Below are 922,746 nucleotides of genomic sequence, written 5' to 3' on the forward strand. Positions count from 1 at the left end.
ATGAAATCCATCCAGACTATTGGAGAAAAGGGTATACTTCGGAAGCACTATCAAAAGTTCTTTCCTATGGTTTTGATGTATTGGGTTTAAAGCGAATAGGGGCAGTTGTATTTATTGAAAATGAGGCGTCTAATAAGTTACTAACGAAGATAGGTTTTAAAAAAGAAGGAGTATTACGAGATTATATCGTTCAAAATGGAAGTTCTTATGATACATATGTTTACTCATTACTAAAGAATAAAAATTAAGGTTTCTAGAAAATTTTAGGAGTGTGACACTGTGACATTGGTTTTAAATAATGAGCTCGCCAATATGCTGGAGCAGTCAGAAATAGATGCTTTACGTTCTAGGTTAATAGCCATTCAACAAATTGAAGGGAATCCGATGGGTGTGGAGATTCAAAATTTTGGGCATGCAACTGCATTTTCGGTTCAGAATATACCAGGACCAGCCTTCAATATAGTAAAGGGGTTAAAAGCAGGTGATGAACCTTGCGTTGAACAGATCGTATCCTTTTACAAACAAAAGGAGATTCCGGCTCGATTTGAACTCACACCAGCAGCTGCATCATCAGAATTACTCGCTTGTCTTAGTAAAGCTGGTTTTTATCATCATGATTTTCATACAACATTGTATACACATGTCTTGAAGGTGAATGAGATTGAAACTAGTCATTCAATCAATATTCGCAAGCTGGAGAGAAACGAATTTGATATATTTGCTGATATTTATGTAAAAGGTTTCGGGATGCCGGACTTTCTTAAAAGTGGAGTAGCTCAAAATAATGAAGTCCTTTATGAAGATGAGCATTGGACATTTTACCTTGCTACCTATAATAACGAACCTGCCGGGATAGGCGTACTATTTACGAAGGATTCTATAGCTACACTGGCGGCTGCAGCAACCCTACCCAATTTAAGAAATGAAGGAATCCAAAGTGCGTTAATCAAACATCGTATCCGTGAAGCAATTGAAAAGGACTGCAACTTAATCTTTGGACAAGCAAAATTTGGTTCTGTCAGTCAAAATAATATGGAAAGAGCCGGATTACAAGTAGCTTATACTAAAGCGATTTGGATTGGAAAATAATTGAAGAGGCGTTGATCCAAGGATTAACGCCATAAATTCAAGATAGCACTATAACTTCTCTATAACCTCATCAATGTTATCCCACACATAAATGAGTTCGTCTAGAATTTTTCCGCCTATTTTAATTTGAGTCGTTGTATAGAGCTTTGCCCCATAATATTCATAAAAATAGCGAGTTTTATTATCTGCCAAAACATCGACGAATATCTTGTGTTGCCCCAAGCTTTTAAAGTGTATCAAAATATGTTTTAGTAGTTTTTTGCCGATTCCTTTTCCTTGATAAGCCTCGAGTAAGTAGATTGAGGTTAAGTCACTTGAATTCGGGAATGTATTGGTTTCTCTTTTAAAGCCATCTGCGAAGCCGATAATCTCCCTTTTCGAATTTTCGGCTACTACTACATAATTATCCTCTTGTGCAATATTTCGTCTCCACAATTCTGTTCTTTGTTCGTAAGATAACTTACTTAAGAAGTCATCCGGCATTATCCCTGTATAGGTTGTCCTCCAACTGTCTACATGGACTTTTGCAATACCAGAAGCATCAGCCATAGTAGCTCTTCTTATTTGCATACTTAACACCTCCATAAAAAAGATTTCCATAAATATTTAGAAATTCCTTTATAGAAGAGGGGAAGTTTATTTTTACTGAAAAACCTCCATGGAATCAAAATCAAATTAATTTCCATAGAGGTATTGGATTTTATTTTTTTAAGTCAATCACTATTGGTTCCAGTTCGATTTCAATATGTCCTTGGCCAGATAATTGACTCGCGATTTCAACGGGTTGAATGATGAGTTGACTGGCACCTTCTTGCATCGGTCCAAATGTAGTTGTTCCTTCGAAGGTTTTTCCATTATCCCGTGAGACCCCACCTCCACTTGTTTCATCTACATATACATTCCCTAAGTTATCTTTAATGCGGAAGACAGGTGTTACACTTGGCCATTTGGCGACTAACTTATCCGTCACTCCTTGCTCATAGGAGATAACTGTTGAGACATCCGTAAATTCTATAGATTGAAGGGTAAAGTTTACGTCCTCTTGTTGTATGGTTCTATTTACCAGCTGTAAATCTCCTTCCAATTGGTCTAAAGAAAAGGTAAAGGACCATTCACCCTCAATTTCCTGATTATTGGACATACTAGTAAATGCTTTAGGGGCCCAAGTTACTTCCACTGTTTCTGGATATACATTATCTTTGAAGTGCGGGGTAAATGAAGCTAAGCCAACATAGCGTGTATCACTAATTTTTGTAATTTGGTCTCCGCCACCACTTCCGGTTGCACCAACAACATCGAACCAATAGGGTGCTTTCACCTTCATTGCTTCCCCAAAATCATGTTCGGTTTCAATTGCATATGAAACTGTAATATTCGTACCGTCATACACTGCATTATCAATCATAACCGTAATGCCATTACTTGTTTGCGATAGGTTGAGATCAGTGGAAAAGTCTTCAAATGCTTCATAGCGATGTTCATCGTCATTAAAAAATTGAATGACATTATCCATAAAAGGAAGCTGGGATGCAAGAGATGGGAAAGCAAAACCTGAGACAGTAGTAGCACTGATAATGATGACAGAAGCTACAGCGAAATTGCGCCAAAGTGTAGTCTTTTTACTTTTTTTAGGGTTTTTTAGTACGTGCTGTTTAACACGGGCTTTCTCAATCTCTGTTACGTCAAGTGTCTCAAGGTGATCGATATCTAAATCAAACCATTCTTTCTTCGTCATACAAATCGCTCCTTTAGCTTTGCGTTTGTGGCTAGAATTTTCTTTCCCCGATATAGGCGATTATCAACGGCGGCTTTGGATAATCCAAGATGATTGGCAATTTCCAGATTTGTAAGCTCCAAATAATATTTCATCATAAAAATATCACGGTCAATTGCGTCTAATTGGCTAATTGCAAATAATAATTCATTTTTTTCTTCCCGTTGTATAACAGATAGGTCTGTTTGCAAGGCACTTGCTTTTTCTTCAAGTGGTGCATCAAATTGTTCATTCGTCATCTGCCTTTCTATCTGGCGATACCGGTCAATGGCTTTGTATTTTGTAATCATGCCAATCCATTTTTTAAAATCCGCTGCATCGCCATTAAATTGTCGGGCGTTTTGCCAAACGGTAAGAAAGACATCATTAACACATTCATCAATATCAGGGCGTTTCATATTGTGTAAAATTTTTGTTGCAATCGTTTTTACAAGTGGCAAATAAGCCTCGATGATATAGTCAAGTGCATCTTCTTTTTGTTTCTTTAATCGGGTAATAAAGTTTGTCGATGAACATTTCATTAACTTCGCTCCTTATATAATTAAAAAAGCTTTTTCATAAAGTACAACGAACGGTAAGTTTATTTATTCTCAAAATAAATCTAAATGTAAAAAAGTTTGTAATTTGTAAAAGCTATAATAGTGTAGTTAAAAGCAAATACAAATTTATAAATATTGAAATTATTGTACTTTATAAAGTAGGGGCCATGCGATAGTGAAAGGGCATATTTAAATTTGGAATAAAATCTGGAGCTGCGTAATACAATCCATTTGGTGACAAAAATAAAAAGGGATGCCTATGGGTTTGAAACTAAATTAAAAGACTTTACGTATATGTAAAATAATGGAGGGGATGTTAGAATGAATCGATATTCGATTGAAGAATTTATTAAAAGTACAGAGCAAGTTGATAAGGGAGAAGGGTTTTTTGAATTAGAAACGCCCCGTATTTTAGAGGTAAACCTTGATGGCCTTGTATGGGCGAAATCTGGGGCAATGATCTCCTATAACGGCAAGATTAAGTTTGAACGCGAAGGGATTCTGGAAAATGGGATTGGCCACATGTTCAAAAAGGCATTTACTGGTGAAGGTGCAAGTCTTATGAAGGCAAATGGAAAAGGGAAATTGTATTTAGCTGATAGCGGAAAGAAAATCATCATATTGAATTTGCAGAATGAAGCCATTCATGTAAATGGAAATGACCTATTAGCATTCGAGCCATCCATTAAACACAATATCAAGCTGATGAAAAAAGTGGCAGGGATGATGGCTGGTGGATTATTTAATGTGCGTTGTGAAGGTACAGGGATGATTGCAATTACATCTCATTATGAACCACTGACATTACGTGTCACCCCAGGAAATCCCGTTATTACAGATCCAAACGCAACGGTAGCATGGTCAGGAAATCTCCAGCCAGAGTTCCAAACAGACATTTCACTAAAAACCTTTGTAGGAAGAGGCAGTGGGGAATCGATTCAGATGCGATTTGAAGGAAATGGCTTTGTCATTGTTCAGCCTTATGAAGAGGTGAATATGCAGGCAGGCAGTAATTAAATTTCGATATAGAATTTTTATAGTGTAGACAAAGGGAACTAGTGACTTTGTCTACGTTTTTTTTATGAATACTTTTAAAAGGATTAACCAGACTGTCTTGATAACGCTTGTCAGAAAAGGCAGGAAGTCGAGTATCTTGTTACCAGCTTTTTTCTTAAACTCTTTATTTCTTTATGTATGGAGGTTTAACTTCGGGAAAATCTATACCATAAGAAATCAAGAAAGGAGGAAATACTCTTGCAGTATACTAAAGCGTTTTTCATCAAACTTGCCATGACAATCATTGTCTTGTGGATTATATTAGGATTATTTTATAGAGTATCATTTGGAAACATCCTTCTTATTGGTACGCTGTTATCAATTGTTTCTTTTGTTGGCGACGTATTCATTTTACCTAAAATCGGAAATTTTATAGCATCAGTTAGCGACTTATTCCTCGCCTTTTTTGTCATTTGGGGATTAGGAACATGGGTATACGGCGAAAATACATCTATGTTTGCTGCAGCCTTTGTATCAGCTCTTTTTATAGGATTAGGAGAGATGTTTTACCACCGATATTTTAAAGAACATGTCATCGAAACGATCCAGGAGCCAGAAAAGAATCAGGGATATACCTATACTCCTAGAATAGCGCAAACTGAGTTTTCACAGGACTTTGATGAGGGCTTGGAGAAGAAAGAGAACAATGATATTACGAAAAGTGAAACCGAAGGACCAATCAAATAAAAGAGGAGCTGCCCCAATCGTTTAGGGCAGTCCTTTTTATATACCTTATTTTTTGTTAAACATATCCGAACTATGCGGGACATGGCCTCGTGCAGTTGGGTCGATATAATGTTTAGCGGCATTGATGGCAATGGTTGCTTCACCAAAGCCTGTTGCGATCAATTTCACTTTTCCTTCATAGTCACAAACATCACCAACAGCGTAAATGCCTTCAAGATTTGTTTCCATTTTCGAGTTTACATTAATAGAAATTTTACTCATATCTAATCCCCAATTATTTAAAGCGCCTAGAGAGGAAGTAAACCCATAGTTTACAAACAGTTCATCTGCCTCTAACTTTTCAGATCCTCCAGATTCCCCATTTTTAAAGGTGATTTTTTGTAGTTTGCCATCGTCGCCCTCCAGTTCGGTAGGAACAAAGGGAGTTTTTATTTCCACGGATGATTTTTTCAATTGCTCTACACTATGTTCATGAGCAGTAAATTTATCACGTCGGTGGACAATAGTTACACTTTCGGCAATCGGCTCTAACATTAAAGTCCAATCGACCGCTGAATCACCTCCACCTAAGACAATGACTTTCTTTCCCTTGAACAGACTCATATCATTGATAAAATAATGAAGCGTTTTTCCTTCGTAGCTTACCGCATTTTCAATGGCTAGTTTTCTTGGCTGGAACGCACCCAAACCAGCCGCAATGATAATGGTTTTTGTCATATGAATTTCTTTATCAGTCATAACTTTCATAACGCCGCTATCAACTCTTTCGTAGCTTTGAATCGTTTGTTCCATTACGAATGTTTGCTCAAACAATCCTAACTGTTCGATTAAATTGTCGATTAATTCTTTGGCACGCACTTTTGGAAAACCTGCTACATCATAGATGAATTTTTCTGGGTAAATTACTGAGAGGCGTCCACCAAGCTGGGGTAGACTTTCTATAATTTTAACTGATAAATTACGCATACCAGCATAAAACGCGGTAAAAAGCCCTACTGGACCACCACCAATAATCGTCACATCATAAACTTTTTCATCGGTTTTCATTAGATCCACTCATTTTCTTTTAATGTTTTGTTGCTCTTACTTATTTATGTGGAGTATTACCTTAAAAGTAGTGATTTATTTATCTTTTGAAATGGTCAATTTTCATTCTGACAATGGGGGTGTACTTGAGGGGATAAATTCATAGCGAGTCTATTGAATATGTCTTGAATTTTTTGCCAATGAATGTGTGAATCCATTAAAATAGACATATGCAGCAAAAGAAACGAGGGAATCCTTATGATGAAATATATTATTTTTGACTTTGATGGAACTTTAGCAGATTCGCATGCTGTTTTTATGAAAGCATGGAATAACTATGCAGATACATTTAAGTATGACCGCGTTAAGAGTGAAGATATAATTGCGACAAGAAATTTAAATTTACATCAAAGAGCCAAACTATTCCATTTCCCGATGCACAAACTACCGATTATTTTGCCAAAGATATATGGATATTTTAAAGCTCATATACAGGAAGTGAAGGTATTTGATGGTATTAAAGAAATGCTTGATATACTTTCGCAGCATGGTTTTAAAATTATCATACTCTCATCGAATGCAAAGGAAAATATCGAATTGCTATTAGCGCAGGAGAAGATTGACGCTGTATCTCAGGTACTTACATCCAGCAAACTATTTGGAAAAGATGCAGTCTTAAAGAAGTTTCTAAAGAAACAGCAGCTAACACCTGAAGAAGTGCTCTATGTCGGAGATGAAATTCGAGATATTATCGCCTGCAATGTGGTAGGGATACCATTTATGTGGGTAAGTTGGGGACTAGATGGTTTTGAACTCATAGAAAAAGAAAAACCAAAATATGTTGTCCATACTCCTCAAGACATCATTAATACTTTAGCTTCAACAATCAGCCTCGACTTAATTCGTTAAGTTTTTAAGCGAACGCTTAACATTCAGATGCTAGTGCTCCATGAACATGAACACCTTTCTATAAAAAAATCCCAATCATAAATGACTGGGATAAAAAATCTCATATTGATCACCTGAAAGTAGGTGAAAAGGCTAAGTTAATAACCGTTCAAAGTATTAACTTACGTTTATCATATAGAATCTAGTGTTTTTGCTCAATGCAATATTATTGGCAGTAAGTGATATAAGTGTTGGAATTGGCGTTATTTAGTCATTGATTTTATATTGAATAACATTAAGCAAATCTAAACTATTAATACAATTGGATGAATCGAGTATGGTCATATTAAATTTCGCTTGTTATAGCATAAATCAAATATGAGGGGATATAGGGGGAGAAATAATGAAAAGTTTGCAAGAGAAGCTAGAGACATTGCAGGAGGAAATACAGTTTTCAGGAACAGTTTTAGTTACACAAGGAGGCGATGAAATTTTTAATGCCAGCTACGGATATGCAAATCGTAATGACAAGATTGAAAATCTCCGTAATACAAAGTTTGGTATTGCCTCAGGGTGCAAAATTTTCACATCAGTAGCAATTTGTCAGCTCGTAGAACAAGGAAAAGTAGAATTTCAAACAAAATTAAAGGATATTTTATCAATAGATTTCCCTCACTTTGATTCCAATATTACTGTACATCACTTATTAACACACACTTCTGGTGTACCGGATTATTTTGATGAAGAAGTCATAAAGGATTTCGAAGAGCTATGGATGAGGGTACCAATGTATCAAATTCGTAGTTTAAAAGACTTCCTTCCATTATTTCAGAATCATAAAATGAAGTACCCGGCAGGCGAGAGGTTCTCTTACAATAACTCAGGGTATATTTTGTTGGGGTTAATAGTTGAAGAACTGAGTGGACGAAGCTTTGATGAATATGTGTTGGAGCATATTTTTAAACCAGCAGGTATGAAGGATTCGGGTTATTTTGAATTGGATCGACTTCCAGCTCGGTCGGCTATAGGATATATCGATTTTGAAGATGGTAGATGGAAGTCAAATATCTATTCGATTCCAGTTAAAGGTGGATCGGATGGTGGAGCTTTTGTAACAGCACCGGATATGCTGAAATTTTGGAGGGCTTTAACTAGCTATTCATTATTGAATAAAGAGAATACTGATTGGTTATTATCAATCCATGAAACCGTAGAAGACAGTATTTCATACGGCTACGGTATCTGGATAGAGGATGATGGTCAAACCCGTCAATATATCTTAATGGGATATGATCCAGGTGTAAATTTTCGCGCTTCTTTTTATCCTAAACAAGACTTGCAAATCGTAGTTTGTTCAAATGGATCAAGTGGTGCTTATAAGGTTATTTCCTTAATTCAGGATGAGCTATTGCATCAGAATAAATAAGTGTCGGAGTATAGAACAAAAGGGTACAGATAGATTTAGTAGATAATGAAGAAAACATTATGAAGGAGTCATCATGCATGAATGTCGAAAATAGAAAAATTGTAGAGGTCGATCAATTTCTTGAAACCTTACCAGAAGAGATTCAAGAAATCACGGTAGCGTTACGGAACATTATTCTAGATGCTTCACAGGAAATCGTGGAAGAATATAAGTGGTCCATGCCGAATTATTCATATAACGGTTTGGTTTGTTACCTGCAAACGGCAAAAAAACATGTGAAACTTGGCTTTCATAAAGGCAATCAGCTTCAAGAGGGAGCAGGAAAGGAACTATTGGAGGGCGCTGGCAAAACAATGAGATATATTACGCTGAAAAAGTTGGAAGATCTCCAACCGGCTGTTTTTACGTCGCTTATTCTTGCGGCGATGGAGTTGAATGTGTAAGAAAATTATTGAGCAATTACTTTGTTGCTGGTAATTGCTCTTATTACAAATTTCTCATCAGGTAATCATCTAACATTACATTTATAAATATTATTCTCAATCTTGTATGCGCCTAGTTTGCTAATTGTTTCTATATTTCAAGAAGGATTGGCTCTAGTTTTGTTGAATTCAATTGATTACCAAGTACAAATAGCAAGGAGAGACCAAGATGAATGAAATATAAATCAAAGGTCATTAACTACCTTACTACTATTGTAGTTTATATGTTGTTGTGGCTTTTGTATTTTATGGATATCATTAATGCTTTTGTTTATATAGGTACATTATTATCAGGGCTAATAATATTATTGGTGTTGGGAATTTTTTTCGAAATAACAAATCTAAAGCGGCAGGAGTAAGTTGGTTATTTCTTTTAGTTGCCATTTTCATCTTTTATGAAATTCGTCTATTATGGTATGAATCCTATACATATACTGCTAGTTTTTATGAAGAACCAATTGAAGTAGTTGAGAAATCGGGTATTTACTTAATGGTTGTAAGAACAAGGGAAATAGAGTACTTGGATGATGAGTCTCTTATTAGGAATAGTCTTAAACAAGGTGAAAGGGATTTTATTGATTTATACAAATTAAATAATAAAATTCGTTATGAAAGCAAAAATACTGAGATTCTTCAGTGGTTAAGAATTCAAAAGGATGAATTTTCAGTGATGAAGGAAAATGTAAAGTTATATCTTGGAAATATAGGGAATATAGCAGGATTTCTAAAAAGAGAGGATCTTACAGGTGATAGTGCAGGCTTGGGTTTAGTTTTGACGGAACTTATAGCACAAGGGAAATTAGAAAATCATATAACCTTTGGAGTCACTGGTGCCATAAACTCGACTGGAGATGTACGAGAAATAGGGATGGTAAAAGAAAAAATATTGATAGCGGAGAAAATGGGTTTCCCATATATAATCATTCCAACGGACAATCTAGAAGATGCAAATGAAATAAAGAAAAAAGAAAAGCTTACTATAGAAATCATTGACGTAAAGAATGTTGATGAAGCTATTCGTTTAGTGGGGAAATTAAACAATTAAAATTACATTATCAAGAGGGTTAATCGATTAGATTAACCCCTCTTGATAAGTTATTATTGTGGAATACTCAACGTGTTTCCAGCATAGATAATATCTGGATTTTCGATATTGTTTTCAGAGGCAAGTGCTTCTACAGTGGTTCCGAATTTTTTAGAAATTGACCAAAGTGTATCTCCCCAATTTATCAAATATGAAGATGTAGTCGAGATAGTTAGCTCATCACCAGGGTGAATTAGATTTGGATTTGCTATATCATTATTTGCAAGAATAGAGGGTACCGTTGTTTTATGCATAGTTGCAATACTATTTAGGGTATCGCCAGCCTTTACAACATAGTTAGTTGAAGTGTCTCCTGATTCTGGTGTAGCAGGGTCTTCAGCTTGTTGTTCAGGTTCCTCGGGCTCTTCAGCTGGTTCTTCCTCCGTTGATGTGCTTTCTATAAATATCCCGTCATTGAAAATATTTAAATCCACATCTCCGTTGATGCCTTCAACTGATCCTGTGTCCGTGTATTGCCAGCCTGCCCAAGTATCCCAGATGACCTCATCAGAAGGTTCGTTCCCGTCATATTGTGCTAGCCACAAGGAGTAATTTGTTAGTGATTCTCCGAAAACATTCGTAGCATTATCGGCATTACTATAAACCATGACCGGATAACCTGTTAGACTTTCAATCTCTTCTGCAAAGGCTAAAGCGATTGCATTGATCTCTTTAACAGATAAGCCATCCAGTTCCTCAAAATCCATTACTGGCTTAATGTCTATTTCTTTGCCGCTAATTATGGATGCGAAAAAGTTTGCCTCTTCTCGAGCCTGTTCAACAGTTGTAGCAGTTAAAAAGTGGTAAAAACCAACCTTTAAACCAGCCGCCTTTGCGCCTTCATAATTGACTTCAAAGTTAGGATCCGTATAGTCGACACCTTCACTGGATTTAATAATCACAATTTCCATTCCAGCATTGGCCACTGCCTCATAATCGATGTCCTCTTGATATCTACTTACATCGATTCCTTCAAATTCTGACGAGCTTTCCGGTTCGATTGCATAGGCACTATTCGCAAATGCAAGAGTAACGACAAAAAGAAGTGCTATAAATAATTGTCCTAATTTCTTCACTATATCACCTCCAATCTAGTAACTCTCTTCAAGATATGCAAGTTTAAAAGAGTTACTTGAGCGGATGTAATGATTTTGGAACGATGGTATAAACGAAGAGTGTTTAAATAAAGGGAGCGAATATGGTTTTTTGTGTTTGTGTTTGAAGGTAAAAATTTTCATATAAAATAGTACACTTGAACAATCGAGTAGGAAATATAAATAGAGTAACAGGAAGAATCCCACGGAGTATTGAACTAAAGAAGAGGGAGAGGAATGCCAAAAAGAGTTGATCCAAAAAGATGGACCAACTCCAATGAGTTTATAAGTAATTATTTCTATTATTTTTCTTGTGCTGCTTTTACTTTAGATAAGTTCGCTACTGTTCCGCCGTCTACACGTAAGTCAATACCTGTAATATAGGAAGCCGCATCACTTAGTAAGAATTCAACCGCTGTTGCAATTTCAGCTGCTTCTCCTTCACGACGTAGCGGCGTGATATCAAGCATCATTTTCATCTCTTTTTGTTGAGCTGCTTCTTGACGGCCCATCGGTGTATTGATTGTACCCGGAGAAAGAGAATTGATACGTGCGCCTTTTTCTCCCCATGTGAAAGCTTGGTCTTCTACGATTAATTGTACACCTAGCTTTGAGAGGCTGTATGCTGCACCCGAGTTCCCTTGTGCAAATTCCTCCATCGTTTCGATTACGTTTTCAGCTAAAGGTTGTTTTAATACTTCCGTATAAGGACCTTGGCGAGGAGCCATATAACCACTCATTGAGGAGATACATACAACAGCCGTTCCATTTGTAGCAAGTGGAAGGAAAGCTTCAAGTACGATGCCAGTTCCTACTAAGTTTACTTCTGTAATGCGTCTTGAGTCCGCCATTGTTGGTGATAGGCCCGCTGTATGAACTAGTCCTTTTAAAGTACCTAGTTCAGAAGCCTTTTTTGCTAAAGCAGCAACATTTTCTATAGAAGTAATATCAACAGTTTGATAGTGAACATCTGTAATACCTTTACTAGCTAATTCTTCTTTCGTTTGAACGAGGCGTTCCTCAGAAACGTCTGCTAATAAGATAATACCCTTATTACCAACTAATTCAGCAGTTGCTTTACCCATACCACCAGAACCACCTGTAATTACATAAACCTGTTTTGTCATTTTCATTCCTCCAAACCTTTCGATAACTAAAGTGTAAACGTATACAAAATAAATTTAAAAGACATTTTCAGACTAAATGTCTAGAGGAGTGTCACAATTGAAAATAGCAAATGAAATCATATTTGAAGTCTTTTTAGAGTTGTTGCATGAGAAAAGTTTCAAGGACCTATCTGTAAAGGAAATAGTTCACAAGGCAGGGGTTTCTCGTTCAACGTTTTATTTACATTTTGCAGATAAATATGTGCTCATGGAAGAGGTAAGAAGGACGCTAAACGACCGTCTTTTGTCTTTTTATCAGGAAGAGTCATCCCAAAGAGAAAAACCAATTACGTTTTACTTATGTGAACATATCTTTAAATATCGCTCGTTTTACAAAGTAGAATTTGCTGATGCTATTGCGATTCAAAAACTCTCGGACAAACTAGCAGGGCATTTGCTACAAGCATTTGGAGACCAGGATTACTCTATTTTTGCAAGTTATGGAACCATTGGCTATTTAAGTTTTTGGGTAAAGAATGAATTTGTCATGAGCCCGGCTGAGGCCGCTGAGATACTTTTAAAAATTGGTTTTACAAATTGGTCTAAAGGATTAGATCCCAAATTACTATTTCTCTTTAGTGCAAATAGAGAATAGAGTTACATTATTTTTAATAGCTGTTTCTATGAGTTATTATAGAATTTGAGATTGGAAATCAATTAGGAGCTATTAGATTTAGAAGGATTTACTTACTTTTTGTGGAAGTGTTAAATTGGGAGAAGTTTAAGTTCAAAAAAGAGGGAGTTTTATTTATGCAAACGTTTGATGCTTTGATTGTAAATAAAAAAGAAGAACAATTTTCTGTTGCTCTTCAACAGTTAACATTCGAGGATTTACCAGAGGGAGACGTACTGATTCGTGTCCAATATTCTGGAGTGAATTATAAGGATAGTCTAGCAACAATTCCAAATGGCAATATTGTGAAAAATTATCCTTTTGTACCTGGAATTGACTTAGCTGGAGTGGTTGTTTCGTCGGAAGACCCACGCTTCAAAGAAGGTGACGAGGTAATTGCAACGAGCTATGAAATTGGGGTTAGCCATTTTGGAGGATATAGTGAATATGCTCGAATCCCTGCTGAGTGGATTGTTCCGTTACCTAAAGGACTTTCGCTAAAAGAAGCAATGACAATTGGAACTGCTGGATTCACAGCTGCACTGTCTGTTTTACGACTTGAGGATAATGGTGTAAAACCTGAAAAGGGAAAAGTGGTAGTGGCAGGAGCGACTGGTGGGGTAGGTAGCTTTGCAGTCTCGATTCTTTCAAAATTAGGCTTTGAAGTGGAAGCAAGTACAGGGAAAGAGTCAGAAAAAGAATATTTATTAAATCTAGGAGCTACATCCATTGTTTCACGAGAAGAAGTTTATGATGGTAAAATTCGCGCTTTAGGAAAACAAAAGTGGGCTGCGGCAGTCGATCCGGTTGGAGGAGAGCCGCTTGCATCATTACTAAGCCAAATCCAATATGGCGGTTCAGTAGCAGTAAGTGGTTTAACGGCTGGAACGAATTTACCAACAACTGTGTTCCCATTTATTCTGCGAGGCGTGAATTTACTTGGAATTGATTCAGTATACTGTGATATGGAAACGCGTTTAAAGGTATGGAATCGTTTAGCAACAGACTTTAAACCAGAGAATTTAGATGACGTTATCCAACAAGAAGTTTCGTTAAATGAGCTTCCGGAAGTCCTGCCTACATTATTGAAAGGACAGGCCAGAGGAAGAATACTAGTCAAATTATAAGGGGTGTATGAAAATGGTCGTTTCACAAGAATTGTTGGAATTATATGGTGCAAAGGATGAAACAGCTTTTATTGAACAAATGCATTCAAAAACTGTCAACACACTTATTGAAGCCTTGGAGATTAAGTACGTCGAATTATCCTTGGACCGTGTTGTAATGACAATGCCTGTTGGACCGAAAACAAGGCAACCTGCTGGTATTCTGCATGGGGGTGCATCTGTTGCTTTAGCAGAAACGGCAGCAAGTGTCGCAACAGCTTTAAACGTAGACTTAACAAAATACAATCCAGTTGGACTGGAGATCAACGCAAACCATATCCGAAGTAAACAAGAAGGAACCGTTACCGCAATCGCAACGCCCTTACATAAAGGGCGTACAACCATGATTTGGGAGATTAAAATAGTTGACGAAGATGAAAAGTTAATTTGTGTCTCTCGCTGTACGATGGCGGTTATTGCTAAAAAATAATAAAGAAGTAGCTGACTGTTTTAAAATTCATTTTTAAAACAGTCTTTTTTATTGCAAATTTATTTAAAATTATATTGAATTTCTGTAAAAAAACATGGTACTCAATTATTTGTATATAAAATGAGAATAAGTTGATCTGAATCTAAATGGAAGGTGAGTTGTCATACACTCCATTCTCTAGTAGGATAAGACTGCTACTAGATTGATATTAGAAAGAAGGAAACAACATGGAGTTTTATTATGTGGTACTCCTTTTCATGCTTGGTTTTATTGGTTCATTTTTATCTGGAATGCTAGGTATCGGCGGTGCGATTGTTAAGTATCCTATGCTGCTGATGATCCCACCATTGTTTGGTTTTCAAGCTTTTACTGCCCATGAAGTATCAGGTATTAGTGCATTAGATGTATTATTTGTTTCCCTTGCAGGTGTACTCGGATATCGCGGTGGAAGCTATTTAAATAAATCTCTAATTATCGTGATGGGGAGCTCAGTATTAGTAGGATCCTTAATAGGCAGCTTTGATTCAGAGCTACTAACGGAAATTCAAGTGAATATAGTTTATGGTATTTTAGCTTTACTTGCTGCCATTATGATGTTCATTCCCAAAAAGCAAAACGATGAGTCTCATATAGAGCAAGTAAAATTTAATAAACCTCTTGCAGCAATTCTTGCGTTTTTTGTAGGAATCGGATCAGGAGTGGTTGGAGCTGGTGGGGGATTCTTGCTGATTCCCATCATGCTATTAATTCTTCGGATTCCAACAAGAATGGCCATCGCCTCAAGCTTAGCTATTACATTCATTTCTGCCGTTGCAGGGACAATAGGGAAAATATCAACCGGACAAGTGGAGTATTTGCCTACAATCATTATTATTAGCGCAGGTTTAATCGCAGCGCCGATTGGGGCAAAAATAAGCACAAAGCTCAACACCAAAGTATTAGAAAACATCCTAGCCATCCTTATACTAGGTACAGCAGTAAAAATCTGGATTGATATATTTTAGTAATGAATTTATGTGCTATATAAAATTAATAAGTCTGATAATCTTGCTAGAAAGTTTTGTGAATTTTTTACCAATTAATTATATATTCTATCTTCGCAGGATTTTTTGATATTCAATAGGGGTCATATTGGTAAACTTTTTAAAGGTTTTATAAAAATGAGAGGAATCATAATATAGGTTTTCGTTCAGGTGATTTTCGATATGGAAATCACCTTTTACAATGTCATTTACAATGTATTGGAAATTTACTAGCTGGAGAAATATCTTAGGTGCAATGCCAAGATCGTTTTGAAAAAGCATACGCAAATACCGTTCGGAATAACCAGAATACTGTTCTAAATCCTTCACATGTAAATTTCCGTGGTCCAATATTATTTTGTTGATACAGCTTGTAACTATTGGAGAACAATCTCCAATCTCAATGGAACTAGTTGTAAGAAAACACTCAAGCTGCTTGATATTCTCTTGTAGCGTAGAAGTTTTAAGTAATTCCTCATAGCAGGGGAGTAAGTAAGGTGCTACCTCAAACAAAGGTAATGCCTCTTCACTATTAATCTCTTTAAGAGTAGCCAGGAAGTTAAATAACTTTTGAAGAGGAAAGAGACGAATCCCAAAATAGGTAGAATCAGCGCAGAAGGATATAAATTTCCGTTTTTTTGGACTAGGAACAAGTAGGCAGTCAGAGGAATCTCCATCCAAATTAAATAACAAATCAATACATCCATCTGGTATTCCAGGGAGAACAACTCTTTTGCTCCCATTTACCACTGTTTTCAACTTATATACATAAGCAATAGAATGTTGATACCGAGGTGAAGTTTGTGAGATTTCTAATGATTGTACATTCATCTCATTCCATTCAGGTTGAAGTGGATTAAATAATTTTAATAGCTCCATATTTTCACCTCATTATTATAATTGTAATTTTTATCACACAATTCTTAATTGTTAGAAAATATAACATGTATTTCCGGTTTTTACAATGTTTAAAATTTTCTGTCATCTTATAATACAAATAGATGAAAGGAGATGTTACATATGGTGAAGATTGAGGAAAGTATTACAAAGGTAGCTCATCCATTGGCTCCACTTACGGAAGAGGAAATTCAAAGAGCTGTTGAGATTTTAAAGGCAGAAAAACAAATAAATGAACAGGTTCGTTTTCCGACAGTTACTTTAAATGAACCTAAAAAAGAAGTTGTCTTGAACTTTAAACAAGGTGATGCATTTGATCGTGAAGTGTTCTTTGTACTTCTAGATAATTCCGTTCCAACTACGTATGAAGCAGTTGTTTCTTTAACAACTTCTACTGTTGTTCGATTTGAAGAAATTCCAGATGTTCAGCCTGGCATAATGCTTGAAGAATTTTTAGAATGTGAAAATCTCGTAAAAAAACATCCTGTATTTATAGAGGCTCTTAAAAAACGTGGAATTGAAGACTCGGATCTTATCATGGTTGATCCATGGTCGGCAGGGTATTTTAATATTCCTGAAAATGAAGGGAAACGTTTGGCACGTGCCATTTGCTGGCAAAAGAAATTTGAAGATGATAATGGATATGCTTATCCTTTAACAGGGATTGTGGCATATGTGGATTTAAATAAGATGGAAGTGGATCGAATCGAAGACTTTGGCGTTCGTGAAATGCCGACACATGATGGGAACTACTATCCGGAAACAAGCGATTCAATTGAATTTCGCCAAGATTTAAAGCCATTGGAAATAATTCAGCCAGAAGGACCAAGCTTCACGGTTGAAGGAAACTTAATTAAATGGCAAAAATGGAGCTTCCGATATGGCTTTACCCCACGTGAAGGTCTTGTGCTTTATACCATAAATTATCACGATAAAGGCATAGAACGACCAATTTTATATCGTGGTGCACTATCTGAAATGGTTGTACCATATGGCGATGCATCGTTTGCTCATAATTCACAAAATGCCTTCGATGCAGGGGAATATGGAATGGGCCAATTAGCAAACTCACTGGAATTGGGCTGTGATTGTCTAGGGCATATTCATTATTTCGATGCGGTAATATCCGATAGTTCTGGTAATCCACGTACCATTAAAAATGCAATTTGCTTACATGAAGAAGATTATGGTATTGGTTGGAAGCATACAGATTGGCGCACAGATCATATGGAGGTGCGACGTTCTCGAAAACTAGTAATCTCATTCTTCTGTACAGTAGGGAACTATGATTATGGCTTCTATTGGAGCTTTTACCAAGATGGCACAATCGAGGTGGAAGTAAAGCTAACAGGGATGTTGAATACAGGTACATTTGATGAAGCAGGTAAATCAAAATACGGCACTGAAATCGCACCAGGATTAAATGCAGTTCATCATCAACATTTCTTTAACTTCCGACTTGATACGATGGTAGATGGTGTGAAAAACTCAGTAGTTGAAACCGAAACTTACGCTGAAGTAGAAGGACCGGAAAATCCTTATTCAAATGCCTTTTACCCAGTTTCAAGAACATTTAAAAGCGAGAAGGAAGCGACTCGTATTTTAGATATGCAAACACAACGTTCATGGAAAATCGTAAATAAGAATTCATTAAATTTTGTGGGTCAACCAGTGGGATACAAAATTATGCCTGGTGAAAACTGCTTACCATTTGCCCATGATAGTTCAAGTGTTATTAAACGAGCAGGCTTCATAAAAAATCATCTACATGTAACACAATTTGATGAAAATGAAATGTACGCTTCGGGTAAATATCCAAACCAGCACAAAGGTGGGGACGGTTTAACGAAATACATCCAACAAGATCGTGCGATAGATGATGAAGATATTGTTGTTTGGTATACAATGGGGCATCATCATCTTACTCGTCCAGAAGATTGGCCGGTGATGCCAACAGCTTATATTAATTTCCATCTAAAACCTGTAGGCTTCTTCGATCGAAACCCAGCATTAGATGTGCCGAGACCCACGAAGAAAAATGCTTGTAGTGTATCAAATACACAATCAACAAGTTGCCACTAAGTGAAAGTTGCAGAAACGCTGCCTCTAGCGTTTCTGCTTTTCGTTAATCCAAGAGTGGATTCGTGAACAGGAAAGAATGCCATTCAGCTTCGTTAACTGATTAAACACATTTGCTAGGAATTAAATGAAAAGGAGGAGATTAAAATGGTTGAATTGAAAAGAAAATTAGGCTTTTGGCAAGCTTATGCAACAGCTACAGGTTTAGTTGTTGCTGGTTCTACAATGGTATCTCTTGGGAATGGTTTTGGTTCAATTGGACCGGCATTTATTGTTGCGGCATTCATCGCAATGATTATTAGTATTATCATTGCATTGTCTTATGCTGAGCTGTCTTCCATCATGCCTGGTCCCGGAATGATAGGGGATTATACATTGGTTTCAATGGGAAGGTTTATGTCCATTGTTACGTTGCTTGCGGGGTATTTGGTTTTGGCTGCAACAGTTGGCCCTATGGAAACGATGACGGCTAGTATGGCCATTGAATACCTCATTCCCGGTGTTAATACGATGTTTATTGCAGTTGCCATTTTAGTCGCTTTCTTAGTAGTTAACGTTCTGGGAGTACAGATTTTCGGATCTGTTCAGCTGGGTATTGTCCTATTGTTAATGCTATCGACTGCTGTGATGGGTGTTTTAGGTTTATTTGATGTATTGACAGTGTCTACTTCAATAGTGCCCGAATTTAACCCGTTTGGCTGGTCTACGGTTATGCAAGCAATTGCATTAGGGCTGTGGTTATTTATTGGGATCGAATTCGTTATTCCTTTGGGTAATGAAGTGAAAAAACCTGAAAAAACCATTCCAAAAGCAATGATTTTTGGATTGATTACAATTTTTATTGTGGATATGTTATTTGGTTTTGCCTTAACAAGGCATCTTGATCTAGCAAGTCTAGCAGGTGCGGATACTCCTCAAATTGTGGGTGCTGCAGCGATGTTTGGAGATATAGGTGGAATTCTTATGGCCGCCATTACAGTCTTAGCAGCAACTAGTTCCATTAATGCGAATTTCGCAGCAGTCCCACGCATGTTTTATGGTCTAGCCCGTAAAGGACTATTGCCAAATGCGTTTAAGTACATCCATCCTAAATTCCGAACACCAGTATTTGGAATAGTGTTTGTCTTCTTATTATTTACACTCCCGTTATTTGTTCTAGAATCGAATATCAATGTCATTATGACACTCCTTTCTGCCGCTAGTGTAACCTGGTTTTTCTCATATATCGTAGCTCAAATTGATGTTTTAATATTACGCAAACGGTATCCAGAGATTACACGACCTTTTAAAGCACCATTTAGTCCAATTCTACAAATCATCGGAATTGCTTCTTGTGTGTATATGATGTGACGATTACACCAGATTGGTCTGCGAAGATGATGATTTATGGAATATCAGGTGGGATGATGCTCTTAATATGTCTGTATGCATTTACGTGGTTAAAATTTAAGAAGCTACCGATGTTTACACCTATTTCTCTAGAAGAGTTAAAAGTTGAAAAAGATATCGTGGATGAGGAGGAATCGCCAGAATTCACTCCAACTATGGAAGCAGTGGAAAAGTGGTGATGAAATGGGGAGAGTAGTAGGTGAGATTAAAGTAGAACGTTTTTTGGAAAATTTAATTCAACAGCTGCCTTACGAAATGAAAGGGAAGCAAGAATTTATGTATAGGTTCGAACAAAATAATTCAATGTGTTCAATTGGGTACGAAAAAAACAAAACATTCTTCTCAAAGGCCTACAATTTAACGGTGAAAATTGAGAAAGAAGTACAATCGGCGAATGCTGAGAAACAAGAAGTACGCTATTTATTTCATAGACAAAAATGGACTTCGAAAAAGGAAAGTCCGTTGCTTAAAATCGCCAATCGCCATTTTCGATGGAAGTGGAATGAAATCGATTTAGAGAAATTAACTATGGTTGAAGAGAAGCAAAAGCGTACCTTTAAAATGTCGATTCTACCAGGAAGCTATAATGTTTTGCTTTTTCCCCCACTTACACAAGGAATTGAATTGTATCCGAATGAGCTAAAATGTTTAGTGAATTGGATTGATGTCATTTCAAAGCAACTGGATGGACAATACTTGTAATTTGGAGGGATTTTTATGCTAGCGATCGTAAGCATATGCATTGTTTTAGTCTTTACAATAATAAGTGGAACACTATTTCGAAAACAATTCAAAGCCAATCATATATCAAGCTGTTTAGCCATGTTCGTCACAATGACGAAAAGCACCCTAGTAGGTATTTTAACAGCGATTTGGATTCCTGATATGGTCCTTTCAACAATTGTTTCAATCACCATAAGCTTTGGCTTAATTACTTTTATGACTTATAAACTGTCAATTAAGATTTTCGTTGAGAGCTTAAGTATGCTATTTATGGGAGCTATGATGGGCGTGATGCTGAGTTTAATGACAACGAGCTACGGTACGTTAAGTATCATGTTCTTTACTGTCATTTATATGATAAGTGTAATAGTAGCTGTTGGCTTATGGGAGATGAAAGAACATGCGACTATTTGGAATGCAATTCCCAAAAAGTTATCCCTTATAGCTACTGCAGCTGTCATTGCATTAGCAGCCTCTACTTTAGTCGGATCATTTGAAACTGAATCGAATGAAGTTGAAGTGGAGCATCATCATTAATAAATAAAACCAATTAGCGGCAATCTCTAATAAAAAAGGGATTGCTTCTTTTTTGTTGAACTATAATTTATGTAGTTTTTTTTAAAAGGATGAAAATCTTGTTAAGGTACAGCAGAGATTTACATTCGGATTATATACACACTAATTAGGGCTTTATTAAAATCAATAAAGATTAGAGGAGTTAAATAATGGTATTAGTTAGGGAGTATCCAGTACTAGAAACGGAAAGATTAATTCTAAGGGAAATTACAGAAAACGATGCAAATAGTATTTTCGAATATTTATCCGACCCAGAAGTCATGAAATACTATGGATTACAACCATTTGAGGCAGTGAAGGATGCTTTGGATGAAATCTCTTGGTACCAATCTATATTTAATGAGCAAACAGGAATCAGGTGGGGAATCACCTTAAAACATGAGGATAAAGTAATTGGCAGCTGTGGGTTTCTGAATACTGTTTCAAATCATTATCGTACCGACATTGGTTTTGAGTTAAGTAAGGAGTATTGGGGGCAAGGTATTGCAAGCGAGGCCATGAACGAAATTATTCAATATGCCTTTGAACAAACCGATATCCAGCGTATTCAAGCTTTAATTGAACCTCCTAACATCGCATCACAAAAAATGGTGGAAAGAGCAGGTTTCCTAAGAGAAGGACTGCTTAGAAAATACGAGTACACTTGTGGGAAATTTGATGACTTATATATGTACGGGTTGTTAAAAGAAGACTATGGGAAATTCCATAGGTAGAGTGACTGTCTAATTTATCTTTAACTAGAAACAGGTGGGAAAAAACAATTTGTTTTTCTCGACCTGTTTTTACTATTTATAAAACCGTCAATAGCGATTTTTCATTATGTGAGGGACCTTTCAAGCACTATTCCTATTGGACTATTTGAAAAGATAGGGCAATAGAATCGTTTCATAACAAAGGGTTTAGGGAATGTAAAAATTGGCATCTTTCATCCCTATAATTCTATGTTAAAATAATTGCTTGGAAAGGAAGTCATCATGAGAAATGCATATTTTGATAACGCAAAAGCAATATTAATTTACTTAGTGGTCTTAGGACATCTAATGTCAGGATATTTAATGGAAAACCAATATATCGATACATTATATTTAGTTATCTATCTATTTCATATGCCTGCATTTATTTTAATTTCTGGGCATTTTTCTAGAACGATTAAAAGTAAAAGCGATTTAATAAAATTAGGAAAAACCTTATTGCTGCCATATATCATATTTCAATTACTGTATACGTTATATTACAAAAATGTTTTTGGTGATAGTGTAGTATTTGAGATCTTCGAGCCTCGCTATGCTTTATGGTTTTTACTGAGTATGGCAATATGGAAGCTCCTTTTATGGGCTTTCGGTAGTCACAAGGGGATGGTGTTGCTTTCAATTGCTCTATCCTTGGTAGTCGGTTACATAAGCGAAGTGAATGAATGGCTATCTTTAGCGAGAACATTTTTCTTCTTTCCGTTCTTTTTACTTGGATATTACTTAAATCGAGAAAATTTCATGAAGCTGAAGAATACATGGAATATGGGGTTAGCAAGTATATTAGGAATTGGCCTCGTCGTATTTGTTTACGGCTTTGGCGATGTTCGATGGAAAGAATGGTTCTTCGGTAGAATTCCTTATGAGGATATTAGCTACGGAATTGTAGAAATAGGTGCGTTAAGCAGATTAGTAGTATATGCAGCTATGTTGATCGCAACCTATATTTTCTTATCGTTAGTTCCTAAAAATCAACAATGGTACACAGAGATTGGTGGCAAAACATTGGCTGTGTATCTATTACATCTATTTGTTATTAGGGCGTTTAAAGCAACTGCCATTTATGAGTGGATTGAAGAAACAGGTAACTATATGATGTTATTTGGTATCGCCTTTTTCGTTGTATATGTTTTATCGAGAAAGTGGGTTTGGAAGATTACTTCGCCATTAATTACAGGAAATATCATAAATTTACCAAAAAAATTCGTAACCAAAAATTCAGTTTAGAATTTGTTTATATGCAAAAGTGTTAGCCGACAAAGGTTAACGCTTTTTTGCTTTAAACAATCAATTTTTTATAGAAAATTGTAATAGTAAATTAGTAGGAAACATTCAAATTGAGAGGTAATTTAGGCAGTTGGCGAATATACTGGCTAATGGAGTGCTATTAGAAATAATGAAAACGAACAAAGCATTCTAGGTAGCTGTTTTGTTGATGTACTGAAGAGCACACAATAAAAAATGGTATTAACAAGGGGGAAAACAATGTTCTCAATTGGGGATAAAGTCTTTTATGGTGCACATGGCGTATGTATAATTCAAGATATACAAAAATTAACATTTTCGGGGCAACAAAAAAAATACTATATTTTGCATTCCTTCCATGATGTATCCATCAAGTTATATCATCCTGTCGAAGCGAAGGATTCAAAACTATCACCCATTACTTCAAAAGAGGCAGCTGAAGTTATCTTGGAAGCATTTAAAAATCCTCCAGATGTTTGGCATAGCCGTATGAACGAGCGGACTCAACACTACCAAAAAGTAATAGAATCAAAGGATCATATACAGATTGCCCAAATGATGAATACCATTTTAAGAAAAAAGTTTGAATTGGAAAAAGAGGATAAGACTCTGCCGAATCAGGATTTGCTAATGCTGCAGCAGATAACCTCGCTCTTTTCAGAGGAGTTGGCACTTAGTTTTAATTTAACGGCCAAACAAGTGATGGACAAGGTAGAGAAAATTATTTTAGAGAATTAGAATAAGATGAGCATTTCTTCGAGGAGAAGAAATGCTCATTTTTTAAATCGTTTTATAATGAAAGAGTCCATTTTTGTCGATTTCTAATTGAAGCTGGTTATTCACAACCAGCCTTATTCTACTAACTACAGCAACCTTTGTAGAAAAATACCAGTTTCGCCTTGCTGGACCGAGTAAGATATAAGCGTCATCCTTCGATTCTCCCATAAAATTTAAAGAAGTTTCATTTAGTTTTTCGTTATTGCGAACAGGGATTCCAAGAGTTATTAACATTTCGCCCACATGAATTAAATATTCAGTAGTTAAATTCATCTCACCAATATTTAGGATCTCATCAGCATTGAATTGATTTACATGAATTTTGGGGTTAAGAGAGTGACGAGCAATCAATTCAACAACATTTTCATCTGGATCATAAAAATACAAGGATTGTGCATTAATCCTTTCAAAATACACTTCATCCTGACCGTTATGTTTTAGCAAAGGTGTGTAAAGCTGAATCCATTCCTTGGCTTCTTTAAAAAGATTGCTTGGAATGTTGAATGCAAAATGATATTGTGTTTTTTCATCGGGGAGTGATAATTCAAATGCCAGTATGCTTTCGCCAATTTTAATCTCCAAAACTGTTGAAGATTTTTTTAACCTCTTAAATCCAAGTATCGTGCAATAAAAGTTTTCCATTCCCTCTAAGTCATGAGTATACAAAGTAACTTTGTTGATTTTCATGTGGATCACTCTCCAAAACTTATTTGGTATCACTATATCGCAACTATTAACTTTTGCACTTTGTACTAAAGTATGAAATTTGTAATATAAGACGCTTCTATAAAGAGTTGGCTATTTTTGTTAATTCAAGGGATAAAAAGTGTACAATAAAATAAAAAACTAATCATGAATAGGAGCCAAATACGATGAATCGATGTGACTGGGTATCAAAAGAGCCTTTATATATGGAATATCATGATAAAGAGTGGGGCGTACCCGTTTATGATGATAGGAAATTGTTTGAAATGCTTTGCTTGGAAGGAGCACAAGCGGGTTTAAGCTGGTGGACAATTTTACAAAAAAGAGAAAATTATCGAGTGGCATTTGATCAGTTTGATGCTGAAAAAATTGTGCAATATTCGGAAGAAAAATTACAGACACTAAAGGAAAATCCCGGAATTGTCCGCAATAAGTTAAAAATACAAAGTGTTGTAACAAATGCACAAAGCTTTTTACGCATTCAAAAGGAGTACGGATCATTCGCCAATTACATTTGGGGATTTGTAGACCATCAACCTATCATCAATGAATGGAGGTCCATCAAAGAAGTGCCTGTGACGACGGAAATCAGTGATGCAATGAGCAAAAAACTAAAAAAGGACGGCTTTAAATTTGTCGGAAGTACGATTTTGTACTCCTATATGCAAGCAGTTGGAATGGTGAATGACCACATCTTGGAATGCTTCTGTCACCCTTCTCATTCATAAACTAAAAGGGGCTCAATTATGAAAAAAGCGACTTTGGAAAACTTTGAGGAATATAATAATCCTCTTTTATATGATAAAGAAAATAATGCTTATGCCGAGGATGTAAAATTCCTATTAAAGGTTGCTTCCAATACGAAAGGTGTAATAATCGATTTAGCTTGCGGTACTGGTAGGGCTACTATTCCTTTAGCTAGGGAGGGGCACCAACTTATCGGGGTTGATTTACATAGTGGGATGCTCCTGGAAGCTAAAAAGAAAGCGTCCAATCTAAATTTGCAAATTGATTGGTATGAACAGGATTGCACTAACTTAAACTTGAATGTAAAGAGTAACTTAATCTATCTGGTTGGGAACTCATTCCAGCATTTCCTTACAAACGAAGCCCAAGATGGATTATTAACTTCGGTAAACAACCATCTAACGAGTGAGGGGATATTCGTTTTTGGCACAAGGTTTCCGACCGCTGAAGAATTGTGGCAGCCGAGTAAAGAAGAGTATTGGAGAACCTATATAGATAGCGAGACTCAACATAAAGTAGAACTCTACATAACAAGTAGCTATGACGCTGTATCCCAAGTTCAGGAGAATATTACGCTAAGAAGGTTTATAAATGCAGATGGTGAAATTGTAGATGAAAGTAGAACAAATATTAGCTTAAGATATGTATTCCCAAAAGAAATGGAACGAATTTTATCGACAAATGGCTTACAGATCGCAAATGTTTACAAGGATTGGAACGAAAATGAGTTATCCAATGAGTCCAGTGAAATGATATATGTTTGCAAGAAAATGAATAAAGCATAGTCTTCTCATATACAAAAAAAGAGTGGGATCACTGATACTTATTTTGGGAGGTTGTAAAAGAATATGCTGGGATTATTGATCGCTTTCATGCTTGCTTTTTATTTTATTGTATTATTTAAAAATGGTATCGAGCCTAGTGAAATAGTGATTGAATTTAGTATTCTATACCTCTGTTCCTGTATAATAATTATTCTCTTAATATGGATTCTCCGAAAAGGAAGCCCTAAGATACCGACCATAATTGCCCTTGCCTTGGTAGTAGTGATGATTGGGGTTAAATCTTATGTGGCGATAAAGGAAATTCCAGACTTCAAGATTAATCGGCAAATGGAGCTTGCAACGATATTAGGAAATTCGCCAGAATATAAGGAGTTAGGCATAAACAGTAATGCTGATATCGATTGGATTAAAATCCATGGTGCGCCAAAAAGAGGAAACTTTCATCAAACTTTAGATTATGTAATTGAATTAAGGATAAAAAATGATGAGCATCCCTATTATTTTATGTGTGCAGGTACAGGACCAGATTGCGAGCAATATGAACAAGTAGAAGAATCCTTGGCACTAAGATTGATAGAGCATTATCAATAAGAAAATGTGAATTATAAAACACTCAAATCTCCTAAAAAGAGAATTTGAGTGTTTTTATGTGGGTCTGTTAAAACGGAATTTTAAGATCCAGAATCATTAAGATAATTAAAATCGTACAACCAGTAGTAGCAATGGTATCACCTATGCCTCCACCTTTAAAGTTAGCAATGCGAAAACTCTTCTTAGTGAACGGATAAAGAAGGGGAATGCCTCTTTTGGTCATTAAATCCAAAATCAGATGACTCCACATTCCAGCACTTAATCCAATGACTAAGAACTTTGACATAACTTGCACCTGTCCTGTTAATTCATTAGAAAAGAAGAATAGTAATTCCGAAAAAGCAAAGATGATTAACGGAGTATGCACCACGCTTCGATGCCCAAGTGTCTTACTAATGATGAAAGAAGCAATTTTAAGTTTTCTACCAATATAGCTTTGGCGATGATCGATGTCTGGGAGAAGTGATCCTAACACAGCTCCGAAAAGCACCGCTCCAATCCCCACAATTCCATCCACAAACCCGTTATGTGAAACAGTTGGAACAATGTATTTTGCAGCAGCTATCCCAGCTGTTAAACCACCCATTACATGTGCCGGTTTATTCATGATGTTGCCTCCTATATAACTATTAAACCACCGAATTGTATCTTATTTTAGTAGAAAAACAGTTCGTTGAAACGAGTTTTAACGTATTTCCAATATTGAAAATATAAAAGAAAGGGATTTGGGGAGAACAAAATATAATTTATGGAACCTTTCTATCAATTAATAAGTCTTGTTATTCGATAATATAATATCGTTATTCAATAAATATGGTGGATGAAATCTTGATTGTTAAAACGAAATCAATGGGGGATTATTCATGAGAGCTATAGAACAGCTTGTACGATTTGGTAGGGAGCAGGCTATATCCTGTTTGTTTCCTGTCGTTATTTTTGCCTCCTTGGCGATTACACAAATTCTGCCTCTGCCATTCTTGCCACGGTATGACTGGTTACTGATTATCTGTCTGCTAATGCAGTGGTGGATGGTACGGTCAGGACTTGAAACGCGGGATGAATTAAAGGTTATTACGTTGTTTCACCTTATCGGACTTACACTGGAGCTTTTTAAGGTGCATATGGGCTCTTGGTCTTATCCAGAAGCAGGATATTTTAAAGTTTTTGGAGTTCCTTTGTATAGCGGGTTTATGTATGCAAGTGTAGCGAGTTATCTTTGCCAGGCTTGGAGGCGGCTAAGGGTTGAACTCTTGCAGTGGCCACCATTTTGGGTAGTCGTCCCATTAGCAGCAGCCATCTATTTGAATTTCTTCACACATCATTATTGGATGGATCTACGTTGGTGGCTATCTGGGCTTGTAATACTAGTGTTTTGGAAATCATGGGTACTTTACGAGGTAAACGGAACGCAATATCGTATGCCAATTGCCTTGTCCTTTGTACTAATCGGTTTTTTTATATGGATTGCAGAAAATATCGCTACCTACTTTGGGGCATGGCAATACCCAAACCAAACTGAAGCATGGAGTCTAGTTCATCTAGGAAAGGTAAGTTCGTGGCTTTTACTAGTGATCGTCAGCTTTCTTATAGTAGCGACGTTAAAGCTGGCTAAAAAGAGAATGCCATATTGATATGGGTAGGAGATAAATAATTTAAGTAGGGATGTCTTGGACAAAAAGTTTAGTTTATTGCGAAATTTGTCCATGAGCCCGGTTATCGTGGACAAAAATTTGAGATATTCACAAAATTTGTCCATGAGCCCGGTTATCGTGGACAAAAATTTGAGATATCCACAAAATTAGTCCAAGAGCTCGGTTGTCGAGTACAAATAGTTTAGTTTTCCACAAAATTTGTCCGTGATAAATGCATTACAATCGATACTGATATTTTAAAAAAGAAAGCCCCTCAATTGCTAGAGTAACTCCAACAATAAAGGGGCATATCATTATACTACGGGTCTACCTTCCTTAATATTTTCATTGAAGAATTCGATGATTTTTCCATAGACGAGGATTTCGTTTTGCTTTTTGGAGAAACCATGGCCTTCATCCTCCAACACGATGTATTCAACTTCGCGGCCCTTTTCTTTTAGTGCTGCAACAATTTGGTCGGATTCCTTTTGTACAACACGTGGGTCATTTGCTCCTTGAATGACGAGCATTGGTTTTGTCATTCCATCTAAATAAGTAATAGGGGAATCCTTTGTTAGTCTTTCCTTATCTTTTATAGGATCCCCAACCCATTGCTCCATATATGGCTTCCAAAACTCTGGCACAGACTCGATAAAGGAGAAGAGATCACTTGGGCCGAAAATATCTACTACTGCTTTGAAATAATCTGCGTGTCTACCGTGAAGTAGAAGGGCCATGTATCCACCGTAGCTGCCTCCTAAAAGTAAAATCTTTTCTCTGTCTGCATACCCATTTTCGATAAGCCATTCTAAGCCTTGGATGTTATCTAAACGTGGCCCATGACCCCAGTCACCTTCAACCAATTTAGAAAACTTTAGTCCATAGTTTGTAGAACCACGGAAGTTTGGTGCAAATATGGAATAACCACTGTAAATAAGGGATTGGAACATGGAACGGAAAGTCTTACGCTCAAGAGCTTGTGGTCCACCATGTGGCCAAAGAATGACATGGCCATTTGAGTTTTCTGCTTTTGCCTTAAAGAACAGCGCTTCAATTTCCATTCCATCAAATGAAGGGTAAGTCAAAACCTCTGGCTCCACTAAATCGTCATCATTCACTCCCGGCACACGATAATGCGTTAACTCTTCCCAAATAGTCCCATTATCCTTTGAGACGAAAAGGTTACCAGGTGTTGTAGCATTACGTCCTTGGGCATATAGATTTCCACTTTTCATAACGACTAATTTATCGATTACACTTGTTGGTGCGTTAATAGAGTTCAATTGGCCTTTTTCTATACTATATTCATATAATCGATCCTCTACACCATAGGATCCTACGAGATAGAGAGAGTTGTTCTTCTTAGAATAAGTTAAGCTTGAGAAAGCTTCTTGATCGAGCTGTAGAACAACTGAAAATTCTTTTGTCGATAAGTTGAATTTAGCAAGATAAGTTAAATCTCTATCGTAATCAGTTAGGAAATAGAGATCTGTCTCAGATGTATAAACAATTTCGCCAACCGTATGCTGTTCGGTTGTCTCGGGAGTTAACAAAAGCTTTTCCTCACCAACATGGGCATACGCTAAAGAATGAGTATTACCAAATTGTTTAATGGATACAAAAGAATCTTCATTTGGGCTAACTGCTTCGATAAATGTAGGAGCTTCTTCACCTTTTAGTAAAAGCTTTTCTTCACCAGTTTCAAGATTGTAGACGTAGTTATTGAAGTAAGTTGGATTTCCGAATGTACTAGGGTAGTATAGACGCTTTCCATCTTCACTTAGAAAGGAGAAGAAATGACGTTCACCTTCATGTGTTCGAAGGGGATAAAACTTGCCGCCTTTAGGAGATACCGCGTAAATTTGTGTATTTTCATCACCATCCTGATCGAAGCCAGCAATGATGAATTCACCTGTTTTAGCATATGAAAGAAATGCAGCATTTTGATTATTAAATGTCAGAGGATAGGGAAATTGATTTGGTAGATTCATTGCCCAAAGGTTGGAATATCCATTTAGGTTTGTGCTGAAAACTAATTGTTTTTCATCAGGACTGACAGTGAAATTAGAAACCGTTAATGTTTGAAAAAATTGTTCCACACCTTGCTTTTCGAAATTAATCATAACAACTCTCCAATTCTATTAAGATACAACGATATTACCACAATATTCTGTTTTTTGAAAATAAAGATTGGTATAAAATGTATTTTAATCGAAGGAAGTAACACTACCGAAAAGAGAGTACTTTTTGGTAATTAAAATAAAAAAAACTGAGGTTTTACACCTCAGCTTTAATCCATTCAACTGCTATACTTTTTAATTCAATCGTTTCCTCGTCATAACGGGAAAGATGTCTCTTTAAATCGATGTCACGAAGCTTTGATGCTACCGGTGCTTGTAAGTCTCGACGAAGCCCATCTTCTATAGACATTTTCATACAATCACTTGCTATTGCTAATATATCATCCTCAGTGTGTCCTGCAGATGAAGCGTACGAAAATCCTGCATCAATTAGGTCAGGTATTCTAATGTAAACGGGGTAATCACCCTCATCTGTTTCATTGTCCTCTACTGCAAAAATAACGGGGTATTTATATACTTTTATCATTTTGTTCACCTCAATAACAATAATAATATAGAAAGGACCAATAGTAGCCTGGTAATTATAGGAGAGAATACCTATTGTTTTGAAATTGAGTGAATGAAAGCAGGGACATATTTTTTCATAAAAGCAGCAATATAAATTAATTTAATGCAATTTTTAATAATAGGAATCTCGTGAATATCAAGAAAAACAAAAAAAGAGTTGCAAATAGTAATCATTACTATTTATAATGATGTGGAGTTTGCAAAACGTAATCATTACACTTGTTGTTATTACTAATCAAGCTATGGGTAAAAAATAGGTAGTGAAGTAGCCGAAATAAAAATAAGTTTGAATGCTTCTCCCAAAGTAAGAAAAGGACTCAATGTATTTAAATGTAATAAAGAAAAGTACATAGTAAAGTTTTACATCGAGAATCAATAGCCTCCTATAAACTGAATGTGAAGGGGATAGTATTGCATTTTCTAAATAGTAATCATTACACTTTGTTAACTCGGTCCAAAAATGTCCTTCCAATGTAAGTGATAAAAAGGGATGCAATATGTATCCAATATGTATAAAATTCTGGCTCAGAAAGAGAGGGGAATGTGAGTATACATTTTTATACCTCGATTGATTTAGTACTTATAAATAAAACTTAATTTATGAAGATATTTAAGAATAAAAGGAGACTTATATGATAAAAAATAACTATTCAATTTTAGTAACATTTTTCTTTTTGCTTTTATTGGCAGGATGTAGTGAAAATACGCCAGCAAATAATAGTGAAGAAAATAGTACGAGTAAAAACATATTAACAATGTCTTGGCCGTCAGATATTGGAGAGGCCAACCCTCATTTATATTCACCAAACGAAATGTTTGCACAGGCATTGTTATATGATCCATTAGTCGTTTATGAAAATGATGGGACATTATCTCCTGGATTAGCTGAAAAGTGGGATGTTTCTGAGGATGGTAAGGAATATACATTTTATTTGCGAGACGGAGTAGTGTATTCTGATGGATCCAAGTTAACAGCAGATAACGTTAAGCGTAATTTTGATACAGTTATCGGAAATAGTTTAGCACATAGCTGGTTAGAGGTTGTAACAGTTATTGATAAAGTTGAAGCGGTTGATGAGTTAGCAGTGAAGATCTCATTAAAAGAAGCATATTATCCGTTTTTGCAGGAGTTGGCTTTAATTCGACCACTACGCATGTTAGGTGATGCTGGATTCCCTGATAGTGGCAATACAGCAGATGGAATTAAGAAGCCGATTGGCACAGGGCCATGGATTCTATCTGAATCAAATGAAAACCACACGGTATTTATTAGAAATGAAAATTATTGGGGAGAAAAACCTACTATTGAAAAAGTAGAGGTGAAATATATTGCTGATTCACAGATGCGTATGATGGCTTTAGAAAATGAAGAAATCGATTTAATCTTCGGAAGTTCCCAACTTACTCCAAGTGAATTTACCACATTGCAACAAAATAATCAGTATTTAACGGAAGTTTCAGAACCATTATCAACTCGTATTTTATCGCTTAATTCTACTTATGGTGTAACTAAGTATAAGGAGGTACGACTTGCGCTTCAGCATGCACTGGATCGTCAAACAATCATTGACCATATTTTAAGCGGTTTGGAGCAAGAGGCACATTCTTTGTTTGCACCGGGCTTCCCATATAGTGATATTGAAATTGAAGAGTATGAGTATGATTTAGAAAAATCTAAACAAATTTTAGATGATGCTGGCTGGAATGTTGATGCAAAAACAGGTATTCGTTCAAAAGATGGTGAAAAGCTTGAATTATTAATGGCATACAATTCAAGCGACCAAGTGCATAAAACCATCTATGAGTTTTTACAAGGAGCTTGGAAAGAAATTGGTGTTGATGTTAAATTGATTGCCGAGGAAAACCAAGTGTATTATGCGAGAACAAAAGCAGGTGAATACAATATCGTTATGAATGATACTTGGGGTGCGCCATATGATCCTCATATGTATATTCGTACTATGATTGGAGAGCAACAAATCGGTAACTATTCCTTAATAGGAACAGATTCAAGTGACAAACTTACAGAGGATATTACACGTGTGATTCGAACAACAGATGAAACTGAACGTGCTTCACTATATAAAAATATCATTCAAACAATTCAGCAAGAGGCTATTTTAATGCCAATTTCATACAAACAAAATTATCTTGTAGCAAATGATGTATTTAAAAAACTGAATTTCTCACCTCAACAATTTGAAGTACCAATTAATCTATATGAGATGAAGTGATCATAATGGCCCAATACTTTATAAAACGCTTTTTTAGTATGACTATAGCGATGGTTGGTTTAACGCTAATAGCATTTTTTCTTATGCGTATTATGCCTGGTGATCCGATTGAGTCTTATTATCTGGCAAACAATATTCCGGTAACGGAGGAAATACTTGAGCAAGCAAGAGTGGAGCAAGGGTTGGATCAGCCCTTGCTTACACAATATGTAACCTGGTTAGGTGGAGTACTAAAATTTGATTTTGGCATTTCTTTTATGAATGGAAAGGCTGTGAGTGAGGAATTATTAACCTATTTTAGCGTTACAATTCAATTGGCGCTCGTTGCTTTTTTATTTATTTTAATGATATGCATTCCAATTGGCGTTTTAAGTGCAGTAAAACGACATTCCATTTTTGATAATTTAACAAGAATAACGATATTTTTCGTTGCCTCGATGCCCAGTTTTTGGTTAGGTTTTGTGCTGATTTATATTTTCGCTTTTAAATTTAACCTTTTCCCACTTATGGGATGGGGAACTGCGGATGCGATTATTTTACCTGCATTAACGTTAGCTTTAGCCAATGTACCCTTTTACGTTCGAATGATTCGCACAAATATGATTGAGCAAATGGACAAGCCCTTTGTGGCTTTTGCTAGAGCACGTGGTATAATCGAGTCGGTTATTATTCGAAAGCATATTTTTAAAGCTACGTTAACACCGTTTATCACCTCACTTGCAATGACATTAGGGGTACTAATTGGCGGGGCTGCAATTGTCGAAATTATTTTTTCTATTCCTGGTATGGGACGATTTATAGTTGATGCGATTACAGCACGGGATTATAACGTGATGCAAGGCTTTATTTTGATGATTGGATTTTTCTATATCATTGTGAATTTTTTAGCGGATATAATATGTGCGTTAATCGATCCTAGAATTCGACTTAAGGAGAAAGTGTCATGAAAAGAAAATGGACATTTTATATCAGTACTTTTTTTGTCTGTCTCTTATTTATCGTTGCATTATTTGGTCCTTGGCTTATGCCAAATGACCCTCATGCACCTAATTTGGCCATGAAGCTGCAAGGATTTTCAGTGCAGTATCCTCTTGGGACAGATCATTTAGGACGTTGCGTTTTATCGAGATTAATTGAAGGTGCTAGAGTGTCGTTATTTGTAGCATTCATTGTACTAGTAGTCACGCTTTTAATTAGTATGATCGTCGGTATAACTGCAGGCTATGTTGGAGGTTGGATTGATTTAGTATTAATGCGTATTTGCGACATATTGCTCGCGATTCCAAATTTTATTTTTGCTCTAGTTATTGTTGGTGCACTTGGTGCAGGGATGAAAAATTTAGTTATTGCAATTGCCGCCGTTATTTGGGTAGGTTTTGCACGTGTGATAAGAAATATGGTAGTGAGTCTAAAAGAAACCAATTATGTGGTTTATGCAAAAATTTGCGGTGTGCCAACTTGGAAAAAAATGTTGCGGCATATTGTACCGTTTGTATTTCCGCAAATGCTTCTACTGAAGCTAATCGGTTTAGGTACTACAATTTTAATGATTTCCGAGTTGTCTTTTCTGGGTCTTGGGATAACGCCGCCAACAGCTGAATGGGGCATGATGATTAGTGAAAGTAAAGCTTATTTAATGATAAAACCAGAGTTAATGATTATTCCAGGTGTAATGCTTTCAATAACTGTATTAACTTTTAATGCATTCGGTGATTCGTTACGAGATTTGCTGAATCCAAAATCAGTATGAATAGAGGTGAAATAATGTGTTAGAGATTAGAGATTTATCTGTATTTATCCATAATAAACAGGTGCTAAATCAAGTGAGCTTTTCAGTTCCGAGAGGCAAGATTGTTGGAATTATTGGCGAAAGTGGTAGCGGAAAATCGGTATTATGTTCGACGATTTTAAACCTTTATCGTAATGAGCGAATTGCGAAAGGCAATATTGAATTTGATGGAAAGAGCTTGCTTTTATTAGAGGAGAGAAAAATGCGGGAGATGCGGGGAAAGGAAATTGCGCTCATTATGCAAAATCCAATGTCTATGTTTAATCCAATTGTGTCTATAGGTGGACATTTTACTGAAACACTTCAAGCACATACAAAAATGACCAAAAAGGAAGCAATTGAGAAAGCTAAGGAGCAACTTGCCTTGTTTCAGCTAGGTGATGTGGATATATTAAACAAATATCCTAATGAGCTGAGCGGCGGAATGCTTCAAAGAATAATGATCGCCATTGCAGCAAGCCTTGAACCAAAATTATTACTCGCTGATGAACCTACAACAGCACTAGATACAATGACGCAACTTGAAATACTGAAGGAATTAAAAAAGCTTCACGATAAAACGGCAATGTCGATGTTGGTTGTATCCCACGATTTAGGTGTCATAGCGAATTTAGCAGAAGAAATAATAGTAATGAGAAGGGGGATTGTAGTTGAGCATGGTCCAACTTCACATATTTTGTTGCACCCGGTTCATCCTTATACCCAAACACTTGTTGCAGCCCGAGATGAGCATAGTAAGTTAGAAGAGCTTGCTGATAGGTATGAGCGTACAGTATCCGGAGAACTTGTTTTATATGATGAAAACCATTGGGTGAGAATGGAGGAGACGGGCAAATGATATTAATGCAGAATCTATCGAAAAGCTTCAGCCATTCCCGATTTTATAAAAAGAGCAAATCAAAGGTAAAGGCAGTAGAGAATGTATCACTTAGTATAAATGAAGGTAGTTGTTTTACATTATTAGGTCAAAGTGGCTCTGGAAAAAGTACTCTTGGTAAAATATTGCTCGGTATTGAGAAGCCAGATGCCGGTGAAGTTTTGTTTGATGGAATCGATGTACATAACACAACGACCAAGGAAAGAAAAATGCTTCAGAAATCGTTGCAAGTGGTCTTTCAAGATTGCCATAGTGCAGTAAATCCTAAGCTCAAAGTCAGGGATATTATTGCTGAACCAATTCTAGTATATGAAAAGCTAGATGGTAGTGAGATAGAGGAACGTGTAGGTGAGCTGCTTAAAATGGTTGGTTTGTCAGAGGAGGATATGATGAAATATCCTCAACAATTTAGTGGGGGACAATTACAGCGAATTACAATTGCCCGTGCGATTTCGACGAAACCTCGATTGATTGTCTTGGATGAATCAGTAAATAGCCTTGATGTCTTGGTGCAAATAAGTATTTTAAAGCTTCTGAAACGATTACAGCGCGAGTTGAAACTTACTTATTTTTTCATCACCCATGACCTACATGTAGCTCGACTTTTCGCAGATGAAATAGCGGTTATGCATAAAGGAAGGATTGTGGAGCATTTACGGGTAGATGAGTTAGAGCAGGCGAAGCATGAGGGCACTAAAGCATTATTGAATTCACAACTTAAAATTGATTGTATCCACAACAGCTTGGACCTAAAAGAGGACTTGGAATTATGAAAATAAGCCCGTTATCCTTTAGTATGTTACAAAACTACGGCTTGGCGATTTTTTATTTTACGGCAAACTCTGTATTAACTGTTATATTCCCATTGCAGGCAGCTGACCATGGAATGGAAGAAGCAGAAATTGGCCTGATGATGGGAATCTATATGTTTGTTTGTATGGTGTTACGTCCTTGGGCTGGTCAAATGGTATCCAAATACAGTGTTCATACAGTAATGAAATATTTATTATTAGGGCATGTAGCTGCACTTCTTTTTTATGTTTGGCTTGGCGTTGAAAGTCTTTACGTTGTGAGGATTTTACAAGGTATTGTCACGGCATTTTTCTCCATGGCGATGCAGATGGGGATTACGGAAACCTTACGAGATGAAGATAGAGGTCAAGGCATGGCAATGTACTCGTTATCAAGTGTGATGCCAGGCTTATATGGACCAGCATTAGCAATGTTATTGTGGGTTCAAAGAGATATATCGTGGTTGCTGATTTTTATCACATTCTTAGCTTTTGCACCTCTTTTGTTTTTTATGAAGTCACCATTACCGAAAATTAAAAAGGAAAATGCATCGTTCACCTTGAAGGATATGATAGAGGGAATGAAATTAGCTCGCGCTAATAAAGGCTTGGTCGTTTCTTCAGGTGTAATGCTTATTGGCGCGAGTATATTCGGGGCTATTTCTACTTTTTTACCACTCTATCTTCTAACAACTGATACCGGGAATGTAGGGCTGTATTTATTTTTACAGGCGCTGGTTGTTGTAGGAAGCAGATTTATTTTCAGAAAATATATTCCGTCTGATGGAAAATGGCATCCAGGTTTTATAACCCTTGTATTAGGCAGCTCCATTATAGGGACAACGTTGCTAGCGGTGCTCCCACTTATCGGCTCATTTATCTATATTAGTGCGTTATTTAATGGGATAGCAACGGCAATGCTCTATCCTACATTAACAACGTATATCTCTTTTGCAATTCCGGAATCTCATAAGCATGTATTATTGGGAATCTTTTTAGCTTCTTATGACTTAGGTTTTTCTCTAGGAGGAATGCTAATGGGTATTGTTATCCAATTTGGTTCCTATCCAATAATGTTTGCGGCATGTTCGATAATGGGAGTAGTAGCGATTATATACAACTTTATTGCAAGTTCGCCCAAAGAACGGATTATTATTGAGTAAATAACATGGAGAATTGTTATAATCCCTTTTAGTAAAATTAGAAAAAAGCATATCTGAAAATACCCAGATATGCTTGAAAATAGAATGAGATTTAAATAAGAAAATTGGTTGGTGCAAGTGAAGCTTAATCTCCTGTTACTAGCCATTTTTTTTTGAGATCAGGTGCTGCAAGGGGGCGACTGAAATAATAGCCCTGAGCGTAATCACAGCCCATCTCATTTAAGTCATGCGCTTCTTCTTGCCCCTCTACTCCTTCAGCAATTACTTTTAAATCAAGTTGTTTTGCTATCGCAATGATTGTTTTTACAATGGCTCTGTTCTCCTCGTCTTTGTTCATTCCCATAACGAAGGATTTATCGATCTTCAGAGAATCTAAGGGGTACTTATTCAAATAGCTAAGGGAGGAGTAGCCTGTCCCAAAGTCATCCATTGATAGATTAATTCCAAGATTTTTAAGTGCATTTAGCTTTTCAATCATCGAATCTGCATACATTGCAATGCTCTCAGTAATCTCTAATACAACATAGTTTGAATCGATTTCTGCGTCTTCTATTGCGTTTTTAACATCTTCAACAAACATTGGATCAAGAAGTTGTCTCACAGAAACATTTACACTAATTATTAATGGCTTGTATCCGGCTTTTTGCCATCCAGCATTTTGTCTGATGGCCATTTTCAGCACCCATTGGCCAATTGGAATGATCAATCCGGTTTCTTCTGCGACAGCAATAAATTCGTCCGGCTGAACTTGTCCTAGCGTTGGATTATTCCATCTTAAAAGAGATTCCATCGCTATAATTTCATTCGTTTGCAGGTCAATTAATGGTTGATAGTAAAGCTCGAATTCATGATTGTCTAGTGCAGTTCGTAGTTGTTTTTCAATCATCATTTTTCTATAGAAAGTTTTCTGCATTTCTGATGTGAATAATTGATGATTGTTTTTTCCTTTTTCTTTCACATAGTACATAGCCGTATCTGCGTGTTTTATCAGAGTATTTGCATCGTCCCCGTCATTAGGAAAAATACTAATTCCAATACTAGGTGTAATAAAGTACTCACTACTATCGATTTCAAACCCACTTCCAAATTGTTCTAACAATTCATTGGCAAATGCTTCACTTTCTGTCGCATTATAATATGGAAGGATAATGGTAAACTCATCACCTCCAAGACGATAAATATTGGCAGAATGGTGTTTTTTCTTTAGTAAATTTTTTATCCGTCTTGATACCTCAATTAATAAGAGATCGCCAACATCATGCCCTAGCGTGTCATTAATGTATTTAAATCGGTCCAAATCAAGGAACATAATGGCGCTCTGTCTTTTCTCAGTTTTTGCTTTTTCCAGAAGGTTTGTTAAATCCTCATTGAACATTCTTCTATTTGGTAAACCAGTTAAAGAATCGTGATTAGCCTGGAATTTGATTTCATCTTCATAGTGTTTTCTTTCTGTAATATCTGTTGATACCGCAAGCATAGCTGAATCCTGATTAGAATGAATGGGCACTTTAACTGTCTGGATCCATATTTTTTCTCCTGAAGCAGCAATAACAGATTCTTCTCTAATAAAGACTTTTTCCGTTAGCTTAAAACTCCTATTTGCTTGTTCGGTGTTTGGTGTCTCTGATAACGAATCCTTTTGTAAATCATAATCGGTTTTTCCAATCATATCTTTTATGTTCATGCCCATTAGCTTTGCATAGGATTGATTCATCAGTGTATAGCGTCCTTTTTCATCCTGAGCATAAATATAGTTTGGGTTTAAATCAATCACTTGGAAAAGAAATTTCTTTTGTTCCTTTAGCTCTTTATTCATCTTATTGACGATGTCAAGATGCATTCGACTCGAAAGTATTAATATAGAAAGTGCATAAACGAGCAAAGCAATCGAACTTGGGTACAATTTTGTAGAAGGTATCATATTTAGAAAACCGATTGCATATCCAATTGAAGAAAAGATACTAAAATAAACTAAAAAAGATCGTTCGCTTTTCTTTTTCACATCTAAACTAATTAAGAAACACGTTGTCATACTTACTAATATCAGGAGAACATTGGTATAGTACGTCCAAGAAAGCTCTCCATAAACAGGAAAGTAAAAAGTATTAGAATCTATTTGAAGTAGTTCTAATTCTTCGACTCCGTGACCACTCCATCCAACAAGATAGACTAGCGAAGCCAACCCATAGAATACTAGGACTGTAGGACGGTTCACAATATATTGCCACTTCTTTTGTAAATTATCTGGCAAAATTTCCTGTACGATTGTATAGCCTATATGAAAAATAACGGGTGTTATCATAATTGACCCGAATCTAAAGAGCTTGAAAAAAAGTGTTATGGTCTCTTCTTCAAATAAATCGTATCCATATAAAAATGCAATATCTAATTGCCAAAAAGATACCATTAGAAGTAATAGGAATAACAATTTTGATAGTCTGTATTTTTTAAATAACAGCAATAGGGTAATCCCAATACATATGGGAATGCAGGATAATAATATTAAAAATGTAAAAAACATGTTATGAGCCTCCTATGAATGTGTCAGTAATAGACAAGCATTATTTCCGCTACTTCCATGAGTAGTGATACATACGGACTCAACAGCTTGATATCTAGTTTCAAAAACAATTGGAATATCTTCAAATCCTCTACCTTTGGATTTAATGGTAGGGGGGATAAAACCATATTCCATTGATAAGAGGGAGGAGATGATTTGCATTGCTCCCATAGCTCCAAAGGAATGACCAATCATTCCTTTTATTGAGGTAATAGGTACTTTTGTTCCAAATGTTTCCTTAAGAATGAAACGTTCAATTTGATCATTTATTTCAATACCAAGAGCCTGACTGTTAACATAGCTGGGTACAGTATTTCCAAGTGTTTCTTGGAAAACCTCAAGCATATGCCTACCTGTTGTATCGGAGCTTAATAGTTTTTGTCCTTCATTTCTTGAAATCACATGTTCAATTTTTCCATATATTCGTTGATCGCGTGAATTTGCTGTTTGTCTTCGTTCTAGAACAATAACACCTGCACCCTCTGATAAAACAAAACCGCGATGCTCAGTTGAAAAAGGAATTCCGGCATTTTCGATTGTTGTTTCAGTTGAGAGTACTCTTAATTTTTTAAAACCATTAATTGTCCATTGGCCTAAAGGAGCGTCTGTTCCTCCTACGATGCAAGCATCTACAGTACCGCTCTCAAGTAAAAGCTTTCCAAATGAGACGGCATCTATACTTGCTGTACAGCCAGTTGTTATGGTGAATGCGGGGCCACATAAACCCGTTGCCTCAGCAACAGATCCTGAAAGAGTGTGTGTATCGGCAAATGATACACCTTGAAGAGGGGTTGTTTTTAATTCGAGAAATTTAAGATAATTTTGTTCAATTTCAAGAATTGCTCCAGCAGATGTTCCCATAATGACTGCAACTCGATGTGGCTTAAAATCGTTTACATGTGCCATTTCATAAGCATCCATTGCTGCCGCTATTGCCATTCTTACGGAACGGGGATGACGTTTATAATTCTTCCCGTTTATTTCTTGAAAGCTCTCCTCTATTAACCCAGCAACAAGATGAGATTGTGAGTGATTCACGTTTTTTATTATGCTCTGCGTACATAGTCCTTTTTCTAATACATTTAGAAAACTATATTTATCTAAAACACCAGGCCCAATAATTCCATAACCTGTGATTACTATATCGTCCAAACAATTCACCTACAAATTTCGACTTCGTACCATTATAAACGACAAATTTTGTCAAAGTCCATATTCGATAGGTCTTAAGTTTATTTGAATAATTGGATGGGGTGTCTAGTGCATTAGACATGTAGTGATACTAAATAACTATTTGATGTAAATTAGGTAAGATTTATATAAATAACAAAAAAATGGTAATTTGTTCTAGTTGAGCTACTAGTTTTTAATCTTGCAGTACACTTTCTAAAAAGAACCATAAATATGTTAAGAAGGAAACTGATATGGATTGTTGAAATTAGTAATGGAAAACGACTGTGATTTTTCGGGGTGACAAATATGGAAAACCATACAGATCTTAAACAATACATAAGTATTCGACATATAAAAATGGATGATTATGAAACAATCGTAAAGTGTTAATGGCCTATGCATTAAACGAATTAGGGATTGTGATTTTTAATGCTGAGACACATGAAGCGAATACTCGTTCAAGAAGAATGCTTGGCAATTTGGGATTTAAGGAAATTAGCAGGATTGGGATGGAACAATATATGGGTGAAGAGAGCCGGCTTATTCAATACAGATTTTGTGTGTCACAAAAGGTATAATTTTGTAAAAAGCGATATTAGGGAAGTGTCTATATGATTTATACAATAGCCTTATTCATATTGGCAGGGATTGCCGAGATTGGTGGGGGTTATCTAATTTGGTTATGGTTAAGAGAAGGGAAACCCTGGTACTTTGGCATAGGTGGTGGAGTCGCATTAGCTCTCTATGGAGTTATTGCGACGTTTCAAAACTTTCTATCCTTCGGGAGAGTTTATGCAGCCTATGGTGGTGTTTTTATCATCCTTTCAGTCTTATGGGGCTGGGGAATAGATAAGAAGACGCCAGATTTATATGATTGGCTAGGTGCTTGCATCTGTATTATTGGTGTTTCTGTGATGTTGTTTGCTCCACGTCATTAATTTTACTTCAATAAATAAAGCCAAATGGATTTGTTTCTCCAAGCATATCACTTAAAAAAAAGGGTGTGTATGTTTAGTATATAAATAGGGTCTATTTTAAGGTGATATGCGGATATTGCTAGTATAGCTATTTTTCTGAGTATTAATAGATTCCGTAAATATGTAGGGAGGAACAAAATATGGATGAAAATTATAAAGATTTACTAACAGCATACAAATTACCCAATGGTGTGGAATTGAAAAATCGAATTGTTATGGCTCCAATGACGCACTGGTCATCGAATGAGGATGGCACTGTGACAGATGCTGAAGTTGAATACTATTCCCGCCGTTCAAAAGGAGTGAGTATGGTTATTACTGCTTGTACTCATGTAACACCGAATGGACAAGGTTTTCATGGGCAATTTGCCTCTTATAGTGATGAATATATTCCGAGCTTAAAGCGTGTTGCAAATGCTATAAAAGAACAAGGGTCAAAGGCGGTTTTACAAATTTACCATGGTGGGAAAATGTCTCCTCCTGAATTAGTTCCAAACGGTGACATCGTAAGTGCTAGTGATATTCCGGCAGTAAATGGAGGAGTATCTGGCAAAACACCAAGACCTTTAACAGAAGATGAAATTAAGGAAATTATTAATGCTTATGGAGACGCGACTCGTCGTGCAATTGAAGCAGGTTTCGATGGGGTTGAAATTCACGGGGCAAATGGTTATTTAATCCAGCAATTTTTCTCGGGACATTCCAACAAACGTGACGACCGCTTTGGTGGGAGCTTAGAAAATCGTATGACTTTTCCATTAGCTGTAGTAGATAAGGTGAAAAGTGTTGTCGAAAAATATGGAGATTCTACATTTATCGTAGGGCATCGCTTTTCTCCAGAGGAACCGGAAGAAAACGGCATTACGATGGCAGATACATTAGCTTTAATAGATGCTTTAGCAGACAAAGGGTTAGATTATTTACATGTGTCATTAGGTGAATTTTTCTCGACTGCCAGAAGAGGCGTTGAGGATCTAACTAAAACTCGTATTGAGTATTTACTAGAGAAAATTAATGACCGTGTCCCACTTATCGGGGTAGGTTCTATTTATAGTGCTGAAGATGCACGTAGAGCCTTTGCTACAGGAGTTCCATTATTAGCTCTTGGACGAGAGTTGCTTATCGATCCAGACTGGGTTCAAAAAGTTAGGGACGGAAAAGAACGTGAAATCGTGACTCAGCTTGATAAAGAGAAACAAAAAGAATTAGTAATACCAGATCCTTTGTGGGAAAGAATTATCAATAGACCTGGTTGGTTACCTGGAGTTTAGTTAATACTAGGAATTATCGACTATTAACTATAAAGGGGTGGCTCTGGAGAAAAATGAAAGAGCGAATATTTGTTGAAGAAGGGTACTTAAATGAGAAGCAAAAGCTAACTACCAACTTGCCATGGATTATGAAGCAAACCTGGAGCGATGTTTTATTTGCTCATTATCCGGTATCACGTAAGGTATTAGAAATGCTGGTACCAACTGAATTGAAGGTGGATACCTTTTATCAAACTGGTTGGGTTACCATTGTGCCTTACTTAACAAGCTCTATGCATTTGAGAGGGTTGCCCCCAGTTCCAGGAATGGCTCCTTATCCAGGTTTTAATATAAGAACTTATGTAACGATGAATGGAAAGCCGGGTGTATACTTTTTCAGCTTAACAGCCGCAAACTTTCTCGCTGCTTATTCTGCGAAAACCTTTTTCCGGTTACCTTATTTGTATATGGACATGAAGTATAAGAGGGTGAAGGATTTAGTCGTTTTTGAAAGTGAAAAAAAGTCTGGCTTACAATTGCTATGCAATTATAAATCGATCTCTGCGCCTTCACATACAGACAACGGATCGCTAGAGGAGTGGTTGGTGGAACGATATTGCGTTTATACCATAAGTAAAAAGGGTGTACCTCTTCGGGCGGATATTTTGCACGAACCGTGGCTATTAGAGAAAGCAGAAGCTGAATTCCATCAAAATACTTTGCTATCTACCTTAAACATTAAGCAAGGGAATGAAAAACCGATTTTACATTATGCAAGAAAAGCAGTTGTAAGGTTCTGGCCAATAGCCCGAGTAGATATATAAACAACAGGAGCGATTACTTTTTATTAAAGGGTATCGCTCTTTTTTATGGAATTTACTAGTTGGGTGAACCCTTTAGGAGTGATAATCATGAAAAAAATATTGCCAATAATTTGCGTATTTTGCTTCATAACTACTTCTTTTGTACAAGCCTTAAGCTGGGCATTTCCTTTTGTTGTTTGGAAAGGGAATGTTTATGAGGTGACAGATGAAGTAGTGCATAAAGAAGAAATCGGCAAGCAAATTGGAGAGGTAAAAAGAATGCCGAATGAGATGACGGGAAATTATTTTGGTGATGCATCAAATGCTTTTTCGAAAGGAACTAAATACTTTGAAATAAAGGCCATTTCTTCTAAAGAAGCTATCGCTGTAGAAGCTGAGGAAGCTGAGTGGGTTAAGGCAGTCTTTGCTCATAAAGCCCCATTCCATTGGATGGATTTAATCACAACATTATTACCTACTATAACTTTAATAGTCATTATCATTTTTATTATTTTACGATTGAGGAAAGGGAAGCGCGTTTAATAACAATGCCTAAGATAGAACCCGGTTCAGAAGAAGGATTTCTATAGCCTATTAAAGAATAGTATAGAGATGACAATGCACTTTGGGAGGCGGAATTTTTGAATCAAGCACTTGTAATCATTGATGCACAGCAAGCATTAATCGATGGGAACGAAGTTGAAAAAGGCGTGGTTGAAAAAGAAAGATTAATAAAAAATATTAACACTGTTATTGAGAAGGCTCTAGAAAAGAAAATTACGATTGTGTTTATTAGAGACGTAGATGTTTCAAAAGGAGAAGGGCCAGGATTTCAGGTGCACGAGGACATTAATGTACCATCCCATGCGGTCACTTTTAATAAAGCAGCCACAAATTCATTTTATGGAACGCCATTAAAAGACTACTTAAAAGAACGCGACATTCAACATCTTGTGTTGATGGGCTGTAAAACGGAATATTGTATTGATACAGCTGTAAGAACAGCAACAGTTAATGGTTTTGATGTCACTTTAGTGGGAGATGCACATTCAACGTGTGATTCAGAAACATTATCCGGCCAGCAAATTATCCAGCATCACAATCGAGTATTGCATGGACATTATAATGTAGATCACTTTTCAATGGTTCGCAATTCGGATGAAGACTTGTTTGAACCAATTCATGATAATTATCGCTAAGGAAAAGGGAGGGGGTTAATTGAAACAAAATATTTACGATAATCCAATCTTTTTTGAACAGTACACAGCTTTAAGAGATAGTGGTATTACTGCTAATGATTTTGTGGAGCAGCCTGCCTTGAAATCACTCATATCATCCCTAGAAGGTAAAATGGTATTGGACTTGGGATGTGGTGCTGGTTCCTTTGCTAAATATTGTGTTGAAAATGGGGCATCAAAGGTAATAGCAGTCGATATTTCTAAAAATATGATAGAAAAGGCCAGAAAAGAGAATCAGCATGAAAGCATCAACTATCTATGTTCACCAATAGAAGAAGTAGAGCTACATAATCAAAGTTTTGATGTCATTGTAAGTTCTCTAGCCATTCATTATATTGAAGATTATCCGAAGTTAATCGATAGAGTAATAAGTCTGCTTACCGAAAATGGAGAGTTTGTCTTCTCCACTGAACATCCAATGGTGACGGCACGAAAAGAAGAAATAAGCAACTGGGTAAAAGATAGCGAAGGAAATAAATTGCATTGGGCGTTGGATCATTATCAAGAAGAAGGTAAGCGTGAGGGATATTGGTATATTGACGGAGTAGTGAAGTATCATCGAACCATCTCAACATTAGTTAATACATTGATAGAAAAGGGTCTCGTAGTAGAGAGAATAATAGAGCCTATATCGATTCCTGGGGGAGTAGAACTACGACCTAAACTAATCAATGAAGAAAGAAGACCCTCTTTTATTGTCATTAAAGCAAAGAAAAATTAAGTCAGTACTGCCTAATGGGCAGTTTTTTATTGCACTCGATGATTACATAATCGATTTGTTTATAGGGATAGGAGTGGTTAGGTTTGCGGAATGAAGAAAAGATTCTAACTATTATTCGAGAGGATTCTTGGATGATGGAAATCTTACAAACTGTGAAAATTTTGGATTTACAGGATTGGTGGATATGTGCCGGCTTTGTAAGGTCAAAAATCTGGGATACTATACATGAGTTTGACTTTAGGACACCGATTGCGGATGTGGATGTAATTTACTTCGATCCATCTAATGTTGAGGAATTAGAGGAAAAGCAGTATGAAGAAATACTCAAATCACTCTTGCCCAACATTCCTTGGTCTGTAAAAAATGAAGCGAGGATGCACCTGAGAAATAATTGTCCCCCTTATAAGTCTTCCATTGATGCCATTTCAAAATTTCCAGAAACAGCTACTGCATTAGGTGTTAAATTAGATAGCCAGGATCATCTAATTTTAACTGCACCCTGTGGAATTCAAGATGTCGTTAATATGGTGGTTAAACCGACACCGTATATATTAAAAAACAAAGAAAAAGGCATGATTTATGAAGAACGAGTTGCAAGCAAGAACTGGCAGACAGTCTGGAAAAAGTTAGAGATTCATCATATTTGCATATCAAATACATAGTCTCATTTGATGATTATTATGGATTAATGAAAAACAAACAAAAGGTGGGGGAAGGAATGAAAACATTTTTTCAGTATAATTGGATGGTTAGAGAAGAATGGTATAAGTGGTGTGAAGAGTTACCAGAGGAAGAACTTTTAAGAAAGCGAACAGGTGGAGTAGGGAGCATCTTACAAACACTTTTTCATATTGTTGATGTTGAGTGGAGCTGGATTCGTGAAATACAAGGGAAACCTGCTTTGGAAGAAGACTTTGAAAAGTATAGTAGTCTAGATCGAGTACGCTTCTTAGATGCACAATTCAAAAGTGAGGTTGAGAGCTTTGTAAATAGCTGGGATGATGGCTTGGAAAATAGACTACATACAGACACATCACAAGATGGAACAGTTACTACGGATACTTGGGGTGAGGTGGTCCGCCACATCATTGCACATGAAATACATCATATCGGCCAGTTATCTGTTTGGTCAAGGGAATTAGGGAAAAAGCCGATTTCTGCTAATCTGATTGGAAGAGGACTTGCTCATACAGTAACGGACCATTAATTAATATACAACCTTCCTAATTAGGTGAAGGTATAGATAAAGATAGAGAAACTACTATTTGTATATAATAATTCAGAGCAGGTGTTTTGAGTATAGGACAAGGTGAGCTATAATTAAATAGGAAATAAAATGTAAACATTACATATTTAATTGTAGTTCGAAGGTAGGGGAAGAGATGAACAGGGTTATAAAGCGAAAGCCTAATATAGTTAAAATCATTAGCAAAACAATAATGATCATCCTCGGTGGATTAATTGCAGCATACGGATTAGAGGCTGTTCTAATTCCAAATAACGTATCCGATGGTGGGGTAACGGGGCTAAGTATCGTTGGGTCACAAAGTTTCGGGTTACCTTTAGGGGTTTTAATCGCCATCCTTAATATCCCTTTTGTTTGGTTAGGGTATAAGCAAATCGGGAAAAGCTTTGCCATTTACTCTGTAGTAGGGATTGTATCCTTAGCAATAGGGACAGTTTGGATGCATCATATCCCGGCGATCATCGAAGGAGATACACTATTAATCACGGTTGTTGGTGGGATTATCCTTGGGTTCGGAATGGGTTTAGCATTACGTAATGGCGGTGCGCTAGATGGAATAGATATGCTAGCCGTATTGCTATCTAAAAAGTTGCCATTTGGGACAAGTGATTTAATCTTATTTTTAAACTTATTTGTATTCATAGTTGTTTCCACGGTATTTGGCTTGCAAGGAGCAATTCTTTCCGGGATTGCATACTTTATCGCCTCTAAAGTAATTCATATCGTAGAAGAAGGTTTAAGTGGATCAAAAACGTTTAAAATCATTACAGCTGAGCCTGAAGTAATGGTAGAAACGATTCGTGATAGATTAGGTCGCAGTGCAACCTATAAAGACGCTTACGGTGGTTATTCACACGAGTTATTCAAGGAAATTACGTGTGTTATCAACCGTTTGGAAGAAAGTAAAATGAAAGAGATTATCCAAGAAATTGACCCAGGTGCTTTTGTTACAGTCTATGATGTAGCAGAAGTGAAGGGCGGTAACTTTAGAAAAAGAGATATTCATTAATACGTAAGTCAAGGAAAGCGTTTTTGTTATCAGAAACGCTTTTTTCTTTTTATTAAAAGGATTTGCTGATGATATAACGAATTTTTTAAAGAAGAACGGGAAGGAATGGGGTGCAGAGTAAATGACAGTGGTAATTGAAAGAGCCAAGGATTTTCGAGAGTTAGCGCATTTTCTAACGGAATTGAATAACCAAAAAGCGTTTCATATTGGATACTGTGGACATAAAGTTGAGGAAATATATGAGACCTTAAAAGCAGATTTCGTTAGAGAAGGTCAGAGTACAGTTCTAGTTGCTAAGAATAGCAAAGAGAAAATAGAGGCTGCAATAGGTTTAGATATTGATGAGGAAAGTGCAGAAGTTTGGGGTCCTTATAATAGAAATACGTCTATTAACATACAATCTCTAGTTTGGGAATCTCTTTTACAAGAATATCCAACGATTGAAACCTTTTATTTCTTTCTAAACAAGGAAAACTTAAAGCAACAGGAATTTATGAAAACTATACATGCAACTAAAACAGGAGAGTATCTCATATTAGAAATTAAAAAGCATACCTTTCAAGTTGTTAATGAGTTAAAAAGTACACCATATATTCAAAGTGACTTTGATGCGTTTGCAATGATGCACGGGCAAGCTTTTCCGAATACATATTATAATGCCGAAACAATTGTGAGCCGATTGAATGAGGCGTGTATTTTAAAAATACTAAAATCTGAATCGAATGAAATACTTGGGTATGCTTATTATGAAGTGGATTCATTAATAGAAGAAGCTACATTACACTATTTTGCTATCTCTCCAATGACACAAAATCAAGGCTATGGGACAACTTTGTTAAAGGAGGTCATAACAGAAATTTTTTCTTTCTCTGAAATCAGCGAAGTTAAATTATGCGTAGATCATACAAATGCCCAAGCAAATCATGTCTATTTTAAAGTGGGTTTTGAAGAAAAGGACGTATTGTATAGCTATCGACTGAATCGAAATGCGACAGTAAATAAGTTTATATAGTAATGACTACTTTGCCTTGGGCGTGACCTTGCTCAAAATAATTGAAGGCTTCTTTTAGTTCCCTCAATGTGTAAGTACGATCAATGACTGGTTTTACTTTATTGGCTTCAATGAGTTCTTTTAAAAAAAGTAAGTCATTTTGATTTGCCCTCTGCAGAATATTCTTCATACTCTTGTTATTAGTTAAGGAAATTAGGGGACCTATGAACATGGCCTGGACCATTTGTGCTTGAGAACCACCAATCATTACGTAAGAACCATTAGACTTTAATAACCGATTGTATACTGAGATTGGGCTATATCCATTGACGGCAAGAATGAGATCAAAGCGATCTTCTAATTCAGAAACATCTTCTTCTGTATAGTCAATGACATAATTTGCGCCAAGTGAACATGCAGTTTCTATATTTCTTGTACTACAGACTGCTGTCACTTCAGTGTCGTATGCTTTAGCAATTTGAATGGCAAAAGTTCCTACTCCCCCTGATGCACCATTTATTAGTATTTTTTGACCGGAATTAATTTTGCCTTTTTGCAATGCTTGTAAAGCTGTAACAGCGGCCATCGGAACAGAGGCAGCTTGTTCAAAAGTAAGGTTGGTTGGTTTATGAACTATTGCTTGTTCCGGAACCGCAACATATTCGGCAAAACCACCCCAACCAAAAGCGGATAGGTCACCGAATACTTCATCACCAGGCTGAAACTGAGTTGCATTTTTACCAGTTGCTTCAACTACTCCTGCAATATCTCCGCCTGGTATTGCAAATTTAGGTTTAAATAAACCAAATGCCATTCGAGCTAAAAATGGCTTTCCTGATAATAGAACTACGTTGCCATAATTTAAAGAAGCAGCTTTGACTCTTACCAACACTTCATTATCTTTTTCCATGGGCTTATCAACTTCACCTAATTCCAAAACATCAGGTGTTCCATACTCCTTGGTCAGAATGGCTTTCATATGGACCCTCCATTGGTTTTTGATACTTCTAATAGAAGATATTCAGAGGTAAGGGGTTCAATTCTTTCAAAATAAAATTTAATAATTGGCTAAGTATTTTGAAAAATATGGTTGAAAAAGTATTGAAATAAAATTATAATAAGAACAAGTGTTCTTATTTCGAGGTGGGTTAATAAATGGAGCTTTGTTTTTATGAGGATCAATATAAAGAAACAATCGAACAATATCAAATAACGGAGGACCAGCTACGATATACTGGATCGCCCATTGAAAGTATGGCATTGGTTAATGCAGATTCAGACCGTTATGCAATATTAGCAATTGAAGGTGGAGAACTTGTTACCTATTTCAATTTACATAAAAATGAAGGTGTTAAGCCGTATTCGACTAACCCTAAGGCAATACTATTAAGAACATTTTCTACAGATTTTCGCCATTTGGGTAAAGGCTATGCAAAACAAGCGTTAAAGCTATTGCCGTCTTTTGTAAAACAGTATTTTGAAGATATAAACGAAATTGTACTGGCTGTTAACCTTCAAAATGAAGTTGCACAAAATCTCTATAACAAAACTGGTTACGTTGATGAAGGGGAACGTAGAATGGGGAATAAGGGTGAGCTAATAATTATGAGCTATTTTTTATAATGGTTTGCATAATGAAAGCAAAAGAGGAGGGATGATGCATGTTTCTAAAAAGAATTGAGCTCCAACGAGATCTTATTCCAACATATAAAGAATATCCTTTTTCAATTCCGACAATAAGGACGCTTGATCAATTGGAGCTTCATAATCAAGTAACATTTTTTGTAGGAGAAAACGGTTCTGGCAAATCAACACTTTTAGAAGCTATAGCTGAAAAATGTGGGTTTAATACTGCTGGTGGAGGAAGAAATAATTTTTACGATGTGCATCATTCTGAATCTGCTTTAGGTGAGTTCATTAGACTTTCATGGTGGCCAAAAGCAACAAATGGTTTCTTTCTTCGTGCGGAATCTTTTTATAATTTTGCATCTCATATCGACGAACTAAGAGCAGATGATATAAGAGCCTATAATGCTTATGGGGGTAGTTCTCTACACGAACAATCTCATGGGGAATCTTTTATGTCTTTATTTTCTAATCGATTTAACGGAAACGCCATTTATTTATTGGACGAACCAGAGGCAGCATTATCTCCTCAGCGGCAGCTTGCGTTTTTAAGGATTTTACATGATTTAGTTCAAGAGGGTGAGAGTCAATTTATTATAGCTACTCATTCACCAATACTTTTAGGATATCCTAATGCTACGATTTACAGTTTCGATCAAGAAACTATAAATGAAGTTAAATATGAAGAAACTAGTCATTACCAAATCACAAGATACTTTTTAGAAAATCGTGAAAGATTTTTAAGAGACATTTTAGAAGATGATTAATGCAACAAAATAAATGCACCAAAAATATCGAATAGATACCTTTAGTGCATTTACCGTCAATTAGTTATTTCTGTTCTTTTTTTGATTTTTGTTGTTGTTCTTGATTTCTTGTATATCTAACTCTTGAGCAATCTCTTGGTTGTTATTTTGGTTGTTATTTTGCTTATTCTTTTTTTGGTTATTTTGATCATTGTTATTTTTTTGTGCCTTATTTTTTTTACTCATTATTAATTCCTCCAATGTTGTTTAGATTATTTTTTTATCTCTTATTTGATTGTTGGTTTTTATCATGATTCGTTGCATTGTTCTTATTTTTAACTTTTGAGTCAAACTCTTCTGCAATTTCAGCAGTATTGTCTTCAGGGTTATCCTTGTGACTTGTGGTATTTTTATGCAAGTGCGCATAGGTTTCGAAAGGGTTGTGGGTTCTCACATTCATTGTTTCTTTGCTGTTTTTATTCCCCATGGATTCACCTCCTAGATACTAATTTGCTCCGGATAAACCGTTTTATTCTTTGTTGAAAGCTTAAACATTTACATAGAAAAACAATTAATTCCAATTCTTTTATGTATTCTCAAGGGGTTTTTCAATTTTTGTAGAAGTAATTACTGAAATCAAGTTCGAATAGGAGGTTTACGATTTGGCTAGAGTAATTGGATTTGAATTGAGTAGTCAAGATCCGGGAAAGGCTGCTTCATTTTACGGAAATGTATTTGGATGGGAAGTTAGTGAAGCTAATTGGGATTATTGGAGTGTGAAAACCGGAGCAGAAGATGAAGTCGGCATTGATGGTGGAATTAGTAAAGGGCCAAGTGATTTTCCGCATGGAACGCGAATACAAATAGAGGTCGAATCCATAGATGATGCTATCACCAAGGCACAAGAAAATGGTGCCATGGTTGTTCGTAAAAAAATGGTTTTTGATGAATTTTATTTAGCTTATTTAGTAGATCCAGTAGGAAATGGCATTGGATTATATCAACGAAAATAAAAGACTTTGGTGGAGGATGCTAATGGAAAAGATTATCCCTATAAAAAATCAAATGAATGGTGTTTTTGTGCATGTAAGTAATCTAAAGAATTCTGCGAAATGGTATTGCGATTTAATTGGATTAGAAGTGGATTTACACAAAATTGAATCACCTGTTTTTAATGTTCCGGTAGTGGGTACGACTTCACTTACATTAGATGACCATACCTTTGACCCGCACTTCAAATACCAAGCTAGCCCGAGTCCCATTTTCAACTTTTATACGCCAAATATTGATGAAGCCTATCAGTACATAAAACAAAAAGGCTTTAAAATCGTACGAGAAATTGAGTGGCATTATGAAACAGCTTGGTTTAATGTTCAAGATCCAGATGGGAATGTTGTAATGATCTGTAATTGTTGAGTTTGACATTCACTAAAATTAAGTGAGGAACATAGGGTATCCTATGTTCTCACCAATACTCTATATTAATGCTCCATTAAATTTGATAAGGGAACATCTTGTTCTCTTTGAGGATCATCGAGAGGATAGATTCTAGCGGTTCCTTTGTCTGCGTCAACATGTTGAATATATACTTTTTCTCCGTTATACATTACATTTGCAATCACAGGTGATTCTGAAATTTCTTGTGCTCTTTGTGCATTCATTCTGAAATCCTCCTAAAAATATTCGACTTTTCAATCTCATTATTTACATTCCTTAGGTAATTAAAACGATTTAAGTGGTCAAATGTTTATTTACTCTTTTGGATAAAAAAAGAAGTCAAACCAAAAGATCAAATTTCCAAAAATATGAAACATTCAACCCTTTTTATCGTATATTAGGTAATAAATTGTCATGTGCTATCTTTTATTTACATATATCATAACTGTTGGTGAATTAATAAGGAGTGTAATGAAAAGTGAGCTTTAGTTTGAAAAAACATGTAGTGATCATAATTTCTTCTCTTGCTATTATGATTGCAATTGGATTATCGATTGATATGTATCTAACACATAAAGAAATAATGGATGCGGCAAATGCATGTTATAATTTAAAAGGAAATCCTATTGTACATAAAGAAGGTCCCATTTCTAATTGGTCTTTTACTTGTGATGGATTATAGCTATAAAAAAATCACCTCTGTGATGAGGTGATTTTAGGGGAAAGTGGAAGAAGGGCTTATCACTATTTTTTTGAAGTTGATTTTTCCAACCATTCATGCTCAAGAATCCCATAGAGATGTGAGTCTCTCCAGCCATTATGAATTAAAAAATCATCCCTAATCGTTCCTTCTCTCATCATGCCAACCTTTTCCAAAACTTTCACTGATCCTAGGTTTCGAGGATCACAGGTAGCAGAGATGCGATGTAAGTTTAACTGTTTAAAACCAAATTCGATGAGTATTTTTGCAACTTCTGTAGCGTAACCTAATCCCCAATAATCGGGGTGTACTACATAGCCAATTTCACCTTTCCTATCAATAAAATCCTGTATATTAATTTCTCCTGAACCGATGAAAGTATTATTTGCGATTACTGCAAACACAAAGCGTGATCTAGGAATTTCATTGCCATCAGAAATTACCTGCTGAACAAACTCCAATGAATCTTCTTCTGAATTAGGGCCCCAAGGCTGATATTTGCTTACAGTTGGGAGAGAGGCATAGGAATGTACATCCACCCAATCTGCCTCAACCAATTCTCTTAAAGTGACTCTATTACCAATTAAACTTGCAATCATCGAAATCCCTCCCAATTAGATATTTGTAAAGATACTTGAATTCTATAAAGAAAGTAAAAGTCCTCTAAAATAAATATTTTACTATCGCTTTTTTACACGATGTTAAGCGCATGTAGCTAACTAAAAAGGATGATTCTTACTGTTTGGCGAAATGAATAGTGGGGGTGAATGTAATCTATGGAACTGAACGTATACAACATGAATGAGCAACGTGCTATTCAAATACTAAATTGGAAATATGATCCTCCTTATGATTTTTATGATAATCACTACACAGACGAAGCTCTGGAAGAATTACTTGATAGTTCATACTATGCTTTAGTTAATACTAAAAATGAATTGTTTGGATTTTTTTGTGCTGGTAAATCGGCACAAGTTCCAGTTGGACATGCTAAAGGCGCCTATGAAGAAAACTTGGTAGACATGGGACTTGGGATGAATCCTAGGATGGTAGGACAGGGAAGTGGAACTGAGTTTTGTTCTCTCATTATAAGATTGATTAGAAAGAAATATGGAAATACGCCTATTTGTTTGACTGTTGCAACATTTAAAGCAAGAGCGATACATCTGTATGAAAAACTAGGATTTGAAAAGGAAAATGAAGTTAAAAGTGAGAGAGCTCAATTTATTACAATGGTGAGAAGAGAAGTATAGCAACCTATAAAAAGTGTCCCAAAAGATATAGATATGGATGTATCTTTTGGGACGACCCTTCGGTAAGAGGATTATTTTAGTTTAAATCTACTTATAGCAGTTGCTAACTCAGTACTTAGATTATTTAATTGTTCAGAGGCTTCAGCAACGGATTGGATTGCTGTAAGTTGTTCATCACTTGATGCACTTACTTCCTCGCATGCAGCTGCAGTTGATTGCGCTGTCAGAGACATTTCTTCAATTGTTTGAACTACTTGATCTTTATAACTTACAATGCCTTCAATTTGGGCTATTACATTCTTAAATGTACCTTCCATATTCTCAATAAGAGTAGAAAGATTCGTGAAGAGGGAGCTAGTATCTTCTACTACAATACCTTGATTTAGGAATGTCTTTTGCATTTCTGTCATTTGGCTTGCCACTTGTTGTGATTCTGTTTGTAATTCTAGAATGGTTGTTTTTACTTGTTCTGTTGCTTTTGCGGATTGTTCTGCAAGTTTTCTAACTTCTTCAGCTACAATTGCAAACCCTTTTCCATGCTCACCCGCACGCGCAGCTTCGATACTTGCGTTAAGGGCAAGTAAATTTGTTTGAGATGATATTTCAGAAATCGTATTCATTACAGTACCAATAGCGCCAACCTTAGTTTCTAGGCCCTTTATTGCTTGAGCCATATTTGTTAATTCATGATTTGAATGGTCGAAGGAACCTAATAAATTATTCATCTTGTCTTGACCCATAAGGTTCAACCTATCTGCTTCAAATGTGATGTCATGTAATGAGTTGGTTTGAACCTTCATATCATTGATTTTATCGCCGAGTTGTCCCGTAGTTTCTGTTACCATATCCGCATTTTCAGATGATGTTGTGGCACCAATTGCGATGTCATTCACAGCATTTGAAACTTCTAAACTTGAAGCACTTGTTTCTTCTGCAAGCGCGCTTAAATGGTGGGAACGCTGCTCTACATTATTTGATGACTCTTGAACCACAGTAATGATATTTTTCATATTTTCAATCATGGAGTTGAAATGCTGCGTGAGTTTACCGATTTCATCTTGAGATTTAACCTCAATATTGACCGATAAATCTCCTTTAGAAACTTCCTCCATCAGTGTGCCAAGTTTATGGATTGGTTTTAAAATGTTGGTAATAAATAAGAACAAAACAATAAATGTTATTGCAATAATAGCTATCGCAATGAAAAGAATCACTTGCTGGATGCTTTTAGCTAAACCATGTAAATTATCAATATAATAGACGGCAGCTACTGTCCAATTTAAATCTGGCACTTTATTATAAATAACGACAGACTTTTCATTGTTAATAGTAGTTTCAAGATTGTTTTTGTTTTCAGTGTCAGCCTGTATGGATTGAACAAACGCTTCAGAATTAAGATCTTCACCAATTTTTGAAGGGTGAACGATGGCAACTCCTTCACTATCTAAAACAACTGGATAACCTTCATATCCTAAATCAGTTGAGGAAAGCATATTTGTAAGCTCGGCCAATAATATGTCTACTCCTAAAACACCAATAATTTTGTTGCTATCTTTAACAGCCACGGATCCTGTTATTGCATACTCGCCCGTTACGCTATCGATGTATGGAGAAGACCAAACAAATTGATCTGGATTTTGGATTGCATTGGTATACCATGGACGTGCTTTTATATCTAAATCATTTATTCCTTCGAAATGAGGTTCGATTATTGTGTAATCGCCATCCGTAAAGTAAATTCCTGATGAAGCATCATAAATAGATAAGTATTCTGCTAAATCTGAACGGTAAATTCGATCTGCAGTATCATTATATGTAGTTGAGCTTGAATGAAAATTTCGTACATCCGGTGATGCAGCTAATTTTAAAATACTCTTCTCATATGTAGATAAAAATGTTGTGATATTATCAGAAAGTCCGTTTACCACTACTTCACTTTGTTCAATTACGCTATCCTCAGTTTTTGAGCCAATCAAAATTGAGCTTACTGTGCCTAGCGTACCTAAACCTAAAACAATAATTATTAATACAATAGCTAATATTCGCCATCTAATAGATCGTTTCAAAATAGTCCCTCCCAATATAGTAAATTTGTAATGTCATTATAATATCAAAAAGATATCGAGGAGTATGATAAAAAAATGTCGAATTTAGTATTTTTCTATTAATCTAAAAATATATTTTTTTCAGAATTATATAATTTTATCTACATTTACTTTTTATTGAAAAACAATAATGCAAAAGAACTATATGTGTTGTCTGTCTAATACTGCTTAAAGTAATGAAATAGAGAATAATAGAGACTTCTGATTAATAGTAGATAATATCTATTGTCAGTAAGCATACATAACAGGAGGTAAGTAATGAAGCAAGCAATTATATTTGATATGGATGGTACTTTATTTCAAACAAATACGGTGCTGGAACAAGCATTGGATGCAACATTTGAAGTATTAAGAGAAAGTCAGTTATGGGTAGGGGAAACACCTATTGAAAAATACCGAGAAATCATGGGGGTACCCTTACCGGTTGTCTGGGAAACTCTCTGTCCGGATCTTACAAATGAAGTTAGAGAGAGAAGTAATGAGTACTTTCAGAAAAAATTAATCGAGATGATTCGCCTTCGAAAAGGGGCTCTTTATTCAAATGTAGTAGAGGTGCTTAAAGCACTCAGCTACAAATATCCGATTTTTATTGCAAGTAATGGCGAACAAGAGTATTTACAAGCAATTGTTGAAACTTATGAGTTGAATCCTTTAATTAATAAAATCTATAGCATTCAATTGATACCTACAGGAAATAAATCGGATTTGGTGAAATCGATTGTAGAAGAAAATGAACTAGAACATGCATGGGTAGTAGGGGATCGACTATCCGATATACAAGCTGCTAAAGAGAATGAATTGATATCGATTGGGGCAAATTTTGATTTTGCTCAACAGGAGGAGTTAAAGCTAGCTGAATTTGTTATTAATAATCTTGAGGAATTAATGATCATAATACCTTAAAGTGAGAGCCTGCTTAAATGAAGATTATTTTTATTCATTTGTTTGGGGATAATTACGGAGTGGTAAAATGTGAGCAAAAAGGATGGGAGGAATTACTTTGAAAGGTGCAAGTCCATATATCTTTGTAGAGAACTGTCTTGAAATCTTAGAGTATTATCGAAACATATTAAGTGGTGATATTAGAAATGTTCAACAAACTGAGGACGGTAAGTGTTTACATGCGGAACTCGTAGTAGGGGATAGCATTATCCATTTTTCAGATGATTTTGGGAAAACCAAACAAGGGGATAATGTGAGAGTAAGCCTAGAATGTGAAAGCGAGGAAGAAATCACAAGAATTTATAATGATTTAAGTGTTTCGGGAAATGTGACAGTAGAGCTTCAAGATACCTCTTGGGGAGCGTTGCACGCTAATTTAGTGGACCAATTTGGTGTTGGCTGGCTCTTGAATTACCAGAAGTAATTGAGTTATAAGTAGGTTTAATCCGGTTTCGAAAAAAGAGTAAGCATACTATGAATAGCGCTGTACATGCTGTAAGTGGTCAGAGCACAACTGAATCTTCCTTCTTCAAAAACCGATTTCTCCATTTGAAATCGTTTTTTGAAAAGGGTGCATACATATGTAAAATTGTTAAGTTAGTTGTTTTACCAAAAAAATAAACTAATCATCTTCCTCAAAACATCATAATTTATGGTAATCTATTTAGGAACACGAAATAGAAATGATAGAAATGAGGAATATCTGTTGCATCTAAAATCGATTAGTCTAGTTTTGTTAATTAGTGTTATTGGTGCATTGTTATTTGATGGGCTAAATTTGCCGGTTCCTTGGATGTTAGGCCCTCTATTTGCCGTCCTTATAAGTCAATTCTTTATTAAATATGAGCTCTTTTGGCCAATCCAATTTCGGAATATAGGATTGGTTGTCATCGGTGTTTCTATTGGTCAAACCTTTCAATTAAACGTTTTTTCAGGTATGACCTGGCTCATTTTTCTTATGTTTCTCATTAATATTATTCTAGTTATTATAAGTATAGCAATGGCGTATGGTGTTCATAAAATCAGTAAGATTTCTTTGAAAACAGCCTTAACTTGTACGGTTCCTGGTGGTTTAGGGCAAATTGTTGTATTTGCCGAAGAAGAGAAAGATATAAATTTAGCGGTAGTTACCTATTTTCATGTGGTACGCGTTGTTAGTATAGTGATTGTCATCCCATTTATTTTATCTGGTCATGTTCTTCAAACCGGAAGTTCGGAAAGTCTTCTTGATATTGAGTGGCTTCCATTGGTATTTCTATTATTAGCAGCGTGGGCAACCGTGTGGGTTGGAAAAAAGATTAAATTACCGGTCCCATATTTTTTAACACCGATTTTATTTATCATTGTATTAACCTTATTTTCAGTAGAGACACCTCATGTACAGGGAATCTTATTACATATAGCTCAAATATTTATGGGAGCATATATAGGATTGCTGTTAAAACCCAATATGCTAAAACTCGGAAAAAAAGTAATTTTATTAGGTATATGGAGTGCTTTATTATTGCTTGCCATAACGTTCTTGCAAGGACTTTTATTGGTGCATTACTTAGGTTATTCCTTATCCACAAGCTTTTTAAGTACAGCGGCAGGTGGACTTGATCAAATGAGTTTAATAGCAACAGCTATCGGTGCGGATGTTTCGGCAGTAACGGTGTTTCAGATTTTCAGAATCTTATTTGTCTTCTTATTTGTCTTACCGTTATTAAAAGTAGCTTGCACGTATATTGATAAGAAACAAGACAAGGAAATAAATCAACAGCAGAAGGTGCTCCAATAATGGAACACCTTTTTCTTTGTGCGATACTAATTAGGAAATACACCCGAGAAAAACATTGAGGAAATCCTGGATTTTAAATTTCTGTCATTGAATTTTCATATTAAAGTAAGCTATGTGATTGTTGAAAGCCATATTTCAGTGGTATGATAGAATATAGTGCTTTCAGCGAATGGTTGCCTAATAGTGAGGGGAAAAGACATACTATGCAAAACTATCTTGATCTCTGGGCTAAGGCAGTTAAGACAGGGATAATTAAATCCAATTTAATTCCCATGATTGCTGCACTTATGCTCGCTTTATATACGTACAAACTAAGTTTTATTGATCATATACCGCACATCATATTTGCCTTTGTAGGTTCAGCTTTCATTATCGGAGCTTCCGGTATTTTTAATAATTTGTATGATCGCGATATTGATGCAATTATGCAACGTACAAAATCTAGACCTACAGTAACAGGGGAACTAAGTGCTCGAACTGTACTTGTTGTCGGTATTATTCTTCTAATTGCAGGACTTGCGATTCTTTCTTTAACAACTTGGTTGGCTGCTTTTCTTGGCTTCCTGGGTGTGTTTTTCTATGTTGTTCCTTACACAATGTGGACAAAAAGAAGAACAATTTGGAACACGGAAGTGGGAAGTATTTCGGGAGCTATGCCGCCGTTAATTGGCTGGGCAACTGTAGCACCAAATATTTGGTATCCTGCAGCATGGGCTTTATTTATCATCATGGTTATCTGGCAAATGCCACATTTCTATGCGATTGCAATTCGTAAAAAAGATGACTATGCAGCGGCGAATATACCGATGCTACCAGTTAAAAAGAGCATGAGAAGAACTTATTTGCAAACAAATATTTATTTAGTGGTTATGATGCTGACAAGTTTCTTGTTTGTGCCTCTTAGTTGGGGTTTAACATTATGCTCACTTATCTTAGGTGGTATATGGCTTTGGATCAGTATTGTAGGATACCGCCAAATGGATGAGAAAAAATGGGCAAATAAAATGTTTGCTTACTCATTAATCTATATGATGGCAGTATTTGCCACGGTAATTATTTATTCAAGTGTCGGTATGATTCTTCAATAAAAATTTAGAAAGGTGTCCTTTAGGGGCACCTTTTTGCGTTTTCATTAATGTTAATGATTGTGGATAAGTGTGGTATAAAATTCGTAAAATTCTAATAATTGTGGGGATAGTGTGGACAAAACCTGCTAAAACCGTGGATAAGTGGATAGGAAAAATATAAAAGTCTTTTGAGTGGTGTTTGGTTGGGGATAAGTTATTCTGAAAGGGGAGGCCGCATAATTAATAAAAATGCTAACGGAGTTTTACTGTTACATATCAGAAAAGAATACAAATTTATCACGTTTGATGTTGTTTGAACTATAAATATTAGCTTTTTTGGCGAAGTGAATAGAGGATTATTTAAAAAAAGGATGTAATTTGATCTTTGTTATACAACAAAATATCTCGAAATTGTGAACGATAATGTGATAAAAATGTGACATATAACAATTGTGCGTATTCAATCAATACCAGTGATGTTATGATAATTACATCATAAAGAGGTCAACTTTTGACAGCCTCTTATGAGAAATCGCTCTTTTAGTAAAAGTGGTAAGTAAAGCTCATATGAACCTCATGAAAGCTTGTTCGACAAGATATATAACCTCCCCTATGTTTATATATAAAAAAATGCTTTTTAAAGGGTCAGTCCAAAAAAGCACCGTGTTTCCAGTAACACGGTGCTTTTTTCTGTATAGAAAAACTAAGGTAACGTTAAGTCAACTCCATTAAGTATAGTAGATACGAATCTTAAAAACAGATTAAAATGTCTATTTGCAATGTTTATTTGGATTTAAAATGCGGTAAATGAGTAGAAACCAAATAAAAATGAAACAGTTGCTAGAGAGTAGTAGAAAATACTATAATTCTTCTTATTTTGACTTTTCAATTCATATTGTCCCATTGCAAGAAAGAGAGGACCCATAATCATATATGCCCATGGCAGTAAGTTTGGGCTTCCTACAGCAAACGTATAGATTCCTATTAATACAAGTAAAAGTCCCACAACGGGCTGCATAAGTACTACTAGACTCCATTTATTTTCCATAACAACCACACTCCTGTTCAAAAAAGGTATCTTCCGTTAGAAATTAGTATCATAAATTGTATATATTAAAAAAATTCTACAAATATTTAGAAAATTCCTTTTTGTTACAAAAAAGAAATATTCTTAATATATATTTAAGTTGCTTCATATAAATTTTTCCAAATAAAAAACCTAAAAGCTCAAAGAAAGAGCTTTTAGGTTTGATATAAATGATTAGAATTCTAAAGTGGAAACTTCGTGTAAGTAATCGCCTAAAACACGTAAGCCTTTATCGAAGTTTTCTAGGTGGAAATGCTCATTTGGAGCATGGAAATTTTCGCTGTTTAAGCCGAACCCCATTAACACAACTGGTAACGAAAGAATTTCATCAAATGCAGCTACAATAGGAATTGAACCACCACCGCGTGTAAAGGCAGTTGGAACATTATAGATACGCTCATAAGAACGACCTGCTGCTTGAATTAATGGGTGATCAAATGGCGTTATGAAAGGAGCGCCTTTATCAAATTCAGATACAGATACTTCAATACCTTTTGGCTTATGCTTTTCGATATGTGCTTTCAGTAATTGAACGATTTCGTTTGGATCTTGGTCAGGTACTAAGCGACAAGTGATTTTTGCACCAGCTTCAGCCGGAAGTACAGTTTTGATTCCTTCGCCAGAGAACCCGCCAAAAACACCATTTATTTCCAATGTTGGTCGAGCCCATGTTTGTTCTAAATAGGAGTAGCCTTCCTCACCGAATAATTCGTTTACTCCGACTTCTTGTTTTAATGCTGTTTCATCGAATTTTAGGTCACGATAAGCTTGACGCTCTTCTTCAGATAAGGGAAGAACTTTATCATAGAAGCCTTCTACTTGAATCGTTCCGTGTTCGTCACGGAATGAAGCTAAAATGTCAGCTAATGCATGGATAGCATTTTGTACACCGCCACCATAAAGACCAGAGTGAAGATCGCCTTTTGCACCGCGCACATCAATTTGTACCCCGGTAAGTCCGCGTAAACCGTAGCATACAGCAGGTTTCCCAGGAGCATATAGTCCAGTATCAGAAATCAAGATTAAATCTGCTGCTAGCTTAGTCTTATGTTCTTCAACATAGGCAGGAAGGTTAGGACTACCGATTTCTTCTTCTCCTTCATAAATAAATTTAACGTTTACAGGAAGAGTTCCTTCTGTTGCAAATAATGCTTCAATCATTTTTAAGTGCATGAAAACCTGACCTTTGTCATCGGAAGCACCACGAGCAAATAATTTATTGTCTCGGATTACAGGGTTGAAAGGTTCAGATTCCCATAAGTGAAGAGGGTCCACAGGTTGTACATCGTAATGCCCGTAAAATAAAATAGTTGGTTTGCCTTCTGCATGCAGCCATTCACCATAAACAACTGGGTGACCAGCCGTTTGATCTACAGATACCTTTTCGATATTTAGCCCACGAAGCTTGTCCGCTAACCACTCAGCTGCTGTTTGGATGTCCTGTTTGTGTTCCGAAAGGGAGCTGATACTTGGAATACGTAGAAACTCATTAAGTTCCTCTAAGTGCTTTTCTCGGTTTTCTGTAAAATACGCATCTAAAATTTGCGATTGACTCATCATAAACCCTCATTTCAAAAATTATTTAGATAATAGAAATAGTATAGCACATGATGTACCTGGTACACACACAACTACGAAACAATTCTGACTATTGGGTGTTGTGAAGTCTCTGGGCAATTAATTTACGAAAATTACAAGGGATGAGTATTAAGCTTACAGGAATGTAATGTAATTGAAAGCAAATCCGATAGAGTGTAATACAATAATTTGGGAAAATGTAGACAGAAGGTAGTTAGATATTGGAGGAAACAAACCATGATTAGTTATTTGAATGGAATTTATGAAGAATATAATCGTTATATATATCATTTATGTTTAAAATTAACTCGCAACACAGCAGAAGCTGAGGATTTAATGCAAGAAGTATGGGTTAAAGTTGTTCGTAATGAAGAACAAGTAGAGAAGGTTGACCACGTAAAAGCATGGCTTACTACAATTACGATGAATACATTCCGCGACCGCTATCGCAAGAATGTAAGAAGAAGCAAGTATATGATGAGTCAACCTGAAACATTAGACGTGCCGATTTTAGATTTGGTTCCCAATAATGATATTTCTACAGAAGAAAAAGTAGAAAAAGAGGTTGTAACGAAGATTGTTCAAGAGAAAATGCAAGAATTAGACGGCATCTACCAAAAAACATTATGGTATTTCTATGTTGATCAATATTCATTGGCCGAGATTTCAACATTAATGAAGGTATCAATCGGAACAGTAAAATCTCGTTTATTCCGTGCAAAAGCTCGATTAAAAGAAATTTTACTTTCAGATTCATCCCTGCAGGATGTTGTGATGGCATAAGATTTAGGCTTTCCTTTACGGAGAGTCTTTTTTTTGCAATTAAAAAGCAAGATGCATTTTTATAGGCATCCTGCTTTATTTGGATAAATGAAGGGAAGTGTACCTTAAAGCTTCATTCATCTCTTAATCACTTAATTTATTAATTTCCATTCACAAGACATTTTTCAAAGATGGTATGTAATGTTTTAATTTCGTCATTTGTGAGCATGCCGAACATTGTGTTAACCATAGCTGATACTTGTGCACGTGATTCTTTTAAGATCTTTTCGCCTTCTGTTGTAATGGCGATTTGTGAAGCGCGGCGGTCAGCATTACTTTGTGTTTTTTCGATAAAGCCGCCATTAATCAGCTTTGTGGTTAAAACAGTAACACCACCCGTCGTCACTTTTAAGCGTTCAGCAATTGCAGAAGGACGTTTTGGACCTTCTTTTGCCAATAAATCTAAGAGTAATATATGAGATTTTGAAAATCCTAAAATATTTTGTTGGTTCCACTCATTAGCCCATTTACGCTCCAATGAAGATACAACTTCAAAAAGAGAGGAAAGGACTTCATGTCGTTGGTTATCCATATGCTCAGCTCCACTTACAAAATTCATTTCGCAGGTCTTGTACATTTACGAAACTTGCTTTCGCTAGCCGATTTGATTACCCTTGTGCAGCGATTTGTTGCATAGCATTTAACTCGTATGCACGAACTTTACGTGGAATAAAACGGCGAATATCCATTTCGTTGTATCCAACTTGAATACGTTTTTCATCAAGCAGTATTGGGCTACGCAACATACGTGGGTATTGCTGAATTAAGTTATATAAATCTTGTATAGATAATTGATCGATATCAATATTTAAGTTTTTAAAATCATTTGAGTTAGTTGCAATGATTTCATCTGTACCATCTTCAGTCATTCTTAAAATATTTTTAAATTCTGCTAATGTTAAAGGTTGAGATGTAATACGTTTTTCTGTGAAATTAATTTCATTTTCTTTTAACCATTTAATAGCTTTTCGTGAAGAAGAACAGCTAGATTGCGTATAAATTGTAACTGTCATAAAATCTCCCCGCTTTCGTATATTTTAAAGTTTCGAAACTTTACTGGTAAGATATTTTTGCTTATATTAATATCTTACTAGTAAGTTAATGGTAAGTCAATAGCAATTTTTGTTTTCTATAAGTGAGCTTATTACATTTAATTAATAACCGTTTTTCTATAAATATATACGTCTTAAAAGAAAAAAAGTTTCATTTATTTGCATTTATCATTTGAAAATGCTAATTTTAAATATTTATTTTGAATGCCGAAGAATCTCGAAAAGTTGAATTTGGTATTTTGATAGAATTCGAATGGAAAAGTAATATAAGAGGAAAGGAGATGGAGTGAGGTGAGGGAGTGAAAATTAGATCGGTGGAATGTAGAAGTGCAGTACTCATGTGGGAAAGACATGCGCCAGAGTCGATTCCTTTGTTGGAAGCTCTACTAAGAAGATTACCTTTAAAGGAGACGGATTTTTTTAAAGAGAAATTGCGGCGCCTCATTTCGATAATCTCGCAAACCGCATATTTTTATCAAAAAGTTCCCCCTCAAATCTTATCGACAAAAAAAAACGGATTGAGCCCCGAAAAGCTCCATCCGCGTTCATAGACAATAATCTTATAAATCTGTTTTTCCTGTTGTAAACCAGTCTTGTACGTTCCATACTTTCGTTACTAGACCATCGTAGAATTCAGGTTCGTGGGATACCAAGACGATTGTGCCTTTGAATTGCTGCATGGCACGCTTTAACTCTGCTTTTGCATCCACATCTAAGTGGTTTGTTGGCTCGTCAAAAATTAACCAGTTTGTTTCATCCATCATCAGTTTGCAAAGGCGTACTTTCGCTTGTTCGCCACCCGATAGAGAGTTTAAGGGACGTGTAATATGATCTGTTTTCAGACCGGCACGTGCTAAGGCAGCACGAACCTGTGCTTGTTCCATTGAAGGGAAGGCGTTCCATACATCATCAATCGGTGTAATTTTATCGGCCTTTACTTCTTGTTCAAAGTAAGAAGGTTCCAAATAGTCACCAAGAATTACGCTACCATCAAGTGGTCTCACTTTCCCAAGCATCGTTTTAAGAAGGGTGGATTTACCGACACCGTTCATACCGACAAGGGCAATTTTTTCACCGCGTTCAATCATAAATGAAAGAGGTGGCAGTAATGGTTTTTCCTTATCGTATCCGATTACCAGATTTTCAGCCTCCACTACATAACGGCTTGGGGTACGGGCTTCTTTAAAGCTGAACTCAGGTTTCACGGCTGTTTCAGGACGGTCAATTCGTTCTAAACGGTCAAGCTGCTTCGCACGAGACTTCGCACGGCCTGTTGTGGAATAACGTGCTTTATTTTTTGCAATGAAATCTTCTTGCTTTTTAATAAACTCTTGTTGCTTTTCGTAAGCGTCAATATGCTGACGTTTATTGATTTCGGCAAGCTCTAAAAATTTCTCGTAAGTTGCTGTGTAGCGTGTTAGCTTAGAGAATTCAAGTTGGAAGATTACATCCACTGTTTCATTCATAAACTCGGTGTCATGAGAAATTAGTAAAAAGGCATGTGGATAGTTTTTAAGATAGTTTTTCAACCAAGTAACATGCTCTTCATCTAAATAGTTTGTTGGCTCATCCAGCAACAACACTTTTGGTTTTTCCAATAATAGCTTAGCTAATAAAACCTTTGTACGCTGACCACCAGAAAGGGCGGCCACGTCTCGCTCAAGTCCGATGGCATCTAGACCAAGACCACGAGCAACCTCTTCAATTTTGATATCTAATGAATAAAAGTCTCCAGCATCTAACGCATCTTGTACTTCTGCCATTTGCTCAAGCAATTCTTCTAATTCCTCGGGTGTTGCGTCACCCATTTTATTTGCAATTTCATTTAACTCTTCTTCCTTTTTATAAAGAGGAAGGAAGGCATCACGTAATGCATCGCGCATTGTGCGGCCCGCTGTTAATACTGTATGCTGGTCCAAATAGCCATAATGTGTACCTGGAAGCCATTCTACACGGCCGGTATCATGAATTGTTTGCCCTGTAATGATGCCCATTAGCGTTGATTTTCCAACACCATTTGCACCAACTAAACCTATATGATCGCCTTCAACCAGGCGGAATGAAACATCCTTAAAAAGGGTGCGATCACCAAAGGAATGACCTAAATTTTCAACTGTTAATATTGCCATAACGATTTCCTCCGATAATTAATTTCTACCTAATGCATAAATTGTCATGTATCCCTAGAAAAACATGACTCGACTGTAGGCCATTAGTGGATTTTTTCCTATTTAACCTTTCATCTCCGCAAAAAAACTCGCGGGCTACGACAACGCCGCGAGCTGTTTGTTCAGTTGGGCAAGTTGTTTTTCCATGTTGGAAAGGCGCTCTTCTGCTTTGGCAACAGAATCAGCATGACCCGTACTTTCAAGCTTTTCGATATCACCCTGAAGATTAATATAATCCATTTTTAACTCTGCAATTTGTTGTTGAAGCTCTGATTTCGTAGCCATAGTTTGAACGCTCCTTATTCGATAAGTACAAAAACTTATGAACATTGTATCATAGGAAGCTGTACTTTTTCATTAATAATAGAAATCCAGCTTTTACTAAAATTCCATCACCTCATTTCTAAATAAGGAAAAGCACTTCAAACGATTGAATACTCGTCCAAAGTGCTTTTATCTAATCAGACTTTGATTTTCTACAATGACACCATATTATGGCGTTCATAGGCAAAGTCTAAAATAAGTGACTTAATCACATCGTTATTATCTTGGATTTCAAGTTCGAATTGCTTGCGTACAGCCCGTTCACGTCTTGCTTCATGCAAAAGCATTTCCATTACGGCATTTTGGATATTGGATTGTTTCATTTTGCGACCTAAGCCTAGGTGGATAAATCCGTTGTGCTCTCTAGGAAAAGCGTTGTTTAGTTCACGTTCATTTTGTGCAGCTGTAATGCAAGGAATACCCACAGTAGCCACTTTGTATGGAGTGTAGTTTGCATTACAAATGATGATATCGGCCTCAGGTAGAAGCTTTTCTAGGGCATGGTCATCTTTTAATATTTTCGTATTCCGGCGGCTGAGCACCATCATCTGTAAATCTTCAATTGAATGCTTGTACTCGCGATCAATAGCAACCGTCACTCGTAATGGAATTTGTAGCTGAGTTAAATGGCGTAAAGTTCGATAGGTTAAATTGTTTTCATCACCATCTTCATAGGCAACAACAATATGTGGTGGATTGGATAGTTCATTTGAAACCCGTTCATTTGCAATGGTTTTAAGAGATTCCTTCACAGCAAACGCGAAGCTCCCAGATAGGATATTTTGGGCAGTATTTTCCCTTACTTCTTCAAAGAGAGCAAGGATATTGCAATCTGCCAGAAGCGCCCCTTCACCAAAGTCATCAAAATGGATAATGGTTTTACAGAAGGGTCTTAATTGTTCAATTTGCTCAACGAGTGTGTCTTTACCATCCTGAATGATTAGATCTGGTTCAAGATTGCGAATCTGTGTTTTTAATTCAGTATAGTTATCAAATAGAATAGGAGAAAGTTGTTCGTCGGTAAAAATTTCAATAGCTTCTTGTCCATCCTGTTTTAAAAAAATATAAACACTCTCTTCATCTTTTAAAAGCTTGGCTAGTATTGCTACTCGCTCAAGTGGGTAGTATCCTTTTACAGCACTATGCTCAACAATAAAGGCAATTTTCTTTTTTAAAGAAGGTACACTTAGTTCATTCTGCATATAATCCCATCCTTTCCCAGCTACTAATTAAATTATGGTGAAAAATTTGAAAGTATGTGTGAAAATTAACAATAGAGTCATTGCAAAGAGGTTACTAGATTTTCAATTTTATGCACTAACATAGAGAAAGATGATAGGAAGTGAAAGAAAAAATGGAAATGCGTTCGGCTATTGTCGTTGGGGGAACCGGTTTAGTAGGATTGAACCTAGTAAAATTATTATGTGATAGTGAAGAATATGTATCTATCACCGTAATTGCTCGAAGTAAACTAACATTCAATCATCCAAAATTAACTGTGATAATACGTTCTTTTAATGAATTAGAAGAAAAGGATATTGGGTTTGCCCATGAAATTTTTTGCTGTTTAGGGACAACAATTAAAAAAGCGGGGTCTCGTGAAGAATTCGAAAAAGTAGATGTAGAATATCCACTGCAAGTCGCATCATTAGCTAAGAAGTGCGGCATTATGCATTTCATCATTATTTCAGCGATGGGAGCAAACGAAAAATCGAGCGTATACTACAATCGAGTGAAAGGGAAACTCGAAAAGGAATTAGTCGCATTAGAGCTTCCGCAAGTATCCATTGTAAGACCATCTTTACTAGTTGGGGAACGAAATGAGTTTCGATTTGGAGAGAAGATGGGGGAATGGGTGTTAAAGGTTTTAAATCCGTTACTTATAGGACCGATGAAAAAATACCGTTCGATTGAAGCGACACAGCTAGCATTGGCTATGAAGGTCATTGCTTTCTTCGGTAAAAAATCTCCGGTAACGATTTATAATTCAGCTCAGCTTGCAGATTTAAAAATGCCTGAGGTAAAAGAAGATGAGCCCATTTCTCGTGAAGAGCTATTTAATTGGGATAAATTCCAAAAAGAAGAGGTAACCCTAATCGATGAAGAAGTGGTGTTTAACCGTCAGAAGCTTCCGGCGGTAAAAGAAAAAAATGAAACTGAACAATAAAATAGTGAATTGGGAATGAAAGAACGTCCTCAGCAAATACTACATCTAGCGGGAGGACTTTTTTATTTTCAGGTAATCCCTCTTGCTATAAGGTTTAACGAAAGGCAAGGACTCTATTCTAAAAAGTAACGAGTTGACTGGCCGATTTTGGGACATGTTAAATACTGTTTTTGTATTTACTAAATCGTTTTAAAGGGGTAGTACGATGCTTGATTCAATACTATTTCAAATAGTTGCTATTGTAGGACTGGGAATTTTGTCACAATGGCTTGCTTGGCGGTTTAGACTTCCTGCCATTGTAGTGATGTCGCTTGTTGGATTAATTGTCGGTCCGTTCTTGGGATTATTTAATCCTAAAGAAAGTTTTGGAGAAATCTTTAATCCAATTGTTTCGCTAGCTGTAGCAATTATTTTATTTGAAGGCAGTTTAAGCTTAGATATTCGAGAAATGAAGGATTCCAGACGAGCGATTTTTAGAATATCCACAATAGGTTCTTTGATAGCTTGGATTGCTGGATCCTTTGCAGCACACTATTTAGCTGGTATCTCGTTAGATGTTGCTTTTATCATTGGTGGGATATTTATCGTCACTGGACCTACTGTGATTATGCCGTTATTGCGACAAGCAAAATTGAAAGAAAGACCTTCCACTATCTTAAAATGGGAAGGGATCGTCGTAGACCCATTTGGGGCACTGGTTGCCTTATTTGCCTTACAAGTTGTCTTATGGACAAGTGATAAAATCACAGGCAACTCCCTATTGCTGTTCTTTGGTGCCTCTATTCTTTCAGCTCTATTTGGGGCAGCAGCGGGATTTCTACTTGGAAAATTATTAGAGCATGGATATATTCCGGAGTTTTTAAAATCCCCGATAGTATTAGTTAGTGTACTTTTGGTATTTGTGCTATCTGACACGATTATGCATGAAACTGGATTACTTGCAGTTACTGCAATGGGAATCATCATGGCCAATATGCATCTAACAAGCTTGAGGGACTTATTGCATTTTAAGGAAAATATTTCGGTTCTTATGATTTCTGGCTTATTCATTATGCTGACTGCCTCTTTATCCATGGATACGTTGAAAGATATTTTGAGTTGGAATATGTTGTTATTTGTACTGGCAATGCTATTTATTGTACGCCCGGTATCAATTTGGCTTTCAACAATTGGTGTAGACTTAACTAAGCAAGAACGAATTTTAATTGGATGGATTGCGCCAAGAGGGATTGTAGCACTAACTGTTTCGGGGTTCTTTGCCGGTGTACTACGCGAGGAAGGTTTTAAAGACGCAGATATTATTACGGCTTTAACACTTGCTCTTGTTTTTGCAACGGTTTTGGCACACGGCTTTTCAATTAGCTGGCTTGCGAGGAAACTAGGGCTTCGTGCAACTGATGAAGCTGGGGTGATGATTGCCGGAGGAAGTCCATTTAGTGCAGTATTTGGTGAAGCCCTACAAAGCTTTAATAAGCCTGTTTTAATAATAGACCGCTCATGGGGATCCTTAAGCCAAGCTCGCCATATGGGTCTACGGACAGAAGTTGGGGATATTTTAAGTGAGAATACAGAATATCATGTTGATTTAACGCCTTATGAAATTTTAATTGCGACAACCGAGGACGATGCTTATAATGCTTTGATTTGCCAACATTTTGTACCACATTTAGGGCGGGAACATATCTTTCAAACACCAAGTCATTCTGGAGATCCAAGTGGCTATAGTAAGTCGATTGGTGGAAAGAGACTGTTTGACGAGGAGTATGATATTCATATGTTAAACCGTTTTATAGAGGAAGGTTACAGGATTCGAAAAACACAACTAACCGATCAATATACATTAGGAGATTTTATTAATGATAATGATCATAAAACCATTCCACTATTCGCAGTGGATAGTGAGAATAATTTAGTCTTTTTGGCAAACGCAAAAAAACGCTCCTTTGATGTTGGAACAACGATTGTTAGTCTGACTTCACCAACTCGAATGATGGAAAGAGCAATGGAGAAGGCGATGAATATCGAAAATCCGCCAAAAGGCTGAAATTTAATTAATCTTAATCGGTTCCCTATTCCACTTCAATCGCATCTGTTAAAATAACGGGTGGAAATAAAAAGGTGGAGGATATAAAAAAATGAAAATATTACTCGTTGATGGCACAGTATTTGGAAAAAAAACTGGTGCACTTTTGCGACAAATTGAGCAATATGTTAAAGAGTATAATAGCGATCTAGACCTTGAAATTTTATATTTTGCTGATCTAAAGCATCAAATATTAGATGGTAGTCCGCTGAACGAAGATATGAAGAGGATGATTCAGAAATTTGAAGAGGCGGATGGATATATTATTGCTACGCCAATTTACCAAGCATCTATACCTGGAGTACTAAAAAATGCGTTTGATATGATCGATCCTAAGGCTATGCGCTACAAACCTGTATCTATGGTGGCTAATGGTGGTACATATCAACATCATTTAGTAGTGGAAAATCAGCTGAGACCGATTTTAGATTACTTCCGCTGCCTAGTTACCCCAAATTATGTTTATACACACGCATCCCATTTTGATAAAAGCGACAAAATTATCGACGAATCGATCCATGAACGACTTCGCGAACTGGCATATGTTTTTGTACAATATTGTAAACTAAGTGATACAATACCGAACAATAAATAAAGAAAATGGATCTCGCCTTAGTAGGAGATCCATTTTTTATTTTGCTTTTAGGGAAGTGCAGGCGTTTCTTTAAGTTCAATTTCAATTTCGTCATCAGGTGAAGATGGAGAAACAAGAGCATGATGCTCCCATTTTCTACTTTTCCATCTAAATAGCACGATAATTGCTCGAGTCCATTCATCTGCTGCAATGGCAAGCCAAACTCCGACTAAGCCTAAATCGAAAACAAAAACTAATAAATAGCCTAATGGCACACTCATGCAAACCATTGATAAGAACCCGATCTTTACTGGGAATCTTGCATCCCCGGAAGCGCGTAACGAGTTAATGATTGTAATATTAATCGTACGTCCAGTTTCTAATAGTAGACTTAGTAATAGCACTGAAACACCAAATTTAATAACCTCTGGATTTTCTGTAAATAGACTCATTAAATGTACACGGAATATTGTTACAAGTGCTGCGATAACAGAGGTAAAAAGAAGTGCGGCTTTCACACTAAACCAAAGTTGTTTGTAAGCAGCATCTTTTTCTCCTGAACCGACCAAACGACCGGTAATAATTGATGTCCCCATTCCGATGGCAATAGCAAACAAATATGTAAACATGGAGATGTTATTTGCATATTGTCTTGCTGCTAATGCTTCTGCACCAAGATATGTCACATAATATAAGAAGATAATCTGACATAACTGGTACAAAATTTGTTCTAGGGCGCTAGGAATGCCGATGGATAAGATTTTTTTTACATAATCCTTTGAAAAGGTGATGTAGTACTCGAATTTTATTTTTATCTCTAAAGCTTGATAGAGCAGCCATAAGAACACGAACATGGCAAGTAAACGGCTTACCACTGAAGAAATTGCCGCACCTTGTACACCAAGCTCAGGCGCACCAAAATTACCGAAAATTAAAACATAGTTCGCAGCTACGTGGAATACGTTCATTCCTAGAGAAATATACATTGTTTGCTTCGTCCAGCCGTGCACGCGAATGATTGCTGCCAGTGAATTAATGATAGCCTGAAGGAAGATTCCTCCTCCTACAATGATTAAGTAGCTTTGTGCATGCTCAAGCACTGCACCTTGTAAATTCATCATCGTCATTAAGTGTTTTGATGACAAAATAAAAACGACCGACATGACAAGTCCGACGCATAGATTTAAAGTAACCGCTAGTGCTGAAATTTTAGCTGCTTCAAAATATCGACGTGAGCCAAGATACTGGGAGACAACAATAGCTGCACCATTTCCGACTACTTCTAATATTAGAATCGCTATGTGTATATATTGATTGGCTGTACCTACACCTGAAACCGCATCATCTGAGACGGCGCTTAACATAAAAGTATCGGCTAGCCCCATTAACATAAATAAGAAAACTTCTAAAAAAATTGGCCAAGTTAAGTGGAATAAACTGAGTTTTTCAGCAGGCTTTTTAAATGTTTTACTCATTCATTTTCCTCTTTCTTTTAGGATATCTGTATAGAAAAACTTCAGCTCGATTAACTTTGGTCGAATGTATTTTTCTAACATCGAGCAATATCTTATCACAAAAGTGATAGGAAAAATATAAAATTATTATTCTATCCATGTAACCGTTTTATATGAGGAAAATGCGTTTTTTTTAAGTAAATCGATTAAAAGAGGAATACAGTTTGGATGAAACTTCCAATGCGGGTCTGCGTTATAATTTTATTATAAGGAGGTTTTAATTTGATTATCTTCTTGCTTACAGGTGGTATGATCGGAGTATTGTTCATTTTATTTTTTAGATCAGCAATAGCTGAAAGCATTAGTGGAAATAATGTACTCGTAAAAAGACTGCAAAAGTTGCAAGGGTTTCAAAAAAGTTATTTGGCCGGATTTATGTTATTTTTAGTAAATGCAATTTTGTTTATGGGTTGCCTTTTGATTTTATATGGATTGACACTTGTCTTCATTCCATATGTTCACTTCATTGTGATGATTATAGGCATTGTCCTGAGCATATGGTTTTGGATGGAATTTAATATAGCTTGGATTGGTTCAAAAAAGGGACGAATTATACTTGCAAGTATCGGCAGCAGTTTTTATTTCGGATTAACGATACTATTTGTATATATGTATGTGGGAATTGAGCCATATTATCCAGGAGAGGATACTTTCATGAGAGCTCTTGGTTTAGCTCTTGCAAGTATTGTTACGGCTGTTGCTTGTATTACTTGCTTTGTAATAACAGGTTTTTCAAACAGGAATATAAATCAAGGTGATAAGTATAGTGCAACGACTGAGGCTAGAAATAGTCAATAAAAGAGAGAAGAGGATACTATGGGATTTGGATGGAATTTTGATAATAGTTATGCCAGGCTTTCGGACACATTCTATGCAAGTGTCGGCTTGCATCCGGTAAGCAACCCAAAAATCGTCATATTTAATGAATCGCTTGCAAAAGAGTTGGGTTTAAGTAGTGAGGAGCTGCAAAGTGAAGAAGGGGTGCAGATTTTAGCGGGTAATAAAGCGCCAGAAGGTTCATTTCCAATGGCACAAGCCTATGCAGGACATCAATTTGGTTATTTTACCATGCTTGGAGATGGACGAGCAGTACTTTATGGCGAGCAAATGACGCCGGAGAAAGAACGCTTTGACATCCAATTAAAGGGCGCAGGAAGAACGCCTTTTTCTCGTGGTGGAGATGGACGAGCGGCCCTTGGACCAATGCTTAGAGAATATATTATTAGTGAAGCCATGCATGGACTAGGAATTCCAACTACTCGAAGTCTGGCTGTTGTTTCAACTGGCGAAAAAATCATTCGAGAAACCGATCTGCCTGGTGCAATTTTAACTCGTATAGCATCGAGTCATATCCGAGTAGGCACATTCCAATTCGTTGCTAATTGGGGTAGTTATGAGGACCTTCAGTCGTTGGCAAGTTATACAATCATCCGTCACTACACAGATATTCCAAATAGTGAGAATCAATATTTATATTTACTGCAAGAAGTTATTAAAAAACAAGCCGAATTAATTGCTAAGTGGCAGCTTGTAGGCTTTATTCACGGGGTTATGAATACGGATAATATGGCTATAAGTGGGGAATCCATTGATTTCGGTCCATGTGCTTTCATGGATACCTATAATCCTGAAACAGTGTTTAGCTCTATTGATACACAAGGTCGTTATGCATATGGCAATCAACCCAAAATGGGCCTATGGAATTTAGCTCGTTTTGCCGAAACGCTTGTTCCGTTATTGGACGACGATGAGGAAAAAGCGATAGAAATAGCCCAAGGTCAAATTTCGCAATATATGGACCAATATGAAAAGAATTGGCTGGATGGTATGAGGGCGAAATTAGGTCTATATGATGAAGACGCCGAAGATAAAGAACTAGCAGATCAATTGCTCAATCTAATGCAAAAAAATCGAGCGGACTATACAAATACATTTCGAGCTTTAACAATTGGCAATCATGAAAAATCACCGCTTTATGGCAAAGACGGATTCAATGAATGGCTTCAGAAGTGGGAGCAAAGACGTGGAAGACAAAAACAGTCCATCGAAGAATCGACTGAGCTAATGAAAAATAGTAACCCTTTTGTTATTCCACGTAACCACAGAGTAGAAGAGGCATTGGATGCAGCAGTGAATGATGGGGATATGAGCGTGTTGGAACGTCTATTAGCAGCTCTTGGGGATCCATATGACTATTCAACTGAATCTGAAGAATTTTGCACATTACCGGAGAAAAGGAATCATCCATATCGTACATTTTGTGGAACTTAAAGGTATAATGGAAAAGGGAAGTTATTGAATCTACATGAATGATTCAACCCTGCATTGAAAAAAATAGATGTTCAAGCAAGAATGTAAAGGAGAGAGGCACATGGAAAAACACGAGGTTGGAGAAATCTTTACAATTACGGATGAAAATGATGAGGAATTAGAAGTAGAAGTCCTTGCTTCCATTAATCTTGAGGGAACAGAATACGTAGCAGTTGGCTTTGTAGAGGACATTCAAGAAGAAACAGAAGAAGATATCGATGTTTTCTTTTTAAAAGTAGATGAAGATGGCGAATTCAGTGCTATCGAAAGCGACGAAGAATTTGACAAAGTATCAGCTGCCTTTGATGAAATCATGGATGATGAGGAAGTCTGAAGCAATCAGTTATTATAACTTAAAAATGCTTGGGGTCTAATAATCCCCAAGCATTTTTTGTACTAAATATTCTTCTCGTTTAATAAGATAGCATTTTATCAACCCAGTGCCACATCTAAAATCATCATAATTGTGAAGCCGATCATTAAGCACATTACGGCGAGGTCTTTATTTCCTTCTTCTTGTGAGCTTGGAATAACCTCTTCAGCAACTACAAAGATCATGGCACCTGCTGCGAATGCTAAGGCAAAGGGCAACAGTGGTTCGATAAAGGCAACAGCCAGAAACCCGATGATAGCAGAAATGGGCTCTACCATTCCGGAAAATTGACCAAAGAGAAAACTTTTTTTTCTCGAAAGTCCATCCCTTAACAAAGGCATCGACACGGCAGCACCCTCGGGAATATTTTGAATACCAATTCCTATAGCTAAAGCCATGGCACCTGCAAGTGAAGCAGAGGGAGAACCGAGAGCGACGGCACCAAAAGAAACACCGATTGCTAAACCTTCCGGGATATTATGCAATGTGATCGCTAAAACAAGCAAAGTACTCCGTTTTCGTTTTTTCGCATGAAGCCCTTCAGCACTATTTAGTGGTGCGTTGGGGTGAAGGTGGGGGAGCAGCTTATCTATTGCATAAATAAATTCTCCACCTAGTAAAAAACCAATAGCAACTGGAAGCCAGGCAGGTAGACTTCCACTTTCAGCCATCTCTAGAGCAGGGGATAATAGAGACCAAAAGCTTGCGGCAATCATAACGCCACCAGCGAAGCCTAGCATGCTATCCAAAAATTTTTGATTAAATGTTTTGGTTGTAAAAACTAAAGCAGCACCTAATGCCGTCATTCCCCAAGTAAATAATGTGGCAATAGTTACTTGAAGGAGTGGATCAAGCTCTAAAATAAAGTCCATCAATGGCCCTAACCCCTTTGCATTCTTTCATACTAAATGTTTCCTTAGAGAAAATTTTAAGGGGAATATACTGGAAAATCAATGGGGTTCAACAGAATATAGACTATAAAACTAGTGAATCGTCAAATTTCATATTGTAGCTGGTTTAAATATTGTTTTGGCGTCCCATAAGAAGTTAGTTTTCTAAATTGTGGATAAGTAGATTCAAACAAGATGTATATAGGTGCATCAAGGAGTAAAGGGTAGTTTGAGAAAAATAAACGGTCCCCAAAAACAATTCCTTGTAAGGCACTAGACAGATGTTTGACAAATAGATTGTAGCGTTTCTGTGCTTCTTCTGTGGTATACTCCCCACCGTCTATATAGACCCTTCCCACTAATCGATATTGCCACTCATTCTGCCATTCTGCAATGACCTCATCACGTAATTTCATGTTAATCGCTTCATTATTATAATCAGTTCCTATATCCAAAAAAAGCTCTCCACTATCATCTGAATGGGTAAGGGTATATTTTCTTCCCTTTAAAGGTTCAGTCGGACTTGCTGGTAATATAAATCTCACTTTTAACTTCTGTGGACTAAAATCCGCCATCTATTTCGCCTCCTAAAGATACTAAAAAAATAATTAAATTTACTTGCTAATATATGGTCCAATTACATAGAAGGTTAGTCAATCTGAATGCATAACTTAAAAAGGGTAATGTTAAAAGGAAATATGCATATATTAAATGAGATGGATTATCAAACTGAAATTGACATTCTTAATCAGGTACTATTAAACCAAATTGAGAACGGAGTTGATGAAACTGGATAAAGTGAGTGAAGAATTAACGGAAATGCAAGTATGCCGAAAAAGTCACCATCCAGACCATATAAAAAAAGACTTAACCAATCGCCTTAATCGAATTGAAGGTCAAATCCGTGGTATCAAAGGAATGGTTGATCGCGATGTTTACTGTGATGATATTATTACACAGCTTTCGGCAACTCAATCAGCGTTAAACAGTGTCGCAAAGGTGCTATTGCAAGGGCATTTAAAGGGTTGCATAGTGGAGCGAATAACAGAGGGCGACGAAGAAGTTATTGATGAACTCTTGGTTACCATTCAAAAGCTAATGAGGAAATAATAGATATTTTTTTATAAGCATTATACCCCTATGTCGTATATGAAAGGAGCAATGGAAAATGAAGAATGTTACCTTAAATGTTAAAGGGATGTCTTGTGGACATTGTGTTAAAGCAGTAGAAGGGGGCGTAGGAGCACTAGAAGGTGTTGAACAAGTAAATGTTAATCTAGAAGCAGGGAAAGTAAACGTAGCATATAATGATCAAAAAGTATCCCTTACGCAAATTAAAGAGGCTATTGATGATCAAGGATACGATGTTGAATAAATATCTTTTACCATTCTATTAAATTTAAACGTTTAAGATTAAATGAAGTAAGCCCTCGGCAATTGCCAAGGATCTTTAAAAAGTTTGAAAGAACTCAATAAAATTATGGTTCAAAAACGCCAGCTGACTTTAATTAATAGAGTGCGTCATAGTTAGCGCTCTCTTTCTTGCTTAAAATTATACCCCTAATTGGTATTGGTCTAGAGGTAGGTGAAACATAGTGACGAATGAACTTAAAGAAACCAGCTTACAAATTACTGGAATGACCTGTGCAGCCTGTGCGAACCGAATTGAGAAGGGTTTGCACAAACTCGAAGGAGTAAAAGAAGCAAATGTCAATTTAGCTCTAGAAAAATCCATCATTAGATTTGACCCCAATCAAGTAAATGAACAAGATTTTGAAAAGAAAATTGAAGCATTAGGCTATGGCGTTGTGAAAGATAAAAAAGAATTTGCGATAACTGGAATGACCTGTGCGGCTTGTGCTACGAGAATTGAAAAAGGTTTAAATAAGTTGGATGGCGTAACGCTAGCAAATGTCAATTTAGCTTTAGAGAATGCCGTAGTGGAGTTTAATCCAAATCAAGTTTCGATGTCTGATATCATTAGTCGGGTTGAAAAGTTGGGTTACGGGGCCCATATTAAAGAGAAGGATGGGGTCGATTTTCGTGAAGAAGCGATTCGAAAACAACAAAGAAAATTAGTCGTTTCTGCCATTCTTTCAATACCTCTTTTATGGACGATGGTAGGACACTTTTCCTTCACTTCGTTTATTTTTGTACCGGATATATTGATGAATCCATGGGTCCAAATGGCACTGGCAACACCCGTGCAATTCTTTATTGGTTGGCAGTTTTATGTGAGTGCATTCAAAGCGTTACGCGACCAAAGTGCTAATATGGATGTCCTTGTCGTGATGGGTACATCAGCTGCGTATTTCTACAGTGTCTATCAAGCAATCCTTTCAAATGGTGAGCATCATCCCCCCGAGCTCTATTTTGAAACGAGTGCGGTATTAATCACACTTATATTATTAGGAAAACTCTTCGAAGCACAGGCAAAAGGTCGTTCATCTGAAGCTATTAAGAAATTAATGGGACTACAGGCCAAAACCGCACTAGTTGTTCGAAATGGATTGGAAAAAATGATTCCAATAGAAGAAGTGGTAGTGGGTGATACCATCTTAGTAAAGCCCGGCGAAAAAATTCCCGTAGACGGTGTGATTGCAGTGGGGAATACGGCAGTTGATGAGTCGATGCTTACAGGTGAAAGCTTGCCGATCGATAAAGAGGCTGGAGCTACAGTATTTGGAGCAACAATCAATAAAAATGGTTTCATTAAGATACAAGCGACAAAAGTAGGACGCGATACAGCTCTTTCGCAAATTATTAAAGTTGTAGAGGATGCTCAAGGTTCAAAAGCTCCGATTCAACGTTTAGCAGATAAAATTTCAGGTATTTTTGTTCCAATTGTCATTGCCATTGCCATTATTACGTATATCATTTGGTTAGTTTTTATTATGCCAGGAGAATTCGGCCCAGCTTTAGAAAGTTTAATATCTGTCCTTGTTATTGCTTGTCCTTGTGCACTTGGACTAGCAACCCCGACTTCCATTATGGCAGGCTCGGGTCGTGCCGCAGAACTAGGTATTCTATTTAAAGGTGGAGAACATCTAGAACAAACACATCATATTGATACCGTTGTGGTTGATAAAACAGGAACAGTTACAAATGGAAAACCAGTATTAACCGATGTCTTCGTGGCTGATGGGATGAATATTCGAGTGCTCCTTTCATTTATTGGTTCTGCTGAAAAACAATCTGAGCATCCGCTTGCAGAATCGATTATTGCTGGGATTGAACACGAAGGCATCAAACTTCGTGAAGTACGCGATTTTGAAGCGGTACCAGGGTATGGTGTGAAAGCGACGGTAAATCAACGAGCTATCTTAGTGGGTACTAAGAAGTTAATGGATAAATATAATATTGAAATTTCTCACGTTTTAAGAACAATGGAAGAGCTTGAAGCAGAAGGCAAAACGGCTATGATTGCAAGTATTGATGGTAAGTATGCAGGATTGGTAGCTGTGGCAGACACCATAAAAGATACATCGCAACAAGCCATTGAACGTCTTCTAGACATGGGGATTGAAGTGATTATGATGACCGGGGACAATGAGCGAACGGCCCATGCCATAGCACAACAAGTAGGAATTAAACAAGTTATTGCAGAGGTTCTGCCTGAAGGGAAGGCGGAAGAGATTAAGAAACTGCAAGCTCTAGGAAGAAAAGTAGCCATGGTTGGTGATGGAATAAATGATGCTCCCGCTTTAGCAGTGGCTGATATCGGTATGGCCATTGGAACAGGTACCGATGTGGCTATGGAGGCAGCGGATATTACCCTAATTCGGGGAGACTTAAATAGTATAGCCGACGCCATTATTATGAGTCATAAAACGATGACAAATATTAAACAAAATCTATTTTGGGCATTTGGCTATAACATATTAGGTATTCCAATAGCAGCAGCCGGTCTCCTTGCACCATGGTTAGCTGGAGCGGCCATGGCTTTCAGCTCTGTATCGGTCGTATTAAATGCATTACGATTACAAAGAGTACAAATAAAAAATAAATCTACAAAAAAGTGAGATGTTCAAATTAAATTGAGCATCTCTTTTTTATTGGGATCAACCTTCCGAAAAAATGTCTGTTGTTTAGTATATCTTTAAAGTCTTACCATTTTATGAATAGAATTCAGTTGAAAGTTCAATCCTTTAACTAGTGGAGATACTTGAGAATCTAGGAGGATTAGGAAATGGATAGTAAATTACTATTAGTCGCGATGACACTTCTTTCTGTATTGCTTTTATCAGCTTGTGGTTGGGGAGATTCTGATGGTGAAGTACCGACTGAAGCAGGAGCAGATATCACAAATAACCTTGAGGGAACAGATAAGCAAGTAAGTGAAGAGGAAACAGAGGCAACTACCGAACAGACAGCACTCTCAGTTAGTGACATAATAGAAGGCTTAAAGGAAGCTGAAAATCCAAAGTTCCCAGTTGGAAGTACAGCTGTTGTAAATGCAAGTCATACTGATGGTATGGAAGGTGCCATGGCTACTATAAAGGCTGCTTATGATACAACAGTTTATTCGGTTTCATACACACCTACAAATGGAGATCCATTTGAAGAAAATCATAAATGGTTTGTAGAGGGAGAGATTTCACCGGTTGCAGATGAATTAGTTCAAGATGCAGATGTCATTATTAATGTTAACCATATCGATGGAATGCTAGGTGCAGCAGGTGCTATTGACACGGTTGAAGAAACAACGGTTTACATTGTAGATTATACAAATTCTCTAGGCGAAAAAGTAACGGATCACTTATGGCTTAAAGAAAGTGAATTACAAACAGAAGATGAGTCCGAATATGATACAGACTCAGATGAAGGTTCAGATACCCAATAAAAACTATAAGTCCAGTTCTTAAAATGAGCTGGACTTATTTTGTTTTCTAAAGCTTACACTTTCGATGACATCTTCATGTGAACATTAATTATTCTCGAGGAAGTCAGAAATAAGCATATTTTAATCATTAAAGTGCGTAACCGTAGGAGTTCGAGCATATTTTAATATTTTTAATGATTGGATTTTCTCAATTTTTCGAAATCCGTTAAAATTTATTTTGTAATTTTTTAAATAGTCTGATAAAATCATGTAACACTGATTCATTTTAAATCTAAAACCCCATGGTGATTTGATTTAAACGGTTCAGCGACTATCGTAAAAAAGAGGGAATTATTATGAAGTACTCTGACAAAATTTTAAATACTCCATCATCATTTATTCGAAATATCCTGAAAGTGACAGATGCACCTGACGTCATTTCGTTTGCTGGAGGATTACCAAACCCAATCTCTTTTCCAATAGAAGAGATGCAAAATTCGATTAATCATGCCATTGAAGAAAATGGAGCAAAATTATTCCAATACTCAACTACAGAAGGTTATTTACCTTTAAGACAATATATAGCAGACAAATATAAAAAAGATTTCGGACTAGATTTTGAACCACAGGATATCTTAATTACAACTGGTTCTCAGCAAGCATTACAGCTTATTTCTCAAGTGCTTCTTAATAAGGGGGAAGGCATTGTAATGGAGGAGCCTGGGTATTTAGGGGCAATTCAAGCATTTTCCTTAGCTGAACCCCAATTTTACTCAGTGACATTAGAAGAAGATGGTTTAGACGCAGAACAGCTTGAACAAACACTAGCAGCGAATGACGATATTAAATTCATCTATACAGTACCAAACTTCCATAACCCTACAGGGATTACTTATTCAAGAGAAAAACGTGAAGCAATCTTTGAAGTGGTAAAGAAATACGATGTGGTGTTGATAGAAGATGATCCATACGGTGAATTACGGTGGAATGGTGAAAAATTGCCATACATTGGTGCAGGAAGACTAGATAATTCTGTACTACTTGGATCTTTCTCTAAAATTGTTACACCTGGTATGCGACTTGGGTACCTAGTAACGAAAAACAAAGAGCTAATGCATCATATTAATACAGTAAAACAAGCAACAGACTTGCATACCAATATCTTTTCCCAAATGATTATCTATGATTATTTAGTTAATAATGATTTAGAATCGCATGTAAGAAAAATTATTAACCTTTATGAAACTCAAGCTAATGCCATGCTGAATGCTATGGCAAAATACTTCCCTTCATCAGTGACGTATACGAAACCAGATGGTGGTATGTTCATTTGGGTTACGCTGGAGGAAGGGACTTCAGCACTTGATTTCTTCGAAAAAGCGATGAAGGAAAAAGTAGCCTTCGTACCAGGTGATCCATTCTATACGGATAAAACAAATGTAAATACTTTACGCTTAAACTATACAAACTCTTCACCAGAGATGATTGAAGAGGGAATCAAACGATTGGGGAAAATTTTATATTCACTAGCTGTAGAGAAGCAAATAGTGTGAAGAAGAGCAGACTAAAGTCAAATCATGACTTTGTCTGCTTTTTTTGATTATTAATAAAAGCGTTGTTGATTACAAGGAGGGAAAGCTGATATATCTTGAATCAAATCGAAATCATATTGTTTCATTGCATATTGTGTTTGATACATATATTCCATAACAAGCAACTTTCCATCTGATACACCACATAATATGCCGGATGTCCCTTGACCATTTGCTAAAGATATACCAATTGGCTGCCCCATTAAATACCTGATCTTATATTGCCATTGCATTGTCTTCACTCCCTTACAAGCTAGTTTATGAATTTGATGATTATAGGTGACTGCCTTTAAAATAATTCAAAAACACTCAAAATTAGAGATGTTATTTGTGGAAATCGAGTTGCTCCAAAAGAAATTCGATTGTTCTATTTGAAATAAAAGGGTTTTTTTATCAGCTAATTTTCGGGAGTATGATAAGCTTAGAATTGTTGCAAGATACAAAAATATCATAATTTTATAAGGGGAGCTATATGAAGAAAAAAAGGGGTTTAATTGTCGGGATCATTGTACTTTTATTGATAGCAGCGGGTTCTGTCTTTGGCTTTCAACAATGGAATGAAGCAAAAACACAAGAAAAAAAAGAGCTGGCTGCAAAAGAATGGATTACGGCCATTAAGGAGCAATCCTATGAGAAAATTCCTCAGCTTGTGACAGCAGATTCTCTAACGAAAGCAGGCTACACAGAGGAATCCATCATGGAAAAGTACAAGGCTATATTTGGTGGAATTGGTGTTTCCAATTTGAAGATTGAATATAAAATCAATGCGGAAGATATTTTAGAATATATTGCTACATTTGATACGGTTTTAGGAACAATATCGGAAATACATTATAAAACAAAACTAGTTGAAAGCGGAGAAGACTATAGAGTGGATTGGACTGCGGAATTGATATTCCCGGGCATGCTCTCTGACGATAAAATTCGCTATACAGTGGATGAAGCTGAGCGTGGGGAAATTGTAGATCGAAATGGGTCTTCTTTAGCTTTGAACACGATTACTTATCAAGCCGGTGTTGTACCCAAACAGTTGGGTACAGAGGAAGAAAGAACAGATAAAATTGCTAATATAGCAGAACAGCTTGGTATAACGGTTGAATTTATCGAAGGACAACTGGGACAAAGCTGGGTACAAGACGAACATTTTGTGCCATTAAAAACATTGCCCTATGGAGCAGATACACCCATGATTGAAGGTGTGCAGTATCAACAAGTGGGGACGCGTGCGTATCCTTTAAGAGAGGCAGCAGCCCACATAACTGGCTATGTTGGTGAAGTAAATGCGGAAGATATTGAAAAGGATCCAACCTTACAAGCTGGAGACGTGATTGGCCGTACAGGGTTGGAGCTGGCATTTGAGAAGGAATTACGCGGGCAAAATGGTGGGGAAATCTATATAGAAACAGTAAATGGCGACAAAAGAGCAACCATTCAAAAGATTGAGAAGCAGGATGGACAAACAATTGAAGTGACGATTGATTCAAATTTACAGCAGACAGCATATGATGCACTGGAGAATGCTGTGGGATCAACAGTTGTCATGGAACCGAAATCAGGGGACTTACTTGCACTCGTTAGTAAACCATCCTACAATCCAAATCAATTCGTCGTAGGAATTTCCCAAAGTCAGTATGATGAATATAATAATAATGAAAATAAGCCGTTTATCAGCCGAATTACGACTCGATATGCACCAGGATCTACCTTCAAACCAATTACCGCCTCCATTGGCCTTGAATCAGGTGAAACAACTGTAGATGAAACGCATAAAATAACGGGCTTACAATGGCAAAAGGATAATTCATGGGGGAATTACAGAATTTCACGTGTTTCAGAAACGGCTAGTGTGAATTTAAGGACTGCATTAGTGAAGTCCGATAATATTTATTTTGCCCAAGAAGCTTTAGAAATAGGGGAAGAGACTTTTCGTGAAGGTTTGAATAAGCTTACTTTTGGAGAACCCTATGAATTGCCATTAAGTATGGAACCTGCTCAAATCTCTAATGAAGAGTCATTTGGTTCTGAAATCTTGTTAGCAGATACTGCCTATGGTCAAGGACAGTTGTTAATGTCACCCATTCACATGGTGACTAATTTTACAGTTCTTGCGAATGATGGTGTACTAACGTATCCAAAACTTATTGTCGATTCAGAGACGAAAACAAAAGAAGTCTTTAAAAAAGAAACGATGGAAACAATAAAACCAATGTTAGTTGAAGTAGTCACTGCTCCTGAAGGGACTGCACATGAACTAAATGGCCATGGCAGCATTGCTGCTAAGACTGGTACGGCTGAGTTAAAGAAAGCTCAAGGAGAACGTGGTGTTGAAAACAGTTTAATAACTGTTTTTGATGCAAATGACGCGAGCTACATAGCTGTTTCCATTGTTGAAGACCATAGAAAAGTCGGGAATACGGCGACGCAATTAATTAAACCGGTTATTCAATATCTAGAAATTTTGACGCAGTAATAAGATTGGCAGTTCAAAGTCTTTTTAGTGGACTTTTGAACTGCCATTTTATTTTTTTTTTTTAAACCCTCAAACTTTTTTACCTATCTGGTGCGTCTATATGGTGGAAACGTGTTATTAGCAGAAGAATTAAGGAGAGTTGTTTGGTGTTAAAAAGGGAGCATAGGTGGGAACAAAAGATTGCCGAGTATGTGATGGAAAACAAAGAAAATTTTTATCGGCTTGCATATAGCTATGTGCAAAACCAAGAAGATGCACTTGATATCGTTCAAGATGCCATACATAAAGCAATGCTTTCAAATACCCTTAAAGATGACAAAGCCATAAAGAGTTGGTTTTACAAAATTATTGTGAACACTTCACTAGATCTTTTACGCAGGAGAAAAAAGTTAACAGTTGTAGATGATACAACCCTTCAACATCATTCGCAAGGGGTTAGCGATCATTATGAAAATACTGATCTGCACCGAGCGTTAAATGAATTATCCCCGGATTATCGTAGTGTCATCGTTCTAAGATATTTCGAGGATTTAAAAATTGAGGAAGTGGCAGAAATCCTTGACTTGAATATTAGCACCATCAAAACAAGGATATACAAAGGGTTGAAATTATTGCGTATTCAAATGGAAGACCTAAATATTTGAGGGGGCAAAGCAAAATGAATCATAACAAAATGGATAAATTAATAGAGGAATATAAGGACATACCCATTCCGGCAGAACTAAGCCAGGTAGTAGAGAGTGCTTTACAAAAACAGGGAAAACCGAGAAGAACAAAAACTAAATGGGTTGCAGGGGCAGCAGCGGCTGCAGTCATTTTCACAACAAGCGTTAACTTGAGTCCAGCGCTGGCAAAATCATTAGAGAGTGTCCCGGTAATTGGTAGTGTGGTGAATGTACTAACGGTAAAAGAATACAAAGTCGATAAAGGTAACTATCAAGCGGATATCGAAGTTCCAGTAATTGACCAACTAGATAATAAATCACTAGAACAAATGCTTAATGCTAAATATTTAGAAGAAGGCCAACAGCTTTACGATAATTTTATAAGTGAAATGGAACAACAACAGGCATTTGGTAAGGATGGTCATCTGAGCGTAACTAGTGGATATAACATAAAAATTGAAACAGAGCAATTGCTATCAGTTGGTCGTTATGTAGAGGAAACAGCGGCTTCTTCAATGACAACTATTCAATACGATACAATCGATAAACAAAATAAAATATTAGTGACTCTGCCAAGCCTATTTAACGACAGTAGCTACATAAAAGTTGTTAGCGAAAATATTAAGCAGCAAATGGAACAACAAATGAAGAACGATTCTTCAAAAATGTATTTTATTGATTCTCTAGACGCGCCTGTATCTGATGGCTTTAAAATGATTTCCGAAAACCAGAATTTCTATGTGAATGCTAATCATAAATTAGTAATCGCGTTTAATGAATATGAAGTTTCTCCAGGTTACATGGGAACAGTGGAGTTCATAATTCCAACCGAAGTTATACAAAGTATGCTTGTGAGTAATGAATATATTAAGTAGGAAGAATCGTGGCCCGAAATCCTTTGTGATTTCGGGTTTTTATAATTTGAGAGAAGGAGCCTCATTTTTATGTAATTGGTCTTCAGTTCCAAAACGCTAAATCGCCTATCATGTATACATCATTCATCCCAATAAATGATGAACCCGAAAGCTTATGATATAGTAAACAAAGGGATTTGAATGAAAGGATGTTTTAAGAAATGGCAAAAAGCTTGGTACTCGCCGAAAAACCATCAGTAGCACGTGATATTGCACGTGTATTGAAATGTGATAAAAAAGGAAATGGCTATCTAGAAGGAGCACAATATATCGTAACTTGGGCTCTAGGGCACTTGGTGACACTCGCTGACCCAGAAAGTTATGATGTTAAATATAAAAATTGGAATTTAGAAGACTTACCGATGCTGCCAGAACGGCTAAAACTGACGGTTATAAAACAATCAGGCAAGCAATTTAATGCAGTTAAATCACAGCTTAACAGAAGTGATGTCAATGAAATCATCATAGCAACAGATGCAGGTCGGGAAGGTGAATTAGTTGCACGCTGGGTTATTGATAAGGCAAAAGTAAAAAAGCCGGTCAAACGTTTATGGATTTCTTCTGTAACCGATAAAGCGATAAAAGATGGCTTCCAAAATTTAAAGCCGGGTAAGCAATATGAAAATCTCTATCATGCTGCTGTAGCTCGTTCAGAAGCAGACTGGTATATCGGTTTAAATGCTACTCGTGCTTTGACAACACGTTTTAATGCCCAGCTGAACTGCGGGCGTGTTCAAACACCTACTTTGGCTATGATTGCAGCACGCGAAGATGAAATTAAAAACTTTAAACCGCAAACTTATTACGGGATTGAAGCTCAAACAGATTCCGTTAAACTAACGTGGCAGGATGCAAATGGCAATAGCCGAAGCTTCAACAAAGAAAAGGTTGATGGCATTGTAAAATCACTTGGTCGTCAGGAGGCTAAAGTTGTTTTAATTGATCGGAAGGCAAAGAAATCTTATTCTCCTGCTCTCTATGATTTAACGGAATTACAACGTGATGCCAATAAATTCTTTGGTTATTCTGCTAAGGAAACGTTAAACCTAATGCAAAAATTATATGAACAGCATAAAGTTTTAACATATCCTCGTACGGATTCTAGGTTTTTATCTTCTGATATCGTGAACACATTGCCAGAGCGTTTAAAAGCCTGCGGAATTGGGGAATACCGTTCGTTGGCCAACAAGGTATTGAACAAACCAATTAAGCCGACAAAAGCATTTGTTGATGATAGTAAGGTAAGTGACCACCATGCGATTATTCCAACTGAAGGCTATGTAAACTATTCTGCTTTCTCCGACAAAGAACGTAAAATTTATGATCTAGTCGTTAAACGATTCCTTGCAGTTCTTTTCCCTGTACATGAATACGAGCAATTAACTGTACAAGCTGAAATCGCCGGAGAAAAGTTCATTGCAAAAGGGAAGACAGTACTTCAAGCGGGGTGGAAGGAAGTTTATGAAAATCGCTTTGATGATGATGACGCAACGGATGATGTAAAGGAGCAGCTTCTTCCACGTATTGAAAAAGGGGACGTACTAAAGACGAAGCTAATAGCTCAGACTTCTGGCCAAACTAAACCACCCGCTCGATTTACAGAGGCAACATTATTATCTGCAATGGAAAATCCAACGAAGTATTTGGAAACTGGCGATAAAAAGCTTGCCGATACATTAAAATCTACAGGTGGACTGGGAACAGTTGCAACACGTGCTGATATTATTGAGAAGTTGTTTAACACATTTTTAATTGAAAAACGTGGTGGCAAAGATATTTACATTACTTCTAAGGGGCGTCAATTACTCGATTTAGTTCCCGAAGAATTGCGCTCACCGGCTACAACTGCAGAGTGGGAACAAAAGCTTGAACTGATTGCAAAGGGTAAATTGAAAAAAGATGTGTTTATCAATGAAATGAAAGAGCATACTAAAGAAATCGTTTCAGAAATTAAAGGGAGCGATAAGAAATACAAACACGATAATATCTCAACAAAGACATGCCCGGATTGCGGAAAACCGATGCTTGAGGTAAACGGTAAAAAAGGAAAAATGCTTGTTTGCCAAGACCGTGATTGTGGTCACCGTAAAAATGTCTCTCGTGTGACGAATGCTCGTTGTCCTCAATGTAAGAAAAAACTTGAATTGCGTGGAGAAGGCGAAGGTCAAATCTTCGTTTGTAAATGTGGTTACCGTGAAAAACTATCTGCTTTCGAAGCCCGCCGCAAAAAAGAGGGTGGAGGAAAAGTAGATAAGCGAAGTGTACAAAAATATATGAAGCAACAAGAAAAAGAAGCAGAACCAATTAATAATGCCTTTGCGGATTTATTAAAAGGCTTGAAGTTTGATGATTAGCTCTCCGATCTAGCATTAATTGATTAGCATAAATAAAAACAGTATCTTGGATTTGAAAAAAATTTAAGATACTGTTTTTTTATGTAAGTAAGCGCATCTACCATTAATTTATTGAGTGAATTACTGGAGTTTGGAGATAATAGATTAGGGAAGTAAAAGGGAGAAAATGTTTAATTATAATACACCATTTTTTTGCAAGTATAAAAATTGTGAAAGTTTTGTTGACCAATTGTAAAGAGATTGTAAATTTTATATTTCAATTTTGTAATAACATTTACTTCCTGTGTTGAATTATGAATAATAGTGTCGACGACATCGAAAGGGTGAAACAAATAGATGGATTGGCAGACGATGATTTTCCAATTTCTTGGAGGTCTAGGTTTATTCTTATTTGCAATTAAGTACATGGGGGATGGTCTTCAAAGAGCAGCTGGAGACAGACTCCGCGAAATTTTAGATAGATTTACGACAAACCCGATAATGGGTGTATTAGTCGGGATTATTGTTACAATACTGATTCAATCGAGCTCGGGAACAACAGTTATTACGGTTGGTCTTGTAAGTGCTGGATTCATGACATTACGTCAGGCGATTGGTGTCATTATGGGGGCCAATATTGGTACAACTGTAACGGCATTTATTATTGGGTTTGATGTTGGAGCTTACTCTTATCCAATTATGGCTTTAGGTGCAGTACTACTATTCTTCTTTAAAAAAGATCGAATCCAAAATATTGGACAAATTCTATTTGGATTTGCAGGTCTTTTCATCGGTCTCGAAATGATGGGCGATGGAATGAAACCTTTACGTGATTGGGAAGCATTTATTGATTTAACGGTTAGCTTCAGTGATCATCCAATCTTAGGAGTAGTTGCAGGGACAGTCTTTACCTTGATTGTTCAATCTTCATCTGCAACTGTAGGGATTTTACAAGGACTTTATTCAGAAGGTTTAATTCCACTTGGTGGAGCACTACCAGTTCTATTTGGGGATAATATTGGTACAACCATTACAGCGGTATTGGCGGCATTGGCGGCTTCTGTAGCAGCTCGTCGTGCAGCGGCAGCACACGTAATTTTCAATGTTATAGGTACAATCATCTTCATGATTTTCTTGCCAGTATTTGTAAACTATGTCGAATGGATTTCTGGTGTTCTTGGACTTGAAGAGAAAATGCAAATTGCTTTTGCACACGGCACATTCAATATTATTAATACACTGATTCAATTACCGTTTGTTGGCTTATTAGCCCTTCTGGTAACGAAAATAGTTCCTGGTGAAGATGCTACAGTTGAATACGGAGCGAAATATTTAGATAAAACTTTAATTGGACAATCACCATCGATTGCACTTGGACAAGCAAAAGAAGAAGTGGTTCGAATGGGCGAGTTTTCTGTAAAAGGACTTCAAGAGTCGATGGACTATCTATTTACCGGTGATAATAAGCATGCCAATATGACGGTTCAGCTAGAGGAAGCAATTAATAATCTAGACCGAGTGACAACGGATTACTTAGTTGAATTATCGAAGGAATCCTTATCAGAAAACGATTCTAAATTACATCATTCCCTATTCCAAAATATACGTGATATTGAACGAGTAGGAGATCACTTCGAAAATCTAGTTGAGTTAATTCAAGCAAAGGATTCCAATCGAGTGAAATTTAGTGAGGAAGCAACCGCGGAACTCAAAGAAATGTATGAATTAGTTTTAGATGCGGTAAGCTTATCAGTCCTTTCATTAGATAAACAAAGCAAAGACTTTGCTAGAGAAGTGTTGAGTAAAGAAGACCGTATTGATGAATTAGAAAGAGTTTTACGTAAGCGTCATATTCTTCGTTTAAATAAAGGGGAATGTTCAGGACAAGCAGGTATCATCTATGCAGACATTATTAGTAATTTAGAGCGTGTAGGTGATCATGCAGTAAATATTGCAGAATCAATCTTAGAAGAAAATCATCCGTTGATGTAATTTGAAAATGTGCAAAGAGAAAATCTTTGCACGTTTTTTTATTTGTCGTAAAGATTTTACGGATTTTATTTTATGAAAAAGTAATCAAACTATTTGTAGAAAATTACATATTAAATTAAAATAAGTTATATAATATGATTATTTTCCTATGAATAGGGTGAGTTTTGATGAGAGTATCAGATATTCTTCTAAATAATGGTAATTTTGAGGAACGCAAACGTATATTGCAACGGAAAGAAGCAAATGACGCCTATAAAAAGAATGCGATTTATACACAAGCTAAAAAGAATCCTATGCTCAAAGTGCTTGAAGATTTATTATCAGGAAAAACAGAACAAGAACTGTTTAAAAAGGACAATGGTATATTAAGTGAAGAGAACGAGAAGAGTAACGCTAGCGCACTAAATGAAATGAATGTTGATATTAAATCTCAGGAAGAGACAGATATACTAACACAGCCCTCTGAAACAATACGGCAATCAGAAATTGAACTGGCTAGTGATGAAGAGGAACATGTGAACCGAATTTCTTCTATACAGTTTGAAGATTTCAATTCACCCGAGTGGGTAACTAAAACGGCAATGCCAACAAATTCCCTTACTAGTAGTTTTGAAAGTTTGCTCTTTGAGAAAACGTATACTAAAGCGATTTCAAGCTATACCTATCAAATGCTGATAGCAAAAAACAGTTTCCAGCTAGAGCAACCGAAATTTTCACTTATAGCTTAAGATAGAGTTGTCTCATGAATGTTTGAGGCGACTTTTTTATGTTCAAGCAAGTTGCTTAGATTTATTTTAAATGAAAAAAATCCCAAAAGTTTAGAACCTTTGGGATTTTAGGTTATTTAAGACTTGGTATCCATAAAGAAAGAGCCGGAATATAAGTTAACAGCAGCAATACAATGATGGAAACAATTAGGAATGGCCATAGTGATTTAACTAATGAACCAATCGAAACTTTTGTAATCGATGAAGCAATGAACAATCCTGAGCCTACAGGAGGAGTCAAAATCCCAATTGTTAAGTTAATACAGATAATAATCCCAAAGTGAATAGGATCTACATTGTATGCTGGCAACAAAGGCATAAAGATAGGAACCAAAATAACTAAAGCGGCAATTCCATCCATGAACATCCCGACAAATAGCAAGAAAATATTAACTAATAATAAGAATACGATTGGGCTATCAGACAAACTAACCATCCAAGCAGCAATTTGTTGAGGCACCTGTTCAAAGGATAGCATCCATCCAAAGATATTGGCCATTGCAATCAGAACTGTTATAACGGAAGTTGTGATGACCATTGAAGCAAAAATGCTAGGCAGTTCAGATAATTTTAATTCTCGATACACAAATAACCCGACAACTAGTGCAACAACACTGGCAATTGCAGCAGATTCAGTTGCAGTAAACACCCCACTTAAAATCCCGACAATAATAATTACTGGTACCAAGAGGGCAGGGATTACTTTAATAAAAGAATCTAATTTCTCTTTCATTGAAGTGCGTTCTTGCTTGGGCCATTGTTGTTTCATGCCGATAATCGCAATGATAACCATAAATGAAAAACCTAATAAAATTCCAGGAATAACTCCTGCCACAAACATTTCACCAATAGAAGCTCCAGAGCTAACTCCATAAATGATGAACATCATACTTGGCGGAATAATTGGACCTAAAAGACCCGCTGCAGCTGTGATAGCAGTACTAAATTCCTTTGAATAACCTGATTTCTCCATCTCTGGAACCATTGTACGACTCATCATCGCGATTTGTGCAGTTGCGGAACCGATAATGGCTGCTAGCATCATATTGGCGATGACGTTTACGTAAGCCAGCCCACCTAGGTAATGACCGAAAAATTGTTTCGCCACGTTTACAAGTCGTTTCGTAATCCCACCAGAATTCATTAGCTCACCTGCCAACATAAAGAGTGGAATTGCTAACAATCCGTAGTTCTCCATCCCTGAATATAATCTTTGAGGTACAGTTAATAGTAGCCCCATGTTGTCGGTTGCAAAAATATAAATAACTGTAGTCATTCCCAAAACATAGGCGATCGGAACACCTAACAATAAGAGTACAGCAAAACAAATCAACGCAATTGTCATTGTAAGGATTCCTCCTGTTCACTATCACTAAAATCTATAATTATATTTGCAAGTACGTGAAACACGGAGAAAACAAAACTAACCGGAATACTAAAATAGAAATAGATTTTAGGGATATTCATCGCTGTTGACGTTTGCACCAGTATGCTTGGCATACTAATCCAGACAATCGCGAGATATAAAATGTAGGCGACGAATACTAAAAGAATAATATGGCTTAAGGCTTGTACATATTTTTTATATTTAATAGGAACTAAGTCTGTCAAAATCGTAATAGATGGAGAAGCTTTTTCCTTAAGAGATAAACTTCCTCCAATAAAGGTGATCCAAATTAAACAGAAAATGGCTAACTCATCTGACCAAAATAGGGGAGATTTCAATACATACCGGAAAAATACTCCTGCTGCCAGTGAAACAAGTAATCCGATTGCCAATAGAATGGCTAATAATTTTTCTATACTAAAAACGATATTATTTATTTTTTTTACTATCTTCAAAAGATCACCTTCTAACTTGTAGAGTATGTAAAATTAAGTGCGTTACTAATAATAAGTAAAGGGGACTTTTCTATCTTAATAAGATAAGAGAAAGTCCCGTTTTTATTTATACTTAAGCTAAGAAAAATTTTATTTACTATCAGCAGCTTCGATAAATGATTTGATAATGTCTGATTTATTCGAAAACTCTTCGCGTACTTGATCAGTAACTTCTTGGAATTCTGCAGTGTCAATCTGTTCTAGGACTTCCACACCTGCAGTTTTTAATGTCTCTAGGTTAGAAGCTTCACGTTTGACTGCTTCTTCCACACCCCAATCAACAGCAGTTTTCATCGCTTGTTTTACAATTTCTTGATCTTCAGGTGATAATTCATCGTAAATTTTTTGACTCATGACAATTACTGTAGGGAATGTCATTTGATTTGTAAGTGTTAAATATTTTGCGTTTTCATAGTATTTTTCTGTAACTAATGCATCCAAGTCAATATCAATTCCATCGATAACACCAGTTTGTAGAGAAGTATATACTTCTGTTAAAGGCATTGCTGTAGGGCCAGCTCCAACTTTTTCCCAATAAGATTGCATTGCTGGGCTACCAATGATTCGAATTTTTTTCCCTTTTAAATCAGCAGGTGTTTCAGCAAAGCCATCCTTCATCAGAACATGGCGGTTACCTGCAAATGCAAAGTCAAGTCCAAGCAAACCTTGAGAGCTTAATGATTCCAGCATTTGTTTCGCTTCTTCCGAATCACGCATAGCAACTGCTTCTTCTAGGTTGCTGAATAGATATGGCATAAACCATCCATTTAATGAATCTTCACGTGTACTCATATAGGCATTTGTCATAAATCCAAAATCAATAGCGCCTGTTTCAATTTGCTGAACCATATCTGCTTCCGCCCCAAGTTGAGAAGCAGGGTAGATTTCAACATTTAGTCTTCCGTCTGAAAGATTCGATAATTCTTCCCCAAACTTTTTCGCTGTAGCATTCCAAACGTGAGACTCTTGTACAACGTGAGCAACTTTAAATGTACGTGTATTTCCTTCACTTGAACTATCACTTGAACTATCACTTGAACCACCAGCAGCTGTTGTTGAATCAGTACTTTCAACACATGCACTAAGCACAACGGCTAGAATTGATAGCGTTAACAATAACCAATACTTTTTAACTTTCATAGAATTTCCCCCTCAAATAATCCCTTTATATATTAAGGCTGTTCGTAGCAAGATAACTATATCTATTACAGCGTGTTATAGAATAATAGTTTAGCAAGCATACTTAGTTACCTAAATACCATGAAAAAAGTGTTAAACCCCCGAATTAACTCTTTTGAGATAGTGTTAAAATTATTGTGGAAAAAAGCGTTTTCATTTTCAGATAATCGAAATTATCGTAATAGTGAAATCTATACACTTATAATATAAAAATAGACGCAAAATTGTCAAATAGTTTTTAATAAATAGAATATTAATAATAACCAATGTATTTATGAAACGTTTTTACTCTGGTTATTTCCATATATCAGTAATGACCTTTTCAAAATAAGAAGGGTGGAATTTGGAGATGCTCCCAAATTCTACCCTAGATTTATAGAATAATAATATTGTTATTATTACCGGAACGCAGCTTTAAATTCTCCAGTAATCGTTTGGTAACCATTATTTGATTCATAAGCTTGTTCTTGTTCTAATTCAAAACGATCCATGATTGGAATATCGTTTACTGAGAATAGGTAAGAGTCCTCGGAAGCAACATGTTCATACCAAGCCCAGTTTGGCACTACGAAGTAATCGCCTTTTTTCCAATCAAAACGGACACCGTTAATTACTGAGTAACCAGATCCTTTATGAATGTGGTAAACAGTAGAGTGTGTATGGCGCAGTGCTTTTGTATGGAAATTCTTTGGTAAATGCTGCATTCTAGTACCTAAAGTAGGGTTAGCAGATTTTCCTGTAGATGGATTGATATATTCTACTGCAAATCCGTGATGTGGATCTGGATCAAACTCCATTAAGCCTTTTATTCCTTCCACTGTACGATCCCACTTATAGTTTGCAAGTGGGGCAACAATGTATTTATCATCCCCAACAGGACGGACCATACCACCGCGGTACCGTTTTTCACTGAAATTATCCGGGATATTTGGTTGTTGTAAACCGTCAGCATATGGCTCAAAGAATGTACCACCAATTGAATAGATCGTTGGAATATCTAAAGCATCCATCCAAAGCATAGGTTCTGTTCCTACATGTTCATGACCATGCCATAAGTTTTTTGGCGTGATTAAGAAATCACCTTCCTCCATGAAAATGCGTTCACCTTGAACAATTGTGTAAGCTCCTGTTCCTTCAGAAATGAAACGAAGGGCACTTTGAGAATGGCGATGGGATGGTGCTTTCTCTCCAGGCTGCAGCATTTGAACAGCTGCGTAGATTGTTTGTGTTGTAGATGCCCATCCCCAAGGCTTACGATAAGTTAAACCAGGATTTTGGAAGTAAATGGCACGTCGTTCGCCACCACGTTCAGGCGTGAAGATTTGTGCAGCTTCTCCCATTTTCTTTTTAATCAACTCATCGCTCCAAAGGTAGGCTTCTGCATGGGGTTTTGGTGTATGGTTCATAATTTCGGGAATGGCTTCCCAAAGAGGTCCTAAGTTATATTGTTGAATGTCTTTCGTGTAATCGGTTACAATTGAACTTTTCATAAATTCTTTAACTTCTTGACTTACTTCTGCCATATTGCATTCCCCTTTACAATTAATATTTTATAGTAAGAGGGGAGTAGTGAATCCACTACTCGTGCCCTCCATCCCCTAAGCTTTAAACCGTAGCTACCACTTCAGTAGCTCTTACTCTATTTTCAAGCACGCCAACTTTATCGATTTCAATCGACACAACGTCGCCATCCTTTAAGAATTGTTGGGGTTTCATTGCAAACCCAACACCACCAGGAGTACCTGTTAGTACAACATCACCTGGCTCTAAAGTCATTAGATTTGATAGGAAGGAAACTAGTTTCTTAACATCAAAAACTAGATTTGAAGTATTTGTTTTTTGACGAACTTCACCATTTACTTTCAATACAACATCTAATCCTGATGGATCCTGCAATTCATCGGAAGTCACTAAGTAAGGTCCCATCGGTGCAGTTCCATCAATTGTTTTACCTTGCAACCACTGAAGCGTGCGACGTTGAATATCACGGTATGTTACGTCGTTCGTAATCGTGTATCCTGCAACATAATCAAGTGCCTCTTCCTCAGAAACGTTGCGTGCTTGTTTTCCAATAACAAATGTAAATTCAGCTTCATAGTCTAGTTGATCTGAGATTGGATAGAATGGGATATCATCCTCTGGTCCGATAATTGTGTTCGCAAATTTTGCAAAAATGACAGGATTCGAAGGAAGTTCACGACCCATTTCTAATATGTGCTCACGGTAGTTATGACCGACACAAATAATTTTTCCCGGGTTTTGAACGGGCGCTTCAACCTTCACTTCGTCTATTGTATAAACGCTTTTTTTATCAAAGCTATCCGGATTTGCTAGAATGAAATCGATTGCATTTTGAGCTAACTGAAGAGATTCTTTTCCCCCTTGGTATAATTCGTCTGCCGTTGCAGGGACGAATGCGTGAGCAATTTCTTCATAGCGATATTTACCTTCTGTTTTTAGCTGTGCTTGGTAAGCATAATTTAAGTCGATTACTTTATCTCCAACAATTGCACCTGCTCTTGTATGTCCTGCTGATGTGAAGTTGATAAGTTTCATAATAATCCCCCTAATAATATATTCTCGGATGATGAACAAAGTTCACTATTTATAAAAAGATTAATATCTTCCCGAAAAAATGTCAATGTTATTTATTTTCAGATAACTCGAAATGTACTCAGGAACCTATCTGAAAATCTACTTTTATAGTTAATATAGCTCGTCTGTTTAGAAATCAAGATTTTTATAAGGGGTAGTTAATTTGGATAGCCATAGTACTCTGAAACTTGCCTTGAAATATCTAGTACGAGTTGACCTATTGAATGATCTGCTGTTTTTGGGACAATTTCTGTATAGCCAACAACGGTAATCGCACCTATCAGTTCTTTATTAAAATTTAAAATGGGAACACTGAAGCTCGAAACATGTTCGACTAATGGTTCGATTTTAGTGGCAAAAAATGATTTTTTAGCATTTTCTTTTTCAGTTTCATACATTTGAAGCTCATCATTATTGAGATTTGATACTTCATTTTCCACCCATTCCTTTACTTGTGAGTTTAAAAAAGCAGAATAAATAATTCCGGTTGAAGAGGAAAGGGGTAATGTTGTACCAATTTGTGCCCCTATATTGATGCCGTAATCAGCACTTGAAATATACGTAATGAGTGGTCCGTTTACAGATGGGATGGCAAGTAGGGCGGTCAATTTTGTGTTGTCATTAATTTTTTTTAAGTAAGGAATGACAAGCTCGATAATGGATGATTGACCTAGAGCGACATTTCCCAGCTGGATTAATTTTTGACCTAATGAGTAGGTATTCGTTACTGGATTCCGATGAACCACTCCGAATTCACATAGTGTTGAGAGGTATTTATATAAATTACTCTTGGTCATGGAAGTACTATTTTGAATGTCCGTAAATTTTAAAGGCTCTTTATGTTCAGCTAAAACGTCTAAAATGTTGAGTCCAACTTGTAAAGATTGAATTACAGATACCTTATTTTTTGTTGTCATGATAATCCTCCTAAAAATGCCTAATCAATTGATTCTCTTTATCTCCAATAATCAATAACCAAATAAGCTCTCATTTCAAAATCACGTTTCCTACGTTAGTTCGCTATTATAACAAAATTAAACCTTAACCGAAATTTCTAAATTTTTTAAAATTTTTGTATTGACGTAATGATGAAAAGTGTTATAAATTTCTATTAATGAGAACACGGTTCTCTATTTGTGGAATTAGAATGGAAGAGGGGGAAAAGAATATGCAAAATGTAAGCGATATCATCATTGTGGGTGGAGGAATCGGCGGTTTAGCCACTGCTTTATCAATCTATAAAAATACTGGTAAATCAATTTCTGTTTTTGAGCAAGCACCTGAATTTGGTGAAGTTGGTGCGGGGATTCAATTAGCTCCAAACGCACTAGAGGTATTAGACTATCTTGGGGTTAAAGACGAAATTTTAAAAGTTGCAGTACAACCAAAGCGTTTAGTATTGAAAGATGTCTTTACGGCAAAAGAGGTTGCAACATTAGATTTAGGGGAAGATTTTCAAAAGGAATTCGGCCAGCCTTATGTAGTTTTACATCGTTCAGATTTACATCGCGTTCTGTTTGAAGCATGCAAAAAATTAGAAAACATTCTATTCTTTAACAACCAGGTCATCCAAAGTACAGAGCAAAGCGATGGAACGGTGACAATTACCAATCAAAATGGTGAAAAGTTCACAGCTGAAGCGGTTATTGGGGCAGATGGGTTAAAATCCAAGATCCGTAGCAACTTTGCAGATGATGAGCCAATCAATTCTACATACGTAGCTTACCGTGGCACAATCCCGATTAAGGAAGTATCAGAGGATTTAGATTTAGATGATGTGATTATGTGGATTGGACCAAATCTTCACATGGTACAATATCCTGTTCGCCGTGGCGAACTATATAACCAAGTAGTTGTGTTTAAATCCTATGATGCAACAAAGGAAGATTGGGGTAATCCAGATGAAATGGCGAAACGTTTCGAAGGTGCACATCCAAAAGTCCAAAATGCACTTTCATACATTAATCGCCAATTCCGTTGGCCGATGTTCGACCGATTACCAATCAATAACTGGTCAGAGGGGAACGTTACTCTAATGGGTGATGCTGCACACCCAATGCTACAATACCTCGCACAAGGAGCTGTTCAAGCGTTAGAGGATTCTTATATTCTTGGTGAGCAATTAAAAGAAAATGAATCTTATGAAGAGGCATTCAAAAAATACCAAGAAATACGTATACCACGCTCTGCAATGGTTCAAACAAGTGCACGTAACTGGGGAGAAATCATTCATGCGGAAGATCATCTTCTAATAATGCTGCGAGATGCAATTTTTGAAAAACATCAGCCAAAAGATTTCCATCGCGTAGATTTCTTATATGGTATCTTCAACAAATACAAAGCTGAAAAATTAATTAAAGCTAAGTGACGTTTATGCGGTGATCTTGTACTTTTAGATTGTCGTCAGTAGCTGAAAAAAGCGTTAGAGCATGAAAACTCTAACGCATTTTTAATCCTATCCCTTATATCCAAAAGCACGGGACATTTCTTTATTAATCTCTATGACTTGTTGAACGATTTCCGAGGATTTGTCATTTGGAACTTGCTCTGTGAAGCCGATAATTGTACATGCAGCAACTAAGTCATTTTTATAATCTAAAATTGGCAAGCTTAAGGAAGATACATGCCTTGTCAGCGGCTCTTTTGCAAAGGCAACGTGAGTTTCGCGAATTTCCAGTAACTCTTTCTGAAATTCTTCTACTGGGAAGGCCGAATTCTTCGTTTGTTCTTGATCAATCCAGTTAAACACTTCTTCGCGTTTTGCATAAGCAGCGTGGACTTTCCCGGCAGCAGAAAGAAGAGGGAGTTTCGTACCAATTTGGGCTCCAATATTTAAGCCATAATTGGTATTCCAAATATTCGTTATAACTGGCGTATCATTCAACCAAACAGATAACGAGGATGTCATATTAGTAACATTACTAATTTCCTTAAAGTAAGACGATAGTTTACTTGTAATGTCGTTATTTTTCATCGCAGCATTTCCGTACTCAAGAAATTTGTATCCTAATGAATAGTGACCTTGTTTAGCATCTCTATAAAGAAGATCTAGTTGTGTTAATGTATTTAAATATTTATAGAGATTACTTTTTGATATTCCAGTGAGCTCTTGAATCTCGGTAAATTTTAAAGGGTTGTCATTTTGAGCAACAACATCAATAATATTGACACCGTGAACGAGGGACCCGATGGTTGAAGCTTTGTTCATTTCCATTTTCTATATCCTTTCTAGTTTCAATAATAGGAGAGATATTCTAGAGTTGTATTTTTAGAATTATTAATTATATACTAAAATATACTATTATAGATTATCGGAAAAGTGAAGCAAATTCACTATATTAAGAATTGGAGGAGGTTTTTTTATGGCAACAGCAATTTTAAACGAAAAAGTAGAAGTGTTTAAGACAAGTATTTTGGATATGATAAAGGTACTTGAGGATACCGAGGATTCCGTACTTTATAGGAAGCCTTCTAAGGAAGAATGGTCAGGTATGCAAATCGTTTCCCACGTTCTTGAGGCTGTAGACTTTTGGTTAGTAGACTTGGAAGCATTACTGATTGTTCCAGGTGCAAAGTGGGGTCGAAATCATGAACATGTTCGTCGCTTAGCTGCAGTAAATGAAACGGTTGTATCAAAGCTTAAAAAAGAGAATGCAATTAAAGAATTACAAAATCTAGTGCCAAGAGTTGAAGAAGTTTTAGGGAAAGTGCAAGAAGAGGATTTAGCAAAAACAGCACCAAGCTATAATCCTAATTTTGATGGCAAACCTTTATCCTTCTTAGTCGACCATTTAATTGTTCAGCATGTTGCCGGGCATTATGATCAGCTCGTTCGTCATCTAGAAAAAGTTCAATAAATAGTATCATACGTCTACCTAAGAGCATTTAATGCCTTGGGTGGGCGTTTTTTTTTTTAGATTTGTGTGGTATGCGCGTAAAAGTATTAGAAGCATCAAGAAACTGAACTATGCTAGTGAATTCTATTCCTGTTCTTGATTAGCAACTATTCCAATATACAGAGCTCTTTATGGTATATTGGATAAAAAATCTATCTAAGTTTAGGGGCAATGTGAATAATGGCAAAACAAAAAGGTACGAAAACAAATGCCGTTCGTTTAGTGGAACAACAAAAAATTAACTATAACTTAATAGAATATAGCATCGAAGAATCTCATGTTGACGGAGTGACGGTAGCAAATAAGGTGGGGTATCCGGTCCATCATGTATTTAAAACATTAGTAGCAACAGCTGGTACGGGTAAATTCTTTGTTTTTGTTATTCCTGTAGCGGAAGAACTAAATTTAAAAGCTTGTGCTAAGGTAGCAGGTGAAAAGAAAATCGAAATGCTGCATGTTAAAGACTTATTATCGACAACTGGTTACATTCGGGGTGGCTGTTCTCCTATTGGCATGAAAAAGCTTTTTCCAACTTTTATTGAAGAAACGGCTGCTGACTTGGATTACATTATTGTTAGTGCGGGAAAAATCGGGATGCAAATCCAACTAAATCCAAATGATTTAATTCACGTAACCTCTGGTAAATTCGCAAAGTTGACTGTATGATAGTAAAGGTTTATTCGATTAACTTTGGTAGATTTGTTTTAAGGTGAACATAAAATAAGCCAATGCAATTTTTAGAAAGAAGGCTTTAGAATTGAGAAGAGAGTTAAAATGGAAATGGTTATTCTTCTTTGGCGGATTAGCTGTGATGTCTTTAGGCGTTTCCATGATTATAAAGGGGAAGGCACTTGGGGTAGGGCCCTGGGATGTTCTTCATATTGCATTATTTAAGAATATCGGTTTAACAGTCGGTTCATGGTCTGTTATTACGGGGGTAGTTATTGTAGGATCAACATCTCTTTTATTAAAAGAATGGCCTAGGCTTGCCACTTTGTTTAATATGTTCCTGTGTGGGATGTTCATCGATTTCTACAACTGGCTATTACCGAATTCGTCAGGGGTAATTTTCGACGTCTTTTATTTTGTAATGGGCGTTATTGTCTTAGGTGTCGGTTGTGCCTTATATATTTCACCTAAGCTTGGAGCGGGTCCTCGCGATACGCTAATGATTCTTTTTGCTAAAAAGTTCGGATGTTCTATAGGCAATGCTCGTTTAGCTATGGAAGCCATGATCGCCATAATTGGTTGGTCACTTGGGGGGCCAATTGGTGTTGGAACAATTATTATTGCTCTATTCACCGGCTATATCGTGCAAATTTCATTACCATTTTTCGAAAGAATGCTTAAAGTTAAAATAGATAGTGAAGGTCGAAAAGATGTCCTTTCAGATAAAGATATAGATCATCTCGCAAAAGAAATTTAGCTTTTGCGAGATTTTTTATATTGGATCGTTTCAAAGTGATCAATCACTCTTTAAATTTCTTCATTTCAAAGAAGAAAATAAAATTTTGGATAATGATGACAATTACAATGATGAAGAAAATGCTGAATTTACTGAAGGGAAGTGGCAGCAATAACAGGGCAAGTATTATTGGTAATGCCCATGTTAAGAAGGTATACACTTTTTTTGTAGCGCTCATTGTGACATATTGATACATTTCATCGTCTTCATTATATTCTGGTGGTTTTATAGAAAAGGCATTTATTTTCTTATCCGGGTTCTTTTTATTGTGTCTTTTTACGAAGAAAACAACAGTAAATATGAATGCCACTAAAACGAACCAACTGATTATGCCTACTGGGTGGATTGTATATTCAATAAAATTTTCGGTAATTGTAGCGTTGCTGCGTGTAAAGCCCCAGCCCATGAATAATAGAATGATACAGCTCAAAATATTGAAAATGGGATAAATCATCCGAATGTTCATCTTTCATCCTCCTCAAGCCAAAATATTTGTTCAAGTGGTTCCTTTAATTCCTTTGAAAGCTTCAGTGCAAGAGTAATTGAAGGGGAGAATTCACCTTTTTCAATAAAGGCAATCGTTTGCCTTGTAACGCCTACTAGCTTTCCTAAATCACTTTGAGTGAAGTTGTTTCTTGCGCGCAGCTCCTTAACACGATTTTTTAGCAATATATAGCCTCCCTGTTAAACATACCAAACAAAAAGTTATGTTTACTTAACATATGATACTTTCAATGTAATGTTTACTTAACATTTTGTCAATGATTTCTATAAATTTTTAATCGAATAATTATCTGATAATTCTCGCATATCGAAAAATCTCATGATTATGCTAAAATTTAACTAACTATGATGCAAAGGGAGATGAATCCATGTCTAAAACTTTAGATACATTCCTAAACGAAAATTTAGAAGTCTTACGTGATCAAGGGCTATACAATGAAATTGATGCAGTTGAAGGGGCTAATGGTCCAATCATTCAAGTTAACGGGAAGCAATTAATCAATTTATCTTCAAATAACTATTTAGGCTTAGCAACTAACGAAGAACTAAAACAAATAGCAAAAGATGCAATTGATAAATATGGTGTGGGTGCTGGAGCAGTACGTACAATTAACGGAACGATGGATCTGCATGTAAAATTGGAAGAAAAGTTGGCGGAATTTAAAGGAACAGAGGCGGCGATTTCTTATCAATCCGGCTTTAACTGTAACATGGCTGCCATTTCTGCTGTAATGGATAAAAATGATGCGATTCTTTCGGATCAATTAAATCATGCATCAATTATTGATGGCTGCCGTTTATCAAAAGCGAAAATAATCGCTTATAATCACTCAGATATGGAAGACCTGCGTGCAAAAGCGAAGGAAGCTACTGAGTCTGGCTTATACAATAAAGTAATGGTCATTACAGATGGTGTTTTCTCAATGGATGGAGACATTGCGAAGTTACCTGAAATCGTGGAAATCGCAAAAGAATTTGACTTAATCACTTATGTAGACGATGCCCATGGTTCAGGTGTTACGGGCAAGGGAAAAGGAACAGTGAAGCATTTCGGGCTAGAAAAAGAAATCGACTTCCAAATCGGCACATTGTCTAAAGCGATTGGTGTAGTGGGTGGCTATGTAGCAGGGAAGAAAAATTTAATCGACTGGTTAAAGGTTCGTTCTCGTCCATTCCTATTCTCAACTGCCGTGACACCGGGAGATGTTGCTGCAATTACTCGTGCAATTCAAATGATTATCGATTCAACAGAATTACACGATCAACTATGGGAAAATGGCGATTATCTAAAAGCAGGCTTGAAAAAGCTTGGATTTAACATCGGTGCGTCAGAAACTCCGATTACTCCATGCATTATTGGAGATGAAAAGTTAACGCAAACTTTCTCAAAACGCCTTGTAGAAGAAGGAGTTTACGCAAAAGCAATCGTTTTCCCAACAGTACCAAAAGGAACAGGGCGTGTCCGCAACATGCCAACTGCAGCCCACACAAAAGAAATGCTGGATGACGCTTTGGCAATCTATGAAAAAGTAGGCCGCGAATTAGGTGTAATTCAATAAAGAACGCTCACTCCGAATGCAAATTCATTTTGCGTTCGGAGTTTTTTGTATGTGTACCAGGTACACATACAATTTAAGAACAATTCTGAATTTAATAGTGAGGCACATTTTTTAGGCTGTTGACATAAAGATATGTTAACAAAGCTATGGGAGGATGGCGTCATTTGAGTGCAACAATAACTCATTTTTTCGGGCATGCGTTAACGGGGCAAGGGATAAAGCATGTTTATAATGAAATCATGAACGAAGCGAAAAACGTGTATTTACTAAATGGAGCATATGGCTTTAAGTTGGCTGAATCTTTGAAAAATATCGGTACCTTTTATAGCAGCAAGGGTGTGGACGTCGAATATTTCCATGATCCATTCTTTGAAAATTCGATTGAAGCAATTTTTGTGAAAGAGCCGTACAATATTCTTTTCTTAGAATCAACAAACCTTTTATTTGATTCAGTTGGATCACATGTTCAAGAGATTTCCTTACATGACTGTGTAGATAAGCAGAAGATGATTGAAAGGCATCAAGATTTCTTGAATTTATTTAACAAGAAAGATGATTATTATACGAAATGTTTTCAAGCACTTTCCAACGCACTAAAAATTCATGACGATTGGGAAGTAGAAACTCGTCGATATATGGATTGGAAGGGGTTAGACACTCAAACAGAAGAGCTAATGGTGAAGGTATTTGGTGATAAGAAGCTTGAAAAAAGTGGACAAAAACAACATCGATTACTTGGTACGTTAACTCCTGAGGGTGCACGCGATACCGTTCAAAGCATCACGCAAAATCTTGATAAACGCCTATTTATCAAAGGATATCCAGGCACTGGGAAATCTTCAATGATGAAAAAGTTAGTAGATGCTGCACTAGAACGAGGGTTTGATGCTCAAATGGTATGGTGTGGGCTTGATTCAAATTCCGTAGATATGGTGATTTTACCGGAATTAAAGCTTTGTATCTTTGATAGTACCGAGCCCCATCAATATTTCCCAGAAAAATTAGGGGATGAAATTTTTGATATCGCCAGACTTTGCCATCCCACTGAAGTCGAGGAAGCTAACATAAAAGAAATTGTAACAAATTATCGCTCAACGATGAACGAGGCAATTATGTATGCGAAGAAGTATGCAGAAACAGAAAAAGTGGTACGCCAGCTATTTGACGATGCTATTCTTCTTGAGCAGCTCGAAGAAAAAATGGCTGAGCTGATTTTGGAAATATAAACCTTCCTAAATGGCAACTTATAAATAAGTAAGTTAAGTTTTTCACTAGTAGTCTGATGAGAGTAAATACAATTCAATCATACAGTGCTAAAAATGCTATTCATTCAGTCGAATGAGTAGCATTTTTATTTGAATATACTTTTAATATTGACAATTACGATTATTGTGTGTAGTCTGATTAATCATACATATTTAGTTGGAATTATCTTTTTTATTATCGATAGTTAGGAGAAGTATATGCTGGAGTTTCGAAATATTACAAAAATTTATGAATCTAAAAACAAACAAGTCGTCGGCGTGGATAATGTCTCCTTAAAAATTAATAAAGGTGACATCTTTGGAATAGTTGGCTATTCTGGCGCGGGGAAAAGTTCGTTGCTTCGCTGTGTCAATTTACTGGAAAGACCGACTAGCGGAAAAGTGCTTGTCGATGGAGTTGATTTAACCCAACTTCCGAGTGGTGCTCTACGAACTGCACGATTAAAAATTGGAATGATTTTTCAACATTTCTATTTAATTAGCCAAAAGACAGTTGGAGAAAATATCGCCTTTGCTCTACGTGCAGCAAAAACGCCCAAAAATGAAATTAATAAACGTGTCAAAGAGTTACTTGAAATGGTGGGTTTATCGGATAAGAAAGATGTGTTTCCGGCCCAACTTAGTGGGGGGCAAAAACAACGGGTCGGGATTGCACGTGCCCTTGCAAACAATCCATCAATTTTGCTATGTGACGAGGCAACCTCTGCACTGGATCCAAAGACAACGCTATCGATTTTAAAGTTATTAAAACAAATTAATGAAAAGCTTGGTATTACAATTGTTTTGATTACACATGAAATGAATGTTGTTAAAGAAATATGTAATCGAATGGCGATTATGCAAGATGGGAAAGTGATTGAAGAAGGAGCCGTATATGATATCTTCGCACAACCCATTAAGCCGTTAACCCACGAATTTATTAATAGTGTTGTATCTTTTGAGATTCCTGCTGAAATCTTAAAGGATGTAAAAGGACAAGTACTTAAACTGTTATTTAAAGGTGACGTAGCTGGAGAAGGCGTTATTTCGGATACAATCCAGCAGTTTGATGTAAAAGGTAATTTTTTGCATGGCACAATTGAATATATCCAAGAACGTCCACTTGGTATTTTCATCATGGAGTTACAAGGTGAAAAAACGGCTGTAAATGAAGCGAAAAATTATATGGAACAACGTGGGGCGCTAGTGGAGGTGGTTAAACATGTTTGATTTTCCGTATTTCATAACCATGCTGCCTGATATTTGGAAGGCGTTTAAAGAAACAGTTGTTATGATTGGAATTGCTTTATCCATCTCAATTGTTATCGGTCTACCACTAGGCGTAATGCTATTTGTAACAGATAAAGGCCTATTTTGGGAAAATCGATTTGTGAAAAATATTTTTGGATTTGCTGTGAATTTGGTTCGTTCAATCCCATTTATTATTTTACTCGTTGCATTATTCCCGTTAACTAAAATATTGGTGGGGACAACAATCGGTCCAGTTGCGGCAAGTGTCTCACTTTCAGTTGCTGCGATACCTTATTTTGCAAGATTAGTAGAGTCATCACTGAGAGATATTGATAAGGGTGTCATTGAGGCAACAATTGCCGTTGGTGCTACACCTTGGATGATTATCAAAGATGTGTTACTACCAGAGGCAAAATCAACAATTATTCGAGGGATTACTCTAACGGTTATTAGTTTGGTCGCATACTCTGCCATGGCAGGTACAATTGGCGGGGGCGGTATTGGGGATCTAGCAATTCGCTTTGGCTATTACCGTTATGATAATACAATTATGATTTCGACTGTTGTCATCTTAATTATCTTCGTACAATTGATCCAATTAATTGGCGAACAGTTTGCGAAATCACTAGACAAACGATAGGAGAGAAAAAAATGAAGAAGTATTTAGTAGCATTCCTTACACTGGCATTAGCTGTTGTTTTAGCAGCATGTTCTGGAAATGATGAAAAGGCAACAAATTCATCAAACGAAAGTGATGGCGCAACAGAAGAAAGTAAAGAAATTAAATTAGGGGCAACTGCTGGTCCATACAGCGACATGCTTAAAAAAGCAATCATTCCACAATTAGAGGAAAAAGGCTACACAGTAGAATTAGTTGAATTTAGTGATTACGTACAACCAAATAATGCATTGGATAACGGCGACATTGATGCAAACTTGTTCCAGCATACAATTTATTTAGAAACTTTTGAAGAACAAAATAACATGGATTTAGAAGCTTTAATTACGGTACCAACAGCTCCAATGGGCTTCTTCTCAGAAAAATTTGCATCTGTTGAAGAGATTGAAGACGGTGCAACAGTAGCCATTGCCAATGACCCATCAAATGCAGCACGATCGCTTTTAACTTTACAAGGACAAGGGTTAATTGAAATTGACCCTGAGGCAGATGAATTGACTGCTTCAGAAAAAGATGTCGTAACAAACAACAAAAACTTGGTTTTCCAACCAGTAGAAGCTGGCTCTTTACCACGTCAAATTGAAAACGCCGATCTTGTAGCAGTACCTGGTAACTTTGCTTTAGCTGCGGGCTTAAACTTAATGGATGCCGCTTTCCTAGAAGATATGAATGAAAATTATCGTAACGTTGTAGCGGTAAAAGCAGAAAATAAAGATAGCCAACTTGCAAAAGACCTAATTGAAATCGTTGAATCAGCTGAATATGAAGAAGTCATCGATACAGAATTCCAAGGGTTTAGTAAGCCTGAATGGATGGCAAATCGATAATAAAAAAGCTTCCACATTTGTGGAGGCTTTTTCAATTAGGGTGGAGAGGTTTTACAAAAGAGTCCTTAATGCAAGCAGTGATGCACTAAGGACCCTTTCGTCTAATTTATTTAGTTATTGAGGCAGCTTCACCTTTAAATAAGCCCAATTTTTCAATGCGATCAATAGCTTCTATTAAGCGTTCTTCACTTACTAATAAGCCCACTCGGATGTAGCCTTCGCCATACTCCCCAAAGCCGTTTCCTGCAGCAACAGCGACATTTGCTTCATCTAGCAATAAATCTGCAAATTGCTCGCTTGTATAGCCCTCAGGTACCTTTAACCAGGCAAAGAATGAGCCGCTCGGAGCTTTGACATCCCAGCCGATGCGATGAGCTTCTTCTATTAATACATTGCGTCTCTTTTCATAAATAGATCGTTGTTCCTCCACACAGTCTTGGTCGCCGTTCAAAGCCGCGACTGCTGCATGTTGAATAGCCGGAAAGACACTGCAGAAAAGATGATCCTGAATTAAATTAATGGCTTCTATAATCTCGGCATTTCCAACAGCAAATCCGATACGCCAGCCCGCCATATTATATGTTTTCGATAAAGTATAAAGCTCTACACCGACTTCTTTGGCCCCTTCAGCCTGAAGGAAGCTGACCGGTCGATTCCCGTCAAACCCCAATGCACCATATGCAAAATCATGTACCACTGCTATGTCATGTTCCTTTGCAAATTGCACTGTGTCTTCGAAAAACTCTAATGTAGCTGTGCCTCCTGTTGGATTGTTCGGATAGTTTAGATACATAAGCTTCGCGCTGCTTTTGACTTCATCCGATAATTCTTCATAATCTGGCAAAAATTTATTTTCTTCAAGTAACGGCATCACATCGAAGTGCACATCTCCAAGCACTATACCAGATAAATAATCGGGATATCCTGGGTCAGGAAGAAGCATCGTATCCCCTGGATTCAAAATCGCCATTGGCAGCTCCACCAAACCAATTTTCGATCCTCCCATAATCGCCACTTCGGTATTTGGATCAATGTCCACATTATACTCACGTTTATAGAAATCGGCAGCAGCTTCTTTTAGTTCCTGAATACCGCGAAATGGTGAGTATTTATGTGTTTGTGGATTGGTAGCAGCATCCTGCATGGCTCTTATGATATGTGGAGGTGTGGGGCGATCAGGGTTTCCCTGTCCTAGGTTAATCACATCTCGCCCATCAGCGATTGCTGCATTTACCTTTTGAACGAGAGCAGCAAAGAATTGGGTAGGAAGTTTTTGAAGTTTATTTGATAATTTCATGTTTTTACCTCTTTTTCACTAAAATTTATAGATTTACTTACCATTAGAATCGAAACAAGCTGAACGCTATACCTTGTATAGATTTCAGAATATAATTACAATTGGATATGTAGGAATAATAGTACTTTTACGAGAAAATGTCTAGGGGGTCAGTGAAATGAAAATCGGATGTATCCAGATGAATGTAGGGTTCGGTAAGGTGGACGAAAATTTCGAGCGTGCGGAACAATTAATCCGTGAAGCAGCAAGCGAAGGAGCGGAAATTGTTATCTTACCAGAAATGTGGAATACAGGGTATGCACTTGAAAAACTAGGGGAACTGGCAGACAAAAACGGGGCCCGTTCTCAAGAATTCTTTCAAGGTTTATCGAGTGAACTAGGCATACATATTGTCGGAGGGTCTGTAGCTACAGAAAAAGACGGTAAATTCTACAATACAATGTATGTATATAATAATGAAGGAAAGCTAGTTAGCGAGTATAGTAAAGTTCATTTATTCAGATTAATGAACGAAGATCAGTATTTAGAATCAGGCAACGAAATGAATCGTTTCGCTTTAGGGGAAATCGAAGCAGGAGGGGTAATTTGTTATGATATTCGTTTCCCGGAATGGCTTAGAGCACACGCATTAGCTGGGGCAAATGTGTTATTTGTTTCTGCTCAGTGGCCAACACCGCGTATTGACCACTGGAAAACATTATTACAAGCTCGTGCAATCGAAAATCAATGCTTCGTGATTGCGGTCAACCGCATTTCACGCAAAGTTGAAAACTTCAACGGCCAATCAATGATTATTGAACCTTGGGGTGAAGTACTTTGGACAGGCTCCGAAAATGAAGAACTGGCTGTCATTGATGTTGATTTCTCAAAAGTGGGAGAAATCCGAAGTCGGATTCCAGTCTATGACGATCGTCGCCCGGGTCTTTATGGTGGGGTAGTAGAAGAATAAGGTTTCCTTTTTGGCAATGAATACATTCACACTTTCAATCTCTTAGGTAATTATCGTCGGCATCAAAACTATAAACATACTAATCATTTATAAACATTCTTTGCTTTAAAGGAGTGCTTTTATATGATTAGTATGTTTTTTATTTATGCGGACCTCGATAATATCAAAGCTTCTTTGTTGTTTACTCTGCTTAAAGAAAAGGAATAGATGAGTAGCAAGCAAAAGCAACGTATATGGGTAGGGTATTTTCAAGGGACGTTAGAGTGATGTAGATACTAATAATAGATTGTTTGTTACCAGGGGGAGATACACTTGGAAATGTATGTTGGCATAGCAATTAAATTTTTAGTTGCCCTAGTATGCATAGTGATCGTCATTCGTATTATAGGTCAAAAAGAGTTATCACAAACCACACCAATTGACTTAGTCTTTATGCTAATTTTAGCGGATATTATTGGTGGAATGATTCATGGGAAAGAATTTAACTTTTCACATATTATTTTTTTCGTAATCATTTGGGGATTTTTTATGTGGGGTGCTGAAAGGCTAACGCAAAAGAAAAATTTCGAGCGCTGGATAGATGGAAAGCCCGAGATTATTATAAAAAATGGTACTGTGAATTCACAGTTAATGAAAAAAGAAAACCTAACAATGCAAGAATTAGAAACGCAGTTAAGAAAACAAGGCGTCTTTAATATTCAAGAGGTGAGATTAGGAATTCTTGAAATTGACGGAAGTATTTCAGTCGATTTGTCTAGGAAGGATTGTGAAAGAAATTAAGTTTGAATTCCGCGCGTTTATCGAAATGACTTCGTATTTAATCGAAATAAGTTTACAAATTCTTAACCATTAATCCTGCAACAAATTAAATATTTCACATACAATAATGTCGACTCTCTGGGGCTGTATTGGCTTTGGGGAGTTTTAGTTTTTAAGTTCAGGGGAGCGACTATAAAATAGTAAAATTAAAATTAAAATTAAAATTAAAATTAACATACATATGATTAAGTAAAAGAAAGTTTATAATATAAAGTAATTATTGTTTTGGGGGGATGGAGAATGCCAAATCAAGCCTTAATCATTGTCGACATGAGCAACGATTTTGTTGCAGATAATGGAAGTTTGACGGCGGGGCAACCTGCGCAAGAAGTTGTGCCGTATATTGTCGAGCAGGCGAATGAATTTTTGAAGAATGATCAAGTAGTGGTGGTGGCCATGGATGCACATGAGGAAAATGATGCCCACTTTGAGTTATGGCCTGCCCATAATGTGGCTGGAACTAAGGGACAAGAGCTTTATGGAGATTTGTTAGCTTGGTTTAAGGAACACGAGGCTCATCCGAATGTCATCTACCAACCGAAAACGAACTATAATGCTTTCTTTAATACAAATTTAGCCGAGAAGCTAAAAGATTTAGGTGTTCAAAAAGTTCATGTTGTGGGTGTTTGTACGGACATTTGTGATTTTTTAACGGTGGCAGGAGCGGATGCAGAAGGCTTTACAACAGCCATCCATAAACGCGGCGTTGCAACATTTACCGACTTGGGTGATACATTTATCAATCATATGAAGACTTGTTTCTTTACAGAAATAATTGAATAAGCAGCTTGTAAGGAGTTCTCTAGGGTGATTTCGCTTAAGAGAGCTCTTTTTTATTTATTTGACAAAATTACCTACGTCCTCACTGAAGTATCCAAATAATTCCTCTTGCGGTCTCAATGGTCTCATTTTAAAATGAATAAAAGAACAAACGTTCGCATATAATAATCGTACGAAATGGGAGGTGGAGAAGATGTGTGGGAATGCTCTAAAGATAGATGAATACCGTGGTGCCGATGCTTTTAAAATTTACGATCAAGCACCAAATCGTTCAATTATATGTATTGATATGCGCTGCTTCTTCGCAAGCTGTATGGCGATGCTGGAAAATCTGGATCCACTTAAAGTGCCGATTGCCGTTGTCGGGAATTTTCAGCAAAAGGGAAGCATTGTGCTTGCTGCGTCACCGCCGATGAAAAAACGATTTGGCATCAAAACGGGCTCACGTCTTTTTGAGATTCCTAAACACCACGATATCCGCTTGTTTGAACCAAAAATGGAATTTTTCGTACAAATGTCGATGGCAATTACAGATTTAATTAATCAATTTGTCCCCAAAGAAGCAATACATGTGTATAGCATAGATGAAAGCTTTGTCGATCTCAGTGGGACTGAAAAGCTATGGGGACCTCCTGAAGAAACGGCTAAATTTATTCAAGACAGTATTCTGCGCCAATTCCAAATTCCGAGTGCGGTCGGCATGGGCCCCAATATGCTCATGGCAAAGCTTGCACTTGATTTAGATGCAAAAAAGACTGGCTTTGCGAAATGGACCTATGAAGATGTTCCGAAAAAACTTTGGCCAATTTCGCCCCTATCGGAAATGTGGGGGATTGGCCGGAGAACAGAGCTTTCCTTAAACAATATGGGGATTTTTACAATTGGCGATTTAGCTCACGCTAACTTAAAAACATTAGAAGACCGCTTTGGTATTATGGGCAATCAGCTTTATTATCATGCATGGGGAGTCGATTTGTCGCCACTTGGGGCACCGCTTGCACAAGGACAAATTAGTTTTGGGAAAGGGCAAGTGTTGATGCGCGACTATCGCAGTCGAGAAGAAATCCTTACAGTCATTCTTGAAATGTGTGAAGACATCGGAAGGAGGGCTCGAGAGGCTGGGCAAGCAGGGAGAACCATTACACTTGGCCTTAGCTATAGTAAAGATGCCTTTGGTGGCGGTTTTAATCGAGCCCGAACAATCGATGAACCGACAAACGATACGATGAAAATTTTTAAAGTATGTAAAGAATTGTTTGATGAATATTACGCAGAGCGACCAGCAAGGCAAATTACCATTAGTATATCAAAATTAGAATCGGAACGCTCCATACAGCTTAGTTTGTTTGACAATAGGAAATGGAAAAGGCGAAAGCTTGGGGCGACTATGGACTATTTGCGAGCAAAACATGGCTCAACGGCTGTTTTACGTGCCGTCTCCTATACAGAGGCAGGAACCGCAGTAAGGCGTGCAGAGCTGCTAGGTGGTCATAAGATGTAGCGATTAAATTACGAACGTTTAGGATAAGAGGTGATGAGGATGATTCGAGATCGTGGAAATATTAAATGGAATGCAATGATGCTACCAGAGCATGTGAAGTTGCTGCGAGAGTGGCATGAAAAAGACGATTATGTTGAAAAACCTGAATTAGATGAATGGGCACTGCAGGAATTAAGTGAACAATTACAAATTGCCTTTAAGGATCATACGCAAGTGGAGCTAAAGATTTGGGAAGCTGAACATATTTTTACGGTAACAGGGATTATCTCTAAGCTTGACGATAAGAAAGGGACACTGTATTTGGAAGATGGGCGTAAATTTCCTTATCATTTTATCGTAGGTTTAACCAAATATGAATAACTCGATTTTGATATTTATATGCAACAAATTTGTAATAATTGATCAAAACCCCTGATATTAACAGGTTTTTTGCTGTAATATTAACATGAATTTGGAAGAAAAATGTCACTGGAATGTTTAAGCTTAAACCTCCTGGGAATATAACCAATAAGCTTATCCCAATAAGCAAATAAAATTTTAGGAGGAATTTAGAAATGGCTAACAAACGCAATAATAACGACGAGAATGGGAAAATGACTGTTCAAGAAGCGGGACGCTTGGGTGGAGAAGCTACCTCCAAAAATCATGATCGAGAATTCTATGAAGAGATTGGTCGCAAAGGCGGGGAAGCTACGGCAGAAAGCCACGGCAGAGAGTTCTATGAAGAAATCGGCCGAAAAGGTGGAGAAGCTACGGCAGATACTCACGGCAAAGAATTCTATCAAGAAATTGGTCGCAAGGGCGGAGAAGCTACGGCAGAAAACCACGGCGAGGATTTCTATGAAGAAATTGGCCGAAAAGGCGGAGAAGTCACTCAAAATAACAACAATACAAACAGTAACAATAATGATAACAACAACCGAAACAATGACAGCAAAATGAGCCGTGAAGAAGCAGGCAGAAAAGGCGGCGAAGCCAGTAGAAACAGTCGCAGCCGTAAAAAAAATAATAAATAAACTTTTACTAAACTAGTAATCTCACTATTACCTAAACTTTAGAAATAACCAATGACGAAAAGGGATATTTGAAAGCTAAATTGAGCTTTCGAATATCCCTTTTTACCGCATAAAATGGAAGATTCTCTTTAATATAAAAAAGCTATCACAAGAAATAATTTGAAAAATTTGCTAACTGGGTTGCTTGAAACTTCCCACACATTAAGATATATTGAATCTCGTTGGTGCTTTTGTATGGGATTATTGATTTTTGGAATCCGATAAAAAAGGGGAAATGAGAAACAATATGCAAGACTACTACAATGACGAGTATCTTTATCAATTAATTACTTCTACGATTCAGGCTGTGGGAATGGATAATGAATTGAAGCAGGATGAGTCGGGAATTAACATGACCTATAATTTTATTAGTAATTGTGTGGGCTTCGATGCAAAGCGTTTAGTGGAAGCGTGGATGGAAATAGAAGGCTTCATCCCATTTGAGCAATATGTTAGAACGTTAACAATGCACGAGCTTGGGCATTCGATAGATCGGGAGGCTTTACAGCAATCGCTTGATCGAACACTAGAGATAATGGAAATCAAAGAGAGCAATTCAGAAATAATGCTATATACGAATGAGCACCTCTTGTCCATTATACTTGAGGAGCATGAGATGAATATTACCTTTGAAGAAACTGCCTGGGGAAATGCCAAACAGTTAAATGAAAAAGCCAAATTGGTGGATGAAGTGACATTCGAAATGATTAAAAATCATAGTTTAGCTACATATAAAAATCTGTATGAAGAAGATTTATCGATTTATAGACGAGTAAAGGAAAAAAGCCTGCAATCAGTATAATGTGCGAATAACAGCAATGACTAAATAGGCTCTTTTCGATTTCTTTCCCTCTTATGGCAAGAGTGAAACAAACTAATAATTGATGCATCGCTGATTGTTATGGAATGACAATCAGAGGTGCTTTTTTTATTTGGATGTTAGGGTATATAGAGACTACATAATGAATTTTAGAAGCGAAAAGTGTATTGCAGCTTGAGTTAAATACCTAATTTTAATGACTTGCATATGATAGGAAGGGTAGTTGATAGAAAAGACTAAAAATTAGATATTGTCTTTTATAAAAGAACGAAGTATAATGAAAATCGCTACAAACGTTGATATTACAGTGTTTTTCTGTATTTTCGGAGAGTACATTTGTTTGTGTAGATAAGAGTTTGGAAAATTTTAAAAATTAAACATAAAAACTAAATAGTCAGTTTGCTTTTTTTAACATCAAAGGAGGGTGCGAACATGAAAAAAATTATTGTTACGGGTGCTTTAGGACAGATTGGTTCAGAACTAATTGTAAAATTACGTGATATATATGGTGAGGATAATGTACTTGCTACAGATATTCGTAAACCGGAGGACATTTGCGGACCGTTTGAATTGTTGGATGTAACAGACGCGAAGAAGATGTATGACCTATCCAAGAATTTTGAGGCAGATACAATGATTCATATGGCTGCGCTACTATCAGCAACAGCCGAAAAGAATCCACTATTTGCATGGAATTTAAATATGGGCGGTTTGATGAACGCTCTTGAGGTATCACGCGAGTTGGATTTACAATTCTTCACGCCAAGCTCAATCGGCGCGTTCGGTCCATCAACACCTAAGGACAACACACCTCAGGATACATTACAACGTCCCACTACGATGTATGGTGTCAACAAGGTAGCAGGAGAGCTGTTATGTGATTACTATTTCACTCGTTTTGGTGTAGATACGCGCGGCGTTCGTTTCCCAGGGTTAATCTCATATGCAACCCCTCCTGGTGGTGGCACGACGGACTATGCAGTAGATATTTATTATAAAGCAATAGAGCAGGGTCGTTACACATCGTATATTGCAGAGGGTACCTATATGGACATGATGTATATGCCAGATGCACTAGGGGCTATAGTAAATTTAATGGAGGCAGATGGTTCAAAGCTGAAGCATCGTAATGCCTTTAATATTTCAGCAATGAGCTTTGAGCCTTCGGAGATTGCAGCTGAAATTAAAAAGCATATTCCATCCTTTAAAATGGATTACAACGTAGATTCTGTCCGTCAAGCAATTGCAGACAGCTGGCCAAATTCTATTGATTCTTCAGCAGCTATGGAAGAATGGGGCTTCAAAGCAGAATATGATTTAGGAAAAATGACAGTTGATATGCTTGAGAAGTTAAAAACAAAATTAAATCAAAGAGCGATTTCATAAATCATAGAACTACAAAAAGCGCAATCACCTAGAAATAGGAGGTTGTGCTTTTAATATTGGACTAATGGGGGAGTCCAGAATTTTCCTCAAGCATTATAATGAGGTTGAAAAGGGGTATGGAGAACATGATTAAAGGAATATATGAAGCTCATTTACCGGTAAGTAATTTAGATGTTTCAATCGAGTTCTATAAAAAATTAGGGTTGGAATTGGCCTATCAACAAGAAAAATTAGCATTTTTCTGGATAGTAAAAGGAGAAAGCTGGTTAGGTCTTTGGGAAAGTGAGGAAGCACAACTACCATATCATCCATCTATTCGTCATCTAGCATTTAAGGTAGATAGTGAGGATTTACAGAATTCAAAGAAATGGTTGGAAGAATTAGATATACCGATTCGTACCTCGTTTGGATTTACGGAAGAAAAACAACCGCTTGTACTACCAAATAATCCACATGCACATGGTGCAATTTATTTTTCAGATCCAGATGGAAACTCAATTGAATTGATTTGTCCACTTCGTCTTGATGTGAATGAAGAATTTAAAATGATGACCTTGGAAGAATGGAAAGCAAGATATAAAGGAAAGGCATCACTTGGAAGTCGGTGATGCCTTACTTAATTACTTTACAGCAGCAACCTTCGAGGCGCAAACTAATGCTTCAATTGTAGCCCAATCATCATTTACTAGGCTATCGACAATTTTACTACCAACAATAACCCCGCTACAAAATGAGCCGAAGTCTTTTACATGATTCGAAGTTGAGATACCGAAACCAGCTAAGACAGGTGTGTCTGTATAAGATTGAATTTTATTGAAATGTTCTACTAATTCATTAGCAAAGCTTGAACGAGCACCTGTAATGCCATTTACAGTGACTGCATAGATGAAACCTTCACTTGACTTCGTTAACCGCGCCATTCGCTCAGGAGTACTGGTTAAGGAAACAAGTTGTACAAGCGAAATGCCAGCGTTAGAAAGGGAAGGGTGAACAATTTCGCTTTCCTCCAAAGGCATGTCAGGGATGATTAATCCGCGAATCCCTGCAAGATTTGCGTCGGCAGCAAACTTCTCCACTCCGTAAGCTAAAATTGGATTTAAATAGGTCATGGCAACAAGTGGAACTGTAATATCATCTGCAAAGCTAGTTAAAGTATCAATTACTTTTCGTAGATTCGTTCCGCTTGCTAAAGCGCGTTCACCAGCTCTTTCAATAGTTGGACCGTCTGCAACAGGATCAGTAAATGGAATCCCTACTTCAATTGCAGTAACCCCTAGCTGTTGGAGCTTTAATATTGTAGGCTTTAATTTCTCCAAACCTCCGTCACCGGCCATTATATAAGGAATAAAGGCTTTATCGCCAGAAGAGGTAACTGATAATATAGCTTCTTTTAATTGACTCATCCAAGGTCACCTCCAAGTGCTTCAGAAATAGTGTGCACGTCTTTATCTCCACGACCAGATAAACAAATAACCAAGATGTCATCTGGTGACATTGATTTTGCTAGCTGTGAAGCAAAGAATACGGCATGGGCACTCTCCAGAGCAGGAAGGATTCCTTCTGTTCTGCACAATAATTTCAAGCCTTCAAGTGCCTCCTCATCCGTAACATTGCCGTATGTTGCACGGCCAATATCGTGTAAATAACAATGTTCTGGACCTACGCCTGGATAATCAAGACCAGCTGAGATAGAATGAGCTTCTTGAACAAAGCCATTTTCGTCCTGTAAAAGATACATAAAGGCACCATGCAATACACCAGTTTGACCAACATGAATAGCTGCGGCATGCTTACCAGTCTCAATCCCTTTACCTGCAGCCTCCACCCCATACAATGCGACGTCTTTATCTTCAACAAATGGATAGAACATGCCAATCGAGTTACTGCCTCCACCAATACAGGCAACTACGGCATCTGGTAATCGATTTTCAAGTTCTAAAACCTGAGCACGTGTTTCATCACCTATAACACGTTGGAAATCACGAACGATTGTTGGGAATGGGTGAGGGCCCATTGCAGAGCCTAGAATGTAATGAGTGTCTTCAATATTTGTTACCCAGTGACGTAATGCTTCATTAACAGCATCCTTTAATGTGGCAGAACCTTTATCAACCGCCACGACTTTTGTACCAAGCAGCTCCATACGGAAAACATTTAAAGCCTGTCGCTTAACGTCCTCGGCCCCCATGTAGACGATACATTCCAGGTTCAGGAGGGCACAGGCTGTCGCAGTAGCAACACCATGTTGGCCAGCCCCGGTTTCAGCAACGATTTTTTTCTTGCCCATTCGTTTTGCTAGTAGTGCCTGACCAAGAGCGTTATTAATTTTATGGGCACCTGTATGATTAAGATCCTCACGTTTTAAGTAAATTTTTGCTCCACCGCACTCTTGTGTTAATCGTTCTGCAAAATAAAGAGGGGTTTGTCGGCCGACATAGTTTTTTAAGTAATAGCGAAGTTCTTCTTGGAAAGTTTCGTCATTTTTCACTTTGTCGTAAGCTTCATCTAGTTCTTGCAGAGCTGTCATTAATGTTTCCGGAACAAACTGTCCACCGAAACGCCCAAAACGTCCTTTTACTTCAGTTGTCATCTGATTTCGCTCCTTAACGACTACCTTTAAAAGCGGGTCGTAGTTTTATTTCATAACGCTTGCTGTTGTTGCAGCTTTTATAAATTGTCTAATTAACTCGCTATCCTTCATCCCATTTTTTTCAACGCCACTTGAAACGTCAACCCCAAAAGGCTCTACTTGGGAGATGGAACGAGTGATATTTTCACTATTCAGCCCACCAGCTAAAATCACGCGGTTCTTTGGAATGGAGAGCTGATCCAGCAATGACCAATCAAACACATGGCCACTTCCACCTGCATAGTCTGTACCAGGCGCATCAAAAAGGTAATAATCGACATTATAGAGACGCGCTTTTTCAACATCTTCAAAACTTCGAATCGAAATAGCCTTGATGGAAGGATAGCCTAAATGGGTAATAAATGTAGGGTCCTCGCTTCCATGATATTGAACGTAATCAAGGCCCACTGTTTCAACAGCATCCTGTACTTCTTGCTCGGTTGGATTCACGAAAACACCGACCTTTTTTATGTGGGAAGGAATCAGCTTAGCTAACTCACTCGCTCGTTCAATAGAAATTCGGCGTTTGCTTTTCGCGAACATAAATCCAATCCATGTAGCCCCAGCTTCAACCGCCGCCTGAACATGTTCCTCTTCCCTAAGGCCACAAATTTTTACCTTCACCATGATTACTTCACGTCCTTTACAAGGGAGGGTAAGGGTACCTGCAATGAGAATAGCGCTTGCTCTACATTTTGGCTAACCATTAAGGATTCACCAACTAAAACACCACGTGCTCCAGCTATGGCAACTCGTTCAGCGTCCCTGGCATTCCATATTCCACTTTCACTTATAAAGACGATATCTTCATGTGCATTAATTTTATTTGCTAATTTTTCAGTTTGGATCAGATCTAAATCGAAAGTTTTTAAATCTCGATTATTCACCCCAATGATTTTAGGATGAATAGCTAAAGCACGATCTAACTCTTCTTCGTTATGAACTTCAACTAAAACATCAAGTCCCAGTACACTGGCATATGTGTAAAATGCTTTTAGCAATTCATCCGATAAAGCTGCTACAATTAATAAAATTACTGAAGCACCGGCTGCTTTGGCATAATCAATTTGAACTTCATGGACGATGAAATCCTTATTCAAAATCGGAATATCTACGTTATTTGCAATTGCCACTAAATCCTGATAGGACCCCATGAAAAATTTTTCCTCCGTTAAAACGGAGATACATGCTGCACCAGCCTGCTCATAGCGTTTTGCAAGTTCTACAGGATTTGCCCCTTCGTTGATAATCCCTTTTGAAGGAGAGGCACGTTTCATTTCTGAAATAACTTGGAGCGCATCGGCTTTTCTTAAAGTTTCATATAAGGAAGGGCGGGATTTATGTTCCACCTCAAATGTTGGCTCCTTAGCTAGAAGTGAAGGGATAAGCGTTGCTTTGTGATCTAAAATCTTCTGCAAAATTGTCATTATACGACACGCTCCTTTAGTACGGTTTGACTATATTCAACGACAGCATCAAGCTTTTCTAGTGCTTTTCCAGATAAAATACTCTCTCGGGCTAATACAACACCATCTGCAACAGAAGACACCTTACCGTTAGCAAATAACGCAAGACCAGCGTTTAATAAAACAGCATCAAAATAGGCACTTTGTTTCCCATTCAATAAATCTCTTAAGATAATGGCATTCTCCGCAGGTGTACCTCCGCGTAATGCAGTGACTGGGGCAGGGGTTAAGCCGAGCGCTGCAATATCAACCTGGAAGGACTTAATTTCACCGTTTTCAAGAAGGGCCAAGGTATTATCCTGATCCAGTGAAGCCTCATCCATCCCTTGTGTACCGGAAACAACGACTGATCGTTTGCGACCTAAAATACGAAGGACTTCTGCATAATGACGAACGAATTCAGGTCGATTAATTCCGACAAGTTGAGATGTTAAATGGGCTGGATTTGTTAACGGACCAACCAAGTTAAAAATAGTTGGCTTTCCAATTGCGCGTCGAATTTCTCCAATACGTTTTAATCTTGGATGAACATTTGGTGCATAAAGGAAGGTGATGCCTGTTTGGTTTAATAAATCTACTGAATCCTGGGTCGTGAAATCAGTATGGATTCCTAAAGCTTGTAAAACATCTGAGCTCCCGGAAGCGCTGGAAATTTTACGGTTGCCATGTTTGACAACTGAAACGTCATTCGCTGCCAAAACAAAGGCGGATGTTGTGCTGATGTTGAAGCTTTGTAAACCGTCGCCGCCAGTCCCGCAATTATCAAGATAATTGCCTTCGGGAAGGTCTAATGGAAGGGCATAGGACTTCATGACCGTTGCAAGAGCTGCGATTTCATCCGTCGTTTCACCTTTTTTGCTTAAGGCAATTAATAGCTCGGCAATAGCTTCTTTTGGCGTTTCTTCATTAAATATTAATTCTGCGGCTTGAAGCATTTCTTCATAGGATAAATTTTCATTTTCCTTTACATGCCTTGTGAAAAAGTGGATTGTCATTACTTTTCATCCTCCTGAAATTAGAATTAGCAGGCTAGAATTAGACAATAAAAAAGCCCTCTACAAAAGGAAATTCCCTTTGTAGAGGACGATCGATACCGCGTTGCCACCTCTGTTGAAGCATTTACATACTTCCACCTTGATGTGTTTTCACGATAAGGGGAGTAAACTCCAAAGAACGTAAAAACACTTCCTTGTAACGTAGGAAATACGTCAACTAACGAATGCTAGCTGCTCTCATAAGGCCCATTCACGATTTTGCCCGCACTAGTTTCCACCAACCACTAGCTCTCTAAAGCGTTCAAAACCGTTACTATTCTTATTCATCAATTTGTCTCTGCTATCTCATCTAAACTCTGCTTTGCTCAAACGGTGGTCGTGCTCCCACAACCTGCTACCGTATCCGAACAATTAATTAAATAGAATTGTAGAGGGTATTTTTAATTTTGTCAATGTTTTCTGACAAATTGATGTATTACTAAATAAAAAAACGAGAGCATAAAATGGTGCCTTTATTATAGGAAAGGTTCCTTATAATAAAAAACGCATTTTGCTCTCGGCTTTATGATTAGATTAAATCTTTAAAGTTTAATCGTTTATTTAATAGATGCATAATTGGCACACCAATTGCTAACACGACGAATTCACCGATTGCACAAGTAACCCATGTCCAAAGGAAAGGTAGTTCAAGTGCCAGATTTAATTCAAACGCGATAATGAACATTGTACACGTGAAAAGAAAAGTGTTAATGATTAATCGCAGCAATGTGTTTTTTACAAACTTACAAATCAAAATAAAGATTGCAAGTGTAATAATCGAGTGGCCAACCCCGAATACTAAATCATAGACTCCTAGTGGTGAGAAGAGGTTGGAGATAAATACACCAATGACAATTCCTAACATATAGCGTGGATTAAACGCTACTAGGTGATTAAACATCTCAGATACACGGAATTGAATCTCCGTAAATCCAAACGGTGCAACTAACATGGTAACAGCAATATAAAGAGCTGCAATAATCCCTGTCGTTGCCAAAAATTTTACTTTCATATTCATTTCTCCTTAGTTTTTTTTCGTGGGATGGTCTCGAACCACGTGAAAAGCACACAGAGAAATATATTATTATAATTTCGTAGGAATGTCAAATTATTATTAAATGGTGTTAGATAAAAGAATAGTTAGTTTGAAAGGATATGAAGAATGTCGAAAAGTTGTCACAGATTTTATGTTTTATTAATATAATATTTTTCTGGTCCGAAAGTTGTACTTTAGCGGTTTAAAGTGGCGAATTACTTTGGTGGGAGAAGTATTTTGGAATTATTGATTTCAGAACATTCTAAATGTTATTGACTATTAAAATGGTTCGATGTAATATAATCGACAAACTCGAATTTTTTGAATAGTAAAATAGAATGATATATTTATTCAAAAAGAGTCAGGTAAGTTAAGAGAAGAATTAGGGGGAACCAACATGAAAAATAGTACGAAAAAAATTTCGTTCTTACTATTTGGACTGGTGCTTTTATTAGCCGCTTGTGGTGGTAGTGAAACATCTACCGAATCTACAGGAGATACTAGTACTGGAACAACTGAAGAAGGAAAAACATTCAAAGTAGGAATTACACAAATCGTAGAGCATCCATCATTAGATGCGGCAACTGAAGGTTTTAAAGCAGCATTGGAAGAGGCTGGTTTAGAAGTTGAATTTGTCGAGGAAAATGCCCAAAACGATCAAAGTATGAACACAACAATTGCCCAAAACTTAGTGAATGAAGGTGTTGATTTAATTTTTGCAAATTCAACTCCATCAGCCCAAGCAGTTAAAGGGGCAACATCAGATATTCCAATTCTTTTCACATCTGTTACAGATGCAGTAGGTGCAGAGCTAATCGACTCCATGGAAGCACCAGGTGGAAATGTTACAGGTACGGTTGACTTGCATCCAGATACAATTGCAAATACAGTCACATTTTTAAAAGACGAATTAGGTGCGAAAAAAGTCGGGACAGTATATAACACTGGTGAGCAAAACTCTGTTGCACAAATTGAACAAGTTAAAGGGTTATTGGAAGAGGCTGGTCTTGAATTAGTAGAAGCAGCTGTTTCTACATCAGCAGAGGTAAAACAAGCAACAGAATCATTACTTGGTAAAGTGGATTCGCTTTATATCATTACTGATAACACAGTTGTATCTGCGCTAGAATCAGTAATTGAAGTAGCAAGCGCTAACCAACTTCCTTTAATGGTAGGGGAGCTAGATTCAGTTGAACGTGGCGGATTAGGTGCCTACGGATTTGAATACTATGATATCGGCTATGAAGCTGGGGAAATGGCAGTGAAAATTTTAAATGGAGAAGCTACACCTTCTGAAATTCCATCTGCATATCCTGCAAACCTAAAATTACTTATTAATAAAGGTGCTGCCGATACTTTAGGTCTTGAAATCGGTGAATCCTGGAACGCGGAAGTATACGAATAAATTAGAAGTTAGTTAGGAGATGATTCAATATGTTTACAGCGATGTTCGGTTCAGTTGAGCAAGGAATCATCTATGCAATTATGGCACTCGGAGTGTATCTGACATTCCGAGTGTTGGATTTTCCGGATTTAACGGTTGATGGAAGCTTCGTTACTGGGGCAGCTACTGCAGCAATGATGATTGCACTGGGCTACCACCCGATACTAGCTACATTAATGGCAATTGTTGCTGGATTTATTGCAGGATGTATGACAGGTCTATTACACACAAAAGGAAAGATAAATCCATTACTTTCAGGGATTTTAATGATGATTGCGTTATATTCTATCAATCTTCGTATTATGGGATTATCTGCAGAAAATGCAATTGTGAAACCCAATATTCCACTGATAAATGCTGATACAATTTTTTCACAGTTTAATAGTTTTTGGAGTAATTTGGGGATTGATGCAGCTCTAACAAACTTTATAAAAAATACGTTAGGCTTTCAATCAGCTCCATCCACTTGGGGTACCATTTTAGTAGTGTTGATTATTACACTCATCATCAAGTTTATTGCAGATTGGTTCTTAAAAACGGAAGTGGGGCTTGCAATTCGTGCAACAGGCGATAATAAACGAATGATTCGTAGCTTCTCGGCGAACACGGATGGCCTAATTGTATTAGGACTGGGTCTTTCTAATGCCTTAGTTGCATTTTCTGGAGCTTTAATCGCTCAATATTCAAAATTTGCTGATGCAAATATGGGGATTGGGATGATTGTAATTGGTCTTGCATCGGTAATTATCGGGGAAGCCATCTTTGGAACAAAGACAATCTTCCGTACGACACTGGCAGTTGTTGCCGGGGCAATTATTTATCGAATCATTTATGCCGTTGCATTACGTATCGACTGGTTAGACACTTCAGATATGAAGTTAATTACCGCGATTATCGTTATATTAGCATTAGTCATCCCACAAATGGTAGATAAGCGACGCGAGAAAAAACGAAAAGAAAAAAGGCGGATTGAGCGTCTCAATCAGCAAACAGAAATGATGCAAGGAGGGAATCACCTTGCTTAAATTAGAGGGCATCAATAAGATTTTTAATGAAGGCACTCCTGATGAAAAAATCGCCTTAGATAATATTAATCTACATTTAGCACCGGGAGATTTTGTAACTATAATCGGAAGTAATGGTGCTGGAAAATCGACAATGATGAATATGATTTCCGGCGCCTTAACACCTGACTTTGGGGCTGTAACCATTGAAGGGAAAGAAGTAACGAAATTACCGGAATATAAACGTTCTCAATACATCGGTCGAGTCTTCCAAGATCCAATGGCAGGTACTGCACCGTCGATGACAATCGAGGAGAATTTGGCTATAGCGTATTCGCGTAATGCGAAACGGACTTTTAGAAAAGGGGTAAGCCGTACTCGACGCGATTTCTTTAAGTCGTCACTAGAGAAATTGGGGCTAGGGCTTGAAAACCGCTTTAATGCGAAGGTGGGCATGCTTTCAGGTGGAGAGCGCCAAGCGTTATCACTGTTGATGGCAACCTTCACAAAGCCGTCAATTTTATTATTGGATGAACATACAGCTGCCCTCGATCCATCGCGTGCGGAGTTAATCACTCGATTGACAAAGCAATTGGTAGAAGAGGGCAACTTAACAACCTTAATGGTGACGCACAATATGCAGCAAGCAATCGATCTTGGCAACCGATTGATCATGATGGATAAAGGACAAATCATTTTATCGATTGATGAAGCGAAAAAACCAACACTAACAATCCCAGACTTAATGTCGGAATTCGAAAACATCCGCGGAGAAAAAATGAACTCAGACCGGGCGTTACTGGGGAGCTAGAGGTTAGTAGGAGTAGTGAAAAATAAAATTTTCAGAGGAGATTCTTTGCGAAAAGCGAAGTTTCTTCTCTTTTTTTATGCTGAAAAAATGAATTTAAGTGAAAGAGGTTTTTAGGGGCTTTTGCAAGATCAATGGTTTGTCTCTAAAATGAATTTAAGGAGGGAAGTGAATGGAAATTCTTAAAAGACAAAAATCTAGCAAACTTATAAATCTAGAAGCTTTACTGCGGAGGTTACCTGAAAATGAACAAGCCGATTATAGTTTTTATATGGAGCAGTACATTGTGCAAAGGAAAGGATATGATGGGGAACTCTGGGTAGATCAGTTGTGGAATGAACTAACTATTCCGTGTCGCTACAATCTCTTTCATAGCTATGAAACCATTAATAGCGCAGGTTACTCCCATCAAATTGACACACTCCTTTTGACCCCACATTTCATTTGGCTAATCGAAATAAAGAACATCGGTTGACGTCTAGATATCGATGAGTCGAAACACCAACTAATTCGAACAAACCAGGAAGGATTAATAGAATCATTCAGAAACCCAGTAAACCAAATTAAACGCCACGCTGAATTTATTTCTAGGAAGTTTCGTGATATAAAAATCAATTTGCCAGTTGAAACTTCTATAATTATCGTGAGTGATTACACAATCATTGGAGCAATTCCAAAGGGTCATTCCATTTTCCACGCAAGCGGCTTACAAACCGAACTCGAGAAATTATTCAATAAACATCGAGAACCAAACATATCCCTTAACCAATTTGAAATGCTTAAAACAGATTTAATGAACCACCATCAGCGAAAAGATTGGAAAGCTAAAGTGAATCCTACAAAGCTACGTAAAGGTGTGCTCTGTAAGAAGTGTGACTATAAAAATGTAATGAGATTTGAATACGGGAGCTTTAAATGTGAGAGATGCGGTATGAAAAACAAGGATGCTCATCTTGAAGCTCTATCCGACTACCGCTATTTAATAAGTGAATGGATTACGAATCGGGAGTTAAGGGAGTTTTTGGGGATTGATTCACAATTTGCTGCACATCGAATTTTAAAGAAATTAGATTGGGAGTATATAGGGACTTATAAAAATAGAAAATATAAAATTCCTGATTTTGTAGAAGAAGTTGTTGTTAGGAGGAGAACGTAGGAAGAAGGAGCCGCAAGAACGTGGAGCGAAGTCGCAAGTAAACAGAGTGAAACCGCAAGTAAAAAAGAAACTCGCAAGTAAAAGAGCAAAAGTCGCAAGTAAGTAAAGTGAAGTCGCAGGTAAACAGAGTAAACCCGCAAGTAAAAAGAAACTCGCAAGTAAAAGAGCAAAAGTCGCAAGTAAGTGGAGCGAAGTCGCAAGTAAACAGAGTAAACTCGCAAGTAAACAGAGTAAACTCGCAAGTAAAAGAGCAAAAGTCGCAAGTAAGCTAAGAGAAGTCGCAAGTAAACAGAGTAAACCCGCAAGTAAAAAAGAAACTCGCAAGTAATGGAGCAAAAGTCGCAAGTAAGTAGAGCGAAATCGCAAGTAAAAGAGTAAAAGTCACAAGTAAAATTCATTCATCAGCACAAAACCGTCAGCGCCACCCCAAACAAAAAAACACCCGAATCATAAAAATCCGAGTGTTCTCCAATTCAATCTACTAAACCAGCAATCCAAAGAGTTGACTATCTTTATTGACTTCGGTGAATTCGAAGCCGTTGATGCGCATCCGGTTGACAAGGCCTTGGTAGTCTTCAGGGTGAGTGACTTCGATACCAACTAGGGCAGGGCCGCTTTCTTTGTTATTTTTCTTTGTATATTCGAAAGTCGTAATGTCATCGTTTGGCCCTAGCACTACTGTTAAGAATTGACGTAGGGCGCCAGCACGTTGAGGGAAGTTGACGATAAAGTAATAAAGCAGTCCCTCATACAACAAAGATTTCTCTTTGATTTCCTGCATTCGGCTGATGTCATTGTTGCCGCCAGTGATCACCACAACTACTGATTTTCCAACGATTTCTTCAGCATAGAAATCAAGTGCAGAAACGGGAAGTGCACCAGAAGGCTCAGCTACAATCGCATGCTTATTATACAAATCCAAAATTGTTGTACTTACTTTTCCTTCAGGAACAACGACAATATCGTCTAAATAATTGTTGCAAATTTCATAGGTTTTTGTACCAACGCATTGGACAGCGGTACCGTCACAGAACTTATCGATTTTCGCCAGAGTAGTGGGACCACCGTTATCAAAGGCCGCTTTCATGCTAGCCGCACCTGCTGGCTCAACCCCGATTACCTTGCTGTTTGGTGATATATTTTTTATATAAGATGAGATACCGGCCATCAAACCGCCACCTCCAATACCTCCGAAAATGTAATCAAGCGGTTCCTCGATATCGTTTAATACTTCAACTGCAACAGTGCCTTGTCCGGCGATAATGTCTAGATCGTCGAAAGGATGGATGAAAATCATATTATGCTCCGAGCTATATTCCTTTGCTGCAGTGGCAGAATCATCGAATGTATCGCCTTCTAAAATGATTTCGATATTATTGCGACCAAACATGCGGACTTGATCAATTTTTTGCTTTGGCGTCGTTAATGGCATGAAAATTCTACCTTTAATGTTTAAGTGTGCACAGGCAAATGCCACGCCTTGTGCATGGTTACCTGCACTGGCACAAACAACGCCACTTTTGCGGGCAGCTTCTTCGATTTTTTTGATTTTATAGAATGCCCCGCGTAATTTGAAGGATCGAACGTGTTGGAGATCCTCACGTTTAATGTAAATATTGGCTTTGTATTTTTCAGATAAATACTCATTCTTTTGAAGTGGGGTATGTAATACGACATCCTTTAAATGTTGATGTGCGATTAACACGTTTTCCACAGCGATACTTTTTGAATTAACAACTTCCATCGTTTTGTTACCTCCGTTTTCAATCAACCATTGACTCATTTTATCACAAAATGACACGTTTTTTATGAATTATTTTTTAATTCAAAAAATTCAGCTTTAAACAGCTTCATGGCGGTATAAAATAGAAATCAAACGAAAAAAGGACCGGCATCAGCCAGTCCTAGAGAATTAGAATATTAAGTGTGCAAGAAGTGCAATGATTGGAATCGAGATAAGTGTACGGATTAAGAAAATCAAGAACAGATCCCAAATTTTAAGTGGTAGCTTTGTTCCTAAAATTAATCCACCGACCTCAGACATGTAGATTAATTGTGTTACAGATACTGTGGCAATGAAGAAACGAGTTAACTCGGATTCAATGCCCGCACCTAAAATAGAAGGTAATAACATATCGGCGAAACCAACAATCATTGTTTGAGCTGCTTCGTCAGCAAAAGGAATTTGCAGTAAAGCTAGGATCGGCTCAAATGGCATACCTAAAATTTTAAAGAAGCTTGTGTACTCAGCAAGAACTAATGCAATTGTACCGAAAGCCATAATAACCGGTGTAATCGCGAACCACATTTCCAGAACGTTTTTAAAGCCAGAACCAATTACTCTTCCTAAATTTTTGTTGTTATCAGCCTTAGATAAAGCGCTGTTTAAACCGAATGAAAAAGAGTTAAAACCTTCTGGTACGATTTCGCTGCTTTCCAGTGGAGTGGAGCCATTGAAATTCGTATCAGGTTTGCCACGCAATGGGAAGATACGGGGCATAATGAGCGCAAGAATAATTGAAACTAAAATTACCGAACCATAAAATTGTAAGAAATAGTTGTTTAAACTTACTGTATCAAGCACTACGAAACAGAAAGTAATCGAAACAACAGAGAATGTTGTGGCAATCGTAGCAGCTTCTCGAGCAGTATAATTACCTTCCTCATATTGTCTGCTTGTTAATAGAACACCGATTGTTCCGTCTCCCACGAAAGAAGCCAAACAGTCAATTGCTGAACGTCCAGGAATTTTAAATAGTGGACGCATTATTTTAACCATCATGGATCCGAAGAATTCCAGTAAACCAAAGTCTGTTAATAAAGGTAGCAGTAACCCTGCAAACAAGAACAATGAGAACATCATTGTTACTAAACCGCCGTCAGGAGTGATTAATAATCCGGTAGTAATATCACTTGTAAAGCTTTCTGGTCCGACCTGGAATAAATACATACTCGCAAAAATCACAGCTAAAATACGCATAGTTGTCCAGAACCAATTCACACGGAATAAAGAATCCAGTAAAGTTCTTTCGTCTGTCTCTGGTACGAATTTAATAATTAATGCACCAACAGCAGCGATGATAAAGACGATATAGGCAAACCAGTGAATAAAGCCTGTAACATTAGCAGAAAGTGTATTGGCAAGTATAGCGATGGGTACTTTTAAACCGTCTTCAGTATTAATTGGAGTAATGAATAAGATAATTCCAACTAAAGAAAGAAAGATAAAAAGAAACCATGTATATGTACTAAATTTTTTTGTCATATGTTGTCCCTCTTTTATATGATGTTTTGGTATTGAATATTTATACACTATATAGTTTTTATATACACGTGTAAATAAGTTTAATAAAGTTCTATAATTCTGAAAATACTAGGCAGATTGAGACTTTGAAAAGGAAAGTGTCGACAAACTTTTCGTTAATTTCTGAATAATGACAATCTAATGAAAGTATACTATAAACTGCAAAAAAAAGGGAGTAGGATTTCAATTCCTACTCCAAAAAATTACAAAATATCCTGGTTAATTACATAAAATCGCTCGTAATGTAACCAACTATCACTCATCGGTCGGCCATCATCAGTACGCTTCGCATTTTCTTCAATCATCCATGCAGTTTGGGAAGCATGTGCCTGTAATGCTTTTACCTTTTCAAGCTTAACGCTGCTCACGTCAATTTGAAGAGTTGGTTCCCCTTTTTCGGCAATGGTGTTGTTGGCAAAGCCCACAGCATAAATTGTTGGGCGATTTTCTTTTGGCATACGACGTACCGTTTCAAATACTGCTCGCGCTGTTGCTTCATGATCTGGATGTACTGCATATCCAGGTAGGAAGGTGATGATTAATGAAGGATTGAGCTCATCGATTAACCCTTTCACTAAGCTGACCATTTTTTCATCATCTTCGAATTCCACGGTTTTATCGCGTAATCCCATCATTCTTAGATCCTCAATGCCCATAACTTCACAGGCAGCCTTTAGCTCTTCGCGGCGAATCTCCGGTAAAGATTCACGAGTTGCAAATGGAGGGTTGCCAAGATTGCGTCCCATTTCACCTAAAGTTAAGCATGCATATGTAACAGGGACACCCATATTACGGTACATTCTAATTGTTCCGGCAGATGAGAAAGCTTCATCGTCTGGATGAGGGAAGACTACTAAAATTTGACGTTGTGGTTGTAATGACATGTAAAATCCACTCCTTAATAAGAAAATGGTGTTTCACTAATTTCTAGTGCAACAGCAAGTTTCCCTGTAAAGTCTAATCCAGCCATCAATAGTCGGCCTTTTTCATCTAATTCATAATGGGTAATACCCTGTGCATAAACCCAGCCATGGTCCATTTTTAAACCTACACGGTGAGGGGTATCGTTTATTATTTTAGCAAGTTCATAACGAATTCTAGCATTTCGGATAAATGCCCCTGCATTAAATACTCTTTCATCAAAATGGGAGGCATAGGCTCCATTTGTAGTTTCTAGATGAATATAAACATCTTTATTTGCAAAAGAATTAAGCAATTCTTGGAGCTCGTCAATTTGTACTTCCTTCATCTTAATTCTCCTTTCACATCTAATAGTCTAATTATAGTCAATTTGGCAAATGAATGAAAGTACCAGGCCCTTAAACAATTTCGAATATTTCGAATCGTTTTAGGACCTGGTACATAAACAGTTTAGACTTCTTTAATTGTAACTTCTGGTGCACCTAGACGAGGTTTTGCACCGTGATAAACGGGGCCGACGAATTGGTTTAATTTCCACCCGTGTTTAATTCCTGCTGCTACAAATTCTTTTGCTTCAAAGACTGAATCTTTAACAGATAGTCCGTTTGCTAGGTTAGCAGTGACACTAGCAGCAAATGTACAACCAGCACCGTGGTTGTATGTAGTTTCTACTTTTGGTGTTTCAAGTAAATAGAATTTTTCGCCATCGTAGAATAAATCGACAGCTTTTTCAGTATCTAGTGCACGACCACCTTTAATGATTACATTCTTTGCACCTAGAGCTTTAATTTTTTCAGCGGCTGCTTTCATTTCTTCGATTGTTTTTGGAGTACCTGTTCCAGCTAATTGTCCAGCCTCGAAAAGGTTGGGTGTTGTTACAAGAGCATTTGGCAATAGATATTGAATCATAGCATCCACTGTACCTGGGTTTAAAACTTCATCTTCCCCTTTACATACCATAACCGGGTCAATAACAACATTTTTTACGCCAGATGCACTAATTGCTTCACCAGTCGTTTGAATAACTTCTTCTGTAGATAACATACCTGTTTTTAAAGCATCGATTCCAGTGGAGAATGCCGTCTTTAATTGGGCTTGCAGGACATCGATTGGTAATGTATAAACGCCGTGATTCCAGTTATTATCAGGATCCATCGTAGCGATAACAGTAACGGCCGCCATCCCGTAAGTATCATGTTCTTCAAAAGCTTTTAAATCTGCTTCTAATCCTGCACCACCTGAAGCGTCGGAACCTGCTATAGTTAAAGTTTTTTTCAATGCCATAATCGTTTACTCCTTCACCTACATAATAAAATTAATGTTCTAAAGTATAGTATAATTCTGACTATATAAAAATAGCCAGTTCATATAAAAAATATAAGGTCAGTAAAGATTTAGTATAGTATGAACTGAAATTAAATCGAAATCAACTAATTGACTTTGGAAAGCCACTAGCATGGGTTTTCACAAATTTGGTAGATTTCGAAAAGAATCTCCTATTGAAACGGGAACCTTGATAAAGTAGTTTTAAAAGGAGGTGTGTTTTATGAAGAAAATAGTTAATAACGATTGGGAAGAAATTTTGGCTCCGGAATTTGAAAAAGCCTATTATACTGAATTGAGAAAATTTATAGAAGAGCAATATAGCCTTTCAACAGTTTATCCACCTAAAGAAGAAGTCATGAGTGCATTTTACGCTGTTGCCTATAAAGATGTGAAAGTTGTGATTTTAGGACAAGATCCATATCACGGCCCTGCTCAAGCTCACGGAATGTCTTTTTCTGTGAAGAAAGGTGTCCCCAAACCACCGAGCTTACGAAATATTTTTAAAGAGCTGGAGAGCGATTTAGGATGTAGAATACCAGAGGACGGTTATTTAATGAATTGGGCACATCAGGGGGTCTTCTTATTAAATACAGTATTAACTGTTCGGCAAGGTGAGGCAAACTCACATAAAGGGCGAGGCTGGGAACAATTCACGGATTTTGTTATCGAAAATTTAGCAAGAAGAGAAGAACCTATTATATTTGTTCTCTGGGGAAAGCCGGCACAAACAAAACGAACAATTATTGAAAAGTATGGTGATCACCATTTTGTTTTACAGGCACCACATCCAAGTCCGTTAAGTGCCCATCGAGGTTTTTTTGGCAGTAAACCTTTCTCAAAAATTAATAATAAGTTAATTGAATGGGGCCAAGTACCAATTGATTGGTGTTTGGAGGATTAGAGTGGTACTGAGTAGTCGTCCAAAACAAAAGAGAAGTTGCTCATAAGTGACAAAGCCGCTCGAAAGGCAGCGAACAGCTCTTAAAGAAACGAAGGTAGCTCACTACAAAAGAAACTCAATCGTTATGAACCATAGAGCTCCGACTCACATAGCTTTTCACAGTATTTGAAATCTGTTAAATTGGAATAGAAAGTAGGGAAGTGGTTATGAAAGTAAACTGTTTTAAATGCCGGTATTTTCGTGTGACATGGGACGCCCGTAATCCTCGCTCTTGCACAGCTTATAACTTTAAAACAAAGCAGCTTCCTTCAGTAGTAGTAAAACAATCTTCTGGTCTGGACTGCATGCAGTTTTCACCTAAACAAACAGTAGGGGAGCCCTAGAGAATGATTTCATATCAAGCGTTGTTACTAGAAATTGAGCAGCTTGTAGCCGGTACTAAAAATAGTACGGACGAACAGTATATTCGTGAACAATTAAGTGCCATTCGAGCATTATGCAATGTTGGATTATCTAATGGCAATCAAAATTCAACAACAAAAGTACAAGCCTATACGTCAGCTTTGATTACGCAACCATTACAAAGCTTTCAATCAAACCCAATCTCGACGCAATCACCTAATATTGTTCAAAATTCCAATACTCTTAATGGTGGGAAGCTGAAAGAAGATGATGCGAATGGTGAATCCATTTTCGACTTTTAAATGTGGGGAAGTTCAAGGTTAAAAAATTACCCTACCAATCACCATACAGTCGGAGCCGGTTCTAAACTGCTTACTTAAAAATTATACATAAAAGAGAGGTTTATACATGAAGGGATCAATTATTTCAGGTGCAATTCACGGATTTTTAGTAGTTGCTTTAGGTGCATTTGGAGCACATGCTCTTGATAACGTTTTAGATGAGTACGGCATTGGAATTTGGGAAAAAGCTGTCCAGTATCAAATGTTCCATACGATCGCAATTGTTGCCATTGGGATATTAATGAGTCCAAAGCTATTTGGTTCAATCAAACAACTGAAAATCGCCGCAATTTGCATGAATTTAGGAATCGTATTCTTCTCAGGAAGTTTATATATATTAGCACTTTCGGGAATCGGGATCTTAGGAGCGATTACACCAATTGGTGGCGTGCTCTTCTTAGCGGGATGGATTCTTCTGCTTGTTGCAACTTTACAACAAAAAAATTAAAAGAGTTGATATTTATGAGAATTACGAGAAAACTTCTTGTAATTCTTTTTTTAATCCCTGAAATATTAGTAGTTTGTGATTAATTTTTTGAATTTACTAACAAATATCATTTTTAACCTTATGAAAACATGATAAAGTTATCCATATCAAGAGTAAATTATTGAAAGCAACATATATTGTTGAAAATACATAAATGGGAAAGGAGCGTTATTTATAATGGAACAATTGTTGACTCTATTGGAAAGCCATTATGATGAAATGGTTTCAATCAGACGCCATTTACATGAAAATCCTGAGCTATCATTTCAAGAAGTGCATACGCCTATCTATATAGCAAATTTTCACCGAAAACTTGGACTTGAAGTACGAGAAGGGGTTGGAGGACGAGGAGTTGTTGCGACATTAAGAGGGGCAAAACCCGGGAAAACAGTAGCGTTACGTGCTGACTTCGATGCACTGGCTATTCATGAGCAAAACGATATCTCCTATAAATCCAAAGTGGATGGTGTGATGCATGCATGTGGACACGATGGTCATACAGCAACCCTTTTAGTTTTGGCTAAAGCGTTAGTTGAAATAAAAGATGACCTCCAAGGGAATATTGTATTTATTCATCAATTTGCGGAAGAAATTGCACCAGGTGGAGCAAAGCCAATGATTGAAGATGGATGCTTGGACGGGGTCGATGTCATATTTGGTACACATTTATGGGCACCAACTCCTCTTGGAGATGTGCTGGTACGTAATGGTGCGATTATGGCTGCGGCTGATCGATTGGAAATTACGATTCAGGGAAAAGGGGGCCATGGTGCAGAGCCGCATCATTCGGTTGATTCGATTGTTGTAGCATCCCAATTTATCACCCAGCTTCAGACAGTTGTTTCTAGAAGAATTGATCCTTTGAAGTCAGCTGTTGTTTCAATTGGACACTTTGAAGCGATTAATCCGTTTAATGTAATTGCGGAAAAGGTTGAGTTGAAAGGAACGGTGCGTACCTTTGACGAACAGGTCCGTACGCAGATAGAACATGAAATTGAGTTATTGCTTAAATCGGTTTGTGATGGTTTCCATGCAAGCTATGAGTATGCATTTACAAGAGGATATCCACCAGTGGTGAACCATAAAAAAGAAACGCAATTTCTTGCAGACGTCGCTTGCCAAATTTCAGAAGTGAAAAATGTGAGTGAATGTGCTCCTTTAATGGTGGGAGAAGATTTTGCCTATTATTTGGAGAAGGTTCCAGGTACGTTTTTCATTACAGGGGCAAAGGATCCAGCTTGGGAAGAAGCTTATCCACATCACCATGCTCAATTTAACTTTGATGAAAGAGCCATGTTAATTGCAGCTAAAACACTTGGCTTGGCTACATTAAAATACTTAAAGCAAAGCAAAAAAATATCCACTTCAATTTAGAAGTGGATTACGAGTTGTAGGCAAGGTTGCACATCAACTTTGTCTACTCTTTTTTATGTTTTCCCATTTATTATCTTGGCGGCAATGTTGAACCAGGTAAATATGTTAATGGTTCGGTAAACTCTGCGAAATCGAAGTAAATCATAGGGAATAAGTAATAATGACCTGTATCTGCTTCAGCAATAATTGCATGATCTCGGCCTGCTTCTACTACTGCGCCACGCACTACTCTAGTTGTTCCGCCTTGATTTTCTCCTACTTCACCTGATGGAATTGTAAAATAAAATGTCCCTATTTTTCCACGGTTTAGTCTTAAAATATTTTCGATATACGATTCTTCGCGTGCTGTAGGTATAGTGCCCATTCTTACTGTACTTTGAGCTGGCGGTGTAGTCATTTGTCCAGACGGAGCTTGAACATTTCCAAACTGGCCACTTGGAAATTGCCCGCTTGGAAATTGTCCTGTTGGATACTGTTGTTGACCCATTTGACCCCAATTATAATATGTCAAAAAAAACACCCTTTCATTTTTTTATTTTTGCTTTAGGAAAGCTAGACCTTTAGAAAGTCTGGTGTTGGAGGCGAGATGAACAATGTATTTTATAGAGTCCTATTTTTAGTTGACTTAACTACCGGGTAGGACAGACTCCAGTAGAGACGGAAAACCATAATGATCTTTCTGCAAGTTGGAAGTGTTCGCCATTAATGACAAGCTCCAGCTAATTCGATGTTCTTTTAGGCCATGCATGTGGATTAGATAGTCTGGTTAAAGTACTACAAAGTCGCCTGGATTTAAGTAAACCATCAGTTTAAGCCTTTCAATTTTTTATATGCAAGCAATTGTTAAAACTGTCTGAACAAACATGCTTACCAACAACATGGCAAATTCTCCATCTCTTTAGACGAAAGCTTGAGTATCATTGTCTGCTAAATCAGCTATATGGCATACCTCCTCATAACACTTTATGCACTAGCGACCAATTCAGAATAAAAAATTATAAAAATTCGCCCATGTTTTTAATGTATGTACAATGAAGTAAATAGTTCTTAGATTTTGTATAAAAATATCGAATTATTAATAAAATAAAACTAGGGTAATGGTCGTTATCTGTTTTTTTAAGCAGTCTTATAAATGTAAAAGGGAAATCGTTATTAAGAGAAAAAAATAGGGGTTGATCCTGTGCAATTTGGTATATGGATTTCAATAGTCATCAGTGCGATACTATCATTTGTTATCGCAAGTTTTTACGGGCAGCCGTTGCATTGGTATTTGTTTGTGTTAATTGTCTTTATTGGATTCTTTATTCATACAATCATCATCATATTGAAAACAAAAGAAGAGCAAGAAAAAAACGAGGCGTAAAAATCGATTAATTCGATTTACGTCTCGTTTTAATTTCTTTCAATGTTATCGGAGCTTAGCAAGCACCTTCCGCTTTTCTTTATGTCTAGCTGTAGGTGCTAGCTCCTCTGACAATTTCAGAATCGTCTGCAAGGACTAAGGGCGTCCTTTTGTCGATTCTTCCAATTGTTGTCGGAGCTGGGCGAGCACCTTCCGCTTTTCTATTTTACAGTTAAGAATGTAGCTAATTTGTCATTGTCCAATAAGTTCCCAACTAAGAACTCACCGAATTCACCGTAGCGAGCAGATACTTCGTCAAAACGCATTTCGTAGACGATTTTTTTGAATTGAAGCATATCTTCAGAGAATAGTGTAACGCCCCATTCATGATCATCTAATCCAACTGATCCAGTAATGATTTGTTTAATTTTACCTGCATAGCTGCGACCAATTAAACCATGAGAATGCATTAACTTACGACGGTGCTCCATATCAAGCATATACCAGTTATCATTACCTTCACGACGCTTGTCCATTGGATAGAAGCAAACGTATTTTGTACGTGGCAATTCTGGGTACAGTCTTGCACGGACATGTGGATTTTGGTAAGGATCTTCATCAGAATCTTTTGCTAAATAGTTCGATAGCTCAACTACAGAAACATAAGAATAAGTTGGTACTGTGAAATCAGCGATTGCTAATTTATTTAATTCAGCTTCTAATTCTTGCAGTTCTTCAGGTGTTTCACGAAGAATCATTAACATAAAATCAGCTTTTTGGCCGATAATCGAATAAAATGCATGAGAACCAGTTTTAGCAACATGGGATTCATTTATTTTTTCTAAATATTGTACGAACTCATTCACTGCGTTAGTACGCTCTTCTTCGGAAACTAATTTCCAAGAAGTCCAGTCGATAGCTCTGAAATCATGTAAACAGTACCAGCCATCTAATGTAATTGCTGCTTCGTTCATTTTATAACACTCCTTAATTGATAATCATTCACAAGTATCTTAGCATAAAATCAAAATAATTCCTTGTAAGAAACGGCACAATCTGTCGAAATTCACTAATTTGACAAGAGTGTGTGTATTTTAAAATCCGTATAAGTATTCCAATTTTCCTTTCCTTAATTCAATTTTTTGCTCAAAGAAAAATTAAGGCTAGTTTTCTATAGCTTGACGATAACGATTTGAAAGAATAAACGCTTTTCGTGTATGCTTAACTTAACATTATTAATAGGTAGGAGTAACAACAATGCATCCTTTATTAAAACGAGATACATGGCGTTTTATCGACCAATCAATCACTATGAAATCCCGGACGCCACTTGAGTCATTCGCTATGGATGATACGCTCTGTCAATTAGTAGGGCAATTACAGTCAAGTGCAACAGTTCGAACTTGGGTTCATGACAACACGGTTGTGCTTGGAATTCAAGATCATCGACTGCCATTTGTTCAAGAGGGTATTCAATTATTAAATGAACAAGATTACCAAGCAATTGTTCGAAATTCTGGTGGGTTAGCGGTAGTTTTGGATAGTGGCGTGTTAAACATTTCAATCATCTTATCAGAACAACAAGAAGCCATTAATATAAATGAAGGCTATGATGTCATGGTAGACCTTATTAAGCTGTTATTCCCTGAAGCTTGTGACAAAATAGAAGCTTATGAAATTATCGGTTCTTATTGTCCAGGTTCCTATGATTTAAGTATTGGCGGAAAGAAATTTGCTGGGGTATCCCAGCGCCGACTAAGACAGGGGATAGCTGTTCAAATTTACTTGTGCATTGAAGGTAGCGGCAGTGAACGTGCTAAACTAGTGAAGGATTTTTATGATGTTAGCTTGAAAGAGGAAGAGACAAAATTTGCTTTTCCTAAAATTCGTCCTGAAGTCATGGCAAGTTTGAGTGAATTATTGAATATGCCACTAACAGTTCAAGATACAGTATTTAGATTACAAGCTGTTTTAAAACAATTAAGTAATCAAAATATGGTTCAATCATTAAATGAAGAAGAATTGGAACTTTATACTTTCTATTTAAAACGTGTGCTTGAACGGAATGAAAAAATGCTTGCTAAGAAATAAGTTTCATATAGAAAAGGAAAAACGTGAATGTGCTTAATGCGGCACATCCACGTTTTCTTTTTCGCTACCAGTTGAATAGTTTGCAACAAGGTTACCGTTTTTCTCCATTTTAAATACAGGAGCAACACGATTGTCATCTTCATCTAGTGTTACTAATCTACGAGCACGATTCATAATTTGCACGAATTGCTCATAATCTTCGCGAATTTCTTTATTCTCTTGTTCTAGTCGGTGTAGTTGAAGTTCTAATTCTTTTATTTTTTCTGTCGATGTATTTGCAATATGTCGCCATTTTGTAGCTTCCATATCGTTTCCACCTTGGTGTTGTAAACGAAGTAAGTAAGCAATAACGATATCTAGATTAAGAGCTGATAATGGAATCGATTTCGTTTCTTCTGTTGGTTGATTACTATTTGGCAGTAAATAAACACCTTGTGTACGGCGTCTACCGTTGATTCCTAATACTCTCATTCTTTCTTTTCTTTCTTTTTTTGCTTCAGCCAAGTCTTTTTCATATAAACGGCGCACAACAGCATTCCATCTGAAACCACATGCAGCGGCAGTTCGATTTAATGCATCACCCGCTTCCTCAAAGGCATTTAACTGTGTACTTCCTTCTTTAACATGTCTAATAACAGCTTCTGCTAATAATTCATCGTTTTCTTTTAACCAAGCATCTTGTCTTACTTTGACCATTTTTTAAACCTCCTGGAAAATTCATAGTTTTGTTTGCTCATAACCTATCATGTCCAAGAAGTTCCAATTTTATTCAAAATTTTTCAATCTCTATATGAAATTCGTCTTTTTTTATTATTCTAAGTGAAAAAAGATAAAAGGATTTTTATAGATAAATATCTGAATCAGACCGGTAAATATTGTTTTTACTTGATGAGGACAGTTTTTATAGGCTAAAATATCTGTTAGATTAAAAAAGTATATCGGTAAAATAGATTTCAAACTAATAGCTAAAAATACTATCTAAAGAAAGGGTTGTTGGCAAAATGGCAAACGAATTTAAAGTTTGCGATGAATGTCAGGCCGTAAATTTAAAAACGTTAATTCCTAAGTTAAAAGAATTAGATTCAGAAGCAACGATTGAAATTGGCTGTCATTCATATTGTGGTCCAGGACGCAAAAAAACATTTACCTTTGTAAATGGTAGACCAGTAAATGCATTAACTGAAGAAGAGTTAATGGATAAAGTAATAGCAAAATTAAAAAAATAAATATTTCCAATAAAGCTATCTTCTAGTAAAGAGAAGGTAGTTTTTTTTGAATTCGATAGATGAATATAAAACGAATCAAGATAGAATCACTTCTGGAAAGTATTTCAGTTAAAGTTTCCTAAAATTTGATTAACTTTCCTTTGTTAAGATTGGAAGATCGCAAGGCTATACTCAATTTCTAGTATTTTAGAAGGAGTTTGATGTAATTCGTTGAAAACTCCCATATAATAAGAAGTAAGTATTAGAGAGTGAGGTGCGGACTTATGGAAGATTATGCGAGTGCTAAGTTAGTTGAAGAGAAAGTGTTTAAGGATCCAGTGCATGGCTATGTTCATGTACGAGATCAAGTGATTTGGGATTTAATCGCTACGAAAGAGTTCCAAAGATTACGGAGAATTCGACAATTAGGAACTACTTTTCTAGTGTTTCATGGGGCAGAGCATAGTCGTTTTAATCATTCACTAGGTGTCTATGAAATTGTTAGACGCATTGTGGACGATATTTTCCAGGGTCGACCTGAATGGGATAATAACGAACGACTTTTAGCTTTATGTGCGGCACTATTGCATGATGTTGGACATGGTCCTTTTTCACATGCCTTTGAAAATGTCTTCGGCACAAACCATGAAGAATACACGAGAATGGTGCTATTAGGGGATACTGAAATTCATGAGGTGTTATCGCGGGTATCAAAGGACTTCCCGGAAAGAATAGCCCAAGTGATCGATAAAAACTATACCAATCAACAAGTAGTCAGTTTAATTTCCAGTCAGATCGATGCGGATCGAATGGATTATCTACAGCGGGATGCTTATTATACAGGTGTGAGCTATGGTCATTTTGATATGGAGCGAATTTTACGCGTAATGCGCCCTCGGAAGGACATCATAGTCATTAAAGCCAGTGGCATGCATGCAGTAGAGGACTATATTATGTCCCGCTATCAAATGTACTTGCAAATCTATTTTCACCCGGTATCTCGAAGTGCGGAGACAATCTTAAATAATATATTAAAACGGGCAAAACGATTAAGTGAAGAAGGGTATTCGTTTAAATTTGAGCCAGTTCATTTTAAGCCGTTTTTCGAAAATAATAATTCATTAAAGCAGTATCTGGATTTAGATGAGAGCATTATGCTTACCTACTTCCAATTTTGGATGGAAGAGAATGATGCTATTCTAAGTGATTTATGCAGACGCTTTGTGAATCGCGATCTGTTTGAGCATATCGATTTAAATCCTGAAGAGGAGCCTGAACGTTACGCATGGCTTGTGGAGCAAGTAAAATCCATAGGTTTAGACCCAGAATATTATATCAGGCCGGATTCTACGTCAGATTTACCTTATGATATGTATCGACCAGGCATCTCATCGAAAAGCCCGATTTATTTAGAGATGCCTACAGGTGAGATTCGTGAACTGTCGGATCAGTCGCATATTGTTGCAACAATTGCCACAAAGATTAAAACAGATTATAAGGTCTATTACCCGAAAGAAATCGGGGGTTAGGAAGTAAATGAATTTGAAAAAAGCAGTAAGGAAAATTAGCTTGTAAAAAAAAGAATCTCTACACAATGTCCAACGAATGGACAAAATGTAATAGATTCTAATACAGATAATTATTTATCGGAAGCGCGTACCCCGCCGTTTGCGTAATGGTTTTTAGCCATTTCTTCAATGACGATGGTTACAGCTTCTGGTTTTGCGTTAACTGTCTCTACAACAGCTGCAGTTACTTTTTCCACTAAAGCTTTTTTCTGTTCGTCATTACGACCTTCTAGTAATTTTACAGTTACGATTGGCATTTTACATCCTCCCAAGTGGATAAAATTAGTGTATATTCTTTATAATAGGCTTATATGGAGGGATTGACAATATGGCAAATGAAGAAAAACCAAAACAAAAGATGGGCTTTACCATCATTAAAAATGACCCAACAGATGGACATAAAGGCTTTGGTATCGGTTCGCTATCCTTAGAGAATGTATCGCCAGTTTTTATTGATATAGAAGAAAGAAACGCATTTATTGATATTGGTGCGATGCATGCAAAAAGTGAAGTAGAGCGTCGAGTTAAATTTACCACAAATCGTGAGGATTCTGAAGGAGGAAAACCTTACTGGCTAGTTTGGGTAACGATAGATTTTAAAGAAAGTGGGCCGTATTTTGCTGGAGTAACAGCCTGTGAAATGGTCGTAAACAAAGAAAAACGCCGTGGGTATAAGATTTTGGCAGACCATGTCAATAAAATGGACAAATCCATGAAACGTAAAATCATTGTGGATCACATGGATGATGTATCGAAGGAAGTACTGGCAGACTTTTTGAAAAGTCACAACTTAGAAATGTGGGAAAGAAGCGAGGAGCAGCTTCGAAACGATTTAACCCTAAATAAATAATGAGTAGTATCTCAAATGGAAACGTGTTTCGGAAATAATATTTAGTCAATAGTTTTTAGTGAAAAGTGGCTGCTAAATTTGAACAAAATGTGACATTTCGAAATTAGATTTAATCCGTTATTGAAACTAAGTTTGAAAAAAAGTACACTGAAACTAAGCTTAAATAGTAAGCTAGGACACTTGGCTGAACGAAATGTTTGAGACTTATGCGGCATTTGAAACATCCCAAGCCGGATGCCCCATGAATCTCATACTTTCGTTTGCCATAAAAATCGATTTACTTAGGAAATCGATATTTTTTTATATTAATATACCAATTTTTACTAATTAATAGTAAAAGCTCTTTCTTGATAGTGGGTAATATCCCAATCAAGAAAGAGCTTTTTTCTTAATATTTGTTAAAGAACCCTTTAAATGCTTCAAATGGGAATAGGTCTAGGAAGTCCTTCCACGAATCTTCATCAAAGAATTCAAACGATGAACATTTCTCTTTTGGAATGTCTTCTGATTTTACGTAAACCATTCTCTGTTTAGGACAAGCATCCGTTGCAAGTTTTCCTGTTTCAATATCGATCATTACCTTTTCTACACCTTTTGGGGCTTCAAAGCTTTCGTTAGATGTCCCCTTATTAATCGCTTCCATAAAATCAATCCAGACTTGTTTAGAAGCAGCCATATCTTGTTGTACCGAGAGGGTCTTGCCTTGATCATATCCATTCCATACACCAGCAGTAACGCTTGGTGTATAGCCCACTAACCACTGATCACTTACCGTAGTTCCAGACTTAGCAGCATACGTATGTGTCATACGAGGGCGCAAGGAAACACCGGTAGCAGGAGAATAATCACTAAACACTGGATCGAAAATACCTGTCATCATATCTGTTAGTAAAAAGGCATTTTCTTCTGAAATAACCTGTTCACTCTTAGGTTTTTTGTATTCATATACAACTTCGCCATCTGCGTTTTTGATTTCAAGTATTGTTGTAGGCTTAGTTTCTTTCCCGCCATTAGCAATTGTGTTATAAGCTTTAGTTAAATCAAATAGTGAATTCTCTGTTGTACCAAGAGCGATTGAAGGGTTATTCGCCTCGGAAAAGTTTAGGTTAAAACGCTCCAATACATCCCGGTATGAGTCGTATCCGATTTCCTCTAAAGTTTTAACAGCATAGATATTATCCGATATTGCAATCGCTTGTGCTAAAGACATTTGGCCGTCAGCGAATTGTCCATTTACATTTTGAGGCTTATACGTAGCCCGACCATTGTCATAGGTAAAAATTGTCTCGCCTACATCTAAAAAAGTAAGTGGTGAAAATCCATTTTCTAGGGCAGCTGCATATAAAAATGGCTTAATTGAAGAGCCGGGTTGACGTACGCCTTGCGTAACACGGTTAAAGGAGCTATCTTCATAATTCCGGCCACCAACTAAAGCTGTAACCTGTCCACTGTTAACATCCATACTGACAAAGCCGACCTGCAAATCGCTATCTGGCATATTTTTCTCTATAGCTTCGTCAACAGCTATTTGATGTGCTTGGTTTAAAGTCGTTTTAATGGACCAGCCGCCCTCACGAATATTAAGATTCTCTTTTTCCAAAATCTTTGAAGCTTCTTGCCATGCAACATCCAAGAAGTAAGGTGCGATGGATTTAGTCGCAGTCCATTGTTCATTTTTTAATATGATTTCTTCCGCATTTGCGCGACTCTTTTCCTCAGCTGAAATGTATTTTTGCTTGTCCATTAACCCTAAGATAACAGCTTGTCGATCCGTTGCTTTTTCAAAATTGTTAATAGGTGAGTAGATACTTGGACCTTTCGGAATCCCTGCCAATAAGGCGGATTCAGCTAAAGTTAATTCACTCGCTGATTTGCCAAAGTAATAGCGGCTTCCGGCTTCAATCCCATACATTCCATGGCCATAGTTAACAGTATTTAAGTAACCCTCCAAAATTTCTTCCTTACTATAGAACAATTCCAATCGGTATGCATATAACGCCTCCTGGATTTTCCTTGTCCATGTTTTATCAAGTGTTAAGTAAAGATTTCGAGCCAATTGCATACTGATGGTACTCGCACCTTCAGCCATGCTTTGTGTTTTCAAATCTGTTAAAAGTGCACTGGCGATACGTGAATAATCAAAGCCATTATGCTCATAGTAGTCTTTATCTTCAACAGCGATTGTTGCATCTATTAAATATGGCGAGATTTCGTCTAATTCCACCCAATAACGCCTTTCAGAAGAGAGATAATCACCTATTCTGTTTCCATTATTATCTAAAAACACGGATGCTTTAGGCACAGTTAATGGTGGAGCACCAGCAATTTGAGCATATACACGCAAAGCAATAAGCCCAACAACAACTGCAAATATCGCAGCAACTGCAGTAAAGGTCGTGTACTTCAACCATTTTTTTCGTTTTCTCTGTCGTCTATAGCTTTCACGTTTCATCCGCATTTCACCCCACTTCATTTTTATACTATCCATAGTATAGACTCGAAAAGTAACCTTTAATCGAATTTATACGTAAAAAAACTGTTGCAACTTGTCTAAAATTATCTATACTTTTTCAAGTAGCTGTAATCTGATGAAATTCCTGATTAAATTGAGAATTATGGTTAGTAAAATGGATATACGAAGATTAAACCATTCACAATATCATATACGAAATAAGTCGAAAAAAGTTTCAAAAGACCTACGAGTTGAGATTTTCATGATATAAGATGGCATTTTTAATAAAACCATGCAATTTAATTGGTAAATGAAAAGTTATGTAATGAAAAAACTGGCCAAATACCAGTTTGAGTTGAACAATTTATCGACAAAATATGATAAAGTGAAACTCAAAGATGCTCCTTTAGACATTGGAGCTTTAGGGAACTCATGCAGAATGAATTTTTTGGTTTGAAAAAAAGAATTGAAGGTGAATTAAATGAGATTTGATGAAACTTATGCAGGAAATGTATTTATTAAAAGCCATCCCAATTACGAGGAATCAAAAGCTGTTCTTTACGGAATGCCAATGGACTGGACAGTAAGCTACCGTCCTGGTTCTCGTTTCGGCCCAACACGTATTCGTGAGGTGTCGATTGGGCTAGAGGAATATAGCTTATATTTAGATCGTGAATTAGATGATGTAAAATTCTTTGATGCGGGAGATATTCCACTTCCTTTTGGGAACCCGGAAAAGTCATTGAAAGAAATCAAAGATTTTGTTAGAAAAGTAGTAGCAGAGGGCAAAGTGCCAATCGGGATGGGAGGCGAGCATTTAGTTTCTCTACCTGTTATGGAAGCGGTATATGAAAAGTATAATGACCTAGCCATTATTCATTTTGATGCACATACAGACCTGCGTACAGACTACGAAGGCGAGCCATATTCACATGCTACGCCAATTCGTAAAATTGCAGATCAAATCGGACCAAAGAATGTCTATTCATTTGGTATTCGCTCTGGTTTAAAAGAAGAATTCGAATGGGCTAAGGAAAATGGTATGCACATTTCACCATTTGAAGTATTGGAACCACTTAAACAAGTGTTGCCAACATTGGCCGGTCGTAATGTATACGTAACAATTGATATTGACGTGTTAGACCCAGCACACGCACCAGGAACTGGCACAGTAGACTGCGGTGGAATCACTTCAAAAGAATTACTGGCATCTATCCACGAAATCGCTCGCAGTGGCGTAAACGTAGTAGGTTTCGATCTTGTAGAAGTAGCACCAATTTACGACCACTCAGAAATGACGGTAAACACTGCAGCGAAGCTTTTACGTGAAATGATTCTTGGTTGGGTAAAGTAAATAACTTTTGATGGAATTTCATGAGCGTTTAATCTCTAATCAAAGGTAATCAAGTTATAGAGGTATGGACCATTATAAAATGTGTCCATGCCTTTTTAGTATTTGCAAATCATATTCTAATTTTGATGGATTATGGGAAATAAATGAAGCATACGGAGCCTATTTTGAGTGAGACTCAACTTTTTAGAAAGTGTAAATATTAGATGGAACTATTTATAGTTGTATCTTGATAAAATTCACCAATTCATCCTATAATAATAAGGTTATATATAGTAATGCTAGCCAAGGAGCGGTCCTCTTCAATGAGTATGGAAGAAACAAAAGTTAAAATAAAATTGAATTCCACAATTTTACCGATAGATGGAGAAAAAGAAAACTACGAAATGTGGTTAGACGGATCTCTTGTGAAAAAGTCAGGAAAGAGCTATCTGCGTTATGTAGAACAACTTGAGGAAAAAGAAATTCGTACAACAGTAAAGATGGGAAATGATCAGGCCCTTATATTACGCGGTGGTGGTGTGAAAATGCGTCTGCCATTTAACGTAATTCAAGATGAAATAGGGGAATACGATACACAGTATGGATCCCTGCCAATCGTAACGAAAACCCTGCATTTATCCTATGATTTTAACGAAGAGAAAAGTATGAATGGAAAATTTTATGTCCAGTATGATCTCGTTATTAGCGGTCAATCTGTAGGGAAATACACATTGGAAATACACTATTCGGAGGTACAATAATGAATGCAGTAGAACAATTGCAACAAGCAATTAAAGACGCCCTGCAAGCGGCTGTTGAGAAATCAGGTTTAGTAGAAGCAGGTACACAATTTACTATCCATCTAGAAACACCAAAGGATAAAGCAAATGGTGACTTTGCTACAAACCTTGCTATGCAACTAACAAAATTAGCTAAAAAACCACCCCGTGCCATTGCTGAAAGCATCTTAGAAAATATGGCAACAGAGGGTACTGAAATTGAAAAATTAGAAATTGCTGGACCAGGTTTTATTAACATCACGGTGCGTAAAGCATTCCTTGCTGATGTTGTAAAAGCAGTAAAAGAACAAGGTGAAAACTATGGTCGTTCGGCAGCTGGTAATGGTGAAAAAGTACAGGTCGAGTTCGTTTCAGCAAACCCAACAGGTGACCTTCACCTAGGCCACGCTCGTGGTGCTGCATTTGGTGACTCGTTATGTAACGTATTAGACTTTGCCGGTTTTGATGTATCCCGCGAATATTATATTAACGATGCGGGTAATCAAATCAATAACCTGGCACATTCATTAGAAGCTCGCTACAAGCAAGCTTTAGGAATGGATGCAGCAATGCCGGAAGACGGGTATCATGGTCAAGATATCATTAATATTGCCGGTAAATTAGCTGATGAATTTGGCGCGGCAATTCTTGAAAAGTCAGATGAAGAGCGCTTTGAATTCTTCCGCGAACATGGTTTAAAACTTGAGTTAGATAAATTAAAAAATGACCTTGCAAACTTCCGTGTAAACTTTGATGTCTGGTATTCAGAAACGTCATTATACAAAAATGGCAAAATCGATGTAGCATTAAATAAACTAAAAGAGAATGGCCACGTGTTTGAAGAAGAAGGCGCAACTTGGTTCCGTTCAACTACATTCGGTGATGATAAAGACCGTGTATTAGTTAAATCAGATGGATCGTTCACTTACCTAACGCCAGACATCGCTTACCACGAAGACAAAATTCAGCGTGGATTCGAGAAATTAATCAACATCTGGGGTGCTGACCACCACGGGTATATTCCACGTATGAAGGCTGCGATTCAAGCACTTGGATACGACCGTGAAAAATTAGAAGTTGAAGTTATCCAAATGGTACAGCTATATAAAAACGGTGAAAAATATAAAATGAGTAAACGTACAGGGAATGCTGTTACAATGCGTGATCTAGTGGAAGAAGTAGGCTTGGATGCGGTGCGCTACTACTTTGTCAAAACGGCTTGTGACTCGCATATGGACTTCGACTTAGATTTAGCCGTATCACAATCTAATGAAAACCCTGTTTACTATGCACAATATGCTCATGCCCGTATTTGTTCAATTATTCGTCAAGCAGATGAGCAAGGGTTCAAAGCGACATTAGAAAACTTAAATCTGTTAACAGCAGAAAAAGAAGAGGATGTATTGAAAAAAGTAGGTGCATTCCCTCAAGTAGTAGCAGAAGCGGCAAAACACCGCACGCCACACCGTGTTGCCAACTACATTCAAGACTTGGCAGCTGCATTCCACAGCTTCTACAACGCAGAAAAAGTACTTAACCCTGAGAACAAAGAACTAACGGAAGCACGCTTGGCATTAATCAATACAGTTCGTGTAACATTAGCGAATGCATTACGTTTAATCGGCGTTGCTGCACCTGAGAAAATGTAAAATTTAAAAGTAAGTAAAGTGACCTAATCGGGCGTTTGTATAAACGTTCGTTGGGTCATTTTTTTTGTTTGAAGGAGTGGGATGAAGGAAAGGGAAATTGAGCTCTTTATTGGAGGAGAGCTTACGGACCAACAAGGATATGTAAAAATTAAAGAAAAGCAAACGAAGATATCTTGCTTTTAATGGTAAATGCGGAATTGCGGGCAGGAGTTCTCCTGGACAAATCATGTACGGCTCCAGTAGATTTTGACCATGAGAAGCCTTATTTCTAATAGAATCTTAGAAAATGAGTCAGTTATTCAAAAGAGGCATTCTCGTTAAAATCACGACTATTCGTAATTGCGAAAACTCAAAATATTCTACAACGTAAATAAAAAAATCTACTAAATACATAAATTCTATTGAAGTTTACGTTAACGTCAATGATATAATTTGGGAAAAGAAGGGGTGAGTGGGTGAAAACGATTCAGGAGGTTGCTAAAGAGTTTGATGTCTCCACTAGAACACTTAGATACTATGAAGAGATTGGGTTGCTTCGTCCAAGTCGTTCGGTTTCGAATCAGCGAACCTTTTCTAAGAAGGAGCTAGCAAAGTTAAAACTCATCTTTCGAGGGAAGAAATATGGATTCTCGCTGGATGAAATTAAGGAGATGGTGCTGCTTTTTGATCTCGACCGGACGGGGATACAACAATTAGAACGGACTGTTGAATATGGCGAGCAAAAGATGAAAGAAATTGACTCAAAAATAGAAGAGCTTGTACAGATGAAAATGGAATTACAGGAATTGCACGCAAAGTTTTACGAAAAATTATTGAATTTAAAGGGAGAGATAGTTGATGAATAGTTCCAATTTGTTAGCGAGAAATGCCCGAAAATATTCAAACAATGAAGCGGTAATCTGTCACGGAAGAAGAGTTTCCTATAAAGAGTTGGATCATCAAGTGACTCGTCTAAGTAATGCATTGTTAGCTCATGGAATAAAACAAGAGGACAAAGTGATTCTTTTTATGCCAAATGTTTTGGAATTTGTTGTAAGCTATTTTGCTGTACAACGAATTGGGGGAATTGTTGTGCCTGTTAATGCCAAGTTTACTCTGTCAGAAGTTGAATATGTAGCCGAGCATTCAGAAGCGAAGGCCATTCTAGCACACGAAGCTATTTTCGTAGCCGTTGAAAAACTCTCAACGATCCCTTTAAAAATTAAAACAGGTGAGGCAACCAACGAATGGTTAAGCTACACACAGCTTTTAACAGAAAGCGAGAGTACCCCTATTGATTGTCAGCTAGTGGAAGATGACCTATCCACAATCCTTTATACTTCAGGAACCACTGGTAAACCAAAGGGCGTTCTATTTAGCTATCGAAATATCCTAGCCGTTTCGCAAATGATAGCAATTGAGATGGAAGTGAAACCGGAAAGTCGCATTCTATTGATGATGCCATTAACTCATTCTGCACCATTGCATTTATTTTTAATGTCAGGAGTATTAGTAGGGGCAACTCTTGTCCTAACACCTACGTTCACGCCAGATTTGTTGATTGACTCAGTTGAATATGAAAAAACAACGCATTTCTTTGGAGCACCTGTAGCTTATTTAGTAACGGCATCTCACTCAAGACTTCAAGGGGCTGATCTTTCCTCGATGAAATGGTGGATTTATGGTGGAGCACCACTTTCTGAAAAGGAAATCCACTTTATTCAACAAGCCTTTAAGACGGATAATTTAATGTGCGTTTATGGATTAACTGAAGCTGGGCCGAGTGGAGCTTTATTGTTTAATCATGAACATGAGCAAAAGGCGGGAAGCATTGGAAAGCGTGCTCCTTTTGGAACAGAGCTTCGCATTATAAATGAAGATGGTGAAGATGTGGCAGCGGGTGAAATCGGTGAAGTGATTTTATATGGTGAAGGGAATATGGTTGGTTATTATCGAGACGAAGAAGCGACAAAGGCTGCACTTCTTGATGGTTGGGTAAAAACCGGTGATTTAGCGCAATTCGATGAGGACGGGTATATTTGGATTGTTGACCGAAAGAAAGACGTCATTATTTCGGGTGGTGTTAATATTTATCCAAAAGAAATCGAGGACCGCATGCTTCAATTTGATGGCATCTTTGAAGTTGCAGTTATAGGTGTACCTCATGAAGAATGGGGAGAAACGGTAAAAGCAGTCTTTGCAGCAAAAAAGCCCATTGAAGAAGAAATGCTCAAAGACTATTTAACTGAACACCTTGCAAAATATAAAGTTCCGAGGGTTTACGAACAAGTGGATGCATTACCACGAAACGCTTCAGGAAAAATACTAAAACAAAAATTGAAGCAACAGGTGGTGAACTAAATGAAAGTTTTACAGTCTATTAGTAAGCGAGAAACAAATTTTTTTGAAAATGACGAGACACTTCATAAAATACTAGAGCAAATGCTCGAGCCGCAGCTTTTAGATTATGCCAAGCGAGAATTGCAGGATTTTGGCGAGCTGGTCGCTGGAGAAATTGATGAACGGGCAAAGCATACAGACCGGGAAGGAGAGCCTCGCCTCAAACGCTATAATCGTTATGGAGAGGAAATTTCAGAAGTATGGGTCAATGAAGGGTATAAAAAAACCATCAAGCAATCCTATAACACAGGAATCGTTGGCTATGTCCATAAAGAAATTCCGCAGTTGGGAAAAAAGGGAAACTATGTTTATAGTTTTGCACAAGGCTATTTGCTTTCTCATTCTGAACCTGGTTTTTATTGTCCTGTGACTTTAACAATGGCAACAGCCTATTTACTGGATCATTATGCAAGTGAGGAATTAAGGGCACGCTTCCTTCCGCATGTCTGTTCAACGGGAGATGTGGAATTATTTGAGGGGGCTACCTTCTTAACGGAACGTCAGGGTGGCTCTGATGTAGGTGCAAATGTGGTCGAGGCCCGTTTTGATGGCGAAAACTATCGATTATATGGAGAAAAATACTTTGCTTCAAATGCAGGGATGTGTGGGGTGGCCATGGTATTGGCCCGTATAGCAAACGCACCCTCAGGATCAAAGGGATTAACACTTTTCGCTGTACCTTGGAAAAAAGAAGATGGCTCAGTAAATGGACTTCGAATTCGACGATTAAAGGATAAATTAGGCGTTCGAGCAGTGCCATCCGGGGAAGTTGAGTTTGATGGAGCTCATGCCTATATTGTTGGGGACCCAAGTAAAGGAATTTACTATATGCTCGAAGCTTTAAATCTATCCAGAATATGTAATGCCATTGCTTCCATCGGGATTATGAGACGAGCATTTCTAGAAGCGAAGCATTATGTATCAAATCGTGAGGCTTTCGGCAAAAGCTTAACAAATTATCCAATGATTCAGGATTCCTTAGCAAAATTTGCAGCGAAACTACATGTGGAAGTGGCTACTACATTTGATTTAATTCAACAGTATGATCGTATTACTCAGGGGAGGGGGTCTTCGAAAGAAACCATTTTAAATCGTTTGTACATTGCTATCTTGAAGAAGGAAACAGCAGAACAAGCGGTGAAATTTGCAAGTGAGGCCATCGAACTTCATGGAGGGAATGGCTATATCGAGGACTTTGTCACACCAAGATTATTACGGGATGCACAAGTGTTAACGGTTTGGGAAGGAACAGCGAATATTTTAGCATTGGATGTTATTCGTTTATTTAAAAAATATGAAGCACACATTCTTTTTGTTGAAGAAATGAACAATAGATTACAGGATATCCCGGCATCAAACTTGAAACAAATCGTTGAAAATCAATTAAATGAAATTGAAAAACAATTACAGCTATTTATTACTCTAGATGATGCTGCCCAAACCTATGAAGCAAAAGGGATTGCGGAAAAAATGGCACTTATTTATGAAAGTGTCATTGCTGTTGAATGGGCAAGTCAACACGGAGGGAAATTTGAAAAACTAGCTGAGATATATCTAGAAGAAACTTGGAAGCTGCGTAAACTAGGTGATCCAATGATTACGGTCCAATACTTTCATGAAATAATCTAATATTAAAAAGAGAGCTCCATTTTGAAATGGCGCTCTTTTTCATTTTATAATTCATATTAAGTTAGTAAGAATTGACGGATGGAAGATCCAAAAAGTAAAATGGCTGTATGATGTAGTACGGATTTCGTTAAATGAGGAGATGATCATTTGAAAAGTCTATTTATTAAAACGGAGGAACAAAGGAAATGGTTAGAAAAATTGGCATCCTTAAAAGAGGAATTTAAAAACAATGCCCAACAAATTGATGAGCAATCTGTCTTTCCTCATGAACATATACAGAAGCTAAGAGAAATTGGCTATACAAAAATTACTCTACCAAAAGAATTAGGGGGAGAGGGTTTTAGTGTTTATGATGCGATTTTAATACAGGAAACACTGGCGAGCTACGACGGAAGTACTGCACTTTCCATAGGTTGGACGGTATTAACGGTAGGTGAGTTATTTGAAAATAAATACTGGGAACCTGTGAAACTAGAGAACTTTGCTAAAGCGGTAGAAAAAGGCGCAATCATCAATAGGGCGGTAAGTGAAGCAGCAACAGGTAGCCCCATTCGAGGAGGGCGTCCTGGAACTACAGCAAAACGAAATGGTGACAAGTGGGTAATTACTGGACGTAAAAGTTATACAACTGGATTACCCGAGCTAGATTACTTTTTAACCTCGGCATGGATTGAGGAAGAGGAAAAAATCGGTTTCTTCTTAATACATAAAGATACACCAGGTATTACTATTGAAGAGACGTGGGATGTTATTGCGATGCGGGGAACAGGTAGTCATGATTTTGTATTAAGTGAAGTGCAATTAGAAGAATCAGATCTAGTTGAAGTTCCTAACTATACGACTGGCTTTAAATTGAATGGGTGGCTACTGGTCATTCCTGCAACATACTTAGGAATTGCACAGGCAGCACGTGATTATGCCATACAATTTGCAAATACCCATTCACCAAATAGCATTCAAGGAACAATTGCATCATTACCGAATGTTCAAGCGTTACTTGGAGAAATTGAACTGGAGCTAGCTAAAGCACGCTTCGCTTTGTATGGTGCAGCACAAAGCTATGTGGATTTAAAAAATAGAGAACAAAATGGTAGAACGTTAACGGTAGCGGAAGGTGAAGTAATTGTCAATGCAGTAAACGTGGCTAAACATACAGTAACCAATGCTGCCATCACTGTAGTGGATAAAGCAATGCGAGTTGTAGGCGCAAAGAGTCTGCAACGCACAAATCCGCTTCAGCGTTATTACCGTGATGTACGAGCGGGTCTCCATAACCCACCAATGGATGATTTAACAATTAAGAAATTAGCTGAATTAGTTCTGAAACAAAATGACTGATACGATAGATTAGGAGGCTTTGTTTTTCATCAAGCAATGAAAGCGAAAGTTTTATACATTCTTTTCCATAATTAAAGTATAATAGAAAGAAATAATTTCATAAGTAGTAAAGGTCTTTTTGCTAGACTAGCAAAAAGAGTAAAAGGGAAGTTGGTGAAAGTCCAACGCTGTCCCGCAACTGTAAATGGGAGTGGCCCTGCAATCCACTGTTACAAGAAGTGTGTAATGGGAAGGAAGGGAGCACGATGAACATAAGCCAGGAGACCTGCCTTTATGATGATAGATTCACACCTTACGAGGATAGGGGGAGTACAAGGATTGTAATGATATCAATTACTGAACCGTCTCCCTATTTTGGCTAGGGAGGCTTTTTATTTTTGTGAAATGGCAAGAAAAACAATATGATAAAAACGATTTTAATTTCTACTAAAAAATATAATAATGTAAAGAATAGTCTTGAGGTAACATTGTGAAAAAAAGAATGATGCTTGCTTATAGTTCATCAATAGTTATTTTGTTAGTTAGCATTTGGCTTGGGGTGTCCATTGGTTCAGCAGATGTCCCCATCTCAACATTATGGGATGACGAAACAAATCCCAGTGCTTACAGTATTTTATGGGGCATTCGAATGCCTCGCGTTATATTAGCAGGTCTGATCGGCGCCTCATTAGCAATTGCAGGGGCAGCCTTTCAAGGGTTGCTAAAAAACCCTTTAGCTGATCCATATACGCTTGGAATTTCTTCAGGAGCTTCTGTTGGTGCAGTGGCAACAATTTTCTTTAGTCTTTCAATACCTGTAATAGGGACATACACCCTGCCACTTTTCGGCATGGTTGGGGCATTTTTGACGATGCTTCTCGTATTAACCTTTGCCCGTTTCATCGATCGCTCCATGAAAATGGAAACACTTATTTTAACTGGAGTAATATTCAGTTCATTTTTGGGATCGTGTATTTCGTTAATGATTGCGCTTACTGGCCAACAGCTACGTGAAATTACAAGCTGGTTACTTGGCAGTGTATCTATGCGTGGATGGCCATATGTCCAAATGATTTTGCCCTTTGTTTTGATTGGGGTCATACTTTTGTGGCTTAACCGAAGAGAATTAAATGCAATGATGTATGGTGATGAACGAGCACAGGCCTTGGGTGTAAACGTAAAGTTTAGGAAGTATGCGATTTTAACTGGAGGTTCGATGCTTACGGGAGCCGCAGTTGCAGTATCTGGTACCATTGGCTTTGTTGGGTTAGTCGTTCCTCATATGACGCGTATGCTTTGGGGAACGGATCATCGTCATTTATTGACCTTATCCTTTTTAAATGGAGCAAGTCTGTTGATTATTTGTGATCTGGTCTCTAGGACGATTATCACACCATCAGAATTGCCAATTGGTGTGATTACAGCCTTTATTGGCGCACCTGTCTTTTCATATATCTTCTTTAAACAACGAAGAAGCAGGGGGTGAAGATATGCTACAGGTTCAAAATATTTCAGGTGGTTACGGAGCAACCCCCATTCTATCAAATATTACATTTCAAGTAGAAAAAGGCAAAATGGTTGGAATTCTAGGACCAAATGGATGCGGAAAGTCAACCTTATTAAAGGTAATCAGTGGCATAATGAGTCCTACTTTTGGAACGGTCCACATAGATGGAGCAGAAATAGGTGAATACTCAACTCGTGAGTTAGCAAGAAAAATGACGATCTTACCTCAACTACATGCAACAGCCTTTTCGAGTACAGTTCGTGATACCGTGTCAATTGGCCGGTACCCACATCAATCAGGCTTCTTCTCAAGTTGGGGAGCAGAAGATGAAAGTGCAGTAAAAAAGGCAATGCAGCAGACGGATATCCAAAAATATGAAAATCACTATTTGGAATTTCTATCCGGTGGGGAGCAGCAAAGAGTTTTCATTGCACAAGCACTTGCACAGGCCTCAAGTTTACTGTTACTTGATGAGCCGACAAATCATTTAGATATTGCACATCAAAAGCAAATATTAGATATGATCCGTAAGGAAGTTACCGAAAATAATTTAACAGTTGTTTCCGTATTCCATGATATTAACCTGGCGTCACTCTACTGTGATGAAATACTTTTAATGGAAAAGGGTAAAGTCAGAGCTAATGGTGCCCCACATGAGGTATTACTTGAAGAACAAATTATGGCTGTTTATGATACAGGGATTTCTATACAAGCACATCCCGAACAACCAAAGCCGCAAATGACAATTTTACCTGAATTACGAGAACAAGCTGAAGAAAAAGTGATTACAGAAGGGCATTTAACAATAAAAGATGAATATGTTGAATTTAAATCCGATTTTCCTTTAAGGGTGCTTTCATCGGCAGTACATAATGCGGGAATGGGTTGGTATGCGAGCTTCATCAATCGGACAGTAAACCCGGATTATGATATTGAGCATGTAAAGGAAGAATATTTTCAGTATTTAATAAATGAAGGATTTTCTCCAACAAATACGGTTGGAATGATGACTGCTGTTGATACCAAAGGTGCTGTAATTAAGAAATATGGGATTTCCTCTGGTGAAGTATTCGTTGTAGTAACCGCTGGAGTTGGCAATGCCATTGACGTTTCACAAAGTTATAGACGTAACAATTCCTCTTATGTCGGAACCATTAATACGTGGGTAATTATTAATGGAAAATTATCTGATGAAGCTTTTGTGCAAGCGATGATGACAGCAACAGAAAGCAAATCGAAGGCACTTCAGCATGAAGAGGTATACGATTTAGTTTCCAATACAATTGCGACAGGGACACCAACAGATAGTTTACTGATCGCCGCAACGCAGTCAGGGGAGTTAATGCAATATGGAGGACCAATTACTGAGGTCGGTCAAGTAATTGGTAGAGGCGTATTTGAAGCGACCGTAGAAGCGATTCAATCTTATCGAAAAGGGGATAGATAGTATGAAACTTTACACAAAAACAGGGGATAAAGGCAAAACGAGTTTAATGGGAGGACGCGTTAGTAAGGATGATTTGCGTGTAGAGGCGTATGGCACAATCGACGAGCTAAATTCATTTATTGGCAAGGCTGTAACAGAATTAGACCCAGCTGTTTTCAAAGACTTACTCGAAGATCTTGAAACAATTCAGCATGAGTTGTTCGATTGTGGCGGTGATTTGGCAAATGTCATGAAAGAACGTAAATATACATTGCAGGAAGCATCTATAGAAGTGTTGGAAAAAAGAATTGATGCACTTTCAGATGAAGCTCCACCTTTGAAAAGATTTATCCTGCCAGGGGGGACACCAGCTGCCTCAACTCTCCACATTGCTCGTACAGTTACACGTAGAGCTGAACGTCGAGTTGTCACGCTGATAAACGAAGTAGAGGATGTGCATGTGATTGTACAAAAATATCTAAATCGTTTATCGGATTACTTCTTTGCTGCTGCGCGTGTGGTTAACTTCCGATCGAACGTCAAAGATATCGAATATATTCGTAGTGGAGATGTATTTAAATAAGCAATAAAAAACAATCCTTCTGAACGGGATTGTTTTTTTTTTTTTTCTATATATTCATTTCTGTTATTAAGGAAATAGCACTGCTATTATAGTGTTAACGAATTAAACTAGTAGAAAAAATAAGTATAATTAACAATATATCAATAAATTATTAGAAATATTCGAACAACGCATTGACTGAATGCTCATTCATAATTTACAATAGAGACATAAAAAAGAGGGTTTTTGAATAATATTATAGAATATTTTAAGACTGCTCAAGTAAGTTTTTTAAACAAAGGGGAAAAAGGGAAAAGGGGGAGAAAATATGAATGGATTGCTTATTGCAAACTGGGTGTTATTTGCAGCGGTTGTTTTATACGCGTTGGGACTATTCTTTTATTTACTTAAAACACGCTATGAGTTCATTCAACTTGGGAGAAAAGAAGAGTTTGAGTTAAAGCTGAAAGAACGAATTGGAGATTTGGCAGAAAAGGTTTTTGGACAATCCAAGCTTCTAAAAGATAAAAAAATGGGCTTGGTCCATGTTGCCTTTTTCTACGGATTCTTATTAGTTCAATTAGGAGCAATAGATTTAATTTGGAAGGGACTAGCACCGGATTCACATCTGCCACTTGGTGGATTATATCCTGTATTTACATTCTTCCAGGAGATTGTAGTATTAGTTATTTTAGTTGCAGTGGCTGTCGCGTTTTATCGTCGTTACATGGAAAAGCTAGTTCGACTTAAACGAGGCTTTAAAAACGGTTTAGTCTATTTGTTTTTAGGTGTGTTAATGTTCGCCACTTTAATAGGCAACGGTATGGCACTTATTTGGCATGGACATGCTTTAACATTAGCGGAACCGGTTGCATCAAGTATTGCTTGGGCTTTCCAATGGATGTCACCAACTGCAGCAGCAGTCGTATTTTTCGTTATGTGGTGGGCGCATTTAGTGGCATTACTTGCATTCCTTGTTTATATTCCACAAGGTAAGCACTTCCACTTAATAACAGGTACTTTAAATGCTGTTGCTAACCGACAAGATCGTATTGGGACACTTCGCCCTATTGACTTTGCTGCATTAGAAGAAGCTGAAGATGAAGCGGACATGCCGGCTCTAGGTGTTGGCAAAATTACTGACTTCACTCAGAAGCAAATGCTGGATTTATATGCATGTGTAGAATGTGGCCGTTGTACGAATATGTGTCCAGCAACAGGAACAGGGAAAATGCTCTCTCCTATGGACTTAATCGTCAAGCTGCGAGACCACCTAACGTTTACAGGGGCAGTGACAACAAAACAAAAACCATGGGTACCAGCTTTCGCATTTAATAATACGCAAGGAAACCAGCTTGCTATGGCAGCTGGGGCAGAGGGTGCTGTAATTGAAGACATCTATAGTCCTTCATTGATTGGGGATGTTATTACAGAAGAAGAAATTTGGGCATGTACAACTTGCCGTAACTGTGAAGACCAATGCCCGGTAATGAATGAGCATGTGGATAAAATTATTGACCTGCGTCGTTATTTAACAATGACTGAAGGTAAAGTAAACTCTGACGCACAACGCGCGATGAATAATATTGAACGTCAAGGAAATCCTTGGGGTCTTAACCGTAAAGAAAAAGAAAATTGGCGTGAAATGGATCCATCAGTTACAATTCCAACTGTGAAGGAAGCAAAAAAATCGGGTGAAGGTTTTGAGTATTTATTCTGGGTAGGTTCAATGGGATCATTTGATAGCCGTTCACAAAAAATCGCTCTATCCTTTGCTCGTTTAATGAATGAGGCTGGTGTGAAATTTGCGATTTTAGGAAATAAGGAGAAAAACTCCGGGGACACTCCTCGCCGATTAGGAAATGAGTTTTTATTCCAAGAGCTTGCTGCGGCAAACATCGAAGAATTTGTGAAAAATGATGTGACGAAAATCGTTACGATTGACCCTCACGCATACAATATCTTTAAAAACGAGTACAAGGATTTTGGATGGGAAGGGGAAGTGTATCACCATACGGAGTTATTATACGATTTAGTAAATGATGGAAAACTAACATTAAATCATCGAGTAGATGAAACAATTGTATTCCATGATTCATGCTATCTAGGACGTTACAATGATGTATATGATGCACCGCGTGAAATTCTAAAAGCAATACCAGGCGTAAATCTTGTTGAGATGGAACGTAACCGCGAAACAGCCATGTGCTGTGGTGCAGGTGGTGGTCTAATGTGGATGGAAGAACACGTAGGAAACCGTGTCAATGTCGCACGTACAGAACAAGCATTAGCAACAAATGCATCCATCATTTCTTCAGGTTGTCCATACTGTCTAACAATGCTGTCAGATGGAACAAAAGCGAAAGAGGTAGAGGAATCAGTAGGTACATTCGACATTGCAGAGCTATTAGAACGTTCTGTATTCGGCGAAAAAGTAGCTGAAGTGGTTGAAGAAGAAGTAGTAGAAGTTTAAGAAGATGCTTTAGTTGAGTAAACGAAAAAAACGTTTTTTCAAAGGTAATTAATATCTAAAGAAGCAAAAATTTAAATATCAGAAAAATTGAAATTGATTATCAGATTAATATTCTATAAAATATAGATAAATGTAAAAAGGGAGTTCTAAATGACTCCCTTTTTTATTAAACATAAATTGAGCGAGCGTTCAGTCGATTAATGATGTTCTCAATTATGTTGGGGCGTGAATTGTGTAAGGCGGAAAAGAATCCAGTGCCAATTAAATACAAAAGCACCTCATAAAGCAAGGATAAAAATACTGTATTTTTAAAAATCGAAAAACAAAGGGGATGTAGATTTGAGTAGAACAGTAATTTTAGATGGGGCAAGAACACCGTTTGGAAAGTTTGGGGGAACACTTTCGACTTTAACAGCAAGTGATTTAGGCGGCAGTGCCATTAAAACAGCTTTGGAGAGAGCTAATGTCGCTCCAGACCAAGTAGATGAAGTCATTATGGGGACTGTACTTCAAGCTGGGCAAGGGCAGATTCCTTCACGACAAGCAGCAGCAAAAGCAGGAATTCCTTACTCTGTTAAGACAGAAACGATTAATAAAGTATGTGCGTCAGGATTGCGAAGTGTTACATTAGCAGATCAGCTAATTCGTTTGGGAGACGAAGAAGTGATTGTTGCAGGTGGTATGGAGTCGATGTCAAATGCACCTTATTATTTACCAAATGGACGATGGGGCCTTCGGATGGGCGATGCGAAATTGGTAGATGGCATGGTGTACGATGGTTTATCCTGTTCGTTCCATCCAAATAATGTCCACATGGGGACTTATGGCAATGAAACGGCAAGTACATTTGAACTTGCTAGAGAAGCACAGGATGAATGGGCAGTAAGAAGTCATCATTTAGCGACTAAAGCGATAGAAGATGGTAAATTTGCTGAAGAAATTACACCTATTGAGATAAAAGGTAGAAAAGGCGACATAACAACAGTACTGGAGGATGAAGCACCTCGTAAAAACACTTCATTGGAAGCGTTATCAAAACTAAGACCTGCATTTGACAAAGACGGTTCAATAACAGCTGGAAATGCACCAGGTGTAAACGATGGAGCTTGTGCATTCGTGTTAATGAGTGAAGAGAGAGCAAACAAAGAAGGACGAAAGCCATTAGCCTATGTACTGGGGCATGCTGAAGTTGGCGTGGAGCCTAAGGATTTTCCGCAGACACCTGGACTTGTTATTAATGAGTTGTTAAAGAAAACAAACAAATCTATTGAAGAAATTGATCTTATTGAAATTAATGAAGCATTTGCTGCAGTTGCTCTAGTTAGCAACCAGATTGCTGGAATAGATTCAGAGAAAGTTAATGTCAATGGAGGAGCAGTTGCACTAGGACATCCAATTGGAGCATCAGGTGCTAGAATCATTTTAACGTTAGCTTATGAGTTGAAACGTCGTGGTGGCGGAGTTGGCATCGCAGCAATTTGTTCAGGTGGCGGTCAAGGGGATGCCATACTGATTGAAGTGCCAAAACAATAATTTTAGTCCGTTGACGAATGCTTTTTATGCACTCTCCAATAATTTAACAGACTTAAAAAGCTTACGGTTCGATTTATCAAGTTAAACACATTCAAACAATAGTCGGGGGATGAGAGAGTAATGGCAATTCAAAAGGTTATGGTTATTGGTGCCGGACAAATGGGGTCGGGGATTGCACAAGTTTGTGCACAGGCTGGCTTTGACGTAAAACTCAATGACATGAAGCAGGAATTTTTCGACCGAGGGCTAGGGGTGATTACGAAAAATTTATCTAGAGACGTAGCAAAGGGAAGAAAAACAGAAGAAGAAAAAGAAGCGGTACTTAGTCGAATTTCAATGTCCCTTGAATTGAAGGATGCCTTTGATGCGGATCTTGTGATTGAAGCAGCTACAGAAAATATGGATATTAAGCAATCTATCTTTAAAGAGCTAGATAGCATTGCACCTAAACATACAATATTGGCAACAAATACTTCGTCTTTACCAATCACAGAGATTGCTGCTGTCACACAAAGACCTGAGCAAGTGATTGGAATGCATTTTATGAATCCGGTACCAGTAATGAAGCTTGTTGAAATCATTCGAGGCCTTGCAACGAATGATGAGGTTTACCATGCAGTAGAAGAAATGACACTTAAACTATCAAAAACACCAGTAGAAGTAAATGATTTTCCTGGATTTATCTCAAACCGTATTTTGCTTCCAATGATTAATGAAGCGATTTATGCATTGTATGAAGGGGTTGCATCAAAAGAAGCAATCGATGATGTGATGAAGCTTGGAATGAATCATCCAATGGGACCGTTGACACTTGCTGATTTTATCGGTTTAGATACATGTCTATCGATTATGGAAATCCTTCATGATGGGTTAGGAGATAGCAAATATCGCCCATGTCCACTTCTTCGTAAATATGTGGCCGCTGGTTGGCTGGGAAGAAAAACTGGGCGCGGGTTCTATGTGTACGAAGATTAAGGAGGGTTTCTATGCATCTAGTATTTACAGAAGAGCAGATGATGATGCGACAAATGGTGCGTCAATTTGCAGAAAGTGAAATTACTCCATTCATCGAAAAGATGGAGCAGGGAGAATTCCCTCATGAAATTCTAAAAAAAATGGGAGAGCTTGGTCTCATGGGCATTACTGTGCCTGAAAAGTATGGTGGGGCAGGAATGGACTTTACCTCCTATATTCTAGCAATCAATGAGCTTTCAAAAGTTAGTGCAGTGGTTGGGGTTATCCTTTCAGTCCATACTTCGGTTGGAACGAATCCCATTCTGTACTTTGGAACAGAGGAACAAAAGAAAAAATATGTACCGAAATTAGCAAGCGGTGAATATTTAGGGGCGTTTTGCTTAACAGAGCCTGAAGCGGGATCAGATGCAGGGGCTTTGAAAACAAAAGCGGTTAAACAGGATGACCATTATATTCTAAATGGGTCAAAGGTGTTTATCACAAATGGAGGAGAGGCTGATGTTTATATTGTGTTTGCCTCCACAAATCCTTCTAAAGGGTCACGCGGAATTTCGGCATTTATTGTGGATAAGGATACACCAGGGTTTTTCGTCGGGAAAGACGAGAAGAAAATGGGGCTCCATGGTTCCAGAACGGTACAACTAACCTTTGAAAATATGAAAGTGCCGGCAGAGAATTTATTAGGCAATGAAAATGAAGGCTTTAAAATTGCGATGGCGAATTTAAATATCGGCCGAATCGGCATTTCCGCACAAAGCTTAGGCATTGCGGAAGCTGCATTAGAGGCTGCAACGAACTATGCCAAAGAGCGAATTCAGTTTGGAAAGCCTATTGCTGTAAACCAAGGGGTAGGGTTTAAATTAGCAGATATGGCGACAGCAGTGGAGGCAGCAAGATTATTGGTTTACAAGGCAGCAAATTATCAATCCAATGGTTTGCCATGCGGAAAAGAAGCGTCGATGGCTAAACTATTTGCTTCCAAAACCGCCGTCCAGGTAACAACGGAGGCAATCCAAGTTTTTGGCGGATACGGCTATACAGAGGACTATCCAGTAGAACGGTATTTCCGGGATGCCAAAGTAACCGAAATTTACGAGGGCACAAGCGAAATCCAAAGAATCGTGATAAGCAAGAATTGAGTGTGTACCAGGTGCAAAAACAATTCGAAGTATTCAGAATTGAATGTGTACCTGGTACATCGAAAAACGGGGGAATGGGAAAATGAATTTTCAATTGTCAGAGGAGCATCAACAATTACGTGAAATGATTCGTGAGTTTGCTTTAAATGAGGTGGCACCAACTGCAGCAGAGCGTGACGAGGAAGAACGCTTTGATCGGGAAATTTGGGAGAAGATGGCCGAATTGGGGTTAACGGGTATTCCGTGGCCAGAAGAGTATGGTGGTGCTGGATTTGATTATTTAGCCTACGCAATTGCAGTAGAGGAGCTGTCACGTGTTTGTGCCTCTACAGGGGTAACGCTATCTGCTCATACGTCATTAGCAGGCTGGCCGATTTACAAGTTTGGGAATGAAGAACAAAAACAAAAATACCTTCGACCAATGGCAGAAGGGAAAAAAATCGGTGCTTACTGTTTAACAGAAGCGGGATCTGGAAGTGATGCAGGTGGTATGAAAACGACTGCAAAGCTTGATGGCGATGAGTATGTACTAAATGGCTCGAAGATTTTCATTACAAATGGTGGCATTGCCGACACGTATGTAGTGTTTGCCGTAACAGATCCTGATTCAAAGCATAAAGGCACTAGTGCATTTATCGTAGAATCAAGCTATCCAGGATTTGGCGTCGGGAAAAAAGAAAAGAAACTGGGAATTCGTTCTTCTCCAACAACGGAAATTATCTTTGATAACTGCCGTGTCCCTAAAGAAAACCTACTAGGAAGCGAAGGAGAGGGCTTTATCATTGCCATGAAAACATTAGATGGTGGAAGAAATGGGATTGCTGCTCAAGCTGTAGGAATCGCACAAGGTGCTTTAGATGCAGCGACTGTTTATGCAAAAGAGCGTGTTCAATTCGGTAAACCAATCGTTGCAAACCAAGGTATATCCTTTAAGCTTGCAGACATGGCGACAGCTATCGAGGCTTCAAGATTACTAACATACAATGCAGCTTGGTTAGAATCCAATGACCTTCCATACGGAAAAGAATCAGCAATGGCAAAATTAATGGCAGGTGACACTGCGATGTCTGTAACGACTGAGGCAGTCCAAGTATTTGGTGGCTATGGCTATACAAAGGATTATCCTGTTGAGCGCTATATGCGTGATGCAAAAATTACCCAAATTTATGAAGGTACACAAGAGATTCAGCGACTTGTAATCTCTCGTATGCTGACAAAATAATCAATGACTGAGAGAAATGAGAAAATCTTAGTCAAATCATCTGTTAAGGATGAAGGGCTCATTGAAATCAGAAGAAGGCAAATTGTTGAGGGAGCGTTGAAACTATTTAAAGAAAAAGGCTTTCATCGGGCCACAACAAGAGAAATAGCCAAAGCTGCCGGGTTTAGCATAGGGACATTGTATGAATATATTCGTACAAAAGAAGATGTACTTTATTTAGTTTGCGACAATATTTATCATCAAGTGATTCAGCGACTATCTCATATTTCTACTAGCTCTGGAACTATTGAAGAGCTAAAAGAGGCTATAAAACAATATTTTTTGCTAATCGATAGTATGGTAGACGAATTTACTATCATGTATCAGGAAACTAAAACTTTGCCAAAAGATGCGCAAAGCTATGTTTTAAAGAAGGAATTAGAGATGGTTGCCCTTTTTGAAAAAATATTAACAGCATGTGTAAAATCAGGAAGCTTAAAGGTTTCAGACAAAGAAGTATTTTTAGCGGCAAATCATATAGTTGTTCAAGGGCAAGCTTGGGCGTTTCGTAAATGGGCGTTACATAAGCACTTTACAATTAAAGATTATACAGATGCCCAAACAAAAATGTGCTTATCTGGAATTTTACATTCTGAAGAGTAATGGAGCTTGAACACCGCCAAAAGCATACGTTTGTACGTTGCGCTAAAGCGGTGTTTTTTGTAAGCATCAAGTGTTAGCAGGCAAGATTAAACGGGGATGGGCGCTTCGTTAATCAGAAGTTTTTTTAAAGAATTCACGTTCTTGAAAGGGGTACTAGATATGGTAAATGTAAAACAAACTGACGACACAGAGAAAAAGGGAGTCTATCGTCCAAAGCATCATGTGCGTTTTGTAACGGCATCGAGTTTATTTGATGGGCATGATGTTTCGGTCAATATTATGCGTCGCATTCTACAGGCAAGTGGAGTAGAGGTGATTCATCTTGGCCATAACCGCTCTGTAGAAGAAGTGGTCAATGCAGCTATTCAAGAGGATGCACAGGCAGTAGCCATTTCTTCTTATCAAGGTGGTCATATGGAATATTTCAAATATATGTATGACCTATTTGCTGAGAAAGGTGCACCCCATATCAAAATCTATGGTGGCGGTGGAGGAGTAATTCTTCCGAGAGAAATAGAGGAGCTTCACGAATATGGTATTGCCGGCATTTTCTCTCCAGAGGATGGTATGAAGCTAGGGTTGCAAGGAATGATTAATAAACAAATAGAGGAATCAGATTTTTCTACTCTAAAAGGCAACTCTATTGAGCTGATCGAAAAGGTATCTACTGATCGACCGGAGATACTTGCGAACTTAATTACAGCTGCAGAAATCGGTGGGGACGGGCAAACAGTTCACCTAATTGAAGAAGCAAGGAAAAAATCAAAAAATACACCGGTATTAGGGATTACAGGTACAGGTGGAGCTGGTAAGTCTTCATTAACCGATGAATTAATTCGTCGTTTTTTACGTGAGTTTCCTGAGAAGAAGATTGCCATTATTTCTGTTGATCCTACAAAGCAAAAAACAGGCGGGGCCTTGTTAGGAGACAGAATTCGTATGAACGCGATTTTTGATCAGCGTGTTTACATGCGAAGCCTTGCTACCCGTGGCTCAAGAACTGAACTATCCGCATCGATTGGTGATGTGCTTGATATTGTGAAGGCAGCTGATTTTGATCTTATCATTGTAGAAACAAGCGGTATCGGGCAAGGGGACGCAGAAATTACGAAATATACGGACCTGTCGTTGTATGTGATGACGAGCGAGTTCGGTGCACCAACCCAGCTGGAAAAAATCGATATGATTGATTATGCAGATTTAATTGTCATTAATAAATTTGAACGCAAGGGCTCCGAGGATGCGCTTCGACAAGTTCAAAAGCAATATCAACGTTCCCATGAATTATGGTCTGAGGATTTAGACAAAATGCCTGTTTACGGAACAATAGCAAGTCAATTCAATGATAAAGGGACGAACTCCTTATTTGCGGCACTTGTATCGAAAATTAATGAAAAGTTTGACTTTGATTGGAAGACTTCTTACGAGCTATTTGTGAAAACTCAAAAACAAGATGTCATCATTCCAACTAATCGTCGTTATTACTTAAGAGAAATCGCTGATACAGTTCGAAATTATCATAAAAATGCTTCGCAACAGGTTGAGCTGGCTAGAAAGCTGTATCAACTCGAAGGGACAATAAATCAAATCCTTGAAAAATCACCTGAAGACGCATTAGTAAAATCGCTGGAGTCCTTAGCAGAAGGTGTAAAGGGTGAATTATCTGCTGAATCAAAACGAATTCTTCAGAACTGGGAGAAAATCAAAGAAGCTTATGCTGGTGATGAATTCGTTACAAAAATAAGAGATAAAGAAATCCGAACAATACTAAAAACGACTTCATTATCAGGGACAAAAATTCCAAAAGTCGCACTGCCAAAATATAAAGATTACGGTGAAATCTTACGTTGGGTTTATGCAGAAAATGTTCCTGGCGAGTTTCCTTATACAGCTGGCGTTTTCCCATTTAAACGAGAGGGCGAGGATCCAAAACGCCAATTTGCCGGCGAAGGAACGCCTGAACGAACAAATAAGCGATTCCATTATTTATCGAAAGATGATGATGCAAAACGTTTATCCACAGCATTCGATTCTGTAACCTTGTACGGCGAAGATCCGGATTACCGTCCAGATATATACGGGAAGGTTGGTGAATCGGGCGTAAGTGTCTGTACCTTGGATGATATGAAAAAATTATATGCGGGCTTTGATTTATGTGCACCCTCCACATCTGTATCGATGACGATCAATGGCCCTGCACCTATTATACTTGCGATGTTTATGAATACAGCTATTGATCAACAGGTTCGAAATAAAGAAGAAGAGTTAGGTCGACAGCTTACTGTAGAAGAGTTTGCGGAAGTGCGAGCAAAAACATTGCAGGTTGTGCGCGGTACTGTTCAAGCAGACATCTTAAAGGAAGATCAAGGCCAAAACACATGCATTTTTTCAACTGAATTTGCTCTTCGTATGATGGGCGACATTCAGGCATACTTCATCGACCAAAAAGTACGAAACTATTACTCTGTTTCAATTTCTGGCTATCATATCGCAGAAGCAGGGGCAAATCCAATTTCACAGCTAGCATTTACATTAGCAAATGGCTTTACCTATGTTGAATACTATTTAAGTAGAGGTATGAACATTGATGACTTTGCACCGAACCTTTCATTCTTCTTCTCTAATGGCCTAGATCCTGAGTACACAGTAATCGGCCGAGTAGCACGCAGAATTTGGGCGGTTGTAATGCGAGATAAATATAATGCAAATGATCGTTCACAAAAGTTAAAGTACCATGTGCAAACATCGGGGCGTTCGCTACACGCGCAGGAAATAGATTTCAATGATATTCGTACGACTTTACAAGCGTTAATGGCTTTGCAGGATAATTGCAATTCGCTTCATACAAATGCCTATGATGAAGCAATCACAACTCCTACAGAAGAATCGGTAAGACGTGCAATGGCAATTCAAATGATTATTACAAAAGAGCATGGCCTATCAAAAAATGAAAATCCATTACAAGGTGCATTTATAGTGGAAGAATTAACAGATTTAGTGGAAAACGCTGTACTTGAAGAGTTTGAGCGAATGAATGATCGAGGTGGAGTGCTAGGTGCAATGGAAACCCAATATCAACGAGGGAAAATCCAAGAAGAATCCATGTATTATGAGCACCTTAAACATTCAGGAGAGCTACCGATTATCGGTGTCAACACGTATTTAAATCCGAATCCACCTTCTGCTGAAAGCATTAACAGCATGGAAATAGCTCGTGCTTCAAAAGAAGAAAAAGAATTACAAATTCATAATTTACAAGCTTTCCAAACTCGTCACCAATCAAAATGTGAAGCTTCCCTAAATAAGCTAAAAGAAGTGGCGCTTTCTGGCGGTAACATATTTGAGCAGTTAATGGAAACAGTCCAAGTAGCAAGTCTTGGCCAAATTACAAAGGCCTTATATGAAGTTGGCGGGCAATACAGAAGAAATATGTAATGATGATGCGCTTGCTTTTGGTATTGTTACCAAAGGTGAGCGTGATTTTTTATGGGATGAAGTAAGAGGGTTACCTTATGTGATAGCTGGGGAGTACTGGTATATGGTCACATGAACTAGTTTAACCAACACTCAAGCATGTGTTATTTGAATGCAAGAGGTGTTATTTTGCATCCAAATACCAAAATATAAATGGTTAGTATCGAGTACCAGTGGTTTATTATTAAATAAAATTATGGGAAATAGTTACATTTAGGAGGTATCGGTCCTTTAAATATGAGATAATTTTGTTAATTAGCCAATTTATGAAAAAATAGTTCTATTTATGGGTGTGAAAAGTATTACTATTTTTATGAATTTAGCTATAATAGATGGGACAGAAGGGAAGGATTTCAATTGCTGAAACAATACTTACATTACATAATTATCTTGGCGTGTTTGATTGGCATCTTGTTTTTGTATGATAAGCAATTAGGATCTGTTCCACTATTGATATTATCTGGTTTTTTATTTTATTTAGGAATTAAAGAAATATATAAAATAAAAAAGAGTAAATGAAACTAGCATAGTGTATAGCACTTTGTATATAATGGATATTATGTTTAAGATATGTATTATCTTTGTTTACAGATAAATGGGGAAACCAACCTTATCTGAATGAGTGTAGCTAGAGCATCCTATTATACGGCTTTAGTGGAAAGCAAAGTTTTCTAATGGAGTAACTACAACAATAGAAATAGTGATAATGAAAATGTTATCACTTACTACAAATGTGTTTTGAACAAAAATAGTGCTACTTATTGTACTGATGGAAAGGACGTGCACGAGTTGGATATTCGTGAAATGACAAAAGAACAATTAGCAGAAGAATCGTTAATTGACTTAGCCTATGCAATGTTAGAAGAGAGAAAATCACCAATTGCATTCCCGGAACTTTTAAAAGAAATTCAAAATTTAAATGGTTTATCTGATGCAGAAATCCAAGATAGACTAGTACAATTTTATACAGATATGAATATCGATGGACGATTCCTGTTAAACCATGAAAATGGATGGGGACTTCGTGAATGGTATAAAGTTGAAACAATTGAAGAAGAAACAGCACCAACTGTTAAAGCGCGCAAACGTAAATCAAAAGCATCTGCTGACGATGAAGAAGATTTAATCGTTGATGAAGATGATTTAGTATTTGAAGAAGACTTCGACGAATTTGTTGATGAAGAAATTGATGAGGACGAGGACGATGACGAAGATATTGACTTCGTTGAAGAAGAAATTGACAGCATCGATGAAGTAGACGCAGACATTGACGATGACCTGATCGAAGAAGAAGACGGTTTCATCATTGATGACGACGAAGAAGCAGAAGATGAAGACGAAGAAGAATTGGATGAAGATGTAGAAAAATAATTTTATGTCTGATGACGTGTAGGTAGGGATGAGATTTGCCCTACCTACACTTTTTTTGTGGGATGTTTTGAGTGAAAGGAGGCTGGTTGAATACTGGTAGTCCTTGGTGATGGGGATGAAGCACTTTTTGCTGGAGCTTTCAGTGTGAGAAGTACTTGATGGAAGGGATAAAGCGCTTTTGGGTAGAGGTTTCAGTGTGAGAAGTACTTCATGAAGGGGATGAAACACTTTTTGCTGGAGCTTTCGGTGTGAGAAGTACTTCATGGAGGGGATAAAGCACTTTTTGCTGGAGCTTTCGGTGTGAGAAGTACTTCATGAAGGGGATGAAGCATTTTTTGCTGGAGCTTTCGGTGTGAGAAGTACTTCATGGAGGGGATGAAGCACTTTTTGCTGGAGCTTTCGGTGTGAGAAGTACTTCATGGAGGGGATGAAGGATTAAGTCCATATAATTGTGTAAAAAGAAAAAGAGTCATTTTATTCTCTCTTGGATACAATGTTTTCAGCGACGATAAACATGAAAGAGGGAATAATAATGACTCAATTACAGTTTAACTTAGATATGGACTTTTTAAAAGATTCTGTACTAAATTCTGACTTAAATACAGTGGTTAAATCTGCTTTAGTATTAGTTTTAAATGAGTTTATGGAAAAAGAAAGAGACGAATATTTAAATGCAGCGGCTTATGAGCGTTCGAATGATCGAATCGATTACCGAAATGGCTACTACGAGCGTGAAATCGTTATGAGTGTTGGAAAACTAACTTTAAAAGTTCCTAGAACTCGCAACGGTGAATTTTCTACTAGTGTGTTTGAAAAATATGCTAGACATGATCAAGCGTTGATTCTATCGATGATAGAAATGGTTGTAAATGGTGTCTCCACAAGAAAGGTAACTCAAATTGTGGAACAGCTTTGTGGTGAAACTGTATCAAAATCACTCGTGTCTTCACTGACTCAAAAACTAGATCCCATTATTAACACTTGGGCAAACAGACCTTTAAACACGACTTACTATCCTTATATTTTTCTGGACGCAATGTATATTAAAGTGCGTGAACATCACCAAGTTGTATCGAAGGCTGTCTATATTGCAACGGCTATTACAGAAGAGAATAAACGTGAAATTTTGGGTTTAAGTGTAGACCATGTGGAGAGCTATGATAGCTGGAGTCGTTTTCTTCAACACTTAAAATCCCGAGGAACTCAATCACCCAAGTTAGTTATATCTGATGCTCACCAAGGTTTACGAAAAGCCATCCAACGCGAATTCATCGGAACTACATGGCAAAGATGCAACGTACATTTTAAACGTAATATTATTGAAAAGCTGCCGAAAAAGGATTCAGGAGATTTCCGTCTCATGATTAGACGTATCTTTGATGCAGTTACCCTTGATGATATGCGCAAATTTAAAGATGAATTAATGAATCAGTATGCAGAAGATCGCAGATATGAAAAAGCACTTACAGTACTAGATGAAGGTTTCGAAGATACCATTCAATATATGAATTTTCCGAAAGGTATACGTGTCAATATTCGAAGTACGAATTCTCTGGAACGACTAAATCAAGAAGTACGTAGAAGAGAGAACGTAATCCGTATCTTCCCTAATACCCAATCTGCCTTTAGATTAGTTGGTGCTGTGTTAATGCACTATCAAGAAAACGATTATTCAAAAAGAACAGGACTTTCTAGATAGTATTTCTGATTTATCTTGTCAACCTTAACTCCCGCCCAGGGAGTATCTCACATTCCGTAAAGGCTATCAAAGTGAAAAGAGCCTTTGACAGCCTTTACGGAATATGAGTGATTAACCCATGGGAGTTAAGGGAGAAAAATGTAGTGGGTGGATAATTTATTACCCCCAATTTTTACAATTAAAATTTAGTTGAAAACATTCGTATTGAATTTTACACAATAACTTGGACTTGACTGGATGAAGCACTTTTTGCTGGAGCTTTCGGTGTGAGAAGTACTTCATGAAGGGAATGAAGCACTTTTTGCTGGAGCTTTCGGTGTGAGAAGTACTTCATGAAGGGAATGAAACGCGTTATAAGAGAGAATTTAGTTCGATATACGTTTCATAAAGGGAATGAAACGCATTCTAAGAGATATTTTAGTTCGAGATGCGTATCATAAAAAGGATGAAGCACTTTGTGGAGCAAGTTTTAAGTTGAGACGCATTTCATCCATGGAATAGATTTTCTCTCGTAAACTCGCGTCATAATTAGCGCTTTTTTTATATGTCATCACAAAGTAACTCGACCTCCATCGAAAAAAATTAATTTCGCTTATATTAGCGAAATTATGCTAATCTCTATTAAAGCACTTGACTTCTATTGACGTTCCATTTATTCTTTTACTTGGGCTCCATTCGAGATGGAGAATGACCGTGAACCAATCACGCTCCCCCTGCAAATCATGCAGGAGGAGCGTTTTTTTGTTTTTTCTAGGTCAATAGTAAATACGAAAAACTCTCCATGTTTAGTTTTGAAAACTTTAAGAAACCTATACAGAAATCACAACAATCCCATTACAAAGTTTTAAATGTTGAGACTTGAAATTTATGAATTGGGAATGAATGATAATGTACAGACTAATTTAAAGTTCTCAAGCTTTATTATTTATAAATAGCAATTGTAGGTATGAGGAGGAATTTGCAAATGACGAAGTATATTTTTGTAACAGGTGGGGTAGTTTCTTCACTTGGTAAAGGAATTGTTGCATCATCATTAGGAAGACTATTAAAAAATCGTGGGCTACAAGTAACAATTCAAAAATTTGATCCGTATTTAAATATTGATCCAGGTACAATGAGTCCGTATCAGCACGGTGAAGTGTTTGTAACAGATGATGGTGCCGAGGCTGACTTAGACTTAGGGCACTATGAACGTTTCATCGATATTAATCTGGGTAAACATTCGACTGTAACTTCTGGTCGTGTCTATCAATCGGTTTTGGCGAAAGAGCGTCGTGGTGATTACAATGGTAAAACTGTGCAAGTAATTCCTCATGTTACAAATGAAATAAAAGATCGTATTCAACGTGCTGGTCGTGAAACGAGTGCGGATATCGTTATTACTGAAGTTGGAGGAACAGTTGGGGATATCGAATCTCTTCCATTCCTAGAAGCGATTCGCCAAATGAAAACCGACCTTGGTCATCACAATGTAATGTATGTGCATTGTACGTTAATTCCTTACATTGCCGCAGCTGGTGAGTTAAAAACAAAACCAACTCAGCACTCTGTAAAAGAATTACGTTCACTAGGTATTCAACCAAATATCATTGTAGTTCGTACTGAACAGGCAGTATCTGAAGAAATGAAAGAAAAATTAGCTCTATTCTGTGATGTTAAACCACGTGACATTATTGAATCTCGTGATGCAGAAACGTTATACGATATCCCATTAAACCTGCATGCTCAGGATTTCGATGATATTGTTCTAGAACATTTTGGAATCGAAGCACCGGAAGCAGATATGGCAGACTGGAAAGAGCTTGTAACGAAAGTAAAAAATCTTTCACACAAAACGCGTATTGCATTAGTTGGTAAATATGTTGAGCTGCAAGATGCATATATTTCTGTTGTAGAAGCATTAAAACATGCTGGATATGTCTATGATTCTGATATCGAAGTGGATTGGATCAATGCAGAAAATGTAAATGCAGAAAATGTTGATGAATTATTAAAGGATGCAGATGGGATTTTAGTACCAGGTGGTTTCGGTGATCGAGGTATTGAAGGAAAGATCTCTGCTATCAAATATGCACGTGAAAACGATATTCCTTTCCTAGGAATTTGCTTAGGCATGCAATTAGCGACAATTGAATTTGCTCGTAACGTTCTTGGTTTAGAAGGAGCGCATTCTACAGAGTTAAATAAAGAAACGCCATATCCAATTATCGACTTCTTACCAGATCAAAGTGATGAAGTAGATTTGGGTGGAACATTACGTTTAGGTTTATATCCATGTAAATTAGTTGAAGGTTCCCGTGCAGCACAAGCTTATAATGACGAATTGGTTTATGAGCGTCATCGCCATCGTTATGAATTCAACAATGAATTCCGTGAAGCAATGGAAGCAGAAGGACTTGTTTTCTCAGGTACAAGCCCTGACAACAAATTAGTGGAAATTATTGAGTTACCAGAGAAAAAGTTCTTCGTGGCATGTCAATTCCATCCAGAACTAATTTCTCGTCCACAACGTCCACAATCATTATTCCGTGAATTTGTAGGGTCAGCTTTCAATAATCGTTAATTTTCCAAGACTTTTTCCTATTATTTTAATGGGAAGAAGTCTTTTTATTAGTTCAATTACAAAAAATAAAAAATTATCCATTTTTTAATCCGTGTAAATATGATAATAATTAAGATAGCAAAACCTCTTTTCGTGGGGGAAAAGAGGTTAAGAAGGAATTATAATTCGTCGTCATCAGAAATCATTTCATCATAGTTTAATTTGATTGCTTCATATATAAATAGTCCAGCCATGAGATGTGGAATTACAACACGTTCGCCTAAATTAGTCGGATGAGGCAAGATTCCACCCCGCACTTTCATGGAAACGTATGTATAGGCTAGTTCACTCAATACATTAGTGTCACTTTTCGGCTCACTTGAAACAACAGAAAAAGGAATAAAGCTATCGTATAGATTTTTTGCTAGGCTTAAAGCTTTCTGGTTATCGCTATTTGCAGTGAATAAACAAACTCGATCGGATTCAGTTAGGGGAATATCCTTTGACCAGGTTTTCAAATTGGTAAAGGGTTCTGCCCCATATAATGCATTTAGTTCGATTGCTTGTAATTCATCGAAACAAGCAAAATAGATATTTCCTTGGCCTATACTTGCTTGGGCCAATAGACGTGAAGTTTCTTCAATTGCTTCTTCTTCACTTTGTATAATTCTTTGAAATAATCCACTCATTTGAGTAGAAAGTATTTTAGACATAAATTCACCTCTTCATGTATTATAATTTTTTATAGAGAAAAAATAAAATATGAAGATTTTTGTAAACAATTTAAAGGATTTTTCGCAAAAATAATCGAAAGTATGTTTAAACTGGTTATTATAGGGAATACGTAGTCGTGGAAGAAAATTACTTTTATCATATTATCACGTTAAGGGGAAGTTGCTGTGAAAAAAATATTAATCGTAGATGATCAAAAGGGAATTCGTCTTTTATTAAATGAAGTATTCTCAAGAGAAGGATATAAGGTTTATCAAGCTTCAAACGGCGTGGAAGCGCTTAAAATAATCGAAAATGAAGAAATTAATTGTGTCATGCTAGATATGAAGATTCCTGGAATGAACGGTATTGAAATTCTAAGTAGAATACGTGAAAAAAACCTTGAAATGCCAGTGTGTATGATGACTGCTTTTGAAGGGGAAGATATACTAACGGAAGCTAACCAGTTAGGTATAACGAAGTATTTTAGAAAACCTTTTAATATATTGGATGTAAGAGATGAAGTGAATGCACTATTAAACGATTAAATCGATTAATCGTTTCCTTCTTAGCGTGATAATCTTAATGAGGTTAGAGACAAGCGTTTCTACACATAGTAAAATCCCGTCTGTAGAACCTAAAAGAATAAATGACTTACTAAATAAAAATAGATGAATAGAGTATTTTTTGCGCCTGCATCTGTGGCAAGCTTTCTATGCAGTTTAAACATCGAAATTAAATTACTGTACCTTTAAAGTGTTTCTTCTGGTATACAATTACTTGTTTACAAAAAAGTACACATGTCGCAGGCTTTCGGCGCAGAAAACAAACCCGTCTCGTGAAACTTGAGAGACGGGATTTGATTCATATACTGAACAGAAATTAGATTAATAAAGTATTTTGTGGCTGTCGCAAGCTTTCGCCACAGAAAAGCATGTCGGCTCAGACTTGAGAGCCGACATGCTTTTTGCTATGATTAATCTGGAATAATTATCTTATTAATTTACTTAGCTGTCCGAGGAGGATTTTCGTATATGCCATTAGTATCGATGAAAGAAATGTTGATTAAAGCGAAAAATGAGGGTTATGCTGTAGGGCAATTTAATATTAATAACCTTGAATTTACTCAAGCTATTTTACTTGCTGCTGAAGAAGAGAAGTCTCCAGTAATTCTGGGTGTTTCTGAAGGTGCAGGGAAATATATGGGTGGTTTTATTGCCGTTGTGCAAATGGTAAAGGGGTTAATGGAAAGCTATAAAATTACTGTACCTGTTGCGATTCATTTAGACCATGGTTCAAGCTTTGATAAATGTAAAGAAGCCGTAGACGCTGGTTTCACTTCTGTTATGATTGATGCTTCTCATCACCCATTTGAAGAAAATGTGAAAATCACAAATGAGGTTGTTGAATATGCTCATGCCAAAGGTGTTTCCGTTGAGGCAGAATTAGGAACAGTTGGTGGAGAAGAAGATGGTGTCATTGGTGGCATTATGTATGCTGATCCAGCTGAATGTAAAGCGCTTGTTGATGCTACTAATATTGATTGCCTAGCACCTGCATTAGGCTCTGTACATGGTCCTTATAAAGGTGAACCAAAATTAGGGTTCGACGAAATGAAGCAAATTGGCGAAGAAACAGGTATGCCATTGGTACTTCACGGTGGTACTGGTATTCCTGACGAGCAAATCAAGCGTGCCGTTTCTTTAGGTACTGCTAAAATTAACGTAAATACTGAAAATCAAATTGCGGCAACAAACGTGATTCGTGAAGTTTTAGAGTCAAATAAAAATGTTTACGATCCACGCAAATATTTAGCACCTGCTCGCGATGCTATTAAAGAAACGGTTATCGGAAAAATGCGCGTATTCGGTAGTTCACAAAAAGCTTAACCTGGATAATCCGAAATATGTGAGGAATTTAGATTGTATTCTGATAATCTAAAGGCATTCGTAAAACTAAACGTACTATTAAAAAAGCCTGTCTCTTTTGAGCTAGTACAATAATATAAAAGAAGCAGAATTGTTTATTTTACTTAGAAATTGTAAACTACTCATGTAAATAAAAAGATGAACTGCTTTTCTATTTTATCTTCATTTGAGAAAATGGTGAGAGGGTGGATGGATAGGAATACAGGAATTTATTCATTCCGATTTACCGTTTGCCAATTGAAGATATAGTCTTGGTGAGCATTGTGGAGGCACTAAGTGTTGCAGTCAGACTGAAACCTTATTGCCTCACTCGCGTCCAATCATTTGGAGTATCGTAATTTGATATGATTCCACATGGAAAGTAAAACTGCCAACCAAGGCAAAATGATATAATAATGATTTGCAGGAGAAGTGTTTGATTGTTTTTCAATCGGCCTTCTCTTAGTTTTTTATTGACACAATTTTAAATCATCTGGAGGAAATTATAATGAAATTTTTTATTGATACAGCGAATTTTGAGGAAATTAAAGAAGCGCACTCTTGGGGAATTTTATCGGGTGTTACAACGAACCCATCATTAGTAGCGAAAGAGGCGAACGTTTCATTTCATGATCGCTTACGTGAAATCTCAGAATTAGTAAATGGTTCTGTAAGTGGTGAAGTTATTTCACTGGAAGCAGAAGGGATGATTAAAGAAGGCCTAGAATTAGCTGCAATTGCACCAAATATTACAGTTAAGCTACCAATGACTCCTGAAGGGCTAAAAGCATGTAAATTCTTCTCTGAAAAAGGCATTAAAACGAATGTAACGCTTATTTTTAGTGCAAATCAAGCTTTAATGGCAGCTCGTGCTGGTGCCACATATGTATCACCATTTGTAGGACGTTTAGATGATATTGGACAAAGCGGAGTTGAATTAATTGCTACAATTTCTGATTTGTTTGCCATCCACGGAATTGAAACAGAAATTATCGCTGCTTCTATCCGTCATCCACAACACATTACAGATGTAGCTTTAGCAGGAGCTGATATTGCGACAACTCCATTCAAAGTATTAAAGCAACTATTCCATCACCCATTAACGGATAAAGGAATTGAAGGATTTTTAGCTGACTGGGAAAATCGCAAAAGTAAGTAATTTAAACGAGTAGCCAGGATTTTTTTGTTAAAACCCTAACTAGCCATGTCCAACCATTCAACTAAATGGGTAAAATGAAATACTATAAAGATAAGAAAAAAATTTGAATTGTTAATAAATTTAAGCTTTAAATTGTGAAAATGGTAAATAATAAACAATAATACAAAAAATTTTCCTGCTGCAAAATGGTCCATTGAGAGAAAGAAAGCAGCAATGGGCTTTTAAAAAGCCAATTGCTGCTAAGATAAATACCTTTCGCATTTAATTGATAAGAAAGGCGTATTTGATAGAAAGTGAACGATTACTAAACAAGTAAGACCATCATAAGTGAAACTTTCCAATCATAAGGGAGAACGGATATGGATGTTTATAAAATTAATGGCGGAAATCGTCTAAGAGGAACAGTAAAAGTCAGTGGAGCAAAAAACAGTGCGGTTGCATTAATCCCTGCATCTATCTTAGCAAATTCTTCAGTCACTATTGGAGGTATACCTGAAATTTCTGATGCTTGGACGCTAAAAGCATTATTGGAAGAGCTTGGTGGCGAAGTTACTTTTAAAGATGGACAGATGATTATCGACCCAACTCAAATGCAAGCTATTCCACTACCGAATGGTAATGTAAAAAAACTTCGCGCATCCTATTATTTAATGGGGGCTATGCTTGGCCGTTTCAAAAAAGCCGTTATCGGATTACCGGGTGGATGCTTCTTAGGACCACGTCCGATTGATCAGCATATAAAAGGATTTGAAGCTCTCGGTGCAAAAGTAACTAACGAACACGGTGCCATCTATCTTCGTGCTGAGGAATTAGTTGGGGCTAAAATTTATTTGGACGTAGCAAGTGTTGGTGCGACAATTAACATTATGCTAGCAGCTGTTCGTGCAAAAGGTCGTACAATTATCGAGAATGCGGCAAAAGAACCTGAAATTATTGACGTTGCGACACTGTTAACAAATATGGGAGCCAATATCAAAGGTGCAGGTACGAGTGTGATTCGTATTGATGGAGTAGAAGAACTACATGGTACTAATCATACGATTATTCCAGATCGCATTGAAGCAGCAACATTTATGATAATGGCTGCAGCGATTGGTGATGGTGTTACGGTAGATAATGTAATTCCTTTCCACCTTGAGGCAGTTACAGCCAAATTACGTGAGATGGGTGTGAAAATTGAAGAAGGTGAAGAGAGTATGTATATTCATCGCTCAGACATTCTTCAAGCAGTTGATGTGAAAACCCTCGTTTATCCAGGTTTTCCAACAGACGTACAGCAACCACTTTCCGTATTAATGACGCAGGCAATAGGAGCATCGAAGGTGACGGATACAATCTACTCAGCTCGTTTCAAACATATCGATGAACTTCGTCGAATGAATGCAAACGCGAGAGTGGAAGGTAATTCTGCTATTATTCAAGGCCCATCAAAGCTTCATGGCTCCACAGTGACAGCCACAGATTTACGCGCTGGTGCCGCGCTTGTTTTAGCAGGGTTAATTGCCGAAGGAGAAACTGAAATACAGGATATCCACCATATCGAGCGAGGATATAGTTCATTAATACAAAAACTTTGTGCAATTGGTGCTGATATTCGTCGTGAGTCCATTACAACAAGTGTTATTAAAAGAGCGAAATAATATATTGAATTCATCCGTAATGAGTTAACGAAATATGTTACAATAGATGGAGCATATAGATCGGCAAAGATAAGACCTAAGCCGACACCGGGAGGCAAATGAAGAATGGAACGTAGTTTAACGATGGAAGTTGTACGCGTAACTGAAGCAGCAGCAATCGCTTCTGCAAAATGGATGGGACGCGGTTTAAAAGAGGAAGCAGATGACGCAGCAACAACAGCAATGCGAGCATTATTTGATACAATCCCAATGTATGGTACTGTTGTAATTGGTGAAGGTGAAATGGACGAAGCACCAATGCTTTATATTGGTGAAGAACTTGGCCTTCGTAACGGCGGTCCACAAGTAGACATTGCGGTTGACCCTCTTGAAGGAACAAACATCGTTGCAAAAGGTACAAATGGCGCAATGACGGTTCTGGCAATTGCAGATCGTGGAAACTTATTAAACGCACCAGATATGTATATGGAAAAACTAGCAGTTGGTCCTGAAGCCGCTGGTAAAGTAGATATTACAGCTTCAGTAACAGAAAATCTTCACGCAGTAGCTAAAGCAAAGAACAAAGAAATATCAGATGTAGTGGCGGTATTATTAGATCGTCCTAGACATCAGCAGATTGTTGACGAAATCCGTGCAGCAGGTGCGCGTATTAAATTCATTCAAGACGGTGATGTGAGTGCAGCTATTAATACTGCATTTGACGAAACTGGTATTGACATTATGTTTGGTACCGGAGGAGCTCCAGAGGGAGTTATTTCCGCAGTTGCATTAAAGTGCTTAGGTGGAGACTTCCAAGCAAGATTAATTCCAGAAGACGAGGCACAGGTCTTACGTTGTGAAAAAATGGGAATTGATGTAAATAAGGTATTATACCTAGACGATTTGGTTAAAGGTGATGATGCGATTTTTGCAGCAACAGCCGTAACTGATAGTGAATTGATGAAGGGCGTTCAATATAAAGGTTCATACTGTTTAACAAACTCTTTGGTAATGCGTGCAAAAACAGGAACTGTCCGTTTTGTTGAAGGACGTCACAATATCGATAAAAAACCTAGATATGTAAAATAAATTACTTCAAACATAGATGCCTGATAAAAATCGGATGTTCATATGGATAACCACTTACTATCCACATTAAATCTCCACAACTAAAATCAGGCATCTTCCTACTATTCTTTCTTACTTTATAAAACCCTACGGCAATACAACTTCAAATGATAGAAAAATGCGATAGGTGGCCACATAGACACTAAATCGATGTTTTTCTTATGCAGTGATTTATCTGTTTTAGCCTTTCTATTCAGTATAAAATAGATGAAAAATTTAAATAGACTGGAGATATGCTATGTCGGCATTAACTATATCGCAATTAGAAAATATGACGTTAAAAGAGTTATATTCTCTAGCGCGTGATTACAAGATTTCTTATTATAGTAAATTAACAAAAAAAGAATTAATCTTTTCCATTTTAAAATCCCGTTCTGAACAAGAAGGCTTCTTCTTCATGGAAGGTGTACTTGAAATTGTAAACCAAGAGGGCTTTGGATTCCTGCGTCCTATCAACTATTCTCCTTCTAAAGAAGATATTTATATTTCAGCTTCACAAATTCGTCGTTTCGATCTTCGAAATGGGGACAAGGTTTCCGGTAAGGTCCGCCCACCAAAAGAAAATGAACGCTATTTTGGATTGCTTCAAGTTGACGCAGTAAATGGGGAAGACCCTGAAGTAGCAAAAGAACGTGTTCACTTCCCGGCATTAACACCTCTTTATCCGGATAGACATATTAAGTTGGAAACATCTCCAAATAAAATGTCCACTCGTATTATGGACCTAGTTGCACCTGTTGGTTTTGGTCAACGTGGATTGATTGTCGCTCCACCGAAAGCAGGGAAAACATCACTTTTAAAAGAAGTTGCAAATGCAATTACAACAAATTATCCTGAAGCCGAACTGATTGTACTTTTGATTGATGAACGTCCAGAGGAAGTAACGGATATCGAGCGTTCAGTTAAAGCGGATGTTGTAAGCTCTACATTTGATGAAGTACCAGAAAATCATGTAAAAGTAGCAGAGCTTGTATTAGAACGAGCAAGACGACTAGTAGAACATAAACGTGACGTCATTATCTTGATGGACTCAATAACACGATTAGCTCGTGCATATAACTTAGTAATTCCTCCAAGTGGACGAACACTTTCTGGTGGTATTGACCCAGCTGCGTTCCACAGACCTAAACGATTCTTTGGTTCTGCGCGAAATATCGAAGAAGGTGGCAGTTTAACGATTTTGGCAACTGCTTTAGTTGATACAGGATCGCGTATGGATGAAGTAATCTATGAAGAATTCAAAGGAACAGGAAATTTAGAGCTTCACTTAGATCGTCACCTTGCAGAACGTCGTATCTTCCCAGCACTAGATATTCGCCGTTCAGGAACACGCAAAGAGGAGCTTCTGATACCTTCTGAGCAATTAGAAAAATTATGGGCAATTCGTAAAACGTTTTCAGATGCACCTGACTTTGCAGAGCGCTTCTTAAGAAAACTACGTACATCTAAATCAAACGAGGAATTCTTTGAAAAGCTTAACAGCGATATGAAAAAGGCAACAAAAGGAAAAGGGTTAATCTAATTTCTTTGGGATAACAGACTCTATTAGATATAGACTAAACAGTTTAAAATTTTACCATTTATTTTTTAGTTGCGTTCAAATTTATTTCTTGCTATAATCTTTTAAGTATGAAACGTATGCATATGTGACTGACATATTCGGGTCATGTAAGGCATAGTTCGAATAACAACTCTGTTCCAGATGGTTCAGGGCGAGAGGAGTAACGAATATGAAACAAGGAATTCATCCAGATTACAAAACTGCAACAGTAACATGCTCTTGCGGTAACACATTCGAAACAGGTTCAGTAAAAGAAAAAATTACTGTAGAATTCTGTAACGAATGCCACCCATTCTACACTGGACGCCAAAAATTCGCTTCAGCTGACGGACGCGTGGATCGTTTCAACAAAAAATACGGAATTAAGTAAGCATGATCAGATGCCTGTCCAGTATCACACTGGCAGGCATTTTTTATTAGAAATGAATATTGCTGATGTTTTAGAGAAGTTATTCTGCATTATCAACCTGCAACCTACAAAGTAAGTAGCGCAATAACTCCAGAAATCATAGTAGTTGTAATTATTGTGACCAATCCGAAATTGTCTGACTTTCATGGAATAATTGTAGAATCAGTGTATTATGCGATATACTATGTATATAGAGGATATCGTATAATAAGTATGCCTTGAGTGCACCATCTCAAGGCACTTTTTTAAGCGGATTGGAAGTATATAAATATCGAGGTTATCCGCATAAGAAAAGACATCCAACTCGACCTAGCCTGGTCGAGTTGTGTTTTTAGGTGTGTTTTTCTAATGTGTTAACATAGTTATACTAAGTAAATAGAGATCAACTTAGAAAGAGGTTTGTTGGAATGGCGCAATTATTTTTTAAACATGGGGCAATGAATAGCGGAAAATCTATTGAAATTCTTAAAGTTGCACATAACTATGAAGAACAAGATAAGCCAGTATTAATATTTACTTCAGGAATCGATACAAGAGATGAAGTAGGTTATGTATCCAGTCGTATTGGACTTAAGCGCCAGGCGATACCAGTATTCGATGATACCGACTTATATGAGTATGTTGAAAACTTCCCTCAAAAACTATACTGTGTATTAGTTGATGAAGTGCAATTTTTATCAAAAAAACATGTACTGCAATTAGCCAAAATAGTAGATCATTTAAAAATTCCGGTGATGGGTTTTGGTTTGAAAAATGATTTCCAAAATGAACTATTTGAAGGCAGTCGCTATATGCTGACATATGCAGACAAAATTGAAGAGATGAAAACAATCTGTTGGTTCTGTCATAAAAAGGCAACAATGAATTTAAGAGTAGATGAAAACAAGAAACCTGTTTACACAGGTGAACAAATTCAAATCGGTGGAAATGATACATATTATCCTGTATGTCGCCAGTGTCATGAAAATCCACCGCTTTAAGTAGCATCTGGTAAGTAAAAACTTGGATTTTAATCATTTGACATATATAATTTATGATGGAATTATGCTCATTTAATGGGCGGCAATACAAAGGATACAAATGATTGCATATTCCCCTTATGGGAATATGCTAAAAATAAAATATGATACTAATAAATTAGAGGTGAACCCATGTTTGATCGATTACAAGCGGTTGAAGACCGTTATGAAAGATTAAATGAACTCCTTAGCGATCCAGATATCGTTAGTGATAGCAAAAAGCTTCGCGAATATTCAAAAGAGCAGTCGGATATTCAAGAAATGGTAGAAGTCTACCGAGAATATAAAGATGTAAAACAACAGCTAGTCGACACAAAGGAAATGCTGGATAACGAAAAAGATCCAGAAATGCATGAAATGGTAAAAGAAGAATTTAATGAACTAAATAGTCGCATTCCTGAACTTGAAGAGCGTTTGAGAATTCTGCTGATTCCAAAAGACCCGAACGATGATAAAAACGTAATCATGGAGATTCGTGGAGCAGCAGGTGGAGACGAGGCGAATATTTTTGCCGGGGATTTATTCCGTATGTATACGCGCTATGCTGAAACACAGGGCTGGAAAATTGATATTATGGAAGCTACACCAAATGCAATGGGTGGCTACAAAGAAGTCATTTTCATGATCAATGGCCAAGGTGCTTATTCAAAATTCAAGTACGAAAACGGCGCTCACCGAGTTCAGCGTGTCCCTGCAACAGAGTCACAAGGTCGTATCCATACTTCTACCGCAACGGTTGCATGTTTACCAGAAGTAGAAGAAGTAGATGTTGAAATTCACGAAAAAGATATTCGTGTGGATACTTTTGCATCGTCTGGTGCAGGTGGGCAATCCGTAAATACAACGATGTCAGCTGTTCGTATGACCCATCTTCCAACAGGTGTTGTTGTTTCGATGCAGGATGAGCGTTCTCAGATCAAAAACCGTGAAAAAGCAATGAAGATCTTGCGTGCTCGTGTTGCAGATATGTATATGCAAGAAGCACAAAAGGAAATTGATGCTACTCGTAAATCGGCAGTTGGAACAGGTGATCGTTCTGAACGTATTCGCACATACAACTATCCACAAAATCGTGTCACAGACCACCGCATTGGTTTAACTCTTCAAAAACTTGATATTATCATGGAAGGCAAGCTCGATGAAATCATCGATGCATTAATGCTGGAAGAGCAAGCTTCAAAACTTGCACACTTAAACGATGAAGCATAAAACAATTTTTGAGGCCCTTAATTGGGCTTCTTCTTTTTTAGTAGACAAAGGTCGTGACGAAAATGCTGCGAGATTGCTTATGCAGCACATTTATGCAATGAATTACTCGGGTTTGATGATGCGAATGCACGATGCTATAGATGAAGAAAAGTGGAATCAATTTCAAAAAGATGTTGAGGAACATGCGAAGGGTCGCCCAGTACAATATATAACAGGCGTTGAAGAGTTTTATGGCAGAACTTTTCGTGTCGATGAATCGGTGTTAATTCCTCGTCCAGAAACAGAGGAGTTAATTTTAGGAACAATCGAGCGTATGAAAAAACTTTTCGGAGATGGAACTGAGCTCAAGCTTGCAGATATTGGAACGGGCAGTGGAGCCATAGCAATTACCATGAAAAAAGAATGGCCAACTGCAGAAGTGGTTGCAACAGATATCTCTGAGGCAGCACTCGAAACTGCAAAAATGAATGCACGGCAGCTTCAGGCGAATATCGAATTCCGTTTAGGAGATTTAACTGCACCTCTTGAAGAAGAAAAATGGGACGTTATTTTATCAAATCCGCCGTATATTGCATTTGATGAGGCTAAAGAAATGTCAGAAATTGTATTGGATCATGAACCCCATTCGGCACTTTTTGCTGATGAAGATGGGTTAATCCTTTACAGAAAACTTGCTGAACAATTACCGAATCTAGTGAAAAAGCCTGCTTTAATAGGTGTTGAAATTGGTTATACACAGGGTGAAGCTGTGGCGAATTTCTTCAAATCTACTTTTCCGCAGGGGAAAATTGATATCGTAAAAGATATAAATCAAAAAAATCGAATAGTTTTTTGTGAAATCAATGTATAAAAATCTCTCTTCCAGCCAATTATGATGTCAGGGAGGGATTTAATATGTTAAACGATTACGAGATTACAAGAGTTGAGAATACAAATGCCATTCATCCAATAGTAAGTCTATTAAAACTAGTAGCTATTGCAGTAGCCATTGTTTGCTCTATTATTTTGGTACCCAATGTGATTGAACAAGTCTATGAAACTAGAAGTAATTTAGTGGATGATAGTTTGAAAATTCGAGTAGTGGCAAATAGTAATACCGATGCCGATCAACAACTAAAAACAGAAATGGTGGAAAACCTAACGCCATTTTTTACACAAATTCAAAAAAATGAACAATCGAATCTTGAAAATGATGAGGTTTATGCAGAGCTTGCAACTTACGTCGAAAAAAATTATGCGAGTGAAGATGTAAAAATCAATATTGGGGAAAACTTAATACCACCTAAATTAGAATCAAATATGTTTTATCCACAATATCACTATAACTCACTGGTGCTAACTATTGGTGAAGGACGTGGGGATAATTGGTGGTGCACGATCTTCTCAAATGTTTGCGAGCGTTCTGCTGATAAGGATAAAGAAAAAGAAGAAGCTAAAAAAACAGATGAGGAAGAAGAGGAAAAACCAAAAGTAACCTTTGTTGTTTGGGAATGGGTGAAAAAACTATTTGCGTAAAAGTTATTAACAATATTCTGAAAGTTATGCACATTTGATTGGACATATCCACATAATGGTCTTAGGCGACTGCAAAAAATATAGAAAAGGAGGAGGTATAATGGAAACAATTCGAATGCTTGTGGATAATAATTTAAATAGTGAGAAAAGTTATGCACAAGCGGTGGATTTATTAAATAATGGGGAAGTTGTAGCATTTCCAACTGAGACGGTTTATGGTCTTGGAGCTGACGCGACGAATGATGTAGCGGTAAAAAAGATATTTGAAGCAAAAGGCCGCCCTTCTGACAACCCATTAATTGTACATATTGGAACAAGAGAAGAAGTTTCGAATTATATAGAAGAAATTCCCGAAATTGCGGTGAAGCTAATGGATACTTTCTGGCCAGGACCATTAACTGTCATAATGAAAGCAAAAAAAGGCTTACTAGCCAAGAGCGTTACTGCTGGTTTAACTACAGTAGGGATGCGTATGCCAGATCATGAAGTTGCCTTAGAATTACTTAGAAAGCTGAAAAAACCTGTGGCGGCTCCTAGTGCGAATCGAAGTGGGAAACCAAGCCCTACAAAAGCTATTCATGTCGAAGAAGATCTCAAAGGGAGTATCCCATTAATCTTAGATGGTGGGGCTACTGGAATTGGAATTGAATCGACAGTGCTTGATGTGACGGTAAATCCGCCAGTAATCCTGCGACCAGGAGGAGTAACGAAGGAAATGCTGGAAGAAGTAATCGGGGATGTAATCCTTCCGACGAAATCACAGGAAAAGCTGGAGTCAACACCAAAAGCACCAGGTATGAAATACACACATTATGCACCGAACGCACCTGTCTATCTAGTCGAAAGTAATCCAGCAGTAGTAAGTGACGCCATAAAAAGACTTAAAACGGAAGGTCAAAAGATCGCTCTTCTTGCACCAATCTCCTTTGAAAAGCTGGGGGCAGACTATTTCTTCCCTTACGGAGTTGAGGGAGACAAAGAAATGATGAGCACGAAATTATATGACGACCTAAGAGCTTGCGATAAAACAGAAGCCACAATAATATTAGCCACTACAACCACTACAGAAGGTGTAGGAGCAGCCATCATGAATCGCTTAGAAAAAGCAGCAGGTGGAAAGTGGTATAACAAGTAGAATATGTAAAGCTTCACTTTTGTTTCTAACAAAAGTGAAGCTTTTTTTCGAGATGAGCTATGTCAATGTCGACAGGAAATTATCGAACTTAATTTAGTATCGAAATATAATTATTTTACTAATAGTGGACTTTTAAAACTTAATAAAAGAGCAACATGAATCCATTGATAATGGCGGAGGGCGAGGCATATGATAGTAGAAAACTTATAAAGGAAAGAGGACTATTTTGGAAGAAATACTTATGGGACTTATTGTAGCACTCGATGTAGTGGCACTTTATTTGCTGCTGCCGGATGTAAAACAGCGTTTCCTCCTTTCAATATGGACAGCCCTTCTACATATGATATTTCCAATTGTTGGTTTTACGGTAGGTAGTTGGATGGTGAGCATCCTATTACAATGGTCTAATTTAGTTTCGAGTATTTTGCTATTTTCAATTGGCTTACAGTTGATACTTTCGACAAGAAATCGACAAACAATTGCGATTCCTATCACAATTTTAGCAATAACAGCAAGTTTAGACACCTTTTCAGTAAGCATATCTTTTGGTATGCTAAATTTACAAAAGTATTTATTTATATTCAGTGCAGGACTATGGACCTTTATGCTTTCTTACATTTCCTTATATATCGCAAAAAAGCGCCTGAAATTTAAAGGAGATGGGCTAAAATGGTTGGCAGGAAGTGCACTAATTATCATCGGTATCTATTCATTTATTTATCATATCGAATAACCTAAAAGAAAGAGTGGACGCACGTGAATATTTATTTCATTTGTACTGGCAATACTTGTAGAAGTCCTATGGCAGAAGCTATTTTACGACATAAAAAACTTGATGGGGTACAGGTTAAATCAGCAGGTATATATGCAATGGAAGGAGGAGAGATTTCAGAAAATGCAAAGGCAGTACTCGCACAAGAACAAATAGACTTTAGTCATATTACGTCCCAAGTGAAGCAAGAGGATATTGAGTGGGCAGATTTAATTTTAACAATGACCTTAGCTCACAAAAATATGATTTTGCATTCATTCCCAAATACACAAGGCAAAACCTTTACATTAAAAGAATATGTGGTTCCTTTTAGCTCAAAGGATGTATCGGATCCATTTGGTGGAGATATCGCAACTTATAAACAAACTTATCTAGAATTAAATCGATTAATAGACGAATTACTTATGAAATTTTCTGGAGGTAGCACCAAATAATGAAAAATAAAACATTTAGCTTACGCAAAAAATTAGTTTTATTTGTAGGTATTTTAGCTTTCGTTACGTATTCAACAAGTTTTGTATTTATACACTATCTTCACCCAATGTTCTTCTCACAGTTTATCGAAAATCAGAGAGTCTTTGAAATTCTTACATATGTTCTAGGAATCACTTGGTCTTGTATCTTAGCTGGTATTTTCAGTGGCATTTTAGTAAAACCATTGCAACAGCTTGAAAAATCAGCAACGCTAGTAGCAGAAGGGAAAATTGGACAGGATGTCGATGTGCCAAAATCTCGTGATGAAATCGCTTCTGTTGCTGAAGCATTCCAGCTGATGGTGACAAATCTTCGACAAATGGTAGAAAGCATTGAAGGCAACTTCAATAAAACAAATGAAGTAATTATTGAACTTTCCGAGCAAACATCATCTGCTTCACGTAAAGCAGAAGGAATTGCCCAGACGGTTAGCCAAATTTCTCAGGGGGCAGAAGGTTCTGCAGTTGCAGTGCAGGATACTGTCGAAGCGATTGAAGATGTACGTCAATTAGCATCGGAAGTAAATACGCGTGCGCTTAATTCAGCAAATCAATCAAAGCAAATTATTCATAACCTACAAACAACAACGGATTCAATACAAGGGTTAGTTAATAGCATCCAACAAATTGCGCAAGGAAACGAAAAAGCTCTTGGCAATATTCATCAGCTTGAAAAAAATGCCGAACAAATCGAACGCATCATCGGATTGGTTGGGGACATTGCGGCACAAACAAACCTTTTAGCTTTAAATGCTTCTATAGAAGCGGCACGTGCTGGAGAACATGGAAAAGGCTTTGCGGTTGTTGCAGAAGAAGTACGTAGTTTAGCAGATGAAAGTGCAAAAGCTGTTCAAGGCATTACGAGCCTGATACAAACAATGCAAGAAAACGTATCGATTGTTGTTAAGCAAATGAACGAACAGGTAAGCTTTGCGGTAAATGAATCTTCAAAGGTTTCTGAAACGACCGAAACAGTAGAAGGTATGGCTTTAAGTGTACGTGAAATGGCAGATGCAGTGGTGACGATTTCGCAACTTGTTGAAAAACAAATGGTGAATATTGAAACAACAGCACGTCAATCTCAAGAAGTAGCAGCCATCGCGCAACAAACTTCTGCTGGTGCTCAGGAAGTACGGGGATCAACAGAAGAGCAAGCCTATGCAATCGAACAGGTCGAAAATCTTTCAAAAGACCTCAAGCGCCAATCTGAACAACTATATAAAATGATCCAACAATTCGATCGCACAAATTAATCTTAAAAATCCTCATGCACTGGCATGAGGATTTTTTGTTCAATGGAAATTGTGTGAAAATTGTTTGTGTACCTGGTACGTAAAATATTCAGAATTGTGTGTGTACCTGGTACACACACAAATTTCGCTCATACACGAATTATCCAGAAAAAAAAGTATAAGAATTATACTAAAATATGAACGAAATCTCGTTTGTTATATGGAATATTCGTATTTTGATCAAAAGATTATGTGAATGTTTACAAAATACATGTAAATCTTTCGCGATTAGTGGTAAACTGTACATGACAATACACACTAGGAGGGTACGTAGTGAAAATTGCAATTTCTTCAGACCACGGTGGGAATAACTTACGAAAAGAAATTATGACACTATTAGATGAACAAAACATTAGCTATCAGGATTTTGGTCCACAATCTAGTGATTCTGTCGATTATCCTGATTTTGCAAAACCAGTAGCTGATGGAGTAGCAAATGGCGAATTTGATCGTGGAATTTTAATTTGTGGAACTGGCATTGGTATGTCAATTGCTGCAAATAAGGTTAAAGGGATTCGTTGTGCACTTGTTCATGATGTATTCAGTGCTAAAGCAACTCGTTGCCACAATGATTCAAATATTTTAGCTATGGGTGAACGCGTGATCGGACCAGGGCTAGCAGTTGAAATCGTTAATGCATGGTTAGGCACTGAGTTTGAAGGTGGCCGTCATACACGCCGAATTGAAAAAATTACAGAGCTTGAAGGGTAAGTGACTAGCGATGGTTTCATTTCAACAGGTTCAATCACAATTGTCGCAGTTGCTAAATGAATTAGAACAACAGGTAAGTTTTTTGCCAAAGCAGTTATTTGTCATCGGCTGCTCGACATCTGAAATTGCAGGTTCTCGAATTGGAACTTCAGGTGCTGTTGAGATAGCAGAAGTACTATATGAAGAGTTTTCAAAATTTGCCCAAAAGCACGGTATTTATCTAGTCTTTCAAGGCTGTGAGCATATAAACCGCGCACTAACAATGGAAGCTGAAGCAGCACAATTATATTCATTGGAACCGGTAACGGTTATTCCTGTAAAACATGCAGGCGGTTCAATGTCTGCCCATGCCTATACAAAATTTAAAAATCCAGTTGTTGTGGAGCAAGTACGTGCACACAGTGGGATTGATATCGGGCAAACAATCATTGGGATGCATCTAAAAGAAGTGGTGATACCAGTTCGAACATCCATCCGCCAAATTGGGGAAGCAATTGTAACTATAGCAACAACTCGTCCGAAATTAATCGGAGGCGAAAGAGCAGTCTATATTAGAACAGTTGAATAGCTTATAGAAAAATAGAAGAATCAGAGAAGTTTGAAAAGGTAAAATGAATTTGGGAAAAAAATCCGAAAATAGGATTTTTCATTAATAAAAATGAAAGAATTTTAGGGGGATTTAGACAATGGCTTATGAAAAAGTTGCAGCACAAGATAAAGCGGTATTAGAAGGTATTTTAGCAGAGAAAAAACGTCAACAAGCAAACATCGAGTTAATCGCATCAGAAAATATCGTTACTGAAGCAGTAATGGAAGCACAAGGATCAGTATTAACAAACAAATATGCTGAAGGTTACCCAGGTAGACGCTACTATGGTGGCTGTGAGCATGTAGACGTTGTTGAAGATATTGCTCGTGACCGTGTAAAACAGATTTTTGGCGCTGAATATGCAAACGTTCAACCGCACTCTGGTGCACAAGCTAATATGGCTGTATACTTCACAGTTCTTGAACCAGGCGATACAGTCCTAGGTATGAACCTTTCACACGGCGGGCACTTAACACATGGCTCTCCTGTAAACTTCTCTGGTGTTCAATATAAATTTGTAGAGTATGGTGTAACTAAAGATACGCATGTAATCGACTATGAAGATGTCCGTGCAAAAGCTTTAGAACATAAGCCAAAGCTTATCGTTGCTGGTGCTTCTGCATACCCACGTGAAATCGACTTTAAGAAATTCCGTGAAATTGCAGATGAAGTAGGCGCATACTTCATGGTAGATATGGCTCATATCGCTGGTCTTGTAGCTACTGGTGAACATCAATCTCCAGTACCTTACGCAGATTTCGTTACCTCAACAACACATAAAACATTACGTGGTCCACGTGGAGGGTTAATTTTAACTTCTGAAGAATGGGGTAAAAAGATTGATAAATCCGTATTCCCTGGAATTCAAGGTGGCCCATTAATGCACGTAATCGCTGCAAAAGCTGTTGCATTTGGTGAAGCGTTACAACCAGAATTCAAAGAATACGCTAAACAAATAAAAGCTAACGCGAAAGCACTTGCTGAAACTTTACAAGCGGAAGGCCTAGAATTAGTATCTGGTGGAACGGATAACCATTTATTATTAGTAAACGTAAAATCAGTAGGGTTGACTGGTAAAGTCGCTGAGAAAGTACTTGATGAAGTAGGACTTACAACTAATAAAAACACAATCCCTTACGATGAAGAAAAACCATTCGTAACTTCTGGAATCCGTCTTGGTACAGCAGCTGTAACTAGCCGTGGCTTCAAAGAAGAAGATTTAAAAGAAGTTGGTTTAATCATTGCCAAACTTCTTAAAAACCCAGAAGATGAAGCAGTAAAACAAGAAGCAACAGATCGCGTAAAAGTTTTAACTGACAAATACCCAATCTACGAAGAGTTAGTAACAAATATTTAATCCCAAAAGCTGGTGAGGATCTTCCTCGCTAGCTTTTTTAACTGGAGTGAGAGAGCATCGGAGAAAGATAGATATTCACCAGAATCCACCCTGAATTTCACTTAGTTTTTAATTTTGTCAAACGTCGATTATGTAAATAAGTCGTCCCTAAATTTATAAACGACATAAAGAACCAATTAAAATTTCACAAATGGCATCGAACTTCCAAAAAGCTATTCGACATATTGTTTTATGTTATGACTTTTTTTGATATACTAGGCTAGATAAAGTGAAACTGCATTTAGCTGGGGAAGGTCTCACTAAATGCCAGGTTACAAAAGGAGCGAAACCAATTGAGCAAAGTATATGTATTTGATCACCCATTAATCCAACATAAGTTAACTTATATTCGTGATAAAAACACGGGAACAAAAGAATTTCGTGAACTTGTTGATGAAGTAGCAACGTTAATGGCATTTGAAATCACTCGTGATATGCCTCTAGAGGAAATCGAAATTGATACACCAGTAACTACAGCTAAAACTAAAGTTCTTTCTGGTAAAAAAATTGCGATCGTTCCAATCTTGCGTGCAGGAATCGGGATGGTTGACGGTGTACTAAAACTAATCCCAGCTGCAAAAGTTGGTCATATCGGGTTATACCGTGATCCAGAAACTTTAAAACCAGTTGAATACTACGCTAAACTTCCAGCTGATGTGGAAGAACGCGATTTCATCATCGTTGACCCAATGCTTGCAACAGGTGGTTCAGCAGTCGAAGCCATTAATTCACTAAAAACTCGTGGTGCTAAAAACATTAAATTCATGTGCTTAATTGCAGCTCCAGAAGGTGTACAAGCCATCCAAGAATCACATCCAGATGTGGACATTTATATCGCGGCTCTTGATGAAAAATTAAACGACCATGGATATATTGTTCCTGGACTAGGTGATGCTGGGGACCGTTTATTTGGTACTAAATAATAAGTTGGCTTACCAAAAAATCGATTAGCCAACACACAATGGCCAACCGATACATTATATAATGCGTTAACATTAAAATACGACCTCCTTTATGATAGGGAGGTCGTTCAAAACTTTTAAGGACGGTGCAATTCAATTGATTAACAAATTGAAGGTAATGACGATTTTTGGAACAAGACCCGAAGCTATTAAGATGGCGCCACTTGTTTTAGAATTACAAAAGTATCCGGAAAAAATTGAGTCGATTGTGACAGTAACTGCACAACATCGTCAAATGCTAGACCAAGTATTGGAGACATTTAATATTACGCCTGACTACGATTTAAATATTATGAAGGATCGCCAAACTTTGATAGATGTTACAACGAACGCACTCCATGGTTTAGACCGTGTCATGAAGGAAGCAAAGCCCGACATTGTTTTGGTACATGGAGATACAACAACTACCTTTGTAGGAAGTCTGGCGGCATTTTACAATCAAATCGCGATTGGACATGTGGAGGCTGGATTACGTACAGGAAACAAGTATTCCCCGTACCCAGAAGAAATGAATCGCCAGCTTACAGGTGTAATGGCGGATTTGCATTTTTCTCCAACTGAGGTCTCTAAAGAAAACTTATTAAAAGAAAATAAACAAGAGCAAGCTATTTTTGTTACAGGAAATACAGCAATTGATGCATTAAAAACAACTGTTAGTGAAAACTATAGCCATCCGGTTTTAGAAAAAATAGGAGACAATCGCGTGATTCTTCTAACTGCACATCGCAGAGAAAACTTAGGGCAACCAATGCGTAATATGTTCAAGGCGATTAAAAGACTATTAGCCGAACATGAAGATGTGCAAGTAGTATATCCTGTTCATTTAAATCCGGCGGTTCGAGAAGTTGCGGATGAAGTACTAGGCAATGATCCTCGTATTCATTTAATCGAGCCTTTAGAGGTTTTTGACTTCCATAACTTTGCAGCGCGTTCCTTTATGATCTTAACGGATTCTGGCGGTGTACAAGAAGAAGCACCTTCACTTGGTAAGCCTGTTTTAGTATTACGTGATACAACAGAACGTCCAGAAGGAATTGCAGCTGGTACATTAAAACTAGCAGGTACAGAGGAAGAAACAATTTATAAACTTGCCAAAGAATTATTAGAAGACAGTAATGCATATGAAAAAATGGCACATGCCTCGAACCCGTATGGTGATGGCCATGCTTCTAAAAGGATTGTCGAAGCATTGATTAGTTTCTTTGAAAAAAGTAAATAATAAGGTGCATTAAAGAAATGTATTAATAAAAGACTTTTTCTGGTAAATAAATGATAAAAAACCTATTTATATTAGGTGAAAGATATAGTATTCCCCATTTTAGCTATTTCTTAAACACAAATTTGTCAAGAATTTGACAATATTTCAGTAGTTGTGAAGTTTTTCACCTGAACTAATTGACATCAAATTACCCCTATTGTATGCTTACAAAGGGTAAGAATGATAAGGGTTTCAAGTCAAGATTTGACCCCGAAACACTTGTTATATCAAGTTTCTACTAGATTGACAGTTGAAACTAATCAATGTCAATTTGCAACGTTTTCAGGCGTCTGGAATTTGTGTATTTACTGTAAAGAAAGCTTAGTATGATAGAAAATTCTCATTTAAACGAGGATTTATTACTATTTTCTTATCTTTTTCGACATTTGTTGAAAAACATGTAAAGCAATGCAACGCTTGATTCCATAAGTAGAGGACGATTTGAACATTACTCGAAAAAGATTTGGGAGATAAATTGCCAATGCTAGATTTGCATCACATTTTCGCTATGCAGAAGAAAGCGTTATTTTTTTTGCTCGCTCTTTGTGCATTAGGATGGGGATTTACCTCGAACCCTACTGTTTTTGCTGGTATTGCTGTCGGTGCTTGCTTTGGTACATATAACTTTTGGATTCTTGTTCGAAGAATGGACAAGTTTGATCGTTCCATAAGTGAAGGAAAAAAAACAGTATCACTCGGTTCAGCTTTACGCTTTGGATCAGGTATTGCAGCAGTCGCAATCGCAATTACGTTGCCACAATATTTTCATTTAATTAGCACAGTGATAGGGCTAATGGTTCCATACGTTTTCCTATTTATAGGAGTAATCGTATCGTCGGTAAGAAACAAATAACGTAACAAAGAAAGTGAGGTGAATGCAAGAATGGATCATTTGGCTCCAGAACTAGAGTTGGGCTTTTTAACTTTCAACTTATCCACAGTCTTAACGCTTTTAGTTACAGCAATTATCGTATTTTTAATCGCGTTTATTGCTACACGCAATCTAAAGCTTAAACCAACTGGTATGCAAAATTTCATGGAATGGGTGATGGATTTCGTTAAAGGAATCATCAAAAACAACATGGATTGGAAAACAGGTGGTCGATTCCACGTTTTAGGTATTACCCTTATTATGTTTATCGCCGTAGCAAACTTGCTTGGTCTTCCACTTGGAGGTATTGTAATTAACGGTGAACTATGGTGGAAATCGCCAACAGCTGATCCAACAGTTACATTGACGTTAGCATCTATGGTTACGATACTAGCTACTTATTATGGTATCAAAATGCGTGGTACTAAGCATTATTTCGGGACTTTCGTCCAACCAATGTCATTTTTATTACCGTTAAAAATTATCGAGGAATTTGCTAACACATTAACGTTAGGTCTTCGTCTTTACGGTAACATCTACGCTGGTGAGATTTTACTTACTTTAATAGCAGGTATTGCCGGTACAAGCATATTAGGATTCTTCGGTGGTTTAATCCCAGGATTAGCATGGATAGGATTCTCGATCTTCATTGGCTTTATCCAAGCCTTCATCTTCACAATGTTAACAATGGTTTACTTATCTCACAAAGTGAGTGCAGACCATTAATATAAAGCTTTTAGTGTAAAACATTAGATGCTTAAAACAAAAAAATAATATACAATTCCAAGGAGGAAATATTCAATGGGTTTATTAGCAGCAGCAATCGCAATCGGTTTAGGTGCACTTGGTGCAGGTATTGGTAACGGTCTTATCGTTTCACGTACAGTAGAAGGTATCGCTCGTCAACCAGAGGCTCGTGGCGTTCTTCAAACTACAATGTTCATCGGGGTAGCATTAGTTGAGGCCCTACCGATCATCGCAGTAGTAGTAGCATTCATCGTAATGAACCGATAATTATCGGATTCAAAACACATGTGGCGAAGATGATTCCCAAGAAGAAACTTCGCCATTCCTTTTGTAAAAATGCAGGTCTTATTTAAATTGAATGTAAAGAAGTACAAAACATAGATTTTATGAAATGTTTCGAGCAGTCTTAATAGACGAACTTATTCGGAACTATATAATTTTTGATAGCTCTTGAAGGGAGTGAAACAATCGTGAATTTGGATTACCTAGTACTAGGTGCTGGTGCCCACGGCTTTAATGGTGGGGACGTTTTAGCAACACTTATTATTTTCCTAGTTTTAATGTTACTTCTAAAAAAATTCGCTTGGGGTCCTTTAATGGGCATTATGCAACAACGTGAAGAGTTAGTAGCAGGAGAAATCGAAGCAGCTGAAAACGCTCGCATCGAATCTGCAAAAGCTTTAGAAGAGCAAAAAGCTCTTTTAAAAGAAGCTCGCACGGAAGCACAAGCAATTATTGAAAGTGCTAAAAAACAAGGCGAAGTTCAACGTGATGAAATTATCACTGCGGCTCGTACTGAAGCTAATCGCTTAAAAGACTCAGCTGTTCGTGAAATCGAGACTGAGAAAGAAAAAGCAATCGCTGCGGTTCGTGATGAAGTCGTTTCATTATCAGTTCTTGCTGCATCTAAAGTTCTTGGGAAAGAAATTTCTGAAGAGGACAATAGCGCATTAATTAAAGAAACGATTGCGAAGGCAGGCGAGGCGAAATGAGTTCGACAATAGCTAATCGTTATGCTGAAGCTTTGTTTCAACTAGCATTAGAAAAACAGGTTGTTGCGGAAGTTAACGCTGATTTAGAAGAGTTAGTGAAAGGAATCGAAACAACTCCTGAGTTAGTTTCACTACTTACAACTCCTAAATTCTCAATCGATCGTAAAAAGCAAATTGTAGCTGAAGTTTTTGCTAATGCAAATCCAATCGTGGTAAATACGCTTGTACTTCTTATCGAGAAAAAGCGTTTTAATGAGATTGGAAATTTAGCGGAAAGCTTTAAACAATTAGCAGCAGAAGCACAAGGTTCTGCTGAAGCAACAGTTTTCTCTACTCGTGCACTTACTGATTCAGAAAAAGATGAAATTTCTTCTTCTTTCGGTAAATTAGTGGGCAAAGAAAAACTTACTATTACAAACGTAATCGAACCATCAATTCTTGGTGGAGTTCGTGTTCAAATCGGCAACTACATTTTCGATAACACTGTAGCTAGCAAGCTAGAGAATCTTAAACGTACGTTAGTTGGTTAATTATAAGAAATGTGAGAGGTGACATTCATGGGCATCAAGGCTGAAGAAATCAGCGTGCTGATAAAAAAGCAGATTGAAAACTATCAATCTGATCTAGAAGTAAGCGAAGTTGGTACTGTAATCACAGTTGGTGACGGTATTGCTCGTGCTCATGGCCTCGACAACTGCATGGCCGGAGAATTATTAGAGTTCTCTAATGGTGTAATGGGTATGGCTCAAAACCTTGAAGAAGGTAACGTTGGTATCGTTATCTTAGGTAACTACCTAGGCATTAAAGAAGGCGATGAAGTACGTCGAACTGGCCGTATTATGGAAGTACCAGTTGGTGAAGAACTAATTGGTCGCGTTGTTAACCCACTTGGTCAACCAGTGGATGGACAAGGCCCAATCAATACTACAAAAACTCGTCCAATCGAAAGCCCAGCTTTCGGTGTAATGGCTCGTAAATCTGTACACGAACCATTACAAACTGGTATCAAAGCGATTGACGCTCTTGTACCAATCGGTCGTGGTCAACGTGAGTTAATCATCGGTGACCGTCAAATCGGTAAAACTTCAATTGCAATTGACACAATCCTTAACCAAGCAGACCAAGATATGATCTGTATCTATGTTGCGATTGGTCAAAAAGAATCAACTGTTCGTGGTGTTGTTGAAACATTACGTAAGAATGGTGCATTAGATTACACAATCGTAGTAACTGCATCTGCTTCTCAACCAGCTCCATTATTATACCTAGCTCCTTATGCTGGTGTATCTATGGCTGAAGAGTTCATGTTACAAGGTAAACACGTATTAATCGTATATGATGATTTATCTAAACAAGCAGCAGCTTACCGTGAGCTTTCATTATTATTACGTCGTCCTCCAGGTCGTGAAGCTTACCCAGGTGACGTATTCTACTTACACAGTCGTTTATTAGAACGTGCTGCGAAATTAAACGAAACATACAAAAATGGTTCAATTACAGCACTTCCATTCGTTGAGACTCAAGCTGGGGATATCTCTGCATACATCCCAACTAACGTTATCTCAATCACTGATGGACAAATCTTCTTACAAGCAGACCTATTCCACTCAGGTGTACGTCCAGCGATCAACGCCGGTCTTTCTGTATCACGTGTAGGTGGTTCTGCTCAAATCAAAGCGATGAAAAAAGTTGCTGGTACACTACGTCTTGACTTAGCTGCTTACCGTGAGCTTGAATCATTCGCACAATTTGGTTCTGACTTAGATAAAGCAACTCTTGCTAAACTTGAGCGTGGTAAACGTACGGTTGAAGTTCTTAAACAAGACCTTAACAAACCAATCAAAGTTGAAAAGCAAGTAACAATTCTTTACGCTTTAACTCGTGGTTTCCTAGATGATATTCCTGTACAAGATATCGTTCGTTTCGAAGCTGAATTATACAGCTGGTTAGATGTAAACCACACAAACGTTTTAGATCATATTCGCACTACTAAAGAACTTGCATCTGATGCTGAAATGGCAGCTGCTCTTAACGAGTTCAAAAAGACTTTTGCTAAATCAGAATAAGTTTAAACAAGTACAATGTGTTCTGTGATTAAAAACGAAAAGGTGGTGAAATACCAGTGGCAAACTTACGTGAAATAAAAACGCGTATTACTTCAACAAAGAAAACGAGTCAAATGACGAAAGCCATGCAAATGGTTTCTGCTTCTAAAAGTAAACGTGCAGAGTCAAATGCAAAGAAATATGTTCCTTACATGGAAAAAGTACAAGACGTGGTTGCTGCAATTGCTTCAGGTGCAACTGATGCATCGCATCCAATGTTAGTATCTCGTCCAGTTAAGAAAACGGCTTATCTTGTAATTGGTTCCGACCGTGGTCTTGCAGGTGCTTATAACTCAAGCATCTTACGTCAATTAGAACGTACTTTAAAAGAACGTCATAAGTCAAAAGACGAATACGTGATTTTTGCAGTCGGTCGTGTTGCTCGTGATTATTTCGTAAAACGTGAATTCAACGTATTAGATAGTATTGTTGGTTTACCGGACCAACCTTCATTCTCTGACGTGAAACAAATCGCTCGTAAAGCTGTTGGTATGTTCGCTGAAGGTACATATGATGAACTTTATATGTACTATAACCACTTTGTCAGTGTTATTTCACAAGAAGTTACTGAGAAAAAGGTATTACCTATCACTGATTTAGCTCCAGCTTCAGAAGGCGTAACTGCTTCTTATGAATTCGAACCATCAGGTGATGCAATTCTAGAAGTATTACTTCCACAATACGCTGAAAGCCTAATTTATGGTGCTTTATTAGATGGTAAAGCTAGTGAACATGCTGCTCGTATGACAGCGATGAAAACAGCAACTGATAACGCTAACGATATTGTTAGAGAATTATCACTTGTATATAACCGTGCGCGTCAAGCGGCGATTACACAAGAAATTACAGAAATCGTTGGTGGAGCTGCAGCCCTAGAATAGGCTGCACTTTCCAACGTGCGTTTATAAAAGGAAGAAAAGCGGAGAACGAGAATTGCCTTACATAGCTAGTCAATTCAAACCGCTCGGACGCCCAACTCGATAGGAGGTACACAAGAATGAACATAGGACACGTTATTCAAGTAATGGGTCCGGTTGTTGACGTAAAATTCAGCAACGGTCAATTACCAGCAATCTATAACGCCTTAACTGTTAAGATTGATCGTCCGAATGGAGAAGTTGAAACTTTAACTCTTGAAGTTGCTCTTCACCTTGGTGACGATTCTGTTCGTACAATTGCCATGTCTTCTACTGACGGGTTACAACGTGGAGCAGAAACAACAGATTTAGGTAAAGCAATCTCTGTACCGGTTGGTGATGTAACTTTAGGACGTGTATTCAACGTACTAGGTGAAGTTATCGACTTAGGAGAAGAAATCCCAACAGAAGCTCGCCGTGATTCAATTCACCGCGAAGCGCCAAAATTTGATGAATTATCTACAGAAGTACAAATCCTTGAAACAGGGATCAAAGTAGTAGACTTATTAGCTCCTTATATCAAAGGTGGTAAAATTGGTTTATTCGGTGGTGCCGGTGTAGGTAAAACTGTATTAATTCAAGAGTTAATCAACAACATCGCTCAAGGTCACGGTGGTATCTCTGTATTCGCTGGTGTAGGTGAGCGTACTCGTGAAGGGAACGACTTATTCCACGAGATGAGCGACTCTGGCGTTATCAGCAAAACATCAATGGTATTCGGTCAAATGAATGAGCCACCTGGTGCACGTATGCGTGTTGCTTTAACTGGTCTTACAATGGCTGAATTCTTCCGTGATGAGCAAGGACAAGACGTTCTTTTATTCATCGACAACATCTTCCGTTTCACTCAAGCGGGTTCTGAGGTTTCTGCCCTATTAGGTCGTATGCCTTCTGCGGTAGGTTACCAACCAACTCTTGCTACGGAAATGGGTAACTTGCAAGAACGTATTACTTCAACAAACAAAGGTTCTGTTACATCGATCCAAGCGATTTATGTACCTGCCGATGACTATACTGACCCAGCCCCAGCTACAACTTTCGCTCACTTAGATGCAACAACTAACTTAGAGCGTAAACTATCTGAGATGGGTATCTACCCTGCGGTGGATCCATTAGCTTCAACTTCTCGTGCTTTATCACCTGAAATCGTTGGTGAAGAACACTATGCTGTTGCTCGTGGCGTTCAAATGACGTTACAACGTTATAACGAATTACAAGATATCATCGCCATCTTAGGTATGGATGAGTTATCTGACGAAGATAAGCAAACAGTTGAACGTGCTCGTCGTATTCAATTCTTCTTATCTCAAAACTTCCACGTAGCGGAGCAATTCACTGGTCAAAAAGGATCTTTTGTACACGTAAAAGATACTGTTCGTTCATTCAAGGAAATCCTTGAAGGTAAATACGACCACTTACCAGAAGATGCATTCCGTTTAGTTGGTAGCATTGAAGAGGTAGTAGAAAAAGCGAAAAGCATGGGCGTAGAGGTATAATCTGCGGACGAAAGGAGCAAAAATATGAAGACAGTTAAAGTCAATATTGTTACTCCCGACGGCCCAGTATACGATTCAGAAGTCGCAATGGTTATCGCTAAAACAGTTTCAGGTGAAATTGGGGTTCTTCCAGGACATATTCCTACAGTTGCCCCACTTGCAATTGGTGCTGTTACACTTAAAAAAGAAGACGGTTCACTTGAACGTGTAGCCGTTGGTGGTGGTTTCATTGAAATACGTCCTGAACAAATTTCAATATTGGCTCCTTCTGCAGAATTAGCAGCTAATATTGACATTAATCGTGCAAAAGAATCTCTTGCACGTGCAGAACAACGTCTTCAAAAGAAACAAGATGACATCGATTTCAAACGCGCTGAGCTAGCTTTAAACCGTGCGATTAATCGTATCAGCGTTCATGAGGGTAATATGTAATTCAACTAATAAAAGCGGACGGGCGACTGTCCGCTTTTTTAGCGAAAAAGAATATAGGTTTTCCGCATATAAGACATCAACTCGACCTAAATAGGTCGAGTTGTGTTTTTCTAACTATTTAATGATTTTAGTTTAAGGAGGTTTATTAAATGGAGGTTTACCAAACTTTAGGTTTTCAAGCGATATTAGGTTTAATTTCCCATATCATTTTTATTGGTATAACTTTTTATGCTCTACAAGCTTTCCGATTAGAACAGTTGTTTAAAAAAGGGAAGGTTTTTCAAATACAGTTAATTTACATCTTATTAAGCATTGCAGTTGGATCTGCAGTTTCCAATTTTTTACTTGATATTTCCACTTGGTCAAAACAATTACCATATATTTTCTCTTAAAGCTACTGAAATGGGTATATTACTAAAATAGGGCAAATTATATATCCTGTAAGGACAAATGACAATTCGTTTTTCGTTACATAATATATATAAGAGTTCTATTACCTGATACATACTTTGTTTTTCTAAAGGTTTGAACTAATATCAAATTACTTGCTTATTACCTATATATAAGCAATTTTGTACGAAATAATAAAACCTTGACGAAAAGCTTAGTTTTCTAATATTTCCTAGGCAATTTTGCTGAATATTGTTTTAGGACCTTTAAACTGGGTAACTAACTAATAACTATCTGTAAATTTTTTACACAGTACCGGTATGTATAAAATTCACAAATATGTTTAATCGAGCGTAATATAAAGTGTAGAAAATTATTTAGATTTCCTGTAAAATAGTGATTTGGATGCTTGTTAAACAATTTAATTAGAAGTACTATATTGATAGTTTTTGTGATTAATAACTTCATTCAATTTTACTTAAATGGCAAAGTAAGTATTTAAAAAATAATAATTAATTTTAGAAAATTTAAATTAGCTTGAATGAGGTTAATGCCTTTGGCGGATCATGAAGATTTTTATCGTAAATTATCGGAGGAACTTAAGATTGATCTGTTAAATAATACGCCAAGGCGAATTTATTTATAACCATTCATCAAGGTTCGACAGTTTTGACAATTGAATTCGGAGGGACGAATTGTGGAGAAAATTATTGTTACGGGAGGCCAAAAGTTACGAGGTATCGTAAAAGTAGAAGGAGCCAAAAATGCCGTACTACCAATCCTAGCTGCTTCATTGTTAGCTTCAAAAAGAATGAATATCATTAAAGACGTTCCAAATTTAGCGGACGTTAATACAATAAATGAAGTACTAAAAAGCTTAAATGCAGATGTAGAATACAACGTAGAAAAAAATGAAATTCACATAAATGCGGAAAAGCAATTATCGAGTGAAGCGCAGTTTGAATTTGTAAGTAAAATGCGTGCTTCTATCCTGGTAATGGGATCACTTTTAGCACGTAATGGATATGCTCGTGTTGCATTACCTGGAGGTTGTGCGATTGGATCACGTCCGATTGAATTACATTTAAAAGGCTTTGAAGCTATGGGTGCCAAAATTTCATTTGGTCATGGTTATGTAGAAGCGAAAACAGTAGATGGTTTAAAAGGTGCTGAAATTTATTTAGACTTCCCAAGCGTAGGGGCGACAGAGAATATTATGACAGCAGCTGCTTTAGCAAAAGGAACTACTATCATCGAAAACGCAGCAAAGGAACCGGAAATTGTTGATTTAGCTAACTTCATTAATGGAATGGGTGGCCGTGTAATCGGTGCAGGGACAGATACAATCCGTGTAGAAGGTGTTGCTGAATTACATGGTACAACTCATCATATCATTCCTGATCGTATTGAAGCAGGAACATTTATGGTTGCCGCAGCAATTACTCGAGGGGATGTCTTCATTGAAAATGCAGTACCTGAGCATATGTCTGCTTTAATTGCAAAATTACGTGAAATGGGCGTAGAAGTAATTGAAGAAGGTGAAGGGCTAAGAGTTCGCGCAAATCATCCATTAAAAGCAGTGGATTTGAAAACAATGCCGCATCCTGGTTTCCCAACAGATATGCAAGCACAAATGATGGCGTTACTCCTTACGGCTGATGGAACAAGTATCATTACTGAAACAGTGTTTGAAAATCGTTTCATGCATGTAGAAGAATTCCGTCGTATGAACGCTTTGGCTAAAATTGAAGGGCGTACTGTGTTCATCGAAGGACCTGTTAAACTACAAGGTGCTGAGGTTTCTGCAACAGATTTGCGTGCAGCTGCAGCTTTAATCTTAGCTGGTCTAGTATCTGAGGGGGTAACACGAATTACGAAGTTAACTCACTTAGATCGTGGATACGTTGATTTCCATAAAAAACTAGCTTCTCTAGGTGCTACCATCGAACGTGTAGATGACGACGAAATTTTAGAAGAAGAGCAAACTATGCAATCTGAAGAACAGGTTGTTGAAATTTAACTAATCTTTAATAAATGGGATACATTTTCATTTTACTCAAACATACGTAGTTAAAATGAAAAATAGAACCAAAAATTAAAAATTTACGACAAAATTCTTGAAAAAGTATTTTGTCGTTTTTTTGTCGGGGAGGAATTTCTTATATATATGTATGAAGCGATGTAATTATAGTTTTGAGATGACTTCTCGATAACTAAGAACCCTCCTTGTTATGCAGAAGAGGCACTGAAATTACTTCTCTATACCCGATATCAATACCTTTAGTCAAAATCGTACTACGAACAGTTTAGAGGACCATAGCCTTGCCTCAAAGATGGTGGTACCTTCACGTAAATTATTTTCAAAGCGAAACAAAACCACGATTCTCCAAAATTTTCTTCATTGAATAGAAATATTTTCACCCTTTCAATCATAAGTAATATGTATGAAAAAAATAAAAAATTATAAAAACCCAATAATGGTCGTATCAGTCATAGGATTTGTTACTGCACTTTTTTTCTTTCCGTTTCTGTTTATGAAGTCTGAGCAAAAATCTGAAGCTGCTCCACAGACGTCTTCTAACGTGCCACAGAATGCCTGTGGGCTGACAATTCAGGTGAGTGGGAGTGATGTTCCCCTTGATCTGGAAGAGTACGTTATAGGGGTTGTTGCTGCTGAAATGCCAGCTGGGTTTAATTCGGAGGCGTTAAAGGCCCAAGCGATTGCAGCAAGAACCTATGTGTTGAAATCCACGAATTATGGAAAAACCGCAATCGAACCTACAGTGGCAAAACAAGTTTTTTATGATGAAGATTCAAGGAAAGAGAATTGGAATGATTCATATGAAGATTATGAAGCGAAAGTTCGAGAGGCTGTTGAAAGTACCCGTGGTGAAGTAATTGAATACAATGGAGAATTAATTACGGCAATGTTCCATTCAATGAGTAATGGGATGACAGAGAGTTCAGCGAATTATAGTGGTACAGAGCTTCCGTATTTACAATCTGTGGCCAGTACTGATTTTCAATATGCCGATAATTATGAAACCACTACGACACTTTCAATAGAAGATTGGAACAGCAAATTAACTATTCAATCCACTCTAGCGGATATCAACCAAATTCGCTTACAAAAAAATAATACTGGGAGGGTAGAAAAAGTGACCATGAAAAATCACGAGTGGACAGGCCGTGATTTTAGAACTCTTTTAGACTTGCGTTCTACTGATTTCCAAATTAAAGCTCAAGATGGACAAGTAGTCATTACAACAGAAGGATACGGGCATGGTGTTGGAATGAGTCAATATGGCGCTGATGCAATGGCCGATAACGGAGCAAATGCCCATGAAATTATTGGACATTACTACAAAAATACAAGTATCGAAAAAATAAATTGTGAAAAATAAGGATTTTTTTCCAAAAAGTGATTAGAAATGTAAAATATTGTTCACACTTCCATTAGAGGTGATGAACATGAGAGAAGAAAAACAAATTAAGGCTTCTCCTAATAAAAACAGTTGGCAAAAAAAGCCATGGTTTTGGCCGTCAGTTTATGCAGCAATTGCTGTCGTATTAATCGGTCTGATTTTCAGTTATAATGCACTCATTGGTGATGAGGAAGAACAAGAAGTGGTTCAAGGTGGATCGGCTTCTGAAGATTCAAATGCAGTTATTGAGACGAATGCTCAAACAGAAACGTTGAAGTATCCTCTAAGTGAAGATATAGTAAACAATGTTGAAGTATTACAGGACTTTTATGATGTAACGGCTGATGCAGAAACTAGAGAAAAGGCACTATTAGTGTTTAATCAAACATTCTCTACTTCATCAGGTGTATCTTTGTCTGTGAATAACGAGCCATTTGAAGTAATTGCTGCAATGAGCGGTGAAGTAACTGAAGTAAAGCTTGACGAATTTACTGGAAATGAAATTGTGATTTCCCATCCGAATGGTATGGAAACACGTTACAGCTCTGTTTCTGATATCTTGGTTAAACAAGGCGATAAAGTAAATCAAGGACAAGCATTAGCAACGACAATTGAAAACGAATGGAATCCAACAGCTGGAATCCATCTCCACTTTGAAGTATTACAAGATGGAGACCATGTAAATCCACGAAATTTCTTAGCTTTCTAATGAATTACGCTTCACCATCTCTTCGATCATAGAGATGGTGGAAATGCTTATGTTGCCATTTTTCTTGTGACCGAAGATAAGATGTAAGTCAAAATTTTATCTTCAAAACTGTAAGGCTTGACTTATTGCTCAAAGGTTCAGGCGATAAGCTCTTGTATTGCAGTTATGACTCAAAAATTGTACAAGCAATGATGAACACCCAATTAATTCTTATAGACGTAAAACGTGAAACTTTTTCACATTTCTTACGTCTAAATGAGATTATTGGGTGTTTTTGTATTTCTTGCAAAAATATAGTTCTGAAATTTCAAAAAACCTCATATTGTGAATAAACGTTAAATCGCTAGTTGCAAACGTCCATGAAACACTCGCAATATAAACACGTCGAAAAAAACACCTCTCGTTAGCAAAACGGCACATTCTTATATCCGATAGAAAGGAAGAGAACGTGCACGAGCACATTAGGCATCGCTGCGTTCGGCTTGGAGAGCTGCTTATTGAAACAGGTGAAACGGTTCGTGTCCTCGCGAAAATGACGGGTTATTCAAAAAGTACTGTGCATAAAGACCTAACTGAACGATTATTCTTAGTCAATGAAAAATTAGCAAACGAAGTGAAAGAAATCTTAGCATACCACAAATCAATTCGTCATTTACGGGGAGGCGAGGCGACACGTAAGAAATGGCAGTCCCGAAATGATTGAAAAAGCATTTAGCTTGGCTTTCACAAGTCAACTAAGTGCTTTTTTACTATGTACCTGGTACACACACAATGATGAATATTCTGAATTGTTTGTGTACCAGGTACATGTAACCACTTATAACCAGTATAAATAAAGATGTAATTGCTATCTGATTATGATAAAATATTCTAGATAAAGATATGTACAAGCACGGTTTTTATGTTTGAGTGGCAGGAAGGAGAAATTATTAAATGTTTTCTAAAGATATAGGGATTGATTTAGGAACGGCAAATGTACTCATCTATGTGAAGGGAAAAGGAATCGTCTTAAATGAGCCATCAGTTGTCGCTATCGATAAGAATACGAAAAAAGTATTAGCTGTTGGTGAAGAAGCACGTCAAATGGTTGGTCGTACTCCTGGGAATATTGTAGCAATTCGTCCATTAAAAGATGGTGTAATTGCGGATTTCGATGTAACCGAAGCTATGTTAAAATATTTTATAAACAAGTTAGACGTGAAAGGATTCTTCTCGAAGCCACGTATTCTTATTTGCTGTCCAACAAACATCACAAGCGTGGAACAAAAAGCAATTAGAGAAGCTGCTGAGAAATCCGGCGGCAAAAAAGTATACTTAGAGGAAGAACCAAAAGTAGCTGCAATCGGTGCAGGTATGGATATTTTCCAACCTAGCGGCAACATGGTTGTTGATATCGGTGGTGGTACTACAGATGTAGCAGTTCTTTCAATGGGAGATATCGTAACAAGCGAGTCCATCAAAGTTGCTGGAGACGTTTTTGATAATGATATTTTGCAATACATAAAAAAACAATACAAACTATTAATCGGTGAACGCACTGCCGAAGCCATTAAAATCACGATTGGTACAGTATATCCTGGAAGCCGTGAGGAAGCAATGGAAATTCGTGGACGAGACATGGTAACCGGTTTACCAAGAACAATCGAAATTCATTCTTCAGAGATTGAAAAAGCCTTGCATGAATCGGTTTCATTAATTGTTCAATCAGCAAAAAATGTTCTTGAAAAAACGCCTCCTGAACTTTCTGCGGATATTATTGATCGTGGAGTATGCATTACTGGTGGTGGTGCACTATTACACGGAATGGACCAGCTGCTGACGCAAGAATTGAAGGTACCTGTGTTTGTAGCCGAGAACCCAATGGATTGTGTTGCTGTTGGAACAGGTTTAATGTTAGATAACATCGACCGTTCTCCAGGTTCTCGAATTTAAAGACCGAACTGCATCAAAATTTAAGTATGGAATATTAATGGGTCAAGTTGATTCAACATCTGACTTAATACAAAATAATTTTAGAGGTGAAAAAATTGTTTAAAGGATTTTATACTGTCGCAACGGGTATGGTGTCTCAACAAAGAAAAACAGAAATTATTACGAACAATATGGCTAATGCCAATACACCTGGTTTTAAGTCAGATCAATCAACGATTCGTTCATTTCCAGATATGCTTTTATCTGCGGTAGGAAGCACAAATCTACCAACTGAACATAATTTAAGCAGGGCTCAAATCCAGCAAATCGGCACAGTAAATACAGGTGTTTACTTACAAGAAACGCTAGCGAATTATACGCAAGGGTCCATTTATGAAACAAGTCAAAAAACAGACGTTGCCCTAATCAATGGTACAATGCCGACAAATGACGAATCAGGTCAAGCAGGTACGATCTTTTTCCGACTGGAACATCCAGAAGGTGGAGAAGCTTATACACGAAACGGGAATTTCACATTAGATGGAGAAGGCTACTTAGTAAATGCTCAGGGACTATATGTTCTTTCAGCAGAGGGCGAACGAATTCAGTTACCAAATGATCAGTTCAACTTAACACAAGAAGGAAACATTTTTGTAAATGACGAACTTGCAGCATCTCTAGGAGTATCCTTCTCTGCAAATCCTAACACTTTAGTGAAACAGGATAATGGTTTATTCCGTACAATCGATGGAACGGATCTACCAAGTGCATTTGGACAGGAAGGCATTTCTTTCTCTATGCAGCAAAGCTTTCTTGAAGGCTCCAATGTTGATTCAGCCCAATCGATGACAGATCTATTAACAGCTTACCGTGCCTTTGAAGCAAACCAAAAAGTACTACAAGCCTATGATAAAAGCATGGATAAAGCCGTAAACGAAATTGGAAGAGTATAGTAAGGGAGGATAAATCATGCTTCGTACAATGATTACAGCAACAAACACATTAGGACAGTTGCAAAGTCAAATTGATACAATCAGTAATAACATTGCCAACAGTAATACAGCAGGTTACAAAGCGAAGGAAGCTACTTTTTCTGAACTTCTGTACCAACAATTCAACAATGATAACTTAGATCCAACAGTTCGAAATTCACCAGTCGGTATTCGCTATGGTGTTGGTGCGTATCTTGGGCAAATTCAGACCAACTTTGCACAAGGCGGCCTACAAGCAACTGATCGAGATTTAGACTTAGCTTTCACGAAAGAAAAACAATACTTCAATATTCTTATGCCTGATGGGGAGAATGGTCAAAGAACGGTTTATTCACGTCAAGGTGATTTCTATGTAACACCGGTAGATAATGGACAGGCAATGCTTGTTAATGGGGATGGTTATGCGGTAGCTGATTCAAATGGAGATGCTATCTATTTCCCTGATAATGTTAGCAATTTTAGTTTATCAAAGGATGGTACATTAGGTGTGAACTATCCAGACGGTGATTCATTAACATTTGAATTAGGAATTACTGAAATACAAACACCTCAAGTGATGGAGCATGTTTCGGATACTTATATCGCTCTACCATCAAATTTCGACCAATTAGGATATAATCAGGCTGATATTCTTATAGATTTGCAAGGCGCAGCTCGTACTGAAGTTGGGATAACGAATGGATCATTAGAGTTATCTAATGTAAATCTATCAACTGAAATGTCAAATTTGATTAATGCACAACGAAACTATCAATTTAGTTCCCGTGCAATTTCAATTGCTGATCAGATGTTAGGTTTGATCAACGGAATTAGATAACATACGTGTGTAAATTTTTTAAGGTAAGGGTGAACGGCCATGACAAACGAATTAAAAAGTGAATCTACCCAGCCGAAAGTTCCTCAAAAAGAAAAGAAAGAAAAAAGAAGTGAGAAGAATAAAGAAAAGCCAATTCGTTGGTACAATTTCCGACTATTTCCAATTTGGTTAAGAATCATTCTTGTTCTAATCCTGCTAATTCTAGCAGGTGGCTCAGGCTTAATGATTGGTTTTGGTGTAATTGGAAGCGGCGAACCGTTTGATGTACTGAAACAGGAAACTTGGCGACACATGTTAGATATTATAAATGGGAAAGAATAGAGAATAATAACTACAATACGAATTGTGTTTAGATTGGTTTGTAGTATTTTTTCTATTCTCCTTTTTAATGTGTTTTTCTTTTAGAAAAGATATAATTTAATTTACATAAGGGAATAAGGGGGAATTTTAAATGTTAACAGCAGAACAAATTCAAGAAATTTTACCACACCGCTATCCATTTTTATTAGTGGATCGAATTTTAGAAGTGGAAGAGGGGAAACGCGCGGTAGGCATTAAAAATGTTTCCATCAATGAAGACTTTTTTAACGGGCATTTCCCAGGTTATCCTGTAATGCCGGGTGTTTTAATTGTTGAGGCATTAGCGCAAGTAGGCGGAGTAGCTTTGTTAAAATCAGAGGAATTCAAAGGACGCCTAGCCTTCTTAACTGGAATCGATAATTGCCGTTTTAAACGTCAAGTTGTACCAGGAGACCAATTAAAATTAGAGGTTGAATTTGTAAAACTTCGCGGAGCTATGGGGAAAGGCCATGCTGTAGCTACAGTAGATGGTGAACTTGTATGTGAAACAGATATCCTGTTTGCAATCGGTCCAGTTCAACCAAAATAAGTCTAAATTTAATTTATTTGTATGATTTAATGGATAATTGGGTAAAGAATACAAATAAGTTATTTATACACATGTAATTTTGCATTTCACTTTGTAAAGCATTAAAATATATAGGTAGAATGGAATGGTGGATAGAGCAACATCTTAGATTCGCTTTTGAACTGTAGGAGGTTTTAAAATAAATGTATAAACAGTTGTCTTCAGGCGTAAAGATAAGCATTACTCGGTCTATCTCAACGTCATTTGAATCATATTTAGCAAGTATCGGTTGGGATGAGGACAAATTTTCGATGGAAGAATTTGTGGCAAATTGGCAAAAATACTTTACAGAAAATGCAGCTTGGTATGACAAAGTACCTCAAGATGTGTTAGTAAGTCCTGAATTTCACCAGGAGCTTGCTCAGAAAATTGATGAAGTCATTGCCAAGATTTTAAGTGAAAAACCAACGAAAAAGCAAATTGATTCAATTGAGAAAATGCAAAAAGCACTTGGGACAAACTTTACATACGAATGTAAAGCAGAAGCTGCATATGTAGAACAACAACTAAAAGAACAGTTGAAAAAAGAAGACTAACATTGCTCAAAGTGTAACGATTTTGTAAATGAGCTAAAATGCGTTACTTCTTTTATGGGATAGTTCCTTCTTTCTCGGGTACTCTATAATTAGTCACATTTCGAATGTGATGGAGTAAAACCTTGAAAAGGAGGGAACTTTTTTTATGTGGAAAAAGCCTGTCTTTGCGGTTATGCTTGGATCAGCTTTATTGGTCGGCTGTAATAATGCAGAAGAAGATGCTGTCAATGACGTGGAAGATGTTGGAGAGGATATAGGACAGGATATCAATGAGGGTGTAAACGATGTCCAAGAAGGTGTCGATGATGTCCTTGAAAATGACGGCTCCGATAATCTAAACGACGACGTTAATAATGACACAGGCACAAATGATTTAGGGGAAGACCTTAATGGTGATACAGGTACCCTAAATAATAATGACCATACCGTTGATGAAGATGGTACTTCAAACAGTAATGGTGCCGGCCAAAATCAAAATGGTGATGTCGACAACAACGACGAACGTGTCGATAACGAAAATGAAAACCAATAGACATCCCTGATTTTTGGATGCTACCATTGATCGCCCCAATTCAAACGGGGCGATTTTTTTGCTTTTACAATCTTTTCCCATCCCTCAAGCTTACCCCAAAACAAAAAAAGATTAGGCATGCAAATCCATACCTAATCAGCTTAAGATTCTTTTAAACGTGGCCGTTCGCGCATTCCTTTTTTGAAGCGAGCCATTAATTCTTCACTAGATAAATTTTCACTCAATAATGTGTTTAACAATGCTTCTGCATACTTACTTCGTCTTGTTTTGATTGTTCCTTTTAACAAAACAGTAATTTTTTCACCAATTTCCCGGATATCACTTACCAGAACTTTAAAAGGAGCAGGTTCATTATCTGGAAAAGAAATGATGACATGTACTTCAAATACTTCAGTGGAGTTTTTGAGGTTTTCAAATGTGGATTTGTGCTCTTTGGAAAGGAATAACTCAAGAATCCATGATTTGCGGCTGTTTTCCTGATTGATGACAATTCCATCGATTATGGGAATGTTTAACCCGCCTTCTTCATTCATCAGGTCAAATGAAAGCATTTTAAACGTCTTCATAGCGTCCCCCCAGCAAATTTTTACTTAAATTTAGTATAACATATAAAAACTGCGAAACTTAATATTTGCCCCTTACAATTTTGTGACGTTAAAACTTACAGCCTCAAAGGGTTTAGTCAAAAAGGTGAAATATTGATATGTCGATATTTAGATTTTCAGGGGTGAAAAATGACGAATATTCCAATTTTCAGATTTTGCCAAATAGGATGAGTACGGTTTATGATGGACACACAAAGAAAGGAGGTGAAGGTGATGAACCAAGTCGGACTCGTCGGTCGGTTAACAAGAGACCCAGTTCTCAAAATATTTTCAGAGAATCGTGTACAAACCAATTTTGTTATAGCAATCAATCGAAACTACCGAAATAACCAGGGAAATGTAGAAGCCGATTTCGTTAACTGTATAGCATGGGGAAGGCTTGCAGAACGAGTTGTCAACTATTGTGGAAAAGGATCTTTGGTAGCAGTAAATGGTCGCTTACAAACCAGATCGTTCACAAATAAGGAAAATGTAAAAATTTATACAACAGAAGTCATTGTAGATGATGTCCGATTCTTAATTCTAAAAACGCCAGAAAACAAAAATAGTACAACCCAAAACAACCATGACGTAACGAAAGATTTTGTTCTACCTGAACAAGTGGAGAACACACCAGTTCCTTAGTATTTGGGGAAAAAGTAAGGAACGAACAAGAAAAATAGCTGTTAATGTAGCGGATTAAAATGTTGTAGAGGTATCAAAAGCTAAACACAAAATTTCGCAAAAACCATAACCCTTCATAATGAACATGTATCTCCTAGAAAAACAAAAAACATTTACTAATGCTCTCCTGACTAAACGTATTCATAAAACTCTCCTAGTTATCAAAACAATATTAACTCAGACCTAATTCTATTAACGACTTAAGTATTATTAAGAAAGCCCCTTTAAGTTTGTGTCCTTAAAAACTAATTTATAAATCAGAAAACTCCCTTCCTAAAAATTCTACGATCACTATCCATCCTCGCTTCACAAATTACTTTAAAGGAGGTGATAAAAAAATCACTACTGCTTGACCGCACAGTAGTGACCTAAATTGAATCGCTCTACATAGTAGAGAACAAACAACTTAATATGGATATAACGCAAATGAATAGTGAGAGGCTGCAAAACAGAGTCAAGTTATAAAACTCGACTCTGTTTCTTATCATTATCTCATTGCTTGGGTATCTAACATTAATAAATCCATTAACTCATCTTCTTGAAGATCTGTTAACCAATTGCTTGACTGGATCAATTCTTCTGACAGTGCTGATTTAATTTCAATCATTTTATCGATTTTCTCTTCAATTGTTCCGATAGTGATGAACTTATGAACCTGTACAAATTGCGTTTGACCAATTCTATAGGCACGGTCAGTTGCTTGATTTTCCACTGCGGGATTCCACCAACGATCTGCATGCAATACATGATTTGCAGCAGTAAGGTTTAAGCCTGTCCCTCCAGCTTTCAATGACAGAAGGAAAATAGGAAACTCCCCAGCCTGGAAGCTATCGACTAGATTGTCTCGTTGCTGCTTTGGCATGCTCCCGGTTAAGAACGGGATATCAATATTGTATAGCTCTGAAAAACAATGCTGCAATAACTGACCCATTCCAATATATTGGGTGAAGATTAGGCATTGCTCGCCGTTGTCCACAATATCAGCCGCAAGCTCAACAATTCGTTTGAGCTTAATGGAACGATTTAGCAAAGTTTTCGCATCATCTAAAGGTTCCTTTAAATATAAAGCTGGATGATTACATAACTGCTTTAGCTTACTCAACATTTGTAAAATACGACCTTTTTTCTCAAAAGCCGTCATGACTTCAAGCTGCGCAACCGTATCTTCAATATATCCTTCATAAAGAGCGGCTTGTTCACTAGTTAATGCGCAAAATTCTTTTGTCTCTTGCTTTTCCGGGAGATTCAGCATTAAATCTGGGTCATTTTTTGTACGACGCATTAAGAATGGACGTATTTTAGTACGTAAAATTTCTTTATGACGCTCTGATTCCTCACGTTCAATTGGAATGATAAATTGCTCCTGGAACTTCCCAAAGCTACCTAAATATCCCTTATGGATGAAATCAAAAATTGCCCAAAGCTCTGAAAGTCGATTCTCAATTGGTGTCCCTGTTAAAGCGATATGGTGTTTTCCATTTAATCGACGAATGGCACGAGATTGTAAGGTCTGCATATTTTTTATATTTTGTGCTTCATCTAACGCGACAGTACCCCAATCAATAATTTGCAAGAACTCAATATCTTGAGAAATTGTACCGTAAGAAGATAGTACTACATTTGGTTTTTCCCTTTGAATGATACTGTTAAAGGTGTCATCCTTTATACGGTTTGAACCGTAATGTGTCATTACTTTTAGAGAGGGGGCAAAGCGATCGAGCTCTTTTTGCCAGTTTCCTAAAACAGAAGTCGGACAAATAATCAGTGTTGGCCCAGTTTCGTTTAAATGTTCATTCGTATACAAGAGATAGCTAATTAATTGAACTGTTTTTCCAAGACCCATATCATCTGCTAGAACTGCACCAAATTTTTGTTCACGCATAAATGTTAGCCACTCAAAACCTTCCTGCTGATAAGGTCGCAATTCAGCCTGTAACCCTATTGGCTTCGGAATAGGTGGCAACCCTTTTTTGGTTGTCAATTGTTCGATATAGTCCTGTAATGAACGCTGCATCTCGAAGGCAAAGAGTGGATCATCAGATTCAGAATCCTCTTCTTCCAGTGGGGCAGCTAATTCATTTGGCAATTCACGGAATAGAAGCTCGCGAACTGTCCAGTTTTCTTCTTCTGCCTTATCCATGAGCTCACGAATTTCATTCATCCAGTTCACATCCATACGGAACCATTCATCACCGATTCGTACAAATTCTCGGTTCTCATCGACAATTTTTCGGAATTCCTCAGCATTAATTTCTTCGCCATTAACAGAAAGCTGCCATTTGAATGCCAAGATATCATCTAACCCTGCAACCGATTTTTGTGACTGATTACTTGCGCTAACCCGAACACGCATTTTGGTTTGCTTTAATTCTCGCAGCCATGCAGGTAGAACAACTTCAAATCCCAGTGCACTCAGCTTGGCAAAGTCATTTCTTAGTAATTTACGTACATCCCCGTCTTCTATAGTCGTATGTATAAACTTGTCAGGGGCAACATGATAAGCACGTAAATCCATCAGCTCAAGGATTTGTTCTTGGTGGTTAACGATTTCGTCTGCATATTCCAGCCATTTTTCAGGTAATGCCTTCTCGACAGGTAAGTGCTTTTTCCGAATCGCCGGTGTCCAAAGTTTGGTTGTTTTCGCCGAGCTAAGGACAGTTTCTAATAGCCACTCGGAAGCGCCTTCTTCAGGTTCACTTAAACGTATAGCTACTTTCAGGTTTCCAATATTGCGATCTTTATTTAATGGCCAACCTCCATTTTGAAAGAAGGGCAGTAAAGTTGGCAAATCGCTAGAATGTAAACCAGCAAAAGCTAATTTTTGATAAGCTGCCGTTTTGAGTAGGGATTCAAATTCTTCTAGAAGGATAGTGTTTTTATCACCCGTGATTCCCTTGACATACTCATCCTCTATAAAGCTCCCTGGTAGCTGAAAAGAAAAGGAGAAATCGCCATCTTCATTTTCATCTGTGATTACATAATCCCATAAAGCACTACTATTCCATAGGAGCTGAATAGCCTTCATGGCAGCAAGCAGCCTATCTGATCGGTCATCTGCCCCTGTTAATTGAATAAACGGATGTTTATATAAAGGGGACAATAGATCAACTAGCTCAGCTGTCGTTAAACGGAGATCCGTGTCACTAACATTTGCATTTAAGCCAAAGAAATTGGGTTCATAGCGGAAAAATAACTGCCTTGTCCAGAGTGTGGGGGACAACGGTGTGTTATCTTCCGAGTATGCTGTTACAGAAAAGAAAGCTGGTTGCAGTTCTTCTATCGATAGACGTATGTTTTTCGTAAACGGTGTTTGTTGGATTTCTATCATACCAGTAAGTTTCCTTTCTCTAATTCTTCTTGTAGGGCACGTAACCGTTTATATTGTTCACGTACAGTCTGGATATAATCATCCCAAAAGTTAGTTTTCCCGGATTTTTTTGCGGCAGACTTCATCATTTTCCAGATGCGAACAGCTTGTTTATAGTTCATTCTCGATTTTTGGTTCACTTCTTCAAGGGCATAGTAATGGTATAGAGGTAATGTCATTTCAGGTGCTTCATCAATCACGTCCTTCAATCCACATGTCTCTAAATAGGAAATCGAAGAGGGATAGAGTTGATGGAGGGCAACCCATTCTCCAAAACGTTTTTCCTTCAGTAAATATTGCGAATATGGTTGAACGCCGTAAGTTCCAAATGCAGAATAAAGCATCAGTTCCTCTTGCTCGGAAAGCTGAATATTATCATATAAAAGATGTATTCTTCTAACATACATTTGTCTTTGGGAAGGCTTCAGATAGCCACTAATGTACTCATTTAAAAGTGGTAGCATTGCTTTTAATATCGAATTGGTTGCCATTTCATCATTACGTGAATGGGCGAATTTCGCTAGCCCAAAGTAGACATTCATTTGATCAGGTGTGATGCTTTTTAAATTTTGTTTTAATGAATCATAATCTTTAAGCAATATATGAAAAACATTAAAGACTGTTGAAAGGGGCACATCTTCACTGATTTTTGAAGTCTGATATCCATGCAAGATTTCCAATTCCTCTTCGGCACGTCTTTTTTCGATAAAAACAGTATCCCAGAATAATAAATAGATGTTTAATCTTCTGCCGATATAGTAGTGTCTTTCCAGTAAAAATTCTCTAACCAGAATTTGAAGTGTATCAAAAAATGGATCCGTCGCAAAAAGTCGAGATTTCCCAGAGAGTTCATGTATGGTATTTTGAATGATTTCAAATCGACGATCGAAAAAGTATTCAAAGTAATCAGTGCCGAAACTCGATTCAGCACGCTTCAAATCCACTTGTTTCCATAGCCTATTTAAAATGGCGATTTCCATAAATAAATTGTAAATAGGCTGCCATTCCCGTTCGAAAGGGAGATGTTTTCTTAGTTTTGAATGTGCGGTATCGACAATGCCGGCTATAAATTGCTGCTCAACTATCCGTCCTTCTGGTACAAGGTGTGTCAGCACTTCTTCCACCATCGCAAGCCAATTTTCAGGAGTTCGATTCGATGCGAGCATATGCAAATTCAGGCTTTTTTTCGTGCGCCATTTGGCAGCCCAGTCCTGAACAGAGCCAATATATTGAAATAAAGCCAGGATGACACTAACTTTATGGCGACACCATTGCGCTTGAGGACAATCGCAGTTAATTTCATTATTTCGGAAATGAACGGTTACATGTGTTAGTCGAACATCCTGTACAGTTGCATAAAGTGTTGTCGTTGCAGGAACATAACGATCGAGGTTTACGGATTTATTACGAACGGCAAAAAGTGCGCGGCGTACAAGTTCCTCGTCTTCAGTAACAGATGGATGCAAAGATTGCTCGATATTTTCTAGTTGATTTCGAATGAATGTAGCTTGTTCCCATGCAAGTGTTGAAATCGATATCCCCATAGTATTACGCTCCTTAAAAACACATTAGATTCGTGCTTTTCTTTTGACTTAAAAGTAATTTTTGATTTCTTTCTAAAAAAAGACTGTCCTTCCATTATAACTTGAAAATGCAGGATTGATAAGCAAAACGGAAAGTAAAGGTAAATAGTCTTTCATCAATCGGTTTGAATTGAAGATTTGAGGGGTATTTAAATTTAACATAAGTTTGAATTAAAAGTAGTTGTTTAACACGTTTCCATTGATTTTACAAATATCGATAAAATTAGTAAGATTCTGCTAGTTTGAAAAGCGAAAAGTATGGAGAATATAGCATTAACGAGATACAAAATTCGTATGATGGAGTAGACGCATTGTTAAGTAATTACAGTTGTTGCGTGATATGAAATACATATGAATTTTGACTTAGGATCCACACGAGTACTGAAATCGCTTTCTTTTACTAAAAAGTGGAAATGTGTTATAATTAGAAAAATCAGAAAGCTTCCAATAAGGAGGGGATAGTATGATTCAAGTGCAGTTTATGAAGCCTTTTTATACAAAAGTAAATGGAAAGACACTACGCTTAGTTTTTGCTTATCAATATTTTTCGATTGTTAAGGATGATGAGTTGTATCATTTTGTTCCAGTTGAGGGGAAGGAAATGATTATCGACCTAGAAACAAAGCAAATTGAAAATCTTTCGGAGATTTTTGTGTTCCAACGTGGCAATCGTTTTATTCGATTACCATTATATCAACTGCTTTTAATTTCAAACGTGCATGAACATTTAACTCCTATCCTAAATAATGCAACGACAGCTGAAGAATCGGTCAATCTTGTACCAAAAGAAAAAATCGAATCCGAAATGCAAAAAATGATTCGTGAACTAGAAGAACACAACCTAGAACGCCTAATCGACCAAGCCTTAGAAAACCGCGACGAAAAACGCTTCTACGAACTAGCTTCCGAAAAATCCAAATTGCACGAAGCAAAATAATCGTGAGGGTATTCTTGAGTAAAATAGCAGGCATGCGGCACCTTGATTTAGATAATAAATCTGAGGTGCTTTTTTGTTGAGATCGAAGTGGTAAAACACTTCTAACGGAACTTTTAAACATCCAAAACGTTTTAGAACTTAGTACTGTTAAAAATATGATGAATGATAAATGAACTAAAGATTACATATTGCCCTATGTAATACAAATTTAATTTCACAAAATGGAATGGAAAGTTGTATACTATAATGCGGGATTACATAGTGTTTGCGTACTGAGTTTTGCGCAAAAACATCAAAATAGTAAAAGGATTTTCGAAACAAGCCATTTATGTAGCTTTAGAATGAGCATAAATCCAACTTTCGTGGGCATTTTAAAAGAAAGAAAATGACCGAAATAGACGAAAGTACAATATATACACTCGTTCTCGAAATTGAAAGGAAGTAACGAATCTTATGACAAAATCAATATGTGTTGTTGGGTTAGGATATATTGGTTTACCAACAGCAGTTATGTTTGCAAACCACGGCGTAAAAGTGCACGGAGTCGACGTGAATCCGGCTGCTGTGAAAAGCATTCAAGAAAAAACATTACACATTGAAGAAAACGGACTACAAGAGCGCCTAAACAAGGCTGTAGATGAAGGCTTTTTAACGGCTTCTACTACTCCACAAGAAGCGGACGTATTTATCGTAGCTGTTCCTTCGCCAATTAATGCAGATAAAACAGCAAACCTTGAATATGTTAGACAAGCAACAGCTTCGATCGTACCTTTCGTGAAAAAAGGCGACTTAGTCATTTTAGAATCAACAGTACCGCCAAAAACTGTGGAACGTATTATGATTCCTGAGTTAATTAAAACAGGTCTTGAAATTGGGACAGACATTTACGTGTCTCACTCGCCTGAACGTGTAATTCCTGGCCGTATCTTTGAAGAACTAGTAAATAACGATCGTATCGTAGGTGGAATCAACAAAAAATCTTCAGAACTAACAAAAGAGCTTTACGAAACTTTCGTTAAAGGTCAAATCCACTTAACAGATGCAACTACGGCAGAGCTTGTAAAAGTAATGGAAAACACATACCGAGACGTGAACATTGCCTTTGCCAACGAGCTTGCGAAAATGGCAGATATGTTAGACGTGAACATTTGGGAAGCCATCAAATTTGCGAACTACCACCCACGCGTGAACGTTCACTTCCCAGGCCCAGGTGTTGGGGGCCACTGTATCGCAGTAGATCCATGGTTCTTAGTGGAACTTGGTGGGGAAAGTGCACAAATCATTAATATGTCTCGTAACACAAATGACAGTATGCCAGCATTCACTGCACAAAAAACACAAGCAATTTTAAATAGAAACAAAGTAGCTGGTGGAAAAGTAGCAGTACTTGGTTTAGCTTTCAAAGGAAATGTTGATGATATGCGTGAAAGTCCATCGACTGAAGTAATAGAAGAGCTTCAGCACCTTGGATTAGAAGTCGTTTCATATGATCCACATATCAAGGAAAACAAACACGAAACACAAACGCAAAGTCTGGAAGAAGCTACAAAAGATGCAGATATCATTCTATTCTTAACAGATCATAATGAGTTCAAAGCTTATAACCCATTACAAATCTCTGCGAAGCACAAAATCGTATTCGATACGAAGAACTGCTTAAATCGTGATGCGTGGCAGGAAGCCGGCTTCCAATACCACCTATTAGGCGATGCAAAAAATAAATAAGCCAAAAGCACATGAAAAATAAATAACAACATTAAGGCAGTGTGCACTTAACAGCACGCTGCCTTTTTTAATAAGATGTTTCTAATAAAAAGGACGGATGGATATTCATGAAAGAAACAGTACTTGGAATTCAAGTAAATACTGAAAACTATGATGAACTGCTTAAGGAAATCTTTAGTCGCATTGAAAGAAAAGAAAAATCATTAATCGTAGCGATCAATCCAGAAAAAATCATGAAGGCAAAAGAAGATGCTTCCTTAAAAAAGTTATTAAACGAAGCAGAAATACAAATTCCTGATGGCGTTGGTGTCATCATAGCTTCAAAAATCCAAAAGGGGCAGATCACGGAACGTGTTACTGGTGTTGAAATGATGATGCGTCTTTGTGAAGAAGCCGCTAAGCAACAAAAGCCAATCTTTTTATATGGCGGAAAACCTGGAGTTGCAGATACAGCTGCAGCAAAGCTAAAAGAACTTTATCCAGGAATTATCGTAGCAGGTACACAGGATGGCTATGAAAAGGATAATGAAGTGGTGAAAGCGAAAATCAATGAAGCCAAACCAGATATCCTATTTGTTGCGATGGGTAGCCCTAAGCAAGAAAATTGGATTAATGCCAATCGTGATCAGCTGCACCCAACGATTTATCAAGGGGTAGGAGGTTCTTTTGACGTTTTAGCTGGAACAGTAAAACGTGCACCAGAGGCTTTTCAAAAGCTAGGGCTAGAATGGTTTTATAGATTAATGAAGGAGCCAAAACGCTTTAAGCGACAATTGGCATTGCCATTGTTCTTAGTTGAAGTTGCACGGAGCTCAAAGAAATAAATAGTAAATAATTCTAATCAAATTCCAGATTACACATAGATAATCTTAACAACAGTAGCAAAACTATCCAATAAATGAAATTTAAAAATAAATATGTAACTTTTGTAATAACTGATTGTTCTTTTCTAAATTTGGTGATACACTGTGTTTATAGTAAGATTTTCTCTATGATATAGCTTTAAATTTTCCCTGCAAGGAAAAACGGTTGGTAGCCCAAAAAAGAAAGCCTGCACACTATAAGTGTGCAGGCTTTCTTTTTTTTTTTATATTTAATGAGGAATATTGAAATGCACTTCTTAATATACTTATCGAGGGTTAAGGAAGAACTAGATGCACAATTATTTAAGCGTACTAGTCTAAAATTATTCTAATGAAAACAAGAGCATTAAAATAAAAGATAATACAAATTCTATAACTTTTAAAAAATAATAAAAAACTATTAAAAGTATCTTCATACACCCGATAATAAGATTGTTATGACAGTAGAGGAAAATGTTATCCAACCGTAACATTGGAGAAATAGCTGTATTAACAATAAAATCTAGCAATTATATATTATTACCAAATAATGATATATTTGAATATGAAAGATTTTGTTGGAATTATAGAAGTTTTATGTCATAATAAAAAAGATTTTAAGTTATCTAGACTATCAATTTTATGTGAATCTACATACCTCGACAATTTTCAAAAAGGTACCAAAAAAGGATTGACATAACATTTGTATACTACTAAACTTTTATGTGTAATAGTTTATCTGTACGTAAAGTTGAGATAACTAGAATTTTTAATTGAACTAGAGGAGGAAATCTTTCTATGGCTAACCAACCAAAGAAATACAAAAAATTCGTAGCAACAGCTGCTACAGCTACTTTAGTAGCATCTGCAATCGTACCAGTTGCGTCTGCAGCAACACCATCATTCCCTGATATCGCAGGAAACGACCACGCTTCAGCAATCGAAGCTATCGCTGCTCTTGGATACATCAGTGGTAAAGCGGACGGTACTTTTGCACCGAACGAACAAGTGACTCGTTCACAAGTTGTATACATTCTTGGAAACTGGGCTGTAGATGCAGGTCTTAAAGTACCAGCAGACTACAAAACAGTACAACGTTTCAAAGATGTACCATTAACTGCTGATGATAAATTTTTACAATTTACAGCTCTTTTAAAAGACTACGGTATTTTTAATGGTTCAAACGGAAACTTAAACGGTGGCGATAAATTCCAACGTCAACACATGGCTGTAGTATTAAACAGTGCAAATAAAGCAATCACTGGAACTTCTTTAGTAGATTTAGCTGGAGATACTTCTGATGTAACAATCGGAGATCTTGACAAAGTAGTTGCTGACTACCGTGATGATGTTTTAGCTCTTAAAAAATTAGGTATCACTTCACCTGCTAACTTCAACCCATCAGGTATTGTTACTCGTGGACAATTTGCTACATTCTTAAACGCTACAATCAATGCTGAAGCTCCAGAAGCTAAAGTTGCATCTGTAAATGCTATTAATGCAACTCAAGTAGTTGTTAAATTCACTCAGGCTGTAGATCCAGCAACATTATTTGCTAATGATGTAAATGGAGCATTTGAAGCTAACACAGTTTCATTGACTTCAATTGAAGCTACTCCAGTAGTTCCTGGAACAATCGCAGGTGAATTATCTGCAGACGGTAAAACATTAACAATTACTACTCAATACCCAGTTGAAAAGCGTTATAATGTTGTAGTTGAGAACTTATCTACAACTGCTGGAAAAGCTTTAAATAAATATGATGAAGTCGTATCATTTACTGCTGACAAAACAGCTCCATCAATCGTTTCAACTGTAAAGCCAACTGCTGGTACAGTTACTGTAAAGTTCTCTGAACCTATGAAATCATTAGGTACTGTATCATTCAAGTTAGCTGATGGTACTGTTGTTGCTGATAACAGTGGTAACGGTGTGCTATATACATTTAATGCTGGGGATCAAGAAGTAACTTTCACACTTGGTTCAGATGTTCCTGCTAATGCAACAGTGACAGCACAATTCATTGGAGCTCAAGATCAAAACGGAAACTTACTAAGTCCAAATCCAGCAACAACTTCATTATTAAAAGGTGCTGCTGATGGTGTTGCCCCAACTGTAACATCAATCGCACAAACTGGTGCTACTACATTTGCTGTTAAATTCTCTGAAGAATTAACTGGAAAACCAACGATTACAGTTGCTGGGTCTCCAGTTGCAGCTGCAAATGTAGTTCAAGATAAAAATGATAAAACGAAATACAATGTAACTGCTGGAGTATTAGATGGTGCTACTACTATTGCTGTTTCTTCATTCACTGATTTAAGTGGTGTTGCAGGAACAACTACAAGCCGTGTTGTAACTTTCGTTAAAGATGCTGCAGCTCCAAAAGTAGTTTCAAGTGCTGTAGTTGCTGATTCAACTACTAAAGTCGAATATCTTGAGTTAACTTTTGACAAAGATGTAGTAATTACTGGAACTCCAACAGTTGACGGTGTTGGTTCATTTGTTAAAGACTATGTAACTACTTCTATCGAAACTAATAACCTTTCAGCAACAGCTGTTGACTACAAAGTTTCTACTAATAAAAAAGTTATCCGTGTTCAACTGGATACTTTCTTAGGTACAACTTTTGATGTTGAAGGTGCAGCATATAACTTAACACTTTCATTTGCTGATGTTAAAAGTGCTGCTTCGGTATTAGCTGAAGATGTAGTTGTTAAATTCACTCGTGGCAAAGATGGCGTTGCTGCAAATACTGATGTTGTAACTGTTTCAAATATTGCTAAAGGTTCTGACAACAGCAAAGTTGCGGTAACATTTGATAAAGCTGTAGATGGAGCATCTGCAACAAACCCTGCAAACTATAAAATTGATGGAGCTATTGTTGAGTCTGTAACTTTACAACCTGCTGTAACTGGTGCAACAACTACTCAAGTAGCTATTGTTAACTTAAAAGCTAACTCAAACGGCTTTACAGGTACTCGTAATATCAATATTTCAGGTGTTAAAGCTTTAGGATCTTCTAAGGTTATGACTCCATTCTTTACAAATACATTGGAACTTGCTGAAAATGTATTACCAACAGTAACTTCAGCTAAATTAACTGAAACTAATAAAGTTACTTTAACTTTCTCAGAAGCTGTGGTTAATGCAGCTCAAAGCACAAATGACTTTGAATTATATATTGGTGGTGTTAAAGTAGCTACTAACGATGAAGTAACTACAGCACTTCAAGCTGCTCCAGGTTCTACAACACTTGTATTAACTCTTGAAGATGATATTACAGCTTCTGATATCTCTAAAGGATTAGTTCTTAAAGCGGTATCTACTATTGATATCCAAGATAGTGCAACTAACGTTTTATCTGTACCTACAGCAGGTATCACTGTAACTCAATAGTTAATATTTGATTTCTATCAAAGTAAAAGGATTACTGATTATCAGTAATCCTTTTTTTACGCCTTTATTTATATGAAATTTTTTCAAAATTTATGTTTTGTAGTTACTGAATATGAATATTTATAAGTCAAAACACTGGTATTCTAGAAAAATTTAAAATAATATTGTTTACTATATGATATCAAATAATTAATTTATTATACTATCTATCTAGGTAATAACATCATTTAACTGGTTTTGATTAATATATTTTTAATTTAATTGAAAATTGTGGTGGGAATTAATTTATAGTTGAATTACTTATAAAGAAAATTAAAATTAGTATTTTTGATATGATTTGAATTTAGCTTGATTTTATTTATATTTAATAATTATATTTACTTTATTATTTGTGAACTGTTATTTCTATAGTTATTTATTGATAATTTTCCATATTTTTTATCATTTATCTATCAATCTTTCTGTAATATGATTGTTTTGTAAGACACAAACATGAAACATTTCAGGGGGATTCTTAAAGAATGACAACTAATAAACCTTTCAAATATTTTAATACAGCAATTGCAGCAGCAGTCGTTACATCTGGCGTAGCAGTAGTAGCACCGCAAGCTACTGAAGCAACGGAATTAAAGTTCTTAGATGTTAAAGTGGGTGCATATTATTATGACGCTGTGATGAGTTTGGCTGAGAGAGGGATTGTAAATGGCTATCCTGACGGTACATATGGACCCGAAAAAAGCATTACACGTGGACAAGTGGCAGTCATCTTAGCAAATGCTTTAGGCTTAGACACTTACGATGTGACAGATCCAGGATTTAAAGACGTTCCGAAATCTCATGATTATTACAGTGCCATCGCGGCATTAGCGAATGCAGGATATATCAATGGATATGAGGATGACACTTACAAACCGAGTCAACCAATCAGTCGCTATCATATGGCGTTAATACTTGCGGCAGCCTATAATTTAGAAGCAACAGATGTTGATGCACTACCATTTACAGATGTGAAAAATGATTATAAAGCGCAAGTTGCTGCTCTTTATGAGAATGGTGTAACAGCTGGTAAAACGACTACTACGTTTGGGGGTAACCAAAAAGTAACGCGTGGCCAGATGGCACTATTTATCGCAGCCGCTGAAGAAGCAGCATACCCTTCGATTACAGTATCAGAAATTAAGGATTCGAAAATACTAACAACTGATGGTGAAGTGTATAAATTTTCAGAAGATCTAGCGGGGATTTTCTCAGAAGCTAACGATGCTGCATTAAAGGATGCAGAAATTGGTTTAATCATTGAAAATGGTGTAGTAGTTGATGTTTATTACCTTATCTTAAATGCTTCAGGAACTGAATCAGCACCAGTTGTATTCGATGGAGTAGATTCATTAATTCTAGGTGACCTGTTTGTTAATGCAGACTGGATGGAAGTAAAAAACCTTACAGTAATCGGTGATTTATATTTAACAGAAGAAGTTGTCAATAGCTTCTCAACTGATATGGTCGATGTACTTGGTGACGTCTATGTTCTAGAAACTGAAGAATCTGCCGTTGCTTCACTAGATCATACATTTGTAGTGAATGCATCTGCAACAGCACCAAAATTGAATCTTGTTGACTCAAGTGTAAACTCTATAGAAGCAAACCGTAACAATCTTGTCATTACTTCAAACACAGTAATACCTGAAGTAAGAGTAGCTGAAAATGTTAATTCAATTGAATTAAATGCTGAAGTAGAAGCAGTAACTGTGAACAATGCTGAGTCTGTCCAAATCTCAGGAACAGGGACTATCAACAATTTAACAGTTAAAGAAGCTGCTCAAGTAACTTTAAATGTTCCAGGTCAGGTTAAAGAGCTTGTAGTAGCAAACAAAGATGCAAAAGTATCTTTAGGCGACAATGTAACTGTCGGTAAACTTGTTGTGCCAGCAGGTTCAGATTTCTCTACTATTATTGATAACTATAACAATTTAAAAGAAAATATTACAGAAGTCGTGAATGAAGAAGGGGCAGAAATCGATACGACTGTAGTAAGTGTCTCTACAATCGAGGGCTTCCGTGTTGCATTAGCAGATACTCACATAAAAACAATTAACCTAACAGCTAATCTAGAGAACGTATCAGAAAGAATCGTTGTTGACCGTGCTGTAACAATCAACGGTGGCGAACATACAATTAGCTTCACAAACGATATTAATGAGCTTGCCTATGGTAGCCGTCAAGGAATTACGGTTGTAGCAGATGATGTACAAATTAATGATTTAGCTGTTACATTAACGGAAAAAGCGGAGTGGCAAGGTGCTTACGCAGTACAAGTTTATAATGCACAAAATGTATTACTTAATAATATCACTACTTCAGGAGCAGATGCAGGATTACTTGTAAATGCAGCAGAAGTTGAATTAACAGGAACAACAACTGTTTCAGGCAATGAATTTGGCGGTATCGAAGTATCTAAAGGTACGGAAGAAGGCCTATCAAACGCTGACCTTATCGTGAACGGTTCTATTGCGAATGAGACGGAAGCTTATGGAGAGCCAACAATTTGGCTGGTTCATAACCAAGATCCTGCAAAAACAGCGCAAGGAACAGTTGCAGGCAGTGGTTTAGACGGTACGGTCGTTAACTATCTCGACAAAGTTGATGGATACCAAACACAATACTTCATGCAAAATGCACCAGTTCAAATAGTGAGTATGGAAGGGAAAACAACTTCCCTAGATTCAATGAATCTTGCATCAATCGAAGTGATTGCTCAGTCCGAAAAAGAGCTATATGAATTAGAAGTAGATCATAATATCACAGGATTACCAGAATTCAGTGTTTATGCAAGTGAAGAAAATCCATATGGTTCAGAGGAAGCAAAAGCACAATTCGAAGCTCTAGGCGTGATGGTGACTTATAATGCAGAGGCTAAAAAATGGACGATTGAATTCGGTTCTGAAATTTCAAATCAACTAATCGCACAAGAAGATGTAACGTTCTATGTAGTAATTGCTGACCAAAATAAATATACATTTGGTTCTATGTTCAACACTACTAGTCAAAATACTTTGAAATTACAGTTCTAATATTATAATCAGGGAAGAGAATTGGTTCAGATGACTGGACTGATTCTCTTTTTTCATCTCCAATTATCTCTTAACTAGGTAGCTTATAAATTTTGCGAAAAAGATAATTCCTAAAGAAATCATAGATTAGTGGTATAATAATTTAGTTATTGCAAAGAGAAATTGGAGTTGTACATTTTGAGAATTAAAGAATGGGATTTACTGAGAGTTGTTGCCTGCTTATCAGTCTTACTTTTACATACAACAACTTTTAATAATCAGGCAAAAGGGGCAACCGGAAATTCAGATTTGGTGCATTTTTTAAGAATACTTTTATGCTATGCCACACCAACCTTTATTTTATTGTCGATTATTATATTAGCAACTATTTATAGAAATCAAGTACCAGGAAAATTTTGGTCGAAGCGAATACAATTTTTAATTCTTCCCTTTTTATTTTGGGGAATTGTTGATGCCTTTGTATCTTTTTATGTTTCTGAAAATGCAGATTTATCCAGTATAATTTATGAAAATATCTTTACTGGTAGATTTGTAGGCTGGTTTATTTTAGTGATTCTACAGTTGTATTTATTATATTGGTGTATGGTCAAATTTAAATGGAATTCAATAATTGTGTTGCCGCTTGCAGTATTGCTCTATTTCTTGCAGCAACAATTTTTTGCCTTACCCATTGAATTTAACTATGAAAATGGACGTTTTGAAAAACTGTATGGAACCATGTGGTTAATCTATTTTGTTGCCGCTTATTTGATTGGGGTTCACTACGAAAAGATACGTCCAGTTTTAAAGAAATATAGATTTGCCACAATAATTTTCACAGCCCTTGCTGCACTCTATATTTGGACCAACTTCCAACAAGGTCAAACGGATATTCACTCCAGAAGAATGGACCTAGTTCCTTTTGTAGTGGGGATGACCAGTATGATTTTGGCATATGGACAATTGCTTCCACACTTTAAAATTGTACAAATCATAAGTAAATACGCATTTATGATCTATCTGATTCACTGGAATATCTTAAATTTAACTGTAGGCTTCTATGGAGATGCTGTAACATCGAGTCCTTTACGTATTCTACTAATGTTCACCGTCACACTAATTTTATCTATACAGACAGCCAAAATATTATCCTACCTGCCATTCGGAAAATGGATTGTGGGGAAAGTCAGATAGAAACAAGCCATGTTCGCTTAGGTGAACATGGTTTTTTCAATTTAGTTGTATATGTACCATGTCCACAAACAATTCAAGAACAATTCAGAATCGATTTGGGACCAGGTCCACACATAATTCAAGAACAATTCAGGACCAACTCCACATACAATTGCCAAGTTCAAATCAGAACTTGGCTTTTTATAGTTGTAGGACATGGTCCATAGTGAATTATTGTAATTATAGGAAAATTGATAGAAAAGTGATGCTTGTTAATTAGTTAAATGTAAAGAGGCATATTTTTCATATTTTTAGAATAATAGAAATAGGTAGTAAATTATAGAGATTACTAGATTCCCGTCTTAGAGCACGATAATTATCTTAAAAGAGGTGTAGAGAAAGTATGGAGAAGCGTAATTTGAAAAAGTCTTTGAATGTCTTTTTAGCAACAACCTTAACAGCCAGTGTGGCCCTTCCAATGGTACCAGCGTCTGTATCGGCAGAAACAGTAGCAACGGATTTAATTATTTCGGAATATATTGAGGGAAGCAGCTTTAACAAGGCAATTGAGATTTACAATGGAACGGGTGCAGCAGTTGATCTAAGCCAATATAAGATAGAGGGTTATTTCAATGGCTCTTCAACACCAAGTCAAACACTAGATTTATCGGGGACTTTAGAAAACGGGGCAACCTATGTCATTTATCATGGATCGGCTTCAGAGGAAATCAAGGCAAAAGGAAACCTATTAAATTCGTCAGTCATTAACTTTAATGGTGACGACGCAATTGTGCTAAAGAAAAATGATGAAATCATTGATTCATTAGGACAAGTCGGTGTAGATCCAGGCACAAACTGGGGAACTGATGTGAAGACAGCAGACATGACCCTTGTACGAAAAAGCTCCATCATATCTGGAGATACGAATCCATACGATGACTTTGACCCTGCCAGCCAGTGGACAGGCTATCCGACAAATACATTCTCATACCTAGGTTCTCATATTCTAGGTGACGAAGAGAACGTTACGCCAGTTGAAGGAACAATCACGGAGGTGCGAACTCTTCCTAAAGGCAGTACTGTTACAACTACAGGTATCGTAACTGCTGTTATGGGAGCAACGACTTTTATTCAGGATGAAAACTCAGGGATTGTTCTGTATGGTTATGACTTGAATGTTGAGCCTGGAGACAAAGTCCGTGCAACGGGTGAATTAACAGAATATCGTTCTTTACTAGAAATCAATGTGACACCTGAAAGTATCGAAGTGTTAGAGAAAACAACTGTACCAGAACCAGAAGTCGTGACAGCTGCCCAACTCCAAGAAGAGAAAGAAGGAAAACTTGTCACGGTTCAAAATGTAAGAATTGACTCATTAACAAGTGGAAATTTCAAGGCAACGGATGGGCAAGGCAACTCTTTTGAGTTACGCCCGACTGATTCTTCTCTACTTTCTGTTGGGACAACCTATGAGGCGATTACTGGGGTACTAGGGTCTTATAATGATATATACCAACTAATCCCTCGTAGTATTGATGATATTGTTGAAGATTCTTCTATTGTGAAACCAGTTGTCGCGACGCCTGGCGAAGGTTTAATTAAAGAAGGCGCTGGAGTAACTTTAACAAGTAGAACAGAGGGAGCAACAATTCATTACACAACAGACGGCAGTGAACCAACGACTGAAAGCTCGATTTATACTGGGCCAATCACGCTTTCAGAAGATACGACAATTAAAGCCATCGCTGTGAAAGAGGGTTTAACAGCTAGTGATGTGGCGACTTTCGACTACATGATTCAGCTTGAAGATATTCGAATTCACGATATTCAAGGGGAAGGCCATTATTCAAAATATGATGGTCTGAATGTGACGGACGTTGAAGGAATCGTCACATATGTAAATGGAAATGAATTTTATTTACAGGATTTACAGCCTGATGACAACAGCAAAACGTCTGAAGGTATTTTAGTATATAAAGGATCCCATGGCGTCAAAGTGGGGGACATCATTTCAGTTGATGGGAATGTGAAAGAATACGTAATGCCTGGTTACGCTGAGCGTTTTGATACGGACTTACCTGTTACTGAAATTGCAGCAACGACAATTGATGTAATCGGCACAGGAGAACTTCCAAAAGCAATCGTTCTAGGTGAAGATGTACAGCTCCCAACAGAGGTGATTGATAACGATGAATTATCTGTATTCGATCCTGAAGAAGATGGAATCGATTTATTTGAAAGCCTGGAAGGGATGCTCGTTGAAGTAAACAATCCAAAGGTTGTAGCATTACAAAAATATGGTGAGCTGACTGTTATTCCAGGAAATATGGAAACCAATACATCGGCAGGTGGATTACGCATCAGTGAGAATGACTACAACCCTGAAAGAATTACCATTAATATTGATGATGAACACTACCTTGCAAAAATGGGTGACTATTTTGAAGGCGCTATTCAAGGAATCGTTAGCTACGGCTATAGTTACTATCAAGTTTTAAGCAATAAAGATAATCTTCCGGAGTTAATTGATGGTGGTAATGAGCGTGAAACAACAACGATTACACCAGAAGATGATAAGTTAACAGTTGCTTCCTATAATGTTGAGAATTTCTCAACAAAAACGAATAGCGAAAAAGTTACTAAATTAGCTGAAGCAGTTGTGGCCAACCTGAAAACACCAGACATTATTGGATTAACAGAAGTACAAGATAATGATGGTGAAACGGATAGCGGAACAGTGGATGCTACTCAAAGTGCACAAGTATTAATCGATAAAATTGTTGAGTTAGGAGGTCCTGAATATGTTTACACAGATGTCGCTCCAGTTGATAAACAAGATGGAGGGGCACCTGGAGGAAATATTCGAGTAGGATTCCTTTATAATCCTGAAAGAGTGACATTAGCTGAAGGAACAAAAGGTTCGGCAACGGAAGCAGTTGCGTATGAAAATGGGCAGTTAACATTAAATCCAGGACGAATTGATCCTACAAATCTAGCATTTAATAATAGTCGTAAGCCACTAGCTGCTCAATTTAAATTTAAAGGTGAAGAGGTCATCGTTGTAGCGAACCACTTTAACTCAAAGGGGGGAGACCAGCCACTATATGGTAAAAATCAGCCACCCGTATTAGGCAGCGAAGTACAACGTATGCAAATCGCAAGCATTGTTAATGGATTTGTGAAGGAAATCTTAACAGATGATCCGAAGGCAAATGTCGTATTACTCGGGGACTTTAATGATTTTGAATTCTCGAACCCGCTTAAAACATTAAAAGGAAATGAATTAACAAATATGATCGAGTCAGTTCCTGCAGAAGAACGCTACTCTTATTCATACCAAGGGAATGCTCAAGTGTTGGACCATATTTTAGTCAATAGTAAATTGGCTTCGAAGACAAAGGTAGACATTGTGCATATCAACTCTGGTTTTATGGAAGCGCAAGGTCGTGCAAGTGACCATGATCCGGTAATGGTACAAATTAAACTTAAAAAAGACAACCAAGGACCAGGCAATGGCAAACCAGAGAAGCCGGAAAAACCAGAAAAACCTGAGAAACCTGGAAAAGAAGAAATCAAAAATAAAATTGAACAATTGAAAAAAGCAATTAGAGAGAAATTAGAAAAACTCAAAAAACTATTTGGATTTTAATTGAGTATGTACCAGGTACACAAACGATTCTGATAATTGAATGGACACTATAATAGCCAAGTTCGAATGTGAACTTGGCCTTTTAATTTGACTGAGTACCAGGTACACAAACAATTCTGATAATTGGAAAGGGAAAGAGTTATTCATCCTCTTTAGTGAGAGCATATGGTAGTGCATCTTCAGGCGTTTCACAAAATTGGATATAGTCATGTTTTGATTGAAGAGTGGGGTAAAGAAGACAATTTAAAAGGGGTTCAGTGTCAATAAATGGATAGATGGGGGTCTGTCCAAATTTGTATAAGTTATAGCTACTGTATGGATAAAGTTCCATATTGCTTACCATAGGGGTTTTTGTATTGATAGGATTACGGTGGATGTATCTGCTGACTTTTAACATGGAGAAGGGTGTGGAAACTAAATCGGAAAAATAGCGATTTTCATAGAGATGTCCTGAGTAGGAATATCTTTTTTTGAAGTAGTCACTGTAACGCCAATTAATTATTCGCATGATTTTGCTCAGTGGAACTTCGGGGGACTGTATTAGGAGATGATAATGATTTGTCATAATACAATATGCAGAAAGGGTAAATGGATACTTTTCATAAGTATTATGAAGGATTCGGTAAAATTCAAAAAAGTCTCTTTCATTTTTAAAAATTGGTTGCCGATTGTTTCCTCGCATTACAACATGATTAAAAACCTCAGGATGCCAAATTCGTCTTCTTCTAGGCAATTACTATGCCTCCTTCAATTTATATTAGATTTGTTGGAGTAAAGTTAATTAAACAATAATTGATTTCTTTCAAATTGTCTATATCTGCTAGTTTCCTATTTTCATTCAAATTTAAACTTTTAAACAAAGAACCTAGCTAAAAACAGAATATCCCATATTACAAGGACAAATTTAAACTTATAAACTTAAAATGAATTGTGTGAAAATTGTGTGTGTACCTGGTCCGCTAAATATTCTGAATTTTTCCTGAGTTGTGTGAGGACCTGGTACACAAAAAAGCCACTAAAAAAACCGCAAGCAATTCAAAATTGCTTGCGGTTCTAGTTTTTAATAATTAGGCTTCGTTTGCCTTAAAGCCTGATACGTCTTCATCCAGTAGCAAGGATGTGCCGCGTTTTTTGTGTGCAGAGGCGAAGAAGATACCTACAAGCACTGCTGCTGCGACTAGTCCACCGATGAACGATGCGTTCAGTGGAATGCCAAAGCCCATTGTTGGTTCATATAAAATATAAACGATAACCATGTAGGTCATGAAACTCGCTGGTACTGTTGCAATCCAGTGATTCTTCCTTGCAAGGAATAGATACATCGCTCCAACCCAAAGAGCGATTACTGCGGTTACTTGGTTTGCCCAAGAGAAGTAGCGCCATAAAATATTAAAATCAATTTTAGTTAAAGCATAAGAAATAACGAATAACGGAATCGCAATCCATAAACGGCTCATTATTTTTGCTTGACCGAATTTGAAGTATTCGGCAATGATCATACGAGCTGCGCGGAAAGCTGTATCTCCAGATGTAATTGGTAATACGATTACACCTAAAACCGCTAAAGTACCGCCGATTGAGCCCAACATTAATAAGGATACTTCACTTACTACTGCTGCTGGACCTCCAGCTGCAATTACTTCACTTAAGCCACCATAGCCACCGAATAGACTCATAGAAGCGGCTGCCCAAATCATGGCAATAATACCTTCTGCAATCATCATACCGTAGAAAATTTTACGACCTTGGTTTTCATTTTGCGTAGTACGCGAAATAATCGGTGTTTGTGTTGCATGGAATCCTGATAATGCACCACAAGTAATCGTAAAGAAGATTAATGGGAAGATCGGTAAATTCCCTGGGTGCATATTTTGGAACGAAAGCTCTGGAATTGGTGCACCAGTCACAATCATTCCAATTCCTACACCAAGTGCAGAAACTACTAAAAGTGCTCCGAAGTACGGATACAAGCGACCGATAATTTTATCAACAGGTAATAGTGTTGCTAAAATATAGTAAAAGAAGATAACACCAACAATCAGTGCAAGTGCTACTTTGCCATCCATTAAATTACTAATCAGCATAGCTGGTGAAGATACGAATACAGTCCCTACTAATAATAAAAGTAAAAGAGCGAAAACGTTTACAACGTGCTTCATAAACTTCCCTAAAAATTTCGATACAAGCTCTGGTAAATGTGCCCCTTTGTTTCGAATAGAAATCATACCAGTCAAGTAATCATGTACAGCCCCTGCAAAAATACATCCTACAACGATCCAGATAAATGCCACTGGACCATAAAGTGCCCCGGCGATTGGACCAAATACAGGACCAGTCCCTGCAATATTCAATAATTGAATTAATGAGTTCTTTGGTGTTGACATTGGTACATAATCGACACCATCAGCATTTACATAGGCAGGTGTTGGTCGTTTTGGTTTCTCCCCAAAAACTTTCTCGACGTACTTGCCATAAGTAAAATACCCGGCGATTAAGATTACAATACATACTAAAAACGTAATCACTTAAGACTCCCCCATCCCTTTTTAAATTTTCTTAATATTCTATCTCTAGAATGATAGTAGCATAAAATGTTATATAACAACAATATTATTTTTGTAAAATTATATAACAGTTTATTAGAATAATATTCCAATTTAAATTTTGAGTAGTATAGTCTTTATGAAGAACTAAGTAAAAGTTTAAATAGGAAGAGTTCATTTTAGTGGATTAGGGAATAAATGGATGAAATAAAATTTGCAGAAAAGCTATTGAAGCGTATAGTTATGCTGATTTTGCAATCTATTGGGCACTCACAAATTTCGAATTTATCGGACACTTTTCCGAAATTACCAGTCACATATAAAAGTTTACCAGATACTTTTTTTAAAATACCGGACATTTCATTGGAACCTGAACCAAAATTGAATCTTGGTACCAATTCCCAAGCCCAACACCCACTCCGAAAACAATAAAAGCCAGAAACCCTCCACTCTAGTGGAGTTTTCCTAGCTTTCTACCATTAAATATTTACATAGCCCTCAGCAAATCAAACAACGAATGGCTTTTTCATCTTAATCAGTCCATATATATAATAGAAGATACTACATGTAAGGATGGTTAAGACAACAAAGAGAATGGCGGTGCCAGATTCTCCCGTCCAGCGGTAGAATAGACGGTACATAAAATAGACGCCAATCACAAGCATGGCAATCGAACTAAGGAATCCGATAAAGGGAATGATTGAAATAATCGTAAGCCCGATGTAGATAAGTAAAAACTTAAGGGCATCCTTTTTAATTTCCTCAAGCGAGGGTTTAGTTGATCCAAGGGCAAAAAGAGTGTACACATTTAGTAATGGAATCCAAGACCAAAAAGCGATTTCCCCTAAACCGTTTGTTTTTGTCGTATAGAAGTAAATAATGGCAGTGATAATATAACTAAGAAGTGCAAACAAAAGCATAACGATTACAAAACCAATAAAAAAACCGCCAAACAAAATATCAGCTTCTGTTGGATACGTTTCATACATAGATGATAGCAAACCTCCAAATTGATTAGTTGTGTTACCCGAGATTTATTATATGTTTAAATAATCCGTAAAATCATGTGACTATGGATGTGATTAAAATGGTATTTCTATTTATAAATTGAAAAATTGAACATTATGTAAATACATTTACATTAAACAAAGCCATTTAGTATACTGAAACAGGTGTGTTTTTTAGGGACTATTATTTAAATATTGTAATAAAGTAAAATTTAGGAGGGTACAGATGCCAGAAAATATAGGGTCTAAACTAAGGGGGAAGATCCAATATGAATGGAAATTAGCCATTATTTCAGCATTCATCATTGGATTATTAACTCATCTATATATTTTTTTACATAGGTTACCCAACCATGATGGACTGTTAAATATTTATAGCTCACAGGCAAAGGTATCGTCGGGGCGATTCTTTTTAAGTAATGCTGCGGGATTAAGCAGTTACTTTGATATGCCCTGGGTAATTGGGTTATTTTCTATTTTATTTTTATCCCTTGCTGCTGCCTGTATTGTATGTTTATTCGAAGTGAAGAAGAAAATGGCGATTGTCCTTATTTCGGGGATTGTAGTAGCATTTCCAAGCGTTTCTGCAACATTTTCTTATATGTTTACAGCAGATGGGTATATGCTAGGAACTTTTCTAGCTGTCTTAGCGGTCCTACTAACAAAAAAGTATAAATTTGGCTTCATTATAGGGGCCGTAGCATTATGCCTTGGTGTTGGAATTTATCAGGCGAATTTGTCTGTCGCAATGGCTTTTATCACACTTTGGTTAATGCATGACATCCTTTTGAAAAAAACGACGACGAAACAACTTGGACTTAATGTCTTACGTTCAGCTTTAATGCTCGGAATTGGAATGGTCTCTTATTTAGTTGTATATAAAATCTATACTAAGTTTTTAGATGTATCCATTACAAGCTACCAAGGACTAGATAAGGTCGGTTCTGTAACACTGGATGATATTCCAAAAGTTTTTGAGACAATTGATTTAAAGCTAAAAACATTCTTTTTTAATGGGTTCGTGAACCAAGCAGATGTGAATTTATTGGAATGGTTAAATGTATTTCTACTCATTACGCTAATCATTTCTACGATTACAGTTATTGTAAAGAATAAAGTTTATAACAGTATTGTGCAAATCCTCATCTTTGTGCTTTTAGTATTGAGCTTACCGATCAGTTTCTATGTTGTCTATTTCCTTTCACCTGAAGCCGAATACCATATGCTCATGATATTTAGTATTTCATCAATCTATATCTATCTTATTTTATTGTATGATGCAGTAGAGGTAAGAAAATCGTTATGGATCGAAAAAATTAATTCATGGGCAACAGTGATTTTATTAACTGTCACGATCTATAATTTTGGCTTAATTGCCAATATCGTTTATTTTAATATGGAGCTAAAATACGAGCGTTCCATACAATTAGCCAATCGTCTAATAGATCGAGTTGAACAATTGGAAGATTACGAAGACATTAAAAAGATTCATGTAATAGGGCGTTATCGAATTGAAACGCCATTACCTTCTGTTATTATTCCACAAAAAATACCACAAATGGTTGGCTCGACTGGAGAACACCTATTAGTAGAAACTGCACATATTCAGAAAATCTTTGCTAATTTCTTGGGCTATGAGCTTCTTTTCTTAATGCCTGATGAGCTGGAAGAGATGAATGCAAGGAATGAAATAAAAGAGATGGGGATTTGGCCGGTAAAAGAATCCGTGCAAGTGATTGATGATGTTCTTGTCATAAAGTTTGAAGAACAATAATGCTTTTATTCCTTAATAAAGATTCAAAACCCCAACTATGGAGGTAAACAATGCCAGAAGAAATATTAGGTAAATTACGAAGTAAAATAAAAAATGAATGGGTATTAGCTTTTAGCTCAGCCATGATTATCGGCTTACTTACTCATCTCTATGTATTCATGCACCGATATCCGAACCATGATGGACTGCACAATTTTTATAGCACACAAGCAATGGTAACTTCAGGTCGTTTCTTTTTAGGACCTGCTAGCAGCCTAAGCTCCTATTTTGATTTACCATGGGTAATAGGGTTATTTTCTCTATTTTTTTTAGCCCTGACTTCAATTTGTTTAGTGATTCTGTTTGAGGTTAGGAAGAAAATTTCAATCGTTTTAATTTCAGGATTAGTCGTTACATTCCCAAGTGTTTCCTCTACATTCGCCTATATGTTTACTGCAGATGGTTATATGCTTGGCATCTTCATGGCTACCTTAGCTGTGGTTTTAACCAAAAAATATAAATTTGGGTTTGTATTAGGTGCCATTCTTGTTAGTTTAGCAGTGGGTGTGTATCAAGCGAATTTATCGGTTGCTTTAGTTTTTGCAACATTTTGGATTATCCATGATATCTTCTTCTCGAATCATTCCATCATGCGAATCTGGGGAAATATAATCCGATCCGGGTTAATGGTTGGGATTGGGATGGTTGGTTACTTTGTTGTCTATAAGCTTTTTACAAGCTTGCTTTCGGTTCAGATTTCAAGCTATCAAGGACTGGATAAAGTAGGCAGCCTGACAATCCATGATATTCCAAAGCGTATTTCACAAATTGTATCTGAACTAAAGACCTTCTTCTTCCGAGGATTCTTTAGCAGCTATGATGTGAATCTATTAGAAATGTTAAATGTCTTCATATTTATATTGATTTTTATTGGTGCCATTACTTTAATAGTAAAGAAAAAATTGTACCTAAATATAGGGAAACTTGTCACATTAATTCTATGTGTCATTACTTTACCGTTTACTCTCTATATTGCATATTTTGCTTCACCAAATGTTTTCTATCATATGTTAATGGTATTTAGCTTAAGCAGTACTTATATCTTCCTTGTTTTAATATATGATGCAATAGATAGTAACCAGACCACTATTTTTAAAGAAGTATTCTCGTGGGGAACAACAATTTTAATTGCATTCACGATATTTAATTTCGCGCTGATTGCAAATATTGCCTACATGAATATGGAGCTGCGTTATGAGAAATCAATTAGCTTTGCGAATCGCTTAGTGGATCGAATCGAGCAGCTGGATGAGTATGAAAATATTGAGAAAATGGCTGTCTTTGGGAATGTGGAGTTACATTCAACCTTATCAAGTGTATCGATTCCAAATCGAATTCCGACGATGACTGGCACTGTCGGAGAGACTGTTTTCTATAAACCATATAGTTATAATGAGTTGATTGAAAGCTTCTTGGGCTATTCATTGGTAGCGGCAACAGATGAGGATCTTAAAGCGATTCAACAAACGAATACCTACAAAGAGATGGGTGTTTGGCCAGCACAAGACTCTGTTCAAGTAATTAATAATACAGTAATAGTTAAATTTGAAAATATAGAAACGATTGAATGAAGTAATTAATATAGGAATGATTGCTTCATTAGAAAGGGGAACACTATGTCGTTACTATCTATAGTACTCCCGGCTTATAATGAAGAAAAAATGATTGTGAAGGCAGCAGAAGTTCTAAGCGGACTTATGGAGCAAGAAAATATAAAGGCAGAGCTTATTTTTATTAATGATGGCTCCAAGGATCAGACATGGAAAGAAATTCAAAAGGCAAGCAATTTATATGAAAATGTAAATGGTATTTGTTTTTCTCGAAACTTTGGTAAAGAGGCTGCAATATTAGCTGGCCTCGAGCATGCACAGGGGGATTGCTGTGTCGTGATGGATTGTGACCTCCAGCACCCACCTGAAGCTGTGATTGAGATGTATTCCTTATGGCAAAAGGGATTTGAGATTGTTGAAGGGGTTAAGGTATCCCGTGGAAAGGAAAGTAAAGTACATGGCCTGTTTTCAAAAAGCTTTTATAGATTGATTAATCAAGCTACAGGTTTTGATATGTCAAGATCCTCTGATTTCAAGTTACTGGACCGAAAAGTGGTTGATTCATACTTGCAATTACCGGAAAGAAAGCTTTTCTTCCGCGCGCTCTCGTTTTGGTTAGGCTATAAAAGTATTGAGGTTGAGTTTGAGGTACAGGATCGAACGGAAGGGGAGACAAAATGGTCGTTCCTTTCATTGATCAAATATGCAGTTAATAACATTACTTCATTCTCCACAGCCCCTATGCAAATTATTACAGTAATCGGTTTTTTCTTCCTTATTTTTGCGATTGTTCTTGGCATACAATCTGTTTTGAATTATATTCGCGGAGAATCTCTTGAAGGATTTACGACGGTTATTCTTTTGTTATTAGGAATTGGAAGTCTGTTGATGATCAGTATGGGAATAATCGGATTCTATATTTCGAAAATCTATGAGGAAGTAAAACGGCGACCACGTTATATTGTGTCCGTTACTACGAATAAGGACGAAGAATAAAATGACCAAGCTATTTGATTTGCTTGATGCGAAGTTTTGGAAATTTATTTTGGTAGGGATGATCAATACAATTGTGGGAACAGCCATCATGTTTGGCTTTTATAATTTCCTGCACTTTTCGTATTGGACATCTTCTGCCGCTAATTATATTTTAACAAGCATATTAAGTTATTTTTTGAATAAATATTTTACATTCCAGCATAAGGGAAGCAGCTGGAAGTCAGCATTGCGCTTTACAATCAATATTGCCATTTGTTATTTATTGGCCTATGGAATTGCTAAGCCATTGACCCTTCTTGTATTAGCTGATATGAGTCAACGTGTACAGGAAAATGTAGCGATGTTTGTGGGAATGGTCTTGTTTACATTGTTAAACTATTTAGGTCAGCGATTCTTTGCTTTTAAATAAGTGAATCACTGAGGGTAAAGACAAAGTAGTAATGCTATTCAACATTAATATAGAAGTACCCCGATTCGATTTGCTTTCATAAGCAGCTGATGATCGGGGTTCATTTTATTTTATAGGAAATAATTTAGTCAAACAGCCATGTTTTAAAGGACGGTTGCTAAATATACATGTCCTAAACAGTAGAATAGCTCGCTTCTATAAGTCGATTCGCCAACGAAAATCCTAAGAACAGTAGAATAGCCCGCTTCTATAAGCCGATTCGGCAATGAACTTCCTCCGAACAGTAGAATAGCCTGCTTTTCTAAGCCGATTCACCAAAGAACTCGCCCCAAACGTCGAATAGCCTGCTTCTATAAGCCCGTTCGTCAAAGAACAGCGTTGATAAAGTCAAATAGAAGCTTTCTATATGACATAACATACGCGGCCCTTAACCCAAACAGTTCAAACTCTACAAGTTTTCATCATCTCCATTTACCCTAAACTCACCATATTACATGAAATTCCAGAAACGAAACTAAACAACAACATCAAAAAAATATTATTTTTATAATGCTTTATAAAAAATAGTCGATATAATAGAAATAGAACCTAGCTAAAGAGGTGTTAAGATTTGAGAGTGAAAGTATCATTCATGGGAGCAATTTCAGTGATTGTTTTGTTATCCATAACAATAGCTTTTATTAGTTTTGGGCCTAAGAAAGCGGAAGCTCAAACCCCGTTTAAAGATATAAAAGGGAGCAATCATTATCATGCGATAGTGGCATTATATGACGCAAAAGTTATCACTGGAAGAACCGCAACTGAATATAAACCAAATTTAACAGTAACACGTGGCGAGACTGCACAATTTATTGTAAATGCGCTAGGTATTAATAATAATACCTCAAAGAATCCTGGTTATAGTGATGTGCCCACAACAAACCCTTACTATAATGCGATTGCAATCTTAACTGAAAAGGGCGTAGTGAGTGGGTATGGCAACGGGAAGTATGGTCCAAATGATTCTTTAACTAGATCACAAGTGGCGACTATGCTTACAAAAGCATTTGAATTAAATGTGTCCACCGTTTCAAAAACCCAGTTTACAGATATAAATAATTTAAAAGATCCAATAATTTTAAGCTATGTACAAACACTAGTGGACTATGGAATAACGGTAGGAACTACGAAAACGACATTTAGTCCATCGATGAAGCTAACACGAGGACATTTGGCGACATTTTTATATCGTGCCATCGAGAACAACAGTCTAGAAGTTATAAGTGTAGAGTAATTAATATTGTGGTGTTGTGATTTTGTCCAAATTAGGACAAGTTGCAACACTTTTTTGTTTGACTTCTAAAAAATTGGGTATAGAATAAAATAGCTTCATATTGGTAATTATTTTAATAGATAATACATAAAATATTTTTACAAGAATGATATTTTAAGAACATGATTTGCTATAATGAAGAAAAATTGGATATTTATACGAATGCTCTTCTTTGTTGGGCCTTTGATAAACATCGTTGGAGGCAGTTTACTATGTTAAAAAGAACTGTTAGTATCATCCTGTGTCTTTTGATACTTCAATTTTCAGGGGTTTTGGAAGTACAAGCCGGAAATTCTCTTGTATCTCCATTTAAAGATGTGAATACGAATCATTGGGCATTTAAGGAAATTCAAAATGTAACTTCAAAGAATTTTATGGCAAAAAGTTCAAGCAATACTTTTTCGCCAAATGGAACTATAAGCCGTGCAGACGCTGTAACGACAATTGCTCGATCGTTGAATTTAGATAAAGTAACGGATTATAAACCAAAATTTGTAGACGTGGACACAAAGGCACCGTATTATAATGCACTATCACAATTGGTGGAGCGCAGTATAGTGAAGGACGGTAAAAACTTTTATCCTAATAACAAAATCACTCGTGCTGAATTTGTTGTAATGTTAGCTAATGCCTATGAAGTGGAAATTGATGATGTGAATAAAAAATCCTTCAAAGATCTTCCGAAAAATTATTGGGCTAAAAATGATATTGAAGCTCTTGCAGATTTGGGTATCATCGGCGGAGTGGATGGAGTGAATTTTGCACCTGAAAGAAAGGTTTCTCGTGCACAGCTAGCTATTTTTATCAGTAGAGCTTTAGAATTTAAAACAAAAGTAAATAACAATCAAATTATTTATGATTATCTGTCGAAGGATTATTTAGATACGAAGCAATACTCGGACAAATGGGTGAAAGAAGTGATTGGGCTAGTAAATGAGGAGCGAGCGAAGGCAAAACTTCCGGCACTTGTTGAGGACAAGCAGTTATGTCAAATTGCTGTCGTAAAAGCGCAGGATTTCATCAAACGTGATTATTTTAGTCATTCATCGGTATTTTATGGACAACCATGGGATTTAGCCGCGGTATTTGATTATCAATTTACAAGCTTGGGAGAAAATATTGCAAAAAATTTCTACACGCCGAAAAGTGTAGTGACGGCATGGATGAACTCAGACTCACATAAAGAAAACATAATGCGCTCTCAGTATACAAATATCGGGGTAGGTATAAGAAAATCTACTGATGGATCAATGTATTGGGTGCAAATGTTCGCAAGCAAGTAATTATTGATTAATATCATCATTGTATTCTCGTACTACGTAAGTTTTATATGAGAAATTTATGGTAATAATACTGTAAAGACATACCAATTTTATATCTAATGTTACAGGTTTATTACAAAGTGTGTCGATTGAAGTCAAAATCTACTAAACTTAAAAACGCTGATTATCACGGAAACGTTGATATATCAGCGTTTTTTGTGTTTTTTAGAATCGGTTGAAAACGTTACACAATTGAAAAATTACAGATTAGTAAGATGTGTTAATCTTAAATCAAGTTAAAAAACGGTACTTTTGGGAGGAGCAATTAATATGAAGAAAAAGTGGTTACTACCTATATTTGCATCTTTTATGGTGTTATCGGCGTTTCCTGCTGATAATGTCGATGCAGCGTCACCATCAGACGTGATTTCGACAGCAAAACAATATATCAACACACCTTATAGAAGTGGTGGTACTACTGCTAGTGGATTTGATTGCTCAGGCTTTACTTCCAAAGTATTTTCGGAATTAGGTATTTCGTTAAATCGTACTTCTGGTGGACAGTATAATCAAGGTACAGCAGTTTCTAAAGCTAATCTTCAAGTTGGCGATCTAGTATTCTTTAATACTAGCGGTCGCGGTGTATCACATGTTGCCATCTATATTGGAAATGGCCAAATGATCGGTGCAGAGTCTAGTGACGGTGTTACAATTTCAAGCATCAACGACCCATATTACTGGGGGAAACGTTATGTTGGTGCGAAACGAGTTGCAAACTTTGAAGAAGAGAAAGTAGTTGCTGCTGTTGAAAAAACTGCAGAAGTAAAAAAAGCTGAAATTGATTTCAATCTTTATGCGTCTCGTGCAGAAGTAGCTGTAGCCATTGCAAAAGCGTTAGGTTTAGATACTTCAAGCACTGAAACTGGATTCAGCGATGTTAAGTCAACACATCCAAATGCGGGAGCAATTGCAGCGGTTAAAAAAGCTGGAATTTTCTCTGGTGATGCAAATGGGAAATTTAATCCTTCTTCACCAATTACTCGTTCTCAAATTGCTTTAGTATTAGTAAATGCTTTTGATTTAGAAAAAGGAAATATCTCAAAGTCCTTCTCTGATGTGAAAGTTGGAACTAAAACAGGTGATTCTATCATTGTCATGGCTTCTAATGGAATTACAACTGGTAAAGCTAATGGAACATTTGGAGTAAACGACTATGTTACAAAAACTCATTTAAATGTTTTCATCAATCATGCTTCAAAATTTGTAAAATAATTAATAGCTTACTAATATTTACCCAACTTAACCAATCCAAAACCAAAATACTGTATAAATTTTATAAAGGAGAGGGCTTGCTAATTTTAGCAGCTCTCTCTTTTAGTATATGTAGAAAAATAAACCTTTATAGGGGAAGGTTGAGAAAAAAAGAAATTTGTGTCATTTGACTGGTGTATTCATAGTATAAATTTGATAGACTAGTAGTATTCAAAGGAAAGGAGGAAACAAGAAAGAAAATGTCCGCTAAAAAAATAGTATCTATATTAGTAGCCTTATGTCTTCTTGTACCGGTTGTTGGAGCTCGTAATACAAGTGCAGCTGCTATTTTCGCAGATGTCCCTTCATCCCACGCTTTATATGAAGAAATAAACTATATTAAAAGTTTAAATATAGCGGGTGGATATAATGAAGGTGGAAAATTACTTTATAAACCTGATCTTCTAACTACTAGATCTCAAGTGACAATTATGCTGGTCAATGCAAGAGGTATAGCAAAAGTCAAAAAAGCAAAATCAAGTTATTCAGATGTCCCATCAGGCTCAGGATTATCAGAATTTGTTGAAGGAGTCACTGCCAAAGGGTTATTAGTGGAAAAGTCAACAGATGGAAAATTCTATCCTAGTTTGGCTGTTACGTTTAAAGAAGCAAGTTTATTAATTGCAAAAGCATATAATTTAGAGTTTGAAAAATATAGTACATATCCTGTACCTTTCAGTGGGATTAAAGCTTCAGATCCTTATTATAAGTACATCAGTGCGTTATATTACTCTGGAATTCTAGAGGGCGATATTGGTGAAGTAAAACCAAATCAATATATTTCACGTGGATTATTTAGCTTGTTATTAGCTCGTGCCAATAGTCCAACATTCAGACTGGAATTACCTATTCAAGGTGTTGCCGGACCTGAAGATGACGATGTAATTGGTAAAGTTGAAGTAACGGTTGATAATCTAAATGTGAGAAGCACTCCAAGTACTTCATCAACTTCTAACCGTGTAGGACAAGTTGATAAAGGAACTCAGTTTAATGTTTATGAGGATAGTAATGGTTGGTTGAAAGTTGCCTATAAAGGTGTATATGCTTATATTTCAAAAGAGTATGCCAAATATATCTCTGGGGAAACAACTACACCAGAAACGCCTACACCAGAAGAGCCAACACCGCCAACTCCTGGTGAAGATGTGAAGGCTGATACAATCGGTCGTGTAACAGTAAATAATTTAAATGTACGATCTGGCCCTGGTGCATCTTATTCATCGATCGGTAAGTTAAATACAGGGGATGAAGTAGTCGTTCAAAGCATTTCGAATTACTGGGCAAAAATTAGTTATGGTAACAAGGTCGGTTATACACATAAATCCTATTTGAAGCTGATTAATCAGACAAGTGGAGCATTGAAGAACCGAATTATCGTCCTAGATCCAGGTCATGGTGGCAAGGATCCAGGTGCAATTTCTGAATCAGCTACGGAGAAAGCTATCGTATTAAAAGTAGGCACTCTAGTTAAACAAAAATTAGAGGCAGCTGGTGCGAAAGTTGTGATGACCCGTACAGGAGATACGTATCCGACATTACAGGACCGTGTTAAAATAACGAATGATAACTATGGTGAAATCTTTGTAAGTATCCATGTTAACTCAGCAGCTTCGTCTTCTGCTAAAGGTACAGAAACTTATTATAGTGTATCTTCAGGAGACATGTATAAAGAGGATATTAATCTTGCAACAAAGATTAATAACCAAATTGTTACGAATGCCAACATGCAAAACCGTGGAGTTAAGGAACAATCATACTATGTAATTCATAATATGATTATTCCTTCAGTTTTGGTAGAGCTTGGATTTATCTCAAATAGTGATGATAAATCAAAATTAGTTAATGATAAATACGTTAGTATCTTTGCAGACTCTATCTATAAAGGGATTGTACAATACTATAGTAATTAATTAAAAACCATCTAATTAGCCGTTCCTGGTTGGTTAGATGGTTTTTTTGTATTCTTGATAATGCATAAAAAAAGTGAGATTTATCTTAACGATAAACCTCACTAGGAGTACTACTTAATTGAATATTGTTTATAGTATTTGTTTTGGATGGCAAATAATCCAAGAATGATAAAGAAGAACAGTGTATAAACTTTTAATTCCCAAATATTATAATATGCTCCAGAACAGCATGTTGATAACCAAAGACCTATCATAAAGATTCCGAATTTTGTATCGCGTTTCTTCCAGAACAGGATCAGCATAGCTATTAAGAAGACTGCGAATAAAAGTACACCTATTGCGCCTGTTTCGGCAATGATTTGAATGTATTGATTATCTGAATAGATTTTGTTTTCAAAGTAAATCGATAGGTCAATTCCATACTCTTCATAGATTGGTGAGCCATAAGAAATTGTTGCCGCACCACCAAATGTACCAAACCCTGCACCTGTGACTGGGTAATCGCTAAGTATCTCAAATCCTTTTTTAATGTAGAAGATACGGCCATTTGAAGCCATTCGCTCTATATTTTTTTCATCTAAGGTTTGATTGAAGCGGTCACCAATGCCTCCAGCAATTCCATCCGGCGCTTCAACACCTAACGCTTGAACTAGGTTTACCGCACCAATTACCGGGAAATATACAAAGGCAAATGCTGCGATACCACTAATAACCAATTGCTTGATTAATCGCCAATTTTTAGATAGTACAATGTAGACAATTCCTAATGCTACTGCGGAAATCACTGTCCCGCGAGAGAAAGTTAAAATAAAGATACCCATAAATAGAACTAAGCTTACGTTTAGTAAGGTTTTATATTCGCCATTTTTGAATAAATTCTTTAGGAACAACACGGCGATAATGCTGAACATTAAGATTAAGGCTAATGAATTCGGATTACCCGGTAATCCATAAATACGGGACATATTCTCAGCGGATAGGACTGTGTGCTCCCAGTAATAAGGTAGTAGCCATCTTCGAATGGAAACCTTTTCGATAATACCATGTAAAGATAATAACCAACCTAATCCAACAGCAGTCCAAGCTAATTTGACCATCCATTTATCCGGAAGCTGTGTACGAGATAGGAAGTAGTAAATTAAGTACATGATAAGGAATGTACGAACTTGGAACAAGACTGCCCCGATACTAACTCCATTCATATAACCGATAATTGAGCCGAATATTAAAAATGCAAAGAATGCCCATTCAAATAATTTGAACTTTAATAATCCTTTAAGGTCGAATTTGCTCGAAATTAGAAGTTTAATTAGTAAGACTAATGTAATTAAATCTCCAATGTATTTTAATCCTGGATTTATTTCTACCAAGAATGGTCGAACTGATACGTAGACCACTAAATATAATAGACCTTCAAAGGGTTTCATGAAAGTAAATACGATAAATACAATACTCGTCACAATGATGGCCACTTTACTTGGAAGGGCAAGTGCGACAAAGGTGAAAAGTACAAGTAGAAATATGGATAGGAAATCCCTTGAAAGTAAAGTTTCCTTTAAACGCTGCATATAAAAATTCCTTTCGTTTGTAATTCTGCTGCAAATAATTATACCATCCTCTAGTCATTATACATAACATAATCTAAAGAAATTATTAAATCAATCCTCTCATTATATTAAAATTCAATTACAAGTCTTCTTTTCTTAATAAGTATTTGATAGAATAAAACTAGTATAATAGAAGAGGAGAAAATGTGCGTATGAAAAAGTTGATAGCTGTTATTTTTTCATTGTCATTGGTCTTTACATTCGCTCAAAATTCGAGCGCAAATGACATTGATGAACACTGGGCAGAACCATATTTAACATATTTAATCCAAAATAATGTAGTCAATGCGGAAAATGGTAACTACTATCCGGATAGACAGATTACGAGAGCAGAATTTGCTAGTTTTATAGCAAGATCTTTAAAACTAACTGAAACCTCAACAAAGAAATTTACCGATGTTCCTCCGTCTTATCAATATGCAGACGATATTTCAAAAGCAGCCCAAGCTGGAATTATTAGTGGGTATACAGATGGCACATTTAAGCCAACTGCAAAAATCTCACGTCAGCATATGGCGGTAATGTTAAATTCCGCTTTAAATCACATGGGAATGCCAAGTAAATCAGCTACATTGAAATATGCTGATACCAGCAAAATCTTAAAAAATTATGTAGATGCAGTAAATACAACAACAGCTTATGGACTATTTTCAGGTTCTCCAGCTGCCAATGGATCATACTATTTCAATCCAAGTAATAATGCGTCAAGAGCACATGCTTCAGTGGTTGTCACTCAACTTGTTACACAAATTGCAACAATTAAACCTGAATCTGGATTGCAAATACCGGAGATCAACACAGACAAGTATGAACTTAAAAAAGTAGTAAATGGACAAGCCGAGACAATTAAAACGGCAGGTACATATGAAGAGGTATTATCAAGCTTTAGTCTATCAAGTGGACATATAATTTCTCTAAATGGTAAGAACGTTAAGATTTCTTACGGTCTGGCAACTACAAATCAGTTAACAAATATTTATAGCAGTAATAAGGTGACAGCGATTACTTATGTAGAATCTGGTGCTGAACTACTCTATAAAAATGTTGATAGTAACCTACAATGGGTTGAGGTTCAAGTAGCTGGTAAAACAGGATATGTTCGATTATCCGATGTCACTTTAACACCATATGGATTGTTAGCTGGTCGTAACTCTTACAAGGTAGAGGGTGGATTACTTAAGCACAATCTCTATAATCATGTGACGAAAAGAGCTGCTTCCTATACTGCTGGAAATGCACCTAGCTTCCTAAAAGAAGGGCAAACGTATTATAGCTTTGATGGTGCTACATTCATTGACAAAAATAGTCAAACTGTTGGAACAGCGTACAACTATTATCAATACCTTCCTGTTCACGCAAAAACAAACTATACAGCTGCTGAAATTGATAGCTATATTCTAGCTAAGCTAACAGAATATGAAAATAAAGCAAATCAAAATCTTTCAGGCTACAGTATCTATAAAGATGCTACGAAAAAAAGTAAGTTAATAGGTATCGGTTCCCTCTTGAAAAAAATGGAAGAAACATATAATGTTAATGCTATGATGGTTCTTTCATTAGCTATCAATGAGAGTGCTTATGGTATGAGTGATCGTGCTCAATTAGAGAATAACCTATTTGGTTTATATGTTTACGATACGAATCCATTATTGAAGAAATTTGAGTCCGTAGAGTTGAACGTTAAAGAGTTAATCACAAAGTTCTGGAAAGCGAATTATATCCCACCAAACGCAAAATACGCGAGTGGAGCAGTACTGGGTAATAAAAACATTGGCTTTAACGTGAGATATGCTTCTGACCCATATTGGGGAGCAAAAGCAGCTGGACATTACTATCAAATGGACAAAGCAATGGGATTAAAAGATGCTAATGCGAATTATAAAATTGGTCTTACAAATACTTCTGGTTTAAATGTAAGAACTGGCGCTGGTACGTCTAATCCAAAAATATTCACATATTCGTCGGCAAACCTGCCAGTCTTGGTTGTAGGTGAACAGAGCGGTTGGTACAACATTGTCTCTGACTTAACAGGACTGCCAAATGGTTATGTCTCTGGAGAATATGTAGACATACTACCTACCTATAAGTAAACCATTTTAGCTGTTTCATAGAGGATAGAACTATTAAATAGATTGAGAGCATTATTCTAGTTCTCAAAACTTATTTAACCTCTATCTCTCTAGTGAAGCAGCTTTTTTACATAGATAATCTAGTAATAGAATAGGGGAATGAAAGATTGTTATGAAAAAAATAATGCTTACATTAGTGGCCTGTATGCTGGCACTAATGCCTTTCACGTCAGCAAGTGCAGCCGAAAAACCTTTGTCTTCTGGTGTTAAACTTACTCAATCTGTACATAAGGGAACCTATACGAATAATATCAATAACATACAAATAGACTTAACCGATTCATTTACGAAGGTGGGTATTGGTTTACCTAGCAGTTTTGCTAGTAGATCGACAACCACAAATATGGCCAACCGTGATTCTGTTGAAGGAAATCGAGTAGTAGGAGCAATCAACGGATCATTCTTTCATATGGAATCAGGACTTAATGGCTTTCCCATTTATTTAATCTCTAAAAATAATGAAATCTACTATGGGGGAATCATTTCGGAAGGCAATGATAGCTATGTGAATCAACCGATTGCCTTTGGAATAACATCTAATGGCCGTGCAGAAATTGATTCGTATAATGTAAATATCTCCTTAGCTCACAAAGGAAATACATATTCAGTTAGTGGAGTAAACCGACAACGAGAAGACAATGAATCAATTTTATTTACACCTCAAAATCATGAATCGATAACGAACTCTAATCCTTATGGAGTTCAATATGTAGTTCAAACAGATAGTCCTGTAAATTCAACGTATTTTGGGCAATCATTAGTGGGGAAAGTAGTGAGTATTCAACCATATGGCTCAACAACACCTGTTACGATTCCTAAGAACGGATTTGTCATTTCAGCAAAGGGTAGCAAAGCTGATGAATTACAAAGTGTTTTAGTCGGTGATGAGATTTCTGTTTCCATCGATATAAATGAAAAATGGAAAAATTCTCAGTTTATGTTAGCAACAGGGCCTATGTTAGTAAAAGACGGTCAACGGTATATTACGATGAGTACTTCCAGTTCAAAAGCAACTGAAAGAACTGCTCGTAGTGCTGTGGCCATCAGTGCTGATAAGTCCAAGGTAAGTTTTATAACAGTAGATAAAACGGCAAGCTCTAAAGGAATGAACCTAGTTGAATTTGCAAACTATATTGTCAGTTTGGGATATGACCGCGCCATTAATTTAGATGGTGGTGGTTCAACTACCATGGCATACCGTAATCATGGCAGCAATAATGTTATCTTGGCTAATTCACCAGTTTATGGTTCCCAACGAGCAATTTCTACAATTTTAGAGGCAATCAGTACTGCACCAACATCTGAAGCGAAAACGGCTAATATCACTCGAACAAAAGTGGGAACATTATTAGCTGGAACAGGCTCTCAGGTGACAGTTAACTATTTATTGGATGCATACTATAATCCTGTAGCAATTGATTCTAGTAAACTGGCATTAGTGTCAGAAGGTAAAACACTAAGAATCGAAGGTATGAAATTTATTTCAACTAAAGCAGCAAATGATCGAATTATTATCACATATAATGGCAAATCAGTAGGTTCATTCTCGGTGTCAGTCGTTGATGCACCAACTACAATGACGGTAAGTGGAAGTAAAGAAGTCGCAAAAGGAAAAAAGGCTGCTTATAGTGTAAACGCGAAAGATGCAAATGGTAATGGTTTAATTTATGACACTTCAATGGTGAAATGGTCAGTTGAAGGTAATATAGGGTCGATCGATAGTAATGGGGAATTTACAGCAAAAAGTGAAGGTTCGGGAAGTATTGTGGCAACACTTGGAACAAAGACGGTTTCATATCCAATCACAGTTCCAGCAGGCAGTATTTTTACAGATATAGCACCGTCTCACCCATATTACAGCCAACTGAAATATTTAGTTGAAAATGGTTATATTTCAGGCTATGAAGATGGATCATTTGGGCCGAATAATGAAATTACTCGTGCTCAAAGTGCAATTATCATTAGTAATGTTTTAAAATTAAATACAACCAACGTTGTAAATCCTAACTTTACAGATGTCCCAACTAAACATGAGTACTATAAACAAATTGCAGCTGTTGTGAATGCTGGAATCATGTCAGGCAAAGATGGTGGTAAAATTTTTGATCCCAACGGTAAGCTAACACGTGCTCAAATGGCAGTTATTATCGCCAATGCCTTTGATTTAACTGGTACTTCAACAAAGCAATTCTCAGATGTACCAAATGGACATTGGGCGTATAGCTTTGTACAAGCACTAGCAAAAAGTAATGTAACTACTGGTTACCCAGATGGAACATTTAAACCGAACACAAATATTAATCGTGCTCATTTTGGATTGTTTGTGTACAATGGCATTCACCTGAAAAAATAATAGAAAGCGCGTCTCATGAACCTGAGGCGCGTTTTTTGTGTGTAAAAATACACAATTTCATGCAGTCGGGATAGATTAAAAGGGATTAAAAAAGTATGTTCATTCAGTAGGATATTATATTAAAGTTCCATTAAGTAATGACTATCTAGACATCTTTGTATCCAGTTATATGGTATAATTACTCATTATAAAATTAAAAGGATGTAGATTCATGAAAATCGGAATCGTAGGGAACTACGGGAATGATAACAACGGTGACGAGGCGATTTTAGTAGGAATCCTTTCGCAGTTGAAAAGTACATTTTCCGTGAAGAACGAGGACATAACCGTATTTAGCAATAATACACAACAAACCTCTGAAAGATATGGGGTTAAAAGCTACCCACTCTACTATAAACAAGGGAACCTATATAAAACGTTTTATAAGACATATATGACAAATCAAAAGTATGTTTCACAATTTGATTTACTTGTTATTGGCGGCGGTGGAATCCTGATGGACTTCTATCGTCGAGAAGCCCATCTGTATGGTACGTATGCGCTTATGGCGAAAAATTCAAAGATACCATATATCGTATATGGCTGCGGGGCGGGGCCGTTGGATACAATCTCTGGACGCTTTATGATTCGCTTAATGTGCAAGCATGCCGAAAATATCTCGGTTCGTGATCCAGAATCTAAGCAGCTTCTAAAAGAAATTGGTGTCAAAAAAGATGTAAAAGTCATTGGAGATCCAGCTTTTTCATTACATAAACCAAAAGAGGTACAAGCAGCAAAACCAGTCAGTATTGGTGTTTCTGCAGTGCCTATTTATAATGCGAATTATTGGCCATCAGGTGATGTCGATAAATACGAAACGTATGTGAAAAGCATGGCCATCAATTTAGATCATACGATTGAAAACCAAAATGTAATCATTACATTTTTTGCAACGAAATATCCTCAGGATGTTTATGTAACAAAGGATATACAAAAATATATGAAGCATAAAGAAAAAGTAAAAATCATTGATGCCAATTTACATCCTGATCGTTTACTTGAAATGACAGCTTCTTTTGATATTGTCGTGGGAACTCGTTTACACTCGTTGATATTGGCAACCAATTCCCAAACGCCTATTATCGCACTTTCCTATCATCAAAAAGTAACTAATTTTATGAAACTAATTAATGCATCGGAACGTTGTATTTCATTAGAAGAAATCCAACAGAACCCAAATGTAATAGCGAAAGCAGTTGCGAATATGCAGAAAAATTGGGAAGAAGTTATGGAAGAAACAAAGGATATTTCTGAAAGACTGTATTCAGAAGCTATGAGTGGAAAACAATTGATGGTAAAGGCAGTGAAGGACAAATGAAAAAAGTTTTTGTAATTAGTAACATGTATCCTTCCAGCGAGCATCTTTCATTTGGAATTTTTGTTAAGAATCAAGTGGAAGCACTGAAAAAAGAAAAGATAGATGTCATTGTTGCCGCAAATGATAATCCGGCAACTGGGAAAAAGAATACCATTTTAAAATACGGTAAATGGGCGATGAATGTGTTTAGTAAGGCGATAAAAAATCGAAACCAGATTTCCGTTACTCATGCACATTACGTCTTTCCTTCAGGTGTATTTTCGTACATGCTAAAGAAAGTCTTTAATATTCCTTATATTGTGACAGCACATGGTGGGGATATTGAGCGAATGGCAAAGAAAAGTGCCAAGATCCGTAATTGGACACAAAAAATCCTGCAGGAAAGTAGTCACGTCATTGCTGTTGGACCGGTATTAGCAGAACAAATCGAAAATGATTTTAATGTCCCACGAGAAAAAATCCTAATATGCAGTATGGGGGTTAATTGTGAAGTTTTTCGTCCTGCCGATCAACAGGAAGTTCGGAAACAATTAGGTATTGATGAAGAAGGCTTTATCTATTTGTTTGTAGGGAATGTGATTAAGCAAAAGGGTGTAGAGGAATTATTGCACGCTTTTAAACAGGTACAAGAAAGTACTGGCCAAAAGGTGAAATTAGTAATCATTGGTTCTAGAAGAGATCAAAATTTTATTCAAAGTCTAGAGCCTTTACTGGACAGTTCTATTAAGTTAATCGATCCGCTTGAACAAACTCACCTTGTTAAGTGGTTCCAGGCAAGTGATGTTTTTGTTTTGCCATCTCATATTGAAGGCTTTGGCTTAGTTGCCCTGGAAGCGATAGCTACAGGAACTCCAGTGATTGCCTCAAGGGTAGGTGGACTTGTTTCTTTACTGGAAAATGGAGCAGGTCATTTAGTAGAACCTCACAATTCTAAAGAGTTAGCTATTGAAATGCTAAATGCCTTGAACACACCGAAAGAGCAATATTATCAAATGCAAGCAGCAGACGAAATCTTGTTTATTCATGATGCAAACGAAATAACGAAGCGTGTCATTGGGCTATACGAATCTGCTGTTAAAGGTGGGTCTGTCCAATGAATAAGTTCATAAAAGTTGTTGGTGCAGTAGCCATTATTAATATTGTGGCTAGGCTTTTCGGTTTCTTCAGGGAAATGGCCATTGGTTATCAATATGGCTTGTCTTATGTTGCCGATAGCATTTTTACAGCCTATACCTTACCGAACTTTTTATATTTAGTAATTGGCGGAGCTTTTACAACAGCGGTTATTTCACTCTATAACAAAAAGACAACCGATCAGGCGTTATTTGTTAAACAATCTTTTACAATCGTTTTAGTATCTGTGTCAATCATGACAATCATCGTCCTGTTTTTCACAACCCCAATACTCAATATAATTTACAACAAGAATTATGATATAAGTCCGGAAGAATTTGAGCTTGCGAAGCATTTATTTTATTGGATGATGCCTTCTTCGATACTTTTATGTCTAGCTTCATGGTATAGCGGACTTTTAAATATTAATGATAAATTCCATTTGTCGAGTGTATCGATCTTAATTTATAATGCTTTCTTTTTATTAATTGCGGTTGGCTTATCTTTTGTCGTTGGACCAATTGCTTACGGAATCAGTGCTTTTGCTAGTGCAGTCATCATGATTTACTTCCTTGTGGTTGGCTATCGTAAGCTTAATAGTCATCCTGTGGGATTATCATTTAAGCGTGATGCAACAACCAAGGAATTATGGTTAATGGTTTTACCCATTGCAATAGGTGGTGGAACACTGCAAATTTATGCAATGCTACAGCGTTTCTTTGTTATGTTTTTTGGTTTTGGAGAAAGTGCGATTTCCGTAGTAAACTATTCATCTCGTTTAATGCAATTTCCGCAAGCCATACTAATTACGGCTGTTACGACGGTCATTTATCCAATTTTGAGTAAAAAAGAAGCGGAGGATGATTATGCATCCATTAAGAATTTATATAGCAAAGGCCTGCATTATTTATTGCTGCTATTGATTCCAGTTTCGATTTATTCATTTTTCTATTCAAAAAATATACTGCAGGTTGTATATGAAAGAGGAAATTTTACAGCTGAAGCAACGATGATTACAACACCAGTATTACAAATCTTTGTCTTATCCATGTTTTTCTTAGCGGCAAATACGTATATTACACGTTTCTATTATGCAAAAGCAGATTCTATGGCACCCGTTGTGTTCAGTCTTATTAATGTTTTTGTGATCAATATTGCGGTAATGTATTTAATGGCAGATGCAACTGGAGTTAATGCGATTGCATGGGGTACATTGATTAGCTCGATTATTAATACAATCATGTTAATTGTCTATGCGCACTTTAAATATGATTTAAAGCTGGGTTCAGACAAAAGAAGTTCTGACATGGTCAAATCCATCGTTTCATTTATTTTAATTGCCATTGTCATGTATGTATCAAGCACTTATTTAGAGTTTGATAATAAATGGGTTACATTTGCAGTAGGTTTAATCATCTTCACAATTGTTACTTTAGGTTCATATTTACTATTCGGCATAAAAGAAGTGAAAGACTATTTACTCACTATCAAAAATAAATTATTTAAAATATCCTAAGATTAGAGCACCTTATATAAGGTGCTCTTTTTTAAAAATGATATTTAGGTTAATAGTACTATGCGAAATGTTGCTGAAGTCATTGAAAGTCACTCGAAAATTCAGAATTTTATATTTTAGTGAGTCTAAAGTCTTTTTAATATTTGTATAATGTATTATAATGTTATTAATATAGTAATAGTGAAAATTGATGTTAGTAATAATAAGGATAAGGTGGAACGGTACTATGGCACGTGGAAGGAAAGTAAACTCAAACGGTGAAAAAAGCAAACAATTACTGCGTGAAAAAGCAATTGAATTATTCTCAACTAACGGCTATTATCAGACTAAAATTAGCGATATCGTCAAAGCGGCTCAAGTAACTCAGCCTACTTTTTACTTATACTTTGAAAGTAAAGATTCGTTATTTCACGACTTGCATCAACAATTTCAACAAGATCTCTTTAATATTCTCGATGAACCATTTGACCAAAAGGATATCCAACTTCTAAAAGCCGTTGAAAAGCTACTCCAATACTTTATAACAAATCCAATGCTAACAAAGATTGGGTTATATCAGTCTGAAGAAGCATTCTTAGTAAAAGAAAAGCTAGTGGAGAAGTTTGAAGAAATTCTAGAGGGGCAAATTAATAATTATCCAAACCTGCAAAGAAATGATATACATATTATTTCACAAAGCTTTTTAGGATCCATTTTGCGTTTAACTGATGCATTTCTACTAACGAATAAAAAATCAGCAAAAGAGCTTGCCGAGGATTTATTCTCAATCTATTTTAAAACAGAAGCTGATTTAGTTACATCCTAGTAAATAGAAATCCCCACCAAGAGAGTGCGACTCTTGGTAGGGATTTTGTTATTTTTGTACAGTGACCTTTAAATAGTGGCCTTTTATCATAGGTCGACCATTTTTATCTTTAATTGTAGGCTTAATGATGACCATATATTCACGACCTTTTTGTAAGGGGGAAGAAGGCTTGATAACTAATTGTTTGCCAGATACTTCTATAGAAGCATTGATGGCAGTACCACCTAATTGTACGATTTCTACATCAGTTGACTCGATTTGAGCTGTAATTTCTTTATTGAAATGAATCGTAAAAGTTTTTGTCGTAGGGACGTTTGTTAAACTTGGTAGTTGTTTATAAGTTTCCAGATTTTCAACAATTTGATCAAAATGTGCTGAATATAATGGATTGGAAGCTGTAATGATATTTGGTTTAATGCCTATATCTTTCACGATAGTACCCTTAGGACCAAAGAATTCAGCAATTGTCAGCTTTAAAACACTGCCATCAGGGAAAGTGTAAAAGGATTGCATTGTTCCTTTGCCATAGGTTTGCTCGCCATACAAAATCGCTGATTGTTGATCTAATAACGCAGCTGCTGTCATTTCAGATGCACTGGCACTATAACGATTCACTAAAAGACGTGTTCTCGTAGGAAATACGATTCCCTGTTGCTTTGCCTTTATAAGTGAAGTTGAAGTAGAGGATTGCATCTTATAAGCATACAGTGCACCTGGGAACATTCCTATTAGCCTTTCTGCTGTTAAAACATATCCACCACCATTATTCTGTAGATCCACTATAAAAGAAGTAGCGCCTTGGTTGAGCAGTTTCGTATAAGCATTCGCTACTAATTGAGCGCCATCTTCTGAAAATGAATTTAAAGAAATATATCCAACATTGTCATATAGAAGCTTCGTATTGACATTTGGCAGGGAAGATGAACGAAGTTGAATCGACTCCGTTACGGTTGTCCCATTAGTTTTTAAAATCTTCATTTCAATCATCGTATTTTCTTCATTTAATAATAATGCTTGAACTTCTTCAACACTCATTTCCACTGTGGAAAGACCGTTTACTTCAGTTATAAGATCGCCGACTTGGAAGGTAGATTGAGAAGAACTGCTTTTATTCACTACTTCTACTATTAAAATACCTTTTTCGTGTTTTTGTATAACAATTCCGAGTCCAGCAGATGCGTTGTTGATTGTGTCCATATAAGATTCATATTCTTCTTTTGTAAAATAGTCGGAATAAGGATCGAGCATGGCGATTGCTTCTTCTATCGTTTTTGCAGAGTTAAGATTCCCATTAATCGGACCTACGTAGTCACTTCGTATAATCGTTTTAATATCATCAAGAGTAGCTGCAAATGTTTGGAATGGAAGAAGTAATAATAGGATGACACTTAAAAGCATGGATGTATATTTTTTCATAGGCAGTACTCCCTTACTTCTATTAATAATATAATTATATCTTTTTAATACAAATTTACTAGATAGTATTTAATATTAAAGAATCTACAAAAAAACTCCTCATTTACTTAAATCAAGTAAAAGAGGAGTATTATTTATTTCGTCATTAAATGAATAATCCATCCGATGACCATTCCGACAATTGCAGGCACGAGCCAACCAATACTTTGATCATAAAGTGGTAATAGATTTAGGATGTTTTCATACCAACCAATGCTGAAACCGGCTGTTTTAATTGCATCGTACAAGCTAACAAGGGCAGTTGCAATTAAAGCCAAGCTATAAACGATTGGAGCACGGTTGAATAGCTGATCGAACAATACTAAGAACATCAAAACAATTGCGATTGGGTAAATAAACATTAATACAGGTAAAGTAATTGAAATTAGTTTTGATAACCCAAAGTTTGAAATGATGAAGCTAAATAATGTAAAGACAACTGCTAATGCTTTATAGGAAAGTTTAGGGAATAGCTTATTGAAAAACGTTGCGTTCGCTGATACTAATCCAACTGCTGTTGTAATACATGCCAATATGATTACGGCAGATAAAATGATATTCCCAAAACTTCCGTATAGTACTCTGGCAGACTCCGCAATAATACTGCCGCCATCACCAATATAACCAATTGAATCAATACTTGTCGCCCCTATATATTCAAGTGAAATATAAACAAAGGCTAGTCCGATTGCAGCCACAATCCCTGCAAAAATAGTTGTTTTTACTTGTTTTGCTCGGTCCTTAATTCCTTTTGCTTGTAAGGATTGCACAACTACAATTCCAAAAACAAGAGAAGCAAGCACGTCCATAGTTAAATAACCTTGAATAAAGCTTTCAGAAAACGCGTTCGTCGCATACACACCATGAGGCTCACCGAATTCACCCATTGGCGTGATGAATGCTTTAATAGCAAGTAACGCGATGATAATTAATAAAGCAGGTGTCAAAAATTTACCGATTCGATCGACTAATTTTGATGGATTCAATGAAAGATATAGCACAATCGCAAAGAAAATGATCGTTGAAATCAGTAAACCACTTGCTTTAGCAGATTCGGATAAAAATGGTGCAATCCCAATTTCATATGTTACGGCACCAGTACGAGGAATCGCAAAAAGTGGCCCGATAGATAAATAAACAACAGCAGTAAATAGAATGCTGAATAGTGGATGTATGCGATTCGCAACAACCTGCAAATCCCCACCATTTTTAGCTACAGCAATAATCCCGATCAACGGCAAACCTACCCCAGTAATAAGGAATCCAATAATCGATGGAATAAAGGCTGTTCCGGCATTTTGTCCCAACTCCGGCGGGAAAATAATATTACCTGCTCCAAGGAATAATGCAAATAGCATAAATCCAACGGCAAGATTCTCTTTAATGAACTTCATAAAAAACAAAATCCTTTCTGATTGAAAAGCAAAAACTTTCAAAAAATTTATCGCAAAATTCGACATCACAAGGATGAATTATACCACATCCGATAGATAAATGAAATAGCATATTCATATTATTATCTTTGATTTATTTAAAAATTTATATTTTTCAAAAATATATTTGGGTTAAAAGAATTATTTTGGGAGATTTGAGCATCCAGAGAGTAAATGGTATTTGAAGAAATCTGTTTGACCAATAACAAGTAGATTTATCGTTACATTGATAAATACGGCTACAAAATGAAGTTATTTTTTTGTACATCGTTCCTAAGTATATAAATGATAGGGAAATCTAGTCAAAGAATCATAGAATTTTGGAAAACGCGATAGAAAATTGTCACATAAATAGTTATTATGGAAAGGGAGGGATAATTTACTAGAAGGGGAGCCGAGAATGTTACAGAAAAAGAAGTTACTATTACTAAGTACAGCACTAATTACGACTGCAGCAATCGCAGCACCAATGGCAGAAGCATCAAGTTACACTGTAAGTAAAGGGGATACCTTAACGAAAATCGCCAATGCCAACAAAACCACAGTTAACCAGCTGAGACAATGGAACAATTTAAAAAATGATGCTATTTATGTAGGTCAAAAACTTACTGTTAGTGCAACAAAGCCAACAACATCGACGAATAAACCACAGACTCCAACTAAAACACCCGCTGTAACAAATGCATCTACTTATAAAGTAGTTAAAGGAGATACCTTATCTAAAATTGCAGTAGCTGTGAAATCGACAGTGGCAGACATAAAAAAATGGAACGGATTAACTAGTGATTCGATTTATGTGGGTCAGCAGCTTAAAATTGGTGAAGTAAATAATGTTACTTCCAAACCACAAACGCCACCAAATAAAGACGTGCAACCAGGGCAGAATACAAATGTGCTCAATTATCAGGTGGTCAAGGGTGACTCCTTAGCGAAAATTGCCACTAAATTCAGTGTAACCGTTGCTGATTTAAAGAAAATGAATCAATTAAGCTCTGATTTAATCTATATTGGACAAGTGTTAAAATTAAACGTTTCTTCTACTGACGGAGAACCTGATACAATACTTGATCCAGAGGAAGTCATCGAATCTGATTTAATCATTGACTCAAAACTATCAAGTGAAAATGCGATTAAAAATAATGTGTCAGCTACTGGACAAGCAATTTATGCCCAAGTGCTTAAAATTGCTAAATCTCTAACTGGAACACCCTATATATTTGCAGGGAATACGCCTGCCGGTTTTGATTGCAGTGGATTTGTGAAGTATGTCTTCTCAAATGCAGGCGTAGACATTACAAGAAAAAGTAGTAATGACTATTTCATGAATGATACTACAATCGTTGAAAACCCAATTCCTGGGGACATCATTTTCTTCAAGAACACGTACATTGAAGGAATCTCGCACATGGGAATTTACATAGGAAACGGCGAATTCATTCATGCTGGAAGTAGTGGGGTTCAAGTTTCAAAACTTTCCTACGATTATTGGACTTCAAAATTTGTCGCATTTAAAAGATTTAATCAGGTCAAGTAGTAGTAAATTTTAGATTAAATAGAGTGATGCAAGAATGCGGGGTACCCCACATTCTTGCGTTTTTATTTTGGAGAAGAGGCTGATTGGCGGATATATAAGATAAAGTGGCGGATATTCGACAAAAGTTGGCGGAAATAGTAACCAAAGTGGCGGAAAAACAATCAAATTTGGCGGATATCCCCGGTTTCCCAAACATTCTCAAACAAAAAAGGTGACCCAAACTGAGTCACCTTCTTATTATTTCTGTTGATTTACTCGGGCACTCCAACGTGATAAATCAAATTCGCCTTCAGCAACTAATTCTTCAGGGAAGATGAAAGTCCAGGGCTTTGTAGAGTTAGGCTGAACCGATAAGACTGGGTCCAGTCTAAAGGAACCTTTTGCAACTTGTTTTCCATTGGCATCGACAATTTCTAATGGCAGTTGTTCGATATTGATGGCTTTGTTATTGCCGTTTCGAATAAAGATGGAAGTAACCAAGCTTTTGTCGTCTTGCATTTTCGCTTGTAAGCCTGTGAAGTTTACTTCATTTTTACCTAGCTTCGGTAAATTCTTTACGATATTTACCAATGCTTCTTGTTGGTCTTCAGGAAGCTGATTTTTCCATGTCTCATCTAAATCTAATTGATGACCTCGAAGTGAGATAAGATTGAATGCAATTTTCCAGCCATCTTCTGGAACTTCCTCCGTCGTCAATGTGCTTTGATCGAATGAAAACACCCATGGACGTGCACTTTGAGCAGGTAGGGAACCAAGATCAGCAAAATTAAAGCTTTTTGATCCAATTTGTTTGTCATTTTTATCTAATAGAAGTAATTCAATTTCTCCTAGTTGAATTGCTTGTTCTAGTGAAGAACGTACAAATGCCTTAACATTCCAGGCGTTTGTGTTCGGATCTACCTCAATATTAATAGCGGCTAAAGATAATTGATTTGGCTTTAACGGCTGCAATTCATTGGCTAAGAAATTGAAAATATATCGTTGCTCTTGTGGGACATGCCATTCTGGATGGAAAGAAAGCTTTGTTTCGATATTATTAGAATGCTCTTCCTTTTTCCCGTTTTGACCTAAATCCTTTGAATCGATGGCACTATCTGCTCCGACTTTGTCCGTCTTTTTGAAAAATGAAAATAAACCCAAGGTTATTCCTCCTCTGTATTGCTTAAAGACTTCATAAATGCGACGATTTCTTCTACGATTGAACGACGGAGCTCTTGATAGTTTTTACCGAAAAGTTCCAATCCTTCTCTTTGATAAATACGCATCGGGTCTTCTTGTTGGTACTGACGTAAACCAATTCCTTCTTTTAAATGACTCATTTGCTCTAAATGGCGAACCCACATGGAGTCAATGAAAGCAAGCATCACACGTGGAATTACTTGCATAACTTGTTCATTTTGTTCAAAGCTTTCAATTGTTTGAAGTAATTCATCCAATGAAGGTTGAACCGACTCTAACAGTCGTTTTACTTTTGTCTCTTCACGATCAATCGTTACTGGTGTTAAGAAGAGGGAATTAACTGTTGATTCCATCTTGTCGAAATTCCATTCGATTGGGTTCAGCTCTTCTGGAGCGTTATCGCGAATGGCGAAATCCACTGTTTCATTTAACATTGTTTTTAACTGGCCGATTAAGTCCTCTTGTTTTAAAACATTATCGCGTAAATTGTAGATTACTCGACGTTGGTCATTAATCACATCATCTAGTTTTAGGTTATATTCACGCATTGAGAAATGTGCACCTTCAACGATGCGTTGCGTACGGTTGACTAATTCGATTACTTCTTTATTTTGGATACGTCCCAAATCATTTGCGACTAATTTCTTTTGGAACTTTTCAACATCTTCTTTTGCAAAACGGCGGAACATATCGTCCTCCAATGAGATGATGAATTGACTCTCACCTGGATCTCCCTGGCGACCAGAGCGTCCACGTAATTGATTGTCTACACGACGACTTTCATGTTTTTCCGTACCTATTACATAAAGACCGCCTAGTTCTGCAACCCCTTCACCAAGAACGATGTCTGTTCCTCGTCCAGCCATGTTCGTTGCAACTGTAATGCGTCCCTTTTGACCGGCTTGGGAAATTAGCTCGACTTCTTGTTCCACAGTTTTTGCATTTAGTAATTGATAGTGTAATCCTAACTTATCTAAATAGGCTGCAACCTTTTCAGATTGAAGAATAGAGGTTGTCCCAATTAAGACCGGTTGTCCTTTTTCATGTCTTGCTAAAGCTTCTTCGGCAACATGTTCGTATTTCTGCTCTGTATTTTCGAAAACGATATCAGATTGGTCCATACGAATTCGAGGACGGTTTGTTGGAATCTGAATAACGCTCATTCCGTAAACCTCTTTAAATTCCTGTTCCTGCGTTTTACCAGTACCAGTCATACCGGCTAATTTTGGGTACATACGGAAGTAGTTTTGAATGGTGATTTGAGCTTGGGCTTTATTTTCTTCCGTAATTGTAACGCCTTCTTTTGCTTCAATTGCTTGGTGTAAGCCGTCTGACAGAGAACGGCCTTCCATAATACGACCTGTAAACATATCCACTAACTGGATTTTGTCATCCTTGACTATGTAATCCACATCACGCTCGAACATCACATGTGCTCTGACTGCCTGAATGACATAGTGGTAAAGCGTTTGGTGATCTAAATCATATAAATTATCCACACCAAATGCAGCTTCAACCTTTTCAATACCACGATCTGTAAGAGAAGTTGCTTTTGTTTCGTCATCGAAATCGTAATCTTCATCTTTTTTGAAGCGTTTTGCGAGTAGTGCGGCAATTCGATGTAATTCTTCATTGGCACTCATTTTTCCAGCAATGATTAACGGCGTTTTAGCTTCATCAATTAAAACAGAGTCAACTTCGTCAATAATGGCAAAATGATATGGACGTTGCACTTTGTCTGCAATTGTGTGGGCCATATTGTCTCGCAAATAGTCAAATCCGAATTCTGTTCCCACACCATATGTAATATCAGCGTTATAGGCTTCTTTCTTTTGGTTAGGTTCCATCATTGGTATATTTAAACCAACTGTCAAACCAAGGAATTGGTGAATCTGACCGATTAACTCGAAGTCACGTTTTGCTAAGTAATCATTAACTGTAATAACGTGTACACCTTTACCTTCTAATGCTCGAACATAAGAGGGAAGAGAAGCAACTAACGTTTTACCTTCACCAGTAGGCATTTCAGAAATATTTCCTTCTGTTAACACAAGCCCACCAATTAGCTGCACATCAAAGTGACGCATATTCAGTACACGCTTTGAAGCTTCTCGAACTACTGCAAATGCATCAGGGAGAATGTCAGAGATATTTTCGCCTTTTTGTAACCTTTCCTTGAATTGAAACGTCATATTTTTTAGTTCATCGTCTGTCATCGATGAGTAAGTAGATTCAAGTTCATTAATTTGATCTACAATTTTATAGTATCTTTTTAATTCTCGAGTACTTGTTTTTTCCTTGTTTCGATTAAAAATTGAGAACATTTATTTTACGCTCCTTTAAAAATCATCTACATATAGTAGACACTTAGTTATTCTATCAAACTTTACAAGGTATGACCACTTATCCCTAAGGAGAAACTAATGTAAATAGGTTGCAACTATTAACTTCTTCTTCCAAGTGTTTGCTGCTTTTATACATGTAATAACAAATTTAATGATTTTGTAGTAATTGTTCTTTTTTTGTAAACGATAATAGCTATATTTTTTAAGATCTTTCATGCTATAATGGATAAGATTTTACCCGAGTATATATTTTATTTTTGAGGAGGAGAGACATGCTTTACGTGTCTTTAATCGTGGCATTTGTAGTTGCCATTTTAATCACTCCACTTGTCAAACGATTTGCATTCCGAATAGGTGCTGTCGATGCACCAAACTATCGAAAAGTACATTCGCGTATTATGCCTCGATTGGGTGGTTTAGCTATATTTATTTCGTTTTTAGTTGGACTAGTACTTTTAAGGCCGGTTCCGACAGAGCCATTGGTTCAGGCTGGCGAAAACCCATTTATAATACCATTAGCAATGGTGTTAGCAGCGACAATAATTGTCATTACGGGTGTTTTAGATGACATGTACGAACTTTCAGCAAAAACAAAAATGTTAGGCCAATTAGTAGCAGCCTGTATTATCGTCTTTTTTGGCGGTATTCAAATTGAGTTCATTAACCTGCCATTTGGTGGAGAGTTAGAGTTTGGATTTTTAAGTATTCCTTTTACAATCTTATGGATTGTAGGAATAACGAACGCCATTAACCTAATTGATGGTCTTGATGGATTGGCTGCAGGTGTTTCAACAATCGCGTTGATTACATTAGCATGTATGGCGTTAATCATGGGCAATATGTTCGTTGTTGCCACAGCAGCTATTTTAGCCTTTAGTACGATTGGATTTTTATTTTACAATTTCCACCCAGCGAAAATTTTCATGGGTGACACTGGTGCATTATTTTTAGGATTCATGATTGCGGTACTATCCTTGCTAGGCTTTAAGGGAGTGACAATCTTTTCGTTTATTATCCCTGTTATTATGCTTGGGGTGCCAATTTCCGATACATTCTTTGCGATTGTTCGACGTATCCGAAATGGACAAAAGTGGTCAGATCCAGACAAATCCCATTTACATCACCGACTAATTGATGTGGGCTTCTCGCATCGACAAGCTGTGTTAATCATTTATGGTATTGCAGCGATGTTCGGTTTAGCGGCTATCATCTTCTCGATGGCAAAGCTATGGGGAGCAATTTTATTGATTACGGTTATCCTTGTGGCAATTGAATTGTTTGTTGAAGTAATCGGACTGGCTGGGAAGAACTATCGACCATTAATCAACTTGGCAAAAATATTTAATAAGTAAATAAATCTAAGCTGTTACTTCTGTCGTAAAACGACACGAGGTAACAGCTTTTTTGTATGAGAAGGGAGTATGCATTATAATTTTTGACTATTGTGGTTATAATTTAAAGGAGGAAAGTTGCTAAAAATAAAAAGAACCCATGAAGGAAAATTTCCTTTCATGGGTATGAATCACTATCGTGAAGAGACGTCTTGTTCAGTTGTACTTTCAGATGCGTTTTCATTGCTTTCTTCTGTACCTGAAATGTTGGATGTGTCAGGAATTAACTCTAAATGGCTTTTTAAAATGTGTTGCGTTTCGTCTAAGGATTCTTCATCAAGCTTGTAATAATAAATCCCTGTTGACATATCATCGTATCCCTCTAATGTTAAGGAATCGATCTGAGGAATACCCTGCGTGAAGTAGCTGAAGAATGATTTCATTTCATCGAAGGTCATATCCGTTTTCATGTTATCTCCAATTGCTTCAATGACTTCACCATATTTTGTAATCGATGTTACATTGGTTGCTTTTTTAGCGATTGCTTTAATGATGTCTTGTTGACGTTTACCACGCATAATATCGCTATCGACATAACGTGTACGGGCTAATGATAATGCTTCACGACCATTTAGCTCTTGTAACCCCGGCTCTAGATAAACTGTTTTTTCATCATTTTCATCTTTTTCATAAAAAGCATAAGGAAGGTCGACATCCACTTCGATACCGCCAAATGCATCGACAACTTCTATGAATGCATTGAAGTTCATTCGTACATAATAATCTACAGGAATATCAAATAATTCCTCAACTGTTTCAATTGTAGCAAGAGTACCACCAGCAGCATGTGCGTGAGTAATTTTGTCTTCTCTACCTTTATAAGGGATATACACATAGGAATCACGAGGGATACTCACCAATTTAACGGATTTATCTTTATTATTTAATGTTGCTAAGATTAGTGCGTCTGAGCGGGAGTGATCCGCACCTTGCTCCCTTTGTTCGCTGTCATCTACACCGATGAAAAGGACCGATACATTATCTTCTACAGGTTCTACCTTTGCCTCACGCTTTTCGGAAATTTCTCGATCCACTTTTTCAAAGGATTGATTTGCAGCTGTTTCTGCTTTTTTTGTTATATAAACGCCATATGCTGTTACGCATAATAAAATCGATGCCGACAATAATAAAAGTACTTTTAGTACAAGCGATAATTTCGTCTTCTTTTTTGGTGCTTTCCGCTCTGATCTTTTCATCTAAACTCTCCTCAATATGTAGGGATTCATTTCTATAGTAAATAGTTGCTGTTCGTTCGTTGTTGTTTTTTTAGTATGTCAATCCAGAAAGTTAAATATCAGTGGTAAAACTTTCGTGAGTAGATAACTGCCGACAACTAAACCAATACGATTAATTATACTATGATGTCGAATTACAGTAAATTAGATTTTATCGTTACTATTAAAAGCCTATCAGATTAATAGTAAGAATGATGTATGTATTCTACCTGCCAATCCCAGGGAGGATTGTTTTTAAGAGGAGTGGCAAAGGATTTTATCGTTTAAAAGCTTTTTCAAAAACCCTTTGCGGAGAATTCATTATGTTGGAACGATTAAATAACAAATTCGACAAATTTCTTATCAATACAAGTAGGAATTGATTGACCGTTTGTGAGCTCGGTAACCCAGTGGATGAAGTTTTCTTCATCATCCTTTAACACATCGACAAGTACTTCGACATTTTCTGCGTATACTATTTCATTTAAAGCATATTTGGAATTGCGAATTTCGTTCTCAACTTTCCCCAACCATGTATAATCAATCGAAATTTTCATTACGTGATGCAGTTTTCGCTCCACTACTTGTGCGGCATCTATACCTTCTGTTGTTGCTTTTCCATATGCGCGGATTAAACCGCCGCCACCAAGCTTAATGCCACCGAAATAACGGGTAACAACTACCACAGTATCCTTTAACCCTTGTTTTTTTAACACTTCTAGCATAGGGACGCCAGCAGTTCCACTAGGTTCCCCATCGTCATTCGCTTTTTGGATTTGGTCGTGTTCGCCAATCATATAACAGGAACAATTATGATTGGCACTTGAATGCTGTTTTTTAATACTGTCGATAAACTCAAGTGCTTCTTTTTCAGTTTCAGCTCTATTTACATAAGCAATAAATCGAGATTTCGAAATTACAATTTCTTGCTCTCCTAAGCCTTTTACAGTTTTATAGTCATTTCGCATTATTCTATCTCCTTTTTATTACAAAAAATGAAGGATTCTATAGTAAGATATTTACTTAAATTTTAATTATAAAATGTTATAATAATAATTAACAATTACAGTTACTGGTTTTTCTTATTAACTATTTTCATTATTTACTCATATTTTCTTATTTAATATAGAAAACAATAATGGGAAAGAAGTCATTCTTTTAGTACAATTTCCATTATAATAGACGAGATTAAGAAAAACAGAGTAAATTAAGTAAGTCGACTATTTGAAACAAAAGTGTAACACGTTTTTCACAGTTCTGAAATCTCATCGAAACATCGTTCCATAGTAATATTGATATAATAGGATCACCGATAAGATTGGGGTAAAGGTATGTTTTCAAACGATAAAGTTGATATTGGCTCGCTTGATGTGATTTTTAATCGAATGATTGAAACCATAACTAGTTCAAAAAATGACATATTCATAATCAGTGAACAAAGCCGTAGCAGCTTCGAGGAATTAAAGGAAGAATTAGAATACATCAAGCAAAAAATCAAGCTAATTATAGATGAAAGTGATGATTTAGAGAAGAGAACCAAACTCGCTAAATTACGTCTAGTAGAAGTGAGTAAGTATTTCAACCAATATACGGAAGAACAAGTTCGTGAAGCTTATGAATCAGCAAATGATCTTCAAATTCGTTTATCTCTTACACGTTCTGAAGAGAAAAGGCTACGCGAAAAGAGAGATGATCTAGAGCGTCGCTTAAGAACATTATACGATACAATTGAACGTGCTGAGCATATTGTAGATCAAGTAAATGTAGTATTAAATTACTTAACGACGGACCTGAAAAATGTGAGTCTTGCCTTAGAAAATGCTAAGATTAAGCAAGACTTTGGAATTAAAATAATCGCTGCTCAAGAAAAAGAAAGAAAACGACTATCCCGTGAAATCCATGATGGCCCTGCCCAAATGATGGCGAATGTCCTGATGCGTTCTGATTTAATAGAAAGAACGTATCGAGAAAAAGGCATGGAGCCTGCTATCAAGGAAATCGCTGAGTTAAAGAAGACGGTAAGGAATGCCTTGTCGGAGGTTCGTCGTATCATTTACGATTTGCGTCCTATGGCATTGGACGATTTAGGAATCGTTCCTACGTTGAAAAAATATCTCTCTACCATAATGGAATATAACCCAGGGATTCAAATTCACTTCCAAACATTTAGCGATGAAAAAAGACTGCCTTCTGATTATGAGGTTTCTATTTTCCGCTTAGTTCAAGAAAGTGTAAATAATTCCATAAAGCATGGCAAATCTCCTGATATTTGGGTTAAGATAGAGTGGCTAAGCAAACAAATCAGTATCTTAGTTAAGGATAATGGGATAGGTTTTGATAAAAAAGTTGCTAGAGAGCAATCCTTTGGTATTATTGGCATGAAAGAAAGAGTCGATTTACTAAAAGGCAAAATGGAAGTTCAGAGTAGTCCGGGTAATGGGACAAGTATACTATTTAAGGTGCCTTTACCTGAAAATATACTAACAATCTAGAGTTAAATTGACGCCACTGTAGGGGGAAAAGGATTTATGACGAAAATTATTATTATTGATGATCACCAATTATTCCGTGAAGGAGTAAAGAGAATTTTAGATTTTGAAGATACATTTGAAGTCGTTGCTGAAGGTGACGATGGTGCAGATGTAGTTAACTTATATCATAATAATTCACCAGATGTTGTTCTGATGGATATTAATATGCCTGGTAAAAATGGTGTAGAAGCAACATCGGACTTAATTTCAGAATTTCCAGAGGCGAAAGTAATTATGCTTTCAATTCATGATGACGAATCTTACGTAACACATGCACTAAGATCTGGTGCTCTAGGCTACATGTTAAAGGAAATGGATGCAGATGAGATCGTTGAAGCGATTAAAGTTGTTGCAAACGGTGGCTCTTACTTACATCCAAAAGTAACGAAAAACCTAGTTGCGGAATTCCGTCGCTTAAGTGAGCACGAAAACAAAGGCAATTTCCACCAAACAGAAATTCGCCGTCCATTCCACTTATTAACAAAACGTGAGTGCGAGGTTCTTCAATTGTTAACAGATGGACAATCTAACCGTACAATCGGTGAAACATTATTCATCTCAGAAAAAACCGTGAAAAACCACGTATCTAGCATTTTACAAAAAATGAACGTAAACGACCGTACGCAAGCAGTAGTGACTGCCATTAAAAACGGCTGGGTAGAAGTTCGATAAAGTATATAAGAAATCCCAATTGACGATTATTTGTTGATTGGGATTTTTTCTATTTTGAAGACAGTACAGTTTGCATAATTGCCATATCCGGGTAAACTGTTCACAAGACTAGTTAACACAGGTAAGTCTGTAGGAAACTTATTTTGATAGAGGAACGTCATACAATCGGTGACGTAACAAATGATAATATTGGATTACATTTTCGGGTATTTTTTACGAAATTAGCCATAGTTTGACAACCATGCTACAATATTTACGCGGGAGGTATGAAGTATATGAAAAAATGGTTAATGCTGGCATTAGCACTATTTTTGCTAACTGCTTGTAACAATACAGATGATAGTAAAGAAACAGAAGACACGATGGCAATCACGGAGGAAAGTGAAAATGCTGTTGGCTTTGAAGTTTTAGGCGATGAAATAGAAGAAGCGACAAATATCCCAGAGGAAGAACAAGCTGCAATCCTTGCTGCTTTTGATGAGTATGTTGCTTCGTTTAATGCAAAGGACATCGAGCGTTATGTCCAAACCCTTTCAAAAAATCCAAAGGGCTTTGAATATGAGGAAGACGTAAATACGGCAAAACAAGTATTTACGGAATACAATATCGAAAGAAAACCAACAGATACAACGATTGTAAAATATAGTGAAGAAGAAGCTCAAGTATATGCCAATATGGATATCGAAATGACTGAAATCGAAACAAATGCGGAATTAACAAGTAGTGGACGCCAAGTGACAGTCTTTGCAAATGAAGAAGGTACTTGGAAGGTGACAAGCGTTTATTATATTGGGAATGATTCCGTTCAACAATAGAATCTTGAAAATAGAGTTTGGAAATGTAGGATTTTGTCTTACGAAAGTTTCCGACAATAGGAAGTGTTTCGTGTACAATTATTAATAACGTATACGAAGCACTTTCTTTTTGCTTTTTAGAGAGTAGCTTGGTAAAAATTACATCAAAAGTTTTATTTCACGCTTTTGTATTGTAGAGCATTCACAGGCACCACGAAGTACGGTAAAATATGGACAATAGGAGAGTGGGATATTCATGAGTATTGCAGTCGTTACAGATAGTACAGCATATTTAAGCGTAGAGGAAAGGGAACGCTACAACATTCGAATGATTCCTCTTAGTGTGAATTTAGAAGATGGAAGCTATGAAGAGGAAGTAGAAATCACTTCTTCCGAGTTCTACGATAAAGTACGGGCGTCAAAAACATTTCCCAAAACAACACAGCCACCAGTAGGTAAATTTGTTGAGTTGTTTGAAGAGCTTGCGAAAGACTATGATGAAGTCATCACAATTCATCTATCAAGCGGAATCAGTGGTACATATCAAGGGGCCGTTCAAGCTGGCCAGATGGTGGAGGGTATTAAGGTCCATGCCTTTGACAGTGAAATTTCCTGTGCACCACAAGGCTATTTTGCTACTAAGGCTGGAGAAATGGCTGCGCAAGGTGCAAATAGTGACCAAATCCTTAGCACTTTAGAAGAAATGAGACGCTTAATGCATGCCTATTTTGTTGTGGATGATCTAGCACATTTGCAGCGAGGGGGTAGACTTTCAGCAGCTGCTGCCCTGGTAGGTGGACTGTTACAAGTAAAGCCTATCCTTTGCTTTGAAGAAAAAGTAATTGTGCCATTCGAAAAAATTCGCACAAAGAAAAAAGCATTGCGCCGCGTGGAAGATTTACTGGCCGAAGATGCCATGAAAGGCGACAAATACATTGCAACCGTCATCCATGCCAACTGTGAAGAAGACGGCCGCGAATGGATGAACCAGCTAGCTGACACGTATCCCAATGTAGAATTTAATTTAAGCTACTTTGGTCCGGTGATCGGAACGCACCTTGGAGAAGGGTCTCTAGGACTTGGCTGGGTGAAGAAGATCTAGTTTGAAAATGTAATTAGCAAGCAGGAGCAGTCTCTACGAAAGGTGTAGGGGCTGTTTTTTGTCTTTTATAAGGACTTGAGTCAGGGTTAATTGAACTGGATACTATGGGACGATTCACAGTTTCGTACCTCATAAGGTGATTTTACCGGACAATTTTTCTAGTTTATCAGACACATTTCTCGAGTTACCGGACACAATCTAAAATTTACCGGACTTTTCGATAGATGGTCCGTAAAACAATCAAATACAAGTTAATCAAGTTCAATCACAACAATCAAACTTATCAAAAGGAGCCAATAAATGATCTTTAATCTCTTAAAACTAAATAAACCGCTTTCCTATAAAGCAATCATCATCGAACCGCAAATACGTGACTTTTTCACTGGGCGGATTTGGACTCGGAACAATACCCCATTCCCACAGCCTAAAATCGATACCTACATTCTCCGAAATTACTTCACGACCAAGCCAGGCATCTCTATCGAATCGAAAAGCCACCAATTCTTCCGAAGCCAATCTTTCATCTGTAATCGATGTCGAAACGCAAATCAGCAGGAATTCATTAAATATCAATGTTCTAGATGCGAGAAAGAGTGTGTCTACTGCAGACATTGTATCAATATGGGAAGGGTGACGAGCTGTACTGATTTGATTATTTGGAATGGACCACAGCCGTTAAAACACAAAACGCACCTACTAGTTTGGGGAGGCACCTACACTGAAGCTCAAAATGATGCGGCCGTTCAGCTCACAAACAGCATAAAACTTAAACGCAATCATCTCACTGCTGCGGTTTGTGGAGCGGGAAAAACAGAAATCCTTTTTCCAGCCGTACTTTACGCATTAAACCAAGGGCTACGTGTATGTATCGCGACTCCTCGAACGGATGTGGTACTCGAACTTTTCCCTCGTTTCCAGAAGGTTTTTCCGAAAACCGATATTCATGCTCTTTATGGCAATTCCCCTAAACAATCAGGCTATCCACAATTAGTACTTGCAACAACGCACCAGCTCTTCAGATTTGAGAATGCCTTTGATGTGGTGTTTGTCGATGAAGCTGACGCATTCCCATATACCTTTGATGAGGCACTGCAAAAAGCGGTCATGAAAGTTAAAAAACAGGGTGCCCCAATCGCCTTCGTCACTGCTACGCCATCTCCTCAGATACTTGCCAAAGTGAAAAAAGAAAAATGGGGTTACTCCTTCATTCCGAGAAGATACCACGGACATCCCTTGCCAGTTCCCAAGTATCAGTCGCTTTGGTCATATGATAAAGCAATCCAAAAGGGAAAATTCCCTCGAAAACTACTTGATTGGACAAAACAGAAACTTTCCAATAACGAGCCATTTCTAATCTTCTTCCCAACTATACAGCTAATGCAACAAGCAATTCCGTTATTTCAGCAATTAAACGAAAAAATCCTAAGTGTCCATGCTGAGGATCTCGATCGAAAGGGGAAGGTGATGCAGCTTCGCAATGAACAGATACCTGGGCTGTTAACAACGACCATTCTTGAACGGGGCATCACCATTAAAAATGTTCAAGTAGCGGTGGTTGGTGCAGAGTCCAAAATATTCACTTCCAGTGCACTTATACAAATTAGTGGTCGAGTTGGACGGAATGCAGAATTTCCAATGGGCGATATTGTATTTTTCCATCATGGCATCACAGCAGAAATGGATGAAGCTCGCAATGAAATCCTTCGATACAATAAAGAAGGGTTTGGTAAAAATGAAGCGATATGAAGTAACCAAATGTCTATTATGCAATAGTCCGCTTGATGAACCGGCAACTTGGATAACGTTTTTAACGAATCAATTCCCGAGAACCATTTGCTTACTATGTGAAGAAAAATTCGAGCCGTATGAAGCAGCAGAAAGAACTGAAATCCCCTCCATTTCCCTCTATAAATATAACGATCAAATGAAAGATTACTTACATCGCTACAAATTCATGCACGATGTAATATTAGCTAAGGTTTTCAGGCTTCAGATCCAGCAGTATCTTTCTAAGAAGAAAGAAATCATCGTCCCAATCCCAATGCACCAAGAAAAGTTAAGGGAGCGCACCTTTTCACAGGTCGATGAATTACTAAAAGAAGCCAAAATTCCCTTTAAACACTTCCTTGAAAAAACTACAACCGAGTCCCAAGCAGAAAAAACACGTGAAGAAAGAATAAACGCTCCTCAAATATTTGCGCTAAAAACAAATCAAGACATTCAAAATAAGGAAATTATCTTAGTTGATGACATCTACACAACGGGGACGACCATGAAGCATGCCAAGAGAATTTTACTAGAGGCAGGGGCAGAATCAGTAACTGCATTTACATTGATTCGAGGATAATTCAAATCAATATTAATAAAAAATAAAGTGAGCCGATAATACTAGTAAGAAGATATAATTTCAAAGTGTAGCAACGGAGGGAATCAGCATGGCTGAATTACGAAATTGTCCGAGCTGTGGAGAATTTTTCAACTTTACAGGTATTAGAGACGTTTGTCATAAATGTGTGCAAGACGAAGAAGAGAAATATCAAATTGTCTATCGTTTCTTAAGAAAGCGCGAAAATCGTGCTGCAACAGTTGAACGAATTGTGGAAGTTACTGGTGTAGAACAAGAACTACTTTATAAATGGGTTCGAAAAAATAGGCTCCACCCTGCAATGTTCCCGAATTTAGGCTATCCATGTGATAACTGTGGACACATTACAAATAAAGGGAAGCTCTGTCATAACTGTCAAGAGGAACTGAAATCTGAGTTGCGTACCTTTGAAGCGGCAAAAGAATTTAGAGATACGATTGCTAACAGTGAAAAGGGTACCTATTTATCTGAAAAAAATAAGTAAATGGTTAGACTCGCATAGATGCTTATAATCACTATAAATTGTTATACTAAGATACAATTAATAGGTAAAAAGCATAATATGTGAGTTTTTTCATTTGAAAACCTTAATATTTTTGATATACAACCGAAAATAACAATATAGACAATACTGCGAGGAGGGATACCTGTGAAAATTACATCGTTTGGTGTGAATTCAATTAACCCATATAATAAACAACAAAAAAGTTTAAAAGCAGCTGAAAGCAAAAGTGCGTTATCAACTGATAAAATTGAAATCTCGTCTGCTGCCAAAGAAATGTCGGCATCTTCAACATACAATTCAGACCGAGCTCAAAAAATTCAAAAGCTTAAAGAAGAGATTCAATCAGGTACTTATCAGGTAGATGCTCAAAAAGTGGCTGAGGATATGTTGAATTACTATCGCAAATAACAATACACATTGAATACAAAGGAGTTCGTGAACATGTCGGTTCAATCAATCATTTCAATTTTAGAGAGACTTGAAAAAATGCATAAAAGTTTGCTTGAACTAAGCTTTCATAAAACAGAGCTTGTCAAAAAAGGCGACATGGAAGGACTCGATACAATTATCAAAAATGAGCAATCTCATGTAGCAGCAATCGAAGTACTTGAGAAACAGCGTCAGCAAATGGTAACGGATTACCTTCGAGCAAAAGGAATTGCTCTTGCTGACACACCCACTGTGGCTGATGTAATCGAAGCTGCTGAATCAGATAATGAGCGAAAAAGACTAGAAGACATAAGAAATGAACTAATGTCTGTGATCGCAGATTTGTCAAAACAAAATGATCTAAACCAAAAGCTTGTATTCCAATCATTACAATTTGTAAATATGTCTTTGGATATGTTGCGACCACGCCCGGAAGAAATCAACTATTCGGGTAAAACACGTAGTGAAACAGCAACACCTAAGAAATCAATGTTTGATTCACAGGCATAACGCAAATGAAAAGCAATATTCATACCATTACTAAAAGGAGGAGACAACATGCGCTCCACATTTATGGGTCTAGAAGCCAGTAAGCGCGGTCTATACACGCAGCAAAGTGCTTTATATACAACTGGACATAACATTTCAAATGCCAATACAGAAGGGTATTCCCGTCAGCGAGTAAATATGAGACCTACATTAGGCTATCCTGGGACAGGGCTAAATGCACCAATGACAGCAGGGTATATAGGTACTGGTGTAGAAGCGGAATCTGTACAACGCATTCGTGACCAATTTATTGATCGCCAGTACAGACAGGAAACAAATAAATTAGGCTACTATGAATCTCGAGCAAATGCCATTACACAAATGGAAGATATTATGTCCGAACCATCGGAATACGGCTTGAACGAAGCATTTAATTTATTTTGGAGCTCATTACAGGATGTAAGTACCAACCCGGAAGATGCTGCTTCTCGTAAAGTTGCAATTCAACGAGCAGAGCATTTGGCAGATACTTTTAACTATCTAGATACACAATTGAAACAAATTCAAGGTAATCTAGGAAATGAAATCGACGTATCTACTACACAAATCAATTCGATCTTAAAACAAATCGCAGAAATCAACAAACAAATTAAAGCTGTTGAACCAAATGGCTATATGCCGAATGATTTATATGATGCTCGCGATAATTTGCTAGATCAATTAAATGAATACATACCGGTAACTGTAACAAGTGTTAAATCGGGCGGTAATGCTTTAAGTATTGCGGAAGGCAGTTATACGATTTCTTTTAATGGTGTGGAATTAGTAAATGGCAGTGAGTATGCTGAACTCAAAGCGATTGATACAGCCGGAAACAAAGTGGATGGTAATGTTGATGATTCTTCTACAAGTGGTTTTAATGCATTTTCCAAGATTTCAGTTTCAGAACTTGGGAATCCACCAGTTAGTGGAACAGAACAAGATTCTTTTGAACAAGCTGATTTTGAAAGTTCGAAAGGTAAATTATTATCATTAATCAACTCTTATGGATACCAAAATACAGGGGGATCTGTTGAAGGCTATTATCCAGAAATGCTAGAAAACCTTAACAAATTAGCTAATGTTTTTGCGACTGCATTCAATCAGGTCCATGAAGCAGGATATACCATAGATGATGCTACTCCAACAGGCGTGACTTTCTTTGATGGTGGAACACCGATAACTGCAGGGAATATTAAGGTTACAGATGCAGTGAAAAATAATTCTTCACTGATTGCGGCTTCTAGTAAGTTAGATGAAGAAGGTAATGGGAAATGGGCAGCAGAGCTTGCTAAATTACAATCAGTTGCCCTATCAAATGGTGGATTCAGTATTACAGTCGATGGAAATACAACGAATTTCACAAATGCCCCTTCCTTAGATGGCGCGACTTATCAATCTTTCTATGAAGGGTTGGTAGGGAAGCTTGGGGTAGATGGGCAAGAAGCAGCTCGCCTACAATACAATTCGGAAACAATTCGCCTAACGGTTCAAAATAATCGTGCTTCAATAAGTTCGGTATCGTTGGATGAAGAAATGACGAATTTGATCACTTTCCAGCAAGCCTATAATGCAAATGCAAGAATGATTACGGCAATCGATGAAACATTAGATAAAATTATTAATGGCCTCGGCCGAGTAGGATTATAGGATTAATTTTCTTTAAATTAACCTATGAGGGAGGAGTATACTCATGCGTGTAACACAATCCATGTTATCGAACAATATGTTACGTAATTTAAGCTCTAGCTATTCTAAAATGGCAGACTTACAAAATCAAATCAATACCGGTAAAAAAGTTAATCGCCCTTCTGATGATCCTGTTACTGCAATCAAGGGAATGAGTTATCGGACTGATCTTAATAAGGTTGAACAATTTGATCGAAATATGACTCAGGTAAACTCTTGGCTGGATTCTTCAGATGATGCACTAGGACAGGTAGGAGAGGCATTGACACGAGTAAAAGAACTCGTGGTTCAAGCTGCCAATGATACGAACACAGCTGATGATCGTCAAAAGGCAAAACTAGAAATCGATCAAATTCGTAAACAAATTCAGGATGTTGCAAATACTAAAGTAGCAGATAAATATTTATTTAGTGGAACTAAAACCCAATCACCTCTATTTGTGGATGGAGAACTTAATAGTGAATTATATGATAGTTCAACAAATACATTTGCCCCAGGTGCATCTGGGGAAGTGAAAATGGAAATATTTGATGGTATTCAATTACAAGTGAACTCATCCAATGCTGGAGAATTATTCAAGAATGTTGATGAGCTAATGGTGAATATTTCTAACGCTCTAGATGAATCGGATGCAGAGGAAATTGGAAACTTATTAGGCGGAATAGCTGATGGTACAGATGATAGTTTATCTGAGATTCAGAATAAGGTATTGGAAGCTCGCGCAGATGTAGGGGCTCGCCAAAACCGCGTGGAAATGATGTCGAACCGTCTCTCTTTACAAGAAATCAATGTAACCAAACAAATGTCGGAAAATGAAGATGTGGATTATTCAAAAGCCATTACGGAAATGGTTACGTATGAATCGATTCACCAGGCATCACTATCTGTTGGTGCAAAAATTATTCAAAGAACTTTAGTGGATTTCCTATAATTATTAACATGGCGTTTGGACATACTTGTTCAAACGCTTTTATTAAAAGAAGGTGACCAAATTGAACTTTCCAAAGCTTCAAATAACGAAATCAGATATTAAATTGGACATGAAGATTCATGATCCGATTCAAAGAATTAGTCAACCTAGTCCGAAACAAACAATTGAACAGCCAGCTGGAAAACTCGAGATTAATACTACCAAAGGAAGTATTGACATAGATCAATCACAGGCGTGGAAAGACTTAGGTTTATTGACACCAAAAGAATCTGTCCTAAAATATGTTGCTGATGGGCGTCAAGCCGTTTTACAGGGAATCTCAAAAACAGTACGTGAAGGTCGGCAAATGATGGTTAGTAGTGGCAATGGTCAGGGTCGCTCAATAGTCGCGAATATTGCTAAACAAAATCATGGTCCCCATCGAGTGGCAATGAACATTAAATTCATCCCTTCTGCAGGTGCAGTTAAGATTGACTATACACCCTCTAAAGTTGACGTAAACTATTCACCTCAAAAACCAAACATAGACGTTCAAATAAATAACCCGACCCATGATTATCAACCGGGTAAAGTGACACATGATATAGTACAACGTCCTTCAATCGAGATAGATTTTATTGAATAAAAGGAGTTCTTTAGATATGAATATTGAAACGAAATTTTTAGGGCAAGTTGAGATAAAAGAGGAAGAAATCATTTCTTTTGAATTTGGTTTGCCAGGATTTCCTGATTTGCAAAAGTTTGTCTTATTATCTTTGGATGCGGATCTTCCGTTAGCTGTTTTACAGTCTACTGATGAAGCCCAAATTGGTTTTGTCGTAGCCTACCCATTTTTATTTAAAAAGGACTATGTCTTTGATATTAGTGATGAAGATAAGGAAGACTTACAAATAGAAAAAGAAGAAGATGTAATGGTGTATTCGATTGTGACATTGAATGAATCTTTCCCAGAATCGACATTAAACCTATTAGCACCTGTTCTGATCAATACCAATAAAAAATTAGGAAAACAAATTGTTCTTCAAGATAACGCGGCCTATCCTCTTAGATTTCCAATTGGTTCCTTGGAAGGAAGTGCGAAATAATGCTTGTCCTCTCAAGAAAAAAGAACGAATCCATTATGATCGGTGACCACATTGAAATAAAAGTTTTATCGGTCGAAGGTGATCAAGTAAAATTAGGAATTGTTGCACCGAAAAATGTAAAGGTTCACCGTTCTGAAGTCTTCCAAGCGATAAAGGAGCAGAACAAGGAAGCGTTAAATATGAATACGAATTTACTTGAACAGTTGAAGAAGAAATAGAAATTATCCACTCGGTAGTAGCTGAGTGGATTTTTAAATTACTAAACATTTTCTATAAAAAAACTTTCAAAAAACTATTAAACTAATTTTGATAGAGTCGATATTATTAGTGTAAGGCAGAGGAAATCATCCAAAGCTGAGCTTTCCCACATGGACGTGGGTTATACCATAAAAATTCAAGGAGGAATTCCAAATGAGAATTCAACACAATATTGCTGCTTTAAACACACACCGTAACTTAACAGCTAACAATGCTCAAGCTTCTAAAAACCTTGAGAAGTTATCTTCAGGTTACAAAATCAACCGTGCTGGAGATGACGCTGCTGGTTTAGCAATCTCTGAAAAAATGCGCGGACAAATCCGTGGTCTTGACATGGCTACAAAAAATGCTCAAGATTCAATTTCTTTAGTGCAAACTGCTGAGGGTGCACTAAACGAAACTCACGCTATCCTACAACGTATGCGTGAATTAGCAGTACAATCTTCAAACGATACAAACGTATCTTCTGACCGTGCTGCATTACAGTTAGAAATCAAGTCATTATCTGACGAGATTACTCGTATTTCTACTGACACAGAGTTCAACACTCAAAAATTACTAAATGGCGATTTCGGTGGAAAAGTTGCTTCAGGTACAGGTTTCAGCATTGATAATGCAACTGCTGCTGGTGGTAAAGTATTCCACATCGGAGCTAACTCTTCACAATCTATTAACTTAAGTATTGGTAATATGGGTGCATCTGCTCTTGGTGTAAACGTAAGTACTGGTGCAACACAAGCATTAGGAACTGCTGAAATTGGTACAACAGGTATTAATATTAGTACTCAATCAGGTGCTAATAATGCAATTTCTGTAATTGATGCTGCAATTAAACGCGTTTCTGAAACACGTGCTTCATTAGGGGCTGTTCAAAACCGTTTAGAGCACACTATCAATAACTTAGGTACAACTTCTGAGAACTTAACAGCTGCTGAATCTCGTATCCGTGATACAGATATGGCGAAAGAAATGATGGGCTTCACTAAGAACAACATCTTAATGCAAGCTGCTCAATCTATGTTAGCTCAAGCTAACCAACAACCACAAGGTGTTCTTCAATTATTAGGATAATTTAAGAAACGCTTAAACCTCTAGCTAATTTAGCTAGAGGTTTCAGATTGTCGACAAAAGGCCTTCAGAATGGTCACATTCTGGAAGCCTTTTGTATTTTTTGAGATTCTTTTGGGTATTTTTTAGTCCGATTTTAGTCAAAAGTACTCTTCGAGTATTATAATTTAGACCATTTCTGGAGCTTGCCATGTCCAATTGGCAAGCTTCTTTAAATTCATGGCAGCAAAAGTAAGCATCGCCTGCATGGACAATTTTTTAATCCCTCGTAGGGTTGTCCAGCGCATACCATGCTTCTCTTTCGCATCCGCAAAGACACGTTCAATCGTCTCTTTACGTCTCGCATATATTTGTTTGGTCTCGTTTTGATGACGAAGATGATCCGCTTCCTCTACATATTCTGCCCAAATATGACGCTCAATGATTTTCCGGTGATCTTTACTATTCGTACATTGAGTAAGCAAAGGACAGGTTGCACATTGAGAAGGGTTTGATTTGTACTGGCGTTTACCTTCTTTAGTGGTAGTCGAATATTTAAGAACTTGCCCTTCCGGACAAAGGTAGCAATCATAGTACTCGTCATATACATAATCGTGTTTCCGTAAAAATCCATCCTTCGTTTTTGGACGTGTATAAGGGAGTGCAGGTTGAATCTCTTGGTCAAATAAGAATTTAGTAATCGCAGGAGTTTTATAAGCAGCATCGGCAGCAACAGCAAGTGGCTTCTTCACTTTATCCATAATCTTTTCAACAAGTGGCTGAAGCATATGACTATCATGAACATTCCCAGGTGTCACAATCGATCCAAGTATAAATCCATACCGATCAGCTGCAGCATGGAATGAATAAGCAAACTGTTTGGTTCTTTCATCTTTTACATAGTATCCACTTTCAGGATCTGTCGTACTTTGCTTAATTTCCTTCACTTCTTCTTTTTCAAATTTATCAGGTGGAAATGGCTTCTTCCCGTGATCGATACGATCTTGATTCAATTCTTCTTGAAGTTTGGCTTCATATGCACGAGTCTCTTTACGGACAATCTTCTTTTCGAATTTACGTTTATTCGCACTGGCTTTTACATGAGTTGAATCGATGAAGACATGGTCAGCACTTAGTAATCCCTTATCTGCAATTTCTTTAAGAATACGATAGAAAATCTGTTCAAAGATATCAGTATCTTGGAATCGACGTTCATAATTTTTACCGAAGGTAGAAAAGTGCGGGATTTCTGAATGAAAGCCAAACCCTAAAAACCAGCGATATGCCATATTGGTTTCAATTTCTTTTATTGTCTGACGCATTGAACGAATTCCAAATACATATTGCACAAATGTCATTTTAATTAATACAACTGGATCTACACTAGGTCTACCTAGGGTAGAATACAGTGGTTCTACCAGTGGATAGATGAAAGAAAAATCAATAGCTGACTCAAGCTTTCTGACAAGATGATTCTGTGGTACAAGTTGTTCAATTGTAATCATCTCAATTTGATCCCGTTCATTTATTTGATTTTTCGACATCATATCCAATCACCTCAACCTATATTTAGAAACTAGTTGATTGTAGTGTAGGCGGTGACTCCTGCGGGACAAGCGTGACGGCCGATACCCCGCAGGAGCACAGCGACGAGGAGGATTGGGCCACGCCCGCGGAAAGCTTCCGCCGAAACGGAAATCAACTTACTCTATTTTCAAAAGCAATTATCTAATCTATATTTTATAAGAAAAAAGACTGTAGGCAAACTCGAAAATTCGAGTTTGTCTACAGTCTGAAACCTCTAGCTAATTTAGCTAGAGGTTTTTTAAATTATAAATGAATCTTTTAAAATTTTTGTCGATATATAGGAAGAGGTGACAAAATTGAAATCAGAGATTACTTTAGAATATTTACAAGCCAAAAGTGGCGAAAAAATATTGAAGATTAATGAATATTATGTGCAAAGTAAATATAATCCATTTAATGAAGCGAAGCAGATTGTTGAAAATAATTATACACCACATCATGTTCATATTATATTTGGATATGGTTGTGGATATGTCGTCGAAGAAATGTTAAAAAGAAGAGCCTTCCAAGAAAAAATTATTGTTATAGATCCATTATTTGAACATGAACAGGTGGAAATATTGCACGAGGGAGAAAATCTTTATTTGTTTGATAGTTCAGTAATATCTAATTTTCAATTATATCTTGATTCAATTGCTTTAGAAGCTAGGGTATCATATAAAACATTTTGTTTACCGAATTACGATAAAATTTTCCCTGAACTTTTCATGGAATTGTTATTGAAGATCAAAAGTGTTCAATACAAAAATCGAACAAATGACTATACAATTCTAAGATATGCTGAGGAGTGGCAACGTAATTTTATCTTAAATTTGAGAAATATTTATTCAGATAGTAATATTGAAGTTTTGCAAGAGAAATATAGCTGTCCAGTAATTGTTGCATCAGGTGGGCCCTCACTTAATAAACAAATTCCATTACTAAAAAAATTTAGAAATTCATTTATTTTAATTGCAGCAGGTTCAACTATTAACTCTTTATTAAAGAACGAGATTGAACCAGATTATGTAGTATCAATTGATGGGGGTGAACCAAACTATAAACATTTTAAGGACACTCAAATAAATAATGCTGAATTAATTTATTCTTTACAACATCATTATAAAGTTAACAATTCTTTTCATAAAAAAGGATATATTATTGGTACTCAAGGATTTGAGAAATTACGTGGATTTTTAATTGACAAGTTAAATATTGAATTCCCAATTTTAGAACTTGGAGGAAGTGTTGCCCATAGTGCTTTTAATGTTGCTCAATACATTTCTACTGGACCTGTTGCTTTGATAGGCCAAGATTTAGCCTATACCGATAATTTGACACATGCAGAGTATAATAAAAATTCACGCAAAGTTGATGAAAAGTTTATAAAGGAACATGAGGCTTTTCTTACAGCTGGCTATTATGACGATCAAGTATGGACTTCTCCAGTCTTTAATACAATGAGGTTAGATTTTGAAGCATTGATAACAGCATCTCCGCCCAAAGTACCTTTCTTTAACTGTACTGAAGGCGGCGTGAAAATTAAAGGTTTCCAGCAAATACCTTTTAAACAGTTTCTTGAAGAAAACTGTAATCTAGATAATCATATAGAGCTATACAACAATGAAATTAATTTGACTAAAAAAGATATCTATTTTGTTTATCAAGATTTAATTAAACAATTAGAATCTTTGAAGGATGTTTTAGAATTAGGGATTGAAAGCTTACAGAAGATTAAGTCTGGAAATCAATTTAATCATAAACTGATAAAAAAGTTAGATAAGATTGAGAAAGATATTAACAAGTATTTAATTGAAGTTCCACTGGATCCAATTACTTCGGCAATTTCAATTGAATTATTAAATAGTTATTTACCAAAGGAAAATGAAACAAAAGAAGAAACTTTTGAGAGGGTATCTTTGCAGACAAAGACTCTTTATAAGCGAATTTTAGATGGAGTAAATATTACAACTAATTTTGTTATGGATGCTATGAAATTTTAAAGAAATGAGGAAAAATAATGATTCAAGAAGTTCATGAAGTGGTAGAAAGCTTTAACAATTATACTAATAATATTTCTAATGGATGTTTTCAAATTGCTGATTTTTTAAGAAAAGACAATATTGCCGAAGCTATGCATTTGATTTTACAATTTTCTGAGGGTATGGGATGGATTGTTCAGGCAAGTGAATTATTAAGTAAAAATGGGGTAGAAGTGTTCTTTGAAGTAGAAAAAATTCATGAATTTCTAAATGAAATAAATAATGGTTTAGAAATACAAGATTATGTGATTGTTGCAGATATGTTTGAATATGAGATTGCACCATTTTTTGAAAAAGTCAATCGTATTGAAGGATTCGATAACTAAATGCAGTGGGATGTTATAAAAGCGAAAAATGGAGAAGAAACACTTTTATTAAATGGTAACTCCATATATAGTCGATATCGTCCAAGAGAAGATGCTTATAAGTGGATAGAAAATGAATTTGATACTACGAAAGAATGTTATTTATTAATAGGATTGGGATTAGGCTATCATCTAGAAAAACTTGCCCAATTGGCTAAGGGAAAAGTTGTGTATATTTATTATTTTGAGCAAGAAGAAAAAGTACTTTATACGAATCGAGTTCAAAAGAAATTAGCTCCTAATATATATTTAGTAAATCGTATTGCAGACATTAAATTTGATTATTCAATTCAATTACTTATTCCTAGGGTTTGGATTAAAGCACTTGGTATTGAGCATCCATTATTACCTTATTTAGAAGATATAAAAATTAATCAACTTACTTATCAAAAATCAGCTTTATTGATGGATATTAATTTTAATTCAAATATCTTACTTAGGGATTTTAATCCATATCCTAAATTTAAAAAAAAACAGGTAGCTCTTATAGCATCAGGGCCATCATTAAATGAGACTATTAATTGGTTAAAAAACAATGAGGACAAAATTGAGTTGTTTGTAGTAGGTTCGGCATTAAAAGTTTTACTAGCTAATAATATACAGCCTTCTGCTATTGTAATTTCAGACCCAAAAGAGAGTATAAGAAAACAACTTTACAATATCAAAATACAATGTCCTTTATTTTATTTAAGTACCGCAAATCATGAAACAATTAAACAACATAAGGGAAATAGACATATATTATGCCAGTATGGGTTTTCGGATGCAGAAAAATTAGCAGCTGATACTGGTTTACCATGTGTTGAAACAGGTGGATCTGTTTCAACAGTAACCTTTAGTTTATTGGAATACTTAGGTTTTGAAACTATTTATTTATTCGGATTAGATTTGGGTTTTAAAGGGAAGCAAACACATGCAGTACATTCAACTTCAGGAGGAGAAGTGCAAGGAAATTTTGATTTTGATTTGCGCAAAATAAAAAGTAACAATGGAGACACTATTGATACAATGTCTAACTTAAACACCTATTTAAGATGGTTTAAAAGTAAAATTCAGCGTTCAGATGTAAAAGTATTTAATACCGCCTACAATGGTGCGAAAATTGATAATGTTCCATACATAAATCGACAAGAGTTCCAACAATTAATTAGAAACGAAAGCCTATGATTTGTAGGTTTTTCTTTTTCTTTTTTTACATTGGGTCATACTAATTAGTAATAATACTTAATATACAAGCTCTAAAGATTGGAGAATAACTTTAAATGAATATTTTAGAAAATAAAACAATTTTGGTCACTGGCGGTACTGGATCATTCGGGAAAAAATTCATAAAAAAAGCTTTGGATTCTAATGCAAAAAAAATCATCATTTTTAGCCGTGACGAATTAAAACAATATGAAATGAAACAAGAATTTAATGATAAGCGTCTTCGTTTCTTTATTGGAGATGTTCGAGATAAGGAACGCCTGAATAGAGCATTTGATGGAGTAGATTATGTTATTCATGCTGCAGCGATGAAACATGTAGAAGCATGTGAATATAACCCATTTGAAGCAGTAAAGACAAATATCCATGGCGCACAGAATATTATCGAAGCTGCGATTGATTGTGGTGTTGAAAAAGTAATCGCTTTATCAACTGATAAGGCATGTGCTCCTGTAAATTTATATGGTGCAACTAAACTTGCATCAGATAAATTATTTGTTGCTGCTAATTCATATGTAGGGGAAAAGCCAACACGATTTGCGGTGGTTCGTTATGGAAATGTTGTCGGAAGCCGAGGAAGTGTATTACCATTTTTTAATAAGATTAAACATACTGGAGTGTTACCTGTTACAGATGAACGTATGACTCGTTTTTGGATTACCCTTGATCAAGGAGTTCAGTTTGTAATTGAGAATTTAGAAAGAATGCATGGTGGAGAAATATTCGTTCCTAAAATTCCAAGTATGAAAGTGGTCGACCTAGCCAAAGCAATTGGTCCAGACTGTAGAATCGAATTTATCGGTATTCGCCCAGGTGAAAAACTTCATGAAGCAATGATTATGGAAGACGACGCGCGCCATACAGTTGAATTTGATTCATATTATGTAATACAGCCAGAATTTCCATATTGGACGCCAAAATTTGCAGAGGGTGGAAAAACATTAGAAGAAGGTTTTGAATATACAAGTGATAAAAATAATACATGGTTAACAATGGAAGAATTAAAAAGGTATTTATGAGTTGAGTAATATAGTTAATTTAAATTAGAGGGTGGACTTATGAAGGGAATTATACTGGCTGGTGGAAGTGGAACTAGACTGTATCCTATTACAAAATCGATATCAAAACAATTATTACCTATATACGATAAACCGATGATTTATTATCCATTATCTGTATTAATGTTGTCGGGTATAAATGAAATTTTAATTATCTCTACTCCAAGGGATATAGATTCATACAAAAGTGTCCTCGGAGATGGAAGTCAATGGGGTATAAATTTATCTTATATAGTTCAAGTTGAACCCAAAGGATTAGCTGATGCATTTATAATAGGTGAAGAATTTATAGGAAACGATAATGTTTGTTTGATATTAGGGGACAACATATTTTATGGTCAAGGCTTTACTCCTGTCTTGAAAGAAGCGGTTAAGTTATCTGAAGGAGCAATTGTTTTCGGATATCAAGTAAAAGATCCTTCGAGATTTGGAGTAGTTGAATTTGATTCTAAAATGAATGTTATTTCAATAGAAGAAAAACCAACTAAACCAAAATCGAATTTTGCTGTAACTGGTTTATATTTCTATGACAATGATGTCATTTCTATTGCTAAGAATGTTAAACCTTCAGCAAGAGGTGAAATTGAAATAACAGATATAAACAAAGATTACCTTGCAAAGAAGAAATTAAAAGTGAACTTATTAGGTCGTGGTTTTGCTTGGCTAGATACAGGAACATTTGAAAGTTTACTAGAAGCAGGTCAATTTGTCGAAACAATTCAAAAACGTCAAGGATATATGATTGCTTGTTTAGAGGAAATTGCCTTAAATAACGGATGGATTGAGAAAAAGGATTTAATAATAAGTGAAGCACAGAATTCTTATAATCAGTATATTAAAGCGTTAAAAGAAAGTTAAAAGGGAAATTGAATATGGAGAATTATAATATACCATTGTTTGCTTTAAATGATAAAAGGGACTTTTTAAAGCTTTTACAAAACAAAAGGAATGAAACAAAAGCTAAGATTAATTTAATACCATTTGATTGTGTTGAGTATTGGAAGTTTGATGAAATTGAAGGAAATCTTAAGCATGAAACAAATGGTTTTTTCAAAATACAAAGTCTAATATCTCAAAATGAAGAAAATCCAATACAGTTAATTATTAACCAACCAGAACACGGGATATTAGGGTTAATTATTACAGAAGTCAATCAGGTTTTATATTGCTTAGTTCAGATGAAAATAGAACCAGGAAACAAAGATATAATTCAAATTTCACCAACTGTTCAAGCGACGGAAAGTAATTATAAAAGAGTTCATAAAGGTAAAAAGGTAAAATATATCGATTACTTTTTGAATGGTACAAGCCAAATGGTCTATAAACAACTACAGTCTGAACAAGGTGCAAAATTCTTTGAAAAAAGAAACTGGAACATTATTGTAGAAATTGATAGTGCGAATATAAAGTCGGAATCAGAAAATCATTATTGGTTATCTTTATCTTTAATAATCGATTTATTAAAGGAAGACAATATAATTAATATGGATTTAAGAAGTATCATTAGTTGTTTAAAATTACCAAAGAAATATAAACTTGAACATTCTAAAAATGAGTCTTGGAGTAAATCGTACTTTAGTAATTCTTATAATAATGAAAATTATCAAGTTATAAAAAACAATCTGAATAAGAAAAAAGCGCGCCCTAAAAAAACAGAACTATCTTCTTTAAATGTGGCACTTCAAAATAATTGGTATTATGATAACTATTCTATCTATAGTAATCATAATAAGGAATTTTGTGTGAAGTTTATTGAAGTAACTATTCAAAATAGAGAAATTTCATCTTGGTCACAACCTATTGTTGCAGACAATATTGAAAAGTTAAATTGCTTTATAATAAAAAAAATAGATGGCATATATCATTATTTAATTCAATATTGTAATGAAATTGGTATAACCAGTAGTGCTGAAATCGGACCTACATTACATAATGTTCCAGTGAAAAATCTTCCTAATTTTTTTACTGATTTAATAGCTTCTGGTAAAGAAATATTTAGTTCAAAACTATCAGAAGAAGGTGGGAGATTTTATCAAATGGAGAATAAATATGTAATTATTGAAATTCCAGAAGAGATTGAAATTGAATTGCCAGACTCACATGATTGGGCTACTTTGTATACCTTGAAAAAACTTTTGGAAGAGTCTTCTAATGTCAATATTGAAGCTAGATCTCTGTTGTCTACATTTAATTGGAGAGAAATCGGATATGAAGAAAATTAAAATTGGAATTATGGGTTATTCAAATATTGCAAAAAAATCTATCATCCCTGCAGCCATAAATCATCCAGATTTTGAATTATGCTTTATTGGTTCTAGATCTTTAGAAAAGCAGATTGAAATTCATGAGAAGTACAATATAGCTTCAGGTACATACGAGGATTTACTAAAAACGGATATAGATGCAGTTTATGTTTCGACTCCAGTTGCGCTACATTACAAATATGGATTACAAGTGATTGATGCTGGAAAACATTTATTATTGGAAAAAACATTTACTAATAATTATGAAACTACTTTAGACCTTTTGGAAAAAGGAGAATCAAAAAAAGTAGTAGTGATGGAGGCTTTGATGTATCAATACCATCCTTTATTGTCAATTATCAAGAATTTATTGAAAGAAGGTAGTATTGGTGAAATCAAACAAATTGAGGCATTTTTTGGATTTCCTCACTTAGATAATAAAGATTTCCGTTATAACAAAGTACTCGGTGGTGGGGCAATATTAGATGCATTAGTTTATCCATTAAGTTTGGTGACTAAATTATTGGGCAATGCTAATGAATTGATGGAAACTGATTTAAAAGTACATTCTTCTATCCAATTCAATAATGAATTGGATATAGATGAAAATGGCACTTTATTATTAGAGAATCAATTCACACGAGCAGTAATTAGTTATGGGTTTGGTTTAGCTTATAGAAACGAATATCGTCTTTGGGGAACAGAAGGGATATTAACAGTAAAAAGAGCATTTTCAAGACCAGAAAATTTTACTAATCAAATATTATTAGAAAAAAATACAACTCAAACATTAATTGACGTTCCAAAAGCCAATCACTTCACATTTATGTTGTATGAATTTTCCAATAAAATTCATGCTAAAACGTATAAAAAAGATAGTGAGCTTTTATTTCGTATGAAATTAATAGATAAGATTTATAAGGAAGGTTATAAACTATGATTCCTGTTACACAACCATTTTTACCACCTAAGCATGAATACGATCAGTTATTAGAAAAAGTATGGGAAACCAAATGGTTAACCCACAACGGAATAAATGTTCAATCTCTTGAGAAAAATTTGATAGAAGTTTTAGGAGTATCGAATTTGAAGTTTGTTACAAACGGGACGTTGGCATTACAATTGGCAATTAAAGCACTTGAGTTGGAAGGTGAAATAATAACAACGCCTTTTTCATTTGTAGCGACTACAACATCAATAATTTGGGAAAATTGTGTTCCTGTATTTGTAGATATTGAACCGAAAAAATTAACTATAGATGTAACCAAAATTGAAAGTGCAATCACCGAAAAAACATGTGCAATAATGGCAACTCATGTATATGGTGTACCATGTGATGTAGAGTTAATTGAAGAAATAGCAAATAAATATAATTTAAAGGTTATATATGATGGGGCACATGCTTTCGGAGTTAATTATAAGGGGAAATCAGTATTTAATTATGGTGATATTTCTACTTATAGCTTCCATGCAACAAAGGTTTTTCATACAGTTGAGGGTGGCGGCTTAACATGTAATAAAGAAGAGTTAGTAAAAAGAGTGGAGTTATTGAGGAATTATGGTTATATAGGAAATGATTTTTATTTGGCTGGAATAAACGCAAAAGGCACAGAGTTTCATGCTGCTATGGGGATATGCAATTTAAAATATATTGAAGAAAATAAATTGAAAAGAAAAATGATAAGTGAAACGTATGATAATCTACTTCCAAAAGATCTACGAGTTATTCATATAGAAGATAATGTAGAGTATAACTATGCTTATTATCCAATTTTACTTAATGATGAAACTACATTGCTAAAAATAATTGAAGTGCTATCTTCTAAGGATATACATACAAGAAGATACTTTTACCCATCTTTAAATAACCTGCCTTATATTCAAAATAAAAATAAATGCATTATTGCTGAGGATATATCTAAACGGGTACTTTGTTTACCTTTATATCCTGACTTAGAAATAGATATGGTTATATATATTTCAGATCTTGTGAATTCAGTTATAGATAGATAAGGGAGAAAAGATTATGAATTTGTTAGTTACTGGTGGGGCCGGTTTTATCGGTTCAAACTTCATTATATATATGCTAAATAAATTTCCGAAATATAAGATAGTTAATCTAGATTTACTTACTTATGCTGGGAATTTAGAAAATTTAAAGGCTGTCGAAAAACATCCTAATTATGAGTTTGTAAAAGGAAATATTTGTAATAGGGAATTAGTTGAATACTTATTTTCGAAATATGAATTCCAAGGAGTAATTCATTTTGCAGCAGAATCACATGTAGATAATTCTATTAAAAATCCCAGTGCATTTGTTGAAACCAATGTATTAGGAACATTTACCGTACTTGATGTTGCTCGAAATACTTGGTTAGATAAGCAAAATGAAGTGAAAGAAAAATACAAAAATGCTAGATTTCATCATATTTCAACCGATGAAGTATATGGGACTCTAGGTGAAGGCGGATACTTTACTGAGGATTCACCATATGCACCAAATAGTCCATATTCAGCAAGTAAAGCTGCTTCGGATATGTTAGTAAGAAGTTATTATCATACCTATGGATTAAATGTTGTTACAACTAATTGTTCCAATAATTTCGGACCAAACCAACATGATGAAAAATTGATTCCGACTATTATAAGAAAGGCATTAGCCTTTGAATCGATTCCCATTTATGGAGAAGGGTTAAATGTTAGGGATTGGTTATTTGTAGAGGACCATTGTAGAGCAATTGATTTAGTTTTTCATGATGGAAAATCAGGTGAGACCTATTTGATAGGTGCGGATAATGAGAGAACTAATTTAGATTTAGTTAATGAAATATGTGAAATATTAGATGAAAAGTTACAACTTAAATTAAAAGAAAAAGAGATGAATTCTTTCAAGCAACTAATTACTTTCGTTGACGATAGACCAGGACATGATTTTAGATATGCTATTGATTTTTCAAAAATAAATCTAGAATTAGGTTTTACTGTATCAAGTTCGAAAGAAAATTTAAGTAAATTAATTGGACAAATTATTACAAGGACATATAGCTTACGTTTAAATTAGAATGTTTTAAATGATTTTTCCTTGGGGGAATTTTTTTGACAAAAATTATTATTTTTGGTGGTAAAAATGGATATGAAATCCTAGAACAGTCAATTGATAATGAAAAATTGGAAATTATTGCATTTATTAATAATGATTCAAAATTAAATAAAACTAAAATGTATGATATTCCAGTTTATCTAGTAGAAGAAGGAATAAAATTGGAATCTGATTTTATAGTTATAGCAAGCATAACTTATCAGAATCAAATGCTAGATCAATTATTAGAGTTAGGTGTACCCTACTCTAAGATTGTACTACCCCAATTCCTTTATAGAAAAAAAGCTGGTGAAGTAATAGGTGATCAGTTTAATCAATATCAAAAAGAAATTGCAATTTTCAAGGATGAGTTTGCTACGCTTAATCAAGACTATGCAACTGTTTTTATGAATAGAAAAATAGAAAAACCAAAAATTAATTATATGGACTATCCGGATTATTTATTAAAAGGAATTGATTATGTAAGAGTTAGTACTCTGGATTTACTATCAAGAGAAATAATCAATAATAATATTGAGGGATCTATTGCAGAATTAGGAGTTTATCAAGGTGACTTTTCTAAACTTTTAGGCGACTTATTTCCAAACAGAGAGTTATTACTATTCGATACATTCGAAGGATTTTCAAAAAAAGATACAGAAATTGAAATGAAGTATGGTTATTCACCAGCGAAAGTGAATTGGCTAAATGATACAAACGAAGAAATTGTTCTAAGTAAAGTTTCCAACAAAGAACGCGTACAAATCGTTAAAGGATATTTTCCTGATTCAACTATTCAAGTTGAAGATAAAAAATATGCACTAGTAAGTATAGATGTTGATTTGTATAATCCAATTTTAAGTGGTTTAGAATATTTTTACGATAGATTATCAGTTGGTGGTTATATTATAGTACATGACTATAATTTCCCACATTATAGTGGCGTAAAAGCAGCTGTAAAAGAATTCACCGAAAAAAATGGGATATATAGTGTACCAATAGTCGATCATCATGGTAGTACAATTATTGTTAAAAATAAAAATAGGTAAGGTAAATTTATGTATCCAAAAGTTAGTGTTGCTCTTATAACTTATAACCATGAAAAATATATTAGACAGGCTATAGAAGGTGTTTTAATCCAAACTTATAGAAATATTGAAATTGTTGTCGCTGACGACTGTTCAACAGATAGAACAATGGAAATAGTTTTGGAATATAAAGAGAAATATCCTGAAATATTTAAAATACTAAAAACTGAAGCGAATTTAGGACCTGCAAAAAATTTTAGAAAATTACTCCATGCTTGTGACGGTGATTATATTGCTTTATTAGATGGAGATGATTTTTGGGTAGATCCAGAGAAACTCGAAATTCAAGTTAATTTCTTGGTGAAAAATCATGACTATGCTTTATGTTTCCACCAAGCTAGAATATTAAAGTTAAATAGAGAGGCTGCATTCGGAGAGTTTATACCTCCTAAAAGAGAAACCACCCCGTTGGAATATAATATAGAAGATGTAATGAATGATCTATTCATGCCAACAGCATCGGTCGTTTATCGAAACGGATATTATAAAGAGATACCGGAATGGTTTGAAGAACTAATAGTGTGTGATAAACCCCTACATTTAATAAATTTGATTAATGGAAAAGTTAAATATATCAATAAGTGTATGTGTGTATATAGAGTACATGATGATGGTATCTGGTCTACAAAAAGAAAGTTAAACACTATTAAATTTGATAGAAATAAGGTTAAAATGCTTCAATATTTTAATGACTATTCAAATGCAAAATTCAATGAAATGGTATATAAAGCAATAAAAAAATGTGAGTTTAGAATTTTGTTAAATAGTATTAAAACGCTAGTTGAAAAAGATGACTTTTACATAAATATCGAAGAAGTTAATATAGTAGGGAAAAAAATCCGAAATTTTTTGAAAGATAAAAAAGTCTATGTATTTGGCACTGGAACTGCAGGACTGAATGTTAAGGAATTATTAGATTATATTCAGATACCAATCGTTTCTTTTATAGATAATGACCTAAGCAAAAAGGGTAAGAAAATAGATGGTATAATACCTATAGATAGTATAGAAGAAATTGATTCGACTCAAGATATATACATCATTGTAGGAAGTATGTATTATGAGGAAATTAGCCGACAACTAGTTGATTTAGGTTTCTTAGAAAATAGACAATTTACAATGTATTTGGATTTATTGATTACAATAGATAATTAAATAAACTCACATATTATTAATTTTAAGAGGGTACTTATGAAAAAAAATATTTTAGTTTTCCCCTGTGGTTCAGAAATCGGTTTGGAAATATATAGAAGTTTAAGTTTCGAAAAGAATATTGTTTTATTTGGTGGTTCCAGTGTTAATAGTGATCCTGGAAAAATGTTTTATGAAAATTATTATGATGGTTTTCCATATGTAAATGACGACAATTTTATCAGTTATTTAAATGAATTTATCGAGAATCATAATATTGATATTCTTTACCCAGCAATGGATTCTGTTATTCTAAAAGTTTCTGAACATAAAGATTCCATAAATTGTAAAGTGATATGTTCCCCTAAGGGTACTGTAGAAATTTGTATGAGTAAACTAAAAAGCTATAAGTATTTTGAGGGAAAATTTAATACCCCTACAATTTATAATAATTCTTCAAATATGATTTTTCCACTTTTCACAAAGCCAGATATTGGTTATGGGAGTAGGAATACAGCGATAGTATCCAATCAAGAAGAATTATTTTATTATCAAACAAAGTTACCAAATAATTTGTTACTAGAATATCTTCCAGGGAAAGAATTTACAATTGATTGTTTTTCAAACTTTCATGGTGAATTAATTTTTATTGGAGCTAGAGAAAGAAAACGTATAGTAAATGGTATAAGTGCCAGTGCCGTACCCGTTGAAAGTGATAAGTTTAATGAGATTGCAAATATTATAAACGATAATTTGAAATTTAACGGTGCATGGTTCTTTCAGGTAAAGGAGGATCATACTGGTGAGTTGTGTTTACTTGAAATTGCTCCAAGAATTGCTGGAGTAAGTGGTCTTTATAGAAACTTAGGGATAAATTTGCCTTTATTAAATATTATAAATTTAGAAAATATAGAGATTGAAGTGTTAAAAAATAAATTTAATATTGAATTAGAAAAATCATTTGTATCTAATTTTAAAATTAATTATACGTATGAACATGTATACATTGATTTTGATGATACTCTAATAATTAACTCAAAAGTTAATCTCAATGCAATTAATTTTATCTATAAAAGTATCAATGATGGATGCAAAATTCATTTGATAACTAGGCATCTTGGAGATTTACATCAGGAAATAAGAAAGTATAGACTAGAAAACTTATTTGATGAAATAATTTGGCTAAAAGACGGTCAATTAAAATCAGATTATATTAAGCATAATAAAGGTATATTTATCGATGATGCTTATAGTGAACGTAAGGATGTTTTCCAAAATAGTAATATTCCTGTTTTTTCTGTAGATGCTATAGAATGTCTTTTATAGAAAATGGCTAAAGTTAATTATGGAGGATAATATGAAAAAAAATCTAGTAGTTATTCATATGGAAAGTTTATCAAATCAAATTTTGTTTCAAGAAATGAATAATCTAAAGTACTTTATGAAAATGAAGAGTGAATCAATTGACTTCCCAAATTTTATGTCCAGTGCTTCTTCTTCAATTATGGCTTTTACAGACTTCTTTTATGGAAATGATTGGGAATTAGATTTAACTACAAATTTTGAAAACGACTTTAAAATAGCAAAAAAAGATAAAAATCTCTTCACTATACTACACTCAGAAGGATACTATGCAAAAGGTATTGCCTATCCTAAACCATGGAAAGATGAGGTAAATACATACGATATTTGGGATGTTCCTAATAACATTTATGATTATTCTAGCTCAAATGAAGAAGAATTCTACCATAATATTTTTAATGCAATGGAAAATGCAAAAAAACAAGAATTACCTCTTGCATTACATGTTTGGGATATAAGAAGTCATTTATATTATACCGATGAATTGAAAGAAAAAGGAAAAAACTTTTTTGAAAGAAGAAGTTTAGGCTACCAGAGTATTGATAGAACATTTAAGAATGTAGTCAAATATTTGGATGAGTTGGACATGCTCGATAATACAATAATTGTTGCCTATGGAGATCATGGTGACGAATTTTGGTCCCATTCGCTAAATGGTGGATTTTGCCACTCAATGGAACCTTATAGTACTCTAGTTCATACACCATGTTTTGTATATGACAAAACTATAAAACCTAGTGTTAATAAAAACCTTGTTTCACTTATTGATTTGAAATGGATTATTTTAGATTTATTAAATATTAATTATAATAATAAATTTGATGATATTGGATGTAATGCCTTGCAAATAGAGCGTGAATTTGTTTTTTCAAGAAACTTACTAGCCAATCAAACATCAAAATACAACGGCGTATTAAGAAAATCATATAGTGTAACTAATAAAGATTATCATTTAATTATTAGTCCTCTTGGTTTGGAGTTCTATATGTATAAAGTGGACCCTCATAATACATTTAATCTGTTATCATTTTTTGCAATAGATAATAATGCAGAGATATTAGATTTTGATAATAGAGGAGCATGGCATACACACTTTAGAAATGTTATGAGAAATGACCAAATTGAAGATATAAAAGAGAACTTTAAAATTATGTATAAAGAACTATTGAGATATGTAAATAAGAAAAATCAATATGTTTTAGATAATAATGGTACCAATATTCTAAAGCACATTAATTTTAGAAAGATTAAAGAACAAGGGAACTACCAGTGGAATGCATAGAGTTAAAGATGATATTTGTCAAGATAGATTGTGGTATACAAAAGTTGATTCTATGATCACTAACAATATTTAAGCAAGGGAGAAATGCAACCTGATAAAGGTAATTACTTATGGGACATTTGATTTGTTACATCTGGGCCATATAAGATTGTTGGAGAGAGCAAAAGCTTTAGGTGACCATTTAACAGTAGGTTTATCTACCGATGAATTCAATGAGGTGAAAGGTAAAAAAGCTTATCATTCCTATGAGGATAGGAAATATTTATTAGAATCTATTAAATATGTTGATGAAGTGATACCAGAGAATTCCTGGGAACAAAAACAATTTGATATTGACTTAAAAAAGATTAATGTTTTTGTAATGGGGGATGATTGGGAAGGTAAATTTGATGATTTAGCTAAGTATTGCAAAATTATCTATTTGCCTAGAACAGAGGACGTATCAACAACTAAAATAAAGGAAGATTTAAAATACGGAATATACTAACAAATAAAGGGAAATAACAATGAAATGTAATATACTACTCTTTGGAGCAAGTCTAGGTGGGCAAAACTTTATCAAAAACCATATAAATGACTATAATTTCTTAGCCATAATAGATAACGATGAGCAAAAGCACGGAAAATTACTGAGCAATATAGAAATAATTAGTCCTAGATCTATTCATAATTATAATTTTGACAAAATCATTGTTACCAGCATGTATGTAGATTCGATTTCGAAGCAGTTAGCTGAATTGGGAATCCCAGAACAAAGAATAGAATTTGCTTCCAAAAATTCCATGAAGGTTGATGAATTGCCATTTGAAAACCCGGCAATCTTAGAAAAGACCAATCAGTTAATCACCGAGATATCGAAGTCGCTTAACAGAATTCCACATTTCTATACTTTTGGCACATTATTAGGAATAGCCAGAGATGGCAGACTAATTCCATGGGATGATGACATTGATATCGCTATCTTTGGTTCTGATAGACAGAAAGTACAGGAAGCATTAATAAATTCTATTAAAAATTTTGAAGCAATATTTGACCTTAAATTATATTTGAGAACTTATTCAAATGGTAAACCTGCATCAATAACGATAGATTGTATAGAAAATGGTCGAAAGGTATTTATGGTAAACTTTGATTGTATGACTCTTGATGGTGAAATGGTTAAGCAAGAGTTGAATGATACTCCAGCAAAGTTTTTTGAGGGATATGATGAGTTATCTTTTGAAGGTATTAAAATAAATGTCCCGAAAGATTATAAAGGCTATTTGGATTACACGTATGGTGATTGGCATATTGTAAAGAAAAATACAAGTTTCGCAGATAACACTATTTCATTTAGAGAACCTTTATATAGCTGTACTATAGAAACAATTTATGAAAGTAAGTGAGAACATTGAGTAATAAGTCAATTTTTATCACCGGTGCAACCCGAGGTATCGGATTTGCAACAGCTATTCAAGCAGCCAAGCAAGGATGGACAATAATCATCAATGGTCGTGAAGAAGAACGGTTAGACGAAGTGAAAAAAGAATTAGAATCTAATTATGAAGTAGATGTACATATGTTAAATTATGATGTTACTGATATTGATTCTATAAAAAAGGCATTTCTTTGGATCAAAAAAAATGTCGGGCATCTCGATGTATTGGTCAATAATGCAGGGGTTTTAGATGATGCTCTACTCGGCATGGTAAATGAAAAGCAAGTTTCGAACACGTTTGCTGTAAATATCGAAGCTGTCATTTATCATATGCAATATGCTTCCAGATTAATGATGAAGCAGAAATCTGGATCCATTATTAACGTAAGTTCCATTATTGGACGAACTGGCAATGCGGGGCAAACTGTTTATGGGGCTAGTAAGTCAGCTGTCATTGGCGCAACGTACTCGGCTGCTAAGGAACTGGCTCCTTACAATATTCGTGTAAATGCAGTGGCACCTGGATTTATTGAAACAGATATGACAAAGCAGCTCTCACAGGAAAAGTTTGAGCAACGATTATCCGAGATTAAAATGGGACGTATCGGTAAACCAGAAGAAGTAGCTAATACTGTTTTATTTTTAGCTTCTGATTTATCTTCGTATGTTACTGGGCAAGTTATAGGTGTAGATGGAGGCATGGTGATTTAACCATGCCTTTCACATTAGAGGTGAAAAAATGATAACATTTAAAAAGCTTGAAGAATCCGATTTAGAGCAAGTTCTAGAATGGCGTACAAGTGAGCATGTTACACAGTTTATGTATACAGATGTTGAAAAGAATATGGATAATCAGCGAAAGTGGTTTGAAAAAATAGCAAAAGATGATACGCAATACTATTGGATTATTCAATATAAAGGAAAAGCGATTGGGTTAATTTCTTTGAACGAAATTGACCGACTTCATCGAAAAGCTACATTTGGATATTATATTGGTGATTTGACATATTCTATCATAGCTGGTCGTATCCATCCCTATCTATATAATTTCGTGTTTAATGACCTTCAATTAAATAAGGTGTACGCAGAGGTCATGGAAGGTAATGATGGTATGATGAAAATGCATTTGCACTATGGTTTTACACATGCAGCAACGTTTAAAGAACATGTTTTTAAAAACGGAAAATTTTATAATGTAGAATATTTTGAATTGCTTTCTTCGACATGGGAAAATGAATGCAAGAAATTTCATATATTAAGGGCAGAGTTTCTTTTATAAACATTGAATAATTTTTATTTCCATCCGATAATAATAGTAACAGATTAGTTAGGTAGGGATATTTTATGAATGAACAAAAATTACGTACGATTTTTGCGGAAAGCTTAGGCATTGAAGAATCCAATGTAACAGAGGATTTAACATATAATTCGATTCCTGAATGGGATTCTATCGCACATATGGCATTGATTGCTGAAATTGATGATCAATTTGATACAATGCTTGATACTGAAGATGTTTTAGAAATGAGTACTTTTGCGAAGGCAAAAGAAATCTTAGCAAAATATGATGTTGAATTTTAAAGAAAGGGTGTGGTATTTATACCATACCTTTTTCCATTGAGAGGTGGAATTAGATGAGTTTTCAAAATATTGGAGTATCTGAAAAAATCGCAGTTATTACTGAAGACCAGCAATATACATATAAAGAGTTAAATGATATGGTACAACAATTCAATTTCTCAAGTGATGATAAAAAGTTAGTGTTATTGCTTTGTAAGAATACTATTGAAATATTAAGTGCTTATCTTTCAGCATTAAATCATCAACATGCCGTTATGTTAATGAGTGCGGACACTAACCCGGAGTTACTTAAATCAATTGTTAATGAATACAAGCCCTATTGGATTGTTGGTACATATCCATTTGATGGTTATTGTCAAAATGGTCTAATTCAAGAGAGGGTTAGTCCTTCCAATATTTTTATTCATAAAGATCTTGCAATTTTACTTAGTACTTCCGGTACGACAGGAAGCCAGAAATTTGTCCGATTGTCTTATGAAAATCTACAATCGAATGCTGAAGCAATTGTAGAATATTTAAACATTGATGAAAATGAAAGAGCCATTATGAATTTACCAATGTCTTATTCATACGGTCTTTCAATTATAAATAGTCACCTGCAGGCAAAAGCTAGTATCCTTTTAACTGAAGAAAGTGTCATGTCTAAAACGTTTTGGCAGTTTATACAGGAACAGCAGGCAACTTCATTGGCAGGGGTCCCATTTACTTATCAAATGTTGCAACGTATTGGTTTTTTGAAAATGAATTTGCCGCATTTAAAAACTTTGACACAGGCTGGTGGCCGCTTAAAGGAAAAGCTAGTAAAACTTTTTGCACAATATGCTAAAGAACAAAATAAGAGATTTTTTGTTATGTATGGCCAAACTGAAGCCTCTCCTCGAATGTCATATATTCCTTCAGAAAGAGTACTTGAAAAGGCTGGTTCTATAGGAATTGCAATTCCTGGTGGAGACTTGTCTATAGATTCACAAACCGGTGAGTTAATTTATAAAGGACCAAACGTCATGATGGGTTATGCCAAATGTTTAGAGGACCTTGAAAAAGGCGATGAAATGAACGGAATTCTTCATACTGGTGATACTGCAACATTAGATCAGGATGATTATTTTATCATTACTGGCCGAATGAAAAGATTTATAAAATTATTTGGTTTACGGATTAATTTAGATGAAGTTGAGAAAAAATTGGAGTCAGAAGTCCATACATCCATTGCCTGTACTGGTAATGATGATAAATTGATTATCGCTATAGAAAATGATGAGTATGTAACGAAAGTAAAGGCTTCTGTCGAACAATACTATAAATTGCATAAAACTGCCTATAAAGTGATAGTTCTTGAAGTGATTCCGCGTTTTGAAAGTGGAAAGGTTGATTACGTTACATTAAAGGAGCGATGCTTATGACAATTCCTTATCATTTAACAAAAGCTGAAAAAGCCCCTTTATTGCTAGAGAAATTAAATGCATTAACAGAGTTGCATTTTGAACGAAGTTCCGAATATCGTTCGATGATTGAAAAAGGTGGATATCCAACCACTGCGAATAATTTAGAGGAAGTGCCATATTTACCTGTTCAATTATTCAAATTAATGGATTTAGTCTCTGTACCAAAAGAAGAAGTTATAAAAGTCTTAACCTCAAGTGGGACAACGGGACAACAAGTTTCTAAAATTTATTTAGATAAAGAAACATCATTTGCTCAAACGAAAACACTGGTAGAGGTAATGAAGCCTCTACTAGGTGGTAAACGACTGCCGATGATTATTTTAGATACAAAATCTGTATTGAATGACAGAAAATCTTTTAGTGCTAGGGGTGCTGGAATATTAGGCTTTTCAAATTTCGGACGTAAGCATTTCTATGCACTAAATGATGATATGAGCTTAGATGTCGAAGGATTGAAAGCTTATCTAGACGAGTATAAAGGTCAACGAATTTTATTATTTGGATTCACATTTATGATTTGGCAATACGTTTATAGAGAATCATTAAAACAAGGAATTAACCTTGATTTTGGCGATAGTATTTTAATTCACGGTGGTGGTTGGAAAAAGTTAAAAGATGAAGCTGTTGATTCGACTACCTTTAATCGACTTCTTCATGATCAGCTCGGTATTCGTGAAGTGCATAACTACTATGGCATGGTGGAACAGGTTGGCTCCATTTTTGTGGAGTGTTCAAATGGTCATTTACATACACCTCAGTTTGCAGATGTAATCATTCGGGATACGTTAACATTTGAACCTCTTCCAAATGGACAGCAAGGATTAATACAGGTGCTTAGTGAACTACCAAAAAGCTACCCTGGACATTCACTTTTAACTGAAGATCTGGGGACGATTAAGGGAGAAGACGATTGTCCATGTGGCTGGAAGGGAAAATTTTTTACTGTTGCAGGACGTATCCCAAAAGCAGAATTGCGAGGTTGCAGTGATACATTTCAAGGAGGGAAAAGGGTGTGAAACTATTCTGGCCAAAAGATATTGGCTTTGACCAAGCAGTAGAACTTATGAGAAGTAAAGATACTTTTACACCTTTTGATGAGGAAGTTCTACTCTTCACGAAAGCATTATCAAAGAGTCTTGTTAGAATGCGTCAAATGCCGGAAGTGGTTGCGTTAGGCTACTGGTTGAGAAAAGCTAATATCCAGGATATGAAGAAGAAATGGGAGGAACAAAATAAAGACAGACTCATTAAACCACGTGGAATAGTTTTTCATATTGCCCCTTCCAATGTGGATACAATCTTTGTTTATTCCTGGATGTTGTCATTACTTGCTGGTAATAGAAACATTATTCGTATATCTAGCAAGGAACAAAAGAATGAACTACTAGATTTAATTTTAACGGAAATTGCAAAACCTGAATTTGAAAATATCGCAAAACAGACGATAATATGTACATATAATTATGAGGAAAATATCGGAGAGCAGATTAGTGAAATCTGTCATACTCGTGTTATTTGGGGCGGTAACGATACGGTCAAAACAATTCGCCAAATCCCACTGAATCCTATGGCAAATGAACTTGCATTTCCAGATCGCTTCTCGTTAGCGGCCTTATCGGCGGAAGCTGTGATGAATATGAATGACAATGACTTAGATGAGTTACTCGAAAAATTTTATAATGATGTATTTTGGTTTGATCAAATGGCATGTTCTTCTCCAAGACTTGTTGTATGGTGTGGAAAACAAATAGAAAAGGCAAAATCGCGTTTTTGGTCTGCTTTTGAGAACAAAATTCAAAAAAAACAATACGAATTAACGGCTGCTTCACAAGTTTTGAAATATACAACAAGTTTATGGTTGGCTACGGAATCTGAAGTGAAACACATTGAAAACAGTAAGTATTTTTCTCGGATACAAGTTACCGACTTGCCATTAGAAGCACGTGAACGTCACTGTGGCGGCGGTTTATTTTATGAATATGAAATTGAGAGTTTACCTAATCTTTCAAAGGTAATTTTAGATAAAGATCAAACCTTAGCCTATTTTGGATTTACGCATTCAGAGCTAGAGTTACTTGTGAATTCAATTTCTTCTAGAGGTCTAGATCGCATTGTCCCTATTGGTCAAGCATTGAATTTTGATGGTGTATGGGACGGTCAGAGTTTTTTAAAATCATTTACTAGAGAAGTAGTCATTCTTTAAAAAAGGAAGAGAGATATGAAAATAATTTGTATCATTCAAGCACGAATGGGGTCCTCCCGTTTACCCGGCAAAATTTTAAAAGAGCTTGGAAATGTAGATGTACTAACATATGATGTGGAGCGCTGTAAACAAATAAAAGGGGTTAGTGAAGTCATTGTTGCTACTTCTACTTTGACTCAGGATGACCCTATAGCAGAGTGGTGTGAAGCACATCGTATCAATTATTTCAGAGGTTCAGAAGATGATGTATTAGACCGCTATGTTCAGTGTGCAAAGCAGTACAATCCAGAATACGTCATGCGCGTAACATCGGATTGTCCATTTGTAGACTATGAAATGGCTAGCGAGATAGTTTCATTAATGGCAAGAGAAAGAAAAGACATTGTGTTAGTAGACGGTGAACTTCCACGAGGACTTGCAGTAGAGCTTATTTCGTATAAAGCATTACTACGTATTCATGAGGTTGGTCAGGAAGCACGGCACCGTGAACATGTAACATATTATGCTTATGAATTTTCGAATGAATTTACTACTGCTACATATACAGTGCCTGAAAATCGTCTTGCTCCGGAATTTCGTATTACATTAGATACACCTGAGGATTATGAACTTCTTAAAATAGTGGCAGAGTATTTTGATAATCCACTAGTTTCAAGTATTGATGTAATCGAATATTTAAAAGAACATCCTGAAATTGCGAAAATTAATGCACATATTGAACAAAAGCCGGTGATTTAACTGAAAAAAGTCATTATACGTACAGGTGCATCCACTACTATTGGTAGTGGTCATGTCATGCGCTGCTTAACAATTGCGAAGAACTTAAAAAAACGAAATGTTAAAGTGAAATTCTGGATGAAAGAATTACCTGGGGATTTAATCGGTTATGTTAAACAAGAAGGTTTCGAAACTATTTCTAATGCTGAAAAAGCAGATATATACTTAATCGATCATTATCAGATCGATGCAGATTGGGAGAAAGAGCATCGACAATTTACTAACAAAATTGTTGTAATTGATGACTTGGCTAACCGTCCTCATGATTGCGATTTAATTTTAGATCAAAATGTTTTACCTAACTTTGAGTCTCGTTACGATGAATTGGTCCCTAAACATTGTATCCGACTACTTGGTCCCAAATACTTAATAATGCGGGATGAGTTTATTGAAGCTCGTCTAAATTTGAATGGAAGAAATAACCAAGTGGAAAGATTACTTGTGTTTATGGGGGGAAGTGACCCGACACATGAAACCACAAAAATTTTAAAGGCTTTAACTCAGTTGAAAGGTAGTTTTGGGCATATTGATGTTGTGATAGGAAACGGAAATATCCATAAAAAAGAAATTAAACAGATTTGTTTTGAGCAAGGATATGACTTTCATTGTCAAATAAATTATATGGCTAAATTAATGCAAAGGGCTGACTTCTCAATAGGTGCAGGAGGTTCAACAACATGGGAGCGATGCTTTGTAGGTCTTCCTTCTTCAAGTACAATTGTTGCTGAAAATCAAACCCTTACTACTAAATATGCAGATGAATTAGGTGCTGTTTTAAATTTAGGATGGCATGAAAAAGTAACAGTGAAAACATATGAAGCCCTACTATTAAAGCTGAAAAAACGGGAAATTGACATGAATCAATTAAGCAGGGTAGGACTAAACTTAACTGAGAATCCTTCCCCAAACCCGTGGATAGACGAAATAATGGAGTTGTTAACATGATAAAAATAGGACATAAAGAAATTGGTCGACACACAAAACCTTTTATAATTGCTGAAATGTCAGGAAATCATAATCAGTCTCTTGAGCGTGCTTTACATTTGGTGGACCTCGCTGCAGAGGCGGGAGTAGATGCTTTAAAACTACAAACTTATACACCAGATACGATTACCCTTGACGTACATACCGGTGAATTTTTCATCTCGAATGATGAAAATCTTTGGAAGGGGCAATCCCTCTATAATTTATATAAGGAAGCTTATACACCTTGGGAATGGCATGAAGCGATTTTTAATCGAGCTAAAGAACATAGTCTACTAGCATTCAGTTCGCCGTTTGATGAAACAGCGGTGGATTTTCTAGAAACATTGGATGTCCCCGCATATAAAATTGCATCATTTGAGAATGTTTCTATTCCATTAATTCGAAAAGTAGCGAAAACTGGCAAACCAATTATTATTTCCACTGGAATGGCTACAGCCGCAGAGTTGGATGAAGCCGTTCGTGCAGCCCGTTCAGAAGGTAATGATCAAATTATTTTATTAAAATGTACAAGTACCTATCCAGCAACTCCAACCAATTCTAACATTGCTACAGTTCCACACATGAAAGAGTTATTTGGAACCGAAGTTGGTTTATCAGATCATACGATGGGTGTAGGTGTATCAGTTGCTGCTGTTACTCTTGGTGCGACAGTGATTGAAAAACACTTTACAACTTCTCGTGCTGAGGGTGGAGTTGATTCCGCATTTTCGTTGGAGCCACATGAATTAAAAATGTTAGTTGAAGAAACAGAGCGTGCATGGCAAAGTATTGGACACGTAAACTATGGACCTACTAAAGTTGAAGTTCCTTCTCTAGAACATCGCCGTTCTTTGTACATTGCTCAAGATATAAAGGTTGGGGACATTTTAACAAAAGAGAATGTGCGTGATGTTCGTCCTGGGCTTGGACTTCCAACTAAATATTATGATTTGGTATTGGGAAAAGCTATTAAGAAGGATGTAACTAAGGGGACACCGCTAAGTTGGGAGTTATTATTGTGATGAATGAGTTAAAAGCAATGGATTCACTATTTGATCGTCTCTTTCCAATAATGCGCAGCATAACTGGAGAGGGTGTTCGAGAATCAATTCGTATCTTACAAGAATATATCCCGATCGAAATGGAAGGTGTAGAAACAGGAACACAGGTGTTTGATTGGGAGATTCCTAAAGAATGGGTGATTCGTGAAGCATGGATCAAAGATGAGAATGGAAATGAAATCATCAATATTAAAGATTTAAATCTCCATGTTGTCAACTACAGTGAACCAGTGGATATGTGGCTTTCTTTAGATGAATTAAAGCCACATATCCATACAATTCCAAAACTGCCTGATGCTGTTCCGTACGTTATTTCCTATTACAAGGAACGCTGGGGCTTCTGTATGAGTCAAAATCAATTGGATACATTACAAGAGGGTAAATATCATGTATATATAGATAGCGAAAAGATTGATGGGGAACTCAACTATGCTCACGTTGTTTTACCTGGAAAGTCAAAAAAGGAAGTACTAATAAGTACATATATTTGTCATCCCTCAATGGCAAATAATGAACTAAGTGGTCCTATTGTAGCTGCTTTCCTATATAACCGTTTAAAAAAATGGGAAAACCGCGAGCTAACATATCGCTTTGTATTTGTACCTGAAACAATAGGCTCTATTACTTATCTATACAAATATGGAAGACACCTAAAAGAGCAGCTATATTCTGGTGCAGTATTAACTTGTCTGGGTGGTAAAGACCATCAGCTAAGCTATAAAATGTCAAGGAATGGAAATTCCCCACTAAATAAGTTGATTCATTTTCTAAAGGAACAAGAAAATGATAGTATGCCAGTTCGACCCTTCACTCCCTTATTTGGATCGGATGAACGTCAATATTGTTCACCTGGCTTTAATTTACCAGTAGGTCAATTTTCTAAGATGGTTTATGGAAAATATGCCGGATACCATAATTCCTTAGATACTAAAGAGGTTATGTCAATAGAGGCATTATTAGATAGTGTTATTGAAATTGAAAGGTTACTAAAATTACAAGAGTTAAATGGCTATTATATAAACCTTAAACCTTTTGGGGAACCAAAATTAGGAAAATATGATTTGTACCCTGATATTAACGCACCTTCACTTAGAGGACGTTCAACAAACCATAAATTAGACAACCGCCAACAGTTAAATCAGATTTTAACAATCTTAAATTATTCCGACGGTAAACATGATTTGGCAGAACTATCTAAAACTTTAAACTATAAAATTGAAGATTATGAAGTATCAATTGAAGCTTTGAAAGAACATCAATTACTTGATGGTCCTTTCTATGAAGAAAGGGAGTTATTTTAATGAAAGTGCTTTTGTTGACGGGTTCTCATCCCAGACATCTTTATTTAGTAAATAAACTTGCTGAATTAAATATTATCGCAGCACATGTTATTGAAAAACGGGGTGCCTTTGTTCCTCAGCCACCATCTCATTTAGAAGGAATAGATAGAGAGAACTTTATTCGCCACTTCGCTGATAGGGATAGAGCAGAACATCATCATTTTGAAGGAAATGAAAATGTACTAGAAACTATACCTACTTTAGAAGTTTCACTGCAGGGGTTAAATAGTGTGGAAACGATTGAATGGGTGAGAAAACAAAGTTTTAATCTTGCTATAAGCTATGGTGTTCATAAGTTAAGTGATGAACTCTTAGAAGTGCTCCCTAAACACTCATGGAATATCCATGGAGGACTTTCCCCATGGTATAAAGGGAATACTACATTATTTTGGCCTTTCTTCATGCTTCGACCAAACTGGGCTGGTATGACAATACATCGTCTTTCTTCACGATTAGATGCTGGTGATATTATTCATCATTCAGTTCCACAGTTAGACTACGGTGATGGGTTACATGATGTTGCTTGTAAGGCAGTAAAACAGGTTGGAGCAGATTTAGCAAAAATTCTAAATGAAATCCCGCTAAATGAAATCCAGTATACACCACAAAAAGGCAATGGGAAGCTTTGGGTAGGATCAGATTGGCTTCCACAACATTTAAGGTTTGTCTATAATATTTATAATAATGATATTGTTGATCAATTCTTAGATGGTAAATTACCTAGAGTAGATCCACCAATTATATCTGCTTTTCAAAGAGGGGAATAGTTATGGAAAAGCTAACTGAGTTTTTGTCATACGGACGACAGGTAATAGATGAAGAAGATATTCAAGCAGTGATTGATACACTACGTTCTCCATTTTTAACGCAAGGTCCGAAAGTTATGGATTTTGAGCAGGCAATCGCTGAATATGTTGGAACAAAATATGCAGTAGCTTTTAGTAATGGAACAGCAGCGCTTCATGCAGCTTGTTATGCTGCCGGTATAACTGAAGGAGACGAAGTTATAACATCTCCAATTACATTCGCTGCGAGCGCAAATTGTGTACGGTATGTTGGAGGAACAGTTATATTTGCCGATATAGATCCCAAAACATATAATATTGATCCTATAGAAATAGAAAAAAATATTACTTCAAGAACTAAGGCCATCATTCCGGTAGATTTTACAGGTCAGCCTGCTAATATGGAAGAAATAATGGATATTGCCAAAAAGCATAATCTTATTGTGATTGAAGATGGTGCCCATTCCTTAGGAGCTGAATACAAAGGGAAGAAAGTCGGAACATTAGCTGATATGACGATGTTTAGTTTTCATCCTGTTAAGCCGGTTACAACTGCAGAAGGCGGTATCATAGTCACTGATAATATGGAATTCTATCAAAAACTTCAATTATTCCGTAGCCATGGAATTGAAAAAACTTCATTTGCGAATGAACAGGGCGATTGGTACTATGAAATGACGGATTTAGGTTACAATTACCGAATGACTGATATCCAGGCTGCACTCGGATTATCCCAGTTAAAAAAAATTGATAAGTTTATAGAACGAAGACATGAGATAGCTCAAATTTATAATGAAGCTTTCAAATACATACCTGAAATTAAAATCCCTATTCAATTAGAGGAAACCTATTCAGGATGGCATTTATATATGGTCCAGTTAAATACTGAACTTTCGAGAGAATATATTTTTAACAAGATGCGTGAAATGAATATTGGGGTACATGTACATTATATTCCAGTATACTGGCATCCTTATTATCAACAGCTAGGTTATAGGAAGGGATTATGCCCGATAGCTGAAAATTACTATCATAATGCTTTAACACTACCGATTCATCCGGGAATGACAGATGAACAAATAAAGGTAATTGTTTCTAATATGATAGAAATCCTTTAAATTTATTAAAAATAGCCGAAATAAATAATAATTAAATTTTGTAGCTTGCTCCTAAAGAGCAAGCTATTTTCAGGAGTTGGATATATGTTAAAATTACAATCCCATATACACACTCAAATAAAAGATATATCTTTTCCGAATATTAGTCACTACAATCAATGTTCATTTGAAGAATTATTTGACATTGAATCGATTGCCAAAGAAATCAATCAGCGTGCTGAAGTACTCCTTGTAATCGGAGTTGGCGGGTCATTCTTAGGAGCGCGTGCCGTTATTGATGCATTAACACCTTACTTTGCGCCAGATGAATTTGGGGTTGAAGTTATTTATGCAGGTCAAAATATGAGTGGGGCCTATTTACACCAACTTCTTAAATACCTTGATAAAAAAGAAGTCTATGTCAATGTAGTTTCAAAATCAGGAACTACAATGGAGCCTGCACTAGCATTTCGTGTTGTCAAGCAATATATGGAAAAGCGTTATGGTGATGAGTCGAAACAGCGTATTATAGTTACGACAGATGCTGAAAGAGGTGTATTAAAGCAAATTGCTGATAATGAGGGATATAGACGTTTTGTAATCCCTTCTGAGGTTGGGGGACGTTATTCTGTTTTTACAGCAGCAGGTTTATTGCCTATTGCTGCAGCAGGAATTGACATTCAAGCTTTTCTCAATGGTGCAAATCATGCAGAAAAAGATTTTGAGAATGATAATATTGAACACAATGCTGCCTATCAATATGCACTTACTCGATATGAAATGTATAAGAAAGGTTACTCTGTAGAACTTTTAGCTTCATTCGAACCACGTTTAAATAAACTCCACGAATGGTGGAAGCAGTTATTTGGTGAAAGTGAAGGGAAAGAGTACAAGGGGCTGTATCCTTCAACGGTCAATTATTCAACTGACTTACATGCAATTGGGCAGTTTATACAAGAAGGTAGCCGCATTATGTTCGAAACTCTAATTCACTTTGAAGAAGTAGAAGCAGATATGGAAATACCGTTTACTTTTGATGACATGGATGGTTTAAATTATTTGGGTGGACGTTCCATGAATTCCATTAATGCTATATCAAAAGATGGGGTAGCTTTAGCCCATGAAGAAGGCGGAGTACCCGTTGTGAAAATTGTTATGCCAAAGCTTGATGCTTTTCATGTGGGATATTTAATGTTCTTCTTTATGAAAGCCTGTGTCATAAGTGCATCACTGCTCGAGGTCAATCCTTTTGACCAACCAGGTGTTGAAGCATATAAACGTAAAATGGTAGAACTACTTAAGAAAGATGCGGTACTAGTCAATGAGTAAATTTCGCTATGAGTAATGGATTCAGCCTGCGGATCAACTATATATAAATGAATTAAAAACGATTCGATATGAACCTGATATTACAGATAGATTTTACTTCTATTACCAAGTCTAACTTTTTCAAATTAATATTGGAATACGGATCTTGCGTATGCATCCTCCATTTCGGAATAGAGCAGAATTGTAAGTTTCATATAGCAACTGTTGCTGATGTTGAAATGAGCGCCGTTCTAAGGTTGAAGAGATAAATAATGAAGTAAATCCTTGTGAGGCAAATAAACTAAGTACCTTATGTGCTTAGTTTTTTTCGTGTTTTTTAAGACTTCTTATGAAAGGTGAAGAGTTTTTGCCGATATAACAAATAGAAATGGAATCTTATATACGCTCGGTCAAATTCAAGGAGGATGGGGAACATGCGTATTTCACAGCAACAAGCTGCTGATTCTTCAATGACAACAAAAACGTATAAAAGTACAACAATAGAAAAAGTAGAAGAGCAAGGAAGCTTAAATTCTACAAATATGATAAATCAACAGCTTGCGACTAATGAAAAAAATGATGTAAATGAAGAAAAGTTAAAACAAGCAGTGGAATCTTTAAATGAATTTCTCGAAATTAACCATAATTCTTCCAAATTTGTTTATCACGAAGGGTTAGATCGATATTTTGTACAAGTGGTGAATAAAGATACTGAAGAAGTGGTAAAGGAAATTCCACCAAAAAAACTTTTAGATGCATTCTATGAAATGCAAAAAATGGTAGGAATGATTGTAGACGAAAAGATTTAATTGGGAGGTTGACTAATGGTAACACGTGTAGGTGGATTAGCTTCTGGAATGGACATTGACTCAATTGTAGAAAAGTTAATGTCTGCAGAAAAGGCTCCATTAACAAAACTTTATCAACAACAAACAAAATATGAGTGGGAACGAGACGCTTATAGAGAGATTAATACGGCATTAGGCTCATTTGATGATTATTTATTCGATAATTATCGATTATCTAGTAATTTTTATAAAAAAACAGTATCTTCAACGAATAGTGATTTGGTTACAGCAACTGCAACATCTGCAGCTTCTGGCACATTAACTATTGAAGGGGTAACACAATTAGCAACTCCATGGCAAGGTGTTGGTACGACAATAAACAAGTCCTCTGATACAAAAATGAAAGAACTAGGTATAAATGGATCAACAACAATTAGTATAAATTCAATAAAGTCAGATGGTAGTTTAGCATCTAAGGCCGTTGATATCAGTATCAGTGAAACAGATTCGATTAGTGATGTAATAAAACGTATAAATGCTAGTGGAGCTGGTGTATCGGCAATTTTTGAAAAGGGAACACTTTCTATTACTGCAAATAATACGGGTGTAACAGACGACGGAAAATCTGTAGAAATTACAGATTCAAGTAATGTATTAAGAAGCTTAGGATTGGATTTAGCTGATAACACGAATATTACTCAAGCAAAGAACGCAAAATTACAAATTAATGGAATCGCAACAGAGCGTTCATCCAATTCATTTACATTAAACGGATATACAGTATCATTAAAGTCGACCTTCAATAGTAACACACCAGGTGAAACGACTGTAGCACCAGTAACACTTAGTTCATCAACTGACACTGACAACATGGTCGATAAAATCAAAAAATTCGTTGAAACCTACAACGGATTAGTAACAACCATTAACGGTAAATTAAAAGAAACATATAACCGCAATTTTCCACCATTAACTGATGAGCAAAAAGAAGATATGTCAGAAGATGAAATTGAAAAGTGGGAGAAAAAGGCGCAAACGGGTCTTTTGCGAAATGATTCCATTCTCACAAATGGTCTTTACAGTATGAGAAGAACATTTATGGATGCTGTTGGTGGATTAGGGGATGCTACGATTAATTCCCTTGCAGAAATCGGCATTACCACTTCTTCCACTACTTCGGATGGCGGTAAATTAGTTTTAGATGAAGATAAACTTCGAACAGCTATTGAAAAGAATGCCGATCAAGTGGCCTCTATTTTCACAAAAACAGGTACCGCAAAAGATGCTTCAAAAGGGATTACTGAAGATACTCGTGGTATCGCTCAGCGCTTACGTGATGAGTTGAAAAGTTTTACAGGAGAAATTGAAAAAAAAGCAGGTAAAGCTTCAGCAACAAATCAAACTTATACACTTGGTAAACGTTTGGACGAAGTAAAAACGCGAATTGATGCATGGGTAGATAAGCTTGAAGGCATCGAATCACGTTATTGGAAGCAATTCACAGCAATGGAGACTGCCATCAATAAGGCGAACAGTCAATCAAGTTTGTTCTCACAAGCATAATTAATAAAATGGGGCTGAATTATGGATAACACACAAAGACTCTTACAAATTTCAGCTAAACTCTTAAAGCATCTTACCGATATTCCTAAAGGCGAAGATCGTTCTGAATACATCGATGAAATTAATTTAATGTTAGATGAACGTGGGGCTTTAATTGACAAACTAAGTCAAGAAGGTTTTGTGATGGATGCAAATAATAAGATTCATAATACTTTAGCCCAGTTGGACAAGGGTATCCGAGAAAGATTGGACGACGTCATGAAACTTGTAAAGCAGGACATGAAAGACCTACAAAACTCAAAGAAAAATGAAAAGCAATACATGAATCCATATTCTTCTGTTCAGGTGATGGATGGTATGTATTATGATAAGAAAAAATAGTGATATACCCATAAATTACACAAAAATATCAATCGAATTTAGCTATTAAATATCTTAGAATAATAATAGAATGTATCTCTCTCTAAAGGAGTGTCTTAATATTGGCAGCACCAAATTCTGCATTAAATGCATATAAACAAAATAGTGTCACAACTGCCTCGCCAGGTGAACTTACATTAATGCTATATAATGGTTGTCTTAAGTTTTTAACAAAGGCTAAACATGCAATTGACGATAAAAATATACAAGAAAAAAATACAAATATTCAAAAATCGCAAGCAATTATTGCTGAACTGATGTCCACATTAAACATGGATATCGAGATATCAAAGCAAATGCTTCCATTATACCAATATATGAACCGTCGTCTGATCGAAGCCAACATTAAAAACGACACAGCCATCATCGACGAAGTAATCGGCCTAACTACTGAATTCCGTGATACATGGAAGCAAGTGATCAAAATTACACGTCAACAGCAATTTAGTAACGCCCAACAAGTTTAATTACTTTCAGCCTTACATCACCTATCAATTTGATAGGATGTAAGGCTTTCGTTTTTCTAGAAGAGTTAAATTCGTAATTTGGGTAAACCTATTTATATAAATCATGCTGCAAATAGTCCTGGCATACAAAGTTAAAATATGGGAAAAAGTCATATAGACAAGGAATCTGAATTTGATTACCTTGGAGTAAGTAGATTTTTTAGCGGATAGAAAAATATGTGTACTTTGGAGATCCGCATATGAAAATACATCGATTTAGCGCATAGTGGCGACAAATCGTGTTTTTCTAAGGAGGAAACACCTATGCAATTTAAGAGACAAGAAGGGTTTCGTTTTGTATTTAATGAACCCCTTGAAGCAAGTTTTAAGTTAATTGAAGATGGACAGATTGTAAATGCCGATACGAACTTTTCAAGCAAAATATTAGATATTAGTCCTCGTGGCGTGAAAATGTTTGCCGATGCCAACGTTGGGGAATACATAAATAAGGCTAACCTACAAGTGCTATTGCAATTTGTTTTAGATGTTACGACCATTCAAGCGATTGGTGAAATTGTTTGGCGTAAGCCTTTTGGACGTGGGGCTCAGTATGGGATATTGTTTCAAGCACAAGAGAATATTGATGAGCTCATTATTAGCGAGATGAAGCTTCGCCGTAAAAAGGAAGTATTACAGTCTAAACAAAGCCATTAGAAAATAATTCTTTCGACATATTATCATGCATAAATTTTGTTACCGTTAATTTCAAATTAAAGTAGCTCTTCAAACGAGTTAACATAGTGATGTAAATAAATACTAATCATCTTTCAAAAATAAGTTTGTGAATTTTATTTTTCAACTTTGTTAAAAATATGTGAATGAAATTGTCGAAAGATGAAAAAGATTCTCTTGTAGTAGTAGGATTTTTTCAACCTATGGCGAATATATATTTACATAGGTGTTAGAAAAACACAACTCGACTCAAATAGGGCGAGGTGATGTATTTTCTTTTGCGGATATCCTTGAAAACCTATTCGTTCCGATCCGCTAACAAAAGGAGGAGTTTACATGATTAACTTTAACATTCGTGGTGAAAACATTGAGGTAACTCCAGCGATACGCGAGTACGTTGAAAACAAGATTGACAAAATCGAGCGCTATTTCAGTGAAGGCGTGAATGCAAACGCAAATGTGAATTTAAAAGTGTACAACGGTAAGCAAACGAAAGTTGAAGTGACGATTCCTTTAAAAAATGTGACATTGCGTGCAGAAGAACGTCATGATGATATGTATGCAGCGATTGATTTAATCGTTGACAAACTTGAGCGTCAAATCCGAAAGCATAAAACAAAAGTAAATCGTAAATTCCGTGAAGGTACAGGCATCTACTTCGCACAAGAAGCATTTAATGGGTCTGCGGCAACGACTACTGCGGAAGACGAGGAGTTCACAGTCGTACGTACGAAGCAATTCGACCTAAAACCAATGGATCAGGAAGAAGCAATTCTTCAAATGAATCTACTAGGACATGATTTCTTCATCTACACTGATTCTGAATCAGACTTAACAAACATCGTCTATAAACGTCGTGACGGAAAGTATGGCTTAATTGAGACGAATTAAATCTTATATAAAATTAAATACCCAATCAGGCTCTTGCATAGGCAAGGGTCTTTTTTTATGTGTGCCAGGCATGGCAACTATCTAGGTGGTGAAAGTCCACTGTGGGGGTACACATCGACCATCCACTAAGGAAGCGCAAGGTACTTATCGTGAGATAAGGGCTGGAGGAAGCGTGGAATAAAATCTTGACTTGACGAACAGAAATCTGATACCAAGGCTATACAAAGGGATAAGACTCCATAACAAGTCAAAGTCCAAAAGATGTGCGTAACTTTGTAGGGTAAATCAGGCGAGTAGAAGAGGAAAGGTAGTTGTCTTACCCTGGGAGGTCTTGCGGATGTATATAGATACAGTCGAAAACGGTTAGTCGCAAGAAGTCAGCAGAAGCCATAGTAATGACATTTGGTCATGAAGGGCCGAACAATTTATAGTGTTTCAACGCCACAAATGCGTAAGTGACGGACTCCGAATGTGTTAATGGTGAAAGTATGAGCGTATCTCAAATGATAGCCAAAATGGAGATATTACTTACTACGTGAGAGGAAAGGAGAAACGAGTGTGCAACTATTAGAAAAGATACTAAGCAATCGAAATATGAATGAAGCCTACTTACGTGTCTTTAGAAATAAAGGTGCAAGTGGGGTCGATGGAATAACGGTCGATGAACTTAAACAGTATCTGAAAGAAAACAAGGATGAGCTACGTGAGCGCATCAGAACTAGAAAATACCAACCACAAGCTGCCTTACGAGTGGAGATCCCAAAAGAAAATGGTAAGATGCGCAAACTGGGAATACCAACAGTAGTGGATAGGGTCGTTCAACAGGCAATTCATCAAGTACTCAGCCCGATATTTGAAAAAGAGTTTAGTGAATACAGTTACGGTTTCAGACCAAATAGAAGTTGTGAGATGGCAATTATAAAAAGCCTCGAATTTCTGAATGATGGACACGATTGGATAGTGGACATTGACCTTGAAAGATTTTTCGATACAGTCAACCATGATAAACTAATGCGAATTATATCCAATACAATCGTTGATGGAGACGTCATTTCTTTAATAAGAAAATACTTGGTCAGTGGGGTCATGGTAAAGGGTACATATGAAGAAACACCAATTGGAACTCCGCAAGGAGGAAACCTCAGCCCACTGTTAAGTAACATAATGTTGAATGAACTGGACAAGGAACTAGAAAGTAGAGGGCTTCAATTCGTGAGATATGCGGATGACGCCCTTATCTTCGTAAAGAGCGAGAAATCTGCAAATCGAGTGATGGAATCAGTCGTGAAGTTTATAGAGAAGAAATTAGGGTTGATAGTCAATGCAGAAAAGAGTAAAATCGCTCGTCCAAAAGATTTGAAATTCTTGGGGTTTGGATATTATTACGATTCAAAATACAAGAAATATCAAGTTCGACCACATCCAATGTCAGTACAGAAATTTAAAAGGAAACTTCGGCAACTAACTAAGCGAAACTGGAGCATTCCGTTAGACTACCGAATATTGAAACTAAAACAAGTAATATTTGGTTGGGTAAATTACTTTAGAACTGCAAACATGAAAACGGCTATGCGTGAAATTGATATGAAACTACGCTCAAGAATAAGGGTAATTATTTGGAAACAATGGAAGGTACCAAGAAAACAGATTCGGTCGCTAATCCAATTAGGGATACCCGAAGAAGAAGCCAAAGGCTTAACATTCTGTAGGAAAGGTTATCGATTTATCGGATTATCGAAAGTTGTTCAAAGAGCAATGTCTAATAAAAGACTAGAACAGAGGGGAATACCCTCTGCTCTTGAACGTTACTTAGAAGTACACACTGTAATATAAATTGAAACGCCGTATACGAGACCCGTACGTACGGTGTTGTGAGAGGGGCGAAAATAAGTTAATTTATTTTCCCTCTACTCGATTTTTATCACAAAGTATTCCATATAGATGTACTTTACATGGATTGCGATTAAATGACCATACTGAATAAGCATGAACTCACTTTTAATCGATTGAACTATTTTTACTGCTAAATTTATTGAGGAATTTTGAATTTATTTGGAGTAAGTAAATTCCTTGCCATTTAAAAAGGAGGGTTGAAATGGCCATCATATTGAAGTGGATTTCTGGTGGTTTAGAAGCGTTATTAGGAATCCCTATTCTTGGTGGGACGATCATCATTGCTTTAGCTTATATTCCTTTACTTGTCATGCTCGTAATTCATATTGCCACTTTGATTGTTTGTAAGCAAGAAGACAAAAGTAAAGTGGGCAGTATTTTAGGAATTATCACGAATGTTCTAGCGTGGATTCCTTTTTTAGGGATGGCAATGCATATCATCACCGCTGTAATTTTATTGGTATCTGCTTATCAAGATGGAAAAAGAAGTCAATTAGAGAATGAAGGAGTGTAATAAATGAAGAAAATGTTGTTATTCGTATCAATCATCGGGGCTATGTTCCTTGCAGCTTGTGGAGGAGATGATGAAACAGCAATTGACTCGACCGTAGAAACAAATGAAGAGCAAACTGCAGAGGACACGGCAACAGAAACAGAAGGTACGGAAGAAGCAGCCCCAGCAGCAGAGGAAGAAGTATCGGAAGTTGTTGTAGATGATGAAAACGTAACGATTACGTATCAAGGAACTTCAACTTCTGAGGATGACATCTTTGGAAAAGAGGCAAACATTAAGTTACAAATTGTGAACAAAATGGGCCATTCCATCGAAGTTCAATCAAGAGAACTTTCGACCGATAATGTAATGGTTGATGAAACACTGATTGCTTATTCAGAAACAATCGCTGCAGGAAAAACAGCAAACACAAGCATCAGTATTACAGAATTTGAAGGATATGACTTCCCTACAATTAATGAAAACATCGAGCTTACCCTCATCGTCATGAACGGTGATACATGGGATACAGTAGCTGAATACCCAGTAAGCATTTCGGTTAAATAAAATGGCATGGCTTTCAATAAAACGCACAAATGCTAATCATCATAAGCAATTGTGCGTTTCTATTTTAAAAAAAGGTGATGAAACACTTTCTCATCAGTGATTTCACTTGGAATTTGCCACGAGGGGGATAAAGTACTTTTAGGTGAATATTTCATTGAAAAAGTACTTCATAAGAGATGAACTGCATTCTTGAGATAAGTCGATTGAATATGAACTTCTTCCTCAAGGCAAATCATATCAGAGATGTCCTTCACCAAATAGACGAACCACTTTCACCCCTCATTTCATAAAATTGCTTAATCTTATTCTCATTCACACTCCATCCCATGGGCACAACCAATGACAAAAAAATTCATCCATTATCAACCTCTCTCAACCCCAAGTATTTTGAACCTATTTATCTTCAATTCGAACTACCTGAAAAACTAAAAAAATCCGGAAAATCGTACTATTTTCATAGTGTTGTTGGTTAGAATATGTCCTCCGTCCCCAATTAACAAATAGTTCGACAAAATCCAACAAGAAACTCAGAAAAAATCAATTCTATATTCTAGAAATCAAAACTATCCGCTCATGCCTATATATCTATGAAAATTTATGTGAAATTCCACCTACCTTTGACAACTTTTGTTACTTATTTATACTAAAAACTGTAAAAAAGTGTTTTATTAACAGATTAGAAACTTACATTTCTCTAATCTCCAAAAGAACAATAAGGGCATATCCAAATGCCAAGATATCTTAAAAAATTAGTGAATTAGAAGGTAGGAGAATTTGTGTTAGAAGCAAAACGACGTGCAGCCATTTTTCTTTTACTAGCCTTTATCTTAGCGGCGGTTGCTGGCTATTTAGTTTTGGAAAAGGTCAAGCAACTGAATGCAGAGCTAGGAGGAATGGTTGAAATTTATGTTTCCAATGGCGATATCCCTGCTAGAACATTACTTCATGAGAGTCAATTAACAAAAATGGAAATTCCTCAAAAATTCCTAACAGCATCCCATATTACTGATAAAAATGACATACTCGGCCAAGTATCGGTTGTTCCGTTAAAGGAAGGTGATATCATTACGGACAATATGCTCAAGAGCTATTCCAATCTGCAAGATGAAAATAATCGTCTTGTTGCCTTGTATCGAACAGATAAAATCCAGTTTGACCAAGAAATCGCAGCATTGGATCGTGTTGATATTATCGTGTCTCTTGAAGAAGAAGGTAAAAAGAGTACTGAGCTATTCATGAAAGATGTAGCTGTTGCCTTTGCACAGGGGACTGGCGAGAATTTCGCCGGGATTGGTGTAGAAGTTTCTTCAGAGGACGCAACAAAGCTGATTCATATGGAAAATTATGCAGAATACATACGTGTGCTAAAGGCGAATGTTGGGCAGGATGTTGAAGTTTCAGAGGTGGAAGAAAAGCCGGCTTCGGTAGGCAAAGAGGAAGCACCAGCTGAATCGACTGAAACACAAACTGAAACAAAAACTGAAGATAAACCAAATACACCTACTGATCCTAAATCGCAAACGAATACTGAAGAAGCTCCAGCCTCAAATACGAACGCAAAAACTTCAGAAGGAAATTCGTAAGGGAGGGGGAGTCAAATATGGAGTCAAAGTTAAACTTATTAATCGTTAGTGACGATCAGGTACTTCGTCAGCAGCTCCAAACAATCGCTGAAAATACAGAAGAAAATGTGCTAGCTGCTACAACTGCAGATGCGATTCGAGAAATGAATCGTGAAACGAGAGATATTGTCATTATGACACAGCCTGAAACGGATATTGCCATTGACCTTGTTCAATCAATGAAGCAAATCAATCGATCGGTGTTAATCATTTTTATCGCAGAGCGAACAGACTTTGTTTTATTGCGGAACATGATGCGTGCAGGAGTGGATGAATTTTTTGTTTTCCCTGAAGAAACCTCGCTCTTTACAAGTCGTTTCCCAACAACTGTAAAGAATTACGGCATTTCCAAAAATTCCAGGGAAACAGAATCTTCCATTTCCTTTGGTCGGGGACGAGGGCAAATTTTCTCCTTCTACAGTGGAAAAGGTGGCAGTGGGAAATCAGTGATTTCGTCCGTTCTAGCGCAGACATTAAAGCTGGAGTCTACTGCTGAAGTAATACTGATTGATTTAAACGGCCAATATGGCGGCGTGGAATCCATGTTTTCGATAGAGGCAAACCGCTCCGTGGCGGATCTTTTACCTGTAATTGAGGAACTAAACGAAAGTCATATCCGAAATGTATCCAAAACCGAGCAGCATTCAAAGCTCGAAATTCTAGTTAGTCCGATTGATGCGGAAGTGGCTGAGACTCTAGGCGAAGAGTTTGTGGCAAAGCTGCTTAGGACATCTCGAAGGGCATTTGATTATGTGATTATTGATTTGCCTACTTCATTGAATGGCTCGGTGATTACGGCGATGGAGGAGTCAGATAAGATTTTTTATGTGCTCACTCCAGATACGCCGGCACTGCGCGTTTTAAAGCATTATGAAGAATTAGCGTCACGTATTGGTATGAATTTGATGGGGAAAATGGAAGTCATCCTAAACTTCATTGCCAAAGAAAATGAAGTTCAGGAAAAGGATTTAAAGAATGTGCTAAGATACCCGATTGCGGCAGCCCTCAGGAAGGATATTAAGGGGTTGCAGCCTTTTGTAAACAAGGGAGAACCGGTTCGAAAAGTGGTAAAGGAAAGAAAGCTGATTCCTTTTGCCAAGGACATACGGAAGTTTTCTCGGGAAATTTTAAAACCATAAGGGGGTATCGTAATGGCTTCTATTTTTGAAAGAAGAAAAGAATTAGCTTCACAAAAAAAGACTGTTTCCTATCAATACGATAACCATCTTGTAGATGAACTAGTTGAACACTATAAAGCTCGTCTACTTCGTGATACCAATTTAGAGGCATTAACACAGCTTTCGCAGGGTGAAATGAGACTAAAAATCGAGCAATATGTATCCCAATTTATGTCTGAGGAACGTGTGGTCATTTCCCGCCACGACAAGGAGCTTCTCGTTACAAGAATTTTGGATGAGTCGGTCGGTTTGGGGCCACTAGAACCATTGATAAATGACCCAACGATTACGGAGATCCTGATAAATGGCTATAACGAGGTGCATGTTGAACGAAAAGGGAAGCTGGAGCAAGTGAATATCACTTTTCGGGACGATGAGCATGTTCGCCATATTGTGGATCGAATCGTTGCACCACTTGGGCGGCGAATTGATGAAAGCTCCCCAATGGTAGATGCCCGCTTACCGGATGGAAGTCGTGTAAATGCGGTAATTCCACCGATTAGCTTAAATGGGACACTTGTTTCGATTCGAAAATTTCGAGCAGAGCCATTCCAAATGGATGATTTACTCGAATTTAGCTCACTGGATGAAAATATGGCTTACTTTATTGACTGTGTTGTAAAGGCGAAGATGAATATGCTGATTTCTGGTGGTACTGGTTCAGGGAAAACGACGCTATTGAATGTTGCGGCAAGCTCGATCCCATTATTTGAACGTGTCATTACTATTGAGGATTCTGCGGAGCTTCGACTAAATCGTTCGAACGTTGTCGGGATGGAGGCTCGTCCTGCAAACGTTGAGGGGAAAGGTGAAATCACTATTCGGAATCTGGTGCGAAATGCACTTCGGATGCGCCCTGATCGTATTATCGTAGGGGAGGTTCGTAGTGGAGAAGCATTCGACATGCTTCAAGCAATGAATACAGGTCATGAAGGCTCCATTACAACGGTCCATGCCAATACACCAGACGATGCATTAAGACGTGTTGAATCCATGGTTATCATGGCGGGGATGGACCTCCCATCCTCCATTATTCGTGAATTCATCGTTGGGGCATTGGACATCATTATTCAAGCAACGAGATTAACAGATGGTACACGTAAAATTGTTTCAATTTCGGAAGTGCAAAAGCATGAGGATGGTACAAACGAAATGGTTGAAATTTTCACCTTTAAACGAATCGGGATGTCACCTGATGGAGATGTCATTGGTTATTTTACTCCAACAGGAAGAAAGCCGAAATGTCTGGATCGAATTCGAATGTTTGGGATTGAAATCTCAGAATCGATGTTTAGACCCCAGCAGCAGGAGGTGATTATATGACAACCGCTGCTGTTGCTTTCGGTGCAGTCCTTTTGCTCATCTTTGGAATCTATAATCTACTAGGCTATCGAAAAGAAAAGAAGGAATGGAGAAAGAAGACTCACCAGTTTTATCGTGAAGGGGAAAAGAGAAAAAGTGTCATCGTTTTATGGGGAACAAAGTTTGACCAAACCGAAACCGCAAAGGAAATGGAAGGTAAATTACAGGATGCCAATATCCCTTTTACCCCATCGGAATTTTGCGGGGCGCTAATCGTTTCCTATATGGGAATTTTGTTTGTTCTCGTAAACTTTTTCAATGTCCCTCCTTTAATTGGATTGGTGCTGTCTCTTCTGTTACTTGAGGCAGGAAGAAGAATTCTATTCAAGCTAAGAAAAGATCGGAGAAGACAAATCCTTGTCGACCAATTGCCTGATATTTGCCGTCTTCTCGCTAATTCAACGAGGTCAGGTATGACGTTAAATCAAGGCATTCAATTAGTGGCAAAGGAAATGGCGGAACCAGCAAAAAGTGAATTTAAAAATCTAGCTCACGAATTATCTTTGGGAATTGATTTTGGGAGTGCCATCCGAGCATTGGAAAAACGAATCGACAATAAGGAATTTCATCTATTTACCGCAACCTTACTCATTCAAAAACGTGCAGGTGGGAATTTATATGCCGTATTAGATGAAATGAGTCAAACACTCGATGACCGGAAGCTTCTCAAGCAAGAGATCAAAACAATGACAGCAGAGCATAAATATATTGCTTATATTGTCCCGATCATTCCAATCTTCCTTGTCCTGATGATGAATAATGTAGTGGATGGGTTCCTGGATGCACTGTTTTCAGGGATTGGATTAATATTATTTGCGATATTTGTATTAGGAACTGTCGCTACGTTTTTCATTATCAATAAGATTACAAATATTAGGGTGTGACAAAAATGGATGGAATTATAGCTATCACCGTAATCCTTACCGTTTTCTTTTTTGGGGTATCACTTAGGGCAGTCTATGTATATCTCACAAAGCATCGCGAACTGAAAACAACTGTATCCGACACCTTATATGTATTTGATGGTTTTCAAAAGAAAGAAAGTCGGAGGGAAAAGTTTTTAGCGAAGATGCTGCATTTTGCAGATGATTTTTCAGACCTTGGTCAGCGTATTAACTTCTTTAGTGAAAATGGGGATGTGAAGAAGTGGATCATTCAAGCAGGTTATCCATATGGCATTACAGTTGAGAGATTCCAAGGTTTGAAGATTTTCCTGCTTATTATCGGTGTCATGGTTGGTGGAATCCTGCTTTTGCTGAGATTTCCGTTCTCACAGTTTTTGGTCATTCTTTTGCCCATCGCTGGATTTGCGAGTAGTATCCTTTGGATTCGTTCGAAAGCAAAAGCGCGACAGGCAGAAATTTCGTACCAGCTGCCGGATTTTCTCGACACCATGAGTGTGACATTACAAGCAGGGGTTGGGTTACCGCAAGCTTTAAGGGATATTGTCCCTTATTTTGTGGGACCCATAAAAGAAGAATTTGAACGATTTCTTCAAGAAATTAGTGTCGGTGTACCGCGTGTGGAGGCCTACAGATTATTGCTTGAACGAAATGAATCAAAAGAATTTCAGATTTTAATCAAGTCTTTAATACAGGGAGAGCGACTGGGTGTTCCAATTGCAGCCTCCTTTAAACAGCAAGCTGAGGAAATGAGAAAGCTGAAGAAAGAGATGATCAAGGAAAAAGCCGCCAAAGCATCACCGAAAGTGACGCTGGTAACGACTTTCCTTATTTTACCTTCATCCCTCATTTTAATAGGCGGGCTGATGATCATTAATATGTTTAACCAAAATAGTGGGATTTTCGATTTACTTAAATAAAAGGAGAGAAAAAAATGAGAGAGTACATGCAAATTTTATTATTAACTTTAGTATCGCCGGTGAAAAATGAAAAAGGTGCACAATCGTTAGAATGGCTAGGTTTAGCTGCATTATTGATTTTAGTTTTAGGGATTATCTCGACAGCTGTTAGTGGTCAATCTGGATCGATTACATCTCTAATCGGAAGTATTATTTCGAAAATTAGTGGAATGGTAGGATCTTGATTTATAAGATTTAGCATTTCTCGAACTGACTGAATCTGACACGAACAGTAAGGTGTCCTTATAAAGTGGGAGTTGAAAACAATGCAAAATCGATTGAGCATACTATCCATTCTATTATTACTACTTCTTTTAGCTGGTTGTAGCAACAATGAAACGGAAAAAGCAGAGGCACAAAAACAAGAAACAACTCAAACAGAAGAAAGTCCAGAGACAGAAGTTGAAGAGCAAACTGTTGAGGTGGAGGAAAACAAAGATTCAAATGAAGAGAAAGTTGTTGGTCCTTCACTTCCAACTAGCTTAGAAGAGTTAGAGCTTCTACCTTCAGGCTATACGGAATACATTAGTACGCTTGAAGAGGAAGGAAGACAACTAACGAATGAATTGACTAAAAATCTTCCAGATATTTCTGGCAATCCAACAAATGAAGAATTAGATCTTTACTATGAAGCGATTCTATCAATCTTTCAACAAGATTACGTAGGGCCGGGTGAATTGATTGAAACTATGAAATTCCAATCAATTGGTAATCCAGAGATTGAAGATTCCCGCTACCAGTTTAAGGAGAACTTAAATGTAATGGTGATTTTAGATGCCTCGGGTAGTATGGCAAATTACGAGGGGAGTGTAACTCGTATGGATGCCGCTAAAAAAGCGATCACTGAATTCGTAAAGGGTTTACCTGAGAATGCTAATGTCGGTTTGCGAATTTACGGCCATGAAGGCTCAGGGAAAAATGAGGATAAGGCATTATCGTGTAGTAGTAGTGAGTTAGTTTATCCTTTAAGCAATTATAATGCAGCAAACTTTGAACAGTCGCTGACAAAAGTACAGCCAGCTGGTTGGACTCCAATTGGTTTTGCTCTAAGTGAAGCCCAAAAGGATTTAGCTTCATTTAAAGGCGATTCAAATACAAATATTGTTTATTTAGTAAGTGACGGGATTTCGACCTGTGAAGATGATCCAGTTGGAACAGCCAAATCTCTTTATGATTCGGACATTACCCCAATCGTAAATGTGATTGGTTTTAATGTTGACCAAGAAGGACAAAAACAATTACAGGAGATTGCCAATGCAACAGAAGGTACTTATCAAAATGTAAAAGATGCACAAGGTCTTCAAGATCAACTAAATGAAGCTAGTAAAATTGCGGAAAAATGGGTGCAATGGAAAACCTCCCAAGAAGGTTGGTTGGATTTTTATAAAGTAGATAATTGGCTAGATATCTTTTCTTATCATAGTAAGGAATTTAGAAAATGGATTGATGAAGGGCAGGCAGTTGGTTTTACACTTACGTATTTATATCAACATGAAGATAAGATGTCCAAAGAGTCCCATGATTATTTAAAACAGAAGAATACCGAATATCATGATTGGATTGAAGAGCAATACGCAATCCTTCGAAAAGATCTAGAAGCCATGAATGAAATGAATTATAACGAAGCAGTAAAAGAACTTGAGAATAAATATCTAAATAACATAAGTAACACACCTTAAAAATGGAAGTGAGGTGAAAGTGTGAAAGGAAGTAACTTTCGCAGAGTATTTGCAATCTTCATGATTGCGTTTATGTTGTTCTGGTCAGCCTTGCCTTCTATTAGTATGGCGTTTTTCATTACGCCGGGTAATGCGATTACTCCGGGTGAAGCAATTACCGGAGGAAAGCCCATTACTGGTGGGCAGTTCATCATTCCAGGTCAAGTGATTACACCAGGTAATCCTTATCAAGGTGGGCCATTCCTGCAAGGTGGAGATGCTGCTGTTTCAGGTCAGCCAATCATTCCCCCTTACCAAAGCAGTAATGGTCAATGGATAATTCCGAATGTTGCTGGTTCTTTGCCAATTAATAACCCTATCGTAACTGGTGGGGCTATGACAGGAGGAGAAGGTCCTTCTGGAGGGCAAGCGGTTAATGGAGGAAATGCCACTCAAGGTGGAGAAGGCCCAACAGGCGGTAATGCTGTAAATGGTGGCGATGGTACCTCACCAGGGGATTCACTAACTGGGGGAAACCCTGCTCAGGGTGGTGACGGCCTAACTGGAGGAAATCCTGCCCAAGGTGGCGATGGCCCAACTGGTGGTGAAGGACTGACAGGAGGAGATCCAACACAAGGAGGCGAAGGACCGACTGGTGGTGAAGGACTGACAGGAGGAGATCCAACTCAAGGAGGAGAAGGTCCAACTGGTGGGAACAACCCAACAGGAGGGGATCCTGCACAGGGTGGAGAAGGGCCGAGCGGTGGGAACTCTCCTGAAGGAAATGGAACAAGTGGAAACCTATTAGATACAATGATTCCCACAGCGGATACAACTAGAGGACCCCTTGGAGTAATTGCTGGAGCTTTACAGGATGGAAATCGATTTATTACATCTTTTGGGAAAAATCTAGTTGAAGGTCTTACGGCAACCTATGCCGGATATAAATTTACTGAATTAGCTTCAGGAAATTATAGGGTAGTCAGTAATCGAACGGTTCAAAATCCTGTTTTAAATTATTTTTATGATAGCTTTAAAAAATATGACTTAGGCGGTCGACAAGCATATATGCCGGTTGGAGGAGCCAATCCACGCCCGCATAAAATTGATAGTTTCTTTACAAGCAAGAATTTAAGTAATTGGAGCACACCTTCAAGTTTTATAAAAACAACATGGAGTAGCTTGAAAACAGGTTTGAATGAAAGCTTTAATATTTTTTCAAAGAAATTTTACGCTCCATCTAATATGATGAAACTAAATGGACCTGTAAATATCATCGCTTCGGCTTTCAACAGTGTTTATGATTATGGCTGGGGTGAAAAATCGAGTCAAGGAATATTATCTTCTAATTTTGCCGCGGATTTAACTGTTGACCTTGCAGTAGGTGCTGGTACAACAGCTCTATCAAGTGTTCTTTCCAGTGCTGTAGGAGGTGCCGTAGCAGGTTCTGCATTTCCTGGTGTAGGAACAGCTGTAGGTGCGGTTGTTGGCTTAGGTGTAGGATTGGTTTCAACTTATCTCATAAATGGTACAGAACCAGGACGAAAGGCGAAACAATGGGTTAGCGATAAGTTAAGTAGAGGTTATCGCAAGGTAGCTGAAGGAGCAAAAGGATTATTTAATGGGGCTAAAAAGCTCTTTGGATTCGGATAAGTTTTTTCTAATACGGATGTGTTTATTCATTCCTAACCATGGGGATGAATGGTCAAAACTATGTTTGTTCATGATTATTTACTCTTCAATCAGAGGGGCTTCCCCCACTGATTGAAGAGTCTATGCAGCATCTGGCAAAAGCGTTAGACTTCAGCGCATATGTAAGATTGCTGACGTAAATTTAGATTAATTGCAACTACAAAGAGTGCATTGAATAAGAAATGTAGGTGTATAAAAATGTTTAATGCTATTAAGTTTTTTCAAGCGATAGGGGCTTCGTTTTTAGTGACCGTAATTGTTTCCTTTCTATTAGGTTTCTTTCAAATTGGCCATTTTGGATTTTTCCTCTTTCTTCAAACGATTATTACATATGGAAGCATGGGTTTTTTTGCCTCTAAATGGAATAGTGAAACCCCGTATACTGCTGCTTATTTAGGAGCAGTGATCATGTCATTTATTAGCATACTTCTCTCTCATTTTGTGTTTCACATTTATATTTTTACAGACCCTAATGGAATAGCAAGAAGTATGTCTATTGCAGTTTTGGTTAGCTTGCTAGTTGCCTATATATGCACGCTTATTAGAACGAAAAGAGAAGAGGTTCTCCAATGATTCGTGAAATTCTTGATATTTATAATCGTAATTGGAGTCAAATATTATTTTGGTCTATATTGATTATCTTGCCAGTAACGATGATCACATTTTTAAGTATGATTTACGTATCGGGTTCGGAAAATTCAATAGCACCTCATTACTTTTCAGGTCTTGCCATTTTCTTGAATTTTATTTTATGTATCCCACCTTTTCTGAAAATGGTCATCGTCGATCGTCAAGATGAAACCGTAAAACCTGCTGAGGGAATCGTTTTTTTCTGGAAGCAATTTGGATTGCTCCTGGCGGTATCGAGTATTTTATATTTCATCGCTTTTATAGGAATGTATTTGTTGTTTATTCCAACAATTATCGCTTTCATCTTACTAATCGTTTTCCCATTCTTCTCGGAAGGTCCTAGTATTCGGGAGATTTTCTATCAATCGGCCAAGGCCATTAAAAGAGAGAATATCGCGTTAATAGGAGACATTTTGGTTATTGTATTTGTTAATTTGGGGATATGGCTAATTGTTTTGCTGTTCTTGGAGCAGTATGATAATAACCTTCTAGCATATTTACTGATTCGGATACTAGTGAATATTCTTGTCTTCCCCATTTTCTATATCTACTTAACGCTAAGATTTCGAAAAAATGAAGCTATTTTGCTAGCTGCTGAAAGATGGTGATAAAACTATGGAGAAAGTATTACATCCACATGAGGGAGTAATGGATTTTAAGAAGTTCAATTTATTTTTAATGATTCTCTTTTCCTTTATTACGCTTGGTGCCTATATTGGAGTGTGGTTTTTACAGCATAAAGATCGTTTTGAACAATTTACAAAAAGGACAGAGCTCTATTTTGGATGGTGGAAGTTTTTCACGATCTTTTCCTTTGTCTTTTTATTTATCAAACTGTTCGGCACCTTGGTGTTAAGTGATTATGGTATAGTGAATATTCAATCTTATGAGACAATCTTTAACTTCTTTTTTATAGGGCTGCTTTACTATTCTATTTTTAGATTAAAAGATTGTATAGAAGAGGAATATGATCTGTACTTGAATAAATATCTAATCTTTATTTTCCATATTTTTTATATTCAATTTAAATTAAATCAAGTACATTCAACTTCAAAGCAATAAACCTTGACACATATTTGATAAAAGGAGGAGAGTGTGTTGAAAAAGGATGCCAATATAGTAAGGTTCGAGAATAATCGAATCATTATCACTTTTTTTGTGCATGTCATGATTGGGGGATTATGTAGTTTTGCACCGGATGGCAACATCTGGCTCTGGCTTGGAATCAATCTAGCATTAGCCCTCGTCTTTGCACTGGTTAATTATATGATATGGAATGTTCATAAAAATAATAGTAAACGTTACTTTTCGTTACATACCTTTGTTATGCTGCTTGGAATTGCTTATTATATGATGACACCTGCCTTTAGAGGGCTATATCCATCGATCTTTTTTTGGTTATTGTTGTTTATCACCATTGTTCTAATTGGGTTCTTAATTATTAAATATGATGCAGTAACCAATGCTTTTGTAAATCCAGGAGATTCATGGTTTATAAAAATAGTAGTCATCTATGGGAGTATAGTTTTTATCTCAGGTGGTCTTTTATGGGCTTACATGAATGCTACGGAGACAGGTCCATTTGCTCCTGTAGCAATCATCTTATTTTTCATTGGGATTTTTCTTGTGATGATTGCACCTATTATGCTGGCAACACCTGAGCGAGTTAAAGAATTAGAAAAGCAAAGATACTAGTCTCGAATAGTTTCTATTTCAAGTTTTCTGCTCTTGAAGTGAAATGATTGGTAAATGTACATAAGGGAGGCGATTTGATTGAAAATAAGAAAACGTCTAAAAGATGAAAGAGGATCGCTTTCCATTGAGTTTCTAGGAATTCTTCCATTATATTTCTTACTCTTTCTCCTACTTTGGCAGGTAGTAGCTTCAGGCTATGCCGTGATTAGTTTAAAAGCGGTGGCGTCTGATGCGGCTCAAGTTTATGCTGTGTCGGAGGATTACTATGAAACGAAAGAAGTGATTGATCAATCAATTGCTGGCTCTTCTCTTTTACAAAGTCATTCTTTTGTCATACAAAATGTCTCGGGAAGCGGGGATCTATTTGAAATTAAGATTACGGCTCGTCACCCATTAGTCTTTTTGCCAGATTCAATGGCGAGTCTAGCATCAATTACCATTGATTCTGAGGCAACAGGAAAGGTGCTTGTCCCATGAAGCATCTAGAGAATGAAAAGGGAAGTGCCGCAATATTTTTATTGTGGATCATGACAGTCATTATTGTATTGACACTCATCATTGTCAATGTTGCAAAGGTCTATGCCGTAAAACAACAAGCATCCACTGCTGCGCAACTTGGCGCCTTTGCTGCGACAAGTGAAATTTTGTTCGCCACAGAGGAAGCCATTAAGGACTTTGATGAAGCGATGATGGAAACTCTTGGAGAAGGCGAAGAGTATGAAGCATTATGGGATGAAATCGATGAGCGAAAAAATAGCTACATGGCAAGTGGATCTGGAGAAGAGCGAGCATATATAAAAGCATTAAATGAAATGTTGCCATCAAGACTTGGAAACCCGATATTAAAAGAGTTTTTTAACGCCAAGTTCCGCGTAGACGCTGCCCTTAGTACGAAGATTTATAATACCGTACGAACAGTCGTGAGGGAAAATGAAGGAAATGAAGAACATCTCGAAGTTTTCATTTCAAAGGAAAAGTACCGAGTTGAAGTTAAAACCGACTCCACCTACGAAACAATCGCAGTTGGCGAATATATAAATTCATTTACAAAAGATATCCCGCAAAAAGGATACGGGCCAGAATTATCCTTTTTAGAATATGTATTAAATTAAAGTCACTCCAAAGGAAATTCTTTTGGAGTGATTTTTTGTGTAGAAAAATGAATTGGCGGATATTCGACAAAAAGTGGCGGAAATAACTAATAAAGTGGCGGATATTCGACAAAAGTTGGCGGAAATAATTAATAATTTGGCGGATATCTTTAACCTATCATTCTGCTGGCAAATCCTTCTATTATTTCTATGGTATGTAGCATGTAAAGCTTCCTTGACAACGTAAGGAATGTAAAGTATCCTTTACGTAAAGGTACCTTTACATTTGAGGCGAGGTGAGAACTTGCAAAACCGCATTAAAGATTTGCGTCAAAAATATGATTTAACCCAAGATGAGCTTGCTGAAAAGCTTGAAGTCTCTAGACAGACGATTATTTCATTAGAAAAAGGGCGGTATAATCCGTCGCTTATACTTGCTTATAAAATTGCTACAATGTTCGAAATGCAAATTGAAGACGTATTTATTTTCGAGGAGGGAATGAGAAATGGATAATTTTTGGGTGGCCTTGTTATTTTGGATTGTTTTAGGATTATTTATTGTGAGTACCTTTTATCTAACAAGAAGGATGATGAAGAAGAAAAAGCAATATGATGAAAGATTCGTTTTAAATGATCATTTAGCTCGATCTTATAGCTGGATGGGTTCATTAGGTGTCATTTTTGTTGTTTGGTTTTTATCACTTTTTGTTTTCCATTCCCTAATTGCCTTTTGGCTCATAACTGTAATTTACGTAGGGCATATGGTCTCATATACAATTGGTGCTGTCATTGCAAATTCGAGAAACTAGTTGAAAATGGTATTTAGAATGGAGCATATAAATTTTCTCATTGTGTTTACTTACCTCATAATGTGATAAACAAAAAATAGGAATCCTTCCTTTCATTTTGAAAAGAGAGGATTCCTATCTATTAAACTAGAATTTAAAACTGTTCTCCACTATCTAAACTTACTTGCCATTCAATGCCAAACTTATCCTTTACTGCTCCGTAGCATTTACTCCAGAATGTTTCCTGCAGCTCCATTGTTACAGTGCCGCCTTCTTTTAATCTTTCGAAGCTTGAACGAAGGATCTCTTCATCGTCACTTATTACAGCTAGCGTGATATTGTTTCCTTCAACAAAAGGAGAACCCGGCCAAGTATCTGAGAACATTACACGACTTCCGAGAATATCCAATCTTGTGTGCATGACCAAATTCTTTGCTTCTTCAGGCATTTCATAATTGGGATCTTTTGGTGCTTCGCCAAACGTCATAATTTTAGGTTTTTCCGTTTTGAAAACTTCTGCATAAAATTCAGCTGCTTCTCTACAATTGCCATTGAAATTTAAATACACTTCGATTGCCATCATAACACCCCTAGAAAATTTGAATAATTTAACTGTGACATAGAAACCATAGATTAGTCAAAAAATACACACTATTCTAACGTTTAGTTTACAAAATTCAGAATTGTTTATAATTGTTTGTGTTCCTGGTCCACACAATATATGGCACGCACATTTGCACCTACTCTATAGGAAATGATAAAATGAGTATTGAGACTATATGGGAAGTGAAAAAATCCATGGCAAACATTTTAAATAAAATTTTTGATCCAAACAAAAGAGAAGTAAAAAAATTAACGAAAATAGCTGATCAGGTAGAAGCATATGCTTCTCAAATGGAACAACTGAATGATGAAGATCTAAAAGAAAAAACAACAGAATTCAAGGATCGCTATCAAAAAGGCGAAACATTGGAGCAACTACTTCCGGAAGCATTTGCAGTCTGTCGCGAAGCTGCACGCCGTGTGCTGGGCATGTATCCTTTCCGCGTACAAATCATGGGTGCTTCAACATTAAATGAAGGTAACATTGCAGAAATGAAAACCGGGGAAGGGAAAACATTAACTTCCACAATGTCTGTTTATTTAAATGCACTAACTGGAAAAGGCGTTCATGTGGTAACAGTCAACGAGTACCTTGCTACACGTGATGCTACGGAAATGGGAGAGCTTTATAATTTCCTTGGTTTAACTGTAGGCTTAAATTTAAATAGCCTGACGAAGGACGAAAAACGTGAGGCCTATGCTGCAGATATTACATATAGTACGAATAACGAACTTGGATTCGACTATTTACGCGATAATATGGTTGTTTACAAGGAAGAGCGCGTGCAACGACCTCTACACTATGCAGTAATTGATGAAGTTGACTCAATCTTAATTGATGAAGCCCGTACCCCATTAATTATTTCTGGACAAGCTGGAAAAACGGCGCAGCTTTATGTGCAATCCAACATGTTTGTGAGTAGGTTAAAGGCTGAAGAAGATTACACTTATGATGAGTCAACTAAAGGCGTTACTTTAACTGAAAACGGTATCGGGAAAGCAGAAAAAGCTTTTGGTATTGATAATTTATTTGATTTATCCCATGTCCGTTTATTACATGCCATTAATCAATCTTTAAAAGCACATATTTCTATGCACCGTGATGTAGATTATGTTGTTCAAGATGGCGAAATTATCATTGTTGATGGCTTTACTGGGCGTTTGATGAAAGGTCGTCGCTATTCTGATGGGCTTCACCAGGCTATCGAAGCTAAAGAAGGCGTAGATATTCAAAATGAATCCATGACAATGGCTACGATTACGTTCCAAAACTACTTCCGTATGTACGAAAAGCTATCTGGTATGACAGGTACTGCTAAAACGGAGGAAGAAGAATTCCGCAACATTTACAATATGCAGGTTGTGGTAATTCCAACAAACAAACCAATTGCTCGTGATGACAAAGCAGACTTAATCTTTGCTACAATGAACGGGAAGTTTAATGCGGTTGCGGCAGAAATTGCTGAACGCTATAAAAAGGGACAACCTGTATTAGTAGGTACAGTTGCCATTGAAACGTCAGAAATTATTTCAAATTTATTAGATAAACATAAAATTCCCCATAATGTTTTAAATGCGAAAAACCATGAACGCGAAGCCGAAATTATTGCCAATGCAGGTAATAAGGGGGCGGTAACAATTGCCACTAACATGGCTGGTCGTGGTACGGACATTAAGCTTGGAGATGGTGTTCTTGATCTTGGAGGATTAGCTGTTATCGGTACGGAGCGTCACGAATCTCGCCGTATTGATAATCAGTTGCGTGGTCGTTCTGGTCGTCAAGGGGATCCAGGGGTAACGCAATTCTATCTTTCTCTTGAAGATGATTTAATGCGACGTTTTGGTTCTGATAAAATGAAAACGATGATGACTAGACTTGGAATGGATGATAACCAGCCAATCCAATCAGGTATGGTATCCAAAGCTGTAGAATCTGCGCAAAAACGTGTGGAAGGAAATAACTTTGATGCACGTAAACGTTTATTGCAATACGATGATGTTCTACGTCAACAACGTGAGGTTATCTATAAAGAACGTCGCGATGTTTTAGAAACTGAAAACATGCGTGCTCTTGTGGAATCAATGATACAGGAATCTATCGAAAATATTGTGGCCGTTCATACCCAGGGCGAACAAGAAGAGTGGAACTTAAAATCGCTGGAAGATTATATTCAAGCGAATTTATTAGAAGAAGGTGCTATTAAAGTAAGTGATCTTGAAGGTAAATCACCGGAAGAAATCATTGCCTTTATCTTTGCAGAAGTTCAAAAACGCTATGACGAAAAAGAAGAAATGCTGACACCTGAACGTATGCGTGAATTCGAAAAGGTAATCTTACTGCGTTCTATTGATACAAAATGGATTGATCATATCGATGCAATGGATCAATTACGTCAAGGGATTCACCTACGTGCTTACGGACAAACAGATCCATTACGGGAATATGAACAAGAAGGATTTGCGATGTTTGAAGACATGGTCGCTGCCATTCGTGAGGATGTAACAAAATACGCACTGAAAGCACAAATTCGCAGCAACCTGGAACGTGAAGAGGTTGCCAAAGGACAGGCTGTGAACCCGAAAGAAGAAGCAGCCCCGAAGAAAAAGCAACCTGTTCGTAAAGCAGAAAACATAGGTCGTAATGATCCATGTCCTTGTGGCAGTGGCAAGAAATTTAAAAACTGTCATGGTGCGGAGTAAGCTCATAACTTATAAAGCAAGTCGAAGTTAATGGTGTAGAATTGTTTGTTATAAAAAAGAATTTCACCATTTACTACAAATGAATTTTAACAACAAACTTTTGAACCGTAGTCATCTTTTTCATCATTGATTAGATGGCACGGTTCTCACAGTTTTAAATAATAGTACGGGGGATTATAAATGATCGAATTATCAGAAGTGAGAAATGTATTGGAAACTACAGCCTCAAAATTGGCGGATTTCAGGGGGTCTCTTTGACTTAGAAAACAAGGAGGCACGTATTCAAGAATTAGATGAAATGATGCTAATGCCGGATTTTTGGAATGACCAAAATGGAGCACAAACGGTTATTAATGAAGCAAATGGGTTAAAAGCGATTGTGAATGAATTTAACGACCTTTTGACAACTCAAGAAAATCTGGAAATGACGTTGGAGCTCCTAAAAGAAGAGCCGGACGAAGATCTTCAAGAGGAATTAGGAAGTGAACTTGAAGATTTTCAAAGTAAAATGGATGGCTTTGAGCTGCAAATGCTATTAAGTGAGCCTTACGACAAAAATAACGCTATTTTAGAGCTACACCCTGGTGCAGGTGGTACAGAATCACAGGACTGGGGTTCGATGCTATTACGTATGTATACGCGTTGGGCTGAAAAACATGGCTTCAAGGTAGAGACAATGGATTATTTACCAGGTGACGAAGCAGGGATTAAATCTGTAACTCTGTTAATTCAAGGACATAATGCATACGGTTATTTAAAAGCAGAAAAAGGTGTCCATCGTTTAGTGAGAATTTCACCTTTTGACTCTGCTGGAAGACGCCATACATCCTTCGTTTCATGTGATATTATGCCGGAGTTCAATAATGAAATTGAAATCGATATTCGCACGGAAGACTTAAAAATTGATACGTATCGTGCAACAGGTGCGGGTGGACAGCACATTAACACAACGGATTCCGCTGTTCGTATTACCCATACTCCAACAGGTGTGGTTGTATCCTGCCAAGCTGAACGTTCACAAATCAAAAACCGTGAAAAAGCGATGAACATGCTAAAAGCCAAGTTATATCAACTTGAAATTGAAAAACAGCAAGCTGAACTTGATGCAATTCGTGGAGAGCAAAAAGAAATTGGCTGGGGTTCTCAAATTCGTTCGTATGTTTTCCATCCTTATTCGATGGTAAAAGATCACCGTACAAATTTTGAAACAGGAAATGTCCAAGGGGTAATGGATGGCGATTTAGATGCCTTCATCAATGCCTATCTTCGTTCTCGTATCGGCCAATAATGAAAAAATAAAACCTTTTTCGCAATGTAACGTACTTTGCGAAAAAGGTTTATTTAAAAATGATGGGTATTAATGTCTGTTGTTTTCCTCTTTTAGAATAAATATGTCTGCTTTAATAGAGTTGAATTCGGTAGCTAAAATGCCTATTCTTCCTTCTACCTTTTTGCTTTTATCTATAAGTTCTACATGATTATCATCCGTTTTTAGATTCAGATCATGATATTGGTGATCCAAATTTATGCGATATCTCCAAAACTGCTTGTAATACTTGATCTATTAGAGTCCTCCCATTATATTTTTGTGCTGTCATCTAATTTGCTAATAAAATCGGTTATATAGCAAAATTATATTTCAAACAAAATTTTCTTCAATATATTATTTAGTTAATCCCTGATCTAGTTGCTTTTGGATGCTTACATTAAAACCATTAATTACCTCCATATTGTAATTGCATTATTTCAAATCTGTTGTATTATAATAATAAGAACAAACGTTCTATTATTAGGAGGGTTTTTAATGGCACATATCCCCATTGAGGCTGTCCCATATCTAGAAGCGGCAATTTATTTACCAATGCTACTTATCGTATTAGAAAATGATCAAGCACAAATAGAGACTGGGCAGTTTAAATTAAAGCGTCCATATATTTATTTGATTGATGAGGCAAGAAAATACGCAGAAATTGAGTTGAGAAAAACAAAAGCGTATTTAAAAGGTCATCAATTGAGAGTTGTTCAGGGTAAGCGAGACGAAATGTTTACTGAGTATCAATTTCATTATAAGCAAGTAATGGATGTAAGAAGATATTCGAATATACGTTTAAGAAACCATGTTGAAGATTTACTCAAATCATACCTAACTAATGCTTCAAATACTAATCCAAAATTATAGGCTTGAAAGGTTTAAGAGGTTTTATTTTGAATCATCATTTTTAGTTGGGAAGAATATTTGTAAAGCATTGTTGCATATACGTACTGGGAATTTAGAGATGTAATACTAACAGGAAGTGTCTTTTCCTTTCCATCTAGCAGTGTAATTTCTGAAGGATGTTTATTAACTCCAATGTTAGCAATACCATGAAGTCCGACCCAAATATTATTTGGCGATGTAGGAGAATAGATTGGGAATAAAATATTTGGTTTTCCGTCATGAGCAATCAGAATAGGTAATTTGTGTTTATCTTTTCCAAAGAATTCCTTTGAGAATTTTATTGCACTTTTATAGTTGTACCCTAATACGTCACAGGAGCGACGAACTATGTAAAACGGCTTCCGTTCTACGATAAATTCTCCTTTTTTATCATAAACATAAGAGTAAATTTTTTCACCGCACATAATTGGTTCGATTAAATAAGTATCTAAAGTAATATGATACGATTTAAGAACCGGTACATTTTTTTTGAACATTAAAAACTCCTCCTTTAATAATTTAATAATACTGAGCAACGAATTTAATAATGCTAAATAACCGATTTGATAAAATCATAATATGAATTTTTTACCAATACAATTGAATATTTTGACAATTTTTCGAAATTATATTTATATAATAATATTACGGTATTTACAGGTAATATAGTGAAAATTAAAAAGTATTAATCAATTGGGTAGGAAATTCTTCCTTTTCGATGAAAAAATAAATCTATTTTTCAGAAAATATTGCAAATTGATACCTGATTTTTTATAATAGAAAAAAGGGAATCGGGGTGATATCGATGGATAAATATTATTCATACACAGATTTTCTTAAAGCAGTTGGGAACTATCAACATGCAAACGAATCTGAAAAGTTATTGAATGACATTTATTTGGACTTGTTTTTGAACCGGATGCAAAGATTGCAAAGAATTGAACAGCTGAAAGATCTCATCGATAGTGCATTGGATGAAAGAAACAAAGAAGCTTTTTATGAGTACACAAAAGAGTTAAGTGAATTACAAGAAACTCAAGAAATGGAAGAGACGCAAGAGTCGGTAATGTAGATGAAAATAATACTTAAGAAGTCGCCATGGCAGTAGTCCCTTTAGTGGGATGTAAAACCGAGGGCGACTTTTTTGTGTTTGAATTGAACAGAAGGATGGAAAAGAATACAAAAGAAATAGTCAATTTCAAATCCAGATGTTTTAAATATTAAAATTTAGAAAATAGTAGAAGTAGGATAAGTGATAGGAAGAAATGAATTATTTAAAAACGTACGTTCGCATATTTCTCGTAATTTTAAAAAGGATATGCTAAAATAAATATACAAGATTTGGATGGAAGGACGAACAAAAAATGGCCACTTTTGACTTACAATCCGCATACAAACCGAGTGGCGATCAGCCCAATGCGATAGAAGAGCTTGTGAAGGGCGTTCAAGAAGGTAAAACACATCAAACCTTACTCGGAGCAACAGGTACAGGGAAAACATTTACAATTTCCAATGTTATACAGGAAGTAAAAAAGCCAACGCTAGTAATTGCACATAATAAAACATTAGCAGGACAGCTATATAGTGAATTTAAGCAATTCTTCCCCAACAATGCAGTTGAATACTTTGTTAGTTACTACGATTACTTTCAGCCAGAAGCGTATGTACCACAAACAGATACATACATCGAAAAAGACTCCAGTATTAATGACGAGATTGATAAATTAAGACACTCTGCAACATCATCACTTTTTGAAAGAGATGATGTAATTATCATCGCATCTGTATCCTGTATTTATGGTTTAGGGAATCCAGAAGAATATCGGGAAATGGTTGTATCGGTTCGAACAGGAATGGAAATAGAGCGAAATCAATTGTTGCGAAAATTAGTAGATATCCAATATGAAAGAAATGATGTCAATTTTACAAGGGGTACATTCCGTGTAAGAGGAGATGTCGTCGAAATATTCCCAGCATCCCGAGATGAAAAATGTCTGCGTGTAGAATTTTTCGGAGATGAAATAGACCGGATTCGGGAAGTGGATGCCCTAACGGGGGAAATCTTAGGGGATCGTGATCATGTAGCCATTTTCCCGGCATCCCACTTCGTAACCCGCGAGGAAAAAATGGTAAAAGCCATTGAGAACATTGAAGTAGAACTAGAACAACAATTAGAAAAATTCCGTACTGAGGATAAATTGTTAGAGGCACAGCGTTTAGAACAACGTACAAACTACGATTTGGAAATGATGCGTGAAATGGGGTTCTGTTCTGGAATCGAAAACTACTCCCGTCATCTAACATTAAGAGAAGCAGGGGCAACACCATATACATTACTCGACTACTTCCCAAAGGATTTTTTATTAGTTGTTGATGAGAGTCACGTAACATTACCCCAAATTCGTGGGATGTTTAACGGTGACCAAGCACGAAAAGGTGTTTTAGTGGATCATGGATTCCGTTTGCCATCAGCATTAGATAACAGACCATTGAGATTTGAAGAATTTGAACAGCATATTAATCAGGCAATTTATGTTTCTGCTACTCCAGGTCCGTATGAAATCGAGCATACACCAGACATGGTAGAACAAATTATTCGTCCGACAGGTTTACTTGACCCAACAATTGATGTCCGACCAATAGAAGGTCAGATTGATGATTTAATCGATGAAATTAATGAACGAGTGAGAAAACAGGAACGGGTGCTTATCACAACCTTAACGAAGAAAATGTCTGAGGATTTAACAGATTATTTAAAAGAACTGGGCATTAAAGTTGAATATCTTCATTCAGAAGTAAAAACATTGGAACGAATAGAAATTTTAAGAGAGCTGCGTAGAGGAACCTATGATGTGTTAGTAGGTATTAACTTGCTGCGTGAAGGGTTAGATATCCCTGAAGTCTCACTAGTAGCAATTCTGGATGCTGATAAAGAAGGTTTTTTACGTTCCGAACGTTCACTAATTCAAACGATTGGGCGAGCTGCCCGAAATTCAAATGGACATGTCATCATGTATGCGGATAATATAACTGATTCCATGAAAAAAGCACTTGATGAAACAAAACGTCGTCGTACTATTCAAGAAACTTATAACGAAGAGCATGGTATTACACCGAAGACAATTCAGAAAAAAATTCCAGAATTGATTCGTGCAACTCAAGCGGCAGAAGAAGAAGAGACATATGTTACAAAAGTAACAAAGGGCAAGAAAATGACGAAGTCCGAAATCGAGAAACTTGTTGCATCGCTTGAACTGGAAATGAAAGAAGCAGCAAAAGCACTTGATTTTGAACGTGCAGCTGAGTTGAGAGATACAATATTTGAACTGAAGGTAGAGGGATAAAGAACCGTGAAAAATACTGAAATAGTAGTGCAAGGGGCACGTTCAAATAATTTGAAAAATATTAATGTCACGATTCCTAGAGATAAGCTGGTTGTCATCACAGGCTTATCGGGTTCAGGAAAGTCATCATTGGCATTTGATACGATTTATGCAGAAGGGCAACGCCGATATGTGGAGTCCCTTTCTGCCTATGCAAGACAATTTTTAGGTCAAATGGATAAACCGGATGTCGATTCGATTGAGGGGTTATCCCCTGCCATTTCGATTGACCAAAAAACAACGAGTAAAAATCCTCGTTCTACTGTTGGGACAGTCACGGAAATTTACGATTATTTACGTCTGTTATTTGCACGAATCGGTAAACCGATTTGTCCAAACCATGGTACAGAAATAGCGTCTCAAACCATTGAACAAATGGTAGACCGATTATTAGAATATCCAGAAAGAACAAAAATGCAATTGTTGGCACCTGTTGTATCCGGCCGTAAGGGTGCACATGTCAAACTGCTTGAAGATTTAAAAAAGCAAGGATATGTCCGTGTACGTGTGGACGGAGAAATGCAGGATTTAGACGACTCGATTGAACTGGATAAAAATAAAAAACATAATATTGAAGTGATCATCGATCGTGTTGTTCTTAAAGAAGGAATTTCTTCACGTCTATTTGAATCCCTTGAAACAGCTTGTAATTTAGCTGATGGAAAGGTACTAGTGGATGTCATGGAGCACGAGGAATTATTATTTAGTGAACACCATGCTTGTCCATTATGCGGATTTTCAATTGGTGAATTAGAACCCCGCATGTTTTCTTTCAACAGTCCTTTTGGAGCTTGTCCTTCATGTGATGGGCTTGGAACTAAGCAAGAGGTTGACTTGGATTTGTTAATTCCAGATAGGGAAAGAACATTGGAAGAACACGCGATTGCTGCATGGGAACCAACAAGTTCTCAGTATTATCCACAGCTTTTAAAAGCCGTCTGTATACATTATGGAATTCCAATGGATGTGCCTGTATCACAAATACCAAAAAGTCAGATGGATAAAATTCTCTATGGCTCTGGTGGCGAAAAAATCCATTTTTATTATGAAAATGAGTATGGAAGTGTTCATAACAAAGACATCGAATTTGAAGGAGTAGTCCGTAATATTGAACGACGTTTCCGTGATTCAACTTCAGATTATGTTCGTGAGCAAATGCAAAAATACATGACAGAACAAGCTTGCCCATCCTGTAAAGGCTATCGTTTAAAGCCCGAAACGCTAGCAGTAAAAGTAGAGGGTTTACATATTGCAGAAGCAACAAGGCATTCCGTTGGTGATATGTTCGGATTTTTCTCAAATTTAACTCTTTCAGAGAAAGAGATGCAAATTGCAAGACTCATTATTCGTGAAATTACGGAGAGACTTAGCTTTTTGATTAATGTTGGATTAGACTACCTAACTCTTTCTCGCTCTGCAGGTACACTATCAGGTGGAGAGGCACAAAGGATTCGTCTAGCTACACAAATAGGTTCTCGTTTATCGGGAGTGCTTTATATTCTCGATGAACCATCGATTGGGTTGCATCAGCGAGATAATGATCGTCTAGTAGCAACAATGCAGGATATGCGTGATTTAGGAAATACATTGATTGTCGTGGAGCATGATGAGGATACAATGATTGCTGCAGATTACTTAATTGATGTAGGCCCAGGAGCAGGCGTACATGGTGGTGAAATAGTAGCTGCAGGTACACCAGAAGAAGTTATGGAAGATTCCGCATCCATTACTGGACAGTATTTAAGTGGCAAAAAATTTATTCCACTTCCAATCGAACGTAGGAAATCAGATGGGCGCAAGATAACGATAAAAGGTGCTACCGAAAACAATTTGAAGAATGTAAAAGTAGATATTCCTTTAGGGCAATTTATTGCTGTGACAGGAGTATCAGGCTCTGGTAAATCTACATTAATCAACGAAATTTTATACAAAGCACTGGCGAATAAATTAAATCGAGCACGAACAAAACCAGGTGCGCATAAAGAAATAACAGGAATTGAACATTTGGAAAAGGTTATTGATATTGACCAATCGCCTATAGGAAGAACTCCGCGTTCAAATCCAGCAACATATACTGGTGTATTTGATGATATTCGTGATCTTTTTGCATCTACCAATGAAGCAAAAATGCGTGGCTATAAAAAAGGTCGATTCAGCTTTAATGTCAAAGGCGGTCGCTGTGAAGCCTGTAGTGGAGATGGTATTATCCGGATCGAGATGCACTTCCTGCCAGACGTCTACGTCCCATGTGAAGTATGCCATGGAAAACGATATAATCGTGAAACATTAGAAGTACGTTATAAAGAAAAAAATATAGCAGAATTATTAGATATGACCATTGAAGATGCCGTAGTATTCTTCGAAAATGTACCAAAAATCCAAAGAAAACTTCAAACCATTGTGGATGTTGGACTCGGTTATATGAAGTTAGGACAACCTGCAACAACATTATCAGGTGGGGAAGCACAGCGTGTAAAACTTGCCTCTGAATTACATCGACGTTCAACTGGGAAATCAATCTATATCTTAGATGAACCTACAACAGGACTTCATGCACATGATATTGCAAGACTTCTGAAGGTTCTACAGCGTCTAGTAGAAAATGGTGATACAGTCCTTGTAATCGAACATAATTTAGATGTTATTAAAACAGCAGATTATCTAATCGACTTAGGTCCAGAGGGTGGAGAAAAGGGCGGTACAATTTTAGCCACAGGTACACCGGAAGAAATCGCGGCCAACGAAAAATCGTATACAGGACGCTATTTAAGAACTGTTTTAGAACGCGATCGAAAAAGAATGGACTCTCTACTAGCTGAGGCTTCAAATAAATAATAATAAATTTCGAAATGAAAAGATAATAAGTGAAACTTTTTGCCCTCCCTCAGCGTATAAGTAAGTATACAAATAGAGGGAGGCTTTTTTTGATAATGGAAAACGAACGTAAACGCATTTTAAAATTAGTTGAAGACGGAACAATTTCTGCTGAAGAAGCGATTGTTTTACTTGAGGCGTTAACAAAAGGACAAAAATCCAATCAATCTCCAATCGTTCCTCTAACAAAGAACACAGAGGAAGAAGCAAAAACTACAGAAGAACAAAGTGAAGCTTCATATCAACAAACAAATTATGAAGAAAAAAAATCTAAAACAACAGGCTTTGAAGATATCTTTGGCAAAGCATTCAATAATAAAGATGCAAATAAGAAAATGGATGAATTTATGAACGATTTAAAACAAGATCTCTCTCAATTTAGTGAACGAGTAATGGGATTAATGAATTCAACCTTTTCCAAAATAAAGGATTTCGATTTAGATTTTCCATTTGGTGAAAAAGTACAATTTGATAAAACTTATGCCTTTGATGCGAATGAAGTAAAGGGTATTGAAGTGGATATCCCAAACGGAAAAGTGGACCTTGTCAAATCAGAGGGCGAACAACTTATAGTGGAAACACATGTAAAAACTTCACTAATTGATCAGGATGAAGAAAAAACAAAAAAACAATTTGAAGAAAAATTTGTAAGTTTAACAAATGATAAATTAACAATTTCTGTTTCGACGAAGCTCTCTCAAGTTACATTAAGACTAGAGGTTCCGGAAAAATTATATGATCTTGTATTAATTCGTTTATTAAATGGTGGAGTGACAGTCCAAAACCTAGATTCAAAGCTAATTAAAGTAAAAACTTATAATGGTGCAGTAAAGGTGGATCAAGCATCCTTCCAACATGCGACGATTGAAACGGGTAATGGGGCAATCGATTTACGAAATGTGAAAGGCGAAGATTTAGAAGCAGAGACTGTCAATGGACGTATCTATATCGATGGTGAATTACAGGAAGTAGAAGCCGAATCGGTAAACGGGGCGGTAGTCATTACAACCAACGCAATAGATGCAAGAAAAGTAAAAGCACAAACCGTTGCAGGTGCAGTAGAACTCTATGTTCCAAAAACTCTATCATTGGATGGACAAGTGGCAACAAACTTTGGAAAAGCAGACGTAGGATTACCTGACGTCGAAACAAGATTAGAAGAAGATCAATTCTTCCTAAAAACCTATCACTTCGATAAAATCGCTGACAATGCCAATATTCTGAAATTAAACGGTGAATCAAGAACAGGCACAATTATCGTTCGCTACATCGCAGAATAACTTTAAAAACGAATCGCAAATGTAAACTGCCCCGTAAATGTTAGACACAATCTAACATTTACGGGGTTTTTTTTTGTATTCAAAACCCCAAAATATTTTTTAAAACGCTACATGTAAATTTGAAGGGATTTATGTCTATTTATGGAATAATAGAAGGAGGGAAGAAAAAATAGTTCTTTTATCATGGAAAATGTGGAAATTTGCTTAAACCTATCCTTCGTAACTAGAAATATGAAATGAAATTGTAATAAAAACTTAGGGAATGAGTGCTATAATGGATGATGAGTGAAAAAATCTATTTTAATAGAAACTTGAAACTTAGGTGGTTTTATTAATGATTCAAATGAATAACGTTGTGAAGAAATATCCAAATGGTGTTGTCGCAGCAAATGGGATTTCTGTTGATATACAAAAAGGTGAATTTGTCTATGTAGTTGGCCCAAGTGGTGCTGGTAAATCTACTTTTATAAAATTGATGTACCGGGAAGAAAAGCCTACGTCAGGTGATGTAATAATAGCAGGAATGAATTTGTCGACACTTAAAAATCGACAAGTACCGCAATTAAGACGTCAATTAGGTGTAGTGTTCCAGGATTTTAAACTGCTTCCTAGATTAAATGTTTATGAGAATGTCGCATTTGCTCTTGAAGTAATTGAGGAAAATCCAAAAGAAATTCGTAAACGTGTGATGGATGTATTAGATTTGGTTGGCTTAAAACACAAAGTTCGTATGTTCCCAAATGAGCTATCTGGTGGGGAGCAGCAACGTGTTTCGATTGCAAGGTCAATTGTAAATATGCCAAAAGTCGTTATAGCGGACGAGCCTACAGGTAACCTGGATCCTGAGACTTCTTGGGAAATTATGAATATTTTTGAAGAAATTAATACGCGTGGGACAACGATTGTTATGGCTACTCATAACCGTGAAATTGTTAATACCATTCGAAAACGAGTGATTGCCATTGAGGGCGGCTTAATTGTACGAGATGTATACGGAGGTGACTACGGCTATGAAGGGTAGAACAATCCGACGACATTTTCGTGAAAGCATGAAGTCACTTGGCCGTAACGGCTGGATGACATTTGCATCGATAAGTGCTGTAACAGTCACGCTACTATTGGTTGGTGTCTTCACCATCATCATGATGAACTTAAATAAAGTAGCAGATGATATCGAAAAGGATGTAGAAATTAAAGTATTAATTGATATCATTGCGGATCCTACAGAAGCAAAAGCAGCTGAAGATCAACTGATGAATGACATAAAGGGTTTACCTGGTGTTAATGAGGTTGTCTATTCATCGAAAGAGCAAGAGCTAGATTTATTGATTGAAGACTATGGCGAAGACTTGAGTCTATTTGAACAAAGTAATCCATTGAACAATGTAATTTATGTAAAAGCAAAAGAACCTCAACAAACGGCAAATGTAGCGAAGGCAATTGAAAAACTTGACCATACATATGACGTCAAATACGGGGAAGGCAAAGTTGAAAAACTGTTTAGCTTCTTAAATACAAGTCGAAATGTAGGAGTAATCCTAATATTAGGATTACTATTTACAGCGATTTTCTTAATTTCCAATACAATTCGTATTACGATTATTGCACGTAAAGATGAGATTGAAATTATGAAGCTAGTGGGAGCAACAAACTCATTTGTTCGAATTCCATTTGTTTTAGAAGGTATGTGGCTTGGAATATTGGGCTCAATTATACCAATTACCGTGGTATCAATTGTTTATGTGAATATTTTCAAAATTATACAACCAAAACTGAACGGTGAACTATTACAGTTACTTGATGTAACGCCTCTACTCTATCAAGTCAATGCATTGCTCGTTTTAATGGGTGTCTTAATTGGGGTATGTGGAAGCTTTATGTCCGTTAGAAAATTCTTAAAGGTATAGCTATGTCCGCATTGCGAAAAAAGTAGAATAAAAAAGTAGAATCCTGTGTAAGAAAGTTGAAAGGGGTCTTAACCTGTGAAAATAAGTAAAAAGCCATTCCGAATTTTGATGACAACAGCTGCGCTTGTTCTTGCTATCCAAATGCCAGTTACATATGCTGCTAGTTTATCAGATTTAAAAGATGAAAAATCAGAGGTAGAAGAACAGAAAGATCAACTAAGTAATGAGATAAAAGAAAAATCAGCTGAGATTGATTCCATTAAATCCAAACAAGAGACTCTTTTAAATCAAATTACCCAAATAACAGATAAAATAACAAATACAAACAATGAAATTAATCAGGTTACACAAGAAATTGAAGTAGCTACACAAGAAATTGAAACATTAAAAGCTGATATAGTTGCACTGCAAGAAAAAATCGATCAGCGTAATGAACTACTTGCTGAACGTGCTCGAGCTCTTCAGGCAAATGGTCAAGTTAGTTTTCTGGATGTATTGTTAGGTGCAAATAGTTTTGTAGATTTCATCGATCGTTACTCAGCCGTTAATACGTTAATGGATGCCGATCGTCAAATTATGAAAGAGCAAAAACAAGACCAGGATAAGCTCGAAGAACAAAAACTAACTTTAGAAAAAACAAAACAACAATTAGAATCCAAAAAAGCAGAGCTTGATAGTTTAAAAGCATCTCTTAATTCTCAAAAACAAGAGAAAGATAGCTTAATAGTTGAACTAGAAGCTCAGCAAAAGCAGATTGCTAGTGAAAAACAAGTTCTAGAAGAACAATATGAAGAAGCAGTAGAAATAAGCGACGAGATTAATGCACAAATTGCTGCTGAACAAAAAAGACTGCTAGAAATCGCTCGCCAGCAGGAAGAAGCTAGAAAAGCAGCAAATGCAGCAAATGGTGGGAATAGTTCAAATAGCGGTGGAGGTTCAGCTCCAGCCGTTTCAGCTGGAAATTGGACAAAGCCTGCAAATGGACGTTATACAAGTCCTTATGGGGCACGTATACATCCAATCACTGGACAATATAAATTCCATTACGGAATCGATATTGCAAATAGCACAGGTACTCCTGTTGTATCGGCAGCAGATGGAGTTGTCTCTTATGCAGGACGTCTTTCTACATTTGGAAATGTCGTAATGGTTACGCATTCGATTGAAGGTCAGATATTTACATCTGTCTATGCTCACTTGAATTCCATTAATGTAGGGGTTGGAACACAAGTATCAAAAGGTCAACAAATCGCAGGAATGGGGAACACAGGAGGATCTACAGGAACTCACTTACACTTTGAAATTCATGTTGGGACGTGGGTAAAACAAAGTGTTGGAAGCGTAAACCCACTTAATTACATTTCTTTATAGAAATTTAAATGCAGGCTAAGACGAATTTGTCACAATTAGCCTGCTTTTGTTATGTCTGATAGACCATTGAAGTTTTTTTAAAATCGTTATCTATGGTATTCTATTGAAGATATGAAAAGAGGGACAAGAATATAATAAGTATTAAGGAAATGAACTCAATCTCTCTAATAATTAAGTAATTTTTCTATCTTGGAGGGTGGAAAATGAAAAAGAAAGCCATTGGTCTAGGGGTAGTAATGGTACTTGTAGTCATTATGCTAGGGACTTATATAAAAGATCAAATAGAAGCAAGTGAAGCGATTTCTGAACAGGCAGTGTCCTATGAAATGAACTTGGATCAAGTAGAAGGATTGGAAAAAGGACAAATTGCACCAGACTTTACGTTGGAAACATTATCTGGAGAGCCCTTAACTCTTTCAGAATTAAAAGGAAAGAAAGTTATTCTCAACTTTTGGGCAAGCTGGTGTCCACCGTGTAAAAAAGAGATGCCTCATCTTCAAAAGTATTATCAAGAAGAGGCAAAGGAAGAGAATGCCGTAATTGTCGCTGTAAACCTTACACATACAGAAAGATCTTTGGATGAAATCAAAACCGTGCAACAATTTGTAGATAGTTATGAATTAAGCTTTCCAATTCCATTAATGAAAGAAAAGGGAGTGGATAGGCTTTATCAGATTATGACCATTCCTTCCACGTTTATGATTGACTCAACAGGTCGCATACAGCACCATATTGTCGGACCACTAGATCAAGAAGCCATACGAGATTATGTAAAAAGTTTAGATTAACGCGCCTTGAATTTCTTTTTAATAGAAGTTTCTTCTTTAAATGTAAGCATAAATGCTTAATTCTTTGAAGAATATGTTGCAAAATATAAAAATCGGCTTTTCCATGTGTTATCCCTTTTTGTTTTTTCATAGATTGAACGAGAGGGGGTAAACAATGAGGAAAAGTCGATTTTTTGTATTACTAGCTGCGATTTGCTTAATTATAGCTGGCTTTATATTTTGGCAAAACTCGAAGCAATCTGAGATAGGAGGTACGAATGTCAGCGATGTTGCTGTAATTGACCAAGCCTATTCTCTGATCAAAGAAAATTCTGTATATGGTACAGATGAGGCAGCTCTAATTGAAGGAGCAATTAGAGGAATGGCCGGTGCCCTTCAAGATCCATATAGTACATACTATACGGAAAAGGAAGCTGCCCTGCATAAGCAATCCTTAGCTGGACAACGCGTCGGAATTGGCATTGAAATCACGGAGAAAAATGGTAAATTTATCGTTGTTTCACCAGTGAAATCTTCTCCTGCTGAAAAAGCGGGAATTCGTCCGTATGACGAAATTGTACAAGTAGATGATGAACGACTTGATGGGAAAACAATGGGTGAATTGATGCAAATGATTCAAGGGGAAGCTGGTGAAAAAATTTCCCTTGTTTTATATCGACCAAGTACAGAACGTCATATTAAACTAAGTGTTGAGCGAGCAGAAATGAACAATAAAACGGTGGCATCAAAGGTGATGAATGTGGATGAAACAGAAATTGGCTATGTATCGATTTCCATGTTCGGAGAAAAGACCGCAGAAGAATGGGTTGAAGCAACAAAAAAATTAATCAGTGAAGATGTAGAAGGAATTATTGTGGACCTACGTGATAATCCAGGCGGTTATTTACATAGCGTAGCAGCTGTTGTAAGTAGTATTGAGAAGGATAATTCTGTTTTTGCTTATATGCAAAATGGAAAAGGTGCCATGGAGCCGTTAAAAACTTCAAAACTTGAAGTGGAAGATTTTTATCTAGAGAAAATGAAGAAATTCCCTATCATTGTTCTTCAAAACGAAGGTAGTGCATCTGCAAGTGAGGTCATGGCAGGGGCAGTTCAAAGCACGGAGCGCGCATTGATTGTAGGTTCTAAAAGCTTTGGTAAAGGGACTGTTCAAGAAACATGGGGGCTTAATAATGGTGGTGAATTAAAATTATCTACCAATAAATGGCTAACACCTGAAAGACAATGGATTCACGGAAAAGGAATCGAAGCAGATGTTGAAGTGGAACAACATCCTTTATTCTCACTTGAAATCGTTCCATTAACAGGGGAATTTGGTGAAGGAGATTTCAGTGAAGAGGTAGCTTATACTCAGAAGGTATTAGATGGGCTTGGCTATAATGTTACAAGAACAGATGGCTTCTATGATGAGAAAACGGCTGAGGCTGTTGTGCTTTATCGTAAGAAAAATGAACTGAAAGCTGGACGCCATATGGATGATGACTTCTTTGCAAGTATTCGGGAGCAGGTAATTGCGTACAAACAAAATGTAGAGAACGATACACAATTAAACATGGGGCTCAGTGTGATGATGAATCGCTTGAAAGGTGATATTTAACGAAGTTTAAGATTTTAAAGGTTAATATACATCCTTTCTCTATGAAACAAAGAAAAGTCTGCAAGAAAAATACAATTTTAGTCCAAAATAGTTAGATTCTATCTACGCAACTGAGAGCTCGTTTGATACAATGACATTAGTTATTTGTAAACGGGCGGTGGAAAAATGGTTACAGAAATATTAGTAGAGGTTGCTAGAGCATTTGGACGATTATTTATAAATCCAATCTTCTATTTAGCAATTATAATGGCTATCTATTTAGGCTATCGTCGTGTGAAGAGGGAAAGAAAATACTTTCATATTCGTATTTTATGGGGATGGTCTGAAGCGATTGGATTATTGAAAGAAGGGTTACTAATTGCATTATGTATTTCGATTCTTTCAATCGGTTTTGGATTAACATTACCAGTTCAGTTTTTATATGTTGCGACAATTAGTAGTTTTCTAGCATTGATTATTTACGTTTTTCATTTTCTTTCTCCCATTATACTGTTCACAGTAAGCTTAGTGGTACTCTTCTTATTTGACTATTTTGATGTATCCTTTAATTTAATGGGACTAAAGATGAATGGTGTGAATATGGATGAAGGCATTGCTGTAAGTGCAGCCGTTTTAGCAGGATTACTATTAGTTGCAGAAGGTATGTTAATTCGTAAATATGGTGCCAAGTATGCTTCACCAATTGTAGAAAACTCAAAAAGAGGACTAAAAGCAGTAGCCTTTTTGAGCAAAAAGATTTGGGTGCTGCCGATATTCTTTGTCGTTCCAGGAAATGTGATTGATAACTATTTCCCATGGTGGCCACAAATTTCATTCGCTTCCACCCAATTTTCCCTTGTCCTATTTCCAATGATTATAGGATTCCAACAGATGACTAGACATACGTTACCAGCCAATTTATATCCGAAACTGGGGCGTACGGTCATTCTTTTAGGGGAATTCGTTATAATTGGTGGACTTGTTGCTTACTTTGTGCCATTGGTAGGATTTGCTATGTTAGTCGTAGGTTTAGTCGCGCGAGTTGCAATATCCATTCGATATGCTATTCGTGAACAAAAGGATGTTTATGCAGTATCTGCGAAATCAAATGGTGTGATGATTGCAGGGGTGTTGCCTAATTCTCCGGCAGAAAAAATGGGCTTGGATGTTGGTGAAATCATTCGAAAAGTGAATGGTATTGAGGTTCATAGTGAACGACAATTATATGAAGCATTACAAATTAATGCTGCCCATTGTCGTTTGGAAGTCCTCAATCATCAGAACGAGGTTCGATTAACCCAGCACGTAGTCTATCATGGCGATCACCATCGAATCGGATTATTGGTCGCAGAGTAGTATTGTATTTAAAGTGAAAAAGAGCGAGGACTGTAAAAAGTCTTCGCTCTTTTGGACTTTAAGTTGGAAAATTCAACCCATTAAGTTAAGTACATATCACAAATTAATAATTTAAATGAATAGTCTCAAAATCGCCATGGTAATTACCCCAACAATCACTGTTTTTGATAAGCTCTTGGTCCAGATAGCGACAGCTAATGTCGGGATGAACGCTAGTAAGTTTAGCCAATCAAAAATGACGAAGTTTCCTTCTGCCTGAAAAAGTGATTCCAACACAAGGGCACTCAAAATACAGACTGGAATGTAGGCTAACCAACGTAATACGACATCAGGTAATTGTATGTTTCGTACTAATATAAAGGGAACTACTCGTGGAACCCATGTGACAAGTGCACAACCTAGCATTAATAAAATAATTGATAAAGAAATACTCATTTTTCTGTTGCCACTCCAATCGTAGCAACAATAATCGTTGCAATTAGAACTGCTAAGTGTCCCGGTAATAAATATAATAATGCATATAACAGAATAGCCATCAATGCGATTAGCTTTAAGTAATGCATGAGCTTATCTTTCCCGACATCACTTAAGTTAAGAACAAGCAATGCCCCGAACATCGCGATTAAGGCAAAGTCTAAACCCCAATTTTCAGCATTTGGCAACCACTTTCCAATCATTCCTCCAATTGTACAAGAAGCAATCCAAGTAAGATAAGCAGTTAGATTCAAACCATCCATCCAATTGCCGCCAAGCTGTTTTTCCTTCATAACCTTTGTAACAGCCACACCGAAAGTTTCATCAGTTAATAATGTGCCAAACCCAATATTACGTAATGGCGAATAGCGTGTTAAATGAGGTGCGACCGTTAGAGACATCAGAAAATGACGTAAATTTACAATGAAAATCGTGATAATAATAACAGAAACTGGAGCACCTGCCACATATAAACCACAAAAAATAAATTGTGCAGATCCCGCATAAACAAGTACAGATAAAAGAAAAATTTCAAGAACTGATAGATTGGAAGTAATGGCAATTACACCAAAAGCAATGCCGATACTAATATAGCCTAATAGTGTAGGAACACAGTCTTTAATCCCTTGAGAGAATGAGTCGTTTGTCATTGTTGACTCATTAATATTCAAGTGTGTACTCAATTTGTATTATTCCTTTCCAGAGTTAATCAACTCAATCGTTATCTATTAAAATATTAACATTAATAGACATATTCGTGTTAAGTAAACTAGTTTTACATTAAAAAATGAAACAAATCATCATTCTTTTCGTTATTAATAAGCGGATTGGCAAATTCACTTTAAATATCCATTCAACTATATTAAAATCATATAAAAAATATAGGAAAAATCATTTTAAAAAGTATTTTTTGGGGGAATAGAAAGATTAATAGTGTTAAAATATCATCAAAATAACGGTTTAACTTTGGATAATCTTGCAAAAGATAGTAACAATAAATCTACACACTTTATGCATTATTAATAAAAGTAAAGCATTTAAAAAATCAGCAAGATATTAAGTAGTATCATTCCATAAAATCGGGGTGGAACATGTGAACGATTTTTTTACAGTTGAAAATATTGAAACTTTGGCAGCGCATTATCGGACACTTGGACCGCTAATAGGTATTTTACTTCCATTTATAGAAGCTTTTCTTCCATTCCTTCCATTAGTTGTGATTGTAGTTGCTAATGCCAGCTCCTATGGATTATGGATAGGATTTTTACTGTCATGGATAGGTACTGTACTAGGTTCGTACTTAGTTTTCTTACTTACGCGGAAATTTGGTAGACATCCAAAACTTCAAGTTTTTATAGGAAAAGAAAAGGTCCAAAAATTGATCCGATGGGTGGATATGAGAGGGTTAAGCCCATTATTCATCTTACTTTGTTTTCCTTTCACGCCATCAGTCCTTGTTAATATTGTAGCTGGTTTGTCAAATATTAAGAAGAAATATTATTTAATTGTCATTATGGCTGGTAAATTCATCATGATTGCAAGTATGAGTGTGCTAGGCTACGACTTAAAAGCACTTTTAACAGATCCAGTAAAGTTAATCTTAGCAGGTGTAGGAATCTTCCTATTATGGATTGTCGGTAAAGGAATCGAAAAGCATTTAAATAAAAAAGTTGAAAAAGACTTAAAAGCTGTAGCCAATAAAAAAAAGATGAAAATGTCTGTTAAAAAAGAGCGATTGTTATAAATCGCTCTTTTTTAAATGAGATATCAGTAATCTTAACAAAAAGTATTATAATAGAATGATATTTTAGATTTTCATTTTCCTGATCAATACTCCAATTAGAAAAAGATATTATAAAAACGAACGTACATTCTGTTATAATGGAATATAATATATGCAATAGAAAGAGGGGGGAACGTCATGTCTTTACGAGTGATCAGTGGACGAGCTGGTACTGGAAAGTCTACATTAATACACAAAGAAATCGTAAAAGAATTAAAGGAACGACCTTTAGGCTCTCAAATTTACTTAATCGTTCCTGACCAAATGTCATACCAAGCAGAGCACATGTTAACCAATCAATATGATATAAAAGGAATTATTCGAGCACAGGTTATGACGTTTAAGCGTTTAGCATGGTATATCCTGCAAGAAACAGGAGGAATTGCGAAGGAACAAATCGACAAAATTGGTTATCGAATGCTCATTCGACGTTTACTTGCCGAGAATAAGGAGCAGTTTACTTTATTCCGTCAATCTGCAGATAAACGTGGATTTACTAAAGAAATTGAACAGCTTATTAAAGAGTTTAGCCAATATAACATTGATAGCGAGACATTAAATGAGGTAATTAAACAATTAGAAGAAACGTCGGCTCCTAATACACTTATAGCAAAAACAAAGGATTTGCAGTTGATTTTGACAAAATTAGAAGAGGTCCTGGGAGATAGCTTCGTTGATAGTGAAGGTTTTTATCCAATACTCCTTGAACAGCTGCATAATTCAGAAAAAATTAGAGAGGCACACATTTATATAGATGGTTTTACAGCTTTTACTGTTCGAGAGTTTGAGATCGTCAAACAGTTAATGTCTTTAGCGAAAAGAGTGACCGTAGTATTGCCGTTTGAGGATCCTAACGATAAGTATGATGACCAAGCTGTCTTTTATCGACCTGCCGTAATGTTCGATAAATTACTTCAAGAAGCATACAAAAATCAACTTGAAGTTGAACCTCGTATTCATTTAGAAGATAAATATCGCTTTCAAAATCAGGATTTACAGCATGTTGAAGAGCAATTCCATCAAGCAGTCGCCGTTCCAATTCAATCAGAAGGATTTGTTCAAATCATTGAAGGGGCAAACAGAAGGGCGGAGATTCATGGGATTGCCCGGGAAATATGTCGAATTGTCCAAGAAGAAGGAATGCGTTATCGAGATATTGGAATTATGTATCGTCAAGCAGAGATCTATGATCCGTTAGTACAAACTATATTTGCACAATATAATATTCCTTTCTTCACAAATGAAAAAGAGACTATGCTACATCATCCATTAATCGAATTCAGTCGCTCGATTTTAGAAGTAGCTTCTTCTAATTGGCAGTACGAGCCAGTATTTAGAAGTGTTAAAACGGATTTGTTCTTTCCATTAAACAGTGACTTGAAAGTAATGCGAGAGAAGGCTGACCTTTTCGAAAACTTTGTTATTGCTCAGGGGATATATGGCTATCGATGGTTTGAGGATTCCAGATGGTTTTATAAAAAATATCGCGGCCTAGAGTTTTATTCCAAAAGACAAACGGATGAAGAAATTCAAATGCAGCAACTGATAGATGAAATGAGAGAAATCATCAAGGCTCCTTTAGAAAGACTACAGGAACAGCTAAAGAAAGCTGAAACAGGTCGGGAGATCGCGATGGCACTTTATAGCTGCATAGATGAACTGAAAGTCTATGAAAAATTGCAGGCTTTAAAAAATACTGAATTGAGTGAGCACGACCTTCATGGCGCCAGTGAACATGATCAAGCTTGGAATCGGTGGGTCAATGTATTAGAGCAATTTGCCCTTCTATTTGGGAATCAGAAGCTAACACTTGAAGAAGCAGCCCAAATATTAGACGAAGGATTTGATACGCTGCAATTTTCCAAAATCCCACCTTCAGTTGATGAAGTAACTGTCTCGACAGTAGAATTTTCTCGTTTTGACAATAAAAGGACCGTGTTTGTAATAGGTGTGAATGATGGCGTATATCCGATGCGTATGGACTATGAGGGATTGATTACGGATATTGAGCGAGGTTGGTTTGCAGAAGTAGAGACCGAGTTATCACCAACTTCAAAACATCGTCTTTTACAGGAAGCATTTTTAATATATCGTGCATTTTCTTCTCCTACCGATAGACTTTATGTCACTTATTCAAGCTCTGATGAAGAAAGTAAAGCATTACTGCCATCGTTATATATAAATCGATTGCATAAGCTGTTCGAAATAGGGGGAGTTAAAACTTTACCCCATAAGCGTGTTCTTAATGACCCGATTGAGGAATTGGAATCAAAAAATACACTTTCTTACTTACAGCATCCAAGAACATCCCTTGCCTATTTAATGATGCAATTACGTCAGGCAGAGTACTCACAACAACTAGCACCCGAATGGCTGGCATTAAAGACGTTTTATGAACAGAATGCAAACTGGAAGTATGTACTTCAAGCTGTCATGCGACCTTTGGAGAAGAAAAATGTTGCCGAAAAACTTTCGCCTGAAGTTACCGAAAGCCTTTATGGTACAGAGTTAACCTCAAGTGTGTCACGTATAGAAAAATTTTATCGCTGTCCGTTCTCCCATTTCACAACGTATGGATTGAGATTAGAAGAACGAGCAGTTTATCGACTTGAAAATTTCGCGATGGGTGATTTGTTCCATGAGGCTTTAAAATGGATAACGCTTGAAACAGAGCGTTTAAACCTCCAATGGAATCGTCTAACCAAAGTACAATGCAGCCAGCTTGCTCGTCAGGCGGTAGAGCAGATTGTACCTGTATTTTCCCATCAAATTTTACTAAGCAGTGCACGCTACCGTTATATTCAACGAAAATTAATTCGAATTGTTGAAAGAACAATGATGGCACTATCACAGCATGCTAAAACCTCTTTCTTTAAACCAGTTGCTATTGAAGCGGCATTTGGTCCTAATGAGAAGCTACCGCCTTTAGAAATTGACTTATCGGGTGGAAGAAAAATGCGAATTCAAGGCCGAATTGACCGAATAGATCGTGCCAAAATTGGCGAAAAATCCTATTTGCGTGTCATTGACTACAAATCATCCAGTCGCGATTTAGATTTGAATGAGGTCTACCATGGGATTTCACTACAGTTATTAACGTATTTAGATGTAGCTGTTGAAAATTCTGAGCTTTGGTTCGATGGCGATGTGGACCCTGCTGGAGTACTTTATGTTCATGTGCATAATCCAATTTTAAAAATGGAACAGGAAGTAGATGAAATCTCACTTGAATTAGAACGCATGAAAAAGTATCGGATGAAGGGTCTTCTTACAGAAAATGCGGAATCATTAATTGCAATGGACGAAGATTTGGAACTGGGCGGTAGCTCAAAAATAGTTCCAGTCTATTTAAAGAAAGATGGAACAGCCTCCCCTTCATTATCACGTGTTGTTCAACCAAGTGATATGGGCCAAATTAAACAATATGTAAGACACAAACATAAGGTGGCTGGCGATGGCATTTTAAGTGGCGAGACAGGAATTCAGCCTTATCGCCTAAAGGGGCGCACAGCTTGTGATTACTGTAGCTTTAAATCGGTTTGTCAATTTGATCCGACTGATCACGAGCAGCTATATCATCAACTTCCTGCAGATAAGCCGACTAATATTGTTTCGAAAATAAGAGAGGAGTTGAAAAACGATGGGACTATCAATTCCTGAAAAACAACCTGACGTAACCTGGACGGATGAACAATGGAAAGCGATTTGGGCTACTGGACAGGATACCCTTGTTTCAGCAGCTGCTGGTTCAGGTAAAACTGCAGTGCTCATTAATCGAATGATTGAAAAAGTAATTTCCAGTGATAATCCGATTGATGTGGATGAGCTGCTAGTTGTAACCTTTACAAACGCATCAGCAGCAGAAATGCGTCATCGTATGGCAGAGGCTTTAGAAAAAGAAATTGCCAAAGACCCTCGTAATCAGCATCTGCGTAGACAGCTTAGCTTAGTAAATAAAGCACAAATATCTACCTTGCACTCATTTTGTTTAGCTATAGTTCGCCAATATGCCTATCTAATCGAAATAGATCCAGGATTTCGAATTGCGAATGAAGGAGAATCAGCATTACTTCGCGATGATGTCTTAGCGCAATGTTTGGAAGAAGCCTATGATCAAGAAGATGAAGCAAAAGTAAATGCGGTTTATCGATTAGTGGATAGTTTTACATCTGACCGTGATGACCAGGCTATCGAAACATTGATCAATAAATTGTATGACACGTCACGAGTTCATCCTGAACCAACAAAATGGTTACATTCATTATCTTTGCAATATAACTTACCGGAAAATATGACGATCGATGAGCTTCCTTTTATTGAACCGTTAAAAAATTCCATTAAATTTAGTCTAGAAGAAGCACTGGCCCATATCGAAGAAATGCGTCAATATTCTTTAAAACCGGATGGACCAGCCCCTTACGGAGAAACAGCAAAGTTGGATACAGCGCTAATTGAGGAAGCAAGACGTATTATTACCCATAGAACTTGGCAGGAAGCTTATGATTTTTTCACTACGTTAAAATGGCCAGGAATTGCTAGAATTCCAAAGGATAGCTGTGATCCCGAACTGAAGGAAATGGGGCAGAAGAAAAGAGAACAAGCCAAAAAGATTGTAAATCAACTAAAAGAATCATTCTTTCAACGTAAACCACACCGGTTGTTAGAGGAAATGCGGTTGATGGCACCGATTATCGAAACTTTAGTCGAGTTAACGGAAAGCTTTAGTGAGAAATTTAAAGAAGCCAAGCTACAAAGAGGATTAGTTGATTTTTCGGATTTAGAGCATTATGCTTTAGAAATTTTAACAGTCGAGGAGGATGGGAAACTACAACCATCCCCGGTTGCATTGGATTTCAAAGAAAAATTCAAAGAAGTGTTAGTCGATGAATACCAGGATACAAACATGCTGCAGGAGACGATTTTACAGCTTGTCAAAAGTGGCAGCGAAATCGATGGAAACTTATTTATGGTGGGCGACGTTAAACAATCAATTTACCGTTTCCGTCTGGCCGAGCCAATGCTCTTTTTAAATAAGTACAATTTGTTTGAACAAGACCCAATTTCAAATGGCTTAAAAATTGACTTAAATGCAAACTTCCGTAGTCGGAAAGAGGTTTTACACGGGACAAATTATGTGTTTGAGCAAATAATGGGTGAGACAGTAGGGGAAATCCATTATGATGAAAAGGCTGGTCTTAAGCCGGGTGCTCCATATAATGAAGCGGACATGCCAATTGAATTAGCAATTATATACGAAGAAGACCCCGATGATGCTATTGAAGAATCAACGGAAGAAACGGCAGCAGATTTTCAAATGGAAGAGGAAATTCTTAAGTCTCAGGCAGAGGCACGTTTTATTATTAAACGTATCCGTGAATTAATGGATAGTGGAGCCACGGTTTATGATGCCAAACAAAAAGACCCAGCAAAACGCGTTCGTCCTATGCAATATAGTGATATTGTGATTTTAATGCGTTCCATGACTTGGTCCAATGATTTAGTGGAAGAATTTAAGTCCGCGGGAATTCCTTTATATGCAGAATCCTCAAAGGGATACTTTGAAGCACTTGAAGTCATGGTAATGTTGAATGTACTAAAGATTGTTGATAATCCATACCAGGACATTCCTTTAGCTTCAGTATTAAGAGCGCCTTTTATCGGCTGTACAGAAAACGAATTGGCTAAAATTCGTTTGGTTAATCGTAAAGCACCCTATTATGATGCTGTAAAACAATTTGTTGAAGAAGAGCAATCTGGTCTAAATACGGATACGGCTGTGAAACTTCAAAGGTTTCTAACCCAGCTTGAAACGTGGAGAAATTCAGCACGGAGAGGTTCTTTATCCGATTTAATATGGAAGATTTATCTAGACACGAACTATTATGAAATGGTTGGTGCTATGACAAATGGGAAACAGCGACAAGCGAATTTAAGGACCCTGCATGATCGAGCCTTGATGTACGAGAAAACATCTTTCCGCGGACTTTTCCGTTTTTTACGCTTTATCGATCGTATGCGTTCTCGTGGAGATGATTTAGGGGTGGCTAAGTCCATTGGAGAAAAGGATGATGTAGTGCGTCTTGTCACAATTCATTCATCGAAAGGACTTGAATATCCTGTTGTGTTTTTAGCTGGGTTAGGGCGAAGTTTCAATCAAATGGACTTTAATAATGCCTATTTGTTTGACCAACAATTTGGATTAGCAGTAAAGGCGATTGATCCAGACGATCGTATCATGTACACGTCACTGCCATTTCTTGCGATGAAAGAAAAGAAGATACTCGAGTTAAAGGCAGAAGAAATGCGTATATTGTATGTGGCAATGACAAGGGCGAAGGAGCGATTAATCCTGGTAGGTACTGTGAAGGATTGGGAGAAAGTCAGTTCAAAGTGGTGTGAGATTCAACACCTTCCAACGGATGCCATGCTGCCAGAATATCTACGTGCACGTGCAAAGAATTACTTGGATTGGGTTGGACCAGCAGTTGCCAGACATGAAAGTTTTAAAGCATTTAGTAATGAAGAGTATAAGCCGATAGACGACGCATCCAAATGGGTTATTTCACCTATTTCGAATACTTTCTTTATGAATGCATTATATTCACAGGATGAAGGTGAATTGGAAGAGCCGGGAGTACAAGAGGTTGATGAAGTATTGCTAAGTAAATTACAGAAGCAATATACTACGCCATATGCTCATTTAAGCTCTGTAACCAAAAAATCAAAAACCAGTGTTTCTGAGATTAAACGAATCGAAAGCTTACAACGTGAGGAAGAACCCGAGACACAAATAATGCAAACGAAAACTGTTTCCGCTAAGAAAAGGCCGCTGTTTTTACAGGAGAAAAAATTATCAGCAACAGAAATTGGTACTGTTGTACATACTGTGATGCAGCATGTACCAAAAGTAGGGTTTACTAAGCTTGACGAAGTTGTCGCTTACTTGAAAGTGCTGGTTGAAAGAAAACTGCTAACTGAAGAGGAGATACAAGTTGTAAATCCTGAGAAGGTTTATAAATTCTTTTTAAGTAATATTGGACAGCGTTTTACTGGTGCAAAACAATTGTATCGGGAAATTCCATTTACTTTAAGCATTGAAGATGAAGAGGGAGATTCACAAATCATTCAGGGGATATTAGACTGTTTATTCCAAGATGAAGAAGGCAAATGGGTTTTGCTCGATTATAAAACAGATAAAATTTTACCTGCTTTCACAGAAGAACCTTCTTTAACAAATGAAATGAAAAAACGCTATGGTGTTCAATTAAGAATATATACTGAGGCAATTGAAACGATCCTGCAAGTAAAAGTCGATGAGAAAGTGTTGTATTTATATAATGCAGAGAAAGAAATCAGACTAGATTAACTTCTACTTGTATTGGTTTTTTATAATATCTTCTGACACTAGGTCTGATCCGAAAGCGCTTGTCACGTAAGGCGGGCAAGCAAGAGTTCCCCCCGTTTAGAATAAATCATGAGCGGACGAGGGAGACAACCTAAGCAGTATACGAGTTTTTGTCCACAGTTTAGGCCTATTAATTTTAACAAAATTAATAGGCTTTTTTTCAACCGTACGTTGGGTAATCATGTAAAATAGCCTTAACAGGTTATTATTCTTTCTATAGAAAAGGAGAACGATTGTGAATTTTCAACCTACGACTTTAAATGAGAGGGTCGATTCTCTCGATATTTTGCGCGGATTTAGTTTATTGGGAATTCTACTGGTAAACATGTTCGCCTTTTATTTACCGATGCCCCATATTGATCTAGGTAACTGGTTTACAGAAGCGAAGGATATTATATGGCATCAAACATTGGATATTTACGTGCAGAGCAGCTTCTATCCATTATTTTCGATGCTGTTTGGCTATGGGTTAGCGATGCAATTTATGAAGGCTGAACGAACAGGTATAAGCTTTTATAAATTTGCCCCAAAACGTTTAGTAATTTTGCTAATAATTGGTTTGATGCACGCGTTTTTCATTTGGTGGGGAGATATTTTAACGATGTATGCCTTTTGTGGTTTTTTTCTAATTCTATTCCTCCGTTTCGGTAGTGGCTGGTTATTAACTTTTGGATTTGTAATCAATGGCATCATGCAGCTATTTTTCATAGGCATTTTTGCATTATCAGGAATGGCGAATATGGAGATTGAAGAGCAGGCAGTTGATATAACAATGATTAACAATGCAATTTCCGCCTATGGGATTGGTAGCTGGACAGATGCTTTTCTGCAAAGATTGGATGATTTGTCGCTGCAAATGGGAATTGCTATGTGGATTTCTTCCTTGTTGACAATTCTTCCATATATGCTGATTGGTGCAGCTTTCGCAAAATGGCGTTTAATTGAAAGAGGAAAAGAGCTAAAAGGATTTTGGATTACATTGACAGTTATTTGTTTAGCGTTAGGTCTTTTTATTAAAAGTACGCCTTTCTTATTTACTCGTACTTATTTATTAGATTATTTAAAGGTTTATGTAGGTGGGCCAATTCTTTCAATTGGATATATTGGGGTTGTTGTTTGCCTATGCATGATTCCTGTAATACCAAAGCTTCTTAAGCCTCTTGCTAAGGCTGGACGGATGTCACTTACACTTTACCTTATGCAATCTATTATTTGTACACTAATATTCTATAATTTTGGATTTGGCTTGTATGGAGAAGTGGATGTACAGATGGGAACATTGATTGCAATTGGAATTTTTGTAATCCAAGTCATCATTGCAGAGCTTTGGTTTATAAAGTTCAAACAAGGACCAATAGAGCTATTAGTTAAGAAATTAACGTATAGATGAACCATTAAGAGAGTGGATGTTAGTTTTTAGCAATCAGAATTGCTTGGTAGTGGACGTTAACCAAATGTTAAAAATTTCCTATCGGAAAAGTGAGCAATTTCAGAAAATTTGATGTATGATGATACTAATCTAGCATTCTTTTGATTAGTTTGAAAATACGAGGAATGTGAAGACTACAAAGGAAAAAAGAAGGAGCCTTTATTTATGAAGATTTTATCGTTCAAATTAAATGGAGAAGTGAAATTCGGGCCGAAAGTGAAAAAAGAGGAAGCAGTTTGGGATGTTCTAGCTATACAAGAAGAGCTTAAAATTCTCCCTTCTTTTCCAACACAGATTATTGATGGAATTGCATTAGGTTTTGACTTTGTTGAACAAATTCGTAAATTAGTTGAAGCAGCAAATAATACTGTTGAGGCTGAAAAATATAAACTTTCATTTTCAGAAATTGAGTGGCTTTCGCCTATTCCAAGAACGCCAAAGAATATTTTATGTATTGGTAAAAACTATAATGAGCATGCGAAAGAAATGGGGGCACAGGCTGCTCCGTTAGATTTGGTGGTATTTACAAAATCACCAACATCTATTGCTGCTGATGGACAACAATTACCAATTCACGAAGGGAAAACAAGTTCACTTGATTACGAAGGTGAACTTGCTATAGTAATAGGAAAGAAAGGGAAAGATATTCCAAAAAACCTTGCCTTTGACTACATTTTCGGCTATACAATTGCAAATGATATTACAGCACGCGACTTACAAGAACGCCATATCCAGTATTTCTTAGGAAAAAGCTTGGAAGGTACATGTCCGCTTGGGCCATATATCGTTTCAAAAGATGAAATTACTGATCCTCAGAATTTAACAGTTGTTACAAAAGTAAATGGGGAAGTTCGTCAGAATGGTACAACAAACGATATGGTATTCTCTTTAGAAGAGTTAGTTTCAACTCTATCTCAATATGTAACGCTGGAGCCTGGTGATGTAATTTTAACTGGTACTCCTGCTGGGGTTGGTAAAGGAATGAATCCACCAACCTTCTTAAAAGTAGGAGATGAAGTAAAAGTTTCCATCCAAGGAATTGGAACACTTTCAAATCGATTTGTATCACAACCATAAATGTCTAGTAAATAGCCCTCTAAAATCTAAAAAAATAGTAAAGATTTGTACAATAAAGTAAATAAATACTATTATATTTGAACACACAAACATCCCTATGGTAGGATAATGCTGACAAAGAAAAATAAGGTGGGAACAAAATGGACTTTCTAACAAGCTCAACACACTTACACATTACCACTTGGGTAGTTGCTTTATTACTATTTTTCGTGGCAGCATTTACTTCAAAATCTAAAGGGATTCACATGGCATTACGTTTGTTCTATATCCTAGTCATTATTACTGGTGGTGCATTATTCATTGAAGCAATGGATTATGGACAAGGGATGCTATACGGCATTAAATTCCTTCTAGGGATTTTAGTTATCGGTATGATGGAAATGGTTTTAGTCCGTCAAGCTAAAAACAAGCCAACTACAATGTTTTGGGCACTATTTGCTATTTCTCTATTTGCAGTATTATTTATGGGCTTCAAATTACAAATGGGCTTCAATTTCTTAGCTTAATAAATCGAGAATCGCAGGGTACTTTTGTACTTTGCGATTTTTTAATTGAAACAAAAAATCTTATGACCAATTCCTGAGTAGGACTAATAATTTCAAGTAGCAAGTAGACTTTGACACGTTCACGGTTTTGTCGCATTTATCAATTGTATTTCCTGTTTTCCTAGTAAATGATAGCAGAAGGTCAATTTTTTTTGGTAAAATGGCGAAGGTATGTCTTAACTTCATTCATTTTTGATGAGAGTGATGAAGTTACCGCCTGGTGCTTGGGACGTAAAATAGCGAGGGCCATTTGATAGGAGAGGGATAATTTGAAGTTAAAAAAATGGATTAGCGCCACAGTGGCGTCAGCTTTATTCGCTACAACATTTTCTTTCACGACAGTTGCGAAAGCGCAAGAAACAAAAACGATTGCAGACGAAACAATATATGATTTATTAGTAGACCGTTATTTTAACGCTACTTCAGAAAACGATTACAATGCAAACCCAAAAGATAACACTCAATTTGCAGGTGGGGACTTTAGAGGTTTAATTGATAAATTTTCCTTAATAACAGATATGGGCTATAGTATTGTCTCAATTGGCTCAGTTTTCAAAACGGAAAAATATGACGGCTCCATGGTAACCAGCTATCGTGAGATTGAACCGCATTTCGGTACAGCAGACGAACTGAAAGAAGTAATCAATACTTTTTCTAAAAGTAATGTAAAAGTTATGATTGATTTCCCTTTAACCAATGTAAGTGAAAATCATGAATGGGCACAAGATCCAGCAAAAGCCGAATGGATTGCAGGTACTTCAGAAGGCAAGGTGCAATGGGATTTGCAAAATGAGGAAGTTCAGCAAGCTTTGCTAGACGCGGTAGTAGATTTTGTCTCAACGTATGATGTTGGAGGCGTTCGACTTACAAACTTGTCTAACGCAGATACAGAATTTGTAAATGAATTGATTGCAGCTATTAAAGATGGTAATGAAGGGTTCTATGTCATTTCGAACGAGGAAAGCGATGCGAATTTTGATGCAAAGTATTTTTCGGAAACTACTGAATCTTTCCGTAATGTATATAAAAATGTAGACCAAGATTCATCTAATCTTTTAACGAATATTGAACCATATGTAAAAGGGGAACAAGCACCTGCTCAGCTAATGCTTGATAATTTATTGACAGACCGTTTCACGTTAACTGTTGAAGCTTATCCTCCAACGAGAACGCGAATGGGGATTGTCGCTACCTTACTATTACCAGGTGTTCCTGTAACGCAATATGGAACTGAACTGATTATGAATGGTAAAGCAGGAGCGGAAGCACATCAGCTTTATAATTTTAAAACGGATGAAGAGATGATTGACCTTATTGGAGATGTTCAAACATTACGTTCCCAATCTGAAACTCTAAGAAATGGTGAATTTAAGCTACTTAAAAATGAAAATGGCTACTTAGCATTCGAGCGTTACTCTGATAAGGAAAGATGGATTGTTGTCATCAATAATACTGGGAAAACAAATAGAATTGATATATCAGAAGAAGATCTAGGACCAGATAAAGAGCTTCATGCTTTGTTGGACAGTGACACGATTCGAGTGAACAAGGATGGTAATTACCCTATTATTCTAGATCGGGAAATTGTTGAGATTTTCCAGGTGAAAGAAGAACGAGGTATCAACAAAGGCTATTTAGCAGCATTAGCGATTGTCTATATTTTATTTATCGCCTTTATAGTAGCCATTATTAAACGCGGTAAAAGAAGAAGAGCAGAACAATAATAGAGAAAAAAGGTAAAATTACTTCTGTAATTTTACCTTTTTTTACTTTGTAAAATTATTATGTTGAAAAAATTTCGATTCATTTTTTGTTCAGAAATGGGCCATTACTCATGATTTAGGTTCAATTTTTAGTTATTTCTGAAAAATAAAACTAAATTTTATTGACTTCATTTGTTACAGGAATATATAATTTATTGCAAGAATACAAAAAAATTAAGAATATTAGTAGTTATTTAATAATTTGGAGATATTGCATAATTTGAAAATTTGTAAAATTCAAATTAAAACCATCACGATTACTAGAAAGGAGAGTTAATTTGAAAGGAAATGAACTTTTAAAGATTAATAACTTACATACTGGATTTCGTATTAAAGATACATTTTACGATGCAGTGGACGGCGTTTCATTAACAGTAAAGAAAAATGAAATACTTGCAATCGTAGGTGAATCAGGGTGTGGCAAGAGTACACTTGCAACATCTGTTATGGGTCTTTACGACCAGAATAAAACGCGCGTACAAGGCGAAATATTATTCGATAATAAAAACCTGGCAGCTCTTTCAGAAGAGGAAATGAACGACATTCGAGGTTTTCAAATTAGTATGATTTTCCAAGATCCTCTCTCAGCATTAAATCCGCTTATGCGTATTGGAGAGCAAATTGAAGAAGGTCTAAACTATCATACTACGCTAAATAAGACGGAGAGAGATAATAGAGTACTAGAATTATTGCAGCAAGTAGGGATTCGCAATCCAGAACGTGTAGCTCGGCAGTTCCCGCACCAATTATCAGGTGGTATGAGACAAAGGGTTATTATTGCAATAGCAATTGCTTGTAAACCTCAAATCATCATTGCGGATGAGCCAACTACAGCATTGGATGTAACGATTCAAGCTCAGATTCTAGATTTATTGATCGATTTACAGGCTGAAACAGAAGCGGGTATTATACTAATTACCCATGACCTAGGGGTAGTTGCAGAAGTTGCAGACCGTGTAGCAGTTATGTATGCAGGAGAAATTATTGAAGAAGCAACGGTAGAAGAATTGTTTGAAAATCCTAAGCATCCTTATACTCGTTCTTTGTTTAACTCAATACCTCAGATGAATTCACAATCAGAGCGATTAAATGTAATTGAAGGTATTGTTCCTTCATTAATGAACCTTCCACGGTCTGGCTGTCGCTTCTCTACTCGTATTCCATGGATACCAGCAGAAGCCCATGAGGAAAATCCAGCACTTCATGAAATTTCACCAGGACATTTTGTCCGCTGTACATGTTGGAAAGAGTTTAATTTCAAAACGGATAAAGGGGGCGGGACACATGAGCTTTATGCAAATAAATGATTTAAAAGTTCACTATCCTGTTCGCGGCGGATTCTTCAATACTGTTATAGACCAAGTACTTGCAGTTGATGGTATTACTATGGAATTTGAAAGAGGAAAGGCATATGGATTAGTTGGGGAATCTGGCTGTGGAAAATCCACAACAGGGAAAGCTCTAATTGGTCTAGAGAAGATTACGAATGGCAGTATCATTTACGAAGGTGAAGACGTAACAAACAGAAGAAGAAGTCGGAAATCTTCTTTTAATCGTGATGTTCAAATGATATTCCAAGATGCTCATTCAAGCTTGAATCCTCGTAAACGAGTAAAGGATATTATTGCAGAACCAATTCGTAATTTCCTTAGCCTTACGCCAAAAGAAGAAGAGAGAAAAATTAGTGAATTGCTTGAGATTGTTGGGATGCCTGAAGATGCGAAGTTTAAGTATCCTCATGAATTCTCTGGAGGACAAAAACAACGTCTAGGGATTGCACGTGCAATCGCAACAAATCCTAAACTAATTATTGCAGACGAACCCGTTTCGGCACTTGACTTATCTGTTCAAGCCCAAGTATTGAACTTTATGAAGGATATTCAAAATGAATTTGGACTCAGCTATTTATTTATATCCCACGATTTGGGTGTTGTTAAACATATGTGTGACCATATTTCCATAATGTATAAAGGTAGATTTGTAGAAACGGGTACAAAAGATGATATTTATACAAACCCACAGCATATCTACACAAAACGTTTACTTTCTGCAATACCAGAAGTTTCACCAGTTGGAAGAGAAAATCGAAAACGTGAACGAATCCGCGTAGAACAAAATTATCAAGCAGAACATAAGAATTATTTTGATGAAAATGAACGAGTATTTGATTTATTACAAGTCTCAAACTCTCATTATGTAGCGGCTACTTCACAAGTGAAGGGGGTCTTGTAGTATGTGGAAAACAATTGTAAGAAGAGTTCTAATCATGATTCCACAATTATTCGTATTGAGTATTATCATCTTTATCTTAGCGAAAAATATGCCTGGTGATCCATTTACTGGTTTAATTACACCTCAAACCGACCCAGCTCGTATTGCAGAATTAACTGAAAAAGCAGGATTAAATGATCCAGTACATGTTCAGTATTTGAGATGGATGGGAAATGCCTTCCAAGGTGATTTTGGTCTTAGTTATACGTTCAAAAGGGATGTTGCAGCCCTAATTGGTGAACGGGCACTGAATACGTTCTGGCTATCATTATTGAGTGTGCTTTTACTTTATTTAATCGCTATACCATTAGGCATATTAGCAGGAAGATATCAAAACTCTCGTTTAGATAAAACGATTGTACTGTATAGTTTTGTTACATATGCAATCCCTACATTTGTCTTAGGTTTGATTTTCTTATTCTTGTTTGGCTACAAATTGGAATGGTTCCCTACAAGTGGTAGTGTAGATGTTAAATACGATTCCGGAACTTTCGGTTATTTCTGGAACAAGTTCTATCATATTATTCTACCATCTATTACGTACGCTATCTTGGGAACAACAGGTATTATTCAATATCTGCGTTCTGAAATAATTGATGCCAAGGCAATGGATTATGTACGTACTGCTCGAAGTAAAGGGATTCCGATGAGAAAAGTGTATTCAAAACATATTTTCCGTAATTCTTTACTTCCGATTGCAGCGTTTTTAGGATTTACAATTACAGGATTATTAGGTGGATCCATCTTTATTGAAACAATTTTTGGTTATCCTGGGATGGGGCAATTATTCGTAAGTTCTATCTTATCCCGTGACTATTCTGTCATTACAGCATTAGTTATGTTATTTGGATTCTTAGCTCTTTTAGGAAGTCTATTATCCGACATTATTATGAGTATTGTTGACCCTCGCATAAGGATTGAATAGACAAAACTAAAAAAGTGAAGGAGGATCCAGAATGGCAAAGAAAAATCAAAAAACAATGAATACTAATTATGTAAACTCTCCTCCTACTGGAATGCAGGTAGTTTTTCGAGAGTTTATGAAAGATAGATTAGCTATGTTCTCATTAATCGCGATTGTGCTTGTGATTATAGGTATCTTTATGTGGGCATGGCTGGGTATTGATCAACAACAATTACTTCGTGTTAGCTTAAGAGATAAATTTGCAGCACCTGGCGAGAAATTTTTACTTGGAGCAGACCAAGGTGGTAAGGATATCATTGGTCAAATTATTATCGGAGCTAGAAACTCTATGACAATCGCTATTGCTATTACGCTTATCACAGGAGTATTTGGTGTAGCAGTAGGTTTAATATGCGGTTACTTTGGTGGATGGATTGATAATCTGTTTATGAGGATTATTGACTTTTTCATTACAATTCCACAATTAATGTTAATCATCGTATTTATTACAGTAGTACCAAAATATACTGTTGGAGCATTCGTTTTAATTATGAGTCTCTTCCTATGGACTGGTACGGCAAGGCTTATCCGTTCTAAGGCACTATCGGAGAGCAGACGCGATTATGTACAGGCTTCAAAAACCCTTGGTACAAGTGATTTTGTTATTATTGTCCGAGAAGTATTACCAAATTTAAGTTCAATCATAATTGTTGAAATGACATTAAACTTTGCAGGGAATGTTGGAATTGAAACAGGTTTATCTTATTTAGGGTTTGGGTTACCACTTTCAGTACCATCTCTAGGAACCCTAGTAGCTAGTGCCAATAATCCACTTGTATTGCAACAGTATTGGTGGGTTTGGTTACCTGCAGCATTATTTATTCTTTTAATGATGTTAGGAATCAACTATGTTGGTCAAGCATTAAGAAGGGCAGCAGATTCTCGTCAACGATTAGGATAAATATTGATTATATTTTTAGTTTTTGATATCTGAATATTTTATGTTTTTAAATTACTGCGATGCAACAGGGGTACCACCATATTTACAAAATTATAAGTAAATATGTTTTATTATAAATAAATCTCATAGGTACAAAAATGAAAAAAGGGAGGAAAAGCAATGAAGAAAACTAAGTGGTTATTATTTGCAGCACTTTTCTCATTATTACTAGTTTTAGCAGCTTGTAATGATAGTGAGGAAGGTGGAACAACAACAGAAGAACCAGCAGACACAACAACAGAAGAAACTGAAGGAACAGAAACTGCAACTGAAACTTCAGATAAACTATTTGAAGTTGCTGTAACAAATGATGGGGAAGCAATCGAAGGGGGAACTCTTCAAGTTGCAATGGTTAAAGATGAGCCTTTCCAAGGGATTTTCAACTGGGAACTTTATGAAGATGCTTATGATTCTGAATTAATGGCATGGGTTTCTAACTCACTTTTCGATGTTGATGGAAACTTCATGATTACTGATGAAGGGATCGCATCTTTAGAGGTTGACCAAGAAAATAACAAAGCAACTGTTAAACTACGTGAAGGTGTAAAATGGTCTGACGGTGAACCGTTAACTGTTGAAGACGTAATTTTACCTTACCATATTATTGGCCACAAAGATTATACTGGTGTTCGTTACGATTCTCAATTCCAAAATATTATTGGTGCTGAAGAGTATCATGCAGGTACTGCTGATACAATTTCAGGTCTTAAACAAATTGATGATTTAACTTTAGAAATTAGCTTTAAACAATTATCTCCATCAATTTTCTATGGTGGTGACGGTCTATGGACTTACGCAGCTCCAGCTCATCAAATTGCTGATATTCCAGTAGGTGAATTAGTTGAAGCTGATGCAGTTCGTAAAAATCCTGTAACATTAGGGCCTTTCAAAATCGATAAAATCGTACCAGGTGAATCTGTATCTTACGTGAAAAACGAAAACTACTGGGAAGGTGAACCAAAACTTGACGGAGTTGTCGTGAAAGTGGTTCCATCAAGCTCAATTTCGGTAGCAATCGGTTCAGGTGATTATGATATCGTTCAAAGCTTTAATGCAACAAAAATGGCAGAAATTAAAGACTTTGACAACATTACAGTTTTAGGTCGTCCAGAGCTTTACTACTCTTACGTTGGATTCAAAGTAGGTAAATTTGATACTGAAGCAGGAAAAGTAGTAACAGATATGGAAAATTCAAAAATGGGTAACCAACAATTACGTCAAGCTATGGGTTATGCATTAGATATCGAACAAGTATCTGAAGTATTCTACGAAAACTTACGTGAGCGTGCGAATTCTTTAATTCCACCAGTATTTGAATCATTCTATGATGGTGAATTAGAAGGATACACTTATGATCCAGAAAAAGCTATTGCTTTATTAGAAGAAGCAGGCTATAAGGATGTAGACGGAGACGGATTACGTGAAGATCCAAACGGTGAAAAATTAGAAATTAAATTAGCTGCAATGGCAAGTGATGCGACTCAAGAAGAGATTATCTCATTCTACCTACAAAACTGGGCTGATGTAGGTTTAAATGTTACATTATCGACTGGCCGTTTAATCGAATTCAACGCATTCTATGATATGGTTGAAGCTGACGACCCTGAAATCGATATCTTCATGGGTGCTTGGGGAACTGGTACTAACCCATCTCCATCAGGTTTATATGGAGAGGTAGATGCATTTAACTTCAGCCGTTATACTTCAGAAGAATTACAATCTGCTGTTACAGCGATCGATTCTCCTGAAGCATTTGACACTGAATTCCGTGCGAACCAGTTCAAAATCTTCCAACAACATATCGAGGAAGTTGCAACAACAATTCCAATGCAATTCCGTTATGAGATCTTCCCAGTTAACAAACGTGTGAAAAATTACAGTGTTGACTATGCAGAACCAACAGAATTACATGAAATTGAATTAGTTGCTGAAGAACCAGTAGCTAACTAATTACCAAAAGATGAATTCAGGAGCGTCAAAACTCCTTGGATTCATCTTTTTTAATGATTTCCTCCTTAATCTTAAATTTAACATTATAAAAAAACGAGCTGTTTCTTTAGGAAACAACTCGAAAAATCAATTAGTAGTCTTTATCTGTAAAGAAGATGGCTATCGTACCAGGGCCTGCATGAGCACCAATACTCGAGCCGATCATTGTGATTTTGAAGGATTTGGGTTGCAGCTTCTCTTCGATTAACGTTTGTACTTCTTTAGCAAACTCTAAATCATCCCCATGGCTAATTCCCACAGTTTTATTCGAGAATTCACCACCACGCTCTGCCATTAGTTCAATTATCCGATTAATCGCTTTTTTACGACCTCGAATTTTTTCGAGAGGAATAAGCTTACCATCTTCTACATGTAGAATCGGTTTAATACTTAAAAGACCACCGATAAATGCACTCGATTTTGAAAGTCTTCCCCCGGCAGCTAAGTAGTTTAAGTTCTCAACTGTAAACAGGTGAGTCATGTGTTCTGCCATGTACGTAATTTTTTGAGTAATCTCATCAAATGATAGACCTTGGTCGCGTAAACGAACAGCTTCTACCACTAGCAATCCATGGCCTAATGAAGCACACTTGGAATCAATGATTTTTAATTTTAAATTTGGGTAATTTTCGCGTACCTGAGAGGCAATCATTACCGCAGTGTTATATGTACCCGATAAATTTGAGGAGAAGGCGATATAAATCCCTTCTTCATCATTTTTTGCCAGGGTTTCAAATTGATTTAAGAAAGCCTCAGGCGACACTTGAGAAGTTTTTGGAACCGCACCTTCTCTCATTGCATCGTATACAACCTTTGGGTCAATATCCAAGATATCATTGTATTCTTGATTATTTAAATCCACTCGAAGTGTAAAGAGTTCTACATTATTTTCAGTAAAAAACTCTTTTGGTAAATCGCTGCCGCTATCTGCAAAAATTTTCATATACATACCTCCTTTGAACGTTTTTATGTGAACTGCAAGCTTGTATTGATTTTGTGAATTAAAGGAAATAGAATATTTCCAAACTTATCTATACTTACAATTTTAGTCTTTCTATTAGGAATTTGGCAATGCCATCTTCGTTATTACTTAAAGTAATTTCATTGGCAATATTTTTTAAATCATCAATTCCATTTGACATGGCAACGCCAAGACCTGCGTATTCAAGCATTTCTAAATCATTATCCTCATCACCAAATGCAATAATGCGGTCTCGTGGGATATTTAAGTCTTTCGCAATATGAGAAATTCCCACTGCTTTATTTAACCCTTTTCGTACAATTTCAATAATATGGAATGGTGCACCCCAACGGCGATGATCGATTAACTCCGCATGTACGCTTGCTAAGTGGTCACGAATAATCGGAACATTAGCTTCATCTGCATGAATGAGTAAGCTTGTAGGATCTTCGTTTAAGCTACCTCGCAAGTTACCGATTGTCACTCGAGGATCTCCCATATTAAAAATGTCCATCATGCGATTATCCTCATTATGAATAAATACATCGTCCATCACTTCTGCAATCAAATTTTCATATTGATATTTATCGACTGAGTCCACAACATCATGAACGACACTTATATCAATTGGAGAATGGAGCGTTTTCCATCCTGCATTTTTAGGGTGGTGAACAAGTGCACCATTAAAGTTTACTATTGGAGTAGTTAGCAATAGTTCATTATAATACAGCTGGCTCGCACGGAATGGGCGACCAGTGGCAATCATCACTTGATGGCCTGCTTCCTTTGCTTTGAATAAAGTTTCCTTTGTTTTGTCAGATATTTTTTTCTCATCCGTTAATAAAGTACCATCTAAATCTAACACAATTAAATGTTGTTTCATGAAGGAATTCTCCTTTCTTTCTCTTTTAAATTTTATCCTTCTGGATATATTTAGTCAAAAATTGATAATCTGCATCCTATTTTTAGCATAAATTTTCCACCAATGATATGATTATTAAGAATAGTTTTTTCTATATTGACGAAAATATTAGCTTTAGAAAAACTATTTAGTAAATAAAATAGTTTTTACAATATGGTTTAGAGGTGAAAGAAAATGTATGTTCAAGATGATATGTGGAAAGGAATCCCTTTATTACATGTTTATGATGATTCAATGAATGAACAGACGCCTGTTGTAATTTTTCTTCATGGCTTTCAAAGTGCAAAGGAGCATAACTTACACTACGCTTATCAATTAGTACAAAATGGCGTTCGTGTCATAATGCCTGATGCCTATTTACACGGTGTCCGTGATGAACAGCTTTCTGAGGTTAAAATGAATATTCACTTTTGGGAGATTGTCATGAAATCCATCCATGAAGTAAATACCATATATGAGGAACTAAAGATTCGAGGATTTGGAGATTCTAAAATCGGGATAGCTGGTTCATCCATGGGCGGGATCGTTACTGCAGGATGTTTAAATTCATATGATTGGATAAGTACTGCGGCAATATGTATGGGTGCTCCGGGGTATGTTGAGTTAGCTAATTATCAGTTGGAACAATTCGGAAAAATGGGAGTTAAATTACCGTTTGATGAAAAACAAAAAGAAGCAATTTTAAATCAATTGTCAGAATATGATATAACAAAGAATCTGAACCGCTTCAAACAAAGACCAGTGATATTTTGGCATGGACATAAAGATGTGACTGTACCATTCAAAAATACATATCATTTTTATACGCAATTACGTTCACACTATGAACAATCACCTGAGAAATTAAAATTTGTTGAATCCAAAAGCTCAGGACATAAAGTACCGCGTAGTGGTGTGCTTGCAGTCACTTCGTTTCTTTCACAACATTTGGCATAAATAATTTCATTTGCTATGATAGAGTTAACACTATAGAGAAGGGGGAAATAAAGAAATGGCAATCAGTGAAGACATGAAAGAAAGCATGTTGGGTGCTTTAGAAAACGTAATTGATCCTGAGCTTGGTATCGATATTGTCAACTTAGGTTTAGTATATGAAGTAGATTTAGATGAAGAAGGGTTAGCGACTGTCACAATGACGCTAACATCTATGGGGTGCCCACTTGGTCCAGTTATCGTTGACCAAGTAAACACTGCCTTAGGTGAGTTACCTGAAGTTAAGAAAGTTGATGTCAATATTGTTTGGCAGCCAGCATGGTCAAAAGACATGATGTCACGGTACGCAAAAATGGCATTAGGAATCAGATAAAGTGCAAATGAGCAACTCCAAATAGAGTTGCTCATTTTTTTATGCTCATTTTACAAGGAGGTTGGGCAATTAGGTAACACAGCCTACAATGCAAACGACACCTTAACATTGATTGCTAATGGAAAATTTAAATGATTATCTTGCATAAATCAGGGGAATTAAAGAAATACCAGATTTAGTTATTAAAAACTTAAAAATTAGGAGGTTTCTTTAACATGAAAGCTGTTACTTTCCAGGGTACTAAGGATATGCAGGTAAAAGAGGTAGCCGATCCAAAAATTGAAAAAAGTGACGATATTATTATTCGTGTGACGTCTACAGCCATATGTGGCTCTGATCTTCACATCTATCAAGGTGCACTTCCTGCATCAAAAGATTATGTAATTGGTCATGAACCAATGGGAATTGTTGAAGAAGTTGGCCCTACTGTAGAGAAAGTGAAAAAAGGAGATCGTGTAGTACTTCCATTTAATATTTCTTGTGGTCACTGCCATTATTGCCAACATGATATGGAAAGTCAATGTGACAACTCCAATCCAAATCCACATGTCGATACAGGTGGATATTTTGGATTTACTGAACGTTATGGAGGTTATCAAGGTGGACAAGCCGAATTACTACGTGTACCATATGGAAACTTTGTACCCTTTGTTATCCCGAAATCTGTAGAACTAGAAGATGAGTCGTTACTCTTTATGTCGGATGTTCTCCCAACAGCATACTGGAGTGTTGAAAGTGGAGGGGTAAAAAAGGGGGATACAGTGGTAGTATTAGGGTGTGGTCCAATCGGTTTAATGACCCAAAAATTTGCATGGATGAAAGGGGCAAAACGTGTCATTGCAGTTGATAATCTTCCTTATCGCTTAAATCATGCAAAAAAGATGAATAATGTTGAAATTATTAACTTCGATGATCACGAAGATACAGGTGAATATATTGCTGAAATCACAAAAGGCGGTGCAGATGTCGTAATCGATTGCGTAGGGATGGATGGGAAAAAGAATCCGCTTGAAGTAGTTGAGCAAAAATTAAAACTTTCAGGTGGTACAACTAGTGCAATTCGTATTGGCATGAAAGCAATTAAAAAGTTTGGAACTTTACAAATTACGGGTGTTTATGGCTCAATCTACAATCATTTCCCATTAGGTAATCTGTTTGAACGAAATATAACGGTTAAAATGGGGCAAGCTCCTGTAATTCACTACATGCCAATGTTATTCGAAATGATTAAAAAAGGTGAGATTGATCCAACTGAAATTATCACGCATAAACTTCCGCTTAATCGTGCTAGTGAAGCATATAAAACCTTTAATGACCACGAAGATGAGTGTATTAAAGTCATATTAAAGCCCTAAGAGTTTTAGGTTTCTTAATGGATAAAAAGGTACACAGCAGCTTTCCCTCTGTGTACCTTTTGAATTTTAGTCGCATTGTGAAAATTTTAATCGATTCGACAAATTGTTGCGGGGCAATTTTCGCAAGCAATTTCTTCCTTTAGATAATTTAAATCTAAAATTGTAATATAACCTTTTTCAAACGTAATGATGTTTAGCTTTTTCAGCTCATTTAGCATGCGATTAATCATTTCCCGACTTGTAGAGCACAGATTGGCAACTTCACTGTTTGTTAGATGAAGATTGATAAAAATATGATTGTTGTCTTCATTTATCGGCTCTCCATAAGTATTTGATAAACGAATTAAAGTAGAAAAGAGTGCTCCTCTTTTGCCATGAATAACTAGATCCCGAATTAAGCTTTGATTTTTTAAATTTTCATTCTGAATCCATTTTAAGTATTCAATCATTAGAGAAGGCTGTTCAGTTAGGATCATTTCCAAAGTATTTTTGTTAAGGATAATTATCTCTGAGTTAATAATAGCTTTTGCTGTATTTGAGTGGAATGTTGTCGGACCAAATAATGAACTTTCACCAATGATACTATTCTTTCCGCAAACTCGAAAAGTAAGTTCTTTACCGTGTTCAGTTTCCTTACTAATTTGAACGGATCCATTCTTAATTAAAAATAGATCTCCAGCACTTTCGCCCTCATGGAAAATATGATTTCCTTTTTCCACTTTCACCAGAAGACCGCCTTCCTCGAATAGTTGATAAATATCCATTGATAAGTTATCAGTTAATCCCATTCCTTCACATCCTTTATAAAGCCAATCTTTAACTTCATTTATAAAAAGTATTTTCAATATATGATATCACAAGAAACTAAAACTAAATGTAAACTTTTAGTGCCAATTTTTGCATTTCATGAGTAAACAGCTTATAATTGAATTAGTCAAAAAAGGTCAAATTAGTTTCCGGATATGCTCAAGTTTTGTTAAAATTCGAGTTTGAATCTGTAACAATAGATGTAATTGAAAAAAATTTTGAAAGGGTGTTCTAGAATGCAATTTCAACAACAAGACAATCGTAGTCCGTTAGAACAATTTGGTCGCAATTTAATTGAAGAAGTTAAGAATGGTAAGATGGATCCTGTCATTGGTCGTGATGAAGAAATTCGAAATGTCATTCGAATCCTATCAAGAAAAACAAAGAACAATCCCATTCTAATAGGCGAACCAGGTGTTGGGAAAACGGCAATCGTCGAAGGACTTGCACAACGAATTGTTCGAAAAGATGTTCCGGAAGGGTTAAAAAATTGTATTTTATATGAACTAGATATGAGTGCTCTAATAGCAGGAGCAAGCTATCGAGGGCAATTTGAAGAACGTCTTAAAGGTGTACTAAAAGAAGTAAAGGACTCGGAAGGTCAAATCATCTTATTTATCGATGAAATCCATACCATTGTTGGTGCAGGTAAAACAGATGGTGCAATGGATGCTGGAAATATGCTAAAGCCGATGCTGGCGCGTGGGGAGCTGCATTGTATCGGAGCAACTACTTTAGATGAATATCGTATGTACATTGAAAAAGATCCTGCCCTTGAACGTAGATTCCAGCAGGTAGTTGTACGCGAGCCTTCTATTGAAGACACGGTTTCAATCTTGCGTGGGTTAAAGGAGCGTTTTGAATTACACCATGGTGTCCGAATCCATGACCGCGCAATTATTGCAGCAGCAGAGCTTTCAAACCGTTATATTACGGAGCGATTCTTGCCAGATAAGGCGATCGACTTAATAGATGAGGCATGTGCGATGATTCGAACTGAAATCGACTCAATGCCGCAAGAGCTAGATATTGTAACTCGTCGTGTGATGCAGCTTGAAATTGAAGAACAAGCCTTAACAAAAGAAAAAGATGAAGCAAGCAAAAAACGCTTAGATGCTTTACGCATTGAATTAGCAACATTAAAAGAATCTACAGACAAAATACGTAAACAATGGGAAGAAGAGAAACAGGCCCTGCAAATTATTCAAAAGAAACGTGAACAATTAGATGGCTACCGTCGAGATTTAGAGGATGCAGAAAGTAAATATGATTTAAATAAAGCAGCTGAACTTCGTCATGGTAAAATTCCCGAATTAGAAAAGGAATTATCAGCTTTAGAAGAAGCGTTGAAACTGGGTTCTGACACAAGAATTCTGCGCGAAGAAGTAACTGCGGATGAAATAGCTTCAATTATTTCTAGATGGACAGGTATCCCAGTAAAGAAGCTTGTGGAGGGAGAGAGAGAAAAGCTTTTACGTCTGAAAGATACTTTACATGAACGAGTTGTTGGCCAAGATATGGCGGTAAGACTTGTAACGGAAGCGGTGTGGCGTGCACGTTCAGGCATAAAAGATCCAAATAGACCAATCGGTTCGTTTATTTTCTTGGGTCCTACTGGTGTAGGGAAGACGGAACTTGCAAAAGCATTAGCCGCACAGTTATTCGATTCAGAGGATCATTTTATCCGCATTGATATGAGTGAATATATGGAAAAGCATAGCGTATCCCGACTAGTCGGAGCTCCTCCAGGATATGTTGGATATGAAGAGGGCGGTCAATTAACAGAAGCGGTTCGACGTACTCCATATTCAGTTGTTTTGTTAGACGAAATAGAAAAAGCACATCCTGATGTTGCAAATATATTGCTTCAAATTTTAGATGACGGTCGAATTACGGACAGTCAAGGTCGTCTAGTGAATTTTACGAACACAGTTGTCATAATGACGTCCAATATAGGTTCACATTATTTGCTTGAGACTAATCCAGAACAACAACAATCATTAGAGGATTTAGTCATGTCGGAATTGCGTGCACACTTTAAACCAGAGCTGCTGAATCGTGTTGATGACATTATTACGTTCCATGCATTAAGTAACGAACATTTCCATGCTATCGCTTGGAAATATGTAGGCCAATTGAAAGAGCGTGTAGCCGAACAAGAAATCGAGTTAAAGGTTCGTGAAGAGGTAGTAGATTGGATTGTAGAATACGGTATCGATCCTCAATTTGGTGCGAGACCTTTAAAACGATTTATTCAACGGAATGTTGAAACTGCTGTAGCGAAAGAGTTATTAAAAGGAGAAGTGCTTCCAGGTGAAGCATTACAGGTTACTATAGAGGATGGTCAGTTACACGTAATAAAATATGTGTAAATAATTAAAAAATGGGTAGCTCTAAAAAAGAGTTACCCATTCTATTTTTAAAAAATAAAAGCACTTCTATTTAGAAGTGCTAACATTCAATATTAGTGATGATCTGCTTCCGGTGTTGGTTCGTTTGGAATAATTGCACTAATAATAAAGATTAAAATTGTAACAATAACGCCAAGAATTAAACTAGTTGAAACAACAAAAGGTACAGCTAAAATTGAACTTACAACATAATTTAACATTAACATTAATAGTACAGACCAAATTAAAGTCATTACATATTGCATTCATTTCACCTCTATAAAACATTTTTAAATAGTATTCCAATTCTCATCTAATTTATCATAACATATACATTCATAAAAAAGAACTACAAACTTAAGAACAAATGGTGAATAAAAGGTTGAGGTATTTTTTTTTATGAGCTATAATTATGACCAAGTACTAAATGTTAGTAGTAAAACGGGGGGATTAAAATGAACGCAGGGATCATTGGATTAGGGAAATACGTTCCAGAGAAGGTTGTAACAAACTTTGATTTAGAAAAAACTTTAGATACAAATGATGAATGGATTCGCACAAGAACTGGTATACAAGAAAGAAGAATTGCAGGAGACGAAGAGAATACTTCTGATTTGGCATTAGCTGCCGCTAAAATTGCGATTGAAAATGCGAATATTACTGCAGATCAAATCGGTTTGATATTAGTTGCAACAGTAACTCCAGACAGAGGTTTTCCAAGTGTTGCATGTCAAATACAGGAAACATTGGGTGCTGTTAATGCGGCGGCAATGGATGTTTCTGCAGCATGCTCAGGATTTATTTATGCACTTGCTACAGCAAAGCAGTTTATTGAAAGTAAAAGCTATAAATATGTCTTAGTAGTAGGTGTTGAAAAACTATCTAAAATCACTGATTGGAATGATCGTAATACAGCAGTATTGTTCGGGGATGGTGCATGTGCGGCGGTAATTAGCGAGGTAAGTGAGGGAAGAGGTATTTTATCATTTGAATTAGGTGCAGATGGAACTGGTGGTAAGCATCTATTCTTAAATGATGAAAATACAATTTCAATGAACGGAAGAGAAGTCTTCAAATTTGCTGTTAGACAAATGGGTGAATCAGCAGTTTCAGTGATTGATAAAGCTGGACTATCTAAAGAAGACGTCGATTTACTTATTCCACATCAAGCAAATATTCGTATTATGGAAGCTTCTCGTGAAAGACTAGAATTACCTGAAGAAAAACTATCAAAGCATATTCATAAATATGGCAATACATCTTCTGCTTCTATCGGTCTTGCTTTGGCAGACGAATTAGAAGATGGTAAAATTAAAGATGATGATATTATTGTGTTAGTCGGTTTTGGTGGCGGCCTAACTTGGGGTGCAGCTGTCATTAAATGGGGAAAATAATATTAGTGAACGAGTAGTTTAATACCAAAGGGGGATTTAAGAACTATGAAAAGAAGAGTAGTTATTACAGGAATAGGAGCTGTTACTCCTCTAGGAAATACAATCGAAGAAACATGGGAAAATCTAATCGCCGGAAAATCTGGTGTTGGAGCTTTAACACGATTAGATACTGAAAAGTTCCCTGTTAAAATAGCAGCAGAAGTTAAGGATTTTGATATCGAGCAGTATGTTGAGAAAAAAGAAGCAAGAAAAATGGACCGTTTCACTCATTATGCATTAGCAGCTTCCATTATGGCCATGAAAGATTCTGGGTTAACAATTACGGAAGAAATTGCTCCGCGCGTAGGTGTTTGGATTGGTTCTGGTATTGGTGGGATGGAAACTTATGAAAACCAATATATCACTTTCCAAGAACGTGGTGTACGACGAGTTAGTCCATTCTTTGTACCAATGATGATTCCTAACATGGCATCTGGTCAAGTATCAATCCATTTTGGAGCAAAAGGAATTAACTCGTGTTCGGTAACTGCTTGTGCATCAGGCACGAACTCTATTGGTGATGCATTTAAAGTCATTCAGCGTGGAGATGCGGATGCAATGATTACGGGTGGGGCAGAAGCGCCAATCGTAAATATGGCAGTAGCTGGATTCTGTTCAAGTACTGCACTTTCACTAAATCCAGATGCCGAAAATGCTTCACGTCCTTTCGATGCAAACCGAGATGGATTTGTCATCGGTGAGGGAGCTGGTATTTTGGTATTAGAAGAATACGAATTTGCTAAAGCTCGTGGTGCCAAAATCTATGCTGAAGTTGTGGGCTATGGATCAACAGGCGATGCGCATCATATTACAGCTCCTGCTCCAGAAGGTGAAGGTGCTGCAAGAGCCATTCTTCAAGCTTTAGAAGATGGTGAAGTAAATCCTTCAGAAGTCGGCTACATTAATGCACATGGTACAAGTACGCCATATAATGATTTATTTGAAACAAAAGCTGTAAAAACTGTTTTTGGCGAGCATGCATATAATTTAGCAATGAGCTCGACAAAATCAATGACTGGCCATTTGCTAGGTGCTGCTGGTGGAGTAGAAGCCATCTTTACTGCATTAGCGTTAAAAGAGGGCATTCTGCCGCCAACAATTAACCTGACAACACCAGATCCAGAATGTGATTTAGATTATGTTCCAAATACTGCACGTAATCAGTATGTCGAATATGCGATGAGTAACTCACTGGGCTTTGGTGGACATAATGCAAGTATCGTATTAAAAAAGGTTGATTAAATAGATAAAATCGGTTTTTAATGGGAATGTCGGAGCTTGGCGAGCACCTTCCGCTTTTCTAATAATGTCGATAAGTTAAATGCCTTTAGCGAAAAGCTAAAGGCATTTTTGTGTTGGTAAATGAATATTTAGTTAATATAAGGATGGTGGACATGTTTCGATTTATGCTGTTTTTATTTTGCTATGGTATTTGCGTGATGTCGGTAGGTAATTTACTTCTGTATTTAAATTATCGCACACTAGGCTATTCCTGGTCCGCAGTTTGGGCTTTTATAATGGGGACTCATGAACTTTATCTAGCGGCTGTGTCAATTATTGTTCTGTTTATCTTGATTTTCGACCTAATCCCATCGCGTTTTCCATTCTTGTAATCGTTTTGGAAGCAATGGCATTCGCTTTTTCTGCACCCTCGTTTAGAATCTTATCTAATTCATCAGAATCGATTAATTCGTTGAATCGTTGTTGGATTGGTGCTAAATGCTCGATTAAGCTTGTTGCAACACCTTCTTTAAAGGCACCATAACCTAATCCATCATATTTTTGGACTAGTGATGGAATCTCAATTCCAGTAACTGCAGATTCAATTGTTAATAGGTTAGAAACGCCTGGTTTATTTACCTCATCAAACGCTACATAACCATCTGAATCCGTAACAGCGGATTTGATTTTCTTTTCGATTTGTTTCGGTGTATCTAGGAAACGAATTGTTGCTTTTGTATTTGGATCAGACTTACTCATTTTCTTTGTAGGTTCTTGTAATGATTTAATACGTGCCCCTGCTTTTGGCAATTGAATTTCTGGAACAACAAATACATCACCAAAACGTTTATTAAAACGTTCAGCTAGGTCACGTGTTAACTCTATATGCTGTTTTTGGTCATCTCCAACCGGTACGATATTTGTATTATATAAAAGAATATCTCCAGCCATTAATGGAGGATATGTTAACAAACCAGCAGCTACCGATTCTTTACCCTCTGATTTATCCTTGTATTGTGTCATGCGCTCTAGTTCCCCAATTGTTGCTACACATTGCAGCATCCAACCTGCTTGAGCATGGGCAGGAACCTCTGATTGAATAAATAAAGTTGCTTTGTTAGGATCAATTCCTGTCGCTAAATAAGTAGCGGCTAACGTACGGATATTTGAGCGCAATTCTTTTGGATCCTGTGGAACCGTTATCGCATGCTGGTCTACGATACAATAAATAGCGTTCCCTTCCTCTTGAAGTGATGGGAATTGCATAAAAGCGCCGATATAGTTCCCTAAAGTAATAACGCCTGTTGGTTGAACACCTGAAAAAATGGTTTTCATTGTGGTAAATCCTCCTAAACTTAGTAATAAAAATAAAAAAAAACATCATATGCCCCAAATACGCTATGCGTATTGGGACGAATGATGTTGAATCCGCGGTACCACCCAGTTTGTCAAAAAAATGACCACTTAGACTTCATAACGTGAAGTTAGACGTGCTTTACTACTTAATTCATAAAGCCACTCAAAAGTCCATTCCATATGCTCCGTCTTCTGTTTACACCAACCACAGACTCTCTATGCACGGGAGGCAAATGTACTAATCTTTATCATCGTTTTTTTAATTAGTTAAAAATGATTTACGATCGTAAAGTTGTTTACATTTAATTATATAAAAAATCATATACAAAATTAGTTTCAAAAGCAAATTATATTTTCTTTTCATTTTTGGAATGAAATAGTGTAGGTTTGGGTAATAATTGTATCGGGAAAGATAATTATTTTCTTTTCGAGAAAACATTGTAAATTGAACATGCAATTAACAGAAATTTGTGATTTCTTCTCGATTAATGTCGACTAATTGAGAATTAGCTAGTTTGAAAATTAAAATGTTTACTTTAAGCAACTAAAGGGAATATTAGTCGTGTACTATAACAATGTTATGAATAATACGTTTAAACGAGAAGAAAAAGGTATAATTAATATTGCTTTAACTATCTTTTTTAGATGTATGCTATATCCAAAAAGCTAAGATTAATGTATAATTAAGACATTGATTTATTTAAACTAATTCTAAATTAATAAAAACTTGATAATAGATAACTCGATTCCATACGGAAAGGAAGTGTAATAATGATTGTAACATTATTTACATCACCAAGTTGTACATCATGCAGAAAAGCCAAAGCATGGTTAGAAGAGCATGAGATTGCTTATAGAGAGCGAAATATTTTCTCTGAACCTTTAACAATCAGTGAAATAAAAGAAATACTAAGAATGACAGAAGATGGAACCGATGAAATAATCTCAACGCGTTCTAAAATATTCCAAAAATTAAATGTCGATGTAGAAAGTTTGCCACTTCAACAATTATATGAGTTAATTCAAGAATACCCAGGCTTACTTCGCCGCCCAATAATTTTAGACGAAAAGCGCTTACAAGTTGGGTATAATGAGGATGAAATTCGACGCTTCTTACCAAGAAAGGTTCGAGCATTCCAATTACTTGAAGCACAAAAAATGGTTAATTAATCATTTCTAGGAATATTCTTGCGAGTATATCGATAAAATCCATTATCACTGGATTTTATCGTTTTTTCTTTTTAAATGTATTTTAAAAGCACACGCTTAGTTTTTTGTCAGTAAATCAAAAAGATTATCCAAGTTTTTATTCAGTGTATTCATTACATATTTTTAGTATATGAGGGAGAAATTCACGCTTTATTTTTCTAAAATCTGAATGCGTTATACTTGATTTCAAATGCTTAGTCATCTACAATTTCAATATTCAAATTATTTTATTTTGCAGTGTTTTTTTCTTTTCATTTCATATAGGTAATCATACAATAGAATTATAGAATAAAGCATAGTTATATAGAAAAATGGTTTTGTTCTGTAGTAAGTTGTTATGAATACCGTGTTTTGAATTGGTTGGTTAAACTTTAGCAATCCAAAACATACTAAGAACGCTTTCTTTGTTTTTCAACGAATGACTGTGAAGGGAGTTGAAGTCTAATGGACATCGAACGCGTAAACGAAAATACAATAAAGCTCTTTATTACTTATCGTGATATTGAGGACCGCGGATATAGTCGCGAAGAAATCTGGTATAACAGAGCAAAAGGGGAAGAACTTTTCTGGGATATGATTGGCGAAATAAATACGGAAGATTACTTTGACCTTGATGGACCAATCTGGATTCATGTAAATGCTTCAGAACATGGTCTAGAAGTAATTGTTACTAGAGCTAATATAAATTCAGACGGGGAATCCAACTCTTTGCTATCCAGTTTCGAGGAGCATCGAGATGCTGCACATAAAAACTTAGATGACTCAATTTTTGATGCCTTTGATGATGACGAAATTAATCAGCTAGGTATCAATAATATATCTATTTATAAATTCAAGGACATTGACGAAATTATTCCTGTTGCTAATCGACTAGTATCATTTGGATTACAATCTTCATTATTTAAATTTGAAAAATACTACTACTTAGCAGTTGATTTCACAAATGTTGAGGAAAATCAGGAACGTCAGAATATCCGATCAATCATTAATGAATACCTTGTTGGTTCTAAACTGACGATTTACCGTCTACAAGAATATGGTGAAACAATTATGGAACAGGATTGCTTTGAGACAGTAATCCAGTATTTCGCATAACTCAGATGTAAGCAGGCTGTAAAATGAATCCTTCAACGGACGCCTAACTCTCTTTCAAAAGTCTTGAAATGGAGTTTAGCGCCCGTTAATGAATAAATCGAGGTGTCTTAATAAAAGACATCTCTTTTTTGTTTGAAAAGTTGAAATCAATATTTTGAGTATTATTGACAGAATTTATTGAAATTTAATCCTTTCCATTTTACAATAATCAAAAGGAGGTGTGCCGTGCTTGCAGCTTATACAGAGCAGAATGAGCTCTTTATATTAAATTCAAGCATGCCTCTAGCAACATTACATCTGCTTCGAAAGTCCAAGAAGTTTTACTGCCCCCTATGTAAACAACAGCTATTATTTAAAATTGGTTCCTTAAAAATTCCCCATTTTTCCCATTTTTCAAAAAGTCATTGTGATGATTTTTTTTCAGAGAGAGAATCTGAAACCCATCTGAAAGGAAAAGAACAATTATACAATCTATTTAAAGCGTTGAATTTGGATGCAAAGTTAGAGGCCTATATAACAACTATTCAACAAAGGCCAGATATCTTACTAAAAGATGATGATAATTCCATGTTTGCCATTGAATTTCAGTGCAGTTCTATATCAAAGGAAAGCTTAATTAGACGTAATACGGGGTATAGGGAGGAGAATATCTCACCAGTCTGGATTCCTAATACGCCAACTAATATAACAAGAAGTGGGATTCAAAAAATCTCACTTAGTAAAAATGTTCAACAATTTACATTGTGCTCTAAACACCTTCCTTATATTATGACGTACAACCCAACAGTGCGACAGTTTTTTTATATTTCTAATTTGATTTTTCTTCAAGGTAATAGTTTTTTATCAAAAGTACAAACCATTTCAGTAACACATCAACAATTTCCGTTTTATATCCCAAAACCCATAACCCCAAATGAGTTCAAACAATTTTTACTCATCTATAAACAAGTGAAACATAACTACGTACAAAAAAGAGTATTATTAAGTAGGAGCGGAGTTAACGATATATTTTTAAGAAGGGCCTATGAGCTACGTTTAAATTTGCTTTCTTTACCTTATTATATAGGTATCCCTCTTATAGGAAATGAGGAATTACAAGTATTTTCTGTAGACTGGCAATTAGCTTTATTTTACTTTGTTTACACGACAAAAATAGAACTAAGGCATATGAAAGGACAAACTATTTACTATTTCCTTAGATGGGCGAAATTACCTGAAACAAGTAGAGCTAAGGATGTTGTTTCAGAATATTGCAGGTTGTTAGAAGAGTTGTCAGTACAGCATTCCTATCAATCTATTCATGAGAAAAAGTTATTCGATGTATTATATAACCATTTTCTTGCAATATAGACTAAATATTGAGAAAATAAACGTGTTATTCGAATTTCGAAATAAATGGTATCGGAGGATATATGATGGCAAAAAAAGTATTAACTCGTGATGAAGTACCTGTTGAATTAACATGGAACTTAGAAGGAATCTTTCAATCTGATGAAGCATGGGAACAAGAATTCAAGGAAATTGAAAAATTAATTCCTGAGGCTGACAAGTATAAAGGCAAAGTGGCAGAAGGGGCTAAAAATCTATTTGATACACTGCAATTTAGCGACAAACTATCAGAACGCTTTGGTAAACTTTATGTATATAGCCATCTGAAGCACGATCAAGATACAACGAATGGCAAATATCAAGCAATGGAAAGTAGAGTACGTTCTTTAGGAGCGAAATTTTCAGCTGCATGGTCATTTGTTACACCTGAAATATTATCAATTGATGAAGAAACGATTCAGAATTATATTGACGAGTACAAGCCATTAAACTTATACAATCAAATGCTAACAGAATTAAATTTGGAACGTCCGCATGTTTTAACTGCTGAGAAAGAAGAATTGCTTGCACAGTTCTCAGAAGTTACTGGAGCTTCAGGTAATACATTTAGTGCTTTAAATAACGCGGACCTAGAATTCCCAACACTTAAAAATGACAAAGGGGAAGAAGTTCAGTTAACGCATGGCAACTATGTTACTTTCTTAGAAAGTGATAATCGTGAGGTGCGTGAAAGTGCATTTAAAGCTATGTACAAAACATATGGCCAATTTAAAAATACATTTGCTACTACATTAGCAGGGAATGTTAAAGCTCATAATGTAAGTGCTAGAATTCGTAAATATGATTCAGCTCGCAACAGTGCCATGAGTAATAACCATATCCCCGAAAAGGTGTACGATCAGCTGATTTCAACAATCCATGAATTTTTACCTGTTTTACATCGTTATGTAGCATTACGTAAAAAGGTACTAGGTGTAGACGAACTACACATGTATGATTTATTTACCCCGTTAGTTAAAGAAGTGAAATTTGAAATGCCTTACGAAAAAGCAAAAGAAATCATGGTGAAAAGCTTCGAACCGCTTGGAGAAGAATATCAGGCTATCGTACAAAAAGGCTTGGACAGCCGTTGGGTAGATGTACAAGAAAACAAAGGGAAACGAAGTGGTGCTTATTCATCAGGTACGTTTGGGACTAATCCATTTATCCTAATGAATTGGCAAAATAATTTAGATAATCTGTTTACCTTAGCACATGAATTTGGACATAGTATGCATAGTTACTTTACACGTCAAAATCAGCCGTATCCGTACGGAAGATATTCTATTTTCGTAGCTGAAGTTGCCTCTACTTGTAACGAAGAATTACTTTTCGATTATCTATTAAAAACAACTGAGGATCCTCAGCAAAAAATCTATTTATTAAATCACTGGTTAGATGGATTCCGTAGTACGGTATTCCGTCAAACAATGTTCGCTGAATTTGAGCATATTATCCATGAGCTGGATAGAAACGGTGAAGCAATTACAGCAGAGCGTTTAACTGAAATCTATTATGATCTAAATAAACAATACTTCGGGGCAGAAATAACAGTTGATGAGGAAATTGGTTTAGAATGGGCAAGAATCCCGCACTTCTATTACAATTACTATGTTTACCAATATGCAACTGGTCAAAGTGCAGCTACAGCTTTAAGTAAGCAAATTCTAGAAGAAGGCCAACCTGCTGTTGAACGCTATATCAACAATTTCTTAAAAGCAGGATGCTCTGACTTCCCAATCGAAGTCCTAAAAGCGGCTGGTGTTGATATGGAATCACCTGCACCAATTCAGGAAGCATGTAAAGTGTTCGAAGAAAAATTAAACGAGCTTGAATCTTTACTAATAAAATAAGCAAAAATCAGAATGTCCTACAGTGGTTTGAGTACTGTGGGGCGTTTTTTATGTGTCTTTATGAATCATTCATACATGAAGTTGACGGAAAAAAATCATATAGGGAAAGCGAATGTTAGTAGAATTAGAGATTAGAGTGGTCTCGTGGACAATAAAAGCTAGAAGGCGTAGTTAATAGTCCACGATGAAAAGTCTCGTGGACAATAAAAGCTAGAAGGCGTAGTTAATAGTCCGCGATAAGAGGTCTCGTGGACAATAAAAGCTAGAAGGCGTAGTTAATAGTCCACGATGAGAGGTCTCGTGGACAATAAAAGCTAGAAGGCGTAGTTAATAGTCCACGATGAGAAGTCTCATGTACAATCGAACCGGAAGAGTGTAATTAATAGTCCACGATGAGAGGTCTCGTGGATGATAGAAGCTAGAAAGCGTAGTTAATAGTCCACGAGAAGAAGTCTCGTGGACAATAAAAGCTAGAAAGCGTAGTTAATAGTCCGCGAAGAGAAGTCTCATGGACAATCGAACCGGAAGAGTGTAATTAATAGTCCACGATGAGAGGTCTCGTGGACAATAGAAGCTAGAAAGCGTAGTTAATAGTCCACGAGAAGAAGTCTCGTGGACAATAAAAGCTAGAAAGCGTAGTTAATAGTCCACGAAGAGAAATCTCGTGGACAATAGAAGCTAGAAAGCGTAGTTAATAGTCCACGAGAAGAAGTCTCGTGGACAATAAAAGCTAGAAAGCGTAGTTAATAGTCCGCGAAGAGAAATCTCATGGACAATAGAAGCTAGAAAGCGTAGTTAATAGTCCGCGAAGAGAAGTCTCATGGACAATCGAACCGGAAAGTGTAGTTAATAGTCCGTGAAGAGAAGTCTCATGGACAATCGAACCGGAAGAGTGTAGTTAATAGTCCACGAGAAATGATCTCATGGACAATGAATGAATTGCGACTAGTCCATGAGAATCGCCAATCTAGTCGCAAAAACCACGTAAACAAACCTAACTACTAGCTTCGAATTGTACAGCTATTAAACCCAATCACTCTAATCAGTTGTTATAAATGGAATAGTAATTTTGTATTCAATTCAATTCTAATTGTTTCACAATTTTAACTCTTTTAATATAAATCAGTTTCTTAAGTATGATTGGAAGTGCGAGTAACTAATATAGTTGTGAAAACGTTTACTATATGACGAATTTGTGAAACTATTTTCATAGTATTGCATACATTATTATTCCATGATAAAGTAAATACGTGAAATAAATCACATAACAAACATACACCCCTTTGTTTGAACGTGAACATTTCTCCCATCCCCTTTGTAAGAGGCGTCAGTCGATGACGCCTCTTTTTTAATGCAGCAAGGAAATATGACTTGATCCCTGAACATTGCCACCTCGTTTTGTTTCAAACTTGACACTTGTCTGAAATTCTCCCGCACAACGAATAAAATAAACAAAAAAAAGACAAAGGCCAAATTTGGCTTTGTCTATTAGAGTTATAATAGAGTAATAGCTTAAATAATATAAGTGCTGGTTAATTTAGCTTGCGGCGCCATAGGGTAATTTCGTCATTGTACAGGCGTTCGATTTTTTGTTGTAGCATACGTTTTTTTAATTCGCGTTCTGCTTCTTGAGTGGAGATTGAATAAATTGCAGCAACATCACTTGTTGTTAAAGTATGGAAACGTAAGAATAATTCTTCAAAAGTTGGAAGGGGATTGCAAATGATTTGTTCATTCATCATTTCTTGAAGTATTTGGACATACACTTCATAGGCATACATTCCGCTTACTTTTAACCCCTCGTCTTCAATGCATTCATTAAAGAAAACAATACTTGGGACTTCCTCAATTTCCATCTCGCGTGTGATGTGTAAATCACATTGAAATGCACGTGCAGCTTCCTTCGATCCGAAATCTGAAATAAATTCTTCGATATCAACGTTGGATTCCTTGGCAATTTCGATAAGAGCAGAATAGGAAGTGACTTCCTTTGTTTTTAGTAAAGCATGCTCTTGTAATTTTAATAAGAAGCGAGCTGCTGCACGTTTTCCCTGTAATTCTGCTGCTTTAATCGCAATGGAAGGGAGTGCTGGGTGCGTAATATCCAATTCAGCTCCCGAAATACAGCCTTTTGTACGGCGGCCTAATGTATTAAGAGAGGCAAGCTTTGTACTTAAAATATAGCGCCAAGTAAAATAATGATCATATTCTAATTGAAGCTTGCGCAACATCGTTTGCATATTTAAAGCGTTCTTACATAGTGGATCGATAAATATATATAATTCTATTGGTTTAATAGTAGATGTAGGGGCAGGTTTTGACAATAATTGAACATTATTCACTCTAACCCCTCCTCATCTTCATTTGGAGAATTAATCATATGATTCGCTGTTAAGACAAGTCGCTGGTAATAAACTTCGCGGAATTTCCCCTCAAGTCCAACCTCGTCCATTGCCTCTTTCATACATTCTAACCAAGCTTGAGCTCGATCAGGTGTAATTTTAAATGGAATATGACGAGCTCTTAGCATGGGATGACCATGTTCTTCAGTATATATATTAGGCCCACCTAAGTACTGGGTCTGAAATTGAATTTGTTTTCTTGTTGTTTCAGTAAAATCTTCTGGGAAAATAGATTTTAACTGTGGATGTCTCCCAACACGTTCATAAAAAGCGTGAAGGAGCTCAGAAAGTTTTTCAGCACCAATTTCCTCGTAAGGAATCGTGTATTTTCGATTCATAGGTGTACTCCTTTACTTCTTTAAGTATACGTTAGAATATCCAAGTAGTGTATACCGTATAGTCTATAACCACTGTTTAAAAATTATGTGATAAATACATTCTAACAACGTATTACCTTTTTCTCAAACAAATAGCATAGCCGAGTCGTAGGATCATCATGAAAATCATGTATGAGAAGTCTTGGAAAGCCGTTCAGAAAGTTAAGCATTGTAGTAATTAAGTACTTTATTAACATAGTTTTTTGTTTCATTAAATGGAGGGATACCACCATATTTTGAAACATTTCCTGGACCTGCATTATAGGCTGCTAATGCCAATTCGATATTTTGACCAAATTTATCAAGCATTTGGCTTAAATATTTTGTGCCACCCATTATATTTTGGACTGGATCTTTTGCATCGTTTACCCCAAGATATTTAGCAGTCCCTGGCATCAGCTGCATTAAACCTGTAGCACCAGCAGAGCTTTCTGCATTTTCATTATAGTTTGATTCTTGTTTGATAACTGCAGCTATTAGCTTCTGAGGTACACCGTATTTTTGGGAGGCTTGTTCGATAATATCACTATATGCATTTGCCCCTGCTAATACATTCGTAAATCCTGCAGAATTTAAATAATCTTTGTTTATATTATTTGAGAAGATATTCTCTTCGTTTTGTAGCAATTCATTGTAGTAGGAAGTTGGTAAATAGTTTGCTTCTCCATTAAAAGCAAAAGTTGATAAATAATTATTATCTACACTATTTGGAGAAGAAGTATTATTCATATTTGCGAAATACCCAAGTAAATTTTCAGACTCTGTTAATGAGGAGCTGGATGTGTTCATCATTTCTCCTAGTAACTGAGTGAAGATTGACTGGTCATTTGATACCGATTGAACGTTGGCATCTGAATTGCCAATTGATTGAATTGCTTGGAGCTCTAACAACGTTTTCATTGAGGATATATTCAATGCAATCAACCTTTCTCCTTTTTTAATGCATTCATAAAGCGCGCTATTTTTTTATCAGCTACTTGCTTGGGAATGGCATTTTCTTTTAAAAAGTCTTCAAAAATTTCTTTTCCGAGGGATTCCTCGTCTGTTTCATATTCTACCTCATAATCATCGCAGTTTAAATAGAAAGAATGGTCAAACACAATAGTACCACCTTTGTAAGATAATTCCACTCGATCTGTAGTTAAGGTTCCAAAGACACGCAACTCAGCAATTGGAATTTCTAATTGCAATAATTTTGCTTGGACACTTTCTGCAAAGAACCCTTTTCCTGAAAGCATTAGTTCGGCTTGTTCCTTGGATAGTTCGTCTGTTGTTTCAAGATGAATGTTCGCTGAAGTCCGTTCTTTCAAAGTACAGACAATTCGTTTTTTTGTTTCCCGGATTCTAAGACCGCTAAATAGTTTTTTTAAATGGAAATCCTTTGTATCAAAATAATGATTTCTTTGACGTACAATCATTTCTTCTGTTACATGGTATTTTTTTAATAAGTTTTCATATTGTTGTTTAGTTAAGACATTTTTGAATTCAATTTCTAATTCTTGTGCCATAGTTTTTCCTTTCTTAACATGTAATTTCCACATTCTCTTTCTCGAATTGCAAGTAGCTATGTTAAAATATGAAGAGAAAAGTGTAGAAGGGGATTACATAATGCGAAATATTTATTTTATTGAGAAATATCAATTCGTACATAATGAATTACATCTTAGTTTAAACGAAAATCAAAATAGAATTCAAATACAACCTGCAGGACAAGTTCTAACGGATTCAGATCATCTATCATTTATCTATCTTGTTGAAGAAGCGGGTGAATATAGCTATCTATACTTACCAGAAGACTTATGGCCAGCATTAGTGCGAGTTTTAAAATCTGATCAAAACCCTTATCTTATTTTAAATGAGCAAAAAATAGAACTTGAAAATTTTACTGAAGAATTGACTATGCTTCTTTTCAATATCGAAGGAAACGAAAATTACGGAAATACCTTTGTTGAAGCGGTAGAAACAGCCTTTACTGAAATTTTAAAAGAAGAAGCATAGAAAACAAAAGAAGTTAATTTTTTGTTTAAAAAGCTGAAAGTCTTGCATTTGGGAGGAGTCTTCGATGGGAACGTGGGGAGATTTTTTAAGTCCTTATATTCAGGCAGTTGATGAGTTGAAAATAAAATTTAAAGGGATGCGTTCACAGTTTGGTGCTTCGGGGACAACTTCTCCAATCGAATTTGTAACAGGACGTGTAAAACCTTTAGCAAGTATATATGATAAGACCCTTGAAAAAGGGATTCCATTTGAGCCTTCCATACAATTAGCTGTTGAATTACAGGATATTGCGGGTATACGTATTATGTGTCAATTTGTAGATGACATTTCAACAGTAGTGAATTTAATACGCCAAAGAAATGATTTGAAAGTCATTGAAGAGATAGATTACATTACCCATAGTAAGAAAAGTGGTTACCGCTCATATCACATGATTGTGGCTTATCCGGTAGAAACTATTCAAGGGAAAATAGAAGTATTAGCCGAGATTCAAATAAGAACGTTGGCAATGAATTTCTGGGCTTCCATTGAACATTCAATGAACTATAAGTATAAAGGGATATTTCCTGAAGAAATTAAATATCGATTACAAAATGCAGCTGAAGCAGCGTTTAAGTTAGATGAGGAAATGTCATCTATCAGAAGTGAGATACAAGAAGCGCAAGTGTATTTTAGTGAGTTTAAGGATTCAACGAACCCAAAAATTCGAATTCAATCGACTACAGAGGAAAAGGAGCGTGAGTAAGATTTGCGATTTTCAATTCAATCACGCAGAGATTCCCAATCAAATGAATTGATGGAGCTCGCAACGACATATTTAACAGATTTTGGACTGATATTAGATGAAGAAGAACCAGATATCGTCATCTCCATTGGTGGGGATGGAACGCTTCTGCATGCCTTTCATCGTCATGCACATCGTTTGGACAAAGTGGCATTTGTGGGCATACACACTGGACATCTTGGATTCTATGCGGACTGGAAGCCATCTGAATTAGAAAAATTAGTACTTTCTATAGCAAAAAATGAGTTTAATGTAGTGGAGTACCCATTGTTAGAAGTGCAAGTGCATTGCCACAGCTCAGAAACAACTAGATACTTGGCTTTAAACGAAGCGACAATTAAATCACCTGATGTAACTCTTGTAATGGATATCGAATTAAATGGCAATCAATTTGAGCGTTTTCGTGGAGATGGATTATGTGTTTCTACTCCATCTGGATCTACAGCCTATAACAAAGCGCTTGGTGGAGCAATCATTCATCCAACATTACAAGCGTTCCAAATTACAGAGATGGCCTCAATCAATAACAGAGTGTTTCGTACTGTTGGTTCATCCCTTGTACTACCGGCCCATCATAGCTGCACATTAAAGCCGGTAAAAGATCAGCAATTCACGATGACTATTGATCATAAGCACCTGTTGCAGAGTGATTTAAAATTTATCACCTTTAATGTAGCTAATGAGAAAGTGCGTTTCGCGCGTTTTCGTCCTTTTCCATTCTGGGAAAGAGTTCATGATTCATTTGTTTCGAATGACTAGTGAGGAGCTGGCATGGATAAAAGATTTAAACTACAATTTTACGCAGCAAACGACGGTGAGCTATTAAGAGACGCCATTGGCAAATTCGGTATTTCTAAAAGAGGGCTAACATCCATTAAGTATCGTGGTGGGGCAATTTTGGTAAATGAGGAGGAAAGAACGGTTCGACATGTACTAAAGAAGGGAGATGTCATAACGATTCTTTTTCCTCCTGAAGAATTGAGTGAAGGACTCATAGTTGAACATAAGGATTTACCTATTCTTTATGAGGATGAGTCATTTCTTATCCTTGATAAACCCCCTTTTATGAATACAATTCCATCCAGAGAGAACCCAACTGGAAGTTTGGCTAATTACATTGGCGGGTACTTTGAAAAACAAGGCATACATTCGACCGTACATATTGTAACTAGATTAGACCGAGATACCTCTGGTGTTGTCTGTATTGCTAAACATAGTCATATTCATCATCTAATGGGTCTACAACAAAAGAGAGGGTTGCTTAATAAGCAATATGAAGCAATTGTTCATGGTCATGTAACAGAAGACGACCAAGCAATTATTGCTCCTATCGGACGAAAAGATACCAGTATTATCGAGAGAGAAGTTCGACCAGATGGACAGTATTCTCATACGGATGTTACGGTCCTAAAAAGAGGCCACACGAAAGATATGCAGCCTATTACGCAAGTAAGACTTAAACTTCATACTGGAAGAACGCATCAAATTCGTGTACATATGGCACATATTGGTCACCCTCTCGTAGGAGATGAGTTATATGGAGGGAGTAGGGAGCTTTTTGATAGGCAAGCGCTCCATTGTGTATTACTTGAAATCATACACCCATTGACTAGTCAAAAGTTACAGTTTACCAGTGATGTTCTGGAACCAATGCGAAATTTGATAAATAACTAAATGTAAAGATGTTCGGTATATAAGCGAACATCTTTTGTTTTTGAATAATATAAACTTTATTATTTTATATAATAAAAGGTATCAATAGAGAGCTAAAATCATGAAGTTAGGTATTCTTTATTAATTTGAATTATTAAAATTTTGTGATGTATTAAAAATGGCTTTACGGCTGTGCATTTTCCACCTATTATTACTTTGAGAGGAGGGGACAAGTATGGTAGAACAACAAAATAACAAAAATGAAGAGCTATTCAATGAAGATGAATTACGTCAGTATTTACTTGATGAAAATATTGACCAATTCCGCGAGATCTTTTTAGAGCTTCATTCCTATGATCAGGCCCAATTTTATGAGAAGGTAGGACCTGATATACGAAAAACCATTTATCAATTCTTGTCTCCTCAAGAAATGGCGACAATCTTTGAAACAATTGAATTAGAAGATGAAGAATATGAACAATTCTTAAAAGAGATGGATACGTCGTATGGGGCTGAAATGCTTTCTTACATGTATACCGATGATGCAGTAGACGTTTTAAATGAGTTGGATGATGAGCAACGGGAAAGCTATCTTGAAATGATGGATAGCGAAACAGCTGAAGAAATTAATGAACTACTGGCATATGCAGAATATACTGCTGGGGCCATTATGACAACGGAGTATGTCTCAGTACTTGAAAATTCAACGGTACGTTCAGCTATGACCGTATTACGCAATGAGGCTCCGAACGCTGAAACGATTTATTACGTATTTGTGGTTGATGATAAGCACTGTTTAAGCGGCGTTATTTCTTTAAGAGATTTAATCATTTCAGATGAAGACACATTAATTCGTGACATTATGAATGAACGTGTTGTTTATGTGAAGGTATCCGATGATCAGGAACAAGTAGCCCAAATCATGAAAGATTATAACTTTTTAGCGATTCCAGTTGTGAATGATAGCCATGAAATGCTGGGAATCATAACAGTCGATGATATTATTGACGTTATCGATGAAGAAGCTTCTGATGATTATTCTAAGCTTGCCGGGTTATCGGATGTAGATGACATCGAAGCAAGCCCGTTTAAAGCTGCTAAGAAACGCCTGCCTTGGTTAATCATGCTACTGTTTCTAGGAATGATTACAGCAACCTTAATGGGGCAATTTGAGGCGACATTAGAAAAAGTTGCTTTACTTGCGCTCTTTATCCCTTTAATATCTGGGACATCCGGTAATAGTGGAACTCAAGCCCTTGCGGTAGCAGTTCGTGGTATTGCAACAGGGGAAATCGGAGAAAAAAGTAAGATCAAAATGCTTCTTAGAGAAGTGTTAACAGGGTTAATCACGGGGATTGTTTGTGGCATTATTGTCGTAGGAATCATATTTTTCTGGAAGCATTCACTTATTATTGGACTACTGGTTGGTGCGGCTATATGTATTTCAATTCTTGTTGCTACGATAGCAGGTTCATTTATACCGCTACTGATTCATAAGCTTGGTGTTGACCCAGCCGTCGCATCCGGGCCATTCATTACAACAGTAAATGACGTAACGAGTATATTAATTTATTTAGGGTTAGCATCCATATTTTTAGGGCAGTTAGTTTAAATTTAACTGGTTCTTTGTCCAGTTTTTGGAGCTTGGTGACACGATTCACGAAAAATTTCATTTTGCATATTTATAAGTAAAAAAAGGATGTGTAAAATGGAAGAGCCAATTTTATTTATCTCAAGCCCTCCTGTTTATTTTACTGAGATTGTGGAGGTTAAGGAAACTTTCTTAGAAGAGAGTACATCAGTTTTTGTACCAAATCGGACGGATCGTATCATTGATCAAGTGATCGCAAGACAGTTAAATTATTTTTCACAGCCTGTTAATCAATTTAGAACATTAGTGTTTCATTTAAGTAATGGAGAAAAAGTTGTAGGTAAAGTGGACGAAGTGATGGGGTCTGATGTAAAAATCAAGTCAGCAAACCAATTTATCATGATTAATGGAAATGACATCAATACCATTACTATTGCCAATGGTATTTAAAATGTAGAGAGTGATTCAATTTTTTGTTGAATCGCTCTTTTTCTTTTTGGGAAAGTTAACATACTGTGAACGAACTCCTCCAAGGAGACAATCAAAAGTGCATTTCATATAGAGGATGAACTGCATTGCGGGAGCAAAATTATGGCGAAGTGCATTTTATAAAGGGAATGAAGTTCATTGTCAGAGTGAAATTCGCGCGAACATAAAGCGAATAGACAGTTCCTTGAAAACTAAGAAGGCAGGATATTTAAGGGATTTAACCATCCCTACCAAAAAGGCGTTATATAAAAGGACCCAACAGCCGTTAAAAGGCTGTTTGGGTCCATTCTCAGCTAAATCTTAGTGATGGTGGATGTTTAGGTCAACATCAGCCACACATTGAATAGCAGTGAAGTCATTTAAGTCAACAGTTACACAAGTTTCTGTTTTCTTGAATCTTGTGATATCTTCGAATGCTTCTGCTACCATTTCACTTGAACCTTCTTCAAATAGTTCTACAGCTTCGTCTTCTTCTACAGCAACAACTGCACGTAAAGTAGCACAGCAATCACCGAATACATCCTCCACTCGGAAGAATGGTGTCAGAGCGTAAGTGCAATCTTTACCTTTAGCTACAACTTTAAATGGTCTTCCTAGCTTATCTAGTAGCATGAAGACACGAGTATCAGCGTGACCATGCTTAGTTAAACCTCCGATTGGCTCTATGAAACAGCTAGTTCCACAAGTATCATCATGTCTTACTGCTTGATTTTGTAGTTTTAAAATCGTTTTAACAACTTCACAAATACAACCTGAACCGCCCATCATATCTTCTCTCGATGAACTCTCAAATTTATTTTTTCCACAACCCATTTTGTTTCACCCCTCTTAAGTTTAGTTCAATCTACAATATGTGATTTCGAAAATGAAAACCGGGCTTTTGTACTGAAGCCTTAAAATTACTTGAAAAAATTTTTCAAAAAATTACCGTTTTACCTATCTAAACGACTTGAATAGATTGAAATTTTAATGCGCATAATGAGTAAAAAAAGGGGGTTGAATCTTGAAAAAATTGGTATTGTTATGCTTTATTCCACTTTTTTTGATTGGATGCTCTAATGAACAGACAATCCAAGTTTCAGGAGTGGCTACGGATGAGGAGAAAAGAACAGAAATAGAAGACTTGATTCGTAACATGGAGGACGTTTATACAGGGACCGCCATAATGGTTGAAGATGAAGTATTAGTTGCCATACAAGTAAAACCATGGCTTGGATTCAAAGAACAAAAAGTCGAAAAAAAGTTACAAAAAGAAATAGAAGAAAAATACCCTGACCTGAATGTAGTTGTTTCATCTGACTTCAAAATGCATTGGGAAACACAGAAACTTCTTGAAGAAGAAGATGAAAAAAAGGTAACAGATGAAGTGAAGAAACTTAAAGATCTAGCAAAGGAGGAGACTTAAATGGATCCACAAGAATATCAACAAATTGAACAAAAAATCACCCCTCCTACACCGTATCTGAAAAACGCTTTAAAGGCATTCCTAGTTGGTGGAATCATTTGTGCAATTGGACAGGGTATTACTTTTTTATATATTATCTTTTTTGATTTCACGGATATAACAGCAGGAAATGCAACAGTTGCAACCATGGTATTTATCGCGATGGTATTAACAGGTTTAGGATTATACCGAAAGCTGGGTGCATTTGCAGGAGCGGGAAGTGCAGTTCCGGTTACAGGGTTCGGCAATGCAGTCGTATCTGCAGCAATAGAAGGAAAAACAGAAGGCTGGGTTTTAGGTGTAGGAGGCAATATGTTTAAATTAGCTGGATCGGTAATATTATTTGGAGTTGGATCTGCCTTTTTCATAGCACTGATTAAGCTTATTTTAGTGTCAATGGGTGTGGTCGAATGGTGATATTATTTTCATCTAAACCATCCATACTTGCCTGTGGTGCTGTAGCTGGTCCGGTTGAAAGTAAAAGTGTCTTTTATTCTTATTTTGACTCTGTATCCGAAGATGAGAGATGGGGACAAAAGACAAATGAACAAGGGCATTCAAAAATGATTCAAGAAGCCTGTGATGTTGTAATGAAGAAAGCCGATTTGAAAAATTTAGATGTTGATTTCTTTTTAAGTGGTGACCTTGTAAATCAGATGACTCCAACTAATTTTGCAGCCAGAGAGCTGGCTATTTCCTTTATTGGACTGTTTTCTGCATGTGCGACTTCTGTTTCTTCAGTTATTATTGCAAGTCTTCTGACCGAAGTAGGTGCTTCTCAATTTGCTATTGCTGGTGCTGCTAGCCAACATAATGCAATTGAAAGACAATTTCGTTATCCCATAGACTATGGTGCACAAAAGCCTGCAACTGCACAGTGGACAGTAACGGCAGCAGGATATGCATTAATAGGAAAACATGACCCAAAATACCCTTCAGTGGTTGCTGCTACAGTTGGAAAGGTGGTTGATTATGGGGAAGTAAGTCCATTTCATATGGGAGGAGCAATGGCTCCAGCAGCTTATGATACAATCACGGATCATTTAAAGAAACGTCACCAAAAAATAACAGATTATGATCTAATCATGACAGGTGACTTAGGGAAAATTGGATTAAAGATCTTAAAAGCTATGTTTGCTCAAACGAATGCAAAGCAAGAAGAATTAGATGTATTCCGAGATGCCGGTGCAGAATATTACGGAGAAGATGAAGCGTTCCAATCAGGGGCAAGTGGTGCCGGCTGTTCAGCATCTGTCTATTTCAGTTATATTGAGCAGCAAATGAAAACAGGACGCTATAAAAGGGTTTTATTAGTTGCGACAGGTGCTCTCCTTTCTCCAATGTCTTTCCAGCAAGGTGAGACGATTCCTTGTACTGCACATGCAATTGAAATAACGATGGAGTGAGGCGAAGAGTATGCTTGTTTTTTATAGTTTTTTAATTGCATTTATTGTCGGTGGCTTAATATGTGTGATAGGTCAGTTAATTATGGATGTTGGAAAGCTGACACCAGGTCATACTTTAGCCATTTTAGTAGTATCAGGTGCCATTTTAGATGGACTGGGTTTATATGAACCATTGATTGATTTTGCCGGAGCTGGTGCAACGATTCCCATTACATCCTTTGGAAATGCGTTAACTCATGGTGCCTTGGCAGAGGCTGAAAAACATGGATGGGTCGGCGTTTTAACAGGCATGTTCGAGGTAACAAGCTCTGGAATAAGCGCAGCGATAGTTTTTGGATTTATCGCCGCATTAATTTTTAAACCAAAAGGAAAAGCAAACTAGACAAATACCCCGCCTTTTCTTTGTGTGCTGACATAGTATACAAAGTGAAAGGAGGGGATTTTTAATGTGGAATAACTGCTGCGGTAGTCAAGTAAACCCTGCCTATGATTTTTGTGGACCAACTCATTGCATGCCTGCATATGATATGTGTGGAGGCGGTGGATACAAAGGATCTTACTTTGTGTTAATCGTTGTGCTATTCATTTTATTAATCATAGTAGGAAAGTTCTATATGTAAGGAGGGGAGATTAAATGCAAAACCCTTTTTTTAAACAGATAGAAAATAAAACGGGCGTAAGTATGGAGGAAATTTTTGCTCTAGCAAATGCAATTCAACATGCTGATTTTTCAAATGAAAAACAAGTACGCAAGATTGTAAAACGTGTTAGTAAAGTGGCAAACAAACCTGTTTCAAAAGAATTAGAGGATCAAATCGTTAAATCGATTATCCAGGATGGAAAATCATTGGATTTGGGGAAAATTCAAAAGATGTTAGGCTAACAGCACAAAAGCAGTCGCACGGTTTGCGACTGCTTTTGTTAGTAATAGAGCATATGATCTTGGATTATTTATATTAATTTCTCCATTGCACGATGTGGAATCCCTGCATCAAGAAATTCTGGCGAAGTAGTTGTATATTGAAGCTTTTCATAAAAAGGAATTGCATAGCTTTGTGCATTAAGTTTAAGTTTCTTTATCCCTAACTCTTTAGCATACTCTTCGATTTTTTCCATTATCAGTATACCAAGTTTCTTGCCTCTAAATGGTTCAAGAACACAAACTCGTTCAACCTTGCCGATTGTTTCGTCTAATTTCCGGAGTCTGGCTGCTCCAATTGGGTGATCTTGATCCTGGACGATAAAGTGAATCGAAGTCGAATCATGCTCATCTAGTTCAAGATGCTCTGGGACACCTTGTTCTTCAACAAAGACTTTTTTTCTAACTGAAAATGCTAAAGCTAGATCTTTTTCGTTTTTAACAATGTTAATCTGATACAATCGTTATTCAGCCCCAGTTAATCGATAAGTATCGTAAGCAGTCCAAGAGCCATCTTCAAGTTGATATACCAAATGGATTCGATCTATTACTTCTTGTTCATCAACGCCAATCATTCGTAATTGACCATAGATGTCGTCATGCTCTGTTTCAGTCAAGTCCTGTGCAATCGTAATATGAGGAATAAATACATGCTTAGGCATGCCAATATTCAATTGCTCTTGAAGATCTTGATGAAGCTTTTTTAGTTCGTTTGTTGGTTCCACTTTAAAATAAATTACATTCGTCGTCGGGAAGAAGGAACTAATTTTAGACGCGTGAATAGTTAAAGGTGCATGGTTTTCTGCAATTGAAGCTATGGCTTTAGAAATGGTGCCGATTTCATTTTCATCTGCTTCAAATGCCTCTTTAAGAGTAAGATGCGGTGTTATTTTTGAATAATGTGAATCATACCGCTTGCGATATGTGTTAGCTAAATCTTGTAATTTTTTTGATGGAAATGCTACAATACCGTATTTCATCATTTAAGCCCCCTTAAAATTCATGATACAAATAATTATAACAGAAATTAAAAAAATTCGATATTTCTCGTATGCTAATTAACTGAAAGTTTCAACTAATGCCCGTTTAAGATCAGGCTTCCAATACTTCCAAGTATGATTACCATCGAATTCCTCATAGAAAGTTTTATAACCTTTTGTAGTAAGTAAGGTGTGAAGTTGTCTGTTCGGTGTCAAAAAGTCTTTTATTTTTTTATCTGTTGTTAAAACTTGATCTTCACCTTTACCAATCACATGATAGATTGAAATCGCATTTATATTATTCGATTTTTCTACAATGTTTAAAACATGCTCATCTACAAACGGTGATTGTAAAATTGCTTTTCCAAAAATTGTCGGATATTTTAAAGCTGCTATTAGGGAAACAGTCGCCGCCATTGAATCCCCGATAATACCTCTTGTTGACCCTAGCTGAAAAGTCGAAAACTCCTCATCCAAGTATGGAACAAGCTCGTGTGCAAGGAAACGTAAATAAGCTTCGTGCAATTCACCTGTAGGTATATATTTTTTCCTGCGATCTCCTACACTCTTATAAGGAATTCCTACAATAATAATATTTTCAATTTCGTAATCATTAAGTAATTGATCTGCTAATCGTGTGATGCCACCCAATTGGAAATAATCCTTACCGTCAGAAGCGATTAGAATGTTATATTTGTTTAACGGAGTATAATTGGCAGGTACATAAATTAATAATTCCTGTTCTTCGTTTAAAGACGTACTAAAAAATGAAATTTCTTTAATGGTTCCGCGATCCAATAGGAGACCCTCCTTGTCTTCAATCTAATGTACCGAAATTGTATCATAACGAAAGTGCTGCGTGTACTATGTAGTATGGAAAAAGGTACTAATAAGAAAATTTTAAAGTCTACATCCAATAAATGAAATGGGGCTTGTTAAGATGCAGGATAAAAATAATCGTGTTCCATCTGAAGATGTTGCACAAGCAACGAAAGAAGCGCTAAAAAGACGTGGAGTAGAAATTACAGACATCGCTGAGATTGTATATCAAATGCAATTACCATATAATGCAGACTTATTAATGGAGCATTGTATTGACTCGGTTGAACGAGTTTTAAGAAAAAGAGAGGTTCAACATTCTGTACTTGTAGGTATTGAATTAGACGAATTAGCTGAAAAGAAAATGTTATCGGTGCCTCTACAGTCCATAATTGAGTCCGATGAAGGCTTATTTGGTGTTGATGAAACGCTTGCGCTAGGAGTAGTTATGACGTATGGGAGCATCGCTTTAACTACTTTTGGTTATTTAGATAAAAATAAAGTTGGAATAATTAAGAAACTAGATACAAAATTAGACCTAAGCGTTCATACCTTTTTAGATGATTTAGTTGCTAGTATCGCAGCTAGTGCCGCGTCAAGAATTGCTCATCGAATGCGTGATTTAGAAGAGGGAGTAGAAACATTTGCAGATGAACCTGCATTAGTACTTGAATCTTCATCAAATTCGAATTCTAATATCTAGTATGCTTGATTGTATTGTAAATAATAACGTAAACTTAGAAATATATTTAATAAGAGAGGCAAAACCAATGAAACCAAAAGATATAAAAACATTGATTACAAGTGGCACAGTGATTTTAGCCGTTGTTTTATATTTATTATTTAGATAGATGAAATCAGCTCCCTCAACTTAGAAAGGGAGCTGAATTTTTATTTCATCTATATAAAATTAATAGTTATTCATCACTGGGTCTAGTTACATTCTGTGTTATACAGACGTCCCAAGAAATGATGGTTGTACTATCTCGAACATGATTCTCCTTAATGGTTTGTAATAATGTCAATAACCCATCATCGATTATTGGACAATTCATAATATGATAGATATTCTGGGATGAAGAAACAGGCTCGTTAGGACATTCAATAAGTCCATCTGTCGTTAAAAATAGTCGATTTACGCTTTTTCTTAGCTCTCTAATACCACTACTATAACAGGGGATTATTTGGTCGAAAGTGTTCACCTGACCAACCCATTCATAAAATTGCCGTTGATTCAATTGAAATTGACCTAACTTGGCTAGTTCTTTATGGAAAATATAGGAACTGCAATCCCCGACTGAAAACCACCAGATGTATTTATCTTTTCTTAGAACAATTAGGCAAGCCGTTTCACCTTGAATTTTTCGACAATCCGAAATAAACTGTTCATCTTGAAATAGGTTAAGAACTGTTTTCTCTATTTCTTTAAAAGTTTGTCTAAAGGGCAAATTTAATAAAGCTTGTAATTCTTTCTTTTTAAATGTGAATTGCTGTAAAACAATTTCGGCACTTTCTGCAGAATTGTGAGCATCTAAAATGACGGCGAACTGCCAATTTTTTTCTCATCTACCCAAATCAAACAACCATCTTCGTTCTTATATTGTCCTGCCATTGAGTTCCCGCCGAATCGACCGAGGGAAATATTACTAATTTTTATAATATCGATTTCATCTACAAAATTTGCTTGGCTCCCGACCCATTTAAATTCAACAATGGAATCTTGCATATCAATTATTCTCTAAAAAGTTGGATTGGATTTTTGGTTTATGCTTATCACAAATGAAAAAGGTCTCACTCATCTTCATTCCCCCTAATTTTGATTGCAGAAAACTGTCTTCTCTTAAGGACATTTCTTACTTTCCCTAATCAAGAATTCACTATATATATTTTCTACATTCTAATTTTTACCATTTTTATTGTCAATAATATCTTAGAGAAAACAGAGAAGGGATTAAGAAATTAAGCAAATTAATAGACCCTTCTCAATTGAAAAGGGTCTCGTGTTTTATAAGGTATAAAAATGTTAACAACAAGCTTAATAATGATTAAAAATCAACTGGCTGTCCAAAGTCTTCTTGTGGCAATTCTTCTTCATCTTCTTTTAAGAATAAAAAAGATTCGTCCTTTAACTGATGTAATCTTTCTTCATTTAATCCAATAGACAAAGGTCCTGAAAAAATTTTCTCCCACCAAGTATCAGTCGAAATCATAATAAATTGCCCCCTTCATTTTGTCTCTTTCCTTCTAAATACCATTTATGAATATAAATTAAACATTTAAGAAGGATTTAGACGATAAATTGTAGTAAATTGTACATAGTTATTATGAACAAAACTATTTTAATTATGTATCGAGGGTAGGGATGTAGATGGCAAGATATTCAGCAAAAGACGTTGAAAGCATGATAGAAGAGCAAAAAAAATTTTTTTTAACAGGGCATACTAAAAATATTGAATTTCGAAAAAAACAATTGCTAAAGCTAAAAGATAAAATTAAACAATATGAAAAAGAAATTCTAAATGCTTTAAATTTAGATTTAGGAAAGAGTGAGTTTGAGGCATATTCAAATGAAATCGGGATTGTCTTTGATAGCATTAACTATTTTATAAAAAATATCGATGACTGGGCAAAACCAGTCCATGTAAAAACACCTATTCATTTTCAACCTGCAAAAAGCTTTATTGTAAGGGAGCCTTATGGTGTTGTCCTGATAATTGGTCCATTTAATTATCCATTTCAACTTGTGATGGAGCCTTTAATTGGTGCAATTATTGGTGGGAATACAGCCATTGTTAAGCCTTCTGAGTCAACTCCCCATACAACTGAAATTGTAAAAAAGATTATTGAAGAAAGCTTCGATACTTCATTTATTCGAGTAGTCGAAGGTGAAAAAGAGGAAGTAACTCACTTAATCCAAGCGCCATTTGATTATATTTTCTTTACTGGTAGTGTGGCAGTCGGTAAGGTAGTTATGCGAGCGGCAGCTGAAAACTTAACACCCATTACTTTAGAGCTTGGAGGTAAAAGTCCGGCAATTGTTGATCAGACGGCAAACCTTGAAGTTGCTGCTAAAAGAATAGTCTGGGGGAAATTTAATAATACCGGCCAAACTTGTGTGGCGCCAGATTACTTATTTGTTCATTCTTCGATTTACGATAAATTCATAAAAGAGCTGCAAAAATCAATTGTGCAATTCTATGGTGTAGATGCCAGTGAAAGTAATGACTATGGGCGAATTGTCAATAGTCGTCAGTTTAATCGCCTACAAGGTTTACTTGAAAAAGAAAAAGAAAATATTACATTCGGTGGAAAATTTGATGCCGAAAATCTTTATATGGAGCCGACTATTTTAGAAAATATAGAATGGTCCAGTCCGATTATGGAGGATGAAATATTCGGACCAATTTTACCAATCATGAAATATGACAATTTAAAATATGCCCTTCATCAAATTCAAAAGTTGCCAAAACCTTTAGCGGCCTATTTCTTCTCGGAGCATGAAAAAGCGATTGATTACTTCCTGGAGGAATTACCATTTGGAGGTGGCTGTATTAATGATACGGTTACACATGTTGCAAATCCTTATTTACCATTTGGAGGAGTTGGCCCATCTGGTGTAAATGCGTACCATGGGAAGGCAAGTTTTGAAAACTTTACACATCCAAAATCCATCATGAAGCGCTCCTCAAAATTAGCGAATAATTTGTTGTTCCCACCCTATAAGCAAAAATTAAAGCTGGTTCGAACGATGTTAAAATAAAATTCGCCCAAATAAAAACTTCGATTTTCGCATTTTCATGGCGAAAATCGAGTTTTTCAAAAATCACCCATCTTCCTTATTATTGAAATGCATTTGAAGTGCTATAATATTGTATACAAATATTATCAGTAGTGTATTGTACTAACTTATACATAAAATTTTTGGAATTACGTACCTAATGAGGGTGTCGATTTTTGGTGAATTTTGATATGATTAAATTTATTTAGAAGTTACGGAAATTGAGGGGGCGTTATAGTGAATAATGTATTTGACGAAAAACGTACAATTGACTTATTAGATCAATTAGTGAATATTCCTAGTCCATCAGGTTATACAAAACCAATTATGCAATTTATAGGTAGTTATTTACATAACCTAGGCATTGAGTATAAACAAACAAATAAAGGTGCTATTATAGCTGAAATTGAAGGAGAAGATACAACTTCACAACGTCTATTAACAGCCCATGTTGATACTTTGGGTGCAATGGTGAAAGAAGTTAAGTCGAACGGCCGATTAAAGCTAACGATGATCGGTGGATTTAAATGGAATGCAGTTGAGGGTGAATATTGTACAATCCATACTGCACAAGGGAAAAAAATTCGCGGTACCATCCTGCTCCATGAAACTACTGTGCATGTATACAATAATCCTGACACGATTAAACGCGATGACAATCATATCGAGGTTCGTATAGATGAAAAATGCTTTAATGCTGATGATGTTCGTGCTACTGGTATTGAAGTGGGGGACTTTGTTTCCTTTGATCCCCGCTTTGAAGTTACGGATTCAGGATTCATTAAGTCCAGACATTTAGACGATAAAGCAAGTACAGCTTTACTTTTACAGTTGCTGAAGACCATTAAAGAAAACAATATTAAGCTACCCTATACAACACATTTTTATATTTCTAATAACGAAGAGATTGGCTACGGAGGAAATTCGAATGTTCCTGAACAAGTCGTGGAGTATATTGCTGTAGATATGGGAGCAATCGGGGATGGTCAAAGCTCTGATGAGTATACAGTATCGATTTGTGCTAAGGATTCAAGTGGTCCATATCATTACGAGTTAACTAGACATTTAGTTGAGTTGTCAAAAAGTAATGCCATTGATTATAAGCTAGATATTTATCCGAATTATGGGTCGGATGCTTCTGCTGCAATTCGTGCAGGCTTTGATGTGAAACATGCCTTATTTGGACCTGGTATTGAGGCTTCTCATGCATATGAACGTACTCATGTTGACTCATTACGAGCGACTGCACAATTGTTATACACTTACGTAATTTCACGAATGGATTCGGAGGATTAATATGTATACAGAGGAATTATTAAGTGTCATCCCGTTAAAGAAAATTACTGGGCAGCTACCTAATACTATCAAAGATGTATCGATTGATTCTAGAAGTGTTCAACCGAAAAGTTTATTTGTATGTATTAAAGGTGAGACAGTTGATGGTCACGATTTTGCACAAAAAGCAGTCGATGCTGGAGCAACAGTAGTTGTAGCTGAACGCGAACTTTCGCTTGAAGGTGAAGTTGCACAAGTCATTGTAAAAAATTCGGATCGTGCGCTAGGGTTACTTGCAGCAAAATTTTTCGATTACCCTTCCAATGATATGATGATGATCGGCGTAACTGGTACAAATGGGAAGACTAGTGTATCAGGTATCATTCACCATATGCTGGTAGGTATGGGAGAAAGGTCGGCATTATCCGGAACGATTGGTTTTGAATTGAATGGTGTCCTTTATGAAACAGCTAATACAACGAATGACGTGCTTAGTACACAGCAAATGATATTCCGTGCCAAAATGGAAGGCTGTAGAGCGATGGTTATGGAGGTATCTTCACATGGTTTAGCCTTAGGAAGACTTGCAGGTGTAGATTATGACGTTGCTGTATTTACAAATCTTACGCATGATCATTTAGATTTCCATGGGACAATGGAAGAGTATGGAAATGCGAAAGGCTTGCTATTCTCTCAAATGGGGCAAGATTTTACAAAAAACAAGTATGTCGTATTGAATGCAGATGATCCATGGTCTGAAAAATATGAAAAAATGACTTCTTATCCGGTTTGGACCTATGGGTTGAAAAATGAGGCAATTTTCAAAGCAGAAAACTGTAATTATGAAGACGGATTAACAACATTTGATATGCTTACTCCCGAGGGGAAATTCCCAGTAACAATGCATTTACTTGGTGAATTTAATGTATATAACGTGTTGGCGGCTACTGCTGTTTTTTATGCTCGAGGATTCACAATTGAAGAAATCATTGAACAAATTGAGGATTTAGCTCCAGTGCGCGGTCGTATGGAGCGCGTTAAAACGGATTTACCATTACAAATTTTTATTGATTATGCACATACGCCAGATGCTATTGAAAAAGCAATCCATGCAGCGTTGCCATATAAAAAGCCAGAAAATAAGTTAATTTTCTTGATTGGTACGGGAGGAAATCGAGATAAATCGAAACGTCCTGCTATGGCTAAAAAAGCGTCTAACGCAGATTATGTGATTCTAACAACAGATGATCCACGTTATGAAGAATACGATAGTATTACTCGTGATTTGGAAAAAGGTATGCTGCATGAGAATTATGCTTGTATTGGCGATAGAGCTGAAGCGGTTCGTCATGCTGTTTCAATTGCTGAGCCTGGTGATATTATCATCTTTGCTGGTAAAGGTCATGAAGATTACCAAATCATCGAGAATACAAAATATCCTCATAGCGATGCAGAAATTGCAATCGAAGCGGGTCGTTTAAAATTTGTAATGTAGTTCTTAGCGTAGGATGAAACATGGTTTACTTGAGGCTGTTCGGTAAGTTAATGCTTATTGGACAGCCATTAAATTTAAGCAGTAGAATAAATTGCTGGATATATAAAAGGATTTGTTCTCAGTATAAATAGTAGATTAAAGGAAAAATGGTTGTGCTATTTAAGGATAATCTTTTATTATACTGATATGTACTTTTATGGAAATCGGTATAAGGAAAACATTTAAGCATGATTTTTTGACTAAACAAGGTTTTCCATTAGCAAGGGTATATAAAAAGGAGAAAAAGAATGACTTCAAAATTAGAACAAGATATATTATCACGCCGTACCTTTGCCATTATCTCTCACCCAGATGCTGGTAAAACGACAATAACTGAGAAATTATTATTATTCGGTGGTGCCATACGTGATGCGGGTACTGTAAAAGGGAAAAAAACAGGTAAATTTGCCACTTCTGACTGGATGGAAATTGAAAAGCAACGTGGAATTTCTGTTACATCTTCGGTAATGCAATTTGACTATCTTGGAAATCGTGTGAATATACTAGATACACCAGGTCACCAAGATTTCTCTGAGGATACTTACCGTACTTTAATGGCAGTAGACAGTGCAGTAATGGTGGTGGATGCTGCAAAGGGAATTGAGGCACAAACGTTAAAGCTATTTAAAGTTTGTCGTCTACGCGGTATTCCTATCTTTACTTTTATCAATAAACTAGACCGTCAAGGGAAAGAACCCCTTGAATTAATTGAAGAGCTAGAGGAAGTTTTAGGAATTAATGCTTACCCAATGAACTGGCCAATTGGCATGGGGAAAGAATTTTTAGGAATTTACGATCGTTATAACAAACGAATTGAACAATTCCGTACAGATGAAACCGAACGCTTTTTACCGATTGATGAAGAAGGAGAGCTTGCAGTAGAGCATCCGATGAAAGTTACGTCCTATTACACACAAGCGATGGATGATATCATGCTATTGAACGAAGCAGGAAATGATTTTTCAGAGGAAAAAATCCGTCGTGGTGAGTTAACTCCGGTATTCTTTGGTTCTGCGTTAACGAATTTCGGTGTGCAAACATTCCTTGAAACGTACTTACAATTTGCGCCTGCACCTCAACCACGTATAACAGAGGATGAGCAGTTTATTGACCCTGTAGATCATAACGAGCTTTCTGGATTCATCTTCAAAATTCAAGCAAATATGAACCCAGCTCACCGTGATAGAATTGCGTTCGTTCGAATTGTTTCAGGTAAATTTGAACGTGGAATGAACATTACACTATCCAGAACGAACAAATCATTTAAAGTAACACAATCGACTCAATTTTTAGCAGATGATCGCGAAACAGTCGATGAGGCAGTTGCTGGTGATATTATAGGTCTTTACGATACAGGAACATACCAAATTGGAGATACAATAGTTGGCGGTAAGAAGACGTTCCAATTTGAAAAACTTCCACAATTTACACCAGAACTATTTGTTCGAGTAACGGCGAAAAATGTAATGAAGTCGAAGCAATTCCATAAAGGGATTTTACAATTAGTGCAAGAAGGGGCAATCCAATATTATAAAACTCTTCATACAGAAGAAGTGATTCTTGGAGCTGTAGGACAATTACAATTTGAAGTTTTTGAGCATCGTATGAAAAACGAATATAATGTTGAAGTGCAAATGCAGCCAATCGGTTCAAAAATCGCTCGTTGGATCGAAAATGAAGAAGATGTAAAAGAATCGATGCATTCAACGCGTTCTATGCTTGTAAAAGACCGCTTTGATAATCTAGTCTTCTTATTCGAAAATGAGTTCGCAATGCGCTGGTTCTCAGAGAAAAACGAAAACATTAAACTTTATAGCTTATTATAAAAAAGCCTACTGAACGTCATTTAATATGACGTTCTTTTTTGTAGACTTTAATATTCCGAAATGTTAAATTCTTCCTAAGACATGGTAAAATGGAAATAATTGATAAATGTAATGGATAGATAGGGGATGAGTGAGAAATGGGGATTCACTTTTTTACAGGATTTCCAGGTTTTATAACTAGTCAATTAATACGAAATGTTTTCAAAAATGAAATTACAAATGATATTGCTGTATTAGTTCTCCAAAGTGAATTAAAAAAAGCACAAAAAGAAGTAACGGATATCTTAAAGGAGTATCCCGGACGAGAAATTAAGATTATTGAAGGGGATATTACTTTAGAAAATTTAGGAATAGCAAAAGAATTTCTAACAAAGTTAAAACCTGATATTGAGGTGTTTTGGCACTTGGCTGCAATTTACGATCTGGCTGTTCCAAAGGAAGTAGCATGGACAGTAAATGTTCATGGTACTTCAATGGTAAATGATTTTGTCTTAACTCTGCCTAATCTAAAACGCTATATGTATTTTAGTACTGCCTATGTGGCTGGAACCCGAGAAGGAAACCTCCTAGAAACAGAGTTAATCCGACCACTGAAATTCAAAAATTTCTATGAAGAGACGAAATTTGAAGCGGAACTATTGGTGGAAAAGTTAAAATCACAAGTTGCTATAACCATTATTCGACCTGGGATTGTTCGAGGTTCTTCAGAAACAGGAGAAACGATAAAATTCGATGGACCCTATTTTTTCTTAAATATGATCGATAAATTGAAAGCTTTGCCTTTTATTCCGTATATTGGTAAATCGAATTCCACTATCAATGTAGTACCGGTGGATTATATAATCGAGGCAAGCACATTTCTATGTACGCAACCTTCAGCTGAAGGAAAAACGCTACATTTAACTGATCCTCATCCGCATCCAGTACAAGAAGTGTATCGAACGATGGTGAAAGAGATGACAGGAAATTATCCTAAAGGAAGATTCCCATTTTCGATAGCCAGGATAGGATTGCAAATTCCAGCTATTCGAAAAATGTTAGGTGTGGAGATTGAAACCATGGATTACTTGATGTGGAATGCATCTTTTGATTGTACACAAGCGCAGGAAATCCTTAGAAAAGGGGACGTTCGATGTCCAGATTTTTTATCGACAATGCCCTCAATGATCCAGTTTTATAAGGAAAATAAAGCTAATAAAATCTTTCATATTCAAATTAAATAATTTCATTGCATTTAATATGGGCTATGATATAATTAAATTAAATAATAACTGAATAACCATTTGACTGTTGTCAAAGGGGAGTAGCTTATAAGTATTGAAAAATACTTACTTCACATTCGTCATTACATGGTTTGGAACCATCGGGTGTGAAAGCATATGATTAGTCGATTTCAAATTATTTTATTTGAAATCATTAAATTTGCTTAGCAAGACCTTTGCCTATTTATTTAGGCATGGGTCTTTTTCTTTTGTCTAAAAATGGTTGTTCGGTGATATTTATAAACTTGCAGTTATATAGCATAACTGCAGAAACTAAAATTTTACTTATCTTCAATGAAAGTAAAGGTAAGTGAAGTTTTTTAATAAAAATCCCCTCATGTGGGTAAACAAATGATAAGGAGGAAGATGTGAGTGGAAATATTTTTAGAATATGCATGGGTATTACTTGTACTTGTTGTATTAGAAGGATTATTGGCTGCCGATAATGCCGTTGTAATGGCAGTAATGGTGAAACATTTACCAAAAGAGCAACAGAAAAAGGCTTTATTTTATGGATTATTAGGTGCGTTTGTCTTCCGTTTTGCAGCGCTGTTCTTAATCACGGTTTTAGTAAACTATTGGCAAATTCAAGCAATTGGTGCCGCTTATCTTCTATTCATCTCCATTAAAAATATTTATGATCAGAAGTTTAAGAAGGAAGATGATGAAGAAGATCAAGTTGAAGAACACACTAAAAAAGGAAAAGGCTTCTGGGCAACGGTTGCTAAAGTTGAAATGGCAGACATTGCCTTCGCAGTAGACTCAATGCTTGCTGCTGTGGCGATTGCTGTAACATTACCTGAAGTAGGTAATTTCGATATCGGTGGAATTAATGCAGGCCAATTCGGCGTCATGTTCTTCGGTGGAATAATTGGTTTGATACTTATGCGATTTGCAGCACAATGGTTCGTTAAGGTTTTACATGATTACCCTGACTTAGAAAGTGCCGCGTTTTTAATTGTTGGTTGGGTAGGTGTTAAATTAGCTGTATTAACACTCTCTCATGATAAGGTTGGTATCCTACCGCATGAGTTCCCACATTCAACAACATGGAAGCTGATTTTCTGGATTGTATTACTTCTCATTGCACTTGGTGGTTGGTTCATTGGAGTTTCAAAAAAGAAAAAACAAGCAACACAAGAATAAAAATATGGAAATGGGGAACAGTGTAAACTGTTCCTCTTTCTTTAATTCCGAATTAAATATAGGTTGGGAGAGCAGACTATCTTATAAGAAACTAATATTCGAAAGAAGGATGCTAGAGTGGGTAACCGTATGAATAACTGACTATTTACAAACTCCCTGATTGAAGGTTCACTTTAGAGGAATTTTCCATTATACTTGTAGAACTAGAACAATAAGTAAAAGAGGCGAATCAAGTGGCCCAGCATCAGCATCCTAAAAAATCTAGAGTCATAACACCATTTCAACTTCTTGTTAGCTATTATTTTATTGCAATAGCTACTTCTTTTCTATTATTAAGAATCCCTGGAGTATACAAGGATGGCGTAGATATATCACTAATCGATACATTATTTACTGCAGTAAGTGCAGTAAGTGTGACAGGCTTAACCGTATTCGATTTAGCTGATGCTCTAACATCATTTGGAATGATTGTGTTACTAGTCATTTTGCAACTTGGAGCAATCGGAATCATGTCGTTAGGTACTTTTCTTTGGATCATTATGGGGAAAAGAATCGGCATGCGTGAAAGACAGTTAATAATGATAGATCATAATCAATACAATTTATCCGGTGTTGTAAATTTATTAAAGGAAATAGTAAAAATACTCTTTTTCATTGAAGCAATAGCTGCATTCATTTTATCAATACATTTCCTTCAATATTTTGATACATGGCAAGAAGCGTTTAAACATGGAGTTTTTGCCGCTATTTCGGCAACAACAAACGGAGGATTTAGTATAACAGGGGATAGCTTAATACCCTACCATAAAGATTATTTTGTTCAATTTATTACAATGATATTAATCGTGCTAGGCGCGATTGGATTCCCTGTTTTAGTTGAAATGAAAAACTTTTTGTTTAGAAAAGATCCATCCTTCCGGTTTAGTCTATTTACAAAAATTACAACGGTAACTTACGGACTCTTGTTTGCAATAGGAACTTTAGTGATTTTACTGATTGAGACCTTCCATTCCTTTCGAGGGATGCCGTGGCATGAGAAATTATTTACATCGATGTTTCATTCAATTTCGACACGTTCAGCTGGATTGGTTACATATGATGTGACACTATTTAGCGAAGCAACTGATATTTTCCTAAGCTTTTTAATGTTTATAGGTGCTTCACCAAGTTCAGTTGGGGGTGGTATCCGTACGACAACATTTGCACTTGCCATATTGTTTTTATACAATTTTGCAAATGGTCGAACAGAGATTCAATTATTCGGACGTGAAATTTATTTAATTGATATTTTTAAATCCTATGTGGTCATTATGTTAGCTTTCTTCATGGTTATGATTTCTACTATGATTTTATTGATAACAGAACCAGCTGCTTCAACAACTCAAATTATTTTTGAGATTACATCTGCTTTCGGAACAACCGGAATGTCCTTAGGAATAACTGAGCATTTGTCGACAGAAGGAAAATTCGTCATCATGATTTTGATGTTTATTGGTCGGGTCGGACTAATCTCATTTTTATATACACTTGGAGGTAGGGTCGATAAACCACCTTATCGCTACCCAAAAGAAAGAGTAATAATTGGATAATTTTTTATAAAGGTCTCATACATGAGATCTTTTTTTATTACAAATATTAAATATTTTGAATTTACAGATTTTTAACGTGCAATTTTTTATGAATTTAGTTAAATTTAATATATCTTCTAGAAAATGTAATTACTAAAAAAATAGTCGATTTACTCATATTAAAGATACTAAATTTTAAGTAAATTATGTAAAAAACAGAAAATTAGTAGGTCAAATGGAGTTATGTATAATTTTTTAAAAGAAAAAATACCCAGTCGAATGGTCTAGAACTAATTTCACATACACTTCATATAGTTATGATAATGAACAAAAAAATACTAATAAATATATTTTATCACTGTGAAAATGATGTTTTCTACCCATTTAATTACAAAAAAATCTGTGGAATAATTTGTATTGAAATGTATATTTTGAATATTTAGTATAATTTAATTTACAAAGTCATAAATAGACGAATTTATTAATAGAATAAAAGTATGAGAACTGAGTGGAAGAGAATATTTTTTCCAAACGGAAAGGATTGGTGAGAGAAAAATGGTGAAAACTGTTCGACCTATTTTTAGGATGTTGTTTCAAACCGTTAAAGATCCAGTACTAATATTAAATACTTCCTGTCAAATTGAGTCTATTAATGACTATGCAGCTCAAATGCTAAATATAGATCAATCATCCGAAAAAACATTACAAATGGACGAGTTATCAAATAATAAATGGATTAAATTTTTAAACAAAATCCAGAGTGATTTTAGTAGTTTTTGTAATCTCAATCTTAAAATTGGTGAAAATAAATTTAAAGAGTTTCGATTAATGGGATACTATCATGAAAAGAAAAATCTTATTTTTGTAAGAATTTCACCGAAGTCAGAAACAGGTGCATTACATGAGAGCAGCAATATCGATATCTATTCAATGTTTAATGATATTTCTCACGGAATCATACTGACAGATTTGAATGGGGAGATTGTCGATCTTAATGGTTCAGCATTAAAGTATCTTCAATGCGAAAAAAGTCAGATTATCAAGAAACAGCATGAAACACTCTTCGATATACTGACAGATTTCGAATTTTGTAAGCTTCAATATTTCGCGAATCTTATGAATAGTGGACGAGCTTCTATAGATGTGTCTGGTGAAAATGAAAATGGACAGCTGAATTATTATAAAGTAGATAGTAAATTTAATTATAATATGAATCTAATTGTTACAACGATTACAGATGAAACCGAGAAAACGATACTAAAACAACAAGTGGATCAACAACAAACTCTAAATTCAATGGGCCAAATGGCAGCGAGCATAGCCCATGAAATTCGAAATCCTATGACATCATTAAAGGGATTTGTTGAATTATTAAGACTAAACTCTAACGACGATCATCAAAATTATTTATCTGTCATGGATTCTGAATTACAGCGAATGGAATCAATATTAACTGAATTGTTGTATTTGTCAAAGCCAAAAGAAAGAAGCTATGATGAAACTTCCATTGTCGATGTTACGAATGAAGTCATTGAATTAATGCTTCCTCACGCTTTGAAGCAAAATATCCTATTAAAAATGGACAATTGTAATTACTATCCTATTAAAATAATGGGGAATCATAATCGTTTAAAGCAAATGCTTATTAACTTAGTAAAAAATGCCATCGAAGTAATGGCTAATGGTGGAGTTATTGTTATTAAGCTTGAGAATCATGATGGGGGAGTCAATGTATCTGTTATTGATAAAGGGACAGGACTGACTGATGCGGAAATGAATCAGTTATTTACTCCATTCTTTACAACGAAACCAACTGGTACAGGCTTAGGATTAACATTAGTCAAGAAAGTTGTTGAGGAGCATAATGGTTCAATTAGTATAGAAAGTTCTGTTGGTTTGGGGACGACCTTTAAAATTTCATTGCCAGTTTCCAAAAGGGAGTATTTAAATCGAAATGATGAGAACTTAATGAATCTGTGGGGAAGTCATGAACCGCTAAACGGATTACCGGTTGTTTAATAAAATAGAGATGAGTGTTTTGACAAAAGTTTCTTTTTATCGCTATAATTCATTTATATAAATGATAAAAAGGATGTTTTGTCATGTCTTCTATTGAAATTAAGCAATCGCTTAAATTGTTTATAGTCTTGTCGAGAGCAAATAAGGCGATTAATGAAGTGACGAATCAATTTTTTCAACAGCAAGGTTTAAATCCAACAGAATTCGCTGTTTTAGAATTACTTCATCATAAAGGACGTCAACCGCTTCAGCAAATTGGGAATAAAATCTTGCTTGCTAGTGGTTCCATTACCTATGTTATTGATAAGCTTGAAAAAAGAGGATATCTAAATCGGGTATCATGTCCATCTGACCGACGTGTTACATTTGCAGAGATTACTGCGGCAGGTACGGAGTTCATGGAGAAGTTATTTCCAGAACATGAAGAAAATCTACATGAACTTTTAAGTGTTTTAACCCCTGAGGAAAAAGATATTGCAATTGAGCTGTTAAAGAAATTAGGACTTTCTATTAAAGATTTGTCATACTAAAAGGAGTTGTCTCATGTTTGAGGCAACTCCTTTAGTTTTACTAAAAAGCTTTAAAATAGCTTATTCGATCGTTAAGCCCATCTTAATCATTGCTTCAGATAAATCTACTTCTTTATTATCGTATACAGTTAAACGAACTAATTTGTCAGCTTTAACAAACACAACTGTGATGACTTCTTCGCTATCAAAGTTAGCAATAAAAGCAGTGGATTTTGTTAAGTTTTGTTCTCCAACAAATGAAGTTATATCATATGGTTCATAGTCTTCACTTATAGCAGTCATTGTTTGTTCTGTATTTGCTACTAAATCATCGAAAGTTGTAGCACTTGTTTCCATTGCTTCAATTCGCATAGAAACTGAATCGTCCTGTTCGTAAAACAAAATGTCCTTTCCAGGCTCTTCTGGGGTTAAGCTAAAACCAGGAATTGCTTGTATTGTATATCGTTCTCCTGAAATTGCCGTCAATTCTTCAGTTGTACTTTCTCCCTTAGAGGAGAATGTAATGGAATTAGTTTCACTTGCAGATTGTTCTTCTTTTTGTTCTTCCTGCTCAACATCACCAATTGCTGTTTCTTCGCTATCTGCAGACTCATCTACTTCTGTAGACTCAGTATTTGTAGTAACTGTTTCGTTTGTAGGTTCAGTAGTTGACTCCTCAGCAGTGTTACACGCAGCTAAAACTGCCAGTGATAATAATAGAGTGATAATAAACTTATAAGTTTTTAACATTTTTTAGCCCCCTTAAATAAATATAACGTATTAGCCCATAGAAAGTTTCATATATTATTCAAGTTCCACCTATATTTTAATGAAGTGGTAAAATCATGAATAATAATAGAATAAATACTTCATGGGAGACGATAATTAGTGGTAAACTTCTTTTCCACTCATATAGGAATCCCCATACTAGTCCTGCAACAAAAGCTGCTACAACCCCTAGCCAAAAACCGCTTATGGCAACAGATAGAGCAAATAATATACTTGTCATAAAGACAGCAACTTTAGGCGAAACCCAATGTTTTAAATACTGTTGTACATATCCTCGCCAAAATAGCTCCTCGCCTAAGACGATAATGAATATCAGCAATAAAAAATGCCAAATATTATCAGGTCCGTAGGTTTCAAGAAATCTTGTTATCGTTTTTTCGGTACCACCATTAACTTTTGTAATAATAATGTAGCCTAGTCGAACAATTCCATAAAGAATTGTCCCATAGCCAATTCCATAAACTATATATTGCCAGGTGGGTACTTCATCATTAAATTTCCCGTATATGCTGGCGATCGCAATTCCTACTAAAAGTGTAAAGCTGTATAAGTACCAGAAGATATTAATTTCTTCAAATGTGATATACAACATGACATAAAAGAAGATTAAAGAGAGAAGGAGCCCGACTAATTTTTTAGTTTTTTCCATAAATAATGACCTCCTTCCTTCCATATTATCAAAAAAAAAATCTCCTATCATCTATAAGCAAATGAAAAGGAGATTTTTATTTATTTGTATTAATTTGATAAACTTCATTCTAGAAAAAGTTTTGATTTTCTATTATGGAGAAGAATTTCACCGTATCACAGTAGTTCCGCTGAGTAAGGATAACTGCAATTTGTATAGTTAAAGCCTCTAAGGCAATATTATCCTCAGGAAAGAATTGATCGAGGCGAGCTCGTGGTGAAATTTAGGTATTTTAAGGCTAGTACCTTTTTAATAGATTAATGTTCCTTTGGATGATTTAATATTTTATAGCGTTTGTGATTGACAACTGTTTTTTCTTCCATGTCTAGATCATGAAAATTATCCATAATCGTTAAGTCTACAATCACAGAGTTTTCGTTTACTTTTTCAACAATACCTTGTAAACCTTCTTTAAACTCGACAATATTTCCAACCTCTGCTATTTTCATAAGAGTCAGCTCCTTATCGACTAATATTAAGAAATTTTGCATGAAAATCTAAAAAAAGTAAAGAGATTTTTAGAATTTTTAATTAATTTATCTAAAATTTTACATTTAAAAGGTGATTAAAATGGAAAAATATCAGCAAATGATTGAACAACTAAAAAGCGGTGAAGTGGATAGTATCCACATTTCTAAAGAGGAATTTTTACAATTTCGCGAGTTTTTAGTTCGGGATGAACTGTTTAAACATTTTCGTGGTGAAGCACAACAAGGCGGAGATGTTACTTTCACATTTTTGAAGGTGCCTAGAAGTTAATACTGTGTCGAACTTTGTCTAGCGATTTTCATCCTCATTATTAAAAAAAATAATATAATAGATGCATCATATTTTTTTAGGAGGAGTTTAGTGGGAAAGGACCTTTTAAAAGAACTTGAGAAAAAAAGACAGTTAATGATACAGACTGGAATAGAGCACGGTCTTCAAAACCCCAAAACTATACGCATAAGCAAAGAATTAGATCGGTTAATGAACGAAATTGATAATGGATATGCAAAAGAAAATGAACAAATAGAAAAGAATGATGAGTACAATTACCTTTAGTAAAAAAAAATTGTATAAATTGTTTAGAAAGTAAGAAAAGGGGATATATTATTTATGAACACAGCAACATTCTCATTTCCCCCTTTAAGAGCAGAAGCTTTTGTCTTCTGCTCTCTTTTTATGTTCAAAATTCATTATTACAATAACAATGTGAGGAAGCTTCAATAGAATTTTCAAGCTTTTATTTAGATATGACAACTATTATGTAAATTTTATGTATTTATTTTCTATTTATAATCAATAATTAGAAAATATTTGGTAAACTAGTAAAAACTTATCTAATCAATAATGATTTGAAATAAGTAGTCATCGATTAATTACAGAATAATTTATCTAACAATCAAGAAAATAGGGGAGGATTAATAGGATGTTACATACAAAAAAAATTGGTTTCATTGGAACTGGGGTTATGGGATCAAGTATTGTGAAGCACTTACTAAATGCTAATTATGACGTTAGTGTGTATACTCGTACGAAATCTAAGGCACAAGAGTTAATCGAGCTTGGTGCAAAATGGGCAGAAACGCCAAATGAAGCAGCTAAAGAAAACGACATCATTTTTACAATGGTTGGTTTCCCATCAGATGTAGAAGAGGTTTATATAGGTGAAAATGGGATTCTGCAATCTGCTAAACAAGGGGCAGTAGTTGTGGATTTGACAACTTCCGAACCCACTTTGGCGATGAAAATTTTTGATCTAGCAAAACAAAAAGGAATTTCGAGCATCGATGCACCTGTTTCTGGTGGTGATGTAGGTGCTAAAAATGGGACACTTTCCATCATGGTTGGTGGAGAGAAAACTGTTTTTGATGATTTACTTCCGATTCTACAAATTTTTGGAGAGAATATAGTATATCAAGGGGAAGCTGGTTCAGGACAACATACGAAAATGTGTAACCAATTGCTTATTGCTACCAACATGATCGGTGTTTGTGAATCGATTTCCTATGCATTAAATGCAGGATTGGATATTGAAAAAGTACTTCAATCGATTTCTGCTGGAGCGGCCGGTTCATGGTCATTGAGCAATCTTGGACCACGAATGATAAAAGGGGACCTAGAGCCAGGATTTTATTTAAAGCATTTTCTTAAAGATATGAAAATTGCCATCGAGGAAGCGGAAAAAATGAACTTAAACTTGCCAGGTGTCAAACTTTCTATTGACCTTTACAACACACTCTTAGAAAAAGGATATGGCGATAAAGGAACACAAAGCTTGATTAAATATTATATAGATTGATTTATTCTTCAATCTAGTGTGCATTTAAACCTTGAAGTAGTGATTAAGCGCTGTGCTGTGTTTGTTTAAATGGCTAGATAGAGAAACTTATTTTGAGGGGCGAACACTTTGGGGAAAACAAATTCAGAAACAAGAGGTCCAATTGCATTATATCTTTCACTGCCGATACTGTCCTGGGCATTTTATGATTTTGCGAATACTATCTTTTCATCTAACATTAATACTGTTTTTTTTCCTTTTTATATGGACGAAGTATTAGGAACTGACGAAGTTCGTCAACAAGTAGCGAGTTCGTTTATTTCCTATGCCAATGCTGTAGCAAGCTTCTTTTTAGTTCTCTTTTCACCATTATTTGGTGTGTGGATTGATAATACTGGTTTCAAAAAGCGATTTATTGTCTGGTTTGCCTCTATTTCGATTCTCTTTACTTTTATGATGGGGGTCTTTTCTAGCATTGATTTTAATGTTTATTATTCAGGTGTTCCCCTGAGCTTATTTTTAGTTGTTGTGAGCTTTGTTATAGCCAAATTTTTCTTTAATTCTAGTTTAGTATTTTATGATTCTATGATGGGGGATTTTGGGACAAAAGAAGAGATGCCTTTAATATCAGGGTTTGGTGTGGCCGTTGGTTACTTGGGGACAATTTGCGGTTTACTTGTTTATTTGCTTGTTAGTGACGGTGATTTCCATCGTGCGTTTATCCCAACAGCGATTCTATATCTGATCTTTTCATTGCCCTTATTTTTCTTTATAAAGGATAAACCTATCCCCGCTGATAAAAGAAAGAAGATTAAATTTCTAGAAGGCTATCGAGAAATTATTCAAACGTTCAAGGAAATGAAAAAGTATAAATCAATTTTTACTTTTATGATTGCCTACTTTTTCTTGAACGATGCGATTGCCACAACTATTGCTATGATGGCTGTTTATGCCACAGCGATTGTAGGGTTTACTTCAGGGCAGTTTATCATTTTATACTTGGTCAGTACAGTGGCAACGATAATAGGGTCCTTGGTGTTTGGATATATTGCAAAAGCTATTGGAGCAAGGCGTTCTATCACAATTGTTGCAATAATTATGATCCTCGCACTTTTCGTTGCAGTATTTGCCACAACTCAAGGAATGTTTTGGATTGCTGGCAGTATGTTTGGTGTTTCACTGGGTTCAATGTGGGTGACATCTCGAACTTTTATCATCGAATTATCTCCTGAAGAAAAGCGCGGACAATTTTTCGGCTTATTCGCCTTTTCTGGAAAGGTATCATCAATTATTGGACCAGCCATTTATGGTACCGTCACATTAGTCATGAGAGATTATGGAACATTAGCAAGTAGATTAGCGTTAGGTTCCCTAATCATTCTTACAATAATTGGTTTAATTATTCATTTACAGGTAAAACCTGAAAAAAATAGATGATAGGAGAAAACCTTCCCCTATGTTACAATTTACTTATAATAATCTGTATCAAAAGTAGCTAAAATAATAATATTTTAGTCGGGAAAGGAAAGAGTGAGTCACTTGGAACATAAAGGTATTTTACTAGAAAGTGGTACAAATGAACTTGAAATTGTTGAATTTGAAGTCGCTAATAATAAATTCGGTATTAATGTCATAAAAGTTAAAGAAATTATTCAACCGATTCCAGTTACTTTTATCCCGCATGCACATCCACATGTTGAAGGGATTGTTCAACTGCGTGGAGAAGTATTACCTGTGGTTAATATGCTAAAAGTTTTAGGAATGGCCCATGCTACATTTAGTTCGCAGCATAAATACATTGTTGCTGAATTTAATAAGCAAAAGGTTGTTTTCCATGTGGATAATGTTACACAAATCCATCGAATTTCTTGGAATGAAATCGAAAAACCTTCAGATATGTATCAAGGTGGTTCCAGTCAAGTAATTGGTGTTATTAAACAACAAGACACAATGCTTTTATTATTAGATTTTGAAAAAATCATGGTGGATATTAACCCTGATTCCGGTATTAATGTGGAGTCTGTGAAAAAGTTAGGAAAACGGGAGCGTTCTGAAAAGAAAATTGTTATTGCAGAGGATTCGCCTTTACTTAGAAAATTATTGCATGACACAATGCATGAAGCGGGCTACGTAAACCTTGAGTTCTTTGAAAATGGTCGAGATGCTTTTGACTATCTAGAATCGCTTCTCCGTACTGGCAGCAATATTGAAGAACATGTTCAATTAGTAGTGACTGATATTGAGATGCCACAGATGGATGGTCATCATTTTACGAAGAAAATCAAATCCACTCCATCTTTATCTAAGCTTCCAGTTATTATCTTTTCTAGCTTGATTACAGATGATCTTCGTCATAAGGGTGAAGTTGTAGGTGCTGAGGAGCAAATTAGTAAACCTGAAATCGCAGAACTAATTCTAAAAGTAGACGAATTGATTCTATAAGAAGATTTTAACTTTTTAGGGTATCCCAAAGATTATACTTTCAATTAAGTAAGGCTCTACCCTTGGCGAATTGATTTACATTTAGAACACGGTCGGATACCTTTCATGGTTTACCGTCTGTGTTCTTTTTTCTTCTCGGGTTTAAAGTTAAAATATTTAAACCATTCTTTAGGGTATAGAAGAGTGTATATACCTTAAGAAATTTCAAAGAGAGAAGTGATAACAATAGAGAAAATGGAAAATTTTAAAACAGCAATCATCGATATTGGTTCAAATACAATTCGACTTGTACTTTATAAATATAACAAGCTTGAAGGCTTAAGAGAATTCGGAAATATAAAAACAGTTGCAAGATTAAGAACATATCTACAGCCTGATGGAATAATGTCTGAAGAAGGTATTGCATTGCTAGCCGAGACATTAAGTTCCTTTAAAAAAATAATAGATGATTATGAAGTTACAGAAATAAAGGCAACAGCAACTGCCGCAATTCGCCAAGCAACCAATAACCAATCTATTGTAGAGCGTATGGAGAATGAAACAGGGATTTTGATTGATTTATTAACAGAGGAAGAAGAAGCGTATTTTGGATTTGTTGCTGTTGCGCATTCAATGGATACAAAATCGGCAGTTACGATTGATATAGGTGGCGGCTCAACTGAAATCACTTTATTTGAAGATAAAAAATTACAAAAAACCATCAGTTTTCCTTTCGGCACTGTTTCTTTAAAGGAAATGTTTGTTTCTGGTGAAGTCATAAGTAAAGAAGAAAAAGAAGTTTTGCGCCAATATGTAAGAAACCAATTTGAAAAACTAAACTGGATTGGGCAACTGGGATTACCCATCATCGGCATAGGTGGAAGTGCACGTAATATTGCACAAATTCATCAACAGCTAATAGATTATCCTATTTCTGGTGTGCATCAATACGAAATAAAGCTGGAAGAATTGACGAATTTAGGCAGTTATTTAGAGAGGCTGACTTTCGAACAGTTAAGACAATTGGACGGGCTCTCATCGGACCGAGCAGACATTATTGGAATCGCTCTTGAGGTTTTTAAAGAATTGATGGCTGTTGTCGATGCAAAAGTTTTTCAAATAAGTAAAAAGGGCTTGCGCGAAGGTCTAATGTATAATCGAGTCTCACAAAGTGATGATCATGCTTTTGATAAGTACAATGTTTTTGAAGGATATGCTCGAAGAATAACCTTTGAATATGGACGTTCAGAAGAAGAGCGAACATTCTTGAGTCGTATTACAGAACAGTTTTACAAAGAGTGCTGTCGTATAGGCCTCTGTGAGTTTAATCAAGATCACCTGGTGTTGCTGAAAAGGGCTGCTCAAGTATTTGCAATTGGTGAGTATATTGAACAGGATTCTTCAAATCAGCATACCTTTTACTTACTTGCAAACCAGTCGATTGTTGGGTTGAATCATGTAGAACGTGTGAAATTAGCGCTCGTTGCATCTTATAAAAATAAGGATTATTTCAGAAGATTCTCAGCTCCTTTTATTACTTGGATCCCTCGTGATGAACTAAAAACGTTAAGAGAACTTGGAGCAATGCTTAAATTTATTTTTGCATTAAACGTATCGAAGCGTACTATTGTAGAATCTGTTGAGCTGGAAAAAGTAAGTGATGTACTTCATATTATTGTAGCGGCTCGAAATGTACCAATGGCTGAAATTTATCAATGTGAACGTCAAAAAAAACATATTGAACGGATATTTAAAAAACCTGTACAAATTCATTTTTATAAAAAGGGTGAAAAGAGATGACTACTGAAATTCAATTAGACTCTTATGGAGAAAAAAATAATGAAGAGTTGATTGACTATAAGTATATTTTAGAAGAAATCGCTAAACCACAGTATTACAATAACCGTGAGCTGAGCTGGTTAGCATTTAATGAACGAGTATTGGAAGAAGCAGAAGATGAAGCCAACCCATTATTAGAACGCTTGAAATTTTTAGCTATTTTCAGCTCGAATTTAGATGAATTTTTCATGGTTCGTGTAGCAGGTTTACAAGACCAGGTAAGAGCAGGTTTTCATAAGCCTGAAAATAAGTCTGGACTTACACCTAAGGAACAGCTTGCCAAAATTGCCCAGAAGACCCAATCGCTTGTACGTAGACAAATGGATGTGTATCGATATCTTGTGCATGAAGAATTACCGAAAGAAAGAGTATACGTACGAGGATTTAAAAATTTAAATGAGTATCAAAAACAGTTTGTTAATGAGTTGTTTGAAGAAACCATCTTCCCAGTCCTAACGCCAGTAGCGGTCGATGCATATCGTCCTTTCCCTACATTGATCGGCAAAACTCTAAACTTGCTGGTCATGCTCGAAGAAAATATGTATAGTGAACAAAATGAAAAGGTTGCAATTGTACAGGTACCTTCCGTTCTAGATCGTTTTATTGAAGTGCCAAGTGAAAAAGGTGAGAAAGTCTTTGTTCTATTAGAAGACGTTATCACTTCCCATCTTGAAAAACTTTTCTATGGATATAACGTGAAGTCTACACAAGCCTTCCGATTAACGCGTAATGCGGATTTAACTATTCATGAGGAAGGTGCACGAGATTTACTTGTTGAGATTGAAAAGGAACTGAAAAAACGTAAATGGGGAGTTGGAAGCCGATTAGAAGTTCGCGATGGCGAAATAAGCGATGATGTACTTGATTATTTGTTAGAAGAATTTGAGATTCAAGAATCGGATGTTTTTAAAATTGGTGGTCCACTTGATTTAACGTTTCTTTTTAGTTTTATGAAGAAGATTTCTGTTGGCCGTGAACATTTAGAGTATGAAAGCTTTATTCCTCTCCGACCAAAAGATTTAGCTTCTGATGAGAATATTTTCGAAAAGGCGTTATCACAAGATATCTTTTTCCATCACCCGTATGAGTCCTTTGAACCGATTGTTGATTTTGTTACAGAAGCCGCAACGGATCCTTCAGTATTAGCAATCAAACAAACCTTATATCGGGTAAGTGGTAATTCGCCTATTATCAATGCTTTAAAACAAGCTGCTGAAAATGGGAAACAAGTGACAGTTCTAGTAGAATTGAAAGCTCGATTCGATGAGGAAAATAACGTGCATTGGGCAAAAGAATTAGAACAAGCCGGATGCCTGGTCATTTACGGAATGAATAACCTGAAAACACATTCTAAAATAACCCTCGTGGTCCGCCAAAATAACGGAAAAATCGAGCGTTTTGTTCACCTTGGTACAGGAAACTATAATGATGCCACCGCTAAGTTTTATACAGATATGGGAATTATCACATCGGTTAAGGAATTTGGTATAGATGCAACAAACTTCTTTAATTACTTAAGCGGCTACACAGAAAAACCAAAATTCCATCATCTTGTTGTTGCGCCCTTTGATATTCGAGATGAGTTTATTGAATTAATAGATGAAGAAATTCGTTGCCATAAGAGATTTGGCAATGGGTTTATTCGTGCAAAAATGAACTCTTTAACAGATAAAGATCTTATCATGAAGTTTTATGAAGCCTCTATTAATGGAGTAAAAGTTGAGCTTGTGATACGTGGGATATGTTGCTTACGACCTGGAATACAGGGAATTAGTGAAAACATAACAGTTACAAGTATCGTAGGACGTTTTTTAGAGCATACACGAATTTACTGGTTCCATCACAATGGAGAAAATAAAATCTATTTATCTTCTGCGGATTTAATGACACGTAATATGGTCAAACGAGTTGAGATATTATTCCCACTATATTCTTATGATATTAAGCAAAGAGTAATGGATATTTTAAGGACGCAGCTAGCTGATACAGTAAAAGCACGTGTTCAAGATTCAACAGGAAAATATCATTTTATAGAAATAAGTAATACTGATAAAGCGATAAATTCTCAGGAGCAGTTTTTACTTGAGGCAATGAGTACTGTCGTAGTAGAAGAATAAAAGACATTTTGCAATTTAATTAACTATTTTCATAAAACATCATCTCCCATTTTTTGTCTAAGAGATGATGTATTTTTATAGGTATTTTTTCATGTTAAGTTATTAATATTCATCGAAAAGTTGATTTAGTTATACATTTGTCCTAAAATTAGATGGAAATATAAAATAATAATGGATTATAGTGTTATAATATAACTATATATATTTATGCATCACGTCATGTAGCTAATGGGGGATAATAATGATTACTTTTCCAACAATGGAGTTTGAAAATTACTTGCAAGATTTGATGAAACTAAATCCATTTGATTCTGTTGTCATACTAAAAACACAGAATGAAGGAAAATATACTGTAGAGATGATTAATTCAAATGCCTCAATTCTTTCCCCTGTTCCTTATATGAAGGGAATGGATGCAAATGGCTTTTTTCAATGGTTAGATTGGGAGAAAGTGGAGGAAATGCTCCGAAATCCAAAGGAAGAAGTCGAATTTCTTACCATACAGAATTATTCCAAGCAAGTATCTGTTTACATTCAAACAATTATGAAAAACACTGAAGAATACTTTGCATTGATTATGAAGCAAGTGAATGATGATGAAAAGAATTCTTATAGCTTGTACACTTTTCAAAATGAAAATACCGGGCTATTAAATAAAAGAGCTTTAAATATTAAATGGTCAGAGCATTACCAAAACTATAATGATCTTCGCCAGATTTCATTTTTACTTGTCGATTTGGATCGCTTTAAAAAATACAATGAATCACTTGGAAAACAAAAAGCGGATGAAATGATCAAGAAAATTAGTGAACGCTTCAATGAGGTTCGAAGTGAATCATGCGAGCTCTATCATTATAGTGGAGACGAATTTGTTTTTTTAGTTCGACATACACTTCGTGAAGAGGTGGAGCTTGTTGTCAATAAGATTTACGAACAGCTGAAGGAACCTTTTCTAATCGATGTTCATGAGTACTTTGTTACTTGTTCAATCGGTATTTCAACAATCGCAGGAAATCAGTCCCGAGATCTGGAGACATTATTGCATCAGGCTGAACAGGCATTGTTTTATGTAAAGAAACACGGTCGTGCACATTTCAGATTTTATCGTGAAGAAATGAGCCATACCTTCCAAAATGAAGTATTAATGGAAGCACATTTAAGAAGAGCCATAGAATTTAACGAACTTTCCCTACATTTGCAGCCCCAAATTGATTTTGATACATATGAAATTGATAGCTTTGAAGCATTAATTAGATGGAATAATCCAAAGTTTGGATTCGTACCACCCTCACAGTTTATTCCAATAGCTGAATCATCAGGCTTAATCATTCAAATCGGCGAGTGGGTGTTAGAGCAGGTTTGCAAGTACCAACAGGAATGGAAGGCAAAAGGGTATAGACCAGTTCGAATTGCCGTCAATATCTCACCAAAGCAATTCAAACAAGAAAAGTTTGCGGAAAAGGTAAGACGAGTAATTTTAAAATACGATGTCGAGCCACGTTATATCGAATTGGAAATTACGGAAAGCTCGATGGTGAACGTTGATGAAACCGAGAGTATCTTAAAGAATCTAAAAGCTTTAGGTGTTTTCGTCTCTGTTGATGATTTTGGGACAGGTTATTCGTCTCTTAGTTATTTAAAAAAATATCCGATTGACATTATCAAAATCGATCAATCCTTTATCGCCGATTTAAATAAAGACGATAAAAATGAAGCAATTGTCAAAGCAATCATCGCGCTATCTCAAAATCTGGAAATGGACGTAATCGCTGAGGGCGTAGAAGAAATTTCTCAAGAAAACTTCCTAAAACTGCATCAATGCAAAAAAGGTCAGGGCTACTTATACAACAAACCCCTTCCTGTAGATGAAATTGTAAAAAAATACCTGATAAACTAATTGTAAACCGACAAATTTTATGATTCATAGAATTTGTTGGTTTTTTGTTTGGGTAAAGCGAGTTAGGGGCATTTAATGCAGCTGGTGAAAAAATGGAGCAAGCTAGGTGTAATAAATCCACCGGTTGGCACCTGATTTAGTGAAGTGTTTGTTGAGGATTCTTTGTATGGTCTTTTGAGAAATTTCAAGGTCGCACCAATCACATACTTTGGGAGTTGTAATTTTTTCATCAGGGAATAGAATTTGGAATTCTTTTGCTGTGCGAATTACAGCAGATTCTAGTTTTTGTTTGCTTCTGCAATTTAAACAAAGAACTTCCATTTCTCGTCTATAGTTTGTTGTACAAAATTTAAAAGTCTCACAAGAAACACATTTTATGCCTTTCTGTAACTCATGATATGAAAAGGTAGGATATTGCTTTAGAGGATATTCTTGAATATGGAGAGTATTTAACTTTTCCGCAATATTTCTATGTCTTTCATCTAATTTTAATCGTTCTAAATTTAGAGTCTTTAAAAAACGATTAACTTGATTTGGTAGAATGAAAGTTTTTTCTGGCTGAGCTTGATAAAGCGAGAATTCGGGGTTAACAAAGAGAACTTTTGAATGAATAGGGATATTTATATTTAATTTATGAAGAAGTTGACGCATTAATGATTCAGTTCGTTGTAATTGGATTAGGGGATTGGAAATTTCGAATCCATCTTTTTGGAGGAAGCGATTAGAATCATAGTAGAAATCACCAGAATAATTCTTAATTTCGAATAGAAAAATTTGATCCTTTAAAATTAATATAGAATCAATTTGAAAAGTTTGATTATTAACGGTTAGTAATAAATCGTTTAAGACTATACAATCACAGTTTAGTGTTTGTATTAAGGAGTCAAATTTCTGCTCTCCCTCAAATCCCTTTGTTAGAGCATATAAGTTTTGCTGATCTTTCTTGGATAACTGAATTCTAGATTCTAAAGTTTTAAGAACAATTAATTCTAAAGGTTCTATTCTAGATTTATATATCAGAAGCCTCATCCTTTCGTGCGATTATAACACTAGTATAGTTTAGAATTATGTAAATTTCTATTAGATGAAAGGTTAAATTTGAATTGTGTTAGGTAATTTTGAATTTTTTGTAGCAATACTTCGTAGATTCAGGTAGAGCAATTTTACGTTGGACAATAGAAGAGGGAAAACAGGATTCAAAGTCCACGAGAAGAGCGATCGCGGACAAACTAAACCCCATTTATCCAAAAATTCTAAAAACTAAAATGACAAATTTGTGAATTTATAGTAAACTGAAAAGTGAATGGACATTCATTAAGGGGTAGGGGGAGTATGTATGTTGAAGAATGAGACGATTATTGTGACTGGCGGTTCTAGTGGGATGGGACTTGCTATGGCGAAACAGTTTGTTCAAGATGGCGCAAATGTAGTGATTACTGGTCGAGATAGAGAACGCTTACAAAATGCAAAAAATGAAATTATGGCTTTTGGTGAAAATGTTGAAATATTTCAAATGGATGTACGTGAAGTTGAGCATGTAAAGGCGATGGTTCAATTTGCTGTAGAGAAATTCGGTAAAATTGATGGATTAGTTAATAATGCTGCGGGGAACTTTATTGTTGCGGCAGAAAAGCTTTCGCCGAATGGGTGGAAAGCGGTGATTGACATCGTTTTAAATGGAACGTTCTATTGCTCTTCCGAAGTAGGGAAGTATTGGATCGACAATGGAATAAAAGGAAAAATTCTAAATATGGTAGCTACATATGCCTGGGGAGCAGGAGCTGGCGTTGTTCATTCGGCAGCTGCAAAAGCAGGTGTATTGTCATTAACTAGAACTTTAGCTGTTGAATGGGGACATCAGTATGGAATTCGGGTAAATGCAATAGCACCAGGTCCAATTGAAAGAACAGGTGGAGCAGGGAAGCTGTGGGAATCTGAGGAGCAAGCAAAACGAACATTGAACTCGGTTCCTTTAAAAAGACTTGGAACACCAGAAGAAATTGCAGATCTCGCAACTTTTATTATGTCCAATAAGGCGTCATATATGAATGGGGAATGTGTCACGCTAGATGGTGGCCAATGGTTAAATAAATTTCCGTTTTAATAACATAATTCAAAAATAGTGCACGTACAAAAGGATTTGAAGGCAACCAATAGTCTCCAATGCAAAAAATCGTGTACTGCATTACTAAATATTGGACTCAATAGTCAAGCAAATCTTGGCATTCATTTTAATGAAGAATAAACACTACGGTATAAGAAGCATACTAATTACACTTTCTTAACTGAAAAAAAGGAGGCGTAATTATGGGAATGTGGACTATACCGACAATCATTACAGGGGCACTTATTGTTCTTGTATCCTACTTACTCACTGCCGGGGTAATGAAAAAGACGAGGCACCGTGAGTCGGCAACAGATACACCGATTAGCAAGATGGTAAGAGATCATCCAGTAGCGATGAACCCAATCATAATTATGTACATTATTTTCGGGCTGTTTACTGGAATAATTATCTTTTATTATTGGTCAATTTATGGATATTAGTATGTGAAAATTTTAAGGAAATCATCCTTCTACTCTAAAATACTGTGCCATATCATGGTCAATTGTGAACAAATTGTGATATGATATAAGGAGAGTGTAGTTTTCCTGTTCCAAAGTTATTGACAGGCAAAGGAGTAGAAGGTCATGATTTCAACAAATACAAGAGCATTATTAGAGACACCAATTAGTGACTTTATTATTTCATCTGAAAAAGTTGCACATGTTCAAATTGGCAATAGTGCAGAACATGCTTTACTCGTCTTAACAAAAACAGGTTATTCTTCTGTACCTGTATTGGATATTAAGTATCGTTTACACGGTCTTTTAAGTAGTAAAATGATTACCGAATCCATATTGGGTTTAGAACGAATTGAATATGAAAAATTGGGGAATATCAAAGTTGATGATTGTATGGACCCGGATGTTACGTATTTAAAAATAACTGATACGTTCCAGAGAGCTTTAGATTTAGTCATCAACCATGCATTTTTATGTGTAGTCGATGATGAAGGAACTTTTGTTGGTATTTTAACCCGTCGTGTAATTTTAAAGCAGTTAAAAAAATATATTTATCAAGTAGAAGATTAATAGAATTGATTATTAGACTCGACAAAATCCACTTATTAGGGTTTTGTCGTTTTTTACATAGCCTATTTTAAGGGGGAGAGTTAAATGACTGCAACAGAAGCAGAAATCATTAAAATTCTTGCAGAAGAGAAGAATATGAGAAAAGCAGCGGAACGTCTTTTCCTAACACAGCCAGCCCTCTCCCAAAGATTACAATCAATCGAAAAGGATTGGGGTGCCCAGCTTTTCATTCGTTCGCAAAAGGGACTTACGCCAACGCCAGCTGGAGAATTAGTTATTCAATATGCGAATGAAACCATCTTAAGGAAAGAGCAAATCTTTGATACAATTCAAGCCTTAAATTCGAAAGTTCACGGCACATTAAAGATTGCATGTGCCTCCATTGTAGGTCAAAATTGGCTTCCAAAAGTCTTAAAGGAGTTTGTCACAATTTATCCGGATGCGAAAATATCACTTATTACTGGATGGAGCTCGGAAATTGTGAAAGCCTTATATGAGGGTGAAGCACATGTAGGAATTGTGCGGGGACAAGTAGAATGGAAAGGTAAAAAAGTTCATCTATTTAGAGATATGATGTATCTCGTGGATAAGGAAATTGAAAACATTGATGATATTTTAACGACTGATAGACCCTTTATTCAATTTAAAAGTGATTCCAATTACTATCAGGAAATTCAGCTTTGGTGGCAACGTCATTTCTCCTCAAATCCGAAAAGACAAATTATTGTAGATCAGATTGAAACATGTAAACAAATGGCCATGAATGGTATAGGTTATGCAATCTTGCCATCTATAACACTAAACGGGGAAGAAGATGTAAACAAGATTCCATTAACGCAAAATGAAAAGGATACTGGATTGACACGAGATACTTGGTTGATTGGATATGACTCTTCGTTTGAATTAAGACAAGTCGCTGCCTTTATGGATGTGGTAACTCAGCATGCAAGTTGCCTTTATGATTATACGAAATAATGAATAATTATTTGACTCATACGAGGTAATTATACGTGCTATTTATTAGAATATTTAGTACAATCAATTATGTGAATGCATTTTACATAGATAAGGAGATTTAACAATGACTAAAAAATTAAATGCACAAGAAATTATTCAATTTATCTCAGATTCTAAAAAAGTAACACCTGTAAAAGTTTATGTTAAGGGTGAAAGTGTTGCTTCTTTATCATATGGAGAAAATTCTAAGGTTTTCGGTGAAGGAAATAGCGCAGTTGTTTTCGGTGAATGGAATGAAATCGAAGCAAGCTTAAAAGAGCACGGCAATCAAATTGCGGACTATGTAATTGAAAATGACCGTCGTAACTCTGGCGTTCCTTTACTAGATTTAAAATATCAAAATGCACGTATTGAGCCAGGTGCGATTATTCGTGATCAAGTAACAATTGGTGATAATGCAGTTATCATGATGGGTGCAATCATTAATATCGGTGCTGAAATTGGTGAAAAAACAATGATCGATATGGGTGCTGTATTAGGCGGGCGTGCAACTGTAGGTAAGGGATGCCATATTGGCGCAGGTACAGTTCTAGCAGGTGTAATCGAACCACCATCAGCCACTCCAGTAATTATTGAAGATGATGTTGTAATTGGTGCAAACGCTGTTGTATTAGAAGGTGTACGAGTAGGCCAAGGTGCAGTTGTTGCAGCAGGTGCAATCGTTATTAGTGATGTTGAGCCGTATACAGTTGTAGGTGGAGTACCTGCACGCGTTTTAAAACAATTAGATGAAAAAACAAAATCTAAAACTGAAATAATTGATGCACTAAGAAATATTTAAGAAGGTGTTAGGATGGATACACTCATTCAAATTCGAAGAGAGTTACATCAAATACCCGAGTTAGGATTTCAAGAATTCAAAACTCAAGCGTATTTGCTTGATAAAATCTCTCAATTTCCACAAGAACATTTAAATGTTATAACTTGGAAAACAGGTATTGTGGTGAAAATTGACGGTAGTAATCCATCTAAGACAATTGGTTGGCGTTCAGACATTGATGGTTTACCTATTGTTGAGGAAACAGGGTTAACGTTTTCATCCACTCATGAAGGGAAGATGCATGCATGTGGCCACGATTGCCATATGACAATCGCACTTGGCTTAGTTGAAGCTTTAGCTGTATCACCCCCAACACAAAACGTTGTCGTGTACTTCCAGCCTGCTGAAGAAGGTCCTGGTGGGGCGGAGCCTATGTTAAATTGGTTAAAAGCAGAGAGACCGGATCTTTTGGCGGATGAAATCTATGCCTTACATATCGCTCCTGAATACCCCGTGGGGACAGTGGCGACTCGTCCAGGTCTTTTATTTGCCAATACTTCAGAGCTATTTATTGATCTAAAAGGTTTAGGCGGACATGCTGCATATCCTCATAAGACAAGGGATATGACAGTCGCAGCTGCGAACTTGATCGTACAATTACAGACGATTGTTAGTCGTAATGTTAATCCAATGGACAGTGCTGTGGTAACTATCGGAAAACTGACTTCAGGTACAGTCCAAAATATTATTGCCGAGAATGCAAGATTAGAAGGAACAATTCGTACGCTTAATGCAGAGGCTATGGCTGAAGTAAAAAAGCGAATTGAAGCCATTTGCGCTGGAATTGAAGCCTCTTTTGAATGTGAAATTCACATAGATTATGGATCTATGTATTATGAGGTAAATAATGATTCTGAATGTGCAAAAAAGTTACTGGATTTTGCGGAAGAATTCGAGGGTGCAACCTCATATGAATGTCCTGCCGCAATGACTGGCGAAGATTTTGGCTATTTCATAAAAGATATACCAGGCGCAATGTTTTGGTCTGGAGCTAATTGTGAATATGGCTTACACCATGCAAAAATCAACCCTGATGAGAAGTTGCTTTCATTTAATGCGAATTTCGTGGAACAATTTATCAGAAATTAATAAAACAAAAAATGGAAATGTCCTCATAGGGCATTTCCATTTTCATTTTGTGGGAATAAAAAGGCAATAACATGACCGATTTATTAAGCTGATGGTTTTAGTAAGCCAGGAGATTTTTTCAATGTCCAAACTAAAGCCAAAACAAAGCAACCTAATAAAATTACAGCCCCTAATATGAATGGAATAGACAAATGCCATTCTAATAATACTCCAGCAAGTGCAGGACCAATCATATTGCCCAAACTCATATAGGCGTTGTTCATACCAGCCGCAAATCCTTGCTCATTTCCAGCAAACTTGGAAATCAATGTATTTACTGCTGGGCGAATAAATACTGTAGCAATTTGGAATAAGGTTGCTACAGCTAAAATAATGAAGAACCCGCCAACAAAAACCATGAAGACCATTGTTATGGCAGCTGCCACTAAATTAACTAAAATAACCTTCATTTCACCAAAACGCTTGAACAATTTATCAATAATAAACATTTGAAGTATTACACCAGCGAAACCACCTACAGTGATGACAATGGCAATATCTGTTGGTGAGTAATCAAATTTATAGGTTAAGAACATTGATAGGGTTGATTGGAAATTTGAAATACCAAAACTAAAAGTAAATACAATAATTAAAATAACAAAATAAGGTGTTTTAACGGAACGAACTAATTGATTCAAAATGTTTTCTCTAGGTGCATTTTTTACCGCATCGTTTATTTGTGGCTGAACATTCGGTAGTACAATATACGAAAGTAGAGCTGCGACTAAAGCGACAACTCCAGCTAAATAGAATGGGAAATGTAAATTAACATTTGCCAGAAATCCTCCTAATGCAGGGCCAATCATAAATCCTAGAGAGATGGCTGCTCCAATTAATCCCATACCTTTCCCGCGTTCTTCAATGGTTGTGATATCAGCCACATAAGCCATAATTGTTGTCATAATGAACGCAGCACCGAAACCACTTAAGAAGCGGCCTAAGTATAAAATCCAAACATCAGTAGCTAGGCCAAAAATGATTTGTGAAATTCCGTAAATAATGAGTCCGCCTATAATAAATATTTTCCGGCCGAATCGATCCGACAAATTTCCAGCGATCGGTGAAAATAAAAATTGCGCTAATGCAAAAACTGCGATTAAAGAACCGTAGACTTCGCCACCAACACCGAAAATATCTAAATAGGAAGGTAGTACAGGAATAACAATTCCTACACCACCCATGGTAATAAACATATTAAGCATTAAAATCGATAAAGCTAATTTTTTCTTTTTCTGTGACATCCCAGTCCACCTTTCCCCTTACATGTATCCCCAAAAAGTAAATTAATTCGTGTATCTAAAAGCTTATCATATTGTATATCGATTAACTACATATAAAAAGAGGTCTTTAGGCTGATATTCGATAGAAAAGTCGATGATATTCATAGAAGAATGTCATCGACTAAAAGAATTAACGTATACTCATTTTAAACTTAAGGAAATATTCATTATATTTTCCTAACCATCGTAAACCAAGGTTTTCATAAACCTCTAATTTATCACGAAGCTCCTCATCAGGATAGAATCGTTCGTCTTCTATTACTTCTGGATCCATTAGTTCCATGGCTGCAGCGTTTGGTGTAGAGTAGCCAACATAATCATTATTTTGTGCAGAATTTTCAGCATCTAACATAAAGTTGATAAAGGCATGAGCACCCTCTAAATTCGCTGCAGTTTTAGGAATCACGAAATTATCAAACCATAAATTAGATCCTTCTTCAGGAACGGCAAAATCAAGCTCTTCATTTTCCCACATCATATCGGCCGCCTGACCAGACCAAGTAAGGGCGACAGTTGCCTCGTTGTTAATCATAAGAGGTGTTATTTCATCCCCGATAATCGCTTTAATATTAGGTGATAATGTAATTAATTTATCGGTTGCTTGACGAAGAAGGGTCTCATCTTTCGCATTAAGTGATTCGCCTAAGGAGTTAAGCCCCATTCCCATTACTTCACGAGCTCCATCTACTAAAAATACTTTTTCTTTTAAAGATGGGTCCCAAAGATCTTCCCAGGATGTAAAGTCTAAATGATCGGCAACTAGGCTTGGATTATAAACTATGCCAACCGTTCCCCAGAAATAAGGAATAGAATATTTGTTTCCTGGGTCAAATGCCAAGTCCAAAAAATAAGGGTCAATATTTTGTAAATTTGGAAGCTTAGAATGATCAATTGGTAACAATAAGTCTTTTTCCTTCATCATCTCAACCATATATTCGGATGGAACAGCCACATCATAAGCAGAACCGCCTTGTTCTACTTTAGTCATCATGGCCTCGTTTGAATCGAACGTTTCATAAATGACTTTAATGCCTGTTTCTTCAGTAAATTGATCAATTATATCAGGATCGATATACTCGCCCCAGTTATAGACGGTGATCGTATCTTTGCTTCCAGCAGAACCTGCTGATTCTAATCGATCTGCCATAAAGAATAGGAGGGCACAGACGACTATGATAGCTACAGTAGCTTGAACTAATGATTTCATCGTTGTACCTCCTCACTTACTCGTTTTCTACGATTTGTTACAGTGTAGTAGCCAATAACAACTAAAACAGTTACAAAGAAGACAAGTCCCGAAATCGCATTTACTGTTAAAGAGATTCCTGTTCTTGCCATCGAATAAATTTCAATGGATAGGGTAGAAAATCCGTTCCCTGTAACGAAAAAAGTAACAGCGAAATCATCTAATGAATAGGTTAGGGCTAAGAAGAACCCTGCAAAAATTCCCGGTTGAATATAGGGAAGAATAACTCGAGTTAATACATCCCGTTTAGATGCTCCTAAGTCACGTGCAGCATCAATAAGCGATGTATTCATTTCTAAAAGCTTTGGTAAAACCATCAAAACTACTATAGGAATACTAAAGGCCACATGGGAGACTAAAACAGATGTAAAACCTAATTTTACCCCAATCATTGTAAATAAAATTAAGAAACTTGCCCCAATGACCACATCAGGACTTACGATTAAAACGTTATTTAATGAAAGTATTGTGTTCCGCATTTTTTTATCCTTAATAGAGACAATTCCAATTGCACCTAATGTACCAATAATTGTAGCAATCAAACCTGACAATAGGGCGATGATAACTGTATTAATCAAAATAACTATAAGTCGGGAGTCTTCAAATACTGCTTGATAATGGTCTAATGTGAAGGACTCGAAGCTATTCATGGAGCCGCCACTATTAAATGAATAAAAAATTAGGTAGAAAATTGGTGCATATAAAACAATAAAAACAAGTAATAAATAGATTTTTGAGGCAGTTGATAATTTTTTCATTATGCACGGCCTCCCTTCTTCTGACCAGTCAGAAGCATAATGATAACCATAATAATAATTAAGAATACAGCGATCGTTGAGCCCATACCCCAGTTTTGTGAAACAAGGAATTGTTGCTCAATCGCAGTACCTAGAGTGATGACTTGGTTACCGGCAATTAAGCGTGTAATCATGAATAATGATAGTGCTGGTATAAAGGTTACTTGAATCCCGGATTTTACACCGTCAATTGTTAAAGGAAAAATAACACGACGGAAAGTTGTAAAACTAGAAGCACCTAAATCACGTGCTGCATACACTAGTGTCGGGTTCAATTTATCAAGTGAGTTGAAAATTGGAATAATCATAAATGGAATAAAAATATAAACTGAAACAAATATGAAACTGAAATCTGTAAACAGAATTTGCTGTGCATCCAGTCCAAATACCTCTAGAAAGGCATTTATAGGACCGTATAATCCGAAAATCCCGATAAAAGCATAAGTCTTTAATAATAAGTTAATCCAAGAGGGAATAATAATCAGCATTAACCATAGATGCTTATGCTTTGTTTTAGTTAATAGAAAAGCAGTTGGGTAAGCAATTAGTAAAGTAAATAGTGTGATTAAGAAGGCATACCAAAAGCTTGTTAGCGTCATTTTTAAATATACGGTAGAAAAGAAAGCCGAATAGTTAGCTAATGTAAAATTCCCATTTAAGTCTAACATTGAATAATATACGATTAAGACGATTGGCGCGATGACAAATAATGCTATCCATAGGTAATAGGGAAATAGCGAGCCCTTAGAAGCTTTATTGAACATTTTCATCTTCTCCGTAAGCTTCCAAACGTTTATCGAATTCTTCTTCTGTTTCGTTTAGACGCATTACATGAATACTTTCAGGATCAAAGTCTAAGCCAATTTGTTCGCCTACATCTGCCTTTTTAAGTGAATGCACAAGCCATTCATTGCCATCTTTATCGTAAGTGGATAATTCATAATGAACACCACGGAATAATTGTGTATCAACAGTAACAACAAGTTTTCCTTTATCTATAGTAGTTATTTCTAAATCCTCAGGACGAATCACGATATCAATTTTCTCATTTGGTCGCATACCTTGGTCAACACAATCGAATGTTTTGCCGGTAAATTGAACTTTGAAGTCTTCAATCATAACGCCATCCACAATATTTGACTCACCAATAAAATCGGCAACAAAACGGTTAATTGGCTCATCATATATATCTACTGGAGTCCCGGATTGTTGGATTTCACCATCGTTAATAACGAAAATTTCATCGGACATGGCTAGAGCTTCTTCTTGATCATGCGTTACAAAGACAAAGGTTTTCCCTAAACGTTGCTGTAGCTCACGAAGCTCATATTGCATTTCTGAACGAAGCTTCAAATCCAGTGCAGATAAGGGCTCGTCCAAAAGAATGACTTCCGGATCATTTACAATCGCACGGGCAATGGCCACACGTTGACGTTGGCCACCAGACATTTCCGAGATTTCGCGATTTCCATATCCGCCTAGATTAACGAATTTTAAAGCTTCCAAAACTCGTTCTTGAATTTCTTTTTCTTTCAGCTTTTTAATTCGTAGACCGAAAGCGACATTTTCAAATACGTTTAAATGCGGAAATAAGGCATAGTCTTGAAAAACGGTATTTACCTGACGTTCATTGGCGGGAATTTGATTTATTTTTTTATCATTAAAGTAAATCGAACCTTCAGTAGGATCCGTGAATCCAGCAATAATACGTAGAATGGTCGTTTTTCCGCACCCAGAAGGACCTAAAAGGGTATAGAACTTTCCTCTTTCAAGTTCAAAATTAATATTTTTTAATACAACTGTTCCATCATCATACGATTTTGAAACATTCTCAAATCGAATAATTGTATCGTTCATTCTCTTGCCTCCTAAACTATAAATAAGAATCTGTTGCAACTAGTAAAATTTGAGTTTCTGCATTGTTAGCGTTAAAAATTTGATGATTCGTGGAAGCTTCATAGTAAATAGCATTTCCTTCACAAGCGATATATTCGTTTTTGCCTAAGACCACCCGTATCCGACCCTTTAATACATAGATAAATGTCTCAGCTAAAGAAGGTTCGAATTGTTTATATTCGCCATCCTTTTGAAGTGTTATAAGGACTGGTTCCATTTCTTTTTCATTGGAAGTTGGAATCAGCCATTGAATCTTATATTTTTTATCTTCATCTGTATATGAGGTTTGGTCTTCTACGTTATAGATTACTTTTTGTTCTTGTAACGAGTCGTCAAAGAATTCTTTTGGGGTAGTGCCCAACACTTCCAAAATAGAAAATAATGTTTCAATTGATGGCGAATTTAAATCACGTTCTAGTTGAGAGAGATATCCTTTTGTTAAATCAGTTCTTTCACCTAATTCTTCCTGTGTCAGTCCTTTTTTAAGTCGTAATGCTTTAATTTTCGCACCAATTTGCACTTGAATAGCTCCTTATTTGTTTAATATACATAAACTTAAAGTATGAAAGTTTACTATTTAAAAACTTAATGTTTACTATTATGATACTATTATACAGAATCGCATAAGCAATTCAAGAGAAGTTTTTGAAAGATTTTCCTAGAAAAATGAACCTATTTACTATACTTATTTTCTTCAACTTATCAAAAAAGAATACTTCAATGTTGGTTTTTACTATGAACTTCTAAATGGGGGAAACGAAAATGATAGATTTACAGGTCGGCAAACCAGCGCCAGATTTTATAATGGATGCCGTTATGCCCGATAAGTCTTTTGGAAAAGTTTCATTAGAAGAAAACATAAAAAAAGAAAAATGGACGGTTTTATTTTTTTACCCGATGGATTTTACTTTTGTGTGTCCAACTGAAATTACGGAGATGTCCGATTATCACGATGAATTTGATGAACTTGATGCAGTGGTGTTAGGTGTTTCCACTGATACGGTTTATACACACTTAGCTTGGATCAATACAGAACGTACAAAAAATGGTCTTGGTCAACTTCAATACCCTCTAGCAGCGGACCATAATCACCAGGTGGCAAAAAAGTACGGCGTTTTAGTTGAAGAAGAGGGGATTGCGCTTAGAGGATTATTTATTATTAATCCCGAGGGTGAGCTTCAATATCAAGTAATCCATCATAATAATATTGGGCGTGATATTGAAGAGGTGTTACGTGTTCTGCAAGCGTTGCAAACAGGGGGTTTATGTCCGGCAAGCTGGCGTCCAGGTGACGATACATTATAAATTCAAAATCGGGGGCTGTACAATTCTTTTAAGGAGGAGGTTAAATGAAATTACGTTCCAAAATGCCTGACTTAATTGGTGAAGCGGACTGGTTAAATGGCAAGGTCAAGCGGGAGAATTTAATAGGAGAAAAGCCAACTATCATACATTTTTGGTCTTTGAGCTGTTACGATTGTTTAGAGAGTTTGCCTGAACTGAATAGATTTAGAGTTAAGTACCATGAACAAGTTAATTTTCTAGCAGTCCATATGCCAAGGTCAAAGGAAGATATGGACATAGGAAAAATAAAAAAAACTGCCCGTAAATATAAATTAACACAGCCTATTTTTATTGATAATCAAATGACGCTAACAGACACTTTCAATAATCAGTATGTGCCTGCTTATTACCTATTCGATCGTAATGGGATGCTTCGTCACTATCAGGTAGGAGGAAGTGGCATGAAGATGTTAGAAAAAAGAGTGGTTAAACTTTTAAATGAATGATAAGCAAAGGGAAGAAGAAAAGTTAGAAAAGTGTAGACTTTAGATTATAGTCTACACTTTTTGTTATTTATGCCTGATTAGATTGTGCAAGCTTCATTAAATAATATTGTTCTTCTCTAGCCATATGGTCCGCCATCAAAGGAGACAAAACTCCTAGGCTTTCCGCATTTATCTCCATTTCCTCAAGCTCATTTAAAAAAGTTTTGAAGAGGCTCATTTCTATTTCAACATCCTTATTAAATTTCGAGAGTGAAGGAAACCTGTGGATATTTGTTGCAAAAATCCTGTTAGTTCAACTGCTTTTAAGTAAAAATCGTCAAAATGCTTCGTAAAGGTTTGACTTTTTTCTTTCAGCCGTCTTTCAACTCCGTCCAGCCTATCATTAATAGCACCTGCATGCCCGGACGCATCTAATAGCCAAAGTAAATGATGGTGTAGCTCGTGGAAAATTGGAGGAGTTTTTCCTGCTTCAAGTAACCAATGATTCTTTGAAACTCTTCCAGTTCATTTACCATATGATTTACAAAGCTTGGAGTAAGATGAATCTTCATTTGCCCGGTAATATGACGTCTTATTATAGAGAGCTTTAAAGCCTTTAGTTCGTTTACTGCTTCTTCCACCTTATTTGTAAAAGGGAGGATTGTGGTCTCGTTTTGCTGTTTTAATTGGGCGTGAAATTGGTCAAATACCTGTATAAATTGAGAAGCTTTCGCAATATCCTCTTTCTCAGATGGATAAAGGGAGTCACGTATAAATCTAGAATGGTCTCCTAATATCCTCAACCAAAACTGATGTTCAAATATAGCACTTTCAAAAAAGAGAGCCAAGCTGTATACGCCTCCTTGGTTAGCACATAAGTATATGGTATTCATATGGTTATGGGTTTATTAAAAAAATAGTCTTATTACCTTTACTTATAAGGCTGATAATTTATAGGAAATATTCAAGGTTGAGAGTTTCGCAGTAAAATTAAGATTGGAATAGGAGGGATAGTCATGGTAAATACAGTGAACGATCAATGGAATGCCCATTTGTATGATAAAAGCCATTCTTTTGTATCACAGTATGGTATAGATTTAATTCAATTTCTAGCACCAATGGAAAATGAAAAGATTCTGGATCTCGGTTGTGGTACAGGAGATTTAGCACGGCAAATGAAGGATTTGGGTGCTAATGTAATAGGTGTGGATAAATCCGCCAATATGATTGAACAAGCGAGAAATAAATATGAAGAGATAGCATTTGAAGTGAAGGATGCTACTGAATTACTTTATAAGAACGAATTTGATGCTGTTTTTTCAAATGCAACACTACATTGGGTAAAAACACCAGAAAAAGCACTGAATTGCATTCAGAACAGCTTAAAACAAGGAGGAAGGTTTGTAGCAGAGTTTGGTGGGAAAGGGAATGTACAGACCATAACAAATGAAATAATAAGGGAAATAAAAACACTGGGAATGGATTTTAGTGAAGAACAGTTTCCATGGTTTTATCCAAGTATTGCCGAGTATACCTCTCTAATGGAGGAGGTAGGCTTTAGAGTAACATTGGCGCAGCACTATGATCGGCCAACAAAATTAGATGGTGAGCTCGGCTTGCAAAATTGGATTGAAATGTTTGGTGCTCAATTGTTTAACGGTATTGATGAAAAACAGAAGCAGAACATAATTAAGCGTGTTGAGCATAATTTAAAAAATATTCTATATAAAGAGGGCAATTGGTTTGCCGACTATAAAAGAATACGAGTTATTGGTGTGAAAAGCAGTTACTAAAACTTTTAACAAATTTTTCAAAGGATATTTGTACAAAATAATAACACTAAGTTAAAATAGTAGCATTGATGATTATGTACGGAGGTTCAAGATGAAAAAAGAATTTGTAGTAGTAGGTTTAGGCCGTTTCGGTGGGAGTATTGTAAGAGAGTTGATTCGCTTAGGGGCAGACGTATTAGCAATTGATACGGAAGCGGAACGAGTAGATGAATATGCAAAAATTGCAACTCAAGCTGTAATTGCGGATACAACAGATGAAGAAGTAATTAAGTCGCTTGGTTTGCGCAATTTTGAACATGTAATTATTGCAATTGGTGAAAATATTCAAGCTAGTATTTTAACAACGCTAATTTTAAAGGATCTTGGTGTGGAGCAAATTACTGTTAAAGCACAAAATGATTATCACGCAAGAGTTCTCCATAAAATTGGAGCAGATCATGTGGTGCATCCAGAGCGAGATATGGGGATTCGGATTGCGAACAATATGATGTCGAGCAATGTATTAGACTACTTAGAGCTCTCAGATGAACATTCAATTATGGAAATTCGAGCAAATGATCGAATTGCCGGTTCTTCACTAATTGATTTGGATATTCGAGCAAATTATGGTATTAACATTGTCGGAATCAAAAGGGGAGAATCAATTCTAATCTCTCCCGCAGCAGATGACAAAATATTGCTTGGTGATATTTTATTGGTAATAGGTGCTGATGTAGATATTAATCGATTTGTGAAAAAAATGATGAGCTAATCCAGGATTATCAGGATTTTTAAAGGATTTTCAAAAAACAAGTGTATCTTATAATGAAGCGGGTTAAACAGTATCCAAACCTTACACAAATCAAAAAAGGTTGTCCAAAATCGGACAACCTTTTATTAATGCCTAAACTTCCATTATAATAGGTAAAATCATTGGACGACGTTTTGTTTTCTCAAATAAATAAGGACCTAAAACGTCTGTAATTTCGTTCTTCATTTCAGTCCATTGAGTAGACTTTACTTGAACCATTTCGTTCAAATGATTGTTTAACATTTTTTGAGCTTCACTGATTAGTGAGCCTGATTCACGCATATAGACAAATCCACGTGAAATGATGTCAGGACCGGCTACAAGCTTTTGCTTCTTCATATCGACACTTACAACGACGATGACTAAACCTTCCTCAGAAAGGATACGTCGATCGCGTAACACGATATTACCGATGTCACCAATACCACTTCCATCAATATATACATCTCCAGAAGGGATTTTTCCTGCAACATGAGCTTCATTTGCGCTTAAAGCAAGCACTTCGCCATTTTCCATGACAAAGGTATTATCAATCAGTACATCGCAATCCTCTGCTAGTTTAGTATGCATTTTGAGCATGCGATACTCACCATGGATTGGCATAAAGAACTTTGGTTTCATAAGTCGAAGCATTAACTTTTGTTCTTCCTGTGAACCGTGTCCAGATGTATGAATATTGTTTAAAGAACCGTGGATGACTTCTGCACCAGCGCGGAATAATAGGTTAATAATCTTATTAACACTCATTTGATTTCCTGGGATTGGTGAAGAAGAGAATACTACAGTATCTCCAGGTTGAATTTGAATTTGTCTATGTGTACCATTTGCAATTCGGGATAAAGCTGCCATTGGTTCACCTTGAGAACCTGTACATAAAATGAGTACTTCATTTGCAGGTAAACGATTAATCGTTTGGGCATCAACAAATGTTTCTTTAGGTGCTGTAATATACCCTAATTCACGTCCGATAGATATGGCATTATCCATTGAACGTCCAAATACAGCAATTTTACGACCGAATTGGGCAGCAGCGTCTGTTACTTGCTGTAGTCGATGGATATTGGAAGCGAATGTCGCGAATATAATACGACCATCTACTTTACGTAAAATATCATCTATGCTTTCGCCAACCTTACGTTCAGACATTGTAAAGTTTGGTACTTCTGCATTTGTACTATCAGAAAGTAGGCAAAGAACACCATCACGGCCAATTTCGGCCATTTTAGTTAAGTTCGCTGGTTCTCCTACTGGCGTGAAGTCAAACTTAAAATCTCCTGTATGGACAATATTGCCAGGAGGTGTTTTCACAACAATTCCAAATGCATCTGGAATACTGTGAGTAGTTCGGAAGAAGCTTACAGATGTTTTTCTAAATTTGATAACATCGTCTTCCTTGATTTCAATTAGCTTTGTCGTACGTAGTAAACCGTGCTCGTCTAATTTATTTCTCAATAAACCCAGAGCAAGCTTGCCACCGTATACTGGAATATTCAATTGGCGTAAAAGGTAAGGGATACCGCCAATATGATCTTCGTGGCCGTGGGTAATAAATAACCCTTTAATTTTGTCGACATTACGTACTAAATAAGTGTAATCCGGGATAACATAGTCGATTCCTAATAAATCGTCATCCGGAAATTTAATTCCAGCATCGATTACAATAATTTCATCCTGGAATTGTACTGCATATGTGTTTTTTCCGATTTCGCCCAGTCCGCCGAGAGCGAATACCGCTGCTTGATCATTTTTTACAAATTTCATAATGATCTAAGCATTCTCCAAGTTGAAGTTTGGGCTATTTTTTTCATATTCTAAATAATTGCCCTCAAGTAATTGGATATACTCGATGTTGTAATTGCGATCTTTTAAATAGCTGCGCACTTCTCTTTCTGAAGCTGCTTCTAAATAAAGACTTTTAGTATTTTCGCGAACTGGTACCTCTTGAGCGTTTTCTTGGTAATAAACTTTGTAAATCATGATTTCTCTCCTTTAATTAACGTACATTTACGTGCATCGTATAGATTATTTAAAGTGAACTACTTGCCATAAAAAGAGTAGCGTTAGAATTGCATAATTTAAAGATAATAAAAGATGATATATCAAAAGCTACTGATTTTGCAAAAAGCTTTATCTTCTTTTCATAATTTTTCTTAACACGAAAAAACACTTGTACCTATTTTACCATCAATTGGTTAAAGAGTCTTGTTCTACTGATAAGGTAATTTAAAAATTTATCCAGAATAGGTTTAGTCAACTTGTCTAGTCGCCGTCTAATTATGGAATACATTGATTGTATAATAGGATAGTGTTTGTCCTTCCTAAAATGAAAGAAGATAAATGTCAATAATCTTTGTTAAAGATGCATTTCCTTTATATTATCATGCGTCTGTCTTAAAATAAAGAAAAGCCCTCCAATTTGAAGGGCTTAAGCGATTGATTTTTTTCCGAGGAGGCCATTTAATCGTTTCAAAATTCTCTTTTTGAGTCGTTTTAACATGGCGTATCACTCCTAACTTACAGAATACTGACTATTTTCTATATGTAAAGTATTTTCCATTTACATATAAATATGTGTTGAGAGGGTTATAAAATGACAAAGATTATATTTTTTGATGTTGATGGGACACTTTATAATAATGAAAAGAAAATTCCTGAATCCGCTAAAGAAGCCATTAAGGCTGCTCGGAACAATGGTTACGAAATTGCGATTGCAACAGGCAGAGCACCTTTTATGATTGAGAGTCTTATAGAAGAGTTAGAAATTGATACATATGTTACATTTAATGGTCAATATGTAGTGTATAAAGGAGAAGTGATTTATACAGACAGTGTGGAGAAAGGGTATTTAGCGAAAATTATCGAGTTTGGGCATGAACGAAATCATCCAGTCGTTTTTATCGATGATAAGGAAATGATCGCTTCTATTGAAGGGCACTCCTTTATTGAACAAAGTATCAATACTTTAAAATATCCATATCCAATGAGCAATCCATTATTTTATGAAGATAATGAAGTGTATCAGACACTTATTTTCATGGAAGAATCGGATGAGCAGCTATATAGAGACACGTTTTCAGAAGTCAAGTTTGTTCGATGGCATCCATATTCTTGCGACATTTTACCAAAAGATGGTTCAAAAGCTAGAGGTATTAAGACATTATTAGAAAAATTGAATATACCTATTGAAAACTCCATTGCGTTTGGTGATGGATTAAATGATCTTGAGATGCTTCAAGAAGTTGGCACATCAGTTGCAATGGGCAACGGGGTAGAGCAAGTAAAAGAAGTAGCAGATATTGTAACTGATCATGTTGATCGTGATGGTATTGCAAAAGCCATGAAAATGCTAAATATCATTTAGAATAGTTAAGATTCCGCGGCCGATTGAAAAAATACCCTTCTAACATTAGTCTATGTGCCATGTTTTGAAATGCTTAGACTATAAATAAAATAATTTGTTAATAATGAAGGAGGTGTCTCTATTTGAGAAACACCTCCTTTTTATTATTTATAGATGGTCTACTCTTCACCTAATGGGAATGAATTTGGTACTTGTTCAAACGGGCTTTCGTCATTAATGTGATCGAAAAACATAATGCCATTTAAATGGTCTAATTCGTGCTGGAAGGCGATTGCAGGTAATCCTTTTAGGCGCAGTTTCTTTTCTTCTCCATCAACTGTAAAGAATTTCACGGTAATTCTCGCATATCGAGGGACAAAACCAGGAATTGGTCGGTCAACTGATAGACATCCTTCACCAGATGGAATATAAGTTTTTTCTACTGAATGACTCACGATTTTAGGGTTTATGGCAACAAAGCTTAATTGCTCTCCGTTATCATTCTCTAGATGAAGGGCAAACATTCTTTTTAAAGAGTTTACTTGATTGGCTGCTAAACCAACTCCAGGACGAAGACCATATTTTTCAGCAAGTTCAGTATCTTGGCTATTAATGAGGTATTCCAACATGTCATGAGCAAGTTTTCGGTCATCTTCGGTTAGAGGAAACGTTACTTCCTGTGCTTTAGTTCTTAATGTTGGGTGACCATCACGGATAATATCTTCCATTAAAATCATTCTTCAAACTTCCTTTCAGTTTAATAACTATGTATTCAATGTATAGTAGCGATTTTCGCTTACGGCCAAGGACTCTTGGGATTTACGGATTAGCATAAAATCCAAAAAGTTGTATTTAACTACTTTAAAAAATATCATAAGTTGCTTTATTTTGCTTTAGAAAAGTTTAGATATAAAAGTATATGTGAATACAAATAAAAAAGCGAATCGAAGGGAAAGTTATTCGAGAAAACTATTGGGTACATGAGTTGGTAAATTCTGTTGTAATACAGTTTTGTGATTAATATATAACAGAAACGTTATATTGAATATATTTTCAGTAAGAAAAAAAGTGCAAAATAAAAGGAAATCAATGATTGACCGAATGGATTTATTTTTATATACTCAATTTAACAAGATATTGTACTAATTTTTTTAAATAATATTTTAATACAGAACTTAAGGAGAGGTGCTATATGGGAGAAAAAAATTCAAAACAATTTGATCCAACTGCTACTTTAGAGACAATTGAAAATAAATTTGAAATGTTCCAAATTCTAAATGAAGAGGGCAAAATTGTTAACGAGGAAGCAGTTCCAAATTTATCAGATGAAGAGTTAGTTGAATTAATGTCGCGTATGGTATATACACGAATTTTAGATCAACGTTCGATCTCGCTAAACCGTCAAGGAAGACTTGGTTTCTATGCTCCAACTGCTGGACAAGAGGCTTCACAATTAGCTTCACACTTTGCACTTGAGAAAAACGATTGGATTTTACCAGGTTACCGTGATGTTCCACAAATCGTTTATCATGGTCTTCCTCTTTGGAAAGCTTTCCTATTTAGTAGAGGACATTTTGTAGGAAATCAAATTCCTGAAGGCGTAAACGTATTACCTCCACAGATTATTATCGGTGCACAATATGTTCAAACGGCAGGGGTTGCACTAGGTATTAAAAAACGTGGTACAGCGGATGTTGCAATTACTTACACAGGAGATGGCGGTTCATCTCAAGGTGATTTCTATGAAGGAATCAACTTTGCAGGGGCATTCAAGGCGCCAGCAATTTTCGTTGTACAAAATAATCAATTTGCTATTTCAACTCCACGAGAAGTACAAACAGCTGCAAAAACAATTGCACAAAAAGGGATTGCTGCGGGTATTCCAAGTGTATTAGTAGATGGTATGGATCCACTTGCTGTATACGTAGCGACTAAAGATGCACGTGATCGAGCTGTTAGAGGTGAAGGTCCTTCATTAATCGAAACAATGTGTTATCGATATGGTCCACATACAATGTCTGGTGATGATCCGACGCGTTACCGTACTTCTGACATAGATAACGAATGGGCAGCAAAAGATCCAATCGTTCGCTTCCGTATTTACTTAGAAGGTAAAGGTTTATGGAATGAACAAAAAGAAACAGAAGTAATTGAAAAAGCAAAAGAAGAAATTAAAGAAGCTATTAAAAAAGCTGATGAAACACCTAAACAAAAAGTAACGGACTTAATCTCAAATATGTATGAAGAAAAGCCGTTTAATTTACAAGAACAATATGAAATCTTTGAAGCGAAGGAGTCGAAATAACCAATGGCACAAATGACAATGATTCAAGCGATTACGGATGCACTCCGTTGCGAATTAAGAGATGATGAAAATGTTTTAGTGTATGGTGAAGATGTAGGTGTAAACGGTGGGGTTTTCCGTGCAACTGAAGGTCTTCAAAAGGAATTCGGGGTAGACCGTGTATTCGATACACCACTTGCTGAATCTGGTATCGGTGGTTTAGCAGTAGGTTTGTCTTTAACTGGTTATCGTTCTGTTCCTGAAATCCAGTTCTTCGGCTTCGTGTATGAAGTAATGGACTCTATTAGTGGTCAGTTAGCTCGCTATCGCTACCGAACAGGAAATACTTTCAATATGCCTGTAACGATTCGTTCTCCATTCGGAGGCGGCGTTCATACACCTGAAATGCACTCTGATAGCCTTGAAGGTTTAATGGCGCAACAACCTGGACTAAAAGTAGTTATTCCATCAACTCCATACGATGCAAAAGGTTTACTGATTTCATCAATTCGAGATAACGATCCAGTTATTTTCTTGGAACACTTAAAACTATATCGTTCTGTAAAAGAAGAAGTACCTGAAGAATCATATACAATTCCACTTGGTAAAGCGGATGTGAAACGTGAAGGGAAAGATTTATCGATCTTTGCTTACGGATTAATGGTACATGAAAGCTTAAAAGCAGCTCAGGAACTTGAAAAAGAAGGGTACTCAGTAGAAGTGGTAGATTTGCGTACGGTTCAACCATTAGATATTGAAACGATTGTTGCTTCAGTTGAAAAAACAAACCGTGCAATTGTAGTTCAAGAAGCACAAAAACAAGCTGGTATTGCAGCAAATGTCGTTGCTGAAATTACAGAACGTGCAATCTTGAGCTTAGAAGCACCAGTATTACGTGTAGCAGCACCAGATACAATTTATCCTTTCCCACAAGCTGAAAATATTTGGTTACCAAATTATAAAGATATTTTAGAAACTGCGAAAAAGGTATTAACATTCTAATCATTTGTAAAAAGAAAGGGTGAAACATATGGCGTTTGAATTCCGCATGCCTGATATTGGAGAGGGTATCCATGAAGGGGAAATCGTAAAATGGTTCGTTAAACCGGGCGATAAAATTCAAGAAGATGATGTACTTTGTGAAATTCAAAATGATAAAGCTGTTGTAGAAATGCCTTCACCAGTAGAAGGAACAATTGAAGAAATCCTTGTAGAAGAAGGCTCTGTAGCAGTTGTAGGCGATGTCATCATTCGAATCGATGCACCTGGCTATGAAAATCTACAATTCAAGGGTGACGATCACCACAAAGAAGAAACAACTTCAACAACAAGTGCACAAGTTCAAGGTACCGCAGAAGACGGTAACTCTGTTGAAAAAGCTCCAGTTAAAGGTGATTCAAAAGAAGATCCAGCTGTAGACCTTACAGCAGATACTTCAGATAGTGAAAAACGCATTATCGCAATGCCGTCAGTTCGTAAATATGCAAGAACAAAAGATGTTAACATTCAGCTGGTAAGCGGATCGGGTAAAAATGGACGTATTCTGAAAGAAGATATCGAAAGTTACTTATCTGGCGGAAAAGCGGCGACTAAAGCTGAAGCAGTAGAAGAAACTACTGTGGTTGAAGAGAATGTAGCCGAAGAAACAGTTGCTAAATCTCAACCTGTAAGCTTTGAAGGGGAATTCCCAGAAACGCGTGAAAAAATCTCTGGAATTCGCAAAGCAATTGCTAAAGCAATGGTTCACTCGAAACAAACTGCTCCACATGTTACATTAATGGACGAAGTTGATGTAACAGAATTAGTAGCACATCGTAAGAAATTCAAGGATATAGCGTCGGAAAAGGGTATTAAGTTAACTTATTTACCTTATGTAGTAAAAGCTTTAGTTTCTACATTACGTGAGTACCCTGAGTTCAACCGTTCATTTGATGATGCAACAAATGAAATTATTCAAAAGCATTATTTCAACATCGGAATTGCTGCGGATACTGAAAAAGGATTACTTGTACCGGTAGTAAAACATGCTGACCGTAAATCAATTTTCAATATTTCTGCTGAAATTAATGAATTAGCAACAAAAGCTCGTGAAGGTCGACTTTCACCTAATGAAATGAAAGGCGGTTCATGTTCAATTACGAATATTGGGTCTGCTGGAGGTCAATGGTTTACGCCAGTAATTAACCATCCTGAGGTAGCAATTTTAGGAATCGGAAGAATTTCTGAGAAACCAGTGATAAAAAATGGTGAAATTGTAGGTGCACCTGTGTTAGCATTATCATTGAGCTTTGATCATCGTATGATCGACGGAGCCACTGCGCAAAATGCTTTAAATCATTTAAAACGTTTGTTAAGTGACCCGGAACTTTTATTAATGGAGGCGTAAAAAATGGTAGTAGGAGATTTCGCAATCGAAATTGACACTTTAGTAGTAGGTAGCGGACCTGGTGGTTATGTAGCAGCAATTCGCGCAGCTCAAACTGGTCAAAAAGTTACAATTGTAGAAAAAGGTGTAGTAGGTGGCGTATGCCTTAACGTAGGGTGTATTCCTTCAAAAGCGTTAATTTCAGTTGGGCACCGTTTCGAACAAGCACAACATTCAGAAGATATGGGTGTTTTCGCTTCTGAAGTGAAGCTTGATTTTGAAAAAGTACAAAACTTCAAAAACGGCGTAGTTAAAAAATTAACTGGCGGTGTTGAAGGTCTTTTAAAAGGCAACAAAGTAGAAATCGTTCAAGGTGAAGCATACTTCTCTGATGCAAATACAGTACGTATTATCAATGGAGATTCTGCTCAAACATATACATTCAAAAATGCAATTTTAGCAACTGGTTCTCGTCCTGTTGAAATCCCGACTTTTAAATATACAGAGCGCGTACTAAACTCTACTGGTGCTCTTAACTTAAAAGAATTACCAAAAAAATTAGTTGTTATCGGCGGTGGATACATCGGTACTGAATTAGGTTCTGCATTTGCAAACTTCGGTACTGAAGTAACAATTATCGAAGGCGGAAAAGATATCTTGGCTGGCTTCGAAAAACAAATGACTGCTATCGTTAAAAAAGGTCTTAAGAAAAAAGGCGTTACAATCGAAGTAGGCGCATCTGCTAAAGGTGTGGAAGAAAACGAAAATGGCGTAATCGTTTCTTACGAAGTTGGTGGAGAAGAGAAAAAAGTTGAGGCTGACTACGTATTAGTAACTGTAGGTCGTCGTCCAAACACAGATGAAATCGGTTTAGAGCAAATCGGTATCGAATTTGCTGAGCGCGGTTTAATCAAAGTTGACAAACAATGTCGCACAAATATTCCAAATATCTATGCAATCGGTGATATCGTTGACGGTCCACAACTTGCTCACAAAGCATCTTACGAAGGTAAAGTTGCTGCTGAAGCAATTGCTGGTGAAAAATCAGTTGTTGACTACTTGGCAATTCCAGCTGTATGCTTCACAGATCCAGAAATGGCTACTGTTGGTTACAGCGAAGAGTCTGCTAAAGCTGAAGGCTTAGAAGTGAAAGTTGCGAAATTCCCATTCGCAGCTAACGGTCGTGCATTAGCATTAAACCAAACTGAAGGTTTTGTTAAATTAGTAGCTCGTAAAGAAGATGGCTTACTAGTAGGTGCTCAAATTATCGGTGCAGGTGCATCTGACATGATTTCTGAGCTTTGCCTAGCGATCGAAGGCGGTATGACTGCTGAAGATGTGTCTCTAACAATCCACCCTCACCCAACATTAGGTGAAATCACGATGGAAACTGCCGAAGTATTACTAGGTAACCCAATCCACATCATTTCGAAATAATCCTTTTATCAAACGCATTATGCTGCAGTTTATTTGCAGCTAATGCGTTTTTTTTTTATTAATAAAATAGGATAATAAAAAATAAGTAAATAGATTTTTAAATCATTTCGAATTCAGATCTATCTTATACCCCCATCGGTTATTGCAGCTACAGAGACGTTTGTCGAATGAAAATATCTCCTTCTTAATGCGTAAATCGACACTATATGAATTACATCATTAAAAAAAAATGACAAAGCTACAAAATATTTAAACAATTCATTATAATGGAGTTATTATTGTTTACATTTCGGGGGATGAAATGAAATTAGATTCCATGCAGTCGAAAATTTTTCTATATAATATTGTGATTATTTTTTTGATTTCTGTTGCGATTGGCATATCTTTTTATTTTACTTTATCCAATGCCATTAAAGATGAAATTGGAGCAAAGGCATTGCAAATAGCAAAAACTACTGCAATACGTGAAGATGTACAAGCAGGTTTTTACTCGGATAATCCAAGTGAAATTTTACAACCAATCGCTGAAGAAATTCGTAAAGAAACAGGGGCTGAGTATGTTGTAATTGGAAATCGGGAGGGGATTCGATATTCTCATCCAGTCAAAAGTCGGATTGGTCAAAAGATGGTAGGAGATGATAATCAAGGGGTATTGGAAAAGGGGTTATCTTATATTTCTGAAGCAACTGGAACACTTGGACCAGCCGTAAGGGGAAAGACGCCTGTTTTTAACGATGAGCATCAAATTATTGGGGTAGTCTCGGTAGGCTATTTAAAGAAAGACATTAGTGATATCTTCTCTACATATATAGATAATATTGTTTGGATTATCGCGATTTTTATTATGATTGGGTTGATTTTTGCCTCGCTTCTATCTTCAAGAATAAAAAAAGATCTATTAAATTTTGAACCAATTGAGATTGCAGAACTCTTAAAACAACAAAATGCGCTCATTGAATCCGTCCGAGAAGGAATTATTATGGTCAATGAAGATGGAGTAATTACAGTACTCAATCATGCAGCCTATAAGATGTTATCGGATGGGGAAGAGACTCAACTTATTGGAAAGCATATTCGAAATGTATTGCCGAACACTCAAATGGATCAAGTTCTATCAACCGGAGAAAGACATCTTGATCGCGATATGGAAATAAATGGAAATAAAGTATTGGTTAATCGAATACCAATTTTAAAAGGGGATAAAGTTGTAGGTGTGGTATCAAGTTTTCGTCTCCAATCTGAAATCGATCGATTGGCAATGGAACTTTCACAGGTGAAAAAATATACAGAAGCTTTAAGAGCTCAAACCCATGAATACAACAATTTTTTATATACCATCTCTGGCCTTATTCATCTGCAAAATTATGAAGAAGCTCTCGAGTTGATCCATAATGAACGGGAAGCACAAGGAAATTTGATTCATTTTATTTCAGATCGATTGCAAGATCCATTTATTAGTGGAATCTTAATTGGTTTTTTCAACCGTGCCAATGAGTTAAAAGTAAAGCTTATGTTTGATGAAGATAGTAAACTTCAATCTGTGCCAAAGCATATTCAAAAGCATCTATTTGTATCAATTCTGGGGAATTTAGTAACAAATGCTTTTGAAGCTGTTGAACATCTGCCAGAAGAACAAAGACTTGTTCGAATATTAATCTTGGACAATGGGAAAGAACTATTAATAGAAGTAGAAGATAGTGGAAATGGAATTGACAACAAGGTAAAAGATATTCTCTTTGAAAAAAGAGTTTCGACAAAAGGGATTCATAATGACCGACATGGCTTTGGTCTGATGAAGGTAAAAGAGAATCTCCTTGAGTTAGCTGGAGAAATTTATACGGAAAATGGTGATCTGGGGGGAGCACTATTTATCGTTGTGATACATAAGGGGGAGAATGATCATGAGGGACAAAATAGAGGTGCTGATTGTTGAAGATGATAAAAGAATTGCAACGATTCACCAAAAGTTTATGAGTAAAATCGTAGGTTATGAATGCATAGGGGTAGCACATAATGGTGAAGAAGCTTTTGAATGGATTGATACTGTAAAACCTGATTTAGTTTTGCTGGATGTATATTTTCCTGATTTATTAGGTACGGAAGTCTTGGACTATATTAAATTGAATAGTCCTGAAACTGACATCATATTTATCACTGCCGCTTCAGAAACTGATATCTTAAAGAAGGCATTACGTGGTGGAGTTGTGGATTATTTATTAAAGCCAGTAACCTTTGAGAAATTTGAAGATTGTTTGGAAACCTATCGTGCTAAAAGAAGGCTTCTTGAGAAAAATTCTAACCTTGAAGAGAATGAGATTAAAGAATTATGGACTTCATCGAAATCTCTTCAAATTAATGAAATTACTCCAAAAGGGATCGATGTCATCACAAATGGGAAGGTATTTGATTATTTGCAAAAATACCCAGAAGGGATCACGGCAGAAAAACTGGGGAAAGATTTAGGTTTGAGTCGTTCGACGGCCCGTCGATACTTAGAATACCTAGTCTCAGAAAATAAGGTGTATACGGATTTAATTTATGGGACAGTTGGTAGACCAGAAAGACGATATATTCCAGAAAAAGAATATAGCAGATAAAAAAGGCAATTCAGAAATTCGTTTAATAGACGAGTTTTTGAGTTGCCTTTTATTTTTTACAACGATAATTTGACGGTTTTGTGAACAATATGAACAAAATCGCATTTATGGAAAAAATATCAACTTATATTCGTTATATTGTAAAAAGTATGCGCTTTCATTAAGTTATTTATATACATTTATTTCAAAAAGTGAATGTATAAAAAGGGGGAAATTTAATAATGAAGAGGATATTAATACTTTGTTTGGCAATTTTGTCATCAGTAGTTCTTGCAGCATGTAATGGGGATGCAACTGGGACTACAGATGCGGAAACTAATTCAGGATATCCAGAAAGCAATATTACAATTGTTGCGCCCTCCGGAGCTGGAGGCGGATGGGATTTAACAGCACGTGCAATTGCTAAAGTTATGTCAGAAACGGGTTTAGTTGAAAAACCTATTACAGTTGAAAATAGAGCAGGTGGTGGGGGGGCAGTCTTTATGGCTGAATATGCCACAAAAGAAGCGGAGAATGATTATATGCTAATGACCAAATCCCCGCCTATTATTATCAATAATTTAAAGGCAGAAGGAAATAGCCCATACGGTTATAAAGATACAACGCCACTTGCACAGTTAACACGTGATTATGGTGCGATTGTTGTAAAAGCGGATTCAGAGTTTAATACATTAACAGATTTATTGGATGCAATTAAAGCCGATCCAACATCTATTACTTTGGCAGGTGGTTCAGCACCTGGGTCAATGGATCATCTTGTGGGAATCTTGCCTGCATATGGATATGGAATAGATCCTAAACTTGTAAAATATGTTTCTTATGATGGCGGCGGCGAAGCAATCGCAGCATTATTAGGCGGCAATGCGGATGCCATTGCAACAGATGCATCTGCTATTGGTGAATATGTAAAATCTGGTGATGTAAAAGTTTTAGCAGTAAGTTCTACTGAAAGATTATCTGGTGAATTAGAAGACGTGCCAACATTCCAGGAATTAGGAATTGATGCAGAATTTACAATTTGGAGAGGCTTATTCGGACCAAAGAATATGTCAAAAGAAGCAGTTGAATATTGGTCTTCAAAGTTAAGTGAAATGGCAGAAAGTGAAGAATGGACTTCTGAATTAGAGAGAAATGGTTGGCAAAATGACTATAGAAATGCAGAGGACTTTACGAAATTTTTAGAAGAACAAGAGACAGTAGTTAGTGAGTTGCTAAAAGCTTTAGAGATGCATAAATAAAGAGAAAGCTGTCCAATAAGCGATGACTTGGAGGACAGCATTTTCTTTAACGGCTTAGTCCGGCAAAGGCTTACCGCTAAATGGCTTGGCAATTAGCCGCGTTTTCTATAATGATTGGAGGTGCAAGTTTTGGTAAAATCTTTTGACAAAATTAGTGGAATTGTATTTTTAGTAATTAGTCTTTTATTTATATCTGGGAGTCTACAGATTTCCGGTAGTGCATATGGCTCTGCGGTTGGACCAAAAACTTATCCATTAATCTTAGGAATTGTATTAGGTCTATTAAGCTTACGTTTGTTATATGAAAGCTTTAAAAAGAATGCCGAAACTGAACAGAAAGAAAAATCGCAGATGTATTATAAGAATTTCGGGATAATAGTAGTTTCTGCTATTTTATATGTTTTCTTATTAGAGATTATTGGATTCGTCATCTCAACATTTCTATTCTTATTAATAGCTTTCCAAGTAATGGAGAAGGGTAAAATGATCTCATCCATAATTATTGCTGCAGTTTTCTCAATGGGAGTTTACCTGATGTATGTAAATCTACTTGGAGGGACGTTACCGAAATTATCTTTATTTTAAAAGGGGGGATGTAAATGAGCACAATTCAATTCTTATTGGATGGGTTTGCTACAGCTTTACAGTGGCATAATATATTATTTGCGCTTGTTGGTGTAATTATCGGAACTGCAGTAGGAGTTCTCCCTGGAATCGGTCCAATGAGTGGGGTTGCTTTGTTAATACCCGTAACGGCAACATTGACTTCAGGTATGCCAACAGAAGCGGCTGCTGCAAGTTCGATCATTCTTCTTGCAGGGGTATATTACGGAGCGATGTATGGGGGCTCTACTACTTCGATTCTATTAAATACCCCAGGTGAATCCTCTTCTGTAGTGACAGCATTAGATGGATATCAAATGGCCCAGCAAGGTAGAGCTGGAGCAGCGTTATCGATTTCTGCAATAGGTTCGTTTGTAGCAGGAATCGTATCACTGATAGGATTAGTTCTATTAGCAAAACCATTATCAAATTTAGCTTTGGAGTTCGGGCCAGCAGAATATTTTTCATTAATGCTATTGGGCTTATGCGCAGTAAGTGGCTTAGCCGGTAAATCGGTTACAAAGGCATTAATTATGACGGTTCTTGGTTTAATGCTTGGAACGATTGGGATTGATGCGGTATCTGGTATAGCGCGCTTTACATATGACATACCAGTTTTATATGGAGGCATAGAGTTTTTAACAATTGCTGTTGGGTTATTTGCAATAGGAGAGGTATTTAAGACAATCTTGGAACGTGAAGCCGATGATGAACCGATTGCAAAGATTAATCGAATATTGCCGACGAAGCAGGACTTAAAAGATAGTGCTAAACCAATTGCACGAGGATCATTTCTCGGATTTTTCATAGGAGTACTTCCTGGAGCAGGAGCTACCCTTGCATCCTTCTTCTCTTATATAACAGAAAAGAAATCCAGCAAAAATCCAGACTCTTTTGGAAAAGGCAATATAGCTGGTGTAGCTGGTCCTGAATCGGCTAACAATGCTGCTTCAGGCGGGGCAATGATTCCACTATTAACTTTAGGTATTCCTGGCTCAGGAACAACAGCGATTTTAATGGGTGCATTAATTATGTATAATGTACAGCCAGGTCCATTATTGTTTACTGATCATCCTGATATTGCTTGGGGATTAATCGCCAGTATGTTCATTGGGAATTTAGTGTTATTAATACTAAATATGCCTTTAGTTAAAGTGTTTGCAAAAATTATTCAAACACCCAAAAAATATTTGCTGCCAATTATAATAGCTATATCCTTCTTTGGTGTGTATGCTGTTCAATATTCGACTTTTGATTTATATTTATTAATTGCCTGTGGGGTAATTGGATATCTATTTACTAAGAATGATTATCCAGTAGCACCATTAGTTTTGGCATTAGTATTAGGTCCGATGATTGAGAATAATATGCGGCGTGCGTTAACCATCTCTAATGGCGAATGGAACGTATTTGTTACAAGTCCGTTATCATTAATATTTTTAATCATTGCTGTTGCTTGGATTGTTGTACCGCTTATTTTAAAACTTTTAGGACGAAAAGTAGTAATCAATGACGAAGAATAAGAGGAGATGAGATGGAGAGGTAATTCTTTGTCTCATTTTTTCTTTTTTTGTGAATTATATTAATTTATTGGATTTTATTTCGAAGAATTATAGACATTGTTTTACTTGAAGAGTAAAATATCGTGTATTAAGGGGGGTGAATGGCAATAAAAGTGGGTGCACTTAGTTATTGCCTAATGATGAGAATCATAAGAACCATCGCTCAAATTCTAATACTCTATGTTTTTTACTATATTGGGGTTTTTATAGTCGAAATCACTGGACTGCCTTTGCCAGCTAGTATTCTGGGTTTAGTATTATTAGCTTTCTGCCTGCAAATGAAATGGGTAAAGGTAGAATACATTCGGGAAGGTGCAGGGTTTTTAATTGCTTTTATGACCTTATTTTTTATTCCGCCGATTGTAGGGATCATTGATTACCCTCAATTATTATCAGTTGAAGGTATACTCCTTTTAGGGACAGTTTTTGTGAGTACATTATTTGCCATCTTAATCTCGAGTAAATTTAGTGAAATCATCGAGAAAAAAGAATTAGAGCTAATAGAAAAGAAAGAATTTAAAATTACTTTAAGTAAGGAACAGGAAATGGTTATGCAAAATCCTTCTGAAGATGAACCCGCAGAGGTAGAAAATCACTTCGTTCCTATTTCGTTAGATCAGAACAATCAGCAACCAAACGCAATTGAAAAGGAGGGTGAAGCACTTGAAGGCAATCATCTTCATCGTTAGTACGGTGGTATTATTTATCATAATGTTTAAGCTTTATCGTAAATATCCCTATCCATTTTTATTGCCGATATTAACGACGACTATAGTAATCGTTGCAGCTTTACTAGTATTTGATATTCCATTCTCGGTTTATATGGAAGGTGGGAAATATATCCAGCATTTACTTGGACCAGCTGTTGTTGCATTAGCCTTTCCTTTATATAATCAAAGACAGTTAATCATGAAATTTAAATATACGATTCTATCAGGTATATTCATAGCTATGATTAGTGGGTTAATCAGTGTTTTTGCTATGTTAAAGTTATTTAAAATGGATACTGACTTAATCTTAACCTCACTGCCAAAATCCCTTACAACCCCGGTAGCCATGCAGGTTAGCGAAACCATTGGCGGTATTGCGCCACTAACTGCTGTATTTGTGATGATTGCTGGTTTTACAGGGGCATTATTCGGCCCAGCTGTTTATAAATATTCAAAGGTGACTTCATCGATTGGTCGAGGTATTTCCATGGGGAGCGCAAGCCATGGTGTAGGAATAACCAAATTGAAGGATTATGGAGAAGAGGATCTGTCAATTGGTTCATTGTCGATGGGATTAAGTGCAGTAATCGGTGCAGTTATTTGTCCAATCTTCGTATTTCTTTTCATTTAATGAACGATCATGCCAGTTTCTTACTGAATAAATAAAAAAACACGATTTTTCGCAAGTATTTAGCGAAGAATCGTGTTTTTTATTGTAGAATGCTGTAGTTTAAATAATCGGCATACGTTCTTTGATCACTCGAATTGTTTTAAGTGACAGATCTTCTGGCCCTTGAACAGGTAAGCCTGCTTCAATATTCATTTTAATATATTGAATATTATCTTCGGTAATTATTTCCCCAGGAATAAATATTGGAATCCCCGGTGGATATACCATAATGAATTCTGCGCAAATATACCCAACTGATTTTTCTAAAGGCATTACTTCTGTACTAGCATAAAAAGCATCTCGTGGAGTCATTGCTAAAGCAGGAATATCTGGAACATTAACAATTGTTTCTTTTTGAATCGCCTCTGATTCGAACGTTTGCGACATTCTTTGTAATGCATTGACAAGTAAATTAATTTCCTTTTTTGAATCACCTAAAGTAACAAGACAAAGGATATTGTATAGGTCAGATAATTCTACTTCGATATTGGCATTTAGACGTAGCCATTCTTCAGCTTGATGACCTGTAATACCTAAATCTTTTACACTAATAAGGATTTTTGTAGGATCCATATCAAATGTTGCGGATGAGTGAAGTTTTTCTCTTCCAGCTACTTTCAAATGAGGAATTTTATTTATGCGCTTTCTTGCATCTTTTGAAAGACGAATTGCCTCATCGATTAAGTCATACCCGTGTACAGCTAATTGGCGTCTAGCACAGTCTAACGAAGCTAAAATTGGATATGATGTTGAAGTTGTTGTTAACATCGATAATACAGATTGTACTCGATTTACGGAAACAAGACCTTCACGTACATTCAATACAGAGCTTTGTGTCATAGACCCACCAAGTTTATGAACACTTGTTGCTGCCATATCAGCACCCGCCTGCATTGCTGATAAAGGTAGCTCATCATGGAATTTGATGTGCACGCCATGAGCTTCATCCACAATAACTGGGATGTCATGTGCATGGACAATATCAACAATACGCTTTAAATCGGTTGCAAAACCAAAATAAGTAGGGTTGATTACTAACATTGCTTTTGCATCTGGATATGTTTTTAATGCTTTTTCGACAGATTCTGCAGAAATACCATGTGCAATTCCATATTCTTCATCAACTTCAGGATGGATAAAAATAGGAATGGCACCAGATAAAACAATAGCAGACATTGTTGATTTATGAACATTCCGTGGTACCAATATTTTATCACCTGGACCAACGACGGATAAAATCATCGTCATGATGGCGCCACTAGTACCTTGAACGGAAAAGAATGTATGGTCAGCACCAAAGGCTTCAGCTGCTAGGCTTTGTGCTTCTTTAATCGCGCCTTTTGGTGAATGTAAGTCATCTAGTGGAGCAATATTGATTAAATCAATTGATAAAACGTTGTCGCCGACGAACTCACGAAAAGCTGGATCCATTCCTTGACCTTTTTTATGTCCAGGAATATGGAATTGTATTGGATGTCTATTTCGGTGTTTGAGTAATACGTCGAACAATGGAGTCTCTAACTGTGACAACGCAGGTACCACCTCGCTTTATATAAATTTGAAAACAAGAAGAATTATAGCATCTATTGTACTTCATGACTACAAAAATTAAAGGATTTTTTTCTATTAAAGAGAAGTAGTAATTTATAAAGAAAGAAAAAGGGGATGAAGAATTGAATTGGGATACTAGAATTTCAAGATTACTAGGTATAAATTATCCAATTATTCAGGGAGGGTTAGCTTATTTAGCCTATTCGGATTTGGCTGCTGCTGTGTCAAATGCAGGTGGGTTGGGTCAAATAACAGCAATGAGTTTAAAGTCTCCGGAACTGTTAAGAGCGGAGATACATAAGGTTCGAGAAAAAACTGATCGCCCATTCGGCGTTAACTTTGCCATCGGGATGCATGGAAAAGGATATGAAGAAATGGTCAAGGTGGCAATAGATGAAAATGTTCCGGTTATTTCTATGACAGGTGGTAATCCGTCACCTATTTTTGACTTACTAAAAGGAACAAATATAAAAAAATTAGTTTTAGTTGCAGCAAGAAGACAAGCGCAAAAAGCTGAAGAACTTGGAGCAGATGCTGTAATGGTAGTTGGTCAAGAAGGCGGAGGCCATTTAGGACGCGATGATGTCGGGACGTTTGTGCTCGTACCACAGGTTGTAGACAGCGTCTCCATACCTGTCATTGCATCTGGAGGGATTGGGGACGGCAGAGGTTGGATGGCTGCCCATGCGTTAGGTGCTGAAGGTATAGAAATGGGAACAAGGTTTATAGCAACTAAAGAATGCGTGCACGCTTCTCCTGAATATATTAAAAGCTTAATAGATAGTACAGAGTCAGATACAACTATTATAAAACGATCCATTGGTGCACCAGCACGATGCTTAAAAAATGAATTTACGGAAAAAATAATCGAAATTGAAAAAGTTTCTCCTACTTATGAAGCTTTAAAAAATTATATTAGTGGGGAGGCGAACAAAAGATTTATTTATGATGGTGATTACGCAAATGGTTTTGGCTGGGCAGGACAGGTGGCCGGAATGATACATGATGTTCCAACCGTAGAGGAGTTAATTGGCCGAATGGTTGCACAAGCAGAAGAAATCAGAGTAAAATGGGGTCATTAAATTTAAGGAAGAAGGGTCTTTCTATGGAATATTCATATCCATTTTCACCAGATTGGTCAACAACGGAGATTATTGATGTTGTTCGATTTTTTGAAGGTGTTGAACAAGCGTATGAAAAAGGAATCAAAAGAGAGGATATGCTTTCGAGATATCGTCGATTTAAAGAAATTGTGCCTTCTCAGGCTGAGGAAAAAACTGTATTTCGTGAATTTGAAGAAGTTAGTGGTTATATAAGTTACAAGGTTGTCAAACTAACGAAAGAGCAAGAAGATGGAAAATTGATTAAAATGTAAATAGTGGGAGGGTGATTCAATTGAGCGTTAAATTAACGTTCTAAAGTGATCACCCTCCCTTATTAAATTGTTCTTAGTGAAGCTTGCATAGTTAGTTTAGGCTATCGATGAAAAGGGAAGGCCGTTAGTATCTGCGTTTCTTTTAGGAGAAACGATGTGAGAATCATTATTTTCCCTTCCTGCAATAAGGTCGCTAATTATTTTCGAACCTAGTGCACTGTAAATGGTACCATTCCCACCATATCCAAGCAGGTAATAATGATGTGGTTTTGTTGGATGTGCTCCGATAAAGGGTAATTGATCCTTTGATTCTGCAAAGGTAGCAGCGTAGCAACAATCAACCTCTAGTTCCAAATGTGGGAATAATGAGTTTGTTTGCTTTAATAGTTTTTCTGCGCAATTTTCAATAACCTTTTCATCCACTGGTGCTTCCGGTATATTTTCATCCATTCCTCCTACCATAATGGCTCCTTCAGCTGTTGTACGCAAATAGAGATAGGGTCTTTTCGTTTCCCAAATCATCGCTTTTTGATGCCAAAGTTTATCTAGATCGATAGGTTTTGTTACCATTACATAAGATCGATTAAAGATAGTATCTTCTCTCTTTGGATTCTCTTTCTTTTCATAGCCTATTGTATAGACTACATCTTTTGCTTGAAAAGAATGTGTTGTAGTTTTTAGTTGGACAAGCTGATTTTCAAATGAAGTATCAGTTACGACTGTCTCCTCAAATAAATCAACTCCTTGATTTTGTAAATAAGTCAATAAACTTGTGATAAATTTTAATGGATTTATTTCTGCATCACGAAAGGTAACGATTGCTGCAGGCTTTTTAAAAGGCATATAGAATGATAATGTAGACTCATCCCAAAACTCGCATGGAAATTTGTTCATATACAATGTTTCATATTCGGTCCGTAATTTAGCTGCATCTTTTTCATCACTAGCATAATAAATACTGGGTACACGCACGAAATCCACTTCATGAGGCAACTCATTTGCTATTTCCTCAATATCATCTAATGCTTCGAAGCATAATTGGTAAAACCGGACTGCTTCTTTTTCCCCGATTTGTTGGATAAGCTCAGAGAGCATAATATCATTTGAATATTGGAGTAAACCAGTATTTGCAGCTGTACTCCCTTGTCCAAACTTCCTTTTATCTAAAATAGCTACAGTTAATCCTTGTTTCATCAATCTGTAAGCGGTTAAGCAGCCGGACATTCCACCTCCGATGACAATGGCATCATATTGTTTCTTCGGTTGTTTTGGTGTTTCTACATTTAATTTAGTGGACAGTGTTGTTGGCCAATATAAAGTTCCATTATGTAGTTTCATCTCAGGTACACTCCTTAAATTTGTCAAATAATGTCCTATGACTTTACCCTAAATTTATTCTTTTAATCATTTTGACTTTTTTGGAATCTGTAGTATGTGATATAGATGAATTCATATCGGGGAAATAAAAGATTGGACAAACAGTAAAGAAGAACATACAGAAGGTGAAAAACCTGAAAGGATAACATTAAAAAAATAAAAAAGAATTAGTAGAAATATGTAATGTTTGTAAGTATCTTGTGCATATTAATTATACAACACACCAAAAGCAAAGCCGTTTTTCACGTTAAACTTCTTTAATTACTAAATGATTAGTTAGACGGGATGACGATAATCAAAAAAGCAAAAGTTAAGAAAATTAACTTTTGCCTTTGGAAAACAGCCTATTTTATTTCCCGATTATCGTGTTATAAATGGGCATTAATGCTTCAAATGTTTCCTCTGTTAGTTGTAAAAATTGTTCCGATGAAAGATTGATTGCTTCTTCACGAGAAATGTGAAGACCAACAAGAAACTCCCCTTTTTTTACATCTCTTAATCGAATTAATAATTCTTCAAGCTGTTCATCACGCCCTGCTTTTAAGGAAATTGAGTCTTGTGACATATGATCACCAGAAAGTATAAAGGAGTCAGGTAACTTATCAAACAGCTCCATCGCATTTAATAAGCGAGTTGCCATTTCAGATTTTTGCGGTGCTTCATAAATAATTGCCACAATGATGAATAAATGTGTATTCCAAAGACCAATTTGAAAATGAGGAAGAGATTTATATCCACGCTTATAAGGAGCAAATGCAACCCATGAATCTTTAGGCGGATTAATTGTTCTTCTAGCATGCTTCGCAACATGTGGGAAGAATTCATCACCTGTTTTAGCGCTAAAGTAACTTGAGAACATTTCACCTAATTCTTGGAACTTTGGGCGAACAATTGTAGTTAGAGCTTCCATTCGTTGTTCTAAACCATCAATTTCGAAAACATCGAAGTCTTTGTTTGTCCATTTAATTTTGTTCATTTATTTGTGCCACCTCTTTGATTTACATGTTTATTTTATCTGCTTTTTGGGAAAAATTTTGTAACAAACCATTTCATGAGACTAAAATTTTTATAAAAATGAAAGGGAAGTGATTTAATATGAAACAGATGATTAAAATTATACGTAAAGTTGATATTGAAAAGCAATATGAACAGGTTTTACGTCTAGAGCTTGATTATGAGCTTGCCTCCCTATATGCAGCAATGCAGGATAAGGATGAGAAAGAAAAGGAGAAAAGTAAAAAAAGACTGAAGGAAATACAGGATGAATTAGATGGTCTCCACGCGTATGTGTAACAATTTATTAATTTCTTAAAAATCACTTGCACTCATTTTGACTGCAAGTGATTTTTGTTATACTAGGAGATAAAGAATGAATTTTTTGAATTTAAAAGGATGCTCTTAGTTACTATGTAAGGAAGATTTTAATGTAATATTTTATAGTAGATGAAAAGGGATAGGTGGGGGTTTAATGGATTTACGTGATGTCGATCAGTTTGCCAAGGAAATAATTTTTGAAGCGGGAAAAAGAATAAGAGATGCTTTTTCTTATGATATTAAAGTAGAGACAAAAGCAGATGCGAATGATTTAGTTACTAATATTGACCGAGAGACTGAAATTTTTTTTATTGATAAAATAAAAGAATTTAACCCTAGCCATAAAATATTAGGTGAAGAAGGAATGGGGGAAGGGATTGATTCCTTTGAGGGTTCAGTTTGGGTTATTGACCCAATAGATGGGACCATGAATTTCGTAAAACAACACCGTCATTTTATGATTACAATTGGTTTTTTTGTTGACGGCGTAGGAAAACTTGGGTACATATTTGATGTGATGAGAGAGGATTTGTTTTGTGCTATAGGAGGTGAAGGGGCATGGTATAATGACTCACCCTTAAGAAAGTTAAAACCTGTCCGCTTAGAAGAAGCTGTCATTGGAATTAATGCTAGCTGGGTTGCACCGAATAGACGAGTAAATCATGAGAAAATGATTGATTTAATTCGTACAGTTCGAGGAACACGCTCCTATGGGTCGGCTGCCATGGAGATTGCCTTTGTGGTAAGTGGAAAATTAGATGCTTATATTTCGATGAGGCTATCACCATGGGATATTGGCGGCGGAACAATTATAGCTAGGGAAGTCGGTGCAATTGCAACAAATTTAAAAGGAGAACCGTGTAATTTATTCACACAGGACACTTTTATTATCGCAAACCCATCCATTCACCATGAAATCCTAACTAATTATATTGAAGAAAAATAAAAAAGCGGTAGGAAGCAAATTCTCATTTGTTTTCTGCTTTTTTTTCGGATAGGGAAGCTTTTTATTTGGAAAGAATTTAAATTGCACTCATCGACCAGTGTCAATATTCAGATAGCGTTCATGTTTTTCATATGAAAAAAACACGAATTGTCGAAAAAATCATTCAACAAATCGTGTTTTACATATGAATCAAACTAATTTCATGTGGCAGTCTATGTGTATAAGTTTATAATAGACCTTGTTCTCGGAATTTACGTTTCATCTTAAATCCGATGAACATAACAGCACATAATGCAACAAGACCTGCAATAGCTCCTAGGATTGTTTTTGCTGCAATTGCATATCCGATAGAAATCATCGATAACATAGCAGCTACCGCAAAAATAAACATGACAGCTTTCGCCTTATTCATGGAAATATGCCTCCTTAGTATGTATGTAAAATACAAATATCAATAATATTGTCGAATTGTAAAAAAACATGAAAAGACAATATGAACTTCTTGTGCTATAATAACACAGTTAATCATATGAAAAAAGAATATGGAGTGGAATAATGACAAAGTTACGCGAAGATATACGAAATATCGCAATTATCGCCCACGTTGACCATGGGAAAACAACATTAGTAGACCAATTGTTAAAGCAATCAGGTACTTTTCGTACAAATGAACATGTAGAAGAACGTGCAATGGATTCAAATGATATCGAACGTGAACGCGGGATTACGATCCTTGCTAAAAATACAGCTGTAAATTACGAGGGAACAAGAATTAATATTCTTGATACTCCTGGACATGCCGATTTCGGTGGAGAAGTAGAACGTATCTTAAAAATGGTAGACGGCGTTTTACTAGTAGTTGATGCATATGAAGGTTGTATGCCCCAAACTCGCTTTGTATTGAAAAAAGCATTAGAACAAAAATTAACACCAATCGTGGTAGTAAACAAAGTCGATAAAGATTCAGCGCGTCCTGATGAAGTAGTTGATGAAGTGGTAGACCTACTTATCGAATTAGGTGCCGACGAAGATCAATTAGAATTCCCAGTAGTATTTGCTTCAGGTGTAAATGGTACTGCTTCTCTTGACTCTGACCCAACAAAGCAAGAAGAAAACATGAAATGTTTATTTGAGTCAATTATTGAGCATATTCCTGCTCCAGTTGATACAACTGAAGAACCATTACAATTCCAAGTAGCATTACTTGACTATAATGACTTCGTTGGACGTATCGGAATTGGACGTGTATTCCGTGGGAAAATCCATGTTGGTCAACAAGTAGCCTTAATGAAACTTGATGGCACTGTGAAAAACTTCCGTGTAACAAAAATCTTTGGTTTCTTTGGTTTAAAACGTGAAGAAATTCAAGAGGCATACTCTGGTGATTTAATTGCCGTATCTGGTATGGAAGAAATCAATGTTGGTGAAACAGTTTGTCCAGTGGAACATCAAGAAGCGTTAACACCATTACGTATCGATGAGCCTACATTACAAATGACTTTCTTAGTAAACAATTCTCCATTTGCTGGTCGTGAAGGAAAATGGATTACTTCAAGAAAAATTGAAGAACGTCTTCGTTCACAATTACAAACAGACGTATCTTTACGTGTAGAAGATACTGATTCTCCTGATGCTTGGATTGTTTCAGGCCGTGGTGAGCTTCACTTATCAATTCTAATCGAAAACATGCGTCGTGAAGGCTATGAATTACAAGTGTCTAAACCACAAGTAATCATCCGTGAGATTGATGGCGTGAAATGTGAACCGATTGAACGCGTACAAATCGATGTACCAGAAGATAGTGTTGGTTCTATTATCGAATCTTTGGGTAACCGTAAAGGTGAAATGTTAGATATGATTAATGAAGGAAACGGACAAGTTCGTTTAATCTTCATGGTTCCAGCTCGTGGATTAATCGGTTATACAACAGAGTTTATGTCTCTAACTAAAGGTTTCGGTATCATTAACCATACTTTTGATTCTTATCAACCAGTTGTTGCTGGTCGTGTAGGTGGACGTCACCAAGGTGCACTTGTTTCTATGGAAACAGGTAAATCAACTACTTATGGTATGATGCAAATTGAAGACCGTGGTACACTATTTGTTGAACCAGGTACAGAAATTTATGAAGGTATGATCGTTGGTGAAAACAACCGTGATAATGATATCACAGTTAATATTACAAAAATGAAACAAAAAACAAATGTACGTTCAGCAACAAAAGACGCGACGAACGTTATTAAACGTCCTCGTATTTTAACGCTTGAAGAAGCACTAGAATTCTTAGATGAAGATGAGTACTTAGAAGTAACACCTGAGTCTATTCGTTTACGTAAACAAATTCTAGACAAAAACGAACGTGAAAAACAGGCGAAAAAGAAAAAATTCGCTGATCAATAATCGTTTTTCGATTTTGTTTGCTGGCATTGTGAAAGGTGTTGTGTAAGTTGAACTTGTTTGGGACACTAAATTATATTCAAGCATCCGCACCTGCCAATACAGGTGAAACAGCCTTTGTATTCGGACGTATGTCTGGTATCACCCGGTATCTATATGAAAATTTACCAAGCTATGCAGTTGCTGGATATATAACATTTTTTTTAATATTTATTTTATCTGCTATCGTTTATAAGCTAGGGTTTGCTAAAAATGATTTAAAATTAATTCAAAATATTATTATCTATATTTTCCTATTTATAGGATGTATCGTATTAACGTTTTTAGCACTTTTCTTACCGATGATCGAAGGTTTAATTGTGGCAGCATTAATCTTGATTCTTTACAAAACACGTTTATGGCGTGAAAAACGAGAAGAAAAAAGAGCTGCATCATAATAATATGTTTTATAAATAAGAGGATGACTCAAGTGGTTGAATGATAACTGCTGGGTTCATCCTCTTTTTATATTCGAGCAATTGCAAAACTCCTAGGTATTCACACATTTTTCCTATAAAGCATAATCTACTCTTGATAAACAAGTACCTTTTAGGGGAGGTTGGAGCATTGAAAAAATGGGTGAAGTCTAGTCTTTTGGTTGTAATAACAAGTATGATGGTTCTTCTCATTGCAGCATGTAATGATTCAGAGGAGCTTCAAACGGTTAAAGTTGGTGAAGTTACTCGCTCCATTTTCTACGCACCTCAATATGTAGCTATTACCCAGGGCTTCTTTGAAGAAGAGGGGTTAGATATAGAATTATCTACAGTCGCTGGAGGAGACAAGACGATGACTGCTTTGTTATCCGGTGGTATTGATATTGCTCTTGTCGGTTCGGAAACGTCAATTTATGTGTCTGCACAAGGTGCAAATGATCCGATTAAAAACTTTGCGCAGTTAACACAGACCGATGGCACATTTTTAGTAGCACGCGAAGAAATTGAAGATTTTTCATGGGATATGTTAAAAGGGTCCACATTCCTTGGTCAGCGTAAAGGTGGAATGCCTCAAATGGCTGGAGAGTTTGTGTTGAAGAAACACGGTATTGACCCTCAAGCGGATTTAGAGTTAATACAAAATATTGACTTTGCTAATATTTCTACGGCTTTTGCGTCTGGAACAGGCGATTTTGTTCAATTATTCGAGCCAACTGCTAGTGTTTTTGAGCAAGAGGGACTTGGACACATCGTTGCTTCATTTGGTACGGAGTCGGGACACTTACCATATACAGTATTTATGGCTAAGGAAAGTTTTATGAAAGAAGATTCGGAAACAATTGAGAAATTTACAAGAGCATTGAAGAAAGCACAGGATTTTGTTTACGAAGCATCAGCAACAGAGGTGGCAGAAGCGATCCATCCATTCTTTGAGGATACAGATGTGGAATTGATTGCAACTGTAGTTGAACGATATCGTGAACAAGAATCATTTGCAAAAGACCCAATCTTGGATGAAGATGAGTGGAATAACCTACAAGATATAATGGATGAAGCTGGCGAATTACCAAAGCGTATGGATTATAACGAATTAGTAGATACGACGTTTGCGGAGAAGGTTTTGGAGTAAATGTCCTTTCTAAGTGTCAGCAACATCCACCATACGTATTTTTCCAAAGAGGCTGCATCTGAGGCATTACATGATATCAACCTTACAATAAATAAAGGGGAGTTCGTCTCCTTTATCGGTCCTAGTGGCTGTGGAAAAACGACTCTTCTCTCGATTATTGCGGGTCTTTTTGAACCCACTTCCGGTTCTGTTAAAATTGAAAATCAAGAAGTATATGGAAATAGTAATTTGTCAATTGGCTATATGCTGCAGCAGGATTATCTTTTCCCTTGGAAAACAATTGAGGAGAATATCACTCTTGGACTGAAGCTGCTAAAAGATGAAAAACAAAAATACGGAAATGTAGCCTCCAGTCTTTTAAGAGATGTAGGGTTACCGCCTGTAGAGAAAAAGTATCCGAGGGAATTATCCGGCGGGATGCGGCAAAGAGTGGCATTAGCTAGAACTCTTGCAGTAGATCCGAAAATTCTTCTACTGGATGAACCATTTTCAGCGCTTGATTACCAATCGAAATTAAAGCTGGAAGATTTAGTTTTCAGCAAATTAAAAGAATATGAAAAAACTGCGGTACTGGTTACACATGATATTGGTGAAGCCATTGCCATGAGTGACCGGATATTCCTTTTTTCTGCACGTCCAGGTAGACTTCATCAAACCTTTGAGGTACCAGAGGAATTAAGAACTTTGATTCCTTTTGAAGCAAGAGCGCATTCAAGCTATTCCGACCTTTTCCAGACGATATGGAAGGAGCTGGAAAGTCTTGAATAATACAAAACTACATGAACAATTTCTGCTATCACTGAGAAAAGAAAAAAGATGGGTACGATTTTACCAATTATTAATTCTCATCACATTCTTTGGATTGTGGGAAATCGCTTCTCGTTTAAGATGGGTCGATCCATTAATCTTTAGTTCACCTTCCAAAGTAACGAACTTACTTATTGACAAGATTGCAGATGGTTCTATTTTGGTGCATATCAGCTATACATTATTTGAAACGGTACTTGGGTTTATCATAGGTACTTTACTAGGTACAATATTGGCAGCAATTCTATGGTGGTCACCTTTTTTATCTAAGGTGCTAGATCCATATTTAGTCATATTAAATTCTATGCCAAAAGTTGCTCTTGGACCAATTCTTATTGTGGCAATGGGACCTGGAATGAGCTCGATAATTACAATGGGGGCAATCATTTCGGTAATCATTTCTACAATAGTTATCTATACGTCCTTTCGTAATGTTGATGCCAATTATCTAAAAGTAATGCAAACCTTTAATGCGACCAGATCTCAAATGTTCAAGGAAGCCATCTTACCTTCGTCGTTCCCAACGATCATCTCCACTTTGAAAGTAAATGTTGGATTATCGTGGGTTGGGGTTATTGTCGGTGAGTTCTTAGTATCATCGAAAGGACTGGGTTACTTAATCATTTATGGCTTCCAAGTATTTAACTTTAACCTTGTTCTTATGTCTCTGCTCATCATCGCTGTATTTGCAACAATTATGTACCAGCTGGTTGAATTGCTAGAAAAAAAGCTTATAAAAAGTGAATAAAAGAAAAAAATCCTTGAACATTTTGGTTCAAGGATTTTGGGTTTTTATTAGAACTCCTCATCGACTGGGGATGAAGTACGGAAGAATCTAAAGTTTCCAGTTGCTAATCTTTTTTCGGTATTTATGGCAATTCGATCATAACATTCCGGACACGTATAAGTGTGAATCGGTCGATTACGTAATTTCTTTGCTAAAGGTACGTCATCATCAAGCTCATTGATTGAATCACAAATCACACATTTGACTCGCATTTACATTGGCCTCCCATTAGTCAACTCGAATAGCTGCAATATTTTTAATAGGGTTGTCAACGTTTGATCCATCAGCAAATAAAAGGTGTACAGGACCACCCTCTGCAATTGGTTTACCGTCCTGACTGTATTTAAAAATAATTGTATTTGCTTCTTTGATGGAAAAAGCTACTTCTTGACCATCCGCTAATTCGAATACAACTTGCTTTGCATGTTCTTCAATTTCAGCATTTTTTAAGAAATGTTTTATTTCCATTCCAAATGTACCAGTTTTCATTCCTTGACGGTCGAACTTTCTTTCTGTTTTTAATGTTGGAGGAAAAGTAGCACCTTCCATAATTTCCCGAGACCAATGTCTACCTGTATTTAGAAGATATTTTAAATCTTCATCTTCAACTTCTTGTTTTTCCAAGAAAAAAGTTTTTAAATCTATTCGACGATCATCAAAGATCCAAACAGTTGGATCTAAAGTAATTTTATATTTAACTGCACCTTTAACTGGTATAATACTTTCCATTTAAAAAGCCCCCTAAATCTATATATCCATATTAGTATAACGCTACTTATAGGAAATAATAAAGAAATATAAATCAAAATTACCTTTTCATATGTAGACACTTGCAATTTTAGCAGCTAAAAGATAAACTTTAATAAGATAGAATAGAAGAAATTCAAATGATGGGGGCGTCCTCATGGATACGAAATCACAAGCTTCCTACCAGGAACAAGCTTTGGAATTACTGCTAAATGACGCAGATAAAATTGCACGTTTAATAAAAGTTCAAATGGATCATTTAACAATGCCATCATGTCCTTTATATGAAGAAGTTCTAGATACTCAAATGTTTGGCTTATCACGGGAGATTGATTTTGCTGTAAAGCTAGGATTAATTGATCGTGAACGAGGAAAAGAAATTCTAGATACATTAGAAAAAGAACTTTCCTTGTTACATGAAGCATATACAAACAAATAATTTAAAACTCAAACGCATTTTGGCGATTTGAGTTTTTTTTACAGATAAGTTTATCTGCAAAAGGGAAACGAAGGCTTATCCGCGAATAAGGGTAATGCGTGACTTTAGGTTTCCGACAAAGATGGGGAATTGAAAATGAAAAAATATCTAAATTACTATGTGAGGAATTTTGATTATCCTTTATTCTTTACCTATTTATTTTTATGTCTATTTGGACTTGTTATGATTTATAGTTCGAGCATTATGGTCAGTATAGTCGAAGAAGATGGAACACCTACATACTACTACCGGAAGCAATTATTAAACTTGGTCATTGCTGCTTTTGCATTTATCGTAGGTGCATTTTTCCCATATAAGCACTTCAGCAGTAAAAGAATCATGCAAATATTGTTATTTATCACATTCATTTTACTATTTTGGGTTAAGATTGATGGAATAGAGGCAGGGGGGGCAAAAAGTTGGATTAGTTTATTTGGGCTCATGAACTTCCAACCTTCCGAATTTGCTAAACTATTTATAATCTTATATTTTGCTGGTGCCTTTTATAGAAAAAGTTTAAATAATCCAATGGAAAATTTAGAGCCAAACAATATTGTTTATCCAATTCTCGTTTGGCTGGCCATAATCTTGTTTGTTGGTACAGAAACAGATTTAGGTGCCGTATTAATCTTATCGGGTATTGCGGTAGCAGTAGTTGCTGCTAGCGGTATTCAATTTAAAAAGTTTATCAAGTTTTTCACAGTGTTAATAGGTTTCGGTTCTGCCCTTATAGGCCTAATAATACTAGTGAAAGGTAACGAAATCCTTACAGATAACCGAATTGGCCGTATTCAATCATTTTTAAACCCTTTTGAATATGAAAGCGGCTCCAGTTATCAGGTGATTAATGGATATATAGCAATAGGTTCCGGTGGTTTAGAGGGGGTTGGTTTAGGTCAATCCATTCAAAAACTCGGCTTTTTACCTGAGCCACAAACCGATTTCATCATGGCAATCATCGCAGAAGAGCTAGGAATATTAGGTGTAATTATTGTATTAGGTGGTTTAGGCTTTATCATCTTTAGAGCGCTAACAATTGCTCTGAAAACTAGGGATCCACTTGCTAGAATGATAGCAGCGGGGATTGGTAGTTGGATCGCTGTTCAATCTTTTGTTAACCTTGGGGGATTATCGGGACTTATCCCGTTAACCGGTGTTACGTTACCATTTATCAGTTATGGCGGAACATCTATATTATTATTATCTTTTGCAATGGGAGTATTAGTGAATGTTTCCATGTATGTCAAGTTGGAAAAGAAGTTATAAGGGGGAATCGTTGTGAAGAAAATTAACAAAATTTTAGTAGCAAACCGAGGAGAAATTGCAATTCGTATTTTTCGTGCCTGTAACGAATTGAAGCTTAAAACAGTTGCAATTTACTCAAGGGAAGATAGTGGTTCATATCATCGTTACAAATCGGATGAATCTTACCTAGTAGGGGAAGGTAAAAAACCGATTGATGCTTACTTGGATATCGAAGGAATCATCGAAATCGCAAAGCAAGCAAATGTTGATGCTATTCACCCTGGATATGGCTTCTTATCAGAAAATCTAGAATTTGCTAGACGCTGTGAAGAAGAAGGCATCATCTTTATAGGTCCAACTTCAGAACATCTAGATATGTTTGGTGACAAGGTAAAAGCAAGAGAACAAGCGATAGCAGCAAAAATCCCTGTTATCCCAGGAACTGATGGACCAGTTTCAAGTATCGATGAGGTAATTGAATTTGGTGATTCTCACGGCTATCCATTAATGATTAAAGCAGCTCTTGGTGGTGGCGGTCGTGGTATGCGCTTAGTACACACACAAGATGAGCTTGCGTCTAGCTATGAACGTGCAAAGTCAGAAGCGAAAGCTGCCTTTGGTTCAGATGAAGTGTATGTGGAAAAAGCAATTATTAAACCAAAGCATATAGAAGTACAGATTTTAGGGGATGCTTCAGGTAATATTGTTCACTTGTATGAACGCGATTGTTCAATTCAAAGACGTCATCAAAAAGTGGTGGAAATTGCCCCGTCCAATTCAATTTCAAAGGAACTGCGTAATCGAATCTGTGATGCTGCTGTACAATTGATGCAAAATGTCGAATACATAAATGCAGGTACTGTAGAGTTTTTAGTTTCGGGAGACGAGTTTTACTTTATTGAAGTCAACCCTAGAATTCAGGTTGAGCATACAATTACTGAAATGATTACTGGAATTGATATTGTTCATGCACAAATAAAAATTGCTGAAGGTCATCATCTACATTCACAGGAAATTGGTATTCCAGCACAAAGTGAAATACCACTTTTCGGGTACGCGATTCAATCACGTGTAACAACAGAGGATCCAGCAAACGATTTTATGCCAGATACAGGAAAATTAATGGTTTACCGCTCGAGTGGTGGATTTGGTGTACGTTTAGATGCAGGGAATGGATTCCAAGGGGCTGTAGTGACTCCTTACTACGATTCACTGCTTGTTAAAATTTCTACTTGGGGTATGACGTTTAAAGAAGCATCCGCAAAAATGCATCGAAACTTAAGAGAGTTCCGTATCCGTGGTGTTAAAACAAATATTCCATTTTTAGAAAATGTAGTACTTCATGATAATTTTATCTCGGGTGTGTTTGATACAAGCTTTATCGATACAACTCCAGAGCTATTTAACTTCCCTGTACGTAAAGACAGAGGAACGAAAATTTTAAACTATATTGGGAATGTAACGTTAAACGGATTCCCAGGAGTTGAAAAACGATCAAAACCGATTTTAGTTCAACCAAATAAACCGAAATTTGATTTGAAAACTGAGATACAACCAGGTACAAAGCAAATTTTAGATGAGCGTGGAGCAGAAGGGCTAATCTCATGGGTAAAAGAACAAAAAGAAGTATTGTTAACTGATACAACTTTCCGTGATGCTCACCAATCTTTATTAGCAACTCGTGTACGATCTCAGGATATGTATCAAATTGCAGATTATAATGCGCGCATGTTAAATGATTTCTTCTCATTTGAATTGTGGGGTGGAGCAACATTTGATGTAGCTTACCGTTTCTTAAAAGAAGATCCATGGGCACGTCTTGAAAAATTACGTGAGCAGATGCCAAATGTATTGTTCCAAATGCTTTTGCGTGGCGCAAATGCTGTGGGCTATAAAAATTACCCTGATAATCTGATTCGTGAATTTATCAAAGAATCGGCATCTTCTGGAATTGATGTATTCAGAATATTCGATAGTTTAAACTGGATTAAAGGAATGGAAGTTGCGATCGATGAAGCTCGTCAAACTGGAAAGATTGCAGAAGCAGCAATTTGTTACACAGGCGACATACTGGATGATTCTCGTGGAAAATATTCTGTTCGGTATTATAAAGATATGGCAAAAGAATTAGAAGCTGCCGGTGCTCATATTTTAGCAATAAAAGATATGGCCGGTTTATTAAAACCTGAAGCAGCGTATCGATTAATTTCTGAATTAAAAGAATCGACTGAATTGCCAATTCATCTTCACACACATGACACAAGTGGAAACGGCATTTACACGTATGCCAAAGCAATTGAGGCTGGTGTAGACATTATTGATACAGCGCTTGGTTCAATGTCAGGTTTAACTTCACAACCAAGTGCCAATTCATTGTATTATGCTATGAAAGGTGGTAAACGTGAAGTGCGTGCGAATATCGATGCACTTGAACAATTATCAACTTATTGGCAAGATGTTCGTACTTTCTATAGTGACTTTGAAAGTGGTATGAATAGCCCGCATTCAGAGATATATGTTCATGAAATGCCAGGTGGGCAATACAGTAATCTTCAGCAACAAGCGAAAGCAGTTGGTTTAGGCGATCGTTGGGATGAAGTGAAAAAAATGTATGCACGAGTAAACCTATTATTTGGTGATATCGTAAAAGTTACTCCATCATCAAAAGTAGTTGGGGATATGGCATTGTTTATGGTGCAAAATGACCTGAACGAAGATAATATCTTCGAACGTGGTTTAACGATTGATTTCCCTGATTCAGTAGTTGAATTATTCCAAGGTTATTTGGGTCAAATTCCAGGCGGATTCCCACAAGAATTGCAAAAGGTAATTTTAAAAGATCGAGAAGCAATTACTGTAAGACCGGGAGAGCTCCTTGAACCAGTGAATTTTGAAGAGCTTGAAAAAACTCTGACAGAAAAAATAGGGCGTCCGGCTACACACCAAGATGTTTTAGCTTACGCATTGTATCCTAAAGTGTTTGAAGACTATGTAACTGCCCAGGGACTATTCGGAGATATCTCGGTATTAGATACACCTACTTTCCTATACGGTTTAAAGCTTGGGGAAGAAATCGAGGTTGAAATCGAAAAAGGAAAGACATTAATTATTAAATTGATTGAAATTGGAGAGCCACAACATGATGGAACACGTATCATGTACTTCGAACTAAACGGTCAATCTCGTGAATTAGTAATTCAAGATATGACGGTTGAAGTAGATGGAAACGTAGCATTAAAGGCAAATCCAAGCAATCCAAATCAAATTGGCGCAACAATGCCCGGAACAGTACTAAAAGTTGTTGTTTCTAAAGGTAGCCCAGTAAAACGCGGCGATCACTTACTTATTACTGAAGCAATGAAGATGGAAACAACTGTTCAAGCACCAAAAGATGGTATTGTTAAAGAGGTATACACAGCTGCAGGAGACGCCATTTCAACAGGCGACTTATTAATTGAATTAGAATAGAAGTAAGGGCAACGGAGATTTCCGTTGCCCGTTTTATGTTTTTTTTTAGAGATATTTTTTAGTTGAGGAGCGGCAACTAAAATATTTCTCGATACCTGAAATAGATTGAATAGGTTGGTTAGGGGTAACTGCTCTATTTTCGATACCTGTGTGGCTGTTTTTAGTTGTTAAACGTATGCGAGTTCACTTCCTCAATCAGGGAACCAGTCAATTTTCAGAGGATATGCTCTAGCTTTACTTCCAGCAAAAAAATAAGAGTGTAGCGAACGATTCGCTACACTCTTCTAAATATTTTTTTCATTATAAATACTGCGTGAAACTAGTAAAATCATGTAACAGAATATACCAAACAAACACGAGATAAATAATGAATGGAATAATGACACGAACAAATTAAGCTTTGTAAAAATAATCAGCATGCCTGTTGTCATCTGTGCTAATAAGATTAGGAACGCAATGAGCCAACCCCAATAAATAACACGTTGGTTCTTATAATGCTTAAGGACATGAACCAGAATATATGTAACCCAAATAAAAATTAATAGTACTGCAAATCGGTGTCCCATCTGAACCCATTCATACATATTATTTGGTAGAGCAAACGGATTTTCATTGTTACAGAATGGCCAATCTGTACAAACTAAGCTAGATTGTGTATGTCGAACTAATGCGCCTGTATAAACAACCAAATATGAATAAATTGAAACGCCTAATGTATGCCATTTAAGTTTTTTACCAATATATACTTTATCGGCATCAAATTTAGTATCTACTTCAAATACAATCATGGCTAGTAGCAAGACACTAGCGAATGAAATTAAGGATATTCCAAAGTGCAGTGCAAGGATAAAATCACCTTGACCCCATAGAACCTGAGCAGCACCAATTAATGCTTGGGCTACTAAGAAAAAGATTGCTAAAATTCCTAAAAATTTCACTTCACGAATGGAACCAAGTTTACGCCAAGTTCCAATTACTAAAGCTAGAACAAGTATTGAGACGGAACCTGTAACAAATCGATGTGAGAATTCTATTAAAACCTCTTTTGTTATTTCTTTTGGTATAAGGGACCCATTACAATCAGGCCAGTTTCGACCACAACCTAAACCGCTTTCAGTTTTTGTAACAAGGGCTCCACCAAGAAGAATAAGCAACATACCGATTGTTGTAGCTAAAGCAATCCATTTCAGTAATTTACTTTGATTATGTTGCATTTTATGAGCCACCTACTTTTTCTATCAATACGCTTATTAGAAAAACATTGTTATCGCCAAGTAAGGCTGTAATTGAAGTTTTTCTATACACTGACAAAAATTATTAGCTTGGACAAAATGATCAGTGTGAAAAGCATCTCTGCTTTTATGATGATAGCGAATAAATAGATAAAAGACAACTTCAAACGGAAGAAGGTTTCAGGAAGCGAAAGGGTTTTCACAAATTGTTCATAATTTCGTGCTATTACATTCACAAATCTTCCCGTAAAATGCATTACTATAGAGATGTTCATATTACATTTGGCTAACATATTCTGCATTTTGACAAACTTCATTGAAATTTAACTTAATGTCTAGAAATCGCGAACAAATTTCGATATAGTTATTGTTAGCGAAATATGCTTACAAAAATGAAAGGAACACAGATTTCTTGCTCTAAACTGTTTTTGTTCGGTGTTTAAGACCGCGACTACTTGCTTTCGAAAGATTTTCTTGCACTTATTTAAAATAGAATTTTGTAATTCATTTTTTTTCCAAGGGAAATAAGAGAAGAAAAGTCATGGTTTTTATCATTAACAAAGAAAGTAGAAGACATTGAATCATTATGCTTTCATAATGTGTAGGTGAAGTTTTGTTATGTAAGGCGATTTATGTTGCCGACATGTGTGACTAGTTGGAATACTAGCGAATGTCCTATTCAGAGAGGTCAAGAATTTGGGTATCAAAATAATAGCGGTCTTACTTATTATTGTTATTTGTAGCATGTAACATTAAATATAAGAGGCTGTAAATTTGCTAAGGAATATCAAACGGCATATATACCAATGCTATTGAAGAAAGTCTGAGAAGACTTAATGTTAATATGGTAATATGTAGTCTGTCTTTAGTAGTTACTTTTATAGAAATACTTTGTACAGGCCGTATCATTTTTGGCTACACTATTGAATATGCTTAGCTGTCTCTAGATGGGTGCTTATTTATTTTGGAATTCTTCTTTGAAAAGGGATTCACATAGAACTAAAAAACCAATATCCTGGTTACACATGAAATACAACAAAGAAAGAGGGGTTAATTAAGCAATGATGAAAGGGCTTAAAAAATGGCGTCTTTTCTCACTGTTAGCAGTAATGACAGTATTTCTTTCTGCATGTGGTGAAGAGTATATTACAACTCTTAAACCAACAGGTGCAGTGGGGAAAGAACAATTTAATTTACTATTATTCTCAATTGCAATTATGGCATTAGTAACAATAGTAGTATCAGTTCTTTATTTGTATGCTTTTATGAAGGCTCGCCGTTCTAAACTTGGCGAAGACTACATGCCAAAACAAGTAGAAGGAAGTCATACATTAGAAGTGATTTGGACAGTAATTCCAATCGTATTACTTTTAATCTTAGCAGTTCCTACTTTAATTTCTACTTACAAATTTGCTGATGTAAAAGCAATGGATGAAGTAGATGAAGAAGGAAACAAAACAGCTTTAACAGTGAATGTTACTGCGAAATTATATTGGTGGGAATTTGAATATCCAGAACAAGGTATTGTAACAGCGCAAGAACTGGTTGTTCCTACTGGCGAAAAAGTATACTTTAATTTAAAAGCTGCTGATGTTAAACACTCATTCTGGATTCCTTCAGTGGGTGGTAAAATGGATACAAACGTTGAAAACGTTAACAAATTCTATTTACAATTTGATAAAGAATCAAAAGATTTAGAGCAAGGCGTTTTCTATGGAAAATGTGCAGAGCTTTGTGGTCCTTCACATGCCTTAATGGACTTCAAAGTTAAAGTTCTTGCACCTGCTGAATTTAATGATTGGGTAGCTGCAATGCAAGCAACAGAAGGTCAAACAGCTTCTGCTGAGTCAGCTGACCTAGGTGAGCAAACATTTGCAAATAGCTGTTTAATGTGTCACGCAGTTTCTGGTGTAGGTGCTTCTGGAGCAATGGGGCCAAACTTAACAACGTTTGGTGATCGTAACCGTGTTGCAGGAATCCTTGACCATACTGAAGAAAGCATTGAAGAATGGGTTGCTGACCCAGAAAGCATCAAGCCAGGTAACTTAATGACTGGTAAATATGGTGAACTTTCAGATGAAGAAATCAGTGCAGTTGCCGATTACATTATGGGATTATCTATTGAAGATTAATACGAACTAGTAACACTTGAAGGAGGTAAAAGTTGTGAGCTCTGCCGCAGTTACAAATAAAAAGGGCTTTGGAGCAACGTTATGGGACTATTTAACAACTGTCGATCATAAGAAGCTTGGCGTGATGTATTTACTCGCTGGTACATTATTCTTTGCAATCGCAGGTTTTGAAGCGCTTTTGATGCGTATTCAGTTAATGGTACCAAACAATGATTTTGTTTCAGCCGGTACATTTAATGAATTATTAACAATGCATGGTACGACGATGCTATTCTTAGCAGCGACACCATTGCTATTCGGATTTATGAACGCAGTCGTGCCTTTACAAATTGGTGCACGTGACGTTGCGTTCCCGTTCTTAAACTCTTTAGGATTTTGGTTGTTCTTCTTAGGAGCACTTTTCTTACATTTATCATTCTTTTTAGGTGGAGCTCCTGATGCAGGTTGGACAAACTACGCATCTTTAGCATTATATTCACCTGGTCATGGTATTGACTTTTATGTTTTAGGTTTACAAATTTCTGGTGCGGGTACGTTGATTTCTGGTATTAACTTCATCGTTACAATCATTACAATGCGCGCACCTGGTATGACATTTATGCGTATGCCATTATTTACTTGGACTTCTTTAATTACAAGTGCTTTAATTACATTCGCATTCCCTCCACTAACAGTAGGTTTGTTCTTAATGTTAGTTGACCGTATGTTCGGTGCAAACTTCTTCGACCATACAATGGGTGGTAACACAGTTATTTGGGAGCATTTATTCTGGATTTTTGGTCACCCTGAGGTATATATCTTAGTTTTACCTGCATTCGGTTTGTTCTCAGAAATCATTCCGGTATTTGCTCGTAAACGTTTATTCGGATACTCTTCGATGGTATTCGCAACAATCTTAATTGGTTTCTTAGGATTCATGGTATGGGCCCACCATATGTTCACTACTGGACTTGGTGCTACAGCTAACGCGATTTTCGCCGTTGCTACAATGGCAATTGCCGTTCCTACCGGTATGAAGGTATTCAACTGGATCTTAACGATCTGGGGCGGTTCGGTTAAAGTAACAGTACCAATGCTTTATGCACTTGGTTTCATCCCTTCATTCGTAGCTGGTGGGGTAACGGGGGTTATGCAGGCAGCTGCACCACTTGACTACCAATTACATGATTCTTACTTTATCGTAGCTCACTTCCACTACGTAATCGTTGGTGGTATCGTTACAGCAATCTTTGGTTCAATGCACTTCTATTGGCCAATTATGTTTAACCGTGCTTTAAGTGAGAAATTAGGAGTATGGACTTTCTGGATTTTCTTCATCGGATTCCATTGTACATTCTTCATTCAACATTTCTTAGGTTTAATGGGTATGCCACGTCGTGTATTCACTTACCAAGCAAATCAAGGATGGGATTTATTTAACTTTATCTCATCAATCGGTGCTATTTTAATGGCAATTGGTGTAGTTTTATTAGTAATCAATATTATTATCTCTGCTAAATCTAAACCATTAAATTGCCGTGATTACTGGGGAGATGGACGTTCACTTGAGTGGGCAATTAAAACGCCAGTACCATTCTATAACTTTAAACAAACTCCACTTGTTCGTGGATATGATCCATACTGGTTAGAAAAACATGATGGTAATGAAGAGGGTATGATTTATGCAGAACCACTAGGTGACATTCACATGCCTAACAATTCAATTTTACCGTTAATCATGTCTATCGGTACTTTCGTTGCTGCATTTGGTTCACTATACCATCCAGATGGCAAAGCATGGGCTATTCCAGTATTAATACTTGGTTTAGCAATTACTGTTGGAGCAATGATTGTTCGTTCAGTAAAAGACGATCTTGGTTTCCATGTTCATGTTGAAGAAATTATCGCAACTGAGGAACAGCTTTATGGAAAAGGGGGTAACAAATAATGGAAGAAACTAAATTTACCCCTCAAACTTGGCCTGATAAACCAGAACAAGCAACAATGGAAGGGAAAAATAAATTCGTAGGAATTTGGATTTTCATTTGTAGTGATATCACACTATTTGCCAGTGTTTTTGCTACTTACCTTTCTTTAAAAGATAAAGGGCCAGCAGGTATGGAATTTTCTGCTGCTTCATTATTTGAATTACCATTAGCATTCGTAATGACGATGTTGCTTTTAACATCATCATTAACTTCTGTTTATGCAATGTATCATTTGAAAAACCATAATTTCAAAGGCGTTCAAATTTGGATGAGTATTACTGTATTATTAGGTCTTGGATTCCTTGCCCTTGAGATTTATGAGTTCTATCACTATGTACACATTGGTTTTGGTTATACACAATCAGCGTTCTCTTCTGCTTTCTTTACATTAGTAGGGACGCACGGATTGCACGTAGTAATTGGTTTAGTATGGATTGTATGTTTAATCGTACGTAATGCAAGACGTGGATTGAGCCTTTACAATGCTCCAAAATACTATGCCGCTTCTATCTTCTGGCACTTTATCGACGTAGTTTGGGTATTCATCTTTACTGTAGTTTACTTGATGGGGGTGTTAGGATAATATGGGACACGATACACAAGTTCAAGCGAAATCTAAAAAACAGTATGAGTATGATCGTCATCATAATGCTGTTCACATGCGTAAGCAAGTAGTTAATTTTGCGATTATGATTTTCTTAACATTCTTAGCATTTGCTGTAGTAGTAGCAGACTTTTCACCTTATTTCATTAAGCCTGTAATTCTGTTATTAGCGGGTGTTCAAGTTGTTTTACAATTATATTCATTCATGCATATGGATGATAAAAAAGCTAGCCACATAGGTGTTATTTCAACATTTGTATGGTTTGGAGCTGTAATCGCATTTACGATGTTCTTAACTTTCTTAACAATTATTTGGTGGTAAGAACAAAAAACAAGTCGCTCATCCTGAGCGACTTGTTTTCATTTTACAAAATATGATATTTTGAAATATACAAGTAAGTAGAATTAGTAGGGAAATTGCTTTTAATTGTCATACTTCGTTCATTGATGTTACGATGTAAGCGTTCTATAATAGAACTACTGAAGTTTAAAGGAGCGCATGATTATGCCATTAAGTATATTTGGTTTTCAAGCACTGTGGAGTCCTTATTTAATAGGAGTTATACTATTTTTAACTGTTGTATATTTTTTAGTAACAGTTGTTTGGAGAAAAGATTTTAAAGTTAGTGAACCTTTAAAAAAAGGGGAAGCAACTTATTTTATATTAGCTATGATTTTACTTTATGTGATTAAAGGATCTCCGATTGATTTAATGTCTCATATTATGTTTACATATCATATGGTGCAAATGGCTTTTCTTCTATTACTAGTACCGATGCTTATTATAAAAGGAATTCCTTGGTGGGTATGGAAAGTAGTTATAGAATTACCTGTCGTACGTAGTATTTTTAAGATATTTACACAACCAGTTGTGTCGGCTTTTGTTTTTGCCATGATGTTTTCGCTATATCATATGCCGGGCATATTTGATGCCATTAAATTAGATGAAACATTCCATGGAATTTTTACATTTTTTTTATTCCTATCTGCCTTCTTTATGAATTGGCCGTTAGTTAGTAATATTCCGGGTCAAAAGCAAATGAAACCTCTATATAAAATCGCCTATATTATTGCCAACGCGGTATTAATAACACCTGCCTGTGCTTTAATTATTTTTAATCCAAATCCAATGTATTCAACATACACAGATGGACAAGCTTGGTTAAAAGCAATGGAGCTTTGCGTACCGGCAGCGACACTTTCGAGCCTTTCATTATCTGGGCCAGAACTCTTCAATAATATGAAACCCCTTGAAGATCAGCAATTAGGTGGCGTTTTAATGAAAATTATTCAAGAGATTATTTTTGGTGTTGTATTAGCCACTGTATTTAGAAGATGGTGGGTACAAGAAAAGAAAGACGATAAAGCCATTACAGAAAATGCTTTAAGAGACTTTCAAGCAAAAAAACAAAGTCATCAACACTAAATGGGGCTTACTTTAAAAAGAGGTATCAAATGTTTTACTTTTAAAAAAATATAGATAACTAAATGATAGGAGAATGTAAAATGGGTGTACCTATTCTACCTACAATTAGTACTACATTTATTGTAATTAGTGCTGTGTTAGTTGCAATTGGATGGGGTCTAATTTATAAGAGAAAAATTGAAGCGCACAAAAAGGTAATGTTAGCTGCTGGAGTTTCAGCCTTAATCTTCTTTATCATTTATGCTTCTCGAACTATTTTTGTTGGAAATACATCATTTGGTGGTCCAGATGAAATAAAAGTGTATTATACATTCTTTTTAATTTTCCACATAATTTTAGCTACAGTTGGTGCTGTATTTGGTGTTGTTAGTATTCTGACAGGCTTAAAAACTAAACTAAGCATTCACCGAAAAATCGGTCCAATCACTAGTATTATTTGGTTTTTTGTAGCTATTACCGGTGTTGCGGTTTATTTGCTGCTGTATGTGATTTATCATGGTGGAGAAACAACTTCACTCATCAAAGCAATACTCGGGTTCTAATTTGAAACGAAACAGTCTTTTAAGCTTGTCTTTTAAGGCTGTTTTTTTGTTGATAAAAATGGAATGGATTTAGAATTAATATGTAACCTTGCCAAAAAAGACCACAAAAATTACTAGAAGATTCAGTATGGATTACATTTCATTTGGAAAAACTAAAAAAAAGACATGGAAAGTACCTCCATGTCCTTTATGTATTCTTAAATTATGCTTCAATACTAAAAGCAGCAAATTCTTTTTTAATATTTGCTAAAATTTGTTCGCATTCTGTCACTAGATGTTTTGGGAATACTTCATCTTCACCGTATTCTACACCATGTGGATAGTAGTATTTACCAAGTGCAGGTTTTGCGATTTTTAGAATAGCTGAGTTATTACCAACGTCTCCTGAAATAGCTTGGCAGAATACTCGTAAGTAATAACGGCCTTCTTTTAAATCAAAACGTTTATCGAAAGTCATACGATCAAAATCCCAAGCACCGTGGCATTCTAGACCGTTTTTTCCCATAACGCTTACAAGAAGTTCCTGTTCAGCAGTAATATTTTCAAGTGTCTTGTTATCGAAATACATAAAAAATCCTCCTTTAGCTAAATCGTACATAAAGTATACGCTCATTTTTTATAATAGAGCAAAATTTCTTTTGTTGCAATGGCAACATTGTGTCAACAACTAGATTATTGATATAATAGTAGCATTAAATCTAAAAGGATAGAGATGAAATGAAAACTCTTTTTCGAATATTGATTGTCCTTTCTTTTCTTGCAATTATCTTTTTTTACTCTTCAAGCTCAGATAATTATGAACCTTTAGAAGGGCCGAATACTACATCGCAAATCATTCCAAAAACAAATAGTGAACAAGAAATTTCTCAAGATTCATTACCCCGTCCAGAAACTGGATTATCAACTTTGATTGGTAAAAGCAGTGATGAACTGATAAAGCTTTATCAAGAACCAGCCCGCTATGATAAATCTGCCTACGGTTATGAATGGTGGATTTATAATCAGGAGCCAGATCAATTTATGATGTTTGCCGTTGCTGATGGTGCGGTAATACAGGTCTATACCAATTCAATAGAGTTGGATATTAGTCCTTATAAAATTGGGCAATCACTTGAAGACATCTATAGTATGACGATTATCGAATCAGAAGTTAATGCAACGATAGAGAACGATATTTATACCTTTACAATGAGTGAAGATGATATGAATACAAGAATTCTAACAAAATTCGATAATATCTTTGCACAGCTCTACATTGATAGTGAAACTGGCATGTTAAGCGGTATTCGATTTACGGATAGCAAATCATTAGTTATTCATCGTCCATATGAGATGTCCTTTGTTGGGAAATTATTATCCCCTCCAAGCCCTACTTCCTATTTAATAGAAGAAAGCAATAAGGCAAATGCAACCATAATTTATGACTTATTAAATGTATTCCGAGTAAACAATAATTTACCTATTATTTCTGAGGATGAGGCGTTAACTTTGGTTGCTATGGAGCATAGTGAAGAAATGTACTCTCAAAGTTACTTGTCCCATGAATCGCCTACGAAGGGTTCATTAGAAGAAAGGTTAGAATCTGAAGGAATCCTTTATAAAAATGCAGAAGAGAATATTGCTACTTCTTACATTGATTCAATTGAAGCTGTACATGGTTGGTTAAACTCTAGTACACATCGAAAGTATATGCTAGATGAATCGTATACTCGAGTGGGCTCAGGGACATTTATGAATTATTATACGCAAATCTTCATTGAAGAAGAAAAAGATGAAATCGAAGAATAGTGTGGTAAGGAACCTCTTAGTCGAGTAAATTGGCTATAGAGGTTCTTTTTTTAAAGAAAAATAAAAATTTAATGGCGATAATATATTTTAGTGTCACTATTCACACCTAGGCATAAAATAGGGAAAAGGAGTGACAACTTGCAATTAGCCGAACTTTTAAAAGAATGGCCATGTACTGTTAAAGGTGGCTCTATTCGAGTTGAAGTAAGTGGAATTGAGGATTATGCACAAGGTGTTAAAGAAGGCGATTTATTCATCGTTCGTAAGGGTCGAATGTCTGATGGATTAAAATATGTCGATATGGCAATTAATAATGGGGCAATTGGAATTGTTATTGAAGATGAAAAACAGCTGGATTCCTTAAAATTATCTGTGCCTGTTATCTGGGTTCCGAATGTCTTAAAATTTATGTCGTATAGTGCAGCAAAGCTAAATCGATTCCCAGCAGATGCTATGCAAGTTATTGCAATTACAGGTACGAATGGTAAAACAACCGTAAGTCATTTTATCGGACAGCTATTACATGCACTACATAAAAACGTAATAGTCATTGGAACAAATGGTATATACATTAACGGTGTCGAAGTAAACATTGATTATGAGCATTTAACGACACTTCAGCCAAAGCATCTACACAAAATTTTAAAAATAGCGGTTAGTCGTGGTGTTCAGTATGTCGTATTGGAAGCATCTTCAATGGGTCTTGCAAAGCATCGGCTAGATGATTGTTCAATTGACATTGGGGTCTTCCTGAATTTAGCAGAAGATCATATTGAAGACCATGGTTCCTATGAAAAATATAAAGCTGCTAAACAATTACTTGCCACACTTTCGGAACAACTTGTATTAAATGGGGACGATTCTTTTTGTCGTACAGTAGGGCTACAGGCAAAAAAGAAAAAAGCTTATTTTGGATTGGGAAATCGCGTGGACTATCAATTGCAGCTTCTTGCTGAAGGACTAACGACTTCAACTTGTTGTCTACAAAGTAATAAAGGACAGAAAGTATTTTCGATTCCCTTTGTTGGCGAACATCATCTGCAAAATACCATCGCTGCTATTACAACTGTTAGTGAGTTAGGTCTTCCGATTGAAGATATTTGCGATGTCGTTGAAAACCTGACTTTACCTAATGGACGATTAGAATCAATCGAAAATAACTTAGATTTAGATATTTATATAGATTATGCTCATACTGAAGCAGCATTGAGAGCAGTCCTACAAACATTAAATAAAACAGTCAAAAGAGATTTAATCGTACTTTTCAGCTGTGGCGGTGACCGAGATAAACACAAGCGGATCAAGATGGGGGCTGTCGCTTCCAAATATGCTGATATGATATATTTAACTACTGATAATCCTCGAAGTGAAGATCCGGAACTCATTAATTCTCAGATTGCTGCTGGTTTTTCTCCGAAACAGAAATATGAAATGATTTTAGACCGTGGAACGGCAATTGAAACCGCAATTTGTAAGGCAAAAGCTGGAGACACTATTTTAATTGCTGGAAAGGGTCATGAAACTACCCAAACAATTGGTTCAACAGAAATCAGCTTTTCCGATTTTGAAAGTGTAAAGCTTACACTTCAAAAATTATTAAAAGACCACATAGATTAAAAGATTGTCCCAGAGGTTTGTTTTAGCAAACTTTTGGGTCATTTTTGTTTTTCAATAATTAACACTTTTTACAAAAAAATTCTTTGACTCCATTAAATTTAAGAACTTCTTAATTCAAACTTTATTGATTTTCTGCTATGATGGATAATAGTAGATTGGAGGAAGTAATGATGATAATGACATCAGAATGGGCCTTCATTTTAGATGAAGCAGATGAATTAAGTGCAATGATCCTTTCTTCAGAACAAGCTCAAACATTACGTGGTGCATATGACGAAGTATATCGTGATGAAGATTTAGCTCATCAAATTTATGCATTCAATCGCATGAAAGAACAATATGAGGATGTCCAACGATTTGGTAAGTATCATCCTGATTATCATACAATCATGAAACAAATTCGCCAGCAAAAAAGAAGTCTAGATTTAGATGAACGTGTAGCGAATTTAAAAATAGCAGAAAACGATTTTCAAGATTTGCTTGATGAAATCAGTCTGATCATTGGAAAGTCTGTTTCTGAAGCTGTTAAAGTACCGGTAAGCAATCCATTCTTTGCAACTAGCTCTTCTTGTGGAACAGGATGTGGCAGTGGCGGAGGCTGCTCTTGCTCTGCTTAATATGAATCGTCTCTTTGGATAGAGACGTTTTTTTATTGGAAGACTAGTAAATATGGGACAAACCTATATCAAGAGCGTAAACAAGGTGAAGGGGCCTTAAAATGAAGTTCATTACGTTGATGAAGCAATGTGGGCAAGAGATTGTTCTAAAATGAAGTTCATGTCCCATATGAAATACAAAAGTGAGCGAAGCGAGTACTACGGCACTAAATAGCCTCGAGGACAAAAATCCCCGAGGCTATTTCAATTATTCAACTTCATTCTTTTCATCTTGTATACTTTGAAGAACTGAAACTGCAATATCTGGTCGATCTGTTACGATGCCTTTAGCTCCGTTTTCAATTAAAGATCTCATAGTTTCTTCATCATCAATAATCCAGTAGTGTACCGGAATGTTCAACTTGGCTAAAAAAGCGATAAATCTTGGTGTATCTAAAGAGACAACGCCGTGCTTTGTTGGGATTTGGAATACGTCCACCTTTGGATGGTAAAGATGGCCAAATTGGCTTGTGAATGCTGTAAAGGCTTTTCTTACATCATTTTCTCCTGCACCCAAGGCAACGCGATTTTGTGCGTATAAATTGAAACGATCTATCTGTTCACTGTAAAAACTTGTTAGGACTATACGGTTTTGTGCTTCAAACTCTTCAATCAGGCGCCATAATTTAGATGGCATCAAGCTTCCCTCATACGTATCAGGATGATCCTTTATATCAATATTGATATACATATTAGGGAAAACTTCCAATAGTTCCCTCAAACTCACGATTTCAACTTTTTTATCCTTATAAGGGAATTGTCCTTCTAAGTCCTCGAAATGATAGCCAAAGTTTAATTGTTTTAATTCCTCTAATGTAAAGTCTTTTATAGAACCTGTTCCGTCACTTGTACGATCTACTGTTTCATCATGGAAAACGACAATTTCTTCATCTTTTGTCAGGCGAATATCGATCTCAAAACCATCTACACCTAGTGACTGTGCTTTTTCAAACGCTACCATTGTATGTTCAGGGGCTAAACGAGAGCCGCCTCGGTGTGCGAGTACAATTGGTCGGTCATATTGTAAAACTTCTTTATCTTCTCTTTTTTGAGGTTTTATAATGGCTTTACTACCAGCCCAAGCTGCTGCACTAGCAGCTGCAATAGCGATAGCTACTTTTGTTTTTTTACCCATGGATATCCTCCTTGAATCCTACTCTTAGTTTGTTCGTATTCAGAGCTTGTTTCTAACAATTAATCTTCATTTTAAATTGGTGGGGTTCGCCCCTTAAAATCAAATTTAAAGTCCATCTAGGAGGTGAAATTTCTTTACTGTAATAAGAACTTAGCTTAAAGGTATTCTTTAATATTCATCACTGAAAATGGACATAAGTAAATCTAAATGAAAGTAAAAGAATTGTAAACACTCTAAACAGATTATAACGGAAAATATATACCAGTGTCACTAAACTCTGTTGCTATCAAAATTGACATTATGGTATTCTTTTATGTAAGAAATGAGGGAAGTGGAATGCAAGAACGACAAGGGTTAATTGTATATATTCATCAGTTAAAGCATGCAAAAAGTCTAAGAAAATATGGACATGTACATTATATTTCTCGTAAGTTAAAATATGTTGTTATTTATTGTAATCGTCAGGAAATTGAAGGAACGATAAATAAAATACAACGCCTTCCTTTTGTGAAAGACGTTGTAGAGTCGTTTCGACCGTTTTTAAAAACCGAGTTCGAAAATGCCAAACCGGATAAGGCGAAAGAATATGATTATAAGGTCGGTTTATAATTTTTTTAAGTAAATCGGCCTGTATAAAATTTCAATAAGTTTCTAGCAGTAAGTGCAAGCATCTCAAACAATTTTTCAAATCGCCTGCAAGTATTAGAAAAATTGGCTGATTGCAAAGGTTTGGCAATCAGCATTAGTCTGCCAAAGAGCGTCCTTTTGTCGATTCTTTCGAAGCACAAGGATGTGCAAGTGCCGACAAGACATACGGATGTGGCGTTTTTGTCGGCCAATTGTTTTCGGAGATGGGCGAGCACCTTCCGCTTTTCTTGTCTAGCTGCAGGTGCTATCTCCTCGACAATTTCAGAATCGCCTGCAAGGACAACGAGCGTCCTTTTGTCGATTCTTCCAATTGTTTTCGGAGATGGGCGAGCACCTTCCGCTTTTCTTGTCTAGCTGCAGGTGCTATCTCCTCGACAATTTCAGAATCGCCTGCAAGGACAACGAGCGTCCTTTTGTCGATTCTTCCAATTGTTTTCGGAGATGGGCGAGCACCTTTCGCTTTTCTTATTGCTTTGGGGGAATAAAATGATTCATTCGTAAAATCCCAATTAGATGCTGGTAAAACAACACAGGTTCTGAAAACACAGAGGAATGTTTTATTTCCATTGGAATTGCTTTTTTACCTAGTTCATTTAGTGTTTCTTCAAAGATTTCAAGTCGTTTTGAAGGTTTTTCGGGATTATATGGAATTCCTTCGCGACATACATAGATCGGCATAAATTTACTTTCCCCTACCGGTTTTAAGGCCACGGCAATGGAAGCAACCTGTGCGTCTCCTTTATTTGCTATAAAGATAAATGCATGATGATATCTTTTTTCGTTTGTTTTAATAAGTTCGCAAAGTTCATAAATGTCTCCAAACCCACGACCAAGTTCAATAAATTGTTGAATCAACTTTCACACATCCTTTCCGATAACAATAGTATCACGACGAAAGGGGGGAAGGCACATGAAATATGCAATAAGTTTTTTGGGCATTTTACTGCTCGTAATTTGCGGAAATCTCTTCATTCAGTATCACGTGTTTTCAGAAAAACTTGAAACTGGTGAAGATGATTTTACATATACTCAGGAAATTGAAATTACATATCGAAGTGGAAGTTTAGATATTCGACAGCATTTTCGCAATTTATCGAACCAATCCATTGATATTTCTTGGCCAAACTTAAGTGTAAGTACGGATTGTTTTTTAGAAACAGAAACTAGTTGTGATCGTTTGAACGAAGATAAAACAAAATTTGAGGCTTCTGAAAGCACAAATGCGTCATTATCCTATATCATCCCCTTGGATGGTGGGCTTACATCCAATCAATTATTTAAGGATATTTTCGCCACACTTAAGAATGGACAAGCGGCATATACTACTGTTCATATTTCGACAGACAGTGATGTGTTGGGGCAGTGGATTACTGGTTTACCGTTAATCGGTAGTCAGTCACTTTCACTTGTGAACTATTCGATGTTTGGCGGAACAGGGGATATTTCAGAAATTTACTGGCAAAATGGAGTAATGAGTATCCAAAAAGCGAATGATCTTTTATCAATTTATTCAAAGAATTCATTGAGTCCAGAACTTAGTGAACAGTTGAAGACCTTTAATCTTTTAAATGAAAATCATATTGCGATCGTTCAAGGGAAAAATCTTTCGGCTCGACAGGGTAAGCGAATCTTGTTTTTAGAAGAACTTTCGAGTACCTCTTTAAATGAACAGGTAAATGTTGCTCAAGTTAAGACACAATATGATTTAGTCGAAAGTCCTCATTGGTTAAGTGAAGTAATAGCATCCTTTTTAACGGATTCAACTTTTGGAAGTAACAAATCTATTGAAATGGTAAATACTTTAAAAAATAAAATGTCAGATGCCCAGATGTTAAGCTGGATCCAAAAATTGATGGATTTAAAAGGAACAAAACTTTCAAGTAAAGAATTAGACGAACAATTAACAGCTGTATTGGGTATGCATACGGAGTATTTTGCTATGAATGAAAACACTGAACAATTATATCCGTTCTTATTTAATGACGAAAGAGAAGTCTATTTAGAACAAAAATTAAACAAGGATATAAAGGTCATTTTGAAAGATGGACAAATCCTATATTCCTTAGATGCCATCATGCAAGGAATAGGGTATCAAACTTCCGTTGGTGAAAATGGCTATTATGTTCAAAATGAGACGCAAAAATTTAGATTTCCTCAAGGGTATGGATTTTATGTTTACAACGATCAGCGATATAATACAATTTCCGAACCTCTTACGGTGTTAGCGGGTAGCTTTTATATCGAGGAAACATGGCTACAAAGACTTTTCAATATAGACATACAAAAAACAGAGAGTACAATCTCAATAAAACAAAAATAAGTTTTGTCTGATCTGGCGTGGGCTTATAACAAGGGCTACAGCAACTTAACAATAATAAAAGGCTTGGTGATAGAATGCGAGTTGTAGCAGGTGAAAGAAAAGGGATGCCGTTAAAAGCAATTACGGGAACAACGACAAGACCGACAACAGATAAAGTAAAGGAATCAATTTTTAATATCATCGGTCCTTTCTTTGATGGTGGGATTGCTTTGGATTTATTTGCAGGTAGTGGAGGGCTTGGCATCGAAACTTTAAGTAGAGGTGCAAGTAAAGCAATCTTTGTTGAAAAAGATGGCCGTGCTTTTCAAACCCTGCAGGAAAATATAAAAAAATGCAGATATGAAGATGTATCAGAAACTTTTAAAACGGATGCCACACGGGCTATAAAAGGGTTGTTAAAAAGAGAGATTCAACTGGATTATTTATTTTTAGACCCACCCTACCATAAATCAGAATACTATGAATTGTTAAATTCTTTAGTAAGCCATAGTAAACTGTCTAAGGATGCCATTATCGTCTGTGAGCACTCAACTGAAGTAAGCTTGCCAACAAATTATGGCTCTTACAACTTAACAAGACAAGAAACATATGGAAGTACTATCATATCAATTTATCGAAATGAACTTTAGGTAAATTGCTAAAGGGAAATGGGGAGAAATCGGTGTCTGAAAAAATTGCAGTTGTGCCAGGGAGTTTTGATCCTATCACGAATGGTCATTTAGATATTATTAAGCGTGCAGCAGATGTATTTGACGTCATTTATGTGGCTGTATTAAATAATTCTTCTAAGAAGCCACTTTTCTCGATAGACGAAAGAATGGAGCTAATTTCACAAGTGACGAAGGATATTTCGAACATTCGTATTGAAAGCTCTTCAGGATTATTAATAGATTACGCTAGAACAAAAAATGCAAAAGCTATAGTTCGTGGATTACGCGCTATTTCGGACTTTGAATACGAAATGCAAATCACTTCTATGAACAAATTTTTGGATGAGTCTATCGAAACTTTTTTCATTATGACAAAGAATCAATATTCTTTCTTAAGTTCGAGTATTGTCAAAGAGGTTGCTCGGTACGGTGGAACAGTAACTGGTCTTGTTCCAGAAACAGTCGAAAAAGCTTTACTGCAAAAATACAATAAATAGTTATTCATTAAAAAAACGACAGAATCCTAAAAAAAGATTCTGTCGTTTCAGATTGTCGACAAAAGGCCTTCAGAATGGTCACATTCTGGAAGCCTTTTGTATTTTTTGAGATTCTTTTGGGTATTTTTTAGTCCGATTTTAGTCAAAAGTACTCTTCGAGTATTATAATTTAGACCATTTCTGGAGCTTGCCATGTCCAATTGGCAAGCTTCTTTAAATTCATGGCAGCAAAAGTAAGCATCGCCTGCATGGACAATTTTTTAATCCCTCGTAGGGTTGTCCAGCGCATACCATGCTTCTCTTTCGCATCCGCAAAGACACGTTCAATCGTCTCTTTACGTCTCGCATATATTTGTTTGGTCTCGTTTTGATGACGAAGATGATCCGCTTCCTCTACATATTCTGCCCAAATATGACGCTCAATGATTTTCCGGTGATCTTTACTATTCGTACATTGAGTAAGCAAAGGACAGGTTGCACATTGAGAAGGGTTTGATTTGTACTGGCGTTTACCTTCTTTAGTGGTAGTCGAATATTTAAGAACTTGCCCTTCCGGACAAAGGTAGCAATCATAGTACTCGTCATATACATAATCGTGTTTCCGTAAAAATCCATCCTTCGTTTTTGGACGTGTATAAGGGAGTGCAGGTTGAATCTCTTGGTCAAATAAGAATTTAGTAATCGCAGGAGTTTTATAAGCAGCATCGGCAGCAACAGCAAGTGGCTTCTTCACTTTATCCATAATCTTTTCAACAAGTGGCTGAAGCATATGACTATCATGAACATTCCCAGGTGTCACAATCGATCCAAGTATAAATCCATACCGATCAGCTGCAGCATGGAATGAATAAGCAAACTGTTTGGTTCTTTCATCTTTTACATAGTATCCACTTTCAGGATCTGTCGTACTTTGCTTAATTTCCTTCACTTCTTCTTTTTCAAATTTATCAGGTGGAAATGGCTTCTTCCCGTGATCGATACGATCTTGATTCAATTCTTCTTGAAGTTTGGCTTCATATGCACGAGTCTCTTTACGGACAATCTTCTTTTCGAATTTACGTTTATTCGCACTGGCTTTTACATGAGTTGAATCGATGAAGACATGGTCAGCACTTAGTAATCCCTTATCTGCAATTTCTTTAAGAATACGATAGAAAATCTGTTCAAAGATATCAGTATCTTGGAATCGACGTTCATAATTTTTACCGAAGGTAGAAAAGTGCGGGATTTCTGAATGAAAGCCAAACCCTAAAAACCAGCGATATGCCATATTGGTTTCAATTTCTTTTATTGTCTGACGCATTGAACGAATTCCAAATACATATTGCACAAATGTCATTTTAATTAATACAACTGGATCTACACTAGGTCTACCTAGGGTAGAATACAGTGGTTCTACCAGTGGATAGATGAAAGAAAAATCAATAGCTGACTCAAGCTTTCTGACAAGATGATTCTGTGGTACAAGTTGTTCAATTGTAATCATCTCAATTTGATCCCGTTCATTTATTTGATTTTTCGACATCATATCCAATCACCTCAACCTATATTTAGAAACTAGTTGATTGTAGTGTAGGCGGTGACTCCTGCGGGACAAGCGTGACGGCCGATACCCCGCAGGAGCACAGCGACGAGGAGGATTGGGCCACGCCCGCGGAAAGCTTCCGCCGAAACGGAAATCAACTTACTCTATTTTCAAAAGCAATTATCTAATCTATATTTTATAAGAAAAAAGACTGTAGGCAAACTCGAAAATTCGAGTTTGTCTACAGTCTGAAACGACAGAATCCTAAAAAAAGATTCTGTCGTTTTATTTTCGCTAAATTTTGATGTGAATTTAGCTTTATAAAAAAATAAGATAAAAAAGAATGGGAATTAAAATGGTAAATAAAATTCTCATAATAAAATAGGGTTTTAAAGACAAGTGTTCACCTTTTGCAATTACCGCAACCTGCATATGAATACTAAAGCTTTGACTCGTTAAAAAGGTTGCAAGAATAACCAAGAGGAGTGTATGGTGATGGGCGAAAAGTTCTTGTCCAATTCGCAAACCGTTTGTCATTTCAAGCATTGCTGCAAGAAGCAGCATGACATTATTATGTATGTCAGGGACTAAGCTTTTGACAGAATGCATGACAACCGTATAAATTGTTGTGAAAAAAATAATGGTCGCACCAACTACTAATACCGTTGGAACGCTATCCTTTACACTGCTGGTAAATGGGTTGGGTTGTTTTGCAGTGGATACGGCATTAATCGGTTTTCCTTTATCCTCTCTACGAAAATAAAAAAATATACCGGTTAATACAAGAATAGAAACAATATGATATAAAATCAAAAACTGCCAGCTAAAAGTAGAGTCATTCAGTAAATCATTCCCTACAAAGCCCAAAACGAATAGAGGGCTTGGACTATGACAAATACTTAAAAGGATATTCGCTTCTCGAAGGGAAATTTGATTGCTCTTTTTCAAATAGGTAATCGTTGCAGCACCTGTCGGAAATCCCCCAAGAGCACTAATGCCATAGGTTTTAAAATAAAGCTTAAATCGTGAAGAAGAATTACTTTTATTAGGTGTTAACCTGATAAACCATTGCGTTAGAATTAGGTAGGGTAATAAGTAGGGAAATAAAGCTTCCATAAATAATTCTACACCTAAATCAGTACCTTCATGTGCAATTCCTGGAAAGAATAATAATAAACAAATTAATGTGATACAGATAAATAAATAGAGTAGAGGAATAAACATCATCTCTTTTCAAATTTTTGTTTTCCATTTCCGCAAATGCTAAACTAATATATGCGATTCATTTAAAATTTAGTCTTAAAAGGTTACTACGGGAGGTGCTATACATATTGAAAAAATCGTTCGTTTCTATAATTATCCTGTTCATCGTTGTCTTTTTTCTAAGCTTCTATAGACTTGACTACTATATTATGAAGCCTGGTAGTGCCTACGATGTAAGCCAATTTGTCACGGTGGAAGACGGGGATAAAAACCATGAAGGAACCATGAGCTTGATGACGGTAGCAATGGCTGAAGCTACACCTCTTACATATGCCGTTTCATATTTTAAAGAGTTTGAAGAAATTTATAAAGAAGAAGATGTACGACAAGAGGAAGAGGACGAAGAAGAGTATAGTGTTCGTCAATTAAAGCTAATGACGGATTCTCAATTTAATGCATTATATATCGCTTTCCAAAAAGCAAATTTGCCGTACACAATCGAATATCATGGTGTGACTGTGCTGAATGTGCTTGCAGAAGGTGCTGCAGATGGAGAGCTTGAGCCAGGTGATGAAATTGTTGAGGTTGATGGGGTCCTTATTGAAAAAGCACAGGAGCTTACACAAATTTTAAGTACAAAAAAGGAAAATGATGTCGTTGAATTAGTAATCAATCGTAATGACAAATTGTTAGATCGCACACTTACATTGAAACCAATTCCTGGTAGTGAAAAAGTGGGGATTGGAATAACCTACTCCGAAAGTAAATTCATCAAAACGGAGCCAAACGTAAACGTGGATGCAGATAAAATCGGAGGACCCTCAGCCGGTTTGATGTTTACCTTGGAAATACTAAACCAATTAATTGATGAAGATTTAACAAAAGGATACAGTATCGCGGGTACAGGTGAAATGAACGAAGATGGAACAGTGGGACGTATAGGTGGTATTGAGAAGAAAGTAGTGGCAGCAGATAAGGACGGCGTAGAGATCTTTTTCGCTCCAGATGATGTCATCACAGAAACAATGCGCCATCTTAACCCAAATATTAAATCCAATTACGAAGTGGCAGTTGAAACAGCAGAAAAAATCAATACTGAAATGGAAATTGTCCCTGTAAAGACAATTGATGATGCACTTGACTTTATAGAAAAGCTGGAGCCAAAAGAGGACTAAGTTATTTTAGCCGTAACGGAGGAGAAAAAAGAACGCGTCTTTTTTCTCCTCCTATTTTTGTAAATATGGATTGTGTAGCAAGGCCACTAAAGAGGGAATTCTGGACCGGAAAAAGTAATTTTAGTAATACATTCCGTGCGAAGGTGGAGAGAGAACATTCGTCATCTCCATGCCCGTCTCCGATTCCTATAAACGAATCGGAGGTGTTTGGTAATCGCTGGCCATTTGCTTGCCTGACGAGTATTCTACGCCTAATGCATACATGTCTGTTGCGCGGATGTCTAATAACAGCATTGGATCTTTAGTAGAGGCTACACGGCTTATTAAAGGCAGCTGAAATTGTTTTTTGTGCTTCGATAGATATGCTTGACCATTTTGCGACATGCCTAATAATCGTATATAAGAAGGCTTTGTGGACTCATGTAGTTGATCCTTTGTTATTCCAGTATAGATATGTGTTACTATCCGTTGAAGTCTTGTCCAAGTGTAGCGTTTCGACTTAATTTGGTTCATAAATTGGTTAAAAGAATCACTTTTTTTAGCTGCTTTGATTAAAGCAAATTCGATACCCTCACTAACATCAGCAAAACGTGATAGCTGTTCGGGTGTATTTCTTAAAATGGCGAATCGCAAGTATGGCCATAGAGTTTCCCAATGAATAAAGGATCCGTACTCACTTTGCCAATTCTTCAATAAAGTAAATGATGCAGGAGGTAAAAATTGTTTAATCTCCTGTAGAGTCTGTTGCTCAAAAATGGCCTTTCTAATACCTGTTGCACTTGCTATGGTGGAATTGTTGTCAATATCATCGTGGAAGCCGGCTTTGATCCTAGGGATGGTCATAGGTTCTATTTGAAGATTCAAGCGTTTGGCAGCCTCGATATAGTGATAACCTAAAATGTTATTAGGTTGAGATAAATCAATTGTTGAGTTCACATCCATTTGACGAAGTTCCTCGTATGCCTTGTATAAACTTTGGGGATAACTAATTCCAGTTGTAACATAATGTTTAATAAGTGCGTTATATTGTTCTTCATGCTTCTTTAAGATATGAAAGGTGTTTAAGAAAGGTTGGATAGACCCTTCTTCACTTCCGAAAGCAAAATGTGTACAGCCAATAGCCTCTAACAGTTGAATAGCACCTTCGGCAAAAGCAGTAGCGTAACCAGTGCAAAACACGTAGGGAAGTTCAATTACAATATCCACGCCATTATTTAATGCCATTTTGGTCCTGTGCCATTTATCCAGAAGGGCAGGTTCGCCACGCTGTAAAAAGTGACCGCTCATAACGGCGATGACGACATCAGCATTTGAATTGCTTTTTGATTGACTTATATGATAAAAATGTCCATTATGAAATGGATTATACTCAACAACCACACCAACAGCTTTCATTTTGTTACACTCCTAAGCGGGAAGATTTTCAGTGAATAAAATTAGATAATGAGTAAAAAAGTAAAAATGAGAAATGCACTCGATTATATTTTAATAATCTCATTTTTCTTCAATTATCTAAAATTATATTACTCAATTTGTATAGTGACAAGAAAATATCTTGACATCTAAAAATACACATTATATAATCAACATTGTTGTCTCGAGGTGATTAGTGAATGAAATGGTCAATTCATCAATTATCGAAGTATCGCCAAAATGGGATGCCGATTGATGCAGAAGTACAATTGGATGATGTAATGAAACGAAACAAAGAAATTCGTCATATTTCACCCGTTCATGTAAAAGGACACTGTACTTTCGGTGCATCGCAAATGACATGTCAATTTACGATGACAGCTACATTAACTCTTCCATGTTCTAGAACTTGGGAAGATGTTGAATATCCGATTGAAGTCGATGCAGTTGAAATTTTCAGCTGGATAGATCCTGAACATCGTGGTAATGACGATGAAGATATACATTATATTGATGGTGAAGTTATCGACTTAAAACCAGTTTTAGAGGAACTTGTACTTCTGGAAGTGCCTATGCAAATATTTAAAGAGGACACTGAAGGTAATGTGCAGGGAGGCAAAGACTGGAGCTATTCAACAGATGAAGATGTGGCTCGTCAAAACGAAAATGACGAACCAAAAGTGGATCCAAGACTGGCTGATTTAGCTAAGTATTTTGATCAAACAGATGAATAGATAATCTGTAAGGAGGTGCCAATAATGGCTGTACCATTTAGAAGAACTTCTAAAACTGCAAAAAGAAAGCGTCGTACGCATTTCAAATTATCTGTACCTGGTATGGTAGCATGCCCAAACTGTGGAGAAGCAACTTTAGCTCACCACGTATGTAAAGCTTGTGGTCACTACAAAGGTAAAGAAGTAGTTAGTAAATAATTCAGTATTTACTAATATTAAGGCTATTAGAGAGGCCATGGCTCTCTAGTAGCCTTTTTTATTTTCTATCGCATTTTAGACCCTTTCTCTATGTTAGACCCATATTCTCCCCAGCTACTCTTATCACCCTTGTAAAATTCAATTTCCTCCTTTACTATTTAATCAGGATTGTCTATATATTCCATAAGAAAGTAACCATAAAGGGGATGGAGAGTATGGCTTACAAAATAGAAAACAATGAGGGAATTATCACTTTTACTATTGACCGTGTGGAAAAAAGAAATGCGGTGAATGATGAAGTGATGGAGGGTTTGAAGGAAGCGATTACATATATTAAAGAACATAACGAAGTGCAATTTTTTGTCATTACAGGTAGAGGCGAGCAAGCATTTTGCTCAGGTGGCGATTTATCGGAATTTCATCTTTTGAAAACAGAAGAGCAAGCCTTCGGGATGTTGAGTAAGATGGGGAATATCCTGTATGAATTAGCTACATTACCTGTGCCAACCATTGCATTAATAAACGGTGCAGCTGTTGGTGGTGGCTGTGAGATAGCAACCGCCTGTGATTTCCGGCTGGTGTCAAGTCACTCGAAGTGTGGTTTTATACAAGGTACCTTAGCAATCACAAGCGGTTGGGGTGGAGGAACCTATTTGTTTGAAAGAGGCTTACGATACGATCATGCCTTAAAAATGCTCATAGATTCAAAGAAATATGATGCAAAAAACCTCTATGAAATTGGCTGGGCATCAAAGGTTTTCGAAGGTTCTAAGGAGCAAGCCTTAGGTGACTTTATTGCTGATATGAGAAAAATTCACCCAGAAGTCCATCAAGCATATAAAGAAATAGAGCTTCGAAAATGGCGGGAGAACAGGATTTATGACCGTGTATTGGAAGAGATTCGTTTATGTGCAAAACTATGGGAAAGTGATTCTCATAATGATGCTGTGAACGGTTTTTTAAAGAAATCCGAATAAGGTTTTGGACATTTCTGTTCCGGAAGGGTTGTAACTCACTCTTATTGGCAAAAAACTGGTAGAAGGGAATTTAATACGATTTATCCTTTTTCTATTGATTGTTATTCTATTTAATCTATTTACCTGCATATAGTAGTAAAAAATGCGAGGTGATAGATATGGATGGAAAAAGACGTAAAGATCAATGGACTGCCGATGATGATGATAAATTAGCTGAAATCGTTATTCAGGCTGTACAAAATGGTAAAACGCAACTGGAAGCTTTTGCTGAAGCTGCAAGTATATTAAATCGTACCAAACAAGCATGTGGTTTCCGGTGGAATAAGACACTTAGACAGCAATATGGCCAAATGCTAAATAGTGTACGAAAACGTCCGAAGCAATTAATGCGCAGCCATTTAAAACTAGCACTCAGTAGTTTCGATGAACTTACAGAAGCCTATAATGAGTTAGAAGTAAGATATCGGGAATTGCAAACTGAACATGAAAAGATTCTGAAATGGCTTCAACAAGGTTCAGTTTTTATTGAACACCAAAAATAATAACAATATCTTGAAAGAGTGTTTGTAAACCAATGAATCAAAGGATGATTAGCCGCTGCTTTTGCTTTGGGATGTTTGAAGCCACATTAAAGGTATCCTATTAAATGAGAACGATTTTATTTTTTATTCATATAAGAAACGCATCAATGTATTCAGGGTCGCCTAAATGAGAAAAGTAACGTAAAAATTACTATACGTTAAAACATATGGGCGGCACAAAAATGCATTTTATTTAGATGTGATCGTTAAAGAGGTTTGCTGTTATCCGACTGTAGGTGTTCTTATATTTAAAATTTGTAATCGGATTTTAACTCTTACCTTAAAGTGGTAAACAAATTTCGTGAAACATATCGAAATTACGTTGTGTATCCATTATAATTAGTTAAAATAGTCAAGGTCTGCCATCTGGTAGACCTTTAATTTTCGTTAAGGATATATTTAATACACCTTGCTTAAAATGAGTTGGACTAGTTCAACAAGTAATTAGGGGAAGAATAGAGGGTGAAAAAATGGAAATTGTAGTACTTGGTGCTGGTTCAGTTGGGATGCTGATCACTAGCTTTTTATCTGAATATAATGATAGAGTTACTTTAATCGTCCGGAGGGAAGAACAGGCCAAAGACCTTCAACACTATGGGCTTTTGCGAAAAAATTTAGACGGTACAATCACAAGGAATAGCATCAATACAAGTCTGGATTTTTCGAAAATTTCGAAGAATTCATTAGTGATTATTGCTGTTAAATATGGACAATTACAACATATATATGAGACCTTACATACTTTAGATCCTTCAATTCCACTTCTCTTCCTGCAAAACGGTCTAGCTCATTTTGAGGAAGCGAGTAATTTACCTCAACAATCGATAGCTTTCGGTTCATGTCAATTTGGCGCAGAACGCGAAAATGATACAACAGTGCTTCATCGGGGGCAAGGCATCCTAAGAATTGCTGTTGAAAAAGGGGATGCTCTTCCTTTTACTCTTTTTTCGAAAAGCCCAAACCCGGTATTTCAGGTTGAATTTGTAGAAAGTGCAGAAGAAATGCTTTTTGAAAAGGCATTATTAAATTGCTTTATCAATCCATTAACAGCCATATTGGAAGTTAAGAATGGCTTGTTAGTAGAAAGTCCTCAATCTTTTAGTCTACTTAAAAAACTGTATGAAGAACTAATGGCGGCTTTCCCGAAAGAAATGTCTAAGCTTACTTTTTCAGACGTGGAGAATCTATGTAGGAGGACAGCCACAAATACATCATCCATGTTGGGAGATATATTAAGCTTTAGGCCAACAGAAATTGAATCAATTGTCGGTGCAGTTTTAAAACTAGGGGTTCAAAGAGGTAAAAATCTACCGTTGTTAGAAACATTATATTTGTTAGTATTAGCAAAGGAAGGAAGGAGTGAGAAAATGTGAAGATACTAATCCATTATTTAGTGAGTATTATTATTTTTTTCCCTATTATTCTATTTACCATCACATATTTTATAGCTCGTAAAAGGAAAAAAAGTAAGTTAAAATCATTCGGGATGGCAAGTGATGTGACGACGATTGTCTTGTTTTTCTCTGTACCCCTTTCCATCTCAAGCTTATGGGATAAGAATTATAATATACTAATTTTTATTATTGCAATCATTATAGCAATTATTTTTACATACATAGATTGGCGTACAAAGAAAGAAATTGAAGTTTTGCGTTTAATAAAAAAGACGTGGCGATTATACTTTATTTTACTAACGATTGCTTTTGTTGCTATATGGATTGTTGGTTTGATTCAAAGTATAATTGAATATGCTTTTAGCTAATTTAAGCATTTTCTTTTGAAGTAGAAGTTCCATACTTTACAATAAGAAATGTGAAATAATTTGCAGATTAGATAGAAATTAGAACTAGGTTGAAAACTGTTCTTAGAGTAGAGGAGATTTTTTATGAGACTGGAGCATATTGAATTACCAGTTAACAATAAATTGCTGGCTGATTATTGGTCAGGTAATGAAAAATTACGTTCATTTTTTAAATATGAATATAATGATGATGCATTTCAAACTCGCTATAATTACCTAAAATCAAAGCATTATTATAATAACGAGTTAAGTAGTATTATTCGTCAATTTATGGAACCATTTGGTATTTCCGAAAAAGCCGAAGAAAATTTAAATGCTCTAGAACATGGTTCGGTTGCAGTAGTGGGTGGTCAACAAGCCGGGATTCTTACTGGTCCGTTATACTCTATTCATAAAGCCGTTTCAGTCATTCTTTTGGCGAAAGAACAAAGCATTAAATTAGGAGAAAAAATTGTTCCGATCTTTTGGGTAGCAGGGGAAGATCATGATTTAGATGAAATCAATCATACCTATACGAATGTAAATGGTGCGATAAAGAAACGAGTATATAGTGATCGTTCTATATTGAAAACAATGGCTTCTACAACTAGTCTTCAAAAGGAAGAGCTTGAAAAATTAATACGTACGATTTTCAAAGATTATGGAGAAACGGAATATTCTCAGATTCTTTATAAAAATTGTATAAATCAATTGGAACAAAGTGAAACCTTTACTGAGTTTTTTGCCCGTTTAATGAATGAATTATTCAAAACTGAAGGCTTGTTATTGCTTGATGCAGCCTATACGCCTTTTAGGAAGCTTGAATCGGATTTCTTTGTAAAAATGATTGAATTAAATGAACAAATTGCAAAAGCTGTTGTGAAAAAGGAGCAAACTTTAGATAGGGCGGGCTATGGAACACCAATCCTTGCGAAAATTGACAATGCAAATCTTTTTTATGTGCAAGAAGGAGAACGTTTTTTATTAGAAAGAAAAAGCAATCTCTATCAAGATGCTACTGGGTTTATTACATTAACTTTGGACCAACTGCTTGATATTGCAAAAAACAACCCAGAAAAATTGAGCAATAACGTTGTAACAAGGCCGCTTATGCAGGAAATGACTATTCCGGTGCTTGCTTTTGTTGGAGGTCCGGGTGAGTTAGCGTATTGGGCAACATTAAAGGATGCCTTCAATGTCCTCGATTTGCAAATGCCCATTATAGCACCTAGAATGCATATTACTTTAGTGGAGCGGAAAATCGAGCAGCTTCTTTCGAAATATGAGCTTTCAATTCTAGATATAATGAATGGTAAAGCAAAATACTTGAAAGAACAATATATTGACAGTGTTCAAGATGCAGAAGCTAAACTGCAGCTTGAGGGTTTAAATCAAATGGTGAAGGAGCAATATAAAAAGCTCGAAGCTCACTTAAATATACAGCAACTAGAATTGCAGCCGATTATAGAAAAGAATATGAAGTATCATGAATTGCAGTTTGATTATTTAAGCAAGAAAATTGAGCAGCGGGTATTAATAAAGCATGAGAAAACAATCCGTCAATTTGATATGATGCAGCTTGCGCTTTATCCAAATGATAGTCTACAAGAGAGAGTTTACAATCCATTCCAGTATATGAATTATTATGGCCCAACACTCATACGAGATTTATGTGCGCTCCCACTGGAGATTGCAAATAAGCACTATGTAATTCATCTGTAATAATTGTATTAGGACTTTAATGTTCTTGAGTAATTAGACCTATTAGGCCTGTTGAGCCCTTATATATGGAGCTTTCGGTGCAGAAAAAGAAGTCGTCTCATAAAAGAGACGACTTCTTTTTTGTGCCAAATTTCATATGTGAAGAGGTGTAAAAAAGTACTATATACACAATTTGTAAAAAGTAGTTAACAATCTCTTTAAAAATGTGGAGGAAAGTGGGGGAATGTGGTACATTATTTACTAAAGTGGGGTGAGTAGCATGTTCATGGGAGAATATCAGCATTCCGTTGATGCAAAAGGGCGCCTTATAGTACCTTCAAAATTTCGTGAAGACTTAGGGAATACTTTTGTTATTACACGCGGACTTGATAACTGTCTATTTGGATATCCTATGGATGAATGGCGAAAACTCGAAGAAAAGTTAAAAGAATTACCAATGACCAAAAAGGATGCAAGGGCTTTTGCAAGGTTCTTCTTTTCTGGCGCAACAGAAGTTGAAATAGATAAACAAGGCCGAATTAATATCCCATCAACCTTATCTACCTATGCAAAAATTGAGAAAGAGTGTGTAGTTTTAGGTGTTTCAAGTAAAATTGAAATTTGGGCAAAAGAAGCTTGGGAATCATATTTCAACGAAGCTGAGGATTCTTTTAATGAGATCGCAGAAAATTTGATTGGCTTTGACTTCTAGAAAAGTTGCCGCCAAAAAGGAGTAATGGTTAATGTTCGATCATACAACCGTATTATTAAAAGAAACTGTTGATGGACTGAACATCGATCCACGAGGAATCTATGTGGATTGTACATTAGGTGGCGCTGGACATAGCGAATACTTAGTACAGCAATTATCATCAGAAGGTCGATTAATTTGTTTCGATCAAGATACGACAGCAATTGAAAATGCAAAAGTACGATTAGCGGACTATTTAGATCGGGTGACTTTTGTGCATTCGAATTTCCGTTATGTTAAAGAGGAATTACAAAAATTAAATATTGAGAAAATTGATGGTATCCTATATGACTTAGGTGTTTCTTCCCCACAGTTAGATACACCAGAGCGAGGATTTAGTTATCACCATGATGCACCGTTAGATATGCGTATGGACCAAACTGCATCTCTTTCGGCATTTCATGTAGTAAATGAATGGGCATATGAAGATTTAGTCCGTATTTTTTTCCGTTATGGAGAAGAGAAATTCTCTAAGCAAATTGCACGTAAAATCGAAGAAGCAAGGAAAAATGCGCCAGTTGAAACTACAGGGCAGCTTGTTGAATTGATAAAAGAAGGGATTCCTGCCCCTGCTCGAAGAAAGGGCGGCCATCCAGCCAAAAGAGTCTTCCAAGCAATTCGAATAGCAGTTAATGATGAATTAGGAGCTGCCGAGGATTCATTGGTGGATGCAATAGAGTTATTGAAAATTGGTGGCAGAATTAGTGTCATCACGTTCCATTCATTAGAAGATCGTTTAACAAAATCTATTTTTAAAGAGGCTTCAGCTCTTCCAGATTTACCTCCTGGCTTACCGGTAATTCCTGATGAGTACAAGCCTACATTAAAGCTTGTAGCCAGAAAACCAATCGTACCAACTGACGAGGAGTTAGAAGAAAATAATCGTTCGCGTTCCGCAAAACTTCGAATTGCCGAAAAAATAAACGAGAAAGGAAGAGGGTAAATGGCAGTACGTGCTAGGCAAAATTCTTATATCAGCCAACCATTAACTACCGAACAACAACAACCAGTTAAACAGCAAAGCAGCAAAAGAAAAAAATCGATTATCACAGCAAAAGAGAAAATGTTATACATTGCGTTTATTGTGGTGGTTGCGGTTTTGGCAGTGACAATACTACATAAACAAAGTTCAATCCAACAAACAACCATGGAAATACAGAAGATTGAATCTGAAATCACAGAAATCGAAAAACAAAATGTAGATTTAAAAGTTCAAGTAAGTGAACTATCAACTTATGAGAGAATTTGGGAAAAAGCAAAAGAACTCGGATTAACACTTAATGAGAAAAATGTGAAGGTAGTGCCGGGAGAATGAAAAAAAAGAGATTTCGATTCCAATGGGGAGCCTTTCTAATGTTAGTTATTTATGGAGGGCTCTTTTTTGCTTTATTTATCCGTATCTTTTATATTCAGTCAACTGGTGAAATTAATGGACAGCAATTAGAAGCAAAAGCAGCTGCCCTCTATGGAAAAGAAGCAGTTTTGACTGCAGAACGGGGTAAAATACTTGACCGTAATGGTGGTATTATTGCAGAGGATACACTAAGCTATCGCCTGGTAGCAGTTGTAAATCCAGAAGCAACTGTAGATGATAAGGAACCAAGACATGTAGTAGATCCCGAGAATACGGCGAAGGTTCTAGCAAACTATATTTCGATGGAAGAGTCAGAGATTTATAAAATCTTAACTAAAAAACTTAGTGATGGGAGAACTCCTTATCAAGTTGAATTTGGTGTAGCGGGGCGTAGTATTAGTCATGAAATTATGTCGGCGATCAAAAGTGAAAAACTTCCTGGTATTACCTTTGCAAGTGATTCAACACGCTATTATCCAAATGGACCCTTTGCATCGCATTTAATAGGCTTTGCTTTGAAGGAAGAACAAGAAGATGGCAGTTTTCATACAGTAGGGAAAATGGGATTGGAATATACTTATAACAAAGAGTTAACAGGTAAAAACGGTTCTATGCAATATGAAAGTGATATATTTGGGTACTTACTGCCAAATAGTGAAAAGGTAATAACACCCGCTGAAAACGGGGATAATATTTATCTTACCATCGACAAAACAATACAAAATTTCTTAGAAGAATCAATGACAAATGTTTATAAAGAGTATAATCCTGAATCGATGATAGCAGTTGTTGCCGATCCAAAAACAGGTGAGATTTTAGCGATGTCACAGCGACCAACCTTCGACCCGGATACGAGAGAAGGGCTAGATTCATGGAATAATGACATAATCGAATCAGTAATTGAACCTGGTTCTACCATGAAAACTTTTACGCTAGCAACAGCAATTGAAACGGACAATTGGTATCCAGGTGCTACCTATCAATCAGGTTCTTACACTTTATTTGGGGATACAATTAGGGACCATAACCAAAGAGGGTGGGGACCGATTACGTATTTAGAAGGTTTCCAGAGGTCATCGAATACCGCCATGGCTAATATGCTAGAGTATATTGGAAATGATACTTTAATAGAGTACTTTAAAAAATTTGGATTCGGTGAAAAAACAGGGATTGATTTACCAGGTGAAGCATCAGGGACATTACTAACTAATTGGCCAATTAACTATGTCACAACATCCTATGGACAAGGCTCTACAGTTACACCAATTCAGCTCGTACAAGCTATGACAGCAATTGCGAATGATGGAGAAATGATGCAACCCTATGTGATTGATAAAATAGTAGACTCAACGAGTGGGGAAGTAATTAAGGATGAGAAACCAACTGTGAAAGGGAAACCTGTATCCGAAGAAACTGCTAAACAGGTAAGGGAAATTTTAGCTTCCACTGTTACTTCTGAGGCTGGTACTGCCAAAAGCTTTGCAATTGATGGCTATGAGGTAGCAGGAAAAACGGGAACAGCTTATATTCCAAAATCAGACGGTTCAGGAAAGTATTTAACCGGGAATAAGAACAATTATTTATATTCGTTCTTAGGGATGGCTCCTGCAGATGATCCACAATTAATTGTCTATGTTGCAGTTAAAAAACCAAAACTAGGAGCAACAGAGGTAGGTTCCGCACCAGTTTCACAAGTGTTTACATCTGTAATGCAAAACAGTTTAAAGTATTTAAATATTAAACCAGAGGATGTAGCACAAGTAGAAACAACAAAGATGAAGGAATATCTTGGAGAGAATGCACAAAACGTTCAAATTGAGTTGGAGAATAGCGGTATAACACCGATTGTTATTGGAGATGGTGGTCAAATTATAGATCAATATCCAAAGAAAGATCTGGCTATTACAAAGGGAAGTATTGTGTTCTTGAAAACAGAAGGATCAGTTACCATACCATCATTTGAAAATTGGTCATTAAGAAATTTACTCGTCTATAAAATGATGTCAGGGCTCTCGATTGAAATTGTTGGGGAAGGATATGTTGAAAGTCAGAGTGTGTCTGCAAACACGGTCATCGGAGAAGGTTCTCCGATAGTTGTGCAATTAAGAACGCCTGAAGAAACTTACTCCTCACCTCCAGCTGAAGAACCAGCAACCGAAGGAGAAGAATTACCACAAGATTAACTTCAATCAATAGATAAAAAGCGAATTTGAGTAAAAGCTCGAATACAAGCAGTTATTATTTCATACTTTGTTAAAAACGAGGTGTGAAATAGAATGAAGTGGATATCGACCATTTCAAAGAATCGATTGAAGTTAATTGTTTATGGTTTTATACTTTTTGGTTTAGCAGTAGTAATAAGGTTATTTTATGTCCAAGTCATCCAGCATGATAAGCTTACAGAATTGGCAAAGGAAAATTGGGATAGGGAAATTCCATTTGCATCAGAAAGAGGAGAAATTGTAGACCGGAATGGGGAAGTCATTGTAACGAATAAATTAGCCCCGACGCTTTATTTTATGCCTGCACAGAACGATAATATTGAAGAAGCAGCAAATCAAATCGCTTCGGTGTTAGACCTAGATGCAAAAAAGTTATTTGAGAAAATGAACACACGAGAATATTTAGTTAAACTTGAAAAAAATATTACGTACGAACAAGCAGTTAAAATTCAAGGTCTAAAAATAGGTGGGCTATATAGCGGTGCAGATTATGTACGCCATTATCCTTATGGAGACTTATTATCACGATTCATAGGATTTACTGGCTATGACACACAGGGTCTTGCAGGTATGGAATATCAATATAATAAGGTGTTAACATCAAAAAAAGCAGCTATTCGGCTCTTTACGGATGCACAAGGAAATTCCCTCCCTCATGTGGATGATGAATGGCGTGAAGGTGATGCAGGTGCAACGGTAGAACTAACTATTGATCTGGACGTTCAAAAGGTAGTAGAAAGAGAACTATCTCAAGCGATGGAAAAATATGATGCAGACCAAGCATTAGCTATGGCGATGAATGTGAATACTGGTGAAATATTAGCATTATCATCCTACCCTACATATGATCCTGCTAATTATTCAGAGGTAGATCAATCCATATATAACCGAAATCTACCGGTTTGGATGACCTACGAGCCGGGTTCTACTTTTAAAATCATTACTTTAAGTGCAGCACTTGAGGAAGGTGTTGTAGACTTAGAGAAGGATACGTTTTATGACAAAGGTTATGTAATGGTTGAGGACTCTCGACTACGATGCTGGAAGCGTGAGGGACACGGTAGTGAAACTTTTTTAGAGGTGGTAGAGAACTCTTGTAACCCTGGCTTTATCGAGATGGGACAACGGGTAGGCTCTGAAAAGCTTCTACAATATATAAAAGACTTCGGATTTGGTGAAACTACTGGTTCAAATATTCCAGGCGAAGCCTCAGGAATACTTTTTTCAAAAGAAGCTTTTGGTCCAGTGGAACATGCAACAACCTCCTTCGGTCAAGGGATTGCTGTAACACCAATTCAACAAATCCAAGCTGTGGCAGCAAGCGTAAATGGCGGGAAATTATTTACACCTTATGTTGTATCAAAAGTGGTTGATTCTGAATCTGGTAAAACAATAATTGAAAATAAGCCGGAATTGAAACGAACAGTAATAAGTGAAGAAACTTCAGCACAGGTTCGTAATGCCCTAGAATCAGTAGTTGCTAATGGTTCTGGTAGAGCTGCCTTCCGTGATGGGCTTCGTATTGGTGGAAAAACAGGTACTGCACAAAAAGTAGTAGATGGTCGTTATAAAGACGGAGAATATATCGTATCATTTATAGGTTTTGCTCCTGCTGATAATCCTGAAGTGGTTGTTTATGTGGCTATCGACAATCCAAAGAGCTCTACAGTATTTGGTAGTACAATTGCTGCACCAATCGTTGGACAAATTATTGAGGATATTGCTCCGACAGTGGGCATAGAGGTAGATCGTGAAGGTCAAATGGAAAAACAATATCGTTGGGGAGACCCAATTACTGATAAAGTGCCAAATTTAGTAGGCTATTCAGTGGATGAAATTGCGAAATTGCAGTATCCATTTAAAATGGAAATACATGGTGAAGGGAATATTATAAAAGCTCAATTACCTGAACCAGACAATATTCTAGAACAAGATGGGACAATACATCTGTATTTGGACGAAAAAAATTAGTTAGTAACTTCTTAGTGTAAATGATGCTAAAAATAGATTTTATATATAATACTAAAGAAGAAAGAACAGAAATAAGAGGAGATTTAACATGACAATTACAACAACAATAACCATTCTAGCAATTTCATTTATCGTTTCAGTGGTTTTGGCACCGATTTTAATCCCAATACTTCGTCGAATGAAATTTGGACAGAGTATTCGAGAAGAGGGTCCACAATCACATATGAAAAAAGCTGGAACACCAACGATGGGTGGCATAATTTTTTTAATCTCGATTATTGCTACAACGGTAATTGTTGGAAATATGTCTGACATATTTACGACTCAATCTGTCGTAATCATCCTAGTCTTAGCTGGTTTTGGTTTGATCGGATTTTTGGATGATGGCATTAAAGTCATTTTTAAACGTAATTTAGGACTAACATCGCTGCAAAAATTAATCGGTCAAATAATTATCTCGATTGCTGCATTTCTACTATTACGACTTGGATCTTTCGATACCTCAATAAGTATACCGTTTACAGAGTTTTCTATTGATTTAGGGATTTTATATGTTGGTTTTTTAATCTTCTGGTTGGTAGGCTTCTCTAATGCTGTGAATTTAACTGATGGATTGGATGGTCTAGTTGCTGGTACTGCATCCATTGCCTTTACCGCATTCGGAGTTATCGCTTTGTTCAATGGCCAAGCCGATGTTGCGTTATTTACGTTTGCCGTAACAGGTGCACTTTTAGGGTTTTTACTATTTAATGCAAATCCTGCAAAGGTATTTATGGGGGATACGGGCTCTTTAGCTTTAGGTGGGGCCCTTGCCCTTGTATCCATTCTAGTAAAAGCAGAACTACTATTATTGTTAATTGGCTTAGTGTTTGTCGTTGAAACATTATCAGTTATCTTACAAGTAGCAAGCTTTAAACTACGTGGAAAACGAATCTTTAAAATGAGCCCAATTCACCACCATTTTGAACTGTCTGGTTGGTCCGAGCGTAAAGTGGTAGGCGTCTTTTGGTCAACGGCATTGGTTGTTGCATTAATTGCAGTAGTATCGGAGGCATTGCTATGATTCAATATACAAAATTACAACATAAAAAAGTGTTAGTACTTGGCTTAGCGAAAAGTGGAGTAGCTGCAGCAGAACTGCTTCATGACTTAGGTGCTTTCGTTACGGTAAATGATTCAAAGCCCTTTGATGAAAATCCACAGGCACAAGGCCTTTTGGAGAAAGGGATTACGGTTATTTGTGGAAGACATCCAGAGGATTTGCTAGATGAAGGATTTGAACTGCTCGTTAAGAATCCAGGTATTCCATATTCAAATCCAATCGTGGATGATGCAGTAAAACGTGGAATCCAGGTAATAACAGAAGTAGAACTAGCTTATTTAGTAAGTGAGGCACCAATTATTGGAATTACAGGGACAAATGGAAAAACGACGACTACTACTCTTATATTTGAAATGTTGAATAGTGGAGGGAAGAATCCACTAATTGCCGGAAATATTGGCACCGTTGCTTGCGGGGTAGCTGCTAGTGCAACTGACCAGAATGTAATTGTTACTGAACTATCCTCTTTCCAATTAATGGGGACAAATGAATTTAAACCAAAAATTGCAATTTTAACGAACCTATATGATGCCCACTTAGATTACCACGGGACATTTGAGGACTATGCAGAGGCTAAATTTAATATTACAAGAAATCAAGATGAAACAGATTGGTTGATCTATAATGCAGAGCAAGAGATTGTGAAGGAGTATGCGGCTAAATCGAATGCGCAAAAAATTCCATTTAGCTCAAATGGACATTCAAATGAGGGAATTAGCGCAGATGATACGACGATTTATTGGCAGGGTGAAGTATTTTTAGAAAGAGTAAATATTGCACTTCCCGGGAAACATAATTTAGAAAATATATTAGCTGCACTGGCTGCATGTATTTTATATGGCTGTGATAAAGAGGCGTTAGTAGAAGTATTAAGAACATTTACTGGCGTTCGTCACCGTACACAGTTTGTACGTGATTGGAATGGACGAAAAATCTACAATGACTCAAAAGCAACAAATTGTTTAGCAACAAAAGTTGCTTTAGAAGCTTTTACACAACCAACAGTTTTACTGGCTGGTGGATTAGATCGCAATCACTCATTTGAGGAGCTGCGTTCTTCTATGAGAAATGTAAAAAGTGTTGTAGCCTTTGGTCAAACACGGGAAAGATTTATTGAATTTGCGAAATCTTGTGGAGTAGAAGAAACCGTGATAGCTGAAAACGTTGAAGATGCAGTGTCAAAAGCAGCTTCTATTTCAGAAAGAGGGGATGTAATATTATTATCCCCTGCATGTGCAAGTTGGGATCAGTACAAAAGCTTTGAAATTAGAGGCGATTTATTCATTGATGCTGTTATGAAGCTATAAAGTACTTATCGGTGGAATTTAATAATCTAAAACGAATGTATCCTAAAATTAGAGTAGATGATCAAATAATTGGATTAGTGTAACCTCTAATCAAAATATTCTAACAGGCAAGAAAGTAAAGTGTACAATTTCGAACAGTGACTAGCAGAAGGTGCTGGCTCTCCTGCACAATTTCAAAGATCGCAAGAAAAGGACTAAAAGCTTCCTTTGGTTGATTCTTCGGATTGCTGTTGGAGACATAAGTAAGCACCTTCCGCTTTTCTACAAAAGAGGAAAGGATGCCATAGCTGAAGTTTACGTATAAGAGGCTCTTTATAATTTCTGCAATCTTACTGTCATTGATAGGAATTATTTTCATTTATTCTGCTGGTACATATTGGAGCTCTATGCATTATGAAGGGGAAATGCCCTTCTACCTAAAGCAAAGTATTTACTTAGTTCTAGCTATTGTCGTATTTCTGTTTATTACAAATATGCCGATTTTTACAGAAGAAAAGACTTGGATCATACTTTATGTCATTTCATTACTATTATTAGTGCTTGTTTTAATACCAGGTGTCGGTCTTGTGAGAAATGGTTCACAAAGCTGGATTGGTCTGGGTCCATTAACCATCCAACCAGCTGAGATAGTGAAAATTACGACTTTAATGTATTTAAGTTTTTTACTGAGTAAAGTAAAAAATGATGAACGGGTTGTACAACTGAAGCATTTTTTAATTATTATTATTCCTTGTGGATTAATTATGCTGCAGCCTGATTTTGGTTCGGTTTTTATATTAGTAGTAGCGGCATTTATTTTATTGTTCATAGCAAGGTATCCAATAAAATTATATGTCGGTTTTATAGTGATTGGTGTAGTAGGATTGGTTGCCTTGATAGCCTCAGCACCTTACCGGTTAAAGCGAATCGAAGCGTTTGTTAATCCTTGGGAAGATGCATTGGGAAGTGGCTTCCAAGCGGTTCAATCATTGCTTGCCATAGGACCGGCAGGGATACTAGGACATGGCTTTCAACAAAGTCGTCAAAAGTTTTTATATCTACCGGAGCCACAAAACGACTTTATTTTCTCCATTATATTGGAGGAAATTGGGTTTTTGGGTGGCTGTGTTGTATTAGCACTTTTTGCTGTATTTATTTATTCGGGGTGCGGACTGGCCATTCAATCATTGAAAAGCGCTGATTTTTATGCCATATCTGCTTTGGTTGGAATGGTTGGCTTCCAAGCGGCGTTAAATATCGGGGTTGTAATTGGATTGATTCCAGTAACTGGCGTGACATTACCATTCATCAGTTATGGTGGTACTTCACTGATGATTATCTGGTTTGTTGTGGCAATTATTGTTAGCTTTGCAAACAAAAGCGATATTACTTAATTTTAAGGAAGTCTAAATTCATGGTGGAGGAAAGGAGGAGTAAAAATTATGGATAAAGTAATTGATATTGAAGAACGTATCCCAACCCTAAGGGAAAAAAGAAGAAAAAGAACAAATTTTAAATTTATCTTCTTACTTGTATTATTCTTAGCAACATTATTTTTACTCCTTTACTTTCAATCTCCGTATAGCGAAATCAAAAAAGTGGAAGTGATTGGTGCTGGGTTGGTAGAGTCGGATGTTTATGAGAAACAATCCAATCTACAAACTGGAGATTCGATGTGGGGATTCAAAATAAATGATATTGAGGACAGTATCAGGGACTACCATTGGGTAAAGGATGTTACCGTAAAAAGAAAATGGCTAACTACCGTTCAAATTTCAATACAAGAATGGGAAAAAGTAGCTTATATTTCCCTTGATAATGAACTTTACCCTATGTTAGAAAATGGTGATGTTTTAAAAGAAGTAAGTAGCTTGGAACCAATTGATGCACCTTTATTTTTGGAATTTGAAGATGAAAAATTGAGGAAAAAATTGTTAACGGAGCTCGCAAAGTTAGATCCAACGGTATTATCGTTAATCTCTCAAATCAATTCAACACCGTCAAGCAGCGATCCATATGCGATTACCCTTTACATGAATGATGGCTATGAGGTTCGAGCCGAGGTTAATACATTAGCTGAAAAGTTGGATTATTATCCTTCAATTGTAGCTCAAATTGAAAGTGTAGGGAGTAATGAAAAGGGAATAATTGATATAGAAGTAGGGTCATATTACAGATCGTATTTGGATGAATATGCACAATTTGATTTTAATATTGATGAATCTGGTGAAGCGGTGATCGAAGAACAGGAAGTGATGGATGATGAAGAAACCACTTCAGAGTAAAAAATACAACAAATTTACAAGAAAGCAGCTCATCATACTAATTGTATGTATCACAACAGGATTTATTATCGGTTATTCGTATAAATTAACAAAAAATCATGAAAAAATTAATAATTCTTATATAGACCAAGAAGAATCCTTTCGAGAAGATTTGATTGAACAGCAGGAGAGAAACAAAGAATTAGCAGAGGAACTCAATGAATTGCAAAATCAACTGAGAGAATATGAAAAATCCTTTGGAGAAAATGAAGTTGAATATGAACATTTAATTGAAGAAGCTGAAAAATTACGATTAATGCTAGGAGTAATTCCAGCGCAGGGACAAGGAATTCAGGTTACCCTTAAGGATAACGAATATAATCCTAACTCCAGCAACCCGAATGAATATATTGTACATGAGAGCCATGTACTATCTGTAATTAATGAATTGAAAATTTCAGGAGCAGAAAGTATTGCAATAAATGGACAAAGGTTAAAATCGAATTCGTATATCAGATGTAATGGACCAGTTATTACGATTGATGATAAACAGTATCCTGCACCATTTGTGATTGAAGCAGTTGGTGATTCTAAAACACTTGTATCATCATTAAAAATCGTTGGAGGAGTATTCGACCAATTATTGAGTGATAATATTGTCGTGACAATAGAGGAGAAAAATCTGATTCAAATGCCTTCATTAACTGAAGAGACGTAAAATTATTCGAGGACAAGCCTAAAGCGTTTAGGAGGGGAACCGATGACAAATAAAATAGTTACCCGAATAACGGTTGTATCATTTATTGTAGGTGTTATGATTGCTGTTCAATATAATACTGTTCAAAATCCTACGACAAGAGATACAAGGGATATTTGGGCTATAAGGCAGGAATTATCTGAAGAAAAAGAAAATCACTCACAATTGTTAAAAGAAATTGCTAGCTACAATGAATTTATCAAACAATACGAAGATGACGATGCGGAGAGTCAAGCTGTTCTATTAAATAACACAGTGGATGATCTTAAGCGTCAAATTGGCTTATTATCCGTAAGTGGTCCAGGACTTGTTTTAGAGATAACACCTGCTACGGAATTAATACAATTTGGTTATGAGATTGAACCTATTTCAGCTGATTTATTAATTCGATTAGTTAATGAAATTTATCGTTACGATGGCCTTTATATAGAAATTGATGGACAACGCCTTACGCATACATCGGCGATTCGAGATATCAATGGTGTAACAAACGTTAATAGTGTTCCGATTGATGAAACAAATATTGATATCAAGATTATCACTGAAACCTTCGAAAAAGCTGAAAAACTATATGGTTATTTATTCGCTTCGCCTTTTAGAGATGATTTTTACCTTGATAATTTAAATTTAAATATAAATGAAGCGCAAGAAAATATTACCATTTCAGAATTTGATGGACAATTATCAACAGATTTCTTAGTAGAAGATAACGAAGGGGAATAACTATGTGGTTACCATTATTAGGATTAATATTAGGCTTGAGTTTAGGGTTGTTAACCGATATTCAAATTCCCGCTATATATGAAAATTATCTATCAATTGCTGTATTAGCAGCGTTAGATACTCTATTTGGTGGGATTAGAGCAAATTTACAGCAAGTATATGACGATAAAGTATTCTTGTCAGGTTTTTTCTTTAATATAGTACTTGCAGCTGGACTAGCATTTTTAGGTGTACATCTAGGTGTTGACCTTTACTTGGCAGCAATTTTTGCCTTTGGTGTCCGATTATTCCAAAATATTGCAGTCATTCGACGAATTTTGATAGCAAAATGGGAAGAGAGACATATAAAAAAGGATGAAAATACAGTATAATAGCTGTAAAATTAGAATGTATATATCATTTTATTTAGACATTACTATGGAATTACAATAGAATAAAATATAGTAGGAACCGAAGGAGGTGCGGAATGATGAATCACCAGGATATTTATATATCACTAGACATTGGTTCATCTTCTATTAAAGTTTTGATAGGAGAGATTACAGATAACCAATTACACGTAATTGGTGTTGGTAATGTAAAATCGAACGGTATACGTAAAGGCGCAATCGTTGATATAGATGCAACTGTACAATCGATAAAAAAAGCGATTGAACAAGCAGAACGTATGACAGGAATTAAAATAAACGAGGTAGTACTAGGTATACCCGCAAATCAAACAACACTTCAGCCAGTAAAAGGTGTGGTAGCTGTCAATAGCGAAAACCGTGAAATTACTGATGAAGACTTAGACAGAGTTATTGAATCCGCACAAGTGATGTCAATTCCACCTGAAAGAGAGCTTGTAAATATTATCCCTAGACAATTCATTGTCGATAATCTCGATGAAATCAAAGATCCACGTGGTATGATTGGTATTCGTTTAGAGATGGATGCTACAATGATTACAACTTCGAAAACTCTCGTTCATAACGTTTTACGTTGTGTTGAACGAGCTGGTTTGCAAATAAGAGAAATCTATTTACAACCATTGGCAGCAGGATTTTTCGCCTTAACGGAAGACGAGAAAAACCAAGGGACAGCCTTTATCGATTTAGGAGGAGGCTCCACAACCGTTGCAGTTTTTGAAGATGGCTTACTTGCAAGAACAGGAGTTATCCCTGTTGGTGGCGAACATATTACAAAAGATTTATCAATTGTACTTAAAACACCAACTGAACAAGCAGAAATTATAAAGAAACAGTTTGGACATGCATTTTATGAAGATGCTTCAGACGAAGAAATTTTCGAAGTACCAGTTTCTGGCACAGATGTTATGGATCAATATAGTCAAAAATTTATTTCAGAAATTATCGGTGTACGTCTTGAAGAATTATTCGAACTAGTTTTAGATGAATTAGCTCGTTTAGGAGTCCGTGATTTACCTGGCGGAGTAGTCCTTACAGGTGGTGTTGCTCAACTAGAGGGAATTGCACAACTTGCTCGTCAAGTTATGCAAACACGTGTAAGAATTTATACTCCAGACTATATAGGTGTTCGTGAATCAGCTTATACAACTGCTGTAGGGTTAATACGTTATGCGAATTTAGAGGATGAATTTTATGGTAGAAGTCCAGTTCAGGCACCTGCATATGCAACAGTTGGAGCTGGAACAACACCTCCTAAAAAACAATCTACTCCAGTAGAAAAAGAAAGCAACAATACAAACAAAACAAGCGTAATTAATAAAGCTAAGAAACTATTCGATAAGTTTTTCGAATAATAATTCGAGATTCGTGTGGCAGGAGGAGAAACTATGTTAGAATTTGATACGAATATAGACCAACTAGCTAATATCAAGGTCATTGGTGTCGGCGGTGGCGGTAATAACGCAGTAAATAGAATGATTGAGCACGGTGTACAAGGTGTTGACTTTATTGCCGTAAATACTGATGCACAAGCTTTAAATCTATCAAAGGCAGAATATAGATTACAGATTGGCAATAAGTTAACAAGAGGCCTTGGGGCAGGTGCAAACCCAGAAGTAGGTAAAAAAGCAGCTGAAGAGAGCCGTGAGCAAATCGAAGAAGTTCTTCGTGGAGCAGATATGGTATTCGTAACTGCTGGTATGGGTGGAGGTACTGGAACAGGTGCTGCACCAGTTATTGCTTCAATTGCTCGTGATTTAGGAGCGTTAACTGTTGGTGTAGTAACACGCCCATTCTCTTTTGAAGGACGCAAACGCCAAACACAAGCAATCGGTGGTATTGCAGCAATGAAGGAAGCGGTTGATACGTTAATCGTAATTCCAAATGATAAATTACTGCAAATTGTTGATAAAAGCACTCCAATGCTTGAGGCATTCCGTGAGGCAGACAATGTACTTCGACAAGGGGTACAAGGTATTTCAGACTTAATCGCTACGCCAGGTCTTATTAACCTTGACTTTGCAGATGTAAAAACAATCATGTCCGACAAAGGTTCTGCATTAATGGGAATCGGTATTGCAACTGGTGAGAACCGTGCAACGGAAGCAGCGAAAAAAGCGATTTCGAGCCCATTACTTGAAACTTCAATCGATGGAGCAAAAGGCGTTATCATGAACATTACTGGTGGATCAAATCTAAGCTTATTTGAAGTACAAGAGGCAGCAGATATTGTTGCATCTGCTTCAGATGAAGAAGTAAACATGATCTTCGGTTCGGTTATTAACGAAAACCTTAACGATGAAATTATCGTTACTGTCATCGCAACAGGCTTTTCTGATGATATCCTAACTCAGCCACAACGCCAAAATAACACTCGTCCGATGGGAACTATGCGAGGTGGACAAGCTCAAGCTCAACCACAAGCACCAATTCGTGAACGTGTACAAGAGCAACCTGTTCAGCATCAACAAGAGCCACAAAGACAGGTACAACAACAGCAAGATGATGTATTAGAAATTCCAACATTCTTACGTAACCGTCGTAATCGATAATACGCCGCAGTAAGATTTAATTCGACATAAATAGAAGCCATCTCATTAAGTTGAGATGGCTTTTTTAATTTGTGAATTTCAAATAATGTCGGATGAAATGCGTCCTGAAAAGAAAGTAAAAGTAGAATGTGTTTCTTACGCTTGATGAAATGTTTTAAGCGTAGAGACAAAAAATTGGCTCGAGGTGTATTTGTGATTAGATCGCTCTCTTAAAAAATACTAGATTAAAACATCTAAAAGTATCAGCCACAATAGCAACATGACACATAGAAACAACTTCATTACTATTTCTCCTGTACCTTTTCCTAGTTGAAAATTTCTACAAATTATGTCAAATAACTGCGTTTTATTAAAAATATTGTCAAAAAGAAAATTCATATTTGTACGATGGTTTGACATTTTCTGAAAGATTAGGATGTTACTCTATTAACAGGAGGACGCTGAAATGATTGGAGAATTACTCGTACTATACAATACGTTATTCAATTATTTTTTATTAAAATTTACACAAGAAATAACGGGATTGTATGTGAAAAGGAGTAGGTTGCTACTTAGTGCATTTTGTAGTGGTCTGATTGCAAGCATTTTCTACCAGACATTAATTGGAGCCTTATTAAGTTTTATCGTATTAATTGGACTAGCCTTTTCCTTTAGACTCCAATCATTGTTAAAGCAAGGCACTGTACTATTTATTACAACCTTTTTTCTAGGTGGCGTTTTAACAAGCTTACTGCCTTTTTTATTAAATCAATCCGATGTCACCTTTTTTATATTATGTACAGCCATCGCCTTTATCGGTTTAACAGTGATTCACTCAAAGTGGAGAGAAATGATGCAATCAAAGATTCAACATTCATTTGTCGTAGAGTGTGACCTCGAACTATTTAAGAAATCATTCAGTTTAAAAGGATTTATTGATACTGGTAATGAATGCACGGAACCCATGAGTGGAAAACCAGTACATTTTCTCTCGTATTCGGCAGTATCCAAGGATCTACCTGAGGACTTCCATAAAGCCTTACTGGAATGGGATGAAACGAATCCTTATCAACTAAAGATGTTTCCTACGTATGTTTACCCTAGAGTAAGGGTATTAACGCTATCGACGGTTCAACAAGAACGGTCAACAGTGCTTGCTTTCCGGTTTGACAAACTAAAACTATGTGGTGCTACTACGAAAGAAATCTTCGAACAGTATGTTGTTTTCACTAAACAGGATGCGAGGTATCCACAAGACGCACAAATGATTCTTCACGTTTTGGCTCTTTAGCTAAACTACTTATTAGGTAAGCACTTTGCAAATTTTTCTCAACTTATAAGTGGGAAGTAAAATTGTGAGATCCAAAATTTGGACGTCTACTTGAGGTGTATTTTTCTAGCATTAAAGGGTACTAAAATCTCCTTCCTAGATGACTAGTAAAATGAAGAAGTGTAGGAGAGGTAAATCCGCATGCGCCCAATCAGCTCACCTATCAATAGTAGATATTGAATTCTTTTGCTATAGATGGGTCACTTAATCAAATTTACGCATAAAGGGGGAAAATGATTGTTTAATAAAATAATTAATTTTTTTAGAAAAATTTGGAGTAAGTTTCGACTTAAGGGAACGTACTATATAGGAGGGCACGATTCATTGCCAGTACCATTAACTAGAGAAGAAGAGATGACAGTTATTGAAGCCTTTATGAATGGTGATTTGAGAGCAAGAGACACACTAATTGAAAGAAATCTTCGTCTTGTTGTTTATATTGCGAGACGTTTCGATAACACGGGAACGCCAATTGAAGATCTAATTAGTATCGGTTCTATTGGTTTAATAAAAGCCATTGAGACCTTTAATACAGAGAAGAATATTAAATTAGCAACTTATGCATCTAGATGTATTGAAAACGAAATCTTAATGCATTTACGAAAGACAAGCCGTATGAAGGGTGAAGTGTCGTTGGACGAGCCTTTAAATTCAGATCCAGATGGTAATGAGCTACTCCTTTCAGACATTCTTGGTACAGAAGAGCAAATTATTATGAATGATGTCGAGAAAAAAATTGAACGACAGCATATGTTCCAAGCCATAAACGGGCTAAGTGAACGGGAACGCTATATTATGGAATGCCGATTTGGTTTGAATGGAAAGCAGGAAATGACTCAAAAAGAAGTAGCAGACCATTTAGGGATTTCTCAATCCTATATTTCACGATTAGAAAAGAAAATTATTTTAGATTTACGTGAACATTTAAATCAACCAATTTCTTAAAATGGTAAACAGAAGTTTACTTTAAAGCGGAGCTAAAGAGCAGCTCCGCTTTTCTAATGTCCAGCTGCAAATGCCAGCTCCTCGCCAACTTCGGTGCTGCCTAAAAGGGCAAAGAATGTCCTTTTGTCAGCCCCTCCGCCGCCCGAGGATGGGCAAGTGCCGACAATGCCACACGGACGTGGCATTATTGTCGGCCAGTTGTATTCGGAGCTAAAAAGGCGTTCTCCGCTTTTCAAGTCGATTGGATGAAATTGGACGAAAATTTTGTGCATATTCTTTTTTATTCCGGACAAACTTAAAAAACAGTTCAGAGATATATGTGAAACTTTCATAAAAATTCCTGATGAAAGTTAAAGTGCATCTTTTGTGCTTCATAGACATTGCCACATTTCTATGTGCAATTGTCTATGCACATAGAAATTCATGCATTTACTGACTGTTTATTCCTTTGGTTTTCACAGCAGTTAATGCGGGGAAAAAAATGACAGTTCGGAGGAAAAGAAGATGGTTCGTACTAAAGTAGAACTTTGTGGTGTAGATACTGCTTCTTTGCCAGTGCTAAAACATGAAGAGATGAGAGCGCTGTTCGTTCGCTTACAGGCTGGAGAAGAATGGGTAAGAGATGAACTGGTAATTTGTAATTTAAGGCTTGTGTTAAGTATTGTCGGTAGATTTTCCTACCGTGGCGAACAAGCAGATGACCTATTCCAAGTAGGTTGTATTGGTTTACTAAAAGCTATTGATCATTTTGATTTGAAGCATAATGTTCGATTTTCAACATATGCTGTACCAATGATCATTGGTGAAATTCGAAGACACTTGCGTGATCATCATGCTTTACGTGTTTCTAGATCCTTAAGGGATATAGCTTATAAAGCAATGCAAGCAAAAGAAAAATTTATTTCAGAGAATTTACACGAGCCTACAATTGAACAATTGGCAGAAGCCATTGAAATGAAAAAGGAAGATGTATTGTATGCACTGGATGCAATACAGGATCCTCTATCTTTGCAAGAGCCAATCTATTCAGATGGCGGTGATGCCGTTTATATTATGGATCAATTAAGAGATGATGATGTGTCAGAAGAACAATGGGTTGCATATGTAAGTGTAAAAGAAAGTATGCAAAAGTTAGACGAAAGACAGCAAATGATACTATCAAAACGATTCTATTACGGCGAAACACAAACTGAAATTGCAAAATCACTCGGCATATCTCAAGCGCAAATTTCTCGATTAGAAAAAAATGCAATTGAGACAATGCAAAAAGACTATAAATTAGGATAAAACTAGCAGCGCACTTATAATTAAGTGCGTTTTTATTTGGAGTGAAAGTATGAAGACCCTACTATTCAAACTATCCTGAAGTAAACAAATTCTATGGCACACAAAAGGTTATTGCCATTCGAAATCTGCACAAAAAATATCTAGAAAACATATATGTAATTTTCCTTTCTATAAGTAAATATTTCTCCTTACCAAGCATAAGTGTTAATAAAGAGTAAAGTACCAAAACGTATACGAAAGGAGATTTGTGTGCGATTTTCTGATGTACAGCAGAAAGAAATTATTGAGGCTGGGAATGGACGTTTTATTGGATATATTGTTGACGCTGAAGTAGATGAAAAAACAGGAAATATACTTGCATTTTTAGTTTCTGAGCCAAAAAAATTTATGTCATTCATGCAAAATGACGAACAAGTGAGAAAAGTACCAATAAGTGATGTACTCGTAGTTGGAAAAGATGTCATTTTAGTAAGAGAAGTTACTTGAAGCAAGTAGCAATGCATTGAAATGTAGCATGTACATTGTTACAATGAAAGAAACTAATGATGTAAAGTTGGGTTTAAATTGGCAAAGATTACAGAAAACTTACAAATCATAAATGAAAAAATAGAACAAGCAAAATTTCGCTCCATTGCTAAACAAGAAGTTACAATAATAGCTGTTACAAAACAGGTTTCTACTGAAAGAGCTCTTGAAGCGGTGGAAGCTGGAATCATTCATCTCGGTGAAAATCGACCAGAAGGATTATTAACTAAAAAAAGCGAAATTAATAACCAAGCAAAATGGCATTATATTGGATCCTTACAAACAAGAAAAGTAAAGCAAGTAATAAATGAAATTGACTATCTCCATTCCTTAGATCGTTTCAGTTTAGCTGAAGAAATTAATAAAAGAGCACAAAAAACGATTAATTGTTTTGTGCAAGCAAATGTATCCGGAGAAGAATCAAAGCATGGGCTTACAAAAGATGAAGTCATTCCATTTATCGAGAGTATAGCCCAATTCGAAAATATTAGAATCGTGGGTTTGATGACAATGGCTCCTAATACAGAAGATGATCAAATAATCCGAAATGTATTTCGTGAATTAAAAAATCTACAACAGGAAGTTGTTAAGCTCAACTTACCGTTTGCACCTTGTGAAGAGCTTTCAATGGGGATGTCAAATGACTTCGAGATAGCAGTAGAAGAGGGTGCAACTTATGTAAGAATTGGAACAGCTCTTGTTGGATAGAAAAGAGGGATACTAGATGAGCATGAAAAATAAAATCAAAAATTTCTTTTACCTAGAAGAAGATGAAGAGACTGTCGAAGTTCAGGCCCAAAGTCCAGTGAATCTTCCAAAAGAGCAACCGTTAGCAAAGTCACGTACTAAAAAGGAAAGAAAAGTTGTGGACGTTGAATCTCCTGCGGCACAACCACCTCGTAATGTTGTAAGCTTACAAGCTGCAAATTCGTTGAAGAATTCTAAAGTTGTAATTGTTGAGCCGCGTGTCTATGCTGAAGCCCAGGATATTTCTGAGCATTTAAAAAGTAAACGAGCTATCATTGTAAATTTACAACGAATTGATCGTGAAGCAGGAATTCGAATTATCGATTTCTTAAGTGGAACAGTTTATGCTTTAGGCGGAGATATTCAAAGAATAGGTACTGATATATTTTTATGTACGCCAGAAAATGTAGAGGTATCCGGTGAAATCTCTAACTATTTTTCTGAGGAATACTAGCTTCATTCCTTATCAGCAGGAATGAAGTTACCCTCTGGATTTTAAGTACATAGAGAACAATCAACATAGCTTGGGTAAAGGTTTACTCCTGGCAATTAAGGGGAATTTAATTTAGAGAGGGTTATCAATTTATATGTTAGTATCAATCTTAAATATTATTTCAATTGCATTTTCGATCTATTCGTTTATGCTAATCATTTATATTCTAATGTCTTGGGTTCCAGCTGCTCAGCAATCCGGATTTGGCCGTTTATTAGGAAAATTATGTGAGCCATATTTAGGCTTCTTTAGAAAATTTATTCCACCTATTGGGATGATTGATTTTTCTCCAATTATCGGAATTTTGCTATTAAGCTTTATTGAGCGAGGCGTAAAAATCGTACTTCTTAATATCTTTAACATGGTTGCATAGGACATGCCCCTACGAACAAGTGGGGGTTTTTTTAATACTTATGAGAGTACTGAAAGAATAATTGTTAAATACAAGAGCCTATGCATGCTACACAATAGAAAAAACAAGTTACTCCAAATATAAATTTTAGAAAAATTTTTAATTCCCCCACAAAACGCGTGAATATAGGAATATTAAAATACAATTGTTATTAAAAGTGAGGATTGGCGAGGATGGAGCATTTAATCCAGCATTTTAGGAAAGATGAGCAAACTTTTATAGAAAAGGTCATTGGCTGGCAAAGGGAAGTAGAAGATCGTTTTGCGCCAAAGCTTACGGATTTTCTCGACCCACGGGAACGTTTTATTGTTTTATCCATTATCGGTCAGCAAAATGGTCTGCATGTAAGAACCTTTGGGGGATTTCCAGATGCTGAACGTCAAAGGCTTTTTATTTGCCCGAATTACTTTGAACCAATCTCTGAGGATTTCCAGATCGCTTTTTTCTCTGTGAACTATCCAACTAAATTTGTTCAGCTAAAACACCCGGATGTTTTAGGAGCTTTGTTATCTCTCGGTATTGAACGCAGTAAATTTGGGGATATTCGTATAGAAACAGACACGATTCAATTTGCCGTTGTAGGGGAAGTGCAAGATTATATACTAGCCAACCTAACTTCGATTGGGAAATCGAAAGTAAAGCTTGAACATGTGAGAGCTACAGATCAATTAATCACGTTAGCTGAAGAATGGTTTGAAAAATCATATACCGTTTCTTCGATGAGGTTAGATGTGATTTTAGCAACAGTGGTGAATCTATCTAGGCAAAAATCCCAAAGTTTAATCAAAGCTGGAAAAGTCAAAGTGAATTGGTCCGTTAGAGAAGATACTTCTTTTGAAGTACAAGAAGGCGATGTAATCTCTGCTAGAGGTTATGGTAGAATAAAAGTCATGATGACTGAAGGTAGAACAAAAAAGGATAAAATCCGACTACAAGTAGGACGATTAGAGCAAAAATAGTAGTTTCAGGTGAAAATTTACGAAAATTTGATGTCAAGTGACGAGACGAGCTGTATAATAGAGTAAGATATTTCAAATGAAAAGGAGTGTTGACCATGCCATTATCACCTCTTGATATACATAATAAAGAATTTACTAGAGGCTTCCGCGGCTATGCAGAAGACGAGGTAAACGAATTTCTTGATCAAATCATTAAAGATTATGAAATTATTCTTCGTGAGAAAAAAGAGTTAGAAGAGAAGATAAAAACAATGACCGAACAAATGAGTCATTATAATACATTGGAAGAAACGTTGCAAAAATCGATCGTTGTTGCTCAAGAAGCTGCAGAAGAAGTTCGTCGCAATTCCCAGAAAGAATCGAAACTTATTATTAAAGAGGCAGAGAAAAATGCTGACCGCATCGTGAATGAAGCATTAGGGAAAGCTCGTAAAATTGCAATTGAAATTGATGAGTTGAAAAAGCAGTCCAAAGTATTCCGCAATCGTTTTAAAATGTTGGTGGAGGCTCAATTGGACCTCTTAAGTACGGATGACTGGGATCATCTAATGGAATATGACGTTGGACTTACCGATATTCAAAAACATGCAAGAAAAGAAACAGATGAGATCGAAATAACAAGTGAAGAGTTAAATAAACTTTTATAAAATTTGATTTACTTGACGAAAATTGGTTGGTTCCATATACTGATAATCGAGAATTAAAAAAAACTTATAAATATGCGGTGACGGAGACAGTATTTTTTGAAGTGGTCAAAAGCGATTCGAGGATGGTGAGAGCTCGAACTAATCCTTCATTAAAGAAAATCACTCCTGAGCAAAATCATTGAAATTAGAACACCAGGTGTGTTTATAGAAGTAAGTGATTTCGTATACACTTGCGTTAAAGTGTCTAAGAGGTAATCTGATTGTAGAATTGGATTACAAATTAGGGTGGTACCACGAGTTATAGCTTCTCGTCCCTTTAGTGGGGATGAGAGGCTTTTTTATTTAATTAAATATAAACTTTAGGAGGACTTAAAATGGTCGAGTACAAAGATACGTTATTAATGCCAAAGACGGATTTCCCAATGCGCGGAAATTTACCAGCAAACGAACCAAAAATGCAAGAAAAATGGAATGAAATGGACATTTACGCAAAAGTTTTAGAGCGTACACAAGACCGTCCGCATTTCGTATTACACGATGGCCCTCCATATGCCAACGGAGATATTCACATCGGTCATGCGTTAAACAAAGTCCTTAAAGATATGATTAACCGTCATCGTTCAATGACTGGTTACCACGTACCGTATGTACCAGGTTGGGATACGCACGGTTTACCAATTGAGCAGGCCCTTACAAACAAAGGTGTAAAACGTAAAGAAATGACTGTAGCGGAGTTCCGCGAGCTATGTGAGAAATATGCATATGAGCAAGTTGAAAATCAAAAATCTCAATTCAGCCGTTTAGGAGTTCGTGGAGACTGGGAAAATCCATATATCACACTTAAACCTGAATTTGAATCACGTCAAATTGAAGTATTCGGTAAAATGGCTGAAAAAGGCTATATCTATAAAGGTCTAAAACCAGTTTATTGGTCTCCTTCTTCAGAATCAGCTCTTGCAGAAGCAGAAATAGAATATCAAGATATTAAATCTCCTTCAATTTATGTAAGCTTCGGTATTAAGGATGCAAAGGGCGTTGTTCCTGAAGATGCAAAATTCATCATCTGGACAACGACACCATGGACAATTCCTGCAAACTTAGGGATTTCTTTAAATCCTGAAATTACTTATGCAGTAGTGGCTGTAAATGATAACAAATTTATCATTGCAAAGGATTTATTAGAAACAGTTTCTCAAACACTTGAATGGGAAAATGCGGAAGTTGTTCAAGAAGTTAAAGGACAAGAGCTTGAATACGTAGTTGCGAAACACCCATTATACGACCGCGATTCATTAATTATGGTTGGTGATCACGTTACGACTGATGCTGGTACAGGATGTGTTCATACGGCTCCTGGTCATGGTGAAGACGACTTCCAGGTTAGTAAGCGATACGGTCTAGAAATATTAAGCCCAATCAATGACCAAGGCTGCTATACGAATGAAGCACCTGGATTCGAAGGTTTGTTCTATGATGATGCAAACAAAGTGGTAACTGAAAAGTTAAAAGAAGCTGGCGCTTTAGAAAAGCTATCCTTCTTCTCTCACTCGTACCCACATGACTGGCGTACGAAAAAACCAGTAATTTATCGTGCTACACCACAATGGTTCTGTTCTGTAGAAGCATTCCGTGATGAGCTATTAAAAGCGGTTGAAGATACAACATTCACGCCAGCTTGGGGTGAAACTCGACTTTATAATATGATTCGTGACCGTGGAGACTGGTGTATTTCACGTCAACGTGCGTGGGGAGTACCAATTCCAGTATTCTACACTGAAAATGGTGAAGAAATTATTACACCTGAAACGATTGCCCATGTGTCAAAGTTATTCCGTGAACACGGGTCAAATATCTGGTTCCAGTGGGAAGCAAAAGAATTACTTCCAGAAGGATTTACTCATCCAGGAAGTCCAAACGGGAAGTTCTCCAAAGAAAATGACATCATGGACGTATGGTTCGATTCTGGTTCATCTCACCAAGGTGTACTTGTAGAGCGTGGTATGAAATATCCAGCTGACCTTTATTTAGAGGGATCTGACCAACACCGTGGATGGTTTAACTCATCATTAATTACATCTGTAGCAATTAATGGCTATGCACCATATAAAGGACTTTTAACACACGGTTTCGTATTGGATGGCGATGGCCGCAAAATGAGTAAATCTTTAGGAAATGTTATCATTCCTGAAAAAGTTATGAATCAATATGGGGCTGATATCCTTCGTTTATGGGTTGCTTCAGTGGACTACACTGGGGACGTTCGTATCTCAATGGATATGTTAAAACAAATTTCGGAAGTATATCGTAAAATCCGTAACACACTTCGTTTCTTGCATGGAAACGTGTCTGATTTTAATCCTAAAACGGACCGCGTAGCTTACGATGATCTACGTGAAATGGATCAATACATGTATATGCGCGTACAGGATGTATTGAAAGCGGTTCGTTCTGCGTATGATCGTTATGAATTTGCTTCTGTATACCATACAATTAATAACTTTGTTGCAGTAGAATTATCTGCATTCTATTTAGATGTAGCAAAAGATGTTGTGTACATTGAAGGAAAAGATAATCAAGATCGTCGTGCAATGCAAACGGTGATGTATGATACTCTCCAAACTTTATTAAAAGTGCTAACACCAATCTTGCCACACACAACTGATGAGTTATGGTCTTACTTAAACGAAGAGGAAGTATCAGTTCAATTGACAGACTTCCCGGAAGTTGACGAGCATAGCAATTTCCCAGAGCTTCGTACAAAATGGGAAAAAGTAATTGTCGTGCGTGACGAAGTATTAAAAGCACTTGAAGAAGCTCGTAATGCGAAAACAATCGGAAAGTCATTGGAAGCAAAGCTTACAATCTTTGCAAATGAAGAGGTTACAGCACTATTAAATGATCCAGCGGTTAATTTTGCACAAAGCTGCATCATTTCTCAGCTTGAAGTGGTGACAGGTAAAGAAAGTGCACCTGAAAATGCTCTTGTATTAGAAAAAACTTCTATTATTGTTGAAAAAGCAGACGGAGAAAAATGTGAACGCTGCTGGTCTTATTCTGAAACTGTAGGTCAAAACGAAGCACACTCTACATTATGTAGTCGATGTGCAGATGTAGTTGAAAAATACTACGTTTAAATAGTAATTTTTTAAGTTAACGAATATCTTCGTGAAATTTGCGTAAATATTGGGGAAACTGGCGGATAAATCACTGCACTACACACATATATACAAGTCCAATTTCTAAGCCTAATACGACGCAGATAAATAACCGCTCTCGTTTTCGGGGGGCGGTTGTTTTTTCACTGAAAAAAACGGTTCTATAATATTTGTTGGGGTTTTACTACAATTTGAAATAAAAAAAAGCACGTAATCACCGATTTCGATATACTTGAATTGTCGAGAAACAAGCAATGAAAGGTGATACGTGCATTATGAATTTTAACAGAAATATCCCAGGATTAAAAGGTGTAACTGTTCATAAGATTGAAGAGATCGGGGAGCGTATCGCTCTTTACGTTTCAATTCCGAAGAAAGAACATCAGTGTCCAGACTGTAATAAAATGACCTCTAAAATACATGATTATCGAATTCAAAAAATTAAACATTTAAAATGGTTTGAACGATTAACCATCCTTTTCTATAAACGTCGACGTTATGTATGTGAGTGCGGAAAACGCTTCTCGGAAAAATCTCCTTTCGTGGATAAGTATCAACGTTACTCAAAAGAATGGAATCAAGTTGTTGGAATCCGTTCAGTAAAGGCAAAGACATTTAAAGAAGCAGCAGAAGTCCTTGGAACATCCAGTTCGACGGTAATTCGTCGCTTTAAAAAGGTGGTAAAAGAGCAGCTAAATGAAGGGGTCCATTTACCAAAATGTATTGCGATTGATGAATATAAAGGAGATACAGATGCGGGGACCTATCAACTAATCATTGCCAACGCTGAAACGCACGAACCAATTGATATTTTACCGAATCGTAGAAAAGAAACGATTAAGGATTATCTAATGACATATGGATCAGATGTAGAAGTCGTCGTAATGGATATGAATCCAAGCTTTAAAGCAGCTGTTAAAAAAGCCTTAAATCGTCCTATCATTATTGCCGATCGATTCCATTATTGTCGTTATATTTATTGGGCTCTAGACGAGGTGCGTCGTAAAGTGCAGAAGGATTGGCATCCATACGATCGAAAAAAGTGCAAAAAAATGCGTCATGTCTTATATAAACGCTTTGATAAGTTAACGGAAAAGAATCGATGGTATTTAAATCGCTACACGGGAATGTCAAAGGAATTAAAGCAAGCATATGAACTAAAAGAAGCCTATTGTAAATGGTTTGATTGGGCAAAAACGACGAATGATATTGCAGAAGTGAAGAATAGATTAGAAGCTTATTACCGTAAGGTAGAAGAAGCAAATATCCCAGCATTTATAAAAGCCATTCAAACCTTTAAGAATTGGCAAGTAGAGATCTTAAATAGTTTTAGTTTTGGCTATTCAAATGGTTTTTTAGAAGGAATTAATAATAAATCGAAGGTAATGAAACGTAATGCTTATGGTTTTAGGAGCTTTAAGCATTTTAAAGCAAAGATTTTATTGAATGATTTATATAAAGAATTCGGTGTTCATTTAGGTTAATAGGGTGACGTGCAAAAACACATCACCCCAACATTTGACATAGAACCAAAAAAACAATAGAATTCCGTTAGTGTTTAGTTCTTCTACCAGAACGTTCCATGTTAGGATAGAAGTAATGGATAAAACTTTAGTTTTTGCCGTCTGATTAGCTTATAGCAAAAAATAGTGAAGATTATTGGCAAATGGGGGAATACTGTGTATAAATACTATGGTATCGCTGCAATCGTTTTAATATTAGATCAGTGGACGAAATGGTTAGTTGTTAAAAATATGGAGCTTGGAGATCGAATCGTTATTTGGGATCCTTGGTTTGGCCTACTATCTCATCGCAATCGTGGTGCTGCATGGGGGATGTTAGAAGGGCAAATGTGGATTTTTACCATTGTAACGTTAATCGTTATTGCCGGTATCATCTATTACTTCCATAAAGAAGCAAAAGGAAAGCCGGCTTTTGGAATCAGCTTAATGATTTTACTTGGTGGTGCTTTAGGTAATTTTATCGACCGAATTTTTAGAGGAGAAGTTGTCGATTTTGCAGATGTACTAATTCCGATTATAAATTATGACTTCCCAATTTTTAATATTGCTGATGCAGCTTTAACGATTTCAGTTATCATGCTTATTTTAGTAATGCTTAGAGAAGAACGGAATGAAAAGAAAAAGGTGAAATAATGACAGTAGTCACAATAACAATTGAACAAGAAAATGCAGGAGAGCGTATAGACAAAGCACTTTCGGCAATACAAGAAGAGTGGTCAAGATCTCAAATTGCAGCTTGGATAACAGATGGAGTTGTCAAAGTAAATGGTGAAAATGTTAAAGCAAAATACAAAGTCAAATTAGGCGACGTCATCGAGGTAGATGTTCCAGAACCTGAAAATTTAGAAGTAATTCCAGAGGATTTGGACCTGGAAATTATCTATGAGGACAAAGACGTTCTTGTAGTAAATAAACCAAAGGGAATGGTTGTTCATCCTGCACCTGGTCACTTAACAGGAACTTTAGTAAATGGCTTGATGCATCATTGTCAGGATTTATCTGGGATTAACGGTATCTTAAGACCTGGAATCGTGCACCGAATTGATAAAGATACATCTGGACTGTTAATGGTTGCAAAAAATGATCATGCGCACCATTCACTTGTCGATCAACTTGTGAATAAAACAGTTACTCGTAAATATACGGCTCTAGTTCACGGACATATTGCTCATGACAAAGGAACAATTGATGCACCTATTGGACGTGATCCGAAAGACCGTCAAAAGCAAGCAGTCGTTGATAATGGAAAACATGCAGTAACTCACTTTAGTGTTATGGAGCGACTTGGCAATTATACACTTGTAGAATGTCGTCTCGAAACAGGACGCACTCACCAAATTCGTGTTCATATGAACTATATTGGTTACCCGCTTGTAGGGGATCCAAAATATGGTCCGAAGAAAACAATCGAATTTGGTGGCCAAGTATTGCATGCCGGCGTTTTAGGATTTGTACATCCTGCATCCGGAGAATATCTTGAGTTTGAAGTTCCGCTACCTGAGGATTATGTGGCATTATTAGAACAATTAAGAAATGAAGCTTAAGTAATTTTCTATTCAGATTGGAATTAGCGAAGATTCTCTCAACACCTCGACAGATTTTGGTCGAGGTGTTTTTTCAATAATTTTTAAAATAAGGTTGACGAAAAATTTTATACAGTCTATACTAACAACAGTGAATATCCTACAGAGATGGGAACACTAAAAACAAAATCGAATATATTCACCTTTAATGGCAGTCCAGAGAGGCTGAGAAGGTACTTGTAGAAATGTTATGGAATGATTATGCACTTTTCACGAATGGGGAATAGTTTTTAGACTATTAACTCAAAATAGTAGTGAAAAGATGGCATCACTATATGCGTATAGTGCAAAAATTGTCCAAACATGTTATTTCGACACGTATATCAAACCTCTTAAAGCCAAAACTTTAAGAGGTTTTTATTTTGTGAAAAAACTACATCCCTCTTATGACTGTTTCGAGACTAGCAAATCCAAATTAGGAAGGAGGAAAAATGATGGGACAAATAACAGAACTTTTAGATGGCCCTTCAATGAATCGTGCTTTAACAAGAATTGCCCATGAAATCATCGAGAAAAACAAAGGAATCGACGAATGTATTCTAGTAGGGATTAAAACACGTGGTGCTTTCTTAGCTAGAAGATTAGCAGAAAAAATCGAGAAAATTGAAGGCAAACCAATCCGTACTGGAGAATTGGACATCACTTTATATCGAGATGATCTTTCTACAAAAAACGCAAACGGTGAAGCATTAGTACAGCAAGTGGATATTGATTATGTAGTAACGAATCAAAAAATTATCCTAGTAGACGATGTTTTATATACTGGGCGTACGGTACGAGCAGGTTTAGATGCGGTAATGGATTTAGGCCGCCCATCACATATTCAACTAGCAGTACTGGTAGATAGAGGACATCGCGAATTGCCGATTCGGGCGGATTACGTTGGAAAAAACATTCCAACTTCCGGTGCTGAGAAAATCGTTGTTCGTTTAACAGAAGTCGATCAAGAAGATAACGTAACACTCCATAAATTAGATTAACAGATAAAAGAGGGAAAAGATCATGTCAAAAGCGGTTTTAGACATCCATGATAAGCCTACAGCAGGCCAGCTCATTACATTAAGTTTTCAGCATATGTTTGCAATGTTTGGTTCCACAATTTTAGTTCCTCAGTTAGTAGGATTAAGTCCTGCAATCGCACTACTAACAAGTGGGATTGCAACAATCATCTTTTTACTAATTACACAATTTAAAGTACCAGCTTATCTAGGTTCATCCTTTGCCTTTATTGCACCGATCCTAATTGCTGCTGGCGGATTAGATGAAAATGGAGCAAGCGTGAATCCAGGAAACGCAATGATAGGCGCAATGGCAGTCGGACTTGTCTATGGAATAGTGTCCTTATTAATTTGGAAAACAGGTTATAAATGGTTAATGCGCTTGTTGCCACCAATCGTAGTAGCACCGGTAATCATCGTAATTGGACTTGGATTAGCTGGAACTGCGGTAGATATGGCGATGAACGTAAATGGAGAATATAGCTTCAAACATTTTACAGCAGCATTAGTTACTCTGTTTGCAGCAATCATTTTTAATGTTTATTTCAAAAACATCTTGAGTACAATGCCAATTCTATTAGGGTTAATCGTAGGGTACATTTACTCCGCATTCATCGGTATTGTGGATTTTACTCCGGTCACTCAAGCAAAAATGTTCTCTTTACCAGAGTTCATAATCCCGGGAGTAGATTATGAATTTAAAATTACATCTACAATATTACTAGCGATGGTACCTATTGTTATCGTAACAATTTCAGAACATATCGGTCACCAATTAGTATTAGGGAAAGTAGTAAACCGAAATTACATAAAAGACCCTGGCTTACATAGATCATTACTTGGTGATGGACTAGGGACATTTGTAAGTGCGCTAATTGGTGGACCTCCGAAAACAACATACGGAGAAAACATCGGAGTACTTGCAATCACTAGAGTATTTTCAGTGTATGTCATCTTTGGTGCAGCAGTATTGGCCATTTTATTCTCCTTCCTTGGAAAAGCAATGGCGTTAGTACAAACGATACCTACAGCAGTACTTGGTGGAATCTCCATCCTGCTATTTGGGATTATTGCTTCAAGTGGTCTGCGTATGTTAGTCGAAAACAACATCGACTTTGGTAACAGCCGCAACATGGTTATCGCATCTGTCATCTTAGTAGTTGGGATTGGTGGAGCAGCACTTCGCTTCAATGAGTCCTTCTCCATCGAAGGGATGGCGTTAGCAGCTATTGTCGGAGTGATTTTAAACCTTGTATTACCAGGAAGAGATAAAAAAGATACATTATTAGAAGAATAATATTACCTTTTAATGAATTGTCCAGAGAGGCAAAGAAGGGGAATAGGCAAGTGGGTACATCCTTTTTGGGGTACCTTAGCTTGTCATACCCTTAGCCTCGCGAATGGAAATTTGCGGGGCATTTTTTCTACTAATAGAGATTTAGTAAAGCTGTTTTCTAATAGAAAACGCAAAAATTAGGAGGAAAAATTAATGAGAAATTTATTATCAATGGAACACTTATCAAATGATGATGTGATGAAGATTATCGAACGTTCAGCACAGTTTGAAGACGGTGAATTGTCTAGGTTAACAAAACCCTATCATGTAGCAAATCTTTTCTTTGAGCCAAGTACGAGAACAAAAACAAGCTTTGAAATGGCTGAAAGAAAAGTGGGTTGTACAGTCATTCCCTTTGATGCCGATTTTTCCAGTGCCTTAAAAGGGGAAACGATGTATGACACAATTAAAACATTAGAAATGATCGGCATGGATGCAGTTGTTATTCGTGCAAAAGAAGATGAATATTACAATGAACTTCTAGAAGGCATCAATGTAGCAGTGATTAATGCAGGAGACGGAGCCGGCCAGCACCCATCACAAAGTTTGTTGGATTTATATACAATACATAAAGAATTTGGTTCATTTGAAGGATTAAATGTAACAATCGTTGGAGATATCTCCCATAGCCGTGTTGCAAAATCAAATGCAACTGCATTAAAACGTTTAGGGGTTAACGTTCGTTTCTTATGTCCACCAGAGTGGGCAGGAGAATTTGAAGCTTATCACTCTTGGGATGGACTAATTGAGGACAGTGACGTGGTCATGCTCTTGCGAATCCAGCATGAACGCCATGTTGTAAATAAAAGCTTTTCAAAAGAAAGCTACCATGAACAATATGGACTTACTTTTGAGCGGGAAGCAAAAATGAAGAAAAACGCAATAATCATGCATCCTGCTCCAGTAAATCGAGACGTAGAAATTGTATCAGAGCTGGTTGAATGTGACCGTTCGCGAATATTTGACCAAGTTCGAAATGGCGTTTTTGTCAGAATGGCAATATTAGAGACACTCCTGAAAGGACGATAGACATGACAAAATATATTAAAAACGTAAAACTATTAAACGAGCAAAGTGAATTAGTGGACACGACGGTAACAATCGTTGAAGGACGCATCATAGAAATTGGCGGAGAACAACCTGGAGATGCTGAAATTATTGACGGTAATGGGCATTTGCTAGCTCCAGGGTTTGTTGATGTGCATGTTCATCTACGTGAGCCTGGATTTGAACATAAAGAAACAATCGCAACGGGAACAGCCTCTGCTGCAAAAGGTGGTTTTACTACAATTTGTGCGATGCCGAATACAAAACCAGTCCCTGATTCGGTTGAAAATTTGGAATTAATCAATAGCTTAATCGAACAAAGTGCAAAAGTTCGTGTTTTACCATACGGGTCATTAACGGTTGCACAATCTGGTGACGAACGTACAGATCTAGCGGCACTAAAAGCGAGCGGGGCAGTTGCCTTCTCTGATGATGGAGTTGGTGTACAGCTTGCTGCAACAATGTACGAACAAATGCAGGCTGCAGCTAAACTTGACATGGTAGTGGTAGCGCACTGTGAGGATAATTCCTTAATCTATGAAGGGGTTATGCATGAAGGGAAACGCAATAAAGAACTTGGATTACCAGGAATTCCATCTATTTGTGAGTCAGTCCAAATTGCTCGTGATGTACTATTAGCAGAAGCAGCTGGAGCACGATATCACGTATGTCATGTGTCAACAAAAGAATCAGTGCGTGCAGTAAGAGATGCTAAAGCAGCAGGAATTCGCGTGACTGCGGAGGTTTGTCCACACCATCTATTGTTAGAAGAAATGGATATTCCAAGTGATGATGCAAACTGGAAGATGAACCCACCACTTCGAGCAAGTGATGATAAAGATTCACTGCATGCAGCATTACTTGATGGAACAATCGATTGTATCGCTACAGATCATGCACCTCACACAGTTGAGGAAAAATGCTGTGGAATGGTTGGGGCCCCATTTGGAATCGTAGGCTTTGAAACAGCATTCCCACTTCTATATACACAATATGTTGAGACAGGGAAATGGACTTTGAAGCAATTAGTTGATTGGCTAACAGTTAAGCCAGCACAAATCTTTGACCTTCCTTATGGAACAGTAGAAGTAGGTGCTACAGCTGACCTAGTATTAATTGATTTAAATAAAGAACAAACAATTAATCCAGATGAATTTGAAACAAAAGGTCGTAATACACCATTTACTGGTTGGAAGGCAAAAGGCTGGCCGGTACTTACAATGGTAGAAGGTAACATCGTTTACGAGGAGGCAAAATAATGAAAAAGCGATTATTGATTTTAGAAGATGGAACAGTATTTAACGGGCAAGCATTCGGTAGCGAAAGAGCGTCACAAGGTGAAGTAGTATTTACAACTGGGATGACTGGTTATCAGGAGACATTATCAGATCCTTCCTTTTACGGACAGATTGTAACATTTACTTATCCATTAATCGGGAATTACGGCATTAATCGTGATGATTTTGAATCCATTACACCAGCTATTCGTGGCATGGTTTGTCGGGAGCTTGCAAAAGAACCATCAAACTTTAGATGTGATCTTTCATTAAATGATTATTTAGAATCTCAGGATATCCCGGGGATTGAAGGGATTGACACACGTAAACTGACAAAAATTATTCGTTCAAAAGGTGCTGTAAAAGCGATGCTTACAGCGGCTGATGAAGAAGTAAATATAGATGAAGCGGTAGCAACATTACAAGCAACACCATTAATCACAAATCATGTTAAAGAAGTTTCACCTAAAGCAGCTTATCCAAGTCCAGGTCGTGGAAAACGTGTTGTACTAATGGATTTCGGTATGAAGCATGGTATTTTACGGGAGTTAAACAAACGTGATTGTGACGTCCTAGTGGTACCTTACAACACTTCAGCACAACAAATTTTAGCATGGCATCCAGATGGAATTATGCTGTCAAATGGACCTGGAGACCCTGCCGATGTGACAGAAGGTATTGAAACAATTCGTAATTTAATCGGAAAAGTTCCAATCTTCGGTATTTGCTTAGGGCACCAGCTGTTTGCATTAGCAAGTGGAGCAAAAAGCTTTAAGCTTCCATTTGGTCACCGCGGAGCAAATCACCCCGTAAAGGATTTACGCACGGGCCGAACAGAGCTTACTTCACAAAACCACGGATATGCTGTTGATGAAAACTCATTAGCAAATACCGATTTAGAAATAACACATGTTGCTTTAAATGATGGCACAATCGAAGGATTACGTCATAAAAAGCATCCAGTATTTACAGTACAATACCACCCAGAAGCATCACCGGGACCAGAAGATTCCAACCACTTATTTGACGAATTTATTGAATTAATGGAATCACATGTAAAGGAAGGGAAACAACATGCCTAAACGTACAGATATTGAAACTATTTTAGTAATCGGATCAGGTCCAATCGTAATTGGACAAGCAGCAGAATTTGACTATGCAGGTACACAAGCTTGTCTTTCTTTAAAAGAGGAAGGCTACCGTGTAATTTTAATCAACTCAAACCCTGCCACAATCATGACAGATACAGAAATTGCAGACAAAGTTTATCTTGAACCAATTTCACTAGAATTTGTATCACGTATTTTACGTAAGGAACGTCCAGATGCAATCCTTCCAACACTTGGTGGGCAAACGGGCTTAAATATGGCCATTGAATTAAATAACTCTGGCATTTTAGATGAGCTGGGAATTGAAATTTTAGGTACGAAATTAGATGCCATCCATAAGGCAGAAGACCGTGATTTATTCCGTAATTTAATGTATGAACTAGGTGCGCCAGTTCCTGAATCTGATATTATTACAAATCTTGAGCAAGCAAAAAACTTTGTAGCTAGAATTGGCTACCCAGTAATCGTTCGCCCAGCATTCACTCTTGGCGGTACAGGCGGGGGTATTTGCACAAACGATCAAGAACTGGAAGAAATCGTGACAAGCGGTTTAAAATATAGTCCAGTAACACAATGCTTGCTTGAAAAATCGATAGCTGGCTACAAAGAGATTGAATATGAAGTAATGCGTGACTCCATCGATAACGCAATTGTTGTGTGTAACATGGAAAACTTCGACCCAGTCGGTATTCATACAGGTGATTCAATCGTAGTTGCACCTTCCCAAACATTATCGGACCGTGAATATCAAATGCTGCGCAACATTTCATTAGATATTATCCGTGCTCTTAAAATCGAAGGTGGCTGTAACGTTCAATTAGCGTTAGACCCTAACAGTTTCAATTATTATGTAATTGAAGTTAACCCACGTGTATCACGATCATCAGCATTAGCATCTAAAGCAACTGGATATCCAATTGCAAAGCTTGCAGCGAAAATTGCAGTAGGTTTAACTTTAGATGAAATTGTTAATCCGGTTACAGGTTCTACTTATGCCGATTTCGAACCAGCTCTTGACTACATTGTTGCTAAAATCCCTCGTTGGCCATTTGATAAGTTCGAATCAGCTAAACGTAATTTAGGAACACAAATGAAAGCAACTGGTGAAGTAATGGCGCTAGGCCGTAATTTTGAAGAAGCAATTTTAAAGGCGGTACGTTCACTTGAAACAGGGCATGTACATATCGAGTTAAAGCATGCTGAAGAGAATAGTGATAATTGGATTGAAAAACGTATTCGAAAAGCAGGAGACGAACGTCTATTCTTCATCGCCGAAGCGTTACGTCGTGGTGTGACAATAGAAAAAATCCATGAATGGTCAGAAATTGATCTATGGTTCTTAAATAAATTGCAAAACATTATTAAAATGGAAGTGACTTTAGCAGAAAACGTAAATAATGCAGAAATTTTACGCCAAGCTAAACGTATGGGCTTTGCGGATAAGAAAATTGCTGAGCTTTGGAATACAAATGAAAATGCAGTCTACGAATACCGTAAAGAACAAAACATTATTCCTGTATATAAAATGGTTGATACTTGTGCTGCAGAGTTCGAATCGACAACACCTTACTTCTACGGAACGTACGAAGATGAAAATGAATCCATCGTAACAGATAAACCATCTGTAGTCGTGTTAGGTTCTGGTCCCATTCGTATCGGTCAAGGGGTTGAATTTGACTATGCTACAGTTCACTCTGTATGGGCAATTCAAGAAGCAGGCTATGAAGCAATCATCATTAACTCAAACCCTGAAACAGTTTCAACGGACTTCTCGATTTCTGACAAGCTATACTTTGAGCCACTTACGATTGAAGATGTCATGCATATTGTAGATTTAGAAAAACCAGTTGGTGTAGTTGTTCAATTCGGTGGACAAACTGCGATAAACCTGGCCGACAAATTAGCGGCAAATGGCGTGAAAATCTTAGGCACAAGCCTAGAAGATATTGATCGTGCAGAAAACCGTGATAAATTCGAGCAAGCGTTACGTGAATTAGACATTCCACAGCCTGCAGGTGAAACAGCGATTTCAACTGATGAAGCACTTGCAATCGGTAAAAAACTTGGCTTCCCAGTTCTAGTTCGCCCTTCATATGTACTGGGTGGACGCGCGATGGAAATCGTATATAACGAACAAGAATTAGAACATTATATGGAACACGCAGTAGAAGCTTCTCCAGATCATCCGGTACTTGTTGACCGCTACCTAACAGGTCAAGAAATTGAAGTCGATGCAATCAGTGATGGTGAAAATGTATTAATTCCAGGTATTATGGAGCATGTTGAACGAGCAGGGGTCCACTCTGGTGACTCTATCTCTGTATACCCACCTCAAAAGTTAACTGATGAACAAAAAGCAACGATTGTGGATTATACAACTCGTCTAGCAAAAGGGTTAAACATTGTAGGGTTGATGAATATTCAGTACGTACTATCAAAAGGAGATATTTTCGTAATCGAAGTAAATCCTCGTTCAAGTCGTACAGTACCGTTCTTAAGCAAGATTACCAACATTCCAATGGCAAACATTGCAACAAAAGCCATTCTTGGTCAATCAATTGTTGAACAAGGATATCCAACGGGCTTAGCAAAAGAACGTAAAGGTGTATTCGTAAAAGTTCCAGTATTCAGCTTCGCGAAGCTTCGTCGTGTAGACATTACATTGGGTCCTGAAATGAAATCTACAGGGGAAGTAATGGGGAAAGATGCAACATTCGAAAAAGCTTTATACAAAGGCTTTGTTGCAGCTGGAATGGAAATTAAAACTCACGGAACTGTATTATTCACAGTATCTGATAAGGATAAAAAAGAAGCGATTGAATTAGCGAAGCGATTTAACACAGTCGGCTATCGCATTATGGCGACAGAAGGCACTGCACGAAACTTTGAGGAAGCTGGAGTTAAGGCAGATGTAGTTGGAAAAATCGGATCTAAAGAAAAAACGTTGCTTGAAGTAATTCAAAATGGTCAAGCACAACTGGTTGTTAATACGTTAACAAAAGGCAAACAGCCGGCTCGTGATGGATTTAGAATTCGCCGTGAATCTGTGGAAAATGGTGTACCTTGCTTAACATCATTAGATACAGCTGAAGCAATGTTGGAAGTAATTGAATCCATGACATTTACAGCAGAAGAAATGCCAAAAGCGGAGGTAGTTCATTAATGATTCAACAAGAACGAATGATAGTCGTTCGTCAAAGTGAAATAGCTCATCATATTTTTGAACTAACATTACAAGGTCAAATTGTTCAGGACATGAATCCTGGACAATTTGTCCATATTCGTGTGTCAGACAGCTTTGAGCCACTTCTTAGACGACCAATAAGTATTGCAAATATTAACAAAGAAACAGGAGAAGCGACAGTAATTTATCGGGCTGAAGGAAGGGGTACGCAGATTCTCTCACAAAAACAAGTGGGAGATGAAGTAGATGTCCTTGGCCCTCTAGGAAACGGCTTCCCAGTAGAAGCAGCACCTGAGGGAGGAACAGCCCTACTAGTGGGTGGAGGAATTGGTGTACCGCCACTTTATGAACTGTCCCAACAATTAAACGCGCGTGGAATCCGTACAATTCATGTATTTGGCTTTGCTACGGAGGATGTATGTTTTTATGAAGATCAGTTTTCTACATTAGGCGACACACATTTCGTAACGGTAGATGGCAGTAAAGGAACTAAAGGCTTTGTAACGGATTTATTGGAAGAACTACAACCTGAATTTGATGTGTTTTACTCATGTGGACCCCTACCAATGCTACGTGCATTAGAGCAGTTTTACCCAGAGAAGCCAGGCTACTTATCTTTTGAAGAACGTATGGGGTGTGGCATTGGTGCATGCTTTGCTTGTATTTGCAAAACAACAGAGCAAACCGATAAGGACTATGTAAAAGTTTGCTCAGATGGACCAGTATTTCCGAAAGGAGTTGTTGAGCTATGAGTCGACTAAGTATTCAACTCCCAGGCTTAGATTTAAAAAATCCAATCATGCCAGCTTCAGGCTGTTTCGGATTTGGTAAAGAATTTGCAAATCTCTATGATTTATCAAAACTAGGAGCCATCATGATTAAAGCAACAACAGTTGAGACTCGTCTAGGAAATCCGACGCCTCGCGTGGCAGAAACAGCGGCTGGAATGTTAAATGCCATCGGACTACAAAACCCTGGTTTAGAAAAAGTAATGAATAATGAACTCCCATATTTAGAACGCTTCGATGTCCCAATTATTGCAAATGTTGCTGGAACGATTACTGAAGACTATGTTGAAGTAGCTGAGAAGATTTCAACTGCTCCAAATGTTAAAGCATTGGAGTTAAACATCTCCTGTCCAAACGTAAAGCATGGGGGGATTACATTTGGAACAGATCCTGTTGTTGCTAGAGAGTTAGTGGAAGCTGTCAAAAAAGTTTCCAAGGTACCTGTGTATGTGAAACTGTCACCGAATGTAACAGACATTGTTGAAATTGCAAAAGCGGTTGAATCAGGTGGAGCAGATGGGATTACTATGATTAATACGCTAGTAGGTATGCGTTTGGATGAACGTACAGGCAAGCCTGTTATTGCAAATGGGACTGGTGGATTATCAGGTCCTGCTGTAAAACCAGTAGCCATCCGTATGGTGTATGAAGTGTACAAGGCTGTCAACATTCCAATTATCGGGATGGGTGGTGTGACAAACGCACAAGACGTAATCGACTTTATGTCAGCGGGTGCATCGGCAGTAGCAGTAGGTACAGCTAATTTTGTGGATCCTTTTGTTTGTCCGAATATTATTGAAGAATTACCAGCTCGATTAGAGAAGCTGGGGATAAAACACATTAAGGAACTCATTGGAAGGAGCCATCTGTAAATGAACAAGAACCCAATCGTTGCACTAGATTTCCCTGGTGAGAAAGAAGTTTTCCAGTTTTTAGACCAATTCAACGAATCCATTTTCGTAAAGATTGGGATGGAGTTATATTTGCAAGAAGGTCCTGGCATTGTTCAAAAAGTGAAGGAACAAGGCCATGATATTTTTTTAGATTTAAAGCTCCATGATATTCCGAATACTGTCAAGTCGGCCATGAAAGGATTGGCTCGCTTAGGGGTTGACTTAGTCAATGTTCATGCAGCAGGTGGAATCGAGATGATGAGTGGTGCTCTGGAAGGTTTAGAAGCAGGAACACCAGCCGGCAAAGAGAGGGCTAAATTGATTGCAGTGACACAGCTCACTTCAACTACAGAAGAGCAAATGAAACAAGAGCAAAAGATTAATCTATCTTTACTTGATTCTGTATTGCATTATGCAAGTACTACGAAGGAAGCTGGTTTGGATGGGGTTGTTTGTTCTGTCCACGAAGCAGGTCAGATTAGTGAAACTTGTGGGCAGGAGTTTTTAAGAGTGACACCTGGTATTCGTTTACCTGGTGGAGAAGCTCATGATCAAAAGCGAATTGCCACACCAAATGGAGCTCGCACCGGTGGGTCATCATTAATCGTTGTAGGTCGAGCTATTACTGGGGCAACAGATCCGGTAGCAGCATATAAAAAAGTTTGCGAATTATGGGAGGAAAAATAAATGACTGTACAAAATGAAATCGCTCATGGAATGTTAAAGGTAGGAGCTGTGGAATTGAATGCCAATGATTTATTTACTTGGGCTTCAGGAATAAAATCACCAATCTACTGTGATACACGTTTAACAATTTCTGACGTAACAGTTCGTAAACAAATCGCGCAAGGTCTTGCACGAAATATTAAAGAATTCTTCCCGGAAACGGAATGTATAGCTGGTACTGCAACAGCTGGTATTCCGCATGCTGCTTGGGTGTCGGATGTATTAGAAATGCCAATGGTTTACGTTCGTTCAAAGGCCAAAGAACACGGTCGTGGCAACCAAATCGAAGGGAAAATCGCCCAGGGTCAAAAAGTAGTTGTAGTAGAGGACATCATTTCAACTGGTGGCTCATCAATAACTGCAGTTGAAGCATTACGTGCTGCGGGCTGTGAAGTAGTAGGTGTAGTCTGCGTTTATACATATAATTTACCACGTGCTGAACAAGCCTTTGAAGAAGCGGGTGTGAAATACGTTTCTTTAACGAACTTTGACTTTTTAGTAGAAGCTGCAACAGAAACTGGAGCAATTAAAGAAGAAGATATTCCGTTTTTAAAAGAGTGGCATGCGAAGTTGAAAGCGGGAGAGCTTTAATTACCTACTTAACAAAAATTAGCGTTGAGATAACTGTTTTTTAAATAGTAGCTGTGCCGAAAGCCTGCGACAGGCACACCGCGGATCTTAAAGCAGGAAGGTTATAATAGCTTAAAATTTACTATAAGTGGTAGGTAAACTCCATTTAATAAATGGAGCTGCACCGAAAGCTTGCGACAGGTGCACTGCGAAGTTGAAAGCGGGAGAGCTTTAATTCCCTACTTAACAAAAATTACCGTTGAGTTAACTGTTTTTTAAATGGTAGCTGTGCCGAAAGCCTGCGACAGGCACACAATAACTAACGTTAATGAGGCAGCTTAAACTGAACTAGGGTTAGAAGTGTTCAAAAAAATAATAAGAGGAGGAAAACGAACCGTTTTCCTCCTCTTGCTTTTTATTTTAGTAACGTGTAGTAATTATTTGCCGTTGCCTTTACCAGGTTTCTCATTCGATTTCCCGGTCTTTTTGATTTTGATAGTTTTCGTCGTAATTTGGCCTGCTAAGTCTTCTGCTTCAATAACAAATTCATTTGTACCATCTGCTAATTCAAGCTCTACATCGATTTGTTTTTTGTAGCCGTTCATAGCATATGGTTCAGAAAGTTCATGCAGGAATCTTTCGTCTCCATTTACCGTTAATCTTAGCTCATCAAAATTATCTTGTAATGTAACAGAAACAGTTATTACGCTCTCTTTTGTATTTTTTGGATACTTTCCAACTGTAATTTTTGGGGCTTGCGTATCAACGAAAATTTTACGAGTAATTTGCATTTGGTTATCAAACTCATCAATTGCTTTTACGCGAATATCCTGGAAACCATCCTTTAGTTTTAAAGTATGAGAGAAGTTCTTGCCGTCTATGGCAGCTTCTACATCATTTACTGTAACAGAGGAAATCTTTGAATCATCCTCAATTGTTCCAGATACATTCACTTCACTTGTATTATAAACATCGAAGTATGCAGGAGTATCGATATAAATAACAGGTGGTTTTGTTTCTTTATTGCTGCCTACTTCGAATTCATAAGTTGTCGCATTGCTGGCAGCATCAACAACTAGAACAGTAATTTTATCTTTATTTGTTAATTCATTTGCAATGGTAAACGAAGTAGTAGAAGTCGACAGATTTTCTATAACTGCTTCTCCATTTACAAGTACTTGCCAATATTCTACGCCAGTTCCCGTCCCGACATCAGCAAAATTAGTGGCTGAAACAGTTTTAGTTTTATTATTAAAGCTTACTTTTGCTGTTGGTGCAGCTTTATCGACTTTCACAGGGAAATCGATGGATTGCCATTCTGCATTTTCATAATCGATCACACCACTTAAACGGATTGTGTAGTCTCCATCAGGTGCAACTTTATTATTAATTTTCCCGTCCCAGCCATAATCTAAATTATATGTGTAAGGTAATGTAGTGGCTGAAGAGATATAGTGCTTTCTTAGATTATTAGCTGTACGAACAGTACGAACAACCTTGCCTTTACTGTCAACTACTTCGACTTTAAATTGTTTCGCATTACGGAATAATGAGAATACAGGAATTACTTTATCACGTACGCCATCACCATTTGGAGAGAAACCAAAGCGAGTTGTATCAAATTCGCCACCGCCAGTGATAAACATACCCTGTTCATCTGCTAATGCTGTGTAGCCCCAGTATGTTAGTTCATCCCATGCAAAGTAATCGAATAGCCCTGCATCGTCCCATCCGCCGTTAAATCCGAAGAATGGTACGGATAACGGAACATTGCCTGTAACTTCTTCATTTGCATCTGTTAAAGTAACAAAACCATCTACAAAGAATCCATTATTATAGATAGCACGAATGTCAGCTGGAATATCTGATACATCCGCTGATACTGTAATTGTTGCTGTGCCATTAGCTGGAACAGTAACAGATTTTGGTGCGTTAATATCAGCTTCTGCCTCTGTTAATACCACTTGTCCATATGTGTTTGGTACATTTACAAATAATCCGTCACCGGCATCTACAGGGTAATCAATTTGAAGTTGCGTATTCACATCGTAAGTTACTGCTTTATCTGAATAGTTTTTAGCTTGTAAAGTAAAGGAGAATTGGTCGTTTTTAATCTCTTTTAACGCCACTTTACCCTCATTAGTTTTGCTATTTGTCACAACTACATCTGTTGAAAGAGCGTTCGCAATCTGCATTAAACCAGCACCTTGACGACGAGGGGAAACATATTCACCTTCATATAGCTCGATAGGAGTTGCTGTGTTCATCAATAGATTTTTAGTAAGTTGAACACGTTCTGAACCAGTTAGGTTGAATTCTGTATTAACTCGTTCTAAAACCAACGCACTACCACCGGCAACATGAGGAGCAGCCATGGAAGTCCCGCTCATAATACCGTATTCATCGTTGTTTAATGTTGAGAAAATATTGCCGCCTGGTGCTGTTATTTCAGGTTTGAAATCTAGATTCGGTGTTGGGCCCCAAGAAGTAAAACTGCTCATTTGGCCCGCACTAGGATTTTGAACCTCAATAAAATTACCTTCGAAGGAAACCGTTACTGCTTGTCCATTATCAAGAGCTGTTTTTAGTGCTAAGCCATCTGTTTGTAATGTTGACATAAATGGAATTGTGATGGCAGGATCGGATGCCATATTGATAGTGCCAGCTGCATTATTGTAAACAATCGCAGCAACTGCACCAGCATCTTGAGCATTTAGTCCTTTTTCAACGAAAGAAATTCCACCACGAGAAATCAGTGCTACTTTTCCTGTAAAGTCTTTTCCTTTGAAATCTTCAGGCGTTCCGAGACCTGCATCCATTACTTCAACCTGTCCATTTAAAACAGTTTGTGGGTTTGCATCATTTGCTAATAGATATAGAGCTCCTCCAGCTTTTTCACCATCAAATTGATAATTGAAACTGTAGGCTGTAATCATGCTGTTTTCAAAGGATGCAACACTGATTGAATCTTCTGAGATACCAGGCGATCCTGTTACACCATAATCTTGATTTTCAGCATAAGGGTAGAAAGTACCTGAGCCATACATATCTGAATTTCCGGAAGAAATAGCAACGATTATCCCGTTTTCAGTTGCTCTTGATACTGCTTGTTGCTCAGGGTTGTTTGCATCAACGTAGCCGGCTGGTGAACCTAATGACATATTAAGAACATCTGCATTTAGTTTAATGGCATCATCAATTGCTTTAATGTAAATATCTCCATATGTTGAGGAGAATAATGGGTCATTCCCAAACACTTTTAATGCTAAAAGTTGTGCTTCAGGTGCAACTCCTTTAATTCCATTGTTAGCTTCGTCGCCGTTAGCTCCAACAGTACCGCCTACGTGCATACCATGCATAGAGGCATCCGGTCCCAAGTCTAAAATTTCGTGATTACCATCCATATAGTTATAGCCAAATGGAACCTTAGCAGTATAGTATTGACCATTATCAATAGATCCGTCTGCTAACAATGCCTCTACTTCAGGTTGTGTTAACTCAGCTGTAAGATTATCGGAAAGAATCATATCTTTATGGCTAGGATCAATTCCAGTATCGATAATACCGACAACCATGCCTTCACCTTTGAAACCATAATCGTTCCACGCTTGTTGTGCTTGAACTAATTCTTTTGAATACACCATATCTGGCGTTTCCTCGGGTCTTACATATTCAGTAGCTTCATATACAGCTTTAACACCGGCAGTAGAAGCGATATTTTTAACAACTTTTGCTTCGACTTCTGCAGAGAATCCATTGAATACAACTGTGAAGTTCTTTAAATATTTCAAGGACGGAGCAGCTGCTTTTAAATTTGCTTTTGCACTTTTTTGTTCCTTAACAACATCTGCTTCCAATGATTCCTTTTCTGCTGCTTTTAATTCCTTGTAAAGTAGCCCCTTTTTTGTCGCTTTTTGAATTGCTGCTTCTCCCTCAAGCTCGATAACAATACGAACTTTCTCATCAGGATTTTCTGGATTCATTAGGGATTGTGAAATGTTCACTTCTGTTTTTTCGTGTTGAATAGAAGGTAGATTGGTTAAACTTTTTGTACTGGCGCTTGCTGCACTAACATTTAGTAGTGCTGAACTAAATGACAAAATAAATATAAGTGTCACTAGTAAAGACTTCCTCAATTTCATTTATTCTCCCCCTTGATTCATATAAAATACTCTTAGAAAAAACCTGCATTAAATCTAGTGGACTACAATAGATTTAATAGAGTCTGATCTATATTCTCTTATTGGATAAGTAGGAGAAATAATCCTTTTTTTGTTTTATTTTTGATTCTAAAGAATGATATTTTCGTATAGTTGAAATATGGTAATTTCTATATTGAATCGTATGAAGTAGTAATTTGTCGAGGGTCTATGTTAATGGGCCTTAAACAAATTAGTTGCCTAGTATTAAAGGAATGGGGAGGGGAGGAGGAATTAACTAGGTCGATAAAATAGTGTAAAACAAAAAAGAATCTAAGAAGATATTACGCCTCTTAGATTACTACAAATTATATTGATATTATTTTTTTAACTTCATTACAAGCTCTTCGTCAGGTGTGACATAGAGTGTTTTTTGCTCGAAGTAAATGACAAAACCTGGCTTTGCACCATTAGGCTTTTTCACTTGTCGAATTTCAGTATAATCGACAGGGACTGACGAAGAATCTCGAGCTTTACTAAAATAGGCGCTCAAAGTTGCTGCCTCAAGAAGAGTTGTTTCATCCGGTTCAGTTGAATGAATAACAACATGTGAGCCTGGGATATCTTTTGTATGAAGCCAGATCTCTGTTTTTTTTGCAAGTTTAAATGTTAGATAATCATTTTGCTTATTATTTTTACCAACTGAAATAGCGATTCCAGAAGTGGAAACAAAGGACTCTGGTGAAGGCTTAGTCGGTTTTTTCTTCTTTTTACTTGCCCGCAGGCGAAGATAACCTTGTTCTGCTAGTTCTTCACGAATTTCCTCGATATCAGCAGGGGAAGCTTGGTTAACTTGGGCCATTAGCATTTCGAAATACTGAATTTCGTCTTCTGTTTTCTCAATCTGTTCTTTTACCATTATTAGAGCATTTTTCGCTTTATTATATTTGCTATAGTAGCTCTGAGCATTTTCCACAGGAGTTTTTCTTTCGCTTAACGGAATTGTAATTAGCTCACCTGTTTCAGTGTAGTAATTCGACACAGTTACTTCTTTCATTCCTTTTTCGAATAGGTATAAATTGGCCATTAACAATTCGCCGTAAAGCTGGAACTTGTCGAGTTTGGATGCTTGCTCCAAATCTTTTTGAAGTTTTTTGATTTTGAGCTTTAATTTATTTAGTTCATTTTGAAGCCAACGCTCCAAGTCTCCTGCTTGCTGCTTTACTCGATCTCTTTCTGCTCGTGCAAAGAAAGCACGGTCCAATAGAATGCTTAATGTATCGTAGTTTGTTTCTGTCCCTTCTAAATGTGTCAATTTTGAAGGCGAGAAATAAATTTTACGATCGACCTCGACATAGGTTGGAAATGCACTCTTAATAATTTCATCAAGAAATGCTCTGAATGTCTCTACTTTATCTTTGCCTTGTAGGCGATACAATAACTCATTGGCATGTGTTGGTGAAAACCCTGTAAAATGTTCAACAATTTCTTTAGCTGAGGTACCTTCTTTGAAAAAGTGCATTAATTCTTCATCACTAACCGTTAGAGGATTTGTTTTGTTTTGTTCAGGTGGTGTAATGTAGATTTGCCCTGGCAATACGGTACGATAGCTATTGATTGATGGTGGTAAATGCTTTAAACTATCGATAATTTTATTGTTTTCTTTATCAATCAGCACAATATTACTATGTCGCCCCATAATTTCGATTGTTAGTTTTCGGAAAACCTGGTCCCCGATTTCGTTTTTACTTTCTATATTTAAGGTAATAATTCGTTCGAAAGGGTCCGTATCAATCGAATGAATAAAGCCGCCTTCTATATGTTTTCGAAGCAGCATACAAAACATTGGTGGTTCAGAAGGATTGTCAATCGATTGCCCGGTTAAATGTACTCGAGCGTATGATGGGTGAATAGAGCTTAATAATTTGAAATTCTCTCCGTTTGCACGAATATTTAAGACAATTTCAAGGGCGTTTGGTTGGTGAATTTTCGTTATTCGACCAGTTTCTAATCTTTTTAATTCATTTGCCATTGCAAATGTAAATAGTCCATCAAAAGCCATGATTGTGTTCCTCTTTTCTAAAAAATCATTTTAAAAATGTTGAATCGTTCTTTTGTTTCTAAATTGGTAAAAAAAATCTATCTTACATTATACTATAGTTCTAACGCCTTTCCTCCAATATTTACTTTTTTCTAAACCTCTACGATTAAATATTTACTGAAATGTGTTATACTTGGAATAGTATGCAAAGAAAGGTGTGATGACCTTGGTGCGTAGTATGACCGGTTTTGGCAGAGGTGTCACAGCTACGAATAATTATCAACTAACTGTTGAAGTTCGTTCAGTGAATCATCGTTTTCTAGAAATTTATTCGAAGTTTCCAAAAGAGTGGTTTGAGGCTGAAATTGCGACAAAAAAACAATTATCACAATATGTCAAACGTGGGAAGATTGATGTAGTAATCAATTTGAAACCCATTGGGAACGAGAATTTATCTATTCAAATCAATTGGCCTTTAATTGAAGCTTATAAATCCGCAAAGGAGCAGCTGCAAGAGGTCGTATCATTAGAAGAAAAATGGTCCATGCAGGAAATTCTTTCATTAGAGAATGTAATATCCTATGAAAAACAGGAAATATCACCTGAAGAGTTAATGGGATCGATACGACTTGCTGTAAAAGAAGCCGCAGAAAAGTTAGTGCAGATGCGAAATCAAGAAGGTCAGCAGTTGAAACAGGCTTTATTGAGCTATAATAGTCAATTACAGGAACTAATACAGCTTATTCGGGATTTGTCAGGAGAAGCAGTCAATAAGTTTCGTGATAAATTAATCGGTCGTTTAAAAGAAATCGGGAATTTAGACGTTCTAGAAGATCGATTATTAGCAGAGATAGCGATTTTTGCCGAAAAGGTTGATATCTCAGAAGAATTAGATCGATTGGATAGTCACTTTAAACAATTGGAGAGTACAATTGAAGAGTCAGACTCAATTGGGCGAAAATTGGATTTCCTCATGCAGGAAATGCATCGTGAAATTAATACGATTGGCTCTAAAAATCAAAATTCCGAGATTTCGGTCGCAGTTGTTCAATCCAAAACAATTTTAGAAAAAATGCGTGAACAAGTACAAAATATTGAATAATACATGTATCTCGCAGTTCTAAGATAGTAAAACTCTTTCTAATGAGTTTTTTTCTGAGAAAACCCTTATCCATTTAACTTTATACTTAGAAGAACAAAAAAGTCCCCACAAATTAAAATTTTACATTATACTGTAGTAATCATTAAAAATATTGTTGTAAAAGCAGTAAGTAAGGGAGTTTAAGAACAATGAGAAAAGAACGAGGTTTATTAATTGTTCTATCAGGCCCATCTGGTGTCGGTAAAGGAACAGTACGAAAAGAACTTTTTTCTAAGGCCGGCACTAATTATGAATATTCGATTTCAATGACAACTCGTGCGCCACGTGAAGGTGAAATTGATGGAGTCGATTACTTCTTTAAGTCGCGTGGAGAATTTGAATCGCTGATTGAAGAAGGCGGCTTACTAGAGCATGCTGAGTTTGTTGGTAACTATTATGGCACGCCACTTGCCTATGTTAATGAGACATTGGACGCAGGTCGAGATGTTTTTCTAGAAATAGAAGTGCAAGGAGCTGCTCAAATTCGTGAAAAAGCTCCAGAAGCTCTGTTCATCTTCCTTGCACCACCAAGTATTTCTGAGTTGCAAAATCGTCTGATTGGACGCGGTACTGAAACAGAAGAAATTATCAAAAAGAGAATCGACACGGCTCGAAATGAGCTTGAAATGATGAGTTTATATGATTATGTGGTTGAAAATGATGAAATTCAAAATGCATGTGATAAAATAAATTCTATCATTGTTGCGGAGCATTGCCGCCGTGAACGTATTGAAAAAACCTATTTGTCTATGTTGAGAGGAGAATAAATTTATGTTATACCCATCTATTGACGTTTTAAAAAATAAAATTGATTCAAAATATTCCTTGGTGAGCTTAGCTTCTAAACGTGCTCGTCAAATGCAAGAAGAAGGCGACGAGCAATTATCGACTTACGTTTCATACAAACCAGTAGGTAAAGCTTTGGAAGAAGTAGCAGCTGGCGTACTTAAGAAAGTAAAACAAGACGAATCAACGATTTACGAAGACGAAGTATAAGACAGTTTTAGGTTGTAGATATGTTGTAATCAGGTAGCTCCCGAAGAATGAATTTTTCTTTGGGAGCTTGTCATTTGAAAGGAGATTAGTTATGCAAAAAAATATTTTGCTTTGTGTATCAGGCGGTATTGCAGTCTATAAAGCTGTAGCATTAGTTAGTAATTTAACGAAAGCCAACTTTCATGTAAAAGTCATGATGACAGAATCTGCAAGGGAGTTTGTAACTCCACTTACTTTTCAAGTTATGTCAAAGAATGATGTCTTTTTCGATACATTTGACGAAAAGGACTCAAGTAAAATTGCTCATATTGATTTAGCAGATTGGGCTGATTTAATTCTTGTAGCTCCAGCCACAGCCAATGTAATTGGAAAACTGGCGAATGGTATAGCAGATGATATGGTGACTACTACTCTACTTGCTGCTACCTGTCCTGTTTGGCTAGCTCCTGCCATGAATGTACATATGTATGATCATCCTGCTGTAAAACGAAATATTGCCCAACTTGCAGAGGATGGGTGTTCCTTTATAGAGCCTTCCGAAGGATTTTTAGCCTGTGGGTATGTCGGTAAAGGGCGCCTGGAAGAACCGGAAAAAATAACACAAATTGTGGTCGACTTTTTCAATAAAGAAGCAAAAAGTAAATGATTACCGTTGCTGAAGTTATCGTGGATGTTGCCGCATATCCTGTCGATCGCCCTTTTGATTATTTAGTGCCTGCTGACATGGCACAAATTATCGAGATGGGGAGTCGAGTTAAAGTACCATTTGGACCACGAAATGTACTCGGATTTGTTGTGGCTATTAAAAACGAAACCGATGTCCCATTGGAAAAGATTAAACCAGTTTCAGAAATTCTGGATATTGAACCGGTTTTAACAAAGGAAATGCTTGAGCTTGCGAAATGGTTAAAGAATGAAACGATTTGCTATGAAATAGATGCTCTTCAAGTAATGCTTCCTTCTGCCTTAAGAGCAAAATATGAAAAAATGGCAAGCTTGCAATCAGATATTGGGCTTTTACCTATTGAGCTTCAAAATATTTTTGGTACTTCCCGAAAGGCTAATATTAAAGAATTTGAAAAAAACAATTTGCTCCCCGAGTTAAAACAAGCTATAAAAAACAAATTGATAGTAATCGAGAATGTCGTTAAACAAAAAGGGAAAGTAAAGGAAGTTCGTAAAGTTCAAATTATTGGAGATGCTCAAAAATTAACTGAGATTCATGAACACATTTCAAATCGTGCCAAGAAACAAAAGCAGATTGTCGAGTGGATGCAGTTTCATCTTGGAGAAATAATGGATCCCGAAATCATCTATAAAGAGACAAGTTCTTCATCCCATGTTTTAAACGCAGTAGTTGAACTAGGAGCCGCAGCATTTGTTCAAGAAGAGATGTATCGAGATCCTTTCTTAAAAGATGTTCAAAAAACGAATTTCCTAAGTTTAACAGATGAACAATCAGTTGCATTAAATCAAATTATGAATGCAATCGATGAACAGGAACCTAAAACCTTTTTGTTACAAGGGGTTACAGGTAGTGGTAAAACGGAAGTGTATTTGCAAACCATCGCCAAAGTTTTGAATGATGGTAAGGAGGCAATCTTATTAGTTCCTGAAATCTCCTTAACACCACAAATGACTGAACGCTTTCGTTCTCGATTTGGTGAATTGGTAGCTGTTATGCACAGTGGCTTATCTGTTGGTGAAAAGTATGATGAGTGGCGAAAAATTCATCAAGGAAAAGTAAAGGTGGTTGTTGGGGCTCGATCAGCCGTGTTTGCACCCTTTGAAAACGTAGGGATCATCATCTTGGACGAAGAACACGAATCAACCTATAAGCAAGAGGATTCCCCAAGGTACCATGCTCGAGATGTTGCAATTTGGCGAAGTAAGTATCATAAGTGTCCAGTAATATTAGGAAGTGCAACCCCATCGTTAGAATCCTTTGCACGTGCAAAGAAAAATGTGTATACGTTACTAACCTTAAAGGAACGTGCATTAAAGCAATCATTACCTAAAGTACATATTGTCGATATGCGTGATGAGTTGAAAAAAGGGAATCGTTCAATGTTCTCCCAAAGCCTAGTGGAATCCATTCAAGTTCGTTTGGAAAGAAAAGAACAGATTGTTCTATTCCTAAACCGACGCGGCTATTCATCTTTTGTACTTTGTCGGGATTGCGGAACAGTTTTGCAATGCGAAAATTGTGATATCTCCTTAACCTATCACCGAAAAAATGAAAAATGTAAATGTCATTATTGTGGCTTTGAAATTCATGTGCCAAAAAACTGCCCACAATGTCAAAGTGACCATATCCGTTTTTTTGGTACAGGCACACAAAAAGTTGAGGAAGAATTAGCTAAATTATTTCCAGGGGCTAGAGTACTCCGAATGGATGTTGATACCACACGTGCAAAAGGGTCACATGAGCAGTTATTACAAGCATTTGGTGATGGAGAAGCAGATATTTTGCTAGGTACACAAATGATTGCAAAGGGGCTTGATTACCCAAACATTACATTGGTAGGCGTATTAAGTGCGGATACATCTCTTCATTTACCTGACTTCAGAGCAGCTGAAAAAACATTCCAGCTACTAACGCAAGTAAGTGGACGAGCTGGTAGACATGATAAGCCAGGAGAAGTAGTCGTGCAAACTTATACTCCCGAACACTATGCAATCGAATTATCAGAAGCGCAAAACTATGATCCGTTTTATGAACGTGAAATGTATATGCGCCACCAAGCAGGCTACCCACCCTATTATTATTTGGCACTAATTCAAGTATCCCATGAGGATGTATTAATGGCAGCGGATTATGCGGGTAAAGCAGTAGAGTGGTTACGTTCGCAGCTTTCTTTTAACGTTTCGATAATTGGACCAACTGCTGCCGGTATCAGTCGCCTCCAAAATAGATATCGTTATCAATGTTTGATAAAATACAAAGTAGAGCCAGATTTAATCCCAACCTTATTGCAACTGATTAAGATTTACCGTTCAGATTGGATAAAAAAAGGAATTAATTTGACTGTAGATTTAGATCCAAACATGATTTAAACAAAATAGGTAGAGTTAAAAATGATGATACGAATAAGCTTAGAGAAGTGTAGAAAGAGGTAAACTAATAATGGCAATTAAAGAAGTAGTAAAGCATCCAGCAAAGGTGCTTACAGAAAAATGTAAAGAAGTTACGGAAATTAATGAAGAAATAATTACACTTCTTGATGATTTATATGACACGATGGTGGAGCATGATGGCGTTGGGATTGCGGCACCGCAAATAAATGTGCCACTACGTGTGGCAATAGTAGAGCTTGGCGAAGAACGTGATATTTTAGAGATGATTAATCCAACTGTTATTGAAACTTCTGGAGCAGAAGTAGATATAGAGGGATGTTTGAGCTTCCCGAATCTATTTGGTGAAGTGGAACGCCCAACTTATGTAAAGATTGAAGCATGTGATCGTGAAGGTCGCGTTTATGAATTAGAAGCAGGTGGCTTTGATGCTCGTGCAATTCTGCATGAAATTGATCATCTAGATGGTGTTTTATTTGATTCAAAATTAATTCGGGTTGTCACAGAGGAAGAGTTAGCTCAAATGTATGGCGAGGAGGAATAAAAATGACTTCAGTTGTTTTTATGGGGACACCGGATTTTTCAGTCCCAATTTTACGAATGATTCACGAAGAAGGGTATGATGTATTAGCTGTTGTTACTCAACCTGATCGTCCGGTTGGTCGTAAAAGAGTGTTAACACCACCTCCAGTAAAAGCAGAGGCTATACGTTTAGGACTTCCAGTGATTCAACCTGAGAAATTACGTAATTCCAAAGAGCTGCAAGAAATAATTGATTTGAATCCAGATATCGTGGTTACAGCAGCATTTGGACAAATTTTACCGAAAGCATTACTGGATGCGCCTCTTCTTGGCTGCATCAATGTTCATGCCTCTCTTTTACCAAAGTATCGTGGTGGAGCTCCGATACATCAAGCAATTATTGATGGAGAAGAAAAGACAGGTGTAACAATCATGTACATGGCTGAGAAATTGGATGCCGGTGACATAATTACACAACATGCGATTGCTATTGAAGATGGAGATAATACAGGTACAATGTTCGAGAAGTTGAGTGTAGTAGGGAAAGAATTATTAAAAGAAACTCTACCTTTAATTATCGAAGGGAAAAATGAGCGAATTCCTCAGGATGAAGAAAAAGTAACGTTTGCACATAATATTTCGCGTGAACAAGAGCGCGTTAATTGGTCTAATAGTTCGAGAGATGTGTTCAATCAAGTTCGTGGTTTAACACCTTGGCCAACCGCTTATACAACTTTCCATGGTGAAAATGTGAAATTATGGTCTGTTAAAGAAGGCGATCGTGTTACCAGCCAAACACCAGGGGAAGTTGTGAAAATTAACAAAGAGAGCTTTGAAGTTGCTACCGGTGATGGAAAGTCCATTGTTATTTTCGAATTACAGCCTGCTGGAAAAAAACGAATGACAGCACAAGACTACCTTCGTGGAACGGGATCGAAACTATCGATAGGGGACCAATTTGAATGACAAAAAAGAAAGAACAAATTTGGGACGGCAATGTTCGAGATGCAGCATTAACAATTCTGTTAGCAGTAGACAAACATCAAGCCTATAGTAACCTTTTGCTAAATCAAACAATCAATAAATATAAAATCGAAACGAAAGATCGTGCTCTTTTAACTGAGCTAACATATGGCCCACTTCAGCACAAGTATACACTTGATTATTACCTAGAGCCTTTTATCAAAGGAAAGATGGACCTTTGGGTAAAGTGGCTTCTTCGACTTTCTCTTTATCAAATGGAATATTTGGACCGTGTTCCGGATCATGCAGCCGTAAATGAAGCTGTTGAAATCGCCAAACGTAGAGGCCATAAAGGGATAGCTTCTGTGGTAAACGGAGTATTACGCTCCATTTTACGGCAAGGTGTTCGTTCTACTGAAGAAATTACAGATCCCGCGAAACGTTTAGCAATAGAAACGAGTCATCCTGAGTGGCTAGTTGAACGATTTATGGAAGCGTATGGGTTCGAAAAAACAAAGGAAATGCTAGAAGAAAATAATGTACCACCAATTGCCTCTGTTCGTGTGAACACAACAAAAGCAACAGTGGAAGAAGTATTAGCATTGTTGGCGCAAGAGGGTGTAAAAGCAGAGCAAAGTAAAGTAATGCCTGAATGTCTTCATCTATTGAGTGGGCAAGCTTCACGAACACAAGCGTTTAAAGAGGGCTATATTACAATACAAGATGAGAGCTCAATGATGCCAGCAAATGCGCTTAATCCACAACCAGGTTGGCGAGTACTGGATATGTGTGCTGCACCTGGCGGTAAAACAACACACATGGCAGAAAAAATGAAAAATGAAGGTTCAATTCTAGCTACAGATCTTCATCCACATAAACTGGATTTAATAGATGAGACAAGTACACGTCTTGGTTTAAAAATCATAGAAACTGCTCCAGTTGATGGACGTAGAGCAGCACAACTCTTACAAGCAGAATCATTCGATGCCGTATTAGTTGATGCACCGTGCTCAGGTCTAGGTGTAATGAGACGAAAACCTGATATTAAATATACAAAGCGGGAAGAAGACTTATCGAGACTGCATGATATTCAGCTTGAGCTATTAGACAATGCAGTGATGGTTTTAAAAAAAGGTGGTCGTCTCGTTTATAGTACATGTACTGTAAATAGGGAAGAAAATGAAGAAACTGTTCAGGCGTTTTTAGCGTCTCATCCTGAAATGGAATCCGTACAGCTAGAAAATTTACCGAAAGAACTATTAGAAAGAAGCCAGGGTGGTATGCTACAAGTATTCCCGCAAGATTTTGGGAGCGATGGATTTTTTGTAGCAGCCTTTCGAAAAAGCGAACAAGATTAGACATAAAAAGGAGAATCCGAAGTACTAATGGATGAAAATAAAATTAATGAACGTATACAGGACTTAGTGGAAGAGGCTGATCAAAAGCCGGAAGAAAAACCTCTTCGTCGCCGTGAGAAAAAAGAAAAAGTACAACTAAAGGAATCAATCTATTCACTAAGACCTGACGAATTAGGGGAATGGTTAACAGCAAACGGTGAAAAAGCCTTTCGAGCAGGACAAATATACGAATGGTTATATGAAAAACGCGTTAAGACCTTTGATGAAATGTCTAACTTATCAAAAGCTTTACGTGAAAAATTAGCAGAGAATTTCTTATTAACAACACTTTCAACGATTATTAAACAAGAATCCAAGGATGGCACGATTAAGTTTTTATTCCAGCTACAGGATGGCTATTCAATTGAGACGGTATTAATGCGCCATGAATATGGAAATTCTGTCTGTGTAACGACACAAGTAGGCTGCCGTATCGGTTGTACATTCTGTGCCTCAACGCTAGGTGGGTTAAAACGTCACTTATTGGCCGGTGAAATTGTGGAGCAGGTAGTTAAAGTACAACAAGAACTAGATAAAGAAGACGCACGCGTATCTCACATCGTTATTATGGGAATTGGTGAACCATTCGATAACTACGATGCGATGATGAACTTCTTGAAAGTGATTAATAATGATAAAGGTTTAAATATCGGTGCACGTCATATTACTGTGTCTACTTCAGGTATTGTGCCGAAAATTTACCAATTTGCAGACGAAGAATTACAAATCAACTTTGCAGTATCATTACACGCACCAAACCAAGAGGCACGCCAAAAATTAATGCCAATTGCAAGAGCTTATAAACTTGATGAGCTTTTAGAAGCAGTTCGTTATTATACGAAAAAAACGGGGCGTCGTGTCAGCTTTGAGTATGGCTTAATGTCAGGTGAAAATGATTCGGTTGAAGTTGCCGAAGAATTAGCGAATTTAATAAAGGGCATTAAATGCCATGTGAACTTAATTCCTATTAACTATGTACCAGAGCGTGATTATATTCGTACTTCACGTAATAGCATTTTTGCCTTTGAAAAAACTTTAAAGAAACGCGGTATAAACGTAACAATTCGCCGTGAGCAAGGTGCTGATATTGCAGCTGCTTGTGGACAGCTACGTGCACAAGAACGCCAAGAAGAAACGAAGTAGGTAGGTGACTTAAGTGAAGTTTACAGTCGAGAGTGATGTAGGACGTAAACGAATGGTTAATGAAGATCGGGTTGCTTTTTTTGAGCATCCCGATCACTTTAAGCTTGCCATATTAGCGGATGGTATGGGCGGCCATAATGCTGGCGATGTTGCTAGCGAAATGGCAATTGAAGAGATGAAATCTTTCTTTCTGAACTTAAATGTTGTGCAACTGGACTCAATAGAGACGAAAAAACAATGGATGCTAGAAACGATTCAGTCAGTAAATGAAAAGATTTATAACCATTCCTTATCACATGAAAGCTGTAAGGGGATGGGGACTACCTTAATTGCAATGCTGATAGATGGAAACGACTGTCTAATCGGTCACATTGGGGATAGTCGAGTCTATTATTTCACGTCCGATTCGGTTTCCCTAATTACAAGGGACCATTCATATGTTAATTTTCTTGTGGAATATGGAGAAATAAGTGAAGAGGAAGCAGAAAATCATCCTCAAAAAAACTTTATTGTAAAGTCGCTTGGGACAGAAAGTACGATTGAACCGGATTTTTATGAGCTGAAATTAGCGGAAGCGACGAATGTGTTAATCTGCTCAGATGGTTTAAGTAATAAACTTTCTACGGAAGAGATGGCAGCAATCTTGACCTTGCCTTTATCTATCAAAGAAAAAGGTAAAAAGCTAATACAACTAGCCAATGATTCAGGTGGAGAGGATAATATTTCAGTGATTTTATTATCTAACGATGAGGAGGTGTAGAGATGCTTGAAGGAAAACGAATAAATGACCGTTATAAGATATTAGAACTAATTGGTGGAGGCGGGATGTCTAATGTTTATTTAGCACATGATATGATTCTTAATCGTGATGTTGCTGTAAAGGTACTCCGCTATGATGCAGCAAACGAAGAAGAATTTCATCGCCGTTTCCAAAGGGAAGCACTATCAGCTACAAGCCTTACACATTCGAATATCGTAAGTATTTATGATGTTGGTGAAGACCAAGAGATGCACTACATCGTGATGGAATATATAAAAGGCAAAACATTAAAACAATACATAAATGAGTTTTCGCCTTTATCGCCTGCTAGAAGTGTTCAAATTATGAAGCAATTGACTTCGGCTATTGCTCATGCACATGAAAATCAAATTATTCATCGGGACATTAAGCCTCAAAATATATTGGTTGATAGTGAAGGGAATGTAAAAATTACCGATTTTGGTATAGCAACTTCACTAACAGCAACGAGCTATACAAAAACAAATTCAGTGATTGGGACAGTCCATTATTTGTCACCTGAACAGGCGCGTGGAGGAACGGCTACTAATCAATCAGATATTTATGCACTTGGAATTGTGTTGTATGAATTATTAACAGGTGAACTTCCGTTTTCTGGGGAATCCGCCGTTTCTATTGCATTAAAGCATTTGCAGGCAGAAACACCATCAATTAGAGCAATAGATGCTTCCATTCCACAAAGTTTAGAAAATGTGGTGTTAAGGGCTACTGCAAAAAATCCTCTTCATAGATACCCTTCAGTTGAGGCAATGGAAGAGGACCTGCAAACGGTTTTATCTCCAAATCGTATGAATGAAAAGAAATTTGCACCACCTGTAGACGATGAAGAAACAAAAGCAATCCCAATTATTAAAGAGCCGTTACCAATTGGTGAAATAGCAAATACCAAAATTTTAAATCAAGAAACAGGCAAAATCGAAAAAGTCGAGCAAACAAAAAAGAAGAAAGAACCTAAAGGCGAAAAGAAGAAAAAAAGCCGCGGTAAAATTTGGGGAATAATTCTTGCTTCAATTTTAATTGTCATCTTGGCTGCGATTTTACTATTCAACTTGTTAAGTCCAAAGCAGGTTGAAATTCCGGATGTAGCTAGTTTGGAACTTGAAAATGCGATTGAAAAGCTAGAAAGTGCGGGCTTTACTATCGGCGAAACGAAAGAAAAGCATTCCGAGGAAATTGAAGAAGGGCTTGTAATAGAAACAAATCCGAAAGCTGGCTTATCACGGGTAGAAGGTACAGAAATAACGATTTATACGAGCCTGGGTAATGAGACGGTCGAAATGGATGAATATGTAGGAAAGCAGATTGACCAGGTTACATCAATACTGGAAAACAGCGAGTTTGAAGATCTGATTGTGAATAGAGAAAATTCCGATCAACCTGAAGGCACGATCATTGCCCAAGAACCAAAGGCCGGAGAAGAAATTGTACCGGGTGAAACTGTCATTACACTTACTGTTAGTGATGGAAAAAGATATGGAACAGTTGAAGATCTTTCAGGCTATAACAAAGCCTCATTAAAGAGCTATGAACAAAGATCCGGATTTAAGGTTGAAATCAAGGAAGAGAATTCGGATTCTGTTCCTGCCGGTGAAGTGATCGAACAAGATCCTAAAGCAAACAAAAGCTTGGAAATCGGTGGCAAAATCTACGTAGTTGTTTCCTTGGGGCCGAAAGAAAAAGAATCTAAACTATATGTAAAAACTATTAAGATTCCTTATGAGCCAGTCAATCTAGGAGATGAACAACAGGTTCGCATCTTTATTCAAGATAAAACTCATACAATGGTTGAACCTTTTGCTGAATTTACGATTACAGAGGATACTTCTTATAAGATTGAGTTAGAAATAACTGAAGATCAACCTGCAGCTTACCGAGTTGAGCGCGATGCAATGAGGATTGATGAACAAACGATTCCATATAACAGTGTTGAGGAGTGAAACAATGGCTGAAGGCCAAATCCGTAAGGCGTTAAGTGGTTATTATTATGTTTTTTACAATGGGGAATTAGTACAATGTCGTGGTCGCGGTGTTTTCCGAAATCGAGGGGAGTCACCGCTCGTTGGTGATATTGTAGATTTTACCAAAGAAGGAGATTCGGATGGGACCATCATGAAGATCCATCCAAGAACAAATGAGCTTGTACGTCCACCTATCGCGAATATAGATCAAGCACTATTAGTGTTTTCAGTAAAGGAACCAGATTTTAATACAATTTTACTGGACCGTTTTCTAGTTGTTTTAGAATCCTTTAATGTAGAACCCATCATTTGTTTAACAAAAATAGATTTATTGTCAAATGAGGAGAGAGAGGGCCTGCAGAGCTATATTGATGATTATAAGGCGATCGGTTATGAAATCATTGAAACCTATAAAGAGGACTCTTCTCTATTGGAAGTTTTACAGCCGATTTTAAAAGGGCAAACGTCTGTATTAGCAGGACAATCTGGTGTGGGAAAATCGACTTTGTTAAACACTTTACTGCCAGAATTACAATTGGAAACGGGCGTCATTTCTCAAAGTCTGGGCCGTGGAAAGCACACTACACGCCATGTTGAGCTTATAGAGGTTTGTGATGGTCTTTTGGCTGATACACCTGGGTTTAGCTCATTCGATTTTGATACAATCGAAAAGGAAGAGTTAACTGCATGTTTCCCTGAATTTAGCAGATTAAGTGAAGGCTGCAAATTTAGAGGATGCTTACATATAAAAGAGCCAAAATGTGCAGTTAAAGAAGGACTTGAAACAGGAGAAGTGAAGGAATATCGTTACGAGCACTATCAACAGTTCTTACAAGAAATAATTGATCGAAAGCCGAGGTATTAGTGATGATTAAAATTGCACCATCAATATTGTCTGCAGATTTTGCAAAATTAGGACAAGAAGTAAAAGAAGTAGAGGCTGCTGGGGCAGAGCTGATCCATATTGATGTAATGGATGGCCATTTTGTGCCAAATATTACAATGGGGCCTATCGTTGTAGAGGCATTGCGTCCTATTACAAAATTACCTCTGGATGTTCATTTAATGATTGAAAATCCAGATAATTATATCGAACAATTTGCAAAAGCTGGTGCAGACTATATTTCTGTACATGTCGAGGCATGCAGACATTTGCATCGTACCATTCAATTAATTCGATCACTAGATGTGAAAGCGGGAGTGGTATTAAATCCACATACACCGATTGAATCTATTCAACATATATTAGAAGATATTGATTTTGTTCTCTTTATGACGGTTAACCCAGGTTTTGGTGGGCAAAAATTCATTTCATCAGTTGTACCTAAAATCGAAGCTCTTTCAAGAATCATTAAGGAACGCGGGTTAGATATCGAGATCGAAGTGGATGGCGGTATTACAGCTGAAACGATTGGTGATTGCGCAAAAGCAGGTGCAACGCTGTTTGTAGCAGGTTCTGCGATATATAATAAAGAGGATCGTGCCAAGGCCTTACAAGAGATTAAGACTGCTGGTGAGGCTGTACTCCAATAATGACTAGCGTTGTAATCTGTTCAGGTGGGCCTAAGAGAGAACTTTGCTCATTTGATGAATTTAAGGCTGAAAATGCACTCTTTATAGGTGCCGATAAAGGAGCTCTTTACCTAATAGAAGAGGACATCATACCCAATGATATTGTTGGTGACTTTGATTCACTATCTGCAGAAGAATGGCAACGAGTATCAAAAATTGCACTTAACTGTGAAAAGGTGCAGGCTGAAAAAGACGAGACAGATACGGACCTAGCGCTTATAAAGGCAGTAACGTATAATCCATCAGAAATCTATCTAACAGGAGTTACAGGAGGAAGGTTGGATCATTTTGAGGCAGCACTTCGTTCCATGTACCGATTACAAAAAGATTATCCACAAATTCAAATAAAAATAATAAACTCTCATAATGAAATTCGCATACTATTGCCTGGGGAACATACTATAATACGAGATGAAAAGTTTCGATATATTTCATTTTTTGCTTATGAAGATGAAGTAGAAAATGTAACAATAAGAGGTCTAAAATACGAGACTACCAAAGAACGCATTGAAATTGGCACTTCTCGCTTTACTAGTAATGAATTGATTTCTAGCCTTGGGTATATCTCCTTTTCATCAGGCATATGTTTAATGATAAGAAGCAGTGACTAAAAAGGAGGGCCAGCATTTGAGAGTTTATACATTTCAATTGCCGAAATTTGTTAGTAGTCTTACACGCAGTTGCATTAATTTATTTACAGGCGGCGGAAAGAAGAAGGAGAAAAAATAGTTCAAACCTTGTTTTTTCAGTAATTGCTTGCAATTTATGTCCCCACCCTGGTTCTTAAAATGAAAAATTGAATGGACCAGAGTGGGGCAGCTGCAAGTAAACCAAGTTGTGGATTGGCCAGTATGAATATTGGTTACATAAGTGTAGTCACAAGGTGGCCAATTTTTCGATGTTGGTCGTATCGCTATTTTGCAAATTGAAGATTCCAGCGTGTTGTGATGCACTTAATATGATCAGGGAGCCAATCAGTGGGGACTAAGAGCAAACATAAATTGGGACTTTTTTGCCTAATGTTCTTATTCTTTCATCCATGTGTTATGTTTCGCAATTCCCCATTGTTTGGATTACTTTTTAACATCATTTATTTAAAATTAGTGCTCCATATAGGTTTTTTCAGTAAAACAAAAAAGAACTGTCCTCTTAGAAAGTGGGCAGTTCTTTTTTAACGAATAAAAAGTTATCTGCATATGAGCAACTATGGTTAATACATGTTGATTAGCCAAGTTTTTTAATAGTAGAATAGAAAAAAACATCAATTTTTACAATTGTAAAAATCGATGCTTTACAGGTTAAAATACGATTAAACGCGTTCAACTTTACCAGATTTAAGCGCACGAGCAGAAACCCATACACGTTTTGGTTTACCGTTCACTAAAATACGAACTTTTTGTAAGTTTGCACCCCAAGTACGTTTGTTAGCGTTCATTGCGTGTGAACGATTGTTGCCTGAACGAGTTTTTCGACCAGTTACTACACATTGTTTAGGCATGTATATTCCCTCCTTACAGATGAATCTGAAAGATTGTTTTCAGTTCTATATTTCACATACTTTAATAATTTAACATAGACAGGAATCCTATGCAACAGTTTTCACATAACCTTTCAAGAAAAAATCCTTTACAGTATGAAAAAGAGTGTTAAAAATGGAAATACTATATAAAAAGAACTATGATATTAAAAAAGGCTAATTTATATTCCAATTAGTTAGAGCATAACTCTAGCTGTCTAATGGAGGCTAGACTTTATTTGTCAAAGATTTGGAAAATAAGACAATATGTAGACGAATACCTAGGTTTTCTTTTATAATCAATTTTTGTGTAGTACAATAGAATTTAGCGAAAATGAGCCAAGGGGGCAAAGTCATGTCAGTAGAAATTAATAATGATTTCGGCCATATCGATATTTCAAACGATGTAATTGCACAAATTGCTGGTGGAGCTGCAATCGAATGCTACGGTATCGTTGGAATGGCGTCAAAACATCAAATTCGTGATGGATTAACAGATATTTTACGAAAAGAAAACTTTGCAAAAGGTGTAATTATTCGTCAAGAAGGACAAGACCTTCATATTGATATGTATATTATCGTTAGTTATGGAACGAAGATTTCAGAAGTGGCTTACCAAGTTCAGTCAAAAGTAAAATACACAGTAAACAAAACATTAGGTATGAGCGTTAAATCAGTTAACATTTATGTTCAAGGCGTTCGTGTTATGAATGTGTAAGAGGAGGATTTAAATCGGATGAAGTCATTAGACGGAATCAAATTTGCAGAAATGGTGCAAATGGGTGCCCATAATTTATCTCAAAATGCAAATTATGTTGACTCTCTAAACGTATTCCCGGTTCCAGATGGAGACACAGGTACAAATATGAACCTATCAATGACATCTGGTGCAAAAGAAACAGAAAGTAATGTTGGGAAGCATATTGGGAAAACAGCACAAAGCTTATCAAAAGGATTATTAATGGGTGCACGAGGCAATTCGGGAGTAATCTTATCTCAATTATTCCGCGGTTTCGGAAAAGCCATTGAAAAAGACAGTGAAATTGATGCAATTCAGTTTGCTAATGCTTTTCAAGCAGGAGTGGATACTGCCTATAAAGCAGTAATGAAACCTGTTGAAGGAACAATTCTTACAGTAGCTCGTGAAGCAGCAGCTAAAGCGGTTGAAGTCGCACAAGATGAAGACAGTATTATAGCTGTAATGGAAGCAGTGGTGAGCGAAGGTAAGAACTCGCTAGACCGTACACCAGATCTATTACCTGTACTAAAAGAGGTTGGCGTTGTCGATAGTGGCGGCCAAGGACTGCTATTTGTTTACGAAGGATTCCTTGCTTCTTTAAAAGGTGAAGCGCTTCCAGCAAAAAATGACGCTTCATTGGATGATTTAATAAGTGCTGAGCATCATCGTGCACAGGATTTCATGAGCACAGAAGATATTGAATTTGGCTATTGTACAGAAATTATGGTTCGTCTTGAACAAGAAAAAGAACCTTTCGATGAAGCAAAATTCCGTGAAGAACTAAATGTAATGGGTGACTCCTTACTTGTTGTTTCCGATGATGAAATTGCAAAAGTACATATACACTCTGAAACGCCAGGTGCGGTACTTGCAGCAGGTCAGAAATACGGCAGCTTAATAAAAATCAAAGTTGATAATATGCGTGAACAGCATTCTGCAATTGTGAACGAACAACCTAATCTAGCCAGTGTGCCAAAGAAACAAGAAAAGCATCCTTATGCGGTAGTTACTATTGCCATGGGTGAAGGAATTGCGGAATTACTACGCAGCATTGGTGCTTCGTATGTTATTGAAGGTGGTCAAACAATGAACCCTTCTACCGAGGATATTGTAAAGGCTGTAAGAGAGGTTAACGCTGAACGCGTTATTATCTTACCGAACAATAAAAATATCATAATGGCTGCAGAACAAGCAGTTGAACTATTGGATATCGAAGCTGCAGTAGTGCCAACAAAAACAATTCCACAGGGGATGGCAGCAATCCTGGCATTTAACCCTGAAGCTTCAGTAGCTGACAATAAAGACGGCATGACAAATGCTTTCGCGCACGTTCAAACGGGTCAAGTGACTTTTGCCGTTCGTGACACGACAATTGATGGTGTAGAAATCCGTAAAGACGACTACATGGCATTAGCTGAAGGTAAAATCATTTTATCCACGCCGAAAATGTTAGATGCAGCCCAGAAAGTTGTGACTCAATTAGTGGATGAGGATTCAGAAATCATTACCATCATCTATGGCGAAGATGCAACAGAAGCCGAGGCAAATGAACTGGCAAGCTTCATCGAACAAAACTATCCGGATGCAGAAGTTGAAATTGTTGAAGGAAAACAATCATTATATCCATTCATTTTATCGATTGAATAATAGGCGATAAAAAGGGAATACCATTCTTTGCTAAATAAAAAGCTAACCAAAAAGGTTGTGAGCAGTACGACTTTTTGTGGTTGGCTTTTTGATTTTTCTCCAATCACAGCTCTTTTTCTAATGAAAATTCGATTTTCTGAAAAAAGAAGTATTCAAAAAAATATATATTTTGTGTGTCGATGAGTCTTCATGATAAACTAGGCTTAAAATAATAGATTTTATTTCTAATAACAAATCATTTTGGAGTTTAATATAATTGAGGGTAAGGAGGAGAGTAGGTTGAAATTTACTTCAGTATTTGACATCATCGGTCCAGTTATGATTGGACCTTCGTCTTCTCACACAGCGGGGGCTGCACGTATCGGACGAGTTGCGAGAGATTTATTTGGCCGAAAACCTAAATGGGCGAAAATTCACCTTTATGGTTCTTTTGCAGAGACATTCAAAGGACATGGAACGGATGTAGCAGTAGTTGGTGGATTACTAGATTTTGATACATTTGATGAACGCATTAAAACTGCGTTTGAGCATGCAAAAAATGAAGGATTAGCATTTGATATCATTCCAGAAACAGCAAATAAAGAACATCCAAATACTGCACGAATCGTAATGGGTGATGAAACAGGTGAAATGTCGGTGGAAGGGATTTCTATCGGTGGCGGTAAAATCGAGATTAGTGAAGTGAACGGCTTCAAGCTACGTTTAACTGGTGGTATGCCGGCGATTTTAGTCGTACATGATGATCGAGCGGGCTGTATTGCAAATGTGGCAAATTGTTTAGCAATGCATCATGTTAATATTGGCCATATGGAAGTCTCAAGAATCGAACGAGGCCAAACAGCATTAATGGTTATTGAAGTCGATCAAAACATTGATAATCGTATAATACAACAGATTTCATTGATTCCTAATATTACAAAAGTATCGAAAATTAATAACTAAGGAGTGAGCTTTGTGGACGTATTATTTCATAATGTAAGAGAATTAGTTGAACTTGCTGAAAAAGAAAATAAGCTCATTTCTGACATCATGATTGAACAAGAAATGAATATGAGTGGTCGCTCTCGAGAAGAAATTTTCACGCAAATGGACAGAAATTTAGTTGTCATGGAGCAAGCGGTTGAACGTGGATTAAATGGTGTGCAATCTGTTTCAGGGTTAACAGGAGGCGATGCTGTTTTACTTCAAAACTATATAGCATCAGGTAAAAGTCTTTCTGGCGATTTATTATTAGATGCTGTTAGTAAAGCGGTAGCAACAAATGAAGTGAATGCAGCAATGGGGACAATCTGTGCAACTCCAACTGCTGGATCAGCTGGAGTAGTGCCTGGAACACTGTTTGCAGTGAAAAATAAATTAAATCCAACACGTGAGCAAATGATTCGTTTCTTATTTACATCAGGCGCATTTGGCTTTGTAGTCGCAAATAATGCCTTTATCTCTGGAGCAGCAGGCGGCTGCCAAGCAGAAGTTGGTTCGGCGGCTGGTATGGCTGCTGCAGCAATTGTAGAGATGGCTGGTGGTACACCTGCTCAATGTTCGGAAGCGTTTGCAATTACATTGAAAAATATGCTTGGCCTTGTTTGTGATCCAGTTGCAGGTCTTGTAGAAGTTCCATGTGTGAAACGAAATGCAATGGGGGCAGCCAATGCAATGGTGGCTGCAGATATGGCGCTTGCTGGAATTACTAGTCGAATTCCTTGTGATGAAGTAATTGGTGCAATGTTTAGAATTGGTCAAACAATGCATCCGAGCTTAAAAGAGACAGCTCGTGGAGGACTTGCTGCAACACCAACTGGTAAGGCACTTGCTGCTAAAATTTTCGGAAGTGCAGTAGAAGTTGACTAATGTATTAGAACCAATTACAGCATTAAAAGGGATTGGAAAAGAAACGGCAGAGCACCTAAGTGAGATGGGTATCCACACTATCGAAGATCTAATTTGGACGTTCCCCTATCGTCATGAAGATTTTCGTCTAAAGGATTTAGCGGAGACACCGCACAATGAAAAAGTAACGATAGAAGCAAGAGTTGAAAGCGTTCCTTCTGTACTTTATCTAGGGAAAAACAAATCTAGAATCCAAGTTACAGTTTTAGCGGGAAGACATCTCGTAAAGGTAGTATTTTTTAATCAAAATTATTTAAGAACGAAACTGACGCCAGGTGAAATTGTAACGGTCTCGGGAAAATGGGACCGTGGTCGGCAAGTTATTAATGGTTCATCGATTAAATTCGGTCCCAAAACAGATAATACTGATTTTGAACCTGTGTATAGCCTAAAAGGCACAATTCACCAAAACAGGTTTCGCAAATATATGCGCCAGGCCTTAGATATACTTCAGGGTGAAATGACTGAAACACTTCCAAGTCATTTGATTGAGCAATATCAATTGCCAGCCATAGCAGATGCCTTGGAAGGTGTTCATTTTCCTAAAGATGCTGATCACGCTAAACAAGCAAGACGACGTTTTGTCTATGAAGAATTATTACAATTCCAATTACGGATTCAATCTTTAAGAAAAGTTCGAAAAGAAAATGAACAAGGAATTGCGATTCAATATGATGTGAAAAAGGTTCGCGAATTCATAAAGCAGATTTCTTTTGAACTGACAAATGCTCAAAAACGAGTTGTGAATGAAATCAGCAAGGATTTAAAAGAGCCACATCGCATGAATCGACTTTTACAAGGGGATGTAGGGTCGGGGAAAACAATTGTGGCTGCAATAGGGTTATATTCTGCAGTAACAGCAGGCTATCAGGGGGCATTAATGGCACCAACTGAAATCCTGGCAGAACAGCATGCCGAATCCTTAAGAGGCTGGTTTGATCCAATCGGTGTAAAAGTACACTTGCTTTCTGGTTCCACTAAAGCAAAAGAAAAGAAAATACTCTTAGAGCAACTGCTTAATGGGGAAATCGATATTTTAATTGGGACCCATGCTTTGATTCAACCAGATGTACAATTTAAAAATCTCGGTTTCGTTATTACGGATGAGCAGCATCGCTTTGGGGTTGAGCAACGCCGAATTTTACGGGATAAGGGAATGAACCCGGATGTGCTATTTATGACAGCAACGCCGATTCCTAGAACACTGGCTATAACTGCTTTTGGTGAAATGGATGTTTCCATTATTGATGAGTTGCCTGCAGGACGTAAGCAGATTGAAACGCATTGGTTGAAGAAAGAACAGTTAAATTCGAGTATATCAAAAATGGAATCTGAATTGCGAAATGGTAGGCAAGCCTATGTGATTTGTCCGCTAATTGAGGAATCAGATAAATTGGATGTTCAAAATGCTGTTGAAGTTTACGAACAGCTTGCTACCATTTTTAATGGACGATATAAAGTTGGGTTAATGCATGGTAGACTCCATTCTGATGAAAAAGATGCTGTTATGCGCGAGTTTTCTGATGGGGAAATTGATGTCTTAGTTTCGACAACCGTTGTAGAAGTTGGTGTTAATGTTCCAAACGCCACATTTATGATGATTTACGATGCTGATCGCTTTGGGCTGGCTCAGCTTCATCAATTACGTGGTCGTGTAGGTCGTGGTGAACATCAATCCTATTGTGTACTTTTGGCCGATCCAAAGTCCGAAGAAGGTAAAGAACGTATGATGTCTATGACACAGACAAATGATGGCTTCAAGCTTGCAGAAAAAGATTTAGAACTACGTGGGCCTGGAGATTTCTTTGGGAAAAAGCAAAGTGGGTTACCTGATTTTAAAATGGCAGATTTAGTGCATGATTATCGAACGTTGGAAGTAGCGAGACAGGACGCTGCCAAACTCATTTATGATGACCAATTCTGGCAGTCGGAGGAATATCGCTATTTACGGGAGATGCTAGAAGAGTCCGGCATTTTAAATGGAGAACGAATCGATTAATCGCTGAATCAGCTTAATAAAACGATTTTCGCTAAAATGGCGGAAATCGTTTTATTTTTGTCGAAAAATATAATTGGCGGAAATTTGAATAGAACTGGCGTATATATTCTCAAAAATGTCGCTATCCTCATTCTCTTCAAGACCAACTCGCTCATAAATAGAAAATCTCTTTGTTATTTGCTCTTGCGTTCTATTTTATAGAAATGTATACTGGTATTAGTACCAAGTGCTAAAAAAGTTAAAAGTAGGTGACGAGTGTTTTGAAGCGTACAAAAAAAGAACGACAAAGACTACTAACTGAAACAATTGAAGATAACCCATTCGTCACTGATGAACAATTAGCATTACAGTTTGGAGTCAGCGTTCAAACCATTCGTTTAGATCGGATGGAACTTTCAATCCCAGAATTGCGTGAACGTATTAAAGGCGTTGCCGCACAAAATTATGAGAATGAAGTAAAGTCTTTACCACTTGATGAAGTAATTGGTGAAATAATAGATATTGAATTAGACCAACGAGCACTCTCCATTTTTGATGTAAAAGAAGAGCATGTGTTTCAACGTAATGGGATTGCAAGGGGACACCATTTATTTGCCCAAGCAAACTCTCTGGCAGTCGCTGTTATTAATGATGAATTAGCACTTACTGTTAAATCAAATGTGGTCTTTGTTAAACCTGTAAAAGCAGGTGATCGTGTGATAACAAAGGCGATTGTTCGTGGTGTGAATAGTGAAAAAAATCGTACATATATAGAAGTTGTATCAACTGTAAATAATGAAACAGTGTTTAAAGGTGAATTTGAAATGTACCGTACGAAAGGTTCAGGTGACTATAATGAAATTGGCAATTGATGGAATGGGTGGCGATAATGCACCAAAGGCAATCGTTGAAGGTGTATTGCTTGCATTAGAAGAATTTCCAAACATTGAAATACAGCTGTATGGTAAACAGCAGGAATTACAGCCTTTTCTAAAAGAGCATGCCCGTCTAGAAGTGATACATTGCGAAGAAGTTGTTGAAGCAGAAGATGATCCGGCTCGTGCAGTACGTCGCAAAAAAGATTCATCGATGACGAAAATACTTGAAGCAGTGACTGATAACCGTGCAGATGCATGTTTATCAGCTGGTAATACAGGTGCTTTAATGGCAGGCGGCCTATTTAAAGTAGGTCGGATTGAAGGTGTGACGCGTCCAGCATTGGCTACAACTTTACCAACGATTGATGGACAAGGTTTTTTAATGCTTGATCTAGGTGCCAATGCCGATGCCAAACCAGAGAACCTTCTACAGTACGCCATAATGGGCTATATTTATGCAAAAAAAGTAAGAGGCATCGACAATCCTCGAGTAGGATTATTGAATATCGGTACAGAAGATAAAAAAGGGAACGATTTAACAAAGCAAGCGTTTACTTTGTTGAAAGAATCGAATATCAATTTTATTGGCAATGTCGAGGCGCGTGACCTATTAGACAATGTCGCTGATGTTGTTGTAACAGACGGTTTTACTGGAAATATGGTCCTAAAATCAATCGAAGGTACAGCAGGCGCAATGATGTCCATGCTAAAAGAAGCATTTATGGCATCCGCTAAAACCAAAATTGGTGCAGTACTTATGAAAACTGAATTAAAGAAACTAAAAGGTAAATTAGATTATTCGGAGCATGGGGGTGCGGCACTTTTCGGCCTCAAAGCACCAGTTATTAAAGCACATGGCTCATCTAATGCAAGAGCAATTTATAGTGCAATTCGCCAAGCATCCATTATGGTCGAGCATAATGTAACAGATGTGATTACAGAAACAATTGCACAAACTGAACAACAATAAATCCGTTTTATATAAGGGGATAAAGGGATACGTTTTAGAAAAGGGGATTGGATATGACAAAAATAGCTTTTATTTTTCCGGGTCAAGGCTCTCAGCAAGTAGGAATGGGGCAAGAATTCGTTCAAAATAACGAAGAAAGTAAAGCCTTTTATGAAAAGTGCGATGAGGTTCTGCAATTTTCTTTATCGGACTTAATGTTAAATGGTCCTGCTGAGGAATTGACACTTACTTACAATGCACAGCCTGCATTATTAACAACTGGGGTAATGGTAGCTCAAAAGCTAATAAATGCCGGAGTCAAACCAGATTATACGGCAGGTCATTCATTAGGTGAATACAGTGCGTTTGTTACTTCAGGTGCACTTTCCTTTGAAGATGCAGTCTTAACTGTTCATAAACGCGGTTTATTCATGAATGAGGCTGTTCCAGCTGGAGAAGGAGCTATGGCAGCAATTCTTGGTCTGGATGCAGAAAGCCTGAAAGAGGTTTGTGATAAAATCACTGCAGAAGGAAATGTAGTTCAACTGGCGAATTTAAACTGCCCAGGGCAAATTGTAATCTCGGGTACTAAAGCGGGAGTTGAAAAAGCTTCTGTAGCAGCTAAAGAAGCTGGAGCAAAACGTGCTATTCCTTTAGTAGTGAGTGGACCTTTCCATTCTGAACTAATGCGTGAGGCTGCAGAGAAATTACAAGAAGTGATTGATGTGATTGAAATTAAAGCACCTCATACTCCAATTATTAGTAATGTAGGGGCAGATTTATTAGAGGATTCGGCAGCTATTAAAAGTGAAATGATCGAACAAGTATATAGTCCAGTATTATGGGAAGACGATGTTAGAAAATTATTAGATCTAGGTGTAACAACCTTTATAGAATGTGGACCTGGAAAAGTACTTTCAGGGCTAGTGAAAAAAGTGGATCGTTCTGTCAAAACATACTGTGTTTATGATGAAGCATCCTTACAAGAAGTTATTGAAGCGATTGGAGTGAACCAGGTTGGGTAAATTAGATGGGAAAACAGCCGTCGTAACGGGCGCATCTCGTGGAATTGGACGAGCTATCGCACTACAGCTTGCTGTAGAAGGAGCCAATGTGGTCGTGAATTTCAGTGGCAGCGAACAAAAAGCGATTGAAGTAGTGAAAGAGATTCAAAATCTTGGTTCAAATGCCATTGCTGTTCAAGCCAATATTTCAGATAGTGAATCAGTTCAAGAGTTAATGAATGCTGCAATGGAACAGTTTGGTTCTATCGACATACTAGTCAATAATGCGGGTATTACACGTGATAATCTTCTAATGCGTATGAAGGAAGATGAATGGGATGATGTGATTAATACCAATTTAAAAGGTGTGTTTTTATGCACGAAAGCTGTTACACGTCAAATGATGAAGCAACGTGCAGGACGTATTATTAACATCTCTTCAATTGTTGGGGTAATGGGTAATGCTGGCCAGGCAAATTATGTTGCAGCTAAAGCTGGAGTAATTGGCCTAACTAAAACCACTGCAAGAGAGCTAGCTTCGCGTAATATTTTAGTCAATGCGATTGCGCCAGGCTTCATAACGACTGAAATGACTGATACTTTACCAGAAGATGTGAAAAGCTCAATGCTATCTCAAATCCCATTAGCTAAACTGGGTAATCCTGAGGATATCGCTAAAGCTGTAGTATTCTTAGCTTCAGACGATGCAAGCTATATGACAGGTCAAACCCTGCATATTGACGGCGGAATGTATATGTAATTTTGATGGAAATTGACATTGAATCTATTATTAATCTATGTTTGTAATTATGATTTGAATATTTTTTTGCTCTAAGTTTTTGCCAAATATAGTTTTCTATAATATTATTTGAGGGGAGGTGAACGATTTGGCTACAGTATTAGAACGTGTTACAAAAGTTGTCGTTGACCGTTTAGGTGTTGACGAAAGCGAAGTAAAAGTAGAAGCTTCTTTCCGTGAGGATTTAGGAGCAGACTCATTAGACGTTGTTGAATTAGTAATGGAACTTGAAGATGAGTTTGATATGGAAATTTCAGATGAAGATGCTGAAAAAATTGCAACTGTTGGCGACGCTATCAGTTACATTGAAACTAAAGTAAGCTAATTAACTTCATTTTCACAGCCTATGAGTGTCGCGACCTGCACAAAAAAGGCTAATTGACCTGCAAACTGCAGGTCAATGCTATAATAATCTAGGCGCACATGCGCAACAGCGCATGAGATATAGAGGCACGGTTTTAGCATTCTTACGAAAAGCGAAAACTTTGTGCCTCTTTTTATATTAGTTTGGCGTATAATTAAAGAAAAGTTGAATTTCTAACGGTTTACAAGGTAAACTATACGTTAGAATCTATTAGGAAGGCCGATTGTTCATGACAATAAGAAAAAAAGGTAATAATCAAAAAATTGGTGTATTGCCTGAAAAAGTAAGACATCAATTTGAATACTTGCAAGAGGAGCTAAATATTTATTTTCGAAATAAAAGTTTACTTTACCAAGCTTTTACGCATTCATCTTATGTGAATGAGCATCGTCGAAAATTATTTACCGACAATGAAAGACTAGAGTTTTTGGGAGACGCTGTATTAGAACTTTCTGTATCTAAATACCTTTTTGAAAGATATCCACATATGAGTGAAGGAGAACTAACAAAGCTTCGTGCTTCTATCGTTTGTGAACCGTCATTGGTTATTTTTGCTAACGAATTAAATTTTGGTAAATATGTGCTATTAGGAAAAGGTGAGGAGCTTACAGGTGGTCGGGAACGTCCTGCACTTTTAGCCGATGTTTTTGAATCATTTATAGGTGCACTTTATTTAGATCAAGGTCTAGAAAATGTTGTTGAATTTTTAGAACGAATTGTATTCCCAAAAGTAGAAGTCGGTGCTTTTTCGCATGTGATGGATTTCAAAAGTCAACTGCAAGAAATGGTTCAACAATCAAACAATGGCACATTGCATTATGAAATTGTCGATGAAAAAGGACCAGCACACAATCGTACATTCGTATCCCGTGTTTTATTAAATGACAAGGAATTAGGAATAGGACGAGGAAAATCAAAGAAAGAGGCTGAGCAACAAGCTGCGCAAAATGCGATGGTGACATTGAATCAGTCTAGCATTAAGGAGGAATAATATGTTCCTTAAACGACTTGAAGTAATAGGCTTTAAATCGTTTGCTGATCGTATTGGTATTGATTTCGTTCCTGGTGTAACGGCAGTAGTTGGCCCAAATGGTAGTGGGAAGAGTAATGTAACGGATTCGATACGATGGGTTTTAGGGGAACAATCTGCGAAATCACTACGTGGATCTAAGATGGAAGATGTAATTTTTGCTGGTAGTGAATCAAGAAAACCGCTTAATTTTGCCGAAGTAACACTTGTTCTAGACAATCAGGATGAACAAGTCCCGATACCTTTTACTGAAATTAGTGTAACGAGACGTGTGTATCGTTCAGGTGATAGCGAATATTTGCTAAATAACCAGCAATGTCGCCTGAAGGATATTACGGACTTGTTTATGGATTCGGGGTTAGGAAAAGAAGCATTCTCAATAATTTCACAAGGACGCGTAGACGAAATTTTAAATAGTCGACCAGATGATCGAAGAACGATTTTTGAAGAAGCAGCCGGTGTCTTGAAGTATAAGAATCGCAAGAAAAAAGCGGAGCATAAATTGGTTGAAACAGATGAGAATCTACATAGGGTCTTAGATATTTTACATGAATTGGATAGTCGCTTAGAGCCATTGCAAATCCAGGCTTCAAGTGCAAAAGATTATGTGCGTATGACAGAGGAATTAAAGGAATCTGACATTGCTCTAACTGTTAACGATCTTTTAGTCCATGCAAATGATCTACAACAAATCAATGCAGACTATCAGCAGTTAAAATCAACAGAGCAACAGCATGCAGCAGAAATTTCAAAGGATGAAGCAAAGCTGGATACCATTCGTGTGAAATTAAAAGAAATTGATGATGTGCTAGATACTGCTCAGGAACAACTAGTTGAAGCAAGCTCCGAGGTTGAACGTTGGGAAGGTCGTAAAGCGCTGATGAAAGAGAAGCGCTCCAACGCAGAAAAGCAATTATATCAATTACAGCAATCACTACGCGTTGCACAAGAGCAAGAAGAATCCCTCACAGCAAGTGAAGAAGAGAAAAAGGCACAGTTTGCCAGCAAGCAAAAAGAAGTTCAAAAGCTAAAGCTTGAAATAAAGCAGCTAGAATTAACCTTAAATTCTTCTGCATCTGAAATTGAAAAAGAAATTGATCAATCAAAAGATTTATATATCGATTTGTTAAATGAAGAAGCGACAGTAAAAAACGAATTAAAACATATCGAGCAACAATTGACTCAACAGCTAGAAACAGCTGAACGTATGAATGACCGTTCAACAGAAATGGTAAAAAAACTTGAGGAAATCACTTCAGTTAAATTGGGACTGGAATCTGCTCTTAAACATGTTGAATCTCAGCTTAAAGAAAAACTAGATCACCATGAAATTGTTCAATTGAAGTTAAATAAAACTGTATCTTCCTTTGACGAGAAACAGAAAATGCTGTATCAGGCTTATCAACATCAGCAACAATTAAAGGCCCGTAAAGAAACATTGGCGGAGCTTGAGGCTGATTTTTCTGGTTTCTTCCAAGGGGTAAAAGAAATTCTTTTAGCCCGCGAACGAGGAGAACTTTTTGGAATTGAAGGTGCCGTAGCAGAGTTAATTCATGTGGAAGGGAAGTACTCGAAAGCTATTGAAACTGCTTTAGGTGCAGCTTCCCAACATATTGTAACCAATACAGAACAAGATGCTCAAAAAGCAATTGGCTGGCTTAAAGCAAAACGAGCAGGACGAGCAACGTTTTTACCTAAAACAGTTATGAAGTCCCGTAAGCTTACAACCGCTCAATTTGGTCCTGCAGTTGACCATCCCGCATTTATAAGTCTAGCTGTTGATTTAGTTGAATTTGATGAATCAAATCGTACAATCGCAGAAAATCTTCTGGGAAATGTACTTGTAGCATCAAATCTAGAAGGTGCAAGTCAAATTGCCCGAAGCTGTGGTTTTAGGTATCGCGTTGTCACTGTAGATGGTGATATTGTAAATGCTGGTGGTTCTTTAACTGGTGGTGCATCCAAGCAGCAATCTTCTTTATTCACTCGAAAAGCTGAGCTTGATCAATTAACAAGTAATCTTGAAAAAATGGAGAAATCCATTGCTCAAGCTGAAAAGGCAGTAGCTTCGGAGAAAGAAGAAGTGGCTATTTTACGTGATCAGCTTGAAGCCTTAAAGCTTGAAGGGGAAGGGGTACGTAAGGAAGAAATGTCTTTACGTGCACAGTTATTTGAAATTGGAATGGAAGAGAAAAACTTAAAAGCGACGGTCAATGTTACATCGAGCGAGCAAAATTCCATGACATCAAGAAAAACAACACTGCTTCAGCAAAAGGAAGAGGCTACGAAACGGTTAGAGCAGTTAAAACATGAGCTTGAAGAAATAAACCAAAAAGTAGCGCATTTAAGTGAATTAAAAACGAAAAGTGAAAGTGAGAAGGATTCTTTAAGAGAGTCCTCTGCTCAAAAACGATCAGAGCTGGCGGTAGTTCAGGAGCAGCTTAGTCAGCTGCAAATTGCCACAGCTGAGCTTGCTTTACAGCGTTCAAAAGCCGTGCAGCAAGTTACTTCACTTACACAAGAAATCAAATGGCTTCAAAATGAGGATAGTAATGGTCCTACAGATGAAGAAATTGAAATTACGGTTCTGGAATGGACCGAGAAAAAAGAAGCTTTAACGTCAAACATACAAACAAACCGTAATTTGCGTTACGAGCATCAACAAGTATTAGCGCAGTTAGAAGAACAGCTAAAAGAATTGCAACGAATTCATAAGGGCTTCTTAGAAAGCTTAAGAACTGTTGAAGTGAAGGCAAGTAAAATTGAATTTGAAATAAACCGCCTACACACACTTCTTGAGGAGCAATATGAACTTGGTTTTGAAGAGGCTCGTGAACAAGCCATTGAAATCGAGGACGTTGAACAGATTCGCCGTAAAGTGAAGCTGTTAAAACAATCAATCGAAGAGCTTGGACCAGTCAATCTTACGGCAATTGAAGAGTATGATAGAGTATTAGAGCGTCATACCTTCTTAACGGAGCAACGCAATGATTTATTAGAGGCTCAAGAGACTTTACATGAAGCAATTCGTGAAATGGATGAAGAAATGTCTCTTCGTTTCAGAGAATCCTTCACAATGATTCAAGCACAGTTCAGACATGTTTTCCGAGAGTTATTTGGTGGTGGACAAGCTGATTTAGTACTGCTTGATCCGGAAAGACTGCTGGATACGGGAATTGAAATTGTTGCACAACCACCAGGTAAAAAGCTTCAAAATTTAAGTTTATTATCAGGTGGAGAAAGAGCTTTAACGGCGATTGCGTTATTATTTGCCATTTTAAACACGCGTCCGGTTCCGTTTGTAATTCTAGATGAAGTTGAAGCGGCATTGGATGAAGCAAATGTACAGCGCTATAGTGATTATTTAAAGAAATTAAGTAGTGAAACTCAATTTATTGTCATTACACACCGTAAAGGTACTATGGAAGGTGCAGACGTACTCTACGGTATTACAATGCAAGAATCTGGAGTATCGAAACTTGTATCAGTAAAACTGGAAGAAGAAGCAGCACTTGTCAGATAGAAAATTATCTGGATAAGTGTGATGATGGCTTATCGATCAAAGATTTGTAGATAAGCCCCATTTTCTAATAGACATAAGGAGCGAAAGTTAATGAGCTTTTTTAAACGACTAAAAGAAAAGTTAACTGGCAGTACTGAAGAAGAAAAAGTTCAACAAGAACAAGCTGAACATCTTGAGGCCGAGCCAGAACAAGATGCAGTTAACGCTTTAGAAGCAGTCACAGAAGAACCCACTGTCATTACCAATGAAGTGATTGAACAGGTGATCGAAGAAATTGAGGAAGCTGTAGAGGAACCCGTAGAAGAATTGGCGCCAGTGGAAGAAAATCTACCTGCTGCTGTTGAAGAGGTAGAGGAAAAAAAGCCATCTGCATGGTCGATTACACAAAAATTTAAAAACGGTCTAGCGAAAACACGCGATTCTTTCACATCAAAAGTGAATGATTTGGTAGCACGTTACCGTAAAGTAGATGAAGACTTCTTTGAAGAATTGGAAGAAGTTTTACTTCAAGCAGACGTTGGGTTTGAAACAGTAATGGAGCTAATGGATAAATTACGCTTCGAAGTGCAACGTAAAAACATCAAGGATACAGAAGGAATTCAAGCAATAATTTCTGAAAAACTTGTTGAAATCTACGAAGCAGGCGAAGAGAATACTACTGAGTTAAATATGCAGCCTAATGGGGAACTAACGGTAATCTTATTTGTTGGGGTAAATGGTGTTGGGAAAACAACAACGATTGGGAAACTGGCACACCGTTTATCCAAAGAAGGAAAATCTGTTCTACTAGCAGCAGGTGATACATTCCGTGCAGGTGCCATTGATCAATTGCAGGTTTGGGGAGACCGTGTTGGTTGTGAAGTAGTTAAACAATCAGAAGGTTCAGACCCGGCTGCTGTAATTTATGATGCAATCGCGGCTGCTAAAAAACGTGGAGCGGACGTATTAATCTGTGATACAGCTGGTCGACTACAAAACAAGGTAAACTTAATGAAAGAGCTTGAAAAAGTGCACCGCGTAATTGCTCGTGAAATTCCAGATGCACCTCATGAAGTTTTACTGGCACTTGATGCAACTACTGGTCAAAATGCTCTAATCCAAGCTCAAACATTTAAAGAAGCGACGAATGTAACGGGTATTGTGTTAACGAAGCTGGATGGCACTGCTAAAGGTGGTATTGTATTAGCAATTCGCAACAAACTTCACATCCCAGTAAAATTTGTTGGACTTGGCGAAAAAATGGATGACCTTCAACCATTCGACGCAGAACGTTACGTATACGGACTGTTCGCAGAAGGCTTAGAAAAAGAGCTAGAAAAAATTGAAGACTAGATGATTAAGACTATTTCAGTATTCGCGATGTAGATTGCGATACTGGAATAGTTTTTTATTATTTGATGAGCTAAAATCATGCCGTTGAGATGAGAGAAAAGCTACTGAAAGGAACTGCTTTGAATAGTTGAGTGACACATTAATCGATAGTAACTAATTCCAACCGTGTATAAGACAAACCAGTGAAGGAAAAGTCGCGAAATGTCCAATAGTGGCCTTCTATATGACAAATCAGAGAGGAAGACCACCGAAGTGTCCAATAGAGTCTAGCTATAGTACAAATCAGTAAAGGAAAAGCCTTGAAATTGTCTAATAGAACCTGTCTATAGCACTAATCTTTGAAACAGTCCGTCTGAAGTGCCTCAAAGAGCAGAATTATGAAGAAATAAGTGTACGAGATGCAACTCGGAAGCGAGATGAACAATCTACAATTCAAATATAAGACTCCAACTCCCGACTCCCATACACTCTAAAACTCATCCTACTTAACTAACAGAATGTTTAGTATAATTTAATTGTATACAAGTGGGTTGTTTTAGAAAGAAGGGAAAAGAATGGATTGTCCGAAACTATGGACCAAAAATTTTCTGATGATATGTGGGATTAATTTTTTCACGCATCTGGTGTTTTATAGTTTACTTGCAACAGTAACGCAGTATGTTATTGGCCACTTTGGGAGAAGTCAAAGTGATGCTGGGTTGGCTGTTGGGATATACGTGATTATGGCGCTTGTAGCGAGGCTCTTTGCAGGGAAAATAGTGGATGTGATGGGGCGAAAGAAGATTCTCATAATCGCTGCTGTTATTTTTTTCTTGGCCGTTATTGCCTACCAGTTTGCAACAACTTTTAATTTATTTATGGTGGTTCGAGGAATACACGGCTTTACTTTTGGTTTATTAATGACCGCTACCAACGCGATAATGGCAGATGTTGTTCCTGATGAACGCAGGGGAGAAGGAACAGGATATTATGCAACAGCAATGAATCTGGCCATGGCAACAGGGCCGTTTATTGGATTATTTATGTTGAGAGTAACAACGTTTGACATGTTTGTATGGATTTTAGTTTTTGCTGCCTTTTGTAATTTGCTTGGAATCTTCTTGAAGGTCCCACCTACTAACTCCCCGCATGTTAATCAAAAAGTAAAGCTGAGATTTTCAATTAGCGATATGTTTGAGAAAAGAGCTTTGCCAATAGCTATTTGCATGTTCACCTTAGCATTGGGTTACTCAAGCCTTTTATCATTCTTAGCGTCTTATACCGAAGAAATTGGCTACGGAGAAATAGCAACCTACTTCTTTGTTGTTTATGCTGTTGCGTTAGTTCTCACTCGACCTGTTACAGGACGGTTATTTGATCTCCTAGGAGAAAATAAATTAACTTATCCGATGCTGGTTTTATTAGTGATTGGTTACTTTGTATTAAGTCAGGCAAGCACGGGGTGGATGATATTATTAGCTAGTGCGTTAATAGGAATTGGTTATGGTACTGTGCAATCCAATTATTTAGCTATTGCCATTAAAGAAGCCGCGAAAAATAGAAAGGCAACTGCCACTTCTACATTTTTCATTCTCATGGATTTAGCCATAGGAGTCGGTCCATATTTATATGGTGTATTATTAGGATATATGAGCTATCAATCAATGTATACTTGGACAGTTGTGTGGTTTATTGCTGCTATCGGAATTTATTATTTCTTGCACGGCAAAAAAGCTAGAACTAGACAAGCAAATCACTAAAAATCCTTTGTATTTCATCACTACTTAACTTATTCTAGCAACTGAATTATGGACAAGGAAATTTCCTTGACACACCTTTTGAAAACATATATGATACAGTAGACAAAATATGATTGGAGAGATATTTAATGCTACTTGAAAAAACAACACGCATGAACTTTCTCTTCGACTTTTATCAAGCATTATTAACTGATAAACAAAGAAGTTATATGGAACTTTACTACTTAGATGATCATTCTCTGGGAGAGATTGCAGAAAGCTATAAAGTTTCACGCCAAGCTGTATATGACAACATTCGTCGTACAGAGGCGATGCTTGAAGAATATGAAGATAAATTACGTTTATTTGAAAAATTTGGCGAGCGCCAAGAGGTTCTTGAACAGTTGACTGAGGCAATCAAGGATGAAGCTTCAACAATGGAAGATCGCCTTGCATTGGTGAATCGATTAAGAGAAACGGATTAGGAGGCTAAACATGGCATTTGAAGGGTTAGCAGAACGACTCCAAGGAACAATCCAAAAGATAAAAGGTAAAGGGTTAGTTACCGAACAAGACGTTAAAGCGATGATGCGAGAAGTTCGTCTTGCATTAATCGAAGCAGACGTTAACTTAAAGGTTGTTAAAGAGTTTGTCAAAAAAGTTAGCGAACGAGCAGTTGGTACAGAAGTGATGAAAAGCTTAACTCCTGGTCAACAAGTGATCAAAATCGTTCAAGATGAGCTAACATCGCTAATGGGTGGCGAACAAAGCCCCATTAAATTTAATACGAAGCCACCAACTGTCATTATGATGGTCGGTTTACAAGGTGCTGGTAAAACAACTACTACTGGTAAATTAGCGAATGTATTGCGTAAAAAATATAATCGCAAACCTTTATTAGTAGCAGCCGATATTTACCGTCCAGCTGCAATTCAACAGCTTGAAACGCTTGGGAAACAGCTTTCTATTCCCGTCTTTGCACTAGGTACGGAAGTATCCCCAGTGGAGATTGCTCGTCAAGCTTTGGAGCATGCAAAAGAAGAGCATCATGATGTAGTGATTATCGATACAGCAGGTCGTCTGCATATTGATGAAGAGCTAATGGATGAGTTGAAAAATATTAAAGCATTGAAAGAACCGGACGAAGTATTCTTAGTTGTTGATGCGATGACTGGTCAAGATGCCGTAAATGTTGCTCAAAGCTTTAACGAAACAATCGGCATTACAGGCGTTGTCTTAACGAAGCTGGATGGCGATACACGTGGTGGGGCTGCACTATCAATCCGTGCAGTTACAGAGAAACCGATTAAATTCGTCGGTATGGGTGAAAAAATGGATGCGCTGGAGACATTCCACCCTGAACGAATGGCATCACGTATTTTAGGTATGGGTGACGTACTTTCGTTAATCGAAAAAGCTCAAGCGAATGTTGATATGGAAAAAGCAAAAGAGCTTGAAGAAAAATTCATGTCTCAAAGCTTTACTCTTGACGACTTTGTCGAGCAGCTTCAAGCTGTGAAGAAAATGGGTCCGCTTGAGGATATGCTTAAGATGCTGCCAGGTGCCAACAAAATTAAAGGTCTTGATAATGTGAAAGTGGATGAGAAGCATATGGGGCGTGTGGAAGCGATTATTTATTCCATGACTCCTGCAGAAAAAACACATCCGGAAATCATGAATGCAAGCCGTAAAAAACGTATCGCACAAGGTTCTGGAACGTCTGTACAGGAAGTAAACAGATTGCTGAAGCAATTTGAAGATATGAAAAAAATGATGAAGCAAATGACAGGTATGACCCAAGGAAAAGGGAAGAAAAAAATGAGATTACCTGGTCTAGATTCATTGTTTAAATAAAAAAAGTTTGCTAAAATATTAGGTGTTAAGAAAAAACACTTTACAAACCAAAATAAACTTGATAATATACTATCTTGTGTGAAACTTATTCGGAGGTGCAATAAAAAATGGCAGTTAAAATTCGTTTAAAACGTATGGGAGCTAACAAATCTCCTTTCTATCGTATCGTAGTTGCTGATTCTCGTTCTCCACGTGACGGACGTCAAATCGAAACAGTTGGTACTTACAACCCACTAACTTCACCAGCTACAGTTAACATCGATGAAGAGAAAGCTCTTAAATGGTTAACTGATGGTGCAAAACCATCTGATACTGTTCGTAACCTGTTCTCAGAACAAGGTATCATGGAAAAATTCCATAACCAAAAATTCAGTAAATAATTCTAGAGGTGACACGCGATGCAGAAGCTGATTGAAACAATCGTAAAACCGTTAGTCGATTTTCCAGAAGAAGTTCGTGTCGAAACGGACGAGAATTCGAGTCGAGTTGTTTATAAACTTTTTGTTCATCCAGATGATCGAGGAAAAGTAATAGGCAAGCAAGGTCGTGTTGCAAAGGCAATTCGTACAATTGTTTATTCAGCTGCTGGCAGTCATCACAAGAAAAAGACGTACGTCGACATATTAGACTGAAAAGCGGAGAGCGCTCGTTTAGCTCCGACAACAACTGGAGACGCCACCTAGAAGACATCTTTACAGTCTTCTCAGGTGGCGTTGAAGTTGTCGAGAAGCTAGCGTTCGAAGCTAGATAATAAGAAAAGCGGAGAACGATCGCTAGTAAGCAATCGTTCAAAACTTACATAAAAGAAGGGGGCTAAATGCTATCCCTTCTTTTTTATTAACATTTTTAGTATGATAATGTCGATAAAAGCAATTGATACAAAACTTAAGGTGGGCTTGATTAATGGAATGGTATAATGTAGGTAGAATCGTTAATACACACGGAATTCGCGGAGAGGTACGCGTCCTTTCCACAACAGACTTTGAAGATGTTCGTTTTGCTGTCGGCAGCAAATTAGCGGCTTTCAAAAAAGATGACAAAAAACCAATTTGGGTAACAATAGAAAGTGTGCGTCGACATAAAAACTTTATCTTATTAACCTTTGAAGGCTACAATAACATTAATTTTGTGGAGCCATTTAAAGAGGGTCTATTAAAAGTGTCAAAAGACCAATTAGATGAAGATATTTTGGAAGAAAACGAATACTATTACTTCGAAATCATTGGCTGCGAAGTCGTTTCTGAAGAAGGCGAACAAATCGGAACGGTAACAGAGATTCTTGAAACGGGTGCCAATGATGTATGGGAAGTCAAATCACCTAGCGGCAAAAAATACTATATTCCTTATATTGAGGATATTGTAAAAGAAATCGATATAGATGAAAAGAAGATCGTTATTCACGTGATGGAAGGTTTATTGTAATGAATATTCATGTTTTAAGTTTATTTCCGGATATGTTTACTGGTGTTTTCGGTTCGTCAATTTTAAAGAAAGCACAGGAAAAGGAAGCTGTTTCATTAAAGGTTTCTGATATACGAGAATTCAGTAATAATAAGCATAAACAAGTAGATGATTACCCGTATGGCGGCGGTGCGGGCATGGTTTTAAAACCAGAGCCGATGTTCCAGGCCGTCGAATCCATCACAGAGGGTCGAAATCCTAGAATTATTCTTATGTGCCCTCAGGGTGAGCGTTTTACCCAAAAGAAAGCGGAAGAGCTTGCAAAGGAAGAGGAGCTTGTTTTCTTATGTGGACATTATGAAGGCTATGATGAGCGAATTCGCACACATCTAGTTACAGATGAAATCTCTATTGGGGACTTTGTCTTAACAGGTGGAGAGTTGCCAGCTATGACAGTAATTGATGCCGTTGTGCGACTACTGCCAGGTGTTTTAGGACAAGAGGACTCTCATATTCAAGATTCATTCTCAACAGGATTATTAGAGCATCCACATTATACACGTCCTGCTGAGTTTAGAGGGATGAAAGTGCCGGATGTCTTGTTATCCGGGAATCATGCCAATATCGATAAATGGCGTGAGCAGGAGTCCTTAAAACGTACATTTGAAAGGCGCCCGGACCTCCTGGAGGAAATGGAGCTCACACCACAGCAAAAAGCATTTATTGATAGTTTAAAGTCGGAATAACAAGCTCTTTTAAATCAAAAAGCTCCAAACCTTATTTGCTTCTATTATTGAATCTAATTAGCTCAAAATAAGTCGAATTGGATTCTATATAATACTTGCAAACAATAAAAAGAATATGGTATCATTCAATTTGTGCTTCTATGTGAAGTGCTGAATTACGGTGTTCCGCTGAGGCCGATTTGAGGACTGTAAGAGCATCTGTCTAAGGAGAGAAAATTATGTCAAACATTATTACAGAAATTACTAAAGAACAACTTCGTTCTGATCTACCATCTTTCCGTCCAGGTGACACTGTTCGCCTACACGTGAAAATTGTAGAGGGTACTCGTGAACGTATCCAATTATTTGAAGGTGTTGTTATCAAACGTCGTGGTGGCGGAATTAGCGAAACTTTCACAGTGCGTAAAATTTCTTACGGTGTTGGTGTTGAACGTACATTCCCTGTACACACTCCAAAAATCACTAAATTAGAAGTTATCCGTCGTGGTAAAGTACGTCGTGCTAAACTTTACTACCTACGTAACCTACGTGGTAAAGCTGCTCGTATTAAAGAAATCCGATAATAACTTTTTGAGAGGGGGCTTGGTTTCAAGCTCTCTTTCTTTTTTGGTAAAAAAGAAATGGAAGCAAAAGATTACTTTTGTTATATATGAAACAAAAGACCTATCTCTTGGTTGAGTTAATATAATTTTGGGTTTTCAAACTTGTGTACATAATTCATTTACAATAAAATGATGTTAGATAGGGAGGTATCTTCCGTGGAGAAAACGAAAAAAGAGAAAAATGAACTTTGGGAATGGATTAAGGCGTTAGTTATTGCATTTGTGATTGCAGTATTAATTCGATACATACTATTTACGCCAATCGTGGTGGATGGTGATTCGATGATGCCAACATTAAAAGATGGTGACCGAATGATTGTAAATAAAATAGGTTACACAATCGGTGAACCGGATCGCTTTGATATCGTAGTATTCCATGCTCCAGAGGGCAAAGATTACATTAAACGTGTGATAGGTCTTCCAGGTGATACAATCGAATATAAGGACGACCAGCTCTATATAAACGGAAAAGCTTATGACGAGCCGTATTTAGATGAGTATAAATCACAAATCACAGAGGGTACACTAACACAAGACTTCACATTACAAGAAATTGATCCAACGATTGATGTAATTCCAGAAGGATATGTTTTTGTGATGGGAGATAATCGACGCTATAGTAAAGATAGCCGTCATATTGGCATTGTTAGTCAGGATAAGCTTATAGGGAATACGAGCATTATCTTCTGGCCAATCGGTGATATAAAAATCGTAAAATAATATCGAAAGAGTAAAGGAGGTTCTCTGTAATCTCCTTTTCTTTTTGGCAGTGCAAAATAATCGAGCTTTTCGATGACGAAAAACTTAAATAGTGAAGTGGTTTTTTCGAAAAAGCTAATACTTATATTGGACATAATAACATCTTACGATAAATGGGTGTTTTAGTGATACATACAAGGAGGTAAACAACATGACAATACAATGGTTTCCGGGACATATGGCAAAAGCAAGACGAGAAGTTCAAGAAAAATTAAAGCTAGTTGATATTATTTTTGAATTAATTGATGCACGTTTGCCCCTATCATCAAGAAATCCGATGATTGATCAGGTAATTAATCAAAAACCACGTCTACTAATTTTAAATAAAGCGGATATGGCGGATGAAACAGAAACAAAAAAATGGGTGCAATATTTTGCGGATCAAGGGCACTCAGCAGTGGCAATCAACTCTCTAGAAGGGAAAGGCTTGCAAAAGGTAACAAAAGCCGCCCAGGAAATATTAGCTGAAAAATGGGACCGTATGAAGGCAAAAGGCATGAAACCTCGAGCAATTCGTGCCATGATTGTAGGAATTCCAAATGTAGGAAAATCCACTTTGATCAATCGCTTAGCTAAAAAAAATATTGCCAAGACAGGGAATATGCCAGGTGTTACAAAGTCGCAGCAATGGATTAAAGTTGGGAAAGATATAGAGCTTTTGGATACACCGGGGATTCTGTGGCCGAAATTTGAAGACCAAGAAGTCGGTTTGAAATTAGCTTTAACAGGTGCCATTAAGGATACAATCATTAATATGGAGGATCTTGCAGTTTACGGGCTGAAATTCCTGTCAATCCATTACCCAAATCGAATGGACGAACGATACAGACTAACGGCAATCCATGAAGAACTAGTAGATACCTTCGACCATATCGGTAAACATAGAAAAGTATTTGGACTAGGCGGCGAAATCGACTATGATCAAGTAGCCCAAATCATCGTCCGAGATATTCGAAATCAACACTTTGGTAAAATAACATTCGATATTGTAGATGAACAAGTAGAAAAAGAAGCGTTGGAGGAAGAATAATCATAGCACTGTGAATTTTGAGTAACCTCTAATGCAAATATTGAGAGTTGTCTTTAATGCACTTCATACCTTGTGTGAAGTGCATTTTAATATTAAGAATCATTTGCAGTTCTTAGCCCGGTAGAAGTATATCTACACGCAGCGAAAGCCCTCACCGTCTGCCTTCATCTACAAGCGCTTGCACTTATGAATCTCAAAAAAAGCGAAGATACAACGACATCGTTTTACCTTCGCATTCATGATTAAGCTGGCATATCCGTTGGAGTTGGTGCAGCATAGCCCTCTTTGTATTTTGAGTCGATGGCCTCGCGGATTTCCTTTAAGGATTTTCCTTGTTGCGCCATTTGTACGGACTCCACAGCGATCTCTAAGCAAACTAGGCAGCGTGTGCCGTGATCATCCCAGACAATGGAGCCATCCTCGCGAGTTTCTGCTATAAAACAATTTAAATTACTACGATGTCCCACTGAATCCCCGCAACCGCAGTAGCAAGGCATCCATTCTAAAATGTCGGTTGCTTTTCCAGCAGCTTGATAGACAAGTCGAATATTCTCATGCTGCCCATCTAAAAAGCTAGGAAGAATGTCAGCGGAAGCAGTCGTTTCTTGGATGTCCAAAGAAGTATGACTGTGTGTATCGTGATTGGCATGTCCTTCGCCTGAACCAGCTTCACCAATAGGTTCTTCACTTGCATGTTCTTCTTCAGTATGTTCATCTTTTGCAGCATTCCCACATGCAGATAAAATAAGGATTATGCTTGCGAAAAGAGGGAAAAGTTTTTTCATTAGTCTTCCTCCATTCAATTCAGTTTTAATTATAGACTGAAATTTACCTAATAAACAAGGAACTATGTTAACTTGATAGTAGAGAAAACTCGTAATGTAAGTTTAGAAAAGATTCTTCTATGTTTGGCGATTATGCCGATATAAATATAGAGATAAATTAGGGAAGTGTTATTCATATGGGGAAAACAATTAAAGAAATTTCAGTCGCTTTAAACGAAGCGCAAAAATACCAAGCTTGGATGAAAGAAATAGAAGAGGATGGACGTGCAGGAGTTCAAAAGGTTTGGAAGCAATGGAACAATCGCATGGAAAAAGAAAAGAAAAAGCAGGAAGAGCATGATAGTAAGGTCAAATTTGATGCGAGCTTCTTATCCTCTGCTGAACAATTATTAGCTGGAATCGATGAAGCGGGAAGAGGTCCTTTAGCGGGACCAGTAGTAACGGCAGCAGTCATCCTACCCAAAAACTGTGAAAAATTCTTGGGAATCAATGACTCAAAGCAGTTAACAAAGAAGGCTAGAGAAGAATTTGTAAGCATCATTAAAGAGCATGCATTAGCCTATGCAATCCACTTCCAAAGTGCAAAAGTAATAGATGAGCTCAATATATATGAGGCAACAAAACAATCAATGAAAAAGAGTGTTGAAAACTTAGGGATATGTCCAGATTTCTGTATTGTAGATGCCATGCAATTGCCGATTGAAATACCGCAAAGTTCCATTATTAAAGGGGACGCGAAAAGCTTAAGTATTGCTGCTGCATCGATCTTAGCGAAAAATGCACGAGATGAATATATGGAACAACTTCATGAAAAATACCCTGTCTATGGATTTGACCAAAATGCTGGGTATGGGACTAAGCAGCATTTGGAAGCGCTCGAAGAGTACGGCTATATTGAAGAACATCGAAAAAGTTTTGAACCGATTAAATCAATGGTTGAGGCGAAGAAGGAGCGGGTATTAATATGACATCCACATCATTTAATCCGATACAAGTACAGCAAACAACAATTGAACAAAATCAACCATTCGCATTAAAACAAGGACAGGTATTTCATGGAACCATCAAAAAACTCTATCCCGATCAAATGGCTGAAATACAGGTTGGACAAAACAAATTATATGCAAAACTAGAAACGCCCTTAAAAGCTTTTGATTCGCATTTTTTTCAAGTAACTAGCATGAACCCTCAGGCGGAGTTAAAAGTAGTAACAGGGCCAATGCAGCAATCCCAAACGACGGCAGGGCAGCTAAATCAGTTATTAGAGACCATGAATCTTCCAAAAACACAGGAAATGCTGCAGGTGCTTGCCCATTTTGTTAAGAACCAACTGCCTCTTTCTAAAGAGACGCTAGTACAAGCGGAAAATTGGTTGAAAAACTTGCCTGAGTCAGTAACAAAGCAAGAAGCATTACAGGCACTTCAAAAAATGGCTGAGTTGAAACTGCCATTTACCAATGAGGTCTTTAAAGGCTTAATATTTGGCTCTAAAGGCAATGGAATGACTTCGGCGATAGCAAATTTATCAACTCTTTTAGCGCAGGATACAAGCATTGAACCAGCCACAAAATCAACTATTTTACAGCAACTACAAATCATTTCCAAGCCTCTATCAGAAGAAATAGGTGGGGCAATCTTATCGAAGGCAGTTCAAAACCTATTAAACAATACAGACTCGAATGCCCAAAGAACACAGCTGCTAAATTTATTAAAAAATGCTGAAATACTAACGAAAAACACGACACTTGAGAATTGGTTGTCACAAAGCTTAAAGCAACACCAAAACCTATCAACTGAATCGATTAAACAACCTGCCAGTCAGCTGATTCAAACAGTAATGACCTCAAAACCGTCTGAAGCACAACAAATGATTCAACAGGTGCAATCCTGGATTGGCAACCAATCGAATTTATCACAGGTTCAAAAGGGACAATTACAGCAGCTAGTTAGTCGGTTCGAAGCATTACCCAAAAATACACAAACTGTTGAGATGTTTGCAAAGCAGCTACATGAACAACTCGCAAAAGCATTTGCAACACAATCGAATCAGCAGTCAATTGCTTTTGACCAAGCAAGCACTTCAAACAAGGATCAATTACTTTCCTTGCTAAAGCCTGAAGTTGGAAACAGTCAAGCTACTCAGGCAACATTATTCAATTTAGTAAAAATAGCAGGGGAATCAAATGCACCTTTCATTCAAAATATGCAGCTGCAAGCAGAATCGGAAATTTTATCATCAATAGATGGAAAAATGATGGAACAGGCAATTAAGACTGTTTTAAAGGGCCTAGGAATGAGCTATGAAGCCACTTTAAATAGCAAAATGACCGATATACAGGAGCTGGCTCAGTCCTTGAAGCCACAGCTTATGTCGCTTGTACAAGATGCGCAGAATCCGTCTGCAGTCAGAGACGCAGCGGACAATATTCTATCAAGACTAAATGGGATGCAATTAACTTCAGGAGAAAATGGTCATCAGCACCAATTAGTCATGCAAATTCCGTTGCAGTTTTTGGGGAAACAAACCGAAGCAACTCTTCAGTGGAATGGCAGAATGAAGGAAAATGGTAAAATTGATGCGAATTACGCGCGAGTATTATTTTATTTGAATATGGAGGCGCTAGAGGAAACAATGGTGGATATGCAGGTTCAAAATCGAATCATTACAATTCATTTGTATAATAATCAACCACAGCTTGAATTATTAACTGAACCTCTGAAAGAAACTTTAAAAAAAGGATTATTAGATAAAAACTATCAACTTTCAGGTTTATTTGTGAAACCATTTGAAGAGAATAACATAGCTCCTCAAAATGTCGCGATAAAGAAAAGTGATGAATTGAAACTAAATAGTGGAGTGGATATTCGAGTATGAATGATAAGAAATTTGTCAGAAAAGAAGCAATAGCACTAAACTACAATCCAGAAAATAATAATAGTCCAACTGTTATTGCCAAAGGAAAGGGGAAGATTGCTGACAATATTTTAGAGAAAGCTGCTCTTAATGATATACCAGTATATGAAGACAAAAACCTTATTGAACTGTTAGGAAATCTAGATTTAAACGAAGCCATTCCTGAAGAACTATATGAAGCGGTTGCAGAAGTTTTTGCATTTGTTTATCGACTAGATCGAAGTTATGAAACTAAAACAAAATAAATCTACAATAAAACTATAGACGTAAACACATAAAATAGATAATATTGTAATAAAATAATCTATTTTTATACAAATGATACAAAGATAGACACTGTCAGAATATTTGTATAGAATGGGTTATGTTAAGAAAATAATTTCCACAGAGGTTGATTGGAGGATGTATCATGAATATCCATGAGTATCAAGGGAAAGAAATCCTAAGAAAGTATGGAGTAACGGTTCCGAATGGAAAAGTTGCATTTTCACCAGAGGAAGCTGTAAAGGTTGCTAAAGAACTTGGTTCAAATGTAATCGTTGTTAAAGCGCAAATCCACGCTGGTGGACGTGGTAAAGCTGGGGGTGTAAAAATCGCGAAGAATTTGGAGGAAGTCCGAACTTACGCGAAAGAGTTATTAGGAAAAATCTTAGTAACTCATCAGACTGGTCCTGAGGGTAAAGAAGTTAAACGTCTTTACATTGAAGAGGGGTCAGATATTAAAAAAGAATATTATTTGAGCTTTGTTTTAGATAGAGCAACTTCTCGAGTTACTTTAATGGGCTCAGAAGAAGGCGGTATGGATATCGAGGAAGTGGCAGAGCACTCTCCAGAGAAAATTTTTAAAGAAGTAATAGATCCTGTTACAGGATTGCTTCCATTCCAAGCACGTCGCATGGCTTTCAATATGAATATTCCTGCAAATCTTGTGAATAAAGCAGCAAAATTAATGCTAGGTTTATACGAGGCGTTTGTTGACAAGGATGCATCAATTCTAGAGATTAACCCACTTGTTGTAACTGGGAATGATGAGGTAGTAGCTCTGGATGCGAAATTTAATTTCGATGGAAACGGGTTGTATCGTCATAAAGATATCGTAGAGTTACGTGATTACGATGAAGAAGATCCAAAAGAAATCGAAGCATCTAAATACGATCTAAGTTATATCTCTCTAGATGGCAACATTGGCTGTATGGTTAATGGGGCGGGCCTTGCTATGGCTACGATGGATACAATTAGCTATTACGGCGGTAAACCTGCCAACTTCCTTGATGTTGGGGGCGGCGCTACTGCAGAAAAGGTTACGGAAGCATTTAAAATTATTTTATCTGATCCGAATGTAAAAGGGATCTTTGTCAATATCTTCGGAGGCATCATGAAATGTGATGTCATTGCAGAGGGAGTTATTACAGCTGCAAAAGAAGTAGGATTAAAAGTTCCTTTAGTTGTACGTTTGGAAGGGACAAACGTAGGACTTGGAAAAGAACTATTAAATGCATCAGGTTTAAATATAGTAGCGGCTGACTCTATGGCAGATGGCGCTGAAAAAATTGTAGAGCTCGTAGGTTAAGGAGGCTAATGACAATTCATGAGTGTTTATATTAATGCGGATACAAAGGTAATTGTTCAAGGGATTACAGGGGAAACAGCACTATTCCATACAAAGCAAATGCTGGAATATGGAACGAAAATTGTAGCAGGAGTGACACCAGGAAAAGGTGGACAAGTCATTGAAGGTGTTCCTGTCTTTAACACTGTAGAAGACGCAGTGAAGGTAACAGGTGCCAATGTTTCTGTTATTTATGTTCCAGCACCATTTGCAGCGGATGCAATTATGGAAGCTGTGGACGCTGAATTAGATTTGACGATTTGTATTACAGAGCATATTCCAGTATTGGATATGGTCAAAGTAAAACGTTACATGGAAGGCAAGAAAACGCGTTTAGTTGGACCAAACTGCCCAGGTGTTATTAGTGCGGATGAATGTAAAATTGGAATTATGCCAGGCTATATCCATACAAAAGGCCATGTAGGAGTAGTTTCTCGTTCAGGAACTTTAACATATGAAGCGGTTCATCAATTAACTCAAGCTGGTATTGGTCAAACAACGGCAGTTGGGATTGGTGGAGATCCTGTTAATGGCACGAATTTCATCGATGTACTAAGCGAATTCAATAATGATCCAGAAACTTATGCAGTAGTAATGATTGGTGAAATCGGCGGTACAGCAGAAGAAGAAGCGGCTGAATGGATTAAAGCGAATATGACAAAGCCAGTAGTAGGATTTATCGGTGGACAAACTGCACCTCCAGGTAAGCGAATGGGGCATGCTGGTGCCATTATTTCTGGTGGTAAAGGAACTGCAAAAGATAAAATTAAAGCAATGAATGATGCCGGAATTGAAGTAGCACCTACGCCTTCTGTAATTGGTGAAACATTAATTAAGGTAATCAAAGAAAAAGGTCTATACGAACAATGTAAAACTCATTAAAATAAAGGGTGAGGCGTCTATTACGCTTCACCCTTCCCTTATTGAAAAAGAAACAAAACTTAATAAACAGTGTCTAGCAACGGTGGCTAGACTCTTTCGTTACTTCGTATCCTTTTAAATTGCCAAAAAGCCTCTTCTTATAAGGATTCTCCAGTGCGTTTCGAGTCTGAACGAGCCGCCTTCGCTTTTTATGTATGCGGTCACTTTTTATCAAAACGAAGAAAATTTCTTCTATTATAATAAGGAGTGATATGTTGAATAATTTAAAAGAAATCCTCTCTTTTCATTACGTTTATCCTCTTCCCCTGAACAAATTTCGAATACTGATGAAATCTATCGAAACTACCCGTAATTTAATAGAAACTTCCCCGACAGAATTAGCTAAAATTCTTTCTATTTCGACAAATCGCGCAAGCGATATTTTGTCGAATTATCGACAGGTATTAAAAATTAACTTATTAGATGTATATAACTCTTCCTCAGTTAAAGCAATCCCATTCAATAGCGATTTTTATCCTGATAGTCTACATGATTTGTTAGATCCACCTACAGTCCTTTATGCAAAAGGGGATATTTCAATTTTGAACCACCCCAAGAAAATTGCCATCATAGGATCTAGAAAAGCAACGAATTATTCTAGTTTAGCGTTAGAATATATTGTACCACCGCTTGTTGAACAAGACATTGTCATAGTAAGTGGACTTGCAAAAGGTGCAGACAGTCTGGCACACCGCGCAACCATACAATTTGGAGGTAAAACCATAGCAGTGTTAGGACATGGTTTTTCTCATATTTATCCACCAGAAAATAAGAAACTTGCTTGCGAAATTGAAGGAAATCATTTACTTTTAACAGAATATCCACCATATGTTGGGGTCCAGAAATGGCATTTTCCAATGAGAAATCGTATTATTAGCGGTATCAGCAATGCAATTGTTGTAACGGAGGCTTCTTTAAAAAGTGGGACACTAATCACAACAGAGCATGCCTTAGAGCACGGTAAAGATATTTTTGTAGTGCCTGGTCCCATACAGAAAGAACAGTCAAAAGGAACTAATAGTTTACTTCGAGAAGGGGCTATTCCAATTTGGAATGGTTATCAAATTTTAGAGGAATTAAAATTGTTTTGAAGGTAAATATTGAAAAAAAGTTGCATTCTTATAAAAACTGTTATACATTTTGCAACAGATACATTTTTTAGGACGACTTACCAAAGTATGTCTATTCAAAAACAAACAATTAACCTCTACAAGGGGGAAGAATATAGATGGCAGATTATTTAGTGATAGTAGAATCACCCGCAAAAGCAAAAACAATTGAAAGATACTTAGGGAAAAAATATAAAGTAAAAGCTTCCATTGGTCATGTTAGGGACCTACCAAAAAGCCAAACGGGTATTGATACAGAAAATAACTATGAACCCAAATACATTACCATTCGTGGGAAAGGTCCAGTGCTACAGGACTTAAAATCAGCGGCAAAAAAAGCAAAAAAAATCTATCTCGCAGCCGATCCCGATCGCGAAGGAGAAGCAATTGCTTGGCATTTAGCACAAGCATTAAATATTGAAACAACTTCAGATTGCCGTGTGGTATTTAATGAAATTACAAAAGATGCAATTTTAGAATCCTTTAAAAATCCACGGCCTATCAATATGGATTTAGTGGACGCACAACAAGCAAGACGTATTTTGGACAGACTTGTAGGGTATAACATTAGTCCAATTCTTTGGAAAAAAGTAAAAAAAGGACTATCAGCGGGTCGTGTTCAATCCATTGCTCTCCGATTTATCATCGATCGAGAAGAAGAGATAAAAAACTTTATTCCCGAAGAATATTGGTCAATTGAAGCCAATTTTGATAAAGGGAAAAAGCAATTCGATGCCTATTACTATGGCAATGGTGAGGAAAAAGTAAAGCTTACAAACGAAGAGCAAGTTAAAGCGGTATTAAATGGCTTAAAGGGCGATGAGTTCCGCGTAGCAAATGTAGTCAAAAAAGAACGGAAACGTAATGCAGCCCCAGCATTTACAACATCTTCTCTGCAACAAGAAGCAGCCCGAAAATTAAATTTCCGTGCGAAGAAAACGATGATGCTAGCTCAACAGCTTTATGAAGGTATTGATATCGGGAAAAAAGAAGGTACTGTCGGGTTAATTACATATATGCGTACAGACTCAACACGAATCTCGGACAGTGCAAAAACAGAAGCAAACAATTATATCAATGAAAAATACGGTAAAGAATATATTGTAGGAGAAGCAAAACAAGCTAAAAAATCTGCAAATGCTCAGGATGCCCACGAAGCAATCCGTCCTACTAGTACGATGAGAACGCCGGATGAGCTAAAAGCCGTTTTAAGTCGTGATCAGCTACGTCTTTACCGACTAATTTGGGAGCGTTTTATTGCAAGTCAAATGGCTCCTGCGGTATTGGATACTGTGACGGTCGATTTAGTAAATGGGGATGTTCAATTCCGTGCCAATGGATCCCATGTGAAGTTTCCTGGGTTTATGAAGCTTTATATTGAAGGAACAGATGACCAAACAGAGGAAACAACAAAGCTTCTTCCAGAAATGGAAGTGGGCGATACGGTGAAGTCCTTGGAAATTGAACCAAAACAGCACTTCACACAACCGCCTCCACGTTTCACAGAAGCGCGTCTTGTAAAAGAGCTTGAGGAAAGAGGCATCGGTCGTCCTTCAACGTATGCGCCAACTTTAGACGTTATTCAAAGACGTGGGTATGTTCAATTAGATGCAAAACGATTTGTACCAACCGAGCTTGGAGAAATTGTTCATCAAGCAACATTAGAGTTCTTCCCGGAAATCATCAATATTGAGTTTACAGCTCAAATGGAACAGGATTTAGATGCCATTGAGGAAGGTATGAGAAAATGGGTAGAAGTCATTGATGCTTTCTACAAAGATTTTGAACCACGCGTGAAGTACGCTGATGAGGCAATGGAGAAAATTGAGATTAAAGACGAACCGGCTGGTGAAGATTGTGAAAAATGTGGTTCTCCTATGGTATACAAGTTAGGTAGATATGGAAAATTCATGGCTTGTTCGAACTTCCCTGAATGCCGTAACACAAAAGCCATTATGAAACCAATCGGGGTAAAATGTCCGAGCTGTGAAACAGGGGAAATCGTCGAAAGAAAAAGTAAAACAAAACGTTTATTCTATGGATGCAACACTTACCCAGAGTGCGACTTTGTTTCGTGGGATAAGCCAATAAGCAGACCTTGTCCAAAATGTAGTTCTCTATTAGTTGAGAAGAAAATCAAAAAAGGTGTTCAAATACAATGTACAAAATGTGATTATGAAGAAGCACCTTCTCAATAATTAGTAAATACTAAGATGATTTTGCTAAAAGTTCGTTTGAAAATGTCTGGAATGATAGAATAATTTGAGCACAATGATACTCAAGTAATAACAAATAGATTGCGATTTAATCGTAATTCTAAATTTTATGAATTCTCAAACAATATAATTGCAAAGTGTCTCATTAAATTGTTATAATTTATGAGGCATTTTCTTTTTGTCCAAAATTATAAAAAATTGGTAATAATAAGTAATAGTAATCATTATTTATAAAAAAAATGTAGACTGTTCACAAATATTTTACAAATTTATTTACTAAATACTTGATATCTTTCCAAGATAGGTTTAGTGTCAGTATGTATGTTTTCGAAAAGTAAGAGAAAATGTTACAGCCCAAAAGAAGTGAATAACATTCATGGGCACAATATTTTTAATAGGTTGTGCTTTTTTATGTAATTTCGTTGGAGGTGCTTTGCGATTTGTTTCTAACATTTGCAGATAGCCTAGATAAGTTTCTCAAATATATTCAACTCGAAAAGAACTTCTCAGTACATACTGTCAGGGAATATGAGTTTGATTTAAATGATTTTCTTAACTTTTTAAAAACTGAAGGGATCACTCATTTAGAAGAGGTTGAGTATATCCATGCAAGGATTTATGTAACCAAGCTATATGATGAAAAGAAGGCGAGAACTTCTATCTCTAGAAAGATTTCTTCAATTCGTTCGTTTTTTAAATACCTAAATCGTGAGTTTAATCTAGATGATTCGTCCTTTCGTTCACTTTATCATCCTAAAAAAGAAAAGAGATTGCCTAATTTTTTCTATGAGGAAGAACTCTCACAATTATTCGAAAGAAACATTGGAACAGATGATAAATCAGTAAGAAATATGGCATTACTTGAATTATTGTACGCCACAGGAATTCGCGTAAGTGAGTGTACAGAAATTGAAATGCAGGATATCGATTTTCACTATTCAATTATTCGAGTAATGGGAAAGGGTAGAAAAGAAAGGATTATCCCTTTTGGGCAATACGCACATGAGGCGTTAAGTAAATATATAGAAAAAGTTCGCGTAAGGCTAATGAAAAATCAAAATCATAAAAAAGTTTTTGTAAATATGCGCGGAGGCGAACTTACCCCTCGTGGTGTACGTTATATACTTGACGACATGATAAAAAATGCATCAATGCATACGAAGATTTACCCTCATATGTTAAGGCATTCATTTGCGACACATCTATTAAATGAGGGAGCAGATTTAAGAACGGTTCAAGAACTACTAGGTCATGCAAGTTTGTCATCAACACAAGTCTACACACACGTTACGAAAGAACATCTTCGAAATACTTATATGAATACTCATCCGCGAGCTTGATTTTAGGAGGAATGAAAATGGAACAATTCCATGCAACTACCATATTTGCTATTCATCACAAAGGAAAGTGTGCGATGGCAGGTGATGGGCAAGTTACATTAGGAAATTCAGTTGTCATGAAACATACCGCTAGAAAGGTCAGACGTCTATTCAATGGTAAAGTATTAGCTGGATTTGCAGGTTCAGTAGCTGACGCATTCACGTTATTTGAAATGTTTGAATCGAAGCTAAATGAATATGGTGGGAATTTACAACGAGCAGCAGTAGAGGTAGCAAAACAGTGGCGCGGAGATAAAATGCTTCGCCAGCTAGAAGCACTTCTCTTAGTGATGGATCAGTCAACTTTATTGCTGGTATCTGGTACTGGAGAAGTAATTGAACCGGATGATGGCATATTAGCGATTGGTTCGGGCGGCAATTATGCGTTATCTGCAGGGCGAGCGTTAAAACAATACTCTGGAGATCACCTTACAGCTAGTGAAATAGCAAAAGCTGCTCTTACAATAGCTGCTGATATTTGTGTTTATACAAACCATAATATTGTAGTGGAGGCGCTAGAAGAATGACAAAACAAAATTTAACGCCAAGACAAATTACAGAACAGTTAAATCGTCATATAGTTGGGCAAAATAATGCGAAGAGAGCTGTAGCAATTGCACTTCGTAATAGATATCGCCGCTCCCTTTTAAGTGAAGAATTGCAAAATGAAATTATTCCTAAAAACATTTTAATGATTGGTCCAACAGGTGTTGGTAAAACAGAAATAGCGCGACGTATTGCTAAACTAACAAATGCACCTTTCATTAAAGTGGAGGCGACTAAGTTTACAGAAGTAGGTTATGTAGGTCGAGATGTTGAATCGATGGTACGTGATTTAGTTGAAAGCTCGAAAAGATTGGTTACAGACGAGATGACAGAGGCTGTAAAAGATGTTGCAGAGCAAAATGCGAATGAGAAATTAGTAAAGCTACTTGTTCCATCAAAAGTTAAATCAAAGATGGCTCAAAACCCGTTAGAGATGCTTTTTGGGCAAAAGAATGATTCAACTGATGAAGATTCAACTTACGAGGAAACTGTAGTTCGTTCTAGACGCACCCAAGTTTCGCAAGATTTGAAAGCGGGTAAACTTGAAGAAGAATGGGTTACTGTAGAGGTAACTGAACAAAATACGTCAATTTTCGATATGATGCCTGGTATGGGAATGGACATGGGGGCATCAGGAATGCAAGATATGCTCTCTAGTCTTATGCCGAAGAAAATGAAAAAGCGTAAGTTGAAAGTAAAAGATGCACGTCGCGTTCTTATCATCGAAGAGGCTAATAAGTTAATCGATTCTGATGAAGTAGCTGCCGAAGCAATTCGTCGCGCAGAGCAATCGGGGATTATCTTTATTGACGAAATTGATAAAATCGCTAGTCGAGGAGGCGCCTCTTCCGCAGACGTGTCACGTGAGGGTGTACAACGGGATATTTTACCTATTGTAGAAGGATCAACTGTTACGACGAAATATGGTCCAGTCAAAACAGATTTTATGCTCTTTATTGCTGCAGGTGCCTTCCACATGTCCAAACCAAGTGATCTAATTCCTGAATTGCAAGGGCGATTCCCGATTCGTGTAGAATTAGATAAGCTAACGAAAGAGGACTTTATTCGAATTCTGAAAGAGCCAGATCAATCATTAATTTTGCAGTATAAAGCATTGTTAGAAACAGAAGGTGTAACGATTGAGTTTACAGATGATGCAATAGACAGAATCGCAGAGATTGCAACAGAGGTAAATCAAGAAACCGATAATATTGGTGCAAGAAGACTGCATACAATTTTAGAACGACTTTTAGAGGAATTATCATTTGAAGCATCTGAAATTTCACCTGCACACATCGATATTACACCTGCATATGTCGACAAAAAACTCGAAAAAATTTCAAAAAACAAAGATTTGTCACAATTTATCTTATAAATCGCGATTATTTAGTTACAATAAATTGTAGAAACCTTTAGAATATTAAGTGAATTAACATAAGCACCCCTTAGGAGGAAATTTTTAAAATGAATTTATTAGCAAAAACTCGTAAGATTAACTCGATGCTTCAAGCATCAGCTGGTAAACCAGTTAACTTTAAAGAAATGGCAGACACGCTTGGTGATATTATAGATAGCAATGTATTTATCGTAAGTCGTAAAGGAAAGTTACTGGGTATTTCAATACATCAACAAATTGAAAATGCTCGTATTCAAAAAATGGTAGAAGAGCGTCAGTTCCCAGAAGACTACGCACAGCACCTTTTCGATATTTCTGAAACATCACCAAATATTGATATCAACAGTGAGCATACAATTTTCCCTACAGAAAATCGTGATCTTTTTAAAAATGGTTTAACGACAATTGTTCCTATCATCGGTGGAGGGGAACGTTTAGGTACATTAATCTTGGGGCGTATATCTGCAAGCTTTGAAGATGACGATTTAATCTTGGCTGAATATGGTGCAACTGTAGTTGGTATGGAAATTTTACGTGAAAAATCAGAAGAAATCGAAGAAGAAGCACGCAGTAAAGCGGTGGTACAAATGGCCATTAATTCATTATCTTATAGTGAATTAGAAGCTATTGAGCATATCTTTGAAGAGCTTGATGGTAATGAAGGATTATTAGTTGCTTCTAAAATTGCAGACCGTGTAGGAATTACTCGTTCAGTAATCGTAAACGCTTTACGTAAATTAGAATCTGCTGGTGTTATTGAGTCTAGATCTTTAGGTATGAAAGGTACTTATATTAAAGTACTGAATGATAAGTTCTTAACAGCTTTGGCTGAAATAAAGATGAAATAATCTTGAAACAAACATAAAGGTTCTGTCACATAGAATGGCGGAACCTTATTTTTTTGTCTAAAATAATATACATAATTTACTGGGTGCAATTTACTAGGTGATAATAGATAATAGATTTACATTTATTTTTTTTTGCTTTACACTGTCGAAATAATGGAAAATGTGGAGAATTATGAAACGAAATGCGTGTAAATTAGTTAAAAATGGTCCCTATTGACTATTAAAAAACGACAAATGCCAATAGACACTAAGTAGTATTTTAATTTAAAATTAAGTTATCGAATTGAAATATAATGTAATATAAAAATAGATTTTGGGGTGGAAAAGCTTGAATTTGTTCGGCGGAACGATTAGTAGCCTAGAAAATGGGCTGAATTATGCTTCATTAAAAAATAAAACGATTGCTCAAAACATAGCGAATGTAGATACTCCTAATTATAAGGCGAAAAATGTCAGTTTTGAAAAAATGTTGTCAGATGCAAAAAATACGACAATTTCTGCAAAGCGAACTGATGCTAGACATTATGACTTTCAAATTCAACAATCAACACCAGGAGTTTATAGCTATGAAAACTTTAACTATCGCAGTAATGGTAACGGTGTTGATATGGATGCTGAACAAGCAAGTCTAGCAGAAAATACAATCTACTATAATGCCCTAATAGAACGTATCTCTAGTAAGTTCAATTCGCTTAATACAGTTATTAAAGGAGGTAGATAGGTATGTCGATATTTACAAGCATGAATACAACTGCCTCCGCGTTAACAGCGCAACGCTTGCGAATGGATGTCATTTCGTCAAATATTGCAAATGTTGACACAACAAGAGCTAAACAAGTAAACGGTGAATGGGAACCTTACCGTAGGAAATCTGTAACATTAACAGAAGACAATGGTCAATTCTCAAGTTTCTTAAACCAAGCCCTGGGGAAAAAGGAAAATTCAGGAAATGGCGTTAAAGTCACAAAAGTCAGTGATGATACACAGACGCCATTTAAATTAGTGTATAACCCGACTCATCCTGATGCGAACGAAGATGGTTACGTAGAAATGCCAAATGTGGATCTATTAACTGAGATGGTAGATTTAGTTTCTGCAACTCGATCTTATGAAGCAAATGTAACGGTATTTAACGCTAGTAAATCGATGTTAACGAAGGCACTAGAAATTGGTAAATAATATATGTGGAAGGGATGAGTCAATTTGGCAATAAATCCAGTATCATTATCTGTTGCAAATTCTCAAATTATAGATGAAACAAATAAATTAAAGGCGAATTCAACGCCCTTTGAGGCGCAGCAATCTTTTGCTAATACATTAAAAGATGCTATTGCTTCTGTGAATAATCAACAAATTCAATCAGATGCAATGACACAAAAGCTAATCAATGGTGAAGATGTTGATTTACATGAAGTCATGATCACCGCTCAAAAAGCGAGTGTAACTTTAAATGCAACAATGGAAGTTCGCAATAAAGCAATTGAGGCTTACCAAGAAATTATGCGAATGAGTATTTAACTTCATTTAGCAGCTCTTTATCTGCACTGTTGACTTACGTAAGGTGAATTATTTATATACGCCAATGTAAGGAGGAAAAGTGTATTCATAAAAATCGGGGGATAGCTAATGAATGAACGTTTTACAAAAGTAAAAAGCGACTCGACACAATTCTGGAAGAGTCGAACGAAAAATCAAAAAGTTGCAATTGTTGGGACATTGATAGGTGTAATTGCACTTGCAACTATACTTACATACTTTTCAACAAGAACGAACATGGTACCACTATTTACGGAATTATCTGCTACAGAGGCAGGAGAAATCGCAGAGGTTTTAACTGCACAAGGCGTTAAATACGAAATCGCTCCTGGCGGGACGAATATTTTAGTGCCAGAAGAGCAAGTAGACTCATTAACGGTTTCATTGGCGGCACAGGGATATCCTGAATCCGGTGAGATTAACAATTCCTTCTTCACATCAAATGCTGGATTTGGAATGACTGATAATGAATTTAATGTAATCAAGCTAGCTGCAACTCAAACTGAACTAGCAAACCTGATTAAAAAGATTGATGGCGTTAAAAATGCCAACGTAATGATTAATATGCCTGAAGAGGGTGTGTTTGTAAATGATACAGGACAAGAGGCAAGTGCATCGATTGTGCTTGATACTGAGCCTGGACATCAATTTTCAAACGAACAAATAGCTACTTTATACAATTTAGTCTCTAAAAGTATTCCTAACCTAAGTACTGAAAACATTGTCATCACGAACCAATACTCTGAGTATTTCGACTTAGCATCAGCTTCTTCGGGATCCAATTCAGTCGACACAGTGGATGGTCAAATGCAAGTCAAGAAAACAATTGAGCGTGATTTGCAAAGACAAGTGCAACAAATGCTAGGCACTCTTATGGGAAATGATAAGGTTGTTGTTTCGGTGACAACAGATATTGATTTCAAGCAAGAAAACCGTCAAGAGAATTTAGTTGTTCCTGTAGATGAGGAAAATATGGAAGGTATCGAAATCAGTGCCCAGCGTATTACTGAATCGTATTCTGGCGTAGATGCTGCATCTGGTACGCCCGAGGCAGGAGCGGGTACAGATAACTTTGTGGACTATAGTTCAGTTACTAGTGGTGATGGGGACTATGAAAAAGTAGAAGAGACGATAAACAAAGATGTCAATCGTATAACGAAAGACATTCAAGAAAGTCCATACAAAGTACGCGATATCGGAATTCAAGTGATGGTGGAGCCACCGGAACCAGATAATGCTGCCTCCCTATCTGAGGATGTAAGAACTGATATCGAACAAATTCTTTCGACTATTGTGCGCACGTCTATAGACAAAGAAGCGGCAGGCGACCTTACAAACGAGCAAATCAGTGACAAAGTTGTTGTTTCAGTGCAACCATTCTACGGTAATGATGGAGCAACTGCTGAGGAAACACCAATCATACCATGGTGGATTTGGGTAATTGGTGGAATTTTAGTTGCTGTAATTTTATTATTGGTATTCTTCATTGTGCGTTCTAGAAAACGAAAAGAAGCTGAAGAAGCATATTCAATCATTGAGGAACAAGAAGAGTTAATCGTAAGTGATATTAATGAAGAAAAAGAAACTGAAGGAACAATCCGTCGTAAACAATTAGAAAAAATGGCGAAGGAAAAACCAGAAGACTTTGCAAAACTCTTACGAAGCTGGATTACCGAAGATTAATGGGGGTGTTCGAACATGTCCAAAAAAGAAAAAGAACTAACAGGAAAGCAAAAAGCAGCTTTATTGTTAATTTCTTTAGGGCCAGAAGTTTCTGCTTCTGTATATAAGCATTTAAATGAAGAGGAAATCGAACGTCTTACGTTGGAAATCTCAAGTGTCAAAAAGGTTGAACCAGGTATTAAGGAAGATATCATTGAAGAATTCCATCATATCGCTCTAGCACAGGATTATATATCACAGGGTGGAATTGGATACGCGAAAACGGTATTGGAAAAAGCGTTAGGACAAGATCAAGCACAGGCAATTATTAATCGCTTAACTTCATCTCTGCAAGTACGCCCATTCGACTTTGCTAGAAAAGCCGACCCTGGTCAAATTTTTAACTTTATACAAAATGAACATCCTCAAACAATAGCATTAATTTTATCTTACTTAGATCCTGGACAAGCTGGCGTCATTTTGTCGTCATTACCTCAAGAAGTTCAGGCTGATATAGCAAAACGTATTGCTGTGATGGACTCTACATCACCTGAGGTAATTAGTGAAATAGAATCCATTCTTGAACGTAAATTATCATCCACGGTTACACAGGATTACACAGAAACTGGTGGAGTGGATGCAGTTGTGGATGTATTAAATGGAGTAGATCGCCAAACAGAAAAAACAATTCTCGATGCTCTTGAGATACAAGATCCAGAGCTGGCTGAAGAAATTAAAAAGAGAATGTTCGTATTCGAAGATATTGTTACATTGGATAATCGCTCAATCCAGCGAGTTATACGTGACTGTGAAAACGAAGACTTACTATTGTCAATGAAAGTTAGCAGCGAGGAAGTAAAAGATATTTTATTCCGAAATATGTCTCAACGTATGGCTGACACATTTAAAGAAGAAATGGAAATCATGGGTCCTGTTCGTCTTCGTGATGTAGAAGAGGCCCAATCAAGAATTGTGGGTGTAATTCGACGTCTAGAGGATGCTGGAGAAATCATTATAGCTCGTGGTGGAGGAGATGACGTCATTGTCTAGAATCATCCGCTCTAATTTTACAGCACCTCAACAACAAGAACAGGTAAAAATACAGGTTCGCAACTTGTTTAAAGTTGATTTTGATGGTGAAGAAAATCCACAGGAATCGACCTTAACAATGGACCAAATCTATGCTGAAAGAGACCAGATCTTGTCTAATGCGGCATTAGAGATTGAATCTCAAAAACGAGAGCTTGAACGGTTTCGTCAAGAACAATTAGAATTTCTGGAGCAGCTCAAAAGAATGTGGGAAGAAGAAAAACTTGTCTTAGAGCAAAATGCTTACGATCAAGGTTTTCAACAAGGCTATGAAGAAGGTATGAAAAAAGCCCATGTGGATATGCAGGAATCATACTCTCTTGCTAATAGAGTCATTGAGGATTCCCGTTTAATGGCACAAAGTTATATAGAGGAACAAGAACAGGTAATTTTGGAACTTGCCATAATGGCTTCTGAACGAATCATTGGTACATCTTTAGATAGAGATGATGAAGTTTTCTTATCCATCGTTAAAAGAGGTGTGAAAGAAGCAAGAGAAATGAAAGAAGTCAAAATCTATGTATCACCTACTTACCATCAACTAATATCACAGCATCGTAGTGAGCTGGTTGAAATGTTCCCAACAGATGTTCCATTACTTGTTTTTGTTGATGAAGAACTGAACCAAACTGATTGTTATATAGAAACAAACCATGGTCGAATCGTCGTCTCAGTTGACGAACAGTTAAGTGAACTGCGATTAAAGCTCAATGAAATTTTAGATAGTAAGGAATGATAGGATGAAAGCGGCTCAATTAATAAATACAATTCCAACTATTGAAACGTTCAAGAAATTCGGTAAAGTTAACCGAGTTGTCGGTTTAATGATTGAGTCACAGGGTCCTGAAAGTTCGATAGGTGATGTATGTAAAATACATGTGCATTCACCGAAAAATGGCCATCAAATAATTTTAGCAGAAGTGGTAGGATTTAATAATGAATTTGTCGTTCTAATGCCTTATACTTCAATTCGGGAGATCTCGATTGGTTGTCTTGTTGAAGGTACAGGTAAGCCGCTCGAAGTGAAGGTAGGTCCTGAACTAATCGGAAAAGTGCTAGATTCAATGGGGAACCCCTTTGATGGATCAGCCTTACCTAAAGGATTAATGACTGTTCAAACAGAGCAGGAACCACCCAATCCATTGAAAAGGCCTCCTATAAAAGACCAATTAGAAGTAGGGGTTAAGGCCATTGATGGAATGCTGACGGTTGGCAATGGACAGCGTGTTGGTATTTTCGCGGGATCTGGTGTCGGTAAAAGTACATTGCTCGGGATGATTGCTCGTAATACAAAAGCGGACATAAATGTAATTGCTTTAATTGGGGAGCGTGGCCGTGAAGTACTGGAATTCATCGAAAGAGATTTGGGTGAAGAAGGATTGAAACGGTCGATTGTAGTAGCAGCGACCGGAGATCAGCCAGCTTTAATGCGTATAAAAGGGGCCTTCACGGCAACTGCCATTGCAGAGTATTTTAGAGATCGTGGAATGAATGTCATGTTGATGATGGATTCAGTAACTCGAGTAGCGATGGCACAGCGTGAAATCGGTCTTGCAACAGGTGAACCACCAGCTCAAAAAGGATATACTCCTTCTGTATTTGCTATATTACCTAAATTGCTAGAACGAACAGGTACAAATCAGCATGGTTCAATCACTGCTTTTTACACCGTTTTAGTTGATGGAGATGATATGAACGAGCCTATAGCTGATACTGTTCGTGGAATACTCGACGGACATATTGTATTGGACCGTACATTGGCAAACAAGGGGCAATATCCGGCGATCAACGTACTAAAAAGTGTCAGCCGTCTAATGAATCATATTTCTCTACCTGAACATGTTAAAGCTGCTGAAAGACTTCGAGAGCTTTATTATACGTATGCAAAGTCAGAGGATCTAATAAATATCGGTGCCTATAAACGAGGTACCTCAAAAGAAATTGATGAAGCTATTCACTATGAACCGCTTATAACAAGTTTTTTAAAACAAGGCTATAAAGATAAAGTATCACTTGAAAAAACAGTAGAAGAAATTATTGCATTATCAAATGGTGGGGGTAGGTAATGGTTCAATATACATATCGTTTTGAAAAGATATTGACGATTCGAGAGCAGGAAAAACAACAAACTGAAGCAGCTTATAAAGAGGCAGTTCGATCCTTTGAAGAAGTAGCAACTAAACTATACGATTTATTAAAGAAAAAAGAAGATCTGATTACTTATCAAAATGATCGATTAGCAGTTGGATCGTCTATTTACCAAATCCACCACTTTGCAACCTTTATTGATAGTTTGGAACGTACAATTGCAGAAGTTCAACAAAAAGTGGTTCAGGCCCGTGCAAAAATGAATTGGCATGAACAGAAGCTTTTAGAAAAAAACTTAGAAATACGGAAGTTTGAAAAAGTGCGTGAAAAAGATTTTGCAACATTCAAGAATGAGCAAGATAGAGCAGAAATGCTTCGCTTAGATGAACTTTCAACTCTTATGTATTCTAAGAGAGAATTTAGGTGATTTCATGGCAAAAGGGAAACAGAAACAAATAAATAGAGATACTCAAGAAGAAAATTCACCAGGTCTGTTTCAAAAACTTATCTTTTGGTTCATCATCCCGTTGTTGTTCATAGTAGCAATTCTTCTAGTAATAGCTACCTTTACAAACTTTAATGTTTTTGAGAAGGCAGCGGAACTTACGAATCTTAAGAGCACTACAGAAGAAGCGACAGAAGGCAATCTATCGGAACAATATAATGAGAAAATCGTGGGCTTAGAAGCAGAAGTGAAAGAAAAAGAAGCTGAAATTGAAAAGCTGCAAGGTGAATTAGAGAATGCGAAAGCAGAAAATCAAGAAAGTCTTATAGTGCAGGAGCAACTCCAATATGAGATTGATAAACTGCAACGAGATCAAACTGAAGCCAAAAAAGAATTTGAAGATATCCTAAATTCATTTGAGCAAATGTCAGCTAAATCAGCTGCCCCCATTTTAGTTGAAATGAGCGATGAAGAGGCAGTAAAAATTTTAGCTAGCATGCAACCTGACATCTTATCGGCCATATTAGCTAAAATGAGTCCTGCAGACGCTGCTCGTTACACTGAACTTTTATCAGAATAAATTTTCAATTAGTAAAAGGAGGTGAAATTGTGAATATCGGTATCATGCAATTATCAAATAATGCTGTCAGCACAAAAACGATTGCTAAAAGTCAAACATCGGTGGCTTCAAATCCATCAACAGCAAAGTCAAATAGCTTTGGAAATGTATTTAATAAAGCCATTGCTGCTACAAAAAACGAAACTTCCAAAACAAATGAAGGACAGGCTGAACCTTTAGATCTAGAAAAGCTAGAGGATATACTAACAGCTCAATCTATTGAAGAAGTATTGGATTTATTGGGAATACCACAAGATGAAGGTCTTCTTATGATTTCTGATGGTGCAAATGGCCAAGTCGTAGCAATGGATGAGCTGCTGAATATGGACAATTTACTATCAATTTTAGGTATTGATCAGGCGCAACTGCTAGATACAATTCAACAGCTGACTGGGGTCGAAGTAGATCGCTCAAAGGATTTATGGCAACTAGTTAATGACGTTTTAGGAAAAGATTCAGAGGTTCTGCAGCAATTGATATCTGCTCTGCAAGGTGGACATAAAGTAACACCAAAACAAGCTGAACAACTACTTCAGTTTTTGAAGTTAACACAGGTATCAGGGAAAAATACAGATTTATTTAGTGATCAAGCTGCTACTCTAGAACAGTTAAATACTATGCTTAAAAGTGTAGCGAAGGAAGCTAGTTCGCAGATTACACAAAAAACTGAAATTCCATCTAGCAAAGCTGCTTTACAGGGCTTTGAACAAGTTGTTCAAAAAATAGTGAAAACAACTGAGTCTACAGAAAAAACTGAAACAACCGAAACAACAAAAACAACACAAACGATAGTGGCACCAGCAACTGGTACTGCAAGCGCAACAAAAACAATAACGATCATGCTTCCAACAGAAAAAGGAGCACAATCTGAAGCTCTGACAAAAGAGATTCAAAACTTACTAAATAGAAGTCAAATTTCTAACACGCCTGGAACAACGAAACTTCTATTAAAACTCTATCCAGAAAATTTAGGATCGATTCGTATTGAAATTATGCAGCAGGATGGCGTTTTATCTGCTCGATTGCTTACAACAACTGCAATCGGAAAAGAACTTCTGGATAGTCAATTACACCAGTTGAAAAATGCGTTTGCAAACGCGAATATTCAAATGGATCGTATTGACATTGCACAAAGTCTTCAGGAGACGGACCGAAACAAAGATCAAAATCAGTTTGGTCAGCAGTTTAAGCAAAATTCTGAGCAAGAAGAACCTGAACAGGATGACCACGAAGATGATTCTGAAAAAATGTCCTTTAGTGATTATCTTATAAACGAGGAGGTTTAGAGAATGGCAACGACAGGGATTTCAAATGATTACTATTTGGCATCGACAAAGGCACCAAAAATTAGTAAAAATGGTGATAACTCTACTCTTGGGAAAGATGCATTTCTTAACATCTTAATTACTCAATTACAAAACCAGGATCCGACTCAGCCAATGGACGATAAAGAATTTATCTCCCAAATGGCTCAATTCTCTTCTTTGGAACAGATGCAAAATATGACAACAGCGATGCAAAACTTGCTTATCTCGCAAAATGAAACTCAACTAATGGCTTATACATCATTCATCGGACAAGAAGTGAAATGGAAAGAAGTAACCTCAGAATTAGATGAAAAAGGGAATTATATTGTCAATGAAGGTACAGGTGTAATTAATGAATTGAAATTTGATGACGGTGTACCAATATTCGTTTTAACAGATGGAAAAGAAATTACAGCAGGAAATATTTCATCCATTCTAAAGAATACAAATGCTACTTCACCTACAGAGAATCCATTAGTTACAGCAAGTCAATTGATTGGACAAATGGTTCGATACCAATTAAACGGAGAAGAGCTGACTGCGAAAATCGAATCTGTCTCTACGAATGGTAGTTTAATTGAGTATATTTTAAACAATGGTACACGATTACAAAAGGATCAATTTGAACTAATAAGTGAATAGGTTGGTGACAATGATGAATCGTATTTCTATTCAGCACTTGCCCTTACAACCTACTGTGCAGACGCAAAAGAAACCGACAAACCTTGTGCCGGCCAATCAATCTTTTCTAGATCATTTACAAGAAGTTACAAAGAATAGCCAAAAGCTAAAAATTAGTAAACATGCAAATGATAGAATAGTAGAGCGAAAAATTTCAATTTCAGAACAAGAATGGCAACAGGTGTCGGAAAAAGTATTTGAAGCACGCTCTAAGGGTGTGAATCAACCACTAGTCTTGATGGATCAAGCAGCATTAATCGTAAGTGCTAAAAATGAAACGGTTATAACAGCGATGGAACGCTCAGAAACAAAGAATCAGTTATTTACAAATATCGACGGAACTATCGTCCTTTAAAGGCAGGACCAGTACGAAGCATTACGAAATTAGCTTCAAACGGATGCCTAGGTGTTGCTGAATGACAGACGCAACACTACACAACACAACAGAATTTTCAAAAATAAACGGATAAACGAGAGGAGAACGAAACAATGTTACGTTCAATGTATTCAGGTATTTCTGGTTTAAAAAACTTCCAAACTAAGCTTGATGTAATCGGGAACAATATTGCAAATGTTAATACATACGGATTCAAAAAAGGGCGTGTGGTATTTAAGGATTTAATTTCCCAAACTACAGCTGGTGCTTCTGATTCAACTGCTACTCGAGGAGGAGTTAACCCAAAACAAGTGGGATTAGGTTCACAGATTGCAGCAATTGATACAATCCATGGAACTGGAGCTCTTCAAACAACATCACGTACATTGGATTTAGCGATATCAGGTGATGGATTCTTTATGGTGGGTGATAACACTGGTGCAGCTCCGGCAAGTGCACAATCCGAAGTAGGAAACGTGAAATATACAAGAGCTGGTAACTTTTATATGGATGCTGAAGGCTACTTAGTTGATTCAGAAGGTAGATATTTAGCAGGGGAAAAATCTAGAACTGGTACTGCTCCAAATGTTCAGGTAGCTACAGAGAGAATACAGGTCCCAACTGATGCTCAATCTATGAGTATTGGTCAAGATGGGACTGTAAGTTATGTAGACGCAGCTGGAACATTACAACCAGCGGGTAAACTTGTGTTAGCTAAATTTCCTAATACAGGTGGTTTGGAAAAGGTTGGATCAAACTATTACCAAGCATCATCAAACTCAGGTAATCCACTATTTGGTTCAGCCACTGAATCAGGTATTGGTTCCGTTCAATCTGGTTTCCTAGAAATGTCTAACGTCGACCTTTCTGAAGAGTTTACAGATATGATTGTTACACAACGTGGTTTCCAAGCAAACTCTCGTATCATTACAACTTCTGATGAAATCTTGCAAGAGCTTGTTAACTTAAAACGATAATCTATTAGTTAAATACTAATTTCATTGTAAAGGAGGGTCGGGCCGGCTTTCCAAATGAAACCCGGCCCCATTTCAATGATCGAATTAACACGATTAAATGGAAAATCTTTTTCATTAAATGCACTATACATAGAATCAGTTGAGTCATTTCCGGACACAACAATTACATTAACAACTGGCAGAAAATTTTTAGTAGTTGAAAGTGAAGAAGAAGTACGCGAAAAGAGCGTACAATTTTATAAAAAGATTCAGGTATTATCCAACCCGCATCTACGAGGTGATGACGAATGAAAAAAAACAAATTATTAACAGTAATGCTCATCATTCTAGTGACTATTACATTAATTGGGGTTGTAATTTTTGTTCTATTAACACAATTTAATAAGCAAACAACACCACAAGAACCTACAATAGATGAGATTGTAGAATCTTCTGTTGACGTAACTGAGATTACAACGAATTTAGCTGATAATAGCATTATTATGCTTTCACTAAAAATACAAACAGATAGTAAAGAAGCTGCAGCAGAGTTAACAAAACGTGATTTCCAAACAAAAAATCTTGTTCTTACACAGCTCTCTGAAATGACAGAGGAAGATTTAAAAGGTAAGGATGGTAAAACTACTTTTGAATCTACGTTAAAATCACAACTAAATGAATTGATGCAAGAGGGAGAAATAAAACAAGTTTATATTACCTCCTACATCATTCAATAAAACATATGTGAAACATCTTGAAATGGAGGTGGGCAAATGGCAGGAGATGTATTATCCCAATCCGAAATTGATGCGCTACTTTCTGCAATATCAACCGGTGAAATGTCAGCGGATGAAATGAAAAAAGAAGAAGAGACGAAAAAAGTTAAAATATATGACTTTAAAAGAGCTCTTCGTTTTTCAAAAGATCAAATCCGAAGTTTGACCCGTATACACGAAAATTTTGCAAGGCTATTAACAACATCTTTCTCGGCTCAATTGAGAACGTATGTCCAAATTACAGTAGCTTCGGTCGATCAAATCCCTTTTGAAGAATTTGTTCGGTCAATTCCTAACATGACATTAATAAATGTATTTGAAGTACCGCCACTAGATGGTAATATCTTAATGGAGATCAATCCAAATATCGCGTACTCCATGCTAGATCGTTTAATGGGTGGAAGTGGTTCGAGCTATAGTAATGTGGCTAATTTAACCGAAATTGAGCAGAAAATAATGACGAATCTATTTGAGCGTTCCTTCGATAATTTACGGGAGGCTTGGGATACAATCGCTGAAATTGACCCAATCTTAGTAGAACTTGAAGTGAATCCGCAATTCTTGCAAATGATTTCACCAAATGAAACGGTAATCGTGATTTCGTTAAATACAATCATTGGCGAAACAACAGGAATGATTAATATCTGTATTCCGCATGTGGTGTTAGAGCCAATTATTCAAAATTTATCTGTTCAATATTGGATGCAGTCAAATACAAAAGAAGCCTCACCTGAACAAGCACTAATGCTAGAAAAACGTGTGAAACAAGCAGAATTGCCTTTAATTGCAGAGCTGGGTACAACGAATATTTCAATTGAAGATTTTCTTTATATGAATATTGGTGATGTCATTCAATTAGACCAGCAAATTGAGGAGCCGCTTGTTTTAAAAGTAGGGTCTATACCAAAATTCACTGCACAACCAGGAAAACGAAATAAAAAAATGGCAATCCAAATTATCGCACCATTAGAAGGAGGAGACGAAGATGAGTGATGGTATGCTCTCCCAAGAAGAAATTGAAGCGTTATTAAGGGGTGAATCGTTAGAAGATAAGATGAACGATTTAACATCTGAATCTTCTACAAATAACGAACCACTTCGTGTTGAAGATTATTTAGATCCTATGGAACAAGATGCTTTAGGTGAGGTAGGAAATATCTCATTCGGTAGTTCAGCAACTGCCCTTTCAACACTTTTAGGACAAAAAGTAGATATTACGACACCAGTAGTTTCGATTCTAAATAGAAACTTTTTAGAAGAAGAATTTCCACATCCGTATGTAGCTGTACAAGTGGAATATACTACTGGCTTATCAGGAGCAAACTTATTAGTTATTAAACAAGAGGATGCTGCAATTATTGCTGATTTAATGCTAGGTGGAGATGGCTTAAATCCAAGCATTGATTTAAGTGAAATCCAACTTAGTGCCGTTCAGGAAGCTATGAACCAGATGATGGGTTCAGCTGCAACTTCGATGTCAACAGTATTCAATAAAAAAGTTGATATTTCACCACCAACAATTGATTTAATGAATATCTCACAAAATGAAGGAACTGAACAAATTCCTGAAGATGACTTATTAGTAAAAGTTTCGTTTCGCCTTAAAATTGGATCATTAATTGATTCAAATCTTATGCAATTATTCCCGCTTCAATTTGGGAAAAAACTTGTTAAGTCATTGCTTGGAGAAGAAGAGACTTCCGGACCTGCTGCAGTACAGAAGCCTGCTGATAATCAACAACCTGTTACACCGTCTCAACCAGTACATCAACAACCAGTACAGCAACAGCCAATACAGCAGCCGGTACAACAACAGCCTGTTTATCAGCAGCCACCTGTGTACCAACAGCAAGCAGCTACTACTTACCAGGAACCACCAACAAGCTATGCGATGCCTACATATCAACAACCGCAGCAGCCTGTAAATGTTCAGCAAGCGCAATTTGCATCATTTGAGAATGCACCAATTACTCAGGATGAAGCACGTAATTTAAATATGCTCCTTGATATTCCTTTACAAGTAACGGTGGAACTAGGGCGTACGAAGCATTCGGTAAAAGAAATATTACAACTTGCATCTGGTTCCATTATCGAACTCGACAAGTTAGCCGGTGAACCAGTTGATATTTTAGTGAATAGCCGTTTAATTGCAAAAGGGGAAGTAGTCGTAATCGATGAAAACTTCGGTGTGCGTATTACGGACATTATGAGTCAAGCAGAACGATTAAACAATTTGAAATAGGATTATTTGGAGGGATTTTATATGTCTAAAAAGATTTTAATAGTAGACGATGCAGCATTCATGCGCATGATGATTAAGGATATTTTAACTAAAAATGGTTATGAAGTAGTTGGAGAAGCTGCTGATGGACTTCAAGCTGTTGAAAAATATAACGAGTTAAACCCAGATTTAGTAACTATGGATATTACAATGCCTGAAATGGATGGAATAGCTGCGCTTAAAGCAATTAAATCTACTCATCCAAATGCAACAGTAATTATGTGTTCTGCAATGGGACAACAAGCAATGGTAATTGATGCAATCCAAGCTGGAGCGAAAGACTTTATTGTAAAACCATTCCAAGCAGACCGTGTAATTGAAGCCATTCAAAAAGCATTAGGTTGATAAAATGAACTCAAAAGTTTTTGCAATAGCAAGGGCTTGTTTTGCAATAATAATAGCAATCACTTTTCTGTCACCGATGAATTTTGCACATGCAGCACAGGGTAGTCAATCAGTTACTGAATGCTGGCAAAATCCTGATGCGGAAGGCTGTGAAGATACAGATCCAACTGTCGAAGGGGAGAATTCTACTTCGGCAGACGTGGGCTTAGGCTTGTGGGATTATTTGAAAATGCTATTTTCCCTTGTACTAGTACTTGCTCTTTTAATATTTGTTCTTAAATTTCTCAATAAAAAAAGTTCGAGCTATCAACAAAACAGTGTCGTTCGGAATATTGGCGGAATCTCTGTAGGAGCGCAAAAATCCGTACAATTGCTTCATATTGGCGATAAATTATATATTGTCGGTGTTGGAGAAGATGTGCAACTCATTAAAGAAATTGATAATCCTGAGGAAGTAGAACAGTTATTAGCAATCTATAATGAGAAACAGTCATTTGCAGATAGCACAAGTCCTTATATTTTAGAATTACTTAATAAGCTAAAACGAAATAATTCAGAAGAAGATAAAACAGAAGAAAAGCAGTCAACTCAAAACTTTGGTGAAATGTTCAATAAACGACTAACAGAACTTACAAAAAATCGTAAAAGTGAATTGGACAAATGGAAGGAAAAGGAGCGGGATAAGTAATGGAAGATTTTATTTCATTCTTTTCTGAAAATGATCCAACCAATGTTTCAACTTCTGTAAAATTACTTCTATTATTAACTGTTTTATCTTTAGCACCAAGTATCTTAATCTTAATGACATCTTTTGCTCGTATTATGATTGTGCTTTCCTTTACAAGAACAGCATTGGCTACAAATACATCACCGCCAAACCAAGTGCTAATTGGATTAGCATTATTTTTGACATTCTTCATTATGGCTCCAACGTTCCAAGAAGTGAACGAACAAGCACTACAGCCTTTGTTCAATGAAGAAATTGGCTTAGAAGAGGCGTATGACCGAGCCGCACTGCCTTTTAAAGAATTTATGGCACAGCATACAAGGCAAAAAGATCTAATGCTTTTCTTAGAATACAACCAAGCCGAAAAACCTGCATCAGTGGAAGAAATACCACTTACAATGCTTGTACCGGCTTTTGCCCTAAGTGAAATTAAAACAGCATTTCAAATTGGGTTTATGATTTTTATTCCGTTTTTAGTGATTGATATGGTCGTAGCTAGTGTTCTGATGTCTATGGGGATGATGATGCTACCACCGGTTATGATTTCATTACCTTTTAAAATCTTATTATTCATTTTAGTAGATGGATGGTACCTGGTGATAAAATCTTTACTTCAAAGTTTTTAGGGGATGATATGAATGACGCAGGAAATGGTCATTGCAATTGCAGAGAGAGCGATATGGATTGTCCTCATTGTATCGGGACCGCTGCTACTAATTGCACTTATAGTTGGTTTACTTGTAAGTATTTTTCAAGCAACTACATCGATACAGGAGCAAACATTGGCTTTCGTACCAAAAATAATTGCGGTCTTAGTAGCAATTATCTTTTTTGGGCCATGGATGATCTCTCAAATGACTTCGTATGTAACTGACATATTAAATAATTTAACACGGTATATAGGGTGAAAAAATGACAGAAATCATTCCTGAAATTTCCGTTTTATTATTGATTATTGTCAGAGTTTCTGCTTTTTTTGTATCAGTCCCTTTTTTTTCATACAGAAGAATTCTTCCTCAGGTAAGAATTGCTCTAGCTGTTATTTTTTCATGGATGATTTATTACACAATGAATGTTGAGGCTATTCCAATAGACGGGAATTACATCCTACTTGTCTTAAAAGAAGCAATCATTGGCGTGATGATTGGCCTGGTTGCCTACATGATCATGACTGCGGTTCAAATAGCAGGTGGATATATTGATTTTGAAATGGGCTTTGCAATGGCGAATGTTATCGACCCACAAACGGGCATACAGACCCCATTAATGGGTCAATTTTTTAATTTTTTAATCCTTTTTGTGTTGATCTCAATAGATGGCCATCATTTAATATTAGATGGCATCTATTATAGCTATCAGTTCTTGCCAATCAACCAGATTTACCCTGATTTTACAAATAATAATATTATTGAGTTTGTTATTAGAACTGTTGGTTCTGTATTTACTATAGCATTTCAGATGTCAGCCCCTGTTGTTGCAACTTTATTTTTAGTAACGATGGCACTTGGAATTACAGCAAAAACAGTACCCCAACTCAATATTTTTGTAGTTGGTTTTCCAATAAAGATTGCAGTCGGTTTCCTGGTGTTAATTGTTTCAATGGGTGTAATGATTGAAGTGATGGAAAAAGTAATCGAAATGATGATACTTTCAATGCGAGATTTCATGCGATTGTTAGGCGGTGTATAGAGCTTGAAGTTATTACTCACTTTAGATTTACAATTTTTTGCTGGGGATAAAACAGAAAAAGCTACACCGAAAAAGAGGCAGGATGCCAGAAAAAAAGGACAAGTCTTAAAAAGTCAGGATGTAACAGCCGCAATTGTTTTGTTGTTGTTATTTATGTTTTTGTACTTTGCTGGTCCAATGATGCTTGAAGGAATATTCGGTTTCTTACATCAAGCATTTGAAAAAAATATATTAATCGAAACCGTAAGCACTGAGACAGTCATGCAAATGTATACAGATTCCTTAAAAGAAATGGCTCTTATCATTTTGCCATTTATGGCGATAGCGGTTGTTGCTGGTATTTTAGCAAACTTTATGCAATTTGGTTTGCTTTTTACTTTGGAACCCATGAAATTAGATTTAAAAAAGATGGATCCCATCAAGGGATTTAAGAAAATTATCTCCGTACGAGCAATTGTAAACTTGATTAAATCTCTATTGAAAATATCATTTATTGGAACTGTAACAGTTGTTATTATTTGGATGAATTTAGAGGAAGTCTTATCGTTATCATTCCAAAGTCCTTGGGATACATTAACTACAGTAGCAAAACTCACAGGGATAATGGGAATTGCCGCATCATTAACCCTTGTCGTCATTGCACTGATTGATTACATATATGAAAAATATGAGTATGAAAAACAATTGAAAATGTCAAAGCAAGACATTAAAGATGAATACAAAAATGCGGAAGGTGACCCGAAAATCAAATCGAAAATTAAGCAGCGTCAAAGGGAAATGGCTATGCGAAGAATGATGCAGGAAATTCCCAATGCAGATGTGGTCATTACCAATCCAACTCACTATGCCATTGCTTTAAAATATGACGATCAAAATATGGAAGCGCCAAAGGTTGTTGCAAAAGGAACAGACTATGTGGCGCAGAAGATTAAATTGATCGCTAAGGAAAATGACGTAGTGATGGTGGAAAATCGTCCGCTAGCCAGGGCGATGTATGACCAAGTCGAAATTGATCAACAGGTACCTGAAGAATTTTTTAAAGCGATAGCAGAAATACTAGCTTATGTATATCGTATAAAGCGTAAAATTTAGACCATAGTAGGAGGGACAAACATGAAGATTCGTGACTTAGGGGTTTTAGCTGCAGTAATTATGATTGTAGCGATGCTCATTATCCCTCTACCGACATGGTTATTAAGCTTTTTAATCATTATTAATATCACATTGTCATTATTGGTTTTATTAGTGGCGATGAATATGAAAGAAGCATTAGATTTCGCCATTTTCCCTTCAGTTATCTTGTTATTAACATTGTTCCGATTGGGTTTAAGTATATCTACTACTCGAGCGATTCTTGCACAAGGGGATGCTGGGGATGTTGTTGAAACATTTGGCCAATTCGTAACTGGTGGGAATATTCTAGTCGGTTTAGTAATTTTCATGTTATTAGTTATTATTAACTTCATCGTAATTACAAAAGGTTCAGAACGTGTAGCTGAAGTAGCAGCACGTTTTACATTAGATGCAATGCCCGGGAAGCAAATGAGTATTGATGCAGATTTAAATGCGGGCATGATTTCAGAAAAAGAAGCAAGGGAACGTCGTGATAAGGTATCCAAAGAATCTGATTTTTATGGAGCAATGGACGGGGCAACAAAATTCGTAAAAGGTGATGCAATTGCCTCAATTATCATGGTCTTCATTAACTTGCTCTTTGGGATTATTATCGGAATGGTTCAACTTGGCTATGAATTGGCAGATGCTGCAACGCATTTCTCAACATTAACGGTCGGGGATGGATTAGTTGCCCAAATCCCAGCACTATTAATCTCAACTGCCACAGGGATTGTTGTTACTCGAGCTGCTTCAGAAGGCAACTTGGGAGAAGATATTGCAAACCAATTATTTGCACAAACTAAATTGCTGTATATTGCAGGTGGTGCAATTTTCTTATTAGGTCTTTTCACACCACTTCCTGAATGGATTACAATGCCGATTGCTGCCGTGTTAATTGGTGGTGCTTACATGATTAATAGCAAGCAAAAACAAGCAGAAGACCCTGAGGAGTTACTTGAAATTGAAGAAGAAGTGGCTGCTGATACAATGAAAAGTCCAGAAAATGTTGTCAATCTACTGAATGTAGATCCGATTGAATTTGAGTTTGGATATGGGTTAATTCCTTTAGTTGATGCAAGTCAAGGTGGAGATTTATTAGACCGTGTTGTGATGATTCGAAGACAACTGGCACTGGAACTAGGGATTGTGATACCGGTAGTCAGAATTCGAGACAATATTCAATTACAGCCCAATGAGTATCGTATCAAAGTAAAGGGTAATGAAATGGCAAGAGGGGAACTGCTTCTTGATCATTATTTATCGATGAGCCCAGGAGATGACGATTCAATCGATGGTATTGATACAATTGAACCTTCCTTTGGCTTGCCGGCTAAATGGATTACAGAAAGGGTAAAAGAAGATGCAGAGATGCTTGGTTACACTGTAGTTGATCCACCAAGTGTAGTTTCAACTCACTTAACTGAAATTATCCGTGCCAATGCTCATGATTTACTGGGGCGTCAGGAAACGAAACAATTAATCGACCATTTACGAGAAAACTATCCAATTTTAGTGGAAGAATTAACGCCAACACCATTATCAATTGGTGAAATTCAAAAAGTTTTGGCAAAACTATTAAAAGAAAATGTTTCAATACGTAATTTACCTATTATCTTTGAAACGTTGGCAGATTATGCGAAGCTAACAAGTGATACAGATGTTCTGACTGAATATGTTCGTCAGGGCCTGGCAAGACAAATTACTTCTCAGTATGTATCAGGTGGAACAAGCTTAAAGGTAATCACGATTCCTGGAAAAATAGAGAAGCTTATTGCTGATAGTATTCAGCAAACGGATCATGGCAATTATTTAGCAATGGATCCACAAGATTCTCAAAATGTATTAGAGGCAATTGCAAAGGAAGTAGAGAAAGTATCCTTTATGGAACAATCTCCAATCATTCTATGTTCACCAGGAATACGAATGTATTTAAGACAACTAACAGAGCGTTATTTCTCACAAATTCCTATTTTGTCCTATAACGAATTAGATGCAAATGTTGAAATTCAGAGTGTTGGAGTGGTGAATGTAGAATGAAAATGAAAAAATATACAGCACCTTCTATAGCAGAGGCCATGAAATTAGTTCGAGCAGAATTAGGTGATGATGCTGTAATTATTAATTCTAAGGTGATTGTTACTAAAAAGCTGTTCGGTTTAATTAAACAAAAGAATTTTGAAGTACTTGCTGGAATCGACCAAGTGGAGACAAAAACAATGTCTCCGCCTCTTCCGGATTTACAAACAAATACAACTCAATATAAAGAACCAGCAGAACAGCTGAAATTACATATTGACGATACATTATCAAATGAGTTGAAAAGTGAAATAGCAGAATTGAAGTTGATGATGAAATCGATGCAAAAGCATACAATTCAATCCGAATTGCCAGAGAATTTCTTTCCTTATATTGACTTCTTGAAACGTCAAGAACTTAGTGAAGAGCTCATCACGGCAATAAGTGATGAGCTTTTTGTGCATCAAAAACAAAAAAATATTCCTTTAACAAAAGAAGAAATGAAACAAATTACGAAAGAAGTACTTCGGAAATTTCTCTCAGATCTTCCAATGGGCGGTCTCTCCTATGAGAAAAAATTCATTAATGTTTTTGGACCAACAGGTGTTGGAAAAACAACGACTATTGCAAAAATGGCCGCAAGAGCTGTTTTAGAGAAAAAGAAAAAAATTGGTTTTATTACAACGGATACGTATCGAATTGCTGCCATAGAACAGTTAAAAACCTATGCGAACCTTTTACAGGCGCCAGTGGAAATTGTCTATAATGCAAATGATTATAAGAAGGCAATTGAGAATTTTGAACATCTCGATTTAGTGTTCATCGATACAGCTGGCCGTAATTATAAAGAAGCTAAATATGTAGATGACCTAAAGCGGTTGATTAACTTTGATGAAGAGGTAGAGTCCTATTTGGTGTTGGCTTTAACAGCTAAAGAACAGGATATGGAATCAATAATTCAACAATTTAGTGAAATCCCTATAGGTAAATATATCTTCACCAAAATAGATGAAACAAATTCTATTGGCACTATGTATAATTTAATGATTAAATATAATAAAGGACTTGCTTACTATACGAATGGACAAGAAGTACCAGAAGATATAGAAGTAGCCGATTTAGATGAAGTACTTGAACTGTTCTTTCAAGGAGAATATGAATGAGAGACCAAGCAGAAAACTTAAGACAGAAGATGCTGGAGAGTCAAGGTGCGCAAGGCCGATCGATTGCAATAGTTAGTGGAAAAGGTGGCGTTGGAAAAAGCAACTTTTCTACTAATTTTGCCATTAATCTGTCGAGATTAGGGAAGAAAGTTGTCGTTTTGGATATGGATATCGGTATGGGAAATGTTAATATACTGATAGGTAAAACGGCTCAATACAATCTAAAGCATTATCTATTTGGTGAAGCAACATTAGCTGAAGTAATGTACGAGGGTCCGCATAACTTAAAATATATTTCTGGTGGATCAGGTATGTCCTCTGTAATGGAATGGTCAAAAGAGATGGTCGATGCATTATTTTCTGCATTTGAACAATTACAAAAATCCTATGACTATATACTTTTTGATATGGGAGCTGGTGCAACCAATTGGTCCTTAAATTTAATAAACTCTATTGACGAAATTATTGTCATAACAACGGAGGAACCTACTGCCATAACAGATGCCTATTCAATGATGAAATATATCCATGTAAGAGACCCGGAAAAGACAATCTACTTATTATGTAATCGAGCTTATTCCAGAGAAGAAGGGCAAGAAACATTAAATCGCTTGGATAGCACGATGAAGCAATTTCTTAAAAAAGAAGTGATTCTCCTAGGTTCCTTACCGGAAGATCCAGTAGTACGAAAAGCAGTACGAGAGCAAGTACCCTTTTCTATTGCATACCCGGAGAGTCATATTTCGAAAACGTTAAAAATAATGGTCCAACAATTTGTGGAGCGTAATCAGGTTGAAGTTCATGGATATAATCAGAAAAATAGGTTCTTATCTAAATTACGAAGCATTTTTTCGAAAGGGAGTGATTAATTGGAATTCTCAAATAAAAGCAAACTTTTAGTTGTGGATGACTCTGCTTTTATGAGAAAGCTAATTAGTGACTTTTTTTTAGACAATCCAAAAGTAGAAGTTGTTGGAACTGCCCGCAACGGTAAAGATGCGCTAAAAAAAATTCAAAGCTTAAAACCTGATGTTGTAACAATGGACGTTGAGATGCCAGAGCTAAATGGATTGGATGCATTAAAGGAAATTATGAAGACCTCTCCAGTCCCTGTAATTATGCTTTCTAGTACGACGCTTCAAGGTGCAGAAAATGCACTTATAGCGATGGAAAATGGTGCAGTTGATTTTGTAGCGAAGCCTAGTGGAACGATTTCACTGGATCTACACAAAATCAAGGAAGAATTAGTACATAAAGTGGAGCATGCTGCACATGTCCAAATAACAAAATTAAATAAAAGAAAAGTAGAACCTGTTCGTGTGCCTAAAACAAAAGCTTTTATAGAGGATAGAATGCAAAGTAAAAACGTATTCGTACAAGGAACACCAGCAGGCGAGATAAATAAGAATCGTTGGAATCAAACAACCAAAAAGATTGTAATAATTGGAACATCAACAGGTGGTCCTAGAGCTTTGCAGGAGGTAATAACGAAATTACCTAATTCTATAAAGGCACCGATCTTAATTGTTCAACATATGCCAGCTGGGTTTACAAAATCCCTTGCGGATCGATTGAATCAATTGAGTGAAGTAACGGTAAAAGAAGCTGAACAAGGTGATTTATTGCAGAACGGAGTCGCCTATGTAGCTCCAGGTGGCAGCCATCTAAAGCTCGAGAAACGGGGGACATCCTTCGAAATCGTTCTAGATCAAAATGAGCCTCCAAGATCAGGGCATCGTCCGAGTGTGGATGTCATGTTTGAAAGTGTAAGTAAAATTAGTGATTTTGATAAGGTAGCAGTAATTATGACTGGAATGGGATCTGATGGTTCAAAAGGTCTGATCGAATTAAAACAAAATGGAAATGTAATGGCGATTGCAGAGTCAGAAAAAACGTGTATTGTTTATGGGATGCCTAAAGCAGCCGTAGAAACACAGCTTGTCAATGAGGTTGTCGATGTTGACAATATTGCCGAAGCAATTATGAAATATTTGCCCTAAAAAGGAGTGTTTTCTAAGTGGAACTTAACCAATATCTAGAAATGTTCATTGAAGAAAGTAAGGAACATTTACAATCATGTAGCGACAATTTGTTACAACTTGAAAAAAATCCAGATGACTTAGCAATTGTAAACGAAATATTCCGTTCTGCTCATACATTAAAAGGTATGTCAGCAACAATGGGGTATGAGGATTTAGCTGATTTAACCCATAAAATGGAGAATGTGCTTGATGCAATTCGTAACGAAAAAATTCAAGTAAATGCAGAAATTCTTGATGTTGTATTTGAATCAGTTGATCACCTAGAAGAAATGGTTATGAGTATAGCCGGAGGTGGAGATGGGAAAAAAGATGTTTCCCAAACTGTTGAAAAACTAAAACGTATTGAGTCTGGTGAATCCATTCAACAAGAATCAACGCCTAGTGAAACTGCTGCTGCAGAGGTGGCAGCATCGACAACTGTATTGGAAAATGCACTTCAATTACAATATGATGATTTTGAAAAAACTGTTTTACTACAATCTACAGAGCAAGGGTACAATGCTTTTGAAGTTTCAGTAACGTTAATGGATAGCTGTCTTTTAAAGGCGGCACGTGTCTATATGGTATTTGATATCTTAGAGAAAAATGGAGATGTCGTAAAATCCTCTCCTACAGTGGACAAGCTTGAAGAAGAACAATTTGACCAGGACTTTAAAGTCGCATTAATTACGCAAACAGATGCTGACGAATTACGCAGCAAAATACTAAAAGTTTCTGAGGTTGATAGTGTTACGATTACACAAATTTCAGAGGACTTATTTGTTCAGTCTGCAGTTGTGGAATCCGAAGAGGTAATAGAACTAGCAGCTGAAGATGTGACAGTTGTTCCAAATGCTGAAGCGAAAAAAGAAGAAACTAGCCAAAAGCCTTCTACAACAAAGCATGCTGCAAGTAAAACAATTCGTGTTAGTATCGAAAGATTAGATATTTTAATGAATTTATTTGAAGAATTAGTAATTGATAGAGGGCGTCTTCAGTCGATTGCTACAGAAGTAAATCATTCAGAGCTAAATGAAACAGTCGAGCGTATGAGCCGAACAATGGGAGACTTACAAAATATTGTCCTAACAATGCGTATGATTCCGATTGAAACCGTATTTAACCGATTCCCTAAAATGGTACGTACTTTATCTCGTGATCTCAAGAAGAAGATTAATCTTGAAATCCTGGGTGCGGAAACTGAATTAGATCGAACAGTTATCGATGAAATCGGTGACCCACTTGTTCATTTAATTCGTAATTCAGTTGACCACGGTATCGAAAGCCCAGAAGTACGACGTGCAAATGGGAAGCCAGAAGAAGGAAATGTTACCTTACGTGCATACCACAGCGGCAACTATGTGTTTATCGAAATTGAAGATGATGGTGCGGGTATTAACCGTGAGCGTGTACTTAAAAAAGCTATTTCAAAAGGAATCGTAACGAAAGAATCTGCACTTTCCATGAGCGATAAACAAATTAATGAATTAATTCTAGCATCTGGATTCTCAACTGCTGAAGTTATTTCGGATATTTCCGGACGTGGGGTAGGTCTTGATGTTGTGAAGACGACAATTGAGTCACTTGGTGGAAATATTTCAATTGAATCAACAGAAGGGGTTGGATCTATCTTCTCAATCCAGCTTCCATTAACATTATCGATCATTTCAGTTATGTTAGTTGAAATTGAACAAGAAATCTATGCTATACCTTTATCTTCAATCATTGAAACATCGATTATAAAAAATAGCGATATTCTCAATGCACATAATCAAAAAGTAATTGATTTCCGAGGCAAGGTCGTACCACTTATCTTCTTGGACGAAATCTTTGATGTTCCAAGAACGCCAAAACAAGAAGACGAATACCACTCAGTTGTCATCGTTCGTAAAGGAGACAAGCTTGCAGGTTTAGTAGTGGATACCTTTATTGGTCAGCAGGAAATTGTATTGAAATCATTAGGTAACTACTTAACAAATATCTTTGCAATTTCTGGTGCTACGATATTAGGAAACGGAAAAGTTGCTCTAATTGTGGATTGTAATGCGTTAATGAAGTAATGAATTGAAATGAAAGAGGTGTAGTTTATGACTGCTGTAGATCAGGAGTATTTAAAAGTAATTGTTTTCCAACTTGCCGATAAAGAATATGCAATTCCGGTATCGAACGTACAAGGAATCGAAAAGTTAATGCATATTACTCGCGTTCCGAAAACACGCGAATTTGTTAAGGGTGTTATTAATTTGCGAGGAGTCGTAACACCACTGATTGATTTGCGTGAACGATTTGGATTACCGGTATCAAACAACGAAGAAACAACAAGAATTATTATTATTACACTGGAAGAAATGGAAGTCGGCTTTATAGTTGATTCAGCAAATGATGTAATTGATATTCCAACTGACGCGATTGAACCACAACCAGAAGTAGTAGGGTCAAATGAAGAAGATTTCATATCCGGCGTCGCAAAACTAGAGAACCGATTATTAATTTTATTGCATCTAGATAAAGTGTTAAATCCATAAACATAAGTTAGCCAATCTGTTATAAAGTGGGGATTTGCGAGTGATGAAGGAAATTAAACAAATAACATCATTGCATTTAGACATCCTAAAAGAGATTGGAAATATAGGTGCTGCCCATGCTGCCACAGCACTTTCCAGTTTATTAAATAGGAAAATTGATATGCATGTCCCAAAAGTTGAAATGGTTTCATTTAATGAAATGATGGAACTTGCTGGGGGAGCTGAAACTGTTGTTGTCGGCATCTTCCTTCGTATTGAAGGAGATGCTGAGGGGAGCATGTTCTTTATTTTACCAATCAAACAGGCAAACAGGTTTATTCAAAGTTTAATCAATGATGACCGATTCAGCTTTAGTGATAGCAAGCCACCAGAGCTTGGCTTATCCGCAATGCAGGAATTAGGGAATATTCTTTCGGGTTCATATCTATCAGCGTTATCAGACTTTACTGGGATGAAATTGTACCCAACAGTTCCAGGTTTAAGTGTTGATATGTTTGGAGCCATTATAAGTACGGGGCTAATCGAAATTTCTGAGGTTAGTGATCAAGTCATTGTCATTAATACATCCATTTTTGAAGAAGGTTTTGATAATCGTAATGAAGTTCACGGGCATTTCTTCTTACTACCAGATCCTGATTCTTTTGCAAGTATGTTTAAGGCACTAGGAGTCTCATAAAATGGTCCAATCTAGTACTAGTCAAGTTATTAAGGTTGGAATTGCACAAATGGATGTAGTTAAAATGCCAGACACAATTCGTACTTCAGGATTAGGTTCATGTGTAGGTGTTGTGTTATATGATGAAACAAAAAATATTGCTGGGTTAGTTCATATCATGTTACCTGATTCCAGTTTAGCGAGAACTGAAACAATTAATGAAGCTAAGTTCGCAAATACTGGTATCAAGGCACTCATTGATAAGCTGCGTTTAGCTGGCGTTCAACCGCACCGTTTAAAAGCAAAAATCGCTGGCGGTGCACAGATGTTTAAGTTCACATCAGACAAAGATTCAATGCGTATCGGCCCTCGGAATGTTGAAGCGGTGAAAAAAGAACTATCTAAAAACAATATTCCAATCGTTGCTGAAGATACAGGGGGCAATAGTGGAAGAACGATTGAATTTAATCCAGTCACATGTCTACTGAATATTCGAACTGTAAATCAGGGAGTGAGCGAAATATAATGTACGGATCAATATTATACAACTTTTGGGCGGGCATCCTTGGATTTTCAATATATTTCTTTTATACACTCTCGGATACTTCGATACCCTATACTAATTTAGTCGGCTCTTTGATAGCCGCTGTTGCATCTTTTATGGCAATGTTTGCTATTCGCTATCTTCTTAAGTATGTACTATATACTCCGAATGATGATTTATTCGATGGCTTTAACAAAGAAAATGAACGATTACGGGAGCAGTTGTTAAGTAATAAGAGCAATCAAACGAATCCTGATGCCAGTACCTCAACAATGGAGTTTAAGGACCAAAGCACAGAAGAAATTGCAAAAGTAGTTCAAACAATGATGCTCCAAGATGAATCTGTGAAGAATTAATCATTTGAAGGTTTATACGAACCAGTATATTACGAATGATCAAACTTAAAGAGTCGCAAAACGGCTCTTTTTTTGTGTACCGAGCATCTTTTAAGAAGCTGATTTTCATTTAAATCAATCACGCTAAAAAATTGTACCTAATCTGAATTGCTTTTAAACCTTCTCTCTCAAATTTTGGTTTGTAAGGTAAAAAATTTAGTTTAATAGAAATCTGTGTTTTTTTATTATCATTTGATATAATATTTGTTAGTAAGGAACGCACATGCTGGATAGGGAGAGGTAGTAAATAATACCTATTATAAATGGCTAATATCCTTAAATTGATGATGAAATTAATTATAGTATTGAATAGTAATAAAGTCTTTTGTTTTTCATAGAAAAAACCTGTAATCTGTTACTAAAGTTAGAGGCAGATGTCGGATGGATAGAGTATCATCGATAACGAAGTAGAAAGATGCTATATCCTAAAAACAATTTTAGTGTGAGGTGCATTTTATGGTACGACAACTTCAAGCAGACAACGAACAAACTCTTTGGAATTGCTGGCTCAATGATCGCGATCCAGAGGCAGGTAATATACTAATAAAAAAATATCAATCACTAGTATCCTATCATGTTCAAAGAATAGGTGCGAGTGTTCCTAAAAATGTATCAAGAGATGATTTAATGAGTTTAGGTATGATGGGACTCTTTGATGCATTAAATAAGTTTGACATAAATCGAGATTTAAAATTTGATACATATGCTTCCTTCCGTGTGAGAGGTGCTATTATAGACGGATTAAGAAAAGAAGATTGGCTACCTCGCTCTGCACGTGAAAAGTCAAAGAAGATGGAAGCACAAATTGAAAAATTAGAACAACAACTTATGCGTAGTGTGACGCCGGATGAGCTTGCTCAATATATGGATTTATCAGTAGAGGAAGTATATCAAACAGTACAGGAGCACTTCTTCTCCAGTGTTTTATCGATTAACGAACAGCAAGATCAGGAAGAGTCAGAAGGGAAAGCTTTTGTAATTAGAGATGATCGTACAAGAACGCCTGAGCAAGAAACTGTCCATATGGAATTGATTAAAGATCTTTCCGAAAATATTAAAAACTTAAGTGAAAAGGAACAGCTTGTACTAAGTCTGTTCTATACAGAGGAATTGACATTAACGGAAATTGGTGAAATGCTTAATTTATCAACATCAAGAATATCACAAATCCATTCAAAAGCATTATTTAAATTAAGAAAGCTTCTTTCAAATGAAATGTTAAGCTAGCGGGATTAGAAGTGATAAATGATTCACATTCGCCTAGTCTTTTGTGATTCCATTTATCTCGAGTTTGCTCAATAAATTATTATAAATTTTGTAGCAACCTCAGGAGGAAACGGTTTCAGTTATAGTTACTTCCTCTGAACAGTTATATTTCTATTCCCATTCATCTATTTATTCTTGTGAAGGGGATTGATAATTCGATGAGTTTGAAGGCTTTAGAACTACAAGTTGCCATTCCGAAGACCTTTGATGCAGGTAAACTGGCAGATGATCATCAACAAAATGTGACACAGCAGCAGGTAAACGCCCATGAAGCATTAAAAAAAGAGATTAAGAAAAAACAATTACAAGTTAGCGACACAGAAAAAACCGATAAAATTTCGAATAATAAAGAGCAGCAGCACAATCATGAAGAGAATTTCTCCGAAGAAAAAAAACAGCTTAAAGAAGAAAAGGAAGCTGAGCATGCCAAGCATCCTTTTAAAGGTAATTTTATCGATTTTAGTGGATAGGAGAACAGTATGGTCGTAGGTATAGTAATCATATTGATTATTTCGCAGCTCATTTGTTTTTACTTCATCGTTATTTTAAATACCAAAATAGCAAAATTTAAAGATTTAGAAAAACGACAAGATCAGCTGATTCGAGAAATGGACGACGCAATTAGTTTATATCTTGTTGAGATGAAGGAAGAAAATGATCGTCTCATTAATGAGCTTTCATCTATAAAACAAAATGAGTCAAAAAATAATGAAATAAAAAATCAAATATTGGCTAGGATTAATTCAGAGGATTCCCAAAGGTTATCTTCTACAGCTCAAGATGAAAGTGCATCCAAAATGGACCCAGTAGAAAGTATCCCACCAAAAGCTTTAGTACCCAAAAAAGTAGCAACAAATGCTTATAAACAACAAACAGTGAATGAAGTTCGACCTGTGAAACAGACAATAGAGACTGAAACTGTGGAAAAAGATTTAACGGTTCTTCCTTCCTTTGAACAAAAAGTCATAACCCTCTACCAACAAGGGAAAACAATTGATGAAATAGCAAAACTTACGCAAAAAGGGAAGACGGAAATCGAATTATTAATTAAGTTCCATGCATAAAAATGTTGCACGAGAAAAATTAGTGTGATATATTATCAATTGGTGTTAATTACACACGCATTTTGATGTAGTAAGTGGTGCTTTTTGAATAAAAAGTTGCTTGTTATAGATGAAAAATGCGGAGGAAAAAAACCAAAACATTAGGAGGAAACACACATGTCAGTAATTTCAATGAAACAATTACTTGAAGCTGGTGTACATTTCGGTCACCAAACTCGCCGTTGGAACCCAAAAATGAAAAAATACATTTTTGTTGAACGTAACGGAATCTACATTATCGATTTACAAAAAACGGTTAAAAAATTAGAAGAAGCTTACGACTTCATGCGCCAAGTTGGCCAAGATGGCGGTAAAGTACTTTTCGTAGGTACTAAAAAACAAGCTCAAGAAGCTATTAAAGACGAAGCTGAGCGTTCTGGTAACTACTACATCAACCAACGTTGGTTAGGTGGTACTTTAACTAACTTCGGTACAATCCAAAAACGTGTTGCTCGTATGAAAGCAATCGAAAAAATGGAAGAAGACGGCACTTTCGACGTACTTCCTAAAAAAGAAGTTATCCAACTTAAAAAAGAACACGAGCGTCTTGTTAAATTCTTAGGCGGTATCCGTGATATGGCTGGCATTCCAGACGTTATGTTCGTGGTTGACCCACGTAAAGAGCGTATCGCTGTTGCTGAAGCTCGTAAATTAAATATTCCTATCGTAGGGATTGTTGATACAAACTGTGATCCAGATGAAATCGACTACGTAATCCCTGCTAACGATGACGCTATCCGCGCTGTTAAATTATTAACTGCTAAAATGGCTGATGCTCTAATCGAGTCTAAACAAGGTGAATCTGAAGCTCCAGCGGAAGAAGTAGTAGCTGCTGAGTAATTCACTATTAGAAAACTTGGCGCAAGTAGTCAGTTTTCTGATGATCAAAAGGTGATAAGTGGATGAACCCTCTTATCACCTTTTTTTAAAGTTAGAGAAATATACAATAAAAATTTAATAATTGATAACTCAAGGAGGAAACTTCAAATGGCAATTACTGCACAATTAGTAAAAGAACTTCGTGAAAAAACAGGCGCAGGTATGATGGACTGTAAAAAAGCTTTAGTACAAACAGATGGTGATATCGACGCTGCTGTTGACTTCTTACGTGAAAAAGGTCTTTCTTCAGCTGCTAAAAAAGCTGACCGTATCGCTGCAGAAGGGACAACTTATATCCTTGCTGAAGGAAACGAAGCTGTAATTTTAGAAGTTAACGCTGAAACTGACTTCGTAGCAAAAAATGAAAAATTCCAAGTACTTGTTGCTGAATTAGCTCAATTAATTTTAGCTGCAAAACCAGAATCAGTAGAAGCTGCATTAGAGCTTACAAATGCTGAAGGTGTTAAAGTTTCTGACTTAATCTCTACAGCTGTTGCTACAATCGGAGAAAAAATCACTCTTCGCCGTTTCGAAGTTAAAACTAAAACTGACGTAGATGCTTTTGGTTCTTACCTACACATGGGTGGACGTATTGGAGTATTAGTAGTTCTTGAAGGTTCTACTGATGAGTCAGCTGCGAAAGATGTAGCTATGCACATTGCTGCTATCAATCCTCAATATGTATCACGTGACGAAGTCTCTGAAGAAGAAGTAGACCGTGAGCGTAAAGTGTTAACTGAACAAGCTCTAAACGAAGGTAAACCAGAAAATATCGTTGCTAAAATGGTAGAAGGTCGCCTTGGCAAATTCTTCGAAGACATTTGCTTACTTGATCAAACTTTCGTTAAAAATTCTGATCAAAAAGTACGTGATTTCGTAAAATCAACTGGTGGTAACATCACTTCATTCGTACGCTTTGCTGTTGGTGAAGGTATCGAAAAACGTGAAGACAACTTCGCTGAAGAAGTTATGAACCAAGTTAAAGGTAACTAATTTTAATAATAAGTAAAAATAGGGGACACAAAGCTGTGTTCCCTATTTTTCAAGGGATTGAAAAATCACATATTTTTTGAAGAATAAAATTGAATTGCGGAGGTTTACTATGAGTGTGCCACAATATGAACGAGTAGTTATTAAAATTAGCGGTGAGGCCTTAGCAGGAGAAGCTGGATATGGTTTATCACCAAAAATTATTAAGTCAGTTGCAGAAGATATTAAAGAAGTAGTAGAGCTTGGAGTTGAAGTTGCTGTAGTAGTAGGTGGCGGAAACATCTGGCGCGGGAAAGTAGGCAGCGAAATGGGTATGGATCGTGCCTCTGCGGATTACATGGGAATGCTTGCGACAGTTATGAATTCATTAGCACTTCAGGATGCTCTTGAAAAACTGGAAATTGAAACACGTGTTCAATCTTCCATTGTTATGACACAAGTAGCAGAGCCTTACATACGTAGAAAAGCAGTACGTCATCTTGAAAAGAAACGTGTTGTGATTTTTGCTGCGGGTACAGGAAATCCATTCTTCTCTACAGATACGACAGCTGCTTTACGTGCTGCGGAAATTGATGCTGATGCAATTCTGATGGCAAAAAATAATGTAGATGGTGTATATTCTGCTGATCCAAAAACTGATCCAACTGCTGTTAAATATGACACACTCACATATTTAGACGTAATTCAACAAGGATTACAGGTAATGGATTCAACTGCTTCCACTTTATGTATGGACAACGATATCCCATTAATAGTATTCTCAATTATGAATAAAGGAAATATTAAACGAGCAGTACTCGGTGATAAAATCGGTACAGTTGTTAGGAGGAACTTTTAATGCCTAAACAAGTATTAGCCCAAGCAAAAGATAAAATGGACAAATCAATTTCTGCATTTTCTCGTGAATTAGCTTCAATTCGTGCAGGACGTGCAAATGCTTCACTTCTTGACAGAATTTCAGTTGACTATTATGGTGCACCAACACCGATTAACCAATTAGCTGGTGTTTCTGTGCCTGAAGCGCGCTTATTAGTAATCCAGCCTTATGACAAATCAATATTAGGTGAAATTGAAAAAGCGATTATGAAATCAGATATCGGAATTACTCCGACAAATGATGGTAACGTAATCCGTTTAACAATTCCAGCTTTAACGGAAGAGCGTCGTAAAGAGCTAGTAAAAGTTGTGAGTAAAGAAGCTGAGAGTGCAAAGGTTGCAATCCGTAACGTTCGCCGTGACGCGAATGATGATTTGAAAAAATTAGAAAAAAATGGCGACATTACTGAAGATGATTTACGTGGATTTACGGATGATATTCAAAAGTTAACTGATGACTACATCGTTAAAGTGGATCAAGTTGCTAAAGATAAAGAAAAAGAAATCTTATCAGTATAAGAAATAGCATCCTTGATTTTCAATTTTATCATTTGCAAAATTTTTGTAAATCAAAAATGAATGATGAACTAATTCAAGAGTAGGGCGTCCTATTAGTTGGGACGTCTTTTTTCAATGCGAATGGAGTGCGATTTTGGAAAACGAGCAAGATGCACATCAAAAGCAATATGGTAAAATCGAATTAGGTAAAATAATACATAAGATATATGAAAAAATTGAAAAATTTAGTAGTTATTCTAAAGAACGTAAGACACAATCATTTGTTTTTGATATGATGATTAAAATACGGTTTTCGCTATTTTACGCGAGAATCGATATTTTTCATATTCTTAAAAATTTTGGTATCGTATCTTATAAGTAGGAAAACGTCCAAAAAGTTGTCAGGTGGGGGAATTGCTGATGTTAAAAAAGCTATTTAGTAAGTCAAACAAAGGAAAGCACTCGATGGAGGTTAAGGAATCTCTTTTAAATAATGAATGTTTACCTTCCCATATCGCAATCATTATGGATGGCAACGGACGTTGGGCAAAAAAAAGAGCAATGCCAAGAATTGCTGGGCATCATGAAGGGATGCAGACTGTACGTAAAATTGCTCGAATAGCAGATGATATGGGAATCAAGGTATTAACGCTATATGCTTTTTCTACGGAAAATTGGAAAAGACCTAAAACAGAGGTAGATTACTTAATGAGCCTTCCTCAAATGTTCTTAAACTCCTTCATGCCCGAGTTAATGGAACGAAATATTCGGGTAGAAATGATTGGTGACAAAGAAGGGCTACCAACGAATACTAAGGTTGCTTTAGATGAAGCGATGGAAAAAACAAAAAATAATACAGGTCTTATTTTAAATTTTGCTATGAATTATGGTAGTCGAGCTGAAATTGTTAAAGCAATGAAGGATATAATGATAGAAGTGAACAATGGAAATTTGACGCTAGATGAAGTAGATGAAAATATGATTGATCAATATTTATTAACTTCGAACCTTCCAGAGCCAGATTTGCTAATTCGCACGAGTGGGGAAGTTCGCCTAAGTAATTTTATGTTATGGCAACTTGCTTACACAGAGTTTTGGTTTACTGATATACTGTGGCCAGATTTCAATCAAGAAACCTTCATGGAAGCTATACAAGTTTACCAGCAGCGTAACAGGCGTTATGGTGGACTGAAAGGAGAATAATTACATTGAAGCAAAGAATTATAACGGGGGTTGTAGCAGGAGCATTATTTATTACTTTTTTGCTGATAGGTAACCTACCCTTTACGTTATTAGTTTATGCACTTGCAGCTGTTGCACTTTATGAGCTGTTGAAGATGAAGCATATTAAGATATTTTCAATTCCAGGGATTCTTGGGATACTCGTTACGTTTAGTTTATTGCTACCGACATCGGTTACATCCAATTTATTAGAGCAAACCGAATACACTAAATTAGATTTCTTACTAATCGGTGTCATATTGTTATTGATCTATTCGGTACTTGTAAAAAATCATTTTACCTTTGATGACGTTGGATTTATAGCACTTAGTACATTATATATTGGAATGGGCTTCCATTATTTAATTGAAACACGCAATGGAGGTTTGGAATATCTCATTTTTGCTCTACTAATAGTCTGGTCAACCGATTCAGGTGCTTATTTTATTGGTCGTAAACTTGGGAAAAAGAAGTTATGGCCAGAAATTTCGCCAAACAAAACGGTTGAAGGCTTTGTTGGTGGAATTATTAGTGCGGTCGTCCTTGCATGTATCATGCAAATGATTTATCCGATTTCTTCTTCGTGGATGGTCTTAATAGTGATTTCTGTAATCGCTTCAATTTTTGGTCAAATGGGAGATTTGGTTGAATCAGCCATTAAACGTCATTATGGTGTGAAAGATTCTGGGAACCTACTGCCAGGTCATGGAGGGATATTGGACCGTTTTGACAGTCTATTATTTGTATTGCCTCTATTGCACTTCCTACATTTTATCTAATAAAGACGTATCAATTTTCGTTTCACTTGGTTCAGAGGAAAGTTTGAATTTTCCCTGAACTAAGAGGAAGTACTATTTATAGTTTTGAAGGGAAGATAAATAATGAAGAAAATCAGCTTATTAGGAGCAACAGGTTCGGTTGGGATGCAAACTATTGATATTTTGTTGAACAATCCAGAGAGTTTTCAACTTGTTGCATTATCTTCGGGAAGAAATATTGAAAAAACTCGTGAAATTATCTCTCAGCTAAGTCCGGAACTTGTTTCTGTACAAGATGAAAAAGATGCAGTTGAACTCTCAAAAGAATTTCCGCAAATCCATTTTACTTTCGGAACAAAGGGACTAGTAGAAGTAGCAACACATCCTGATTCTACGGTTCTTGTGAATGCTGTTTTAGGAAGTGTCGGGTTAGAATCTACATTAGCTGCTATACAAATGGGTAAAACAATTGCTATTGCCAACAAAGAAACATTAGTGACTGCGGGTCATTTAGTTATGGCGGAAGCGAAAAAATACAATGCAACGATTTTACCTGTGGATAGTGAACACTCCGCTATTTTCCAATCTATGAATGGTGAAAATCCCAAACAAATTGAACGATTAATCTTAACAGCATCAGGCGGTTCATTCCGTGACAAGACACGTGATGAATTAAAACACGTTACAGTCAAAGATGCATTAAATCATCCGAATTGGTCGATGGGCTCAAAAATTACGATTGACTCTGCAACGATGATGAATAAAGGGTTGGAAGTAATAGAAGCTCATTTTTTATTTGATATGCCGTTTGAAAAAATTGATGTTTTATTACATAAAGAAAGTATTATTCATTCTCTAGTTGAGTATCATGATACAAGTGTAATGGCACAATTAGGGACACCTGATATGCGTGTACCTATACAATATGCGCTAAGCTATCCAGATCGCTTACCACTTATAGAAGGCACTCGTTTAGATTTAGCTAAGGTTGCCCAACTGAATTTTAAAGAAGTTGACTTTGACAGGTTCCGTGCATTAAAGCTTGCCTATGATGCTGGACAAGCTGGGGGAACACTGTTAACTGCGATGAATGCAGCAAATGAAGCAGCGGTAGGGTTATTCCTTCAAGAAAAAATAACTTTCCTTCAGATAGAAGAAGTTATTGAACAAATTATGAATAATCATCATAATATTCTAGTTCCAGATCTAGAAACTATATTACATGTAGATAGCCAAACAAGAAAATCAGTAGAGAGCATGGTAAAATAGACAGAGCAAGCATAGAATAAGATAACATGCACTTTGAAGGTGGGATGATATGCAAACTGTTATAGCATTTATCATTGTTTTCGGCTCCCTAGTATTCTTCCATGAACTTGGGCATTTTATTTTTGCAAAGCGAGCAGGAATTTTAGTTCGTGAATTTGCGATTGGAATGGGTCCGAAAATCTTTGGAATGATGAAAGGTGAAACGTTATATACACTTCGATTATTGCCTATTGGTGGCTATGTTCGTATGGCAGGAGAAGATACTGATTCAGTTGAACTACAGCCTGGTTTCCGTGTAGGTTTAATCCTTAACAAAAATAACGAAGCCGAAAAAATTTATTTAAACCAGAATGTACAAAACCCGAATGTTCTATTTATGGAAGTAGAACGTGCCGACCTTGAGAAAGGGCTATGGATTGAAGGGTACGATGAAGACGATCAATTTGTAAGAATTAATCTATCCAGAAGTGCAATGATTATTGAAAATGGTACTGAAACAATTATTGCACCTTATGATCGTCAATTTAATTCAAAAACTGTAGGGCAGCGGGCAATGGCTATTTTCGCTGGGCCGCTCTTTAACTTCATTTTAGCCTTCATTGTTTTTGCTTTTATAGCGCTAATGCAAGGGGTGCCGACTTATGAACCAATCATTTACGATGTCGTAGAAGATGGACCGGCAGCAGAAGCTGGCATGAAAGCTGGAGACTATGTAAAAGCAATTGATGGACAACCAGTAGAAGATTGGCAAGAATTATCCGGAACCGTTCAAGAAAAACCAGGTGAGTCGTTAACGCTTATTGTAGAACGTGACGGACAGAATATCGAGCTCACGATGACGCCAGAGACCCTAGAGGAAAGTGGCAAAGAATACGGACAAATTGGTGTCATGTATCAAAGTCCTGTAGAGAAAAATCCGCTAAAAGCAATTGTCTTTGGAGTTACTCAAACGTATGATTATACTGTTCTGATTCTAGGACTGTTAGGCGACTTAATTACAGGTCAATTTACAATCGATGCCCTATCTGGTCCAGTAGGTATATATAAAGCAACAGAGACGGTTGCCAAATATGGTGTCTATAATCTGATGAACTGGGCAGCAGTCTTAAGTATCAATCTAGGTATCATGAACCTATTACCATTACCTGCTCTTGACGGTGGAAGATTATTATTCTTCGGTATAGAAGCATTGCGCGGAAAACCAGTAGATCGTCAAAAAGAAGGTCTGGTTCACTTCGTGGGAATCGTCTTATTAATGATCCTGATGGTCGTCGTAACATGGAATGACATCCAGAGATTCTTCTTTTAAGAAAAGTGGAGAACGATCGTTCAGCTTCGAAATCAACTGGTCGACAAAAACGCCACCTCCTGTGGCATTGTCGACATTAGCACGTCCATGTGCGTCAGAGGATTCGACAAAAGGACGCTCTTTGTCCTTGCAGGCGAATCTGAAGTTGATGAGGAGCTATCGTTCGGAACTAGACAACAAGAAAAGTGGCGAACGATCGTTCAGCTCCGAGATCAACTGGATGATAGAAGTGGAGAATGACCACTAGAACTTGCTGGAAAGCATTCTATACAAACTAAACAGCCATTACCTTAACCTTATTCATTTGTGGTAAAATCCATAGTGAATAAGGTTAACTTTTTTTGCGAATAGTAAAGTAAGTTTTAAAGGGACTATGGTATAAAACTCAAACTAAACCCGATTTGGATTAACCAATAAAAAAGTCCAAGATTATAAAACCTTCAGAGGTTAGCTGTTGCTTTTTATGGATGATAGCCAAGGTAATCTTTGGTGCCTATTTTAAAAATTGGATATTTTATGCTTTAAATCGTTAATAATATACTAAATTTCGATATAAATAGTAGTTGTACGTACGAAGTAACTCCGTTGTATGATATGCTAAATGAGTGATTTATGAAGAGAAAAGGTGGAGCATATGAAACAAAGTTCTACGTTAATTCCAACGCTACAAGAAATTCCTTCAGAAATAGAAGTGAAATCTCATAAAATGCTACTTCGTGCTGGATTCATCCGTCAAAGTACAAGTGGTGTGTATTCCTATTTACCATTAGCCAAGCGTGTAATAAATAAATTAGAAAAAATGATTCATGAAGAGATGGAAGCCTTAGGAGCAGTAGAAATTGGTTTACCTACTTTGCAGTTGCAAGCTGTTCAAGAAAAAACCAATAATTTTGAGGGTGGTCATGGAGAAGTCTTTCAGGTATCAAACGACAACCAACAAAATTTAATTCTTGCGCCATCATATGAGAGTGCTATTACCATGTTAATAGCTGAGGAAGATCAATCCTATCAAAATTTACCCATCACTTTTTACCAAATACAAACGAAATATCGCAATGAACAACGCAACACGAAAGGTTTATTGCGAAGCAGTGAATTTTTGATGAAAGATGCTTACTCCTTCCATGCAAATGAAGAGAGTTTAGAAATTTCCTATAGTGAAATGATCCAAGTGTATTCTAATTTATTTAGTAAGTTAGGCTTGCACTATGAAATAATTGATGCCAATCCAGGTGTGGGAGATAGCGCATCTGCAAAGGAATTTATCGTTGCATCGGACGCTGGAGATACAATCATTGCCTATTCCAATGACTCAAAGTTTGCGGCAAATATTGAAGTAGCACAGGTAGTAAATGAAATAGTCCCATCAGATTTCCAGATAAAGCCATTGGAAAAGGTTGCTACACCAAACGTGAAAACGACAGAAGAAGTCTGTACATTTTTTAACATAGAAGAAACAAGTTGTATCAACGCATTTTTATTTAGGATAGATGGAGAATTTGTAGTAGTACTTGCACGAGGAGATCATCAAATTAATCCTTATAAACTACAGAATGTATTAAAAGCTTCGTCTATTTATTTAGCTACAGAAAAAGAGGTTCAGGAACTATTAGGCTGTCCTTTTGAATCGATTGGCCCTATCAAATTACCTATTGATGTGAAAGTTGTTGCTGATCACGCCATTCACTCCATTCGAAATGGAGTGGCCGGGTCTAATGAGGAAGGTTATTATTACACTAATGTCTCTCCTGAACGTGACTTTGCCATTAGTATGTATGAGGACATCAGGTATATAAAGGAAGGTGATCCTTCCCCTGACGGACAAGGAACAATTCTATTTAAAAAAGGGATCGAGGTAGGCAAGATCTGTAATCTAGGTATTAGCATCTCTGAAAAATTAAATGCCAATTTTACTGATGAAAATGGGGAATCTCGGCCAATTCTTATGAACAGTTTTCATCTCGGGATTTCTAGAATATTGGCAGTGATGGCGGAAAATTATCAAGATGACAATGGTTTTTATTGGCCAAATCAAATTGCGCCATTCGACCTTCACCTAATCCCGTTAGATAGGGAAGATGAAGTTCAATACAATTTAGCGTTAGAGCTATATAATATATTAACCTTCTATCAGTTTGAGGTTTTGTTTGATGATCGAGAGAAGGAAGCCGATGAGAAATTTACTGATGCTGACTTAATTGGTCTACCAGTTCGTGTAAAAATCGGAAAACGTGCGAATGAAGGCATTGTCGAAGTCAAGATTAGAAGAACTGGTGAAACTTTTGAGTGGGCAAAAGAAGAACTAATCGACCACTTAAACGAAATTTTCAGGTCTCATTAACATTAATCAAGGTTTCACACACTAAAAAATCGATTTTCGTATCTTTGCGAAAATCGTCTTTTTACGAAAGCAAATAAATTAAAACAGGTGGTGAGTAAAATGGTAGACAACCAAGAAGCAAGAGAACGATTTTTAACGCTTATACAACAGCTACAACTAACGGAAGATGTCTACATGTCTTTTTTTGAAAAAGGGGAGCTTACTCGACTAACCGTGCATAAAAAAAATCGCGTCTGGTGTTTTGCCATTCAATTAGAAAACATTCTACCTTTTCAGCTGTATCAACTATTCCGGACAAGAATGGCGGAGCAGTTTTCCCATATTGCCCAGGCATCAATAACAATAGAAGCTAGAAATCCGGTAGTGACAGAACAGCTGATTACTGATTATTGGTTAACTGCTGTAGAGCAACTGGATGCTTCTCCTCCAGTAAAAAATCGTTTATTGACGCAAATTCCAAAATGGACAGGAAATAAATTAAATGTTTCTTGTATGGCGGAAATGGAACAGCTGACATTGAAGGCAAAATACACATCAAAAATTGTAGAGGCCTATGAAAGTTTAGGATTCCCACAGTTTTCTGTTGACTTCCAATTAGTTGAAGCAACTGATGAAATGAAAGAAGCACAACAGCAATATATTGAGAAAAGACAATTAGAAGAAGCCGAGCTTGCTAGAAAAGCGATGGAGGACTTCCAAAGTCGTGAAAAAGCTAAAACAGATAATCCTGAATCTGTTGCTAGCAGTGGTCCGTTCCAGCTAGGAAACCATATTAAAGACACAGATATAATGGAAATTCGCCGCGTAGTAGAAGAAGAACGCCGAGTTGTTCTTGAAGGCTTTGTATTTGCTGTTGACATCAAAGAGCTTAGAAGTGGACGATCCCTTTTAGAGTTGAAAATGACAGACTATACGGATTCAATTCTAGTGAAAATGTTCTCTCGTGATAAAGAGGATGCTGAACGTATGGCACAACTGAAAAAAGGGATGTGGGTCAAGGTTCGAGGTTCCGTTCAAAACGATACTTTTGTTCGCGATTTAGTAGTAATGGCACAAGACATTAATGAGGTATTCAAGGAATCACGTAAAGATACAGCGCCTGAAGGAGAAAAAAGGGTAGAGCTTCACTTACATACACCAATGAGTCAAATGGATGCTGTGACGCCGATCGAACAGTTAGTTGGACAGGCTGCTAAATGGGGGCACCCTGCCATTGCCATTACTGACCATGCCGTAGCGCAAGGTTTCCCAGATGCCTATTCAGCAGGAAAAAAACATGGCATTAAAATTATCTATGGAATAGAAGCCAATCTAGTAGATGATGGGGCACCAATCGCTTATGCAGAACAGCATATTGAGCTTGATGATGCAACCTTCGTTGTATTCGACGTGGAAACAACTGGTCTATCCACTGCATACGATACCATCATTGAGCTTGCGGCTGTAAAGATCAAGGAAGGCAAAGTAATTGAGAAATTCGAACGCTTTGCAAATCCACATAAACCTCTAACAGCCAAGATTATAGAACTGACGCATATTACCGACGATATGCTCACAAATGCACCCGAAGTCGATCAAGTCGTAACGGAGTTTAAAGAGTTTATTGGGGACTCAATCGTTGTAGCACATAATGCTTCGTTTGATATGGGCTTCTTATATACAGCCTACGAAAAAGCTGGGATACAAGGTGTGATCCACCCAGTTATCGATACATTAGAGCTGTCGAGGTTCTTGAACCCAACATTAAAAAGTCATCGATTAAATACATTATGTAAACGATATGGCATTGAGTTAACCCAGCATCACCGTGCCATCTATGATACAGAGGCAACAGGCGAGTTAATGCTTCATTTATTAAAAGACGCAAAAGAGCAGCATAGCATAAATTATCACGATGAATTTAACGAACAAATTAATCGTGATGAAAGCTATAAACAATCCCGTCCATATCATTGTACAATTTTGGCGGCTGATAATGATGGATTGAAAAACCTATTTAAGTTAATTACAATTGCCCATACAAAAACTTACCATCGTGTACCTCGTATTCGCCGCTCCGACTTAGTAAAGCATCGAAATGGCTTAATTGTTGGATCTGGCTGTAATAACGGAGAATTGTTTGAAACGATGATGAATAAATCAAGTGACGCGGCGGAAAAGGTTGCGAAATTCTATGATTATATCGAAGTGCAGCCTAAGCCAGTCTATGCTCCCTTAATAGAGGGTGGCGTGATTCACGATGAATGGAATCTGGAGGATATCATTCGTAAATTAGTGAAGCTAGGAAAAAGAATGGATAAACCGGTAGTGGCAACAGGGAATGTACATTATCTAAATGAAAATGATGCTGTTTTCCGTCAGATACTAGTCGGTTCCCAGGGAGGGGCAAACCCATTAAACCGATACAAACTACCTGCAGTTCATTTCCGTACAACGAATGAAATGCTGACAGAATTCGATTTTCTAGGACCGGATCTGGCAAAAGAAATTGTCGTGACGAACCCACAAAAAATTGCCGAAATGATTGGTGATGTAAAACCTATTAAGGATGACCTTTATACACCAAAAATTGAGGGCTCGGATGAGGAAGTAACGAATTTAACTTATGAGATGGCTCATCAAATATATGGGGAAGAGCTTCCAGAAATCGTGAAAGCTCGTATTGAGAAAGAGCTGACGTCGATTTTAGGTAACGGATTCGGAGTGATTTACTTAATTTCTGCTAAGCTCGTGAAAAAGTCTCTTGCAGATGGCTATTTAGTAGGTTCCCGTGGGTCGGTTGGGTCTTCTCTTGTTGCGACCTTCATGGAAATTACAGAAGTAAATCCATTGCCGCCTCATTACATTTGTCCAAACTGTAAAAATGTTGAATTCTTCGATGATGGTTCCGTTGGTAGTGGTTTCGACTTGCCGAACAAAGAATGTCCGAATTGTGGGACACAATACAAAAAAGATGGTCAGGATATTCCCTTTGAAACCTTCCTTGGATTCAAAGGAGACAAGGTTCCTGATATCGATTTGAACTTCTCAGGAGAATATCAGCCACAGGCCCATAACTATACAAAGGTACTATTCGGAGAGGACTATGTATACCGTGCTGGAACGATTGGTACTGTTGCAGAAAAAACAGCATATGGCTATGTAAAGGGTTATTCGAATGATAATAATCTTTCGTTCCGCGGGGCAGAGGTGGATCGTCTTGTGCAAGGGTGCACAGGTGTTAAACGTACAACCGGACAACACCCAGGTGGTATTATCGTAGTACCGGACTATATGGATATTTATGATTTTACACCGGTTCAATTCCCGGCTGATGCACAGGATTCAGAATGGAAAACAACTCATTTCGACTTCCACTCTATTCATGACAACGTGTTAAAGCTTGATATACTGGGACACGATGATCCGACCGTGATTAGGATGCTGCAGGACTTATCTGGAATTGATCCAAAAACGGTCCCAACAGATGACCCGGAAGTAATGAAAATCTTCTCTACACCAGAATCCCTTGGTGTAACAGTAGAACAAATAGGTACTAAAACGGGTACACTAGGTATCCCTGAGTTTGGTACACGATTTGTTCGTCAAATGCTTGAGGATACAAAACCGTCAACATTTAGTGAACTTGTCCAAATTTCTGGTTTATCCCATGGGACAGATGTTTGGTTAGGCAATGCGCAAGAATTAATTCATAATGGCACATGTGTACTCTCAGAAGTAATTGGTTGTCGTGATGATATTATGGTTTATTTAATCTATCAAGGATTAGAGCCAAGCTTTGCCTTTAAAATTATGGAGTCGGTTCGTAAAGGGAAAGGCTTAACAGAAGAAATGGAAGCAGAAATGCGTGCACAAAGTGTTCCGGAATGGTATATCGATTCTTGTAAGAAAATAAAATACATGTTCCCTAAAGCCCATGCCGCTGCCTATGTTTTGATGGCAGTGCGTATAGCGTGGTTTAAAGTGCATCATCCTATTTTATATTACGCAGCATACTTTACTGTTCGAGCAAGTGATTTCGATTTGATCGCTATGACACAAGGCTCTGCGATGATTCGCTCTCGTATTGATGATATAAATGTGAAAGGTTTAGATGCTTCGAAAAAGGAAAAAGATTTAATGACAGTATTAGAGCTTGCTTTAGAAATGTGCGAACGTGGAATGAGCTTCCAAAAAGTAGACTTATATCGTTCTCAAGCAAGTGAATTTATCATCGAGGGCAAAACATTAATACCCCCATTTGATGCTATTCCTGGTCTTGGGACAAACGTTGCGAAGGCAATTGTTGCCGCAAGACAAGATGGTGAGTTCCTGTCAAAAGAAGACTTACAGCAACGAGGCAGAGTATCAAAATCACTTATTGAATACATGGATACATTAGGTTGTCTGGAAGGTTTACCTGATGCTAACCAGTTGTCCTTGTTCTAAAATAAGCGACAATTTAAACTGCCAATTAGGTAACACTTTTACGTAAATTTGCAATAACATTAAAATTGTGCTATTGTTATGGTAATAATTTGTTGATAGTTTTGCAGCAAAAGAGTGGGGCTTTTCCCGCTCTTTTCTGTTGTTACGCTTATCCAAATTTTTCTTACAGACACATTCGGTTCGTCTCAAATTTCACCACGCCCTGGTGGAATTTCTGTTTTTATACTGATTATGATTTAAAATCTATTCAATAATTAGTGTGAAAAAGGCATAAAATCTCATCTTTTAGTGAAATTTTAGTTTATATAAACCGATACTTGTGAAAAAAAGGCAAGAGACAATTACGTAGGGAGGATACTATGAGCAAAGTAACGTCAGTAATTGAAGAACTTGTTACGCCAATTGTAGAAGAGTTGAACCTTGAACTTGTCGAAATTGAGTTTTTAAAAGAGGGACGCAATTGGTTCCTTCGTGTATATATTGATACACCAGAAGGCGGCATTGATATTGAACAGTGTGCGCTTGTTAGTGAGCGTCTAAGTGAAATTCTGGATGAAAAAGACCCAATCGAGCAAAACTACTATTTAGAAGTTTCTTCACCAGGTGCTGAACGACCATTGAAAAAAGAATCAGATTTTGAAAAATCAGTAGGCAAATTTATCTATGTTAAAACATATGAGCCAATAAAAGATATGAAAGAATTCCAAGGTTACCTAAGATCATATACTAAAGAAGGCTTAGAACTTGAAGTTCGTATTAAAACACGTAAATTAACTGTTTTTATTGAAAATGAAAAAATCGCAAAAGCAAGACTAGCAATCGATTTTTCATCATAACTGAATATTAGGAGTGAACGAAAAAATGAGTAGTGATTTACTAGATGCTTTAACTGCTCTGGAGCAACAAAAAGGTATCTCAAGAGAAGTTATAGTTGAAGCAATCGAAGCTGCATTAGTAACAGCATATAAACGCAACTTTAATCAGGCGCAGAATGTACGTGTTGATTTAAATTTAGAAAACGGATCAATGTTAGTATATTCCCGTAAAGATGTGGTAGAGGAAGTTGAAGATGATCGTCTTCAAATTGCTCTTGAGGATGCAAAAGACATTAACCCTGCATATGAAATTGGGGACGTTTTGGAACAAGAGGTAACTCCTCGTAACTTTGGACGTATTGCTGCTCAAACAGCAAAACAAGTTGTAACACAAAGAGTACGTGAAGCAGAGCGCGGTATTATTTACGAAGAATACGTAGATCGCACTGACGATATTGTAAACGGAACAATTGAACGTCAGGATGCTCGTAACATCTATGTAAGCTTAGGTAAAGTAGAAGCTGCATTGCCTGTAAACGAACAAATCCAAGGTGAAGCATATAAACCACAAAGCCGCATTCGCGTTTATATTACGAAGGTTGAGCGTACGACACGCGGACCTCAAGTAATTGTATCTCGCACTCATCCAGGATTACTTCGCAGACTCTTCGAGATGGAAGTTCCAGAAATTTTTGAAGGTATCGTAGAAATTAAATCAATCGCTCGTGAAGCTGGAGATCGTTCTAAGATTTCTGTACATGCTCACAATCCAGAGATTGATGCAGTTGGTGCTTGTGTAGGTGCAAAAGGTGCTCGTGTACAAAATATTGTGAACGAGTTAAACGGAGAAAAAATTGACATCGTAGAATGGTCAGAAGATCCGATTGTATTTGTTGCAAATGCCTTAAGCCCATCAAAAGTGCTTGATGTAATCGTTAACGAAGAAGAAAAGTCTACAACAGTAGTTGTACCAGACTATCAATTATCACTAGCTATCGGTAAACGTGGACAAAATGCACGTCTTGCTGCGAAACTAACGGGCTGGAAAATTGATATCAAGAGTGAAACAGATGCACGCGAAGCAGGAATTTATCCAAACGAATCTAGTCGCTTCATTGCAAGCGATGACGCTGATAATGATAGTGACTTCTATGATGAAGATGTAACATATGATCTTTATCAAGACGACGAAGAATAAGCATCATTGCTGTAAAGCGTATATATGATTAAGTAAAGTGCTTATTCATAAAGGAAGGTGAATTCTTATGGCAACACAAAGAAAAGTTCCTTTACGTAAATGTGTCGTAACAGGTGAAAGCTTGCCTAAAAAATCAATGATACGTGTTGTACGCTCAAAAGAAGGCGAAGTATCTGTTGATGTAACAGGAAAGAAATCTGGACGTGGAGCTTATATCTCAAAATCGGAAGAAGCAGTTGAAACTGCTCGGAAGAAAAATATATTAGATCGCCAGCTAGAAGTGAAAATCCCAGAAGAGGTTTATGATGAATTGATTAAACTGATCCGCAGGGAGTCCATTCTATGAGTGAAAGACTACTCCAAATACTAGGTTTAGCAGCTAGAGCTAGGAAGATAGTTACTGGGGAAGAGTTAGTAGTGAATCAAATACGTACAAATAAAGCAAAGCTGGTACTACTAGCAAATGACGCCTCAAAAAATTCTAGCAAGAAGATTCAAGATAAATGTACGTATTATAACGTTGAGTATCATGTGTTTGGTGATCGCTACCAGCTAGGGACTGCAATTGGTAAAGAAGCACGTGTCGCAATAGCTATTGTAGATAGCGGATTTGCGAAAAAGATATCTAGTCTACTCAACGAAAATTAATCGGGGGTGAGCAGATGACCAAATTAAGAGTTCATGAATATGCGAAAAAAGTAAATAAATCAAGTAAAGAGGTAATCGAAGAGCTTAAAAAGCTTAACGTTACGGTTTCTAATCATATGTCGACGCTTGAAGGCGATGCTGTTACAAAATTGGATTCTGTTTTTAAAGGATCAAGTTCTGCATCAAGAAACACAGAAGTACGTCATGAAAAGAAACAAGCTGCACCGAGTGGACAAAGAACACAAACAAATGAGCAATCAAATCGTCCAAATCGCCCAGGCAACAGTTCAGCGAATCGTCCTTCGAATGGTCAAAACAGACCCTCAAATGGGCAAAACCGACCAACAAATGGGCAGAACAGACCGACAAATGGCCAAAATCGACCATCTAATCATTCATCTAACAGACCGTCTAACAGTAATTCAGCGAATCGTCCATCAAACAATTCGTCTAACGAACAAAGATCGACGTCACAAAACAGTGGCGAAAAATTTAAGAATGCAAAAGGTAACCAAAATCGAAATATGTCCCAAAATAATAATAACAACTCAAACAACAACAAAAATAAAGGCGGCTTTAACAACAATCAACAACGTAAAAAGCCGGGTATCCATGGAGGCAAACGTCGCCATCCTAAAACACACCAACCAACAATTCCACAAGCTCCTAAAGAGTTACCGGAAAAAATTACATTTTATGAAAGCTTATCAGTTGCAGAATTAGCGAAAAAGCTTCACCGTGAACCATCTGAAATCATCAAAAAATTATTCATGCTTGGCGTTATGGCAACGATCAACCAAGAATTAGATAAAGATGCAATCGAGCTAATCTGTGCGGATTACGGCGTAGAAGTAGAAGAAGAAATCCGTATTGATAAAACAGACCTAGATGTTTACTTCGATCAAACAGAAGTTGTCGAAGAAGAACAAGTAATACGTCCACCAGTTGTAACAATCATGGGCCACGTTGACCATGGTAAAACGACTTTACTTGACTCAATTCGTAATTCAAAAGTAACTGCTGGTGAAGCAGGTGGAATTACACAACATATTGGTGCATACCAAGTGAAAATTGATGGCAAGAAAATTACATTCCTAGATACTCCAGGACATGCTGCGTTTACAACAATGCGTGCTCGTGGTGCAAGTATTACGGATTTAGCAATCATTGTTGTTGCTGCTGATGACGGTGTAATGCCACAAACAGTTGAAGCAATCAACCATGCGAAAGCTGCAGAAGTGCCAATTATTGTGGCAGTAAACAAAATGGATAAGCCATCAGCTAATCCAGATCGTGTAATGCAAGAATTAACTGAACACGGCTTAGTACCTGAAGATTGGGGCGGCGATACAATTTTCGTTCCAATATCTGCCTTAAAAGGTGAAGGTATTGATACGCTATTAGAGATGATACTATTAGTGTCTGAAGTAGCCGAGTTAAAAGCAAACCCAAGTCGTTCAGCGATTGGCTCTGTAATTGAAGCTCAGCTAGATAAAGGCCGTGGATCTGTTGCGACATTACTAGTTCAAGACGGAACTTTACGTGTTGGTGACCCAATCGTAGTAGGTCATGCTTACGGACGTGTACGTGCTATGGTTAATGACCTTGGCCGTCGTGTTAAAGAAGCAGGCCCTTCAACACCGGTTGAAATTACTGGTATTAACGAAGTACCACAAGCTGGTGACCGTTTTGTAGTCTTTGAAGATGAGAAAACAGCTCGCCAAGTGGGTGAATCTCGTGCAATGACTGCTATCCAAGCGAGCCGTTCTGAAAAACAACGCGTTACTTTAGATAACCTATTTGAGCAAATGTCTCATGGCGATGTTAAGGAATTAAACTTAATCGTAAAAGCAGATGTTCAAGGTACGGTAGAAGCTATGGCTGCTTCATTAATGAAAATCGATGTAGAAGGCGTAAACGTGAAAATTATTCACACTGGCGCTGGTGCGATTACAGAATCGGATATTTCACTTGCTGCAGCTTCAAACGCAATCGTGATTGGATTCAACGTTCGTCCTGACGTTAATGCAAAACGTGCTGCCGATGAAGAAGGCGTTGATATCCGTTTACACCGCATTATCTACAAAGTAATCGAAGAAATCGAAGCAGCGATGAAAGGGATGCTTGATCCAGAATTCGAAGAGAAAATCATTGGGCAAGCGGAAGTTCGTCAAACGATTAAAGTATCAAAAGTTGGTACAATTGCTGGTTCTTATGTAACGGAAGGTAAAATTACTCGTGACTCGGGCGTTCGTATCATTCGCGAAGGTATCGTTGTATTTGAAGGGGATTTAGATTCACTAAAACGCTTCAAGGACGATGCAAAAGAAGTAGCAAAAGGTTACGAATGTGGTATCACGATTAAAAACTTCAATGACATTAAAGAAGGCGACATTATTGAAGCCTTCGTGATGGAGGAAATTAAACGATAATGATCGTTTATGCGGAAGCTGAGTTTATCATTTCTGATTCACATTCGTTAAAAGAAAAGCGAGCAGTTCTCCAGCGAATGATTACCCGAACAAAGCAGAAATTTAATGTTTCTGTTGCAGAAATCGATCATCAAAATGTGTGGCAACGGACAAGAATCGCTCTTGTCTGTGTGTCCTCATCTAAGATGAGTGCAGAGCGAGAAATCAATCATGCACTTCACTTCCTTCAGTCTAACCCTTCCTGGGAGCAACTCGAGGTCTGGACAGACTACTTATAAAATTTTTAAATAAGAAATTGTGCTCCTTTCTACACGAATCCACCTGCTTTTTGAGCATAAGATAAGTGTAAGTGGAGGCAATTTTTAGTGGAGAAGAAATACTTTCTTATCCGCATAAGTAAACGAAGGCTAATTGCCAAAAAGCTCGGCAATTAGCCTAGTTTTCTAATCTTTAAACAGAGGTGTCACTATATGTCAGTACGTTCAAATCGAATAGCAGAACAGATGAAAAAAGAGCTTGGTGATATCATCACTCGTAAATTGAAAGACCCACGTGTTGGGTTCGTTACGATTACAGATGTAGACGTTACTGGTGACTTACAGCAAGCAACAGTCTATATTTCATCTCTTGGCAATGACCGTGAGCGTGAAGAAACCCTGAAGGCTTTAGTAAAAGCTGCAGGTTTCATCCGCACTGAAATTGGTCATCGCATCCGCTTGCGTCGTACACCCGAAATTACATTTGAATTCGATTCATCTGTAGAATACGGCAACAAAATCGACGCACTCTTGCGTTCTCTAAATAACGATTAAATGATCGATTAAAAGTAAAGCCTACATCTGCATATCTGTGTGCGATGTAGGTTTTTTATTTAGATGAAGTGGCTGAATTATCGGGGATAGTGGCTGGGTTATCCACAAAACTGGCTGGAATCGCAAAAGCACTGTAGTGATTCTAAATAAACCCTGAGAGTTCTATTTCACAACAATTACACACACAATTTCAAAGGAGTATACAAAATGAACGGCATTTTACCTCTCTGGAAAGAACGTGGCATGACAAGTCATGATTGCGTCTTTAAATTACGTAAAATTTTAAAAACGAAAAAGGTAGGCCACACCGGAACATTGGATCCTGCAGTTGAAGGCGTACTTCCAATTTGTATCGGACAAGCAACCAGAATAGCTGAATACCTAACCGATGCAGGTAAAACCTATGAAGCTGTCGTATCGATTGGCAGAACAACAACTACCGAGGATGCAGAAGGCGAAACGGTTGAAGAAAATTTATCCCATAAAGCAATCTCTCGGAACGAGCTTTTAGAAGCGCTTAAACAATTAACTGGCGAAATCGAACAAACACCGCCAATGTACTCAGCTGTTAAAGTAAATGGGAAACGACTTTATGAATATGCACGTAAAGGGGAAATTGTGGAACGTCCTACAAGAAAAGTAATGATATATTCACTAGAGCTATTGGATGATGCCGACAACTTCGAGGGGGAAGAAGTAACTTTCCGAATTCGCATAGCATGCAGTAAAGGTACTTATATCCGAACACTTGCTGTTCAGCTTGGAGAAAAGCTTGGTTACCCTGCGCACATGGCATCACTTGTACGCACCGCATCTGGAACATTTACAGAAAAGGAATGTGTCACACTACAGCAAGTGGAAGAAATCATGAATAAAGGTAAGATTGATGAAGTGCTGCTACCTGTAGAATACGCATTGTCTTCCTATCCATTTATTGAAGTGGAAGAATCAAATGAAAAACAAATTTTGAATGGACAAGTGCTTCCCATTCATGCATTATTGAAAGAAAATGATAAAATTGTTTATAGCATTCAAGGTAAAGCTTATGCTGTATATATAAAACATCCGACCAAAGAAGGGTACATGAAGCCAGAGAAAATGTTCCCGAACTAACTAATTAGGAGGCAAGTCCCGTGATGAAGGTAGTTCATTTAAAATATCCGCATCAACTAAATCTAGCAAACGAATTGTCATCTGCCTATTCTTTAGCAGTAGGTTTTTTTGATGGCGTACATAAAGGGCATCAGGCAGTTATCCAAAACGCAAAGGAAATGGCAAAGCAATTAAATATCGAAAGCGCTGTCATGACATTTGATCCACATCCATCTATTGTTTTAGGTGGACGCAAAGAAAAGGTATTTTACATAACACCCTTACAGCAAAAGCTTGATGTATTGGAAGAATTCGGTGTAGACAATGTTTTTGTCGTTCATTTTACATCTGATTTTGCGAAACTTTCACCAGAAGATTTTATCCAATATTTTATTAGAGATTTAAATGTGAAGCATGTGTCCGCTGGCTTTGATTATTCTTTTGGCAAATTTGGAAAAGGGAATATGGAAATTATGAAAGAGCTTAGCAACGGGGAGTATGGTGTCACTGTCATTGATAAACAAACGGATGACGAAGAAAAAATCAGCTCCACTAGAATTCGAAAATACTTGCAAGATGGCGATATGGAAAGTGCCGCACAGCTTTTAGGACGCGCCTTTGAAGTGCCGGGGATTGTTGTTCATGGTGATAAGCGAGGCCGTACAATCGGGTTTCCAACAGCAAATATTCAATCCATGGAAGGAAGCTTCATTCCAGCTACAGGCGTATATGCAGTCAAAATCCTGGTACAAAATAAATGGTATGATGGCGTTTGTAATGTCGGCTATAAACCGACCTTTAAAAACCCAGAGGACAAACAGCTTTCAATCGAAGTGCATATTTTGGACTTCGATAAAAACATCTACGGCGAAGAAGTAAAAGTAGGCTGGTATAAAAGAATCCGCAGTGAGAAGAAATTTGATGGAATTGAATCGTTAAAAGCGCAAATCGAGAAAGATAAAAACGAAGCCATTGAATATTTCATCGCACATTCGTAACAGTTGATTGTAAATCTGAAGTATGGTACTATTCATTAAGTGCCAACAAGCACAAAACCTTGGCTCGGCTTTTCGATTCTCCAACGACTGCTGTGCTAGAGGTGTAAATAATTACTATTTGGGAGGTCCATTTAACATGGCAATTACAAAAGAACGCAAAAATGAAATTATCGCTGAGTTCCAAACTCACGAAGGGGACACTGGTTCTCCAGAAGTGCAAATCGCAGTATTAACTGCTGATATCAACGCTTTAAACGCTCACTTAAGCACTCACAAAAAAGATTTCCACTCTCAACGTGGTCTTCTTAAAAAAATCGGTCGTCGTCGTCACTTATTAAAGTATCTTCGTGAAACTGATGTACAACGTTACCGTGAATTAATCAAACGTTTAGGCTTACGTCGATAATACATGCCTGAAGCGGCTTATAGGCTCAATACTCGCTATTTGCGATGAGAGCCTGGCTGCTAAAAGCTAGACATAAGGAAGCGGGAACGGTCCTGAGTTTAACAAAGCGGGAACATTCCCGCTTTTTATTTATGTAAAAAGTGTATGGTCAAATATAACAATTACGCCGCTTATCAGTATTTAATTGTAAAATTTGGACAAGTTAATAATAAGAAATTTTTTGAATAGATCCTCAATCATTCATAAAAATGAAATGATTTTAAGATAATAGATAAATATCTCCTAAAATAATTGTAAAAAATATGCGAATTAGACATAATTAGATAGAAAATATTTAGCATAGAAATTGGTTTTTTGATACACTTACTATGATTATATTCGTGACGAAAGTGTGTTCTAGAAGAGAAAGGGGTTCATTAAATGACCGAAAAGAAAGTCTATTCCTATGAATGGGCTGGCCGACAACTAGTAGTAGAAGTAGGACAGCTAGCAAAACAAGCAAATGGTGCTGCATTAATTCGATACGGTGAATCAGCGGTACTAGCAACAGCAACAATGTCAAAATCACCAAAACCATTAGATTTCTTCCCATTAACTGTAAACTATGAAGAACGTCTATATGCAGCAGGTAAAATTCCTGGAGGATTCATTAAACGTGAAGGACGTCCATCAGAGCATGCGATTCTAGTTTCACGCCTTATCGACCGTCCTATCCGTCCAATGTTCCCAGATGGCTTCCGTAATGAAGTACAAGTTATTTCGATGGTTATGTCATCAGATCCAAACTGCCCAACAGATGTAGCTGCTATGTTCGGCTCTTCTTTAGCTTTAGCTGTTTCGGACATTCCTTTTGATGGCCCTATCGCAGGTGTACATGTTGGTTATATCGATGGAGAATTCGTCCTGAATCCAACAACTGAACAATCAGAAAAAAGTACTGTTCACTTAACAGTAGCAGGAAACAAGGATGCCATCAACATGGTTGAAGCTGGTGCATTAGAAGTGACAGAGGAAATCATGCTGGAAGCAATTATGTTCGGTCATGAAGAAATTAAAAAGTTAATTGCCTTCCAAGAACAAATTGTTGCAGACATGGGCAAAGAAAAAATCGCGGTGGAGTTATATGAGGTAGATCAAGAACTTCAAGCACAAGTAAAAGCGATGTGTGAAGAAGAAATGATCGCTGCCATCCAAACTGTTGAAAAGCATGCTCGTGAAGAAGCAATCGGTGTTGTAAAAGAACGCGTGATGGCTAGTTACGAAGAGCAAGAAGCAGATGATGAAACATTAAAACAAGTAAAAACAATTTTAGATAAAATGGTGAAAGAAGAAGTTCGCCGTCTAATTACAGAAGATAAAGTTCGTCCAGATGGTCGTAAACCGGATGAAATCCGTCCATTATCTTCTGAAGTAGGATTATTGGAACGTACTCACGGTTCAGGTCTGTTTACACGTGGACAAACTCAAGCATTATCCATCTGTACTTTAGGACCTCTTGGTGATGTTCAAATTATTGATGGCTTAGGACTTGAAGAGTCAAAACGCTTTATGCACCACTATAACTTCCCACAATTCTCTGTTGGGGAAACAGGACCAATTCGCGGACCAGGTCGTCGTGAAATCGGTCACGGTGCTTTAGGTGAACGTGCACTACTTGCCGTTATTCCGGATGAAGCGGACTTCCCATACGCAATCCGTTGTGTATCAGAAGTATTGGAATCAAATGGTTCAACTTCCCAAGCTTCGATTTGTGCATCAACACTTGCCATGATGGATGCGGGTGTGCCAATTAAAGCACCTGTAGCAGGTATTGCAATGGGTCTTGTGAAAAAAGGCGAGCACTACACGATCTTAACGGATATCCAAGGTATGGAAGACCACCTGGGAGACATGGACTTTAAAGTTGCCGGTACTGCTAAAGGTGTAACTGCACTTCAAATGGACATCAAAATCGATGGACTATCACGCAACATTTTAGAAGAAGCATTACAACAAGCAAAAGCAGGCCGTATGATTATTCTGGATTCAATGCTTGCAACACTTGCGGAATCCCGTACGAATCTTTCTAAATACGCACCAAAAATTGAAGTGATTAAAATCAATCCAGAAAAAATCCGTGACGTTATCGGATCTGGTGGTAAAACAATCAACAAAATTATCGACGAAACTGGCGTGAAAATCGACACAGAACAAGATGGGACAATCTACATTTCTTCAGCAAATGAAGAAATGAACAAACGTGCCAAAGAAATTATCGAATCCATCGTACGTGAAGCTAAAGTAGGCGAATACTACATGGCAACAGTAAAACGTATCGAGAAATTCGGTGCATTCTGTGAAATCTTCCCAGGAAAAGACGGCTTACTGCACATTTCTGAAATCCAAGAGGAACGCACGAACAAAGTTGAAGACGTTCTAAAACTTGGCGACGAATTACTAGTAAAAGTCATCGAAATCGATAACCAAGGCCGCGTCAACCTATCTCGCAAAGTAGTCATCAAAGAAGAAAAAGAACGCGCAGAGCAAGCTGAATAATAATTAGCAGGTGGAGGGGAGTTGTTCCCTCCGCTTTTTTTGTTTTGGAGAGGAGTTCTGGTAAAGCGAGTTTTGAAGGAATAGTGGTGAGAAAATTGCATCTTATGGGAATGATGTACTCTCTGACAGAAAAGCGGAGGGAGAAGAGCATTAGAAGAATGATGAAGCACTTTCACATAAGAGTTACGGTGTGAGAAGTGCATCATAGAGAGTGTGAAGCACTTTTTAGGAGGATAAACAGTGAGAAAAGTGCATCATAAGAAGGATGAAGCACTTTCACGTAGGAGTTATGGTGTGAGAAGTGCATCATAGAGAGTGTGAAGCCCTTTCTAGGAGGATAAGCAGTGAGAAAAGAGCATCATAAGAAGGATGAAGCACTTTCACTTAAGAGTAGCGGTGTGAGAAGTGCATCATAGAGAGTGTGAAGCCCTTTCTAGGAGGATAAACAGTGAGAAAAGTGCATCAGAAGGAGGATGAAGTACATTCTGATAGGAGTTGCGGTGTGAGAAGTGCATCATAAGGAGTGTGAAGCACTTTCTAGGAGGATAAGCAGAGAAAAAAGTGCATCATAAGAAGGATGAGGCACTTTCACGTAAGATTTACGGTGTGAGAAATGTATCAGACGTAAGCGTTGCGGTGTGAGAAGTGCATCATAGGGAGTGTGAAGCACTTTTTGGAAGTAAAAGCAGAGAGAGGTACATCATATCTAGAATCAAACGCATTCTATAGCAACAAGCAACCGGGATGCTTTTCATAAGTGGGAACACAAACATAAAAGCCAAAAAGAGTCACCTCACAAAATCGGTCCTCAAACCGATTTCCAAGGTAACTCTCTCTAATTATAATTCTTGTCGCAAAGCTTGGATAACTTCAATTTTTGTTGCATTTCGGGCTGGTCGCAAGCCAGATAATATGGCGACTGCTAAACTAATGCCTCCTGCAATCACCACTAAACTCCATGGAATAAGAGAAAACGTAATCTCGTAAGATGACAAGTCTGCATCAGATAAAGCGAATGAGACTACATAAGGTAAAATCGCATTGGCAGCGAAACTAATCGCGTAAGAAACGATGATGGCTAAAGCAGTACCCAATACACCGATAAAAGTACTTTCCATTAAGAATAAGCGTTGAATTAATGAAGGTGAAGCACCGATTGCTTTTAAAACACCGATTTCGCGTGTTCTTTCTGTCACCGCCATCGTCATCGTATTGAAAATCCCGATGGAAGCAATGAGAATTGCGATAGTTCCAATAAAAATGAGTCCGATTTTAAAGATCAAGAAAAACATATCAAGCTCTTCTAATTGTTCGATTTGTGAATAGACTTGGTAATCTTCCGCTTTTAGGAGTTCCAATACAGGCATAACATTTTCGATAGAATCCACATAAATTTTAGTTGTAGGGTAGGTGATTAATTCAGGAAATAGGTCTAAAAGAGAATCACTAAATAGAATTTTTGAATCGCTATACCAATCATAGGAAGGTTCTTTTAGTATCCCGACAATCGTAAAAGTAGCCGGTTCCATATATTCCTGTGTGTTGTCATCGAATAGCTGCAGTGATACTTCCGTATTTAAAAGCTCGCCCTTATAGCCTACTTCTGACTCCTCATAATTAGCTTCCGATTCATCTACTTCCTTTGAATTATCTGCTATTTTAGCCAAGTCTGCTTCATTCAGCAAATTTTGTGCGTAATGATAGCCTACAACAATTTCATTGGCTTTTTCTGGTAAGCGACCTTCACTTAGGTCAGAAGGAAGTTGTTTTTGTGCTTCCATATCAACGATAGCAGCATTGCTTTCTCCTTCACGATCCTCCAAAGTTGTTTTCACCAAACCACTAATATCTGCTCTATTTAAGACAACATTAACATGCTCGATGTCTTCGATATAGGTTACATCTTCCTCTGAAAGCTTTTCATCACCCCAGAGTTCTATTTGGGTAATGGCTTCATCATTTAAGATTTCACTTTTCATCGTATGCTGAATGCCAAATCCAATCGAAGCCAAAACAATTAAAAAAGCACAGCCAATCATGGCAGCTAATACGGTCATGGTCACTCGGAGTTTATTTTTCTTCATATGTTGAAATACAAATTGGTATTGGTCTTTAAATAACATGGGTCATACCTCCAACTAGTACGCCATCTGTCATGCGAAATTGACGATTTGCAGTAGATGCAACTTCTTCGTCATGCGTGATGATGACAAACGTTAAATTTTCTTCCTGATTGAGCTTTTGGATGAGAGCTAAAATCTCTTGTTCGGTTTGGGAGTCAAGGCTACCTGTAGGCTCGTCCGCTAAAATAATCGGCGGGTTCGTGATTATCGCTCTTGCAATGGAAACACGCTGCTGTTGCCCTCCTGAAAGTTCATTTGGATAATGGTCGGCTACTTCTGTTAAACCTACTTTTTTCAGGATTTCAGAGACTTTTTTTTCACGAATTACGCTACTGATACCTTTTAACTTCAAAGGAAGCTCGATGTTTTCGAAGACCGTTTGTGCCGGAAGCAATTGAAAGTTTTGAAAGATAAATCCGAAATGATCTAGACGAAATGCGGCACTCTGCTTTTCGTTATAGCCGGCAATTTCAGTATTGTTCACCATAATTGACCCGGAATCGGGCTTCATAAAACCGGCAATAATCTGCAATAAAGTAGACTTCCCTGATCCACTTTTTCCGACAATGGCGATTATTTCTCCACGTTCTATGTGAAAGCTAATGCCTTTTAATACTTCAACCTTTTTCTCGCTGCCCTTCTTTCCAATTGAAAAGGTATGGTGCAGAGAATTCACTGTTATCATAAGTTTTCATTCCTTTGTTTATTGAGTTAACTTTATTGTAGCGATCGAATCTGAAGATATAGGAAGGACAATTCTTAAGAAATTCTTAAATCATTGTGAAAATATGAATACAAAAATAAAAGTTTCTAAGTTGAAGGTTCGAACAGTTTAGCATATGATTAATCAAATAAGCCATTATGATTTTGTGACTGACGCAAAGCTTTCGTCACAGTGGAAAGAAGTGTGACTGACGCAAAGCTTTCGTCACAGTGAAAAGAAGTGTGACTGACGCAAAGCTTTCGTCACAGTGAAAAGAAGTGTGACTGACGCAAAGCTTTCGTCACAGTGAAAAGAAGTGTGACTGACGCAAAGTTTCGTCACAGCGAAAAGAAGTGCGACTGGCACAGGCTTTCGTCGCTGTAAAAGAATTTTAGATAGGTGAGGGGAAAATTTGGTTACAGTTTATACTTGTCAAAACGGTGTTCGAATTGTTTCGGAGGAGATTCCTCATGTTCGATCCATCTCAGTGGGTATCTGGGTGGGGGCAGGCTCCCGATTCGAAATGCCTGAAGAAAACGGGATTACACATTTTATTGAACATATGTTGTTTAAAGGGACGAAAACTAGATCGGCTAGACAAATCGCTGAAGAGTTTGACCGCATCGGTGGGGAAATAAATGCCTTTACTTCAAAGGAAAATACATGCTATTACGCAAAAGTTTTGGATCATCATGGAGAATTAGCTGTTTCGATTTTAGCGGATATGTTTTTCAATTCTACTTTTGATGGGAACGAACTAGACAAAGAACGTCAAGTGGTTCTGGAAGAAATCCTCATGAGTGAGGATGCACCAGATGACGATGTTCATGAACAATTATGGCGTGTCATGTATCCAACAGATGCTTTGGGACTACCAATTTTGGGGACGAATACAACGCTCTCAACCTTTACGGCTGACACAATTTGTAATTATATGGAAAAGCATTATTGCCCAGAAAATATTGTCATATCAGTTGCCGGGAATGTGACGAAGGATTTACTTTTACATATAGAAAAGCTTTTTGGTAGCTATGAACGTTCCAAAAAAGCGGTTGAAACAACCCTGACAAATCCAGCATTCCATTCTGGCAAATTTGTAAAAGAACGAGATGTAGAACAATCGCATCTTGCTATTTCCTATCCTGCAATAGGCGTAATGGATCCAAAGTTAAATAGCTTTATCGCATTAAATAATATTGTTGGGGGGAATATGTCCTCTCGACTATTCCAGGAAGTAAGAGAAGAGCGCGGATTAGCCTACACGATATACTCATATCAATCCTGTTATGCCGATGTGGGTGCATTTACTATTTATGGAAGCACAAACAATCAGCAACTTTCCATCATGCATGATACCATTAATGATACATTGCAGAAAGTGCGATTAAATGGAATAACGGATACAGAGCTCTTTAACGCGAAAGAACAGCTGAAAGGAAGCTTTGTTTTAGGATTGGAAGGGACCAATTCGCGAATGAGCCGAAATGGACGAAATGAGCTCATCCATGGCAGCCATAAATCAATTGATGAAATCATTTCGGAAATTGACGAAGTTTCAATGGATAAAGTAAATGAACTGATCCATTCAATCTTATCAGTAGATCCCGCCATCTCCATTATCGGGCAAGGGGTAAAATAAGTAAGACGGTTGGCTTCTATACTATATAGGAGACAACCGTTTTTTACTTTAATATTGAACTTTTCTCGCTGGTATTGACGAAAATTATGTTTTTCTAAGGGGATTAGTAATAATGTGCAGGTCCCGTTAAGTAAATTAATATATCTGACATACTTTTTGTAGTAATAAAATGGATATCGTTTAACCAATAACTGCCCCAAAATCGTATTTTAATAACCTCTAAAATGCTCTAGATCTACAAAATGAAATTACCATAAATAACCACAAATATAATACACCCCTTTAAAAAATTTAATATCGAAAACTACAAATAAAAGAAAGACCTCTGTCATGATGGAGTTTTGAAAAAAGGGGCACCAACAATTCTGGCGTTGCATATAGTAACAATAAGCTCATGGAGGAGGGAAAACATGCTGCTATCGGAGCTTGCGGAGAAGGAATTAATTGAAATGGAAAATGGTGTGAGGTATGGCTATTTATCTGAAACGGAATGTCTTTTTGATCCAAAATCCGGCAAAATTTTTGGATTCGAACTACATGAACAATCTGCAAAAATGCCATTTCAGAAGAAAAAAGCAACGGCACCATTATTTATTCCTTGGGAAGAAATTCATCTGATTGGCGAAGATCGAATTTTATTCCACCGAACATCATCAAAAAGAAGGCAGTTTGACTAAATGACTGAAGAGAAGTGGCTCGTTGTAGGTACAGATATGCGCATGAAAGTGTTAGCGAAAAATCTAAGCAATGATCATCGAACGGTTTATTATAAAAATTTAACAGAATGGGATGAAGAGCTTAACAAGACAGTTCTTGAGTTTCATCCTGATTTTGTTGTGCTGCCCATTCATCCACTACCAGTTAAAGTTCCTGTGGTAGTAGGACTTTCCAAGGCGGTCCTGTTTGCTGGAAAGTTAAACGAAGAGTGGCGGGAAATTTTAAAAGAAAACGAAATTCATAACTATTTGGAAGATGAAGGATTTATATGGCACAATGCGGTGTTAACGGCAGAAGCATTTGTATCTGGTTTTTATAATACGAAAAGAGCAATTATGGGAAAGAAATTCATCATTACCGGTTTTGGTCGAGTGGCGAAAATGGTTGCACATATTTTGAGAAGCATCGGGGCTGAGGTTTGTATCGCGGTGCGTTCTAATGTGCAATTGAATGAAGCCAAGGCATTCCGTTATGAAGCTGTGGATTTATATGAAGTTGGAGAAATCAAAGGAGATTTCTTTATTAACACAATTCCTGCAAAATGGCTGGATGAACAATTTAACGAGAAAATCTCAATACCAATATACGATTTAGCCTCCTATCCAGGGTGTTTACAAGATGGTATTAGTAGAAAGCAGTATGAACTGTTGCCTGCATTGCCAGGAAAGTTTTTCCCTGAAGATGCTGGAAATGTACTATATGAATCAATTGTTGAACAATTAAGGAGGAGACACACTTGCTAGAAGGTAAAAGAATTGGGCTAGGGATAACAGCATCCCACTGTACGTATGAGGATGTAATTCCAAAAATTGAGAACTTCACAAAAGTGGGAGCGAAGGTTGTTCCGATTATTACACATTCGGTGTTAACAGCTGCAACGCGATTTGGTACAGGAGAAGAATGGATTCAAAAAATCGAGGCACTAACTGGAGAGAAAGTTGTTTCCTCGATTTTAGAGGCGGAGCCATTCGGACCGAAAAACCCATTAGATTGTATGGTAATTGCACCGATGACAGGAAATTCCATTAGTAAATTTGCCAATGCTTCAACAGATAGCCCTGTTTTAATGGCGGCTAAGGCTACTCTGCGTAATGGATCACCGGTTGTATTAGGTATTTCAACAAATGATGCCCTTGGGTTAAACGGTGTCAACATTATGAAGCTCATGAACTCCAAGAATATTTACTTTATTCCATTTGGTCAAGATGATCCAAATAACAAACCCAATTCATTAATCTCCGACTTCACTAAAATGGTGGAAACAGTTGAGCATGCCATTCATCATAAAAAACAACTGCAACCTCTATTGATTCAATATTGAAATAACTAAAAATTCTAACACAAATAGTCCTTTTTATGATACAATTTTCAACATTATGTTATTTGTATTTGAGGAGAGATGAGTTATGGCAAAAGAATTGACAGTTGCAATTGTAGGTGCAACAGGAGCAGTAGGAACACAAATGAAAGAACAACTATTAAAACGTAATTTCCCAATTAAACATATAAAATTTTTAGCTTCTGCCCGTTCTGCTGGAACAGAAATCGAATTTGGCGATAAAACGTATACAATCGAAGAAGCAACACCAGAGGCCTTTGAAGGAGTAAATGTTGCCTTATTCTCGGCTGGTGGTTCAGTTTCAGCGAAATTAGCTCCAGAAGCTGCAAAGCGTGGGGCAGTGGTAATCGACAACACTAGTCACTTCCGCATGGATCCAAATGTACCTTTAGTTGTACCTGAAGTAAACCGTGAAGACTTGAAAAATCATAACGGCATTATTGCCAACCCAAACTGTTCAACGATCCAAATGGTTGTTGCACTACAACCCATTCGCGAACAATTTGGTTTAACAAATGTCATTGTTTCGACTTATCAAGCAGTATCAGGTTCAGGTGTTTCGGCAGTTGAAGAACTACGCGCGCAAAGTGCCGAGTGGGATGCTGGTAAAAACGTTGAGGCAAACATCCTTCCAGCAAAATCAGACAAAAAACACTATCCGATTGCACGTAATGTCATTCCGCAAATTGACGTATTTACGGAAAATGGCTTTACATACGAAGAAATGAAGATGATCAACGAAACGAAAAAGATCATGCACATGCCTAATTTACCAGTAGCAGCAACATGTGTACGTGTTCCAGTAGTTTCAGGACATTCAGAATCTGTTTTTATTGAAGTGGAAAAAGAAGTTAGCGTGGAAGAAATCTTTAATGTGTTAAGAAATGCTCCAGGCATTGTTCTACAAGATGATATTTCAACGCAAGACTACCCAATGCCTTTATTTGTTGAAGGGGAAGATCCAGTTTACGTTGGCCGTATTCGCCAAGACCTGTCAAACAAAAAAGGATTCCATTTATGGATCGTATCAGATAACTTACTAAAAGGTGCAGCTTTAAACTCAATTCAAATTGCCGAAAGCATGTTAGAGGATAATTTACTCTAAGGGGTGTTTTAAAGTGGATTTAGGTCGAGTTGCTACTGCCATGATTACCCCATTTTACGATAATGGAGCTATTAATTATGAAGTAGCAGAGCGAGTAATTGAGCACTTAATTCTAAATGGTACAGATACAATTGTGGTATGTGGAACGACAGGTGAAACGCCAACATTATCAATAGAAGAAAAAAGAGCCTTTATCGACTTTACCATTAAAAAGGTCAATAAACGCATTCCAGTGATTGCTGGTGTTGGCTATAACGACACTTCGTACACAATTGAAGCAACAAAAGTGGTTGAAGCATTCGGTGCTGACGGCATCATGGTCGTGGCACCTTTCTATAACAAGCCAAACCAAAGAGGCATTTACGCACATTTTGAAGCCGTTGCGAAAACAACGGAACTCCCGATTGTTGTGTACAATGTCCCAGCACGCACAGGTGTCAACATTTCAGCTGACACGACCATTGCTTTAAGTAAAATTCCAAATATCCGAATTATCAAAGAAGCAAGCGGTAGTTTGGAGCAAATGACTGAAATTCTGAGTGGCGTTCCCAAGGATACCTTTGTATACAGTGGAGACGACGCCTTAACACTGCCGCTAGTGTCAATTGGGGGCAAAGGGGTCATTTCCGTGGCCTCTCATGTCATCGGAAACGAAATACAGGAAATGATTCGCGCCTATGAAGATGGCCAACACAAAATTGCGCACGCATACCACCAAGCCATGCTACCACTAGCCAAACAATTATTCGTAGATCCAAACCCAGTCCCAGTAAAATACGCACTAAGCAAACTAGGCTTCCCGGTCGAACACGTAAGACTCCCTCTAGTCGAGATGCTAGACGAAGACAAAAAGAAATACGACCAAATTTGGGAAGAGTTCCAAGCGAAACTAAGCGAAATCAAGAGTCACTCGTAATGAGTGATGGTAGGATAGGGAAAGCAAACACTGCGGTGTTTGCTTCAGATTGTCGACAAAAGGCCTTCAGAATGGTCACATTCTGGAAGCCTTTTGTATTTTTTGAGATTCTTTTGGGTATTTTTTAGTCCGATTTTAGTCAAAAGTACTCTTCGAGTATTATAATTTAGACCATTTCTGGAGCTTGCCATGTCCAATTGGCAAGCTTCTTTAAATTCATGGCAGCAAAAGTAAGCATCGCCTGCATGGACAATTTTTTAATCCCTCGTAGGGTTGTCCAGCGCATACCATGCTTCTCTTTCGCATCCGCAAAGACACGTTCAATCGTCTCTTTACGTCTCGCATATATTTGTTTGGTCTCGTTTTGATGACGAAGATGATCCGCTTCCTCTACATATTCTGCCCAAATATGACGCTCAATGATTTTCCGGTGATCTTTACTATTCGTACATTGAGTAAGCAAAGGACAGGTTGCACATTGAGAAGGGTTTGATTTGTACTGGCGTTTACCTTCTTTAGTGGTAGTCGAATATTTAAGAACTTGCCCTTCCGGACAAAGGTAGCAATCATAGTACTCGTCATATACATAATCGTGTTTCCGTAAAAATCCATCCTTCGTTTTTGGACGTGTATAAGGGAGTGCAGGTTGAATCTCTTGGTCAAATAAGAATTTAGTAATCGCAGGAGTTTTATAAGCAGCATCGGCAGCAACAGCAAGTGGCTTCTTCACTTTATCCATAATCTTTTCAACAAGTGGCTGAAGCATATGACTATCATGAACATTCCCAGGTGTCACAATCGATCCAAGTATAAATCCATACCGATCAGCTGCAGCATGGAATGAATAAGCAAACTGTTTGGTTCTTTCATCTTTTACATAGTATCCACTTTCAGGATCTGTCGTACTTTGCTTAATTTCCTTCACTTCTTCTTTTTCAAATTTATCAGGTGGAAATGGCTTCTTCCCGTGATCGATACGATCTTGATTCAATTCTTCTTGAAGTTTGGCTTCATATGCACGAGTCTCTTTACGGACAATCTTCTTTTCGAATTTACGTTTATTCGCACTGGCTTTTACATGAGTTGAATCGATGAAGACATGGTCAGCACTTAGTAATCCCTTATCTGCAATTTCTTTAAGAATACGATAGAAAATCTGTTCAAAGATATCAGTATCTTGGAATCGACGTTCATAATTTTTACCGAAGGTAGAAAAGTGCGGGATTTCTGAATGAAAGCCAAACCCTAAAAACCAGCGATATGCCATATTGGTTTCAATTTCTTTTATTGTCTGACGCATTGAACGAATTCCAAATACATATTGCACAAATGTCATTTTAATTAATACAACTGGATCTACACTAGGTCTACCTAGGGTAGAATACAGTGGTTCTACCAGTGGATAGATGAAAGAAAAATCAATAGCTGACTCAAGCTTTCTGACAAGATGATTCTGTGGTACAAGTTGTTCAATTGTAATCATCTCAATTTGATCCCGTTCATTTATTTGATTTTTCGACATCATATCCAATCACCTCAACCTATATTTAGAAACTAGTTGATTGTAGTGTAGGCGGTGACTCCTGCGGGACAAGCGTGACGGCCGATACCCCGCAGGAGCACAGCGACGAGGAGGATTGGGCCACGCCCGCGGAAAGCTTCCGCCGAAACGGAAATCAACTAACTCTATTTTCAAAAGCAATTATCTAATCTATATTTTATAAGAAAAAAGACTGTAGGCAAACTCGAAAATTCGAGTTTGTCTACAGTCTGAAGCAAACACTGCGGTGTTTGCTTTTTTTTGTGTTTGCGGTGAAGTATTATTTAGTAGAAGATGCTGTGAGAAAAAAGGAATAATGTTGGGGTTATTCGTAATAAGTCCATTGGCGTACTCCAAATTGTTTGAAGTTCCTTTGTAGGATTTTTTGTATTCTTCTTTTTTGGGGAATGACTGTACACCATTCATACATCTGGTTAGTTGTAATTTTTTTATGAGGAAAAAGTAACCTAAATTCTTTTATATTCCGTACCACAGCTGTTTCAACTAATTCTTCATTTCCACATGATGTACAAATACATTTCATGCCATTAATTTTTGTGATAAAAGAATAGCAATTTGAACATAAAATTCCTTTTCGTAATAGTTGAAAGTCAAATGAAGGAATTTGTTTAATATTGCTCTCTTCAATATGTAGCGATACTAACTTCTCAGCTAGTTTTTTATGTTGATTTTTTAACTTTGATGGTTGGGAACTAAGGGTACTTATAAAGCGTTGAAGTTGAGTTGGAAAGATAAAAGGTTTGTCCGGGGGCGCCTGATACAGTGTAAAACTGGGGTTAATAAAAATAACGAATGATTGAATTGGGATTGTATAGTTGAGTTTGTTTAATAATTGACTTAACAAAGATTCACTTCGGGTTAATTGAATTAAAGGATTGGATATTTCTAATTGATCTTTCATAAATAAGCGATCTGATTTGTAATAAAAATCTCCAACATAATTTTTAATTTCGAGAAGATAGATAAGGTTGTTTGTGAGAAGTAGAGTATCAATTTGAAATGTTTGACTATTTGTTTTAAGTAGTAAATCATTCAAAACTAAACAATCATTTACGAGGTTGCTGGTCAAGACATCAAATTTAAGTTCTCCCTCAAAACCCTTACTTAGATTAGAGTAGTTTTGCTGTTCGAATTTAGATAACTGCATTCGTTGCGTTAGTGACCTTAAAATTAATAATTCATGTGGTTCGGTTCTAGACTTGTATATCAGATTTCCTCATCCTTTCGTAGTATTATTACTAACATTTTAACTTATGAGTTAGTAAATTTCTATTATAATTCTAAATAATCTAACTAGATGAGAGAATATATGAATTTAAACCATATTATTGAAGAATATGACACTGAATTAAAGTATTAGGTGAATGAAGCACTTTTAGGATGAAGAATGAGCAAGAGAAGTACATCATAAACGGAATGAAGCACTTTTGGGATGAGGAATGAGCAAGAGAAGTACATCATAAGTGGAATGAAGCACTTTTAGGATGAAGAATAAGCAAGAGAAGTACATCATAAGGGGAATGAAGCACTTTTAGGATGAGGAATGAGCAAGAGAAGTACATCATAAGTGGGATGAAGCACTTTTAGAATGAGGAATGAACAAGAGAAGTACATCATAAACGGAATGAAGCACTTTTAGGATGAGGAATGAGCAAGAGAAGTACATCATAAACGGAATGAAGCACTTTTGGGATGAAGAATGAGCAAGAGAAGTACATCATAAGTGGAATGAAGCACTTTTAGGATGAAGAATAAGCAAGAGAAGTACATCATAAGTGGAATGAAGCACTTTTAGGATGAAGAATGAGCAAGAGAAGTACATCATAAGGGGAATGAAGCACTTTTAGGATGAGGAATGAGCAAGAGAAGTACAACATAAGTGGAATGAAGCACTTTTTGAATGAAAATAACAATGTAATAACCAAGAAAACAACATGGACAGGTAGGTTAAGCCCTACTGAGATTAAGAACACTATGCCAAACCCTTATACAGTATCTCGTTTCCGGCTCTAAAGTTTCTGAGAAGCAAACAGCATTCCCTTCACCCCCACCAAATTCCTCCCTCCCGATCCTGACCACCAACCCCTCAATCTCCCGCCAATCCCATACTTTGTAAAAATTTCGCTTTTTTATTTGTGCTTCATGCAACGACACCGTATAATGAGTTATAAGTGGTTGCGTTCGGGATATTATAGGAGGAAATCAAGTGACTAAGACTAAAAATGAAGTAATCCGAGTAATCCCTCTTGGTGGGGTTGGAGAAATCGGGAAATCGATGTATGTAATTGAAATCGATGACGAACTTTTCATTGTGGACAGCGGCTTAATGTTCCCAGAAGATGAAATGCTTGGAATCGATATTGTCATTCCAGATATTACATACTTAGAAGAAAATAAAGAGCGTGTGAAAGGGATCTTCCTAACACACGGACATGAAGATGCAATTGGTTCAATTGCATACGTATTACAGAAAATTAAAGCACCCGTATATGGTTCAAAACTGACGATTGCTTTAGCGAAAGAGCATTTAAAAGATTTGCCAGTTTCACAGCCTGTGAAATTTTTCGAAGTAACAAATAAAAGCCGTATGAACTTTAACTCGACATACGTAACATTCTTCCATACGACACACAGTATTCCGGACTCATTAGGAATCGTGTTCCATACATCTGAAGGGGCAATCGTTCATACTGGCGAATTTAAATTCGATCAGTCAGCGAAGGGCAAATTTAGACCGGATATTGCGAAAATGGCGCAGTTGGGTGAAGAGGGCGTATTTATCTTGCTTTCTGAATCGACAGAAGCAGAGCGACCAGGTCATACGACTAGTGAAGTTGTGATTGAAGAAAAACTGACGAAATACTTCCATGCAGCACCTGCACGTATACTGGTTGCCGTGTATGCATCGAATTTTATTCGCATTCAACAAGTATTCAATCATGCACAAGAATCAGGACGAAAAGTGGCTGTTGTTGGGAAAAGCCTAGAAAAAGTGATCGATATCGGTTTAAATCTTGGCTACTTAACAGTGGAGGAAAATACACTGATCCCTGTCAACACAATCCAAAAGCATCCGGATGAGAATTTGATTATCCTGGTGACAAGTAATCAAGGTGAACCACTTGAAGCGATCGATAAAATTGTTCGTAAACAGCATCGTGATATCCGCATTAAAGATACGGACACTGTGTTAATTACGTTTACCCCTTCACCGGGGATGGAAGTGCAAATGGGAACAGCGATGAACAATCTTGCCAAGGCAGGAGCGAACGTGCTGGCAGCGGATAAAAAAATTCATGTTTCAGGTCATGGTAGTCAAGAAGATCTAAAAATGATGCTGAATCTTATGAAGCCAAAATACTTTATCCCTATACAAGGCGAGTACAGAATGTTAATTGCCCATTCAAAGCTTGCACAACAAGTGGGTATGAAAAAATCTCAAATCTTTATCGCCGACAAAGGGGATATCGTCGAATACAAAAATGGTAAAATGCGAATGAGTGGCCGTGTTCAAGCAGGCAATGTCTTAATTGACGGAATCGGTGTAGGGGACGTAGGAAACATCGTCTTGAGAGATCGTAAATTATTATCTCAAGATGGAATTTTCATCGTCGTCGTTACATTGAATCGTGGACAAAAAAGAATTGCATCTGGCCCAGAAATTTTATCGCGCGGATTTGTTTATGTGCGTGAGTCAGAGGAGTTAATCCTTGAAGCTACTGAACTTGCACGAACTGTTATTGAAAAGTATGTAAATAAAGATACATTTGAATGGACAAACATTAAACAAGAAATCCGTGATACACTAAATGCTTATTTATTCCAAAAAACAAAGCGCCGCCCAATGATTATCCCAATAATTATGGAATACTAAGCGAAAGACTAAGGTGCGTTGTAGACAATAAAATAAGTTTTTCCTTATGAAAAGTGAGGAACTGTCACAACAAAAAGGATTTTCTTAACCGTCACAGGTCGAGGAAATCCTTTTTGTCTTCAAGAAGAAGTATAAGTAAAGAGGTGAATCGAATGGCAGATAAAAAAACAAAAGCCAAAAAAGGACTACATCCATTAGCATATGAAATTATTGGGTTATTATTAATTGGTTTTGCCATAATCATCTTTTTTGAATATGGGGTAGTCGGAAGAACAATCCAAACCGTTTCTATGTTTTTATTTGGCAACCTGCATGTTGTTGTACCGTTCTTTTCGGTACTGATTGCCGTACTATTAATGATTAACAGAGAAGGAATTGGCTTTACAGACCGCATAGTCCAAGGCTCGCTTTTAATTGTCTGTAGTTTAGCGATTTTTAGCCATAGTGTGCTTTTTGAAGAATTGTATAATAGCAACAAATTACTATCAGACTCCGTCATCCGTGAAACTTGGCGATTATTAATTGACATGGAAGGGATCGAAGCCCGTAGCAGTGCTATAGGTGGGGGAATGGTAGGGGCATTGCTTTTTAGTATGTTCCATATTCTATTTGACTCGGCCGGAGCGAAAATTGCGGCATGGTTCTTATTCTTTATCGGCCTGATTTTAATCACTGGAAAAGCGCTTGTGCCGATATTGGTTGAAAATGCACCCAAATGGAAAAAGAAATTTCCGCGCAGAAAACGAAGAGCAAAGCCCGTTGTCAAGGATGAGAAAAAGCCAAGACGCTCTCGAACAAAAGATGAACCGGTTTCCGATGAAATTGCGGCAACATCTGCTGAGCCTGCTCGTGGGAAGAAAAAACGAAAACCCAAACCAGAACCTGTTGTGGAAGAGTTCATAGAGGATGAGGAGGACGATTTCGATGAAGAACCAATCATTTCGGCCTTCACCCAACATATTCAGCCTGCTCCAGCACAAATTACGATAAAAGAAGAAGAGCCGGTTGTTGAAGATAAAACAAATATCGATGAAGTCATTCAAAGAGCGGTAGAAACCAATGTTGAAAATGTTGATTATCGACTACCTTCCATGGATTTGTTACTATTGCCTCCAGCTTATGACCAAAGTGGCGAATATTCCGTCATTCAAGCTAACGCGAAAAAGCTGGAACAAACCTTCTTGAGCTTTGGTGTAAAAGCAAAAGTAACACAAGTTCACCTTGGTCCAGCGGTAACAAAATATGAGGTTATGCCGGATGTCGGAGTGAAAGTAAGTAAGATTGTAAGCTTGCAAGATGACTTAGCCCTAGCGCTTGCTGCAAAGGATATCCGTATGGAGGCACCGATTCCAGGGAAATCTGCTATTGGGATTGAAGTGCCCAATAGTGAAATTGCGATGGTTACATTGCGTGAGGTGCTTGAAGCCAAAGAGAATAATAAACCAGATTCCAAGCTGTTAATTGGATTTGGCCGTGATATTACTGGACAAGCAATCCTTGCTGAATTAAACAAAATGCCTCACTTACTAGTGGCAGGTTCTACTGGTAGTGGTAAATCGGTCTGTATCAACGGGATTATTGTTTCGATTTTGATGCGTGCAGCGCCACATGAAGTAAAGATGATGTTAATTGACCCGAAAATGGTTGAGTTAAATGTCTATAATGGGATTCCACATCTGCTGGCACCGGTTGTAACGGATGCACGAAAAGCATCACAAGCATTACAAAAAGTCGTTTCTGAAATGGAAAGACGTTATGATTTATTCTCGCATACAGGTACAAGAAATATTAAAGGCTATAACGATTATATTGAAAAACACAACAGAGAAACCGAAGAAAAACAACCAAAATTACCCTATATTGTGGTAATTATCGATGAGTTAGCTGACTTAATGATGGTAGCGTCGCATGATGTTGAGGATTCGATTACTCGACTGGCACAAATGGCTCGTGCTGCCGGAATTCATCTAATTATCGCGACACAGCGTCCTTCAGTGGATGTCATTACAGGTGTCATTAAAGCGAATATTCCTTCAAGAATCGCTTTTGCTGTATCATCTGCTATTGATTCGCGCACAATACTTGATATGGGCGGTGCTGAACGGTTACTTGGAAGAGGAGATATGCTATTCCTTCCAGCTGGTTCTTCTAAACCAATACGTGTTCAGGGGTCATTCTTATCAGACGAAGAGGTTGAAGAAGTAGTGGACTTTGTTATAGAACAACAAAAGGCACAGTATGACGAAACGATGATTCCAACGGATGAACCGGAAAAATCATTTGAGGAAGAAACGGACGATTTATATGATGATGCTGTTCAGCTAGTTGTTGAAATGCAGACGGCTTCGGTCTCTATGCTGCAAAGACGCTTTAGAATTGGCTATTCCAGAGCTGCTCGTATTGTAGATCAGATGGAAGTTCGAGGTGTAGTCGGTCCACCGGATGGAAGTCGTCCTAGACAAGTTTTATATGATAAAGCCAATGTAGAATAATGGTTAATGCTGTAAATTACATGGTGTTGTTATAAATTTTATGCCTATTACACAACAGATTTTTTTTTTTACTATTTTCATTATTCGAGAAAAATGGTATATTATGAATCGATTAGTAGGAATGTTCAACATCAGATGTCTGATCTTGTGTGTATGGTGGTGATGAAATTGTCTATAAAAACAGATCATCGTCATTTATATCTCCAAGTGATTGATCGATTAAAGGCGGATATTGAAAAGGGAATCTATCGTGAAAACGAAAAATTGCCATCAGAATTCGAACTATCGAAAAAGCTTGGAATAAGTCGAGCAACTCTTCGTGAAGCGCTTCGGCTATTGGAAGAGGAAAATATTATCGTCAGACGTCATGGTGTAGGGACATTTGTTAATCCAAAGCCTGTATTTACATCAGGTATTGAACAATTATCAAGTATCTCCTCCATGATCGAAAATGCTGGAATGACACCAGGTACTCGTCTTTTAGATGTAACCGAAAGTAATCCAACAGATGATGATGTCACACGCTTCCAATGTGACAAGGATGACCAAGTATTAACAATTGAACGTGTTAGAACTGCTGATGGAGAGCCAGTTGTTTATTGTCTAGACAAAGTACTAGCTAAACATCTTCCAGCTGATTATGTTCAAAACAGGAAAGTATCCATTTTCTCGTCGCTTGAACAAGCGGGTGATATCCATGTTGCTTATGCAGTCACTTACATAGATCCAGTAGGCTATCATGAACAAGTATCACCAATCTTGAATTGCGGTCGAGAAACAGCATTGCTCGTGTTAAAGCAACTTCATTATGATGATAATGATCGAGTTGTTCTTTATTCTAAGAACTACTTCAGAGCTGATAAATTCAGCTTCCATGTAATTCGAAAACGGGTGTAGAACATTTCTGAAGAAAGATTCCTGCTAATTACAAATCTTTGGGGGGTAACACAGATGAAAAAACGTAAATTTGGTTTAGCTCTTGCTTCAATCTTTGCGGCTGGATCAATCCTTGCTGCTTGTGGCGGAGGCGAAGAGAAAGAAGACGCAAAAACTTCGGATTCTGGTAACACTACGGAAGAAACTTCTAATTTCTCAGTAGCTATGGTAACTGATACAGGTGGGGTTGATGACAAATCATTCAACCAATCTACTTGGGAAGGTATCAAAGCTTTTGGTGAAGAAAACGGTCTTAAACAAGGTGATGGTGGGTTTGACTACCTACAATCAGCAGCAGAATCTGATTATGTAACTAACTTAAATAGCTTAATTCGTCGTGATTTCGACTTAGTATTCGCAGTAGGTTTTGCATTACACAATGCTGTAGCAGAAATTGCTGACCAACAACCGGAAGCAAAAATTGCTATTATCGATGAAGTAGTAGCTGACAAAGAAAACGTAGCTTCAATTATGTTCCGTGCTAACGAAGCATCTTACCTTGCTGGTGTAGCAGCAGCCCTAGAAACGAAATCTGGTAAAATCGGTTTCATCGGTGGTATGACTGGTGAAATTATCGGTGGATTCCAAGCTGGTTTCGAAGCTGGTGTAGCAGCAGTTAACCCTGATATCGTAGTTGACGTAGAATATGCAGAAAGTTTCACTGATGCTGCAAAAGGTCAACAAATTGCAAAAAGAATGTATGATTCTGGTGTAGACATTATCTTCCACGCAGCTGGTGGTGTAGGTAACGGTTTATTCACAGAAGCGAAAGAACGTAAACAAAAAGATCCAAATGCTAACGTATGGGCAATCGGTGTTGACCGTGACCAATATGATGAAGGACAGGTTGATGCTGAAACAAACATCATGTTAACTTCTGTATTAAAACGTGTTGACGTTGCAGCTCAAGAAGTTGCTAAACTTGCTATGGAAGATAAATTCCCAGGCGGAGAAACAATCACTTACGGTTTATCTGACGGTGGTGTTGACTTAGCTGATGCTCGTGGTGCTATTTCTGAAGAGACTTTAGCAAAAGTTGAAGAATATAAACAACAAATCATCGATGGTGAAGTAACAGTTCCAGAACAACCAGAAAAATAATCATCAAGATTGATCATGAAGGCTAGCTTTGCTAGTCTTCATGTTTTGTAATCTACAAATCGTGTAAATTTTCAGGAAACTCAAAATTGGTTTAAAAGTCGAATTTAGAACAGTACGGAAAACAAGTTTAGTCAGTAAGGTGATTGTATTTTTAATTTTCAGAATAAAGAAATTTGTGAAAGCGTTTTTTATGGAAAGCCTTGTCAGTACTGAATTAATAGATGAAAGGTTTGAATTTAGCAAAATTTACATAGAATCACCATCTTAAATTAAAACCTTTCTTGTGTTAATTTATATAAAACACTAGTAATCTATTTTCATACTGGTAACCAATCGTGAGTACGGAAATCAGAATGAAAGTACCTCAGATTTTGCTTAACTAACGAAATCTGTTTCCCAAATAATAAAAAGTGTCCAAGGGAGTGAACACATTGGAATATGTAATTGAAATGCTTGGAATCCGTAAGCAATTTGGGGATTTTGTAGCCAATGATAACATCACCCTTCAACTTAAAAAAGGCGAGATTCATGCACTTCTTGGTGAGAATGGTGCAGGGAAATCTACGTTGATGAATGTACTCTTCGGGTTATACCAACCTGAAGCCGGAACAATACGCGTTCGAGGGAAGGAAGTAAAAATTACTGACCCGAATGTTGCCAATAAGCTAGGTATTGGGATGGTCCATCAACACTTTATGTTAGTTGAAAATTTCACGGTGACGGAAAACATCATTCTTGGTAGTGAACCTACGAAGATGGGGTCCATCAACATTAAAGATGCAGCAAAGAAAGTACAAGAACTTTCTGAAAAGTATAGCTTAAATGTTGATCCATACGCGAAAATTGAAGATATTTCAGTTGGGATGCAACAACGTGTAGAAATTTTGAAAACGCTCTATCGTGGAGCAGACATGATTATCTTCGATGAACCAACAGCTTCATTAACACCACAAGAAATAACAGAACTTATGCAAATTATGAAACGCCTGATCGAAGAAGGGAAGTCAATCATCTTAATTACGCATAAGTTAAAAGAAATTATGGAAGTATCTGACCGAGTAACTGTCATCCGCAAAGGTCAAGGAATTGGCACTGTTACAACTGCAGAAACGAATCCAACAGAACTTGCTGAGCTAATGGTAGGTCGTCAAGTTGTGTTTAAAACTGAAAAAATTGCTCCTAATCCAAAAGAAGTAGTTCTACAGGTCGATTCACTGACAGTTGCAGATAACCGTGGGATTGACAAGGTAAAAAATTTAAACCTAACAGTTCGTGCAGGTGAAATCGTAGGGATTGCCGGTATCGATGGAAATGGTCAATCAGAGCTAATCGAAGCGATTACTGGACTTCGTAAAGTGAAAAACGGAAATATCAAGTTAAACGGTAAAGACATCACTGGCTTAAAACCAAGAAAAATTACGGAATCTGGCGTAGGACATATTCCTCAGGACCGTCATAAGCATGGACTAGTGTTAGATTTCCCGATTGGTCACAATATCTCATTACAAACGTACTATAAACAGCCAATTTCGAAAAATGGCGTTATTGATTATAAGAAAGTGAATGAGTTTGCCCGTACGATTATTGAGCAATATGATGTTCGTTCAGGTGAAGGGGAAATGTCGATGGCCCGCTCACTTTCGGGTGGTAACCAACAAAAAGCCATTATCGGTCGTGAAGTAGAACGTAATCCAGATTTACTAATTGCAGCTCTACCAACTCGAGGTCTTGATGTTGGAGCGATTGAGTTTATTCATAGACGCTTAATCGAACAACGTGATAAAGGAAAAGCCGTTTTATTAATTTCATTCGAACTAGATGAAGTAATGAACGTTTCCGATCAAATTGCCGTAATTTATGATGGTTATATTATTGACACAGTAAGTCCAGAAGAAACGAATGAGCAAGAACTAGGACTATTGATGGCAGGACAATCGTTACAAGACAACAATAAGGTAGGTGGCTCTCAATGAGTAAACGAGTAGTGAATATACTCGTGCCACTGATCTCGATTCTTTTAGGTTTAATCATTGGGGCTATCGTAATGGCAGTTAGTGGTTTTAACCCAATTGATGGATATGTGGCATTATGGAACGGTATCTTTATGGATACTTATACGATGGGTGAAACGGTTCGCCAAATTACACCTTATGTATTCTCAGGTTTGGCTGTTGCCTTTGCCTTCCGTACAGGGCTATTCAACATTGGTGTTGAAGGTCAGTTAATTATGGGATGGCTTGCAGCGGCTTATGTAGGACAGGCTTTTGAACTGCCAGCAGTTGTGCACGTTCCATTAGCTTTAATCGCTGCAGCCGCAGCTGGTGCTTTATGGGCCTTCATTCCTGGTTTGTTGAAAGCGAAATTACAGGTCCACGAAGTTATCGTGACAATTATGATGAACTACACAGCATTGCATGTAGCGAATGCATTAATTGGCGTGATTTCTGGTGGGGAAGAGCGTACAGAAAGAATTCATGAATCGGCCTCTTTACGTTCTGAATTCTTAGAAACAATGACAGATTACTCACGTATGCACTGGGGATTCGTCATTGCTTTAATAGCAGTAATGATTATGTGGTTCATTCTACAAAAAACTACGCTTGGCTATGAGCTGAAAGCAGTAGGATTTAACAAAAATGCATCCGAATATGCAGGGATGAATGTTAACAAGAACATTATTTTAGCCATGGTTATTTCTGGTGCTTTCGCAGGACTTGGTGGTGCGATGGAAGCACTAGGTACATTTGAAAATATGTCGAAACTACATGCCGCTACAGGTATTGGATTTGACGGGATTGCGGTTGCCTTACTAGGTGCCAACCAACCATTTGGAGTTCTTTTAGGAGCGATTCTATTTGGTGCACTGAAAAATGGTGGTTTAAATATGCCAAGTGAAGCAGGCGTTCCAACAGAAATCGTTTCGATTGTCATTGCGCTAATTATCTTCTTTGTAGCTTCAGGTTACATCATTCGCGTGGCGCTAGAACGATTTGGTAAAAAGAGAAAGGAGGAAAAATAACATGAGCTTTTTAGAAGTGCTATATTTTATTATTCCTTCTGCCATCTTCTATGCAGCACCATTAATCTTAACGGCAATCGGTGGTGTATTCACTGAGAGATCAGGGGTTGTCAACATCGGTCTTGAGGGAATCATGATTGCTGGTGCAGCGAGTAGTATTATCTTTAACTTAACATTTGCCGATCAATTAGGTAACGCAACGCCTTGGGTTGGACTAATTGTCGCAATGGTATTTGGTATTGTTTTATCATCAATCCTGGCTGTTGCTGCCGTATCTCTACGTGCTGACCAAACCGTTTCGGGTGTTGCCCTTAACCTATTAGGTCTTGCGGTTGCAGTATTCACAGTAAAATTGATCTATGATAAAGGTCAAACAGACTCAATTACAGAACGTTTCTCTCGTTTTGATATTCCACTATTAAGTGATATCCCGATCTTAGGAAAGATGTTCTTTGTCGACGTATATGCAACATCTATTCTAGCAATCGCGGTTGCTATTATTGCTTGGTATATTATTTATAAAACACCATTTGGCTTACGTTTAAGAGCTGTAGGGGAACACCCAATGGCAGCGGACACTATGGGTGTAAATGTCACTAAAATGCGTTATGTTGCTGTCATGATTTCCGGTGCACTTGGTGGTATCGGTGGTGCCATTTACGCACAAGCTATCTCTGGGAATTTTGGAGCATCGACAATCAGTGGACAAGGATTCATGGCCATCGCGGCAATGATCTTCGGTAAATGGCATCCACTAGGTGCTTTAGGTGCTGCACTATTCTTCGGATTCGCACAAGCACTAAGTGTGGCGGGTGGTTCAATTCCTTACGTTCAAGACGTACCTAAGATTTTCTTATTAATCTTGCCATACGTTTTAACAATCCTAGCGCTGGCTGGATTCATCGGAAAAGCCCACGCACCAAAAGCAAGTGGTGTCCCATACGTAAAAGGCAAACGCTAATTTTGTCCGATTTATCGGGCGGGCTACCAATCGTTTGATGCAGGATAATAAATAGATAGAACGTCTCCTCCAGAGTTTTGGGGGAGACGTTTTTTTGTTTTGTGGAAGTTGGAGCTGGATTGTGTTTCTTCATGAGTTAAATGCGTTTTCTTGCAAGCGAGTGAATATACAACGATGAGGGATTTCGTGGCGAATATGGAGTAGGAAGGGAGTGAGAAGTCCATGAGTATAGGTTTCGTGGACAATGAAGAGCATGGAAGAGTTTGGGAAGTCCACGATAAGAGGTCTCGTGGACAATGAAGAGCATGGAAGAGTGTTTAAAGCCCACGAGAAGGCATCTCGTGGACAATAAAGAGCAAGAAAGAGAGTTTAAAGTCCACGAGAAGAGGTCTCGTGGACAATGAAGAGCAAGATAGAGAGTGAGAAGTCCACGATAAGAGGTTTCGTGGACAATGAAGAGCATGGAAGAGTGTGGGAAGTCCACGATAAGAGGTCTCGTGGACAATAAAGAGCAAGAAAGAGAGTGAGAAGTCCACGATAAGAGGTCTCGTGGACAATAAAGAGCATGGAAGAGTGTGGGAAGTCCACGATAAGAGGTTTCGTGGACAATGAAGAGCATGGAAGAGTTTGGGAAGTCCACGATAAGAGGTCACGTGGACAATAAAGAGTAAGAAAGAGAGTTTGTAGTCCACGATAAGAGGTTTCGTGGACAATAAAGGTTAAGAAAGAGTGTGAGAAGTCCACGATAAGAGGTCTCGTGGACAATGAAGAGCAAGAAAGAGAGTTTAAAGTCCACGACAAGAGGTCTCGTGGACAATAAAGAGCAAGAAAGAGAGTTTAAAGTCCACGATAAGAGGATTCGTGGACAATAAAGAGTAAGAAAGAGAGTTTAAAGTCCACGAGAAGAGGATTCGTGGACAATAAAGAGTAAGAAAGAGAGTTTAAAGTCCACGAGAAGGCATCTCATGGACAATAAAGAGCATGGAAGAGTGTGGGAAGTCCACGATAAGAGGATTCGTGGACAATGAAGAGCATGGAAGATTGTGGGAAGTCCACGATAAGAGGTCTCATGGACAATAAACAGCAAGAAAGAGAGTGAGAAGTCCACGAAAAGAGGTCTCGTGGACAATAAAGAGTAAGAAAGAGAGTTTAAAGTCCACGACAAGGTATCTCATTAACAATAAAACAGCAAGAAAGAGAATGAGAAGTCCACGACTATTTAGATTAATCCGTCAACCAATTCCAACAAAAATTCCCCTATGCTCGCTACTTTCATGCATTAAACCAACCGTGTCGGGTAAAATTATTAAATGGAGACGAGATAAGAAAGAAATTGGATTATTTTTGCATAAACACCAATTCTACATGTATAGTAGTACTATCACTGTTTTTCCTGTCCCGCCACTCAATATGGGACTATCAACCTAGTTGAATAAACACTCAGTGTGCGCTTAGCCACTGATGACGATCGGAGGAATTTTTTTGTTTTTATCGACACAAATCGCAGAGGGTGTAAACCTGCATATTCGACAAACGACACAATTTAAAACTGTGAGTTTTTCAATAAAATTTAGAGCCCCACTAGATCAACAATCCGCTGCCGAACGAGCAGTTCTTTCAAATGTTCTTCAGCATAGTAATGGGAAATTTAAAAAATCGGCCGAATTCCGAAGCTATTTAGATGATTTATTTGGTACGGTTCTTTATTTTGATGCGTCGAAACGCGGAAGTGAACATACACTTCTATTAAATGTAGAGACTGTAAACGATCAATATCTTCAACAAAACAAAGTCTTCAATGAGGTATTAGACCTTATTAATACAGCCATCTTTGAGCCGAACCTTGAAAATGGAGCGTTTGTCCCATCGATTGTAGAGCGTGAAAAAGAAATGGTGATTCAACGTATCCAATCCATTTTCGATGATAAAACACGTTATGCGCAGCACCGTTTGACGCAAATCATTCGTCCAAATCACCCTGCTTCAATTTCGGCAAATGGGACAATTGAAACAGTAAAGCAGATTACGCCTGAATCCTTGACGAAAACCTATGAAACGATGATTAATGAAGATCGAATCGACATCTATGTTGTAGGTGATATCGACGTGGAAGCTGTTCAAAAGAAATTAACGGAGGCACTTCCATTCAAGGACCGTACACCGAAGCAAATACAGCAAGAAACAAATGAGTCAAAACCAGAAAAAGAATATACAAAAGAACAGCAGGAGATGAAGCAAGGGAAGCTGCATATCGGCTTTAGTACTCCAGTGCGATTTGGTGATGAAGACTATGCGAAGATGCAAATTTTCAATGGCGTATTCGGTGGTTACGCCCACTCGAAGCTGTTTATGAATGTTCGTGAAAAAGAAAGCTTGGCTTACTATGCTTCGAGCTCTTATAATTCCCAATACGGCCTTGTTTATGTTGTTTCGGGGATTGAGCCTTCAAACGAAAAAAAGGCAATCGACGTAATTAATGAACAGCTGGCAGCCATGAAAAATGGGGAAATTACCGACCTGGAACTATCCCAAACAAAAGCAATGCTCGTAAACCAACTAAAAGAAACGCTTGATCTTGCACGTGGGCAGATCGAGATTTTCGACCAATATAAAAACCTAAATGAAACCTTCTCGGTTGATACTTGGAAGGAACGCTGGAATCAAGTGACTAAAGAAGACGTGCAAAAAATGGCTTCTCAAATACAGTTAGAAGCAGTTTATTTCTTATGTGGGAAGGAGGCCTAAATCGTCATGAAAACGATTGAATTTAAACAATTAGACGAAACTTTATATTACAAAAAACTACCGAATGGGTTAGATGTCTATATTTTGCCGAAGAAGGGCTTTTCGAAAACCTTTGTGACGTTCACGACGAAGTATGGCTCCATTGACCGTACATTTGTACCGATTGGGGAATCAGAAGCTATTACGGTGCCAGATGGGATTGCCCATTTCCTAGAGCACAAAATGTTCGAAAAAGAGGACGGGGACGTGTTCCAGCAATTTAGTGAAGCAGGTGCCTCTGCCAATGCCTTTACTTCATTCACACGTACGGCTTATTTATTCTCAGCTACTGACCATATTTACAAAAGTACAGAAACCTTGCTGAATTTCGTGCAAGAGCCTTATTTTACGGAAAAAACGGTCAATAAAGAAAAAGGGATCATCGGGCAAGAAATTACGATGTATGATGACCAAGCGGATTGGCGCCTGTATTTTGGTGCGATTGAGAACATGTACCATAACCACCCTGTGAAAATCGATATTGCCGGAACAATCGAGTCTATCGACAAAATTACAGCGGAGCATTTATACACATGCTACAACACGTTCTATCACCCATCGAATATGTTATTATTCGTTGTTGGTGCGATTGACCCGACTGAAATGATGTCGTTTATCGAGGAAAATCAAAACAAAAGAGAATTCCCTGAGCCATCTGAAATCGAACGTCATTTTGACGAAGAACCAACTGACGTAGCCGTTAAAGAACGCGAACTGAAAATGGACGTTCAAAAACCGAAAGTCTATGTCGGCTTAAAAGCAAAACAAACAGACTTAAGCGGAGAAGAAATGCTGAAGCACGAGCTGTCTGTTCAGATTGCATTAGAATGCCTATATGGCAGAGCCTCAAACTTCTATACAGATGTGTATGAAAGTGGCTTAATCGATGAGTCTTTTGCATATGACTTCTCATTAGAAAAAGGCTATGGCTTTGCACTAATCGGTTCTGACTCAAGCAATCCCGATCAATTAGCGCAAAAAATTAAAGAAGTAGTCAATAACGCGGAAAGCTTACTGAATGCAGATAGCATCGAACGTGTAAAACGCAAGAAAATCGGCTTCTATTTACGAGCTTTAAACTCTATGGAATTCATTGCGAACCAATTTACGCGTTATGAGTTCAATGAAATGAACCTATTTGATGCAGTTCCAGTCATCGAAAAATTAACGCTGCAAGATGTAGTTGAAGCGCTAAAAACAATTCAAGGGGAAACACAGCAAACGGTATTCAAGGTTTTACCTTCCAGTGAGCGTGCAGAGTAAATGAAAAAATTCGCACTTGTAGTTGGTGCTTCCGGTGCGATAGGAAATGCAATAGCAAAGCGACTGGCAGCTGATGGCTGGTCGCTCTATTTGCATTATCATCAAGGGCGTGCCAAGGTGGAGCAATTAATAAAAGAATTAACGAACGCCTACCCTGAACAAGAATTCCTGATGGTACAAGCAGACTTTGCAAGTGAAGAAGGGGCAGACCGCTTGGCACCTCAAATCTATTCACTTCAAGCAATCGTGTTCGCGGGAGGTCATAGCTACTACGGATTGATAGAGGATACGCCTGTTTCAGAGATGGATAAGCTTTGGAAAGTGCATGTCCAGAATCCGATGCGCGTCATTGCTCTTCTTTCCTCCAAGCTTCGAAAAAACGAGAAAAGTCACGTGTTATTTATCGGGTCGATTTGGGGAGAAGCAGGCGCTGCACTTGAATCGGTTTATAGTGCCGTAAAAGGCGCCCAGCATGCTTTTGTGAAGTCCTATGCCAAGGAAGTAGCCTATAATCATATTTTAGTGAATGCCATTGCACCAGGGTTGATCGATACATCGATGAATCAGCATTTAAATGAAGAAGAAAAGCAAGCGTTATATGAAGAAATTCCATTGGCCAGAGCAGGGAATGTAGAGGATGTCGCAAATCTTGCCAGTTTCTATTTAAGTGGTCAAGCCAATTATGTAACTGGACAAATTATAAGAATTAATGGTGGATGGTACATATAAATTCCGAACTTGCACATAATAAAGGTGCAAAGGAGGAGGAGAAAAACATGGCGCTTTTAGAAAACTGGGAAAAATGGACATCATTTTTAGGTGAACAAGTCACAGAAGCTCAAGAACACGGTATGTCTAAAAAGATGATTGAAAAATCAGCTATTCAAATTGGTGACTATTTGGCTAAAAATGTAGATCCTAAGAACGAACAAGAACGCGTACTGAAAGACCTTTGGGCTGTTGCAGATGGCGATGAAAAACATGCACTGGCTAACTGTATCATTAAACTAGTTCAAAGTCACCGCGTGCAGTAGTATCCACTCTTTATGCCATTTTTGGCTTATAAAGTAGCACTTTGCACGAATCATGCATGGATGCTACTTCCTTTAATGTAAACCTTATATCATAGAACAATTCTACATTCGTTTCATCATCTCTTCTAATTAGTTTAAGGAGGCTTGTCCTCCTTTTCTTTTTCTATTATTCTCAAGGTAAATATGACTTTTTTCCTTTCATAAAATTAACTCACGGGCTGGTATTTTCTTCAAAATTCGACACAAACCTTGGACTTGATGTTAATTTTCTACCTTTAGATGATAAAATTTAATAAATTGGAAGAAAATCGGTTGTTTCTAACTTTTCAATACATATAAAATCCGCTATGATGAAACTTATAGGAAAAATTTTCGTTTCGTTAGTAGGGGGACGTTTTTTATGGGCGAATGGTACTTTGAATATGAAATCCAAGTGAATCGTCCGGGGTTATTAGGTGATATTGCATCACTCCTGGGAATGTTACGTGTAAACATTGTTTCAATTAATGGAGTAGATGAAGGACGACGGGGAATGCTATTAAAAACGGAGAATGATGAATCCATTCAACGTTTTATATCGATTGTTTCGACAATGGAGAACATCAATGTGACGAGATTTCGTGAACCCAAAGTACGCGACCGTCTAGCAGTGCGTCATGGTCATTATATCGAACGGGATGCAGATGAAAAAAATACATTCCGTTTTGTAAGAGATGAACTCGGTATTTTAGTTGATTTTATGGCAGAATTATTTAAAAAAGAAGGACATAAATTAATTGGGATAAGAGGGATGCCTCGTGTTGGTAAAACAGAATCCGTTGTCGCAGCCAGTGTCTGTGCCAATAAAAAATGGCTCTTTTTATCATCTACCATGATCAAGCAAACAATTCGTCATCAGCTAATGGGTGATGAGTTTAATGACAATAATATCTTTATTCTTGACGGGGCAGTTACACGAAGATCCACAGATGAGCGACATCAGCAGCTTGTTCGAGAAATGATGCGTGTTCCGGCCATCAAAGTAGTAGAGCATCCTGACCTTTTTGTCCAACATTCGGAATATAAAATAGAGGATTTTGACTATATTATTGAACTGCGTCATCATCCAGATGAAGTGATTACGTATGAAATCATTGAAAAAAATGAAATGATGTCACAAAATGACCATTTTGGCGGTTTTGGTGGAGGATTTAATTTTTAACAAAAGCATTTTTACATTTGAAGTCAATGGCAGGTCATGATTTGACTTTTTGCTCATTGTTTTTCAATCCTTGAAAGCACCACAAAGCTTGTGGCCTAAACTCCTGGAAAAGTCACATATTTTAAGATGAAAAGCATTAGATCCATATTAAAATCGTGGACGACAAGATCCCCGAGTTGAAATGATTAAAAAAAGTAGGTGTTATTGTTGACTGAACTCGGAACTCGCCTTAAAGAAGCGAGGTTATCTAAAGGATATAGTTTGGATGATCTTCAAGAAATTACAAAAATACAAAAACGATATCTAGTTGCGATTGAAGAAGGAAATTATTCCATCATGCCTGGTACTTTTTATGTACGAGCATTTATCAAACAATATGCAGAAGCAGTTGGACTGGATGCGGATGAAATCTTGGATGAGTTTAAAAAGGAAATTCCTCATCAACAAAAGGAAGAAGTCGCTCAATCGATTTCCCAAAGTCCGACACGTCGGAAGCTAAATACACGTTCGACTAACCGTTTATTAGAGACGATGCCTAAAATCATCGTGGGTCTATTTATCATCGTCAGTGTGGTAGCGTTTTGGTTCTTATACCAAAAGAAATTAGCCTCCGATCAGCCAGAGGAAGTTCAAGAGGATGCTCAAGTTGAGTACGAACAACAAACACCTCCTCCAACTGAAGACCCTGTTGTCGATGAAGAAGAACCGGCAGATGAAACGGATGAGCCTGGAGAAGGAACAGATGAACCTGCTGATGATGAAGCAGAAGAACCAACTCCGACTCAAAGCATCTCTCAAGGTGTCCCACAGGGTGAAACAACTACGTACGAGTTAACTGGAACTGATACAATGAACATTCGCATCGAGGTTTCAGGCGATACATGGGTGGGTATCCGTAATGCAGAAGGTAGTGAACAAGTGGAGGATCGAGTATACAAAGCAGGAGAAGTGGTAGAATTTGATGCTACTGCCAATGCATATGCTCGTATTCGATTAGGGAATGCAAATAATGCAAAAGTTCTTATTAACGACGAACAGCTTCAGTATGTTCAAACCGTTACAACGCAAAACATCATTATCACATTACAACCAGGAGAATAGTCATCATTTGATGGCTATTTTTCTCCCGTTTTAACGAATACTAAATTTAGCAATAATTACGAAAATCGAAGAAGCTCGGTGGGGAATACCAAGTTCTAGGGAACAGTTCTTCACCAGATGTTTCACTTTACTCGAATGAAAGGTGTTAGCAAATGAATATACCGAATAAGATTACAGTCTCAAGAATATTATTAATCCCAGTTTTTGTGATTGTAATACTATTTGATTTTGGATGGGGAAATATGAACTTCCTGGGAGCAGAAATGCCGGTGAATCACTTTGTGGCAGCATTAATTTTTATCATTGCTTCTTGTACGGACTGGGTGGATGGGTATTATGCCCGTAAATACAACCTTGTCACGAACCTAGGGAAATTCCTTGATCCATTAGCAGATAAATTATTAGTAGCGGCAGCATTTATTGTATTAGTGGAGCTTGGCATGGCCCCATCATGGATTATTATCGTTATCTTGAGTCGTGAATTTGCCGTAACAGGACTTCGTGCGATCTTGGCAGGTGAAGGGGAGATTGTCGCAGCCAGCCAGCTTGGGAAAATTAAAACTTGGGCACAAATCGTTGCGATTTCGGCACTCCTTCTACACAATACTATTTTTGCTCCGATCGACATACCATTTGATATGATTGCTCTTTATGTGGCATTAATCTTTACGGTTTGGTCCGGATGGGAGTATTTCTATTTAAATCGTCGTGTGTTTGTCAACTCAAAGTAAGGGGGTACGTACATGAATGCTGAAATTATTGCTGTTGGCTCAGAGCTGCTGCTTGGGCAAATTGCCAATACAAACGCGAAATTCATCTCAACGCAGTTATCTGAGCTCGGCATTAATGTCTTTTACCATACAGTTGTCGGGGATAATGCGGCTCGTTTGAAAAGTGCCATTGAAATTGCTGAATCTCGTGCAGATTTAATCATTTTCTCTGGCGGACTTGGACCGACTAAGGATGATTTAACAAAAGAAACGATTGCAGCACATCTAGGTCTCCCTTTAGTGATGGACGATGTGGCTTTGTCCTTTATCGAGGAATTTTTTGCAGCACGTGGGCGCGGGATGACCGAAAACAATCGAAAGCAAGCCTTGATTCTTGAAGGCAGTGAAGTACTGGCAAATCATCATGGCATGGCTCCGGGAATGCTGTTGGAGAAAAATGGCAATACATACATATTACTTCCTGGACCACCCAAGGAACTTGAGCCGATGTTCCAATTTGAAGCAAAGCCAATACTTGCAGCACTTTTGAATGACGGTGGAGTAATCCAATCCCATGTATTGCGTTTTTATGGGATTGGGGAAGCCGAGCTCGAAGACCGTGTGCAAGACATTCTAGATAGCCAAACCAATCCAACAGTTGCTCCACTTGCCAGTGATGGAGAAGTGACACTTCGAATCACGGCAAGGGCACAAAATCCAGAAGAAGCTTGGACACTCATTAAAGAGAAGGAAGCTGAAATTTTGGCTATTGTCGGCGAGTACCACTACGGCTATAATGATGATTCTTTGGCATCGAAATTGGTGGAAATGCTCATGCATAACAATTTGACCATTTCAGCAGCAGAAAGCTTAACTGCTGGACTTTTCCAATCTGAGCTTGCCGAAATTCCAGGAGTGGGTTGCAGCTTAGTAGGTGGTGTTGTCACTTACACGCCAGAAGCGAAAATGAGTCAGTTAGGGATTGAAAAATCGCTGCTGGATAAATGCGGGATTGTCAGTAGTGAATGTGCCGGTTCTATGGCCGGTAAGGTTCGAGAAAAATTTGGCACAGACATCGGCGTAGGCTTGACTGGCGCAGCAGGTCCCGATCCTCACGATGGCCAGGCACCAGGAACAATCTGGCTAGGTTTCAGCATTGGTGATTCAGAGCATACTCATAAGCTTCAGTTGCAGGGAATGCGCAATACCAACCGTATTCGAACGGTAAAATTTGCATGCAGCTATTTGATGCGCTTGCTTGTTGAGAAAGGCTATGAAAAGATATAATATAATAGAGTATTATCACTTTGTGATGAAAGTGCTGCTAACTCAGATTACATGAGGTTAACTTTTGTAGTCGAAATATAGAATTTGGGCTATTAAAATAGCTCAAATTTTTATTTTGCCCAAAAAACGAAAATATGTTCGCTTTTTTCTTGAAACTTGTCTCAAAAAGAAGTATAGTAGAGACATAAGAAAAAGAGAAAATACTTCGTTTAACTTCTAGCAAATTATAAGTTAAATTTACAAGGTTTGTTAGGTTATTATGAAGTAAGCCTCAGTGGGATTGAACCTTCAATCCACGGTGAATTTTGATAATAATGTTTTTATATATAAGGAGGAAATTATTTTGAGTAATGATCGTAAAGCTGCCTTAGATATGGCGTTAAAGCAAATTGAAAAGCAATTCGGTAAAGGCTCTATCATGAAGCTAGGTGAACAATCAGATCGCCAAATGGAGACATCTTCAAGTGGTTCATTAGCAATTGATGCAGCATTAGGTGTTGGTGGTTATCCAAGAGGGCGTATCGTAGAAATCTACGGTCCAGAATCATCAGGTAAAACAACTGTAGCCCTACATGCAATCGCTGAAATCCAAGCAAAAGGTGGACAAGCTGCATTTATCGATGCGGAGCATGCACTAGATCCAGTTTACGCACAAAAATTAGGTGTTAACATTGATGAGCTATTACTTTCTCAACCAGACACTGGTGAGCAAGCATTAGAAATCGCTGAAGCATTAGTACGCAGTGGTGCGATTGACATTATCGTAATCGACTCAGTTGCTGCCCTAGTACCAAAAGCAGAAATCGAAGGCGAAATGGGTGACTCTCACATGGGTCTTCAAGCTCGTTTAATGTCTCAAGCATTACGTAAACTCTCAGGGATCATCAACAAATCTAATACACTAGCAATCTTTATCAACCAAGTACGTGAAAAAATCGGTGTTATGTTCGGTAACCCTGAAACAACTACTGGTGGACGTGCCCTTAAATTCTACGCGTCAATTCGTCTTGAAGTACGTCGTGCAGAAACAATTAAACAAGGCACTGAAATGATCGGGAACAAAACAAAAATTAAAGTCGTGAAAAACAAAGTAGCGCCACCATTCCGTACTGCAGAAGTAGACATCATGTATGGTGAAGGAATATCCAAAGAAGGCGAAATCGTCGACATCGGTGCAGAACTAGATATCATCCAAAAAAGCGGCTCATGGTACGCTTATGACGGCGAACGCATTGGTCAAGGTAGAGAAAATGCTAAAGCCTTCCTTAAAGCAAATCCTGAAATCCGTGAAAAAGTATCGAACCAAATCCGTGAATCTTACGGCATGACAGCCAACTCATACACAATTGGTGCGCATGACGAAGAAGAAGAAATGGACAAAGAACTAGCTTTATTACTAGATGAAGAATAGGATTGTCTTTCGTGAACTCGCCCCAACTTGTTGTGGCGGGTTTTTCGGTTTTAAAAGTGAGCTAACGAGTATGTAAGGTAGATGTTACGAGAACAGAGTTTGGCGGATAAATGCAATGTTTTGGCGGGTATTTGCAAAAAGTTGGCGGATATTTGCAAAAGTTGGCGGATATATTAAGAAAAGTGGCGGATAAAACACAATATCTGGCGGATAGATCATGCAGTCTGTAAATTTGAAGAATTTGAAGTGGCGAAATTATCGTAGAAAGTGGCTGGATTCTGAGCACAATGGCTTCGATGAACCTATGCGAACGCCATTTCATTACTTTAACCTATCAACAAATTTAGCATTACTGGAAACTTCACTGCATTATTCCCAATCAATCATCAAATATACGTAATTTTTCTTAAAATGAATAGAAAATAGTATATTTGCCAATAATAGTTAGAAATATCTTTGTTATTAGGTATTTTAGAAACAAGAGTATATCGTTAGACTCTCGAAATTTTCAGAAAATTAATTCTAAAGTCTTATAAGGTGATTTTAGACTACTTCATTAAGCTTACATTATTTGGTGGGGTCTCGTGGGAATCCTTGACATTGCTAGGTTAGAGCTATACAATTAAAATTGTATAATTTCTAAATTTTGAAATGAAATTGGCAGTATGTTGAAAGAGTAAGTTTTGCAAACAATAGATTATCAAATTATAAATGAATTTGGTATTTTGAAAAACTTTAGTCAATGTATGGGCCGACTGAAAATGAAACGAATATAGCAAGAGGAGGTGTTCGAATGATGGAATACATTATCTCCGCTTTGCTTGGACTCATCGTTGGTGGCGTTGTTATCTATCTCTATATGAAAAAGGTGAACGAATCAAAAGTAAATGGTGCGAAAAATTCAGCTGAGCTAATCATTGATGAAGCTAAGCGAGAAGCGGAAGCCTTGAAGAAAGAAGCACTACTTGAAGCAAAAGATGAAACTCACAAAATTCGAACTGAAGCAGAAAAAGACATCCGTGAACGCCGGGCAGAGCTTCAGAAACAAGAAAACCGGTTATTGCAAAGAGAAGAAAATCTTGATCGCAAGGATGATGCTCTGAATAAGAGAGAATCAGGCTTAGAGCGAAAAGAAGAAGCTCTAACTGACAGACAACAGCATATTGAACAGATGGAAAGTAAAGTGGAAGAGCTAGTACGCGCACAAACGTCAGAGCTTGAACGTATTGCAGCCCTAACGCGCGAAGAAGCGAAGGGGATCATCCTGAAAGAAGTTGAAAACGAACTTTCAACTGATATTGCCGTGATGACCAAAGAAGCAGAAACACGTGCAAAAGAAGAATCTGACAAAAAAGCTCGTGAGATATTATCACTAGCACTACAACGTTTTGCAGCAGATCACGTTGCTGAAACAACCGTATCCGTTGTAAACTTACCGAATGACGAAATGAAAGGCCGTATCATCGGTCGTGAAGGACGTAACATTCGAACACTGGAAACACTAACGGGTATCGATTTAATCATCGATGACACGCCAGAAGCAGTCATTCTATCTGGATTTGATCCAATCCGTCGTGAAACAGCTCGTCTTGCACTTGAAAAATTAGTACAAGATGGACGAATCCATCCAGCTCGCATAGAAGAGATGGTGGAGAAATCACGTCGTGAAATGGACGAGCAAATTCGTGAAACTGGTGAACAAACAACGTTTGAAGTCGGAATTCACAATTTACATCCTGACCTTATGAAGATCCTTGGCCGTATGAAATATCGTACAAGCTATGGTCAAAACGTACTGAAGCATTCAATCGAAGTTGCTCATTTATCAGGACTGCTAGCGGCAGAACTTGGTGAAGATGTGACATTAGCAAGACGTGCAGGATTACTACATGATATCGGGAAAGCCATTGACCACGAGGTTGAAGGCAGTCACGTAGAAATCGGTGTAGAGCTTGCCACAAAATATAAAGAGCATCCTGTTGTGATCAACAGTATTGCCTCTCACCATGGTGACACGGAAGCGACATCTGTCATTGCAGTAATTGTTGCAGCTGCCGATGCCTTATCAGCAGCAAGACCGGGCGCACGTAGCGAAACACTTGAAAACTACATTCGTCGTCTAGAAAAACTGGAAGAAATTTCAGAAAGCTATGATGGAGTAGAAAAATCATTCGCGATTCAAGCAGGACGCGAAATCCGTATCATCGTTCAACCAGAGAAAATTGACGATCTAGCTTCACACCGTTTAGCACGAGATATCCGCAAACGCATTGAAGAAGAACTCGATTATCCTGGTCACATCAAAGTAACGGTCATCCGTGAAACACGCGCAGTCGAATACGCTAAATAAGAATAAACCCAGCTTGTAGACAAATTTTGTCTGCAAGCTTTTTTATTTATAAAATTATTTAGAGAAAATAATTATCATTAATATTGTTTATATTAAGTTTTGCTATCAGGTTATTACTTGGGGAAGCTAATTTAAAAGTGAATATATATGATGTAACGATAATCGATGCGGCCCAGCCGGTTTATTCAGCATAGTTTGGTACATCCTTGGATTGTAAAGATGGATCAATCTATAAGCGGACAGACAATCAAATTCGATAATTTATAAATTCAATTATCCAACCAGTTTGGCAGGGAAAGTTTGGGGAACATAATTGCAGAGTAGCAAAAATGCCGATTAAATGGTAAAAGTGTCATAAGGAAACCTTCCCAAAGAAGTGAATGCAGCCTAGAAAGAGAGGGAATGGCGTATGGAAAAAAGAAAGAATTTATTCATGGTGTCATTGGTTTTAAGTTTAGTTATCTTTGGTTTGTTTGTTCTATCCAAAAGAGGGGGGAATGGCTCCTTGAAAAGGGAATTCGATGGGTTGGAAGTTTCGCCCACATACTCAAGCTACTACTTGCAGAAGAAGGATATTTTCGAAACTACGGAAACGTCCTATGTAGATAAAATCTTTGTTGGCGACAGCATTACGGATCATGGAGAGTTTCATGAGTTTTTCCCGGATCAAGTAATATTGAACCGAGGAATCAGTAAAGATACTTCCGCAGGGGTGTTGAATCGGATTCATGAAGTGGTAGGCAGGAATGCCAAGGAAGTGTACTTGCTGATCGGGGTAAATGATATAAGAACAAAAGTAGAGCAAGCTGTTTATATTGATAATATTAGGAAAATTATTGATACCTTTGCAAATAGTAAATCGGAAATCTACATTCAATCCATCCTCCCAGTAAACAACTCGATCTATGGCAATAAAGTAACGAATGACAAAGTCATACTATTTAATACAGCGCTTAAACAAACAGCGAAAGAACTCAATGTTCATTTTCTGGATTTGTTTCCATCTTTCATCGATCAAAATGGACAATTGAAAAAAGAATATACCTTGGATGGAATTCACCTGAATGGAAAAGGCTACAAAGCTTGGACCGATCTTGTATCTGGCACCCATACAACTTCGAAATAATTCTGAATTGTTATCGAATTGTGTGCGTGCCTGGCACACAAACTATTCAACGCTTGATACATAAACAAAACAGTTTCTAAATATATGTAATAATATTTTATAGTATTTTAATGTTTGCAATCTATTTTTTGTGGGAAGATATTTGCATAGATAGATATGAATTGCTTTGGAGGTAGTGGTTGTGGAGGGCATGGATATTCAGGAAGAGTTTAAACAAATTTTGGAGTATGCGATACAGCGAGGCAATGAAAATGAGCAAATAACGGTGAAAGAATTTGTCAACGAACTGGCAATACATTTGAAACCATTAGTAGAAAAATCAAACACAAAGGGATTGTCTGTGACTCGCTAAGACAATCTTTTTTCATGGATATCTATTTATATTTCTCAATAAAGCACCAAGAAGAAAGAAAACTCTCTCCTCTTTAGCACACTCGATTTAACCAAAAAACGATTTACGCGCAGCTACGATAGAAGGGTAGCTCTTAAAGACTCTTGCCGTACTTAATACTTTTGTAACCATCTGTCCTTATAGTTCCCACAACTCTTCAAAATTCATGTCTCCGATATTTTTTCCGACGCGCGGCAGGAACTTCATCCTAAGAACAAAGCCCATCCTCAACAACCGATACACAAAAAATGCCCTTCATCAAGGAGATGAAGGACACAACTTTCGCGTGATTCGCTGCTTTTTTAAGAAAGATGAACCGCTTTCTCTTTTTCCGCCTCATTATTCAGATGCGAGATGTTATCTTCATCCACATCATCCTCATACTGTGTAACGACACGAGTATCTGGGGCGAAGAGAATCAGGATTAATGAAATGACAAGGCTGGCAATCATGAAGCCGCCAAAGGCAAATGGAGAGGCGCCTAGATTTGCCCCCATGGCTGTCCAAATCATTGGACCGAATCCTACGATGGCCGCTGCAATTTGATAGCCGAGAGATAGCCCTGTGTAACGAACGTTTGCAGGGAAGAGCTCGGAGAATAATGTACCTTGCGTTGCAAAAATGGCTCCCCAGACAAAGCCCAATAAAACAACCTGCATTGTAAAGAACCAGGACGTACTGATAGGGATAGCCATAAAATAAGGAATCGATAACACGATCATCGCGACAAGGCCACCCGTATAAATGATTTTGCGGCCGATAAAATCAGACAGATAGCCGACAAGCGGAATTGTAATGATCATCGTTGCACAGCTTAGCGTTAACCCTAGAAGAGCCGTATCCCGAGAGTAATCTAGATAAGTCGTCGCATAAACCAAGATAAAGGACATTAAAAATACATTGAAGAAGCCATCCCCAAGCTTTAAGCCGATTAGGCGGAAAATATCTTTCGCGTTATGTTTGAAAACGTGAACGACAGGGATTTTCGCAAGCTCTCCTTGCTCTTTCTTTCTTTGGAACTCCGGTGTCTCCTCGATTCCGCTTCGGATCCAAACCGCAATGACAATCAGCACGATACTAAATAGGAAGGGAATACGCCATCCCCAAGCCATAAATTGTGCTTCCGTCGTTAACGCACTGATTAATGTGAAACTAAATGTACCCAATACTAAACCGATTGGAACCCCTAATTGTGGGACTGAGCCGAAAAATCCACGAATTCCCTTGTTTGCGGATTCGGTTGCTAAAAGAACAGCTCCTCCCCATTCTCCGCCAAGCGCGATTCCTTGCATTAATCGCAATATAACTAATAAAGCAGGTGCCAGTATTCCGATTTGGGCATAGGTAGGCAATAGTCCAATTAAAAACGAGCTTCCCCCCATCCCAATCAGTGTCAGCATTAAGGATGCTTTTCGGCCAATCCGATCGCCCATATGGCCAAAAATAATACTTCCGATGGGTCTCGCAGCATAACCAGCTCCAAAAGTGGCAAAGGCGATTAAAATCGACACGGCCGGGTCATGGTTCGGGAAGAAAAGGGAAGTGAAGACCAACCCTGTTGCAGTTCCATACAGGTAAAAGTCATACCATTCGATAATCGACCCTACTAAACTAGCCAATAAAATTTTCGCTTTTTTCATACAGCACCAGCTTTCACATTATTTAATTGAAATAGAATTTCTTAAAATATGTTTTTGAATCTTTCCAACGGGCGTTCGTGGGAATTCCTGAACGAACTCGATGGAATCGGGTACTTTAAATTTAGCTAATCTGCCTTTACAGAATTCGAGCAGCTCTGCCTCCGTCACGTGCATTCCTTGGTTTAAGATAACGAAAGCCTTGATTGCCTCATCCCGCATCTCATCTGGTACGCCGATTACAGCACTTTCATAAACGGCTGGATGTTGAGTTAAAACGCTTTCAACTTCTTGGGCAGCAACATTTTCACCAGATCGCTTAATCATATCCTTTACACGGTCCACGAAGTAGAAATAGCCATCTTCACCGATTCGTGCATTATCGCCGGTCAATAACCAACCGTCCCGTAACGTTTCCCGAGTGGCTTCTTCATTTTTAAAATATTGCTTCATCACTGTACGGCCAGGAACACCTTTGACGGCAATTTGACCAACTGCTCCCCGTTCCACTTCATCTCCATTTTCATCGATAAGCTTGACCTCATACCCGATGCTAGGTCTGCCGATACTTAGATTTTTCCGAATCCCGTTTAATGGATTGAGCAGAGGGATGCCAACTGTTTCGGTCATGCCATACAGCTGCAATAATTTTAAGGCAAACTTGTCTTCAAACTCCTCGATTTGATGTGCTGCAATGGCTTGGGCAAACATGACTAAACGAATAGGATTATCAAGGTCCTCTGCATCATAATCCTTTGCCAGAATCATTCGAATGGGTGCAGCAAATAAGGAGCCGACTGTGCCACCTAGTGATTTTGCTTGTTTAAAATAGCGTGAAGCACTAAATTTTTCCGTCAATGCAAGACTTCCGCCAACTACGAGTGCGGGCATTGTGGAATAGTATTGGGCATTGCCGTGGAAAAGCGGCAGGACGATAAACATTCGGTCATCCTCGGTTACGCCAATGGATTTTGACATGAGTTCGCCAGTAAATAGATAGTTTGCATTTGTCACTTGAACGCCTTTTGGTTTGGAAGTAGTCCCTGATGTGTAAAGCATGCCGACAACATCGTCAGCCGAAACTTTTGGAAAACGACTTGTAGCCGTAGAAGCATTTTCTATGAGGTGATGAAAATTTAATAGGTTTGATGATTCATTCTGGAAGCGCGTTAAAATGATGTGCTGAATCGTAGGCAGCTCGTCAATCATCCCTTGGAACTTTTCAACATGCTCTTCCTCTGTGATCAATAAAACAGATTCAGAATGATTGAGGATGTAATTCATTTCAGTGCTACTCGCCAAAATATTCGTCGGCACCATGATCGCACCAATATGAGCAAGTGCAAACCAGGTCGTTAAAAACTCGATATTGTTTGGTAAATGGAGGGTGACATGATCGCCCACCCCTACATTCAAATCGAGCAAAGCATTACTCAGCTTTAGCACCTCGTCATAAAATTCACGATAGGTCCTGGTCGTTTGAGTTCCATGTGCATCTTCAAAAGCGATAAAAATTTTATCAGGATGAGCAGATACTTTTTCCTCCAACAGTGAACGAAACGTTCGATTCCCCATAATGTCCATCCTTGACCCCCCTCCCTAAAGTAAACGGTTTCAAATTTGAAAAACGTCATTTCATAGACTATAGTCTAAATAATAAATCAACAAGAAAATGAATGTCAATACTATTCTGATAATTCAGATAAATAGTCTAAATAGTAGATAAATAGTCACAATATGGTCTATAGTTTGAAGATATAAACAAATAATTGGAAATGGGGAAACCTACTATGAGGAAAAGGAGTCGACAATTACAAGCAGAGAAAACAAAGCAGCGGATTTTTGAAACGGCATTGGAGTTATTTCAGAAAAAAGGGTTTAACCAGGTGACAGTGGATGAAATTGTCCAAAAAAGTAATAGCTCGAAAGGTGCCTTTTACGGTCATTTTGATTCAAAATATGGAATCTTTCTAGAAAAATTTAAAGAGATTGATACTTTCTACGAGACCTTTATCCAAACAATCGATGAGGAAGCACCTCTTAAAGAGAAAATTTTAACCTTATTTCATGGGCAAATGAATTATTTAGAGCATGAATTGGGCAAAGATTTAATGAGAACGGTTTACACGAACGGATTGATCGAAAGTGAAAATCATTATTTTACGAATACGGAGCGAAGTGTCTATAAAATTCTCATTCGTTTTATCAATACATCGATAGAACGTGGAGAGTTGGTGAAAGAAGCAAATTCTAAAGAAATGGCGATGCTAATCGCTCGATGTATGCGCGGGAATCTCTATGATTGGATTGCTTTTGGAAAAGATTTCAACCTTCAGGAAGAAAGTAAGGTATTTATGGAAATCTTTATGGAAGGGATACTAAAGCAGTATGGTGCGAGAAGGTAGAATGGTCATAATCACCAATAGATAGACAGCTGTATGGGCGAATCCTCTTCTAACCTCTTACTATAATATGGAACATTCGTTAAAATTTATTAAAATAGGTATTTTATGCTATAATTGTTGACGCATAGAAAATTAAAGAATAGTTCATCAGTTGGAATGGGTGTTTTTTGAAGGGAGTACTATCTACATGGAAAAAAGTGAGGAGCAACTACCGCTCTTTATTATAGAATCGATCAAAAGGTGTGAAAAGCTTGGGATGGACAGAGATGCCATTCCACAACCATACAATATAAGTGGCCAGCAGCTTAGTGAGACGTTATTTGAGTTTCGAAAGCTGTTTGATGTGCTTGATTTTTTTGCAAATCAACTTTTGCAAATGATCGAAGGACTGCCATTTATACTTATGATTACGGATGAAAACTGCATATTGCTCGATATTCTGGGGGATGCAGAAATTAAAGGAGCGATGGAAGCGGTCGGCATCAAACCAGGTTCATCGTTTGCAGAAAAACGAGTGGGTACGAATTCAATCGACTTGGCATTAAGGTTAAACCAACCGATGCAAGTGATAGGGAATCAACACTATCAACCGTACCTTCATGGGAATGCCTGCTATTCGGTTCCTTTCACATTTGAATCGAACGGAACAAAAAAGGGGACAATTTCCATTTCCACATTCCTGGATTATCAAAGTCCGCTTCTGTTAGCCATGTTGAATTCGGTGGTCAATTCAATTGAAAGAGAAATACAGCTGAGAGAATCCAATACTCGATTAAATATTCTCAATCAAGTCGTCATCGAATCCTCCAAAAACGGCATTATCGAGCTTGATAAAACAGGGAAGATTACTGAAATAAACACGATTGCAGAGAACATGACAGGATGGGAAAAGGGCATCTTAGTAGATGAGACGATTCCTTTAGGTTCCCAGATTAAGGATATCTTATCAGGCAATGACTTAACCGATCGTGAAATGTGGATTACAAATGAAAAGAACAGCAAGAAAACCGTTGCTTTAGTCGATGGCATACCACTTTATAATGAGCTGGGCCAACTGACAGCTGCCTTTTGTCAAATAAAGGATGTAACGGAGCGATATCATATCCAGGAACGATTAAATTACTTAGCCTTTCATGATGATTTAACGGGTCTTCCGAATCGAAGAAGCTTCCAACAAAAGCTGATTGATAGTCTGGAGCGTTTGAAAATAGAGAAGGGGAACCTTTCCCTGTTTTTACTAGATTTAGATCGTTTCAAATTCATCAACGACACGTTGGGCCACGAAAAAGGTGATTGGCTTCTGGTGGAGATCAGTAATCGATTAAGGGATTTCTTACCCAACCATGCCGAGCTTTTCCGGATGGGGGGCGATGAATTCACCATCCTACTAAATGATTTTCAGGATATGGATGAGGTGACTTCCATTGCAAGCGGAATTATTGAATTATTCAAACAAAGTTTTGTGATTGAAAACTATGAATTTCAAATGAGTTCAAGTATCGGTGTCTCCATCTATCAGGACGGGGAGAAGGACACGATTCCTTTAATCCGAAGAGCAGATACGGCGATGTACCGTGCAAAAGAAAATGGTAAAAACAATTTTGTACTATATGAGGCTAACATGGAGCATCGCTATTTTGAGAAATTAATGTTCCAGCAAGAACTTACATATGCCATGGAAATGAATCATTTGGAACTCTATTATCAGCCACAGGTTTGTCTTTACACCCAAGAGATTATTGGATTAGAGGCGCTTATACGCTGGAACCATCCGAAATTTGGACTGATCATGCCGGGTGATATTATTCCACTGGCGGAGGAATTGGGAATAGCCAATCTTTTAGGGGAATTCGTCCTGCAAAAAGCCTGCCAGCAGCTAACAGAGTGGAAGAGGCGTGGGTTACCACCAATCAAAATCGCCATCAATCTTTCTCCACAGGATTTCTTGAGTCACGCAATTGTTGAAAAAGTCCAGGATGCCCTAGCTCAATACGATATTGATCCGAAGCTATTGGAATTGGAAATTACTGAATCGATGGCCATGGAAGTGTCCAATGCCATTTCCATTATGGAGGAGCTGAATCAGTTAGGTGTCCAGATTGCCATCGATGATTTCGGGAAAGGATTCAGCTCGCTGAGTTATCTAAAAAACTTCCCGATTCACCGGTTGAAAATTGACCGTTCCTTTGTGAATGATATTTTAATTGACCCAAACGATGCCAAAATCATAACAGGCATTATTCATTTAGCCCAAACGCTGGACCTGGAAGTCATTGCGGAAGGTGTCGAAACGAAAGAACAGGCAGATTTCTTAAATGACTTAAAATGTGACGAAGTTCAAGGCTACTTTTATGGGAAGCCTGTGCCCGTGGCAGAAATCGAGGAATTGGTGTTTCAAAATAATAAGTAGGTAACAAACGATCGCTCTTTTGACATTTGTCAAAGGAGTTTTTTTTGTCTTAAGAAAGCGCCACAAATTCCAGGTCATCCATCCAAATTCCCTCTTGTAAATAGACAATTTTCCTAGGAGAAGTTCCTCGTTCAATCAAGAAATAGATTAAGAAAATACCATAATGCCTATTTGTTTCCAATTTTTCTAGTAAAATGGTATAAAAATAGTGTATTGTATATAATTGGAATGATAGTTTTTGGAAATTGAGGTTTTAAGTGTAAAAACTATGAGATTTGTAGTTTGTGTGAGTTTAGATAGAGTAAACTTGAAGAGAATACCAGAAAAGGTATATATTTGATATAGTAATATGGTATTATTATACATATATACTTGTGAAGTTTTTGAATAGGAGGAAATAGAGTGAATAAGAAAACGAGTAAAAAACTATTTAATACAGCACTTGCAACGGCAATGGTAGCAGGGTCAGTGGTTGCGATAGCACCAACAGCTACAGAAGCAGCAGCCGGCACATTTAAAGATTTAAATACAAGTAATTCCCACTACAATACAGTTATGAATCTAGTAGAACGTGGATTAGTAAAGGGCTATCCGGATAATACATTTAAGCCTGGACAATCGGTAAATCGCGCCCATGCAGCGCTAATCCTAGCAAACGTTCTAAAATTAGATACGGTCAATGTAACCGATCCAAAATTTAAAGATGTGCCAAAAGGACACCCATACTATGGGGCAATCGCGGCATTAGCAAATGCGGGCATCATCAAAGGTTTTGAAGATGGTACTTATGGCATGACGAAAACGTTAACAAGAGGGCAAATGGCCGTTATCATCAAAAATGCCTTCGATTTAGAAGCTGGGGATGCGACGACACCTTTCAAGGATATTGCGAAGAACCCTTATAAAGAACACATTACAGCACTATTTGCAAACGGTGTAACAACAGGTACGACACCAACGACATTCGGTGCCGCATCGAATGTGACACGTGGTCAATTTGCGACATTTGTAGTAAAAGCAGAAGCAGCAAATGCTGTTGAGAAAGTAGTGGACATTAAAGATGGTCAAATCATCACAAACAAAGGTACATATGCGATTGAAGGAGACCTGGCAAAAGTATTTAACGCTTCGAACGCGGCTGCTTTAAAAGGAGCAAAAGTCAACTTCAAATTTGCTGGGCAAACAGCGGCATTAGCTTCTTTAGAAGCTGTGGCAGCTGAAGCAACGGCAAAAAGAATTCTAGGTGTGGCGAGCCTTAACTTAGTGGCTGGCAATGCAACATTCGATGCAGGTGGTTATTCAATTCCAGAAGTAACGGTGAGCGGAAACAATGTACAAGTGAAAAACATGGTAGCTGACAAATTAACAATTGCCGATAACCTGACAGTTAACCTAACAGGTGTCGAAGCAAAAGAAGTAACAGTATCAGCAACAACAAAACTAACACTGGATGCTACATCTAAAATTGAAAAGCTGGCAATCCCAGAAGGCAAAGACATTAAAGATGTCATCACAAACTACGATCAAGTAAAAGATCAAATTAAAGAAGTAGTGAAAGTCGATGAAAGTGGAAGTGAAACGCCGGTAGAACCGGGAACTCCAGCTCCAGGATTACCTGGGCCAGGACCATCAACTCCTTCGGCAACTGAATTAGCTATTGATGCAGCAATTAAGAATTTAGTTACTTCTGAGAATAATAGTAAAATTGAAGAGTTTGGTTCTATTACATTTAGTGAATCAACAAATACAATCACATTTACAATTAAATCTGGTTCAGGTACCAAAACAATTGCTGATGTACGTACGGCATTGAAAACTCAAACAGAAGGTGTTGACTACTCTGATTTAGTAAAAGGATTATCTAATGAACAAATTGATACTCTATTAACTATTACTTCAACAACAGTCACTGCTGGTACACATACAAAAGAATTTATGCGTAGTAACTACTTTGATTATTCAACTTTAGATATCAATCGTGAAGCAGTGGTAGAAGATGTAGATTTGTTCATTGATGAAGCAATAAGAAAATCAGGCAAGTCTGTTGTTGATCTTAACCAGTTTGGACAAGTGTTTGATGAAAAAATTACGATTAATGTAGCTGGCATCAGATATACAGTGGATATTGTTGGTTATACACCTGCTAACTAATTTTATTTAGTCAATTCCCCAGAACAAGGGTGTTCTGGGGAATTTCAATGATGAAGCGAAAATTACCAAGTTTTGCTATTGGAGGTAAAGGCTCCTTATGGAAAAGAAGCGAAAACGAAAGAAACGTAAAAAGAGTAAAAAGTGGTTGCTGTATGTCTCGCTAGTGGTCGTGCTTCTGGTCGTGCTTGGTGGTGGGTATGCGTTATACGAGTTTAAGTTTAGAACCTATGATGTGGCAGATGAGAAGGTTGATGAAATTATTGAAGACAATTACATCATCGAACTTCCCGATGGTACCGAAATTGCCGTCGATAAAGAGGGGAATATTTTAGAAGAGGTTTCCGGGGAACTTGTTTCCAATTCAGAGGCTACTTCAAATCAGGCCAATGCAACATCGGGAGGCTCATCATCATCAGCTGGTAATAACAATACAACAACAGACAAGCCGGGATCGTCTTCAAACGAAACGGCCCAAGCAGATGATGAGAAACCGACAGTTAAATCAATAAAAGCGAAATATACGCCATCATTGGAAGCTCTCCAAGCACAGGCAAATTCGAGAATCAATGGACTCATTGCCAATGCAAAATCAGAGTACTCGACGAAAAAAGCAAATGGCGAAAGCATCAGTATCGGTTATTTCTATAACAAATACATGGGGGCTGCTGAAGGCCTTGAAGCAAGCACAGATGCAGCATTCAACAGCTTGATCGGCATTATTGAGAAGGATTTAACATCCAACGGTTTTGATAAGTCGCATGCACAAAGTCTACGAGATGACTATGAGGCGATGAAACAAGCACGTCGTGATAGTATCTTGAGCCAAGTAAAAGGTGCTCTGTAACATAAAAAAGGAAAGCGTCCAATCAGCGCTTTCCATAACTAAAACTATGTTTTCTAATTTTTTTCCGGCTACTCAACAACCAACGAACAGTCACATACACAATGATAAAGAAGCAGGCCCCTGCCATATCAAGCAAGACATCATGGAAAGATGGCGTTCGGCCACCAGTGATTGATTGATGGTATTCGTCGAAGCAAGCACAAAGAAATGTTAACAGGAACGAAATGGTGAATCGTAGAAGGATGGGTTTGAATTTACTTAACAACAAAAACCAAGTCAGTCCCACCAATCCGAACAGAACAAAATGTGCACCTTTTCTGATCAGAAATTCGATGAAGCGATAATAACCACGATCTTCAATGGAGACGATACTGTTTCCGTAGGGGATTTGAATGCTCGCCAAAGAGCCTTCGAGCGGTTTTTCAGGGAGCCATTGTTCTAAGTTCTCAATCAGTGACTGTTCTTCATAGGTTTGACTAGACGAAAAAAACAAAAATCCTAATAAAAGTACTAACAACAAGTAAAGTAAATTTTTCATATACTAATTTTTACCTAAAAATTCCAAAAAATCAATTTATCTACCCTTTTTTTCCTAATCGGTAGGAAATAATTTAGCAACGATATGAAAAAGGTGCTGCCATTGTCAAGAGGAGATGACCAAGTGGAAGAAACAATTAGCTTACAAGATATATTTAAAGTGATTAAGAAACGATTTGTCCATATTGTAAGCATTACAATGATTGCTGCATTGATCGCTGGGGTAATTAGTTTCTTTTTACTGACACCAATTTACCAAGCATCGACACAAATCTTAGTAAACAAACAAAATACAGAACAACAGGCGATTCAATCGCAAGACATTCAGGCCAATTTGCAGCTGATCAATACTTACAATGTCATAATTAAAAGTCCGGCCATTCTTTCAATAGTAATCGAAACATTGGATTTGAAACTAACACCAACACAATTAACGAACAAAATTACAGTGTCGAGCGAGAACAATTCTCAGGTTGTCAACGTAAGTGTCCAAGACGAAAATGCTGCCATTGCCGTAGAGGTTGCGAACACGACAGCAGAAGTGTTTCGACAAGAAATAAAAGAACTTATGAACGTCGACAATGTGAATATTCTTTCTCCTGCAATTCTGAGTGAGAATCCTTCACCTGTAAAACCGAATAAGATGCTGAACATTGCCATTGGCGCGGTTATCGGGCTAATGCTCGGAGTGGGGCTGGCTTTCCTTCTTGAATACTTGGATACAACCATCAAATCCGAACAAGACGTAGAAGATATATTAGACCTTCCAATCATTGGAATCGTAAGTCCAATACCGGATCTCGAACCAGTAACAACTTCGAATCTTTCACGTAGTAAAGGCAGGGGAAACTAGGGATGTTTATGCTGAAGAAAAAGAACAAAAAATCGAATTCGTTGGCAAGGAAAATTATAGTGGCTACCAATCCAAAGTCTATCAATGCCGAGCAATACCGAACGATTCGAACAAATATCAATTTCTCGATGCCAGACCAGGAATTACGTACACTTTTGGTAACCTCTGCATCCCCATCAGAAGGGAAATCAACAACGGCTTCAAATATCGCTACAGTCTTCTCTCAGGAAGGGAAGAAAGTGCTTCTAGTGGATGCTGATATGCGCAAACCCACTTCGCACTATACATTTAAGCTGCGAAATTCTCACGGCTTATCCAGCGTTCTGACAAGACAATGCGAAGTAGAAGAGGCTATCCAATACGCAGAAATCGAAAACTTGTATGTATTGCCAAGTGGACCAATCCCACCAAATCCGGCAGAATTACTAGCCTCAAAAAATATGAATGCTCTCACAAATCGCTTGTTGGAGGATTTCGATTTACTAGTGTTTGATACACCGCCCATTCTATCAGTAGCGGATGCACAAATCGTATCGAACAAAACCGATGCCGCTGTACTGGTAATCAATACAGGGAAATCCGAAAAAGAAAGTGCCATCAAGGCAAAAGAACTTTTGGATGCTGCCAAAGCCAATACCATTGGTGTCATCTTAAACAACTATAATATCGAAAATAGTCACTACTATTATTATTACTATGGAAGTGAGGAGTAAAAGACCCGAGTGTCCTTTACTCTCTTTTCTTAAAAGAATGAAAGGGTGAAAAGAGAATGATAGATATGCATAGCCATGTATTGTGGAATGTCGACGATGGCCCCAAAACACAAGAAGAATCAATGCAATTACTGGAACAAGCTGCAAGGGAAGGCATTACAGATCTCATCTCCACCTCTCATAGTCATCATCCTCAATTTAACGCAAAATTCGACATTGTCACTGAACAAATCGAGCAATTGCAACAGGAATTAACAAACCGCCACATTCCTCTGACCCTCTATACGGGGCATGAAGTGCGTTTAAATGAAAAGCTAATGAACTTAATCCAACAAGGAGAAGTTCATCGATTAGCCAATTCCAGCTACTTATTATTGGAATTACCCTCAAGTCATGTCCCAACCTATACAAAAAATATTATCAATGCCTTAGCAGTTGAGGGGATTACGCCGATTATCGCGCATCCAGAGAGAAACAAGGGAATCGCGGAAAAGCCTGAAAGATTGGAACGCTTGATCCGAGAAGGGGCTGTAGCACAAATTACAGCGGGAAGTTTAGCAGGACAATTTGGGAAATCCATTCAAAAGCTCTCGCTGGATTTAGTGCGTGCAAATCTGGTCCATACATATGGGTCGGATGTCCATAACTTAACAACAAGACCCTTTCTATTTGAAAAAGGCTTGGATTATTTAGAAAAAAAGAAAGAATTAGACTCGGTTGATATGTTATTGCAGAATAACAAAAGTATCATATATAATGAACCGTTTGTGCTTTTTGAACCAGAAGAGGTGAAAATACGCAAATGGTGGAGTTTATTATAAGTAGCAGAAAAATGTCGTATTTTGTCGTGTTTACCTTTAGTAATTATAATAATAGTCCTATAAATTAGACATCTACTAGGTTAATTGTAAAAATATAGTCAAATTTACATTTTCCTCTTTCCAACTTCCAGTAAAATGGTATAATGAGTTTGTTACTTTTAGATTAGTGAATTTAATATTCATGAATAATAAATGAACAAGTATAGGTGAAAAGAGGTAAATGCTATGAATTATAAACAACGATATACCGCCTTCTTTATATTAGATTCATTCATTGTCTTATCGGCAATCTTCTATTGTTACTGGCTACTACATCCTTCACTTAATATTTTTTCGAATACCATAATCTTAATCTCGTCGATCACGCTATTAATTAGCCACCATTTGGCAGCACACTTTTTTCACCTGTATGACAGAATCTGGAGTGTGGCTTCGGTACGAGAGTTATTGACCATCTTTAATGCGGTGACCATCTCTATCGTAGTAGCAAGTGCAGTGCAATTTGTGGTGAGCGGAGATGTGTATGTGCGACTGATGGGCATCACGTGGCTGCTCCACATCGTTATGATTGGGGGATCTCGATTTGTCCTAAGAATTGCCCATGACCGAACAACGCTGAAGGCACATGGAGATTTGAAAAGCGTGTTAATCGTCGGGGCTGGACAAGCTGGTACAATGCTTGCCAGAAGCATGCACAACAATCCTTCGCCTGAATACAAACCGGTGGCTTTTGTGGATGATGATCCGACCAAACAACAGCTAACGGTAATGGGCATAAAAGTTTGCGGGAATACGCAGGAGATACCACGAATTGTCGAAGAGAAAAAAATACAAGAGATTATCCTGGCAATCCCTTCCCTTGGAAAATTGGGCATCCATGAAATCTATGAAATTTGTTCCAAAACGAAAGCGAAAGTACGGATAATGCCAAAGGTGGAGGATGTCCTAACTGGAAATATCTCTGTCAATGATATACAGGATGTCAAAATTGAGGATTTACTTGGTCGTGACGAGGTCGAGCTAGACATGGTCGCCATATCGCAAAAACTAACGAACAAGGTGATCTTAGTGACAGGAGCAGGTGGTTCCATCGGTTCAGAGATTTGCCGTCAAGTGATGAAATTCAAACCAAAGAAACTTTTATTACTTGGACATGGTGAAAATTCCATCTATACCATTCATATGGAGCTAATCGAGAACCACGCAAATCAGGGAACTGAGATTATCCCGATTATTGCGGACATTCAGGACCGAGAACGAATTTTCGAGGTTGTAGGGTTGAATCTGCCAGATGTCATCTATCATGCGGCAGCACATAAGCATGTACCATTGATGGAATACAATCCAAGAGAAGCCATTAAAAACAACGTGTTCGGTACAAAGAATGTAGCGGATGCGGCCAACGAATATGGAGTTTCCAACTTTGTCCTAGTGTCAACAGATAAAGCTGTCAACCCACCAAATGTGATGGGTTCGACGAAGCGAGTTGCAGAAATGATTATTCAGAATCTTTCGACAAGAAGCAATACCATCTTTGCAGCTGTCCGATTCGGGAACGTTTTAGGCTCTCGTGGAAGTGTTGTCCCTCGTTTTAAAGCACAAATTGCAACAGGTGGTCCGGTAACGGTCACACATCCGGACATGACAAGATACTTTATGACCATCCCAGAAGCATCTCGCCTTGTACTGCAAGCTGGGACACTTGCTCAAGGGGGAGAAGTATTCGTGCTGGATATGGGCGAGCCTGTCAAAATTGTAGACCTGGCACGCAACCTAATCCGTCTTTCTGGATTTACAAAAGAAGAAATCCAAATCGAATTCTCTGGTATTCGACCTGGTGAAAAAATGTACGAAGAACTGCTTAAACCGGAAGAAATTCAAGAAGAGCATATCTATCCAAAAATTCATGTAGGGAAAGCCAATGCATTAGACACCGAGGCCCTTCACGAATTACTAGTAAAATTGCAGTCTCTTGAAATAGACGACATTAAAGAAGAAATAGTTTCAGTGGCTAATAATAAATGGCAAATCCCAGAGCATACGGCCATCAAAGTACCCGTATAAATAAGCATCGAGGATTCTAAAATTCTGAAAAGAGGGAAGAATGTGGCAACGCAATTATTACAAACGACGATATTGAATGAACAATTTTTAAAGATTGACTATTCACAATACACATCAGCTGTTGCAGCGATTCACCACCATCTAGAAGAGTCGAAGGATGAACTGACAGGATGGGTCAACACACCTTTAGAAGAGAAACATAATCTCATAGATTCCATACAGACGATTGCAAATGAAATCAAAGTTAACGCGGATGTATTAGTCGTCATTGGAATTGGTGGTTCTTACCTTGGCGCAAAAGCGATTCAAGATGCATTAACACCTTACTTTGGAAAGCAGCCGAACGGAATTGAAGTGATTTATGCGGGGCAAAACATGAGTGGAGCCTATATCAATCAGCTATTAACCAGTCTTGCAGACAAAGAAGTTTATATCAACGTCATTTCAAAATCAGGTTCAACGATGGAGCCAGCATTAGCATTTCGTGTGCTACGTCAATATATGGAAGAACGATATGGAGAAGATGCGAACCAACGCATAATTGTTACGACTGATCCTGAAATCGGATTTCTACGAGAGATTGCTGAAACTCATAATTATCGTCAATTTCTGATACCTCCCAATATCGGTGGAAGATATTCCGTTTTAACGCCGGTAGGTCTATTACCAATTGCAGTGGCAGGTGTGGAGATCAAGCAATTACTAGATGGAGCTAAAGAAGCAGCAACTCTATTAAAAGAAGGAAATTTAGAGGAGAACGAAGCCTATCGTTATGCCGTGATTCGTCATGCCCTCTATTCGCTTGGCTATAAAGTAGAGCTACTGGCTTCCTTCGAGCCGGCATTAGCTAATTTCCACGACTGGTGGAAGCAATTATTTGGTGAAAGTGAAGGAAAAGACCAAAAGGGACTCTTCCCTGCAACCGTAAATTACTCAACAGATTTACATGCGATCGGACAATTTATTCAGGATGGGAGCCCCATCCTATTTGAAACCTTGCTACATTTTCATGAGATAACAGACGATTATCGTGTCCCGTTCGATGCTAGAGACGAAGATCGACTAAACTATTTAAGTAATCGAAGCTTTAATAGCATTAATGCAATCTCTAAACAAGGGACAGCCCTAGCCCATGCTGAGGGTGGTATACCAGTTATCCAACTCGAACTTAAAAAACTAGATGCTTATCATTTAGGCTATTTAGTCTACTTCTTTATGAAGGCATGTGCCATGAGTGCTTATTTAATAGAAGTAAACCCATTCGACCAACCGGGAGTGGAAGCCTATAAAGGGAAAATGCTGGAACTTTTAAACACTGAAGACAAAAAAGTAGATTTGAAAGGATGACTAATTGATATGAAGAAAGTCAGAAAAGCCATCATTCCTGCAGCGGGTTTAGGAACGCGATTCCTGCCAGCCACAAAAGCCATGCCAAAAGAAATGTTGCCAATTGTAGATCGACCAACAATCGAATATATCGTCGAAGAAGCGATCGCTTCAGGAATTGAAGACATCATCATCGTAACAGGTAAAGGAAAACGCGCAATTGAAGACCACTTCGATCGCAACTTCGAGCTGGAAGCCAATTTAATAGAAAAAGGGAAGCTCGAGCTATTAGAAAAAGTAAACCAATCATCTAAAGTGGAAATCCACTATATTCGTCAAAAGGAACCAAAGGGATTAGGTCATGCTGTTTGGTGTGCGCGGAATTTCATAGGAGAAGAACCTTTTGCCGTACTACTCGGCGACGATATTGTACAAGCACAAAATCCTTGTACGAAACAATTAATCGACCAATATAACGAAACAGGGTCATCCGTCATCGGAGTTCAAACAGTCCCGAATGAGGAAACACACCGTTATGGCATAATCGATCCCATTTCATCAAATGAAAGACTATATGAAGTAAGTAACTTCGTAGAGAAACCAAAACAAGGTACAGCTCCTTCTAACCTAGCAATCATGGGGCGCTATGTCCTAACACCTGAAATTTTTGAATTCCTTAGCCTTCAAGAAACAGGGGCAGGTGGCGAAATCCAATTAACCGATGCCATTCAAAAGTTAAACCAAAGTCAAAATGTATTTGCCTATGATTTCGAAGGGAAACGATACGATGTGGGTGAAAAAATAGGCTTTGTGAAAACGACGATTGATATGGCGTTGGAGAATGAAGAAATTCGGGATGAGCTATTGGATTATTTGTTGGAAAAGGTAAATGAAATCAATCTAGCATTAAAATAGAGATTTAAAGGTGGCTGCCTCCTTACTTTTACCAAGGAGGTAGTTAGTTTCAATAGTGTCCAAATAAATATTCTATTTAATAAGAAGAAACTCTATATAAAATCGATGTAGATATGAAAAGTTCAAGTGATTTTAGTGGTTTAGTAGTTAGTTGGAGGTTTAAATTCCAAGTAAGCACTAAATTTCTAGTAACCATTCAGGGAGTGTTGGTATTTGTGTATTTAAAAATTAAAAGATTAATAGATATCATATTATCATTAATTGGCCTTATTACATTAACACCAGTTTTTATAATACTTATTATCTTAATTAAGCTCGATTCGAAAGGTCCTGTATTGTTTAAGCAAAAACGGGTTGGGAAAAACAAAACACATTTTAATATTTTAAAGTTCCGAACTATGAAAATAGAAACACCTAACGACAAGCCGACTCACATGTTAGAGAACCCTGAACAGTATATCACCAGGATGGGAAAGTTTTTGAGAAAAACTTCACTTGATGAGCTTCCGCAGATTTGGAATATCTTTGTTGGTCAGATGAGCATTATTGGACCGAGACCGGCACTTTGGAATCAGTATGATCTGATTGCTGAACGGGATAAGTATGGTGCTAATGATGTACCACCTGGACTAACTGGTTGGGCGCAGATTAATGGTAGGGACGAGCTACCTATTGAAGTTAAAGCAAACTTGGATGGGGAGTATGTTGAGAAGATTGGTCCTTTAATGGATGTTAAGTGCTTCTTTGGGACCGTGGTCAGTGTATTAAATAGTGACGGAGTTGTTGAAGGTGGGACTGGAACTACGGCGAATAAAGAAATCGCGAGTAGTGAGGAGAGTATTTTTAAATGAAAAAAATATTGATTATAGGTAAAAGCAGTTATGTAGGTATGAGCCTGGAGAAGTGGCTTGGATATGATTTTGATAGATATTCAACTGATTCAATCAGTGTGAGGAATGACCGATGGAAGGAAATGGATTTTTCTGTGTATGACGTTGTCATTCATGTAGCTGGGATAGCACATATAAAAGAAACAAAAGAAAATGCTGAGATTTATTACAAAGTAAACCGTGATTTGGCATATGAAGTTGCTCAAAAAGCAAAGGTTGAAGGTGTAGAGCAGTTCATATTTTTTAGTTCAATGAGTGTTTATGGAATTGAAAGTGGTGTGATTGATAAAAATTCTTCTGTTCAACCTAAAAGTAATTATGGGAAATCAAAGCTTCAGGCTGAGGAATTACTTTTGTCTATAGAAGAAAGTTTTTTTAGAGTAGCTATTCTTCGCCCTCCAATGATTTATGGAAAGGGATGTAAAGGTAATTATACTAAATTGGGGAAATTTGCATTAATAGCTCCTATATTTCCTGATATAGAAAATAAGCGTAGTATGATTTTTATTTATAACCTATGTGAGTTTGTACGATTATTAATAGATAATTTCGACAGTGGAGTATACTTCCCTCAGAATAGAGATTATGTAAAAACGAGCAACATGGTTGAACTGATTGCAGAAACTCATGGTAAGAAAATTTGGAAAATCAAATTTCTTAACCCTATTGTTTACTATCTTCGTAGAAGAATAGGTACGGTGAATAAGGTTTTTGGGGATTTGGTTTATGACAAAGAAATTTCAATCTACAAAGAGGACTATTATGTAGTTGATTATACTAAATCTATAAAAGTAACGGAGCAGAAATAACATGAAAAAGGTTTTGTTTGTAGCAACAGTAGTGAAGAAACATATTAATGTGTTTCATTTACCTTATTTAAAATGGTTTAAAGAAAATGGATATGAGACTCATGTATGCGCTAGGAATGATTTTGATGACCCAGATGAACTCTCTATACCATTTTGTGATAAGTACTATGACCTTCCTTTTGAACGTTCACCTCTTAAAACGAAAAATATTAATATATATAAACAACTGAAAAAGATTATAAAAAGCAATAGTTATGATTTAATTCATTGTCATACACCAATGGGAGGTGTACTTACAAGGCTAGCAGCAAAGTCATCACGAAAAAATGGAACGAAGGTTCTTTACACTGCACATGGATTTCATTTTTTTAAAGGTGCACCTCTGAGGAATTGGTTGTTATATTATCCTATTGAAAAATGGCTATCAAAGCACACAGATTGTTTAATTACAATTAATAGAGAAGATTATCAAACTGTTAAGAGCAAATTAAAAACAGTAAACATAAATATGGTAAATGGAGTTGGAATTGACTGTAGTAAGTTTATACCTCAAACATCAGAAACTAAAGTAAAAATACGTAGGGAATATGGTTATTCGGAACAAGATTTTATATTAATTTACGCTGGAGAGCTTAGTTATAGAAAACATCAAGATCTTTTAATAAAGGCAGTTTCACATTTATCAAATAAGATACCGAACATAAAGCTTTTACTTATAGGTGAAGGTGATCTGCTAGCGCAATACAAACAACAAGTGACCGATTTAGGGTTAAAAGAAAAAGTCAAGTTTTTAGGTTTTAGGAAAGATGTTTCAAATCTTATGTTGATTGCGGATGTATCTGTTTCATCTTCACGACAAGAAGGACTTCCGGTAAACGTAATGGAGGCTATGGCTACGGGGTTACCACTAGTTGTAACAGATTGTAGGGGAAATCGAGATTTGGTAATTGATGGGGAAAATGGTTTTGTTGTAGGAATTGATGATGTAGACAATTTTGCTCTTTCAGTTGAAAAGCTTTTCTTTTCAGATAATACAAGATATCTTTTTGGACGAGCTAGTTTAAATATGGTTGAAACTTACTCGCTAAGTAAGGTTATTGAGGAAATGAAAGGAATTTATTCTAAATATATATAGAGTAATTTCTATTTATTGTTATTTGTATCGATTTATTAAAAAGTTGGTGATAGTATGAGAATTGTATTTTTAAGATCTAATCCAGTACAACCAGATCCAAGAGTAGAAAAAGAGGTAAATAGTCTTATAATGGCTGGCCATGAGGTATCAGTGGTGGCTTGGGATAGAAGTGGGAAATATAAAGTTAATAAGTCATTTTTAGATTTGAAGAATGGAAAAGTGGCAATATATCGATTTGGAATTCCATCTGATTATGGTGCAGGAATCAAAGGAAATATTGGACCTCTAATATTATTTCAATATCGGTTGATACAATGGTTATTAAAAAATAGGGGATATTACGATGTAATTCATGCTTGTGATTTTGATACGGCTTTCGTGTCTGGATACTTAGCAAAGCTCTTAAAAAAGAAAATTATATACGATATATTTGATTACTATGTGGATGCATTTAATGTTCCTAAACTACTAAAAAATTTTATTGAAAATAGGGATCATAGATTAATTAATACTGTAGATGGTGTAATAATATGTTCTGAAAAAAGAAAGGAACAAATTAATGGTACAAGCCCCAAAAGGTTAGCTATAATTCATAATTCTCCTTCTACTTCAAGTTTAAAAATAAGTTCTTTAAATCTAAATAAAGAAAAGGTGAAGATAGCTTATATTGGAATTCTAGCAGAGGGAAGATTATTAAAAGAATTATCAGAGGTAATTATTAATAATCCAGATTTGGAATTGCACATAGGGGGGTTTGGTACCTTACACGAATATTTCCAAAAACTGTCGTTTATACATAGTAATATTATTTTTTATGGTAGACTAGATTATTCAAAGACTTTAGAATTGGAAAAAAGTTGTGATATAGTTACGGCTATATATGATCCAAAGGTTCGAAACCATTATTTTGCAGCTCCAAATAAATTCTATGAAGCATTAATGTTAGGTAAACCAATTATAATGGTTAAAAATACTGGTATGGACGAAGTGGTCATTGATAATAAAATTGGTGAAGTTATAGAATATAATTCAATCAGTCTCGAAAAAGCAATAAAAAATATAAAAAAGAATAAAACTGATTGGCCAGAAATCTCAATTAGAATGAAACAATTATATAAAAATAATTATATTTGGAATGAGATGGAAAGACGTCTTATTGAATTGTATGAATCAATATAAGGAATCAAACTAACGCGAATTAATGAATTTGAGTATAGCTAGCGTGATAATTATATCCATGCTATTTTCAATTGTGAGAACATGCGTCCTATGCTTTGAATATTACCTTAAAGAGTAGTTTGATTAAAACTAAAACAAGTAATCAAGTTTAGTTTATTTTTTCAGTTCGTAGTCTAACGATTATTGTTTTAAAAATTAACGAGAGATTATCGGATAAGTAACTTCCTATAAGCTCCAATCAAAAAAGATGGTGCAAGAAGAAAATGAATAAAATTTTTAAAGAAAGTTTTTGGTTAATCTTTGGGACTGTATTAGGTACTTTTTTGACGTTTTTTACTCAGGTTTTATTAACAAGATTTTTTAATGTTGAAGAATATGGTTCCTATATAACCGCAATGAATTTGATTAATTTATTTGCAGTTTTTGTTAGTTTTGGTGTAGGAGATTTTCTTGTAAAGATATTTGGGGAGGAAGGGGATTTTGCGTATAGGTGGATAAAACCTAACTTTTTGATTTTAACCTATTCTTTAGTATTTTCCTTACTCATATTACTACTTATAATAATATTCAGTGAATTTAGTGAGACTACCAAACATTTATTATTGTATTTAATACCTAATATCATCCTACAAGGTTTATTACCATTAATTACAGCAATATATCAAATTGAGCAAAATTATAATAAGGTTGCTTTATATAATCTCGTAATTTATATTGTCAGGTTTCTTGGGGTAATCTTAGCTATTATCTACTTTGATCACGTCATATATATAGGATTAATTACATGTATATTATCGATTATTACAATTCACCATTTTATAAAGATTCTTTTCCGTCTTCAATCTAAAAGTTTACGAATTCCGAATTATATTTATAAAAAGCGTAGAGAATACCCAAATTTACTAAATTCGTTAAAAAATAGTTCTCCTTATGGGTTAGCTGCTATTTTTTACTTTATTTATTACCAAAGTGATATCATTCTATTAAGTTTTTTTAAAGGAGAGGAAATTGCTGGCTACTATAATGTAGCTTTTACAATAATATCCTTTGTTTATTTATTTCCAAATATTATTTTTGGAAAATTATTTTTGCCGAAGCTTCATTTTTGGGTGCATCATAATCCTAAAATGGTTAAAAGTCTATATAAAAAAAGTAATCTTATCATGATAATTGTTGGATTGTTATCGGTAATTTTAATAATGTTTACAGCAGAGGTATTAATATCATTAGTTTTTGGAGAAAGATATATAGATTCTGCTCAACTGCTAATTTTATTAAGTCTATGTATTCCATTTAGATTTATTTGCTCAGTAAGTGGTACTATTATGTCGACAGATAATAGAATATATTCAAAAGTGAAACATCAAGGTTTGACTGCCGTTTTAAATATTTTACTAAATATTATTTTAATACCTTATATCGGTGTATATGGCGCTGTATACTCAACAATTCTTTGTGAAGTATTTCTTTTTATTCTACTTTGGAATAGTTGTAAAAATTATATTAAATTAATAGTTTAAACCTATAAATAAATTGAGGTGTATAGAATGGGAAGTATTGCATTTACTGGTTATTATGGTATGCAAAATTATGGTGATGATTTGTTTGTTGTCGCTTCTACTTTTGCTGCGAAAAGGTATTGGGATATGTATCCGGAGGTTTCAATTATAGGATCACCTATTGATAATTTGGATGTGAATTTTTCAGTTACACATTTGAGAAAGCTTTACGCAGGCCATAACTTTGTTAGCAAGTTATATAGAACCGCTATTATGGTAAATTCCTTTATTCAAAATGAATTAGTTGTATTATCTGGTGGATCAACTATAAGTTCGGACTCATCAAATAAGATGAGAAAACTCCAGAATATGTTAGCCGAGAAAGGTATATCAAAAATAGCTGCTATAGGTGTTTCAATTGGTCCTTTCACAACAAAAAAAGATATTGATGATGCAAAGGCTTTTATTAATAACTTTTCTTTTCTCTCGGTAAGAGATAAATTTTCATATAATTTATTACATGATTTAGAAATAAAAATACCATATGTCTATGGAAAAGACTTAGCAGGTCTTATTCCGCTTTTATATCCTTATAAAATTGAGAAAGATGATAAAAGTAATAAAGTTCTAGGGATATCACTATGTAATTATGAAAGTTTTTTGGGTAAAGATGAAAGTATTGAAAAGAAAAGGAATTTAGCAATTTTTAATGCTATAAAAAAAATTACTGACACATATAGAGAAAGTATCACAATAAAGATTTGTGTCCTCAACACTCATCCAATTAAGGGAGATATGAAAATATCTAGTGAACTAGTAGAATTTTTAGGAGAGAATTTTTCAAAAGTAAAAATAGTATATCATGAATCTGATCCAATTAAAATGTGGAATGAAATTAGTGAGTGTGATGCATTTTTTAGTGTAAGACTACATGGTGGAATAAGTGCATTTTTATTGGATATCCCATTTGCACTTGTAGAATATCATAATAAGTGTTCGGACTTTTTAGATGATATATTACAACCAAGTGATTTGAAAATTAGTAAGAAAGAGCATGATTCTGATTATATTTATAATATTATAGAAAGAATATTGTTTGATAAAAATGTTATGGATGGTCTATATCCATCTAAAAAGTATACGCATGATACAATTAAGACATTTACAGAAGCTCCTTGGGTAAATTCAAAATAATTAATTTGAGTATATTTTACTTTTTAATGAAAACAAATTTAACTCTTCTTAAAGTAGAATAAATAATAGTTACACTTGAAAAGGGGGGTAAAATGAGTAAGAAGACTAGTCTGTTAGTTTTGTTTTTTAGTATATATTGTTTTATTTACTTTAGTATAACCTCATTAATATTTTATATCAGTTTATCTCTAGGATATGATGGTCTTGGTATTCCTTTTTTTGGTGGAGGTGATGATGGCGAATTTTATGCAACTCAGGCCAGAAATATCGCAAATGATCAACCTGCAATATTAACTTCTATCCATGCTTTAGTTTTAGGCTATATATTAAAAAGCTTTAATTCTGATAGTATTTTTTTAATGAAGGGGTTTAACTTTTTAGGTAATATTTTACTGGCTTATTTTTCATTAAAAATATTAAAGAAAAACGTAACAATTCCTTATGTTTTTAATGTATCAGCAATTATTTTACTAATATCTCTTATTTGCTATCCGAGTTATCTGATAAATTCGACTCTTTCAATATACCGTGATACTTGGATATGTGTTTATTATATTGTTTCTGTTTTTGCTTTCATAAGTCTATTTATACAAAAGGGTAAATTAGGTAATGTATTTACTCCTATTCTTTTAATATTATCAATGTTGTTATTAGGTGGTTACCGTACTTATGCATTATTAAGCTTTCTTATAGCTTCCTGTATTTTTTTATTTTTTCATAGAAAAGGAAAAAATAATAGTAGTGGAGTTAGAGTCATCCTTGTTTCCTTAATAGGATTTGGAATTATATACACTTTCTTTCGTAATTATTCAATTCCAATAGTAGATATGTCTTTGCAAGATGCATTAATATATCGTAATGCTGGAATTGAATTATTTGCTGGAGGGAGCCAACTATATATATCACTGAACCAACCAAATTTTATTTTGTTTTTAATAAATTATTCTTATAGCGTCTTAAGTAATGCTCTGGGTCCTTTTCCATGGCAAATAAATGGAATATCTATGATACTTGTTTTTATTTCGGAATGTATTCCATTTATACTGATATGTTTCTTTCTTTATAAAAAAAGAAAAAGCTTTTCTGCTACAGATACTTTATTGGTTATACATGCCGTCGTTTGGTTCATGTTAATTGGAATTACTAATGATAACATTGGTACCGCAGCTAGATTGAGAATGGTAGGATGGATTCTTTTAATACTAGTTGCTGTGAAACATCTAGGTATTTCTATTATTAATAAAAGAATGAAATAATTAACAGAAACTAAACTGGATATTTTCTAGATAATAATCTATATTTTTTAGATGTGAATGGAGTTTTGAAAGAATATTCAATTTTATGATTGTTTGTAAAGATTAAGAAAATTCCGCTATTTAGATCGTGTTTTTTTGTTATACGGTGAGAATTATTGTATTTAGTTAATTATAATACATACACAATAAGCGGATACAATAGGGCGCTTGAAGTGTTTAGGGTACTGGAAGTCAAAATTACTTAGTACAGTGTTAAGTGTATAGTAATAATTTTTAAAAAACTCCTTCAAAGTAGGAATAATTAAAAAAGAAACAATTACATATAATTATGGTTTTGTAAGTAAAGACAGTTGCTTATGAACTAGAAGTTAGGGGGCAATTGAGGTAATGTCAATCTTAATAACCGGCGGAGCAGGGTATATTGGATCCCATACAGTTAAATATTTCCTAGAAAAAAACGAAGATATTGTTGTTGTTGATAATTTGCAAAGTGGATATATATATTCTATTGATGTAGAGCATATTTATGAGGTGGATCTTAGAGATAAAGTAGCTTTAGATAGGGTTTTTAAGACTCATAAAATTGAGGCTGTGATTCACTTTGCAGCAAATTCTTTAGTTGGTGAGAGTATGGAAAAGCCCTATGAGTACTATCATAACAATGTTTATGGCATGATGTGCCTTTTAGATATAATGAAGGAAAATGATGTTAACAGAATAGTATTTTCATCAACAGCGGCAACATATGGTGAACCTAAAAATATACCTCTACTTGAAGATAATGAAACCAACCCAACAAATACTTATGGTGAAACAAAATTAGCCATGGAAAAAATGATGAAATGGTTTGAGACAGGTTATGGCATGAAATATGTATCTTTAAGGTACTTTAATGCTGCAGGAGCACATGAAAGTGGCTGCATAGGAGAAAATCATGATCCAGAAACCCATTTGATTCCTTTGATTTTACAGGTTCCACTTGGCAAGAGGGATAGAGTTTATATGTTCGGCGATGATTATCCAACAGATGATGGTACATGTATTAGAGATTATATACACGTAATGGACTTGGCTTCTGCTCACTATTTAGCTTTAGAATACTTAAGAAAAGGTAACCCAAGTGACATTATTAACCTGGGCAATGGAAATGGTTATTCAGTCAAAGAAGTAATTGATGTAGCAAGAAGTGTAACTAACCATCCAATTCCAGCAGAAGTACAAGCGAGAAGAGCTGGTGACCCTGCTGTCTTAATCGCCTCATCAGAGAAAGCAAAAAAAGTATTAGGATGGAAACCACAGTTTGCTTCCTTAGAAAAAATAATTACGGATGCTTGGAATTGGCATAAGCATCATCCGAATGGTTATTTGGACAAACAATAGTTTCATGCTTAAAAATGTATCAGAAGTTTAGATTGGATAGCCAAATAGTTTTCATGTAATAATCTGACGTAATACATGATAATAGGAATTATAAAGAAAAGTGGTAATTTACCCACAAACTAAATTAATATACTCCCCTTTAGGTCGACAGAATAGAAAATAGAAATCTGGCTACTTTGGGGGAGTTTTTATCCTTAGTGGAATGAAAATTCTAATTTTGTTTCCTCTACATGTAGTTTAACTTCCTCCCCCTCATCCCACAAATCAATTCCTTCAAATCCTCATAAAAATCAAGTAACAAAGTAGTTAAATAGAATACAATCACTTCCTCATTTGGATTCAATAATACCGCATCATTCAATACTTGAATGCCCTCAAAGCAATCCGCCATTTCTTGGTTGGTCTCATCTGAATGGAAATGGAAGAGAATTGGATTTTTCAACTTGCTCCCCAATAAGTCAAAGAGCTCGAGTGTTGACGGTGTGTTTCTTGCTAAATAGAGTAGCTTGGCTTTGGAGGCACTTCCTTTTTTCAAGCTATTGTCGTCGAGTAATTCGATTCTCTCCACACGCTGTTGTTGACTTAATAGGAGTTCCTTTGCTACTTTCACGCTTGCTATTCTTAACGCTTCTAGTACCTCTAGCTTATCGGCATCTTTAGTAAGTGTTTCTGTTCGTACCTCGTAATAATCATGATAGAGGGAGAGTTGCTCATAGAGGGGCGTGAATTGGTTCAAAAATTGTTGAACCCAGATTTTGTTCGCTGGACTTTCTTTCATGGTTAGATAGGAATGGTATTCGACTCGGTTGTTTATGTTATAGGCATCTGTCAGCCAATTCATTTGGAGATCGCTATTTTCAAGGATTAGGTTTTCTAATAGGTTTGATAAATCCAGATTCTGATTAAATAATCTATCTTCCATATTCATTGTCATTTCCTCCATTGCTTTTCCCGGTGTTTAAAGGGTGTATTATTGGGAATTTAAAAGATGGGTGTAGCGATTACAGCTATTTTTTTATGTAAATTATTAGAATAGTCACACTTTCATTGTACAGTGGTAGAATCAGGATAATCTACATGAGAAAAAAGAAATAATTGTCAATTTTATAAAATTTGTCAAATTGTGAGGAAAATCATAGACAAATAGAAACTATTACTTTTATAATTGTTATTTTCTAAATATTTACATAAAAAGAGTGGAAATTTTGAGGAATCCCCATATAATAGGTTTATGGACTTATTTACATATAGTGGGATTTAGTTTAGGAGGTATTGTTTTGGATCGACCAGAAATCTTGGAGGAGTTTAAGCAGATATTGGAATTTGCCATCCAGCGAGGCAATGAGGATATGGGGATTACCCTGGAAGAATTCATGCAGGAGATTACGAATCAACTCAGACCATTATTTGAAAAAGCCAATACTTAGGGATTGTCACATCATTGGACAATCCCTTTTTATGTGATCGCTGTTTTAATCCATTAACTCGTCTAACTTGTCATCATCCATTCGGTCCCATTTTGTGTTGTCCGCTAAAAATTTTTAGAACCAGTGCTCCAGTGATACATAAATTCCTTGCTAAGGTAGGGTAAAGCAAAATGGGTTGTTTATTTGTTTATTTGTTTATTTGTTTATTTGTTTATTTGTTTATTTATAGAATCTTTTCTTCTTATTATTTACTATCTTTTAAGCTTTCTAAGAAAAAATAAAAAAGAGAGCTTCTTCTTATTTTCTTCTTTTTAGTAGTCTTCTGAGTACTCTATGGTATTGGTTCCTTCAACTTGATGGATTGTTTACAGCATTTTGATGAAATGGTAGAGGACAGGCATGGTCCACCCATGGGTTCGTTCTGGCATTTACACAACCTGACAAACTGGCGTTTCGAAAAGTTGTTCGATGATTTCATAATTGACGCGATACCATTTCGTGCGGTCGTACTTCATGCGGTTGTACACACCGACAACGATGAGCTGCTGGTCCTCCAGCCTTTTCAATGTCCGTTCGATTGTACTTTTGGACCAGAAAGGAAATTCGATATGCCATTCCTCTACAGTTTTGTACACCCAGATATGACCTTCCCGGACGTTTTTTGAAATTTGGTTCCAGTAGTGAATTTGTTGCAGGATAATGGCTTCATTTAGCCCTACTTTTTTAGCTAGAGTAGGGAGTATAAGCAGTGGGGATTCTTCGATTAAGCGTTTCATTTCATCGTCTCCTTTAGGAGGGAAATGCAAAAGCTGCATTTCCCATTTGATCATTTGGGCAAAACTAAAATTTATCAATGTGATCGTGCTCTTTTAGCTTTTGTCTCAGCTTTTTAAAAATTCGATCGCGTCGTTTTTTCAGTGCCGCGACGGAGGCATTGTATTTGTCCGTGAGTTCCTCATACTTGTATTGGTCAAAGTAGAGATCCTTCAGTAACTGGAACTCGTCTGCCGATAGATGCTCTACTAAGGGTTCTAGTAACGATGACTCCTCCAGAGGTGACATTTTAAAATCGGCAGTCTGGGCAAGGGTTGTCAGTTTGTCTTTTTCGAAAGGAATTTGACTTTCGCTGTACTGGTTGTCCTTCCGCATGGAGGTATAGACGGTCGTGAGCATCATTTGATAGGCATAGGGTGAAAAGCTACCTCTTGACTCGTCAAAGTTGCGCCATGCTTTCCAGAGTGCAATCCGTGCTGCTTGGCGGAAGAATTCATGGTTTTTGTAAATGTGTGCTTTTCTTAAAATGCTCGAAATCATGGGTTCATACTGTTTAAGAACTTCCTCAAAACGTTCCATTTCCTTTACACCTTGTGACCTGTGCACAGATCGAGTATTCCCGGGTAGCTATAGAGTAGAAGATTGCCAGAATGGAATCGAATGTGGAATTTTGCTCAAAACTGTAAAAATGAAAGGAATTTTCTTAGACTAACAATTAAATAAATATGGAATATTATTCAAATTTCACTATATTTTCACAATTTTCTTTCGAATGGTCTTTTAAACTACTTTTTAATATTTTAGAATAGTGCTAGAACTTCTGTTAGGAGTATAGTAGTGGTCAAAACGAATTAGGTGTGTTTTAGTTTGGAGAAGTTCAAAAGATTGAGGAAAGAGGAGAGTTACCCATGAGCAAATTTGAAGAAACGATTTTTAAAAAACATTGTATTTTAGCCATTGCCCCTTGCTATCACGAAACGTTTGCATCTGTGATCTATACACCTCAAGAAAAGTTTTACTCCATCCGTACGGCCAATAAAAATATGGATACCTTTTGTGAACTCAATGGTTCCAGTTTGGCCGGACGAAAGCATTCTTCAAGAAAACGCTATAAGGATGTCAAAAATCCTTCGGTTGTGATCTCTGAACTGAATGGTATTGCCGCCTTTCAACTCCCAAGTAATACTCATCTGGATGTCATCTGGATTACGGATGTTGTGCATTCCATGCTTGAACGCCTTCCCAATAACCAAACGGAAATCATCCTAAGTAATCAGGAAAAGCTGTATAGCCCCTTAGCGTCCAACTTATCGGAAAAGCGAAAAGAAAAAGCGTTGCGTTTACTTCATGAAACCGCCTTCACTTACATCAATAGTAAATTTTTCACCAACATAGCGAAATAAGCTTCACATCACAATTCATAGGCAATTACATACTTCGAAGACACCCAAGTCAGGATCGTATTGTGAAAATTTAAGGACTGAGGGGTTGTTGGATCGATTAAACGGCAATCCCTTTTATTTAGATAGCGTTTTGTTTGCTAAATAAGTAGGTTTTACAGGGTAAGAAAACAAAAAAAGGGGCTTGTCACCTAATCATGACAAACCCAAGAGTTCCACTTGCTATTTAGTTTGTTCCTTGCCAATACGCAATCAGCTTTTCCTCTGGTAATGGCATGCTGTAATAGTAGCCTTGAATTTCGTCGCATCCCCATTCTTTCAGGACATTCAATTGTTCTTCCGTTTCAACGCCTTCAGCTGTTACGAGGATGTCCAAGTTTTTGGCAACGGATAGTAACGATTGGACGATGGCGCCATTGTTTCGATTGTCCGGTAATTCTTTGATAAAGGAACGGTCTATTTTAATGCGATTCATATTGAAATGGGAAAGGTAGGTTAGGGAAGTGTACCCTGTTCCAAAGTCATCCATCGAGATTTGCAGTCCTTTTTCCTTCAGAATATTGATTTTTTTATTGGTTAGTTCTGTGTTCTCGATTGCTAGATTTTCGGTAATTTCCAAGTCAATCAGTTGTGCTGGTATTTTGTACTTTTGTAATTGCTCCAATAAGAAAGGGACAAAATCCTCATCAAAGAAATGAGTCGGCGAAATATTAATGGATAGATGGAAATTTACGTCGTGCTCTTTTAACCAATTTGAGAATGTTTTGAAGGCATTTTGGATAATCCAATTACTCAGCGGGACAATGAGCCCGTTTTCCTCAGCTAACGGAATAAATTCACCTGGGTTGATAAAACCTCGCTCAGGATGATTCCACCTGATTAAAGTTTCTACACCAACCATGCTTTGGTGAACCGTACTATGCTTGGGTTGGAAGTATAACAATAATTGCTCCTGTTCAAAAGCCACCTTCAGCTCCTGCAGCAGCGTGATTTGATTTAGCTTTTGCACGCCAAAACGAGAAGAGTATTGTACTGCATTGTTTCTTCCAGATTTCTTGGCCTCATACATGGCCATATCGGCATGTTTGAGAAGGGTGTTTAGATTTTCTCCATCCTCTGGATAAAAAGAAACGCCGATGCTTAAAGTAATCTCTTTCGAAGATTGTTGAATTTGAAAGGGCTCTTTCATAGCCGCTTGAATCGCTTGTATACGTTCTAGAACCTCTACTCGTTTATAGGGAGCCGTTAGACAGATTAAAAATTCGTCTCCGCCCATTCTGGAGATCAATTCCTCCCTTCCTAACGTCTTTGTTAATCTTTCAGCTACTTGTTTCAGCAGTACATCCCCAGCGTCATGCCCAAGATGATCATTGATATCCTTGAACATGTCGAGATCGATCAGGATTGTTGCTGTCAGTGTTGAAGCATGAATATGATTTTCTAGTTCCCGATAGATGCCTCTTCGATTTAATAAGCCAGTTAATTCATCGTGATAAGCTAGAAATTTCACTCGTTCTTGTATTTCAATTTGTTTGGTTATATCCTGAGCGATCAGATAGGCACCCGTTATTTCATTATTAATCTTAATTGGTAAGGCAGTGACCTTAAGCTTTACGATTTCGGCACTTTTCGTTCTCATGATGGTTTCAAAATTGGTATTGTCCCCTTTTGCCAGTTCCTCTAAAATCGTCGTGATTTTCGTCTTTTCCTGTTCTAGTACGAGATCTGTTAAGGTCAAATGTTGAAGCTCCTCAAGGGTGAAACCAATCATGGGTCGAACGGATGCATTCACTGCGGTAAAATTCCAATGTAAATCTAAAGTGAACACGGCGTTCGGATTATTTTCAAAAAGTGAACGATAGCGCTGCTCGTTAAGTGATAAAACTTGGTTTTTAACTTCCAACTGGTCTTGCTGATGGAGAAGCTGATTTTCGATATAATGAATGGTCGAAACCAACAAAACGACCATACTAACGATTGCGACGATGGCCATATAAAAGTTGAGCTGTAGAAATAAACTCTTGATGAAAATAAAAATACTCGAATTCAGACAAAGACTAAACATCAAAAAAAGGAAGGACAATTGTAATTGAGATAGCTTTCTTTGGAAAATGATTTTATCCATAAATAGGTGTTCGTAGATTCTTGCCAAAGTATAGATTGAAGCTGATAACAGTACAAGTGGTACAATGGACTGTTCTTTGACTAAAGTGACAGGAATATTGAATGATTGAATAACAAAATAAGTAAAACCTAATACGAAAAAAGCAGCAGTCACACTTAGTGAGTGAAAAGCAATCTTATCTTTTTGTAGACCGGATGTTTTCCTTTTCGGCATAACCGGGTTTTCTTCAATCATATTGATGATGACAAAGAATAAGAAGAAAAATAGGATGCTCACAAAGCTGATTTTACACAAATGGAGTAAAGAACTGACTTCAAAAACGATGGTTTGGGTAGTTAACAGACATAAATAAGGCGTTAGGGTAATGAGAATACCGCATATGAATGCTGAGAAAATGGCCAGTCTAGGTCCTCTGAAATTTTGTTTTCGACTTGCATTGGTAATGAAAAGAATGAGTAATAAAGAAACGAAACAAATACTAATGCTTAATAAAAAAAAGGAGAAAGCCTCCATTAGTTACCTCCGTTAGATTCGATATAAATACTAGAAAGACTAATTATTAGCTTGGATTATAACAATATCGTGAAATTTTCAAAAGTGGTTTTACTATTCGCGGAACATTTCATGTAATCTGACTATTCTTTATTCCTATAATCATGTTATACCCTCTTTAGCAAAATCTAATTGCATCTAGATTCATATTTGTCTATCCTTCAGTAAAGTATTCCCTGTTGAATGTGGCTCTTTTCAAGGTAGCTGAGCAATCGCCCCTCCAAACATTTTCGACTTCCCGTTTGCATAAAAATAGGAGAGATGAGAAAAATAAGGAAAAATCATAAATCCAAACAATTAGGTGATGAAGATGAATCCAAGAAAAGGGCTAGTGATGCGGGAAATTCGGATGGATGAGATGGCCAAATCGATTGATCTGCTGAATTATGTGTTTCAAATGTCCATGTCCATCAAGAAGGACCGTACGTTTGTTAGTGAGAAAAGCAGGCAGTTTAATGTGGGGCATGCTCTTGGCTGGTTTGATGGAGACCACCTCGTTTCCCAAATCTTAAGCCTCCCATTCCAGGTGAACGTCTACGGCGTCCCTTATGAGATGGGGGGAATCACAGCCATCGGGACCTACCCTGAATATTCCAAGCAAGGGCTGATGGATAAACTCATCAAAGAGACGCTGACGGTCATGCGAAGCGAAAAGCGGTATATCTCGTATCTGTTTCCATTTTCGATACCGTATTATCGGAAAAAGGGCTGGGAAATCATGTCTGATATTGTGGAATTCCAAGTGAAGGATACGCAGTTCCCCAATTATATGGAACTCCCTGGCCAAATTCGCCGTGTGGATACAAGGGCTTCGGACGTGGTCAGTATTTACGAACAATATGCCTCTCGAACCCATGGTGCTATGATCCGCAATACCATTGCATGGAATGAAAAGTTTCACGAGGATTACTGGGAAGAAAAATTCGTGGATACGGATGTCCAGCTTCAGGCTGCCGTTTATTACAACGAGGACGATGAACCTCAAGGGTATATCTATTACCGGATCATGGAGGAAAATTTCTATATCGATGAAATCGTTTACCTTCAGGAAGAGGCGAGAAAGGGGCTCTGGAATTTCGTTTCTGCCCACAAATCGATGGTCTATAATGCTTACGGGAAAACCGCTGGCAATGAACCAGTGGCTTTCTTACTGGAGGACAGCGAAATTATTCAAAAGGTCTCTCCCTACTTCATGGCGAGAATTGTGGACGTGGAGAAATTTCTTGAAACGTATCCATTCGATGAGCCCAATTTCCACATTCGCTTTACCGTAACCGATCGACTTGTAGAATGGAACAACGGCACCTATGACATCAAATCCGAGGATTGGAAACTCAAAATTACAAAGTTGGAGCAAAACGATCGGGAAGATCTAACGGTTCAAATGTCGATACAGACTTTGACCACCATGCTTTTAGGATACAAACGTCCCAAGTACCTTGAGAAGATCGAACGAGTCAAGGGAGCAGGGGATACTGTGGCGGTGCTGGAGGATATCCTGCCTGTGGGGATTCCGACATTTATTGATTACTTCTAGTTGTGGGAAACGTAGTCCAAATTGAGTGGGACTACGTTTTTATTATGAAATGAAATGTTTGAATTTTATGTTGTGCGTTAGAGCGGTAGATTGTAAAAATAACAGATTCTAGAAATTGTTTACGTCTTTAGGCGCAAATATTGGCATTTATAGGATATAATTGAATCATTAGAGTAACCTTAGTAAAATCAAAGAGAAAATTCTACTAAATAAAAAAGACGACTAGTTTTACATAGGACTAAAACGGTTTGAGAGGAAAGTGTTTTTGAGATGCAATTATATTCACATTGGAAAAAACAGCAGTTGCCTGACGATTTACTGAACGAACTGCACTCTATTTCAGAGGATGCGAAGTTAATAGAAGACCGCTTCTATCAGTACGTTTCCTTTGGTACTGGCGGAATGCGTGGTTTACTTGGTGCCGGGACCAACCGTATTAATATTTATACGATTCGTCGCGTATCAGAAGGACTTGCGCGTTTTATCGAATCGAATGGGGAAGAGGCGAAGAAACGTGGTGTAGTGATTGCTTATGATACACGTCATTTTTCGCAGGAGTTTGCTGTTGAGACAGCTAGAGTACTCGGGGTACATGGAATCACTTCTTATGTCTATAGGGAGTCACGACCAACACCGCAGCTTTCGTTTTCGGTTCGTGAACTCAATGCCTATGCTGGTGTGGTGATCACGGCAAGTCACAATCCAAAACAATACAATGGCTTTAAGGTGTATGGAGAGGATGGGGCGCAGCTTGTTCCATCTGCGGCAAAAGCGATTGTCGATTATATGGAAGAGATTGAGGATCTTTTTGAAATTGAAACACTGGATGGTCAGGAATTAGAGTCTGAAGGGCTACTGCAGTGGATTCTGGAAGAGTTGGATGCTCGCTACTTACAGCATTTACTTACTTTAAAAGAGAATGCTGAGATTGATTTAGCTATGCGGATTGTTTATAGTCCACTTCATGGCTCGGGCTTAGTTCCTGTTCGTGAAGGGCTGCAACAATTCGGTTTTAACAATGTTCATCTTGTGGAGGAACAGGCTGTTCAAGACGGAGAATTCCCAACCGTTTCTTATCCAAACCCGGAGGAGCCAGCTGCCTTTAAACTCGCGATGGAACTTGGGGAGCAAGTAGGAGCAGATTTACTATTGGCTACGGACCCGGATGCCGACCGTTTAGGCGTTGCCGTTCGAGAAGGTGAAGGCTATGAACTGTTAACGGGGAATCAATTGGGCGCCTTACTATTACACTATATTCTGCAAACGAAGTTGAACAATGGCACAATGCCAACCAATGGAGCGATGATTAAAACCATCGTTACTTCAGAACTTGGAGCGAAAATCGCTACTCACTATACTATTGAGACAATCAACACCCTTACTGGCTTCAAATATATTGCTGAAAAGATAGAAGAGTATGAACAAACAGGGGAATACGCGTATTTATTCGGCTATGAAGAGAGCTACGGCTATTTGATCAAGACCTTTGCCCGTGATAAGGATGCGGTCCAAGTTGCTTTAAAAGTAGCTGAAATGGCGGCCTTTTATGCGAAGAAAGGGAAAAGTTTATTAGCTGTCTTAAATGAGTTGTTCAAAGAGTATGGGTACCATCAAGAAGCCCTGGTCTCCCAAGTTTTCGAGGGCAAAGATGGCCAGGAAAAAATGCAGGCCATTCTAAGCCATTACCGTGAAAACAGTCCAACAAGCATTGCTGGACTACCGGTCGTTCGTATAGAGGATTATTTAACGAGCAAGGCGTTCTTAGCTGATGGTTCAACAAAAGAAATCCAACTACCGAAAGAAAATGTCTTAAAGTTTGTCTTAGAAAATAACTCTTGGATCGCCATTCGCCCTTCTGGTACGGAACCGAAATGCAAATACTACTTTGGGGTTGTTGCTGATTCCAATGAAGCGGCAGAGCTTCTATTGGCAGATTTGAAAAGTGCATTCTTATAAATACCGAGGAACTATCAAATTGGAAGCTTTAAGAGTGTAGACATAGTCGAATAACGACTTTGTCTACGCGTTTTTAATTTAAACTTTTTTTAAAAGTTTACCCAGACTGTATTAAAACGCTTGTCAGACAAGGCGGGAAGTCGAGTGAAGACCCGAATAGAACATAAAGTTCATGAGGGGACGAATGAGGCAAACAACACAGTATGCGAGCGTTTGTCTACAGTCTGGAACCTTCCTTGTGGGAAGGTTTTTTAGTTACTTACGAATAATTTCAAACGCAGCCGATTACAATGATTGTAAAAAGGATGGATGACATGGAAGGAAAGTTTGCCAAAGGGGTGTCCATTGCCGTTCTGCTTTCAATTCCATTGTGGTTATCGATTTTTGGTTGGGTTCGTATCTTGATGTCTGCCCTCTTTCGAAAATACTAAAGCATCCTAAAAGCTGAAAGTGAATTGCTTCTTAACTCCATCAACATTTGTTGGTGGGGTTTTTATTTTTTATTGACTAAAGTAGTAATAGAAGCCTCTCTTCAAAACATACAAATTGGTAGTATCTATTCAATAATGACCCTGCAATTTGATGCGAAAAGAGGTGAAAGGATTGGATGTAGAGTCGGAAAAAACGGAAAAGAAGAAGCTGTCCAACAAAAGTAAAATTTTTATAGGGATAGGAATAGGTCTACTAACTTTACTCATCGCCATCGTTGGCATTTTAGCAAAGGTTTACGCGGATACAAAGGATACGGTCGAAAAGGTGTATGAAGAAATCGAACAATCCGAGCTTCGCGTGGAAGTGGTAAAAGTGGAAGAAAAAGAACCGATTTCTGTGTTGATCCTCGGGGTTGATGAGCGAGCGGATGATGTCGGTCGATCGGATACCATGATTGTGTTAACCATCAATCCGAACACCAATAATACGAAAATGCTAAGTATACCAAGGGATACACGAACAGAAATTGTAGGCTATAACACAACCGATAAAATCAATCATGCGTATGCATTTGGCGGGATTGAAATGTCCCGGAAGACGGTGGAAAATCTATTGGCCATCCCAATTGACTATGTGGTGCAGGTCAATATGGACAGTTTTAAAAATATTGTGGACATCATTGGCGGCATCAAGATTGAGAATGAGTTGGAATTCACCAATAATGGCTATCATTTTCCTCTAGGTGAAATTTCACTCAATGGGGAAGAAGCTTTGGTTTATGTACGGATGCGATATGATGATCCAGATGGGGACTTTGGACGGCAAAATCGCCAGAAAAAAGTCATCCAAAGTATTGTCAAATCAGCCGTTAGTGTGGAAGTAGCGTTGAACTATCATGCGATTTTTGACACCCTCGGAAAAAATGTCAAAATGAATGTATCTTTCGATGAATTAACGACAATCCAAAAAGGCTATCAAGATAGCGTGAAAAATATCGAGCAGCTGTATATGAATAGCGGGCAGGATCAAATGATTGATGACATCTACTACTACCTTCCAGACGAAGAGGAAATGGAAAATTTAAGAGCTACTTTGAAAGCACATTTAGGGATGGAGTAAAGAAGAGCCTGAAAAGTTGAGACGAATAGATATAAATGTACAAGAGTTTCTGTTTTGATTACGATTTCAAAGTAGAATAGAAGGGTTTCAAGAAAACTATCAGCAAATTTAGCAACGGGAATCATTACTGTTGCTTTTTTCTTTTTTATGGGGCTTTAATTAAAGGTTTCGCAAAGGAACAATCATACCGTATTTACGACCTTGAGACTATTAGAAAATATTATAATACTGCCAAGGGATATAAATAGTGGAAGCCACAAAATACTACCCTGCTAACGCAAATCTTTACACTTAAACTAATAGACTCATTAGTTCAATATACATAAAGTAAGTCCAAGGATCTAAGGGTGATTATGTAAAAATTGGAAACATTTTTAATTATTCGTCGTTTATAAAAATTGTAGAGATAGACAAGAGATAGGGAGCTTTTCTACTAATAAAAGTGGAGTAGGTAATGACTTTGGAATTTTTCACAATACAGTTAGTACTGATTGCATTATGCATCTTAATCATTCATTCAATCGAAACTTTAGCATACGCGGTTCGTTTATCAGGGGCAAGAGTTAAACTATTAGCATCAGCACTTTCCTTATTTAACTTGATGGTAATGGTTTCAAGGCTAGCAAACATGATGCAACAACCTTTTACAGGGAGTTTGGTTGATAAAGCACCAAAAGAGAATGCTTTCGAATTTGTGGAGAGCCAATATCGAATCTTAATTGGTTCTGCAACATTAGGCACAATCATCGGTTTACTTTTGTTGCCGACTTTTTTTGCAGTTTTTTCGAGGACAATCATTCATTTAGCAGACGAGCGAGGTTCGATTCCAGAGTTAGTGAAAAAAGGTTTTACAGTACCTTATTTAAGACGGGTAAAAAAACATATCCATCTACCTAGATATGCTTACCTAAAAGATATGAGTTGGCGAGATATACCGATCAAATTATTCTGCGTTCACATGTTAATAACGGCAATTTATACAATAGGTGTTCTTTCTGCACTATATGCTGCATTGATAGCACCTGAACGAGCAACAACTGCTATTATGGCATCGGGATTAATTAATGGTATAGCTACAATCTTATTATTTGTCTTTATCGACCCTAAAATTTCAATCTTAACGGATGATGTCATCAGTCGAAAGGGTAGCTATCTTACGCTAAAAAGTGTCTCTATTATGATGGTGGCATCAAGATTATTAGGAACACTTTTAGCACAGGTATTATTCATTCCGGGTGCAGAATATATTGCTTGGTTTACGCAGTTTATAGTGTAGAGAAAGAAGAGTAAATCACTTCTTGATTATTTTAGTAATTCCACGATCTATCCATGAATAAGGAGGTGTCTTTCTTCATGGATAGGGTCATTTGTGAAGTGAAATCATCTTATTTAGTGGTTAATTTTTTCATTATTTCTTCATAAGTCTCTAAAGTTTTGTATTTGTTAATCGAGAAACCATTAGCTACTGTGATAAGATTTCCTCTTACCTCTATCACCAACAAGGTGTTAATCAATATTTTTTCTTTTGACTTACTATCCGTTACTTCGATGAACGAATTCAACTAAATCTCCTCCTTATTTATTGAATAATAAGAGTCTTTAATGTCGTAGGACTTTCCATTCTCCTATGTTTATTATACTAAATATTCTTGAAATTTATTAAAAAGAACTATCTATACGAGAATTGTGTCTTCTTTTTTTAGTGATCATCATGAACTCTTCGAACAAATTATCTACTGTAAAACTGTTAATCTTGAAATATACTATTATCATTAGGTTAATAGTGTTAATCTATGTTTAATAACAAGATTTTTAGAATGAACAGTATGAGATGATTATAGGAGAGTCCTAAAATGAAAAAGAAAATGAACTATTTAATCTTATTTTTAACAACCATCTGGATGGTTGGATGTACCAGCGTAGAAGAGGCATCCGTAACAGATGTAGAAATAGATTCACAAGAAGTATCTACAGTTGAAACAAATAAAAATAGCGATAAAGAAGAAACTATCCCTTCGGTTGTTGATGAACCAGTAGTAGTAGAAACACCGCCCCAACCAACTAATGACCTGTTTGCAGGTTACAAACTCATGGAAGTGGATGGGGGTGATTTGTCTGGATATCGTGAACCTAACGTCGTCGTTGACATAGGTTATGGGGACCGAGAATATTGGGCCTTTACGAATGAATACGGGCAACTGGTACGTGTCATTGCTGACGAAATCATACTTCAAGATGACCGTAACGAACCTGTATTATCGTCAGGCAGATACTATCCTGATGAGGCAAAGGTTCCTGGCGTCGAAAGTGACGTTTTAGATGAAGGACATATCATTGCTGATTCACTAGGAGGGGTATCGAATGCTTATAATATTACCCCACAAGATAGTACGCTCAACCGACATGGTGATCAAGCGTATTTGGAAGACGCAATCCGTAAGGCTGGTGGAGCTTCGAATTTTGAAGCCATTATCACTTATCCGAATACGAAAACGCAGATTCCTTCAAGTTATCAGTATACCTATACTTTAATGGGTAACGAGATCGTTGATACATTTGACAATGTGAACCCTGATGAAGTTAACGCATCACTCGGTTTAACAGACAATGAGCCTTCCGATTCAACTAGTTCTAACGCAAACGGTGATATTTCTAGTGTTGATACAAACGGGAATGGACAGGTGACGATTAAAGAAGCAAAAGCAGCAGGATATAGCATGCCAATAACGAGTGATCACTGGTTATATCCCTATATGCGAGATAATGATCATGACGGTATGGTAGGTGAGTAAGCCACAAGAACTTTGAGGCAAAATAAGAACGAAAGCACATCTTTTAGCTCACCACTTAGCAAAAAAATCGATTTTCGCAATTCTGGCGAAAATCGATTTTTATTAATTTCGAAAATAAAATGATGCCCTTCTAATGTTAACTTTGTTGAGGAACGTAATTTTTATTCAACACCACATCTCACTTAAAAGACGTATTGAATAACCATATTGCTCACAAACAAAATCGCAATCATATAGAGTGCAGGGTGGATTTCCTTGCCTCTCCCCATTAAGAGCTTGATGAGTGGATAGAGAATAAAGCCGACTGCCATTCCATCAGCAATACTATAAGTTAATGGAATTAAGACAATAATTAAAAGTGCTGGAAAGCTCTCTGTTAAGTCTTCCATAGAAAGATGAACAATATTTTGCAACATAAGAAGCCCTATTAAGATTAGAATTGGCGAAACTGCACTAGCCGGAATTATTTTAATCACCGGTATAAACAGGATAGAAAGCAGAAACAACAATCCTGTAACGATGCTCGTAAGGCCAGTTCTTCCTCCGGCTGTAATTCCTGCAGCTGCTTCCACGGATGCTACACTGGGACTCGTCCCAAAAATTCCTGATGATAGAACTGAAACAGAAGTAGCCTGGAGAGATTTCTTGCTGCTTTCAGGGCGGTTCAGCAAATTGCTTTGCCCATGGATCAATCCGATATTTTCAAATACTATCACCATGGCAAAAGAAAGGGATGTTAGCCAGAAAATAATATTACCGGCTTGTCCCCAAGATAATTGACCAAACACCTCAAGGTATTCATGAAAAGCGGGCATTGAAAAGGCCCCGGCCTCAAAAGTAGCCCCTCCTATCCAAATGGATAGAAAAGACGTAATGATGATGCTTAATAATAGGTTACCTGGTACATTTTTTATGAATAATAGAATTGTTATAATTAACCCAATGAAAGTTACGATGACTGTCGGACTACTTAAATCCCCAATCGCCAGTAGCGTGTGATCAGAACTTGTAATAATGCCGGCATTTTCAAAACCAATTAGGATCAACAAAATCCCGATTCCAATGGTAATGGCTTCTTTCAAGGAATTTGGAATTGCGGAAGTAATCACTCTTGCCAATGGTGTAAAGGCAATAACAACAAAAATCAGACCAGAAACGAAAACCATTGCCAACGCTTCCTGCCATGTAAAGCCCCCGGATTGAACAATGGTATAGGTAAACATCGCATTAAGACCCATTCCAGGAATAATGATGAGCGGGGTATTGCCCCAGATCCCCATGACAAGACAGCCAAAAAAACTGGTTAAGATCGTTGCAAGGATCCCTGCTTCCATCGGGATTCCTGTCACAGATAAAATCGTCGCATTAACTATAATGATATAGGCCACTGTAATGTATGAAATAAAACCTGCAGAAATTTCTTTTCCAATCGTTGTCTCATACTGATTAAATTTAAAAAACCGCTCCATAGTAATCACCCTTCTGAATATCAATAAACATGCAAGTTATCATAACATGGACTGTATCATACGAAAAATATATAATTTATATAGAAACTATATATTTTTTAAATAGAAGGAGTAATCAATGGACATTAAACAGTTGCGTTATTTTATAGCCATAGCTGAGGAGAAGAATATAACGGCTGCGGCTAATCGACTACATATGTCCCAGCCCCCTCTTAGCATTCAGTTGAAACAATTGGAAGACGAGCTGGGAGTGAAATTAGTTGAACGAAGTGGTAAGCGAATTGAATTAACCGATAAGGGTAATGTCCTCTATCATCGAGCGCTTAATCTCGTGGGCAGTATCGAAGAAATCAAAAATGAAATACAGGAAACAGAAGAGGGCAACAAAGGGGTACTTTCTGTCGGAATTAATACATTACCGGTGTCAGGGTTTGCGGAAATGCTCAAATCCTTTCATAGAAGCTATCCACTTGTGACTTTAAAAGTTGTTCAAAATGACTCCGTTTATTTAGCGGAATTGGTTAAATCCAGGACAATTGAAATGGCATTTATTCGTCTTCCACTAGAACATCGTGGATTAACCTATCATCATCTCGTTCAAGAACCCCTGGTGTTTTTGAGCAATAAGGAATCACCCAATATTTCGTTAAAAGACATTTCCCATATGCCGTTTATTATTCCAAGTTTTGAGGGATTAGGACTCTATAATACGATTCTCAATGCATTTTCAAGCCAACAGGTTCAACTAAATAGCGTGATGGAGTGTTCGGATATGAATGTCATATTGGAGATGGTGAAAGCCGGAATAGGGGCAACCATCGTGCCAAAGTCGATCGTGAATGTCTATGGAGCGAAGAATCTTTATTCCACACCAATCATCAACGCCGACTTGACCTCATCTTTAGGCGTCATCTGGCTTGAAGACCATTTTGTCTCTAGACCTGCGAAAAATTTTATGGAGCTGGTGAAGGAATACTATAGAAGTCTCTCCCTTTAGCAGGGACCGGTTTTTCTATAACCTCTGATTTAGTAACACCCTATACCAGTTTAAAAGTTGAAATAGAGGGTAATCTATAACCATGAAAGAGGTGATCGAGATGTCTGATATTATAAAACAAGAAGACATTGAAACATTACGTGAGCTGATCAAAGATATAGACATGGCTATGTTGACTACGGCTACTGAGGAAGGGCTAGTTTCTCGTCCCATGAAAACACAAGAAGTCGAATTTGATGGCGACTTATGGTTTTTCACTAAAAAAGATACGAATAAATATCATGAAATATTACAAAATCAAGATGTGAATGTAGCATATGTAGGTAAATCCTATGTTTCCGTACGTGGAAGAGCAGAAATCGTTGAAGGTTTGGACAAGAAAAAGGAATTGTGGAGCACTGTATATGAGAAAATCATGCAAACCTCTTATGACGATCCGAATTTAATCTTGTTAAAGGTAAACGTGGAAGCAGCCGAATATTGGGAGTCCGGAAATTTTATAAAAAAAATAGCCTTTTACTATAAACGCATGACAGGGCAAAGCTCTAAATCGACAGACATTAATGAAACACTTGAACTGAATAATTAACAACAAAAATGGATTGTCTGGGTAGAGGACAATCCATTTTGCAATGCTGAGTTATGTGAATGCATTTGTTGCTTTGCTAACTGGAATTACAGTTATTAATAGTCATGCCGACAGGGTTTTAGAACATTATTCATTGGGATAAAGATTCTGATATGTTTCGACTGTATGCTTAATTAATTCCTTTAAAACATTGGTATCGATATCAGCTAATTTATTAATATAAATACAAGCCTTGCTCTTCGTGTATTTACCAAAACCTTCTAATAATTTATCCCTTTCCTCACTTTCATAGACCAAGTATAGACTGATTTTAGCTTTTCTCGGTGAAAACCCCACTAAAGGCGCATCGCCTTCACGTCCTGAGGCATACTTATAATGATAGCTACCAAAACCTATAATACTCGGGCCCCACATTTTTGCGTCGTACCCCGTTACCTCTTCAAAAATTTCTAATAACTGATAGGCATCTGCCTTTTTCTTGTCATTTTCCACACTTTCAATAAATTCCACTACACTATTGCCGGTTTCTTTCATCTTCGGTTCAGACATACCTACGCACTCCAATCTCTGAATACTTGTTTACAATATTGTCATTATTATACCATTTTAGAATACAAATCCAATTTTCTAGACAAATGAATAATCTTTACTTCAACCCTTGATAAGATATTTACTTGTCAAGGACTTTATAGACGTGGTTATAAGCAAGAAAAAGGTTATTGATATGAATAGAATGACCGTCAAACTATAAGTAGTCATAGAACTCAGCATAAACATGATCTCTATAGCAAAAGGGAAAAAATAGAGGAGGTAAAGTGATTGAATAACACAGAGATCGAAGCAGTTCATAATCTTTCTGCATCAAAAAGGTATGAATACTTTATAAAGAAAGTAGCTGACTTCGGGGAAGTGTGGAGATTGTACGATGATGGGTGGGCAATCTCAGAAGAGGTTAATGGAAATCCTCTAATGCCTTTTTGGCCAAAAAAAGAATTTGCCAATTTATGTGCAGTTGATGAATGGAAGAATTATAAGGCCGAACAGATAGAACTTGAGGATTTTATGCAGAAATGGTTACCTGGTCTGAAGTCAGAGGGTATCCAACCTTCAATATTCTGGAATAATGTGGACTCTGCAGTGTTAGATATTGATACATTGATCTTAGATTTAGAAGATGAGATAAAAAAATATTAATTTATTAAAACATGATTAGCTAAACGCCTATCGAGATTTCTTTTTGTCGATGGGCTACCCAGTGACGAATAATTCATAATTTATGCAAAAGGATTCTAATTACTTAAAAGTATAGGATATAAATAAGGAGTTGTTGAAATAGGCGAAAATGTTTCTGGCATTTAATTTATGTCTGTTTCACCAGTAGGTTAATAAAGAATTATGTATTAAAAATCGAGAAGGACCATTTTGTGGAGTAACACTCAATTTAATAGTTAGATATTGGTGTTACATTATAGGAATTATGGATGGTGGAAGTTATGGTATTCAGCATTTTGTTATCCGATTTTATTAATAATAGTTTTGAATTATTATAAGTGGATAAGTAAAATAAAAAAATAACAATAATATTGATAATGAATCTGTCTTATGCAATACAAAAACATTACACAGTAGTTTAATATACAATCATGCGCTTTTCTTTTATAGGAAGAGTGCTTTTTATTTATGTAGAAAACAGATTGATTAAGACGATACAATGGTTGGGATTTTAGTAATAGAAAATTTGTTGGAGAAGTAGTAAAAATGGTTTAACATCCCTGAAAGGGGGAAAAGAAAATTAGAGTCATGGAGGCATGATAAATTAGGCTAATTATAGAATGCCTTTATATCGCTATTCATATTGTGCCTTTAAAAAGTTGAAATAAGATAGTATTATGTTTTTTATGTATTACAATCAACTCTTGTAGGATATTACTCCTATAAATTGACGGTGTGTAATGCCTAATACAAAAAAATTAGTTGTTAACTAATCTAACCAATGGTTTCCTATTTCAGATTGGTTAAAATTATATAAAGATTTAAGTTAGATATAGATTTATTAAAATTAGGGGCAATTAATTATGAAATACACTTGGAGAATAATACTAACTACAATTCTTATCACATCAAATTCTTTTATATTTTCAAATTTAAAGCTAGATCAACATTTTACCCTCGCTATTATTATTTTTATAGCAAATGCTGGGATTGGATGGATTATTGGTTACCAGCTTGATAAATATATTTTTTCAAAAAAAGAGCTTGGGACTACTATGGTAACCTTAAATGATTATACGTTTGCATTAGAGTCTGTTTCGCTTGGGATAGGTATAACAAATGAAAATGGGCAATTTGAATATGTAAACCAAGCGCATCAGAACCTTTATGGGTATACCTTAAAAGAATTTTTAACCAAAAATTGGACAGATTGCTATTCTTCAGAAGCAATTGAAGAATTAAACATTAAAGCGATTCCTCAATTGTTAAAGTATGGAGAGTGGCAAGGTGAAACTATAGGAATAAGGAAGGATGGATCTAGTTTTCCACAAGAGATACTCATTTCTAACATTGAGAATACACAAAAAATGATCTGTATAGTTCGGGATATAACAGAACAAAAGCAATATCTCAATTATATAGAGCATATAGCGGAGCATAATGATTTAACAAAGTTACCTAATCGTCGGAAGTTACAATCCGATATAAATATAATTAAAAGAGATACAAATGATACATCATTATTATTTATTGACTTAGATCGTTTCAAAATGGTGAACGATACACTTGGTCATAACTTTGGTGATGAATTATTAATTAAGATCGCTGAGAGACTAGTTGCTATTCAAAATGAATCTATTCGAATTTATCACCTCGGAGGAGATGAATTTATTGTTCTTATAAAGAATGGTAATCATGAGTACATTGAAAACATTGCGGTTGAGGTTATCGATCATTTAAAAACACCCTATCATATCTTTGGAAAAGAGATTATTATCACATGTAGTATAGGAATTTCTCGTTTTCCAGAACATACAAATAACTATGATGAACTAATTGATTTGGCAGATACAGCGATGTATCATGCAAAAATGGATGGTAAAAGCACGTATAAGTTTTTCAATGAGGACCTTAGTAAAAGGCTCGAAAGAAACTCAACAATTGAGAGTGAATTAAGAAAAGCAATCTCTAAAGAAGAATTATATATAAATTATCAACCTAAATGTAATTTAGTTAATTCTAAGTTAGTTGGTTTTGAAGCCCTAATAAGATGGAATAATCCACGATTAGGTATCGTCTCTCCTGCCGAGTTTATCCCAATTGCTGAGGATACAGGCTTAATAATCGACATAGGAAAGTGGATTATTAATGAAGTTCTTAGTCAAATGAATCTATGGCAATCAAAAGGATATCCAATGGTTAAAATATCTGTAAATGTTTCGCAAAGACAATTTAAAGAAAATGACCTTGTAAATTATATTCAAACTTGCCTAGCTTCTCATAACATTGATGCTAATTTTTTTGAAATTGAAATTACAGAAAGTTTAATTGCAGACTTTAATCTTATTATTCCACAATTAACAGCTCTTAAGGATTTGGGAATAGGTATCTCTATTGATGATTTTGGAACTGGCTATTCATCACTTAATTTTATAAATATATTACCTATCGATACATTGAAAATCGATCAATCATTTGTCAAAGCACTTTTATCAAATAAAAAAAATAGTATATTGGCAAAAACTATTATCGATATTGGTGTGAACTTGGATCTTGTTATTATTGCTGAGGGAATTGAAACAAAAGAACAACTAAACAAACTCGTAGAATTAAACTGTTTTTTTGGACAAGGTTATTTCTTTAGTAAACCATTAGATGCTCTTGAAATAGAATCAACTTATCTTAGAAAGAACGAAACTTGATGCTGTTGAAAAATAAAGACCTCTTTCTCTTAAATCAGTTGGAAATATATTATGTGATTCTGCAAAGGATGATACCTAAAATGTATCATCTTATAATTTTAGGATGAAATTCTACAATTAGTTAGTTCTAATTGCAGAGTTACATCCAACTAAACATTCATTTAACAACTTATCAAGTGTTTGACTTATTTTTATAGTAGTAGGATGGTCTAAACCATAATCCATGCCACTCTTTATTAGTTCTGTTCTAAGTATTTGGATTTTATCTATGTTATGACAACACTTTAAAGTAGACGCCATATTGCATTCTCCTTTTAGTTTATAGATTTAAATATACAGAAAAGGGAAAAATATGAAAACACAGTATTTATGAACAATATGAACAAATTTCCTCGTTTTAAAATGAGTATGTCATGATTAATAATATCATCGAGTGCTGTTACAATATGAGTGAAAAGGGTGTCGTAGTATAATTTCCATAGTTTGCTAACCATATACTTTTAATTGAACACAAGAAAAATATATTAGTTAATGAATGTTAGTGGGGATATATGGTAGGATTATTGATTTGGGGAAGAGGTATCTGATAAACAAAGGGCATATATTATCACTTTTCTTTTTTTATCTTAGGATGTTGCTCTATTATAAATAGTATCACATTGGTAGAGAACATTTTTAGGTTTCTTATAATTAACCGCAAAGTAATCTTAAATACAATTTTGAGATCTATTTAGGGCAAAAATCCCTTTATTCTATTTTCTATTCTTTACTTTTTGTTATGTAAAAAACAGGAAATACTCTATCACCTATGATTGGTGGTAGAGTATTTAAATATGACTTAGTTTTGTACTATGTGTGGTAATGCTTATGCGATCCCTTACTGAAACACATAAATAATGTAATTTTGAAGTGGGATGCAGATTATCAACTAAGAAATAATGATTCCAATGCAGAACTATTTGACAGCTTGTTTAAACACTTAAAGGAACATAGCGATTTTTACCTTTTGCTAAAAAACGAAAGTTGTTTTATCTGTTTTTAAACGTGTTTATCGAGCTTTATGGAGCCAAAACCGAACATGACAATATGGCTGCCTATGTTACATCTTTTATAACTTACGGAATTTATGGCTGGATTGAAGAATGGATTGTTCGTGGCATGCAAGAATCAGGAGTGCATGTCGGAACTCCTCTCAAAATACGGAATGAACTAATCAAAAAAGTTCTTCCAGCTATCATTAACTTTGTACACAAGTAACTGTTTAATAATTATTAAATACTGTTATTCATCGATCGGGCGCAATTCTTGAGTAGAATTGTGCCTTTATCAGCAATCAGGCCAGATTAAGGAGTACCACCTTAAAAAATCTGGATATTTATGTTAAAATTTAGGTAAAATTGTGAAGAAATATACTTAAACTAACGAGGCAGTTTAGTTTATAAGAGATTTTTTAATTGGGGGGTTATTCTTTGAACAATATTGAACTTATAAATTTAATTCCGAAATTCTTGGATTTTTACGAGAGAGCAAACCTTGAATGGTTGGACGATGAAGAACGATGGAAGTTATGGAAAGAGCATTACAATTTTGCGGCTGTACCTCCAGGTGAAGAAGGACAAAAGATTGCTAAATCCTTATTCTACGGGGCTTGGGAAAAATATAAAAAGAACATAAATTACATTGAAAATTGGAAAGAAAACCTAACAATTGTTGAAAATTGTTTAGAAAAAGTAAAGTCTTTATTAGGTTACGATAAGCCAATTAACTTAGTTTTAATTTATTTTGTAGGTGGATTTGAAAATAACGCCTTTGTAGCTCCATATGACCAAGAACGATTAGCTCTGTGTATCCCAATTGAATGTGGAGACTCCGATATAACACTTTCTCACGAACTTACTCACGTTGTTCATTCTAAGACTGCTAACTTAACAACAAACTGGGAGAGAACGATTGCTTCAACAATTTTGCAAGAAGGATTGGCAACACAAGTAAGTAAGTTTATTGTCCCTGGTAAACCAGATGAAAAGTACATCGAACATAAGCATGGATGGTTCAATTCTTGTAAATTGGTGAGGGAAGAGATTATAAAAGGAATTGTCCCATATTTAGAAGATTCTTCTTCTGAAGTTATTACAAAATTTACATTTGGCACTGGAACTACTAATCACGACAGGGAAGTATACTTTGTTGGCTGGGAGATAGTAACAGCTTTATTAGAACAAGGAGTCACATTTAAGGAGATTGCAAGTGTCCAAGAAGAAGAAATCCCAAATTATTTACGTGAGCGTTATTCTCTACTGAACTAACGAGGGCTTTAATTTAATAACGATCTTCAATAATCAGGCGCAATTCTAGGCAGAAGTATTGAATGATCGTGCACGAACTAATGGTTCAGATAAATAAAGAAACTGCTTAATCCGCCTATAGATTAAACAGTTTCCACTAAACAAATACAATTTAGTGTGTCTGAAACATTATAGCATAAAATCATTATCTTGTTTGAGAGAATATTCACGAAAATAGTTGAACCAAAGTGTACAGCAAAAAAACCTCTTTTCAGGAGACTCATTTAAATTAACTTTTTGGATTTCCGGGAGGGAAATAATACGGAGGTACCTTAAGCCAACCCCGTTTTTTCATAATTGATTTTAAAATAGCACCATATCTCATTAATTCAGTTTGAAATTCGAAGAACATTAAACCAACATCGTTTCTCACGGATTGTGCTGCACCTGAAGCGCATAATGAAACTCCTGCAGCTAACTTTACTCCTACTAAATTGGAGATTTCTGTGTCAGTCATTTTTGCTCCCAAAGGAATAGCTCTTGGGTCAGAAAAAGGCTTGGGTTCAGAGGCGGGAGGTAAGGGGATACCTTCTTGTTGAAGAAAAACCTTAAGTCTAGCAGCTTGCGAACTACAAACATCTAATGTTTTATGAAGTAAATCATTTAGCTCTTTATCTTCTGTTGTGTTTATAGCAAGTTGTTCAAGAGCAACTGATTCTTCTAAGACGGTTAAATAAGTCCAACAGGACATTACTTCGCCAACATGTAATAAATGTTTATTTTCTTCATCAAACAGACTGTGAAAAACATTGATTAATGCTTCGAATACATGTTTGGGCATAGTGATCACCTCCACTTATATTGTTAACTTTGAGCAAAGTTTTTATAACTGAAATTTGCTTAGAAAAAGGAGAATGAACTATGAAAACAGAGGTATTTTGGGTTACTATGACGCACACTACGCTTCAACATTTTTTAGAAGGTGTTACAGATAGTACAGTTGGGGTTACATTTTTCTTTAGAAGAACCAAATTAATAAAGGGTGTAGCTGTAAAAAACTAATGTAGTTAAAAATTTCTTAATGCGCAAATAATTTCACAACTAGTTGTGTTTAGTTGCAGAATGCCTAATAATAAAACATTCATTTAATACCTTATCAAGCGCTTGACTTAGTTTAACAGTAGAGGGATGATTTAATCCATTCTCCATACCAGTCTTTATTAACTCACATCTAAGTTTTTGTATTTTAATTGAATGTACAAAAAGGAAAAAAAAGGAAATTCCTTTTTGTATGTACAATATAAACAATATTCTACAATAACAAAATAAATGTTTTTTAATCTTAAATGATTTTGATATTGGTTTCAACTGAGTAACTGTTCGGGTTGAAGGGTGGATGCAATAATATGAGAATGCCTGCCCAGGATAGACTCTTTTGGACACAATAATATTTTAGAAGTGGTCACCATGAAAACCACCAAAATATATGTATTGAAAGAAAATGAAAGTTGGAATGAGGAAATCTCCCGTAAACTTTTATCTTTGGTTATTCAAACACTTTTTACTGGTCTGAGCATATTTCCTACTGTACAATTCGAAGATATTTTGCAGTAGTTTATTTAACGACGGACAATATTGTTGAATAACCCCTTTATAAGAATCTAGATAGTTTATGTTAAAATTAGGTAAGATGATGAAGAAATGTACTTAAACTAACGGAACATGATAGTTCAACAAGAATTGAGTTGAAAGGTTGAAAGTATGAGGTGGTAAAATGAAGTTTCATCTGTTAGGAGAGAAAACTAAAGTAGAAATAGATGTCTTAGCTCGTGAATATCCGAATAGTTCTGATTATTGGGATGGAAACTGGGTTATTTCAAATGTGAAAGTCGAAATTCCAGGGTATTATGTTGATTTTAATGCAAGTTTAAGAACAGATGACATTAGGGATTTTGTTAATGACTTGAAGTCAATGAATAGGTATTTAACGGGAAAAGCAATATTAAAAAATTTAGAAAGCTTTATACATTTTGAAGGTGAAATGGATAAGTTGGGTCATATTGATTGGTCTGGAGAGACTTGTTATCCAGCAGGAAGTGGTGCTGTACTAACCTTCGAATTTGTATCAAATCAATCATATTTAGAAGATTTAATTAAAGAATTAGAGGATATAACCTATGTATATCCAGTAATAGGTGAATCATAGTTACTCCATAATCGGCCGCTTTCCTTGAATAAGGAGAGGGTCTTTCTTCATGAATAGGGCCAGAATGTTGAAGATCCCCTTAAGGAAACGAGATGATCCTATAGTCAAAATCAAGTTTTTTCGGAGGATAATATGGAAGGATATTCGGCAAATAAATAATCTGTTTGGGATAATATAATAAGAAGCCTTTGTTTTAGGAGGATCATATGAGCTTGATAGCGCAACATCCTTATATAAAAATAGAAAGAAAAATGACAAGTATTGAAAAGTTTGAAATTGAGCATGACCGAATCATTTACTTATACAATGATAAGGTGGTTACACAGAATAGAGAGTTTCCGATTAAGGATGTAATGGATTTTTCTTATCGAGAAATTGCAAATCAAGGTGGTATTCTCTATTTACATGCGCTTCAAGGTGTATATACGTATATTGTGAAATCTTCACCAGAAGCTTTTATCACAGCATATAGAGCATATTTCAAGTAAAGGTTGCATTAAGAATAGAGCAGAGCGCACTGCTTGGATATGGCGCAAAGAATTTACTGTTTGAATGCCTTGCGTGAGTCACCACTCTATTCTGAGCCGGAAAGGTCAGCGCTTGAATTAACAGATGTGGTTACAAGATCGATTGGATTATTACAGGCAAGAAATCCGCACATGGGATTTTACGATTTAGGCGGTTTTTCGTTAAAGGGCGCAATTCTTGAAAAGGAATTGTGCCTTCTTCAACTAAAGGGCCAATATATGTAGTATGATTCCGTTTTCAATGTTAACAGGCAGAGGACTTTACTTGGAGTGGTGGGTATGAGCCAACCAACATAATTGAATAAGTGTGCGTCCTTCTAGAAGTAGTTTTACGTTATCCTTTTTAATTCCGTAATAATGGGGTATGTATTTATGGTAATTAGAAAAAATAGAAAAAACGCCGAATGAGATAGGGAGAATAAACTAATGGCTTATATTTTATTAATTGTAGGCTTTGTATTGTTGGTAAAAGGAGCTGACCTCTTTGTTGACGGATCTTCCAATATTGCTAAACTGCTCCGGGTTCCGACTATTTTAATTGGGTTAACCATTGTGGCTTTTGGAACAAGTTCACCGGAAGCGACTGTCAGTATTATTGCAGCACTGGAAGGAAGTGCAGATGTTTCACTGGGTAACGTAGTTGGAAGCAATATTTTTAACATTACCCTTGTTGTAGGTGTGGCAGCATTTATATATCCTTTGAGAGTTGAAAGGGAGACCATTAGAAAAGAAATGCCATTTACATTACTCGCATGTGTGGCATTGCTAATTCTTATGAGTGATATTGCATTGCAAGGATCAAATAGCAACCTGCTTACACGCAGTGATGGATTAATCTTTATATTGTTCTTATCCATCTTTATGTACTATGTAATTGAGATTGGACTAAAAAGCCGAAAAGATACAGCAGACGAACCAGTTCCTGAGGACCTCAGATGGGGGAAAAATATATTGATTACAATATTAGGATTGGCTGCAATTATATTTGGAGGGAATCTGGTAGTAGATAACGGTACAGAAATTGCTTACTCTCTTGGTATGAGTGAAACATTGGTGGGGTTAACGATTATTGCAATTGGAACATCCCTTCCTGAACTTGTCACTTCCATCTCTGCTGCACTGAAAAAAGAAAGTGAAATCGCGCTTGGAAATATTGTCGGGAGTAATATTTTTAACATCTTATTTGTACTTGGTGCCTCGGCTTCTATTTCCCCATTAGCAGCAAATGATAAAATATTTATTGATGTCATTCTTATGATTGTACTGACCATTGTGTTATTGGTTTTCTCAAGAACCAGCTTCATGGTCGGAAAGTGGGAAGGATTCGTGCTTATCGCCACCTACATTATTTACTTAGCGTATATTATATTACGGAATTAATGGAATTTCCGTTCTATCTTTATAGTCAAAGACCTGGAATGTGCAAGATTTGTTGGCTTACTAGGAAAATATGGTCTTATTAAAAACTACGTATAAGGGCTGAGATAGGAAAAACAGTTGGAAAGGCATTAAATAGATCGTTGGAAGAAAATATTATACTAAACAAACAGGCACGTTGTCTTAAGAGCCTTGATTTGATTATTAATACAATCCGGCGCTTTTCTGTTATAACAACTATCTTTTAAAGGTTGCTTCATTCTTCAACAAACTGGCAAATTTCACTAAGCCTTGTTATCGAAACACTGTGTATTACTTTCGAATATCCGAATCTCTTTTTCTCACTATAAATAGGTTTTTATAATTAAAAACTAATTTAGATAATGCTTCCATATTTACTTGTGCGATTACGATGCCCAGAATAACGATACTACAACTAATAATATCTTTTAACATAAAAACTTCCTTTAAAAATATGACCGCAAACATGGCTGCGAAAATGGGTTCAAGTGCAAAAATTAAACCGGTATGTGTAGAGGATGTATATTTTTGGGCGATTGTTTGACCTATAAATCCAACGGCGCTGCAAAGTATCCCTAGTCCCAAAATAGCTATCCAAGATTTTGATGTAGATGGTAAAGATGGATTCTCAAATAGGACACTACAAATCATCGCTAATACTCCAGCTACACCTAACTGTAATATACCAAGAGTCAGTGGATCATCTTCTTTAGTCAATTTTCCTGTTAAAATGATGAATATTGCATATAACAGTGCACCCACAATACATAAAAGATCTCCAAGGTTTATTGTTAATGATTGTTTTAATGTCAATAACCCTATGCCTGTTAAAATAAATATTAAACCAATGAAAATCTGCCAAGTAGGTAAACGTCTAACTAATAAACAATTGATTAGGGGTACGAATATAACTGTAAGACTTACAAGGAATCCGGCATTAGAGGCTGATGTCATACTGACACCAAATGTCACAAAGGTGAAAACACCAAACAATACGGTTCCTAACATCAGAGAAGAAATCATTACTTTTCTAGTAACTAACATTAAACATTTGTAAAATAGTATTCCGGCTATTAAAAAAGCCAGTAAAAATCTAAGCCCAACAATATTGAAGGCTTGGAGTGAACCAAGCCCTAACTTCATAAATACATATGATAGCCCCCAAAAAGCATTGATAACTATCAATAGCATATTTGCCAATGTCTGTTGGCTCATAAACTCCAATCCTCCTTGTATCTCTTGCGAATTGGAACATTATTGTAATTTCTTTTTTAGCTGTTCCGCTGCAGACAGTGCTTTCAAGTCCTGTGAAATATCACCTGGTCTGTTTCCTTCTCCAATAATATACCCTTCAAAAGTTGTACCTACGAAGTCAAAGATATGTTGAAACTGCTGAATCATTGGTAAACCTTTAATGTATGGCTCATCTCCACCCACTGCAATGACATATGCTTTTTTGGAAGCCATTATAGACTTAAAATCAGGATATTTTGGGTCCTTTAAAGTTTGTGACCATCGATCAACAAAGTTCTTCATTGTCCCTGTCATGCTATACCAATAAATTGGAGTAGAAAAAATAATAATATCATGCGGAAGAATACGATCGATGATGGAGTTATAATCATCATTCACTTCGGGAAAACCTTCTTCAGCGTGACGCTTATCTACTATAGGTTCAATTGAATAATCCTTTAGATATATTTCTTCTACAACTATGCCTTCAGTTACTAACTTTGTTAACGATTCTGTGTTTCCGTTTGGACGGCTACCACCGTAAATAACTGCTATTGTCATTTTGATTAACTCCTTTTCCTTGAGATCTTATACTATTGTTCTTCGAATATTAATATCTTATAATAAGTTAATAAATCAATAAAGACGATTATTTCGATTAATTCAATCGAAATATCCGATTTAAAAGAGGCTGATAAAATGGAAATTAAACAATTGATTACTTTTAAACATGCCGCAGAAAATCTGAACTTTACTCAAACAGCGAAATTATTGAATTTTGCACAATCTAGTGTTACGGCGCAAATTAAGGCTCTGGAAGAGGAGATTGGCAGACCTTTATTTGAGCGTTTGGGAAAACGGCTAATATTGACAGAAGCTGGACATCAATTTAAAAGATATGCTGAAAAGATGATTAATCTAAGCGAAGAAGCAATTACGGCTGCAAACGGAGAAGAGGAATTAACTGGAACGTTAATAATAGGGGCTCAGGAGAGTCAATGTACCTATCGATTACCGCTAATTCTTAAAGAGTTCAAGACTGCATTTCCAAAAGTAAAGCTAGTTTTTAAACCTGCACATTCTGACGAAATGGCGAGAAAACAACTTATGGAGGGAGAATTAGATATTGCTTTTATTATGGATAAAAAGAAGCCAGAAGGGTCCTTAATAGTAGAGCAACTAATTAAGGAAGAATTGAAACTGGTTGTCACATCCAACCACCCTATATCTGCCAACGCTATAGATGACCTGAAGCACGAAACTCTTTTACTTACAGAAACTGGCTGTTCTTATCGAAATATGTTCGAGGAGTCCCTAAATTCTCTAGGAATATACCCATTAGATAAAATAGAATTTACGAGTATAGAGGCCATCAAACAATGTGTCATTGCAGGATTAGGAGTGGCACTACTGCCTGAGATGGTGGTGAAAAAAGATATTGAAGAAGGGCGAATGAAGGAATTGCCGTGGAATTCTTTCTCATCTCCGCTTTATACTCAAATTGCTTGGCATAAGGATAAAATAGTAACACAACCATTAGATGAATTTATTAGCTTGACTCGTAAGATATTTTTATCAGTATAAATTAAGTTATTCAACAAAAGGGCGCAATTCTTCAATAAGAAGATCGCGTTTTTCTGTTATAGGGCCAATTTGTCGAATAACATACTTTAAAAACATTACCAAGCATTGCTTTGGGAGAAATGTATTTCAGGAAGGTTTATATTAAGAAGGTGAAGTAATATTGATTGGAAAAATATTTAGAAGGTGAAAAAATGTCAATTGGTAGAGATAATATGATTTCTATTATAAAAAAGACTGTTGTACCTGAACTTAGACAAAGAGGATTTAAAGGTTCGTTTCCTCATTTTAGAAGGATAAATGAAAATAAGATAGATTTAATGACTTTCCAATTTGACAGGTATGGTGGAGGTTTTGTAATTGAAGTTGGGTTATGCTCTTCGAAAGGTGTTCCTCATAATTGGGGAGAAAAAGTTCCACCAAATAAAGTAACAGCACACGATTTACCTCACAATAATAGGTTAAGATTGAAAAATAGTGAAGGTGAATGGTTTAGGTACGACGTTGAAACTGAATCTGGAGAAATTTATGAAATAGTTGCAAAAGAATTGTTGCAGCATCTATGCGAAGAAGAAAACTATTGGAAAGATAACGAATAAAATGTATCCTTAATCAGCTTTAAGGAAAAATAAAATCTTCCACAATCGTGCGCAATTCTTGAGAGATTGTGAAACAATGTACTTAAGCTAACGACACAGTTTAGTGAAGTAAGATAGAAAATTATTTTGGAGGGTTATATGGATATACATAAAAAAATGGATAAGCATTTTAATATTAAGGTTAATAACAAATCAGTAATAATCCTTAAATATAAGAGAGAGAGTTATTATGACGATAATACAGGTGAAGAGGTAAACACAATTGAGTTAATTACTAAAATACCAAATGATGTATTTGACCATAGAGTTGTTGCAATTGATATTGAAGGTGAAGCCAACATTAAAGCTACTTGGATAATGCACTTCTCTCAACCAGGGCTACATAGATATAAGTACAGAATATCTAAATAACATAAATTTCTTCTTGAAGTAACGAAGGGCGAGTGTTCAATTTGAGCGGTCGCTTTTAACTGTTCGTTAGTTGAACAAGATAGTGTGTAAACCTTAGGGGGAATTGTATGAAGAAAAAGGTTTGGATTATTTTAATAATTGTTGTAATAATTGCGGTTGCAAGTGCTGTAATTGTTGCCAGTCAAAAACCGAATGACAAAGATTTTGTAAGATGGATGGAAGATACTTATGGAGTGCAGTGTCTTAATTATAATTGTGATATTTTCGAAGTTGAACTAACGGAAAAAGGTAAAAAAACTATTTTAATGCAAAATGTACACGGAAGTTATTCACCAGGTATCTTTGTAATGGAAGTAGATCGAACATATAGGAAACTTGAAGACTCTTCGTATAAATTAGATATTGAAATAAAAGGTTTCTTAGGAGAGTTTACAATTGAAGATGAAATTATTAAGAAAATATCTAAAAAATAAATTTGAAATAAAATTATAGATTTCCTTTTTGCACTAACTGGGGCTTTAGTTCAATAACGATCTTCAACAATCGTGCGCGTTTCTTTAACAAGGAATGTGTCTTTTTCCGTTTAAGGGTCAGATTGTTGAACAGAGTAAACATATTTTTATATACAATGCGATTGAGATTAAGAAGGATTAGATTTAGACTAACGTCACATTATAGTCCTTACAAGAAATAATGTTGTTTATGAATATAGAAAAGACTATCGAGAGGTGTTTAATGAACAAAACTACATGCCCTTGTTGTGGTTATAAAACAATGGATAGTGATGGCAACTTTGAAATATGTACAATTTGTTTTTGGGAGGATGACCCATATCAAAAAGAGAATGTGTATGAAACAGGTGCTAACCATATACCTCTAATTGAAGCACAGAGGAATTATATTAGTTACGGTGCTTGTGAAAAAAGATTTGTTAAGAGTGTTAGAAAACCTATTTTACACGATAAAAGAGATCCAAATTGGAAAGCTATTAATGATGCTTTGTATGAATTGAAATTAGCCTGTAGAAAGTTTAAAGATGGAATATATAATATTGCAGATTTAGAACACAACTTATCTTGGGTGAATGTCCCTATTGAAATAGCTAAAATTGTTAAAAAAGTAAAGAATGATTTAGAAATGATTAGGTTTTGCACGTCCGATTATAAGCAAAGAGAAGAAGCAATTGAGGTTGTTAATAATTTGTTAAAGCAGTTAAATATAAGGTTAGAAACTCAGGATTAGTTAAGAAACTGTGGATTTATTTGATTAACAATATTCAACAATCCGGTGCGATTATTTAGGAACGCGTCTTTTTCTTTAAAGGGCAAGATTGTGGAGCAATGCTAAATAAATTGGATATTTATGTTAAAATGGAAAGAGGAAATGAAATATATCATAGTTTAAATTAATGAATAAGAATTGATCTGTAAAATAAATGGATATCTTTAGTTTGAAAATCACATGTTGCACTGGGGGATAGTATGTGGAGTTTTAGCACTTTTAAAGACAAACGTTACTGGATTCTTTTGATTCCAGCTATAATTATCTTGTTCTTGTTCGCTGTTTTCACCCCTGATTATATTCTTGAAGAAACGTACGGTTGGTCATTTTTAATACTTATATTTCTCGTTTTGTTTTGGTCGACATACCATCTTTGGAAGTACTTTGGTGATAAAAAGAAGAGACATAGTACCGATGACGGCTGCGATTTGTAACTTGCTTGTTCAACTAACAGGGGCTTTAGTTGAACAAGCAAAAGGCAGTTATCACTATATTGATATTCCACAATCTGGCGCTTTCCTTGAGCAAGGAGAGGGTCTTTCTTCATAAATAGGGCCAGTTCATTCAAAAGAATTAGCGCTCGTTATTATGAAATGTTATCAAACAATGCTTTAGGAACCATATACTTACACTTTATGTATATATTAATAAATGGAAGTATAATGGAGGCATCATTATGTGGTTAATATTAGGTCTTATTGCAATAGTAGTAACTGTTATAAATCTTTCTTTTTATGCAGAGGAAAGGATTATAGGCTTGCTATGGCGATGGCATTATCATTTACAGCATTAACAATTTGTGCAGATTACAGTTATCTAAATCGGTGGGTAAAAGTGGAAGATTGGGCAGCTTTATCGGATGTAGTACCTGGTATGGCAAGGGCATTTTGGTTTTTGACAATTGTTTCTATCTTGCTAAATATAGCACCTATATTTTTAGAATTAAAGGGTAAGAAGGAATAACCAATTTTATGATAGAGGTCATATGGTATTCCAGAATTTGACGCTTTTCTTGAAAAAGAATTGTGCCTTTTCAGCAATAGTGCCAGATTGTTGAGTAACAATCATTTAAGGGATGTTACCAAATGATGCTCTGGAATGGTTAATAAGTAAAAAAGACCGACATAAAAGGTCAGTCTTCTTTGCTATTTGTGCCAAGACAATTCAGTTATTCATAGAATATTACTTGCTCTTCTCTTCTATACACTAAAGCAGCAAAAATAAATCCACCAGTTTCGTTGGTGGATTATTCACATGGCCATTACCTCATATTCTAAATATTCTTGCTATAACAACTTTTTGTATGAGACGAAAATTTACGTAAAAGCACTTGCATAAAAACTAAAAACCGAATATTATTAATTTCGTTGTTTTAATTGTTCGTATTTAGGAGGTTGAACTTTTTGTTTCGACTAAAAGAAAATAATACTACTGTAAAGACTGAAATTTTAGCAGGTTTAACGACTTTCTGTACAATGGTATACGTTGTAATCGTTAACCCTTCAATTCTATCTATTGCTGGTGTACCTAGTGAGCAAGTATTTACAGCGACAATTATCGCTGCTATATTTGGTACGTTATGGTTAGCACTATTTGCAAATTATCCAATCGCAATGGCTCCTGGTATGGGTCTGAACGCATTCTTTACGTTCACGGTTGTCCAAGCTTCTAAAGGTGAAATAGACTATATGACAGCATTTTCTGCTGTATTCGTAGCTGGTATTATTTTCTTCATTATTAGCTTAACGCCTTTACGACAAATGCTCGTAAAAGCAATTCCAAATAACTTAAAATTAGCCATTACGGCTGGTATCGGTTTATTCATCGCTTTCATCGGTATGCGTTCAGCAGGTTTAGTGACAGGTGACGAATCAAACTTAGTAAAATTAGGCGATTTATCAAGCCCTATGGTTTGGTTAACAATCGTAGGTGTTCTTGTTACTGCTATTTTAATGATGTACCGTGTATTTGGTGCAATTTTCTGGGGTATGATTGTCACGGCAATAATCGCTGCAATTACTGGTAACTTAACATTTGATGGTGTTGTTGCAATGCCAGCATTACCAGAAGGTATTTTAGTATGGAATCCAATTGAAGCATTTGGCGATGTAATTAAATACGGCTTATACGGGACAGTATTCTCGTTCATTTTAGTTACATTATTCGACACGACAGGTACAATGGTCGGCGTTGCCAAACAAGCTGGTATTTTAAAAGATGATAAATTACCACGAGCTCGTCAGGCATTCCTTGGTGACTCATTATCAACAACGATCGGTTCAATGTTTGGTACAAGCCCAACAACAGCTTACGTAGAATCTTCTTCTGGCGTAGCAATGGGTGGACGTACTGGTTTAACGTCGTTAACAGTTGCAGTACTATTTTTAATTACTGCATTCTTCTCACCATTAGCGGGTGCGTTAGCAAGTGTTTCTGCCATTACTTCACCTGCATTAATTATCGTAGGTAGTTTAATGATTGGTGCTGTTCGGGGTATCGAATGGGATAAAGTTGAAGAAGCAATCCCGGCATTTTTAGTTATTTTAATCATGCCATTAACATCTAGTATTTCAACTGGTATCGCATTCGGGTTTATTTCTTACCCATTATTTAAGTTATTCAAAGGTGAAGGTAAAGATGTTCACCCATTACTTTACTTCTTCGCGATTTTATTTATTATCCAGTTAGTATTTATGCCTCACTAAAAACTTCGAGCCTCTCGTATAAAGCGAGAGGCTTTTTTATGTGCCAGGCATGGCAACTATCTAGGTGGTGAAAGTCCACTGTGGGGGTACAGATCAACCAACCACTAAGGAAGCGTGGAATAAAATCTTGGCTCGACGAACAGAAACTCTAATTTTACTTATCACTGCAGTTGGGGGATCATTTGGCACAGTATTTAAGGAAACTGGTGTAGGTGACCTGCTTCAGCAAATGAATTTAGGTGCTTTAGATGGTATCTCTTTTACAACTTACGAAATCGAATTATTAACTTAAAATGATAGGAGATGCCACAATTAAATAGGAAGCATCTCCTTTTTTCTGTTAATAAGTGGTTACCTTGGCTACTTTTTGAGCCGTGTAAATCCAGCGCTGCCACCAGGAGAGGTTGTCCTGATATTCTTCCACATCAAGAGTGTAGAGGGCATCTTCATTCTTCCAAAGTCGTTCAAAATATCGTTCCATATCCAAGGCGAGCGCGCTATCATTTGGAGCGAGAATGCGTACGTTATTTTCCAGGTTGTAATTCTCCAATGTTCGTTCCGTATAGTTGGCAGAACCGCTTGATATGATTGTTTGTTCCGCTGTTTGAATCCAGATGGCTTTTGTATGGTATTGGCCGACTACGGTGTTGTACCAGCGAATGTTGATTTGTTCTTTTGTATCCTCAAGCAGTTCGTTCACAACCGGTCGATTCGGCAGACCGGACTTTTTCTGGCCGAATGAGTTTTCATTTGGGTCTAGGATCATATTCACCTGCACGTCCCGGTTTGCCGCATCTGTTAAGGCGTTGACAATGTCGCGATGAGCAATAAAGAACATGCCAATCCAAATTTTATCTCCTGCTTTTGTCGCAGTTAGATCTTCAAGCAAGGCGTCCAAAATTTTCTTCTCGGTCAAATATTGTACAGCATACTGGCCGTCACCTTGCTGGGTTATATCAGCCCTCGGCAATTTCGGACCATCCGACATGAGCGATACCGCTTCTTCTGCCTCCAGTATATCGTTTATGACGGACCCCGTTACTTTCAAACCAAGATTTCCGTGGAAGCCACTTGCATCATGTGGGTTGGATGATGTAATAATCGCTTCCTTTTCCGAAACGGCCGCTTTGCGATGGTTGGCTTTCACGTTGAGCAGTTCCAAATAGGAAGATACGGTCATTTTTGGTGCTTTGCTTGACATGGCGTTGGCAATCCATCCTTTGTCGTCGTGGTCGAACCATTGAAAAATTAATCGGTATAAGCCTGAATAAATCGGCGTGGAATCCCGCAGCTGCTCTAAATCGGTGTAAACAATTTCTACCCCGGCTTCACGCATCTTCTTGAACCACGGGGTTTCATAGGAGTCATAGCCCTTATTGAGCGGATCGGTGATGAAAACAACCGGCATATCGGGGTTGTTTTTCTTTTTTTCGGCAAGCTTGTCAGAGAGGATATTCGCGATTGGCGGGAAATCTTCTTTTTCATCGAAATACCCATCCATCAAAAAGAAATCCACCACCACAAACTGTTCGGCTTCATCAATCAATGTATAAACTTCATCAAAAATATGATTCTCATGTTTCCGATTGCTCCCTTCCTGGTCTTGCGCATAAGTTAAATCTGTTAGCATTTCAATATTGTTTGTTCTGTGCAAGTCTCCTTCATAGGAAATGTCTTCCGGCAAAGGTTTATATGTATGCCATAACATTTCTCCTATATATAGCAAAATCAAAAGAAGTATAAGAGCGCTTATAACTTTATTTCTGCGACTCCAGCTGTTCCATTTCTTCTGAACTTTTTTCATTGAAATTCCTCCAATACTCTTGTACTTTTAGTTCCCGTGAACAAGCAAAGTTAAACAGCGGTAGCTTGCATGGCGGCTGGTAATTTTTATGAAAGTACTAGTGCTCCAAAAGATGAAAGATATCAAGTTAGAGGATGTAGAAATATTAGGGGTTGTCGTTTATGGTACGAAGGATGAATTAAAAGAAATTCTTGAGAATCCTAGCATAAAAGCTTCTTCACTTGGAGGAGTCATTGAAAATTATTAGGATAAAATGAAAGTAGTAATAACCTATATAACATGAGTGAAGGTACTCTGTATCCTGCATTAAAAAGACTTGAGAAAAAAATTTACTTCAATCTTATTGGGAAAATTCTGCGAGTGGAGGAAGAAGGAAAAGATTTCTTGGAAGAGGGTTGGACTGATGAGGAATCCACTCAAAGAGCATTGAAAAGCTTCGGTGAACAAAAATCATTAATTAATGGGTATCAGGAGGCCATATTTCCTTTCTATAGATTATATAAAATAGGCTCATGGATATTATTCGGTTTATATACATTAATTGTTTTGTATCACTTGCTAATAAAGAGAATTATTGTAAGACTATATGATTACATTATATGGGGAAGTAGTGCCCGTAATAATTTTTTCTTTTATCCAGAGAATTCAAATGGTTACTTTGATATTAGGGTTTGGCAAGAAAATTCTAATCTCGTACCTTTTCAAAATATGTTTTTTTACTTAAATAATACTGAAAATTTATACTTACGCGATATATTAAATAATACACTAGGGAATATTTTAATTTTCATACCTCTCGGTTTTTTCTTACCTATAATATTTAAAAGATATAAAAGGTCTTCAAAAGTAGTTATCATTTCAATCATGATCAGTCTTTCTTAGAAATTCTCCAATTTGCTTTGCAGCTTGGCCAATTTGATATAGACGATATTATCTTAAATGTTATTGGTAGCATAGTAGGCTATACAAGCATTAAGTTATGTTGTAGAATTTTGGTTTTTAGCAAAAATTTATATGTGCAAAAAACTACGAATTAACAAATCTGATGGTGTTTTATATTCTCAAGGGAAAGAGAAAGCTTAATTAGAAATATAATGCTTGTTCTTCAATAAAAGGTCAACCAGAAAAAAATCTGGCTGACCTTATATTACAATCGGACGCTTTTCTTGAAAACAAGGAAAAGTGCTTTTTTATTAGGCTCTGTTAAAGTTTAATTTTGATATTACTTATAAAATGGATGGAAGTCACATTTTTATAATATTTTGCTTATTAAACTAACGCAACCCTATATTTTAAGTATAATTGTTCACAAACCTATTAATTAAATAGTTACATCTACTTTTTTTCAATCGCCATACGCAAGTTCGAGATAACGCCAATAAGCAATACTAACGAACAAACCATTTTTTCAAAAGGTGTTCCAAACAATTGTTGTATAAATCCAAAAGACCAAAGTACAACAAAAAACCAACATATAACGGTTATTCCTCTTTTGTATTTATATAATTTAATTCTCCCAACAATCAACGTAAAAACTACTCCAATAATAGAAATAACGATATTTATTACAGATATTGGTAGCTGTTCAGCGAATGATTCAGACCTTCCACCATTAACCCATGTGTATGGAATACTTTTGCTTATAATAAGAAAGTGGATAAAGATAGTCAAAAAGTAAAAAATAATTCCCATAAATACAGCAGTTTTCATATTAATTTTCCTGAGTTTTTCTAAAATAGAATCACCTCATTTTTCTTCCTGTTTCAATTTTATGCGTTTAGTAATTGTTATAATCCTGTTTAATTGTTACCCAATGATAATTATGGCTAAAGAAATAAAGGATAATCAATAGCAAAACTATAGCTGAAATACAGAAAGAAGTTGACTTTACCGTCTTATCTCCAACAAGAATTTCTCACGATTGGAAATTAGAAATCAAAACTTCTCCTTGGCTAATGCTGCATATATGGACTGCAAGGACACAAAATTGATGGTCTAATTGATTTGAGAAAAGGATTCGATTAATTTGTGACGGTTCACCCCATAGTAAACAAGTTGATATAAACGGAAACATTGGATATTTTTGAAAATGGGGCAATAGCGGCAAAATAGATCATAATGGAGAACTTATCACTGGAGGGTTACTTAGATGTGCCCAAGATGGTCCTTCTGTAGAAATGCTGAGTTACAGTTTATCTCAGAATCATATGTTAGAAATTGCAAGGTCAATGAAATAACACTCTTCCACAATCGGGAGCGTTTATTTATTAACACGCTTTTTACTTTAAAGCTTACTTAATTAAAGATAAAGGATCTTTTACTAAGGTTATTCCTTGTGTGTTTATAAAAAATATATTAATCCAGCAAGCCCTAAAGAACTTAGTCCTACTAATCCAGAAATCATTCCTATCTTTGTTCTAAAATTCCTATGGTCTTCTGTTTCAGTATGAAAATTTGCCCTTTGTTGTTGTCCATCAGTCCAAGCGCCAATAAAAATACCGGAAATAATAATGCTAATGACGCCAACAATAAGAAATATATTCATCATTTAGGTACCTCTTCTAAATTCATTAATTTAATTACGTTTGAGAATATAAAAATGTTTCGCAGAATTTTACAGTTTTTCTCTATTAGATATAGCGATAGAAGCAATATATTTAGTCAATTAAATAGCTAATAGAAGGGTGTTCGTTATTAAACAATCGGGCGCATTTCGATACTGCACCCCAAAAGTTAGTTTTTCACTTTAACTTTTGGGGTGGAGTTCACAATAAGAAGATCGCATTTTTCCGTTATAGGGCCATTTTATTGAATAAAATATAATAAGTGAATTGGGTCTTTATGCTGTTATAGAAATTAGTGATAATATAAAGTACTGTTCGTTATATTGTATTTTAAGAGAAAATCAAAGCATTTACTAGAAGGAGATAAAAATGGAATTACTGGATCGATTAATGAAGAACTCGAATTACTGGATACGTTTTGAATTAGGACTTATTCAATTAGAGGGTAAGGAATATTTTGCAGAAATACATCATCGAGCAACCACTATTTTCAACACTTTATTCGACAAAAATGATGAGATTTTAATGGTTAATTTCATAAGTAATCATATTGATTATAAAAAAAATAATCTGCCTAGAATAATTCGATTTATACGTAATAAAAAAATGATTTACAGCTTGAAATGTAAAACGATTCCTTATGAATATGATGAAGAAGATATAGAAATGGAAACAAAACAATACAGTTTAAACGTAAAAAAAGATGATATTCGCTTACGTTACCTTATTCAATCAATAAGCAATCAAGATTTTGCGTTGAAGCCTATGATTAACGGATCTATATATTTGTTAAATTTAACGAAAGAAACTGTATTTCATATGTATGATGATCGAGGATGTGATGTTTATAGTTTTGATGAAGAAAAGTTACTGCCTTTGTATAGTAATTTTAAAAATTGGATTCTAGACTATGACCGCATACAAATTGATCGTAAATTTGAACAAGGCTTATTCAATCTTTATGAAACATCTATAGAAATGGAAGAAAGACTGGAATTAAACGAAAATAAGGTAAAGGAAATAGGTATTAACTTATTTCAGGTTAACACGTGTTACACCACCCATAAACTTGAAATTCCGAAAAAATATGCAGAAGAATGTCTAAGTGAGATGACACAAACAGGTTTAAAATTAATTTTGAACAGAAGGATAATGACATTATAATTAGTGCAACTAAGTTGGAGGCTCTAGCCCTTATCGATTATCAAAGTGAACTTATGACACTATATTCAAAAAAATATAAAGGGAAGTATAACGGGTGGTCAGTAATTAAAGCCTTTTAAAACGAGAGTGATAAGGTTCAATAGCCAATAAATTAATGTTCAATGTTCTATTTATCGTAGTACTAACAAGGAGTTTAGTAAAAGAAGAAGTTGATTTCAATTAGAGAATCGAATTTTTTATTCTAAATTAAATAGACTATAACCACAGGTGAATTGATGAATGGAACATATTTTTGGTCAAGTAATATGGTACTTATAGATCTAGTAAGTCGAGAACGAATTGTTGAGGTTATTAACTATATTATCCAAAATAATGAACTTAATTCTGTTTTTGCTAGATGCTCCAATGTTGAAAATGAAAACGACCATTTATATCCTGAAGGATTCTTTGTTCAAAAAATTTAATAATTCGTCTCATTCTTCATTAACTAATGTGGTGCTTTAGAAAAAAAATGAAATCATTTACAGCTCTTTCGTATTTCCTACTATTCAACAAACGGTCTCAATTCATTAATAAGGATTGTTTCTTTTCCGTTATAGGGCCATATTGTTGAATGACAGTTTTAAAAGAAGGTATACACTTGAATTAATTGACAAGATTGTTGTAGAACAGAGGAATAAAAAATAAAATGAAAACGATGTGATAATAAGGAGACGGAATGAATAAAGTTGAATTTTTACAAAGTCTTGAAGAGGTTGTTGTAGCCCCTCTCTTTATAGGTAATAGTGTTGACGACCTCGACAAAGAAATTGAAAATAATACTTGGTCAATTTCTATTAGTGGCGAATTAGCAACAAAGTTAATAGTAAAAGATTTTATCAATTTTTTCGAAAAAGTAATATCCAACAGAAGTGAACAACTTAGAGATTCAAAAATTGGACACGATATGTTTTTATATGTTTGGTTTGATTGGCAATCTGCACAAATAAAGTTTAATTTAATATCAGATTATAATCATGGCCTACCATTTAGCAGTGATATTGAAATTATAGATGAACTTAAACTAATCATTGCAGAATTTCTAAGGTTTCCATATCACGATGGTATTGAAATTGAAGTGATAACAGACGTAGATGAGGAAATAGAAGAGGATATTAGAAAAGAACTTTTGAAAGTATTCCTTTATAAAATAAACGGATAATTATTCTTGAAATTAAACTAGCTAATAGAAGCTAATCGTTATTCAATTATAGGAGGCAATTCTTAGGTAGAAATTGTACTCTTTTTATGATTAGAACCATATTTTGTTGATTCAAGATCTTGATATCTTTGTTTAAGATTAGAAGTGGAAATGTACTGATATTTTACTCGAAGTAACAGGACAAGACTGCTTATCTAAACAAAATGTAGAATGAAGAGGGAGATAAATGAAGTTTTTCACAAATGATGTAAATGATATGAACGGATATTTGGACCAATTAAAGCAAATAAGGTCACGCATTCATAATGATGCATATATGTTTTTTTCTTCTGATTCCTTTCACGATGCCCACATTTTTTCACTTAAAGTTAAAAATAAATCTAATCCTGATATTTAAAAGGAAGAAAATGACCCTACCTTAATTGAAGTACATTTTTTACACTCAAGTGGTGCGGAATACTTGGTTAAATGGATAGGTGTAAATAAATTCACTATGGATTATGACATTCAAAGAAATACTTATACTAATAGTAACGAAATAGCATTTGATGGTAAAAGAGGTATAGGTGATTGGATGGTCGATGAATTAACAGCTTATGATAGTGAATACCTTTGCCACGAGATATTGCTTGCTTCTAATACAACCATAATAATTCGCTTCAGAGATATTGAAGTGTTTAAGTTATAATATCTCTTTAACTAACAAGTGCTTAGTTAATAACATTCTTCAACAATCGGGTGCGTTTCTGTAAAAAGGATCAGCGCTCGTTTTCATTTAAGGGGCAGATTGTGGAGGAACGTTTTCACGTATTAATGTGGAGTAATAATAACTAAGTAAGAAGGCTTACGGTTGAAATAAAGCGAGAGTATAAGACCTATATTAAATGATAATTAATAAAGTTAAATTGCTAAAAGTGAGGGTGTCAAACGTTGTTAAAGAAAAGGAAAGGTAAGATAAATGAAATTGTTTATAACAATACTGCTTACAATAACGGGAAGTTTAGACATTTCCCAACTATTACAGGGTTAAAGTACATATTAGAAGAAATAATTAATTCCAATTCAACAACAGCTTACATCAGAATTACTCCATTTTATATAAATGAGCGATTGAATCAACAAATTGAATTTGAAGAATATATGTTTTATCTAGAATGCAGAGACTGGATTGATAAGGAAGTTCTGAAAAAGCACATAAAAGAATGTATTAATGTTCCCGATAGACAAAGGCAACTTAATGATTTTGAACTAGGGGCAATCTTATATCCACTGTGCCAAAAAGAAGATACTACTTCATTTAAAAGTGCACTTGAGAAATACGAAGAATATTTAAATGAACTTCTCCTAAAAATGATGGAAATTGCAAAATCAGTAATGAATTTAAGTGAAGAACACTTGCCCTTTGGCTACTTCTGCTTCGAAATTCATAGTGAATAAAACCGTATGCCAATTTGTAGAGAATTTAATTGGTTATTTACTCCACTTTCAGGCGCTTGGAAGGATTGCACTTAAACTAATACGCGGAATAAGTTCAACAAAAAAATACTAATTTAAAGGAGTTGAGGTAGGATAATGAACATTGAAAAGGACATTCAAAGACAGTTTTATAATGTTTATAAAGGACTAATTGGTGTCTCAGAGTTCGAAGAATGGGTTTATAAAACACCAGAAATTGAGAATGTTTATGGTGTTGAGTTTTACTTCAACTTACTCGATTTAAATTATAAAAGTAGATTTAGAAAAAATGATTTAGAAAAAGTTATTGCAACAAAAATCCAACTTGGGGAATTTGAACAGATTCGGGTTGTTTCGCTCTTGGAAAAAATAATTTATGAAGAAGATGATTTAGTAGATGTGTTAGAGCAAATATATGATGATTATTGTAGAGGATATTCGTTCCTAAGATATTTAGGGCTTAATTATGCAGCTGGAATTGGAGAACTTGATAGCTTACGACAAAAAGGTAAGTGGGATAACAAGATATTTGATAGTAAGCGAGTAATGGTAAGTAATATAAAACCTAAAATGGTTTTAGAAGCGAGAAGATTGATATCCTTTTTTCAGATTGGACAATTAAGTATAACTGTAGAAAATAAGTATAATGATTTTCGAACGGAAGAAGATAGGATAGAACTAAATAATATTGAAGAGATGTTTAATGATTAATTGTTGTTATGCTAAAGGTAGCAATAACTGAACTAAACAATTTATTCCATAATCTGGCGCGTTCTTGAAATAAGAAATGCGTCTTTCTTCATGAAAAGGGCCAGATTGTTGAATAACAATTACTAGGCAAAGTAGATTTGTGGAGGTTTACACTTAACTATTGAGTAACGGTAAATGCAGATTTACAACAATAGGCAATTCTGATTAGAACTGTAGTAATTACAGTTCCTTCTGAGAAATAAGGGATTATTAGTCGAATAAGTAGTCTTAAGCGACCTAACCTACCTACAACATTTTGGAACAATCTGATAAGAGGTTGTTCCTTTTTCCACTTATACTCTATTATACAGACGGTCATATAAAAAATTATATTTTTTCAAACCGACTGAAAGGTAGCTTCGTCTAAGATATATGAGGGGGTGACAACTAGATGAATGAACTAAACCAATTGGCGGTGACAGATGAAATGATGCTGGATGAGCGTGAGCAGATCATTGATCAATTAATGCGTGAATACAGCGATGATATCCTGCATCTTGTATATACATATGTAAAAAACCGAACCATAGCAGAAGATTTAGCACAAGAGATATTTATAAAGTGTTATGAAAAATTAAATCAATTTAATCAGCAGTCAACAATAAAAACTTGGGCTTATCGCATTGCGAGTAATCATTGCAAGGACTATTTAAGAAGCTGGCATTATCGAAAAATAACGCTTAGCAATAAAGTATTTGACCATATCCCGTCTAAGTCAAAACAGGTGGAAGAGGAGGTTATCAAGCATAGTGAAGAAAATAGCTTAACGAATGCCGTCATGAATTTGCCTCTAAAGTACAGAGAAGTCGTATTTCTACATTATTATGAAGAACTGTCTTTAAAAGAGATAAGCAAGATTACTTCAGTAAATATAAATACATTAAAAACGAGATTAAAGCGTGCGAAGGAATTATTAAAAGACAAGATGATAGAGGAGGTTTAGGAGATGAATGATCCATTTAAGAACCTGAAGAGTTCGATGGAAAAATCAATATTCAAGGATTTTTCTTTTTCTAATGAAAGAAAAAATGCCGTGCGTGAAGCCATTCGTACGAATCAGCAATCACAATTTCATACAGAAACCATTATAGCACTATTAGAATCTGTTCAGCATGAATCAAAGGATGGCTACAATATTTCCGTCCAACTTTTTCAAAAACACGAACGTGCTTTCCAAAAAAATGAAGGGCAGCTTTATACACTGCTACATCTATTAGAAAATAAAGAAATGCTTACTTCAAATTGGATAAATGACAAGAAATATTATTCTTTAAACTCTAAAGGGAAAAAATACTTAGCTACTTATAAACAAGAAACCACTAAACAAGGATTATCCCTTAATCCCTTCATAACGGAGGCATCTTTATGAGTTCTCCCAAATTTGAAGAATTTTTAAGCAAAGTGACTTCCAAAGTCAAATCTAAAGAGGCACACAACAGGATAAAAAAAGAGCTTACTCATCACCTGCAAGAGTTAAGTCAATCTTACAAAAAAAGAGGATTTTCTGAAGAAGAGTCAGATGAAAAGGCCATTCAAGAAATGGGAAATCCATTTATTATTGGAGAGAAATTAAATCCTCTTCATAAGCCAAAAATGGATTGGATTCTAATTGCTTTATTTGTTATTTTTGCTAGTATCAGTTTTCTCCCGTTAGTTGGTGGAATTCCTGGGATTTCATCATCTATCACCCATATTATGGGGAGACAAGGTATCTGGTACTCCTTAGCCGCTCTTGTAATTATTGGGGTTCTTTCCTTTAATTATCAAAAATCAAAGAATTGGTGGATGCACTTTTATGCTATCGGCTTGTTCATTCACGTATATCTCTATTTATTTGGATATACGGTCAACGGAGCAAAAAGATGGATTTCACTTCCAGGCCTAACGGTCGATGGCACGATATTGAGTTTATTTTTCTTTTTCCTGGCTTGGGCCGGTATTTTTAACAAAATAAATGAGTTTCGCAGTTGGAAAAAACAAGGATTTCTTCTTGTATTATTTTGGATGCCCATATTGCTCTACATGATAGTGCCAAACTTTATGGTTGGGGTCATTTACTTTTTCTGTTTACTAGGAATGTTTACAGTTGCACGTGTTCATAAGAAATTAGCTATCAACCTATTTGTATCAAATCTAGTGGCTGGTATCATCTTCATCATTATGATTATTACTACGACCTCACACCAAAGTTATTTGCTTACTAGATTATCTACTTTTATAAACCCAAATGCCGATCCAAATGGAGCCGGATATATGTATATGGTCGTTAGGAATGTCCTTGCAGAAGCGGGATGGTTCGGTAACGGACTTAATAATGATTTGAAATTTCAATTGTTGCCAGAATCACATACAGATTTTGCTTTCCCCTTCCTCGTCTATTCTCTTGGTTGGACATTCGGAATCGGTCTTTGTTTGGTTCTGCTGATTTTTATTTTAAGAATCTCAAAAAATGCATTTAAAACAAAAGATCTTTATGGGAGATTAATCGTCATCGGTGGTGCTGTATTATTTGCCGTTCCTACTACTTGGAATATATTGATGGCCTTTGGTATCGTGCCCATCATGGAAGTTTCCCTGCCGTTTATTAGTTATGGAGGAAGTGCAATCCTCTTTTACGCTGCTGTTTTAGGGTTCATTTTAAATGTTTATCGAAGAAAGGATATTGTAGAACCCACGATAGCAGATGATATAAAGATTTATAGTCAAAAATCTGAATGATGATAAAAAGGGCGACAGCTAAATAATAGTTGTCGCCTTTTTCTTACTCTCGAAGTACCGGTAATTTGATGAAATAATTGGTTTTATTATTCAGAACAAATTTAGTTATTCCATGAAATGGCGCGATTCTTGAATTAGAATTGTGCTTTTTCAGCAATAGTGCCAGCTTGTGGGTGCGACAAGTTCCTGATTCAAATGAGATGTGGTTAATACAAAGCTCTTCTTTCCATTATTTCTCGCCTTTTAAAAGCAGAAATTATAGCTGAAGGTTTTCCAACAAAAGGAACGCCTCAAGGTGGAATATTATTGCCACTCCTATCGAACATTGTATTAAATGAACTCGATTGGTGGGTGAGTAATCAATGGGAAAACTATGAAACACAGAAAGTTTACAAATGTAAAATGACTAAAAATCAAGCGTTAAAGAAGTCGTACTTGAAGCATTTCTATATCGTGAGGTATGCAGATGATTTCAAGATTCTTTGTCGTACACGTTCACAAGCAATGCGAATGTTCAATGCAGTTAAAGATTTCCTCTCCACACGATTAGAGCTAGAGATAAGCAATGAGAAATCGAAAGTTGTGAATCTATAGAAAAATTATTCTTCTGAATTTCTAGGCTTTCGTATTAAAGCACATTCATCGACTAATCTAGCTTAAAGACCCCGAGAAAATAATGGTACTCATGAAAGTACTACAACTAGATATAAAGCAACTAAAGTATTTCCACATTACATCTTGTCCTTTCGTAAAAATAGAATGAATTGAAATAATTGTAACGCCGTATGCGGTGAAAGTCGCACGTACGGTATGAGGTGGGGGAAAGCTGGCGATAACGTCAAAGGCTTACCTATCACGATAGTAACTCTTGAATTACTTAGTAGACTAAATACAGTGCAATCAGATTCTTTAAAAACCTAATTAATAAGCTTTACAAGGACACTATTCCGTATTACTATATACAGGTAGATAGTATTACTGAATAACTGTGATACAGAGTACTGAAGAAAGATAAAGAATACAAATAGGTGATAAATTTGGAAAATAATACAGAAATGCTCAAAGGAGTACTCGAGGGTTGTGTGCTTGAGATTATTAGTCGAGGCGAAACATACGGCTATGAAATTACGCAGCAGCTGCGAGAACTTGGTTTTACTGATGTAGTTGAAGGCACAGTTTATACGATTACCATGCGATTTGAAAAAAACAATCTTGTGGACATCGAGAAAAAGCGGTCCACAATGGGCCCCCCGAGAAAATTTTATACACTCAATGCAGTAGGTCAAAAGCAACTTGAAATTTTTTGGGGGAAATGGGATTTCATCTCCAGTAAGATGAATGAACTCAAAACTAAAGAAATCAAAAGGGAGAGAATACAATGAACTTTTTTGAAAAAATAACCGGCAGCGATATGACTAAAGAAATGAAAAATTTTGAAGCAAGAGTAAAAATTTTGCCAGCTGAATACCAAACTGCTTGGGAAGAAATCAAAAGTAATCTCTGGGTTCACGGAGATTTTACGGGTCGAAATCTGATACCAATTCTTGAGTGTGCTCTTGAATTGCTTGAAGTTACATCAGCAGACGGCCAAAGCGTTGAAGATGTGCTAGGAGATGAAATCAAAGGATTCTGTGCAGCGCTTGTTGGGGACGAAGGCGCTAGTACTTTTAGAGATAAATGGCGTAATCAACTCAACAAGAATATAGCAAGAAGGTTAGGAGGACTGAAATGAATATAAAAAAAATAATTGAAGAAAAAAAAGAATGGAGAGCTCATGTTTCGCGTGTCAAGGCTCTTCCACAAGATTACCAAATTGTCTATTTTGAGATGCAAAAATATCTTTTCAAAGTAGGTCCTGTTGATCTAAACAATGGGCTACTCTCAGAAATTATCAGCTTCTTTGAAGAAGGTGTAGCTGCTGGCAAAGGTGTAATTGAAATCACTGGTTCAAACGTTGCTGCCTTTTGTGATAGTCTGATTGAAGATTCAAAAACTTACGCGGATCTCTATTTAGAATCCCTTAAACAAAAAGCAGATAAGGCTATGAAAAAATAGAAGAAACTATAAAATTTAAAACTAAAGCTATTTGCTGCACAGTACAAAGACACTATGCAATAGCAAATAATATTCAGCGATCGGGCGCGTTTCCTTGAATTGAACTGCTCCCCAATTGTTAGACACATCTAACAATTGGAGGGGCAGTTTTTTTATGGCGAAATATACATCTGAAGAAAAATTACAAGCAGCTCTACGCTACTTAAAAGGAAATGAAAGTTCAGTCGAAATTGCTGAGTCAATTGGGACTGACCACACAGCGTTTCTAAAATGGGCGAAATTATATAAACATCATGGTGTAGAAGCGTTTATTAAACGGTATACAAATTATTCTGCACAGTTTAAACTAGACGTTACTTAATTACATGATTGAACAGGGTACGTCCTCTCGTGAAACAGCAGCTATCTTTAACATACCTACTCCCTCTACACTTGATAGCTGAAAAAAACAATTTGAAACAAAGGATTTGATGCCCTTCAATCAAAGAAAAAGGGGCGTCCTTCCATGAAAAAAGAAATGAAAAAGCAGCCTAAAAAACCACCAGTAAACTAAAAAACTATATAAATTATTACAACACGAAACGAATGAAGGCAAAATTAAAAATGAGTCCAGTGCAATACCGAATTCATTTCACACAAGAAGCCTAACGAATAACCGTGTCTAACTTTTAGGGGTCACTTCATTTCTCTGACTGACCTTATAATATGACAGGGCCAGATTATGGAGCAAAGCTTGGTTATATTAGTAAGAAAAAGTTGTGAATCAGAGGACAATTTCTAAATTAATGAAATTGTCCTTTTTTGTAAATTATTTACTTTTTTAAACCAGCAGCATATGCAAGTCCTTTTATTGTCATGGTCGAAAGAATATTTGCCATTTCAAGAGGGGATTCCTGTCTGCCACTTTCTAACCATTTCTGAATCACTCCGATATGTGCAGATGCAATATAGGATGCTAAGTACTGGCCAGGAACAAGCAAATTTTCTTCCCTAATAAATGAATTCGGACCATCCGAAAAAATGGTTTTCCACAAAAATTCCTTAAGTCTTGATTGAAAAGTTAAATTTCCTTTTGGACCTAACATTGCTTTCATAAATTCACTATTTTGATTGATGTACTCAAGTGTTGCAATGGCGATAGGGTTTGGTGCAAGAGTTGGTGTATCAGATTCAAGTACCTCAATAAGCCCTGGGAAGTTCTGATTAGCTATTCTGGTCATTTCATGCATAATCTCTTCCTCACATTTTGTCATTAAATCAAATTTATCTTGATAATGTGCATAAAATGTACCTCTATTTATTTTAGCTCTTGTTGTTATATCTTTAACTGTAATCGCTTCAAATCCTTTTTCCTCTATTAAGGCCACCAAGGCATCTCGAATGGATTCTTTTGTACGAATTACACGCAGATCTGCACTATTATTTTCTTGCAAATTAATACCTCCTAAAATTATATCCGACACATATATGATAAGTGTTCCTTAGACGACATATTTTTTATTTTTGATTATTGAAAGAAACCTGATAATCCAATTATAATTTGAATACAACAATAAAACAACACGTTGTTGGTTTTGTATAAGTAAAAGGAGGAATAAAAAAATGTTTAAAAATAAATTAGTATTAGCTTTGCCACTTATTGCATTGGCAATTATATTTCTATTTTCGATGACATTATTTCCATCGATTCAGCCACAACCGAAGAATTTACCTATTGCAATTGTGAATGAAGATGAAGGGGTGCAAATTCTCAATCAACCATTAATGAATATGGGGCAATCTATTGTTGAAATGATACAAGAGTCTTCAGCAGCAACAGATGATGAAGATCCTATGGTGAAATGGGTAGAAGTAAAGAGTAATGAGGAAGTACAAAAAGGGTTAGACGATCAAAAGTATTACGCTGCTTTGGTCATTCCAAAAGATTTTAGTGCAAAGCAAGCATCATTGCAGACGCCAGAACCTTCATCACCTAAAGTACAAATATATATTAATCAAGGAATGAATATGCCAGCTTCAACTGTAGCGGGACAAATCTTGAATGGCGTAGTTGAAAACATGAACAACATGGTCCGTCAACAATTAATCGATGGATTTGAAAAACAAGGAGCAACTTTGACAACGAAACAGGCAGAAATCCTTGTAGCTCCAATTGTAAAGAATGTCACAAATGTAAATGAAGTCGGTAATAATACGGCTAACGGAAACGCTCCTATGACTCTGTTCCAGCCATTATGGATGGGAAGTTTAGCTACTGCAGCGATTCTCTTTTTTACCGTTAATAAAATGACACTGGCTACAAGAAAAGAAAGACTTTGGACAAAAATAGGTCAAATTTTAATGGCTACTTTGGTGGCATTAGTTATCGGATTCGGCTTTACCTGGATTGCTGGGCAAATAGTGGGTTTGAATATTCCAGTTTTCATGGATACAGCATTATTCTTGGCGGTTTCATCAATTAGCTTTATTTTAATGATTTTAGCTGTATTTTCGTTAATAGGGTTTAGAGGAATGCCAATCTTTGTCTTAATATTATTCTTCGGCGCACCTTTGCTTGCATTAGCACCTGAAATGATGCCTGCATTCTACCAAGATTGGGTATATCCTTGGCTGCCAATGCGATTTATGATTGAAGGTTTAAGAAAACTTTTCTTCTTCAATGCTGAATTATCATGGGATATGATTTCTATCCAAGTTACAATTGCTATAACAAGCATGCTCGTTATATTGGCTAGTATTTTCAAAAAGAAAAAAGAAACTGAAGTTGAAACAAAAGTAGAGACTGATGCTCAAGAGGTATAGAAACAAAAAATCAAATTTATTTCTTTCTTTAGAATCTTGGAATAGTAAGTTGAAAGGGAAAATCACGGTTGATAGTTGATTCAGAATCCATATCTTATTTATAAGAGAGTTGCCTTTGGTAGCTCTCTTTTTTGCATAGTGGAAATGATTAAAAAGACCTGAAAAATTGAAAAATCACAAGAATCTTGAAGTAAAAAATTAAAAAATAAAAAGCAGATGGATAAATTCCACTGCTTTTTACTGAATAAGGTTTACTAAATTCACTCGGAGGTTAGGTTAATGTCGGTAATACTACGGTAAATATACTACCTTTATCTATCTTACTCTGTACGATTATCTCACCTTCGCAAAGTTTTACAATACGTTTTACAAGTGGAAGTCCTAGTCCATTTCCTGCTTCCGAATGTGAAGAGTCTCCCTGATAAAATTTATCGAAAATACGATATGTCGTCGTTTCATCCATTCCAGGGCCATCATCTTGTATAACAAAACGAATTTCGTTCTTTTCATTTACTAGACTAATATGAATTAAGCCACCTTGATAGGAAAATTTAATTGCATTATCCAAAAGATTAAGCCAAATTTGCTGTGTCAAATCCTCATTTCCACAATAAATTACTTTATCTAATTCTACATTTACAGTAATTTCCTTTGCAGACCATCTAGGTTCCATTAAAACGATTGCCTTTCTAAGCTGTTCATCCAGCCTAAACGGAGTTTTATCCACAATAATTTCAAGGTTTTCGTATTTTGATAACATGAGTACATTGGTAGAAAGCGTAGATAAACGCTCTGATTCGGTTATGATAATGTCAAGAAATTCCAGACGTTCTTCTTCTGAAAGGTTATTTTCCTTGAGAAGTTTTGCAAACCCTCGTACAGATACAATAGGTGTTTTAAATTCATGAGAAAAGTTGTTGATAAAATCACTTCTCAGTGTTTCAATAGTTGAAAGTTCTTGAGTCATTTTATTAAAGCTTTGAGAGAGCTCTTCTAATTCTCCGATGCCTTTCAAATCTACCTTGACGTTAAAGTCACCGTTTGCAACCTTATGTGTAGCATCTATTACCTTGTGAATAGGAGTAAGCGCTTTTTTACTAAAAAAGGCTGTAAAAGCTGTTCCAAGCAAAATGCAGAGTCCAAAAAGAACAAATAACAAGAGTAGTGGGTAATTTTTGTTTCCACTAGGACTAGGAAGAGAAAGAACACCCATGTACTCTAATAATACAACACTACTACCGATAAGTAGAAATGTCACCACCATAACAACAAATACAAATATGACCAGCGTTATGGCAAGGCTTACTCTCTTCTTAAGAAATTCTTTCACCCATTTTTCACCGCCTTATAGCCAAGACCTCTTACTGTAACAATTTCAATTTCTGGCCAACCTCGAAATCTATCCCGTAATCGGTTGATATGAACATTCAGTGTGTGGTCATCTGTTTCGGATTCCATCCCCCAAATCTCATCCATTAGTTGAATACGGGTAAAAATCATGTTTGGATAAGATAGTAGCTTAAATAAAAGATAAAACTCTTTTTGCGGAATTGAAATAGCTTGATCTTCGCGAGATACCGTGAGTGAATCATAATTAAGTACAACTTTTCCGATGGTTAGTTTATGTTCGCTGGCAATCTGGGCTCTCCGCAAAAGCGCCTTAATTCGAAGTACCATCTCTTCCTCATCTACTGGCTTCGTCATATAATCATCAGTACCTGCAAGAAATCCTTGTTTTTTGTCCTTTGGCTCTTGCTTGGCTGTTACCATTAAAATCGGTAGATTCTTCCACGAGAGGCGAAGTTGACGTGTTAATTCATAGCCGTCCATATTGGGCATCATTAAATCAAGCACTACTAAATCAATTTGATGCTTTTCCATTAAATTAAGTGCAGCCACGCCATCCTCGGCGCCGTAGGTCTCAAAACCGTTCTGTGTTAAAACCGCACACATTAACTTTCGGGTATTTTTATCATCTTCTACTACTAATATTTTAATCATATATAGTGACCTCCAACTTAGTATAGTTAATTAAATTATAACTATAAAATGTAAACTGAAAATAAATTAGGTTTTTTCGTCCAGTTGATATTCAGTTTACTTTGTCCTGCTATAGTATGGTTGTTCAAAAATTGGAGGAATATTTATGCTGAAACTCAAACTGCGAAATATTAAAAAAGCGGATTCTAGCGGTTCTATATACGGGGAGGAAAGGGTATGACCTTGTCGCCTGCTTTCCGTAAACTAGTGCTCACTCTACACATAATCTCTACAATGGTATGGCTCGGCTCAGCTGCGGCTTATATACCCATAGCAAGCTATGTCCTAACTAATCAAGGTGCCCAGATGATAAGATCCGGTATCCAGATAATGTCCATGGTTGTTAATTTTATAGTTCTCCCCGTGGCTTTTATATCACTTTTCACTGGTTTGGTATTATCGCTTGGCACTAAGTGGGGGCTATTCCGTCATTATTGGATTTTGATTAAGCTTTTGCTTACGGTCTTTGCAGTCTCTATGTTGGTTGCCTATACAGTAGAACTTAGCCATGCGGCATCCATAGCAGCCCAAGGAACATTGACGAGTATGGACATTGAAATATTGAAGGCTCCGATTCACATCACCCACCCGAGTGGAAGTGTGTTTATAGTTCTTGTGGCAACAATTTTGTCTGTATACAAACCAAAGGGTGTGACGAAGTATGGGTGGCGGAAGCAACAGGAAGTAAAAAGAAAGACAGACCCGATACCACATTCAACTCCACGCTGGTTAAAAAGGATTGGATTAGCCGCCGTGATAATACTCTTACTAATCATAGGTCTAGTCACGTTCATCTAGGAGTTCAGTAAGTTAAGCTCTTACTGCAGTTAGTCTCTAGTCTGAGCAAAAACATATGAAATTATGAAAAGAAATTGAGGGAAATAATGAGTAAAATTGCAATGATTATAGGTGTTACATTGATTTTAACTTTTTACGGAGGTACAAGTTTTTATATTGGAAGAAAAATATATCAATGGCTTAAATTGCTTATCCCGCATATAAATGGAACGACATACGTAGTAATTTACGGTTTTTTCGCACTTTCGCTCATAATGGTATTTTTACCACTACCGACAGCAATTAAAGGTTTAATGAGCTGGATAGGCTCATATTGGATGGGGATATTAATATATCTGTTACTTTTCTTCCTCGTGGCGGACTTAGTTATCTGGCTATTAAGTATCTTGAAAATAATACCTACGCCTATATCTCCAAATATTCATTTTAGTGCAGGTTTGGCTGCTATTTTGTTAACAATCAGCTTTGTTAGTTATGGCATATATAACGCAAATAGGATTAAAAACGTTTCCTATGATATAGAAATGGAAGAAAATGCGGCTGGCATGAAAATAGTTTTAGTAAGTGATTTGCATTTAGGTGCCGTAAATTCCGAAAAACGTCTTGAAAACGTAGTTGAAAATATAAACAATCTTGAGCCGGATCTTGTTTGTATAGCGGGAGATATTTTTAATGATGATTTCAACACTTTAAAAAATCCAGAAAAAGCAATTGATTTACTGAAGAGTATCAAGTCGGAATACGGGGTATATGGCAGCCTTGGAAATCATGACGGCGGAAAAACGTTTAATCAGATGATTAAATTCCTAGAGAAAAGCGAAATACGGCTCCTAAATGATGAGTACGTTGTCATAGATGAACGGCTTGTTCTGTTCGGTCGAGTAGATCCTTCACCGATTGGTGGTTTTGGTGGGATGGAAAGAAAAGAAATTACAGAAATCTTAGCTTCACTTGATACCACATTGCCAATTGTAGTCATGGATCATACGCCTACCAACCTCGAGCAATATGGTGACGAAATTGATTTAATTCTTGCTGGTCATACGCACCGTGGCCAAATATTTCCGGGCAACTTAATAACAAATGCAATATTTGATGTCGACTATGGACATTATCAAAAGGATGCCGACAGTCCACAAGTAATCGTTACATCTGGTGCAGGTACTTGGGGAATGCCAATGCGGGTAGGATCAAATAATGAAGTTGTAAGTATTAATTTATATTAGAAAGATTCAAAGAGTGCATTTAAAAGATAAAAAGATTAAGTAAAAGGGGACATTGTAGTGGAAAAAAACTGAAATCATTACTAGAGGTAATTGTTTCTATTAATTAGTGGACCAAATGATTGGAGTGCTTAATATAAATGTTTAATTTGTTTAGTGAAAAAAAGGAAACTTTAAAAAACTTAGTAGAAATTTGCGTATCCAACAGGGCATATTGTGATTCTGTGGTTTACGATTGTTTAGTAGGAAGAGATGATGTTGTAGTGAAAGATAGAGGGTGCAACTCATATTGTGAAATTTGTGACTATCACTTTTATGCATTTGTAAATGGTGAACTTATTTCTGAAGATAGTGCTAATGAGTTATTAGAAGATATTGAAGAGGAATTGAAACTAAATTCAATTCAATAGAATAAAATTTGCACTTTAAGCTATGAAGTTCATACGCTGTCCGTATTCATTTTATATACTTCATTTATATTTATGATTGTATTCCGATAATTGGCTAAAAATTAAGTTACTAAGGAGCTTTTTATAATGGAAGATAATATAGAAGTAAACTTTGCAGAGTTAAAAGTAATTAGAACAGAAATTACAAAATTTATGATGTCTTATAAATTTGCATTGGAAGAGTTGAATACCAAAATTAATATTTTAAAGCAGGAATTTCAATATGTTCACGACCACAATCCAATTGAACATGTAAGTTCTCGTTTAAAATCTCCTGAAAGTATCATAAAGAAGCTAAATACAAAGAACTACAACTTATCTTTGGATTCAATAAAAGAGAACGTAAGGGATATCGCTGGAATACGAATTAGCTGTTCATTTATCTCAGATATTTATGAATTGAGTGAAATGTTACAAAAACAGCAAGATCTTAAAGTCATTGAAATTAAAGATTACATTAAACAACCGAAATCAAATGGATATCAAAGTTTACATTTAATTTTGCAAGTTCCAGTTTTTATGACAAATCGGGTAGAAGAAGTTTTTGTGGAAGTTCAAATTAGAACGATAGCTATGGATTTTTGGGCAAGTTTAGAACATAAAATATATTACAAATATAACAAGTCTGTACCAGAGCGCTTAAAAGAAGAATTAAAAGAAGCGGCAATAACTGCAGCACTGCTCGACAATAAGATGGAAAGACTCCGTAAAGAAATGAATGAGCTAAGAGATGCCTCAAAACAAATTAGCAGTATAGAAGAGATTAGTATTAACAATCAGCAATTTGTCTTACCACATGATTTGCTCTCACTTTTTCAAACAGAAAAAGATAAGGAGAAATAAATCCATTAACAGGAGGAAGATAGTGGGTGAGCTATTTTACCATTGAATTAATTATATATGATATTACAGAAGATTATGAGCGTGTTATTAATGAGTTTCATTTACTTAATATAAAAGCTGGTAAAGAAGCTGTGGAATCTTTACTTAGAAATCTCGAATTTCAATATATAGGGAATAATGATATATGGGGGTTTCAGAATAATAATATTATCGTAATTGCAGAAATCGTAGAAAAGAAGGTACTAGTGTCAAATAAAACATGATTTCTAAAAGAAATAGAATTATGTTTTGCCTTGTAGAATAGTTCCTCAGGTGTATTATAGGCATTAAGATTAATAAATTCTTTTAAAAATACAAAAAGAGCGTCAGACCAAACTAATTTTCTTCTCAAAAATTAGTTTTTCGACGCTCTGTGGACCGTAAAAGTACGGTCCTTATTTATACAATTTTAAATTCGATTTCCTTCATTCTTCTAATTCTTATCCGTTGTTGACGCCATGATAAGTTCTTTTCCATAAGTAGATGAATCAAGTAATGCTTTAAGCATTACTTGTGCTACATCTGCGCGATTTGTTCGAGGAGCTCTAGGCATTTTATAACCAGTTGCTGCGTCACGAACAAGTGGATTTGCCATTTTCTCCCCATTAAACAATGGACCGGGGTGAACAGTTGTCCAATCTAAACCGGAATCTTTAAATTTAATTTCGCCTGCCAAATGATCTTCAAAATTCCCTTTTAAGAAGCTGCGTGTACCGAACCGGTAAGGATAGCGTGTATTATTAAATGTATTTCCAACACCTAAAGCAGACAAACTTACAATTCGTTTTACATTAGCAGCCTTCATTGCTGTAATTAAATTTGGTATCACCCATCCAAATAATTTATCATTGCGATTTGACATGGAGTTACCAAGCGCCATCAACACAGCATCAACGCCTTTCAGTGCTGTAGTCAACGATTCAATATCATCTAGATTCCCTGTGAAAACTGTTAAATTCTTTTGTGTTTGTATAGCTTCTGGACGTCTGACATATGCTCTTACCTCGTAACCTTTTTCTAAACTTTGTTTCATTAATTCTTGACCAGTTCTGCCAGTTGCACCAATTACTAATACCTTCATCACGCTTCTACTCCTTTATTCTCTTTTACCGTTCGTTTCTATTTATCAGCTTATAGTATAATTCTATGAAATTTTTTATTATAATTAAACTACAAAAAGAAACAAGGTGTTGCATTTTCATGGGAGAATATTCAAATAAAACAGCGCAAACAAAAAAAAGGATTAAACAGGCGCTTTTAGAATTACTGGATAAAGAAAGCATCAATCATATCAGTACAAGTCAAATAGCTAGAATGGCCGAGATTAATCGAGTGACGCTATATCGGCATTTTGAGGATAAGTGGGATATTTTAGAGAGTATCGAAAATGATTTTTTGACGCAATTAATTGAACCACATTCAAAGATGCGATTGAGGATACAAAATGAGAATAAATTACAAATAAATCACCCGGGAGATGAACTCATTCAATTTTTGAATGTTTTTCGTGAAAATCTTTCGGTATTAAAAGTTTTAATGAATAATCATGGGGACAGCGACTTCACAAATAAAATGCTGAAATTTTTAATAAAGTTGGAGCAGCTTTCCCATCCATATTTAGAACTCAATATCTCAATTACTGAAAAAGAACTCTTTTCCTACTATACGATTTCATCACTGATTGGAATGGTTCAATTTTGGATAAGCCACCCAAATTACACGACAGAAACAATGGCACAATTCTTCTTTAAGATGCGGTTAGGAGCAATAAAAGAACTGTCTAATAAGTAAAAAGAGTGCGATTATAAAGATATAACATAATTCTGTTTTTTAAGATACTCAATAATCAAGCGCTATTCTTGAAAAAGAATTATGCCTTGTTCAGTTAAAAGGCTAGTGGAAATCGAAGTGAAAATAATCTCATCAAGTTGGGGGTTTGAAGGAAAATCAACTGTCTTTGTCAAAGTATTATCCTAAATGTTCATTTTAAAGTAACGGATGCGTTAATAAGGAAGCAGTGATAATGGAGGTCTATGATGCGGAAAAAACAAATTAGAGCAATAGCTATTTGTGTATTTAGGAAAGGCGATTCGATACTTGTAGCTGAAGGCATTGATGTAGTAAAGGGTGATCATTTCTATCGACCAATTGGCGGAGGAATTGAATACGGGGAGACAAGTTCTGATGCATTAAAGAGAGAAATGCTTGAAGAAATCGAGGCAAAAATAAATAATTTAAATTATTTAGGTACAATTGAAAACATATTTACTTTTAACGGTGACCTTGGACACGAAGTAGTTTTTGTGTATGATGCTGAATTTGTTGATAAGTCCTTTTACGATAAGTCTTCTTTTCTTGGACAAGAAGATAATGGTGCAACCTTCAAATTGCTTTGGAAGCCAATTAGCGATTTTACAAATAATAAATTAAATTTAGTTCCGGACGGATTACTCGATTTGCTTTAGAACACAAAATAAATTAAGAACCTTCTTACTTGTACAAATTGGGCAACATTCTCTTAATATAGCTAAAATTGTGAAGAAATACATTTAAGCTATCGGATGCTTTACTTCTTACTTCAATAACATTCTACGACAATTTGGCGCAATTCTTTAATAGGAGTTGTGCTTTTTTTCATCCAATAGTACCCTGTGGTAATTGTTGGATGATTTTTATACAATAAAAAAATCTCATTTCTGTTATAGGGCCTGATTGTGAGTAGCCCTTATACTGTGTACTAGAACCAAAATATTCAATAGAGGGAATATGAATTATTTAATGAAGACTTGGAAGATGTTAACTTAAAACAGGAAAACTAACATTATAAAGATTGAACATTATCAACCATTTGTAGTAGATTAAATACTATAAGTACATTGTAAAATAATGGAGGATTTTATGAAAAAATCAATTATTGGAGTTTTATCTCTGTCACTAGCTTTATCAGTACTACCAGTATCTACTACAAATGTGGTACAAGCTGCTACAAAAGAAGTAAAATATGAAACTTGTAAGGAGCTTAATAAAGTTTATAAAAATGGGGTACGATCTTCTAAGGATGTTAAAAATGCAGTTTACAGTAAGAAAAATAAGAAAACTACTTACAAAAATACATCAGCAGCTGTAAGTGCGAATCTGTACAAATTAAATATACATTTGGATAATGATAAAGATAAAATAGCTTGTGAAAAAAATAACTAATTTATACAACAATTTGGCGCAATTCTTGAAAAGGAATTGTGCCTTCTTCAGCTAAAGGGCCAGGTTGAGTAACCCTAAAGGGAATTGGCTAGTTATGTTAGAATATTTTGAGATAATGAAAGAATTCACTTTAACGAAGCAGGATATTAAGAGAATAAGTATTATTGGGGTGATTAGATGAAATATACTTGTCCTTGCTGTGGTTATAAAACATTAGAGGAAGAACCTCCAGGAAAACACGACATATGTAGTATCTGTTTTTGGGAAGATGATGAGGTTCAGTATAATGACCCAGATTATGAGGGTGGTGCAAACATACCATCTTTAAGAAAAGCACAGAAAAATTATGTATTATTTAGGGCTTGTGAGGAAAGGTGTATTGAGTTTGTAAGAGAACTGAATGAAAATGATGTAAAAGATCTTGATTGGAAACCATTATAGGTAGTTTAACCAAAACAATAGATAGAAGGTTGATCGTTATTCAATTATAGGGCTCAATTCATGAAGAGCGTAAAGGAATGTTCTTAAACTTTGGAGCAATTTAGTAATATGGAAGTTATAAAGATGGAAATGTATAGGGGGGATATTTTGATTGCCTTAAAAGAGTTTACATCAAGTTTTTTACTTATAGTCAGTTGGCTTATATTTGCTGTAAGTGCCTATTTACTTTATTGGACAATCATTATGCCTTTACTAGCGCTCATTCCTTTTCTTATTTCTTTGAGTTCTGGTTTATTATGTTTCTATTGTTCAAGAAAACTTGACGATAAGAAAAAGAAGAAATAGTTACTCAACAATCTGGCGCTATTCTATAATACGAATCAGCGCTCGTTTTATTAAAGGGAAAGATTGGCACATATCTCACAAAGAAATATTGAATATATGTGTTAGTGTTTAAATAGGAAGTTTACGAAGCAATGTACTATTACGAACGGGGCAGTATTGTTGAATAAAGGGGGATTGAGTGTGATAAATTTCATTATTCCTGTTGTTATTGTGTTATTAGTCTCTTTCATATTTTCGTCTATTTTTAAAGGGACAGATAAAGTGGATGAAGGTTTTAAAATAAATTACTTTAAATTGTCTTATAGAAGAAAGATGATTAGAACCCTAATAACTATTCCTATAATATCTTTGGCATTCTTTGTTATTTATTTTTATACCGAAGCGAGTATAGGAGCAAACATACTTTTTGGTCTATTTTTCCTTATACTCTTTTCGGTTCAGCTAATCTATAACTTCTATATGTGGAAACAATATGAAAGATAACTAACATAACAATCTTCAACATTCAGGCGTGATTCTTCAATATGAAGATCGCTTTTTTTCGTTATATGGCCGTATTGCAGCATAATCCTTTAAATAAAATTTGGATATTTATGTTAAAATTCAGCTATGTTTATAATAGGGCTTTTAAAACAGTACAAGGGGAAAAAGAGGGATATGTCGAGAGTAAAACGTTATTGGATTCTTATGCCACCATTTTTTATAGCAGGGTTGATAACTTATAAATTTACTGGAATATTTACCTATGCATTTTTAATTATATTATTATTTCATTTGATTTATTCAATATGGAATTATTATGCGGATAAAAAGAACAAGGATAATAGTTTTGAGTAAATCTTTTATGCGAGTGCAATTATAATCGTCACAAAATCGAGTAAACAAGAAACCATTTAATAATTATTAAAAACTGTTATTCAACAATCTGGCGCAAATCTTGAAAAAGAATTGTCCTTTTAAAGTTTTATATTGTAACTTGTGAATTTGAAAATAATTCCATATAATTGTTGTTATATACAGATTCTGGGAGGTGGATATAATATCTTATTTTAATGAATTAATAATTTTGTTATCTGATGCAAATTCTCTGTGGTTTTTGTTAGAAATATTATTTGTAACATCATGTATTTCAACAATAATATTTTTCTTAAACAAAAATGAATATATTTCATTTCTCTCAGCTGCACCTATATTTTATTTATTATCGAACTTACTTTACTATAAATCTCATTTATTACTTATCATTTTAGCTATGTCTGTTCAAGCGGTAATTATTAACATTAACTTTGTTCAAAAAATTCGCGATAGAATGCAAGAGAAAAAAATGACATCCTAGAAATTCAAGAATAATAAAATGTTTTGATAAGCAAATAATCTTTGATGATTCACTACTTAAATAAAGATGTAGCTTAATCAAACAAACGGGTGCGGTTCTGTAATAAGGATTTGCCCTTTTTTCATTATAAGGCCATATTGTAAAAAGAAAAAAAGGGTATAACTTCACTTGAAAACGATCTTTCACAATTGCGCGCTTTCCTTGAATAAGGATCAGGGTCATTCTTCATGAATAGGGTCATATTAATGAATAACAATCATTAATAAGTTTCCAAACAAATTTTAGAAATATCATAATCTCATTGATAGATTAATAAATATTTGGGGAAAAATATTAAAAAATAACAATAAATAGGAGTGTACCGAATATGTGGGAGCAACATTTTATTGAAACATCAAGGGGAACGTTTGAAATTTTTAAAAGTGGGAAGGGACAACCCCTATGTGTTACTCATTTATATAGTGAATATGATTCGAGAGGTAACTTGTTTGCGAATCTGTTTACTGAATATTACACCGTCTATTTAGTGAATTTAAGAGGCTGTGGAAATTCAACGGCTGATATATCTTCATATAATTATAGTATGAAAGATAGTGTTGAGGATTTGGAAGCTATTCGAGAGGCTTTAGGATTCAACAAGTGGATTTTTGCGGGACATTCTACAGGCGGAATGCTTGCTTTAACGTATGCTATTGAGTCCCCCACTAGTCTATTACATATTATTGCAGGAGGTCTTTGTGCTTCGTCTGACTATATGAGACATTCTAATAGTATTTATTGTACGGAAAACTCAAATAATCAGCGTATTAAAGAAATTTTTGCTTTGCTTAGAAATCCAAATTCAACATTAGAAGAACGAAGAGCTGCTAATAAAGAATGGTCGTTGATGTCTTTGTGTTCTGAGGAAAGTTACGAAAAAATGATAAGTCGCCCAAATAGTGGAAAAACAGTATCGAAACGTTTGGATTATTTTTCACATGAGGAATTGCCCTCTTATGATTTACGCCCACAATTACCGGAAGTAACGTTAAAGGCTTACGTCTATGGAGGAAGACATGATGCTCAGTGTCCATACGAATTTGCTGTGGAAACGGCAGAATTAATGCCTAATGCAATATTAAAAACCTTCGACTACAGTAACCATTTTCCATTCGTTGAAGAAGAAGAAGAATTTAAAATATTTCTGAGATCAACGATTTAGTGTTTTATTAAAAAAAAGTGTATAAGTGTTGATATCCTAATTATAGGAGTTCTTATTCAACTAACGAGAGGGGCTTTGTAGAAGAACAATGCTCAACAATCTGGCGCGTTTCCTTCATAAGAAATGCGCCTTTATTTATGAAAAGATCCAGATTCTGGAATAACTATGAAGAAAAATGGATATTTATGTTAAATGATAGATAAGATTGTGAAGGAAAAAGGGGGGGATTCTGTGCATCCTATCGAATTAATCGAATTAATGATTGCAGGTGGTATTTTATTTGTTATTCTTTTAGTTTCTTTCTTTTTGAAAAGGAAATGGAGAAAAATCATTCAAGGATTAGCTATTATATATTTGGTGTCTTTCGGTATCTTTTATTTCATACGTCCATATTGGATTGATATGCAAATTGAAAAAAAAGTAGGTTATTTACAGAAGCATTTGAAAGAACAGTACCCAGAGGAAACGTGGAAATATTGGACAGTGCCTCATCGTGAGGATGGATATGAACATATGAATCCTTATCATATAGGTGTAACATTCGATACTGAACCAGAAGTGGAATATGAATACTTTGTTCGTAATAAAGAAACTATTAAACAAACAAGCTATTCAGTTCAAAACGAATTACAGAGTGACCTATTACATTTAGAAGAAAAATAACAGTTTATGAAGTTTCATTTTCTTTTATATATTTGAATATGAATCTTCATTATTTTCATAACCTTATTAATTGTGGTGTTGATTTAAGAAGTATTTTTTATACTGAATTTCTTTAACCTAAAGAGGGAGTTAGAAATCGGGAATAATTACTCTTGAAAGCAAGTGGAACTTTTTTGGCATACCCAAATATCATGTAGAAGTGATTTTTAAAAACGAACCCAATGTCGTATATCTTTATTTCGCACATGATATAAAAGGGCAATTCGAATATTATGTGATTGATGGGGAAGCGATTTCTACCGAAGATTTAAAAAATTACGAACCTACGACAAATGCATATTAAAATTTAATAAAATCATAGTTATTCCATTAAATGGCGCGATTCTTCAACAGTAAAAGAAAATATTTTAATTCCATTCTGAAGAGCATCAACTTTCACTGATGGCTTTTGAAATCTTTTGTTTTTGGAACAGGTGCAGCTAATTGCAATGCATCAAGATCTAATAAGTTTTGTACTCCAACTTTAGCTGATAAATTCAAATAAACTCTAAATTATAGTAAAAGCTAATTTATCTTTCAACAAACTTAAAATGAGGCTTTTGGAATGACCTCGCAAGTATAAAGGAGGAGAAATTGATGAAAAGAATTTCGCGTCTTTTACTTTTAAGTCTCTGTTTAATCTTCACATTAATAGCTTGTACAGACAAAGATGAAGTAACGTATTCGGCTAAGGCAAGTGACTTTGAAGGTGTCGGATTTGAACGAAACGGACAAAAAATTTGGGTTTTTGAAGAAGAATTATTTATTTATGCTGCATATAACAATCCAGAAGCAAAAAGAAAAACAAGTATCGATAAGATAATAGAATCTGAAGATGCAGTCTCAGGAAATTATTATGAGAAAAGATATAAAAATGCAAAGATTAAAACTGAAAAAGATATGTATTACATTACAGCTGAAGGGATATCATTAACTTTCCAGAAAACAGGGGAAAGAATTGTCTCTGACGAAGAAGGAATGGAATATTATACAAGTGAATATCAAAAAGAATAAATTTGGATAATAACAAATTGAGAACAGTCTATAGAGAACTTAAAATAGGTGAGGATTTTTGTCTCTGCGCCTGTTTTTATACATAAATAAGGGTTGTCCCAAAAGTCGATATTAAATAACTTTTGAGACAACCCTCTTATATAGAGGCTTTATAGGTAGCTTCTTGTAGTAGATCGAGTGCATCTTCTTTATTACGTATATCGAGATAAGCGATTTTATATAATTTATCACTCTCAATCTTGAGTAATTGTTAAATGCAAGTTTATCACTAGCAATGGCTAGCTCGACTAATTCAGTAGAATACGACATTTTGCAACCATAAAAGAGAAATAATTAAGAGACAAATTTTTTAGGGGGATATATATGTCATTTGAACAATGCCAAAGTGTTACTTCTCTAATGGCAAGATTTAATAAAACGTGGTTCATTGCTGGTGGGTGGGCAATTGACCTTTTTATAGGAAAAGAAACAAGGGAACACGAAGATTTAGAGATTGCCTTATTCCGAAAAGACCAACTAAATTTAAAAACGTATTTAACAGAATGGGAATTTAAGAAGGTGATAAAAGGCGAATTCTATAATTGGGAAAATGAATTTTTAGAGTTACCTATTCACGAAATACACGCTACTAATAAGTTGAATGGTGATACTATAGAAATTCTTTTAAATGAAACAAAAGATAATGAGTGGAAGTTCAGAAGAGATTTAAGAATTTGCTCCCCACTGAATTCAGTTTGGAGTTATTCTGAAACAGGTATCCCCTATCTAAATCCAGAAATTGTACTCTTATATAAGGCGAAGAACACAAGAGAAAAAGACCATCAAGATTTTCACATAATAAAGGATTATCTTGATAATGAGAAGAGATACTGGCTACGAAATGCCCTTGAAATGCACGAACCAGAACATAAGTGGATTCAGTTTTTATTTTAAACTAACGAGTGATTGTATATGCCTACATAAATGAATTTCTATAATCGGGCGGGCGCATCTCTTGAGAAACGGATCGTATTGAAATTAGTAGGAAGCTTGGGAATGGGAAACGATTCTTAATAAGCAATTGGGGAGGCTCAAATTGAGAAAAGTTGAAGTGACACCATATAACGAGCAATGGCTTTCAAAGTTTGAAGAAGAAACTAATATATTAAATAAGATACTTGGTTTAGAAATCATTGATATTCACCACATTGGCAGTACATCCGTAAACGGTCTAAAAGCAAAGCCTATCCTTGATATTATACCTGTGGTTAAAGACATAAATCGAATCGATCAGTTTAACAGTTCAATGATCGAAATTGGTTATAAGCCAAAAGGAGAAAACGGGATTTCTCAACGTCGATACTTCCAAAAAGGTGGAGATAATCGAACCCACCATGTCCACATTTATCAATTAGGTAATTCCGAAATTGAACGTCATCTAGCATTTCGTGATTACTTGCGAGCACATCCAGATGTCGCCAAAAAGTATGGAGATTTAAAAGAATATCTTTCGCACCGATTTCCCTACGACATTGAATCATACATCAAAGGCAAGGAACAGCTAGCCATGGAGATTGAACGAAAAGCAATGTTTTGGTATCGAAGCAAGACGTAAACTTGAGAAAAAAATTAATTGCAATACTACCTTATAATTTATTCGAAAATTGGACGCTTTCCTTGAATAAGGAGAGGGTCATTCTTCATGAATGGGACCCGATTGTGGAATAACACATAAAAAGGTAATTGGTATACAGAGAAAAGTGTGAACAAGTGCACTCAGGCTAAAGGGGCCGGATTGTTCAAAAACGCCGATAGTGAATGGTCTGTTATCAAGAAAAAAATACCCTTTCCTTATGCATAATTAGATATAATAGAATGATAAAATCAAAATTTCATTCGGAGTCTATTTCATATGCAGAAAATATCAGATATTCAACAAATGTTCACACTAATTTCAGAAAAATCCCTAAACATTATCACTTCTATTTCAGCCGATGGTGTATTTACTTAATCTCTCCCAATGTGAAGGCGTTACTTGGATATACTCCAGAAGAAGTCATCGGGAAACCCTCGTTATCTTTTAACCACCCTGACACCATTAAAAAATTTCTTGAGCATCGAAGTTCGTTGCTTATCGATCAAGATACGGTTCGATTTACCGGTCGTGTTCGCCATAAAAGTGGGGAATATCGATGGTATGAGACTACAGCACAGTATATCCGCGACAAATCTGGAGATATTATACAAACCATTGGTGTTGGGCAAGATATTACAGAACGTAAAGAAACCGAAGAGAAAATTGCCTATCTTGCCTACCACGACAGCGAAACGGATTTGCCAAACCGGCGTTTGTTTAAGGAACGTCTCAGTCTACTTTTAGAAGAATCTAAGAATGGATTTCACGGACTGATGTTACTTGATTTAAATGGTTTTAAACAAGTCAACGATACTTTTGGACACGACATTGGAGATCAACTTCTTATTGAAGCTGCAAAAAGGTTGAAATCCGCAGTTGGGGACAAGGGGTTTGTAGCTCGTTGGGGTGGTGATGAGTTCACGGTTCTTCAATCGTATATTGAAAGTCGGGCGGATGTCACTTCACTAGTTGAACGGATCAAAGATGTAATTTCGGAACCATTTATAATTGCAGGTAATACAATTTTCGTTACGGCAAGCATAGGTGTAGCTTTTTCCCAAGAACATGGGGACACGGTCGAGGAGCTCATTAAAAATGCGGACGCGGCGATGTATCATGTCAAAAATCAGGCAAAAGTTATGAAAAGTTCTCAGACCTAACAATGACTCGTGGATATTTAAAGATCCGAAATCGATAAAAAACCCCATGACGCACATTGTTAAGTAAATATTAAAATGAAAATTTGGCTGTTACTACAGGCTTTTTTATTTTAGTTTTGAGAATTTCTTATAGTTATTGCATTAAATGGCGCTAAAAAAGAACATCATACTCGAAATAGATGTTCTTCTTTTTTTAGTTTATTTTTTCTCCATCTTTATTATAGATATGAATCTTAATAGAACTGACTTTAACTAGTAGATGTGAAGATAACTGCTCTTTTAAGATCATGGTTATTGCATCTTCCATTTCTTCACTAATATTAGTACGTTGATGTTCGTTAATTAGTGTTTTAATTTCAATAAATAACTCTGGAGGAGAATCTGGCGGTGACTTTGTTACAATAATCTCTTCTACTTGATCTGGAAAAGTTTGAGATAAAGGAAGATATAGGTTTTTGGTAATGTCATTTATTAAACCAGGTTCTTGAATACCTTTTTCCTTTAATAATTGTTGAATATTACTTATTTCAGGTTTTATTGAGTAATTTTCAAATGGAGTTGACTTAATTATATTTTGAACAAGCATCTTTATTTCTTCATTTACTGAATCGTAGTATTTTTGGTTACCATAGATCTCTATGATGATTTCGTTAACGGAATAGTCAGGGTTTGAAGCTAAACTAGAAGTTCCTATATTATATTTGCCATGTAATTTCTCTTCAATATCTTTGAATAATTTAATAATTTCTTTATCTGAGGGTCGATAGATTTCTGCGTGAGGACGATTAGCGAAAGTGATAATACCACCTAATATCATTAAAAAGCACACAATGAAAATAAGATTCTTCATAATACTCCTCCTTTATGCTAATGGATAGTATGTGTAATTTTAGAAAAAATGATAATAACTTTGTATGAATGGTAAATTCAGGGATTAGCATCGAATGTTATTCTTATTCCAAAATCGGGCGCTTTCTGGTACTGCACCCCAAAAGTTAGAGTAGAAAACTAACTTTTGGGGTGATTTTTTATGACTAAATATAGTGAAGAATTTAAATTGATGGTAGTTCAAGAATATTTAAGCGGCTCTCTAGGATATCGAGCGATAGCGAAGAAGTATGGTATTGCTGATTCTCCATTAAGGAGATGGGTACGTGCTTATAAAGAGTTTGGGCGTAACGGCATATCCGTTAAGAAAACGAAGCAGTTTTATTCTGTTCAATTCAAAATAGATGTATTAAACTTTATGAAACGAACAGGTGCTTCCTATCAGGATACTGCGATTCACTTTAACTTGAATGATCCAACTTTAGTTGCCAGTTGGTATCATCGGTTTTTAAAAGAAGGGATAGAGGGCCTGCAAAAAAAATCAAAGGGGCGCCCGTCTATGTCTAAGAAACCAAAATCAACAGTGAACCAAGAAAAAATAATGTCACGTGAGGAGCAGTTAGAACGCGAAAATGAACTGCTTCGTTTAGAGGTGGCGTATTTAAAAAAGTTGAAGGCTTTTCGAGAGAATCCAAATGCCTTTCTCGAAAAGCTCAAGCAGCCATCGCCTTCGAACTTAAACAAGAAGGATTCCGATTAAAAGATGTTTTAAAACAAGTCGATATTCCAGAAGCGACGTATCATTATCATATAAAACTGATGGGACAAAAGGATCCAGACGAAGAATGGAAAGCCTTGATTTTAGAGACTTTCGAAAAACATAAAGGTCGATACGGCTACCGCCGAATTCATGCCGAATTAAGAGTGCAAGGACACATAATTAATCATAAAAAGGTACAACGAATTATGGAAAACCTAGGGTTAAAATGTGTAAAATTTGTACGTAAATCACGCTATAAATCCTACAAAGGAACGGTTGGGAAAGTCGCTAAAAACCTTTTGAATCGTAGATTCAGCACACCGTATGCCCTTCAAAAATTGGTGACTGATGTAACCGAATTTAAATGTACAGATGATGAGAAATTATATTTAAGCCCGATCATGGACTTATATAACGGTGAGATTATTGGGTTTAGTATGTCAAAACGGCCGAGCCTAGATTTTGTGTTAGATTCACTTAAGAAATCACTTCCAATCATTCAGAAGCGTGCTGAATATCGGACAACGATTCACTCCGATCAAGGGTGGCACTATCAACACAATACGTGGGTAAAAACATTAAGGCAGAACAAGATTTTCCAAAGCATGTCTCGTAAAGCAACATGCGCAGACAATGCGGCCATGGAGAACTTCTTCAGCATACTAAAACAGGAAATGTATTATGGGGAACAATTAATCTCTTACGAAGTACTGCAAAAGAAAATAGAAAAGTATATCAATTATTATAATAACGATCGCATTAAACAAAAACTGGCCGGCATGAGTCCGGTAAATTACCGAAAACATGCCAGCCAATTAACTGCATAATAAAAACTCTAACTTTAAGGGGTCACTACCTCTTTTGAATAAGGAGAGGGTCTTTCTTCATGAAAAGGGCGCGATTGCTGAGGAAGTCATGTGTGTATTTTCATTTATCGATATATTATTAATAACACTTAGAATAAATAAAAAAATACTCTATAATAAAAAAATGACAAAGTTACAAACTATTTCACTTTGAAAAAACAAAGGAGAATTGTATGCAGATCACATTATTTCTCGAAGCTAGTACTATGGAAGAAACTAAACAAATAATAAATAACTTTAAGAATTTTACTAATAGTTATGATGTAAATCTTTCTGTATCAAAAGTAGAAAAGTATTGGAAGATTGAGAATATGTATAGGACATTACTAGAAGTTGATATATTATCTAAAGCTAAGTTGAAAATGATGATGAATAGTATTGCAAGTATATGGAAGGAACTTCCTGATGAATATTTAGCTTCCAAAACAATGGATGATTGTAAAATTTATATTCCAAATCTATATATGATAATAGTTAATTTAGCTGATTAATTAATTTGCATTTCTTTATTTAACAATCGTGCGCAATTGTTGAAAAATATTCACTTTTTCATTTTCAAATAAAGAAGGTATTGATCCGAGAAGGAATAATACTTTTTTAATGAACTTGTTGTACTAACGGGGCAGATTAATGGAAAAAGCAATTAAAAATTGCCAAATTCAATTCTATTATCGAGGAATTACGCAGAATTAGAATTTCCTAATATGGTAATTCCGCATTTTCCTAAATTATATCAAGTTGTAATTTGTAAAATTTCGCTTAAAAAAGGGCAAAATACCTCCTGAAGCAACCCGTCCTAGGTGAGAACGGGTTAGCTTACTGAGATAATAAAATTAAATAGCTAAATTGTTACTTTATATTCCTTCATCTGTAGCTAGGTTGTGTCTTTCTCCACCCATAAAACTGCATGACCTCTTTTGATCATATACATCATTTCAATTCCCACCTTTCATGTTATTTAACGAACAAAATTAATATTGACGAAAATGATTTTCTATTTTTCTTCGATTCTCTTCAAAGATTTTTTTCGCATTTTCATTATGAAGTGCTTCCTCAAGAGAAATCTCACGTTTTCTAATAGTTATCGTGAGAAAAAAAATGTTAAATGTCATTTATAATCACCTCCTTAAATTACCCTGGAAAATGAAAAAAACCGTAGAGAGACTCCCCTACGGTGAAAAAAGGCACAAAAATACCGCAGGGGCACACTTCTCCCTGCGGTATGGGTATGCTTATTTAAAAAAAAACTTAAGCGATCCATTCCGATCTGGTCGAATGTGTAATTTTCATTTTTGATGAAGTTGTAACTACCTGTGAATTTAATTTAACGATAACGATCATTTCATTCGACCTCCTTAAGAATTTTTTGTTTACTTTGTAAGTATATCCACCTTTAAGTTGTTTGTAAACATTTTTTTCTAATTTTTTCTAATTGTGCCAATGACTAGAAAAATTCTTTGCAGCTTTACATTATTAGTTACCTAATTTTTCGGGGGAGCAAATAGAAAATATAGAAGAATTAAAGCAAAAAAACAAAATTCTTGAATTCAAATCCAATTACCTACAGAAAAGAATCCTCTTTAAAAAGTTAAAAAAGTGTTGTATTAATATGAACTCAATATCTTTTAGATAATGCTGATAAGAAGTAAATACCAATTTATTTATCCTTTGTTTTTTCATATAACTTTATTTTCTTATTCAGTAGATCTTTGCCCCAAACTTGCATTGCTTCTAATACAGGTATAAACTTTTGCCCGAGCTCTGTTAATGAATACTCTACTTTTGGGGGTACAACTTTATAAACTTCTCTGTGGACAAGCTCATCCTCTTCCAGCTCTCTTAATTGTCTTGTTAAGATTCCCTTAGAGATACCAGGTAACATCCTCAATAATTCATTAAACCGAATCATTTCATTTTGGCTTAAATGCCACAAAATCACAATTTTCCATCTGCCTGCAATGGCATTTTGGGTAACTGTTAATGGGCAAATTTCTTTCTGCAGTCCTTCGGAGATGGTTTCATCTTGATAATTAAAACGCGCCATCATACTTCCTCCTTTATCTTTAGGTACTATTTTTATGACTAGATTATTAAATTGTGCCTACTTACATAAATCTCTCTTTAGAAATAGTATAGGGAATAGATATAAAAATCAAAAATAACACTGCAGTGGAGGAGATTATATGAAAGTTTTAGTAACTGGAGCAAATGGAAATCTAGGCTCTCAAATTGTTGAGTCGTTACTTACCAAATTAGCCGTGGGAGAAATCATTATTGGAGTACGTGATCTCAAGTCAGAAAAAGCACTAAAGTTTAAGGAGCAAGGCTTAGAAGTACGCGTAACGGATTTTGAAAAACAAGAAACGTTACTTAATGCGTTTATAGATGTGGATCGTTTATTCATCATATCGACATTTGGTGATTTTGAAACATTGATGCATCAACATACAAATGCTGTTGAGGCGGCCAAGGCTACAGGTGTAAAATCAATTGTTTATCCAAGTGTTACACGTGCAGAAGGGAATGACTTCTACCTAGCAGGCATGCATAGGGCACGTGAAGTAGCAATTATTGAATCAGGAATTCCTTATGTGATTTTACGTAATAACTGGTATATAGAAAACGAACTCGGAACAATTCATGGCTGTATGGCAGGTGCTCCTTGGGTAACTTCTGCAGGGGAAGGGAAAATCGGTTGGGTATATCGACCAGATTTAGCTGAAGCAGCAGCAAATGTTTTAGTAGGTGAAATTTACGAAAATAAAATTTATGAACTTTCTGGTGAAAATTTAACACAACAGCAATTTGTGGATACTTTAAATGAAGTAACGGGCAAAGAGGTGTCTTTATTAGCAGTAGACGATGCTTCTTATGAAGAAATGTTAAAAGGGGTTGGCGTACCTGAAGCTTACCTTCCAATGTTAGTAGCGACTCAAAAAGGAATTCGTGAAGGCGGCTTAGAATCAAAACATAGCGATTTAAATTACTTATTAAACCGTCAAGCGACTTCATTAAAACAAGCACTGACAAATTTATTAGTTGATGCGAATTAGATGATGTACTAAATTAATAAAGTGCCAGTTTTTTTGGGACTGGCACTTATTACTTTTGTATAAAACATCTTAGACTACCTTCTTTTACTAAAGAATCACACGCTAAGAAGAAAGTTATTGTTGATGCCTATAATCAAATTTTTCATGAGGAACTTTTAAGGTATACCCATTAATTACCACTTTGTTGGTATCTATCCATTGTATGTCTGCAGTCTCTTCACGATAGTTCCAATAGATATTTTTAGTTTTGTTTCCTTTTTCATTAAATACTAATTCTCCATGAATGCCATAAGACGTTGTCGCACCACCATTAGTAACAAATGCTTTTAGCGTATATTTTCCATCAGGTGAAGTTGCTTCTGTGAGATATTCTCCTGTTGGTAATCTATTCATATCATAAAAGGCCCAATAAACTCCGTATCCAATCAATATAACAAATAGGAGACAAACGATTATTAATCCCCATAGCAATTTTTTGTACGTACTTTTTTTCACATATTCTACATTCTTTTCTTCAATTTTCAAACTACAACCTCCTTAAACATGGAAAATACCTTTCGATTGGAATTATATGGTTCCCATTAAGTAAACGGTTTTTCCATAAGAAATGTTCCAAAATTTGGTTGGGTAATGAAGAATGACTCGAACACAATGCTGATTATAACCAAAATCTCCTAAATCAGTCAGTTCTCATAAGCATTGGAGGAATAGAAAATACATTAGAAGAAGAATACAGAACTGCTGAAATATTCGCGGATATTATTAAAGAAGTAATGGGGGAGTAATTAATATGAGAGGAATCTGTTGCTAGCCATATCTAAGGCTGGTTTAGTGAATAAGTGCTCCCATTTGAGTAGCATAAACTTATTTTATATCTTAGTGTACATAAGATTATCTTCTCTCAAAAATGAAAATCCTGTCTCATCAAGGGCATTAAAAATTGATAAATAACTCTCTCCAATAGAAAAACCTAACCCGTTTAACAACATGTTTGATTCTAGCAGGATATCTTTCGTATCAAATTCTTTTTGAGTCATTTCAATAACTTCAATTCCTTCAACTCGTCTTCCAATAAACGAGAAGATATTATCTATTGCATTTTTTCGCCATTCCAGATTCAATTCTTGGTTACCGTACCAATCTATTTTTTCTTTTAAATCAATTTCATCCCAAGTAACAGTAATCTCATTATCTTTAAACGAACAAAACTCTAATTGTTTTTCACCAATTAATAAAATTACAGGACCATCAGCTCAAAACTCCCCATCAGACGCATCATGTACAGTCCAAACTTCATTCTAATAGGAGTTAATGAGTGATTTTAATGGATCTCTATGCTCCTTGAAAAATTCATTCTTATCTGTGTAGAATTTTGGATTGTAGTCTTTTATACCAAGCATTGTACACCTTTCTTAAACTACTTTAACTGACTTAATTTTATCATTACTAGTTTAGCTAAAGAAGCTGCTTCTTTAAGCTGCTTTATTGAAAGTGTTATTCCTCATATAGCCAATCAAAATCATCGTGAAGTATATATTCTTGTTCATGTAAGGAAAGTGAATAATTTGAACAAACAATGTCTAATTCTTTATAGTCACGTCCGTAATCAATCCCTAAGTAAATATGTTTCAAAGTTTTATTTTTCTTTGCTCCAGTAGGTATTCTATCAATTACCTTTGAACTGTCTAATACAGCTGAACGATAAAATTCACTCCATTCATCCCACTCAAAACTGTATGGAATGTTTGCGTAAATAACATTTTCAAACTTTAACATTCCTTTTTTAACACGATAGGTAAAACCGCCATGTCTATCTAAGCGTGATATTGGCTTTAAAATTTGAAAAGAAATGCTTCTTTCGCGATGACTAATAAGTATTTCTTCGATTACCGCATCGTATAAGTTCAAGTCATCTTTAGACCTATAATCTTCCATTAATTTCATCCCCATTTAAGTCTTTTAATCATAATTTAATATAAAATATTAATTTCATATCAACTAGAAATCCCTTATTTGTCTTTAACTACTCTACTCGGTAGGGTAACAAGAATGTCTTAATAAATCTGATAATATATACCCTGATTTTTTTGGTTTGGCCTGTCATACTCTTCTCTTAGCGAAACTTCACGATATTCCATAAAAGATATATACCTATTCAAAACTGAAAGAAGTCCTTTTACATCACCTTTTAGAATTTCATAATAAGTATTATCCCATTGTTCAACTATATCCTTATCGACTTCCTCCAGACTACTTTTTCCCGTCTCACTAAGTAATACGATATTTTTATCTTGAACTACATCAACGACTTTAATGGACAGAATACGCCAATAAGCTTCCATAATTGACTCATCCGTAATATGAAATGGGCTAATGACAATACCATCAATATAGTTGAGCTGCGGTATTATCTTTGAAAGATGTTTAAGATCCTCTAAAGAAAAAAATAAATCTCCAGAATAGTTATATCCTCCAACTAACTTTTCAAGCTCAATCGAACACTGTTTACCAAAATTCACATTTTCAACTCTTACTCCTAAACTCCCTAATACATAGTTTTGTAAAGATTTTAAAATTTTCATGGGTTCTTCATCCTTCATTAAATGTCTCTTTAGCTAAAGAAAGCACAATGCTTTTTCGAGAAATGCGCTAGTTTGTTGAAGTGTTTTATTTCATTGACCTTGGAACTTCTAGCATTTGTTCTTTCGATAATATGGAACTAGACATTTCTATAGAAGTACAATCCTGAGCCCATCGCCAAAATTAATATGGAGTAACAATTTAGCAGGAATAGGACAATTAGTAAACGTATCATTAATCCTAATTTTCTATCTCAATTCCTTTATTAATTATGAATTAGGATGACCAAATTTTCGATTTTTACAATCTTGTCCTTTTTCCTAAAAAGGACAGGGTCTATATGTTGAATCGTGTTCCATTAGTTCAGTGTGATAAAAAGTATGTTTTTTAATTTATCTGAAATAATATTTACGAGGTGTTACGATGTACAAAATTCGAAAATATTTAATTTTAATTCTTTGTTTGATATCAGCAAGTTGTCTAATAAGCCCTAAGTTACATGCAGAGGCAACTGTTAATTCCCAAGAAATTCAAAAACTACGAGAAGAAAATGAAAGGTTAAAAGGAACTATTGAGGAACTTAAACAACGTATCAATAGCCTGGAACCAGCTCAACCTGAAAATCTTCAAGATCCGCCTTGGGAAAAGTTGCAGTTTCCATCAAAGACATTGCCTATAACAGAGATACTTCATAAGGGAACAAAGATTCCTTTTGATGTAATTGTCGATAAATCTGATTATGTCAGGCCATCTTACGAAAAGCATTGGCACAGTTCAGTAGGTGGGGGAAGATGGAGTAATGTTCCCATGAGGGTACACTATGCACTCAATCGCTTATTTACTACTTATGATATAGGGGTCTCTGCTTGGTATGACTTTGAACATAATATTGGTTTTTCTATACCAATGTTACAAGATCCGCAAGCACTTGATTTGTATATTGTTGTTTTTCAAACAGAAGTAACCAACGTATATACAAAAGGAAATCAAGTTGTGGTTGTTGGTAATCCAAAAAGAGAAGGCGTACAGGTCATAACAATCACAACAGCAGATATTAAACCAGCTGATAAAGCGGAAAACTTACTTGTTCAATTAGTAACCGAAGAAGGGTATGAAATCGATTATTCTATTATTTCATACATTCGACCTGACTTTTGGTCGAAACATGAATAAAATAAAATTCAAGGAACTCAAATGAAAGATATTGGATGGCATCTTTTTTGTTTTATATTTACCTATTTCAATCAAACTGTTCAAAATTTATGCTACAAAAACTAATCCAACGTATAATCGAAATCCAATTTTTAAAGAATGTCGCTAGATTGTTTTTCTTATGGCTAGCCTTTAATTAATTTAAACCATCAGTGGACTTCTTAACTAAAAAATATAAATACCAACAAATAAACTAAATCCAGCCGATATGAAGGACATAATAGCAGATACTTTTCGTTTTTTTCGAATTTCAATTATCCCTGTAAATAATACCATTAATCCTACCAGTATTAGCATGTATGGAAGTATTCCATATTCACGGGTTAATAGAATATAACATGATAAAGCAAATCCTATAATTGCTAAAGTATTTCTTATAATTTTCATCGATATCCCCCATTAGTGGATTTGGCAAGCATGACTCACAAAACCTACCAATATTTTAACATATATAACCAGGTGTTTTAATGGTGTTATTCAACAATAAACCCTAATGAATAATGCGTTTAATATCAGGGAAGTTTAAAAAGTGCTCAAGAATAAGCATAGGCTATTCATTCTATTTTGTAGGAAATTGGATTTCTATTCTAGAATGTATTAATGATATTACTGATGTTTAGTAGTATTGAATATCACGATTCAACAACGAAGATTACTAAATAGTACATCTTAAACTAATTAGACTGATTAAGCATGGATTTATTGGCTTAGTTAGACTTATATAGTTTTCGTACGACGGGTACCGAAGAATTTAAATTCTACCTGTTTGCAGTGCTTTTACCCAATCTATTCTTCCGCATTTCTTACTCTGTAGGATAGCTGCCTCTCGGTTATAAGGAATATGTATATGTTCTATCAGCCAGTCATTTTCTTTTTTTGTTACTATTGTATAATTTGCATGGGGAGTTCCTGACTCCATTTTGTGATAGATTGGTAATTCATCTTCATAGGCTGGTAATCCAACACTACCGGGATTAATCACTATTTTATTATTGGGTAAATATACAACTCTGGGTATATGAGTATGTGCACAAAAAATAATGTTCTGCGAAATGCCATTAACCAACTTTAAAATATCTTCTGTCTTCTTAAGTCTTGAGCCATTTGGACTCATTTCCTCTAATAAATAGCTTTCATCACTAGTGGGAGTACCGTGACAAAAATAAAACTCTTCCGTTTGCAAAGAAAAGGGCAAATTAGCAATCCACTCTTTATGCTCTTCTTCCAACATAGTTTGTACATATTGTACTGTTGGATTTTCTGAATGGATATCTAGTAGGATTCTATCGCAATTGCCCCTAATATTTCGAATATGCTTCTCTTTTACTAATAATTTATAAGTTTCTAGAGGGAAAAGTGGCCCATAAAAGTGGTCACCTAAATTATAGATATCCTTAATACCACGATTCTTAATATCTACTAGCACTGCCTGTAATGCATCGATATTTCCATGTATGTCTGAAATAATTGCCGTTCTCACAAATAAGAGCCCCCTTATTTTCTATTCATCTATTATCTAGCTTACTACCTTTAAATAGTAAACATTCATTAACTTACATTAGTTCGCTCTTCCTATTTCAATATCCATAAAATCACTAAGTCCACTGAGTTTAAACATTCTCATTAATCTTTCAGATAGTACCAATTTCAAATCAACTTTCTCTTTCATTACTCTCTTATATAGTGCAACAATCACTCCAAGACCACAACTATCCATATAATCTACTTTGGAGAAATCCAGTTCTATAAGCATGCCTTCTGTCAAAACGATCAATTCAAATTTATCTTTTAATAAAAGTACTGCATCCATGTCAAATTCACCTTCAAAAAAACCTATTAATAAATGATCAATTTCATGGAATTGTATATTTTGACTCATTTTTTCCCCTCCATAGCTTATTTATTAATTTCCTCTTTCTGAGTTTTTAAACCTTTTCGACCACTTTCTCGTAATTTTTCTACAACTAAACTCCCATTATTTTAAATGTAATCTTTCTTTATATAGGCATCTGAGTTACGGAATTTCCATTAAGTGAAAAGTATCCATAAAAAAACTGTAAAGCCTAAAAAAATATTCCAAATCAAAAAGAAAAAATTTAACCTAATCTATTAAGTAACCCAACGTATTTACTAGTCGCTCTTGAAGGTTAAAAAACTTTCTGCAATGTCTTTCTTTTTTCCCATAGTCCAATAGAAAACTAAAACTTTTCTAATGTTTGCTCCTGTAAATTGGTAATAATTTATTTTTGAAAGGATTATATTATTAGTGTCCTTACAGTGTGTGTGAATGCTAGGGTACCTGATGAGAGAAGGGGACTTCAGCTTAATTTTGATAGGGGGAATATGACTTGAATACATACAGCAAATGGATGTACAAACAATTTTTCAAAAGAGCATTGGATTTTATGATTGCGTTAATGGCCATTCTTTTACTTAGTCCTTTGTACTTAATTGTTGCTATTTTAGTAAGGTTTAAGCTAGGCAGCCCTGTAATCTTTAAACAAGAAAGACCAGGACGGGATGAAAAAATATTTACCCTCTATAAGTTTCGATCCATGACAAATGAACGTGACGAAAAGGGTGAGTTGCTTCCGGAGACTGTCCGACTTACGAAATTCGGTGTTTTCTTAAGATCTACAAGCTTAGACGAGCTGCCCCAATTGTTCAATGTCCTGAAAGGGGAGATGTCCATCATCGGTCCTCGGCCATTAATCGTCTACTACCTCCCTTTATATAATGACCATCAAAAAAGACGCCATGAAGTGAGACCAGGAATAACGGGACTGGCACAGGTAAAGGGAAGAAATTTCATCTCGTGGGAAGAAAAATTTGATCTCGATGTGGAGTATATAGAGAAGCTTTCCTTCTTGAATGATTTAAGAATTGTTCTTTTAACCATTAAAATCGTCCTTGGCCGCAAGGATGTGTATGTCGATGCAGAAAAAATCATGGAAGACTTCAAAGGGAGTAGCGTTCAAAGAGAAGTCTAACGGAAAAATTAGTTGAAATTTTATAGAATAGGAAGTGCATGATTGCTATCCATACTTACGATTGATGAAAAAGAGAGATGGAATGAAATCGTTAAATCGTTTCAAAATTATGATGTCTATTATCTAGCGAGTTATGTGAAAGCTTTTGAACTTCACGGAGATGGTCAGCCTTTACTCGTTTTTTATGAAGATCAAACCATTAGAGCCATTAATGTAGTCATGAAACGAGATCTATCAAAAGACAAGCGGTTTATGGGGAAAATCCCCACAAATACCTTCTTCGATTTTGCTACGCCCTATGGATTCGGGGGATTTCTAATAGACGGAGAAATCAAGGAGGAAGCGGTACAGCGACTCGAGCAAGAATATCGTTCATTCTGTCAGAAAGAAGGCATTGTTACTGAAGTTGTTCGCTTTCATCCCGTGACGAAAAATAGTGAAGCCTTACATACCATCTATGAAATAGCCACCCTTGGAAAAACCATTACAGTCGAAATGGAATCCATGGATCAAATTCAAGAAAATCTCGTTAAAAGCAATAAATATAAAATAAAAAAGTCACTAAAGGCGGGCGTTGAAGTTTCCTGGGGTTGGGACAAAGAGTTAATCGAGGAATTTATAGCACTCTATAATGAGACGATGAAAGGGAATAACGCGACAGATTATTACTATTTCAACCAAGCTTTTTATATGAATGTGCTACAAGAATTAACGGATCAGGCAATGATTGTTTCGGCTGAGTATGAAAAGCAAAAGATTGCCATGGCAATCATTCTTATCTCCAATCAGCAACTCCACTATCATTTGTCTGCTTTAAACAGGGACTTTAGTGAACTTAGACCGATGAATATTTTATTGTATGAAGTAGCGTGCTGGGGATTAAACAACGGCTATAAAACCTTCCATCTTGGAGGAGGTTTGGGGAGTCGTGAAGATAATCTGTATGCGTTTAAAAGGAGTTTTAACAAAAATTCCAATTCGGTATTTAAAATCGGGAAAAAAATATTTTCAGAACGTGATTATGAAATGCTTTTACAAATTCGAAGGGAAGAACCAGACTTTGTCTTAAATGAAAACTACTTTCCTGCATACCGTTCATAAAAAGTGAGCAACTTAACAAAGTGTAGACAAATTCGTTTATCGACTTTGTCTACACGTTTTTTTATATAATTCTATCATAAGAAAGATTACCCAGACTGTCTTGAAAACGCTTGGCAGCCAAGGCACGCAGACGAGCGAAGACGCGAATAGAAGTTGTCTTCATGAGCGGACGAGCGAGACAAGTAACGCAGGATGAAAGCGTTTGTCAACAGTCTGAAAAGGGGCTGCTATCTGAATGATTAGCAGCCCCATGATTATTCGAATATAAGTTCCATCGTAATCTTACCTTGTCCACAGTAAACAAGGTACTCATCATCCTTCGAATAGACTTTACCGAATTCAACTGGTGTTGAAAACTCTTCTTTGGTATAGTCCTGTATTCGCCACTTGGAGACATACTGGGGTATTTCGGTAAAGTCGAATACATCGAGCCAATTTTGAGTTCCTCTAAGTAAGTGCCAGATTCTCTCAATCTCCCATTTTTCCCAATCGATAATGGTAGGAAATTCATTTGGAGAAATTTTTCTGGCACGAACGGTTGGACTGTCTTTCGTCTGTTTTATACGTGGGGCACTATCCTTTTCAATATCAGTAATGGCTTGCAGTAATAACCGAACCCCGTTTTGCGTTTCAAGGATATCGATTAGTTGCTCTTCCGTACAGCCGAGTGGAATCGGATAACTTTCCTGGTAGATAATATCTCCAGTATCTTCTCCTTCATCAATATAGTGAACAGTTATTCCTGGATTTAAATCCATATCATAGAATGTCCAGAAGAATGGATAGCCTCCTCGATACTTTGGCAGGAGGGTAGGGTGCAGGTTAATGCATCCTTTGTTAGGGATGTCCAAAATGTTTTTCTTCAATAATTCTGACATACTGTTGATGACAATAAGATCCGGTTCAAGCTCACGAACCCAAGATTCCAGCAATTCATCGCACCCATTGTCCATATAATAGTAGGGTATCGAGCTTTCCTGACAGAAGCTTTGTAAACTCAAGCTTCGATTAGTTGCATTTTTACTTCTGGACTCGATTACACCTATAATCTGAATGCCTGCTTCGAGTAAAGAGGTAAAAACATTCGTCACACCCATCGTAATGAAAACAACTTTTAAATTTGATTCTATCATGAAGATTCATCTCCTAAGTTTTAACTAGTACTGTTTGCCAGTCCTTAATATGAAAATCTACGTTTCGATTCGTAAAATTATGTTTTACATAGAATCGTTTATTTTTATTTTGATATCGTGATGGATAGTGCCTAGTTTCTCAAGCATTTCATCGGAGGTATGAAATTTCAAAATCATATTTCCAAGTAGCTCATAGCTAGTTGTCGGAGGTGAAAGGTAATCCCCTGGATTGACGAATAGTTCATATTCAACAACATGCTTTTTCAAAAATTCTTCGCTTATGTCGAGTCCATTAAATTGACCTGAATGTTCCTGGTTTACTAGTACATAATCCGCCCAATAGCCCTTTACTTCCTGCATTTCTAAATCACTGCAGTCTTCGCCTAAAGACGCTCTAATGGTATATTCAATCAAATCAATCCCAGTAGCATATTGGACGATTTTAGAATTACACCCTCCACCATTCCGGGGAGCAATTTCGATGATATAGACATTTTCATCCTTATCGATGCGGATATCGAAATTTAATGCACTCGTCTTCATCTCTAATAGAGTTAGGAGCCTTTGAATTTCATCATGTATTTTTTGATGTATCCGCTCATCTCTCAAATAAGGCCAGCTCGCCATAATTGAGATAAACGGATTCCGGTGATCTGTAGAAAATTGCTCATTTGAAAAACAACGAAAAACAAGTTGTCCATCCACAGTAAATCCTTCTCCACCAATATGAGGACCATCGTTTTCAATATATTCTTCCATGATAAAGCGTTTCACTTTGGAGAAATTTAGGGCATGCTCAACTTTTTCCTCCAACAAATCAATCGAGTCAATCATTGATATGCCTCTGCTGCCAGATGAATCTACCGGTTTGATCATTACCGGCAATTTAAATTGATGGAAATCCTTTTTTGCCTCTTCAAAGGAATAGAAACCCTTTGCTTTTGGCACGTTAAAACCGTTTTCCCTCTGGAATTCTCTAAACCTATCTTTATTGGTCAAAAGTTCAACGGCTTTATAGGGATTTGTAGGTAAATCTAACATTTCTGCCACGTACGCGGCAGTTTGGGCACCAGAGTCTGCTCCATAGCAAACGATTCCATCCACCTTTAGGGCTTCTGCTAACTTTAATACGTCCAGTTTGTCTGACGTACTAATACTATAGAATTCATGTGCATATAGCTCTCCGGGAACATTCGAAGAAATATCGCAAAGTATAACATAATGACCAAGCTCCTTTGCTTTTTTTATGGCGGGCACCTGAAGTTGACTGCCGCCAAGCATTAAAAGTTTTTTCAATATACCACCTCATTTTTACTATGACCCAAAACATTCGGTACTGAAATTAAGCATATTACTTAAATCGGCTATACTATTCTATTGCCTACGAACCGAAAAAATGAGTACTAAGTTGTGAATTTTGGATACAACTCCTAGTTATAAAGGTAAGTGTGATTTGAAAAAAGTAAAAGAAATTATTGCAGAAATATGTAGCCGAATATAATAAATTTTGTAAACAAAATGATACGCATTTAGTTCTAACGGTTCAAAGGAATAATATAATATAACTAAAAGTTGAGAGTGATTTCTCTTTTAATTCCTTATTTATAGTCTTTAAGGTTTATTTAAACTACCCATTCACAAAGAGGTGTGATATTGAATCTGACGCTCAGGTACTGGCTCTTTTTTGTAATTGACTCATTGATCGTTCTTTTCGCCATTTTTATAAGTCATTGGCTGGTGAATAACTCGACGACTTTAGACTCTATCATTGCGATTAGCTCCGTTTCGCTGCTAATCACGCATCATATCATGGCCTATTTTTTTCACCTTTATAATCGAATATGGAGTGTCGCATCTGTGAATGAGCTCTTAAATATTGGCTATTTGGTTACGATTTGTATCCTGATAACGAGCTTCATCCAATGGATCATTCAAGGCGATGCCTACTTAAAAGTAATGTTCATTACCTGGTTATTACATATTGTGCTGATTGGCGGGTCACGCTTCTTATTAAGATTGTTCCACGATTTTCGCGGCATGGTAAAACCACAAAATAATATAAAAAGAGTCCTGATTGTTGGGGCAGGTGAAGCTGGTACGCTACTCATCCGGAGCATAAAAAGACATGTCAAGCCTGAATATTTAGTGGTCGCCATAGTGGATGATAATCCCAATAAGCAAAACTTGACGCTAATGGATGTAAAGGTGTGTGGAACAACAAAAGAGATACCGGAAATTGTTCAGGAGAAGAATATCGATGAAATCATTCTAGCCATACCTTCGTTGGGAAAAGAAGAAATGAGCAAATTATATGCCCTTTGCGTGAATACAAATGCAACCATAAAAACGATGCCCAAGATTGAAGATATTGTCATGGGCAAATATAAGGTCAATGATATCCAAGAGATCAACTTCGAGCACTTGCTTGGCCGAGAAGAAGTAAAGCTGAATATGGAGGCAATATCCAACAAGCTCCTAAATAAAGTCATTCTTGTTTCGGGTGCCGGGGGATCCATAGGCTCCGAAATATGTAGACAAGTTGTGCAATTTCAACCAAGAGAAATTATCCTTCTAGGCCATGGAGAAAACTCCATCTATAACATTCATATGGAACTACTAGAAAAGGTGGGAGAAAAACAGATTCAGCTTCTTCCGATCATTGCGGATATACAGGATCGTGAAAAAATCTTTGAAGTGATAGAACACTATCGTCCGGATTTCATCTATCATGCGGCTGCCCATAAGCATGTCCCATTGATGGAATTGAACCCACGAGAGGCAGTGAAAAATAATATTTTCGGTACAAAGAATATAGCCGATGCTGCTCATGCTTTTCATGTTGAAAATTTTGTCATGATTTCAAGTGATAAAGCAGTAAATCCAACAAATGTGATGGGGGCAACTAAACGTATTGCCGAAATGATTATCCAAAACCTGGCCATCTTTAGTGACACAAATTTTACTGCAGTCAGATTTGGCAATGTACTTGGCTCACGTGGCAGTGTCGTCCCTCGATTCAGGTCTCAAATAATTGCTGGTGGCCCAGTAACAGTAACGCATCCAGAGATGACACGTTATTTCATGACGATACCTGAAGCCTCTCGACTCGTCATTCAAGCGGGTGCCCTTGCTCAAGGGGGCGAAGTGTTTGTTTTGGATATGGGTGAACCGATTAAGATAGTCGATCTTGCTAAAAACTTGATTAAATTATGTGGCTATACAGAAAAAGATATAGCTATTCAGTATTCAGGTATCAGGCCAGGGGAAAAATTATATGAAGAGTTGCTGAACGAAGAGGAAATCCAAGAGCAGCATGTGTATCCAAAAATCCATGTTGGCAAAGCGCATGCCATGAGGCCGGATATTTTAGCAGAATTCCTGAACGAATTAGACATCCTGGAAGTGGAAGAAATGAAGGCTAAGGTCATTGATGTTGCCAATGGAAATTGGACAAATACATCATTACAGCCTAGAACAATTGCTTAAAACTTGAAAGATAAAAGAAGAAGATCGGATGTGTCGATGGTAAATCATGATTTTCTGAACAAGGATAAAAGAGATGCTAAACCTAACAAAAATAGAATCTTCCTATCCTCGCCTCATATGAGTGAAGAGGGCTTTGAAATGCGCTATATAAATGAAGCTTTTGAAACGAATTGGATCTCGCCGATGGGAACAAATGTAAACGAATTTGAAAAAGAACTCGCTTCTAAAATTGGTAGTAAATCCGCTGCAGCTCTCTCTTCTGGTACAGCGGCGATTCATATGGCATTAAAAGCAGCAGGAGTCGAGAAGGGTGACATTGTATTTTGTCCAACACTGACGTTTTCCGCAACCGCCAATCCAATTATCTACCAAAATGCGATTCCCGTTTTTATAGACAGTGATTTTGATACATGGAATATGTGTCCCGATGCTTTAGAAAAAGCATTCGAGAAATATCCTGACGTTAAAGCAGTATTGATTGTACATCTTTATGGATTATCGGCCAATATGGATCGCATCATGGAGATTTGCAGCAAGTATAAAGTGCCAGTAATCGAAGATGCGGCAGAAAGTCTGGGAACTTTGTATAAAGGAAAATATACTGGAACTTTTGGGGACTATGGGATTTTTTCATTCAATGGCAATAAAATCATTACCACTTCCGGTGGGGGCATGCTGGTATCGAACAATGAGGAAAGAATTGAAAAGGTAAAATTTTGGGCAACTCAATCAAAAGACCCTGCCAGACACTATCAGCATAGTGAACTTGGCTTTAATTATCGAATAAGTAATATCGTTGCTGGCATTGGCAGAGGGCAACTCAAAGTGTTGGAGCAACGAGTGCAAAAGAAAAAGTATATTTTCGAGTTTTATAGACAAGAGCTAGCAGGGCTTGATTGGGTTGAATTTATGCCAATCAATGACTGGAATGAACCGAATTACTGGCTGAGCTGTATGACAATTCGGGGCAAGTGTACGCCATTAGAACTGATAGAGGCTCTTGAAGATGAAAACATCGAATCCAGACATATCTGGAAGCCTATGCATTTGCAACCCTATTATGAGAACTATGATTTTATTGGAAGTACAGTGGCAGAAGAATTGTTTGCACGAGGTGTTTGCTTACCCTCAGATACAAAAATGACGGATGAGGATTTGTTAAGAATTGTTCACCTACTAAAAAATTTAAGGAGTGCATAAATAGAATGCATCTATTGTAAAGAATCAAATTCATTTTTCCTCTTTATCTATAAAACTATACCTAAGGAGTGTATGAATGAAAAAGGTTTTAATACTTGGAGGATCTTCTGTTCAAATACCAATCATCAAAAAAGCCAGGCAAATGGGGCATTATGTCGTTGTTTGCGACTATTTAGAAGAAAATCCAGGTCGACACTATGCACATGAGTTTCATAATATCTCGACGACTGATAAGGAAAAGCTGTACGACATCGCAGCTAAATTAAATATTGATGCGATTGTCTGTTATTCCTCGGATACCAATGCTGTACCTGCCGCGTATGTATCCGAAAAACTCAGGCTACCGACTCATCCATATAAATCGATCGAGATTCTAACCAATAAAGAAAAATTTCGTGGCTTTCTAAAAGAAAATAACTTCAATACACCACGAGCAAAAGCGTTTTGTTGCTGGAAAAAAGCTGAGGGAGAGATTCATCGTTTTAAGATGCCGGTGATGATTAAACCGGTGGATTCATCGGGAAGTAAAGGGGTTTCCAAAATAGATTCTATCGATTCATTAAAAGAGAAAGTAGAGAATGCTTTAAATTTCTCCAGAGAAAATCGATTTCTGATTGAGGAATTTATAGAGAGTAAAAATTATTACCATGTGGGTGGGGAAGGATTTTCGGTAAATGGCAAGCTCGTTTTTAGAGAATATTATAACGAGCATTTTCCGCTGGAATCGCCAAATCCGTTCGTTTCGATGGGTGCATCTTATCCAATTATGCTATCAGATCAAATCCAGAAAAAAATAGATGCTGAAATACAAAGAGTGCTCCATTTATTAGACATGAAAACGGGTGCCTATAACTTTGAGATTAGAATAGATGATTCGGACCAAGTTTACCTGATCGAGATGGCGCCACGTAATGGAGTGGGCTATCAAAGCCTACTAAAATATACAACCAATTTTGATATAGATGAAAATGTGATTAATGCTGCACTGGGTCATCAGATTCACCATTCACCAAAATATTCAAAAGAGTATTGGGGGATCTATGGATTCTATAGTAATGAAAATGGGATTTTCAAAGGAATCGATATAGAAGAAGAATTTTCTAAAGGGAATATTGTCGAATTTGAACTCTTTGTAGAGCCAGGAGAACAGATTAGTAAACTAAGAGGAGCTCACGATATTTTAGGATGCATGATCTTTAAATTCTCTTGCAAAAAAGAGCTTTTTGAAAAAATCGAAAATATGTCAGAATACGTGAAGGTTTCTCTCGAAGATCGATAGAATGCCATCGTTGGCAGTAAATGTAAACGATGGCATTCAAGGATTACTAGACAAGGTGGATACGAACAAGAACTAGTGAGGAGCAGAATAAAATTTGAAAAAGAAGATTTGGATATTTAATCACTATGCAACCGGGATGTATATCGACCAAGATGGCCGACATTTTAATTTTGCTAAAAATTTACTTGAGCTCGGTCATGAACCCATCATTTTCTGCGCCTCAACAAGTCATAACTCATATGAAGAGATTGAACTGGGTGAAGAAAAATTCAAAACTGACCAAGCAGAAAATATCCCTTTTGTTTTTGTCAAAACACCCCGCTATACAGGAAATGGCGTACAAAGAGTCAAGAATATGCTTGCTTTCTATCGCAATCTTTTTCCTGTTGCAAAAGAATATGCAAAAAATCATGGGAAACCAGCGTGTATTATCGCGTCCAGTGTCCATCCCCTAACGCTCATTGCAGGCATTAAAATTGCAAAAGAATTAGGCGTTCCATGTCTATGTGAAATAAGAGATTTATGGCCTGAATCACTCGTAACCTATGGCATTATCAATAGAAGTAATCTCTTAACCAAGGTCATGTATCTGGGTGAGAAGTGGATCTATAAAAAAGCCGATAAATTAATTTTTACGATGGAGGGCGGAAAAGATTACATCGTTGAGAGGGGGTGGGATTTAGAGAATGGTGGCCCGATTGATTTAACAAAAGTACACCATATCAATAACGGGGTTGACCTAGGTAAGTTTCTTTATAGTATCGAGCATTATAATCTGAACGATGAGGATATTAGCAATAGCCACTATTTTAAGGTCGTCTATACAGGCTCCATCCGAAAGGCAAATAATGTACGAAAAATTGTTGAGATAGCGAGAATCATCCAAGAAAAAGGGGTTAACAACATACAATTTCTCATTTTTGGTGATGGACCAGATAAAGAGATATTAGAGAAATACTGTCTTGAAAAAGGAATCGATAATATTAAGTTTAAGGGCTTTGTAGGGAAAAAATATATCCCGTATATATTGTCCAAATCCAATTTAAATATTGTACAGCTATTCGATCAAAACGATTTAAAACGATTTGGGGCCAGCTTAAATAAAATGTTTGATTACTTTGCAAGTGGCACACCAACCATTTCCGACTGTCTTTTCGGATATGATCTGATCAAAAAATATAACTGTGGAGTAGTCTTGGACAAAGCAACAGTGGACCAATTAGCAGATGCCATTATCGAGATTTCCAAAATGCCAAAACCGCAATATGAAGAGTATTGCAACAATGCACGAATTGCAGCACATGACTACGATTTTAAAGTGTTAACGAAAAAACTTGAAAATCTATTATAAAGAGGGGTAGTCGTATGAGCGTTTTAAAGGAGAAAATATTGAGCAAGAACGCAACACTTGGTGTGATTGGATTGGGCTACGTTGGATTACCCCTTGCTGTTGAAAAAGCAAAAGCAGGCTACAAAACAATTGGATTTGACATCCAAGAAGAACGAGTAGGAATGGTGAATGAGGGCATCAACTATATTGGGGATGTGGTAAATGAAGACCTCAGGGAAATAGTAGACGCCAATTTATTATTGGCTACTACGGATTTTGCACAAGTAGCAACGGCGGATTGTGTATGTATCTGTGTTCCTACACCATTGGATAATTATAAACAACCTGATATTAGCTATGTAAAGGCGTCGGCAGAAAGCATTGTTCCTTATATGCATAAAGACATGATGATTATTTTAGAATCGACAACATATCCAGGGACAACAGAGGAACTGCTTAAACCAATTTTTGAATCAACTGGCTTAATCTGCGGCAAAGATTTTTTCCTTGCCTTTTCGCCAGAACGAGTTGACCCTGGAAACTTGCACTATAAAACAAAAAATACACCAAAAGTTGTTGGTGGTGTAACAGAGATGTGTACAGATCTTGCGGCGACACTTTACGAGAGTATTTTAGAGGCACCCATTCATCGGGTTTCTACTCCTGCAATCGCCGAAATGGAAAAAATACTAGAGAACACTTATCGAAATGTAAACATTGGGCTTGTGAATGAGTTAAGCATTTTATGCAACAAAATGGGCATTAATTTCTGGGAAGTGGTAGAGGCGGCAAAATCCAAACCCTATGGATTTCAAGCTTTTTACCCTGGACCAGGCCTAGGGGGACATTGCATTCCGTTAGATCCATATTATTTATCGTGGAAAGCACGAGAATATGGCTTCCATACATCCATGATTGAATCCTCCATGATCATCAATGACCGAATGCCGGAATATTGTGTAGAGCGAGCAAGTAAAATACTAAATAAAAATAAAATCGCCTTACACGGATCTAAGATTCTCGTATTAGGTGTCGCTTATAAGCAAGACATCGATGATTACCGGGAAAGTCCAGCTCTCAAAGTGATTGAATGCTTGGAAAAAGAGGGAGCAGAAGTGCTATTTTACGACCCTTATATCCTTGAATATTACGATAAGGGTGTTCCTAAAAAAGGTGAACCCTACTTAACGGCGGAGCTAATCGTCGGAGCAGATCTTGTGATGATTACGACGGCTCATACAACATTGGATTACAATTATATCCAGCAACATGCGAAGGTTATTTTTGACACAAAGAACGCAATGGTAGATGTACAATATCGAGAAAATATTGAATTATTATAAAGGAGCGCCTATGGAATTTACAATCGACGCCTATGTGAATTTATTGGAATTGTTGAAAGAACGAGAGTTCAGCTTTTGCTTCTATGAAGATGAGTGTGACCAAAAATCCGTCATACTTAGACATGATGTAGATTTCTCCATAGACAAAGCCTTGGAAATCGCAAAAATAGAATCTAGGAACGGTGTAAAATCAACGTATTTTATCCTATTATCGACTAATTTCTATAACGTTTTTTCAAAACAGTCCTATGAAAAATTACACCAAATCATTGATTTAGGCCATGAGATAGGGTTACATTTCGATGAAACACGATACGAGATTACTACCATTGGAGAAATGAAACAGTATGTTGAAAAAGAAGCAGCCATTCTCGAAAATTTACTAAACACGAAAGTTAGAGTCGTTTCAATGCATCGTCCCTCAAAGTTCACTTTAAACAACGACATACAATTTGACCAACTAATCAACTCCTACTCCAAAAAATACTTTAAAGAAATGAAATATGTATCTGATTCAAGAATGCATTGGCGAGAAGACCCAATGGAAGCAATTGAATCCAATCAATATGAAAAATTGCATATCCTGACACATCCTTTCTGGTATTCCACTGAAAATGAAGCAATGGATGTTAAGCTGCTGGAATTTATGAAAAATGCAGTAACGGAAAGATTTGATTTTATAAATGATAATTTTAGAGATTTAGAACAGGTGATTAGCAGGAAGGAGATCGTCATTTGATTCCTGTAAAAGAGATACTCGATTTCTTGAATTCTGCTAATTTGCCTTACGCATATATTGGCGATGAAGATCTTTCCATCAACAGCTACGCGTCACTTGAGAAAACGGATCGAAACAAAATCTCCTGGATTAAAGATGAAACAAAAATTGGCGCTGTTTACGAAAAGGATATTAGTGAATCATTAATCGTAGTCGGAAGATTTGATACAAGCAGTCTAGTAAACGGGAATCTCATCCTATGCGAGAATCCAAAACAAGTGTTTTTTACCATACTGGATGCTTTTTTCAACAACAAATCAAAGTCAGCATATACTAGTCCCACATCGATTGTGGAAACAACGCACATCGGTCGGAACGTCAGAATCGGTCACTCCTGCTATATCGGTCCTGAAGTGGTAATAGGCGATAACGTAGAAATCAAACATCATGTCTCCATTGAAGGAAAAGTAACCATCGGAAAAAATACTACCATCAATTCAGGGGTAGTGATGGGGGCGGATGGTTTCGGATACTTTCAAGATTTAGAGGGAACAAATGTAAAGGTACCGCATTTCGGTGGGATTGTGATTGGAGAAAAAGTTGAAATAGGTGCGAATACTTGTATTAACAGAGGCACATTGGATGATACGAAAATAGGAAATAATGTTAAGATTAATAACCTTTGTCATATCGGACATAATGTCATCGTAGAGGAGAATGTGTTGCTCGGCGCATTATCAAGTATTTCTGGAAGTGTCCGAGTAAAGAGAAATGTCTATATTGCTCCTGCTGTAACGATTCTCAACCAGCTTTCAATTGGGGAAAATAGTTTTATCGGGGCAGGTTCTGTCGTCGTAAAAGATGTGGAAGATCATGTCGTTGTTGTGGGGGTTCCTGGGAAAATAACAAAAAGACTCGAGGTTGAGCATTGACAAATTTAAAATATGCGATTATTGGATGCGGAAGAATTTCACCCAATCATATAGCAGCAGCAGTGGATAATCAGCTAGACATCGTCGCGCTATGTGATCTGGAAGAACAGAAAATGGATGACATAATGTCGAACTTCCATTTACCAAATTCGGTTCAAAAATATGTAGATTATAAAGAAATGCTGGCATATGAAAAACTTGATTTAGTCGCCATTTGTACAGAAAGTGGAAAACACGGTCAAATCGCTCTGGATTGCCTTGATGCAGGGGTCAACTTAATCATTGAAAAACCAATCGCCCTCTCTTTAGAAGAAGCTGATCAGATCATCGAACTTGCAAGGGCGAATAATCTAAAGGTGAGTGCATGTCATCAAAATCGATTTAATAAGTCCGTACAGAAAATGCGTGAGGCAGTAGTGGATGGACGCTTCGGAAAGCTTCTGCATGGAACTGCACACATTCGCTGGAACCGTGGTGAAGGTTATTACAAGCAAGCCTCATGGCGTGGTACTTGGGAGCAAGATGGCGGCGCGCTAATGAATCAATGTATCCATAATATTGATCTCTTAAGATGGATGATGGGTGATGAAATCGTCGAAGTAATTGGCATGACCGATAATTTACTCCATGACTATATCGAGGGAGAAGATTTAGGTATGGCCTTGATCAGGTTTGCAAATGGCAGCTATGGCATCATTGAAGGGACAACCAATATTTATCCTCAAAATTTAGAAGAAGCTCTCTATATTTTTGGGGAGCAGGGTACAGCAAAACTCGGTGGAAAGTCAGTGAACCTAATTGAAGAATGGTTGTTTGCAGATCACTTGGACGCTTCAGAAGAAGTCAAAACAGCTTACTCAGAAGACCCGCCTACAGTTTATGGGTTCGGGCATACACCGCTTTATACAGATGTTGTCCATGCAATTGAATATGACCTAGAGCCCTATGTGACAGCTGAAGATGGGAGGAGAGCATTGGAGTTAGTCCTTGCCATTTATAAATCCTCATCTGAAAAAAGAAGTGTCCAACTCCCATTAGACAGTGTGTGTACAATCGATTTCAAACCAACGATTAGTCGGGCTGGAGGAACTTCATGACGGACCGAGAAAAATACCGCCAATTTAGTGAAACAGAAAAAACCATTCCGTTATTTTCAAAAGGCTGGTGGATGGACGCGGTTTGCCAAGAAAATTGGGATGCCATCTTAATCGAAGAAAATGGTCAAGTGGTTGCATCTTTACCATACTATCTCGCTATATCAGAGGAAAGAAAAGAAATACAAAAGGCGATTTTAACCCAGACAAACGGAATCTGGATGGCTTATCCGACAAACCAAAAATATGAAAAAAAACTCGCATATGAAACGAAGCTAATGAATCTCGTCATAGATGAAATCGAACAACTTGAATTAGCTAAATACCAGCAATATTTCCATTACTCCATCACTAACTGGCTTCCTTTTTACTGGCGCGGCTACTCCCAAACGACAAGATATACGTATGTCATCCAAAACACCAAGAATTTAGAAGGGGTCTATCAAAATTTCAGTTCAAACATCCGGAAATGCATTCGTAAAGCTATGAAACTAGTAGAAATAAAAGAGGACATCGAAATAGAGGAATTCTACCACTTAAATAAATTGACTTTCGAACGGCAAGATTTGGAGATTCCTTATTCCTACGACGTTGTGAAAAGATTGGATGAGGAATGCAAGAAAAGAAATGCATGTAAAACCTACTATTGTGTGGATGAGCATGATCAGATCCATTCAGCAATCTATTTTGTGTGGGATGAGGACTCGGTTTATTACTTAATGTCAGGGTCTAATCCAGATTTTCGGCACACCCAATCCCTGACGCTGTTATTATATGAAGGCATTAAATTAGCCAATAAGCTGAATAAACAGTTTAACTTTGAAGGCAGCATGAAAAAAAAGATCGAACATCACTTCCGACAATTCGGCGCAGAGCAGATGCCCTATCATAATATTTATAAAACGTATTAAGTGCTCCTTCAACATTACTATTAGTAGATTGAATTATGGAAGTAAGAGAAGTGATAGATCTGAATTTAGGGGGGCAAAGAGACGATGCAATTTAGAGATTTGCAGGCTCAATATAAACTGTACAAAACAAAAATAGATCACGCGATTCAAAACGTCTTGGCGGATGCACATTTTATAGAAGGAAAAGAAGTGAAAGAACTTGAAGAACAACTGGCTGTCTATGTTGGAGTAAAGCATTGCATCACTTGTGCAAATGGAACAGATGCTTTGCAGCTTGCCTTAATGGCATGGGGGATTCAAGAGGGGGACGCTGTTTTTGTACCAGATTTTACTTACTTTGCAACAAGTGAAGTTGTTTCCCTATGTGGGGCTACTCCAATATTTGTAGACGTATGTCCCGATACATTTAACATGGACCCCGTTAAACTCGAACTAGCTATTCGTCAAACAATCGATGAAGGAAAGCTCAAGCCAAAGGTAATTATCCCGGTCGACTTATTTGGGTTACCTGCTGACTACGTGCAGATTGAAGAAATCGCCAGAACCTATTCCTTGTACGTTTTAGAAGACGGAGCCCAAGGATTTGGTGGAATGGTAAACAAAAAAAGAGCATGTAGTTTTGGAGATGTGGCCACGACTTCCTTTTTCCCTGCGAAACCATTAGGCTGCTACGGAGATGGTGGGGCAATCTTTACCGATGATGATCAAGTTGCCGAACTCATCAAGTCATTGAAAAATCACGGAAAAGGCACGGACAAGTACGACAATATTCGTATTGGACTAAATTCTAGACTGGATACGATTCAGGCTGCAGTACTAAAAATAAAGCTGGAGGCATTTATTCAACATGAACTTGAGGATGTCAGCCGAATTTATGAGTACTATACGAATAAACTTCGTGTTTATGTTGAAGTGCCGATCATTCCGGATGGCTATACTTCTAGTTTTGCTCAATATACCATTAAATTAGAGAATCAGAAGCAAAGAGATGGCTTACAGGAATACCTAAAACAAAATCATATTCCGAGCATGATTTACTATGCCAAACCAATGCATCAACAAGCTGCGTATGCGGATTTCCATTTAGAGGATCAGGATTTCACGGTTTCGAGTGAGCTTAGTAAACGTGTGCTTTCACTGCCCATGCATCCATATCTGACAGAGAATGAAATGGAGCAAGTCTCAAACACAATTATTCAGTATCTTGAAAAGAGTAAATTACTTCAATAGAAAAATTTAGATGGGAGGGAATTGGCATAAAAAAAGTATGTCACATAACGAGTGTGCATCAAAGATATGATATAAGAATCTTTGAAAAGGAATGTAAATCACTCGTTAAAAGTGGGTTTGATGTATCGTTGATCGTGAATGATGATTTGCCTGACGAAGAAGTGGACAAGATTAAAATCTATTCAACCAATTTTCAACCAAAGAACAGATTGAATCGAATGCTCAACTCAAACAAAAAAATATTCGAGAAAGCGCTGGAAGTGAATGCCGATATCTATCACTTTCATGATCCGGAGCTACTGCCATTAGGAAATAAACTTAAAAAGTTAGGGAAAAGCGTCATTTTTGATTCACACGAAAATTACACAATTCAAATAAATGGAAAAGACTATATTCCAGCAATTCTTAGAAAAATTATTTCAAAGCTCTATTTCTATTACGAAACCTATTCCATAAGGAAGTACGATGCCGTTATTTTTCCCTGCACCTACAACTCCCAAGATCCTTTTGAAAATCGTGCTGTTCGAACAGTATTTATCGATAATTTTCCAATGCTGGAAGAACTCTATCATATCTTTGACGAATCCACACATAAGGAAAAGGATGCGATTTGCTATGTGGGTACCTTAACTGAAGACCGGGGTATTACCAATATCATGGAAGCAGCCCACAAAGCAGAAGTCAAATTGGTATTAGGCGGTATTTTTACTTCGGAAAGTTATGAGCAGGAAGTAAATAATCGATCAGAGTTTTCCTGTGTCGATTATCGGGGTTATTTAAATCGGAAAGAGGTACTCGAGATTTACCGCAAGTGTCAAATTGGTTTGTCCACGCTATTAAATGTAGGTCAGTATAATAAAGGGGATCACTTTCCAACAAAGGTCTATGAATATATGGCCATGGGCTTGCCAGTCATCCTGACAGATTCCAAGCATGTCAGAGAAGTGTTAAAGACGTACGAAATTGGTATTCCCGTCAATCCCGATGACCCTAAGGAAATTTCAGAAGCGATTTTGTACTTACTGAAGAACCCGGAACTCGCTAAAAAAATGGGGAAAGATGGCCGCTTAGCCATTAAGGAGAAATTTAACTGGGGCATCGAAGAGCAGAAATTAATTTCTTTATATGAAAGCTTGTAATGGATGAACTGATTATTAACGAAAGACACTAATGGAAATTCCAAATTTAATAAGTTAGAAGGTGGAGGCTACTTATGGATTTCCCAAATGATGAAGTTGCGCAGAGTAAAGAAGATCTAGAAGATAAAAAAATTAGCATGGTGATCCTGTCCTCCACTGTTATACTTACGGTTCAATTTTTCCTATTAATCTCATTTGATCTCATGGATTCCTCGCTGGGGTCAATGGTACAAACCCTTTCAAAGGGACTGGTAGGCATACTTTTACTGTATACGTTTCCGATTATCCTAAAAAGAAGTTTGGGGCTTTTTATCGTCGTATACTATATTGCTATTTTGATATTTTCACTTCATTACTTATTGTTTCCACAAAATCAGGAGTACATGTCAGATTTGATTTTTCCATTTTTCTTCATGTGCCTACCGATTTTTATTTACTCGCGGAGCTTAGAAAATTGGGGGATTTTTAAGCAAACAATGACCAAGGCAAGTGTAATCATCTTCGTGCTGGGGCTTATTCTTGGAATTCAAATTGTTTCAGGAGCAGCATCGGTAGGTGATTACAGCATGACGTTAAGCTATTATTTGTTGTTGCCGTCCATTATTTTTGTCGATAAACTACTAGATCAATTTTCGATAAGCTCTCTCGTTGTTTCGGTCCTTTCGATTGTTATTATTTTATCGATAGGCTCGAGAGGAGCTATCATGTGCATTGGTGTATTTGTTTTGTTGAAGCTGATTAAGCCAAATGCTGAAATTCCTTTAACTAAATCGAGAGTATTTCTCTATATTGTTTTATTGGTCTCTACTAGTTTGATCTTGCTTAATTTTAAAAGTATCTTACTTTCTATAGATAATTTACTCGGAGAATACGGGATTCATAGTCGGAGTATCAGGCTGTTCCTTGCGCCGGAAGTGAGTTTGAGTGGGCGAGAGGGGATTTACGAGAAGGTGCTGGCTGCCATCGGAGAACATCCTATCCTAGGAATCGGACTCGCTGGCGATCGCCAAATTACGAATGGGGTTTATGCCCATAACCTTCTACTAGAGGTACTTATAAATTTTGGAGTTGTACTTGGATCGCTCCTCATTGTTTTTTTACTCGTTATCATGCTAAAAACGTTATTCGTCAGGGACCTGAAAGTATACAATATGTTGATAATGTGGATTAGCATAGGTCTAGTGAGTTTGTTTGTCAGTGGGTCTTATTTAACGGAACTCAATTTTTGGATTTTTCTTGGGTTGATATTGAGCTATTACAAACAAAAGAGTTATCGAAAAACTAGACAATGACCCCATAAGAGTTGAAGTTGTTAAATCTTGAATAGATGCAGGGAGCTCGCAAATGAGTAAAAAAAAGTTTTTGCTCGATTCCTTACTAAATATTATTAGTATGGCCATTCCAATCATGGTACTTCAATTGTTTACCCTTCCGTCGATAGGAAGGGATTTAGGAAGCGAACAATATGGCATTGTCGTCACTTTCATCAGTCTATTTACGGTAGTTAGTTTTCCTTTCGGGAATGTGTTGAACAATGTTCGGCTGCTTTTGGATCACGAATACACAAAGAAAAAGTATTCAGGTGATTTTAATATCCTATTAGTGAGCAGTTTAGTCATAAGTACCATCATGCTTATAATAGGAACCATTTATTATGATGGGCATTTTTCAATGGGAAGTATCTTGTTCATCGTCATTATCGGTGCATTGAATCTAGCAAGAGAATACTTGTCAGTCAGTTTTCGATTGCAGTTAAATTACAGATTGATCTTGATGAATAATGTCATGTTAAGTATTGGCTACTTCCTTGGTACAATTCTTTTTCAGTATATGGAAATATGGCAATTCGTATTTGTTGCCGGATATGGGTTGAGTCTAATTCATATCGTTATACATACGAACTTATATATGGAACCACTTAAATTTACAGCACTTTTCAAATCCACTACCTATAAAAGTATCATACTACTTTGTTCCTCCTTATTAAGAAATGTTCTATCTTATGCAGACAAACTTCTCCTATTTCCTTTACTTGGTCCAACGGCAGTAACGATTTATTATACGGCAACAATTGTTAGCAAAATTATGTTAATGGCCATTACACCCATCAATGGGGTGATATTGAGTTACATAGCCAGAATGGAAAAAATCAATCTCAGAACATTTATTTCTATTATCGTCATGACAGGGTTCATCGGAATGATCGGCTATATGATCACCATATTCGTAAGCCCATTTGTTTTAAATACTTTCTATACGAGTTGGGCAGCAGAATCATTGAAATATATTTATATAACTACAGCTATTGGCATCGTCGAGATGATTATTTCGGTCATCAATCCTTTTATCCTGAAATTTAACGATATCAATTGGCAGATTCTGATCAATGGATCCAATATTGTCGTTTATACGATTAGTACATTTCTCTTGTTTAGGGAATATGGCTTAATGGGGTTCTGTATAGGGATTTTCATCTCAAGCACTTATCAATTACTGTTTATGATCGGCATCTTCATTGTTAGTAATAGACGAAAAAATCTGGCTAACTAAGTGGAATTAAGAGTGACTTTGTGGAGTGTAAGATTTTAAGCGAGATTGTTGATAAGTCGATTGGTTCTAACGGCTTTCAATATGTGAATATACTATAAATCAAGAAACGAGATTCGGGAGATGAGTAAATGAATGGAACGCTTGATTTCAAAAGAATACTAAAAATATTAACCAGGCGTTTATTTCTTATAATTTCCTTCCTATTCATTTCAGTAGCGATGGCAATTGTTGTAAGTTTTTATGTACTGAAGCCGATTTATCAAGCAGAAACACAAATATTAGTGAACCAAAAGAATACCGGTGAAGAAGCCTACTCCTGGTCAGTGTTAGAAACGGATTTGCAATTGATAGATACGTATAATGTCATTATTAAAAGTCCCGTCATTGTAAATAAGGTGATTGAAAAGCTGGATTTAAAAATGACACCAGACCAGTTATCTGGACAAATTTACGTCTCGAATGAAGAGAATTCAAAGGTTCTCACGATTAGCGTGGAAGACTTAGATTCTACTCAGGCAGCCGAAATCGCGAATACTGTTGCCAATGTGTTTAAAGAAGAAATTCCCAATCTCATGAATGTTGATAATATCACGATATTAGCGGTTGCTGGTGAAAATGCTAGCCCTGTAAAACCAAATAAACCGTTGAACATAGCAATCTCGGGAGTCATTGGTTTATTGCTGGGAATTGGATTGGCCTTTCTACTAGAATTTTTCGATAACACAGTGAAAAGCGAGAATGATATAGATGAAATTTTGGCACTACCAATTATGGGAATCGTAAGTTCAATCTCAGACAAAGAGTATGACCGATCCTTACCATCTCGATTGACGAGGGGGAATTAGATGCCTTTAAGAAAAAAAGAGAAGTCCAACAAAACGAAAATAGGAAGAAAATTGATTGCCAATGCAAATCCGAAGTCCATTATTTCTGAACAGTTTCGAACGATTCGAACAAACATAGAATTTTCAATGCCTGAACAGGATATAAAAACGATTTTGGTTACTTCATCCATTCCTGGGGAAGGCAAAACAACGAATGCGGCTAATTTGGGCATTGTTTTTGCTCAAGAAGGCAAAAAAGTATTGATAATCGATGCTGATATGAGAAGACCAACATTACACCATACCTTTGAAATTATGAATATAGTCGGCTTATCCAATCTATTAGCTAGACGAAGCAATTTACAAAATGCGGTTCAACTTACGACGATCAAGAACCTACATGTACTCCCAAGCGGCCCGATTCCGCCAAATCCTTCTGAATTGCTTTCTTCAAGGAATTTGGACGACTTTATCAATGAAGTCAAAAATGAATATGAAATCGTCATCTTTGATGCTCCTCCATTATTGTCCGTCACGGATGCTCAGATTGTAGCAAATAAATGTGATGGCACTTTGCTGGTGGTGAATACAGGCACAGTTGAAAAGAGTGAAGTAGTGAAAGCGAAAGCAAATCTTGAAGCAGTGCATGCCAAAATTTTAGGGGTCGTATTGAATAACTATAAACTGGGGAAGAAAAAAGGCTACTATTATTATTAATTTTTTATCAAGATGGCAACGGCGCATTTCCTTTGGGATTTGCGTTTTATTTTGCTCTTTTGTAAAGCTTGGTGGTAAAATGGGGATTGTATTTATAGAAAGTAGGTCTAACTAGATGAAAGTTATTTTTATTGGGGACATTGTCGGGTCGATTGGCCGTGAAGCGGTTGAAAAATATCTGCCTCGTTTAAAAAGAAAATATGCGGCAGATGTCGTGATTGCCAATGGTGAAAATGCGGCAGCGGGTCGCGGGATTACACAAAAGATTTACCAGCAACTGTTGCAAGTTGGTGTGGATGTCATCACGATGGGGAACCACACTTGGGATAATAAAGACATTTTCGAATTTATCGATGATGCAGATTATTTGATACGCCCTGCGAACTTTTCGGAGGAGGCACCTGGTAAAGGGATGGTGCAAATCTCGAAGAATGGTGTGACATTGTCGGTGATTAATTTACATGGTCGTGTCTTCTTGCCGCCTCACGAGGATCCATTTGCAGTTGCAGATCAGCTGGTTGCTGAAGCGCGCAAAACATCGCCATTAGTATTTGTCGACTTCCACGCAGAAGTAACAAGTGAAAAGATTGCGCTCGGCTGGCACCTAGATGGTCGTGTATCAGCAGTCGTTGGGACACATACACATGTCCAAACTGCCGATAGTCGAATCTATCCAGGTGGGACTGCCTATATAACGGATGTTGGAATGACAGGTCCGTACGATGAAATTTTAGGTATGAAAAAAGAAAGTGTCATCTACAAATTCCAAACAAATATGCCATCCCGTTTCGAAGTCCCAAAAGAAGGACGCGAAGTATTAAGCGGCTTCTTTGTTGAAATCGATGACAAAACAGGAAAAGCGTTGCACTGCGAACGCATTTACATCAATGCCGATTACCCGTTTCAAGGGTAATCGTGTAGCCCGCCAACTCATGTTGGTGGGTTTTTTGGTGCACGAAATTTATAGTTGTTAGGTGGATTTGGTATCTTTATGAGAAATTTATTATTTTTTTATTGGAATAACACTTGGATTTTTCAAGTGTCGGGATTATCGCTAGAAGTGTCGGGATTTTAAGAAAAAGTGTGAGGTTTATTGCTCAAAGTGGCTGGATTAATTCAAAAAGTCGCTGGATTATTTTTAGAAAGGTTGAATATTTATTCAAAATCTTTCTCTGAATCTTATTTTAGAAACATACTAGATTGAAATTTATCAAGAAGTCATTCAACCGATACTTGTGTCCATTCTAAAGCATTCAATTCTTCCCCTTATTAAGAAAAATTTCGCACCAATCTAGAAATCAAAAAAAATAAATGGTTTTGCCGTCCAAATTGGACTAGTTGCGATTCTATTTTGCTTGGTAGCATCATAAAATGTGATACGGACACTAAGTTGAAGTCCTTTGAATGAACGCCCACTAATTCGAATGCTTCATTCAACATCTAATATAGCAAACATGGGGAGGAATAAATGTGGATTCATTAAAAGTATCGTCTCGCTCTAATCCAAATTCTGTTGCAGGTGCGCTTGTTGCTGTTATTCGTGAGCAAGGGTATGCAGAAATGCAAGCTGTAGGTGCAGGTGCATTAAATCAAGCAGTAAAGGCAGTTGCGATTGCACGTGGTTTCGTCGCTCCAAGTGGCACGGACCTAATTTGTGCACCCGCGTTCGCAGATATTACTATCGCTGGTGAGGATCGTACGGCATTAAAGTTAGTCGTTGAAAAAAGAAATCGATAAGTAAAGTTAAGGCTCTTACTAATCAGCAAAAGCTGGTGGGTAAGAGCTTTTTAGTTTAACAAAGTAAGAGATATCATTCTACGTACTTATATATTGGAAAACCATTTTTTTATCTTTTTATTATTGTGAAATTACCAAAAAAGTTAGGAATACTATGATGCATACTATATTTAGAACATAAATGTAAAACTATCTATTATTGGGAGATAACATTTTTTGAAAGATGAAATTATTTTAGTGATTTATGAGAATTTTAGAAATTTTATTATTAATGAATAGTATATTCACATCGATTTAATATTATGGTATTTTATAAGAGTTCTAAATATATATTTTAAATGTTACTTTTAAGCTGAATGATTAAATGTGATAGGTATCTACAATGTTTAATTTGAAAGTTTAAAAAAATTTACAATTTTTATAGGTATTAATTACCAGGTCTATTTAATGATTTATATTAGTGCGGAAGATAAAGGGTGTAGGAAGAAAGGGTGAAGTGTCTTAAATATAGTAGTCTAATGAACTAATAATCTAAGTTGAAGAGACTAATCGTCTTAGAAGGTGTTAGCTCCCAGTTAATTTAGGAGAGATTTTTCATAAAGGTCACAAATTTATTAATATACAAACGTATTCATCGTATTCAGTTACAAAAAAAGATAAATGGGGTAAAGTATGAAGCTATTACGAAATTTGAAAATTAAACAAAAATTGATCGTACTAATTATTATCAGCACACTTTCTTTAGGGAGTGTCGGCTATTTAGGCCTCTATTACATAAATAATATGGCGGAAAAGTCAGAAATCATGTATGGCGATCTATTGAAGCCTACTGAATCGTTAGGACAAATCTTGACTTTAACTCGAGCAATTGATGCTAATACACTCGAGTTAATGATTACAACGGACGAATCAAGGAACAAGGAAATCCTTGAAAATATTAATTTGAGAATGGAAGAAATAGATGAAGAAATCTCTAACTTTGGAAATTCTCAATTACTTCCTGAAGAAGTTGAAAAATTCGAATCTTATAAACAAAATATGCTAGAACTACGCTTAGTTAGAGATCAGGTTATAGAGCTTGCTCAACAAAATAAAAATGAAGAAGCCTTTGAATTGTATAGTAATGAAGTTAGCAAAGAACGAACGGAAATTAATCAACAACTTGACGAGTTAATGTCGTTAAAAATTCAAGGTGCAGAACAAATTGCTACGGAAAATAAAGAGATTGCAAAAAATACTCAATTAATACTTTTTATTATCATCATTGTATCAATCATAATTTCCATTCTTGTCGGAATGCTCATTACTAGAATCATCGTAAAACCTATGGCAAACGTACAAGATTTACTTAAAAAAGCAGAAGAAGGGGACTTTACTGTCAAAGGAACTTATCACTCTAAAGATGAGCTTGGTTCATTGAATGAGTCTTTCAATAATATGATCAGCGGGTTGCATGTCATTATTAAAACTGTAAGTGAAACCTCTCAACAGGTAGCTGCCTCATCTGAGGAATTGAGTGCAAGTGCAGAGCAAAGCAGCAGTGCGAGTGAACATATTTCGAATATCATTCAGGAATTGGCTATTGGTTCGGAGAGTCAAGTTCTAAGTGTGGATGAAAGTACTTCGGCGATCAAGGGAATGACCAGCAATACGGAACTGATTGCTAGTAATGCAGAAATCGTTTCATCTACTGTCCTGCAAACTTCTAAGATGTCCAAAGAAGGTAATGAAACGATTGAAAAAGCAATAAAACAGATGAATGACATCAATGAAAATGTAATGAGTTTATCAAATAAAGTAACAGCCCTTAACGAGCATTCAAAAGAGATTGGAAATATTAATGAGGTCATTACAGATATTGCTGCTCAGACGAATTTGCTAGCCTTAAATGCAGCAATCGAAGCTGCACGTGCCGGGGAGTATGGAAGGGGATTCTCCGTTGTTGCGGACGAAGTAAGAAAGCTGGCAGAACAGTCTGCAAGTTCAGCAGAACAAATTGCTAGCATCATTACAATTATTCAAAGAGAGAACCATCATACGCTTGATTCCATGAAAACGACTACCCATACGGTTAGAGAAGGGCTGGATGTTGTTCAAGAAGCAGGAAAAGCATTTAGAGAAATCGGGAAGTCGATTCAAGAAGTTGTAGCTCAGATTCAAGGCGTCACAGCAGCGGTCCAGCAACTATCCATGGGGACTAAACAAGTAAACCAATCGATGGAGACAGTAAGTTCTGTTGCTGAAACCTCAGCATCGGCAACTCAAAATGTTTCCGCAGCGACGCAAGAACAATTAGCTTCAATGGAAGAGATTTCAGCTTCCTCTACAGCATTAGCAAAAATGGCAGAAGATCTGCAGGACCTGATTATTCGTTTTAAAATATAAGATTGAGTAATTTTAACGGTAGCCTTCTATGCATGTAAACGAATCACTTCATCGCTTTTGATGAAGTGATTTTTAATTTTTAACCATATGCACTAACTTTATTCTGAATTTTACGAATTGTATTTGAATTGTATATGTACCTGGTACATATACAATTCATAAGAACAAAAAGCGACACTAGTATCTACACACTAGGTCGCTTATTTTTAATTAGTCGTATGAATTTCTGTAATTTGATAATACCCATACTCATCGATAATTACGGTATATTCTTTATTTTTGTTGTAAGTAGTGTTTTCGCCAGCTGCGTTGTAAAAATCAAATTCTTCGTTTGTTGTGACAATGGCATAGTCCTCCAATATTTCAACATTGGTAATTGTATTGGTCAGGAAGAAAAACTCATAGCCTTGACCTGAAATATCATGAATATATTGTTCCAGCTCTAAATAGGCACTGCTGCCAGGTAATACCAAATCTTGAATCCAGTAAAAATCTTCGTAATACAAAGCGTATTCATAATAATCGCGGAAATAGATGATGAATTCTGATAAGGATTCCTCCTCAAAAAAATATTCATATGTTCCGAAAGTATCTTCCTCATTGTTCCAGAAATCTTCATATTCATCATAGTAGACATCTTCTTCCCCGACGGATGGATCAGCGTAAAAGAATTCTTCATAGGATCCAAAAACAGTGGCAACCTGGGTTTCGTCCATTGGATTTGTGATCCAATCATTGATAAGGCTGGCAACTCTGTATAAAGGAATAGCAAATCCAAAACTTGTATTGCTGGTATACAATAGCGAGTTAATGCCGATTACCTCTCCAGTGGTTGCATCAATTAGGGGACCGCCACTGCTGCCCTCGTCAATTTGCGCATCCACTTGATAAAGGCCTTGTGCTTCATCAGTTAATATCGTAAACACTTTCGGCATGGATTCTTTAATAATTTGGGTCTTATCTTTATCTTTTTGTGGAATTGAATCGGAAGGATCTGTTTCAATTTTAGTATTATCCTCGGTCACGGTTTTTTGAGGATTGATAACGGCATTAAAGATGGCAAAACTAATAACGACTGTACTTAGGATGGTTATTAATATGCCCATAATTATCCATGTGCGTTTTGATATCATGTTCTCCTTGATATGTTGGCCACAAGACGAGCAAAATTTTGCCTGTTCCTCCAATTTAGACCCGCAATTTGAACAATGCATGATCACGTCTTCCTTCTATTTAAATTTAAGGATATTCTTACTATTATATTAAGACGCGAGTGGGAAATGAATAAGAAACCGGAAATTTGAATAGGTAAGATGTTTTGTGAAATCGACTAATTCCGCTGATAGGTAGGCAACATTCCGGATGATTTCAACGTTTTATCTATTGTTAAAATAATTTAGCGCAATAGGGAAGAATATGTTTTCGATGATATTCGCAAAAGATGATTATCGCTTAGGGGATCAATTTTTCTAATGAAAGTATGTCTTTTACTTATTGAAGTAATCTAAGTATCAAAAAAACGTTTAAGAAAAAAATCTTCCCAACTTGTAAGAGCAATTTGGCATCATTCAAGGTTTAGATCATGGTTTAGACAATTTCATGAAATAAAGTTTCCGTCAAAGGTCTGAATTTGGGAAAAATGCAGTTTTTCCGATAGTTTATGCAAATTGTTCGTGTTAAACTAATGAAGGAAAAATATATATAAAAACAGTTTTTAAGGAGTTGTTATCATGTTACATCAGCTTTCATGGAAAGTCGGTGGGCAGCAAGGTGAAGGTATTGAGAGTACTGGTGAAATTTTCTCAATGGCTATGAATCGTTTAGGTTACCACCTTTACGGCTATCGTCATTTCTCTTCACGTATTAAAGGTGGCCATACGAATAATAAAATTACGGTTCGACCTACAGAAGTTCGTTCCATTGCGGACGATTTAGATATATTAGTGGCATTTGACCAAGAAACAATCGAAGTGAACTACAAAGAACTTACAGAAAAAAGTATTATTTTAGCAGATGCGAAGTTTAATCCAGTGCAGCCAGAAGATTCGAAAGCACCTGTTTTCATCGTTCCATTTACTGAAATTGCGACAGAATTAGGAACTTCACTGATGAAAAACATGGTTGCCATTGGATCGACAGCGGCATTATTAAATTTGAAAACTTCTGTATTCCAAGGCTTGGTCGATGAAATCTTCGGACGCAAAGGGGAAGAAGTTGTTAAGAAAAACATGGAAGCTATCCAACAGGGCTATGACATCATGAGTGAGCTTTTAGGCGACCGTGTTGGTGAGTGGGAACTTGCTCCTGCTGATGGAAAACGCCGTATGTTCATGATTGGGAACGATGCTATCGCTTTAGGTGCACTTGCAGCGGGTTCACGTTTCATGGCAGCTTACCCAATTACGCCAGCTTCTGAGATCATGGAATATTTAATCAAAAAATTACCGAAGTTCGGTGGCGCTGTTATCCAAACTGAAGATGAAATCGCAGCAGCAACAATGGCAATAGGTGCGAACTACGGTGGTGTTCGTTCGTTCACTGCTTCAGCTGGTCCTGGTTTATCACTAATGATGGAAGCAATCGGTTTATCTGGTATGACAGAGCAACCATTAGTTATTGTGGATACGCAGCGTGGAGGTCCTTCAACGGGTCTTCCAACAAAACAAGAGCAATCCGATCTAATGGCAATGTTGTACGGTACTCATGGTGAAATTCCGAAAGTCGTGATCGCACCATCGACTTTGGAAGAAGCGTTCTTTGATACAATCCAAGCATTTAACATCGCTGAGGAATTACAATTACCTGTTATCATTATGACAGACTTACAATTATCACTTGGTAAGCAAACGACTGAACCATTTGATTATAGTAAAATTGAAATCCGTCGCGGGAAGATTGCACTTGATGAGCTTGAACCAGTAGAAAATAAAGATTACTTCAAGCGATATGAAAACACAGAAGACGGTATTTCCACACGTGTGTTCCCAGGGACAGCAAACGGAATTCACCACGTTACAGGTGTTGAGCATGACGAAACTGGGAAACCAAGTGAAGCTGCAGGAAACCGTGAAGTTCAAATGGACAAGCGTTTCCGCAAACTTGAGAACTTAAACTTTAAAACGCCAGTTTACGTGAATGCCCCTCATGATGACGCAGATGTGTTATTAGTAGGATTTAACTCAACACGTGGGGCACTTGAAGAAGTGCAAGAGCGTTTAGCGAATGAAGGCGTAAAAGTAAACCATGCACACATTCGTCTATTATTCCCATTCCCGTCACAGGAAATGGCATCATTAGTAGAGAATGCGAAAAAAGTAATCGTTGTGGAAAACAACAAATCATCTCAACTAGCGAATATCATGAAAATGAATATTGGCGGTCATAACAAAACGCACAGCATCACGAAATATGACGGTACACCGTTCTTACCTCGTGAGCTAGAAAATAAAGTAAAGGAGCTGCTTGACTAATGGCAACTTTTAAAGATTTTCGTAACTCAGTGAAACCAAACTGGTGCCCAGGCTGCGGAGACTTCTCGGTTCAAGCGGCAATTCAACGTGCTTCAGCAAATGTAGGCATCGAGCCACATGAATTAGCAGTAGTTGCTGGGATCGGCTGTTCAGGTCGTATTGCTGGTTACATCAATTCATACGGATTCCATGGAATTCACGGCCGCGCGCTGCCAATCGCACAAGGGCTAAAAATGGCAAACCGTAATCTAAACGTTATCGCGTCTGGTGGAGACGGAGATGGATTTGCCATTGGTATGGCACATACAGTTCATGCCATCCGTCGTAACATCGATGTAACTTACGTTGTAATGGATAACCAAATTTATGGTTTAACAAAAGGGCAAACTTCTCCACGTTCAGCACAAGGTTTCATCACGAAATCTACTCCTGGTGGGGCAATCGAACCTTCATTAAAACCATTGGAAGTGGCTTTATCTGCGGGTGCAACATTCGTGGCACAAGGTTTCTCAACTGACATCAAAGAGTTAACAGCTTTAATCGAAGCTGGAATCCAACACAAAGGATTCTCTTTCATCAACGTATTCAGCCCATGTGTAACATACAACAAAATCAATACGTACGAATGGTTCAAGGAGCACCTAACAAAACTAGCTGATATCGAAGGCTATGATGCTCAAAATAGAGAATTAGCAATGCAAACAGTAATGGAAAAAGAAGGCCTAGTAACAGGGATCATCTACCAAGATCTTGAAACAAAATCATATCAAGAAAAAGTACCAGGCTACTCGGAACAACCACTATCTGAATTAGACATGAACCTTGACGAAGGTCAATTTAATGAATTAGTAAAAGAATTTATGTAAGAATAAGGGGCTCCCATCGCATATGTGGGAGCTCCTTTTTTAAGGGGGGATGGTGGATTGCTTTGTAATCTCGCCACTTTACTCAATAATTCCGCCACTTTTATTGAACATTCACATTCCCAACGTATTGAGCAGTCCCTCGATCAGTCTTAAGATTTACTTCAAGTATATAGTCGCCTTTTTCACTTGGTAAATAGAAGGAACTATCGCTCGCTTCTAGTTCAAACTTCTGCTCATTTTTCCAAGCTACGACACTTAATTCCCTAAGGTCAAAATCATGGTGTCCAAAAAGTAAGTCAACTTCCTCCCCTCTAAAACCGTAAATTGATTGAAGATTTTTCGAAAGCGATAAAATGTCTTCTGTTTCATTTTCAATCTGGTTATTATTTTCTCCACGCCAATCAATATTTGCTTCCTCTAATTCCAGCGGCTCAAAATTACTATCGCTCGAAAGCTCAACAGAAGGTGGGCTAAAATCATAATTCTCCCCAATACACCCCGACAGTGAAAGAATAACGAGCAATCCTATACAGTATTTTAATTTCATTTCACACCTCGTTTTTACGACTTAAATGAATCAATTTCTTAGACGATACCAATTGTTACCAGGTTCGATACTGAGTTTTAGATAAATATCGCATGCGGAATTAATAAAATTAATAAACAAATTAAAATTATTAATTTTTTAATTAAAAATATTTAACTTTATTATTTATTTTCTAAATTATTTGGTTTATAATCGAGTTAACTAAAAGGAAGGGATTTCATAATGGCTTATAAAGTAATCACGAATTGTCCTGTCTGCAGTAAAACATTGAAAATTACGAAGTTGCAGTGCTCCCATTGTCACACAACGATTGAAAATGAGTTTGAATTAACTAAGCTGGCCTCCTTATCAAAGGATCAGCTGCATTTTGTGGAAGTTTTTTTAACTTGTCGAGGCAATATCAAAGAAGTTGAAAAGGAACTGGGGATTTCTTATCCTACAGTTCGAGGCAAGCTAACAGAGATTATTACATCCCTTGGATATGTGCAAAAAAAGAAAAATGAAGTAGACGAGAAAAAAATTGTTACCATGTTGGAAAATGGTGAAATCACACCAGAAGAAGCCATCAAGCTCTTAAAAGAAGAATAAGGAGGAATTGAGTATGAAAGAGGAAATCACAAGAGTGTTAACAATGGTTCAAGAAGGTAAGATTGATGCAGATAAGGGGTCGGAACTGATTCAAGTGTTAAAAGAAAAAGAAGAGTCAGGTAATAAGCTCACAGAAAAACCATCCAAATATCTAGATAAAACATTAAGAATTCGTGTCGTATCAGCCGAAAATGATAACGTCACGGTCAATTTGCCTATCAAACTTGTCAAAGTAGTCTTAATGGCTGGACACAGTATCGCGTCAAGCATTCCGCAATCGGAAAAATACATTAAAGATATCGATATCAGCCTGATTATTGAAGCAATCGAAAACGAATTAGATGGCCAAATTGTGGATATTAAATCGGCAAACGGGGATACCGTTTCTGTCTTCATTGATTAGTGATTGCCTATGATGCATGTAAAAGTGAAATCAAATGAAGTTCGATTATCCATCCCAGTTCCATATGCTATTTTAAACATGGCGATTGCAATTTTGTCTTCGAAATTTCTACAGAAAAACGCAAACAAATGGACAAAAGAGCACTTCGAAAAAAATAAAATCGACTTTACCTTCCCTCAAATTGACAAGAAGTTGCTAAAGCCCATCCTTAAAGAACTTAAAAACCATAAGGGGATGGTGCTTGTAGATGTCAAAGCTAGTGACGGTACGGAGGTTAAGGTTAGACTATAAAACACATTAATCTTAATTTACATTTGAAGAGATAACGTAATATTTTATTTACAATACCGTTAATATCATTCATTTGTCCAAACAAACATAACCTCGTTCTAGATTTAGGGCGGGGTTGAGATTTAGCTTTTATACACAAATCACTACCGATAGTTGAGCATTGTTGTTCAACTATCGGTCCCTTTATTGCTTCCCAAACTATGCAATTTATTTTAGATCGAGATCATCACAATCATAAGAAGCATATTACCATCTATTATTATTCTTATAATTTTTTGTATGAAGATAAACCCGATTATCAATTGATGCCCGGCTACCAATGAAACTCATGATTGCCACTAAAATGCCAAAGAAAACAAAAGCAGTACGGTAATAGCCTTGGAACATGGAAACAAAGGACGCGACCATCAGTAAAATCATGATAACGATTACGATTATCTGCCTTTTACCTTTCTTCTTTTCATTCATCTCTTAACCCCCAATCCGATTGGTACTATTTTCACCTATAACTTTTATATGGTTTATTTTACCATAATCCAATCATTTATAAAAATTCTCCATTGAAGAAATTTAGTATTGAATTTAAGTAGTTGGTTTTTGGTAGTGTTAACAAAAACATTAAAGTGAACACTTCTTACTGCAATATAAACCACATTAGGACGATTCCTAAATTTAAAGGTTCGATTGTTGAACTAGCAAAACAGCTTTTGATAACTAATTTGAACGCCCATACAATTAGAAAAAGAGATGCCGTAGCACCTCCGATTGTTTAAGTAAAGAAATTTAAAAATCCTGTAATAATAACGGCGTTAAAGAAGTCCGATATCATCCCGCCTATAGGGATAGCCAAGTAAGCAGCCGGGGCAGGACCATATTTCCTAGTAATGGTCTGCATGTTAGCCATTGCGTTTGACATGGAACCCATCGCATATCCAATGAAACCAGCAGTCTGAACCGCTGACTCGTAATTTTTACCGAGCAATTTGAACAGTATGTAATAACTGAACAGAAACATGAATACTACTTGGGCTATCAGGATAACAATTATTGGAACTGCCAGGCCTGCTAGCACCCATAGTTTAAGACCCATCATTGCCATGGCTAGGAACAACGATAGTGAAATATCACCGCATATTTCCATTTCTTCATTTGGATGACGTTGGCCGACCGCTTCCACAATGTTCCGTATGATCGCGCCCATTATTAGCGACCCCATGTAGGCAGGGAAAGTGATCCCTGTGGCAGCCATTATATTCGATAGAACTACACCAGATCCCAATGCAAGTGCTAGTAACATGGCTGCCCAAACGAAACGATCGCTACTAGTTCTAATCATTCCAAGAGCTTTTTTCTCTCTTTCTACTTCAACTTCTTCTATATCCACCACTTCATTTTTTGTAACAGCTACTTCACTTTTCGTAATAGCTAATTCTTTGAGCGCAAGCTGATTCAAACGTCTTCGCATGATAGGCCCACCTAATATACTGCCTGCTATCAATCCAAATGTTGCGGCTGCTAAACCGACAACGGAGGCTCCCTGTACCAAATAATCTGGTCCTTCCATTATAGTACCAAATGCAGCAGCCGTACCTGGACCACCCATTAGTGCAATGGAGCCAACCGCTAAACCTAGCCTAGGATCAATGCCGAACAATGAGGCGATACTGCTTCCAATCCCATTTTGCAGTGTGAGTACTACGACCGAAATGAACAAGATGACCAAAATTTGTTTGCCGCCTTTTTTCATGAGAGGTATACTGGCAGTAAAACCAATAGTAGTAAAAAAAACACTCATCAATATATTTTGCAGAGTCGTATCAAGAGTAATGACCATCATCCCACTAGCAGCAAGTACGGTGTTTATCGATGCGAAAATCAGACCTCCAACCAAAGGTGCAGGAATACAATACTTACTTAAGAAAGCATTTTTCTTGACTATCCAGGAACCTAACCAAAACATAATTGCAGCAACAGCTGCAACCTGGTACATATCAAGCTCGAATTCAACCATCTATTTCCCTCCCAAATCATTATTTGACGAATCCTTAAACCAGAAAATCAGCAGAGCAAGCGCTGTTTTTCTTCTAAATGTAGCAACTAAACTTGTTTTTCCATCTTGTTTGTAATTGACACAATAACTCTCTTTCTATCATTATTTAAGTAGAATGAATGAAATTAACTATCAAACCCATACGAACTGCTTATACTTCAACTTTTTAACCTTTCTTTTTGACTATACTTAATATTCTGATAATTAATTTACAAAATTATTGTATAATAGATAGATTTTATTCGTAAAATGAATAGATTAAATAGATATCATTAAAAATTTTAATAGTAATGGATGGAAATCATCGTTTCTCACCATCAGAGACCTTAAAGGATTTATTTTGGATAACACGAAGAAAATAATAAACAGCCTTGGTTCCTTCTTTTATGGAACCGAGGCTGATTCATTTTACCCACCCACTATAAACTTTTGCGGGTCTATTCAGTTCCCTTTATTAGTTCAATGAAACTCTCCATTTGAGGAGCCAGCCATTTATCTTTATGATAAAATAACTGGCTCCATAATTGTATAGAGCAATCTACTACATCAATCGTGACCAACTCGTTATTGTTTAAACTTTCCTTCACTGCATATTCCGGTAAGAATGAAATCCCGAGCCCTTTTTTAAGCAATTTAATAATGGCGCTTGTATTGTCTATGACAAATAAAGGTTGGATTGTGAACCCTTGTTGCATAGCGGTTTCTTCCAAAATACTTCTATAAAAACCGGTGTTCTCTGTTAAGATAAATGGCTGCTCTACAAGCTCTCTCAAAAGGACATTTTTTTTATTTGCAAATGGATTGTCGGGATGTGTAACAAAAACGATTCTGACGGGCTCCGACCAGGCACAAACAAAGTCATTGCTATACATTTTTTTGCCAAGAAAATACACCATATCCAACTTGTTCTGCTTTAACATTTGGAATAATTCGTTTGATGGAGCAGTCCTTGTTTGTACCTTGATCAACGGGAAAAGTGAATAATATTGCGGAAGCTTTTCTGATAAAACCCATATCAAAAGGGACTCTAATATGCCAATATGAAGGTTGCCTTCCATTTTCTCTGGTCGTTTGCCAATCAGCTTAGCTTGTTCTGAAATCGTTACAAGCTGGTTAGCATAATGCATAAAACTCTGTCCATTTGCGGTGAGCTCTACTCTTTTTCCAATACGATTGAATAGAACTGTACCTAACTCTTCTTCCAATTGTTTAATCTGAATCGTAACTGTAGATTGGACATACCCCAGCTGACTGGCTGCTCCAGTAAAAGAACCAATTTCAGCCACGCATAGAAATGTGATGATGTTTCTAAACTCCAAAATTTCCACCAACTAACTATTTAAATTTTTAATGATATCTATTAAATTCATTTATTTTACGAATGGAATAGTTCCATTATACAATAAGTTTGTAAAGTATTATCAGAAAATTCTAATACCGTTAAGGGGGAGTTGTAATAGGTTAGTAGTTTTATAAATTTCCAGGTAGCAGTGCTTGGAGAAATCTATTAGCGAATCAAATTTATATAAATTCTAAGAAATAAGGTGATTTGATGAATAAGCTCTCTATAAATACTTCTATAAACATTAACAGAGAACGGTTGCAATTTAATATTGAAGAACTAGGGAACATCGGTTTAAACGAGTCGCATGGACTGGATCGCATTACTTTCTCAGTCGATGATTTACAAGCAAGACAGTGGTTTATTAACAAAATTAAAGAGTTAAAACTAGATTACCAAATTGATGCAGCAGCAAATATTTGGACTAGTTTACCTAATACCAATGAGAAAGCACCAATCATAATAGGTTCCCATCTTGATACCGTTCCTAATGGCGGGAGATATGATGGTGCACTGGGCGTTTTAATTGGTTTAGAAATTTTAACGACATTGCTTGAAAATGGGATTACAACCGAACATCCAATTGGCTTAGTTTCCTTTACAGCAGAAGAGCCTAATCCATATAATCTTTCAACTTTTGGTAGTAGAGTTGTGACTGGAAAACTTAAAAAGTCGGATATTGAGCATGTGCAAACGAAAGAGGGGATTTCCCTTAAAACGGCACTTGCTTCTGCGGGGGGCTCTGTGGATGCGATTGAAACTGCACAAAAGAAGCCCGATGAATTAGCGGCATTCTTAGAAGTGCATATTGAGCAAGGGAAAAGGCTGCTCAATCAATCGATTTCTACTGGAATTGTCACAGCCATTACGGGAATCTACAGAGAAGAAATTACATTTAAAGGCGAAGCAAATCATGCTGGCACTACATTAATGAAGGAAAGAAACGACGCACTTGTGGCAGCATCAAAATTTGTGGTAGCTTTTGAAGAAATTGTTCGTAATCATCCATCTGATGAGGTAGTTGGAACAATAGGGCAGTTCTCTATTAAACCTGGGGCACCTAATATCATTCCAAACGAAGTGAATTTACTTATGGAAATTCGTGGCGATAAGGCTGAAAAAATAAAAGAGACGTTACAACAAGTAGAGAATGTATTTGCAGAACTTGCAAATCACCAACCAATTAAAGTTAACAGAACCAATATTTTAGATCAAGCTCCAACAGAAATGGATAAACGAATTATCGAAACATTTAAAGACGCTGTTCCACCAGAGGACAAGTATCTCCTATTGGGAAGTATGGCGGGTCATGATGCAACACATCTTGCCTCCATTACAAAAGCCGGCATGTTATTTGTCCCAAGTATAGATGGAAAAAGCCATTGTCCAGAAGAATACAGCCGAATTGAAGATATTGAAAAGGTTGCCAATGTGTTACTACAATCTATTTTTAAATTAGACAATCTGTTAAATTAGGAGGAAATCTTATGAATGAGCATGCATATGATGTTGCCATAATTGGTGGAGGAACCATGGGGATCGCAACAGCTTATTACTTAGCAAAGAGAAATCAAAAAGTCTTAGTGATCGACCAATATTCTATTCCCAATCTATTTGGAAGTCATCACGGAGAAACGCGCATTTTGCGTTTGGGTTACGGAAATGGAGGTACATATGTTCCGTTAGTAAAAGAATCTTTAGATCTATGGAAAGAACTCGAAAATGAAACAGGTAAAACATTATTTAATCAAACAGGTGCAATTTCCGTCGGATATCCTGACTCTGATTTTGTAAAAGAAACAATTGATAGTTCCATTAAATACAATCTTGCGTATGAAGAACTCGATGCAAAAGGTTTGATGGAAAGATGGCCGGGTATTACTGTCCCTGAAGATTATGTAGCTTGTTATGATCCACATTCAGGTTTTCTTTATAGTGAGGAATGTGTTTTAACATATAAAGAGGAATGTGAGAAATTAGGTGTCACAATCCTTGAGAATCAACGAGTGGAAGATATCCAAGTATCTGATGTGGAAGTGAAAGTTATAACAGCAGCCAATGATACTTTAATAGCCCGAAAAGCTGTTGTTACTGCAGGTGCGTGGATACCCAAATTATTACCTGAGCTTCAATTGGAAATTAAACCGCTTCGCAAAACATTTGGATGGTTTGAAACATCGGAAGAGGATTTATACGGAAGCCAATTCCCGTGTTTTGTTTTTGATACGCATAACGTTGGACATTATTACGGTTTTCCAGACTATAACGGACAAGGATTAAAAGTAGGACGGATGGATTTGGGCGAAGAAGTAGATCCGGATGAATTGAATCGTGACTTTTTCAGTACTCCGAAAGAAGAAGAAGACTTACGTTCTTTCTTAAGTCGTTTTTTACCTCAAGCAAATGGTCGTTTAAATGATGGAAAGGTTTGTCTATTCTCTATGACGCCCGATGAGGATTTTATTATTGATTTTCATCCGGAACATAGCAATCTAATTTTTGCAGGTGGATTTTCGGGCCACGGATTTAAATTTGCAAGTGCTATTGGAAAAACATTGTCAGAATTAGCGATTGAAGGGAAATCAGAACAAGACATTTCATTTTTAAGACTTAATCGATTCTATAATGTTAGTGAATCGATATAAGAGCATTTAATAAGAAGATTAATATAGAAGTATTAAAATGATCATGGATTTCATGGTCATTTTTTTCCTCTAAATCAAGTTGGTCATTTAGTGAAAATTAAGTTTTAACTTAAAACGGGGGATTGGAATTTGAAATTAATTAAAAAAGATGAATTACATACGGCCAAATGGAGCGGTGGAAGCACAACAGAAATCATGATCTACCCACCAGAAGCTTCATACGTTGGGAGACAATTTGAATGGAGAGTTAGCATAGCGACGATCGAGGAAGAACAGACTATTTTTACAAAATTAAAAGGGTTTAATAGACAAACAATGGTGCTTGAGGGAACTCTAAAACTTAACTACCTAGAACAGAGCAGCGTGAATTTAACCCCATACGAACAGACTATTTATCAAGGAGATTGGAAGACAACCAGTGAAGGGGTGGCAACTAATCTGAATCTCATAACAGGACCTGCCATATCTTCTATGATGAAAGCTGAGTTCTTCCAAACCGATTATATGAATTATCCATTATCCTGCATCAAGGATCAAAATAAAGAAGTGCATCATTTATTTATAGCACTGGAACCATTTGAGGTTGGAGGGAGTTTGAACAGTTTTCTTGATAAAGGAGATAGCCTTTATTTGAATGAAAACGATATTTTAATAGATAATGATGAGATTAAGTTATATTCACAAACGGATAGCATTCAATTTATTTATATAAGATTTGTTAATGCTCTATAACTATTAATACCCTCTTCCCCAACTTGAATAATAGATTGTAAATGATATCTTCATTTGATGTTCAATGATGATAGAATTAATATAAATACGTAAGGAAAGAAATAGCGAAATCTCCATCAGATTAAAGGGGGAAGTTATGATTGGCAGAATTACGGGATTGGAAAACTAGTGCTCACGGGCATAAATTTATAGCTTCTTTTAGCGGGGGAAAGGATAGTACGTTAGCTCTATATAAAGCAATGAAGGTAGGCGAAGCGGCTGGCCTGATCGTCATGATGGAGGAACAAGGGAAACGTTCCAGATCCCATGGTATGCCTCCGGATCTCATACGTGCCCAAGCTAGTTCTATAGGTTTGCCTATTTATTCTGCAGCAGCAAGTTGGGCAGATTATGAAAAAGTTTTTATAAGTCTTTTGGAAAAAGCAAAAAATCATGGAGCAGAAGTGTTAGTCACAGGAGATTTAGATATGCCTGCACATGGTTGTTGGCATGAAAAGGTAGCTGACTATGCAGGATTAAAGCTTGGTATGCCCTTATGGGAATTGGACCATCGTGAAGTCGTGGAAGAGTTCATCGATCTAGGATTTGTAACAATGATTGTAACTGTCAATCTAACTCTTGGAATGCGAGAGGACGATTTAGGACGCACCTTGACTCATGAATACGTGAAGGAACTTGTGGCTCGTGGGATTGACCCTTGTGGAGAAGGTGGAGAGTTCCATACCACAGTAATAGATGGGCCAATCTTTAAACAGCCCATTCCAGTCCGTAAATGTAAGGTTGTCAAGGACGGAGATTATGCATTTTTACCTTTGGAGCTAGATCGGTAGCCTATAAAAATAAGAAATACATAAGCGTGTCTAGAAAAATGATTAAAACACGCTTATTACCTAATAGGATCCTTTTAGACCTAGTAAAAGTCAATGATCAAGAATGATCGACAGATATAAATATTTTTAACGCGCCAAATACCAAAATGAAAATAAAGATCAGTGGTATAAAGCTAAGTATGTTATTGCTGGTTAGAAATCCTAATAGAACAAAAGGGATTGCAATCATGGTAGTCATCGAAGTAAATTTTGTATAGCGAATAGCTTTTTTGGATGGTTCTGGTTCTTCTGTATACTTCCATCTTTTCCCTAATAGTATACTTTGCTCTGGCTCCAGATACGACCAGATTAATACAAGATATAAAGGAATTAACAATATTGATACAAATACAATTTCAGCAAACGATGTCATTGGTTTATCACCTCATATAGAAGGATTAGGAATTTACATAATTTACGAATTATACCGTAAGAAGTTTCACTAGTTAACTTCTTATTCAACTAAACTGATGCTACCTAAAAATCATAGTTGAAATAATCGTTCACAAACTCTGGCATCGGGTTGCTATTATCTTCTTCCCCGATAGAATCTAAATCAAAATCATAAAAATAGAGATAGGCAATACTTTGTTCTTTATCCGATGTTCCAATCATCCCAAATGATTTAGGAAATTCATTTTCATCAACTATTTTAAAAGTATAACTATTGATGACGAATTGATAATCAGGGGTACTCGCTTCATCGGTAGTAGCAGAAGTCATAGTTGAAAATGTAAAGTTTTCTGCTAATTTTTCATTTTCATTTTCAAATGTTTGCTCATCATAATTAACAATCAGTGCAACTGAGTGAGATTGAAAGAATAACATTGTTTTTTTCGTATACCTATATTCAATTTTCTCATATACGGGTAATTGATCAAGAGTAGGCATCATTTGTTTAGCAGGTGCATCAATACCACTACCAGTGTTAAGATATTTTTCTATATCCTTACTAGTCTTGCTGCAGCCTGTCACAACAAATAAAAATGTAATCATTAGTAGAATTGTCACAGTTAAAAGCTTTTTCTTTTTTAGTATTCCCACAATGTTCCCATCCTTTATATTCGAACGTTAACCGATATTAATGCCTCGAATAAGCATATGGAGCGAGCAATTACAACAAACTAAAAAGGTGAAAAGGGTAATCAATTCATCCAAATGGAAATTAATTATTTCCGCTTTAACAGTCATCCTTTTAATTGTTCCAACTTGCTATATGTTGACCTTCGGGTATTATGCTTTTGGTACAAAATCAACCACTTTAATGGACGTATCAAGTAAGACGCTTTATATTACCGAGCAACAATTGTACCTTTTCCTTAAATGTTCGTCTTATTTCTGGTGGCAAGCTGTTTCAACTGATCGGAAATTATTATCCAAAAGCTAAGAAAATTCTCTTAGCTTTTTTGCTGTTCCTGGACATATACATATTACAAAAGATTCATTGGGGATAAGTTAATTGAAGAGTCTAGATAAGATATACTTCTCAATCCATGCTTTATAGTCGATTTATGCTAATATCGCTATTCAATTTACAATAATTTAACAAATTCCTCATAAATACTTTATAGTACTAAACTATGCTAAAAGTATTACGTATAGGGGAGTGCTTTAGGTTGCGGTTAAAACGCTATATTCAGGTTAAAGATCGATTGATGGTTTTAATGATTGTTTGTATTATCTCCAATTGTATCTTTGCGATATTTAGTATGGATTATTTGCGAAAAATGGAAAATAACACGGAAAAAATGTTCAAGGAAAAGCTGCTGGCAGTGAATGCAATTGCTGATATGGAGGCTTTTATACATACGGGAGATTTGGATCAGGCGAATGAGAAACTAGCCACATTTAAGGAGTATCAGTTTGATTCAAAAATGGAATTTTACATATCTGAGTTAAGTAAGACATTAGAAAACGGAAATGATAGCGAAATTTTAACTGTCTCTCAGGAAATGAAGGAATATGTTACTTCTCGAGCTGAGAGCCAATTAATTTCCCATCAACAAGACATTTCATTCGGCTATAAGCTGTTAACTGGCGTTTCGGTTGTAATGATTTTCATCATAATAATTTTGAGCATCGGGGCAACTCGTTCAGTGAATTTGCCAACTCGACAATTGAAAAAGTTACTTAAGCAGGCTCAGCAGGGGGATTTTACGCAAATTGCCAAGTATGACTCAAAGGATGAACTAGGCGAAGTGATGTTAAGCTACAACCAGATGGCTTCGGAAGTAAAAGAATTGTTAAAAACAGTTCAACGTAGTGCTGCATCCGTACATAAAGCGAATGATCAATTGCAGTCTGCCTCCGTAAAAACAACAAAAGCATCCATTCATATCTCACATGATGCGTCCGATTTAACAACGGCCACAATTAAGTCAACAGAACAATTGAATCTTAACACTACTGCGCTGCAAGAAATTGCAAATGGCGTTGTCGTTATAGCGGAGCGAATTGAGTTTATAGAACAAAACATTACCCAAACGGTCAAGGAAGCAAACGCCGGCGTTGAGTTTGTGGTATTTAACAATGAACAAATGCACGAAATTGAACAGACTGTGAAGAAGTCCTATGACATGATGCAAATTCTGGTGAGGCATTCGAAAGAAATTGAGCAAGTGATTCAAATAATAAATTCGATTGCCGAGCAAACCAATTTATTGGCCTTGAATGCAGCCATAGAAGCAGCTCGAGCTGGGGAATATGGTAAGGGGTTCAGTGTAGTGGCAGGAGAAGTTCGCAAGCTTTCCGAACAATCCGTGAGTTCAACCAAAGTCATCGAAGAAATCATCAAAAAGATTCAAGGTGATTCACAACAATCCGTTCATTTCATGAGCAGTGCCCTCCAGTCTGTTCAAACTGGGATTGATACAACGAACCAAACAGCATCTAAATTTCAGCAAATTGTATCAGCTGTCAATGAAATCGGACCTCACATTGGCGAGGTAGCCTCAACTATTAACGTCATTACGGAAAATACGAAAGAGGTTGCGGGCAATTCCTTGCAATTGAGCGAAGTTTCAAAAGAGAATGCGAAAATGATTGAACAAGTGTCCGCATCAACAACCGATCAACTCGAAGCAAACAAAGAAATTCACGATGAGATTCAAAAAATCTCAAGAAATATTCAAACTCTAACGACCGCGATAAAGAGGTTTACGATATAGATCTTATAAAGCTTAGTTAAATGTTTTAAAACTATTAATTTTCAGAAAACTGTTGAAGTTAATAGTTTTTTTTGTTAATTTTTAGTGAAACATTAAAAGTTGAGGCGAAGTTATGAAAAAAATTTTACTAACGGGGTTTGAACCCTTCTTAAATTTTAAAATGAACCCGACGATGGAAGTTGTAGAAGCACTGAATGAAAAAGTGATGGAAGATTACAAGATTTTCGGTCGAATAATGAAAGTGGATTTTAATGAATCCTCAAGCCAGCTGAAATCATATATCGAAGAGGTACAACCTGACATTATTATCTCTTTGGGGCTAGCAGGTGGACGATACAAAATCACGCCAGAACGAATCGCCATCAATATGAAAGACGGTGAGCCAGACAATAATGGATTCGCGCCGGTTGACGCAAAAATACATGAAGACGGTGTCGATGCATATCTAACCAATTTACCAATTCGACAAATAGTTGAAAGATTGAACAAGGAAGGGTTTCCAGCAGAAATCTCGAATACAGCTGGAACGTATTTATGTAACAACATTATGTACGAAGGCCTGGCCTACGCAAAGCAAAACAGTGACGTGTTAGCAGGATTTATCCATATTCCCGCTTCGTTTGAATTAGCTATTCAGCATGGAAAAATCCCTGGATGGCATATACGAGATTTAATAAACGGAGTAGAGCTATGTATCAAGGAAACTGTAAGCTTTGTTAGAGCGTAATATTGAGGATTCGTCCACATTACATCCCTCCTAATAAAATAGGAGGGATGTAAAATGGGCAAGTTTTAATAAATCCGCCAACTTGGAGCATAAATCCGCCAGTTTCTACGTTATATCCGCCAACTTTTGTCGAAAATCCGCCCCAGCTATATTTTTCTGTAGTGAGGTATACAAAAAACAAGTTATTATTGTATTAATATAGTCTCTCAACATATTTTCTCGTTGAAATTTCCCCTCTTAAAATAACTCCACAACCCATTTGAAAGCAAACAGCTATCAAAGCTTCCTAATATTATTAACATTGCAGAAAAGGAGAATGTTTTTGTTAATTATAGACCGAAATTTATCCTCAAAAATTATTGTATTGGATGCATTGAAACGGCGGATTGATGTGAATCACCCGAGGTATGAGTATGTTACTTCATTATTGCGACGGGCAGAAATTGGCTACCGGGGGGAGTTGAAGGTGGATCGATTGTGGAAGGAACTCACCGTGCCGACCAACTCTCTACTTATACATAGCTATGAAATCAGAAATGATTTTGGCAATTTGCATCAAATCGACACCTTATTCCTATGTCCCCACTTTATGTTTATCCTCGAAATTAAGAATGTTTCCGGTAAGATTTGGTATGAAAAAGACAAGCATCAGTTCTTGCGAATGAACCGAATTGGGGAGATTGAAAGCTTTCAAAGCCCCTTCGATCAGGTTCAGCGTCATGCAGATATGATTGAAAGAATCGTTGAACGGTTAGGATTAACGCTGCCGATTCATAAAGCAGTTGTGATTGCTGAATCCTCCACAATTATTGGCGATGTGCCCAAGGAATTTCCCATTTTCCATGCGATTGGTTTGCCTATAGAGTTAAAAAAGTTATTATTAAAGTACAGCCTCTCTGAGCTCTCACCTGTACATTATGAGATGCTAATCAACAACTTGAGGACCCTGCATAAACCCAGTATCTATGTGCCTCGATTCGAGATTCCGCCACTGCATAAGGGGGCGATTTGTAGGTGTGGGAGAAGGATGGCATATAACTTTGGAAAGTTTGTTTGTACTTGTGGAATGACTTCTAAAGAACCTCTTTATCAAGGCTTGCATGATTATCGAGTTTTGTCTAGTGAGTGGATTACAAATCGAGCGTTTAGAGATTTCTTTTTTATTGAAAGTGAACATTCTGTTAGTAAATTGCTTAAAAGAATGAATTTTGACTCTAAAGGGTCTACTAGGAACAGAAATTACTTGATTCCAGAGGATATTTGGAGAAAAAGATTGTAGAAAAATAGTATAATTGACTGAAATTTAATAGATATATTTTGTGTATTTTCGAAGTGGCGGGATTATTGAAGAAAGTGGCTGAATTTTGACAAAAAGTGGCTAGATTATTTCAAAAAGTGGCGGGATTTTCAGCTAAAGTGGCTAGATTCCACATCACCCCCCAATCCCCAAAAGAAAAGAGGTAATCAACTTGAACAAAATCATTGATTTCATCTCGATTAAAGAGCAAAAGCAGAATGAAAAGCTTGATAAAATGTTTCGGAAGGCGAATTCGCTGCAGGATGTGCAGGAAATTGACAAGCTAGTGGAGGAAAAGTTGCTGGCTGTGCAGGATCATAAGCTTTTTCTCGCATTCTTAAAATATTTGGAGTTGAAAGAGTTGGACCCTCAATCTGTTTTTAAGGAAGTGTTGCAATTGCCAAAATTTCAGTTTGAAGAGCGGTATCAGATGAACTGGCAGTCGGTGGTGCAGCTTTGTTTTACTTTTTTAGCAATTTTAAAGGAAAATGATCCAGAGCAGTACTTGGAATTCATTGTAACGAATTAGTAAGCATTCACACGCGCGAAGACGGAGTAGTATCCGAAAGAGAGTTGCACACGCATAAAATAAGTGCTAGTCATTGTGTCAAATTAGTTACATAAATGAAGCAAAAAACGTTTGGTTCAGTTACCAAAATTAGCACAAAAACCCTGTTATTTCAGATGTTCATCAGAGATTCCTTTCAGTTCTAAAATATATTACAAATTTAATGCACCTTATTGTTCTTTCTACCTATAATTCGTTATAATATTTAAATGGGGTTCGAATGTACGAAACCAATCTTGAAAGGAGTTTCTAATATTCAATGAATGAGGAACAACGACTAGCGAGTCAGCAAGTTAATCAACCAAAACCGAAAAGCGCTAAGCTTGAAAAAGATTATAGTCAATATTTCGAACGAGTGATTACGGCACCTTCTTTAAAAGATGCGAAAAAGCGTGGGAAAGAGGAAGTGAAGTACCACAAGGATTTCAATATTGATGAAGAGTTTTTGGCTATGGGCAACGGGCGTAAATTTTTCATTCGTACATACGGATGTCAAATGAACGAGCATGACTCCGAGGTAATGGCTGGGATTTTCATGCAGCTGGGGTATGAACCTACCGACAGAATCGAAGAAGCGGATGTTGTTCTTTTAAACACATGTGCGATTCGTGAAAATGCTGAAAATAAAGTATTTGGTGAGCTTGGCTACCTATTAAAATATAAACGTCAAAATCCTGAATTGTTAATCGGCGTTTGTGGCTGTATGTCACAAGAAGAGTCGGTTGTAAATAAAATTTTAACAACATACCAACATGTGGATATGGTTTTCGGTACTCATAACATCCACCGCTTACCACACATTCTAAAAGAAGCCTACATGTCCAAGGAAATGGTCATCGAAGTTTGGTCTAAAGAAGGGGATGTTATTGAGAACCTTCCAAAGCAACGAAATGGTGCCATTAAAGCTTGGGTAAACATTATGTACGGCTGCGATAAATTCTGTACATACTGTATCGTTCCTTACACGCGAGGGAAAGAACGCAGTCGTCGTCCGGATGAGATTATTCAAGAAGTGCGTGAGCTGGCGGCACAGGGCTATCAGGAGATTATGCTGTTAGGACAAAATGTCAATGCTTATGGGAAAGACTTCGCCGATATCGAATACCGACTTGGAGATTTAATGGACGAGTTACGTAAAATTGATATACCGCGCATTCGTTTCACAACAAGTCACCCTCGCGACTTCGATGATCACTTGATCGAAGTGCTAGCTAAAGGTGGCAACTTGGTAGAGCATATTCACTTACCAGTACAATCAGGTTCAAATGATATCTTGAAAATTATGGCACGTAAATATACACGTGAGCACTTCCTAGAATTAGTTCGCAAAATTAAGGCAGCGATTCCTGATGTAACATTAACAACTGACATTATTGTTGGTTATCCAAATGAAACAGAGGAACAATTCCAGGAAACTCTTGACCTTTATCGAGAAGTTGGATTTGAAATGGCCTTCACATATATTTATTCTCCTCGTGAAGGAACACCGGCTGCGAAGATGAACGACAATGTTCCGCAAGAAGTGAAAAAAGAGCGCCTTCATCGTTTAAATGCGGTGGTTGAAGAGTTTTCAGCAGCATCATTAAAACAATTCGAAGGCCAAGTGGTAGAAATATTGGTTGAAGGTAGCAGTAAAAAACGTGATGACGTACTGGCTGGTTACACGAGAAAGAATAAATTAGTTAACTTTGATGGACCGAAAGAATTGGTGGGCCACATTGTGAAAGTAAAAATACTCGAGGCGAAATCTTACTCACTACGTGGTGAGTTTGTAGAGGTCGTACATCGACATGGGGTGGAAGTATAATGACAACTAAAGTTTATACAAAAGACGAAATCGTAGAAAAAGCAAAAGAAATCGCACATATGATTGCCAACACGGAAGAAGTTGAGTTTTTCAAAAAAGCTGAAGAGCAAATCAATGAAAATCAACATGTTCGTGAAAAAATCGCAAGTCTGAAAACATTACAAAAGCAAGCTGTTAATTTCCAACACTTAGGTAAGGAAAAAGCATTAAAATTAATCGATGAAAAAATTGCGAAAATCGAAGAAGAAATCGATGCTACACCGATTGTGCAAGAGTTCAAACAGTCACAAATGGACGTAAATAACTTATTACAATTAGTATCAAATGCGATTGCAAACAATGTAACAAATGAAATCATCGAATCAACAGGTGGCGACCTTCTTAAAGGCGAAACAGGTTCAAAAGTACGCAACAGCCAACCTGGAAGCTGTTCATAATATAAATGGTTCTCTTAACCCCTACAGACTTAACGGTTTGTAGGGGTTTTTTATTCTTTTGACTTCCCAAAGTGGAGCTGTCTTTATTTTTCCGTAAAAGAAATGTGTCTTTCTTTTTGTCGTGACATTAAAGTCGAATGGCAATTAACTTACATTCCATCGTATACTCCCCATTTAAACTTGATCTTTTGGAATAGATAAAACCCACATAAAATCATCTTCAAGCAGTATTTGTATGTCATAGCCCAAGCTTATTAGTTGCTCAGCCTTTAAGTGTTTTGAACTTTTACCATGTCGTTTCTTACCGAGAATAACAAAATCGGTTTCCTTAGTAACAGCCCCTTGCAAAATGCCTCCTAAAGTCCGAACTTTTTTCGCGGCATCAGAACGTGTCATTGTGGAAAGGGCCCCTGTAAAGACTATCCGTTTATTACAAAAGGGATGCAGTATGTGATGAGAGGGGTTAGAAAGCAGGATCACTTCTGGGTTGTCTTTATTTTGGTTCATATTGCTTCTCCTTGATTGGTTTTCTTCTATATGAAAAGAGAACTTTTCAAACTTCCATAATAATTTATTGTTTTATTTTATCATAAAAAATAGTGGCTCGATTTTCGTCAAAAGGGGCTGAATGATTACTCGATGGGGCTTTATTTCTAAAGTTAGCTACTTTTGCAGAAAATCTCTCAAATATAACTATGTGTATAATATCCTTGGAAAGTCTCCAATACATAGAACCCATGGAAATAGACTAGGCACGTGTCGAAAAGTGAAGTCTTTCATTTTAATTGAAAAGCCTTGTTCGGATGCAATTTGACATAAAAAAAGAACCCCTAGTGGAATTCTCATAAATTTTTCATTGAGATAGTTTCCAAGCAGGAATCAACGAGTGGAATTTAAATATATAGCTCATGAAAACGTGGATTACGGTGTAGATTGCTAACGTTAGTAAATAAGTAGTGGACCAGATTTGCACTGGTTCACTTAAAAAAAGAAATAGCAAAATCATGCCAATTGGGAAAGGCACCAAGATGATTAACCACATTGGTGCTTTCAGAGCTTCTGTAACAGCGCCCAATAAAACTACTGAAGTTCCAATAACAAGTGCTTGCCAAGCTGATAAGCCGTTATTAAATAGAAGACTACCCATGAAATAAGAAAGAGCAGTTAATACAATGGCTAAAAGGAAATCGAGATAATACTTCACATGTACACACCTTTCTAAAAAGAAACTAAAGATCGACCCCTTAGATTTTACCATTTAATTGGAAGATGTATTATAAATGATTTGTAAATTTATAACCTATCAACTTAAAAGAAACCATTAGGAATACAATCTTAATGGTTTCTTTTAAGTTTTGGGTAAGTCCTAACCCTTTACTACCAAATTATTTTCAGTAGATTTTATATACTTAGTGAATATAAAACGTACTATTGGACCCATTATTATGATTTGTAATGGTAAGGCTACTATGAAATTTTTACCAAACACTGATAGAAATTCCAAGATAATGGATTGGGAAGAATAACCGTTGTGGAAATAATTCGTCACTAAACCATAAATGGACATGAAAAAGGCCATTCCAATGACCATGCATGTTGAAATGGTCAGGACTTTATAAATTACCTTAGAAGTATTTGCAGTTAATCTCAAAGCAATTTTCTTAGCATAAGGTCCCACTAAAAACAGGTCGAGAATTAATGCAACAATAAATCCAATTAAAAAGTCAGATACTCCTCCCAGGAAAGTAATTTTGCCAAACATGCCATTAAGGTAAAAATTATAGAGAGTCATAAACAGTACCATTCCAAAACACATAATTAGACCGAAATATACACTCTCTTTTCTTGTTGTCGGCATATGTAAACACTCCTTTCTATTCACTTAACGTATTATATAGATTCAAAAAAATTCTCGTAAGGAAAAAAATTTGTACGTTTTGTGACGTTGATAACAGTTATTGAAATGATGGAAATTTAGACCCTTTTGAAATTATGAGTTTTCACTTAACAGGAGAGGGAAAAATGTATAGAAGAATCTATTAAGTTTAGAAGCCGAAAGAGAGAGAAGGGAATGTATGATAGAAGACTTATTTGAACTATATGATTTGTTAATCAAAAAAGAGCGTACGATGAACGACACGCTTCAAATAGTAAGTAGTGTAAAAGGGAATCAATTTTTAGAGGAAATCATTATCAGGACGGAGAAACTTATCGTCAAATCATTTGGTGGTCAAGAAGTGCATTGGCTAGAAATTAATCAATTTACTGATGCTTTTTTCCAATATCGGCAGAGTTTTATCACAAAAGAGCGTCTCATCTCCATTATTAAGAAAATCATCGGTTAAATGTTTTTAGATACATTTCGAAATTGTATTTCAAATTGGTGCATTACTTTTCACAATTTATGATAATCAAAATCACGACAAGAATTTTTTTACTATATAAGTAAAAAATGAATAACGCAAATTTTTCAGTCACACTATTCGCCCACCTTTAATACTATAAACTGTCAACAGCTAATGATTCGAAATTCCAAAGTACATTTACGCTTTTGTTTTCTTATCAAGGGGTGTAAGGCAAGATATGCGAAAAGTGCAAGAATAGCCAGGAAGTGTCACGATATCACTTTGCCCTTGATGTTCGAATGGAAAACAATCTGTAAAATCTACAAAAAACGAATCCGTGACATTTCACCAATTAGGCACAAGCCGCATAGTATAGTTCGACTAGATGTTAAAGGAGGAAAAAGCGTTGAAACGTTTGCGTCAAATAGTGACAAAAGCGGTTGTCGCTAAAGGTAAGAAGAGAGTTGAAGCGAGCGAAGTGATTCGCCCTTCATCTACGCCAACTAGTATTTTAGGATGTTGGGTGATCAACCATCACTACAATGCAAAAAAAGTAGGGAAATATGTTGAAATCTCAGGAAAGTTCGATGTAAACGTATGGTATGCGTACAATAATAATACAAAAACAGCAGTTCACTCGGAAACAATCAGCTACAAAGATCGCATTAAACTTCACTACCGCGATAATGATGTAATTGAATCGAATGACTGCCATGTACGTGTTGTCCAACAGCCAAACTGTATCGAAGCGGTAATTAACCAAAATGGTGACTGCTTTAATGTAGTAATCGAACGTGAATTTGTCGTAGAAATCATTGGCGAAACTAAAGTTGTGGTTTCTATACATGAAGTAGATTACGAAGAAGAGTGGAAATATGAAGAAGATGAATCTTCATCAAGCTCTAGTTCTAGCTCAAGCTCAAGCTCTAGTTCGAGCTCAAGCTCAAGTTCAAGCTCAAGCTCTTCGTCATCATCGTCTTCATCTTCAAGCAATGGCTTTAAATTTATTGAAGACTCATCATCATTTCGTTAATAAAGTGAGAGCGCCCGCTACTCGAAAAGAGTAGAACAAACAGGCGCTCTTCTTTATTGTTTGGTTGAGTAGAAAACAGTATTATTGCCCCCGAAGGCATGTAATCCTGTTTTCTCTATTTTAAGACTATTCTTAATGTAAAATATATACCCGCCAGTCAACGTTATCACCTGATTTTTGTTATACTTATTTAGAATGAATTTATTTTGGAGAACATGAACGAAACGTGTTTTTCTACTATAGAGTAAAGATGAGTTTAGAGAGGTACCATGAAAATGACAACATATACACCAATGATGCAACAATATCTTGCCATCAAGTCAGAATATGAGGATGCTTTCCTTTTTTATCGACTTGGGGACTTTTATGAAATGTTCTTTGATGATGCAGTCAAAGCATCACAGGTTTTAGAAATTACTTTAACAGGACGCGATGCCGGCATGAAAGAACGTATCCCGATGTGCGGTGTTCCCTTTCATTCAGCTAAAGGATATATCGAAACGCTTGTGTCAAAGGGCTACAAGGTGGCAATTGCGGAGCAAACCGAGGACCCAAAACAAGCAAAAGGAGTTGTGAAACGTGAAGTCGTCCAGCTGATTACACCTGGGACGATTATGGAAGGGAAAACAATAGACGGCAAGTCGAACCATTTCATTGCCTGTGCGGAAAATTTACCGAACAACACGTTTGCTCTTGCATACTTGGATGTGTCCACTGGCGAAGCCAATACAGCTATCGTTGAAGGGGGAACGAAAAGCTTACTTCAGCAATTAATGGCTTTTACAATTCGAGAACTGGTTGTGACAGAGCAGCTACAGCTTTTATTAGCTGAACAAGCAAGTAACCTTGGAATCGTGCTATCTCTTGAACAAGACGAAATGCCTGAAGAAAAAGCGTCAAGATATATCGCAAATTTACCGAATGAATTAAAGGGCGTTGCGAAAAGCTTGCTTCAATATGTGGAACGTACACAAATGCGCAGTTTGTCGCACATTCAAGAATTTACATATACCGAGACAAAGCAGCTTTTACGAATTGATACGAATTCAAAAAGAAATTTAGAGCTGTTGGAGTCGATTCGTGGTGGCGATCAAAAGGGCACTTTGCTATGGTTGCTGGATGAGACCGTAACAGCTATGGGTGGACGAAAATTAAAACAATGGCTGCACCAGCCGTTGGCAACACGTTCGGCCATCGAAAATCGCCTTGCTATCGTGACGGATTTATTGGATGAATTTTTTGTACGCAATGAATTAAAGGAATTGCTGAAAAACGTTTATGATCTAGAGCGTTTAGCAGGTCGTGTTGCCTTCGGAAATGTGGGGGGACGTGACTTGGCACAGCTTCGCGAATCATTGCGCCAAGTGCCGTTCATTAAGCAACAGCTAGTGAATTCGGGAAAATCGACGCTTTCAAAGCTAGGTGAGAAGCTTGATGAGTGTGAGGATATTGAAGCGTTTTTATCGAAAGCCATCACAGACAACCCGCCAATTGCGATTAAAGAAGGGGACGTTATTCGTGAGGGCTATAACGAAAAATTAGATGAATTGCGTTTTGCTGCTCGTAACGGAAAGGACTGGATTGCCCAGTTAGAGCAGAAAGAACGTGAAGTGACAGGCATTAAAAATTTGAAAATCGGCTATAATCGCATTTTTGGCTACTACATCGAGTTAACGAAATCGAATATTGCTAGTGCAGATTTATCACGCTACGAAAGAAAACAAACCTTGGCCAATGCGGAACGTTATATTACCGAGGAGTTAAAGGAAAAAGAAGCAATCATTTTAAATGCGGAGGAACAGAGCCTGGCATTAGAATATGATTTATTTGTTGAATTGCGTGACCAGTTAAAAGCCTTTATCCCACGCGTTCAAGCTCTTGCTTCTGAAATTAGTGAGCTTGATGTGTATAGTAGCTTTGCTGTTGTTTCCGAAAAATATCGTTTTGTGAAGCCTTCCTTCCATGAAGGGCGCGCTATGAAGATTGTGGGCGGACGTCATCCAGTAGTTGAAAAGATGCTAAACAAACAAATGTATGTACCGAACGATTGCGTCTTGCCAGATGATAAAAATATGATGCTTATTACTGGGCCGAACATGTCGGGGAAAAGTACGTATATGCGTCAAGTAGCTCTAATTGTTGTCCTAGCGCAAATGGGTTGCTATGTACCGGCTGATGAGGCAGTACTGCCAATAACAGATCAGATTTTTACACGTATTGGGGCCGCGGATGACTTGGTAGCGGGCCAGTCTACCTTTATGGTGGAAATGCTGGAATCTCAGAACGCTATTACAAATGCAACTGAAAGAAGCCTATTACTATTCGATGAAATCGGCCGCGGTACCTCCACTTATGATGGGATGGCGTTAGCGCAGTCGATGATGGAATATATACACGATAGAATCGGTGCCAATACTTTATTTTCAACTCACTACCATGAGCTGACAGCACTCGAGGAGCAGCTTGCTAGGTTGCAAAATGTACATGTTAGTGCAACTGAAAAAGATGGCAAAGTGGTCTTCTTGCACAAGGTGCGCCAAGGGGCAGCAGATAAAAGCTATGGTGTGCATGTGGCAAGCCTTGCAGAAATGCCAGAAGCGATAATCGATCGCGCTAGAGTACTGTTGGAACAGTTTGAATCGAAGGCTCAGGGTGTTACGTCTGTCGCAGCGACCGTTATGAGTGAGCCATCAGAAGACGAGCTTCAGTTGTCTTTATTTGAAGAGGAAGTTAAGGGAAATGAAGTATTGCCTGAAACGGGTACAGCCTTATCTGATGTCGAGTTAGATGTCCTGGAACGCCTAGCGAAAATTAACATTATGGGTACGGCTCCAATTCAAGCAATTAACGTACTGTACGAGCTGCAACAAGCATTGTTAAGTAAGAAATAAGAAATGAAGTTTTAGTAATAAATAGAAGTGGCGGATAAATGGCTATTTATGGCGGATATATCTATAAAGTTGGCGGATATTTTGCCGAAACGGGCGGATATCTATTCAGCTGCTTGATATGGATTAAAGAAGTATCAAAAAATTAATTCGTTTGATTAATACTTACAATGAAAATAATAAGCAATTTCGAAGTGGCTAGATATTCAATATGAAATCCCGAATCACAAAAAAAGGAGGTTCTTCACATGGGAAAAATTCAGATTATGGATGAATGGTTATCCAACAAAATTGCAGCGGGGGAAGTAGTTGAGCGCCCGTCGTCCGTTGTGAAAGAGCTCGTTGAAAACGCCATTGATGCAGAAAGTACATCAATTGAAGTTTTTCTCGAAGAAGCAGGGTTAACCTCCATTCAAGTAACAGATAATGGGAGTGGGATGGATGAAGAGGATGCATTAAAATCCTTTTCCCGTCATGCAACCTCAAAAATTTCAAAAGAACCGGATCTTTTCCGCATTCGAACACTTGGCTTTCGTGGGGAGGCACTTGCCTCCATTGCTTCCGTGTCTAAGGTAACATTGAAAACATCTGATGGAGAACATAATGGGCTTGAAATTCAGATGGATGGCGGTCACCTGATTACGAAAAAACCGACTGCTTTCCGCAGAGGAACAGATATTACGATCGCTCAATTATTTTATAATACACCAGCTCGTCTAAAATACTTAAAAACAATCCAGACGGAACTAGGTCACTCCATAGATTATATGAACCGTCTTGCTCTGGCTTATCCCGAGATCGCATTTAAACTCGTCCATAACGGGGGAACCCTCCTCCAAACAAACGGACGAGGGAGTGTGCAGCAGGTAATCGCGTCAATTTATGGGATGCAAAATGCGAAAAAAATGATTCCTTTCAGTGGGGAATCGAAGGATTATAAAGTACATGGATTTGTTAGCTTGCCAGAGGTAACGCGAGCGAATAAAAACTATATCTCTCTTTTCGTAAATGGGCGTTGGGTAAAACATTACCTTGTGCAAAAAGCAATTATAGATGCTTATCACACTTATTTGCCGATTGAGCGCTATCCAATTGCTGTCCTGTATATTGAAGGCGACCCATACTTAACGGATGTGAACGTGCATCCTGCCAAACTTCAAATTCGTTTGAGTAAAGAGCAGGAATTGTTGCCGCTTGTTCAGGAGGCGGTAAACAAAGCGATTCGTTCTGCCATCCATGTTCCGGTTGCTGAGAAAAAGGAAAAGCCTGTGCGTGTTCCAAGTGAGCAAATGAATATATGGAAGCCGTTTACACCCTCCTTTGATGAAACTAAAATGAATGCGATTGTGGAAAAACTGACTTCGGACAGCCCGGCACCAATAGTGAGAGAAACGATTGTTAGTCCAAATACAAGCGCAATCTCTAAGCAATTTGAAGTTGAAAAAGCAGAGGATGTTCCTACAGAGTTGGAAATCGAATGGTCGAACCCAGTAATGGAGGATATACCAGAAGACGTAATAGTTCCAGTTGTCGAGGAGGAAGCACCTAAGAAAGAACACTTCCCTGACCTTGAGATTGTCGGACAAATTCATGGAACCTATATTGTGGCCCAAATGGAGGATGGATTTTATTTAATCGATCAGCACGCGGCACAGGAACGTATTAAATACGAGTATTTCCGTGAAAAAGTAGGGGAAGTCAATCCGAACGAAAGGCAGTCACTTTTATTGCCCTTAACTTTCCATTATTCAGCTGATGAGGCGTTGATATTAAAGGAAAATGTCCATGCTTTAGAGGAGGTTGGCGTGTTTCTGGAGGATTTCGGCCAATCATCATTCGTCGTGCGCGAACACCCAACATGGTTCCCGAAAGGCTTCGAACAGGAGCTGATCGAAGAGTTGATCGAGCAAGTTTTAAAAACTCGCCGAGCCGACGTAAAAAAACTCCGTGAAGAAGCCGCCATTATGATGAGCTGTAAAAAATCAATCAAAGCAAATTATTATTTAACAAAAGAGCAAATGGTGGTCTTGCTCAATGATCTTCGGAAAGCCGATAACCCATTCACATGTCCACACGGCAGACCAGTCATGATTCACTTTTCTACATATGAAGTGGAAAAAATGTTTAAACGAGTGATGTAGGTGGAAGTTGATTGTAAATTCAAGAGCTTACGGGCGGATTGGAATGGAAAATGAGCGACTTTCATAAAAATACTGCTGATTTTTTCACTAACGGAACTTGCGTTTACGCCCAATATAATAGCAAACTTCAAACAATACACTTTAAGCAAACCAAAAATCAAAGTTTCACCCAAACTATTTTGTAAAGGGGAATTGCAAATGTTTTCATTCAAGGAGCGTCCGAACATACTGAATACCTTAGATAGCTTTACTTTCGATGTACTAGTCATTGGAGGGGGCATTACGGGAGCTGGAATAGCGCTAGATGCAGCTTCCCGTGGACTTTCTGTGGCGCTGGTGGAGATGCAGGATTTTGCTGCTGGGACATCGAGTCGCTCGACGAAGCTCGTACATGGAGGACTCCGATATTTAAAACAATTTGAGGTCGGACTTGTAGCAGAAGTTGGTCGTGAACGTGAGATTGTTTACGAAAATGGAGTTCATGTCACACAGCCTGAATGGATGCTGCTCCCACTTTATAAAGAGGGGACGCTCGGAAAAATGACAACGCGAGCGGCTCTAACGGTTTACGATCGCCTGGCACAGGTACGTAAAGACGAGCGCCGTAAAATACTCTCAAAGAAAGAAGCGCTTGCAAAAGTCCCTTTATTAAAAACGAAAGGCTTACGTGGAGCGGGCTACTATGTCGAATACAAAACAGATGATGCCCGACTGACGATTGAGGTCCTGAAAAAAGCAGTTGAATATCAGGCGATTTGTCTAAACTATGCCAAAGTGACGGATTTTGTTTACAAAAAGAAAAAAATCGTTGCTGCCAATGTGCGTGATGAAATATCGGGAGAGCAGATTACCATCCATGCTCATCAAATTGTCAATGCAACTGGTCCTTGGGTTGATGATGTGCGCAAAATGGATAAAATCAATAACAAGAAAACCATTCGCCATACAAAAGGGGTACACATTGTCATTGACCAAAAAAAACTCCCCTTAGAACAGGCGGTGTATTTCGATACGGTAGACGGACGCATGGTATTTGCCATACCTCGAGAAGGGAAAACATATGTTGGAACAACGGATACATTTTATAAGGGTGACCTCATCCAACCAATTGCCACAAAAGAGGATGTAGACTATTTAATTGATGCGATTCGTTTTATCTTCCCTGAAGCGACCGTAACGAAAGATGACGTTGAATCTACATGGGCAGGGGTAAGACCTTTAATTTCTCAGGAAGGAAAGGACCCTTCTGAGATTTCCCGTAAGGATGAACTATGGATTGCACCAAGTGGGCTGCTTACAGTTGCTGGCGGTAAATTAACAGGCTACCGACAAATGGCGGAAACAATTGTTCATAAGATTGTCAAGCTGCATAAATTCAAACACGCAACAGAATGTATCACAAAAGAACTCTCCATATCTGGGGCTAAGGGTTTAAATTCATATAATTTTGAAGACTATGTAACCAATAAATCAAAAGAAGGCACTGAGCTCGGGATCAGTTACCCGAATACACAAAGATTAGTCCGTAAATATGGTACAAATGTAGATGAGGTATTCCAATATGTAAAGGCAGTCAATAATTGTGAGCTGGATATCCCGCCTTCTCTTTATGCAGAACTGCTTTACTCGATTTATTACGAAATGGTGATGACGCCGTGTGATTTCTTAATTCGAAGAACGGGCTATATGTATTTCAATATTGCGTTAGTAGAGCAATATAAAGAAGCGATACTAGAGATAATGAGCAATATTCTGGGCTATTCTGAAAGTGAAATGGTATTTTATCGTGCTCAATTAGAGCAATTTATTGATGAGGCAAAAAATCCAATGAAATAGGGTGAATTCAGTTGGTTGAACTGGCAGAGATCATACAAATGGATGATGGACATCAAGTTTATGTACGCATTTACAAACCTAAAGGTACACCAATAGGGAATTTTCATATTTTACACGGAATGGCAGAACACGGGGGACGTTATGAGGCTTTTGCACAAAACTTAGCAAGTCAAGGCTACTTTGTGACGGCACATGATCATCGTGGTCATGGAAAAACAGCGGAGCTTAACGGCCAGCTCGGTTTTTTTGGAGAAGAAAATGGCTTCCAACGTGCGGTAGATGATGTATTTGATATCATTCAGTATTTCAGTGTGGACCCAGGCAATCAGGAAATTGTTCTTTTTGGACATAGCATGGGATCCTTTATCGCCCGCAGGTTTATTCAGCTTTATAGCGGGGTGATCGACAAATGTATTTTATGTGGTACAGGTGCGACAACTGCGCTTCACCAAATAGGAAATCGTGTTGCACGTTCACTGTGTTCCTTGAATGGGAAGAATGTACCCAGCCAGCTAATGAACGATTTAAGCTTCAATAGTTTTAGTAGAAGTGTATTGAATCCTAGAACGATTTATGATTGGCTCTGTAGTAACGAAGAGGAAGTCGAAAAATATATTCAAGACCCGTATTGTGGCTTTGTCCCAACAAATCAATACTTTGTGGATTTAACGGATGGGTTATTAATAATCAATCAAAGAGAAGAGATCAAGAACATTCGAAAGGATTTGCCGATTTTATTGATCAGTGGTATTGAAGATCCAGTGGGCAGCAAGGGCTCAGGAGTCTTTAAGGTCGCAAAGGAAATGAATGAAGCTGGCCTGACGGATGTGGTCGTATACCTTTTTGAAGGCATGCGACATGAAATATTAAAAGAAATCAATCGAAAACATGTATATTCTGTAATTACACGGTGGTTAAATAGATGAATGAAAAAAAATTAGAAGTTGTCGCCATTGTAGGGCCGACAGCTTCGGGTAAAACAGCTTTAAGTATTAAAATGGCAAAAGCTTTTAATGGTGAAATCATTAATGGCGACTCCATGCAGATTTATAAGGGTCTCGATATTGGAACAGCGAAAGTTACTGAAAAGGAAATGGAAGGCGTTCCGCATCACCTTTTAAGTTTTAAGGAGCCGACAGAAAGCTTTTCGGTTGCCGAATATCAATCATTGGTTCGAAAAAAAATCGCTGAAATCCAGTGTCGTGGAAAGCTGCCGATTATTGTAGGGGGAACAGGCCTTTACGTCCAGGCCGTGTTATATGATTTTCAGTTCACGAAAGAAGAAGTGGACGAAGAAGCGCGAAAAAAATACTATGATGAATTAGCTCAAATCGGACCAGATGCCATGCATGCCAAGCTAATGGAGCTAGATCCCGAAACAGCCAAAACAATCCATCCAAACAATACGCGTCGTGTAATCCGTGCCCTTGAAATGGTCGAGCTTCACGGTGTGTCAAAGGCTAGTGAAGAACATAATCGTGGAAATGTCCCTTTGTATCATCATTTAATAATCGGTCTTGATATGGACAGGGAGAAATTGTACGACCGCATCAATTTACGCGTAGACATGATGATGGAACAAGGCTTACTGGAAGAAGTAAAAGGCCTATGGGAGCGCGGAATTCGGGATGTACAATCTGTGCAGGCAATTGGTTATAAAGAGCTGTATGCCTACCTGGATGGCAGGCTGACGCTTGTGGATGCACTTGAACAGCTGAAGCAAAATTCACGAAGATACGCAAAACGCCAGCTAACATACTTCCGTAACAAGATGGATGTCGAATGGATAGGATATGAATGGAATAAAATCGAAAAATATTCAAAATTATTCAAATATTAAGAAGGGGAATTCATTTCAGGTGCCGAATATATTAGTATAGAAAATTATGACGAGGTGTATAAGGCGTGAAATCAATTAATCTACAAGATACTTTTCTGAACAATCTTCGAAAAAACAACACTTTTGTAACAGTATTTCTACTAAACGGTTTCCAACTAAAAGGTCTTGTGAAATCCTATGATAATTTTACGGTTTTACTAGAAGTAGATGGCAAGCAGCATTTAATCTACAAACATGCTATCTCAACATTTTCACCTTCAAAAAATGTAGCCGTTACTTCAGATAGTGATGGTAATTGATGACAAAATCGGCTTATTTACTTGCCGATTTTTTTTGTGAAATGGGCCAAAGAATATTTTCTCAGAGGATTTTAACAGAATAGAAACTGTCCGAGTAGGAGGTATTCTGTGACTGATAATATAATGTCAGTGTTGTCTATCGTAATCATGCTCAGTATTTTTTACAAAAATAGAAAATTATTAAAAGAGCTGACAAAATTCCAACTTCTTGGTGCAGCGAGTTGCTATCTTTTCGCAATTCTTGTAACCTTTGTTTTTGTTTTCTATGGAGGCAATTGGGTTGCAGGACAATTCTCAAATACAATCTTTAACTCTATCATTTTTATAGCAGTTATATTGATTGTACTCTATCCAACCGTAAGCATTTTAAACAAATTGTTACATAAAATTACGAACGGGATTCTGCCGAAAGATAAAAAGGAAGTGGGGAGTATAGGATCTCTATCAAAAAATCTCGTTAATTGCGATGGACTCATTTTTTCATTATACTGAGTAGGAGTTGGCTCGTGCTAAGAAAGGGTCCCTAATTCGGACACATAAACACACGTGACTAAATGGAAGTAAATGGAGGATTTTAAGATGAAAACAATGACAACGGATGAATTAATTAATCTGCTTGATGCAAATGAAGATTTAAACATTATTGATGTTCGCGAGGATTTCGAGGTGGAACAGGGCATGATTCCAGGTGCAATCCATATTCCATTAGGCTCAATCCCGGAAAAAGCGCCTGAATTAGACAAATCAAAAGAATACATCATGGTATGTAAAGGCGGCGTACGCAGTGCCAACGCAGGGGAATACTTAGAATCGCAAGGCTTTCAAGTAACGAATCTTGAAGGCGGCATGATGGCTTATGACGGGGAACTAGAGTTTAAGTAAGGTGTTTTAAGTATTGGAGACGGTGAAAAGTGATAATCCCGACAAAATTGAGGATTTTCCTGACACTTTTCTTGATAATTCCGACACTTTCATAGAAACTCCCGACACATTTTCCAATAATCCCTACAATCCAGAAAAGAGCACAGAAATGAGTAGCAATTTACTCATCTATGTGCTCTATTATTTGTATCGATTTTGATTGTTGTACTTTTGGATTTAGTCTCTTCAAGCTTTTTCAATGTTCGCACAGGTAGCTTCCAATGCTTTGTATACGAAAAAACACGTAAAGCGGTGATGGCAATAAATAATGCATATAAGTATATATCCCCATCTAAAAGCTGAAGGCCAATGATTAATCCTGCCCCTGCAGCCCATACTGCATATATTTCATCACGAAGGACTAATGGCTTTCTTCGTGCTAATAAATCACGTATAATTCCTCCACCGGATCCTGTTAGAACAGCCGCAACGATGACAGCACTAATCGGAAGCTCAAGTGAAACAGCGTAAATTGCCCCTTGGATGGCAAAGGCAGATAAGCCAATCGCATCCGTGAAATTTCCCCAGCGGTTCCAGTGTTTAATCAAATGATGAGGAACCAGGAAAAATACCGTAATCGCCGCAATTGCAATTTGAAACATCATTTCTTGGCTCCACAATGTTGAAACTGGTAAACCAATTAGTATGTTTCGTACTGCACCTCCGCCAAAAGCAGTCACAATCCCCAATAAATAAACACCAAACAAATCGTATTCTTCTTCCATGGCTACAATTGCACCAGAAATTGCAAAGGCGATGGTACCAATGATACTAAAAACTTCCCATGCCATAGACATTGCCTCCTTACATGAACATGCAAGTTTGAGAATAGCAGTTTAATAGGTTTTCGTAAAGTAAATTTTTATTAAAATGAATAAAATTTGAATATCAAAAAATTTGCGTAAACAAAATCGCCAAAATTCTAAAATAGTTGAAAAGATAACAGGAATTGTTAAGATAATATAGGACATTAAATAAGCAATACCATTAGATTCGCACAGGCGATTTTTATAGAACGGAGCAATAATTCATGACATTTATTTCAACATTAAAGCCAGAAACACTTCTGCTAGCAAGTGAAGTCGAAGAGAAAATTAAACCGATCCACGCAAAAGTGGACGAAATGGCTTTTTACAATCAACAAAAAGTGCTATCCGCATTCCGTAAGCATCAGGTGAGTGACTTTCACTTACATCCATCAAGCGGCTATGGCTACGACGATGAGGGACGAGATAACTTAGAGCGTGTTTATGCTGAAGTATTCGGTGCGGAAGCAGCCATTGTTCGTGCACAGATTATTTCAGGAACTCACGCTATTACGCTAAGTTTATTCGGCGTATTACGACCTGGTGACGAACTTGTATACATTACAGGAAAACCTTACGATACACTTCAATCCATAGTTGATGGCGGAAAGAAGGATACTGGGTCATTAAAGGATTTCGGTATTGGCTATTCCCATGTCGACTTAATTGAGAATCGTGAAATTGACTGGGACGGGGTGCGTGCTTCCATCAACGAACGCACGAAAATGGTAGCAATCCAACGCTCGAAAGGCTATGCAACTCGTCCTTCCTATTCAATAGAAGCGATTCAAGAAATGTGTGCTAAAATTCGGGAAATCAAAGCCGACGTCATGATCTTCGTTGACAACTGCTACGGGGAATTTGTGGAAGCAATGGAACCAACAGAGGTAGGGGCAGATTTAATGGCAGGTTCATTAATTAAAAATCCAGGCGGGGGCCTAGCGAAAATCGGGGGATACATCGCCGGGCGAGCAGAGTTAGTAGAAAAGTGTGCCTACCGCATGACATCACCAGGGATTGGGGCAGAAGCAGGTGCATCCTTGAACACACTAGCTGACTTTTACCAAGGCTTCTTCCTTGCACCTCACGTAGTGGCGCAAAGCTTGAAAGGGGCAATCTTCACTTCAGCTATGTTAGAGGAAGTTGGCATGACGACGTATCCGCATTATACTGCTCAGCGTACGGATTTGATTCAGTCCGTTTCTTTCCAGACAGCTGAGCAAATGGTTGCTTTCTGTCAAGAGATCCAAAAAGCTTCGCCAGTAAATGCCCATTTTGCCCCTGAACCTGCCTATATGCCGGGTTATGAAGATGACGTAATAATGGCAGCTGGTACCTTCGTTCAAGGGTCAAGCATCGAGCTAACGGCGGATGGCCCGATTCGTCCGCCATACACAGCATTTATCCAAGGTGGTTTAACATACGAACACGTGAAATATGCCATTTGTAGTGCTGTACAGAAATTGAGATAGTAGTGAAATAGGTAGTAGTTGCGGCGGCTCAGATAGGCAGATCTGAGCCGTTTTTTTAATTTATGAAAGTGGGGTAATGTCAGCTTATCCGCCAATTAAAAAAAGCTAATAAAATCCATACAAAAACCTAAAAACTTATCACCCCAAGCAAATATTTATTAATAACATATACTGTTTAAAAATATAGTGTAAGTAAATCATCAAAGATTGGGGTTGTGTATGGGGCATTATCGAAGGAATAGGAATTACGACCTCATAATAGTTTATTTTGTAGGTATGTGGATTTTGAGCGTAATTGGTCTATTAGTTGCTTTGTTATTGCCGATCTCGGTAGTGGTTATTCTTTCGCTCTTGGGGATTGCTTTGGTTGTGCTTACATTTGTGCTGCGTATTAGTAGTTTTGTTATTTTCTTGATTCCGATATTGTTTGGCGTGCTGCATTTTTTATTGATTATCATTTTAATTGATTGGCTTGGGGCTGCTCTTATCATTTCAGTATTTATTGCAACAATTATCATTTTCATAGGAATTGCCATTCTGGGCATCAAGCTTATTGAATATAGCATTTCAGAGGCCTTGATGTACGCATTTACGATATTAATCGTTTTCGTTGTGTTTGCATTTATTTATATTTTTATACCGGTAAGCAGTCCGTTCTTCCTTGTGGTAGCGGGAATTTTTGTACTGGCGTTTGCACTTTATACGGTCTATGAATTAGATAGTATACGGAATAACTTTATTCGAGAAAATGAAGTACTGTTTTTTGCCCTTAGATTGTATTTAAATCTGGCTTATATCGTTATTAATCTGATTGTTTCATCTCGTAAAAGGAAGAAGTAGGTACAATAATATAAAATAAACCTAAATCTATGCTGCAGAGTGGATTGGTGCACCAACCAATTTACACTGCAGCCTTTTAATTGTCTGGAAATTGATGTATTAAGATTCATTCTACTTGATATAACATTAAATCTTCTATATATCACAAGAAAAGTAAGAAAAAAGCAAGTTTCAGACAAATGATGTCATAATAAAAAGAATTGCGAAACTATTGTCAAAGTTCATATTTAGGGATATATTCTAATAAATACTTGAATGTGTACATCCCCTTTAATGTCAGTTTTTCTAACGTAACATTGACATTCTATCTTACTAAGGTTAAGATAGTCGTAAGGGAGGTGGATTAAATGAGTAGTGAAAGAAGATCAAGTGAATTAAGAAGATCCATGCCGCTTTTACCAATCAGTACCGTTATGCAATTAACTGAACTATCGGCGCGACAAATTCGCTATTATGAAGAACATGATTTAATTCAGCCACACCGTACGGAAGGTAATAGAAGAATGTTTTCCTTAAATGATGTGGATACGCTACTAGATGTTAAGGACATGTTAGAGCAAGGTGTCAATATGGCAGGGATTAAAAAAGTATTTGATATGAGAAATAATCCTGCAGTACAAGCTGTTAAAGAAAAAGAAGAAATCTCTGATGCTGATTTGCGTCGCATTTTACGTGAAGAGATGATCAATAGTGGACGTCATCAAAAAACGTCATTACGCCAAGGGGATTTATCGCGTTTTTATCAATAATGCGCGTGAATTATAAATAGAAAAATTGTGAATGATAAAGCTGTCATTTGCGAATAAGGTAAAAGTAGGAGTGTGGAATGCTGTGGGTAAATACACAAAAGACGATATTAAACGTCTAGTTCAAGAAAAAGAAGTAAAATATATTCGACTACAATTTACAGACATTTTAGGAACAATCAAAAACGTAGAAATTCCAGTAAGTCAACTTGACAAAGCATTAGACAACAAAATGATGTTTGATGGTTCTTCTATTGAAGGCTTTGTTCGTATCGAAGAATCTGATATGTACTTATATCCTGATCTTGACACATTCATGGTGTTCCCATGGACTACTGATAATGGTAAAGTGGCACGTTTCATTTGCGATATTTACACAGCTGAAGGTGAACCATTCTCAGGTGATCCACGTAATAACTTAAAGCGTGTATTAAAAGGAATGGAAGAATTAGGTTTCACTCATTTCAACCTTGGTCCAGAGCCGGAGTTCTTCTTATTCAAGTTAGATGCAAAAGGAGAGCCAACTCTTGAAGTAAATGACCATGGCGGTTATTTTGACTTAGCACCAACAGACTTAGGTGAAAACTGCCGTCGCGATATCGTGCTGGAACTTGAAGAAATGGGCTTTGAAATCGAAGCTTCTCACCATGAGGTTGCTCCAGGTCAGCATGAAATCGACTTCAAATATGCAAATGCGATTGAAGCATGTGATAACATCCAAACGTTTAAATTAGTTGTTAAAACAATTGCTCGTAAACATGGTTTACATGCAACATTCATGCCAAAACCATTATTTGGTGAAGCAGGTTCTGGAATGCACTGTAACGTTTCATTATTCAAAGGTAAAGAAAATGCATTCTATGATCCAAGCACAGAAATCGGCTTATCTCAAACAGCAATGCAATTTATGGCGGGTGTATTAGCGCATGTTCAAGGATTTACAGCGATTACAAACCCAACAGTTAACTCATACAAACGTTTAGTGCCTGGTTATGAAGCGCCATGTTACGTAGCTTGGTCTGCACAAAACCGTTCGCCACTAATTCGTGTACCAGCTTCACGTGGTCTATCTACTCGTATTGAAGTACGTTCAGTAGACCCATCTGCTAATCCTTATTTAGCATTAGCAGCGATTCTGGAATCTGGTTTAGAAGGAATCCGTAACAAGATGACACCTCCACCAGCAATTAACCGTAATATCTACGTAATGAGTGAAGAAGAACGCAAAGCAAACGGTATTGATAACTTACCGGCTTCTCTTGACGATGCGCTTATTGCTCTTTCTCAGGATGAGGTTATTAAAAATGCATTAGGTAGCCATATCTATGCAAACTTCAAAGAAGCGAAAGAAATCGAATTCGATATGTTCCGTACAACAGTCCATCCATGGGAACGCGAACAATATTTGAAAATGTATTAATAGTAATGGAGCCTGGCACCTTGTGTGTCAGGTTTTTTGTGAATGAATTAGAGTTCTGGGAGAAATTCGCATGAAATTATTATGTTGCTGCTCTATTTCGGAATACCTAAATTTAAAAACCCACCTTCCTTAATTCAAGTAGGGAGGTGGGTGTGTTTATTTCTTCCAAGTCAAAACATTATCAAGCTCCGTTATCATTGCACCGCTTTCTTTATCGAATAGCTGGATTAATATGCGAGATAATTCCTCGTAGCTTTCGTGCGGCTGTAACTTCAATAAAACATAGACGTCCGAATCGGTATGCTTTTCAAATGTCATGGTTGATTTCTCGATTTCAGGTTCGCCATAACCGATGGATTGAATAGCTTCTGAACGTTCTTCAAATGTGTAGCTGCCAGCTGCCGAAGACGCAAGGTTTAATTCTTCTTGGGCAATTTCTGTTGCTGCGCTAATTTCTTCCTCAGAAAAAGTCACGTTCTGATCGGCTACATCATAGAAAATAGTCAAAGCGCCACCTATAAGAATCAAAACGATAATAGTAATGGCAATCATCTTGGTTGTCGAAGCGCCAGGCTGCTTGAGTGTTTTCATCTTTACACCTTCTTAATTCGAATGTAAATCACTTGCTCAAGTTTAATGTAGCTGAATTAAGATAAAAAGACTATAGAGTTACATGGATTGACAATTTTTCTGAGAAAGATTTGTTACAATTTGTTGTTCACTAAAAACTTGCAAAACGGCGTTAATTGGATTGTTCAATTGTTTCGGGTTCGTTGATTTCTGTAATGAATTCTTCTTCTTTATCCCGCATAAAGTCGGTGTACTCAGATATGAGGTTTTGATCGTAAATGACCGATAACCTTGAATTCTTTTGAGGAATACTCGGTGTGCTTGAATTTCGATCGTGGTCGTATAACAGTGATTGGGCTGCGCCAGATTCAAAAGTATTGTTCCTGGAGCTCCCCCGAACCGCTGTCAAAATTAATCGGTTTGCTGAAATCCCACCTTGTAATTGAATATGGGAACCAACCCCATACATAATCATGTTGGATTTGGTATAGAAAAAGCCTTTAATCACGCTTGGTGTGTCACTATCGACGGAGATATTCGAAATATTAATTTCACCGGTAGCAAAGATTATCAACGTACTATTTTCAGTTATCCCGTTTAACGTACTTTCACGAATGGTCACATTCCCATCAACATAGATTAATGCATCCGTTTTAAGGTTCGTATTTGTAACAGACAAATCGCCATAAACATAATAGGTCCCTGATAAATTGATTGTTCGATTCCCACTTGATGCAGCACCATTGATGGTCAGACTGCTTTTGCTTAAGGTCTTTTCGTATTTCGTACACCAAACCAGAAAATATGCAACACATTTTTCTGTCTCGCCAGCCACAAGGGTTTCATAGCTTTTGCTGAACCGACTCGTTTCGTGATTGGTAGTGGTGATATTTAACGAAGTGTATTTTTTATTTGTCCCTTTGTTTGCTTTATCTAGTATTGTCCCGCTTATTTCCACGGTATCGTCCGATAACTCTTTTGTTAATACATTTAGTTGAGGACTATTAAAAAATTGAGCTGAAATCGTTGAAGATGCGTTTGCAGCAGTAGGGCTGAGGCGAGTATAATTATTTGTGTTCGTTAGCTTGTTTCCAGCAACATGATCATCATAAGTAGGTTTATTGTTCGTATTCAAGACATACACATTTTTCTGATCGTTCAATATTAATTTGGGTGTAACGCTATTGGCAGCCTGTCGAACCCGTGTACTAACACTGTCTTCCCATTTAGCGGTCGTTCCCGAAAACCATGAAGCTTGTTTAGATAGGACAATGTTGCCGTCAGATTTAATATCTCCTTGAACCTCGACACCGCCGTGTAAATAGAGATTTCCGCCATTATTTGTAGAAACCGCATACCTAAGCTGATCTGGGACAGCATCTGTTCCAACTATCACTTTAGCAGTAGTCACATTTCTTTTCCCATCAACAATCCCGGTGCTTCTAATAGGGATGATTTTCTTCAATTCCTGTAATTCGTTTTTTTCATTGTACACATTTTGAATGTTTTGACCATCAATACAAACGTGGGTTAGTCCGGTTTCACTGGCGATTTCCACGCCACCAGTCGTACAGCTATACTTAGAATTTTGAATGATTTGTGTTAGTTTAGATTGGAAATCAGCTTTTCCCACAGTGCCTGCACTAATATAGGTCTGCAGCTCTTTTTGAATAGAGGCAGTTAAAAACTCAACGCCCTTATCAGAAACATCCTTTGCTTGGACGATATCTTCCCGAGTATCATTCTTGAGAATGCTATTTGTTGTGAGGGTAATGAGACTTAATCCTAGGATAGATAAAATAATAAGAACGGTTAGAGCTAATAATAAGGCATAGCCTTTTTCACATTTCGTGATGTTCATAATAGTGGACTCCCTGTTCTAACAGTTAAAAGGGTTGGACTTCATTTGTAAATTCAATTTCTTTCAATGTATTACGTTTTTTATATTGAAGAACCAAAATAATTTTGTAAGAAGTTGCTTCGCTTGGGTTACCGATGATTTTCGATCTCTTTAAAATCGATATATTATCGTTGGAAATCTCATAGATCTCATTTCTTAAACGTAATCTTGTTATTCCATTACTTGTGACAAATCCAATCGGCTTCAAGCTATTTTTACAAGCAGTATCCAAAATCAGATTCCCGGACGTATCACGCTTGCAAAGGGTAGGGGAACTCGTCACATTTAAATAACTATTATCATTATCTGTAACATTTTGAATAATATGTGCTTGTTTTGTTTGGTAAAGCGTTTTAATCAAGCTGCTTACAATAATGTCTGCTTCATCCCGAAGGCTGCTTTCAACCCGAATAGCATTTGTAGTATTAGTACTTTGAACAATGATCGTAATCGTGAAAATTGAAACAAACGACAGTAAGACCAGGACGGCCAATAACTCAACTAATGTAATTCCACGTTCGTCCAGTCGTTGATTAATCAATCGAAACATACCCTTCTGAAGACCCTTTTGTAGTCCCGTTTGGTGAAGTAACCGTAACCACCACTTTAATGAGATTAAGATCCTTCTCTGTGTAAGTGGCATTTTTAGATTTTGTCGTACTTTGTGATGACTTGTACGAAACGGTATTAGTTCTCCCATTCAAATCAATTTCAAGTGGGGGATTCTTTAATTTTTTGTTAGTCTGCGTAGTATCAACAAAATAACGCTGAATATCCGTAGCCTTTGTATAGGTTTTAGCCCGAACCCTCTCCAACATCGCATCAGCCAAGTTGATCGTCACAAGCTTTTCGGTATTTGTAACGGCCGTTCTATTGGTTTGAATAAAAAGTTGGGATATGCTTAGTAAAATTATTGTGATGATAATGATGGAAGCGACTACTTCTATTAGGGTGAAGCCTTTGGGGTTTTGAAGGGGTTTTTGCATATGTTACATCTCCACTAGAAAATAAATTTTTATTATTATGGGCTTTAGTATTAGCAATAAAATGGAGTTTTACTTTTTAACATTATTTAAATTAAGCAAAGATTTAAGTGAATTTTGTTTTAAAATAGAAGAAAAGTGTAAAACTAGAGTGCTGTATATACTCAGTCTTACACTTAAATATAATCATTTTTTAATTGATTTCAGTATTGTATTATTCCTCTTTTGGAGGTAATGGATTTAATAAATTATAGGAGTCATCAGGTAGCTCATCGGGATTAGTTGGTTCAGGCTCTATTGGTTTACTTTCTGTTGGAGGGTTAATAGTTGCTCCACCTGATAAATTATATGTCTTTGCTACAACATTCCCATTGATTGTTCCGCCACCAGAATGAATAAAACTACTATATGGCGCTAAAAATAGTTGTTCAACAACTGAAGTTCCTCCATCTACTTTAATGGTATTATACCCATACCCATAAATATCTCCATTGACTCTTCCACCGCCACTCAATGTAAGATTTGCATCTTTCACATGTAAACTGTTATTAAGAGTAACTCCTCCGGCAATACTTAAAGAACTTTTTCCAGAGTAATAGATATTTGAAGTTGATATTTTCCCATTATTATTAATAGTAGAGCCTCCTCCAACCCACATATTATTCAGTACATATATTTTTAATGTACCAGGATTTACAATGTTAATGTGTCCTTGAGTAATATTTAATGAGTCTATATAGATTGAACGGTTGCCACCTTTTAGGTCAATATTTAAAGTACGATCGTTAGCAATATTAAAATTGGTGAAATATAAATCAGAAACGACTTCTAGTGTTGTATTATTTGGAATAGAATCATTGAAATTTAATGAACCATCTTTTATTAAATATGCTTTGGTACCTGAAATAATTTTATTCTCTGGTTTTGAAGTATTAGTTGGTAATTTGAAAACTTCAGAAGTTGCTGCTAATTTTGGTACTTGTTGTATACATGAATTAGTAAATCCGTATGTGCTTATTATAGTATTGAATTCTTCATTACTTATCTTTTGGATTTTTGATGAGTTGTTAGTCGAATTTCCAATTGGATTAAAATTAATGGAGCTATTATATTTATATTTACCTTTTAAACTATCAAACCAACTATTAATATATATATTTTTGGCAATTAAATTTTGATTGAGTGTAGGGTATCCAGAGATAGTTATGTTGTTTTCTGCAATAAGATTCCCATTAATATTTCCTCCTGAAATCGTTATGTTTTTCTTAGAAAAAACATTTCTGATACCAGATGAACCATTAATCTCTATATCTTCAGATGAGAAAAGATTTCCATTAAGTGAGGCACCATTATTTCCAATTGTCAATTTTTCAGTTGAATAAATATCTCCATTTATTGTACCGCTACCGGTAGTAATTGCTCCGCTTGTATAAAGTGCATAACATGCATTGAGTCTATTGTTATTATTGTCAGTATTGATTATTGGAATAACCTTAGGATCAAATAGGACCTCGATTTCTTGTGAGATAGTTCTCTTTTTTTCACCAATTCTACCTGTTGAACTTAATAAAAAACTCTTTTTATTTTCATTATAAGATAATGTTACAATAGCTTCTGGATTTGGTTCATCAAAATGCTCTTCGAAAGTTTTTATTGGCAAGTATTGGCCTGTTTTTATTGAGGACTTTACAGCATCGTAATAAATTCCTTCGGTTATAGATGATTCAATTATCCCATCTTTATACTTAATAATTTCTTTCTCATAATTTTCCCGGAACAAATTTACCGCATTAATCATTTGAGAATATAATTCCGCTCTTTTTTCAACTAGTCCCGCTTCTGCAATATAATAAACAGATTGGGTGTCACGTTCGTTAGTCATATTGTTAATTGTGTTTGCTGATATACCAAGCATACTTATACCTAAAATTGATAGTACTATTAATACTAACAAAGTTATAATTAATGTATAGCCTTTTTCATTCAATTTTAAAAAGGGGTTTCTCAAAATACTACCTCCTCTACCTAATAACAATTTGTGTTTTTTCTTTTACCCCGTTAACTGTCTTTATATTTATAGTTAGAACGTTATTCTCTTTACAAACTTCAAAAATCTCAATTTCTTCAGATATTACTATATTACCTTTCTTTAGGGTTCCAGTAGTACTTAATGAATAATATACATCGTCGATATTTAATGTATTTGAACACTTGTACCCTAAATCTTCTGCTAATTCTACTTTAAATTTGTATTTACGGATATCTTCCGTAATAATTTTCAGGGCATATGCTGTATCCATTAATTCGAAGTTTTTTTCTGTTTGATGCATTGAAGCATTCCGGCCATTTGACACTATCGTAATAATAGTAACAGCTATGAAAGCTGTAATGACAATGGCAGCAAGTATTTCTACTAAAGTTATTCCTTTTAAATTATTTATTTTCATTATGCTCAGCCATCCATTCTAGCGTGCTCTGCATTTGAGCTTTAGGACGAGTATCCTCCTTTTTTTCGTATACTTTAATTAAAATGGAAGAAATATATGAGTAAGAAGTTTTTGGTGCTATCTCTAAAATAATATAATTATTTGTTTGTTGATGATATTTTTCAAAAGTAAGTGAACAATTGTTTTCTGATATTAGAGTGTATTTAAAGTTAGCCTGTTCATTTTTATCAATATTTAAGATTGCATTTTTACAATAAGGTGCAGTGAAGTTATAAGATTTTACTGCTTCATAAGTTTTTTCAATCTCAGATTGTGCTATATAAGTTGCATTAAAAATGTTCTCGGAGTTTTTAGTAGTTTTTGCTGATTGTGTCAACAATGTAAAAATACTTATTAAAATAATAAATAAGATAACAATAGAGGTAATTACTTCTACAAGGCTTATTCCATATTCATTTAATCGTACAGTTCTTAATGATTTTTTCAAGTTTAACACCTGCTTATTGTGATATAAAATTAAAATAATATTTGAGAAGTGAAGCAAACTTTTATGTTAAGGTTCTTATGATTTTTTAGTGAAAATGTTAAAACTACTAATATTATATAATATAAAAGTCATAGAGGTATAGTTAAGTGAAATAAAAAATATCTTCTTTTAGTAATAAAGATATATACAATTGGATTATTTTTGTGTATCTTATTAATAGAAAATAAACTAATATTGTTTTCTACTGTTACTTTTTAAGAATTTATAACGATTTTGACAGAAAATATGATACTTATAGTTTAATATAGTAGAATGAGATAGTGAACACTTCGTAGGAATATCTATAAATTCCTTCTATTTTCTTACTAATTTATTTTATTGGGTAATTTTGCTTAAGTTAGTTGAAGTTACATGCGAAGAAAGTCAAATTTTGAATCATCCTACTAGTAATAGTTTTAATTAGAAACTTGAGGTGAGTTGCATGCCATTGAAAATAAAACCCATTATATTAGCTGTACTTAGTTTGATGCTTATTTTGTTTTTGTTCGTACAAGGAAATATTTTTAAAACGGCCTCTGCTGACGAGTCAGACTCAGGTTCAACCATCGCTGGCGTTAAAGTTTCGGGGTTATCCGAAGATGAAATGAAGGAAGTATTGCAACAAGCCATCCACACATGGATAGCACAGCCGATTACGGTAAGCGATGGTGTGAATGAAGTGCAAGTAGATCCTGCACAGTTCGTATTTGATTTAGATGCTACCTTACAGAGTTTTGAAACAACAGTGGACAAGCCTTGGTATGCATTTTGGGAATCAGATCGAGTAGTTCATTTGCCATTAGTATTAACCGTGCCGGAAGGATTAATGAGCAATATAGAGACAGTCCAAAGTTGGGATGCAGAAGCTACTGTTAACTCAGTTGCTACACAGGTATCCTTTCTAAAAGAACATGAAATTTCAGCGGTACTTAATGACTTGACTACAATAGATAATGAAAGAATTGCACTATCAATGGATGCAATCCCAACAGAAGCAATGGGCGTATCGAATTTAGTTGATCTGTTAAATGGAACGATTCTATATCCTGGTGAAACGTTCTCATTCATCTCTAAAGTAGGGGAAAGTACTGCGAATAATGAAGCGAAAGATTTTTTTGCTTCTTTATTATACAATGTCGTATTGAATACAGAATTTCAAATAGTTGAGCGTCACTCACAAGAGAAAATACCGACATATCTAGAACCGGGTATCAATGCTGCTATTAATATTCAATATAATGAAGATTTACAGTTTTTAAACAGTTCGACAAGTCCAGTACAAATTAATGCGACAGTTGAAGGTTCAAGTTTGAAGATGGAGATCTTTGCAAATGAAAAAAATAAGGAAGTACTGGTGCAAGTAAGTAATGAAGAGATTGCACCTCGTATCATCAACAGATACTCTGAAAATTTATCGGTTGGACAGCAAAAGTTAGTTCAAGAAGGTTCAAATGGTATGCGAGTAGTTGTTACTCGAATTATTTCCGAGAGTGGAAGTACGATAGAAGAACAAATAAGTCGCGATTATTACGCACCGACGAATCGAATTGTGTTAATATCCGCTCAACAGTCAGAACAGACGACTACACCAGATACAACTGGAACTACAGACGAAAATGGTAATCCAATTGAAAATACAGAAACACCGGGTATAACTAATCCGGCTACAGATACAGTTCCTGATGGTACCCAAAACCTAGACCCAGATACACAAATCGATCTAGATAATAATGGTTTACCAGATATGCCCGCTAGTGAAGGGGAAGAAGAGTTACCTGAAGGCAGTTATTATGACAAAGGTGGAAACTTAATAACTCCGTAGGAAGGGGAGTGTGGAAATTGCGAATGCAAACTAGAAAACGACTAGGTGACTTGCTTGTTGAAGCAGGTGTAATTACAAACGAACAGCTTGACTACGCCTTATCGAATAAAAGTCGTGACGAAAAGCTAGGTGACTTCCTAATTCGAGAAAATTACCTGACAGAGCAGCAGTTAATTGAGGTACTCGAATTTCAATTAGGTGTCCCACACATCAACTTAAACCAATATTCAATTGATCCTGAGTTATTGCAATTAGTTCCCGCTGAACTTGCAAAGCGTGCGAATATTATGCCGATTCGACGGGACAAAAATAGATTGTTTATCGCAATGGCTGACCCGATGGATTATTTCGCTATTGAAGAAGTGCGAATGGCAACTGGTTGCCAAATTGAGACAAGTATAGCAGCGAAAGACGATTTATACCGTACCATTACCAAATACTATGACTTACAGGAGTCAATGGAAGCTGCCCTTTCTGATCTTGGAGTTACTGCACCTGAAGCACAGCCAGAAATCATGGATGAGGAATCACCGATTGTACGTTTAGTAAATCAAATCATCGCCAATGGTGTAGCACAACGAGCAAGCGATATTCACTTTGACCCACAGGAAACGGATTTCCGTGTTCGGTATCGTGTTGATGGTCAATTGCGTACTGAGCGCTCATTGCCAAAGCATATGCAAAACATGCTATCAGCCCGCGTGAAAATTATGGGTGGCTTAAATATTACAGAAAACCGTATACCGCAAGATGGTCGTATTAAAACAACGGTTAACTTTAAGCCCATTGATATTCGTTTATCCACTTTACCAACAATTTTTGGTGAGAAAATCGTTATGCGTATTCTTGACTTAAGTAATGCCGCAACCGATGTAGACAAGCTCGGTTTAAACTCTAAAAACGAGCAGCTTTTCCGAAAAATGATTGCTCGTCCGAATGGAATTGTGTTAATCACAGGTCCAACAGGGTCAGGAAAATCGACAACCTTATATGCTGCTCTTTCTCATCTAAATAAGGAAGGGGTCAACATCATAACTGTTGAGGACCCTGTGGAGTATCAATTAGAAGGAGTCAACCAAATTCAAGTGAAGGAAGAAGTTGGCTTAACCTTCGCGGCTGGTTTACGTTCGATTCTCCGTCAAGACCCTGACATTGTGATGATCGGGGAAATACGAGATTTAGAAACGGCTGAAATTGCAACACGAGCTTCCTTAACAGGACATTTAGTATTAAGTACGCTTCATACGAACAGCGCGGTTGAATCAATTTCAAGGCTACATGATATGGGGATTGAACCATTCCTGGTTTCCTCTTCACTAGTTGGTGTAGTAGCACAGCGTCTTGTACGCCGGGTTTGTCGTGATTGTGGAAAAACAGTACCTGCAAATGAACGTGAAAAAGAAATTTTTGCTGAAGTTGGCATGACAGTGAAAACAGTCAACCGTGGACGCGGATGCCCAGCATGTAATCATACAGGCTACCGGGGACGTATTGCCATCCATGAGATATTGCCAATTGACCGAACGATCAAGGATTTCATTTTACAAAGAACAAGTGTAAGTTTAATAAGAAACTACATGAAAGAAGCCGGGTATCAAACCCTTGTAGAAGACGGATTACAAAAAGTACTAGATGGATTAACCACAACTGAAGAAGTATTGCATGTAGCAACAGTTGAATAGGAAGTGAAGAGATGTTTAGTATACGTTCGTTATTAGAAAGAGCTTATGAAGAAAAAGCATCGGACTTGCACATTACGGTTGGAATTCCACCCGTTTATCGTATAAATGGAAAGCTTAAGCAATTTGGAGACTATGCTGTTATTCCAGAGGAAGCTGACGCACTTGTAAGAGAGGTGCTGCCGGAATATAAGGTGGAGGAGTATGTGAAAAAGGGGGAATCAGATTTTAATTTCTCCCTAGGTGATTTATGTCGTTTCCGTGTAAACGCCTATCATCAGCGGAATGTGAGTGCGGTTGCCTTTCGTTTAATTCCATCGAAAATCCCGACGATTGAATCTCTTGGGATGCCTAAAGTCCTTTATGATTTAGCGGATAAGCCACAAGGACTGATTTTAGTAACCGGTCCAACTGGTTCTGGTAAATCGACGACACTCGCTGCAATGCTGGATTATATAAATGAAACAAAATCAAAGCATATTATAACCCTTGAGGATCCAATTGAGTATTTACATCATCATAAACAATCTGTTGTGAATCAACGTGAAATCGGCATTGATACTCAAGACTTTGCGAGTGGATTGCGTGCATCTCTTCGTCAGGATCCGGACGTAATTTTAGTTGGGGAGATGCGAGACTTAGAAACAATATCTACGGCAATTACTGCAGCTGAAACAGGGCATTTAGTGTTTGCAACACTTCACACATCTAGTGCTCCAACTACAATCGACCGTATCATTGATGTGTTTCCACCGCATCAGCAAGGGCAAATTCGAATACAGCTTGCAAACGTGTTGCAAGGCATCATTTCGCAAAGATTGTTTCCCCGCAAAGATATGAATGGCCGTATTGCTGCTACAGAAATCTTAACTGCATTACCTTCTGTAACAAATTTGATTCGAAACGAAAAAGTACATCAAATTCCAAGTGTCATGCAAACAAGCAGAGCAATGGGAATGCATACTTTAGAAACTTCAATTCAATCACTTGTTTCTTCGGGTAAGGTATCGATGGAAGAAGCACGCCCTTATCTGAATTTTGACGACTATAAGTAAATGAACGTTGGTGAGTAAATGACTGTTTACAAATATATAGGGCGTACACAACAGGGTGCACAAACTAAAGGTATTGTTGATGCTGCAAACAAACAAGCAGCTATTGCAAAGTTAAGGTCCCAGGGGATTAATCCCCGAGAAGTGAACGAATCAAACAGTATTTTGCATAAGGAATTAAAAATTGGAACGGCTAAGGTTAAAAACCAAGACTTTGTTATTTATCTAAGACAATTTGCTACATTGATAAGGGCAGGGGTTTCAATCGTTGAATCTACTCGAATTTTAGCGGATCAAACTAAAAGCAAGCCATTGAAAAAAGCCTTGCAAACTGTTGAAGAAGATATTCGGACAGGGTTTGCATTTTCGGAAGCAACTTTAAAGCATCCGAAAGTATTCCCTTTACTATTTTCTAATATGATGCGTTCAGGTGAAGCAACAGGGAATATTGATGATACGTTAGAACGTTTGGCGAATAACTTTGAAAAGCAATATAACCTGAAGAAAAAAGTACAGTCTACAATGACTTACCCAGCTGTTCTCTTTGTATTAACGATTGTTGTGGCTATTTTTATGATGGTTTTTATAGTTCCTTCGTTTGTGGAGTCATTTGAAAGTATGGGTGCAGAGCTGCCGTGGATGACAATCGTGACAATTGCAGTAAGTGAATGGCTTCAAAGGTTTTGGTGGCTAGTCATTTTATTGGTTATTGCTGGGGTTATTCTTTTCAGGATGTTTTATAAAGGAAATGAACAATTTAACTATGCTGTTCATTACGCATTACTCAGAATGCCAATTTTCGGACCATTACTCCAAAAGTCTGCTATATCTCGAATGATGGGCACATTATCTTCTTTATTCAGTAGCGCTGTTCCTATTTTACAATCACTCACAATTGTTGAGCGTGTTGTTGGAAATCCAGTGATGAGTAAAGTAGTTTTAGAAGCCCGAGATAATTTGGAAAGAGGGAATTCACTTTCTGAACCATTAGAAAAAAGCTGGCTCTTCCCACCACTTGTAACCTCGATGACAAGGATTGGTGAGTCAACAGGATCACTTGATTATATGCTACAAAAAGTTGCAGAGTTCTATGATGCAGAAGTGGAAAGATCTGTTGATACATTAAAATCATTAATCGAGCCATTAATGATTTTGTTCTTAGCCGCTATTGTAGGGGTCATCGTAGCTGCCATCTTCTTACCGATGTTTAGTCTATACGAGCAAATGTAATAAAAATTTATAGGGATATTGACGTTTTGCAGGGAGGTGAAAATAGTATGCAAACTACGTCCACGCAAATACTAAAAACTAATCAAAACAAAAAACTAAAAGGAGGTTTTAATATGTTTAAAACAATGAAAAAACGTATTAAAAACGAAAAAGGTTTAACATTAATCGAATTATTAGCTGTAGTAGTAATCTTAGCAATAATTGCCGCAATTGCTATTCCTGCAATTGGTAATATTATTAGTAATAGTCGTGCTAAAGCCCAAGTTGCAGATGCAATAAGTGTATTAGATGCTGCAAACTTATATTTTACTGATAACCCAACAGATGCAGATAACACTGCTACACAAGCTGAATTAACTAATGGAGGATACCTTGAAAATACAGGGAAAATTACTAACGTTTCCGTCAAAAAAGGGACTCCAAATACAATTACATTTACTGTTTCTAGTCCTGTTACTGGAGCTTTAGGTAATACCTTTACTGATGCAACTCTCACTCAATTATCTGGTGCAACTGTATCAAAAGGAGTTATTACTATCAATGGAGCACAAACAGCTCCTGCAGGTGGTTAATTAATTCTCTAAAAGACAACTAACTCCTATGTTAGTTGTCTCATTAGGCAATTAACTTCACCGAAATATTCTTCAAAATATGTATTAAAGGAGCCCTGCGCATGTTCAATAGAAAGAATAAGAATTCCCATGTTTCCATCGAAATTAATGATTATGTCCTTCGCGCACTTGTTTCCAAGGGCCCCGATTTGTCCCAGGCAGAGGTGTTTGAAGCTGCATTGCCTCATGATGTGATTGATGAAGCCACTTTAAAAGATGAGATGGCTTTATTTGAGATTTTTAAAGAGAATGCAACTAGATGGGGTGGAAAAAATCAGCACGTTCGATTTTTCGTTCCCGATCCAACTGTTTTATTAAAATCCTTTGAGCATCCACGTGATGTTGAAGTAAATAAACTAAAAGAATATGTTCAAATGGAGCTTGGCCACAGTATTCATTTACCCTTCCAAGATCCCCTGATTGATGTCTATGATCCAACAGAAGGGGATGGACATGCTATGATGTTTGCGGCTGCCTCTGAGGAAGTAAATAAATATATTAACCTGTTCTTAGACATTAATATGGACCCACAAGCTGCTGACATCCGTGCGTTATGTAATTTACGCTTACTTGAGAAGCTGCAAATAATTGATAATGAAAAAACGTATTTGATTGCCAATTGGCTTGTGAATGAGTTATCGATTTGTATTTATTCGAATGGCCATGTTGATTTCTTGCGTTTTCAGCAAATTCCAACGACGATTTCGCAGTGGCATGCGAAGCCTCTTAATGAAAACGAGCTTGAATTTACATATGATGGGGACTTAGAAGACTATCGAATGACAATTATGGACCAAGTGCTTGAGCTTGATCGTATTATGAATTTCTTCCGTTTCTCTCTGCATAAGGGAGAAAAATCCGTTGATGAAATTATTGTCATGGGAGATAATCCACTTATCGAGAATGTCTACAACTATATACAGGATACTTTACCTGTTACGGTAAAGATGGTTGATGATTCACTAATAGATAAGAACTACCCAGGATTTAAAGCAAAGCACGCATCACTGCTTGGGTTGGCGTTAAAGGAGATTCAGTCATGATACCAGATATTAACCTCATACCCAATCATGAAAGAAAACAGCAAGGATCAAGATTGCTTTATATCTTGTTGGGCATTATCACTTTATTATTATTGTCACTTTTAGTCTGGCAATATTTTAGTGCACGGGCCGAAATAGCTGAACTACAAAAAGAAGAAACGAACTTAATTGCACAGCGTGATCAATTACTAGGGGACACAGCTAATTTGCAACCTAATAATCAAGGTTCTCTTGAACAATCCTTACAGTTTATCGAGACAGTGTCATACCCGGTTTCACTTTTAATCAACGAAATACAGGGATTGCAACCGAGTAATTCCTATTTACGAAACTATAATTTTAACCCTGATAGTGTTTCGATTTCAATTGATTTTGAAACTTTAAGTGATGTTTCGACTTATATTTCGAGGTTATCTAACAGCGCATACTTTACAGATGGACAAGTCCTTTCGATTACAAACTCTGGACTAGGTGAGGAGCTTGGAACAGAGAATGAGACAAATTTTGACGTGATACCTCGTCAATCGGTGGAAATTACGCTCTTAATCAATGAGACCTATCTAGCTACTGGAGGTGTTCAATAATGAAGCTCTCTGGTAATAAAAATTCTTCTTTACTATTACTTGTTGCATTAATAGCTGCATTATTATTTGCCATATATTATTATATCGTGTTGCCGAAAAAGGATAATGTTGAGGCACTTGAAGGCTCCATAAGTTCATTGCAATCAGAAATCACGGCACTTCAAGGCCAAATCACTTCAATTGAGGAAGAATCGGCTACAGAGGTTTCGAATGTTTTTGAAATTCGTCAAAAACTACCGAAATCTCGTGAAATTGATCAGCTCTTATTAAATCTAGAAGAAATTGAGTATGTGACCGAAACTCGTATTACTTCCATTGGCTTTAATAGCTACGATGCACTCGTATCAGAATCAGCCATTGTGCCTGTCCCAGAAGAAGAGGGAGCTACAGATGGAACCGAAACACAAGAAACTGGTGAAGTTGAAGAAGCTGAAGAAGCAGTTCAAGGAGAAGAAACAGGCGAAACGGTTGAAACTCCAGTATCAGAAATTGCTGCCGAGTCTATCCCGCCTGAACTAAAACTAATTACATTCAACCTGGCAATCGAGGCTTCCGTTTATGAAAATATCCAGCAATTCATAGAGGAAATTGAAAACCTAAAGCGTATCATGCATATTGACTCAATAAGCTATACACTTCCAGGTGAAGAAGGCGAATTCATGGAAGAGGAAGCAGAAACGCTGAGTGCATCCATTCAGGTAACGACTTTCTACTATGAGGGTGAATCTTAAAAAGTTTTACTTCGTCTATTTAAGAATTCCTGGCAAGTGTCAGGCAAAACATTCAAACTATCGGGATTCGTAAATTGACGGGTCCCGATCATTTCTATTTATAGGAGGTGCATACTGTGGAATTAGTTTATACCGTGTTTGCATTTATCTTTGGTCTTGTCTTTGGCTCATTTTTTAATGTAGTCGGCCTAAGAGTGCCCAAAAAAGAGTCCATCGCTACACCACCATCGCATTGCACAAATTGTAATCGTCGTTTAACCCTACAAGATCTAATTCCTGTATTGTCATACATATTTTTACGAGGGAAATGCCGTACTTGTGGGGCGAAGGTTTCACCAATCTATATCCTTACAGAACTTGTTACGGGGATATTATTTGCATTAGCTGTCTGGAAATTAGGCATAACGATGGAAACAGCCGTGGCACTTCTGTTCATTTCCTTATTAATGATTATCGTAGTATCTGACTTCGCTTATATGCTTATTCCTGATAAAGTGTTATTGTTTTTCTTACCGATATTAGCATTAGGACGCATTTTTTCACCAATCGACCCATTGTGGGATAGCCTTTTAGGAGCAGTTGTAGGCTTTGGTATCCTATATCTCATTGCCGTACTATCTAAAGGTGGCATGGGTGGGGGAGACATCAAGCTCTTCTTCCTTATTGGCCTTGTCTTAGGAACTTTAAATACATTATTAACACTATTTCTGGCTGCCTTCATTGGCATGATTGTCGGTATTATCGTTCTTAAGGTACGCAACCAAGGAAGGAAAACCCCAGTTCCATTCGGCCCCTCCATCGCTCTAGCTGCCATCATTGTTTATTTCTATGGCGACATCATACTAGACTGGTATGCGAATCTATTTTCATAAAATAAAACCTTAAAGTTGCCTCAATTGTTTAAATACAGTTGAGGCATTTCTATTAGCCATAAATCTTATAACCATTGAAACTAGTATGAGTGATTAAAAGGAGTTGAAAGAATCTTGTTAAAAAATCAAACACTATTAGTTAACTATCTGATTAATGATACGCTTTCAACAATCCCCACGTACGAACAAACAGTGGATGATGAATTAAAAACTATCCAATATGAAGTGTATATTGGTAACCAACTTCTAATCTCAAAGCCGTCAAGTGTTACAGAGCTAGGTATAAAGAATCTTCAAAGAGAGCTTCCAAACAAGATTAGAATCGCCTCCTGCCAAACGTGTAGATTTGGTAACTTCAACCCATATGGTGATCACGATAATGAAGTGTTCTGCATGAGAGATTCGAGTTTAATAATAAAAACGAGCTTTGTTCAATTTTTTCTTCTAGTATAGAGCTTGAAAAAAGAAGACATCACTTACTTGATTTTTGCATAAACTACGAGCCTATTTCCATTAAAGATTATTACACATACAATGATTGGAAATGGGAAGAAATGCGAACCCGATGAAAGTTAAGTAGTAAACAACTTTCGATTAGAGGAAAAAACAAATTTACATAGAATATTCTAAAGCAAGTTATTAATTTAGAGAGCTTTTGGAGGTGTTTGAATGAAACCCATAATAGGTGTCACAATGACAACGAACAACGGGCAATATTGTATCAATGAAGCATATGTGAAATCCATCATTCAAGCTGGTGGAATTCCGGTGAATATTCCATTTGGGGTTGAAAGTGATGCAGATCAATTGCTTGATGGGATAGATGGATTACTATTAACAGGTGGGGTGGACGTTCATCCTCATTTTTTTGACGAGGAACCACATATCAAAATCGGCCAGATCATGCTACAACGTGATGAAGTCGAACTTGAGCTAACAGAAGCAGCACTGAAGAAGACAATTCCAATCTTCGGAATTTGTCGAGGGATTCAGTTATTAAATGTAGCTTTGGGTGGGACCCTCTACCAAGATATCAATTCGCAATATGAGGAAACGCCAATCCTGCATCAACAAAATGCTTTAAGAAGAGAAGCTTCACATTATATCGAGATTACGAAAGGCAGTATGCTGTATGAAATTATCGGTAAAGAAAAAGTTGCAGTGAATTCATTCCACCACCAAGCCTTAAAAAAGGTGCCAGACATCTTCCAAATTACAGCCAAAGCAAGTGACGGCATCATAGAAGCCATTGAAATGAAGGATTACCCTTACTGTGTAGGAGTACAATGGCATCCTGAAGAAATGGCCATAGCAGATGATGAGACCGCAAAAAATCTATTCAAATCGTTTATCGATGCATGTAAAAGTAAAGTAAAGAATGGTAGTTAATGAGGATAGGGCCCGGAATCCTAAATTAACTAAGTGACCATAATCGCATTTATGTGATCACATTAAAAATCAAGCGACCATATAGCCAGTCAAGTAATCAAAACCAATTACTAAATAATCACATCCATCCTAAGCGAGAACATAAATTCCAACTAATAAACTAATAAACTAAAAAAGGTTGTCTCACAGTCTATAGACTAACGAGACAACCTTTTTTAATGGATATTACGATATAAGCCTACTACTTTACCTAAAATTGATACTTTATTTACTAGGATTGGGTCCATACTTGAATTTTCAGGTTGTAGACGGAAATGAGTTTTTTCCTTGAAGAAACGTTTTACTGTTGCTTCATCATCTTCTGTCATTGCTACAACAATTTCTCCGTTATTTGCAGTGTTCGTTTGTTTAACAACGACATAATCTCCATCCAAAATACCGGCCTCAATCATTGATTCTCCCATTACTTCTAGCATGAATAGGTTTTCTTCACTAGTACCGTAAGCATCTGGAAGAGGGAAGTATTCTTCTATATTTTCGATTGCAGTGATTGGAAGACCAGCTGTAACTTTCCCTACTAAGGGAACATGAACAACGGATTGCTTTTGAACTGTTACTTCTTCTTGGTCTAGAATTTCAATTGCACGTGGTTTAGTTGGATCTCGACGTATTAAGCCTTTGCTTTCTAAACGAGCTAAATGTCCATGTACAGTTGAACTTGAGGCAAGACCTACTGCTTCCCCGATTTCACGAACAGAAGGCGGATAACCTTTTGTGCGAACCTCTTCTTTTATGAATGTTAAAATATCTTCTTGTCTTTTTGATATTTTTTTCAACTCTATCACCTCTTTTTGTGAATATGTATCTCTATTAGTTACATATAGTATATCAGTGAAAGAACAAAAATGCAAACATAGGTTCGAAAACGTTGTTGACAAAAACAAACGTTCGTATTAAAGTAAGAACATACATTCGTGAGAACAAATATTCGAAAAGAGGGTTAAATTATGAACTGGTTACAAAAAAATACTTATATTGTGGTGTTATTCGTTGCTTTCTTTGTGATGGGAGCATTTCTATTAATTACTGATAAGGGCAATACAACATATGAACAAATTGAAATTCAGCATGGTGATACTTTATGGACGCTAGCAGAACAATATCGTGGTAAAATGACAAAACAAGAGTGGATCAAGCAAGTAAAAACTGAAAATGGACTTACTGGGGAACATATTGTTGCAGGACATGCTATTACGGTTCCAATTAATGAAAAAAGTATCTATATTGCAAATTTAAAGAGTGAAGAAGAGCTTCATTCAGTAGAGGTAGCGATTAAAAATCCATGAGTAAACAGAACACTGCAGTCATTTATACACGGGTAAGTACAGAAAAAAATACGCAAGAGACTTCGCTTGTTCGACAAGAAGAAGAACTGCGACGCTATGCCAGTGAAATGAATTTTCAAGTATTAGAAATATTTCAGGATCAACATAGTGGCTATGAAGTTGAAAGGGATGGCCTCCTGGAAATGCTAGACTTTATAAAAGAGAAAAATGTACCAGTATTATTTGTGCAAGACGAAACGCGTTTAGGACGTGGTAATGCACGAATGGCTGTCCTGCATTTACTACAAAAAAATGGCACAATAGTTTATTCCTTAAATAACGCAGGACAGTTAAGCCTAAATGAGATGGATACGATGCTGCTAGAGATTTTAGCAATTGTGGAAGAGTATCAACGAAAAATTCACAATGCCAAAATAAAAAGGGGAATGAGACGTGCTGTTGATAATGGCTATCGTCCCGAGTTAAATATTAAAAATCGGCATAATCATGAAGGAAGAGAGAGAATAGAAGTTCCAATCGAGGAGATTGTTAATCTTCGAGAAAAAGGACTGACGTTCCAAGAAATCGCCTCAACTTTACGAGGGGTAGGCTTTCAAGTTAGCAAAGCAACTGTACATCGAAGATACATAGAATATATTGAAGAACTTGAAGTTTAAACTCTTGTCTAATCGGTCTTTGCTAATTTTGGGGCTAGCTTACTAGTAACTAGCCCCACCACTTATTCAATATTTCCGAACCCCGACAACTCAGCAAACTTACAACAGAAAGTCATATTAAATTCCTACTTTGTTATCTATAAGTACGTCTTCCGTACCTGCTTCCAATGCAGTTTTGTAATATAGCGTTTTATGTTCAATTACCTCAAGTGTTCTTTTCAGTTCCTCCATTTGTGCTTCTACAGTCGCTTTTCGATCGATGAACATTTCGTATCTTTGCTGTAGGGTAGAGTCTCCAGCAGAGCACCATGCTATAAAATTTCGAATATCCTTAATAGGCATTCCAGTTGATTTTAAGCATTGAATTACTTTAAGAAATGTAATATCAGAATCTTTGAACAATCTTGTTCCGTTAGGTGTCCGTTCTACAAACGGCATGAGTCCTTCTTTGTCGTAGTATCGCAAGGTGTATACTGTGAGATTTAATTCTTTTGCAACTTCACTAATAGAATATGTAGTCATCATTTATCACCTTTTCTTATACTTATATTTTTTTCTTTATGATTAGGGAAAGTTTATCACTTAATATACTGAAATTCAAAGTTCGCTTAATAGTTAAGTAGGAAATAGTACGATTTAATTATGATATAAATTTTAGCTGTTGGTTTGTATCGTTCATATAACAATTAATCCTAAAATAAATCTAACACTTGACCTAGAGTTAACTATAAGGAATACCATAGTTTTACAAGAGGATAGCTGGAGTGAAATTTACGTAAATGGTATTTCAATTTTACATTTCATCAGACTCGAGTAAATCTATTCTCTTAATAAATCAAATTTTTGGAGGGATTTTTAATGATAACTGCTAAAGCACGTGCTATCGATGGTCCAAATAACACTTTTCGAGCTGCCGAAATTACACGACGTGATTTAGATTTGCATGATGTGTTAATTGAAATTAAATATGCGGGTATTTGTCATTCCGATATTCATACTGCTCATGGTGAGTGGGGGGCAGTCAATTATCCTCTTGTTCCTGGACATGAGATTGCAGGGATTGTAACAGATGTAGGTGCAGAAGTTACTAAGTATAAAGTGGGTGACCGTGTTGGGGTAGGCTGCATGGTTGATTCTTGCGGAGATTGTGAAAATTGCCATAAGGGGGAAGAACAATTCTGTCTAAATGGACATGTTCCTACTTATGCTGGAGTTGACAAATACGGTGAGCCAACTCAAGGTGGCTATTCTTCTCACATTGTGGTGACTGAAAACTTTGTAGTTAGAATTCCAGATAATATTGAGCTAGATAAAGCAGCACCGTTACTATGTGCAGGTATTACAACATTCTCACCATTAAACCGATGGGGAGCTGGACCAGGTAGGAAAGTAGCTGTTATTGGTTTGGGCGGTCTTGGCCATATGGCCGTACAGATTGCTCATGCGATGGGTGCTGAAGTAACAGTCTTATCCCAAACATTGAATAAAAAAGAAGACGGCTTGGAATTAGGAGCAGATCATTACTATGCGACAAGTGATTCCGGAACGTTTAAAAAACTTGCTGGTCATTTTGATTTAATCATTAACACAGTTAGTGCGAAAATTGACATCAATGCCTATTTTGGATTACTCACAGTAGACGGCACACTTGTAAACGTTGGTGCTCCAGCTGAGCCGTTATCAGTCAATGTATTTTCTTTGATTGGCGGGCGTCGTTCCTTTGCAGGTTCGTTAATCGGGGGAATCCGTGAAACACAGGAAATGTTAGATTTCTGTGCACAACACAATATTGCTTCTAAAATTGAAGTAATCTCAGCCGACCAAATTGACGAAGCCTATGAACGTGTCTTAGCTTCAGATGTGAAATATCGATTTGTCATTGATATCAGTACCATGTAGTCAAAAATAAATTTTAGAGCGGACATTCAATCAGTATTACTTTTTGAATGTCCTTTTACCTCGATCTAACCCACGAAATTTTATCCTTTATATATTACATATCTATCAATTAAGATGAATTACTTGCACTTCCTCCCATTTTTACTTACCTTTGAAGTATTGAATATCTTCATTTAATATTAGTTTGGCACAATCTTCAAATTCTTCCATATTAAATGATTGAAATAGAAAGGTGAGAACTAAATGTTATCCGAACAAAAAATAAAAAGAATTAATGAGCTATCAAAAAAGGCAAAAGAGGGTAAATTAACTGAGGCCGAAGCAAAGGAACGTACACAACTTCGTAAAGAATATTTAGATTCTTTCCGTTCTTCTTTCCGAAATACAATCGAAAACGTTCAAATTATTGATGCAACTGGTAATGATGTAACGCCAGAGAAAATAAAAGAAATTCAACGAAATAAATTGAACTAATAATGTGACATATTAAAGAAAAGTAGGACATTAATCTAAAAATGTCCTGGAATAGGATTGTTTTCTTAGAAAATCTTGTCTAAACTGTAAAAGTACAATATTAAGCGCGAGAAAGGATATCACAAAATGGCACAATCTGCTGATCTTTTAGCAATTAATGCAATCCGAACTTTATCAATTGACGCAATCGAAAAAGCGAACTCTGGTCACCCTGGTTTACCAATGGGGGCTGCCCCAATGGCTTATACTTTGTGGACAAAACAATTACGTCATAATCCACAAAATCCAAAATGGGTGAATCGCGATCGCTTTGTTCTTTCGGCTGGTCATGGTTCGATGCTACTATATAGCTTATTACACTTAGGTGGATATGGTTTAGATATGGAAGAAATTAAAAACTTCCGTCAATGGGGTTCTAAAACACCAGGACATCCTGAGTTTGGTCATACTGTCGGTGTAGAAGCAACAACAGGTCCTCTTGGTCAAGGGATTGCGATGTCTGTTGGTATGGCAATGGCTGAACGTCATTTAGCTGCTACATATAATAAACCAGGTCATGAAATCGTTGATCACTATACATTCGCTCTTTGCGGAGATGGGGATCTAATGGAAGGTGTTGCAGCGGAAGCAATTTCATTAGCTGGACACTTACAATTGGATAAATTAATTGTTTTATACGATTCAAATGATATTTCTTTAGACGGAGATTTAGCAAAATCCTTCTCTGAAAACGTACAAAAACGTTTCGAATCCTATGGCTGGAACTACATTCATGTAGCAGATGGTACAGAAGTAGATGCAGTAAACACTGCAATCGAGAAAGCGAAACAATCAGAAGGCAAACCAACACTAATTGAAATCAAAACGGTTATTGGTTTCGGTTCACCAAACAAATCTGGTAAAGCAGATTCTCATGGTGCGCCACTTGGTACTGATGAAGTTGTATTAACGAAAACAGCTTACGGTTGGGAACATGAGCCATTCCAAATTCCAGAGGAAGTCTATTCGATTTTCAAAGAAGCAGCTGAAAAACAAGGTGTTCAACCAGAGGCAGAATGGAACACAAAATTTGAAAGCTATAAAGCAGAATATCCAGAACTGGCTGATCAGTTCATTAAAGCAATGAACAATGAGCTTCCTGCAGACTTCGATGCAGAAGTACCAGTATACGAAGCTGGAAAATCAGTTGCAACACGTTCTTCATCAGGTGATGTAATCAATGCTCTAGCTAAAAAAGTCCCTTCATTCTTCGGAGGAAGTGCTGACCTTGCTGGTTCTAATAAAACAACGATTAAAGGTGCTGGGGATTTCTTCCCGGATACTCCTGAAGGTCGCAACATTTGGTTTGGTGTTCGTGAATTCGCAATGGGTGCAGCCTTAAACGGTATGGCTTTACACGGTGGATTAAATGTATTCGGTGGAACATTCTTCGTCTTCTCTGACTATGTTCGTCCAGCAGTGCGTTTATCTGCATTAATGGGCTTACCTGTAACATATGTATTCACACATGATTCCATTGCAGTAGGGGAAGATGGTCCAACGCATGAACCTGTTGAACACTTGGCTTCCTTACGTGCAATGCCAAATCTATCCGTAATTCGCCCAGCTGATGCAAATGAGTCAGCTGAAGCTTGGAAATTAGCTGTATCATCTAAAAATGTTCCAACTGTGTTGGTTCTTTCTCGTCAAAACCTACCAGTGCTTGATCGATCCGCGGAACTTGCAAAAGACGGTGTAGCAAAAGGTGCTTATGTTGTTTCACAAGCAACAAAAGAAACGCCAGATGCCATTTTAATTGCAACTGGTTCAGAAGTTTCTCTAGCTGTCGAAGCACAAAAACAATTATTAGCAGAAGGTATTGATGCATCTGTAGTGTCTATGCCATCAATGGATCGCTTCGAGCATCAATCAGCTGAATATAAAGAATCTGTGCTACCAAAAGCTGTAACTAAACGTTTAGCCATCGAAATGGGCTCTTCCTTCGGCTGGCATAAATATACTGGCTTCGATGGAGACATCCTAGCTATCGATCAATTCGGTGCAAGTGCTCCAGGCGAAATCGTTATTGAAGAGTACGGCTTTACTGTAGAGAACGTTGTAGCGAAAGTAAAAGGTCTATAATGTAAATTGATAAAGAAATCCTGCGAATTTTTTGTTCGCAGGATTCTTCTTTATATTTCATTTTTTTATTTCAAAATAATAATTTTAATTAAACTTTCAGAATTTGTAGTTGCGTTATGAAGAATCTATGAAATGTTTTCGATGGTGATTAAATGATAATTAAAGATATAATTTCTAACTTGGCCTTACTCTGGTCAGTTATTTTTTTACATACCCATTTTACTAGCGAGATTCCGATTACTCGGTCGAGTCCTCTCTCAAGACGACTATTATTTGGTTTTTTAGGTGGACTCTTTAGTAATGTTTTAATGCAATTTAGTATTAGCATAGGGAATAGCATCATCGATATGAGACATATTCCCATTATCTTAATTGCTTTTTATGGTGGCGCAGTTCCGGCAGTTATTGGAATGGTATTAGTAATTTTTGGTCGTTTTTTATTTGGTTTCAACGAATCCTCTTATGCTGCAGCGATCCTCATTATTGTCATTACTCTTGTCTCCATTTTTGTATTTAACACGAAATTATCGAAGCGAACTAAATTATTTATTGCAGTAACCGTTTCAAACATTACATTTTCAATTTTAATTTCCTATCTATTACCAGATACAAAGATACTTGTAATTCTTATACCTAGTTATTGGGCAATTTCCTACTTGTCTGCGATTGTTTCTATCTTTTTAATAAGATACATACGAAATTCTCAGAGATTATTAAATTTATATAAGGTAGAATCGTCTACTGATGCATTGACTGGTCTCAATAATGTAAGGAAATTTGATACTGTTTTTAATGAATTACTAAAAAACGTTAAAGCCAAGGATGAAAAGTTATCTTTGCTGTATATTGATATCGACTTTTTCAAAAAAGTGAATGATACTTATGGACATCTAGAAGGAGATATCGTCCTAAAAGAACTTGGTAACATTCTCAAAAATACGACAAGATCTTTTGATATCGTAAGTCGAAATGGTGGGGAAGAGTTTACTGTCATACTTTTAGATTGCCCATTGTCTCGTGCATTGGAATTAAGTGAGCGGATTAGAGCTTCTGTTGAAGATCATTCGTTTTTCTTAAGCTCTCAAGAGAAAATTGCTATTACAGTCTCAATTGGTGTAGCATGCTATGGTGAGACAACCCAAGCTGCCTCTTCATTAATCGAGGATGCAGACAAGGCGCTATAACTAGCGAAAAGGACAGGACGCAATAAAGTTTGTGTTGCTGCTAAATAAGCGAGCTTTCTCATTTATAAGTCCTGTTTTAGTTCCGTAATATTATAGGGTCAACCAGTCATTTCTGGTTGGCTTTATTGCTTTTCTTCTTACTTATCTCTGAATGCTTGTTAACCATATACTAGATAAATCTATTTTGAAACTTCTATACTATATTTCATTCTATTATTCCCATAACGGAATGATATTTTTCTTCTACACATATATATAGTAATGGAGGTGTATATGAATGACTAAAGTAATTAATTCATTAGAAATGGCAATCGAGAGTTTAAAAGATGGCGACACAATTCTCGTGGGTGGATTTGGATTGTGTGGAATTCCAGAATATGCAATACAAGCAATTACAAAAAAAGACGTTAAAAATCTTACGGTCGTTAGTAATAACTGCGGGGTAGATGATTGGGGATTAGGACTATTATTGCAAAATAAGCAGATCAAAAAAATGATTGCTTCCTATGTAGGGGAGAATAAAATCTTTGAACAGCAGCTGCTAAATGGTGAGCTCGAAGTAGAGCTAACTCCCCAAGGAACGCTTGCAGAACGAATTCGAGCAGGCGGGGCGGGAATTCCTGCCTTTTATACGGCTACCGGGGTTGGGACTCCGATAGCCGAAGGGAAGGATACAAAAGTATTTGATGGAAAGACCTACCTAGAGGAAAGAGCCATTACTGGAGAGTTTGCATTTGTTAAGGCATGGAAAGCAGATACTCTAGGAAATCTCGTTTATCGGAAAACAGCCCGAAACTTTAATCCAATTGTAGCAACGGCTGGTAAGATTACAATTGCTGAGGTTGAGGAAATTGTTGAGGCAGGAACACTTGATCCGGACGAAATTCATACGCCGGCTGTTTATGTGTAGCATGTCTTTCTTGGTTCCGACTATGTGAAACGAATCGAACGGAAAGTCACAAGACAAGAGGTGAAAGCGAATGTCTAAACGATCCTTAATTATCCAAAGAGCGGTAAAAGAAATCAAGGATGGAATGGCTGTCAACCTTGGAATAGGGATGCCGACTCTGGTTGCTAATGAAATCCCTTCTGACTTCCAGGTCCTTTTGCAATCTGAAAATGGTTTATTAGGCATTGGCGCCTATCCGACTGAAGAAGAAGTCGATCCGGATTTAATTAATGCAGGGAAGGAAACAGTTACCGCTGTGAACGGGGCGTCGTTTTTTGATAGCGCCGAAAGCTTTGCGATGATACGGGGCGGTCACATTGACTTGGCCATTTTAGGTGGAATGGAAGTTTCAGAAACAGGAGATTTAGCAAATTGGATGATTCCAGGCAAGATGGTGAAGGGCATGGGTGGTGCAATGGATTTAGTCCATGGAGCCAAACGCGTGATTGTCGTGATGGAACATGTGTCTAAAAATGGTGAATCAAAAGTAAAACAGACTTGTACTTTACCCTTGACTGGGCAGGGGGTCGTCCATCGCCTGATTACGGATCTAGCTGTTTTCGACTTTACCAAGGATGGCATGGTATTGATCGAAACCGCACCAGGTGTGACAATTGATGAAGTTAAAAGAAATACCGAGGCTCACTTTTTGATTGCAGAGAATTTGACTAAAAGTGAATAAGTGAGTGACTCGCTCTATCGGTCAAACTGGACTCACTTGAATCAAAGAGTTAAATAGCCCGTCTATAAGACAATCCGAATCTCGAACAGGATGGAAGAGTCGAATAGATAGAGTCTATAAGAAAATCCGAATCTCGAACAGGATGGAAGAGTCGAATAGATAGAGTCTATAAGACAATCCGAAGCTCGAATAGGCTGGAAAAGTCGAATAGAAAGAGTCTATAAGACAATCCGAAGCTCGAACAGGCTGGAAGATTCGAATTAAACCTGTCTATAGGACAAACCAAATCAAGATTAGAATCCAAGTGTCTAAAAGAACATCTCTTTAGTACAAACCCAAGCTCAAACAGTACTCCAACAGAACTGATTTATTGGACGAATCCAGCTCAAATAGAATGAAAAGTCGAAATAGAACCCTGTTTTACTAGAAGCAAACGTCCAATTGTCTCGTATTATCTCGTCAATCTCTCAAAAAACTATCTAATTCTTAAGCTAAAGAGTCATAATTTATTATTCTTTTCATATAATATAATGTTTCTAGATTTTACTTTTCAATAAAATTCTAGTAAACCCCTATTTTAACTACTGCAGAGCTTAACTGCAGTAGTCTTTTTTGGCGAAAAGGCTATTTTGGTTTTGGCAAATTACGACTCTCAATCGGATTTTTGCTCATGCTTTATAGTCAAGTTCAGATGTAGGAGTTATCAAGAAAATTGAAATTGTTGCACCCTAGTAAAAAAATTAAAAGCTCAGAACCTTGAATAAAATCGGCTGAGCTTTTTTGTGAGTCAATTTTTAATTGGTTGGCCAAAGCTTACTTTACAAGTCCGTTCTGAAAGGCATAGACTACTGCTTGCGTACGGTCCTGAACATCCAGCTTGGCTAAAATATTGCTGACATGCGTTTTTACTGTCTTTAAGGCAATGAATAATTCATCGGCGATATCCTGGTTCGCTTTTCCTTGGGCGACCAATAGAAGCACTTCCATTTCACGTTCGGTAAGCTGTTCGTGCAGTTGGACGTTGGCATTACCTCTCATTCGGGTAATCATTTTTGTTGTTACTTCTGGCTCCAGTACGGTTTCACCGTTAATCGTTTTACGGATGGCTTCAGCAATTTGCTTTGCGTTTGATGTCTTTAGTATGTAGCTGACTGCCCCAGCCTCAAGAGCCGGATAGACTTTATCGTCATCAAGGAAACTCGTTACCATCATAATTTTAGCGTTCGGCCATTGCTGTAAAATTTGCGCGGTTGCTTCTGCTCCAGTCATGATCGGCATGACATTGTCCATCAAGATTATATCGGGTTTGAGCTCCAGCGCTTTTTCAACTGCTTGCTGGCCATTAGCGGCTTCTCCCACGACTGTCATATCGGCCTGTGCAGAAAGGTAAGCGGAAACCCCAATCCGTACCATTTCATGATCATCTGCAATTAAAATTCTTATCATTTCTTCACCTCTTTTTTAGGTCTTCCACGTGATCCCAAACATAGTTAAGTAATCAAAACTCCTGCCTAAGTGATCAAACCGGATACCAAGTGATCACATATCGGCTAAGTGATCTAAATTTGCTCCAAATGATCCTATCAATCACGTATGTGATCCATCAATCACCTAAGTGATCACAACGCAAGCTATCCAATTAAAATCTTCAACCATCTACTCAGTTGCCTCTTCTTTTTTTTCAAGCTCAACTACGTCACTTCTTTTAGAAAGACTAGCGGCTTCGTCGACCTTGTTTCCCAGCGGAACCTTTACCTCAACAATTGTTCCTTCGCCAGGAACAGAGACGATTTTGTAGGAGCAACCGATCTCAACAGCACGTTCGGCGATATTTCGTAATCCGTATGAAGTGGATTTATCGTCTTCAATATTAAAGCCTTCACCGTTATCTTGGATTCGTAAAATGCCTACGTTGTCTCGGGCAATTAGCAGTAATTCTACTTCTGAAGCCTTTGCATGCCGTAAAGTATTCGAAAGGGCTTCTTGGGCAATGCGGAATAAATGGTCTTCTTCCGCTTTAGACAGTTCAATTTCTTCGATACGATAATCGATATTGAAATAAACCTTCTGCTGCAGTTCTTGAATCAGATCCGTCAAGCCCTGTGCTAAAGTGTTATTTCTTAAGGCAATCGGACGTAAATGAAGCAATAAAGCACGCATTTCGAGTTGAGCTTGCTGAACAATTTTTTCCACTTGCTGTAATGTAGGTTTCGATGTCCCGAGCGCATCTTCCTGCTCAGTTACGGCAGATAATAACATGGACGCGGCAAAAAGCTGCTGGGATACGGAGTCATGTAATTCACGAGCCAAGCGTTGCCGTTCAGCGATAATTCGCTCCTGAATAAGCTTGTCATTTGCTTCCGCTTTTTCATTTGTCATACGCTGTAAGCTTTTACGCTGTGTTTCGATTAAATCATTCGCTTGGATTAAAGCTTTTTTCAAAGTAAACGAAACATTTTTCTTTTTCAATGTAAAGTCTGGTTCCACTAATTGCTTCACATAGCGTGTTGCTGAAGTTTCTCTCGATCTTGCTACAGAACTCATCCACATACTAATGACAAAGCTAAGAACAGCGATAGTGATGAAAATAATTGCAAGTACAGGGAGTTCATCAAATTCGGTTTTAAATAAAAATCCCCAGTCCTCATCTGTCGGTGATCCTAAAAAGATATAGGTGAATCCAAATGCAATGCTACTGAATAACAAAAATAATGTTACCATTCGAAATAGAAATGAAATCATTTACGGATCACCTCCACGTCCCCGAGCCAAGTTGCTACATGGATAACCAATTTACGCTTTGCATCTTGAGCTTCTCCATCCTCAAAAATTAGTTTTTCATTGATTAATCGTTTAGGATTCTTTCCTAAAATTTTTGCTTCTCCTAGGATTGTTGAATATTGAATACGAAACGGAATTTCATAAGGCAACACGATTGTCACTTTCCCGATGGATTGGCGAATTGTAATGACAGAAGTGCCAGCAGGCAAAATTGTATCAGTTAAATCAAGAGAAACATCGCCAATAAATTTTTGCATGTGGATGTCTTCCCATTTGTAATTATCCAGTGGGGAGGAGGTATTACCGACGAGTTCATTTTTCTCTAATTTTACTTCAAGCTCTTGTGTATTGAAGTTCACAACTTTCTGCTCTTTTGTTACGTGTTTATAAAGTATGTAAATTAAAACCCCAACAATTAGTAGGCGTAAGCTCCAAATGGATAAAATTGCAATGAAGATGAGGAAACAACCACTCCAAAATAAATATTTCTTACTTTTGGAAAAGCTATAATATAGAAGAATTGCCCCAATGATTATTAAAAAGGTGCTGTCGTTCCCGAAAATTGTGAGCTCCACGAACACAATTAAAAGGATTGCGATGACGATGAATGTTAATTGGTTCGTATTAAATCTGTTCAAAGCGGTTCCTCCTTTTCCTCTTGTTGTAAGAAGCTTTTCTACATAACAAAAATCTTAGGAGAAGACCCATTTGCCTTCTCCTAACAATTGTCATTATAGCATGATTCATCGATTACGCAGATGAATTTCTTTGGCAGTTGATAAAAACTTAAGCTTGTGTTTCTTCTTTTTTCATTTCAATGCTCACTGTTACTGGGTTTGCCTTTTCCAAACTAGCAAGACGAGCTTCTAGCTGAGTTCTTTCATAATCTTTTTCAATTTTATCGGCTAAAGTTTCGATATAGGATGATAAATCATCGAATTCTGATTCATCCTTTGATTTTAGGACTTCATCCATTTTATGATGAGCACGTGTAACATTTTCTTTTCCCATCAGTTGAAGCTGACGAACTTTCATATCTTTAATTTTGTGTTTCATTGTTTCGAACTTTTGCTCGAGCTCTACAAATTCTTTATTGCACTCTTCAATAGAATTTAATAAAGTATACTGACGAGTTTTGTAAGATTCAACCTCTTGGGAAGCAAATCCTACTAGATCTATTTCATTTGCCTGTTGGGCTAACTCAAGTTGTTTCGTTCTTTTTTCAAGCATAGCAGTAGTTTCTTTTAATTCACTCTGAAGCTGTTCCTTTAACTGTGCTTGACGCTGAAGTAATTTGCCAGTTTGCTCTGTTTGTTTTTCCGCCTCGCGAATATATTGATTTAACATTGCAAGTGGATTTTTACTTTCCTTTTTATCGAATAATTGGTGTAAATCTGCCTCTATTGTGTATCGAAATCTTTTTAATAAACCTACCATTTAATATCTCTCCTTAAATTTAATTTTGGCGGATAAGCTGAAAGTATAAAACTTTCTTATTCCCATAAGTACAACAAAAGCTAACCGCAATAATTCTTGGCAATTAGCCAAGTTTTCTATTTTGTTAGTTTTGCCCATTCTGTTTCAAAATTCGTAAATGGATCGTCTTCTTTAAGTACTTTTGCTCCTCTGAATGAAACTTCTTCATTGTTCCATTTTTTATATAGAAGATAGATGGTAAAGATTGCAGCAAGACCAATGATGGCAGGGACGTTTGAGATCGCTGTCAAAATTCCAATCAAGCCAAGTGCAACCCAAAATACTTTGCCAAATCCCGAGTTTGACTTCACATAATAGTGCATACCTAAGTAAATAAGTAATGCAGAGAACGCAAACCCAACTAACGGTCCCAACATGCTAAGGGCAACAATTGCTGCGATAGCGCCTACAACTAATAAGAATAATTTTTTCATTTTTTCTAGCTCCTTTCGTGATACTGATATCGAATTAGGTTTTTTCGGATATCAGTATAAGAAAAGACATCGATTTTCTCCCATCTCAGGGGCCAAATCGTGTTTTTCTAATACCTTTATGTTACTCTTCCAACCAATTTCTTAAAACGGACTCGAATTGCATTTTTCACTAGGTCTCAGGACTGAGTAAGTCTAGGTAAAGTGAACGAATTGTAAGTTTCACTGAATTTTGACAAAAAAAGTAGTAGAGCTCGGACACCTTTTGACAAAAAATTCGAAATCTTTCTTTTATAATGTGGTTATAGAGAGGAGGACGAGAAATGAGAATATATTCAATCTTTCATATAAAAAAACAGTATCAGTCTTTTGTATTTGGTAGAGAAAGACAGCTTCTAGAAATGGTAGTGACAAAAGGGCAAGCTCTCGAGTCCTCTGTTAGCAAGCAGCTAAGCTATCTCTGCGAACCAATTGAAGGAAGAATGGTACAGGGCGTACTGTATGATCATTTAAAGAAAAGTTTTCCAACTATCCAATGGGTGGATGAATATATGAGATTTGAACATCAATTTAAAGGTGGTTTGAAAATAAAGGTATGCAAGTATCATATAGAAGCAATTTGTGAAGGCTCCAGGATGTTGGATTTAGACTTGTTCCATAGCCTTAGTCAAATGAACGATTCTTTCATTGCATTTAATGCAGAGGATTCCGAATGTGGTTGGTTGAAGCCTATAAAGCATGCTTCCTACTAGAGAGAGCTTCGTGTGAAATTGCCTACTCTAATAGAAAAAAACTACTGAATAACTAGTAACAATGTAGTTATTAGTGTATAATCCTTCATGGAGAGTTTATCTTTGTATAGTTTTGGCGATTACTGCGTTTATAAAGTAATACATAAAAACATATAAAGTAGGATTCGGGTATCAAGGATAGTGGAGGAGGTAGGCACAAATGGATTTATGGCTTGCAATTGTACTTATCATCGTAGCATTAGCAGGGGGAGTAGCATTAGGCTTCTACTTTGCACGTCAATATATGATGAAATACTTAAAAGAAAACCCACCAATCAACGAACAAATGATTCGTGTGATGATGGCTCAAATGGGACGTAAACCGTCTGAGAAACAAGTGCGTCAAATGATGTCGCAAATGAATAAATTACAAGATAAATAATTGTAATCTAACAACAGTTTGCTTTCGTAAAACTGTTGTTTTGCATTTTAAAGCCTTGCAAAAACGAAACCGTCTCAGTGATTTTTGAGACGGCTTTTTTAGCATTAAGATATTTCCTTTTCATCTAGTGGGAATTTATTTGTTATTGGGCCCATATCATCCAGTGGAATTTCACTCACGGCACTTACAATCCCGTGTAGAGGTGTTTCAACCGTTTCGCTTTTCTTTTTATATACATAGTTCTCAATAAATTCTAAAACGGTTTTTTCGTATTCAACTGCGTTTTCATTAAACGATTCGGCATGGCCGCCTTTTTCGAATAGTTTAATCATTTTCGGGCCTTCTTTTTCTTCGTACATTTCCTCGGTCATATAAGGAAGGATGAAGTCATCTCCCATGCTATGGATAAATAATACAGGTGATGTGATGTTCTTCACTGCTTCTTTTGGTGTGACGCTTTTAAATGTGTAGCCATCCCGTAATCGAAGGAAAAAATTGGCTAAATGAATGGGGATTTTTGTTCGAAGATATTTCGTTTTCATCATAATTTGGGTGATGAGCTCTGAAAAATTTGAGAAGCCACAGTCTGCAATGTAAAAGTCTGCACCATCTTCTATTAGACCAGCATATAATATCATGCTTGCTGCACCCATAGATTCGCCTTGAATCCCGATAATGGCTTCTTCTCCAACAATTGATTTTACAGTTTGTACGACAGCTGCTAAATCAAACTTTTCATAGTAGCCATAGCTTGTTGTTTTCCCGCCGGAGTCTCCATGACGTCTGTGATCGAAAACAAAGGTGTTGTACCCAAGTCTTTCAAACATTCGTGCATATTTGACCATGCTTATTTTATTTTCGGTAACACCGTGACAAATGATAATTGTATTCTTTGTTTCAAGCGGTTTTAAAAGTATACCCTTTATTGGATAGCCATTGGGAGAATCAATACTTAGTTCTTCCTTGGGACATTTGTTAAACCATTTTTCATCAAAACGTTGTGCTTTTAATTCACGATCATAGATAAAATCAACATCTTTCTTTTTAATGTACATAAGTTGATTGGTCACAACATATCCGAAGATCGCGGCACCCGTAGAGAGAATGGTTGTAACAATACTTGAAGCCCATAAAAAATTTTTTCGTTTCATAAAAACACCTCAATTCATATATAGTATTTTACAAAGCTGCGACACTATTCGCCAATATGTTAATTGTATCACTATCGTTCGAATTTTTAGTGTGATTCCGCTTGAAGGCTTATCAGGATTGGTGTCTTTGGTGGAAAAATGACAATGAACATATCGAAGGCTCTTTATAAGTGAAGACTCGACAATTATCTATTACCCCAAAATATGGAGATGAAAAAATAGAAATATTTTTAGATAAATCTACTCTAAGGAAGTGGAAAGAAAGGGAAAGTGCGTTTATTATAATTTATTTTAATTTTTTATATTGTGTTCATGCATATTTAGTTTATTTTACGAAAAAGTAGCATGGATGCAGTTGGGTTAAACGTACGTTCGTGGGGCAATTCATGACTTGCTTTGTCCATTATTGAGGAATAATTAAAAATCTGAGGAGACAAACTAAAGGAGAAATTTGTTTTTTGAGGTAATTAAAGTTGGATAATAGAAACTTTAAAATATGCAATTTTTGCCTGAGGTGCATAAAAAAATGCATATAACAAATAGGGCCTCCACTGATGGAAGCCCTATTTGATAACTTAATCTTTATTGTATTGTATATCCTCCATCCAACACGACTGCTTGGCCGGTCATCCCTTTGGATGCATCGCTCGCGATAAAGAGGGCAAGGTCGGCAATCTCCGAGACATCCAGTAGACGTTTTTGTGGCACAAGTGGGTAAATAACTTCCTCAAGCACTTTTTCTAGTGGCACGTTTCGCGTTATGGCTAAGTCTTGTAGCTGGTTGCGTACAAGCGGTGTGTCGACATAGCCTGGGCAAATGGCATTGACTGTGATACCATCTGTAGCCGTTTCAAGTGCCGCTACTTTAGTTAAGCCAATCACGCCATGTTTAGCCGAATTGTAGGCGGCTTTACCAGCAAAACCGATTACCCCGTTAATGGAAGCCATGTTAATAATGCGACCAAAGTTTTGTTTGCGCATAACGGGTAATGCATGCTTGATTGCTATGAACGGTGCTGTTAACATGATTTTTATTAACAGCTCAAAGCGATCAGTCGGAAAGTCATCTATCATGGCAACATACTGCATGCCTGCATTGTTGATCAATATATCAAGACGACCGAACCTTTCAATTGTAGCTTGAATGACGCTTTGGATTTCCTCTTCATGAGTGACATCACACTTTAATCCAATTGCATTTTCACCAAGCGAAAGTGCCGCTTCTTTTACTTTTTCTTCATTAATATCAGTTAATACTAGTTTTGCGCCATTGCTATAAAAGGATTTGGCAAGTTCGAAACCAATTCCTTGTGCAGCCCCTGTAATGAGAACCACTTTATTTTGAACCATTTTAAAAACCTCCTAAAAGAGGAGACGCAAAGTGAATTACGTCTCACTCTCAAGCTTTAAATACCTAAACCTAAAGAGAATAAAATAATCGCGATAGCTACGCCGATTAATGGTGTGGCAACAGTTGTTGCTGCGACAGACCAATAAGCATCTTTATGTTTTTCGCCGCAGACGGATTGGATTGTTGTTACAACATATCCATTATGCGGTAAAGAGTCGAGTGCCCCTGAAGAAATCGCTACAACTCGGTGAAGTGCCTCTTGGTTAACCCCTGCATCCACATAGCCAGGTGCTAATAATGGCAAGGCGATTAACTGACCACCGGAAGCAGAACCAGTCATTCCGGCAATCACTGAAACAGCTACTGCAGCACCGATTAATGGAGAACCTGGAATGTTAGCCATTGCTTCAACTGCTACGTTAAAAGCTGGTACTGCTTTTGCTACACCACCAAAACCTACAACGGCCGCTGTATTTCCAATTGCAATAATTGCACCAATCGTTCCTTCAGAAACTGCACCCCAAGCGTTTTTGAAGTATTTCCAGCTAACGATAAATGTGGCAATAATACCGCCCAGTAAAGCCAGAATTAAAGCGGATTGCTTAAGTGAATCATGGAAAATAAATGAAATGACTAATACTACCACTAGAGGTATGAATGCCATTAATGGATTTGGTAATGCACGTTTTGTATCAAATGATGGATCTGTTTCACGAGAGACAAAACGCTCTCCTTTATCCACAGCTTTTTTGATAATACGTTTTAACCACCAATAACCAAAGACAGCCATAAATACCGCAACGAGTGCACTAACTTCCCATCCTGCATATGGAGTTGTGTCTAGATAATCCATAGGAATCCAGTTTTGAATTTCTGGAGAACCAGCAGAAGTCATGGTAAAAGTAACTGAACCTAAAGCCAAAGTTGCCGGTATAAAGCGGCGCGGTAAATCTGCTTGCTTGAACAATGAAATAGCCATTGGATATACAGCGAATGCTACAACGAATAGTGAAACGCCTCCGTAAGTTAAAATTGCACAGGCAATCACAATCGCTAAAGTTGCGTATTTCATCCCCAATTTATCTACCACAAATTTTGCGACGGCATCGGCAGCACCACTATCTTCCATTACTTTGCCGAAAACTGCACCAAGCAGGAACATCAAATACCACGACATGATGAAACCTGTAAAGCCTGTCATATAGTTTGAAACAAAGTTAGCTGCTCCTTCTTCAGCAAGCTGTGGAAATAATGGCATCCCTGATAATACCGCCACAAATAGGGCAGATAATGGCCCAACAATAATAATGTTCATCCCTCTAAGTGTTAACAAAATAAGTAAAATAAGACCACCAATAAGACCGATCATACTTAAAACTACATTTCCATCCATCCCCATATACCCCCTTTAAAAATTAAATTGATACATTCTCCAAAACATTCTCTAAAATTAAATTTGCCTCAGTCGATTGCACAACCTCGTCAATTGTAAATCCTTCAAACACTTCCTTTAATACTAAGCCCCTTGGTGTCACTTCAATTAACGCTCTTTCTGTGATAATTTGATGAACCACACCCTTTCCAGTTAAAGGTAATGAACACTCACTTTTTATTTTCGCAGAACCATCTTTTGATACGTGCTCCATGATGACAATGACTTTTTTCGCGCCGTGGACTAAATCCATTGCACCACCCATGCCTTTAATCATTTTGCCTGGAATCATCCAATTCGCTAAATCGCCTTTTTCAGAAACTTCCATACCGCCTAAAATTGCGACATCAATATGCCCTCCACGAATCATTGCAAAGCTTTCCGCACTTGTGAAGAACGCAGCACCAGGTATCGTTGTTACAGTTTCTTTCCCAGCATTTATTAGATCTGGGTCCACCTCAGCCTCGGTCGGGTAGGGGCCAATGCCAAGTAACCCGTTTTCGGATTGTAGGATGACTGATTTATTTGGCGATATATGATTCGCTACCAACGTAGGCATCCCGATCCCCAGGTTGACGTAATCACCATCTTGAATTTCTTTTTCAGCGCGAATAGCAATGCGGTCTCTTATTGATAATGTCATGTCTAGTCCTCCTTAACCATTAAGTACTGTTAATCGTTCAATTCGTTTTTCTTGGTGTGCCTGCAGTAGCCCTTGCACGTAAATGCTTGGTGTTTGTACTTCGTTTGGATTAATGCTGCCAACTTCAACAATTTCCTCTACTTCAGCAATCGTAAATTTTCCAGCTGCCGCCATCATCGGGTTAAAGTTTTGAGCCGTCTTGTTGTAGATCAAATTCCCGACAAAATCTGCTTTTGCTGCTCGGATTAAAGCGAAATCTGCTACTAATGCAGTTTCTAATACGTATTCTTTGTCATTGAAAGTACGAATTTCTTTTCCATCAGCTACGATTGTTCCCACGCCAGCTGGTGTATAGAAGGCGGGAATACCAGCGCCACCTGCACGAATTCGTTCAGCAAGTGTTCCTTGTGGGGTTAATTCGACTTCAATTTCTCCAGCAAGAACTTGACGCTCGAACTCTTTGTTTTCTCCCACATAGGAGCCAATCATTTTACGAATCTGTTTATTTTTTAATAGCAAACCTAATCCCCAGTCATCGACACCACAGTTATTTGAAATAATGGTTAAGTCCTTAACTCCTTTTTTGACTAAAGCAAGTATCAATTGCTCCGGGATACCGACTAAGCCGAAACCTCCGACCATTATGGTAGATCCGTCTTGAATGCTCTTAACTGCTTCTTCTGCAGAAGTGAATAATTGTTTCATCGATTACATCCTCCTTTTAAAATACAAAACTAAGAAAAAATAGGTATGAAAACGCTATAATTTGTATTAAAGCAGAATGGAATATTCTATGCAATAGGGTGTGTCAAAAATGTGACAACCAGAGTGGCAGGGGTTTTCCGGAAAATCGGAATTTTTAAAGTGAATTTATTGAAGAGAGTGGAATTTAATGGGATTAAAAAATCCGAAATCCCGGATAAGTGTCCAGAATATCGGATTTTAGGTCATAAGTTGTGTTTTTTAATTTTTTCATAAAGAGTAGAACGACTAATACCTAGTTTTTGCGCAATCTTCATTTTATCCTTTTCGTTGTCTAGGTGTTCTTGTAAAATTTGTCCTTCCACCTGAAAGAGCATTTCTTCCAAGGTGCTTGTGCTTCTTGAGAATGTAGTTTTCTGACGGCGAATATGTAAAGGAAGGACATCAATGGAAATTTGATCACCTTCAGCTAAATGGATAATTGCCTGCATGACATTCTGCAGTTCTCTAACATTCCCTGGCCAATCGTATTGTTGTAAACTCCACCAAGCTTTTCGATCGATTTTTATGCCGCGGCGACCTGCCTCAACACTATATTTACTTAAAAAAGTCTGAATCAGCTCGGATAAATCCTCTATGCGATCCCGGAGAGGGGGGACTTGTAGAGTAATAGCTTGAATTTTGTAAAATAAATCTTCGCGAAAATGTTTGCTTTTTACCATTTCTGCAAGCGAAACGTTCGAGCTCAAGATAAAACGTACATCGACTGAAATTTCTTCGTCTGTCCCTAGAGGTTGTACTTTTTGATCTTGCAATGCTTTCAGTAACTTTGCCTGTAATGTAATGGGTAATTCATTGACTTCCTCTATGAAAAGCGTGCCACCCTCAGCACGTTGAATACGTCCTTTCTTAACATCTTGATTTACCTCCCATTTCCCAAAGAGCTCTTCTTCGAGCAATTCTTTCGGGATGGTGGAGCAGTTCATTTTAACAAAATAGTTTTCTGCTCGATTCGATAAACCATGAATGCTTTGTGCAAACATTTCTTTCCCTGTCCCGATTTCACCCTCGATTAAAACGGGCAATTTAGTGGGGGCGATGGTTGTAATAGTTTCTTTGATTTTCCGAATCGTTAAAGAACTGCCTTTAATATCCGCTAAGTTATAAAAGGATTCTGTGTATTGGTTTATATTGGTCTCGATTTGGTCCATTGTTTTTCGTACATGTGAACTTAGCTTTTTCCAATCACTCATATCACGGAAGATGACACTCCCGAATGCACCGATGATTTCGCCATCTACAACAATAGGCACTCGGTTAGCAAGCATATAAGTACCCTTGATGTAATGTGGTGCAGCGATTTCAGCAGTGCCTCGCTCCATCACTAAATGCATTTCACTATTTTCAATGACATCGGCAACATGTTTTCCAATGGCTTCTTCACGACTTACTTCAAGGAAATGACAATATTCATCGTTTATATAAATAATCTTCGCATCCCGATCGACAACAACGAACCATTGAAAGGCCGTTTCCAAAATCTGAGAGATCACATTTGTCGAAAGCAGCTTCAACCAATTCTCCATTTTTACACCTCTTCTCTAAGTTTCTCATTTTAACTATTTTACACATAAAAATGCTCAAATTAGTAGAGTAGGGTAAAATTAAATGAAAGGCTTCGGTTTTAATATGTCTAGATGGTAGTGCTAGACTTCTGGTGATTGGAAATTATTAGTAAGGAGTAAGGAGTTCGTAGTTATTACTATTGAAGTATTCCATTGACGGATATCGTGTTTTACAAAAAATCGTGTTAAACTAAATTGAGAAATTCGATCATTCAAGTAGGTGACTAAACATGGGGAAAAAGAAAAAACAAGGTCAAAAACCAGTGGAGCAAGCTTCTTCTCAATCACGAAAAAATGAGGATTCGTTAACATTGCAAGATCAATTAAACGGCGATATTCTTGCCAAATTAAAGGCAGCTAAGAAAAGCCTGGTTGAAGAAGAGCAAGCAAAAGAGGAAGAACGACAAGCTCGATTAGTTTTCGAACGCAAACAGCGTGAAAAGAATATGAGCTTTGAAGAATTATTAGACAAATATGGTGATCAAGGCTCGAAGTTTTAGAGTGGGGTAGCACTCCTGTGGTACGGTTTAAGTCATTTTGACACTCCACCCGGGTCTTGGTCGTTTTCCCAGCTTTTAAAATTCTATGGAAAAACAAGAAAACAGCACTCAGAGATGGGTGCTGTTTTCTTAAAAAACGCTATTTTATTCTATTCATTACATACGTGAAGATCACCAGGATGAACCAAATTGGCGTTAGCAATAAAGCGGAACGCGTTTCTTCGGAAATAAACATGATAATGAGGATAGCTACAAACAGTGCTAACACAACATAGTTGATGAAAGGAGTCAAAGGTGCCTTAAATGTTG

Annotated in this window: 881 protein-coding genes, 10 pseudogenes, 2 riboswitches and 3 other annotated features (2 of these 896 running past the window's edge); of the genes and pseudogenes, 697 read left to right on the forward strand and 194 right to left on the reverse strand. The window is 36.7% G+C overall.

Annotated elements, in window-relative coordinates; all coding sequences use genetic code 11:
• Together C1N55_RS03260 and C1N55_RS03265 are read left to right on the forward strand one after the other, a co-directional pair.
• On the forward strand, window positions 1-248 hold the 3' portion of the coding sequence (locus C1N55_RS03260; RefSeq protein ID WP_137727477.1) for a GNAT family N-acetyltransferase. 286 nt of this gene lie to the left of the window's left edge; 248 of the gene's 534 nt are visible here — the last part of the coding sequence; its start codon lies beyond the left edge, outside the window; its stop codon occupies window positions 246-248.
• 31 nt (window positions 249-279) lie between these two features.
• A complete protein-coding gene (locus C1N55_RS03265) occupies window positions 280-1,089 on the forward strand; it encodes a GNAT family N-acetyltransferase (protein ID WP_137727478.1) in 810 nt (269 codons plus the stop codon).
• Window positions 1,090-1,137: 48 nt separating this feature from the next.
• Here C1N55_RS03265 and C1N55_RS03270 read toward each other — a convergent pair whose 3' ends face one another.
• The 3 genes from C1N55_RS03270 to C1N55_RS03280 form a co-directional block, all read right to left on the reverse strand.
• The gene (locus C1N55_RS03270; protein ID WP_137727479.1) at window positions 1,138-1,659 is read right to left on the reverse strand and encodes a GNAT family N-acetyltransferase; all 522 of its coding nucleotides are present in this window, start codon (window positions 1,657-1,659) and stop codon (window positions 1,138-1,140) included.
• Between the two features lie 130 nt (window positions 1,660-1,789).
• A complete protein-coding gene (locus tag C1N55_RS03275; RefSeq protein WP_137727480.1) occupies window positions 1,790-2,824 on the reverse strand; it encodes a DUF4179 domain-containing protein in 1,035 nt (344 codons plus the stop codon).
• Window positions 2,821-3,384, reverse strand: coding sequence for a sigma-70 family RNA polymerase sigma factor (locus C1N55_RS03280; RefSeq protein ID WP_137727481.1), 564 nt, complete (start codon window positions 3,382-3,384; stop codon window positions 2,821-2,823). Before C1N55_RS03280 ends, C1N55_RS03275 begins: the two co-directional genes overlap by 4 nt.
• A 339-nt stretch (window positions 3,385-3,723) precedes the next feature.
• Between C1N55_RS03280 and C1N55_RS03285 the strand changes: the two genes are divergently transcribed.
• Both C1N55_RS03285 and C1N55_RS03290 read left to right on the forward strand, forming a co-directional pair.
• A complete protein-coding gene (locus C1N55_RS03285; RefSeq protein ID WP_137727482.1) occupies window positions 3,724-4,419 on the forward strand; it encodes an AIM24 family protein in 696 nt (231 codons plus the stop codon).
• A gap of 237 nt (window positions 4,420-4,656) precedes the next feature.
• Window positions 4,657-5,145: a YndM family protein gene (locus C1N55_RS03290; protein ID WP_137727483.1), complete on the forward strand. Its 489-nt coding sequence runs from the start codon at window positions 4,657-4,659 to the stop codon at window positions 5,143-5,145.
• A gap of 45 nt (window positions 5,146-5,190) precedes the next feature.
• Here C1N55_RS03290 and C1N55_RS03295 read toward each other — a convergent pair whose 3' ends face one another.
• The gene (locus C1N55_RS03295) at window positions 5,191-6,192 is read right to left on the reverse strand and encodes an NAD(P)/FAD-dependent oxidoreductase (protein WP_137727484.1); all 1,002 of its coding nucleotides are present in this window, start codon (window positions 6,190-6,192) and stop codon (window positions 5,191-5,193) included.
• A gap of 237 nt (window positions 6,193-6,429) precedes the next feature.
• Here C1N55_RS03295 and C1N55_RS03300 point away from each other — a divergent pair, with 237 nt between their 5' ends.
• The 4 genes from C1N55_RS03300 (at window position 6,430) to C1N55_RS03315 (ending at window position 10,012) form a co-directional block, all read left to right on the forward strand.
• Window positions 6,430-7,080: an HAD hydrolase-like protein gene (locus C1N55_RS03300; RefSeq protein WP_240758368.1), complete on the forward strand. Its 651-nt coding sequence runs from the start codon at window positions 6,430-6,432 to the stop codon at window positions 7,078-7,080.
• A 382-nt stretch (window positions 7,081-7,462) separates the two neighbouring features.
• Window positions 7,463-8,485 carry a serine hydrolase domain-containing protein gene (locus C1N55_RS03305; protein WP_137727485.1) on the forward strand — a complete coding sequence of 341 codons (1,023 nt, stop codon included), beginning with the start codon at window positions 7,463-7,465 and terminating at the stop codon, window positions 8,483-8,485.
• Window positions 8,486-8,562: 77 nt separating this feature from the next.
• Window positions 8,563-8,928 (forward strand): DUF1801 domain-containing protein, encoded by a 366-nt coding sequence (locus tag C1N55_RS03310; RefSeq protein ID WP_137727486.1) that lies wholly within the window; start codon window positions 8,563-8,565, stop codon window positions 8,926-8,928.
• A 559-nt stretch (window positions 8,929-9,487) separates the two neighbouring features.
• Window positions 9,488-10,012 (forward strand): S16 family serine protease, encoded by a 525-nt coding sequence (locus tag C1N55_RS03315; protein WP_168193793.1) that lies wholly within the window; start codon window positions 9,488-9,490, stop codon window positions 10,010-10,012.
• Window positions 10,013-10,065: 53 nt separating this feature from the next.
• On the opposite strand, the gene C1N55_RS03320 is transcribed toward C1N55_RS03315, so the two are convergent.
• Together C1N55_RS03320 and C1N55_RS03325 are read right to left on the reverse strand one after the other, a co-directional pair.
• Entirely contained in the window at window positions 10,066-11,127 is a 1,062-nt protein-coding gene (locus C1N55_RS03320) for a GH25 family lysozyme (RefSeq protein WP_137727488.1), read from the reverse strand.
• A gap of 320 nt (window positions 11,128-11,447) precedes the next feature.
• The gene (locus tag C1N55_RS03325) at window positions 11,448-12,272 is read right to left on the reverse strand and encodes an SDR family oxidoreductase (protein WP_168193794.1); all 825 of its coding nucleotides are present in this window, start codon (window positions 12,270-12,272) and stop codon (window positions 11,448-11,450) included.
• A gap of 97 nt (window positions 12,273-12,369) precedes the next feature.
• Between C1N55_RS03325 and C1N55_RS03330 the strand changes: the two genes are divergently transcribed.
• The 4 genes from C1N55_RS03330 to C1N55_RS03345 all read left to right on the forward strand — a co-directional run bounded on the left by C1N55_RS03330 (window position 12,370) and on the right by C1N55_RS03345 (window position 15,524).
• Complete coding sequence (locus C1N55_RS03330) at window positions 12,370-12,906, forward strand: TetR/AcrR family transcriptional regulator (protein ID WP_168193795.1); 537 nt, start codon at window positions 12,370-12,372, stop codon at window positions 12,904-12,906.
• A gap of 155 nt (window positions 12,907-13,061) precedes the next feature.
• Window positions 13,062-14,051, forward strand: coding sequence for an NADPH:quinone oxidoreductase family protein (locus C1N55_RS03335; RefSeq protein WP_137727491.1), 990 nt, complete (start codon window positions 13,062-13,064; stop codon window positions 14,049-14,051).
• 79 nt (window positions 14,052-14,130) lie between these two features.
• Window positions 14,131-14,520 (forward strand): hotdog fold thioesterase, encoded by a 390-nt coding sequence (locus C1N55_RS03340; protein ID WP_137730519.1) that lies wholly within the window; start codon window positions 14,131-14,133, stop codon window positions 14,518-14,520.
• A 227-nt stretch (window positions 14,521-14,747) separates the two neighbouring features.
• Complete coding sequence (locus C1N55_RS03345) at window positions 14,748-15,524, forward strand: sulfite exporter TauE/SafE family protein (protein ID WP_137727492.1); 777 nt, start codon at window positions 14,748-14,750, stop codon at window positions 15,522-15,524.
• 87 nt (window positions 15,525-15,611) lie between these two features.
• On the opposite strand, the gene C1N55_RS03350 is transcribed toward C1N55_RS03345, so the two are convergent.
• A complete protein-coding gene (locus tag C1N55_RS03350) occupies window positions 15,612-16,421 on the reverse strand; it encodes a helix-turn-helix domain-containing protein (protein WP_137727493.1) in 810 nt (269 codons plus the stop codon).
• A gap of 141 nt (window positions 16,422-16,562) precedes the next feature.
• On the opposite strand from C1N55_RS03350, the gene C1N55_RS03355 reads away from it, so the two are divergent.
• The 8 genes from C1N55_RS03355 to C1N55_RS03390 all read left to right on the forward strand — a co-directional run bounded on the left by C1N55_RS03355 (window position 16,563) and on the right by C1N55_RS03390 (window position 23,938).
• Complete coding sequence (locus tag C1N55_RS03355; protein WP_137727494.1) at window positions 16,563-18,521, forward strand: primary-amine oxidase; 1,959 nt, start codon at window positions 16,563-16,565, stop codon at window positions 18,519-18,521.
• A gap of 144 nt (window positions 18,522-18,665) precedes the next feature.
• A complete protein-coding gene (locus C1N55_RS03360) occupies window positions 18,666-19,868 on the forward strand; it encodes an APC family permease (protein ID WP_137727495.1) in 1,203 nt (400 codons plus the stop codon).
• Window positions 19,865-20,086 carry a hypothetical protein gene (locus tag C1N55_RS03365; RefSeq protein WP_137727496.1) on the forward strand — a complete coding sequence of 74 codons (222 nt, stop codon included), beginning with the start codon at window positions 19,865-19,867 and terminating at the stop codon, window positions 20,084-20,086. The genes C1N55_RS03360 and C1N55_RS03365 overlap by 4 nt, the downstream gene beginning before the upstream one ends.
• A 4-nt stretch (window positions 20,087-20,090) precedes the next feature.
• On the forward strand, window positions 20,091-20,609 hold the full coding sequence (locus C1N55_RS03370) for a DUF3156 family protein (protein WP_137727497.1): 519 nt from the start codon (window positions 20,091-20,093) through the stop codon (window positions 20,607-20,609).
• 15 nt (window positions 20,610-20,624) lie between these two features.
• A complete protein-coding gene (locus tag C1N55_RS03375; RefSeq protein WP_137727498.1) occupies window positions 20,625-21,167 on the forward strand; it encodes a hypothetical protein in 543 nt (180 codons plus the stop codon).
• Window positions 21,168-21,355: 188 nt separating this feature from the next.
• Window positions 21,356-21,919, forward strand: a complete 564-nt coding sequence (locus C1N55_RS03380; protein ID WP_137727499.1) for a GNAT family N-acetyltransferase — start codon at window positions 21,356-21,358, stop codon at window positions 21,917-21,919.
• A 261-nt stretch (window positions 21,920-22,180) separates the two neighbouring features.
• Window positions 22,181-23,182 (forward strand): acyltransferase family protein, encoded by a 1,002-nt coding sequence (locus C1N55_RS03385; RefSeq protein ID WP_137727500.1) that lies wholly within the window; start codon window positions 22,181-22,183, stop codon window positions 23,180-23,182.
• Between the two features lie 258 nt (window positions 23,183-23,440).
• The gene (locus C1N55_RS03390; protein WP_168193796.1) at window positions 23,441-23,938 is read left to right on the forward strand and encodes a CarD family transcriptional regulator; all 498 of its coding nucleotides are present in this window, start codon (window positions 23,441-23,443) and stop codon (window positions 23,936-23,938) included.
• A gap of 42 nt (window positions 23,939-23,980) precedes the next feature.
• On the opposite strand, the gene C1N55_RS03395 is transcribed toward C1N55_RS03390, so the two are convergent.
• Window positions 23,981-24,664 (reverse strand): VOC family protein, encoded by a 684-nt coding sequence (locus C1N55_RS03395; protein WP_137727502.1) that lies wholly within the window; start codon window positions 24,662-24,664, stop codon window positions 23,981-23,983.
• Window positions 24,665-24,849: 185 nt separating this feature from the next.
• On the opposite strand from C1N55_RS03395, the gene C1N55_RS03400 reads away from it, so the two are divergent.
• From C1N55_RS03400 to C1N55_RS03410, 3 genes are all read left to right on the forward strand, one after another.
• Window positions 24,850-25,410, forward strand: coding sequence for a DNA-3-methyladenine glycosylase I (locus C1N55_RS03400; RefSeq protein WP_137727503.1), 561 nt, complete (start codon window positions 24,850-24,852; stop codon window positions 25,408-25,410).
• An 18-nt stretch (window positions 25,411-25,428) separates the two neighbouring features.
• Window positions 25,429-26,214: a class I SAM-dependent methyltransferase gene (locus C1N55_RS03405; protein ID WP_205758509.1), complete on the forward strand. Its 786-nt coding sequence runs from the start codon at window positions 25,429-25,431 to the stop codon at window positions 26,212-26,214.
• 63 nt (window positions 26,215-26,277) lie between these two features.
• Window positions 26,278-26,805, forward strand: coding sequence for a hypothetical protein (locus C1N55_RS03410; protein WP_137727504.1), 528 nt, complete (start codon window positions 26,278-26,280; stop codon window positions 26,803-26,805).
• A gap of 67 nt (window positions 26,806-26,872) precedes the next feature.
• Here C1N55_RS03410 and C1N55_RS03415 read toward each other — a convergent pair whose 3' ends face one another.
• Window positions 26,873-27,412 carry a metal-dependent hydrolase gene (locus C1N55_RS03415; RefSeq protein WP_137727505.1) on the reverse strand — a complete coding sequence of 180 codons (540 nt, stop codon included), beginning with the start codon at window positions 27,410-27,412 and terminating at the stop codon, window positions 26,873-26,875.
• 256 nt (window positions 27,413-27,668) lie between these two features.
• On the opposite strand from C1N55_RS03415, the gene C1N55_RS03420 reads away from it, so the two are divergent.
• Window positions 27,669-28,436 (forward strand): DUF817 domain-containing protein, encoded by a 768-nt coding sequence (locus C1N55_RS03420; RefSeq protein WP_137727506.1) that lies wholly within the window; start codon window positions 27,669-27,671, stop codon window positions 28,434-28,436.
• A gap of 314 nt (window positions 28,437-28,750) precedes the next feature.
• Here C1N55_RS03420 and C1N55_RS03425 read toward each other — a convergent pair whose 3' ends face one another.
• Window positions 28,751-30,559 (reverse strand): S9 family peptidase, encoded by a 1,809-nt coding sequence (locus C1N55_RS03425; protein ID WP_137727507.1) that lies wholly within the window; start codon window positions 30,557-30,559, stop codon window positions 28,751-28,753.
• Between the two features lie 154 nt (window positions 30,560-30,713).
• Window positions 30,714-31,043 (reverse strand): hypothetical protein, encoded by a 330-nt coding sequence (locus C1N55_RS03430; RefSeq protein ID WP_137727508.1) that lies wholly within the window; start codon window positions 31,041-31,043, stop codon window positions 30,714-30,716.
• A gap of 673 nt (window positions 31,044-31,716) precedes the next feature.
• Here C1N55_RS03430 and nikA point away from each other — a divergent pair.
• Genes nikA through C1N55_RS03460 form a run of 6 tightly spaced genes read left to right on the forward strand, consistent with a single transcriptional unit; the run spans window position 31,717 to window position 37,938 of the window.
• Window positions 31,717-33,318 carry a nickel ABC transporter substrate-binding protein gene (gene nikA, locus C1N55_RS03435; RefSeq protein WP_240758369.1) on the forward strand — a complete coding sequence of 534 codons (1,602 nt, stop codon included), beginning with the start codon at window positions 31,717-31,719 and terminating at the stop codon, window positions 33,316-33,318.
• Window positions 33,319-33,323: 5 nt separating this feature from the next.
• Complete coding sequence (gene nikB / locus C1N55_RS03440; protein ID WP_137727509.1) at window positions 33,324-34,265, forward strand: nickel ABC transporter permease; 942 nt, start codon at window positions 33,324-33,326, stop codon at window positions 34,263-34,265.
• A complete protein-coding gene (locus C1N55_RS03445; RefSeq protein ID WP_137727510.1) occupies window positions 34,262-35,068 on the forward strand; it encodes an ABC transporter permease in 807 nt (268 codons plus the stop codon). The genes nikB and C1N55_RS03445 overlap by 4 nt, the downstream gene beginning before the upstream one ends.
• 16 nt (window positions 35,069-35,084) lie before the next feature.
• The gene (locus tag C1N55_RS03450; RefSeq protein WP_137727511.1) at window positions 35,085-35,945 is read left to right on the forward strand and encodes an ABC transporter ATP-binding protein; all 861 of its coding nucleotides are present in this window, start codon (window positions 35,085-35,087) and stop codon (window positions 35,943-35,945) included.
• Window positions 35,942-36,757 (forward strand): ABC transporter ATP-binding protein, encoded by an 816-nt coding sequence (locus C1N55_RS03455; RefSeq protein ID WP_137727512.1) that lies wholly within the window; start codon window positions 35,942-35,944, stop codon window positions 36,755-36,757. Before C1N55_RS03450 ends, C1N55_RS03455 begins: the two co-directional genes overlap by 4 nt.
• Window positions 36,754-37,938 carry a staphylopine family metallophore export MFS transporter CntE gene (locus C1N55_RS03460; protein WP_137727513.1) on the forward strand — a complete coding sequence of 395 codons (1,185 nt, stop codon included), beginning with the start codon at window positions 36,754-36,756 and terminating at the stop codon, window positions 37,936-37,938. Before C1N55_RS03455 ends, C1N55_RS03460 begins: the two co-directional genes overlap by 4 nt.
• Window positions 37,939-38,062: 124 nt before the next feature.
• Here C1N55_RS03460 and C1N55_RS03465 read toward each other — a convergent pair whose 3' ends face one another.
• On the reverse strand, window positions 38,063-40,459 hold the full coding sequence (locus C1N55_RS03465; RefSeq protein ID WP_137727514.1) for a sensor domain-containing protein: 2,397 nt from the start codon (window positions 40,457-40,459) through the stop codon (window positions 38,063-38,065).
• Window positions 40,460-40,471: 12 nt separating this feature from the next.
• Window positions 40,472-41,650 (reverse strand): beta-ketoacyl synthase N-terminal-like domain-containing protein, encoded by a 1,179-nt coding sequence (locus tag C1N55_RS03470; protein WP_168193797.1) that lies wholly within the window; start codon window positions 41,648-41,650, stop codon window positions 40,472-40,474.
• A gap of 632 nt (window positions 41,651-42,282) precedes the next feature.
• Between C1N55_RS03470 and C1N55_RS03480 the strand changes: the two genes are divergently transcribed.
• The 10 genes from C1N55_RS03480 to C1N55_RS03525 all read left to right on the forward strand — a co-directional run bounded on the left by C1N55_RS03480 (window position 42,283) and on the right by C1N55_RS03525 (window position 49,927).
• A complete protein-coding gene (locus tag C1N55_RS03480; RefSeq protein WP_137727517.1) occupies window positions 42,283-42,609 on the forward strand; it encodes a YnfA family protein in 327 nt (108 codons plus the stop codon).
• Between the two features lie 179 nt (window positions 42,610-42,788).
• On the forward strand, window positions 42,789-43,919 hold the full coding sequence (locus tag C1N55_RS03485; RefSeq protein WP_137727518.1) for an NADH-dependent flavin oxidoreductase: 1,131 nt from the start codon (window positions 42,789-42,791) through the stop codon (window positions 43,917-43,919).
• A 53-nt stretch (window positions 43,920-43,972) separates the two neighbouring features.
• Complete coding sequence (locus C1N55_RS03490; RefSeq protein ID WP_137727519.1) at window positions 43,973-44,722, forward strand: YqjF family protein; 750 nt, start codon at window positions 43,973-43,975, stop codon at window positions 44,720-44,722.
• An 87-nt stretch (window positions 44,723-44,809) separates the two neighbouring features.
• Window positions 44,810-45,244, forward strand: coding sequence for a hypothetical protein (locus C1N55_RS03495; protein WP_137727520.1), 435 nt, complete (start codon window positions 44,810-44,812; stop codon window positions 45,242-45,244).
• A gap of 98 nt (window positions 45,245-45,342) precedes the next feature.
• Complete coding sequence (locus tag C1N55_RS03500; protein ID WP_137727521.1) at window positions 45,343-45,900, forward strand: cysteine hydrolase family protein; 558 nt, start codon at window positions 45,343-45,345, stop codon at window positions 45,898-45,900.
• 19 nt (window positions 45,901-45,919) lie between these two features.
• Window positions 45,920-46,660: a class I SAM-dependent methyltransferase gene (locus C1N55_RS03505; protein ID WP_137727522.1), complete on the forward strand. Its 741-nt coding sequence runs from the start codon at window positions 45,920-45,922 to the stop codon at window positions 46,658-46,660.
• An 83-nt stretch (window positions 46,661-46,743) separates the two neighbouring features.
• Window positions 46,744-47,322, forward strand: coding sequence for a nucleotidyltransferase family protein (locus C1N55_RS03510; protein WP_240758371.1), 579 nt, complete (start codon window positions 46,744-46,746; stop codon window positions 47,320-47,322).
• A 26-nt stretch (window positions 47,323-47,348) separates the two neighbouring features.
• Window positions 47,349-47,867, forward strand: coding sequence for a DinB family protein (locus tag C1N55_RS03515; RefSeq protein WP_255502450.1), 519 nt, complete (start codon window positions 47,349-47,351; stop codon window positions 47,865-47,867).
• 175 nt (window positions 47,868-48,042) lie between these two features.
• Window positions 48,043-48,915 (forward strand): YitT family protein, encoded by an 873-nt coding sequence (locus C1N55_RS03520; protein WP_137727524.1) that lies wholly within the window; start codon window positions 48,043-48,045, stop codon window positions 48,913-48,915.
• A gap of 121 nt (window positions 48,916-49,036) precedes the next feature.
• Complete coding sequence (locus C1N55_RS03525; protein WP_137727525.1) at window positions 49,037-49,927, forward strand: GNAT family N-acetyltransferase; 891 nt, start codon at window positions 49,037-49,039, stop codon at window positions 49,925-49,927.
• Here the strand turns inward: C1N55_RS03525 and C1N55_RS03530 are convergent.
• Window positions 49,920-50,885, reverse strand: a complete 966-nt coding sequence (locus C1N55_RS03530) for an NAD(P)-dependent alcohol dehydrogenase (protein WP_137727526.1) — start codon at window positions 50,883-50,885, stop codon at window positions 49,920-49,922. The genes C1N55_RS03525 and C1N55_RS03530 overlap by 8 nt on opposite strands.
• Window positions 50,886-51,061: 176 nt before the next feature.
• Here C1N55_RS03530 and C1N55_RS03535 point away from each other — a divergent pair, with 176 nt between their 5' ends.
• A complete protein-coding gene (locus C1N55_RS03535) occupies window positions 51,062-51,529 on the forward strand; it encodes a GNAT family N-acetyltransferase (RefSeq protein ID WP_137727527.1) in 468 nt (155 codons plus the stop codon).
• Between the two features lie 38 nt (window positions 51,530-51,567).
• On the forward strand, window positions 51,568-52,299 hold the full coding sequence (locus tag C1N55_RS03540; RefSeq protein WP_137727528.1) for an AAA family ATPase: 732 nt from the start codon (window positions 51,568-51,570) through the stop codon (window positions 52,297-52,299).
• A 60-nt stretch (window positions 52,300-52,359) separates the two neighbouring features.
• Here the strand turns inward: C1N55_RS03540 and C1N55_RS20450 are convergent, their stop codons facing one another.
• On the reverse strand, window positions 52,360-52,524 hold the full coding sequence (locus C1N55_RS20450) for a hypothetical protein (protein ID WP_168193798.1): 165 nt from the start codon (window positions 52,522-52,524) through the stop codon (window positions 52,360-52,362).
• Between the two features lie 34 nt (window positions 52,525-52,558).
• Window positions 52,559-52,765 (reverse strand): hypothetical protein, encoded by a 207-nt coding sequence (locus C1N55_RS03545; protein ID WP_137727529.1) that lies wholly within the window; start codon window positions 52,763-52,765, stop codon window positions 52,559-52,561.
• Window positions 52,766-52,940: 175 nt separating this feature from the next.
• On the opposite strand from C1N55_RS03545, the gene C1N55_RS03550 reads away from it, so the two are divergent.
• On the forward strand, window positions 52,941-53,291 hold the full coding sequence (locus tag C1N55_RS03550) for a VOC family protein (RefSeq protein WP_137727530.1): 351 nt from the start codon (window positions 52,941-52,943) through the stop codon (window positions 53,289-53,291).
• A gap of 22 nt (window positions 53,292-53,313) precedes the next feature.
• Window positions 53,314-53,694, forward strand: coding sequence for a VOC family protein (locus C1N55_RS03555; protein WP_137727531.1), 381 nt, complete (start codon window positions 53,314-53,316; stop codon window positions 53,692-53,694).
• 65 nt (window positions 53,695-53,759) lie between these two features.
• Here C1N55_RS03555 and C1N55_RS03560 read toward each other — a convergent pair whose 3' ends face one another.
• A complete protein-coding gene (locus C1N55_RS03560) occupies window positions 53,760-53,939 on the reverse strand; it encodes a small acid-soluble spore protein H (RefSeq protein ID WP_137727532.1) in 180 nt (59 codons plus the stop codon).
• Window positions 53,940-54,193: 254 nt separating this feature from the next.
• Here C1N55_RS03560 and C1N55_RS03565 point away from each other — a divergent pair, with 254 nt between their 5' ends.
• Window positions 54,194-54,397, forward strand: a complete 204-nt coding sequence (locus tag C1N55_RS03565) for a hypothetical protein (protein WP_137727533.1) — start codon at window positions 54,194-54,196, stop codon at window positions 54,395-54,397.
• A 62-nt stretch (window positions 54,398-54,459) separates the two neighbouring features.
• On the opposite strand, the gene C1N55_RS03570 is transcribed toward C1N55_RS03565, so the two are convergent.
• Window positions 54,460-55,014: a GNAT family N-acetyltransferase gene (locus C1N55_RS03570; RefSeq protein ID WP_137727534.1), complete on the reverse strand. Its 555-nt coding sequence runs from the start codon at window positions 55,012-55,014 to the stop codon at window positions 54,460-54,462.
• Window positions 55,015-55,191: 177 nt separating this feature from the next.
• Here C1N55_RS03570 and C1N55_RS03575 point away from each other — a divergent pair, with 177 nt between their 5' ends.
• On the forward strand, window positions 55,192-55,668 hold the full coding sequence (locus tag C1N55_RS03575; RefSeq protein ID WP_137727535.1) for a GNAT family N-acetyltransferase: 477 nt from the start codon (window positions 55,192-55,194) through the stop codon (window positions 55,666-55,668).
• 71 nt (window positions 55,669-55,739) lie between these two features.
• Here the strand turns inward: C1N55_RS03575 and C1N55_RS03580 are convergent, their stop codons facing one another.
• A complete protein-coding gene (locus tag C1N55_RS03580; RefSeq protein ID WP_137727536.1) occupies window positions 55,740-57,734 on the reverse strand; it encodes a methyl-accepting chemotaxis protein in 1,995 nt (664 codons plus the stop codon).
• 297 nt (window positions 57,735-58,031) lie between these two features.
• On the opposite strand from C1N55_RS03580, the gene C1N55_RS03585 reads away from it, so the two are divergent.
• The 4 genes from C1N55_RS03585 to cyoE all read left to right on the forward strand — a co-directional run bounded on the left by C1N55_RS03585 (window position 58,032) and on the right by cyoE (window position 61,583).
• Window positions 58,032-58,676 carry an HAD-IA family hydrolase gene (locus tag C1N55_RS03585; RefSeq protein ID WP_137727537.1) on the forward strand — a complete coding sequence of 215 codons (645 nt, stop codon included), beginning with the start codon at window positions 58,032-58,034 and terminating at the stop codon, window positions 58,674-58,676.
• A gap of 97 nt (window positions 58,677-58,773) precedes the next feature.
• Window positions 58,774-59,139, forward strand: coding sequence for a VOC family protein (locus C1N55_RS03590; RefSeq protein ID WP_137727538.1), 366 nt, complete (start codon window positions 58,774-58,776; stop codon window positions 59,137-59,139).
• Window positions 59,140-59,421: 282 nt separating this feature from the next.
• Entirely contained in the window at window positions 59,422-60,495 is a 1,074-nt protein-coding gene (locus C1N55_RS03595; protein ID WP_168193799.1) for an AbrB family transcriptional regulator, read from the forward strand.
• A 203-nt stretch (window positions 60,496-60,698) separates the two neighbouring features.
• Window positions 60,699-61,583 carry a heme o synthase gene (gene cyoE / locus C1N55_RS03600; RefSeq protein ID WP_137727540.1) on the forward strand — a complete coding sequence of 295 codons (885 nt, stop codon included), beginning with the start codon at window positions 60,699-60,701 and terminating at the stop codon, window positions 61,581-61,583.
• Window positions 61,584-62,355: 772 nt separating this feature from the next.
• On the opposite strand, the gene C1N55_RS03605 is transcribed toward cyoE, so the two are convergent.
• Complete coding sequence (locus C1N55_RS03605) at window positions 62,356-62,610, reverse strand: hypothetical protein (protein ID WP_137727541.1); 255 nt, start codon at window positions 62,608-62,610, stop codon at window positions 62,356-62,358.
• Window positions 62,611-62,823: 213 nt separating this feature from the next.
• Window positions 62,824-64,206, reverse strand: a complete 1,383-nt coding sequence (locus tag C1N55_RS03610) for a dipeptidase (protein ID WP_137727542.1) — start codon at window positions 64,204-64,206, stop codon at window positions 62,824-62,826.
• Between the two features lie 258 nt (window positions 64,207-64,464).
• On the opposite strand from C1N55_RS03610, the gene C1N55_RS03615 reads away from it, so the two are divergent.
• Complete coding sequence (locus C1N55_RS03615) at window positions 64,465-65,010, forward strand: RNA polymerase sigma factor (protein WP_137727543.1); 546 nt, start codon at window positions 64,465-64,467, stop codon at window positions 65,008-65,010.
• Between the two features lie 139 nt (window positions 65,011-65,149).
• Here the strand turns inward: C1N55_RS03615 and C1N55_RS03620 are convergent, their stop codons facing one another.
• The 5 genes from C1N55_RS03620 to C1N55_RS03640 all read right to left on the reverse strand — a co-directional run bounded on the left by C1N55_RS03620 (window position 65,150) and on the right by C1N55_RS03640 (window position 69,795).
• Window positions 65,150-65,581, reverse strand: coding sequence for a MarR family winged helix-turn-helix transcriptional regulator (locus tag C1N55_RS03620; protein WP_137727544.1), 432 nt, complete (start codon window positions 65,579-65,581; stop codon window positions 65,150-65,152).
• A gap of 76 nt (window positions 65,582-65,657) precedes the next feature.
• Window positions 65,658-66,062: a transcriptional regulator Spx gene (spx, locus tag C1N55_RS03625; protein ID WP_137727545.1), complete on the reverse strand. Its 405-nt coding sequence runs from the start codon at window positions 66,060-66,062 to the stop codon at window positions 65,658-65,660.
• 599 nt (window positions 66,063-66,661) lie between these two features.
• Window positions 66,662-68,230, reverse strand: a complete 1,569-nt coding sequence (locus tag C1N55_RS03630; protein WP_137727546.1) for an ABC-F family ATP-binding cassette domain-containing protein — start codon at window positions 68,228-68,230, stop codon at window positions 66,662-66,664.
• A gap of 135 nt (window positions 68,231-68,365) precedes the next feature.
• Window positions 68,366-68,554 carry an SE1832 family protein gene (locus C1N55_RS03635; protein ID WP_137727547.1) on the reverse strand — a complete coding sequence of 63 codons (189 nt, stop codon included), beginning with the start codon at window positions 68,552-68,554 and terminating at the stop codon, window positions 68,366-68,368.
• A gap of 191 nt (window positions 68,555-68,745) precedes the next feature.
• Window positions 68,746-69,795: a PseG/SpsG family protein gene (locus C1N55_RS03640; protein ID WP_137727548.1), complete on the reverse strand. Its 1,050-nt coding sequence runs from the start codon at window positions 69,793-69,795 to the stop codon at window positions 68,746-68,748.
• Window positions 69,796-69,935: 140 nt separating this feature from the next.
• Here C1N55_RS03640 and C1N55_RS03645 point away from each other — a divergent pair, with 140 nt between their 5' ends.
• The 3 genes from C1N55_RS03645 (at window position 69,936) to C1N55_RS03655 (ending at window position 73,438) form a co-directional block, all read left to right on the forward strand.
• Window positions 69,936-70,760 carry an NAD-dependent epimerase/dehydratase family protein gene (locus tag C1N55_RS03645; RefSeq protein ID WP_240758372.1) on the forward strand — a complete coding sequence of 275 codons (825 nt, stop codon included), beginning with the start codon at window positions 69,936-69,938 and terminating at the stop codon, window positions 70,758-70,760.
• 205 nt (window positions 70,761-70,965) lie between these two features.
• Window positions 70,966-72,804, forward strand: a complete 1,839-nt coding sequence (locus C1N55_RS03650; RefSeq protein ID WP_137727549.1) for a cation:proton antiporter — start codon at window positions 70,966-70,968, stop codon at window positions 72,802-72,804.
• A gap of 91 nt (window positions 72,805-72,895) precedes the next feature.
• Window positions 72,896-73,438: an NADPH-dependent FMN reductase gene (locus C1N55_RS03655; protein ID WP_137727550.1), complete on the forward strand. Its 543-nt coding sequence runs from the start codon at window positions 72,896-72,898 to the stop codon at window positions 73,436-73,438.
• Window positions 73,439-73,485: 47 nt separating this feature from the next.
• Here the strand turns inward: C1N55_RS03655 and C1N55_RS03660 are convergent, their stop codons facing one another.
• On the reverse strand, window positions 73,486-74,892 hold the full coding sequence (locus C1N55_RS03660) for an MATE family efflux transporter (RefSeq protein WP_137727551.1): 1,407 nt from the start codon (window positions 74,890-74,892) through the stop codon (window positions 73,486-73,488).
• Window positions 74,893-75,153: 261 nt separating this feature from the next.
• On the opposite strand from C1N55_RS03660, the gene C1N55_RS03665 reads away from it, so the two are divergent.
• From C1N55_RS03665 to C1N55_RS03675, 3 genes are all read left to right on the forward strand, one after another.
• Window positions 75,154-75,729 carry a hypothetical protein gene (locus C1N55_RS03665; RefSeq protein WP_137727552.1) on the forward strand — a complete coding sequence of 192 codons (576 nt, stop codon included), beginning with the start codon at window positions 75,154-75,156 and terminating at the stop codon, window positions 75,727-75,729.
• 18 nt (window positions 75,730-75,747) lie between these two features.
• Entirely contained in the window at window positions 75,748-77,202 is a 1,455-nt protein-coding gene (locus tag C1N55_RS03670) for a protein adenylyltransferase SelO (RefSeq protein WP_137727553.1), read from the forward strand.
• A 100-nt stretch (window positions 77,203-77,302) separates the two neighbouring features.
• Window positions 77,303-77,575 carry a DUF1292 domain-containing protein gene (locus C1N55_RS03675; RefSeq protein WP_137727554.1) on the forward strand — a complete coding sequence of 91 codons (273 nt, stop codon included), beginning with the start codon at window positions 77,303-77,305 and terminating at the stop codon, window positions 77,573-77,575.
• A gap of 98 nt (window positions 77,576-77,673) precedes the next feature.
• Here C1N55_RS03675 and C1N55_RS03680 read toward each other — a convergent pair whose 3' ends face one another.
• Both C1N55_RS03680 and C1N55_RS03685 read right to left on the reverse strand, forming a co-directional pair.
• Window positions 77,674-78,486, reverse strand: coding sequence for a ZIP family metal transporter (locus C1N55_RS03680; protein WP_255502535.1), 813 nt, complete (start codon window positions 78,484-78,486; stop codon window positions 77,674-77,676).
• A 122-nt stretch (window positions 78,487-78,608) separates the two neighbouring features.
• Window positions 78,609-79,079, reverse strand: coding sequence for a staygreen family protein (locus C1N55_RS03685; protein ID WP_137727556.1), 471 nt, complete (start codon window positions 79,077-79,079; stop codon window positions 78,609-78,611).
• Window positions 79,080-79,166: 87 nt separating this feature from the next.
• Between C1N55_RS03685 and C1N55_RS20855 the strand changes: the two genes are divergently transcribed.
• The 6 genes from C1N55_RS20855 (at window position 79,167) to C1N55_RS03710 (ending at window position 84,879) form a co-directional block, all read left to right on the forward strand.
• Window positions 79,167-79,301 (forward strand): hypothetical protein, encoded by a 135-nt coding sequence (locus tag C1N55_RS20855; protein ID WP_255502453.1) that lies wholly within the window; start codon window positions 79,167-79,169, stop codon window positions 79,299-79,301.
• Window positions 79,288-79,614: a metal-sensing transcriptional repressor gene (locus tag C1N55_RS03690; RefSeq protein WP_137727557.1), complete on the forward strand. Its 327-nt coding sequence runs from the start codon at window positions 79,288-79,290 to the stop codon at window positions 79,612-79,614. The genes C1N55_RS20855 and C1N55_RS03690 overlap by 14 nt, the downstream gene beginning before the upstream one ends.
• Before the next feature lie 58 nt (window positions 79,615-79,672).
• Window positions 79,673-79,879 carry a copper chaperone CopZ gene (gene copZ, locus C1N55_RS03695; RefSeq protein WP_137727558.1) on the forward strand — a complete coding sequence of 69 codons (207 nt, stop codon included), beginning with the start codon at window positions 79,673-79,675 and terminating at the stop codon, window positions 79,877-79,879.
• Between the two features lie 220 nt (window positions 79,880-80,099).
• Window positions 80,100-82,526, forward strand: a complete 2,427-nt coding sequence (locus tag C1N55_RS03700) for a heavy metal translocating P-type ATPase (RefSeq protein ID WP_137727559.1) — start codon at window positions 80,100-80,102, stop codon at window positions 82,524-82,526.
• Between the two features lie 167 nt (window positions 82,527-82,693).
• Window positions 82,694-83,347: a YdhK family protein gene (locus C1N55_RS03705; protein WP_137727560.1), complete on the forward strand. Its 654-nt coding sequence runs from the start codon at window positions 82,694-82,696 to the stop codon at window positions 83,345-83,347.
• Window positions 83,348-83,682: 335 nt separating this feature from the next.
• Window positions 83,683-84,879: an aminotransferase-like domain-containing protein gene (locus tag C1N55_RS03710; protein WP_137727561.1), complete on the forward strand. Its 1,197-nt coding sequence runs from the start codon at window positions 83,683-83,685 to the stop codon at window positions 84,877-84,879.
• Between the two features lie 50 nt (window positions 84,880-84,929).
• Here the strand turns inward: C1N55_RS03710 and C1N55_RS03715 are convergent, their stop codons facing one another.
• Window positions 84,930-85,151, reverse strand: a complete 222-nt coding sequence (locus C1N55_RS03715; protein ID WP_137727562.1) for a hypothetical protein — start codon at window positions 85,149-85,151, stop codon at window positions 84,930-84,932.
• A gap of 239 nt (window positions 85,152-85,390) precedes the next feature.
• Between C1N55_RS03715 and C1N55_RS03720 the strand changes: the two genes are divergently transcribed.
• The 6 genes from C1N55_RS03720 to C1N55_RS03745 all read left to right on the forward strand — a co-directional run bounded on the left by C1N55_RS03720 (window position 85,391) and on the right by C1N55_RS03745 (window position 94,020).
• Window positions 85,391-87,388, forward strand: a complete 1,998-nt coding sequence (locus C1N55_RS03720) for a penicillin-binding protein PBP4(5) (protein ID WP_137727563.1) — start codon at window positions 85,391-85,393, stop codon at window positions 87,386-87,388.
• Window positions 87,389-87,534: 146 nt separating this feature from the next.
• Window positions 87,535-88,032: an RNA polymerase sigma factor SigV gene (locus C1N55_RS03725; RefSeq protein WP_255502454.1), complete on the forward strand. Its 498-nt coding sequence runs from the start codon at window positions 87,535-87,537 to the stop codon at window positions 88,030-88,032.
• Window positions 88,033-88,046: 14 nt separating this feature from the next.
• A complete protein-coding gene (locus tag C1N55_RS03730; protein WP_137727564.1) occupies window positions 88,047-88,928 on the forward strand; it encodes an anti-sigma-V factor RsiV in 882 nt (293 codons plus the stop codon).
• Window positions 88,929-89,128: 200 nt separating this feature from the next.
• Window positions 89,129-91,321: a DNA topoisomerase III gene (locus tag C1N55_RS03735; protein WP_137727565.1), complete on the forward strand. Its 2,193-nt coding sequence runs from the start codon at window positions 89,129-89,131 to the stop codon at window positions 91,319-91,321.
• 336 nt (window positions 91,322-91,657) lie between these two features.
• Window positions 91,658-93,292: a Na/Pi cotransporter family protein gene (locus tag C1N55_RS03740; RefSeq protein WP_240758374.1), complete on the forward strand. Its 1,635-nt coding sequence runs from the start codon at window positions 91,658-91,660 to the stop codon at window positions 93,290-93,292.
• 167 nt (window positions 93,293-93,459) lie between these two features.
• Window positions 93,460-94,020 (forward strand): hypothetical protein, encoded by a 561-nt coding sequence (locus C1N55_RS03745; RefSeq protein WP_137727566.1) that lies wholly within the window; start codon window positions 93,460-93,462, stop codon window positions 94,018-94,020.
• 112 nt (window positions 94,021-94,132) lie between these two features.
• On the opposite strand, the gene C1N55_RS03750 is transcribed toward C1N55_RS03745, so the two are convergent.
• The 6 genes from C1N55_RS03750 to C1N55_RS03775 all read right to left on the reverse strand — a co-directional run bounded on the left by C1N55_RS03750 (window position 94,133) and on the right by C1N55_RS03775 (window position 100,631).
• Window positions 94,133-95,404 carry a TRAP transporter large permease gene (locus C1N55_RS03750; protein WP_137727567.1) on the reverse strand — a complete coding sequence of 424 codons (1,272 nt, stop codon included), beginning with the start codon at window positions 95,402-95,404 and terminating at the stop codon, window positions 94,133-94,135.
• Window positions 95,401-95,901 carry a TRAP transporter small permease gene (locus C1N55_RS03755; RefSeq protein ID WP_168193800.1) on the reverse strand — a complete coding sequence of 167 codons (501 nt, stop codon included), beginning with the start codon at window positions 95,899-95,901 and terminating at the stop codon, window positions 95,401-95,403. Before C1N55_RS03755 ends, C1N55_RS03750 begins: the two co-directional genes overlap by 4 nt.
• A gap of 129 nt (window positions 95,902-96,030) precedes the next feature.
• Window positions 96,031-97,080, reverse strand: a complete 1,050-nt coding sequence (locus tag C1N55_RS03760; protein WP_137727569.1) for a TRAP transporter substrate-binding protein — start codon at window positions 97,078-97,080, stop codon at window positions 96,031-96,033.
• A 437-nt stretch (window positions 97,081-97,517) separates the two neighbouring features.
• On the reverse strand, window positions 97,518-98,642 hold the full coding sequence (locus C1N55_RS03765) for a cupin domain-containing protein (protein WP_137727570.1): 1,125 nt from the start codon (window positions 98,640-98,642) through the stop codon (window positions 97,518-97,520).
• A gap of 82 nt (window positions 98,643-98,724) precedes the next feature.
• Window positions 98,725-99,675, reverse strand: a complete 951-nt coding sequence (locus C1N55_RS03770) for a fumarylacetoacetate hydrolase family protein (RefSeq protein WP_137727571.1) — start codon at window positions 99,673-99,675, stop codon at window positions 98,725-98,727.
• 197 nt (window positions 99,676-99,872) lie between these two features.
• On the reverse strand, window positions 99,873-100,631 hold the full coding sequence (locus tag C1N55_RS03775; protein WP_137727572.1) for an IclR family transcriptional regulator: 759 nt from the start codon (window positions 100,629-100,631) through the stop codon (window positions 99,873-99,875).
• 251 nt (window positions 100,632-100,882) lie between these two features.
• Here C1N55_RS03775 and C1N55_RS03780 point away from each other — a divergent pair, with 251 nt between their 5' ends.
• Window positions 100,883-102,082 (forward strand): FAD-dependent monooxygenase, encoded by a 1,200-nt coding sequence (locus C1N55_RS03780; protein ID WP_137727573.1) that lies wholly within the window; start codon window positions 100,883-100,885, stop codon window positions 102,080-102,082.
• An 87-nt stretch (window positions 102,083-102,169) separates the two neighbouring features.
• Here the strand turns inward: C1N55_RS03780 and C1N55_RS03785 are convergent, their stop codons facing one another.
• A complete protein-coding gene (locus tag C1N55_RS03785; protein WP_240758376.1) occupies window positions 102,170-102,928 on the reverse strand; it encodes an IclR family transcriptional regulator in 759 nt (252 codons plus the stop codon).
• Between the two features lie 148 nt (window positions 102,929-103,076).
• Between C1N55_RS03785 and C1N55_RS03790 the strand changes: the two genes are divergently transcribed.
• The 3 genes from C1N55_RS03790 (at window position 103,077) to C1N55_RS03800 (ending at window position 105,036) form a co-directional block, all read left to right on the forward strand.
• Entirely contained in the window at window positions 103,077-103,571 is a 495-nt protein-coding gene (locus C1N55_RS03790; protein ID WP_137727574.1) for a DinB family protein, read from the forward strand.
• 219 nt (window positions 103,572-103,790) lie between these two features.
• Entirely contained in the window at window positions 103,791-104,276 is a 486-nt protein-coding gene (ybaK, locus tag C1N55_RS03795) for a Cys-tRNA(Pro) deacylase (RefSeq protein WP_137727575.1), read from the forward strand.
• Between the two features lie 91 nt (window positions 104,277-104,367).
• A complete protein-coding gene (locus C1N55_RS03800) occupies window positions 104,368-105,036 on the forward strand; it encodes a YczE/YyaS/YitT family protein (RefSeq protein WP_240758377.1) in 669 nt (222 codons plus the stop codon).
• Between the two features lie 43 nt (window positions 105,037-105,079).
• On the opposite strand, the gene C1N55_RS03805 is transcribed toward C1N55_RS03800, so the two are convergent.
• A complete protein-coding gene (locus tag C1N55_RS03805) occupies window positions 105,080-105,541 on the reverse strand; it encodes a hypothetical protein (RefSeq protein WP_137727576.1) in 462 nt (153 codons plus the stop codon).
• Window positions 105,538-105,744 (reverse strand): helix-turn-helix transcriptional regulator, encoded by a 207-nt coding sequence (locus tag C1N55_RS03810; RefSeq protein WP_137727577.1) that lies wholly within the window; start codon window positions 105,742-105,744, stop codon window positions 105,538-105,540. Before C1N55_RS03810 ends, C1N55_RS03805 begins: the two co-directional genes overlap by 4 nt.
• Window positions 105,745-105,947: 203 nt before the next feature.
• Between C1N55_RS03810 and C1N55_RS03815 the strand changes: the two genes are divergently transcribed.
• From C1N55_RS03815 to C1N55_RS03835, 5 genes are all read left to right on the forward strand, one after another.
• On the forward strand, window positions 105,948-107,138 hold the full coding sequence (locus C1N55_RS03815) for a glycine C-acetyltransferase (RefSeq protein ID WP_137727578.1): 1,191 nt from the start codon (window positions 105,948-105,950) through the stop codon (window positions 107,136-107,138).
• A 164-nt stretch (window positions 107,139-107,302) separates the two neighbouring features.
• Window positions 107,303-108,364 carry a nucleotide kinase gene (locus C1N55_RS03820; protein ID WP_240758378.1) on the forward strand — a complete coding sequence of 354 codons (1,062 nt, stop codon included), beginning with the start codon at window positions 107,303-107,305 and terminating at the stop codon, window positions 108,362-108,364.
• Window positions 108,365-108,601: 237 nt separating this feature from the next.
• Window positions 108,602-109,612 (forward strand): methionine ABC transporter ATP-binding protein, encoded by a 1,011-nt coding sequence (locus tag C1N55_RS03825; protein ID WP_137727579.1) that lies wholly within the window; start codon window positions 108,602-108,604, stop codon window positions 109,610-109,612.
• Window positions 109,605-110,273 carry a methionine ABC transporter permease gene (locus C1N55_RS03830; protein ID WP_137727580.1) on the forward strand — a complete coding sequence of 223 codons (669 nt, stop codon included), beginning with the start codon at window positions 109,605-109,607 and terminating at the stop codon, window positions 110,271-110,273. Before C1N55_RS03825 ends, C1N55_RS03830 begins: the two co-directional genes overlap by 8 nt.
• Before the next feature lie 11 nt (window positions 110,274-110,284).
• On the forward strand, window positions 110,285-111,139 hold the full coding sequence (locus tag C1N55_RS03835; protein ID WP_137727581.1) for a MetQ/NlpA family ABC transporter substrate-binding protein: 855 nt from the start codon (window positions 110,285-110,287) through the stop codon (window positions 111,137-111,139).
• A gap of 106 nt (window positions 111,140-111,245) precedes the next feature.
• On the opposite strand, the gene C1N55_RS03840 is transcribed toward C1N55_RS03835, so the two are convergent.
• Window positions 111,246-112,436, reverse strand: a complete 1,191-nt coding sequence (locus C1N55_RS03840; RefSeq protein WP_137727582.1) for a pyridoxal phosphate-dependent aminotransferase — start codon at window positions 112,434-112,436, stop codon at window positions 111,246-111,248.
• A gap of 157 nt (window positions 112,437-112,593) precedes the next feature.
• Here C1N55_RS03840 and C1N55_RS03845 point away from each other — a divergent pair, with 157 nt between their 5' ends.
• From C1N55_RS03845 to C1N55_RS03885, 9 genes are all read left to right on the forward strand, one after another.
• Window positions 112,594-113,385: a carbon-nitrogen family hydrolase gene (locus C1N55_RS03845; RefSeq protein ID WP_137727583.1), complete on the forward strand. Its 792-nt coding sequence runs from the start codon at window positions 112,594-112,596 to the stop codon at window positions 113,383-113,385.
• A gap of 318 nt (window positions 113,386-113,703) precedes the next feature.
• Window positions 113,704-114,165 (forward strand): DUF421 domain-containing protein, encoded by a 462-nt coding sequence (locus C1N55_RS03850; RefSeq protein ID WP_240758458.1) that lies wholly within the window; start codon window positions 113,704-113,706, stop codon window positions 114,163-114,165.
• Between the two features lie 279 nt (window positions 114,166-114,444).
• Window positions 114,445-114,987, forward strand: a complete 543-nt coding sequence (locus C1N55_RS03855) for a cysteine hydrolase family protein (RefSeq protein ID WP_137727585.1) — start codon at window positions 114,445-114,447, stop codon at window positions 114,985-114,987.
• 190 nt (window positions 114,988-115,177) lie between these two features.
• Window positions 115,178-116,485, forward strand: coding sequence for a Y-family DNA polymerase (locus C1N55_RS03860; RefSeq protein WP_205758510.1), 1,308 nt, complete (start codon window positions 115,178-115,180; stop codon window positions 116,483-116,485).
• Between the two features lie 39 nt (window positions 116,486-116,524).
• Window positions 116,525-116,845 carry a YolD-like family protein gene (locus C1N55_RS03865; protein WP_137727586.1) on the forward strand — a complete coding sequence of 107 codons (321 nt, stop codon included), beginning with the start codon at window positions 116,525-116,527 and terminating at the stop codon, window positions 116,843-116,845.
• A gap of 194 nt (window positions 116,846-117,039) precedes the next feature.
• Entirely contained in the window at window positions 117,040-117,501 is a 462-nt protein-coding gene (locus C1N55_RS03870) for a KGG domain-containing protein (RefSeq protein WP_137727587.1), read from the forward strand.
• A gap of 274 nt (window positions 117,502-117,775) precedes the next feature.
• Window positions 117,776-118,342 (forward strand): integrase, encoded by a 567-nt coding sequence (locus C1N55_RS03875; RefSeq protein WP_240758379.1) that lies wholly within the window; start codon window positions 117,776-117,778, stop codon window positions 118,340-118,342.
• A gap of 450 nt (window positions 118,343-118,792) precedes the next feature.
• Window positions 118,793-119,746: an L-threonine 3-dehydrogenase gene (locus tag C1N55_RS03880; RefSeq protein ID WP_137727588.1), complete on the forward strand. Its 954-nt coding sequence runs from the start codon at window positions 118,793-118,795 to the stop codon at window positions 119,744-119,746.
• A gap of 125 nt (window positions 119,747-119,871) precedes the next feature.
• Entirely contained in the window at window positions 119,872-120,354 is a 483-nt protein-coding gene (locus C1N55_RS03885) for a VOC family protein (protein WP_137727589.1), read from the forward strand.
• Window positions 120,355-120,366: 12 nt separating this feature from the next.
• Here C1N55_RS03885 and trpA read toward each other — a convergent pair whose 3' ends face one another.
• From trpA to C1N55_RS03915, 6 genes are all read right to left on the reverse strand, one after another.
• Entirely contained in the window at window positions 120,367-121,149 is a 783-nt protein-coding gene (gene trpA, locus C1N55_RS03890; RefSeq protein WP_137727590.1) for a tryptophan synthase subunit alpha, read from the reverse strand.
• On the reverse strand, window positions 121,146-122,336 hold the full coding sequence (trpB, locus tag C1N55_RS03895) for a tryptophan synthase subunit beta (protein WP_137727591.1): 1,191 nt from the start codon (window positions 122,334-122,336) through the stop codon (window positions 121,146-121,148). Before trpB ends, trpA begins: the two co-directional genes overlap by 4 nt.
• Window positions 122,337-122,381: 45 nt before the next feature.
• A complete protein-coding gene (locus tag C1N55_RS03900) occupies window positions 122,382-123,002 on the reverse strand; it encodes a phosphoribosylanthranilate isomerase (protein ID WP_137727592.1) in 621 nt (206 codons plus the stop codon).
• A 2-nt stretch (window positions 123,003-123,004) separates the two neighbouring features.
• A complete protein-coding gene (gene trpC / locus C1N55_RS03905) occupies window positions 123,005-123,802 on the reverse strand; it encodes an indole-3-glycerol phosphate synthase TrpC (RefSeq protein ID WP_137727593.1) in 798 nt (265 codons plus the stop codon).
• Window positions 123,802-124,836, reverse strand: a complete 1,035-nt coding sequence (gene trpD, locus C1N55_RS03910) for an anthranilate phosphoribosyltransferase (protein ID WP_137727594.1) — start codon at window positions 124,834-124,836, stop codon at window positions 123,802-123,804. The genes trpC and trpD overlap by 1 nt, the downstream gene beginning before the upstream one ends.
• Before the next feature lie 81 nt (window positions 124,837-124,917).
• Window positions 124,918-125,172 (reverse strand) — a binding site (T-box leader).
• Between the two features lie 232 nt (window positions 125,173-125,404).
• On the reverse strand, window positions 125,405-125,887 hold the full coding sequence (locus tag C1N55_RS03915) for a QueT transporter family protein (protein WP_137727595.1): 483 nt from the start codon (window positions 125,885-125,887) through the stop codon (window positions 125,405-125,407).
• A gap of 6 nt (window positions 125,888-125,893) precedes the next feature.
• Window positions 125,894-125,938, reverse strand: a riboswitch (PreQ1 riboswitch).
• Window positions 125,939-126,308: 370 nt separating this feature from the next.
• Here C1N55_RS03915 and C1N55_RS03920 point away from each other — a divergent pair.
• The 5 genes from C1N55_RS03920 (at window position 126,309) to C1N55_RS03940 (ending at window position 130,323) form a co-directional block, all read left to right on the forward strand.
• A complete protein-coding gene (locus C1N55_RS03920; protein WP_137727596.1) occupies window positions 126,309-127,316 on the forward strand; it encodes an ABC transporter substrate-binding protein in 1,008 nt (335 codons plus the stop codon).
• Window positions 127,317-127,345: 29 nt separating this feature from the next.
• The gene (locus C1N55_RS03925; RefSeq protein WP_137727597.1) at window positions 127,346-128,380 is read left to right on the forward strand and encodes an ABC transporter permease; all 1,035 of its coding nucleotides are present in this window, start codon (window positions 127,346-127,348) and stop codon (window positions 128,378-128,380) included.
• The gene (locus tag C1N55_RS03930) at window positions 128,373-129,170 is read left to right on the forward strand and encodes an ABC transporter ATP-binding protein (protein ID WP_137727598.1); all 798 of its coding nucleotides are present in this window, start codon (window positions 128,373-128,375) and stop codon (window positions 129,168-129,170) included. The genes C1N55_RS03925 and C1N55_RS03930 overlap by 8 nt, the downstream gene beginning before the upstream one ends.
• 169 nt (window positions 129,171-129,339) lie before the next feature.
• The gene (locus C1N55_RS03935) at window positions 129,340-129,642 is read left to right on the forward strand and encodes a nuclease-related domain-containing protein (protein ID WP_137727599.1); all 303 of its coding nucleotides are present in this window, start codon (window positions 129,340-129,342) and stop codon (window positions 129,640-129,642) included.
• Between the two features lie 141 nt (window positions 129,643-129,783).
• Window positions 129,784-130,323 (forward strand): hypothetical protein, encoded by a 540-nt coding sequence (locus tag C1N55_RS03940; RefSeq protein ID WP_137727600.1) that lies wholly within the window; start codon window positions 129,784-129,786, stop codon window positions 130,321-130,323.
• 481 nt (window positions 130,324-130,804) lie between these two features.
• Here the strand turns inward: C1N55_RS03940 and ilvA are convergent, their stop codons facing one another.
• The 5 genes from ilvA to thiD all read right to left on the reverse strand — a co-directional run bounded on the left by ilvA (window position 130,805) and on the right by thiD (window position 135,832).
• Window positions 130,805-132,067, reverse strand: a complete 1,263-nt coding sequence (ilvA, locus tag C1N55_RS03945; protein ID WP_137730530.1) for a threonine ammonia-lyase IlvA — start codon at window positions 132,065-132,067, stop codon at window positions 130,805-130,807.
• A gap of 168 nt (window positions 132,068-132,235) precedes the next feature.
• A complete protein-coding gene (locus C1N55_RS03950) occupies window positions 132,236-133,588 on the reverse strand; it encodes a YjiH family protein (RefSeq protein WP_137727601.1) in 1,353 nt (450 codons plus the stop codon).
• A gap of 242 nt (window positions 133,589-133,830) precedes the next feature.
• Window positions 133,831-134,511, reverse strand: a complete 681-nt coding sequence (bshB2, locus tag C1N55_RS03955) for a bacillithiol biosynthesis deacetylase BshB2 (protein WP_137727602.1) — start codon at window positions 134,509-134,511, stop codon at window positions 133,831-133,833.
• Window positions 134,512-134,525: 14 nt separating this feature from the next.
• Window positions 134,526-134,876, reverse strand: a complete 351-nt coding sequence (locus C1N55_RS03960) for a YojF family protein (protein WP_137727603.1) — start codon at window positions 134,874-134,876, stop codon at window positions 134,526-134,528.
• A 122-nt stretch (window positions 134,877-134,998) separates the two neighbouring features.
• Window positions 134,999-135,832, reverse strand: coding sequence for a bifunctional hydroxymethylpyrimidine kinase/phosphomethylpyrimidine kinase (gene thiD, locus C1N55_RS03965; protein ID WP_137727604.1), 834 nt, complete (start codon window positions 135,830-135,832; stop codon window positions 134,999-135,001).
• A 262-nt stretch (window positions 135,833-136,094) separates the two neighbouring features.
• Here thiD and C1N55_RS03970 point away from each other — a divergent pair, with 262 nt between their 5' ends.
• The 5 genes from C1N55_RS03970 (at window position 136,095) to C1N55_RS03990 (ending at window position 139,379) form a co-directional block, all read left to right on the forward strand.
• Window positions 136,095-136,775, forward strand: a complete 681-nt coding sequence (locus C1N55_RS03970; RefSeq protein WP_137727605.1) for a uracil-DNA glycosylase — start codon at window positions 136,095-136,097, stop codon at window positions 136,773-136,775.
• Between the two features lie 206 nt (window positions 136,776-136,981).
• The gene (locus tag C1N55_RS20735; protein WP_137727606.1) at window positions 136,982-137,158 is read left to right on the forward strand and encodes a uracil-DNA glycosylase; all 177 of its coding nucleotides are present in this window, start codon (window positions 136,982-136,984) and stop codon (window positions 137,156-137,158) included.
• Between the two features lie 3 nt (window positions 137,159-137,161).
• The gene (locus C1N55_RS03980; protein WP_137727607.1) at window positions 137,162-137,479 is read left to right on the forward strand and encodes a YwdI family protein; all 318 of its coding nucleotides are present in this window, start codon (window positions 137,162-137,164) and stop codon (window positions 137,477-137,479) included.
• A gap of 106 nt (window positions 137,480-137,585) precedes the next feature.
• Window positions 137,586-137,966 carry a DUF423 domain-containing protein gene (locus C1N55_RS03985; RefSeq protein ID WP_137727608.1) on the forward strand — a complete coding sequence of 127 codons (381 nt, stop codon included), beginning with the start codon at window positions 137,586-137,588 and terminating at the stop codon, window positions 137,964-137,966.
• Window positions 137,967-138,182: 216 nt separating this feature from the next.
• Entirely contained in the window at window positions 138,183-139,379 is a 1,197-nt protein-coding gene (locus C1N55_RS03990) for a M20 family metallopeptidase (RefSeq protein ID WP_137727609.1), read from the forward strand.
• 70 nt (window positions 139,380-139,449) lie between these two features.
• Here C1N55_RS03990 and C1N55_RS03995 read toward each other — a convergent pair whose 3' ends face one another.
• Window positions 139,450-139,890, reverse strand: a complete 441-nt coding sequence (locus C1N55_RS03995) for a spore coat protein GerQ (RefSeq protein WP_240758380.1) — start codon at window positions 139,888-139,890, stop codon at window positions 139,450-139,452.
• Between the two features lie 669 nt (window positions 139,891-140,559).
• On the opposite strand from C1N55_RS03995, the gene C1N55_RS04000 reads away from it, so the two are divergent.
• Window positions 140,560-140,742, forward strand: coding sequence for a hypothetical protein (locus C1N55_RS04000; RefSeq protein ID WP_137727610.1), 183 nt, complete (start codon window positions 140,560-140,562; stop codon window positions 140,740-140,742).
• Between the two features lie 200 nt (window positions 140,743-140,942).
• On the opposite strand, the gene hemQ is transcribed toward C1N55_RS04000, so the two are convergent.
• Window positions 140,943-141,695: a hydrogen peroxide-dependent heme synthase gene (gene hemQ, locus C1N55_RS04005; RefSeq protein ID WP_137727611.1), complete on the reverse strand. Its 753-nt coding sequence runs from the start codon at window positions 141,693-141,695 to the stop codon at window positions 140,943-140,945.
• A 283-nt stretch (window positions 141,696-141,978) separates the two neighbouring features.
• Here hemQ and C1N55_RS04010 point away from each other — a divergent pair, with 283 nt between their 5' ends.
• Window positions 141,979-142,812: an octanoyl-[GcvH]:protein N-octanoyltransferase gene (locus C1N55_RS04010; RefSeq protein ID WP_137727612.1), complete on the forward strand. Its 834-nt coding sequence runs from the start codon at window positions 141,979-141,981 to the stop codon at window positions 142,810-142,812.
• 33 nt (window positions 142,813-142,845) lie between these two features.
• Here C1N55_RS04010 and C1N55_RS04015 read toward each other — a convergent pair whose 3' ends face one another.
• Window positions 142,846-143,508 carry an RsfA family transcriptional regulator gene (locus C1N55_RS04015; RefSeq protein ID WP_137727613.1) on the reverse strand — a complete coding sequence of 221 codons (663 nt, stop codon included), beginning with the start codon at window positions 143,506-143,508 and terminating at the stop codon, window positions 142,846-142,848.
• 305 nt (window positions 143,509-143,813) lie between these two features.
• Here C1N55_RS04015 and C1N55_RS04020 point away from each other — a divergent pair, with 305 nt between their 5' ends.
• Both C1N55_RS04020 and C1N55_RS04025 read left to right on the forward strand, forming a co-directional pair.
• Window positions 143,814-144,038 (forward strand): YuzB family protein, encoded by a 225-nt coding sequence (locus C1N55_RS04020; RefSeq protein WP_137727614.1) that lies wholly within the window; start codon window positions 143,814-143,816, stop codon window positions 144,036-144,038.
• 263 nt (window positions 144,039-144,301) lie between these two features.
• Window positions 144,302-145,546, forward strand: coding sequence for an HD domain-containing protein (locus C1N55_RS04025; protein ID WP_137727615.1), 1,245 nt, complete (start codon window positions 144,302-144,304; stop codon window positions 145,544-145,546).
• Window positions 145,547-145,656: 110 nt separating this feature from the next.
• Here the strand turns inward: C1N55_RS04025 and C1N55_RS04030 are convergent, their stop codons facing one another.
• A complete protein-coding gene (locus C1N55_RS04030) occupies window positions 145,657-145,842 on the reverse strand; it encodes a 2-hydroxymuconate tautomerase (protein WP_137727616.1) in 186 nt (61 codons plus the stop codon).
• 71 nt (window positions 145,843-145,913) lie between these two features.
• Between C1N55_RS04030 and C1N55_RS04035 the strand changes: the two genes are divergently transcribed.
• Window positions 145,914-146,435, forward strand: a complete 522-nt coding sequence (locus C1N55_RS04035) for a YwhD family protein (protein WP_137727617.1) — start codon at window positions 145,914-145,916, stop codon at window positions 146,433-146,435.
• 388 nt (window positions 146,436-146,823) lie between these two features.
• On the opposite strand, the gene C1N55_RS04040 is transcribed toward C1N55_RS04035, so the two are convergent.
• Window positions 146,824-148,887 (reverse strand): transglycosylase domain-containing protein, encoded by a 2,064-nt coding sequence (locus C1N55_RS04040; RefSeq protein ID WP_137730532.1) that lies wholly within the window; start codon window positions 148,885-148,887, stop codon window positions 146,824-146,826.
• A 481-nt stretch (window positions 148,888-149,368) separates the two neighbouring features.
• On the opposite strand from C1N55_RS04040, the gene speB reads away from it, so the two are divergent.
• From speB to C1N55_RS04140, 20 genes are all read left to right on the forward strand, one after another.
• Entirely contained in the window at window positions 149,369-150,241 is an 873-nt protein-coding gene (speB, locus tag C1N55_RS04045) for an agmatinase (protein ID WP_137727618.1), read from the forward strand.
• A 302-nt stretch (window positions 150,242-150,543) separates the two neighbouring features.
• Complete coding sequence (locus C1N55_RS04050) at window positions 150,544-150,981, forward strand: YwiB family protein (protein ID WP_137727619.1); 438 nt, start codon at window positions 150,544-150,546, stop codon at window positions 150,979-150,981.
• Window positions 150,981-152,648, forward strand: a complete 1,668-nt coding sequence (gene argS / locus C1N55_RS04055; RefSeq protein ID WP_137727620.1) for an arginine--tRNA ligase — start codon at window positions 150,981-150,983, stop codon at window positions 152,646-152,648. Before C1N55_RS04050 ends, argS begins: the two co-directional genes overlap by 1 nt.
• Before the next feature lie 455 nt (window positions 152,649-153,103).
• Window positions 153,104-153,493, forward strand: a complete 390-nt coding sequence (locus C1N55_RS04060; protein WP_137727621.1) for a MerR family transcriptional regulator — start codon at window positions 153,104-153,106, stop codon at window positions 153,491-153,493.
• Window positions 153,486-154,988 carry a class I adenylate-forming enzyme family protein gene (locus C1N55_RS04065; RefSeq protein ID WP_137727622.1) on the forward strand — a complete coding sequence of 501 codons (1,503 nt, stop codon included), beginning with the start codon at window positions 153,486-153,488 and terminating at the stop codon, window positions 154,986-154,988. Before C1N55_RS04060 ends, C1N55_RS04065 begins: the two co-directional genes overlap by 8 nt.
• Window positions 154,989-156,656 carry an acyl-CoA dehydrogenase family protein gene (locus C1N55_RS04070; protein WP_137727623.1) on the forward strand — a complete coding sequence of 556 codons (1,668 nt, stop codon included), beginning with the start codon at window positions 154,989-154,991 and terminating at the stop codon, window positions 156,654-156,656.
• Window positions 156,657-156,803: 147 nt separating this feature from the next.
• Window positions 156,804-157,994, forward strand: a complete 1,191-nt coding sequence (locus C1N55_RS04075; protein ID WP_137727624.1) for an acyl-CoA dehydrogenase family protein — start codon at window positions 156,804-156,806, stop codon at window positions 157,992-157,994.
• A gap of 93 nt (window positions 157,995-158,087) precedes the next feature.
• Window positions 158,088-158,282: riboswitch (cobalamin riboswitch) on the forward strand.
• Window positions 158,283-158,475: 193 nt separating this feature from the next.
• Window positions 158,476-159,459 carry a FecCD family ABC transporter permease gene (locus C1N55_RS04080; RefSeq protein ID WP_137730533.1) on the forward strand — a complete coding sequence of 328 codons (984 nt, stop codon included), beginning with the start codon at window positions 158,476-158,478 and terminating at the stop codon, window positions 159,457-159,459.
• Between the two features lie 4 nt (window positions 159,460-159,463).
• A complete protein-coding gene (locus C1N55_RS04085) occupies window positions 159,464-160,927 on the forward strand; it encodes an adenosylcobinamide amidohydrolase (RefSeq protein WP_137727625.1) in 1,464 nt (487 codons plus the stop codon).
• A 1-nt stretch (window position 160,928) separates the two neighbouring features.
• Window positions 160,929-161,489 (forward strand): cob(I)yrinic acid a,c-diamide adenosyltransferase, encoded by a 561-nt coding sequence (locus C1N55_RS04090; RefSeq protein WP_137727626.1) that lies wholly within the window; start codon window positions 160,929-160,931, stop codon window positions 161,487-161,489.
• Window positions 161,490-161,796: 307 nt separating this feature from the next.
• Complete coding sequence (locus tag C1N55_RS04095; RefSeq protein WP_137727627.1) at window positions 161,797-163,941, forward strand: (Fe-S)-binding protein; 2,145 nt, start codon at window positions 161,797-161,799, stop codon at window positions 163,939-163,941.
• A gap of 339 nt (window positions 163,942-164,280) precedes the next feature.
• The gene (locus C1N55_RS04100; RefSeq protein ID WP_137727628.1) at window positions 164,281-165,474 is read left to right on the forward strand and encodes an acetyl-CoA C-acetyltransferase; all 1,194 of its coding nucleotides are present in this window, start codon (window positions 164,281-164,283) and stop codon (window positions 165,472-165,474) included.
• A gap of 120 nt (window positions 165,475-165,594) precedes the next feature.
• Window positions 165,595-166,449: a 3-hydroxybutyryl-CoA dehydrogenase gene (locus C1N55_RS04105; protein WP_137727629.1), complete on the forward strand. Its 855-nt coding sequence runs from the start codon at window positions 165,595-165,597 to the stop codon at window positions 166,447-166,449.
• 11 nt (window positions 166,450-166,460) lie between these two features.
• Window positions 166,461-167,588 carry an acyl-CoA dehydrogenase gene (locus C1N55_RS04110; RefSeq protein ID WP_137727630.1) on the forward strand — a complete coding sequence of 376 codons (1,128 nt, stop codon included), beginning with the start codon at window positions 166,461-166,463 and terminating at the stop codon, window positions 167,586-167,588.
• Window positions 167,589-167,670: 82 nt separating this feature from the next.
• A complete protein-coding gene (locus C1N55_RS04115; protein WP_137727631.1) occupies window positions 167,671-168,810 on the forward strand; it encodes an acyl-CoA dehydrogenase in 1,140 nt (379 codons plus the stop codon).
• Between the two features lie 3 nt (window positions 168,811-168,813).
• Window positions 168,814-169,452: a TetR/AcrR family transcriptional regulator gene (locus C1N55_RS04120; protein WP_137727632.1), complete on the forward strand. Its 639-nt coding sequence runs from the start codon at window positions 168,814-168,816 to the stop codon at window positions 169,450-169,452.
• A 159-nt stretch (window positions 169,453-169,611) separates the two neighbouring features.
• A complete protein-coding gene (icmF, locus tag C1N55_RS04125) occupies window positions 169,612-172,887 on the forward strand; it encodes a fused isobutyryl-CoA mutase/GTPase IcmF (RefSeq protein WP_137727633.1) in 3,276 nt (1,091 codons plus the stop codon).
• Window positions 172,888-173,715: 828 nt separating this feature from the next.
• A complete protein-coding gene (gene rpoE / locus C1N55_RS04130; RefSeq protein ID WP_205758511.1) occupies window positions 173,716-174,297 on the forward strand; it encodes a DNA-directed RNA polymerase subunit delta in 582 nt (193 codons plus the stop codon).
• Window positions 174,298-174,829: 532 nt separating this feature from the next.
• Entirely contained in the window at window positions 174,830-175,996 is a 1,167-nt protein-coding gene (locus C1N55_RS04135; RefSeq protein WP_137727068.1) for an IS256 family transposase, read from the forward strand.
• 964 nt (window positions 175,997-176,960) lie between these two features.
• Window positions 176,961-178,559: a CTP synthase gene (locus C1N55_RS04140; RefSeq protein ID WP_137727634.1), complete on the forward strand. Its 1,599-nt coding sequence runs from the start codon at window positions 176,961-176,963 to the stop codon at window positions 178,557-178,559.
• Between the two features lie 158 nt (window positions 178,560-178,717).
• Here the strand turns inward: C1N55_RS04140 and C1N55_RS04145 are convergent, their stop codons facing one another.
• The gene (locus C1N55_RS04145; RefSeq protein WP_137727635.1) at window positions 178,718-179,251 is read right to left on the reverse strand and encodes a DUF2529 family protein; all 534 of its coding nucleotides are present in this window, start codon (window positions 179,249-179,251) and stop codon (window positions 178,718-178,720) included.
• Window positions 179,252-179,437: 186 nt separating this feature from the next.
• Between C1N55_RS04145 and C1N55_RS04150 the strand changes: the two genes are divergently transcribed.
• The 41 genes from C1N55_RS04150 (at window position 179,438) to C1N55_RS04350 (ending at window position 217,163) form a co-directional block, all read left to right on the forward strand.
• Window positions 179,438-179,797, forward strand: coding sequence for a response regulator (locus C1N55_RS04150; protein ID WP_137727636.1), 360 nt, complete (start codon window positions 179,438-179,440; stop codon window positions 179,795-179,797).
• A 486-nt stretch (window positions 179,798-180,283) separates the two neighbouring features.
• Window positions 180,284-181,138 carry a class II fructose-bisphosphate aldolase gene (locus C1N55_RS04155; protein ID WP_137727637.1) on the forward strand — a complete coding sequence of 285 codons (855 nt, stop codon included), beginning with the start codon at window positions 180,284-180,286 and terminating at the stop codon, window positions 181,136-181,138.
• A gap of 526 nt (window positions 181,139-181,664) precedes the next feature.
• A complete protein-coding gene (gene fsa, locus C1N55_RS04160) occupies window positions 181,665-182,315 on the forward strand; it encodes a fructose-6-phosphate aldolase (RefSeq protein ID WP_137727638.1) in 651 nt (216 codons plus the stop codon).
• A gap of 359 nt (window positions 182,316-182,674) precedes the next feature.
• Window positions 182,675-183,955 (forward strand): UDP-N-acetylglucosamine 1-carboxyvinyltransferase, encoded by a 1,281-nt coding sequence (locus tag C1N55_RS04165; RefSeq protein WP_137727639.1) that lies wholly within the window; start codon window positions 182,675-182,677, stop codon window positions 183,953-183,955.
• Between the two features lie 105 nt (window positions 183,956-184,060).
• Window positions 184,061-185,023 (forward strand): class II fructose-bisphosphatase, encoded by a 963-nt coding sequence (gene glpX / locus C1N55_RS04170; RefSeq protein WP_137727640.1) that lies wholly within the window; start codon window positions 184,061-184,063, stop codon window positions 185,021-185,023.
• A gap of 277 nt (window positions 185,024-185,300) precedes the next feature.
• Window positions 185,301-186,584, forward strand: a complete 1,284-nt coding sequence (gene rho, locus C1N55_RS04175) for a transcription termination factor Rho (protein ID WP_137727641.1) — start codon at window positions 185,301-185,303, stop codon at window positions 186,582-186,584.
• A gap of 208 nt (window positions 186,585-186,792) precedes the next feature.
• Window positions 186,793-186,993 (forward strand): 50S ribosomal protein L31, encoded by a 201-nt coding sequence (gene rpmE / locus C1N55_RS04180; protein ID WP_137727642.1) that lies wholly within the window; start codon window positions 186,793-186,795, stop codon window positions 186,991-186,993.
• Between the two features lie 446 nt (window positions 186,994-187,439).
• Complete coding sequence (locus tag C1N55_RS04185; protein ID WP_137727643.1) at window positions 187,440-188,012, forward strand: thymidine kinase; 573 nt, start codon at window positions 187,440-187,442, stop codon at window positions 188,010-188,012.
• Between the two features lie 171 nt (window positions 188,013-188,183).
• The gene (gene prfA / locus C1N55_RS04190; RefSeq protein WP_137727644.1) at window positions 188,184-189,260 is read left to right on the forward strand and encodes a peptide chain release factor 1; all 1,077 of its coding nucleotides are present in this window, start codon (window positions 188,184-188,186) and stop codon (window positions 189,258-189,260) included.
• Window positions 189,250-190,110, forward strand: coding sequence for a peptide chain release factor N(5)-glutamine methyltransferase (gene prmC / locus C1N55_RS04195; RefSeq protein WP_137727645.1), 861 nt, complete (start codon window positions 189,250-189,252; stop codon window positions 190,108-190,110). Before prfA ends, prmC begins: the two co-directional genes overlap by 11 nt.
• A 44-nt stretch (window positions 190,111-190,154) precedes the next feature.
• Complete coding sequence (locus C1N55_RS04200) at window positions 190,155-190,775, forward strand: stage II sporulation protein R (RefSeq protein ID WP_137727646.1); 621 nt, start codon at window positions 190,155-190,157, stop codon at window positions 190,773-190,775.
• Window positions 190,776-190,875: 100 nt separating this feature from the next.
• Window positions 190,876-191,910 carry an L-threonylcarbamoyladenylate synthase gene (locus C1N55_RS04205; RefSeq protein ID WP_137727647.1) on the forward strand — a complete coding sequence of 345 codons (1,035 nt, stop codon included), beginning with the start codon at window positions 190,876-190,878 and terminating at the stop codon, window positions 191,908-191,910.
• A gap of 226 nt (window positions 191,911-192,136) precedes the next feature.
• On the forward strand, window positions 192,137-192,643 hold the full coding sequence (locus C1N55_RS04210; RefSeq protein ID WP_137727648.1) for a manganese efflux pump MntP: 507 nt from the start codon (window positions 192,137-192,139) through the stop codon (window positions 192,641-192,643).
• A gap of 23 nt (window positions 192,644-192,666) precedes the next feature.
• Window positions 192,667-193,116 (forward strand): low molecular weight protein arginine phosphatase, encoded by a 450-nt coding sequence (locus tag C1N55_RS04215; protein WP_137727649.1) that lies wholly within the window; start codon window positions 192,667-192,669, stop codon window positions 193,114-193,116.
• Complete coding sequence (locus C1N55_RS04220) at window positions 193,116-194,408, forward strand: methyl-accepting chemotaxis protein (protein ID WP_137727650.1); 1,293 nt, start codon at window positions 193,116-193,118, stop codon at window positions 194,406-194,408. The genes C1N55_RS04215 and C1N55_RS04220 overlap by 1 nt, the downstream gene beginning before the upstream one ends.
• A gap of 312 nt (window positions 194,409-194,720) precedes the next feature.
• A complete protein-coding gene (gene rpiB, locus C1N55_RS04225) occupies window positions 194,721-195,158 on the forward strand; it encodes a ribose 5-phosphate isomerase B (RefSeq protein WP_137727651.1) in 438 nt (145 codons plus the stop codon).
• 10 nt (window positions 195,159-195,168) lie between these two features.
• Window positions 195,169-195,726 (forward strand): TIGR01440 family protein, encoded by a 558-nt coding sequence (locus tag C1N55_RS04230; RefSeq protein WP_137727652.1) that lies wholly within the window; start codon window positions 195,169-195,171, stop codon window positions 195,724-195,726.
• A 118-nt stretch (window positions 195,727-195,844) separates the two neighbouring features.
• Window positions 195,845-197,104: a serine hydroxymethyltransferase gene (gene glyA / locus C1N55_RS04235; RefSeq protein ID WP_137727653.1), complete on the forward strand. Its 1,260-nt coding sequence runs from the start codon at window positions 195,845-195,847 to the stop codon at window positions 197,102-197,104.
• Between the two features lie 332 nt (window positions 197,105-197,436).
• Entirely contained in the window at window positions 197,437-198,066 is a 630-nt protein-coding gene (gene upp / locus C1N55_RS04240) for a uracil phosphoribosyltransferase (RefSeq protein ID WP_137727654.1), read from the forward strand.
• Window positions 198,067-198,202: 136 nt separating this feature from the next.
• Complete coding sequence (wecB, locus tag C1N55_RS04245; protein ID WP_137727655.1) at window positions 198,203-199,324, forward strand: non-hydrolyzing UDP-N-acetylglucosamine 2-epimerase; 1,122 nt, start codon at window positions 198,203-198,205, stop codon at window positions 199,322-199,324.
• A gap of 520 nt (window positions 199,325-199,844) precedes the next feature.
• A complete protein-coding gene (locus tag C1N55_RS04250; RefSeq protein WP_137727656.1) occupies window positions 199,845-200,216 on the forward strand; it encodes an ATP synthase subunit I in 372 nt (123 codons plus the stop codon).
• A gap of 30 nt (window positions 200,217-200,246) precedes the next feature.
• Complete coding sequence (atpB, locus tag C1N55_RS04255) at window positions 200,247-200,960, forward strand: F0F1 ATP synthase subunit A (RefSeq protein ID WP_137727657.1); 714 nt, start codon at window positions 200,247-200,249, stop codon at window positions 200,958-200,960.
• A 75-nt stretch (window positions 200,961-201,035) separates the two neighbouring features.
• Complete coding sequence (atpE, locus tag C1N55_RS04260; protein ID WP_036200106.1) at window positions 201,036-201,248, forward strand: F0F1 ATP synthase subunit C; 213 nt, start codon at window positions 201,036-201,038, stop codon at window positions 201,246-201,248.
• A 203-nt stretch (window positions 201,249-201,451) separates the two neighbouring features.
• Entirely contained in the window at window positions 201,452-201,973 is a 522-nt protein-coding gene (gene atpF / locus C1N55_RS04265; protein ID WP_137727658.1) for a F0F1 ATP synthase subunit B, read from the forward strand.
• Window positions 201,970-202,503 (forward strand): F0F1 ATP synthase subunit delta, encoded by a 534-nt coding sequence (locus C1N55_RS04270; protein WP_137727659.1) that lies wholly within the window; start codon window positions 201,970-201,972, stop codon window positions 202,501-202,503. Before atpF ends, C1N55_RS04270 begins: the two co-directional genes overlap by 4 nt.
• A 27-nt stretch (window positions 202,504-202,530) precedes the next feature.
• Window positions 202,531-204,039, forward strand: a complete 1,509-nt coding sequence (gene atpA, locus C1N55_RS04275) for a F0F1 ATP synthase subunit alpha (protein ID WP_137727660.1) — start codon at window positions 202,531-202,533, stop codon at window positions 204,037-204,039.
• Window positions 204,040-204,095: 56 nt separating this feature from the next.
• Complete coding sequence (gene atpG, locus C1N55_RS04280; RefSeq protein WP_137727661.1) at window positions 204,096-204,959, forward strand: ATP synthase F1 subunit gamma; 864 nt, start codon at window positions 204,096-204,098, stop codon at window positions 204,957-204,959.
• A 116-nt stretch (window positions 204,960-205,075) separates the two neighbouring features.
• A complete protein-coding gene (gene atpD, locus C1N55_RS04285; RefSeq protein WP_137727662.1) occupies window positions 205,076-206,491 on the forward strand; it encodes a F0F1 ATP synthase subunit beta in 1,416 nt (471 codons plus the stop codon).
• A gap of 24 nt (window positions 206,492-206,515) precedes the next feature.
• Entirely contained in the window at window positions 206,516-206,923 is a 408-nt protein-coding gene (locus C1N55_RS04290; protein ID WP_137727663.1) for a F0F1 ATP synthase subunit epsilon, read from the forward strand.
• Between the two features lie 149 nt (window positions 206,924-207,072).
• On the forward strand, window positions 207,073-207,315 hold the full coding sequence (locus C1N55_RS04295) for a DUF1146 family protein (protein ID WP_137727664.1): 243 nt from the start codon (window positions 207,073-207,075) through the stop codon (window positions 207,313-207,315).
• Between the two features lie 695 nt (window positions 207,316-208,010).
• Window positions 208,011-209,333 (forward strand): UDP-N-acetylglucosamine 1-carboxyvinyltransferase, encoded by a 1,323-nt coding sequence (gene murA / locus C1N55_RS04300; RefSeq protein WP_137727665.1) that lies wholly within the window; start codon window positions 208,011-208,013, stop codon window positions 209,331-209,333.
• Between the two features lie 424 nt (window positions 209,334-209,757).
• Window positions 209,758-210,717 carry a stage II sporulation protein D gene (gene spoIID, locus C1N55_RS04305; RefSeq protein WP_137727666.1) on the forward strand — a complete coding sequence of 320 codons (960 nt, stop codon included), beginning with the start codon at window positions 209,758-209,760 and terminating at the stop codon, window positions 210,715-210,717.
• A gap of 67 nt (window positions 210,718-210,784) precedes the next feature.
• Window positions 210,785-211,447 (forward strand): M23 family metallopeptidase, encoded by a 663-nt coding sequence (locus tag C1N55_RS04310; RefSeq protein ID WP_137727667.1) that lies wholly within the window; start codon window positions 210,785-210,787, stop codon window positions 211,445-211,447.
• Between the two features lie 448 nt (window positions 211,448-211,895).
• Complete coding sequence (locus C1N55_RS04315; RefSeq protein WP_137727668.1) at window positions 211,896-212,150, forward strand: sporulation transcriptional regulator SpoIIID; 255 nt, start codon at window positions 211,896-211,898, stop codon at window positions 212,148-212,150.
• A gap of 230 nt (window positions 212,151-212,380) precedes the next feature.
• Complete coding sequence (locus C1N55_RS04320; protein WP_137727669.1) at window positions 212,381-213,379, forward strand: rod shape-determining protein; 999 nt, start codon at window positions 212,381-212,383, stop codon at window positions 213,377-213,379.
• Between the two features lie 95 nt (window positions 213,380-213,474).
• Entirely contained in the window at window positions 213,475-214,311 is an 837-nt protein-coding gene (locus tag C1N55_RS04325; protein ID WP_137727670.1) for a flagellar hook-basal body protein, read from the forward strand.
• 16 nt (window positions 214,312-214,327) lie between these two features.
• Window positions 214,328-215,167, forward strand: coding sequence for a flagellar hook-basal body protein (locus tag C1N55_RS04330; RefSeq protein ID WP_137727671.1), 840 nt, complete (start codon window positions 214,328-214,330; stop codon window positions 215,165-215,167).
• A gap of 39 nt (window positions 215,168-215,206) precedes the next feature.
• Window positions 215,207-215,488, forward strand: coding sequence for a DNA-directed RNA polymerase subunit beta (locus C1N55_RS04335; RefSeq protein WP_137727672.1), 282 nt, complete (start codon window positions 215,207-215,209; stop codon window positions 215,486-215,488).
• Window positions 215,489-215,618: 130 nt separating this feature from the next.
• On the forward strand, window positions 215,619-216,056 hold the full coding sequence (fabZ, locus tag C1N55_RS04340) for a 3-hydroxyacyl-ACP dehydratase FabZ (protein ID WP_036200121.1): 438 nt from the start codon (window positions 215,619-215,621) through the stop codon (window positions 216,054-216,056).
• Between the two features lie 182 nt (window positions 216,057-216,238).
• Complete coding sequence (locus tag C1N55_RS04345) at window positions 216,239-216,631, forward strand: hypothetical protein (protein WP_137727673.1); 393 nt, start codon at window positions 216,239-216,241, stop codon at window positions 216,629-216,631.
• Between the two features lie 145 nt (window positions 216,632-216,776).
• Window positions 216,777-217,163 carry a hypothetical protein gene (locus C1N55_RS04350; RefSeq protein WP_137727674.1) on the forward strand — a complete coding sequence of 129 codons (387 nt, stop codon included), beginning with the start codon at window positions 216,777-216,779 and terminating at the stop codon, window positions 217,161-217,163.
• 140 nt (window positions 217,164-217,303) lie between these two features.
• Here the strand turns inward: C1N55_RS04350 and C1N55_RS04355 are convergent, their stop codons facing one another.
• Window positions 217,304-217,729 carry a YwpF family protein gene (locus C1N55_RS04355; protein WP_137727675.1) on the reverse strand — a complete coding sequence of 142 codons (426 nt, stop codon included), beginning with the start codon at window positions 217,727-217,729 and terminating at the stop codon, window positions 217,304-217,306.
• A gap of 252 nt (window positions 217,730-217,981) precedes the next feature.
• On the opposite strand from C1N55_RS04355, the gene C1N55_RS04360 reads away from it, so the two are divergent.
• Window positions 217,982-218,392, forward strand: coding sequence for a single-stranded DNA-binding protein (locus C1N55_RS04360; RefSeq protein ID WP_137727676.1), 411 nt, complete (start codon window positions 217,982-217,984; stop codon window positions 218,390-218,392).
• Between the two features lie 526 nt (window positions 218,393-218,918).
• Here C1N55_RS04360 and C1N55_RS04365 read toward each other — a convergent pair.
• Window positions 218,919-221,759, reverse strand: a complete 2,841-nt coding sequence (locus C1N55_RS04365; protein ID WP_137727677.1) for a DEAD/DEAH box helicase — start codon at window positions 221,757-221,759, stop codon at window positions 218,919-218,921.
• Complete coding sequence (locus C1N55_RS04370) at window positions 221,756-223,342, reverse strand: hypothetical protein (RefSeq protein ID WP_137727678.1); 1,587 nt, start codon at window positions 223,340-223,342, stop codon at window positions 221,756-221,758. Before C1N55_RS04370 ends, C1N55_RS04365 begins: the two co-directional genes overlap by 4 nt.
• Window positions 223,343-223,844: 502 nt before the next feature.
• On the opposite strand from C1N55_RS04370, the gene C1N55_RS04375 reads away from it, so the two are divergent.
• The 7 genes from C1N55_RS04375 to C1N55_RS04405 all read left to right on the forward strand — a co-directional run bounded on the left by C1N55_RS04375 (window position 223,845) and on the right by C1N55_RS04405 (window position 238,156).
• Window positions 223,845-224,318 carry an IDEAL domain-containing protein gene (locus C1N55_RS04375; protein ID WP_137727679.1) on the forward strand — a complete coding sequence of 158 codons (474 nt, stop codon included), beginning with the start codon at window positions 223,845-223,847 and terminating at the stop codon, window positions 224,316-224,318.
• A gap of 453 nt (window positions 224,319-224,771) precedes the next feature.
• Complete coding sequence (locus C1N55_RS04380; RefSeq protein WP_137727680.1) at window positions 224,772-226,043, forward strand: nucleotide sugar dehydrogenase; 1,272 nt, start codon at window positions 224,772-224,774, stop codon at window positions 226,041-226,043.
• A gap of 107 nt (window positions 226,044-226,150) precedes the next feature.
• Window positions 226,151-226,867, forward strand: a complete 717-nt coding sequence (locus tag C1N55_RS04385; RefSeq protein ID WP_137727681.1) for a WecB/TagA/CpsF family glycosyltransferase — start codon at window positions 226,151-226,153, stop codon at window positions 226,865-226,867.
• A gap of 816 nt (window positions 226,868-227,683) precedes the next feature.
• On the forward strand, window positions 227,684-230,284 hold the full coding sequence (locus C1N55_RS04390; protein WP_137727682.1) for an S-layer homology domain-containing protein: 2,601 nt from the start codon (window positions 227,684-227,686) through the stop codon (window positions 230,282-230,284).
• A gap of 521 nt (window positions 230,285-230,805) precedes the next feature.
• Window positions 230,806-233,355: an S-layer homology domain-containing protein gene (locus C1N55_RS04395; RefSeq protein WP_137727683.1), complete on the forward strand. Its 2,550-nt coding sequence runs from the start codon at window positions 230,806-230,808 to the stop codon at window positions 233,353-233,355.
• Between the two features lie 177 nt (window positions 233,356-233,532).
• The gene (locus C1N55_RS04400; protein ID WP_168193801.1) at window positions 233,533-234,528 is read left to right on the forward strand and encodes an acyltransferase family protein; all 996 of its coding nucleotides are present in this window, start codon (window positions 233,533-233,535) and stop codon (window positions 234,526-234,528) included.
• Between the two features lie 382 nt (window positions 234,529-234,910).
• On the forward strand, window positions 234,911-238,156 hold the full coding sequence (locus C1N55_RS04405) for a chitobiase/beta-hexosaminidase C-terminal domain-containing protein (protein WP_137727685.1): 3,246 nt from the start codon (window positions 234,911-234,913) through the stop codon (window positions 238,154-238,156).
• A gap of 139 nt (window positions 238,157-238,295) precedes the next feature.
• Here C1N55_RS04405 and C1N55_RS04410 read toward each other — a convergent pair whose 3' ends face one another.
• The 3 genes from C1N55_RS04410 to C1N55_RS04425 all read right to left on the reverse strand — a co-directional run bounded on the left by C1N55_RS04410 (window position 238,296) and on the right by C1N55_RS04425 (window position 241,688).
• The gene (locus C1N55_RS04410; protein WP_137727686.1) at window positions 238,296-238,889 is read right to left on the reverse strand and encodes a transposase; all 594 of its coding nucleotides are present in this window, start codon (window positions 238,887-238,889) and stop codon (window positions 238,296-238,298) included.
• Between the two features lie 334 nt (window positions 238,890-239,223).
• The gene (locus C1N55_RS04415) at window positions 239,224-240,681 is read right to left on the reverse strand and encodes a carbon starvation CstA family protein (protein WP_137727687.1); all 1,458 of its coding nucleotides are present in this window, start codon (window positions 240,679-240,681) and stop codon (window positions 239,224-239,226) included.
• Between the two features lie 524 nt (window positions 240,682-241,205).
• Complete coding sequence (locus tag C1N55_RS04425) at window positions 241,206-241,688, reverse strand: hypothetical protein (RefSeq protein WP_240758383.1); 483 nt, start codon at window positions 241,686-241,688, stop codon at window positions 241,206-241,208.
• A 244-nt stretch (window positions 241,689-241,932) separates the two neighbouring features.
• On the opposite strand from C1N55_RS04425, the gene C1N55_RS04430 reads away from it, so the two are divergent.
• The 8 genes from C1N55_RS04430 (at window position 241,933) to C1N55_RS04465 (ending at window position 252,269) form a co-directional block, all read left to right on the forward strand.
• On the forward strand, window positions 241,933-243,480 hold the full coding sequence (locus C1N55_RS04430; RefSeq protein ID WP_137727689.1) for a glucosyltransferase domain-containing protein: 1,548 nt from the start codon (window positions 241,933-241,935) through the stop codon (window positions 243,478-243,480).
• A 50-nt stretch (window positions 243,481-243,530) separates the two neighbouring features.
• Window positions 243,531-245,090 (forward strand): glucosyltransferase domain-containing protein, encoded by a 1,560-nt coding sequence (locus C1N55_RS04435; protein WP_137727690.1) that lies wholly within the window; start codon window positions 243,531-243,533, stop codon window positions 245,088-245,090.
• A 45-nt stretch (window positions 245,091-245,135) separates the two neighbouring features.
• Window positions 245,136-246,065 (forward strand): glycosyltransferase family 2 protein, encoded by a 930-nt coding sequence (locus tag C1N55_RS04440; RefSeq protein WP_137727691.1) that lies wholly within the window; start codon window positions 245,136-245,138, stop codon window positions 246,063-246,065.
• A gap of 1 nt (window position 246,066) precedes the next feature.
• Entirely contained in the window at window positions 246,067-246,474 is a 408-nt protein-coding gene (locus C1N55_RS04445) for a GtrA family protein (RefSeq protein ID WP_137727692.1), read from the forward strand.
• Between the two features lie 616 nt (window positions 246,475-247,090).
• Window positions 247,091-247,747 carry an S-layer homology domain-containing protein gene (locus C1N55_RS04450; RefSeq protein WP_240758460.1) on the forward strand — a complete coding sequence of 219 codons (657 nt, stop codon included), beginning with the start codon at window positions 247,091-247,093 and terminating at the stop codon, window positions 247,745-247,747.
• Between the two features lie 251 nt (window positions 247,748-247,998).
• Window positions 247,999-249,069, forward strand: coding sequence for a CAP and S-layer homology domain-containing protein (locus tag C1N55_RS04455; RefSeq protein WP_168193802.1), 1,071 nt, complete (start codon window positions 247,999-248,001; stop codon window positions 249,067-249,069).
• A gap of 309 nt (window positions 249,070-249,378) precedes the next feature.
• Complete coding sequence (locus C1N55_RS04460; RefSeq protein WP_137727695.1) at window positions 249,379-250,320, forward strand: C40 family peptidase; 942 nt, start codon at window positions 249,379-249,381, stop codon at window positions 250,318-250,320.
• Window positions 250,321-250,559: 239 nt separating this feature from the next.
• The gene (locus C1N55_RS04465) at window positions 250,560-252,269 is read left to right on the forward strand and encodes an N-acetylmuramoyl-L-alanine amidase (RefSeq protein ID WP_137727696.1); all 1,710 of its coding nucleotides are present in this window, start codon (window positions 250,560-250,562) and stop codon (window positions 252,267-252,269) included.
• A gap of 110 nt (window positions 252,270-252,379) precedes the next feature.
• Here the strand turns inward: C1N55_RS04465 and C1N55_RS04470 are convergent, their stop codons facing one another.
• The gene (locus C1N55_RS04470; protein WP_137727697.1) at window positions 252,380-253,837 is read right to left on the reverse strand and encodes an O-antigen ligase family protein; all 1,458 of its coding nucleotides are present in this window, start codon (window positions 253,835-253,837) and stop codon (window positions 252,380-252,382) included.
• Window positions 253,838-254,028: 191 nt separating this feature from the next.
• On the opposite strand from C1N55_RS04470, the gene C1N55_RS04475 reads away from it, so the two are divergent.
• The 6 genes from C1N55_RS04475 to C1N55_RS04500 all read left to right on the forward strand — a co-directional run bounded on the left by C1N55_RS04475 (window position 254,029) and on the right by C1N55_RS04500 (window position 263,149).
• Complete coding sequence (locus C1N55_RS04475) at window positions 254,029-255,966, forward strand: S-layer homology domain-containing protein (RefSeq protein ID WP_137727698.1); 1,938 nt, start codon at window positions 254,029-254,031, stop codon at window positions 255,964-255,966.
• A gap of 151 nt (window positions 255,967-256,117) precedes the next feature.
• Window positions 256,118-258,358: an S-layer homology domain-containing protein gene (locus C1N55_RS04480; RefSeq protein ID WP_137727699.1), complete on the forward strand. Its 2,241-nt coding sequence runs from the start codon at window positions 256,118-256,120 to the stop codon at window positions 258,356-258,358.
• Between the two features lie 211 nt (window positions 258,359-258,569).
• Window positions 258,570-259,715 carry a polysaccharide pyruvyl transferase family protein gene (locus tag C1N55_RS04485; RefSeq protein WP_137727700.1) on the forward strand — a complete coding sequence of 382 codons (1,146 nt, stop codon included), beginning with the start codon at window positions 258,570-258,572 and terminating at the stop codon, window positions 259,713-259,715.
• Entirely contained in the window at window positions 259,712-260,812 is a 1,101-nt protein-coding gene (locus C1N55_RS04490; protein ID WP_137727701.1) for a glycosyltransferase family 4 protein, read from the forward strand. Before C1N55_RS04485 ends, C1N55_RS04490 begins: the two co-directional genes overlap by 4 nt.
• Window positions 260,809-262,344 carry a murein biosynthesis integral membrane protein MurJ gene (gene murJ / locus C1N55_RS04495; RefSeq protein ID WP_137727702.1) on the forward strand — a complete coding sequence of 512 codons (1,536 nt, stop codon included), beginning with the start codon at window positions 260,809-260,811 and terminating at the stop codon, window positions 262,342-262,344. The genes C1N55_RS04490 and murJ overlap by 4 nt, the downstream gene beginning before the upstream one ends.
• A gap of 226 nt (window positions 262,345-262,570) precedes the next feature.
• Window positions 262,571-263,149: a TetR/AcrR family transcriptional regulator gene (locus tag C1N55_RS04500; protein WP_137727703.1), complete on the forward strand. Its 579-nt coding sequence runs from the start codon at window positions 262,571-262,573 to the stop codon at window positions 263,147-263,149.
• A 48-nt stretch (window positions 263,150-263,197) separates the two neighbouring features.
• Here C1N55_RS04500 and C1N55_RS04505 read toward each other — a convergent pair whose 3' ends face one another.
• The gene (locus C1N55_RS04505) at window positions 263,198-264,565 is read right to left on the reverse strand and encodes a S41 family peptidase (RefSeq protein WP_137727704.1); all 1,368 of its coding nucleotides are present in this window, start codon (window positions 264,563-264,565) and stop codon (window positions 263,198-263,200) included.
• A 134-nt stretch (window positions 264,566-264,699) separates the two neighbouring features.
• Window positions 264,700-265,998 carry a branched-chain amino acid transport system II carrier protein gene (gene brnQ, locus C1N55_RS04510; protein WP_137727705.1) on the reverse strand — a complete coding sequence of 433 codons (1,299 nt, stop codon included), beginning with the start codon at window positions 265,996-265,998 and terminating at the stop codon, window positions 264,700-264,702.
• Between the two features lie 439 nt (window positions 265,999-266,437).
• Between brnQ and C1N55_RS04515 the strand changes: the two genes are divergently transcribed.
• The gene (locus C1N55_RS04515) at window positions 266,438-267,571 is read left to right on the forward strand and encodes a C40 family peptidase (protein ID WP_137727706.1); all 1,134 of its coding nucleotides are present in this window, start codon (window positions 266,438-266,440) and stop codon (window positions 267,569-267,571) included.
• A gap of 237 nt (window positions 267,572-267,808) precedes the next feature.
• Here C1N55_RS04515 and C1N55_RS04520 read toward each other — a convergent pair whose 3' ends face one another.
• Entirely contained in the window at window positions 267,809-268,711 is a 903-nt protein-coding gene (locus C1N55_RS04520) for an accessory Sec system S-layer assembly protein (protein WP_137727707.1), read from the reverse strand.
• A gap of 2 nt (window positions 268,712-268,713) precedes the next feature.
• Complete coding sequence (secA2, locus tag C1N55_RS04525) at window positions 268,714-271,074, reverse strand: accessory Sec system translocase SecA2 (protein WP_137727708.1); 2,361 nt, start codon at window positions 271,072-271,074, stop codon at window positions 268,714-268,716.
• A 293-nt stretch (window positions 271,075-271,367) separates the two neighbouring features.
• On the opposite strand from secA2, the gene C1N55_RS04530 reads away from it, so the two are divergent.
• Window positions 271,368-272,447: a glycosyltransferase family 4 protein gene (locus C1N55_RS04530; RefSeq protein WP_137727709.1), complete on the forward strand. Its 1,080-nt coding sequence runs from the start codon at window positions 271,368-271,370 to the stop codon at window positions 272,445-272,447.
• A 173-nt stretch (window positions 272,448-272,620) separates the two neighbouring features.
• Here C1N55_RS04530 and C1N55_RS04535 read toward each other — a convergent pair whose 3' ends face one another.
• A complete protein-coding gene (locus C1N55_RS04535; protein WP_137727710.1) occupies window positions 272,621-273,682 on the reverse strand; it encodes an LCP family protein in 1,062 nt (353 codons plus the stop codon).
• Window positions 273,683-274,035: 353 nt separating this feature from the next.
• Window positions 274,036-274,668: a YigZ family protein gene (locus C1N55_RS04540; RefSeq protein WP_137727711.1), complete on the reverse strand. Its 633-nt coding sequence runs from the start codon at window positions 274,666-274,668 to the stop codon at window positions 274,036-274,038.
• 363 nt (window positions 274,669-275,031) lie between these two features.
• Here C1N55_RS04540 and C1N55_RS04545 point away from each other — a divergent pair, with 363 nt between their 5' ends.
• The 15 genes from C1N55_RS04545 (at window position 275,032) to hag (ending at window position 287,660) form a co-directional block, all read left to right on the forward strand.
• Window positions 275,032-276,192 (forward strand): sensor histidine kinase, encoded by a 1,161-nt coding sequence (locus C1N55_RS04545; RefSeq protein ID WP_137727712.1) that lies wholly within the window; start codon window positions 275,032-275,034, stop codon window positions 276,190-276,192.
• 36 nt (window positions 276,193-276,228) lie between these two features.
• Window positions 276,229-276,903, forward strand: coding sequence for a response regulator transcription factor (locus tag C1N55_RS04550; protein ID WP_137727713.1), 675 nt, complete (start codon window positions 276,229-276,231; stop codon window positions 276,901-276,903).
• Window positions 276,904-277,178: 275 nt separating this feature from the next.
• Window positions 277,179-277,718 carry a nuclear transport factor 2 family protein gene (locus tag C1N55_RS04555; RefSeq protein WP_137727714.1) on the forward strand — a complete coding sequence of 180 codons (540 nt, stop codon included), beginning with the start codon at window positions 277,179-277,181 and terminating at the stop codon, window positions 277,716-277,718.
• Between the two features lie 235 nt (window positions 277,719-277,953).
• Complete coding sequence (locus C1N55_RS04560) at window positions 277,954-278,799, forward strand: DegV family protein (protein WP_137727715.1); 846 nt, start codon at window positions 277,954-277,956, stop codon at window positions 278,797-278,799.
• 648 nt (window positions 278,800-279,447) lie between these two features.
• Complete coding sequence (locus C1N55_RS04565; RefSeq protein WP_370452581.1) at window positions 279,448-280,545, forward strand: ATP-dependent helicase ComFA; 1,098 nt, start codon at window positions 279,448-279,450, stop codon at window positions 280,543-280,545.
• Window positions 280,532-281,146, forward strand: coding sequence for a ComF family protein (locus C1N55_RS04570; protein ID WP_137727717.1), 615 nt, complete (start codon window positions 280,532-280,534; stop codon window positions 281,144-281,146). The genes C1N55_RS04565 and C1N55_RS04570 overlap by 14 nt, the downstream gene beginning before the upstream one ends.
• A gap of 88 nt (window positions 281,147-281,234) precedes the next feature.
• Window positions 281,235-281,648 (forward strand): TIGR03826 family flagellar region protein, encoded by a 414-nt coding sequence (locus C1N55_RS04575; RefSeq protein ID WP_137727718.1) that lies wholly within the window; start codon window positions 281,235-281,237, stop codon window positions 281,646-281,648.
• 165 nt (window positions 281,649-281,813) lie between these two features.
• The gene (gene flgM, locus C1N55_RS04580; RefSeq protein WP_137727719.1) at window positions 281,814-282,077 is read left to right on the forward strand and encodes a flagellar biosynthesis anti-sigma factor FlgM; all 264 of its coding nucleotides are present in this window, start codon (window positions 281,814-281,816) and stop codon (window positions 282,075-282,077) included.
• A gap of 33 nt (window positions 282,078-282,110) precedes the next feature.
• Window positions 282,111-282,608, forward strand: coding sequence for a flagellar protein FlgN (locus C1N55_RS04585; RefSeq protein ID WP_137727720.1), 498 nt, complete (start codon window positions 282,111-282,113; stop codon window positions 282,606-282,608).
• A 48-nt stretch (window positions 282,609-282,656) separates the two neighbouring features.
• Window positions 282,657-284,276: a flagellar hook-associated protein FlgK gene (flgK, locus tag C1N55_RS04590; protein ID WP_137727721.1), complete on the forward strand. Its 1,620-nt coding sequence runs from the start codon at window positions 282,657-282,659 to the stop codon at window positions 284,274-284,276.
• A gap of 43 nt (window positions 284,277-284,319) precedes the next feature.
• The gene (gene flgL, locus C1N55_RS04595; RefSeq protein ID WP_137727722.1) at window positions 284,320-285,246 is read left to right on the forward strand and encodes a flagellar hook-associated protein FlgL; all 927 of its coding nucleotides are present in this window, start codon (window positions 284,320-284,322) and stop codon (window positions 285,244-285,246) included.
• Between the two features lie 61 nt (window positions 285,247-285,307).
• Window positions 285,308-285,871, forward strand: a complete 564-nt coding sequence (locus tag C1N55_RS04600; protein ID WP_137727723.1) for a DUF6470 family protein — start codon at window positions 285,308-285,310, stop codon at window positions 285,869-285,871.
• Between the two features lie 16 nt (window positions 285,872-285,887).
• Window positions 285,888-286,331: a flagellar assembly protein FliW gene (gene fliW, locus C1N55_RS04605; RefSeq protein ID WP_137727724.1), complete on the forward strand. Its 444-nt coding sequence runs from the start codon at window positions 285,888-285,890 to the stop codon at window positions 286,329-286,331.
• Entirely contained in the window at window positions 286,331-286,549 is a 219-nt protein-coding gene (gene csrA, locus C1N55_RS04610; RefSeq protein ID WP_137727725.1) for a carbon storage regulator CsrA, read from the forward strand. Before fliW ends, csrA begins: the two co-directional genes overlap by 1 nt.
• Window positions 286,550-286,742: 193 nt before the next feature.
• On the forward strand, window positions 286,743-287,660 hold the full coding sequence (hag, locus tag C1N55_RS04615; RefSeq protein ID WP_137727726.1) for a flagellin Hag: 918 nt from the start codon (window positions 286,743-286,745) through the stop codon (window positions 287,658-287,660).
• 164 nt (window positions 287,661-287,824) lie between these two features.
• On the opposite strand, the gene C1N55_RS04620 is transcribed toward hag, so the two are convergent.
• A complete protein-coding gene (locus tag C1N55_RS04620; RefSeq protein ID WP_137727085.1) occupies window positions 287,825-289,183 on the reverse strand; it encodes an IS1182 family transposase in 1,359 nt (452 codons plus the stop codon).
• Window positions 289,184-289,519: 336 nt separating this feature from the next.
• Between C1N55_RS04620 and C1N55_RS04625 the strand changes: the two genes are divergently transcribed.
• The 53 genes from C1N55_RS04625 (at window position 289,520) to C1N55_RS04885 (ending at window position 339,429) form a co-directional block, all read left to right on the forward strand.
• On the forward strand, window positions 289,520-291,205 hold the full coding sequence (locus C1N55_RS04625; protein ID WP_137727727.1) for a motility associated factor glycosyltransferase family protein: 1,686 nt from the start codon (window positions 289,520-289,522) through the stop codon (window positions 291,203-291,205).
• Between the two features lie 17 nt (window positions 291,206-291,222).
• Entirely contained in the window at window positions 291,223-291,570 is a 348-nt protein-coding gene (locus C1N55_RS04630; protein ID WP_137727728.1) for a DUF8042 domain-containing protein, read from the forward strand.
• Window positions 291,571-292,776: a motility associated factor glycosyltransferase family protein gene (locus C1N55_RS04635; RefSeq protein ID WP_137727729.1), complete on the forward strand. Its 1,206-nt coding sequence runs from the start codon at window positions 291,571-291,573 to the stop codon at window positions 292,774-292,776. It abuts the gene before it with no gap.
• A gap of 95 nt (window positions 292,777-292,871) precedes the next feature.
• A complete protein-coding gene (pseB, locus tag C1N55_RS04640; RefSeq protein ID WP_205758513.1) occupies window positions 292,872-293,834 on the forward strand; it encodes a UDP-N-acetylglucosamine 4,6-dehydratase (inverting) in 963 nt (320 codons plus the stop codon).
• Window positions 293,835-293,873: 39 nt separating this feature from the next.
• A complete protein-coding gene (gene rfbA, locus C1N55_RS04645; RefSeq protein WP_137727730.1) occupies window positions 293,874-294,731 on the forward strand; it encodes a glucose-1-phosphate thymidylyltransferase RfbA in 858 nt (285 codons plus the stop codon).
• 14 nt (window positions 294,732-294,745) lie between these two features.
• Entirely contained in the window at window positions 294,746-296,095 is a 1,350-nt protein-coding gene (locus C1N55_RS04650; RefSeq protein WP_137727731.1) for an NDP-hexose 2,3-dehydratase family protein, read from the forward strand.
• On the forward strand, window positions 296,082-297,056 hold the full coding sequence (locus C1N55_RS04655; protein WP_168193803.1) for a Gfo/Idh/MocA family protein: 975 nt from the start codon (window positions 296,082-296,084) through the stop codon (window positions 297,054-297,056). The genes C1N55_RS04650 and C1N55_RS04655 overlap by 14 nt, the downstream gene beginning before the upstream one ends.
• Window positions 297,053-298,129 carry a DegT/DnrJ/EryC1/StrS family aminotransferase gene (locus C1N55_RS04660; protein ID WP_137727733.1) on the forward strand — a complete coding sequence of 359 codons (1,077 nt, stop codon included), beginning with the start codon at window positions 297,053-297,055 and terminating at the stop codon, window positions 298,127-298,129. The genes C1N55_RS04655 and C1N55_RS04660 overlap by 4 nt, the downstream gene beginning before the upstream one ends.
• A 13-nt stretch (window positions 298,130-298,142) precedes the next feature.
• Window positions 298,143-299,177 (forward strand): dTDP-glucose 4,6-dehydratase, encoded by a 1,035-nt coding sequence (gene rfbB, locus C1N55_RS04665; protein WP_137727734.1) that lies wholly within the window; start codon window positions 298,143-298,145, stop codon window positions 299,175-299,177.
• A 35-nt stretch (window positions 299,178-299,212) separates the two neighbouring features.
• Window positions 299,213-300,244 (forward strand): TylF/MycF/NovP-related O-methyltransferase, encoded by a 1,032-nt coding sequence (locus C1N55_RS04670; protein ID WP_137727735.1) that lies wholly within the window; start codon window positions 299,213-299,215, stop codon window positions 300,242-300,244.
• A 9-nt stretch (window positions 300,245-300,253) separates the two neighbouring features.
• Window positions 300,254-301,438 (forward strand): glycosyltransferase, encoded by a 1,185-nt coding sequence (locus tag C1N55_RS04675; RefSeq protein WP_137727736.1) that lies wholly within the window; start codon window positions 300,254-300,256, stop codon window positions 301,436-301,438.
• 36 nt (window positions 301,439-301,474) lie between these two features.
• Complete coding sequence (locus C1N55_RS04680) at window positions 301,475-302,740, forward strand: ATP-grasp domain-containing protein (protein WP_137727737.1); 1,266 nt, start codon at window positions 301,475-301,477, stop codon at window positions 302,738-302,740.
• 31 nt (window positions 302,741-302,771) lie between these two features.
• On the forward strand, window positions 302,772-304,058 hold the full coding sequence (locus C1N55_RS04685) for a sulfatase-like hydrolase/transferase (RefSeq protein WP_168193804.1): 1,287 nt from the start codon (window positions 302,772-302,774) through the stop codon (window positions 304,056-304,058).
• Between the two features lie 91 nt (window positions 304,059-304,149).
• The gene (gene tagD, locus C1N55_RS04690) at window positions 304,150-304,545 is read left to right on the forward strand and encodes a glycerol-3-phosphate cytidylyltransferase (protein ID WP_137727739.1); all 396 of its coding nucleotides are present in this window, start codon (window positions 304,150-304,152) and stop codon (window positions 304,543-304,545) included.
• A 19-nt stretch (window positions 304,546-304,564) separates the two neighbouring features.
• Entirely contained in the window at window positions 304,565-305,443 is an 879-nt protein-coding gene (locus C1N55_RS04695) for a LicD family protein (RefSeq protein ID WP_137727740.1), read from the forward strand.
• Complete coding sequence (locus C1N55_RS04700; RefSeq protein ID WP_137727741.1) at window positions 305,440-306,186, forward strand: SDR family NAD(P)-dependent oxidoreductase; 747 nt, start codon at window positions 305,440-305,442, stop codon at window positions 306,184-306,186. Before C1N55_RS04695 ends, C1N55_RS04700 begins: the two co-directional genes overlap by 4 nt.
• Before the next feature lie 28 nt (window positions 306,187-306,214).
• The gene (gene pseH / locus C1N55_RS04705) at window positions 306,215-306,754 is read left to right on the forward strand and encodes a UDP-4-amino-4,6-dideoxy-N-acetyl-beta-L-altrosamine N-acetyltransferase (RefSeq protein ID WP_137727742.1); all 540 of its coding nucleotides are present in this window, start codon (window positions 306,215-306,217) and stop codon (window positions 306,752-306,754) included.
• Between the two features lie 65 nt (window positions 306,755-306,819).
• The gene (locus C1N55_RS04710) at window positions 306,820-307,056 is read left to right on the forward strand and encodes an acyl carrier protein (RefSeq protein ID WP_137727743.1); all 237 of its coding nucleotides are present in this window, start codon (window positions 306,820-306,822) and stop codon (window positions 307,054-307,056) included.
• Between the two features lie 53 nt (window positions 307,057-307,109).
• Window positions 307,110-308,459 carry an AMP-binding protein gene (locus C1N55_RS04715; protein ID WP_137727744.1) on the forward strand — a complete coding sequence of 450 codons (1,350 nt, stop codon included), beginning with the start codon at window positions 307,110-307,112 and terminating at the stop codon, window positions 308,457-308,459.
• Window positions 308,456-309,517: a LuxE/PaaK family acyltransferase gene (locus C1N55_RS04720; protein ID WP_137727745.1), complete on the forward strand. Its 1,062-nt coding sequence runs from the start codon at window positions 308,456-308,458 to the stop codon at window positions 309,515-309,517. The genes C1N55_RS04715 and C1N55_RS04720 overlap by 4 nt, the downstream gene beginning before the upstream one ends.
• Entirely contained in the window at window positions 309,514-310,704 is a 1,191-nt protein-coding gene (locus C1N55_RS04725; RefSeq protein WP_137727746.1) for an acyl-CoA reductase, read from the forward strand. Before C1N55_RS04720 ends, C1N55_RS04725 begins: the two co-directional genes overlap by 4 nt.
• Window positions 310,705-310,719: 15 nt before the next feature.
• Complete coding sequence (locus tag C1N55_RS04730; RefSeq protein ID WP_137727747.1) at window positions 310,720-311,442, forward strand: cytidylyltransferase domain-containing protein; 723 nt, start codon at window positions 310,720-310,722, stop codon at window positions 311,440-311,442.
• A 15-nt stretch (window positions 311,443-311,457) separates the two neighbouring features.
• Window positions 311,458-312,426 (forward strand): UDP-2,4-diacetamido-2,4,6-trideoxy-beta-L-altropyranose hydrolase, encoded by a 969-nt coding sequence (gene pseG, locus C1N55_RS04735; RefSeq protein ID WP_255502536.1) that lies wholly within the window; start codon window positions 311,458-311,460, stop codon window positions 312,424-312,426.
• On the forward strand, window positions 312,423-313,469 hold the full coding sequence (gene pseI / locus C1N55_RS04740) for a pseudaminic acid synthase (protein ID WP_137727749.1): 1,047 nt from the start codon (window positions 312,423-312,425) through the stop codon (window positions 313,467-313,469). Before pseG ends, pseI begins: the two co-directional genes overlap by 4 nt.
• On the forward strand, window positions 313,469-314,809 hold the full coding sequence (locus C1N55_RS04745) for a DUF4910 domain-containing protein (protein ID WP_240758461.1): 1,341 nt from the start codon (window positions 313,469-313,471) through the stop codon (window positions 314,807-314,809). The genes pseI and C1N55_RS04745 overlap by 1 nt, the downstream gene beginning before the upstream one ends.
• Window positions 314,809-315,615: a formyltransferase family protein gene (locus C1N55_RS04750; protein ID WP_137727750.1), complete on the forward strand. Its 807-nt coding sequence runs from the start codon at window positions 314,809-314,811 to the stop codon at window positions 315,613-315,615. Before C1N55_RS04745 ends, C1N55_RS04750 begins: the two co-directional genes overlap by 1 nt.
• A gap of 2 nt (window positions 315,616-315,617) precedes the next feature.
• Window positions 315,618-316,751 carry a UDP-4-amino-4,6-dideoxy-N-acetyl-beta-L-altrosamine transaminase gene (pseC, locus tag C1N55_RS04755; RefSeq protein ID WP_137727751.1) on the forward strand — a complete coding sequence of 378 codons (1,134 nt, stop codon included), beginning with the start codon at window positions 315,618-315,620 and terminating at the stop codon, window positions 316,749-316,751.
• An 84-nt stretch (window positions 316,752-316,835) separates the two neighbouring features.
• A complete protein-coding gene (locus C1N55_RS04760) occupies window positions 316,836-318,059 on the forward strand; it encodes a glucose-6-phosphate isomerase (RefSeq protein ID WP_137727752.1) in 1,224 nt (407 codons plus the stop codon).
• Between the two features lie 413 nt (window positions 318,060-318,472).
• Complete coding sequence (locus tag C1N55_RS04765) at window positions 318,473-318,847, forward strand: flagellar protein FlaG (protein ID WP_137727753.1); 375 nt, start codon at window positions 318,473-318,475, stop codon at window positions 318,845-318,847.
• 15 nt (window positions 318,848-318,862) lie between these two features.
• Complete coding sequence (locus tag C1N55_RS04770) at window positions 318,863-320,389, forward strand: flagellar hook-associated protein 2 (protein ID WP_137727754.1); 1,527 nt, start codon at window positions 318,863-318,865, stop codon at window positions 320,387-320,389.
• A gap of 21 nt (window positions 320,390-320,410) precedes the next feature.
• Window positions 320,411-320,770 carry a flagellar protein FliT gene (locus tag C1N55_RS04775; RefSeq protein WP_137727755.1) on the forward strand — a complete coding sequence of 120 codons (360 nt, stop codon included), beginning with the start codon at window positions 320,411-320,413 and terminating at the stop codon, window positions 320,768-320,770.
• A 101-nt stretch (window positions 320,771-320,871) separates the two neighbouring features.
• Window positions 320,872-321,276 carry a flagellar export chaperone FliS gene (gene fliS, locus C1N55_RS04780; protein ID WP_137727756.1) on the forward strand — a complete coding sequence of 135 codons (405 nt, stop codon included), beginning with the start codon at window positions 320,872-320,874 and terminating at the stop codon, window positions 321,274-321,276.
• A 303-nt stretch (window positions 321,277-321,579) separates the two neighbouring features.
• Window positions 321,580-321,969 (forward strand): PilZ domain-containing protein, encoded by a 390-nt coding sequence (locus C1N55_RS04785; RefSeq protein WP_137727757.1) that lies wholly within the window; start codon window positions 321,580-321,582, stop codon window positions 321,967-321,969.
• A 354-nt stretch (window positions 321,970-322,323) separates the two neighbouring features.
• Window positions 322,324-322,878 (forward strand): ribosome hibernation-promoting factor, HPF/YfiA family, encoded by a 555-nt coding sequence (hpf, locus tag C1N55_RS04790; RefSeq protein ID WP_137727758.1) that lies wholly within the window; start codon window positions 322,324-322,326, stop codon window positions 322,876-322,878.
• A gap of 558 nt (window positions 322,879-323,436) precedes the next feature.
• Window positions 323,437-324,711: a group II intron reverse transcriptase/maturase gene (gene ltrA, locus C1N55_RS04795; protein WP_137727759.1), complete on the forward strand. Its 1,275-nt coding sequence runs from the start codon at window positions 323,437-323,439 to the stop codon at window positions 324,709-324,711.
• 262 nt (window positions 324,712-324,973) lie between these two features.
• Entirely contained in the window at window positions 324,974-325,285 is a 312-nt protein-coding gene (locus C1N55_RS04800) for a hypothetical protein (protein WP_137727760.1), read from the forward strand.
• 3 nt (window positions 325,286-325,288) lie between these two features.
• Window positions 325,289-325,831 (forward strand): hypothetical protein, encoded by a 543-nt coding sequence (locus C1N55_RS04805; RefSeq protein ID WP_137727761.1) that lies wholly within the window; start codon window positions 325,289-325,291, stop codon window positions 325,829-325,831.
• A gap of 776 nt (window positions 325,832-326,607) precedes the next feature.
• On the forward strand, window positions 326,608-327,414 hold the full coding sequence (locus C1N55_RS04810) for a Flp pilus assembly protein CpaB (protein WP_137727762.1): 807 nt from the start codon (window positions 326,608-326,610) through the stop codon (window positions 327,412-327,414).
• Window positions 327,415-327,431: 17 nt separating this feature from the next.
• Window positions 327,432-328,592 carry a CpaE/TadZ family protein gene (locus C1N55_RS04815; protein ID WP_137727763.1) on the forward strand — a complete coding sequence of 387 codons (1,161 nt, stop codon included), beginning with the start codon at window positions 327,432-327,434 and terminating at the stop codon, window positions 328,590-328,592.
• 12 nt (window positions 328,593-328,604) lie between these two features.
• On the forward strand, window positions 328,605-329,954 hold the full coding sequence (locus C1N55_RS04820; protein WP_137727764.1) for a TadA family conjugal transfer-associated ATPase: 1,350 nt from the start codon (window positions 328,605-328,607) through the stop codon (window positions 329,952-329,954).
• Window positions 329,951-330,877 carry a type II secretion system F family protein gene (locus tag C1N55_RS04825; protein ID WP_137727765.1) on the forward strand — a complete coding sequence of 309 codons (927 nt, stop codon included), beginning with the start codon at window positions 329,951-329,953 and terminating at the stop codon, window positions 330,875-330,877. Before C1N55_RS04820 ends, C1N55_RS04825 begins: the two co-directional genes overlap by 4 nt.
• 5 nt (window positions 330,878-330,882) lie before the next feature.
• Window positions 330,883-331,815, forward strand: coding sequence for a type II secretion system F family protein (locus tag C1N55_RS04830; RefSeq protein ID WP_137727766.1), 933 nt, complete (start codon window positions 330,883-330,885; stop codon window positions 331,813-331,815).
• A 14-nt stretch (window positions 331,816-331,829) separates the two neighbouring features.
• On the forward strand, window positions 331,830-332,039 hold the full coding sequence (locus tag C1N55_RS04835) for a hypothetical protein (RefSeq protein WP_137727767.1): 210 nt from the start codon (window positions 331,830-331,832) through the stop codon (window positions 332,037-332,039).
• 81 nt (window positions 332,040-332,120) lie between these two features.
• Entirely contained in the window at window positions 332,121-333,533 is a 1,413-nt protein-coding gene (locus tag C1N55_RS04840; protein ID WP_137727768.1) for a vWA domain-containing protein, read from the forward strand.
• A 21-nt stretch (window positions 333,534-333,554) separates the two neighbouring features.
• Entirely contained in the window at window positions 333,555-335,165 is a 1,611-nt protein-coding gene (locus C1N55_RS04845) for an ICP22 family protein (RefSeq protein WP_137727769.1), read from the forward strand.
• A 237-nt stretch (window positions 335,166-335,402) separates the two neighbouring features.
• Complete coding sequence (locus C1N55_RS04850) at window positions 335,403-335,777, forward strand: hypothetical protein (protein ID WP_137727770.1); 375 nt, start codon at window positions 335,403-335,405, stop codon at window positions 335,775-335,777.
• Window positions 335,774-336,442, forward strand: coding sequence for a hypothetical protein (locus C1N55_RS04855; protein ID WP_137727771.1), 669 nt, complete (start codon window positions 335,774-335,776; stop codon window positions 336,440-336,442). The genes C1N55_RS04850 and C1N55_RS04855 overlap by 4 nt, the downstream gene beginning before the upstream one ends.
• A gap of 7 nt (window positions 336,443-336,449) precedes the next feature.
• Window positions 336,450-336,896, forward strand: coding sequence for a hypothetical protein (locus C1N55_RS04860; protein WP_137727772.1), 447 nt, complete (start codon window positions 336,450-336,452; stop codon window positions 336,894-336,896).
• Window positions 336,897-336,932: 36 nt separating this feature from the next.
• Window positions 336,933-337,529, forward strand: coding sequence for a hypothetical protein (locus tag C1N55_RS04865; RefSeq protein ID WP_137727773.1), 597 nt, complete (start codon window positions 336,933-336,935; stop codon window positions 337,527-337,529).
• Between the two features lie 78 nt (window positions 337,530-337,607).
• Window positions 337,608-338,006 (forward strand): pilus assembly protein, encoded by a 399-nt coding sequence (locus tag C1N55_RS04870; protein ID WP_137727774.1) that lies wholly within the window; start codon window positions 337,608-337,610, stop codon window positions 338,004-338,006.
• A complete protein-coding gene (locus C1N55_RS04875) occupies window positions 338,003-338,641 on the forward strand; it encodes a Tad domain-containing protein (protein WP_137727775.1) in 639 nt (212 codons plus the stop codon). The genes C1N55_RS04870 and C1N55_RS04875 overlap by 4 nt, the downstream gene beginning before the upstream one ends.
• Before the next feature lie 283 nt (window positions 338,642-338,924).
• Entirely contained in the window at window positions 338,925-339,134 is a 210-nt protein-coding gene (locus tag C1N55_RS04880; protein WP_137727776.1) for a helix-turn-helix transcriptional regulator, read from the forward strand.
• Window positions 339,127-339,429 carry a hypothetical protein gene (locus tag C1N55_RS04885; RefSeq protein ID WP_137727777.1) on the forward strand — a complete coding sequence of 101 codons (303 nt, stop codon included), beginning with the start codon at window positions 339,127-339,129 and terminating at the stop codon, window positions 339,427-339,429. The genes C1N55_RS04880 and C1N55_RS04885 overlap by 8 nt, the downstream gene beginning before the upstream one ends.
• A gap of 133 nt (window positions 339,430-339,562) precedes the next feature.
• Here the strand turns inward: C1N55_RS04885 and C1N55_RS04890 are convergent, their stop codons facing one another.
• A complete protein-coding gene (locus C1N55_RS04890; protein ID WP_137727778.1) occupies window positions 339,563-339,988 on the reverse strand; it encodes a VOC family protein in 426 nt (141 codons plus the stop codon).
• A gap of 218 nt (window positions 339,989-340,206) precedes the next feature.
• Between C1N55_RS04890 and secA the strand changes: the two genes are divergently transcribed.
• The 3 genes from secA to C1N55_RS04905 all read left to right on the forward strand — a co-directional run bounded on the left by secA (window position 340,207) and on the right by C1N55_RS04905 (window position 344,890).
• Complete coding sequence (gene secA / locus C1N55_RS04895) at window positions 340,207-342,711, forward strand: preprotein translocase subunit SecA (protein WP_137730538.1); 2,505 nt, start codon at window positions 340,207-340,209, stop codon at window positions 342,709-342,711.
• Between the two features lie 183 nt (window positions 342,712-342,894).
• Window positions 342,895-343,999, forward strand: a protein-coding gene (gene prfB / locus C1N55_RS04900) for a peptide chain release factor 2 (protein ID WP_137730539.1) whose coding sequence is annotated in 2 segments (ribosomal slippage) — window positions 342,895-342,966 and window positions 342,968-343,999 — 1,104 coding nt in all. Because the reading frame shifts where the segments join, the coding sequence is not laid out codon by codon here.
• A 516-nt stretch (window positions 344,000-344,515) separates the two neighbouring features.
• Window positions 344,516-344,890, forward strand: coding sequence for a YhjD family protein (locus tag C1N55_RS04905; protein ID WP_137727779.1), 375 nt, complete (start codon window positions 344,516-344,518; stop codon window positions 344,888-344,890).
• A gap of 11 nt (window positions 344,891-344,901) precedes the next feature.
• Here the strand turns inward: C1N55_RS04905 and C1N55_RS04910 are convergent, their stop codons facing one another.
• Entirely contained in the window at window positions 344,902-345,405 is a 504-nt protein-coding gene (locus tag C1N55_RS04910) for a competence protein ComK (protein WP_137727780.1), read from the reverse strand.
• A 308-nt stretch (window positions 345,406-345,713) separates the two neighbouring features.
• Here C1N55_RS04910 and C1N55_RS04915 point away from each other — a divergent pair, with 308 nt between their 5' ends.
• The 10 genes from C1N55_RS04915 (at window position 345,714) to C1N55_RS04960 (ending at window position 359,443) form a co-directional block, all read left to right on the forward strand.
• Window positions 345,714-345,980: an IDEAL domain-containing protein gene (locus C1N55_RS04915; protein ID WP_137727781.1), complete on the forward strand. Its 267-nt coding sequence runs from the start codon at window positions 345,714-345,716 to the stop codon at window positions 345,978-345,980.
• Between the two features lie 292 nt (window positions 345,981-346,272).
• Window positions 346,273-348,252, forward strand: coding sequence for an excinuclease ABC subunit UvrB (gene uvrB, locus C1N55_RS04920; RefSeq protein ID WP_137727782.1), 1,980 nt, complete (start codon window positions 346,273-346,275; stop codon window positions 348,250-348,252).
• A 6-nt stretch (window positions 348,253-348,258) separates the two neighbouring features.
• A complete protein-coding gene (uvrA, locus tag C1N55_RS04925) occupies window positions 348,259-351,126 on the forward strand; it encodes an excinuclease ABC subunit UvrA (RefSeq protein WP_137727783.1) in 2,868 nt (955 codons plus the stop codon).
• A gap of 95 nt (window positions 351,127-351,221) precedes the next feature.
• Complete coding sequence (locus C1N55_RS04930) at window positions 351,222-352,445, forward strand: SHOCT-like domain-containing protein (RefSeq protein ID WP_137730540.1); 1,224 nt, start codon at window positions 351,222-351,224, stop codon at window positions 352,443-352,445.
• Between the two features lie 334 nt (window positions 352,446-352,779).
• The gene (gene ftsE, locus C1N55_RS04935; protein WP_137727784.1) at window positions 352,780-353,466 is read left to right on the forward strand and encodes a cell division ATP-binding protein FtsE; all 687 of its coding nucleotides are present in this window, start codon (window positions 352,780-352,782) and stop codon (window positions 353,464-353,466) included.
• The gene (gene ftsX, locus C1N55_RS04940) at window positions 353,456-354,352 is read left to right on the forward strand and encodes a permease-like cell division protein FtsX (RefSeq protein WP_137727785.1); all 897 of its coding nucleotides are present in this window, start codon (window positions 353,456-353,458) and stop codon (window positions 354,350-354,352) included. Before ftsE ends, ftsX begins: the two co-directional genes overlap by 11 nt.
• Window positions 354,353-354,427: 75 nt before the next feature.
• Window positions 354,428-355,723, forward strand: coding sequence for a murein hydrolase activator EnvC family protein (locus C1N55_RS04945; protein ID WP_240758388.1), 1,296 nt, complete (start codon window positions 354,428-354,430; stop codon window positions 355,721-355,723).
• A 203-nt stretch (window positions 355,724-355,926) separates the two neighbouring features.
• Window positions 355,927-356,511 (forward strand): peroxiredoxin family protein, encoded by a 585-nt coding sequence (locus C1N55_RS04950; RefSeq protein ID WP_137727786.1) that lies wholly within the window; start codon window positions 355,927-355,929, stop codon window positions 356,509-356,511.
• A gap of 154 nt (window positions 356,512-356,665) precedes the next feature.
• Window positions 356,666-358,108, forward strand: a complete 1,443-nt coding sequence (locus C1N55_RS04955) for a S41 family peptidase (protein WP_137727787.1) — start codon at window positions 356,666-356,668, stop codon at window positions 358,106-358,108.
• A 165-nt stretch (window positions 358,109-358,273) separates the two neighbouring features.
• Window positions 358,274-359,443 (forward strand): PDZ domain-containing protein, encoded by a 1,170-nt coding sequence (locus tag C1N55_RS04960; RefSeq protein WP_137727788.1) that lies wholly within the window; start codon window positions 358,274-358,276, stop codon window positions 359,441-359,443.
• Window positions 359,444-359,554: 111 nt separating this feature from the next.
• Here C1N55_RS04960 and C1N55_RS04965 read toward each other — a convergent pair whose 3' ends face one another.
• The gene (locus C1N55_RS04965) at window positions 359,555-359,878 is read right to left on the reverse strand and encodes an AzlD domain-containing protein (RefSeq protein WP_137727789.1); all 324 of its coding nucleotides are present in this window, start codon (window positions 359,876-359,878) and stop codon (window positions 359,555-359,557) included.
• Window positions 359,875-360,567, reverse strand: coding sequence for an AzlC family ABC transporter permease (locus tag C1N55_RS04970; protein WP_137730542.1), 693 nt, complete (start codon window positions 360,565-360,567; stop codon window positions 359,875-359,877). Before C1N55_RS04970 ends, C1N55_RS04965 begins: the two co-directional genes overlap by 4 nt.
• Window positions 360,568-361,010: 443 nt before the next feature.
• Between C1N55_RS04970 and C1N55_RS04975 the strand changes: the two genes are divergently transcribed.
• From C1N55_RS04975 to C1N55_RS05030, 12 genes are all read left to right on the forward strand, one after another.
• Window positions 361,011-361,661: a TVP38/TMEM64 family protein gene (locus C1N55_RS04975; RefSeq protein ID WP_137727790.1), complete on the forward strand. Its 651-nt coding sequence runs from the start codon at window positions 361,011-361,013 to the stop codon at window positions 361,659-361,661.
• Between the two features lie 177 nt (window positions 361,662-361,838).
• Window positions 361,839-365,360, forward strand: a complete 3,522-nt coding sequence (gene addB, locus C1N55_RS04980) for a helicase-exonuclease AddAB subunit AddB (protein ID WP_137727791.1) — start codon at window positions 361,839-361,841, stop codon at window positions 365,358-365,360.
• The gene (addA, locus tag C1N55_RS04985; protein ID WP_137727792.1) at window positions 365,341-369,066 is read left to right on the forward strand and encodes a helicase-exonuclease AddAB subunit AddA; all 3,726 of its coding nucleotides are present in this window, start codon (window positions 365,341-365,343) and stop codon (window positions 369,064-369,066) included. Before addB ends, addA begins: the two co-directional genes overlap by 20 nt.
• 274 nt (window positions 369,067-369,340) lie before the next feature.
• Complete coding sequence (locus C1N55_RS04990) at window positions 369,341-370,495, forward strand: DUF418 domain-containing protein (protein ID WP_137727793.1); 1,155 nt, start codon at window positions 369,341-369,343, stop codon at window positions 370,493-370,495.
• A gap of 204 nt (window positions 370,496-370,699) precedes the next feature.
• Window positions 370,700-371,611: a fumarylacetoacetate hydrolase family protein gene (locus C1N55_RS04995; RefSeq protein WP_137727794.1), complete on the forward strand. Its 912-nt coding sequence runs from the start codon at window positions 370,700-370,702 to the stop codon at window positions 371,609-371,611.
• A gap of 140 nt (window positions 371,612-371,751) precedes the next feature.
• Entirely contained in the window at window positions 371,752-372,117 is a 366-nt protein-coding gene (locus tag C1N55_RS05000; protein ID WP_137727795.1) for a YisL family protein, read from the forward strand.
• A gap of 308 nt (window positions 372,118-372,425) precedes the next feature.
• On the forward strand, window positions 372,426-373,880 hold the full coding sequence (locus C1N55_RS05005; RefSeq protein WP_137727796.1) for an alpha-amylase family glycosyl hydrolase: 1,455 nt from the start codon (window positions 372,426-372,428) through the stop codon (window positions 373,878-373,880).
• A gap of 317 nt (window positions 373,881-374,197) precedes the next feature.
• The gene (locus C1N55_RS05010) at window positions 374,198-375,226 is read left to right on the forward strand and encodes an ABC transporter ATP-binding protein (protein ID WP_137727797.1); all 1,029 of its coding nucleotides are present in this window, start codon (window positions 374,198-374,200) and stop codon (window positions 375,224-375,226) included.
• Window positions 375,204-376,151, forward strand: coding sequence for an ATP-binding cassette domain-containing protein (locus tag C1N55_RS05015; protein WP_137727798.1), 948 nt, complete (start codon window positions 375,204-375,206; stop codon window positions 376,149-376,151). Before C1N55_RS05010 ends, C1N55_RS05015 begins: the two co-directional genes overlap by 23 nt.
• Window position 376,152: 1 nt before the next feature.
• Window positions 376,153-377,115 carry an oligopeptide ABC transporter permease gene (gene opp4B / locus C1N55_RS05020; RefSeq protein WP_137727799.1) on the forward strand — a complete coding sequence of 321 codons (963 nt, stop codon included), beginning with the start codon at window positions 376,153-376,155 and terminating at the stop codon, window positions 377,113-377,115.
• A 31-nt stretch (window positions 377,116-377,146) separates the two neighbouring features.
• Window positions 377,147-378,055 carry an ABC transporter permease gene (locus C1N55_RS05025; RefSeq protein ID WP_137727800.1) on the forward strand — a complete coding sequence of 303 codons (909 nt, stop codon included), beginning with the start codon at window positions 377,147-377,149 and terminating at the stop codon, window positions 378,053-378,055.
• Between the two features lie 159 nt (window positions 378,056-378,214).
• Entirely contained in the window at window positions 378,215-380,044 is a 1,830-nt protein-coding gene (locus C1N55_RS05030) for an oligopeptide ABC transporter substrate-binding protein (protein ID WP_137727801.1), read from the forward strand.
• A 130-nt stretch (window positions 380,045-380,174) separates the two neighbouring features.
• Here C1N55_RS05030 and C1N55_RS05035 read toward each other — a convergent pair whose 3' ends face one another.
• Entirely contained in the window at window positions 380,175-381,026 is an 852-nt protein-coding gene (locus C1N55_RS05035) for a DegV family protein (RefSeq protein ID WP_137727802.1), read from the reverse strand.
• Between the two features lie 94 nt (window positions 381,027-381,120).
• Window positions 381,121-381,927, reverse strand: coding sequence for a Cof-type HAD-IIB family hydrolase (locus C1N55_RS05040; RefSeq protein WP_137727803.1), 807 nt, complete (start codon window positions 381,925-381,927; stop codon window positions 381,121-381,123).
• Between the two features lie 213 nt (window positions 381,928-382,140).
• On the opposite strand from C1N55_RS05040, the gene C1N55_RS05045 reads away from it, so the two are divergent.
• The 3 genes from C1N55_RS05045 (at window position 382,141) to C1N55_RS05055 (ending at window position 384,627) form a co-directional block, all read left to right on the forward strand.
• Window positions 382,141-382,902 (forward strand): prolyl oligopeptidase family serine peptidase, encoded by a 762-nt coding sequence (locus C1N55_RS05045; protein ID WP_137727804.1) that lies wholly within the window; start codon window positions 382,141-382,143, stop codon window positions 382,900-382,902.
• Window positions 382,903-382,957: 55 nt separating this feature from the next.
• Window positions 382,958-383,272 carry a metal-sulfur cluster assembly factor gene (locus tag C1N55_RS05050; RefSeq protein ID WP_137727805.1) on the forward strand — a complete coding sequence of 105 codons (315 nt, stop codon included), beginning with the start codon at window positions 382,958-382,960 and terminating at the stop codon, window positions 383,270-383,272.
• A 215-nt stretch (window positions 383,273-383,487) separates the two neighbouring features.
• Window positions 383,488-384,627, forward strand: coding sequence for a zinc-dependent alcohol dehydrogenase (locus tag C1N55_RS05055; protein WP_137727806.1), 1,140 nt, complete (start codon window positions 383,488-383,490; stop codon window positions 384,625-384,627).
• 86 nt (window positions 384,628-384,713) lie between these two features.
• Here the strand turns inward: C1N55_RS05055 and C1N55_RS05060 are convergent, their stop codons facing one another.
• Window positions 384,714-385,415, reverse strand: coding sequence for a Crp/Fnr family transcriptional regulator (locus tag C1N55_RS05060; RefSeq protein ID WP_137727807.1), 702 nt, complete (start codon window positions 385,413-385,415; stop codon window positions 384,714-384,716).
• A gap of 255 nt (window positions 385,416-385,670) precedes the next feature.
• On the opposite strand from C1N55_RS05060, the gene C1N55_RS05065 reads away from it, so the two are divergent.
• Window positions 385,671-387,806: an ATP-dependent Clp protease ATP-binding subunit gene (locus tag C1N55_RS05065; protein ID WP_137727808.1), complete on the forward strand. Its 2,136-nt coding sequence runs from the start codon at window positions 385,671-385,673 to the stop codon at window positions 387,804-387,806.
• Window positions 387,807-387,898: 92 nt separating this feature from the next.
• On the opposite strand, the gene C1N55_RS05070 is transcribed toward C1N55_RS05065, so the two are convergent.
• Window positions 387,899-388,090 carry a YjzD family protein gene (locus C1N55_RS05070; RefSeq protein ID WP_137727809.1) on the reverse strand — a complete coding sequence of 64 codons (192 nt, stop codon included), beginning with the start codon at window positions 388,088-388,090 and terminating at the stop codon, window positions 387,899-387,901.
• 189 nt (window positions 388,091-388,279) lie between these two features.
• Here C1N55_RS05070 and C1N55_RS05075 point away from each other — a divergent pair, with 189 nt between their 5' ends.
• Both C1N55_RS05075 and fabF read left to right on the forward strand, forming a co-directional pair.
• A complete protein-coding gene (locus C1N55_RS05075; protein ID WP_137727810.1) occupies window positions 388,280-389,218 on the forward strand; it encodes a beta-ketoacyl-ACP synthase III in 939 nt (312 codons plus the stop codon).
• 45 nt (window positions 389,219-389,263) lie between these two features.
• Window positions 389,264-390,499 (forward strand): beta-ketoacyl-ACP synthase II, encoded by a 1,236-nt coding sequence (fabF, locus tag C1N55_RS05080; RefSeq protein WP_137727811.1) that lies wholly within the window; start codon window positions 389,264-389,266, stop codon window positions 390,497-390,499.
• Between the two features lie 324 nt (window positions 390,500-390,823).
• On the opposite strand, the gene trpS is transcribed toward fabF, so the two are convergent.
• On the reverse strand, window positions 390,824-391,813 hold the full coding sequence (gene trpS / locus C1N55_RS05090) for a tryptophan--tRNA ligase (protein ID WP_137727813.1): 990 nt from the start codon (window positions 391,811-391,813) through the stop codon (window positions 390,824-390,826).
• 70 nt (window positions 391,814-391,883) lie between these two features.
• Window positions 391,884-392,095 (reverse strand) — a binding site (T-box leader).
• 513 nt (window positions 392,096-392,608) lie between these two features.
• Here trpS and spxA point away from each other — a divergent pair.
• The 4 genes from spxA to pepF all read left to right on the forward strand — a co-directional run bounded on the left by spxA (window position 392,609) and on the right by pepF (window position 397,359).
• Window positions 392,609-393,004 (forward strand): transcriptional regulator SpxA, encoded by a 396-nt coding sequence (spxA, locus tag C1N55_RS05095; protein ID WP_181418012.1) that lies wholly within the window; start codon window positions 392,609-392,611, stop codon window positions 393,002-393,004.
• Between the two features lie 483 nt (window positions 393,005-393,487).
• Window positions 393,488-394,138 (forward strand): adaptor protein MecA, encoded by a 651-nt coding sequence (mecA, locus tag C1N55_RS05100; RefSeq protein WP_137727814.1) that lies wholly within the window; start codon window positions 393,488-393,490, stop codon window positions 394,136-394,138.
• Window positions 394,139-394,363: 225 nt separating this feature from the next.
• The gene (locus C1N55_RS05105) at window positions 394,364-395,488 is read left to right on the forward strand and encodes a competence protein CoiA (RefSeq protein WP_137727815.1); all 1,125 of its coding nucleotides are present in this window, start codon (window positions 394,364-394,366) and stop codon (window positions 395,486-395,488) included.
• Window positions 395,489-395,553: 65 nt separating this feature from the next.
• Window positions 395,554-397,359: an oligoendopeptidase F gene (gene pepF, locus C1N55_RS05110; protein ID WP_137727816.1), complete on the forward strand. Its 1,806-nt coding sequence runs from the start codon at window positions 395,554-395,556 to the stop codon at window positions 397,357-397,359.
• A gap of 1,532 nt (window positions 397,360-398,891) precedes the next feature.
• Here the strand turns inward: pepF and C1N55_RS05115 are convergent.
• From C1N55_RS05115 to C1N55_RS05130, 4 genes are all read right to left on the reverse strand, one after another.
• Window positions 398,892-399,701, reverse strand: a complete 810-nt coding sequence (locus C1N55_RS05115) for a DsbA family protein (RefSeq protein WP_137727817.1) — start codon at window positions 399,699-399,701, stop codon at window positions 398,892-398,894.
• Entirely contained in the window at window positions 399,698-400,099 is a 402-nt protein-coding gene (locus C1N55_RS05120; protein ID WP_137727818.1) for a globin domain-containing protein, read from the reverse strand. The genes C1N55_RS05115 and C1N55_RS05120 overlap by 4 nt, the downstream gene beginning before the upstream one ends.
• A 201-nt stretch (window positions 400,100-400,300) precedes the next feature.
• Complete coding sequence (locus C1N55_RS20945) at window positions 400,301-401,062, reverse strand: lytic transglycosylase domain-containing protein (RefSeq protein WP_305036284.1); 762 nt, start codon at window positions 401,060-401,062, stop codon at window positions 400,301-400,303.
• Window positions 401,059-401,646: a CYTH domain-containing protein gene (locus C1N55_RS05130; protein ID WP_137727820.1), complete on the reverse strand. Its 588-nt coding sequence runs from the start codon at window positions 401,644-401,646 to the stop codon at window positions 401,059-401,061. The genes C1N55_RS20945 and C1N55_RS05130 overlap by 4 nt, the downstream gene beginning before the upstream one ends.
• A gap of 100 nt (window positions 401,647-401,746) precedes the next feature.
• Here C1N55_RS05130 and C1N55_RS05135 point away from each other — a divergent pair, with 100 nt between their 5' ends.
• The 6 genes from C1N55_RS05135 (at window position 401,747) to C1N55_RS05160 (ending at window position 406,614) form a co-directional block, all read left to right on the forward strand.
• On the forward strand, window positions 401,747-402,136 hold the full coding sequence (locus C1N55_RS05135; protein ID WP_137727821.1) for a UPF0738 family protein: 390 nt from the start codon (window positions 401,747-401,749) through the stop codon (window positions 402,134-402,136).
• Window positions 402,137-402,200: 64 nt separating this feature from the next.
• Entirely contained in the window at window positions 402,201-402,881 is a 681-nt protein-coding gene (locus C1N55_RS05140; RefSeq protein ID WP_137727822.1) for a GTP pyrophosphokinase, read from the forward strand.
• 3 nt (window positions 402,882-402,884) lie between these two features.
• The gene (locus C1N55_RS05145) at window positions 402,885-403,679 is read left to right on the forward strand and encodes an NAD kinase (protein WP_137727823.1); all 795 of its coding nucleotides are present in this window, start codon (window positions 402,885-402,887) and stop codon (window positions 403,677-403,679) included.
• A 12-nt stretch (window positions 403,680-403,691) separates the two neighbouring features.
• Window positions 403,692-404,594, forward strand: a complete 903-nt coding sequence (locus C1N55_RS05150) for an RluA family pseudouridine synthase (protein WP_137727824.1) — start codon at window positions 403,692-403,694, stop codon at window positions 404,592-404,594.
• Window positions 404,595-404,808: 214 nt separating this feature from the next.
• Window positions 404,809-406,185 carry a magnesium transporter gene (mgtE, locus tag C1N55_RS05155; protein WP_137727825.1) on the forward strand — a complete coding sequence of 459 codons (1,377 nt, stop codon included), beginning with the start codon at window positions 404,809-404,811 and terminating at the stop codon, window positions 406,183-406,185.
• A 96-nt stretch (window positions 406,186-406,281) separates the two neighbouring features.
• Complete coding sequence (locus C1N55_RS05160) at window positions 406,282-406,614, forward strand: 4-diphosphocytidyl-2C-methyl-D-erythritol kinase (RefSeq protein ID WP_137727826.1); 333 nt, start codon at window positions 406,282-406,284, stop codon at window positions 406,612-406,614.
• A 339-nt stretch (window positions 406,615-406,953) separates the two neighbouring features.
• Here the strand turns inward: C1N55_RS05160 and C1N55_RS05165 are convergent, their stop codons facing one another.
• Window positions 406,954-407,466, reverse strand: a complete 513-nt coding sequence (locus tag C1N55_RS05165) for a CotY/CotZ family spore coat protein (protein ID WP_137727827.1) — start codon at window positions 407,464-407,466, stop codon at window positions 406,954-406,956.
• A 190-nt stretch (window positions 407,467-407,656) separates the two neighbouring features.
• On the opposite strand from C1N55_RS05165, the gene C1N55_RS05170 reads away from it, so the two are divergent.
• The 6 genes from C1N55_RS05170 (at window position 407,657) to C1N55_RS05195 (ending at window position 410,386) form a co-directional block, all read left to right on the forward strand.
• Entirely contained in the window at window positions 407,657-408,058 is a 402-nt protein-coding gene (locus tag C1N55_RS05170; protein ID WP_168193805.1) for a YhcN/YlaJ family sporulation lipoprotein, read from the forward strand.
• The gene (gene spoVAC, locus C1N55_RS05175; RefSeq protein ID WP_137727829.1) at window positions 408,059-408,514 is read left to right on the forward strand and encodes a stage V sporulation protein AC; all 456 of its coding nucleotides are present in this window, start codon (window positions 408,059-408,061) and stop codon (window positions 408,512-408,514) included.
• Window positions 408,508-409,503 (forward strand): stage V sporulation protein AD, encoded by a 996-nt coding sequence (locus tag C1N55_RS05180; protein WP_137727830.1) that lies wholly within the window; start codon window positions 408,508-408,510, stop codon window positions 409,501-409,503. The genes spoVAC and C1N55_RS05180 overlap by 7 nt, the downstream gene beginning before the upstream one ends.
• Window positions 409,504-409,513: 10 nt before the next feature.
• Window positions 409,514-409,885 (forward strand): stage V sporulation protein AE, encoded by a 372-nt coding sequence (gene spoVAE, locus C1N55_RS05185; RefSeq protein ID WP_137727831.1) that lies wholly within the window; start codon window positions 409,514-409,516, stop codon window positions 409,883-409,885.
• A gap of 64 nt (window positions 409,886-409,949) precedes the next feature.
• Entirely contained in the window at window positions 409,950-410,123 is a 174-nt protein-coding gene (locus C1N55_RS20975; protein ID WP_370452583.1) for a YjcZ family sporulation protein, read from the forward strand.
• Between the two features lie 14 nt (window positions 410,124-410,137).
• Entirely contained in the window at window positions 410,138-410,386 is a 249-nt protein-coding gene (locus C1N55_RS05195; protein WP_137727832.1) for a stage VI sporulation protein F, read from the forward strand.
• Window positions 410,387-410,454: 68 nt separating this feature from the next.
• Here the strand turns inward: C1N55_RS05195 and C1N55_RS05200 are convergent, their stop codons facing one another.
• The 3 genes from C1N55_RS05200 to C1N55_RS05210 all read right to left on the reverse strand — a co-directional run bounded on the left by C1N55_RS05200 (window position 410,455) and on the right by C1N55_RS05210 (window position 412,200).
• Window positions 410,455-410,883, reverse strand: a complete 429-nt coding sequence (locus C1N55_RS05200; RefSeq protein ID WP_137727833.1) for a GNAT family N-acetyltransferase — start codon at window positions 410,881-410,883, stop codon at window positions 410,455-410,457.
• Between the two features lie 3 nt (window positions 410,884-410,886).
• The gene (locus tag C1N55_RS05205; protein WP_137727834.1) at window positions 410,887-411,402 is read right to left on the reverse strand and encodes a YjcG family protein; all 516 of its coding nucleotides are present in this window, start codon (window positions 411,400-411,402) and stop codon (window positions 410,887-410,889) included.
• Between the two features lie 78 nt (window positions 411,403-411,480).
• Window positions 411,481-412,200, reverse strand: a complete 720-nt coding sequence (locus C1N55_RS05210; RefSeq protein ID WP_137727835.1) for an alpha/beta hydrolase — start codon at window positions 412,198-412,200, stop codon at window positions 411,481-411,483.
• 142 nt (window positions 412,201-412,342) lie between these two features.
• On the opposite strand from C1N55_RS05210, the gene C1N55_RS05215 reads away from it, so the two are divergent.
• The gene (locus C1N55_RS05215) at window positions 412,343-412,924 is read left to right on the forward strand and encodes a phosphatidylglycerophosphatase A family protein (protein ID WP_137727836.1); all 582 of its coding nucleotides are present in this window, start codon (window positions 412,343-412,345) and stop codon (window positions 412,922-412,924) included.
• A gap of 214 nt (window positions 412,925-413,138) precedes the next feature.
• Here C1N55_RS05215 and C1N55_RS05220 read toward each other — a convergent pair whose 3' ends face one another.
• From C1N55_RS05220 to C1N55_RS20455, 3 genes are all read right to left on the reverse strand, one after another.
• Complete coding sequence (locus C1N55_RS05220) at window positions 413,139-413,759, reverse strand: PP2C family serine/threonine-protein phosphatase (protein ID WP_370452612.1); 621 nt, start codon at window positions 413,757-413,759, stop codon at window positions 413,139-413,141.
• Complete coding sequence (locus C1N55_RS20980) at window positions 413,753-413,947, reverse strand: hypothetical protein (protein ID WP_370452584.1); 195 nt, start codon at window positions 413,945-413,947, stop codon at window positions 413,753-413,755. Before C1N55_RS20980 ends, C1N55_RS05220 begins: the two co-directional genes overlap by 7 nt.
• 319 nt (window positions 413,948-414,266) lie before the next feature.
• Window positions 414,267-414,431, reverse strand: coding sequence for a hypothetical protein (locus C1N55_RS20455; RefSeq protein ID WP_168193806.1), 165 nt, complete (start codon window positions 414,429-414,431; stop codon window positions 414,267-414,269).
• A gap of 158 nt (window positions 414,432-414,589) precedes the next feature.
• On the opposite strand from C1N55_RS20455, the gene C1N55_RS05225 reads away from it, so the two are divergent.
• The 9 genes from C1N55_RS05225 (at window position 414,590) to C1N55_RS05265 (ending at window position 427,159) form a co-directional block, all read left to right on the forward strand.
• Window positions 414,590-415,981: an aldehyde dehydrogenase gene (locus tag C1N55_RS05225; RefSeq protein WP_137727837.1), complete on the forward strand. Its 1,392-nt coding sequence runs from the start codon at window positions 414,590-414,592 to the stop codon at window positions 415,979-415,981.
• 255 nt (window positions 415,982-416,236) lie between these two features.
• Complete coding sequence (locus tag C1N55_RS05230; RefSeq protein ID WP_137727838.1) at window positions 416,237-417,295, forward strand: M42 family metallopeptidase; 1,059 nt, start codon at window positions 416,237-416,239, stop codon at window positions 417,293-417,295.
• Between the two features lies 1 nt (window position 417,296).
• Window positions 417,297-418,769, forward strand: coding sequence for a UDP-N-acetylmuramoyl-L-alanyl-D-glutamate--2,6-diaminopimelate ligase (locus C1N55_RS05235; RefSeq protein WP_137727839.1), 1,473 nt, complete (start codon window positions 417,297-417,299; stop codon window positions 418,767-418,769).
• A 287-nt stretch (window positions 418,770-419,056) separates the two neighbouring features.
• Complete coding sequence (locus C1N55_RS05240; RefSeq protein ID WP_137727840.1) at window positions 419,057-420,634, forward strand: peptide chain release factor 3; 1,578 nt, start codon at window positions 419,057-419,059, stop codon at window positions 420,632-420,634.
• Window positions 420,635-420,771: 137 nt separating this feature from the next.
• Window positions 420,772-421,857, forward strand: coding sequence for an SDR family oxidoreductase (locus C1N55_RS05245; RefSeq protein ID WP_137727841.1), 1,086 nt, complete (start codon window positions 420,772-420,774; stop codon window positions 421,855-421,857).
• 411 nt (window positions 421,858-422,268) lie between these two features.
• Window positions 422,269-423,042, forward strand: coding sequence for a TerC family protein (locus C1N55_RS05250; RefSeq protein ID WP_137727842.1), 774 nt, complete (start codon window positions 422,269-422,271; stop codon window positions 423,040-423,042).
• 233 nt (window positions 423,043-423,275) lie between these two features.
• Window positions 423,276-424,631 carry a TrkH family potassium uptake protein gene (locus tag C1N55_RS05255; RefSeq protein ID WP_137727843.1) on the forward strand — a complete coding sequence of 452 codons (1,356 nt, stop codon included), beginning with the start codon at window positions 423,276-423,278 and terminating at the stop codon, window positions 424,629-424,631.
• Between the two features lie 534 nt (window positions 424,632-425,165).
• Window positions 425,166-426,629 (forward strand): ATP-binding protein, encoded by a 1,464-nt coding sequence (locus tag C1N55_RS05260; RefSeq protein ID WP_137727844.1) that lies wholly within the window; start codon window positions 425,166-425,168, stop codon window positions 426,627-426,629.
• A gap of 83 nt (window positions 426,630-426,712) precedes the next feature.
• Entirely contained in the window at window positions 426,713-427,159 is a 447-nt protein-coding gene (locus tag C1N55_RS05265) for a MarR family winged helix-turn-helix transcriptional regulator (RefSeq protein WP_137727845.1), read from the forward strand.
• Window positions 427,160-427,219: 60 nt separating this feature from the next.
• Here C1N55_RS05265 and C1N55_RS05270 read toward each other — a convergent pair whose 3' ends face one another.
• The 3 genes from C1N55_RS05270 to C1N55_RS05280 form a co-directional block, all read right to left on the reverse strand.
• Window positions 427,220-427,888 carry a hypothetical protein gene (locus tag C1N55_RS05270; RefSeq protein WP_137727846.1) on the reverse strand — a complete coding sequence of 223 codons (669 nt, stop codon included), beginning with the start codon at window positions 427,886-427,888 and terminating at the stop codon, window positions 427,220-427,222.
• Window positions 427,889-427,964: 76 nt separating this feature from the next.
• Window positions 427,965-428,576, reverse strand: coding sequence for a CPBP family intramembrane glutamic endopeptidase (locus tag C1N55_RS05275; protein WP_137727847.1), 612 nt, complete (start codon window positions 428,574-428,576; stop codon window positions 427,965-427,967).
• Between the two features lie 296 nt (window positions 428,577-428,872).
• Window positions 428,873-429,064: a YkvS family protein gene (locus C1N55_RS05280; protein ID WP_137727848.1), complete on the reverse strand. Its 192-nt coding sequence runs from the start codon at window positions 429,062-429,064 to the stop codon at window positions 428,873-428,875.
• Between the two features lie 115 nt (window positions 429,065-429,179).
• Here C1N55_RS05280 and C1N55_RS05285 point away from each other — a divergent pair, with 115 nt between their 5' ends.
• From C1N55_RS05285 to C1N55_RS05320, 8 genes are all read left to right on the forward strand, one after another.
• Entirely contained in the window at window positions 429,180-429,374 is a 195-nt protein-coding gene (locus tag C1N55_RS05285; RefSeq protein ID WP_370452613.1) for a hypothetical protein, read from the forward strand.
• Window positions 429,375-429,464: 90 nt separating this feature from the next.
• Entirely contained in the window at window positions 429,465-429,659 is a 195-nt protein-coding gene (locus tag C1N55_RS05290; RefSeq protein ID WP_137727850.1) for an aspartyl-phosphate phosphatase Spo0E family protein, read from the forward strand.
• 367 nt (window positions 429,660-430,026) lie between these two features.
• The gene (locus C1N55_RS05295; RefSeq protein WP_137727851.1) at window positions 430,027-430,899 is read left to right on the forward strand and encodes an NAD(P)-dependent oxidoreductase; all 873 of its coding nucleotides are present in this window, start codon (window positions 430,027-430,029) and stop codon (window positions 430,897-430,899) included.
• 108 nt (window positions 430,900-431,007) lie between these two features.
• Window positions 431,008-432,315, forward strand: a complete 1,308-nt coding sequence (locus C1N55_RS05300; protein ID WP_137727852.1) for an MFS transporter — start codon at window positions 431,008-431,010, stop codon at window positions 432,313-432,315.
• 102 nt (window positions 432,316-432,417) lie between these two features.
• Window positions 432,418-433,320, forward strand: coding sequence for a chemotaxis protein (locus tag C1N55_RS05305; RefSeq protein WP_137727853.1), 903 nt, complete (start codon window positions 432,418-432,420; stop codon window positions 433,318-433,320).
• A 234-nt stretch (window positions 433,321-433,554) separates the two neighbouring features.
• The gene (locus C1N55_RS05310; RefSeq protein WP_137727854.1) at window positions 433,555-435,099 is read left to right on the forward strand and encodes a Ppx/GppA family phosphatase; all 1,545 of its coding nucleotides are present in this window, start codon (window positions 433,555-433,557) and stop codon (window positions 435,097-435,099) included.
• A complete protein-coding gene (locus C1N55_RS05315) occupies window positions 435,096-437,255 on the forward strand; it encodes an RNA degradosome polyphosphate kinase (RefSeq protein WP_137727855.1) in 2,160 nt (719 codons plus the stop codon). Before C1N55_RS05310 ends, C1N55_RS05315 begins: the two co-directional genes overlap by 4 nt.
• Before the next feature lie 241 nt (window positions 437,256-437,496).
• A complete protein-coding gene (locus C1N55_RS05320; RefSeq protein ID WP_137727856.1) occupies window positions 437,497-439,152 on the forward strand; it encodes a putative bifunctional diguanylate cyclase/phosphodiesterase in 1,656 nt (551 codons plus the stop codon).
• A gap of 102 nt (window positions 439,153-439,254) precedes the next feature.
• On the opposite strand, the gene C1N55_RS05325 is transcribed toward C1N55_RS05320, so the two are convergent.
• Window positions 439,255-440,181 carry a nuclease-related domain-containing protein gene (locus C1N55_RS05325; RefSeq protein ID WP_137727857.1) on the reverse strand — a complete coding sequence of 309 codons (927 nt, stop codon included), beginning with the start codon at window positions 440,179-440,181 and terminating at the stop codon, window positions 439,255-439,257.
• Between the two features lie 307 nt (window positions 440,182-440,488).
• Here C1N55_RS05325 and fadH point away from each other — a divergent pair, with 307 nt between their 5' ends.
• The 6 genes from fadH to C1N55_RS05355 all read left to right on the forward strand — a co-directional run bounded on the left by fadH (window position 440,489) and on the right by C1N55_RS05355 (window position 445,213).
• A complete protein-coding gene (gene fadH / locus C1N55_RS05330) occupies window positions 440,489-441,256 on the forward strand; it encodes a 2,4-dienoyl-CoA reductase (protein ID WP_137727858.1) in 768 nt (255 codons plus the stop codon).
• Between the two features lie 203 nt (window positions 441,257-441,459).
• Window positions 441,460-441,699 carry a short-chain dehydrogenase gene (locus C1N55_RS05335; RefSeq protein WP_137727859.1) on the forward strand — a complete coding sequence of 80 codons (240 nt, stop codon included), beginning with the start codon at window positions 441,460-441,462 and terminating at the stop codon, window positions 441,697-441,699.
• A 144-nt stretch (window positions 441,700-441,843) separates the two neighbouring features.
• Entirely contained in the window at window positions 441,844-442,287 is a 444-nt protein-coding gene (gene cbpB, locus C1N55_RS05340; protein WP_137727860.1) for a cyclic-di-AMP-binding protein CbpB, read from the forward strand.
• A gap of 84 nt (window positions 442,288-442,371) precedes the next feature.
• On the forward strand, window positions 442,372-443,262 hold the full coding sequence (locus tag C1N55_RS05345; protein WP_137727861.1) for a transcriptional regulator CcpC: 891 nt from the start codon (window positions 442,372-442,374) through the stop codon (window positions 443,260-443,262).
• 106 nt (window positions 443,263-443,368) lie between these two features.
• Window positions 443,369-444,085, forward strand: coding sequence for a 2,3,4,5-tetrahydropyridine-2,6-dicarboxylate N-acetyltransferase (gene dapD, locus C1N55_RS05350; protein ID WP_137727862.1), 717 nt, complete (start codon window positions 443,369-443,371; stop codon window positions 444,083-444,085).
• 12 nt (window positions 444,086-444,097) lie between these two features.
• Window positions 444,098-445,213, forward strand: a complete 1,116-nt coding sequence (locus tag C1N55_RS05355) for an N-acetyldiaminopimelate deacetylase (protein WP_137727863.1) — start codon at window positions 444,098-444,100, stop codon at window positions 445,211-445,213.
• An 83-nt stretch (window positions 445,214-445,296) separates the two neighbouring features.
• On the opposite strand, the gene C1N55_RS05360 is transcribed toward C1N55_RS05355, so the two are convergent.
• The 6 genes from C1N55_RS05360 to C1N55_RS05385 all read right to left on the reverse strand — a co-directional run bounded on the left by C1N55_RS05360 (window position 445,297) and on the right by C1N55_RS05385 (window position 450,991).
• Window positions 445,297-446,493 carry an MFS transporter gene (locus C1N55_RS05360; RefSeq protein WP_137727864.1) on the reverse strand — a complete coding sequence of 399 codons (1,197 nt, stop codon included), beginning with the start codon at window positions 446,491-446,493 and terminating at the stop codon, window positions 445,297-445,299.
• 169 nt (window positions 446,494-446,662) lie between these two features.
• Window positions 446,663-447,739: an ABC transporter substrate-binding protein gene (locus tag C1N55_RS05365; RefSeq protein ID WP_137727865.1), complete on the reverse strand. Its 1,077-nt coding sequence runs from the start codon at window positions 447,737-447,739 to the stop codon at window positions 446,663-446,665.
• On the reverse strand, window positions 447,736-448,536 hold the full coding sequence (locus tag C1N55_RS05370; RefSeq protein ID WP_137727866.1) for an ABC transporter permease: 801 nt from the start codon (window positions 448,534-448,536) through the stop codon (window positions 447,736-447,738). Before C1N55_RS05370 ends, C1N55_RS05365 begins: the two co-directional genes overlap by 4 nt.
• On the reverse strand, window positions 448,536-449,339 hold the full coding sequence (locus C1N55_RS05375; protein ID WP_137730544.1) for an ABC transporter permease: 804 nt from the start codon (window positions 449,337-449,339) through the stop codon (window positions 448,536-448,538). Before C1N55_RS05375 ends, C1N55_RS05370 begins: the two co-directional genes overlap by 1 nt.
• Entirely contained in the window at window positions 449,329-450,432 is a 1,104-nt protein-coding gene (locus C1N55_RS05380; RefSeq protein WP_137727867.1) for an ABC transporter ATP-binding protein, read from the reverse strand. Before C1N55_RS05380 ends, C1N55_RS05375 begins: the two co-directional genes overlap by 11 nt.
• Before the next feature lie 16 nt (window positions 450,433-450,448).
• Window positions 450,449-450,991: a helix-turn-helix domain-containing protein gene (locus C1N55_RS05385; RefSeq protein WP_137727868.1), complete on the reverse strand. Its 543-nt coding sequence runs from the start codon at window positions 450,989-450,991 to the stop codon at window positions 450,449-450,451.
• A gap of 242 nt (window positions 450,992-451,233) precedes the next feature.
• On the opposite strand from C1N55_RS05385, the gene C1N55_RS05390 reads away from it, so the two are divergent.
• Together C1N55_RS05390 and C1N55_RS05395 are read left to right on the forward strand one after the other, a co-directional pair.
• Window positions 451,234-451,776 (forward strand): peroxiredoxin, encoded by a 543-nt coding sequence (locus C1N55_RS05390; RefSeq protein ID WP_137727869.1) that lies wholly within the window; start codon window positions 451,234-451,236, stop codon window positions 451,774-451,776.
• 44 nt (window positions 451,777-451,820) lie between these two features.
• Window positions 451,821-452,261 carry a TlpA disulfide reductase family protein gene (locus C1N55_RS05395; RefSeq protein ID WP_137727870.1) on the forward strand — a complete coding sequence of 147 codons (441 nt, stop codon included), beginning with the start codon at window positions 451,821-451,823 and terminating at the stop codon, window positions 452,259-452,261.
• A gap of 67 nt (window positions 452,262-452,328) precedes the next feature.
• Here the strand turns inward: C1N55_RS05395 and C1N55_RS20985 are convergent.
• Together C1N55_RS20985 and C1N55_RS20990 are read right to left on the reverse strand one after the other, a co-directional pair.
• Window positions 452,329-452,711: pseudogene (locus C1N55_RS20985) on the reverse strand (DUF2935 domain-containing protein).
• Entirely contained in the window at window positions 452,672-453,088 is a 417-nt protein-coding gene (locus C1N55_RS20990) for a DUF2935 domain-containing protein (protein ID WP_370452585.1), read from the reverse strand. Before C1N55_RS20990 ends, C1N55_RS20985 begins: the two are co-directional and overlap by 40 nt.
• A gap of 168 nt (window positions 453,089-453,256) precedes the next feature.
• Here C1N55_RS20990 and C1N55_RS05405 point away from each other — a divergent pair, with 168 nt between their 5' ends.
• The gene (locus tag C1N55_RS05405; RefSeq protein ID WP_137727871.1) at window positions 453,257-454,033 is read left to right on the forward strand and encodes a class I SAM-dependent methyltransferase; all 777 of its coding nucleotides are present in this window, start codon (window positions 453,257-453,259) and stop codon (window positions 454,031-454,033) included.
• 91 nt (window positions 454,034-454,124) lie between these two features.
• Entirely contained in the window at window positions 454,125-454,784 is a 660-nt protein-coding gene (locus C1N55_RS05410; protein ID WP_137727872.1) for a potassium channel family protein, read from the forward strand.
• A 132-nt stretch (window positions 454,785-454,916) separates the two neighbouring features.
• Here the strand turns inward: C1N55_RS05410 and rnjA are convergent, their stop codons facing one another.
• Window positions 454,917-456,584 carry a ribonuclease J1 gene (gene rnjA / locus C1N55_RS05415; RefSeq protein ID WP_137727873.1) on the reverse strand — a complete coding sequence of 556 codons (1,668 nt, stop codon included), beginning with the start codon at window positions 456,582-456,584 and terminating at the stop codon, window positions 454,917-454,919.
• A 6-nt stretch (window positions 456,585-456,590) separates the two neighbouring features.
• Complete coding sequence (locus C1N55_RS05420) at window positions 456,591-456,800, reverse strand: DNA-dependent RNA polymerase subunit epsilon (protein ID WP_137727874.1); 210 nt, start codon at window positions 456,798-456,800, stop codon at window positions 456,591-456,593.
• A gap of 613 nt (window positions 456,801-457,413) precedes the next feature.
• Here C1N55_RS05420 and C1N55_RS05425 point away from each other — a divergent pair.
• Window positions 457,414-458,184 (forward strand): Cof-type HAD-IIB family hydrolase, encoded by a 771-nt coding sequence (locus tag C1N55_RS05425; protein ID WP_137727875.1) that lies wholly within the window; start codon window positions 457,414-457,416, stop codon window positions 458,182-458,184.
• Between the two features lie 158 nt (window positions 458,185-458,342).
• Here C1N55_RS05425 and def (C1N55_RS05430) read toward each other — a convergent pair whose 3' ends face one another.
• On the reverse strand, window positions 458,343-458,900 hold the full coding sequence (def, locus tag C1N55_RS05430) for a peptide deformylase (RefSeq protein ID WP_137727876.1): 558 nt from the start codon (window positions 458,898-458,900) through the stop codon (window positions 458,343-458,345).
• Between the two features lie 455 nt (window positions 458,901-459,355).
• Between def (C1N55_RS05430) and pdhA the strand changes: the two genes are divergently transcribed.
• The 11 genes from pdhA (at window position 459,356) to C1N55_RS05485 (ending at window position 471,590) form a co-directional block, all read left to right on the forward strand.
• The gene (gene pdhA / locus C1N55_RS05435; protein WP_137727877.1) at window positions 459,356-460,468 is read left to right on the forward strand and encodes a pyruvate dehydrogenase (acetyl-transferring) E1 component subunit alpha; all 1,113 of its coding nucleotides are present in this window, start codon (window positions 459,356-459,358) and stop codon (window positions 460,466-460,468) included.
• A gap of 3 nt (window positions 460,469-460,471) precedes the next feature.
• A complete protein-coding gene (locus C1N55_RS05440; protein WP_137727878.1) occupies window positions 460,472-461,449 on the forward strand; it encodes an alpha-ketoacid dehydrogenase subunit beta in 978 nt (325 codons plus the stop codon).
• Between the two features lie 28 nt (window positions 461,450-461,477).
• A complete protein-coding gene (locus C1N55_RS05445) occupies window positions 461,478-462,833 on the forward strand; it encodes a dihydrolipoamide acetyltransferase family protein (protein WP_137727879.1) in 1,356 nt (451 codons plus the stop codon).
• Between the two features lie 3 nt (window positions 462,834-462,836).
• On the forward strand, window positions 462,837-464,249 hold the full coding sequence (gene lpdA, locus C1N55_RS05450) for a dihydrolipoyl dehydrogenase (protein WP_137727880.1): 1,413 nt from the start codon (window positions 462,837-462,839) through the stop codon (window positions 464,247-464,249).
• A 301-nt stretch (window positions 464,250-464,550) separates the two neighbouring features.
• Window positions 464,551-466,182 (forward strand): ATP-binding protein, encoded by a 1,632-nt coding sequence (locus C1N55_RS05455; protein ID WP_137727881.1) that lies wholly within the window; start codon window positions 464,551-464,553, stop codon window positions 466,180-466,182.
• The gene (locus C1N55_RS05460) at window positions 466,151-466,846 is read left to right on the forward strand and encodes a response regulator transcription factor (protein ID WP_137727882.1); all 696 of its coding nucleotides are present in this window, start codon (window positions 466,151-466,153) and stop codon (window positions 466,844-466,846) included. Before C1N55_RS05455 ends, C1N55_RS05460 begins: the two co-directional genes overlap by 32 nt.
• 221 nt (window positions 466,847-467,067) lie before the next feature.
• A complete protein-coding gene (locus tag C1N55_RS05465) occupies window positions 467,068-468,084 on the forward strand; it encodes a tripartite tricarboxylate transporter substrate binding protein (RefSeq protein ID WP_137727883.1) in 1,017 nt (338 codons plus the stop codon).
• 129 nt (window positions 468,085-468,213) lie between these two features.
• Window positions 468,214-468,669 (forward strand): tripartite tricarboxylate transporter TctB family protein, encoded by a 456-nt coding sequence (locus C1N55_RS05470; RefSeq protein ID WP_137727884.1) that lies wholly within the window; start codon window positions 468,214-468,216, stop codon window positions 468,667-468,669.
• Between the two features lie 14 nt (window positions 468,670-468,683).
• Window positions 468,684-470,210 carry a tripartite tricarboxylate transporter permease gene (locus C1N55_RS05475; protein ID WP_137727885.1) on the forward strand — a complete coding sequence of 509 codons (1,527 nt, stop codon included), beginning with the start codon at window positions 468,684-468,686 and terminating at the stop codon, window positions 470,208-470,210.
• A 140-nt stretch (window positions 470,211-470,350) separates the two neighbouring features.
• A complete protein-coding gene (locus C1N55_RS05480) occupies window positions 470,351-470,938 on the forward strand; it encodes a CidA/LrgA family protein (protein ID WP_240758390.1) in 588 nt (195 codons plus the stop codon).
• Window positions 470,913-471,590 (forward strand): LrgB family protein, encoded by a 678-nt coding sequence (locus C1N55_RS05485; protein ID WP_370452587.1) that lies wholly within the window; start codon window positions 470,913-470,915, stop codon window positions 471,588-471,590. Before C1N55_RS05480 ends, C1N55_RS05485 begins: the two co-directional genes overlap by 26 nt.
• A 99-nt stretch (window positions 471,591-471,689) precedes the next feature.
• On the opposite strand, the gene C1N55_RS05490 is transcribed toward C1N55_RS05485, so the two are convergent.
• Window positions 471,690-473,159, reverse strand: coding sequence for an aminotransferase class I/II-fold pyridoxal phosphate-dependent enzyme (locus C1N55_RS05490; protein WP_137727887.1), 1,470 nt, complete (start codon window positions 473,157-473,159; stop codon window positions 471,690-471,692).
• Between the two features lie 143 nt (window positions 473,160-473,302).
• Between C1N55_RS05490 and C1N55_RS05495 the strand changes: the two genes are divergently transcribed.
• On the forward strand, window positions 473,303-474,262 hold the full coding sequence (locus tag C1N55_RS05495) for an NAD(P)H-dependent flavin oxidoreductase (protein ID WP_137727888.1): 960 nt from the start codon (window positions 473,303-473,305) through the stop codon (window positions 474,260-474,262).
• 23 nt (window positions 474,263-474,285) lie between these two features.
• Window positions 474,286-474,555: a UPF0223 family protein gene (locus tag C1N55_RS05500; protein ID WP_137727889.1), complete on the forward strand. Its 270-nt coding sequence runs from the start codon at window positions 474,286-474,288 to the stop codon at window positions 474,553-474,555.
• A 96-nt stretch (window positions 474,556-474,651) separates the two neighbouring features.
• Here C1N55_RS05500 and C1N55_RS05505 read toward each other — a convergent pair whose 3' ends face one another.
• Window positions 474,652-475,893 carry an NAD(P)/FAD-dependent oxidoreductase gene (locus C1N55_RS05505; protein ID WP_137727890.1) on the reverse strand — a complete coding sequence of 414 codons (1,242 nt, stop codon included), beginning with the start codon at window positions 475,891-475,893 and terminating at the stop codon, window positions 474,652-474,654.
• 388 nt (window positions 475,894-476,281) lie between these two features.
• Window positions 476,282-476,908, reverse strand: coding sequence for a YktB family protein (locus C1N55_RS05510; protein ID WP_137727891.1), 627 nt, complete (start codon window positions 476,906-476,908; stop codon window positions 476,282-476,284).
• Between the two features lie 119 nt (window positions 476,909-477,027).
• Between C1N55_RS05510 and C1N55_RS05515 the strand changes: the two genes are divergently transcribed.
• On the forward strand, window positions 477,028-477,225 hold the full coding sequence (locus C1N55_RS05515) for a hypothetical protein (protein ID WP_137727892.1): 198 nt from the start codon (window positions 477,028-477,030) through the stop codon (window positions 477,223-477,225).
• Window positions 477,226-477,400: 175 nt separating this feature from the next.
• Entirely contained in the window at window positions 477,401-478,192 is a 792-nt protein-coding gene (locus C1N55_RS05520) for an inositol monophosphatase family protein (RefSeq protein ID WP_137727893.1), read from the forward strand.
• A gap of 226 nt (window positions 478,193-478,418) precedes the next feature.
• Here C1N55_RS05520 and C1N55_RS05525 read toward each other — a convergent pair whose 3' ends face one another.
• On the reverse strand, window positions 478,419-478,604 hold the full coding sequence (locus C1N55_RS05525) for a DUF5325 family protein (protein ID WP_137727894.1): 186 nt from the start codon (window positions 478,602-478,604) through the stop codon (window positions 478,419-478,421).
• A 143-nt stretch (window positions 478,605-478,747) separates the two neighbouring features.
• Between C1N55_RS05525 and typA the strand changes: the two genes are divergently transcribed.
• From typA to C1N55_RS05550, 5 genes are all read left to right on the forward strand, one after another.
• A complete protein-coding gene (gene typA / locus C1N55_RS05530) occupies window positions 478,748-480,592 on the forward strand; it encodes a translational GTPase TypA (protein WP_137727895.1) in 1,845 nt (614 codons plus the stop codon).
• 128 nt (window positions 480,593-480,720) lie between these two features.
• Window positions 480,721-481,026: a YlaH-like family protein gene (locus C1N55_RS05535; protein ID WP_137730546.1), complete on the forward strand. Its 306-nt coding sequence runs from the start codon at window positions 480,721-480,723 to the stop codon at window positions 481,024-481,026.
• Window positions 481,027-481,240: 214 nt separating this feature from the next.
• On the forward strand, window positions 481,241-482,194 hold the full coding sequence (locus C1N55_RS05540) for an ABC transporter substrate-binding protein (protein WP_137730547.1): 954 nt from the start codon (window positions 481,241-481,243) through the stop codon (window positions 482,192-482,194).
• Complete coding sequence (locus C1N55_RS05545; RefSeq protein WP_137727896.1) at window positions 482,195-482,962, forward strand: ABC transporter ATP-binding protein; 768 nt, start codon at window positions 482,195-482,197, stop codon at window positions 482,960-482,962.
• Entirely contained in the window at window positions 482,955-483,749 is a 795-nt protein-coding gene (locus tag C1N55_RS05550) for an ABC transporter permease (protein ID WP_137727897.1), read from the forward strand. The genes C1N55_RS05545 and C1N55_RS05550 overlap by 8 nt, the downstream gene beginning before the upstream one ends.
• A 47-nt stretch (window positions 483,750-483,796) precedes the next feature.
• On the opposite strand, the gene C1N55_RS05555 is transcribed toward C1N55_RS05550, so the two are convergent.
• Together C1N55_RS05555 and C1N55_RS05560 are read right to left on the reverse strand one after the other, a co-directional pair.
• Complete coding sequence (locus C1N55_RS05555) at window positions 483,797-484,000, reverse strand: YlaI family protein (RefSeq protein WP_137727898.1); 204 nt, start codon at window positions 483,998-484,000, stop codon at window positions 483,797-483,799.
• A 16-nt stretch (window positions 484,001-484,016) separates the two neighbouring features.
• On the reverse strand, window positions 484,017-484,517 hold the full coding sequence (locus C1N55_RS05560) for a peptidyl-prolyl cis-trans isomerase (protein ID WP_137727899.1): 501 nt from the start codon (window positions 484,515-484,517) through the stop codon (window positions 484,017-484,019).
• A gap of 175 nt (window positions 484,518-484,692) precedes the next feature.
• Between C1N55_RS05560 and C1N55_RS05565 the strand changes: the two genes are divergently transcribed.
• The 3 genes from C1N55_RS05565 to pyc all read left to right on the forward strand — a co-directional run bounded on the left by C1N55_RS05565 (window position 484,693) and on the right by pyc (window position 489,726).
• Window positions 484,693-484,974: an Fpa/YlaN family protein gene (locus C1N55_RS05565; protein WP_137727900.1), complete on the forward strand. Its 282-nt coding sequence runs from the start codon at window positions 484,693-484,695 to the stop codon at window positions 484,972-484,974.
• 135 nt (window positions 484,975-485,109) lie between these two features.
• Entirely contained in the window at window positions 485,110-486,279 is a 1,170-nt protein-coding gene (locus C1N55_RS05570) for an FtsW/RodA/SpoVE family cell cycle protein (protein ID WP_137727901.1), read from the forward strand.
• A gap of 12 nt (window positions 486,280-486,291) precedes the next feature.
• On the forward strand, window positions 486,292-489,726 hold the full coding sequence (gene pyc, locus C1N55_RS05575) for a pyruvate carboxylase (RefSeq protein WP_137727902.1): 3,435 nt from the start codon (window positions 486,292-486,294) through the stop codon (window positions 489,724-489,726).
• Between the two features lie 284 nt (window positions 489,727-490,010).
• Here the strand turns inward: pyc and C1N55_RS05580 are convergent, their stop codons facing one another.
• Entirely contained in the window at window positions 490,011-490,940 is a 930-nt protein-coding gene (locus C1N55_RS05580; protein ID WP_137727903.1) for a COX15/CtaA family protein, read from the reverse strand.
• A 1,079-nt stretch (window positions 490,941-492,019) separates the two neighbouring features.
• On the opposite strand from C1N55_RS05580, the gene coxB reads away from it, so the two are divergent.
• From coxB to C1N55_RS05610, 6 genes are all read left to right on the forward strand, one after another.
• On the forward strand, window positions 492,020-493,090 hold the full coding sequence (coxB, locus tag C1N55_RS05585) for a cytochrome c oxidase subunit II (protein WP_137727904.1): 1,071 nt from the start codon (window positions 492,020-492,022) through the stop codon (window positions 493,088-493,090).
• A gap of 34 nt (window positions 493,091-493,124) precedes the next feature.
• A complete protein-coding gene (locus tag C1N55_RS05590) occupies window positions 493,125-495,017 on the forward strand; it encodes a cytochrome c oxidase subunit I (RefSeq protein ID WP_137727905.1) in 1,893 nt (630 codons plus the stop codon).
• A complete protein-coding gene (locus tag C1N55_RS05595) occupies window positions 495,017-495,640 on the forward strand; it encodes a cytochrome (ubi)quinol oxidase subunit III (protein WP_137727906.1) in 624 nt (207 codons plus the stop codon). Before C1N55_RS05590 ends, C1N55_RS05595 begins: the two co-directional genes overlap by 1 nt.
• Window position 495,641: 1 nt before the next feature.
• On the forward strand, window positions 495,642-495,983 hold the full coding sequence (locus C1N55_RS05600) for a cytochrome C oxidase subunit IV family protein (RefSeq protein WP_137727907.1): 342 nt from the start codon (window positions 495,642-495,644) through the stop codon (window positions 495,981-495,983).
• 183 nt (window positions 495,984-496,166) lie between these two features.
• Window positions 496,167-497,087 (forward strand): cytochrome c oxidase assembly factor CtaG, encoded by a 921-nt coding sequence (gene ctaG / locus C1N55_RS05605; protein WP_137727908.1) that lies wholly within the window; start codon window positions 496,167-496,169, stop codon window positions 497,085-497,087.
• 80 nt (window positions 497,088-497,167) lie between these two features.
• Window positions 497,168-497,629, forward strand: a complete 462-nt coding sequence (locus tag C1N55_RS05610; RefSeq protein WP_137727909.1) for a DUF420 domain-containing protein — start codon at window positions 497,168-497,170, stop codon at window positions 497,627-497,629.
• 202 nt (window positions 497,630-497,831) lie between these two features.
• Here C1N55_RS05610 and C1N55_RS05615 read toward each other — a convergent pair whose 3' ends face one another.
• A complete protein-coding gene (locus C1N55_RS05615; RefSeq protein ID WP_137727910.1) occupies window positions 497,832-498,197 on the reverse strand; it encodes a YugN family protein in 366 nt (121 codons plus the stop codon).
• Window positions 498,198-498,346: 149 nt separating this feature from the next.
• On the opposite strand from C1N55_RS05615, the gene C1N55_RS05620 reads away from it, so the two are divergent.
• The 3 genes from C1N55_RS05620 (at window position 498,347) to C1N55_RS05630 (ending at window position 501,651) form a co-directional block, all read left to right on the forward strand.
• Window positions 498,347-499,417: a CAP domain-containing protein gene (locus tag C1N55_RS05620; RefSeq protein ID WP_137727911.1), complete on the forward strand. Its 1,071-nt coding sequence runs from the start codon at window positions 498,347-498,349 to the stop codon at window positions 499,415-499,417.
• A 138-nt stretch (window positions 499,418-499,555) separates the two neighbouring features.
• Window positions 499,556-501,034, forward strand: a complete 1,479-nt coding sequence (locus C1N55_RS05625) for a UDP-N-acetylmuramoyl-L-alanyl-D-glutamate--2,6-diaminopimelate ligase (RefSeq protein ID WP_137727912.1) — start codon at window positions 499,556-499,558, stop codon at window positions 501,032-501,034.
• A 170-nt stretch (window positions 501,035-501,204) separates the two neighbouring features.
• Window positions 501,205-501,651 carry a YlbF/YmcA family competence regulator gene (locus C1N55_RS05630; RefSeq protein WP_137727913.1) on the forward strand — a complete coding sequence of 149 codons (447 nt, stop codon included), beginning with the start codon at window positions 501,205-501,207 and terminating at the stop codon, window positions 501,649-501,651.
• 247 nt (window positions 501,652-501,898) lie between these two features.
• Here C1N55_RS05630 and C1N55_RS05635 read toward each other — a convergent pair whose 3' ends face one another.
• Window positions 501,899-502,825, reverse strand: coding sequence for a glycerophosphodiester phosphodiesterase family protein (locus C1N55_RS05635; RefSeq protein ID WP_137727914.1), 927 nt, complete (start codon window positions 502,823-502,825; stop codon window positions 501,899-501,901).
• Window positions 502,826-503,161: 336 nt separating this feature from the next.
• Between C1N55_RS05635 and C1N55_RS05640 the strand changes: the two genes are divergently transcribed.
• Window positions 503,162-503,434: a YlbG family protein gene (locus C1N55_RS05640; protein WP_107933808.1), complete on the forward strand. Its 273-nt coding sequence runs from the start codon at window positions 503,162-503,164 to the stop codon at window positions 503,432-503,434.
• A 504-nt stretch (window positions 503,435-503,938) separates the two neighbouring features.
• On the opposite strand, the gene C1N55_RS05645 is transcribed toward C1N55_RS05640, so the two are convergent.
• Window positions 503,939-504,328 (reverse strand): DUF7147 family protein, encoded by a 390-nt coding sequence (locus C1N55_RS05645; RefSeq protein ID WP_137727915.1) that lies wholly within the window; start codon window positions 504,326-504,328, stop codon window positions 503,939-503,941.
• A gap of 55 nt (window positions 504,329-504,383) precedes the next feature.
• On the opposite strand from C1N55_RS05645, the gene C1N55_RS05650 reads away from it, so the two are divergent.
• From C1N55_RS05650 to coaD, 3 genes are all read left to right on the forward strand, one after another.
• Window positions 504,384-505,793, forward strand: a complete 1,410-nt coding sequence (locus C1N55_RS05650) for an RNA polymerase II (RefSeq protein ID WP_137727916.1) — start codon at window positions 504,384-504,386, stop codon at window positions 505,791-505,793.
• A 74-nt stretch (window positions 505,794-505,867) separates the two neighbouring features.
• On the forward strand, window positions 505,868-506,422 hold the full coding sequence (gene rsmD / locus C1N55_RS05655; protein WP_137727917.1) for a 16S rRNA (guanine(966)-N(2))-methyltransferase RsmD: 555 nt from the start codon (window positions 505,868-505,870) through the stop codon (window positions 506,420-506,422).
• A 32-nt stretch (window positions 506,423-506,454) separates the two neighbouring features.
• Entirely contained in the window at window positions 506,455-506,940 is a 486-nt protein-coding gene (coaD, locus tag C1N55_RS05660) for a pantetheine-phosphate adenylyltransferase (protein WP_137727918.1), read from the forward strand.
• A gap of 169 nt (window positions 506,941-507,109) precedes the next feature.
• On the opposite strand, the gene C1N55_RS05665 is transcribed toward coaD, so the two are convergent.
• Together C1N55_RS05665 and C1N55_RS05670 are read right to left on the reverse strand one after the other, a co-directional pair.
• Window positions 507,110-508,468: an IS1182 family transposase gene (locus tag C1N55_RS05665; protein WP_137727085.1), complete on the reverse strand. Its 1,359-nt coding sequence runs from the start codon at window positions 508,466-508,468 to the stop codon at window positions 507,110-507,112.
• A gap of 315 nt (window positions 508,469-508,783) precedes the next feature.
• A complete protein-coding gene (locus C1N55_RS05670; RefSeq protein WP_240758391.1) occupies window positions 508,784-509,581 on the reverse strand; it encodes a hypothetical protein in 798 nt (265 codons plus the stop codon).
• A gap of 212 nt (window positions 509,582-509,793) precedes the next feature.
• Here C1N55_RS05670 and C1N55_RS05675 point away from each other — a divergent pair, with 212 nt between their 5' ends.
• A complete protein-coding gene (locus C1N55_RS05675) occupies window positions 509,794-510,843 on the forward strand; it encodes a SepM family pheromone-processing serine protease (RefSeq protein WP_240758462.1) in 1,050 nt (349 codons plus the stop codon).
• A gap of 186 nt (window positions 510,844-511,029) precedes the next feature.
• Here C1N55_RS05675 and C1N55_RS05680 read toward each other — a convergent pair whose 3' ends face one another.
• The gene (locus C1N55_RS05680) at window positions 511,030-512,238 is read right to left on the reverse strand and encodes a nucleotidyltransferase (RefSeq protein ID WP_137727919.1); all 1,209 of its coding nucleotides are present in this window, start codon (window positions 512,236-512,238) and stop codon (window positions 511,030-511,032) included.
• 218 nt (window positions 512,239-512,456) lie between these two features.
• Here C1N55_RS05680 and C1N55_RS05685 point away from each other — a divergent pair, with 218 nt between their 5' ends.
• The 44 genes from C1N55_RS05685 to pyrE all read left to right on the forward strand — a co-directional run bounded on the left by C1N55_RS05685 (window position 512,457) and on the right by pyrE (window position 559,150).
• Complete coding sequence (locus tag C1N55_RS05685; protein ID WP_137727920.1) at window positions 512,457-512,990, forward strand: YceD family protein; 534 nt, start codon at window positions 512,457-512,459, stop codon at window positions 512,988-512,990.
• Window positions 512,991-513,014: 24 nt separating this feature from the next.
• Window positions 513,015-513,188, forward strand: a complete 174-nt coding sequence (gene rpmF / locus C1N55_RS05690) for a 50S ribosomal protein L32 (protein ID WP_036202717.1) — start codon at window positions 513,015-513,017, stop codon at window positions 513,186-513,188.
• A gap of 215 nt (window positions 513,189-513,403) precedes the next feature.
• Complete coding sequence (locus C1N55_RS05695; RefSeq protein WP_137727921.1) at window positions 513,404-514,165, forward strand: enoyl-CoA hydratase/isomerase family protein; 762 nt, start codon at window positions 513,404-513,406, stop codon at window positions 514,163-514,165.
• A 158-nt stretch (window positions 514,166-514,323) separates the two neighbouring features.
• Window positions 514,324-514,707: a transcriptional regulator gene (locus C1N55_RS05700; protein WP_137727922.1), complete on the forward strand. Its 384-nt coding sequence runs from the start codon at window positions 514,324-514,326 to the stop codon at window positions 514,705-514,707.
• Window positions 514,708-515,216: 509 nt separating this feature from the next.
• Window positions 515,217-516,119 carry a ketopantoate reductase family protein gene (locus C1N55_RS05705; RefSeq protein WP_137727923.1) on the forward strand — a complete coding sequence of 301 codons (903 nt, stop codon included), beginning with the start codon at window positions 515,217-515,219 and terminating at the stop codon, window positions 516,117-516,119.
• Window positions 516,116-516,508: a DUF3397 family protein gene (locus C1N55_RS05710; RefSeq protein ID WP_137727924.1), complete on the forward strand. Its 393-nt coding sequence runs from the start codon at window positions 516,116-516,118 to the stop codon at window positions 516,506-516,508. The genes C1N55_RS05705 and C1N55_RS05710 overlap by 4 nt, the downstream gene beginning before the upstream one ends.
• A gap of 123 nt (window positions 516,509-516,631) precedes the next feature.
• Window positions 516,632-518,248 carry a bacillithiol biosynthesis cysteine-adding enzyme BshC gene (gene bshC / locus C1N55_RS05715; RefSeq protein ID WP_137727925.1) on the forward strand — a complete coding sequence of 539 codons (1,617 nt, stop codon included), beginning with the start codon at window positions 516,632-516,634 and terminating at the stop codon, window positions 518,246-518,248.
• A gap of 259 nt (window positions 518,249-518,507) precedes the next feature.
• Complete coding sequence (mraZ, locus tag C1N55_RS05720) at window positions 518,508-518,939, forward strand: division/cell wall cluster transcriptional repressor MraZ (RefSeq protein ID WP_137727926.1); 432 nt, start codon at window positions 518,508-518,510, stop codon at window positions 518,937-518,939.
• Window positions 518,940-518,970: 31 nt separating this feature from the next.
• Entirely contained in the window at window positions 518,971-519,921 is a 951-nt protein-coding gene (gene rsmH, locus C1N55_RS05725; RefSeq protein WP_137727927.1) for a 16S rRNA (cytosine(1402)-N(4))-methyltransferase RsmH, read from the forward strand.
• Entirely contained in the window at window positions 519,922-520,293 is a 372-nt protein-coding gene (gene ftsL / locus C1N55_RS05730; RefSeq protein WP_137727928.1) for a cell division protein FtsL, read from the forward strand. It begins immediately after the preceding gene.
• Window positions 520,294-520,331: 38 nt separating this feature from the next.
• Entirely contained in the window at window positions 520,332-522,515 is a 2,184-nt protein-coding gene (locus C1N55_RS05735; RefSeq protein ID WP_137727929.1) for a penicillin-binding protein, read from the forward strand.
• Window positions 522,516-522,608: 93 nt separating this feature from the next.
• A complete protein-coding gene (locus C1N55_RS05740) occupies window positions 522,609-524,525 on the forward strand; it encodes a stage V sporulation protein D (protein WP_137727930.1) in 1,917 nt (638 codons plus the stop codon).
• An 88-nt stretch (window positions 524,526-524,613) separates the two neighbouring features.
• Window positions 524,614-525,588 (forward strand): phospho-N-acetylmuramoyl-pentapeptide-transferase, encoded by a 975-nt coding sequence (gene mraY, locus C1N55_RS05745; protein ID WP_137727931.1) that lies wholly within the window; start codon window positions 524,614-524,616, stop codon window positions 525,586-525,588.
• A complete protein-coding gene (gene murD, locus C1N55_RS05750) occupies window positions 525,585-526,934 on the forward strand; it encodes a UDP-N-acetylmuramoyl-L-alanine--D-glutamate ligase (RefSeq protein WP_137727932.1) in 1,350 nt (449 codons plus the stop codon). Before mraY ends, murD begins: the two co-directional genes overlap by 4 nt.
• Window positions 526,935-527,221: 287 nt before the next feature.
• Window positions 527,222-528,307 carry an FtsW/RodA/SpoVE family cell cycle protein gene (locus C1N55_RS05755; protein WP_240758463.1) on the forward strand — a complete coding sequence of 362 codons (1,086 nt, stop codon included), beginning with the start codon at window positions 527,222-527,224 and terminating at the stop codon, window positions 528,305-528,307.
• Between the two features lie 48 nt (window positions 528,308-528,355).
• A complete protein-coding gene (locus tag C1N55_RS05760) occupies window positions 528,356-529,198 on the forward strand; it encodes a cell division protein FtsQ/DivIB (protein WP_137727934.1) in 843 nt (280 codons plus the stop codon).
• Window positions 529,176-529,895 (forward strand): DUF881 domain-containing protein, encoded by a 720-nt coding sequence (locus tag C1N55_RS05765; RefSeq protein WP_137730550.1) that lies wholly within the window; start codon window positions 529,176-529,178, stop codon window positions 529,893-529,895. The genes C1N55_RS05760 and C1N55_RS05765 overlap by 23 nt, the downstream gene beginning before the upstream one ends.
• Before the next feature lie 42 nt (window positions 529,896-529,937).
• The gene (locus C1N55_RS05770; protein WP_137727935.1) at window positions 529,938-530,657 is read left to right on the forward strand and encodes a DUF881 domain-containing protein; all 720 of its coding nucleotides are present in this window, start codon (window positions 529,938-529,940) and stop codon (window positions 530,655-530,657) included.
• 2 nt (window positions 530,658-530,659) lie between these two features.
• On the forward strand, window positions 530,660-531,028 hold the full coding sequence (locus C1N55_RS05775; protein WP_137727936.1) for a small basic family protein: 369 nt from the start codon (window positions 530,660-530,662) through the stop codon (window positions 531,026-531,028).
• Between the two features lie 98 nt (window positions 531,029-531,126).
• The gene (gene ftsA / locus C1N55_RS05780) at window positions 531,127-532,419 is read left to right on the forward strand and encodes a cell division protein FtsA (RefSeq protein ID WP_137730551.1); all 1,293 of its coding nucleotides are present in this window, start codon (window positions 531,127-531,129) and stop codon (window positions 532,417-532,419) included.
• 33 nt (window positions 532,420-532,452) lie between these two features.
• Window positions 532,453-533,616, forward strand: coding sequence for a cell division protein FtsZ (gene ftsZ, locus C1N55_RS05785; protein ID WP_137727937.1), 1,164 nt, complete (start codon window positions 532,453-532,455; stop codon window positions 533,614-533,616).
• A gap of 445 nt (window positions 533,617-534,061) precedes the next feature.
• Window positions 534,062-534,886 carry a sigma-E processing peptidase SpoIIGA gene (locus tag C1N55_RS05790; RefSeq protein WP_137727938.1) on the forward strand — a complete coding sequence of 275 codons (825 nt, stop codon included), beginning with the start codon at window positions 534,062-534,064 and terminating at the stop codon, window positions 534,884-534,886.
• A gap of 276 nt (window positions 534,887-535,162) precedes the next feature.
• Window positions 535,163-535,870 carry an RNA polymerase sporulation sigma factor SigE gene (gene sigE / locus C1N55_RS05795; protein ID WP_137727939.1) on the forward strand — a complete coding sequence of 236 codons (708 nt, stop codon included), beginning with the start codon at window positions 535,163-535,165 and terminating at the stop codon, window positions 535,868-535,870.
• A gap of 504 nt (window positions 535,871-536,374) precedes the next feature.
• On the forward strand, window positions 536,375-537,157 hold the full coding sequence (gene sigG, locus C1N55_RS05800) for an RNA polymerase sporulation sigma factor SigG (RefSeq protein WP_036202775.1): 783 nt from the start codon (window positions 536,375-536,377) through the stop codon (window positions 537,155-537,157).
• Window positions 537,158-537,406: 249 nt separating this feature from the next.
• Window positions 537,407-537,643 carry a PRC-barrel domain-containing protein gene (locus tag C1N55_RS05805; RefSeq protein ID WP_137727940.1) on the forward strand — a complete coding sequence of 79 codons (237 nt, stop codon included), beginning with the start codon at window positions 537,407-537,409 and terminating at the stop codon, window positions 537,641-537,643.
• A 78-nt stretch (window positions 537,644-537,721) separates the two neighbouring features.
• Window positions 537,722-538,390: a YggS family pyridoxal phosphate-dependent enzyme gene (locus C1N55_RS05810; protein ID WP_137727941.1), complete on the forward strand. Its 669-nt coding sequence runs from the start codon at window positions 537,722-537,724 to the stop codon at window positions 538,388-538,390.
• A 16-nt stretch (window positions 538,391-538,406) separates the two neighbouring features.
• Window positions 538,407-538,883 carry a cell division protein SepF gene (locus C1N55_RS05815; RefSeq protein ID WP_137727942.1) on the forward strand — a complete coding sequence of 159 codons (477 nt, stop codon included), beginning with the start codon at window positions 538,407-538,409 and terminating at the stop codon, window positions 538,881-538,883.
• 133 nt (window positions 538,884-539,016) lie between these two features.
• A complete protein-coding gene (locus C1N55_RS05820) occupies window positions 539,017-539,295 on the forward strand; it encodes a YggT family protein (protein ID WP_137727943.1) in 279 nt (92 codons plus the stop codon).
• Between the two features lie 212 nt (window positions 539,296-539,507).
• Window positions 539,508-540,293, forward strand: coding sequence for a YlmH family RNA-binding protein (locus C1N55_RS05825; protein ID WP_137727944.1), 786 nt, complete (start codon window positions 539,508-539,510; stop codon window positions 540,291-540,293).
• A 95-nt stretch (window positions 540,294-540,388) separates the two neighbouring features.
• Window positions 540,389-540,940 (forward strand): DivIVA domain-containing protein, encoded by a 552-nt coding sequence (locus C1N55_RS05830; RefSeq protein WP_137727945.1) that lies wholly within the window; start codon window positions 540,389-540,391, stop codon window positions 540,938-540,940.
• Window positions 540,941-541,008: 68 nt separating this feature from the next.
• Window positions 541,009-541,259 (forward strand) — a binding site (T-box leader).
• Window positions 541,260-541,314: 55 nt separating this feature from the next.
• On the forward strand, window positions 541,315-544,074 hold the full coding sequence (gene ileS / locus C1N55_RS05835) for an isoleucine--tRNA ligase (RefSeq protein WP_137727946.1): 2,760 nt from the start codon (window positions 541,315-541,317) through the stop codon (window positions 544,072-544,074).
• A 296-nt stretch (window positions 544,075-544,370) separates the two neighbouring features.
• Window positions 544,371-545,579, forward strand: coding sequence for an ISL3 family transposase (locus tag C1N55_RS05840; RefSeq protein WP_137727947.1), 1,209 nt, complete (start codon window positions 544,371-544,373; stop codon window positions 545,577-545,579).
• Window positions 545,580-545,774: 195 nt separating this feature from the next.
• Window positions 545,775-546,251: a signal peptidase II gene (lspA, locus tag C1N55_RS05845; protein WP_137727948.1), complete on the forward strand. Its 477-nt coding sequence runs from the start codon at window positions 545,775-545,777 to the stop codon at window positions 546,249-546,251.
• Window positions 546,251-547,162 carry an RluA family pseudouridine synthase gene (locus C1N55_RS05850; protein ID WP_137727949.1) on the forward strand — a complete coding sequence of 304 codons (912 nt, stop codon included), beginning with the start codon at window positions 546,251-546,253 and terminating at the stop codon, window positions 547,160-547,162. Before lspA ends, C1N55_RS05850 begins: the two co-directional genes overlap by 1 nt.
• Window positions 547,163-547,635: 473 nt before the next feature.
• On the forward strand, window positions 547,636-548,181 hold the full coding sequence (pyrR, locus tag C1N55_RS05855; RefSeq protein ID WP_137727950.1) for a bifunctional pyr operon transcriptional regulator/uracil phosphoribosyltransferase PyrR: 546 nt from the start codon (window positions 547,636-547,638) through the stop codon (window positions 548,179-548,181).
• 22 nt (window positions 548,182-548,203) lie between these two features.
• Window positions 548,204-549,496 carry a solute carrier family 23 protein gene (locus tag C1N55_RS05860; protein WP_137727951.1) on the forward strand — a complete coding sequence of 431 codons (1,293 nt, stop codon included), beginning with the start codon at window positions 548,204-548,206 and terminating at the stop codon, window positions 549,494-549,496.
• Window positions 549,497-549,688: 192 nt separating this feature from the next.
• Window positions 549,689-550,564 carry an aspartate carbamoyltransferase catalytic subunit gene (locus tag C1N55_RS05865; RefSeq protein WP_137727952.1) on the forward strand — a complete coding sequence of 292 codons (876 nt, stop codon included), beginning with the start codon at window positions 549,689-549,691 and terminating at the stop codon, window positions 550,562-550,564.
• Between the two features lie 2 nt (window positions 550,565-550,566).
• Window positions 550,567-551,841, forward strand: a complete 1,275-nt coding sequence (locus C1N55_RS05870; protein ID WP_137727953.1) for a dihydroorotase — start codon at window positions 550,567-550,569, stop codon at window positions 551,839-551,841.
• Window positions 551,841-552,941 carry a carbamoyl phosphate synthase small subunit gene (locus C1N55_RS05875; RefSeq protein ID WP_137727954.1) on the forward strand — a complete coding sequence of 367 codons (1,101 nt, stop codon included), beginning with the start codon at window positions 551,841-551,843 and terminating at the stop codon, window positions 552,939-552,941. Before C1N55_RS05870 ends, C1N55_RS05875 begins: the two co-directional genes overlap by 1 nt.
• A complete protein-coding gene (gene carB / locus C1N55_RS05880; RefSeq protein ID WP_137727955.1) occupies window positions 552,934-556,131 on the forward strand; it encodes a carbamoyl-phosphate synthase large subunit in 3,198 nt (1,065 codons plus the stop codon). Before C1N55_RS05875 ends, carB begins: the two co-directional genes overlap by 8 nt.
• Window positions 556,131-556,904 (forward strand): dihydroorotate dehydrogenase electron transfer subunit, encoded by a 774-nt coding sequence (locus C1N55_RS05885; protein WP_137727956.1) that lies wholly within the window; start codon window positions 556,131-556,133, stop codon window positions 556,902-556,904. The genes carB and C1N55_RS05885 overlap by 1 nt, the downstream gene beginning before the upstream one ends.
• On the forward strand, window positions 556,901-557,812 hold the full coding sequence (locus C1N55_RS05890; protein ID WP_137727957.1) for a dihydroorotate dehydrogenase: 912 nt from the start codon (window positions 556,901-556,903) through the stop codon (window positions 557,810-557,812). The genes C1N55_RS05885 and C1N55_RS05890 overlap by 4 nt, the downstream gene beginning before the upstream one ends.
• Window positions 557,813-558,520, forward strand: coding sequence for an orotidine-5'-phosphate decarboxylase (pyrF, locus tag C1N55_RS05895; protein WP_137727958.1), 708 nt, complete (start codon window positions 557,813-557,815; stop codon window positions 558,518-558,520).
• Window positions 558,521-559,150: an orotate phosphoribosyltransferase gene (pyrE, locus tag C1N55_RS05900; protein ID WP_137727959.1), complete on the forward strand. Its 630-nt coding sequence runs from the start codon at window positions 558,521-558,523 to the stop codon at window positions 559,148-559,150.
• A 416-nt stretch (window positions 559,151-559,566) separates the two neighbouring features.
• On the opposite strand, the gene C1N55_RS05905 is transcribed toward pyrE, so the two are convergent.
• Window positions 559,567-563,271 (reverse strand): S8 family serine peptidase, encoded by a 3,705-nt coding sequence (locus C1N55_RS05905; protein WP_137727960.1) that lies wholly within the window; start codon window positions 563,269-563,271, stop codon window positions 559,567-559,569.
• 376 nt (window positions 563,272-563,647) lie between these two features.
• Entirely contained in the window at window positions 563,648-565,330 is a 1,683-nt protein-coding gene (locus C1N55_RS05910; RefSeq protein WP_137727961.1) for an Rqc2 family fibronectin-binding protein, read from the reverse strand.
• Between the two features lie 199 nt (window positions 565,331-565,529).
• On the opposite strand from C1N55_RS05910, the gene C1N55_RS05915 reads away from it, so the two are divergent.
• The 14 genes and pseudogenes from C1N55_RS05915 (at window position 565,530) to C1N55_RS05980 (ending at window position 579,486) form a co-directional block, all read left to right on the forward strand.
• Window positions 565,530-566,411 carry a YicC/YloC family endoribonuclease gene (locus C1N55_RS05915; protein ID WP_370452588.1) on the forward strand — a complete coding sequence of 294 codons (882 nt, stop codon included), beginning with the start codon at window positions 565,530-565,532 and terminating at the stop codon, window positions 566,409-566,411.
• Between the two features lie 188 nt (window positions 566,412-566,599).
• Window positions 566,600-567,217 carry a guanylate kinase gene (gene gmk / locus C1N55_RS05920; protein WP_137727963.1) on the forward strand — a complete coding sequence of 206 codons (618 nt, stop codon included), beginning with the start codon at window positions 566,600-566,602 and terminating at the stop codon, window positions 567,215-567,217.
• 4 nt (window positions 567,218-567,221) lie between these two features.
• Entirely contained in the window at window positions 567,222-567,446 is a 225-nt protein-coding gene (rpoZ, locus tag C1N55_RS05925; protein ID WP_137727964.1) for a DNA-directed RNA polymerase subunit omega, read from the forward strand.
• 91 nt (window positions 567,447-567,537) lie between these two features.
• A pseudogene (gene coaBC / locus C1N55_RS05930) lies at window positions 567,538-568,083 on the forward strand (bifunctional phosphopantothenoylcysteine decarboxylase/phosphopantothenate--cysteine ligase CoaBC); the annotation flags it as partial.
• A 5-nt stretch (window positions 568,084-568,088) separates the two neighbouring features.
• Complete coding sequence (gene priA, locus C1N55_RS05935; RefSeq protein ID WP_137727966.1) at window positions 568,089-570,503, forward strand: primosomal protein N'; 2,415 nt, start codon at window positions 568,089-568,091, stop codon at window positions 570,501-570,503.
• A 70-nt stretch (window positions 570,504-570,573) separates the two neighbouring features.
• Entirely contained in the window at window positions 570,574-571,065 is a 492-nt protein-coding gene (gene def, locus C1N55_RS05940; RefSeq protein ID WP_137727967.1) for a peptide deformylase, read from the forward strand.
• Window positions 571,066-571,067: 2 nt separating this feature from the next.
• Window positions 571,068-572,009, forward strand: a complete 942-nt coding sequence (gene fmt, locus C1N55_RS05945) for a methionyl-tRNA formyltransferase (protein WP_137727968.1) — start codon at window positions 571,068-571,070, stop codon at window positions 572,007-572,009.
• Complete coding sequence (gene rsmB / locus C1N55_RS05950; protein ID WP_137727969.1) at window positions 572,006-573,364, forward strand: 16S rRNA (cytosine(967)-C(5))-methyltransferase RsmB; 1,359 nt, start codon at window positions 572,006-572,008, stop codon at window positions 573,362-573,364. Before fmt ends, rsmB begins: the two co-directional genes overlap by 4 nt.
• 27 nt (window positions 573,365-573,391) lie before the next feature.
• Window positions 573,392-574,546, forward strand: coding sequence for a dual-specificity RNA methyltransferase RlmN (gene rlmN, locus C1N55_RS05955; RefSeq protein WP_137727970.1), 1,155 nt, complete (start codon window positions 573,392-573,394; stop codon window positions 574,544-574,546).
• 13 nt (window positions 574,547-574,559) lie between these two features.
• Complete coding sequence (locus tag C1N55_RS05960) at window positions 574,560-575,306, forward strand: Stp1/IreP family PP2C-type Ser/Thr phosphatase (protein ID WP_137727971.1); 747 nt, start codon at window positions 574,560-574,562, stop codon at window positions 575,304-575,306.
• A gap of 2 nt (window positions 575,307-575,308) precedes the next feature.
• Window positions 575,309-577,282 (forward strand): Stk1 family PASTA domain-containing Ser/Thr kinase, encoded by a 1,974-nt coding sequence (gene pknB, locus C1N55_RS05965; RefSeq protein ID WP_137727972.1) that lies wholly within the window; start codon window positions 575,309-575,311, stop codon window positions 577,280-577,282.
• Window positions 577,283-577,286: 4 nt separating this feature from the next.
• Window positions 577,287-578,168, forward strand: coding sequence for a ribosome small subunit-dependent GTPase A (rsgA, locus tag C1N55_RS05970; protein ID WP_137727973.1), 882 nt, complete (start codon window positions 577,287-577,289; stop codon window positions 578,166-578,168).
• A 2-nt stretch (window positions 578,169-578,170) separates the two neighbouring features.
• A complete protein-coding gene (rpe, locus tag C1N55_RS05975) occupies window positions 578,171-578,836 on the forward strand; it encodes a ribulose-phosphate 3-epimerase (RefSeq protein ID WP_137727974.1) in 666 nt (221 codons plus the stop codon).
• Entirely contained in the window at window positions 578,836-579,486 is a 651-nt protein-coding gene (locus C1N55_RS05980) for a thiamine diphosphokinase (protein WP_137727975.1), read from the forward strand. The genes rpe and C1N55_RS05980 overlap by 1 nt, the downstream gene beginning before the upstream one ends.
• A 698-nt stretch (window positions 579,487-580,184) precedes the next feature.
• On the opposite strand, the gene rpmB is transcribed toward C1N55_RS05980, so the two are convergent.
• On the reverse strand, window positions 580,185-580,373 hold the full coding sequence (rpmB, locus tag C1N55_RS05990) for a 50S ribosomal protein L28 (protein ID WP_036202868.1): 189 nt from the start codon (window positions 580,371-580,373) through the stop codon (window positions 580,185-580,187).
• A gap of 373 nt (window positions 580,374-580,746) precedes the next feature.
• Here rpmB and C1N55_RS05995 point away from each other — a divergent pair, with 373 nt between their 5' ends.
• The 23 genes from C1N55_RS05995 (at window position 580,747) to ylqF (ending at window position 604,631) form a co-directional block, all read left to right on the forward strand.
• A complete protein-coding gene (locus tag C1N55_RS05995) occupies window positions 580,747-581,109 on the forward strand; it encodes an Asp23/Gls24 family envelope stress response protein (RefSeq protein WP_137727977.1) in 363 nt (120 codons plus the stop codon).
• Between the two features lie 18 nt (window positions 581,110-581,127).
• A complete protein-coding gene (locus C1N55_RS06000) occupies window positions 581,128-582,777 on the forward strand; it encodes a DAK2 domain-containing protein (RefSeq protein WP_137727978.1) in 1,650 nt (549 codons plus the stop codon).
• Window positions 582,778-583,056: 279 nt separating this feature from the next.
• Complete coding sequence (gene sdaAB, locus C1N55_RS06005) at window positions 583,057-583,719, forward strand: L-serine ammonia-lyase, iron-sulfur-dependent subunit beta (protein WP_137727979.1); 663 nt, start codon at window positions 583,057-583,059, stop codon at window positions 583,717-583,719.
• Between the two features lie 12 nt (window positions 583,720-583,731).
• Entirely contained in the window at window positions 583,732-584,625 is an 894-nt protein-coding gene (sdaAA, locus tag C1N55_RS06010) for an L-serine ammonia-lyase, iron-sulfur-dependent, subunit alpha (RefSeq protein ID WP_137727980.1), read from the forward strand.
• Window positions 584,618-586,663: an ATP-dependent DNA helicase RecG gene (gene recG, locus C1N55_RS06015; RefSeq protein ID WP_137727981.1), complete on the forward strand. Its 2,046-nt coding sequence runs from the start codon at window positions 584,618-584,620 to the stop codon at window positions 586,661-586,663. The genes sdaAA and recG overlap by 8 nt, the downstream gene beginning before the upstream one ends.
• 260 nt (window positions 586,664-586,923) lie before the next feature.
• Window positions 586,924-587,514, forward strand: coding sequence for a transcription factor FapR (gene fapR / locus C1N55_RS06020; protein WP_137727982.1), 591 nt, complete (start codon window positions 586,924-586,926; stop codon window positions 587,512-587,514).
• Entirely contained in the window at window positions 587,498-588,490 is a 993-nt protein-coding gene (gene plsX, locus C1N55_RS06025) for a phosphate acyltransferase PlsX (RefSeq protein ID WP_137727983.1), read from the forward strand. Before fapR ends, plsX begins: the two co-directional genes overlap by 17 nt.
• Before the next feature lie 53 nt (window positions 588,491-588,543).
• Window positions 588,544-589,494 (forward strand): ACP S-malonyltransferase, encoded by a 951-nt coding sequence (fabD, locus tag C1N55_RS06030; protein ID WP_137727984.1) that lies wholly within the window; start codon window positions 588,544-588,546, stop codon window positions 589,492-589,494.
• Window positions 589,487-590,233, forward strand: coding sequence for a 3-oxoacyl-[acyl-carrier-protein] reductase (gene fabG, locus C1N55_RS06035; RefSeq protein WP_137727985.1), 747 nt, complete (start codon window positions 589,487-589,489; stop codon window positions 590,231-590,233). The genes fabD and fabG overlap by 8 nt, the downstream gene beginning before the upstream one ends.
• A 127-nt stretch (window positions 590,234-590,360) precedes the next feature.
• Window positions 590,361-590,597, forward strand: a complete 237-nt coding sequence (gene acpP / locus C1N55_RS06040; protein WP_107933952.1) for an acyl carrier protein — start codon at window positions 590,361-590,363, stop codon at window positions 590,595-590,597.
• 268 nt (window positions 590,598-590,865) lie between these two features.
• On the forward strand, window positions 590,866-591,627 hold the full coding sequence (rnc, locus tag C1N55_RS06045) for a ribonuclease III (protein WP_137727986.1): 762 nt from the start codon (window positions 590,866-590,868) through the stop codon (window positions 591,625-591,627).
• Window position 591,628: 1 nt separating this feature from the next.
• Window positions 591,629-595,189 (forward strand): chromosome segregation protein SMC, encoded by a 3,561-nt coding sequence (smc, locus tag C1N55_RS06050; RefSeq protein WP_137727987.1) that lies wholly within the window; start codon window positions 591,629-591,631, stop codon window positions 595,187-595,189.
• Window positions 595,190-595,279: 90 nt separating this feature from the next.
• The gene (ftsY, locus tag C1N55_RS06055; RefSeq protein WP_137727988.1) at window positions 595,280-596,521 is read left to right on the forward strand and encodes a signal recognition particle-docking protein FtsY; all 1,242 of its coding nucleotides are present in this window, start codon (window positions 595,280-595,282) and stop codon (window positions 596,519-596,521) included.
• A 554-nt stretch (window positions 596,522-597,075) separates the two neighbouring features.
• Window positions 597,076-598,260 (forward strand): MFS transporter, encoded by a 1,185-nt coding sequence (locus tag C1N55_RS06060; protein WP_137727989.1) that lies wholly within the window; start codon window positions 597,076-597,078, stop codon window positions 598,258-598,260.
• A gap of 128 nt (window positions 598,261-598,388) precedes the next feature.
• The gene (locus tag C1N55_RS06065; protein ID WP_137727990.1) at window positions 598,389-598,724 is read left to right on the forward strand and encodes a putative DNA-binding protein; all 336 of its coding nucleotides are present in this window, start codon (window positions 598,389-598,391) and stop codon (window positions 598,722-598,724) included.
• Between the two features lie 10 nt (window positions 598,725-598,734).
• The gene (gene ffh, locus C1N55_RS06070) at window positions 598,735-600,093 is read left to right on the forward strand and encodes a signal recognition particle protein (protein WP_137727991.1); all 1,359 of its coding nucleotides are present in this window, start codon (window positions 598,735-598,737) and stop codon (window positions 600,091-600,093) included.
• A 107-nt stretch (window positions 600,094-600,200) separates the two neighbouring features.
• A complete protein-coding gene (rpsP, locus tag C1N55_RS06075) occupies window positions 600,201-600,473 on the forward strand; it encodes a 30S ribosomal protein S16 (protein ID WP_137727992.1) in 273 nt (90 codons plus the stop codon).
• An 18-nt stretch (window positions 600,474-600,491) separates the two neighbouring features.
• Window positions 600,492-600,725 (forward strand): KH domain-containing protein, encoded by a 234-nt coding sequence (locus tag C1N55_RS06080; RefSeq protein ID WP_137727993.1) that lies wholly within the window; start codon window positions 600,492-600,494, stop codon window positions 600,723-600,725.
• 271 nt (window positions 600,726-600,996) lie between these two features.
• Window positions 600,997-601,515 carry a ribosome maturation factor RimM gene (gene rimM / locus C1N55_RS06085; RefSeq protein WP_137727994.1) on the forward strand — a complete coding sequence of 173 codons (519 nt, stop codon included), beginning with the start codon at window positions 600,997-600,999 and terminating at the stop codon, window positions 601,513-601,515.
• Complete coding sequence (gene trmD / locus C1N55_RS06090) at window positions 601,515-602,240, forward strand: tRNA (guanosine(37)-N1)-methyltransferase TrmD (protein WP_137727995.1); 726 nt, start codon at window positions 601,515-601,517, stop codon at window positions 602,238-602,240. Before rimM ends, trmD begins: the two co-directional genes overlap by 1 nt.
• A gap of 218 nt (window positions 602,241-602,458) precedes the next feature.
• Window positions 602,459-602,803, forward strand: coding sequence for a 50S ribosomal protein L19 (rplS, locus tag C1N55_RS06095; RefSeq protein WP_137727996.1), 345 nt, complete (start codon window positions 602,459-602,461; stop codon window positions 602,801-602,803).
• 195 nt (window positions 602,804-602,998) lie between these two features.
• Window positions 602,999-603,562 carry a signal peptidase I gene (lepB, locus tag C1N55_RS06100; RefSeq protein ID WP_137727997.1) on the forward strand — a complete coding sequence of 188 codons (564 nt, stop codon included), beginning with the start codon at window positions 602,999-603,001 and terminating at the stop codon, window positions 603,560-603,562.
• A 190-nt stretch (window positions 603,563-603,752) separates the two neighbouring features.
• Window positions 603,753-604,631 (forward strand): ribosome biogenesis GTPase YlqF, encoded by an 879-nt coding sequence (ylqF, locus tag C1N55_RS06105; protein ID WP_137727998.1) that lies wholly within the window; start codon window positions 603,753-603,755, stop codon window positions 604,629-604,631.
• A gap of 242 nt (window positions 604,632-604,873) precedes the next feature.
• Here the strand turns inward: ylqF and C1N55_RS06110 are convergent, their stop codons facing one another.
• The gene (locus C1N55_RS06110; RefSeq protein ID WP_137727999.1) at window positions 604,874-605,416 is read right to left on the reverse strand and encodes a PCYCGC motif-containing (lipo)protein; all 543 of its coding nucleotides are present in this window, start codon (window positions 605,414-605,416) and stop codon (window positions 604,874-604,876) included.
• 176 nt (window positions 605,417-605,592) lie between these two features.
• Here C1N55_RS06110 and C1N55_RS06115 point away from each other — a divergent pair, with 176 nt between their 5' ends.
• The 68 genes from C1N55_RS06115 to pnp all read left to right on the forward strand — a co-directional run bounded on the left by C1N55_RS06115 (window position 605,593) and on the right by pnp (window position 673,240).
• Entirely contained in the window at window positions 605,593-606,384 is a 792-nt protein-coding gene (locus C1N55_RS06115) for a ribonuclease HII (protein ID WP_137728000.1), read from the forward strand.
• Window positions 606,381-608,291 (forward strand): hypothetical protein, encoded by a 1,911-nt coding sequence (locus tag C1N55_RS06120; protein WP_137728001.1) that lies wholly within the window; start codon window positions 606,381-606,383, stop codon window positions 608,289-608,291. The genes C1N55_RS06115 and C1N55_RS06120 overlap by 4 nt, the downstream gene beginning before the upstream one ends.
• On the forward strand, window positions 608,288-608,575 hold the full coding sequence (locus tag C1N55_RS06125) for an EscU/YscU/HrcU family type III secretion system export apparatus switch protein (protein ID WP_137728002.1): 288 nt from the start codon (window positions 608,288-608,290) through the stop codon (window positions 608,573-608,575). The genes C1N55_RS06120 and C1N55_RS06125 overlap by 4 nt, the downstream gene beginning before the upstream one ends.
• Window positions 608,576-608,739: 164 nt before the next feature.
• The gene (sucC, locus tag C1N55_RS06130) at window positions 608,740-609,900 is read left to right on the forward strand and encodes an ADP-forming succinate--CoA ligase subunit beta (protein ID WP_137728003.1); all 1,161 of its coding nucleotides are present in this window, start codon (window positions 608,740-608,742) and stop codon (window positions 609,898-609,900) included.
• 18 nt (window positions 609,901-609,918) lie between these two features.
• Window positions 609,919-610,821 carry a succinate--CoA ligase subunit alpha gene (gene sucD, locus C1N55_RS06135; RefSeq protein WP_137728004.1) on the forward strand — a complete coding sequence of 301 codons (903 nt, stop codon included), beginning with the start codon at window positions 609,919-609,921 and terminating at the stop codon, window positions 610,819-610,821.
• Between the two features lie 254 nt (window positions 610,822-611,075).
• Window positions 611,076-611,951, forward strand: coding sequence for a DNA-processing protein DprA (dprA, locus tag C1N55_RS06140; RefSeq protein ID WP_370452589.1), 876 nt, complete (start codon window positions 611,076-611,078; stop codon window positions 611,949-611,951).
• 137 nt (window positions 611,952-612,088) lie between these two features.
• Window positions 612,089-614,167, forward strand: coding sequence for a type I DNA topoisomerase (gene topA / locus C1N55_RS06145; protein WP_137728006.1), 2,079 nt, complete (start codon window positions 612,089-612,091; stop codon window positions 614,165-614,167).
• Between the two features lie 458 nt (window positions 614,168-614,625).
• Entirely contained in the window at window positions 614,626-615,525 is a 900-nt protein-coding gene (gene xerC, locus C1N55_RS06150; protein WP_137728007.1) for a tyrosine recombinase XerC, read from the forward strand.
• Between the two features lie 17 nt (window positions 615,526-615,542).
• Window positions 615,543-616,091: an ATP-dependent protease subunit HslV gene (gene hslV / locus C1N55_RS06155; RefSeq protein WP_137728008.1), complete on the forward strand. Its 549-nt coding sequence runs from the start codon at window positions 615,543-615,545 to the stop codon at window positions 616,089-616,091.
• Window positions 616,088-617,485 (forward strand): ATP-dependent protease ATPase subunit HslU, encoded by a 1,398-nt coding sequence (gene hslU / locus C1N55_RS06160; RefSeq protein ID WP_137728009.1) that lies wholly within the window; start codon window positions 616,088-616,090, stop codon window positions 617,483-617,485. The genes hslV and hslU overlap by 4 nt, the downstream gene beginning before the upstream one ends.
• Window positions 617,486-617,574: 89 nt before the next feature.
• Window positions 617,575-618,354, forward strand: coding sequence for a GTP-sensing pleiotropic transcriptional regulator CodY (gene codY, locus C1N55_RS06165; RefSeq protein WP_137728010.1), 780 nt, complete (start codon window positions 617,575-617,577; stop codon window positions 618,352-618,354).
• Between the two features lie 328 nt (window positions 618,355-618,682).
• Window positions 618,683-619,075, forward strand: a complete 393-nt coding sequence (gene flgB, locus C1N55_RS06170; RefSeq protein ID WP_137730552.1) for a flagellar basal body rod protein FlgB — start codon at window positions 618,683-618,685, stop codon at window positions 619,073-619,075.
• Between the two features lie 2 nt (window positions 619,076-619,077).
• Window positions 619,078-619,533, forward strand: a complete 456-nt coding sequence (flgC, locus tag C1N55_RS06175) for a flagellar basal body rod protein FlgC (protein WP_137728011.1) — start codon at window positions 619,078-619,080, stop codon at window positions 619,531-619,533.
• Between the two features lie 24 nt (window positions 619,534-619,557).
• Window positions 619,558-619,872 carry a flagellar hook-basal body complex protein FliE gene (fliE, locus tag C1N55_RS06180; RefSeq protein WP_137728012.1) on the forward strand — a complete coding sequence of 105 codons (315 nt, stop codon included), beginning with the start codon at window positions 619,558-619,560 and terminating at the stop codon, window positions 619,870-619,872.
• 108 nt (window positions 619,873-619,980) lie between these two features.
• Window positions 619,981-621,573, forward strand: coding sequence for a flagellar basal-body MS-ring/collar protein FliF (gene fliF, locus C1N55_RS06185; RefSeq protein WP_137728013.1), 1,593 nt, complete (start codon window positions 619,981-619,983; stop codon window positions 621,571-621,573).
• A 15-nt stretch (window positions 621,574-621,588) separates the two neighbouring features.
• Window positions 621,589-622,602 carry a flagellar motor switch protein FliG gene (gene fliG, locus C1N55_RS06190; RefSeq protein ID WP_036202975.1) on the forward strand — a complete coding sequence of 338 codons (1,014 nt, stop codon included), beginning with the start codon at window positions 621,589-621,591 and terminating at the stop codon, window positions 622,600-622,602.
• The gene (gene fliH, locus C1N55_RS06195; RefSeq protein WP_370452590.1) at window positions 622,586-623,377 is read left to right on the forward strand and encodes a flagellar assembly protein FliH; all 792 of its coding nucleotides are present in this window, start codon (window positions 622,586-622,588) and stop codon (window positions 623,375-623,377) included. The genes fliG and fliH overlap by 17 nt, the downstream gene beginning before the upstream one ends.
• 4 nt (window positions 623,378-623,381) lie before the next feature.
• Window positions 623,382-624,707: a flagellar protein export ATPase FliI gene (gene fliI, locus C1N55_RS06200; protein ID WP_137728015.1), complete on the forward strand. Its 1,326-nt coding sequence runs from the start codon at window positions 623,382-623,384 to the stop codon at window positions 624,705-624,707.
• Complete coding sequence (fliJ, locus tag C1N55_RS06205) at window positions 624,707-625,156, forward strand: flagellar export protein FliJ (RefSeq protein ID WP_137728016.1); 450 nt, start codon at window positions 624,707-624,709, stop codon at window positions 625,154-625,156. Before fliI ends, fliJ begins: the two co-directional genes overlap by 1 nt.
• A gap of 4 nt (window positions 625,157-625,160) precedes the next feature.
• Window positions 625,161-625,754, forward strand: coding sequence for a MotE family protein (locus C1N55_RS06210; protein WP_240758392.1), 594 nt, complete (start codon window positions 625,161-625,163; stop codon window positions 625,752-625,754).
• 29 nt (window positions 625,755-625,783) lie between these two features.
• Complete coding sequence (locus C1N55_RS06215; protein WP_137728018.1) at window positions 625,784-627,079, forward strand: flagellar hook-length control protein FliK; 1,296 nt, start codon at window positions 625,784-625,786, stop codon at window positions 627,077-627,079.
• A gap of 3 nt (window positions 627,080-627,082) precedes the next feature.
• Window positions 627,083-627,742, forward strand: a complete 660-nt coding sequence (flgD, locus tag C1N55_RS06220) for a flagellar hook assembly protein FlgD (RefSeq protein WP_137728019.1) — start codon at window positions 627,083-627,085, stop codon at window positions 627,740-627,742.
• Between the two features lie 13 nt (window positions 627,743-627,755).
• Window positions 627,756-628,136 carry a TIGR02530 family flagellar biosynthesis protein gene (locus C1N55_RS06225; protein WP_137730553.1) on the forward strand — a complete coding sequence of 127 codons (381 nt, stop codon included), beginning with the start codon at window positions 627,756-627,758 and terminating at the stop codon, window positions 628,134-628,136.
• 134 nt (window positions 628,137-628,270) lie between these two features.
• Window positions 628,271-629,134: a flagellar basal body rod protein FlgG gene (flgG, locus tag C1N55_RS06230; RefSeq protein ID WP_137728020.1), complete on the forward strand. Its 864-nt coding sequence runs from the start codon at window positions 628,271-628,273 to the stop codon at window positions 629,132-629,134.
• A 75-nt stretch (window positions 629,135-629,209) separates the two neighbouring features.
• A complete protein-coding gene (locus tag C1N55_RS06235; protein ID WP_137728021.1) occupies window positions 629,210-629,425 on the forward strand; it encodes a flagellar FlbD family protein in 216 nt (71 codons plus the stop codon).
• Window positions 629,422-629,850, forward strand: a complete 429-nt coding sequence (gene fliL / locus C1N55_RS06240) for a flagellar basal body-associated protein FliL (RefSeq protein WP_137728022.1) — start codon at window positions 629,422-629,424, stop codon at window positions 629,848-629,850. The genes C1N55_RS06235 and fliL overlap by 4 nt, the downstream gene beginning before the upstream one ends.
• 36 nt (window positions 629,851-629,886) lie before the next feature.
• The gene (gene fliM / locus C1N55_RS06245) at window positions 629,887-630,882 is read left to right on the forward strand and encodes a flagellar motor switch protein FliM (protein ID WP_137728023.1); all 996 of its coding nucleotides are present in this window, start codon (window positions 629,887-629,889) and stop codon (window positions 630,880-630,882) included.
• On the forward strand, window positions 630,875-632,131 hold the full coding sequence (gene fliY, locus C1N55_RS06250; RefSeq protein ID WP_137728024.1) for a flagellar motor switch phosphatase FliY: 1,257 nt from the start codon (window positions 630,875-630,877) through the stop codon (window positions 632,129-632,131). Before fliM ends, fliY begins: the two co-directional genes overlap by 8 nt.
• A 21-nt stretch (window positions 632,132-632,152) precedes the next feature.
• Entirely contained in the window at window positions 632,153-632,515 is a 363-nt protein-coding gene (locus C1N55_RS06255) for a response regulator (RefSeq protein ID WP_137728025.1), read from the forward strand.
• 4 nt (window positions 632,516-632,519) lie between these two features.
• Window positions 632,520-633,203, forward strand: coding sequence for a flagellar biosynthetic protein FliO (locus C1N55_RS06260; protein WP_137728026.1), 684 nt, complete (start codon window positions 632,520-632,522; stop codon window positions 633,201-633,203).
• Window positions 633,203-633,868: a flagellar type III secretion system pore protein FliP gene (gene fliP / locus C1N55_RS06265; protein WP_137728027.1), complete on the forward strand. Its 666-nt coding sequence runs from the start codon at window positions 633,203-633,205 to the stop codon at window positions 633,866-633,868. Before C1N55_RS06260 ends, fliP begins: the two co-directional genes overlap by 1 nt.
• A 12-nt stretch (window positions 633,869-633,880) precedes the next feature.
• On the forward strand, window positions 633,881-634,150 hold the full coding sequence (fliQ, locus tag C1N55_RS06270; protein WP_137728028.1) for a flagellar biosynthesis protein FliQ: 270 nt from the start codon (window positions 633,881-633,883) through the stop codon (window positions 634,148-634,150).
• Between the two features lie 4 nt (window positions 634,151-634,154).
• On the forward strand, window positions 634,155-634,931 hold the full coding sequence (gene fliR, locus C1N55_RS06275; protein WP_137728029.1) for a flagellar biosynthetic protein FliR: 777 nt from the start codon (window positions 634,155-634,157) through the stop codon (window positions 634,929-634,931).
• A 3-nt stretch (window positions 634,932-634,934) separates the two neighbouring features.
• On the forward strand, window positions 634,935-636,023 hold the full coding sequence (gene flhB / locus C1N55_RS06280) for a flagellar biosynthesis protein FlhB (RefSeq protein WP_137728030.1): 1,089 nt from the start codon (window positions 634,935-634,937) through the stop codon (window positions 636,021-636,023).
• Between the two features lie 21 nt (window positions 636,024-636,044).
• The gene (flhA, locus tag C1N55_RS06285) at window positions 636,045-638,084 is read left to right on the forward strand and encodes a flagellar biosynthesis protein FlhA (RefSeq protein ID WP_137728031.1); all 2,040 of its coding nucleotides are present in this window, start codon (window positions 636,045-636,047) and stop codon (window positions 638,082-638,084) included.
• Window positions 638,081-639,226 (forward strand): flagellar biosynthesis GTPase FlhF, encoded by a 1,146-nt coding sequence (gene flhF / locus C1N55_RS06290; RefSeq protein ID WP_137728032.1) that lies wholly within the window; start codon window positions 638,081-638,083, stop codon window positions 639,224-639,226. The genes flhA and flhF overlap by 4 nt, the downstream gene beginning before the upstream one ends.
• Entirely contained in the window at window positions 639,223-640,095 is an 873-nt protein-coding gene (locus C1N55_RS06295; protein ID WP_137728033.1) for a MinD/ParA family protein, read from the forward strand. The genes flhF and C1N55_RS06295 overlap by 4 nt, the downstream gene beginning before the upstream one ends.
• Window positions 640,096-641,226, forward strand: a complete 1,131-nt coding sequence (locus tag C1N55_RS06300) for a protein-glutamate methylesterase/protein-glutamine glutaminase (RefSeq protein ID WP_137728034.1) — start codon at window positions 640,096-640,098, stop codon at window positions 641,224-641,226.
• Window positions 641,227-641,243: 17 nt separating this feature from the next.
• Entirely contained in the window at window positions 641,244-643,307 is a 2,064-nt protein-coding gene (locus C1N55_RS06305) for a chemotaxis protein CheA (RefSeq protein WP_137728035.1), read from the forward strand.
• Window positions 643,308-643,334: 27 nt separating this feature from the next.
• The gene (locus tag C1N55_RS06310) at window positions 643,335-643,772 is read left to right on the forward strand and encodes a chemotaxis protein CheW (RefSeq protein ID WP_137728036.1); all 438 of its coding nucleotides are present in this window, start codon (window positions 643,335-643,337) and stop codon (window positions 643,770-643,772) included.
• Between the two features lie 43 nt (window positions 643,773-643,815).
• Window positions 643,816-644,448, forward strand: a complete 633-nt coding sequence (locus C1N55_RS06315) for a chemotaxis protein CheC (RefSeq protein WP_137730554.1) — start codon at window positions 643,816-643,818, stop codon at window positions 644,446-644,448.
• 1 nt (window position 644,449) lies between these two features.
• Window positions 644,450-644,953 (forward strand): chemotaxis protein CheD, encoded by a 504-nt coding sequence (locus C1N55_RS06320; RefSeq protein ID WP_137728037.1) that lies wholly within the window; start codon window positions 644,450-644,452, stop codon window positions 644,951-644,953.
• Window positions 644,953-645,327, forward strand: a complete 375-nt coding sequence (locus tag C1N55_RS06325; RefSeq protein ID WP_137728038.1) for a hypothetical protein — start codon at window positions 644,953-644,955, stop codon at window positions 645,325-645,327. Before C1N55_RS06320 ends, C1N55_RS06325 begins: the two co-directional genes overlap by 1 nt.
• A gap of 495 nt (window positions 645,328-645,822) precedes the next feature.
• Window positions 645,823-646,593 carry a FliA/WhiG family RNA polymerase sigma factor gene (locus tag C1N55_RS06330; RefSeq protein WP_137728039.1) on the forward strand — a complete coding sequence of 257 codons (771 nt, stop codon included), beginning with the start codon at window positions 645,823-645,825 and terminating at the stop codon, window positions 646,591-646,593.
• Window positions 646,594-646,790: 197 nt separating this feature from the next.
• Window positions 646,791-647,102 (forward strand): RNA polymerase subunit sigma, encoded by a 312-nt coding sequence (locus C1N55_RS06335; RefSeq protein ID WP_137728040.1) that lies wholly within the window; start codon window positions 646,791-646,793, stop codon window positions 647,100-647,102.
• 9 nt (window positions 647,103-647,111) lie between these two features.
• A complete protein-coding gene (locus tag C1N55_RS06340; RefSeq protein WP_137728041.1) occupies window positions 647,112-647,696 on the forward strand; it encodes a hypothetical protein in 585 nt (194 codons plus the stop codon).
• A 156-nt stretch (window positions 647,697-647,852) separates the two neighbouring features.
• Window positions 647,853-648,575 (forward strand): 30S ribosomal protein S2, encoded by a 723-nt coding sequence (gene rpsB, locus C1N55_RS06345; RefSeq protein ID WP_137728042.1) that lies wholly within the window; start codon window positions 647,853-647,855, stop codon window positions 648,573-648,575.
• A 147-nt stretch (window positions 648,576-648,722) separates the two neighbouring features.
• Window positions 648,723-649,607, forward strand: coding sequence for a translation elongation factor Ts (gene tsf / locus C1N55_RS06350; protein WP_137728043.1), 885 nt, complete (start codon window positions 648,723-648,725; stop codon window positions 649,605-649,607).
• Window positions 649,608-649,716: 109 nt separating this feature from the next.
• Window positions 649,717-650,442, forward strand: coding sequence for a UMP kinase (gene pyrH / locus C1N55_RS06355; RefSeq protein WP_137728044.1), 726 nt, complete (start codon window positions 649,717-649,719; stop codon window positions 650,440-650,442).
• Window positions 650,442-650,999, forward strand: a complete 558-nt coding sequence (gene frr / locus C1N55_RS06360) for a ribosome recycling factor (RefSeq protein ID WP_137728045.1) — start codon at window positions 650,442-650,444, stop codon at window positions 650,997-650,999. Before pyrH ends, frr begins: the two co-directional genes overlap by 1 nt.
• Before the next feature lie 133 nt (window positions 651,000-651,132).
• Window positions 651,133-651,360 carry a hypothetical protein gene (locus C1N55_RS06365; RefSeq protein ID WP_137728046.1) on the forward strand — a complete coding sequence of 76 codons (228 nt, stop codon included), beginning with the start codon at window positions 651,133-651,135 and terminating at the stop codon, window positions 651,358-651,360.
• Window positions 651,361-651,398: 38 nt separating this feature from the next.
• A complete protein-coding gene (locus C1N55_RS06370) occupies window positions 651,399-652,181 on the forward strand; it encodes an undecaprenyl pyrophosphate synthase (RefSeq protein WP_137728047.1) in 783 nt (260 codons plus the stop codon).
• 5 nt (window positions 652,182-652,186) lie between these two features.
• Window positions 652,187-652,978: a phosphatidate cytidylyltransferase gene (locus C1N55_RS06375; protein ID WP_137728048.1), complete on the forward strand. Its 792-nt coding sequence runs from the start codon at window positions 652,187-652,189 to the stop codon at window positions 652,976-652,978.
• A gap of 102 nt (window positions 652,979-653,080) precedes the next feature.
• On the forward strand, window positions 653,081-654,226 hold the full coding sequence (gene dxr / locus C1N55_RS06380; protein ID WP_137728049.1) for a 1-deoxy-D-xylulose-5-phosphate reductoisomerase: 1,146 nt from the start codon (window positions 653,081-653,083) through the stop codon (window positions 654,224-654,226).
• A 49-nt stretch (window positions 654,227-654,275) separates the two neighbouring features.
• The gene (gene rseP / locus C1N55_RS06385; protein ID WP_137728050.1) at window positions 654,276-655,535 is read left to right on the forward strand and encodes an RIP metalloprotease RseP; all 1,260 of its coding nucleotides are present in this window, start codon (window positions 654,276-654,278) and stop codon (window positions 655,533-655,535) included.
• A gap of 634 nt (window positions 655,536-656,169) precedes the next feature.
• Complete coding sequence (locus C1N55_RS06390) at window positions 656,170-657,876, forward strand: proline--tRNA ligase (protein ID WP_137728051.1); 1,707 nt, start codon at window positions 656,170-656,172, stop codon at window positions 657,874-657,876.
• A 99-nt stretch (window positions 657,877-657,975) separates the two neighbouring features.
• On the forward strand, window positions 657,976-662,304 hold the full coding sequence (locus C1N55_RS06395; RefSeq protein ID WP_137728052.1) for a PolC-type DNA polymerase III: 4,329 nt from the start codon (window positions 657,976-657,978) through the stop codon (window positions 662,302-662,304).
• A gap of 359 nt (window positions 662,305-662,663) precedes the next feature.
• Window positions 662,664-663,140: a ribosome maturation factor RimP gene (gene rimP, locus C1N55_RS06400; RefSeq protein ID WP_137728053.1), complete on the forward strand. Its 477-nt coding sequence runs from the start codon at window positions 662,664-662,666 to the stop codon at window positions 663,138-663,140.
• Between the two features lie 25 nt (window positions 663,141-663,165).
• Window positions 663,166-664,317 (forward strand): transcription termination factor NusA, encoded by a 1,152-nt coding sequence (nusA, locus tag C1N55_RS06405; protein ID WP_137728054.1) that lies wholly within the window; start codon window positions 663,166-663,168, stop codon window positions 664,315-664,317.
• Between the two features lie 67 nt (window positions 664,318-664,384).
• Entirely contained in the window at window positions 664,385-664,663 is a 279-nt protein-coding gene (gene rnpM, locus C1N55_RS06410) for an RNase P modulator RnpM (protein WP_137728055.1), read from the forward strand.
• Entirely contained in the window at window positions 664,660-664,965 is a 306-nt protein-coding gene (locus C1N55_RS06415) for a YlxQ family RNA-binding protein (RefSeq protein WP_137728056.1), read from the forward strand. The genes rnpM and C1N55_RS06415 overlap by 4 nt, the downstream gene beginning before the upstream one ends.
• A gap of 14 nt (window positions 664,966-664,979) precedes the next feature.
• Complete coding sequence (gene infB / locus C1N55_RS06420) at window positions 664,980-667,397, forward strand: translation initiation factor IF-2 (protein ID WP_137728057.1); 2,418 nt, start codon at window positions 664,980-664,982, stop codon at window positions 667,395-667,397.
• A complete protein-coding gene (locus C1N55_RS06425; protein ID WP_137728058.1) occupies window positions 667,397-667,675 on the forward strand; it encodes a DUF503 domain-containing protein in 279 nt (92 codons plus the stop codon). The genes infB and C1N55_RS06425 overlap by 1 nt, the downstream gene beginning before the upstream one ends.
• Before the next feature lie 192 nt (window positions 667,676-667,867).
• Window positions 667,868-668,209: a 30S ribosome-binding factor RbfA gene (gene rbfA / locus C1N55_RS06430; RefSeq protein ID WP_137728059.1), complete on the forward strand. Its 342-nt coding sequence runs from the start codon at window positions 667,868-667,870 to the stop codon at window positions 668,207-668,209.
• 207 nt (window positions 668,210-668,416) lie between these two features.
• Window positions 668,417-669,322 carry a tRNA pseudouridine(55) synthase TruB gene (truB, locus tag C1N55_RS06435; protein ID WP_137728060.1) on the forward strand — a complete coding sequence of 302 codons (906 nt, stop codon included), beginning with the start codon at window positions 668,417-668,419 and terminating at the stop codon, window positions 669,320-669,322.
• 23 nt (window positions 669,323-669,345) lie between these two features.
• Window positions 669,346-670,299 (forward strand): riboflavin biosynthesis protein RibF, encoded by a 954-nt coding sequence (ribF, locus tag C1N55_RS06440; RefSeq protein WP_137730555.1) that lies wholly within the window; start codon window positions 669,346-669,348, stop codon window positions 670,297-670,299.
• A 136-nt stretch (window positions 670,300-670,435) separates the two neighbouring features.
• Window positions 670,436-670,705 (forward strand): 30S ribosomal protein S15, encoded by a 270-nt coding sequence (gene rpsO, locus C1N55_RS06445; protein ID WP_137728061.1) that lies wholly within the window; start codon window positions 670,436-670,438, stop codon window positions 670,703-670,705.
• 420 nt (window positions 670,706-671,125) lie between these two features.
• Entirely contained in the window at window positions 671,126-673,240 is a 2,115-nt protein-coding gene (gene pnp / locus C1N55_RS06450; protein ID WP_137728062.1) for a polyribonucleotide nucleotidyltransferase, read from the forward strand.
• 839 nt (window positions 673,241-674,079) lie between these two features.
• Here pnp and C1N55_RS06455 read toward each other — a convergent pair.
• Together C1N55_RS06455 and C1N55_RS06460 are read right to left on the reverse strand one after the other, a co-directional pair.
• Window positions 674,080-675,363, reverse strand: a complete 1,284-nt coding sequence (locus tag C1N55_RS06455) for an ABC transporter permease (protein ID WP_137728063.1) — start codon at window positions 675,361-675,363, stop codon at window positions 674,080-674,082.
• Window positions 675,353-676,048 (reverse strand): ABC transporter ATP-binding protein, encoded by a 696-nt coding sequence (locus C1N55_RS06460; RefSeq protein WP_137728064.1) that lies wholly within the window; start codon window positions 676,046-676,048, stop codon window positions 675,353-675,355. The genes C1N55_RS06455 and C1N55_RS06460 overlap by 11 nt, the downstream gene beginning before the upstream one ends.
• Window positions 676,049-676,478: 430 nt before the next feature.
• On the opposite strand from C1N55_RS06460, the gene C1N55_RS06465 reads away from it, so the two are divergent.
• From C1N55_RS06465 to dapA, 6 genes are all read left to right on the forward strand, one after another.
• Window positions 676,479-677,705: a M16 family metallopeptidase gene (locus C1N55_RS06465; RefSeq protein WP_137728065.1), complete on the forward strand. Its 1,227-nt coding sequence runs from the start codon at window positions 676,479-676,481 to the stop codon at window positions 677,703-677,705.
• A gap of 410 nt (window positions 677,706-678,115) precedes the next feature.
• The gene (locus C1N55_RS06470; protein ID WP_137728066.1) at window positions 678,116-678,382 is read left to right on the forward strand and encodes a YlmC/YmxH family sporulation protein; all 267 of its coding nucleotides are present in this window, start codon (window positions 678,116-678,118) and stop codon (window positions 678,380-678,382) included.
• A complete protein-coding gene (locus C1N55_RS06475) occupies window positions 678,383-679,165 on the forward strand; it encodes a dipicolinate synthase subunit A (protein WP_137728067.1) in 783 nt (260 codons plus the stop codon).
• The gene (locus tag C1N55_RS06480) at window positions 679,159-679,743 is read left to right on the forward strand and encodes a dipicolinate synthase subunit B (protein ID WP_137728068.1); all 585 of its coding nucleotides are present in this window, start codon (window positions 679,159-679,161) and stop codon (window positions 679,741-679,743) included. The genes C1N55_RS06475 and C1N55_RS06480 overlap by 7 nt, the downstream gene beginning before the upstream one ends.
• 85 nt (window positions 679,744-679,828) lie before the next feature.
• Window positions 679,829-680,866, forward strand: a complete 1,038-nt coding sequence (locus tag C1N55_RS06485) for an aspartate-semialdehyde dehydrogenase (RefSeq protein WP_137728069.1) — start codon at window positions 679,829-679,831, stop codon at window positions 680,864-680,866.
• 13 nt (window positions 680,867-680,879) lie between these two features.
• Window positions 680,880-681,782, forward strand: a complete 903-nt coding sequence (gene dapA / locus C1N55_RS06490; RefSeq protein ID WP_137728070.1) for a 4-hydroxy-tetrahydrodipicolinate synthase — start codon at window positions 680,880-680,882, stop codon at window positions 681,780-681,782.
• Between the two features lie 166 nt (window positions 681,783-681,948).
• Here the strand turns inward: dapA and C1N55_RS06495 are convergent, their stop codons facing one another.
• Both C1N55_RS06495 and C1N55_RS06500 read right to left on the reverse strand, forming a co-directional pair.
• On the reverse strand, window positions 681,949-683,307 hold the full coding sequence (locus C1N55_RS06495; RefSeq protein WP_137727085.1) for an IS1182 family transposase: 1,359 nt from the start codon (window positions 683,305-683,307) through the stop codon (window positions 681,949-681,951).
• Window positions 683,308-683,647: 340 nt separating this feature from the next.
• Window positions 683,648-684,490 carry a nuclease-related domain-containing protein gene (locus C1N55_RS06500; RefSeq protein WP_137728071.1) on the reverse strand — a complete coding sequence of 281 codons (843 nt, stop codon included), beginning with the start codon at window positions 684,488-684,490 and terminating at the stop codon, window positions 683,648-683,650.
• A 1,059-nt stretch (window positions 684,491-685,549) separates the two neighbouring features.
• Between C1N55_RS06500 and C1N55_RS06505 the strand changes: the two genes are divergently transcribed.
• From C1N55_RS06505 to C1N55_RS20460, 20 genes are all read left to right on the forward strand, one after another.
• On the forward strand, window positions 685,550-687,217 hold the full coding sequence (locus C1N55_RS06505; protein WP_137728072.1) for a ribonuclease J: 1,668 nt from the start codon (window positions 685,550-685,552) through the stop codon (window positions 687,215-687,217).
• A 152-nt stretch (window positions 687,218-687,369) separates the two neighbouring features.
• Entirely contained in the window at window positions 687,370-689,709 is a 2,340-nt protein-coding gene (locus tag C1N55_RS06510) for an FtsK/SpoIIIE family DNA translocase (RefSeq protein WP_137728073.1), read from the forward strand.
• A 168-nt stretch (window positions 689,710-689,877) separates the two neighbouring features.
• Complete coding sequence (locus C1N55_RS06515; RefSeq protein ID WP_137728074.1) at window positions 689,878-690,606, forward strand: GntR family transcriptional regulator; 729 nt, start codon at window positions 689,878-689,880, stop codon at window positions 690,604-690,606.
• A gap of 54 nt (window positions 690,607-690,660) precedes the next feature.
• On the forward strand, window positions 690,661-691,746 hold the full coding sequence (locus C1N55_RS06520) for a BMP family lipoprotein (protein WP_137728075.1): 1,086 nt from the start codon (window positions 690,661-690,663) through the stop codon (window positions 691,744-691,746).
• 431 nt (window positions 691,747-692,177) lie between these two features.
• A complete protein-coding gene (locus tag C1N55_RS06525) occupies window positions 692,178-693,719 on the forward strand; it encodes an ABC transporter ATP-binding protein (protein WP_137728076.1) in 1,542 nt (513 codons plus the stop codon).
• The gene (locus C1N55_RS06530; protein WP_137728077.1) at window positions 693,716-694,765 is read left to right on the forward strand and encodes an ABC transporter permease; all 1,050 of its coding nucleotides are present in this window, start codon (window positions 693,716-693,718) and stop codon (window positions 694,763-694,765) included. Before C1N55_RS06525 ends, C1N55_RS06530 begins: the two co-directional genes overlap by 4 nt.
• A 1-nt stretch (window position 694,766) precedes the next feature.
• Entirely contained in the window at window positions 694,767-695,726 is a 960-nt protein-coding gene (locus tag C1N55_RS06535; RefSeq protein WP_137728078.1) for an ABC transporter permease, read from the forward strand.
• A 1,482-nt stretch (window positions 695,727-697,208) separates the two neighbouring features.
• On the forward strand, window positions 697,209-698,471 hold the full coding sequence (gene yfmF / locus C1N55_RS06540; protein WP_137728079.1) for an EF-P 5-aminopentanol modification-associated protein YfmF: 1,263 nt from the start codon (window positions 697,209-697,211) through the stop codon (window positions 698,469-698,471).
• Between the two features lie 6 nt (window positions 698,472-698,477).
• Window positions 698,478-699,773: an EF-P 5-aminopentanol modification-associated protein YfmH gene (gene yfmH, locus C1N55_RS06545; RefSeq protein ID WP_137728080.1), complete on the forward strand. Its 1,296-nt coding sequence runs from the start codon at window positions 698,478-698,480 to the stop codon at window positions 699,771-699,773.
• Window positions 699,774-700,502: an elongation factor P 5-aminopentanone reductase gene (ymfI, locus tag C1N55_RS06550; RefSeq protein ID WP_137728081.1), complete on the forward strand. Its 729-nt coding sequence runs from the start codon at window positions 699,774-699,776 to the stop codon at window positions 700,500-700,502. It begins immediately after the preceding gene.
• A gap of 47 nt (window positions 700,503-700,549) precedes the next feature.
• Window positions 700,550-700,807 carry a DUF3243 domain-containing protein gene (locus C1N55_RS06555; protein WP_137730556.1) on the forward strand — a complete coding sequence of 86 codons (258 nt, stop codon included), beginning with the start codon at window positions 700,550-700,552 and terminating at the stop codon, window positions 700,805-700,807.
• A 400-nt stretch (window positions 700,808-701,207) separates the two neighbouring features.
• Window positions 701,208-702,008 (forward strand): DUF3388 domain-containing protein, encoded by an 801-nt coding sequence (locus tag C1N55_RS06560; protein ID WP_137728082.1) that lies wholly within the window; start codon window positions 701,208-701,210, stop codon window positions 702,006-702,008.
• Window positions 702,009-702,206: 198 nt separating this feature from the next.
• Window positions 702,207-703,109, forward strand: a complete 903-nt coding sequence (locus C1N55_RS06565) for a RodZ domain-containing protein (protein WP_370452591.1) — start codon at window positions 702,207-702,209, stop codon at window positions 703,107-703,109.
• A 152-nt stretch (window positions 703,110-703,261) separates the two neighbouring features.
• Window positions 703,262-703,840, forward strand: coding sequence for a CDP-diacylglycerol--glycerol-3-phosphate 3-phosphatidyltransferase (gene pgsA, locus C1N55_RS06570; RefSeq protein ID WP_137728084.1), 579 nt, complete (start codon window positions 703,262-703,264; stop codon window positions 703,838-703,840).
• A gap of 12 nt (window positions 703,841-703,852) precedes the next feature.
• Window positions 703,853-705,106, forward strand: coding sequence for a competence/damage-inducible protein A (locus C1N55_RS06575; protein WP_137728085.1), 1,254 nt, complete (start codon window positions 703,853-703,855; stop codon window positions 705,104-705,106).
• Window positions 705,107-705,449: 343 nt separating this feature from the next.
• Window positions 705,450-706,517 carry a recombinase RecA gene (gene recA, locus C1N55_RS06580; protein WP_305036285.1) on the forward strand — a complete coding sequence of 356 codons (1,068 nt, stop codon included), beginning with the start codon at window positions 705,450-705,452 and terminating at the stop codon, window positions 706,515-706,517.
• A gap of 217 nt (window positions 706,518-706,734) precedes the next feature.
• On the forward strand, window positions 706,735-706,917 hold the full coding sequence (locus tag C1N55_RS06585; protein ID WP_137728086.1) for a hypothetical protein: 183 nt from the start codon (window positions 706,735-706,737) through the stop codon (window positions 706,915-706,917).
• A 396-nt stretch (window positions 706,918-707,313) separates the two neighbouring features.
• Window positions 707,314-708,867 carry a ribonuclease Y gene (rny, locus tag C1N55_RS06590; protein ID WP_137730558.1) on the forward strand — a complete coding sequence of 518 codons (1,554 nt, stop codon included), beginning with the start codon at window positions 707,314-707,316 and terminating at the stop codon, window positions 708,865-708,867.
• A gap of 409 nt (window positions 708,868-709,276) precedes the next feature.
• Window positions 709,277-709,993 carry a GDSL-type esterase/lipase family protein gene (locus C1N55_RS06595; RefSeq protein WP_137728087.1) on the forward strand — a complete coding sequence of 239 codons (717 nt, stop codon included), beginning with the start codon at window positions 709,277-709,279 and terminating at the stop codon, window positions 709,991-709,993.
• Window positions 709,994-710,174: 181 nt separating this feature from the next.
• A complete protein-coding gene (locus C1N55_RS20460) occupies window positions 710,175-710,345 on the forward strand; it encodes a YwzD family small protein (RefSeq protein ID WP_168193807.1) in 171 nt (56 codons plus the stop codon).
• Window positions 710,346-710,686: 341 nt separating this feature from the next.
• Here C1N55_RS20460 and C1N55_RS06600 read toward each other — a convergent pair whose 3' ends face one another.
• Window positions 710,687-712,024: an MFS transporter gene (locus C1N55_RS06600; protein WP_137728088.1), complete on the reverse strand. Its 1,338-nt coding sequence runs from the start codon at window positions 712,022-712,024 to the stop codon at window positions 710,687-710,689.
• Between the two features lie 18 nt (window positions 712,025-712,042).
• Entirely contained in the window at window positions 712,043-713,605 is a 1,563-nt protein-coding gene (locus tag C1N55_RS06605; protein ID WP_137728089.1) for an AMP-binding protein, read from the reverse strand.
• Between the two features lie 206 nt (window positions 713,606-713,811).
• On the opposite strand from C1N55_RS06605, the gene C1N55_RS06610 reads away from it, so the two are divergent.
• The 4 genes from C1N55_RS06610 to C1N55_RS06625 all read left to right on the forward strand — a co-directional run bounded on the left by C1N55_RS06610 (window position 713,812) and on the right by C1N55_RS06625 (window position 719,831).
• Window positions 713,812-714,426 carry a TetR/AcrR family transcriptional regulator gene (locus C1N55_RS06610; protein ID WP_137728090.1) on the forward strand — a complete coding sequence of 205 codons (615 nt, stop codon included), beginning with the start codon at window positions 713,812-713,814 and terminating at the stop codon, window positions 714,424-714,426.
• Between the two features lie 187 nt (window positions 714,427-714,613).
• Entirely contained in the window at window positions 714,614-716,836 is a 2,223-nt protein-coding gene (locus tag C1N55_RS06615; protein WP_137728091.1) for an EAL domain-containing protein, read from the forward strand.
• A gap of 402 nt (window positions 716,837-717,238) precedes the next feature.
• Window positions 717,239-718,987: an S-layer homology domain-containing protein gene (locus C1N55_RS06620; RefSeq protein ID WP_137728092.1), complete on the forward strand. Its 1,749-nt coding sequence runs from the start codon at window positions 717,239-717,241 to the stop codon at window positions 718,985-718,987.
• A 97-nt stretch (window positions 718,988-719,084) separates the two neighbouring features.
• Complete coding sequence (locus C1N55_RS06625) at window positions 719,085-719,831, forward strand: hypothetical protein (RefSeq protein WP_137728093.1); 747 nt, start codon at window positions 719,085-719,087, stop codon at window positions 719,829-719,831.
• A 22-nt stretch (window positions 719,832-719,853) separates the two neighbouring features.
• Here the strand turns inward: C1N55_RS06625 and C1N55_RS06630 are convergent, their stop codons facing one another.
• On the reverse strand, window positions 719,854-720,369 hold the full coding sequence (locus tag C1N55_RS06630; protein ID WP_137728094.1) for a VanZ family protein: 516 nt from the start codon (window positions 720,367-720,369) through the stop codon (window positions 719,854-719,856).
• Between the two features lie 123 nt (window positions 720,370-720,492).
• Here C1N55_RS06630 and C1N55_RS06635 point away from each other — a divergent pair, with 123 nt between their 5' ends.
• From C1N55_RS06635 to galE, 14 genes are all read left to right on the forward strand, one after another.
• Window positions 720,493-721,221 carry a YveK family protein gene (locus C1N55_RS06635; RefSeq protein ID WP_137728095.1) on the forward strand — a complete coding sequence of 243 codons (729 nt, stop codon included), beginning with the start codon at window positions 720,493-720,495 and terminating at the stop codon, window positions 721,219-721,221.
• A 2-nt stretch (window positions 721,222-721,223) separates the two neighbouring features.
• Window positions 721,224-721,934 (forward strand): CpsD/CapB family tyrosine-protein kinase, encoded by a 711-nt coding sequence (locus C1N55_RS06640; RefSeq protein ID WP_137728096.1) that lies wholly within the window; start codon window positions 721,224-721,226, stop codon window positions 721,932-721,934.
• A gap of 56 nt (window positions 721,935-721,990) precedes the next feature.
• A complete protein-coding gene (locus tag C1N55_RS06645; protein ID WP_137728097.1) occupies window positions 721,991-722,755 on the forward strand; it encodes a tyrosine-protein phosphatase in 765 nt (254 codons plus the stop codon).
• Between the two features lie 225 nt (window positions 722,756-722,980).
• Window positions 722,981-724,819, forward strand: coding sequence for a polysaccharide biosynthesis protein (locus tag C1N55_RS06650; RefSeq protein ID WP_137728098.1), 1,839 nt, complete (start codon window positions 722,981-722,983; stop codon window positions 724,817-724,819).
• Window positions 724,820-724,861: 42 nt separating this feature from the next.
• Complete coding sequence (locus C1N55_RS06655; protein WP_137728099.1) at window positions 724,862-726,166, forward strand: glucose-6-phosphate isomerase; 1,305 nt, start codon at window positions 724,862-724,864, stop codon at window positions 726,164-726,166.
• 9 nt (window positions 726,167-726,175) lie between these two features.
• Complete coding sequence (galU, locus tag C1N55_RS06660) at window positions 726,176-727,060, forward strand: UTP--glucose-1-phosphate uridylyltransferase GalU (RefSeq protein ID WP_137728100.1); 885 nt, start codon at window positions 726,176-726,178, stop codon at window positions 727,058-727,060.
• A gap of 215 nt (window positions 727,061-727,275) precedes the next feature.
• Window positions 727,276-727,911: a sugar transferase gene (locus C1N55_RS06665; protein ID WP_137728101.1), complete on the forward strand. Its 636-nt coding sequence runs from the start codon at window positions 727,276-727,278 to the stop codon at window positions 727,909-727,911.
• Window positions 727,908-728,759, forward strand: coding sequence for an NAD-dependent epimerase/dehydratase family protein (locus tag C1N55_RS06670; RefSeq protein WP_137728102.1), 852 nt, complete (start codon window positions 727,908-727,910; stop codon window positions 728,757-728,759). The genes C1N55_RS06665 and C1N55_RS06670 overlap by 4 nt, the downstream gene beginning before the upstream one ends.
• Before the next feature lies 1 nt (window position 728,760).
• Entirely contained in the window at window positions 728,761-729,894 is a 1,134-nt protein-coding gene (locus tag C1N55_RS06675; RefSeq protein ID WP_137728103.1) for a glycosyltransferase family 4 protein, read from the forward strand.
• 54 nt (window positions 729,895-729,948) lie between these two features.
• On the forward strand, window positions 729,949-731,073 hold the full coding sequence (locus C1N55_RS06680) for a glycosyltransferase family 4 protein (protein WP_137728104.1): 1,125 nt from the start codon (window positions 729,949-729,951) through the stop codon (window positions 731,071-731,073).
• Between the two features lie 263 nt (window positions 731,074-731,336).
• Window positions 731,337-732,593, forward strand: a complete 1,257-nt coding sequence (locus C1N55_RS06685) for an oligosaccharide flippase family protein (protein WP_137728105.1) — start codon at window positions 731,337-731,339, stop codon at window positions 732,591-732,593.
• 27 nt (window positions 732,594-732,620) lie between these two features.
• Window positions 732,621-733,766, forward strand: coding sequence for a polysaccharide pyruvyl transferase family protein (locus tag C1N55_RS06690; protein WP_137728106.1), 1,146 nt, complete (start codon window positions 732,621-732,623; stop codon window positions 733,764-733,766).
• Between the two features lie 92 nt (window positions 733,767-733,858).
• Complete coding sequence (locus C1N55_RS06695; RefSeq protein WP_137728107.1) at window positions 733,859-735,022, forward strand: hypothetical protein; 1,164 nt, start codon at window positions 733,859-733,861, stop codon at window positions 735,020-735,022.
• Between the two features lie 387 nt (window positions 735,023-735,409).
• Window positions 735,410-736,402, forward strand: a complete 993-nt coding sequence (galE, locus tag C1N55_RS06700) for a UDP-glucose 4-epimerase GalE (protein ID WP_137728108.1) — start codon at window positions 735,410-735,412, stop codon at window positions 736,400-736,402.
• 226 nt (window positions 736,403-736,628) lie between these two features.
• Here the strand turns inward: galE and C1N55_RS06705 are convergent, their stop codons facing one another.
• On the reverse strand, window positions 736,629-737,330 hold the full coding sequence (locus C1N55_RS06705; RefSeq protein ID WP_137728109.1) for a hypothetical protein: 702 nt from the start codon (window positions 737,328-737,330) through the stop codon (window positions 736,629-736,631).
• Window positions 737,331-737,679: 349 nt separating this feature from the next.
• Between C1N55_RS06705 and C1N55_RS20465 the strand changes: the two genes are divergently transcribed.
• On the forward strand, window positions 737,680-737,829 hold the full coding sequence (locus C1N55_RS20465) for a YwzD family small protein (protein ID WP_168193808.1): 150 nt from the start codon (window positions 737,680-737,682) through the stop codon (window positions 737,827-737,829).
• 428 nt (window positions 737,830-738,257) lie between these two features.
• Here C1N55_RS20465 and C1N55_RS06710 read toward each other — a convergent pair whose 3' ends face one another.
• Both C1N55_RS06710 and C1N55_RS06715 read right to left on the reverse strand, forming a co-directional pair.
• Window positions 738,258-738,605, reverse strand: coding sequence for a hypothetical protein (locus C1N55_RS06710; RefSeq protein WP_137728110.1), 348 nt, complete (start codon window positions 738,603-738,605; stop codon window positions 738,258-738,260).
• 64 nt (window positions 738,606-738,669) lie between these two features.
• Window positions 738,670-739,182, reverse strand: a complete 513-nt coding sequence (locus C1N55_RS06715) for an RNA polymerase sigma factor (protein WP_137728111.1) — start codon at window positions 739,180-739,182, stop codon at window positions 738,670-738,672.
• A 329-nt stretch (window positions 739,183-739,511) separates the two neighbouring features.
• Between C1N55_RS06715 and C1N55_RS06720 the strand changes: the two genes are divergently transcribed.
• Window positions 739,512-740,006, forward strand: a complete 495-nt coding sequence (locus tag C1N55_RS06720) for a competence protein ComK (protein ID WP_137728112.1) — start codon at window positions 739,512-739,514, stop codon at window positions 740,004-740,006.
• 223 nt (window positions 740,007-740,229) lie between these two features.
• Here the strand turns inward: C1N55_RS06720 and C1N55_RS06725 are convergent, their stop codons facing one another.
• Window positions 740,230-742,641, reverse strand: coding sequence for a putative bifunctional diguanylate cyclase/phosphodiesterase (locus tag C1N55_RS06725; RefSeq protein WP_137728113.1), 2,412 nt, complete (start codon window positions 742,639-742,641; stop codon window positions 740,230-740,232).
• A 349-nt stretch (window positions 742,642-742,990) separates the two neighbouring features.
• Here C1N55_RS06725 and eis point away from each other — a divergent pair, with 349 nt between their 5' ends.
• From eis to C1N55_RS06745, 4 genes are all read left to right on the forward strand, one after another.
• Window positions 742,991-744,217 carry a GNAT family N-acetyltransferase gene (gene eis / locus C1N55_RS06730; RefSeq protein WP_137728114.1) on the forward strand — a complete coding sequence of 409 codons (1,227 nt, stop codon included), beginning with the start codon at window positions 742,991-742,993 and terminating at the stop codon, window positions 744,215-744,217.
• Between the two features lie 270 nt (window positions 744,218-744,487).
• Window positions 744,488-746,173 carry a phospho-sugar mutase gene (locus C1N55_RS06735; protein WP_137728115.1) on the forward strand — a complete coding sequence of 562 codons (1,686 nt, stop codon included), beginning with the start codon at window positions 744,488-744,490 and terminating at the stop codon, window positions 746,171-746,173.
• A gap of 603 nt (window positions 746,174-746,776) precedes the next feature.
• Window positions 746,777-747,724 carry an LCP family glycopolymer transferase gene (locus tag C1N55_RS06740; RefSeq protein WP_240758393.1) on the forward strand — a complete coding sequence of 316 codons (948 nt, stop codon included), beginning with the start codon at window positions 746,777-746,779 and terminating at the stop codon, window positions 747,722-747,724.
• Between the two features lie 454 nt (window positions 747,725-748,178).
• A complete protein-coding gene (locus C1N55_RS06745; RefSeq protein ID WP_205758517.1) occupies window positions 748,179-749,000 on the forward strand; it encodes a lipid II flippase Amj family protein in 822 nt (273 codons plus the stop codon).
• A gap of 109 nt (window positions 749,001-749,109) precedes the next feature.
• Here the strand turns inward: C1N55_RS06745 and C1N55_RS20470 are convergent, their stop codons facing one another.
• Window positions 749,110-749,286: a hypothetical protein gene (locus C1N55_RS20470; RefSeq protein WP_168193809.1), complete on the reverse strand. Its 177-nt coding sequence runs from the start codon at window positions 749,284-749,286 to the stop codon at window positions 749,110-749,112.
• A 291-nt stretch (window positions 749,287-749,577) separates the two neighbouring features.
• On the opposite strand from C1N55_RS20470, the gene C1N55_RS06750 reads away from it, so the two are divergent.
• A complete protein-coding gene (locus C1N55_RS06750; protein WP_137728117.1) occupies window positions 749,578-750,516 on the forward strand; it encodes a DNA/RNA non-specific endonuclease in 939 nt (312 codons plus the stop codon).
• A gap of 182 nt (window positions 750,517-750,698) precedes the next feature.
• Here the strand turns inward: C1N55_RS06750 and C1N55_RS06755 are convergent, their stop codons facing one another.
• Window positions 750,699-751,985, reverse strand: a complete 1,287-nt coding sequence (locus C1N55_RS06755) for an NCS2 family permease (RefSeq protein ID WP_137728118.1) — start codon at window positions 751,983-751,985, stop codon at window positions 750,699-750,701.
• Window positions 751,986-752,103: 118 nt separating this feature from the next.
• Here C1N55_RS06755 and C1N55_RS06760 point away from each other — a divergent pair, with 118 nt between their 5' ends.
• Together C1N55_RS06760 and C1N55_RS06765 are read left to right on the forward strand one after the other, a co-directional pair.
• Complete coding sequence (locus tag C1N55_RS06760) at window positions 752,104-752,982, forward strand: LysR family transcriptional regulator (RefSeq protein ID WP_137728119.1); 879 nt, start codon at window positions 752,104-752,106, stop codon at window positions 752,980-752,982.
• Window positions 752,983-753,082: 100 nt separating this feature from the next.
• Window positions 753,083-753,571, forward strand: a complete 489-nt coding sequence (locus C1N55_RS06765; protein ID WP_137728120.1) for a pyridoxamine 5'-phosphate oxidase family protein — start codon at window positions 753,083-753,085, stop codon at window positions 753,569-753,571.
• Between the two features lie 126 nt (window positions 753,572-753,697).
• Here the strand turns inward: C1N55_RS06765 and C1N55_RS06770 are convergent, their stop codons facing one another.
• Entirely contained in the window at window positions 753,698-754,120 is a 423-nt protein-coding gene (locus C1N55_RS06770; protein ID WP_137728121.1) for a DUF1801 domain-containing protein, read from the reverse strand.
• Between the two features lie 270 nt (window positions 754,121-754,390).
• Here C1N55_RS06770 and C1N55_RS06775 point away from each other — a divergent pair, with 270 nt between their 5' ends.
• Window positions 754,391-754,765 (forward strand): DUF2750 domain-containing protein, encoded by a 375-nt coding sequence (locus C1N55_RS06775; RefSeq protein ID WP_137728122.1) that lies wholly within the window; start codon window positions 754,391-754,393, stop codon window positions 754,763-754,765.
• Between the two features lie 881 nt (window positions 754,766-755,646).
• Entirely contained in the window at window positions 755,647-757,485 is a 1,839-nt protein-coding gene (locus C1N55_RS06780; protein ID WP_137728123.1) for a sensor domain-containing protein, read from the forward strand.
• 117 nt (window positions 757,486-757,602) lie between these two features.
• Here C1N55_RS06780 and C1N55_RS20860 read toward each other — a convergent pair whose 3' ends face one another.
• Window positions 757,603-757,785: an aspartyl-phosphate phosphatase Spo0E family protein gene (locus C1N55_RS20860; protein ID WP_137728124.1), complete on the reverse strand. Its 183-nt coding sequence runs from the start codon at window positions 757,783-757,785 to the stop codon at window positions 757,603-757,605.
• A 723-nt stretch (window positions 757,786-758,508) separates the two neighbouring features.
• Between C1N55_RS20860 and C1N55_RS06790 the strand changes: the two genes are divergently transcribed.
• Window positions 758,509-758,742 (forward strand): TetR-like C-terminal domain-containing protein, encoded by a 234-nt coding sequence (locus tag C1N55_RS06790; RefSeq protein WP_168193810.1) that lies wholly within the window; start codon window positions 758,509-758,511, stop codon window positions 758,740-758,742.
• Between the two features lie 212 nt (window positions 758,743-758,954).
• Window positions 758,955-759,791: a DUF2268 domain-containing putative Zn-dependent protease gene (locus tag C1N55_RS06795; RefSeq protein WP_168193811.1), complete on the forward strand. Its 837-nt coding sequence runs from the start codon at window positions 758,955-758,957 to the stop codon at window positions 759,789-759,791.
• Between the two features lie 268 nt (window positions 759,792-760,059).
• Here C1N55_RS06795 and C1N55_RS06800 read toward each other — a convergent pair whose 3' ends face one another.
• Window positions 760,060-760,611 (reverse strand): DUF3231 family protein, encoded by a 552-nt coding sequence (locus tag C1N55_RS06800; protein ID WP_137728127.1) that lies wholly within the window; start codon window positions 760,609-760,611, stop codon window positions 760,060-760,062.
• 80 nt (window positions 760,612-760,691) lie between these two features.
• Between C1N55_RS06800 and C1N55_RS20475 the strand changes: the two genes are divergently transcribed.
• Window positions 760,692-760,832, forward strand: a complete 141-nt coding sequence (locus tag C1N55_RS20475) for a hypothetical protein (protein WP_168193812.1) — start codon at window positions 760,692-760,694, stop codon at window positions 760,830-760,832.
• Between the two features lie 39 nt (window positions 760,833-760,871).
• Here C1N55_RS20475 and C1N55_RS20865 read toward each other — a convergent pair whose 3' ends face one another.
• Window positions 760,872-761,213 (reverse strand): aspartyl-phosphate phosphatase Spo0E family protein, encoded by a 342-nt coding sequence (locus tag C1N55_RS20865; protein ID WP_255502486.1) that lies wholly within the window; start codon window positions 761,211-761,213, stop codon window positions 760,872-760,874.
• Between the two features lie 331 nt (window positions 761,214-761,544).
• On the opposite strand from C1N55_RS20865, the gene C1N55_RS06810 reads away from it, so the two are divergent.
• The 3 genes from C1N55_RS06810 to C1N55_RS06825 all read left to right on the forward strand — a co-directional run bounded on the left by C1N55_RS06810 (window position 761,545) and on the right by C1N55_RS06825 (window position 763,883).
• Window positions 761,545-761,976, forward strand: a complete 432-nt coding sequence (locus C1N55_RS06810; protein ID WP_137728128.1) for a WapI family immunity protein — start codon at window positions 761,545-761,547, stop codon at window positions 761,974-761,976.
• A 206-nt stretch (window positions 761,977-762,182) separates the two neighbouring features.
• Window positions 762,183-762,464 (forward strand): hypothetical protein, encoded by a 282-nt coding sequence (locus C1N55_RS06815; protein ID WP_137728129.1) that lies wholly within the window; start codon window positions 762,183-762,185, stop codon window positions 762,462-762,464.
• Window positions 762,465-762,929: 465 nt separating this feature from the next.
• On the forward strand, window positions 762,930-763,883 hold the full coding sequence (locus C1N55_RS06825) for a calcium/sodium antiporter (RefSeq protein ID WP_137728130.1): 954 nt from the start codon (window positions 762,930-762,932) through the stop codon (window positions 763,881-763,883).
• A 309-nt stretch (window positions 763,884-764,192) separates the two neighbouring features.
• Here C1N55_RS06825 and C1N55_RS06830 read toward each other — a convergent pair whose 3' ends face one another.
• Together C1N55_RS06830 and C1N55_RS06835 are read right to left on the reverse strand one after the other, a co-directional pair.
• Window positions 764,193-765,116, reverse strand: a complete 924-nt coding sequence (locus tag C1N55_RS06830) for a DMT family transporter (RefSeq protein ID WP_137728131.1) — start codon at window positions 765,114-765,116, stop codon at window positions 764,193-764,195.
• Window positions 765,117-765,155: 39 nt separating this feature from the next.
• A complete protein-coding gene (locus C1N55_RS06835) occupies window positions 765,156-765,695 on the reverse strand; it encodes a flavodoxin family protein (RefSeq protein WP_137728132.1) in 540 nt (179 codons plus the stop codon).
• Window positions 765,696-765,833: 138 nt separating this feature from the next.
• Here C1N55_RS06835 and C1N55_RS06840 point away from each other — a divergent pair, with 138 nt between their 5' ends.
• From C1N55_RS06840 to C1N55_RS06880, 9 genes and pseudogenes are all read left to right on the forward strand, one after another.
• Entirely contained in the window at window positions 765,834-766,718 is an 885-nt protein-coding gene (locus C1N55_RS06840; protein ID WP_137728133.1) for a LysR family transcriptional regulator, read from the forward strand.
• Window positions 766,719-766,882: 164 nt separating this feature from the next.
• A complete protein-coding gene (locus C1N55_RS06845; protein WP_205758518.1) occupies window positions 766,883-767,314 on the forward strand; it encodes a DUF4304 domain-containing protein in 432 nt (143 codons plus the stop codon).
• A gap of 138 nt (window positions 767,315-767,452) precedes the next feature.
• A complete protein-coding gene (locus C1N55_RS06850) occupies window positions 767,453-767,725 on the forward strand; it encodes a hypothetical protein (protein ID WP_137728134.1) in 273 nt (90 codons plus the stop codon).
• Window positions 767,726-767,832: 107 nt separating this feature from the next.
• Entirely contained in the window at window positions 767,833-768,198 is a 366-nt protein-coding gene (locus C1N55_RS06855) for a hypothetical protein (protein ID WP_137728135.1), read from the forward strand.
• 262 nt (window positions 768,199-768,460) lie between these two features.
• Window positions 768,461-768,715, forward strand: a pseudogene (locus C1N55_RS20750) (CPCC family cysteine-rich protein); the annotation flags it as partial.
• A 678-nt stretch (window positions 768,716-769,393) separates the two neighbouring features.
• Window positions 769,394-769,555, forward strand: coding sequence for a hypothetical protein (locus C1N55_RS20480; RefSeq protein WP_168193813.1), 162 nt, complete (start codon window positions 769,394-769,396; stop codon window positions 769,553-769,555).
• Between the two features lie 127 nt (window positions 769,556-769,682).
• A pseudogene (locus C1N55_RS06870) lies at window positions 769,683-769,969 on the forward strand (hypothetical protein).
• A gap of 440 nt (window positions 769,970-770,409) precedes the next feature.
• Window positions 770,410-771,711, forward strand: coding sequence for an NCS2 family permease (locus C1N55_RS06875; protein WP_137728138.1), 1,302 nt, complete (start codon window positions 770,410-770,412; stop codon window positions 771,709-771,711).
• A 127-nt stretch (window positions 771,712-771,838) separates the two neighbouring features.
• The gene (locus C1N55_RS06880) at window positions 771,839-772,003 is read left to right on the forward strand and encodes a hypothetical protein (RefSeq protein WP_168193753.1); all 165 of its coding nucleotides are present in this window, start codon (window positions 771,839-771,841) and stop codon (window positions 772,001-772,003) included.
• Window positions 772,004-772,051: 48 nt separating this feature from the next.
• Here C1N55_RS06880 and C1N55_RS06885 read toward each other — a convergent pair whose 3' ends face one another.
• Complete coding sequence (locus C1N55_RS06885; RefSeq protein WP_137728140.1) at window positions 772,052-773,515, reverse strand: phospholipase D family protein; 1,464 nt, start codon at window positions 773,513-773,515, stop codon at window positions 772,052-772,054.
• Between the two features lie 88 nt (window positions 773,516-773,603).
• On the opposite strand from C1N55_RS06885, the gene C1N55_RS06890 reads away from it, so the two are divergent.
• From C1N55_RS06890 to C1N55_RS20655, 3 genes and pseudogenes are all read left to right on the forward strand, one after another.
• Entirely contained in the window at window positions 773,604-773,762 is a 159-nt protein-coding gene (locus C1N55_RS06890) for an anti sigma factor C-terminal domain-containing protein (protein ID WP_137728141.1), read from the forward strand.
• Window positions 773,763-773,770: 8 nt separating this feature from the next.
• A pseudogene (locus tag C1N55_RS20995) lies at window positions 773,771-773,892 on the forward strand (helix-turn-helix transcriptional regulator); the annotation flags it as partial.
• A pseudogene (locus tag C1N55_RS20655) lies at window positions 773,876-774,552 on the forward strand (VanZ family protein). The pseudogenes C1N55_RS20995 and C1N55_RS20655, both read left to right, overlap by 17 nt.
• Before the next feature lie 298 nt (window positions 774,553-774,850).
• Here the strand turns inward: C1N55_RS20655 and C1N55_RS06905 are convergent.
• Window positions 774,851-775,225: a hypothetical protein gene (locus C1N55_RS06905; protein ID WP_137728142.1), complete on the reverse strand. Its 375-nt coding sequence runs from the start codon at window positions 775,223-775,225 to the stop codon at window positions 774,851-774,853.
• A gap of 631 nt (window positions 775,226-775,856) precedes the next feature.
• Window positions 775,857-776,063, reverse strand: a complete 207-nt coding sequence (locus C1N55_RS06915) for a DUF5316 family protein (RefSeq protein WP_137728143.1) — start codon at window positions 776,061-776,063, stop codon at window positions 775,857-775,859.
• A gap of 385 nt (window positions 776,064-776,448) precedes the next feature.
• On the opposite strand from C1N55_RS06915, the gene C1N55_RS06920 reads away from it, so the two are divergent.
• The 15 genes and pseudogenes from C1N55_RS06920 (at window position 776,449) to C1N55_RS21000 (ending at window position 786,070) form a co-directional block, all read left to right on the forward strand.
• Window positions 776,449-777,243, forward strand: a complete 795-nt coding sequence (locus tag C1N55_RS06920) for a DUF3885 domain-containing protein (RefSeq protein WP_137728144.1) — start codon at window positions 776,449-776,451, stop codon at window positions 777,241-777,243.
• 275 nt (window positions 777,244-777,518) lie between these two features.
• Window positions 777,519-777,707, forward strand: a complete 189-nt coding sequence (locus tag C1N55_RS06925) for a hypothetical protein (RefSeq protein ID WP_137728145.1) — start codon at window positions 777,519-777,521, stop codon at window positions 777,705-777,707.
• Between the two features lie 254 nt (window positions 777,708-777,961).
• Window positions 777,962-778,444: a hypothetical protein gene (locus tag C1N55_RS06930; RefSeq protein WP_205758519.1), complete on the forward strand. Its 483-nt coding sequence runs from the start codon at window positions 777,962-777,964 to the stop codon at window positions 778,442-778,444.
• Window positions 778,445-778,904: 460 nt separating this feature from the next.
• Window positions 778,905-779,132 carry a hypothetical protein gene (locus C1N55_RS06935; RefSeq protein ID WP_137728146.1) on the forward strand — a complete coding sequence of 76 codons (228 nt, stop codon included), beginning with the start codon at window positions 778,905-778,907 and terminating at the stop codon, window positions 779,130-779,132.
• A gap of 242 nt (window positions 779,133-779,374) precedes the next feature.
• Window positions 779,375-779,881 (forward strand): hypothetical protein, encoded by a 507-nt coding sequence (locus C1N55_RS06940; protein ID WP_137728147.1) that lies wholly within the window; start codon window positions 779,375-779,377, stop codon window positions 779,879-779,881.
• Window positions 779,882-780,016: 135 nt separating this feature from the next.
• Complete coding sequence (locus C1N55_RS06945; protein WP_137728148.1) at window positions 780,017-780,610, forward strand: hypothetical protein; 594 nt, start codon at window positions 780,017-780,019, stop codon at window positions 780,608-780,610.
• Between the two features lie 430 nt (window positions 780,611-781,040).
• Window positions 781,041-781,592, forward strand: a complete 552-nt coding sequence (locus C1N55_RS06950; RefSeq protein WP_137728149.1) for a sigma-70 family RNA polymerase sigma factor — start codon at window positions 781,041-781,043, stop codon at window positions 781,590-781,592.
• 3 nt (window positions 781,593-781,595) lie between these two features.
• Complete coding sequence (locus C1N55_RS06955; RefSeq protein WP_137728150.1) at window positions 781,596-782,018, forward strand: PadR family transcriptional regulator; 423 nt, start codon at window positions 781,596-781,598, stop codon at window positions 782,016-782,018.
• A complete protein-coding gene (locus C1N55_RS06960; RefSeq protein WP_137728151.1) occupies window positions 782,015-783,367 on the forward strand; it encodes an FtsW/RodA/SpoVE family cell cycle protein in 1,353 nt (450 codons plus the stop codon). Before C1N55_RS06955 ends, C1N55_RS06960 begins: the two co-directional genes overlap by 4 nt.
• Window positions 783,368-783,580: 213 nt before the next feature.
• Window positions 783,581-783,958: pseudogene (locus C1N55_RS06965) on the forward strand (reverse transcriptase domain-containing protein); the annotation flags it as partial.
• Between the two features lie 446 nt (window positions 783,959-784,404).
• The gene (locus tag C1N55_RS06970) at window positions 784,405-784,749 is read left to right on the forward strand and encodes a PadR family transcriptional regulator (RefSeq protein ID WP_137728152.1); all 345 of its coding nucleotides are present in this window, start codon (window positions 784,405-784,407) and stop codon (window positions 784,747-784,749) included.
• Window positions 784,746-785,099 (forward strand): DUF1048 domain-containing protein, encoded by a 354-nt coding sequence (locus C1N55_RS06975; RefSeq protein WP_137728153.1) that lies wholly within the window; start codon window positions 784,746-784,748, stop codon window positions 785,097-785,099. The genes C1N55_RS06970 and C1N55_RS06975 overlap by 4 nt, the downstream gene beginning before the upstream one ends.
• Window positions 785,096-785,422 (forward strand): DUF1048 domain-containing protein, encoded by a 327-nt coding sequence (locus tag C1N55_RS06980; protein WP_137728154.1) that lies wholly within the window; start codon window positions 785,096-785,098, stop codon window positions 785,420-785,422. Before C1N55_RS06975 ends, C1N55_RS06980 begins: the two co-directional genes overlap by 4 nt.
• 154 nt (window positions 785,423-785,576) lie before the next feature.
• A pseudogene (locus C1N55_RS20755) lies at window positions 785,577-785,960 on the forward strand (helix-turn-helix domain-containing protein); the annotation flags it as partial.
• Between the two features lie 23 nt (window positions 785,961-785,983).
• On the forward strand, window positions 785,984-786,070 hold the full coding sequence (locus tag C1N55_RS21000; RefSeq protein WP_137730563.1) for an IS3 family transposase: 87 nt from the start codon (window positions 785,984-785,986) through the stop codon (window positions 786,068-786,070).
• A 164-nt stretch (window positions 786,071-786,234) separates the two neighbouring features.
• Here C1N55_RS21000 and C1N55_RS06995 read toward each other — a convergent pair whose 3' ends face one another.
• Window positions 786,235-786,855 carry a TetR/AcrR family transcriptional regulator gene (locus C1N55_RS06995; protein WP_137728156.1) on the reverse strand — a complete coding sequence of 207 codons (621 nt, stop codon included), beginning with the start codon at window positions 786,853-786,855 and terminating at the stop codon, window positions 786,235-786,237.
• A gap of 169 nt (window positions 786,856-787,024) precedes the next feature.
• Here C1N55_RS06995 and C1N55_RS07000 point away from each other — a divergent pair, with 169 nt between their 5' ends.
• Window positions 787,025-788,224 carry a YhgE/Pip domain-containing protein gene (locus C1N55_RS07000; protein WP_137728157.1) on the forward strand — a complete coding sequence of 400 codons (1,200 nt, stop codon included), beginning with the start codon at window positions 787,025-787,027 and terminating at the stop codon, window positions 788,222-788,224.
• A gap of 271 nt (window positions 788,225-788,495) precedes the next feature.
• Here the strand turns inward: C1N55_RS07000 and C1N55_RS07005 are convergent, their stop codons facing one another.
• Both C1N55_RS07005 and C1N55_RS07010 read right to left on the reverse strand, forming a co-directional pair.
• Complete coding sequence (locus C1N55_RS07005) at window positions 788,496-789,554, reverse strand: HAMP domain-containing sensor histidine kinase (RefSeq protein ID WP_240758395.1); 1,059 nt, start codon at window positions 789,552-789,554, stop codon at window positions 788,496-788,498.
• On the reverse strand, window positions 789,551-790,225 hold the full coding sequence (locus C1N55_RS07010; protein ID WP_137728158.1) for a response regulator transcription factor: 675 nt from the start codon (window positions 790,223-790,225) through the stop codon (window positions 789,551-789,553). The genes C1N55_RS07005 and C1N55_RS07010 overlap by 4 nt, the downstream gene beginning before the upstream one ends.
• 402 nt (window positions 790,226-790,627) lie before the next feature.
• Between C1N55_RS07010 and C1N55_RS07015 the strand changes: the two genes are divergently transcribed.
• The 5 genes from C1N55_RS07015 (at window position 790,628) to C1N55_RS07035 (ending at window position 793,840) form a co-directional block, all read left to right on the forward strand.
• A complete protein-coding gene (locus C1N55_RS07015) occupies window positions 790,628-791,062 on the forward strand; it encodes a hypothetical protein (RefSeq protein ID WP_240758396.1) in 435 nt (144 codons plus the stop codon).
• Window positions 791,063-791,148: 86 nt separating this feature from the next.
• Window positions 791,149-792,288: a metallophosphoesterase gene (locus C1N55_RS07020; protein WP_137728160.1), complete on the forward strand. Its 1,140-nt coding sequence runs from the start codon at window positions 791,149-791,151 to the stop codon at window positions 792,286-792,288.
• Between the two features lie 137 nt (window positions 792,289-792,425).
• The gene (locus tag C1N55_RS07025; RefSeq protein WP_137728161.1) at window positions 792,426-792,695 is read left to right on the forward strand and encodes a DUF1450 domain-containing protein; all 270 of its coding nucleotides are present in this window, start codon (window positions 792,426-792,428) and stop codon (window positions 792,693-792,695) included.
• A gap of 126 nt (window positions 792,696-792,821) precedes the next feature.
• Window positions 792,822-793,577 (forward strand): GTP pyrophosphokinase, encoded by a 756-nt coding sequence (locus C1N55_RS07030; RefSeq protein ID WP_137728162.1) that lies wholly within the window; start codon window positions 792,822-792,824, stop codon window positions 793,575-793,577.
• A gap of 26 nt (window positions 793,578-793,603) precedes the next feature.
• Window positions 793,604-793,840 carry a hypothetical protein gene (locus C1N55_RS07035; RefSeq protein WP_137728163.1) on the forward strand — a complete coding sequence of 79 codons (237 nt, stop codon included), beginning with the start codon at window positions 793,604-793,606 and terminating at the stop codon, window positions 793,838-793,840.
• 209 nt (window positions 793,841-794,049) lie between these two features.
• On the opposite strand, the gene C1N55_RS07040 is transcribed toward C1N55_RS07035, so the two are convergent.
• Window positions 794,050-794,697 carry an NAD(P)-dependent oxidoreductase gene (locus C1N55_RS07040; protein WP_137728164.1) on the reverse strand — a complete coding sequence of 216 codons (648 nt, stop codon included), beginning with the start codon at window positions 794,695-794,697 and terminating at the stop codon, window positions 794,050-794,052.
• Window positions 794,698-794,816: 119 nt separating this feature from the next.
• On the opposite strand from C1N55_RS07040, the gene C1N55_RS07045 reads away from it, so the two are divergent.
• The 10 genes from C1N55_RS07045 to C1N55_RS07110 all read left to right on the forward strand — a co-directional run bounded on the left by C1N55_RS07045 (window position 794,817) and on the right by C1N55_RS07110 (window position 804,631).
• On the forward strand, window positions 794,817-795,407 hold the full coding sequence (locus C1N55_RS07045; RefSeq protein WP_137728165.1) for a TetR/AcrR family transcriptional regulator: 591 nt from the start codon (window positions 794,817-794,819) through the stop codon (window positions 795,405-795,407).
• A gap of 245 nt (window positions 795,408-795,652) precedes the next feature.
• Entirely contained in the window at window positions 795,653-796,081 is a 429-nt protein-coding gene (locus C1N55_RS07050; protein WP_137728166.1) for an NUDIX hydrolase, read from the forward strand.
• Window positions 796,082-796,514: 433 nt separating this feature from the next.
• Window positions 796,515-796,817: an excalibur calcium-binding domain-containing protein gene (locus C1N55_RS07055; RefSeq protein ID WP_137728167.1), complete on the forward strand. Its 303-nt coding sequence runs from the start codon at window positions 796,515-796,517 to the stop codon at window positions 796,815-796,817.
• A gap of 177 nt (window positions 796,818-796,994) precedes the next feature.
• Entirely contained in the window at window positions 796,995-797,258 is a 264-nt protein-coding gene (locus C1N55_RS07060; RefSeq protein WP_137728168.1) for a CPCC family cysteine-rich protein, read from the forward strand.
• Between the two features lie 2,048 nt (window positions 797,259-799,306).
• The gene (locus C1N55_RS07080; RefSeq protein WP_137728170.1) at window positions 799,307-800,140 is read left to right on the forward strand and encodes an alpha/beta fold hydrolase; all 834 of its coding nucleotides are present in this window, start codon (window positions 799,307-799,309) and stop codon (window positions 800,138-800,140) included.
• Window positions 800,141-800,371: 231 nt separating this feature from the next.
• Window positions 800,372-800,803 (forward strand): hypothetical protein, encoded by a 432-nt coding sequence (locus C1N55_RS07085; protein WP_137728171.1) that lies wholly within the window; start codon window positions 800,372-800,374, stop codon window positions 800,801-800,803.
• A 636-nt stretch (window positions 800,804-801,439) separates the two neighbouring features.
• Complete coding sequence (locus C1N55_RS07090; protein WP_137728172.1) at window positions 801,440-801,856, forward strand: hypothetical protein; 417 nt, start codon at window positions 801,440-801,442, stop codon at window positions 801,854-801,856.
• Between the two features lie 363 nt (window positions 801,857-802,219).
• Window positions 802,220-802,789 (forward strand): nucleotidyltransferase domain-containing protein, encoded by a 570-nt coding sequence (locus C1N55_RS07100; RefSeq protein WP_137728173.1) that lies wholly within the window; start codon window positions 802,220-802,222, stop codon window positions 802,787-802,789.
• 142 nt (window positions 802,790-802,931) lie between these two features.
• Complete coding sequence (locus C1N55_RS07105; protein WP_137728174.1) at window positions 802,932-803,450, forward strand: GrpB family protein; 519 nt, start codon at window positions 802,932-802,934, stop codon at window positions 803,448-803,450.
• A 260-nt stretch (window positions 803,451-803,710) separates the two neighbouring features.
• Window positions 803,711-804,631 (forward strand): sensor domain-containing protein, encoded by a 921-nt coding sequence (locus C1N55_RS07110; RefSeq protein ID WP_168193814.1) that lies wholly within the window; start codon window positions 803,711-803,713, stop codon window positions 804,629-804,631.
• A gap of 193 nt (window positions 804,632-804,824) precedes the next feature.
• Here C1N55_RS07110 and C1N55_RS07115 read toward each other — a convergent pair whose 3' ends face one another.
• Window positions 804,825-805,481 carry a hypothetical protein gene (locus C1N55_RS07115; protein WP_137728176.1) on the reverse strand — a complete coding sequence of 219 codons (657 nt, stop codon included), beginning with the start codon at window positions 805,479-805,481 and terminating at the stop codon, window positions 804,825-804,827.
• A gap of 180 nt (window positions 805,482-805,661) precedes the next feature.
• Here C1N55_RS07115 and C1N55_RS07120 point away from each other — a divergent pair, with 180 nt between their 5' ends.
• From C1N55_RS07120 to C1N55_RS07130, 3 genes are all read left to right on the forward strand, one after another.
• Entirely contained in the window at window positions 805,662-806,219 is a 558-nt protein-coding gene (locus C1N55_RS07120; protein ID WP_137728177.1) for a helix-turn-helix domain-containing protein, read from the forward strand.
• Window positions 806,183-807,046, forward strand: coding sequence for an IS3 family transposase (locus C1N55_RS07125; protein WP_137728178.1), 864 nt, complete (start codon window positions 806,183-806,185; stop codon window positions 807,044-807,046). Before C1N55_RS07120 ends, C1N55_RS07125 begins: the two co-directional genes overlap by 37 nt.
• A 212-nt stretch (window positions 807,047-807,258) precedes the next feature.
• Window positions 807,259-807,576: a hypothetical protein gene (locus tag C1N55_RS07130; protein ID WP_137728179.1), complete on the forward strand. Its 318-nt coding sequence runs from the start codon at window positions 807,259-807,261 to the stop codon at window positions 807,574-807,576.
• A gap of 480 nt (window positions 807,577-808,056) precedes the next feature.
• Here the strand turns inward: C1N55_RS07130 and C1N55_RS07135 are convergent, their stop codons facing one another.
• Both C1N55_RS07135 and C1N55_RS07140 read right to left on the reverse strand, forming a co-directional pair.
• Window positions 808,057-808,197: a YrzI family small protein gene (locus C1N55_RS07135; protein WP_137728180.1), complete on the reverse strand. Its 141-nt coding sequence runs from the start codon at window positions 808,195-808,197 to the stop codon at window positions 808,057-808,059.
• A gap of 545 nt (window positions 808,198-808,742) precedes the next feature.
• Window positions 808,743-809,129: a winged helix-turn-helix transcriptional regulator gene (locus tag C1N55_RS07140; protein WP_137728181.1), complete on the reverse strand. Its 387-nt coding sequence runs from the start codon at window positions 809,127-809,129 to the stop codon at window positions 808,743-808,745.
• A 139-nt stretch (window positions 809,130-809,268) separates the two neighbouring features.
• Here C1N55_RS07140 and C1N55_RS07145 point away from each other — a divergent pair, with 139 nt between their 5' ends.
• Entirely contained in the window at window positions 809,269-810,138 is an 870-nt protein-coding gene (locus C1N55_RS07145) for an SDR family oxidoreductase (RefSeq protein WP_137728182.1), read from the forward strand.
• Window positions 810,139-810,252: 114 nt separating this feature from the next.
• On the opposite strand, the gene C1N55_RS07150 is transcribed toward C1N55_RS07145, so the two are convergent.
• The gene (locus C1N55_RS07150; protein ID WP_370452596.1) at window positions 810,253-810,663 is read right to left on the reverse strand and encodes a DUF5412 domain-containing protein; all 411 of its coding nucleotides are present in this window, start codon (window positions 810,661-810,663) and stop codon (window positions 810,253-810,255) included.
• A gap of 134 nt (window positions 810,664-810,797) precedes the next feature.
• On the opposite strand from C1N55_RS07150, the pseudogene C1N55_RS07155 reads away from it, so the two are divergent.
• Window positions 810,798-810,923 (forward strand): annotated as a pseudogene (locus C1N55_RS07155) (stage II sporulation protein P); the annotation flags it as partial.
• Window positions 810,924-811,007: 84 nt separating this feature from the next.
• Here the strand turns inward: C1N55_RS07155 and C1N55_RS07160 are convergent.
• From C1N55_RS07160 to C1N55_RS07170, 3 genes are all read right to left on the reverse strand, one after another.
• The gene (locus tag C1N55_RS07160) at window positions 811,008-811,259 is read right to left on the reverse strand and encodes a hypothetical protein (protein WP_137728183.1); all 252 of its coding nucleotides are present in this window, start codon (window positions 811,257-811,259) and stop codon (window positions 811,008-811,010) included.
• 373 nt (window positions 811,260-811,632) lie between these two features.
• Window positions 811,633-812,073 (reverse strand): hypothetical protein, encoded by a 441-nt coding sequence (locus C1N55_RS07165; protein ID WP_168193815.1) that lies wholly within the window; start codon window positions 812,071-812,073, stop codon window positions 811,633-811,635.
• A 119-nt stretch (window positions 812,074-812,192) separates the two neighbouring features.
• Window positions 812,193-812,738: a hypothetical protein gene (locus C1N55_RS07170; RefSeq protein WP_137728185.1), complete on the reverse strand. Its 546-nt coding sequence runs from the start codon at window positions 812,736-812,738 to the stop codon at window positions 812,193-812,195.
• Window positions 812,739-813,141: 403 nt separating this feature from the next.
• Between C1N55_RS07170 and C1N55_RS07175 the strand changes: the two genes are divergently transcribed.
• The gene (locus C1N55_RS07175; protein WP_240758398.1) at window positions 813,142-813,891 is read left to right on the forward strand and encodes a hypothetical protein; all 750 of its coding nucleotides are present in this window, start codon (window positions 813,142-813,144) and stop codon (window positions 813,889-813,891) included.
• 204 nt (window positions 813,892-814,095) lie between these two features.
• Here the strand turns inward: C1N55_RS07175 and C1N55_RS07180 are convergent, their stop codons facing one another.
• From C1N55_RS07180 to C1N55_RS07190, 3 genes are all read right to left on the reverse strand, one after another.
• The gene (locus C1N55_RS07180; RefSeq protein ID WP_137728186.1) at window positions 814,096-814,317 is read right to left on the reverse strand and encodes a YczI family protein; all 222 of its coding nucleotides are present in this window, start codon (window positions 814,315-814,317) and stop codon (window positions 814,096-814,098) included.
• A 364-nt stretch (window positions 814,318-814,681) separates the two neighbouring features.
• Window positions 814,682-815,410 (reverse strand): metallophosphoesterase family protein, encoded by a 729-nt coding sequence (locus C1N55_RS07185; RefSeq protein ID WP_137728187.1) that lies wholly within the window; start codon window positions 815,408-815,410, stop codon window positions 814,682-814,684.
• Between the two features lie 78 nt (window positions 815,411-815,488).
• Entirely contained in the window at window positions 815,489-815,809 is a 321-nt protein-coding gene (locus C1N55_RS07190) for an STAS domain-containing protein (protein WP_137728188.1), read from the reverse strand.
• A gap of 490 nt (window positions 815,810-816,299) precedes the next feature.
• Between C1N55_RS07190 and C1N55_RS07195 the strand changes: the two genes are divergently transcribed.
• The gene (locus C1N55_RS07195; protein ID WP_137730570.1) at window positions 816,300-816,920 is read left to right on the forward strand and encodes a sugar transferase; all 621 of its coding nucleotides are present in this window, start codon (window positions 816,300-816,302) and stop codon (window positions 816,918-816,920) included.
• A 42-nt stretch (window positions 816,921-816,962) separates the two neighbouring features.
• Entirely contained in the window at window positions 816,963-818,021 is a 1,059-nt protein-coding gene (locus C1N55_RS07200; protein ID WP_137728189.1) for a lipid II:glycine glycyltransferase FemX, read from the forward strand.
• A gap of 254 nt (window positions 818,022-818,275) precedes the next feature.
• Here C1N55_RS07200 and C1N55_RS07205 read toward each other — a convergent pair whose 3' ends face one another.
• Both C1N55_RS07205 and C1N55_RS07210 read right to left on the reverse strand, forming a co-directional pair.
• Window positions 818,276-819,154, reverse strand: a complete 879-nt coding sequence (locus C1N55_RS07205) for a methionyl-tRNA formyltransferase (RefSeq protein ID WP_137728190.1) — start codon at window positions 819,152-819,154, stop codon at window positions 818,276-818,278.
• 84 nt (window positions 819,155-819,238) lie between these two features.
• Window positions 819,239-820,450, reverse strand: a complete 1,212-nt coding sequence (locus tag C1N55_RS07210; RefSeq protein WP_205758520.1) for an ATP-grasp domain-containing protein — start codon at window positions 820,448-820,450, stop codon at window positions 819,239-819,241.
• Between the two features lie 561 nt (window positions 820,451-821,011).
• Here C1N55_RS07210 and C1N55_RS07215 point away from each other — a divergent pair.
• The 18 genes from C1N55_RS07215 (at window position 821,012) to C1N55_RS07300 (ending at window position 842,029) form a co-directional block, all read left to right on the forward strand.
• The gene (locus C1N55_RS07215; RefSeq protein WP_240758400.1) at window positions 821,012-822,640 is read left to right on the forward strand and encodes a polysaccharide biosynthesis protein; all 1,629 of its coding nucleotides are present in this window, start codon (window positions 821,012-821,014) and stop codon (window positions 822,638-822,640) included.
• A gap of 36 nt (window positions 822,641-822,676) precedes the next feature.
• Entirely contained in the window at window positions 822,677-823,840 is a 1,164-nt protein-coding gene (locus C1N55_RS07220; RefSeq protein WP_137730571.1) for a DegT/DnrJ/EryC1/StrS family aminotransferase, read from the forward strand.
• A 76-nt stretch (window positions 823,841-823,916) separates the two neighbouring features.
• Complete coding sequence (locus tag C1N55_RS07225; RefSeq protein WP_137728193.1) at window positions 823,917-825,119, forward strand: ATP-grasp domain-containing protein; 1,203 nt, start codon at window positions 823,917-823,919, stop codon at window positions 825,117-825,119.
• A 94-nt stretch (window positions 825,120-825,213) separates the two neighbouring features.
• A complete protein-coding gene (locus tag C1N55_RS07230) occupies window positions 825,214-826,470 on the forward strand; it encodes a glycosyltransferase family 4 protein (RefSeq protein WP_137728194.1) in 1,257 nt (418 codons plus the stop codon).
• Between the two features lie 14 nt (window positions 826,471-826,484).
• Window positions 826,485-827,792 carry a nucleotide sugar dehydrogenase gene (locus C1N55_RS07235; protein ID WP_137728195.1) on the forward strand — a complete coding sequence of 436 codons (1,308 nt, stop codon included), beginning with the start codon at window positions 826,485-826,487 and terminating at the stop codon, window positions 827,790-827,792.
• A 10-nt stretch (window positions 827,793-827,802) separates the two neighbouring features.
• A complete protein-coding gene (locus tag C1N55_RS07240) occupies window positions 827,803-828,531 on the forward strand; it encodes a polysaccharide deacetylase family protein (protein WP_137728196.1) in 729 nt (242 codons plus the stop codon).
• Window positions 828,528-829,442: a DapH/DapD/GlmU-related protein gene (locus C1N55_RS07245; protein ID WP_137728197.1), complete on the forward strand. Its 915-nt coding sequence runs from the start codon at window positions 828,528-828,530 to the stop codon at window positions 829,440-829,442. Before C1N55_RS07240 ends, C1N55_RS07245 begins: the two co-directional genes overlap by 4 nt.
• Complete coding sequence (locus C1N55_RS07250; RefSeq protein WP_137728198.1) at window positions 829,439-830,539, forward strand: Gfo/Idh/MocA family protein; 1,101 nt, start codon at window positions 829,439-829,441, stop codon at window positions 830,537-830,539. The genes C1N55_RS07245 and C1N55_RS07250 overlap by 4 nt, the downstream gene beginning before the upstream one ends.
• Window positions 830,536-831,447 carry a GNAT family N-acetyltransferase gene (locus tag C1N55_RS07255; protein ID WP_137728199.1) on the forward strand — a complete coding sequence of 304 codons (912 nt, stop codon included), beginning with the start codon at window positions 830,536-830,538 and terminating at the stop codon, window positions 831,445-831,447. Before C1N55_RS07250 ends, C1N55_RS07255 begins: the two co-directional genes overlap by 4 nt.
• 84 nt (window positions 831,448-831,531) lie before the next feature.
• Complete coding sequence (locus C1N55_RS07260) at window positions 831,532-832,677, forward strand: DegT/DnrJ/EryC1/StrS family aminotransferase (RefSeq protein WP_137728200.1); 1,146 nt, start codon at window positions 831,532-831,534, stop codon at window positions 832,675-832,677.
• 53 nt (window positions 832,678-832,730) lie between these two features.
• On the forward strand, window positions 832,731-833,816 hold the full coding sequence (locus C1N55_RS07265) for a glycosyltransferase family 4 protein (RefSeq protein ID WP_255502489.1): 1,086 nt from the start codon (window positions 832,731-832,733) through the stop codon (window positions 833,814-833,816).
• 74 nt (window positions 833,817-833,890) lie between these two features.
• Window positions 833,891-835,108, forward strand: coding sequence for an O-antigen ligase family protein (locus C1N55_RS07270; RefSeq protein WP_137728201.1), 1,218 nt, complete (start codon window positions 833,891-833,893; stop codon window positions 835,106-835,108).
• Window positions 835,109-835,160: 52 nt separating this feature from the next.
• Window positions 835,161-836,366: a lipopolysaccharide biosynthesis protein gene (locus tag C1N55_RS07275; RefSeq protein WP_137728202.1), complete on the forward strand. Its 1,206-nt coding sequence runs from the start codon at window positions 835,161-835,163 to the stop codon at window positions 836,364-836,366.
• Between the two features lie 128 nt (window positions 836,367-836,494).
• Window positions 836,495-837,211 carry a YveK family protein gene (locus tag C1N55_RS07280; protein WP_137728203.1) on the forward strand — a complete coding sequence of 239 codons (717 nt, stop codon included), beginning with the start codon at window positions 836,495-836,497 and terminating at the stop codon, window positions 837,209-837,211.
• A complete protein-coding gene (locus C1N55_RS07285) occupies window positions 837,212-837,907 on the forward strand; it encodes a CpsD/CapB family tyrosine-protein kinase (RefSeq protein ID WP_137728204.1) in 696 nt (231 codons plus the stop codon).
• 115 nt (window positions 837,908-838,022) lie between these two features.
• Complete coding sequence (locus tag C1N55_RS07290; RefSeq protein WP_137728205.1) at window positions 838,023-838,820, forward strand: TIGR00282 family metallophosphoesterase; 798 nt, start codon at window positions 838,023-838,025, stop codon at window positions 838,818-838,820.
• Window positions 838,821-839,377: 557 nt separating this feature from the next.
• Window positions 839,378-839,644: a stage V sporulation protein S gene (locus C1N55_RS07295; RefSeq protein ID WP_097072367.1), complete on the forward strand. Its 267-nt coding sequence runs from the start codon at window positions 839,378-839,380 to the stop codon at window positions 839,642-839,644.
• Between the two features lie 672 nt (window positions 839,645-840,316).
• Window positions 840,317-842,029 carry a methyl-accepting chemotaxis protein gene (locus C1N55_RS07300; protein WP_137728206.1) on the forward strand — a complete coding sequence of 571 codons (1,713 nt, stop codon included), beginning with the start codon at window positions 840,317-840,319 and terminating at the stop codon, window positions 842,027-842,029.
• 206 nt (window positions 842,030-842,235) lie between these two features.
• Here the strand turns inward: C1N55_RS07300 and C1N55_RS07305 are convergent, their stop codons facing one another.
• The gene (locus tag C1N55_RS07305) at window positions 842,236-843,162 is read right to left on the reverse strand and encodes a TcaA NTF2-like domain-containing protein (protein ID WP_240758402.1); all 927 of its coding nucleotides are present in this window, start codon (window positions 843,160-843,162) and stop codon (window positions 842,236-842,238) included.
• A gap of 18 nt (window positions 843,163-843,180) precedes the next feature.
• A pseudogene (locus C1N55_RS21005) lies at window positions 843,181-843,243 on the reverse strand (zinc-ribbon domain-containing protein); the annotation flags it as partial.
• A gap of 516 nt (window positions 843,244-843,759) precedes the next feature.
• Here C1N55_RS21005 and C1N55_RS07310 point away from each other — a divergent pair.
• On the forward strand, window positions 843,760-845,499 hold the full coding sequence (locus tag C1N55_RS07310) for a 2-oxoacid:acceptor oxidoreductase subunit alpha (RefSeq protein ID WP_137728208.1): 1,740 nt from the start codon (window positions 843,760-843,762) through the stop codon (window positions 845,497-845,499).
• Window positions 845,499-846,365, forward strand: coding sequence for a 2-oxoacid:ferredoxin oxidoreductase subunit beta (locus C1N55_RS07315; RefSeq protein ID WP_137728209.1), 867 nt, complete (start codon window positions 845,499-845,501; stop codon window positions 846,363-846,365). Before C1N55_RS07310 ends, C1N55_RS07315 begins: the two co-directional genes overlap by 1 nt.
• Before the next feature lie 100 nt (window positions 846,366-846,465).
• On the opposite strand, the gene C1N55_RS07320 is transcribed toward C1N55_RS07315, so the two are convergent.
• Window positions 846,466-846,912 (reverse strand): hypothetical protein, encoded by a 447-nt coding sequence (locus C1N55_RS07320; RefSeq protein WP_137728210.1) that lies wholly within the window; start codon window positions 846,910-846,912, stop codon window positions 846,466-846,468.
• Between the two features lie 222 nt (window positions 846,913-847,134).
• On the opposite strand from C1N55_RS07320, the gene C1N55_RS07325 reads away from it, so the two are divergent.
• From C1N55_RS07325 to C1N55_RS07335, 3 genes are read left to right on the forward strand one after another with little or no spacing between them, the layout of a single operon-like run.
• Window positions 847,135-847,500 (forward strand): DUF2089 domain-containing protein, encoded by a 366-nt coding sequence (locus C1N55_RS07325; RefSeq protein ID WP_137728211.1) that lies wholly within the window; start codon window positions 847,135-847,137, stop codon window positions 847,498-847,500.
• Between the two features lie 13 nt (window positions 847,501-847,513).
• Entirely contained in the window at window positions 847,514-847,903 is a 390-nt protein-coding gene (locus C1N55_RS07330; protein ID WP_137728212.1) for an SHOCT-like domain-containing protein, read from the forward strand.
• Between the two features lie 9 nt (window positions 847,904-847,912).
• On the forward strand, window positions 847,913-848,194 hold the full coding sequence (locus C1N55_RS07335; protein ID WP_137730573.1) for a hypothetical protein: 282 nt from the start codon (window positions 847,913-847,915) through the stop codon (window positions 848,192-848,194).
• A 246-nt stretch (window positions 848,195-848,440) separates the two neighbouring features.
• Here C1N55_RS07335 and C1N55_RS07340 read toward each other — a convergent pair whose 3' ends face one another.
• The 3 genes from C1N55_RS07340 to C1N55_RS07350 all read right to left on the reverse strand — a co-directional run bounded on the left by C1N55_RS07340 (window position 848,441) and on the right by C1N55_RS07350 (window position 851,563).
• The gene (locus C1N55_RS07340) at window positions 848,441-848,662 is read right to left on the reverse strand and encodes a hypothetical protein (RefSeq protein WP_137728213.1); all 222 of its coding nucleotides are present in this window, start codon (window positions 848,660-848,662) and stop codon (window positions 848,441-848,443) included.
• A 301-nt stretch (window positions 848,663-848,963) separates the two neighbouring features.
• On the reverse strand, window positions 848,964-850,205 hold the full coding sequence (locus C1N55_RS07345; protein ID WP_137728214.1) for a sodium/glutamate symporter: 1,242 nt from the start codon (window positions 850,203-850,205) through the stop codon (window positions 848,964-848,966).
• 476 nt (window positions 850,206-850,681) lie between these two features.
• Complete coding sequence (locus C1N55_RS07350) at window positions 850,682-851,563, reverse strand: LysR family transcriptional regulator (RefSeq protein ID WP_168193816.1); 882 nt, start codon at window positions 851,561-851,563, stop codon at window positions 850,682-850,684.
• A gap of 233 nt (window positions 851,564-851,796) precedes the next feature.
• Between C1N55_RS07350 and C1N55_RS07355 the strand changes: the two genes are divergently transcribed.
• The 4 genes from C1N55_RS07355 (at window position 851,797) to C1N55_RS07370 (ending at window position 855,793) form a co-directional block, all read left to right on the forward strand.
• Complete coding sequence (locus C1N55_RS07355) at window positions 851,797-853,062, forward strand: M20 family metallo-hydrolase (RefSeq protein ID WP_137728216.1); 1,266 nt, start codon at window positions 851,797-851,799, stop codon at window positions 853,060-853,062.
• A gap of 11 nt (window positions 853,063-853,073) precedes the next feature.
• Window positions 853,074-854,231 carry an N-methyl-L-tryptophan oxidase gene (gene solA / locus C1N55_RS07360; RefSeq protein ID WP_137728217.1) on the forward strand — a complete coding sequence of 386 codons (1,158 nt, stop codon included), beginning with the start codon at window positions 853,074-853,076 and terminating at the stop codon, window positions 854,229-854,231.
• A gap of 129 nt (window positions 854,232-854,360) precedes the next feature.
• Window positions 854,361-854,963, forward strand: a complete 603-nt coding sequence (locus C1N55_RS07365) for a HutD family protein (protein WP_137728218.1) — start codon at window positions 854,361-854,363, stop codon at window positions 854,961-854,963.
• A gap of 140 nt (window positions 854,964-855,103) precedes the next feature.
• A complete protein-coding gene (locus C1N55_RS07370; RefSeq protein WP_137728219.1) occupies window positions 855,104-855,793 on the forward strand; it encodes a Dph6-related ATP pyrophosphatase in 690 nt (229 codons plus the stop codon).
• Window positions 855,794-855,890: 97 nt separating this feature from the next.
• On the opposite strand, the gene C1N55_RS20660 is transcribed toward C1N55_RS07370, so the two are convergent.
• Window positions 855,891-856,205 carry a DUF6199 family natural product biosynthesis protein gene (locus C1N55_RS20660; RefSeq protein ID WP_205758521.1) on the reverse strand — a complete coding sequence of 105 codons (315 nt, stop codon included), beginning with the start codon at window positions 856,203-856,205 and terminating at the stop codon, window positions 855,891-855,893.
• A 104-nt stretch (window positions 856,206-856,309) separates the two neighbouring features.
• Complete coding sequence (locus C1N55_RS07380) at window positions 856,310-856,876, reverse strand: hypothetical protein (protein WP_205758522.1); 567 nt, start codon at window positions 856,874-856,876, stop codon at window positions 856,310-856,312.
• Between the two features lie 572 nt (window positions 856,877-857,448).
• Between C1N55_RS07380 and C1N55_RS07390 the strand changes: the two genes are divergently transcribed.
• The 6 genes from C1N55_RS07390 (at window position 857,449) to C1N55_RS07415 (ending at window position 863,835) form a co-directional block, all read left to right on the forward strand.
• Window positions 857,449-858,999 carry a methyl-accepting chemotaxis protein gene (locus tag C1N55_RS07390; protein WP_168193817.1) on the forward strand — a complete coding sequence of 517 codons (1,551 nt, stop codon included), beginning with the start codon at window positions 857,449-857,451 and terminating at the stop codon, window positions 858,997-858,999.
• A 112-nt stretch (window positions 859,000-859,111) separates the two neighbouring features.
• Window positions 859,112-859,726 (forward strand): pyroglutamyl-peptidase I, encoded by a 615-nt coding sequence (locus C1N55_RS07395; protein ID WP_137728221.1) that lies wholly within the window; start codon window positions 859,112-859,114, stop codon window positions 859,724-859,726.
• Between the two features lie 322 nt (window positions 859,727-860,048).
• A complete protein-coding gene (locus C1N55_RS07400) occupies window positions 860,049-861,005 on the forward strand; it encodes a nuclease-related domain-containing protein (RefSeq protein ID WP_168193818.1) in 957 nt (318 codons plus the stop codon).
• A gap of 190 nt (window positions 861,006-861,195) precedes the next feature.
• Window positions 861,196-861,552 (forward strand): hypothetical protein, encoded by a 357-nt coding sequence (locus tag C1N55_RS07405; RefSeq protein ID WP_137728223.1) that lies wholly within the window; start codon window positions 861,196-861,198, stop codon window positions 861,550-861,552.
• Window positions 861,553-861,850: 298 nt separating this feature from the next.
• The gene (gene miaB / locus C1N55_RS07410; RefSeq protein ID WP_137728224.1) at window positions 861,851-863,398 is read left to right on the forward strand and encodes a tRNA (N6-isopentenyl adenosine(37)-C2)-methylthiotransferase MiaB; all 1,548 of its coding nucleotides are present in this window, start codon (window positions 861,851-861,853) and stop codon (window positions 863,396-863,398) included.
• On the forward strand, window positions 863,398-863,835 hold the full coding sequence (locus C1N55_RS07415; protein WP_137728225.1) for a YlbF/YmcA family competence regulator: 438 nt from the start codon (window positions 863,398-863,400) through the stop codon (window positions 863,833-863,835). Before miaB ends, C1N55_RS07415 begins: the two co-directional genes overlap by 1 nt.
• A 174-nt stretch (window positions 863,836-864,009) precedes the next feature.
• Here C1N55_RS07415 and C1N55_RS07420 read toward each other — a convergent pair whose 3' ends face one another.
• The 3 genes from C1N55_RS07420 to C1N55_RS07430 form a co-directional block, all read right to left on the reverse strand.
• Window positions 864,010-864,342 (reverse strand): BRCT domain-containing protein, encoded by a 333-nt coding sequence (locus C1N55_RS07420; RefSeq protein ID WP_137728226.1) that lies wholly within the window; start codon window positions 864,340-864,342, stop codon window positions 864,010-864,012.
• A gap of 346 nt (window positions 864,343-864,688) precedes the next feature.
• Complete coding sequence (locus C1N55_RS07425; protein ID WP_137728227.1) at window positions 864,689-865,039, reverse strand: hypothetical protein; 351 nt, start codon at window positions 865,037-865,039, stop codon at window positions 864,689-864,691.
• 162 nt (window positions 865,040-865,201) lie between these two features.
• Window positions 865,202-865,693 (reverse strand): DUF2798 domain-containing protein, encoded by a 492-nt coding sequence (locus C1N55_RS07430; RefSeq protein ID WP_137728228.1) that lies wholly within the window; start codon window positions 865,691-865,693, stop codon window positions 865,202-865,204.
• Between the two features lie 217 nt (window positions 865,694-865,910).
• Here C1N55_RS07430 and C1N55_RS07435 point away from each other — a divergent pair, with 217 nt between their 5' ends.
• The 10 genes from C1N55_RS07435 (at window position 865,911) to C1N55_RS07480 (ending at window position 877,099) form a co-directional block, all read left to right on the forward strand.
• A complete protein-coding gene (locus C1N55_RS07435; protein WP_137728229.1) occupies window positions 865,911-866,180 on the forward strand; it encodes a hypothetical protein in 270 nt (89 codons plus the stop codon).
• A 406-nt stretch (window positions 866,181-866,586) separates the two neighbouring features.
• Window positions 866,587-867,213, forward strand: coding sequence for an outer spore coat protein CotE (cotE, locus tag C1N55_RS07440; RefSeq protein ID WP_137728230.1), 627 nt, complete (start codon window positions 866,587-866,589; stop codon window positions 867,211-867,213).
• 275 nt (window positions 867,214-867,488) lie between these two features.
• Window positions 867,489-870,104 (forward strand): DNA mismatch repair protein MutS, encoded by a 2,616-nt coding sequence (gene mutS, locus C1N55_RS07445; RefSeq protein WP_137728231.1) that lies wholly within the window; start codon window positions 867,489-867,491, stop codon window positions 870,102-870,104.
• 245 nt (window positions 870,105-870,349) lie between these two features.
• Entirely contained in the window at window positions 870,350-872,242 is a 1,893-nt protein-coding gene (mutL, locus tag C1N55_RS07450; protein ID WP_137728232.1) for a DNA mismatch repair endonuclease MutL, read from the forward strand.
• 198 nt (window positions 872,243-872,440) lie between these two features.
• Window positions 872,441-874,078 carry a glycerol-3-phosphate dehydrogenase/oxidase gene (locus C1N55_RS07455; RefSeq protein ID WP_137728233.1) on the forward strand — a complete coding sequence of 546 codons (1,638 nt, stop codon included), beginning with the start codon at window positions 872,441-872,443 and terminating at the stop codon, window positions 874,076-874,078.
• A gap of 11 nt (window positions 874,079-874,089) precedes the next feature.
• Window positions 874,090-875,004: an alpha/beta fold hydrolase gene (locus C1N55_RS07460; RefSeq protein WP_240758403.1), complete on the forward strand. Its 915-nt coding sequence runs from the start codon at window positions 874,090-874,092 to the stop codon at window positions 875,002-875,004.
• Entirely contained in the window at window positions 875,001-875,918 is a 918-nt protein-coding gene (gene miaA, locus C1N55_RS07465; RefSeq protein WP_137728234.1) for a tRNA (adenosine(37)-N6)-dimethylallyltransferase MiaA, read from the forward strand. The genes C1N55_RS07460 and miaA overlap by 4 nt, the downstream gene beginning before the upstream one ends.
• A gap of 65 nt (window positions 875,919-875,983) precedes the next feature.
• Complete coding sequence (gene hfq, locus C1N55_RS07470) at window positions 875,984-876,217, forward strand: RNA chaperone Hfq (RefSeq protein WP_137728235.1); 234 nt, start codon at window positions 875,984-875,986, stop codon at window positions 876,215-876,217.
• Between the two features lie 108 nt (window positions 876,218-876,325).
• The gene (locus tag C1N55_RS07475; protein WP_137728236.1) at window positions 876,326-876,709 is read left to right on the forward strand and encodes a hypothetical protein; all 384 of its coding nucleotides are present in this window, start codon (window positions 876,326-876,328) and stop codon (window positions 876,707-876,709) included.
• An 87-nt stretch (window positions 876,710-876,796) separates the two neighbouring features.
• On the forward strand, window positions 876,797-877,099 hold the full coding sequence (locus C1N55_RS07480) for a rhodanese-like domain-containing protein (RefSeq protein ID WP_137728237.1): 303 nt from the start codon (window positions 876,797-876,799) through the stop codon (window positions 877,097-877,099).
• 164 nt (window positions 877,100-877,263) lie between these two features.
• Here the strand turns inward: C1N55_RS07480 and C1N55_RS07485 are convergent, their stop codons facing one another.
• Window positions 877,264-877,929 (reverse strand): trimeric intracellular cation channel family protein, encoded by a 666-nt coding sequence (locus tag C1N55_RS07485; protein ID WP_137728238.1) that lies wholly within the window; start codon window positions 877,927-877,929, stop codon window positions 877,264-877,266.
• A gap of 239 nt (window positions 877,930-878,168) precedes the next feature.
• Between C1N55_RS07485 and C1N55_RS07490 the strand changes: the two genes are divergently transcribed.
• The 4 genes from C1N55_RS07490 (at window position 878,169) to glnA (ending at window position 882,422) form a co-directional block, all read left to right on the forward strand.
• Window positions 878,169-879,416: a methionine gamma-lyase family protein gene (locus tag C1N55_RS07490; protein ID WP_137728239.1), complete on the forward strand. Its 1,248-nt coding sequence runs from the start codon at window positions 878,169-878,171 to the stop codon at window positions 879,414-879,416.
• Window positions 879,417-879,635: 219 nt separating this feature from the next.
• Complete coding sequence (locus C1N55_RS07495; RefSeq protein WP_137728240.1) at window positions 879,636-880,256, forward strand: Bax inhibitor-1 family protein; 621 nt, start codon at window positions 879,636-879,638, stop codon at window positions 880,254-880,256.
• A gap of 347 nt (window positions 880,257-880,603) precedes the next feature.
• Window positions 880,604-881,005, forward strand: coding sequence for a MerR family transcriptional regulator (locus tag C1N55_RS07500; protein ID WP_168193820.1), 402 nt, complete (start codon window positions 880,604-880,606; stop codon window positions 881,003-881,005).
• An 82-nt stretch (window positions 881,006-881,087) separates the two neighbouring features.
• On the forward strand, window positions 881,088-882,422 hold the full coding sequence (gene glnA / locus C1N55_RS07505) for a type I glutamate--ammonia ligase (protein ID WP_137730577.1): 1,335 nt from the start codon (window positions 881,088-881,090) through the stop codon (window positions 882,420-882,422).
• Window positions 882,423-882,578: 156 nt separating this feature from the next.
• Here glnA and C1N55_RS07510 read toward each other — a convergent pair whose 3' ends face one another.
• The 7 genes from C1N55_RS07510 to C1N55_RS07540 form a co-directional block, all read right to left on the reverse strand.
• Entirely contained in the window at window positions 882,579-883,013 is a 435-nt protein-coding gene (locus C1N55_RS07510; protein WP_137728241.1) for a hypothetical protein, read from the reverse strand.
• Window positions 883,014-883,164: 151 nt separating this feature from the next.
• Window positions 883,165-884,853: a hypothetical protein gene (locus C1N55_RS07515; protein WP_137728242.1), complete on the reverse strand. Its 1,689-nt coding sequence runs from the start codon at window positions 884,851-884,853 to the stop codon at window positions 883,165-883,167.
• A 25-nt stretch (window positions 884,854-884,878) separates the two neighbouring features.
• Complete coding sequence (locus C1N55_RS07520; RefSeq protein ID WP_137728243.1) at window positions 884,879-885,433, reverse strand: prepilin-type N-terminal cleavage/methylation domain-containing protein; 555 nt, start codon at window positions 885,431-885,433, stop codon at window positions 884,879-884,881.
• On the reverse strand, window positions 885,426-885,878 hold the full coding sequence (locus C1N55_RS07525; protein ID WP_137728244.1) for a prepilin-type N-terminal cleavage/methylation domain-containing protein: 453 nt from the start codon (window positions 885,876-885,878) through the stop codon (window positions 885,426-885,428). The genes C1N55_RS07520 and C1N55_RS07525 overlap by 8 nt, the downstream gene beginning before the upstream one ends.
• A gap of 211 nt (window positions 885,879-886,089) precedes the next feature.
• Window positions 886,090-887,883: a polymer-forming cytoskeletal protein gene (locus C1N55_RS07530; RefSeq protein ID WP_137728245.1), complete on the reverse strand. Its 1,794-nt coding sequence runs from the start codon at window positions 887,881-887,883 to the stop codon at window positions 886,090-886,092.
• A gap of 13 nt (window positions 887,884-887,896) precedes the next feature.
• The gene (locus tag C1N55_RS07535) at window positions 887,897-888,322 is read right to left on the reverse strand and encodes a type II secretion system protein (protein ID WP_137728246.1); all 426 of its coding nucleotides are present in this window, start codon (window positions 888,320-888,322) and stop codon (window positions 887,897-887,899) included.
• Entirely contained in the window at window positions 888,309-888,809 is a 501-nt protein-coding gene (locus tag C1N55_RS07540) for a hypothetical protein (protein WP_137728247.1), read from the reverse strand. Before C1N55_RS07540 ends, C1N55_RS07535 begins: the two co-directional genes overlap by 14 nt.
• 481 nt (window positions 888,810-889,290) lie before the next feature.
• Here C1N55_RS07540 and C1N55_RS07545 point away from each other — a divergent pair, with 481 nt between their 5' ends.
• The 10 genes from C1N55_RS07545 to C1N55_RS07590 all read left to right on the forward strand — a co-directional run bounded on the left by C1N55_RS07545 (window position 889,291) and on the right by C1N55_RS07590 (window position 899,861).
• Window positions 889,291-890,670: a VanW family protein gene (locus tag C1N55_RS07545; protein ID WP_137728248.1), complete on the forward strand. Its 1,380-nt coding sequence runs from the start codon at window positions 889,291-889,293 to the stop codon at window positions 890,668-890,670.
• A gap of 23 nt (window positions 890,671-890,693) precedes the next feature.
• On the forward strand, window positions 890,694-892,352 hold the full coding sequence (locus C1N55_RS07550; RefSeq protein WP_370452614.1) for a GspE/PulE family protein: 1,659 nt from the start codon (window positions 890,694-890,696) through the stop codon (window positions 892,350-892,352).
• Window positions 892,353-892,363: 11 nt separating this feature from the next.
• Window positions 892,364-893,404, forward strand: a complete 1,041-nt coding sequence (locus tag C1N55_RS07555; RefSeq protein ID WP_137728250.1) for a type IV pilus twitching motility protein PilT — start codon at window positions 892,364-892,366, stop codon at window positions 893,402-893,404.
• An 18-nt stretch (window positions 893,405-893,422) separates the two neighbouring features.
• On the forward strand, window positions 893,423-894,631 hold the full coding sequence (locus C1N55_RS07560; protein ID WP_137728251.1) for a type II secretion system F family protein: 1,209 nt from the start codon (window positions 893,423-893,425) through the stop codon (window positions 894,629-894,631).
• Between the two features lie 113 nt (window positions 894,632-894,744).
• On the forward strand, window positions 894,745-895,203 hold the full coding sequence (locus C1N55_RS07565; protein ID WP_205758523.1) for a prepilin-type N-terminal cleavage/methylation domain-containing protein: 459 nt from the start codon (window positions 894,745-894,747) through the stop codon (window positions 895,201-895,203).
• Window positions 895,204-895,304: 101 nt separating this feature from the next.
• Window positions 895,305-896,285 carry a type IV pilus biogenesis protein PilM gene (gene pilM / locus C1N55_RS07570; protein ID WP_137728252.1) on the forward strand — a complete coding sequence of 327 codons (981 nt, stop codon included), beginning with the start codon at window positions 895,305-895,307 and terminating at the stop codon, window positions 896,283-896,285.
• Entirely contained in the window at window positions 896,282-896,869 is a 588-nt protein-coding gene (locus C1N55_RS07575) for a malate synthase (protein WP_137728253.1), read from the forward strand. Before pilM ends, C1N55_RS07575 begins: the two co-directional genes overlap by 4 nt.
• Window positions 896,869-897,600 (forward strand): type 4a pilus biogenesis protein PilO, encoded by a 732-nt coding sequence (gene pilO, locus C1N55_RS07580; RefSeq protein WP_240758404.1) that lies wholly within the window; start codon window positions 896,869-896,871, stop codon window positions 897,598-897,600. The genes C1N55_RS07575 and pilO overlap by 1 nt, the downstream gene beginning before the upstream one ends.
• A gap of 116 nt (window positions 897,601-897,716) precedes the next feature.
• Window positions 897,717-898,472: a prepilin peptidase gene (locus C1N55_RS07585; protein ID WP_137728255.1), complete on the forward strand. Its 756-nt coding sequence runs from the start codon at window positions 897,717-897,719 to the stop codon at window positions 898,470-898,472.
• Between the two features lie 669 nt (window positions 898,473-899,141).
• On the forward strand, window positions 899,142-899,861 hold the full coding sequence (locus tag C1N55_RS07590) for a gamma-glutamyl-gamma-aminobutyrate hydrolase family protein (protein ID WP_137728256.1): 720 nt from the start codon (window positions 899,142-899,144) through the stop codon (window positions 899,859-899,861).
• Window positions 899,862-900,076: 215 nt separating this feature from the next.
• Here the strand turns inward: C1N55_RS07590 and lexA are convergent, their stop codons facing one another.
• On the reverse strand, window positions 900,077-900,697 hold the full coding sequence (gene lexA, locus C1N55_RS07595; RefSeq protein WP_137728257.1) for a transcriptional repressor LexA: 621 nt from the start codon (window positions 900,695-900,697) through the stop codon (window positions 900,077-900,079).
• A 171-nt stretch (window positions 900,698-900,868) separates the two neighbouring features.
• Here lexA and C1N55_RS20760 point away from each other — a divergent pair, with 171 nt between their 5' ends.
• A complete protein-coding gene (locus C1N55_RS20760; RefSeq protein WP_240758405.1) occupies window positions 900,869-901,207 on the forward strand; it encodes a cell division suppressor protein YneA in 339 nt (112 codons plus the stop codon).
• Window positions 901,204-901,863 carry a YneB family resolvase-like protein gene (locus tag C1N55_RS07605; protein ID WP_137728258.1) on the forward strand — a complete coding sequence of 220 codons (660 nt, stop codon included), beginning with the start codon at window positions 901,204-901,206 and terminating at the stop codon, window positions 901,861-901,863. Before C1N55_RS20760 ends, C1N55_RS07605 begins: the two co-directional genes overlap by 4 nt.
• Before the next feature lie 117 nt (window positions 901,864-901,980).
• Here the strand turns inward: C1N55_RS07605 and C1N55_RS07610 are convergent, their stop codons facing one another.
• Window positions 901,981-902,385, reverse strand: a complete 405-nt coding sequence (locus C1N55_RS07610) for a MerR family transcriptional regulator (RefSeq protein WP_137730579.1) — start codon at window positions 902,383-902,385, stop codon at window positions 901,981-901,983.
• Window positions 902,386-902,721: 336 nt separating this feature from the next.
• Between C1N55_RS07610 and C1N55_RS07615 the strand changes: the two genes are divergently transcribed.
• The 6 genes from C1N55_RS07615 to C1N55_RS07640 all read left to right on the forward strand — a co-directional run bounded on the left by C1N55_RS07615 (window position 902,722) and on the right by C1N55_RS07640 (window position 909,172).
• The gene (locus C1N55_RS07615; protein WP_137728259.1) at window positions 902,722-903,762 is read left to right on the forward strand and encodes an NAD(P)-dependent alcohol dehydrogenase; all 1,041 of its coding nucleotides are present in this window, start codon (window positions 902,722-902,724) and stop codon (window positions 903,760-903,762) included.
• A gap of 243 nt (window positions 903,763-904,005) precedes the next feature.
• Window positions 904,006-904,236: a DUF896 domain-containing protein gene (locus C1N55_RS07620; protein ID WP_137728260.1), complete on the forward strand. Its 231-nt coding sequence runs from the start codon at window positions 904,006-904,008 to the stop codon at window positions 904,234-904,236.
• A 126-nt stretch (window positions 904,237-904,362) separates the two neighbouring features.
• Entirely contained in the window at window positions 904,363-906,357 is a 1,995-nt protein-coding gene (gene tkt / locus C1N55_RS07625; protein WP_137728261.1) for a transketolase, read from the forward strand.
• Window positions 906,358-906,509: 152 nt separating this feature from the next.
• Complete coding sequence (locus C1N55_RS07630; RefSeq protein ID WP_137728262.1) at window positions 906,510-907,541, forward strand: GGDEF domain-containing protein; 1,032 nt, start codon at window positions 906,510-906,512, stop codon at window positions 907,539-907,541.
• A gap of 277 nt (window positions 907,542-907,818) precedes the next feature.
• Window positions 907,819-908,451, forward strand: coding sequence for a CoA transferase subunit A (locus C1N55_RS07635; protein ID WP_137728263.1), 633 nt, complete (start codon window positions 907,819-907,821; stop codon window positions 908,449-908,451).
• A gap of 70 nt (window positions 908,452-908,521) precedes the next feature.
• A complete protein-coding gene (locus C1N55_RS07640; RefSeq protein WP_137728264.1) occupies window positions 908,522-909,172 on the forward strand; it encodes a 3-oxoacid CoA-transferase subunit B in 651 nt (216 codons plus the stop codon).
• Window positions 909,173-909,985: 813 nt separating this feature from the next.
• Here C1N55_RS07640 and C1N55_RS07645 read toward each other — a convergent pair.
• The 5 genes from C1N55_RS07645 to C1N55_RS07665 form a co-directional block, all read right to left on the reverse strand.
• Window positions 909,986-910,618 (reverse strand): response regulator transcription factor, encoded by a 633-nt coding sequence (locus C1N55_RS07645; RefSeq protein ID WP_137728265.1) that lies wholly within the window; start codon window positions 910,616-910,618, stop codon window positions 909,986-909,988.
• 210 nt (window positions 910,619-910,828) lie between these two features.
• A complete protein-coding gene (locus C1N55_RS07650; RefSeq protein WP_137728266.1) occupies window positions 910,829-911,914 on the reverse strand; it encodes a sensor histidine kinase in 1,086 nt (361 codons plus the stop codon).
• The gene (gene liaF, locus C1N55_RS07655) at window positions 911,911-912,591 is read right to left on the reverse strand and encodes a cell wall-active antibiotics response protein LiaF (protein WP_137728267.1); all 681 of its coding nucleotides are present in this window, start codon (window positions 912,589-912,591) and stop codon (window positions 911,911-911,913) included. Before liaF ends, C1N55_RS07650 begins: the two co-directional genes overlap by 4 nt.
• Before the next feature lie 148 nt (window positions 912,592-912,739).
• Window positions 912,740-913,390: a PspA/IM30 family protein gene (locus tag C1N55_RS07660; RefSeq protein ID WP_137728268.1), complete on the reverse strand. Its 651-nt coding sequence runs from the start codon at window positions 913,388-913,390 to the stop codon at window positions 912,740-912,742.
• Window positions 913,391-913,506: 116 nt separating this feature from the next.
• On the reverse strand, window positions 913,507-913,863 hold the full coding sequence (locus C1N55_RS07665; RefSeq protein ID WP_137728269.1) for a lmo0954 family membrane protein: 357 nt from the start codon (window positions 913,861-913,863) through the stop codon (window positions 913,507-913,509).
• A 320-nt stretch (window positions 913,864-914,183) separates the two neighbouring features.
• Between C1N55_RS07665 and sirA the strand changes: the two genes are divergently transcribed.
• Window positions 914,184-914,612: a sporulation inhibitor of replication protein SirA gene (sirA, locus tag C1N55_RS07670; protein WP_137728270.1), complete on the forward strand. Its 429-nt coding sequence runs from the start codon at window positions 914,184-914,186 to the stop codon at window positions 914,610-914,612.
• A 199-nt stretch (window positions 914,613-914,811) separates the two neighbouring features.
• On the forward strand, window positions 914,812-915,033 hold the full coding sequence (locus C1N55_RS07675) for a YneF family protein (protein WP_137728271.1): 222 nt from the start codon (window positions 914,812-914,814) through the stop codon (window positions 915,031-915,033).
• Window positions 915,034-915,137: 104 nt separating this feature from the next.
• Here C1N55_RS07675 and C1N55_RS07680 read toward each other — a convergent pair whose 3' ends face one another.
• From C1N55_RS07680 to C1N55_RS07705, 6 genes are all read right to left on the reverse strand, one after another.
• Complete coding sequence (locus tag C1N55_RS07680) at window positions 915,138-916,184, reverse strand: alpha/beta hydrolase (RefSeq protein ID WP_137728272.1); 1,047 nt, start codon at window positions 916,182-916,184, stop codon at window positions 915,138-915,140.
• Window positions 916,185-916,766: 582 nt separating this feature from the next.
• Window positions 916,767-917,534 (reverse strand): 3-hydroxybutyrate dehydrogenase, encoded by a 768-nt coding sequence (locus C1N55_RS07685; protein ID WP_137728273.1) that lies wholly within the window; start codon window positions 917,532-917,534, stop codon window positions 916,767-916,769.
• 56 nt (window positions 917,535-917,590) lie between these two features.
• The gene (locus C1N55_RS07690; protein ID WP_137728274.1) at window positions 917,591-918,928 is read right to left on the reverse strand and encodes a GntP family permease; all 1,338 of its coding nucleotides are present in this window, start codon (window positions 918,926-918,928) and stop codon (window positions 917,591-917,593) included.
• Between the two features lie 22 nt (window positions 918,929-918,950).
• A complete protein-coding gene (locus tag C1N55_RS07695; RefSeq protein ID WP_137728275.1) occupies window positions 918,951-919,610 on the reverse strand; it encodes a 3-oxoacid CoA-transferase subunit B in 660 nt (219 codons plus the stop codon).
• A gap of 12 nt (window positions 919,611-919,622) precedes the next feature.
• Entirely contained in the window at window positions 919,623-920,315 is a 693-nt protein-coding gene (locus C1N55_RS07700; protein ID WP_137728276.1) for a CoA transferase subunit A, read from the reverse strand.
• A gap of 242 nt (window positions 920,316-920,557) precedes the next feature.
• Entirely contained in the window at window positions 920,558-921,898 is a 1,341-nt protein-coding gene (locus tag C1N55_RS07705) for a sigma-54 interaction domain-containing protein (protein ID WP_137728277.1), read from the reverse strand.
• Between the two features lie 269 nt (window positions 921,899-922,167).
• Between C1N55_RS07705 and C1N55_RS07710 the strand changes: the two genes are divergently transcribed.
• The gene (locus C1N55_RS07710; RefSeq protein WP_137728278.1) at window positions 922,168-922,437 is read left to right on the forward strand and encodes a YqkE family protein; all 270 of its coding nucleotides are present in this window, start codon (window positions 922,168-922,170) and stop codon (window positions 922,435-922,437) included.
• Window positions 922,438-922,576: 139 nt separating this feature from the next.
• Here the strand turns inward: C1N55_RS07710 and C1N55_RS07715 are convergent, their stop codons facing one another.
• Window positions 922,577-922,746, reverse strand: partial view of an amino acid permease gene (locus C1N55_RS07715; RefSeq protein WP_137728279.1) — the 3' end only. Its footprint extends 1,171 nt past the window's final position; only the last 170 of its 1,341 coding nucleotides appear in the window; its start codon lies beyond the right edge, outside the window; the stop codon is at window positions 922,577-922,579.

The organism is Lysinibacillus sp. SGAir0095, from assembly GCF_005491425.1.
In the GTDB taxonomy this organism is placed as follows: domain Bacteria; phylum Bacillota; class Bacilli; order Bacillales_A; family Planococcaceae; genus Ureibacillus.

Excerpts from the sequence above, each read along its gene's own strand:
- C1N55_RS07140 (WP_137728181.1), bottom strand. The coding sequence starts at position 809,129 with ATGGCGCGTTTTAATTATCAAGATGAAACCATCTCCGAAGGACTGCAG.
- C1N55_RS05760 (WP_137727934.1), top strand. The coding sequence starts at position 528,356 with ATGGATAAAGTAATTGATATTGAAGAACGTATCCCAACCCTAAGGGAA.
- C1N55_RS06510 (WP_137728073.1), top strand. The coding sequence starts at position 687,370 with ATGGCAGATAAAAAAACAAAAGCCAAAAAAGGACTACATCCATTAGCA.
- C1N55_RS07700 (WP_137728276.1), bottom strand. The coding sequence starts at position 920,315 with ATGAAACAATTATTCACTTCTGCAGAAGAAGCAGTTAAGAGCATTCAA.
- C1N55_RS06885 (WP_137728140.1), bottom strand. The coding sequence starts at position 773,515 with ATGAAAAAAGTTCAGAAGAAATGGAACAGCTGGAGTCGCAGAAATAAA.
- C1N55_RS04385 (WP_137727681.1), top strand. The coding sequence starts at position 226,151 with ATGAAAGAAACAGTACTTGGAATTCAAGTAAATACTGAAAACTATGAT.
- pgsA (WP_137728084.1), top strand. The coding sequence starts at position 703,262 with ATGAATATACCGAATAAGATTACAGTCTCAAGAATATTATTAATCCCA.
- fliL (WP_137728022.1), top strand. The coding sequence starts at position 629,422 with ATGAAAAAAAACAAATTATTAACAGTAATGCTCATCATTCTAGTGACT.
- ftsE (WP_137727784.1), top strand. The coding sequence starts at position 352,780 with ATGATTCAAATGAATAACGTTGTGAAGAAATATCCAAATGGTGTTGTC.
- C1N55_RS07025 (WP_137728161.1), top strand. The coding sequence starts at position 792,426 with ATGTTTAATTTGTTTAGTGAAAAAAAGGAAACTTTAAAAAACTTAGTA.
- C1N55_RS04350 (WP_137727674.1), top strand. The coding sequence starts at position 216,777 with ATGTGGAAAAAGCCTGTCTTTGCGGTTATGCTTGGATCAGCTTTATTG.
- murD (WP_137727932.1), top strand. The coding sequence starts at position 525,585 with ATGATTCAATATACAAAATTACAACATAAAAAAGTGTTAGTACTTGGC.
- C1N55_RS05035 (WP_137727802.1), bottom strand. The coding sequence starts at position 381,026 with ATGAAAATTTTTGCAGATAGCGGCAGCGATTTACCAAAAGAGTTTTTT.
- C1N55_RS04785 (WP_137727757.1), top strand. The coding sequence starts at position 321,580 with ATGCAATTTAAGAGACAAGAAGGGTTTCGTTTTGTATTTAATGAACCC.
- C1N55_RS04140 (WP_137727634.1), top strand. The coding sequence starts at position 176,961 with ATGACGAAGTATATTTTTGTAACAGGTGGGGTAGTTTCTTCACTTGGT.
- C1N55_RS04930 (WP_137730540.1), top strand. The coding sequence starts at position 351,222 with ATGGAAAACGAACGTAAACGCATTTTAAAATTAGTTGAAGACGGAACA.
- C1N55_RS03520 (WP_137727524.1), top strand. The coding sequence starts at position 48,043 with ATGAACAGGGTTATAAAGCGAAAGCCTAATATAGTTAAAATCATTAGC.
- C1N55_RS06615 (WP_137728091.1), top strand. The coding sequence starts at position 714,614 with ATGGAAAAAAGTGAGGAGCAACTACCGCTCTTTATTATAGAATCGATC.
- C1N55_RS07220 (WP_137730571.1), top strand. The coding sequence starts at position 822,677 with ATGGTAAATCATGATTTTCTGAACAAGGATAAAAGAGATGCTAAACCT.
- rlmN (WP_137727970.1), top strand. The coding sequence starts at position 573,392 with ATGGATGAAAATAAAATTAATGAACGTATACAGGACTTAGTGGAAGAG.
- C1N55_RS06830 (WP_137728131.1), bottom strand. The coding sequence starts at position 765,116 with ATGAGCCAACAGACATTGGCAAATATGCTATTGATAGTTATCAATGCT.
- C1N55_RS04505 (WP_137727704.1), bottom strand. The coding sequence starts at position 264,565 with ATGAAAAAATATACATCCATGCTTTTAAGTGTCATCCTATTATTACTT.
- C1N55_RS03775 (WP_137727572.1), bottom strand. The coding sequence starts at position 100,631 with ATGACAACAAAAAATAAGGTATCTGTAATTCAATCTTTACAAGTTGGA.
- fliQ (WP_137728028.1), top strand. The coding sequence starts at position 633,881 with ATGACGCAGGAAATGGTCATTGCAATTGCAGAGAGAGCGATATGGATT.
- C1N55_RS04380 (WP_137727680.1), top strand. The coding sequence starts at position 224,772 with ATGACAAAATCAATATGTGTTGTTGGGTTAGGATATATTGGTTTACCA.
- C1N55_RS06750 (WP_137728117.1), top strand. The coding sequence starts at position 749,578 with ATGAAAAAGAAAATGAACTATTTAATCTTATTTTTAACAACCATCTGG.
- C1N55_RS03610 (WP_137727542.1), bottom strand. The coding sequence starts at position 64,206 with ATGAGTCAATCGCAAATTTTAGATGCGTATTTTACAGAAAACCGAGAA.
- C1N55_RS05040 (WP_137727803.1), bottom strand. The coding sequence starts at position 381,927 with ATGAAACAACATTTAATTGTGTTAGATTTAGATGGTACTTTATTAACG.
- C1N55_RS05615 (WP_137727910.1), bottom strand. The coding sequence starts at position 498,197 with ATGTATTTCGATAACAAGACACTTGAAAATATTACTGCTGAACAGGAA.
- C1N55_RS03305 (WP_137727485.1), top strand. The coding sequence starts at position 7,463 with ATGAAAAGTTTGCAAGAGAAGCTAGAGACATTGCAGGAGGAAATACAG.
- cbpB (WP_137727860.1), top strand. The coding sequence starts at position 441,844 with ATGATTTCAACAAATACAAGAGCATTATTAGAGACACCAATTAGTGAC.
- C1N55_RS05370 (WP_137727866.1), bottom strand. The coding sequence starts at position 448,536 with ATGAAAAAATTATCAACTGCCTCAAAAATCTATTTATTACTTGTTTTT.
- addB (WP_137727791.1), top strand. The coding sequence starts at position 361,839 with ATGTCTTTACGAGTGATCAGTGGACGAGCTGGTACTGGAAAGTCTACA.
- rplS (WP_137727996.1), top strand. The coding sequence starts at position 602,459 with ATGTCAAACATTATTACAGAAATTACTAAAGAACAACTTCGTTCTGAT.
- C1N55_RS03350 (WP_137727493.1), bottom strand. The coding sequence starts at position 16,421 with ATGGAGCTATTAAAATTATTTAATCCACTTCAACCTGAATGGAATGAG.
- C1N55_RS07165 (WP_168193815.1), bottom strand. The coding sequence starts at position 812,073 with ATGGAAGATTATAGGTCTAAAGATGACTTGAACTTATACGATGCGGTA.
- C1N55_RS04660 (WP_137727733.1), top strand. The coding sequence starts at position 297,053 with ATGATTCCTGTTACACAACCATTTTTACCACCTAAGCATGAATACGAT.
- C1N55_RS04885 (WP_137727777.1), top strand. The coding sequence starts at position 339,127 with ATGGATAATTTTTGGGTGGCCTTGTTATTTTGGATTGTTTTAGGATTA.
- C1N55_RS06065 (WP_137727990.1), top strand. The coding sequence starts at position 598,389 with ATGCTACTTGAAAAAACAACACGCATGAACTTTCTCTTCGACTTTTAT.
- murJ (WP_137727702.1), top strand. The coding sequence starts at position 260,809 with ATGAATAAGTTCATAAAAGTTGTTGGTGCAGTAGCCATTATTAATATT.
- C1N55_RS06370 (WP_137728047.1), top strand. The coding sequence starts at position 651,399 with ATGTTAAAAAAGCTATTTAGTAAGTCAAACAAAGGAAAGCACTCGATG.
- flgK (WP_137727721.1), top strand. The coding sequence starts at position 282,657 with ATGCGCTCCACATTTATGGGTCTAGAAGCCAGTAAGCGCGGTCTATAC.
- C1N55_RS06625 (WP_137728093.1), top strand. The coding sequence starts at position 719,085 with ATGGAAAAGAAGCGAAAACGAAAGAAACGTAAAAAGAGTAAAAAGTGG.
- C1N55_RS03335 (WP_137727491.1), top strand. The coding sequence starts at position 13,062 with ATGCAAACGTTTGATGCTTTGATTGTAAATAAAAAAGAAGAACAATTT.
- C1N55_RS03345 (WP_137727492.1), top strand. The coding sequence starts at position 14,748 with ATGGAGTTTTATTATGTGGTACTCCTTTTCATGCTTGGTTTTATTGGT.
- C1N55_RS06500 (WP_137728071.1), bottom strand. The coding sequence starts at position 684,490 with ATGCAGTTATCTAAATTCGAACAGCAAAACTACTCTAATCTAAGTAAG.
- C1N55_RS07310 (WP_137728208.1), top strand. The coding sequence starts at position 843,760 with ATGTTACATCAGCTTTCATGGAAAGTCGGTGGGCAGCAAGGTGAAGGT.
- C1N55_RS06815 (WP_137728129.1), top strand. The coding sequence starts at position 762,183 with ATGAGCTTGATAGCGCAACATCCTTATATAAAAATAGAAAGAAAAATG.
- C1N55_RS05670 (WP_240758391.1), bottom strand. The coding sequence starts at position 509,581 with ATGGAAGCTTTATTTCCCTACTTATTACCCTACCTAATTCTAACGCAA.
- C1N55_RS03815 (WP_137727578.1), top strand. The coding sequence starts at position 105,948 with ATGTCTAAAACTTTAGATACATTCCTAAACGAAAATTTAGAAGTCTTA.
- C1N55_RS07300 (WP_137728206.1), top strand. The coding sequence starts at position 840,317 with ATGAAGCTATTACGAAATTTGAAAATTAAACAAAAATTGATCGTACTA.
- brnQ (WP_137727705.1), bottom strand. The coding sequence starts at position 265,998 with ATGAAGTTCATTAAAGAGAATCTTGCCGTTGGATTTATGCTATTTGCA.
- C1N55_RS03915 (WP_137727595.1), bottom strand. The coding sequence starts at position 125,887 with ATGAAAGTAAAATTTTTGGCAACGACAGGGATTATTGCAGCTCTTTAT.
- C1N55_RS03680 (WP_255502535.1), bottom strand. The coding sequence starts at position 78,486 with ATGGACTTTATTTTAGAGCTTGATCCACTCCTTCAAGTAACTATTGCC.
- C1N55_RS04585 (WP_137727720.1), top strand. The coding sequence starts at position 282,111 with ATGTCGGTTCAATCAATCATTTCAATTTTAGAGAGACTTGAAAAAATG.
- C1N55_RS05135 (WP_137727821.1), top strand. The coding sequence starts at position 401,747 with ATGCGAAATATTTATTTTATTGAGAAATATCAATTCGTACATAATGAA.
- C1N55_RS04545 (WP_137727712.1), top strand. The coding sequence starts at position 275,032 with ATGTTTTCAAACGATAAAGTTGATATTGGCTCGCTTGATGTGATTTTT.
- C1N55_RS06915 (WP_137728143.1), bottom strand. The coding sequence starts at position 776,063 with ATGATGAATATATTTCTTATTGTTGGCGTCATTAGCATTATTATTTCC.
- fliJ (WP_137728016.1), top strand. The coding sequence starts at position 624,707 with ATGGTTCAATATACATATCGTTTTGAAAAGATATTGACGATTCGAGAG.
- C1N55_RS06675 (WP_137728103.1), top strand. The coding sequence starts at position 728,761 with ATGAAAAAGGTTTTGTTTGTAGCAACAGTAGTGAAGAAACATATTAAT.
- C1N55_RS05765 (WP_137730550.1), top strand. The coding sequence starts at position 529,176 with ATGAAGAAACCACTTCAGAGTAAAAAATACAACAAATTTACAAGAAAG.
- mraZ (WP_137727926.1), top strand. The coding sequence starts at position 518,508 with ATGTTCATGGGAGAATATCAGCATTCCGTTGATGCAAAAGGGCGCCTT.
- C1N55_RS06415 (WP_137728056.1), top strand. The coding sequence starts at position 664,660 with ATGAGTGAAAGACTACTCCAAATACTAGGTTTAGCAGCTAGAGCTAGG.
- pseI (WP_137727749.1), top strand. The coding sequence starts at position 312,423 with ATGATAAAAATAGGACATAAAGAAATTGGTCGACACACAAAACCTTTT.
- rimM (WP_137727994.1), top strand. The coding sequence starts at position 600,997 with ATGGAATGGTATAATGTAGGTAGAATCGTTAATACACACGGAATTCGC.
- pseH (WP_137727742.1), top strand. The coding sequence starts at position 306,215 with ATGATAACATTTAAAAAGCTTGAAGAATCCGATTTAGAGCAAGTTCTA.
- cyoE (WP_137727540.1), top strand. The coding sequence starts at position 60,699 with ATGCAAAACTATCTTGATCTCTGGGCTAAGGCAGTTAAGACAGGGATA.
- C1N55_RS03515 (WP_255502450.1), top strand. The coding sequence starts at position 47,349 with ATGAAAAACAAACAAAAGGTGGGGGAAGGAATGAAAACATTTTTTCAG.
- C1N55_RS07225 (WP_137728193.1), top strand. The coding sequence starts at position 823,917 with ATGAAAAAGGTTTTAATACTTGGAGGATCTTCTGTTCAAATACCAATC.
- C1N55_RS07495 (WP_137728240.1), top strand. The coding sequence starts at position 879,636 with ATGGGGCATTATCGAAGGAATAGGAATTACGACCTCATAATAGTTTAT.
- C1N55_RS05595 (WP_137727906.1), top strand. The coding sequence starts at position 495,017 with ATGGAAGAAACTAAATTTACCCCTCAAACTTGGCCTGATAAACCAGAA.
- C1N55_RS05635 (WP_137727914.1), bottom strand. The coding sequence starts at position 502,825 with ATGGGTAAAAAAACAAAAGTAGCTATCGCTATTGCAGCTGCTAGTGCA.
- C1N55_RS04270 (WP_137727659.1), top strand. The coding sequence starts at position 201,970 with ATGAGTTCGACAATAGCTAATCGTTATGCTGAAGCTTTGTTTCAACTA.
- C1N55_RS03655 (WP_137727550.1), top strand. The coding sequence starts at position 72,896 with ATGAAAATATTACTCGTTGATGGCACAGTATTTGGAAAAAAAACTGGT.
- C1N55_RS05995 (WP_137727977.1), top strand. The coding sequence starts at position 580,747 with ATGTCAGTAGAAATTAATAATGATTTCGGCCATATCGATATTTCAAAC.
- bshC (WP_137727925.1), top strand. The coding sequence starts at position 516,632 with ATGAGACTGGAGCATATTGAATTACCAGTTAACAATAAATTGCTGGCT.
- C1N55_RS03495 (WP_137727520.1), top strand. The coding sequence starts at position 44,810 with ATGAAAAAAATATTGCCAATAATTTGCGTATTTTGCTTCATAACTACT.
- C1N55_RS07575 (WP_137728253.1), top strand. The coding sequence starts at position 896,282 with ATGATACCAGATATTAACCTCATACCCAATCATGAAAGAAAACAGCAA.
- C1N55_RS04295 (WP_137727664.1), top strand. The coding sequence starts at position 207,073 with ATGGAGGTTTACCAAACTTTAGGTTTTCAAGCGATATTAGGTTTAATT.
- trpB (WP_137727591.1), bottom strand. The coding sequence starts at position 122,336 with ATGACAACTGAAGTAAAAGGACGTTTTGGGCGTTTCGGTGGACAGTTT.
- C1N55_RS05380 (WP_137727867.1), bottom strand. The coding sequence starts at position 450,432 with ATGAACGATACAATTATTCGATTTGAGAATGTTTCAAAATCGTATGAT.
- C1N55_RS06930 (WP_205758519.1), top strand. The coding sequence starts at position 777,962 with ATGAATAAAGTTGAATTTTTACAAAGTCTTGAAGAGGTTGTTGTAGCC.
- C1N55_RS06765 (WP_137728120.1), top strand. The coding sequence starts at position 753,083 with ATGTCTGATATTATAAAACAAGAAGACATTGAAACATTACGTGAGCTG.
- nikB (WP_137727509.1), top strand. The coding sequence starts at position 33,324 with ATGGCCCAATACTTTATAAAACGCTTTTTTAGTATGACTATAGCGATG.
- trpA (WP_137727590.1), bottom strand. The coding sequence starts at position 121,149 with ATGAGTCAATTAAAAGAAGCTATATTATCAGTTACCTCTTCTGGCGAT.
- galE (WP_137728108.1), top strand. The coding sequence starts at position 735,410 with ATGTCAATCTTAATAACCGGCGGAGCAGGGTATATTGGATCCCATACA.
- thiD (WP_137727604.1), bottom strand. The coding sequence starts at position 135,832 with ATGGCATTGAAAAAAACTTTAACTATAGCAGGTTCCGACGCTTCAGGT.
- C1N55_RS06945 (WP_137728148.1), top strand. The coding sequence starts at position 780,017 with ATGAACATTGAAAAGGACATTCAAAGACAGTTTTATAATGTTTATAAA.
- C1N55_RS06310 (WP_137728036.1), top strand. The coding sequence starts at position 643,335 with ATGACTGCTGTAGATCAGGAGTATTTAAAAGTAATTGTTTTCCAACTT.
- C1N55_RS07615 (WP_137728259.1), top strand. The coding sequence starts at position 902,722 with ATGATAACTGCTAAAGCACGTGCTATCGATGGTCCAAATAACACTTTT.
- C1N55_RS03430 (WP_137727508.1), bottom strand. The coding sequence starts at position 31,043 with ATGATAAAAGTATATAAATACCCCGTTATTTTTGCAGTAGAGGACAAT.
- C1N55_RS05875 (WP_137727954.1), top strand. The coding sequence starts at position 551,841 with ATGAAAAAGCGATTATTGATTTTAGAAGATGGAACAGTATTTAACGGG.
- C1N55_RS07330 (WP_137728212.1), top strand. The coding sequence starts at position 847,514 with ATGAAAGAGGAAATCACAAGAGTGTTAACAATGGTTCAAGAAGGTAAG.
- C1N55_RS07000 (WP_137728157.1), top strand. The coding sequence starts at position 787,025 with ATGTTTAAAAATAAATTAGTATTAGCTTTGCCACTTATTGCATTGGCA.
- mutS (WP_137728231.1), top strand. The coding sequence starts at position 867,489 with ATGACAACATATACACCAATGATGCAACAATATCTTGCCATCAAGTCA.
- C1N55_RS03685 (WP_137727556.1), bottom strand. The coding sequence starts at position 79,079 with ATGGCGGATTTTAGTCCACAGAAGTTAAAAGTGAGATTTATATTACCA.
- trpC (WP_137727593.1), bottom strand. The coding sequence starts at position 123,802 with ATGACAATTTTGCAGAAGATTTTAGATCACAAAGCAACGCTTATCCCT.
- C1N55_RS04290 (WP_137727663.1), top strand. The coding sequence starts at position 206,516 with ATGAAGACAGTTAAAGTCAATATTGTTACTCCCGACGGCCCAGTATAC.
- C1N55_RS06535 (WP_137728078.1), top strand. The coding sequence starts at position 694,767 with ATGAGCTTTTTAGAAGTGCTATATTTTATTATTCCTTCTGCCATCTTC.
- C1N55_RS05240 (WP_137727840.1), top strand. The coding sequence starts at position 419,057 with ATGACTTCAAAATTAGAACAAGATATATTATCACGCCGTACCTTTGCC.
- C1N55_RS04435 (WP_137727690.1), top strand. The coding sequence starts at position 243,531 with ATGCCAGAAGAAATATTAGGTAAATTACGAAGTAAAATAAAAAATGAA.
- C1N55_RS03720 (WP_137727563.1), top strand. The coding sequence starts at position 85,391 with ATGAAGAAAAAAAGGGGTTTAATTGTCGGGATCATTGTACTTTTATTG.
- C1N55_RS03310 (WP_137727486.1), top strand. The coding sequence starts at position 8,563 with ATGAATGTCGAAAATAGAAAAATTGTAGAGGTCGATCAATTTCTTGAA.
- C1N55_RS07060 (WP_137728168.1), top strand. The coding sequence starts at position 796,995 with ATGAAATATACTTGTCCTTGCTGTGGTTATAAAACATTAGAGGAAGAA.
- dapD (WP_137727862.1), top strand. The coding sequence starts at position 443,369 with ATGACTAAAAAATTAAATGCACAAGAAATTATTCAATTTATCTCAGAT.
- C1N55_RS07240 (WP_137728196.1), top strand. The coding sequence starts at position 827,803 with ATGGAATTTACAATCGACGCCTATGTGAATTTATTGGAATTGTTGAAA.
- C1N55_RS03530 (WP_137727526.1), bottom strand. The coding sequence starts at position 50,885 with ATGAAAGCCATTCTGACCAAGGAGTATGGAACACCTGATGTTTTGGAA.
- prfA (WP_137727644.1), top strand. The coding sequence starts at position 188,184 with ATGTTTGATCGATTACAAGCGGTTGAAGACCGTTATGAAAGATTAAAT.
- C1N55_RS05465 (WP_137727883.1), top strand. The coding sequence starts at position 467,068 with ATGAAGAGGATATTAATACTTTGTTTGGCAATTTTGTCATCAGTAGTT.
- C1N55_RS07645 (WP_137728265.1), bottom strand. The coding sequence starts at position 910,618 with ATGATAAGAATTTTAATTGCAGATGATCATGAAATGGTACGGATTGGG.
- C1N55_RS04840 (WP_137727768.1), top strand. The coding sequence starts at position 332,121 with ATGCAAAATCGATTGAGCATACTATCCATTCTATTATTACTACTTCTT.
- C1N55_RS07180 (WP_137728186.1), bottom strand. The coding sequence starts at position 814,317 with ATGAAAATTATAAGAAATACTTTAGCAATTATAGGATTTGCTTTATCA.
- C1N55_RS04630 (WP_137727728.1), top strand. The coding sequence starts at position 291,223 with ATGATTCAAGAAGTTCATGAAGTGGTAGAAAGCTTTAACAATTATACT.
- C1N55_RS07635 (WP_137728263.1), top strand. The coding sequence starts at position 907,819 with ATGACTAAAGTAATTAATTCATTAGAAATGGCAATCGAGAGTTTAAAA.
- C1N55_RS04015 (WP_137727613.1), bottom strand. The coding sequence starts at position 143,508 with ATGGTCAAAGTAAGACAAGATGCTTGGTTAAAAGAAAACGATGAATTA.
- typA (WP_137727895.1), top strand. The coding sequence starts at position 478,748 with ATGACAAAGTTACGCGAAGATATACGAAATATCGCAATTATCGCCCAC.
- C1N55_RS05910 (WP_137727961.1), bottom strand. The coding sequence starts at position 565,330 with ATGGCTTTTGATGGACTATTTACATTTGCAATGGCAAATGAATTAAAA.
- C1N55_RS20980 (WP_370452584.1), bottom strand. The coding sequence starts at position 413,947 with ATGCAAGATTCCATTGTTGAATTTAAATGGGTCGGGAGCCAAGCAAAT.
- C1N55_RS03640 (WP_137727548.1), bottom strand. The coding sequence starts at position 69,795 with ATGCAGAATGAACTAAGTGTACCTTCTTTAAAAAAGAAAATTGCCTTT.
- C1N55_RS04770 (WP_137727754.1), top strand. The coding sequence starts at position 318,863 with ATGGTAACACGTGTAGGTGGATTAGCTTCTGGAATGGACATTGACTCA.
- C1N55_RS04445 (WP_137727692.1), top strand. The coding sequence starts at position 246,067 with ATGACCAAGCTATTTGATTTGCTTGATGCGAAGTTTTGGAAATTTATT.
- C1N55_RS05000 (WP_137727795.1), top strand. The coding sequence starts at position 371,752 with ATGGACTTTCTAACAAGCTCAACACACTTACACATTACCACTTGGGTA.
- C1N55_RS06975 (WP_137728153.1), top strand. The coding sequence starts at position 784,746 with ATGAACTTTTTTGAAAAAATAACCGGCAGCGATATGACTAAAGAAATG.
- C1N55_RS05630 (WP_137727913.1), top strand. The coding sequence starts at position 501,205 with ATGATAATGACATCAGAATGGGCCTTCATTTTAGATGAAGCAGATGAA.
- C1N55_RS03855 (WP_137727585.1), top strand. The coding sequence starts at position 114,445 with ATGCCAAATCAAGCCTTAATCATTGTCGACATGAGCAACGATTTTGTT.
- C1N55_RS03780 (WP_137727573.1), top strand. The coding sequence starts at position 100,883 with ATGCAAAATGTAAGCGATATCATCATTGTGGGTGGAGGAATCGGCGGT.
- tsf (WP_137728043.1), top strand. The coding sequence starts at position 648,723 with ATGGCAATTACTGCACAATTAGTAAAAGAACTTCGTGAAAAAACAGGC.
- miaA (WP_137728234.1), top strand. The coding sequence starts at position 875,001 with ATGAATGAAAAAAAATTAGAAGTTGTCGCCATTGTAGGGCCGACAGCT.
- C1N55_RS04530 (WP_137727709.1), top strand. The coding sequence starts at position 271,368 with ATGCTTTACGTGTCTTTAATCGTGGCATTTGTAGTTGCCATTTTAATC.
- ftsZ (WP_137727937.1), top strand. The coding sequence starts at position 532,453 with ATGTTAGAATTTGATACGAATATAGACCAACTAGCTAATATCAAGGTC.
- C1N55_RS07320 (WP_137728210.1), bottom strand. The coding sequence starts at position 846,912 with ATGAAATTAAAATACTGTATAGGATTGCTCGTTATTCTTTCACTGTCG.
- C1N55_RS06320 (WP_137728037.1), top strand. The coding sequence starts at position 644,450 with ATGGTCCAATCTAGTACTAGTCAAGTTATTAAGGTTGGAATTGCACAA.
- C1N55_RS06295 (WP_137728033.1), top strand. The coding sequence starts at position 639,223 with ATGAGAGACCAAGCAGAAAACTTAAGACAGAAGATGCTGGAGAGTCAA.
- def (WP_137727967.1), top strand. The coding sequence starts at position 570,574 with ATGGCAATTAAAGAAGTAGTAAAGCATCCAGCAAAGGTGCTTACAGAA.
- C1N55_RS04910 (WP_137727780.1), bottom strand. The coding sequence starts at position 345,405 with ATGTTCAAAAAAAATGTACCGGTTCTTAAATCGTATCATATTACTTTA.
- C1N55_RS03560 (WP_137727532.1), bottom strand. The coding sequence starts at position 53,939 with ATGAATGCACAAAGAGCACAAGAAATTTCAGAATCACCTGTGATTGCA.
- C1N55_RS04815 (WP_137727763.1), top strand. The coding sequence starts at position 327,432 with ATGGAGTCAAAGTTAAACTTATTAATCGTTAGTGACGATCAGGTACTT.
- rpmE (WP_137727642.1), top strand. The coding sequence starts at position 186,793 with ATGAAACAAGGAATTCATCCAGATTACAAAACTGCAACAGTAACATGC.
- C1N55_RS05510 (WP_137727891.1), bottom strand. The coding sequence starts at position 476,908 with ATGAACAAAATTAAATGGACAAACAAAGACTTCGATGTTTTCGAAATT.
- C1N55_RS04330 (WP_137727671.1), top strand. The coding sequence starts at position 214,328 with ATGCTTCGTACAATGATTACAGCAACAAACACATTAGGACAGTTGCAA.
- C1N55_RS06460 (WP_137728064.1), bottom strand. The coding sequence starts at position 676,048 with ATGATAACAGTGAATTCTCTGCACCATACCTTTTCAATTGGAAAGAAG.
- C1N55_RS04850 (WP_137727770.1), top strand. The coding sequence starts at position 335,403 with ATGTTTAATGCTATTAAGTTTTTTCAAGCGATAGGGGCTTCGTTTTTA.
- C1N55_RS03745 (WP_137727566.1), top strand. The coding sequence starts at position 93,460 with ATGAGAGTATCAGATATTCTTCTAAATAATGGTAATTTTGAGGAACGC.
- C1N55_RS07190 (WP_137728188.1), bottom strand. The coding sequence starts at position 815,809 with ATGAGTCAAAATATACAATTCCATGAAATTGATCATTTATTAATAGGT.
- C1N55_RS03790 (WP_137727574.1), top strand. The coding sequence starts at position 103,077 with ATGGCAACAGCAATTTTAAACGAAAAAGTAGAAGTGTTTAAGACAAGT.
- fliY (WP_137728024.1), top strand. The coding sequence starts at position 630,875 with ATGAGTGATGGTATGCTCTCCCAAGAAGAAATTGAAGCGTTATTAAGG.
- C1N55_RS04490 (WP_137727701.1), top strand. The coding sequence starts at position 259,712 with ATGAAAAAAGTTTTTGTAATTAGTAACATGTATCCTTCCAGCGAGCAT.
- flhF (WP_137728032.1), top strand. The coding sequence starts at position 638,081 with ATGAAAATGAAAAAATATACAGCACCTTCTATAGCAGAGGCCATGAAA.
- yfmH (WP_137728080.1), top strand. The coding sequence starts at position 698,478 with ATGAAAACGATTGAATTTAAACAATTAGACGAAACTTTATATTACAAA.
- C1N55_RS05015 (WP_137727798.1), top strand. The coding sequence starts at position 375,204 with ATGAGCTTTATGCAAATAAATGATTTAAAAGTTCACTATCCTGTTCGC.
- atpE (WP_036200106.1), top strand. The coding sequence starts at position 201,036 with ATGGGTTTATTAGCAGCAGCAATCGCAATCGGTTTAGGTGCACTTGGT.
- C1N55_RS04440 (WP_137727691.1), top strand. The coding sequence starts at position 245,136 with ATGTCGTTACTATCTATAGTACTCCCGGCTTATAATGAAGAAAAAATG.
- pdhA (WP_137727877.1), top strand. The coding sequence starts at position 459,356 with ATGGGAGAAAAAAATTCAAAACAATTTGATCCAACTGCTACTTTAGAG.
- C1N55_RS07280 (WP_137728203.1), top strand. The coding sequence starts at position 836,495 with ATGAATGGAACGCTTGATTTCAAAAGAATACTAAAAATATTAACCAGG.
- C1N55_RS04995 (WP_137727794.1), top strand. The coding sequence starts at position 370,700 with ATGAAGATTTTATCGTTCAAATTAAATGGAGAAGTGAAATTCGGGCCG.
- priA (WP_137727966.1), top strand. The coding sequence starts at position 568,089 with ATGATTACCGTTGCTGAAGTTATCGTGGATGTTGCCGCATATCCTGTC.
- C1N55_RS03605 (WP_137727541.1), bottom strand. The coding sequence starts at position 62,610 with ATGGAAAATAAATGGAGTCTAGTAGTACTTATGCAGCCCGTTGTGGGA.
- C1N55_RS03380 (WP_137727499.1), top strand. The coding sequence starts at position 21,356 with ATGGTATTAGTTAGGGAGTATCCAGTACTAGAAACGGAAAGATTAATT.
- C1N55_RS05620 (WP_137727911.1), top strand. The coding sequence starts at position 498,347 with ATGAAAACTCTTTTTCGAATATTGATTGTCCTTTCTTTTCTTGCAATT.
- pnp (WP_137728062.1), top strand. The coding sequence starts at position 671,126 with ATGACCGAAAAGAAAGTCTATTCCTATGAATGGGCTGGCCGACAACTA.
- smc (WP_137727987.1), top strand. The coding sequence starts at position 591,629 with ATGTTCCTTAAACGACTTGAAGTAATAGGCTTTAAATCGTTTGCTGAT.
- C1N55_RS03465 (WP_137727514.1), bottom strand. The coding sequence starts at position 40,459 with ATGTTTTTTACATTTTTAATATTATTATCCTGCATTCCCATATGTATT.
- C1N55_RS05545 (WP_137727896.1), top strand. The coding sequence starts at position 482,195 with ATGTCCTTTCTAAGTGTCAGCAACATCCACCATACGTATTTTTCCAAA.
- C1N55_RS07195 (WP_137730570.1), top strand. The coding sequence starts at position 816,300 with ATGTACAAACAATTTTTCAAAAGAGCATTGGATTTTATGATTGCGTTA.
- rpsO (WP_137728061.1), top strand. The coding sequence starts at position 670,436 with ATGGCAATTACAAAAGAACGCAAAAATGAAATTATCGCTGAGTTCCAA.
- C1N55_RS05650 (WP_137727916.1), top strand. The coding sequence starts at position 504,384 with ATGAAATATGCAATAAGTTTTTTGGGCATTTTACTGCTCGTAATTTGC.
- C1N55_RS06315 (WP_137730554.1), top strand. The coding sequence starts at position 643,816 with ATGAAGGAAATTAAACAAATAACATCATTGCATTTAGACATCCTAAAA.
- hag (WP_137727726.1), top strand. The coding sequence starts at position 286,743 with ATGAGAATTCAACACAATATTGCTGCTTTAAACACACACCGTAACTTA.
- C1N55_RS07040 (WP_137728164.1), bottom strand. The coding sequence starts at position 794,697 with ATGAAGGTATTAGTAATTGGTGCAACTGGCAGAACTGGTCAAGAATTA.
- C1N55_RS06905 (WP_137728142.1), bottom strand. The coding sequence starts at position 775,225 with ATGAAAACTGCTGTATTTATGGGAATTATTTTTTACTTTTTGACTATC.
- C1N55_RS06780 (WP_137728123.1), top strand. The coding sequence starts at position 755,647 with ATGAAATACACTTGGAGAATAATACTAACTACAATTCTTATCACATCA.
- C1N55_RS05440 (WP_137727878.1), top strand. The coding sequence starts at position 460,472 with ATGGCACAAATGACAATGATTCAAGCGATTACGGATGCACTCCGTTGC.
- fabZ (WP_036200121.1), top strand. The coding sequence starts at position 215,619 with ATGTTAACAGCAGAACAAATTCAAGAAATTTTACCACACCGCTATCCA.
- C1N55_RS06000 (WP_137727978.1), top strand. The coding sequence starts at position 581,128 with ATGAAGTCATTAGACGGAATCAAATTTGCAGAAATGGTGCAAATGGGT.
- C1N55_RS06595 (WP_137728087.1), top strand. The coding sequence starts at position 709,277 with ATGGAAAAAAGAAAGAATTTATTCATGGTGTCATTGGTTTTAAGTTTA.
- C1N55_RS07175 (WP_240758398.1), top strand. The coding sequence starts at position 813,142 with ATGTACAAAATTCGAAAATATTTAATTTTAATTCTTTGTTTGATATCA.
- C1N55_RS05600 (WP_137727907.1), top strand. The coding sequence starts at position 495,642 with ATGGGACACGATACACAAGTTCAAGCGAAATCTAAAAAACAGTATGAG.
- C1N55_RS07325 (WP_137728211.1), top strand. The coding sequence starts at position 847,135 with ATGGCTTATAAAGTAATCACGAATTGTCCTGTCTGCAGTAAAACATTG.
- C1N55_RS06840 (WP_137728133.1), top strand. The coding sequence starts at position 765,834 with ATGGAAATTAAACAATTGATTACTTTTAAACATGCCGCAGAAAATCTG.
- galU (WP_137728100.1), top strand. The coding sequence starts at position 726,176 with ATGAAGAAAGTCAGAAAAGCCATCATTCCTGCAGCGGGTTTAGGAACG.
- C1N55_RS06080 (WP_137727993.1), top strand. The coding sequence starts at position 600,492 with ATGCAGAAGCTGATTGAAACAATCGTAAAACCGTTAGTCGATTTTCCA.
- C1N55_RS04745 (WP_240758461.1), top strand. The coding sequence starts at position 313,469 with ATGAATGAGTTAAAAGCAATGGATTCACTATTTGATCGTCTCTTTCCA.
- C1N55_RS05580 (WP_137727903.1), bottom strand. The coding sequence starts at position 490,940 with ATGCAACATAATCAAAGTAAATTACTGAAATGGATTGCTTTAGCTACA.
- gmk (WP_137727963.1), top strand. The coding sequence starts at position 566,600 with ATGAGAAAAGAACGAGGTTTATTAATTGTTCTATCAGGCCCATCTGGT.
- C1N55_RS06120 (WP_137728001.1), top strand. The coding sequence starts at position 606,381 with ATGACATCCACATCATTTAATCCGATACAAGTACAGCAAACAACAATT.
- C1N55_RS04355 (WP_137727675.1), bottom strand. The coding sequence starts at position 217,729 with ATGAAGACGTTTAAAATGCTTTCATTTGACCTGATGAATGAAGAAGGC.
- def (WP_137727876.1), bottom strand. The coding sequence starts at position 458,900 with ATGATTTTAATGGAAGATATTATCCGTGATGGTCACCCAACATTAAGA.
- ylqF (WP_137727998.1), top strand. The coding sequence starts at position 603,753 with ATGACAATACAATGGTTTCCGGGACATATGGCAAAAGCAAGACGAGAA.
- C1N55_RS03705 (WP_137727560.1), top strand. The coding sequence starts at position 82,694 with ATGGATAGTAAATTACTATTAGTCGCGATGACACTTCTTTCTGTATTG.
- rnpM (WP_137728055.1), top strand. The coding sequence starts at position 664,385 with ATGGCAACACAAAGAAAAGTTCCTTTACGTAAATGTGTCGTAACAGGT.
- rseP (WP_137728050.1), top strand. The coding sequence starts at position 654,276 with ATGCAAACTGTTATAGCATTTATCATTGTTTTCGGCTCCCTAGTATTC.
- solA (WP_137728217.1), top strand. The coding sequence starts at position 853,074 with ATGAATGAGCATGCATATGATGTTGCCATAATTGGTGGAGGAACCATG.
- C1N55_RS04335 (WP_137727672.1), top strand. The coding sequence starts at position 215,207 with ATGACAAACGAATTAAAAAGTGAATCTACCCAGCCGAAAGTTCCTCAA.
- C1N55_RS03370 (WP_137727497.1), top strand. The coding sequence starts at position 20,091 with ATGGGGAGAGTAGTAGGTGAGATTAAAGTAGAACGTTTTTTGGAAAAT.
- C1N55_RS07235 (WP_137728195.1), top strand. The coding sequence starts at position 826,485 with ATGAGCGTTTTAAAGGAGAAAATATTGAGCAAGAACGCAACACTTGGT.
- C1N55_RS03660 (WP_137727551.1), bottom strand. The coding sequence starts at position 74,892 with ATGAGTAAAACATTTAAAAAGCCTGCTGAAAAACTCAGTTTATTCCAC.
- C1N55_RS06495 (WP_137727085.1), bottom strand. The coding sequence starts at position 683,307 with ATGATGTCGAAAAATCAAATAAATGAACGGGATCAAATTGAGATGATT.
- C1N55_RS04020 (WP_137727614.1), top strand. The coding sequence starts at position 143,814 with ATGGCAAACGAATTTAAAGTTTGCGATGAATGTCAGGCCGTAAATTTA.
- C1N55_RS03735 (WP_137727565.1), top strand. The coding sequence starts at position 89,129 with ATGGCAAAAAGCTTGGTACTCGCCGAAAAACCATCAGTAGCACGTGAT.
- fmt (WP_137727968.1), top strand. The coding sequence starts at position 571,068 with ATGACTTCAGTTGTTTTTATGGGGACACCGGATTTTTCAGTCCCAATT.
- C1N55_RS04915 (WP_137727781.1), top strand. The coding sequence starts at position 345,714 with ATGGATAAATATTATTCATACACAGATTTTCTTAAAGCAGTTGGGAAC.
- C1N55_RS05315 (WP_137727855.1), top strand. The coding sequence starts at position 435,096 with ATGACTACTGAAATTCAATTAGACTCTTATGGAGAAAAAAATAATGAA.
- C1N55_RS05825 (WP_137727944.1), top strand. The coding sequence starts at position 539,508 with ATGGAGCATTTAATCCAGCATTTTAGGAAAGATGAGCAAACTTTTATA.
- C1N55_RS07695 (WP_137728275.1), bottom strand. The coding sequence starts at position 919,610 with ATGACATTATCAATAAGAGACCGCATTGCTATTCGCGCTGAAAAAGAA.
- argS (WP_137727620.1), top strand. The coding sequence starts at position 150,981 with ATGAATGCAGTAGAACAATTGCAACAAGCAATTAAAGACGCCCTGCAA.
- C1N55_RS04165 (WP_137727639.1), top strand. The coding sequence starts at position 182,675 with ATGGATGTTTATAAAATTAATGGCGGAAATCGTCTAAGAGGAACAGTA.
- C1N55_RS07145 (WP_137728182.1), top strand. The coding sequence starts at position 809,269 with ATGAAAGTTTTAGTAACTGGAGCAAATGGAAATCTAGGCTCTCAAATT.
- C1N55_RS20475 (WP_168193812.1), top strand. The coding sequence starts at position 760,692 with ATGAAAACAGAGGTATTTTGGGTTACTATGACGCACACTACGCTTCAA.
- C1N55_RS06560 (WP_137728082.1), top strand. The coding sequence starts at position 701,208 with ATGGGCGAATGGTACTTTGAATATGAAATCCAAGTGAATCGTCCGGGG.
- C1N55_RS05270 (WP_137727846.1), bottom strand. The coding sequence starts at position 427,888 with ATGTTAAAAACTTATAAGTTTATTATCACTCTATTATTATCACTGGCA.
- C1N55_RS03805 (WP_137727576.1), bottom strand. The coding sequence starts at position 105,541 with ATGAACATTCGGATGATTTATCCCATTTTCAATATTTTGAGCTGTATC.
- C1N55_RS07420 (WP_137728226.1), bottom strand. The coding sequence starts at position 864,342 with ATGAACCAAAATAAAGACAACCCAGAAGTGATCCTGCTTTCTAACCCC.
- pyrH (WP_137728044.1), top strand. The coding sequence starts at position 649,717 with ATGAGTGTGCCACAATATGAACGAGTAGTTATTAAAATTAGCGGTGAG.
- C1N55_RS03585 (WP_137727537.1), top strand. The coding sequence starts at position 58,032 with ATGAAGCAAGCAATTATATTTGATATGGATGGTACTTTATTTCAAACA.
- C1N55_RS07480 (WP_137728237.1), top strand. The coding sequence starts at position 876,797 with ATGAAAACAATGACAACGGATGAATTAATTAATCTGCTTGATGCAAAT.
- rbfA (WP_137728059.1), top strand. The coding sequence starts at position 667,868 with ATGTCAGTACGTTCAAATCGAATAGCAGAACAGATGAAAAAAGAGCTT.
- C1N55_RS07120 (WP_137728177.1), top strand. The coding sequence starts at position 805,662 with ATGACTAAATATAGTGAAGAATTTAAATTGATGGTAGTTCAAGAATAT.
- C1N55_RS05565 (WP_137727900.1), top strand. The coding sequence starts at position 484,693 with ATGGATACGAAATCACAAGCTTCCTACCAGGAACAAGCTTTGGAATTA.
- C1N55_RS04685 (WP_168193804.1), top strand. The coding sequence starts at position 302,772 with ATGAAAAAAAATCTAGTAGTTATTCATATGGAAAGTTTATCAAATCAA.
- spoIID (WP_137727666.1), top strand. The coding sequence starts at position 209,758 with ATGAAAAAAATAAAAAATTATAAAAACCCAATAATGGTCGTATCAGTC.
- C1N55_RS05535 (WP_137730546.1), top strand. The coding sequence starts at position 480,721 with ATGTCTGGTATCACCCGGTATCTATATGAAAATTTACCAAGCTATGCA.
- trpS (WP_137727813.1), bottom strand. The coding sequence starts at position 391,813 with ATGAAAACCATTTTTTCAGGTGTTCAACCAACAGGCGTTATTACTTTA.
- C1N55_RS06650 (WP_137728098.1), top strand. The coding sequence starts at position 722,981 with ATGAATTATAAACAACGATATACCGCCTTCTTTATATTAGATTCATTC.
- C1N55_RS03885 (WP_137727589.1), top strand. The coding sequence starts at position 119,872 with ATGATTAAAGGAATATATGAAGCTCATTTACCGGTAAGTAATTTAGAT.
- speB (WP_137727618.1), top strand. The coding sequence starts at position 149,369 with ATGAGATTTGATGAAACTTATGCAGGAAATGTATTTATTAAAAGCCAT.
- C1N55_RS04040 (WP_137730532.1), bottom strand. The coding sequence starts at position 148,887 with ATGAAACGTGAAAGCTATAGACGACAGAGAAAACGAAAAAAATGGTTG.
- C1N55_RS03840 (WP_137727582.1), bottom strand. The coding sequence starts at position 112,436 with ATGAAATTATCAAATAAACTTCAAAAACTTCCTACCCAATTCTTTGCT.
- C1N55_RS05980 (WP_137727975.1), top strand. The coding sequence starts at position 578,836 with ATGACTAGCGTTGTAATCTGTTCAGGTGGGCCTAAGAGAGAACTTTGC.
- C1N55_RS04120 (WP_137727632.1), top strand. The coding sequence starts at position 168,814 with ATGACTGAGAGAAATGAGAAAATCTTAGTCAAATCATCTGTTAAGGAT.
- C1N55_RS03455 (WP_137727512.1), top strand. The coding sequence starts at position 35,942 with ATGATATTAATGCAGAATCTATCGAAAAGCTTCAGCCATTCCCGATTT.
- C1N55_RS04485 (WP_137727700.1), top strand. The coding sequence starts at position 258,570 with ATGAAAATCGGAATCGTAGGGAACTACGGGAATGATAACAACGGTGAC.
- ftsY (WP_137727988.1), top strand. The coding sequence starts at position 595,280 with ATGAGCTTTTTTAAACGACTAAAAGAAAAGTTAACTGGCAGTACTGAA.
- spoVAE (WP_137727831.1), top strand. The coding sequence starts at position 409,514 with ATGCTTGTTTTTTATAGTTTTTTAATTGCATTTATTGTCGGTGGCTTA.
- C1N55_RS05540 (WP_137730547.1), top strand. The coding sequence starts at position 481,241 with ATGATGGTTCTTCTCATTGCAGCATGTAATGATTCAGAGGAGCTTCAA.
- C1N55_RS05030 (WP_137727801.1), top strand. The coding sequence starts at position 378,215 with ATGAAGAAAACTAAGTGGTTATTATTTGCAGCACTTTTCTCATTATTA.
- C1N55_RS06630 (WP_137728094.1), bottom strand. The coding sequence starts at position 720,369 with ATGAAAAATTTACTTTACTTGTTGTTAGTACTTTTATTAGGATTTTTG.
- fliW (WP_137727724.1), top strand. The coding sequence starts at position 285,888 with ATGAATATTGAAACGAAATTTTTAGGGCAAGTTGAGATAAAAGAGGAA.
- C1N55_RS04425 (WP_240758383.1), bottom strand. The coding sequence starts at position 241,688 with ATGTATGAAACGTATCCAACAGAAGCTGATATTTTGTTTGGCGGTTTT.
- C1N55_RS03490 (WP_137727519.1), top strand. The coding sequence starts at position 43,973 with ATGAAAGAGCGAATATTTGTTGAAGAAGGGTACTTAAATGAGAAGCAA.
- C1N55_RS06330 (WP_137728039.1), top strand. The coding sequence starts at position 645,823 with ATGGTACGACAACTTCAAGCAGACAACGAACAAACTCTTTGGAATTGC.
- C1N55_RS03410 (WP_137727504.1), top strand. The coding sequence starts at position 26,278 with ATGCTGGGATTATTGATCGCTTTCATGCTTGCTTTTTATTTTATTGTA.
- C1N55_RS05555 (WP_137727898.1), bottom strand. The coding sequence starts at position 484,000 with ATGCGAGTCAAATGTGTGATTTGTGATTCAATCAATGAGCTTGATGAT.
- copZ (WP_137727558.1), top strand. The coding sequence starts at position 79,673 with ATGAAGAATGTTACCTTAAATGTTAAAGGGATGTCTTGTGGACATTGT.
- C1N55_RS04405 (WP_137727685.1), top strand. The coding sequence starts at position 234,911 with ATGGAGAAGCGTAATTTGAAAAAGTCTTTGAATGTCTTTTTAGCAACA.
- C1N55_RS05365 (WP_137727865.1), bottom strand. The coding sequence starts at position 447,739 with ATGAAATCATTAGTTCAAGCTACTGTAGCTATCATAGTCGTCTGTGCC.
- C1N55_RS04760 (WP_137727752.1), top strand. The coding sequence starts at position 316,836 with ATGTTAAAATTACAATCCCATATACACACTCAAATAAAAGATATATCT.
- C1N55_RS03270 (WP_137727479.1), bottom strand. The coding sequence starts at position 1,659 with ATGCAAATAAGAAGAGCTACTATGGCTGATGCTTCTGGTATTGCAAAA.
- C1N55_RS04460 (WP_137727695.1), top strand. The coding sequence starts at position 249,379 with ATGAAGAAAAAGTGGTTACTACCTATATTTGCATCTTTTATGGTGTTA.
- C1N55_RS05065 (WP_137727808.1), top strand. The coding sequence starts at position 385,671 with ATGCAATTTCAACAACAAGACAATCGTAGTCCGTTAGAACAATTTGGT.
- C1N55_RS03770 (WP_137727571.1), bottom strand. The coding sequence starts at position 99,675 with ATGAAACTTATCAACTTCACATCAGCAGGACATACAAGAGCAGGTGCA.
- C1N55_RS03295 (WP_137727484.1), bottom strand. The coding sequence starts at position 6,192 with ATGAAAACCGATGAAAAAGTTTATGATGTGACGATTATTGGTGGTGGT.
- C1N55_RS06720 (WP_137728112.1), top strand. The coding sequence starts at position 739,512 with ATGAGCAAATTTGAAGAAACGATTTTTAAAAAACATTGTATTTTAGCC.
- C1N55_RS06470 (WP_137728066.1), top strand. The coding sequence starts at position 678,116 with ATGCTGCTATCGGAGCTTGCGGAGAAGGAATTAATTGAAATGGAAAAT.
- C1N55_RS04825 (WP_137727765.1), top strand. The coding sequence starts at position 329,951 with ATGACAACCGCTGCTGTTGCTTTCGGTGCAGTCCTTTTGCTCATCTTT.
- C1N55_RS03285 (WP_137727482.1), top strand. The coding sequence starts at position 3,724 with ATGAATCGATATTCGATTGAAGAATTTATTAAAAGTACAGAGCAAGTT.
- dxr (WP_137728049.1), top strand. The coding sequence starts at position 653,081 with ATGAAGAAAATCAGCTTATTAGGAGCAACAGGTTCGGTTGGGATGCAA.
- C1N55_RS07115 (WP_137728176.1), bottom strand. The coding sequence starts at position 805,481 with ATGAAGAATCTTATTTTCATTGTGTGCTTTTTAATGATATTAGGTGGT.
- C1N55_RS06605 (WP_137728089.1), bottom strand. The coding sequence starts at position 713,605 with ATGGACATTATGGGGAATCGAACGTTTCGTTCACTGTTGGAGGAAAAA.
- trmD (WP_137727995.1), top strand. The coding sequence starts at position 601,515 with ATGAATATTCATGTTTTAAGTTTATTTCCGGATATGTTTACTGGTGTT.
- C1N55_RS05070 (WP_137727809.1), bottom strand. The coding sequence starts at position 388,090 with ATGCAATATGTAATGACTTTAATTTGGTCTGTACTATTAATGTTAATG.
- spx (WP_137727545.1), bottom strand. The coding sequence starts at position 66,062 with ATGACAGTTACAATTTATACGCAATCTAGCTGTTCTTCTTCACGAAAA.
- ileS (WP_137727946.1), top strand. The coding sequence starts at position 541,315 with ATGGTCGAGTACAAAGATACGTTATTAATGCCAAAGACGGATTTCCCA.
- C1N55_RS03480 (WP_137727517.1), top strand. The coding sequence starts at position 42,283 with ATGATTTATACAATAGCCTTATTCATATTGGCAGGGATTGCCGAGATT.
- ybaK (WP_137727575.1), top strand. The coding sequence starts at position 103,791 with ATGGCAAAACAAAAAGGTACGAAAACAAATGCCGTTCGTTTAGTGGAA.
- C1N55_RS05480 (WP_240758390.1), top strand. The coding sequence starts at position 470,351 with ATGGCAATAAAAGTGGGTGCACTTAGTTATTGCCTAATGATGAGAATC.
- C1N55_RS03460 (WP_137727513.1), top strand. The coding sequence starts at position 36,754 with ATGAAAATAAGCCCGTTATCCTTTAGTATGTTACAAAACTACGGCTTG.
- C1N55_RS05740 (WP_137727930.1), top strand. The coding sequence starts at position 522,609 with ATGAAGTGGATATCGACCATTTCAAAGAATCGATTGAAGTTAATTGTT.
- C1N55_RS05265 (WP_137727845.1), top strand. The coding sequence starts at position 426,713 with ATGTCTTCTATTGAAATTAAGCAATCGCTTAAATTGTTTATAGTCTTG.
- rpoZ (WP_137727964.1), top strand. The coding sequence starts at position 567,222 with ATGTTATACCCATCTATTGACGTTTTAAAAAATAAAATTGATTCAAAA.
- tkt (WP_137728261.1), top strand. The coding sequence starts at position 904,363 with ATGGCACAATCTGCTGATCTTTTAGCAATTAATGCAATCCGAACTTTA.
- C1N55_RS04110 (WP_137727630.1), top strand. The coding sequence starts at position 166,461 with ATGCATCTAGTATTTACAGAAGAGCAGATGATGATGCGACAAATGGTG.
- C1N55_RS03950 (WP_137727601.1), bottom strand. The coding sequence starts at position 133,588 with ATGACAAAAAAATTTAGTACATATACATGGTTTCTTTTTATCTTTCTT.
- C1N55_RS03985 (WP_137727608.1), top strand. The coding sequence starts at position 137,586 with ATGAAGGGATCAATTATTTCAGGTGCAATTCACGGATTTTTAGTAGTT.
- C1N55_RS07270 (WP_137728201.1), top strand. The coding sequence starts at position 833,891 with ATGGATTTCCCAAATGATGAAGTTGCGCAGAGTAAAGAAGATCTAGAA.
- C1N55_RS06485 (WP_137728069.1), top strand. The coding sequence starts at position 679,829 with ATGGCAAAAGAATTGACAGTTGCAATTGTAGGTGCAACAGGAGCAGTA.
- C1N55_RS05410 (WP_137727872.1), top strand. The coding sequence starts at position 454,125 with ATGAAAAAAGAATTTGTAGTAGTAGGTTTAGGCCGTTTCGGTGGGAGT.
- eis (WP_137728114.1), top strand. The coding sequence starts at position 742,991 with ATGAATCCAAGAAAAGGGCTAGTGATGCGGGAAATTCGGATGGATGAG.
- C1N55_RS05050 (WP_137727805.1), top strand. The coding sequence starts at position 382,958 with ATGGCAATCAGTGAAGACATGAAAGAAAGCATGTTGGGTGCTTTAGAA.
- C1N55_RS06755 (WP_137728118.1), bottom strand. The coding sequence starts at position 751,985 with ATGGAGCGGTTTTTTAAATTTAATCAGTATGAGACAACGATTGGAAAA.
- C1N55_RS06735 (WP_137728115.1), top strand. The coding sequence starts at position 744,488 with ATGCAATTATATTCACATTGGAAAAAACAGCAGTTGCCTGACGATTTA.
- C1N55_RS06325 (WP_137728038.1), top strand. The coding sequence starts at position 644,953 with ATGTACGGATCAATATTATACAACTTTTGGGCGGGCATCCTTGGATTT.
- C1N55_RS04855 (WP_137727771.1), top strand. The coding sequence starts at position 335,774 with ATGATTCGTGAAATTCTTGATATTTATAATCGTAATTGGAGTCAAATA.
- C1N55_RS06670 (WP_137728102.1), top strand. The coding sequence starts at position 727,908 with ATGAAAAAAATATTGATTATAGGTAAAAGCAGTTATGTAGGTATGAGC.
- frr (WP_137728045.1), top strand. The coding sequence starts at position 650,442 with ATGCCTAAACAAGTATTAGCCCAAGCAAAAGATAAAATGGACAAATCA.
- C1N55_RS03750 (WP_137727567.1), bottom strand. The coding sequence starts at position 95,404 with ATGACAATTGCGTTGATTTGTTTTGCTGTACTCTTATTGTTAGGTGTT.
- rsmB (WP_137727969.1), top strand. The coding sequence starts at position 572,006 with ATGACAAAAAAGAAAGAACAAATTTGGGACGGCAATGTTCGAGATGCA.
- C1N55_RS04655 (WP_168193803.1), top strand. The coding sequence starts at position 296,082 with ATGAAGAAAATTAAAATTGGAATTATGGGTTATTCAAATATTGCAAAA.
- C1N55_RS04765 (WP_137727753.1), top strand. The coding sequence starts at position 318,473 with ATGCGTATTTCACAGCAACAAGCTGCTGATTCTTCAATGACAACAAAA.
- glyA (WP_137727653.1), top strand. The coding sequence starts at position 195,845 with ATGGCTTATGAAAAAGTTGCAGCACAAGATAAAGCGGTATTAGAAGGT.
- C1N55_RS05820 (WP_137727943.1), top strand. The coding sequence starts at position 539,017 with ATGTTAGTATCAATCTTAAATATTATTTCAATTGCATTTTCGATCTAT.
- C1N55_RS05915 (WP_370452588.1), top strand. The coding sequence starts at position 565,530 with ATGACCTTGGTGCGTAGTATGACCGGTTTTGGCAGAGGTGTCACAGCT.
- C1N55_RS05525 (WP_137727894.1), bottom strand. The coding sequence starts at position 478,604 with ATGAATAAGGCGAAAGCTGTCATGTTTATTTTTGCGGTAGCTGCTATG.
- C1N55_RS05060 (WP_137727807.1), bottom strand. The coding sequence starts at position 385,415 with ATGGGATTAACTGATAACTTATCAATGGATATTTATCAACTATTCGAG.
- C1N55_RS05860 (WP_137727951.1), top strand. The coding sequence starts at position 548,204 with ATGTCAAAAGCGGTTTTAGACATCCATGATAAGCCTACAGCAGGCCAG.
- C1N55_RS07455 (WP_137728233.1), top strand. The coding sequence starts at position 872,441 with ATGTTTTCATTCAAGGAGCGTCCGAACATACTGAATACCTTAGATAGC.
- C1N55_RS05790 (WP_137727938.1), top strand. The coding sequence starts at position 534,062 with ATGATTGGAGAATTACTCGTACTATACAATACGTTATTCAATTATTTT.
- C1N55_RS03360 (WP_137727495.1), top strand. The coding sequence starts at position 18,666 with ATGGTTGAATTGAAAAGAAAATTAGGCTTTTGGCAAGCTTATGCAACA.
- C1N55_RS06060 (WP_137727989.1), top strand. The coding sequence starts at position 597,076 with ATGGATTGTCCGAAACTATGGACCAAAAATTTTCTGATGATATGTGGG.
- plsX (WP_137727983.1), top strand. The coding sequence starts at position 587,498 with ATGAAATTGGCAATTGATGGAATGGGTGGCGATAATGCACCAAAGGCA.
- C1N55_RS04145 (WP_137727635.1), bottom strand. The coding sequence starts at position 179,251 with ATGTCTAAAATACTTTCTACTCAAATGAGTGGATTATTTCAAAGAATT.
- C1N55_RS04470 (WP_137727697.1), bottom strand. The coding sequence starts at position 253,837 with ATGCAGCGTTTAAAGGAAACTTTACTTTCAAGGGATTTCCTATCCATA.
- C1N55_RS03275 (WP_137727480.1), bottom strand. The coding sequence starts at position 2,824 with ATGACGAAGAAAGAATGGTTTGATTTAGATATCGATCACCTTGAGACA.
- C1N55_RS06235 (WP_137728021.1), top strand. The coding sequence starts at position 629,210 with ATGATCGAATTAACACGATTAAATGGAAAATCTTTTTCATTAAATGCA.
- C1N55_RS05075 (WP_137727810.1), top strand. The coding sequence starts at position 388,280 with ATGAACGCAGGGATCATTGGATTAGGGAAATACGTTCCAGAGAAGGTT.
- C1N55_RS07525 (WP_137728244.1), bottom strand. The coding sequence starts at position 885,878 with ATGCAAAAACCCCTTCAAAACCCCAAAGGCTTCACCCTAATAGAAGTA.
- C1N55_RS04250 (WP_137727656.1), top strand. The coding sequence starts at position 199,845 with ATGCTAGATTTGCATCACATTTTCGCTATGCAGAAGAAAGCGTTATTT.
- C1N55_RS04970 (WP_137730542.1), bottom strand. The coding sequence starts at position 360,567 with ATGACAAACGACTCATTCTCTCAAGGGATTAAAGACTGTGTTCCTACA.
- C1N55_RS04375 (WP_137727679.1), top strand. The coding sequence starts at position 223,845 with ATGATTCAAGTGCAGTTTATGAAGCCTTTTTATACAAAAGTAAATGGA.
- C1N55_RS03675 (WP_137727554.1), top strand. The coding sequence starts at position 77,303 with ATGGAAAAACACGAGGTTGGAGAAATCTTTACAATTACGGATGAAAAT.
- C1N55_RS07690 (WP_137728274.1), bottom strand. The coding sequence starts at position 918,928 with ATGGATGGAAATGTAGTTTTAAGTATGATCGGTCTTATTGGTGGTCTT.
- rpsB (WP_137728042.1), top strand. The coding sequence starts at position 647,853 with ATGTCAGTAATTTCAATGAAACAATTACTTGAAGCTGGTGTACATTTC.
- C1N55_RS20660 (WP_205758521.1), bottom strand. The coding sequence starts at position 856,205 with ATGACATCGTTTGCTGAAATTGTATTTGTATCAATATTGTTAATTCCT.
- C1N55_RS05640 (WP_107933808.1), top strand. The coding sequence starts at position 503,162 with ATGCAAGAACGACAAGGGTTAATTGTATATATTCATCAGTTAAAGCAT.
- C1N55_RS04360 (WP_137727676.1), top strand. The coding sequence starts at position 217,982 with ATGAACCAAGTCGGACTCGTCGGTCGGTTAACAAGAGACCCAGTTCTC.
- C1N55_RS03765 (WP_137727570.1), bottom strand. The coding sequence starts at position 98,642 with ATGGCAGAAGTAAGTCAAGAAGTTAAAGAATTTATGAAAAGTTCAATT.
- C1N55_RS06920 (WP_137728144.1), top strand. The coding sequence starts at position 776,449 with ATGGAATTACTGGATCGATTAATGAAGAACTCGAATTACTGGATACGT.
- C1N55_RS04310 (WP_137727667.1), top strand. The coding sequence starts at position 210,785 with ATGAGAGAAGAAAAACAAATTAAGGCTTCTCCTAATAAAAACAGTTGG.
- coxB (WP_137727904.1), top strand. The coding sequence starts at position 492,020 with ATGATGAAAGGGCTTAAAAAATGGCGTCTTTTCTCACTGTTAGCAGTA.
- C1N55_RS05120 (WP_137727818.1), bottom strand. The coding sequence starts at position 400,099 with ATGAATCGAAAATACACGATTCCTTACGAGGAAATTGGTGCTGAAAAA.
- C1N55_RS06685 (WP_137728105.1), top strand. The coding sequence starts at position 731,337 with ATGAATAAAATTTTTAAAGAAAGTTTTTGGTTAATCTTTGGGACTGTA.
- C1N55_RS03960 (WP_137727603.1), bottom strand. The coding sequence starts at position 134,876 with ATGAAGGAAGTACAAATTGACGAGCTCCAAGAATTGCTTAATTCTTTT.
- C1N55_RS07315 (WP_137728209.1), top strand. The coding sequence starts at position 845,499 with ATGGCAACTTTTAAAGATTTTCGTAACTCAGTGAAACCAAACTGGTGC.
- C1N55_RS04080 (WP_137730533.1), top strand. The coding sequence starts at position 158,476 with ATGATGCTTGCTTATAGTTCATCAATAGTTATTTTGTTAGTTAGCATT.
- C1N55_RS05680 (WP_137727919.1), bottom strand. The coding sequence starts at position 512,238 with ATGAAAGCTGTTGGTGTGGTTGTTGAGTATAATCCATTTCATAATGGA.
- C1N55_RS05500 (WP_137727889.1), top strand. The coding sequence starts at position 474,286 with ATGGAATATTCATATCCATTTTCACCAGATTGGTCAACAACGGAGATT.
- C1N55_RS05425 (WP_137727875.1), top strand. The coding sequence starts at position 457,414 with ATGACAAAGATTATATTTTTTGATGTTGATGGGACACTTTATAATAAT.
- C1N55_RS07545 (WP_137728248.1), top strand. The coding sequence starts at position 889,291 with ATGCCATTGAAAATAAAACCCATTATATTAGCTGTACTTAGTTTGATG.
- secA2 (WP_137727708.1), bottom strand. The coding sequence starts at position 271,074 with ATGTTCTCAATTTTTAATCGAAACAAGGAAAAAACAAGTACTCGAGAA.
- C1N55_RS07130 (WP_137728179.1), top strand. The coding sequence starts at position 807,259 with ATGCAGATCACATTATTTCTCGAAGCTAGTACTATGGAAGAAACTAAA.
- C1N55_RS07675 (WP_137728271.1), top strand. The coding sequence starts at position 914,812 with ATGGATTTATGGCTTGCAATTGTACTTATCATCGTAGCATTAGCAGGG.
- C1N55_RS05850 (WP_137727949.1), top strand. The coding sequence starts at position 546,251 with ATGACAGTAGTCACAATAACAATTGAACAAGAAAATGCAGGAGAGCGT.
- C1N55_RS06745 (WP_205758517.1), top strand. The coding sequence starts at position 748,179 with ATGACTTTGGAATTTTTCACAATACAGTTAGTACTGATTGCATTATGC.
- C1N55_RS07605 (WP_137728258.1), top strand. The coding sequence starts at position 901,204 with ATGAGTAAACAGAACACTGCAGTCATTTATACACGGGTAAGTACAGAA.
- C1N55_RS03280 (WP_137727481.1), bottom strand. The coding sequence starts at position 3,384 with ATGAAATGTTCATCGACAAACTTTATTACCCGATTAAAGAAACAAAAA.
- C1N55_RS04555 (WP_137727714.1), top strand. The coding sequence starts at position 277,179 with ATGAAAAAATGGTTAATGCTGGCATTAGCACTATTTTTGCTAACTGCT.
- C1N55_RS05685 (WP_137727920.1), top strand. The coding sequence starts at position 512,457 with ATGAAATGGTCAATTCATCAATTATCGAAGTATCGCCAAAATGGGATG.
- C1N55_RS07565 (WP_205758523.1), top strand. The coding sequence starts at position 894,745 with ATGTTTAAAACAATGAAAAAACGTATTAAAAACGAAAAAGGTTTAACA.
- C1N55_RS04875 (WP_137727775.1), top strand. The coding sequence starts at position 338,003 with ATGAAGCATCTAGAGAATGAAAAGGGAAGTGCCGCAATATTTTTATTG.
- C1N55_RS05520 (WP_137727893.1), top strand. The coding sequence starts at position 477,401 with ATGGATTTACGTGATGTCGATCAGTTTGCCAAGGAAATAATTTTTGAA.
- rpmB (WP_036202868.1), bottom strand. The coding sequence starts at position 580,373 with ATGCCTAAACAATGTGTAGTAACTGGTCGAAAAACTCGTTCAGGCAAC.
- C1N55_RS05445 (WP_137727879.1), top strand. The coding sequence starts at position 461,478 with ATGGCGTTTGAATTCCGCATGCCTGATATTGGAGAGGGTATCCATGAA.
- C1N55_RS07710 (WP_137728278.1), top strand. The coding sequence starts at position 922,168 with ATGGGGAAAAAGAAAAAACAAGGTCAAAAACCAGTGGAGCAAGCTTCT.
- fliM (WP_137728023.1), top strand. The coding sequence starts at position 629,887 with ATGGCAGGAGATGTATTATCCCAATCCGAAATTGATGCGCTACTTTCT.
- C1N55_RS05420 (WP_137727874.1), bottom strand. The coding sequence starts at position 456,800 with ATGATTTACAAAGTTTATTACCAAGAAAACGCTCAAGAGGTACCAGTT.
- C1N55_RS05295 (WP_137727851.1), top strand. The coding sequence starts at position 430,027 with ATGTTACATACAAAAAAAATTGGTTTCATTGGAACTGGGGTTATGGGA.
- C1N55_RS04560 (WP_137727715.1), top strand. The coding sequence starts at position 277,954 with ATGAGTATTGCAGTCGTTACAGATAGTACAGCATATTTAAGCGTAGAG.
- C1N55_RS07485 (WP_137728238.1), bottom strand. The coding sequence starts at position 877,929 with ATGGCATGGGAAGTTTTTAGTATCATTGGTACCATCGCCTTTGCAATT.
- C1N55_RS03575 (WP_137727535.1), top strand. The coding sequence starts at position 55,192 with ATGGAACTGAACGTATACAACATGAATGAGCAACGTGCTATTCAAATA.
- C1N55_RS03845 (WP_137727583.1), top strand. The coding sequence starts at position 112,594 with ATGAAAATCGGATGTATCCAGATGAATGTAGGGTTCGGTAAGGTGGAC.
- C1N55_RS05460 (WP_137727882.1), top strand. The coding sequence starts at position 466,151 with ATGAGGGACAAAATAGAGGTGCTGATTGTTGAAGATGATAAAAGAATT.
- C1N55_RS05770 (WP_137727935.1), top strand. The coding sequence starts at position 529,938 with ATGACAAATAAAATAGTTACCCGAATAACGGTTGTATCATTTATTGTA.
- C1N55_RS04805 (WP_137727761.1), top strand. The coding sequence starts at position 325,289 with ATGAAGAAAATGTTGTTATTCGTATCAATCATCGGGGCTATGTTCCTT.
- flgG (WP_137728020.1), top strand. The coding sequence starts at position 628,271 with ATGTTACGTTCAATGTATTCAGGTATTTCTGGTTTAAAAAACTTCCAA.
- C1N55_RS03730 (WP_137727564.1), top strand. The coding sequence starts at position 88,047 with ATGAATCATAACAAAATGGATAAATTAATAGAGGAATATAAGGACATA.
- pknB (WP_137727972.1), top strand. The coding sequence starts at position 575,309 with ATGCTTGAAGGAAAACGAATAAATGACCGTTATAAGATATTAGAACTA.
- C1N55_RS06585 (WP_137728086.1), top strand. The coding sequence starts at position 706,735 with ATGCAGTCTGTAAATTTGAAGAATTTGAAGTGGCGAAATTATCGTAGA.
- C1N55_RS05275 (WP_137727847.1), bottom strand. The coding sequence starts at position 428,576 with ATGGAAAAAACTAAAAAATTAGTCGGGCTCCTTCTCTCTTTAATCTTC.
- C1N55_RS03980 (WP_137727607.1), top strand. The coding sequence starts at position 137,162 with ATGATTTCATATCAAGCGTTGTTACTAGAAATTGAGCAGCTTGTAGCC.
- C1N55_RS04065 (WP_137727622.1), top strand. The coding sequence starts at position 153,486 with ATGAATAGTTCCAATTTGTTAGCGAGAAATGCCCGAAAATATTCAAAC.
- C1N55_RS03545 (WP_137727529.1), bottom strand. The coding sequence starts at position 52,765 with ATGGGGAATAAAAACAGCAAAGAAACAATGAATGTGAGAACCCACAAC.
- C1N55_RS06890 (WP_137728141.1), top strand. The coding sequence starts at position 773,604 with ATGAAAGTACTAGTGCTCCAAAAGATGAAAGATATCAAGTTAGAGGAT.
- C1N55_RS20975 (WP_370452583.1), top strand. The coding sequence starts at position 409,950 with ATGTGGAATAACTGCTGCGGTAGTCAAGTAAACCCTGCCTATGATTTT.
- C1N55_RS03690 (WP_137727557.1), top strand. The coding sequence starts at position 79,288 with ATGAAACTGGATAAAGTGAGTGAAGAATTAACGGAAATGCAAGTATGC.
- C1N55_RS03540 (WP_137727528.1), top strand. The coding sequence starts at position 51,568 with ATGTTTCTAAAAAGAATTGAGCTCCAACGAGATCTTATTCCAACATAT.
- C1N55_RS07590 (WP_137728256.1), top strand. The coding sequence starts at position 899,142 with ATGAAACCCATAATAGGTGTCACAATGACAACGAACAACGGGCAATAT.
- C1N55_RS07345 (WP_137728214.1), bottom strand. The coding sequence starts at position 850,205 with ATGGTTGAATTCGAGCTTGATATGTACCAGGTTGCAGCTGTTGCTGCA.
- rfbB (WP_137727734.1), top strand. The coding sequence starts at position 298,143 with ATGAATTTGTTAGTTACTGGTGGGGCCGGTTTTATCGGTTCAAACTTC.
- codY (WP_137728010.1), top strand. The coding sequence starts at position 617,575 with ATGAATTTATTAGCAAAAACTCGTAAGATTAACTCGATGCTTCAAGCA.
- C1N55_RS06335 (WP_137728040.1), top strand. The coding sequence starts at position 646,791 with ATGAGTTTGAAGGCTTTAGAACTACAAGTTGCCATTCCGAAGACCTTT.
- C1N55_RS06340 (WP_137728041.1), top strand. The coding sequence starts at position 647,112 with ATGGTCGTAGGTATAGTAATCATATTGATTATTTCGCAGCTCATTTGT.
- C1N55_RS05280 (WP_137727848.1), bottom strand. The coding sequence starts at position 429,064 with ATGAAAATAGCAGAGGTTGGAAATATTGTCGAGTTTAAAGAAGGTTTA.
- C1N55_RS04965 (WP_137727789.1), bottom strand. The coding sequence starts at position 359,878 with ATGAGTATTTCTTTATCAATTATTTTATTAATGCTAGGTTGTGCACTT.
- C1N55_RS04320 (WP_137727669.1), top strand. The coding sequence starts at position 212,381 with ATGTTTTCTAAAGATATAGGGATTGATTTAGGAACGGCAAATGTACTC.
- sucC (WP_137728003.1), top strand. The coding sequence starts at position 608,740 with ATGAATATCCATGAGTATCAAGGGAAAGAAATCCTAAGAAAGTATGGA.
- C1N55_RS07555 (WP_137728250.1), top strand. The coding sequence starts at position 892,364 with ATGTTTAGTATACGTTCGTTATTAGAAAGAGCTTATGAAGAAAAAGCA.
- C1N55_RS05775 (WP_137727936.1), top strand. The coding sequence starts at position 530,660 with ATGTGGTTACCATTATTAGGATTAATATTAGGCTTGAGTTTAGGGTTG.
- C1N55_RS04835 (WP_137727767.1), top strand. The coding sequence starts at position 331,830 with ATGAGAGAGTACATGCAAATTTTATTATTAACTTTAGTATCGCCGGTG.
- C1N55_RS03375 (WP_137727498.1), top strand. The coding sequence starts at position 20,625 with ATGCTAGCGATCGTAAGCATATGCATTGTTTTAGTCTTTACAATAATA.
- rimP (WP_137728053.1), top strand. The coding sequence starts at position 662,664 with ATGAGCAAAGTAACGTCAGTAATTGAAGAACTTGTTACGCCAATTGTA.
- C1N55_RS03395 (WP_137727502.1), bottom strand. The coding sequence starts at position 24,664 with ATGAAAATCAACAAAGTTACTTTGTATACTCATGACTTAGAGGGAATG.
- C1N55_RS05890 (WP_137727957.1), top strand. The coding sequence starts at position 556,901 with ATGAGTCGACTAAGTATTCAACTCCCAGGCTTAGATTTAAAAAATCCA.
- pyrR (WP_137727950.1), top strand. The coding sequence starts at position 547,636 with ATGGGACAAATAACAGAACTTTTAGATGGCCCTTCAATGAATCGTGCT.
- C1N55_RS07415 (WP_137728225.1), top strand. The coding sequence starts at position 863,398 with ATGACAACTAAAGTTTATACAAAAGACGAAATCGTAGAAAAAGCAAAA.
- C1N55_RS05325 (WP_137727857.1), bottom strand. The coding sequence starts at position 440,181 with ATGAGGCTTCTGATATATAAATCTAGAATAGAACCTTTAGAATTAATT.
- C1N55_RS07550 (WP_370452614.1), top strand. The coding sequence starts at position 890,694 with ATGCAAACTAGAAAACGACTAGGTGACTTGCTTGTTGAAGCAGGTGTA.
- C1N55_RS07430 (WP_137728228.1), bottom strand. The coding sequence starts at position 865,693 with ATGCCGACAACAAGAAAAGAGAGTGTATATTTCGGTCTAATTATGTGT.
- C1N55_RS06980 (WP_137728154.1), top strand. The coding sequence starts at position 785,096 with ATGAATATAAAAAAAATAATTGAAGAAAAAAAAGAATGGAGAGCTCAT.
- csrA (WP_137727725.1), top strand. The coding sequence starts at position 286,331 with ATGCTTGTCCTCTCAAGAAAAAAGAACGAATCCATTATGATCGGTGAC.
- C1N55_RS05865 (WP_137727952.1), top strand. The coding sequence starts at position 549,689 with ATGAGAAATTTATTATCAATGGAACACTTATCAAATGATGATGTGATG.
- C1N55_RS04500 (WP_137727703.1), top strand. The coding sequence starts at position 262,571 with ATGGCACGTGGAAGGAAAGTAAACTCAAACGGTGAAAAAAGCAAACAA.
- C1N55_RS04070 (WP_137727623.1), top strand. The coding sequence starts at position 154,989 with ATGAAAGTTTTACAGTCTATTAGTAAGCGAGAAACAAATTTTTTTGAA.
- C1N55_RS20760 (WP_240758405.1), top strand. The coding sequence starts at position 900,869 with ATGAACTGGTTACAAAAAAATACTTATATTGTGGTGTTATTCGTTGCT.
- C1N55_RS05405 (WP_137727871.1), top strand. The coding sequence starts at position 453,257 with ATGGTAAATACAGTGAACGATCAATGGAATGCCCATTTGTATGATAAA.
- C1N55_RS03710 (WP_137727561.1), top strand. The coding sequence starts at position 83,683 with ATGAAGTACTCTGACAAAATTTTAAATACTCCATCATCATTTATTCGA.
- C1N55_RS03900 (WP_137727592.1), bottom strand. The coding sequence starts at position 123,002 with ATGGTGAAGGTAAAAATTTGTGGCCTTAGGGAAGAGGAACATGTTCAG.
- C1N55_RS03715 (WP_137727562.1), bottom strand. The coding sequence starts at position 85,151 with ATGCAATGGCAATATAAGATCAGGTATTTAATGGGGCAGCCAATTGGT.
- C1N55_RS06950 (WP_137728149.1), top strand. The coding sequence starts at position 781,041 with ATGAATGAACTAAACCAATTGGCGGTGACAGATGAAATGATGCTGGAT.
- C1N55_RS04010 (WP_137727612.1), top strand. The coding sequence starts at position 141,979 with ATGCATCCTTTATTAAAACGAGATACATGGCGTTTTATCGACCAATCA.
- C1N55_RS04800 (WP_137727760.1), top strand. The coding sequence starts at position 324,974 with ATGGCCATCATATTGAAGTGGATTTCTGGTGGTTTAGAAGCGTTATTA.
- C1N55_RS07395 (WP_137728221.1), top strand. The coding sequence starts at position 859,112 with ATGAAAAAAATTTTACTAACGGGGTTTGAACCCTTCTTAAATTTTAAA.
- C1N55_RS04635 (WP_137727729.1), top strand. The coding sequence starts at position 291,571 with ATGCAGTGGGATGTTATAAAAGCGAAAAATGGAGAAGAAACACTTTTA.
- C1N55_RS03390 (WP_168193796.1), top strand. The coding sequence starts at position 23,441 with ATGTTCTCAATTGGGGATAAAGTCTTTTATGGTGCACATGGCGTATGT.
- C1N55_RS06575 (WP_137728085.1), top strand. The coding sequence starts at position 703,853 with ATGAATGCTGAAATTATTGCTGTTGGCTCAGAGCTGCTGCTTGGGCAA.
- C1N55_RS06705 (WP_137728109.1), bottom strand. The coding sequence starts at position 737,330 with ATGAATATGGAAGATAGATTATTTAATCAGAATCTGGATTTATCAAAC.
- C1N55_RS05260 (WP_137727844.1), top strand. The coding sequence starts at position 425,166 with ATGGTGAAAACTGTTCGACCTATTTTTAGGATGTTGTTTCAAACCGTT.
- C1N55_RS07030 (WP_137728162.1), top strand. The coding sequence starts at position 792,822 with ATGGAAGATAATATAGAAGTAAACTTTGCAGAGTTAAAAGTAATTAGA.
- C1N55_RS07080 (WP_137728170.1), top strand. The coding sequence starts at position 799,307 with ATGTGGGAGCAACATTTTATTGAAACATCAAGGGGAACGTTTGAAATT.
- C1N55_RS03415 (WP_137727505.1), bottom strand. The coding sequence starts at position 27,412 with ATGAATAAACCGGCACATGTAATGGGTGGTTTAACAGCTGGGATAGCT.
- C1N55_RS07435 (WP_137728229.1), top strand. The coding sequence starts at position 865,911 with ATGATAGAAGACTTATTTGAACTATATGATTTGTTAATCAAAAAAGAG.
- C1N55_RS07560 (WP_137728251.1), top strand. The coding sequence starts at position 893,423 with ATGACTGTTTACAAATATATAGGGCGTACACAACAGGGTGCACAAACT.
- C1N55_RS06800 (WP_137728127.1), bottom strand. The coding sequence starts at position 760,611 with ATGCCCAAACATGTATTCGAAGCATTAATCAATGTTTTTCACAGTCTG.
- flgC (WP_137728011.1), top strand. The coding sequence starts at position 619,078 with ATGTCGATATTTACAAGCATGAATACAACTGCCTCCGCGTTAACAGCG.
- C1N55_RS07170 (WP_137728185.1), bottom strand. The coding sequence starts at position 812,738 with ATGAAGGATGAAGAACCCATGAAAATTTTAAAATCTTTACAAAACTAT.
- C1N55_RS04185 (WP_137727643.1), top strand. The coding sequence starts at position 187,440 with ATGGCGCAATTATTTTTTAAACATGGGGCAATGAATAGCGGAAAATCT.
- C1N55_RS03870 (WP_137727587.1), top strand. The coding sequence starts at position 117,040 with ATGGCTAACAAACGCAATAATAACGACGAGAATGGGAAAATGACTGTT.
- carB (WP_137727955.1), top strand. The coding sequence starts at position 552,934 with ATGCCTAAACGTACAGATATTGAAACTATTTTAGTAATCGGATCAGGT.
- rpsP (WP_137727992.1), top strand. The coding sequence starts at position 600,201 with ATGGCAGTTAAAATTCGTTTAAAACGTATGGGAGCTAACAAATCTCCT.
- C1N55_RS04750 (WP_137727750.1), top strand. The coding sequence starts at position 314,809 with ATGAAAGTGCTTTTGTTGACGGGTTCTCATCCCAGACATCTTTATTTA.
- C1N55_RS04480 (WP_137727699.1), top strand. The coding sequence starts at position 256,118 with ATGAAAAAAATAATGCTTACATTAGTGGCCTGTATGCTGGCACTAATG.
- C1N55_RS04475 (WP_137727698.1), top strand. The coding sequence starts at position 254,029 with ATGAAAAAGTTGATAGCTGTTATTTTTTCATTGTCATTGGTCTTTACA.
- flgL (WP_137727722.1), top strand. The coding sequence starts at position 284,320 with ATGCGTGTAACACAATCCATGTTATCGAACAATATGTTACGTAATTTA.
- C1N55_RS03875 (WP_240758379.1), top strand. The coding sequence starts at position 117,776 with ATGAGAAACAATATGCAAGACTACTACAATGACGAGTATCTTTATCAA.
- C1N55_RS06390 (WP_137728051.1), top strand. The coding sequence starts at position 656,170 with ATGAAACAAAGTTCTACGTTAATTCCAACGCTACAAGAAATTCCTTCA.
- C1N55_RS03340 (WP_137730519.1), top strand. The coding sequence starts at position 14,131 with ATGCATTCAAAAACTGTCAACACACTTATTGAAGCCTTGGAGATTAAG.
- C1N55_RS07610 (WP_137730579.1), bottom strand. The coding sequence starts at position 902,385 with ATGACTACATATTCTATTAGTGAAGTTGCAAAAGAATTAAATCTCACA.
- C1N55_RS06600 (WP_137728088.1), bottom strand. The coding sequence starts at position 712,024 with ATGAAAAAAGCGAAAATTTTATTGGCTAGTTTAGTAGGGTCGATTATC.
- fabD (WP_137727984.1), top strand. The coding sequence starts at position 588,544 with ATGACAAAAATAGCTTTTATTTTTCCGGGTCAAGGCTCTCAGCAAGTA.
- atpA (WP_137727660.1), top strand. The coding sequence starts at position 202,531 with ATGGGCATCAAGGCTGAAGAAATCAGCGTGCTGATAAAAAAGCAGATT.
- C1N55_RS03485 (WP_137727518.1), top strand. The coding sequence starts at position 42,789 with ATGGATGAAAATTATAAAGATTTACTAACAGCATACAAATTACCCAAT.
- C1N55_RS07050 (WP_137728166.1), top strand. The coding sequence starts at position 795,653 with ATGCGGAAAAAACAAATTAGAGCAATAGCTATTTGTGTATTTAGGAAA.
- C1N55_RS06835 (WP_137728132.1), bottom strand. The coding sequence starts at position 765,695 with ATGACAATAGCAGTTATTTACGGTGGTAGCCGTCCAAACGGAAACACA.
- ftsX (WP_137727785.1), top strand. The coding sequence starts at position 353,456 with ATGAAGGGTAGAACAATCCGACGACATTTTCGTGAAAGCATGAAGTCA.
- C1N55_RS05515 (WP_137727892.1), top strand. The coding sequence starts at position 477,028 with ATGAAACAGATGATTAAAATTATACGTAAAGTTGATATTGAAAAGCAA.
- C1N55_RS03535 (WP_137727527.1), top strand. The coding sequence starts at position 51,062 with ATGGAGCTTTGTTTTTATGAGGATCAATATAAAGAAACAATCGAACAA.
- C1N55_RS03970 (WP_137727605.1), top strand. The coding sequence starts at position 136,095 with ATGAAGAAAATAGTTAATAACGATTGGGAAGAAATTTTGGCTCCGGAA.
- C1N55_RS05045 (WP_137727804.1), top strand. The coding sequence starts at position 382,141 with ATGTATGTTCAAGATGATATGTGGAAAGGAATCCCTTTATTACATGTT.
- C1N55_RS04540 (WP_137727711.1), bottom strand. The coding sequence starts at position 274,668 with ATGCGAAATGACTATAAAACTGTAAAAGGCTTAGGAGAGCAAGAAATT.
- C1N55_RS04365 (WP_137727677.1), bottom strand. The coding sequence starts at position 221,759 with ATGATAGAAATCCAACAAACACCGTTTACGAAAAACATACGTCTATCG.
- C1N55_RS03760 (WP_137727569.1), bottom strand. The coding sequence starts at position 97,080 with ATGAAAGTTAAAAAGTATTGGTTATTGTTAACGCTATCAATTCTAGCC.
- C1N55_RS06680 (WP_137728104.1), top strand. The coding sequence starts at position 729,949 with ATGAGAATTGTATTTTTAAGATCTAATCCAGTACAACCAGATCCAAGA.
- C1N55_RS04675 (WP_137727736.1), top strand. The coding sequence starts at position 300,254 with ATGTATCCAAAAGTTAGTGTTGCTCTTATAACTTATAACCATGAAAAA.
- pseB (WP_205758513.1), top strand. The coding sequence starts at position 292,872 with ATGAATATTTTAGAAAATAAAACAATTTTGGTCACTGGCGGTACTGGA.
- C1N55_RS07020 (WP_137728160.1), top strand. The coding sequence starts at position 791,149 with ATGAGTAAAATTGCAATGATTATAGGTGTTACATTGATTTTAACTTTT.
- mgtE (WP_137727825.1), top strand. The coding sequence starts at position 404,809 with ATGGTAGAACAACAAAATAACAAAAATGAAGAGCTATTCAATGAAGAT.
- C1N55_RS06555 (WP_137730556.1), top strand. The coding sequence starts at position 700,550 with ATGGCGCTTTTAGAAAACTGGGAAAAATGGACATCATTTTTAGGTGAA.
- pilO (WP_240758404.1), top strand. The coding sequence starts at position 896,869 with ATGAAGCTCTCTGGTAATAAAAATTCTTCTTTACTATTACTTGTTGCA.
- nusA (WP_137728054.1), top strand. The coding sequence starts at position 663,166 with ATGAGTAGTGATTTACTAGATGCTTTAACTGCTCTGGAGCAACAAAAA.
- icmF (WP_137727633.1), top strand. The coding sequence starts at position 169,612 with ATGGTAAATGTAAAACAAACTGACGACACAGAGAAAAAGGGAGTCTAT.
- C1N55_RS06255 (WP_137728025.1), top strand. The coding sequence starts at position 632,153 with ATGTCTAAAAAGATTTTAATAGTAGACGATGCAGCATTCATGCGCATG.
- secA (WP_137730538.1), top strand. The coding sequence starts at position 340,207 with ATGGCAAACATTTTAAATAAAATTTTTGATCCAAACAAAAGAGAAGTA.
- C1N55_RS04570 (WP_137727717.1), top strand. The coding sequence starts at position 280,532 with ATGAAGCGATATGAAGTAACCAAATGTCTATTATGCAATAGTCCGCTT.
- rpmF (WP_036202717.1), top strand. The coding sequence starts at position 513,015 with ATGGCTGTACCATTTAGAAGAACTTCTAAAACTGCAAAAAGAAAGCGT.
- C1N55_RS05815 (WP_137727942.1), top strand. The coding sequence starts at position 538,407 with ATGAGCATGAAAAATAAAATCAAAAATTTCTTTTACCTAGAAGAAGAT.
- C1N55_RS03920 (WP_137727596.1), top strand. The coding sequence starts at position 126,309 with ATGAAAAATAGTACGAAAAAAATTTCGTTCTTACTATTTGGACTGGTG.
- C1N55_RS04820 (WP_137727764.1), top strand. The coding sequence starts at position 328,605 with ATGGCTTCTATTTTTGAAAGAAGAAAAGAATTAGCTTCACAAAAAAAG.
- C1N55_RS04890 (WP_137727778.1), bottom strand. The coding sequence starts at position 339,988 with ATGGCAATCGAAGTGTATTTAAATTTCAATGGCAATTGTAGAGAAGCA.
- bshB2 (WP_137727602.1), bottom strand. The coding sequence starts at position 134,511 with ATGTCATTACAACCACAACGTCAAATTTTAGTAGTCTTCCCTCATCCA.
- C1N55_RS03670 (WP_137727553.1), top strand. The coding sequence starts at position 75,748 with ATGGGATTTGGATGGAATTTTGATAATAGTTATGCCAGGCTTTCGGAC.
- C1N55_RS04370 (WP_137727678.1), bottom strand. The coding sequence starts at position 223,342 with ATGGGGATATCGATTTCAACACTTGCATGGGAACAAGCTACATTCATT.
- C1N55_RS04135 (WP_137727068.1), top strand. The coding sequence starts at position 174,830 with ATGACTCAATTACAGTTTAACTTAGATATGGACTTTTTAAAAGATTCT.
- ymfI (WP_137728081.1), top strand. The coding sequence starts at position 699,774 with ATGAAAAAATTCGCACTTGTAGTTGGTGCTTCCGGTGCGATAGGAAAT.
- C1N55_RS06455 (WP_137728063.1), bottom strand. The coding sequence starts at position 675,363 with ATGTTATTTAAAGACCAATACCAATTTGTATTTCAACATATGAAGAAA.
- ftsL (WP_137727928.1), top strand. The coding sequence starts at position 519,922 with ATGGCAGTACGTGCTAGGCAAAATTCTTATATCAGCCAACCATTAACT.
- C1N55_RS06715 (WP_137728111.1), bottom strand. The coding sequence starts at position 739,182 with ATGGAACGTTTTGAGGAAGTTCTTAAACAGTATGAACCCATGATTTCG.
- C1N55_RS03555 (WP_137727531.1), top strand. The coding sequence starts at position 53,314 with ATGGAAAAGATTATCCCTATAAAAAATCAAATGAATGGTGTTTTTGTG.
- C1N55_RS07290 (WP_137728205.1), top strand. The coding sequence starts at position 838,023 with ATGAAAGTTATTTTTATTGGGGACATTGTCGGGTCGATTGGCCGTGAA.
- ffh (WP_137727991.1), top strand. The coding sequence starts at position 598,735 with ATGGCATTTGAAGGGTTAGCAGAACGACTCCAAGGAACAATCCAAAAG.
- rpe (WP_137727974.1), top strand. The coding sequence starts at position 578,171 with ATGATTAAAATTGCACCATCAATATTGTCTGCAGATTTTGCAAAATTA.
- C1N55_RS06395 (WP_137728052.1), top strand. The coding sequence starts at position 657,976 with ATGGTAGACAACCAAGAAGCAAGAGAACGATTTTTAACGCTTATACAA.
- C1N55_RS07100 (WP_137728173.1), top strand. The coding sequence starts at position 802,220 with ATGTCATTTGAACAATGCCAAAGTGTTACTTCTCTAATGGCAAGATTT.
- lpdA (WP_137727880.1), top strand. The coding sequence starts at position 462,837 with ATGGTAGTAGGAGATTTCGCAATCGAAATTGACACTTTAGTAGTAGGT.
- addA (WP_137727792.1), top strand. The coding sequence starts at position 365,341 with ATGGGACTATCAATTCCTGAAAAACAACCTGACGTAACCTGGACGGAT.
- C1N55_RS04455 (WP_168193802.1), top strand. The coding sequence starts at position 247,999 with ATGTTAAAAAGAACTGTTAGTATCATCCTGTGTCTTTTGATACTTCAA.
- C1N55_RS06960 (WP_137728151.1), top strand. The coding sequence starts at position 782,015 with ATGAGTTCTCCCAAATTTGAAGAATTTTTAAGCAAAGTGACTTCCAAA.
- C1N55_RS04905 (WP_137727779.1), top strand. The coding sequence starts at position 344,516 with ATGGCACATATCCCCATTGAGGCTGTCCCATATCTAGAAGCGGCAATT.
- flhA (WP_137728031.1), top strand. The coding sequence starts at position 636,045 with ATGAAGATTCGTGACTTAGGGGTTTTAGCTGCAGTAATTATGATTGTA.
- flgD (WP_137728019.1), top strand. The coding sequence starts at position 627,083 with ATGGCAACGACAGGGATTTCAAATGATTACTATTTGGCATCGACAAAG.
- C1N55_RS05165 (WP_137727827.1), bottom strand. The coding sequence starts at position 407,466 with ATGGGTTGTGGAAAAAATAAATTTGAGAGTTCATCGAGAGAAGATATG.
- C1N55_RS04200 (WP_137727646.1), top strand. The coding sequence starts at position 190,155 with ATGTTAAACGATTACGAGATTACAAGAGTTGAGAATACAAATGCCATT.
- C1N55_RS06125 (WP_137728002.1), top strand. The coding sequence starts at position 608,288 with ATGAATGATAAGAAATTTGTCAGAAAAGAAGCAATAGCACTAAACTAC.
- C1N55_RS03570 (WP_137727534.1), bottom strand. The coding sequence starts at position 55,014 with ATGATTGCAAGTTTAATTGGTAATAGAGTCACTTTAAGAGAATTGGTT.
- C1N55_RS05360 (WP_137727864.1), bottom strand. The coding sequence starts at position 446,493 with ATGTCACAGAAAAAGAAAAAATTAGCTTTATCGATTTTAATGCTTAAT.
- C1N55_RS06770 (WP_137728121.1), bottom strand. The coding sequence starts at position 754,120 with ATGTCTGAACCGAAGATGAAAGAAACCGGCAATAGTGTAGTGGAATTT.
- C1N55_RS07665 (WP_137728269.1), bottom strand. The coding sequence starts at position 913,863 with ATGAAAAAATTATTCTTATTAGTTGTAGGCGCTATCGCAGCAATTGTT.
- ftsA (WP_137730551.1), top strand. The coding sequence starts at position 531,127 with ATGAATCACCAGGATATTTATATATCACTAGACATTGGTTCATCTTCT.
- C1N55_RS07110 (WP_168193814.1), top strand. The coding sequence starts at position 803,711 with ATGATAAAATCAAAATTTCATTCGGAGTCTATTTCATATGCAGAAAAT.
- C1N55_RS20855 (WP_255502453.1), top strand. The coding sequence starts at position 79,167 with ATGCATAACTTAAAAAGGGTAATGTTAAAAGGAAATATGCATATATTA.
- C1N55_RS05150 (WP_137727824.1), top strand. The coding sequence starts at position 403,692 with ATGGATAAAAGATTTAAACTACAATTTTACGCAGCAAACGACGGTGAG.
- fliI (WP_137728015.1), top strand. The coding sequence starts at position 623,382 with ATGAAAGCGGCTCAATTAATAAATACAATTCCAACTATTGAAACGTTC.
- atpD (WP_137727662.1), top strand. The coding sequence starts at position 205,076 with ATGAACATAGGACACGTTATTCAAGTAATGGGTCCGGTTGTTGACGTA.
- C1N55_RS03860 (WP_205758510.1), top strand. The coding sequence starts at position 115,178 with ATGTGTGGGAATGCTCTAAAGATAGATGAATACCGTGGTGCCGATGCT.
- C1N55_RS03355 (WP_137727494.1), top strand. The coding sequence starts at position 16,563 with ATGGTGAAGATTGAGGAAAGTATTACAAAGGTAGCTCATCCATTGGCT.
- C1N55_RS04025 (WP_137727615.1), top strand. The coding sequence starts at position 144,302 with ATGGAAGATTATGCGAGTGCTAAGTTAGTTGAAGAGAAAGTGTTTAAG.
- C1N55_RS03825 (WP_137727579.1), top strand. The coding sequence starts at position 108,602 with ATGCTGGAGTTTCGAAATATTACAAAAATTTATGAATCTAAAAACAAA.
- fliF (WP_137728013.1), top strand. The coding sequence starts at position 619,981 with ATGAATGAACGTTTTACAAAAGTAAAAAGCGACTCGACACAATTCTGG.
- C1N55_RS04830 (WP_137727766.1), top strand. The coding sequence starts at position 330,883 with ATGGATGGAATTATAGCTATCACCGTAATCCTTACCGTTTTCTTTTTT.
- C1N55_RS03525 (WP_137727525.1), top strand. The coding sequence starts at position 49,037 with ATGACAGTGGTAATTGAAAGAGCCAAGGATTTTCGAGAGTTAGCGCAT.
- C1N55_RS04205 (WP_137727647.1), top strand. The coding sequence starts at position 190,876 with ATGGAAACAATTCGAATGCTTGTGGATAATAATTTAAATAGTGAGAAA.
- C1N55_RS05195 (WP_137727832.1), top strand. The coding sequence starts at position 410,138 with ATGCAAAACCCTTTTTTTAAACAGATAGAAAATAAAACGGGCGTAAGT.
- C1N55_RS05905 (WP_137727960.1), bottom strand. The coding sequence starts at position 563,271 with ATGAAATTGAGGAAGTCTTTACTAGTGACACTTATATTTATTTTGTCA.
- C1N55_RS04535 (WP_137727710.1), bottom strand. The coding sequence starts at position 273,682 with ATGAAAAGATCAGAGCGGAAAGCACCAAAAAAGAAGACGAAATTATCG.
- C1N55_RS20455 (WP_168193806.1), bottom strand. The coding sequence starts at position 414,431 with ATGATTTCGACTGATACTTGGTGGGAGAAAATTTTTTCAGGACCTTTG.
- ctaG (WP_137727908.1), top strand. The coding sequence starts at position 496,167 with ATGCCATTAAGTATATTTGGTTTTCAAGCACTGTGGAGTCCTTATTTA.
- C1N55_RS04220 (WP_137727650.1), top strand. The coding sequence starts at position 193,116 with ATGAAAAATAAAACATTTAGCTTACGCAAAAAATTAGTTTTATTTGTA.
- mraY (WP_137727931.1), top strand. The coding sequence starts at position 524,614 with ATGACAATTACAACAACAATAACCATTCTAGCAATTTCATTTATCGTT.
- C1N55_RS06760 (WP_137728119.1), top strand. The coding sequence starts at position 752,104 with ATGGACATTAAACAGTTGCGTTATTTTATAGCCATAGCTGAGGAGAAG.
- fliH (WP_370452590.1), top strand. The coding sequence starts at position 622,586 with ATGACGTCATTGTCTAGAATCATCCGCTCTAATTTTACAGCACCTCAA.
- C1N55_RS04950 (WP_137727786.1), top strand. The coding sequence starts at position 355,927 with ATGAAAAAGAAAGCCATTGGTCTAGGGGTAGTAATGGTACTTGTAGTC.
- C1N55_RS04620 (WP_137727085.1), bottom strand. The coding sequence starts at position 289,183 with ATGATGTCGAAAAATCAAATAAATGAACGGGATCAAATTGAGATGATT.
- C1N55_RS03990 (WP_137727609.1), top strand. The coding sequence starts at position 138,183 with ATGGAACAATTGTTGACTCTATTGGAAAGCCATTATGATGAAATGGTT.
- infB (WP_137728057.1), top strand. The coding sequence starts at position 664,980 with ATGACCAAATTAAGAGTTCATGAATATGCGAAAAAAGTAAATAAATCA.
- fadH (WP_137727858.1), top strand. The coding sequence starts at position 440,489 with ATGTTGAAGAATGAGACGATTATTGTGACTGGCGGTTCTAGTGGGATG.
- mecA (WP_137727814.1), top strand. The coding sequence starts at position 393,488 with ATGGACATCGAACGCGTAAACGAAAATACAATAAAGCTCTTTATTACT.
- C1N55_RS05245 (WP_137727841.1), top strand. The coding sequence starts at position 420,772 with ATGGGGATTCACTTTTTTACAGGATTTCCAGGTTTTATAACTAGTCAA.
- ilvA (WP_137730530.1), bottom strand. The coding sequence starts at position 132,067 with ATGGAAGTTGTTAATTCAAAAAGTATCGCTGTGGAAAACGTGTTAATC.
- C1N55_RS03420 (WP_137727506.1), top strand. The coding sequence starts at position 27,669 with ATGAGAGCTATAGAACAGCTTGTACGATTTGGTAGGGAGCAGGCTATA.
- C1N55_RS07355 (WP_137728216.1), top strand. The coding sequence starts at position 851,797 with ATGAATAAGCTCTCTATAAATACTTCTATAAACATTAACAGAGAACGG.
- C1N55_RS07685 (WP_137728273.1), bottom strand. The coding sequence starts at position 917,534 with ATGGTTCAAAATAAAGTGGTTCTCATTACAGGGGCTGCACAAGGAATT.
- C1N55_RS03830 (WP_137727580.1), top strand. The coding sequence starts at position 109,605 with ATGTTTGATTTTCCGTATTTCATAACCATGCTGCCTGATATTTGGAAG.
- C1N55_RS05025 (WP_137727800.1), top strand. The coding sequence starts at position 377,147 with ATGGCAAAGAAAAATCAAAAAACAATGAATACTAATTATGTAAACTCT.
- pilM (WP_137728252.1), top strand. The coding sequence starts at position 895,305 with ATGTTCAATAGAAAGAATAAGAATTCCCATGTTTCCATCGAAATTAAT.
- C1N55_RS05205 (WP_137727834.1), bottom strand. The coding sequence starts at position 411,402 with ATGAAATACGGTATTGTAGCATTTCCATCAAAAAAATTACAAGATTTA.
- pyrE (WP_137727959.1), top strand. The coding sequence starts at position 558,521 with ATGACTGTACAAAATGAAATCGCTCATGGAATGTTAAAGGTAGGAGCT.
- C1N55_RS03630 (WP_137727546.1), bottom strand. The coding sequence starts at position 68,230 with ATGGCAATATTAACAGTTGAAAATTTAGGTCATTCCTTTGGTGATCGC.
- C1N55_RS06850 (WP_137728134.1), top strand. The coding sequence starts at position 767,453 with ATGGATATACATAAAAAAATGGATAAGCATTTTAATATTAAGGTTAAT.
- C1N55_RS05320 (WP_137727856.1), top strand. The coding sequence starts at position 437,497 with ATGATTACTTTTCCAACAATGGAGTTTGAAAATTACTTGCAAGATTTG.
- C1N55_RS05215 (WP_137727836.1), top strand. The coding sequence starts at position 412,343 with ATGCAGGATAAAAATAATCGTGTTCCATCTGAAGATGTTGCACAAGCA.
- C1N55_RS05055 (WP_137727806.1), top strand. The coding sequence starts at position 383,488 with ATGAAAGCTGTTACTTTCCAGGGTACTAAGGATATGCAGGTAAAAGAG.
- C1N55_RS05235 (WP_137727839.1), top strand. The coding sequence starts at position 417,297 with ATGTATACAGAGGAATTATTAAGTGTCATCCCGTTAAAGAAAATTACT.
- C1N55_RS07275 (WP_137728202.1), top strand. The coding sequence starts at position 835,161 with ATGAGTAAAAAAAAGTTTTTGCTCGATTCCTTACTAAATATTATTAGT.
- C1N55_RS03405 (WP_205758509.1), top strand. The coding sequence starts at position 25,429 with ATGAAAAAAGCGACTTTGGAAAACTTTGAGGAATATAATAATCCTCTT.
- C1N55_RS05505 (WP_137727890.1), bottom strand. The coding sequence starts at position 475,893 with ATGAAACTACATAATGGAACTTTATATTGGCCAACAACACTGTCCACT.
- C1N55_RS07135 (WP_137728180.1), bottom strand. The coding sequence starts at position 808,197 with ATGACATTTAACATTTTTTTTCTCACGATAACTATTAGAAAACGTGAG.
- prmC (WP_137727645.1), top strand. The coding sequence starts at position 189,250 with ATGAAGCATAAAACAATTTTTGAGGCCCTTAATTGGGCTTCTTCTTTT.
- rnjA (WP_137727873.1), bottom strand. The coding sequence starts at position 456,584 with ATGAAATTTGTAAAAAATGATCAAGCAGCGGTATTCGCTCTCGGCGGA.
- C1N55_RS05700 (WP_137727922.1), top strand. The coding sequence starts at position 514,324 with ATGGATGGAAAAAGACGTAAAGATCAATGGACTGCCGATGATGATGAT.
- C1N55_RS04575 (WP_137727718.1), top strand. The coding sequence starts at position 281,235 with ATGGCTGAATTACGAAATTGTCCGAGCTGTGGAGAATTTTTCAACTTT.
- C1N55_RS07630 (WP_137728262.1), top strand. The coding sequence starts at position 906,510 with ATGATAATTAAAGATATAATTTCTAACTTGGCCTTACTCTGGTCAGTT.
- C1N55_RS05705 (WP_137727923.1), top strand. The coding sequence starts at position 515,217 with ATGGAAATTGTAGTACTTGGTGCTGGTTCAGTTGGGATGCTGATCACT.
- C1N55_RS06210 (WP_240758392.1), top strand. The coding sequence starts at position 625,161 with ATGGCAAAAGGGAAACAGAAACAAATAAATAGAGATACTCAAGAAGAA.
- rsgA (WP_137727973.1), top strand. The coding sequence starts at position 577,287 with ATGGCTGAAGGCCAAATCCGTAAGGCGTTAAGTGGTTATTATTATGTT.
- miaB (WP_137728224.1), top strand. The coding sequence starts at position 861,851 with ATGAATGAGGAACAACGACTAGCGAGTCAGCAAGTTAATCAACCAAAA.
- C1N55_RS06640 (WP_137728096.1), top strand. The coding sequence starts at position 721,224 with ATGTTTATGCTGAAGAAAAAGAACAAAAAATCGAATTCGTTGGCAAGG.
- C1N55_RS06810 (WP_137728128.1), top strand. The coding sequence starts at position 761,545 with ATGAAGTTTCATCTGTTAGGAGAGAAAACTAAAGTAGAAATAGATGTC.
- rfbA (WP_137727730.1), top strand. The coding sequence starts at position 293,874 with ATGAAGGGAATTATACTGGCTGGTGGAAGTGGAACTAGACTGTATCCT.
- C1N55_RS07205 (WP_137728190.1), bottom strand. The coding sequence starts at position 819,154 with ATGATAGAATCAAATTTAAAAGTTGTTTTCATTACGATGGGTGTGACG.
- C1N55_RS20860 (WP_137728124.1), bottom strand. The coding sequence starts at position 757,785 with ATGGCGTCTACTTTAAAGTGTTGTCATAACATAGATAAAATCCAAATA.
- C1N55_RS06690 (WP_137728106.1), top strand. The coding sequence starts at position 732,621 with ATGGGAAGTATTGCATTTACTGGTTATTATGGTATGCAAAATTATGGT.
- C1N55_RS06725 (WP_137728113.1), bottom strand. The coding sequence starts at position 742,641 with ATGGAGGCTTTCTCCTTTTTTTTATTAAGCATTAGTATTTGTTTCGTT.
- sirA (WP_137728270.1), top strand. The coding sequence starts at position 914,184 with ATGAGAATATATTCAATCTTTCATATAAAAAAACAGTATCAGTCTTTT.
- C1N55_RS04730 (WP_137727747.1), top strand. The coding sequence starts at position 310,720 with ATGAAAATAATTTGTATCATTCAAGCACGAATGGGGTCCTCCCGTTTA.
- rsmD (WP_137727917.1), top strand. The coding sequence starts at position 505,868 with ATGCGAGTTGTAGCAGGTGAAAGAAAAGGGATGCCGTTAAAAGCAATT.
- C1N55_RS05570 (WP_137727901.1), top strand. The coding sequence starts at position 485,110 with ATGAAAAAATATCTAAATTACTATGTGAGGAATTTTGATTATCCTTTA.
- hemQ (WP_137727611.1), bottom strand. The coding sequence starts at position 141,695 with ATGAACGAAGCAGCAATTACATTAGATGGCTGGTACTGTTTACATGAT.
- C1N55_RS04050 (WP_137727619.1), top strand. The coding sequence starts at position 150,544 with ATGAGTATGGAAGAAACAAAAGTTAAAATAAAATTGAATTCCACAATT.
- C1N55_RS05885 (WP_137727956.1), top strand. The coding sequence starts at position 556,131 with ATGATTCAACAAGAACGAATGATAGTCGTTCGTCAAAGTGAAATAGCT.
- C1N55_RS07490 (WP_137728239.1), top strand. The coding sequence starts at position 878,169 with ATGACATTTATTTCAACATTAAAGCCAGAAACACTTCTGCTAGCAAGT.
- C1N55_RS03935 (WP_137727599.1), top strand. The coding sequence starts at position 129,340 with ATGGAAATTCTTAAAAGACAAAAATCTAGCAAACTTATAAATCTAGAA.
- C1N55_RS06855 (WP_137728135.1), top strand. The coding sequence starts at position 767,833 with ATGAAGAAAAAGGTTTGGATTATTTTAATAATTGTTGTAATAATTGCG.
- C1N55_RS04155 (WP_137727637.1), top strand. The coding sequence starts at position 180,284 with ATGCCATTAGTATCGATGAAAGAAATGTTGATTAAAGCGAAAAATGAG.
- C1N55_RS07285 (WP_137728204.1), top strand. The coding sequence starts at position 837,212 with ATGCCTTTAAGAAAAAAAGAGAAGTCCAACAAAACGAAAATAGGAAGA.
- uvrB (WP_137727782.1), top strand. The coding sequence starts at position 346,273 with ATGGCCACTTTTGACTTACAATCCGCATACAAACCGAGTGGCGATCAG.
- C1N55_RS05840 (WP_137727947.1), top strand. The coding sequence starts at position 544,371 with ATGAATTTTAACAGAAATATCCCAGGATTAAAAGGTGTAACTGTTCAT.
- C1N55_RS04715 (WP_137727744.1), top strand. The coding sequence starts at position 307,110 with ATGAGTTTTCAAAATATTGGAGTATCTGAAAAAATCGCAGTTATTACT.
- C1N55_RS04095 (WP_137727627.1), top strand. The coding sequence starts at position 161,797 with ATGAATGGATTGCTTATTGCAAACTGGGTGTTATTTGCAGCGGTTGTT.
- C1N55_RS03620 (WP_137727544.1), bottom strand. The coding sequence starts at position 65,581 with ATGGATAACCAACGACATGAAGTCCTTTCCTCTCTTTTTGAAGTTGTA.
- C1N55_RS04030 (WP_137727616.1), bottom strand. The coding sequence starts at position 145,842 with ATGCCAATCGTAACTGTAAAATTACTAGAAGGTCGTAATGACGAACAG.
- C1N55_RS05560 (WP_137727899.1), bottom strand. The coding sequence starts at position 484,517 with ATGGAAAGTATTATACCAGTTAAAGGTGCAGTTAAATATAAAATTACT.
- C1N55_RS03300 (WP_240758368.1), top strand. The coding sequence starts at position 6,430 with ATGATGAAATATATTATTTTTGACTTTGATGGAACTTTAGCAGATTCG.
- C1N55_RS06925 (WP_137728145.1), top strand. The coding sequence starts at position 777,519 with ATGAATGGAACATATTTTTGGTCAAGTAATATGGTACTTATAGATCTA.
- C1N55_RS05390 (WP_137727869.1), top strand. The coding sequence starts at position 451,234 with ATGATAGATTTACAGGTCGGCAAACCAGCGCCAGATTTTATAATGGAT.
- opp4B (WP_137727799.1), top strand. The coding sequence starts at position 376,153 with ATGTGGAAAACAATTGTAAGAAGAGTTCTAATCATGATTCCACAATTA.
- C1N55_RS07305 (WP_240758402.1), bottom strand. The coding sequence starts at position 843,162 with ATGATATCAAAACGCACATGGATAATTATGGGCATATTAATAACCATC.
- rho (WP_137727641.1), top strand. The coding sequence starts at position 185,301 with ATGTCGGCATTAACTATATCGCAATTAGAAAATATGACGTTAAAAGAG.
- C1N55_RS04650 (WP_137727731.1), top strand. The coding sequence starts at position 294,746 with ATGGAGAATTATAATATACCATTGTTTGCTTTAAATGATAAAAGGGAC.
- C1N55_RS06425 (WP_137728058.1), top strand. The coding sequence starts at position 667,397 with ATGATCGTTTATGCGGAAGCTGAGTTTATCATTTCTGATTCACATTCG.
- fsa (WP_137727638.1), top strand. The coding sequence starts at position 181,665 with ATGAAATTTTTTATTGATACAGCGAATTTTGAGGAAATTAAAGAAGCG.
- C1N55_RS07650 (WP_137728266.1), bottom strand. The coding sequence starts at position 911,914 with ATGATTTCATTTCTATTTCGAATGGTAACATTATTTTTGTTATTCAGT.
- C1N55_RS04115 (WP_137727631.1), top strand. The coding sequence starts at position 167,671 with ATGAATTTTCAATTGTCAGAGGAGCATCAACAATTACGTGAAATGATT.
- C1N55_RS03635 (WP_137727547.1), bottom strand. The coding sequence starts at position 68,554 with ATGGCTACGAAATCAGAGCTTCAACAACAAATTGCAGAGTTAAAAATG.
- C1N55_RS04695 (WP_137727740.1), top strand. The coding sequence starts at position 304,565 with ATGAAATGTAATATACTACTCTTTGGAGCAAGTCTAGGTGGGCAAAAC.
- C1N55_RS03425 (WP_137727507.1), bottom strand. The coding sequence starts at position 30,559 with ATGATTAATTTCGAAAAGCAAGGTGTGGAACAATTTTTTCAAACATTA.
- C1N55_RS07090 (WP_137728172.1), top strand. The coding sequence starts at position 801,440 with ATGAAAAGAATTTCGCGTCTTTTACTTTTAAGTCTCTGTTTAATCTTC.
- C1N55_RS05735 (WP_137727929.1), top strand. The coding sequence starts at position 520,332 with ATGTTAGTTATTTATGGAGGGCTCTTTTTTGCTTTATTTATCCGTATC.
- C1N55_RS05130 (WP_137727820.1), bottom strand. The coding sequence starts at position 401,646 with ATGGCACAAGAATTAGAAATTGAATTCAAAAATGTCTTAACTAAACAA.
- fliR (WP_137728029.1), top strand. The coding sequence starts at position 634,155 with ATGACAGAAATCATTCCTGAAATTTCCGTTTTATTATTGATTATTGTC.
- C1N55_RS05225 (WP_137727837.1), top strand. The coding sequence starts at position 414,590 with ATGGCAAGATATTCAGCAAAAGACGTTGAAAGCATGATAGAAGAGCAA.
- hslV (WP_137728008.1), top strand. The coding sequence starts at position 615,543 with ATGGAACAATTCCATGCAACTACCATATTTGCTATTCATCACAAAGGA.
- C1N55_RS06530 (WP_137728077.1), top strand. The coding sequence starts at position 693,716 with ATGAGTAAACGAGTAGTGAATATACTCGTGCCACTGATCTCGATTCTT.
- C1N55_RS05870 (WP_137727953.1), top strand. The coding sequence starts at position 550,567 with ATGACAAAATATATTAAAAACGTAAAACTATTAAACGAGCAAAGTGAA.
- C1N55_RS04710 (WP_137727743.1), top strand. The coding sequence starts at position 306,820 with ATGAATGAACAAAAATTACGTACGATTTTTGCGGAAAGCTTAGGCATT.
- C1N55_RS04345 (WP_137727673.1), top strand. The coding sequence starts at position 216,239 with ATGTATAAACAGTTGTCTTCAGGCGTAAAGATAAGCATTACTCGGTCT.
- C1N55_RS06710 (WP_137728110.1), bottom strand. The coding sequence starts at position 738,605 with ATGAAACGCTTAATCGAAGAATCCCCACTGCTTATACTCCCTACTCTA.
- truB (WP_137728060.1), top strand. The coding sequence starts at position 668,417 with ATGAACGGCATTTTACCTCTCTGGAAAGAACGTGGCATGACAAGTCAT.
- C1N55_RS04390 (WP_137727682.1), top strand. The coding sequence starts at position 227,684 with ATGGCTAACCAACCAAAGAAATACAAAAAATTCGTAGCAACAGCTGCT.
- C1N55_RS04550 (WP_137727713.1), top strand. The coding sequence starts at position 276,229 with ATGACGAAAATTATTATTATTGATGATCACCAATTATTCCGTGAAGGA.
- C1N55_RS05375 (WP_137730544.1), bottom strand. The coding sequence starts at position 449,339 with ATGTTCAATAAAGCTTCTAAGGGCTCGCTATTTCCCTATTACCTATGG.
- glpX (WP_137727640.1), top strand. The coding sequence starts at position 184,061 with ATGGAACGTAGTTTAACGATGGAAGTTGTACGCGTAACTGAAGCAGCA.
- C1N55_RS04960 (WP_137727788.1), top strand. The coding sequence starts at position 358,274 with ATGGTTACAGAAATATTAGTAGAGGTTGCTAGAGCATTTGGACGATTA.
- pepF (WP_137727816.1), top strand. The coding sequence starts at position 395,554 with ATGGCAAAAAAAGTATTAACTCGTGATGAAGTACCTGTTGAATTAACA.
- C1N55_RS04515 (WP_137727706.1), top strand. The coding sequence starts at position 266,438 with ATGTTACAGAAAAAGAAGTTACTATTACTAAGTACAGCACTAATTACG.
- C1N55_RS03865 (WP_137727586.1), top strand. The coding sequence starts at position 116,525 with ATGATTCGAGATCGTGGAAATATTAAATGGAATGCAATGATGCTACCA.
- C1N55_RS03835 (WP_137727581.1), top strand. The coding sequence starts at position 110,285 with ATGAAGAAGTATTTAGTAGCATTCCTTACACTGGCATTAGCTGTTGTT.
- C1N55_RS04105 (WP_137727629.1), top strand. The coding sequence starts at position 165,595 with ATGGCAATTCAAAAGGTTATGGTTATTGGTGCCGGACAAATGGGGTCG.
- C1N55_RS04090 (WP_137727626.1), top strand. The coding sequence starts at position 160,929 with ATGAAACTTTACACAAAAACAGGGGATAAAGGCAAAACGAGTTTAATG.
- trpD (WP_137727594.1), bottom strand. The coding sequence starts at position 124,836 with ATGACAATCCACTTTTTCACAAGGCATGTAAAGGAAAATGAAAATTTA.
- C1N55_RS04680 (WP_137727737.1), top strand. The coding sequence starts at position 301,475 with ATGAAAAAAAATATTTTAGTTTTCCCCTGTGGTTCAGAAATCGGTTTG.
- fabF (WP_137727811.1), top strand. The coding sequence starts at position 389,264 with ATGAAAAGAAGAGTAGTTATTACAGGAATAGGAGCTGTTACTCCTCTA.
- C1N55_RS05160 (WP_137727826.1), top strand. The coding sequence starts at position 406,282 with ATGGAAGAGCCAATTTTATTTATCTCAAGCCCTCCTGTTTATTTTACT.
- fliP (WP_137728027.1), top strand. The coding sequence starts at position 633,203 with ATGGAAGATTTTATTTCATTCTTTTCTGAAAATGATCCAACCAATGTT.
- C1N55_RS07500 (WP_168193820.1), top strand. The coding sequence starts at position 880,604 with ATGAGTAGTGAAAGAAGATCAAGTGAATTAAGAAGATCCATGCCGCTT.
- C1N55_RS20735 (WP_137727606.1), top strand. The coding sequence starts at position 136,982 with ATGAAAGTAAACTGTTTTAAATGCCGGTATTTTCGTGTGACATGGGAC.
- C1N55_RS03385 (WP_137727500.1), top strand. The coding sequence starts at position 22,181 with ATGAGAAATGCATATTTTGATAACGCAAAAGCAATATTAATTTACTTA.
- C1N55_RS07340 (WP_137728213.1), bottom strand. The coding sequence starts at position 848,662 with ATGAATGAAAAGAAGAAAGGTAAAAGGCAGATAATCGTAATCGTTATC.
- sucD (WP_137728004.1), top strand. The coding sequence starts at position 609,919 with ATGAGTGTTTATATTAATGCGGATACAAAGGTAATTGTTCAAGGGATT.
- C1N55_RS04085 (WP_137727625.1), top strand. The coding sequence starts at position 159,464 with ATGCTACAGGTTCAAAATATTTCAGGTGGTTACGGAGCAACCCCCATT.
- fliG (WP_036202975.1), top strand. The coding sequence starts at position 621,589 with ATGTCCAAAAAAGAAAAAGAACTAACAGGAAAGCAAAAAGCAGCTTTA.
- spoVAC (WP_137727829.1), top strand. The coding sequence starts at position 408,059 with ATGGATCCACAAGAATATCAACAAATTGAACAAAAAATCACCCCTCCT.
- C1N55_RS04430 (WP_137727689.1), top strand. The coding sequence starts at position 241,933 with ATGCCAGAAAATATAGGGTCTAAACTAAGGGGGAAGATCCAATATGAA.
- ribF (WP_137730555.1), top strand. The coding sequence starts at position 669,346 with ATGAAGGTAGTTCATTTAAAATATCCGCATCAACTAAATCTAGCAAAC.
- C1N55_RS06955 (WP_137728150.1), top strand. The coding sequence starts at position 781,596 with ATGAATGATCCATTTAAGAACCTGAAGAGTTCGATGGAAAAATCAATA.
- C1N55_RS05665 (WP_137727085.1), bottom strand. The coding sequence starts at position 508,468 with ATGATGTCGAAAAATCAAATAAATGAACGGGATCAAATTGAGATGATT.
- atpB (WP_137727657.1), top strand. The coding sequence starts at position 200,247 with ATGGATCATTTGGCTCCAGAACTAGAGTTGGGCTTTTTAACTTTCAAC.
- C1N55_RS06520 (WP_137728075.1), top strand. The coding sequence starts at position 690,661 with ATGAAAAAACGTAAATTTGGTTTAGCTCTTGCTTCAATCTTTGCGGCT.
- C1N55_RS07705 (WP_137728277.1), bottom strand. The coding sequence starts at position 921,898 with ATGGAGAATTGGTTGAAGCTGCTTTCGACAAATGTGATCTCTCAGATT.
- C1N55_RS06695 (WP_137728107.1), top strand. The coding sequence starts at position 733,859 with ATGAGTAAGAAGACTAGTCTGTTAGTTTTGTTTTTTAGTATATATTGT.
- C1N55_RS04955 (WP_137727787.1), top strand. The coding sequence starts at position 356,666 with ATGAGGAAAAGTCGATTTTTTGTATTACTAGCTGCGATTTGCTTAATT.
- C1N55_RS05345 (WP_137727861.1), top strand. The coding sequence starts at position 442,372 with ATGACTGCAACAGAAGCAGAAATCATTAAAATTCTTGCAGAAGAGAAG.
- C1N55_RS03650 (WP_137727549.1), top strand. The coding sequence starts at position 70,966 with ATGCTTGATTCAATACTATTTCAAATAGTTGCTATTGTAGGACTGGGA.
- rny (WP_137730558.1), top strand. The coding sequence starts at position 707,314 with ATGGAATACATTATCTCCGCTTTGCTTGGACTCATCGTTGGTGGCGTT.
- C1N55_RS05355 (WP_137727863.1), top strand. The coding sequence starts at position 444,098 with ATGGATACACTCATTCAAATTCGAAGAGAGTTACATCAAATACCCGAG.
- C1N55_RS04465 (WP_137727696.1), top strand. The coding sequence starts at position 250,560 with ATGTCCGCTAAAAAAATAGTATCTATATTAGTAGCCTTATGTCTTCTT.
- C1N55_RS07510 (WP_137728241.1), bottom strand. The coding sequence starts at position 883,013 with ATGAAAACACTCAAGCAGCCTGGCGCTTCGACAACCAAGATGATTGCC.
- C1N55_RS03400 (WP_137727503.1), top strand. The coding sequence starts at position 24,850 with ATGAATCGATGTGACTGGGTATCAAAAGAGCCTTTATATATGGAATAT.
- C1N55_RS07680 (WP_137728272.1), bottom strand. The coding sequence starts at position 916,184 with ATGAAACGAAAAAATTTTTTATGGGCTTCAAGTATTGTTACAACCATT.
- mutL (WP_137728232.1), top strand. The coding sequence starts at position 870,350 with ATGGGAAAAATTCAGATTATGGATGAATGGTTATCCAACAAAATTGCA.
- pyrF (WP_137727958.1), top strand. The coding sequence starts at position 557,813 with ATGAACAAGAACCCAATCGTTGCACTAGATTTCCCTGGTGAGAAAGAA.
- C1N55_RS03325 (WP_168193794.1), bottom strand. The coding sequence starts at position 12,272 with ATGACAAAACAGGTTTATGTAATTACAGGTGGTTCTGGTGGTATGGGT.
- rsmH (WP_137727927.1), top strand. The coding sequence starts at position 518,971 with ATGTTCGATCATACAACCGTATTATTAAAAGAAACTGTTGATGGACTG.
- C1N55_RS07010 (WP_137728158.1), bottom strand. The coding sequence starts at position 790,225 with ATGATTAAAATATTAGTAGTAGAAGATGATAAAAATACCCGAAAGTTA.
- C1N55_RS03740 (WP_240758374.1), top strand. The coding sequence starts at position 91,658 with ATGGATTGGCAGACGATGATTTTCCAATTTCTTGGAGGTCTAGGTTTA.
- hslU (WP_137728009.1), top strand. The coding sequence starts at position 616,088 with ATGACAAAACAAAATTTAACGCCAAGACAAATTACAGAACAGTTAAAT.
- C1N55_RS06225 (WP_137730553.1), top strand. The coding sequence starts at position 627,756 with ATGAATCGTATTTCTATTCAGCACTTGCCCTTACAACCTACTGTGCAG.
- C1N55_RS03880 (WP_137727588.1), top strand. The coding sequence starts at position 118,793 with ATGAAAAAAATTATTGTTACGGGTGCTTTAGGACAGATTGGTTCAGAA.
- C1N55_RS07045 (WP_137728165.1), top strand. The coding sequence starts at position 794,817 with ATGGGAGAATATTCAAATAAAACAGCGCAAACAAAAAAAAGGATTAAA.
- C1N55_RS07335 (WP_137730573.1), top strand. The coding sequence starts at position 847,913 with ATGATGCATGTAAAAGTGAAATCAAATGAAGTTCGATTATCCATCCCA.
- C1N55_RS05610 (WP_137727909.1), top strand. The coding sequence starts at position 497,168 with ATGGGTGTACCTATTCTACCTACAATTAGTACTACATTTATTGTAATT.
- C1N55_RS07055 (WP_137728167.1), top strand. The coding sequence starts at position 796,515 with ATGAAAAAATCAATTATTGGAGTTTTATCTCTGTCACTAGCTTTATCA.
- C1N55_RS03615 (WP_137727543.1), top strand. The coding sequence starts at position 64,465 with ATGATTAGTTATTTGAATGGAATTTATGAAGAATATAATCGTTATATA.
- hpf (WP_137727758.1), top strand. The coding sequence starts at position 322,324 with ATGATTAACTTTAACATTCGTGGTGAAAACATTGAGGTAACTCCAGCG.
- C1N55_RS03850 (WP_240758458.1), top strand. The coding sequence starts at position 113,704 with ATGTATGTTGGCATAGCAATTAAATTTTTAGTTGCCCTAGTATGCATA.
- C1N55_RS07660 (WP_137728268.1), bottom strand. The coding sequence starts at position 913,390 with ATGGTAGGTTTATTAAAAAGATTTCGATACACAATAGAGGCAGATTTA.
- C1N55_RS07640 (WP_137728264.1), top strand. The coding sequence starts at position 908,522 with ATGTCTAAACGATCCTTAATTATCCAAAGAGCGGTAAAAGAAATCAAG.
- C1N55_RS06115 (WP_137728000.1), top strand. The coding sequence starts at position 605,593 with ATGGGGAAAACAATTAAAGAAATTTCAGTCGCTTTAAACGAAGCGCAA.
- C1N55_RS07515 (WP_137728242.1), bottom strand. The coding sequence starts at position 884,853 with ATGAACATCACGAAATGTGAAAAAGGCTATGCCTTATTATTAGCTCTA.
- rnc (WP_137727986.1), top strand. The coding sequence starts at position 590,866 with ATGACAATAAGAAAAAAAGGTAATAATCAAAAAATTGGTGTATTGCCT.
- C1N55_RS04035 (WP_137727617.1), top strand. The coding sequence starts at position 145,914 with ATGGCAAATGAAGAAAAACCAAAACAAAAGATGGGCTTTACCATCATT.
- C1N55_RS04395 (WP_137727683.1), top strand. The coding sequence starts at position 230,806 with ATGACAACTAATAAACCTTTCAAATATTTTAATACAGCAATTGCAGCA.
- C1N55_RS05335 (WP_137727859.1), top strand. The coding sequence starts at position 441,460 with ATGGGAATGTGGACTATACCGACAATCATTACAGGGGCACTTATTGTT.
- C1N55_RS04230 (WP_137727652.1), top strand. The coding sequence starts at position 195,169 with ATGGTTTCATTTCAACAGGTTCAATCACAATTGTCGCAGTTGCTAAAT.
- C1N55_RS03445 (WP_137727510.1), top strand. The coding sequence starts at position 34,262 with ATGAAAAGAAAATGGACATTTTATATCAGTACTTTTTTTGTCTGTCTC.
- C1N55_RS07255 (WP_137728199.1), top strand. The coding sequence starts at position 830,536 with ATGACGGACCGAGAAAAATACCGCCAATTTAGTGAAACAGAAAAAACC.
- sigG (WP_036202775.1), top strand. The coding sequence starts at position 536,375 with ATGGTTCGTACTAAAGTAGAACTTTGTGGTGTAGATACTGCTTCTTTG.
- C1N55_RS06260 (WP_137728026.1), top strand. The coding sequence starts at position 632,520 with ATGAACTCAAAAGTTTTTGCAATAGCAAGGGCTTGTTTTGCAATAATA.
- C1N55_RS05695 (WP_137727921.1), top strand. The coding sequence starts at position 513,404 with ATGGCTTACAAAATAGAAAACAATGAGGGAATTATCACTTTTACTATT.
- C1N55_RS06110 (WP_137727999.1), bottom strand. The coding sequence starts at position 605,416 with ATGAAAAAACTTTTCCCTCTTTTCGCAAGCATAATCCTTATTTTATCT.
- C1N55_RS03785 (WP_240758376.1), bottom strand. The coding sequence starts at position 102,928 with ATGGAAATGAACAAAGCTTCAACCATCGGGTCCCTCGTTCACGGTGTC.
- C1N55_RS05475 (WP_137727885.1), top strand. The coding sequence starts at position 468,684 with ATGAGCACAATTCAATTCTTATTGGATGGGTTTGCTACAGCTTTACAG.
- C1N55_RS05395 (WP_137727870.1), top strand. The coding sequence starts at position 451,821 with ATGAAATTACGTTCCAAAATGCCTGACTTAATTGGTGAAGCGGACTGG.
- C1N55_RS06610 (WP_137728090.1), top strand. The coding sequence starts at position 713,812 with ATGAGGAAAAGGAGTCGACAATTACAAGCAGAGAAAACAAAGCAGCGG.
- C1N55_RS05180 (WP_137727830.1), top strand. The coding sequence starts at position 408,508 with ATGGTGATATTATTTTCATCTAAACCATCCATACTTGCCTGTGGTGCT.
- C1N55_RS05455 (WP_137727881.1), top strand. The coding sequence starts at position 464,551 with ATGAAATTAGATTCCATGCAGTCGAAAATTTTTCTATATAATATTGTG.
- C1N55_RS05310 (WP_137727854.1), top strand. The coding sequence starts at position 433,555 with ATGGAAAATTTTAAAACAGCAATCATCGATATTGGTTCAAATACAATT.
- C1N55_RS20450 (WP_168193798.1), bottom strand. The coding sequence starts at position 52,524 with ATGAGTAAAAAAAATAAGGCACAAAAAAATAACAATGATCAAAATAAC.
- C1N55_RS07260 (WP_137728200.1), top strand. The coding sequence starts at position 831,532 with ATGCAATTTAGAGATTTGCAGGCTCAATATAAACTGTACAAAACAAAA.
- nikA (WP_240758369.1), top strand. The coding sequence starts at position 31,717 with ATGATAAAAAATAACTATTCAATTTTAGTAACATTTTTCTTTTTGCTT.
- C1N55_RS06475 (WP_137728067.1), top strand. The coding sequence starts at position 678,383 with ATGACTGAAGAGAAGTGGCTCGTTGTAGGTACAGATATGCGCATGAAA.
- C1N55_RS07535 (WP_137728246.1), bottom strand. The coding sequence starts at position 888,322 with ATGAAAATAAATAATTTAAAAGGAATAACTTTAGTAGAAATACTTGCT.
- C1N55_RS04860 (WP_137727772.1), top strand. The coding sequence starts at position 336,450 with ATGGAGAAAGTATTACATCCACATGAGGGAGTAATGGATTTTAAGAAG.
- topA (WP_137728006.1), top strand. The coding sequence starts at position 612,089 with ATGGCAGATTATTTAGTGATAGTAGAATCACCCGCAAAAGCAAAAACA.
- C1N55_RS03925 (WP_137727597.1), top strand. The coding sequence starts at position 127,346 with ATGTTTACAGCGATGTTCGGTTCAGTTGAGCAAGGAATCATCTATGCA.
- C1N55_RS06825 (WP_137728130.1), top strand. The coding sequence starts at position 762,930 with ATGGCTTATATTTTATTAATTGTAGGCTTTGTATTGTTGGTAAAAGGA.
- C1N55_RS06645 (WP_137728097.1), top strand. The coding sequence starts at position 721,991 with ATGATAGATATGCATAGCCATGTATTGTGGAATGTCGACGATGGCCCC.
- C1N55_RS05140 (WP_137727822.1), top strand. The coding sequence starts at position 402,201 with ATGGGAACGTGGGGAGATTTTTTAAGTCCTTATATTCAGGCAGTTGAT.
- C1N55_RS07620 (WP_137728260.1), top strand. The coding sequence starts at position 904,006 with ATGTTATCCGAACAAAAAATAAAAAGAATTAATGAGCTATCAAAAAAG.
- C1N55_RS04775 (WP_137727755.1), top strand. The coding sequence starts at position 320,411 with ATGGATAACACACAAAGACTCTTACAAATTTCAGCTAAACTCTTAAAG.
- pseC (WP_137727751.1), top strand. The coding sequence starts at position 315,618 with ATGGAAAAGCTAACTGAGTTTTTGTCATACGGACGACAGGTAATAGAT.
- C1N55_RS05830 (WP_137727945.1), top strand. The coding sequence starts at position 540,389 with ATGCCATTATCACCTCTTGATATACATAATAAAGAATTTACTAGAGGC.
- C1N55_RS04720 (WP_137727745.1), top strand. The coding sequence starts at position 308,456 with ATGACAATTCCTTATCATTTAACAAAAGCTGAAAAAGCCCCTTTATTG.